General features: G+C 73.0%; 672 protein-coding genes, 2 rRNA genes, 8 pseudogenes and 4 riboswitches (1 of these 686 only partly in view). Of the genes and pseudogenes, 329 read left to right on the top strand and 353 right to left on the bottom strand.

The annotated features are described in order from the left end of the window. From ACIPPS_RS15545 to ACIPPS_RS15490, 12 genes are all read left to right on the top strand, one after another. A 23S ribosomal RNA gene (locus ACIPPS_RS15545) occupies nucleotides 1-94 on the top strand; the annotation flags it as partial. A 73-nt stretch (nucleotides 95-167) separates the two neighbouring features. Further along, nucleotides 168-284, top strand: a 5S ribosomal RNA gene (gene rrf, locus ACIPPS_RS15540). Between the two features lie 149 nt (nucleotides 285-433). Continuing rightward, on the top strand, nucleotides 434-1,042 hold the full coding sequence (locus ACIPPS_RS15535; protein ID WP_401431342.1) for a CDP-alcohol phosphatidyltransferase family protein: 609 nt from the start codon (nucleotides 434-436) through the stop codon (nucleotides 1,040-1,042). Nucleotides 1,043-1,159: 117 nt separating this feature from the next. Further along, nucleotides 1,160-3,655 (top strand): sugar phosphate nucleotidyltransferase, encoded by a 2,496-nt coding sequence (locus tag ACIPPS_RS15530; protein WP_401431339.1) that lies wholly within the window; start codon nucleotides 1,160-1,162, stop codon nucleotides 3,653-3,655. A 101-nt stretch (nucleotides 3,656-3,756) separates the two neighbouring features. Then, on the top strand, nucleotides 3,757-4,686 hold the full coding sequence (locus tag ACIPPS_RS15525; protein WP_401431337.1) for a DUF881 domain-containing protein: 930 nt from the start codon (nucleotides 3,757-3,759) through the stop codon (nucleotides 4,684-4,686). Further along, nucleotides 4,683-5,015 (top strand): small basic family protein, encoded by a 333-nt coding sequence (locus ACIPPS_RS15520; protein WP_015032176.1) that lies wholly within the window; start codon nucleotides 4,683-4,685, stop codon nucleotides 5,013-5,015. Before ACIPPS_RS15525 ends, ACIPPS_RS15520 begins: the two co-directional genes overlap by 4 nt. 5 nt (nucleotides 5,016-5,020) lie before the next feature. Beyond that, nucleotides 5,021-5,920 carry a DUF881 domain-containing protein gene (locus ACIPPS_RS15515; protein WP_401431334.1) on the top strand — a complete coding sequence of 300 codons (900 nt, stop codon included), beginning with the start codon at nucleotides 5,021-5,023 and terminating at the stop codon, nucleotides 5,918-5,920. A gap of 82 nt (nucleotides 5,921-6,002) precedes the next feature. Further along, nucleotides 6,003-6,923: an FHA domain-containing protein gene (locus ACIPPS_RS15510; protein ID WP_401431453.1), complete on the top strand. Its 921-nt coding sequence runs from the start codon at nucleotides 6,003-6,005 to the stop codon at nucleotides 6,921-6,923. 28 nt (nucleotides 6,924-6,951) lie between these two features. Continuing rightward, nucleotides 6,952-7,695, top strand: a complete 744-nt coding sequence (locus ACIPPS_RS15505) for a MerR family transcriptional regulator (RefSeq protein ID WP_401431331.1) — start codon at nucleotides 6,952-6,954, stop codon at nucleotides 7,693-7,695. Between the two features lie 53 nt (nucleotides 7,696-7,748). After that, nucleotides 7,749-8,222 carry a bifunctional nuclease family protein gene (locus ACIPPS_RS15500; protein WP_158985224.1) on the top strand — a complete coding sequence of 158 codons (474 nt, stop codon included), beginning with the start codon at nucleotides 7,749-7,751 and terminating at the stop codon, nucleotides 8,220-8,222. Nucleotides 8,223-8,468: 246 nt separating this feature from the next. Further along, nucleotides 8,469-9,170, top strand: coding sequence for a MerR family transcriptional regulator (locus ACIPPS_RS15495; RefSeq protein WP_401431327.1), 702 nt, complete (start codon nucleotides 8,469-8,471; stop codon nucleotides 9,168-9,170). A 168-nt stretch (nucleotides 9,171-9,338) separates the two neighbouring features. Further along, on the top strand, nucleotides 9,339-10,778 hold the full coding sequence (locus ACIPPS_RS15490) for a DNA polymerase IV (protein WP_401431324.1): 1,440 nt from the start codon (nucleotides 9,339-9,341) through the stop codon (nucleotides 10,776-10,778). A 216-nt stretch (nucleotides 10,779-10,994) separates the two neighbouring features. Here the strand turns inward: ACIPPS_RS15490 and ACIPPS_RS15485 are convergent, their stop codons facing one another. After that, nucleotides 10,995-11,363: a PRC-barrel domain-containing protein gene (locus ACIPPS_RS15485; protein ID WP_401431321.1), complete on the bottom strand. Its 369-nt coding sequence runs from the start codon at nucleotides 11,361-11,363 to the stop codon at nucleotides 10,995-10,997. 114 nt (nucleotides 11,364-11,477) lie between these two features. Then, a riboswitch (glycine riboswitch) is annotated at nucleotides 11,478-11,576 on the top strand. A 177-nt stretch (nucleotides 11,577-11,753) separates the two neighbouring features. Between ACIPPS_RS15485 and gcvP the strand changes: the two genes are divergently transcribed. Next, a complete protein-coding gene (gene gcvP, locus ACIPPS_RS15480) occupies nucleotides 11,754-14,639 on the top strand; it encodes an aminomethyl-transferring glycine dehydrogenase (RefSeq protein WP_401431318.1) in 2,886 nt (961 codons plus the stop codon). Between the two features lie 106 nt (nucleotides 14,640-14,745). Here the strand turns inward: gcvP and ACIPPS_RS15475 are convergent, their stop codons facing one another. Together ACIPPS_RS15475 and ACIPPS_RS15470 are read right to left on the bottom strand one after the other, a co-directional pair. After that, entirely contained in the window at nucleotides 14,746-14,952 is a 207-nt protein-coding gene (locus ACIPPS_RS15475; protein ID WP_401431316.1) for a DUF5999 family protein, read from the bottom strand. A gap of 379 nt (nucleotides 14,953-15,331) precedes the next feature. Further along, nucleotides 15,332-15,952 carry a hypothetical protein gene (locus ACIPPS_RS15470; RefSeq protein WP_401431314.1) on the bottom strand — a complete coding sequence of 207 codons (621 nt, stop codon included), beginning with the start codon at nucleotides 15,950-15,952 and terminating at the stop codon, nucleotides 15,332-15,334. A 480-nt stretch (nucleotides 15,953-16,432) separates the two neighbouring features. On the opposite strand from ACIPPS_RS15470, the gene ACIPPS_RS15465 reads away from it, so the two are divergent. Both ACIPPS_RS15465 and ACIPPS_RS15460 read left to right on the top strand, forming a co-directional pair. After that, nucleotides 16,433-17,935 carry a glutamate-cysteine ligase family protein gene (locus tag ACIPPS_RS15465; protein ID WP_401431311.1) on the top strand — a complete coding sequence of 501 codons (1,503 nt, stop codon included), beginning with the start codon at nucleotides 16,433-16,435 and terminating at the stop codon, nucleotides 17,933-17,935. Nucleotides 17,936-18,045: 110 nt separating this feature from the next. Beyond that, nucleotides 18,046-18,825, top strand: coding sequence for a CPBP family intramembrane glutamic endopeptidase (locus ACIPPS_RS15460; protein WP_401431308.1), 780 nt, complete (start codon nucleotides 18,046-18,048; stop codon nucleotides 18,823-18,825). Nucleotides 18,826-18,988: 163 nt separating this feature from the next. Here ACIPPS_RS15460 and ACIPPS_RS15455 read toward each other — a convergent pair whose 3' ends face one another. Together ACIPPS_RS15455 and ACIPPS_RS15450 are read right to left on the bottom strand one after the other, a co-directional pair. Next, nucleotides 18,989-19,798 (bottom strand): PhzF family phenazine biosynthesis protein, encoded by an 810-nt coding sequence (locus ACIPPS_RS15455; RefSeq protein ID WP_401431305.1) that lies wholly within the window; start codon nucleotides 19,796-19,798, stop codon nucleotides 18,989-18,991. A gap of 292 nt (nucleotides 19,799-20,090) precedes the next feature. Then, a complete protein-coding gene (locus ACIPPS_RS15450) occupies nucleotides 20,091-20,714 on the bottom strand; it encodes a DinB family protein (RefSeq protein WP_401431303.1) in 624 nt (207 codons plus the stop codon). A 194-nt stretch (nucleotides 20,715-20,908) separates the two neighbouring features. Here ACIPPS_RS15450 and ACIPPS_RS15445 point away from each other — a divergent pair, with 194 nt between their 5' ends. Next, entirely contained in the window at nucleotides 20,909-21,535 is a 627-nt protein-coding gene (locus tag ACIPPS_RS15445; RefSeq protein ID WP_401431301.1) for a PadR family transcriptional regulator, read from the top strand. Nucleotides 21,536-21,613: 78 nt separating this feature from the next. Here ACIPPS_RS15445 and ACIPPS_RS15440 read toward each other — a convergent pair whose 3' ends face one another. Together ACIPPS_RS15440 and ACIPPS_RS15435 are read right to left on the bottom strand one after the other, a co-directional pair. Then, on the bottom strand, nucleotides 21,614-22,042 hold the full coding sequence (locus ACIPPS_RS15440) for an SRPBCC family protein (RefSeq protein ID WP_401431299.1): 429 nt from the start codon (nucleotides 22,040-22,042) through the stop codon (nucleotides 21,614-21,616). 74 nt (nucleotides 22,043-22,116) lie between these two features. Continuing rightward, nucleotides 22,117-22,326: a hypothetical protein gene (locus ACIPPS_RS15435; RefSeq protein ID WP_401431297.1), complete on the bottom strand. Its 210-nt coding sequence runs from the start codon at nucleotides 22,324-22,326 to the stop codon at nucleotides 22,117-22,119. A gap of 197 nt (nucleotides 22,327-22,523) precedes the next feature. On the opposite strand from ACIPPS_RS15435, the gene ACIPPS_RS15430 reads away from it, so the two are divergent. The 3 genes from ACIPPS_RS15430 to ACIPPS_RS15420 all read left to right on the top strand — a co-directional run bounded on the left by ACIPPS_RS15430 (nucleotide 22,524) and on the right by ACIPPS_RS15420 (nucleotide 25,271). Continuing rightward, nucleotides 22,524-23,063 (top strand): Clp protease N-terminal domain-containing protein, encoded by a 540-nt coding sequence (locus ACIPPS_RS15430; protein ID WP_401431295.1) that lies wholly within the window; start codon nucleotides 22,524-22,526, stop codon nucleotides 23,061-23,063. Between the two features lie 41 nt (nucleotides 23,064-23,104). Then, the gene (locus ACIPPS_RS15425) at nucleotides 23,105-24,094 is read left to right on the top strand and encodes an EamA family transporter (RefSeq protein ID WP_401431292.1); all 990 of its coding nucleotides are present in this window, start codon (nucleotides 23,105-23,107) and stop codon (nucleotides 24,092-24,094) included. A gap of 163 nt (nucleotides 24,095-24,257) precedes the next feature. Further along, nucleotides 24,258-25,271 carry a DMT family transporter gene (locus ACIPPS_RS15420; RefSeq protein ID WP_401431289.1) on the top strand — a complete coding sequence of 338 codons (1,014 nt, stop codon included), beginning with the start codon at nucleotides 24,258-24,260 and terminating at the stop codon, nucleotides 25,269-25,271. A 59-nt stretch (nucleotides 25,272-25,330) separates the two neighbouring features. Here the strand turns inward: ACIPPS_RS15420 and ACIPPS_RS15415 are convergent, their stop codons facing one another. Next, complete coding sequence (locus tag ACIPPS_RS15415; RefSeq protein ID WP_401431286.1) at nucleotides 25,331-25,996, bottom strand: pyridoxamine 5'-phosphate oxidase family protein; 666 nt, start codon at nucleotides 25,994-25,996, stop codon at nucleotides 25,331-25,333. A gap of 35 nt (nucleotides 25,997-26,031) precedes the next feature. Here ACIPPS_RS15415 and ACIPPS_RS15410 point away from each other — a divergent pair, with 35 nt between their 5' ends. Then, the gene (locus ACIPPS_RS15410; protein ID WP_401431283.1) at nucleotides 26,032-27,363 is read left to right on the top strand and encodes an aminotransferase class I/II-fold pyridoxal phosphate-dependent enzyme; all 1,332 of its coding nucleotides are present in this window, start codon (nucleotides 26,032-26,034) and stop codon (nucleotides 27,361-27,363) included. A 103-nt stretch (nucleotides 27,364-27,466) separates the two neighbouring features. Here ACIPPS_RS15410 and ACIPPS_RS15405 read toward each other — a convergent pair whose 3' ends face one another. Next, nucleotides 27,467-28,582 (bottom strand): DMT family transporter, encoded by a 1,116-nt coding sequence (locus tag ACIPPS_RS15405; RefSeq protein ID WP_401431280.1) that lies wholly within the window; start codon nucleotides 28,580-28,582, stop codon nucleotides 27,467-27,469. A gap of 73 nt (nucleotides 28,583-28,655) precedes the next feature. Here ACIPPS_RS15405 and ACIPPS_RS15400 point away from each other — a divergent pair, with 73 nt between their 5' ends. Then, the gene (locus tag ACIPPS_RS15400; protein WP_401431277.1) at nucleotides 28,656-29,561 is read left to right on the top strand and encodes a LysR substrate-binding domain-containing protein; all 906 of its coding nucleotides are present in this window, start codon (nucleotides 28,656-28,658) and stop codon (nucleotides 29,559-29,561) included. Between the two features lie 102 nt (nucleotides 29,562-29,663). On the opposite strand, the gene ACIPPS_RS15395 is transcribed toward ACIPPS_RS15400, so the two are convergent. Then, entirely contained in the window at nucleotides 29,664-30,131 is a 468-nt protein-coding gene (locus ACIPPS_RS15395) for a pyridoxamine 5'-phosphate oxidase family protein (protein WP_401431274.1), read from the bottom strand. 127 nt (nucleotides 30,132-30,258) lie between these two features. Here ACIPPS_RS15395 and ACIPPS_RS15390 point away from each other — a divergent pair, with 127 nt between their 5' ends. Then, entirely contained in the window at nucleotides 30,259-30,918 is a 660-nt protein-coding gene (locus tag ACIPPS_RS15390; RefSeq protein WP_401431271.1) for a cysteine hydrolase, read from the top strand. Here ACIPPS_RS15390 and ACIPPS_RS15385 read toward each other — a convergent pair. The 7 genes from ACIPPS_RS15385 to ACIPPS_RS15355 all read right to left on the bottom strand — a co-directional run bounded on the left by ACIPPS_RS15385 (nucleotide 30,905) and on the right by ACIPPS_RS15355 (nucleotide 37,057). Next, entirely contained in the window at nucleotides 30,905-31,339 is a 435-nt protein-coding gene (locus tag ACIPPS_RS15385) for a Rieske (2Fe-2S) protein (protein WP_401431268.1), read from the bottom strand. The two genes, ACIPPS_RS15390 and ACIPPS_RS15385, sit on opposite strands and share 14 nt — an antisense overlap. A 91-nt stretch (nucleotides 31,340-31,430) precedes the next feature. After that, nucleotides 31,431-33,761, bottom strand: a complete 2,331-nt coding sequence (locus tag ACIPPS_RS15380; RefSeq protein WP_401431265.1) for an alpha-N-acetylglucosaminidase — start codon at nucleotides 33,759-33,761, stop codon at nucleotides 31,431-31,433. Between the two features lie 165 nt (nucleotides 33,762-33,926). Continuing rightward, complete coding sequence (locus ACIPPS_RS15375) at nucleotides 33,927-34,598, bottom strand: formylglycine-generating enzyme family protein (RefSeq protein WP_401431262.1); 672 nt, start codon at nucleotides 34,596-34,598, stop codon at nucleotides 33,927-33,929. A 58-nt stretch (nucleotides 34,599-34,656) separates the two neighbouring features. Further along, complete coding sequence (locus ACIPPS_RS15370) at nucleotides 34,657-35,112, bottom strand: iron chaperone (protein WP_401431259.1); 456 nt, start codon at nucleotides 35,110-35,112, stop codon at nucleotides 34,657-34,659. 115 nt (nucleotides 35,113-35,227) lie between these two features. Then, nucleotides 35,228-35,968 (bottom strand): metallophosphoesterase, encoded by a 741-nt coding sequence (locus ACIPPS_RS15365; protein WP_401431451.1) that lies wholly within the window; start codon nucleotides 35,966-35,968, stop codon nucleotides 35,228-35,230. Between the two features lie 41 nt (nucleotides 35,969-36,009). After that, nucleotides 36,010-36,276 (bottom strand): BON domain-containing protein, encoded by a 267-nt coding sequence (locus ACIPPS_RS15360; RefSeq protein WP_401431256.1) that lies wholly within the window; start codon nucleotides 36,274-36,276, stop codon nucleotides 36,010-36,012. Continuing rightward, nucleotides 36,263-37,057 (bottom strand): nucleotidyltransferase family protein, encoded by a 795-nt coding sequence (locus tag ACIPPS_RS15355; RefSeq protein ID WP_401431253.1) that lies wholly within the window; start codon nucleotides 37,055-37,057, stop codon nucleotides 36,263-36,265. Before ACIPPS_RS15355 ends, ACIPPS_RS15360 begins: the two co-directional genes overlap by 14 nt. A 158-nt stretch (nucleotides 37,058-37,215) precedes the next feature. On the opposite strand from ACIPPS_RS15355, the gene ACIPPS_RS15350 reads away from it, so the two are divergent. Further along, nucleotides 37,216-37,476, top strand: coding sequence for a DUF6479 family protein (locus ACIPPS_RS15350; RefSeq protein WP_401431250.1), 261 nt, complete (start codon nucleotides 37,216-37,218; stop codon nucleotides 37,474-37,476). 55 nt (nucleotides 37,477-37,531) lie between these two features. On the opposite strand, the gene ACIPPS_RS15345 is transcribed toward ACIPPS_RS15350, so the two are convergent. After that, complete coding sequence (locus tag ACIPPS_RS15345; RefSeq protein WP_401431247.1) at nucleotides 37,532-38,773, bottom strand: PP2C family protein-serine/threonine phosphatase; 1,242 nt, start codon at nucleotides 38,771-38,773, stop codon at nucleotides 37,532-37,534. 252 nt (nucleotides 38,774-39,025) lie between these two features. On the opposite strand from ACIPPS_RS15345, the gene ACIPPS_RS15340 reads away from it, so the two are divergent. The 12 genes from ACIPPS_RS15340 (at nucleotide 39,026) to ACIPPS_RS15285 (ending at nucleotide 48,643) form a co-directional block, all read left to right on the top strand. Continuing rightward, on the top strand, nucleotides 39,026-39,364 hold the full coding sequence (locus ACIPPS_RS15340; RefSeq protein WP_401431244.1) for a MerR family transcriptional regulator: 339 nt from the start codon (nucleotides 39,026-39,028) through the stop codon (nucleotides 39,362-39,364). Between the two features lie 322 nt (nucleotides 39,365-39,686). Then, entirely contained in the window at nucleotides 39,687-39,890 is a 204-nt protein-coding gene (locus ACIPPS_RS15335) for a cold-shock protein (protein ID WP_363175946.1), read from the top strand. A gap of 204 nt (nucleotides 39,891-40,094) precedes the next feature. Further along, nucleotides 40,095-41,561 carry a DEAD/DEAH box helicase gene (locus ACIPPS_RS15330; protein ID WP_401431241.1) on the top strand — a complete coding sequence of 489 codons (1,467 nt, stop codon included), beginning with the start codon at nucleotides 40,095-40,097 and terminating at the stop codon, nucleotides 41,559-41,561. An 89-nt stretch (nucleotides 41,562-41,650) separates the two neighbouring features. Beyond that, nucleotides 41,651-42,016 carry a hypothetical protein gene (locus tag ACIPPS_RS15325; protein WP_401431448.1) on the top strand — a complete coding sequence of 122 codons (366 nt, stop codon included), beginning with the start codon at nucleotides 41,651-41,653 and terminating at the stop codon, nucleotides 42,014-42,016. Between the two features lie 52 nt (nucleotides 42,017-42,068). Next, the gene (locus ACIPPS_RS15320) at nucleotides 42,069-42,380 is read left to right on the top strand and encodes an SCO5918 family protein (RefSeq protein ID WP_401431238.1); all 312 of its coding nucleotides are present in this window, start codon (nucleotides 42,069-42,071) and stop codon (nucleotides 42,378-42,380) included. Between the two features lie 210 nt (nucleotides 42,381-42,590). Further along, nucleotides 42,591-43,433, top strand: a complete 843-nt coding sequence (locus ACIPPS_RS15315; RefSeq protein ID WP_401431236.1) for a HipA family kinase — start codon at nucleotides 42,591-42,593, stop codon at nucleotides 43,431-43,433. After that, nucleotides 43,430-43,813, top strand: coding sequence for a DUF3037 domain-containing protein (locus ACIPPS_RS15310; protein WP_401431233.1), 384 nt, complete (start codon nucleotides 43,430-43,432; stop codon nucleotides 43,811-43,813). Before ACIPPS_RS15315 ends, ACIPPS_RS15310 begins: the two co-directional genes overlap by 4 nt. Nucleotides 43,814-44,000: 187 nt before the next feature. Beyond that, on the top strand, nucleotides 44,001-44,762 hold the full coding sequence (gene fabG / locus ACIPPS_RS15305; RefSeq protein ID WP_401431230.1) for a 3-oxoacyl-ACP reductase FabG: 762 nt from the start codon (nucleotides 44,001-44,003) through the stop codon (nucleotides 44,760-44,762). A gap of 26 nt (nucleotides 44,763-44,788) precedes the next feature. Beyond that, complete coding sequence (locus ACIPPS_RS15300; protein ID WP_401431228.1) at nucleotides 44,789-45,556, top strand: SDR family oxidoreductase; 768 nt, start codon at nucleotides 44,789-44,791, stop codon at nucleotides 45,554-45,556. Nucleotides 45,557-45,706: 150 nt separating this feature from the next. Beyond that, nucleotides 45,707-47,284: an ABC transporter substrate-binding protein gene (locus tag ACIPPS_RS15295; RefSeq protein ID WP_401431225.1), complete on the top strand. Its 1,578-nt coding sequence runs from the start codon at nucleotides 45,707-45,709 to the stop codon at nucleotides 47,282-47,284. A 95-nt stretch (nucleotides 47,285-47,379) separates the two neighbouring features. Further along, nucleotides 47,380-48,048: a uracil-DNA glycosylase gene (gene ung / locus ACIPPS_RS15290; RefSeq protein ID WP_401431445.1), complete on the top strand. Its 669-nt coding sequence runs from the start codon at nucleotides 47,380-47,382 to the stop codon at nucleotides 48,046-48,048. Between the two features lie 121 nt (nucleotides 48,049-48,169). Beyond that, nucleotides 48,170-48,643 (top strand): hypothetical protein, encoded by a 474-nt coding sequence (locus tag ACIPPS_RS15285; RefSeq protein WP_401431222.1) that lies wholly within the window; start codon nucleotides 48,170-48,172, stop codon nucleotides 48,641-48,643. 17 nt (nucleotides 48,644-48,660) lie between these two features. Here ACIPPS_RS15285 and ACIPPS_RS15280 read toward each other — a convergent pair whose 3' ends face one another. Both ACIPPS_RS15280 and ACIPPS_RS15275 read right to left on the bottom strand, forming a co-directional pair. Further along, nucleotides 48,661-49,203: a DinB family protein gene (locus ACIPPS_RS15280; RefSeq protein ID WP_401431220.1), complete on the bottom strand. Its 543-nt coding sequence runs from the start codon at nucleotides 49,201-49,203 to the stop codon at nucleotides 48,661-48,663. Between the two features lie 45 nt (nucleotides 49,204-49,248). After that, nucleotides 49,249-49,851 carry a TetR/AcrR family transcriptional regulator gene (locus tag ACIPPS_RS15275; protein WP_401431217.1) on the bottom strand — a complete coding sequence of 201 codons (603 nt, stop codon included), beginning with the start codon at nucleotides 49,849-49,851 and terminating at the stop codon, nucleotides 49,249-49,251. 99 nt (nucleotides 49,852-49,950) lie between these two features. On the opposite strand from ACIPPS_RS15275, the gene ACIPPS_RS15270 reads away from it, so the two are divergent. Together ACIPPS_RS15270 and ACIPPS_RS15265 are read left to right on the top strand one after the other, a co-directional pair. Next, nucleotides 49,951-51,138: an FAD-dependent monooxygenase gene (locus tag ACIPPS_RS15270; RefSeq protein WP_401431214.1), complete on the top strand. Its 1,188-nt coding sequence runs from the start codon at nucleotides 49,951-49,953 to the stop codon at nucleotides 51,136-51,138. A 62-nt stretch (nucleotides 51,139-51,200) separates the two neighbouring features. Next, a complete protein-coding gene (locus ACIPPS_RS15265; RefSeq protein WP_401431211.1) occupies nucleotides 51,201-52,106 on the top strand; it encodes a Gfo/Idh/MocA family protein in 906 nt (301 codons plus the stop codon). On the opposite strand, the gene lnt (ACIPPS_RS15260) is transcribed toward ACIPPS_RS15265, so the two are convergent. The 5 genes from lnt (ACIPPS_RS15260) to ACIPPS_RS15240 all read right to left on the bottom strand — a co-directional run bounded on the left by lnt (ACIPPS_RS15260) (nucleotide 52,030) and on the right by ACIPPS_RS15240 (nucleotide 56,718). Then, nucleotides 52,030-53,739, bottom strand: a complete 1,710-nt coding sequence (gene lnt, locus ACIPPS_RS15260) for an apolipoprotein N-acyltransferase (protein WP_401431209.1) — start codon at nucleotides 53,737-53,739, stop codon at nucleotides 52,030-52,032. The two genes, ACIPPS_RS15265 and lnt (ACIPPS_RS15260), sit on opposite strands and share 77 nt — an antisense overlap. A 79-nt stretch (nucleotides 53,740-53,818) precedes the next feature. Then, on the bottom strand, nucleotides 53,819-54,256 hold the full coding sequence (locus ACIPPS_RS15255; protein WP_401431206.1) for a nuclear transport factor 2 family protein: 438 nt from the start codon (nucleotides 54,254-54,256) through the stop codon (nucleotides 53,819-53,821). A gap of 117 nt (nucleotides 54,257-54,373) precedes the next feature. Beyond that, nucleotides 54,374-54,589 carry a hypothetical protein gene (locus ACIPPS_RS15250; protein WP_401431203.1) on the bottom strand — a complete coding sequence of 72 codons (216 nt, stop codon included), beginning with the start codon at nucleotides 54,587-54,589 and terminating at the stop codon, nucleotides 54,374-54,376. Between the two features lie 105 nt (nucleotides 54,590-54,694). Beyond that, complete coding sequence (locus ACIPPS_RS15245) at nucleotides 54,695-55,570, bottom strand: undecaprenyl-diphosphate phosphatase (RefSeq protein WP_401431201.1); 876 nt, start codon at nucleotides 55,568-55,570, stop codon at nucleotides 54,695-54,697. 365 nt (nucleotides 55,571-55,935) lie between these two features. Beyond that, complete coding sequence (locus ACIPPS_RS15240; RefSeq protein WP_401431198.1) at nucleotides 55,936-56,718, bottom strand: TVP38/TMEM64 family protein; 783 nt, start codon at nucleotides 56,716-56,718, stop codon at nucleotides 55,936-55,938. 113 nt (nucleotides 56,719-56,831) lie between these two features. Between ACIPPS_RS15240 and ACIPPS_RS15235 the strand changes: the two genes are divergently transcribed. The 3 genes from ACIPPS_RS15235 (at nucleotide 56,832) to ACIPPS_RS15225 (ending at nucleotide 60,064) form a co-directional block, all read left to right on the top strand. Then, a complete protein-coding gene (locus ACIPPS_RS15235; protein ID WP_401431196.1) occupies nucleotides 56,832-57,536 on the top strand; it encodes a DNA alkylation repair protein in 705 nt (234 codons plus the stop codon). Between the two features lie 312 nt (nucleotides 57,537-57,848). Continuing rightward, entirely contained in the window at nucleotides 57,849-59,018 is a 1,170-nt protein-coding gene (gene tuf / locus ACIPPS_RS15230) for an elongation factor Tu (RefSeq protein WP_401431193.1), read from the top strand. Between the two features lie 254 nt (nucleotides 59,019-59,272). Continuing rightward, nucleotides 59,273-60,064 carry a spermidine synthase gene (locus ACIPPS_RS15225; protein WP_401431443.1) on the top strand — a complete coding sequence of 264 codons (792 nt, stop codon included), beginning with the start codon at nucleotides 59,273-59,275 and terminating at the stop codon, nucleotides 60,062-60,064. 187 nt (nucleotides 60,065-60,251) lie between these two features. On the opposite strand, the gene ACIPPS_RS15220 is transcribed toward ACIPPS_RS15225, so the two are convergent. Further along, nucleotides 60,252-61,349, bottom strand: a complete 1,098-nt coding sequence (locus ACIPPS_RS15220; protein WP_401431190.1) for a hypothetical protein — start codon at nucleotides 61,347-61,349, stop codon at nucleotides 60,252-60,254. A gap of 106 nt (nucleotides 61,350-61,455) precedes the next feature. Between ACIPPS_RS15220 and ACIPPS_RS15215 the strand changes: the two genes are divergently transcribed. Further along, nucleotides 61,456-61,917 carry a DUF4442 domain-containing protein gene (locus ACIPPS_RS15215; RefSeq protein WP_361597477.1) on the top strand — a complete coding sequence of 154 codons (462 nt, stop codon included), beginning with the start codon at nucleotides 61,456-61,458 and terminating at the stop codon, nucleotides 61,915-61,917. Nucleotides 61,918-62,064: 147 nt separating this feature from the next. Here ACIPPS_RS15215 and ACIPPS_RS15210 read toward each other — a convergent pair whose 3' ends face one another. Both ACIPPS_RS15210 and ACIPPS_RS15205 read right to left on the bottom strand, forming a co-directional pair. Continuing rightward, on the bottom strand, nucleotides 62,065-62,187 hold the full coding sequence (locus ACIPPS_RS15210) for a hypothetical protein (protein ID WP_401431463.1): 123 nt from the start codon (nucleotides 62,185-62,187) through the stop codon (nucleotides 62,065-62,067). A 29-nt stretch (nucleotides 62,188-62,216) separates the two neighbouring features. After that, nucleotides 62,217-62,483: pseudogene (locus ACIPPS_RS15205) on the bottom strand (hypothetical protein); the annotation flags it as partial. Nucleotides 62,484-62,746: 263 nt separating this feature from the next. Here ACIPPS_RS15205 and ACIPPS_RS15200 point away from each other — a divergent pair. Continuing rightward, on the top strand, nucleotides 62,747-63,424 hold the full coding sequence (locus tag ACIPPS_RS15200; RefSeq protein ID WP_401431187.1) for a DedA family protein: 678 nt from the start codon (nucleotides 62,747-62,749) through the stop codon (nucleotides 63,422-63,424). A 176-nt stretch (nucleotides 63,425-63,600) separates the two neighbouring features. Here ACIPPS_RS15200 and ACIPPS_RS15195 read toward each other — a convergent pair whose 3' ends face one another. Continuing rightward, entirely contained in the window at nucleotides 63,601-64,128 is a 528-nt protein-coding gene (locus ACIPPS_RS15195) for a gamma carbonic anhydrase family protein (protein WP_401431184.1), read from the bottom strand. A gap of 132 nt (nucleotides 64,129-64,260) precedes the next feature. Here ACIPPS_RS15195 and ACIPPS_RS15190 point away from each other — a divergent pair, with 132 nt between their 5' ends. After that, a complete protein-coding gene (locus tag ACIPPS_RS15190) occupies nucleotides 64,261-65,004 on the top strand; it encodes an acyltransferase (protein WP_401431181.1) in 744 nt (247 codons plus the stop codon). A gap of 214 nt (nucleotides 65,005-65,218) precedes the next feature. On the opposite strand, the gene ACIPPS_RS15185 is transcribed toward ACIPPS_RS15190, so the two are convergent. Continuing rightward, nucleotides 65,219-66,088 (bottom strand): EamA family transporter, encoded by an 870-nt coding sequence (locus ACIPPS_RS15185; protein ID WP_401431179.1) that lies wholly within the window; start codon nucleotides 66,086-66,088, stop codon nucleotides 65,219-65,221. 116 nt (nucleotides 66,089-66,204) lie between these two features. Here ACIPPS_RS15185 and ACIPPS_RS15180 point away from each other — a divergent pair, with 116 nt between their 5' ends. Next, a complete protein-coding gene (locus tag ACIPPS_RS15180) occupies nucleotides 66,205-66,777 on the top strand; it encodes a helix-turn-helix domain-containing protein (protein WP_401431176.1) in 573 nt (190 codons plus the stop codon). Between the two features lie 44 nt (nucleotides 66,778-66,821). Then, nucleotides 66,822-67,379, top strand: coding sequence for a YbaK/EbsC family protein (locus ACIPPS_RS15175; RefSeq protein ID WP_401431174.1), 558 nt, complete (start codon nucleotides 66,822-66,824; stop codon nucleotides 67,377-67,379). A 154-nt stretch (nucleotides 67,380-67,533) separates the two neighbouring features. Here ACIPPS_RS15175 and ACIPPS_RS15170 read toward each other — a convergent pair whose 3' ends face one another. Next, nucleotides 67,534-67,974, bottom strand: coding sequence for a CoA-binding protein (locus ACIPPS_RS15170; protein ID WP_401431172.1), 441 nt, complete (start codon nucleotides 67,972-67,974; stop codon nucleotides 67,534-67,536). A gap of 124 nt (nucleotides 67,975-68,098) precedes the next feature. Between ACIPPS_RS15170 and ACIPPS_RS15165 the strand changes: the two genes are divergently transcribed. The 3 genes from ACIPPS_RS15165 to ACIPPS_RS15155 all read left to right on the top strand — a co-directional run bounded on the left by ACIPPS_RS15165 (nucleotide 68,099) and on the right by ACIPPS_RS15155 (nucleotide 73,089). Continuing rightward, the gene (locus tag ACIPPS_RS15165; protein ID WP_401431170.1) at nucleotides 68,099-68,725 is read left to right on the top strand and encodes a YigZ family protein; all 627 of its coding nucleotides are present in this window, start codon (nucleotides 68,099-68,101) and stop codon (nucleotides 68,723-68,725) included. 168 nt (nucleotides 68,726-68,893) lie between these two features. Next, on the top strand, nucleotides 68,894-70,072 hold the full coding sequence (locus ACIPPS_RS15160; RefSeq protein ID WP_401431167.1) for an exonuclease SbcCD subunit D: 1,179 nt from the start codon (nucleotides 68,894-68,896) through the stop codon (nucleotides 70,070-70,072). Next, complete coding sequence (locus tag ACIPPS_RS15155; RefSeq protein ID WP_401431164.1) at nucleotides 70,069-73,089, top strand: AAA family ATPase; 3,021 nt, start codon at nucleotides 70,069-70,071, stop codon at nucleotides 73,087-73,089. The genes ACIPPS_RS15160 and ACIPPS_RS15155 overlap by 4 nt, the downstream gene beginning before the upstream one ends. Before the next feature lie 74 nt (nucleotides 73,090-73,163). Here the strand turns inward: ACIPPS_RS15155 and ACIPPS_RS15150 are convergent, their stop codons facing one another. From ACIPPS_RS15150 to ACIPPS_RS15130, 5 genes are all read right to left on the bottom strand, one after another. After that, nucleotides 73,164-73,619 carry an Lrp/AsnC family transcriptional regulator gene (locus ACIPPS_RS15150; protein WP_401431161.1) on the bottom strand — a complete coding sequence of 152 codons (456 nt, stop codon included), beginning with the start codon at nucleotides 73,617-73,619 and terminating at the stop codon, nucleotides 73,164-73,166. Between the two features lie 142 nt (nucleotides 73,620-73,761). Beyond that, on the bottom strand, nucleotides 73,762-75,468 hold the full coding sequence (locus tag ACIPPS_RS15145; protein WP_401431158.1) for a DUF885 domain-containing protein: 1,707 nt from the start codon (nucleotides 75,466-75,468) through the stop codon (nucleotides 73,762-73,764). 439 nt (nucleotides 75,469-75,907) lie between these two features. Further along, entirely contained in the window at nucleotides 75,908-77,332 is a 1,425-nt protein-coding gene (locus ACIPPS_RS15140; protein ID WP_401431155.1) for a GNAT family N-acetyltransferase, read from the bottom strand. A 214-nt stretch (nucleotides 77,333-77,546) separates the two neighbouring features. Continuing rightward, nucleotides 77,547-79,142 carry an alkaline phosphatase D family protein gene (locus tag ACIPPS_RS15135; protein WP_401431152.1) on the bottom strand — a complete coding sequence of 532 codons (1,596 nt, stop codon included), beginning with the start codon at nucleotides 79,140-79,142 and terminating at the stop codon, nucleotides 77,547-77,549. A 189-nt stretch (nucleotides 79,143-79,331) separates the two neighbouring features. After that, a complete protein-coding gene (locus tag ACIPPS_RS15130; RefSeq protein ID WP_401431149.1) occupies nucleotides 79,332-80,789 on the bottom strand; it encodes a PLP-dependent aminotransferase family protein in 1,458 nt (485 codons plus the stop codon). Nucleotides 80,790-81,068: 279 nt separating this feature from the next. Between ACIPPS_RS15130 and gdhA the strand changes: the two genes are divergently transcribed. The 3 genes and pseudogenes from gdhA to ACIPPS_RS15115 form a co-directional block, all read left to right on the top strand. Then, a complete protein-coding gene (gene gdhA / locus ACIPPS_RS15125) occupies nucleotides 81,069-82,415 on the top strand; it encodes an NADP-specific glutamate dehydrogenase (RefSeq protein WP_401431147.1) in 1,347 nt (448 codons plus the stop codon). Nucleotides 82,416-82,637: 222 nt separating this feature from the next. Next, on the top strand, nucleotides 82,638-84,071 hold the full coding sequence (locus ACIPPS_RS15120; RefSeq protein WP_401431144.1) for a diacylglycerol/lipid kinase family protein: 1,434 nt from the start codon (nucleotides 82,638-82,640) through the stop codon (nucleotides 84,069-84,071). Beyond that, nucleotides 84,068-84,856, top strand: a pseudogene (locus ACIPPS_RS15115) (EamA family transporter); the annotation flags it as partial. The gene ACIPPS_RS15120 and the pseudogene ACIPPS_RS15115, both read left to right, overlap by 4 nt. Nucleotides 84,857-85,195: 339 nt before the next feature. Here ACIPPS_RS15115 and ACIPPS_RS15110 read toward each other — a convergent pair. Continuing rightward, nucleotides 85,196-86,029, bottom strand: a complete 834-nt coding sequence (locus tag ACIPPS_RS15110) for an alpha/beta fold hydrolase (RefSeq protein ID WP_401431141.1) — start codon at nucleotides 86,027-86,029, stop codon at nucleotides 85,196-85,198. 114 nt (nucleotides 86,030-86,143) lie between these two features. Here ACIPPS_RS15110 and ACIPPS_RS15105 point away from each other — a divergent pair, with 114 nt between their 5' ends. From ACIPPS_RS15105 to ACIPPS_RS15095, 3 genes are all read left to right on the top strand, one after another. Further along, nucleotides 86,144-87,028: an RNA polymerase sigma-70 factor gene (locus tag ACIPPS_RS15105; RefSeq protein ID WP_401431138.1), complete on the top strand. Its 885-nt coding sequence runs from the start codon at nucleotides 86,144-86,146 to the stop codon at nucleotides 87,026-87,028. 259 nt (nucleotides 87,029-87,287) lie between these two features. Continuing rightward, entirely contained in the window at nucleotides 87,288-88,028 is a 741-nt protein-coding gene (locus ACIPPS_RS15100; RefSeq protein WP_401431135.1) for a GntR family transcriptional regulator, read from the top strand. A gap of 201 nt (nucleotides 88,029-88,229) precedes the next feature. Then, a complete protein-coding gene (locus ACIPPS_RS15095; RefSeq protein ID WP_401431132.1) occupies nucleotides 88,230-89,531 on the top strand; it encodes a tachylectin-related carbohydrate-binding protein in 1,302 nt (433 codons plus the stop codon). Between the two features lie 141 nt (nucleotides 89,532-89,672). On the opposite strand, the gene ACIPPS_RS15090 is transcribed toward ACIPPS_RS15095, so the two are convergent. The 8 genes from ACIPPS_RS15090 to katG all read right to left on the bottom strand — a co-directional run bounded on the left by ACIPPS_RS15090 (nucleotide 89,673) and on the right by katG (nucleotide 99,514). Further along, nucleotides 89,673-90,830 (bottom strand): ROK family transcriptional regulator, encoded by a 1,158-nt coding sequence (locus ACIPPS_RS15090; RefSeq protein WP_401431130.1) that lies wholly within the window; start codon nucleotides 90,828-90,830, stop codon nucleotides 89,673-89,675. A 92-nt stretch (nucleotides 90,831-90,922) separates the two neighbouring features. After that, nucleotides 90,923-91,507: a G/U mismatch-specific DNA glycosylase gene (gene mug / locus ACIPPS_RS15085; RefSeq protein ID WP_401431441.1), complete on the bottom strand. Its 585-nt coding sequence runs from the start codon at nucleotides 91,505-91,507 to the stop codon at nucleotides 90,923-90,925. Then, nucleotides 91,504-92,946 carry an adenylosuccinate lyase gene (gene purB / locus ACIPPS_RS15080; protein ID WP_401431127.1) on the bottom strand — a complete coding sequence of 481 codons (1,443 nt, stop codon included), beginning with the start codon at nucleotides 92,944-92,946 and terminating at the stop codon, nucleotides 91,504-91,506. The genes mug and purB overlap by 4 nt, the downstream gene beginning before the upstream one ends. A 204-nt stretch (nucleotides 92,947-93,150) precedes the next feature. After that, the gene (locus tag ACIPPS_RS15075) at nucleotides 93,151-93,933 is read right to left on the bottom strand and encodes an SGNH/GDSL hydrolase family protein (RefSeq protein WP_401431438.1); all 783 of its coding nucleotides are present in this window, start codon (nucleotides 93,931-93,933) and stop codon (nucleotides 93,151-93,153) included. A gap of 242 nt (nucleotides 93,934-94,175) precedes the next feature. Then, nucleotides 94,176-95,195, bottom strand: coding sequence for a hemolysin family protein (locus ACIPPS_RS15070; RefSeq protein WP_401431124.1), 1,020 nt, complete (start codon nucleotides 95,193-95,195; stop codon nucleotides 94,176-94,178). Next, nucleotides 95,192-96,532: a hemolysin family protein gene (locus tag ACIPPS_RS15065; protein WP_401431121.1), complete on the bottom strand. Its 1,341-nt coding sequence runs from the start codon at nucleotides 96,530-96,532 to the stop codon at nucleotides 95,192-95,194. The genes ACIPPS_RS15070 and ACIPPS_RS15065 overlap by 4 nt, the downstream gene beginning before the upstream one ends. 180 nt (nucleotides 96,533-96,712) lie before the next feature. Then, on the bottom strand, nucleotides 96,713-97,141 hold the full coding sequence (locus ACIPPS_RS15060) for a GNAT family N-acetyltransferase (RefSeq protein ID WP_401431119.1): 429 nt from the start codon (nucleotides 97,139-97,141) through the stop codon (nucleotides 96,713-96,715). A gap of 153 nt (nucleotides 97,142-97,294) precedes the next feature. After that, nucleotides 97,295-99,514, bottom strand: coding sequence for a catalase/peroxidase HPI (katG, locus tag ACIPPS_RS15055; protein WP_401431116.1), 2,220 nt, complete (start codon nucleotides 99,512-99,514; stop codon nucleotides 97,295-97,297). Nucleotides 99,515-99,745: 231 nt separating this feature from the next. Here katG and ACIPPS_RS15050 point away from each other — a divergent pair, with 231 nt between their 5' ends. From ACIPPS_RS15050 to ACIPPS_RS15040, 3 genes are read left to right on the top strand one after another with little or no spacing between them, the layout of a single operon-like run. Further along, complete coding sequence (locus ACIPPS_RS15050; protein WP_401431113.1) at nucleotides 99,746-100,156, top strand: Fur family transcriptional regulator; 411 nt, start codon at nucleotides 99,746-99,748, stop codon at nucleotides 100,154-100,156. 43 nt (nucleotides 100,157-100,199) lie between these two features. Continuing rightward, on the top strand, nucleotides 100,200-100,427 hold the full coding sequence (locus tag ACIPPS_RS15045; protein WP_361957366.1) for an antitoxin: 228 nt from the start codon (nucleotides 100,200-100,202) through the stop codon (nucleotides 100,425-100,427). After that, a complete protein-coding gene (locus ACIPPS_RS15040) occupies nucleotides 100,424-100,795 on the top strand; it encodes a fic family toxin-antitoxin system, toxin component (RefSeq protein ID WP_392088325.1) in 372 nt (123 codons plus the stop codon). Before ACIPPS_RS15045 ends, ACIPPS_RS15040 begins: the two co-directional genes overlap by 4 nt. A gap of 48 nt (nucleotides 100,796-100,843) precedes the next feature. Here the strand turns inward: ACIPPS_RS15040 and ACIPPS_RS15035 are convergent, their stop codons facing one another. The 5 genes from ACIPPS_RS15035 to bioB all read right to left on the bottom strand — a co-directional run bounded on the left by ACIPPS_RS15035 (nucleotide 100,844) and on the right by bioB (nucleotide 105,641). Continuing rightward, complete coding sequence (locus ACIPPS_RS15035) at nucleotides 100,844-101,512, bottom strand: class I SAM-dependent methyltransferase (protein WP_401431110.1); 669 nt, start codon at nucleotides 101,510-101,512, stop codon at nucleotides 100,844-100,846. A gap of 78 nt (nucleotides 101,513-101,590) precedes the next feature. Further along, complete coding sequence (locus ACIPPS_RS15030; protein WP_401431107.1) at nucleotides 101,591-101,935, bottom strand: VOC family protein; 345 nt, start codon at nucleotides 101,933-101,935, stop codon at nucleotides 101,591-101,593. 18 nt (nucleotides 101,936-101,953) lie between these two features. Beyond that, nucleotides 101,954-102,652 carry a dethiobiotin synthase gene (bioD, locus tag ACIPPS_RS15025; protein WP_401431105.1) on the bottom strand — a complete coding sequence of 233 codons (699 nt, stop codon included), beginning with the start codon at nucleotides 102,650-102,652 and terminating at the stop codon, nucleotides 101,954-101,956. Nucleotides 102,653-103,075: 423 nt separating this feature from the next. Beyond that, nucleotides 103,076-104,356: an adenosylmethionine--8-amino-7-oxononanoate transaminase gene (locus tag ACIPPS_RS15020; RefSeq protein ID WP_401431103.1), complete on the bottom strand. Its 1,281-nt coding sequence runs from the start codon at nucleotides 104,354-104,356 to the stop codon at nucleotides 103,076-103,078. After that, entirely contained in the window at nucleotides 104,349-105,641 is a 1,293-nt protein-coding gene (bioB, locus tag ACIPPS_RS15015) for a biotin synthase BioB (RefSeq protein ID WP_401431100.1), read from the bottom strand. The genes ACIPPS_RS15020 and bioB overlap by 8 nt, the downstream gene beginning before the upstream one ends. A gap of 144 nt (nucleotides 105,642-105,785) precedes the next feature. On the opposite strand from bioB, the gene ACIPPS_RS15010 reads away from it, so the two are divergent. Together ACIPPS_RS15010 and ACIPPS_RS15005 are read left to right on the top strand one after the other, a co-directional pair. Next, entirely contained in the window at nucleotides 105,786-106,979 is a 1,194-nt protein-coding gene (locus ACIPPS_RS15010; protein ID WP_401431098.1) for an 8-amino-7-oxononanoate synthase, read from the top strand. Between the two features lie 131 nt (nucleotides 106,980-107,110). Beyond that, nucleotides 107,111-107,551 carry an ATP-binding protein gene (locus ACIPPS_RS15005; RefSeq protein WP_401431095.1) on the top strand — a complete coding sequence of 147 codons (441 nt, stop codon included), beginning with the start codon at nucleotides 107,111-107,113 and terminating at the stop codon, nucleotides 107,549-107,551. 85 nt (nucleotides 107,552-107,636) lie between these two features. Here the strand turns inward: ACIPPS_RS15005 and ACIPPS_RS15000 are convergent, their stop codons facing one another. Further along, nucleotides 107,637-108,542, bottom strand: a complete 906-nt coding sequence (locus ACIPPS_RS15000; protein WP_401431092.1) for a LysR family transcriptional regulator — start codon at nucleotides 108,540-108,542, stop codon at nucleotides 107,637-107,639. Nucleotides 108,543-108,614: 72 nt separating this feature from the next. Here ACIPPS_RS15000 and ACIPPS_RS14995 point away from each other — a divergent pair, with 72 nt between their 5' ends. After that, a complete protein-coding gene (locus tag ACIPPS_RS14995; protein ID WP_401431089.1) occupies nucleotides 108,615-109,241 on the top strand; it encodes a LysE family translocator in 627 nt (208 codons plus the stop codon). 111 nt (nucleotides 109,242-109,352) lie between these two features. On the opposite strand, the gene ACIPPS_RS14990 is transcribed toward ACIPPS_RS14995, so the two are convergent. The 3 genes from ACIPPS_RS14990 to ACIPPS_RS14980 all read right to left on the bottom strand — a co-directional run bounded on the left by ACIPPS_RS14990 (nucleotide 109,353) and on the right by ACIPPS_RS14980 (nucleotide 111,281). Next, nucleotides 109,353-109,829: a C40 family peptidase gene (locus ACIPPS_RS14990; RefSeq protein ID WP_401431086.1), complete on the bottom strand. Its 477-nt coding sequence runs from the start codon at nucleotides 109,827-109,829 to the stop codon at nucleotides 109,353-109,355. Nucleotides 109,830-109,832: 3 nt separating this feature from the next. Continuing rightward, nucleotides 109,833-110,030, bottom strand: a riboswitch (cyclic di-AMP (ydaO/yuaA leader). Nucleotides 110,031-110,344: 314 nt separating this feature from the next. Continuing rightward, complete coding sequence (locus tag ACIPPS_RS14985) at nucleotides 110,345-110,650, bottom strand: hypothetical protein (protein WP_401431083.1); 306 nt, start codon at nucleotides 110,648-110,650, stop codon at nucleotides 110,345-110,347. 7 nt (nucleotides 110,651-110,657) lie between these two features. Next, a complete protein-coding gene (locus tag ACIPPS_RS14980) occupies nucleotides 110,658-111,281 on the bottom strand; it encodes an ATP-dependent Clp protease proteolytic subunit (RefSeq protein WP_401431080.1) in 624 nt (207 codons plus the stop codon). A gap of 55 nt (nucleotides 111,282-111,336) precedes the next feature. Here ACIPPS_RS14980 and ACIPPS_RS14975 point away from each other — a divergent pair, with 55 nt between their 5' ends. After that, on the top strand, nucleotides 111,337-111,621 hold the full coding sequence (locus ACIPPS_RS14975) for a type II toxin-antitoxin system Phd/YefM family antitoxin (RefSeq protein WP_401431078.1): 285 nt from the start codon (nucleotides 111,337-111,339) through the stop codon (nucleotides 111,619-111,621). Between the two features lie 57 nt (nucleotides 111,622-111,678). Here the strand turns inward: ACIPPS_RS14975 and ACIPPS_RS14970 are convergent, their stop codons facing one another. Further along, complete coding sequence (locus ACIPPS_RS14970) at nucleotides 111,679-112,668, bottom strand: ABC transporter permease (RefSeq protein ID WP_401431076.1); 990 nt, start codon at nucleotides 112,666-112,668, stop codon at nucleotides 111,679-111,681. A 103-nt stretch (nucleotides 112,669-112,771) separates the two neighbouring features. On the opposite strand from ACIPPS_RS14970, the gene ACIPPS_RS14965 reads away from it, so the two are divergent. From ACIPPS_RS14965 to ACIPPS_RS14930, 8 genes are all read left to right on the top strand, one after another. Next, the gene (locus ACIPPS_RS14965) at nucleotides 112,772-113,392 is read left to right on the top strand and encodes a TetR/AcrR family transcriptional regulator (protein ID WP_401431073.1); all 621 of its coding nucleotides are present in this window, start codon (nucleotides 112,772-112,774) and stop codon (nucleotides 113,390-113,392) included. A gap of 135 nt (nucleotides 113,393-113,527) precedes the next feature. Further along, the gene (locus ACIPPS_RS14960) at nucleotides 113,528-113,830 is read left to right on the top strand and encodes an urease subunit gamma (protein ID WP_401431071.1); all 303 of its coding nucleotides are present in this window, start codon (nucleotides 113,528-113,530) and stop codon (nucleotides 113,828-113,830) included. 16 nt (nucleotides 113,831-113,846) lie between these two features. Beyond that, entirely contained in the window at nucleotides 113,847-114,176 is a 330-nt protein-coding gene (locus ACIPPS_RS14955; RefSeq protein ID WP_401431069.1) for an urease subunit beta, read from the top strand. After that, nucleotides 114,169-115,890, top strand: a complete 1,722-nt coding sequence (locus ACIPPS_RS14950; protein ID WP_401431066.1) for an urease subunit alpha — start codon at nucleotides 114,169-114,171, stop codon at nucleotides 115,888-115,890. Before ACIPPS_RS14955 ends, ACIPPS_RS14950 begins: the two co-directional genes overlap by 8 nt. A gap of 1 nt (nucleotide 115,891) precedes the next feature. Next, nucleotides 115,892-116,560, top strand: coding sequence for an urease accessory protein UreF (locus tag ACIPPS_RS14945; protein ID WP_401431064.1), 669 nt, complete (start codon nucleotides 115,892-115,894; stop codon nucleotides 116,558-116,560). 47 nt (nucleotides 116,561-116,607) lie between these two features. Beyond that, complete coding sequence (gene ureG, locus ACIPPS_RS14940; protein WP_401431061.1) at nucleotides 116,608-117,285, top strand: urease accessory protein UreG; 678 nt, start codon at nucleotides 116,608-116,610, stop codon at nucleotides 117,283-117,285. Next, nucleotides 117,282-118,100, top strand: a complete 819-nt coding sequence (locus tag ACIPPS_RS14935; protein WP_401431059.1) for an urease accessory protein UreD — start codon at nucleotides 117,282-117,284, stop codon at nucleotides 118,098-118,100. Before ureG ends, ACIPPS_RS14935 begins: the two co-directional genes overlap by 4 nt. A gap of 130 nt (nucleotides 118,101-118,230) precedes the next feature. Beyond that, the gene (locus ACIPPS_RS14930; protein WP_401431056.1) at nucleotides 118,231-119,808 is read left to right on the top strand and encodes an alpha/beta hydrolase; all 1,578 of its coding nucleotides are present in this window, start codon (nucleotides 118,231-118,233) and stop codon (nucleotides 119,806-119,808) included. A 63-nt stretch (nucleotides 119,809-119,871) separates the two neighbouring features. Here ACIPPS_RS14930 and ACIPPS_RS14925 read toward each other — a convergent pair whose 3' ends face one another. Both ACIPPS_RS14925 and ACIPPS_RS14920 read right to left on the bottom strand, forming a co-directional pair. Next, complete coding sequence (locus ACIPPS_RS14925) at nucleotides 119,872-120,903, bottom strand: NAD-dependent epimerase/dehydratase family protein (RefSeq protein WP_401431053.1); 1,032 nt, start codon at nucleotides 120,901-120,903, stop codon at nucleotides 119,872-119,874. Nucleotides 120,904-120,967: 64 nt separating this feature from the next. Beyond that, nucleotides 120,968-121,699: a lysophospholipid acyltransferase family protein gene (locus tag ACIPPS_RS14920; RefSeq protein WP_401431051.1), complete on the bottom strand. Its 732-nt coding sequence runs from the start codon at nucleotides 121,697-121,699 to the stop codon at nucleotides 120,968-120,970. Nucleotides 121,700-121,787: 88 nt separating this feature from the next. Between ACIPPS_RS14920 and ACIPPS_RS14915 the strand changes: the two genes are divergently transcribed. Next, complete coding sequence (locus tag ACIPPS_RS14915) at nucleotides 121,788-122,783, top strand: DUF3048 domain-containing protein (protein ID WP_401431048.1); 996 nt, start codon at nucleotides 121,788-121,790, stop codon at nucleotides 122,781-122,783. A gap of 27 nt (nucleotides 122,784-122,810) precedes the next feature. Here the strand turns inward: ACIPPS_RS14915 and ACIPPS_RS14910 are convergent, their stop codons facing one another. The 5 genes from ACIPPS_RS14910 to ACIPPS_RS14890 all read right to left on the bottom strand — a co-directional run bounded on the left by ACIPPS_RS14910 (nucleotide 122,811) and on the right by ACIPPS_RS14890 (nucleotide 127,343). Further along, complete coding sequence (locus tag ACIPPS_RS14910; RefSeq protein ID WP_401431460.1) at nucleotides 122,811-123,020, bottom strand: hypothetical protein; 210 nt, start codon at nucleotides 123,018-123,020, stop codon at nucleotides 122,811-122,813. Nucleotides 123,021-123,098: 78 nt separating this feature from the next. Further along, entirely contained in the window at nucleotides 123,099-124,049 is a 951-nt protein-coding gene (locus ACIPPS_RS14905) for a cytochrome c oxidase assembly protein (RefSeq protein ID WP_401431046.1), read from the bottom strand. A gap of 113 nt (nucleotides 124,050-124,162) precedes the next feature. Then, nucleotides 124,163-125,188, bottom strand: a complete 1,026-nt coding sequence (locus ACIPPS_RS14900; protein ID WP_401431043.1) for a 6-phosphofructokinase — start codon at nucleotides 125,186-125,188, stop codon at nucleotides 124,163-124,165. A 159-nt stretch (nucleotides 125,189-125,347) separates the two neighbouring features. Continuing rightward, nucleotides 125,348-126,076, bottom strand: a complete 729-nt coding sequence (locus tag ACIPPS_RS14895; protein ID WP_401431040.1) for a type 1 glutamine amidotransferase — start codon at nucleotides 126,074-126,076, stop codon at nucleotides 125,348-125,350. Nucleotides 126,077-126,095: 19 nt separating this feature from the next. Then, on the bottom strand, nucleotides 126,096-127,343 hold the full coding sequence (locus tag ACIPPS_RS14890) for a MurT ligase domain-containing protein (protein ID WP_401431038.1): 1,248 nt from the start codon (nucleotides 127,341-127,343) through the stop codon (nucleotides 126,096-126,098). A gap of 126 nt (nucleotides 127,344-127,469) precedes the next feature. On the opposite strand from ACIPPS_RS14890, the gene def reads away from it, so the two are divergent. Next, complete coding sequence (gene def / locus ACIPPS_RS14885) at nucleotides 127,470-128,012, top strand: peptide deformylase (protein ID WP_401431036.1); 543 nt, start codon at nucleotides 127,470-127,472, stop codon at nucleotides 128,010-128,012. A gap of 139 nt (nucleotides 128,013-128,151) precedes the next feature. Here def and ACIPPS_RS14880 read toward each other — a convergent pair whose 3' ends face one another. Beyond that, a complete protein-coding gene (locus ACIPPS_RS14880) occupies nucleotides 128,152-128,799 on the bottom strand; it encodes a TetR family transcriptional regulator (RefSeq protein ID WP_401431034.1) in 648 nt (215 codons plus the stop codon). Nucleotides 128,800-128,962: 163 nt separating this feature from the next. Here ACIPPS_RS14880 and ACIPPS_RS14875 point away from each other — a divergent pair, with 163 nt between their 5' ends. Continuing rightward, nucleotides 128,963-130,192 carry an acyl-CoA dehydrogenase family protein gene (locus ACIPPS_RS14875; RefSeq protein WP_401431032.1) on the top strand — a complete coding sequence of 410 codons (1,230 nt, stop codon included), beginning with the start codon at nucleotides 128,963-128,965 and terminating at the stop codon, nucleotides 130,190-130,192. Nucleotides 130,193-130,259: 67 nt separating this feature from the next. Here the strand turns inward: ACIPPS_RS14875 and ACIPPS_RS14870 are convergent, their stop codons facing one another. The 5 genes from ACIPPS_RS14870 to ACIPPS_RS14850 form a co-directional block, all read right to left on the bottom strand. After that, a complete protein-coding gene (locus ACIPPS_RS14870; protein WP_401431030.1) occupies nucleotides 130,260-130,727 on the bottom strand; it encodes a VOC family protein in 468 nt (155 codons plus the stop codon). 52 nt (nucleotides 130,728-130,779) lie between these two features. Next, nucleotides 130,780-131,577 (bottom strand): putative protein N(5)-glutamine methyltransferase, encoded by a 798-nt coding sequence (locus tag ACIPPS_RS14865; RefSeq protein WP_401431028.1) that lies wholly within the window; start codon nucleotides 131,575-131,577, stop codon nucleotides 130,780-130,782. Nucleotides 131,578-131,772: 195 nt separating this feature from the next. Beyond that, entirely contained in the window at nucleotides 131,773-132,258 is a 486-nt protein-coding gene (locus ACIPPS_RS14860) for a glutathione peroxidase (protein WP_401431026.1), read from the bottom strand. A 47-nt stretch (nucleotides 132,259-132,305) separates the two neighbouring features. Beyond that, on the bottom strand, nucleotides 132,306-133,169 hold the full coding sequence (locus tag ACIPPS_RS14855) for an acyl-CoA thioesterase (RefSeq protein ID WP_401431024.1): 864 nt from the start codon (nucleotides 133,167-133,169) through the stop codon (nucleotides 132,306-132,308). Nucleotides 133,170-133,181: 12 nt separating this feature from the next. Then, nucleotides 133,182-135,695, bottom strand: a complete 2,514-nt coding sequence (locus ACIPPS_RS14850; RefSeq protein WP_401431022.1) for a DEAD/DEAH box helicase — start codon at nucleotides 135,693-135,695, stop codon at nucleotides 133,182-133,184. Nucleotides 135,696-135,827: 132 nt separating this feature from the next. Between ACIPPS_RS14850 and ACIPPS_RS14845 the strand changes: the two genes are divergently transcribed. After that, nucleotides 135,828-136,619 (top strand): metal-dependent hydrolase, encoded by a 792-nt coding sequence (locus ACIPPS_RS14845; protein WP_401431020.1) that lies wholly within the window; start codon nucleotides 135,828-135,830, stop codon nucleotides 136,617-136,619. A gap of 92 nt (nucleotides 136,620-136,711) precedes the next feature. Here the strand turns inward: ACIPPS_RS14845 and ACIPPS_RS14840 are convergent, their stop codons facing one another. Both ACIPPS_RS14840 and ACIPPS_RS14835 read right to left on the bottom strand, forming a co-directional pair. Then, nucleotides 136,712-138,493: an ABC transporter ATP-binding protein gene (locus ACIPPS_RS14840; protein ID WP_401431018.1), complete on the bottom strand. Its 1,782-nt coding sequence runs from the start codon at nucleotides 138,491-138,493 to the stop codon at nucleotides 136,712-136,714. Further along, nucleotides 138,490-140,307, bottom strand: coding sequence for an ABC transporter transmembrane domain-containing protein (locus ACIPPS_RS14835; RefSeq protein WP_401431016.1), 1,818 nt, complete (start codon nucleotides 140,305-140,307; stop codon nucleotides 138,490-138,492). Before ACIPPS_RS14835 ends, ACIPPS_RS14840 begins: the two co-directional genes overlap by 4 nt. 304 nt (nucleotides 140,308-140,611) lie before the next feature. On the opposite strand from ACIPPS_RS14835, the gene ACIPPS_RS14830 reads away from it, so the two are divergent. Beyond that, nucleotides 140,612-141,778: a S1 family peptidase gene (locus ACIPPS_RS14830; protein ID WP_401431014.1), complete on the top strand. Its 1,167-nt coding sequence runs from the start codon at nucleotides 140,612-140,614 to the stop codon at nucleotides 141,776-141,778. Nucleotides 141,779-141,915: 137 nt separating this feature from the next. On the opposite strand, the gene ACIPPS_RS14825 is transcribed toward ACIPPS_RS14830, so the two are convergent. From ACIPPS_RS14825 to ACIPPS_RS14815, 3 genes are all read right to left on the bottom strand, one after another. Further along, the gene (locus tag ACIPPS_RS14825; protein WP_401431012.1) at nucleotides 141,916-143,346 is read right to left on the bottom strand and encodes a Gfo/Idh/MocA family protein; all 1,431 of its coding nucleotides are present in this window, start codon (nucleotides 143,344-143,346) and stop codon (nucleotides 141,916-141,918) included. Between the two features lie 216 nt (nucleotides 143,347-143,562). Further along, nucleotides 143,563-146,487: an FAD-binding and (Fe-S)-binding domain-containing protein gene (locus ACIPPS_RS14820; RefSeq protein WP_401431010.1), complete on the bottom strand. Its 2,925-nt coding sequence runs from the start codon at nucleotides 146,485-146,487 to the stop codon at nucleotides 143,563-143,565. Nucleotides 146,488-146,524: 37 nt separating this feature from the next. Beyond that, nucleotides 146,525-146,968 (bottom strand): MarR family winged helix-turn-helix transcriptional regulator, encoded by a 444-nt coding sequence (locus tag ACIPPS_RS14815; protein WP_401431008.1) that lies wholly within the window; start codon nucleotides 146,966-146,968, stop codon nucleotides 146,525-146,527. Nucleotides 146,969-147,063: 95 nt separating this feature from the next. Between ACIPPS_RS14815 and ACIPPS_RS14810 the strand changes: the two genes are divergently transcribed. Both ACIPPS_RS14810 and mltG read left to right on the top strand, forming a co-directional pair. Beyond that, the gene (locus ACIPPS_RS14810) at nucleotides 147,064-148,899 is read left to right on the top strand and encodes an ABC transporter ATP-binding protein (RefSeq protein WP_401431006.1); all 1,836 of its coding nucleotides are present in this window, start codon (nucleotides 147,064-147,066) and stop codon (nucleotides 148,897-148,899) included. Between the two features lie 300 nt (nucleotides 148,900-149,199). Further along, complete coding sequence (gene mltG, locus ACIPPS_RS14805) at nucleotides 149,200-150,060, top strand: endolytic transglycosylase MltG (protein ID WP_401431004.1); 861 nt, start codon at nucleotides 149,200-149,202, stop codon at nucleotides 150,058-150,060. A 111-nt stretch (nucleotides 150,061-150,171) separates the two neighbouring features. Here mltG and ACIPPS_RS14800 read toward each other — a convergent pair whose 3' ends face one another. From ACIPPS_RS14800 to ACIPPS_RS14775, 6 genes are all read right to left on the bottom strand, one after another. Next, nucleotides 150,172-151,242 carry an NAD(P)-binding domain-containing protein gene (locus tag ACIPPS_RS14800; protein WP_401431436.1) on the bottom strand — a complete coding sequence of 357 codons (1,071 nt, stop codon included), beginning with the start codon at nucleotides 151,240-151,242 and terminating at the stop codon, nucleotides 150,172-150,174. 250 nt (nucleotides 151,243-151,492) lie between these two features. Beyond that, nucleotides 151,493-152,710: an LLM class flavin-dependent oxidoreductase gene (locus ACIPPS_RS14795; protein ID WP_401431002.1), complete on the bottom strand. Its 1,218-nt coding sequence runs from the start codon at nucleotides 152,708-152,710 to the stop codon at nucleotides 151,493-151,495. Beyond that, the gene (locus ACIPPS_RS14790) at nucleotides 152,707-153,735 is read right to left on the bottom strand and encodes an ABC transporter substrate-binding protein (RefSeq protein ID WP_401431000.1); all 1,029 of its coding nucleotides are present in this window, start codon (nucleotides 153,733-153,735) and stop codon (nucleotides 152,707-152,709) included. The genes ACIPPS_RS14795 and ACIPPS_RS14790 overlap by 4 nt, the downstream gene beginning before the upstream one ends. A gap of 34 nt (nucleotides 153,736-153,769) precedes the next feature. Next, the gene (locus tag ACIPPS_RS14785) at nucleotides 153,770-154,504 is read right to left on the bottom strand and encodes an ABC transporter ATP-binding protein (RefSeq protein ID WP_401430998.1); all 735 of its coding nucleotides are present in this window, start codon (nucleotides 154,502-154,504) and stop codon (nucleotides 153,770-153,772) included. Beyond that, on the bottom strand, nucleotides 154,477-155,343 hold the full coding sequence (locus ACIPPS_RS14780; protein WP_401430996.1) for an ABC transporter permease: 867 nt from the start codon (nucleotides 155,341-155,343) through the stop codon (nucleotides 154,477-154,479). The genes ACIPPS_RS14785 and ACIPPS_RS14780 overlap by 28 nt, the downstream gene beginning before the upstream one ends. Nucleotides 155,344-155,469: 126 nt before the next feature. Continuing rightward, nucleotides 155,470-155,553 (bottom strand): putative leader peptide, encoded by an 84-nt coding sequence (locus ACIPPS_RS14775; protein WP_351816447.1) that lies wholly within the window; start codon nucleotides 155,551-155,553, stop codon nucleotides 155,470-155,472. Nucleotides 155,554-155,644: 91 nt separating this feature from the next. On the opposite strand from ACIPPS_RS14775, the gene ACIPPS_RS14770 reads away from it, so the two are divergent. Beyond that, entirely contained in the window at nucleotides 155,645-156,064 is a 420-nt protein-coding gene (locus ACIPPS_RS14770; protein ID WP_401430994.1) for a YjbQ family protein, read from the top strand. Nucleotides 156,065-156,197: 133 nt separating this feature from the next. Further along, nucleotides 156,198-158,528, top strand: a complete 2,331-nt coding sequence (locus ACIPPS_RS14765) for an FUSC family protein (RefSeq protein WP_401430992.1) — start codon at nucleotides 156,198-156,200, stop codon at nucleotides 158,526-158,528. Here the strand turns inward: ACIPPS_RS14765 and ACIPPS_RS14760 are convergent. Beyond that, nucleotides 158,515-160,077, bottom strand: a complete 1,563-nt coding sequence (locus tag ACIPPS_RS14760; protein WP_401430990.1) for a DUF4139 domain-containing protein — start codon at nucleotides 160,075-160,077, stop codon at nucleotides 158,515-158,517. The two genes, ACIPPS_RS14765 and ACIPPS_RS14760, sit on opposite strands and share 14 nt — an antisense overlap. Nucleotides 160,078-160,085: 8 nt before the next feature. Further along, entirely contained in the window at nucleotides 160,086-162,188 is a 2,103-nt protein-coding gene (locus ACIPPS_RS14755) for a DUF4139 domain-containing protein (protein ID WP_401430988.1), read from the bottom strand. A gap of 109 nt (nucleotides 162,189-162,297) precedes the next feature. On the opposite strand from ACIPPS_RS14755, the gene ACIPPS_RS14750 reads away from it, so the two are divergent. Further along, complete coding sequence (locus ACIPPS_RS14750; RefSeq protein ID WP_401430986.1) at nucleotides 162,298-162,855, top strand: FABP family protein; 558 nt, start codon at nucleotides 162,298-162,300, stop codon at nucleotides 162,853-162,855. 12 nt (nucleotides 162,856-162,867) lie between these two features. Here the strand turns inward: ACIPPS_RS14750 and ACIPPS_RS14745 are convergent, their stop codons facing one another. The 3 genes from ACIPPS_RS14745 to ACIPPS_RS14735 all read right to left on the bottom strand — a co-directional run bounded on the left by ACIPPS_RS14745 (nucleotide 162,868) and on the right by ACIPPS_RS14735 (nucleotide 166,718). Then, entirely contained in the window at nucleotides 162,868-164,085 is a 1,218-nt protein-coding gene (locus ACIPPS_RS14745) for a cysteine desulfurase-like protein (RefSeq protein ID WP_401430984.1), read from the bottom strand. A 220-nt stretch (nucleotides 164,086-164,305) separates the two neighbouring features. Further along, entirely contained in the window at nucleotides 164,306-165,877 is a 1,572-nt protein-coding gene (locus tag ACIPPS_RS14740) for a M28 family peptidase (protein ID WP_401430982.1), read from the bottom strand. A gap of 205 nt (nucleotides 165,878-166,082) precedes the next feature. Next, nucleotides 166,083-166,718 (bottom strand): MerR family transcriptional regulator, encoded by a 636-nt coding sequence (locus ACIPPS_RS14735; protein WP_401430980.1) that lies wholly within the window; start codon nucleotides 166,716-166,718, stop codon nucleotides 166,083-166,085. 1,032 nt (nucleotides 166,719-167,750) lie between these two features. On the opposite strand from ACIPPS_RS14735, the gene ACIPPS_RS14730 reads away from it, so the two are divergent. The 3 genes from ACIPPS_RS14730 to ACIPPS_RS14720 all read left to right on the top strand — a co-directional run bounded on the left by ACIPPS_RS14730 (nucleotide 167,751) and on the right by ACIPPS_RS14720 (nucleotide 171,920). Next, nucleotides 167,751-168,608 carry a sensor histidine kinase gene (locus tag ACIPPS_RS14730; RefSeq protein WP_401430978.1) on the top strand — a complete coding sequence of 286 codons (858 nt, stop codon included), beginning with the start codon at nucleotides 167,751-167,753 and terminating at the stop codon, nucleotides 168,606-168,608. Then, nucleotides 168,592-169,347 carry a response regulator gene (locus ACIPPS_RS14725; protein WP_401430976.1) on the top strand — a complete coding sequence of 252 codons (756 nt, stop codon included), beginning with the start codon at nucleotides 168,592-168,594 and terminating at the stop codon, nucleotides 169,345-169,347. Before ACIPPS_RS14730 ends, ACIPPS_RS14725 begins: the two co-directional genes overlap by 17 nt. A gap of 446 nt (nucleotides 169,348-169,793) precedes the next feature. Continuing rightward, the gene (locus ACIPPS_RS14720) at nucleotides 169,794-171,920 is read left to right on the top strand and encodes a BTAD domain-containing putative transcriptional regulator (RefSeq protein ID WP_401430974.1); all 2,127 of its coding nucleotides are present in this window, start codon (nucleotides 169,794-169,796) and stop codon (nucleotides 171,918-171,920) included. Here ACIPPS_RS14720 and ACIPPS_RS14715 read toward each other — a convergent pair. From ACIPPS_RS14715 to ACIPPS_RS14675, 9 genes are all read right to left on the bottom strand, one after another. Continuing rightward, complete coding sequence (locus ACIPPS_RS14715) at nucleotides 171,907-173,226, bottom strand: MFS transporter (RefSeq protein ID WP_401430972.1); 1,320 nt, start codon at nucleotides 173,224-173,226, stop codon at nucleotides 171,907-171,909. The genes ACIPPS_RS14720 and ACIPPS_RS14715 overlap by 14 nt on opposite strands. Beyond that, on the bottom strand, nucleotides 173,223-174,038 hold the full coding sequence (locus ACIPPS_RS14710; protein WP_401430970.1) for an alpha/beta fold hydrolase: 816 nt from the start codon (nucleotides 174,036-174,038) through the stop codon (nucleotides 173,223-173,225). Before ACIPPS_RS14710 ends, ACIPPS_RS14715 begins: the two co-directional genes overlap by 4 nt. Then, the gene (locus tag ACIPPS_RS14705) at nucleotides 174,035-176,545 is read right to left on the bottom strand and encodes an amino acid adenylation domain-containing protein (RefSeq protein ID WP_401430968.1); all 2,511 of its coding nucleotides are present in this window, start codon (nucleotides 176,543-176,545) and stop codon (nucleotides 174,035-174,037) included. Before ACIPPS_RS14705 ends, ACIPPS_RS14710 begins: the two co-directional genes overlap by 4 nt. Next, nucleotides 176,542-178,023, bottom strand: coding sequence for a serine hydroxymethyltransferase (gene glyA / locus ACIPPS_RS14700; RefSeq protein WP_401430966.1), 1,482 nt, complete (start codon nucleotides 178,021-178,023; stop codon nucleotides 176,542-176,544). The genes ACIPPS_RS14705 and glyA overlap by 4 nt, the downstream gene beginning before the upstream one ends. Then, nucleotides 178,016-181,189, bottom strand: a complete 3,174-nt coding sequence (locus tag ACIPPS_RS14695) for an amino acid adenylation domain-containing protein (RefSeq protein ID WP_401430964.1) — start codon at nucleotides 181,187-181,189, stop codon at nucleotides 178,016-178,018. Before ACIPPS_RS14695 ends, glyA begins: the two co-directional genes overlap by 8 nt. A 214-nt stretch (nucleotides 181,190-181,403) precedes the next feature. Then, nucleotides 181,404-182,510, bottom strand: a complete 1,107-nt coding sequence (locus ACIPPS_RS14690; RefSeq protein WP_401430962.1) for a pyridoxal phosphate-dependent aminotransferase — start codon at nucleotides 182,508-182,510, stop codon at nucleotides 181,404-181,406. After that, a complete protein-coding gene (gene dapF / locus ACIPPS_RS14685) occupies nucleotides 182,507-183,433 on the bottom strand; it encodes a diaminopimelate epimerase (RefSeq protein WP_401430960.1) in 927 nt (308 codons plus the stop codon). Before dapF ends, ACIPPS_RS14690 begins: the two co-directional genes overlap by 4 nt. A gap of 74 nt (nucleotides 183,434-183,507) precedes the next feature. Then, the gene (locus ACIPPS_RS14680; RefSeq protein ID WP_401430958.1) at nucleotides 183,508-184,194 is read right to left on the bottom strand and encodes a 2OG-Fe dioxygenase family protein; all 687 of its coding nucleotides are present in this window, start codon (nucleotides 184,192-184,194) and stop codon (nucleotides 183,508-183,510) included. 35 nt (nucleotides 184,195-184,229) lie between these two features. Beyond that, nucleotides 184,230-185,273, bottom strand: a complete 1,044-nt coding sequence (locus ACIPPS_RS14675) for an iron-containing redox enzyme family protein (RefSeq protein ID WP_401430956.1) — start codon at nucleotides 185,271-185,273, stop codon at nucleotides 184,230-184,232. A gap of 242 nt (nucleotides 185,274-185,515) precedes the next feature. Here ACIPPS_RS14675 and ACIPPS_RS14670 point away from each other — a divergent pair, with 242 nt between their 5' ends. Both ACIPPS_RS14670 and ACIPPS_RS14665 read left to right on the top strand, forming a co-directional pair. Further along, the gene (locus ACIPPS_RS14670) at nucleotides 185,516-186,232 is read left to right on the top strand and encodes a hypothetical protein (RefSeq protein ID WP_401431435.1); all 717 of its coding nucleotides are present in this window, start codon (nucleotides 185,516-185,518) and stop codon (nucleotides 186,230-186,232) included. Nucleotides 186,233-186,282: 50 nt separating this feature from the next. After that, complete coding sequence (locus ACIPPS_RS14665) at nucleotides 186,283-187,029, top strand: class E sortase (protein ID WP_401430954.1); 747 nt, start codon at nucleotides 186,283-186,285, stop codon at nucleotides 187,027-187,029. A gap of 39 nt (nucleotides 187,030-187,068) precedes the next feature. On the opposite strand, the gene ACIPPS_RS14660 is transcribed toward ACIPPS_RS14665, so the two are convergent. The 6 genes from ACIPPS_RS14660 to ACIPPS_RS14635 form a co-directional block, all read right to left on the bottom strand. Then, nucleotides 187,069-189,810, bottom strand: a complete 2,742-nt coding sequence (locus ACIPPS_RS14660; RefSeq protein ID WP_401431434.1) for a fumarate reductase/succinate dehydrogenase flavoprotein subunit — start codon at nucleotides 189,808-189,810, stop codon at nucleotides 187,069-187,071. Nucleotides 189,811-189,933: 123 nt separating this feature from the next. Then, on the bottom strand, nucleotides 189,934-190,728 hold the full coding sequence (locus ACIPPS_RS14655) for an ABC transporter ATP-binding protein (protein WP_401430952.1): 795 nt from the start codon (nucleotides 190,726-190,728) through the stop codon (nucleotides 189,934-189,936). Then, nucleotides 190,725-191,636, bottom strand: coding sequence for an ABC transporter permease (locus ACIPPS_RS14650; RefSeq protein WP_401430950.1), 912 nt, complete (start codon nucleotides 191,634-191,636; stop codon nucleotides 190,725-190,727). The genes ACIPPS_RS14655 and ACIPPS_RS14650 overlap by 4 nt, the downstream gene beginning before the upstream one ends. Continuing rightward, nucleotides 191,633-192,991 (bottom strand): ABC transporter substrate-binding protein, encoded by a 1,359-nt coding sequence (locus ACIPPS_RS14645; protein ID WP_401430948.1) that lies wholly within the window; start codon nucleotides 192,989-192,991, stop codon nucleotides 191,633-191,635. The genes ACIPPS_RS14650 and ACIPPS_RS14645 overlap by 4 nt, the downstream gene beginning before the upstream one ends. Before the next feature lie 14 nt (nucleotides 192,992-193,005). Then, nucleotides 193,006-193,233, bottom strand: a complete 228-nt coding sequence (locus ACIPPS_RS14640; RefSeq protein WP_361729001.1) for a ferredoxin family protein — start codon at nucleotides 193,231-193,233, stop codon at nucleotides 193,006-193,008. Between the two features lie 39 nt (nucleotides 193,234-193,272). After that, on the bottom strand, nucleotides 193,273-194,040 hold the full coding sequence (locus ACIPPS_RS14635) for a GntR family transcriptional regulator (protein ID WP_401430945.1): 768 nt from the start codon (nucleotides 194,038-194,040) through the stop codon (nucleotides 193,273-193,275). Nucleotides 194,041-194,429: 389 nt separating this feature from the next. On the opposite strand from ACIPPS_RS14635, the gene ACIPPS_RS14630 reads away from it, so the two are divergent. Then, complete coding sequence (locus ACIPPS_RS14630) at nucleotides 194,430-194,726, top strand: hypothetical protein (RefSeq protein ID WP_401430943.1); 297 nt, start codon at nucleotides 194,430-194,432, stop codon at nucleotides 194,724-194,726. Nucleotides 194,727-194,763: 37 nt separating this feature from the next. On the opposite strand, the gene ACIPPS_RS14625 is transcribed toward ACIPPS_RS14630, so the two are convergent. Genes ACIPPS_RS14625 through ACIPPS_RS14615 form a run of 3 tightly spaced genes read right to left on the bottom strand, consistent with a single transcriptional unit; the run spans nucleotide 194,764 to nucleotide 197,596 of the window. After that, the gene (locus ACIPPS_RS14625) at nucleotides 194,764-195,414 is read right to left on the bottom strand and encodes a lactate utilization protein C (RefSeq protein ID WP_401430941.1); all 651 of its coding nucleotides are present in this window, start codon (nucleotides 195,412-195,414) and stop codon (nucleotides 194,764-194,766) included. Then, the gene (locus ACIPPS_RS14620; RefSeq protein WP_401430939.1) at nucleotides 195,411-196,844 is read right to left on the bottom strand and encodes a LutB/LldF family L-lactate oxidation iron-sulfur protein; all 1,434 of its coding nucleotides are present in this window, start codon (nucleotides 196,842-196,844) and stop codon (nucleotides 195,411-195,413) included. Before ACIPPS_RS14620 ends, ACIPPS_RS14625 begins: the two co-directional genes overlap by 4 nt. Continuing rightward, the gene (locus ACIPPS_RS14615; RefSeq protein ID WP_401430937.1) at nucleotides 196,841-197,596 is read right to left on the bottom strand and encodes a (Fe-S)-binding protein; all 756 of its coding nucleotides are present in this window, start codon (nucleotides 197,594-197,596) and stop codon (nucleotides 196,841-196,843) included. The genes ACIPPS_RS14620 and ACIPPS_RS14615 overlap by 4 nt, the downstream gene beginning before the upstream one ends. 251 nt (nucleotides 197,597-197,847) lie before the next feature. Here ACIPPS_RS14615 and ACIPPS_RS14610 point away from each other — a divergent pair, with 251 nt between their 5' ends. From ACIPPS_RS14610 to ACIPPS_RS14595, 4 genes are all read left to right on the top strand, one after another. Continuing rightward, on the top strand, nucleotides 197,848-199,233 hold the full coding sequence (locus ACIPPS_RS14610; RefSeq protein ID WP_401430935.1) for a condensation domain-containing protein: 1,386 nt from the start codon (nucleotides 197,848-197,850) through the stop codon (nucleotides 199,231-199,233). 174 nt (nucleotides 199,234-199,407) lie between these two features. Continuing rightward, nucleotides 199,408-200,430 carry a beta-ketoacyl-ACP synthase III gene (locus ACIPPS_RS14605; protein WP_401430933.1) on the top strand — a complete coding sequence of 341 codons (1,023 nt, stop codon included), beginning with the start codon at nucleotides 199,408-199,410 and terminating at the stop codon, nucleotides 200,428-200,430. A gap of 50 nt (nucleotides 200,431-200,480) precedes the next feature. Beyond that, on the top strand, nucleotides 200,481-200,720 hold the full coding sequence (locus ACIPPS_RS14600; protein WP_401430931.1) for an acyl carrier protein: 240 nt from the start codon (nucleotides 200,481-200,483) through the stop codon (nucleotides 200,718-200,720). 82 nt (nucleotides 200,721-200,802) lie between these two features. Continuing rightward, nucleotides 200,803-202,032 (top strand): beta-ketoacyl-[acyl-carrier-protein] synthase family protein, encoded by a 1,230-nt coding sequence (locus tag ACIPPS_RS14595; protein ID WP_401430929.1) that lies wholly within the window; start codon nucleotides 200,803-200,805, stop codon nucleotides 202,030-202,032. Between the two features lie 27 nt (nucleotides 202,033-202,059). Here the strand turns inward: ACIPPS_RS14595 and ACIPPS_RS14590 are convergent, their stop codons facing one another. The 7 genes and pseudogenes from ACIPPS_RS14590 to ACIPPS_RS14560 all read right to left on the bottom strand — a co-directional run bounded on the left by ACIPPS_RS14590 (nucleotide 202,060) and on the right by ACIPPS_RS14560 (nucleotide 209,159). Then, complete coding sequence (locus ACIPPS_RS14590; protein WP_401430927.1) at nucleotides 202,060-202,857, bottom strand: ABC transporter ATP-binding protein; 798 nt, start codon at nucleotides 202,855-202,857, stop codon at nucleotides 202,060-202,062. After that, complete coding sequence (locus ACIPPS_RS14585) at nucleotides 202,854-203,861, bottom strand: ABC transporter ATP-binding protein (RefSeq protein ID WP_401430925.1); 1,008 nt, start codon at nucleotides 203,859-203,861, stop codon at nucleotides 202,854-202,856. The genes ACIPPS_RS14590 and ACIPPS_RS14585 overlap by 4 nt, the downstream gene beginning before the upstream one ends. Before the next feature lie 5 nt (nucleotides 203,862-203,866). Beyond that, nucleotides 203,867-204,750: pseudogene (locus tag ACIPPS_RS14580) on the bottom strand (ABC transporter permease). After that, a complete protein-coding gene (locus tag ACIPPS_RS14575) occupies nucleotides 204,747-205,700 on the bottom strand; it encodes an ABC transporter permease (protein ID WP_401431432.1) in 954 nt (317 codons plus the stop codon). The pseudogene ACIPPS_RS14580 and the gene ACIPPS_RS14575 overlap by 4 nt, the downstream one beginning before the upstream one ends. A 32-nt stretch (nucleotides 205,701-205,732) precedes the next feature. Beyond that, nucleotides 205,733-207,364 carry an ABC transporter substrate-binding protein gene (locus ACIPPS_RS14570; RefSeq protein ID WP_401430923.1) on the bottom strand — a complete coding sequence of 544 codons (1,632 nt, stop codon included), beginning with the start codon at nucleotides 207,362-207,364 and terminating at the stop codon, nucleotides 205,733-205,735. Nucleotides 207,365-207,384: 20 nt separating this feature from the next. Next, nucleotides 207,385-207,525, bottom strand: a complete 141-nt coding sequence (locus ACIPPS_RS14565) for a hypothetical protein (RefSeq protein WP_401430921.1) — start codon at nucleotides 207,523-207,525, stop codon at nucleotides 207,385-207,387. Further along, nucleotides 207,525-209,159 carry an amidohydrolase gene (locus tag ACIPPS_RS14560; protein WP_401430919.1) on the bottom strand — a complete coding sequence of 545 codons (1,635 nt, stop codon included), beginning with the start codon at nucleotides 209,157-209,159 and terminating at the stop codon, nucleotides 207,525-207,527. Before ACIPPS_RS14560 ends, ACIPPS_RS14565 begins: the two co-directional genes overlap by 1 nt. Before the next feature lie 96 nt (nucleotides 209,160-209,255). Between ACIPPS_RS14560 and ACIPPS_RS14555 the strand changes: the two genes are divergently transcribed. After that, nucleotides 209,256-209,954, top strand: a complete 699-nt coding sequence (locus ACIPPS_RS14555; protein ID WP_401430917.1) for a TetR/AcrR family transcriptional regulator — start codon at nucleotides 209,256-209,258, stop codon at nucleotides 209,952-209,954. 233 nt (nucleotides 209,955-210,187) lie between these two features. Here the strand turns inward: ACIPPS_RS14555 and ACIPPS_RS14550 are convergent, their stop codons facing one another. After that, complete coding sequence (locus ACIPPS_RS14550; protein WP_401430915.1) at nucleotides 210,188-210,892, bottom strand: sigma-70 family RNA polymerase sigma factor; 705 nt, start codon at nucleotides 210,890-210,892, stop codon at nucleotides 210,188-210,190. A gap of 117 nt (nucleotides 210,893-211,009) precedes the next feature. Then, nucleotides 211,010-211,714, bottom strand: coding sequence for a hypothetical protein (locus tag ACIPPS_RS14545; protein WP_401430913.1), 705 nt, complete (start codon nucleotides 211,712-211,714; stop codon nucleotides 211,010-211,012). Between the two features lie 183 nt (nucleotides 211,715-211,897). Here ACIPPS_RS14545 and ACIPPS_RS14540 point away from each other — a divergent pair, with 183 nt between their 5' ends. Further along, on the top strand, nucleotides 211,898-213,112 hold the full coding sequence (locus ACIPPS_RS14540; RefSeq protein ID WP_401430911.1) for an MFS transporter: 1,215 nt from the start codon (nucleotides 211,898-211,900) through the stop codon (nucleotides 213,110-213,112). Next, a complete protein-coding gene (locus tag ACIPPS_RS14535; protein WP_401430909.1) occupies nucleotides 213,109-214,698 on the top strand; it encodes a hypothetical protein in 1,590 nt (529 codons plus the stop codon). The genes ACIPPS_RS14540 and ACIPPS_RS14535 overlap by 4 nt, the downstream gene beginning before the upstream one ends. Here the strand turns inward: ACIPPS_RS14535 and ACIPPS_RS14530 are convergent. Next, nucleotides 214,685-215,854, bottom strand: a complete 1,170-nt coding sequence (locus ACIPPS_RS14530; protein WP_401430907.1) for an acyl-CoA dehydrogenase family protein — start codon at nucleotides 215,852-215,854, stop codon at nucleotides 214,685-214,687. The two genes, ACIPPS_RS14535 and ACIPPS_RS14530, sit on opposite strands and share 14 nt — an antisense overlap. 252 nt (nucleotides 215,855-216,106) lie before the next feature. On the opposite strand from ACIPPS_RS14530, the gene ACIPPS_RS14525 reads away from it, so the two are divergent. Beyond that, the gene (locus ACIPPS_RS14525) at nucleotides 216,107-217,975 is read left to right on the top strand and encodes a CoA transferase (RefSeq protein ID WP_401430905.1); all 1,869 of its coding nucleotides are present in this window, start codon (nucleotides 216,107-216,109) and stop codon (nucleotides 217,973-217,975) included. Between the two features lie 377 nt (nucleotides 217,976-218,352). After that, nucleotides 218,353-220,281: a class I adenylate-forming enzyme family protein gene (locus tag ACIPPS_RS14520; RefSeq protein ID WP_401431430.1), complete on the top strand. Its 1,929-nt coding sequence runs from the start codon at nucleotides 218,353-218,355 to the stop codon at nucleotides 220,279-220,281. A gap of 132 nt (nucleotides 220,282-220,413) precedes the next feature. Here ACIPPS_RS14520 and ACIPPS_RS14515 read toward each other — a convergent pair whose 3' ends face one another. Genes ACIPPS_RS14515 through ACIPPS_RS14505 form a run of 3 tightly spaced genes read right to left on the bottom strand, consistent with a single transcriptional unit; the run spans nucleotide 220,414 to nucleotide 222,685 of the window. Then, a complete protein-coding gene (locus ACIPPS_RS14515; RefSeq protein WP_401430903.1) occupies nucleotides 220,414-221,232 on the bottom strand; it encodes a metal ABC transporter solute-binding protein, Zn/Mn family in 819 nt (272 codons plus the stop codon). Then, nucleotides 221,181-222,053 (bottom strand): metal ABC transporter permease, encoded by an 873-nt coding sequence (locus tag ACIPPS_RS14510; RefSeq protein ID WP_401430901.1) that lies wholly within the window; start codon nucleotides 222,051-222,053, stop codon nucleotides 221,181-221,183. The genes ACIPPS_RS14515 and ACIPPS_RS14510 overlap by 52 nt, the downstream gene beginning before the upstream one ends. Then, complete coding sequence (locus ACIPPS_RS14505; protein ID WP_401430899.1) at nucleotides 222,050-222,685, bottom strand: metal ABC transporter ATP-binding protein; 636 nt, start codon at nucleotides 222,683-222,685, stop codon at nucleotides 222,050-222,052. The genes ACIPPS_RS14510 and ACIPPS_RS14505 overlap by 4 nt, the downstream gene beginning before the upstream one ends. A 346-nt stretch (nucleotides 222,686-223,031) precedes the next feature. On the opposite strand from ACIPPS_RS14505, the gene ACIPPS_RS14500 reads away from it, so the two are divergent. Further along, on the top strand, nucleotides 223,032-228,092 hold the full coding sequence (locus ACIPPS_RS14500) for a CHAT domain-containing protein (RefSeq protein ID WP_401430897.1): 5,061 nt from the start codon (nucleotides 223,032-223,034) through the stop codon (nucleotides 228,090-228,092). A gap of 243 nt (nucleotides 228,093-228,335) precedes the next feature. Here the strand turns inward: ACIPPS_RS14500 and ACIPPS_RS14495 are convergent, their stop codons facing one another. Both ACIPPS_RS14495 and ACIPPS_RS14490 read right to left on the bottom strand, forming a co-directional pair. Beyond that, nucleotides 228,336-228,503 (bottom strand): hypothetical protein, encoded by a 168-nt coding sequence (locus ACIPPS_RS14495; protein WP_401430895.1) that lies wholly within the window; start codon nucleotides 228,501-228,503, stop codon nucleotides 228,336-228,338. Beyond that, the gene (locus tag ACIPPS_RS14490) at nucleotides 228,478-229,182 is read right to left on the bottom strand and encodes a DUF6338 family protein (RefSeq protein ID WP_401430893.1); all 705 of its coding nucleotides are present in this window, start codon (nucleotides 229,180-229,182) and stop codon (nucleotides 228,478-228,480) included. Before ACIPPS_RS14490 ends, ACIPPS_RS14495 begins: the two co-directional genes overlap by 26 nt. A gap of 174 nt (nucleotides 229,183-229,356) precedes the next feature. On the opposite strand from ACIPPS_RS14490, the gene ACIPPS_RS14485 reads away from it, so the two are divergent. The 6 genes and pseudogenes from ACIPPS_RS14485 to ACIPPS_RS14460 all read left to right on the top strand — a co-directional run. Further along, nucleotides 229,357-229,509 (top strand): hypothetical protein, encoded by a 153-nt coding sequence (locus tag ACIPPS_RS14485; protein WP_401430891.1) that lies wholly within the window; start codon nucleotides 229,357-229,359, stop codon nucleotides 229,507-229,509. A gap of 45 nt (nucleotides 229,510-229,554) precedes the next feature. Continuing rightward, nucleotides 229,555-229,692, top strand: coding sequence for a hypothetical protein (locus tag ACIPPS_RS14480; RefSeq protein ID WP_401430889.1), 138 nt, complete (start codon nucleotides 229,555-229,557; stop codon nucleotides 229,690-229,692). 242 nt (nucleotides 229,693-229,934) lie between these two features. Further along, nucleotides 229,935-231,773: an APC family permease gene (locus ACIPPS_RS14475; protein WP_401430888.1), complete on the top strand. Its 1,839-nt coding sequence runs from the start codon at nucleotides 229,935-229,937 to the stop codon at nucleotides 231,771-231,773. 436 nt (nucleotides 231,774-232,209) lie between these two features. Then, on the top strand, nucleotides 232,210-232,431 hold the full coding sequence (locus ACIPPS_RS14470) for a hypothetical protein (protein WP_401430886.1): 222 nt from the start codon (nucleotides 232,210-232,212) through the stop codon (nucleotides 232,429-232,431). An 82-nt stretch (nucleotides 232,432-232,513) separates the two neighbouring features. Continuing rightward, entirely contained in the window at nucleotides 232,514-232,873 is a 360-nt protein-coding gene (locus ACIPPS_RS14465) for an ArsR/SmtB family transcription factor (RefSeq protein WP_401430884.1), read from the top strand. An 88-nt stretch (nucleotides 232,874-232,961) separates the two neighbouring features. Beyond that, nucleotides 232,962-234,227 (top strand): annotated as a pseudogene (locus tag ACIPPS_RS14460) (MFS transporter); the annotation flags it as partial. Nucleotides 234,228-234,669: 442 nt separating this feature from the next. Here the strand turns inward: ACIPPS_RS14460 and ACIPPS_RS14455 are convergent. Both ACIPPS_RS14455 and ACIPPS_RS14450 read right to left on the bottom strand, forming a co-directional pair. Beyond that, nucleotides 234,670-235,419 carry an HAD family hydrolase gene (locus tag ACIPPS_RS14455; protein WP_401430882.1) on the bottom strand — a complete coding sequence of 250 codons (750 nt, stop codon included), beginning with the start codon at nucleotides 235,417-235,419 and terminating at the stop codon, nucleotides 234,670-234,672. A gap of 72 nt (nucleotides 235,420-235,491) precedes the next feature. Then, nucleotides 235,492-235,977 carry an Lrp/AsnC family transcriptional regulator gene (locus tag ACIPPS_RS14450; protein ID WP_401430880.1) on the bottom strand — a complete coding sequence of 162 codons (486 nt, stop codon included), beginning with the start codon at nucleotides 235,975-235,977 and terminating at the stop codon, nucleotides 235,492-235,494. Between the two features lie 308 nt (nucleotides 235,978-236,285). Here ACIPPS_RS14450 and ACIPPS_RS14445 point away from each other — a divergent pair, with 308 nt between their 5' ends. Beyond that, nucleotides 236,286-237,788 (top strand): FUSC family protein, encoded by a 1,503-nt coding sequence (locus ACIPPS_RS14445; RefSeq protein ID WP_401431427.1) that lies wholly within the window; start codon nucleotides 236,286-236,288, stop codon nucleotides 237,786-237,788. Between the two features lie 211 nt (nucleotides 237,789-237,999). After that, the gene (locus ACIPPS_RS14440) at nucleotides 238,000-239,067 is read left to right on the top strand and encodes a lactonase family protein (protein ID WP_401430878.1); all 1,068 of its coding nucleotides are present in this window, start codon (nucleotides 238,000-238,002) and stop codon (nucleotides 239,065-239,067) included. 120 nt (nucleotides 239,068-239,187) lie between these two features. Here ACIPPS_RS14440 and ACIPPS_RS14435 read toward each other — a convergent pair whose 3' ends face one another. From ACIPPS_RS14435 to ACIPPS_RS14415, 5 genes are all read right to left on the bottom strand, one after another. Further along, nucleotides 239,188-240,111, bottom strand: a complete 924-nt coding sequence (locus ACIPPS_RS14435) for a sirohydrochlorin chelatase (protein WP_401430876.1) — start codon at nucleotides 240,109-240,111, stop codon at nucleotides 239,188-239,190. Between the two features lie 87 nt (nucleotides 240,112-240,198). Next, entirely contained in the window at nucleotides 240,199-241,284 is a 1,086-nt protein-coding gene (locus ACIPPS_RS14430) for an N-acetylglucosamine kinase (protein ID WP_401430874.1), read from the bottom strand. Continuing rightward, nucleotides 241,281-241,958, bottom strand: a complete 678-nt coding sequence (locus ACIPPS_RS14425) for a uracil-DNA glycosylase (protein ID WP_401430872.1) — start codon at nucleotides 241,956-241,958, stop codon at nucleotides 241,281-241,283. The genes ACIPPS_RS14430 and ACIPPS_RS14425 overlap by 4 nt, the downstream gene beginning before the upstream one ends. 69 nt (nucleotides 241,959-242,027) lie before the next feature. Next, nucleotides 242,028-243,170, bottom strand: coding sequence for a WD40/YVTN/BNR-like repeat-containing protein (locus ACIPPS_RS14420; RefSeq protein WP_401430870.1), 1,143 nt, complete (start codon nucleotides 243,168-243,170; stop codon nucleotides 242,028-242,030). Between the two features lie 247 nt (nucleotides 243,171-243,417). Further along, nucleotides 243,418-244,500, bottom strand: coding sequence for an NADH:flavin oxidoreductase/NADH oxidase (locus ACIPPS_RS14415; protein WP_401430868.1), 1,083 nt, complete (start codon nucleotides 244,498-244,500; stop codon nucleotides 243,418-243,420). Between the two features lie 132 nt (nucleotides 244,501-244,632). Between ACIPPS_RS14415 and ACIPPS_RS14410 the strand changes: the two genes are divergently transcribed. Continuing rightward, the gene (locus ACIPPS_RS14410; RefSeq protein ID WP_401430866.1) at nucleotides 244,633-244,983 is read left to right on the top strand and encodes an ArsR/SmtB family transcription factor; all 351 of its coding nucleotides are present in this window, start codon (nucleotides 244,633-244,635) and stop codon (nucleotides 244,981-244,983) included. Between the two features lie 132 nt (nucleotides 244,984-245,115). Here the strand turns inward: ACIPPS_RS14410 and ACIPPS_RS14405 are convergent, their stop codons facing one another. Next, entirely contained in the window at nucleotides 245,116-246,513 is a 1,398-nt protein-coding gene (locus ACIPPS_RS14405; protein WP_401430864.1) for an FAD-dependent oxidoreductase, read from the bottom strand. Between the two features lie 274 nt (nucleotides 246,514-246,787). Further along, nucleotides 246,788-247,423, bottom strand: coding sequence for a DUF305 domain-containing protein (locus tag ACIPPS_RS14400; RefSeq protein WP_401431425.1), 636 nt, complete (start codon nucleotides 247,421-247,423; stop codon nucleotides 246,788-246,790). Between the two features lie 152 nt (nucleotides 247,424-247,575). Here ACIPPS_RS14400 and ACIPPS_RS14395 point away from each other — a divergent pair, with 152 nt between their 5' ends. After that, a complete protein-coding gene (locus tag ACIPPS_RS14395; protein ID WP_401430862.1) occupies nucleotides 247,576-249,129 on the top strand; it encodes an LVIVD repeat-containing protein in 1,554 nt (517 codons plus the stop codon). Here ACIPPS_RS14395 and ACIPPS_RS14390 read toward each other — a convergent pair. The 4 genes from ACIPPS_RS14390 to ACIPPS_RS14375 all read right to left on the bottom strand — a co-directional run bounded on the left by ACIPPS_RS14390 (nucleotide 249,111) and on the right by ACIPPS_RS14375 (nucleotide 252,583). After that, on the bottom strand, nucleotides 249,111-249,779 hold the full coding sequence (locus ACIPPS_RS14390; protein ID WP_401430860.1) for a TetR/AcrR family transcriptional regulator: 669 nt from the start codon (nucleotides 249,777-249,779) through the stop codon (nucleotides 249,111-249,113). The two genes, ACIPPS_RS14395 and ACIPPS_RS14390, sit on opposite strands and share 19 nt — an antisense overlap. Before the next feature lie 129 nt (nucleotides 249,780-249,908). Further along, nucleotides 249,909-250,610, bottom strand: coding sequence for a phosphatase PAP2 family protein (locus ACIPPS_RS14385; protein ID WP_401430858.1), 702 nt, complete (start codon nucleotides 250,608-250,610; stop codon nucleotides 249,909-249,911). A gap of 54 nt (nucleotides 250,611-250,664) precedes the next feature. Continuing rightward, complete coding sequence (locus ACIPPS_RS14380; protein WP_401430856.1) at nucleotides 250,665-251,600, bottom strand: M56 family metallopeptidase; 936 nt, start codon at nucleotides 251,598-251,600, stop codon at nucleotides 250,665-250,667. A 92-nt stretch (nucleotides 251,601-251,692) separates the two neighbouring features. Beyond that, complete coding sequence (locus tag ACIPPS_RS14375) at nucleotides 251,693-252,583, bottom strand: DUF5134 domain-containing protein (protein ID WP_401430854.1); 891 nt, start codon at nucleotides 252,581-252,583, stop codon at nucleotides 251,693-251,695. A gap of 56 nt (nucleotides 252,584-252,639) precedes the next feature. On the opposite strand from ACIPPS_RS14375, the gene ACIPPS_RS14370 reads away from it, so the two are divergent. Next, nucleotides 252,640-253,191, top strand: coding sequence for a GNAT family N-acetyltransferase (locus ACIPPS_RS14370; protein WP_401430852.1), 552 nt, complete (start codon nucleotides 252,640-252,642; stop codon nucleotides 253,189-253,191). A 79-nt stretch (nucleotides 253,192-253,270) separates the two neighbouring features. On the opposite strand, the gene ACIPPS_RS14365 is transcribed toward ACIPPS_RS14370, so the two are convergent. Next, entirely contained in the window at nucleotides 253,271-253,954 is a 684-nt protein-coding gene (locus ACIPPS_RS14365; RefSeq protein ID WP_401430850.1) for a glycerophosphodiester phosphodiesterase, read from the bottom strand. A 446-nt stretch (nucleotides 253,955-254,400) separates the two neighbouring features. Between ACIPPS_RS14365 and ACIPPS_RS14360 the strand changes: the two genes are divergently transcribed. The 5 genes from ACIPPS_RS14360 to ACIPPS_RS14340 all read left to right on the top strand — a co-directional run bounded on the left by ACIPPS_RS14360 (nucleotide 254,401) and on the right by ACIPPS_RS14340 (nucleotide 259,050). Then, entirely contained in the window at nucleotides 254,401-255,807 is a 1,407-nt protein-coding gene (locus tag ACIPPS_RS14360; protein WP_401430848.1) for a DUF6421 family protein, read from the top strand. A gap of 29 nt (nucleotides 255,808-255,836) precedes the next feature. After that, entirely contained in the window at nucleotides 255,837-256,595 is a 759-nt protein-coding gene (locus tag ACIPPS_RS14355; RefSeq protein WP_401430846.1) for an SDR family NAD(P)-dependent oxidoreductase, read from the top strand. After that, a complete protein-coding gene (locus tag ACIPPS_RS14350) occupies nucleotides 256,574-257,683 on the top strand; it encodes a threonine aldolase family protein (RefSeq protein WP_401430844.1) in 1,110 nt (369 codons plus the stop codon). Before ACIPPS_RS14355 ends, ACIPPS_RS14350 begins: the two co-directional genes overlap by 22 nt. Before the next feature lie 82 nt (nucleotides 257,684-257,765). Continuing rightward, nucleotides 257,766-258,344 (top strand): transglutaminase domain-containing protein, encoded by a 579-nt coding sequence (locus tag ACIPPS_RS14345; RefSeq protein WP_401430842.1) that lies wholly within the window; start codon nucleotides 257,766-257,768, stop codon nucleotides 258,342-258,344. Nucleotides 258,345-258,357: 13 nt separating this feature from the next. Beyond that, nucleotides 258,358-259,050 carry a B3/4 domain-containing protein gene (locus ACIPPS_RS14340; protein ID WP_401430840.1) on the top strand — a complete coding sequence of 231 codons (693 nt, stop codon included), beginning with the start codon at nucleotides 258,358-258,360 and terminating at the stop codon, nucleotides 259,048-259,050. 9 nt (nucleotides 259,051-259,059) lie between these two features. On the opposite strand, the gene ACIPPS_RS14335 is transcribed toward ACIPPS_RS14340, so the two are convergent. Continuing rightward, on the bottom strand, nucleotides 259,060-259,782 hold the full coding sequence (locus ACIPPS_RS14335) for a lysophospholipid acyltransferase family protein (RefSeq protein WP_401430838.1): 723 nt from the start codon (nucleotides 259,780-259,782) through the stop codon (nucleotides 259,060-259,062). Between the two features lie 405 nt (nucleotides 259,783-260,187). Between ACIPPS_RS14335 and ACIPPS_RS14330 the strand changes: the two genes are divergently transcribed. From ACIPPS_RS14330 to ACIPPS_RS14310, 5 genes are all read left to right on the top strand, one after another. After that, on the top strand, nucleotides 260,188-260,460 hold the full coding sequence (locus ACIPPS_RS14330; RefSeq protein ID WP_401431423.1) for a TlpA family protein disulfide reductase: 273 nt from the start codon (nucleotides 260,188-260,190) through the stop codon (nucleotides 260,458-260,460). Between the two features lie 197 nt (nucleotides 260,461-260,657). Continuing rightward, nucleotides 260,658-261,242, top strand: a complete 585-nt coding sequence (locus ACIPPS_RS14325; protein WP_401430836.1) for a flavin reductase family protein — start codon at nucleotides 260,658-260,660, stop codon at nucleotides 261,240-261,242. A gap of 187 nt (nucleotides 261,243-261,429) precedes the next feature. Next, complete coding sequence (locus ACIPPS_RS14320; RefSeq protein ID WP_401430834.1) at nucleotides 261,430-262,215, top strand: electron transfer flavoprotein subunit beta/FixA family protein; 786 nt, start codon at nucleotides 261,430-261,432, stop codon at nucleotides 262,213-262,215. Nucleotides 262,216-262,275: 60 nt separating this feature from the next. Next, nucleotides 262,276-263,238 (top strand): electron transfer flavoprotein subunit alpha/FixB family protein, encoded by a 963-nt coding sequence (locus ACIPPS_RS14315; RefSeq protein WP_401430832.1) that lies wholly within the window; start codon nucleotides 262,276-262,278, stop codon nucleotides 263,236-263,238. A gap of 152 nt (nucleotides 263,239-263,390) precedes the next feature. Further along, nucleotides 263,391-264,680 (top strand): DUF6986 family protein, encoded by a 1,290-nt coding sequence (locus ACIPPS_RS14310; protein ID WP_401430830.1) that lies wholly within the window; start codon nucleotides 263,391-263,393, stop codon nucleotides 264,678-264,680. 203 nt (nucleotides 264,681-264,883) lie between these two features. Here the strand turns inward: ACIPPS_RS14310 and ACIPPS_RS14305 are convergent, their stop codons facing one another. Continuing rightward, a complete protein-coding gene (locus tag ACIPPS_RS14305; protein ID WP_401430828.1) occupies nucleotides 264,884-265,921 on the bottom strand; it encodes a LacI family DNA-binding transcriptional regulator in 1,038 nt (345 codons plus the stop codon). A gap of 128 nt (nucleotides 265,922-266,049) precedes the next feature. Between ACIPPS_RS14305 and ACIPPS_RS14300 the strand changes: the two genes are divergently transcribed. Further along, complete coding sequence (locus ACIPPS_RS14300) at nucleotides 266,050-266,979, top strand: ROK family protein (protein WP_401430826.1); 930 nt, start codon at nucleotides 266,050-266,052, stop codon at nucleotides 266,977-266,979. Between the two features lie 204 nt (nucleotides 266,980-267,183). Here the strand turns inward: ACIPPS_RS14300 and ACIPPS_RS14295 are convergent, their stop codons facing one another. Then, nucleotides 267,184-267,396: a hypothetical protein gene (locus ACIPPS_RS14295; RefSeq protein ID WP_401430824.1), complete on the bottom strand. Its 213-nt coding sequence runs from the start codon at nucleotides 267,394-267,396 to the stop codon at nucleotides 267,184-267,186. 169 nt (nucleotides 267,397-267,565) lie between these two features. Here ACIPPS_RS14295 and ACIPPS_RS14290 point away from each other — a divergent pair, with 169 nt between their 5' ends. Beyond that, nucleotides 267,566-268,603, top strand: a complete 1,038-nt coding sequence (locus tag ACIPPS_RS14290) for an NUDIX domain-containing protein (RefSeq protein WP_401430822.1) — start codon at nucleotides 267,566-267,568, stop codon at nucleotides 268,601-268,603. Between the two features lie 158 nt (nucleotides 268,604-268,761). Here ACIPPS_RS14290 and ACIPPS_RS14285 read toward each other — a convergent pair whose 3' ends face one another. Then, nucleotides 268,762-270,126, bottom strand: coding sequence for a dipeptidase (locus ACIPPS_RS14285; protein ID WP_401430820.1), 1,365 nt, complete (start codon nucleotides 270,124-270,126; stop codon nucleotides 268,762-268,764). 110 nt (nucleotides 270,127-270,236) lie between these two features. On the opposite strand from ACIPPS_RS14285, the pseudogene ACIPPS_RS14280 reads away from it, so the two are divergent. Next, nucleotides 270,237-271,511: pseudogene (locus ACIPPS_RS14280) on the top strand (geranylgeranyl reductase family protein); the annotation flags it as partial. 325 nt (nucleotides 271,512-271,836) lie between these two features. Here the strand turns inward: ACIPPS_RS14280 and ACIPPS_RS14275 are convergent. Beyond that, a complete protein-coding gene (locus ACIPPS_RS14275; RefSeq protein ID WP_401430818.1) occupies nucleotides 271,837-272,298 on the bottom strand; it encodes a nitroreductase family deazaflavin-dependent oxidoreductase in 462 nt (153 codons plus the stop codon). Nucleotides 272,299-272,425: 127 nt separating this feature from the next. Here ACIPPS_RS14275 and ACIPPS_RS14270 point away from each other — a divergent pair, with 127 nt between their 5' ends. The 3 genes from ACIPPS_RS14270 to ACIPPS_RS14260 all read left to right on the top strand — a co-directional run bounded on the left by ACIPPS_RS14270 (nucleotide 272,426) and on the right by ACIPPS_RS14260 (nucleotide 275,184). Continuing rightward, entirely contained in the window at nucleotides 272,426-273,133 is a 708-nt protein-coding gene (locus ACIPPS_RS14270; RefSeq protein ID WP_401430816.1) for a TetR/AcrR family transcriptional regulator, read from the top strand. Between the two features lie 177 nt (nucleotides 273,134-273,310). Beyond that, the gene (locus tag ACIPPS_RS14265; protein ID WP_401430814.1) at nucleotides 273,311-274,522 is read left to right on the top strand and encodes a sensor histidine kinase; all 1,212 of its coding nucleotides are present in this window, start codon (nucleotides 273,311-273,313) and stop codon (nucleotides 274,520-274,522) included. Then, nucleotides 274,519-275,184, top strand: a complete 666-nt coding sequence (locus tag ACIPPS_RS14260) for a response regulator (protein ID WP_401430812.1) — start codon at nucleotides 274,519-274,521, stop codon at nucleotides 275,182-275,184. Before ACIPPS_RS14265 ends, ACIPPS_RS14260 begins: the two co-directional genes overlap by 4 nt. A 39-nt stretch (nucleotides 275,185-275,223) precedes the next feature. On the opposite strand, the gene ACIPPS_RS14255 is transcribed toward ACIPPS_RS14260, so the two are convergent. Further along, nucleotides 275,224-275,979: a maleylpyruvate isomerase family mycothiol-dependent enzyme gene (locus ACIPPS_RS14255; RefSeq protein WP_401431420.1), complete on the bottom strand. Its 756-nt coding sequence runs from the start codon at nucleotides 275,977-275,979 to the stop codon at nucleotides 275,224-275,226. A 144-nt stretch (nucleotides 275,980-276,123) separates the two neighbouring features. Continuing rightward, a complete protein-coding gene (locus ACIPPS_RS14250) occupies nucleotides 276,124-277,368 on the bottom strand; it encodes an MFS transporter (RefSeq protein ID WP_401430810.1) in 1,245 nt (414 codons plus the stop codon). Nucleotides 277,369-277,508: 140 nt separating this feature from the next. Between ACIPPS_RS14250 and ACIPPS_RS14245 the strand changes: the two genes are divergently transcribed. Both ACIPPS_RS14245 and ACIPPS_RS14240 read left to right on the top strand, forming a co-directional pair. Next, complete coding sequence (locus ACIPPS_RS14245; protein WP_401430808.1) at nucleotides 277,509-278,735, top strand: ROK family protein; 1,227 nt, start codon at nucleotides 277,509-277,511, stop codon at nucleotides 278,733-278,735. Nucleotides 278,736-278,913: 178 nt separating this feature from the next. Continuing rightward, on the top strand, nucleotides 278,914-279,678 hold the full coding sequence (locus ACIPPS_RS14240) for an SAM-dependent methyltransferase (protein ID WP_401430806.1): 765 nt from the start codon (nucleotides 278,914-278,916) through the stop codon (nucleotides 279,676-279,678). On the opposite strand, the gene ACIPPS_RS14235 is transcribed toward ACIPPS_RS14240, so the two are convergent. After that, the gene (locus ACIPPS_RS14235; RefSeq protein ID WP_401430804.1) at nucleotides 279,651-280,250 is read right to left on the bottom strand and encodes a DUF4865 family protein; all 600 of its coding nucleotides are present in this window, start codon (nucleotides 280,248-280,250) and stop codon (nucleotides 279,651-279,653) included. The two genes, ACIPPS_RS14240 and ACIPPS_RS14235, sit on opposite strands and share 28 nt — an antisense overlap. 28 nt (nucleotides 280,251-280,278) lie before the next feature. Further along, a complete protein-coding gene (locus tag ACIPPS_RS14230) occupies nucleotides 280,279-280,866 on the bottom strand; it encodes a TetR/AcrR family transcriptional regulator (RefSeq protein ID WP_401430802.1) in 588 nt (195 codons plus the stop codon). 187 nt (nucleotides 280,867-281,053) lie between these two features. On the opposite strand from ACIPPS_RS14230, the gene ACIPPS_RS14225 reads away from it, so the two are divergent. Then, complete coding sequence (locus ACIPPS_RS14225) at nucleotides 281,054-281,335, top strand: SHOCT domain-containing protein (protein ID WP_401430800.1); 282 nt, start codon at nucleotides 281,054-281,056, stop codon at nucleotides 281,333-281,335. Nucleotides 281,336-281,468: 133 nt separating this feature from the next. Here the strand turns inward: ACIPPS_RS14225 and ACIPPS_RS14220 are convergent, their stop codons facing one another. Together ACIPPS_RS14220 and ACIPPS_RS14215 are read right to left on the bottom strand one after the other, a co-directional pair. Continuing rightward, nucleotides 281,469-282,068: an ATP-binding protein gene (locus ACIPPS_RS14220; RefSeq protein WP_401430798.1), complete on the bottom strand. Its 600-nt coding sequence runs from the start codon at nucleotides 282,066-282,068 to the stop codon at nucleotides 281,469-281,471. Between the two features lie 195 nt (nucleotides 282,069-282,263). Then, entirely contained in the window at nucleotides 282,264-282,602 is a 339-nt protein-coding gene (locus tag ACIPPS_RS14215) for a hypothetical protein (protein ID WP_401430796.1), read from the bottom strand. A 198-nt stretch (nucleotides 282,603-282,800) separates the two neighbouring features. On the opposite strand from ACIPPS_RS14215, the gene ACIPPS_RS14210 reads away from it, so the two are divergent. Then, on the top strand, nucleotides 282,801-283,931 hold the full coding sequence (locus tag ACIPPS_RS14210; RefSeq protein ID WP_401430794.1) for a PLP-dependent cysteine synthase family protein: 1,131 nt from the start codon (nucleotides 282,801-282,803) through the stop codon (nucleotides 283,929-283,931). Here the strand turns inward: ACIPPS_RS14210 and ACIPPS_RS14205 are convergent. The 3 genes from ACIPPS_RS14205 to ACIPPS_RS14195 all read right to left on the bottom strand — a co-directional run bounded on the left by ACIPPS_RS14205 (nucleotide 283,891) and on the right by ACIPPS_RS14195 (nucleotide 285,825). After that, nucleotides 283,891-284,391, bottom strand: coding sequence for an SRPBCC family protein (locus ACIPPS_RS14205; RefSeq protein ID WP_401430792.1), 501 nt, complete (start codon nucleotides 284,389-284,391; stop codon nucleotides 283,891-283,893). The two genes, ACIPPS_RS14210 and ACIPPS_RS14205, sit on opposite strands and share 41 nt — an antisense overlap. Before the next feature lie 175 nt (nucleotides 284,392-284,566). After that, nucleotides 284,567-285,007 (bottom strand): SRPBCC family protein, encoded by a 441-nt coding sequence (locus ACIPPS_RS14200; RefSeq protein WP_401430790.1) that lies wholly within the window; start codon nucleotides 285,005-285,007, stop codon nucleotides 284,567-284,569. Beyond that, entirely contained in the window at nucleotides 285,004-285,825 is an 822-nt protein-coding gene (locus ACIPPS_RS14195) for a DeoR/GlpR family DNA-binding transcription regulator (RefSeq protein ID WP_401430788.1), read from the bottom strand. Before ACIPPS_RS14195 ends, ACIPPS_RS14200 begins: the two co-directional genes overlap by 4 nt. A 136-nt stretch (nucleotides 285,826-285,961) precedes the next feature. Between ACIPPS_RS14195 and ACIPPS_RS14190 the strand changes: the two genes are divergently transcribed. After that, nucleotides 285,962-288,433: a hypothetical protein gene (locus ACIPPS_RS14190; protein WP_401430786.1), complete on the top strand. Its 2,472-nt coding sequence runs from the start codon at nucleotides 285,962-285,964 to the stop codon at nucleotides 288,431-288,433. On the opposite strand, the gene ACIPPS_RS14185 is transcribed toward ACIPPS_RS14190, so the two are convergent. The 4 genes from ACIPPS_RS14185 to ACIPPS_RS14170 form a co-directional block, all read right to left on the bottom strand. Further along, on the bottom strand, nucleotides 288,403-290,829 hold the full coding sequence (locus tag ACIPPS_RS14185) for a right-handed parallel beta-helix repeat-containing protein (RefSeq protein WP_401430784.1): 2,427 nt from the start codon (nucleotides 290,827-290,829) through the stop codon (nucleotides 288,403-288,405). The genes ACIPPS_RS14190 and ACIPPS_RS14185 overlap by 31 nt on opposite strands. Nucleotides 290,830-290,911: 82 nt before the next feature. Further along, on the bottom strand, nucleotides 290,912-291,520 hold the full coding sequence (locus tag ACIPPS_RS14180; RefSeq protein WP_401430782.1) for a hypothetical protein: 609 nt from the start codon (nucleotides 291,518-291,520) through the stop codon (nucleotides 290,912-290,914). 108 nt (nucleotides 291,521-291,628) lie between these two features. Then, the gene (locus ACIPPS_RS14175) at nucleotides 291,629-292,453 is read right to left on the bottom strand and encodes an MOSC domain-containing protein (RefSeq protein ID WP_401430780.1); all 825 of its coding nucleotides are present in this window, start codon (nucleotides 292,451-292,453) and stop codon (nucleotides 291,629-291,631) included. A 36-nt stretch (nucleotides 292,454-292,489) separates the two neighbouring features. After that, nucleotides 292,490-292,954, bottom strand: a complete 465-nt coding sequence (locus tag ACIPPS_RS14170; protein WP_401430778.1) for a DUF6643 family protein — start codon at nucleotides 292,952-292,954, stop codon at nucleotides 292,490-292,492. A gap of 394 nt (nucleotides 292,955-293,348) precedes the next feature. On the opposite strand from ACIPPS_RS14170, the gene ACIPPS_RS14165 reads away from it, so the two are divergent. Further along, nucleotides 293,349-293,975: a maleylpyruvate isomerase family mycothiol-dependent enzyme gene (locus ACIPPS_RS14165; protein ID WP_401430776.1), complete on the top strand. Its 627-nt coding sequence runs from the start codon at nucleotides 293,349-293,351 to the stop codon at nucleotides 293,973-293,975. 10 nt (nucleotides 293,976-293,985) lie between these two features. Here ACIPPS_RS14165 and ACIPPS_RS14160 read toward each other — a convergent pair whose 3' ends face one another. Then, nucleotides 293,986-295,005 (bottom strand): YihY/virulence factor BrkB family protein, encoded by a 1,020-nt coding sequence (locus tag ACIPPS_RS14160; RefSeq protein ID WP_401430774.1) that lies wholly within the window; start codon nucleotides 295,003-295,005, stop codon nucleotides 293,986-293,988. Between the two features lie 151 nt (nucleotides 295,006-295,156). Between ACIPPS_RS14160 and ACIPPS_RS14155 the strand changes: the two genes are divergently transcribed. Continuing rightward, nucleotides 295,157-295,531: a PRC-barrel domain containing protein gene (locus ACIPPS_RS14155; RefSeq protein ID WP_401430772.1), complete on the top strand. Its 375-nt coding sequence runs from the start codon at nucleotides 295,157-295,159 to the stop codon at nucleotides 295,529-295,531. Nucleotides 295,532-295,735: 204 nt separating this feature from the next. Here the strand turns inward: ACIPPS_RS14155 and ACIPPS_RS14150 are convergent, their stop codons facing one another. From ACIPPS_RS14150 to ACIPPS_RS14100, 11 genes are all read right to left on the bottom strand, one after another. Next, nucleotides 295,736-296,170: a hypothetical protein gene (locus ACIPPS_RS14150; protein WP_401430770.1), complete on the bottom strand. Its 435-nt coding sequence runs from the start codon at nucleotides 296,168-296,170 to the stop codon at nucleotides 295,736-295,738. Between the two features lie 69 nt (nucleotides 296,171-296,239). Beyond that, a complete protein-coding gene (locus tag ACIPPS_RS14145; protein WP_401430768.1) occupies nucleotides 296,240-296,581 on the bottom strand; it encodes a gas vesicle protein K in 342 nt (113 codons plus the stop codon). Beyond that, on the bottom strand, nucleotides 296,578-296,895 hold the full coding sequence (locus tag ACIPPS_RS14140; protein ID WP_401430766.1) for a gas vesicle protein: 318 nt from the start codon (nucleotides 296,893-296,895) through the stop codon (nucleotides 296,578-296,580). Before ACIPPS_RS14140 ends, ACIPPS_RS14145 begins: the two co-directional genes overlap by 4 nt. Continuing rightward, the gene (locus tag ACIPPS_RS14135) at nucleotides 296,892-297,809 is read right to left on the bottom strand and encodes a GvpL/GvpF family gas vesicle protein (protein WP_401430764.1); all 918 of its coding nucleotides are present in this window, start codon (nucleotides 297,807-297,809) and stop codon (nucleotides 296,892-296,894) included. Before ACIPPS_RS14135 ends, ACIPPS_RS14140 begins: the two co-directional genes overlap by 4 nt. Continuing rightward, nucleotides 297,806-298,237 carry a gas vesicle protein gene (locus ACIPPS_RS14130; protein WP_401430762.1) on the bottom strand — a complete coding sequence of 144 codons (432 nt, stop codon included), beginning with the start codon at nucleotides 298,235-298,237 and terminating at the stop codon, nucleotides 297,806-297,808. The genes ACIPPS_RS14135 and ACIPPS_RS14130 overlap by 4 nt, the downstream gene beginning before the upstream one ends. 37 nt (nucleotides 298,238-298,274) lie before the next feature. After that, nucleotides 298,275-299,450, bottom strand: coding sequence for an SRPBCC family protein (locus ACIPPS_RS14125; RefSeq protein WP_401430760.1), 1,176 nt, complete (start codon nucleotides 299,448-299,450; stop codon nucleotides 298,275-298,277). After that, the gene (locus tag ACIPPS_RS14120; RefSeq protein ID WP_401430758.1) at nucleotides 299,443-300,054 is read right to left on the bottom strand and encodes a hypothetical protein; all 612 of its coding nucleotides are present in this window, start codon (nucleotides 300,052-300,054) and stop codon (nucleotides 299,443-299,445) included. The genes ACIPPS_RS14125 and ACIPPS_RS14120 overlap by 8 nt, the downstream gene beginning before the upstream one ends. 40 nt (nucleotides 300,055-300,094) lie before the next feature. After that, the gene (locus ACIPPS_RS14115; RefSeq protein ID WP_401430756.1) at nucleotides 300,095-300,352 is read right to left on the bottom strand and encodes a gas vesicle protein GvpG; all 258 of its coding nucleotides are present in this window, start codon (nucleotides 300,350-300,352) and stop codon (nucleotides 300,095-300,097) included. 36 nt (nucleotides 300,353-300,388) lie between these two features. Next, entirely contained in the window at nucleotides 300,389-301,102 is a 714-nt protein-coding gene (locus ACIPPS_RS14110; RefSeq protein ID WP_401430754.1) for a GvpL/GvpF family gas vesicle protein, read from the bottom strand. 3 nt (nucleotides 301,103-301,105) lie between these two features. Then, on the bottom strand, nucleotides 301,106-301,546 hold the full coding sequence (locus ACIPPS_RS14105; protein ID WP_401430752.1) for a gas vesicle structural protein GvpA: 441 nt from the start codon (nucleotides 301,544-301,546) through the stop codon (nucleotides 301,106-301,108). 81 nt (nucleotides 301,547-301,627) lie between these two features. Continuing rightward, the gene (locus tag ACIPPS_RS14100; RefSeq protein ID WP_401430750.1) at nucleotides 301,628-301,924 is read right to left on the bottom strand and encodes a gas vesicle protein; all 297 of its coding nucleotides are present in this window, start codon (nucleotides 301,922-301,924) and stop codon (nucleotides 301,628-301,630) included. A 750-nt stretch (nucleotides 301,925-302,674) separates the two neighbouring features. On the opposite strand from ACIPPS_RS14100, the pseudogene ACIPPS_RS14095 reads away from it, so the two are divergent. Beyond that, a pseudogene (locus tag ACIPPS_RS14095) lies at nucleotides 302,675-303,187 on the top strand (sigma-70 family RNA polymerase sigma factor); the annotation flags it as partial. Nucleotides 303,188-303,408: 221 nt separating this feature from the next. Here the strand turns inward: ACIPPS_RS14095 and ACIPPS_RS14090 are convergent. Then, on the bottom strand, nucleotides 303,409-303,771 hold the full coding sequence (locus ACIPPS_RS14090) for a DoxX family protein (RefSeq protein ID WP_401430748.1): 363 nt from the start codon (nucleotides 303,769-303,771) through the stop codon (nucleotides 303,409-303,411). A 165-nt stretch (nucleotides 303,772-303,936) separates the two neighbouring features. Here ACIPPS_RS14090 and ACIPPS_RS14085 point away from each other — a divergent pair, with 165 nt between their 5' ends. The 3 genes from ACIPPS_RS14085 to ACIPPS_RS14075 all read left to right on the top strand — a co-directional run bounded on the left by ACIPPS_RS14085 (nucleotide 303,937) and on the right by ACIPPS_RS14075 (nucleotide 307,591). Continuing rightward, complete coding sequence (locus tag ACIPPS_RS14085) at nucleotides 303,937-305,295, top strand: NAD(P)/FAD-dependent oxidoreductase (protein ID WP_401430746.1); 1,359 nt, start codon at nucleotides 303,937-303,939, stop codon at nucleotides 305,293-305,295. 140 nt (nucleotides 305,296-305,435) lie between these two features. Continuing rightward, nucleotides 305,436-306,014, top strand: a complete 579-nt coding sequence (locus ACIPPS_RS14080) for a fasciclin domain-containing protein (RefSeq protein ID WP_401430744.1) — start codon at nucleotides 305,436-305,438, stop codon at nucleotides 306,012-306,014. Nucleotides 306,015-306,217: 203 nt separating this feature from the next. Further along, complete coding sequence (locus ACIPPS_RS14075; protein WP_401430742.1) at nucleotides 306,218-307,591, top strand: cryptochrome/photolyase family protein; 1,374 nt, start codon at nucleotides 306,218-306,220, stop codon at nucleotides 307,589-307,591. 113 nt (nucleotides 307,592-307,704) lie between these two features. Here the strand turns inward: ACIPPS_RS14075 and ACIPPS_RS14070 are convergent, their stop codons facing one another. Next, nucleotides 307,705-308,802 (bottom strand): MerR family transcriptional regulator, encoded by a 1,098-nt coding sequence (locus tag ACIPPS_RS14070; protein ID WP_401430740.1) that lies wholly within the window; start codon nucleotides 308,800-308,802, stop codon nucleotides 307,705-307,707. A gap of 136 nt (nucleotides 308,803-308,938) precedes the next feature. On the opposite strand from ACIPPS_RS14070, the gene ACIPPS_RS14065 reads away from it, so the two are divergent. Then, nucleotides 308,939-310,978, top strand: a complete 2,040-nt coding sequence (locus tag ACIPPS_RS14065) for a hypothetical protein (protein WP_401430739.1) — start codon at nucleotides 308,939-308,941, stop codon at nucleotides 310,976-310,978. A 91-nt stretch (nucleotides 310,979-311,069) separates the two neighbouring features. Here ACIPPS_RS14065 and ACIPPS_RS14060 read toward each other — a convergent pair whose 3' ends face one another. After that, nucleotides 311,070-312,287: a glycosyltransferase gene (locus tag ACIPPS_RS14060; protein WP_401430738.1), complete on the bottom strand. Its 1,218-nt coding sequence runs from the start codon at nucleotides 312,285-312,287 to the stop codon at nucleotides 311,070-311,072. Between the two features lie 58 nt (nucleotides 312,288-312,345). Here ACIPPS_RS14060 and ACIPPS_RS14055 point away from each other — a divergent pair, with 58 nt between their 5' ends. The 6 genes from ACIPPS_RS14055 (at nucleotide 312,346) to ACIPPS_RS14030 (ending at nucleotide 318,993) form a co-directional block, all read left to right on the top strand. Then, nucleotides 312,346-313,131 (top strand): glutamate racemase, encoded by a 786-nt coding sequence (locus tag ACIPPS_RS14055; RefSeq protein ID WP_401430736.1) that lies wholly within the window; start codon nucleotides 312,346-312,348, stop codon nucleotides 313,129-313,131. 60 nt (nucleotides 313,132-313,191) lie between these two features. Next, complete coding sequence (locus ACIPPS_RS14050) at nucleotides 313,192-313,764, top strand: hypothetical protein (protein ID WP_401430734.1); 573 nt, start codon at nucleotides 313,192-313,194, stop codon at nucleotides 313,762-313,764. A 145-nt stretch (nucleotides 313,765-313,909) separates the two neighbouring features. Further along, nucleotides 313,910-315,511 carry an apolipoprotein N-acyltransferase gene (gene lnt, locus ACIPPS_RS14045; RefSeq protein WP_401430732.1) on the top strand — a complete coding sequence of 534 codons (1,602 nt, stop codon included), beginning with the start codon at nucleotides 313,910-313,912 and terminating at the stop codon, nucleotides 315,509-315,511. Between the two features lie 65 nt (nucleotides 315,512-315,576). After that, nucleotides 315,577-316,086 carry an NUDIX hydrolase gene (locus tag ACIPPS_RS14040; RefSeq protein ID WP_401430730.1) on the top strand — a complete coding sequence of 170 codons (510 nt, stop codon included), beginning with the start codon at nucleotides 315,577-315,579 and terminating at the stop codon, nucleotides 316,084-316,086. A gap of 28 nt (nucleotides 316,087-316,114) precedes the next feature. Next, nucleotides 316,115-317,041: a 3-hydroxybutyrate dehydrogenase gene (locus ACIPPS_RS14035; RefSeq protein ID WP_401430728.1), complete on the top strand. Its 927-nt coding sequence runs from the start codon at nucleotides 316,115-316,117 to the stop codon at nucleotides 317,039-317,041. A 53-nt stretch (nucleotides 317,042-317,094) separates the two neighbouring features. Then, entirely contained in the window at nucleotides 317,095-318,993 is a 1,899-nt protein-coding gene (locus ACIPPS_RS14030; protein ID WP_401430727.1) for a helix-turn-helix domain-containing protein, read from the top strand. A gap of 81 nt (nucleotides 318,994-319,074) precedes the next feature. Here the strand turns inward: ACIPPS_RS14030 and ACIPPS_RS14025 are convergent, their stop codons facing one another. Continuing rightward, nucleotides 319,075-320,445, bottom strand: coding sequence for an MFS transporter (locus tag ACIPPS_RS14025; RefSeq protein WP_401430726.1), 1,371 nt, complete (start codon nucleotides 320,443-320,445; stop codon nucleotides 319,075-319,077). 248 nt (nucleotides 320,446-320,693) lie between these two features. Here ACIPPS_RS14025 and ACIPPS_RS14020 point away from each other — a divergent pair, with 248 nt between their 5' ends. The 3 genes from ACIPPS_RS14020 to ACIPPS_RS14010 are packed head-to-tail and all read left to right on the top strand — an operon-like array spanning nucleotide 320,694 to nucleotide 325,319. Further along, nucleotides 320,694-322,163, top strand: coding sequence for an aldehyde dehydrogenase family protein (locus tag ACIPPS_RS14020; RefSeq protein WP_401430724.1), 1,470 nt, complete (start codon nucleotides 320,694-320,696; stop codon nucleotides 322,161-322,163). Further along, nucleotides 322,160-323,713: an APC family permease gene (locus ACIPPS_RS14015; RefSeq protein WP_401430722.1), complete on the top strand. Its 1,554-nt coding sequence runs from the start codon at nucleotides 322,160-322,162 to the stop codon at nucleotides 323,711-323,713. The genes ACIPPS_RS14020 and ACIPPS_RS14015 overlap by 4 nt, the downstream gene beginning before the upstream one ends. A 43-nt stretch (nucleotides 323,714-323,756) precedes the next feature. Further along, the gene (locus ACIPPS_RS14010) at nucleotides 323,757-325,319 is read left to right on the top strand and encodes a GMC family oxidoreductase (protein ID WP_401430720.1); all 1,563 of its coding nucleotides are present in this window, start codon (nucleotides 323,757-323,759) and stop codon (nucleotides 325,317-325,319) included. 84 nt (nucleotides 325,320-325,403) lie between these two features. On the opposite strand, the gene ACIPPS_RS14005 is transcribed toward ACIPPS_RS14010, so the two are convergent. Further along, on the bottom strand, nucleotides 325,404-328,967 hold the full coding sequence (locus ACIPPS_RS14005; protein WP_401430718.1) for a DNRLRE domain-containing protein: 3,564 nt from the start codon (nucleotides 328,965-328,967) through the stop codon (nucleotides 325,404-325,406). A gap of 512 nt (nucleotides 328,968-329,479) precedes the next feature. Here ACIPPS_RS14005 and ACIPPS_RS14000 point away from each other — a divergent pair. Both ACIPPS_RS14000 and ACIPPS_RS13995 read left to right on the top strand, forming a co-directional pair. Further along, complete coding sequence (locus ACIPPS_RS14000) at nucleotides 329,480-336,304, top strand: RHS repeat-associated core domain-containing protein (protein WP_401430716.1); 6,825 nt, start codon at nucleotides 329,480-329,482, stop codon at nucleotides 336,302-336,304. An 11-nt stretch (nucleotides 336,305-336,315) separates the two neighbouring features. Then, nucleotides 336,316-336,756, top strand: a complete 441-nt coding sequence (locus ACIPPS_RS13995) for a hypothetical protein (RefSeq protein ID WP_401430714.1) — start codon at nucleotides 336,316-336,318, stop codon at nucleotides 336,754-336,756. Nucleotides 336,757-336,927: 171 nt separating this feature from the next. On the opposite strand, the gene ACIPPS_RS13990 is transcribed toward ACIPPS_RS13995, so the two are convergent. Then, entirely contained in the window at nucleotides 336,928-337,518 is a 591-nt protein-coding gene (locus tag ACIPPS_RS13990; RefSeq protein ID WP_401430712.1) for an exonuclease, read from the bottom strand. Nucleotides 337,519-337,542: 24 nt separating this feature from the next. Further along, nucleotides 337,543-338,406: a class I SAM-dependent methyltransferase gene (locus ACIPPS_RS13985; protein ID WP_401430710.1), complete on the bottom strand. Its 864-nt coding sequence runs from the start codon at nucleotides 338,404-338,406 to the stop codon at nucleotides 337,543-337,545. 244 nt (nucleotides 338,407-338,650) lie between these two features. Between ACIPPS_RS13985 and ACIPPS_RS13980 the strand changes: the two genes are divergently transcribed. Beyond that, nucleotides 338,651-339,964, top strand: a complete 1,314-nt coding sequence (locus tag ACIPPS_RS13980) for an MFS transporter (RefSeq protein WP_401430708.1) — start codon at nucleotides 338,651-338,653, stop codon at nucleotides 339,962-339,964. A 118-nt stretch (nucleotides 339,965-340,082) separates the two neighbouring features. Here ACIPPS_RS13980 and ACIPPS_RS13975 read toward each other — a convergent pair whose 3' ends face one another. Continuing rightward, a complete protein-coding gene (locus ACIPPS_RS13975; RefSeq protein ID WP_401430706.1) occupies nucleotides 340,083-340,271 on the bottom strand; it encodes a CsbD family protein in 189 nt (62 codons plus the stop codon). Nucleotides 340,272-340,884: 613 nt separating this feature from the next. Between ACIPPS_RS13975 and ACIPPS_RS13970 the strand changes: the two genes are divergently transcribed. Next, entirely contained in the window at nucleotides 340,885-341,871 is a 987-nt protein-coding gene (locus ACIPPS_RS13970) for a glutathione S-transferase family protein (RefSeq protein ID WP_401430704.1), read from the top strand. Between the two features lie 78 nt (nucleotides 341,872-341,949). Here ACIPPS_RS13970 and ACIPPS_RS13965 read toward each other — a convergent pair whose 3' ends face one another. The 6 genes from ACIPPS_RS13965 to ACIPPS_RS13940 all read right to left on the bottom strand — a co-directional run bounded on the left by ACIPPS_RS13965 (nucleotide 341,950) and on the right by ACIPPS_RS13940 (nucleotide 352,393). Continuing rightward, the gene (locus ACIPPS_RS13965; RefSeq protein WP_401430702.1) at nucleotides 341,950-342,990 is read right to left on the bottom strand and encodes a vWA domain-containing protein; all 1,041 of its coding nucleotides are present in this window, start codon (nucleotides 342,988-342,990) and stop codon (nucleotides 341,950-341,952) included. Between the two features lie 38 nt (nucleotides 342,991-343,028). Next, the gene (locus ACIPPS_RS13960; RefSeq protein ID WP_401430700.1) at nucleotides 343,029-344,282 is read right to left on the bottom strand and encodes a geranylgeranyl reductase family protein; all 1,254 of its coding nucleotides are present in this window, start codon (nucleotides 344,280-344,282) and stop codon (nucleotides 343,029-343,031) included. Nucleotides 344,283-344,332: 50 nt separating this feature from the next. Beyond that, nucleotides 344,333-350,902 (bottom strand): SDR family NAD(P)-dependent oxidoreductase, encoded by a 6,570-nt coding sequence (locus tag ACIPPS_RS13955; protein WP_401430698.1) that lies wholly within the window; start codon nucleotides 350,900-350,902, stop codon nucleotides 344,333-344,335. Nucleotides 350,903-351,249: 347 nt separating this feature from the next. Further along, nucleotides 351,250-351,516 (bottom strand): DUF4235 domain-containing protein, encoded by a 267-nt coding sequence (locus ACIPPS_RS13950; protein WP_401430696.1) that lies wholly within the window; start codon nucleotides 351,514-351,516, stop codon nucleotides 351,250-351,252. Beyond that, on the bottom strand, nucleotides 351,513-351,977 hold the full coding sequence (locus ACIPPS_RS13945) for a DUF3618 domain-containing protein (RefSeq protein WP_401430694.1): 465 nt from the start codon (nucleotides 351,975-351,977) through the stop codon (nucleotides 351,513-351,515). The genes ACIPPS_RS13950 and ACIPPS_RS13945 overlap by 4 nt, the downstream gene beginning before the upstream one ends. Then, the gene (locus ACIPPS_RS13940; RefSeq protein ID WP_401430692.1) at nucleotides 351,974-352,393 is read right to left on the bottom strand and encodes a phage holin family protein; all 420 of its coding nucleotides are present in this window, start codon (nucleotides 352,391-352,393) and stop codon (nucleotides 351,974-351,976) included. Before ACIPPS_RS13940 ends, ACIPPS_RS13945 begins: the two co-directional genes overlap by 4 nt. Nucleotides 352,394-352,672: 279 nt before the next feature. On the opposite strand from ACIPPS_RS13940, the gene ACIPPS_RS13935 reads away from it, so the two are divergent. From ACIPPS_RS13935 to ACIPPS_RS13925, 3 genes are all read left to right on the top strand, one after another. Next, nucleotides 352,673-353,296, top strand: coding sequence for a flavodoxin family protein (locus tag ACIPPS_RS13935; protein WP_401430690.1), 624 nt, complete (start codon nucleotides 352,673-352,675; stop codon nucleotides 353,294-353,296). 102 nt (nucleotides 353,297-353,398) lie between these two features. Then, a complete protein-coding gene (locus ACIPPS_RS13930; protein WP_401430688.1) occupies nucleotides 353,399-354,364 on the top strand; it encodes an LLM class F420-dependent oxidoreductase in 966 nt (321 codons plus the stop codon). Between the two features lie 10 nt (nucleotides 354,365-354,374). Further along, nucleotides 354,375-355,043 carry an HAD family hydrolase gene (locus tag ACIPPS_RS13925; protein ID WP_401430686.1) on the top strand — a complete coding sequence of 223 codons (669 nt, stop codon included), beginning with the start codon at nucleotides 354,375-354,377 and terminating at the stop codon, nucleotides 355,041-355,043. 4 nt (nucleotides 355,044-355,047) lie between these two features. On the opposite strand, the gene ACIPPS_RS13920 is transcribed toward ACIPPS_RS13925, so the two are convergent. From ACIPPS_RS13920 to ACIPPS_RS13895, 6 genes are all read right to left on the bottom strand, one after another. Continuing rightward, nucleotides 355,048-356,139 carry an aldose epimerase family protein gene (locus ACIPPS_RS13920; protein ID WP_401430684.1) on the bottom strand — a complete coding sequence of 364 codons (1,092 nt, stop codon included), beginning with the start codon at nucleotides 356,137-356,139 and terminating at the stop codon, nucleotides 355,048-355,050. A gap of 129 nt (nucleotides 356,140-356,268) precedes the next feature. Continuing rightward, nucleotides 356,269-357,285 carry a LacI family DNA-binding transcriptional regulator gene (locus ACIPPS_RS13915; protein ID WP_401430682.1) on the bottom strand — a complete coding sequence of 339 codons (1,017 nt, stop codon included), beginning with the start codon at nucleotides 357,283-357,285 and terminating at the stop codon, nucleotides 356,269-356,271. A 70-nt stretch (nucleotides 357,286-357,355) separates the two neighbouring features. Further along, complete coding sequence (locus ACIPPS_RS13910; RefSeq protein WP_401430680.1) at nucleotides 357,356-358,411, bottom strand: ABC transporter permease; 1,056 nt, start codon at nucleotides 358,409-358,411, stop codon at nucleotides 357,356-357,358. After that, complete coding sequence (locus ACIPPS_RS13905; protein ID WP_401430678.1) at nucleotides 358,408-359,394, bottom strand: ABC transporter permease; 987 nt, start codon at nucleotides 359,392-359,394, stop codon at nucleotides 358,408-358,410. Before ACIPPS_RS13905 ends, ACIPPS_RS13910 begins: the two co-directional genes overlap by 4 nt. Beyond that, nucleotides 359,391-361,118 (bottom strand): sugar ABC transporter ATP-binding protein, encoded by a 1,728-nt coding sequence (locus ACIPPS_RS13900; RefSeq protein WP_401430676.1) that lies wholly within the window; start codon nucleotides 361,116-361,118, stop codon nucleotides 359,391-359,393. The genes ACIPPS_RS13905 and ACIPPS_RS13900 overlap by 4 nt, the downstream gene beginning before the upstream one ends. Nucleotides 361,119-361,275: 157 nt before the next feature. Continuing rightward, nucleotides 361,276-362,361, bottom strand: a complete 1,086-nt coding sequence (locus tag ACIPPS_RS13895; RefSeq protein ID WP_401430674.1) for an ABC transporter substrate-binding protein — start codon at nucleotides 362,359-362,361, stop codon at nucleotides 361,276-361,278. A 535-nt stretch (nucleotides 362,362-362,896) separates the two neighbouring features. Between ACIPPS_RS13895 and ACIPPS_RS13890 the strand changes: the two genes are divergently transcribed. The 4 genes from ACIPPS_RS13890 (at nucleotide 362,897) to ACIPPS_RS13875 (ending at nucleotide 369,044) form a co-directional block, all read left to right on the top strand. After that, a complete protein-coding gene (locus ACIPPS_RS13890; RefSeq protein ID WP_401430672.1) occupies nucleotides 362,897-366,184 on the top strand; it encodes a LamG-like jellyroll fold domain-containing protein in 3,288 nt (1,095 codons plus the stop codon). A gap of 184 nt (nucleotides 366,185-366,368) precedes the next feature. Continuing rightward, nucleotides 366,369-367,193: a class I SAM-dependent methyltransferase gene (locus ACIPPS_RS13885; protein WP_401430670.1), complete on the top strand. Its 825-nt coding sequence runs from the start codon at nucleotides 366,369-366,371 to the stop codon at nucleotides 367,191-367,193. Nucleotides 367,194-367,400: 207 nt separating this feature from the next. Further along, nucleotides 367,401-368,564 (top strand): PQQ-dependent sugar dehydrogenase, encoded by a 1,164-nt coding sequence (locus tag ACIPPS_RS13880; RefSeq protein WP_401430668.1) that lies wholly within the window; start codon nucleotides 367,401-367,403, stop codon nucleotides 368,562-368,564. An 87-nt stretch (nucleotides 368,565-368,651) separates the two neighbouring features. Beyond that, the gene (locus ACIPPS_RS13875) at nucleotides 368,652-369,044 is read left to right on the top strand and encodes a hypothetical protein (RefSeq protein WP_401430666.1); all 393 of its coding nucleotides are present in this window, start codon (nucleotides 368,652-368,654) and stop codon (nucleotides 369,042-369,044) included. Nucleotides 369,045-369,102: 58 nt separating this feature from the next. Here the strand turns inward: ACIPPS_RS13875 and ACIPPS_RS13870 are convergent, their stop codons facing one another. From ACIPPS_RS13870 to ACIPPS_RS13830, 9 genes are all read right to left on the bottom strand, one after another. After that, nucleotides 369,103-369,306 (bottom strand): DUF4236 domain-containing protein, encoded by a 204-nt coding sequence (locus ACIPPS_RS13870; RefSeq protein ID WP_401430664.1) that lies wholly within the window; start codon nucleotides 369,304-369,306, stop codon nucleotides 369,103-369,105. A gap of 127 nt (nucleotides 369,307-369,433) precedes the next feature. Next, nucleotides 369,434-370,894, bottom strand: coding sequence for a serine/threonine-protein kinase (locus tag ACIPPS_RS13865; RefSeq protein WP_401430662.1), 1,461 nt, complete (start codon nucleotides 370,892-370,894; stop codon nucleotides 369,434-369,436). Beyond that, a complete protein-coding gene (locus ACIPPS_RS13860) occupies nucleotides 370,891-371,700 on the bottom strand; it encodes an FHA domain-containing protein (protein ID WP_401430660.1) in 810 nt (269 codons plus the stop codon). Before ACIPPS_RS13860 ends, ACIPPS_RS13865 begins: the two co-directional genes overlap by 4 nt. Before the next feature lie 246 nt (nucleotides 371,701-371,946). Next, complete coding sequence (locus tag ACIPPS_RS13855) at nucleotides 371,947-373,998, bottom strand: family 43 glycosylhydrolase (protein WP_401430658.1); 2,052 nt, start codon at nucleotides 373,996-373,998, stop codon at nucleotides 371,947-371,949. A 189-nt stretch (nucleotides 373,999-374,187) separates the two neighbouring features. After that, the gene (locus ACIPPS_RS13850) at nucleotides 374,188-375,732 is read right to left on the bottom strand and encodes a peptidoglycan DD-metalloendopeptidase family protein (protein WP_401430656.1); all 1,545 of its coding nucleotides are present in this window, start codon (nucleotides 375,730-375,732) and stop codon (nucleotides 374,188-374,190) included. Between the two features lie 64 nt (nucleotides 375,733-375,796). Then, nucleotides 375,797-376,786, bottom strand: a complete 990-nt coding sequence (locus ACIPPS_RS13845) for an alpha/beta hydrolase (RefSeq protein WP_401430654.1) — start codon at nucleotides 376,784-376,786, stop codon at nucleotides 375,797-375,799. A 307-nt stretch (nucleotides 376,787-377,093) separates the two neighbouring features. Next, a complete protein-coding gene (locus ACIPPS_RS13840) occupies nucleotides 377,094-378,755 on the bottom strand; it encodes a peptidase M23 (protein ID WP_401430652.1) in 1,662 nt (553 codons plus the stop codon). A gap of 130 nt (nucleotides 378,756-378,885) precedes the next feature. Next, nucleotides 378,886-379,266 (bottom strand): hypothetical protein, encoded by a 381-nt coding sequence (locus tag ACIPPS_RS13835; RefSeq protein WP_401430650.1) that lies wholly within the window; start codon nucleotides 379,264-379,266, stop codon nucleotides 378,886-378,888. 237 nt (nucleotides 379,267-379,503) lie between these two features. Next, nucleotides 379,504-380,694: a cytochrome P450 gene (locus tag ACIPPS_RS13830; RefSeq protein ID WP_401430648.1), complete on the bottom strand. Its 1,191-nt coding sequence runs from the start codon at nucleotides 380,692-380,694 to the stop codon at nucleotides 379,504-379,506. A gap of 332 nt (nucleotides 380,695-381,026) precedes the next feature. Between ACIPPS_RS13830 and ACIPPS_RS13825 the strand changes: the two genes are divergently transcribed. The 7 genes from ACIPPS_RS13825 to ACIPPS_RS13795 all read left to right on the top strand — a co-directional run bounded on the left by ACIPPS_RS13825 (nucleotide 381,027) and on the right by ACIPPS_RS13795 (nucleotide 395,606). After that, nucleotides 381,027-382,037, top strand: coding sequence for a LacI family DNA-binding transcriptional regulator (locus ACIPPS_RS13825; protein WP_401430646.1), 1,011 nt, complete (start codon nucleotides 381,027-381,029; stop codon nucleotides 382,035-382,037). A 395-nt stretch (nucleotides 382,038-382,432) separates the two neighbouring features. Then, entirely contained in the window at nucleotides 382,433-385,807 is a 3,375-nt protein-coding gene (locus ACIPPS_RS13820; RefSeq protein WP_401430644.1) for a CARDB domain-containing protein, read from the top strand. A 111-nt stretch (nucleotides 385,808-385,918) separates the two neighbouring features. After that, a complete protein-coding gene (locus tag ACIPPS_RS13815) occupies nucleotides 385,919-390,205 on the top strand; it encodes a discoidin domain-containing protein (RefSeq protein WP_401430642.1) in 4,287 nt (1,428 codons plus the stop codon). A gap of 262 nt (nucleotides 390,206-390,467) precedes the next feature. Then, complete coding sequence (locus ACIPPS_RS13810) at nucleotides 390,468-391,886, top strand: ABC transporter substrate-binding protein (RefSeq protein ID WP_401430640.1); 1,419 nt, start codon at nucleotides 390,468-390,470, stop codon at nucleotides 391,884-391,886. A gap of 146 nt (nucleotides 391,887-392,032) precedes the next feature. After that, on the top strand, nucleotides 392,033-392,992 hold the full coding sequence (locus tag ACIPPS_RS13805; RefSeq protein ID WP_401430638.1) for a carbohydrate ABC transporter permease: 960 nt from the start codon (nucleotides 392,033-392,035) through the stop codon (nucleotides 392,990-392,992). Nucleotides 392,993-393,008: 16 nt separating this feature from the next. Beyond that, a complete protein-coding gene (locus ACIPPS_RS13800; RefSeq protein WP_401430636.1) occupies nucleotides 393,009-393,884 on the top strand; it encodes a carbohydrate ABC transporter permease in 876 nt (291 codons plus the stop codon). A 114-nt stretch (nucleotides 393,885-393,998) separates the two neighbouring features. Then, nucleotides 393,999-395,606 carry a glycoside hydrolase family 13 protein gene (locus ACIPPS_RS13795; RefSeq protein ID WP_401430634.1) on the top strand — a complete coding sequence of 536 codons (1,608 nt, stop codon included), beginning with the start codon at nucleotides 393,999-394,001 and terminating at the stop codon, nucleotides 395,604-395,606. Nucleotides 395,607-395,648: 42 nt separating this feature from the next. Here ACIPPS_RS13795 and ACIPPS_RS13790 read toward each other — a convergent pair whose 3' ends face one another. Continuing rightward, nucleotides 395,649-396,548: a substrate-binding domain-containing protein gene (locus ACIPPS_RS13790; protein ID WP_401430632.1), complete on the bottom strand. Its 900-nt coding sequence runs from the start codon at nucleotides 396,546-396,548 to the stop codon at nucleotides 395,649-395,651. 232 nt (nucleotides 396,549-396,780) lie between these two features. Between ACIPPS_RS13790 and ACIPPS_RS13785 the strand changes: the two genes are divergently transcribed. Next, nucleotides 396,781-398,967, top strand: a complete 2,187-nt coding sequence (locus ACIPPS_RS13785) for a sigma-70 family RNA polymerase sigma factor (RefSeq protein ID WP_401430630.1) — start codon at nucleotides 396,781-396,783, stop codon at nucleotides 398,965-398,967. Nucleotides 398,968-398,984: 17 nt separating this feature from the next. On the opposite strand, the gene ACIPPS_RS13780 is transcribed toward ACIPPS_RS13785, so the two are convergent. Continuing rightward, complete coding sequence (locus tag ACIPPS_RS13780; protein WP_401430628.1) at nucleotides 398,985-399,779, bottom strand: SDR family NAD(P)-dependent oxidoreductase; 795 nt, start codon at nucleotides 399,777-399,779, stop codon at nucleotides 398,985-398,987. Between the two features lie 177 nt (nucleotides 399,780-399,956). Here ACIPPS_RS13780 and ACIPPS_RS13775 point away from each other — a divergent pair, with 177 nt between their 5' ends. After that, on the top strand, nucleotides 399,957-401,495 hold the full coding sequence (locus tag ACIPPS_RS13775; RefSeq protein WP_401430626.1) for an SDR family oxidoreductase: 1,539 nt from the start codon (nucleotides 399,957-399,959) through the stop codon (nucleotides 401,493-401,495). Nucleotides 401,496-401,580: 85 nt separating this feature from the next. Here the strand turns inward: ACIPPS_RS13775 and ACIPPS_RS13770 are convergent, their stop codons facing one another. Then, nucleotides 401,581-402,117 (bottom strand): hypothetical protein, encoded by a 537-nt coding sequence (locus ACIPPS_RS13770; protein WP_401430624.1) that lies wholly within the window; start codon nucleotides 402,115-402,117, stop codon nucleotides 401,581-401,583. 225 nt (nucleotides 402,118-402,342) lie between these two features. Between ACIPPS_RS13770 and ACIPPS_RS13765 the strand changes: the two genes are divergently transcribed. The 4 genes from ACIPPS_RS13765 to ACIPPS_RS13750 all read left to right on the top strand — a co-directional run bounded on the left by ACIPPS_RS13765 (nucleotide 402,343) and on the right by ACIPPS_RS13750 (nucleotide 406,055). Further along, nucleotides 402,343-402,858: a hypothetical protein gene (locus ACIPPS_RS13765; RefSeq protein WP_401430622.1), complete on the top strand. Its 516-nt coding sequence runs from the start codon at nucleotides 402,343-402,345 to the stop codon at nucleotides 402,856-402,858. Between the two features lie 124 nt (nucleotides 402,859-402,982). Beyond that, nucleotides 402,983-404,026 (top strand): hypothetical protein, encoded by a 1,044-nt coding sequence (locus ACIPPS_RS13760; protein WP_401430620.1) that lies wholly within the window; start codon nucleotides 402,983-402,985, stop codon nucleotides 404,024-404,026. 395 nt (nucleotides 404,027-404,421) lie between these two features. Beyond that, complete coding sequence (locus ACIPPS_RS13755) at nucleotides 404,422-405,585, top strand: alpha-hydroxy-acid oxidizing protein (protein WP_401430618.1); 1,164 nt, start codon at nucleotides 404,422-404,424, stop codon at nucleotides 405,583-405,585. Between the two features lie 80 nt (nucleotides 405,586-405,665). Continuing rightward, complete coding sequence (locus ACIPPS_RS13750; RefSeq protein WP_401430616.1) at nucleotides 405,666-406,055, top strand: hypothetical protein; 390 nt, start codon at nucleotides 405,666-405,668, stop codon at nucleotides 406,053-406,055. Between the two features lie 45 nt (nucleotides 406,056-406,100). On the opposite strand, the gene ACIPPS_RS13745 is transcribed toward ACIPPS_RS13750, so the two are convergent. Beyond that, nucleotides 406,101-406,913, bottom strand: a complete 813-nt coding sequence (locus ACIPPS_RS13745; protein ID WP_401430614.1) for an SDR family NAD(P)-dependent oxidoreductase — start codon at nucleotides 406,911-406,913, stop codon at nucleotides 406,101-406,103. A 147-nt stretch (nucleotides 406,914-407,060) separates the two neighbouring features. Further along, on the bottom strand, nucleotides 407,061-407,867 hold the full coding sequence (locus ACIPPS_RS13740; protein ID WP_401430612.1) for a VOC family protein: 807 nt from the start codon (nucleotides 407,865-407,867) through the stop codon (nucleotides 407,061-407,063). Nucleotides 407,868-408,129: 262 nt separating this feature from the next. On the opposite strand from ACIPPS_RS13740, the gene ACIPPS_RS13735 reads away from it, so the two are divergent. Both ACIPPS_RS13735 and ACIPPS_RS13730 read left to right on the top strand, forming a co-directional pair. Then, nucleotides 408,130-408,873 carry a class I SAM-dependent methyltransferase gene (locus ACIPPS_RS13735; protein ID WP_401430610.1) on the top strand — a complete coding sequence of 248 codons (744 nt, stop codon included), beginning with the start codon at nucleotides 408,130-408,132 and terminating at the stop codon, nucleotides 408,871-408,873. Between the two features lie 189 nt (nucleotides 408,874-409,062). Next, entirely contained in the window at nucleotides 409,063-410,355 is a 1,293-nt protein-coding gene (locus tag ACIPPS_RS13730; protein WP_401430608.1) for a serine hydrolase domain-containing protein, read from the top strand. Nucleotides 410,356-410,502: 147 nt separating this feature from the next. Here ACIPPS_RS13730 and ACIPPS_RS13725 read toward each other — a convergent pair whose 3' ends face one another. Next, a complete protein-coding gene (locus tag ACIPPS_RS13725; RefSeq protein WP_401430606.1) occupies nucleotides 410,503-411,486 on the bottom strand; it encodes a LuxR family transcriptional regulator in 984 nt (327 codons plus the stop codon). 156 nt (nucleotides 411,487-411,642) lie between these two features. On the opposite strand from ACIPPS_RS13725, the gene ACIPPS_RS13720 reads away from it, so the two are divergent. Together ACIPPS_RS13720 and recQ are read left to right on the top strand one after the other, a co-directional pair. Beyond that, nucleotides 411,643-413,061, top strand: coding sequence for an aminopeptidase P family protein (locus ACIPPS_RS13720; RefSeq protein WP_401430604.1), 1,419 nt, complete (start codon nucleotides 411,643-411,645; stop codon nucleotides 413,059-413,061). Between the two features lie 250 nt (nucleotides 413,062-413,311). Continuing rightward, nucleotides 413,312-415,396 (top strand): DNA helicase RecQ, encoded by a 2,085-nt coding sequence (gene recQ, locus ACIPPS_RS13715; protein WP_401430602.1) that lies wholly within the window; start codon nucleotides 413,312-413,314, stop codon nucleotides 415,394-415,396. Between the two features lie 69 nt (nucleotides 415,397-415,465). Here recQ and ACIPPS_RS13710 read toward each other — a convergent pair whose 3' ends face one another. After that, nucleotides 415,466-416,413: a methionyl-tRNA formyltransferase gene (locus ACIPPS_RS13710; protein WP_401430600.1), complete on the bottom strand. Its 948-nt coding sequence runs from the start codon at nucleotides 416,411-416,413 to the stop codon at nucleotides 415,466-415,468. 250 nt (nucleotides 416,414-416,663) lie between these two features. Between ACIPPS_RS13710 and ACIPPS_RS13705 the strand changes: the two genes are divergently transcribed. The 6 genes from ACIPPS_RS13705 (at nucleotide 416,664) to ACIPPS_RS13680 (ending at nucleotide 440,072) form a co-directional block, all read left to right on the top strand. Beyond that, nucleotides 416,664-418,016 carry a lysine N(6)-hydroxylase/L-ornithine N(5)-oxygenase family protein gene (locus tag ACIPPS_RS13705; RefSeq protein ID WP_401430598.1) on the top strand — a complete coding sequence of 451 codons (1,353 nt, stop codon included), beginning with the start codon at nucleotides 416,664-416,666 and terminating at the stop codon, nucleotides 418,014-418,016. 252 nt (nucleotides 418,017-418,268) lie between these two features. Continuing rightward, on the top strand, nucleotides 418,269-419,315 hold the full coding sequence (locus ACIPPS_RS13700; protein ID WP_401430596.1) for an iron-siderophore ABC transporter substrate-binding protein: 1,047 nt from the start codon (nucleotides 418,269-418,271) through the stop codon (nucleotides 419,313-419,315). 167 nt (nucleotides 419,316-419,482) lie between these two features. Then, nucleotides 419,483-433,750 carry an amino acid adenylation domain-containing protein gene (locus ACIPPS_RS13695; protein WP_401430594.1) on the top strand — a complete coding sequence of 4,756 codons (14,268 nt, stop codon included), beginning with the start codon at nucleotides 419,483-419,485 and terminating at the stop codon, nucleotides 433,748-433,750. Then, nucleotides 433,747-433,959, top strand: coding sequence for an MbtH family protein (locus ACIPPS_RS13690; protein WP_401430592.1), 213 nt, complete (start codon nucleotides 433,747-433,749; stop codon nucleotides 433,957-433,959). Before ACIPPS_RS13695 ends, ACIPPS_RS13690 begins: the two co-directional genes overlap by 4 nt. Before the next feature lie 164 nt (nucleotides 433,960-434,123). Continuing rightward, entirely contained in the window at nucleotides 434,124-438,194 is a 4,071-nt protein-coding gene (locus ACIPPS_RS13685; protein ID WP_401430590.1) for a hypothetical protein, read from the top strand. Between the two features lie 162 nt (nucleotides 438,195-438,356). Further along, nucleotides 438,357-440,072, top strand: coding sequence for an ABC transporter ATP-binding protein (locus ACIPPS_RS13680; RefSeq protein ID WP_401431418.1), 1,716 nt, complete (start codon nucleotides 438,357-438,359; stop codon nucleotides 440,070-440,072). 67 nt (nucleotides 440,073-440,139) lie between these two features. On the opposite strand, the gene ACIPPS_RS13675 is transcribed toward ACIPPS_RS13680, so the two are convergent. After that, nucleotides 440,140-441,930, bottom strand: coding sequence for an ABC transporter ATP-binding protein (locus ACIPPS_RS13675; RefSeq protein WP_401430588.1), 1,791 nt, complete (start codon nucleotides 441,928-441,930; stop codon nucleotides 440,140-440,142). Nucleotides 441,931-442,061: 131 nt separating this feature from the next. After that, entirely contained in the window at nucleotides 442,062-443,768 is a 1,707-nt protein-coding gene (locus ACIPPS_RS13670; RefSeq protein ID WP_401430586.1) for an ABC transporter ATP-binding protein, read from the bottom strand. Between the two features lie 266 nt (nucleotides 443,769-444,034). On the opposite strand from ACIPPS_RS13670, the gene ACIPPS_RS13665 reads away from it, so the two are divergent. From ACIPPS_RS13665 to ACIPPS_RS13640, 6 genes and pseudogenes are all read left to right on the top strand, one after another. Next, on the top strand, nucleotides 444,035-445,108 hold the full coding sequence (locus tag ACIPPS_RS13665) for a FecCD family ABC transporter permease (RefSeq protein ID WP_401430584.1): 1,074 nt from the start codon (nucleotides 444,035-444,037) through the stop codon (nucleotides 445,106-445,108). Further along, a complete protein-coding gene (locus tag ACIPPS_RS13660; RefSeq protein ID WP_401430582.1) occupies nucleotides 445,105-446,202 on the top strand; it encodes a FecCD family ABC transporter permease in 1,098 nt (365 codons plus the stop codon). Before ACIPPS_RS13665 ends, ACIPPS_RS13660 begins: the two co-directional genes overlap by 4 nt. Beyond that, a complete protein-coding gene (locus ACIPPS_RS13655; protein ID WP_401430580.1) occupies nucleotides 446,199-447,104 on the top strand; it encodes an ABC transporter ATP-binding protein in 906 nt (301 codons plus the stop codon). Before ACIPPS_RS13660 ends, ACIPPS_RS13655 begins: the two co-directional genes overlap by 4 nt. A gap of 17 nt (nucleotides 447,105-447,121) precedes the next feature. Next, nucleotides 447,122-448,702, top strand: a complete 1,581-nt coding sequence (locus ACIPPS_RS13650; protein ID WP_401431415.1) for an amidohydrolase — start codon at nucleotides 447,122-447,124, stop codon at nucleotides 448,700-448,702. Then, nucleotides 448,699-448,929: a hypothetical protein gene (locus ACIPPS_RS13645; RefSeq protein ID WP_401430578.1), complete on the top strand. Its 231-nt coding sequence runs from the start codon at nucleotides 448,699-448,701 to the stop codon at nucleotides 448,927-448,929. The genes ACIPPS_RS13650 and ACIPPS_RS13645 overlap by 4 nt, the downstream gene beginning before the upstream one ends. A gap of 339 nt (nucleotides 448,930-449,268) precedes the next feature. Continuing rightward, nucleotides 449,269-449,753, top strand: a pseudogene (locus tag ACIPPS_RS13640) (GNAT family N-acetyltransferase). Between the two features lie 140 nt (nucleotides 449,754-449,893). Here ACIPPS_RS13640 and ACIPPS_RS13635 read toward each other — a convergent pair. The 7 genes from ACIPPS_RS13635 to ACIPPS_RS13605 form a co-directional block, all read right to left on the bottom strand. Beyond that, on the bottom strand, nucleotides 449,894-451,027 hold the full coding sequence (locus ACIPPS_RS13635; RefSeq protein ID WP_401431413.1) for an acetylornithine transaminase: 1,134 nt from the start codon (nucleotides 451,025-451,027) through the stop codon (nucleotides 449,894-449,896). A gap of 74 nt (nucleotides 451,028-451,101) precedes the next feature. Then, nucleotides 451,102-452,088 carry an acetylglutamate kinase gene (argB, locus tag ACIPPS_RS13630; RefSeq protein ID WP_401430576.1) on the bottom strand — a complete coding sequence of 329 codons (987 nt, stop codon included), beginning with the start codon at nucleotides 452,086-452,088 and terminating at the stop codon, nucleotides 451,102-451,104. A gap of 20 nt (nucleotides 452,089-452,108) precedes the next feature. Beyond that, on the bottom strand, nucleotides 452,109-453,260 hold the full coding sequence (gene argJ / locus ACIPPS_RS13625) for a bifunctional glutamate N-acetyltransferase/amino-acid acetyltransferase ArgJ (protein ID WP_401430574.1): 1,152 nt from the start codon (nucleotides 453,258-453,260) through the stop codon (nucleotides 452,109-452,111). 88 nt (nucleotides 453,261-453,348) lie between these two features. Continuing rightward, nucleotides 453,349-454,386: an N-acetyl-gamma-glutamyl-phosphate reductase gene (argC, locus tag ACIPPS_RS13620; RefSeq protein WP_401430572.1), complete on the bottom strand. Its 1,038-nt coding sequence runs from the start codon at nucleotides 454,384-454,386 to the stop codon at nucleotides 453,349-453,351. Nucleotides 454,387-454,463: 77 nt separating this feature from the next. Next, nucleotides 454,464-455,132, bottom strand: coding sequence for an isochorismatase family protein (locus tag ACIPPS_RS13615; RefSeq protein WP_401430570.1), 669 nt, complete (start codon nucleotides 455,130-455,132; stop codon nucleotides 454,464-454,466). A 162-nt stretch (nucleotides 455,133-455,294) separates the two neighbouring features. Then, nucleotides 455,295-456,050, bottom strand: coding sequence for a DUF2470 domain-containing protein (locus tag ACIPPS_RS13610; RefSeq protein WP_401430568.1), 756 nt, complete (start codon nucleotides 456,048-456,050; stop codon nucleotides 455,295-455,297). Between the two features lie 195 nt (nucleotides 456,051-456,245). Next, nucleotides 456,246-456,653, bottom strand: a complete 408-nt coding sequence (locus tag ACIPPS_RS13605) for a RidA family protein (RefSeq protein ID WP_401430566.1) — start codon at nucleotides 456,651-456,653, stop codon at nucleotides 456,246-456,248. A gap of 144 nt (nucleotides 456,654-456,797) precedes the next feature. On the opposite strand from ACIPPS_RS13605, the gene ACIPPS_RS13600 reads away from it, so the two are divergent. Beyond that, a complete protein-coding gene (locus ACIPPS_RS13600; RefSeq protein WP_401430564.1) occupies nucleotides 456,798-457,178 on the top strand; it encodes a winged helix-turn-helix transcriptional regulator in 381 nt (126 codons plus the stop codon). Between the two features lie 24 nt (nucleotides 457,179-457,202). On the opposite strand, the gene ACIPPS_RS13595 is transcribed toward ACIPPS_RS13600, so the two are convergent. Together ACIPPS_RS13595 and ACIPPS_RS13590 are read right to left on the bottom strand one after the other, a co-directional pair. Then, a complete protein-coding gene (locus ACIPPS_RS13595) occupies nucleotides 457,203-457,679 on the bottom strand; it encodes a VOC family protein (RefSeq protein WP_401430562.1) in 477 nt (158 codons plus the stop codon). A 440-nt stretch (nucleotides 457,680-458,119) separates the two neighbouring features. Beyond that, nucleotides 458,120-459,214, bottom strand: a complete 1,095-nt coding sequence (locus ACIPPS_RS13590) for a chemotaxis protein (RefSeq protein ID WP_401430560.1) — start codon at nucleotides 459,212-459,214, stop codon at nucleotides 458,120-458,122. Between the two features lie 262 nt (nucleotides 459,215-459,476). Here ACIPPS_RS13590 and ACIPPS_RS13585 point away from each other — a divergent pair, with 262 nt between their 5' ends. From ACIPPS_RS13585 to ACIPPS_RS13570, 4 genes are all read left to right on the top strand, one after another. Then, nucleotides 459,477-459,932, top strand: coding sequence for an SRPBCC family protein (locus ACIPPS_RS13585; protein ID WP_401430558.1), 456 nt, complete (start codon nucleotides 459,477-459,479; stop codon nucleotides 459,930-459,932). Between the two features lie 100 nt (nucleotides 459,933-460,032). Then, nucleotides 460,033-462,345, top strand: a complete 2,313-nt coding sequence (locus ACIPPS_RS13580) for an FdhF/YdeP family oxidoreductase (protein WP_401430556.1) — start codon at nucleotides 460,033-460,035, stop codon at nucleotides 462,343-462,345. Between the two features lie 47 nt (nucleotides 462,346-462,392). Beyond that, nucleotides 462,393-463,385: a Dyp-type peroxidase gene (locus tag ACIPPS_RS13575; protein WP_401430554.1), complete on the top strand. Its 993-nt coding sequence runs from the start codon at nucleotides 462,393-462,395 to the stop codon at nucleotides 463,383-463,385. A gap of 5 nt (nucleotides 463,386-463,390) precedes the next feature. Continuing rightward, nucleotides 463,391-464,206, top strand: coding sequence for a family 1 encapsulin nanocompartment shell protein (locus ACIPPS_RS13570; RefSeq protein WP_401430552.1), 816 nt, complete (start codon nucleotides 463,391-463,393; stop codon nucleotides 464,204-464,206). A gap of 99 nt (nucleotides 464,207-464,305) precedes the next feature. On the opposite strand, the gene ACIPPS_RS13565 is transcribed toward ACIPPS_RS13570, so the two are convergent. Next, nucleotides 464,306-464,779, bottom strand: a complete 474-nt coding sequence (locus ACIPPS_RS13565; protein ID WP_401430550.1) for a GreA/GreB family elongation factor — start codon at nucleotides 464,777-464,779, stop codon at nucleotides 464,306-464,308. 94 nt (nucleotides 464,780-464,873) lie between these two features. Here ACIPPS_RS13565 and ACIPPS_RS13560 point away from each other — a divergent pair, with 94 nt between their 5' ends. From ACIPPS_RS13560 to ACIPPS_RS13545, 4 genes are all read left to right on the top strand, one after another. Then, on the top strand, nucleotides 464,874-465,518 hold the full coding sequence (locus ACIPPS_RS13560; RefSeq protein ID WP_401430548.1) for a DUF1345 domain-containing protein: 645 nt from the start codon (nucleotides 464,874-464,876) through the stop codon (nucleotides 465,516-465,518). Between the two features lie 263 nt (nucleotides 465,519-465,781). After that, the gene (locus ACIPPS_RS13555) at nucleotides 465,782-465,985 is read left to right on the top strand and encodes a cold-shock protein (protein ID WP_033201600.1); all 204 of its coding nucleotides are present in this window, start codon (nucleotides 465,782-465,784) and stop codon (nucleotides 465,983-465,985) included. A gap of 84 nt (nucleotides 465,986-466,069) precedes the next feature. Further along, nucleotides 466,070-467,458 (top strand): DEAD/DEAH box helicase, encoded by a 1,389-nt coding sequence (locus ACIPPS_RS13550; RefSeq protein ID WP_401430546.1) that lies wholly within the window; start codon nucleotides 466,070-466,072, stop codon nucleotides 467,456-467,458. 334 nt (nucleotides 467,459-467,792) lie between these two features. Beyond that, entirely contained in the window at nucleotides 467,793-469,856 is a 2,064-nt protein-coding gene (locus tag ACIPPS_RS13545) for a phosphocholine-specific phospholipase C (RefSeq protein WP_401430544.1), read from the top strand. 30 nt (nucleotides 469,857-469,886) lie between these two features. On the opposite strand, the gene ACIPPS_RS13540 is transcribed toward ACIPPS_RS13545, so the two are convergent. Then, nucleotides 469,887-470,687: a DeoR/GlpR family DNA-binding transcription regulator gene (locus tag ACIPPS_RS13540; protein ID WP_401430542.1), complete on the bottom strand. Its 801-nt coding sequence runs from the start codon at nucleotides 470,685-470,687 to the stop codon at nucleotides 469,887-469,889. Between the two features lie 168 nt (nucleotides 470,688-470,855). Here ACIPPS_RS13540 and ACIPPS_RS13535 point away from each other — a divergent pair, with 168 nt between their 5' ends. Together ACIPPS_RS13535 and ACIPPS_RS13530 are read left to right on the top strand one after the other, a co-directional pair. Continuing rightward, nucleotides 470,856-471,815, top strand: a complete 960-nt coding sequence (locus tag ACIPPS_RS13535) for an SIS domain-containing protein (RefSeq protein ID WP_401430540.1) — start codon at nucleotides 470,856-470,858, stop codon at nucleotides 471,813-471,815. Then, nucleotides 471,815-472,684, top strand: a complete 870-nt coding sequence (locus tag ACIPPS_RS13530) for a ketose-bisphosphate aldolase (protein ID WP_401430538.1) — start codon at nucleotides 471,815-471,817, stop codon at nucleotides 472,682-472,684. The genes ACIPPS_RS13535 and ACIPPS_RS13530 overlap by 1 nt, the downstream gene beginning before the upstream one ends. Here the strand turns inward: ACIPPS_RS13530 and ACIPPS_RS13525 are convergent. From ACIPPS_RS13525 to ACIPPS_RS13505, 5 genes are all read right to left on the bottom strand, one after another. Then, entirely contained in the window at nucleotides 472,671-474,422 is a 1,752-nt protein-coding gene (locus ACIPPS_RS13525) for a VanW family protein (RefSeq protein WP_401430536.1), read from the bottom strand. The genes ACIPPS_RS13530 and ACIPPS_RS13525 overlap by 14 nt on opposite strands. Nucleotides 474,423-474,598: 176 nt before the next feature. Then, nucleotides 474,599-476,041 (bottom strand): GH1 family beta-glucosidase, encoded by a 1,443-nt coding sequence (locus tag ACIPPS_RS13520; RefSeq protein WP_401430534.1) that lies wholly within the window; start codon nucleotides 476,039-476,041, stop codon nucleotides 474,599-474,601. 102 nt (nucleotides 476,042-476,143) lie between these two features. Next, complete coding sequence (locus ACIPPS_RS13515; protein WP_401430532.1) at nucleotides 476,144-477,031, bottom strand: carbohydrate ABC transporter permease; 888 nt, start codon at nucleotides 477,029-477,031, stop codon at nucleotides 476,144-476,146. A gap of 4 nt (nucleotides 477,032-477,035) precedes the next feature. Beyond that, on the bottom strand, nucleotides 477,036-478,034 hold the full coding sequence (locus ACIPPS_RS13510) for a carbohydrate ABC transporter permease (protein ID WP_401430531.1): 999 nt from the start codon (nucleotides 478,032-478,034) through the stop codon (nucleotides 477,036-477,038). A gap of 102 nt (nucleotides 478,035-478,136) precedes the next feature. Continuing rightward, a complete protein-coding gene (locus ACIPPS_RS13505) occupies nucleotides 478,137-479,486 on the bottom strand; it encodes an ABC transporter substrate-binding protein (protein WP_401430529.1) in 1,350 nt (449 codons plus the stop codon). Between the two features lie 215 nt (nucleotides 479,487-479,701). Here ACIPPS_RS13505 and ACIPPS_RS13500 point away from each other — a divergent pair, with 215 nt between their 5' ends. The 3 genes from ACIPPS_RS13500 to ACIPPS_RS13490 all read left to right on the top strand — a co-directional run bounded on the left by ACIPPS_RS13500 (nucleotide 479,702) and on the right by ACIPPS_RS13490 (nucleotide 486,471). Beyond that, nucleotides 479,702-480,730, top strand: coding sequence for a LacI family DNA-binding transcriptional regulator (locus tag ACIPPS_RS13500; RefSeq protein WP_401430527.1), 1,029 nt, complete (start codon nucleotides 479,702-479,704; stop codon nucleotides 480,728-480,730). Nucleotides 480,731-480,996: 266 nt separating this feature from the next. Next, nucleotides 480,997-485,601 (top strand): aminotransferase class I/II-fold pyridoxal phosphate-dependent enzyme, encoded by a 4,605-nt coding sequence (locus ACIPPS_RS13495; RefSeq protein WP_401430525.1) that lies wholly within the window; start codon nucleotides 480,997-480,999, stop codon nucleotides 485,599-485,601. Between the two features lie 102 nt (nucleotides 485,602-485,703). Beyond that, complete coding sequence (locus ACIPPS_RS13490) at nucleotides 485,704-486,471, top strand: class I SAM-dependent methyltransferase (protein WP_401431410.1); 768 nt, start codon at nucleotides 485,704-485,706, stop codon at nucleotides 486,469-486,471. On the opposite strand, the gene ACIPPS_RS13485 is transcribed toward ACIPPS_RS13490, so the two are convergent. The 9 genes from ACIPPS_RS13485 to ACIPPS_RS13445 form a co-directional block, all read right to left on the bottom strand. Further along, the gene (locus tag ACIPPS_RS13485; RefSeq protein ID WP_401430523.1) at nucleotides 486,462-487,766 is read right to left on the bottom strand and encodes a beta-galactosidase; all 1,305 of its coding nucleotides are present in this window, start codon (nucleotides 487,764-487,766) and stop codon (nucleotides 486,462-486,464) included. The genes ACIPPS_RS13490 and ACIPPS_RS13485 overlap by 10 nt on opposite strands. Beyond that, entirely contained in the window at nucleotides 487,763-488,860 is a 1,098-nt protein-coding gene (locus tag ACIPPS_RS13480) for a glycosyltransferase family 4 protein (RefSeq protein ID WP_401430521.1), read from the bottom strand. The genes ACIPPS_RS13485 and ACIPPS_RS13480 overlap by 4 nt, the downstream gene beginning before the upstream one ends. Beyond that, nucleotides 488,857-490,539 (bottom strand): ArnT family glycosyltransferase, encoded by a 1,683-nt coding sequence (locus ACIPPS_RS13475; RefSeq protein WP_401430519.1) that lies wholly within the window; start codon nucleotides 490,537-490,539, stop codon nucleotides 488,857-488,859. The genes ACIPPS_RS13480 and ACIPPS_RS13475 overlap by 4 nt, the downstream gene beginning before the upstream one ends. Then, nucleotides 490,536-491,375, bottom strand: coding sequence for a PIG-L deacetylase family protein (locus ACIPPS_RS13470; protein WP_401430517.1), 840 nt, complete (start codon nucleotides 491,373-491,375; stop codon nucleotides 490,536-490,538). The genes ACIPPS_RS13475 and ACIPPS_RS13470 overlap by 4 nt, the downstream gene beginning before the upstream one ends. Continuing rightward, nucleotides 491,357-493,180, bottom strand: a complete 1,824-nt coding sequence (locus ACIPPS_RS13465) for a glycosyltransferase family 4 protein (protein ID WP_401430515.1) — start codon at nucleotides 493,178-493,180, stop codon at nucleotides 491,357-491,359. The genes ACIPPS_RS13470 and ACIPPS_RS13465 overlap by 19 nt, the downstream gene beginning before the upstream one ends. Beyond that, a complete protein-coding gene (locus tag ACIPPS_RS13460) occupies nucleotides 493,177-496,122 on the bottom strand; it encodes a hypothetical protein (RefSeq protein WP_401430513.1) in 2,946 nt (981 codons plus the stop codon). Before ACIPPS_RS13460 ends, ACIPPS_RS13465 begins: the two co-directional genes overlap by 4 nt. Further along, nucleotides 496,119-497,573: a glycosyltransferase family 4 protein gene (locus tag ACIPPS_RS13455; protein ID WP_401430511.1), complete on the bottom strand. Its 1,455-nt coding sequence runs from the start codon at nucleotides 497,571-497,573 to the stop codon at nucleotides 496,119-496,121. The genes ACIPPS_RS13460 and ACIPPS_RS13455 overlap by 4 nt, the downstream gene beginning before the upstream one ends. 5 nt (nucleotides 497,574-497,578) lie before the next feature. Next, a complete protein-coding gene (locus ACIPPS_RS13450) occupies nucleotides 497,579-498,328 on the bottom strand; it encodes a dolichyl-phosphate beta-glucosyltransferase (RefSeq protein WP_401430509.1) in 750 nt (249 codons plus the stop codon). Between the two features lie 630 nt (nucleotides 498,329-498,958). Further along, nucleotides 498,959-499,747 carry a glycosyltransferase gene (locus ACIPPS_RS13445; protein WP_401430507.1) on the bottom strand — a complete coding sequence of 263 codons (789 nt, stop codon included), beginning with the start codon at nucleotides 499,745-499,747 and terminating at the stop codon, nucleotides 498,959-498,961. A gap of 99 nt (nucleotides 499,748-499,846) precedes the next feature. On the opposite strand from ACIPPS_RS13445, the gene ACIPPS_RS13440 reads away from it, so the two are divergent. The 5 genes from ACIPPS_RS13440 (at nucleotide 499,847) to ACIPPS_RS13420 (ending at nucleotide 507,519) form a co-directional block, all read left to right on the top strand. Beyond that, nucleotides 499,847-501,670, top strand: coding sequence for a glycoside hydrolase family 15 protein (locus ACIPPS_RS13440; RefSeq protein WP_401430505.1), 1,824 nt, complete (start codon nucleotides 499,847-499,849; stop codon nucleotides 501,668-501,670). Between the two features lie 213 nt (nucleotides 501,671-501,883). Beyond that, entirely contained in the window at nucleotides 501,884-502,954 is a 1,071-nt protein-coding gene (locus ACIPPS_RS13435) for a phosphatase PAP2 family protein (protein ID WP_401430503.1), read from the top strand. A gap of 45 nt (nucleotides 502,955-502,999) precedes the next feature. Continuing rightward, nucleotides 503,000-505,222 carry an NADP-dependent isocitrate dehydrogenase gene (locus ACIPPS_RS13430; RefSeq protein WP_401430501.1) on the top strand — a complete coding sequence of 741 codons (2,223 nt, stop codon included), beginning with the start codon at nucleotides 503,000-503,002 and terminating at the stop codon, nucleotides 505,220-505,222. Nucleotides 505,223-505,320: 98 nt separating this feature from the next. Next, nucleotides 505,321-505,611, top strand: coding sequence for a hypothetical protein (locus ACIPPS_RS13425; protein ID WP_401430499.1), 291 nt, complete (start codon nucleotides 505,321-505,323; stop codon nucleotides 505,609-505,611). A gap of 174 nt (nucleotides 505,612-505,785) precedes the next feature. Beyond that, nucleotides 505,786-507,519 (top strand): sigma-70 family RNA polymerase sigma factor, encoded by a 1,734-nt coding sequence (locus ACIPPS_RS13420; protein ID WP_401430497.1) that lies wholly within the window; start codon nucleotides 505,786-505,788, stop codon nucleotides 507,517-507,519. A 103-nt stretch (nucleotides 507,520-507,622) separates the two neighbouring features. Here ACIPPS_RS13420 and ACIPPS_RS13415 read toward each other — a convergent pair whose 3' ends face one another. The 4 genes from ACIPPS_RS13415 to ACIPPS_RS13400 form a co-directional block, all read right to left on the bottom strand. Next, nucleotides 507,623-508,474 carry a CAP domain-containing protein gene (locus tag ACIPPS_RS13415; protein ID WP_401430495.1) on the bottom strand — a complete coding sequence of 284 codons (852 nt, stop codon included), beginning with the start codon at nucleotides 508,472-508,474 and terminating at the stop codon, nucleotides 507,623-507,625. A gap of 147 nt (nucleotides 508,475-508,621) precedes the next feature. Next, on the bottom strand, nucleotides 508,622-509,500 hold the full coding sequence (locus ACIPPS_RS13410; RefSeq protein WP_401430493.1) for a universal stress protein: 879 nt from the start codon (nucleotides 509,498-509,500) through the stop codon (nucleotides 508,622-508,624). A gap of 211 nt (nucleotides 509,501-509,711) precedes the next feature. After that, entirely contained in the window at nucleotides 509,712-511,034 is a 1,323-nt protein-coding gene (locus ACIPPS_RS13405) for an acyl-CoA dehydrogenase family protein (RefSeq protein WP_401430491.1), read from the bottom strand. Between the two features lie 181 nt (nucleotides 511,035-511,215). Further along, entirely contained in the window at nucleotides 511,216-511,674 is a 459-nt protein-coding gene (locus ACIPPS_RS13400; protein ID WP_401430489.1) for an RrF2 family transcriptional regulator, read from the bottom strand. 158 nt (nucleotides 511,675-511,832) lie between these two features. Here ACIPPS_RS13400 and ACIPPS_RS13395 point away from each other — a divergent pair, with 158 nt between their 5' ends. Together ACIPPS_RS13395 and ACIPPS_RS13390 are read left to right on the top strand one after the other, a co-directional pair. Next, on the top strand, nucleotides 511,833-511,988 hold the full coding sequence (locus tag ACIPPS_RS13395; protein ID WP_401430487.1) for a hypothetical protein: 156 nt from the start codon (nucleotides 511,833-511,835) through the stop codon (nucleotides 511,986-511,988). Nucleotides 511,989-512,130: 142 nt separating this feature from the next. Next, the gene (locus ACIPPS_RS13390; RefSeq protein WP_401430485.1) at nucleotides 512,131-513,222 is read left to right on the top strand and encodes a glutathione S-transferase C-terminal domain-containing protein; all 1,092 of its coding nucleotides are present in this window, start codon (nucleotides 512,131-512,133) and stop codon (nucleotides 513,220-513,222) included. Between the two features lie 57 nt (nucleotides 513,223-513,279). Here the strand turns inward: ACIPPS_RS13390 and ACIPPS_RS13385 are convergent, their stop codons facing one another. After that, a complete protein-coding gene (locus ACIPPS_RS13385; RefSeq protein ID WP_401430483.1) occupies nucleotides 513,280-514,317 on the bottom strand; it encodes an NAD-dependent epimerase/dehydratase family protein in 1,038 nt (345 codons plus the stop codon). Between the two features lie 138 nt (nucleotides 514,318-514,455). Here ACIPPS_RS13385 and ACIPPS_RS13380 point away from each other — a divergent pair, with 138 nt between their 5' ends. The 3 genes from ACIPPS_RS13380 (at nucleotide 514,456) to ACIPPS_RS13370 (ending at nucleotide 515,849) form a co-directional block, all read left to right on the top strand. Beyond that, a complete protein-coding gene (locus ACIPPS_RS13380; RefSeq protein ID WP_401430481.1) occupies nucleotides 514,456-514,773 on the top strand; it encodes a DUF5133 domain-containing protein in 318 nt (105 codons plus the stop codon). A 258-nt stretch (nucleotides 514,774-515,031) separates the two neighbouring features. Further along, nucleotides 515,032-515,391: an STAS domain-containing protein gene (locus ACIPPS_RS13375; RefSeq protein WP_401430479.1), complete on the top strand. Its 360-nt coding sequence runs from the start codon at nucleotides 515,032-515,034 to the stop codon at nucleotides 515,389-515,391. A gap of 23 nt (nucleotides 515,392-515,414) precedes the next feature. Further along, the gene (locus ACIPPS_RS13370; protein ID WP_401430477.1) at nucleotides 515,415-515,849 is read left to right on the top strand and encodes an ATP-binding protein; all 435 of its coding nucleotides are present in this window, start codon (nucleotides 515,415-515,417) and stop codon (nucleotides 515,847-515,849) included. Nucleotides 515,850-515,993: 144 nt separating this feature from the next. Here ACIPPS_RS13370 and ACIPPS_RS13365 read toward each other — a convergent pair whose 3' ends face one another. Then, entirely contained in the window at nucleotides 515,994-516,920 is a 927-nt protein-coding gene (locus ACIPPS_RS13365) for a SigB/SigF/SigG family RNA polymerase sigma factor (RefSeq protein WP_401430475.1), read from the bottom strand. A 132-nt stretch (nucleotides 516,921-517,052) separates the two neighbouring features. On the opposite strand from ACIPPS_RS13365, the gene ACIPPS_RS13360 reads away from it, so the two are divergent. Next, a complete protein-coding gene (locus ACIPPS_RS13360; RefSeq protein ID WP_401430473.1) occupies nucleotides 517,053-517,517 on the top strand; it encodes an ATP-binding protein in 465 nt (154 codons plus the stop codon). Between the two features lie 153 nt (nucleotides 517,518-517,670). Beyond that, nucleotides 517,671-520,694, top strand: a complete 3,024-nt coding sequence (locus ACIPPS_RS13355; RefSeq protein ID WP_401430471.1) for a HAMP domain-containing protein — start codon at nucleotides 517,671-517,673, stop codon at nucleotides 520,692-520,694. Between the two features lie 108 nt (nucleotides 520,695-520,802). Here the strand turns inward: ACIPPS_RS13355 and ACIPPS_RS13350 are convergent, their stop codons facing one another. Next, the gene (locus tag ACIPPS_RS13350) at nucleotides 520,803-523,133 is read right to left on the bottom strand and encodes a SpoIIE family protein phosphatase (RefSeq protein WP_401430469.1); all 2,331 of its coding nucleotides are present in this window, start codon (nucleotides 523,131-523,133) and stop codon (nucleotides 520,803-520,805) included. Between the two features lie 166 nt (nucleotides 523,134-523,299). Here ACIPPS_RS13350 and ACIPPS_RS13345 point away from each other — a divergent pair, with 166 nt between their 5' ends. Continuing rightward, nucleotides 523,300-523,743 (top strand): hypothetical protein, encoded by a 444-nt coding sequence (locus ACIPPS_RS13345; protein ID WP_401430467.1) that lies wholly within the window; start codon nucleotides 523,300-523,302, stop codon nucleotides 523,741-523,743. A gap of 111 nt (nucleotides 523,744-523,854) precedes the next feature. Continuing rightward, nucleotides 523,855-526,119, top strand: a complete 2,265-nt coding sequence (gene ligA / locus ACIPPS_RS13340; protein WP_401430465.1) for an NAD-dependent DNA ligase LigA — start codon at nucleotides 523,855-523,857, stop codon at nucleotides 526,117-526,119. A gap of 125 nt (nucleotides 526,120-526,244) precedes the next feature. Here the strand turns inward: ligA and ACIPPS_RS13335 are convergent, their stop codons facing one another. After that, the gene (locus tag ACIPPS_RS13335; protein ID WP_401430463.1) at nucleotides 526,245-527,531 is read right to left on the bottom strand and encodes a D-alanyl-D-alanine carboxypeptidase family protein; all 1,287 of its coding nucleotides are present in this window, start codon (nucleotides 527,529-527,531) and stop codon (nucleotides 526,245-526,247) included. Nucleotides 527,532-528,124: 593 nt separating this feature from the next. Here ACIPPS_RS13335 and ACIPPS_RS13330 point away from each other — a divergent pair. Then, nucleotides 528,125-530,026 (top strand): NAD-binding protein, encoded by a 1,902-nt coding sequence (locus ACIPPS_RS13330; RefSeq protein ID WP_401431408.1) that lies wholly within the window; start codon nucleotides 528,125-528,127, stop codon nucleotides 530,024-530,026. Between the two features lie 59 nt (nucleotides 530,027-530,085). Continuing rightward, the gene (locus ACIPPS_RS13325) at nucleotides 530,086-531,327 is read left to right on the top strand and encodes a cytochrome P450 (RefSeq protein WP_401430461.1); all 1,242 of its coding nucleotides are present in this window, start codon (nucleotides 530,086-530,088) and stop codon (nucleotides 531,325-531,327) included. Between the two features lie 16 nt (nucleotides 531,328-531,343). Here ACIPPS_RS13325 and ACIPPS_RS13320 read toward each other — a convergent pair whose 3' ends face one another. The 6 genes from ACIPPS_RS13320 to ACIPPS_RS13295 all read right to left on the bottom strand — a co-directional run bounded on the left by ACIPPS_RS13320 (nucleotide 531,344) and on the right by ACIPPS_RS13295 (nucleotide 537,339). Then, on the bottom strand, nucleotides 531,344-531,589 hold the full coding sequence (locus ACIPPS_RS13320) for a hypothetical protein (protein WP_401430459.1): 246 nt from the start codon (nucleotides 531,587-531,589) through the stop codon (nucleotides 531,344-531,346). A gap of 62 nt (nucleotides 531,590-531,651) precedes the next feature. Then, nucleotides 531,652-532,128: an NUDIX domain-containing protein gene (locus tag ACIPPS_RS13315; protein WP_401430457.1), complete on the bottom strand. Its 477-nt coding sequence runs from the start codon at nucleotides 532,126-532,128 to the stop codon at nucleotides 531,652-531,654. A 23-nt stretch (nucleotides 532,129-532,151) separates the two neighbouring features. Continuing rightward, nucleotides 532,152-532,886, bottom strand: coding sequence for a D-Ala-D-Ala carboxypeptidase family metallohydrolase (locus ACIPPS_RS13310; protein WP_401430455.1), 735 nt, complete (start codon nucleotides 532,884-532,886; stop codon nucleotides 532,152-532,154). Between the two features lie 133 nt (nucleotides 532,887-533,019). Beyond that, complete coding sequence (locus ACIPPS_RS13305; RefSeq protein ID WP_401430453.1) at nucleotides 533,020-534,270, bottom strand: NAD(P)/FAD-dependent oxidoreductase; 1,251 nt, start codon at nucleotides 534,268-534,270, stop codon at nucleotides 533,020-533,022. Nucleotides 534,271-534,412: 142 nt separating this feature from the next. Next, nucleotides 534,413-535,891 (bottom strand): FAD-dependent oxidoreductase, encoded by a 1,479-nt coding sequence (locus ACIPPS_RS13300; protein ID WP_401430451.1) that lies wholly within the window; start codon nucleotides 535,889-535,891, stop codon nucleotides 534,413-534,415. Further along, a complete protein-coding gene (locus ACIPPS_RS13295; RefSeq protein WP_401430449.1) occupies nucleotides 535,888-537,339 on the bottom strand; it encodes an FGGY family carbohydrate kinase in 1,452 nt (483 codons plus the stop codon). The genes ACIPPS_RS13300 and ACIPPS_RS13295 overlap by 4 nt, the downstream gene beginning before the upstream one ends. A 307-nt stretch (nucleotides 537,340-537,646) precedes the next feature. Here ACIPPS_RS13295 and ACIPPS_RS13290 point away from each other — a divergent pair, with 307 nt between their 5' ends. Continuing rightward, on the top strand, nucleotides 537,647-538,621 hold the full coding sequence (locus ACIPPS_RS13290) for a hypothetical protein (protein ID WP_401431405.1): 975 nt from the start codon (nucleotides 537,647-537,649) through the stop codon (nucleotides 538,619-538,621). A gap of 68 nt (nucleotides 538,622-538,689) precedes the next feature. Continuing rightward, nucleotides 538,690-540,222: an amino acid permease gene (locus ACIPPS_RS13285; protein WP_401430447.1), complete on the top strand. Its 1,533-nt coding sequence runs from the start codon at nucleotides 538,690-538,692 to the stop codon at nucleotides 540,220-540,222. 130 nt (nucleotides 540,223-540,352) lie between these two features. Here the strand turns inward: ACIPPS_RS13285 and ACIPPS_RS13280 are convergent, their stop codons facing one another. Then, nucleotides 540,353-541,105: a GntR family transcriptional regulator gene (locus ACIPPS_RS13280; protein WP_401430445.1), complete on the bottom strand. Its 753-nt coding sequence runs from the start codon at nucleotides 541,103-541,105 to the stop codon at nucleotides 540,353-540,355. Between the two features lie 196 nt (nucleotides 541,106-541,301). On the opposite strand from ACIPPS_RS13280, the gene ACIPPS_RS13275 reads away from it, so the two are divergent. Further along, nucleotides 541,302-542,642 (top strand): DUF2252 domain-containing protein, encoded by a 1,341-nt coding sequence (locus ACIPPS_RS13275; protein WP_401430443.1) that lies wholly within the window; start codon nucleotides 541,302-541,304, stop codon nucleotides 542,640-542,642. A gap of 136 nt (nucleotides 542,643-542,778) precedes the next feature. Here the strand turns inward: ACIPPS_RS13275 and ACIPPS_RS13270 are convergent, their stop codons facing one another. From ACIPPS_RS13270 to dhaK, 10 genes are all read right to left on the bottom strand, one after another. Further along, nucleotides 542,779-544,170 carry an FAD-dependent oxidoreductase gene (locus ACIPPS_RS13270; protein WP_401430441.1) on the bottom strand — a complete coding sequence of 464 codons (1,392 nt, stop codon included), beginning with the start codon at nucleotides 544,168-544,170 and terminating at the stop codon, nucleotides 542,779-542,781. 88 nt (nucleotides 544,171-544,258) lie between these two features. Then, nucleotides 544,259-544,792: a PadR family transcriptional regulator gene (locus ACIPPS_RS13265; protein ID WP_401430439.1), complete on the bottom strand. Its 534-nt coding sequence runs from the start codon at nucleotides 544,790-544,792 to the stop codon at nucleotides 544,259-544,261. Between the two features lie 32 nt (nucleotides 544,793-544,824). Further along, nucleotides 544,825-546,846 (bottom strand): FAD-dependent oxidoreductase, encoded by a 2,022-nt coding sequence (locus ACIPPS_RS13260; RefSeq protein WP_401430437.1) that lies wholly within the window; start codon nucleotides 546,844-546,846, stop codon nucleotides 544,825-544,827. 170 nt (nucleotides 546,847-547,016) lie between these two features. After that, nucleotides 547,017-547,859 (bottom strand): ATP-binding cassette domain-containing protein, encoded by an 843-nt coding sequence (locus ACIPPS_RS13255; RefSeq protein WP_401430435.1) that lies wholly within the window; start codon nucleotides 547,857-547,859, stop codon nucleotides 547,017-547,019. Continuing rightward, nucleotides 547,856-548,605, bottom strand: coding sequence for a cobalt ECF transporter T component CbiQ (gene cbiQ / locus ACIPPS_RS13250; protein WP_401430433.1), 750 nt, complete (start codon nucleotides 548,603-548,605; stop codon nucleotides 547,856-547,858). Before cbiQ ends, ACIPPS_RS13255 begins: the two co-directional genes overlap by 4 nt. Nucleotides 548,606-548,611: 6 nt before the next feature. Beyond that, nucleotides 548,612-548,953, bottom strand: coding sequence for an energy-coupling factor ABC transporter substrate-binding protein (locus ACIPPS_RS13245; RefSeq protein ID WP_401430431.1), 342 nt, complete (start codon nucleotides 548,951-548,953; stop codon nucleotides 548,612-548,614). Beyond that, complete coding sequence (locus tag ACIPPS_RS13240) at nucleotides 548,950-549,651, bottom strand: energy-coupling factor ABC transporter permease (protein ID WP_401430429.1); 702 nt, start codon at nucleotides 549,649-549,651, stop codon at nucleotides 548,950-548,952. Before ACIPPS_RS13240 ends, ACIPPS_RS13245 begins: the two co-directional genes overlap by 4 nt. Nucleotides 549,652-549,679: 28 nt before the next feature. Further along, nucleotides 549,680-549,905: riboswitch (cobalamin riboswitch) on the bottom strand. A gap of 105 nt (nucleotides 549,906-550,010) precedes the next feature. After that, entirely contained in the window at nucleotides 550,011-550,415 is a 405-nt protein-coding gene (locus ACIPPS_RS13235; RefSeq protein WP_401430427.1) for a PTS-dependent dihydroxyacetone kinase phosphotransferase subunit DhaM, read from the bottom strand. Further along, complete coding sequence (gene dhaL / locus ACIPPS_RS13230; RefSeq protein WP_401430425.1) at nucleotides 550,412-551,026, bottom strand: dihydroxyacetone kinase subunit DhaL; 615 nt, start codon at nucleotides 551,024-551,026, stop codon at nucleotides 550,412-550,414. The genes ACIPPS_RS13235 and dhaL overlap by 4 nt, the downstream gene beginning before the upstream one ends. Nucleotides 551,027-551,033: 7 nt before the next feature. Continuing rightward, nucleotides 551,034-552,026 (bottom strand): dihydroxyacetone kinase subunit DhaK, encoded by a 993-nt coding sequence (gene dhaK, locus ACIPPS_RS13225; protein ID WP_401430423.1) that lies wholly within the window; start codon nucleotides 552,024-552,026, stop codon nucleotides 551,034-551,036. 97 nt (nucleotides 552,027-552,123) lie between these two features. On the opposite strand from dhaK, the gene ACIPPS_RS13220 reads away from it, so the two are divergent. After that, nucleotides 552,124-552,768, top strand: coding sequence for a hypothetical protein (locus ACIPPS_RS13220; RefSeq protein ID WP_401430421.1), 645 nt, complete (start codon nucleotides 552,124-552,126; stop codon nucleotides 552,766-552,768). A 162-nt stretch (nucleotides 552,769-552,930) separates the two neighbouring features. Here ACIPPS_RS13220 and ACIPPS_RS13215 read toward each other — a convergent pair whose 3' ends face one another. Next, nucleotides 552,931-556,776: a DNRLRE domain-containing protein gene (locus tag ACIPPS_RS13215; RefSeq protein WP_401430419.1), complete on the bottom strand. Its 3,846-nt coding sequence runs from the start codon at nucleotides 556,774-556,776 to the stop codon at nucleotides 552,931-552,933. A gap of 318 nt (nucleotides 556,777-557,094) precedes the next feature. Next, the gene (locus ACIPPS_RS13210) at nucleotides 557,095-559,338 is read right to left on the bottom strand and encodes an RICIN domain-containing protein (RefSeq protein WP_401430417.1); all 2,244 of its coding nucleotides are present in this window, start codon (nucleotides 559,336-559,338) and stop codon (nucleotides 557,095-557,097) included. 333 nt (nucleotides 559,339-559,671) lie between these two features. Here ACIPPS_RS13210 and ACIPPS_RS13205 point away from each other — a divergent pair, with 333 nt between their 5' ends. The 3 genes from ACIPPS_RS13205 (at nucleotide 559,672) to ACIPPS_RS13195 (ending at nucleotide 562,979) form a co-directional block, all read left to right on the top strand. After that, complete coding sequence (locus ACIPPS_RS13205) at nucleotides 559,672-560,655, top strand: ion transporter (protein WP_401430415.1); 984 nt, start codon at nucleotides 559,672-559,674, stop codon at nucleotides 560,653-560,655. 129 nt (nucleotides 560,656-560,784) lie between these two features. Continuing rightward, a complete protein-coding gene (locus tag ACIPPS_RS13200; RefSeq protein WP_401430413.1) occupies nucleotides 560,785-562,569 on the top strand; it encodes a bifunctional metallophosphatase/5'-nucleotidase in 1,785 nt (594 codons plus the stop codon). Nucleotides 562,570-562,679: 110 nt separating this feature from the next. After that, a complete protein-coding gene (locus ACIPPS_RS13195; RefSeq protein ID WP_401430411.1) occupies nucleotides 562,680-562,979 on the top strand; it encodes a DUF1876 domain-containing protein in 300 nt (99 codons plus the stop codon). A gap of 57 nt (nucleotides 562,980-563,036) precedes the next feature. On the opposite strand, the gene ACIPPS_RS13190 is transcribed toward ACIPPS_RS13195, so the two are convergent. The 4 genes from ACIPPS_RS13190 to ACIPPS_RS13175 all read right to left on the bottom strand — a co-directional run bounded on the left by ACIPPS_RS13190 (nucleotide 563,037) and on the right by ACIPPS_RS13175 (nucleotide 567,116). Next, nucleotides 563,037-563,678, bottom strand: a complete 642-nt coding sequence (locus ACIPPS_RS13190) for a CBS domain-containing protein (protein WP_401430409.1) — start codon at nucleotides 563,676-563,678, stop codon at nucleotides 563,037-563,039. Between the two features lie 98 nt (nucleotides 563,679-563,776). Beyond that, complete coding sequence (locus ACIPPS_RS13185; protein WP_401430407.1) at nucleotides 563,777-565,006, bottom strand: glycoside hydrolase family 64 protein; 1,230 nt, start codon at nucleotides 565,004-565,006, stop codon at nucleotides 563,777-563,779. A gap of 197 nt (nucleotides 565,007-565,203) precedes the next feature. Next, complete coding sequence (locus tag ACIPPS_RS13180) at nucleotides 565,204-565,869, bottom strand: GntR family transcriptional regulator (RefSeq protein WP_401430405.1); 666 nt, start codon at nucleotides 565,867-565,869, stop codon at nucleotides 565,204-565,206. A gap of 71 nt (nucleotides 565,870-565,940) precedes the next feature. Continuing rightward, a complete protein-coding gene (locus ACIPPS_RS13175) occupies nucleotides 565,941-567,116 on the bottom strand; it encodes a CaiB/BaiF CoA transferase family protein (RefSeq protein ID WP_401430403.1) in 1,176 nt (391 codons plus the stop codon). Nucleotides 567,117-567,323: 207 nt separating this feature from the next. Here ACIPPS_RS13175 and ACIPPS_RS13170 point away from each other — a divergent pair, with 207 nt between their 5' ends. Next, nucleotides 567,324-568,469: an acyl-CoA dehydrogenase family protein gene (locus tag ACIPPS_RS13170; RefSeq protein ID WP_401431402.1), complete on the top strand. Its 1,146-nt coding sequence runs from the start codon at nucleotides 567,324-567,326 to the stop codon at nucleotides 568,467-568,469. A gap of 63 nt (nucleotides 568,470-568,532) precedes the next feature. Here ACIPPS_RS13170 and ACIPPS_RS13165 read toward each other — a convergent pair whose 3' ends face one another. Both ACIPPS_RS13165 and ACIPPS_RS13160 read right to left on the bottom strand, forming a co-directional pair. Then, on the bottom strand, nucleotides 568,533-569,072 hold the full coding sequence (locus tag ACIPPS_RS13165) for an FBP domain-containing protein (RefSeq protein ID WP_401430401.1): 540 nt from the start codon (nucleotides 569,070-569,072) through the stop codon (nucleotides 568,533-568,535). 115 nt (nucleotides 569,073-569,187) lie between these two features. Next, on the bottom strand, nucleotides 569,188-570,531 hold the full coding sequence (locus ACIPPS_RS13160) for a DUF6777 domain-containing protein (RefSeq protein ID WP_401430399.1): 1,344 nt from the start codon (nucleotides 570,529-570,531) through the stop codon (nucleotides 569,188-569,190). A gap of 115 nt (nucleotides 570,532-570,646) precedes the next feature. Between ACIPPS_RS13160 and ACIPPS_RS13155 the strand changes: the two genes are divergently transcribed. After that, nucleotides 570,647-572,002 (top strand): streptophobe family protein, encoded by a 1,356-nt coding sequence (locus tag ACIPPS_RS13155; protein WP_401430397.1) that lies wholly within the window; start codon nucleotides 570,647-570,649, stop codon nucleotides 572,000-572,002. A 93-nt stretch (nucleotides 572,003-572,095) separates the two neighbouring features. Here ACIPPS_RS13155 and ACIPPS_RS13150 read toward each other — a convergent pair whose 3' ends face one another. From ACIPPS_RS13150 to ACIPPS_RS13140, 3 genes are all read right to left on the bottom strand, one after another. Beyond that, nucleotides 572,096-573,106, bottom strand: a complete 1,011-nt coding sequence (locus ACIPPS_RS13150; RefSeq protein ID WP_401430395.1) for a serine/threonine-protein kinase — start codon at nucleotides 573,104-573,106, stop codon at nucleotides 572,096-572,098. Beyond that, nucleotides 573,106-573,753 carry a hypothetical protein gene (locus tag ACIPPS_RS13145; RefSeq protein WP_401430393.1) on the bottom strand — a complete coding sequence of 216 codons (648 nt, stop codon included), beginning with the start codon at nucleotides 573,751-573,753 and terminating at the stop codon, nucleotides 573,106-573,108. The genes ACIPPS_RS13150 and ACIPPS_RS13145 overlap by 1 nt, the downstream gene beginning before the upstream one ends. Before the next feature lie 77 nt (nucleotides 573,754-573,830). Then, entirely contained in the window at nucleotides 573,831-576,548 is a 2,718-nt protein-coding gene (locus ACIPPS_RS13140) for an FHA domain-containing protein (RefSeq protein WP_401430391.1), read from the bottom strand. 90 nt (nucleotides 576,549-576,638) lie between these two features. Between ACIPPS_RS13140 and ACIPPS_RS13135 the strand changes: the two genes are divergently transcribed. Then, on the top strand, nucleotides 576,639-577,289 hold the full coding sequence (locus ACIPPS_RS13135) for a TetR/AcrR family transcriptional regulator (RefSeq protein ID WP_401430389.1): 651 nt from the start codon (nucleotides 576,639-576,641) through the stop codon (nucleotides 577,287-577,289). Between the two features lie 105 nt (nucleotides 577,290-577,394). On the opposite strand, the gene ACIPPS_RS13130 is transcribed toward ACIPPS_RS13135, so the two are convergent. Continuing rightward, nucleotides 577,395-578,021 carry a hypothetical protein gene (locus ACIPPS_RS13130; RefSeq protein WP_401430387.1) on the bottom strand — a complete coding sequence of 209 codons (627 nt, stop codon included), beginning with the start codon at nucleotides 578,019-578,021 and terminating at the stop codon, nucleotides 577,395-577,397. Nucleotides 578,022-578,166: 145 nt separating this feature from the next. Further along, nucleotides 578,167-578,973, bottom strand: coding sequence for a class II aldolase/adducin family protein (locus ACIPPS_RS13125; protein WP_401430385.1), 807 nt, complete (start codon nucleotides 578,971-578,973; stop codon nucleotides 578,167-578,169). A gap of 158 nt (nucleotides 578,974-579,131) precedes the next feature. Between ACIPPS_RS13125 and ACIPPS_RS13120 the strand changes: the two genes are divergently transcribed. Beyond that, nucleotides 579,132-579,833 (top strand): ThuA domain-containing protein, encoded by a 702-nt coding sequence (locus ACIPPS_RS13120; RefSeq protein WP_401430383.1) that lies wholly within the window; start codon nucleotides 579,132-579,134, stop codon nucleotides 579,831-579,833. A 120-nt stretch (nucleotides 579,834-579,953) separates the two neighbouring features. Beyond that, a complete protein-coding gene (locus ACIPPS_RS13115) occupies nucleotides 579,954-581,345 on the top strand; it encodes an NADP-dependent succinic semialdehyde dehydrogenase (RefSeq protein WP_401430381.1) in 1,392 nt (463 codons plus the stop codon). A gap of 119 nt (nucleotides 581,346-581,464) precedes the next feature. On the opposite strand, the gene ACIPPS_RS13110 is transcribed toward ACIPPS_RS13115, so the two are convergent. Further along, entirely contained in the window at nucleotides 581,465-582,478 is a 1,014-nt protein-coding gene (locus tag ACIPPS_RS13110) for a PHP domain-containing protein (RefSeq protein ID WP_401430379.1), read from the bottom strand. Between the two features lie 22 nt (nucleotides 582,479-582,500). Further along, on the bottom strand, nucleotides 582,501-584,645 hold the full coding sequence (locus ACIPPS_RS13105) for a SpoIIE family protein phosphatase (RefSeq protein WP_401430377.1): 2,145 nt from the start codon (nucleotides 584,643-584,645) through the stop codon (nucleotides 582,501-582,503). Between the two features lie 199 nt (nucleotides 584,646-584,844). Here ACIPPS_RS13105 and ACIPPS_RS13100 point away from each other — a divergent pair, with 199 nt between their 5' ends. The 9 genes from ACIPPS_RS13100 (at nucleotide 584,845) to ACIPPS_RS13060 (ending at nucleotide 596,308) form a co-directional block, all read left to right on the top strand. Then, nucleotides 584,845-585,045 (top strand): hypothetical protein, encoded by a 201-nt coding sequence (locus ACIPPS_RS13100; RefSeq protein ID WP_401430375.1) that lies wholly within the window; start codon nucleotides 584,845-584,847, stop codon nucleotides 585,043-585,045. 194 nt (nucleotides 585,046-585,239) lie between these two features. Continuing rightward, nucleotides 585,240-586,418 carry an acyl-CoA dehydrogenase family protein gene (locus tag ACIPPS_RS13095; protein ID WP_401430373.1) on the top strand — a complete coding sequence of 393 codons (1,179 nt, stop codon included), beginning with the start codon at nucleotides 585,240-585,242 and terminating at the stop codon, nucleotides 586,416-586,418. An 84-nt stretch (nucleotides 586,419-586,502) separates the two neighbouring features. Next, nucleotides 586,503-587,609: a GNAT family N-acetyltransferase gene (locus ACIPPS_RS13090; protein WP_401430371.1), complete on the top strand. Its 1,107-nt coding sequence runs from the start codon at nucleotides 586,503-586,505 to the stop codon at nucleotides 587,607-587,609. Between the two features lie 5 nt (nucleotides 587,610-587,614). Continuing rightward, the gene (locus ACIPPS_RS13085; RefSeq protein ID WP_401430369.1) at nucleotides 587,615-588,511 is read left to right on the top strand and encodes an oxygenase MpaB family protein; all 897 of its coding nucleotides are present in this window, start codon (nucleotides 587,615-587,617) and stop codon (nucleotides 588,509-588,511) included. Next, nucleotides 588,493-590,772 carry a tetratricopeptide repeat protein gene (locus ACIPPS_RS13080; RefSeq protein ID WP_401430367.1) on the top strand — a complete coding sequence of 760 codons (2,280 nt, stop codon included), beginning with the start codon at nucleotides 588,493-588,495 and terminating at the stop codon, nucleotides 590,770-590,772. Before ACIPPS_RS13085 ends, ACIPPS_RS13080 begins: the two co-directional genes overlap by 19 nt. Before the next feature lie 379 nt (nucleotides 590,773-591,151). Beyond that, entirely contained in the window at nucleotides 591,152-592,690 is a 1,539-nt protein-coding gene (locus ACIPPS_RS13075) for a phytoene desaturase family protein (RefSeq protein ID WP_401430365.1), read from the top strand. Nucleotides 592,691-593,047: 357 nt separating this feature from the next. Then, complete coding sequence (gene tdh, locus ACIPPS_RS13070; RefSeq protein WP_401431399.1) at nucleotides 593,048-594,076, top strand: L-threonine 3-dehydrogenase; 1,029 nt, start codon at nucleotides 593,048-593,050, stop codon at nucleotides 594,074-594,076. A 119-nt stretch (nucleotides 594,077-594,195) separates the two neighbouring features. Beyond that, nucleotides 594,196-595,395, top strand: coding sequence for a glycine C-acetyltransferase (locus tag ACIPPS_RS13065; RefSeq protein ID WP_401430363.1), 1,200 nt, complete (start codon nucleotides 594,196-594,198; stop codon nucleotides 595,393-595,395). A 4-nt stretch (nucleotides 595,396-595,399) separates the two neighbouring features. Continuing rightward, complete coding sequence (locus ACIPPS_RS13060) at nucleotides 595,400-596,308, top strand: LysR family transcriptional regulator (protein WP_401430361.1); 909 nt, start codon at nucleotides 595,400-595,402, stop codon at nucleotides 596,306-596,308. Between the two features lie 47 nt (nucleotides 596,309-596,355). Here the strand turns inward: ACIPPS_RS13060 and ACIPPS_RS13055 are convergent, their stop codons facing one another. Next, the gene (locus ACIPPS_RS13055; protein WP_401430359.1) at nucleotides 596,356-598,134 is read right to left on the bottom strand and encodes a serine hydrolase; all 1,779 of its coding nucleotides are present in this window, start codon (nucleotides 598,132-598,134) and stop codon (nucleotides 596,356-596,358) included. A gap of 302 nt (nucleotides 598,135-598,436) precedes the next feature. Between ACIPPS_RS13055 and ACIPPS_RS13050 the strand changes: the two genes are divergently transcribed. From ACIPPS_RS13050 to ACIPPS_RS13030, 5 genes are all read left to right on the top strand, one after another. Next, nucleotides 598,437-599,543: an NAD(P)H-dependent flavin oxidoreductase gene (locus ACIPPS_RS13050; protein ID WP_401430357.1), complete on the top strand. Its 1,107-nt coding sequence runs from the start codon at nucleotides 598,437-598,439 to the stop codon at nucleotides 599,541-599,543. Next, a complete protein-coding gene (locus ACIPPS_RS13045) occupies nucleotides 599,540-601,090 on the top strand; it encodes an acyl-CoA synthetase (RefSeq protein ID WP_401430355.1) in 1,551 nt (516 codons plus the stop codon). The genes ACIPPS_RS13050 and ACIPPS_RS13045 overlap by 4 nt, the downstream gene beginning before the upstream one ends. A gap of 94 nt (nucleotides 601,091-601,184) precedes the next feature. Further along, entirely contained in the window at nucleotides 601,185-602,291 is a 1,107-nt protein-coding gene (locus ACIPPS_RS13040) for a calcium:proton antiporter (RefSeq protein WP_401430353.1), read from the top strand. 69 nt (nucleotides 602,292-602,360) lie between these two features. Then, on the top strand, nucleotides 602,361-603,878 hold the full coding sequence (locus tag ACIPPS_RS13035; protein WP_401430351.1) for a fatty acyl-CoA synthetase: 1,518 nt from the start codon (nucleotides 602,361-602,363) through the stop codon (nucleotides 603,876-603,878). Nucleotides 603,879-604,039: 161 nt separating this feature from the next. Next, nucleotides 604,040-606,472, top strand: coding sequence for a polysaccharide lyase 8 family protein (locus tag ACIPPS_RS13030; protein ID WP_401430349.1), 2,433 nt, complete (start codon nucleotides 604,040-604,042; stop codon nucleotides 606,470-606,472). Between the two features lie 45 nt (nucleotides 606,473-606,517). Here the strand turns inward: ACIPPS_RS13030 and ACIPPS_RS13025 are convergent, their stop codons facing one another. From ACIPPS_RS13025 to paaK, 10 genes are all read right to left on the bottom strand, one after another. Further along, on the bottom strand, nucleotides 606,518-608,017 hold the full coding sequence (locus ACIPPS_RS13025) for an HAD-IA family hydrolase (protein ID WP_401430347.1): 1,500 nt from the start codon (nucleotides 608,015-608,017) through the stop codon (nucleotides 606,518-606,520). An 87-nt stretch (nucleotides 608,018-608,104) separates the two neighbouring features. Continuing rightward, nucleotides 608,105-610,987, bottom strand: coding sequence for a glycoside hydrolase family 2 TIM barrel-domain containing protein (locus ACIPPS_RS13020; protein WP_401430345.1), 2,883 nt, complete (start codon nucleotides 610,985-610,987; stop codon nucleotides 608,105-608,107). A 68-nt stretch (nucleotides 610,988-611,055) separates the two neighbouring features. Next, nucleotides 611,056-612,033, bottom strand: a complete 978-nt coding sequence (locus tag ACIPPS_RS13015; protein WP_401431396.1) for a hydroxyacid dehydrogenase — start codon at nucleotides 612,031-612,033, stop codon at nucleotides 611,056-611,058. A gap of 86 nt (nucleotides 612,034-612,119) precedes the next feature. Continuing rightward, on the bottom strand, nucleotides 612,120-613,055 hold the full coding sequence (locus ACIPPS_RS13010) for a carbohydrate ABC transporter permease (protein ID WP_401430343.1): 936 nt from the start codon (nucleotides 613,053-613,055) through the stop codon (nucleotides 612,120-612,122). Further along, on the bottom strand, nucleotides 613,052-614,038 hold the full coding sequence (locus tag ACIPPS_RS13005; protein WP_401430341.1) for a carbohydrate ABC transporter permease: 987 nt from the start codon (nucleotides 614,036-614,038) through the stop codon (nucleotides 613,052-613,054). The genes ACIPPS_RS13010 and ACIPPS_RS13005 overlap by 4 nt, the downstream gene beginning before the upstream one ends. A gap of 88 nt (nucleotides 614,039-614,126) precedes the next feature. Next, on the bottom strand, nucleotides 614,127-615,434 hold the full coding sequence (locus ACIPPS_RS13000; RefSeq protein WP_401430339.1) for an ABC transporter substrate-binding protein: 1,308 nt from the start codon (nucleotides 615,432-615,434) through the stop codon (nucleotides 614,127-614,129). 126 nt (nucleotides 615,435-615,560) lie between these two features. Further along, complete coding sequence (locus tag ACIPPS_RS12995; protein WP_401430337.1) at nucleotides 615,561-616,652, bottom strand: substrate-binding domain-containing protein; 1,092 nt, start codon at nucleotides 616,650-616,652, stop codon at nucleotides 615,561-615,563. 160 nt (nucleotides 616,653-616,812) lie between these two features. After that, a complete protein-coding gene (locus ACIPPS_RS12990; RefSeq protein ID WP_401430335.1) occupies nucleotides 616,813-618,438 on the bottom strand; it encodes a glycoside hydrolase family 13 protein in 1,626 nt (541 codons plus the stop codon). Nucleotides 618,439-618,473: 35 nt separating this feature from the next. Next, on the bottom strand, nucleotides 618,474-619,655 hold the full coding sequence (locus ACIPPS_RS12985) for an ROK family protein (RefSeq protein ID WP_401430333.1): 1,182 nt from the start codon (nucleotides 619,653-619,655) through the stop codon (nucleotides 618,474-618,476). Between the two features lie 194 nt (nucleotides 619,656-619,849). Next, nucleotides 619,850-621,136 (bottom strand): phenylacetate--CoA ligase PaaK, encoded by a 1,287-nt coding sequence (gene paaK / locus ACIPPS_RS12980; protein WP_401430331.1) that lies wholly within the window; start codon nucleotides 621,134-621,136, stop codon nucleotides 619,850-619,852. Between the two features lie 199 nt (nucleotides 621,137-621,335). Between paaK and ACIPPS_RS12975 the strand changes: the two genes are divergently transcribed. The 3 genes from ACIPPS_RS12975 to ACIPPS_RS12965 all read left to right on the top strand — a co-directional run bounded on the left by ACIPPS_RS12975 (nucleotide 621,336) and on the right by ACIPPS_RS12965 (nucleotide 625,116). After that, entirely contained in the window at nucleotides 621,336-622,160 is an 825-nt protein-coding gene (locus ACIPPS_RS12975; RefSeq protein WP_401430329.1) for a GNAT family N-acetyltransferase, read from the top strand. Nucleotides 622,161-622,402: 242 nt separating this feature from the next. Continuing rightward, the gene (locus ACIPPS_RS12970; RefSeq protein ID WP_401430327.1) at nucleotides 622,403-623,584 is read left to right on the top strand and encodes an FAD-dependent monooxygenase; all 1,182 of its coding nucleotides are present in this window, start codon (nucleotides 622,403-622,405) and stop codon (nucleotides 623,582-623,584) included. Beyond that, nucleotides 623,584-625,116: a hypothetical protein gene (locus tag ACIPPS_RS12965; protein ID WP_401430325.1), complete on the top strand. Its 1,533-nt coding sequence runs from the start codon at nucleotides 623,584-623,586 to the stop codon at nucleotides 625,114-625,116. Before ACIPPS_RS12970 ends, ACIPPS_RS12965 begins: the two co-directional genes overlap by 1 nt. Nucleotides 625,117-625,146: 30 nt before the next feature. Here the strand turns inward: ACIPPS_RS12965 and ACIPPS_RS12960 are convergent, their stop codons facing one another. Next, nucleotides 625,147-625,947, bottom strand: coding sequence for a pentapeptide repeat-containing protein (locus tag ACIPPS_RS12960; protein WP_401430323.1), 801 nt, complete (start codon nucleotides 625,945-625,947; stop codon nucleotides 625,147-625,149). A 98-nt stretch (nucleotides 625,948-626,045) separates the two neighbouring features. Continuing rightward, the gene (locus tag ACIPPS_RS12955) at nucleotides 626,046-627,668 is read right to left on the bottom strand and encodes an acyl-CoA synthetase (RefSeq protein ID WP_401430321.1); all 1,623 of its coding nucleotides are present in this window, start codon (nucleotides 627,666-627,668) and stop codon (nucleotides 626,046-626,048) included. A gap of 177 nt (nucleotides 627,669-627,845) precedes the next feature. Between ACIPPS_RS12955 and ACIPPS_RS12950 the strand changes: the two genes are divergently transcribed. The 6 genes from ACIPPS_RS12950 to ACIPPS_RS12925 all read left to right on the top strand — a co-directional run bounded on the left by ACIPPS_RS12950 (nucleotide 627,846) and on the right by ACIPPS_RS12925 (nucleotide 634,223). Continuing rightward, complete coding sequence (locus tag ACIPPS_RS12950; RefSeq protein ID WP_401430319.1) at nucleotides 627,846-628,646, top strand: crotonase/enoyl-CoA hydratase family protein; 801 nt, start codon at nucleotides 627,846-627,848, stop codon at nucleotides 628,644-628,646. Nucleotides 628,647-628,851: 205 nt separating this feature from the next. After that, complete coding sequence (locus ACIPPS_RS12945; protein ID WP_401430317.1) at nucleotides 628,852-629,949, top strand: Zn-ribbon domain-containing OB-fold protein; 1,098 nt, start codon at nucleotides 628,852-628,854, stop codon at nucleotides 629,947-629,949. Continuing rightward, nucleotides 629,946-631,022 carry a thiolase domain-containing protein gene (locus ACIPPS_RS12940; protein WP_401430315.1) on the top strand — a complete coding sequence of 359 codons (1,077 nt, stop codon included), beginning with the start codon at nucleotides 629,946-629,948 and terminating at the stop codon, nucleotides 631,020-631,022. The genes ACIPPS_RS12945 and ACIPPS_RS12940 overlap by 4 nt, the downstream gene beginning before the upstream one ends. Continuing rightward, nucleotides 631,015-632,181, top strand: a complete 1,167-nt coding sequence (locus tag ACIPPS_RS12935; protein ID WP_401430313.1) for a thiolase domain-containing protein — start codon at nucleotides 631,015-631,017, stop codon at nucleotides 632,179-632,181. The genes ACIPPS_RS12940 and ACIPPS_RS12935 overlap by 8 nt, the downstream gene beginning before the upstream one ends. An 89-nt stretch (nucleotides 632,182-632,270) precedes the next feature. Next, nucleotides 632,271-632,513 carry a DUF397 domain-containing protein gene (locus tag ACIPPS_RS12930; protein ID WP_401430311.1) on the top strand — a complete coding sequence of 81 codons (243 nt, stop codon included), beginning with the start codon at nucleotides 632,271-632,273 and terminating at the stop codon, nucleotides 632,511-632,513. 954 nt (nucleotides 632,514-633,467) lie between these two features. Further along, entirely contained in the window at nucleotides 633,468-634,223 is a 756-nt protein-coding gene (locus ACIPPS_RS12925; RefSeq protein ID WP_401430309.1) for a hypothetical protein, read from the top strand. 233 nt (nucleotides 634,224-634,456) lie between these two features. Here ACIPPS_RS12925 and ACIPPS_RS12920 read toward each other — a convergent pair whose 3' ends face one another. Then, entirely contained in the window at nucleotides 634,457-634,930 is a 474-nt protein-coding gene (locus ACIPPS_RS12920) for a GNAT family N-acetyltransferase (protein ID WP_401430307.1), read from the bottom strand. Nucleotides 634,931-635,286: 356 nt separating this feature from the next. On the opposite strand from ACIPPS_RS12920, the gene ACIPPS_RS12915 reads away from it, so the two are divergent. The 4 genes from ACIPPS_RS12915 to ACIPPS_RS12900 all read left to right on the top strand — a co-directional run bounded on the left by ACIPPS_RS12915 (nucleotide 635,287) and on the right by ACIPPS_RS12900 (nucleotide 640,115). Continuing rightward, complete coding sequence (locus ACIPPS_RS12915) at nucleotides 635,287-635,697, top strand: ACT domain-containing protein (RefSeq protein ID WP_401430305.1); 411 nt, start codon at nucleotides 635,287-635,289, stop codon at nucleotides 635,695-635,697. Nucleotides 635,698-636,131: 434 nt separating this feature from the next. Next, on the top strand, nucleotides 636,132-639,125 hold the full coding sequence (locus ACIPPS_RS12910; RefSeq protein WP_401431394.1) for an ATP-binding protein: 2,994 nt from the start codon (nucleotides 636,132-636,134) through the stop codon (nucleotides 639,123-639,125). 100 nt (nucleotides 639,126-639,225) lie between these two features. Further along, the gene (locus ACIPPS_RS12905; RefSeq protein WP_362014223.1) at nucleotides 639,226-639,726 is read left to right on the top strand and encodes a hypothetical protein; all 501 of its coding nucleotides are present in this window, start codon (nucleotides 639,226-639,228) and stop codon (nucleotides 639,724-639,726) included. 23 nt (nucleotides 639,727-639,749) lie between these two features. Further along, nucleotides 639,750-640,115: an RNA-binding S4 domain-containing protein gene (locus ACIPPS_RS12900; RefSeq protein WP_401430303.1), complete on the top strand. Its 366-nt coding sequence runs from the start codon at nucleotides 639,750-639,752 to the stop codon at nucleotides 640,113-640,115. A gap of 19 nt (nucleotides 640,116-640,134) precedes the next feature. On the opposite strand, the gene ACIPPS_RS12895 is transcribed toward ACIPPS_RS12900, so the two are convergent. The 3 genes from ACIPPS_RS12895 to ACIPPS_RS12885 form a co-directional block, all read right to left on the bottom strand. Beyond that, on the bottom strand, nucleotides 640,135-642,324 hold the full coding sequence (locus ACIPPS_RS12895) for a germacradienol/geosmin synthase (protein WP_401430301.1): 2,190 nt from the start codon (nucleotides 642,322-642,324) through the stop codon (nucleotides 640,135-640,137). 158 nt (nucleotides 642,325-642,482) lie between these two features. Next, on the bottom strand, nucleotides 642,483-644,405 hold the full coding sequence (locus tag ACIPPS_RS12890) for an N-acetylmuramoyl-L-alanine amidase (protein ID WP_401431392.1): 1,923 nt from the start codon (nucleotides 644,403-644,405) through the stop codon (nucleotides 642,483-642,485). 381 nt (nucleotides 644,406-644,786) lie between these two features. Further along, nucleotides 644,787-645,911 (bottom strand): aminoglycoside phosphotransferase family protein, encoded by a 1,125-nt coding sequence (locus ACIPPS_RS12885; protein WP_401430299.1) that lies wholly within the window; start codon nucleotides 645,909-645,911, stop codon nucleotides 644,787-644,789. Nucleotides 645,912-646,144: 233 nt separating this feature from the next. Between ACIPPS_RS12885 and ACIPPS_RS12880 the strand changes: the two genes are divergently transcribed. Next, nucleotides 646,145-647,638, top strand: a complete 1,494-nt coding sequence (locus ACIPPS_RS12880) for a hypothetical protein (RefSeq protein WP_401430297.1) — start codon at nucleotides 646,145-646,147, stop codon at nucleotides 647,636-647,638. Between the two features lie 206 nt (nucleotides 647,639-647,844). Here the strand turns inward: ACIPPS_RS12880 and ACIPPS_RS12875 are convergent, their stop codons facing one another. Continuing rightward, nucleotides 647,845-649,323 carry a PP2C family protein-serine/threonine phosphatase gene (locus ACIPPS_RS12875; protein WP_401430295.1) on the bottom strand — a complete coding sequence of 493 codons (1,479 nt, stop codon included), beginning with the start codon at nucleotides 649,321-649,323 and terminating at the stop codon, nucleotides 647,845-647,847. 198 nt (nucleotides 649,324-649,521) lie between these two features. Between ACIPPS_RS12875 and ACIPPS_RS12870 the strand changes: the two genes are divergently transcribed. Further along, nucleotides 649,522-650,841, top strand: a complete 1,320-nt coding sequence (locus tag ACIPPS_RS12870) for a hypothetical protein (protein WP_401430293.1) — start codon at nucleotides 649,522-649,524, stop codon at nucleotides 650,839-650,841. 3 nt (nucleotides 650,842-650,844) lie between these two features. Here the strand turns inward: ACIPPS_RS12870 and ACIPPS_RS12865 are convergent, their stop codons facing one another. Beyond that, nucleotides 650,845-651,495: an NADPH-dependent F420 reductase gene (locus ACIPPS_RS12865; protein WP_401430291.1), complete on the bottom strand. Its 651-nt coding sequence runs from the start codon at nucleotides 651,493-651,495 to the stop codon at nucleotides 650,845-650,847. 203 nt (nucleotides 651,496-651,698) lie between these two features. On the opposite strand from ACIPPS_RS12865, the gene ACIPPS_RS12860 reads away from it, so the two are divergent. Further along, complete coding sequence (locus tag ACIPPS_RS12860) at nucleotides 651,699-652,238, top strand: GNAT family N-acetyltransferase (RefSeq protein WP_401430289.1); 540 nt, start codon at nucleotides 651,699-651,701, stop codon at nucleotides 652,236-652,238. Here the strand turns inward: ACIPPS_RS12860 and ACIPPS_RS12855 are convergent. The 4 genes from ACIPPS_RS12855 to ACIPPS_RS12840 form a co-directional block, all read right to left on the bottom strand. After that, entirely contained in the window at nucleotides 652,231-652,809 is a 579-nt protein-coding gene (locus ACIPPS_RS12855) for a YdeI family protein (protein WP_401430287.1), read from the bottom strand. The two genes, ACIPPS_RS12860 and ACIPPS_RS12855, sit on opposite strands and share 8 nt — an antisense overlap. 198 nt (nucleotides 652,810-653,007) lie before the next feature. Beyond that, nucleotides 653,008-654,300, bottom strand: a complete 1,293-nt coding sequence (locus ACIPPS_RS12850) for an ATP-binding protein (RefSeq protein ID WP_401430285.1) — start codon at nucleotides 654,298-654,300, stop codon at nucleotides 653,008-653,010. A gap of 201 nt (nucleotides 654,301-654,501) precedes the next feature. Beyond that, nucleotides 654,502-654,858: a DUF805 domain-containing protein gene (locus tag ACIPPS_RS12845; RefSeq protein WP_401430283.1), complete on the bottom strand. Its 357-nt coding sequence runs from the start codon at nucleotides 654,856-654,858 to the stop codon at nucleotides 654,502-654,504. A 212-nt stretch (nucleotides 654,859-655,070) separates the two neighbouring features. Next, a complete protein-coding gene (locus ACIPPS_RS12840) occupies nucleotides 655,071-655,514 on the bottom strand; it encodes an SPW repeat protein (protein ID WP_401430281.1) in 444 nt (147 codons plus the stop codon). A 321-nt stretch (nucleotides 655,515-655,835) separates the two neighbouring features. Here ACIPPS_RS12840 and ACIPPS_RS12835 point away from each other — a divergent pair, with 321 nt between their 5' ends. The 4 genes from ACIPPS_RS12835 to ACIPPS_RS12820 all read left to right on the top strand — a co-directional run bounded on the left by ACIPPS_RS12835 (nucleotide 655,836) and on the right by ACIPPS_RS12820 (nucleotide 657,947). Continuing rightward, nucleotides 655,836-656,207: a cupin domain-containing protein gene (locus ACIPPS_RS12835; RefSeq protein WP_401430279.1), complete on the top strand. Its 372-nt coding sequence runs from the start codon at nucleotides 655,836-655,838 to the stop codon at nucleotides 656,205-656,207. Between the two features lie 122 nt (nucleotides 656,208-656,329). Further along, complete coding sequence (locus ACIPPS_RS12830; protein WP_401430277.1) at nucleotides 656,330-656,845, top strand: DinB family protein; 516 nt, start codon at nucleotides 656,330-656,332, stop codon at nucleotides 656,843-656,845. Between the two features lie 92 nt (nucleotides 656,846-656,937). Continuing rightward, nucleotides 656,938-657,468 (top strand): GNAT family N-acetyltransferase, encoded by a 531-nt coding sequence (locus ACIPPS_RS12825; RefSeq protein ID WP_401430275.1) that lies wholly within the window; start codon nucleotides 656,938-656,940, stop codon nucleotides 657,466-657,468. A gap of 62 nt (nucleotides 657,469-657,530) precedes the next feature. Beyond that, nucleotides 657,531-657,947 carry a DUF4440 domain-containing protein gene (locus tag ACIPPS_RS12820; RefSeq protein ID WP_401431389.1) on the top strand — a complete coding sequence of 139 codons (417 nt, stop codon included), beginning with the start codon at nucleotides 657,531-657,533 and terminating at the stop codon, nucleotides 657,945-657,947. Between the two features lie 180 nt (nucleotides 657,948-658,127). Here ACIPPS_RS12820 and ACIPPS_RS12815 read toward each other — a convergent pair whose 3' ends face one another. After that, nucleotides 658,128-658,829, bottom strand: coding sequence for a 2-phosphosulfolactate phosphatase (locus ACIPPS_RS12815; protein ID WP_401430273.1), 702 nt, complete (start codon nucleotides 658,827-658,829; stop codon nucleotides 658,128-658,130). 162 nt (nucleotides 658,830-658,991) lie between these two features. Continuing rightward, a complete protein-coding gene (locus ACIPPS_RS12810; RefSeq protein WP_401430271.1) occupies nucleotides 658,992-659,360 on the bottom strand; it encodes a hypothetical protein in 369 nt (122 codons plus the stop codon). A gap of 174 nt (nucleotides 659,361-659,534) precedes the next feature. Here ACIPPS_RS12810 and ACIPPS_RS12805 point away from each other — a divergent pair, with 174 nt between their 5' ends. Further along, the gene (locus tag ACIPPS_RS12805; protein ID WP_401430269.1) at nucleotides 659,535-660,980 is read left to right on the top strand and encodes a carboxylesterase/lipase family protein; all 1,446 of its coding nucleotides are present in this window, start codon (nucleotides 659,535-659,537) and stop codon (nucleotides 660,978-660,980) included. Nucleotides 660,981-661,062: 82 nt separating this feature from the next. Here ACIPPS_RS12805 and ACIPPS_RS12800 read toward each other — a convergent pair whose 3' ends face one another. Further along, entirely contained in the window at nucleotides 661,063-661,635 is a 573-nt protein-coding gene (locus ACIPPS_RS12800) for a type 1 glutamine amidotransferase domain-containing protein (protein WP_401430267.1), read from the bottom strand. Between the two features lie 94 nt (nucleotides 661,636-661,729). Further along, complete coding sequence (locus ACIPPS_RS12795; protein WP_401430265.1) at nucleotides 661,730-662,170, bottom strand: OsmC family protein; 441 nt, start codon at nucleotides 662,168-662,170, stop codon at nucleotides 661,730-661,732. A gap of 286 nt (nucleotides 662,171-662,456) precedes the next feature. Here ACIPPS_RS12795 and ACIPPS_RS12790 point away from each other — a divergent pair, with 286 nt between their 5' ends. Both ACIPPS_RS12790 and ACIPPS_RS12785 read left to right on the top strand, forming a co-directional pair. Continuing rightward, nucleotides 662,457-662,720, top strand: coding sequence for a hypothetical protein (locus ACIPPS_RS12790; RefSeq protein ID WP_401430263.1), 264 nt, complete (start codon nucleotides 662,457-662,459; stop codon nucleotides 662,718-662,720). 109 nt (nucleotides 662,721-662,829) lie between these two features. After that, nucleotides 662,830-663,822 (top strand): glutamate ABC transporter substrate-binding protein, encoded by a 993-nt coding sequence (locus ACIPPS_RS12785; RefSeq protein WP_401430261.1) that lies wholly within the window; start codon nucleotides 662,830-662,832, stop codon nucleotides 663,820-663,822. 28 nt (nucleotides 663,823-663,850) lie between these two features. On the opposite strand, the gene ACIPPS_RS12780 is transcribed toward ACIPPS_RS12785, so the two are convergent. Beyond that, nucleotides 663,851-664,501, bottom strand: coding sequence for a class I SAM-dependent methyltransferase (locus ACIPPS_RS12780; RefSeq protein WP_401430259.1), 651 nt, complete (start codon nucleotides 664,499-664,501; stop codon nucleotides 663,851-663,853). Nucleotides 664,502-664,533: 32 nt separating this feature from the next. Then, entirely contained in the window at nucleotides 664,534-665,196 is a 663-nt protein-coding gene (locus tag ACIPPS_RS12775; protein ID WP_401430257.1) for an NADPH-dependent F420 reductase, read from the bottom strand. A gap of 229 nt (nucleotides 665,197-665,425) precedes the next feature. On the opposite strand from ACIPPS_RS12775, the gene ACIPPS_RS12770 reads away from it, so the two are divergent. Together ACIPPS_RS12770 and ACIPPS_RS12765 are read left to right on the top strand one after the other, a co-directional pair. Beyond that, nucleotides 665,426-667,816, top strand: coding sequence for a molybdopterin cofactor-binding domain-containing protein (locus tag ACIPPS_RS12770; protein ID WP_401430255.1), 2,391 nt, complete (start codon nucleotides 665,426-665,428; stop codon nucleotides 667,814-667,816). 14 nt (nucleotides 667,817-667,830) lie between these two features. Then, nucleotides 667,831-668,310: a (2Fe-2S)-binding protein gene (locus ACIPPS_RS12765; protein ID WP_401430253.1), complete on the top strand. Its 480-nt coding sequence runs from the start codon at nucleotides 667,831-667,833 to the stop codon at nucleotides 668,308-668,310. A gap of 262 nt (nucleotides 668,311-668,572) precedes the next feature. Here the strand turns inward: ACIPPS_RS12765 and ACIPPS_RS12760 are convergent, their stop codons facing one another. The 6 genes from ACIPPS_RS12760 to ACIPPS_RS12735 all read right to left on the bottom strand — a co-directional run bounded on the left by ACIPPS_RS12760 (nucleotide 668,573) and on the right by ACIPPS_RS12735 (nucleotide 674,567). Continuing rightward, a complete protein-coding gene (locus ACIPPS_RS12760; RefSeq protein ID WP_401430251.1) occupies nucleotides 668,573-669,397 on the bottom strand; it encodes a hypothetical protein in 825 nt (274 codons plus the stop codon). Next, nucleotides 669,397-670,668 (bottom strand): VWA domain-containing protein, encoded by a 1,272-nt coding sequence (locus ACIPPS_RS12755; RefSeq protein ID WP_401430249.1) that lies wholly within the window; start codon nucleotides 670,666-670,668, stop codon nucleotides 669,397-669,399. Before ACIPPS_RS12755 ends, ACIPPS_RS12760 begins: the two co-directional genes overlap by 1 nt. 96 nt (nucleotides 670,669-670,764) lie before the next feature. Then, a complete protein-coding gene (locus tag ACIPPS_RS12750) occupies nucleotides 670,765-671,487 on the bottom strand; it encodes a flavodoxin family protein (protein ID WP_401430247.1) in 723 nt (240 codons plus the stop codon). A gap of 143 nt (nucleotides 671,488-671,630) precedes the next feature. After that, nucleotides 671,631-672,569, bottom strand: a complete 939-nt coding sequence (locus ACIPPS_RS12745) for an endonuclease/exonuclease/phosphatase family protein (protein ID WP_401430245.1) — start codon at nucleotides 672,567-672,569, stop codon at nucleotides 671,631-671,633. Between the two features lie 208 nt (nucleotides 672,570-672,777). Beyond that, nucleotides 672,778-673,947, bottom strand: a complete 1,170-nt coding sequence (locus ACIPPS_RS12740) for a hypothetical protein (RefSeq protein WP_401430243.1) — start codon at nucleotides 673,945-673,947, stop codon at nucleotides 672,778-672,780. After that, nucleotides 673,944-674,567: an ankyrin repeat domain-containing protein gene (locus tag ACIPPS_RS12735; RefSeq protein ID WP_401430241.1), complete on the bottom strand. Its 624-nt coding sequence runs from the start codon at nucleotides 674,565-674,567 to the stop codon at nucleotides 673,944-673,946. The genes ACIPPS_RS12740 and ACIPPS_RS12735 overlap by 4 nt, the downstream gene beginning before the upstream one ends. A gap of 448 nt (nucleotides 674,568-675,015) precedes the next feature. Between ACIPPS_RS12735 and ACIPPS_RS12730 the strand changes: the two genes are divergently transcribed. From ACIPPS_RS12730 to ACIPPS_RS12715, 4 genes are all read left to right on the top strand, one after another. After that, nucleotides 675,016-676,236 carry an RNA ligase gene (locus ACIPPS_RS12730; RefSeq protein WP_401430239.1) on the top strand — a complete coding sequence of 407 codons (1,221 nt, stop codon included), beginning with the start codon at nucleotides 675,016-675,018 and terminating at the stop codon, nucleotides 676,234-676,236. Nucleotides 676,237-676,239: 3 nt separating this feature from the next. Beyond that, the gene (locus ACIPPS_RS12725) at nucleotides 676,240-677,157 is read left to right on the top strand and encodes an AAA family ATPase (RefSeq protein ID WP_401430237.1); all 918 of its coding nucleotides are present in this window, start codon (nucleotides 676,240-676,242) and stop codon (nucleotides 677,155-677,157) included. 185 nt (nucleotides 677,158-677,342) lie between these two features. Further along, nucleotides 677,343-678,455: a CapA family protein gene (locus ACIPPS_RS12720; RefSeq protein WP_401430235.1), complete on the top strand. Its 1,113-nt coding sequence runs from the start codon at nucleotides 677,343-677,345 to the stop codon at nucleotides 678,453-678,455. A 58-nt stretch (nucleotides 678,456-678,513) separates the two neighbouring features. Further along, on the top strand, nucleotides 678,514-679,791 hold the full coding sequence (locus tag ACIPPS_RS12715; protein ID WP_401430233.1) for a phosphoribosyltransferase family protein: 1,278 nt from the start codon (nucleotides 678,514-678,516) through the stop codon (nucleotides 679,789-679,791). A 29-nt stretch (nucleotides 679,792-679,820) separates the two neighbouring features. Here ACIPPS_RS12715 and ACIPPS_RS12710 read toward each other — a convergent pair whose 3' ends face one another. From ACIPPS_RS12710 to ACIPPS_RS12695, 4 genes are all read right to left on the bottom strand, one after another. Beyond that, a complete protein-coding gene (locus ACIPPS_RS12710) occupies nucleotides 679,821-680,693 on the bottom strand; it encodes a transglycosylase SLT domain-containing protein (RefSeq protein ID WP_401430231.1) in 873 nt (290 codons plus the stop codon). Between the two features lie 4 nt (nucleotides 680,694-680,697). Next, a riboswitch (cyclic di-AMP (ydaO/yuaA leader) is annotated at nucleotides 680,698-680,856 on the bottom strand. 309 nt (nucleotides 680,857-681,165) lie between these two features. Then, a complete protein-coding gene (locus ACIPPS_RS12705; protein ID WP_401430229.1) occupies nucleotides 681,166-683,196 on the bottom strand; it encodes a phosphocholine-specific phospholipase C in 2,031 nt (676 codons plus the stop codon). A 186-nt stretch (nucleotides 683,197-683,382) separates the two neighbouring features. Next, nucleotides 683,383-685,029 carry a SpoIIE family protein phosphatase gene (locus ACIPPS_RS12700; RefSeq protein ID WP_401430227.1) on the bottom strand — a complete coding sequence of 549 codons (1,647 nt, stop codon included), beginning with the start codon at nucleotides 685,027-685,029 and terminating at the stop codon, nucleotides 683,383-683,385. A gap of 11 nt (nucleotides 685,030-685,040) precedes the next feature. Continuing rightward, complete coding sequence (locus tag ACIPPS_RS12695; RefSeq protein ID WP_401430225.1) at nucleotides 685,041-685,295, bottom strand: LapA family protein; 255 nt, start codon at nucleotides 685,293-685,295, stop codon at nucleotides 685,041-685,043. 135 nt (nucleotides 685,296-685,430) lie between these two features. On the opposite strand from ACIPPS_RS12695, the gene ACIPPS_RS12690 reads away from it, so the two are divergent. Continuing rightward, a complete protein-coding gene (locus ACIPPS_RS12690; RefSeq protein ID WP_401430223.1) occupies nucleotides 685,431-687,674 on the top strand; it encodes a PAS domain-containing protein in 2,244 nt (747 codons plus the stop codon). A gap of 47 nt (nucleotides 687,675-687,721) precedes the next feature. Here ACIPPS_RS12690 and ACIPPS_RS12685 read toward each other — a convergent pair whose 3' ends face one another. The 6 genes from ACIPPS_RS12685 to ACIPPS_RS12660 all read right to left on the bottom strand — a co-directional run bounded on the left by ACIPPS_RS12685 (nucleotide 687,722) and on the right by ACIPPS_RS12660 (nucleotide 693,934). Further along, nucleotides 687,722-688,441: a GntR family transcriptional regulator gene (locus tag ACIPPS_RS12685; RefSeq protein ID WP_401430221.1), complete on the bottom strand. Its 720-nt coding sequence runs from the start codon at nucleotides 688,439-688,441 to the stop codon at nucleotides 687,722-687,724. A 71-nt stretch (nucleotides 688,442-688,512) separates the two neighbouring features. Further along, the gene (locus ACIPPS_RS12680) at nucleotides 688,513-689,514 is read right to left on the bottom strand and encodes a proline racemase family protein (protein WP_401430219.1); all 1,002 of its coding nucleotides are present in this window, start codon (nucleotides 689,512-689,514) and stop codon (nucleotides 688,513-688,515) included. Nucleotides 689,515-689,527: 13 nt separating this feature from the next. Next, nucleotides 689,528-690,394 (bottom strand): dihydrodipicolinate synthase family protein, encoded by an 867-nt coding sequence (locus ACIPPS_RS12675; RefSeq protein WP_401431387.1) that lies wholly within the window; start codon nucleotides 690,392-690,394, stop codon nucleotides 689,528-689,530. 120 nt (nucleotides 690,395-690,514) lie between these two features. Continuing rightward, nucleotides 690,515-692,125 (bottom strand): FAD-dependent oxidoreductase, encoded by a 1,611-nt coding sequence (locus tag ACIPPS_RS12670; protein ID WP_401431384.1) that lies wholly within the window; start codon nucleotides 692,123-692,125, stop codon nucleotides 690,515-690,517. A 148-nt stretch (nucleotides 692,126-692,273) separates the two neighbouring features. Further along, entirely contained in the window at nucleotides 692,274-692,624 is a 351-nt protein-coding gene (locus tag ACIPPS_RS12665) for a (2Fe-2S)-binding protein (RefSeq protein ID WP_401431381.1), read from the bottom strand. Nucleotides 692,625-692,758: 134 nt separating this feature from the next. Then, nucleotides 692,759-693,934: an NAD(P)/FAD-dependent oxidoreductase gene (locus ACIPPS_RS12660; protein ID WP_401430217.1), complete on the bottom strand. Its 1,176-nt coding sequence runs from the start codon at nucleotides 693,932-693,934 to the stop codon at nucleotides 692,759-692,761. Nucleotides 693,935-694,182: 248 nt separating this feature from the next. Here ACIPPS_RS12660 and ACIPPS_RS12655 point away from each other — a divergent pair, with 248 nt between their 5' ends. Next, a complete protein-coding gene (locus tag ACIPPS_RS12655; protein ID WP_401430215.1) occupies nucleotides 694,183-696,570 on the top strand; it encodes a collagenase in 2,388 nt (795 codons plus the stop codon). Between the two features lie 46 nt (nucleotides 696,571-696,616). On the opposite strand, the gene ACIPPS_RS12650 is transcribed toward ACIPPS_RS12655, so the two are convergent. The 7 genes from ACIPPS_RS12650 to ACIPPS_RS12620 all read right to left on the bottom strand — a co-directional run bounded on the left by ACIPPS_RS12650 (nucleotide 696,617) and on the right by ACIPPS_RS12620 (nucleotide 705,267). After that, nucleotides 696,617-698,086, bottom strand: coding sequence for an FAD-dependent oxidoreductase (locus tag ACIPPS_RS12650; RefSeq protein ID WP_401430213.1), 1,470 nt, complete (start codon nucleotides 698,084-698,086; stop codon nucleotides 696,617-696,619). Between the two features lie 83 nt (nucleotides 698,087-698,169). Next, nucleotides 698,170-699,309 (bottom strand): PP2C family protein-serine/threonine phosphatase, encoded by a 1,140-nt coding sequence (locus ACIPPS_RS12645; protein ID WP_401430211.1) that lies wholly within the window; start codon nucleotides 699,307-699,309, stop codon nucleotides 698,170-698,172. A 103-nt stretch (nucleotides 699,310-699,412) separates the two neighbouring features. Continuing rightward, entirely contained in the window at nucleotides 699,413-700,324 is a 912-nt protein-coding gene (locus ACIPPS_RS12640; RefSeq protein ID WP_401430209.1) for an NAD-dependent epimerase/dehydratase family protein, read from the bottom strand. Continuing rightward, nucleotides 700,321-702,021, bottom strand: a complete 1,701-nt coding sequence (locus tag ACIPPS_RS12635) for a cytochrome P450 (RefSeq protein ID WP_401430207.1) — start codon at nucleotides 702,019-702,021, stop codon at nucleotides 700,321-700,323. Before ACIPPS_RS12635 ends, ACIPPS_RS12640 begins: the two co-directional genes overlap by 4 nt. Continuing rightward, nucleotides 702,018-703,499, bottom strand: coding sequence for a class I adenylate-forming enzyme family protein (locus ACIPPS_RS12630; protein ID WP_401430205.1), 1,482 nt, complete (start codon nucleotides 703,497-703,499; stop codon nucleotides 702,018-702,020). Before ACIPPS_RS12630 ends, ACIPPS_RS12635 begins: the two co-directional genes overlap by 4 nt. After that, a complete protein-coding gene (locus tag ACIPPS_RS12625; RefSeq protein ID WP_401430203.1) occupies nucleotides 703,499-704,242 on the bottom strand; it encodes a glycosyltransferase family A protein in 744 nt (247 codons plus the stop codon). The genes ACIPPS_RS12630 and ACIPPS_RS12625 overlap by 1 nt, the downstream gene beginning before the upstream one ends. Further along, nucleotides 704,239-705,267, bottom strand: a complete 1,029-nt coding sequence (locus ACIPPS_RS12620; protein WP_401430201.1) for a 3-oxoacyl-ACP synthase III family protein — start codon at nucleotides 705,265-705,267, stop codon at nucleotides 704,239-704,241. The genes ACIPPS_RS12625 and ACIPPS_RS12620 overlap by 4 nt, the downstream gene beginning before the upstream one ends. A 133-nt stretch (nucleotides 705,268-705,400) precedes the next feature. Here ACIPPS_RS12620 and ACIPPS_RS12615 point away from each other — a divergent pair, with 133 nt between their 5' ends. From ACIPPS_RS12615 to ACIPPS_RS12600, 4 genes are all read left to right on the top strand, one after another. Continuing rightward, nucleotides 705,401-706,462, top strand: a complete 1,062-nt coding sequence (locus ACIPPS_RS12615; protein ID WP_401431379.1) for an enoyl-CoA hydratase/isomerase family protein — start codon at nucleotides 705,401-705,403, stop codon at nucleotides 706,460-706,462. A gap of 369 nt (nucleotides 706,463-706,831) precedes the next feature. Next, nucleotides 706,832-708,946: an elongation factor G gene (gene fusA / locus ACIPPS_RS12610; RefSeq protein WP_401430199.1), complete on the top strand. Its 2,115-nt coding sequence runs from the start codon at nucleotides 706,832-706,834 to the stop codon at nucleotides 708,944-708,946. A gap of 157 nt (nucleotides 708,947-709,103) precedes the next feature. Further along, nucleotides 709,104-709,535, top strand: coding sequence for a membrane protein insertion efficiency factor YidD (gene yidD, locus ACIPPS_RS12605; RefSeq protein WP_401430197.1), 432 nt, complete (start codon nucleotides 709,104-709,106; stop codon nucleotides 709,533-709,535). A 55-nt stretch (nucleotides 709,536-709,590) separates the two neighbouring features. Then, the gene (locus tag ACIPPS_RS12600) at nucleotides 709,591-711,735 is read left to right on the top strand and encodes a SpoIIE family protein phosphatase (protein ID WP_401430195.1); all 2,145 of its coding nucleotides are present in this window, start codon (nucleotides 709,591-709,593) and stop codon (nucleotides 711,733-711,735) included. Between the two features lie 25 nt (nucleotides 711,736-711,760). Here the strand turns inward: ACIPPS_RS12600 and ACIPPS_RS12595 are convergent, their stop codons facing one another. Further along, complete coding sequence (locus tag ACIPPS_RS12595) at nucleotides 711,761-712,267, bottom strand: MarR family winged helix-turn-helix transcriptional regulator (protein WP_401430193.1); 507 nt, start codon at nucleotides 712,265-712,267, stop codon at nucleotides 711,761-711,763. Between the two features lie 142 nt (nucleotides 712,268-712,409). Between ACIPPS_RS12595 and ACIPPS_RS12590 the strand changes: the two genes are divergently transcribed. Both ACIPPS_RS12590 and ACIPPS_RS12585 read left to right on the top strand, forming a co-directional pair. Further along, nucleotides 712,410-713,903, top strand: coding sequence for an MFS transporter (locus tag ACIPPS_RS12590; protein ID WP_401430191.1), 1,494 nt, complete (start codon nucleotides 712,410-712,412; stop codon nucleotides 713,901-713,903). Between the two features lie 148 nt (nucleotides 713,904-714,051). Next, nucleotides 714,052-714,819 (top strand): NPP1 family protein, encoded by a 768-nt coding sequence (locus ACIPPS_RS12585; RefSeq protein ID WP_401430189.1) that lies wholly within the window; start codon nucleotides 714,052-714,054, stop codon nucleotides 714,817-714,819. Nucleotides 714,820-714,932: 113 nt separating this feature from the next. Here the strand turns inward: ACIPPS_RS12585 and ACIPPS_RS12580 are convergent, their stop codons facing one another. Both ACIPPS_RS12580 and ACIPPS_RS12575 read right to left on the bottom strand, forming a co-directional pair. Beyond that, entirely contained in the window at nucleotides 714,933-715,151 is a 219-nt protein-coding gene (locus tag ACIPPS_RS12580; protein WP_401430187.1) for a DUF6296 family protein, read from the bottom strand. Nucleotides 715,152-715,230: 79 nt separating this feature from the next. Continuing rightward, nucleotides 715,231-716,172 carry an oxidoreductase gene (locus ACIPPS_RS12575; RefSeq protein WP_401430185.1) on the bottom strand — a complete coding sequence of 314 codons (942 nt, stop codon included), beginning with the start codon at nucleotides 716,170-716,172 and terminating at the stop codon, nucleotides 715,231-715,233. A gap of 103 nt (nucleotides 716,173-716,275) precedes the next feature. Here ACIPPS_RS12575 and ACIPPS_RS12570 point away from each other — a divergent pair, with 103 nt between their 5' ends. Further along, a complete protein-coding gene (locus ACIPPS_RS12570) occupies nucleotides 716,276-716,881 on the top strand; it encodes a TetR family transcriptional regulator (RefSeq protein WP_401431376.1) in 606 nt (201 codons plus the stop codon). Here the strand turns inward: ACIPPS_RS12570 and ACIPPS_RS12565 are convergent. Both ACIPPS_RS12565 and ACIPPS_RS12560 read right to left on the bottom strand, forming a co-directional pair. Further along, entirely contained in the window at nucleotides 716,863-717,492 is a 630-nt protein-coding gene (locus ACIPPS_RS12565; protein WP_401430183.1) for a TetR/AcrR family transcriptional regulator, read from the bottom strand. The two genes, ACIPPS_RS12570 and ACIPPS_RS12565, sit on opposite strands and share 19 nt — an antisense overlap. Before the next feature lie 91 nt (nucleotides 717,493-717,583). Beyond that, on the bottom strand, nucleotides 717,584-719,656 hold the full coding sequence (locus ACIPPS_RS12560) for a discoidin domain-containing protein (protein WP_401430181.1): 2,073 nt from the start codon (nucleotides 719,654-719,656) through the stop codon (nucleotides 717,584-717,586). 342 nt (nucleotides 719,657-719,998) lie between these two features. Here ACIPPS_RS12560 and ACIPPS_RS12555 point away from each other — a divergent pair, with 342 nt between their 5' ends. The 4 genes from ACIPPS_RS12555 to ACIPPS_RS12540 all read left to right on the top strand — a co-directional run bounded on the left by ACIPPS_RS12555 (nucleotide 719,999) and on the right by ACIPPS_RS12540 (nucleotide 724,080). Further along, a complete protein-coding gene (locus tag ACIPPS_RS12555) occupies nucleotides 719,999-721,222 on the top strand; it encodes a cytochrome P450 (protein ID WP_401430179.1) in 1,224 nt (407 codons plus the stop codon). Nucleotides 721,223-721,343: 121 nt separating this feature from the next. Continuing rightward, the gene (locus ACIPPS_RS12550; protein ID WP_401430177.1) at nucleotides 721,344-721,967 is read left to right on the top strand and encodes a TOPRIM nucleotidyl transferase/hydrolase domain-containing protein; all 624 of its coding nucleotides are present in this window, start codon (nucleotides 721,344-721,346) and stop codon (nucleotides 721,965-721,967) included. A gap of 132 nt (nucleotides 721,968-722,099) precedes the next feature. Continuing rightward, nucleotides 722,100-722,822, top strand: a complete 723-nt coding sequence (locus ACIPPS_RS12545; protein WP_401430175.1) for a VOC family protein — start codon at nucleotides 722,100-722,102, stop codon at nucleotides 722,820-722,822. A 202-nt stretch (nucleotides 722,823-723,024) separates the two neighbouring features. Next, complete coding sequence (locus tag ACIPPS_RS12540) at nucleotides 723,025-724,080, top strand: NAD-dependent epimerase/dehydratase family protein (RefSeq protein ID WP_401430173.1); 1,056 nt, start codon at nucleotides 723,025-723,027, stop codon at nucleotides 724,078-724,080. Here the strand turns inward: ACIPPS_RS12540 and ACIPPS_RS12535 are convergent. Continuing rightward, nucleotides 724,055-725,167, bottom strand: a complete 1,113-nt coding sequence (locus tag ACIPPS_RS12535) for a sensor histidine kinase (protein WP_401430171.1) — start codon at nucleotides 725,165-725,167, stop codon at nucleotides 724,055-724,057. The two genes, ACIPPS_RS12540 and ACIPPS_RS12535, sit on opposite strands and share 26 nt — an antisense overlap. Before the next feature lie 3 nt (nucleotides 725,168-725,170). Further along, on the bottom strand, nucleotides 725,171-725,917 hold the full coding sequence (locus ACIPPS_RS12530) for a response regulator transcription factor (RefSeq protein ID WP_401430169.1): 747 nt from the start codon (nucleotides 725,915-725,917) through the stop codon (nucleotides 725,171-725,173). A 115-nt stretch (nucleotides 725,918-726,032) separates the two neighbouring features. On the opposite strand from ACIPPS_RS12530, the pseudogene ACIPPS_RS12525 reads away from it, so the two are divergent. The 3 genes and pseudogenes from ACIPPS_RS12525 to ACIPPS_RS12515 form a co-directional block, all read left to right on the top strand. Then, a pseudogene (locus ACIPPS_RS12525) lies at nucleotides 726,033-726,722 on the top strand (glycosyltransferase family 2 protein); the annotation flags it as partial. A gap of 236 nt (nucleotides 726,723-726,958) precedes the next feature. Then, on the top strand, nucleotides 726,959-727,630 hold the full coding sequence (locus tag ACIPPS_RS12520) for a DUF2064 domain-containing protein (RefSeq protein WP_401430167.1): 672 nt from the start codon (nucleotides 726,959-726,961) through the stop codon (nucleotides 727,628-727,630). Then, a complete protein-coding gene (locus tag ACIPPS_RS12515; RefSeq protein ID WP_401430165.1) occupies nucleotides 727,627-728,367 on the top strand; it encodes a class I SAM-dependent methyltransferase in 741 nt (246 codons plus the stop codon). Before ACIPPS_RS12520 ends, ACIPPS_RS12515 begins: the two co-directional genes overlap by 4 nt. On the opposite strand, the gene ACIPPS_RS12510 is transcribed toward ACIPPS_RS12515, so the two are convergent. Next, on the bottom strand, nucleotides 728,346-728,753 hold the full coding sequence (locus ACIPPS_RS12510; protein ID WP_401430163.1) for a hypothetical protein: 408 nt from the start codon (nucleotides 728,751-728,753) through the stop codon (nucleotides 728,346-728,348). The two genes, ACIPPS_RS12515 and ACIPPS_RS12510, sit on opposite strands and share 22 nt — an antisense overlap. Beyond that, nucleotides 728,753-729,895 (bottom strand): molybdopterin-dependent oxidoreductase, encoded by a 1,143-nt coding sequence (locus ACIPPS_RS12505; protein ID WP_401430161.1) that lies wholly within the window; start codon nucleotides 729,893-729,895, stop codon nucleotides 728,753-728,755. The genes ACIPPS_RS12510 and ACIPPS_RS12505 overlap by 1 nt, the downstream gene beginning before the upstream one ends. A 114-nt stretch (nucleotides 729,896-730,009) precedes the next feature. On the opposite strand from ACIPPS_RS12505, the gene ACIPPS_RS12500 reads away from it, so the two are divergent. The 3 genes from ACIPPS_RS12500 (at nucleotide 730,010) to sigJ (ending at nucleotide 733,312) form a co-directional block, all read left to right on the top strand. Further along, complete coding sequence (locus tag ACIPPS_RS12500; protein ID WP_401430159.1) at nucleotides 730,010-731,602, top strand: glycosyltransferase 87 family protein; 1,593 nt, start codon at nucleotides 730,010-730,012, stop codon at nucleotides 731,600-731,602. 132 nt (nucleotides 731,603-731,734) lie between these two features. Further along, on the top strand, nucleotides 731,735-732,262 hold the full coding sequence (locus tag ACIPPS_RS12495) for a DM13 domain-containing protein (protein WP_401430157.1): 528 nt from the start codon (nucleotides 731,735-731,737) through the stop codon (nucleotides 732,260-732,262). Between the two features lie 129 nt (nucleotides 732,263-732,391). Then, nucleotides 732,392-733,312 (top strand): RNA polymerase sigma factor SigJ, encoded by a 921-nt coding sequence (sigJ, locus tag ACIPPS_RS12490; RefSeq protein WP_401430155.1) that lies wholly within the window; start codon nucleotides 732,392-732,394, stop codon nucleotides 733,310-733,312. Between the two features lie 46 nt (nucleotides 733,313-733,358). Here sigJ and ACIPPS_RS12485 read toward each other — a convergent pair whose 3' ends face one another. Continuing rightward, the gene (locus tag ACIPPS_RS12485) at nucleotides 733,359-733,844 is read right to left on the bottom strand and encodes an SRPBCC family protein (protein ID WP_401430153.1); all 486 of its coding nucleotides are present in this window, start codon (nucleotides 733,842-733,844) and stop codon (nucleotides 733,359-733,361) included. A 158-nt stretch (nucleotides 733,845-734,002) separates the two neighbouring features. Then, the gene (locus ACIPPS_RS12480; RefSeq protein ID WP_401430151.1) at nucleotides 734,003-735,445 is read right to left on the bottom strand and encodes a purine-cytosine permease family protein; all 1,443 of its coding nucleotides are present in this window, start codon (nucleotides 735,443-735,445) and stop codon (nucleotides 734,003-734,005) included. 69 nt (nucleotides 735,446-735,514) lie between these two features. Here ACIPPS_RS12480 and ACIPPS_RS12475 point away from each other — a divergent pair, with 69 nt between their 5' ends. Both ACIPPS_RS12475 and ACIPPS_RS12470 read left to right on the top strand, forming a co-directional pair. After that, nucleotides 735,515-736,156 (top strand): TetR/AcrR family transcriptional regulator, encoded by a 642-nt coding sequence (locus ACIPPS_RS12475; RefSeq protein WP_401430149.1) that lies wholly within the window; start codon nucleotides 735,515-735,517, stop codon nucleotides 736,154-736,156. A 405-nt stretch (nucleotides 736,157-736,561) separates the two neighbouring features. Continuing rightward, a complete protein-coding gene (locus ACIPPS_RS12470) occupies nucleotides 736,562-738,268 on the top strand; it encodes an amidohydrolase (RefSeq protein WP_401430147.1) in 1,707 nt (568 codons plus the stop codon). 8 nt (nucleotides 738,269-738,276) lie between these two features. Here ACIPPS_RS12470 and bla read toward each other — a convergent pair whose 3' ends face one another. Both bla and ACIPPS_RS12460 read right to left on the bottom strand, forming a co-directional pair. Then, the gene (bla, locus tag ACIPPS_RS12465; RefSeq protein ID WP_401430145.1) at nucleotides 738,277-739,200 is read right to left on the bottom strand and encodes a class A beta-lactamase; all 924 of its coding nucleotides are present in this window, start codon (nucleotides 739,198-739,200) and stop codon (nucleotides 738,277-738,279) included. A 213-nt stretch (nucleotides 739,201-739,413) separates the two neighbouring features. Continuing rightward, the gene (locus ACIPPS_RS12460; RefSeq protein WP_401430143.1) at nucleotides 739,414-740,016 is read right to left on the bottom strand and encodes a TetR/AcrR family transcriptional regulator; all 603 of its coding nucleotides are present in this window, start codon (nucleotides 740,014-740,016) and stop codon (nucleotides 739,414-739,416) included. 99 nt (nucleotides 740,017-740,115) lie between these two features. On the opposite strand from ACIPPS_RS12460, the gene ACIPPS_RS12455 reads away from it, so the two are divergent. Then, a complete protein-coding gene (locus ACIPPS_RS12455) occupies nucleotides 740,116-740,637 on the top strand; it encodes a GNAT family N-acetyltransferase (RefSeq protein WP_401430141.1) in 522 nt (173 codons plus the stop codon). A gap of 55 nt (nucleotides 740,638-740,692) precedes the next feature. On the opposite strand, the gene ACIPPS_RS12450 is transcribed toward ACIPPS_RS12455, so the two are convergent. Continuing rightward, complete coding sequence (locus tag ACIPPS_RS12450) at nucleotides 740,693-741,100, bottom strand: ATP-binding protein (protein ID WP_401430139.1); 408 nt, start codon at nucleotides 741,098-741,100, stop codon at nucleotides 740,693-740,695. Nucleotides 741,101-741,452: 352 nt separating this feature from the next. Between ACIPPS_RS12450 and ACIPPS_RS12445 the strand changes: the two genes are divergently transcribed. After that, entirely contained in the window at nucleotides 741,453-742,535 is a 1,083-nt protein-coding gene (locus ACIPPS_RS12445) for a LacI family DNA-binding transcriptional regulator (protein WP_401430137.1), read from the top strand. 36 nt (nucleotides 742,536-742,571) lie between these two features. Here the strand turns inward: ACIPPS_RS12445 and ACIPPS_RS12440 are convergent, their stop codons facing one another. Further along, nucleotides 742,572-745,433: a hypothetical protein gene (locus ACIPPS_RS12440; RefSeq protein ID WP_401430135.1), complete on the bottom strand. Its 2,862-nt coding sequence runs from the start codon at nucleotides 745,431-745,433 to the stop codon at nucleotides 742,572-742,574. Nucleotides 745,434-745,745: 312 nt separating this feature from the next. Here ACIPPS_RS12440 and ACIPPS_RS12435 point away from each other — a divergent pair, with 312 nt between their 5' ends. Then, nucleotides 745,746-746,633: a family 16 glycosylhydrolase gene (locus tag ACIPPS_RS12435; protein ID WP_401430133.1), complete on the top strand. Its 888-nt coding sequence runs from the start codon at nucleotides 745,746-745,748 to the stop codon at nucleotides 746,631-746,633. Between the two features lie 125 nt (nucleotides 746,634-746,758). Then, the gene (locus tag ACIPPS_RS12430; RefSeq protein ID WP_401430131.1) at nucleotides 746,759-749,152 is read left to right on the top strand and encodes a polysaccharide lyase 8 family protein; all 2,394 of its coding nucleotides are present in this window, start codon (nucleotides 746,759-746,761) and stop codon (nucleotides 749,150-749,152) included. Between the two features lie 71 nt (nucleotides 749,153-749,223). Here ACIPPS_RS12430 and ACIPPS_RS12425 read toward each other — a convergent pair whose 3' ends face one another. The 3 genes from ACIPPS_RS12425 to ACIPPS_RS12415 are packed head-to-tail and all read right to left on the bottom strand — an operon-like array spanning nucleotide 749,224 to nucleotide 752,255. Next, nucleotides 749,224-749,979: a GntR family transcriptional regulator gene (locus ACIPPS_RS12425; RefSeq protein ID WP_401430129.1), complete on the bottom strand. Its 756-nt coding sequence runs from the start codon at nucleotides 749,977-749,979 to the stop codon at nucleotides 749,224-749,226. Between the two features lie 27 nt (nucleotides 749,980-750,006). After that, entirely contained in the window at nucleotides 750,007-751,278 is a 1,272-nt protein-coding gene (locus ACIPPS_RS12420; protein ID WP_401430127.1) for an alpha-L-fucosidase, read from the bottom strand. Continuing rightward, nucleotides 751,275-752,255, bottom strand: a complete 981-nt coding sequence (locus ACIPPS_RS12415) for a hydroxyacid dehydrogenase (protein ID WP_401431374.1) — start codon at nucleotides 752,253-752,255, stop codon at nucleotides 751,275-751,277. The genes ACIPPS_RS12420 and ACIPPS_RS12415 overlap by 4 nt, the downstream gene beginning before the upstream one ends. A gap of 210 nt (nucleotides 752,256-752,465) precedes the next feature. Here ACIPPS_RS12415 and ACIPPS_RS12410 point away from each other — a divergent pair, with 210 nt between their 5' ends. From ACIPPS_RS12410 to ACIPPS_RS12390, 5 genes are all read left to right on the top strand, one after another. Then, nucleotides 752,466-753,617, top strand: coding sequence for a substrate-binding domain-containing protein (locus tag ACIPPS_RS12410; RefSeq protein WP_401430125.1), 1,152 nt, complete (start codon nucleotides 752,466-752,468; stop codon nucleotides 753,615-753,617). Nucleotides 753,618-753,943: 326 nt separating this feature from the next. Then, complete coding sequence (locus tag ACIPPS_RS12405) at nucleotides 753,944-754,930, top strand: ABC transporter permease subunit (RefSeq protein WP_401430123.1); 987 nt, start codon at nucleotides 753,944-753,946, stop codon at nucleotides 754,928-754,930. After that, nucleotides 754,927-755,859 (top strand): carbohydrate ABC transporter permease, encoded by a 933-nt coding sequence (locus ACIPPS_RS12400; RefSeq protein ID WP_401430121.1) that lies wholly within the window; start codon nucleotides 754,927-754,929, stop codon nucleotides 755,857-755,859. The genes ACIPPS_RS12405 and ACIPPS_RS12400 overlap by 4 nt, the downstream gene beginning before the upstream one ends. Nucleotides 755,860-755,933: 74 nt before the next feature. Next, the gene (locus tag ACIPPS_RS12395; RefSeq protein ID WP_401430119.1) at nucleotides 755,934-757,598 is read left to right on the top strand and encodes an extracellular solute-binding protein; all 1,665 of its coding nucleotides are present in this window, start codon (nucleotides 755,934-755,936) and stop codon (nucleotides 757,596-757,598) included. 101 nt (nucleotides 757,599-757,699) lie between these two features. Then, nucleotides 757,700-760,015, top strand: a complete 2,316-nt coding sequence (locus ACIPPS_RS12390) for a polysaccharide lyase 8 family protein (protein ID WP_401430117.1) — start codon at nucleotides 757,700-757,702, stop codon at nucleotides 760,013-760,015. An 89-nt stretch (nucleotides 760,016-760,104) separates the two neighbouring features. On the opposite strand, the gene ACIPPS_RS12385 is transcribed toward ACIPPS_RS12390, so the two are convergent. Beyond that, a complete protein-coding gene (locus tag ACIPPS_RS12385) occupies nucleotides 760,105-760,761 on the bottom strand; it encodes a response regulator (protein WP_401430115.1) in 657 nt (218 codons plus the stop codon). Then, nucleotides 760,758-761,933, bottom strand: a complete 1,176-nt coding sequence (locus tag ACIPPS_RS12380) for a sensor histidine kinase (RefSeq protein WP_401430113.1) — start codon at nucleotides 761,931-761,933, stop codon at nucleotides 760,758-760,760. The genes ACIPPS_RS12385 and ACIPPS_RS12380 overlap by 4 nt, the downstream gene beginning before the upstream one ends. 197 nt (nucleotides 761,934-762,130) lie before the next feature. Between ACIPPS_RS12380 and ACIPPS_RS12375 the strand changes: the two genes are divergently transcribed. The 8 genes from ACIPPS_RS12375 (at nucleotide 762,131) to ACIPPS_RS12340 (ending at nucleotide 770,046) form a co-directional block, all read left to right on the top strand. Continuing rightward, a complete protein-coding gene (locus ACIPPS_RS12375; protein ID WP_401430111.1) occupies nucleotides 762,131-762,793 on the top strand; it encodes a response regulator in 663 nt (220 codons plus the stop codon). A gap of 172 nt (nucleotides 762,794-762,965) precedes the next feature. Further along, entirely contained in the window at nucleotides 762,966-764,183 is a 1,218-nt protein-coding gene (locus ACIPPS_RS12370; RefSeq protein ID WP_401430109.1) for an amino acid decarboxylase, read from the top strand. Nucleotides 764,184-764,487: 304 nt separating this feature from the next. Continuing rightward, a complete protein-coding gene (locus ACIPPS_RS12365; RefSeq protein ID WP_401431371.1) occupies nucleotides 764,488-765,288 on the top strand; it encodes an MHYT domain-containing protein in 801 nt (266 codons plus the stop codon). A 34-nt stretch (nucleotides 765,289-765,322) separates the two neighbouring features. Further along, complete coding sequence (locus ACIPPS_RS12360; protein WP_401430108.1) at nucleotides 765,323-767,782, top strand: nitrate- and nitrite sensing domain-containing protein; 2,460 nt, start codon at nucleotides 765,323-765,325, stop codon at nucleotides 767,780-767,782. Continuing rightward, nucleotides 767,779-768,213: a roadblock/LC7 domain-containing protein gene (locus tag ACIPPS_RS12355; protein WP_401430107.1), complete on the top strand. Its 435-nt coding sequence runs from the start codon at nucleotides 767,779-767,781 to the stop codon at nucleotides 768,211-768,213. The genes ACIPPS_RS12360 and ACIPPS_RS12355 overlap by 4 nt, the downstream gene beginning before the upstream one ends. Beyond that, complete coding sequence (locus ACIPPS_RS12350) at nucleotides 768,206-768,583, top strand: DUF742 domain-containing protein (protein WP_401430105.1); 378 nt, start codon at nucleotides 768,206-768,208, stop codon at nucleotides 768,581-768,583. The genes ACIPPS_RS12355 and ACIPPS_RS12350 overlap by 8 nt, the downstream gene beginning before the upstream one ends. Further along, nucleotides 768,564-769,127: a GTP-binding protein gene (locus ACIPPS_RS12345; RefSeq protein WP_401430103.1), complete on the top strand. Its 564-nt coding sequence runs from the start codon at nucleotides 768,564-768,566 to the stop codon at nucleotides 769,125-769,127. The genes ACIPPS_RS12350 and ACIPPS_RS12345 overlap by 20 nt, the downstream gene beginning before the upstream one ends. Before the next feature lie 85 nt (nucleotides 769,128-769,212). Then, nucleotides 769,213-770,046, top strand: coding sequence for a helix-turn-helix domain-containing protein (locus ACIPPS_RS12340; protein WP_401430101.1), 834 nt, complete (start codon nucleotides 769,213-769,215; stop codon nucleotides 770,044-770,046). 58 nt (nucleotides 770,047-770,104) lie between these two features. Here ACIPPS_RS12340 and ACIPPS_RS12335 read toward each other — a convergent pair whose 3' ends face one another. Together ACIPPS_RS12335 and ACIPPS_RS12330 are read right to left on the bottom strand one after the other, a co-directional pair. Continuing rightward, nucleotides 770,105-771,376 carry an alpha-L-fucosidase gene (locus tag ACIPPS_RS12335; RefSeq protein ID WP_401430099.1) on the bottom strand — a complete coding sequence of 424 codons (1,272 nt, stop codon included), beginning with the start codon at nucleotides 771,374-771,376 and terminating at the stop codon, nucleotides 770,105-770,107. Nucleotides 771,377-771,478: 102 nt separating this feature from the next. Beyond that, nucleotides 771,479-772,213: a FadR/GntR family transcriptional regulator gene (locus ACIPPS_RS12330; protein WP_401430097.1), complete on the bottom strand. Its 735-nt coding sequence runs from the start codon at nucleotides 772,211-772,213 to the stop codon at nucleotides 771,479-771,481. A gap of 317 nt (nucleotides 772,214-772,530) precedes the next feature. Here ACIPPS_RS12330 and ACIPPS_RS12325 point away from each other — a divergent pair, with 317 nt between their 5' ends. The 10 genes from ACIPPS_RS12325 to ACIPPS_RS12280 all read left to right on the top strand — a co-directional run bounded on the left by ACIPPS_RS12325 (nucleotide 772,531) and on the right by ACIPPS_RS12280 (nucleotide 782,422). Next, complete coding sequence (locus ACIPPS_RS12325; RefSeq protein ID WP_401430095.1) at nucleotides 772,531-773,382, top strand: fumarylacetoacetate hydrolase family protein; 852 nt, start codon at nucleotides 772,531-772,533, stop codon at nucleotides 773,380-773,382. Nucleotides 773,383-773,472: 90 nt separating this feature from the next. Next, nucleotides 773,473-774,852 carry an L-fuconate dehydratase gene (locus ACIPPS_RS12320; protein WP_401430093.1) on the top strand — a complete coding sequence of 460 codons (1,380 nt, stop codon included), beginning with the start codon at nucleotides 773,473-773,475 and terminating at the stop codon, nucleotides 774,850-774,852. After that, nucleotides 774,849-775,604: an SDR family NAD(P)-dependent oxidoreductase gene (locus ACIPPS_RS12315; protein WP_401430091.1), complete on the top strand. Its 756-nt coding sequence runs from the start codon at nucleotides 774,849-774,851 to the stop codon at nucleotides 775,602-775,604. The genes ACIPPS_RS12320 and ACIPPS_RS12315 overlap by 4 nt, the downstream gene beginning before the upstream one ends. Beyond that, the gene (locus ACIPPS_RS12310) at nucleotides 775,601-776,605 is read left to right on the top strand and encodes an aldo/keto reductase (RefSeq protein ID WP_401430089.1); all 1,005 of its coding nucleotides are present in this window, start codon (nucleotides 775,601-775,603) and stop codon (nucleotides 776,603-776,605) included. The genes ACIPPS_RS12315 and ACIPPS_RS12310 overlap by 4 nt, the downstream gene beginning before the upstream one ends. 2 nt (nucleotides 776,606-776,607) lie before the next feature. Next, nucleotides 776,608-777,363 carry a (Fe-S)-binding protein gene (locus tag ACIPPS_RS12305; protein ID WP_401430087.1) on the top strand — a complete coding sequence of 252 codons (756 nt, stop codon included), beginning with the start codon at nucleotides 776,608-776,610 and terminating at the stop codon, nucleotides 777,361-777,363. Then, a complete protein-coding gene (locus ACIPPS_RS12300; RefSeq protein WP_401430085.1) occupies nucleotides 777,360-778,823 on the top strand; it encodes a LutB/LldF family L-lactate oxidation iron-sulfur protein in 1,464 nt (487 codons plus the stop codon). The genes ACIPPS_RS12305 and ACIPPS_RS12300 overlap by 4 nt, the downstream gene beginning before the upstream one ends. Continuing rightward, nucleotides 778,820-779,473 (top strand): lactate utilization protein C, encoded by a 654-nt coding sequence (locus tag ACIPPS_RS12295; protein WP_401430083.1) that lies wholly within the window; start codon nucleotides 778,820-778,822, stop codon nucleotides 779,471-779,473. Before ACIPPS_RS12300 ends, ACIPPS_RS12295 begins: the two co-directional genes overlap by 4 nt. Next, nucleotides 779,470-779,781, top strand: a complete 312-nt coding sequence (locus ACIPPS_RS12290) for an L-rhamnose mutarotase (RefSeq protein WP_401430081.1) — start codon at nucleotides 779,470-779,472, stop codon at nucleotides 779,779-779,781. The genes ACIPPS_RS12295 and ACIPPS_RS12290 overlap by 4 nt, the downstream gene beginning before the upstream one ends. 5 nt (nucleotides 779,782-779,786) lie before the next feature. Beyond that, a complete protein-coding gene (locus ACIPPS_RS12285) occupies nucleotides 779,787-780,656 on the top strand; it encodes an amidohydrolase family protein (protein ID WP_401430079.1) in 870 nt (289 codons plus the stop codon). A gap of 266 nt (nucleotides 780,657-780,922) precedes the next feature. Beyond that, a complete protein-coding gene (locus tag ACIPPS_RS12280) occupies nucleotides 780,923-782,422 on the top strand; it encodes an APC family permease (protein ID WP_401430077.1) in 1,500 nt (499 codons plus the stop codon). On the opposite strand, the gene ACIPPS_RS12275 is transcribed toward ACIPPS_RS12280, so the two are convergent. Then, nucleotides 782,376-784,037 (bottom strand): PucR family transcriptional regulator, encoded by a 1,662-nt coding sequence (locus ACIPPS_RS12275; protein ID WP_401430075.1) that lies wholly within the window; start codon nucleotides 784,035-784,037, stop codon nucleotides 782,376-782,378. The two genes, ACIPPS_RS12280 and ACIPPS_RS12275, sit on opposite strands and share 47 nt — an antisense overlap. Before the next feature lie 103 nt (nucleotides 784,038-784,140). Here ACIPPS_RS12275 and lysA point away from each other — a divergent pair, with 103 nt between their 5' ends. Next, nucleotides 784,141-785,472 carry a diaminopimelate decarboxylase gene (gene lysA / locus ACIPPS_RS12270; protein WP_401430073.1) on the top strand — a complete coding sequence of 444 codons (1,332 nt, stop codon included), beginning with the start codon at nucleotides 784,141-784,143 and terminating at the stop codon, nucleotides 785,470-785,472. A gap of 23 nt (nucleotides 785,473-785,495) precedes the next feature. Beyond that, complete coding sequence (rocD, locus tag ACIPPS_RS12265) at nucleotides 785,496-786,839, top strand: ornithine--oxo-acid transaminase (protein WP_401430071.1); 1,344 nt, start codon at nucleotides 785,496-785,498, stop codon at nucleotides 786,837-786,839. 24 nt (nucleotides 786,840-786,863) lie between these two features. On the opposite strand, the gene ACIPPS_RS12260 is transcribed toward rocD, so the two are convergent. After that, complete coding sequence (locus tag ACIPPS_RS12260; RefSeq protein ID WP_401430069.1) at nucleotides 786,864-787,748, bottom strand: GntR family transcriptional regulator; 885 nt, start codon at nucleotides 787,746-787,748, stop codon at nucleotides 786,864-786,866. A gap of 367 nt (nucleotides 787,749-788,115) precedes the next feature. On the opposite strand from ACIPPS_RS12260, the gene ACIPPS_RS12255 reads away from it, so the two are divergent. Next, nucleotides 788,116-789,306, top strand: coding sequence for a serine hydrolase domain-containing protein (locus ACIPPS_RS12255; protein ID WP_401430067.1), 1,191 nt, complete (start codon nucleotides 788,116-788,118; stop codon nucleotides 789,304-789,306). A 101-nt stretch (nucleotides 789,307-789,407) separates the two neighbouring features. Here ACIPPS_RS12255 and ppk2 read toward each other — a convergent pair whose 3' ends face one another. Both ppk2 and ACIPPS_RS12245 read right to left on the bottom strand, forming a co-directional pair. Continuing rightward, complete coding sequence (ppk2, locus tag ACIPPS_RS12250; protein WP_401430065.1) at nucleotides 789,408-790,385, bottom strand: polyphosphate kinase 2; 978 nt, start codon at nucleotides 790,383-790,385, stop codon at nucleotides 789,408-789,410. Nucleotides 790,386-790,432: 47 nt separating this feature from the next. Then, the gene (locus ACIPPS_RS12245; RefSeq protein ID WP_401430063.1) at nucleotides 790,433-790,726 is read right to left on the bottom strand and encodes a YkvA family protein; all 294 of its coding nucleotides are present in this window, start codon (nucleotides 790,724-790,726) and stop codon (nucleotides 790,433-790,435) included. 188 nt (nucleotides 790,727-790,914) lie between these two features. On the opposite strand from ACIPPS_RS12245, the gene ACIPPS_RS12240 reads away from it, so the two are divergent. The 3 genes from ACIPPS_RS12240 to ACIPPS_RS12230 all read left to right on the top strand — a co-directional run bounded on the left by ACIPPS_RS12240 (nucleotide 790,915) and on the right by ACIPPS_RS12230 (nucleotide 792,759). Continuing rightward, nucleotides 790,915-791,544 (top strand): hypothetical protein, encoded by a 630-nt coding sequence (locus ACIPPS_RS12240; RefSeq protein WP_401430061.1) that lies wholly within the window; start codon nucleotides 790,915-790,917, stop codon nucleotides 791,542-791,544. Between the two features lie 287 nt (nucleotides 791,545-791,831). After that, the gene (locus ACIPPS_RS12235; protein ID WP_401430059.1) at nucleotides 791,832-792,356 is read left to right on the top strand and encodes a hypothetical protein; all 525 of its coding nucleotides are present in this window, start codon (nucleotides 791,832-791,834) and stop codon (nucleotides 792,354-792,356) included. Nucleotides 792,357-792,525: 169 nt separating this feature from the next. Next, nucleotides 792,526-792,759, top strand: coding sequence for a hypothetical protein (locus ACIPPS_RS12230; RefSeq protein WP_401430057.1), 234 nt, complete (start codon nucleotides 792,526-792,528; stop codon nucleotides 792,757-792,759). 32 nt (nucleotides 792,760-792,791) lie between these two features. Here the strand turns inward: ACIPPS_RS12230 and ACIPPS_RS12225 are convergent, their stop codons facing one another. Beyond that, nucleotides 792,792-793,631 (bottom strand): restriction endonuclease, encoded by an 840-nt coding sequence (locus ACIPPS_RS12225; protein WP_401430055.1) that lies wholly within the window; start codon nucleotides 793,629-793,631, stop codon nucleotides 792,792-792,794. A 132-nt stretch (nucleotides 793,632-793,763) separates the two neighbouring features. On the opposite strand from ACIPPS_RS12225, the gene ACIPPS_RS12220 reads away from it, so the two are divergent. After that, entirely contained in the window at nucleotides 793,764-794,165 is a 402-nt protein-coding gene (locus tag ACIPPS_RS12220) for a hypothetical protein (RefSeq protein WP_401430053.1), read from the top strand. A 116-nt stretch (nucleotides 794,166-794,281) separates the two neighbouring features. Here ACIPPS_RS12220 and ACIPPS_RS12215 read toward each other — a convergent pair whose 3' ends face one another. After that, nucleotides 794,282-795,541, bottom strand: a complete 1,260-nt coding sequence (locus tag ACIPPS_RS12215) for a cation:proton antiporter (RefSeq protein WP_401430051.1) — start codon at nucleotides 795,539-795,541, stop codon at nucleotides 794,282-794,284. 219 nt (nucleotides 795,542-795,760) lie between these two features. Here ACIPPS_RS12215 and ACIPPS_RS12210 point away from each other — a divergent pair, with 219 nt between their 5' ends. After that, nucleotides 795,761-797,722, top strand: coding sequence for an acyl-CoA dehydrogenase (locus ACIPPS_RS12210; protein WP_401430049.1), 1,962 nt, complete (start codon nucleotides 795,761-795,763; stop codon nucleotides 797,720-797,722). A 163-nt stretch (nucleotides 797,723-797,885) separates the two neighbouring features. Here the strand turns inward: ACIPPS_RS12210 and ACIPPS_RS12205 are convergent, their stop codons facing one another. Next, nucleotides 797,886-798,158: a hypothetical protein gene (locus ACIPPS_RS12205; RefSeq protein WP_401430047.1), complete on the bottom strand. Its 273-nt coding sequence runs from the start codon at nucleotides 798,156-798,158 to the stop codon at nucleotides 797,886-797,888. 214 nt (nucleotides 798,159-798,372) lie between these two features. Between ACIPPS_RS12205 and ACIPPS_RS12200 the strand changes: the two genes are divergently transcribed. Beyond that, entirely contained in the window at nucleotides 798,373-798,681 is a 309-nt protein-coding gene (locus tag ACIPPS_RS12200; protein ID WP_401430045.1) for a hypothetical protein, read from the top strand. A 90-nt stretch (nucleotides 798,682-798,771) separates the two neighbouring features. Here the strand turns inward: ACIPPS_RS12200 and ACIPPS_RS12195 are convergent, their stop codons facing one another. From ACIPPS_RS12195 to ACIPPS_RS12185, 3 genes are all read right to left on the bottom strand, one after another. Continuing rightward, nucleotides 798,772-799,239 carry a hypothetical protein gene (locus ACIPPS_RS12195; RefSeq protein WP_401430043.1) on the bottom strand — a complete coding sequence of 156 codons (468 nt, stop codon included), beginning with the start codon at nucleotides 799,237-799,239 and terminating at the stop codon, nucleotides 798,772-798,774. A 206-nt stretch (nucleotides 799,240-799,445) separates the two neighbouring features. Beyond that, nucleotides 799,446-800,273, bottom strand: a complete 828-nt coding sequence (locus ACIPPS_RS12190; protein ID WP_401430041.1) for a class I SAM-dependent methyltransferase — start codon at nucleotides 800,271-800,273, stop codon at nucleotides 799,446-799,448. A gap of 152 nt (nucleotides 800,274-800,425) precedes the next feature. Further along, the gene (locus tag ACIPPS_RS12185) at nucleotides 800,426-800,917 is read right to left on the bottom strand and encodes a MarR family winged helix-turn-helix transcriptional regulator (protein WP_401430039.1); all 492 of its coding nucleotides are present in this window, start codon (nucleotides 800,915-800,917) and stop codon (nucleotides 800,426-800,428) included. A gap of 238 nt (nucleotides 800,918-801,155) precedes the next feature. Between ACIPPS_RS12185 and ACIPPS_RS12180 the strand changes: the two genes are divergently transcribed. The 4 genes from ACIPPS_RS12180 to ACIPPS_RS12165 all read left to right on the top strand — a co-directional run bounded on the left by ACIPPS_RS12180 (nucleotide 801,156) and on the right by ACIPPS_RS12165 (nucleotide 807,130). After that, nucleotides 801,156-801,797: a fasciclin domain-containing protein gene (locus ACIPPS_RS12180; RefSeq protein WP_401430037.1), complete on the top strand. Its 642-nt coding sequence runs from the start codon at nucleotides 801,156-801,158 to the stop codon at nucleotides 801,795-801,797. 105 nt (nucleotides 801,798-801,902) lie between these two features. After that, entirely contained in the window at nucleotides 801,903-804,020 is a 2,118-nt protein-coding gene (locus tag ACIPPS_RS12175; protein ID WP_401430035.1) for an MMPL family transporter, read from the top strand. A gap of 350 nt (nucleotides 804,021-804,370) precedes the next feature. Continuing rightward, nucleotides 804,371-805,546 (top strand): lycopene cyclase family protein, encoded by a 1,176-nt coding sequence (locus ACIPPS_RS12170; RefSeq protein WP_401430033.1) that lies wholly within the window; start codon nucleotides 804,371-804,373, stop codon nucleotides 805,544-805,546. Between the two features lie 36 nt (nucleotides 805,547-805,582). Beyond that, a complete protein-coding gene (locus tag ACIPPS_RS12165; RefSeq protein ID WP_401430031.1) occupies nucleotides 805,583-807,130 on the top strand; it encodes an FAD-dependent oxidoreductase in 1,548 nt (515 codons plus the stop codon). A gap of 24 nt (nucleotides 807,131-807,154) precedes the next feature. Here ACIPPS_RS12165 and ACIPPS_RS12160 read toward each other — a convergent pair whose 3' ends face one another. From ACIPPS_RS12160 to ACIPPS_RS12140, 5 genes are all read right to left on the bottom strand, one after another. Continuing rightward, entirely contained in the window at nucleotides 807,155-808,045 is an 891-nt protein-coding gene (locus tag ACIPPS_RS12160) for an oxygenase MpaB family protein (RefSeq protein ID WP_401430029.1), read from the bottom strand. Between the two features lie 211 nt (nucleotides 808,046-808,256). Beyond that, nucleotides 808,257-809,228 (bottom strand): DUF5914 domain-containing protein, encoded by a 972-nt coding sequence (locus ACIPPS_RS12155; protein WP_401430027.1) that lies wholly within the window; start codon nucleotides 809,226-809,228, stop codon nucleotides 808,257-808,259. Nucleotides 809,229-809,290: 62 nt separating this feature from the next. Then, nucleotides 809,291-810,298: a phytoene/squalene synthase family protein gene (locus ACIPPS_RS12150; RefSeq protein WP_401430025.1), complete on the bottom strand. Its 1,008-nt coding sequence runs from the start codon at nucleotides 810,296-810,298 to the stop codon at nucleotides 809,291-809,293. Next, nucleotides 810,295-811,854 (bottom strand): phytoene desaturase family protein, encoded by a 1,560-nt coding sequence (gene crtI / locus ACIPPS_RS12145; RefSeq protein ID WP_401431368.1) that lies wholly within the window; start codon nucleotides 811,852-811,854, stop codon nucleotides 810,295-810,297. The genes ACIPPS_RS12150 and crtI overlap by 4 nt, the downstream gene beginning before the upstream one ends. 5 nt (nucleotides 811,855-811,859) lie before the next feature. Further along, nucleotides 811,860-811,900: the 3' portion of a polyprenyl synthetase family protein gene (locus tag ACIPPS_RS12140; RefSeq protein ID WP_401430023.1), read on the bottom strand. Its footprint extends 1,255 nt past the window's final position; the window shows 41 of its 1,296 coding nt (coding positions 1,256-1,296); its start codon lies off the right edge, out of view — the gene reads right to left on this strand; its stop codon occupies nucleotides 811,860-811,862.

Here is an 811,900-nt window from a genome sequence, read left to right as displayed (position 1 = left end):
AGGCTCCCAGTAGACGACTGGGTTGATAGGCCGGATGTGGAAGCCCAGTAATGGGTGGAGCTGACCGGTACTAATAGGCCGAGGGCTTGTCCTCAGTTGCTCGCGTCCACTGTGTTAGTTCTGAAGTAACGACCGTGATTATGCCCGGTTGGTTAACTTCATAGTGTTTCGGTGGTCATAGCGTTAGGGAAACGCCCGGTTACATTCCGAACCCGGAAGCTAAGCCTTTCAGCGCCGATGGTACTGCAGGGGGGACCCTGTGGGAGAGTAGGACGCCGCCGAACAATTTTTAGCCTCAACCCCCGGACCTTGTCCGGGGGTTGAGGCATTTTTGCGTTCCGGAACAGACAGTCGACCCCTGTGCATCCTGCCGTCGTGGCTGAGGGTAAGGTCAGGAGGCATCATTGGCACGTTCCCAGCAGGAGGCCCCCGGGTGGAGGTCCAGGAGACTCGCGTTCAGACCGACCGGGTCCTCACCATCCCCAACATCCTGAGCATGGCTCGGCTGGTGGGTGTGCCGCTCTTCCTGTGGCTGATTCTCCGCCCTGTGTTCGGCGGCCCCAACAGCGACGGCTGGGCTCTGCTCGTGCTGATGCTCAGCGGTGTCAGTGACTATCTGGACGGCAAGCTCGCGCGGCGCTGGAACCAGATCAGCAACCTCGGCCGGCTCCTCGACCCCGCCGCCGACCGCCTGTACATCGTCTCCACCCTCATCGGGCTGACCTGGCGCGAGATCCTGCCGCTCTGGCTGACCGCCGCCCTTTTCGCCCGTGAGCTGATGCTGCTGGTCATGGTGGGAATCCTCCGTCGGCACGGGTATCCGCCACCGCAGGTGAACTTCCTGGGTAAAGCTGCGACTTTCAACTTGATGTACGCCTTCCCCTTGCTGCTGCTCAGTGACGGAACGGGCTGGCTTTCGTCACTCGCCGAAGTTTTCGGGTGGGCCTTCGCCGGATGGGGTACAACTCTGTATTGGTGGGCAGGGATCCTCTACGTGGTCCAGGTCCGCCGACTCGTGAAGGCGGATACACCGGCCGATTGAGCCCGTCTGTCCCGTGCCGTGCAGCGTCGCCGGCACGAACGAGGACGCCCGAGGGCCACCTGGCGGACAGGGTGAAGTCGGCAGGACCGTCGTCTCTTCAAGGAGGACGCTTCCGACATGAAGGCCGTCGTGATGGCCGGTGGCGAAGGAACTCGACTTCGCCCCATGACCTCGAGCATGCCCAAGCCTCTGCTGCCGGTGGCCAACCGGCCGATCATGGAGCACGTCCTACGACTGCTCAAGAGGCACGGTCTCACCGAGACCGTCGTGACCGTGCAGTTCCTCGCCTCACTCGTGAGGAACTACTTCGGTGACGGCGAAGAGCTCGGAATGGAGCTCACGTATGCCAACGAGGAGAAACCGCTCGGCACCGCGGGGAGTGTCAAGAACGCCGAGGAGGCGCTGAAGGACGACGCCTTCGTCGTCATCTCGGGGGACGCGCTCACCGATTTCGACCTCACCGACCTGATCGCCTTCCACAAGGAGAAGGGCGCCCTGGTCACCGTCTGTCTGACCCGTGTGCCGAATCCGCTGGAATTCGGCATCACGATCGTGGACGAGGAGGGCAAGGTCGAGCGGTTCCTGGAGAAGCCGACCTGGGGGCAGGTCTTCTCGGACACCGTGAACACGGGCATCTACGTCATGGAGCCCGAAGTCTTCGACTACGTCCAGGCCGATGTTTCCGTGGACTGGTCCGGTGACGTCTTTCCTCAGCTGATGAAGGAAGGAAAGCCGATCTACGGCTACGTCGCCGAGGGCTACTGGGAGGACGTCGGCACCCACGAGAGTTACGTCAAGGCCCAGGCCGACGTGCTCGAAGGAAAGGTCAACGTCGAACTCGACGGATTCGAGATCTCACCCGGGGTGTGGGTCGCGGAAGGCGCCGAGGTGCATCCCGACGCCGTGCTGCGCGGGCCGCTCTACATCGGTGACTACGCCAAGGTCGAGGCCGGCGCCGAGGTGCGTGAGCACACCGTCATCGGGTCGAACGTCGTCGTCAAGAGCGGGGCCTTCCTGCACAAGGCCGTCGTCCACGACAACGTCTACATCGGGCAGCAGAGCAATCTCCGCGGCTGTGTCATCGGGAAGAACACCGACGTCATGCGGGCGGCCCGGATCGAGGATGGCGCGGTCATCGGCGACGAGTGCCTGGTCGGTGAGGAATCGATCGTTCAGGGCAACGTCCGGGTCTATCCGTTCAAGACCATCGAGGCCGGTGCCTTCGTCAACACCTCCGTCATCTGGGAGTCGCGCGGGCAGGCGCACCTCTTCGGGGCGCGCGGGGTCTCCGGGATCCTGAACGTGGAGATCACGCCGGAGCTGGCGGTTCGGCTGGCGGGCGCGTATGCCACGACGCTGAAGAAGGGCGCGACGGTCACCACCGCGCGTGACCACTCCAGAGGCGCCCGAGCCCTGAAACGGGCCGTGATCTCGGCGCTGCAGGCCAGCGCCATCGACGTACGCGACCTGGAGAACGTGCCGCTGCCCGTCGCGCGTCAGCAGACCGCCCGGGGAAGTGCGGGCGGGATCATGCTGCGGACCTCGCCGGGCGTGCCGGACTCCGTCGACATCATGTTTTTCGACGAGCGGGGAGCGGACCTCTCGCAGGCGGGGCAGCGCAAGCTGGACCGGGTCTTCGCACGTCAGGAGTACCGGCGGGCGTTTCCCGGCGAGATCGGCGACCTCTCCTTCCCGGCGAGCGTCTTCGACTCGTACACCGGCTCGCTGCTGCGGAACGTCGACACCTCAGGGGTCGCCGAGGCGGGTCTGAAGGTCGTCGTGGACGCGTCCAACGGCAGTGCGGGGCTCGTTCTGCCGAGCCTTCTCGGCCGGCTCCAGGTGGATGCGTTGACGATCAACCCGGGGCTCGACGAGTCGCGGCCGACCGAGTCGGCGGAGACCCGGCGGGCCGGGCTCGTACGGCTCGGGGAGATCGTCGCCTCGGCGCGTGCCGCGTTCGGGGTGCGGTTCGACCCGGTGGGCGAGCGGCTGTCGCTCGTCGACGAGCGCGGCCGGATCATCGAGGACGACCGCTCGCTCCTGGTCATGCTCGACCTGGTGGCCGCCGAGCGGCGGTCGGGTCGGGTGGCGCTGCCCGTGACGACCACGCGGATCGCCGAGCAGGTCGCCGCCTACCACGGAACACAGGTGGAGTGGACGACGACCTCGCCGGACGATCTGACCAGGGTCGGCCGTGAGGAATCCACGATCTTCGGTGGCGACGGCCGGGGCGGGTTCATCATTCCGGAGTTCAGCAGCGTCTTCGACGGTGCCGCCGCGTTCGTGCGGCTCATCGGTCTGGTGGCGCGGACCCAGCTCACGCTGAGCCAGATCGATGCCCGGATTCCGCGGGCGCACGTCCTGAAGCGGGACGTCGCGACGCCGTGGGCGGTGAAGGGGCTCGTGATGCGCCGGGTGGTGGAGGCGGCCGGCGAGCGGTCCGTGGACACCACCGACGGCGTGCGGGTCGTGGAGGCCGACGGGCGGTGGGTGATGGTGCTGCCCGACCCGGCGGAGGCTGTCACCCATCTGTGGGCCGAGGGTCCCGACGACTCCTCCGCCCAAGCCCTGCTCGACGAGTGGTCGAGCGTGGTCGACAGCGCAGGTCACTGAACCGACGGGGCAGGTGAGCCGGGTGGTGTCCACAGGACGCCGCCCGGCTCATCGGTGGGGCCATTCGGCGGTAGCAGCCCCGACGTGCGACGATGTGCGGCATGTCGCAGCAGCACCCCGTTCGGAGCACCGGAACACCACCACCGCGTCCGGACGCGTCCATGTCGCTGCTGAACAACGTGATGGACCACGCGCTCGACGACGGCTACGCCGAGGCCTCCGCCCGGCGTGACGCCGAGGGCGGCGGACTTCCCCGTACGCTCCGGGCCAAGCTCGGCCTCGCGGCGGGCCTCGTCCTGGCCGCCGCCGTGGTGACCGTGGGCGCGGCCGAGGCGCGGATCTCCGCGCCTGTCGTCGCCAAGGAGCGGCAGGAGCTGATCGACCGGATCGAGGCGGACACCAGCGCGGCCGACAGGCTGGAGGCGGACGTCGAGAAGATCCGCGTCGAGGTCGGGGAGCGGCAGCGCAAGGCGCTCGAACAGCACGGCGGTGACCAGGCCGAGCTGGTGGCGCTGCTCTCGGGCGCGACGCCCGTGCACGGTCCCGGTGTGAAGCTCGTCGTCGACGATGCCAAGGACACCGAGAGCGACGGCGGGGGTCCTCGGGAGAGCAGCGGGTTCTCCGACACCGGCCGGGTTCGCGACCGGGACATGCAGCGGATCGTCAACGGGCTGTGGGAGTCGGGTGCCGAGGCCGTCGCGATCAACGGCCAGCGGCTGACGTCACTGTCCGCGATCCGTGCGGCAGGCGACGCCATACTGGTCGACAACAAGCCGCTGGTGCCGCCGTACACGGTGCTCGCGGTGGGGGACGGGCAGCGGTTGAGCACCGCGTTCCAGGACAGCGCCGACGGGCAGTATCTGCACGCGCTGCAGGAGAACTTCGGGATCCGCACCAGCATCTCGGCCGAGGCCGAGGTGCGTCTGCCGGCCGCGCCGAGCCTGATCGTACGTACAGCAGTGCCGAGGGGATCCGGGGCGGCCAAGGCCACCGGGCAGGCCACGGCCGACACAGGGAAGGGCACATCTTGATCGCCGTACTGGGCCTGATCGTGGGAGTCGTGGTCGGACTGTTGGTCCGTCCCGAGGTTCCGGCGGTGGTCGAGCCCTATCTTCCGATCGCCGTGGTCGCCGCCCTGGACGCGGTCTTCGGCGGCCTGCGGGCCATGCTCGACGGGATCTTCGTCGACAAGGTCTTCGTGGTCTCCTTCCTGTCGAACGTCGTGGTGGCCGCGCTGATCGTCTTCCTCGGCGACAAGCTGGGTGTCGGCGCGCAGCTGTCGACCGGCGTGGTCGTCGTGCTCGGCATCCGGATCTTCTCCAACGCGGCCGCCATCCGGCGGCACGTCTTCCGGGCGTGACGCCGATGAGCAACGACGCGACGCCGGGAACCCCGGAGAACGCAGAGAACCCGGAGAACCGGGAGGTCTCGGGGAACCCCGAGAACCCCGAGAACCCTGAGAACCGGGAGAACCCGGGCAAGGCGAGCGGTCCGGGTGACGAGCGGGGGGCCTCCGTGCCGCCGCCCGTCGTGACCGAGCCGCAGGCCACCGGGCGGCAGCGGCTGGCCGCCGGGCTGTGGCCGCCGCGGGCGAGCCGGGCCCAACTCATCGTCGCCCTGCTGCTGTTCGTCCTCGGCCTGGGGCTCGCCATCCAGGTCCGCTCCACCAGCGACAACAGCGCGCTGCGCGGGGCGCGCCAGGAGGACCTGGTCCGCATCCTCGACGAGCTCGACGACCGCACGCAGCGCCTGGAGGACGAGAAGGCGCGTCTGGAGACCCAGCGCTCGGAGCTCGAGTCCAGCTCGGACCAGGCCGAGGAGGCCCGGAAGCAGACCCAGGAGAAGGAGCGCCAGCTCGGAATTCTGGCTGGAACCGTCGCTGCGGAGGGGCCGGGGATCACCCTGACCGTCCGTGGGGCCGCGGCGGCGGTCGAGTCGGACATGCTGCTCGACGCCATCCAGGAACTGCGCGCCGCCGGCGCCGAGGCGATCCAGATCAACGACGTCCGGGTCGTCGCGGACAGCTACTTCACAGGAAGTGGCGGTGACATAGAGATCGATGGAACGAAGGTGACCGCTCCGTACGTCTTCAAGGTCATCGGCAAGCCCGAGGACCTCGAGCCCGCGCTCAACATCCCCGGTGGAGTCGTGCAGACGCTGGAGAAGGAGCAGGCCACCGCGACCGTGGCCCGCTCCCAGAAGATCGTCGTGGATGCCTTGCGACCTGCGAAGCGGCCTGACTACGCTCAGTCGTCCTCGCAGTGAGGCGGGGGCACGTGGCAGCCGCGCGACAAGGCGAAGGCGTTGCGGGGGGTCGCCGCACCACAAGGGTGGTGCGTGGTGGAAACTGTCGGATGGATACGGACGTTGTGAGGGTGTCCGGGTCGGCAGGTGTGTTCATTCAGGGTTCGTCCTGCCCCACGGGCGGGTCTGTTTCGGTCAAGGGGAATCGCCCGTGAGTTTTTTTGCGAAGTTGTTCGGCAAGAGCGCACGCGAGGACGGCGGCAACGCCAAGCACCGCGCGCCGCGCCACGCCCAGAGCGAGGAGGAGCAGGGCGGCGAGCGCCCGCTCTTCCGTGACGAGGTGGGCGACCAGGGCGCGTCGTCTGTTGACCCTGCCGGTGCCGGGCGCATAGGTTTCGGAGAACCATCAACCTCAAGTACGGGTGGAGGGTTCACCCCCGACCCGTACGCGACCCAGACCTCCGCGGGTCAGCCGCGGCGGGAGGACGCGTCCATGCCGGTGTGTACGAGGTGCGGTCACCGCAACGCCGCGGACAGCCGTTTCTGCTCCCACTGCGGCACGCCGCTGCGGGGCGGGGCGAACGTCGAGCGTGCGTCCGAGACGACGTCGACGATCTCGATCTCCGGCCTCGAGGCGTACGACGCCGAGGTCACCGGTCAGACGCAGCTGCCGAACCTGTCGCCCGAGGCGCTGGCTGCCGTCGAGGCGCTGCCCGTCGGATCGGCGCTCCTGGTGGTCCGTCGCGGTCCGAACTCGGGCAGCCGCTTCCTGCTGGACGGCGAGCTGACCACGGCCGGCCGGCACCCGCAGAGCGACATCTTCCTCGACGACGTCACCGTGTCGCGCCGCCATGTGGAGTTCCGCCGGGCGCACGACGGCAGCTTCACCGTCGCCGATGTCGGCAGCCTCAACGGCACGTACGTCAACCGTGAGCCGATCGACTCGGTCGTGCTGTCCAACGGCGACGAGGTGCAGATCGGCAAGTACCGGCTGGTCTTCTACTCGAGCCAGCGAGGCATGTGACGCCTCGGGAACTCTTCAGGGAAGGTCCATGCTGCGAACACCGACGGGCGGTGCCGGTCACGGCACCGCCACCGCGGGCGACCGGCTGGTCAGCATCGGGACGGTGCTGAACCAGCTGCGTGACGAGTTTCCCGAAGTGACCATCTCGAAGATCCGGTTCCTGGAGGCCGAGGGGCTCGTCGAGCCCCGGCGGACGGCCTCCGGGTACCGGAAGTTCAGCCCGCAGGACGTGGAGCGGCTCGCTCAGATCCTGCGGATGCAGCGTGACCACTATCTTCCGCTGAAGGTCATCCGGGAGCATCTCGACGCGCTCGCCCGGGGCGAGCAGGTCGGGCTGCCCTCGCCCGGCGCCCAGCGGGACCTGCTGGACGGCGCGTGGGACACGGACGGTGACCGTCCGACCGCCGCACGGGTGGGGCGCGCCGAGCTGCTCGCCGCCGCCGAGGTCACGGAGGAGGAGCTCGTGGAGTGGGAGTCGTACGGACTCATCGCTCCGGGGCCCGAGGGCGCATACGACGCCGAGGCCGTGACGGTCGCCAGACTCGTCGCGGATCTGGGGAGATTCGGTCTGGAGCCGAGGCATCTCAGGGCGGTCAAAGCAGCCGCCGATCGCGAGGCCGGGCTCGTCGAGCAGATGGTGGCGCCACTGCGCCGGCACCGTAACCCGCAGACCAGGGCCCATGCGGAGGCCACCGCGAAGGAGCTCGCCGGGCTCTCCGTACGGCTGCACGCGGCACTGGTCCAGACCGCGCTGGGACTCCGGTTGCAGTGACCTTGTGGGGGCCCGACTACCCAAACCGGCCGGGCACGTCCTAGGGTTGCTGTGTGAACGAGCTCGACGTTGTGGGTGTCCGGGTGGAAATGCCCTCGAACCAACCGATCGTGCTCCTGCGTGAAGTGGGAGGCGATCGGTACCTCCCCATCTGGATCGGACCGGGGGAGGCGACCGCGATCGCCTTCGCCCAGCAGGGCATGGCCCCTGCCAGGCCGCTGACGCACGACCTTTTCAAGGATGTCCTTGAGGCGGTGGGCCAGGAGCTCACCGAGGTCCGCATCACCGATCTCCGTGAAGGTGTCTTCTACGCGGAGCTGGTCTTCGCCAGCGGCGTCGAGGTGAGCGCCAGGCCTTCCGACGCGATAGCGCTGGCCCTGCGCACCGGAACGCCGATCTTCGGCAGTGACGGCGTGCTGGACGATGCCGGTATCGCGATTCCCGACGAGCAGGAGGACGAGGTGGAGAAGTTCCGCGAGTTCCTCGACCAGATCTCCCCGGAGGACTTCGGGTCCAGCAGCCAGTGAGGCGCTCGGCTTCGGCGGCGTCCGGGCGGCTGTGCCGGGCGGCGTCCGGTCGGTCCCGCTGGACGGGTTCTGACCGTCGTGCGCCGGGCGCCATCAGCGCATTCGGATACCCCTTCCCCGGAGAGGGACACGGGAAACCACTCTCAGGGTGATTATCACTCGGCGTGCCGAGTGTGGCGATCGTTGACGCACCCCGAGTGACTGCCTACCTTCGTGTGGGCAGGTCAAGGACGGAGGGTCGGCGTGATGAGCAGCGGCGACGGTACGGCGGGGGGCTCCCCCGGGCGCGCGCCCGGGGAAAGCGGTCCGTATCCGCTTCACGGCAGTGTGGGCGACTTCGGGACGGACTCGAGTGCGGGTGCGAGCACGGGCGTGAACGCCGGTGTGGGCGTGGCAGCGGCGGTGGGTGCCCAAGCGGCACCGGACTCCGCGGCGGGCGCGTCGGCCGGTACGGAGACGGTGGGGTACCGCGGGCCGACCGCGTGCGCGGCGGCCGGGATCACCTACCGCCAATTGGACTACTGGGCACGCACCGGGCTCGTCGAACCGAGCGTGCGGCCGGCTTACGGCTCCGGGACGCAGCGTCTCTACAGCTTCCGTGACGTCGTCGTCCTCAAGATCGTCAAGCGTTTCCTGGACACCGGGGTCGCCCTGCAGAACATCCGGGCCGCCGTCCAGCACCTGCGGGCCCGTGGCTTCCGCGACCTGGAGCGGATGACCCTGATGAGCGACGGGGCGACGGTGTACGAGTGCTCCTCGCCGGACGAGGTCGTGGACCTCCTCCAGGGCGGTCAGGGAGTCTTCGGCATCGCCGTGGGCGTGGTCTGGCGGGACGTGGAGGCGGCGCTGTCGCAGCTGCACGGGGAGCGGATCGACACCGGCGAGACGCTCGTCGGACACAACCCGGGCGACGAGCTCGCGCGACGGCGGCGCGACCGGGCGGTCTGAGCGCGGGGCCGGGCTTTCGGGCCGGTGGTGTTCGGCCGGTGGTCCTCGGCTGTGGTCTTCGGGCCGGGGGCCTTCGGGCCGGCAGCCTTGGGGGTGCCGTTCCGGCACGGCGGACGACGTGTCCGCGGCGACCGCCGATTGTCAGTGGCGTAGGGCAGCATCGGAGATGTGAGAGCCGCGCCGACGATCCTGCATCTCGACATGGATGCCTTCTTCGCCGCCGCCGAGCAGGCGGCGAAGCCCAGTCTGCGCGGAAAACCGGTGGTGGTCGGGGGGCTGGGCCCCCGTGGGGTCGTGGCGACGGCGTCGTACGAGGCACGGCGATTCGGGGTGCACTCCGCGATGCCCATGGCGCAGGCGCGGCGGCTCGCGCCGAACGCGGCCTACCTCGTGCCGCGCTTCGCCTTCTACCGGTCGATCAGCGAGCAGGTCATGGAGCTCCTCGGCCGCCTCTCACCGCTGGTGGAGCCTCTGAGCCTGGACGAGGCCTTCGTGGACCTGGAGGCCGGGGGAGTGGCCGACGACAGCGGGACCGCGCGGGAGGCCGGTGAGCGGCTGCGCAGGGACATCCTCGCCACCACGGGGCTGGCGGGGTCGGTGGGGCTCGCGGGGTCGAAGATGCTCGCCAAGATCGCATCCGAGGAGGCGAAGCCGGACGGTCTGGTGCTCATAGAGCCGGGGACCGAGCGGGAACTCCTCGGTCCGAAGTCCGTACGGATCCTCCCGGGCGTCGGGCCGGCCACGGGGGAGCATCTGCGGCGGGCCGGGATGACGACGGTGTCGGACCTCGCGGAAGCGGGCGAGGACGAGCTTGTGCGGCTGCTGGGGCGTGCGCACGGGGCCTCGCTGTACCGGATGGCCCAGGGGTACGACGATCGGCCCGTGGTGGCCGAGAGGGACGCGAAGTCGGTGTCGGTCGAGGACACCTTCGACGTGGATTTGCACGACCGGGTACGGATCCGGGCCGAGGTGGAACGGCTCGCCGAGCGGTGCGTGGGGCGGCTGCGGGCCTCGGGGCACTCGGGGCGGACGATCGTGCTGAAGGTGCGGCGCTTCGACTTCTCGACGCTGACGCGCTCGGAGACGCTGCGGGGGCCCACGGACGATCCCCTGGTGGTGCGGGAGGCGGCGGGGCGGCTGCTGGAGGGAGTGGACACGACCGGCGGGGTGCGGTTGCTGGGGGTCGGGGTGAGCGGGCTGGCGGACTACACCCAGGAGGACCTGTTCGCGCAGGCGGCGGGAATGGAGGGGGCGGGCGCGTCCGGTGCCTCCGGTGGCTCGGGAGCCTCGGGTGCCTCCGGTGGCTCCGGCGCCTCCGGAGACTCGTCGGCCTCGGTTGAGGAGGCGCCCGTGGCGGAGGTCGTCACAGGGGCGGAGGAGCCGGTTGCCGTCGAGCGGAGATGGGCCCCTGGGAACGACGTACGGCATGCCGTGTACGGGGCCGGGTGGGTGCAGGGCAGCGGGGTGGGGCGGGTCACCGTGCGCTTCGAGGAACCGGGGTCGGCACCGGGGAGGGTGCGGACGTTTCTCGTCGACGATCCGGAACTGGCGGCGGGGGAGGCGCTGCCGCTGGTGGGCGGCGGGGAGGGGGCGGCGGCGGTCGCCTGACAGGGGTGCGCCCGGCCTGCGGCCGGGCTGGTGTTCCCACCCGCACCGCCCGTGCGGGTGGCAGGGCAGGGGTGCGGGTCTTCCTGTGGGCCGTGCTGTTCGTCGGCGACCGCGACCGCGACTGCGACTGCGACTGCTACTGCGACTGCGGTGGCGTGGCCGGGGCTCCCACGTGTTGTTCTGGGGGAGTGCCTCTGGGGAGGGGCGGGTTCGGTGTTACTTGTCCTCCTGGCCTGCCAGGCGGCCGAAGTCGTGGTCCGGGGGCGGGGGCGGGGGGAGGGCCAGGCTGTAGTGGCGGTAGAGCTGGAGTTCCTGTTCAGGAGAGAGGTGGCGGCCCACGCCGAAGTCCGGGGCGTCCTTGATCAGGGCGCGTTCGTACGGGATGTGGAGACCGCCCTCGACCAGCTCGCTCGGTTCCAGGGGGACGAACGCGTCCCGGCCGAAGAGGCCCGTACGGACCGCCGCCCACTCGGGGACGCCCGTCGCGTCGTCCAGGTACACCTCGTCCACGGTGCCGATCTTGTGTCCGTTGCGGTCGAACGCCTTGCGGCCGATCAGGCTGCGCGGATCGATGTCGGTCTGCACGGTCCCTCCAACTGGTCGCAACTGCTCTACAAGGACTACGAAAGTGCACATCTGGGATGTCGGCCACTTGAGCGATGCGACCCGGAACCGCGCTGGTAGGCTGGCTGTGGCTGTCGACCCCGTGCGGGAGAGTCCTCCGGAGAAACCTTTCGGAGGCGCCGAAGGAGCAAATCCTCCCCGGAATCTCTCAGGCCCACGTACCGCATGGACGAGGTCACTCTGGAAAGCAGAGCGGAGGTCCGACGGCGTCCGCTCTCACCGACGGTGAAAACCGGCGTGCCTTTGGCGTGCCGGTGAAACTCTCAGGTTGACATGACAGAGGGGGAGGCCGTCCGGGCACCCGCGCCGTGGTGCCCCTCGCAGGTCGTGACGACCAGGAGGCCTCCGTACATGACCGCCCACCGCATTTCGCTCTCCGAGCTCGAACAGGGCATCCCGTTCGAGCAGCGGCACATCGGGCCCGACGCCGAAGCACGGGCCAAGATGCTCGCGCAGGTCGGCTACGGCTCCCTCGACGAGCTCACGGCCGCCGCCGTGCCGGACGTGATCAAGAACGCCGAGGCCCTCGGTCTGCCCGCCGCCCGTACCGAGGCCGAGGTCCTGGCCGAGCTGCGTGAGCTCGCCGACCGCAACCAGGTCCTCGCCCCGATGATCGGGCTCGGGTACTACGGGACGTTCACCCCGCCGGTCATCCTGCGGAACGTCACGGAGAATCCGGCCTGGTACACGGCCTACACGCCGTACCAGCCCGAGATCTCGCAGGGGCGCCTCGAGGCTCTGCTGAACTTCCAGACCATGGTCGCCGACCTCACCGGTCTGCCCACCTCCGGCGCCTCCCTCCTCGACGAGGGCACCGCTGCCGCCGAGGCCATGGCGCTCGCCCGCCGGGTCGGCAAGGTCAAGAACGGTGTCTTCCTCATCGACGCCGACGCCCTGCCGCAGACCATCGCCGTCATCGAGACCCGCGCCGAGCCGACCGGTGTCGAGGTCGTCGTCGCCGACCTCAGCGACGGCATCCCGGCCGAGATCGCCGAGCGCGGTGTCTTCGGCGTGCTCCTGCAGTACCCCGGCGCCTCCGGCGCCGTCCGCGACATCAAGCCGCTCATCGACGCGGCCCACGAGCTCGGCGCCGTCGTCACCGTCGCCGCCGACCTGCTCGCCCTCACCCTGCTGGCCTCCCCGGGCTCGCTCGGCGCGGACATCGCCGTGGGAACGACGCAGAGGTTCGGTGTCCCCATGGGCTTCGGCGGACCGCACGCCGGCTACATGGCCGTCCAGGACAAGCACGCGCGCTCGCTGCCCGGCCGCCTCGTCGGAGTCTCCGTCGACGCCGACGGCAACCGGGCCTACCGCCTGGCGCTGCAGACCCGCGAGCAGCACATCCGCCGGGAGAAGGCCACCAGCAACATCTGCACCGCGCAGGTGCTGCTCGCCGTCATGGCCGGCATGTACGCCGTCTACCACGGCCCGGACGGGCTGAAGCAGATCGCCCAGCGCGTCCACCGCTACGCCTCCGTCCTGGCCGCCGGCCTCACCGAGGGTGGCGTCGAGGTCGTCCACGGCGACTTCTTCGACACGGTCACCGTCCGCGTGCCCGGCAAGGCCGCCGAGGCCGTCGCCGCCGCCCGCGAGGCCGGCGTCAACCTCCACCTCGTCGACGCCGACCACGTCTCGGCCTCCTGCGACGAGACCACCGGCCGCGCGCAGGTCGCCGCCGTCTGGGCCGCCTTCGGCGTCGACGCCGACATCGAGGACCTGGACGCCGCCGTCGAGGACGCCCTGCCCGCCGGGCTGCTGCGCTCCGACGCGTACCTCACCCACCCGGTCTTCCACGCGCACCGCTCCGAGACGTCGATGCTGCGCTACCTGCGCAAGCTCGCCGACCGCGACTACGCGCTCGACCGCGGCATGATCCCGCTCGGCTCCTGCACCATGAAGCTGAACGCGACCACCGAGATGGAGCCGGTGACCTGGCCCGAGTTCGGCCAGATCCACCCCTTCGCCCCGATCGAGCAGGCCCAGGGCTACGTCACGCTCATCACCGAGCTGGAGGAGCGTCTCGCCGAGGTCACCGGCTACGACAAGGTGTCGATCCAGCCCAACGCCGGTTCGCAGGGCGAGCTCGCGGGTCTGCTGGCCGTCCGCGCCTACCACCGCGCCAACGGCGACGAGCAGCGCACCGTCTGCCTCATCCCGTCCTCCGCGCACGGCACCAACGCCGCCTCCGCCGTCATGGCCGGCATGAAGGTCGTGGTCGTCAAGACCGCCGACGACGGCGAGATCGACGTCGCGGACCTGCGCGCCAAGATCGAGCAGTACCGCGACGAGCTGTCCGTGCTGATGATCACCTACCCGTCCACGCACGGGGTGTTCGAGGAGCACGTCGCCGACATCTGCGCCGAGGTGCACGAGGCCGGCGGCCAGGTGTACGTCGACGGTGCCAACCTCAACGCGCTGGTCGGGCTCGCCAAGCCGGGCAAGTTCGGCGGCGACGTCTCGCACCTGAACCTGCACAAGACCTTCTGCATCCCGCACGGCGGCGGTGGCCCCGGTGTCGGCCCGGTCGGTGTGCGCGCGCACCTCGCCCCGTACCTGCCGAACCACCCGCTCCAGCCGACCGCCGGCCCGGAGACGGGCGTCGGTCCGATCTCGGCCGCCCCGTGGGGCTCGGCCGGCATCCTGCCGATCTCGTGGTCGTACGTGCGGCTGATGGGTGGCGAGGGGCTCAAGCGCGCCACGCAGGTGGCCGTCCTCGCGGCGAACTACATCGCCAAGCGCCTGGAGCCGCACTACCCGGTGCTCTACACCGGTCCGGCCGGGCTCGTCGCCCACGAGTGCATCGTCGACCTGCGCCCGCTGTCCAAGGCGACCGGCGTCAGCGTCGACGACATCGCCAAGCGCCTGATCGACTACGGCTTCCACGCGCCGACCATGTCCTTCCCGGTGGCCGGCACGCTGATGATCGAGCCGACCGAGTCCGAGGACCTCACCGAGCTCGACCGGTTCTGCGACACGATGATCGCCATCCGCGGCGAGATCGACAAGGTCGCGTCGGGCGAGTGGCCGGCCGGGGACAACCCGCTGGCCAACGCCCCGCACACGGCCGCGGCGCTGGGCGGCGAGTGGAACCACTCGTACACCCGCGACGAGGCGGTCTTCCCGGCCGGCGTCTCGGCGGCGGACAAGTACTGGCCGCCGGTCCGCCGGATCGACGGTGCCTTCGGCGACCGTAACCTCGTCTGCTCCTGCCCGCCCATGGACGAGTACGACCACTAGGACGGCGCGCCGCACGACATGAGTCAGGGCCGGTTCGGAGAGTCTCTCCGGGCCGGCCCTTGCGGTTCCCTCGTACGCGTCGTGCGCGACATGCCGTCCTGTGGCGTCAGGCGGCGGTCGTCACGCGGCCCGTCGTCAGCGGGCGGTGCGGGGCGATGATCTGGCCGTCCGGCAGCAGTTCACCGGTGTCCTCGAAGAGCAGGACTCCGTTGCACAGCAGGCTCCAGCCCTGCTCCGGGTGGTGCGCCCGCATGCGGGCCGCCTCCCGGTCGGCGGAGTCGGCGGTGGGACAGGCAGGTTGGTGCTGGCACATGGATGGGTTCTTTCGCTGCGTCGTGGTGAGAGTGCGTGTCGTCCTGCGGCTCGGTTCGGTGCTCATGGCCGCCCCCCGTCATCGGTTCGGTTGGTCCAGTCTTCCCCTACGGACGGCGATCCGCAGGTATTTCGCGGCAGCTCTTCCTACTGCATGAAGACGTATCACCCGCGCGGGCGGTTCAGCTCAACTGGGCAGTCTCTTCGGGTGGTTCGGAATAGCCCGGGTGGGCTAGCCCGTACGGGGAGGGGCGTTCGACGGGGGCGTTCGGCGCCCGGGCGGCCTTCCGCTCGGGCAGGTGTGCGGCTCGCGCACGGGCATGAGAGCGCCCCGCGGCCGGGCCGGCCGCGGGGCGGGACGGGCACTCCTCAGGGGTGGTTCAGGCCGGCGCCGGGGTGCCGAAGAGCGGCGGAGGAGCCAGCCGCATGGTGAGGACCGGCAGCAGGTCGGCGACCAGATGCGGCTGGTTCGCCGCGATACCGGGCGGCGCCGGGGCGAGTGGGATGAGCAGGTCGGCCGGATCGGGCGTGGACGACGCCCCGTCGGCCTCCGTGTCACCGTGCAGCCAGAGCGTCAGCATGTACAACTCCGGTACGGACAGCAGCCTCGGCTGGTAGGTCGTGGGCAGCGCCTCGGCCTGGAGCAGGGCGCGTTCGGTGGCGGAGACGTAAGGGCCTTCGAAGAAGTGCGAGAAGGCCCAGCCGTCGGGTGTGAGCATGGTGTCGGCGGCGGCCACCGCCCGGTCGGTGCCCCGGATCAGGAAGCGCCAGCCGGCCAGCCGCGTGCGCGGGGCCTGCCCGGGCGGGGTGACCTGGTCCCGTACGTCGACGACCTGGTCCCGTACGTCGAGGACGTGCACGGGCAGGGGCAGCTCGGGGCTCAGTGGCCCCTGGGCCGACCGCAGGGCGGGGGTTCGCGCCTCGCGGACGGCGGTGGGGGAACCGAGGGCCGCGAGGACACTGCGCAGGGCCGGCCCGGGGGCCGGGGTGGGTCGGAGCATGATGGGTCGCCTCTCGCTCAGGAGACACGGTGATGCGTGGGCAGGTACGACGGCGCTGTGGGCTGCCGGGCCGAAAGGGCCATGAAGCCATGGCCGGGCGCCAACACTCTGCCTCGTTCGCGGAGTTTATACGAGACGTGTTCACGCAGTGTTTCCGCTAGCGGTCGCCGATATTGCAGGCAAGGCCGCATCCGGTCTTGCTCCTGAGGCGATTCATCGTATTTGTGATGCCTATCGGCCGTCTGCCTGCGGGAACTTCACCGGAGCGGACGGCCGGATATCGACCCCATGTTTTCCGTGAATATGGTCGCGGAATATGTCTATTGCGGTATGCCCGTGGGACGTGCCGGATGGGTGCTCGAACCAGCCTATCGTTCAACGAGGACGGCCCGCAGGCGTTATGGATCAATCGTCTGGGGCATCATCGTCCGTGACGCGCGCGGCCGTCGCCGTGGCCGCCCGATCGGAAGGGACGCTTCCATGGGGGAGAAGGTCGTGGCAGACGGGTTCGACCTGTCCGATCGGCAGCGATACCGCAGGAAGCTCCAGCAGTGCCTGGCGGGGCTCGCGAGGCTCCTGGCGGAGAAGAGGTTCGACCGGCCGAGGAATCTGATGGGCCTGGAGATCGAACTCAATCTCGCGGGCGCCGACGGCATGCCCAGGATGGTGAATGGGGCCGTCCTGGAACGTATCGCCAGCCCCGATTTCCAGACGGAACTGGGAATGTTCAATCTGGAAGTGAACATCGCCCCGCACCGGCTCGGCGGTCGCGTTTTCGACCGGCTCGCGGAGGAGCTCAGGGCCGGTCTTGGATATGCCGACCGCAAGGCCCGGGAACTCGACGCGGGCGTCGTCATGATCGGAATTCTGCCGACCCTGGCCCAGGACGATCTCGTCTCGGACAACCTCTCCGACGTCGACCGGTACACGCTCCTCAACGACCAGATCGTCGCCGCCCGGGGAGAGGAGTTCACCCTCGACATCCACGGCGTCGAGCGCCTGAGCTGCACGGCCACGTCGATCGTGCCCGAGGCGGCCTGTACGTCCGTGCAACTGCACCTCCAGGTCACGCCCGGCCGGTTCGCCGCCGTGTGGAACGCGGCGCAGGCCGTGGCGGCCGTCCAGATCGCCGTCGGCGCCAACTCGCCGTTCCTCTTCGGCCACGAACTGTGGCGCGAGTCCCGGCCGCCGCTCTTCACCCAGGCCACCGACACCCGGCCGCCGGAGCTCCAGGCCCAGGGGGTGCGACCGCGGACCTGGTTCGGGGAGCGCTGGGTGGACTCCGCGTACGACCTCTTCGAGGAGAACCTCCGGTACTTCCCCGCCCTGCTGCCCATCTGCGACGACGAGGACCCGCTCCGCGTCCTGGACCAGGGCGGCGTGCCACGGCTGCAGGAACTGGTCCTGCACAACGGGACCGTGTACCGCTGGAACCGGCCGGTCTACGGCTGGGTCGACGGCGTCCCGCATCTGCGCGTGGAGAACCGGGTGCTGCCGGCCGGGCCGACCGTCACGGACGTCGTCGCCAACGCGGCCTTCTACTACGGCCTGGTGCGGGCGCTGGCCGAGGACACCCGGTCGCCGATCTGGAAGCGGCTCCCCTTCGAGGACGCCTCCGCGAACTTCGACGCCGCGTGCCGTCACGGCATCGACGCGGAGCTGCGCTGGCCGCGCCCCGGGCGGTCGGGCGGGGTGGCGGCCGTACCGGCGGTGCGCCTCGTCCTCGACGAGCTCCTGCCGCTGGCGGCGGCCGGGCTCGACGCCTGGCACGTCGAGCCGGCCGATCGCGACTTCTACCTCGGGGTCATCGAGGAACGGTGCCGGGCCCGGGTCAACGGCGCGTCATGGCAGGCCGACACCTTCCACCGGGCGCTGGCGTCCGGTCTGGACCGGGACGCGGCCCTGGCGGCCACGACCCGCCGGTACGTCGAACTGATGCGGGGCGGCGAGCCGGTGCACCGGTGGCCGGTGGGGATCGGGTAGCCGGCCCGGGCCTCCCCTGAATGGCGCGCGGCGGGGGCCTTCACGCATGATCTCCGTACCCGGAAAGCGATGGGGAAGTGGAGACAGGTGTGGTGTCGGATCAACGAGTGGTGCCTGATGCCCTTCCGCCGGGAGGGCTCCCGCGCGGGATCCTGCGCTCCGAGACCCTGATCGTCCTGGCGTTGTCGCTCGGCGCGAGCGCGCTGTCGTCCCTCATCAGCTTCATCGGTTCGCTGACCAAGCCCGGCGGGCTGAAGGACCAGGCGGCGACGCTCAACGGCTCGTACGCGCCCGGGCGGCCGTGGCTCGACCTGGCCTGGCAGCTCTTCGGCATCGCCACGGCGCTCGTTCCGGTGGTGCTTGTCGCGCACCTGCTGCTGCGAGAGGGCGCGGGGATGCGGGCGCTCGGCTTCGACCGGACCCGGCCCTGGCCCGACCTCGGCAGGGGTGCGCTGGTCGCGGCCGGGATCGGGAGCGCGGGGCTCGCGTTCTACCTCGCGGCGCGGGGCGCCGGGTTCAATCTGACCGTGGTGCCCGAGTCGCTGCCGGACGTGTGGTGGAAGTACCCGGTGCTGATCCTGTCGGCGGTGCAGAACTCCGTACTGGAGGAGGTCATCGTCGTCGGCTATCTGCTGCGCAGGCTCGGGCAGTTGGGCTGGACGCCGATGGCCGCACTGGTGGCGAGTTCGGTGCTGCGCGGCTCGTACCACCTCTACCAGGGCATCGGCGGCTTCGTCGGCAACGTCGTGATGGGCGTCGTCTTCGTCTACCTCTACCGCCGCTGGGGGCGGGTGGGCCCGCTGGTGGTGGCGCACGCGCTGCTCGACATCGTGGCCTTCGTCGGCTACGGGCTGCTGGCGGGACGGGTGGGCTGGCTGCCGACCGTGTAGGGCCGGCGCGGGGCGGCCGATCCGGGGAGGGGCGTACGGCGACGGCTGTACGCCCCTTCGGCGTCCCGGCGCGGGCGTACGGCGGTGGGTTGTACGCCCCTCGTGGGTCCCGAGAGCGGGCGTACGGTCGCGGGTTGTACGCCCCTCTCGGGTTCCTGGGTCGTCAGGCGTGCAGCTCGCCTTCGATGACCGTGACCGCGGTGCCGGTGAGCAAGGTGCGGTCGCCGCGCAGCCGGGTGCGGACGATGCCGGTACGGGCGCCGCCCTGGAATCCCGAGAGGTCGTCGCGGCCGAGGCGGGCGGACCAGAGCGGGGCGAGCGCGGTGTGGGCGCTGCCGGTCACCGGGTCCTCGTCGATGCCGAGGCGCGGGAAGAAGCCGCGGGAGACGAAGTCGTAGCCCCGCTCGGGTTGTTCGGCGGCGGCGGTGACGATGACGCCGCGCGCGGAGAGGGCGACCAGGGCCGCGTGATCGGGGGTCAGGGCGCGTACGGTGGCCTCGTCGCGCAGCTCGACGACCAGGTCTCCGACGTGGCCGGCGGTGTCGTGGACCGAGACGATCTCGGCGCCGAGGGCCTTCGCCAGCCCGTCGGGGGCGGTGACGGGGGTCAGCGACGAGGTGGGGAAGTCCATGGTGATGGAGGAGTCCGGGGCGGCCGTGGCGCTGAGGATGCCGCAACGGGCCGAGAAGCGGACGGTGCCGGTCGCGGTGCCCGTGGTGTGCAGGACGTGCGCGGTGGCGAGGGTGGCGTGCCCGCACATGTCGACCTCGGCGGCCGGCGTGAACCAGCGCAGCGCCCAGTCGGCCTCGCCGCCGGGGGGAAGGGGGTGGGCGAAGGCCGTCTCGGAGAGGTTGACCTCGGCGGCCACCTTCTGGAGCCAGTCGTCCTCGGGGAAGGCGTCGAGGAGGAGGACCCCTGCCGGGTTGCCGGAGAAGGGGCGGTCGGTGAAGGCGTCGACGATTCGGATCCGCATGGACCGGACCGTACCGTGAGGGGAAAGCGGCAGGCCAAGGCCAATCCGGGAGCACTGGACCGATCTCGGTCGGCGGGGTTGCGCGCGTACCCGATCGGCACATGCGCGAGCGGCGCTGGGCCGGGAGCCACGGGCCGGGGGCCGGGCGCCACGGGCCGGGGGCCGGGCGCCGGGAGCGGGAGTCGCGGGCCGGGTGCGGGTGCGGGTGCGGGGGCCACGGGCGGGTGCGGGGAGCCGGGCGCGGGGGCCACGGGCCGGGTGCGGGGAGCCGGGCGCCGGTCGTCAGACGTCCTCAGTCCTTGTCGGTCACGGCGGCCGCGTCCCGCGCCCTGTCGTCGGCCTCCCGCGCGGTGCGCTCCAGGCGACCGCGGTACTCCTCCCACCAGGCCGCGCCCTCCGGCGGGACGCTGGTGTTGCCCTGGTTCATCCCGACGGCGCCGTCGATGAGTTCCCGGAGGATGTCGGCGTGGCCGGCGTGCCGGTGCGTATCGGCGATGACGCGTACGACGGCGTGGTGCAGCGTCACGTCGTCCCTGCCCTCGGGCCACCAGGGCACCGTGCCGACCGTCTCCAGGGCCAGCGCGCCGATCGTCGCGTCCGCGTGCGCCCAGGCCCGGCGGTAGAGCCCCACGATCTGCTCGCGTGATTCCTCGGCGATGGCCCACATGTCCGCGTTGGGCTCGGCACCGTCCTCGAACCAGGGCAGTGGCTCGCCGGACGGCCGCCCGAAGGTGTCCCCGAGGTACCCCAGCTCCACGGTCGCCGCGTGCTTCACCAGGCCCAGGAGGTTGGTGCCGGTCGGTGTCATCGGGCGGCGGACGTCGTACTCGGAGAGCCCGTCGAGCTTCCAGAGCAGGGCGTCGCGAGCGGACTGGAGGTAGAAGCGGAGGTCGGCCTTGGGATCCGTGGCGGTCATGGGGCCTCAGTCTGCCGCGCGGATGATCGTCCGCAAGCGATTTCCCTCGCCCGGGGGCAACCGACCCGCCTGCTCCGCCGCCCCGCGCGCCGCTGACCTGCGCGTTCGGGCAGGGTTGGCAAACGAAGTATTCCGATATATCGTTGAGGCATCGCGATCGTTCAATGATGTAACCCGATGGAAGGAGCGTTGCGATGCGTTCACATGGACACGAACACGGACATGGAGACTGCGGACCCGGCCCTCGTGGTTGGGGTGGCCCTCGCGGTGACGACGAGCGGCGGCGTGCCGCGTTCGGGCCGTTCGGGCCCGGGTTCGGTGGTGGCCCCTTCCGGGGCGGGCCGTTCCCCGGCGGGCGCGGTCATGGCGGCGGCCGGGGGAGGGCGCGGCGCGGAGACGTGCGGGCCTCGATCCTCGCGCTGCTGAAGGACCGGCCGATGCACGGTTACGAGATGATCCAGGAGATCGGCGAGCGCAGCGGTGGGGCGTGGAAGCCCAGCCCCGGCTCGGTCTACCCGACCCTGCAGCTCCTCGAGGACGAGGGCCTGATCACCAGCGAGAGCGAGGGCGGCAAGAAGCTGTTCACGCTCACCGAGACCGGCCGCACCGAGGCCGAGTCGGGGCCGGAGGCCCCCTGGGAGGAGGCCGGCCGCGGTGTCGACTGGGAGGCAGTCAACGAGATCCGGCAGGCCGGCTTCGGTCTGATGGAGGCGTTCGGCCAGGTCTGGAAGACCGGCAGCGCCGAGCAGCGGCAGAAGGCTGTCGAGGTCATCAACGAAGCCCGTAAGAAGCTGTATCTGATCCTCGCCGATGAGGGCTGAGGTCAGGCTTCGGGACCGGAAGGCGAAGGGCCCCCGCGGTGGTTGCCGCGGGGGCTCTTCGTGCGTGCTCGGGGTCGCTCAGGTCACCAGGCCGGTCAGCTTGCGCAGTGACTCGTTCAGGGCCGCCGTCGCCGAGTCCTTCAGCCTGCCCGCCATCAGGGAGACGGCGGCGCCCGTGAAGTCGCCGTCGATCCGGACCGTCGTGGCGTCCCCGTCCGGCGCCAGTGAGTAGCGCGTCCCCACGATCACGCCCATGGGGCCCTTGCCCCGGATGGCCAGGACGCGCGCCGTCTCCAGCTCCTCCACCGTCCAGGTCACCTCGGCGGGGAAGCCCATCAGCTTCATGTTCTCCGCGAAGGTGGCCCCCGCCTCCAGGGTGGTCGGACCGCCGTTCGGGAAGTTCGTGTGGGTGGCGTTCCACTCGCCGTACGAGGAGAAGTCCGTCAGCCGCGCCCAGACCTTCTCGGTCGGCGCCTCGATCCGTGCCTCCGCGCTGACTTCGGCCATGCGACCACCCCTTCGACGCGTTTCCGTCCGACTCACTCTGGTGTCGCGGAACGTAGCCGGGTGGCCGTGAACATTCAATACTGATGAACCGTCAGTTCTTCGACGTCGCCGATCCACCAGATCTGCGCCGCGTCGAACCAGTCGGAGGCGCGCGGGCCGCCGCCTTCGTCATGGCAGTGGAACGCGGCCCAGAAGAGATCGGCGGGCAGTGCCTCACGCGGTGCGTACACGCGGTAGAGGTACTGCCGCCCGTCGAGTGCGAGCAGGGCGACCATCCAGAACATGTCCAGGAGACGAAACGGAGGGGCCTCGTGGTTGCGTTCGGGGCGCAAAGCAAGGCGGCGCGCGCCCCTCGGGGGTGAGGAAGTGCAATCTCCTCCGTAAGGAGGAGGAACCGTTCGCCTGTGCCCAACTCCGGTGGGATGCGCACATGCTCCTCGGCGGGGATGTTCCGGCCGCCGGAGGCTGATGAGGTGGAAGGGTGCATAGCCCTGTCCCTCGCGTACCGCAGCAGCCCACCTCCCGCCGCCCGGAGATCCAGCTCGGCCGACTCACCGCCGAACTCGCGACGGTCGTGGCGAGCGCGCGCCGCCGAGCCCTGCGCGACGGTGACCGGCACATCGACACCGCCCATCTGCTGCACTCCCTCGTCGAGTCCGACCCCGAGGTCGGCGCCGCCTTCGAGGGCGGCGCGCCGCAGCTCGCGCGCGTCCGCGGCTATCTCGTCCAGCGCTCCATCGGGTACGGCCTGCGCTGGCGGGGCTCGGTCGAGGACTCCGGTGCCCTGGATGTCGTACGGGACGCGGCGGCCGCCGCCGGCTGGTCGCCGACGGCCGCCGCCGCGATGGACGGCGCCTGGGAGCGAGCCGCGCTGCGCGGAGACCAGCGGGCGCGGGGCCTCGATCTGCTGGCCGTCATCGCCGCCGATCCGGACAGTCGGGCCGTCGAGGTGCTGCGTCGGGCCGGGGTCGATCCGCTCGCGCTCGCCGACCGGATCGGGGAGCTGTCTCAACAGGTGTGACGGGGGTGACGCTCCTGACGCCGTCCTGTCATGATGGCCGGATGCACGCGTCTCAGGGGAGAAGCGCCGGCCTGGGACTCGCCCTGGCCTCGGCCTTCGCATTCGGTGGTTCAGGTGTGGCGGCCAAGCCGCTCATCGAAGCGGGACTCGACCCGCTCCATGTGGTGTGGCTCCGGGTCGCCGGTGCCGCCCTGGTCATGCTGCCCGTGGCCTGGCGCCATCGCGACCTCCTGCGGCGCAAGCCCGCCCTGCTCGCCGGTTTCGGCCTTCTCGCCGTCGCCGGGGTCCAGGCCTTCTACTTCGCCTCGATCTCCCGGATCCCGGTCGGCGTCGCGCTGCTCATCGAGTACCTCGCGCCGGCCCTCGTCCTCGGCTGGGTCCGCTTCGTCCAGCGGCGGCCCGTCACCCGCGCCGCCGCGCTCGGTGTGGTCCTGGCCGTCGGCGGCCTCGCCTGTGTCGTCCAGATCTGGTCCGGGCTCAGCTTCGACCTGCTCGGACTCCTCCTCGCGCTCGGCGCCGCCTGCTGCCAGGTCGGCTACTTCGTCCTCTCCGACCAGGGCGGCGACGAGTCCGACCCGGTCGACCCGCTTGGCGTCATCGCGTACGGCCTGCTCTTCGGCACCCTCGTCCTGACCGTCGTGGCCCGGCCGTGGGGGATGGAGTGGTCGGTGTTGGGCGGTACGGCGGACCTCGACGGGACGAGCGCGCCCGCCTGGCTGCTGCTCGGGTGGATCGTGCTCGTCGCCACCGTCCTCGCGTACGTCACCGGCGTCGTCTCGGTCCGTCGGCTCTCGCCGCAGGTGGCCGGTGTCGTCGCCTGCCTGGAAGCCGTGATCGCGACGGTCCTGGCCTGGGTGCTGCTCGGCGAACACCTCCAGGCGCCGCAGATCATCGGTGGTGTGGTGGTGCTCGTCGGCGCGTTCATCGCGCAGTCCTCGACGCCGAAGGTGGCATCGGTGGAGCCCGTCGCCGGGTCCGGGGCGAGCGCCCCGGACAGCGCGGAGTTGTCCGCCGGACGGACCGCCCCGTAGGGTGACGATCATGCATTCGACCGTGCTTCCGCCTCCTGCCGCCTAGGCGCGGGCGGCCACTCTCCCTGACGAAGACCGGGCTCGGGCAGTCCCCGAGCGGTTCGTCGCTGCCCGCGTGCGGAGTTGAGCGACCCCATCACCCCGTCTTCACACGGAGAAGTACGTGTCGAATTCCTCCCTTTCCACCTCCGCGCCCACGGCGGCCGTGCCTGCCGTCGGGTCACCCGTCGGGCGGAGTCTGCTCTATCTGATCGTCGCCGGAATCGCCTGGGGCACCGCCGGCGCGGCGGCCTCGCTGATCTTCCGGGTCAGTGACATGGGACCGCTGGCGCTGTCCTTCTGGCGCTGCGCCGGTGGGCTCGCGCTGCTGCTCGGGGCGCTCGCCCTGCGCTCCCGGTCTCGACGGGCCTCCACCGTCGGGGTCGCGGAGCCGCGTCGGCGGCGGCTGATCCGGATCCTCGGTACGGGGATCGGCCTGACCGTCTTCCAGAGCGCCTACTTCGCCGCTGTCGAGGCCACCGGGCTCGCTGTCGGCACCGTCGTCACCCTCGGCGCGGGCCCCGTTCTCATCTCGCTCGGCGCCCGCCTCACCATGGGCGAGCGGCTGGGCCGTGGCGGTGTGGCGGCTGTGGGCGGCGCGCTCGCCGGACTGGCCGTGCTCGTCCTCGGCGGCGAGGGCGCCGAGGTCCGGCCGGCCGGGGTGGGCCTCGCGGTGCTCTCGGCGGCCGGATACGCGGCGATCACCCTGCTCACTCGGTGGCTCGGCCGTGACGGGGGCGGCTCGGACGCGCTGTCGACGACGACATGGGCGTTCGCGATCGGGGCCGTCGGGCTGCTGCCGGCGGCCTTCGTGGAGTCCCCCGGGGGGCTGCTGCCGCAGACCGGGCAGCCGGTGGAGGTGCTCTGGCTGCTGGTGTACGTGGCGGCGGTGCCGACGGCGCTCGCGTACGCGTTGTACTTCGCCGGGGCGGCCGTCGTACGGGCCGCGACGGTGTCCGTGATCATGCTCCTCGAGCCGGTCGGCGCGGCCGTCATCGCCGTGACCGTGCTGGGGGAGAGGCTGACCGTCGCGACCGTGGCGGGCACGTTCCTGCTGCTCGTGGCCGTCACCGGGCTCGCCCTCGCGGAGGCGCGGGCGGCGACGGTCCGCCGTAGGGGCGCGGTGGCCGCGGCGTAGGTCGGATGTGGCGTGTGGGGGCCCGGGCGGGGAACGGCCGGGCCCCCGGTGGTGCTGCCTCAGGCCGTGGGGAGGTAGGCCGGCAGGGCGATGGACGGGTCGAGGTCGTCCGCCGGGATCGGGGCGCCGTAGGCCCTGCCGACCGGGACCACTCCGGACCAGTGGGGGAGCGTCGCGTCCTCCGGGTCGTCGTTCGGGCCGCCCGTGCGGAGCTTGGCGGACACCTCGTCGAGGTCCAGGCGCAGGACGGCCGTCGCGGCCAGCTCCCTGGCGTTGGCCGGGCGGGAGTCGGCGGCGCGGCCGGGGACGACGTGGTCGACCAGCGCGTCGAGCGCGGTGCGCCGTTCCTCGGGGTCGGTGACCTGGTAGGCGGTGCCGTGGACCACGACCGAGCGGTAGTTCATCGAGTGGTGGAACGCCGACTTGGCCAGGACCAGGCCGTCGACGTGGGTCACCGTCAGACAGACCGGCAGCCCGGGGGCCTCGGCGCCCGAGCCGGCCATGCGCAGCGGCCGGGAGCCGGTGGAGCCGTGGACGTAGAGCCGGTCGCCGATCCGGCCGTAGAGCGTCGGCAGCACGACCGGCGCGCCGTCGCGGACGAAGCCGAGGTGGCAGACGTACGCCTCGTCGAGTATCGAGTGCACCAGGGCGCGGTCGTACGAGGCGCGGTCACGGGAACGGGTGGGGATGGTCCGCTCGGTCGGCTCGTAGGTGTCCGTCGTCATTGCGCTCTCCATTGCACTAGTGCATAATCGTGTTTGTGCTAGGAGAGTATCGGATCGAAGGGCGCCGCGCATCGGAGATTGCCGCGAGCGTCGAGCGCGGGGTCGCCGCAGGCGCGCTGAAGCCGGGGCAACTGCTGCGCCCCATGCGGGAGTTGGCCGCCGCCCTCGGGGTGAACCCGAACACCGTCGCCGCCGCGTACCGGACCCTGCGTGAGCGCGGGGTCATCGAGACCGACGGCCGGCGCGGCAGCCGGGTGCGGGCGCGACCGGCGACGACGGCGCGCGGCTCGATCCGGGTCGAGGCGCCGGAGGGCGTACGGGACGTCAGTCGGGGCAACCCCGACCCGGAGCTGCTGCCGCCGCTCGGTGCGGCGCTCGCCGAGGCCGCGCGGCGGGCGGCGCAGCTGCCCGGGCTGTACGGGGAGGCACCGGTGGACGAGGAGTTCGCCCGGCTCGCCCGGGCCGCGCTGGACGCGGACGGGGTCCCCGACGGCCCGGTCGCCGTCGCCTCGGGGGCGCTGGACGCGATCGAGCGGGTCCTCGCCGTCCACCTCAGGCCCGGGGACGCGGTCGCCGTCGAGGACCCGGGGTGGGTCAGCCTCCTCGACCTCGTACCGGCCCTCGGACTGCGGCCCGTGCCCGTCGCGGTCGACGACGAGGGGCCGCTGCCCGCGGCCGTCGCGGCGGCGCTGCGGGACGGGGCGCGTGCGGTGATCGTCACCGACCGCGCGCAGAACCCGACCGGCGCCGCCGTCGGCGCGGAGCGGGCCGCCGCCCTGCGTCGTGTGCTCGCGGACCATCCGGACGTGCTGCTCGTCGAGGACGACCACGGTCACGGCATCGTCGACCTGCCGCTCTCCCCGCTGGCCGGAGTGACCCGTCACTGGGCCTTCGTGCGCTCCGTGGCCAAGGCGTACGGGCCGGATCTGCGGGTGGCGTGTCTGACCGGCGACCACGAGACCGTCGATCGGGTCCTCGGGCGCCAGCAGCTCGGCCCGGGCTGGGTCAGCAGACTCCTCCAGCGCGCGGTCGCACACCTGTGGGCGACGGGGGCGGTGGACCCGGCGGTCGTCGCGGGGGCGTACGCGGAGCGGCGCGACGGGCTCGTACGGGCCCTGGCGCGGCGCGGAGTCGAGGCGTACGGGAAGAGCGGGATGAACGTGTGGGTCCCGGTCTCCGACGAGACCGGCGCGGTGACCCGGCTCCTCGGCGCGGGGTGGGCGGTGGCCCCCGGCGCCCGCTTCCGCCTGGACACCGGGCCGGCGGTCCGGCTCACCGTCTCGGGGCTGCGAGCGGCGGACATCGAGCCCCTGGCCGACGCGATCGCCCTCGCGGCGGGGCCGGCGCCGGCCAGGAGCTACGGCTGAGGGGTGACCCGTCCACTGACACCCTGACCCCTGACCCCTGACCCCTGGCCCCTGGCCCCCGGGGTCCGACGGGGTCCCGCGGGGCAGGGGCCAGGGACGGCGGCTATGCGTGGCCTGCCGGGTGGCGGTCTGCGGTCGGTGTCGGTGTGGGCGCGGGTGTGGGCACCGGGGCCGGTGCGGGTGCCGTTGTCGGCGCCGGTGCGAGCGCCGTTGCGGCTGTCGCTGTCGCTGTCGCTGTCGCTGTCGCTGTCGCTGTCGGTGCAGGCGCAGGCTCATGTGTCACCACGTGCACCCTGTTCTTCGGGTGTCTCGCCGGGGCGCGGCGCTGGGTCAGGGCCGCGCCCGCGAGGACGATCGCCGCGCCGACCGGGGTGTTCCAGGTGAGCCGCTCGTCCAGGAGGGCGACGCCCGCCGCCGTGGCGATCACCGGGATGAAGTACGTGACCATCGACGCCGTCGTCGGGCCGACCTCGGACACGACGCCGTACTGCAGCAGCATCGCGTACCCCGTGCCGAGCGCGCCCAGGGCGATCACGGCGAGCAGCGGAACGACCTCGACCGACGACGGGAGCGACGTGAACAGAGGCGTCACCACCGCCAGTTGCAGCGTCGCGATCCCCACCTGGGACCCGGCGAGCGAGAGGTTCGAGGCGCCGGTGCCCGCCAGCGTGCGGCGGACGTAGATCCAGCCGACCGCGTAGCTGAAGGAGGCGAGCAGGGCCATCGCCGTGCCCGTGACGTCGAGTCCGGAGAAGCCCTGCCAGGCGCCGAGCACCGTCAGGACGCCGATGAAGCCGATGCCGAGCCCCGCCGCGCGCACCCGGGTCGGGCGGTCCTCCGAGAGCGCGACCAGCGAGAGGACCATGCCCCACAGGGGCGTCGTCGCGTTGCAGATCCCCGCGAGCGTCGAGGGGATGGTCAGTTCGGCGTACGAGAAGAGCGAGAACGGCAGCGCGTTGAGCAGGAACGCCGCCACCGTCAGATGGAGCCATGTGCGGCGGCCGCGCGGCAGCCGCTCCCGCTTGGCCACCATCGCGACGGCCAGCACCGCCGTACCGAACAGCAGACGGCCGAAGGTCACCTGGAACGGCGCGAACCCCTCCGTGCCGACCTTGATGAAGACGAAGCTGAAGCCCCAGATCAGGGCCAGTACGCCGAAGCGGACCCGCCAGTCCAGGAGGCGCGGGCGGCGGGCGGGGGGAGAGGTCGCGGAGCTCATGCCCTCAGAGTGGCCTCAGTCATCTCGTAGAACAAGCGAGATTAAATGAAGCTCTCCCCTTAGTATTGCTTACATGTTGAATCTGGAGCGCTTGCGGACCCTGGACGCCGTCGCACGGCACGGTTCGGTCAGCGGTGCGGCCGACGGCCTGCACGTCACGACCTCGGCCGTCTCGCAGCAGCTGTCCAAGCTGGAGCGGGAGATCGGCCAGCAGCTGCTCGCCAAGAACGGACGGGGCGTCCGGCTCACCGACGCCGGTCTGCTGCTCGCCGAGCACGCGGCGCGCATCCTCTCGCAGGTGGAGCTCGCCCAGGCCGACATCGAGGCGCAGCGCGGTCAGGTGGTCGGCGAGGTGCGGATCGCGGCCTTTCCGACCGCGGCGCGCGGGCTGCTGCCCGGCGCCCTCGCCGCGCTGCGCACCGCCCATCCCGATCTCCGGGTGAAGACCACCGAGCTGGAGCCCGAGCGGGGCATCCGGGAGGTGCTGCGGGGCGACGCCGACCTCGCGATCGTCCTGGACTGGAGCAACAAACGAGCCCCGGTGCCGGGAGGTCTCGAGCGCGCGCACCTCCTGGACGACGCGGCGGACGTCGCCATGCCCGTCGACCACCCGCTGGCCGGGCGGGAGGAGGTGGACCTGACCGACTTCGGCGACGACGACTGGGTCTCGTGGCCCGAGGGCGAGTTCTGCCACGACTGGCTGATGTTCACGCTGCGCTCGCAGGGCATGGAGCCGCGCATCGCCCACCTCGCCGGCGAGCACCACACCCAGCTCGCGCTGATCGCCGCCGGACTCGGGGTCTGTGTCACCCCTCGCCTCGGTCGCGGCCCGACGCCGGAGGGGATCGCGTTCGTGCCGGTACGGCAGAAGATGAAGCGGCACATCTACGCGACCTGGCGCAGCGACGCCGACCGGCGGCCGTCGATCCGGGCCGCGGTCGAGGCGCTGCGGGGGGTGGGGGGCCCGCTGAGTCTCTGAGGCCGGAGCGGGCGTTCAGGGCTCCGCCAGTTCAGAGCCCTGCTGGTTCTCAGAGCTCCGCCAGTCTTCAGAGCCCCGCGAGCCTTCGGAGTCCTGCTGGTTTCAGAGGCCTGCCAGTTTGCGGAAGTCCCAGGAGACGACGGCGTCCGGCGTCAGCTTCAACCAGGCGTGCCGACCGTCGTGCGGCATCTCCTCCAGGCCGAAGTTCTTCGCGGTGAACAGGCGTTCCGGCACGTCGAGTTCGGGACACGGCTCGCCGGTGCGCGGGGCCTCGCCGACGAAGACCGCCGTGCCCGACAGCTCGACGCCGCGCAGCTCTCCGTACTCCACGCCGTCGTCGACGACCACCGCGATCCGTGGGTCGGCGCGCAGCTCCGCCCAGCGACGGCTCCTGGTGATCGAGTAGAGCCAGAGCGAGGTCCCGTCCCAGACGAACCAGAGGGCCCCGACATGGGGCCGACCGTCCGCGGAGACGGTCGCGACCCGGCAGGTCCGCTGTTCGGTGAGGAAGGCGTCCAGCTCGTCCGGGGTCATCATGATCCGGCGCCCACGGCGCTGTGCGACGGTCATCGCCCGCCCCTTTCCGTAGTTCTGATTGAGTGTCAGAAATCATGGGTCCTCTTCCCTCCTGGGGCAAGGGTGGCTAGCCTCCCCGGCCCGGAGTACGCGGAGACGGCGCAGGGGGACAGGGGAGATCATGACCAGTGCGAAAGAGTGGGCCCAGCTCCAGGAGCAGCTCGACCCCGCCGGAACGGTGCTGCTCACGGTCGAATGCCAGCAGGGAGTCGTCGGCCGGAACAGCGCACTGCCCGAACTGGCCACCGCCGCCCGCTCGTCGGGCGCGCTGGCCAACGTCGCCCGGCTCGTCTCGGCCGCGCACGAGGCCGACGTGCAGGTGATGCACGCCGTCGCCGAGCGCCGGCCGGACGGGCGCGGCGCCAACTCCAACGCCCGGCTCTTCCGCGCCGCCGCCCGGCTGCCGGTGCAACAGCACAGCGGCAGTACGGCGGTTCGGATCGCCGAACCCATCGAGGTCGCCGACCAGGACCTGGTCGTACGGCGGTTGCACGGTCTCTCGCCGCTCGCGGGGACCGACGTCGACCCGCTGCTGCGCAACCTCGGCTGCCGCACCCTCGTCGTGACCGGTGTGTCGGCCAACGTGGCGATCCCCAACGCCGTCTTCGACGCGGTCAACCTCGGATACACCGTGGTCGTGCCCGGGGACGCCATCGCGGGGGTGCCGGCCGACTACACCCCCGCGATGATCCGTCACACCCTCGCGCTCGTCTCCACCGTCACCACCACGGAGCAGGTGCTGCGCTGCTGGAAGAGCCCGCGGCGCGTCACGCGAGCGTGATCGAGTCCCCGTCCACCTGGATCGGGGTCGGCGGCAGCGGCGCGGTGGCCGGGCCGCCCTTCACGCTGCCGTCCGAGAAGTCGAACAGGCTCTGGTGGCACGGGCAGGTGATGACCCCGTCGGCCACCCCGCTGACGGCGCAGCCCTGATGGGTGCACGTGGAGGAGAACGCTTTGAACTCGCCCGCCTTCGGCTGGGTGATCACCACTCCCCGACCGTCGATGACCTTGCCGCCGCCCACCGGGATGTCCGCCGTCTTCGCGAGCGGCGCCCCTGCCTCCGCCGGGGCGTCCGCCCCGCCGCCGCTGCCTCCCTTGCCGTCCGTGCCGCTGCCGCCGCCGCTGCCGCAGGCGGCGAGCGCCGCCACCAGGCCCGCGCCACCCGCCGCCGAGACGACCGTCCGACGTGCCACTCCACTCATCGCACTCCCCTTGCGTTCCGATCCGACCAGCCGATCGTGGATCGAGGCGATCACCTTGTGGAAGTGAGTACGAGCGGGAGCCCTGAAACGTTCAACCTCTCGATGCGACGGACCCGCCCAGGGCCGCCAGGACCTCGCCCGCCAGGGCCACCGGGTCGCCGGACGGGCGCGTCGGGTAGGACACGTGACCACGCGCCCAGGTGTCGTCCACCGCGAACCAGTCGACGGCGGCCGGAGCCGTACCGTTCACCAGCGCCTGGTCGAGACCGGCGAAGTACGCCCGCCAGCGCGGCCCGTACAGGTCCTGGAGCAGACCGGACCACTCACGGTTGGCGTAGTCACGCAGCCCGCCCTCGCTCGGCACGCGGTCGCCCCAGGTCGTCAGGATCGAGCGGGCGTCGTACTCGAGCCGGTCGCGCTCGGCGGCGTCCGCACCCCAGGACCGCGCGGCGGAGAGCCACGGCCCGAGCAGGAACCGCCGATCGGAGCCGACCAGCCGGCCGAGCAGCTCCCCATCGCGGTTCCACTCGCCCACCAGCGCCCGGAAGACCGCCAGGTCCTTCGCCTCGTACGCCGTCCTGATGCGGGGGAGGAGGACCCGGCTGCGGTTGGCGAGCGCCTGGCGGGCGACATCGACCAGGTCGTAGCGGTACGCGTCCGTGGTCCGCAGCTTCGGGTCCACCTGGAGCAGCTCCGCGAGCGCGCGCTCCACCCGCTCCGGGTCGTACCGCATCGACGGCGGGCTCCACCGGGCGGAGCGCACCGCCGTCAGGCTCGGCCGTGCGGTGAACAGGCCGTCCTGCGGCTCGCTCCACGCCCCCGTGGGCATGCTGTACGGGCCGAGCCGCAACTGCTCCCACGCGGCGGTCGCGTGCGGGTCGGCGCCGCCGTAGCGGCGGGAGGCGTACGCGGCGAACCAGGCGGCCTGGTCGACCGGCTCGGACTGCCAGGCGAGTTCGGTGAAGAGGTCGAAGGCCGCCGGGTTCCCGCCGGTGGCCTCCGGCAGGTACGCGATGCCGCGCAGCGCGCTGCCGGGCTCGGCCAGCCACGCGTGGAAGCGGCTCACCCACGCGCCGGTGTTGGCGCCCAGGCTGGTGTGGCCGCCGAAGTTGGGGATCGTGCCGAAGGCGTAGGGCGTACCGCCCCACTGCGCCTCCCGGTCCAGGTCGTCGTACCGGTCCGAGAGACCGTCGACGACGAGGACCCGGCTGCGGTCCACCCCGCTGAGGAGGGACTCCGACGGGTTGTTCTGCCAGCCGAGCATGACCCAGGTGGCGCCGGGGTGCGCGCCGTCCAGGGCCTGCTGGACGGCGCGTGCCGCGCTCGGGACGTCGACGGAGCCGGCGCTGCCGCCCTCGTGCAGCAGGTCCATCTTGAACATGTCGGTGTCGCCGAACTTCTGCTGCTGTACGCGGTAGTAGGTGGCCGCCAGCTGCCCGAAGACCGGCCCCGTCGGGTCCAGCCAGTCGGGGCGCGGGAACCCCACCCACCTGCCCTGGGGCACCGTGACCGCGCCCGGGTTGCGGTCGGCGAAACCGGGCGGCACCGTGCCGAAGAAGCCCGGCAGGACGGGGGTCATGCCCAGCGCGCGCAACCGGTCCGCGATGCGGCGGCCCAGGTCCGCGCGGGCGTCGACCAGCTGCCGTGAGACCGGGCCCGCGAAGCCGGACAGGTTCTGCAGCAGCCACCAGCTCTGATGGGCCGGGCCGGGGATCCACGCGCGCAACTCGGCCTCGCCGTAGCCGAACCTCTGGAGCGTCTCGTAGTACGTGTACTCGGCGCCGGTCGGGACGAAGACCTCGTTCACCCCGTGCAGCGCCAGCAGGTCGATGTCGCGCTGGTAGGAGGCGAAGTCCCGGTACGGGCCGGAGTAGCCCTCGTCGGTGTCGTTGAGGGCGTAGCGGTGGGGCACGCTCGCCGAGCGCGTGATCGTGCCGCCGACGGCGGGGAGCGTCGCCGGCAGACGGCCGAGGCTGTCCCCGGGCCAGCCGACGTCGACACCGGCGACGTGCTCCAGGTACCAGCCGACGCCGGTCAGCAGCGTGGCCGGCGACGTGCCCCGTACGACGATCGCCCCCCGCACGCCGGAGACGGCGAAGTAGTCGCCGGTGGCGGGGCGCTCGACCGGGACGAGCGTGAACTGCGCGGCCCGGGAGGCCAGCAGCCGCTCCAGACCGGCCCGCGCGGGGGCGGCGTCGAACGTCGCGGCTCGGGTGGCGCGCCACCCTGTGGCGGGTGTGGCGGGTGTGGCGGGTGCGGCGGCGGTGGGCCCGAGTGCGGTGGCGTGGAGGGCTGTGGCGGGTGCTCCGGGTGTGGCGGGTGCGGCCGGGAGGGCCGTGGCCGGGCATGCCAGCGCGTGCGTCGCGGCCAGCGCCACGGCGACGAGCGTCAGGCGACATCGAAGGACCCTGTGACTGCCCATCTGGCTCCCTGGTCGGAGTGGTCGAGGCATGATCAGCCCACTCTCCGACGACCTGCCGGTCCGACGGCGCAGGCGGTGCCGAGGACCTGGCGACGCTCATCCGTGCGGGTGCAAGGACGGGCCGACGTCATGGCGGGGACACGTCACCGGAGTGCGGTGACGCCGTCAGAGCCCGGAGCGTGCGACGCGGAAGCCGACGTCGTCGATCCGGTACGTCGGGTGGCTGCGCCGCCTGACCGAGGCGCGGCAGCTCCAGTGCTCGTCGGCCCAGCCACCGCCGCGGAGGACCCGGTAGGTGCCGTACACCTCCGGGTCGTAGAGGTCCCAGCACCAGTTCCAGACGTTGCCCAACATGTCGTAGAGACCCCAGGCGTTGGGCAGCTTGCCGCCCACGGGGCGGGTCCGGCCCTCCGTGTTGCCCCGGTACCAGGCGACCGCGTCGAGCCGGCCGTACCGTGGGCCGGCCGTACCGGCACGGCAGGCGTGCTCCCATTCGGCCTCCGTCGGCAGCCGGTAGCCGTCGGCGGAGGCGTCCCACCCGACCGCCTCGGCCTCGACGTCCAGGTCGTACACAGGCGTCAGCCCCTCGCGGAGGGACAGGGCGTTGCAGAAGCGGACGGTGTCCCACCAGGAGACGCCCTCGACCGGCAGCCGCTCGCCCTGGGCGGTGCTCGGCCGAAGGCCGGTGACCTCCGCGTACGAGGACTGCGTCACCGGGACCGCCGACAGCCGGAACGGCGCGACCTCGACGGGCCAACTGCGCTGCGTCCGCCGGTCCGACAGCGTCACCTGCCCGGGCGGGACGGCGACCAACTCGTTGCGTAAGCCTGTGTCCACAAGGGTCGACCCTACCGGCGGCGCGCCGGTGCCCCGCCCGGGCGGGGGCCGGCGGGGGTCAGCTCACGGCCTGCTTCACCAGCGCGCCGACCCGCGCCTCGACCTCCGGGGTCACCTCCGTCAGGGCGAAACCCGCCGCCCACATCGGCCCCTCGTCGAGCCGCGCCAGGTCGCTGAAGCCGAGCGTCGCGTAGCGCGCCTTGAACTTCTCCGCGCTCTGGAAGAAGCAGACGACCTTGCCGTCCAGCGCGTAGGCCGGCATCCCGTACCAGAGCTTCGGCGCGAGGGCGGGGGCGTTGGCCGTGATCACCGCGTGGAGGCGCTCCGCCATGATCCGGTCCGAGTCCCGCATCTCGGCGATCTTCGCGAGGACGCTCTGCTCGGCCTCCGCGGCCTTCTCGGCCTGCGAGGCACGGCGCCCCGCACTCTTCAGCTCCTGGGCGTGATCCCTCATCGCCGCCCGCTCCTCGGCGCTGAAACCCTCGTACGACGTCGTCTTCGTGGTGCCGGCCATGGTCACTCCCGTGGTGGTGGGTGCGGGCCCGGTGTGTCGCGCCGGACCCGTTCGCTGTGGTCACAGCCTCCCCCGGCCGGGGCACGGGCCGCCTCCGTGGTGACCACGGATTCCGCTACGGAGTGGGTCGACCGTTCAGGGGGATGTCATAGAGGGCGAAGGCGCGGTCGATCACCGGTTGCGCCACGTTGCGGACGTGGACGCCGCCGGAGGTCATGCCGTGCTCCGTGCCGAGGTGGGCGTGGCCGTGGACGGCCAGGTCGGCGCCCTGTTCGTCGATCGCCTCCGCCAGGAGGTAGCTCCCGAGGAACGGGTAGATCTCCAGCGGCTCACCCGCGAGCGTGTCGGGCACGGGGGAGAAGTGCGTCAGGGCGATCCGTACCTCGCACCCGTCCGCGGTGAGCTCCCCCAGGGCGCGGCCGAGTCCGGACGCCCCCTGCCGGGCCGTACGGACGAAGGTCTTCATCTCCGGCTCCCCGAACTCGCCCGCGCTGCGCCCGGCGAACCCTCCGCAGAACCCCTTCACCCCCGCGATCCCGACCTTGTGCCCGGCCACGGTCAGCTGCACGGAATCCCCCTCCAGGACCGAGACGTCGGCCTCGGCGAGGATGCGGGAGACGCCCGCCTCCTGTTCCGAGTGGTAGTCGTGGTTCCCGAGGACGGCCACGACGGGCACGCCGAGGCCGGACACCTCCTCGGCCACCACCTCCGCCTCGGCGAGGGTGCCGTGCCGGGTCAGATCACCTGCCAGCAGCAGGACGTCGGCGCATTCCGGGAGCGTCTCGAAGGCCGGGCGGAGCAGACCGCGACAGTCCGGCCCGAAGTGGATGTCACCGACCGCCGCGACGCGCACCACGTCGGCCCGGGCCCCGGAGCCCTCCGTGCCGGTCGCGCCGCTCATGGCAACTCCTCGTGTCGGGTGGGCGGTTGGGAGCCGACGACGACGAGGTCGGCCCGCACGGGGACACCGGCGAGCTCGGACTGCGCCAGTCGAAGGATCTCCTCGCGCCGCGCCTCCGTCGACACCGTGCCCGAGAGCAGGACGGTCCCTCCCCGCAGCTCCACCTGGATGCCGAGTTCGGCCACGTCCTCGCGCGCGAGCCGGTCCCGTACCCGCTCGATCCGATACTCGCCCAGGTACGCGCCCTGGTCACCGGTCGTCATCGCTCACCCCTTCCTCCGGCGTGCGACGCCGCGGCACGACGTCGAGCAGTTCGAGCAGGTACAGGAAGGCGGCCGCCATCGGCGCGCTCTCCGTCTCCCGGCGTACGGCGTCCCAGTCGATGCGCTCCCGCAGTCCGCGCGCCACCGGCAGCAGGCGGCCGAAGTCGCAGTGGTGCTCGGAGAGAGCCGCGAGCCGGCTGATCATGAGGTCGGTCGGGGCGAGGACGGGCATGTGCACCGAGTCGACGGGCAGCGTCTCGGCCCGGCCGAGGAGCTCGTCGGTGACCGGTCGCCCGGCCAGCGCGAAGATCAGGTCGATCTCGGCCGCGCCGGTGTGGGCCTTGATCAGCCAGTCCTCGGGCCGGTCGACGATCCGTACCCCCGATTCGCGCAGCAGGCGGGTGATCTTCTCCGCGTCCTCGCGGCGCACGGCGAAGTCGGTGTCGTGCTGAAGCCGTACGGGCAGGCCGTGGGCGTACGTCGCCACGCTGCCGACCAGCGCGAACGGGCACCCGGACGTCTTGAGGACGGCCCCTACGGACTTCGTCGCCTCGAGGATCGCCTGGGTGTGGTCGATGGGCAGGCTCTGATGGGCGGTGTCGGGCGCCGCGGACGGTACGGGCGCCGCGGACGGCCCGGAGTGCGCGGGCTCGGGCGACCGCGTGGGCTCGCCGGACCGCGTGGGCTCGGCGGACCGCGTCGGCTCGGCGGTCTCGGCCGTCAGGCTCCGGTCATCCGTGAGTTGCCTGGTCAGTCCGTCTGCTGGTTCCGCGAGATTCATCAAGAACTCCTCTCCGGGCGGTTCGGCCCGCCCGCCCCGGTGGCGAGAGCGCGTCTACCCACAGCGCGGTCGCGCATCCACCCGGCGCCGCTCCGTTTGCGGCGGCCCAGACGGGACAGACGCGCTGCACATCACAGCGGTCCGAGAGAAAGGCAATCATGATCGCCATCACTTCGGCGGTATCGCCCGTCCCCTCCGAGCCCGCTCTCGCGTCGGCAGGATCCAACGGAGTGCTGTTCGCTCTGGTCATCGGTGTGGTGGTCGTGGCCCTGCTCATCGGCGCGTTCTGGTGGGGCAGCCGCCGCGTCGCGCGCCGGCGGCGCGCGGTCGGTGATCCCACCCAGGCGAACGCCCAGCCGGGCCGGGACTCCTGGACCACACCCGACGACGACCAGAACCTCGGCGACTCCCGCCGCTGACGGCCCGCTCCGTCCTGTCGGGGGCGATCAGCTCGACCCCTTCGGCGCGCGTCTGTCAGACCGGGTAGACGTCCGGCGTCGAGGTGTCGGCGAGTTCGTCGGTGTGGTCGGTGCTGCCGTGCCACTCGCAGAGCAGGACCGTCGCGTCGTCGGCGAGGGCGCCCTGGTGGTGGTCGAGGACGGCGTGGACGAGGCGGCGCAGTGTCTCGGGTACGGGCAGGCCCGCGGACTGGTGGCGGATGATGAAGTCGGTGAACCGGTCGACCCCGAATTCCAGGCCGTCGGCGTCGCGCGGCTCGGTGATGCCGTCCGTGTAGAACAGGACCCTGTCGCCGGGCTGGAGCTGGACGCGGGTGACGGTCAGCGGCAGACCGAGATCCGTGCCCAGGGGGTGGTGGGCGGGATGGTCCGGGTGGAGGATGCGCCGGTTCGCGCGGATGAAGAGCGGCGGCGGATGGCCGCAGCTGACCCAGCGCAGTGTGCCGGTCGTGAGGTCGAGGGTGGCGAGGATCCCGGTCACGTAGCGGTCGTGGTCGAAGTGGGCCAGGAGCAGCGTCTCGACGGCCTCGCACATCTCGGCGAAGTCGGCGCCCTGCCGCCGGAGGTTGCGGCAGACGGCGAGCGCCAGGGTGGCGGTCAGACCGGCCGCGGTGTCATGGCCCATGGCGTCGAAGACCGCCAGGTGGACGGTGTCCCCCGCGAGCGCGTAGTCGTAGGCGTCGCCTGCCGTCTCGTACGCCGGCTCCATCTGCGCCGCGATGGTGACCCGGTCGTTGACGAAGGTACGGGCGGGCATGAGCGTCCACTGCATCTCCGCGCTGACGGCCATGCGCCTGCTGCGCGTCAGGCGGGCGTACGAGTCGCTGGTGGGCCGCTTGGTCACCAGGATCAGCCCGAGAAGGGTGGCCAGGTCGTCCATCGCCTCCTGCTCGACCGCCGTCACGGGCATCGACGGCGTCAGACGGAGAACGCCCAGGCGTTCGGTCCCGTTCAGCACGGGCAGCCAGACGTCGACCGTCCCGTTCGTGCTCGTGGACAGGAACTGCGCGGTCCGAAAGACGCGACCGGCGAGCGTGGAGTCGATCGGCAGCTCGCTGCCTTCCCCGCCCGCGTCCCGCCCCGCGCCCGTGAGCTCCCGCAGAACCTCTTCCTGCAGGTCGGAGACGAAGAGGCGGGCGTTGTGCAGCCCCGCGCGGCCGGCGTGCAGGGTCAGCAGGCGCGGCAGCTGTTCGAGGGTGGCCTGATGCGAGGCCCGCAACAGGGCCCGCAGCATCGGGGCGGAATCCAGGACGGGCATAGGGCGGCTCCTGGGTGAGCCCGCCTCCGCCCGGTCCTCGCGGAGCTGTGGAGGGTCTCGGTGCGGCGCCCTCTGCCCGGCAGACCGGCAGACGAAAACGAGAAGCACGGAAATGCTGTCAAACCCACCCTAAGCCGTCCGCGCGCCCACCCGTGCGAGCCTCGGGGTTCCCGGGCGGATGGTGTAGTTACTCCTGAGGGCCCTGGTGCCGTACGCCACCAAAGCCCTGCACGTGTTCCGTAGAGAGGTGCGATGACAGCAGACGACTCGTTCGGCCGACTCGATGACGACGACTACCCCGCCTTCACGATGGGCCGGGCGGCCGAGGTGCTCGGCACCAGCCAGGGGTTCCTCCGCGCCCTCGGCGAAGCCCGCCTGATCACCCCGTTGCGCTCGGCCGGCGGCCACCGCAGGTACTCCCGCTACCAGCTCCGTATCGCCGCGCGTGCCCGAGAGCTCGTCGACCAGGGCACCCCCGTCGAGGCCGCGTGCCGCATCATCATCCTTGAGGACCAGCTCGAAGAGGCCCAGCGCATCAACGCCGCATACCGGAAGGCCGCCGAGTCGGTGGAGCCACCGCCCGAGAGCTGAGACGACAGCCGCGTCGGCCTTCTGAGAAAATCCGCGCTCACGATCGACCGGAATCTATGACCGCGAGATGAGGCTTTGAGCCCCGGTGGGGGAAGAGATTTACCGCGGCGAAAAGAGAGCGCACACGGATCGACACAGCGTGCTATCGTCGATCTCAGTTGCAGTTGTGGTTCCCATATTCCAAGCACCTCCGGACGGCTCTGATCGCCGTATCGGGAGGGCTTTGTTCTTCCGGCGTCATTCTCCGGGCGGGGCATCATCGCGGCGACCCGGCGCCCGCACAGTGCGGATGTCGGCGTACTGCCCCCTAAGGAGATTCGACATGGCATCTGGCACCGTGAAGTGGTTCAACGCGGCCAAGGGTTTCGGTTTCATCGAGCAGGACGGTGGCGGCCCCGACGTGTTCGCCCACTTCTCGAACATCGCCGCCCAGGGCTTCCGTGAGCTGCTCGAAGGCCAGAAGGTCACCTTCGACATCGCGCAGGGCCAGAAGGGCCCGACGGCCGAGAACATCGTTCCCGCCTGACGCTGACGCGCTTTTTGTAGCTGGGGCCCGCATCCCTAGGGGTGCGGGCCCCAGCTACATCCATTTCCGCGGGGATTCGCCGATGCGCGTCCCTGCGACCAGGTTTTCGCTTTCGCATTTCAGCTGGCTCGTTCTTGTGATTCTCAGCGCTGCGCATTTGCCGCGGGAATTCCTTGATACGCGCCGTATCAAGAAAGGTTCTGAATGAACCCCACCCGTACGAATGCCCGCTCCTCCCGCACCCGCCGCTTCGGCGCGTCCGCCCCCATCAGGTCGGGAGGTCCGAGTCGTTCGGGTGGCTACGGCCGACGGCCCGCCGCGGTCCAGGGTGAGTTCGCCCCGCCGAAGACGATCACTCCGGCACTGCCTGCCGTCGAGGCGTTCGCGGACCTCGACATGCCCGCCGAACTGCTCGCCGCGCTCACCGCGCAGGGCGTGTCCGTTCCGTTCCCGATCCAGGGCGCGACGCTGCCGAACTCCCTCGCCGGCCGCGACGTGCTGGGGCGCGGCCGGACCGGGTCCGGCAAGACCCTCGCCTTCGGCCTGGCGCTGCTGGCCGGCACCGCGGGGCAGCGCGCCGAGCCCCGCCAGCCGCTCGGCCTGGTCCTCGTCCCCACCCGCGAGCTGGCCCAGCAGGTGACCGAAGCCCTCGCCCCGTACGCCCGCGCCGTCAAGCTCCGCCTGGCGACCGTCGTCGGGGGCATGCCCATCGGGCGCCAGGCCGGCGCGCTGCGCGGTGGCGCCGAAGTCGTCGTCGCCACTCCCGGCCGTCTCAAGGACCTCATCGACCGCGGCGACTGCCGGCTGAACCAGGTCGCCGTCACCGTCCTCGACGAGGCCGACCAGATGGCCGACATGGGGTTCATGCCCCAGGTCACCGCCCTGCTGGACCAGGTACGTCCCGAGGGGCAGCGCATGCTGTTCTCGGCGACCCTGGACCGCAACGTCGACCTGCTCGTCCGCCGCTACCTCACCGACCCCGTCGTCCACTCCGTCGACCCCTCCCAGGGCGCGGTCACGACGATGGAGCACCACGTCCTGCACGTGCACGGAGCGGACAAACACCGGGTGACGACGGAGATCGCGGCGCGTGAGGGCCGGGTGATCATGTTCCTGGACACCAAGCACGCCGTGGACCGCCTCACCCAGGACCTGCTCAGCAGCGGGGTACGGGCCGCTGCCCTGCACGGCGGGAAGTCGCAGCCCCAACGGACGCGCACCCTCGCCCACTTCAAGACCGGGCACGTCACCGTCCTGGTGGCCACGAACGTCGCGGCCCGCGGCATCCACGTCGACGACCTCGACCTGGTCGTCAACGTCGACCCGCCGACCGACCACAAGGACTACCTCCACCGCGGCGGCCGCACCGCCCGCGCGGGCGAGTCGGGAACCGTCGTCACGCTGATCACCACCAACCAGCGCCGCGACATGACCCGGCTCATGGCCACCGCCGGCATCGTGCCCCGGACGACCCAGGTCCGGTCCGGCGAGGAAGCCCTCAACCGGATCACCGGCGCCCGTACCCCCTCCGGCGTTCCCGTCACCATCAGCGTCAGCGCGCCGTCGACCGAGCGGCGCAAGCGCGGCACGGCCTCCCGCGGACGCCGCCGCCCCGCGTCGGCCGCCAGGCGCGCGGCGGGTCGACAGTCCGTCGCCGCCGCGGCGGCCTGACCGTCACGTCGTCAGGACACCGACCCATCTCCGCAGGAGGCACGACTTTGACGCAGGTCCCGACGCAGGCCCCATCGCAGGACGTGGACATGGGCATGGGCATGGGCATGGGCATGGGTATGGACACGGCCGAACCGCAGGTCTGCGACGACATGACCGTCGAAGTGGCCCTGTCCGTCATGAGCAGTGCCCGTACGGGACAGCTGCTCGTCTGCGACGCGGACGGCGTGTGCACCCACCGGGTCACCCAGGCCCAGCTCGTCGCGGTCCGGGACAGCGACGCGTACTCGGACCGCGTCCGGCTGCGGGACGTCCTCGACGGCCATGGGCCGTTCGCCTCCGCCCGCACCACGACGGGCCAGGCCGACCACGCGACGCGTCACCGCCGGCTCGCTGTCGTGCACGTCGTCGACGCGCACCACAGCCCCCTCGGGTCCCTCGCGCCTGCCTGCTGAACGGCCGTACCCCGGCCCGACCTGTTCTCTCCTCTTCCCTCAGTGAGGCACCATGCGCTGTGTCATCGCCCGTTTCCCGTTCGACCTGACCAAGACCGGCGTCCTGGAAACCATGAAGGGCGTCAAGCCCGAGCCGATCACCGGCGAGTCCGTGATCATCGGCCGACGCACCTACCCCGCCAAGCAGGTCGGCCAGGTCATCACCCGGCAGGACCCCCGTGACTTCAGCGTCGGCGAAGTCCTGCGGGCCATGACCCAACTCGGGTTCACCTGCCGCGACCTCCCCCGGCCCGACGCGCCCCTGTCCGGCCTCGACCCGCTCCAGCGGGCCTCCGCCATGCTCGGCGCACCGACGTCGGTCTGACCGGCCAGGCTGCCCCCGACCGGGGCTCGGGCCACCGGACTTCCACCGCCGGCGCCCTCCGTGAGGGTGGAGCGTTCCCCTGGGGGAACCCCCACTGATGATCACCCTCGGTTACTATGCACTCTTCATGCCGGAGGCCGGCGGCGCGTGACTCCCCCTCGGGGCGACCGTGGCCCGCAAGGCTGAAGAGATGGGTGGCCTGGGAAAGTGTTGGAAGAGGTCGTAGCGACCCGCTACGTCACGCCTTTGCGTGAGGGCGGCTCGCTCCCCGGGATCGTCGAGGCCGACGATCTCGGTACGTACGTCATGAAGTTCACCGGCGCCGGGCAGGGGCGGAAGACGCTCGTCGCCGAGGTCGTCTGCGGGCAGCTCGCCCGGCGGCTCGGGATGCGGGTGCCCGAGTTGGTGGGCATCCAGCTCGACCCCGTCATCGGGCTCTCCGAGCCCGACCAGGAGGTGCAGGAGCTGCTGAAGGCCAGCGGGGGGCTCAACCTCGGCATGGACTACCTGCCCGGGTCCCTGGGGTTCGACCCGCTGGCGTACGAGGTGGACCCGAAGGAGGCGGGCAGGGTCGTCTGGTTCGACGCGGTGATCAACAACGTCGACCGCTCCTGGCGCAACCCGAACATGCTCGTCTGGCACGGCGACCTGTGGCTGATCGACCACGGGGCCACCATGATCTGGCACCACAACTGGCGCGGCGCCCAGGCCTCCGCCGCGAAGCCGTACGACGCCTCCGACCACGCCCTCGCGCCGTTCTCGCCGGACGTCGCCGCCGCCGCGGCCGACCTCGCGCCGCTCGTCACGCGGGAGCTCCTGGAGGAGGTCGCCGCCGACGTGCCCGACGAATGGCTCGTGGACGAGCCCGGCTTCGACAGCACCGACGCCCTGCGCCAGGCCTACGTCGAGGCGCTGCTGCCGCGCGCCGCGACCATCCACGAGCGCATCACCCTCGGCCCGCGCGTCGAGCGCCGGGCCGAGCAGCCGCCCGGCTGGCTCGCCGACCGCCTCGCACCCCGGCCGCACCCCACCGAGAAGGACCGCACCACGTGACCGACCGCGATGTCTTCGAGTACGCGCTGCTGCGCGTCGTGCCCCGCGTCGAGCGCGGTGAGTGCTTCAACGCCGGTGTGGTGGTCTACTGCCGCGCCAAGTCCTACGTCGCCGCCCGTACGCACCTGGACGAGACCAAGCTCCGCGCGCTCGACCCCGGCGCGGACGTCGTCGGCGTACGGGCCGCGCTGCACGCGGTCGAGGGCGTCTGCCTGGGCGGCGAGGACGCCGGACAGGCCTCCCGCGACGACGCCGGGCGCCGCTTCCGCTGGCTGATCGCGCCCCGCTCCACCGTCGTCCAGCCCGGCCCTGTGCACACCGGTCTGACGGCCGACCCCGAGGGCGAGGTCGACCGACTGCTCGCTCTTCTGGTGCGCTGAGCCCCGTTCGAGCCCTGCCCCGCCCCCCGGCCGGAGGTGCGGAGTGAGCCGGTGCACCCGGTGGGCCGTTGACACCGAGTGCCAGGGCTTCTAGCGTCTCGTCGCGCGGGTACTAAGCGGTCGCTCATGTGAGGGACGCACCGTGCGGGCCGCATCCAGGGATGACCCAAGGGCGAGGAGAACCAGCATGTCGACCACCGAGCAGCGCGTAGCCGTCGTCACCGGCGCGGCGCGGGGCATTGGCGCAGCGACCGCCGTACGGCTGGCCGCCGAGGGCCGCGCCGTCGCCGTACTCGACCTCGACGAGGCGGCCTGCAAGGACACCGTCGAGAAGATCACCGCCGCCGGCGGCACCGCCATCGCCGTCGGCTGCGACGTCTCCGACAGCGCCCAGGTCGAGGCCGCCGTCGCGCGCGTGGTCACCGAGCTCGGCGCGCCGACGATCCTCGTCAACAACGCGGGCGTGCTCCGCGACAACCTGCTCTTCAAGATGTCCGAGGCCGACTGGGACACGGTCATGAACGTCCACCTCAAGGGCGCGTTCCTGATGGCCAAGGCCTGTCAGAAGCACATGGTGGACGCGGGCTTCGGCCGGATCGTCTCGCTCTCCTCGTCCTCCGCGCTCGGCAACCGCGGCCAGGCGAACTACTCCGCGGTCAAGGCCGGCCTGCAGGGCTTCACCAAGACCCTCGCCAAGGAGCTCGGCAAGTTCGGCGTCACCGCCAACGCCGTCGCCCCGGGCTTCATCGTCACCGAGATGACCGCGCAGACCGCCGAGCGCATGGGCATGGGCTTCGAGGACTTCCAGGCCGCGGCCGCCTCCATGATCCCGGTGCAGCGTGTCGGCAACCCCGACGACATCGCCAACGCCATCGCCTTCTTCACGGGCGACGACGCCGGCTTCGTCTCCGGCCAGGTCCTGTACGTCGCCGGCGGACCGCTCAACTGACGCCCCAGCGGGAAGAGGAGTCGTACATGAGCACGAAGGAACTGCCCCAGCTGTCCGGCAAGGTCGCCCTCGTCACCGGCGCCAGCCGGGGCATCGGATACGGCGTCGCCGAGGCCCTGGTCGCCCGCGGCGACCGGGTGTGCATCACGGGACGCGGCGAGGACGCCCTCAAGGAGGCCGTCGAGCGGCTCGGCTCCGACCGGGTGATCGCCGTGCCCGGCAAGGCCCACGACGAGGCCCACCAGGCCGCCGCCGTCGCGGCGACGATGGAGGCTTTCGGCCGGGTCGACTTCCTGGTGAACAATGCCGGGACCAACCCGGTGTTCGGCCCGATGGCCGATCTGGACCTGAATGTCGCCCGCAAGGTCTACGAGACGAATGTGATCTCGGCGCTGGGATTCGCCCAACAGACCTGGCACGCCTGGCAGAAGGAGCACGGCGGCGCGATCGTGAACATCGCGTCCGTCGCCGGGATCGCCCCCTCGCCGTTCATCGGCGCGTACGGGATGAGCAAGGCGGCGATGGTCAATCTGACCCTCCAGCTGGCGCACGAATTCGCGCCGTCCGTCCGGGTCAACGCGATCGCCCCGGCGGTGGTCAAGACCAAGTTCGCCCAGGCCCTCTACGAGGGCCGCGAGGCGGAGGCGGCGGCCGCCTATCCGCTCGGCCGGCTGGGCGTCCCGGAGGACATCGGCGGCGCCGCCGCGTTCCTCACGTCCGACCAGTCGGACTGGATCACGGGCCAGACTCTCGTCGTCGACGGGGGGATTTTCCTCAACGCCGGTGTCGGGTGACCGATATCCGGACACTTTCCGGATTTCCTGACCGGTTTGCACCCGGTTAATCGTCGAATGCCTCAAGTGCCCCGTCAGGGTCGAACATTGACCTGACGGGGCGCTGCGGTATGGTCGGCCGACCCAAGGCTGAACGAGGAGCGTGCGCACGTGTTCAACCGGACCAGTCTGCAGGTCGCTGCAGCCCTTGCGTCCATATCCCTGGTGTCCGGATGCGGGGTGTTTTCGGACAATGAATCCGCCGGGGAACAGAGAATCGTGGTCGGCACGACGAGTTCTCCCACCACGCTCGATCCGGCAGCCGCTTGGGACAATTCCTGGGAGCTGTTCCGAAATGTCTTCCAGACGCTGGTGAGTTTCCCGACGGGCAGTACGACGCCGCAGTCGGACGCCGCCGACTGCAAGTTCACCGACACCGCCAGCCGCGTCTTCGAGTGCACCCTCCTCGACGGGCTGAAGTTCTCCAACGGCCACACGCTGGACGCCAAGGCCGTGCAGCACTCGATCGAGCGCATCCGGAAGATCAACGCCGAGGGCGGCCCGAACGGGATGCTCGGTTCGCTCGACACGATCGAGACGGTCAACGACCGCACGGTCGTCTTCAAGCTGAACAAGCCCGACGCGACCTTCCCCTTCGTCCTGGCCACTCCCGCCATGTCGCTGGTGGACCCTGCCGAGTACCCGGCCGACAAGCTCCGCGAGGACGGCCAGCTCACCGGCTCCGGTCCCTACGTCCTCGACGAGTACACCGAGGGCGAGTCGGCCGAGCTGACCAAGAACCCCCTCTACAACGGGTTCGCGGACCGCAAGAACGCCGGCGTGACCATCCGGTACTTCAAGGAGTCCGAGCCGATGGTCGCCGCGCTGAAGAAGAAGGAGATCGACGCCACCTACCGCGGTCTCACCGCCGAGGAGGTCGTCGACCTCCAGAGCCCCAGCGACGCGAACGAGAACCTCCAGCTGGTGGAGTCGACCGGCGCGGACATCCGCTACCTCGTCTTCAACGCCCAGGACCCCTCGGTCGCCAAGGAGCCCGTCCGCCGGGCCATCGCCCAGCTCGTCGACCGCGAGGAGCTCGTCGCCAAGGCGTACAAGGGGACGGCCGAACCGCTGTACTCGATGGTCCCCAAGGGCATCGTGGGCCACACCACCGAGTTCTTCGACCGCTTCGGCGAGCCGAGCGTCCCCAAGGCGCGGGAGATCCTGCGCGACGCCGGCATCAAGGAGCCCGTCGAGCTGACCCTCTGGTTCACCACCGACCGGTACGGCTCCGGCACCGCGCTGGAGTTCGCCGAGCTCAAGCGCCAGCTGGACGGCTCCGGCCTCTTCGACGTGACCCTGCGCAGCAAGCCGTGGAAGGACTTCGCCGCCGGCTACCAGAAGGGGGAGTACCCGGTCTTCGGCCGAGGCTGGTTCCCCGACTTCCCGGACGCGGACAACTTCATCGCCCCCTTCGTCGGCAAGCAGAACGCGCTGGGAACGCCGTACGTGAGCCCCCGGATCACCGACGAGATCCTCCCCAAGACGCGGCGCGAGAGCGACCGGGGCGCCGTCGCTCCCGACTTCCGCAAGGCGCAGGAGATCATGGTCGACGACGTCCGACTGCTCCCGCTGTGGCAGGGCAAGCTGTACATCGCGGCGAGCGAGGACATCGGCGGCGCCGAGCGCGCGCTCGACCCGCAGACCGTCATGCAGATGTGGGAGCTCAGCCGCCGGGCCAGCTGGTAGACGGCCCGACCAGCACCGTTGTCAGTGGCCCCCGGTAGGTTCTCAGGCGTAGAAGAGATCGCCTACCGGAGGTTGTTGACGTGACCGACACCGACATGCTGCCCGAGTCCTGGCGCGGCGTCCTCGGGGACGAGCTGCAGAAGCCGTACTTCAAGCAGCTCACCGAGTTCGTCGAGGAGGAGCGGGTCAAGGGGCCGGTCTACCCGCCGCGCGAGGAGGTCTTCGCCGCGCTGGCGGCGACGCCGTACGACAAGGTGAAGGTCCTGATCCTCGGTCAGGACCCGTACCACGGGGAGGGGCAGGGGCACGGCCTCTGCTTCTCCGTGCGGCCGGGCGTCAGGACCCCGCCCTCCCTGCGCAACATCTACAAGGAGATGCAGGAGGAGCTCGGCCACCCCGTGCCGGACAACGGCTATCTGATGCCGTGGGCCGAGCAGGGCGTGCTGCTGCTCAACGCGGTCCTCACCGTCCGGGCCGGCGAGGCGAACTCGCACAAGAACCAGGGCTGGGAGAAGTTCACGGACGCGGTGATCGGCGCGGTGGCCTCGCGGCCGGACCCGGCGGTCTTCGTGCTCTGGGGGAACTACGCGCAGAAGAAGCTCCCGCTGATCGACGAGGAACGGCACGCCGTGGTGAAGGGCGCGCACCCCTCGCCGCTGTCGGCGAAGAAGTTCTTCGGATCCCGCCCCTTCACGCAGATCGACGCGGCGATCGCCGCCCAGGGCCACGAGCCCGTCGACTGGCGCGTCCCGAACCTCGGCTGAGCCGCCGAGGCCGTGAGCCCGCGCGGCTGACAGGCGCGGGCCGCCACCCGAGCCTGTGCCGGATCACGGGCCCCGGCGGTTAGCGTCGGAGCCCCCGGACGGCGAGCGCGTGGAGGCCGCAGTGACCGAGCAGCAGCAGGTGTCGGACGACGGCGTCATGACCCGGATCGGGCAGGCGACGATGCTGCTCCACGGCGGGGACCGGGAGGAGGCGCGCAACCGGTTCGGCGAGCTGTGGCTCCAGATCGGCCCGGACGGCGACCCCCTGCACCGCTGCACGCTCGCGCACTACATGGCCGACGCGCAGGACGACCCGGACGTCGAGCTGGCCTGGGACCTGCGGGCCCTGCTGGCGGCCGAGGAGCTGAACGAGGAGCGGCTGACCGCGCACGACTCGTCCCTCGCCCTCCGGGCCCTGTACCCCTCGCTCCACCTCAACCTGGCCGCCGACTACCTGAAGCTCCAGCAGCCCGACGCGGCCCGGATCCACCTGGACCGGGCCCGCGTGGCCTCGGACTCCCTGGACGACGACGGCTACGGCAACGGCGTCCGGGCCGCGATCGCGCGCCTGGAGGTACGACTCCGGTCGAGGTGACCGCCGGGGGCGTCGCGTCAGTCGCCCGTCGCCCCGTCGATGCGTTCGCGCAGCAGATCCGCGTGGCCGTTGTGGCGCGCGTACTCCTCGATCATGTGGGTGTAGATCCACCGCAGGTTGAACACCTCGCCGCTCGGGTGCTTGCCCACGCCCACCTCGTCGAGCCCGTGGGCCGCCGCGACGGCGCGCGCCGCCTCGATCTCCCGCTGCCAGACCGCGTGGGTCTCCTCCCAGGTCTCGCCGGGGGAGTCCGCGTCGGTGACCCGGAAGGCGCGGTCGGTGTCCTCCGGGGTGCTGTAGATCCGCTCGGCCCGCTCGCCCGCCATGATCCGCCGGAACCAGCCGCGCTCGACGTCGGCCATGTGCCGGACCAGGCCGAGCAGGGTGAGGTTCGAGGGCGGCGCGGAGGCCGTGCTCAGCTGCGCCTGATCGAGGCCCCGGCACTTCAGGGCGAGGGTCTGCCGGTGGTAGTCCAGCCAGCCTTCGAGCATCTCCCGCTCGCCGGCGAGGGTGGACGGTTCGGTACGCGCGCTGTCATCGACGGAGGTCATGCCGGGCATCGTCGCCCATGGTCGGGGCGGGCGCCAGTGGATTCGGCGCCGCGTTCACCCGCCGAGCATCCCGCGCAGCAACTCCTGGAATCCGGTGCGCAGTTCCTCCCGGCTGGGCACGGACGAGTGGAAGGAGCCCGCCGCGCAGGAGAACATCAGCCCCTCGCACCAGGCGATCAGGGAGAGGGCGTGCCGCTCGGGGGCCGCTGAGCCGGCCTCCGCCATCATCGCGATCAGCGGCCCGTGGAACGTCGCTGAGCCCGCCTCGTCGAAGAAGGTGCGGAGTTCGGGGCGGCGGGTGGCCTCCAGGGCGAGTTCGTAGCGCGAGACGAGCAGCGCCCGATGGTCGGTGAGGTACCGGTGGAGGGCCAGCGACAGGGCGTCCACCAGCGCGTCGGATCCGCCGTCGGGCCCCGGCATCTCGTGCGGGGTGAGCACCCGTGACTCCAGCTCGACCTGTCTGCGGACCGCCGTTTCGAGCAGCGCCTGACGGGTGCGGGCGTGGTTGGACGTCGATCCCTGCGGCAGCCCCGCCCGCTCGTCCACCGCGCGGTGGGTCAGGCCGCGCATGCCCCGCTCGACGAGCAGCTCGAGCGCGGCGTCGCCGATGCGGGTGGGGCGGGTGAGGGGCGTGGGCGCGGGGGTGCGGGCGGTCATGGGGACAATCTATCTATCCAAGGGACTACAGCTGTAGTAACGTCATCGACACGACACTACATCTGTAGTTGTCGAGGGCTCGTGGTCGAGGGAGAAGCCATGGAACAGCACCGTGCCGTCGTGATCGGAGCCGGCATCGGCGGGCTCACCGCCGCCGTCGCCCTGCACCGGAGCGGCTGGGACGTCACCGTCCTGGAGCGCGCCGCCGCGCTCACCCCGGTCGGGGCCGGCATCGGCCTCGCCCCCAACGCCCAGCGCGCCCTGGACGTCATCGGCCTCGGTGACCGGGTCCGCGCTCTCTCCGCCTGGCAGGGCGACGGCGGGATGCGCGCGCCCGACGGCCGCTGGCTCGCCCGTACGAGCGCGCAGGCCGCCGCCGACCGCTTCGGCGGGCCGCTCGTCCTGCTGCACCGCGCCACGCTCGTCGAGATCCTCACCGCCGCCCTGCCCGACGGCGTCGTACGGACCGGGGCGCCGGCGACCGTCGCCGACCCCGGCGACGACGCACGGCCCGCCGTCGTCCGGACGCCGGACGGGGACGTCGAGGCCGAGCTGGTCGTCGGGGCCGACGGCATCCACTCGGCCGTCCGGGGCGCCCTCTTCCCCGGCCACCCGGGACTCCGCTACTCCGGCTTCACCACCTGGCGCGTCGTCGTCCCCGCCCCCGACCGGCCGTTCGCCCCGCACGAGACCTGGGGCCGCGGCCGCCTCTGGGGCACCCAGCCCCTCAAGGACGGCCGGATCTACGCCTACGCCATGGCCGCCGCCCCCGAAGGCGCCCACGCGCCCGACGACGAGCGGGCCGAACTCCACCGGCTCTTCGGCGACTGGCACCACCCGGTCCCCGAGATCCTCGCCGCCGTCGCCCCCGACGCCGTCCTGCGCCACGACGTCCACCATCTGCCCGACCCCCTGCCCGCCTTCCACCACGGCCGCGTCGCCCTGCTCGGCGACGCCGCCCACGCCATGCAGCCCACCCTTGGCCAGGGCGGCAACCAGGCCATCGAGGACGCCGTCGTCCTCGCCCACCACGCCCGCCCGGACCTCCCACCGAGCCGCGCCCTCGCCGCGTACACCGCCGACCGGCTGCCGCGCACCACCGCCATCGTCCGCAAGGCCGCCCGCACCGGCAGGCTCACGCTGGTCTCCGCCCGGCCCGCCGTCGCCGTGCGCGACGCCCTCATCACGGCCGTCTCGCGCTTCGGGCCCGGCCTCGTGCTGCGCGGCTTCGACGGCATCGCCGACTGGCGGCCGCCGCTCGCCGAGAAGCGCCCCCGCGTAAGCTGACCGGCGCGAACGGCACGTCGGACGCCGTCGCGGACACTTCGTCACGCGTAGAGGGAGAACCCGTGAAGGTCGGCTGCATCGGACTCGGCGACATCGCGCAGAAGGCATACCTCCCCGTCCTGGCCGCTCTCCCCGGGGTCGAACTCCACCTCCAGACCCGGACGCAGGCGACCCTCGACCGGGTCGCCGAGGCCCACCGCGTGCCGTCGCCCCAGCGCCACACCGACCTCGACTCGCTGCTCTCCGCAGGCCTCGACGCCGCCTTCGTGCACGCGCCGACCGGTGTGCACCCGGAGATCACCACCCGGCTCCTCCAGGCCGGCGTACCGACGTACGTCGACAAGCCGCTGGCGTACGAATACGCCGACTCCGAGCGGCTCGTGGAGCTCGCCGAGGCGCGCGGGGTGAGCCTGGCCGTCGGCTTCAACCGCAGGCTCGCCCCCGGCTACGCCCAGTGCCTGGACCACCCGCGCGAGCTGATCCTCCTGCAGAAGAACCGCGTCGGACTGCCCGAGGACCCGCGCACCCTGGTCCTGGACGACTTCATCCACGTCGTCGACACCCTGCGCTTCCTGCTGCCCGGGGAGGTCGAACACACCGACGTACGGGCCCGGATCCGCGGCGGGCTCCTGCACCACGTGGTGCTCCAGCTCTCCGGCGACGGATTCACCGCCATCGGCATGATGAACCGGATGAACGGCTCCACCGAGGAGATCCTGGAGGTCTCCGGCCAGGACACCAAGCGTCAGGTCCTCAACCTGGCGGACATCGTGGACCACAAGGGCCAGCCGACGGTCCGCCGGCGCGGGGACTGGGTGCCCGTGGCCCGCCAGCGCGGCATCGAGCAGGCGGTCCTCGCCTTCCTCGACGCCGTACGGGAGGGTCGGACGCTCAGCGCCCGCGACGCCCTGCGGACCCACGAGCTGTGCGAGCGCGTGGTGCGCGAAGCTCTGACTCAGGCCTCCTGAGCGCGCCCATGCCCTCGGCCGCGCAGAGCGCGGCCAGCGCGGTCAGGGCCAGGTACAAGGGCCAGTCGCCGTACCGGACATAACCCGTCGACGTCTTCGAGAGCGGTACGTCGTACACCGCGGCGGCGCTCCGGTCGGTGCCCAGCGGCCGGCCGATCCGGCGCCCGTCGGGGCCGTACGCGGTACTGATGCCGGTCAGCGTCGCGTGCACCATCGGGCGGCCGGTCTCCGCCGCGCGCAGCGCCCCCAGCGAGGCGTGCTGCGCGGGCGCCCAGCTGTCCTGGAAGGTCGAGGTCGCCGACTGGGCGACGAGCAGGGCGGCGCCGTCGCGGACGAGGCGCCGGCTCATGTCGGGGAACGCGGACTCGAAGCAGACCAGCGGACCGATCCGCAGCGCGGGACGACCACCCTCGGCGGGCACGGTCATCACCACCGGCTCCGTACCGCGCCGCCGGTCCTCGTTCGCGGCCTTGCCGAACGAGGTCACCCAGCCGAGGACCGGACGCGCGGGGATGTACTCGCCGAACGGCACCAGCCGCATCTTGTCGTACCGGTCGCCGGTCGGTCCGTCCGCGCCGATCAGGACACTGCTCTTGAAGATGCCCGGCCGGTCGGAACGGCGGGCGTCCACATTGACGAGGATCGGCGCGTCCACGGCCCGGGACAGGGCGGTCAGCCGCTGCGCGAGGTCGGGACGGGCGGACAGGTCGGAGCCGACGCTGCTCTCACCCCACACGACGAGGTCGACGTCCCGGCCCGCGAGCTCCCGGGTGAGCTCCTCGCCACGGGCGAACCTCCGCTCCGCGCCTCCCGATCCGTCGTGGACCCCCGGCTGGACGACGGCGATCCGTGCCGTGCCCTGCTCGCGGGGCGGGCCGACACCCCACCAGACCGTGGCCACCACGAGGGCGCACACCACGAGGCCGACCAGCGCCGTGAGCCGTACGGCGGTCGCCGACACCACAAGGAGGGCCACCGCGGTGTTGACGGCCACCACGAGCAGGGACACCAGCCAGACGCCACCCACGGAGGCGAGCCGCAGCGCCGGGCCCACCTGCCACTGACTGGCGCCGAGGAGGCCCCAGGGCCCGCCCAAGCCCTCCCAGGAGCGCACGAGTTCGATGATCAGCCAGCCCGAGGGGACGACCAGCATCGCGGCCGCGGCGCGCGCTGCGGACCGGTCGTCGCCGAGCATCGCCCGCACCAGCCAGCCCCACGGCAGCCACAACAGCCCGAGCAGCGCGGCGACCACGAGGATGAAGACGTGCAGGCTCGGCATCAACCACTGGTGCACGGCCAGCATGAACCCGACGCCGCCCAGCCAGCCCTCCAGGCCCGCCCGGCGCGCGGTGGGCGCGGTGCGCAGGAGCAGCAGCCAGGGGACGAGCGCGAGGTAGGCGAACCACCAGAGGCCGGGTGCGGGGAACGCGAGCGCGGGCAGCGCACCACACAGCACCGCGCCCACCGCGCGGACGGCACGCTGGAGCGTGGGGGCGGTGGGGCGCGCGGGGGAGGGCGCGGAGGCGGGTGCGGCCGGGTGCGCGGGGGAGCCGGCGGCGCGCCGGGGCGTCGTCGCGGCGGTGCGGGCGGCGTCGGCACCGCGACCACCACGACGGCCGAACGGATTCCGCATGCCGCGTCGCCTCCCGGTGTCGCCTCCAGTGTGCGCCGTACGACGGCCCGCGGCCGTGCCCGCCACGACGGTACGTGAGCTACAGGCGGCGCCACTTCTCCTCGACGACCACGGAGCGCAGCCGCCAGCCGGCGTCCGTGCGGAGCAGGGAGAACGCGTAGCGGCCACCACAGACGAAGTCCTCGCCCGACTCGAACCGCATCGGGTTGACGTAGTCGGCGCGCACGTCCGCGCTGTCGCCCGGGTAGCCCCCGAGGTCCTGGATCCGGACCCGCCGGTTCACGATGAGGTGCTGGCGCACCGGGAAGAGCCGCATCGTCTCGGCGAGCCAGTCGGCGATCTCGCCCACCGGCCCCTCGACACCACCGGAACCTCGGTAGTCGGCGCGGCCGTCGCGGGTGAACAGCGCCCGGTAGCCCGCCCAGTCGGAGTCGTCCACGGCCACCGCGTACCCGGTGACGAGGTCGTCGATGGCCAGCCGGTCCATCACGGTCGCGAGATCCACGCGCTGCGTCATCGCCTCAGTCTCCGGCAGCGGGAGGCGGGCGCCAAGAGCCGTGGGTGGGCATGGTCGGATCCCGGTCATACTTCTCCGCGCCCGGGAGGGGCAGGGGGCGTCCTGTGGATCAGGCCCCTAGGCCGCTTCCCAGCGGTGGGGGCGGCCGCCGCGCCATTCCACCAGGTGGGGGTCGTCGAGGATCATGTCGGCGTCTTCGAGGCCCGCTCGACGCAGGAACTCGACCAGGTCGGTGTCGTTGTGCGCCAGGCCCACGATCTGTCCGCGGACGGTGACGCGCCGCCCGCCGCCGGGGGACGGGCGGTGCACGATGATGGGTGCTTGCCAGGCCATGGTTCCAGGGTGCGGCGCGCACCCGAAGATCGCCCGGCGGCGGGCGGCACCAGGGTCACGGACGGTACGGGCGGTACGGACGGAGCGGGCACGGCGGTACGGGGGTCAGCCCGCGGACTCGCCCGCGTGGGGGCTGAGGACGTCCGTGCCGACCAGGATGAAGAGCAGGATGCCGAGCGCGATCCGGTAGATCACGAACGGCATGAAGCTCTTGGTGGTGATGAACTTCATGAACCATGCGATGACGGCGTAGCCGACGACGAACGCGATGATCGTCGCGAAGACCGTCGGACCCCAGGAGACGTGGCCGCCCTCGGTCGCGTCCTTCAGTTCGAAGACGCCCGAGGCCAGCACGGCCGGGATGGCGAGCAGGAACGAGTACCGGGCCGCCGCCTCGCGGGTGTACCCCATCAGCAGACCGCCGGAGATCGTCGCACCCGAGCGGGAGACGCCCGGGATCAGGGCCATCGCCTGGCAGACGCCGAAGATCAGGCCGTCCTTCACGCCGAGGTCCTTGAGCGTCTTGCGCTCGCGGACGACACGGTGCCGTCCGCCGGCCTCGTCACGGGCGGCGAGGCGGTCGGCGACGCCGAGGACGATGCCCATCACGATCAGCGTGGTGGCGATCAGCCGCAGGTCGCGGAAGGGACCCTCGATGTGGTCCTTCAGCGTCACGCCGAGGACGCCGATCGGGATCGAGCCGACGATCACCAGCCAGCCCATCTGGGCGTCGTGGTCGCTCCGCATCGACTTGTCACGCAGCGAGCGGAACCAGGCGGAGACGATCCGCGCGATGTCCTTGCGGAAGTAGATCAGTACGGCGGTCTCCGTGCCGATCTGGGTGATCGCGGTGAAGGCCGCGCCGGGGTCCTCCCAGCCGGCGAAGGCGGCGGTGAGGCGGAGGTGCGCGCTGGAGGAGATGGGAAGGAACTCCGTCAGCCCCTGGACGAGTCCGAGGATGAATGATTCGAACCAACTCATGGGGCTAGGGCCGTCCCGAATGTGCTCGTGCCGTCAGAAAAGGCGGTCGCGTCTCGGATCGGAGATCAACCGCCGGTCGTTGCGCAGCGTACCGTCCTCAGATGAAGGCCCCGATCCCAGGTCTCGGGTCCCCGGCGCGACGGGCCCCGCCGTCCGCCCTAGGGCGTGTTTCGAAAGTCCCGTCTGACCGGGGACGCCTGGCACGCACTCCCCCGTAGCCCTTCGGGCACGGGAGGGGCCCCCACGCCGCGTTGTCAGTCGTCGGCGCAGCCCGCTGCGCTCTCCTCCCTCCGCCTTGCGATCGCACGCACCAGACGCCCCCGGCCCCGCCCTCCGGGCGGACGACGCTACTTTCGAAACACGCCCTAGCGGGGGTCCCGGGCTCCGGTGGTCTCCAGGGGGCGCATGGGCGCCGGGTCGGCGGCCGAGGCCCGTACGGCCGCCGCGCGGGCCCGGAGGCCGTGACGCTTGCGCCAGGCCACGGCCGCCGCCCCGAGGCCGGAGACGACGATGAAGCCCATCGAGATCAGGAACGCGGGCGAGGTCGGCGAGCCCGCCTCGCTGCCCGCCACCACGTACGCCGCCGTGTTCGGGATCGACCCCAGCCCCGTGGCCAGCAGGAACGGCGTGTACCCCATGCGGGAGACCGCCGCGCAGTAGTTGGCCGCCGCGAACGGCACCCCCGGGAAGAGCCGGATCGCCAGCACCGACCGGAACCCGTGCCGGCTCAGCTGCCCGTCCGCCGCCGTCAGCCAGCGCCCCCGCAGCAGCGGGCGCAGCGCGTCCTGCCCGAGCAGCCGCCCGAGCGTGAACGCGATACCGGCGCCCAGGACCGTCCCGGCCAGCGCGGCCACCAGCCCCGCCTGCGTGCCGAAGAGCGCGCCGGCGGCCAGGTTCAGGATCGGCCGGGGTACGAAGGCCGCCGTGCACACCCCGTACGCCAGTCCGAACAGGATCACCGCCCCCGCGCCGCCGGTCTGGGCCGGCCAGCCCTCCGAGAGCAGCCGCTGTGGCTCGTAGAGCAGGACGACCGTCGCCGCGGCGAGCAGCAGCACGGCGAGCAGGGACAGGCGCGACCAGGGCGACAGCAGAGCCCGGGAGCAGCGGAGCGCGAGGGAGCCCGGCGGCCGGGTGACGGGGTCGAGCATCCGGGGAGACTAACCGAACTACCCGTGTGATCGCCGTAATGTCCGTCATCCGCCGTACTGCCATCACAGGAACGGCGAGCCCTCGGACCGTGAGCCGCCGTACCGTGAGCCGTATGCCGTCCGCGTCGCCCGCCGTCCCCGCCAGCCCCCTCGCCGACACCGTGCTGGGGCGTCTGACCGAGCTGTACCCCGCCGCCGGTGACCCGTTCCGGGCCCAGGAGATGGTCGCGTACATGAAAGGCGTCGCCCCCTTCCTCGGCATCCGCACCCCCGAGCGCCGCGCCCTGTCCCGTACGGTCCTGGACGGCACCCCGCGCCCCGACGAGGACGACTGCACGGCCGTCGCCCTGCGCTGCTTCGCCCTCCCCGAGCGCGAGTACCACTACTTCGCCGTCGACTACCTGCGCCGTCACGTCCGGAGCTGCTCGTCCGGCTTCCTGCCCGTCGCCCGCCATCTGGTGACCACCGAGTCCTGGTGGGACACCGTCGACCACCTCGCCGCCCACGTCGTCGGCGGGCTCGTCGCCGCCGATCCGGCGCTCGCCGCGCGCATGGACGAGTGGATCGACGACGACCTGTGGCTCGCGCGCACGGCCCTGCTGCACCAGCTCCGCTTCAAGGACGCCACCGACACCGAGCGGCTGTTCGCCTACTGCCTGCGCCGAGCCGGGGACACCGACTTCTTCCTCCGCAAGGCCATCGGCTGGGCGCTGCGCGAGTACGCCAAGACGGACCCCGGCGAGGTACGCGCCTTCGTCGCACACCACCGCGCCCGGCTGGCCCCGCTCTCCGTGCGCGAGGCGCTCAAGAACCTCTGAACTCCTCCTCGGGAGAAAACCGTTCGACGTCGGCCGTCCGCTCGGCAAGGATCGTGGACATGTCCCGGTACGCCTTCCTCGCAGCACGGCCCGCAGTCGCGGCCGCGCCGAAGGCTGCCGTTGTCGATTCCACGTTCCTCGCGGTCGCAGTCGCAGTCGCAGTCGCAGCCGCTGCCGCAGTCGCAGCCGCTGCCGCAGTCGACGGCGCCCGAAGCTGACCCTCCCCGGATCGTCCGGCGGACCCCGCAGGGGGAGGGTCGGTCCGGCCCCGGGGTCCCCTCACACGCTTCGAGCTCAAGGAACGAGCGAACCATGCCCAAGACGGCATACGTGCGCACCAAGCCACACCTGAACATCGGCACCATGGGCCACGTCGACCACGGCAAGACCACCCTCACCGCCGCCATCACCAAGGTCCTCAGCGAGCGCGGGACCGGCACCTTCGTGCCGTTCGACCGCATCGACCGCGCGCCCGAGGAGGCCCAGCGCGGCATCACCATCAACATCGCGCACGTCGAGTACGAGACCGACACCCGCCACTACGCCCACGTGGACATGCCGGGCCACGCCGACTACGTCAAGAACATGGTCACCGGCGCCGCCCAACTGGACGGGGCGATCCTCGTCGTCTCCGCGCTCGACGGGATCATGCCGCAGACCGCCGAGCACGTGCTCCTCGCCCGCCAGGTCGGTGTCGACCACATCGTCGTCGCGCTGAACAAGGCCGACGCGGGGGACGACGAGCTGACCGACCTGGTCGAGCTGGAGGTCCGGGAGTTGCTGACCGCGCACGGCTACGCCGGCGACAGCGTGCCCGTCGTCCGGGTGTCCGGACTCAAGGCCCTTGAGGGGGACGCCCGGTGGTCCGGGGCGATCGAGGCGCTCCTCGACGCCGTGGACACGTACGTACCGATGCCGGTGCGCTACGTGGACGCGCCGTTCCTGATGTCCGTCGAGAACGTGCTCACCATCACCGGGCGCGGCACGGTCGTGACGGGCGCGGTCGAGCGCGGCACGGTCCGCGTCGGCGACCGGGTCGAGGTCCTGGGCGCGGACACCGAGACGGTCGTGACCGGTGTCGAGACCTTCGGCAAGCCCATGGAGTCCGCCGAGGCGGGCGACAACGTGGCGCTGCTGCTGCGCGGTGTCGCGCGCGACGCGGTCCGCCGCGGGCACGTGGTGGCGGCGCCCGGCAGCGTCGTGCCGAGCCGGCGGTTCACCGCCCAGGTGTACGTCCTGTCGGGCGCGGAGGGCGGGCGCACCACCCCCGTCGCCACGGGCTACCGGCCGCAGTTCTACATCCGCACGGCGGACGTCGTCGGCGACGTCGACCTCGGTGAGGCGGCGATCGCGCGCCCCGGCGACACGGTCACCATGACCGTCGAACTGGGCCGTGACGTCCCGTTGGAGGCCGGTCTCGGCTTCGCGATCCGTGAGGGCGGGCGCACGGTCGGCGCCGGCACGGTCACGACCGTGGACTGAGCCCTGAGCCCTGAGCGCCTCCCGCGTCGGAGGCCCGCATTCCGCACCCCGCGGAATGCGGGCCCTCCGACGCCTGCCGGGGCGTGGGCCCGCCGCCCGACCGGAGGCGGTGGGCGACGGGCGGGCACAATGAGGGGGTGAACGAGGACAGCGCGGGCGGGCACGCGGGCGTGGAAGCCGGCGGCGAGGGCGGGGACGAGGTCGACGAGCGGATCCCCGTCGTCCGTGACGTCGACGGCGGCACCGCCCGGCTCATGCCGGACATCGACCGGGACCGGGCCTGGCTGCTGACCGTCGACGGCGCGCCCCAGTCGTACGTCGACCTGGACGAGCCCACGCACCTCGAATTCGAGTACGCGCGCCGGCTCGCCCACGTCCTCGACGGCGCGGCCGAGGACGGCGCCGCCCTCGCCGTCCTGCACCTCGGCGGCGGGGCCCTCACCCTGCCCCGCTACGTCACCGCCACCCGCCCCGGCTCCCGTCAGGACGTCGTGGAGGCCGACCGGGGTCTCCTCGACCTGGTCGGTACGCACCTTCCGCTGCCCGAGGGCTCCGGAGTGACCGTGCACGGGGCGGACGCGCGGGCCTGGCTGGAGCAGGCCCCCACGGCGTCGGTGAACGTGCTCGTCGCCGACGTCTTCGGCGGATCACGGGTCCCCGCGCACCTGACGTCCGTGGAGTACGCCCGCGAGGCCCGGCGGGTGCTGCGGCCGGGCGGGATCTACGCCGCCAACCTCGCCGACGGCGCGCCCTTCGCCTTCCTCCGCTCGCAACTGGCCACCTTCGCGGCCGTCTTCCCCGAGCTGGCGCTGATCGCCGAACCTGCCGTGCTGCGCGGCCGCCGCTTCGGCAACGCCGTCCTCGTCGCCTCCGACGAGGACATCGACACGGCCCGGCTGGCCCGGCGCACGGCGGCCGACCCCTTCCCCGCGCGCGTGGAGTACGGCGCGAGCCTCACACGCTTCACGGGCGAGGCCCGACCGGTGGCCGACGCGGACGCGGTGCCGTCTCCCGTACCGCCGGACGGGGCGTTCAGCGTCGGGTGACGGTCTCAGGTGACAGGTGACAGGTGACAGGTGACAGGTGACGGTCTCGGGTGACGGGTGACCGTCTCGGGGGACGGGGCCCGGGCGGCATGGCGCCGGGGACGGCGCGGCCCGGCCGACGGCGACGGCGGCGCTCCACGCGCCACCGCCGCCAGGCCACGTCACTCCGAGGGCTCGGGCGCCTCCGTCAGGCGGAGGGCGGGGCGAGCCGTACGGTCGCGAGGATCTTCTGGATCGTGGCGTCCGCGAGCTCGTCCTTGACCCCGTCGGCCCCGTAGAGCACGAACGACGAGAAGTCGCCCTTGGCGTTCTTGAAGGAGAACGCGAGGGACTTGCCGTCCGACTCGCACTTGTTCCGCTTCTTGATCCCCGGTGCGGTGGCCGTCGAGACGCTGCCGGTCAGGCCGGACGTCGTGGTGTACGGGACGGCCTTGGTGATCTTGATGGTGCCCTTGGGCATGTGCTGGGCGTAGCCCGCCCACACCCAGTTGCCGGCCTCGTTGTACGCCGCCTCGTCGGTGTTCTTGGCGCCCTGACCGCCCTTGGTGCCGGCGCTGCTCAGGCCCCAGCTCTCCTGGGAGCCGTCCTTGTTCGTGTCGAACGTGCACCACTTGCTCTTGTAGCGCACCGGAGCCGACATCGTGACGACAGGGGAGCCGTCACCCTTCTTCTCGTCCTCGAAGAAGGTGACGCTGCCGGGCTTCAGGAGCTCCCAGTCCGGCGGTACGTCGAACAGCGTGCCGTACTTCGGGTTGTGGACGACCTTCCAGCCCGGGATGGTCGGCTGCAGGTCGGCGTCGTCGCGCGGGTTGTCGATGGAGGGCGACACGGGCGCGGGGCCGGGCGCCGAGCTGGACGTGGAGGCCTTCGGGTCGTCGCCCGCCTTCGTGTTCTTGTCGTCGTCCTTGCCGAGGACGAGGAAACCGGTGACACCTGCCGCGACGACCACGGCGGTCGCGGCGACGATCGCGACCAGGGTCGTCTGCTTCTTCTTGCCGTCGCCCGGTCCACCCGGCCCGCCCTGCGGCGCTCCCGGCACCGCGTACTGCGGCATGGTCGGCTGCTGGTACGGGTTGGGCTGCGGGTAGCCGGGCTGCGCGGGCTGCTGCGGGTAGCCCGGCTGCGTGGGCGGCTGGGCCGGCTGCTGCTGCGGGTACCCGGGCTGCTGCTGATAGCCGGGCTGTTGGTAGGGGTTCGGCTGCTGGTACCCCGACTGCTGGTAGGGGTTCTGACTCTGGTCCTGCGGGTTCTGCTCGCCCCCGGGCGGCTGCTGTCCTGGCCACATGGCCAGTAACCATAGAGGTGTGGCGGGAACGCTGCTACGTCCGCCCCCGTGCGGACGGGGGACGGTGGGGATGGCCATCCGTACTACTCGTGGGTAACATCGCCGCATGAGCGCAGACCAGATGTCCGTCGGCGAGATGCTCGCCGCGACGGTTCCCATGGCCAGGACCCTCAACCTCGAGTTCCTGGAGACCACTTCCGAGCGGGCCGTCGTGCGCCTGCCGGACCAGGCCGACTACCACAACCACGTCGGCGGCCCGCACGCCGGAGCCATGTTCACGCTGGCCGAGTCGGCCAGCGGCGCGATCGTCCTGGCCGCCTTCGGCGACCAGCTGAACCGCGCGGTGCCTCTCGCGGTCACGGCCGAGATCGGCTACAAGAAGCTGGCCATGGGCGTCGTCACCGCCACCGCGACCCTGGGCCGCCCGGCCGCCGAGGTCGTCGCCGAACTGGACGCGGGCGAGCGCCCGGAGTTCCCCGTGCACATCGCGATCACGCGAGAGGACGGCGCGGTGACGGGCGAGATGACCGTCGTCTGGACCCTGCGGCCGAACGGCCAGGGCAAGTAGGGAGTGGGGGCGGGGGGTCTTCCGCCGGACGGTACGGCGCCCACGAAGGCCCCTCCGCCGGACGTCGGCTCCCGGAGAGGGCCCCCTCCGTCGGACCTCGGCGTCGTGCGGGACGACCGTCTCGGCCCTCGTGCCGGCGGTCGGCGTTCAGGCGCCGATGACGACCACGCGCGCCCAGTCGGGCGGCGAGTCCGGGGCGTAGTCGGGGTTGTTCTCGTCGTCCTCGTCGTGCGGCCGAGGACGCCTCGTGCGCGGGAAGAGGCCCACCACCGTCCGGCACCGCGGTGGCGCGCCGGGCCACGCAGCGGGTCGGGGGCGAGACGGCGGAGATCCCGGCGGATCCGGCCGGCGAGTTCCGGGCCACGGGCCCGCGCCGCGGCCCGCAGGTCGACATCGACATCGACGCGCGCGGCGGCACACGCCCCGGTCCAGTCCCCGTCGAGGCGACGAGCGGTCGCTGTCCTGATCATGGAGGGCGGCACGGCGAACTCGCGGACGCGCAGCCAGAAGGACCAGAAGGAGAGGAAGGGAGGGTGGGAATCCTCGTACGCGGGGGGAGTGGTCATCAGCACTCACCTTGCGCGGACGGGACCCCCCAACACTGAACGGTGTGAGTCGTCATCGCGGCGGAGCGTAGCGCGCTCCGCCCGCGACGGACCAGCCATTTACGTGCGCGGGGGCGGCGACCGGCACGCCCTCGGGCAGGGACGGAAACGCCCTCGGGCGGCGACGGCGGGCCCTCCGGTGGCGGCGGGCCGGTCGGCCGCGACCAGGTAGGCTGCCTCGGCGCGCGCGACGCGGCGTGCGCCACGACACGGGAGGATCCGCGTTGCACGTCCAGGAGTGGCTGGAGACGATCCCCGCGGTGGCGATCTACGCGCTGGTGGGAGTGGTGATCGGGCTCGAAAGCCTGGGAATCCCGTTGCCCGGCGAGATCGTCCTCGTCAGCTCGGCCCTGCTCGCCTCCCAGCACGGCGACATCGATCCGTACGTCCTCGGTGCCTGCGCCACCGCCGGGGCGATCATCGGGGACTCGATCGGTTACGCGATCGGCCGCAAGGGCGGGCGTCCGTTGCTCGCCTGGCTGGGCAGGAAGTTCCCCAAGCACTTCAGCGAGGCGAACATCGCGCTGGCGGAGCGCTCCTTCGAGAAGTGGGGCATGTGGGCCGTCTTCTTCGGCCGCTTCGTCGCCCTGCTGCGGATCTTCGCCGGACCGCTCGCGGGCGTGCTGCGCATGCCGTACTGGAAGTTCCTCATCGCCAATGTCTTCGGCGGCATCCTCTGGGCGGGCGGTACGACGGCCGTCATCTACTCGGTGGGCGTCGTGGCCGAGGCGTGGCTCAAGCGGTTCTCGTGGCTGGGTCTGGTGCTGGCGGTCCTGATCGGCGTCACGTCGATGCTGATCCTGAAGAACCGCGCGAAGAAGGCGGCGGCGCAGGCCGGGACGAAGGCGGAGCCGCAGGCGGGGCCGACTGTTGATCCGACGCCGGTGTCGGTGGGCGACTGACCCTCTGCTCGCCGGGACTCCGCCGGGGACTCGCCGGAGACCGGCCGGGGACTCGCCAGGACTCGCCGAGGAACGAAAAGGCGCGACGGCCGTGAACGGCCGCCGCGCCTGTCGCTGTCCGTCCTCGGGCTCGTGGCGGGCCCGAGCTTCCCGACCCGAGTGTCCGGGGTCCCGCCTCAGTTCTCGAACGCCTCCGCGTGGCCCTTGGCCAGGTGGAGGTACATCTCCGCGTTGAGGCGGATACCCGCCTGCTCCTCCTCCGTCAGCGGGCGCCGCACCTTGGCGGGGACGCCTGCGACCAGCGAACCCGGCGGGATCTCCATCCCCTGCGGGACGAGCGCCTGCGCGGCGATGAGCGAGCCGGCGCCCACCCGGGCCCCGTTGAGGACGGTGGCGCCCATGCCGACCAGGACGTCGTCCTCGATGGTGCAGCCGTGCACGGTCGCGTTGTGGCCGACCGTCACCCGGTCGCCGATGGTGACCGGGAAGCCGGGGTCGACGTGGACGGTGCAGTTGTCCTGGATGTTCGAGTCCTCGCCGACGACGACGGGACCGCAGTCCGCGCGGAGCACCGCGTGGTACCAGACACTGGCGCGGGCGCCCAGCGTGACGTCACCGAGCACCACGGAGGTCGGCGCGGTGAAGGCGGTCGGATCCACCTGGGGCTCCTTGCCGCCCACGCCCTTGATCAACGCCTCGGTCATCGTTCGCTCCTGATCGCTCGTGATCTCTGAAGACTGCGTCACGCCCTGCCGGGCAATGTAGCCGCAGCCCCATGACGGACATCACAGGGCACCCCCCTGATCAGGTACGACGGCGACGACTACGGTGTCCGCGTGCCCAGGAACAGAAACACGTTCTCCTCCCTCACCGCCTGGCGGCGCCGCGTTCTCGCCCGGGCCGTCCAGGGCGGGTGGCGCTGGGTGCAGGAGACCGGCGCGGTGACCGCCGAGAGTCCGGGGCGGCTGCGCTTCCGGCGCCTCGGCGCGGGCACCCGGCTCGCGTTCCCGCAGGGCACGGTCTTCGGTGAGCAGTGGATCGAGATCGGCGAGCACTGCATCATCGCCGAGCAGGTCACGCTCACCGCGGGCATGCTGCCCGGGCTCGACCTCGGCCCGGCGACGGTTCTGACCCTGGGCGACGGCGTCGTACTGGGGCGCGGCAGCCACGTCATCGCCGACACCCGGGTGACCATCGGCTCGGACACGTACTGCGGTCCGTACGTCTACATCACCTCGACCAACCACAGTTACGACGACCCCGACGAGCCGGTCGGCCGGCAGTGGCCGCGCTCCGAGCCGGTCGAGATCGGCAGGGGCTGCTGGCTGGGCACGGGAGCGGTGATCCTGCCGGGAGCCCGACTCGGCCGCAACGTGGTGGTCGCGGCGGGCGCGGTCGTACGGGGTGAGGTGCCCGACCACTCGGTGGTGGCCGGTGCCCCGGCGAAGGTCGTCCGCAGCTGGGACCCGGAGCGCGGCTGGCAGCCGCCGCTGCGGACCCCTGCGCCCGTGCCGATCCCCGACGACCTGACGCCCGAGCAGCTGGCCGGGCTCGCGCAGCTGGACCTCACGGAGAGCTGAGCCGCGAGCCACGCCTCCGCGCGGCCGGCCGTCCCGTCGGCCGTCCGGCAACCGGCGGTCGGCCCGGCCGTCCAGGTAACGAGCGGTCAGCCCGTCAGCCCAACAGTCCGGCCGTCCAGGTAACCAGCGGTCAGCCCGTCAGCCCGTCAGCCCGTCAGCCCGTCAGTCAGGCCGTCCCGGTAACCAGCGGTCAGCTCCTCAGCCCCTCGGCTCCTCAGCCCGTCGCGAGAAGCACCGTGCCGACCAGGGCCAGGCTCGCGCCCGCCGCCTGGACGGCGCGCAACCGTTCCTTCAGCACCCCGCGCGCGGCGAGCGCCGTGATGACCGGGTAGAGGTTGGCGAGGACGGCCGCCACGGTCACCGGGCCGTTCTGCGCCGCGAGGGAGTACGTACCGTTGGCGGCGACGTCCGCGAGGCCGACGAAGGCGAGGGCGGGGAGGGCGGCCCACACGACCCTCATCCCGGCGCCGCCCTCCGGCAGGGCCCGCCCGCCGCGCTTCACCGAGACGTACAGCGCGCCGCCGCCCACCGCCACGTTGGTCACCCGCTGGACGAACAGGGCGAGGAAGAGGCCCGTCAGCGTCGAGGACGCCTCGGCGATCAGCGCCATGACCGAGCCGAAGCCGAAGGCCGCGACGAGGGTGAGGAGCACGGCCTGACGCTGCACGGGCGCGCCCCGCAGTTCCGGTCCGCCGGCGAGGAGGACGCCGACGATCGCGACACCGATGCCCGCGAACTGGAGCAGCCCCGGGCGGTCGCCGATGAGCAGTCCCACCGAGACGGGCACGACGACACCGAGCGAGCCGAGGGGGGAGACGACGCCCATCGGGCCGAGCGCCAGGGCCTTGTAGAAGCAGAGCATCGCGACCGGACCGACGACGCCCGCCGCGACGGCGTACCAGAGCTGGGGGCCGGCCTCGGTCCAGCCGCCGGTGGCGACCACGAGGGCGCCGAGGACGACCACCGCGACGGTCTGCGAGGCGACGACCACCGTGAGGGCGGGCATCCGCCGGGTGAGGAGCCCGCCGCCGAAGTCGGCCAGGCCCCAGAGCAGGGCGGTGGCCAGGGCGAACAGCGCAGTCATGGGTCCTCGCAGGGGGGCGGTCTCGCAGTACAGTGCGGTGGACAGCTGGTGCACCGCGGTAGACCCCACCGTAGTTCAGCTTGTTGGACTATGTCATCCAAAATATTGGACGGAATGTGTCGGACCTCGATCAGCTCACGCAGTCGCTCGCGCGGAACCTGAAGCGGTGGCGCAAGGAACGTGGCTTCACGCTGGACGCGCTCGCCGTACGGGCCGGCGTCAGTCGCGGCATGATCATCCAGATCGAGCAGGCCCGGACGAACCCCAGCGTCGGTACGACCGTGAAGCTCGCGGACGCGCTCGGCGTCTCGATCACCACCCTCCTCGACTACGAGCAGGGTCCGCAGGTCCGCCTCGTCCCGCCCGACCAGGCCGTCCGCATGTGGTCCACCTCCACGGGCAGCCACACCACGCTGCTCGCGGGCACGGAGGCGCGCGGCCCGCTGGAGCTCTGGTCCTGGACGCTGATGCCCGGCGACGGCAGCGCGTCCGACCCGCACCCCGACGGCACGACGGAGCTGCTGCACGTCACGGCCGGTGAGCTCACCCTCGTCGTGGAGGGCGAGGAGCACCGCATCCCGGCCGGTACCTCCGCCGTCTTCGAGGCCAACGTGCCGCACGCGTACCGCAACGACGGCACGGAGCAGGTCGAGATGACCATGGCCGTCTCCATCCCGCCCGCACGCTGAGACGCCCGACGCCGTCCCCGCCGACTGTTGTTAGCGTGGCCGGCATGCGCGCACCCCTCGGAGACTTCGACAACGCCGTTCCCGCCCCCGAGTGCCTGGACCGGCTCACGGAGCCGGTCGCCGCGGCCGTCCGAGCCTGGCGGGGGACGGTCCCGGCGGAGCAGCTGCTGTACGTCGACACCGACCCGGAGATCGCCGACACGGCCGCCTTCGTCGAGCACCACGGCCGTGACCTCCTCGACGCGTCGGCGAACTGCGTGATCGTCGCCGGGAAGCGCGGCGAGGAGACGACTCTGGCCGCCTGCGTGGTCCGCTCGGCCACCCGCGTCGACGTCAACGGAGTGGTCCGCCGGCACCTGGGCGCGCGCAAGGCACGGTTCGCGGACATGGACACGGCGACCGGCGAGAGCGGCATGGAGTACGGCGGGATCACCCCGGTCGGCCTCCCGGCGAGCTGGCCCCTCCTCGTGGACGCGACCGTCGTCGACACCGCGTGGGTCCTCGTCGGCAGCGGCCGCCGCCGGGGCAAGCTGATCGTCCCCGGCAAGGCCTTCGCGGAACTGCCCGGCGCCGTCGTCCTGGAGGACCTGGGCGTGGCGTGAGCCGCGCCGTCGGTGGGGCGTGACCTCCGCCGTCACTGGCGTGAGCCCGCCGTCAGGGACGTGAGCCCGCCGTCACTGGCGTGAGCCCGCCGTCAGGGGCGTGACCCCCGCCGTCACTGGCGTGAGCCCGCCGTCAGGGGCGTGAGCCCCGCCGTCAGCCGAGGTCGGGCCGGGGGTCGAGCAGCGGGATCTCGATGGCGGGGCAACGGTCCATCACCATGTCCAGCCCCGCCTCCCGGGTCCGCGCGTAGGCGTCCTCGTCGATCACGCCGAGCTGGAACCACACCGCCTCGGCCCCGACGGCCACGGCCTCGTCGGCGACCTGCCCGGCGAGTTCGCTGTTGACGAACACGTCGACCACGTCGACCGGGAACGGGATCTCGGCGAGCGACGCGTATCCCTGCTCCCCGTGCACCGTCTCCGCCTTCGGATGCACGGGCACGACCCGCTTGCCGTAGCGCTGGAGCACCGCGGCGACGCCGTAGGCCGCGCGTGAGCGGTTCGACGACAGGCCCACGACCGCCCAGGTGTCGCCCGTGGCGGTCAGGATCTTCTTGACCGTGTCCGACTCGGTGGTGGACGTCTCGACGCTCATCTGCTGCCTCCTGTGGCTCGTCGCTGTGCACAACGAGCCGCGACCACCGGTGATTCCCGGTGTGGGGAGGTCCCGGGTGCCCTCCCGGGACGGGGGCGCCGTGCCGGGCGCATAGGGTGGCGGGATGCAGGAGCAGTACCGCACGCTCGCCCGCGAGGGTGTGCACGAGACCGAGATCAACCGCTCGCGCTTCATCTGCGCGCTCGCGCCGGTGGCCACCGAGCAGGAGGCCCAGGACTTCGTCGCGCGCGTCCGCAGGGAGCACCCGACGGCCAGCCACAACTGCTTCGCGTACGTCGTCGGCGCCGACGCCTCGGTCCAGAAGGCGAGCGACGACGGCGAGCCCGGCGGCACGGCCGGTGCCCCGATGCTCCAGATGCTGATGCGGCGCGAGGTGCGGTACGTCGCCGCCGTCGTCACCCGTTACTACGGCGGCGTGAAGCTCGGCGCGGGCGGGCTGATCCGGGCGTACGGCGGTGTGGTCGGCGAGACCCTGGACGCGCTCGGCACCCTCACCCGGCAGCGCTACCGCCTCGCCACGGTCACCGTCGACCACCAGCGCGCGGGCAAGCTGGAGAACGACCTGCGGGCGACCGGCGGGAACGTACGCGACGTGCGGTACGGCGAGGCCGTCGCCATCGAGATCGGCCTTCCGGACGCGGACGTGGAGGCCTTCCGGGCCTGGCTCGCGGACGCCACGGCCGGCAGCGCGAGCCTGGAGCTCGGCGGCGAGGCGTACGGCGATGGGTGAGCGGTCGGTCGGCGAGATCGGCGTCTCGTCGATTCATGTGGTGCCTGCGGCGGCGAGCCCTGCGGCTCCGGCCGTCCGCGCCGCCCCCGCGTCGTCCCCCCTCCCCGAGGTCGCCCGATTCTCCGAACCCGTGCCCGTTGTCCGACCCCACCGATACGCTCCTGGATCATGAGATTCCTGCACACGTCGGACTGGCACCTGGGGCGGTCGTTCCACCGGGTGAGTCTCCTCGACGCCCAGGCCGCGTTCCTGGACCACCTCGTGGCCACGGTGCGCGCGCGTGACGTGGACGCGGTCCTGGTCGCCGGGGATGTCTACGACCGTGCCGTGCCGCCGCTCGCCGCCGTCGAGCTCTTCGACACCGCCCTGCACCGGCTCGCCGACGCCGGAGTGCCGACGGTCATGATCTCCGGCAACCACGACTCGGCCCGCCGCCTCGGCGTCGGCGCCGGGCTCATCGAGCGGGCCGGCATCCACCTCCGGACGGACCCGGCCGGCATCGGCTCGCCCGTCGTCCTCGCCGACGCGCACGGCGAGGTCGCCCTGTACGGACTGCCGTATCTGGAACCGGCCCTCGTGCGCGAGCGGTTGGGCGCCGCGCGAGGCGGACACCAGGCGGTGCTCTCCGCCGCCATGGACCGGGTCCGCGCCGACCTCGCCACCCGTCCCGTCGGCACCCGCTCGGTCGTCCTCGCGCACGCCTTCGTCGCCGGCGGCGAACCGAGCGACAGCGAGCGGGACATCACCGTCGGCGGTGTCGCCGCCGTGCCCGCCGGGGTCTTCGACGGCGTCGACTACACGGCCCTCGGTCACCTGCACGGCAGCCAGACCGTCACCCCGCGCGTCCGCTACTCCGGCTCGCCCCTCGCGTACTCCTTCTCCGAGGTCCACCACCGCAAGACCATGTGGCTGATCGACCTCGGAGCCGACGGCGGGGTCGAGGCGGCCGAGCGGGTCGACTGCCCCGTGCCCCGGCCCCTGGCCCGGATCCGCGGCCGGCTCGAGGACCTGCTGGCCGACCCCGCCCTCGTACGGCACGAGGAGTCCTGGGTCGAGGCGACGCTCACCGACGCGGCGCGGCCCGCCGAGCCCATGGCCCGGCTCGCCGAGCGTTTCCCGCACGTCCTGAACCTGGTCTTCGAGCCCGAGCGCACCGAGAGCGACCCCTCCGCCTCGTACGCGCGGCGGCTCCGCGACCGCACCGACCAGCAGATCGCGGAGGACTTCGTCGCCCACGTGCGCGGCGGCGCCGGACCCGACGAGACCGAACGGACCGTGCTGTACGGCGCCTTCGACGACGTCCGGGTCGACGGGGCCGCCACGGAGCGCGAGGTGGGCGCCCGGTGAGACTGCACCGCCTCTCCGTCACCGCCTTCGGCCCCTTCGGCACCACCCAGCAGATCGACTTCGACGCGCTCTCCACCGCGGGCCTCTTCCTGCTGCACGGCCCCACCGGCGCGGGCAAGACCTCCGTCCTCGACGCCGTCTGCTACGCCCTGTACGGAGCCGTGCCCGGCGCCCGCCAGTCGCCCGGGACCTCGCTCCGCAGCGACCACGCGCCGGCCGGCAGGCAGACCGAGGTCACGCTCGAACTGACGGTGGGGGAGCGGCGGTTGGAGATCACCCGACTCCCCGCGCAGCCACGCCCGAAGAAGCGGGGCGGCGGCTTCACCACGGAGAAGGCCCAGAGCCGGCTCCGGGAGTACGACTCCGGCACGGGCCAGTGGTCCGTGCTGAGCCGCTCCCACCAGGAGATAGGCGAGGAGATCACCCAGCTCCTCGGCATGAGCCGGGAGCAGTTCTGCCAGGTCGTCCTCCTGCCGCAGGGCGACTTCGCGCGTTTCCTGCGGGCGGACGCGGAGGCGCGCGGCAAGCTGCTCGGGCGGCTCTTCGACACCCGCCGGTTCGCCGCCGTCGAGGAACGCCTCGCCGATCTGCGGCGCGCCGCCGAGCAGCAGGTACGGGCGGGGGACGAGCGGCTGCTCGCCCTCGCCCACCGGACGGCCCAGGTCACCGGTGGCGCGGTCGTCGACGAGCGGCCGGGTGAACCGGGACTCGCGCAGGCCGTCCTCACCCAGGCCGCCGTCGCCCGCTCCGAGACGCGCGAGGCCGTCGACATCGCCGGCGCGGCGGTCTCGGCGGCCGAGTCCCGGCAGGCCGCGGCGCGTCGGATCCTCGACGCGGAACGGGAGCTGGCGGCCCGCCAGGCGCGGTTCGCGGAGACCCGGCGCCGACAGGAGGCGCTGGAGGCCGGCAGGCCCGAGCGGGACCGCGCGCAGGCCGTGCTCGACCGCTCGCGCAAGGCCGACCTGGTGGCCCCGGCCCTCGGCCTGCGCGCCGACGCCGAGCGCGACCACGCGGCGGCCCGGACGGCCCGGGAGCAGAGCCGAGGGCGGCTGCCCGCCGAGCTGGCCGACGCCGGCGCGGAGCAGCTGTCCGCCCTGGAGCGGCGGCTGACCGGGGAGCTGGGCGGGCTGGAGTCCGCGCGCCGCGCGGAGCGGCGAGGCGCCGAGATCGCGCGCGAGCGCGCCGAGTTGGCGCGGCAGGCCCGGGCGGACGAGGACATACTCCAGGACACGAGCGGCTGGCTCAGCGGCTGGGAGTCCCGCAGGGGCGAACTGGCGGCTCGGATCGAAGCGGCCCAGGAGGCCGCCGCCCGTGCCGAGCACCTCGCGGGCCGCCTCGAACCGGCCCGTCGCCGGCTGGCCGCCGCGCGCCGCAGGGACGCGCTCGCCGAGCGGACGGCCACCGCCGAGTCCCGACTGACCGCCGCCCGCGAGCGCCGCAACGAAGCCCACGAGAGCTGGCTCGACGTCAAGGCGCGCCGCCTCCAGGGCATCGCCGCCGAGCTGGCCGCCGCCCTCACCCCCGGCGACCCCTGTCAGGTCTGCGGCTCCGCCGACCACCCCGACCCCGCCCGCACGGGCGCCGACCACGTCGACCTGGCCACCGAGGACGCCGCGTACGCCGCCTTCACCCGCGCCGAGGAGGACCGTACGGCGGCCGAGCGCGACACGGCCGCCACCGCCGAGGCGTGGGCGGCCGCCCGCGCGGAGGTCCAGGCGGGCGCCGACCCCGAGACCGAGCCGACGGTCGGCGAACTCGCCGCCGAGGCGGAGGAGTTGGCGCATCAGTACGCCGAGGCGCACGGCCTCGCCGCCCAGACGCACGGCGCGCGGGAGACCCTCGCGCGGGCCGAGCGCGAGTACGAGAGCCGGGTGGGCGCCCAGCGGGACGCCGAGCGGCGCGTCGCCGCGCGGACCTCCCAGCGGGAGGCGCTCGACCGGGAGCAGACGGCCGTGGACGCCGAAGTGGCCCGGGGACGCGGCGAGTCCGCGAGCGTCGCCGAGCAGGCCTCGCGGCTCGAGCGGAAGATCGCCATCCTGATCGACGCCGCCGCGACCGTACGGACCGTGGAGCTCACCGCGCAGCGCCTGAAGGAGGCCGACGGCCGGCTCGCCGACGTCGCGTTCCGGGCCGGATTCGAGACGCCCGCCGAGGCCGCCGCCGCACTCCTGCGGGACGGCGAGCACCGCACGCTCCAGCACCGCCTCGACGCCTGGCAGGCGGAGGCCGCCGCCGTCGCCGACCGGCTCGCCGAGCCGGAGACCCGGGCCGCCGCCGAACGCCCGGCCGCCGACCCGGAGGCCGCCGAAGCCGCGTACACCGCCGCCGAACGCGCCCTGCGTGACGCCACCTCCGCCCTCGCCGCCGTCCGCGAGCGCGGCACGGAGCTGGCCCGGCTCTCCCGGCAGGCGGACGCCGAGGTCCGCCGCCTCGGACCGCTGCGCGCGGAGTACGACCGGGTCGCCCGGCTCGCCGGACTGACCGCCGGCACCTCCGCGGAGAACGAGCGGAAGATGCGCCTGGAGTCGTACGTCCTGGCCGCCCGCCTCGAACAGGTCGCCGCCGCCGCCACGGCCCGGCTCCAGCGGATGTCCTCCGGCCGCTACACCCTCGTCCACTCCGACGCCCGGTCCGGAGGCAAGCGGGCCGGTCTCGGCCTGCACGTCGTGGACGCCTGGACGGGCAACGAGCGGGACACCGCCACGCTGTCCGGAGGCGAGACCTTCTTCGCCTCGCTGGCCCTCGCCCTCGGACTCGCCGACGTGGTCACGGACGAGGCCGGTGGCGTCCGGCTGGACACCCTCTTCATCGACGAGGGCTTCGGCAGCCTCGACGACCAGACGCTCGACGAGGTCCTGGACGTCCTCGACTCCCTGCGCGAACGGGACCGCAGCGTCGGTATCGTCAGCCACGTCGCCGACCTGCGCCGGCGGATCCCGGCCCAGATGGAGGTGGTCAAGGAGCGGCACGGCTCGGCCGTGAGACTCCGTACGGGAGCGGGCGCCGCCGGGACCTGAGCCGCGGGGGCGTGGGGCACGTGGTCCTGGCCGCGGGAGCCCTGAGCTCCGGGACCGAGGGACGCTGTCCCGGGTCAGCGGCTGATCGCGCGCCGGGGGAGGGGCGAGGAGTACACCACGCTCGTGGTCACCGACCCCAGCGCGCCCACCTTGCCGGAGATCTCCTCCAGGTGCTTCATGGACCGGGCGGTGACCTTCAGCACGAAGCAGTCGTCGCCGGTCACATGGTGCGCCTCCAGGACCTCCGGAGTGGCCGCGATCAGATCGTGGAACGGCTTGTAGTTGCCGTTCGGATAGCGCAGCCGGACGAAGGCCAGGATCGGCATCCCGAGCCGCTCCGGGTCGACGACGGCCGTGTAGCCCGTGATCACCCCGGCCTCCTCCAGCCTGCGGACCCGCTCGGTCACGGCGGAGGCCGACATGGACACGGCACGGGCCAGCTCGGTGAAGCCGGCCCGGCCCTGGCTCTGCAGGGCGTCGAGAATGCGCCAGTCGGTGGCGTCCGGGGTGTATCCGGTCAGAGCGGTCATGACGGTGATGGTGCAGGGGAATCCCCGGGCGATCAAGCGATCCCCGGGGAGTTCTCACCGTCCGGGACGTGCGAGGGCGGGAGATCCCACCGTGCGGGAGCCGGGGGATCCCACCGGGCGGCGGACAGGGCGTCCCGCCCGGTCAGAGCCGCGAGATCTCCTCCACGAGATCGTCCAGGCCCAGCGGTCCCTGCGACAGCGCCGCCATGTGCCAGGCCTTCGCGTCGAACGCGTCGCCGTGCGCGGCCCGCGCGTTCTCGCGGCCCAGCAGCCAGGCACGCTCGCCCAGCTTGTAGCCGATCGCCTGCCCCGGCATGGAGAGATAGCGGGTCATCTCGCTCTCGACGAAGGCCGGCGGCCGACTGCTGTGCCGCTGGAAGAACTCCTGCGCCAACTCGGGCGTCCACTGCTCGCCGGGGTGGAACGGCGAGTCGGCCGGGATCTCCAGACGCAGGTGCATGCCGATGTCGACGATCACCCGGCAGGCGCGCATCATCTGGGCGTCCAGGTAACCCAGGCGGCGCTCGGCGTCGGGCAGGAAGCCCAGCTCGTCCATGAGGCGCTCCGCGTAGAGCGCCCAGCCCTCCGCGTTGGCGCTGACCCCGCCGATCGTCGCCTGGTAGCGGGAGAGCTGGTCGGCGACGTGCACCCACTGGGCGATCTGCAGGTGGTGGCCCGGCACGCCCTCGTGGTACCAGGTCGACACCAGGTCGTACACCGGGAAGCGGGTCTGGCCGTCGACCGGCAGCCAGGTGCGGCCGGGCCGGGAGAAGTCCTCCGAGGGGCCGGTGTAGTACGGCGCGGCGGCGCCGCCCGGCGGGGCGATGTGCGACTCCACCTTCCGTACCCGCTCGGCGAGTTCGAAGTGGGTGCCGTCCAGGGCCTCGATCGCCTCGTCCATCAGCCCCTGCAGCCAGACCCGTACCTCCTCGACGCCCTCGATGTGGGTGCCGTGGACGTCGAGGTGGGCCAGGGCCTCCCACGGGTCGGAGCCGGGCAGGATGCGGTCCGCCTCGGTGCGCATCTCGGCGTACAGGCGGTGGTACTCGGACCAGCCGTACGCGTACGCCTGGTCGAGGTCCAGGTCGGTGCCGTTGAAGTAGCGCGACCAGCGCCGGTAGCGCTCGCGGCCCACCGTGTCGGGGGCGCCGGCGACGGCCGCGGCGTACACGTCGCGCATCCAGTCCCGCAGCGCGACGACCGCCTCGGTGGCGCCGCGGGCCGCCGAGGCCAGCTCCGTACGCAGCTCGGGGCCGAGGGAATCCGGCCCGGTGGCCGCGAACTCCTCGAACCAGCCACGGTCCCCGGCGTCGCCCCCGCCCGCCCACTCCGTCAGCTGGCCGACGAAGGTCGCGGTCGCCCGGGGGCCGCCCAGCAGCTTGCGCTCCAGGCCGAGCGCGAGGGAGGCACGGTAGCCGTCGAGCGCCGCGGGGACTCCGCGCAGCCGCCGGGCGACGGCCTCCCAGTCCTCCTCGGTCTCGGTCGGCGCCACCGTGAACACCATCCGCACGCTGTGCGCGGGGGAGCGCATGTTGCTGACCGCGCAGAGGCCCTCGTCGGCCTCGTGGACGGCGAGTTCGGCCGTCAGGCGCTCCCGCAGCAGCCGGGCGCAGCGCCGTTCGGCGTCGCTGTCCGCGCCCGGGAGCCGTTCGGCCTCGTCGAGCCGCGCGAGGGTACGGCGGGCGAGCTCGGCCACCTCCTCCTGACCGGCCGGTGAGAAGTCGGGAAGGAGGCCGGCGCTCGCTGCGACTCCCAGGTATGTACCGGTGATCGGGTCGAGCTCGATGAGTGCGTCGACGTAGCTGTCGGCGACCTGGCGGGGCAGCGCGCTGCTGGAAGTCTCTGGCATGGGGGCCATCCTCGTGCCTTCACGGTCCTCGCGTCATCCTCAATCGATCTCATGAGGCTGACAAATGAGCGCCCGGGAGGACGGTCCGCCGACCCCCGGGGGGAGAGCCCGTCGGGGATCTACGCGGGTCACCGAGCGTATGTGCTCGACGGACGGGCCGAACAGTTCGCGCCGGTGTGGGCGCGTTCCGACCGGGCGCCGGGTATCCGGCCCCCGACAGAGTTTGGCCGGATCCCGTCGGAGGTCTTGCCCCGGCGGGCTCCGGGCGCCGCGCCCCACCTCGGCGGTGAGCCCGTGGAGGGGGCCCCGGGCGCCGTTGCCCAGGGGCGGAGAAGGGGCGGTCTGGCCGGGCCGGGTGAGGCGGATCCGGCCACCTTCTGTCCGGCGTCCGAATTCGGCCCGGCGTCGAGGGGCGCCCGCCGTGACCGCATGTAGGTCCTCAGCGCTCGCCCAGCGGCAGGCGGTGGCGCGGGGCCGCCGGCGCCGTCGCGAGACGGGCGGTGATGACCAGGGTGCCGTCCTCGATCTGGTAGTCGAGGGGGAGGTTCAGGGCGCGCATCGCGGCCACCATGCCGGTGTTGGACGACTGCGTCACCGCGTAGACGCTCGCGCAGCCGGCCTCGACGGCCATCGCGACCAGCCGTCCGAGGAGTTCGGCGCCGATACCCCGGCGCTGCCAGTCGTCCTCGACCATCAGGGCGACCTCCGTCTCGTCGCCGTCCCAGAGCAGATGGCCGAGGGCGACCAGCCGGCCGGAGGCCGTCTGGACGGCGAGGGTGCGGCCGAAGCGGGGGCTCAGGAGGTGGTCGAGGTAGCGGTCGGCGTCCCCGACCGGGCCGTGGTAGCGCAGGGCGAGCGTCCGGGGGGAGCAGCGGTCGTGCATGGCGCGCGCGGCGACGAGGTCGCGCTGGTCGGCGCGTCGGACGGTGATCTCGTTGCCCTCGGGCAGGGTGAGGACGTCCTGGCTGCGCGGGATGCGCGGGCCGAGGCGGGCGTCGAGCTCGACGAGCGCGCGGGCGCGCGCGAACTCGGTCGGGGTGAACGGCAGATGGGGTCGCTCGATGGTGAGCACGCCGCCGTTCGGGTCGCGCAGGCGCATCACCGTCTCCTCCAGGACGCCCTCCACCGGGGCGGTCTCGCCGGTGGGGCGGCCGCTCAGGGAGACGGCGGGCAGGGAGTGGATCCGGCAGCGGCCGAGGAGCTGGCGCAGGGCGAGGGGGAGTTCGGCCGCGTCGAGCGCGGTACGGGTGGCGAGGCCGAGGAGCCGGGTGGGGGTGTCCACCAGGTCGTGGGCGTCGGCCCGCTCGATCCAGGTGCTCCGGCCACCGGCCGTGGCGATGGCCCGGGTCAGGTCGGCGGCCTGGAGTCCGGCGGGGGCGCGGAGCAGGAACTCGTCGACGGTGCCCACGGCGAGCGGGTGGGTCTGGAGCGTCAGGATGTCGACCTCGTGGCGGGCCAGCGCCGTGCACAGCGCGGCGAGGCTGCCCGGGGTGTCGCGGACCGTGGTCCGCATCCGCCACAGGGAGGTCTCGACGGGGGCGCGACGATCGTCGGCGCCGCCGGACGACCCGTCGTGTGCGGGGACGTCGGCGCCCGGCGACAGCGGGGTGGGCCCGCTGCCACCGGGATGGGCGGCGGGCGGCGCATGGCTGTGGCGCCTGGCCCACCAGGTGTGGAAGGTCGCCGTGGCGATCAGCGCGATGGCGGAGAACACGAGCATGTACGGGCCGTCGGCGCCGCGGACGACGGTCTTGGCGATCGTGTCGGCCACCACCACGGCCGTGAAGAGGGCGGCGAGTTCGATGAGATCCCGCCGCCAGTGGTGCGGGCGGCGGGCGGTCTTCGCGGAGGTCACATCGGTCATGACCTCACTGTGACCCAGTGGTGTTGCGTGATCACGAACGCTCTGTGACTGGCGGGTTAAGCGCCGATCTGGGGGTTTACTGGCTGGTTTCGACCGCTTGTGTCATCTCCTGACCGGCCGCCGGTGCGGATCCTTCCGAGGATGCCCCGAGCGCCTTCCGCAGCCGTCCCGGCCTGCACGACGACAGCCCCTCACCAGGGCTTTCACGCCCCGCCTACTGGCCCACGCGCCCCGGCTGGAGCACCCGGCTGAACAGGACGGTCCCGCCCTCGGCCCGCAGCCGGACCGTCAACTCACCGCTTCCGCCGTCGATGTCGACCTCGCCGAAATACTGCGGCGACTCCATCGGCGACAGGTTCGCCCGCTCGGGCGCCCGCACGAAGACCCGCTCGGGACCGAACGTGGCGTCCAGCGCGTTCGCGGGGAAGCCGCCGGCGGCCAGCGGCCCGGAGACGAACTCCCAGAACGGCGCGAAGTCCTTGAACGCGGCCCGCTCCGGCGCGTAGTGCTGCGCCGAGGTGTAGTGCACGTCGGCCGTCAGCCACAGTGTGCCGGTGATCCGGCGGTGCTTGACGAACCGCAGCAGCTCCGCGATCTGGAGCTCCCGGCCGAGCGGCGCGCCCGGGTCGCCCTGGGCGATCGCCTCGATGTTCGTGCCGTCGGGGACGACCAGGCCCAGCGGCATGTCCGCCGCGAGCACCTTCCACACCGCGCGCGAGCGGCTCAGCTCCCGCTTCAGCCAGGCCAGCTGCTCCGCGCCGAGGATGCCCTCGGTGTCGTCCGCCTGCCGGCCGGGCGAGTTGGCGTTCCGGTACGAGCGCATGTCGAGGACGAAGACGTCGAGCAGCGGACCGTAGCGCACCACCCGGTGCATCCGGCCCTCGGTGGAGAGGCCGTCACCGCGCGCGTGGAGGGTCGACACGGGGAAGTACTCGGCGAAGGCGCGGGAGGCGCGCGCCGCCAGGACGTCCACGTTCTTCTCGGTGTAGCGGGCGTCGTCCAGGATCTGGCCGGGGTACCAGTTGTTGCGGACCTCGTGGTCGTCCCACTGCACGATCGAGGGGACCTGCGCGTTGAACGCCCGCACGTTGTGGTCGAGCAGGTTGTACCGGAACTGTCCGCGGTACTCGGCCAGTGTCTCGGCGACCTTGGCCTTCTCGGGGGTGGTGACGTTCCGCCAGGTCCGGCCGTCCGGCAGCGTGACGCTCGGCTGGAGCGGGCCGTCCGCGTAGATCGTGTCGCCGCTGCAGAGGAAGAAGTCCGGGTTCAGCCGGCGCATCTCCTCGAAGGCGCGGAAGCCGCCGATGTCGGGGTTGATGCCCCAGCCCTGCCCGGCGATGTCGCCCGACCAGAGGAAGCGCACCCCGTCACGGCGCCGGTCCGGAGCCGTACGGAAGGTGCCGACGACGCGTTCGCCGGTACGGCGCGGGTCGTCCGGGTCCGCGAGCGTGACGCGGTAGTGGATCTGCTCGCCCGCCGGCAGGCCGCGCAGCGCGGTCGTTCCGGTGAAGTCGCTGCCCGGGCCGAGCAGGGGGCCGTAGTGGCGGTGCGTACGGCGGAACGACTCGCTCGCCGAGGTCTCCACGATCATCCGGGCCGGCCGGTCCGAGCGCACCCACACCAGTCCCGAGGAGGCCGTGACGTCACCCGTCTGCACGCCCCACGCGGCCCGGGGCCGCCCCGACAGCGCGAGCGCGGGGGCGGCGGAGCCGACGATTCCGCCGCCGAGGGCGAGCGCCGACGAGGCGGCCAGGGAGCCGCGCAGGACGCTGCGGCGGGCGGGGGCCGGGCCGGGAACGGAGTGGGACATCGAAGCGCCTCCAAGTGGGGTACGGGATGGGTCCGTTGTGCCACCCCATGCCTAACGGCCGGGGACGGCGCGCACACGAACCCGGGGTGAACACCCCGGAGCCGCCGCCCGTTCGGCCGCCGGCTGCCGCGATGGCCGCCCCGGGTGAGGCCCCCGGCAACCGGCCCGGTAGCCCCGCCAGTCCTTCGGCTACCGCTCCGCCCCGCACGCGGCGGCCACCAGGCGTACGCCTCGGGCGATCTCGGAGGGGGACAGGTGCGCGTAGCCGAGGACCAGGCGTACGGCGCCGTCCGCCGGTCGTGCCGTGCCGAACTCCTCCAGCGCGCGCAGGGCCACCCCGGCGGACGCCGCCCGTGCCACGAAACGGGCCGTCGGGCCGTAACGCGGCTCCACGCGCGCGATGATGTGCAATCCGGCCGCGATCCCGCTCACCGTCGTCCCCGGGAAGGCCTCCCGGAGCGCCGCCACCAGGGCGTCCCGCCGCTCCCGGTACGCCCGCTGGCAGCGGCGCAGCTGCCGGTCGTAGGCGCCGCGCGTGACGAACTCGGCCAGGAGCGCCTGGTCCAGGGCCGGGTTCCCGAGGTCCATCGTCCGCTTGCGCTCCACGACCTCCGCGAGCAGCTCGCGCGGTACGAGCATCCAGCCGAGCCGCAGCCCCGGGGCGAGGGACTTGCTCACCGACCCCGTGTAGACGACCCGCTCCGGGTCGAGGCCCTGGAGCGCGCCCACCGGTGCCCGGTCGTAGCGGAAGTCGCCGTCGTAGTCGTCCTCCAGGACGTACCCGTCCACCGCCCTCGCCCAGTCCAGGAGCGCGGCCCTGCGCCCGGCCGAGTAGGCGATGCCCGTCGGGAACTGGTGCGAGGGCGTGGTGACCACCGCCCGTACCCCCGACGCGGCGAGTGGACCGGGCAACAGCCCCTCCTCGTCCACCGGCAGCCAGAGCGTGTCCACGCCGGTGGCCGCGAACAGCCGGCCGTGCTCCGGACTGCCCGGGTCCTCGATGCCGACCGTGCGCAGCCCGCGCGCCCGCAGGACGAACCCGAGCAGCGTCGACGCCTGCGCGACCCCCGAACAGACCACCAGGCGCTCCGGATCGGCCACCACCCCGCGCCGCCGCGTGAGCATCGCGGCGAGCGCCGCCCGCAGCTCCGGAATGCCTCGCGGATCCGGGTAGCCGAGCGCCCGGTGGGGCAGCGCGGACAGCACCGACCGCTGGGCGGCCGCCCAGGCCGCGCGCGGGAAGAGCGCGAGGTCGGGCGTCCCGGGGCGGAAGTCCACCTCGACGCCCGGTGCGCGCGGCGCCATGTCCCGTACGGTCCGATCGGTCGCGGCGCGCGCCGTCTCCCCGACCCACGTGCCCGAGCCCCGGTCGCTGCGCAGATACCCCTCGGCGGTCAGCTGCTCGTACGCCTCCGTCACGAGGCCGCGCGAGACCCCCAGATCGGCCGCCAGTTCCCGGCTCGACGGCAGCCGCGTCCCGGCCGTCAGCCGCCCCGTGCGCACCGCGTCGCGCAGCGCCTCCTGGAGCGCCCGGCCGCGCCGCCTGGCCGGTGCGGCGGCCGCCGGGAGCAGAAGCTCCCAGGCAGCCGCGGCGGTCTCGACCTGGGCCTCGACCTCCTGCGACCGTCTCGTCCGCGGCCCTCGCACGTCTGTCTCCCCTCGTGTCCCTGACTGTTGCCTGTTCCCCGTGCGCGGCTTCACGGCGACGCACTGTCCTGACCGCGTCAGGATGACAGGACAGGCCGTGGCTGCCTCCCCTCGTCCGTCCTGGACCGTTCCAGCATGCGGTGCGGTCTGGACGGTGGACCGGATGTCTGATCGGCTCGACCCGAAGACGTCCCGGTCGACACCGTCCGGGGCGACGACGTCAGGATCGAACACCTCCGGGTCGAGCGGGTCCGGAGCCGAGGAGAGCGGGACACAGAGGTGAACGTGAGCGAGCACATCGAGGCCGTGTACGCGGAGGTCTGCCGGCGCAACCCGGGGGAGGCGGAGTTCCATCAGGCGGCGGCCGAGGTGCTGGAGTCCCTCACCCCCGCGCTCGAACGGCACCCCGAGTACGTCGAGACCGGGATCGTGGAGAGGCTGGTGGAGCCGGAGCGGCAGCTGATCTTCCGCGTGCCGTGGGTCGACGACCGGGGCGCGGTGCGCGTGAACCGCGGCTTCCGGGTGGAGTTCAGCAGCGCTCTCGGGCCGTACAAGGGGGGCCTGCGGTTCCATCCGAGTGTCAATCTCGGGATCGTGAAGTTCCTGGGCTTCGAGCAGATCTTCAAGAACGCGCTGACCGGGATGGCGATCGGCGGGGGCAAGGGAGGCGCCGATTTCGATCCCAAGGGTCGTTCGGACGCCGAGGTCATGCGGTTCTGCCAGTCGTTCATGACCGAGCTCTACCGTCACCTGGGCGAGCACACGGACGTGCCGGCCGGCGACATCGGCGTGGGCGGGCGGGAGATCGGCTACCTCTTCGGGCAGTACAAGCGGATCACCAATCGCTACGAGTCGGGTGTCCTGACCGGGAAGCCGGTGGGCTGGGGCGGCTCCCAGGCCCGCACCGAGGCGACGGGCTACGGCGCGGTGTACTTCACGCAGGAGATGCTCGCCACGCGCGGGGAGAGTTTCGACGGGCGGCGCGTGGTGGTCTCCGGGTCGGGGAACGTCGCGCTGTACGCGGTCGAGAAGGTCCACGCCCTGGGCGGTCGTGTGGTGGCCTGCAGCGACTCGTCCGGGTACCTGGTGGATGAGGACGGCGTCGACCTGGAGCTGCTGAAGGAGCTCAAGGAGGTGCGGCGGGCCCGGATCTCCGACTACGTGGAGGCGAAGCCGTCCGCGCGGTTCTCGGCCCGTGGCGGGGTGTTCGACCTTCCGTGCGACATCGCGCTGCCGTGCGCGACCCAGAACGAGTTGGGGCGTGAGGACGCCGTCGCGCTGGTCAAGAACGGGGTGCGGGCGGTGGCGGAGGGCGCCAACATGCCCTGTACCCCCGAGGCGCTGGCGGTGTTCCGGGAGGCCGGGGTGCTGTTCGGTCCCGGGAAGGCCGCGAACGCGGGCGGGGTGGCCACCTCGGCGCTGGAGATGCAGCAGAACGCAGCCCGTGACACCTGGTCCTTCGAGCAGACCGAGGCGCGGCTCGCCGAGGTCATGCGTGACGTCCACACCCAGTGCCGCGCCACCGCCGAGGCGTACGGCGGCAACGCGGACGACTACGTGCTCGGCGCCAACGCGGCGGGCTTCCTGAGGGTCGCCGAGGCGATGGCGGCCCAGGGCGTCATCTGAGACCACGCGACCGGACAGCGCTGAGGAGCGGGTCTGAGGAGCGGGTCTGAGGGACGGGTCTGAGGGACGGGGCGGACCGGGGCGCAGGGCCGGACCGCGGTCGGTCCCTTCATCCGCTCGGTCCCGCCGGGATGCTCGGCGGTCAGGGAGTGGGCAGGCTGGTGCGCGGACCGGGCTCGCGGCCGCACGGGCGGGGAGCCGACCACGTCGTGCGAGGAGACCATGGGCGGGACACGTGCGCGGGGGCCCGCCGGGACCGGGGCCGCACGCCTCCTCGCCCGTCTCGCCGTGCTCGCGGCGATCGGTTCGCTGGTCGTGCTCGTGCTCGCGGTGGGGGAGGGCGGGCTGGAGGTCGTCGGGGCCGGGCTCCTCGGACTTGTCCTCTGCGCCGTCGGTGTGTGGTGGTTCGTGGCGCACCGAGGCGCTCTGCGTCTGCTCGGGGCGCTCGTCGCGGTGGCGGCGCCGGTCGCCGTCCTGGTGCTGTTCGCACACGACGGCCTCTGGCTGACGGCGCTCGTCCTGCTCCTGTGCTGGGGTGCCACGCTCGCCTGGGCCCGGGCGGCGCTGCGCATGTCGCGCCCGGAGCGGTCGACGCCGGTGAGAGCCGCGGTCCGGCCCGGACGAGCGGTCCTGATCATGAATCCGAAGTCCGGTGGCGGGAAGGTCGGGCGCTTCGGTCTGGTCGAGCGGGCGGAGGAGCTCGGCGCGCGGGTGATCCTGCTCGACCCGTCCGCCCCCGCCGACGTCGCCGAGCTGGCCCGGGCTGCCGTCGCCGAGGGCGCGGACCTGCTCGGCGTCGCCGGCGGCGACGGCACCCAGGCGCTGGTCGCGGCGGTCGCGGCGGAGCACGGCCTGCCGTTCCTCGTGGTCTGCGCCGGCACCCGCAACCACTTCGCCATGGACCTGGGCCTCGACCGCTCCGACCCGTCGCGCTGCCTCGACGCGCTGACCGACGGCGAGGAGGTGCGGATCGACCTGGGCGACGTCGCGGGCCGGGCCTTCGTCAACACGGTGTCCTTCGGGGTGTACGCCGATGTCGTGCAGCGCCCGGAGTACCGCGACGACAAGACGGTCACGGCGCTGAACCTCATGCCGGACCTGCTGCTCGGTGAGGGGGTGCGACGGCTCGACGCGCGCGTCGACGGCACCGCGCTCTCGTCCCGGCAGGCCCTGCTCGTCAGCAACAACCCGTACGTCTCTCCCGACGAGCTGAGCGGTGGCGGCCGTCGGCCCCGCCTGGACGGCGGCGAGCTCGGGGTGCTCGGGATCCGGGTCGAGGACGCGACCCAGGCCGCCGACCTGGCTCTTCGGGGCTCGCGGTCCCCGGGCCTCACCGTCATGACCGCGCACCGCGTCGAGGTGACCGCCGACACGGACGAGATCGCCGTGGCGGTCGACGGCGAGGCCCTGCGGATGCCCGTCCCGGTGGTGTGCACGCTGCGCGCGGGCGCACTACGCGTCCTGGTGCCGCGCGACCGTCCGGGCGTCGCCGTCCCCACGCCGCCGGTGCGATGGCGACGCATCGTCGACCTCGCGCTCGGCCGCACCGAACAACCGGCCACGGAACGAACGGCCACACCCGGAAGTGGTCCCCGAAGGCGGCGCGGAAGTGGACCTTCAACCGGACCGCCGCGCTCCCTAGCGTCGGGACCATGAACGCGAACTCCCTGCGAGGGATCCTCCTCGTGACCGTCGCCTACGCGCTCGTGGGCGCCTCCTTCACCGCCAACAGCCTGCTGGGCGACTATCCCTACGCGGGCGGCCAGGCCCTGCGCTACGGCGCCGCGTGCCTGCTCCTGCTGCCCCTGCTCGGCGCGGGCGGGCTCGCCCCGCTGCGCGCTCTGGGCGCCCCGGCCTGGATCCGGCTGGCCCTGCTCGCCGCCGTCGGCATGGTCGGCTTCAACCTCGCGGTCCTCGCCGCCGAACGGACCGCGGAGCCCGCCGTCCCCGGCGTCCTCGTCGGCTGCGCCCCGGTGGTCGTGGCCGTGCTCGTCCCCCTCCTGGAGGGCCGCAAGCCCTCCCGGGCGGTGCTCTACGGCGCACTGCTCGTCGCCGCCGGAGCCTTCACCGTCCAGGGGTGGGGACGTACCGACCTCGCCGGGCTCGGCTACTCCGTGGGGGCCCTGGCGGGCGAGGTCGGGTTCACCGTCCTCGCCGTCCCCGTGCTCCGTCCGCTCGGGCCGAAGCTCCTGACGGCGGCGGTCTGCGGGATCGCGGCCGTCGAGTCGGCGCTGCTCGGGCTCGTCGTGGACGGCGGCGCGTTCCTGCGGACGCCGACGGCCGTGGAGACCGGGGCCCTGGTCTGGCAGGCCGTCCTCGCCACGGTCGTCGGCTTCATCCTGTTCTACATGGGCGTCCAGCGGATCGGCATGGAGCGGGCCACCCTCTTCACCGGCGCGATCCCGGTCGCCGCCGCCCTGACCGCCGCGCTCGTCGCCACCGGCGGCTTCGGCCTCCCGCAGGCCGCCGGCAGCGTCCTCGTCGGCGCCGGAGCGGCGCTCGGGACGGGCCTCTTCACCCGGCGCAAGCCCACGGCGGCAGTCCCCGCGACTTCTCCGACCGATCTCGCGGCCGCCCCTGCGACTCCTCCGACGGATCCGGCGGCAGTCCCCGCGACTTCTCCGACCGATCTCGCGGCCGCCCCCGCGGCTTCTCCGACGGATCCGGCGGCAGTCCCCGCGGCTTCTCCTACGGATCCCGTGGCCGTCCCGGCGACGCCTCCGACCGATCCCGCGGCCGCCCCCGCGACTCCGCCGTCGCATCCCGCGGCCGCGTTCCCGTCAGCGGCTGCTGCCGTCCAGGATCACCCGCGCGACCAGCGCCGGGTCGTCGCTCATCGGGACGTGCCCGCAGCCGGGCAGTCGCACGAGCCGGGCTCCCGGGACGGTGCGCTTGGCCCGGACGCCCTGGCGGCGCAGGAGGAGACGGTCCTGGGTGCCCCACGCGACGGTCACGGGCACGGCCGGGACGTCGTCGCCGAAGAGTACGGTCCGGCCGGCCTCCAGCGTCTGGCGGAAGCCGGTGGCCTCCCGTAGCGCGAGCGTCTCGGCGACCACCGCCTCGGGCGAACGGCGCCCGGGGCGCGCGTAGATGGTGCTCGTCAGCGCCGTCCGCCCGGCGGCGCTGCGGGACAGCCGCTCGATCAGCGGCACCGGCATCGAGAGGGCGGCCACCCGCATCGCGCGCAAGGTCCCGAAGGCGTACTGCCGTTCGCGCTCCGACCAGAATCCGGCCGGGGAGAGCGCGGTGACCGATCGCGCGAGCTTCTCCCGGCCGAGCGCCAGGGCGAGCAGCCCGCCCAGCGAGTTGCCGGCCACGTGCGGCTGCTCGATGTCGAGGGCCGCGCAGAAGGCGCCGAGGACCGGAACGACCGTCGACAGGTCGTAGGCGCAGCCGTCCGGCAGCGCCGGGGAGGTCCCGAAGCCGGGCAGGTCGACGGCGACGACGTCCCGTTCGGTGGCGAGGATGTCGAGGACCGGCTCCCAGGCCTGCCAGTGGTGGCCGATGCCGTGCAGCAGCAGGAGCGGTTCACCCGCGCCCCTGCGTTCGTACGTCACCGAGGCCGTGCGCGGACCCCCGGGGGTCTCGAACGTGAACGAGATCTGTGCGGACATACGCGCTCTCCTTGACTTAGACACCCTGTCAGCAAGAATTACCGCTCAGTAGATACGAGTTCAAGGGCCTGGACGGATCTGGACAGCGCGCGGCCGGTCGGCTGGGATGGGGGAGTGGTGACCGACTCGCTGACCGACGTCTTCCAGGAACACAGGCCCCTGCTCCACGGCGTGGCCTACCGCATGCTCGGCCGCGCCGCCGACGCCGAGGACGTCGTCCAGGACGCGTGGCTGCGCTGGACCGCCGCCGACCGCGAGGACGTCCGCGAGCCACGCGCGTATCTCGTCCGCATCACCACCCGGCTCGCCCTCGACCGGCTGCGCCAGGTCCAGGCCCGCCGCGAGGCCTACGTCGGGCCCTGGCTGCCCGAGCCCGTCCTCACCGACTACGGGCCGTCCGCCTCCGACACCGCCGAGCGGGCCGTGCTCGCCGACTCCGTCTCGCTCGCCGTCCTGGTCGTCCTCGAATCCCTCTCGCCGCTGGAACGCGCGGTCTTCGTGCTCCGCGAGGCGTTCGGCTTCCCCTACGCGCAGATCGCCACCGTGCTCGACCGCTCCGAGGCCGCCGTCCGCCAGCTCGCGGGCCGCGCACGCCGCCATGTCGACGAGGGCAGGCCCCGCTACGACGTCGACCCGGCCGAACGGCGCGATCTCACCGAGCGTTTCCTCGCCGCGGCGGCCGACGGCGACCTCGACGGTCTCCTGGCCCTGCTCGCCCCGGACGTACGACTCGTCGGCGACAGCGGCGGCAAGTCCAAGGCGCCGCTGCGGGTCATCGACGGCGCGGACAAGGTCGGCCGCTTCCTCCTCGCCGTCGCGTCCGGCGCCGAGGCCGCCTTCGAGGTCCGCATCGCGGAGGTCAACGGCGGTCCCGGGCTGCTCGTCCTCGACGGCGGAAAGCCGGACTCGGTCTTCCAGATCGAGGTGCGCGACGGACGCGTCCAGTGCGTGTACATCGTGCGCAACCCCGACAAGCTGCACGCCGTCGCGCCCGCCTGACCGGGTTCCGCTTCCGTCGTTCCCCCGCGTGCCCCGTCTCCGCCCGGAGGCGGGGCACCGTGCCGCGCGGGGCACACATCGGTGCGAACGTCCTGTGAACGATCTACGCCAGAGGCCCGCATTCGGGGGCATCGGGGCCAGGATTGGTCTTGACCAAGGGGGTGCGCCGCCTTATGGTCGCAGAGTTAGTGCAGGAACCTTTAATAAACAAGGGCGCGGAAAAACCGCCGCGGGACACGGCGAATTGCGGAGGATCAGGGTGGGGACCACGCAGCTGGAATCGGTACCGGAGCCGAAGTACTGGCACCTCAAGACCGTGATCGGTGAGGCGCTCGACTCCGACTTCGCGGTCGGCGAGATCCTGCCCAACGAGCGGGACCTGGCCGCGCGCTTCGGCGTCGCCCGGGCCACGCTCCGCCAGGCCCTGGAGCAGCTGGAGCTGGAGGGCCGCCTGCAGCGCCGCCGTGGGGTCGGCACGACCGTCGCCCCGCCGCGCGTGGGCGTCGACGTCTCCACGACCCAGCACGTCTGGCCCGGCGTCTCCGAAGAGACCTGGCAGTCCATGGACTCCGCCCTCGACACCGCCCCGGCGGCCGTCGCGCGGATCCTGGAGCTCGCCCCCGACGAGCAGGTGCACGTCGTGCGCCGGCTGCGGGTCACGCACGGCCAGCCCGTCGCCGCCGAGCTGCTGTACGTGCCGTCCGGCTCGGTCCCCGAGCTGACCGCGATCGACACCCCGACCGGCCCGGCCCGCGCCCGCAGCGTCCTGCGCGAACTCCAGCGGCTCGCCCTCGACGGCCAGGACCGCTCCGTGGAGCTCGGCTCGGCCCGCGCCGACGACGCCAAGGAACTGGACCGCCTCCCGGGCGCCCCGGTCCTCGTCGTCACGACCCGCTACCTCTCCGCGGGCCGCACGGCCGCGGTCTCCCTCGCCACCTACCGCGCCGACACCTGCCGCCTGACCTTCGGCGACTCGGGCGACCTGGTGATGGCGTCCTGACACCCCCGCCCCCGGCGCACCCGTCACCCACCCGAGCCCGGTGAGACTGCTATGGCAGTCTGCCCGGGCTCGGCCACGTCCGAGGTGGTGTCCGGAAAGTCTGGCGTGGCTCGCGACGCCCTGCGGGCGGATGGCCATACTTTCCGGACACTCCCTGGCCCCCGCCGTACGCCTTCCGCCGGGGCCGCCGCAGGACTGGCCTTGGCGACGGCTCTCGTCGTGGGAATGGCACCGGTGGCGCTGGGGGGCGCCGTGGCCGTGGCCGCGCCGGTGACCACGCAGTCGGCGACGGCTGTGGAGCCGGGCACGGTGGTCCAGAACGGTGGCCGGCTGACTGTTCCGGCGGGGCCCGAAGGGCCCGTGACGCTGCGGTTCACGGCAGCTCCCGCGGCCGGGACGACCGGCCCGCTCACGGCTCGCCTGACCCTTCCCGTCACCAACTGGCAGCCCGGCGGCTGGACCGACTACCGCACCGCGGCCAGGATCGCCTCCACGTGCTCGGTCGGCGGCGGGGCGTTCGCGTCCTGCGGCTGGACCGGGACGAGCCTGGAGGAGAGCGGTCCGGCCCGCCTGGTGCTCGACCTTCCCGTCGTCGAGACGGCGGACTCCCTCGACTACGCCGTCACCCTCGACCTGCCGCAGGAGCTGGGCTGGCTGGGCTCGCTCGACGCTCCCGTCGAGGTGAAGGACGCGGGCGGCACCGTGGTCGCCCAGGGCAGGGTCGGGGTCGACGTCGTCGAGAGCGTCCCGGCGGCCGACGCCCGGGGCGCCGTCCACGCCCGCGACCGGGACGGCGTCCTGTGGCGCTACGAGTCCGCGGGCAGCACCGACCGCTCCCTGACCGCCCGCAAGCGGGTCGGCGGCGGCTGGAACGTCTACCGACAGATCATCCAGCTGAACCCCCCGACCGCCGCCGGCACGGGCGACCTGGTGGCCCTCGACTCGACCGGCGTCCCCTGGTTCTACGGAGGCTCGGGCAACCCCGCCGCCCCGTTCCACCCGCCCGTGCGCGCCGCCGGCGGGATGCCGCCGTGGGCGAACTACACCGCCATCGCCTCCAACGGCAAGGGCGGCGTCGTGGCTCGCGACAAGGACGGCGTCCTGTGGAACTTCGAGCGCAACCCCGAGGGCGCCCCCCTCTTCCTGGGGGGTGTCCGCGTCGGCGGTGGCTGGAACGTCTACACGCAGATCACCGGCTTCGGTGACGGCCTGGTCGCCCGCGACACCGCCGGCGTGCTCTGGAAGTACAACGGCACCCCCGCGACGGCAACTCCCGACAAGCCGTTCGAGGCCCGCTGGAAGGTCGGCGCCGGCTGGAACGTCTACAACTCCCTCACGGGCACCAAGGAGATCGGCCGCTACAGCAACACCGAACTCGTCGCCCGCGGCACCGACGGCGTGCTCTGGGCCTACGACTCCACGTCCACCGGCCCCGGCCGCGTCCCCGGGCCCACCCGGACGATGATCGGCTGGGGCTGGGACATCTACAACACCGTGTTCTGATCCGCCCGGTGAAACAGGAGGGCAGGCCCGTACACCCGGACCTGCCCTCTGGCACTTCCGCCTCGCGCACTTCCGCCTCCGGCACACGTGTTCCGCGCCCTCGGTGCCGGGATCCACGCACGGCACCCCGCTCCCCCGCCCTCAGCGCCGGGCCGTCGCCGTGCCCTCCACGGCGAAGAGTTGTTCCTCCACGTGGTCCAGGGCCAGGCGCAGGGCGCCCGTGCCGACCGCGGCCTCGCCCAGCATCGACAGGGCCACGCGCGGCGGGCGGAGGCAGAACCGGGCCAGTTCGTCCCGGAGGGGCTGGAGGACGCCGTCCAGGCCCGCCGCCCAGCCGCCGATCACCACCAACTCCGGGTCCAGCGCGAGGACCAGCGCCGCCACGTCGTGGACCAGGCGCTGCGTGAAGCGCTCGACCGCCGCCTCCGCGCGCGCGTCGCCCCCGCGCGCCAGCGCGAAGACCTTCGCCACCGCCTGCTCGTCCAGCGGATGGAGCGGCTCGTCCGTGGTCGAGAGCAGGTGCTCGGGGGTGACCCCGCGGCCCAGGAGATGCAGCGCGCCGATCTCGCCTGCGGCCCCGCCGTACCCGCGGTGCAGACGGCCCCCGATCAGGGACCCCGCGCCCGGGCTCAGTCCGGCCAGGACGAAGACGATGTCGTCGGAGTCGGTCGCCGCGCCCTTCCAGTGCTCGGCGACCGCGGCCGCGTTGGCGTCGTTCTCCACCAGCACCGGGCACTTGAACGACCGCCGCAGCCGCTCCCCGAGAGCCAGGCCCGTCCAGCCGGGCAGTGCCGTGCCGAGCCGTACCCGGCCGTCCGCCTCGACGATCCCGGGCGTGCCGACACCGACCGCCCGCAGGTTCGACCGGGCGACCCCGGCCCTGCGCAGCACGTCCGCGACGACCGTACGGACCCGCTCCAGGCGCTCGTCCTCCGGAGCCGTCTCCGAGACCTCGCGGGAGCCCGCGCCGATGATCCTGCCGTCCAGGCCCGAGAGCAGAGCGGCGACCCGGTGCGGGCCGATCTCGATGCCCAGCAGATGCCCGGCCTCCGCCCGGAAGCGGAACCTCCGGGCCGGCCGGCCCTGCCGCCTCGCCTCGCCCTCCTCGGGCGCGACCTCGACGACGAGCCCCCCGACGATCAGCCCTTCGACCACGCCCTCGACGGTCGGCCGGGACAGCCCGGTGATCCGCGTCAGGTCCGTGAGCGTGAGCGCGTCGGCGCCCCGCAGAGCATGGAGTACCACCGCGGAATTGATCCGCCGCAGCAGCGACGGATCCCCGCCGGTCAGCCGCCCCACCGTGTGTCCTCCCAGCTCGTGCGCATGTGTGCCGGATGTTACTCAATGGACAGGTGCGCGGCGAGGGCCGCCCGGGCGCAGAGGTGCCCGAGTCAGTCGGGCGGGCCCGCCGACGCGTCCGGGCGCCGGTCCGGCACCCCCGCCGCCTCGCGCAGTCGCGTGAACTCCTCCGCCATCGTCTCCAGGGTCCAATGCGCGTTCAGACCGCTCGGGTTGGGCAGCGCCCAGATCCGCGTCCCGCCGATCGTGCGCTCCTGCGGCCCGATCACCGCGCGCCGCTCCCCGAACGCCGTCCGGTACGCCGTGATACCGACCACCGCGAGCCAGCCGGGCCGGAGCCGCTCCACCCGCCGGGTCAGCAGCCGGCCGCCCTCCCGGAACTCCTCGTCGGTCAGCTCGTCGGCCCGTGCCGACGCCCGCGCCACCACGTTCGTGATGCCGAGCCCGTACGCGAGCAGTTCGTCCTGCTCGGCCGGGAGCAGCAGCCGCGGCGTGAAGCCGGACCGTGCGAGCACCGGCCAGAAGCGGTTGCCGGGGCGCGCGAAGTGGTGGCCCGTCGCGGCCGACATCAGCCCGGGGTTGATCCCGCAGAAGAGGACCGAAAGGCCGCCCGCGGCCACGTCCGGGATGACGCGGTCGCGGGCGGCCTGAAGCTCCTGCGGGGTGAACCTGGTCAGAGGATCGACCCGGGGGTGTACGCGGCGGCCTCCGGGTGCTGCTTGGTGATCTCCTCGATACGGGAGACCACGGCGGCGACCTGGTCGGCGGCGGCGCCGGTGAACGACAGCTTGTCCGCCATCAGCGCGTCGAGCTGCGCGCGGTCCAGCGGGATCCGCTCGTCGGCGGCCAGCTTGTCGAGCAGCTCGTTGCGCTCGGCGCCCTGCTCGCGCATGGCGAGGGCGGAGGCGACGGCGTTCTCCTTGATGGCCTCGTGGGCGATCTCGCGGCCCACACCGGCACGCACGGCGCCCATCAGGACCTTGGTGGTGGCCAGGAAGGGGAGGTACCGGTCCAGCTCGCGGGCGACGACCGCCGGGAACGCGCCGAACTCGTCGAGCACGGTCAGGAAGGTCTCCAGCAGGCCGTCCAGGGCGAAGAACGCGTCCGGCAGCGCGACCCGGCGGACCACCGAGCACGACACGTCGCCCTCGTTCCACTGGTCGCCCGCCAGCTCGCCGGTCATCGACGCGTACCCGCGCAGGATGACCATGAGGCCGTTGACGCGCTCGCAGGAGCGGGTGTTCATCTTGTGCGGCATCGCGGACGAGCCGACCTGGCCCGGCTTGAAGCCCTCGGTCACGAGCTCGTGACCGGCCATCAGGCGGATCGTCTTGGCCACCGACGACGGCGCGGCGGCCAGCTGGACGAGCGCGGTGACCACGTCGTAGTCGAGCGAGCGCGGGTAGACCTGGCCGACCGAGGTGAAGGCCTGCGCGAAGCCGAGGTGCCCGGCGATCCGGTTCTCAAGGTCGGCCAGCTTGCCCGCGTCGCCGCCGAGCAGGTCGAGCATGTCCTGGGCGGTGCCGACGGGGCCCTTGATCCCGCGCAGCGGGTAGCGGGCGAGCAGCTCCTCGAGGCGGCCGTGGGCGACGAGCAGTTCGTCGGCGGCGGTCGCGAAGCGCTTGCCGAGGGTGGTGGCCTGGGCGGCGACGTTGTGCGAGCGGCCGGCCATGACGAGCTCGGCGTACTCGCCGGACAGCTTGCCGAGGCGCGCGAGGACGGCGACCGTACGGTCGCGCATCAGCTCCAGGGAGAGCCGGATCTGCAGCTGTTCGACGTTCTCGGTGAGGTCGCGCGAGGTCATGCCCTTGTGGACGTGCTCGTGACCGGCGAGGGCGTTGAACTCCTCGATCCGGGCCTTCACGTCGTGCCGGGTGACCTTCTCGCGCTCGGCGATCGAGCCGAGGTCGACCTCGTCGAGCACGCGCTCGTAGTCGGCGAGGGCGGCATCCGGTACCTCGATCCCGAGGTCCTTCTGGGCACGCAGGACGGCGAGCCACAGCCGGCGCTCCAGCCGCACCTTCTGCTCGGGGGACCAGAGGACGGCGAGCTCCGCGGAGGCGTAGCGGCCGGCCAGGACGTTGGGGATACGGGGCTTCGCAGTCACAGCAGTCACGTGGACAGATTCTACTGGCGGTTTCTGCAGGCCAGCGCCACGGCCGGGTTCGTCTCTTACTACGAGACGCACCTCACGCGCGCGTGCGGCGGCCGATCCCGGTCCGTCCGGGAGGCCGGGGCGGCCGAGGGGTGCCCGAGGGGGAGGTGCCCGCCCGAGGGGGAGGTGCCCGCCCGAGGGGCGCCCGAGGAAAGCCGCCCTTCCTCAGGCCGACGGCGGCGGCTCGTACGGGAGCAGGTCCGGCCGCTTCGCCGGGCGGCCGTCGCCCGAGGAGCGGCCGGTCAGGCGGCGGCCGATCCAGGGGCCGAGGTGCTCCCGCGCGAAGCGGGCGTCCCCGACGCGGCGGTTCAGCCAGCCCGGGGGCAACGTCGGCGGCAGCGGCGTCCGCCAGTCGGCCTCCGGGGTCAGGCCCAGCGCCTGCCACACGGCCTCGGCCACGCGCCGGTGCCCCTCGTCGGTCAGGTGCAGCCGGTCGACGTCCCACATGCGCGGATCGCCCAGCGCGGGCGCTCCGTACAGGTCGACCACCACGGCGCCGTGCCGGGCGGCGAGCTCGTCGACGTACCCGAAGAGCTCCTCCATGCGCGGCCGGAAACGCTCCATGACGGGGCCGTTGCGGCCCGGGCTGCGCATCAGGACGAGCTGCCCGCAGGAGGGCGCCAGGGTCTCGACGGCCTGGGTGAGCAGCCCCCGTACCCGTCCCATGTCGACCTTCGGCCGCAGGGTGTCGTTCAGGCCGCCGACCAGGGTCACCACGTCCGCCTTCATCGCGGCGGCGAGCTCCACCTGCTCCTCGACGATCTGGCTGATGAGCTTGCCGCGCACGGCGAGGTTCGCGTACCGGAAGTCGGGGGTGCGGGCGGCGAGGCGGGCCGCGAGGATGTCGGCCCATCCCCGGTACGTACCGTCGGGCAGTCGGTCCGACATGCCCTCGGTGAAGCTGTCGCCGACGGCGACCAGACTGGTGTAGGTGGCATTCATCTCCATGGCGGAAGCGATCATACCGCGCGGTATGCGTACGCCGACCTGCTCCTGCTGCTGTACGGCCGCGGCCCGGCGGACGACGCCCGGTACCCGCACACCGGAGGCCGTCCGGATGCACCGGGGCCCCGGGGCGCACTGCGCACCCCGGGGCCCGGTCCGTCCGTCCGTCGCTTCCGTCGGTCGGTTCCGTCCATCGCGTCGCTACGTCCGTCGCGCCCGTCGGGCGCTTCCCGAGATCTACGGCGTTACGGTGCCGTCGGCCGTCCGACCAGTTCCCGCAGGACGTCCTCCATCGTGACCAGGCCGGCCAGCCTGCCGTCGTCGTCCAGGACCGCCGCCAGGTGCGTACGGCTGCGCCGCATCGCCGTCAGGACGTCGTCCATCGGCGTGGCCGCCCGGACGCGGGCGATCGGCCGCATCGCCGAGACCGGGAACGGCAGGTCCCTCGGCGCCGCGTCCAGGGCGTCCTTCACATGGAGGTAGCCCAGGATCCGGCTGCCCGTGTCGACCACCGGGAAGCGGGAGAAGCCCGACTCGGCGGAGAGCGACTCCAGCTCCTCCGGTGTCGTCCCGACAGCCGCGTACACGACCTTCTCGATCGGCATGACGACGTCCCGCACCGGGCGCCGACCCAGCTCCAGGGCATCGTGCAGCCGCTCGGCGGCACGGTCGTCGAGCAGGCCGGCGACCCCGGCGTCGGTCACCATCCGGGCCAGCTCGGCGTCCGAGAACGTGGCCGAGACCTCGTCCTTCACCTCCACCCGCAGGAGCTTCAGCAGCCCGTTGGCGAAGGCGTTGATCGTGAAGATCACCGGACGCAGCGCCCGCGCGAGCGCGACCAGCGGCGGCCCGAGCAGCAGCGCCGTGCGGGTCGGCTCGGCGAGCGCGATGTTCTTCGGGACCATCTCGCCCAGCAGCATGTGCAGGTAGGTCGCCACGGACAGCGCGATCACGAACGAGATCGGGTGCACCAGACCGTGCGGCACGCCGACCGCGTCGAAGACCGGTTCGAGCAGGTGCGCGATGGCGGGCTCGGCGACGATGCCGAGCACCAGGGTGCACAGCGTGATGCCGAGCTGGGCCGCCGCGAGCAGCGCGGAGACGTGTTCGAGGCCCCAGATGACGCTGCGCGCCCGCCGGTTCCCGGCCTCGGCCTCCGGCTCGATCTGACTGCGGCGTACGGAGATCAGGGCGAACTCGGCGCCGACGAAGAAGGCGTTGACGACCAGGGTCAGCGCGCCGATGAGCAACTGGATCGCGGTCATCGGCCCTCCTCCAGGGTCATGCCGAACTCGTCGTGGGGCGGCACGTGCACCAGCACCCGCGCGGCCCGGCGCCCGGAGGCGTCCACGACCTCGAGCAGCCAGCCGGCGAACTCCACGCGGTCGCCGACCTCCGGGATCCGCCCCAGTTCGTTGGCGATGACACCGGCCAGCGTCTCGTACGGTCCGTCCGGGATGCGCAGCCCGATCGCCTGCAACTGGTCGGTGCGGGCCGCGCCGTCGGCGGACCAGAGCTCACGCCCGTCCGCGTCCACGCCCGCCCGCGCCAGGTCGGGGGTCTCGTGCGGATCGTGCTCGTCGCGCACCTCGCCGACCACCTCCTCGACGATGTCCTCCAGCGTCGCGACGCCGGCCGTACCGCCGTACTCGTCGATGACGACGGCCATGGTCTGCCGGCTGGACAGCCGGTCCAGGAGGCGGTCCACCGTCAGCGTCTCCGGGACGAGCAGCGGCTCACGGAGCATGTCGCCGACGCGCCTGCGGGGCCGCTCGTCGGCCGGTATGGCCAGGACGTCCTTGATGTGGGCGATGCCGACCACGGTGTCGAGGTTTCCTCGGTAGACGGGGAAGCGGGAGAGGCCGGTGGCCCGGGTCGCGTTGGCGACGTCCTCGGCCGTGGCCTGCACCTCCAGGGCGGTGACCTGCACGCGCGGGGTCATCACGTTCTCCGCCGTCAGCTCGGCCAGGTTGAGGGTCCGTACGAACAGCTCCGCGGTGTCCGCCTCCAGGGCCCCCTCCTTGGCGGAGTGACGGGCCAGGGCCACCAGCTCCTTGGGGGAGCGCGCGGAGGCGAGCTCCTCGGTCGGCTCCATGCCGAGCCGGTGCAGGATGCGGTTCGCCGTGTTGTTGAGGTGGCTGATCAGCGGCTTGAACGCGGCGGTGAAGACCCGCTGCGGGGTCGCCACCCGCTTGGCGATCGCCAGGGGGGAGGAGATGGCCCAGTTCTTGGGCACCAGCTCGCCGACGACCATCAGCACGACGGTCGACAGGGCGGTGCCGAGGACGAGGGCCACCGAGGAGGCGACCGAGGCGGACAGGCCGAGGTCCTCGAACGGGCCGCGCAGCAGCGCGGCGATCGAGGGCTCGGCGAGCATGCCGACGATCAGGTTGGTGACGGTGATGCCGAGCTGGGCGCCGGAGAGCTGGAAGGTGAGCGACTTGACGGCCTTGAGGGCGCTCTCCGCGCCCCGCTCGCCTCGCTCCACCGCCCGTTCGAGCTCGGACCGCTCGACGGTGGTCAGTGAGAACTCGGCCGCGACGAAGGCGCCGCACGCGAGCGAGAGCAGGAGCGCCACCAGGAGCAGAAGCACTTCGATCATCGGTTCACCTCCGTTCCATGATCAGTCAGGGACGGAGAGATCGCGCGCGTGGTACTGGGAGGCTCGCCCATGGGCGGACGCTCACACCTTTCGATCGTGCTGGGATGGAATCACCCATGGTAAAGGAGGCGCAAAGCACCCCATGGGTGGGGCGGCGGGTTCATCGGTCGGGTGGCGGGTTCACCCGGCGGGCAGCGGCTTCACCCAGCGGGTCCACTGCTCCTCGGGGCCGTAGGCGGCCGCCCGCCAGGCACGCCGGCCGAGTGTGTTGCGGTCGAGCACCATCGCGTCGGCGCGCCGCCCGCCGAGCCGTACGAAACGTTCCTCCGCCGCCGCGAGCAGCGCGCCGCCCACGCCCTGTCGGCGGTGGTCGGGGTGCACGGCGAGGCGGTAGAGGTGGCAGCGCCAGCCGTCGAAGCCGGCGATCACCGTGCCGACGAGCTCGCCGTCGCGCTCGGCCAGGATCAGGGCCTCGGGGTCACGGGCGACGAGGCGCTCGATCCCGTCGCGGTCGTCGCTGATGCTCGTGCCCTCGGCGGCGGTCTTCCAGAACGCGAGGACGGCGTCGAGGTCGGCCGGCTGGGCGGCCCGGAGGTGTGGTGCGGTCATGGCCGAGATCCCATCACCGGCCCCCGCCGCCCGTCGACCGCGTTTCGGTATACGGAACGATCTCCACCCACGGAACGACGGACAGGTCGAACGACGGACGTCCAGGCCCGCCCGTACGGGTCAGGCCTGGACGTCACCGCACAGGTGCCGTGATCAGACGAGGTCGAAGCGGTCCAGCTCCATGACCTTGGTCCACGCGGCGACGAAGTCCTTGACGAACTTCTCCTTCGCGTCGTCGCTCGCGTACACCTCGGCGACCGCGCGCAGCTCGGAGTTCGAGCCGAAGACGAGGTCGGCGCGGGTGCCGGTCCACTTGACGGCGCCGCCGGCGTCGCGGCCCTCGAACTCGTCCTGGGCCGAGCTCGTCGACTTCCACGTCGTGCCCATGTCGAGCAGGTTGACGAAGTAGTCGTTGGAGAGCGTGCCCGGCCTGTTCGTGAGGACGCCGTGCTTGGACTGGCCGTGGTTGGCGCCCAGGACGCGCAGACCGCCGACCAGGACCGTCAGCTCGGGCGCGCTCAGGGTCAGCAGGTTCGCCTTGTCGAGCAGCAGGTACTCGGCCGGCAGGCGGTTGCCCTTGCCGACGTAGTTGCGGAAGCCGTCGGCGGCCGGCTCGAGCGCGGCGAACGACTCGACGTCCGTCTGCTCCTGCGAGGCGTCGACACGGCCCGGCGTGAACGGGACCTCGACGTCGAAGCCGCCGTCCTTGGCCGCCTGCTCGACGGCCGCAGAGCCCGCGAGCACGACGAGGTCGGCCAGCGAGACCTTCTTGGCGCCGGCGGCGTTGAAGGACTCCTGGACACCTTCGAGCGTACGGAGGACCTGGGCCAGCTCGTCCGGGTTGTTGACCTCCCAGTTGCGCTGCGGCTCCAGGCGGATGCGGCCGCCGTTGGCGCCACCCCGCTTGTCGCTGCCCCGGAAGGAGGCGGCGGCGGCCCAGGCGGCGGAGACCAGCTGCGGGACCGTGAGGTCCGAGCCGAGGATCTGCTCCTTGAGGGAGGCGATGTCGGCGGCGTCGATCAGCTCGCCCTCGCGCTCCGGCAGCGGGTCCTGCCACAGCAGCGTCTCGGCGGGGACCTCCGGGCCGAGGTAGCGGACGACGGGGCCCATGTCACGGTGCGTGAGCTTGAACCAGGCGCGCGCGAAGGCGTCCGCGAACTCCTCCGGGTGCTCGTAGAAGCGCCGCGAGATCTGCTCGTAGACCGGGTCGAAGCGGAGCGACAGGTCGGTGGTGAGCATCATCGGGAGGTGCTTCTTCGACGCGTCGTGCGCGTCGGGGATGATCGCCTCGGCGTCCTTCGCCACCCACTGGTGCGCACCGGCCGGGCTCTGCGTGAGCTCGTACTCGTACTCGAAGAGGTGCTTGAAGAAGTCGTGGCCCCACTGCGCCGGCGTGGTGGTCCAGGTGACCTCCAGACCGCTGGTGATCGCGTCGGCGCCCTTGCCGGTGCCGTACGAGTTCGCCCAGCCGAAGCCCTGCGCCTCCATCGGGGCGGCCTCGGGGTCGTCGCCGACGTTGTCCGCCGGGCCCGCCCCGTGGGTCTTGCCGAAGGTGTGGCCACCGGCGATGAGGGCGACGGTCTCCTCGTCGTTCATCGCCATGCGGCGGAAGGTCTCGCGGATGTCGCGGGCCGCGGCGACCGGGTCCGGGTTGCCGTTGGGGCCCTCCGGGTTGACGTAGATCAGACCCATCTGGACCGCGCCGAGCGGGTTCTCCAGCTCACGGTCACCGCTGTAGCGCTCGTCGGCGAGCCAGGTGGTCTCGGGGCCCCAGTAGACGTCCTCGTCCGGCTCCCACACGTCGGCGCGGCCGCCGGCGAAGCCGAAGGTCTTGAGGCCCATCGTCTCCAGGGCGACGTTGCCGGTGAGGATCATGAGGTCGGCCCAGGAGATGGACTGGCCGTACTTCTGCTTGACCGGCCACAGCAGGCGGCGGGCCTTGTCCAGGTTGCCGTTGTCCGGCCAGCTGTTCAGCGGCGCGAAGCGCTGCTGACCGGCGCCGGCGCCACCGCGACCGTCGCTGATGCGGTACGTACCGGCGCTGTGCCAGGCCATCCGGATCATGAGCGGGCCGTAGTTGCCGAAGTCGGCGGGCCACCAGTCCTGGGAGGTGGTGAGCACCTCGGCGATGTCCCGCTTCACGGCCGCGAGGTCGAGCGCCTCGAACGCCTCGGCGTAGTCGAACGACTCGCCGAGCGGGTTCGCCACGGCGGGGTTCTTGGCGAGGATCTTCAGGTTGAGCCGTTCCGGCCACCACTGACGGTTGCCGCCACCCTGGGTCGGGTGCGCGGCGCGCGGGGTGTGCGCGACCGGGCAGCCTCCCGAGTTCTCGGGTACGGGGTCGGTGACGATGGCGTCGTGGTTCTCGGACATGGGAATCCTTCCGGACGGGGCGGATCGCGGGGCTCTGCCGGGGTGGTCCGTGTGGGTGGTGGTACGCCCGACCGGAGCCATGTTGTCCCTTGGCTATTGCCGGAAGTGATCCTACAATGGACAGAGTCCAAGTCAAGAAGCACGTCAACCCACTGTCCGTTCGGAAACCCTGGCGTCTCCGGGTGAACGCCGTGTGTCCCGCCGAAGTCCAAGCTGAATGGGTGAACCGATATGAGCGACCTGCTGGAGCGACTGCGTGGGCGCGGCTGGCGGATGACCTCCCAGCGGCGCGTCGTCGCGGAGGTCCTCAACGGCGAGCACGTGCACCTCACGGCCGACGAGGTGCACGTCAGGGCGGCCGAGCGGCTCCCGGAGATCTCCCGGGCGACGGTCTACAACACGCTCGGCGAGCTGGTCTCCCTCGGTGAGGTCATCGAGGTCTCCACGGACGGCCGCGCCAAGCGGTACGACCCGAACGCCCACCAGCCGCACCACCACCTGGTGTGCTCCCGCTGCGGCATGATCCGGGACGTCCACCCGGACGGCGACCCGCTGGCGGACCTGCCGACGGGCGAGCGCTTCGGCTTCACCGTGTCGGCCGCCGAGGTCACGTACCGGGGGCTCTGCCCGTCCTGCGCCTGAGGCCCACTTGCCGGTGCTAGCACGACGGCGCTAGCGTGGTGCTGTGGCCAAGACCCAGCTGAACGTCCGCGTGGACGAGACGACCGCCGACACCGCGCGCCGGCGGGCGCAGCAGCGCGGCGTGAGCGTCAACCGGTACATCGAGGAACTCGTCCAGCAGGACGCCGGGGAATCGGGGCGCGCCTTCGTCGAGGCGGCCGCCGATTTCATGAAGCAGTACGAGTCGGTGTTCGCCGAGGAGTTCGGAACGGAGCGCGACCGCACCGCATGAGCCTCACGGTCGACCTCTCCTGGCTGCTCATGGTGGCCGAACACCAGACGCCCGGCGACCCCCAGGTCAGCGACTGGGGCGCGCTCGTCGCCGCCGTCGGCCGCCACGACGCCGAGATCTTCGGCGTGCCCGTCTACGGAGACCCGCACGCCCGCGCCGCCGCGCTGCTCCAACTCCTGCTGCACGTCCCGGCCCTGGAGCACTCCAACGCCATGTTCGCCTCCGCCGTCGCCTACGGCTACCTCGTCGCCAGCGGCCTGAAGGTCGTCACCTCGCCGGAGCAGGTCAGAGACCTGGCCCGACTGGTGAAGAAGGGCGAGGCGGACGTCCGGGCCATCGCCGACGAGCTGCGCCAGTGGAGCCGCTGAACGGCTGACGCGCCCGCGCCTCCTGGTGGGCCGCAGGCCCCGCGCGCCTCAGCTCTTCCGGGCGGTGCCCAGCACACAGAACGAGCTGGGCATCCGGGGTCCCTTCTCCGGGACCGTGAACCGGCGGTACGTGACGTCTCCGAAGCCCGCCGCCTCGATCGCCGCCAGCGGATCACGGCCCGTGTGGCAGCCGCCGAACAGTCGCGGCCACACCGTGCGGTCCAGGACCCGCTGGGTCCGCGCCATCCCCGGCGACGGGGCGACCCCGTGCTCGAAGAACCGGAGTTCGCCGCCGGGCCGCAGCACCCGGTGCATCTCGGCGAGCGCGCGCGGCACGTCCCGCACCGTGCACAGGACCAGGGAGGCGACCGCCGCGTCGAACGCCCCGCTCTCGACCGGCAGCGCCTCCGCCGCGCCCGGCACCACGTCCACCGGGACGTCGACGCGCAGGGCGGCGTCGGCGGCCAACTGGCGCAGATGGCGTTCCGGTTCGACGGCCACGACCTCGGAGACCGCCGCCGGGTAGGCGGCGAAGTTCAGCCCGTTCCCGGCGCCGACCTCGATGACCCGGCCGGACAGACCCGTCAGCAGCTCCGTGCGGAGGGCGCCGATGCCGCCCTTGGTGTCGGCGGAGACGCTGAACCGGGCGTAGAACCGGGCGAAGAGGGGATGGTGGACGGCGTCCCGGGGAACGCGGGCGGTACGTGATGACGGCATGGGGGGCCTCCTCCGACGCGACGCGCGGACGGGGTGATTCTGCCCCGTCCCGACCTGTCCGGACCCGTTCCGACCCGTTCAGCCCGATACGAAGCAGAACTCGTTGCCCTCGGGGTCGTGCAGCACCTGGAAGTCGCCCCCTTCGTCGGTGCGGAGCCCGCCGGACCGGGTGGCCCCGAGGGAGGTCGCCTCGTCGGCCGCCGCGCTCACGTCGTCCGCGTGCAGATCCAGGTGGAGCCGGTTCTTCGCGACCTTGCCCTCGGGCACCTGCTGGAACGCGATCCGGACGAAGCCGGGCGGTTCGACGTACGACCAGTCGGGGCCGCGGTCGACCGGCGTGCCGCCGAGGAGCTCGGCCCAGAACCGCACCAGCCGGGCCGGGTCACCGCAGTCGAAGACGATCTCCGAAACGTATGCGCGCATGACCTCAGCCTACGGAGGTCAGAGCGTCCCGGCGTCCCAGACCCCGCCGAGCGCCGGGGCCAGCCAGCGATGCGCCCGTGCCCGGAACGCGGCCGGGTCGAGGGCGCCCGCGCCCTCCGGTACGGCCCCGAGCAGCGGCGCACCGGCCGCCTCCGGCAGGTCGGCCAGGTTGCAGCGCGAGGCCAGGTCCGGCGCGGCAGGCCAGCTGCCGACGACGACGCCGAGCTGCTCGATGCCGCGCGCCGCGAGCGCCTCGGCGGTCAGCGCGGTCGCGTTGAGCGTGCCGAGACCGGCGGGCGCCACCACCAGGACCGGCGCCCCGAGGAGCCGGGCCGCGTCGGCGAGCGTGCCGCCCTCGTGGTCGAAGCGGACGAGGAGCCCGCCCGCGCCCTCCACGAGGACCAGGTCATGCGCGGCGGCCAGCTTCTCGGCGGCCTCGGCGACCTCGCGGGGGCCGACCGGGGTCATCCCGGCCCGCCGGGCGGCCGTGGCGGGCGCCAACGGCTCGGGGAACCGGCCCAGTTCGGACGAGACGGCGGCCCCGGAGAGCCGTACGACCTCGTCCGCGTCGCCCCGCTCGCCCGGCGCGAGGCCGGTCTGCGCGGGCTTGAGCACGGCGACGGACCGCCCCTGGGCCGTGGCCACGGCGGCCAGGGCGGCGGTGACGATCGTCTTCCCGATCTCCGTCCCCGTACCGCTGACGACGATGACGCTCATGGTGTGCAGTCCTTTCCGCCGCGCCTCCTTGGCGCGACCCGCCACGGGACACCCCGCGGCGACTCCCTCCGGTCGACCCGCCGGCCGGGCCGAGCCCATCCGTGCCGAGCCGAGCCCCGGGCCGAGCCCAGCCGTGCGGGCTCCGGCCGTCCGGACTCCGGCCGTGCCGACCCCGGCCATGAGGGCTCCTTTCGCCGGGCCCGTTCATCCGAGCCCGCCTGTCCGCGCGCGGCCGTCCGAGCCCGCCTGTCCGCGCCCGGCCGTCCGAGCCCGACTGTCCGCGCCCGGCCGTCCGGTCCGGCCTGTCCGCGCCCGGCCGTCCGGGCCCTGGCCGCGCGAAGTTCCCGCCGTGCCGGCCCCGGCCGTGCCGGCCCCGGCCGTCCGGGCCCTAGCCAAGCCGGCCCCGGCCGTGCGGGGGCGGGCTCAGCCCGCTGCCGCTGCCGACCGGATCGCCGCGCAGATCCGGGCGACATCCTCGTCGCCCGTCACGAAGGGCGGCATCGTGTAGATCATGTCGCGGAACGGGCGCACCCAGACGCCCGCGCGGACCGCCGCCTCCGTGGCCGCGGCCATGTCGACCGGGTGGTCGAGCTGCACGACCCCGATCGCCCCGAGGACCCGTACCTCACGGACCCCCGGCACGGCCGTCACGTCCGCGAGGCCCTCCCGCAGTCCCGCCTCGATCCGCTTGACCTCCACCTGCCAGTCCTGGGACAGCAGCAGGTCGATCGAGGCGCAGGCCACGGCGGAGGCCAGCGGGTTGCCCATGAAGGTCGGCCCGTGGGCGAGCACCGGGACCTCGCCCCGCGAGATCCCGTCCGCCACCCGCGGGGTGCACAGCGTCGCCGCCATCGACAGATATCCGCCGGTCAGCGCCTTGCCGACGCACATCACGTCCGGCGAGACGGCGGCGTGGTCCGCCGCGAACAACTCGCCCGTACGGCCGAAGCCGGTCGCGATCTCGTCGAACACGAGCAGGACGTCGTGCGCGTCGCACGCCTCCCGCAGCACCCGCAGGTACGCGGGGGAGTGGAACCGCATACCGCCGGCGCCCTGCACCAGCGGCTCCACGATCACGGCGGCCAGCTCGTCCGCGTGCCGGCCGATGAGCTCGCGCAGGTGCTCCGCGTACGACTCCTCGTACGCGGCCGGCGGCGGGTCGGCGAAGAAGTGCTTCGGCAGTGCGCCGGACCACAGCTCGTGCATCCCTCCGTCGGGGTCGCACACCGCCATCGGCTGCCAGGTGTCTCCGTGGTAGCCGCCGCGCCAGGTCAGCAGCCGCCGCTTCTCCGGTCGGCCGACCGAGCGCCAGTGCTGGAGGCACATCTTGATCGCGACCTCGACGGCGACCGAGCCCGAGTCGCTCAGGAAGACGTGCTGGAGCGGCTCGGGCGTGATCTCCACCAGCCGGGCGGCGAGCCGGACGGCCGGTTCGTGGGTGAGCCCGCCGAACATGACATGGCTCATCCGGTCCAGCTGGCCCCGGACCGCCTCGTTGAGCACCGGGTGGTTGTAGCCGTGGATGGCGGACCACCACGAGGACATGCCGTCGACCAACTCGCTCTGCCCGTGCGCCTCTTCGGCGAGGCGGAGCCGTACCCCGGACGCGGACGCGACGACCAGCGGCTCGGCCCGGCCCGGCATGGGGCCGTACGGATGCCAGACGTGCGCCCGGTCCAGGGCGAGCAGTTCGTCGTTACGCATTCGGCGCGAGGTCCGTTCCGGCGCCGCGACGGCGCACGGCCACCAGGTCGGTCCGCGGGTTCGACACGTCGTTCGGCACCTCGGCGGGGGCCGCCTCCGAGGGCTCCGGCGCGTGGCCGCCGCACGGCCCGCACCCGCCACCGGCGCCGGCGTGCGAGCCGCACCCGCCACCCGCACCCGCCGCCGCGTCCGCACCGGCCTCGGCGTGCGATCCGCACCCCGCCGACGCCTGCGAGCCGCACCCGTCGGCCGCGACCGCGCCGGCCGCGGCGAGCGCGTCGGCACGGTGTGCGGGCAGCGTCGTCGTGCCCGCGCCCTCCACCTCGAAGCCGGCGTCCGCGATCATGTCCAGGTCGGTCTTGCCGGCCTGGCCCTCGCTCGTCAGGTAGTCACCGAGGAAGATCGAGTTCGCGATGTGCAGCGCGAGCGGCTGCATCGAGCGCAGGTGCACCTCGCGCCCGCCGGCGATCCGGACCTCGACGTCCGGGCAGACGAACCGGACCATCGCCAGGATCCGCAGGCAGCGCTGCGGGGTGAGGTTCCACTCCTTCGCCAGCGGGGTGCCCTCGAAGGGGATCAGGAAGTTCACCGGAACCGAGTCGGAGTCCAGCTCCCGCAGGGCGTAGACGACGTCGACCAGGTCCTCGTCGCTCTCGCCCATGCCCGCGATCAGACCCGAGCACGCCGACAGTCCGGCGGCGTGCGCCTTCTGCACGGTGTCCACCCGGTCCGCGTAGGTGTGGGTGGTGGTGATCTCCCCGTACGTCCCCTCGGACGTGTTCAGGTTGTGGTTGTAGGCGTCGGCGCCCGCCTCGCGCAGCCGCTCCGCCTGGCCGTCCGAGAGCAGCCCCAGACAGGCGCAGACCTCGACGCCCTCGTTCTGCTCCTTGATGGCCTCGATCGTCCTGCCGACCCGCTCGACGTCCCGGTCCGTCGGGCCGCGGCCGCTCGCGACGAGGCAGACCCGCTTGGCTCCGCCCGCGACACCCGCGGCGGCCGCCTGGGAGGCCTCGTCCGGCTTCAGCCAGCTGTACTTGAGGATCCCGGTCGTCGCACCGAGCCGCTGCGAACAGTACGAGCAGTCCTCCGGGCACAGCCCGGACTTCAGATTGACGAGGTAGTTCAGCTTGACGCGCCGGCCGAACCACTGGCGGCGCACCTTGCCCGCCGCGGCCACCACATCGAGCAGTTCGTCGTCGGAGGTCGCCAGCACGGCGAGCGCTTCTGCACGGCTCGGCAGCTCGCGCCGCAGCCCCTTGTCCACCAGCGTGTTCAGCAGGTCCATAAGGGCTGATCCTTGCCTACGGCACACCTCGGGGCCAAGGAGGATCTGAACAAACGCGCCGGTTTGACGTGTGTGGATGGCCACACCCTGTCCCGGCGCGCGGACGGTTAGGGTCTGTGCGCTGCCTACAAAAGGATCTGCCCCATGCACCGGGACGAGGACACCCGCCGGACGCCGTTCGACTGGATCGACGCGGAGGCGCGCCGCCGTGCGGAGGCGGGTCTCGTCCGCACCCTGAGGCCCCGGGCCGCCGAGTCGGAGCCGCTCGATCTGGCGAGCAACGACTATCTCGGGCTGACCCGCCACCCGGACGTCACGGAGGCCGCCGCCGAGGCGGCCCGCCGCTGGGGCGCGGGCTCCACCGGGTCGCGGCTGGTCACCGGCACCACCCGGCTGCACACCCGGCTCGAACGCGAACTCGCGGAGTTCTGCGGCTTCGAGGCGGCCCTCGTCTTCTCCTCCGGCTACACCGCCAACCTCGCCGCCCTCACCGCTCTGAGCGGCCGCGACGCGCTGATCGTCTCCGACGCGGGCAACCACGCCTCGATCGTCGACGGCTGCCGGCTCTCGCGCGCCGAGACGGCCGTGGTCCCGCACGCCGACCCCGAGGCGGTACGCAAGACCCTCCAGGCGCACCCGGACCGCCGGGCGCTGGTGGTCTCCGACTCCGTCTTCTCCGTGGACGGCGACCGCGCCCCGCTGCCCGAACTGGCCGGGGCCTGCCGGGCCCACGGCGCCGGACTCGTCGTGGACGACGCCCATGGCCTGGGCGTGCTCGGCGACGGCGGGCGGGGCGCCCTGCACGCCGCCGGGCTCGCGGGCGCCCCGGACGTGGTCGCCACCCTCACCCTCTCCAAGTCGCTGGGCAGCCAGGGCGGGGCGGTCCTCGGCCCGGCCCGGGTGATCGAGCACCTGGTCAACGCGGCCCGGACGTTCATCTTCGACACCGGGCTCGCACCGGCCGCCGTCGGCGCCGCCCTGGCCGGCCTGCGGCTCGTCCAGGGTGAGCCCGGCCTCGCCGAGCGCGCCAGGACGGTCGCCGGCACGCTGCACCGGATGCTCACGGCGGCCGGCCTGACCGCCGTACGGCCGGACGCCGCCGTCGTCTCGGTCCGCGCGCCCTCGCCGGAGGCGGCGCTGCGGTGGGCGGCCGACTGCCGTGCGCAGGGACTCGCCGTCGGCTGCTTCCGGCCGCCGTCCGTCCCGGACGGCATCTCGCGGCTGCGGCTCACCGCCCGCGCGGACCTGACGGACGCGCAGATCGAGCAGGCGGTCGCCACGATCGTGCGAACCGCGCCGCCCCTTCACGGATCGGACCCCAAATACGGGCTCTCGTAGCAGAGTTCACCGCTTCGAGCGACACATATGCCCATATCTTGGTGGATCGCCGCCCGGGACGGCGCGATCGGTGGCACTCTGACGCGAAGTGCAGTCCGGGCCGGGCCCGGTGGGAAAGGGACAGCGTCGCCATGGCAGACCACCAGGAAGCATCCGTCACTCTGCCGAGCGATCCCGCCTCGGTGTCCGCCGCCCGGAGATATGTCGCCGACGTCCTGACCGGCTGGGGGCTCGCGGGCGGCAGCGACACCGCCGAGACGGTCCGGCTGATCGTCTCGGAGCTCGCCACCAACGCCGTCCAGCACACCTTCGGGCAGTCGCCCACCTTCACCGTCGACGTCCGCCTGGAGCGCGAGGAACAGCTCCACATCGGCGTGACCGACAGCCACCCCCGCTGGCCGAAGCGGCTCCCGGCGGCCGTGCAGCAGGACAACGGACGCGGGATGGTCATCATCCGCAGCCTGACGGCCGAGGCCGGCGGCCGTCTCTCGGTCACCCCGACCGCCGAGGGCGGCAAGACGGTCCGGATCAACCTCCCCTGGACCGCCGCCACTCCGGCCTTCCCTCTCTAGCAGCGCGATCTCTAGCAGCGCGATCACCGGCCGCGAAAACGCCGCCCGCGCGTACAGGAACTCCGGCCGCGCGAAGGCCCCGCCCCTACGCGCGCGCGAACGCGCCGCGCAGCAGTGCCCGCAGGGACGCGGCCGCCGGGCCCGACTCCTCGCCCCGGTGGGCGACCGAGATCGTCCGGCGGAACGAGGTCGGTTCCAGGGCCCGTACGCCCAGCGGTGACGCAGCCATCGACGCGACCATCTCCGGCACCACCGCCACCCCGAGGCCCGCGCTGACCAGGGCGCAGACCAGGGCGTAGCCGGGCGTCCGGCACACCACCGACGGCGTCGCACCCGCCCGGGCCAACGCCCCCTCCACGCCGCGGCGCGGCGGGTGGTCCGGCGCGCTGCTGATCAGCGGCTGGCCCGCGAGCTCGGCGATCGGGAGCCGGCCCGAACCCTCCGCCAGGACATGGCCCGGCGCCGTGACCAGGACCAACTCCTCGATCAGTAGCGGCTCCAGCTCGACCCCCGGCGGCAGCGGCGCCGGTTCCGCCGGCTCGTACGTGTGGGTCAGCGCGAGGTCCACCTCGCCCGCGGCCACGGCGTGCACCCCGCCCGGCGGCTCGTACTCGGCGACCGTCAGCTCCACGTCCGGGTGCGCCCGGCGGAACGCGCTGAGCACCGGCGGCAGCAGATGGATGCCGACCGTGGTGAACGTCCCGACCCGCAGCCGCCCGCCCGACAGGCCGCTGAGCCGTGCCAGCTCATGGCGGGCCCGGTCCATCTCGTCCAGGACCCGGCGCGCCCGGGTGACCAGGAGCTCGCCCGCCGGGGTCAGCCGTGCGCCCCGGTGGTGGCGGACGAGCAGCGCGGCGCCCGCCTCCCGCTCCAGCTTGGCGAGCTGCTGCGAGAGCGCGGGCGGGGTGTAGCCGAGCCGGGCGGCGGCCCGGGTGATCGAGCCGTCCTCGGCGACGGCCACCAGGGCGGCGAGCCGCACCAGATCCTGCATAAAGCATCCCTTTGGGCAGACCCAGTAAATCGTGTCTACACACTAAAGGCTCGCGGCGGGCAGGCTGGGGTCATGGACGGACAGCTGATCGCCTTCATCGGGGTCGCGGCGGGCATGGTGGCCATGCCGGGCGCGGACTTCACCGTCGTCGTACGCGGTGCCCTCGCCTCGCGCCGGGCCGGGGTGGCCTGCGCCGTGGGAGTGGCGGGCGGGCTCGTCGTGCACACCGCCCTCGCGGTGGCCGGGCTCGCGGCCGTGCTGATCGCTGTCCCGGTGCTCTACCGCGTGCTGCAGATCGCCGGCGGGGTCTACGTCCTCTACCTCGGCGTACAGGCGCTACGCGGCGCGCTGCGCGCGTCGGCGGGCGAGCCGGCGGCGGACGCGGCGGGGGAGCGGGAGGTCGGCCGGGCCTTCCGGCAGGGCTTCCTGACCAACGTCCTCAACCCCAAGGCGCCGGTGCTCTTCCTGAGTCTGCTGCCACAGTTCGTACCGGACGGCGCGGCGGTGCTGCCGCGCACGCTGCTGCTGGCCTCGATCGTGGTGCTGCTGGCCCTGCTCTGGTTCCCGCTGGTGGCACTCGGCGTGGACCGGCTCGGCCACCGGCTGCGGCGGCCACGGGCCGCGAGGACCGTGCAGGGGGTGACGGGCGGCATGCTCGCCGCCCTCGGGGTGACGCTGCTGGTGTCACCGGGGCACTGAACCGGAGGCGAGGGTGCGGCGGCGCCACCGCGCCCCCCGCTCGCGTCGGACCACCGCACCCCCCGGGCGCGGGGACCACCGCACCCCGCTCGCGTCGGAGCGGACCGGGCGTCAGCGGACCCGGCCGTAATACACCTTGGACGACCAGATCCTGTCGAGCTTCACCCACGAACCCTTCTTGGGGGAGTGCCAGATCTTTCCGCTGCCCGCGTAGATCCCCACGTGGTACACCCTGCCACCGGAGTGGAAGAAGACCAGGTCCCCCTTCTGCCTGCTGGACGCGGAGATGTGCCGGGTCTTGTTGTACTGCTGCTGCGCGGTACGGGGCAGCGACTTGCCCGCCTTCTTGTACGAGTAGAGCGTGAGCCCCGAGCAGTCGAACCGGGACGGTCCGGACGCTCCGTACTTGTACGGCGATCCCTTCTTCGAAGCCGCGATGTTCAGCGCCTTGCCGGCGTACGAGGTCGCGGCCTGGGCCTCCGGTGCGGCACCTGGTGCCAGCATCGTGCCGCCGAGGGCGGCGAGGGTGAGAGCCGAGACGGCTCCGGCCCGGGACAGCACGGACGGGACATGAATCTGCGCACTCATGCGCAACCCTTCGTCAGCCGCCTGTGAAGGATGACCTGTCGGGTTCGGACTGGCGAAGTTGCCCGGCCGCGGCTGCGGCTTCACCCCGAGGAACGGCCCATCCGGCCGGCCGTCCCGTACTGCTCGGGTCCTCCACTCCTGCCGATCCACTCCTGTCGACCAGACATCCGGGACAGCGGCAGGACTCGGCGTCCGCCCGGACCGCCCCGCCGCGGTGGCGGGGGCTTGTCGTCGTGAGGGATCTTGACCCAGATTCAGGGCGAAATCCGAGTCGAAACGAGGTTATGTGAGGCTCCTCACGACTGATCCATTCGGGTGGACAGGCATGTTTCGTGATCGTCACAGGTTTGGCCGACGAGTCCCGGACCAGGGGTGGAATGCCCGATTCGGCCAGATGCGTACACCTGCTGTGCAACTCACCCCGCACATATGTTGATTCGTCGACTACGCCGAACGGGGGAGCGATTCCGCGGCCGCGCTGCGCCGAGTGGACCTCGACACGACACGGGGGAATGTCAACTTGCCGGAGTCTCCGGGACGGTGACGCGGCCGGATCTACGCTCCCCGTCCAACACCCGCAGCGCTCGGGCCAATGTCTCGGCGTGCACCTCGCTCTCGCCGCGCGCGTGCATCGCCGTGAGCGCGTCGCGCAGGGCGCCGACCCGTCCCACCAGCGCCTGAGCGGCGCGCAGCGCCCCATACGTATGCGAAGCCCTGGATGGATTGATGCGGCCCAGCAGATCGACCACTTCGAGGTAGGCGTCGACGAACTCGCCCTCCGCGCGCGTCAGAGCGGGCAGCGGCGGCAGATCGGGGACCATCGCGCCGTCACCTGGTCCCGGCGCCGCCCGACGCCCCCCGGTTCTGAATCACGTGGTCCACCAGGCCGTAGACGGTCGCGGCCGGCGCGTCGAGGACGGTGGTCCGGTCGATGTCGGCGTCGATCCGCTCGCCGCTCTGTCCGGTGTGGGTGACCAGCATCCCGGCCAGCATCGCGCGCTGCCGGATCAACTCCCGTGCCTGGATGTCGAGATCGCTCGGCTGCCCCCGCAACGGCTCGTCCATCGCGGGCTGCTGGAGCACGACCCGGGCGCCGGGCAGGGCGAGCCGCTTGCCGGGCGCGCCGGCCGCGAGCAGGACGGCGGCGGTCGAGACGGCCTGCCCGAGGCAGGTGGTCTCCACGTCGCAGGTGACGACCTGCATCGTGTCGTAGATCGCGGACATGGCGCTGATCGACCCGCCGGGGGAGTTGATGTAGAGCGCGATGTCCCGGTCCGGGTCGGCGTACTCCAGATGCAGGAGCTGCGCGATGACGTCGTTGGCGGAGATCTCGTCGATGGGGGTGCCGAGGAAGACGATCCGTTCTTCGAGCAGCTTGGAGTACGGGTCGAGGGTCCGGCTCCCGAAGCTCGTGCGCTCGGTGAACTCGGGCAGGACATAGCGAGCGTGCATGGCGGTGCCTCCTTGTAGAAAATGTACAGGACGTACAACCCGTAAGATGAGGAGCATGGCCTACGAGATTCCGGTGACGCAAGCACGAGCAGAGCTCGCCGACCTGATCAACCGGGTGGTGTACGGCGACGAACGGGTCGTCGTGACCCGGCACGGAAAGCCCCTCGTCGCGCTGGTGTCGGCCGCTGACCTGGAGAAACTCGAAGCGGACCGGGAGGGTGCCGAGGGGCCGACGGGCAGTGCGCTCTCCGAGGTCCACTCGCTGACGTCCGCTCCGGGTGAACAGGGCCGCTTCGGTCTCGCGGCCCGCCACCACACCCCCGGCGCCCCCGGAGCATGAGAAAGCCGCGTGCCCCCGTCCGTCGGGACGGGGGCACGCGGCCGTACGGGAAGGGCGTCAGCCGACCCGCGCCGGCTCCGGAGCCGGGGTGACCGTCGGCGCGGCCTCGGCCCGACCGCGCCGACCGCCGACCAGCAGCGCCGCCAGACCGGCGGCCGCCCATATGCCGAGGACGAGCAGGGCCGGGCCCGCGCCCGCGCCGTCGAAGAAGGCGACCGAACGCAGCGCGGATCCGCCCGCGCCCGGCGGCAGCCACTGGCCGAGCGTGCCCACCGGCGCGGGCAGCAGCTCGGGCGCGCTCACGACGCCGGAGAACGGGTTGCCGAGCAGGATCATCAGGAACGCCCCGACGCCGATGCCCGGCTTGCCGATGAGCGCGGCGAGACCCGCGATCGCCGCGCCGATCGCGAGCACGGTCAGCCCGAGCACCCCGGCCTCGGTCCACCAGTCGCCGGCGAACACGCCGAGCCAGGAGTGCGCCAGCGTGGCGCCGACGATCCCCGCGAGCGCGGCGGCGCCGAGCAGCGTGCCGGCCGCCCGGGCGCCGCGCAGGCCGAGGACGGTCACCACGATGCCGGAGGCCGCGCCGGCCAGGATCAGCGGGAAGAGACCCGCCCCGAACGCGCTGCCCCGGGGGTCCCCGGCGGGGGCCGGGACGACATCGGTCACCGTGACCTGGGTCCCGGCCGGGACCTGGGCCGTGACGGCCTCGCGCAGCAGACCGGCGACGACCGGGCTCGCGGCGGACGCGGTCAGCAGTTCGGGCCCCTGCGCGGTCACGACCACCGCGCCGTATACGACCCGGTCCTCGATCGCCGTACGGGCGGCGGCCTCGGAGTCGTAGCGGTGGACCTCGAAGGCGCCGTCGCGCTCGGCGAGGCGCTGCTCCAGCGGGGCTGTCGCGGTGGCCGGACCCGCGACGCCGATCGGCAGGTCGCGCGGGGCGATCCGGGCGGCGGGCCAGGCGAAGGCCCACAGGGCCAGGGCCACGACGACCGGGATCAGTACCAGCACCGCGAGGGTCTTGCGGGTGGCAGAGGCGGACATGAGCTCTCGATTCACAGAGAAGGATCGTTCGTTTTACGGTGCGCCCACTGTCTCGCCGGGGCTGTCACTTGTCAAGAATGAATGTTCGTTTTAGGTTTCGGGCATGGCCCGTGTCTCGCAGGAACACCTCGACGCCCGCCGCCGTCAGATCCTCGACGGCGCCGCGCGCTGCTTCGCCCGTAACGGCTTCCACGCCACGTCCATGCAGGACGTGCTGACCGAGGTGGGGCTCTCGGCCGGTGCCGTCTACCGCTACTTCAGCGGCAAGGAGGAGCTCATCGCGGCCAACGCGGCGGAGGCCTTCACCAAGATCCGCGCCGCGTTCGCCGAGGCTGCGGACACCACCCCACCACCCACCCCCGACGTCCTGCTCGGGCACGTCCTCGGCCACGTCCTCCAGGAGGAGATCCCCGGCGGAGACCGCCAGGCCTACGCCCGGCTGATCCTTCAGGTGTGGTCCGAGACGCTGCGTAACGAGGAGCTGTTCCAGACCCTCTCCGACGGCTACCACGGCATGCGCGCCGCCTGGGGCCTGCTCGTCGACGCCTACCGCGAGAGCGGGATGATGGCGGCGGACGTCCCCGCCGACCGGGTGGCCCGCACGCTCATCGCCACCGCCCAGGGCTACATCGCGCAGCAGGCGCTCTTCGGCGACGTGCGGGTCGAGGTCGTCCAGGACGGTCTGCGCGGGTTGATGTCCATGCGGTCGCAAAGCGCGAGTTAACGCGTAGGAAAAACTTCCGCTCTAACGTGCAATGTCTGGCCGGGAGGGCCATCTCCGCAGCTCAACAAAGTGTTGACGCTCGGTAAGGTCCGCTGCTGTCCGGGGCTTGCCCGGTGAAGACTGTGAGGTGGAAGCGTGCAACTGTCGCCGCACGAGCAGGAACGCCTGCTCATCCATGTGGCCGCCGACGTGGCCGAGAAACGCCGTGCGCGCGGTGTGAAGCTCAACCACCCCGAGGCCGTCGCCCTGATCACCACCCACATTCTGGAGGGGGCCCGCGACGGCAGGACCGTCGCGGAGCTCATGCTCTCCGGCCGCAAGGTGATCACCCGGGACGAGGTCATGGCCGGGATCCCGGAGATGATCCACGACGTCCAGGTCGAGGCCACCTTCCCGGACGGCACCAAGCTCGTCACCGTCCATGACCCGATCGTGTGACGGGGGAGCACCGCCGATGATTCCCGGAGAAATCCTTTTCGGTGAAGGTCCCGTCGCCCTCAACGACGGCCGGCCGGTCACCCGGCTCACCGTCCTCAACGCCGCCGACCGGCCCGTCCAGGTCGGCTCCCACTACCACTTCGCCGAGGCCAACCCCGGCCTCTCCTTCGACCGCGCCGCCGCGCACGGCCTGCGGCTGCACATCGCCGCCGGGACGGCGGTGCGCTTCGAGCCCGGCATCCCGGTCGAGATCGAGCTCGTCCCGCTGGCGGGCCGCCGGATCGTCCCCGGTCTGCGCGGCGAGACCGCGGGCCCCCTCGACGCGAACGGAGGCGACCGTGCCTGAGCTGCACCGCGCCGTCTACGCCGACCTGTTCGGCCCCACCTCCGGTGACCGCATCCGGCTCGCCGACACCGACCTCGTCGTCGAGATCGAGGAGGACCGATCCGGCGGCCCCGGCCGCGCGGGCGACGAAGCCGTCTTCGGCGGCGGCAAGGTCATCCGCGAGTCCATGGGCCAGGCCCGCACGACCCGGGCGGAGGGCGCGCCCGACACCGTGATCACCGGCGCCGTGATCATCGACCACTGGGGCGTGATCAAGGCCGACATCGGCATCCGCGACGGCCGGATCACCGGCATCGGCAAGGCCGGCAACCCCGACACCATGGACGGCGTCCACCCCGACCTGGTCATCGGGCCGGAGACCGAGGTGATCGTGGGCAACGGCCGGATCGTCACCGCTGGCGGCGTCGACACCCACATCCACTTCATCGCGCCGACCATCATCGACGAGGCCCTGGCCTCCGGCATCACCACCCTCGTCGGCGGCGGCACCGGGCCCGCCGAGGGCAGCAAGGCGACCACCGTCACCCCCGGCCCCTGGCACCTCGCCGGGATGTTCGCCGCGCTGGAGAACTCCCCGGTCAACATCGGGCTGCTCGGCAAGGGCAACACGATGTCCCGCGAGGCCATGTACTCCCAACTGCGAGGCGGCGCACTCGGATTCAAGATCCACGAGGACTGGGGAGCGACCCCGGCCGTCATCGACGCCTGCCTCACCGTCTGCGACGAGACCGGCGCCCAGCTCGCCATCCACACCGACACCCTGAACGAGGCGGGATTCGTCGGGGACACCCTCGCCGCCATCGCCGGGCGCACCATCCACGCGTACCACACCGAGGGGGCGGGCGGCGGGCACGCTCCGGACATCATCACGGTGGTGTCCGAGCCGTACGTACTGCCCAGCTCCACCAACCCGACCCGGCCGCACACCGTCAACACCATCGAGGAACACCTCGACATGCTGATGGTCTGCCACCACCTGAACCCGGCCGTCCCCGAGGACCTCGCCTTCGCCGAGTCCCGGATCCGGCCCTCCACCATCGCCGCCGAGGACGTCCTGCACGACCTCGGCGCCATCTCGATCATCTCCTCCGACTCCCAGGCGATGGGCCGCATCGGCGAAGTGATCATGCGGACCTGGCAGACCGCGCACGTGATGAAGAAGCGCCGCGGCGCGCTGCCGGGAGACGGCCGCGCGGACAACCACCGGGCGCGTCGCTATGTCGCCAAGTACACGATCAACCCGGCGGTGGCCCAGGGCCTCGACCACGAGATCGGCTCCGTCGAGAGCGGCAAGCTCGCCGACCTTGTGCTGTGGGAGCCCGCCTTCTTCGGTGTGAAGCCGCTGGTCGTGCTGAAGGGCGGCCAGATCGCGTACGCGCAGATGGGCGACGCCAACGCCTCCATCCCCACCCCCCAGCCGATCCTGCCCAGACCGATGTTCGGCGCACTCGGCAAGGCGCCGGCGGGCAACTCCCTCAACTTCGTGACCCAGGCGGCCATCGAGGACGACCTGCCCGAACGGCTCGGTCTGGACCGGAAGTTCGTCGCCATTCAGAACACCCGACGGGTCACCAAGGCGGACATGCGGGAGAACGACGCGCTGCCCCGGGTCGAGGTCGACGCCGACACCTTCACCGTCACCATCGACGGCGAAGCGGTCGTCCCGGCCCCCGCCGAAGAACTGCCCCTCGCCCAGCGCTACTTCCTCTTCTGACATGGGCGCACGCGCAGCTGCTCTGCTGGTGCTCGCCGACGGACGGTTCCCCGCCGGCGGGCACGCCCACTCGGGTGGCGCCGAGGCCGCCGTCAAGGCCGGCCGGATCACCGACGCGGCGAGCCTCGCCGCGTTCTGCCGGGGCCGGCTGCACACCACCGGCCTCACCTCGGCGGGCCTCGCCGCGGCGGCCGCCCACGGCCACGACCCGTACGAACTCGACGCGGCCGCCGACGCCCGCACCCCCTCGCCCGCCCTGCGGGCGGCGGCCCGCAAGCTCGGCCGACAGATGATGCGCGCCGCCCGCGCGACCTGGCCCTGCCCCGAACTCGACGCGCTCGCCGCCGCGTTCCCGCGCGGGGCACACCAGCCGATCGTCCTCGGCGTCACCGCCCGCGCCGCGGGGCTCGGGCCCGAGGAGGCGGCCCACTGCGTCGCGTACGAGACGGTCAGCGGCCCCGCGACGGCGGCGGTACGGCTCCTCAGCCTGGACCCCTTCCAGGCGACGGCCGTCCTCGCGCGCCTCGCGCCGGAGATGGACCGGGTCGCCGAACGCGCGGTGGCCGCGGCGGTCTCCGGTGTCGACGCCCTTCCGGCCGCGTCGGCGCCGCTCCTCGACATCACGGCCGAGCACCACGCGACCTGGCCGGTCCGGCTGTTCGCGTCGTGACCACCCGTGGTACCTCCCTCGATTTCCTCTCATCCCAGGAGCCCCCCATGCACCTCGACCACTCCCACGACCACCTCGGCGCCGTCTCCGCCGACGCGCGCCGGCCCGACGGGACGCGGCGCGCCCTGCGGATCGGGCTCGGCGGGCCCGTGGGCTCCGGGAAGACGGCGACCGTCGCCGCGCTCTGCCGCGAGCTGCGTGACCGGCTCTCGATCGCCGTCGTCACCAACGACATCTACACCCGCGAGGACGCCGAGTTCCTCCTGCGCAACGCGGTCCTGCCGCCCGAGCGCATCCAGGCCGTGGAGACCGGCGCCTGCCCGCACACCGCGATCCGCGACGACATCTCCGCCAACCTCGAAGCGGTCGAGGAGCTGGAGGACACGGTCGGCCCGCTCGACCTCATCCTGGTCGAGTCCGGCGGCGACAACCTGACCGCCACCTTCTCCAAGGGCCTGGTCGACGCACAGATCTTCGTCATCGACGTGGCCGGCGGCGACGACATCCCCCGCAAGGGCGGCCCGGGCGTCACCACCGCCGACCTGCTCGTCGTCAACAAGACCGACCTCGCCCCGTACGTCGGCTCGGACCTGGAGCGCATGGCGCGGGACGCCAAGGAGCAGCGCGGCGACCTGCCCGTCGCCTTCACCTCGCTCACCGGTGCGCAGGGCGTGGGCCCGGTCGCCGACTGGGTCCGCGAGCGGCTCGCCGCCTGGTCCGCATGACCCCCGCCGCCACGGCCGGGACCACCGCCACGGCCGGGACCACCGCCACGGCCGGGACCGCCGCCTCTTCCAGGATCGTCGCCACCGCCCGGATCGTCGCCGACGCCGCCGGCGGGCTGCCCCTCCTGGTCAGCGACGGGCCCCTCGCCCTGCGCAGGACCCGGGCGGCCACCGGGGCGTACACACGGGTCACCGTCGTCGGTGCGATGAGCGCGCCCCTCGGCGGTGACCGGCTCACGGTGGAGGCGGAGGTTCGGGACGGGGCGCGGCTCCTGGTCGACTCGGCCGCCGCGACCGTCGCCCTGCCCGGCCGGGGCGCCGAACCCGCCACGTACGACGTGCGGTTGACGGTCGGCGACGGCGGCGTACTGCGCTGGCTGCCCGAACAGCTGGTCTGTGCCCGGGGATCCGACCTGGTGATGCGCACCACCGTCGAACTCGCCCCCACCGCACGGCTCGTGCTCCGGGAGGAGCAGATCCTCGGCCGCCACGGCGAGGAGCCCGGCACGCTCCTCTCCCGGCTCACCGTCCGCCGCGCCGGACGGCCCCTGCTCGACCAGGAGGTGGCATACGGCCCCGGCGCGCTCGGTGGCTGGGACGGTGGAGCGGTCCTCGCCGGCAACCGGGCGACCGGTCAACTGCTCGTCGTCGACCCCGGGTTCGAGGAGAAGCCGGTGGCGGCACGGGTGCTCGCGGCGAACGCGGTCCTCGCTCCGCTGGCCGGGCCGGCCGCCCTGGTCACCGCCGTCGCCCCGGACGCGCTCCGGCTGCGCAGGGTGCTCGACGAGGCGCTCGGCGCCCTCGCGCCGTTCTGAGGTCACCGCTCAGCGGTACAGCCGTATCCGGTTATTGGTTCGGCAAAGAAACGCCTGTGCGACTTACCGCGTCTGCCCCACGGACGAAAGGATCCCCCGGACAGATCGCACCCACAGGGGGAGGCATCACGTGAGACGCACGGCAGCGCTCGGCTCGGCAGGCGCTCTGATAGCCGGCACGCTCATGGCGGGCGCGCTGGCCGCGCCGGCCGCGAGCGCCGACCAGCGCCACCGGCCCGACGCGGAGGCACGGGGCACGGCCGTCGCCGCCCAGCGCGCCGCCGACCGGGGCATCGACTGGCAGGACTGCCCGGCCGACTGGGGGCTCGAGAAGCCCATCCAGTGCGGCTGGGTCACCGTCCCCGTCGACTACGCCCGGCCGAACGGCAAGCAGATCAAGATCGCTGTCGACCGCATCGGCTCCACCGGCACCCCCGCCGAGCGCCAGGGCGCCCTGCTCTACAACCCCGGCGGTCCCGGCGGCTCCGGCCTCCGCTTCCCGCGCCGGGTCACCACCAAGAGCACCATCTGGGCGGGCGCCGCCAAGGCGTACGACTTCGTGGGCTTCGACCCGCGCGGCGTCGGACACTCGGCCCCCATCTCCTGCGTCGACCCGGCCGAGTTCGTCAAGGGCCCCAAGCTCGACCCGGTGCCCGACAGCGAGGCCGACAAGCGCGCACAGCGCAAGCTCGCCGCCGAGTACGCCGAGGGCTGCGCGGAGAGGAACGGCGACCTCCTGCCGTACATCAACACCCGCAACACCGCCCGCGACCTCGACGTCGTCCGGGCCGCGCTCGGCGAGAAGAAGCTGAACTTCGTCGGTGTCTCCTACGGCACCTACCTCGGCGCCGTCTACGGCACCCTCTTCCCGACGCACGTGCGGCGCATGGTGCTCGACAGCGTCGTCAACCCGTCGAAGCAGAAGATCTGGTACGAGGCCAACCTCGACCAGGACATCGCCTTCGAGGGCCGGCTCAAGGACTGGATGACCTGGGTCGCCCGGCACGACGCCACCTACCACCTCGGCGACACCTACACCGAGGTCCGCGGCCAGTGGGACACGCTGCGCGCCGCCGCCAAGAAGAACCCGCTCGGCGGCAAGGTCGGCCCGGCCGAGCTCGTCGGCTTCTTCCAGAACGCGCCCTACTACGACTCCATGTGGGCCCCGGTCGCCGAAGCCTGGAGCGCGTACGCCGCCGGAGACCCGCAGCCGCTGATCGACTCGGCCGCCTCCGACCCCACCGACACGGCCGGCAACGCCGCGTCGGAGAACGGCAACGCCGTCTACACCGCCGTCGAATGCGCCGACGCCCCCTGGCCGACCAGCTGGCGGAAGTGGGACCGGGACAACAGCCGACTGCACGAGCGCTACCCGTTCATGACCTGGGCCAACGCCTGGATGAACCTGCCCTGCGCCACCTGGTCGGCCCCGCGCCAGCAGCCGACCGAGGTCCGCACCGGCAAGGGCCTGCCGCCCGTGCTCATCACCCAGGCCGAGCGCGACGCGGCCACGCCGTACGCCGGAGCCGTCGAACTGCACCAGCGCTTCAAGGGCTCGCGGCTCATCACCGAGCGCGACGCCGGCTCGCACGGCATCACCAACCTCGCCAACCCGTGCCTGAACACCCGGGTGGAGGCCTACCTCCTCACCGGCACGCTCGACGGCCGGGACGTGACCTGCGCCCCGCACGCCACGCCCCAGCCGTGACCACGGCATGACGGGGGAGGGACGGACCTGCCCGGACGGGCGGTCCGCCCCTCCCTTCTTGTCTCAACGCGCCGCGAGCCAGACGTCCTCGGCCGCGTAGTCGAAGAAGTCGACCCCGTACTTCACCAGGCCAGGGAACGCCTCCCGCCACCCCTCCTCGGCCACCCGCCGGGACAGATAGGCGACCGTCTCCGGCAGCGACTCGGCGTACGAGACCACCGGCCGGTACCCGAGCTCCCGCTCCGCCGCGCCCATGTCGAGGACGACCGGGCGAGGCGCGGTCCACGGCGAAAGCCCCACCGTGCCCTCCGGCGCCCCCGCCATCAGCACCGTCTCGCTCTCGACGCCCATCACCGCGTCGATCGCCGCCCCGATCTCCGCGACCGCCGGAGCCTGCGGGTCACCGCCGTTGAGCACCCGGCTCCCCGGCGACGCCGCCGCCAGCCGGACCAGCTCGCCCAGGTTGTCCACGTGCACCGGATGGAACCGCGAGCCCCCTTCGTACGACAGGATCCGCACCGGCCGCCCGTCGAGCGCCCGCTTGACGAACCACAGCTCGCGCGGGCCCGGGCAGTACGGCCCGTGGATCGCGCCCGCCCGCAGCACCGTCGTCGGCAGCGCCCCGCCCGCCGCGAGCAACTCCCGCTCCAGGGCCACCTTCCGCGTCCCGTACGAGCCATCGCCCGGCGCGACCGTCCGCCACGTCTCCGGGATCGGCACCGGGTAGGCGGGGAAGCCGTCCGGCTCGTCCTGGGTGTCGAAGTTCCGGCCCCGGTCGTCCTCGTACACCGCGCCGCTGGAGACCACCACCGCCGAGCCGATCCGGTCGGCGAGCGCCGTCAACTGCCGTGCGTGCCCGCTGTGATAGGCGACGATGTCGACCAGCACGTCGGTCCCGTCGCCGAGCGCGGCGGCGAGCGCGCCCTCCTCGTCGCGGTCGACGGCCACCGACCGGACCTCCGTCGGCCACTCCTCGGCCCGGCCACCGCGCCGCGAGGCCGCCGTCACCTCCCAGCCGTCCGCGACGAGCGCCCGCACGGCCGCCCGCCCCACCTGTCCCGTCGCTCCCAGTACCACTGCGCGTCCTTGTCCCATGGCGGCGACGATACGACGGCCGTGATCACCGCCCCAGGCCCTTACGCCGTGCGCGGATCCGCCGTCAGCGTCCCCGGCGCGGGAACTTTCGGCGCGCCCCGCCGTTCCGCTCCCTCGCCTCCTGCTCGGCCGCCTTCACCGAGGCCGCGTAGTCGTCGACGTACTCCTGCCCGGACAGCGCGAGGATCTCGTACATGATCTCGTCCGTCACCGCGCGGATCGCCGCCTTCTCGCCCTCGAGACCGGCGTACCGGGAGAAGTCGAGCGGAGCGCCGAACCGGACGGTGACGCGCTTGATCCGCGGCACGACCTTGCCGGGCGGCTGGATCTCGAAGGTCCCGACCATCGCGCACGGGATCACCGGCACCCCGGCCGTGATCGCCATGACGGCGACCCCGACCTTGCCCTTGTAGAGCCGCCCGTCGTGCGAGCGCGTGCCCTCGGGATAGATGCCGAGCAGCTCGTCCTTGGCCAGCACCCCGAGCCCCTCGCGGATCGCCGCCTTCCCGGCCTCCTTGCCGGAGCGGTCGACCGGGATCTGCCCGGCGCTGCGGAAGAACGCGGCGGTCAGCCGGCCCTTGACGCCCGGGCCGGTGAAGTACTCCTGTTTGGCGAGGAAGGTGATCCGCCGTTTGAGGACCACCGGCATCAGGAAGTGGTCGGAGAACGACAGATGATTCCCGGCGATGATCGCCGCGCCGTCCGCCGGGACGTGCTCGAGGCCCTCGATGCGCGGCCGGAAGACCAGCCTCAGCAACGGCCCCAGCAGGACGTACTTCAGGACGTGATAGAACACCGACGGCCCCCGTCTCGGTAGAGCGATGGTTATTTCTAACGAGTCGCGCGACCCTGGTCCACACTGGAGACGGAGAGTGGGGTCCCCGATGGCCGCCGAACGCCGACGCAGTCCGCGACAGAAACGCCCCGGCGCGGCCGTCACCGTGCTTCTGTGCGCGGTGACGACCGCCGGGTTGTACGGGTGTGCCGGCTCGGGCGCGCCCGAACCGGCGCCGACCTCCACCTCCGACGGCCGCTCGCCCTTCACCGGACTGCCGGCCCGCGCCGCCCCGGTCCTCGCCGTCAAGATCGACAACGTGCCACCGGCCCGCCCGCACACCGGCCTCGGCGCGGCCGATCTCGTCTACGTCGAGCAGGTCGAGGGCGGCCAGACACGGCTGCTCGCCGTCTACTCCGGCGACCTGCCCGAGAGGATCGGACCGGTCCGCAGCGCGCGCGAGTCCGACATCGAACTCCTCCGCCAGTTCGGCCGGCCCGCACTCGCCTACTCCGGCTCCCAGACCGCCCTGAAGCCCCTCCTGAAGGCCGCCCCGCTGGACGCCCTGCCACCCGAGGACGCCCCGGGCGCCTACCTCCGCGACCGGAGCAGGGCCGCTCCCCACAACCTGTACGTGCGGCCAGGGCGCGCCCTGGCCGCCGCGCCGGACGCCGAGAACGCCAAGGACATCGGCTTCCGCTTCGGCCCGGCCCCCACCGGCGGCGAAGCGGTCAACGAACGGACCGTGCGCTTCCCGGCCTCCCGCTACACCTTCACCTGGGCGCCGGCGGAGAAGGGCTGGCTGGTCGCGATGGACGGCAGACCGGCCCGCACCACCGACGAGGGCCCGGTCACGGCGTCGACGGTCGTCGTGCAGTACGTGACCATACGGTCCTCGCGCTTCCACGACGTGCTCGGCAGTGTCTCCCCGTACACCGAGACGGTCGGCAGCGGCAGCGCCGTCGTGCTGCGCGACGGCCGCGCCCACGAAGCCCGCTGGAGCCGTCCGACGGCCGCGGACGGCACGGCCTTCACCACCCCGTCCGGTGAGCCCCTGAACTTCGCCCCCGGTCATATCTGGGTCGTCCTCGCGCCGCGCGGATAGCCGGGCGGGTGCGCACCGCACGTGTGCTCAGGGCTGCGGACCGGGCCTCCCCTGACCTTGGCGGCGCGTCCCCGTCGGCACGGAGCTGTCGGCGGCCGCCATCCCGATGGTGACCACGCCGAGCACCACCCAGCCGAACCAGAGCCAGCCGCTGCTGCCGAGCGCCACCGTGTACGCCGTCGTCAGCACCAGGGCCGCGACGGTGATCACGCTCATCGCCTTCGTGGGACCGGACATCTGTCCGCCCTCCTCCTGACGGGACCGTCACGCTCATGGTCACCCCTGAGGCGGGCGAATGCTACTCCCGTGCGAAAACTACTGGCCGCGGGCCTGGAGGGAGGCGAGGTAGGCGTTGTACGCCTCCAGCTCCTTGTCCCCGTCCCGGTCGGCGGCCCGGTCCTTGCGGACGGCCTGCCGCTGCTCCGAGTGGTACCACTGGTAGACCAGCGCGATCAGCACCAGGACCGACGGGATCTCGCTGAACGCCCAGGCGATGCCGCCCGCCGCGTTCTGGTCGGCGAGCGCGTCGATCCCGAGCGACGCCGGCGGGTTCTCGTACGCCTTGATCATCGGCTCCGACGCCATCATCAGGGCGATGCCGAAGAAGGCGTGGAACGGCATGCCCGCGAAGAGCTCCAGCATCCGCATCACATAGCCCGGGCGGTGCGGACCCGGGTCGACGCCCATGATCGGCCAGAAGAAGACGAGTCCGACGGCGAGGAAGTGCACCATCATCGTGATGTGGCCGATCTTCGACCCCATCAGGGTGTCGAAGAGAGGCGTGAAGTAGAAGCCGTACAGGCTCGCGATGAAGAGCGGGATCGTGAACGCGGGGTGCGTGACGATCCGCATGTACCGGCTGTGCAGCAGCATCAGCAGGAGCTCGCGCGGCCCCTTGTCGCCCCGCGGCGCGACCGGCAGCGCGCGCAGCGCCAGGGTCACCGGCGCGCCGAGCAGCAGCAGGATCGGCGAGAGCATCGAGATCACCATGTGCTGCACCATGTGCACGCTGAACATGACCATGCCGTAGTCGTTCAACTTGGTGCACATCATCAGCGCGACGCTCAGCACGCCCAGGGTGAAGAAGACCGTCCGGCTCACCGGCCAGGCGTCACCGCGCCCGCGCAGCCGGGCCACGCCCCAGCCGTACACCGCGAGTCCCACGAGGCAGCCGACGAGGAAGAACGGGTCGGGCGAGAACTCCAGCCCCCGTCCCAGCGTGAACGGCGGCAGATCCATCGTCATGCCGTGCCCGCTGTGATCCATCTGTCTACTCCTGGAGCCCGTTTCGCGCTTGTTGTCCGCACCAGACTAGAACCGCCCCCGTTCGCGGAAGCGACCGGGGGCGGTTCGTGGTGTCGACACCAGGGAAACGAGGGTCAGAGCACCGTCTCTGCCTCGGCGTAGCGGTCGGCGGGGACCGTCTTCAGGGTCTCCACGGCCTGGGCCAGCGGAACCATCTCGATGTCCGTGCCGCGCAGCGCGGTCAGCATCCCGAACTCGCCCCGGTGCGCCGCCTCCACGGCGTGCCAGCCGAAGCGGGTCGCGAGGACACGGTCGTACGCGGTCGGCGTGCCGCCGCGCTGGACGTGACCGAGTATGACCGGCCGGGCCTCCTTGCCGAGCCGCCGCTCCAGCTCGACCGAGAGCTGGTTGGCGATGCCGGTGAAGCGCTCGTGGCCGTACTGGTCCTTGGCGCCGACCTCGACGTTCATCGATCCCTCGCGCGGCTTGGCGCCCTCGGCGACGACCACGATCGCGAACCGCTTGCCGGCCTCGAAGCGCGCGCCGACCCGGGCGGTCAGCTCGTCGATGTCGAAGGGGCGCTCGGGCACGACGATCGCGTGCGCGCCGGCGGCCATGCCGGAGTGCAGGGCGATCCAGCCGGTGTGGCGGCCCATGACCTCGACGATCAGGACCCGCTGGTGGGACTCGGCGGTGGTCTTCAGCCGGTCCAGGGCCTCGGTCGCCACGCCCACGGCGGTGTCGAAGCCGAAGGTGACGTCGGTCGAGGCGATGTCGTTGTCGATGGTCTTCGGCACGCCGACGATCGGCAGCCCGGCCTGCGAGAGCAGGTTGGCGGCCTTCAGCGTGCCCTCGCCGCCGATCGGGATGATCGCGTCGAGGCCCAGGTCGGCGACGTGGCCGCGGGCGCGCTCGACGCCGTCGACCAGGTGCGCGGGCTGGACCCGGGAGGAGCCGAGGATGGTGCCGCCGCGGGCGAGGATGCCGGCGACCGCGTCAAGGTCGAGCTTGCGGTAGTCGCATTCCAGGAGGCCCTTCCAGCCGTCGTGGAAGCCGATGACCTCGTCCCCGTGGTCGACGACGGCGCGGTGCACGACGGAACGGATGACGGCGTTCAGACCGGGGCAGTCGCCTCCGGAGGTGAGCACACCAATGCGCATAGCCCAAATACCTTTGCAACGTGGGCCGACTCCCGGACCACGTCGTCCGGTTGGATCCCCGCCACCCTATCGGTGCCGGATGGCGGGGCTGAAACGGATGTCCGCACAGTGGACACCGTAGGTTCGTACGAGACGTGTCCGGCGCGCGTCCTGGAGGCGTCAGGCGGGCTGCGTCGCGGTGGCGATCCGCTCGGCGCGCAGCGCCTCGTACCACCGGTCGTCGGTCGGCGGCAGCGCGTTGACGTCCAGGGCCAGCTTCAGCATCAGGTCCGCGATCTGCGGGTTGCGGGCCATGACCGGGCCGTGCATGTACGTACCGAAGACCGTGTCGTTGTACGCGCCCTCGGTGCCGTCGCCGGTGCCGTTGCCCCGGCCGAGGACGGTCCGCGCGAACGGGCGGGCCGTCGGGCCGAGGTGGGTGATGCCCTGGTGGTTCTCGAACCCGGTGAGCTGCGGCAGGTTGAGACGCGGGTCGATGTCCGCGAGGACGTCGCCGACGCAGCGCTCGCCCTCGCCGCGGGTGGAGATCACGTCGATCAGACCGAGACCGGGCTCGCGCTCGCCGAGGTCGTTGATGAACTCGTGGCCCAGGATCTGGTAGCCGGCGCAGACCGAGAAGATGATCGCCCCGTTGGACGCGGCGCGCTCCAGGCCGCCGTCGCGGCGCAGCCGCTCGGCCGCCAGCCGCTGCGGCCGGTCCTCGCCGCCACCGATCAGATAGATGTCGCCGGAGGTCGGCACCGGCTGGTCGCTGCGGACGTCGACGCGCTGGACGTCCAGGCCGCGCTGGCGGGCGCGGCGCTCGACGACGAGGGCGTTGCCCTGGTCGCCGTACGTGCTGAGCAGGTCCGGGTAGACCCAGACCAGGCGCAGGCTGCTGTCACTCATGCTGCATGTCCTCTACGGGTCAGTTGCCGACGCGGCGGCGGACGTCCTGGAAGGCGGTGTAGTTGGCGATCAGCTCGATCTGGCCGGGCGGGGCCAGCTGGACCGCCTCGTCGAGCGTCTCGCAGACCCGGAAGTCCACGCCCGCGACCTCCAGGCGGACCGCCAGGTCCAGCTTGCGGTCGCCGAGGACCATGATCGGGTGACCGGCGAGCCGCCCGTAGTCGACGTCCCAGAGCCAGGAGGTGTCCGTGCCGTCGGCGCCGCGCGCGTTGACGGAGAGGATCACCGGGGTCGGTGGCTGGTCGATCAGGGAAAACGTTTCGAGCCACCCCGCCGGGTTCTTCGCGAGCAGCAGTCGCAGCTCCCGGCCCTGGAAGGAGACCACGTCGTAGCGGCCGGCCACGGCCTGCACCTGGTACATCCGCTCCAGGGCGACCTGCGGCGGGACGCCGAAGACGGCGGCGACGGCGGCCGAGGTGGCGGCGTTGGCCTTGTTGGCGCGGCCGGGCAGCTGGAGGTGGATCGGCCAGGCCGAACCGTGCGGGTCCAGGACGTGGTCGCCGTTGAGCGCCCAACTCGGCGCCGGGCGGCGGAAGCCGCACTCGCCGCAGAACCAGTCGTCGCCGGGACGCTGCATCACACCGCCGCAGGAGGGGCACGACCAGGCGTCGTCCTTCCACTCCTGGCCGGCGGCGACCCACACCACGTTGGGGGAGGAGGAGGCGGCCCACACGATCAGTGGGTCGTCGGCGTTGGCGATGACCACGGCCTTCGTACCGCTGAGACCCTCGCGCCACTTCTCGGCGAGCATCCGGGTCTCGGCGGCGCGGTCCAGCTGGTCGCGGGAGAGGTTGAGCAGCGCGATCGCCTTGGGGGTGGTGTCCCGGGCGACTCCGGCGAGGTACTTCTCGTCGACCTCGATGACGCCGTACTTGGCGTCCGAGCCGCCGGCCAGGGCCGAGGTGATGCCCGCGGGCATGTTGGCACCGAGCGCGTTGGAGACGACCGGGCCGCTGGCCCGCAGCGCCTCGGCGATCAGCCGGGTGGTGGTGGTCTTGCCGTTGGTCGCCGACACCAGGACGACGTCCAGATGCTGCGCGAGCCGCCCCAGCAGATCGGGGTCGAGCTTGAGCGCCACCCGGCCGCCGATCACCGATCCGCTGCCGCGTCCGGCTGCCCGCGACACCGCGGCGGCGGCCTTGCCCGCCGTCACGGCCAGCTTGGCGCGCGGCGACAGCGGCTCTGGATTACCGGGGTGTCCTGACATCTTCCTTGTTCCTCCTTGCGTCGGTCCGGGCTCAGCCTATCGAGATCCGGCCAGCGACCCGAACTGCGGCACCGCTGGGCCCCGCGCCGAAACGACGAGGTCACAGCGGACCGTACCCTTACGCCCATGCGAAACCGGCCGATCCCCGGCAGTTCCGGCCACGTCCGAGCGATGACCCTGCTCGGCGAACCGGTCCTGCACACCCCCTGTGAACCCGTCGTCGACTTCGGTCCCGAGCTGGCCCGGCTGGTCGAGGACATGTTCGCCACGATGTACGCCGCGAACGGCGTGGGCCTCGCGGCCAACCAGGTGGGCGTGGGCCTGCGGGTCTTCGTGTACGACTGCCCGGACGACGAGGAGGTGCGCCACCTCGGGCACCTGGTCAACCCGCGTCTGGTGGAGGCGGACGGGGACGTGATCCGGGGCGCGGAGGGCTGCCTGTCGCTGCCGGGCCTGGAGGCGCCGACACCCCGCTTCGACCGCGCGGTCGTCGAGGGCGTCCTCCTGGACGGCACCCCGACACGCGTCGAGGGGACGGGCTTCTTCGCCCGCTGCCTCCAGCACGAGACGGACCACCTGGAGGGCGGGGTGTACGCGGACCGGGTCACGGGGTGGCGCAAGTCACGCCTGGTGCGGGCGATCCGCAAGGAGCCGTGGGGGCGCGGGTGAACCAGCTCCGGGGCTGAACGCCGGGCGCGCGTCAGGACCCGCTCCGGGGCTGAACGCCGGCGCGCGGCAGGACCCGCTCCGGGGCTGAGTGCCGGGCGCGCGTGCAGGACCCGCTCCGGGGCTGAACGCCCGGTGCGCCTCAGAACCCCGGCGCCCCTTCGCGGTCGCCCGCCGCGGCCAGCCGGCCCCACAGCAGGTCCGCCAGGGCGCGGACCAACTCCGTGCGCGAGCACGGGCGTTCGCCGAGCCACCAGTCGCCCGCCGCGTGCATCATGCCCACGATCCCGTGGCCCCAGATCCGGGCCTGCGCCTCGCCGGCCGGGCCGAGGTCGATGCGCTCGGCGATGACCTGGCCGAGTTCCTCGCCCATCCGCCGCAGCACCGGCGCCGAGTGGCGGCCCACGTCGAAGCCCTGCTCGGCCTGGTGGGTCTCCTCGGCCGGGTGCATCAGGAAGCGGTAGACCTGGGGCATCGCCTCGATCGAGGCGAGGTAGGTGTCGAGCGTCGCCTCGACCCGTCGGCGCCGGTCGGCCGGTGCGTCGAGCGCCGCCCGCAGCGCGGCGAGCAGCGCGTCGGTGTGCCGGGTCGCGAGCGCGCGGTACAGCCCGCCCTTGTCGCCGAAGTGGCGGTAGAGGATCGGCTTGGTGATCCCCGCCTCGGCCGCGATCGCGTTCATCGAGGCCTTGGGGCCGTCCCGGAGCACCACCCGGTCCGCCGCCTCCAGCAGTTCACGGCGCCGCTGGTCGGCCGGCTTCTGCTGGTCGGTGGTCCGATGTGTGGTCTCCATAGCGTGTCTCCCCGCCCGTGCGAATTCCCTGAGGCTGTCGCAACGTAACACCCGAGCGGCACCCGGTGCCGCGCCGCCTGTGCGGCTCCGGTGCAGGTTGACAGCGCCTACCCGCGAGTAACAGACTGCTGTTACCGCAAGTAACGCACTGCTGGGAGGGAACATGGCCGAGTTCACGCTCGAACTCAACGACGACCAGAAGCAGGTCCGTGACTGGCTGCACGGATTCGCCGAGGACGTGATGCGCCCCGCCGCCGCCGAGTGGGACGAGCGTGAGGAGACTCCCTGGCCGATCATCCAGGAAGCCGCCAAGATCGGCATCTACTCTCTCGATTTCTACGCCCAGCAGTTCTTCGACCCCACCGGCCTCGGCATCCCGATGGCGATGGAGGAGCTCTTCTGGGGCGACGCGGGCATCGCCCTCTCCATCGTCGGCACGGGCCTCGCCGCCGTCGGTGTCCTCGCCAACGGCACCGAGGAGCAGATCGGCACCTGGATCCCGCAGATGTACGGCGACGCCGACGACGTGAAGGTCGCCGCCTTCTGCTCCTCCGAGCCCGACGCCGGCTCCGACGTCGCCGCCATGCGCACCCGGGCCGTCTACGACGGGGCCAAGGACGAGTGGGTCCTCAACGGCACCAAGACCTGGGCGACCAACGGCGGCATCGCCAACGTCCATGTCGTCGTCGCGGCGGTGGACCCGGAACTCGGCTCCAAGGGCCACGCCTCCTTCATCGTGCCGCCGAACACCCCCGGCCTCTCCCAGGGGCAGAAGTTCCAGAAGCACGGGATCCGGGCCTCGCACACCGCCGAGGTCGTCCTCGAAGACGTCCGCGTGCCCGGCCACTGCCTCCTCGGCGGCAAGGAGAAGTTGGACGAGCGCCTCGCCCGGGCCCGCGAGAAGGCGAAGGCGGGCGGCGGTGAGCGCGTCAAGAACGCGGCCATGGCCACCTTCGAGGCCTCCCGCCCGGCGGTCGGCGCCATGGCCGTCGGCACGGCCCGCGCGGCGTACGAGGTCGCGCTCGACTACGCCAAGACCCGCGAGCAGTTCGGCCGCCCGATCATCGACAACCAGGGCGTCGCCTTCCAGCTGGCCGACATGCGCACCCAGATCGACGCGGCCCGGCTCCTCGTCTGGCGCGCCTCCTGGATGGCGACCGCCGGCAAGCCGTTCACCTCGGCCGAGGGCTCGATGTCCAAGCTGTACGCGAGCGAGGTCGCCAAGAAGGTCACCGGCCAGGCGATCCAGATCCTCGGCGGAAACGGCTACACCCGTGAGTACCCGGTGGAGCGCATGCACCGTGACGCGGCGATCTACACGATCTTCGAGGGCACGAGCGAGATCCAGCGCCTGGTGATCGCCCGCACCCTCTCGGGCATGCCGATCCGCTAGGTCACGGACCCGCCTCCCGGCCCCTCCGCGACAGGGGCCGGGACCCGGGCCCCAGGCCCCCGGCCCGTCACACCACGCAGAACTCGTTGCCCTCCGGGTCCTGGAGCACCACCGCGTAGTAGTCCATCCCGTGGGGCTCGTCCATCGCGTACAGGATCGTCGCGCCGAGCGCCGTCAGCCGCCCGACCTCCCCGTCCACCCGCTCGCGCCGGACCGCCAGCGGGACCTCCCGCCCGCCGCCCACCTTCAGGTCCAGGTGCACCCGGTTCTTGACCGTCTTCACCTCGGGGACCTGCTGGAACCAGACTCTGGGGCCGACCCCCTTCGGGTCCACGAGGGACTCGGGCAGGTCGCCGGCCCCCTCGCCCAGCTCCTCCTCGGGCACCCCGATCGACGCCCAGTACGCGCGCCAGCTCTCGTGGCCCTCCGGCGGGGGCTGCGGCACATAGCGCAGAGCCTCCGCCCAGAAACGTACGAGCCGCTGGGGCTCCGCACAGTCGATGGTGATCTGCAGGGACATCTCGATCGGTTCCATGGACCGAGCGTCCCAGACACCACTGACAACGACCCTCACCTGCCGGAACGGTTCACGGGCCGGCCCGGTGGCTCGCGACGACCACCGTCGCGTACAGCTCCTCCGAGGTGATCACCCGGGGCGCCAGGCCGTGCCCCGCGACCGCCTCGACGGCGCGGGCGGCCTGTTGTTCGGACGTCTCGACCAGCAGGTGCCCGCCCGGTGCCAGCCAGTCGGCGGCCTCGGCGGCCACCCGGCGCAGCACGTCGAGACCGTCCGAGCCGCCGTCGAGCGCGACCAGCGGCTCGTGTTCGCGCGCCTCGGGCGGCAGCAGCCCGATGGACTCGGTCGGTACGTACGGCACGTTGGCGACCAGCACCTCGACCCGGCCGCGCAGCCCGTCCGGGAGCGGGGCGAAGAGGTCGCCCTCGAAGACCCGGCCGCCGCGCGGCTCGATGTTGCGCCGCGCGCACCGCACGGCGGCGGGGTCGATGTCCGACGCGTACACCTCCGCGCCCGCCACGGCCGAGAGCAGCACCGCTCCCGCCGCGCCGGACCCGCAGCACAGGTCGACGCAGAGCGCCCCGGGCCCGGCCAGACCCACGGCCTGCTCGACGAGGAACTCCGTACGTCTGCGGGGCACGAAGACCCCCGTGTCGACGGCGACGCGCAGTCCGGCGAAGGCCGCCCAGCCCACGACGTGCTCGATGGGCAGGCCGACGGCCCGCCGCTCGACCATCGCGTCGAGTTCGTGGGCGTCCCGGGCGGTGGAGAAGAGGAGCTCCGCCTCGTCCTCGGCGAATACGCAGCCGGCGGCGCGGAGCCGGGAGACGGTGGCGGAGCGAAGGGGGACAGAGAGGTCGAGCGACATGGAACCTTCCGGGAAGCCGTGGGGCTCTCCCGTGGTCACCTGGGTCGGGCGGACCATACGGTCGTCGAGGGGGAGCACCCTGTCTGCATGGCGTTGATGGGTCCCACCTCCTCGGTCGTCCTTGCTGAAGCCGTCACATTACATGATCGACACCGTCCGGCCCCGCCCGCCCGCCCGCCCGGCCCGGGCGTCGGCTCAGGCGGAGAGGCGTGCCTCGATGGCCGAGACGACCTCCGGGGCCTCCGGCTCGGTGCGCGGGCGGAAGCGGGTGACCTGCCCGTCGGGACCGACGAGGAACTTCTCGAAGTTCCACTGCACGTCCCCGGACTCGCCCTGCGCGTCCGCGACCTTGGTCAGCTCCGCGTAGAGCGGGTGACGGGTCTCGCCGTTCACGTCCGTCTTCTCCAGAAGGGGGAACGTCACGCCGTACGACGTCGAGCAGAAGGTCTGGATCTCCTCCGCGCTGCCCGGCTCCTGGCCCATGAACTGGTTGCACGGCACGCCGAGCACCGTGAAGCCACGGTCCCCGTACTGCTTCTGCAGCCGCTCGAGCCCCTCGTACTGCGGCGTCAGACCGCACTTGGAGGCCACGTTGACGACCAGGACGGCCTGGCCGCGGTAGTCGGCCAGCGAGATCGGGTCACCGGACAGGGTGCGCAGCGGAATGTCGTACAGGCTCATGGTCGCTCCTCGTCGAGACTGGGATGCGGCCAGCCTACGACCCCGGGTCACAGCGTCCGGAACAGTCCCTCCTGCACCACCGACACCAGCAGTCGGCCCTCGCGGTCGTAGATGCGCCCGCGGGCCAGGCCCCGGCCGCCCGTCGCGATCGGCGACTCCTGGTCGTAGAGGAACCACTCGTCCGCGCGGAACGGACGGTGGAACCACATCGCGTGGTCCAGGGACGCCATGTCGAAGCCGCGCGGGCCCCACAGCGGCTCGACCGGAATCCGCACCGCGTCCAGCAGCGTCATGTCGGAGGCGTACGTCAGCGCGCAGGTGTGCACCAGCGGGTCGTCGCCGAGCGGGCCCACCGCGCGCATCCACACGGCGCTGCGCGGGTCCGCGTCCTTGACCTCTTCCTTCGTCCAGCGCAGCCGGTCCACGTAACGGATGTCGAACGGCTGCCGCCGGGCCATCCGCTCCAGCGCCTCCGGCAGCGCGCCCAGGTGGTCGCGGATCTCGTCGGCGAGCCTCGGCAGGGTCTCCGGGTCGGTCATGTGCCGGGGCGGCAACTGGTGCTCGAACCCGGCCTCCTCCGGCAGGTGGAAGGAGGCGGTCAGATTGAAGATCGTCCGGCCCTGCTGGATCGCCGTGACCCGGCGGGTGGTGAACGAACGCCCGTCCCGCACCCGCTCCACCTGGTAGACGATGGGGACGCCGGGCCTGCCGGGCCGCAGGAAGTAGGAGTGCAGCGAGTGCACCGGCCGGTCGCCCTCCGTGGTGCGCCCGGCCGCCACCAGGGCCTGGCCGGCGACCTGCCCGCCGAAGACCCGTTGCAGCGACTCCTGAGGGCTCTGACCACGGAAGATGTTGTCCTCGATCCGCTCCAGATCGAGCAGGTCGACGAGGCTCTCGGCGGGGTTGGTCACTCTCTCTTCTCCTTAGAGCTGGCCGACGGACGTCACGCGGACGACCGCCCGGCCCTCCTCGTCGGAGGCCGCGAGATCCACCTCCGCACTGATGCCCCAGTCATGGTCGCCGTTCGGGTCGGCGAAGGTCTGCCGGACGCGCCACAGGCCGTGGGTCGCGTCCTCCTCGATGTTCAGCAGCTTCGGCCCGCGCGCGTCCGGGCCCGTGCCCAGGTCGTCGTACTCGTCCCAGTACGCGTCCATCGCCTCGCCCCACGCGTCCGCGTCCCAGCCCGACTCGCCGTCCAGGTCGCCCAGCGCGTCCACGTTGTCCAGCGCCGCCAGCTCCACCCGACGGAACATCGCGTTGCGCACCAGCACCCGGAAGGCGCGCGCGTTGGCCGTGACCGGCTTGACCTGGTCGGCCTTCTCCTGCGCCTCCTCGGCCGTCTGGACCTCCGGGTTCGCCAGCTGCTCCCACTCGTCGAGCAGCGAGGAGTCCACCTGGCGCACCATCTCGCCGAGCCACTCGATCAGGTCCTCGAGGTCCTCGGTCTTCAGGTCGTCCGGGATCGTGTGGTCCAGCGCCTTGTACGCGCTCGCCAGATAGCGCAGCACGATGCCCTCGGTCCTGGCCAGCTCGTACCAGGACGTGAACTCCGTGAAGGTGAGCGCCCGTTCGTACATGTCACGGATGACGGACTTCGGCGAGACCGGGTGGTCGCCCACCCACGGGTGGGACTTCCGGTACACGTCGTAGGCGTGCCAGAGCAGCTCGTCCAGCGGCTTCGGGTACGAGATCTCCTGGAGCCGCTCCATGCGCTCCTCGTACTCGACGCCGTCCGCCTTCATCCGGCCGACCGCCTCGCCGCGCGCCTTGTTCTGCATCGCGGCCAGGATCTGCCGGGGGTCGTCGAGCGTCGACTCGACGACCGAGACCATGTCCAGGGCGTACGAGGGGGATTCGGGGTCGAGCAGGTCGAACGCGGCCAGCGCGAACGTCGACAGCGGCTGGTTCAGCGCGAAGTCCTGCTGGAGGTCGACCGTCAGACGGATCGTGCGCCCTTCGGCGTCCGGGGTGGCCAACTGCTCCACCACACCGCCGTCGAGCAGCGAGCGGTAGATCGCGATGGCCCGGCGGATGTGCCGCAGCTGCGCCTTGCGCGGCTCGTGGTTGTCCTCCAGGAGCTTGCGCATCGCTTCGAAGGCGTTGCCCGGCCGCGCGATCACCGAGAGCAGCATGATGTTGGTGACCTTGAAGCGGGAGGTCAGCGGCTCCGGATCGGCGGCGATCAGCCTCTCGAAGGTCGTGTCGCTCCAGGCGACGAAGCCCTCCGGTGCCTTCTTGCGCACCACCTTGCGGCGCTTCTTCGGATCGTCGCCGGCCTTGGCGAGCGCCTTCTCGTTCTCGATGACGTGCTCGGGCGCCTGCGCCACCACGAGTCCGGCCGTGTCGAAGCCGGCCCGGCCGGCCCGGCCCGCGATCTGGTGGAACTCCCGCGCGCGCAGCGTCCGCACCCGGTTGCCGTCGTACTTGGTCAGGGCCGTGAACAGCACCGTACGGATGGGCACGTTGACGCCCACACCGAGGGTGTCCGTCCCACAGATCACCTTCAGCAGTCCGGCCTGCGCCAGCTTCTCCACCAGGCGCCGGTACTTCGGCAGCATCCCCGCGTGGTGGACGCCGATGCCGTGGCGGACGTAACGCGAGAGGTTCTGGCCGAACTTGGTGGTGAAGCGGAAGTTGCCGATCAGCTCGGCGATCTTGTCCTTCTCCTCCCGCGTGCACATGTTGATGCTCATCAGCGACTGCGCCCGCTCGACGGCCTGGGCCTGCGTGAAGTGCACGATGTAGACCGGCGCCTGCCTGGTCTCCAGGAGCTCGGTCAGGGTGTCCGTGATGGGCGTCAGCCGGTACTCGTACGAGAGCGGCACCGGTCGCGTCGCCGAGCGGACCACCGAGGTCGGCCGACCCGTGCGGCGGGTCAGGTCCTGCTCGAACATCGCCACGTCGCCGAGCGTCGCCGACATGAGGACGAACTGCGCCTGGGGGAGTTCCAGGATCGGGATCTGCCAGGCCCAGCCGCGGTCCTGCTCCGCGTAGAAGTGGAACTCGTCCATCACCACCTGGCCGATGTCGGCGTACTTGCCGTCGCGCAGCGCGATGGAGGCCAGCACCTCGGCCGTGCAGCAGATCACCGGCGCGTCGGCGTTCACCGACGCGTCGCCGGTCAGCATGCCCACGTTCTCGGTGCCGAAGAGCTTGCAGAGGTCGAAGAACTTCTCCGACACCAGCGCCTTGATCGGCGCGGTGTAGAAGGTCACCTTGTCCTGGGCCAGCGCCGTGAAGTGCGCCCCCGCCGCGACCAGCGACTTTCCCGAACCGGTCGGGGTCGACAAGATCACGTTCGCCCCGGAGACCACTTCGATCAGCGCCTCTTCCTGGGCCGGGTAGAGCGTGATGCCCCGGCCCTCCGCCCAGGAGGAGAAAGCCTCGAAGAGGGCGTCGGGGTCGGCGTTCGGCGGCAGCTGATCGATAAGGGTCACGCCCCCCATCTTGCCTGGATTCCGCCCGGATGAGGGAACCGGCCGGCGACGTGAAGATCACGGACGATACGCTGACCCGTCGACCGGTCGTCAACTGCGCACCGGCGCCGGAGGAATGGGGCGGGAACAAGCATGATGGGACCGGCGCACTCGCTGTCCGGAGCGGCGGCCTGGCTGGGCGTCGGAGCGGCGGCGGCCGCCGCCGGCCACCCCATGCCGTGGCCGGTTGTCGTCGTCGGAGCGCTCATCTGCGCGGGTGCCGCGCTCGCCCCCGACCTCGACCACAAGTCCGCGACCATCTCGCGCGCCTTCGGGCCGATCTCCAAGGGCCTGTGCGAGATCGTCGACAAGCTCTCCTACGCCGTCTACAAGGCGACCCGCTCCACCGCCGACCCCCGCCGCTCGGGCGGTCACCGCACCCTCACCCACACCTGGCTCTGGGCGGTCCTCATCGGCGCCGGCGCCTCGGTCCTGGCGATCACCGGCGGCCGCTGGGCCGTCCTCGGCATCCTCTTCGTCCATCTCGTGCTCGCCGTGGAAGGCCTGCTGTGGCGGGCCGCCCGGATGTCCAGCGACGTCCTGGTCTGGCTGCTCGGCGCCACCAGCGCCTGGATCCTGGCGGGCGTGCTCGACCAGCCGGGCAACGGCGCGGACTGGCTCTTCACCGCCCCCGGGCAGGAGTACCTCTGGCTGGGCCTGCCGATCGTCCTCGGCGCCCTCGTGCACGACATCGGCGACGCCCTGACCGTCTCGGGCTGCCCGATCCTGTGGCCGATCCCGGTGGGGCGCAAGCGCTGGTACCCGATCGGCCCGCCGAAGGTGATGCGCTTCCGCGCCGGCAGCTGGGTGGAGCTGAAGGTCCTGATGCCCGCGTTCATGCTGCTCGGCGGGGTGGGCGGCGCGTCGGCGCTCGGATACCTCTAGCAGACCGTACGACCGTGGGCCCGCCCCTTGCGAGGGGCGGGCCCACGGTCGTGTCATCGCCGGCCGGCGGATGGCCAGCCCTGTCGGCCCGGTCAGCCGTGCCAGGAGCGCCACAGCGCCGCGTACGCGCCGTCCGCCGCCACCAGCTCGTCGTGACTGCCCAGCTCGCTGATCCGGCCCTCCTCGACCACCGCGATCACGTCCGCGTCGTGCGCGGTGTGCAGCCGGTGGGCGATCGCGACGACCGTACGGCCGTCCAGGACCCGGGCCAGCGAGCGCTCCAGGTGGCGGGCCGCCCGTGGGTCCAGGAGCGAGGTGGCCTCGTCCAGGACCAGCGTGTGCGGGTCGGCGAGGACCAGCCTGGCCAGGGCGATCTGCTGCGCCTGCGCCGGGGTGAGCGCGTGCCCACCCGAGCCGACCTCGGTCTCCAGGCCCTCGTCGAGGGCCCGCGCCCAGCCGTCCGCGTCGACCGCGCCGAGCGCCGCCCACAGCTCGGCGTCCGCCGCGCCCGTCCGCGCCAGCAGCAGGTTGTCGCGGAGCGAGCCGACGAAGACGTGGTGCTCCTGGTTGACCAGGGCCACGTGCTCGCGGATCCGCTCGGCCGGCATCCGCGCCAGCTCGGCCGCGCCGAGCGTCACCGAGCCGGTACGCGGGGCGTAGATGCCCGCGAGCAGCCGGCCGAGCGTCGACTTGCCCGCGCCCGACGGGCCGACCAGCGCGAGCCGGGTCCCCGGGGCGACGTCCATCGACACCCGGTGCAGCACGTCGACGCCCTCGCGGTAGCCGAAGCGCACCTCGTCGGCCCGGACGTCCCGGCCCTCGGGGCGTACCTCCCCGTCGCCCGCGTCCGGCTCGATGTCGCGGACGCCCACCAGCCGGGCCAGCGACACCTGGGCCACCTGCAGCTCGTCGTACCAGCGCAGGATGATTCCGACCGGCTCGACCAGCATCTGGGCCAGCAGCGCGCCCGTGGTCAGCTGACCGACGTCGATCCAGCCCTGGAGCACGAACACCCCGCCGAGCAGCAGCACGCCGGACAGGACCAGCGTGTGGGTGAGGTTGATGACCGGGAAGAGCACCGACCGCAGGAAGAGGGTGTACCGCTCCCACGCCGTCCACTCGCCGATCCGCCGGTTCGACAGACCGACGCGCCGGGCGCCCAGGCGGTGTGCCTCGACCGTGCGGCCCGCGTCGACCGTCTCGGCGAGCACCGAGGCGACCGCCGCGTAGCCGGCGGCCTCCGAGCGGTACGCCGACGGCGCCCGCTTGAAGTACCAGCGGCAGCCGACGACGAGCAGCGGGGCCGCGACCACGATCGCGAGGGCGAGCGGGGGCGCGGTGACGAGGAGGCCGCCGATCAGCAGAGCGACCCAGACCACGCCGATCGCCAGCTGCGGGACGGCCTCCCGCATGGCGTTGGCCAGCCGGTCGATGTCCGTGGTGATACGGGACAGCAGGTCACCGGTCCCGGCCCGCTCCAGGACGCCCGGCGGCAGCCCGACCGACCGGACGAGGAAGTCCTCCCGCAGGTCGGCGAGCATCTCCTCGCCCAGCATCGCGCCGCGCAGCCGCACCAGGCGGACGAAGAAGGTCTGGACGAGGAGAGCGGCCACGAACAGGGCGACCGTACGCGTCAGATCGAGTTCGCGCGCCCCCTGCGAGAGCCGCTCGACGAGCGTGCCGAGGAGGTACGGGCCGACCATCGAGGCGATCACCGCGACCATGTTGACGCCGACGAGGAGGGCGAACGCCCTGCGGTGCCGGCGCAGCAGCTCGCGTACGTAGTCGCGCACGGTGGCCGCCGTGCCCACGGGCAGGGTCGTCGCCGACGTGGGGGCCGCCGGGTCGTACGCCGGTGGCGCCAGGCCGATCATGCCGACTCCCCTTCCAGCTCGGCTTCGAGCTTGTCGTCGATCCTGTCGTCCAACGCCTCCTCCTCCAGGGCCTGTTCGTCGTCCGTCTCGCGGGTGACGACGGCCCGGTAGCGGGGTTCGGTACGCAGCAGGTCGCGGTGCGTACCGACGGCGACCACCTCGTCGTCGTGGACCAGGGCCACCCGGTCCGCCCGGTCGAGCAGCAGCGGCGAGGAGGCCAGGACCACCGTCGTACGCCCCTCGCGCAGCTCCCGCACCCCGGCCGCGACGCGCGCCTCGGTGTGCGAGTCGACCGCCGAGGTCGGCTCGTCGAGCACCAGCACCTCGGGGTCCGTCACCAGGGAGCGGGCCAGCGCCAGGCGCTGGCGCTGGCCACCGGAGAGGGACCGGCCGCGCTCGGTGATCCGGGTCCTCATCGGGTCACCGTCGGTGTCCACCGACGCCTGCGCGAGCGCGTCGAGCACGTCACCGCAGTGGGCCGCCGCCAGCGCCTCCTCGGGCCGGACCGCGCCCGAGGAGGGCACGTCGAGCAGCTCGTGGAGCGTGCCGGAGAGCAGGACCGGGTCCTTGTCCTGGACGAGGACGGCGGTCCGGGCGGTGTCCAGGTCCAGTTCGTCGAGCGGCACCCCGCCGAGCAGGACCGAGGTGTGGCCCTCGCCCGGCTCCGTGGGGTGGCCGCCGAGCCGGTCCGCGAGCCGGCCGGCCGCGTCCGGGTCGCCGCAGACGACGGCCGTGAAGCGGCCCTCGGGGGCGAGCAGTCCGGTGACCGGGTCGTAGAGGTCGCCCGTCGCCTCGCCGTGGCCGTCCGTCGTCGTGGTGGTCCGTGCGAGCGCGAGCACCCGGGCCGCCCGCTTGGCGGAGGGCCGCGAGAAGGAGTACGCCATGGCGATCTCCTCGAAGTGGCGCAGGGGATGGAGCATCAGCGCCACCGCGCCGTAGACGGTGACCAGTTCACCCACCGCGATCCGCCCGTCCAGCGCGAGCCGCGCCCCGTAGGCGAGGACGCCCACCAGGAGCAGACCGGGGAGCAGGACCTGGACGGCCGCGATCAGGGCCCACATCCGGGCGCTGCGCACGGCCGCGCGCCGGACCTCCTGGGAGGCGACCCGGTAGCGGCCGAGGAACAGCTCCTCGCCGCCGATGCCGCGCAGCACCCGCAGCCCGGCCACGGTGTCGGAGGCCAGCTCGGTGGCCCGGCCCGCCTTCTCGCGCTGGATGTCGGCCCGGCGCGTGGCGCGGGGGAGGAGCGGCAGGACGGCCAGGGTGAGGACCGGGACGCCGACCGCCACGACCACGCCGAGGGCCGGTTGGTAGACGACGAGGCCGACGCAGACCAGGACGACGGTCAGCGCGGCGGCGGCGAACCGGGACAGCGCCTCCACGAACCAGCCGATCTTCTCGACGTCGCCGGTGGAGACGGCGACGACCTCGCCGGCGGCGACCCGACGGGTGAGGACCGAGCCGAGCTCGGCCGTCTTGCGCGAGAGGAGCTGCTGGACGCGGGCGGCGGCGGTGATCCAGTTGGTGACGGCGACGCGGTGCAGCATCATGTCGCCGACCGCGATGCCCGATCCGAGCAGGGCGAGGAGCCCGCCGACGAGCGCCAGCCGGCCGCCGTCGCGGTCCACGACGGCCTGGACGGCGAGGCCGACGGCGAAGGAGAGTCCGACGATGGAGAGCTGCAGGAGCAGCCCCCACAGCAGGGCCTTCACCTGCCCGCCCCGTTGATTGCGGCCGAGCCAGAGGAGGAACCGGGTGCCCGAGCGGACATCGGGGATCCCTGGGTCGGCGTACGGTAGATCGCGAATCTGCATGGCGTCCCGGGGTCTTCCGATGGGGCGGGGAATGGCTCAAACCGTGCAAGGTTCGCGCCGCGGGACCGCCCGCGGCAATCGAATTTCCGCATCGGGGTACGGAACAGGCCAAGGTCCACCAGACCGCTCCGACGTCCCCCGAGCCCGTGGCGGGATTTCGTACGCCCCCCTGTGCAGTGGCCGACCGAACCCTTACTCTCCCTTCCTGAGAGCGCTCTCACCACGCGCTCGGAGCGTTCTCGGCACCACACGCACCTGATGTTCCCTCCCCCACACACACAGGAACAGCAGAAGGGTCACGCCCGTGAGACGCACCCCCGGCACAGCCACCACCGGAAAGATCGGCTTACGCACCGTCCTCTCCGCCCTCCTCCTGATCGCCACCTGGGGCGGCGCCGCACTCGCCCCCTCCACCGCCGCCGCCGCGACGCCCGGCCCCGAGGCATCGCCCGGCCTCGTCACCGCCATGCAGCGTGACCTGGGCCTGACGGAGCGCCAGGCGCGCACCCGACTCGCCCAGGAGAAGGCCGCGTTCGCCCTCCAGCCCTCGGCCGAACGGGCGGCGGGCGCCGCCTTCGCCGGGACCTGGTTCGACGCGGACAGCGGCCGGCTCACCGTCGCCGTGACGAGCCACCGGCAGGCCGAGGCCGTCCGGAAGACCGGCGCCGACGCCCGTGTCGTCACCCACTCCGTCGCCCGGCTCGACGCGGTCAAGCGCCGCATCGACCGCTTCGAGGCGCCCGCAGCCGTCGGGAGTTGGCACGTCGACGTCCGGGCCAACGAGGTCGTCGTCCAGGTCGCCGCCGACCGGATGCGCGCCGCCGACGTCACCGCCTTCCTCGACCGCGCCCGCGCCGCGGGCCCCGTACGGGTCGAGGCCGTGGACGCGGCACCGACCACCTTCGCCGCCGGGACCGTCGGCGGGGACCCGTACTACACCCACCAGTACCGCTGCTCCATCGGCTTCTCGGTGCACGGCGGCTTCGTCACCGCCGGACACTGCGGCGCGCCCGGCACCTTCGTCCGGGGCTGGGACGGCACCGACATGGGCACCTTCCAGGGCTCCTCGTTCCCCGGCGACGACATGGCGTGGGTACGCACCGGCTACGGCTGGTGGACCGTGCCCGTGGTGATCGGCTGGGGACAGACCCCCGACCGGCTGGTGCGCGGCTCGTGGGAGGCGCCGGTCGGCTCGTCCGTCTGCCGCTCCGGCTCCACGACCAAGTGGCACTGCGGCACCGTGCTCGGCAAGAACGAGACCGTCAACTACAGCCAGGGCCCGGTGCACCAGATGACGCGTACCGACGTCTGCGCCGAGGGCGGTGACTCCGGCGGCTCCTTCATCACCGGCGACCAGGCCCAGGGCGTCACCTCCGGCGGCTGGGGCAACTGCTCCACCGGCGGCAACACCTGGTTCCAGCCGGTCAACGAGATCCTCGGCCGCTACGGGCTCACCCTGCACACGGCCTGACCCCCGTCCTGCCTGGCGTCCCCCCACAAGGAGGCCGCGCCCGCGTTCGTCGGCGGGCGCGGCCTTCGTGATGCCGCTCGGTGGGGACGGGCCCGGGCGGGCGCCGTCAGACCTCCGTCAGACCTCCGTCAGGCCCGTCACGTGGCCGGCTTCACCGAGTCCACTCCGGAGCGGGCCTTCTTCCACTCGCCACGCGTGAAGTCCGGGATCGCCTGCGGCGCGCCGTTGGCCTTGATCGAGTCGTGGCTCAGCGGCACCGGGGCCGTCCAGGTCGCCGCGTCGTACACGTCGAAGTCGGGGACCAGACCGAGCTGCATGCACTGCATCAGCCGGTAGAGCATGATGTAGTCCATTCCGCCGTGCCCGCCCGGCGGATTGGCGTGCTCCTTCCAGAGCCAGTGGTCGAAGTCCTTCGCGTACGCCCCGAAGTCGCCCCACTGATGACCCTGGTGGTCCGGCTCCAGATAGATCCGCTCCGGGTAGTCCTCGAACACGCCCCGCGTGCCGCCCAGACTGTTGATCCGGCTGTACGGGTGCGGGGTGGAGACGTCGTGCTCCAGGCGGATCAGACGGCCCTTCTCCGTCCGGACCAGGCTGATGGTCCGGTCGCTGCCGATGTACGACTCCTTCCAGCTCGGGTCACCCGCCGGCATGTGCTTCGCCCGGTACTCGGCGAGCCCCAGCGCCGGAGTGCCGAAGCTGCTGATGCTGACCACCCGGTCGCCCCGGTTGACGTCCATGTAGTTGGCGACCGGACCGAAGCCGTGGTTCGGGTAGAGGTCGCCGCGCAGCCGGGTGTGCCAGAGCCGGCGCCACGGGCCCTCGTAGTAGGTCGGCGAGAACATCAGGTCGCGCAGGTCGTGGTTGTACGCCCCGGCGCCGTGCAGGAGCTCCCCGAACTTGCCCGCGTGCGCCATCCGCAGGACCCGCATCTCGTTACGGCCGTAGCAGCAGTTCTCCAGCTGCATGCAGTGGCGGCGGGTCCGCTCCGAGAGGTCGACCAGCTCCCACAGGTCCTTGAGCGTCATCGCGACCGGACACTCGACCCCGACGTGCTTGCCGTTGAGCATGGCGGTCTTCGCCATCTCGAAGTGGAGCTCCCAGGGCGTCACCACATAGACGAAGTCGACGTCCGTGCGCTTGCAGAGGTTCGCGTAGTCGTCCTCCCCGTTGGCGTACACGGCGGGAGCGGGCTGCCCGGCGGCGACGACCTTGGCGGCGGCGCGCTCGGCCTGGGCGCGGACCGGGTCGCACAGGGCGATCACCCGGACCCCGGGGAGGGCGAGGAAGAGGTCGATCATGCTGCCGCCCCGGTTGCCGAGGCCGATGATCCCCACCCGGACCGTCGAGCGCCGCGTGAAGGGGACGTTCACCATGGTGGCGCCTTGGCGCCGGGGCGCCGCAGCGGCGTGCGCCACTCGCTGAGCGGCGGTCGCGGTGGTCTCGGGCGTGGCGGCCTCGGCGCTTCCGGTGCCGAGGGCGCCGAGGCCGATGCCCGCCCCCGCGACCCCGGCCGTGGTCCGCAGGACGGAGCGGCGGCTCGGCGGCTGCGGTGCGTTGTCGTTCATGGAACCTCCAGTAGCTGCTTGCACGGCTGGCTCATGAATCCCGCTCAGGACCCTGGCCGTCGGGACTGGTGGTGCGCAAGGGCGCGGATTGGACTCTTGTGACAAGTGGTTGGACTCTTTCATTCCGGATCGCCGCAGCACGCGGACGACGAGGGTCCCTCACCCACATGGGGCAAGGGACCCTCGTCGTGTTCCGCCACACGGGATGACGGGGCGTCAGGGACGCGTCGCGCGCTCCAGGGCGAGCAGAACGGAGTGGTAGCTCCGTCCTGTCGCCCGATCCATCCCGATCTCGCACATCCGGTTCGCCGACAGATGGACGTCGAACGGGCGCGCCGTCACCTCCGCCGCCTCCCGCGCCGTGGCCGAGGCCGTCAGCTCGGGGTGCAGCATGCCCCGGTCGCCCGCGAAGGCGCAGCAGCCCGCGTCCGCCGGCACGACGACCTCATCGGCGCACGCCCGCGCCAGCGCCGTCAGCTGCTCCTCGTCCCCCAGATGCCGCATCGAGCACGTCGGGTGGACCACCGCCGAACCGACCGTGCGGCGCACCTCGAGGCGGGGCAGCAGCTCCTCGGCCGCCCACACCAGCGAGTCGACGACGGTCAGCTCCGCGTGCAACTCCCGGTTGTCGTCACTGAGATACGGCACCACCTCGTGCGCGATCCCGAGCGTGCACGACGACGCGTCGACCACCAGCGGCAGCTTGCCGCCCGCCGTCCAGCCCCAGGCCGCCTCCACGATCCGGTTGGCCATCACCTCGTTGCCCCGCTCGTACCCCTTGGAGTGCCAGATCGTCGCGCAGCACGTACCGGCCACGTCGTCCGGAATCCACACCGGGCGGCCCGCCCGGCCGGAGAGCGCCACCACCGCCTCCGGCAGGGACGGCCCCGACAGCCCCTCGGGACCGGCGAAGATCCGGTTCACACAGGCCGGGTAGTACACGGCGACCGCCGCCGGGCGATGCGTGCGGGGGAGCCGGCGGCCGGCCGCGCCCGGGATCTCGGGCAGCCACTCCGGTACGAGATCCGGCCGCACCGCCTTGCGCGCGAGGCCCGTCACCGCCGCGAGCAGCCGGTCGCCGATCCGGTCGGCCGCCGCGACCGCCAGCCGGGCCGAGGCCTCCACGGCCCGGAAGTTCGTCGCCGTCAGCGCCGCGATCCGCTCCTCGCGCGCCGAGTGCCGCCGGTGCCGGAACTCCTTCATCAGCGCCCCGGTGTCGATCCCCACCGGGCAGGCCAGCTTGCAGGTGGAGTCGCCGGCGCAGGTGTCCACGGCGTCGTAGCCGTACGCCTCCAGCAGGCTCGCCTCCACCGCGGAACCATCGCTCTGGCGCATCACCTCGCGGCGCAGCACGATGCGCTGCCGCGGAGTGGTCGTCAGGTCGTGGCTGGGACACGTGGGTTCGCAGAACCCGCACTCGATGCACGGGTCGGCGATCGCCTCGACCTTCGGGATCGTCTTCAGACCCCGGAGATGGGCCTGCGGATCGCGGTCGAGGACGATCCGCGGGGCGAGCACCCCGTCGGGATCGATGAGCTCCTTGGTCCGCCACATCAGCTCCGTCGCCCTCGGCCCCCACTCCAGCTCCAGGAACGGCGCGATGTTGCGGCCGGTGGCGTGCTCCGCCTTGAGCGAGCCGTCGAAGCGTTCCACCGTCAGCTTGCAGAACTCGTCCATGAACGCGGCGTACCGCTCCACGTCCGCCGGGTCGGCCGCGTCGAAGGCCAGCAGGAAGTGCAGATTCCCGTGGGCCGCGTGACCGGCCACCGCCGCGTCGAAACCGTGCCGGGCCTGGAGGTCCAGGAGGTCGGCGCAGGCCTCGGCGAGTCGGGCCGGCGGTACGGCGAAGTCCTCGGTGATCAGCGTCGTACCGGAGGGGCGTGCCCCGCCGACGGCCGTCACGAACGCCTTGCGGGCCTTCCAGTACCCGGCGATCCGCCCGGGGTCGCGGGTGAACGCGTTGTCCACCGAGGCGACCGGCGCGACGAGCTCCAGCTCGCCCAGCACTTCGGCCGCCGCCCGCTCGTACCCCTCCTGCGCCGCGATGTCCGGGGCCCGGAACTCCACCAGCAGCGCCGCCGTCTCCCCGGGCAGCTCCGCCCAGTCGGCGGGGACCCCGGCAACGCTGACCGAGGCGCGCAGGGTGTTGCCGTCCATCAGCTCGACCGCCAGCGCCCCGGCCTCGTTGAAGCGCGGCACGGCGGCGGCCGCGGCGGTCAGCGAGGGGAAGAAGAGCAGCGCGGTGGAGACCTGACGGTCCAGCGGAAGCGTGTCGAAGACGACCTCGGAGATGAAGCCGAAGGTGCCCTCCGAGCCGACCATGAGCCCACGCAGGATCTGCACGGGCGTCGCGCCGTCCAGGAAGGCGTCCAGGCGGTAGCCGTTGGTGTTCTTGATGGCGTACTTGGCGCGGATGCGGGCCACGAGCTCCGGGTCCGCCTCGATCTCGGCCTTCAGCTCCCATAGCCCCGCGCACAGGCGGGGCTCGGCGCGCGCGAGCTCCTCGTCGGCGGCGGGGTCGGCGGTGTCGACCACGGTGCCGCTCGGCAGCACGACGGTGAGGGAGGAGACGGTCCGGTACGAGTTCCTGGTCGTCCCCGCCGTCATGCCCGAGGCGTTGTTCGCGACGACCCCGCCGATCGTGCAGGCGATGGCGCTCGCCGGGTCGGGGCCGAGCACCCGGCCGTGCCGGGCGAGGGCCGCGTTGGCCCGGACGACCGTGGTGCCGGGGCGGATCCGGGCCCGGGCCCCTTCGTCGAGGACCTCGACGCCCACCCAGTGCCTGCGCACGTCGACGAGGATGTCCTCGCCCTGCGCCTGCCCGTTCAGACTGGTCCCGGCCGCCCGGAAGACCACCTCGCGGCCCTTGCCGTGGGCGTAGGAGAGGACGGCGGAGATGTCGTCGACGTCCGCCGCGACCACCACGACCTGCGGCACGAAGCGGTAGGGGCTGGCGTCGGAGGCGTACGCCACCAGCTCGGAGATCGTGGAGAGGACCTTCTCGGGGCCGAGCAGCGCCACCAGTTCCTCGCGCAGCAGACGGGGGGTGCCCCGGGACTGGAGGTCGGGGACCCGGTCGGGGGCGGGCCGCCGCTCCCTGCCGGGGCGCAGGGCCCGCGCGTTCGGCTCCAGCAGTGGCATGGCACGGCTCCCCTCGGCGCTCCCGGTGCCCGCGCGGTCAGCAGCTGCGCTCCGGCATGTGGTCGACCAGAGCGGACAGCAGACCTCCGAGCACCTCGCGCTGATCGACGGTCAATGGAGCAAGGATGTCCTCTGCGGCGGCCCGACGCGCGCTGCGCAACGCGCGCAGCGTCTCCCGTCCGGCGTCGGTGAGCTCGATCCTGATCACCCGTCGGTTCGTCGGATCGGCGACCCTGCGCACCCGCCCCGCGGCCTCCAGGCCGTCCACGACGCTGGTGACGGCCCGCGGGACGACCTCCAGGCGCGTGGCGAGATCGGCCATCCGGGGCGGCTGCTCGTAGTGCGCGACCGTGCGCAGCAGCCGGGACTGGGCGGGGGTGATGCCGACCGGCTCCAGGAGGCGCTTCTGGCTGCGTTGCAGCCGGCGGGTGAGGCGGAGAAGCTGCTCGGCGAGGAGGCCGTCGGCATCGGGACTGTTCATGGAGGAACAATATCAGGACCTGGTTCATTGTGAGTATAGGTAACAATGAGCTATGCTCTGATCGTTCCGACCTCTCACACCCCTCGTAGGAGCCCATGCGCAACCACGAAGAGTCCGACTGGACACCTCCCCCACGCGATCCCGCGCAGCCGAAGGAGCCCGCCCAGACGCGGCGCATCCTGCGGCTCTTCCGTCCCTACCGAGGCAGGCTCGCGATCGTCGGCCTGCTCGTCGGCGCCTCGTCCCTGGTGTCGGTGGCCTCGCCGTTCCTGCTCAAGGAGATCCTCGACACCGCGATCCCCCAGGGCCGGACCGGGCTGCTCAGCCTGCTCGCCCTCGGCATGATCGCCACCGCCGTGATCACCAGCGTCTTCGGCGTGCTCCAGACCCTGATCTCCACCACCGTCGGCCAGCGCGTCATGCACGACCTGCGCACCGCGGTCTACGGCCGGCTCCAGCAGATGCCGCTCGCCTTCTTCACCCGCACGCGCACCGGCGAGGTCCAGTCCCGCATCGCCAACGACATCGGCGGGATGCAGGCGACGGTCACCTCGACCGCCACCTCCCTCGTCTCGAACCTCACCGCCGTCGTCGCCACCGTCGTCGCGATGCTCGCGCTCGACTGGCGGCTGACCGTCGTCTCGCTGCTCCTGCTGCCCGTCTTCGTCTGGATCAGCCGCCGCGTCGGCCGCGAGCGCAAGAAGATCACCACCCAGCGGCAGAAGCAGATGGCCGTCATGGCCGCGACGGTCACCGAGTCGCTCTCCGTCAGTGGCATCCTGCTCGGCCGCACGATGGGCCGCTCCACCTCCCTGACCAGCTCGTTCGCCAAGGAGTCCGAGCGCCTCGTCGACCTCGAAGTGCGCTCCTCCATGGCCGGGCGCTGGCGGATGTCCACCATCGGCATCGTGATGGCCGCCATGCCCGCGCTGATCTACTGGGCCGCGGGGTTCGCCCTGCAGTCCGGCGGTCCGGCCATCTCCCTGGGCACCCTGGTCGCCTTCGTCTCGCTCCAGCAGGGCCTCTTCCGTCCGACGGTGAGCCTGCTCTCCACCGGCGTCCAGATGCAGACCTCCCTCGCGCTCTTCCAGCGGATCTTCGAATACCTCGACCTCCCCGTCGACATCACCGAGCCCGCCGACCCGGTGCGGCTCCAGAAGATCAGCGGCGAGGTGACGTTCGAGGACGTCGACTTCCGCTACGACCCCGAGGCCCCCGGCCGCCCCACGCTCGACGCCGTCGACCTGACCGTCCCGGCCGGCGGCAGCCTCGCCGTGGTCGGCCCCACCGGCTCCGGCAAGTCCACCCTCAGCTATCTCGTGCCCCGGCTCTACGACGTGACGGGCGGCCGGGTCCTCCTCGACGGCGTCGACGTCCGGGACCTCGACTTCGACACGCTCGCCCGGGCCGTGGGCGTGGTCTCCCAGGAGACGTACCTCTTCCACGCCTCCGTCGCCGACAACCTGCGCTTCGCCAAGCCCGACGCCACCGACGAGGAGATCCGCGCCGCCGCCCGCGCCGCGCAGATCCACGACCACATCGCCGGCCTGCCCGACGGCTACGACACCCTCGTCGGCGAACGGGGTTACCGCTTCTCGGGCGGCGAGAAGCAGCGCCTCGCCATCGCCCGCACCATCCTGCGCGACCCGCCCGTGCTCATCCTCGACGAGGCGACCAGCGCCCTGGACACCCGTACCGAACACGCCGTCCAGCAGGCCATCGACGCCCTCTCCGCCGGACGCACCACCATCACCATCGCCCACCGGCTCTCCACCGTCCGGGACGCCGACCAGATCGTCGTCCTCGACGCGGGCCGGATCGCCGAGCGCGGCAGCCACAAGGAGCTGCTCGCCCTGGACGGACGGTACGCCGCCCTGGTGCGCCGCGACGAACACACGAACGTGGGAGCGGTTGTTCCCCAGAACGTGTGATCGTCTCCGGATTCGTTGCTCAACTCCCTTGTGGCAGCTGATGATTACGGTGCGCAAGCGACGGGCTGCAGACCGCGACCGCGCACTGTCCCGCAGATGCACTTGGCACAAGGAGAAGCACCACCATGAACGTCATCACCAACCTGCTCGCCGGCGTCCTCCACTTCCTGGGCTGGCTCGTCTGACCCTCACGCCCGGCAGGAAAGCGGCGCCGTCGGCCCCCCGTCCCAGGGGGCCGGCGGCGCCGCCGCATGTGCGGGGCTCCCCGGTTTCGCCACCGGGCCGGGTTAGCGTGCGCCCATGACGTACCGGTCCTGGCAGCCCGAAGACCGTCGCCGCCGCCCCCGGCTCACCCGGCGCGGCTGGATCGCCCTGCTCACCGGCACCGCCCTCGCCGTGGCCGCGGCGGTCACCGTCCCCCTGCTCCTCGGCGAGGAGAAGCCCGCCCCGGAGAAGCCGCGGACCCTGCTCGTCCCCGAGGGCTGGCGCGCGGGCCAGGTCTACACGGCCGTCGACCGCTCGCTCGGTCTCGCGCCGGGGGCCACCCGCAAGGCGGCCACCGCCCCGGTCGCGCCCCTCGGCCTGCCGGCCGCCGCCCAGGGCAACCCCGAGGGATACCTCTTCCCGGCGACCTATCCGTTCGTCTCTGCGACCACCCCGGAGGGCCTGCTCCGCTACATGGTCCAGACGGCGGGCAGGCGCTTCGGCGCCGATCACATCACCGCGGGCGCCCAGCGCAACCAGGTGAGCGTCCACCAGACGGTGATCATCGCGAGCATCGTCCAGGCGGAGGCCGACACCACCGAGGACATGGGAAAGGTCGCCCGGGTCGTCTACAACCGCCTCGCCCGGGGGATGGCGCTCCAGATGGACTCGACCCTGAACTACGCCCTGGGCCGTTCCACCGTCGACACCACGCACGCGGACACCAAGATCGACAGCCCCTTCAACACCTACGAGCGCACCGGGCTGCCGCCCACCCCGATCGGGAACCCGGGGGAGCAGGCGATGACGGCCGCGATCGAACCGGCCAAGGGCGACTGGCTGTACTTCGTGACGGTGAAGCCGGGGGACACCCGGTTCACCGCCGACTACGCCGAACACCAGGCGAACGTCGAGGAGTTCAACGCGAACCGCCGCGCGGCCGACGGCGCGGGCTGAGCGGGAAACCCGCCGGCTCCGACGGGCGGCACCGGCCGGCTGTGCCGGAGAGCCGAGAGCCGGCGCGCGGAACCGGAGGGTCCGAGCTGATTCGGGCCACGGCGGGCCGCGCTACGAGGCGGCCACCGGCTCCCGCTCCAGCAGGTGGAGGATCTCGGTGACGGCCGCCCGCCCGGCCCGGTTGGCGCCGATCGTCGAGGCCGACGGGCCGTACCCGACGAGATGGACGCGCCCGTCCCGTACCGCCCGGGTCCCCTCCACCTGGATGCCACCACCGGGCTCACGCAGCCGGAGCGGGGCGAGATGGTCGATCGCGGCCCGGAAACCGGTCGCCCAGAGGATCACGTCGGCGTCGACGGTCCGGCCGTCGGCCCAGGCGACCCCGGTCGGCGTGATGCGGTCGAACATGGGGTTGCGCTCGAGCACGCCCCGCTCGCGGGCCTCGCGGATCGCGTCGGTGAGCGGCAGGCCGGTGACGGAGACGACGCTCTGCGGTGGCAGCCCCTTGCGTACCCGCTCCTCGACCATCGCGACCGCCGCCCGCCCCGCCGCCTCACCGAACGGCCCCTCGCGGTAGACGGGCTCGCGCCGCGTCACCCAGGTGGTCTCCGCCGCGACGTCGGCGATCTCCATCAGATGCTGGGTCCCGGAGGCGCCGCCGCCCACGACGACGACCCGCCGACCGGCGAACTCCGCGGGGCCCGGATAGTTCGCCGTGTGCAGCTGACGGCCCCGGAAGGTCTCCTGCCCCGGGTAGCGCGGCCAGAAGGGGCGGTCCCAGGTGCCGGTGGCGTTGATCAGGGCGCGGGTGGCGTACGTCCCCTCCGAGGTCTCCACCAGCAGCCGGCCGCCCTCGCCCTCGCGGACGGCGCTCACCTCCACGGGGCGGTGGACCCGCAGGCCGAAGCGGTTCTCGTACGCCGTGAAGTACGCGCCGATCACCTCGGACGAGGGTCGGCGGTCGTCGGCGCCGGTCAGCTCCATGCCGGGCAGCGCGTGCATCCCGTGGACCTTGCCGTAGGTGAGCGAGGGCCAGCGGAACTGCCAGGCCCCGCCGGGGCGCGGGGCGTGGTCGAGGACGACGAAGCCGCGGTCCGGGACGAGCCCGGTGCGGCGCAGGTGGTAGGCGGCGGAGAGCCCGGCCTGCCCGGCACCGATGACGACCACGTCGATGTCACGCACCGCATCGACGTCAGGCACCACGGCGATGTCACGCACCGCATCGACGTCAGGCACCACGGCGATGTCACGTGCCGTATCGACGTCACGCACTACGTCGACGTCACGCACGACGACGGCGTCACGCACCGTATCGACGCCCCGCACGCGCCCGGTGCGCACGTCCTGACCGTTCTCCACGCCGAAGTCGTTCACGATTCCACCAACCGTGACGGGCGCGCGGATCTTCCCGACGCGCCCGCCACGGCTTCGGCTAGCGGCCGCCGCCGCCCGCGAGGAGCAGCGGGGCGCCGCCGGGCGCCGACGCCGGTCGCCCGTTGGCCGCCGGGACGCCGAGCAGCGGCGAGGCCGGGATCCTCGGCAGCAGGCCGCGCGCCGCCAGCTCGGGGGTCACGCCCTCCCCGAACCAGTACGCCTCCTCCAGGTGCGGATAGCCGGAGAGCACGAAGTGCTCCACCCCGAGGGCGTGGTACTCCTCGATCCGGTCGGCGACGTCGGCGTGGCTGCCCACCAGCGCGGTGCCGGCCCCGCCCCGTACGAGACCCACGCCCGCCCACAGGTTCGGCGCGATCTCCAGCTTCTCCCGGTCGAGCGAGCCTCCGCCGTGCAGCGCCAGCATCCGCTGCTGACCGACCGACTCGCTCCGGCCCAGCGTCCGCTGCGCCGCCGCGATCGTCTCCGCGTCGAGGTCGGACAGCAGCCGGTCCGCCACGCCCCACGCCTCGCGCGCGGAGTCCCGCGAGATCGTGTGCAGCCGGACCCCGAAGCGCACCGTCCGCCCGCGCTCCTCGGCGAGCCGCCGGATCCAGTCGATCTTCTCCTTGACCTGCCACGGCGGCTCGCCCCAGGTCAGATACACATCCGCGTGCTCCGCCGCGACCGGCCCGGCCGCCTCGGACGAGCCGCCGAAGAAGATCTCCGGCACGGGGTCGGGCGGCAGGGCGGTGAGCGCGCCCTCCACCTGGTAGTGCTCGCCCTCGAAGTCGTACGGCCGCCCGCTCCACGCACCGCGCACGATCTTCAGGAACTCGGCCGTGCGGGCATAGCGCCGGTCGTGGTCCAGATGGTCGCCGAAGCGGCGCTGCTCCACCGAGTCACCGCCGGTGACGACGTTGAGGAGCAGCCGGCCCCGGGTGATCCGCTGATAGGTGGCGGCCATCTGCGCCGCGAGGACCGGCGAGATCACCCCCGGCCGGAACGCCACCAGGAACTTGAGCCGCTCGGTGTGCTGGGCGAGCGCCGCCGTCGTCAGCCAGGCGTCCTCGCACCAGGTGCCGGTCGGCGTCAGCACGGCCTCGAAGCCCAACTGCTCGGCCGCCTTGGCGATCTGCGCCAGATACTCGATGTCGGGGGCGCGCACGCCGGTCACGGACCCGGTCCGGGTGATGCCGCCGTCGGTGTAGGCGTGCCGGTCGACGAGCGTACGGCCGTCGCCGCCGGTCGGCAGGAACCAGTGCAGATGGACGGTCATGAGGGGGAGCCCTTTCCGTAGGTGCGCGCCGGGGTGGTGGACGGCGGCAGGTCCTTGTCGAAGCGGGTGTCGACGTAGTCGGCGAAGTCGAACGTCCGCGGAATCAGCTTCAGTTCGGCGAAGGTGTCGGCGATCCGCTGCTCGGAGGCGATGGCCTCCTTGTCGAGCGCGACCGCGATCCGGGTGCCGCTGCTGCGCTTCACGGCCGCGAGCGCGATGTCATAGGGGAGCCCGGTCTCCTTCGCCCAGGCCTTCGCCCAGACGTCCGGGTGCTCGTGGACCCAGTCCTGGGCGCGCCGCAGCCGCTCGATGTAGTCGCCGATCGCCGCGGCCTTCTCCTTGTCGGCGAGCGCGGCGGGCGCGGCGACCTGGAAACCGAGACCGTTGACCACGCCCCGGCCGTCGGTCAGCACCCGCGCCTTCCCGCCCGCGAGTACCTGCGAGGTGTACGGGTCCCAGACGGCCCACGCGTCGACCTTGCCGCTGGTGAACGCGGCGAGCGCGTCGGCGGGCTGGAGCAGGCTCACCTCGATGTCGTCGAGGGCGAGCCCGGCCTTCTTGAGCGAGGCGATCAACTGGAAGTGGGCGGAGCTGCCCTGGGCCACGGCGACCTTGCGGCCCTTCAGGTCCTGGGGCGTGCGGATCGGCGAGTCCGCCGGCACGAGGATGGCCTCGCCGGCCGGGTCGCCGTGGGTGGCGGCGACCACGGTGATCTTGGAGTCGGCGCCTGCCGCGAAGACGGGCGGGGTGTTGCCGACGGCGCCGATGTCGACGGCCTTGGCGTTGACCGCCTCCAGGAGTGGTGGTCCGGAGGTGAAGGTCGACCACCTGATGCGGTACGGCAGGTCGTCGAGTTCTCCGGCCGCACGCAGGACGGCTTCCGAACCGCCCTTCTGATCACCGACGTTGAGGACGACGGATCCCTTGCCGTCGACGCCGGAGTCGGCGGCGGAGGGGGAGGAGCAGGCAGAGGCCAGCAACGCGAGGGGAAGGAGGAGGACGGCGGGCAGGAGGGAGCGTTTCATGGTCGGGGTCCTTCGGGTCGCGGGGGAGTGGAGGTCAGGCGGCCTGGTGCACGGCGGGGAGTTCCGTCTCGACGCCGAGTTCGGCGAGGAGCCGGGAGCGCAGGGCGGCGAGGTGCGGGTCGCCGGCGGCGCGGGGGCGGTCGAGGGCGACGGGGGTGTCGTACGCGATGACGCCGTCGCGCATCACCAGCGCCCGGTCGGCGAGCAGCAGCGCCTCGTCGACGTCGTGCGTCACCAGGAGCACCGCGCACCCGCGCCGCTGCCACAACTCGGCCACCAGGCGCTGCGCCTTGATGCGGGTGAGCGCGTCGAGGGCGCCGAACGGCTCGTCGAGCAGCAGCAGATCGGGCTCCCGTACGAGAGCGCGGGCGAGGGAGGCGCGCTGGGCCTCGCCGCCGGACAGCGTCTTGGGCCACGCGCCCGCCCGGTGGCCGAGCCCGACCTCCTCCAACGCCTTCTCCGCGACGGATCGTTCGGGCCTGCCGGGCAGGCCGAGCAGGACGTTGCGCCAGACCCGCTTCCACGGCATCAGGCGGGGCGCCTGGAAGGCGACGGCCCGGCGCCGGGGGACGAGGACGGTCCCGGAGATCTCCCGGTCGAGCCCGGCGAGGACCCGCAGCAGCGTGGACTTGCCGCAGCCGCTGTGGCCGAGGAGCGCGGTGAACTCGCCCGCGCGCAGGGTCAGATCGAGCTGGTCGATGACGGGACGGCCGTCGAAGGAGCGGGTCAGCCCTTCGATGGTCACTGCCCGGTGAAGGTCGGTCGCCATTGCAGCAGCAGCCTTTCGAGAGTACGGACGACGGCGTCGGCGAGCAGGCCGAGGAAGGCGTAGACGACGAGGCAGACGACGATGACGTCGGTACGGAAGAACTCCCGTGCCTGGTTCATCAGGAAGCCGATGCCGGCGTCGGCGTTGATCGACTCCCCGAAGACCAGGGCGAGCCAGGCGGTGGCGAGGGAGTACCGCAGTCCGGTCATGGCGCCGGGCAGCGCCCCCGGCAGCACGACGTGCCGGATGAGCCCCCAGCGGCGCAGGCCCAACGACTCGCCCGCCTCGACCAGCTGGGCGTCGACCCCGCGGATCCCGGCGTACACGTTGAGGTACAGATGGAAGGCGACGCCCAAGGCGATCAGCGCCACCTTGGGCGCCTCGCCGATGCCCAGCCAGATGATGAACAGCGGGATGAGCCCCACCCACGGGACGGTCCGCAGCATCTGCACGGTCGCGTCGACGAGATCCTCACCGAGCCGTGAGAGGCCGGACACCAGGGCGAGCGAGATACCGATCGTGCCGCCCAACAGCAGCCCCACGGCGACGCGTTGGAGCGAGACACCCATGGCGTGCGGCAGGGTGCCGTCGGCGATCAGCTCTCCCCCGGCGCGGGCGATGGTCCCGGGGGAGGCGAGCACGTCGGCGGGGAGGACTCCGGTCGAACTGAGCACCTGCCAGGAGACGAGCAGAAGCAGGGGCCCGATCGTCCGGCGCGCCCAGCGAGGCACGCGGGTCCGCCGTCCGGATCCGCCTCGGGCGGTGGGAATCACCTCCTCAAGTGCGGAAACGGGGGATATGTCGGGCAGGGAAGAGGGCGGGGCATGGCCGACCGTCATGAAGGGTCTCCACAGGGAGGAGAAGAGGGAGGAGAAGGGTGCGTACGCGTCAGCTCCCGTGCGCACGCCGACGACGGCGCGCGACCACGGATGTCAGCGCGGAGGGTTCAGAGGTGTGAGAGGGCGTCAGCAGCCGCGACGACAGGCGGCGGAGGCCACCCGCAGCAGGTCGATGTGACCGCGCGTGGTGAGCAGGGCTGTACGCAACATGGCGCGAACCTAGCGACTCGTTCCGGTGGCGGTCAACGGTGTCTCGGAGCGTGGACGAGCCGTCCCGCGTCGTGAGCGGCAGGATGGTCTCATGTCCACCTTCACCACCCGCGTCCTCACGCTCACCACCGGCGGCTCGGAGACGGTCACCGACCTGACCCGGGCCTGCTCCGACTTCCTCACCGAGACCGCCCCCGGCCTCGACGGCCTCCTCAACCTCTTCGTCCCGCACGCCACCGCCGGACTCGCCATCCTCGAAACCGGCGCGGGCAGCGACACCGACCTCCTGACGGCCCTGCACCACCTGCTCCCGGCCGACGACCGCTGGCAGCACCGCCACGGCTCCCCGGGCCACGGCCGCGACCACGTCCTCCCGGCCATGGTCCCGCCGCACGCCACGGTCCCGGTCCTCGGCGGCCGGCTGGAGCTGGGCACCTGGCAGTCCATCTGCCTCGTCGACACGAACAAGGACAACCCGGAGCGTCAGGTCCGACTCACGTTCCTGGGGTAGCGGCCGACGCGGTCCGCGTTCCTCGGGCAGCCGCCCGCGCGGTCCGCGTCGCGTCCGCCGAACCGACGACCGCCGCCCGCCCCGATGGAGCGCACAGGGTGCCGGGGTGGGGGTGGTGGTCGATGCTGGGAGCATGCGTGGTTCGCTCCGTCTGCCCGCCGCGTACGTGGCCGCGGCCCGCGGGTCGCTGCGGGTCACGGTCGCCGCGGCCGCCGGGTTCTACGTGTTCCTGTACGGGTTCGGGCAGACCGTCGCCGCGACCTACGCGCTGTTCGCGGCGGTCGCGCTGGGCGGTCTTTCACGCGTTCCGGGGACCGGACGGCAGCGGGCCGGGGTGGTGCTGCGGGCGCTGCCGGTGGCCTGGGTCCTGGTCGCCGTCGGCACGTACCTCGCCGTGCGGACGTCGAGCGCCGTGGCCGGGATGCTGGTCATCGGCTTCGCGCTCGCCTTCGTCGCCGTCGGCGGGCCCCGCCCGGCCGGAGTGGCCCCGGGGCTCCAGCTGCTCTACATCCTCCCGTCGTTCCCTCCGTACGCCCCCGGCACCCTGGGCGAGCGGCTGACCGGCACCACCGTCGGGCTCCTGCTCCTCGCCCTCGCCGAAGCGACCCTGTTCCGCGATCCGCCGGCCCTGCCGTACCGCGAGCTCGCCGCACGCGCCGCCGACGTCGCCGGGCGGTGCGCCGGGGAGCTGGCCCGGTCTCCGTACGCGCTGTCCCCGCAGACGGGCGACGCGGCCGACGCGGCGGCCCAGGCACTGCGGCCCCTGTCGGTTCCGGAGGCCGAGCGGCCCGCCGGCCCCGGGGTCCGCTCGCGGGCCCTCGCCCACACCGGGCTCGCGGCCCGCACCCTGCTCAACCGGCTGCACCATCTGCCCGCCGTGCCACCGGGACGACCACCCTCCGCCGCGTACCCGGACCTGCTGCGCGCCGTCGGGCGTTCGGCGGCCGACAGCGCCGCCCTGCTGCGCGGCGCTCCGCCCGAGAGCACGGCCGGCTCCGGCCTGGCACGTGAGCGGGCGCTCCTCGCCGCCGCGCCCACCGGCTCGGCCGACGCGGCGGCCGTGCGGCGCAGCGCGGCCCTGCTCGAACTGGCCGACGCCGCCCTCGCCCTGTCGACCGCCGTGGGTTTGGTCGTACGGGGGCGCAGCACCGGGCCCCCACTGCCCCTCGGGCGGTTCTGGTACGCCAGGATGCGGGCGCCGCAGCTGTGGTGGCGGCGGCTCGTGGGCAACGCGGGATCCCGGTCGGTCTTCTTCCAGAACGCGGTCCGGATCGGCCTTGCCCTGGCGGCCGCCCGGACCGTCGCCGGACTCGACACGCTCCCGCACGGCTTCTGGGCCATGCTCGCGACCCTGACCCTCACCCGGACGACCCTGTACGCGACCCGGGCCGGCATCAAACAGGCGGTCGCCGGGACGTTCATCGGCGCCCTGTGCACGGCCGGGGTGCTCGCCCTGGTCGGGACGGACACCACCGTCTACGCCGCCGTGCTCGTACCGGTGCTGTTGATCACCTTCACGGTGGGGCCGGTCAAGGGCCTCGGCTGGGCCCAGGCGTTCTTCGCGCTCGTCGTCTCGATGGTCTTCGCCCAGCTGGCACCCGCCACCTGGCAGCTGGCCGAGGTGCGGCTGCTCGACGTGCTCGTCGGCAGCGCGATCGGTGCCGTCTTCGGACTGCTGGCCTGGCCGCGCGGCGCGCAGCGGGAGGTACGGCAGTCCTGCGCGGTGCTGCTCCGGTCCGCGGCGGAGGTCGTGGTGGCCACGGCCTCGACGATCGCGGCGGGCGGCCTGCGGGACCCGGACCGCCCGCCCTCGCACACCGCGCTGCGTCACGCGCTCATCCTGGCCGAGTCGGCGTTCGCGCAGTTCCAGAGCGAACCGGCGAGGCCGACGGCCGCCACGGCGCGCCCGGTCGACTTCCAGGCCGTGCTGCTGACCGGTCACCACACCCTGTGGGGCGCCGACCGGCTGGTCGCTGCGCCGCCCGGGCCGGAGGAGGACCCGGGCGGGCCCTTGTCCAGACCCTCCTCCGGGCCGGGGAAGGGGCCCGCCGAGCCCGTCGTCGTACCCGACCCCGTCGTCGTACCCCCGCTGGATCCCGCCGCGGCCCTCGCCCTGACCCGGCTCGCGGACCGGGTGGCGGCCCGGATGCTGCTGCTCTCCACCCTGATGGTCCCGAGCGAGGACGCCCCCTCGCGCACGCCGGGGCCGGGGACCGAGCCGGACGCGCCGGGCGCCGCGTCGCACGGCGGGCTGGACGACGGGCCCGGCGGCGATCGGGGCGCGGTGTCCGGCGGCGAGCAGGGCGCGGGCTCCGGCGGCGCGGCCTCCCGGGCCGGGGCCGAGGAGACCGCTCCGGCCGGGGCGCCGGGCCGGTACTACGCGACGGAGTCCTGGCTGGACGCCGTCCTCGCGGATCTCGGCCGGATCACCGACGGCCGCCGCGAGGGACTCAGAGCCCCGTGACCTTGGAGCTCGCCGACAGTTCGTAGACGAGGGTGAGCGTGCGGCGGCCGCCGGGGGCGAGAGGGACGTCCCAGCGGACGATGCCCTCGGCGTCGACCGCGTCCGGGGCCGGGGAGCAGGCGTCCTTGTGGAGCCGTACCTCCACCGCCGAGACCTCGGAGACCGGGATCCGCTCCCGGACGGCGACCACCCGCTCGCCCTGCTCCCCGGGGGCGGAGAACCGGGACAGGTGGAGCCGGACCGTGCGGGTGACCACCGTGCGCTGGGTGAGCCCGGTGGTGTCGCGGGACTCCTCGGTCTCCCGGACCACCCGGTGGTCGTCGCGGCTGCCGAAGGCGAGCTCCACGGGGGCGCCCAGGGCGGTGAACTCCAGCGCCCCGCGCCCGCCGAAGCCGCCCGCGCCGACCAGGTCCACCGGCCCGGCGAGCAGCACGTGGCCGGAGCGGTTGTCGAACCGCACCACCTGGGTGACCAGCGGGGACAGCTCGGGCGAGCAGGCGTACTCCCTGCGCGCCGCCGTGGTGAACACGGAGAGCGGCACCCGGTGGGCCCGCCCGTCACCGGGCACCGAGACCGGCGCGGGGGCCCGCAGCACCCGTGTCTCACCGCCGTCGTCCACCCCCGGCAGGCCGACCACGGGGACCGGGCCGAGGCTGCCGATCTCCTCCTCGCGCAGCTCGACGTCGACCGTGCGGCGCTCCGCCGCCGAGCGGTCCTTGAGGGTCAACCGGTCCTCGCCCAGGGACGGCGGATCGGTGGCCAGGGCGGAGCGGGCGGTCGACAGGGTGAGCCGGACGTCGGACCAGTCCTCGCCGGTGCGCTGCCACACCACCGCCCCGGTCTCCAGGGTGAGCGCGTCACCGGCGAGCTCGGCCCGGTAGGCGGGCCGCCACAGCGCGCACGAGGTGAGGTGGCTCAGCCGCAGTGCGACCGGCCCGGCCGCCTCGGCCTCCACGGTCAGCTCGACATGGCCGACCAGCTCGGCGGCCTCCTCCTCGGCGAGCTCCATGGCCCGCTGGACGTCCCGGAGTTCGGCGGTCAGGGCGGCCGACCGGACGTCCACGGTACGGAGTTCCTCGCCGTACGTCTCCCGCTCGCCGTCCACCCGGTCCAGCTCATCGGCCCACCGCGTCCGCTCGGTCTCCCCGGCCCCCGCGCCCTCGCCGATCTCCCGGAGCAGGTCGGCGGAGAGGCGGCCCAGCAGGTCCAGGCGGGTGAGCAGCCGGTCGCGTCGCCGCTCCAGGTCGAGCCGCTCCTTTTCGAGGGCGTGCTCGCGCCGGCGGAGCGCCGAGTCGTCGTCGGTGGGCGGCTGCGGCCCGCGCGGGGTCCAGGTGCGGACGATCCGTGCGTCGAGCACGGCCGCCCCGTGCTCGGCCGTCAGCTCGGCGTGCAGGGTCCGGTCGACGGCGAGCGCGCTGACCGGTCCGAGGCGCAGCCGCTGGACCCCGCCCGCCAGGTCGAGCACGGTGGCGCGTTCGATGTGGGCGCGGTCCTCCAGGCAGGTGACGGCGGTGACGGGGAGGGCGATGGGGTTCGGGGCCGTGGCCATGGGGTGTGTCAGCTCCTGCGGTTGCCGCCGACCAGGGCCTTGCCGGTCGGGATGCGGATCTCGTAGCCGCCTTCGAGGGCGGTGGTGGCCCCGGCGGGCAGCTCCCGGCGCCACACGCGCGTGCCCGGCGCGTGGCGATCCGGTCCTGCGTCCGCCTCCGGCGCCGTCCAGTCGGCCCGCTCCTCGACGCGGACGTCCGCCTCGGAGGTGACGGGGACCCGTTCGCGGACCTCGACGGTGACCGGCCGCGCGAGCCGGTTGGCGAGTTCCACGTGGACGCGGTGGTCGAGCACCGTGGTGGTGTTGCGCAGGCCCGAGGTCGACTCGCGCAGGTGGGTGCGGCGGGTGACCCGGATGCCCTCGGCGGGCCCGAGCCCCACCCGTCGCACACCGCCGGGGGCGAGCGTCGGCAGCGCGGCGGTCAGCAGGAACTCGTCGTCGGCGGTGACCTCGACGGGCCCGGCCAGGAGGGCCTGGTCGGTGGCGTTGGAGAGCACCAGCGTCGCGTACACGGTCTGCTCCACGGACGGCACACAGAGGTACTCGGTCCGCAGGCCGACCGGGATCTCACCGACGGTGACGGTGTGCCAGGTGCCGTCCGACGGAACGTCGGCGCGGGCGGCGGCGTCGAAACGGTGGTCGAAGGAGCCCGCGGAGACGCGGGGCCGGACGGCATGGCCGGGCAGCGGCAGCGCGGCCACCGCCTCGGCACGGCGGCGGTGCTCCGCCGCCACCGGATCGAAGCCGACGGCGGGGAACAGCCGACCCCGACGGCCGGCCGGCTCCTCGGGCCCGCTCAGGACCAGTGCGGCGTAGTCGAGTTCGTCCCCGCTCGGCCGCGGCGGCCCGGCGACCGGAGGCGGCGGTGGTACGGGTGCGGCGGCGCCGGGCGCGGCGGGAGCGGGGGCCATGGCCGGCGCACCGGGGGCACCCGGGGCGCCCGGGCCTCCGCCGAACGGACTGCCACCGGTCCGTGCGCGGGCGGCGCGGGGCGGACCGGACGGTTGCGCCGGGCCGGGGGGCGCAGCGCCGCCGTACGCGGCGACGGGCCTCGGTACGCCGCCGGTCGGCGCGCCGTACCCCTGCGGGGCCGGCGGCGGCGGTGGCGCGACCGGAGAGGGCGCGGCTCCGCCGACGGCACCGGCCGCTGCTCCGGAGCGGCCGGTCGCGTCCGGGGAGGGCCCGGCCGCGTCGAAGCCGGAGAACAGGTCGGCGAGCCCGGCCGGGGGCTCGCGCCAGCCGGACGGCGCGGGCGCGGACTGCCGGCGCCCGATCCGTACCGAGTGGAGCCTGGGCAGATCGGTGCGGCGGCGCAGATCGGCGGTGGCGAGGGCGAGACGTACGCCCGTCCAGTCCTCGCCGGTCCGCTGGGCCACCGAGGCGCGCAGCACCAGGCGCCCGCTGTCGTCGCCCTGACGGTGCGTGAGGCGGTACGTCGGCACCCAGACGGCGCCCGGAACCCCGTACTCCAGCTCCACCTCGAGGTCGTCGTCGCCGGTGGCGTCGGCGGCGCCGGCGAGCGTCAGGAGCGCGCCGACAGTGGTCTCCACATGCGCCGGCGGCGCGTCGGTGGAGGCGCGGGCCAGCCTGTCCTCGGCGACGGCGTAGGCGTGGTCCGCCTCGCGCACCGCCTCCTCCGCCTCGGCGAGGCGGGCGTGCAGGACCGCCAGCCGCTCGTCGACGAAGTCGGCCAGTTCCAGCCACGCGTCGACCGGGGTGCGGCGGTGCGGATCGTCGCGCTTGCGGCCGGGGGGCACCGGGCGGAGCGCCTCGACCTCCGCGATCAGGCTCTTCTGCCGGTCCAGACGGGCCGAGGCCTTCGCGTACGCCTCGTGCAGTCGCTCGCCCTCGCGCCGCAGCTCGTCGGGTGCGCCCGCGCCGAGCGGCTCGGCCTCGAACGCCACCCGGGCCTCGGTGACGCGCACGCCCGACGTGCCGAGGACGCGGGCCCGCAGCGAGCCCGGGTCCAGCGAACGGGGCAGGCCCGTCACACGGATCCGGCCGTCGGCGGGCACGCTGCCCCGGGCAAGCCGTCGGCAGAGCGCGCCCTGTGCGTACACCACGACCGAGTCGAGGGTGGATCCCCACCGTCGTTCCGTTCCCATGTCCATGTGCCCCCGTCCCCTGGAACCTCGATGCCGAGCGAAGCCTATGCCCGGGCCGTCGACGCGTCCGCCTAAGCTGCCGACCGGTACCGGCCGCGACCCAGGAGCGCACATCATGCACGACCCCGCCCAGCAGCCCCCGTTCCCCGACGCCCTGCGTCCCGACGCGGTCCCCGCACCTCACCCGCTGCTCGCGCCCGTGACCGGACTCATCGGGACCTGGGTCGGCCGGGGCCGGGGCACGTACCCGACGCTCGACGAGGAGTTCACCTACGCCCAGCAGGTCACCTTCAGCCACGACGGGCGCCCGTTCCTCCAGTTCGAGGCGCGCGCCTGGCTCCTGGACGCCGACGGCCGTCCGCTGCGGCCGTCCGCCCGGGAGACCGGCTGGTGGCGGCTCCAACCCGAGGGCCGGGTGGAGGCGTTGATCACCCAGCCGACCGGCATCGCCGAGATCCTGGTCGGCGGCGCCGACGCCGGCGCGGTCGACCTGGCCAGCCACGGGGTGGCGCTCACCCCCACCGCCAAGGAGGTGACCGCCACCCGCCGCCGCTACACCGTGACGGACGAGGGGGCCGCCCTGGAGTTCACCCATGACCTCGCGGCGGTCGGACAGCCCCTGCAACACCACCTCGCGGCCCGGCTGGTGCGCGCGGACGGCGTCACGCCCTGAGGGCCTGGGCCCTCACGCGGTCGAGGTGCGGAGGAAGGCGGCGAGGCCTTCGAGAAGGCGGTCCACCTCGTCGGCCGTGTTGTAGGGCGCCAGCCCCATCCGGAGCGCCGGACCCTCCAGTTTCAAGGCGGTGAAGGGCTCGTACGCGTAGAACTGGCCGGCCGTCGCCAGGATGCCGCGGGCGGCCAGCTGGATCTGCGCCTCGCGCGGGTCGCGCCCTTCGAGGGTCATCAGGAGGGTCGGGGTGCGGTCCCGCGCCTTCGAGTGCAGGGTCACGGCGGCGTCCCCCAGGTCGCGCAGCCCCTCCTCCAGCCGCGTACGCAGGGCCAGTTCGTGCGCGTGGAGGGAGCGCAGGGACGACGTCAGCCGCTCCCGGCGCGAGCTCCCCTCGCCCGGGTCGACCGCCGCGAGGAAGTCCACCGCGGCCCGCGCGCCCGCCAGGATCTCGTACGGGAGCGTGCCGAACTCGAAGCGCTCCGGAACCGTGTCCGGAGACGGCAGGAGCTTGTCCGGGCGGAGGGTCTCCAGGAGCTCGGGCGCTCCGGTGAGGACGCCGCAGTGCGGGCCGAGGAACTTGTACGGCGAGCAGACGAACAGGTCCGCACCCAGCGCCGGTACGTCCACGAGGTGGTGCGCCGCGTAGTGCACCCCGTCCACGTACACCAGCGCGCCGACCTCGTGCGCCAGGTCGGCGATCCGGCGCAGCGGCGGCTTCGTCCCCAGGACGTTCGAGGCCGCGGTGACGGCCACCAGACGGGTACGCGGTGAGAGGACCCGCTCGTACGACTCCAGGTCGAGTTCCGCCGTCGTCGGCTCGATCTCGATCCAGCGGACCCTCGCCCCGGCGCGCTCGGCCGCCTGGACCCAGGGGCGGACGTTGCAGTCGTGGTCGAGCCGGCTGACGACGACCTCGTCGCCCGCACCCCAGCCGCGGGCCAGCAGACGGGCGAAGTCGTACGTGAGCTGGGTCGCGCTGCGACCGTGGACCACGGCGTCGGCGGGCATGTGCAGCAGGTCGGCGTAGGCGGCGCGGAACTCCGTGACGGACCGCTCGGCGTTGAGCTCGGACGGGCTGATCGTGCCCCGGTTGGAGAGCGGCCCGGTGAGCGTCTCGGCGATGGCCTCGGCGACGGGGCGGGGGGTCTGCGTGCCGCCCGGCCCGTCGAAGAAGGCCAGGCCGTGGTCGAGGGAGGGGAAGTGGGCCCGGAGGGCGGTGACGTCGATGGCCATGGCCTCGGCTTTCTGTGCGGCGGACGAGGGGACTGGTGCGGGGCCGTAGGGGCGGGGCTGGGGTCGGGGAGACCGATCTCCGTGTGGGCGGTCGGGGAAACCTTTCTCCGCACGGAAGTCGGGGGAGACCGCCCGTGCCGGGCCGTCGGAGGCGACGACCCGGCACGGGGGTGTGCTCGGCGGGGAGCCTGCCTACTCGGTCACCCCTGCTCGGTCACGCCTACTCGGTCACGCCGTAGACGCGAGGCGCGCGCGGGGCGGTCGCCGCCGCCGCGGACGCCGCGGCGCCGTCCGTCCGTGCCGCGCCCGTCGGCTGCCGCAGGGAGCCGAGGTCGTGCGCGTAGGTACCGACGGCGTGGGCGATGACGTCGATGTGGGTGTCGAACGCCGTCATGCTGATGTTCCTGATCGTGTCACCGGCCCCGTGGTAGTTCGGGTCGAACGCCACCCCCGCCGTGCCGCCGAACTTCTCCGCCTCGGCGGCCGTCTTGAGCGCCTCCGCGCCCGCGTACGTACCGCCGGAGGGTATTCCGGCGTCGAGGAACGGGCCGTAGTCGAAGCGGGCGACGAACGGGGTGCCCGCGTGCGGCAGGCCCCGCTTGCCGAGGAACGCGGAGATGTCCTGCTCCAGCCGGTCCGAACCGGTGGGCGCGAGCTGGCCGTTGGCGCCGTCCGAGTTGTCGCCGTCATAGACGAACAGGCCGTGGTTGGTCGAGGCGATCAGCTCGAAGTTGAGGTAGAGCTTGATCTCCCGCCGGTCGAGCGGGGTGAGGTTCGCGACGTAGTGGTGCGAGCCGACCAGGCCGCTCTCCGCCGCCGACCACCAGGCGAACCGCACCTTGTTGCGCGGCTTCTTCTCCGTCGTGGCCAGCTTCAGGGCGACGTCGAGCAGGCCGGCCGAGCCGGAGCCGTTGTCGTTGATGCCGGGGCCGGCGAGGACCGAGTCCAGCGAGGCGCCGAGCATCACCGTGTCGGCCGCGTTGCCGTTCCTGGTCTCGGCGATGACGTTGTTGGTGGACCGCTTCTCCTGGAGCTGGCGGAGCTCGAAGGAGAGGTTCACCGGGCCCCGGGCCAGGTCGGCGGTGAGCTTCTCGCCCGCGGCCTTGCTGATCCCGCCGGTGGGGATACGGGCGGCGGCCGGGTCGCCGAGGGTGCCCGAGAGGGGGCCGTACCCGGCGTCGATGTTGTTGTAGACGAGGGCGCCGATCGCGCCCGCCGCCGCGGCCTGTTCCTGCTTGACGGCGAAGGCGCAGCCGCCGCGCTTGATCAGCGCGATCTTCCCGGCGAAGGCGCCGGCGGCGTAGTCGCCGGGCTCGCAGCCGGTGGTGCCGTCGGCGTCGACCGGGACGGCCGCCACGTCGGCGCGGACACCGCCGACCGGCGTGGACCTCGTGTAGGTCAGGGCCCTGACCTCGACGTCGTACGGGGCCGGTGTGACGGCGGAGACCTTCTCCGCGAGCGTCTGCGTGTAGACGAAGTCGAACCTCTGGTACGAGACGAGGTACCCGGCCTTCTTCAGCTGCTGGTAGACGTAGGCGGCCGAGGCGTCGTGGCCGAGCGAACCGGCGACGCGGTGGCCGCCCGCCGAGTCGGCGATGGCCTGAAACTTCTCCAGGTGCCGTAAGGCGTCCTGGGCGGACGCCTCCCGGACGAGCGCCTGGGAGAGCTTGGCGGCGTCCTTGCCCGGCCTGTCCTGTTGCGAGGAGGCGGGCGATGCGGCGACCAGCAGGAGCGGGGTCGCGAGAGCGGCTGCGGCCAGGGTGGCCACGGCTCTGCGAGGTGATGCGTCCACAGAGGTCCTTCCCGGTGCGAACGAGGTTGAGGGGAAGCTAGCGATCTCTGGGGGGTTCTGTGAACAGATGTGCCACAACTCACGTCATTTCGCGCACAGTTGTAGACGTACAGTGGAGATGTGTGAACGGAGGCCCGGTGTCCGGTGCGGTGTGCGTGAGGTGCCGTGCGGCGGCGCGGTGGCCGGTGGGGTCGCCGGGCGCGGGTCAGTCCTGGTGGGTCGCCGAGCGGTCCGCCCCGCTTCCCGCAGTGGAGAGGAAATGCTCGTGGGCGAGTCGGCGCAGCGCGGAGAGGGCGATGTCGCCCAGTGCGGTGACCGTCACCAGGCGCGTCGCGGCGCTTTCGGGATCGTCCTGTTCGCTGAGGATTTGCATCTCCAGCCGGGCAATCCGCTCCAGGTTCTCGGCGTAGGCGGGGAACAACCGCGGAATGTCCTGTTGGTCGAGCGACTTGCAGGCGATGGCCACCTGGCAGAGCGTCTGCCAGGCCGGGTTGTCCGGCCCCACCTGCCAGCCCCGGCCCCGGATCAGGCCGGACACCCTGGCCTGGGCCCATTCCCACTCCTGGTCGGGGGAGGCGGAGCCGGGTGTCGGTAAGGCGTGCTGGGTGAGGCGCAGCATTTCCTTCGCCGGTGGTCGTTCCTCCTCGACATGACGGACGAGCCGGCGCACCTCGGCGTGGGAAAGGCCGCCGACATTCAGGAGCGCCTTTACCAGTGCAACCCTGCGTACATGTGATTCGTCGTATTCCGGAACGGTCGGCAGGAGTTCCAGGTCCTGATACGACCGCAGGGTGCGAACGGGTACTTTCGTCCGGCGACTCAGGGAGGCGAGCTGCGACATATTCCACCGGCTTTCCGGAAGGTATCGGCACGGGCGCGGTGCGCGGCCCGGAGGGGAAATTCAAGGCCGCCGTGACCTTATGGGGCAGGAATGCGGCGACACAAGGCGTGGCGGTCCGGCCGACGGGGGAGTTGGCTCAAAGGAGAAGCCCCCCCGAGCTCCCCGTGCACGCGGAAGGGGTGGTCTCTCTATACAGGCCTTCCGGCGCGGCGCCCGGGAGGCCCGATCAGGTCCCCCGGCACGGCCGGAAAAGGCCGTTCAGTGGTAAACGAAAAAGGGCCGGTCGGGCGAGTGATCTTCCATCCCGCCGGAACGCTCCGCCGAGGAGTTCGACGGGTGTTCGCCCGGCCCCCGGTTCGTGTTCGGTGCGCCTTGGTGTCATGCCGGAAGGAGTTATGCCGGGCGTTCGTGGGCGTCCGAGTTCTTTCGGCGGATTTGTGTCGCTGATCAAAGAGGAGGGGAAGCCCGGATTCCGCGGGCGGGACACTTGACGTTCTTTAGGTGGTACGGCATGATCATGGCGATCTCCGGCATTTAACTCCGTTTTGCACCCTCTGGCGACGAGGGGCCGGCGGAGGGGGACGGGTAAAGGGGAGGGGGGAGGCGTTGTCCGACGCGTCGGCACGGGGAATGTCAGGGCAGGCCCCATGTGTCGAGGACGAGGAGCTGGCCGCGGAATTAGCGGCCGGCGAGCCCGAGTTACTCGACGCCTATCGGAGCAGGCTCATCGATCAACAGAATCCGCTGGGGACCCATGCGGCATCCTGGGAATCCTGCCGTGACCAGGCGCGCAGAATCCTCGCGGAGTGCCGCCAGGCGTCCGGGAACGCGCCCGGGGCGCCCGAGGGGGAGCGAGCCGCACGCCCCCCGCACCCTTCGGCGGGGGCACGGATCGCCCGAGGGACGGTACCCCTCCACGCCGTACGGGCGGGAGCCCTGCTGGTCCAGCTCGTCGCGGAGTTCCTGGAGCGACGGCCCCGGCCCCCTGGGCCGTACGACGATCAGGGCGGCCGGACGCGACTCCTGGCCCGCGTGCAGGCGGCCGTCACGCACTCCATGGAGGAGGCCGCGGACGGAGACGATCTCCATCTGCTCGACGTCGTACGCGACTCCACCCGGGCGAGCCGCGACGCCATGGCGCGGGAGATCCACGACCGCGTCGGCAGCGCGGCGAGCCTGGCACTGCGCCAGCTGGAACTCTACGAACTCACCCAGCACGTCTCGTCGGTGACGGATCCCCGGCTGGACGCCCTGAAGCAGGCGATCCTGGAGACCATGCAGAGCGCCCGGGACATCGTCACCGAGCTGCGCACGGGCGCGCACTCCACCGGCTCGCTGGGCGTGGCGCTCTCCGCCTTCGTGACCGCCATGGCCATCGACCGGCCCGTGGTGGAGATCCGGGTCGAGGACGTCGACGATCCGCTGCCGGACGCCGTCGGCGAGCAGCTCTTCCTCGTCCTGCGCGAGGGGCTGCGCAACGCCCTCGCGCACGCCGACGCCACCCGGGTCACCGTCGAGGTCCGCGGCGACGAGCGCCCGGACGGGGGCGGCGCGGGGGGCCTGGACGCGTACGGCGAGGCGTACGGGGACGGGGACGGGGACGGGGGCGGAGAGGCGTACGGCGACGGGGACGGAACGGCGTACCGCGACCGCGCGTACGGCGACGGGGAGAGCGAGCCCACGGGGCACGTACGACGCTTACGGGCATCCGTGAGCGACGACGGCGTCGGACTCCCCCAGGAGCGGGAGTTCGGCAACGGCCTCGCCTCCGTGGCCGAACGGATCCGGCTGCTCGGCGGGCGGATGGAGATCAGCACCGCTCCCGGACGCGGCACGACCCTCGCGTTCTCGGTGCCGATGGGCGAGGAGTGGCATGCGGACCCCCGATGACCACCGGACGCCGCCGGTGCGTGAGCCGATCCGCATCGTCGCCGTCGACGACCACTCCCTGCTGCGCGACGCCCTCTGCCAGCTCCTCAACGCGGAGGACGACCTGCGCGTCGTGGCCGAGGCCGACACCTCCGTCGGGCTCGGCGAGATCGTGGCGAGCACCGCAGCACACGTCGTGCTGCTCGACGTCGAGATGCCCCAGCACCACGCGCCCACCGTGGTGGCCGAGTTGACGGCGCGCTTCCCGCTGCTGCGGGTGCTGATGCTGTCGATGCACGACCACCTCCCGCTCGTACAGGAGCTGCTCGCCCGCGGGGCCCACGGCTATCTCCACAAGAGCGCTCCACGTGCCTCCCTGCTCTCCGCCATCCGGGGCGTGATGGCGCGCGACCCCCAGGTCATGATCGCCCTGCCGTGCAGCGCCACGCCCGGGACGGCTCTCGGCGGCGCCGGGCACACCCTCTCGCCGCGCGAACGCGAGGTGCTCACCCATGTCGCCGGGGCCCTGAGCAACCGCCAGATCGCGAACGAACTGGGCATCACCGAGGCGACGGTGAAGCGGCACCTGCGGAACATCTTCGAGAAGCTGGGCGCGGCCTCGCGGATCGGGGCCGTCAACAAGGCCGTGGAGGCCCGGCTGATCGACCCGTCCGCCAAGGCCAAGCAGCCGGCCGCGCAGCAGCACGCCGTGCGACGGTCCGTGCCGTTCCCGGAGTTGGCGTTCCGCCGTGTCGTGTGACCGTGCGGGGCGGGTGGGACGGCATACGCCTTTCGGAGCATGCCCGATGCTCCCTGAAGGGCCTGGTGTCACCCTGGTGACCGGAATAGATTCGCGGCCATGCCTCGAGTGACGCCGTGCGAGACGCACAGGACCCGCGAGCGCGACCGCCACCACCGGATCGCGAACGGGACGGTCCGGTACCTGCCGGGACGCGCACCGGCGGCTCCTTCGTGTTGTCACCGCGTCATCGGCCGGCACGACCCGCGCCGGAGCCCCTCAGGCAGGTCCTGAGTCTCCGGGCGGGCCTCCCGCCCGTCGCCGGACCGCCGCGGGCGGACAACACCGGCTCTTCATGAACGCGCGACGTGCGGCCCAACTCGCCGCCGCCGCGAAGCCCGGGGCCCGAACGGCCACCACCGGGGACCGGCATGAACAGCACGCGACCCTGAGGGGTGAACGGGATCATGACCTGCACGGGGGCACCTCTTCGCATCCAGCTCCTCGGACCGATACGCGCCTGGCGGCACGGCGAGGAGGTGGCGCTCGGCTCACCCAAGCAGCGTGCCGTCCTGAGCCTGCTCGCCAGCCGCGCGGGCGAGGTGGTCAGCGGGGAGACCATCACCAACGCCCTGTGGGGCAGCGACACCCCGCAGACGGCCACCAACGGAGTCCACACCTATGTGGCCCGGCTCCGGCGCGCCCTGGAACCGGGGCGCGGCAGCCGTGTCGCCAGCACCGTGCTCTCCTCCGAGGCCGGCGGCTACTGCCTGCGCCTCGACCCCGCCGACGTGGACGCCACCCTCTTCGTCGAACGGCACGGCCACGCCCGCAGGTCCCGCGAGGGGGGCAGCGCGGAGACGACGTTACGGCTCTACGAGGACGCCCTCGCGCTCTGGCGGGGCGAGGCGTACGCCGGAGTGCCCGGCCCCTTCGCCGCCACGGAGGGGGTTCGCCTCCGGGACCTCCGGCTCACCGCCGTCGAGGAGTGGGCCTCCGTCATGCTGGCCACCGGCGGGTACGCCGAGGCGGTCGACACGCTCTCCCGCGCGGCCGTCGAGGAGCCGCTGCGCGAGAAGGTCCGCTGGCTGCTGATGCTGGCGCTCTACCACGCGGGCCGCCAGGCGCACGCCCTCGCCGTCTACGCCGAGACCCGGCAGCTGCTCCGCCGCGAACTGGGCATCGAGCCCGGCACCGAACTCCAGGACCTGCACCGCCGTATCCTCGCCGGTCAGCGGGAGTTACGGCTCCCCGGCGGGAGCTCCTCCCCCGGGAGCCGGCAGGGGCCCGGCGGCGCCGTCCCCGTACCGGCTCAACTCCCGCCGGTGGCCCGTGGATTCACCGGTCGTGACTCCGAACTCGCCCACCTGGAGGGCCTGCTCGACGACGATACCGTCCAGGGTGGCACCCCGGTGATCGTCGTCGACGGCCCGGCGGGCGTCGGCAAGTCGGCGCTCGTCCTGGAACTGGCCCACCGGCTCGCGCACCGCTTCCCGGACGGCCAGCTCTATGTGGACCTCTGCGGCAACGGGCTGCGCGGCAGACCGCTGAGCGCATCGGACGCGTTGCTGCACCTGCTCACCAGCCTCGGCGCCGACAGCAACCGGATCCCGCGCGACCCGGCCGGCCGCGCCACGCTCTTCCGCAGTCTGCTGTACGGCAAGAAGACGCTGGTGGTCCTGGACGACGCCCTCAGCGTGGACCAGCTGAGACCCCTGATACCGCGCGGCGCGTCCTGCGTCGTGGCCACGAGCCGACAGCGGTTCGCCGGCCTCGCCGCCCGCGACGGGGCGCGCACGGTCAGCGTGCGTCCGCTGGCCGTCCCGGAGGCGGCCCAGCTGCTCACCACCCTGTCCGGGGGACGGCTGGTGGGCCACCCGGAGGCCGCCCGACGGCTCGCCGCCCTCTGCGGCGGGCTGCCGCTCGCGCTGCGGATCACCGCCGAGGGGCTCCTCGCGAACTCCGGCGTACCGCTGGGCACGCTGGTGGAGCAGTACACCGCGGAGAGCGGCCGGCTGGACCGGCTCACCGTCGGCGACGACGCCCTCGCCAGCGTCCGGGACGCGTTCGAGACCTCGTACCAGACGCTGTCCCCGGAAGCGGCGCGGATGTTCCGCTTCCTGGGCCTGCGCAAGGACGGGCCGATCACGGTCCCCGTCGCCGCGTCGCTCGCGGACACCGACCACACCACCGCCCGGCGGCTGCTCGGCCTGCTGGTGGCCCACCACTTCCTGGAGGAGTACGGGCCCCGGTTCCGGCTGCACGACCTCATCGGGATCTACGCGGCGGAGTGCGCCGAGCGCGAGCCCATGCTCAGCCGCCGCGCGGCCCTGGCCCGGCTGGGCGAGACGGACCAGGACCCGACCCACCCGGCCGCCCCGCCCCACGCCGCCCCTCGCCCGCTGCTGCCGCGCCCCGCCGACGCCGTCGCGCCCGGGTCCGGGGCGGCCAAGGAGCCGGGCGAGGCGTACGCGGGCGTGTTCCGCCGGGCCGCCGTGCTCCGCAGGGCCGCGTTCCGGAAGTGGGAGGACCCCGTGCGGCCCGGCGACTTCACGGACCTGACCGCACGTCCCACCGACCTCACCGCGCGGTGAGCGCGCCGTCCTCAGGGCCCGTCGGCATCTCGCGCAGCCGGCCGACCGGCGACAGGAAGATCGGGACCAGCATCGCCGCCGACAGCACGCCCGCGATCCACAGGGCGCCGTGCAGCCCCGCCAGCGCCGCGAGCAGACCGCCGACCGGTCCGCCCAGCGCACCCCCGCCGTACAGCAGCATCCGCATCGCGGCCGTCATCCGGCCCATCAGGTGCTGCGGGGTGATGGTCTGACGCAGGCTCACGATGAGGACGTTCGAGACGCTGGCTCCCACGTACTCCATGAAGAAGGAGACCACGAAGAGCCCCACGAGCAGCCAGCGCGGCCCGCCCGCCGCCGGGATGAGCAGCGGACCGAGGAAGATGACCGAGACCGACAGCCGGTAGGCGGTACCCACCGAGAGGCGTCGCACCACCGCACCCGACACCAGCGCCCCCAGCAGACCGCCCACGGCCGCCGCGCCCATGACGAAGCCGACGGCGGCGGCCGACAGCTCCTGGTCGCGCACGGCGTACAGCAGGAACAGCGACTGCACCATCGTGAGCAGGAAGTTGCAGGCGCAGCCCACCAGCCCCATCGCCCGCAGCCAGCGGTTGCCGAAGACCCAGCGCAGCCCCTCGGTGAGCTCGGCGCGCAGCCGCCGCTTCTCCTTCGGGACCTCCGGGGCCGGCTCGGGCGTCCTGATCAGGAGCAGCGAGAGCACCGACAGGGCGTAGGAGAAGGCGTTGGCGGTCATCGCGAACGGCGCCGAGAACGCGCTGACCAGCGTGCCGGCCAGACCCGGCCCGGCGATGTCCGCCGAGGAAAGGGTCGCGTTCAGCTTGGTGTTGGCCTCCAGCAGGCTGCGCCGGTCCTTCACGAGCACCGGGACGTACGACATCCAGCTGACGTCGAAGAGCACCGTGGCCACCCCGACCCCGAGGGCCAGCGCGTACAGCGCCGGGAGCGTCAGCAGGTCCAGCTCGTACAGGACGGGGACCAGGCCGATCAGCACCAGCCGCACCACGTTGGCGCCCAGCATCACCGGCCGCTTCCGTCGCCGGTCCACCCACACCCCGAAGAGCAGCGCGAGCCCGAGGAAGGGGACCAGCTGGGCGAAGCGCAGCATGCCGAGCTCCCCGGCCCCCACGTCGAAGACCAGGACGGCGGTCAGCGGCAGTGCGAGGTGGGTGATCTGGGTGCCGTAGAGGGAGAGCGCCTCGCCCGCCCAGAACACCATGAAGTCCTTGTCGCGCCAGAGCGACCGAGGGGGTCCCTCCGCCTCGGCCGGGGAGGCCGCCGCGGTGGACGTGCCGTGCTCCGTCATGCCGGCGTCGCCTCCCGCAGGGCACGGTCGACGATGCCGCTGATGGCGTCGAGCCCCGGGCCCCGCCACACGGAGTGGTGGTCGCCCGGCGCGGTGTGCACGGTGAGCCGGCCGACGTACGGACTCCAGTCGAGCAGCCGGTCCACCGACTCCTCAGCCTTGATCAGGATCGCCGAGCCGGGGTGGACCGCGTCCAGCCGGTGGTGGCGCAGGGCCAGGACGCCCGTACGGAAGAGGGCGTAGCGCTCCAGCAGGAACTCGGCGTCGAACTCCTCGGGCACCGCGCCGGCGCGCTCGACCTCCGCGAAGACCTCGGCCGGCTCCGCCCCCGGCGCCATCCCCGCGAGCGCCTTGTCGATCCCCGGCGCCCGGTCCCGGGTCACGCCGAGGAAGTCGTACAGGAAGTGACGGGCCAGCTCGTCGTCGGGCGGCACCGCCTGCGTCCCGGGCAGCGCCGCGTCCACGATCACCAGCAGCGGCACCTCCTCGCCCCGGGCGGCCAGAAGCCGTGCCATCTCGTAGGCGACGACCCCGCCGAGCGACCAGCCGAGCAGCTGGTAGGGGCCGTGCGGGCGGGAGACCAGGAGCGAGGCCGTGTGCAGCTCGGCCAGTTCCGCGATCGAGGTGGCCGGCTCGGAGGCCCCGTCGAAGCCGGGGGCCTCGAATCCGAACACCGGTCGCCCGGAGGGGAGTCGGTGCGCCATCGCCGAGTAGCAGTAGGGCGAACCGGAGACCGGATGGACGCAGTGGAGCGGGGTCAGGTCACCCTCGTCCCGGAGCGGGACGAGGCTGCCGTCGGAGGATGCGGTCACGGTGCCGGTGTTCCCTTCGTGGTGGGGGCGAGCCGCTCGTCGATGACGGCGGCGATACCGCTGACGGTGCTCCCGCCGTACAGCAGACGCACATTCACCCGGATCCCGAAGTGCTTGTTCAAGCGGGTGACGGCCCGCATGGCTTGAAGTGAGTTGCCGCCGACCGAGAAGAACCCACTGTCGGCGCCGATCCGGGAGGCGCCGAGCACGGCCGCGAAGATCCCGGCCACCGTCCGCTCGGTCTCCGTGGCCGGCGGGGTGTAGCGCGCCGCCGGCTCGCCGAGACCCTCCGGCGGTTCGGGCAGGGCCTTGCGGTCCACCTTGCCGTTCGGCGTCAGGGGCAGCTCCGCCAGGACGAGGACGGTGCTCGGCACCATGAACGCGGGCAGGGAGCGGGCCGCGTGCTCGCCGACCTCCGCGAGCTCCACGGTCCGGCCGGCCTCGGGGACGAGGTAGGCCACCAGGCGCCGGTCGCCCGAGCCGTCGGGGTGCGCGGTCACGACCGCCTCCCGGACCGTGTCATGCGCGCGGAACACGGCCTCGATCTCGCCGAGTTCGATGCGCAGCCCGTGCAGCTTGACCTGGAAGTCCGCCCGGCCCAGCAGCTCGATCAGACCGTCCGGGCCGTACCGTGCCACATCGCCCGTCCGGTAGAGCCGCTCGTCCGCGACCTCGCCGTACGACCAGACGAAGAACCGCTCCGCCGTCTGCTCCGCGCGCCCGAGGTACTCCCGGGCGAGCCCGACCCCCGCGAGATGGAGCTCACCGGGCACACCCGGCGGCACCGGCTGGAGCTCCTCGTCGAGGATGTACGTGCGCTGGTTCGCCATCGGTCGGCCGTACGGGATGCTCGTCCAGCGCGCGTCGGTCTTCGTCACCTCGTGGATCGTCGAGTGGATCGAGGACTCGGTCGCCCCGCCGAGGGCGACGAAACGCAGCGCGGGGGCCACGGCCCGGGCCCGGTCGGGGAGCGACACGGGGATCCAGTCGCCGCCGAGCAGCGCCAGGCGCAGCTCCGCGAGCGGCGCCGCGCCGGTGGACTCCAGGTGGTCGACGACCATGTCCAGGAGCGCGGGCGCCGAGTTCCAGACGGTGACCCGGTGTGCGGCGAGCAACTCCGACCAGTGCTCGGGGTCCTTGGCGCGCTCGGGTTCGGTCAGGACGACCGTGCCGCCGACGGTGGTCAGCCCGAGGAACTCGTACACCGACATGTCGAAGCTCGGCGACGACAGCGCGAGGACCCGGTCGCCGGGGCCCACGCCGAAGCGGGAGTTGAGGTCGGCGATGTTGTTCATCACCCCGCGGTGACGCAGCGCGATCGGCTTGGGCGCGCCGGTGGAGCCCGACGTGTGGATGATGTAGGCGAGGTCGTCGGGTGTCGCCCCGCCCTGCGGGTTGTGCGTGGGCTGTCCGGCGAGGAGCGCCGCGTCCCGGTCGAGGAGCAGCACCGGCGTTCCCGGCCCGTCGCCCTCGTCGGCGGGCGGGAGACTCGCGGCCGGGCCGCTCCGGCTGACGACCACCGCGCAGGACGTGCCGGCCACCATGGTGGCGAGGCGCTGCCGCGGGTAGTCGGGGTCGAGCGGCACATAGGCGCCGCCCGCCTTGAGCACCCCGAGGACGGCGACCAGGAGCTCGGCGGACCGGTCGAGACAGATCCCGACCCGCCGGTCGGGACCGACCCCGAGCCCCCGCAGATGATGGGCGAGCCGGTTCGCCGCCTCGTTGACCTGGCGATACGTCCAACTCGGCCCGGCGCCCACCAGGGCGAGGGCGTCGGGCGCCTCGGCGGCGCGGTCCTCGAACGCGGCGTGCAGGCACACCTCGTACGGCAGGTCCGCCGCCGTGTCGTTCCAGTCGACGAGCATCCGGCGCAGTTCCTCGTCCGGCAGCAGCCGCAGCCGTGCCACCGGCCGGTCCGGGCGGGTCAGCCCGTCCTCCAGCAGCACGACGTAGGAGGCGAGGAACCGCAGCGCCGTGTCCCGGTCGAACAGCTCGGCCGCGTACCGGAGTTCGGCGCTCGGCAGGTCGTCGTCGTCCTTGTCCTTGCCCGGTGGGTGCAGCAGCAGTTCGAACTCGTCGCCGTGGGAGCCCTGTTCGGCTCGGTCGGCGGTGGCCGCCGCCAATTCGCTCAGGGTCTCCGCCCCGGTGACGGTCCGGCTCAGCCGGACGCCCGGACCGTCACCGGGCGACCGGACGAGGACGCCGAAGGCGGACTGTCCGCTCCAGCGGTGGACCAGCGCCGTGAACCCGGCGAGGAGCACCTCCACCGGCGCGGTACGGGCCGAGGGGCCGAGCCGCATCCGGACGGCGGCGGTCCGTTCCGGGGCGGCACCGGGCAGGCGCGGCCGGTCGACCGGCAGCAGCGCCGGCGGCGCGGGGGCCGGCACCCGCGCAGGTACCGACGCTGCTCCGGTCTCCGGTACGGGCCCAGGTACGGGCGCCGCCTCGGGCGCCGGGGCGGGGTGCGTCGTCGGAGTCGTCACGGGGACGGTGTTCCGGCTGCTCAAGGCCTCGCTCCTCGCTCGTGGTCGGCGGCGCCGGCCGACGTGAGACCGGCGCCGAAGGGCAGGGGGTGGGTGCGGCACAGCGCCTCCACCTCGGCCGTGACCCGGTCGCGCACCGTGGGGTCGGTGCGGAACTCGGTGTCGCTCAGCACGGTCGTGGCGCCGAGCACCTCGTGGAGCAGTCGGGCGCAGACCCGCATCTCGTCGGGCCCCATGCCCCGCTGCGCCAGCACGTTCGTGCCCAGCCGCAGGCCGCTGGCGACCAGCGGGGCCTTGGTGTCCTTGGGGATGCGGTTGCGGTTGGTGAGGATGCCGCACTCCTCCAGGGCGCGTTCCGCGACCACCCCGGTGACGCCCCGGTCGAAGATGTCGAGCAGCACCATGTGGTTCTCGGTCCCGCCCGTCAGGACCCGGTAGCCGAGCTCGTCCAGGGCGTCGGCGAGCGCCGCCGCGTCGTCGCGGACCAGCCGCATCGTCTCCCGGAACGCCGGCTCGGTGACCAGCTTGAGCGCGTGCGCCTTGGCGGCGATCGACGCCGGGCTCGGCGTCCCCTGGGACTGCGGGAAGACCGCGCGCTGCATCAGCCGGGCCAGCGGCGTACGTCGGCTGTCGGGGCCGGCCGTGCGGTGCTCCGCGCCGATGAGGATCAGCCCGCCGCGCGGCCCGCCCAGCTGCTTGTAGGTGCTGGTCGTGGTGACGTGCGCCAGATCGATGGGGCTCGGGTGCTCCCCGGCGGCCACCAGACCGGCGATGTGCGAGATGTCGGCGACCAGGTACGCCCCGACCGAGTCCGCGATGGCGCGGAACCGGGCGAAGTCCAGGGTCCGCGGATAGGCGCTGGCGCCCGCGATGAGCACCTGCGGCCGGTGGGCCAGGGCCAGTTCGGCCACCTGCTCGTAGTCGATGAACCCCTTGTAGTCCAGGCCGTAGTGGACGGCCCGGTAGTGGTGGCCGGTCACCGAGGCGGCGGACCCGTGCGTGAGATGGCCCCCGGAGTCCAGGTCCAGCGCGAGCAGGGCGCCGCCCGGGGGCAGCAGCGCCGCCAGGACGGCCTGGTTCGCCGAGGAGCACGAGTGCGGCTGCACATTGGCGTACTGGGCGCCGAAGGCCTGCCGGGCCCGCGCCACGGCGAGCCGTTCCACACCGTCGAACCGCCCCGCGCCGGGGTGGTAGCGCGCCCCCGGATAGCCCTCCGCCGTCACGTTCGACAGGGCGGCCCCGCCCGTGGCCAGGACGGCCGGGTTCGCGACGCTGGCGGAGGCCACCATCGCCAGGGTCATGGCCTGCTCCTCCACCTCACGGTCGAGGAGCAGGGCCAGATCGGGATCGGTACGGCTCAGCAGCGCCGCGCCCTGGCGCAGCAGCAGGTGCTGTGCCGAGCCCGCGCCGGGCCCCGTTCCCGAGCCGGTGCCCTGGCGGGGGCCGGCACCCGTCACGGGGGTGTGCGGGGGCGGGAGCGCCGCCCCCGTGGTCTCAGGCACGTGCACCCGCCTTCGACTCCACCAGCGTGTCGATCGCGGTGGCGACGGTGGCGACCGAGGCGCCGCCGTACAGCAGCCGGACGTTGACCTTGACCCCGAAGTGCTTGTTGAGCCGGCTCACCACCCGCATCGCCTGCAGGGAGTTGCCCCCCAGCTCGAAGAAGTTGCCGTCGGCGCTGATCTGCGGCGTCGACAGGACGGTGCTGAAGACCTCGGCCACCTTCTCCTCGGTCGCGGTCACCGGGGCGACGAAGCTCGCCGTGCCGTCTGCCGAACCGGCCACCGGCGCGGGCAGCTTGGCGCGGTCGATCTTGCGGGCCGGGGTCAGCGGGAACTCGGTCAGCTCGACCCACGCCGTCGGCACCATGTACTCGGGCATCGTGCGGCCCAGGTGCTCACGGAGCTCGGCCACGCTCGGCGGTGTGTCGCCGAGGACCGTGTAGTACGCGACCAGCTGCTTCTCCCCGTAGTCCTCGCGCAGCAGGACCAGCGCCATCCGGACCTTCGGGTGCGTCAGCAGGCCGGACTCGATCTCACCGAGCTCGATCCGCAGCCCGCGCAGCTTCACCTGGTTGTCGAGCCGCCCGATGAAGTCGATCTGCAGATCACGCGTCCAGCGGACCAGGTCCCCGGTGCGGTAGACCCGGCCCTCGCCCAGGAACGGGTCGGGTACGAACTTCTCGTCCGTCATCTCCGGCAGGTTGAGGTAGCCGCGGGCGAGGCCCTCGTCCCCGCCGATCAGCAGCTCGCCCGGGACCCCGACCGGCACCAGGTTGAACTCCTTGTCCACCACGTAGTGCAGCCGGCTGAACTCCGGCCGGCCGATGGGCGGCGAGGACTGCCACTCCTTGTGCTCGCAGAGGTACTCGGTCGTCGCCACCGACGCCTCGGTGGGGCCGTACAGGTTCACGAACTTCCGGCCCGGCAGGTTCCACTTGTTGACCAGCTCGGCCGGCAGGGCCTCCGCGCCGCCCATGATGTACTTCAGATCCGGGTACGGCCCCGCCTCCACCACGGAGAGGATCGCCGGCGAAAGACCCGCGTACGTCACCCGCTGGTCGCGGATCAGACCGCCCAGCGCCTCCGGCGACGAGGCGTCCTCCGGCGCCACCAGGACCAGGGCCGAACCGCTGATCAGACCGGCGAAGATCTCGCCCTGGGACATGTCGAAGGTCAGCGCGGGCAGTTGGAGCAGCCGGTCCTCGGTGGTCCACTCGCCGAAGGTGCGCCGGTACGCCTCGATGAACATGCGCAGGCCCCGCTGCTCGATCATCACGCCCTTGGGGCGCCCGGTCGAGCCCGAGGTGTAGAGGACGTACACCAGGGAGGTCGGCTCGGCCCACTCCTCCAGCGGCTGGTCGTCCGGCTGCGCCTCGATGAGCGGCCAGTCGGCGTCGATGCGCACGCTCTCCCAGCCGCACGAGTCCGGCAGGTCGCCCACCGAGCCCGCCCGCGTGATGACCAGCGGGCTCTTGGTGTCCCGCAGCATGTGGTCGAGCCGCGCGTTGGGGTGCGAGGGGTCGATGATCGTGTACGCCGCGCCGGAGACCATCACGCCCAGGATCGCCACCAGGGCGTCCAGGTCGCGGTCCATCGCGATGGCCACGACCTCCTCCTGCCGCACGCCTCGGGAGCGGATGTACCGCGCGAGCTTGCCGGCCCGCCGCATCAGCTCGCCGTACGTCATCTCCACGCCCCGGCAGACCAGCGCGACCAGCTCCGGGGTCTCCTCGGCGATCCGGGCGATCGTCGCGTGCACCGGCTCCGTCGGGTAGTCGAAGTCCGCGCCGCGCCCCACGTCGAGCAGCTCGCGGCGCTCCTCCGCGGAGAGCAGCGGCAGCGCGGAGACCGGGGTCTCGGGGGCGTCCGCGGCCGCGTCGAGCACGGTGCGGAAGTGGCCGATCATGGCGTCGACCCGCCAGCGGTCGTACAGGTCGGTGGCGAACTCCACGATCAGCCGCAGCCGGTCGGCGCCCTCCACGAAGCTGAAGGACAGGTCGAAGCGCGAGCGGGAGGTGGCCAGGGTGATCGACTCGGACGTCAGGCCCGTCAGCTCCAGGGCGTCGCCCGTGCTCGCCTCGCCGAGCAGCTGGCAGGCGATCTGGAAGAGAGGGTTGCGGCCCGCGTCCCGGGTCGTCTGCACGCGGTCCACGACGTGGTCGAACGGCACGTCCTGGTTGTCGTACATGTCGAGGTTGGCGTCGGCGATGCGCTCCAGGAGCTCGGCGAAGGTGACCCCGCCGGACAGGTCGCAGCGCAGCACCGTCATGTTGATGAACAGGCCGACGACGTCCTCGAGTTCGGGATCGGTGCGGCCGAGCATGGGGACGCCGAGGGCGATGTCGTCCTGCCCGCTGTAGCGGCTGAGGACGACGTTCAGCGCCGCCGCGACGACCATGTACAGCGACGCGCCCTGCTCGTGCGCCAACGTGCGTGCCTTCGCCAGCAGTTCGGCCGGGAAGTCGACCACGAAGGTCTCGCCGTTCTGCGTGGGCTCGGCCGGGCGGAGCCGGTCGGCGGGCAGTTCGAGCGCCTCCAGGCCGGCCAGCCGCTCCTCCCAGAACTTCAGCTCCTCCTCCCACACCCCGTCTGCCCGCTGCTTGCGCTGGCGCTGGATGTGGTCGCCGTAGCCGATGGTCAGCTCCGGCAGCGAGGGCTCACGGCCGGCGGCGAGATCGGCGTACGCCCGGGAGATCTCACGGCTGACCACCCCGCCGGACCAGCCGTCGGTGACGATGTGGTGGAAGCTGAGGCCGAGCACGTGGTGGTCGGGAGCCAGCCGGAACAGCTGGAACCGGGAGATCGGCCCGGCCGCCAGGTCGAACGGGGTGTCCGCCTCGGTCTGGAGCGCCTGTCGCAGGGCCTCCTCCGCCGCCTCGGGAGCCAGACCGGACAGGTCCCGGAGGGGCAGCGGCCGGTCCTCGGCCGGTGAGACCACCTGGTACGGAACGCCGTCCGCCGCGTGGAAGGTCACCCGCAGCTGCTCGTGGCGCCGCACCAGCAGGTTCAGCGCGCCTTCCAGGGCGGCGACGTCGAGCGCACCGCGCAGCCGGTAGGCGATCGGGACGTTGTAGGTGGTCTCCCCGGGACTCATCTGGTCCAGGAACCACAACTGCTCCTGTCCGAAAGACAGTTGGATGCGCGACTCGGCGGTGTGGATGCTCATCGTCACAGGACTCCGTTTCAGGGCATGGCAGAGCAGGGCGAAGCAGGGCAGGGCGAAGCAGGGCGGGGCGGGCGAGGAAGGGCCGAACGCGGCACGGCAGGGCGGGGCGGCAGCGCGGCGCATCGCCGTGGGGAGGTACGGGAGGGGGAACCGCGGGGGCTCCTGACGGGCCGGGGCGGCGGCCCCCGGTGGTGGGGGGCCGGGCCCCGGCAGGTCAGCGGGCCGGGGCGGAGCCGGCCGGGGGAGAGGGCGGTCTGAGCACGCGCTCCACGCGGCTCAGTCCCTCCGCCACGGCCTCCGGCGAGCGGGCGAAGCAGATCCGGAAGCCGTCACTGGCTCCGAGGGTCTCGCCGGGCATCAGCAGCACGCCCAGGTCGAGCGCGCGGCGGCACATCGTCAGCGGCTCCTCCCCGGTGGTGAGCCAGAGCCAGGCGAACGGGGTGCCCTCCGGCTCCACGAGGGTCACCGCGTCCGCGTTGCGGCGGGCGAAGTCCCGGACGAGGTCGAGGCCTCGGCCGGTGAGCTCGTGGTAGGAGCGCAGATGGTCCGTGCGGTGCGCCAGGACGTCGCAGGCCAGCGTCTCGCACAGCACCGAGTTGGAGATGGTGGACAGGAACTTGCGCCGGGCGCAGGCCTCCACGACGTCGGGTGGACCGTAGAGCCAGCCCACCCGCAGCCCGGGGAAGCCGTACACCTTCGACAGACTCGACACGGAGATCACCCGGTCGGAGCCGACGGCGGCGGAGGACGAGAGGTCGAGCGCGTACTCCTCGTCCAGGAGCAGATGGGCCCCCGTGCGCTCCGCCAGTCCGGCCAGGGCCCGCAGGTCCTTCTCCGCGATGCGCCGACCGGTCGGGTTGCACGGGCTGTTGGCGACGATCAGTCGCACGTCCGGCCCGGCCACCGCCGCCGCGGCCTCGACGTCGAAGCTGAGGTCCGGCCGGAAACCCACGAGGTCGACCGTGGACCCCAGCTCGGGGGGCACGTCCCAGGACTGCTGCCAGCCCGGCCGGAAGGCGATCACCCGCGAGCCGGGCGCCAGGAGCGCCGCGTACACCAGGTACAGCGCCTGCTGGGCGCCCTGGGTGATCAGGACCGAGTCGGCCGCACCGCCGTAGAGGCCGGCCACCGCCTCGCGCAGCGCGCCGAGGCCCCGGTCGTGTCCGTAGTCCAGTTCCAGCCCCGGCGGCACCGCGAGGGCGTCGAGGCGCCCGGGGAGCATGTTGCTGTCGCCCAGGTCGATGTCGAAGCGCCCGGCGGCGTCCTCGAACACCCAGCGCTGGATCGGGTAGTCGCGCGAGCGCGGCGAGGAGACGGTCATCGTACGGTCCCCGCAGCCCCGGCCGTCGCCGGCGCCGGCCGGCCGAGCCGTGCGCGCAGGGCGGGCGCGAAGGATCCTGCGGCCACCTGCTCGGCGTCGCCGGTCATGGTGACCCGGCCGTCCTCGCCGACGGTGACCCGTGCCTCGCCGCCGGGCATCCTGACCTCCACCCGGCTGTCGCACAGCCCCAGTTCGCGGGCGGCGGAGACCGCGGCGCAGGCGCTCGCGCCGGACGCGGTCACATAGCCGGCGCCGCGCTCGAAGACCTCCAGCTCCATCACCGACCGGCTCACCATGCGCAGGAACTGCACGTTGGTGCGGTCCGGGAACCGGGGGTGCCCGGCGATCCTCGGACCGAGCCGGCGCGCCAGCTCCTCGGACGGCTCGTCCACCGGCACCACCGTGTGCGGATTGCCGTTGTGGACGCAGGTGACGGTGAGCCTCTCGCCGTCCACCGCGAGCGGCACGCGCACCGCCCGGCCGTCGTACGGGGCCGTGCCGTCCTCCCGGAGCAGCGGCAGGTCGGCGGCGTCGAAGCTGGGGCGCCCCATACCGACCTCCACCCGGCCCTCGGCGGCGTCGAGCACCCGCACGGGGCTGTCGCCGGCCGCCGTACGGAGCGTGAACTCCCGCCCGTCGGCCCAGGCGCCGGGCTCCTGCCCGGCGAGATGGAGTGCGAACATCCGCAGCCCGTTGCCGCTCCTGCCGCAGTCGGAACCGTCGGAGTTGTACAGGTCGAGCACGACCGGGACGCCGGGTCGCGGCGGCTCCAGCGGCCCGTGGAGGACACCGTCGGCGCCCACCCCCAGGTGCCGGTCGCAGATCAGCCGGACCGCCTCCCGGGTGACGGGGAAGTCGGTGTGGCGGGGGTCGATCACCAAGTAGTCGTTGCCTGCTGCCTGGTACTTGTAGAAGTCGATCACGGATGATCTCCCTTGGCTGCTGGGCGCGGCGCCGCCCCGAGGCGAGGTGCCCCACCCCGGGGCGGCGCCCCCGGTTACTGCTCGGAGAGCGCGGCGGCGTCGTGCTCCTCGCCGTACCACTTCTCCGCCCACCGGGAGAAGGCGACGATGACGATGTCCCGGTGGCCCGGTCCGCCGTCGGCGGAGAGCACGTCCGTGACGTCGTGGGCCAGCGCCCGGTCGTCCAGCAGGACCGCCTGTCCGGGCTCCAGCGTCCCGGTCCAGAAGGGCCCGTCCGCCCCCGGGTTCCACAGCCGGGTCTGGCCACCGCCGACGTTCACCTTGTTCAGGACCGCGATCATCACGAACTCGTGCCCGTCGTGGTGCACGCCCTCGGGGGTGAGCGGGCCCGGCTGGCCGCCGTCCGCCCGGGTCCGGTTCTGGTGCACGTTGATCTGCCAGTCCTCGGCCCGGTCGAGGCCGAACTCGCGGACGCCGTGCTCGATCAGCGGTGTGAAGTCCACCTTGATCGGCTCGTAGACCCGGCGGATGCCGCCGCCGACGGAGTTGAACTTCTTGTACGTGGTGTAGTCCCGGTGCGCCAGCCGCTCGAACGACCAGCCGTCCTCGCCCTCCGGGCGGAGCCGGTACTGCGAGAACCGCTTGAAGCGGGTGCCGTTGCCCATGTACTCGTCGACCGGGCAGTCGTCGTAGCTGGGCAGGATGTCGGCCGAGACTTCCGGCAGGTCGATGATGGTGAACCGTTCGCTGCCGAGGGGCATGGTCTCTCCTCCAGAGGGTGGTGGGGCGTCGGACGTCAGGCGGCGACGGACGGCATGCGCTCGTCCAGGTAGGCGGCCGAGGAATTGAGCCGCCAGAGGATCCCCCGGGCGATGGCGCGCCGCATGTCCGCCGATTCGGCGGCCGGCAGCACCACGTTGTGGAACCAGCCCTGGGCGTGCTGGGAGTCGATGGTGATGTGCAGCTTGTGGTACACGATCCCGACCTCCGGCAGCCCCAGCCGCTCCCAGGCGTGCACGACCTGCACGAACCGGTCCGGTGCCATCCACTCGGTCATGCCCAGGAAGCCCACCGCCTCCGGGTACAGGGTGCGGTGGCGGCACAGCATGACCGCGAGGTTGCCGTTGAGCAGCGAGGTGGCGGTGAGCGAGCGGGCGAGCTCGTCCTCCGAGATCTCGAAGACCTCGTAGATCTTGTTGAAGAGGTGGGTGTGGACCTGGTCCGGAGTGCCGTTGCCCATCTCGTCCCAGAAGTTGGCGGCGATCTCCATCTTCGCGGCGCCGGCCGTGCCGACCTGCATCATGGCGAGCAGGTCGTCGAAGCGGCCGTCCACGACCGACTCCTGCATCACGTAGTTCCGCAGGTCGCTCTCGGTGGCGTCGTTGCGGATGAAGTCGTGGTAGTACGGGTGCTTGTACACCCGGTGGCCACGCGCCGTGTTCTTGAGCCAGGACAGGTACTCCCGCGGCTCCGTGGGCGCCTCTTCGAGCAGCCCGGGCTCGATCAGCCGGTCCTGCGCGGCCGCCGTGGCGGTCTCCAGGAGCCGGGCTATCTCGTAGACGACGACGGACCCCTCGGCGCTCTGCTGCCGGGGGATCTTCGTGTACAACTGGTAGATCCTGTCGAGCAGATACTGTTGCGCGTACAGGGCGCCGCCGTCGCCCCCGGCAGCGGCGGCGTTGATGTCGGCCACCTCGCCCAGGACGCGGCTCCGCTCGCCGCCCGACAGGGCGTCGACCTTCTCAGGCGCGGAACCGAGCCATGCGCACACCCTGTCCACCGTGGACAGGAACGGGTCACCGGAGACAGTCAGACCCTTGGAGCCGCCGACTTCTGGCATGTGTTTCCCCTTGGATTCACTGGACGAATCAGATTCTCGACACGTGGTCCGTACGTGGTCCGCGCACCGCCGCCGCGGCGAAGGTCGTGCCTCGCGGCGGCCGCTGGGGCGGCGGGCGATGCCATTCTGCAAGGGGCGCGCTGGACGTCCTGTGTACGTGCTCTGTACGTCCCCCGGCACTCCCCGCGGTTACGCTGACGTGGCCCTGACGGACCGTGACGGAGGTGGCCGGAGTGACCGACATGACCGGAGAGGCGGCGGAGGTGCCCCTCGGGTACGGGCTCCTGCGGGTCGAGCGGGACGACCTCGCCCCGGCCCGGTGGCTGACCGAACGCCGGCCCGGGTACGGCGCGTTCGGCACCGTGAGCGGGGTCGCCGCGCCCGGCTTCGCGGCGTACGCGCGCGTCCTGCACCCGGCGAGCCTCGACGAGCGCCCGGTGCGCTGGGAGAGCGTCGCCGCCGCCCACGGCCGGCGGGTCGGCGCGCTGACCGACTGGCACGAGGTGATCGGCGCCGACCGGTTCTACCAGAACGCCGAGGAGTACGGCCTGCCCGGCGTGTGGGACGAGCACCCGGCCGAAGGCCCCACGCCCGGCGACGTGGCGCGCGTCCTGATTCCCGTACTGGCCCGGCACACCGGCACCCCCGAGCGGTGCTGGTTCGGCCTGTGGCACGGCTACGGCCGCCGGGAGTGGCCCGGGATCCCGACCTTCCCGACCCCGGAACGGGACGAGATCCTGCTCTCGGGACCGCTGGCGGACGTGACGTCCGCCGAGCGCGAGGAACCGTTCGCCGAACTTCCCGATCTGTGGTGGCCGCAGGACCGGTCCTGGTGCGTCGGCGGAGACGTCGACCTGGTGAGCACGTACGTGGGCGGCTCGCGGGAGCTGATCGACGAGCTGCTGGCCGCCCCCGGCCTGGAGGCGCACCGGGTGGCGACCGGCGACCGGGTCGGCTGACCGTCCCCCGCCCGGGTGCAGGCCCGCGGGGATGGGGCCATCCTGGGGTCATGGGTGCCCAGGGTGGTGGGACCCTTCGTCGGGGTCCGTCGGGAGTCCGGGGCGCGCACCGCGTCCCGGCCGTCGCCGTTGCCTCGGTCGTGGCCGTCGTCGCGCTCGTCGCCGCGCTCTGCGGCTGTACGGGCGCGGCCACCGCCAGCGACGACAGACCGGCCTCCGTCGCCAGCGCGGCCCCTGCCGCGCCCGCTCCGACGACGTCGGAGCCACCGCCACCGGCGCCGCGGCAGCCCGTCGCCGGCGAACTGTCCATACCGTCGATCGGCGTCGACGGGCTGGACGTCGTGCCGTACCCGGGCACCACCGACGACCGGGCGGGGACCGTGATCCAGGACCGTGGCGTGGCGGCCAGCCCCCACGGGCCGCGCGGAGGCGTCGGACCGGGGGAGATAGGCAACTATCTGGTGACCGCCCACCGGCTCTCGGCCGGCGGGGCGCTGCGCGACCTGCCCGCGGTCGACAAGGGCGACCTGGTGCACGTGGAGGCCGCGGGCACCGTCTACACGTACACGATCGTCGAGACCCGGACGACGTCCTTCCGCTCGGACCGCTCGCTCGCCGAGCAGCGGGCCGCGGTGCCCGGTGAGCCGGGCGAGAAGCCCACTCGGGCCATGATCACGCTCTCCACCTGCGCGACCCCCGAGGACGACGCGGCGGGCAACTACTGGCGGGACGCCAACAACAACCCCGAGCACCGCATCGACAAGGTCGGTGTCCTGACCTCGCAGCGGCCCGCCTAGGGCGGCGGGTCAGGACGGATCCGAGCGGATCGCGACAGGTCAGGCGAGCGTCCGCGCCGCGTGTGCGCGGACGTCGGCGTCGGGGTCGGTCGTGGCCGTCGCGAGGGCGGCGCGGGCGACCGGGTCGGCACGGTGGGGGTGCAGCGCGAGGACGGCCGCCTTGCGGACGTCCGCGTTCGCGTCGGCCAGGGCCTCGGCGAGCGCGGGGACGGCCCGCCCGGCCGGGGCCGCGCGGAGAGCGGTCGCGGCACCGGCCCGCACCTGCCAGGCGGGGGCGGAGAGGGCGACCACGGCCGCCTCGGCGTACGCGGGCGGGCAGCCGGTGACAGCGAGGCCGGCCAGAGCGGCGCCCTTGACCAGCGGGTCCGCGTCGTCGAGCAGCGGGAGCAGGGGCTCCGGCGCGGGGGTGCGGACGGCGGCCAGGCCGCGGGCGACGGCGACCCGGACCTCCCGGGCGGGGTCGGCGGCGGCCGCGCCGAGCTCCGCGACGGCGTCCACCGAGACGAGGGCGCGGACGGCGTGGATACGGACGTCGGTGTCGGCGTCGGTGAGCGCGGCGGCGTACACCGACGCGTCGCCGAGCCGCCGGGCGCGCAGGACGTCGAGCGCGGCGGCACGGACCACCGGGTCGTCCACGCGCAGGGCCGCGCGGAGCCCCTCACCCCACGCGGCTTCGGCGGGCAGCACCTCGACCAGCTCCCGCAGGGCTGCCGCGGCGGCGTGCCGGACCTGCGGCGCCGCGTCCCGCAGCCGCTCGGCGAGCGCGGGCCCGGCACCGGCCGGCACGGTCTCCCCGAGCGCCACGACGGCGGCCACCCGCACGGCCGGGTCGGCGTCGGCGAGGTACGGCCGGAGCGCGGCCAGGTCGGGCGTCTCCTCGGTGAGCACGAGCAGCCGGAGGAGCGCGGGGTTCGTCCCGCCCGACGCGGCGGTCGAGACCGGGTCCGGTGCGGAGGACGCGTCCTCGGCGGACGCCTGTCCCGAGGCGTCCAGGACGCCCGACGAGGCCGCCGCAGGCGGGACGTCACGGCGGCCGGCCGTGGCCGTCGGGACCAGCTCGACCTCACCGAGCCACCGCTCCGGGCCGGGCTCCGGGGTGAACTCCGGCACCGGGACCACGTACGGCTCGATCGGGCGTGCGGTGAACTCCATCGCCCCGGAGGGGGACTTGCGCAGGTCGACGTGGTGCAGCCAGCCCGTGTCGTCCCGCTCCGGGTGGTCGAGACGCTCGTGGTAGAGGCCCCAGCGGGACTCGGTCCGCGCCAGCGAGGCGCGGGCCGCCATCTCGGCGCAGTCCCGGATGAAGGACACCTCCGCGCATCGCATCAACTCGTGCGCGGTGCGCGCCCCAAGGCCCTCGATCTCCGCCGACATCCGTGTGAACGCCTCCACCGCGAGGGACAGCTTCGCCCCGGTCTTCGGCGGCGCCACGTAGTCGTTCACGAACCGGCGCAGCTTGTACTCCACCTGCGGCTGCGGCGGTCCGTCGGGGTTGCGCAGCGGACGGTAGACCAGCTCGTGGGCGGCGACGAGCTGTTCGCGCGGCAACTCCCCCTCGTACGCCCGGTACCGGGACGCGTCCTCGCCCGCCAGGTCGCCGAAGACGAACGCCCCGATCATGTAGTTGTGCGGCACGCACGCGAGGTCACCGGCCGCGTAGAGGCGGGGCACGGTGGTGCGGGCGTGCGCGTCGACCCGTACCCCCGAGGCGGAGTGCCCGCCGCACAGGCCGATCTCCGAGATGTGCATCTCGATGTCGTGGGTGCGGTAGTCGTGGCCCCGGCCCTGGTGGAAGGTGCCGCGGGTGGGCCGCTCCGTCGTGTGCAGGATCGACTCGACGGCGCTGATGGTCTCCTCCGGCAGATGGCTGAGCTTCAGGTACACCGGACCCCGGTCCGAGGCGAGTTCGGCGGCGAACTCGGCCATCATCTGGCCCGACCAGTAGTCCGACTCCACGAACCGCTCCCCGTGCCGGTTCACCTGGTACCCGCCGAACGGGTTCGCCACGTACGCGCAGGCGGGCCCGTTGTAGTCCTTGATCAGCGGGTTGACCTGGAAGCACTCGATGCCGGTCAGCGCGGCACCCGCGTGGTACGCCATGGCGTAGCCGTCGCCCGCGTTGGTGGGGTTCTCGTACGTCCCGTAGAGATAGCCGGAGGCGGGCAGTCCGAGTCGGCCGCAGGCGCCCGTCGCGAGGATCACCGCACCGGCCCGGACCGTGACGAACGCGCCCGTACGGGTGTGGAACCCGACCGCGCCGATCGCCCGCCCGTCGTCGGGGTGCGTGAGGACGCGCACCGGCATGATCCGGTTCTCGATCCGGATCCGCTCCCGCATCTCCCGCCGCCGCAACTGCCGGTAGAGGACCTTCTTGACGTCCTTGCCCTCCGGCATCGGCAGCACGTACGAGCCGGAGCGGTGCACCTGGCGGACCGCGTACTCGCCGTGCTCGTCCTTCTCGAACTTCACCCCGTACGACTCCAGTCGCTGGACCATCGCGAAGCCGCGGGTCGCGGTCTGCCGGACCGTCGACTGGTCGACGATGCCGTCGTTGGCGCGGGTGATCTCGGCGACGTAGTCGTCGGGTTCGGCCCGCCCCGGGACGACCGCGTTGTTGACCCCGTCCATGCCCATGGCGAGGGCGCCGGAGTGCCGGACGTGCGCCTTCTCCAGGAGGAGGACGTTCGCGCCGCGCCCGGCGGCCGTCAGCGCGGCCATCGTGCCGGCGGTGCCACCGCCGATGACGAGGACGTCGCAGGTCAGCTCGGTCGCGTCGGCGATGTCGGGGACGGCGAGGGCGGGGGCGACGGGGGCGGGGGCGACGGGGTCGGCGGCCGGGGGAGTCTCCACGGGATGCCTTTCGGGATCTGCGGGCGGATCGGAGGGACCGGATCAGGGACCGGATCAGAGGGATGCGAGGACGCGGCGGCGCAGCGCCGCCGTCTCGGGCGCCTGACGGGCGTCCCGACGGCGCGGGTGCGGTACGTCGAGAACCTGGCCGGAGGGGAGGAGGGCGACACGGTCGCCCAGGTGCAGGGCCTCGTCCACGTCGTGCGTGACGAAGACGACGGTGGCTCCCGCGCCGCGCAGGATCTCCACGAGGAGGTCCTGCATCCCGGCGCGGGTGTGGGCGTCGAGCGCGCCGAAGGGCTCGTCCAGGAGGACCGCCCGGGGCCTTCCGGCCAGCGCCCGGGCCAGCTGGACGCGCTGGCGCTGGCCGCCGGAGAGCTGGCGCGGCAGCTTGTGCGCGTGGTCGGCGAGGCCGACCCGGTCCAGCCAGTCGGTGGCGGCCCGGCGCCGTTCGGCGCGGGGGACCCGGCGGATCGCCAGCGGCAGTTCCACGTTGGCGCGGACGGTCCGCCAGGGCAGCAGGGCGTCGTCCTGGAAGACCAGCGCCCGGTCGGCGCCCGGGCCGTCGACGGGCCGGCCGTCGTGGGTCACCCGCCCGGCCAGGGGCGGCAGGAGTCCGGCGAGGGTGCGCAGCAGGGTGGACTTGCCGCACCCGGACGGGCCGACCACGGTCAGCCACTCGCCGGGCCGCACCCGCAGTTCGGCGGTGGTGAACACGGGCGCACCGTCCGCGTGCCCCAGCCGTACGCCCTGGAGGGCCAGTTCGGCACCGGAGGCGGAGGCGCGGGTCGGGTCGGAGGCGCGCGTGGGGTCGGAGGCGCGGGTGTCGGACGTGGACGCGCTGGTCATGGCACCGGCTCCTTGTCGAGAGGGGTGACGGGGGCGGGGACGGGGGTGGGACTCGGGCCGGGGGCGCCGCGACGGAGCACGGGTCGGCCGCGCGGGCGGAGCACTCGCCGGCCGTGCGGGCGGGCCACGGGGCGACGCGCGGCCGGCCGGGGCAGCCAGGCGGTCACCCGGCGGCCGAGGAGTTCCACGGCGGTGGAGGTCAGCCAGCCCAGGGCCCCGATGGTGGCCATGCCGACGAAGACTCCCGGATAGTCGACGACCGTGTAGTCCTGCCAGGTGCGGTAGCCGACCCCGTACTCGCCGGAGATCATCTCCGCCGAGATCACACAGATCCACGAGACGCCGACACCCACCGAGAGCCCGCCGAAGACCCCTGGCAGGGCGCCGGGCAGCACCACCGCGAACAGCACCCGCAGCCGGCCGCCGCCCATCGTGAGCACGGCCTCCTCCCACACGGGAGAGAGGGCCCGCACCGCGTGCCGGGTCGAGACCAGCACCGGGAAGAAGGCCGCGGTGAAGGTGATGAACACGATGCCCTGTTCGTTGGTGGGCAGCAGCAGGATGGCGACCGGGACCAGGGCGATGGCCGGAATCGGGCGCGCCACTTCGAGGAGCGGGCCCAGCAGGTCGGCGGCCCGGCGGGAGCGGGCGACCAGGGTCCCGACCGCCACCCCCAGGACCGAGGCCAGCAGGAAGCCGACCACGATCCGGCGCAGGCTGTGGCCCAGGTCCTGCACGTACGCGTCGGTGCCGACCCGGTCGGCGAACGCGGAGGCCACCTCGTCGACCGTGGGGAACTGCTCGAACCGCAGCCAGACAGTGACGTCCAGCGTGGTCAGCAACTGCCAGAGCCCCAGGGCCGCCACGAGCGAACCGGCCCGCAGCAGCCGGCGGCCGACCCCGCTCATGACGCCGCCAGCCGCAGGGCGGTCGCGTAGTCGACCACCCGGGACGCGGCGTGCCCGTCGACGTACGCCCGCGCACCGGCCGGGGTCACGAAGGCGCGCAGATCGGCGCCGTCGGCGACCCAGACCGCCTTGTCGGCGAACCAGGACGTGCCGGTCACCGCGTCCGGCACGTACGCGGCCCGGACGCCCGCGCCCGCGCCGCTGACCGCCTTCAGCAGCTCCCTCGGGCTGTCGAAGGTACGCGTGGAACTCTGGCCCTTCAGCCACAGTTCGGGGCGGGCCGCGGCCGCCTTCGGGTACGGAGCGTTCTTCGCGGTCGTCCGCGCCAGCGGCGCCCGGTCGACGAAGGCGTCCACGTCGACGTCGCCGACCAGCTTCGCCGCCTTCAGCAGCGGCACGTCCTTCTTCAGCGCGTCGACCAGCTCCGGGCGCAGCTCCGGGTCGAACGTGGCGATGCCGTGGGCGCCGTTGTAGAGGTAGACCACCTCGGCCGGCAGCCCGGTCTCCTCGGCGACCGACTCGGCGGCGGCGACCGGACGGCTGCGCAGATGGTCGGTGGCCCGCCGCTGCGCGGTGAGGAAGTCGTCGAGGACCCCCGCCCGCTCCGTGGCGAACTTCTCCCGGACGGTCACCCCGTGGAAGGTCGGCAGGTTCAGCTCCGCCCCGTCGTACAGCGCGTTCGCCCGGCCCTCGAAGGCCAGCAGGCCCGGCCAGGCGACGAACTGGGACAGCGCGTCGACGCTTCCGGCGGACAGGGCGGACGCGCCGACGCTGGGCTGCTGGTTCAGCTTCCGGATGTCCTTCTCCGGGTCGACGCCCGCGCGCCGGAGGGCGCGGACCAGGGTCCCGTCGGCGGCCGAGCCGACGCTCGTGGACACCTTCTTTCCACGCAGGTCGGCCAGCGACCGCACGGGTGAACCGGGGGCGGTCACCACGGTGTTGAGGCCGCCGCGCAGGTTGTAGCCGGTCACGGAGACCAGCCGCGTCGGCTGCCGCAGCTGCCGGCCGCGCGCGGCGTTGATGAGGAGCGGGAAGTCGCCCATCGAGCCGATGTCGATCTTTCCGGCGGTCATCTGGGCGGTGATCGGGGCGCCGGTCGCGTAGTCCTGCCAGACGACCTCGTAGTGAACGCCGTCCTTCCGGCCGCGCGCGGCCAGCTCCTCCTCGAAGTAGCCGAGCGAGCGCAGCAGGGTGCCGGCGGTGACGGTGTTGATGGTCTTGGACTGGTAGCCGACGGTCACCGTGACGGTGCGTGCGCCGGCCGGGCCGTCGGCGTCCGCCGCGCCGCCGCAGGCGGTGGCCGGCGACGCCAGCAGCGCGAGGGAGAGGAGCGGGACGAAGCGCGTGCCGCGCATGGGAGTCGGACCTTTCACCGGAGCAGGTAGGGCATGTTGACGGTGACCGCGCCGGTGGGGCAGCGGGCCGCGCAGGGGCCGCAGTACCAGCACTCGTCGACGTGCATGTACGCCTTGCCGTTGTCCTCGCGGATCGCGAGCGAGTCGAGCGGGCACATGTCGACGCAGAGCGTGCAGCCGTCGATGCAGAGGGACTCGTCGATGGTCACGGGCACGTCGGCGCGGTGCGGCACCACAGGCATGGCTGTCTCCAGGAGGGAAGGGCGAAGGGGCGGGGAGGGTCAGAGGGAGCGGTGCAGCACGCCGCTCATGGTGATCCGGTCGCCCCGGAACCGGATGAACTCCAGGTCGACGGGGCGCCCGTCGGGCAGACAGGTCAGTCGCTCCAGCATCAGCACGGCGGCCCCGCGCGGGGCCTGGAGCACGGCGGCGGAGTGCGCGTCGGCGTTGACGGCTTCGAGGGTGATCTCGGCGTGCCCGAGCGGGCGGCCGGTCAGGGTCTCCAGGAGCCGGAAGACATCCGTGTTCTCCAGGTCGCAGCCGAGGAGTTCGGCACCGATGTCCATGGGCAGGTACGACAGGTCGAGGGAGAGCGGCAGTCCGTTCAGCCGGCGCAGCCGCTCGATGCAGAGCACGTCCGTGTGCTCGGGCAGGCGCAGCCGGTGGGCCACCGGTCCGGACGCGGCGACCGGGCCCACCGTCCGGACCTCGTTGGTGACCCGGCCGTGCTCGTGCAGGGTCTCCGCCAGGCCCTGGAGCCGGTCCAGGGCGTGCGGGTACTTCTCGCAGACGACGACCGTGCCGACCCCCGGCTGCCGCTCGACGAGCTGCTCGCCGCGCAGCAGGTCCAGGGCCTGCCGGACGGTGTTCCGGCTGGTGCGGTGGTCGGCGGCGATGGCGTCCTCCAGCGGGAGGACGCCGCTGGGAAAGCCGCCCGTCAGGATCTGATGGCGCAGCAGGTCGGCGAGTTGCCGGGCCCGGTCCGCGCGGAGCCGCCGACGCCGCGCGGCGGCGACAGGAAGGGAGGCGGGAGTGGGTTCGGCTGGCATGTCGAGGAACGTACCGGCGTCGGCCCGGGGTTGGTGTTGCGGCGGTATTGCGCCACCTGAAGCCCCGAGAGCGCCGCTGTGACCTGCGGTTTCCCGGGCACCCCGGAAAGATCCGCCACCCGGGCGACCACCAGCTGGACACCCCCTGCCCACGATGCGACACACCCACCCTTGACGGCGGCCTCGGGCGGGGAAGCTGCGCGGAGAGCCGCCGTCCGGTGCCCGACCGGGCCGGGGCGGGCGCCGGTCCGGGGGCTTCGCGCGGGGCCAGCCGCAGGATCGGCGGCTGACCTGGGTTTTCCCGGGGTAAATGCCGGGAACCTGCCTTTTTGCCCTTCGTTCATCCGCTGGACTGCCAGGGCACACCCGAGGTTCCGTCTGGAGGTCGCATGCTTCTCACCCACCACATCGACGTCGGCACGCTCCGCGTCACGCTGCATCAGGGCCTCGACGTCACGAACCGGGCCGCGGCCGCCCTTCTCATCCAGGCCCTGGTCGACGCGCACCGGCCGCAGGCCGTGGTGCTGGACGTGCCGGGGGGCCCGCCCTCCGCCGCGACCATGAGCGCGGTCGCCCGCGCGAAGCGGATGTGCGACAGCCTCTCCATCCCGTTCACCCTCGTCCACGGGCCGACCGAGCGCGTGCCGGTCTCCCACAAGCGGCTGGCGGCGGCAGCGGGGGAGTGACGGGTCCCGCCGGGCAGACCGCCCGGCGGGACGACGCTCAGGCCACGCCCGAGAGCAGGACGACGTCGAGCCGGCGGGGGCCGTGGACGCCCTCGACCCGGTCGAGCTCGATGTCACTGGTGGCGGAGGGGCCGGAGACCCAGGTCAGAGGGCGGGTGGGGACGAGCCGTTCGAGGGCCTGGGGGACCGAGGCGACGACCTGGTCGGGCACGCGGACCAGGCAGATGTGGTGATCGGGCACGAGGGTGAGGCGACGGCCGCCCTGGTCCGGGCCCGCGTCGAGCACGACGGTGCCGGTCTCGGCGACGGCGACCGCGCACCCGGTCACGACACTGTCGACGGCGTCGAGGTCGTACGGGGTGAGGCCGGGGCGCTCGTCCACGACGGTGGCGTCCGTACGGCTCAGGACCGCGCGGGGCAGCCCCGCGGGAGCCAGGACGTGACGTGCGCCGGTGTCGGAGAGAAGCCGGGCGATCAACGCCGGCAGCTCGTCCGGACGGCAGCGGTGGACGACCGCCCGGTAGTCCGCCAGGTTCTCGGCGAGGAGGTCGACGATCCGGTGCGTGTCCGGCTCCCCGTGCTCCCGCAGATAGGTGCGGGCGACGGCCTGCCCGTCAGGGGTTTCGGCCTTCGCCACGTCGGACAGGGCCCGACGGATCCGGCCCAGCACGAGGTCCCTGCTGCTCACGCGGAGCCCTCCGTTCCCTCGTGCTCGCGCTTCCACCAGGTGCGGAAGGACTCCGCCGGGACCTCCGGCAGATCACGACTGTCGGTCCACGCCCGCCCCGGACCCGGCAGGCGGGAGGGGTGCAGGCGCCGGGTGAGGGAGGCGAGTCGCTGTCCTGCCTCGTACGCGCGGGGATGGTCGAAGGCCCAGGCGGCGGCCTTGAGCGCCGCCCTCTCCACGGAGTGGCCCGGTTGCTCCGCGACCTTCTCGCGGAGGTGGACGAGGACCTCGGGGATGTCGATGGCGACCGGGCACACGTCGTAGCAGGCCCCGCAGAGGGAGGAGGCGTACGGCAGCGAGGCGTCGATCTCGCTGCTGGTGCCCCGGAGTTGGGGCGTGAGGATCGCGCCGATGGGGCCCGGGTAGACGGAGCCGTAGGCGTGACCGCCGGCCCGCTCGTAGACCGGGCAGACGTTCAGACAGGCGGAGCAGCGGATGCAGCGCAGGGCCTGGCGGCCGACCTCGTCGGCGAGGGTGTCGGTGCGGCCGTTGTCGAGCAGGACGAGGTGGAAGGTTTTCGGCCCGTCCCCGTCGGCCGTGCCGGTCCACATCGAGGTGTACGGGTTCATCCGCTCCGCGGTCGAGGAGCGGGGCAGGGTCTGGAGGAAGACCTCCAGGTCCTGCCAGGTGGGGATGGTCTTCTCGATGCCGACGACGGAGATCAGGGTCTCCGGCAGGGTCAGACACATCCGGCCGTTGCCCTCGGACTCCACCACGACCAGCGTGCCCGTCTCGGCGACCATGAAGTTGGCGCCCGAGACGCCGACCTTGGCCCGCAGGAACTTCTCGCGGAGATGGAGCCGGGCCGCCTCGGCCAGGTCGGCGGGGGTGTCGGTGAGGTCGTCGGGCGCCGGGCGGCCCCAATGCCCCATCTCGGCGCGGAAGATGTCCCGGATCTCGCCCCGGTTGCGGTGGATGGCCGGGACGAGGATGTGGGAGGGCCGGTCCTTGCCGAGTTGGACGATCAGCTCGGCGAGGTCGGTCTCGTAGGCGGCGATGCCTTCGGCTTCGAGGGCCTCGTTGAGGCCGATCTCCTGCGTGGCCATCGACTTGACCTTGACGACCTCGGTCTCACCGGTGGCCTTCACGAGGTCGATGACGATCCGGTTGGCCTCGGCGGCGTCCGCCGCCCAGTGGACCGTGCCCCCCGCCCGTACCACCCCCTCCTCCAACTGCACCAGGTAGTGGTCGAGATGGCGCAGGGTGTGGTCCTTGATCTGCTTGCCCGCCTCGCGCAGCTCCGCCCAGTCGTCCAGTTCCGCGACGGCCTTGGCCCGCTTGTCGCGGATGGTGTGGGTGGCGTGCCGGAGGTTGGCCCGCAGCACCGGGTTCCGTACGGCCTCGTGCGCGGCCTCCGGGAAGGCGGGCATGCCCAGGAACGTGCCGCTCATGCCGCGGGCTCCTCTTCGGTGCTCGCCAGGATCTCGGCGATGTGGACGGGCCGGACACCGACGGCGAGCCGGCTCATCGTGCCGCCGAGGTGCATCAGACACGAGTTGTCGGCGGCGCACAGCACGTCCGCGCCGGTCGACACCGCGCTGCGGACCTTGTCGGCGCCCATGGCGGCGGACACGTCGGGGTTCTTGACCGCGAAGGTGCCGCCGAAGCCGCAGCACTCCTGCGCACCCGGCAGGTCCACCAACTCCAGCCCCCGGACCGCCCGCAGGAGCCGGTGCGGGCGGTCCGCGAGGCCGAGGCCCCGCAGACCGTGGCAGGTGGGGTGGTAGGTGACCTTGTGCGGGTAGTACGCGCCGACGTCGGTCACGCCGAGGACGTCGACCAGGAACTCCGTCAGCTCGTACGTCTTCGGCGCGAGCGGCGCGACGGTCGCGGCGAGCCCGTCGCCGCGACCCTCCGCCCGGGCCCGCTCACCCATGCGCGGGTACAGCTCGCGCACCATGGCCCCGCACGAACCGGAAGGGGTGACGATCGCGTCGTAGCCGCCGAAGACCTCGGCGAAGCGCCGGGCGAGCGGCTCCGCCTGGTGGCGGTAGCCGGTGTTGTACTGCGGCTGCCCGCAGCAGGTCTGGCCCGGCGGGAAGTCGACGTCGACGCCCAGCCGGGTGAGCAGCCGCACGACGGCCCGGCCCGTGTCTGGATACAGCGTGTCGTTGACACAGGTCAGGAAAAGAGCGACACGCATCACGGCTCCCTCACGTCACGTCGACTTCGTTGATCCATTCCCCGGAACGTAGCCCTTCGTGCCCCGCTCGCGCACCCGCCGCCGCCCCACCCCGGTCGTCCGGGGCGGGCGGCCGCTCCGCTCCCACTTCCGCGTTCGACCCGGCACCCGTTCGGTGGCAATGGGACGGCGGGGCGTGTCCAGGTCGCGCCCGGCGGCCTTCCTGGGAGGGGGCTTCGCGGCAGGGGCTCACTTCCAGCAAGGGGAAACGTGTGCGTATCACTGACATCCAGCGTGGCGAGGTCCGGCCGGGGCGGCTGGTCGAGTGGACGCTGAGTCCGGCCACCGTCGCGGCGGCGAGGGGCCTTCCGGTGGACTCCCGGCCGCCGGCGTACATCCAGGAGACACACCTTCGCCGGGCCCGAAGCGTGCGCGACGACGGCCTGTTCGTACCGACCTGGATCGGCGTCGCCTTCGACCTGCCGGGGCCGGTCGATCTCGACGTCCTCCAGGAGGCGCTGCTGTCCTGGACCGTGCGGCACGAGACGCTGCGCAGCGGATTCCGCTGGGCCGGCGACTCGGGCGACGAACTGCACCGGTTCACGCTCGACGCGGCGGACATGGCACTGCGCCGCGACGAGGTCGGCGACTTCCCGCACGCGGAGGGACTGGTCCGGCATCTCCAGGACCGCTTCGACGAGGTCGCCGACGCGCTGGTCTGGCCGAACCTGATCTACACGGCGGTGCTGCGGGACGACTCGGCCAGCGTGTACATGGCCTTCGACCACAGCAACGTCGACGCCACCTCCCTGTTCCGCGTTCCGGCCGAGCTGCACGATCTCTACACGGCCGGACGGGAGCCGAAGGAGCTTGCTCCGGCGGCGAGTTACGTCGACTTCTGTGAGATCGAACGGGCCCGGGCGGACCGTGTCGACGGCGGCCACGACAGCGTGGCCCGCTGGCAGGAGTTCATCCGGCGCTGCGGCGGCCGGCTGCCGAGCTTCCCGGTCGAGCTGGGGCTCACGCCCGGCAGCCCGCCCGCCCCGCAACGGCTGCTGTGCGAGCCGCTCGCGGACACGGCCGGGACCGAGGCGTTCGAGGCGTACTGCAGGCCGTACGGCGGAACCATGGCCGGTGTGCTGGCGGCGACGGCGCTGTTCGTCCACGAGATGGGCGACCAGGACGTGTACCGCACGGTCGTGCCCTTCCACACGCGCGGGAAGTCGGGGTGGAACGACTCGGTGGGCTGGTACGTGGGCGGCGCCCCGATCGAGGTGCCGGTGGGCCGCGGCCCGCGCTTCCCGGACGTGCTGCGGGAGGTGCGCGGTGAACTCGTGGCCAACCGGCCGCTGGCCCGGATTCCGCTGTCCCGCGTGCTGGCCCTCCTCGACGAGGGCGACCGGCCCGGCTCGACGGACCTCTGCTCACTGGTCTCCTACGTCGACACCCGTTCCTTCCCCGGCGCGGAGCGGTGGCAGGAGCAGCGGGCCCACGGCCTGGTGCGGGTGTCGTACAGCGATCACGTGTACGTGTGGGTCAACCGGACGCACGAAGGGCTGTGGCTGGCGAGCCGCTACCCCGACACGAACGAGGCGGCCAAGGTGATGAGGCTGTACGCCGAGCGGCTCCGGGACCGCGTCGCCTCGGCCGCGGGCTGACCTCCGGCCGCCACGCTGTCCGCGGCCGGGAAAGGGTCGAAGGGGAATTCGAGAAGCGGAAACAGGAATGTCACCCGTTGGGGGAGAGAACCGTGGGTTCTCTTCACCTCTTGCTATGTTTCGTGGCGCCCGGACACGCCTCATGTCCGTGTCGAAAGGGAACAGGAGAAGTGCTTGGAGACGTGCGCGGTCGTCGCCGGGTGGGGTGGGTGTCTTCCCCCGGGATCCGTCTCGAACGACGACCTGGCGACGCGCCTGGACACCTCGCACGAATGGATCCACCGGCGCACCGGGATCTCGGCGCGGCACTGGGCCGATGCGCACACCAGCACCTCCGACCTGGCCGTCGGCGCCGGACTCGCGGCTCTGGAGTCGGCCGGTTCGAACGCCGCTGATCTCGTCCTGCTCGCCACCACCACCCCGGATCGGCGCTGTCCGGCCACGGCCCCTGACGTCGCGTGGCGCCTCGGGCTCGGGAACGTCCCCGCACTCGACATCGGCGCCGTGTGCTCCGGGTTCGTCTACGGACTCGCGCTGGCCGGCGCCCTGATCCGGTCTCAGCCGGGGCAGCGCGTCCTGCTGATCGCGGCGGAGACGTACAGCAGGATCGTCGACCCCGACGACCGGAACACCGCGGTGATCTTCGGTGACGGGGCGGGAGCGGTCCTCCTGCGCGAAGGCACCCCTGAGGAGCCGGGCGCGCTGCACGGTGTCCACCTCGGCAGTGACGGCTCCGGCGGGGACCTGATCACCGTGGCAGGCGGCGGGGCGCGCACACCGGTCGCCGGTCACGGTGGGGCGGCCGAGGACAAGTACTTCCGCATGAACGGAAAGAAAGTCTTCGGGCTCGCCATTCGGCACATGGTCGATTCGTCGAGGGAAGTTCTTCTGCGGTCCCGATGGGATGCCTCGTCCGTGGACGCGTTCGTGGGTCACCAGGCCAACCAGCGCATTCTCGACGCGGTCGCCGAACGCATGGGAATCGATCCCGGGAAATGTTTCGGGAACATCGGACGTGTCGGCAACACCGCGGCGGCGTCCATTCCCCTGGCGCTGGCCGACGTGTCCGCGCGAGGGGTGGTTCGTCCCGGTGCCCGGACACTGCTGGCCGCCTTCGGCGGCGGCCTCACCTGGGGGGCCGCCGCCCTCTCCTGGCCGACGGCCACAGCCGTTCACCGCGAGCCCGTCCTCGCCTGACCGCCCGTTTCCCTCACGACGTCCACCTCGTCGACAAGAAGAAGGTACCGATGGACCACGTCTACGACTTCCTCGTCCGCACGCTGACGGAGAAGTTCGAGGTCGCGCCCGAAGCCGTCTCGGCCACCGCCACCCTCGGTGAACTGGATCTGGACTCCCTGGAGATCGTCGAACTCACCGACATCCTCCAGGAGTACTGCGGCACTCCCCTGGAAGAGGACGAACTCAGGGAGAACTCCACGCTGTCCGACCTCGCGCACTACGTCGGCTCCAAACCGCAGACGGTCTGACCCCGCCCGACCCACCGTGCCCCCACCGACGTGGCACCCCTACCCGTGCGGCCCGACGGGCCCGCGCAAAGGACGTGAGGCAATGACACGGGGCGTTCCCGTCGCGATCACCGGCATCGGCCTGGTCACCCCGGCGGGGCTGGGAACGAAGGCTTCCTGGCGGCGCCTGCTGGCCGCGTCCCCGACGGCCGGAAAGGACCCCCGGCTGGCAGGTCTGAGCATCGACTTCTCCTGCCGGGTGCCCGACTTCGACACCGCGGCGGGTATCGCTCCGGCCCTGACCCGGCGGCTCGACCTGAGTGCCCGGTACGCGCTGGTCGCCGCGCAGGAGGCGGTCAGGGACGCCGGGCACGACTGCTCCGTCTGGGACGCCGGCCGGGTGGGCGTCGTGCTCGGGTCCGCCGCCGGAGGCGTCCAGGCCTACGACCGGGAGGCCGGGCGTTACCTCGCACACGGACAGGCCGGTGTGACGGCCGCGTTCCTCCCGAAGTACCTGCCGAACATGGCCGTCGGCCATGTCGCCCAGGCCCTCAACGCGCAGGGGCCCAGCCTCCACACGAGCACCGCGTGCGCGTCCGGCACGACGGCCGTCGGACTCGGTGTCTGCCTTCTGCGCTCCGGCGCGTGCGACATCGTCGTCGCAGGTGGCACCGAGGCCTTCACCACTCCCGTCATCACGAGCGCCTTCGCCCGCATGCGGGCCCTGTCGAAACGCGCCCACGATCCGGCCGCCGCCTCGCGCCCCTTCGACGTGGACCGGGACGGCTTCGTGATGAGCGAAGGCGCGGGCGTACTCGTCCTGGAACGCGCCGACCGGGCACGCCGCCGGGGCACCCCTGGCTACGCCCACATCGTCGGCTACGGCGCGTCGTCCGACGCCCACCATCCCGTCGCCCCCCACCCCGAGGGCAGAGGGGTCAGGGCAGCCATCCGGGCAGCGCTCGACGACGCCCACGCCCGCCCGCAGGACGTCGATCACGTCAACGCGCACGGCACCAGCACGCCCGCCAACGACGCGGTGGAGGGCGCGGTGCTCGCCGAGCTCTTCCCCCATCACCCGGCGGTGACCGCAGCCAAGGGCGTCGTCGGCCACATGATCGGCGCCGCCGGAGCCGTGGAGGCCGCCTTCACCGCTCTGTCCATCGCCCACAGGGTGATCCCGCCCTGCGCGAACCTGGACACCCCCGACCCCGCGATCCGGGTGGACACCGTGCGCGGCAGCGCACGCCACGGCGACATCGACCTCGCCCTCAGCAACTCCTTCGGTTTCGGCGGACACAACGCCGTGCTGGCCATGAGGCCCGCGACATGAGAGCGGTCCGGCGGCGCTGAGTCGCCATCAGGGTCGCGCGGCCGGTGCCGGGCTCCAGCCGCGACGGGGCACGGAGCCCAGGAGGAGGCGGGTGTAGGGGTGGGCCGGGGAGGCCAGAAGGCGTGGGGTCGGGGCGTGTTCCACCACGCGGCCCGCCTTCAGGACCATCACCTCGTCCGTGACGTGCCGGACGACCGCCAGGTCGTGGGTGACGAAGAGGAAGCCGATGCCCACCTCCCGCCGGATGGTGTTCAGGAGTTCCAGCACCTGCGCCTGGATCGAGACGTCCAGGGCCGCCACCGCCTCGTCCAGGACGAGCACCCTCGGTTCGGCGGCCAGGGCACGGGCGATCGCCACGCGCTGGCGCTGGCCGCCCGAGAGCCTGCCGGGCAGGGCCGCCGCCTCCCGGTCGCCGAGCCCCACCTGGTCGAGGAGTTCGGCCACCCGGGCCTTCCTGGCCCGCGGCTCCCCGGGGTGGTGCAGGCGCAGCACCTCCTCCACGCACCGGGCCACCGGCACACGCGGGTCAAGGGAGAGGTACGGATCCTGGAAGACCATCTGGATCTCCCGGGCGCGCGCCAGGCGTTCGGCGCGCCCCCGGGCCGGCGCCGAGCGGTCCCGGCCGCCGACCCGGACCGTCCCGCCGTCGGGCCGCTCCAGACCGACCAGCATGCGCACGGTCGTCGTCTTGCCGCTGCCGGACTCACCGACGATGCCGAGCGAGGCGCCCGGCGCGAGGGTGAACGACACGTCGTCGACCGCCACATGGTCGCCGTAGCGCCGGGTCAGGCCCTCGACCACCAGTTCCTCGGACCGTGCGTTCACAGGGCGATTCCTTCCTCTGCGCGGTGGCAGGCAGCCAGGCCCTCGTCGCCCTGGTACGCCAGGACGGGTGTCTCCTCCACGCACCTCGGCAGCGCGTGCGCGCAGCGCGCCGCGAACGCGCACCCCGGCGGGGACTCCGCGAGGGAGACCGGCCGGCCCGGGATGGGCCGGGGCGCAGGGGCCCCCGCCTCGATACGGGGGGTGCAGGCGAGCAGCCCCGCCGTGTACGGGTGGCGAGGCCGGTCGAACAGCGCGTCCGTGCCCGCGGTCTCGACGATCCGGCCGGCGTACATCACGTACACCCGGTCGCAGATCGCCGACGCCAGCTCCAGGTCGTGCGTGACGAAGAGCAGCCCCGTGCCGCGTTCGGCCTGCAGGCGGGTGAGGATCGCGATGATCTCCGCCTGTGTGGTGACGTCCAGGGCCGTCGTCGGCTCGTCGGCGACCAGCAGCTCCGGCTCGCCCGCGAGCGCCGCCGCGATCACCACCCGCTGGAGCATGCCGCCGGAGAACTGGTGCGGATAGCGGCGCAACGCGCCCCGGGGATCACGGATGCCGACCGCGTCGAGGAGTTCCTCCGCCCGGGCGCTCGCCGCCGCCGCGGAGGTTCCGGTACCCCGCAGCCCCTCGGTGAGGAAGTCGCCGACGCGGCGCAGCGGGTTCACCGAGGCCCGTGGATCCTGGTAGATCATGGCGACCTGCCGGGCACGCAGCCGGTTCAGCTCCGCGCGGCCCATCGTCAGGACGTCCCGGCCTCCGACCCGTACCGCACCCGTCGTCCGCGCCCCGCTCGGCAGCAGGCCGAGCACACTGCGGCACGCGACCGACTTGCCCGACCCGGACTCGCCGACCAGGCCGACGGTCTCGCCGGCCGCGACCCGGAGCGTGACCCCGTCGAGCAGCGGCCGGGCCGCCCGCCCGCCCGGCAGCCGGACCCCGAGCCCGTCGATCTCCAGGACGGACGACCGCGTGTCCCTCGTCGTCGCGACGCGCTTCTCGCTCATCGTCGTCACCGCTCCCGCTTCGCGATCCGGTCGGCGAGCCCCTCGCCGACGATGCCGAACGCCACCACGGCCAGCACGACGCAGACCGACGGCGCCATGGCGGGCAGCATCGCGCCCTGCTGCAGCGCACCCTGACCCTCGTTGATCATGGCGCCCCAGTCGGCCGTGGGCGGCTGGACGCCGAAGCCGAGGAACGACAGCGCGGCCAGGTCCATCAGGGCGTACCCGAAGTTCATCGCGGACTGCGCGAAGACCGTCGGGGCGATGTTGGGCAGCAGATGGCGCAGACAGATCGTCCACCCCGACCAGCCCTGCACCCGGTACGACTCGATGTACGGACGCGCCTTCTCCTGACGGGCGATCCCCCGCACGAGCCGCCCCACGTACGGCGTGTACGCCACCGCCATGGCGAGCACCGGCGCGCGGTCATGCCCGAGCCGAGGACGGCCACGAGCAGGATCGCGAGCAGCAGCCCGGGCAGCGCGAAGACCAGATCCATCGAGCGCGAGAGCACGGTGTCGGCCCAGCCGCCGCGCCACGCGGCGACGAGCCCGAGGAGCGTGCCGAGGAGCGTCGAGACGCCGACCACGAGCAGCGGTCCGAGCAGCCCCGTCCGGGCGCCGTGCAGCAGCCGCGACAGGATGTCCCGACCCGACTGGTCGGTGCCGAGCGGATGTTCACCGCTCGTGCCGACCAGGCTCGCCGACAGATCGAGCGCCTCGGGGTCGTACGGCGCGAGGACGGGCGCGAGGGCGGCGACCAGGACGAGCGCCACCAGCACGACGACGGCGGCCGTGAAGAGCGGGCCCTGGCCGAGGACGCGCAGCCCGCGCAGTCCCGGCCGGCGGCGCAGCGCGCCGGGCGGCGCGGGGGAGAGAGCGGTGGTCATCGGGAGGCCTCCCCGTGGAGCGACAGCCGGGGGTCGACGAGCGGAACGAGCAGGTCGACGAGGAGATTGACGACGACGAAGGCCGTCACACCGAGCAGGGTGATCGCCTGGACGACGGCGAAGTCCTTCGCGGTCACGGACTGCACGAGCAGCGAGCCGACCCCCGACACGTCGAACGCGGTCTCGACGATCGACGTGCTGATCAGCAGGCCGGCCAGCATGGTGCCGCCGACGGTGACGATCGGGCCGAGCGCGTTGCGCAGCACGTGCCGGCGGACGACGGCCCGGCCGGCGACCCCCCGGGCGCGCGCCACCTCGACGTGCTCGCGCCCCATCTCGTCGAGCATCGCCGACCGGGTCACCCGGGCGAGCAGCCCGGCGAAGGTGATCGCGAGCGCGAAGGCGGGCAGCGTCAGGTGGTGCACCCGGTCGGTGAAGCCCTCCGGGGTGCCACCGGGCCCCGGGAACCAGCCCAGCTGGACGGAGAAGAGCGAGACGAGCGCGATGGCGCTGACGAAGGACGGGGTCGCCGTCGCCACTCCGGTGCCCAGGAGCACCGCCCGGTCCACCGCGCCGGGCCGCAGGGCGGCCAGCACACCGCCGGACACACCGAGGAGGGCGACGAGCAGCGCCGCGTACCCGATCAGGACGCCCGTACCCGGCAGGCGCGAGCCGATCAGCGAGCCGACGTCCTGGTGGAACTGCGCGGAGCGGCCGAAGTCGCCGCGCACGACCCCGCCGAGCCACTTCGCGTACTGGACCGGGAGCGGGTCGTCCAGGTGGTACTGGGCGCGCAGCGACGCGACCGCTTCGGGCGTCGCGGGCCGCCCGTGCAGCAGGAACGACACCGGGTCGCCGGGGGCGAGGTGCACCGCGCCGAAGACCACGACCGAGGTCACGAACACCACCGCGACCAGGCCGAGGAGGCGGCCCGCGAGATAGCGCGTCAGAGGGAGCGCCCGAGAGCGCGTCGGGGAGGACGTCATGACCGTGCGGCCCCGATCGTCGCGGCCCACGGGTAGTACAGCTGGGCGATCCCGGTGGGCGCGCCGGTCACCCGGCTGCCGAGGAAGACCGAGTACGGCGCCTCGTAGAGCGGGATGACCGGGAGTTCACGTACGGCGATCCTCTGGAGCTCGGCGGTCAGGTCCGCCCGGCGGGCCGGGTCGGGCTCCGCGTTCGCCCGGTCGAAGGCGGCGTCGTAGGCCGCGTTCGACCAGTTGCCGTAGTTCCCGAAGTCGCCCGTGCGCAGGTACTGGTAGAACTCCAGCGGGTCGGGCGTGCTGTCGTACCCGCTGGTGACGACCAGGTCCAGACCCTTGCGGGCGGCGGGGTCCACGAAGATGCCGCTGTACGCCTCCGGGGCGACGGACCTCAGCCGGACGTCGAGCCCGATCTCCTTGCCGGCCGCCTGGACGGCGTTGGCCACGACGCTGATCTCCGGCGCGAGCGTGCTCGTCGCGAGCGTGACCCGGCGCCCGGTGGCGCCTGCCTCCTCGACGAGCTTCTTCGCGGCCGCCACGTCGTACACCGGCTCCGGCAGCGCCGCGAAGTACGCCTCGGTCCTCTCCGGTACGAGCGCCCACGCGCCCCGCGCGGTGGGGGCCTTCGCGGGAACGCCGACGCCGCCGGCCGCCGCCCTGACGATGTTCCTCCGGTCGAGGGCCATCGACAGGGCCCGGCGGACCTTCAGATCGCCGAGCGGGCCCGTGAAGTCGAGGACGGAGAGGTCGGCGGCCGCCGTGTGCGGGCCGAAGTACAGCGTGCCCTTCGTGGTGCTCCGCAGCTGCGCGATCGAGGACGACGGCACCATGTAGCCGCCGTCGGCGCTGCCGGAGAGGAAGGCGCTGGTGCGGGCCGCCGGGTCCTCGATGAAGGTGAAGGTCACCGTGTCGTTCTTCGGGACCAGCGCCTTGTCCCAGTACGCCGGGTACCGGGTGAGGGTGACGCTCTCGCCCTGCGCCCAGCCGGCCAGCGCGTACGGCCCGGTGCAGTTCACCTTGCCCTTCGGACCGCCGTAGTCCTTGCCCGCCTTCTTCAGGAACGCGGCGCTCTCGACGGTGCCGGGGGAGGCGGCGAGCAGCTCGTTCAGGAGCACGTCCGGCTTGGTCAGCCGGATCGTCACCTCCAGCGGTCCGGAGGCGGTGACGGACGCGACGTTCTTGAACGCGGAGCCCCAGGGGGAGCCGGTCGCCGGATCCATGTGGCGGGTGAGGGAGGCGACCACGTCGTCGGCGGTCATCGTCGTGCCGTCGTGGAACGTCACGCCCGGGCGGAGCGAGTACACCCATGTCTTCGGGTCGGGGTTGGCGTACGTCACGGCGAGACCGGGCTCGATCTTCAGGTCGGGGGTGACCCGCAGCAGCTGCTCACAGACGTTGGCGAGGACGGTGTTGGGCGGGTAGTCGTACGCCAGCGCGTAGTCGAGGGTGTACGGCTCGGCGTAGAGCGCCCAGGTGAGGGAGGTGAGCGTGCCCTTGGCCGGCGGGGAGGTGGGGGTGACGGTGTACGCGGCGGCGCCGGACCCGGTGCGGGTCGCGCCGGAACAGCCGGCGGTGGTGGCCCCGAGGGTGGCGACGACGGTACAGACGAGCAGCGCGGTGGCTCTGGACATGCGCAAGGAGACCCACCCCTTTACGGGTGTAGTGACGGGCGCTGGGTGAGGGAGCGAGCGGTGCTGCGGGCGTCCCGCGCGGGGAGGGCGCGGGTGGTGGGGGCGGCGGGGATGGCGGGGGTGCCGGAGGCGGCGGGGCCGGCGGCGCGGCGGTGTGCCATCAGGCGGAGTACACCCGTGCGCCGCCGACGTAGGTGCTGTCCACCCTCGCGTCGGCGATCTCCTCCGGAGGCCCGGTGAAGATGTCGCGGTCGAGGACGACCAGGTCGGCGAGCATGCCCGGGACGAGCGTCCCCGTCTCGTCGTGTCCGTTCACATGCGCCGAACCGGCCGTGTACGCGGCGACGGCGGTGGTCAGGTCGAGACGCTGCTCCGGCAGGAAGACCCGCTCGTCGGCCGTGCCGGGCTCCTTCCGGTTGACCGCGACGTGCAGGCCCGCGATCGGGTCGGGGCTGGAGACGGGCCAGTCGCTGCCCGCCGCGAGGGTGGCACCCGCGCGCAGGAGCGAGCCGAACGGGTACTGCCAGGCGGCCCGTTCGGGCCCGAGGAAGGGGATCGTCAGCTCGTCCATCTGCGGTTCGTGCGCGGCCCACAGCGGCTGGATGTTGGCGATGGCGCCCAGGCGGGCGAAGCGCGCCACGTCGTCCGGGTGGACCACCTGCAGGTGGGCGAGGTGGTGCCGGTTGCCGCGCCGCCCGTTCGTCTCGACCGCCGCCTCGATCGCGTCCAGGGCCTCGCGCACGGCACGGTCGCCCAGCGCGTGGAAGTGCACCTGGAAGTCGAGGGCGTCCAGTCGGGTCACGTACGAGCGCAGTGCGAGCGGATCGACGAAACTCAGGCCCGAGTTGGCGGTGGCACAGCCGCAGCCGTCGAGGTACGGCGTGGTCATAGCGGCCGTGAAGTTCTCCGCGACGCCGTCCTGCATGATCTTCACGGAACCGGCCCGGAACCGCCCGTACGCCAACTCCTCGCGCCGTGCGACGAGTTCGTCGATCTGCTCGGCGCCCCGCTCGCGGTCCCACCACAGCGCCCCGTTGACCCGGGCGGTCAGCGTCCCCGCGCGGGCGGCGGCGAGATAGGCGTCGGAGGGGTCGGGATGACCGCCGTACACCCCGAGCATCGCGTCCTGCCAGCCGGTGACGCCGAGCGAGTGCAGCACCTCCTGCGCCCGCAGCAGCCCGGCGAGCCGGTCGGCGGCGGTGCTCGGCGGGACGAGCCGTGAGACCAGACCGGTGGCGCCCTCCTGCAGGGTGCCGCCCGGGGTGCCGTCCGGCTCGCGCTCGATCCGGCCGTCGGCGGGATCGGCCGACTCCTTTGTGAGCCCGGCGAGTTCGAGGGCCCGCGTGTTGACCCAGGCGCCGTGGTGATCGCGGTTCACGAGATAGACCGGGCGGTCGGGAACGACCGAGTCGAGGAGCAGACGGGTGGGCAGACCGCCCTCGAAGCTCTCCATCGACCAGCCGCCGCCGGTGATCCACGGGCGGTCCGGGTGCGCGTCGGCGAACGCGCGGATCCGGGCCAGGTAGTCCGCGACACCGACCGTGCCGGTCAGATCGCATTCCGCCAGCTCCGTCCCGCCGAACACGGGGTGGATGTGCGCGTCCTGGAAGCCCGCCAGGAGCACCTTGCCCCGCAGGTCGACGACCTCGGTGGCCGGTCCGATCAGCTCCCGTACGTCGTCGTGGCCCACGGCGGTGATGCGCTCCCCGGTGACGGCCAGACTGCCGGCCCGGGTGCGGGCGGGGTCACCGGTGTGGACGGGGCCATGGGTGAAGACCAGATCGGCCTTGGTCATGGGTGCTCCAGAGAGGAGAGAAGGAGGGGGCTGGTGAACGCACATGCAACTGGGAGGTGCGTTTACATGTCAATGGTGTTGTCGTAAGGTCCGGGCATGGTCGAGCGAGTGGTCCCCGAGGGGCAGCGGCGGCGCCGCAGGCCCACCAAGCACGGCGCCGTCCTCTCGGAGCGGCTGATCATCGAGACGGCGCTGCGGCTCGTCGCCCGGCACGGCGCGGAGGCGCTGTCCGTACGGCGGCTCGGCACCGCCCTCGGCGCCGACCCCAGCTCCCTCTACCGGTACTTCCGGAACACGGACGACCTGCTGCTCGCGCTGGCCGACGAGTTCGTCGGGCGCGCCCAGCAAGGCTGGCGGCCCAGCGGGGACTGGCGGGCGGACCTGCGCGAGATGGGCCTGCGGATCCACGCGGTGTACCTGGCGAACCCGCAGGTCGCACTGCTCGCGGCGCACCGGACGACGGGTCGCGCCCACGAGACGGCCGCGGTGGAGACGATCCTCGGCATCCTGCGCGGCGCCGGCTTCCCCGACCCGGTCGCCGTCCGGCTCTACCACGCCTTCGTGGACCAGGCCCTCGCCTTCGCCGCCCTGGACGCGGCGGCGCTCGCGCTGCCGGCCCCGGCGCGCGAGGCCGACGAGGCGGTGTGGCTCGCCGCGTACGGGAAGCTCCCGCCGGACACGCACCCGAACGTCGCGGCGACGTTCCCGCTGCTCGCCGCCGACATGCGGGACAGCGGCTACCCCTTCGCCCTGGAACTGATGCTGGACGCGGCGGAGGCGCGCCTGCGGGGGTAGGGGGCGGGGTGGGGCTGGTGGGGCTCGTGCGGCGGGTGGGGGTGGTGGAACTGGTGGGGCTCGTGCGGCGGGTGGTGCTGGTGGAACTGGTGGGGCGGCAACGGGCGGGGGTGATCGGGAGGCCGTGGCCGAGGCCGAGGCCGAGGCCGTGAGCGGCCGGGTGGGCTGCTCACGGCCTCGGCGAGGGCTTCACGGCGCGCTTCGGCGCGCTCCGGTCCGTCGCCGGCGGGGGATCAGGCCGGCAGGGGCGCCCTGTCGTTCGTGCTCGTGCTCGTGCTCGTACGGGCGCGGGTGCGGGCGCCCGCGCCGTCGGACGGCGACGGCGCGGGCGGCTGCGAGGCCAGGGGGGCGGTGGGCTCCTCGGTCAGGAGGGCGATCAACGCGCCCCGGGCGCGGGCGACTCGGGAGCGGACCGTGCCGACCGGACAGCCGATCGCGGCGGCCGCGTCGGCGTACGGAAGCCCGAGCAGCTGGGTGAGGACGAACGCCTCGCGCCGCTCGGCCGGTATCGCCGCCAGGAGTTCGGCGAGCGCGATGCCGTCCTCGAAGCCCGGCAGGCCGCGCGGCTGGGCCAGCTCCGCCGCCGTCTGCCAGTCGTCCCGGCCCGAGAGCCTCGGCCGTGCCGCGGCGTGCCGGATGCTGTCGATCACCGTGCGGCGGGCGATCGCGAGCAGCCAGGTCCGCGCGGACGAGCGTCCCTCGAATCGGCGGAGTGCGCCCAGTGCCCGCAGGAACGTGTCCTGGGTCAGGTCGTCCGCCGCCTGGGCGTCGGCGCTGAGGAACGCGACGTACCGCCAGACGTCGCGCTGGGTGGCGCGGACGAAGCGGTCCACGGCGTGCGGGTCGCCGCTGCGGGCGGCCAGCGCCAGCCGGGTCACCGCCTCGTCGCCGGCGGGGGAGTGTCGCGGTGTGCGCGGCGGGTTCAGGGCAGGGGTCATCGCCTGGGGTCCTTCGTGAGGATGGTGGGGTCCGGCGGCGCGCGTGAGGGCGTGGCCGGTGCGTCGTACGGCCGGTGCGTGGGGCGCCTGGCCGGTGGTTCCGGGTGCCGCTGAGCCTCAGAGGGCAGCGGCAGCCGGTGGCGGACCCCGGGAGGTGAGGACGTGGGCGAGGAGAAGCCGCCGGAGCCGGCGGGCCCGCTCCGCGCGGCGGGCGCGGATCCGGGGGCGGTGGGGCGGTGCGGGGAGCCGGAGGATCAGACGGAGCGGCGCGAGGAGAAGGGCCGCGAGCGCGCGCAGGACGCGGAACGCGGCCCGCTCGCCGTGGGCGAGCCAGAGGCCGCACAGGAGGGCGGCCAGGAGGTGGGCGGCGAGCATGCCGCCCGGTGACATGTCCGCCATGACGTGACCGGACATGGGGTCCGCCCCCATGGGGTCGGACACCATAGGGGTGAACCCCATGGCGGCGGCACCCGTGGGGTCGGGCCCCATGGGAGCGAACCCCATGGCGGCGGCACCCGTGGGGTCGGGCCCCATGGAGTGGTGGCCCACGGAGGTCGCCGAACCCATGGTGGCGTGGGCCATGTGGTCGTCGCCCAGCGTGGCGCCACTCGCCTGCGCCAGCGAGAAACAGGTGTGCAGGGCGCTCTGGGTGACGAGCGCCGCCACGGTGACCGCGACAGGGCCGCGTTCCCGCCCGGCGAGCCACCACGCCGCCCCGCCCGTCGCGGCGAACGCCGCCGCCAGCGCCCACCAGGGCACGGACGCGTCCGACATCAGGACGTGGCCGGTGGCGGTGAGCAACACGCAGGCGGCCGCGAACATCGCGGCCCGTATCCCTCGACACCATCGGTCCGGAATCATGGCGGGGGTCATCCTCGCACTCCCCCCGTCGCTAGGCACCGGTAGGTACGCAACCTTCCCGATGCCGTACTCAGTAAAGGAGTTGTGGCGCACGTCACAAGCCGGGCGGGGAACTGACGGGCCCCCTGATCCGACCACGTGCGCATGGCGAGGGACGGGGGCGTGATGGAGCGGGACGCGCGGGCGGGGCGCCGGCTCACGGCGTTGCTCACCTGCGCGATGGCGTTCTCGATGCTTCAGCTGTTCCTGCTGGGCGCGCTCGGACCGCGCCTGGTCGACGAACTGGACATCTCCGCGACGACCTTGGGCCTGACGACGACCATCGGTTTCGGAACGGCCGCGGTGCTTTCGCCGTCGGGCGGACGGCTCGTGGACCGTATCGGCCCCCGCCGCTCCCTCCTCGTCCTGCTCCTCGTCTCCTCGGCGGCACTCGCGCTGATCGGTGCGGCGCCGGGGGCGGGGCTGCTGCTCGGCGCGGTCGCCCTGGGCGGGCTGCCGCAGGCGCTGGCGAACCCGGCGACCAACAAGGCCGTCCTGGCGGCCGTGGAGCCGGAGCGGCGTGGCGCGGTCACCGGGATGAAGCAGTCGGGCGTCCAACTCGGCGCCTTCGCCGCGGGATTGCCCCTGGCCGCGCTGGCGGGCGGGGTGGGGTGGCGGGGCGCGGTATGGACCGCCGCGGGTACGGCGCTGCTCACCGGCCTGTGGGCGTGGCGCGCCCTCCCGGCGGACCCGCCCACGCCCCCGGTGACGGGTGGCCGCCCATCGCTCGTACCGCGCGGGCTCATCGCCTGGCTGACGGTCTTCTCGTTCTTCCTGGGCTGCGGGATCGCCTCCGTCAACACCTACCTCGCCCTCTTCGGCACCCGTGAGCTGGGCCTCGGGCCGACCGCCGCCGCCGCGCTCGTGGCGGTCCTGGGCGTGGCGGGGATCGTCGGCCGCGTCGGCTGGTCGCGGGCGGCCCGCCCCGGCCGCGCCGCATGGCTCCCGGGCCTGCTGGCCGCAGGAGCGGTCGGCGCGGCGCTGCTGCTCGCGGCGGCGCCCACGATCGCGCCCGTCGGCGGCGCCTGGGTGGGCGCGGCGGCGGTCGGCGTCTTCGCGGTCGCGGGCAACGCGGTCTCGATGGTCCTCGTCCTCCAACGCGCCGCGCCCGGACGGGCGGGCCAGGACTCCGCCCTCGTCGCGGCCGGCTTCTTCGCCGGCTTCGCCGTGGGCCCGCCGCTCTTCGGCCTCCTCGCGGAGAGCGGCCGCTACGGCACGGGCTGGCTCCTGGTGGCCGCGGAGTTCGCGACGGCGAGCGCGGTGGCCCTCCTGTGGGCGACCAGGGACCGAGCGCCGAGCCCGGTGAAGGCGGCGCCATGACGGGGGCCGCCGCCGTGCCGGGGGAGGGGAACCTGGAAGGACGCGCGGCACGCCGAGGGGAGCCCGTCGCGGAATGGGCGTCTCCGGCACTCGACGCGGTGCTCGACCGGGTGCCGCTGACCCATGCCGAAGTAGGGTCGCGTTTCCCGCTGTTCGCCGCCCCCGACTCCGCCCGATGGACCACGACCGCGCGCGGGTCCTGGACGGGCGGCTTCTGGGCCGGGCTGCTCTGGCTGAGGGCCGGACGGACGGGCGACGCCCGGGACCGGGAAGCGGCGGCGCGATGCACCGGCCGCCTCGCCGCCTGGGCGGACGCCGACACCGCGACCCGAGGCCTCATCCTCTGGTACGGAACCGCACTCGCGACCGGCGACTGGGGCGGCGTGAACGACGGGGGCGCCGAACGCGATCCGAGGGCCGAGGGCGACGGTGCCTCGGGCGCCGACCGCCATCCGGGCCACGTCCGCGCCTCGGGCGCCGACCGCGCTCCGGTGGTCGAGGGCGACGGTGCCTCGGGCGCCGACCGCCATCCGGGCCACGTCCGCGCCTCGGGCGCCGACCGTCATCCGGGCCACGTCCGCGCCTCGGGCGCCGACCGTCATCCGGGCCACGTCCGCGCCTCGGGCGCCGACCGCGCTCCGGTGGTCGAGGGCGACGATGCCTCGGGCGCCGTCCGCGACTCGGGCGTCGACCGCGCTCCGGTGGTCGAGGGCGACGATGCCTCGGGCGCCGTCCGCGACTCGGGCGTCGACCACGCTCCGGTGGTCGAGGGTGAGCGCGCTTCGGGCGCCGACCGCGCCCCAGGCCACGTCCGCGCCCCGGGCGTCCCCCGCGTCCCCTTCGTCGACCGCGCCTCGTACGCCGACGCCCACGCCCTCCGGGCGCGCGCGGCGCGGGCCTGTCTTCGGGACTTCGAGCCGCGCCTCGGCCTGGTGCCCTGGGGTGCGGCGTTCGGCGGGCCGCGCCTGCTGGCCCGGGCGGACGGTGTACCCGGCATGGTGCCGCTGCTCGCCACCGAAGACCCCGAGGCCGCCGTCTCGCATCTGCGTACCCACCTCCACCTCTGCGTCCGCGGCGCCGACGGCCTGCGCCCGGCCTGGCAGGGCGACACGACCGGCCGCTGGCAGCCGTACGACGATCCGCCCCCCGACTGGACCCGTGGCCGCGCCTGGCTCCTCCTCGCGCTCGCCGACGCCCTGCTGCTGACCCCCTCGGCGGGCATGGGCGCCCAACAGGCCCACGAGACACTGGAGATGCTGCTTCCGCGCTCCTCCGACCCGCTCGTGCCACCCGCCCGCGCCGCGCACCCCGACGGGCCCCTCGACACCTCCGCCGCCGCGATCACCGCGGTCGCCCTGCTGAAGCTCGCGCTGCTGCGGGACGGCCGGGCCGCCCGGTACGAGCGACGGGCGCGGGACGTCCTCCGTCGGCTGGTCTCCGCGCACCTCGTCGACGGCAGGCTCCTCGACGGGTGCTACGACCCGGTGCGCGGGACCGCCGTCCGGCATCAACTCGTCTGGGGCGACTTCTTCCTGGCCCTCGGGCTGGCCGCGCTCACCGGGCTCGTCGACCTCACGGCCGTGTAGCGGCGGCGGTGCCGGGGCCGCGCCGGCGCAGGGCACGGCGAGCGACCGCCGTGATGTGGAGCTCGTCCGGGCCGTCGAGGATCCGTGCCGCGCGGCCGGTGCGGAAGAGCGCCGGGAGCGCGGTGTCCGGGCCGAGCCCCGCCGCGCCGTGGACCTGGATCGCCGCGTCCGCGACCTTCTGCAGCATCCGCGCCGCCGCGACCTTCGCGAGGCCGACCTCGGTGCGCGCGTCCCGCCCCGCCACCAGCAGCGCCACCGCCTCGTGGACGAGGGGCCGGGTGGTGCGCAGCGCGAGCAGGGCCTCGAAGACGTGCTGCTGGACCAGTTGGTGACCCGCCAGCGGCCCCCGCGAGCCCGTACGCGACACCGCGCGGTCACACATCAGATCGAACGCGCGCTGCGCCTGCCCCAGCCACCGCAGGCAACGCAGCGTGCGCCCCCACAGCAACCGCTCCCCGGCGACGGCGAGGCCCCGCCCCCGCCCGCCCACGAGATGGTCGGCGGGTACGGCGACCCCGTCCAGCTCGATCTCCCACTGGCCGCCCGCGCCGAACACGGGCAGTTCGCGCACGACGCGGAACCCGGGCGAGGCCGTCGGGACCAGGAGCAGCGACAGGCCGTCCCGGTCGCCGTCCGTGCCGTCCGTACGGGCCAGCACCGTCACCAGGTCGGCGCTCCCCGCCCCCGAGGTGAACCACTTCCGGCCCGTCACCCGCCAGCTCCCGTCCGGCTGCCGATCGGCCCGCGTCGCGGTCACGAACGGGTCCGTACCGGGCACGTCCGGCTCCGTCATCGCGTAACAGGTCCGCGTCTCCCCGGCCACGAGCGCCTTCAGATACCGGTCCCGTACCCCCGCGCTGCCGTGCCGCGCCAGCATCCGTACGTCGAGCAGCGGCGCCGAACCCAGCGCGGCGGGGCCGTGGTCGCTCGCCCCCTCCCCTTCGGCGTAGGCCGCGTACTCCGCCAACCCCAGTCCTCCGCCACCCAGTTCGGCGGGCAGCGGCAGCGCCCACAACCCCCGGTCGACCGCCTCGCCCCGCAGCTCGCTCAGGGCCGCGGAGGCGGCCGCCCCACCGGCGTCGAGCGCGCCCTCACGCGGGACGACCAGCGTCCGTACGAACGCGGCCACCCGCTCCTGCACGGCCGTATCGGGCACGTCACTCCTCCACTCCGGGTCGCGGGTCGCCGGGAACCCGTGGGAACTGCTGTCCGACTGACTCCTTCGTGGAACTGGTCGGGAGCGGGACCCCGCGGGTTCCCGCTCGCCGCTTCTCCCGCGCACCGGTTCACCGCGCACCCGTCCACCCGAGCCTCCCCGAGACCCCCACCCACCACCCCGCCCCTCACCGATCACCCATCACCCACCACCCGCCGGGCGCGCTCACTGTCGCGCCGGGAGAGGAGAGGCATGGCGTCATCCGCCCCCACACAGACGGTCCGGCCGCTCGACGCACTCCGGTGCGAGGCCGTCGGGCCCCCGGAGCTCACCGGTGTGGTCGCCGGCCACCTGCGGCTGCTCGGCGCGACGGTGCACACCGCCGTGGCGCACGGCGGCGAACAGCCTTCCGCGACCGTCGGGTTGAGCGGTGGCGGCTTCGCGGCGGTCGAGGCGTCGACGGCCTGGAGCAGCACACCGGGCGGGCACGGGATCGCCGACGAGGCCACCGTCCAGGCCGCCACCGGCGTCATGGCCGTGCACGGCCGCCGCGACGGCTCGCCGAGGGGACTCGCCGCCGACTTCATAGCCACCGCCACCGGAGTGCTCACCGTGCAGGGGATGTTGGCGGCCCTGCTCGCCCAGGCCCGGGGCGGCGCGGCGCCCGCCCGGGTCGGCACCTCGGCGGACCGGGCCGGGCTCCTCGCCGTCTCCCAGTACCTCGCCGCCGCCGGGGCCGACGAGGGCGAGGCGGCCGACATCGCCCCGGGTGGACCGCCGTTCACGTCCGCCGACGGAGTCGTCTTCGAACTGGAGACCCTCGATCCCGGGGCCTGGGCGGCCTTCTGGCGCGCCCTCGGCGCACCCGCCGACGCGCTACGTGCGGGCTGGCGGCCCTTCCAGTTCCGTTACGCCACCGCCTGTGCGCCCTTCCCGGCGGTCCTCCACGCGACCACGCGCGCCCACTCCTGGGAGCGTGTACGCCGGGCCGCGAGCGGGTCCGGGGCCGAGGTCTGCGCCCTGCGCACCCTGGCCGAGCGCGCGGCGGAGGACGACGGCGTCGCTCCTTGGGTGTTCGGCCCGCTGCGTCCGGACACCACCGCCGCACCCGGCGGTTCCACGCGCACCGTCCCACCCGCAGGCCTCGCTCCCACCCTCGCTCCCACCCTCGCTCCCACCCTCGCTCCCACCCCCGACCGCCCGCTCGCCGGGCTGACCGTCCTGGAGGCGGGCCGCCGCATCCAGGCCCCGCTCGCCGCCCATCTCCTCGGCCTGCTGGGCGCCGAGGTCATCCGGGTCGAACCGCCCGGCGGCGACCCGCTACGCGGGATGCCACCCGCCTGTTCGGGCGTCTCCGCGCGCTGGCTCGCCCTCAACCGGGGCAAGCGCGCCGTCGAGATCGACATCAAGGCGGGCGCCGACCGGCGCCGACTGCGGGAGATGGCCGCCGAGGCCGACGTCTTCCTGCACAACTGGGCGCCGGGCAAGGCCGCCGAACTCGGCCTCGACGCGGAGGACTTCGCCGACGTCAACCCGGCGCTGGTGTACGCGTACACCAGCGGCTGGGCCGACCGTCTGGCCGACGCCCCGATGGGTACGGACTTCATGGTCCAGGCGCGTACGGGAGTCGGCGAGGCCGTCCGCCCGCATGGCGAACCCCCCGCACCCTCCCTCATGACCCTCCTCGACGTCCTGGGCGGACTCCTCGGCGCGGAGGCGGTGCTCGCCGGGCTCCTGACGCGCGAACGCGGCGGCCACGGTGGTGGGGGCGTTCGGGTGGACTCGTCGCTCCTCGGCGCCGCCGACGTGCTGACCGCTGCCGCCCGGCGCCGGGCCGACGCCGGGACGGATCCGCGCAGGGCCGCCGGTTTCCGCCGCCCGCTGCGGACGGCCGACGGCTGGGTCGCCCCGGCCGACGCGTGCGGCCGGGCGGCGGCCGCGTACGACCTGCGCGAGCTGGCCACGGACGAAGCCGTACGACAGCTGCGCGGCCACGGCCTGACCGCGACGGCGGTCACCACCGACCTCGCCGACCTGCACCACGACCCGCGCTTCGCCGGCTCGATCAGCCGTGACGCGCACGGCGCGCCCGCCGTCCCCGACCCCTGGAGCTTCGCATGACCACCGACAGCCTGACCGCCGACACCTGTACCACCGCCGCCGGTGCCACCGCCGCCGGTGCCACCGCCGCCGGTGCCACCGCCGCCGGTGCCACCGCCGCTGGTGCCGCCGACACCGGTACCACCGCCGCTGGTGCCGCCGATGCCGGTGCCGCCGACGTCCGTGCCGCGCCCGCCCGTAGCGCGGACAGCCTGGGCGCCGACGCCCGTACCCCTGCCGCACGGAGCCTCCCCGCCGCCCGGCCCTCCAGCGTCCCGCCCTCCGCCGCACAGCCCGCCACCACGCAGCCCGCCACCACGCAGCCCGCCACCGCCCCGCTCGCCACCGCCCCGCTCGCCACCGCCCCGTCCTCGGCCGTCGAGGCGTCCGGTGCGCGGTTGCGGGACCTCGTTCCCGTGGGGTTGCGGCGCTCCTGGGCCGTCGACGGCACCTGCCCCGACCTCGACCTCTACAGCCTCTTCCGCGCCCGCCAGATCGCCGACCTGCACCGCACGGCCGTCCTCGACTCCAAGGGGAAGCTCTGCTACACCGCCCTCGACCGCAAGGTCCGGAGCCTGGCCACCGGCCTGAGGGGCCTCGGCATACGCGAGGGCGACGTGGTCGGCGTCCAGCTCCCCGACAACCGCAACGCCGTCATCGCCGACCTGGCCCTCGCCGCCCTGGGAGCCGTCGCGCTGCCGTTCCCGGTCGGCCGGTGCGCCCAGGAGGCCGAGTCGCTGCTGCGGCGCGCCGAGGCGGTCGCCGTCATCGCCGCGACCGAACACCGCGACACGCACCCCGCCGCCGACCTCCTGCCCCTGGCGTCGCGCCTGCCCACCCTGCGGTACGTCGTCGCCGCCGGACCTGGCACCGCGCCCGAAGGGGCCGTGGCCTTCTCCCAGTTGCTGCGCTCGGACCCGGCCGACTTCGTCGCCGCCCGCCCCGACCCCGACAGCGCGGCCCGGATCCTCGTCTCGTCGGGCTCCGAGGCGGAGCCGAAGATGATCGCGTACTCGCACAACGCGCTCGCGGGCGGACGCGGGAACTTCCTCGCCTCCCTCATCCCCGACGCGACCCCGCCGCGCTGCCTCTTCCTGGTCCCGCTCGCCTCAGCGTTCGGCTCCAACGGCACGGCCGTCACCCTCGCCCGGCACGGCGGCACGCTCGTCCTGCTCGACCGGTTCACCCCCGAGGCCGCCCTCGCGGCGATCCGCGCGCACGAGCCGACCCACATCCTGGGCGTGCCGACGATGATCCGCATGATGCTGGACCGTCTCGCCACGACCGCCGACGCGGCGCCCGCCACGACCGCCGACGCGGCACCCGCCGCGAACGCCGACGCGGCGCCCGCCGCGAACGCCGACGCGGCGCCCGCCGCGGCCGCCGACGCGGCGCCCGCCACGACCGCCGACGCGGCACCCGCCACGACCGTGCTCGCCGCCACCGACGACGCCCCCCACGCCGCGACCGACGACGCCCCGGTCGCCGCGACCGACGACGCCCCGCACGCCACGACCGACGGAACAGCGCCCAGCTCGCCCCCGCCCCCGTTCCCGCCCGCCGCGCAGCTCCCCGTGCCCACCGCGCTCGTCCTCGGCGGCGCGCCTCTCGACGCGGTGACCGCGGCCGACGCGGCGGAGGCCTTCGGTTGCCCGGTCGTCAACCTGTACGGCTCCGCGGACGGCGTCAACTGCCACACGGGCCTGGAGCACCGCACCCCGCCCACCGACGGCTCCGGCCTGGTCGCCGGCCGGCCGGACCCCCGGGTGGCCGAGATCCGGATCACCGACACCGACACCCACGAGCCGCTCCCCGACGGCGGCGTCGGGGAGATCGTCGCGCGCGGCCCGATGACCCCGCTCTGTTACGTCGGCGCTCCCGAACTCGACGCCCGTTACCGCACCGCCGACGGCTGGGTCCGCACCGGTGACCTCGGCTTCCTCGACCCGGAGGGCGTCCTCCACGTGGTCGGTCGGCTCAAGGACATCGTGATCCGGGGCGGCGTCAACATCAGCCCCGCCGAGGTCGAACGCGCCCTCGCTTCCCACCCCGGGATCCGGGACGTCGTCTGCGTCGGCGTACCCGACGAGCTGATGGGGGAGCGGCTCGCGGCCTGTGTGGTGCCCCGTGCCGACGATCCCGCCGCGCCGCCCCTCACCCTCGGCTCCCTGGGCGCGCACCTGACGACGTACGGCCTCGAAACCGGCAAGCACCCGGAACGCCTGCTGACCGTCGCCGAACTCCCCCTCACCCCTGCCGGCAAACCCGACCGGACGGCGTTGCGCTCCCGACTCGCCGCGAAGGAGGGCGGAGTCGGGGCCGGATGAGACGAGGGTGGGGGGGCGGTCCGTACGGACCGCCCCCCACCGCTGTCACGCCGGGCTTCTCCGAGGCGTCCCGCCGTCCCGCCGTCCCGCCGTCCCGCCGTCCCGCCGTCCCGCCGTCCCGCCGTCCCGCTGTCACGCCACCGCGCCCATCGCCTTCTTCAGTTCCGCCGCCGCGGCCCGGTGGACCGCCAGCAGGTCGAGGTCCTCGCCCGGGTAGTTGACGATCTTCACCTGCGTCGCGCCGGAGTCGGGCAGGACCGTGCCCGTCGACATGTGCGCGTTGTCGAGGACGAGTGACGGCTTCTTCTTCGACAGCTCCGCGAGCTGCGCCGGTGTGACCGCCTCCGGACCGTACGTACCGACCGTGGTGGCGCCCGCCAGCTTCGCCGACCAGCCGGTGAAGACCTGCGCCACGACGTTCGGGCTCTTCCCGCCAGGCCAGGCACCCTTCAGCCCCTCGGACAGCTTGGTGTACTCGGCGTCGAAGCCGGTCTGCCACGTCGCCGCCGCCTTCTCCGTGCCGAACAGACCGCCCAGCCGGGCGACTTCGTCACGGATCCGGTCGGCGTCGTTGTCCAGGGCGACCTCGACCAGCTCGGCGTCGGAGCCCGCCGCCTCCTTGATCTTCGCGGCGTACGGCTCGAACGGCGCGTACAGCACGAAGTCGGCCTTCGCGACGGCGGCGAGGTCGGAGGGCTTCGGATCGTAGTCCGGCGCGTGGTGGGTGGACGGGGGCACGATCACCGTGATGTCCTCGGCGCCCGCCGCCTTGGCGAAGGCTCCCTCCCAGGTGGTGGTGACGACCACGACCGGCTTCCCGTCGCGGGGCGCCGCGCCTTCGCCGTCGCCGGAGGAGCCGGTGTCGCCGCCGCAGCCGGTCACCAGGGCTGCGGCCGCGCTCAGTGCGAGGACGGGGAGGAGGGAAGAGATACGGACGCGGGTGCGCGCCATGAGCGGATTCTCCGTTCGGGGACGAGGTGGACGGCGAGGACGACGGCCCCCGCCGTCAGGACGAGAACGGGCCCCGGGGGCCAGTCCAGCCAGAGGGCGATGAGGAAACCCGTCAGGTTGACGGTGACGCCGAAGGCGATCGCCCAGAGGGTGATCGACTTCAGGGAGTCGCCGAGCCGCCGCGCGGCCAGCGCGGGCAGCAGGGTCAGGGCGTCCACGAGCAGCGCGCCGGTCAGTTTGATCGCCCCCGCGACCGCCACCGCGACCAGGACGAGCAGCACGAGCGTCAGGGCCCGCACCGGCACACCGGAGCAGAGCGCCAGCTCACGGTCGTAGAGCAGGAGGGCCAGATCCCGCCGTTTCCACCAGAACAGCCCCGGTACGACGACGGCGAGCAGACCGAGCACGACGAGGTCGACGCTACCGACGGACAGGATCGAGCCCCACAGCAGGGCGAACGCCCCGGAGGCGTTGACGCCCGACACGGCGAGGACGAGCAGGGCGGCGGCGATGGCCAGGCTCATCAGCAGCCCCATCGCCCCGGACAACCCGTCGGGGGTGCGGGCCAGCGGAGCGACCCCGGCGCCCGCGAGGGCGCAGGCGACCAGGGCGCAGACCATCGGGTCGAGGCCGGTCAGCAGGCCGACGGCGATCCCGAGCAGCGCCACGTGCATCATCGCGAACCGCACCGGCATGATGTCGAGGCCGACGATCACCACCCCGACCACCGGCAGCCCGACCGCCGCCAGCAGCAGCGCGAAACCGGCCCGCTGGACCGGCAGCAGCTGGAGGAGTTCTCCCAGGTCGGCGGCGACGTTCACCGGACCTCCCGCAGCCGCCCGGCGGCCATCTCCAGGACCCGGTCGCACCGTTCGGCGAGCGTCCGGTCGTGCGTCACCACGACGAGGGTGACCGGCAGCGACGTCAGCGCCCCGGCCGCCTCCTCCTGGCCCTCGAAGTCGAGGGCGGCGGTGGGCTCGTCCGCGAGCAGCACCTGCGACCCGGCCGCCACGCAGCCCATCGCCCGCGCGAGGTACATCCGCTGCAACTGGCCGCCGGAGAGCGTGTGCAGCGGACGTTCCGCGAGCTCGGCGACCCCCAGCCGGGCGGCGGCCTCGGCCGCCTCCTCCGCCGCGCCGCCGCTGGCCAGCAACTCGCGCGCGAGCAGCGGGAACCGGCCGACGGCCGGCTTCTGCGGGATCCAGGCGCAGGCCCGGCGCCGCCAGGCCATCCCGGCCGGCGACCCGGTGCCCCGGCCACCGACCAGGATCGAACCGCTCGTCTGCCGGTGCAGCCCCAGGACGGCCCGCAGCAGGGTGGTCTTCCCCGAACCGTTGGTCCCGGTCAGGGCCACCCGCTCGCCGGCCGCGATCTCCAGGTCCACGCCCGTGACGGCGTCGATCCGGCCATGGCGGCAGGCGACCCCGCGCATGTGAACGTCAAGTCCGCCCATCCCCTGCCTTCCTGCCGCGCCCTCGCGCCGCCACCCTCGCGCCGCCACCCTCGTGCCGACGTGCCGACGTGCCGACGTGCCGACGTGCCGATGTGCCGATGTGCCGACGTGCCGGCGTGCCCGTGGCTTCCGCCGTTCGCGCGCCGCCACCCTCGTGCCGGCCGTTGTCGTGGCGTCCGCCGCCCGGGTAGTCGGACGCGACGCCTCACCGGTTCCCGCCGGGTGACCGGTCGGCCGGGAGGCATCGGTGGGACAGTCCGAACGCTTGGTCAACGCCCGTACGTCTGGGTTACGTTGACATCGTCGGGGTACGGGGGGCGGGGCGACCGGAAGTGGGCGCGGGGCGATGAACGTCGAGGCGACAGCGCAGCGCATCCTGGACCAGGTCCTGCGCGCGGACGAAGATCCCGAGGCACTCGGCTGGTTCCTGACCGAAGAGGCCGCGGCGACCGCCGAGGCGGTACGCCGCGCGGGGCTGCTCCCGGACGGCACCGTCCTGCTGACCGCGGTCAACGCCATCGGCTACTACGACTGGGGCCGCTTCCTCGCGGGCGGCGCGACGGACCTGGAGGCGCTCGGCTCGGCCGTCGTCTGCTTCCTGGACGTCCACCGCGCCTCGCCCGCGCACGTCCCACCCGTGCTGAGCCCCCTGCTCGCGCTGCTCGCGGGCGAGCCGGCCGGCTCGGACGCCGACCCCACGAGCGCGTACGAGGCGGGCGTCGGGGTCCTCCTCCAGTACACCCGGCTCCGCAACCCCGCCCTGCTGCCCGCCGCGAACGCCCTGCTGCGCCACGCCGCCGACGGATTCCCCGAGGGCAGCGCCGAGCAGGGCACCTGCCGGTCCGACCTCGGCCTGGTCCTCCTCTACGGCTTCCGGGACGGCGGCGGCCCCGAGCTCATCGACGAAGCCCTACGCCAGAGCCGCGCCGCCGTGGCGGCGGCCTGCGGGGAGCGGGCCGAACAGGCCCGCAGGCAGGGCAACCTGGGGCTGGTCCTGAAGCACGCGGGGGAGGCGACGTCCGATCCGGAGACGGTGCGCGAGAGCGTCGAGGTCCTGCGCCGGACGCTGCGCGTGAGCCTGCCGGGGGACCCGTACCACGCCCTGCACCTCGGGTTGCTCGGCTCGGCGCTCCTCGGCGCCGCGGGGCAGCTCGACACGCCGGACCTCCTCGTCGAGGCCGTCGACTTCCTGCGCCGCTCCGTGGCGGCCGAGCCTCCGGGGCAGGCGCCGCCCGCCTCCCATCTCGCCGATCTGGGCATGGCCCTGATCACCCTGTCCATCGCGCCGGTCACGGCTCCCGGCCCCCCGCAGGAGCGCACCGCCCTCCACGACGAGGGCATCGAGACCATCCGGCGCGCGGCCGGGACCGCGGGTAACCCGGTCGAGGCCTCGCTCTACCTGTCCCATCTCGCCTTCGTCCTCAACGGCCATGCGGTGAACACCAGGAACCCGGCCGTCCTCGGCGACGCCCACAGCGTGGCCCGTGACGCCCTCGCCACTGCCCCGCCCGGCCATCCCGCCCACACACACGCCCAGTACGTGCTCTCCGAGGTGCTGCGCACCCGGTTCGTCGAGACCGGTGTCCTCGCCGAACTGGACTCCGCGATCACGTACGCCCGGAGCGCCCTGGACGCCACCGCGCCGCACGACGCCCGGTACGCCGGCCGGGCCGTGGACTTCGCCGACCTGCTGCGGCTGAGGGCCAACGCCGTGGGCGACGCGCCGGAGGCGCTCGACGAAGCTCTCACCCTGCTGCGCCGCGTCGCCGACGACACCCCACCGCACTCCGGCACGCGCGCCCGCGTGCTGCTCGTCCTGGCGGGGATACTGCACGCGTCGGCCCGTGGCACGGGCGAGCGGGCCGAGGCCCACGCGGCGGAGGCGGAGCGTACGTACCGCGAGTGCGTCGCGCTGACGGACGGGAACGACGGCGTCGGGGCCTCCGCCCGCAACGCCCTCGGGCAGATGCTCGTAGGGCGGGCGAACCGCGCCGCCGCGCGCGGCGTCCTCTCCGGCCCGGCGGCCGAGCACACCGATCAAGCGCGCCGGGAGGGCCTCGACCTGATCCGCGAGGCCCTCGACCTGATCGGCGACGACGACCCCCGGCGCTCGGAGTACCTCTCCGACCTGGGCTGCGCCCACGTGGAGCACGCGGAGACCACCGGCGGCAGCGAGGCCTGCGCCGAGGCCGTACGCGTCCTGCGGCTGGCCGTGGCGGCCGCGGGGCCCGACGCCGGCCAGGACAGGGCGGTCGCCCTCTCCAACCTCGGCTCCGCGCTGGTGCGCCTGGGAGACCTCACCGGCGCCGAGCCGCCGCTGGCGGACGGCGTACAGGCGCACCGGGAGGCCGTGGCGGCGACCGGCCCGGACGACCGCCACCGCGCGCACCGCCTCGGCAACCTGGGCGACGCGCTCCAACACCTGGCCCAGCTCCGCTCGGACGTCGCCTGCGCCGAGGAGGCCGTCGCCGTGCTGCGCGAGGCCGTCCGCGTCGCCGGAGCCCACGCACCCGGCGCGGCCGACCACCTCGGCCGCCTCGGCGGCGCACCCGACGCGGCCGACCACCTCGGCCGCCTCGGCGGCGCCCTGCGCACCCTGGCCCGGTTCACCGGATCGCCGGCGCCCCTCGAAGAGGCCGTCCAGCTGCACCGCCAGGCCGTCGCCGCGGCCCAGGAGACCGGCTCCGGGGCGGCGGGGAACCACCCGTACTCGGTGGGGAGGGCCCGGACGAGCCTCGCCAACGTCCTCGTCGAACAGCACCGCCGCACCCGCGACGAATCCCTGCGCGAAGAGGCCCTGGGCCACTACCGCGCCGCCCTGGAACACCCCCTCGCGGGCGGTGAGCGCCACCGCGCCCTCACCAACTACGGCGACGCCCTCTTTGGCCGGGCCGCCGACACCGTCGACCACCCCCTCATGGACACCGCGATCGGTGTCCTGCGCGAGGCCACCGCCGTCGCCCCCGCCCACCACAGGGGGCGCCCGGGCGTCCTCATGAACCTGGGTCTCGCCCTGGTGCGGCGTTCGCGCCTCACCGGCGACCGCAGCTGGCTCGACGAGGGCCTGGCCGTCCTGCGCCGTGCGGTCCAGGAGTCCGCCCCGACCTCCTTCGATCGCGCCGTCCAACTCTCCAACCTCGCCCAGGCGCTGAGCGTCCGGTACTACACCACGGGCGACCGGGCGGCCGCCGAGGAGGCGTCGGCGCTGCTGCGCGAGGCGATATCCCTGGAACACGGGGAGCGGCACGGCAGGGACCTGGCGCGCATCAACCTCGGCGTCGTGCTGTCCCGTGTCGCCGTCCCCCGGGACGGGGAGGCGGACCCCGAACTCCTGCGGGAGGCACGGCGTGTCCTGGAGGAGGCCGTCGCGGGCCTCGACGACGGCCACCCCCGGCGGACCGTCGCCCTGCTCAACGTGGCCGGCACGATCATGACGACCGTGGACATGACCGAGGACGCCACGGACCCGGCTTCCTCGCGCGCGCTGCTCGACCGAGGGCTGAGTGCCGTACGGGAGGCTCTCGGCCGCCTCCCCGAAGGCGACCCCGACCACGTCCAGGCCCTGTGGCTGCGGGCCCGGCTCCTGCTGGCCAGCGCCCGCCTCGACGGGGGGACAGCGCGGGCGGATCACCACGGGCCGTCCGGTGGTGCGGCGCGGGCGGATCGATACGGGGAGTTCGGGGAGCTCGGGGCGTCCGGGGACACCGCGCGGGCGGAGCTCGCCGAGGCGGTCCGGTGTGCCCGGCAGGCCGCCCGGAGCACGGTCGCCTCGGTCACCAAACGGGCGCTGGCCGCCCGGGTCTGGGGCGATGCGGCGGCCGCCGCCGGTGACGACGCCGAGGCGCTCGCGGGCTACGCGTACGCCGTCGGTCTGCTGCCCCGCCTCGCCCCGCGCGGACTCGTCCGCACGGACCAGGAGGACCGGCTGGTCAGCAGCGCCGGCCTGGCCTCCGACGCCGCCGCGTTCGCCCTGCGGACGGGCGACCCACTGGCCGCCCTCACCCTCCTCGAACAGGGCCGCGGCATCCTGCTCGCCCAGGGCCTGGAGACGCGCGGCGACCTCTCCCGGCTGCGTACGGCCGATCCCGTCCTGGCCGCCGAGTTCGAACGGGTCCGCGAGGCGCTGAGCACCGGTTCTGCCGACGACCCCACGCTGATCCGGGCCGACCCCGCGGACCGCCCCGACCCGTCCTCCTCCGAGCACCGCGCCGGGCTGCTCGCCGAGTCACGGCATGCTCTCGCCCGGACCTGGGACGACCTCCTCGCTCAGATCCGTCGGCTGCCCGGCCTCGCCGACTTCCTCCGGGCCCCGGCGGTGGCGGACCTGCTCGACGCGGCCTCCGGCGGCCCGGTCGTCGTGGTCAACGTCAGCCGCCACGGCTCCGACGCCCTCGTCGTCACCGTCGAGCACGGCATCCAGGTCGTCCCGCTGCCGGGCCTCACGCCCGAGGGAGTCCTGGACCGGGCCATGGAGTTCGTCGCGGCCGTCGACCAGGCGTACGGAGACCAGGGGGTCCGGCAGGCGGTCGCCGCGACGGGGACGCTCTCCGACATTCTGGAGTGGCTCTGGACCGCCGTCGCGGAGCCGGTCCTCGACCGGCTCGGCCCGCTCGCCGCCCCCCGCCCGGACGGACCGTCGTCCCGCCTGTGGTGGTGCCCCACCGGCTGGCTGTCGTTCCTGCCGCTGCATGCCGCGGGCCGCCCCGACCCGAAGGACGGCGAGACCGTCATGGACCGGGTCGTCTCCTCGTACACCCCGACCCTGCGCGCCCTGGTCCGCGCCCGGAACGCCCCCACAGGCGCCGCCGCGACCGTCCCCGCGCCGCTGATCGTCACCCTCGCCGACACCCCCGGCGCCCCGTCGCTGCCGGGCGCGGCCCAGGAGGCGAAGCTGCTGCGGAAGTTGTTCCCCGCGCACGTCGAACTCGCGGGCGACGCGGCGACCGTCGCAGCGGTCCGCGATGCCCTGCCGGCGCACCCCTGGGTCCACTTCAGCTGCCACGGGGTGAGTGACCCGCTCGCCCCGTCCGAGAGCGGGCTGGTCCTTCACGACGGTCGGCTCACGGTCGGCGACGCAGCCGAGCAGCGCCCGCGCGAGGCGGTCCTCGCGGTGCTGTCGGCCTGCTCGACCTCCCAGGGCGGGTTCACCCTGCCCGACGAGTCGGTCCATCTGGCCTCCTCGTTCCAACTGGCCGGATACCCGCACGTGATCGGCACCCTGTGGCCGGTCGCCGACAAGGTGGCGACCCGGCTGACGGAGGAGGTGTACGCGAGCCTCGTGGACGATCTCACCCGTGGCAGGCCGATCGATCCGGCGACGGCCCTGCACCGCCCGGTCAGGGAACTGCGCCGCAGGCTCGCCCGCGCCCCGCACCTGTGGGCCGCGCACATCCACACCGGTCCCTGAGGCCGCGCGGCGCCACGCGCCACCCCGCGGCGCACGCGGCAGAGTCGGTGAGACGGCCCCGGAGTCGGTGAGACGGCCCGGAGTCGGCGAGACGGCAGCCCGGTCAGCCGGACGGCCGTAGGGTCAGTCGAACGCCGGCCCGGTCAGCCGGACGGCCGCAGGGCCAGTCGAACGCCGACCGGGTCAGTCGGCCTGCAGTCGGGTCAGCCGGGCACCCGCGAGGTCGTTCGGACGACGGCCGCGTCAGTCGGACGGCGTCGCCCCCTCGCCCATCGCCGTACCGGACGGTGCCTGGGGCACGTCCTCCGGTTCCGCCGCCTCGTCGGACGGCCGATAGGTGCGCCGGTCCGAGAACTCGGCGAGCAGATCCTCCAACTCGGCCTCGTCACGCGGCTGGTGATGCTGAGTCATGGTGCGCCCCCTCCCCTTCCTCGCTGCCGTGCGGCCGGGCCGGCAGGACGGCCGGCGCCGCCGGCGGCAGCAGCACTTCCAGTACGTCGATGTCGGCGGCGCGCAGATACACCCCGCCGGTGTCCGGCACCCGCCCGAGGAACCGGCCGTCGGCCCCCATCCGGTACTGGGCCTGAAGATAGACGTCGCCCGGTTGCGGATAGGCCGAGACGGCCGACCTCGACCCCAGCCAACCACCCACCCAGAGACCGTTCTTGAGCCGCGCCCGGACGAAGCACGAACCGCGGTCCCGGAAGAGCGCGTCCCACGCCGTCGGCGTCGGTTCGTACCGGGCACGCCTGCGCCGCCGGTCCAGACGGGCCTCCGTCCAGGCGATCCCCGCCGGCACCAGGACCACCAGGAGCAGCGCCGCGAGGCCCGCCTCCCGAGGGTGCGCGAGGACGCCCGCGACCGGCCCCTTGCCCTGTCCCGCGAGGAGCCGCACCAGCCACGGCCCGGCGGCCACCGCGTACACGGCGTCGAGCAGGGCGCCCGCCGCGATGGCCCGGATGATCCGGTTCTGCGGTTCCTGCTCCGCCGCGACGGCGCCGCGCAGATGCTCCCGTACGGCCTGGTAGACGACTCCGGGCAGCACGAGGACCAGCAGGATGGTCAGCTGCTGTACCGTCCCCGGAACCATCGCGCCCGCCTCCGCTTCCGCCGCCCGTGTCGCCCCGTGTCGTCAACTCCCGCCCCACACCGTACGTCGGTGATCGAGCCGGGGATACGGAAGGGGCGCACCCGGGTCCCGACATACGGGAAGGCGTGATCGACAGGACGGCGCCGTTCGCCGCGCCAGGGGGAGGTTGCCGACGTGAAGATCGTGCTGCTCGGTCCGGTCGGGGCCGCGGCCGACTCCGGGTCGCCCGTCGACATCGGTGGCGTCCGGCTGCGCATGCTGCCGGCCAGGCTCGCCCTGGAGGGCGGACGACCGGTCTCCGTCGACGCGCTCGTCGACGGCCTGTAGGGCGTCGACTCCCCGGCCGAGGCGCAGAACGCGCTGCAGGCCCTGGTGTCCCGCCTGCGCAAGGCCCTGCGGGGCGCCGCCACGCTGGAGTCCGTGGCCTTCCGGCGCGGCGCCCCCACCCCGCGACCGAAGGCGCCGGCCCTCCTCGCCGGGGAGCCCGCCCGCCTGGGGGCGAGGGCCTGACCACCGCCGCGTGTCAGCGGGCCGCGCCTGCGCCGGGCGTCCCCGTCACGCGGACGAGGACGTCCTCCAGGCCCGGCTGACGCAGGCCCACGTCCTCGGCGTTGACAGGCGGCGCGCGCGGGCCTGCCGTCAAGGACGCGTACGGACCGGGCGGGAGCGCGTCAAGACCGCGCGAGGGCGGCTCGGCAGCGAGCGCGCACGGACCCACCCTGAGCGGACCTGCCACGAAAGGGACCAGAGACATGGCCGTCCTGACCACCACGACCGGTGCCGCCCCCAGCGCCGAGGAGCCCCCCGATACCGGGGCGCGCCACCGGCTGACCGCCGTCACCGGCCTCGCCGCGCTCTCCCTCGACGCCATGGCGTCGGTGGCGTACGGCCCCGAGGCCATCGTGCTCGTCCTCGCGGCGGCCGGGGCCCACGGGCTCGGTCTCACCCTGCCGGTCACGCTCGCCATCGCCGGCCTGCTCGCCGTCCTCGTCGCCTCGTACCGCCAGGTCATCGCCGCCTTTCCCGACGGCGGCGGCTCCTACGCGGTGGCCAAGGCCCACCTCGGACGGCGCACCAGCCTGGTGGCGGCCGGCTCGCTCCTCCTCGACTACGTCCTGAACGTCGCCGTGGCCGTCACCGCCGGCGTCGCGGCCCTCACCTCCGCCTTCCCGGCCCTCTACGGACAGCGGCTCTGGATCTGTCTGGCCGTCCTCGTCCTGGTCACCGCCGTGAACCTGCGCGGCATCGTCGACTCGGCCCGCGCGTTCATCGTGCCGACCGCCGTCTTCGTCGGCGCGATCCTCGTCCTGATCGCCGTCGGCCTCTTCCGCGACGCGCCCGTCTCCACAGCGGCCTCCGCCGGTCACGCCTCCGTCCTCGACGACAACGCCACCACCGTCGGCGCGCTGCTCCTCCTGAAGGCCTTCGCCTCCGGCTGCTCCGCCCTCACCGGCGTCGAGGCCATCGCCAACGCCGTACCGTCCTTCCGCGCCCCCGCCGCCGAGCGGGCGATGCGCGCGGAGGTCGCCCTCGGCGCGCTGCTCGGTGTGATGCTGATCGGCCTGTCCGTCCTGATCTCCCGCTTCGGCCTGCAACCGGTGGAGGGCGTCACCGTCCTCGCGCAGCTCGCCGACGCCTCTCTCGGGCACAACTGGGCCTTCTACGTCGTCCAGTTCGCCACCATGGTGCTGCTCGCGCTCTCCGCGAACACCTCCTTCGGCGGTCTGCCCGTCCTGCTGAAGCTGCTCGCCCGCGACAACTACCTGCCGCACGTCTTCGGCCTGAAGGCGGACCGCCAGGTCCACCGCCACGGTGTCGTCTGGCTCTCGATCGTCTCCGCCGCGCTGCTCGTCCTCTCCGGCGGCGACACCAACACCCTCGTCCCGCTCTTCGCGATCGGCGTCTTCGTGGGCTTCACCATCGCCCAGACCGGCATGGTGCTCCACTGGCGCCGCGCACGCGGCCCGCGCCGGACGGGCAAGGCCGTCCTGAACGGCCTCGGCGCCCTCCTCACCGGCGTGTCCGCCGTCGTGGTCACGGCCACCAGGTTCCACGACGGGGCCTGGCTGATCGTGATCGCCCTGCCGCTGCTCGTCCTCGTCTTCGAGACCGTGCACCGCGCCTACGGGACGATCGGCGAGCGCCTCGGCGTCGGCCGGATCCCCGAGCCGCCGCACCGCGAGCGCTCCCTCGTCCTCGTCCCGGTCTCCTCCCTGACCCGCCTCACCAGCGAGGCCCTCACGGCGGCCGTCTCCCTCGGCGACGAGGTCCGTGCCGTGACCGTCTGCCACCCCGAGCCGGAGGACCGCACCGCGACGGAGGCCCTGGCGCGCGACTGGGCGCTGTGGAACCCGGGCGTCGATCTCGTCCGGCTCCCCTCGGAGCGCCGCTCGCTGGGCCGCCCCATCACCGCGTACGTCCGCTCCCTCGCGGCCGCCGAGCCGGACACCCGCGTCACGGTCCTGATCCCCGAGACGCAGCCCCGGCGCCTCTGGCAGCGACTGCTGCAGAACCAGCGGGGCGCGATCGTCGCCCACGCCGTCCGGCGCGACACGGACGCGGTGATCTGCCGCCTCCGGTTCAGATGCTGACGGGACGGCGCCGGGTGGGTCGCCGCCCTGTGCACCGGTCTGCCCGCTCTTGCCGCCGCCGGATCCGTCAGCTGGTGACCGGTCTGCCGCACCTGCCGCCTTGCCGGTCCGTCGGCCCCCCGATGACCGGTCTGCCGGCACCGGCCGCGCCGACTCCCGTCGGTCGCCGCCTCCCTGGCCTCGACGGGCACCCAGCGAGGGGTGGCCTTATCCGCGATGATCGCCGCGGGGCCGCCTTCGGCCCCACCGTCGCTCGCGACGGCCGCTACGGCCTCCCTCCGCACGCGCCCCCGGGACCCCCGGCCAACTCGCCTCATCCGTCGGTGTCTTGGCTCGTCCGGTGGCCTGTTTCGCCGCCGCGCCCCGGCGGTCCTGGGCATTCCGGGGGCGTGCGTGTCTGTGCCCCCGCCCTTACGGGGGGCATACTGGCAGGACGATGACGAACCGATCCGCGCCCCGGCGCCACCTGTCCACCAGCCCCTTCGCGGCTCCCACCGATCCCGTGATCAAGGAGTTCGCCGTCGGTGACCGCGTCTCCCACGATCGTCACGGCCTCGGCAAGATCATCGGCCAGGAGCCGACGGGGGCGCTGCTCGTCGACTTCGGAGCCAGCCAGGTCCGAGTCCTCAGCCCCTTCAAGGGCATGCACAAGCTTTGACGGCCCCCGACAGCCTCACGGAAGACCGCCCCGGCGCCTCGCGCACCGGGGCGGCTTTCGTCTGCGCGCCTACGATGGGCCCATGTCGGAACGCGATCCGTCCTCACCTGCGAGCGTCGTGCACCAGCGCACGCCGGGCGCCCGCGAGCTCGCCGCGGCGGCGGGCGTGTTCGCGCTCCTCGCGGACCCGACGCGGCTCCACCTGGTCTGGCTCCTGTCGCGCGGCGAGTCGGACGTCACCGCCCTCGCGGAGGCCTGCGGCGCCGCCCGCCCGGCCGTGAGCCAGCACCTCGCCAAACTGCGGCTCAGCGGGCTGGTCCAGCACCGGAAGGACGGCCGCCGCGTGCTCTACACGCTGCCCGACGGCCATATGCGGCGCCTCGTCGTCGAGGCGATCAGTCACGCCGACCACCAGGTCACCGGCGAACCCTGGCACGACTGAGACCACACCCGCCCGTCTACGTGTGCGCAATCATGCACATGTTCGCTACGGTGGTCACGACCCCCGGAGTCGAACGAGGGCGGGCCTCATGCTGTCCGTGCTGCGTCATCGCACCTACCGTCGCCTCTTCACCGCGCAGGTCGTCGCCCTGGCGGGCACCGGCCTGGCGACCGTGGCCCTCAGCCTCCTCGCGTACGACCTCGCGGGCGCCGACGCCACCGCCGTCCTCGGGACCGCGCTCGCCATCAAGATGGTCGCCTACGTCTCCGTGGCGCCCCTGATCAGCGCCTTCGCCGACCGCATACCCCGGCGCGCCCTCCTCGTCGCCATGGACCTGACGCGCGCCACGGCCGCCCTCGCCCTGCCGTTCGTCACCGAGGTCTGGCAGGTCTACGTCCTGATCCTGCTGCTCCAGGCCGCGTCCGCCGCCTTCACGCCGACCTTCCAGGCGACCGTTCCCGACGTCCTGCCCGACGAGCGCGACTACACCCGCGCGCTCGCGCTCTCCCGTCTCGCCTACGACCTGGAGAACCTGTTCAGCCCGGCGCTCGCGGCCGCCCTGCTCACGCTCGTGCCGGCCGGGGCGCTCTTCACGGGCACCGCCGTCGGCTTCCTCGCCTCCGCCGCCCTCGTCGCGTCCGTCCTGCTGCCCGTGCCCGGACCGGCCGAACGGACCGGCGGCGCGTACGCCAAGGCCGCCTTCGGTATCCGGCTCGTTCTGGCCACGCCACGCCTGCGCGCCCTGCTCGCCCTCGACCTGGTCGTCGCCGCGGGCGGCGCGATGGTCCTGGTCACCACCGTCGTCCTGGTCCGCGAGGTCCTCGGCCGTCCCGTCGGCGACGTCACGCTCGCCCTCGGCGCGTACGGAGCGGGCTCGATGGCCGTCGCCCTGCTGCTGCCACGCGTCCTCGAACGGTTCGGCGACCGGCACCTCATGCTCCCCGCCGCCTTCGTCACGGCGGGGGTCCTGCTCCTCCTCGCGACGGGCCTGACGGGCCTGACGGGCATGGTCGGCACGGCGGGCCTGACGGGCGCGGCGGGCCCGGCCGGTGCCACGGGCCCGGAGACCGCCCCCGGGCCCTGGGCCTGGCCGGCGCTCCTCGCCGCCTGGCTCCTGCTCGGGGCCGCCGGCTCGGCCGTCCTGACGCCCGGCGGACGGCTCCTGCGGCGCTCGGCGGCCGGCGCGGACCTGCCAGCCGTCTTCGGCGCCCGGTTCTCCCTCGCGCACGGCTGCTGGCTGCTGACCTACCCCCTCGCCGGCTGGACGGCCGCGCACGCCGGCCTCGCGGTCGCCGCCGGGGCCCTCGGCCTGCTCGCCCTCCTCGCCGCCGTCGCCGCGCTACGGCTCTGGCCACGCGAGGACCCCGACGAGCTGGAGCACCGCCACCCGGAACTCGCCACCGACCACCCGCACCTGTCCGGCGCGGACGGCCGCCGGCACGTCCACGACTTCCGCATCGACGCGCTTCACCCGCGCTGGCCGGCCGCCGAGCAGCGCGAGGCGACCCGTTCGGACGGCCGCCGGGTCAGGCCAGCCCGCCCCCTCGCCCTCCGCCCACACCGCCCCCGGCACCTCGGCGAGCGGGCGCTCCAGAAGATCGCACACCGCCACCCCGTCCAAGCCGCAGCCCCAGTCCCAGCCGAAGCCGAAGCCGAAGCCGAAGCCGACGGCCAGGCGGGAGCGGGCCCGTCCGCCGCAGGACTCGTAGCGCCGCAGGACTCGTAGCGCCGCGGGACTCGTAGCGCCGCGGGACTCGTAGCGCCGCACGACCCCACCCCGCTCCGGCCGACCCGATCTACGAACGGCAGGCCTGGTGGTCCTGATCCGAGGCGAGCGAGGAGGCAGGCGTGTGCGGCCGGGCCGGGTCCTGTGCCAGCCAGTCCAGCGCCGCGCGCGCCGTGAACTCCCGCTGCCCGCCGGGGAGGAGCAGATCGGCCGCCATGAACGCCGGATCGTCCGCCGTCGCCGCCATGTACGGCAGCGCCACGCACCGCATGCCCGCCGCCCGGGCCGCCAGGGCGCCCGGCGCGGCGTCCTCGAAGACCACGCACCGCGCCGGCGCGACCCCGAGCCGCCGCGCCGCCTCCAGGAAGACGTCCGGCTCCGGCTTGCCGCGTCCGACCTCCTCGGCGGAGACCAGCGTCGTCAGGAACGCGTCCAGGCCCGTGCCCGCCAGGACCGCCTCGATCGCGGCGCGGGACGAACCGGAGGCCACCGCCATCGGCACTCCCGTCACGTACAGCCGCTCCACGAACGCCCGCATCTCCGGATAGACCGGGGTCGAGGCCCGCGCCAGCTCCAGATAGCTCCGGTTCGTGGCGTCGAGCAGCTCCTCCAGCGGAGCCTCGATGCCGTAGTGGGCGCCGAGGATCTCCAGGGTCTCGCGGGTACCGATCCCGATGTAGCCGGTGTGGCGTTCCCAGTCGAAGTCCGTGTCGCCGGCGAGGGCGGTGAGCGTCCGCAGGGTGGCCTCGTAGTAGTTCGGCTCGCTGTCCACCAGCGTGCCGTCGAGATCGAAGATGACCGCAGTGTGCTCTGTGCTCATGCGGTCCAGCATCTCAATCCGTGCGCGCCGTTCCCACGGACGAAAGTCCCGGTGCGCCACGGTCCGCTCCGGTCAGCCCTTCCGCGCCGCCGACGCCCGCCCCACCGACTCCACCAAGGGCAGCAGCCGGTGCGCCACCCGCTCGCGCAGCGCCATCTCCGTACGGGTCCTGACGACGCCCGGCAGCTGGATCAGCCGCTGGATCACGTCCTCCAGATGGCCGTTGTCCCGGGCCACCACACGCGTCAGCAGATCCCCGCCGCCGGTGATCGAGAACGCCTCGACGATCTCCGGCACCGCGGCGAGCGCGTCCCCGACCTCGTCCAGATGCCCCTGCGTGACCTCGATGTGGACGAAGGCGAGCACCGGGTGGCCGAGCGCGGCGGGGGAGAGGACGGGTCCCGTCGCCGTGATGACGCCGTCCCGCTCCAGCCGGTCGATCCTCGCCTGCACCGTGCCCCGGGCCACCCCGAGGACGCGTGCGTACTCGCGCACGCTGGTGCGCGGCTGCTCGATCAGGAGCCGCAGGATCCGAGTGTCGAGCTCGTCCACCGCCATGGTCCGTTGGCTCCCTTCTGGTCGTCCTCGATGTCTGACGACTGTACCAATGGCCCAGCCCTTCGCGCCTCGGTTGAGCCAGTGGACGGCCGGGTGGTTTCCTGGGGGAACAGTACGAAGTGATGGCGCCGCACAGCGCCGGACCGGCGACGAGGCCGGACCGGACCGCGGCGCCTTTCCCATGTCCTGAGGCCGCCACAAGCAGGCCGGGGCACGAGGCGACGCGAAGAGGGTGTGTGTACGGCAGCGGGGGCGGAACGACCGTCGTGAAGAAGGGCCGGGAAACCGGCCGCCGACTGATCAGGCTCATGTTCGTGGCCCCCGACCCGGGCCGCGTCCGGCTGCGCGTCTCCTCGCGGGCCGTCCTCGGCATCGCGCTCGCGGTCGCCGCCGCCGAACTCTGCGGGCTCTCCCTCACCGCCTCGATCACCGGCGGTCTCGCCGCGCTGCTCGCGCTCTTCACCGTCGGCGACCCCACCGTCCGCCGCCAGGCCGTGACGACCGCCCTGCTGCCCGCCGTCGGGTTCCCCGTCCTGGCCCTCGCCACGGCGCTGCACGGCGCGCCGGCGCTGCGTGACGCGTCCTGGCTGTTCGTGGTCTTCGCGGGCGTGTACGCACGCCGCTGGGGCCCGCGCGGGCACGCCCTGGGCATCTTCGCGTTCATGATGTTCTTCGTCACCCAGTTCCTGCACGCGCTGCCCGCGCAGCTGCCGGAGCTGTACGCGGCGGTGGGCCTGGCCCTGCTCGCCGCCGGCGCGATCCGCTTCCTCGGCTGGTGCATCGAACGGCGCGTCCCGCCGCCCGCCGCGCCCGCCCCGTTGCCGGGCCGCGGTCTCGCCCGGCCCACCACCCGGCAGGCGTTCCAGGCGGCCGCGGCCTGCGCGGTGGCGCTCGCCGCCGGTCAGTTCCTCTCCCAGGAGCGCTGGTACTGGGCGGTCGGCACCGCCTGGTGGATCTTCGTCAACACCGCCTCACGCGGTGAGACCCTCGTCCGCGGCTTCCGCCGGGTCGTCGGCACGGTCGTCGGCATCGCCGCCGGCTTCCTCATCGCGATCCCGCTGGGCGGCGCGCCCGCCCCGACGGCCGCGCTGGTCGCCGTCTGCGTCTTCGGGATCTTCTACACGGCCGCGCTCTCGTACAGCTGGATGATGTTCTTCGTCACCGTCATGGCCGGCCTGCTCTACGGCCTCCTCGGCGTCCTCCACCCCGGGCTGCTGCTCCTGCGCTTCGAGGAGACGGCGGTCGGCGCGCTCGGCGCGGCCGTCGGCGTCGTCCTGCTGCCGGTGACCACGCACGCCGCCACCAACGCGTGGATCGAGCGGGCCGTGACCTGCGTGCACGCCTGCACCACGGCCGCCGCGCGGCGCCTCGCCGGCGACCCGGCGGCGGACCCGGCGCCGCACGCCGCCGACCTCGAGGTGCTGCTCGGCCGGGTCCGGCTCTCGCTCGCACCGCTCGTCCACCCGCTGAGCCCGCTGCGCGCCCGCAAGGCCCGCGCCCGGCGGGTCCTGGCGCTGCTCGACGACTGCGCCCGGGAGATCCGGGGCCTCGCGGCGGTCGCCGCCGACCCGGACGCGTCCCACGACGCCCGCCTCGCCGCCGCCTCCTGGCGCGTAGAGGCCGCCGTCCACGCCCTGGTACCGCCGGCCCACCCCGCGCGCCGGGCCTCCGAGGAGGCTCTCGCGGCCCCGCCCCACCACCCGGGCGCCGAAGCCGCACTCGGCCACCTCGACGGCCTGGAGCGCGCCCTGACCGCCTTGGCCACCCCGCTCCGCACGGCCCCGAGCGCCCCCTTGGTCCCCGCGGCCTGAGCGCGCACGGCCGACCGCCGGATACCGGATATCGGATGGGGGATATCGGATCCAATATCCAATATCCAATATCCGGTATCCGGTATCCGGTATTCGCGCTCCCGGATCCAGGAAACCCTCCGCGTGATCCAAGTTGGTCTAGACCGCCTGCTAACGTCGGCGCCGACTAGGGGGCGGTCGGCCGAGCGCCCCGGTGGAGAGGGGAGACGCCATGGGCGGGACAGACGCGAGGGATGCGGTACGGGGACGGGTGCGGGCCTTCATCGGGTCGTTCACCTCGGCGGGGGGTCGGGGCATCCTCGCCGCCGACGTGGACCAGGAGACCGGCGCCCTGACCGTCACCGGCGCGACGGACGCGCTCGCCGACCCCTCCTACCTCGCCCTCGCCGGCCAGGTCCTCTACGCCGTCTCGGAGACCGAGAAGGGCGCCGCGGCGGCCTTCGACGTCTCCGGAGCCGTACCCCGTCCGCTCGGGGTGCCCGCGCTCGTGCGCGGCGCGGGCCCGACCCACCTCGCCGTCACCGCCGGTCACGTCCTCACCGCCAACTACACCTCGGGCAGCGTCACCGCCCTGCCCATCACCGCGGACGGCTCGCTCGGCGCGGCCACCGACGTCGTGGGGCACGAGGGGTCGGGGCCCGTCGCCGATCGCCAGGGCGCCCCGCACGCCCACCAGGTCCTGCCGGCCCCCGACGGCCGCTGGACCGTCGCCGTGGACCTCGGCACCGACTCCGTGGTGATCTACGCCCTCGACCCCGCCACGGGCGCCCTGCGGCCGCACGGCGAGACCGCGCTCAAGCCCGGCACCGGCCCTCGCCACCTGGCCTTCCACCCGTCCGGCAGCCACGCCTATGTCCTGAACGAGCTGGAGCCCACCCTCACGGTCTGCCGCTGGGACGCGGCGACGGGCACCCTGGAGCCGCTCGGCGAGACCCCTGTCATCCCCGCCGGGACCGCCGGCACCGCCGGGCCGAGCTACCCCTCCGAGGTCGTCGTCGCCCCCGACGGCCGTTTCCTCTGGGTGGCCGTGCGCGGCGACGACACCCTTGCCGTCCTCGCCCTCGACCCGAGCGGCGGGCAGGCCACGTTCCGTACCGCCGTGCCCTGCGGTGGCCGCTGGCCGCGCGACCTGGCCCTCGACCCCTCGGGACGGCGGCTCTACGCGGCCAACGAGCGCTCCGGCGACGTGACCTGGTTCGACCTCGACCCGGAGACCGGCGTCCCGCACCGCGCGGGCTCCGTCGACGCCCCGGCGGCCTCCTGCGTGGTCTTCGGCTGACAGGCTCGCCCGCCTGACGCGCCTGACACCCCCGGCAGGTCCGCGCGGCCGACGCACCCGCACGGCTGAGGGCCCGCGCCGGACGCATCCGGTGCGGGCCCTCAGCCATGTCCTGGCCCCTCAGTGGGTGGGGGCTCCCTGCGGCTGCTGCGGGGCGATGCCCAACGCCGCCGTGTACTGCGAGAGCACCAGCTTGCCGATCGCCGGGTACGCGCCCAGCGGCTCGGCGGCGGCGCAGCCCGCCTCCTTGGCGGCCGCGTCGAGCAGGCCTTCGGCCAGCTCGGGGCCGATCAGGTACGGGGCGAGCGCCAGCTGCTCCGAGCCGGAGCCGCGCAGCTGCTCGGCGATCGCGGTGATCGAGCCCTCCTGGTCGAGCGCGGCGGCCATCACCGGGACGGCCAGGCGCGCGGCCAGCAGCATGCCGGTGATCCCGGCGGCCTGCACGGCCTCCTCGCCGCCGACCGTGGCCAGCACGATGCCGTCGGCGGCCGTGGCGACGGTGAAGAGCCGCGCACGGTCTGCGCGGGCCAGACCGGCCTCCGACAGGCGCACGTGCAGCGCCTCGGCGAGCAGCGGGTGCGGGCCGAGGACGTCCGTCAGCTCGGCGACGTTGCCGCTGTCCATCACGGCCTGGCGGATCCGGCGCATCAGGGCGCTGTCCGGACCGGCGAGCAGCGGCACGACGACGGCGGCCGGGCCCTGGGGGGCGCTGACCTCGCGGCCGGCGGCCACGGCCAGCTCGTAGCGCTCGGTGCGCAGCGTCTCGGCGCGTGCCAGCACGCTTCCGAGGGTGAGGTACTCGACGTCGTCACCGTCCAGGTAGCCGATCGCGGCCTCCAGGCCGGGCAGCTCGGAACGGGCGATGCTCACGACCTCTTCGGCCAGCGAGCGTATGGCGGGCGACGGCGCGCCGGGGACGGCGAGGACCAGGGTGGGAGCGCCCTCGGGCGCCGCCGCGGGTTCGGGGCGACGGTGCCGTCCGGGCTGGCGGGGTCGCGGCATTCGTACAGGCAGGCCGGAAGCAGGCCCAGTGGGGGAGCTCATGGCGCCGCATGCTACTGGTTTTGCCTGCCGCGCAGTGCGGTGAGGTGCAGCTGAGCGTTATCTGCCCCGCTTTGTCCGAAGCGTGACTTACGTGGTCACATGCAACAACTTCGGCTCCACAGGCAGTCGTAGCGCATCCGTGGCCAGGGCCGCGGCGAGGGCGAGCGCCCCGTCGAGCGGGTCCCCGGCCGCCGACGTCTGCCGGGCGTGCGGCAGTTGCCCCGCGAGCTCGGCCCGCAGCGGTACGAGCAGCGGGTCGCCGAGCTTGAACAGGCCTCCGGTCAAGGCCACTTCGTACGCTCCGGGGGCCGGGCACACGGCGGCCGCGGCCTCGGCCACGTGCGCGGCGGCCTGCCGCAGGATCTCCGTCGCGATCGGGTCGCCGTCGGTGGCGCAGCCGGCCACGTCGGGCGCGAACGCGGCGAGCACGGCCGGCCGGTCGGTCCGGGGGTACAGCGCGGCCGGCAGCGCGGCGGCCGGGCCGAAGCGGGCCTCGGCCCGGGCGAGCAGCGCGGGCGAACCGCCTCGCCGGCCGTCGTGGGCGCGCATCGCCGCCTCCAGGCCGGCCCGACCGATCCACGCGCCGCTGCCGCAGTCGCCCAGCAGATGGCCCCAGCCGTCGGCCCGGCGCCAGGTCGTCAGGTCCGTGCCGAGTGCGATGAGGCCGGTACCGCCCGCCACGACCGCCCCGGGCCGCTGACCGAGCGCCCCGACGTACGCCGTGACGGCGTCGGCCGCGAGCGCCAGGGACCGTACGCCCAGGGCCTGGCGCAGCGCGCCGGGCAGGACGGCCCGCAGCTCCTCGCCGAGCGTCGCCATGCCGGCGGCGCCGACGGCCACGGCGACGACGGGACCCGCCCCCGCACGGTCGCGCAACGCCTCGACGGCGGGCAGCAACTGACCGAGCAGATGGGCGGCGTCGATCCCGCCGGGACCGGTCCGCACCGGCTCACGGGACGAGACGGTCTCCACAGGACGCGAGGCCAGGGCTCCCGCGTCCGCGCCTCCCGCCTCCGAGGCTCCCGCCCCCGCGCCTCCCGCCTCCGCGACCCCTGCGTACGGAGTCGAGGCGTCCGAGGCGCGCGCCAGGGCGATCCGCAGCCCGGAGCCGCCGGAGTCGACACCGACGACCCAGCCGTCGGCCGCGGCCTCGCCGCCCGCCGCGGACGTCACGGCAGTCGCCAGTCCACCTCCTGCGCCCCCTGGCGCAGAAGCAGTTCGTTGGTGCGGCTGAACGGACGCGAACCGAAGAAGCCGCGGTCCGCGGACATGGGGGAGGGGTGCGAGGACTCGATCGCCGGCAGATCGCCGAGCAGCGGGCGCAGGTTGCGCGCGTCCCGCCCCCACAGCACGGAGACCAGGGGCTTGCCGCGGGCGGCCAACGCCCGGATGGCCTGCTCCGTGACGGCCTCCCAGCCCTTGTCCCGGTGCGCTCCCGGCTTCCTCGGGGCCGTGGTGAGCGCCCTGTTGAGCAGCAGCACCCCTTGGCGCGTCCACGGCGTCAGGTCGCCGTTCGAGGGCCGGGGGTGCCCCAGGTCGGTGTGCATCTCCCGGAAGATGTTGTCCAGACTGGGCGGCACCGGACTCACCTCCGGCGCCACCGAGAAGCTCAGCCCCACGGCGTGCCCCGGCGTCGGGTACGGGTCCTGTCCGACGATCAGGACCCTCACCTCGTCGAAGGGCTGCTGGAAGGCCCGCAGGACGTGCGCTCCGGCGGGGAGGTAGGTCCGCCCGGAGGCGATCTCCCGGCGCAGGAAGTCGCCCATCGCGGCGATGTTGTCGGCCACCGGCGCGAGCGCGTGCGCCCACCCCGGCTCGACGATCTCATTCAACGGTCGTGCTGCCACGGCCGTCACTCTACTGGCGCACTGTGACAGCCCCTCACCCGATCACCGGGGCCGGCGGGGCGGGGCGCCTCACCCGATCACCGCCGCCCGCACGCACAGCACGTCCGGCAGGTGCTCGGCGAGCAGCCGCCAGCTGTCGCCGTCGTCGGCGCTCGCGTACACCTCGCCGTTGCGGTTGCCGAAGTAGACGCCGGCCGGGTCCCCGTCGTCCGTGCACATCGCGTCCCGCAGCACCGTGCCGTAGTGGTCGCCCTCGGGCAGCCCGGCGGTCAGTGGCTCCCAGCTGGCTCCGGCGTCACTCGTCCGGAAGACCCGGCAACGGCGCTCGGCGGGCACCCGGTCGGAGTCGGCGTTGATGGGGAAGACGTAGGCCACATCAGCACGATGCGGATGGGCGGCGACGGTGAAGCCGAAGTCGGAGGGCAGACCGGCGCCGATGTCGGTCCACTTGGCGCCCGCGTCGTCGCTGCGGAACACGCCCCAGTGGTTCTGCAGATAGAGCCGGTCCAGGTCGCCCGCGTCCTGTGCGATCTTGTGCACGCACTGGCCGAACTCCGGGTTCGGATCGGGCAGGAAGACCGCGGACACCCCCTGGTTGGAGGGGTCCCAGCTCGCCCCGCCGTCCCGGGACCGGAACACCCCGGCCGTCGACACCGCGACCGTCACCGCCGCCGGGTCGCGTCGGTCGGTCACGATCGTGTGCACGGCCTCCCCGCCTCCGCCGGGCTCCCACCGGGACCGGGTGGGGTGCTCCCAGAGCGGGCGGACCAGCTCGAACGACTCGCCGCCGTCCTCCGACCGGAAGAGGGCGGCCGGCTCCGTCCCGGCGTAGACGACGTCCGGGGAGTGGTCGGGCGCGGGGTGCAGCTGCCAGACGCGCTCCAGCGAAGCGCCCGTGTCCTGGGGGAACTTGACGGCCGGCTTCGCCGGCTCGGTCCAGGAGGCGCCGAGGTCGTCGGAGCGGAAGACGGACGGACCCCAGTGCGCGCTGTCCCCGCCGACGAGCAGCCGGGGCGTGGAAGGTCGGGTGTCGATGGCGACCGAATAGATCGCCTGCGCGTTGAAGTGGGGATCGTCGAACTCCCACCGGCCGTCGCGCCGTCGGCCGATGAACAGACCTTTGCGGGTACCTACGGTCAGGACTACGTCGGGCATGGCCGACACCTCCAGGACGCCGTTGTCGCGGATACGGGCCAGTCTGCACCCGACCACTGACAGGGGCGCCCCGAGGCGGCTCAGCCCCAGGTCGGAGGCGTGTTCCGGGCCGTGCGGCCGGCCGCCCAGGCGGCGGATCGACCCCGCGGGAAGCCGGCCCCGGCGGCAGGTCGGCCCACGTGGCCAGTCGGCCATGGGGCTGGTCGGCCCACGCGGCCAGTCGGCCACGCGGCAGCTCGGCCCACGCGGGCGGTCGGCCAGTCGGCCACGCGGCGCGGCAGCTCGGTCCACGCGGTCGGTCGGCTCAGATCGCCCAGGCGTACTGCGTGGGGGCGTGGGTCGCGGCGCCCAGTTCGCGTGCGGCCCGGCGGGCCCATGAGGCGTCGCGGAGCAGCTCCCGCCCGAGCAGGACGGCGTCGGCCTCGCCGTTGGCTACGATCTTCTCCGCCTGCTCGCTCTCCGTGATCAGCCCGACGGCGGCGACCGGCAGCCCCGTCTCGGCCTTCACCCGGGCGGCGAACGGCACCTGGTAGCCGGGGCCGACGGGGATCCTGGCCGGGCCTCCGTTGCCGCCGCTGGAGACGTCCAGGAGGTCCACGCCGTGCGCGTGCAGCAGGCGCGCGAAGCGGACGGTGTCGTCGCCGGTCCAGCCCTGGTCCTCCAGCCAGTCGGTGGCGGAGATCTTGAAGAAGACCGGGAGCTCCTCGGGCCACACGCTCCGGATGGCGTCCACGACCTCCAGGGCGAGGCGGGTCCGGTTCTCGAAGGAGCCGCCGTGGGCGTCGGTGCGGTGGTTGGCGTACGGGGAGAGGAAGCTGCTGATCAGATAGCCGTGGGCGCCGTGCACCTCGACGACCTCGAATCCGGCGGCGCGGGCACGGCGCGCGGCCTCGACGAACTGGCCCGGGATCTCCGCGATCTGAGCCGCCGTCATCTCGGCCGGGACGGGGTGGTCGTCGGCGAACGGGAGGGGGCTCGGGCCGACCGGCTGCCAGCCGTGCTCACCGGGCCCGACCGGTCCGCGGCCCTCCCACGGGCGCTTGGTGGATGCCTTGCGGCCGCCATGACCGAGCTGGATGCCGGGCACCGTGCCGTGCTCCTTGAGGAATCGGGCGATCCGGCCCAGCGCCTCCGCCTGGGTGTCGTTCCAGATGCCGAGGTCTGCGGGGCTGATCCGGCCCTCCGGGGAGACGGCGGTGGCCTCGACGAGGATCAGGCCTGTTCCGCCGGTCGCGCGGGAGGCGTAGTGGGCGAAGTGCCAGTCGTTCGGTACGCCCGCGTTCGGGCCGGACGCCTCGGCCGAGTACTGGTCCATGGGGGCCATCCACACCCGGTTCGGGATGGTCAGCGACCGCAGGGTGTAGGGCTCGAACAGGGCGACGGTCATGACGGACTCCTCTGGCGGGGGCCTTGCGGGGTGGCCTCTCGGGGTCCTCGTACGATAGTCGTCGTAGTACGGCGCCTGTCAAACTACGAGGATTATCGTACAATGGCGACTTCCGGATGAAGTGGAGCCGCCGTGACGACCGCGACCAAGCCCCGGGTCCTGGACCACCCCACGCGGGAGGAGATACGCCTGGAGGGTGTGCTGCACGCGCTCTCGGACGCGGTGCGGCTGCGGATCGTCAGCGACATGGCACAGGCCGACGGCGCCGAGGTGAGCTGCTCGTTCTTCGACCTTCCGGTGACCAAGTCGACGCGTACGCACCACTTCCGGGTCCTGCGCGAGAGCGGCGTCATCGAGCAGGTCTACCGGGGCACGGCCAAGCTCAACGCCCTTCGACGCGCCGACCTCGACACCCTCTTCCCCGGCCTCCTCGACAGCGTCCTCCAGGCGACGAAGACCCAGACGGCCAGGCTGAGCGGGTAGACCCCGACCACACGAGACCCCGGGGGGACCCGGCCACGCGTCAGGTGCGAAAGCCCCCGGCCCCGGCCTCCCGCCCCCTGGGCTCCCGCCCCCCGGGTTCACGCCCCCGGCCCCGGCCTCACACCCCCGGCCTCACGCCCCCTGTGTGTCCTCGCGGGCCGCCGCCCGGAGGCCCGCCCAGTCGGGGATCTTGACCCGGCCGCGGCCCAGCGACAGGCCCAGGGCGGATTCCGCGCGTTCGATGGAGAGCCAGCCGCGCCAGGCGACCGGGTCGTGGCCCAGGTCGCGCAGGGCGTCGAGTGGGTCGGCCACGAGACGGCGACCGGTCAGGGCCTCCGCGTCGGCGAGGAGCGAGGCCACCGTCTCCTTCGCGCACGGGCGGTTCGTGCCGATCACGCCCGTCGGCCCGCGCTTGATCCAGCCGGCCACGTACTCGCCGGGCGACGGGGCGCCGTCGCGCAGCACCCGGCCCGCCACGTTCGGGACCGTGCCCCGCGCTTCGTCGAAGGGCAGCCCGGGCAGCGGAACGCCCTGGTATCCGACGGCCCGCAGCACCAGTTGGGCCTCGATCTCCTCGTAGCGCCCGGTGCCCCGTACACCCCCGGAGCCGTCCGGCTCCGTGCGCTCGAAGCGGACCGCCGCCACCCGGCCGCCCTCGCCCAGCAGCTCCACGGGGCGCAGGAAGAACCGCAGCCGGATCACGCGTGCCGCCTCCGGCCCGGCGCCGGGCCCCCGCCCCGCGTCCGCCCAGCCGCGCACGACCTCCAGGTTCCGCCGGTTCACGGCCGGCAGACCGCTGGAATCGGCGTACGCGGGGTCGAGGGCCAGGTCCGCCGGGTCCACCCGCACCCGCGCGCCGGGCAGCCCGCCCAGCTCCCGTAGCTCCTTCGTGGTGAACTTGGCCTGCCCGGGGCCGCGTCGGCCCACCATGTGCACCTCGCGCACCCCGCTGAGCTCCAGCACCCGCAGCGCGGCGTCGGGCACGTCCGTGGACCGCAGCTCGTCCGCTCCCCGGGCCAGGATCCGGGTGACGTCCACAGCCACGTTGCCGACCCCGATCACCACCGCCGAACGGCCGCCCAGAGCGGCCCCCGCGCCCCCGCCCGTACCCCCGAAGGCGTTCTCCACCGCGTCGGGGTGCGCGCTGTACCAGGAGACGAAGTCCGTCGCCGAGTACGAGCCCGCCAGATCCTCGCCCGGCACGCCGAGCCGGCGGTCGCGCGCGGCCCCCACGCAGTACACGACCGCGTCGTACAGCTCCAGGAGGCGGGCCGGGGTCAGCCCCCGCGCCCCCACCTCGACGTTCCCGACGAAGGTGATCCGCTCGTCCTCCAGCACCGCCCGGAGGTTCTGCTGGAGCGACTTGATCTTCTCGTGGTCGGGCGCGACCCCGTAACGGACCAGGCCGTACGGACACGGCAGCCGGTCCAGGACGTCGACGCGCACCCCGGGCACCACCGACTGCTGGAGCAGCGACTGGGCCGTGTAGACCCCGCTGGGCCCGGAACCGACGACAGCGACACGAAGCACGTCCGTACTCCTTCCCGCCGCGCGGACACCCGCCGAGAGGCTTCCAGCATCCCACCGGAAGCCCCCGGAGGGGAGGTGCGCGACAGCCCCGACACCCGCCCGGCCCCCGCCGGTCCCGGCCGCCGGGTCCCCCGGCCCTCCCGCCGGCCCCGCCGCCCCGGCCCGCGTCAGGCCCCGCCACGCCGCCCGACGGCCGCCGGCCCGACCACACTGCCGCCACCGCCCGCACTGCCTACAACGCCCGCACCGCCGCCCACACCCCCCGCACCGCCGCCTACATCCCCCGCATCCGGTTGATCTCCGCCGTCTGCTGCGCGATCACGTCGTTCGCCATCTCCTCCACGAGCACGTTGTTCCCGTCTCCCAGCACCTCCGCGGCCATCGTCACCGCGCCCTCGTGGTGCGTGATCATCAGCTTCAGGAACAACTCGTCGAAGGCCGCGCCCTTCGCTTTCCGCAACTGCGCCAGCTGCGCCTCCGTCGCCATCCCCGGCATCGTGTGGTGGTCGTGACCGCCCTGGTCGCGCGGGCCGCCGTGGGTCTTCAGCCAGCCCTCCATCGCGCCGATCTCCGGCCCCTGCGCCGCCGTGATGCGGTCTGCCAACTTCTTGACCTGCGCCGATCCGGCCCGCTCCGGGACGAGCGCGGTCATCGTCAAGGCCTGCCGGTGGTGGACGATCATCATCTGCGCGTACGTGAAGTCCGCCGAGTTCGGCTTGTCGTCCGGCAGCAGCTTCGACGCCTCGGCGGGGGAGATCCGCCGCGCCGGTTCGCCCGGCTTCCCCGGCGCCACGACCGAGGCCTCCGTGGACCCCTTGCTCTCCGGGAGGTTCCCGCCGGGCTCCGAATCGCAGGCGGCCAGCGCGAGGACGGCGGCGGCGCTCAACGCCACGGCGACGGCTCCGCGCATGCGACGGCGGTTCAACAAGGCGACCTCCACGGCTGGTTGATCAAAATCCTGCATGACATGTGTGTTGCCATCTGTTGAGATGTGCACGCTAAGGACGATACTGCCGAGGTCCATCGACCGTTCGACTACGAACGGACACAAGGGAGGACGGAGTGACTTCGTTGCGTACCACGCGCATCACGCGTACCCCGCGCGCTCGGATCAGAGGTCTGGGTGTGGCGACCGCCGCAGCCGGGCTGCTGGTCAGTCTGCTCGCGGCCGGCCCCGCGGCCGCCACACCCGACCCGGGTGACGCCCCCGCGCGGGGGTCGGTCACCTCGGAGCAGGCGGCCGACGCGCGGTCCGCCATCCAGAGCGGCGAGATACCCGGTGTGGACGAGATCGTCCACAGCGACAACATCGAGCACCTCGTGAACATCCCCAAGGACGCCCTCGCGGGCACCAACTCCGACCTCGCGTTCCAGGGCAAGTACGCCTTCGCGGGCAACTACGACGGCTTCCGCATCTTCGACATCAGCAACCCGCGCGCCCCGAAGACGGTCGCCCAGGTGCTGTGCCCCGGATCGCAGAACGACATCTCCGTCTCCGGCAACCTCGTCTTCCTGTCCACCGACTCCTCCCGCAGCGACAACTCCTGTGCCAGCGTCAGTCAGCCGGCCACGGAGAAGTCCTCCTGGGAGGGCATGAAGATCTTCGACATCAGCGACATCCGCAACCCGCGGTACGTCGCCGCCGTCGAGACCGCCTGCGGCTCGCACACCCACACGCTGGTGCCCGAGAAGAGGGACGTGTACGTCTACGTCTCCTCGTACTCGCCCAACTCCGCGTTCCCGGACTGCCAGCCGCCGCACGACGGCATCTCCGTCATCAAGGTGCCCCGCAAGGCGCCGCAGAACTCCGCGATCGTCTCCTTCCCCGTCCTCTTCCCCGGTGAGGGTCCGGACGGTGGCGGCAACCCGGGTGGCCCGACCAACCCGGGCGTCTCCAAGACCACCGGCTGCCACGACATCACCGTGCTGCCCGGCAAGGACATCGCGGCCGGCGCCTGCATGGGTGACGGCATCCTGTTCGACATCAAGGACCCCGAGCGCCCGAAGGTCATCGACCGCGTCCAGGACAACGTGAACTTCGCGTTCTGGCACTCGGCGACCTTCAACCAGAAGGCGAACAAGGTCGTCTTCACGGACGAGCTCGGCGGCGGCGGCGCGGCCACCTGCAACGAGGTCGTGGGCCCGAACCGCGGGGCCGACGGCATCTACGACATCGTGGGCAAGGGCAAGAAGAGCAAGCTCGTCTTCCGCAGCTACTTCAAGATCCCGCGCCACCAGGCCGACACCGAGAACTGCGTGGCCCACAACGGCTCGCTGATCCCGGTCAAGGGCAAGGACATCATGGTCCAGGCGTGGTACCAGGGCGGTATCTCCGTCTGGGACTTCACCGACTCCCGCAGGCCCAAGGAGATCGCCTTCTTCGAGCGCGGCCCGATCTCCGCGACCGCCCTCGTCGGTGGCGGTTCCTGGTCGGCGTACTACTACAACGGCCACATCTTCTCGAACGACATGGCCAAGGGCTTCGACGTACTGAGGCTCGACGACCGCCGTACCGACGCGGCGAAGTGGGTGCGCATGGACGAGCTCAACGTCCAGACGCAGCCGGACTACTTCGACGACTTCGACGGCGGCTGGGGTCACGGGGACGACGACTGACGCGGCACGCGGAGCGGTAACACCGCGGCCGTGAACGGCATGCCGTCGGGCGGACCCCCGTCCGGCGGCATGCCCTGTCCCCACGCCAGTCCGTACCGCTGGAACAGCTCCCCTCGCAGTCGCGAGACCGGCATCGGCGCCCCCGGCAGCAGCACCGCCACGACCGCGCCCATCAGCAGCGCCCGCAGCAGCGGATAGTCCGCGTCCACGTTCGCCGAGCCGTACCGGGTCACCGTGTCGCGCAGCAGGTACGCCAGCCGCTGCTGCTCCGGGCACTGCACGAACCCCTCGGCCTGCAGGATGCCCGCCATGTGCGTCCGCATCAGCACCGGGCGGTCCACCGCGAGGCCCAGGATCGCGTCGATGGCGCGCGCCATCCGCTCCCGCCCGTCCTCCGTGCGCGGCTCCCGCTCCAGCGCCTCCTCCAGCGTGAGGTGCATCAGCCGGTGCACCGCCGACTGCAGGAGGTGGCGTTTGCCCGGGAAGTAGTACGAGATCAGCCCGCGCGCCGAACCCGCCCGCTCGGCGATGTCGCCCAGTGTCGTCGCCTCGTAACCGCGCTCCGACACGAGCTCGACAGTGGCTTGGAGCAGTCGCTCCCGCGAGCGCCGCCGGAGCTCTTCATTGACCGATGGGCTACGCGGGGACATGCTTGACTCCTGCGTTGACTGGCTCGCAGCCAATATACTCAGCGCAGTCTGCTGTCGCGCCTTCGTGGCTGGTCAGCGGGTTGGCCGCCTGTTCTGGGCGACGCGGGGGATCGTCCAGAACAGGCGGCTTCACGTCGTTTCTCCCATTCTGCTCCCGTTCGGGCCCGATGCGGTCGGCCTGCCGGTGTTCCGGCCGAATTCCCGGCCCTCTCCGCCCGAGCGCCGGTACGTGACGATGGCCACAGCCACCACGCACCAGCCGAGCAGGCAGCCCGCGACGACGTCCGTCAGCCAGTGGACGCCCAGGTAGATCCGGGTCCACCCCGTTCCGGCCACCGTCACCAGGGCCGCCACCGTCAGCACGCTCCAGCCGCGCCAGGAATCCCGCCAGTGCAGGGCGAGCACCCAGAGCAGCAGTCCGCAGCCCACCACCGCCGTCGTCGCGTGCCCGGAGGGGAAGGCCGCGAAGTGCGCCGTGTCGACCGGATCGGGCCAGCCGGGCCGCTTCCGGCCGAGCGCCGCCTTGAGCACCTGCTGCACGACCGCCGCCACGACGAGAGCGATTACCAGCCACAGGGCGAGTCGCGGTTCGCGCTGTCGCCGCCACAGCACGAACGCGGCGAGCACGACCAGGGCACGCATCGTCCAGGGGTCCCACACCCAGTCGCTCAGGATCCGGTTGAGCCGGGTGAACCCGGGCTCGGCGACGGCGGAGCGGTGCAGCGATTCGGCGACCGACCGGTCCAGGGAGAGGACCGGTGACCACCCGACTTCCACCAGCACGAGCAGCAGCACGAGCAGGGCACCGGAGGCGATGGCGGAAGAGCGCATGAACCGATCTTCCCCGACCGGCGCGCCGACATGCCGCCGGGAGCGCTGTGCGGTCTATCCGAGCGCCCGCAGAGCGGGGACGAACGCCACCAGGACCGGCACCACAGGAACGAGCGCGGCGGCCGCGGTGAGGCGCAGCCGACGTCCCGCCGTCAGCCGGGGAGCTGCCGCCAGCAGCCGGTTCACCCGCCGGGGGAGGTCCGCGCCGGGGGTGGTGCCGGGGCCGAACACCCCGCGCTCCTCGTTGAGTTCGACCAGGGCGAGCGCGATCGTCAGCCGCCCGAACCGCCGTGAGGCCACGTCGTCGGCCGCCAGCTCCACCAGCCGGTGCATCTGGTCGCGGAAGGCCGCGAAGACCGGAATGCCGGGGAAGCCGTTCGCCAGCGCGCCCGAGCAGTGCAACAGCCAGTCGTGGCGCGCCCGGGCGTGTCCCTGCTCGTGGGCGAGGACGGCGTCGAGTTGGCGCCCCTTGAGCCGGCGCAGCGCCGCCGTCGTGATGACCAGCTGGGGCGTGGTGCCCGGCAGCCACCAGGCGTCCGGCTTCTCGCCCTCCAGGACGACCAGCGGTTCGCTTCCCGGCTCCTCGCCGGGCAACAGCGGGGAGCGGACGAGCAGTTCGCAGCGCCGCCGGCGACGACGGGCGCGCGCCCCGCGGATCTCCCGGGTGAGCATCGCGCCGGTCCACAGCCCGCCGCAGGCGAGGATCACGGCGAGCGTCGCCGACCACGGCTGGTGGGTGCCCAGTTCGTACGCCTCGATCACCTGGGTCGGCGCGGGAGCGAAGACCTGTCCGCGCACCACGTGCCAGGCGGCGGCCGCGCTGAAGGTCATCGAGAGCGCGAAGCACAGCAGCACCCCCGCCACCACGCACTGCCACATCCAGAGCGCCACCACGGGCTCGCGTTCCGCCCAGTCGGACCGCGAGAGCAGTCGTGGGGCCGCGACGGCGGTCAGGACGCCGAGCGCGAGCAACGCGAGGGAGACCAACATGACCTCAGCCTATGAGGCCGTGCTACGCGGAGGTAACGGCCTGGCGCGCCAAGTGACGTACGCCACGGTTTCGCCGACCGCCGGCGGACGGCTCACATCGTGACGAGCATCGCCAGCATCGCGAGGGCCATCGACAGCCGGCACACGAGCGTGAACTCGGGCCGGACCAACCACCCCGACCCCGGGTCGCCGCCCGGACCGCCGCCGGGACCGCCGCCGGGACCGCCGCCGGGCGCGACCGCCCGGGGAGCGACCGCCTCGACCGCCACGGGCTCCGCCCTCACCGACCCCGCCGCCACGGGCTCCGCCCTCACCGACCCCGCCGCCACGGACCTCGCCCTCGCGGGCCCCGCCGCCACGGTCCCCGCCGCAACGGGCCCCGCCATCACGGTCCCCGCCGCAACGGGCCCCGCCATCACGGCCCCCGCCACCACAGGCCCCGCCGCCGGGACGAGCCGCGCACCCGCGCGGAGCACGTATGCGACGTAGTAGACGAGCAGCGCGCCCGTCACCAGCGGCACGGCCCCGCCGCCCGCACTCCCGCCCCCATGCCCGCCGTGGGCCGCCGCCTGGCCGCCGACCGGCCACGCCATGTGGACCATCGCCAGCGAACCGACCAGATGGTGCAGGTGGTGACCGCCGCGCCGCACCGAGGCGAGCGCGGGCAGCGCCGCCGCCCCGAACACCGCCGCGTACACCGCCCACGACCAGGCCGGTGGGGTCACCAGCGTCGCCGGCAGCGCCATCGCCGCCATCCCGAACCCCATCACCGCCTCACCCGCGGCCGTCCTGCGCTCCTCTCCCACGCGGGCCCGCGCCCGCAGCAGGCAGTAGACCGCGCTCGCCCCGCACAGCGTCAGCAACAGCCAGGCCGTCATGGCCGGTCCGTGCACGACACACCTCCCCGTGGTCTTCTCCTCCGGGTCGATGCCCGCGCCCGGACCGGCGTACGCGAGCGCACAGGCGTACGTGGGGGAGCACACCCCGAGCGCGTTACCCTCAGGGGATCGTCAGCGCCCCGAGGGGAGACCCGAACAGCATGGACACCGCCACACCCCAGGACACCGACCGGATCGCCTACCGCGACGCGGTGGAGGCCGACATCCCGGTCCTGGTCCAGCTCGTCGAGTCGGCGTACCGGGGCGACTCCAGCCGGGGCGGCTGGACCACCGAGGCGGACATCCTGCAGGGGCAGCGGACCGACGAGGAGGGTGTGCGCGCCGTCGTCACCACGCCGGGCAGCCGCCTGTTGGTGGTGGAGCGCGGGGACGAGATCGTCGCCTGCTGCCAGCTCGAACACCGTGGTGAGGCGGCCTACTTCGGCATGTTCGCCGTGCGCCCGGAGCTCCAGGGCGCGGGCCTCGGCCGCCGGATCATCGAGGAGGCGGAGCGCCGGGTGCGCGAGATCTGGGGTGTGCGCGAGATGCACATGACCGTGATCTCGGTGCGCGAGGAGCTCGTGGCCTGGTACGAGCGGCGCGGCTACCGCCGTACGGGCCGGATGACCCCGTTCCCGTACGGCGACGAGCGCTTCGGCGTCCCGCAGCGGGACGGCCTGGAGTTCGAGCTCCTGGTGAAGCCGCTGGTCTGAGGTCGGGCGTCCGCGGCCCGGCCGCGCATGCGTCGGCCTTCGCTCGCCTTTTGCCTCGGGCCTTGCCTCGTACCGTCGCTCAGGCCGTGAACCGGCCGGTGCGGCGGATCTCCGGATAGTCGGTCGTCGCGCCGTCCAGCTCCAGGGCGCGGACGAGCCGCAGGTGGTCCTGGGTGTTGACGACCCAGCCGATCACCCGCAGTCCCTCCCGATGGGCGTGCTCGACCGTCTCCAGGGTGAGGTTCCGGATGCTCAGGACCAAGGCCCCGGCGCCGGCGGCCTTCGCCCGGTCCACGATGTCCGCGCCCCACTCCTCCGCGACCAGTGCCGTGCGGACGCCGGGGACCAGGCGCGCGACCTCGGCGATGGCCTCGTCGTGGAAGGAGATCACCTCCACGCGGCCGACCAGGTCGCGCCGGATCATCACCTCGGCGAGCACCCGGGCGGCCGCCGCGTCCTTGATCTCCGCCTGGAGCGGCGAGCGGACGGCGTCCAGGACCTCTTCGAAGACGGGGACGCGCTCTCCGCCACCCGCGTCGAGCTCGCGCAGCTCCGCCAGCGTCTTCTCGGCGATCGGGCCGCTGCCGTCGGTCGTCCGGCCGACGTCCGGGTCGTGCATGACGACGAGTGCGCCGTCCTTGCTCAGGTGCAGGTCGAGCTCGATGACGTCCATGCCGGACTGTTCGGCGCGGACGAAGGAACGCAGGGTGTTCTCGGGCTCGACGCCCATGACTCCGCGGTGACCGATGGTGAGGAAACTCAAGATCTTCTCGCTTCCGTCGATGTCCGGGCCCAGGTCCCTCCGGGCTTCCGGTGCGGCTCGGGGCGCAGCCTAATGACTTCACCGGAAGAAGGAAGCGCATGCGCGCGGGGCGTCGGAACCGACCCCTCCGACGCACGAGTCCAGCGTCGGGGGCCCTCCGGGCCCGGAGGGCCCCCGACGGGCCGCCGGGGCTCTCCAGCCCCTCCAGCCCCTCCAGCCCCTCCAGCCCCTCCAGCCCCTCCAGGTCCTTCCGGGCCCTCCAGCACCGACTCCATGGGCTCACCCTCATCACCGGCGGTGGATGCACGCGCCTCAGCGTCATCCGGCAGGAAAATTGACGGTGAGCATGGGGGTTGCGCAGGATAATTTCTCTTCCTCCTCTTGTCCGGAGGAACCGCGGACAGATACGGTGTCTTGACGCGAGGTTCTCCTGTGGAGGAAGTGAAATGACGGAAATTCTTGTGCAGGACGTGACCGGCGGGGGGATAGCGACCGCCGCACCGGTGATCGAGCACCCGGCCTGGCCCGAGCTCAAGAATGCCGTGGAGGAGATCCGTCCCTGGCAGAGCGCGGACGGCTCCATCGACTTCACGGCCGAGGGCGCGCCCTCGGCCGAGCACGCCAGGAACACCGTCGAGCGGATCGTGACGGCGGTCGAGCTGCTCTCCCCGCTGCTCCCGCACGACGCCGCGTACCACCGCGCGCTCGTCGCCGACCTGCGCACCTGGGCCGAGGGCGGCTTCGAGGTCCCGGACTTCCTGGACTCCCTGCTCGCCTTCCAGCCGGCGGCCGACCGTCAGGACGGCGTCCAGCACCTGGCGCTCTTCCCGATGTACACCCAGAACGGCAACCCGGACCGCAACCTCGAAGCGGTCGTGCTGCGCATGGTCTGGCCGGAGTGGCTCTCCGAGCTGGAGCGCACCCGCTTCGACAACCCCCTCTTCCTCGGCATCACCTTCGAGGACTTCACCGCCGGTTACGACACGAACTCGGCCGTCCTCTTCCCCGAGACCATCGCCGTGCGCGAGGCCCCCGAGCGCTTCAGCTGGGGCGGCATCTTCTGCGACCGCGAGGCCGCCCGCTTCCGCAAGGTGACCGAGGCCGCCGTCGACATCCTCGGCCTCGAGCTGCCCGAGGACATCGCCGCCATGGTCCAGGACCAGAAGCGCTGCGAGTCCGCCTTCGTGCTCTGGGACATGGTCCACGACCGCACCCACAGCCACGGCGACCTGCCGTTCGACCCCTTCATGATCAAGCAGCGCCAGCCGTTCTGGATGTACGGCCTGGAGGAGCTGCGCTGCGACCTCACCGCCTTCAAGGAGGCCGTGAAGCTGGAGGCCGAGGGCAACACCCACGGGCGTGACGTGCAGTACGCCGTGCTCTTCGACCGGATGTTCCGCTTCCCCGTCACCGGCGACCGCAACCGGAACTACGACGGTCTCGGCGGCCAGCTCCTCTTCGCGTACCTCCACAAGCACGACGTCGTGCGCTGGACGGACAACACCCTGAAGATCGACTGGCAGCGCGCCCCCGAGGTCACCAACCAGCTCTGCGCCGAGATCGAGAAGCTGTACCGCGACGGCATCGACCGCCCGAAGCTGGTCCACTGGTTCAAGGCGTACGACCTCGTCTCCACCTACCTCGCCCCGCACCCCGGATCGCGCTGGGCTAAGGGCCCCGACGCCCTGGACCTGTCCCAGCCGCCGCGCAAGCTCGTCGACGACGTGCTTCCGGACGAGTTTCCGCTCAGCATGTTCTATGAGGCCCTCTCCAAGAAGCTGAAGGCCGTGATCGCCTCGACCCGGGGCATCACCGCCGCCGACGCTTCGCGGGCCGAGCAGGCTGCCGCGTGAACCCAGTCACGGAGGAGGAGGGGACGACCATGAACGGTATCGGGAACGGCGGGTCGCTCGAGGGCGCCGTCATCGCGGTCGCGGGAGCGGCCGGTCCCGCCGGGCGGGCGACTCTGCTGCGTCTCGCCGAGGCCGGCGCCGTCGTCGTGGGCTCCGACGCCGACCCGGCCCGGCTCGCCGAGGCGGTCGACGCCGCCCGGTACGCCCACGGCGGAGCCACGGTCGTCGGCGACACGGTCGATCTCTTCGACCTCGGCGCCGCCCGGGAGTGGGCCGACAAGACGGAGAAGGAGTTCGGCCGGATCGACGGTCTGGTCCACCTCGTCGGCGGCTGGCGCGGCAGCACCACCTTCGCCGACACCGACCTCGCCGACTGGAACTTCCTGGAGAAGCTCCTCGTCCGCACGGTCCAGACCACCTCGCTCGCCTTCCACGACCCGCTGCTGCGCAGCGACCGCGGCCGCTACGTCCTCATCAGCGCCGCCGGCGCCTCGAAGCCGACCGCCGGGAACGCGGCCTACGCCTCGGCCAAGGCGGCGGCCGAGGCCTGGACGCTCGCCATGGGCGACGACTTCCGCAAGGCGGGGGGCGAGGGCGGGCCCACGTCGGCGGCTGCCATCCTGGTGATCAAGGCACTGGTGCACGACGCCATGCGCGCCGAGCGCCCGAATGCGAAGTTCGCGGGCTTCACCGACGTCAAGGACCTGGCCGACGAGATCGCCTCCGTCTGGGAGCGGCCCGCACCGGAAGTGAATGGACAGCGTCTGTGGCTGACCCCCAAGCCGTGACCCCGGCCCTCCCGTCGGGCCTGCCCGCGAAGACCGACGCCCGTCGCCACCACGACCCGTCGGTCCGGGGCTTCGCCAGCGACAACTACGCCGGCGTCCACCCCGAGGTTCTCGCGGCCGTCGCGCTCGCCAACGGCGGTCACCAGATCGCGTACGGCGAGGACGAGTACACCGAGCACCTCCAGCGGATCATGCACAGCCACTTCGGGCCGAGCGCGGAGGCCTTCCCGGTCTTCAACGGCACCGGGGCGAACGTCACCGCCCTCCAGGCGCTGACCGACCGCTGGGGCGCGGTGATCTGCGCCGAGTCCGCGCACATCAACGTGGACGAGGGCGGCGCCCCGGAGCGGATGGGCGGCCTCAAGCTGCTCACCGTGCCGACCCCGGACGGCAAGCTCACCCCCGAGCTGATCGACCGACAGGCCTGGGGCTGGGACGACGAGCACCGGGCCATGCCGCAGGTCGTCTCGATCACCCAGAACACCGAGCTGGGCACGGTCTACACCGTGGACGAGATCCGGGCCATCGTGGAGCACGCCCACGGCAAGGGCATGAAGGTGCACCTCGACGGCGCCCGGATAGCCAACGCCGCCGCCTCCCTGAACGTGCCCATGCGGGCCTTCACCAACGCGGTCGGCGTGGACGTCCTGTCCTACGGCGGCACCAAGAACGGCATGATGTTCGGCGAGGCCGTGGTCGTCCTCAACCCGGACGCCGTCAGCCACATGAAGCACCTGCGCAAGCTGTCCATGCAGCTCGCCTCCAAGATGCGGTTCGTGTCGGCGCAGCTGGAGGCGCTGCTCGCCAAGGACCTCTGGCTGCGCAACGCCCAGCACGCCAACGCGATGGCGCAGCGCCTCGCGGCCGGTGTGCGGGAGGTCGACGGCGTGGAGATCCTCCACCCGGTACAGGCCAACGCGGTCTTCGCGCGGCTCCCGCACGAGGCGAGCATCCGGCTGCAGAAGCGGTTCCGCTTCTACTTCTGGGACGAGATGGCGGGCGACGTGCGCTGGATGTGCGCCTACGACACCACGGAGGACGACGTCGACGCCTTCCTCCAGGCCCTGAAGGAGGAGATGGCGCGCTAGCGCCGCTCCTGATCGGCATAACTATACGACCGACCGGAAAGTAATTGACTTCCGGTCGGTCGTATTTCTAGGGTCCCCGGCTATGGAACTGATTCAGCGGGACCCCCAACTCTCCGCATACCTCGTCGCGGACGACGTCATCGACCACGACCACCCCCTCGTGCGGCAGACCGCCGCCGCCCTGCGCGCCCAGCACCCCGACGTATACGCATACGCCGAAGCCGCCTTCGCTTTCGTACGGGACGAGATCCCGCACTCCAGTGACACCGGCGACCCCCGCGTCACCTGGCGCGCCTCCGACGTCCTCGCCCGGCGCACCGGGATCTGCCACGCCAAGGCTCATGCGCTGGCCGCGCTGCTGCGCGCCGAGTCGATCCCGACGGCGCTCTGCTACCAGAAGTTCGAGGTGCTGCACGGGCTCGTCGCGATCCGGCTGCCCGGCGACGAGGTCTGGCACCGGCAGGATCCGCGCGGCGGGGAGCCGGGCCGGGAGGCCGCGTTCTCGCTGGATGAAGAGCGGCTGGCCTTCCTGCCCGACCCGGAGTTCAATGAAATGGACTACCCGGTCCTGTACGCTGTACCGCACGGGGGAGTACTGAGCGCCATGCGCACGGCGGAGGACAGCTCGGAGCTCCTGCGGACGCTGCCGACCGACCTCTGACGCAAGGACGACGATGCCCCTCACCCTCACGGTCTCCGACGAGGTGCGCGCCCTCGTGCCCGGCTTCACGCACCTCGCCGTCGAGGCCCACGGACTGGTCAACGGGCCCAGCGACGAGGCCAGTTCGGCCCTCCTCGACGACGCCGCACGCCGCCTCGTCGCACGGCTGGACGGTCTGGCCCCGGACAAGGACCCGCACATCGCGGCCTGGCGCGCCGCGTACACCGCGTTCGGCGCCAAGCCGTCCCGAACCCGCAACTCCGCGGAGGCGCTGGCCAGGCGCGCGCTCGCCGACGGCGGACTGCCCCGGATCAACCGGCTCGTCGACACCTACAACGCGATCAGCGTCGCGTATCTCGTCCCGGCCGGCGGCGAGGACCTCGACCGCATCCAGGGCGGCATGCGCCTGGTCCGGGCCGTCGGCGACGAGCCGTTCGTGACCGTCGCGGGCGGCGAGGAGACCGTCGAGCACCCGGAGCCGGGCGAGATCGTCTGGTGCGACGACGCGGGCGTCACCTGCCGCCGCTGGAACTGGCGCCAGGGCCCCCGCACTCGCATCGACGAGACCACGGTCGACGCGGTCTTCCTGCTGGAGTCCCTCGTGCCGATGACGCGCGAGGAGCTGCTCGCGGCGGGCGCCGAACTCGCCGAGTCCCTGGAGAAGCTGAGCCCGGGGGCGCGCGTCACGGTCCGGGACCCGGAGTAGCGCCGGTCGTCAGCCGGCGTCCTTCACCTCGGCCGGGGTCGGCGCCGTGCCGCCGAGGTGCGCGGGCACCCACCAGGTGTCGCCCGCGTCCTTGGGGCGGACCGGGTACGCGCGCTGCGCGGCCTCCAGGAGCTCCTGGACCCGCTCGCGCAGCTTCCGGGTGATGGCACCCGCGTACTGGTCCTGCGGGGCCTCCACCGGCTCACCGACCCGGATCGTCACCGGGATGTGGCTGCGCTTGAAGTTCCGCGGCCGGCCCTTGGTCCAGACGCGCTGCGTGCCCCAGAGCGCCATCGGGATCAGCGGCACCCCGGCCTCCTGCGCGAGGCGCGCCGCACCGGACTTGAAGCTCTTCAGCGTGAAGGACTGCGAGATGGTCGCCTCGGGGAAGACGCCGATGATCTCGCCGGCCCGCAGGGACTCCAACGCGTGCTGGTAGGCGTGCTCGCCCTGCGCGCGGTCCACGGGGATGTGCTTCATGCCGCGCATCAGCGGCCCGGACACCTTGTGCCGGAACACCGAGTCCTTCGCCATGAAGCGGACGAGCCGCTTCTGCGGCAGCGCGGCGAGGCCGGTGAAGATGAAGTCCAGATAGCTGATGTGGTTGCTGACGAGCACAGCGCCGCCGGACCGCGGGATGTTCTCCGAACCCTGCGTGTCGATCTTGAGGTCCAGTGCCTTGAACAGCGTCAACGCGGCACCGATGACCGGCCGATACACGAGTTCTGCCATCTGAGAGGAACCCCTTCTTCTGTTCCTGGGGAGGGTTCTCCCTGCGGAAGTTACGCGGCCGTAGGTTTTCGGCTTTGGGCAGATCGTGCCCCATGTGGGCCCTGCTGACCAGTCCTGACGGCTTCGTGCGGCGAGATAATCGTCACCCCTGACGGGCCGTGACGGGAATCTATCGGCGGTCGAGGACGCTGCACGGGGGGTGTGGTGGGTGACGGCGAACGACAGGGAGACGGAGACATGACGGAACGGTCCGGGACGCCGGGCGCGGAGGCACGGGCGGAGGCACCCGCGGAGGCATCCCCGGAGGCACGCGCCGAGGATGCCGGGGGCGCGCACGGCGCCGAGCCACCCGAGGCACGGGCGGAAGGCGGCGGGGACGCGCTCGGTGCCGAGGCCGGGGTCGAGCTGGGGGAACGGGCCACCCTGGTCCAGTTCTCCACGGCGTTCTGCCAGCCCTGCCGCGCCACGCGGCGCACGCTGGCCGAGGTCGCCGGGATGGTCGCGGGCGTGGGTCACGTCGAGATCGACGCGGAGGAGCGCCTCGACCTCGTACGGAAGTACGACATCGTCCGCACCCCCACCGTGCTCGTCCTCGACCGCGCCGGACACGTCGTCGTGCGCGCCTCGGGCCAGCCCCGACGCGCCGACGTCATCGCCGCCCTCGGGCGAGCGGTCTGACGCGGTGACACATCTCCCACATCCCGGTACGCGCTTGACTGCACCGGCCATCGATCGTCAGGCTGACGGCGTGCCTTCAGAACTCCTTCTCCACGGGCGGGTCCACGTCGACCTGGCCCGCCACGCGAGCGCGCGCTGTCCGGGTGTCTGAGAACCCCCGGTCCCCCCGCACGTCATCCTCGCCGAAGGACAACTCCATGACGGTCACGCCCGACCTCCGCGCGATCGGCGCCCCTCGTCAGCCCTCCCGGGCCGGTCAGGCCCCGCGGACCCCGCAAGCCGGTGACACCTCCTCCACCGCTCGTGCCGCCGCCTCCTCCGACCTCCTGCGCTCCGTCTTCCGGCTCCACGCGGCCGGTGTCGCGGTCATCACCGCCCACGGGGACCGTCCCGTCGGCTTCACCGCCACCTCCCTCACCTCCGTGGCCGCCGACCCGCCCCTGCTCTCCTTCGGCGTCGGCACCGCCAGCTCCAGCTGGCCGGTCCTCTCCGAGGCCGAGCACATAGGCGTCCACATCCTCGGCGAGCACCAGCACGCGCTCGCCGCGACCTTCGCCCGCAGCGGCGCCGACCGGTTCGGTGGCGCGACCCGGTGGAGCGAGGGCCCCGAGGGGGTTCCGGTCCTGGACGGCGTCCTCGCCTGGCTGGTGTGCCGGGTGGTCGCCCGCGTCCCGGCCGGGGACCACCGGATCGTGATCGCCGAGCCCGTCGCCGGAGGCCCGGCGGGAGAGGGGCGCCCGCTCCTCTACCACCAGGGACGCTTCAACGCGCTCCGTGACTGAGGGTCCCCTAAGCTGAGCGTTGGCAAGGTCACATGCCTGAGCGCTTGCTCATCGGTAACGAACTGGGTGTACTGACGAGTAATATTCTGGTGGGGGTCGGACGCCCCGACCGGAAACCCGCCCTTCAGGCGCCTATGCTGCGAGCAACAAGGCAGCCCAGTTATGACGATGCAGTAGGAGAGCCGGCGTGAGCTTGAGGATCGTTGTCTGTGTGAAGTACGTGCCCGACGCCACCGGCGACCGGCACTTCGCCGATGACCTGACCGTCGACCGCGACGACGTCGACGGCCTGCTGTCGGAGCTCGACGAGTACGCCGTCGAGCAGGCGCTGCAGATCGCGGAAGAGGCCGACGACGCCGAGGTCACCGTGGTAACGGTCGGCCCGGAGGACGCCAAGGACGCGCTGCGCAAGGCGCTCTCCATGGGTGCGGACAAGGCCGTCCACGTCGAGGACGACGACCTGCACGGTTCCGACGTCATGGGCACCTCGCTGGTGCTGGCCAAGGCGATCGAGAAGACCGGCTACGACCTCGTCATCGCCGGTATGGCCTCCACCGACGGCACCATGGGCGTGCTCCCGGCGATCCTGGCCGAGCGCCTGGGTGTCCCGCAGGTCACGCTGCTCTCCGAGGTGTCCGTCGAGGACGGCGTCGTCAAGGGCCGCCGTGACGGCGACACCGCCTCCGAGCAGCTGGAGGCCTCCCTCCCGGCCGTCGTGTCGGTGACGGACCAGTCGGGCGAGGCGCGCTACCCGTCCTTCAAGGGCATCATGGCCGCCAAGAAGAAGCCGGTGGAGTCCCTGGAGCTCGACGACCTCGAGATCGACGCGGACGAGGTCGGCCTCGCGGGCTCCTGGACCGCGGTCGACTCCGCGTCCGAGCGTCCGGCCCGCACCGCCGGGACGATCGTCAAGGACGAGGGCGAGGGCGGCAAGCAGCTCGCCGAGTACCTCGCGAGCCAGAAGTTCGTCTAAAGGGCTCGCGCGAGCCGCTGAAGTCCGCCCCCTCTTTCGTTCGCAGGAGATTGAATCCCCATGGCTGAGATTCTCGTCTACGTCGACCACGTCGACGGAGCCGTCCGCAAGCCCACCCTGGAGCTGCTGACGCTGGCCCGCCGCCTCGGCGAGCCCGTCGCCGTCGCGCTGGGCGCCGGCGCCGAGGCCACCGCCCCGGCCCTCGCCGAGCACGGCGCCGTGAAGGTCCTCACCGCCGACGCCCCCGAGTTCGCCGAGTACCTCGTCGTCCCGAAGGTCGACGCGCTGCAGGCCGCGTACGACGCGGTCTCCCCGGCCGCCGTGCTCGTCCCGTCCTCCGCCGAGGCCAAGGAGATCGCGGCCCGTCTCGCGGTCCGCATCGGCTCCGGCATCATCACCGACGCCGTGGACCTGGAGGCCGGTGACGAGGGCCCGGTCGCGACGCAGTCCGCGTTCGCCGCCTCCTTCACCACCAAGTCCCGGGTCTCCAAGGGCACCCCGGTCATCACGGTCAAGCCGAACTCGGCCCCCGTCGAGGCCGCCCCGGCCGCCGGCACCGTCGAGGCGCTCGCCGTCACCTTCTCCGACCAGGCCACCGGCACCAAGGTCACCTCGCGCACGCCGCGCGAGTCGACCGGCCGCCCCGAGCTGACCGAGGCCGCGATCGTGGTCTCCGGCGGCCGCGGCGTGAACGGCGCCGAGAACTTCGGCCTGATCGAGGCGCTCGCCGACTCGCTCGGTGCCGCCGTCGGCGCCTCCCGCGCCGCCGTCGACGCCGGCTGGTACCCGCACTCCAACCAGGTCGGCCAGACCGGCAAGTCGGTCTCGCCGCAGCTGTACATCGCCTCCGGCATCTCCGGTGCGATCCAGCACCGCGCGGGTATGCAGACCTCGAAGACCATCGTGGCCATCAACAAGGACGCCGAGGCCCCGATCTTCGAGCTGGTCGACTACGGCGTGGTCGGCGACCTCTTCGAGGTCGTGCCGCAGCTGACCCAGGAGATTCAGGCCCGCAAGGCCTGACCTGGGGTTCTCTTCGGTCCGGGGGCCGCGTGGTGATGATCACCACGCGGCCCCCGGCCGTTTCGGACACCCATTGACGCAGGTCCGGGCAGACTACTAACTTCGCTATACGGATTGTTGATTCCGTGAAGCGGAAAACAGGAGGATGTGGGATGGGTCAGCAGGAGAAGGTGTCGACGAGCCTCGCCGGCGCGGTCAGCGAGGGCATCAGCGCCTCCCTCGCAGCGGTGGACGCCGAGCTCGACCGCCGTTACCCCGGCGACCCGGGCACCCGCCAGCCCGTCCACACCGTCTACGTCCCCGGCAACGTCTTCGACGCCGGCACGATCCGCTCCTGGGGCGACCAGGCGCTCGCCGCCCTCGACGAGCACGCCCCGGACGCCGCGTCCTTCGCCGCCGTCCTCGGTCTCTCCGACGACCTCGCCGAGGACGTCCACGGCCGCGTACGGGCCAAGCTGGAGCGCGAGCCCATCGAGGACCTCCGGGTCGACTTCGAGGACGGCTACGCGGGCCAGGACGAGGATCAGGACGCCGCCCGCGCCGCCCGGCTGATCTCGGAGGCGTACGCGAACGGCACCGCCGCCCCCTACATGGGCATCCGGATGAAGTGCATGGAGGCCGCCGTACGCGACCGCGGCATCCGCACCACCGACGTCTTCCTCAGCGGCCTGCTGGAGAACGGCGGCCTGCCCGACGGCCTCGTCCTCACGCTCCCCAAGGTCACCTACCCCGAGCAGGTCTCCGCCTTCGTCCGGCTCCTGGAGGCCTTCGAGAAGGCCCACGGCCTGGACGCCGGCCGCCTGGGCTTCGAGATCCAGATCGAGACCAGCCAGTCCATCCTCGCCACCGACGGCACCGCCGCCGTCGCCCGCATGATCGGCGCCGCCGAGGGCCGCGCGACCGGCCTGCACTACGGCACCTTCGACTACAGCGCCTGCCTCGGTGTCTCCGCCGCCTACCAGGCCAGCGACCACCCCGCCGCCGACCACGCCAAGGCGATCATGCAGGTCGCCGCCGCGGGCACGGGCGTACGGGTCTCCGACGGCTCCACCAACGTCCTCCCCGTCGGTTCCACCGAGCACGTCCACGAGGCCTGGCGCCTGCACTACGGCCTCACCCGCCGCGCCCTCTCCCGCGCCTACTACCAGGGCTGGGACATGCACCCGGGCCACATCCCGACCCGGTACGCCGCTGTCTTCGCCTTCTACCGCGAGGGCTTCGAGACCGCCGCCAAGCGCCTCTCCGCCTACGCCAACCACGCGGGCGGCGACGTCATGGACGAGCCCGCCACCGCGAAGGCACTCAGCTCGTACCTCCTGCGCGGCATCGACTGCGGCGCCCTCGACACCTTCGAGGTCGACGCCCTCACCGGCCTGACCCGCGCCGACCTGGACCGCTTCGCGTCTCCGCGTCGAGGCGACCTGACGGCGACGGCGCAGTAACCCGCCCACCTCAGGGCCCGAACCTTCAGGGGTGCGTCGCCGCTCTCCCGCCACGGGACCGATCGGCGGGGCACCCCGAGGTTTTTCGGGGGTGGGGCGGGACGGAGAACCGTGCGCGGCCCTCCGACGAGCAGGACCCGCCGGGGCCGGCCCGTACGGGATCGGCGGGCCGCTCGCCGGGCAGGGGCGGAGGGGCTGCCCGGTCAGACGGCCGTCGGCGGGGCGGTCTCGCCCGAGCCCCGGGCGATCAGGCGGGTGTCCAGGACCACGTGGGCCGGCGGCTCGTCGAAGCCGTCCAGGCGGCGGAAGAGGCGCTCGGCGGCCGTGCGGCCGAGAGCGGCCGCGTCCTGCGCGATCACCGTGATGCCGAGCAGATCGGCCAGTTCGATGTCGTCGAAGCCCACCAGGGCCACGGGGTGCGCGCGCCCGGCCAGGGCACGCACCGCCGTGACGGTGACCCGGTTGTTGCCCGCGAAGAGCGCCGTGACCGGCTCCGGGCCCGTGAGCATCGCGGTCAGCGCCTCCCGTACCCGCTCGGGTGCCGTCGGACCGAGCGCCACCCACGACGGGTCCACCGCGAGCCCCGCGTCCTCCATCGCCGCCCGGTAGCCCCGCAGCCGCTCCGTCGCCGTGTGGATCCGGGGCTGGTCACCGATGAACCCGATCCGGCGGTGACCGTGGGCGATCAGGTGCGCCACCCCGGCGCGCGCGCCCCCGAAGCTGTCCGACAGGACGACGTCGGCGTCGATCCTGCCCGCCGGGCGGTCCACGAAGACCGTGGCGACCCCGGCCTTGATCTCCGGTTCGAGGTACCGGTGGTCGGACCCGGCCGGGATGACGATCAGCCCGTCGACGCGGCGGGCGCAGAGCGCGAGCGCCAACTCCTGCTCCCGCTCCGGGTCCTCCGCGCTGGAGCCGTTGATGAGCAGCGCCCCGTGCGCCCGGGCGACCTCCTCCACGGCGCGGCTGAGCGGGCCGTAGAAGGGGTCCGCGAGGTCCTCCAGGACCAGGCCCACGGAAGCCGTACGGCCCTTGCGCAGCACGCGCGCGCTGTCGTTGCGCCGGAAGCCGAGCGAGTCGATGGCCTCCTGCACGCGACGCTCGGTGTCGGGCGTGACTCCCGGCTCGCCGTTGACGACACGGGAGACCGTCTTGAGCCCGACGCCGGCCAGCGCGGCGACGTCCTTCATCGTGGGCCGATTGCCGTAGCGGTGCTCGGGGCGGCGGGCGGTGTCGGCCACAGTGTGCGCATCTCCTCGGTCTCGTCTCTGTCTCGTCCGAGCATAGGCCCTGGACAACGTTGTCAGCGCGGGGGAGACTGTACGTCACAGCGATCTACCGCTTCCGCCCCTCTGGAGAACCCGCGCAGATGCAGACTGACCTCGTTGCCGCCATCGACTTCGGCGGCACCAAGATCGCCGGCGCGCTGGTGGACGGCGCCGGCGACATTCTCGTACGGGCCCAGCGGCCCACTCCCGCGCGGGAGGGCGGCGAGACGGTGATGCGGGCGGTCGAGGCGGTCCTCGCGGACCTGGCGGACTCGCCCCTGTGGGGGTCGGCGCGCGCGGTCGGCATCGGCAGCGCGGGCCCCGTCGACGCCTCGACCGGTACGGTCAGTCCCGTCAACGTCCCCGGCTGGCGCGGCTTCCCGCTGGTCGACCGGGTCGAGCGGGCGGTCGGCGGGCGGCCCGTCACCCTCGTCGGCGACGGCGTCGCCATGACGGCCGCGGAGCACTGGCGGGGCGCGGCCCGGGGTCACGACAACGCGCTCTGCCTCGTCGTCTCGACCGGCGTCGGAGGCGGCCTGGTGCTCGACGGGCGGGTCCACCCCGGCCCCACCGGCAACGCGGGCCACATCGGCCACATCAGCGTCGACCTCGACGGCGACCTGTGCGCCTGCGGCGGGCGCGGCTGCGTCGAACGCATCGCCAGCGGCCCGCAGATCGCCCGCCGCGCCCTGGACGGCGGCTGGCGGCCGGGCCCCGACGGCGACACGTCGGCGGCGGCGGTGGCGGTGGCGGCGCGGGCCGGCGACCCGGTGGCGGTGGCGTCCTACGAACGAGCGGCGCGGGCGCTCGCCGCCGGCATCGCGGCCACCGCGACGCTGGTGGAGGTCGACATCGCTGTGGTGGGCGGGGGAGTCGCGGGGGCGGGGGACGTGCTCTTCGAGCCGCTCCGACGCAGCCTGCGCGAGTTCGCCACGCTGTCGTTCGTCCGCGACCTCACCGTCGTACCGGCACGCACCGGCACGGACGCGGGCCTCCTCGGCGCGGCGGCGGCGGCCCGCGATACGGCCTGACACGCGGGTCGTCCGTCAGGCGGGCGCCACGGGGCGGGACCGGCTCACGTCGGCGCGGCGACACCGGAGGCGACGGCCTCGCACGCGGCGACACCGGGGGCGAGGCCCTCGCACGGCACGGCCAGGACCGCGGCCCGCCGGTCGGATCGTCAGGCCCGTCGGTCGGATCGTCAGGCCCGTCGGTCGGAATGTCATCCCCGCCGGTCAGATCGTCATGACCGTGACCGTCCCCCTGGCCCTGCCGCCGACCGACTCCGGTCTGCGCTGTCGTACGACCACCAGGAACGCGTCGGACTCCAGGTCCATCACGACCTCCGCCGGAAGGCCCTCGTCGCGGCGCGCGCTGGCGAACTCCTCGGCGGGCCAGCTGCCCCGTGGGCCTCCCGCGGGGAACCTCTGCAATACCGTACGGCTCATCTCCGCACCCCCTTGCCTCGCCGGTTCAACGACAGTCCGTACCGAAGTGTTACGCATCGTCCCGTACGGGCGTTCGCGCGGAGGGCGGCCGAACCCCGGGTCGTCCGCGGGGGTTTCCGTGGCAGGGTGTTGCGGGCAAGCCACTTGGGGCTACCGAAGAGGGGGAATCGTGATCGTCTGGATCAACGGTGCGTTCGGCGCGGGCAAGACCAGCACCGCGCGTGAGCTGGTCGAGCTGATCCCGAACAGCACGCTGTACGACCCCGAGCTCACCGGCGGCTTCCTGGACGTGCTGCTGCCGCAGAAGCGGCGGGACGAGGTGGACGACTTCCAGGACCTGCCGATGTGGCGCCGCATGGTGGTCGACACCGCCGCCGCGCTGCTCGCCGAACTCGGCGGCGTCCTCGTCGTCCCCATGACGCTGATCCGGCAGGAGTACCGGGACGAGATCTTCGGCCGTCTCGCCGCGCGTCGGATCGAGGTGCGGCACGTGGTGCTGACCCCCGATGAAACGATCCTGCGGGCCCGGCTGGACGGCCGTGCCGCGGGTGAGGACGATCCGGAGGGCGCCGAGCGCGCCCGCCAGTGGTGCCACGCCCGGATCGAGCCCTTCCGGCAGGCGCTCGGCTGGCTCGCCGCCGACGCCTACACCGTCGACAACTCCACGCTGACGCCCGCCGAGACGGCCGAGGCCGTCGCCGAGGCCGTCCACGCCGGTCTGGCCGGCCCCTGCGGCATCGTCCAGACGCCCGAACCCACCGGTGAGACGCTGGCGGCCGGTGTCCTGCTCTTCGACGAGCACGACCGCTTCCTGCTCGTCGACCCCACGTACAAGCCCGGTTGGGAGTTCCCCGGCGGCGTCGTCGAACCCGGTGAGCCGCCCGCCCGCGCGGGCATGCGCGAGGTGGCCGAGGAGATAGGCGTGGAACTCGCCGCCGTCCCCCGGCTGTTGCTGGTCGACTGGGAACGCCCCCAGCCCCCCGGCTTCGGCGGCCTGCGCCTCCTCTTCGACGGCGGCCGGCTCCCCTCGACGGAGGCGGACCGGCTCCTGCTGCCGGCCGCCGAGCTGCGCGGCTGGCGCTTCGTCACCGAGGAGGAGGCCGCGGCCCTCCTCCCCCCGGTCCGCTACCGCCGCCTCCGCTGGGCCCTCCGCGCCCGCGAACGCGGCACGGTCCTCAACCTGGAGGCCGGCGTACCCGTCGGCTGACCCGGAGCCGGCCGTCGTACGAGCCCACCAGGCGGACGACCTGCCGCCCCCACGCGCGGGGACGACCTGCCGCCCTGACGCGCGGGGACGACGAGCGGGGGCCGATCGGAGGACGAGGGGGCGATCGGCGGGCGATCAAGGGGCGATCAGGGACGCGATCACACCTGCTTCGAGTGCGCGTAGTTCAGCAGGAAGTGCGCCTCCGCCACCGCGAGCCGCTCCAGCTCCTGCGGCGACACCGACTCGTTCACCGCGTGGATCTGCGCCTCCGGCTCGCTCAGGCCGATCAGCAGGATCTCCGCCTCGGGGTAGAGCGAGGCCAGCGTGTTGCAGAGCGGGATCGAGCCGCCCATGCCCGAGGTCTGCATCTCCTGACCGGGGTACGCGACCCGCATCGCCTCCGCCATCGAGACGTACGCCGGGCTGGTCACGTCCGCCCGGAACGCCTGGCCCTGGCCGACCTGCTCGAACGACACCCGGGCGTTCCACGGCACGCGCTTCTCGATGTGCGCGAACAGCAGCTTCGTCGCCTCCGCGGCGTCCTGGCCCGGCGGCACCCGCAGGCTGATCTGCGCCCGCGCGGTCGACGGGATCGACGGCGTCGCGCCCGCCACCGGGTGGCAGTCGATGCCGATGACGGTGACGGCGGGACGCGCCCAGAGCCGGTCCGCGACCGTGCCGTTGCCCGGCAGACCCACGCCCGCCAGGACCTTCGCGTCCGCGCGGAAGTCGCCCTCCGGGTACTGCAGGCCCTCCCACACGGCGTCGGCCGGCAGACCGTCGATGACCGTCGAGCCGTCCTCGGCGCGCAGCGTGTCCAGGACCCGGATCAGGGCCGCCAGCGCGTCCGGCGCGGCGCCGCCGAACATGCCCGAGTGCAGGTTGCCTTCGAGGGTGTCGATCCGCACCCGGATCATCGTCATGCCCCGCAGGGTCGCGGTCACCGTCGGCAGGCCGAGCCGGAAGTTGCCGGTGTCGCCGATCACGATGGCGTCCGAGGTCAGCAGCTCGGGGTGCGCCTCCGCGTACCGCTCCAGGCCGCCCGTGCCCTGCTCCTCCGAACCCTCCACGATCATCTTGACCGTGACCGGCACCCCGCCGTTCGCCTTCAGGGCGCGCAGCGCGAGCAGGTGCATGATGAACCCGCCCTTGCAGTCCGCCGCGCCGCGCCCGTACCAGCGCCCGCCGCGCTCCGTCAGCTCGAACGGCGGCGTGACCCACGCCGACTCGTCCAGCTTCGGCTGCACGTCGTAGTGCGCGTAGAGCAGCACCGTCGGGGCGCCGACCGGGCCGGGCAGAACGCCGTAGACCGACTGCGAACCGTCCGGGGTGTCGAGCAGCGCCACGTCCTGGAAGGCCTCGGCGCGCAGCGCGTCGGCCACCCAGTTCGCCGCGCCCTCGCACTCGCTCCGGGGAGCGACCGCCTCGTCCGCCACCGATTCGAAGGCCACGAGCTCCGTGAGCTCCGCCTTGGCACGGGGCATCAGGCCGGCGACGGCCTCGGCGATCGGATTCGCGGTCATGGGCACGCTCCTGGTGGGTGCGACGTTGTCAGGATGTCGCCGTATATCGGGTTGTACGGCGAACGCATGGCCGATCCTACGGCGCGGGGTCGCGAGGGCCGCGCCGTAGGATGCCCGGAGAGCTTGGATCATCGTCGGATCAGGAGCAGAAGCACATCGTGAGCAGCGAGAACGCAGACGCCGAAGAGGTACGCGCGGAAGAGTCGCAGGACCCCGCGACGGTCTGGGACGTGGTCGTCGTCGGGGCCGGCCCCGCCGGCGCCTCGGCGGCGTACGCGGCCGCGGTCGCCGGACGCCGGGTGCTGCTCCTGGAGAAGGCCGAACTGCCCCGGTACAAAACGTGCGGCGGAGGCATCATCGGGCCCTCCAGGGACGCGCTGCCGCCCGGCTTCGAACTGCCCCTGCAGGACCGGGTGCACGCCGTCACCTTCTCCCTGAACGGGCGCTTCGCGCGCACGCGCCGCTCGCGTCGCATGCTCTTCGGCCTCATCAACCGGCCCGAGTTCGACGCCGGTCTCGTCGAGCAGGCGCAGAAGGCGGGCGCCGAACTGCGTACGGGCGTCACGGTCTCCCGGGTCGAGCAGCACGGCCCGGCCGTGCCCGACCGGCGCACGGTCGCCGTCGTCCTCGCGGACGGGGAGACCGTGCTCGCCCGCGCGGTCGTCGGCGCCGACGGCAGTGCGGGCCGGATAGGGGCTCATGTCGGCGTGAAGCTCGACCAGGTGGACCTCGGCCTGGAGGCGGAGATCCCGGTTCCGGCGTCGGTGGCCGAGGACTGGAAGGGGCGGGTCCTCATCGACTGGGGCCCGATGCCCGGCAGCTACGGCTGGGTGTTCCCCAAGGGCGAGACGCTCACCGTCGGCGTCATCTCGGCGCGCGGCGAGGGCGCGGCCACGAAGCGCTATCTCGAGGACTTCATCGCCCGCCTCGGGCTCGCGGGGTTCGAGCCGGCCGTCTCCTCCGGCCATCTGACCCGCTGCCGGAGCGACGACTCGCCGCTGTCCCGCGGCCGGGTGCTGGTGTGCGGTGACGCGGCGGGACTCCTGGAGCCGTGGACCCGGGAAGGCATCTCCTTCGCGCTGCGCTCGGGACGGCTCGCGGGGGAGTGGGCGGTGCGGATCGCCGAGGCGCACGACGCCGTCGACGCACGCCGCCAGGCGCTGAACTACGCCTTCGCCATCAAGGCGGGGCTGGGTGTGGAGATGGCGGTCGGTCGGCGGATGCTCGCCCTGTTCGAGCGCCGCCCGGGGCTGCTGCACGCCGCGCTCACGGGGCTGCGCCCGGCCTGGACGGCGTTCGCGGAGATCACCCGGGGGTCGAGCTCCCTGGCCGGGCTCGTCCGTTCCAACGGAGTCGCCCGCCGGGCGCTCGACGTCCTCGACCGCCGGATGGCGCCGACGGCCGGGACGACGCTCCGGGGCGTGGCGGCGGATGCGGCGCGGCCGGCGGAGGCGTCGGACGCGGCGGGGGCGGCGGACGTCCTGGAGGCGGGGGAGGTGGTCGAGGCGGCCGTGCCGGAGACGGAGGGGCCTGCGAACGCCACCGCCGCGGCCACTGACACCGGCGCCGAGACCGAGACCGACACGGAGGCCGAGACCGACACCGAGACCGACGCTGACACCGCTTCCGACCCGTCGGGCGTATCCGACGCGTCGGGCCCGTCGGACGCGTCGGGCCCGTCGGGCTCGAAGGGCTCGTAGCGCCCCGGGTTCACGCGGTCGGGGTGATCCGGAAGACCGGGTGCTTGGGGGCGATCGCGCGCAGCTCCTCGTCGGTGGAGTCGGGGCCGACCCCGGCGAAGAAGACGCCGACCTCCGCCTTCCATCGCTTCAGGTAGGCGCGCAGGAGGGCGGGCTTCTCGTCGTCGGTCAGCTCGACGGCCGTGAACGGCTGCACCTGCTTGCCCAGGTGCAGCTCACCGCCCCCGGCCGCCCGCATGTTGTGGGTCCACTGGACGTGACCGCGCGGCGCCACCAGGTACTGCGCGCCGTCCAGCGTCAGCAGGTTGACGGGGGTGCGGCGCCACTCACCGCTCTTGCGGCCGCGCACGGCGAGGACGCGGGAGCCCCAGACGCTGAGGCCGCGGCGGGTGAGCCACGCGACGGCCCGGTTCATGACGTTCACCGTGAACCAGCCGGGCTTCATGACGTGGGCGCTGGGCTGAGCGGACATCGGAGCCTCCGAAGGAAACTGTGAGCACTGCTCTCTCTTGAGAGCAGTGTGCACGGATCGGCGCCCCGAAGCAAGAGCGGTGATCTCGTTTCAGTGCACTGCTCCGAAAAGTGGCACACTGCTCTCCATGACCAGCGTCCAAGGAGCCCGCGCCCGAGCGCGCATCGAGATCACCGCCGCCATCAAGGACGAGGCCCGCGCCCAGCTCGCCGCCGAAGGCGCGGCCAAGCTCTCCCTGCGCGCCGTCGCCCGCGAGGTCGGCATGGTGTCCTCCGCCCTCTACCGCTACTTCCCCAGCCGTGACGACCTCCTCACCGCCCTCATCGTCGACGCGTACGACGCCGTCGGCGCCGCCGCCGAGCAGGCCCTCGCCGACGCCCGCGCCGCCACAACCCCGAACGACCACCTCGCCCGCTGGACCGCCGTCTGCCGCGCCGTCCGCGCCTGGGCCGTCGCCCACCCCCACGAGTACGCCCTGATCTACGGTTCCCCGGTCCCCGGCTACGCCGCCCCGAAGGACACCATCGAGCCGGCCTCCCGCGTCGCCCTGGTCCTGATCGGCATCGCCCGCGACGCCTTCACCACCGACGGCATCGCCCCGCCGCCCGTTCCCGCCGCCATGCGCCCCGAGGCGGAACGGATGGCCGCCGACTTCGCCCGCGATCTGCCGCCCGCCCTCGCCGTCGCCATGGTCGGCGCCTGGTCGCAGCTCTTCGGGCTCGTCTCCTTCGAGGTGTTCGGCCAGTTCAACCGGGTCGTCGAGGACCGGGAGACGTTCTTCACCACGGCCGCCACCCGCCTCGGCCGCGACATCGGCCTCCTGCCCCGCCCGTAGGTCGCGTCCGGAGACTCCTCGGCACCACCTGCGGTCGAGGGCCGGGGGCGTACGAGGGCCGGGGGCGTACGAGGGCCGAGGGTGTACGAGGGCCGAGGGCATACTCCGGCGGGAGTACGCACGATCGCCACGCACGGCGGACGCCCTCGCCGTCCGACCGCGTCTAGCGTGGCGGGCATGGACGAGCAGCGCAGAGAGCACCGGTACGAGGGTCCGCCCTGGGTCCTGCGCTGGGCCGACCGGGAGCCCGGCGACGGGATGCCCTGGCGGTCCACCCTCCTGCTCGCCGTCTTCGTCATGGTCGGCTCCGGTATCGCGGCCAGGAACCAGCCGGACCGCGAGTCGCTGGACGTCCTCGGCCGCTCACTGCTGCTCGTCGGTTCGGCGCTGCTCCTGCTCCGCCACCGCCACCCGGTCCCCGTGGTCTTCGCCGCCGCCGCCGTCACCCTCGTCTACTTCGGGGCCGGTTACGCCTACGGCCCGGTCTTCCTCCTCGTCGCCGTCGCCTGTTTCGCGGCCGTCGTGCGAGGCCACCGCCGGGCGGCCTGGTCGGCGCTCGGCCTGCTCTGGGCGGGGCACCTGCTGATCGCCCACTGGCTCTACCCCCACCTGCCACCGGCCGGCGACTCCGCCGCACCCTGGGGCCAGGAGATCCCCGTCTTCGCCTTCGTCGTCGCGATCCTCGCCGCCTCCGAGCTGGTCCGGGTCCGCCGCGAGCAGTGGGCCGCCCAGCGCGCCGAACGCGCGGCGGCCGAGCGACGCCGCGCCGACGAGGAGCGGTTGCGGATCGCCCGCGAGCTGCACGACGTCCTCGCCCACTCGATCTCCGTCATCAACGTCCAGGCGGGCGTCGGCCTCGCCCTCCTCGACACCGACCCCGAGCAGGCCCGCGCCGCGCTGACCACCATCAAGGCGGCGAGCAAGGAGGCCCTCGGGGAGGTCCGTCAGGTACTGGACACCCTGCGCACGCCGGGCGAGGCCCCGCGCACCCCCGCACCCGGTCTCGACCGTCTCGTCGAGCTGGTCGACCAGGCGGCGTCCGCGGGGCTCACCGTACGGACGACGACCGAGGGGAAGCCCGTACCGCTTCCGCCGGGCGCCGACCTCGCGGCCTTCCGGATCGTCCAGGAGGCGCTCACCAACGTGGTCCGCCACTCCGGGTCCCGTACCGCGCGGGTCGTCATCGGCTACCTGCCCGGCCGGCTGGAACTCCGCGTCGACGACGACGGACCGGCGACCGGCGACGACGTCGGCGGCAGCGGCAACGGACTCGCCGGGATGCGGGAGCGTGCCACCGCGCTCGGTGGCACGATCGAGGCGGGCACCCGCGAGGACGGCGGCTTCCGGGTCCGCGCCGTCCTTCCCGTCCGTCCGAAGGAGACGCCGTGATCCGTGTGCTGCTCGCCGACGACCAGTCCCTCGTACGGGCGGGCTTCCGCGCGCTCCTCGACGCCCAGCCGGACATCGAGGTCGTCGGCGAGGCCGCCGACGGCGAGGAGGCGGCGGCCAAGGCCGGCGAACTGCGCCCGGACGTCGTCCTCATGGACATCCGGATGCCGCTGCTGGACGGCCTCGCCGCCACCCGCAGGATCACCGGCGACCCCGGACTCGGCGCGGTGAAGGTGGTCATGCTGACCACCTTCGAGCTGGACGAGTACGTCTTCGAGGCGATCCGCTCCGGCGCCTCGGGCTTCCTCGTCAAGGACACCGAACCGGAGGAGCTGGTACGCGCCGTGCGGGCCGTCGTCCACGGCGACGCCCTCCTCTCGCCGGGCGTGACGCGACGGCTCATCGAGGAGTTCGCGGCCCGCTCGAAACCCCCGGCCGCCGTGACCGCCCTGGACGAACTGACCGAGCGGGAAAGGGAGGTGATGGCCCTGGTCGGCATCGGCCTGTCGAACGAGGAGATCGCCCGGCGCCTGGTCGTCAGCCCGCTCACCGCCAAGACCCATGTGAGCCGCACCATGGTGAAGCTCGGCGCCCGCGACCGCGCCCAACTGGTCGTCCTCGCCTACGAGTCGGGCCTGGTGCGGCCGGGCTGGCTGGGCTGACGGCGCGTACGTCACCCCCGTCGCCGACGGCCCGCCCCGCTACGACCAGACGATCCCCGACGTCTCCCGCCAGAGGCGGGCGAGGGACGCGTCGCCCGCCACGGCCACCGCGCCCTCGGGCAGCCGGTTCCAGAGGGTCAGATAGAGCCGGCCGGCGGGGCCGCTCAGCTCGCAGTCGGCCGCGGCCTCCGCCTCCTCGCCGCCGTGCCGCGTGCGCGGCGCCTCCGGCGACAGCCGTACGGTCCACACGTCGCCGGTGTCCGTCGCCCGGATCCGCAGGACGCGCGGCTCCGGCGTCCTGACCCGGCTGCGCCGGCGGGAGTGGAAGGAGCCGAGCAGTTCGTCGATGCCGTCCGCCGCCAGGACGGGGTCCACCGGCCCGGCGTCGTGCGCGGGGGGCGCGCACTCGGCGTCCACGCGGTGGACGGTCGTCTCGTGCGCCTGACGCCGTGCCCAGAAGGCCAGAGGGGAGGCGCCGGGCATGATCGTCCAGCACTCCAGGGACGTGGGCGCCGCGCGCAGGGTGTCCACCAGGAGCGCGTGGCCCGCGCGGAAGTGGGCGAGCAGCTCGTCGCCGTCGAGATCGGGCTCGGCGTCCGCCGGGCGGAAGGAAGGGTGCCCCTCGGCGACGAACCCCGTCGCCCAGCGGTGCACCATCGCCGTGTGGCGCAGGAGGTCCCGTATCCGCCAGCCAGGGCAGGTCGGTAGTCCGGCGTCCGGGCCGACCGCGTCGGCGGCGTCCGCCAGGGCCTTGCCGGCCACGTCCAGTGCCTCGATGTGTTCGTCCACCGTCATGAACTCCATGCGACGGATTCTGTCAGCGGGCGCGCGACGGCGGTGCCGGGTCGGGGCACCTCCGGTCGCGCCGCACCGGGCCGACCGGTCGGGGGGCGCGCCTGAGTGCGCCGCCCGGGGCGGGGCACTCAGGCACTGAGGCCCTCAGGCGCGCTCCTCACCCCGCCGCGGGGCCCCCGCGTTCCGGGACGCGTACCCGATCACCGCCGCGCCGGCGGCGAGGACGGCGACCGTGGTCAGGGCGACGGGCAGGGAGAACCAGTCGGCGAGGAAGCCGATGGACGGCGGGCCGAGCAGCATGCCGCCGTACCCGAGGGTGGAGGCGGTGGCCACCCCGCTCGGACCGGCGAGGGCGCCCGCGCGGGCCACGGCGACGGGGAAGATGTTCGCCAGACCGAGGCCGGTGACGGCGAAGCCGAGCAGGGCCGCCCAGACGCTCGGGGCGAGCGCCCCGAGCAGCATCCCCGCGGCCGCGGTGGCCCCGCCCGCGACGAGGGTACGGGTCTGGCCGAGCCGTTCGAGGAGCGCGGTGCCCGAGAGCCGGCCGACGGTCATGGTGAGCGCGAAGAGCGAGTAGCCGGCGGCGGCGACGCCGGGATGCGCCTGGAGGTCCTGCTCCAGGTGGAGGGCGCCCCAGTCGGCGAGGGCGCCTTCGCCGTACGCGGTGCAGAGTGCGATGACGCCGAAGACGACGACGAGCCCGCGCGCACCGCCCTTGCCCCGGGGGCCGCCGCCGTCGGCGGACCTGTCGGCCTGGACGGCTTCCGGCGGTGCGGGGGAGGGCTGCCGGAGCAGTACGGGACCGGCGGCGGCGGTCAGGAGCAGGCCGACGACGGTCAGGCCGAGGAGGTGCGCCGTGGGCGACACGCTCCCGGCGACGAGTCCGCCGAGCCCGGCGCCGAGCATCCCGCCGAGGCTGAACGCCGCGTGGAAGGAGGGCATCACGGGCCGGCGCAGCGCGGCCACCAGGTCGACGGCGGCACTGTTCATGGCGACGTTGATCCCGCCGTACGCGGCGCCGAAGACGAGCAGGACGAGGCCCAGGGCGAGCGGGGAGCGGGTGAGGGCGGGCAGGGCGATGGAGAGCGAGAGCAGGACCGCCGTGACGACGGTGACGGCGTGGCTGCCGTGGCGTCGGCAGAGCCGCCCGGTGAGGGTCATGGTGACCACCGCGCCGGCCGACACCCCGAGCAGCGCGAGCCCGAGGTCGCTGGCGGAGGCGCCGGTCTGCTGCTTGATGGCGGGGATCCGGACCACCCAGCCGGCGAACAGGAAGCCGTCGAGGGCGAAGAAGAGGGTCAGGGCGGAGCGGAGGCGGGACAGGGAGGGAGCGGTGTCTCCGCCAGGTCCCCCCGGTACGGCCGTCCGTACTTTGTTTAGTAGCGGCACAAACTCAGGATAGGGGTGATGCGGTACCGATTTCAACCGGCGGTCCCCGCGGTTCGGCAGGAGCTCCGCCTCACGCGCACGGCGCGGGCCCCCCGCCCGCGCACATCGGGCCACCGCCCGATCATGGGAGACTCGCCTCCATGAACGGCAAGGCGACCACGACCAAGACACGGCTGGACAGAGGGCGCGGAGCGCTCGGGCCCGCGCTGGAACTGGTGCACACCGGCCGAGCGCCGACCCGTGCCGTCCTCACGGCCGAACTGGGCGTCACCCGCGCCACCGCCGGCGCCGTCGCCGCCGAACTCGAAGCGCTCGGCCTGATCCGCGTCGACTCCAACCCCGGCGCCGCCGCCGGCTCCCAGGGGCGCCCCTCGCACCGCCTCGCCGTCGACGAGAAGGGCCCCGTCGCCCTCGCCGCCCAGGTCCACGCCGACGGCTTCCGTGCCGCGCTCGTCGGCCTCGGTGGCACCATCGTCGCCACCGCGCCCGGCTGCGTCACCGTCTCCGCCGACCCCGCCCAGGTCCTGGGCGCGGTCGTCGACGCCGGCGCCGCCCTGCTCCACGAGAGCGGGCGCCGCTGCGTGGGGGCCGGTCTCGCCGCCCCGTCGGCCGTCGCCGAACCCGAGGGCACCGCGCTCAACCCGCTCCACCTCGCCTGGCCGGCCGGTGCTCCGGTACGGGAGATCTTCGCCGAGCGCGTCCGTGCCGCGGGCATCGAGGGCCCGGCCTTCACCGGCAACGACGTCAACCTCGCCGCGCTCGCCGAACACCGTCACGGCGCGGGCCGAGGCGCCAAGGACCTGCTGTGCGTGGCCACCGGCCACCGGGGTGTCGGCGGTGCGCTCGTCCTCGACGGGCGCCTGCACACGGGCAGTTCGGGCCTCGCGCTGGAGGTCGGGCACCTCACGGTCAACCCCGAGGGGCGCCCGTGCCATTGCGGCAGCCGCGGCTGCCTCGACGTCGAGACCGACCCGCTCGCCTTCCTCACCGTGGCGGGCCGGGACCCGGGCCCGGAGGTGTCGCTGCTCCAGCAGTCCCGCGACCTGCTCCGCAACAGCCCCGGCGACCCGGGGGTACGGGTCGCCACCGAGGAGCTGATCGACCGACTGGGCCTCGGCCTGGCGGGCCTGGTCAACATCCTCAACCCGGACCGGATCATCCTCGGCGGCCTCCACCGCGAACTCCTCGACGCCGACCCCGACCGCCTCCGCGCGGTCGTCGCGGACCGCAGCCTGTGGGGGCGCAGCGGCGGAGTCCCGATCCTCGCGTGCTCCCTCGACCACAACAGCCTCGTGGGTGCGGCGGAGTTGGCCTGGCAGCCGGTCCTCGACGACCCGCTGGCCGCCTTGGGCCGCTCGACGGTATGAGTGTCGGGCGGGGCCGGGGGCCCGCGGGCCGGGGAGCCCGCGGGGCGCCGGGCCTCGGCTCGCACAGGTGGCGGTCGAGGCCTGCGCGGGAGTGGGTACGGGTACGGGTACGGGCTGAGCTGCACGGATCTCGAAAAGACCGGGCAAGCCGCCCGAGAGGGAACTAACGTTCCCCCTCATGACCGATCTTGATCTTCCTCCGCGCCTCGGCAACCTGACCTTCCACGGGCCGCTCTCCGAGGCCCGTGCCGTCCGAATGATCCAGCGGCTCGCCGCGACCGAGCCCGCCACGGTGCTCGACATCGGCTGCGGCTGGGGCGAGTTGCTGCTGCGCGTGCTGGAGGCCGCCCCCGCTGCCACCGGTGTCGGTCTCGACATCAACGCCGAGGACCTGGCCAGGGGCCGGGAGCTGGCCAAGGAGCGCGGGCTCGACGCGCGGGTCGCGTTCGTCGAGGAGTCGGCGCTCGGCACCACGCGCGGGCCCGTCGACGCCATCCTCTGCCTCGGCTCCAGCCAGGCCCTCTGCGACCCCGAGCAGCCCCACGACCCGGCTGTCGCCCTGCGCGAGCTGCGCCGCCTGGTCCGGCCCGGGGGCCGGGTCGTCCTCGGCGAGGGCTTCTGGCAGCGCACCCCGACCGACGAGGAACTGGCCGGGATGTGGCCCGGCGCGCAGGTCGGCGACCATCTCGGACTCGGCGCGCTGGTGGACCTCGCGATCGAGGCGGGCTTCCGGCCCGCGTGGATCGAGACGGGAAGCCGCGAGGAGTGGGAGGAGTTCGAGTCCGGCTACCGCCACGACACCGAACTCTGGCTCGCCGCCCACCCCGACCATCCGCTCGCCGCCGAGACCCGCCGGCGCGTCGACCGCCAGCGTGCGACCTGGCTGAACGGCTATCGCGACGTCCTCGGCATGGCCTATCTGACCCTCGTCCCGGTCGGCTGACCGGACAGCACGTCCCGCTCCGGCGCGGAGAGGTGCAGCACCTGGAAGCGTTCGCCCGCGCCCTCGGGGATCACGGCGCCCTCCGCCCAGAGAGTGAAGGACAGCAGCTCCCAGTGCCGGGGGTCGATCGCGAGCGCGCTCGCGACCACGCCGTCGCGCCGGGAGTCGTGCCCGTGCGCCCGGACCGCCTCCGCCACCACGTGGCCCGGCGCGATGTCCCCCGGCACCGCGGACGTCCGCCGGGTCGCGGTGCCGGGCGGGGCGGCGGCCGCCGGGCCCTCCTCGTACGCGAGACCCGTCCAGTGCCGCACCACCGGCCGGCCGAAGTCGTTCACGATCCCCTGGAAACCCGGGCCCCAGAGGAAGGAGTTCATGCCTTCGAGGGTGTTCCAGAGGTAGAAGGGCGCGTACTGGCCGACCGGCGACCCGTCCTCGCGTTCCCGCATCAGGTACGCCTTGAGGCCGAGCCCGGGGAAGTCGTCGAGGAGGTGCCCCCTGGTCGCGACCCGCCCGCGGATGATGCCCATGTCGTAGTCGGCGGGGAGGGTGATCTCGTACTGCATGGCGTACATCGGGCGGTCTCCGTTTCTCGTGGGGCGCTCAGGCCGTACGGGACGACAGCGGGGCCAGCAGACCGAGCAGGCCGCGAACGGCCGTGTCGAACGCGGCGGGTGAGCCGGACGCGCGGGCCAGGACGTAGCCGCCCTGCACCGTCGCCACGATCGTCGCCGCCAGCTCCTCCGGGTCCGGGCAACCGGCCAACTCGCCGCTGTCCAGGCCTTCCTGGAGGACCCCGGCGAGCCGTCCGCGCAGCCAGTCGAGGGTCTCGTCGACCGGCGCGCGCAACTCCTCGCTCGCGATGACGTCCGGGTCCATCGTCAGCCGCCCGACCGGGCAGCCGCGCAACACGTCGCGCTCACGCAGCAGGTATGCCTCCACGCGCGCGTGCGCCGAACCCGCACCGCTCAGGGCGGCTTCGGCCGTCGCCCGCATCTCCTCGGCCGTCCGCCGGATCGCGGCCAGCGCCAGATCGGGCTTGCCCGCGAAGTGGTGGTACATGCTGCCCTGGCCCGCCCCGGCGGCCTGCTGGATCGCCTTGGGGCTCGTTCCCACATAGCCCCGCTCCCAGAGCAGCTCCCGGGTGGCCTCGATCAGTCGCTCGGACGTCGTCATGACGCGAGTGTACATACCAGTAGGTACAGACTGCCGGTGCGCCGCCCCGCGCACCCCGCCGCGCCTTCCGTACTCCCCACGTCGTACGGCGGAAGCCGCCGGCCGTACGACGACCCGGACCCCCTCGGCGAGCGACTCTCGAACCATCCGCACCACGCCCCGGCCGCGATCGACGCGCCACGCACACGAGGAGCTGAGCGACATGAACACCCTCGCCCACGAAGGCCCCGGACCCTGGGTCCTGTTCTTCCCCCTCGTCTGGGCGGCCGTGATCGTCACCGTGATCACCGTGCTGCGCCGCACCGGATGGCGCGGCAGGCGCGGCCCCGGCCCCCGTCCCGCGTACGACGAGCGGTCCCCGATCGCGCTCCTCGGTCACCGGTTCGCGGCCGGCGAGATCGACGAGGACGAGTACTGGCGTCGGCTGACGGTCCTGGAGGAACAGTTCGGCCGTGCCGACGGGCCCAAGGGGCGTGCGGCATGACGAGCGCCGCCCCCCGGACCGCCCCGCGCACGTCGCGATCGTCGCCCTGGTCGCCCTGGCCGGCGTGGCGGCGGGCTCGGTGGAGGTAGGCGCGGCGGTGGCGGCCCGGCGCTCGGCCCCGAGGGCCGCCCGCTCAGCCCGCCAGGGCCGAGGGTGCCGCCTCCGGGGCCCGGGACGGTTCCTTCGGCGTGCCGAAGGGGACGCCCTCCAGGCTGGTGCCGTGCGCGCCGTGGAAGCGGGTATGGCCGACGAAGGGGCCATCGGTGGTCGCGCCGTACACGGCATGCGACCGCGCAGGGACGGTGACCGCGGGCATGGGTGCGGAGAGGGTGAACCAGATGACCTTCCCCGCGTCGTGCGGGCGGATGCCCCAGCTCTCGCTGACGGCCTCGATGATGGCCAGACCGCGGCCCGAGGTGGCGTACGCCTCGATGTCGTCGGGGCGCCTGCACCCCGCACCGCTGTCGACGCCGGGTATCCGCGGGTCGTGGTCGTGGACCGACACGGTGAGGCGGTCGAGCAGCAGTTCGAGCTCGACGGTGCACATCTTGTCCGGCTGTGCGTGCCGGTGAACATTGGTCAGTAGCTCGGTGACGCCGAGCGCCGCATGGTCGATCAAGGCATCGAGATGCCAGTAGCGCAGGTGCGCCGAAACGATTCTGCGGACCTGACCGATCCGCGACGGCAGGGCCTGGAGCTCCACCGTGCAGTGCCTGCTTGGCTCGCTGATCACGGCTGCGACTCCCCGAAGTTGAGGTCCGGAAGAAGACGGAGATTCGGATCTGTCTTGCGTACAGCAGGGCGATGGGCTGGATCACAGCGTCACCGCCGGTAAACCCTCGGTGAGGTGGTTCCAGCGTGAGCCAGTGGTGACCGGCCCGCAACTCGCGGCGACCCGTCGCAGCTCACCGGCGCCGCAGAGGCTCTCTCAGGGCTGCGGGCTCTCCCCACCGCGACCCTTGACGGCCCGCTTCAGGGCTTCGAGGAATCCGCCCGGCCCCGCGTCCCGGTCCTTCGGGCCGCGCGCGGGTCCGTCCATGGTCAGGCGGTAGCGCGTCCCGTTCACCGTCGCGACCGTCTCGTCCGGCTTGGCGAACCAGGGCCGCCCGGCGCGGACCGAGGAGACGGGGGCGCTGTCGATCTCGCGGCCGTAACTCGTCAGCAGGGACAGCCGGCCGTCCTCGATCCGGACCTCCCCCGCGCGCGTCAACGAGCGCGGCCAGCGCTCGATCCGTACGCCCCTGGCCGTGAACTGCGGCTCGGACATCTCGCTCCGCCCCCTTCGCACCGGTTGTTCCGTCCAGTGTGCCGGGCGGCCCGCGCCCGCACCAGTAGTCCTTGCCCCGACGGACGGAGCGGCCATGCCCAAGGGACTCCTATGGAGCCCCAAAGCGAACGTTTGTGCAGGTGAGCGAGTTATCGTCGGGAGTGGGGGAACCGCTGGTCCGGACGAGGAGAAGGACGTATGGGCACCACGGAGAACACGGCACGAGCCGCGGTCGCGACCGTCGACGTCGACCGGACCGACCCGGCGTACCGCGCCTGGCTGAAGGAGGCGGTGCGCAAGGTGCAGGCCGACGCCAACCGCTCGGCCGACACCCACCTGCTGCGCTTCCCGCTCCCCGAGTCCTGGGGGATCGACCTCTATCTCAAGGACGAGTCGACCCATCCCACCGGCAGCCTCAAGCACCGCCTCGCCCGCTCCCTCTTCCTCTACGGCCTGTGCAACGGCTGGATCCGGCCCGGCAAGCCCGTCATCGAGGCCTCCAGCGGCTCGACGGCCGTGTCCGAGGCGTACTTCGCCAAGCTGATCGGCGTGCCGTTCATCGCCGTGATGCCCCGCACCACGAGCGCCGAGAAGTGCCGGCTGATCGAGTTCCACGGCGGACAGTGTCACTTCGTCGACGACTCCCGGACGATGTACGAGGAGTCGGCGGCCCTCGCCGAGCGGACCGGCGGCCACTACATGGACCAGTTCACCTACGCCGAGCGGGCCACGGACTGGCGCGGCAACAACAACATCGCCGAATCGATGTACCAGCAGCTGAGGTTGGAGCGATACCCCGAGCCGGCGTGGATCGTCGCCACCGCCGGTACCGGCGGCACGTCCGCGACGATCGCCCGCTACGTCCACTACATGCAGCACGACACCCGTATCTGCGTCGCCGACCCCGAGAACTCCTGCTTCTTCGACGGCTGGACCCGCCACGACCCGGACGCGACCTCCGACTGCGGCTCGCGCATCGAGGGCATCGGCCGGCCCCGGATGGAGCCCAGCTTCGTGCCCGGCGCCATCGACCGGATGATGAAGGTCCCGGACGCCGCGAGCGTGGCGGCCGTCCGTGCCCTGGAAGGCGCGATCGGCCGCAAGGCGGGCGGTTCCACCGGTACGGGGCTGTGGAGCGCGCTGAAGATCGTCGCCGAGATGGTCGAGCAGGGCCGGACCGGCAGCGTCGTGACCCTGATCTGCGACCCGGGCGACCGCTACCTGGACAAGTACTACTCCGACACCTGGCTCGCCGAGCAGGGCCTCGACGTCGCGCCCTACGCCGCCGCTATCGACCGGCTCCTGGCGACGGGAGTCTGGCCGGAGTGAGCCGCCGGTCCAGCCGGCGCATCGCGTCGCGGAAGGACCTGCCCACGCCCGGCCGGGCCAGCCGCATCGCGAGCAGGCACGGCGCGCCGCCGTCGACCGCCATCGTCCAGCGGACCCGGGTGCCCGGACCGGCGGGGGAGAGGGCCCAGTCCTCGGCGAGGGCGCTGACGCCCGGCGCGTTGGTCTCGTCGATGCGGTAGGCGTAGCGGACGTCGGGGTCGCGGGCGAGGATCGTCTCCTGGAACACGATCCCGCCGCGCAGCCGGACCGTGCGGCCCGCGCCGTCACCGGTCGGGGCCGCCGAGGTGACCGCCGTGAACCAGGAGGGCATGGAGCCCAGTTCCACCGCGAGGGAGCGGAAGACCGCCGCCGGTGGCGCCGCCAACTCGGCCGTGTAGGCGAGCCGTACGGGTGCGGTCGCGACGAAGTCGAGCTCCACGAGCCTGAGTCGGCGAACCATGGCCGTCCCTCCCGAAGCGTGGATCGAGGAACGGCCACCCTAGCTGACGTAACGTCAGTTGCCCAGCGCCGGATCGAACAGGGGGTCAGGTGCCCAGCGCCGGATCGAGCGGCGGTCAGTTGCCCAGCGCCGGATCGAGCGGCGGTCAGTTGCCCAGCGCCGGATCGAGCGGAGGTCAGCGGCCCAGCAGCAGCCCGTCCATCGCCCGGCCGAACAACCGCCGGCCGGCCAGGGCCAGTACGGGATCGAAGGCGCCCGGAACCCCGCGCAGCCGCAACTCCTCCACCCACACCGCACGGGCGCCACCGCCCCGCACCGCGGACACCTCGATCGACGCGTGACCCAGCACCACGCGCCCCCGCTTCTCCAGCCGGCACCGCCCCGGCCGCCCCGGCGCGGGCGGCTCCCAGACCACCACCTCCATGGGGTCGTCGAAGGCCAGCCGCCCGATACCGGTACGGGCCACGAACCTGCTCCCCACCCCCGTCGGCCCGGGGGTGAGCATCCGGGACCGGGTGAGCGGAACCATGCGGCCGTGCGCCGTGAAGTCGGTGAGCCGCCGCCACGCCTCCTCCACCGGCAGTCCCGACAGACGCTCCACGCGGATGAGGCTCACTCCTCCTCACCCGCCACGGCGAGGCCCGGCAGGTGCTCCGCCATCTCCTCCCGGGTCTCCGCCGAGAGGCCCGCGTCCGTCACCACGGTGTCCACCTCGTCGAGCCGACCGAAGGAACTGAGCCCCACCGTCCCCCACTTGGTGTGGTCCGCGACCACCACCACGCGCCGGGCCGAGCGCATCAGCCGCCGGTTCGTCTCCGCCTCCGCCAGATTCGGCGTCGAAAGCCCCGCCTCCACCGAGATCCCGTGCACCCCGAGGAACAGCACGTCGAAGTGGAGCGAGCGGATCGCCTGATCCGCCACCGGCCCCACCAGCGCGTCCGACGGAGTGCGCACCCCGCCCGTCAGCACCACCGTGGCCGCCCCCGACCGCCCCTCGCGCGCCGCGCCGTGCTGGGCCGTGTGGAAGACGTCGGCGACCCGCACCGAATTGGTCACCACCGTCAGATCCGGCACGTCCAGCAGATGCCCGGCCAGGGCGAACGTCGTCGTACCGCCCGAGAGCGCGATCGCCGCACCCGGCGCCACCATCCGCGCCGCCGCCCGGGCGATCTCCTCCTTCGCACCCAGTTCGAGAGCGGACTTGGCCTCGAAGCCGGGCTCGTGCGAACTGGTCTCGGCCACCGGCACCGCACCGCCGTGCACCTTCGCGACGACACCCTGGCGCGCCAGCACGTCCAGATCCCTGCGGATCGTCATGTCGGAGACATTGAGCCGCCGCGTCAGCTCATTGACCCGTACACCGCCGCGCCGTCGCACCTCGTCCAGAATGAGGGCGCGCCGCTGCTCCGCGAGGAGATTCTGATGGTCGCTCACCACCGAGGCAGGTCCTTCCGAAGGGAACTGGGGGATGGAGGGCGGATTCCGTGAGAGCCCCTGCACCGCCGCACGAGATTCCGCGATCCTGATTGCCTGACGTCGAATCCTCCCACCCAGAGAGTGAGGCACCGAAGTGCCCCCTGCCTCTCGCGCCCCCCAGAGCGGTGGCGCGGCGCTCGAACTCCTCGTCCACGGCGTCGGCGGTGCCACCCCGCAGGACATGCTGGACGACCCCCGCACCGTACGGATCACCGGCGACACCACCGCCGCCATGCACCGGCGCGTCGCGGACGCCGGCGCGGAGGACCACCCCGAGCGCTACGCCGAACGGCCGGTCCCGGAGGCGTACGTCTGGTCCAACCTCACCTCCGGCAACGGGGCCCGCGCCCTGTGGCTGCTGCTCCTGCCGTTCATGGTCGTCAACCTCGCCCACTGGATGCGCCCGCCCGCCAAGGGCCACCCGCGACTCCTGAGGCTGTACGGGACGCTGGTGCGGCTCGTCGCCCTCACCCTGACCGTGCTGCTCACCGCCGCCGCCTGCGAGGTCGCGCTCGACCTGACCGCCTGGCAGTGCGCCGGCTCGGCGGCCTGCGCGGACGACCGCGCGTGGCTCGGCTTCCTCTCGGCCGAGCGAGGCGGCTGGTGGTCCCAGCCGGGCCGCCGGCTCGCGCTCGCCGCCGTGGTCCCGGCGGCGCTGGTCGGCCTGCTCTGGTACCTCTCCAACCGCACGTGGAGCGCGTACGAGGCCCAGCGCCCGCCCACCGGCTACGACGAGAACGCCCCCGACGACCCGGCCCCGACCACGCGCCCCGACGCGACCGCGCCCACGCGCGACGCCTCAGCCGCCCGCGCCGACCACGCCGCCCCCCACGCACCCGCCGACCACGACGGCCCCGGCCGCGACCGCACCGAGGCCCGTCCCGCGCTCGGCCGTCCCGGCTTCTGGTACGGCCGGCGGCTGGTCGCCCGGCTGCGTGCCGCCCACACCGCCGCCGGGTTCCTGACCGTCGCCGCCGCCCTCACCGGAGCCGCCGTCCGCCACGACCGGGAGGCGTCCAGCGTCCTGCTCGACGCCCTCGCCCGGTCGCTCCAGACGGCCTGTCTCGTCCTCGGCGCCGTCGTCGTCTGGGTCGTCTGCCGCCGGGGCCGCAGCGAGAAGCGCCTCGACCTCCAGCTCGAACGGGCCTTCGTCTCCTGGCTGCCCGCCACCTCACTGGTCGTCCTCGCTCTCGCCGTCCTGCACACCGGCTGGTCCCGCCCCGGCTGGCGCTCGACCGGCACGCTCCCCGGCAACGCGACCTTCGGCGTCCTGACCGTCACCCAGGGCGTGCTCGTCGTCGCCCTCGGCGTGGTCGCCCTCCTCCTCCACCGCCCCGGCCACGACACGCGCACCGCGCTCCACGGGCTCGGCGGGCCCGCGGTCGCGATGCTCGCCTGCGCGCTCGGCGGCGTGATGTCCGGCGGCGTCGCCCAGCGCATGGCCGACTGGCTCGACGGCCCCGCGACCCCCGGCATGGGCGCCGGCTCGACCATCGCCCCGCCGGTGCTCCTCAGCTGGCAGGCGTCCGTCATCCCGGTCCTTCTCGTCCTGCTGCTCGGCCCCGCCGTGCTCCTCGCCGCACGGACCGCCCGCGCCGCCCGGCGCCTCGGACCCGCCGTGGAGAGCGACTACGGCACGGGGGACCCGGACCCGGTCCGTACCGGACGGATCGCCGCCGCCCGCGCGACCGCCTCCCTCACCGACGCCGCCCCCGCGCTCGTCGGGGCCGTCTCCGGCGCCACCCTCCTGCTCGGCGCAGGGTCCGTGGCCGGCGCCTGGGCCAGCGGCAACGTCCCCGGCCGGGCCTTCGACGGCGCCCACCCGGCGATCGCCTCCGCCGCCGAGACCGCCCAGGCGCTCGGCTCCTGGATGATCGGCTTCGGCTTCCTGCTCTTCGTCACCTGGGGCCGCCGCGCCTACAAGGACGCCTCCGCCCGCCGTACGATCGGCATCCTCTGGGACGTCGGCACCTTCTGGCCACGCGCCGCGCACCCCTTCGCCCCGCCCTGCTACGCCGAACGGGCCGTGCCCGACCTCACCTGGCGCATGAGCTCCTGGACCCGGCACACCGGCGGCCGGCTCGTCATCTCCGGCCACTCCCAGGGCAGCGTGCTCGCCGCGGCCGCCGTCTGGCAACTGCCGCCCGCCACCCGCGGCCGGGTCGCGCTGATGACCTACGGATCCCCGCTGGAGCGGCTCTACGGACGCTGGTTCCCGGCCTACTTCGGCCCCGGACCGCTGCGCGCCCTGCACCGCACCGTGCACTGCTGGAGCAACCTCTACCGGCTCACCGATCCCATAGGCGGCCCCGTCCGGGTGCCCGCCGACGGCGACAGGCCCGCCGTGGACCGCGACGCCCTGCTCGACCCGCTCGTCTACGGCCGTACGCCCCAACACCCGTTGCCCGAACCGATCCTGGGGCACTCCGACTACCAGGCCGATCCGGCGTTCGCCGCCGAACGCTCGGTCCTCCTGGACCGGTTGCCGCCCACCCTGCCCCGCCCCCGCGACGCCGGCGCCGACCGGCCCACGGATCAGGGGAGTTCGGGCAGGTCCTCCGGATAGAGCAGCGTCAGGTCGTCCGTGCTCGCGTCGGCGAGCACGGCGACCCGGCCCGCGTGCCGCTCCACCATCGACTCGAACGTCTGCCGGGCCGTACGGCCGTTGCCGAAGGCGGGGCCCTTCGGCAGCTCCGTGAAGTACTTCCGCAGCGCCTCGTCCGTGCCGTCGGCCAGCCGGTACTCGTGTTCCTCCGCCTGCTGCTGCACGATCCGCAACAGTTCGTCCGGCACGTAGTCACTGAAACTGATGGTCCGTGAGAAACGGGACGCCACACCGGGATTGACCGTCAGGAACCGTTCCATCTCGTGCGTGTACCCGGCGACGATCACCACCACCGCGTCCCGGTGGTCCTCCATCAGCTTCACCAGCGTGTCGATCGCCTCACGCCCGAAGTCGCGCCCCGAGTCCTCCGGCGACAGCGCGTACGCCTCGTCGACGAACAGCACCCCGCCGCGCGCCCGGTCGAACGCCTCCTGCGTACGGATCGCCGTCGAGCCGATGTGTTCGCCGACCAGGTCGACCCGGGAGACCTCGACCAGATGACCGCGCTCCAGGACCCCGAGCGACGCGAGGATCTCGCCGTACAGCCGGGCCACCGTCGTCTTGCCCGTGCCCGGGTTTCCGGTGAAGACCAGATGGCGGCGGACCGAGGCCGCCTTGAAGCCGGCCTCCTGCCGTCTGCGGCCGACCTCGATCATGTTGGTGAGCGTCCGCACCTCGTGCTTCACGCTCTCCAGGCCCACCAGCGCGTCCAGTTCGCCGAGGACGTCCTGCGAGGAGCGCTCGCTCACCACGGGGTCGGGTACGGGCTCCGGTACGGGCGCGGGAGCGACGGAGGAGCGCGGTGTGGGCACCGTACCGAGCAGGCCCGCCGTCGTCGTCGCGGTCACCGTCAGCACCGTCCCCGGATCGGCGCCCGGCGCGTGCCGCACCCCGCTCTCGTCGCTCGTGCAGTCCTCCGCGACCGGTCCGTCCTCGGGGAACTCGTACCCGCCGCGCGCACACCGCTCCGTACGGCACTTGCGCAGCGTGGTCCGGCAGCCGTCCATCACGTGGAAGCCGTAGCCGCCGCTCCCGGTCACCCGGCAGCCGTGGAAGGAGCCCCGGCCCTCCGCCGAGACGTAGAACCCGGCCTCGGCGGGGGAGGTGACCGTGCACCGCTCGATCGTCGGGTCGGCGCCCTTGGTGACGATCACCCCGGTCTGCACGGCGTCGATCGTGCACCCCGCGAGCGTGCCCCCGCTGCCGTGGTCGCGGAACCAGGCGCCGGTGGAGGCCTCCCGGATCCGGCAGTCGTCGAGCTGCGCGGTCGCCCCGTCGCTCACCGACACCGCCGTGTTCCGCACCTGTGACAGATCGCTGTCGACGACGTCCACGCGCGAGCCCCGGTCGAGCACGAAGAGCGCGTCCGGCACGTCGTGCACCCGGCAGGCGTCGAGGACGGCGGTCGCCCCGTCGCTGATCCAGACCGCCGGGTAGTCGCCCGTACTGTCGTGGATCTCGCACTGGTTGGCGTCCACCCGCGTGCCCGGGTCCCACACCGAGAGCCCGTTGCGGCCGAAGCGGCGCACGGTCGAGCGGGTCAGCGTCAGCACCGAACGGGAGCGCAGGTCCACCGCGTTCTCGGGGATGTCGTGGATGTCGCAGTCGGAGAGGGTGAGAACGGCGTCCGTGTCGAGCGTGATGCCGTCGGCCGACGTGCGGTGCACGGAGGAATCCGTCAGGTGCGCGGTGGCGCGGGACGCGATCTGCAGACCGGTGCCCTTGATCTCGTACACCTCGCAGCCGATGCCCTCCAGGGCGCTGCCCTCGCCGGTGACGCTGATCCCGGCACCGGACGCGTGGTGGACCCGGCAGCGCTCCAGGCGTGGATGCGCGCCGCCGCGCACCGAGACACCGGACTGGCCCGCCGCGACGATCTCGCACTCCTCGAACACCCCGCCCGCGCCGTCGAGCACGGCGATGCCGACGCCCGCCGGATTGTCGACGGTGCAGCGCCGGACCGTGGGACGGGCCGCGCCGCGCACCTCCAGGCCCGCCGCCGAGCGGGTCACGATCCGCAGGTCGAGCAGGTCCGGGGTGCCGTCCTCGACCAGCAGGGCGGGCGCGGCGGAGTCCTGCCCCTCCACGTGCAGGTCCTGCACGGTCGCGGAGGCCCGTACGGTCAGGGGTACGCCGTCCACGGGGGCGATCCGGACCGAGCCGATCCCGCCCTCGGGGCCGCGCAGGGTGACGGCGCGTTGGATGACGAGGTTCTCCCGGTAGGTACCGGGGGCGACGGTGAGCACGTCGCCGTCCCCGGCGGCCTCGAGAGCCGCGGCGAGGGAGGCGTACTCACCCGTGCGGCGCCGCCACCGCGAAGTGCCGGTGTGCGTCACCTGGACCGTGCCCTGTGCCATGGGTGTGCTCTGCCCCCGCCTCGTGCGTCGCTGCTGATCCGATGCCCCACCGTAGCGCGCGCGACGCCGCCGGGTTGACGGGTCAGCTGCCCGCGCCCGTACGGCCCCAGTCGGGACCGGCCTTGGCCCACGCACGGTCGAGACGCCGGTACCGCCGGTGTACGAGCCGGCGTACGACCAGCCTTCTGACGGCCTCCACGAAGACCGCCGCCAGGGCCGTCGCGAGCAGCCCGACGACGATGGCGTGCGCGTGCGCGGTCTCCGGTCGCATCGGCGCGGGCACCGGGCGCCCGTCGCGGTCCGTCCACAGCCGGAAGGTGTCGCCCGGATCGGCGAGGTCCCGCCGGGTGGCCACCGTGCCCGTACGGCTCGCGCCGTCCGGCGCCGTCCAGCGTGCGACGACGGAGCGGCGGGCCGGCTGCTCGGCCGTGGACTCGGGGCTCCGCAGGCCGGGGGCGGGCACGTCGGAGAGCCGCACCACCTGGGCCGTCGTGGGCAGCCGCTGGAGGTTCTGGGCGCGTACCGCGCGCTGGAGCGAGGCATCGGTGCCGGTGCCCGCGATCCAGCCGGCCGCGGGGGCGGCGAGCACCAGCAGCAGGACGGCCGTGACGGCGACCCACGCCTCGATCAGGTCCGTGGTCCGGCGCAGGGGGTTGTGCCGCCAGCGCCAGACTCCGATGGCTGCGCGCACGCGCCCACACCCCCTCGTCGTCCGTGGCTCCTCCAACGAGTCTGACCCGGGGGCGGGTTCCCCGCCTGTCGGGACGGGCGGTGTGACGTGATCGCGTGTCGTCCGCCCTCAGTCGAGGATCTTGACCTCGTCGCCCACCCGGATGATGCCGGGGTGCTCGGGGACCAGGTTCTGGCCGAAGATCAGCCGGCTGCCCTGCTTGCGGTGCCGGGCGAGGGTGCGCAGCGGTTCCTTGCCGCGCGCGGCCGTGAACTGGTCGGTCGTGGTGACGACGCAGCGGCCGCAGGGCTTGGCCACGCGGAACGTCACCTCGCCGATGGCGAGCCGGCGCCAGCCGTCCTCCGCCCAGGGCGCGGCCCCTTCGACGACCACGTTCGGCCGGAACCGGTCCATCGGCAGCGGGCCCTCCCCGGCGTGGTCCCCCTGGGAGATCAGCGCGTTGAGGGCGTCGAGGGAGGCGGTGGAGGTGACCAGGAGGGGGTAGCCGTCGGCGAAGCTCACCGTCTCGCCCGGCAGCGCGTACTCCGGGTCGAGGGGTCGCCGACGCGCCGGATCGTCCATGTGGACGAGCCGGGACTTGGTCTCCAGAAAGGCGCTCAGCCAGGCGTCGGCCGCCGGACCGGCCGGGACGGCCTCCACGGGGGTGTCGAAGACCTCCACCCGGATCGTGGACGACGGCTCCGGTTCCGCCACCGGCAGCGTGGGGTGGCCGGCGGCGGACAGGGTGATCCCGCCGCTCGGCAGGGCCTCGGCCGAGGCCAACGCCATCCGTGGATGGCGGCGTTGGGTCACGACCTTGCCCGACGCGTCCACGACGGCCCAGCGGCGGTCACCGGCCAGTCCCCATGGCTGGACCTCCGCCTCGGCGAGAGCGTGTCCGCGCAGCGCCTTGACCGGATGGACATGGACGGAGCGCAGACGAGGAATCGGCATGCCGTCATCCTGCCAGTCGCTCCGTGCAGGTGTCGGTCAGTACCCCTGGCCCTGGTACGGGCGGTTGTACGGATCCTGGTACTGCGCGGGGGCCGGGGCGGGCCGGGCGGCGGCGGGGCGCATCGCCTCGTAGCCGGTCGCGGCGGGACGCTGCGGCTGGGGCTGCTGGACGCCCGGGTAGCCGCGCGGTCCGGCGGGCTGCTGCGGGATGTACGGCGCCGGAGCGTGCTGCAGCGGGACGGGGGCCATCTGCTGCGCGGGCTGGGGGTAGCCGTACGAGCCGCCGTAGGAGGGGGTGGGGCTGGGTGCCGCCGGGAGGGCGGGCAGCGCCGAGGGCAGCGCCGGCAGGTAGCTGTTGCCGGTGTCGTACGCGGAAGGCACTCGGATCGGGGCGATCTGAGGCGTGCCCCGCTCCGCGACCAGGGAGTCGTAGATGGGGGTGTCGGGGAACGACGGCGCGGTGTAGTAACCGCCTCCGTAGGTGGAGCGGGGGGAGGTCATGGCCATAAGTTAAGCCCACGATGTGCTGGTTGGGGAGCCCCCATCTTCGGGTCATCCGATTTACGCTGGTTTTGTCCTCCTGGCCTGTCGAAACATTGATAAAGCCTCCGTTAACAGAGGGGGATTTTTCGCCGCGTGACGCCCCTCGTGCTAACGAGAAGTGTCGGAAGGGCTACCAAGGGCGACGCCCACGTCTGCGCCCGCCGTTGCCGCCTCGCCCTTTCGGGGGAACGTACGAAGAGAGGGAAAGAACGGGCCCGCAATCAAGGCGGTGTTGTTCGGCGCCACCCGTGCCCGAGAAATCCCCGGCCCTCGGATAACGGGGATTCCGGGTGAGTTCGCGTCTTCCGGGGAGTCTGCCTTTCACACGTCATCGACCGATGGAGGAGAAGCCGTGAGTGACGACGTCTGGGCCCTGGTGCACGCCGAACGCGCGGCGCTCGTCGACGACCTGGCGCCGCTCGACGAGGCGGGATGGCGGACGCCGTCGCTCTGCGACGGGTGGACCGTGCACGAGGTGGTCGCCCACCTCGTGGACACGGCGAAGACGACGCGCCTGGGGTTCGTGTTCGGCCTGGCACGGGCGGGGTTCGACTTCGACCGGCAGAACACCGCCGGTGTGCGACGCGAGCGCGGGGCCTCGCCGGAGGAGACCCTGGAGCGTCTGCGGAGCGTGGTGCACCGCACCTCGACCCCGCCGGCCCCGCTGGACAGCAGGCTCGTCGAGGAGGTCGTCCACGGCGAGGACATCCGCAGGCCGCTGGGGCTGACCCGCGCCTACCCGGAGGAGGCGGTCGTCCGGGCGCTCCGCCTGCAGGCGCGTACCCCCGCCTCGTTCGGCGGCGCCAGGGAACTCCTCGCCCGCGTGCGGCTGACCGCGACGGACGCCGACGTGGCGATCGGTTCGGGCCCGGGCGTGAGCGGTCCCGTGCTCTCCCTCCTGCTGGCGGTCTCCGGGCGCCGGGTGGCGCTCGGAGACCTCACCGGACCGGGGCTCGGCGCGCTGTCGGACGAGTCGTGACGACGGACGCTCACTCCAGCCGGGCCCGCTCCTCATCGGTCCACGCGCTCGTGTCGCGAGGCTCGACGTAGAGCTCCTCGTCCTCCGGGTGGCCGCCCACGACGGCGCGCCGGCGCACCACTTCGGCGTCGACCTCCAGACCGAGGAGGATCGCCACGTTCGAGATCCACAGCCACATCAGGAAGATGATCACGCCCGCCAGGGCGCCGTAGGTCTGGTTGTACGAGCCGAAGTTCGCGACGTAGAAAGCGAAGCCCGCCGAGGCGAGCATCCACAGCACGAGCGCCAGGAAGCTGCCGAGGCTGACCCATGCGAAGCCGCCCCCCTTGGCGTTCGGGGCGGCCCAGTACAGCAGCGCGATCATGATCGTGACGAGCAGGAGCAGGACCGGCCACTTCGCGATCGACCACGCCGTCAGCGCGGTGTCGCCGATGCCGAGCGCCGCGCCCGCGTGCCGGGCCAGACCGCCCGTGAAGACCACGATCAGCGCGCTGGCACTGGCCAGCACCATGAGCGACACCGTCAGGACGAGGCGCAGCGGCAGGATCTTCCACGCGGGGCGGCCCTCGGGGACGTCGTAGACGACGTTCGAGACGCGGATGAACGCGGCGACGTATCCGGAGGCGGCCCAGACGGCGAGCAGAAGACCGACGATCGCCAGGGTCGAGCCGACGCCGCCGTTGCCCCGGAGCTGCTCCACCGCGTCACTGATCACCTCGCGCGCGGACCCGGGCGCCAGCTTGTTCAGGTTGTCCAGCACCTGCCGGATCGCCGACTCGCCCGCGACGCCCAGCAGGGACACGAGGACCAGGAGGGCCGGGAACAGCGACAGGATGCCGTAGTAGGTGAGCGACGCGGCGCGGTCGAGCAGCTCGTCCTCCTGGAACCGCTTCAGTGTGCCGCGCACGACAGCCGCCCAGGACCGGCGGGGCATCTCGGACACCGTGTCGGGTGCCTGTTCCTCGACCTGCGCGTCGGGGCCGAGGCCGCTCGGGTCGTCCGTCGCTGAGCTGCTCTGGGTGCGTGTCATGACCGTCGGCTTACCGCTTCTGCCCGTCCCATGCCGCTCCGGCGTCGTGGGGGCGTCGCGCGCGGTGTGGGCCCCGCACGCCGGGGCACGCGCACAGCGAGGGCCGTATCCCGGCGCCTCGCGGTTCGGCGGGCAGCAGAGGAGCGGCGATATGACGGACGACCTGTGGAGCTACGGCACGCTGTGCGGTCACGTGGCGGGCACCGATCTGACCGGGTGGAGGGTCGAGGCGAGCGACGGCCACGTCGGAGAGGTGGACGAGCACTCCGACGAGACCGGTGACGCGTATCTGGTCCTGGACGCCGGGGCGTGGATCTTCGGAAAGCTGCTCATTCCCGCGAGCGCGGTGGCGCGGGTCGACGCGCGGGAGAGCACGGTCCACCTCGGCCTCTCCAGGGAACAGGTCGAGGACGCACCGCAGTTCCTCTCCGACAAGGACCTCGCCGACCCGCAGTACCGCGAGGACGTCGTGGCGTACTACTACCGTACGGGCGGCCCCTGCCCGGACCGATCGGACACCGTCTGACACCCCGTCCCGCCCCGGCCCGCACCGTCCCGCCGCGCCCCACGCCCGCGGCGAGAGGCGGGCCGGACCCGAACGACGCCGATCCGCCCCGAGGAGACGGGGCGGATCGGAGGCGGTCGGTGAGCGTGCGTCGTGTGATCGCGCCGTGCGTGCGACGCACGCGGGGGAGACGGAGCTGTGGTGCCGTCAGCTCCGTCGGACGCGTCAGATCCGTCCGCCCACGAGCCGCGTCAGCGGACCGACGGGCGGCTTGGCGGTCGAGCGGCCCACCGCGAACGCGGCGCCGGCGACACCCACGACACCGGCAGCGGCCCCCGCCGCGATCATCTTCCGGTTCTTGACGACGGCCCAGGCGGCGGTGGCCGCGGTCGCGGCCTTGGCGGCGTTCGCCGTCACGGCCTGCTGGCCCGCCTGCAGCCCGCTCGCCACCGCCCGGCCGGTGCGCTTGGTGGTCTCGCTCGCGGAGCCGAGTGTCGTCGACGCGGCCTTCTCGGCGTCGTGCGCGGCGGTCTCCGCCTGGCTCGCCGCCGCCGTGGCCTTCGACTCGGCGCGCTTGGCCGTGGCCGTGGTGCGCTTCGCCGTGGACTTCCTGGCGGTGGCGTTGGCGGAGTTCTTGGCACTTTCGTTCGATGCAGTCATGGCATTCCTCCTTGCCTCTCTCCCGCCGGTGAAACGGCGAGGACGTCTACGGAACGGCGGGCGGCCGCCTCACCGGCCGATCGGGTCGCTGCCGATCGGGTCGCGGGGGAGGAGCGACCCCAACGGGCCCAGGTCCAGGTTCAGATCGTCCATGGTCAGGTCGTACCGCGTGCACAGTTCTTCCATCCGCTCGTGCAGGATCATCAGCGTCATGCCGATGCGCTCCTCCTCGTCCTCACCGAGGTCGCCCTGGTCGACGCGGTGCACGGCGGTCCGCTCCATCAGCTGCCGCAGCAGTTCGACGATGGTGAGGACGAGTTTGATCAGGTCGCGTTCCACCGTGTCGGGGTCCGTGGCGAGCCGCTGTGCCACGGCGTTGCCGGCGGCGGCGGTGGTCGTCGGATGCGTCATCCGGGAGACCTCCTTGGGATCGAGGCGCGGTCGGTGAGCGGGTCATGTTCCGCCGTGGGGCCGGGAGTCAGGAGCGGTTCCCCGGCACCGTACGGTCGCGCCCAGGGCGCCGGTTCGTCGCCGGTGATCGACCGGATGACCGCGCGCAGGTTGATGTGGACCAGGTCGACGTCGGCGATGGAGAGAACCAGATCGCCGGTCAGGACCGCGCCTCCGTTCAGAAGGCGGTCCAGCAGGTCGATGAGAGCCACGGGGGGACCGGAGAGGCGCTCGCTCGGCTCGTGCGACCCGTCGTCCGTGAACGGGGTGCTCATCGCGAAACGCCCCCGTCGGCCACGCTCTCCCCGTCGGCCATGCTCGGGGTCGCGAACGAGTACGGCGCCCACGGGCCGGTGACTTCCACCCGCACCCCGGGAACCGCCCGCGCCACCGCCTCCACGTCCTCGCGGAAGCGCTCCTCGGTCCCCATCGGCACCAGGTACGCGTGGTTGGAGATGTTGACCCCACGCCGACCGGACAGTTCGCCCTGTTGAGGGCGGTGCGCGACCGTGGCCCGCGCACGCTCCTGCGCCACCTTCGTCACCTCGGCCGCGACGACCCCGGCGCTCCGATAGAGCTCCTCGGTGCTCCGCCGGTGCTGCCTGCGCTGTTGCAGGTAGGCCCGGCCCGGGCTCGTCGCGGGGGCCGGGGCCGTCGCTTCCTCCGTGGGGCCGCCCGCGGCCGTCATCGCCTCCGGGTCGGCGTGGACCTTCACGCCCAGCTCGACATGGCCGTCGAGCCACGCCAGCAACTCGGTGAAGTGGGCGAGATGACCGGCCAGCATGTCGGCGACCCGGCCCTCGTCGAGGTAGACGGTGGCCAGCCTGAGGGGAAGGACGACCGACTCCGCGAACGCGGCGTCGACGACGGCATGGTGCGACCGGGCGATCTCCTCGAGCCGGGTGAGATCCTCCAACTGACGCCGCAGCGCCGCCTCGTCGAACACCTCGCCCGGCACGACCGACACCAGCGCGACGAGACCACCGGCCGCCACCAGCTCCACGGCGTGGCCGTCGACCCCCCTCACCCGCCGGACGAGACGGCGGGCGCCCTCGTCGTCCCGGCCGATGCCGTAGACGTACACCACCGAGGGAGCGGCGAACGGCTCCGCCGACCGGGGACCCGGCCGCGCGTCCGGCTCGCGGCCGGGGGCGCCGGGCGCTCCGTGTGCCATCTCAGGCGTACTCACCGCGCTCCCTCCTTCCCCTCACCGGTGACCGCCTCCGGCGTCGGTTCGGCACCCACCGGTCCGCCCGCGGCCCGCAGGCGCGAGAGTTCGGCCCGCAGACGCTCGTTCTCGTCGGCCAGCAGCTCCTCACGAGGCGCGCCGCCGTCGACCGAGCGGGCCGGGCGCGCCCGGGAGGAGAGCGACGGGTCGTGCTCCCACCAGTCGATGCCCATCTCCTTCGCCTTGTCGACCGAGGCGACCAGCAGCCGAAGCTTGATGGTCAGCAGCTCGATGTCGAGGAGATTGATCTGGATGTCGCCGGCGATCACGATGCCCTTGTCGAGCACTCGTTCCAGGATGTCCGCGAGGTTCGCGGACGAGCCCTGAAGACCGCTCGGTTGTGCGGCATGCGGTGAAGCCGGTAGGCGTCCCGCGAAGGATTCGGACACGTTGGCGCCCCTGTTCTGTGGGTGTGCTCCTGCTCGGTCAGCTGCCGACGGAGGCGCGTCGACGGGAGCGACGCCCCGAGCTGCGCGGCTCGTCCTCGTCAGCCGGCTCGTCGGCGTCGTCGGCCGGTTCGTCTGCCTCGTCGGCAGGTTCGTCGTCCGCGTCGTCCTCGGCGGCGTACTCCTCCGCGTCGGCGTCCTCGGCCCGACCCTCGTCGGCGTCGTCCGCTTCGTCCGCTTCGTCGGCCTCGTCGACGTCGTCGCCTTCGTCCGCCTCGTAGGCGGGGTCCTCCTCGGCCTCGTCGTCGATCTCCTCGCCGTCCTCGTCGACGGGAGCGTCGTACTCGTCCTCGTACTCGTCGTCGGCGCGGCTCTCCTCGTCCTCGACCGCCTCGTCGTGGCCGACCACGACCTCGCCGTCCCTGATCTCGCCACGCCAGCCGTCCGTGGCCTCGCCGCGCATCATCAGGAACTTCCGGTAGAGCTTGAGATCCAGCCGGGCACGCCGACCCTGGGCACGCCAGATGTTGCCCGTCTTCTCGAAGAGCCCCTTCGGGAAGTACTCGAGGACCAGCAGGACCCGGGTGAGGTCGTCGGTGAGACGGTGGAAGGTCACCACCCCCCGGACCGTCCCCTTCGCACCCTCCGTGGTCCAGGTGATGCGCTGGTCGGGCACCTGCTCGGTGACGTTCGCCTGCCAACTACGTGTCGACTTGGCGACCTTCACCTTCCAGTTGGTGGTCGTGTCGTCCGCGGTCTCGACGCTGACGACCCCCTTGGCGAAGGTGCTGAACTCCTGGAACTGCGTCCACTGGTCGTACGCCTCGCGCACCGGGACGCCGACATCGATGTCCTCGACGATCGTCACGCTCTTCCGGGCACCTCCGCCCGACGTGCGACCGCCGCCGAAGAGCCCCTTGGCCTTGTCCTTCAGGGAGTCCTTGAAGGCGGACGCCCCGGCCGTCAGCACGGCACGTGCCGGTGACTTCCCCTCACCGAGCGCCTTCCCGCCCTTCGCGAGCCCCTTGGCCAGGCCGCCCTTGGCCGCTCCGGGCTCCCCGAGCTTGGCGACGCTGTCGCCGAGGCGCTCCCCGAGCCGGCTCACGGCGTCCTCGGCGCGTGCGGTCAGGTAGTGGCGCAGCTCTTCCTTCAGTCTTTCGGTGGCCGGGTTCTCCGCCACCTCGTTCTTGATCCTGCTGAGCGTCGAATCACTCATCGTTGTCGCTCCTGCTCTTGCGCGTGCGGGAGGCCGCCGACTTCCTGGGGGCGGCCGCACGCTTGCGGGCGGTCGTCGACTTCCGCGGGCGGGCAGCGGTGCCGGCCTTCGCGGTGCTCTTCGACGCGGTCTTGGAAGCGGACTTGGAGGCGGACTTGGCCGCCCCGGCGGACCGTGCCGGCGCCTTCCGCTTGTCGGAGTCGGAGTCGGAGTCGGCGCCGTCGTCGGACTCGGAGTCCGAGTCGTCGTGGGAGCCGGTGGCCTCGTCGTCGCGCTCGTCGTCGTCCGCGGCCACGGCCTCGCCGTCGCGGCCGATGGCCTGGGTGCGCTGGTGCAGCGTGTCGGCGAGACCCGTGGCGCGCTTGGTGAGGGCCTGCGTCGCGGCCGACTTCGTGGCGTCGACCAGCTCTCTGCGGACCTGGTCGCTCAGCGCACCCGTGACCGGCGAGTTGGCCAGCAGCTTCCCGATCCGCCGGGGATCGAGGTCGAGCTTGCGGCCGGCGAGGAACATCCCCACGCCGATGGCCATCTTGGCCTTCTTCGTCCGTCCGAGGAGATAGCCTCCGACCAGCGCGGCGGCTGTCGTGGCGTTCTTCTGTATCACCGGTGCACCTCGTTCTGCCTCGCTCGTTCCCTGTGTTCGGTCATGAACCCTTCTCCGTCTGCCTTCGGTACGCCTCGATCTCGTCGAGGCGGTCCAGGAGGGCGTCCTCGCGCCGGTCGAACTCCTCCGCGTCGACCCGGCCGTTCGCCAGGTCGTCGACGAGCGCGGCCAGTTGCGCGCGTACGGGTTCGGGGTCGTAGTACTCCCGTTCCGCCGCGAGCAGCACCTGGTCGACCACCCACGCCGTGCCGCGGAGAGGTGCGAGCGGCAGGGTCAGAACGCCGGTCAGGAGCCCCACGTCCTCACCTCCTCCGGTTTCGTACGCTCGGACGGATCACACGAAGCTGTACGGGGGCAGAGGCCCGGTCAGCGTGAAGGTGCAGGCGTCGCCCTGGCGCTCGGCCTCCTCCCGTACGGCGCGTACGAACTCCTCCGAGGACTCCGCCGGGACGAGGAACGACACGTTCAGGAAGTGGCTCGCGCTCGGCTCGCCGCGCGCGGCGCGGGCCGCGGTGGGCAGCAGGCGCTCCATGGTCTTCTCGGCCTGCGCCTGGCTGCGTTCGGCCACCTGTCCGGAGACCAGTTCGCCGAGGGCGATGCGTTCGTCCTGGCCGGCCGCCCCCGACCGCGTCCGTTCATTGAGCTCCCGGATCTGGTCGGACTCCGCCACGATCTCGAGCAGCAGGTCCTGCTCGTCGCGGGCCGCCTTGAGGTTGAACTCCACGTGCCCGGCGAGTTCGGCGAGGCGGGTCCGGTACGCGTCGCTGTCCTGCGCCAGTGCCTCGGCCACCTTCTCGTCGTCCGGGCCGAGCAGGCCGAAGCGCATCGGCAGCGTCGCGCCGTCCGCCATCAGGGTTTCCAGGACGCCCTCGTGGGCCAGCACGTCACGACGCTTGGCCCGCAGACCCTCGGGGGCGTCGCTGACGACCGCGGCGATGTCGCCGGTCGTGACGGTGCGCAGCGGCGCGGGTGGTTCGCCCACGCCCTGGAGCTCGTCCAGGCGCAGGGGGTGGTCGACGCCGGTGATGGCGTACACGTAGGTCGGCACCTGCTACTCCTCACGTCGCGCGGCGCTGGACGTCCTGCTGGACGTGGACTTGCGGGCCGGTCGCTTCCGGGGCTCTTCCTCGGACTCCTCGCGCTTGCTCTGCAGGGAGTCCGTGAACGCCTCGACCGCACCGGTCAGCGCGCCCTTGGACTTCCCCTTGGCGCCGCTCTCGGTCATGTCCCCGACGATGTCGGTGAGCTGGGTCGGCGCCTTGCGGCCGGACTCCAGGTCCAGCCGGTTGCACGCCTCGGCGAAGCGCAGGTACGTGTCCACGCTGGCGACGACCACGCGGACATCGATCTTGAGAATCTCGATCCCGACGAGGGAGACGCGGACGAAGGCGTCGATCACGAGTCCGCGGTCGAGAATGAGTTCGAGTACGTCGTAGAGATTTCCCGAGCCGCTTCCGCCGCTCGTCGTACTGCTCTGTTGGACGAGTGTCACGATGAACTCCTTCCGATAGCGCGTCTTTCGACGCGTGCGCGCCGGGCGTTCCCTCGCGGGAAGGCCGACGCGTCGCCGCCGTCAGCGGCGGTCGATCTGGCCCCGGGCGTAACGCCGAGTGCGTTCGTACGCGACGAGCCGGCCCTCGGCGTCGAGAGCGACGTGGTACGTGGCCATGACGCTCATCGTGTCCGGGATCTTCTCCAGCTCGACGACTTCCACGTCGGCCGACCACCCGTCCTCGGTGGCCTTCACCGCCGAGACGGAACCGGGTTCGCACCGCAGGAGCTCCGAGAGCTGCGCGGAGGCGCGGCGCATCGCCGTGGCGATGTCGAGTTGTCCGGTCGTCTTCTTCTTTTCGTCGTCAGTCGCGTTCATGTTCCCGCCTCTGAGGCCTGGAAGACGGGCCGGAGTTGTGCTCCGGACACCGTCTGGGGCTGACGTTCGCGTGCCCGGCACTTCCGAACGTATGCGTGACCGTTGTCGAAACCGCCTGGGGAGCCAGCCGCCTTGGCGCCCGCCGGAGGTTGCGAGCGCGCTCGCCCCCTTCAACTCCCTTGGTTTCGGCGGACTCTGTCGTCCTCCGGCTCCGCCGGTCAGGGAGTGGCACCCTCCGGAGCGGGCGTCCCGATCCACGGCCTCGGGACAGCGACCGAGAAGCGATGCACAAACGATGCGTCTTGATCGGGCACGTGACCGCACCGGAACCTGAGGGGGCCGGGCAGTACCGGCCCGGCCGGTCGCGGCCCGCGGCCGCCCTCAGGAGCGGAAGCCTCCGCCCGACGGCCCGCACGATGGGCAAGAGGAGTCGTCATGATCGCAGCGCCCACGGCACGCCGCGTCCGCCCCCTCGGACCCGACGGCGACCCCCGTTCCCCTCGGTCGGTCGGCCGCCCCCTGTCCGACGACGGCGGCCCGGCAGCCGACGAGCGCCCGCCCACCGTCGTCCACACCCCGGAGTCGGACGGCCGCCCGTCCAGCGTCGTCCGCACCCCGGCGCCGGACGGCCGCCCGTCCAGCGTCGTCCGCACCCCGGCGCCGGATGACCGCCCGTCCACCGTCGTCCGCACCCCGGCAGCCGGCGAGCGCCCCGTCGGCCACCCCCCGGACGAGCCGACCGACGCGGAGATCGGCGCCGGACTCGCTCGCGGCGACGAGGACTGCCTGGCCGTGGCCTACCGTCGCTGGGGAGGTCTCGTACACACGCTGGCCACCCGGGCGATCGGGGACTCCCGCGAGGCGGAGGACGTCACGCAGCAGGTCTTCCTCGCGGCCTGGCGCGGCCGCCGGGGGTACCGCCCCGACCGGGGGCCGGTCCCCGCCTGGCTCGTCGGGATCGCGCGTCGCAAGATCGCCGATGCCCTCTCCGCGCGGACGCGCAGGACGGAACTCGCGGCGGCGGCGGGAGCCGCCCTGCCCCTGCACGTCGTGGCGGCCGACGGCACCGAGCACGTCCTGGACCGCATCGTGGTCCTGGGCGAGCTCGCCCGCCTCCCGCGCGTGCAGCGGGACGTTCTCACCCTCGCGTTCTTCGGGGACCTGACCCAGGTCAAGATCGCCCACAGGACCGGCCTGCCGCTCGGGACGGTCAAGAGCCACGCCAGGCGCGGGCTCCAGCGGCTGCGCGGCAGCCTCGCCCCCGTCTCGGAGGGCGGCGGGCCGCTCTGCGGGGACGACGGCACCGCGCAGAGGGTGGGGGCGACCCGTACCGCCGCTGCGCGGAGGTCCGGCGAAGCGGCGGCGACGCCGTCCGGGCGGGTGCGGTCGGCCTGACCGCCCCCGCCCGGACGGCGGCGGCCGGTCCGACAGCCCGATGGATCACGGGCGTACGGACCGCTCCCCGCCCTCGGCCCCCTGGCGCGTCAGCCTTCCTTCCGGGCCGCCTTCCAGGCCCAGAGGATCAACGGGACCTGGAGCGGCAGGCGGGCGTAGGCGATGCTCCTGGCGGCCGTCGGGCGGTGCCGCCAGTCGTAGGCCATCTGCACGTTGGCCGGGAACACCGAGGCCAGGAAGAGGGCCGTCGCGCGGGCGCTCGTCCGTCGTGTCGCCGGGACGGCCAGGCCGGCCGCGAGGGCGAGCTCGACGACGCCGCTGGCCTGCGTCCACGCCCTCGGATTGCCCGGCAGGACGCGCGGAACGATGGCGTCGAACTGCTTGGGTGCGACGAAGTGGGCGGCTCCGGCGCCGGCCATGAGACCGGCGAGCAGCAGCGCGGAACGAGCCATGGGTTCCTCCTGGAGTGGGCGTCGACGCCAAACCTACCGGCCGGTAACGCGCTCGGGAAGGTACTCCCTGCCGGGCGCCGCGTCCTCCCGGGGGCAGCGGGCCGCTCGGCGTAACGTGACGGCCCCACGGCGGGGACGCCCAAGGTACGAGGAGGTGTGACGGTCATGCGCGGAGCCGACGGTGGAACCGTTGACGTGGTGGTCGTCGGGGCGGGCGCGGCCGGCCTCGCCTGTACGGCGGATCTGGTCGAAGCCGGAGTACGGGTGCGTCTGCTGGAGGCGGACGACACCGTGGGCGGTCGGATGCGGACCGACCGGATCGGGGGCTTCACCCTGGATCGTGGCTTCCAGGTCTTCAACACCTCCTATCCGCAGGTCAAGCGGCGCCTGGAGCTCAGGGCGCTCCGGCTGCGGCCGTTCACCCCGGGCGTGCTGGCGCACACCGCCGACGGGCCGCGCAGGTTCACCGATCCCACGCGCCGTCCCCGGGGGAGCGGTGGGAGCGGCGGCCTGCTGCCGGTCACCGGTGTCTCGGCCCGCGACCTGGCCGCCCTGGGTGTGCTCTCCGCCCGCGACATGCTGATGCCCGCCTCGTGGCTGCGCCGTCGGCCCGACGCCGCCACCGCGGCCGCGCTCTCCGACGCGGGGCTCTCCCCGGACCTCGTGGAGAACCTTCTGCGGCCCTTCCTCTCCGGCGTCTTCCTCGAAGACGGTCTGGAGACCTCCGCGCGCTTCTTCCACCTGGTCTGGCGGAGCATGCTGCGCGGAACGCTGTGTCTGCCGGCCGCCGGGATCGGCGCCGTCCCCGCCCAGCTCGCCTCGGCGCTCCCCGCCGGCGTCCTGCGCACCGGGGCGCCGGTCGCCTCGCTGACCCCCGACGGCGTGGCGATGGCCGACGGCGGTGAGCTGCCGGCCCGTACCGTCGTGATCGCCACCGGGCAGACCGCGGCGAGCGACCTGCTGCCCGGTCTCGCCGTACCGCCCGGCCGGACCGTGACCACCTTCTACCACGCGGCCGAACGGTCGCCCCTGGCCGAGCCGACCCTCGTCGTCGACGCGCGGCGACGGTTCCTGAACACGTGCGTTCTCACCGAGGTCCAGCCCGGCTACTCCTCCGACGCCCGCGCCCTGGTGTCGACCTCCGTGCTCGGCTCTCCCGGGCCGGCGGACGAGGCCGCCGTCATGGCGGCCCTCGGCGAGGCGTACGGGACGGACACCACCGGCTGGGAAGCCGTGCACCGCGTCACGGTCCCCGACGCGCTCCCCGAGATGCTCCCGCCGCTGGACCTCTCGCGAACCACCCGCTTCGCACCGGGCCGTTACGTGTGCGGGGACCACCGGGCCACGGGCTCGCTGCAGGGCGCCCTGGCCTCCGGGGCGCGAGCCGCCCGGGAGGTCCTCGCCGACCTGCGCCGCAGCACGGGGGCGGTGTCCGCGTCGGGGCCAGGGCCAAGGCCAGGGCCAGGGCCTGGGGCGGCGTCCGGGCCCGGGTCGCCGTCCGCCTCGCCGTCCGGGCCGGAGTAGGAGCCGTACCCCGGCGCGGGACTTTTGATCGGCCTCCACCTCATCCGACAAGGGGTGCGGCGTCGAATACGTCACGAGGGCGCTATTCCCGCCCCCGGCCGGCCCCGCCCCGGGGACCGGACCCAGGAGGAGGAAGCATCATGACCACCTCGCACATCACGCGCCGCGCCGCCGCCGCTGCCGCCGCCGTCATCCTGCCGCTGTCGCTGGGCATACTCGCCCCGCAGGCGTTCGCCTCGAACACGACCGGGCCGTTCGGCCCCGGCTGTGCCTCGTTGCCGACATCGGGCGAAGGCAGTGTCGACGGCATGGCCGACGACCCGGTGGCGACGGCCGCGGCGAACAACCCGGAGCTGTCCACACTCGTCTCGGCCGTCAAGGCGGCCGGCCTCGTCGACACCCTCAACAACGCCGACGACATCACCGTCTTCGCGCCGACCAACGACGCCTTCGCGAAGATCCCGAAGGCCGACCTGGACAAGGTGCTCGCCGACAAGGCGGCGCTCACCAAGATCCTCACCTACCACGTCGTGGGGGAGCAGGTCGACAAGAGTGACCTCGCCGGCGGCTCCTTCAAGACGCTCCAGGGCGGCACGCTGACGACCGACGGCTCCGGCGACGCGTTCACGGTCAACGACACCACCAAGATCGTCTGTGGGGACGTGCCCACCGCCAACGCCACCGTCCACATCGTCGACACCGTCCTGATGCCGAAGTGACGCCCCGCCCGTCGACACCGACACCGACACGGACACCGCCGCCTCCGCCGCTGTCGCCGCGCCGCCGCGACAGCGGCGAGCGCGGACGATCCCGCCGCATCCGTGCGGCACGACAGAGAGGAAGTGACCCCCGTAGCAGCGCAGCAGGGCCGCCCGGCTGATCTCCTCACGCAGCCTCGGCGGCCGGTACCCGGGAGTCGCCCATGACCATCTCCGTAGTCCTCTTCACGTCCGACCTGCGCGTCCATGACCATCCACCGCTCCGGGCGGCCCTGGAGGGTGCTCACGAGGTCGTCCCGCTGTTCGTACGCGACCCCGCCGTGGACCGTGCCGGCTTCGCCGCACCCAACCGACTGGCCTTCCTCGCCGACTGCCTCACGGACCTCGACCAGGCCCTGAAGGCCAGGGGAGGCCGGCTGGTCGTGCGTACGGGCGACACGGTCGGCGAGGTGTGCGCCGTGGTGCGGCAGGCGCAGGCCGACGAGGTGCACATGGCGGCCGGACACACGGCCTTCGCCGTCTCCCGGGAGGCCAGGCTCCGCGAGGCGCTGGAGGCGGGCGGATGCCGCCTCTACGTCCACGACGCGGTGGGCACCGCCGTGCCCCCCGGTGACGTCGCTCCGCAGGGGTCCGACCACTTCGCCGTCTTCACGCCGTACTTCAGGCGCTGGGTCGACCAGCCGCTGCGCAAGCCGTTCGCGGCCCCCCGCGCCGTGCCGGTGCCGCCCACCGTCCCCTCGGAGGAGCTTCCCGCCCGCTCGGCCGTGCAGGGCGTGTCGGAGGGCCTGGCGGCGGGCGGGGAGAGCGAGGGCCGCCGACGGCTCGGCTCCTGGCTTTCCCGGCACGCCGACCGGTACAAGGAACGGCACGACGACCTCGCCGGCGACGCCACGTCGAGACTGTCCCCGTACCTCCACTTCGGCGCCGTCTCGCCGGTGGAGGTGGTGCAGCGCGCACGGGCGCGTGGCGGCGCCGGAGCCGACGCGTTCGTCCGGCAGCTGTGCTGGCGCGACTTCCACCACCAGGTCCTGGCCGCGCGCCCCGAGACGTCGGTCGAGGACTACCGCCCCCGTGGCGACCGCTGGCGGCGCGACGACGACGCGCGGAAGGACCTGCAGGCCTGGCGGGAAGGGCGCACCGGATACCCGATCGTCGACGCCGCCATGCGCCAGCTGGCTCACGAGGGCTGGATGCACAACCGCGGCCGGCTGATCGCCGCTTCCTTCCTGACCAAGACGCTGTACATCGACTGGCGGGAGGGCGCCCGCCACTTCCTGAGCCTGCTGGTGGACGGCGATGTCGTGAACAACCAGCTCAACTGGCAGTGGGTGGCGGGCACGGGCACCGACACGCGACCCCAGCGGGTCCTCAACCCGGTCCGGCAGGCGCGGCGATACGACCCCGAGGGGAGCTACGTACGCCGATGGGTTCCGGAACTCGCCGGCCTGGCGGCCCCCGACGTGCACGAGCCCTGGCGGCTGACCGGACCCGACCGGGCCGCGTACGACTATCCGGAGCCGCTCGTCACCCTCACCGACGGGCTGGCGCGATTCCGCCACGCCCGCGGAGCCGACTGAATCCCCGGGGGCGGCGCCGTTCCCTCGCGACGGCTCGGCGGGCGGTCACTCGACGGACCGGCCTGGGCGCCCGGGCGGTCACGCGACGGACCGGCCGCGGGGCGCCTGGGCGGTCACTCGACGGACCGGCCGCGGGGCGACTCCCCGTGCAGCCGGGAGATCACGTCCAGCGCCTCGCGCAGACCGCCGGGCCGCAGGAATCCGGCGCCTGCGCGCCGCCCCGCCCAGCCCGGCCCCGCGAGCAGGACGACGGGTGTCGTGCGGGCCCCTCTGACCCCGAACGCCGTCGCGGCCACGTGCCGGGCGAGCGCGTGGGACGCGGTCGAGCGCGCCTGGGACCACAGGACGACCGCCGCCGGGCCGGAGCGGCGGACGGCCGCGTCCAGCGCCTCGGCGGGCACCGCGCCGCCGAACATGCGGGTCGGCAGCCCCCGTTCGGCGAGCCCCGCGGCGAGGGCCTCCAGCGGCAGGGTGTGGAACTCCGCGGGCACGCACGCCAGCACCACCGGAGGCGTCGTCCCGGTCACGGGTACGCCGACGGCGGCACGCCTCAGGGCGGTCGACACGTGCCACGACAGCAGGTGCTCCACCTCGACGTAACGGTCGTCCGAGGACGCCCACTTGCGTCCCACGGCGTGCAGTGTGGGGGCCATCACCTCCTCCCACGCGGTGACGAGCCCGTACGCGTCGACGACCTGCCCCAGCAGGTCCTCCATCGCGGGGCCGTCGAGCCGCACGGCCGCGCGCGCGAGCCCGCGGCACTCCTGGCGTACGTCGCCGAGCGGGAGCCCGTTGCCGGAGCCCGGCTGACGGCCCGAGAACGGCGGTACCGGCGGCGGTGCGGCCCTGGCCGGTGCGGCCCCGGCGGGCGTGGTCCTGGCCGTTGCCGACCCGCCCGGTGCGGTCCCTGCCCGGGTGGTGCCGGTCTCCGGGAGGAGCCGCTCGTCCTCCGCGGCCGGTTCGCCGCCCTGGGTGGCCCGTGCCGCGCGTGCGGCCTCGCCGGGCGGAACTCCGGCCGCCGTGAGTCGGCACATCTCCTCGAGCACCGCGACGTCCCCGGGCGTCCACCGGCGATGTCTCCCGCCCTCCCGGACGGCGGGACCGACGCCGTACCGCTGGTCCCAGGAGCGCACGGTGGTGGGCGAGACGCCGAGGCGTCGCGCCACCGCACCCGTGGTGATGCCGTGGATCGCTTCCGACATGGGTTCCATGTTACGTCGCAGGAACGATGCGAGCCGGAAGGCTCCCGTCGGCGGTGGAGCGGGGGACGCTCCGCCCACCCGGGCGGGGGCCCCTCCGGTCATCCGTCTGAGGTGACCGGGCTCGTCGCCGGCTCGTTGGACGGTCATGTCCCACGACACTTTCGACAGCGACCGCACCGCCATATCCCCCGACCGCCCCGGCGAGCAGACGCGACCCCGGCGGAACGACGCCGAAGCCGTGCTCGTCGAGCACTACCCACGGCTGCTCAGGCTCGCCCACCTCGTGCTCCCGCCCGGGCTCGGCCGGCACCGCCGCGTGCTCGCCGCGCATGCCCTCGTCCAGAAGTCGCTGTCCGGGACGCGGCGGGCCCGGCCGCCCCGGGTCAGGGTCCCCCCGCAGCGCGGGGAGACGGACCAGGCGATCGCGTGGCTGCGGGAGCGCGTCCTGACCTCCGCGTTGCGCGCCGCCACGCGCCGGCGCCCGTTCCCGCTCCGGCCCCTGCTGCCGGCGGTCCTGGGACTACGGCTCTTCCCCAGGGCCGGCGGGGACGGCGAGTTCGCCCTTGACCGCGAACTCGCCGAGGTGTCCGCCGAGGTGCGGGCGGCCTTCGCCCTCCTCGTCCTCGAAGAGATGGACGCGCGCTCCGCGGCCCGCCTGCTCACCGCCGCGGGCGTACGGGAACCGGCGCACGCCCTCCACGCCGCCGCCCGCCTCCGCGAGGTCGTCGGAAGCGACGCCGAATCGCTCCTGCGCGGAGCCGAGTTCGACCCCTGTACGGTGCAGACCCGCCCCACGGACCTGTTGCGCCGCCGACAGCGGACGCGCATCGCCGGAGCGGCCGCCCTCCTTCTGATCGCCACCGCAGCCGGCGGCGTGCTCGACCTGCGCGCGGACCCGGACGCCGGCTCCCCGGCCGCCGCGCAGGGCCCCCTCACCCTCGCCCCGGCCACGGAGCCCGGGCGGCTCGTACGGACCCCGCAGGGGCTGTGGGCCGACACCGCCCGCGTCGACCTCACCGCGTGGCCCGCCCGGGGTACGAGGACGGACGACCACGCCCTGCTGGCCCGCGCCCTCGACACCTGGGCCGACACCTGGGCCCGTGGCCCCCTTCCGCGCGCGGGCGGTGAGCGGTCCGGCACGCGGATGGCGGTCACGCCGGGAACGGCGACGACTCCGCCCGTCTCGCCGCCGCGGCTGCTCTACGCCGGAACGGTCGACGGGACCGCGGTCGTGCTCCTCCACGACGACCGACGCGTCGTGCGCTACGCCGAACCACTCGCCGGCCGGGCACCGGCGGTCCTGGAACTCGCCCGGGCCGACGACGCCGACGTGACCACCGGCGCCGCGTTGGTCGTGAGCAGGGCCGCGGGCCAGGCCCGCTTCCTGCTCGCTCCCTGGATCGACGAGAGCGCCGTACGGGACCTCCGGCACCCCGACCGGCCGGCCAGAACGCTGGAGGTGTCCGGGGACGGGGTCACCGCGCCCGTGCCCGAGGTCGCGGGCGACTGCAGCCGCGTTCCCGCGCTCGAACTGCGCTCCTCGACGCGGATCGTCGAGAACCACGCGTTCCTTCTGGCCGACCTCGGCGAACTCGCCCCCGTCCACCTGACCTGGACCCCGGCCCCGGGGGCCGGGGCCCCCGCCCGGCAGCCCCGCGAGGCCACCTCGGCGGCGGGCCTCGGCGCCTGGTCCCGTTCGGCCTGCACGCTGCCGGCCCTGCGCACGAGCGGGGTGCGCGCGGTCAACCGGTGGGAGTTCGCCCGGCAGAGCCTGCCCGAGCGGGGCGGCACCGCCGACTGGACGTGCCTCCGGGCGGAGAACTGGGAGGGCCGGGCCCGTGTGACGGTGGCCGTCGACGTACCGTCGGGAGCCGCCCTGCCGGTACCGGGCCCACGGCCCGAACCGGCCGACACGGCCGCGTGCGGCAGGTTCGGGCAGCACATGCTCGCCGGCACGTACTGGACGGCGCCCTCCGGAGCGCGCTACTACCTTGCGGCCGGCAGCCGCCGGCTGACCTCGATCACCGTCCGGGGCGCCCTCTCCGCCACCGCGCGCGGACCGGCCCTCGCCGTACGGACGGACGGTGACGGTGACGAACCGATCCGTCTGACGGGAACGCCGGCCGGCGACGGGGACGAACTCCGCGGTTGGGGTGAGGAGCCCGGCCAAGGCCCCGACGCCTGACAGGCCTTGGAGGAAGGGGCCGCCGCCGGGTCCGGTGAGAGGCCCCACGGCCGATCTTCTGGCGGACCGTGGCCAGGGCGGCGACGCGGAGTCACCGGTCGGGCGCCGCCTCGGGACGGGGATCGGGGCGAGGGTCGGGGCGGGCGTAGGTCCGCCCCTTCCAGGCGGCGCCCCGGCCCCGGTAGTGCTGCACGGCCGAGTCCACGGTCATGAGCAGGTAGAGCAGCGCGGTCAACGGGAGCGTGGGCGCGAGCCAGAGGGGCTGCCGGTAGTAGTGCAGCATCGGCAGGTACGTCCCCGCCATCACCGCCCACGCGAGCCCGCCCGCCCAGCCGGCCGTCCCGTCCCCGCCGAACAGCCCGGCCGCCAGGGCCACCGGCGGCGCGAGGTAGACGACGGCGAGTCCGATCACCGTCCCGGCCAGGACGAGCGGGTTGTGCCGGAGCTGGGCGTACGCGCTCCGCGAGACCATCCGCCACAGGTCGCCGAGGTGCGGGTACGGGCGGACGGAGTCCACCCGGTCGGCGAGGCCCAGCCAGATGCGCCCGCCGGCCCGCCGTACCGCCCGGGCGAGCGACACGTCGTCGATCACCGCCTGCCGGATCGACTCCGGCACCCGCGCCCGCTCGGCCGTCTCCGTCCGCAGCAGGACACAGCCCCCGGCTGCGGCGGTCGCCCGTGGGCGGCGGCGCCGGTTGATCCAGCGGAAGGGGTAGAGCTGGGCGAAGAAGTAGACGAACGCGGGCACGACCAGCCGTTCCCAGCCGCTCGCCACCCGCAACCGCGCCATCTGGGACACCAGGTCCAGCTCGTTCCCGACCGCCGCCGCGACCAGCAGCCGCAGGCTGTCGGGCTCGTGCGCGATGTCGGCGTCGGTCAGCAGGAGGAAGTCCGGGCCGCCGCCCTCCCGCGCGCGTGCCAGCGCGATGCCGTGGCGGAGGGCCCAGAGCTTGCCCGTCCAGCCCGGCTCGGGCTCACCCGGCGACGTGACCGTCAACGGCAGCCCGCCGTACCGCGCGGCCAGGTCACCGGCCAGCTTCCCGGTGCCGTCCGTGCTGCCGTCGTCGACGAGCAGGACCTCCGCCTCGCCCGGATAGTCCTGGACGAGCAGCGACGGCAGGCTCAGCGGCAGCACCTCGGCCTCGTCCCGCGCCGGTACGACGACGGCGACCCGCGGCCAGACCGCCGGCTCCACGCGTGCGTGGCCGGTCGGCAGGCGTTGGTCCGTACGCCAGAAGAACCCCTGACCCAGCAGCAGCCACCCCCAGGCGGCCAGTGAACCCACGGCGATCCACGCAACGGCGCTCATTTGCCGCAGTCTGCCCCAGATCGGCGGAGACGCAAGGGTGGTCGGCTAGGGTGACCGGGTGAAGATCGCGCTCATGGACTCCGGAATCGGCCTGCTCCCGGCAGCGGCCGAGGTTCGCCGACTGCGGCCGGACGCGGATCTGGTCCTCTCCAGCGACCCCGACGGCATGCCCTGGGGCCCGCGCACCCCCGAGGACCTCACCGAGCGCGCGCTTGCCGTCGCCCGGGCCGCCGCCGCACTGGAGCCCGACGCGCTGATCGTCGGCTGCAACACCGCCACCGTGCACGCCCTGCCCGCGCTGAGGGCCGCGCTGGAACCCCGTATCCCGGTCATCGGCACCGTTCCGGCGATCAAGCCCGCCTCCTCGGGTGGCGGCAAGGTCGCCATCTGGGCCACGCCGGCCACCACCGGCAGCCCGTACCAGCGCGGACTGATCCGTGACTTCGCCGGCGGCGCGCAGGTCACCGAGGTGCCCTGCCCCGGCCTCGCCGACGCCGTCGAGCACGCCGACGCCGACGCCGTGCAGCGGGCCGTCGCCGCCGCGGCCGCGCTCACCCCGCCCGATGTGCGGGCCCTGGTCCTCGGCTGCACGCACTACGAACTGGTCGCCGAACGCATCCGCGCGGCCGTGCAGTCCGCCGACCTCCCGCCCGTGGTTTTCCACGGCTCAGCCGGGGCAGTCGCCGCACAGGCGCTGCGCCGCATCGGCGCCGAGCCCGCACCCGCAGCCACCCCGTCCGGCGGCCTGACCGTTCTGCTCAGCGGCCGGACCGGGGAGCTTCCGCCCGCAGCCCTGGGGTACGCCGAAGGCCGTCTGCTCAGGGCGGCGGCCGCCGCGCACTGACGCGCCGGGGGCGCCCTCGACGAGGCGCCGTGTGAGCGGAACGTGAGTAGGCTGCGACGCATGAGGGACCATCCCCGTCACCCCCGCCACCCCCGCCCCCTCGACACCGGCGCGCCGACCCCCGTCTGGACGGGCCGCGCCACCAACCGGCTCCAGTGGGTCGCGGCCGTCCTCGGCGCGGGCTGCATGGCCCTCGGCATCACCCTGGCGGTGGACTCGCCGTGGACGTCCGGCATCGCGCCGGTCCTGATGGCCGTGATCGGCTGTGTGGCGGCGGGCCTGCTGGTGCTGTTCGGCACGCTCGCCTTCGTCCACGTCGAGGTGAAGGTGGACGACCAGGCGATGGAGGTCCGCTGCGGCCACATCGGCGTACCCCGCCGCCGGATCCTCCTCTCCCAGGTGGTCGGCGCCGAGTACCTCCCGAGGGTCACCCCGCACGAGTGGGGCGGCTGGGGCTACCGCTGGCGCCCCGAGAAGGGCAAGGCGGTCATCGTCCGCCGGGGCGAGGCGCTGCTGCTGCGGCTGGAGGGCGGCCGCACCTTCACGGTCACCGTCGACGACGCGGAGTCCGGCGTACGCGTCATCCGCGACCGCCTCCGCCCGCCCGCACCGACCGGGACGACGGGGGTCTGACCGGAGACGGCGGCGCCGGCGGGCGTCCGGGCGGAGCCGGCGGTGCCGACGGGCGTCAGGGCGGAGTCGGCGGGGGTCGTGGCGGAGCGCCGGGCACCGGGCCGCCCTGCCCGGGGCCACGGACCGGCGCCGTAGACTCCGCAGCGTGAGCACCACCATCACCCCCGTCGACTCCTCCGGCCCCGCCGCCGCCCCCGAGCCCGGTCCGGCCGGCCTGCGACGCCTCGTGCGGCCCGGCGCGGCCGTGCTGTCCGGGGCGCTGCTCTTCCTGAGCTTCCCGCCCCGCCCCCTGTGGTGGCTCGCGCTGCCGGGATTCGCGCTGCTCGGCTGGGCTCTGCGCGGCCGCCGGCCGCGGGCGGGCTTCGGCCTCGGCTACCTCGCCGGTCTCGGCTTCCTGCTGCCGCTCCTCTTCTGGACCGGATCCGAGGTCGGCCGCTTCCCGTGGATCGCGCTCTCGGCCGTCGAGGCGCTGTTCGTCGCCGCCGCCGGCCTCGGCATCGCGGCCGTCTCACGGCTCCCCGCCTGGCCGGTGTGGGCCGCGGCGGTGTGGATCCTCGCCGAGGCGGCACGCGCGCGTGCCCCGTTCGGCGGCTTCCCCTGGGGCAAGATCGCCTTCGGTCAGGCGGACGGCGTCTTCCTCCCCCTCGCGGCCGTCGGCGGCACCCCGGTGCTCGGCTTCGCCGTCGCCCTGTGCGGCTTCGGGCTGTACGAGGTCGTCCGCCAGGTCCGCGCCTACCGCGCGACCGGCACCGTCCCCCGCGGCCCGCTCGCGGCGGCCGCCCTCGCCGTCCTCGTCCCGGTCACCGGCGCCCTCGCCGCGCTGCCGCTCGTCGACGACAGCGCGGAGGACGGTACGGCGACGGTCGCCGCCGTGCAGGGAAACGTGCCGCGCCTCGGGCTCGACTTCAACGCACAGCGCCGCGCGGTCCTCAACAACCACGTCGCGCGCACCGAGGAACTGGCCGACGCGGTGGCCCGGAAGAAGGAGCCGCAGCCCGACTTCGTCCTCTGGCCGGAGAACTCCTCCGACATCGACCCGTACGCCAACCCCGACGCGGCGGACGCCATCGACGAGGCGGTGAAGAAGATCGGCGTGCCGACCGTGATCGGCGCCGTCGTCGCGCCGCCCACCGGCAAGCTGCGCAACACGCTCATCGAGTGGGACCCGGAGAAGGGTCCCGTGACCACCTACGACAAGCGGCACGTCCAGCCCTTCGGCGAGTACATCCCGATGCGGTCCTTCGTCCGGATCTTCAACAGCAACGTGGACCGGGTCAGCCGCGACTTCGGCCCCGGCGACAAGATCGGCGTCTTCGACCTCGCCGGTACGAAGGTCGGCCTCGCCACCTGCTACGAAGCCGCCTTCGACTGGGCCGTGCGCGACACCGTCACCCACGGGGCGCAGCTGATCTCCGTCCCGAGCAACAACGCCACCTTCGGGCGCAGCGAGATGACGTACCAGCAGCTCGCGATGTCCCGCGTCCGCGCGGTCGAGCACAGCCGGGCCGTCGTCGTACCGGTCACCAGCGGCGTCAGCGCGATCATCGCGCCGGACGGCCGGATCGTGGAGCAGACGCGGATGTTCACCCCGGACGTCCTCGTCGAGAAGGTTCCGCTGCGTTCCTCGCTGACCCCCGCGACGCGCATGGGGACGCTGCCCGAGGCGCTCCTGGTGGCCGTGGCGGCGGCCGGTCTCGGCTGGTCCGTGCTCCGGTCCGTACGGGAGCGCCGGCGCCGCGCCGCCTGAGAGGTGGGAGGGCCGCCGGGCTCCCTCGCCCGGGGGCTTGATCCACCGGGGCATAGGGTCGAGGCATGGGCACCCCTGACTTCATCCGCGACATCCGGGCCAGCGCCGGCCACCAGCTGCTCTTCCTGCCCGGCGTGAGCGCCGTCGTCTTCGACGACCGGGGCCGGGTGCTGCTCGGGCGGCGGTCCGACAACGGTCTGTGGGCCGTCATCGGCGGCATCGTCGAACCCGGCGAGCAGCCGGCCGCCTGCGCGGCGCGCGAGGTGTACGAGGAGACCGCCGTGCGCTGCGAGGTCGAGCGGGTCGTGCTCGTCCAGACCCTGCGCAGGCCCGTCGTCTACCCCAACGGCGACGTCTGCCAGTTCATGGACGTCTCCTTCCGCTGCCGGGCGGTCGGCGGCGAGGCACGGGTCAACGACGAGGAGTCGACGGAGGTCGGCTGGTTCGACGTCGACGACCTGCCGGAGATGAAGCGGTTCTCGCACTTCCGGATCGAGCAGGCGCTCCTCGACGAACCCACATGGTTCGACCCCATGCCCGGCAGCGGAAGTATGGCTCCAGCACACATCGGTTGAGGGTGGGGCGCTTCATACAGTGCGGAGCATGAGCGCCCCCACCCCAACGGGTCCCGCACCGGCGCAGGTGCCGGGACCAGCTGTCCTCGCCTCCGCCGCGCCCGCCGCACCGACTCAGGTCACCGCGCCCGCCGTGCCGGCCCGGACCGCCGTGCCCGCCGTGCCGGCCCTGGCCGGCCAGCCCGGCCCCGTCCAGATCGACCTCACCGGCCGCACCGCGCTCGTCACGGGGGCGGCCGGAGGCATCGGCCGGGCCTGCGCGCTCCGGCTCGCCGCGGCGGGCGCCCGGGTCAGAGCCGTCGACCGGGCCGCCGACGGACTGGAGGCGCTCGCCGGAGCGGCGGACGGCCTGCCGGGTGCGATCGAGCCGCAGACGCTGGACCTGACCGACCTCGACGCCGCCGAACAGGCGGCCGCCGGCGCCGACATCCTCGTCAACAACGCCGGACTCCAGCTCGTCCGCCCCATCGAGGAGTTCCCGCCGGAGGTCTTCCACACGGTCCTGACCGTGATGCTGGAGGCGCCGTTCCGCCTGATCAGAGGCGCTCTGCCGGACATGTACGCGCAGGGCTGGGGCCGGATCGTCAACCTCTCCTCCGTCCACGGGCTGCGGGCCTCGGCCTTCAAGTCCGCCTATGTGGCCGCCAAACACGGCCTCGAAGGGCTCTCCAAGACCGCCGCCCTCGAAGGCGCCCCGCACGGCGTCACCTCCAACTGCGTCAACCCCGGCTATGTGCGCACGCCCCTGGTCGAGCGGCAGATCGCCGATCAGGCCGTGGCCCACGGCATCCCCCCGGAGCGGGTCCTGACCGAGGTCCTGCTCAAGGACGCGGCGCTCAAGCGGCTCATCGAACCGGAGGACGTCGCGGAGGCGGTGCTCTACCTCTGCACCCCGCAGGCCTCCTTCATCACCGGCGCCTCCCTGACCCTCGACGGCGGCTGGACCGCGCACTGACGGTTGTCCACAGGGCTGGTGCTTCCACCCGTACGGCAGGTATCCCTGTGTCCATGTCGCAAGAACCGGTCTCCTACCTGGAGCTCCTCGCCCGAGGCGCCGCGGCGGAGGCGTACGACCGGCCCGTGCTGCTCGCCCGTGCGAGCGGCGCGGGCCCCGAGGCGTTGGCCGAGCTGGAGCGCGCCAAGCAGCTCGCGCTGCGCGTCCGCGCCGAGCTGGAGGGCAGGCGGCGCCGCGAGGCGGAGCTCTCCGCCCTCTTCGAGACCGCCCACGACCTCGCGGGCCTGCGCGACCTCGACGCGGTGCTGCGCGCCATCGTCCAGCGCGCCCGCTCGCTGCTCGGCACCGAGGTCGCCTACCTCAGCCTCAACGACCCGGCCGCCGGTGACACGTACATGCGTGTCACCGAGGGCTCGGTCTCCGCGCGCTTCCAGCAGGTCCGGCTCGGCATGGGCGAGGGCCTCGGCGGCCTGGTCGCCCAGACCGCCCGCCCGTACGTCACCGAGAACTACTTCGACGACGCCCGCTTCCAGCACACCGCCACCATCGACTCCGCCGTCGGGGACGAAGGACTCGTCGCCATCCTCGGGGTGCCGCTGACCCTGGGAAGCCAGGTCATCGGTGTGCTGTACGCCGCCGACCGGCGAGCCCGGGTCTTCGAGCGTGAGCAGGTCGCGCTGCTCGGCTCCCTCGCCGCGCACGCCGCCGTCGCCATCGACACCGCCAACCTGCTCGGCGAGACCCGCTCGGCCCTGGCCGAGCTGGAGCGGGCCAACGACATCATCCGGGAGCACAGCGGCGTCCTGGAGCGGGCCTCCGAGGTCCATGACCGGCTCACCGAGCTCGTCCTGCGCGGCGGCGGGGTCCACGACGTCGCCGCCGCCGTCTCCGAAGTCCTCGGCGGGCGGGTCGAGTTCGCCGAGGAGTTCGCGGACGGGCGCACCGCCGCACGGCTCGCCGACGGCCGCGCCCTGCGCGAGGGCGACCACTGGGTGGCGGCCGTCGCGGCCGGCGGTGAGACCTTCGGCGCGCTCGTCCTGCACGGCCAGCCCGACCTCGACCCCGTCGACCGGCGCACCCTGGAGCGGGCCGCCCTGGTGACCTCCCTGCTGCTGCTCGCCCGCCGCTCGGCAGGAGAGGCCGAACAGCGCGTACGGGGCGAACTGCTCGACGACCTCCTCGACACCCCCGACCGCGACCCCCGCCTGCTGCGCGAGCGCGCCGCCCGGCTCCGCACGGACGTCGACGCGCCGCACGTGGTGCTCGCCGCCCGCGTCGACCGCGCGGACGCCGGGGGAGCGGCCGACACCGGTCTGCGGGAGAGCGCGGACCGGCAGCGCTTGTCGTCGGCCGCCTCCCACCTGGCCGCGACCCGCCAGGGCCTGGCCTCCGCGCGCGACGGCGGGACGGTCCTGCTGCTCCCGCTCGGACCCGGCGAGGACGCCGCCGAACTGGCCCGGCAGACCGCCAAGCACCTCGGCGGCGCGCTGCGCGAGCCCGTCACCGTCGGCGCCTCGTCACCCGTGCCGTCCCCGCTCGCCGCCCCCGGCGAAGTCGCCCCGGCCTACGACGAGGCCCGCCGCTGTCTGGACGCCCTGCGCCTGCTGCACCGCTCCGGCGAGGGCGCGGCCGCCGAGGACCTGGGCTTCCTGGGGCTGCTGCTCGCCGACACCCGGGACATCGAGGGCTTCGTCGACCGTACGATCGGCCAGGTCATCGCGTACGACCGGCGCCGGGGCACGGACCTGGTGCGCACGATGGACGCCTACTTCGCGAGCGGGATGAGCCCCGCCCGTACCAAGGACGACCTGCATGTCCATGTGAACACGGTGGCGCAGCGCGTCGAGCGGATCGGCCGTCTCCTCGGGCCCGACTGGCAGTCCCCGGCCCGGGCCCTGGAGATCCAGCTGGCCCTGCGCCTGCACGCCATGTCGGCGGCGGTCGCGCGCTGACCCACGACGGAAGGCGCCGGCCCCCTGGGGGACCGGCGCCTTCGGTGCGTACCGCGGGCCTCCGTGCGTACGGCGGCGGGATCAGACGTCGACGCGTGCGCCGGTGGGGACCGGGGCGGCGTCCTCGGCCACCTCCGAGAGGTCGCGGTGCCGGGTCTCACGGGCACAGGCGAGGGCGACGACCGTGAGGAGCGCGGCGGCGATCACGTAGAGGGAGATCGGGGTCGAGGAACCGTAGTCGCTGAGCAGCGCGGTCGCGATCAGCGGCGCGGGGGCGCCGGCGGCGACCGAGGAGAACTGGGCGCCGATGGAGGCGCCCGAGTAGCGCATCCGGGTCGCGAACATCTCCGAGAAGAACGCGGCCTGCGGCGCGTACATCGCCCCGTGCAGGACCAGGCCGACGGTGACGGCGAGCAGCAGCGAACCGAAGGACCCCGCGTCGATCAGCATGAAGAAGGGGAACATCCAGGCGCCGACGCCGACCGCGCCGATCAGATAGACCGGGCGGCGGCCGATCCGGTCCGAGAGCGCGCCCCAGGCCGGGATGACGGCGAAGTGGACGGCGGAGGCGACGAGTACGGCGTTGAGCGCGGTCTGCTTGGAGAGCCCGACCTGGGTGGTCGCGTAGACGAGGATGAACGCCGTGATGACGTAGTACGAGATGTTCTCCGCCATGCGGGCGCCCATCGCGATCAGCACGTCCCGCCAGTGGTGCCTGAGGACGGCGACCAGCGGCATCTTCTCGACCTGGGACGAGGCGGCCTTGCGCTCCTCGGCGGCGGCGAGCGCGGCCTTGAAGACGGGCGACTCGTCGACGGAGAGGCGGATCCACAGGCCCACGATCACCAGCACACCCGACAGCAGGAAGGGTATGCGCCAACCCCATGCCAGGAAGGCCGAGTCGGAGAGCAACGCGGTCAGCGCGGAGAGCACTCCGGTGGCGAGCAACTGCCCGGCGGGGGCCCCGGTCTGCGGCCACGAGGCCCAGAAACCGCGCCGCTCGGCGTCCCCGTGCTCGGAGACGAGGAGCACGGCCCCGCCCCACTCGCCGCCGAGCGCGAACCCCTGGACGAGCCGCAGCGCGGTCAGCAGCAGGGGAGCGGCGGACCCGACGGTCGCGTGGGTGGGCAGCAGACCGATCGCGAAGGTCGCCCCACCCATCAGCAGCAGACTGAGCACCAGCAGCTTCTTGCGCCCGAGCCGGTCGCCGTAGTGCCCGAACACCAGCGCCCCGAGCGGCCGCGCGGCGAACCCGACCGCGTAGGTGAGGAAGGAGAGAAGGGTGCCGACGAGCGGGTCGGACTCGGGGAAGAACAGCTTGTTGAAGACCAGCGCGGCGGCGGAACCGTACAGAAAGAAGTCGTACCACTCGATGGTGGTGCCGATGAGACTCGCGGCGACGATGCGCTTGAGATTCGACTCGGCCGGTGGAACCGACGCGGGGGAGGTCATGTGCACCACTTCCAGGCGATGAACGGGGACGTTGACGTGTCGCCACACCGTAGAAACATGCAGGTCACCGTCGTATGTGGTGAGACACCATAGTTCTGTCGGCGGGAGTGCCCGCGACAACCATGGGGGCGGTGCCGGGGTCTCCGCGTCGGCCTCGACGACGTCCCGCATGCGGGGTCGGCCGAGGCTGCCTACTGTCATGGCTGGAGCACACAGACAGTGCCCGGCCCACGACCCGGAGGTGCGCGATGCCGGAACTGTTCATCGGAGGCACGTGGGTCACCGCTGCCGACGGGCGCACGCGGGAGATCCGCTGCCCGGCGGACGGCACCCTGGTCGCCACCGTGGACGAGGCCGGTCCCCAGGACGCGGCAGCGGCCGTCGCCGCCGCCCGCGAGGCGTTCGACGACGGGCCGTGGCCCGCCACGCCCGTCGCGGAGCGCGGACGGCTGCTGGTGCGCGTCGCCGATCTGCTGGAACGCGACAAGGCGGCCTTCGCCCGGGCCGAGTCCCTGGACACCGGCAAGCGGCTCGTCGAGTCCGAGTACGACATGGACGACATCGCGGCCTGCTTCCGCTACTTCGGCAATCTGACCGCGTCGGGCGGCACCGACCGGATCATCGCCACCGGCAACCCGGAGGCGGACAGCCGCGTGGTGCACGAACCGGTCGGCGTGTGCGCACTGATCACCCCATGGAACTATCCGCTGCTGCAGACCGCGTGGAAGGTCGCCCCGGCGCTCGGCGCGGGCAACACGTTCGTGCTGAAGCCGAGCGAACTGACCCCGCACACCGCGATCCTGCTGATGCGGCTGCTCACCGAGGCGGGGCTGCCGTCAGGGGCCGCGAACCTGATCCTGGGGACGGGGGCCGAGGCCGGCGCGCCGCTGACCGAGGATCCCCGCGTGGACCTCGTGTCGTTCACCGGCGGCCTGGCCACCGGACGCCGGATCATGGCGGCGGCGGCGCCCACGGTGAAGAAGGTCGCCCTGGAGCTCGGCGGCAAGAACCCGAACATCGTCTTCGCGGACGCGGACTTCGAGGCGGCTGTCGACCACGCGCTGATGGCCGTCTTCCTGCACTCCGGACAGGTCTGCTCGGCAGGCGCCCGGCTCCTCGTGGAGGACTCGCTGCACGACGCCTTCGTCGACGAGATCGTGACCCGCGCGCGGGCCATCCCGATGGGTGGCCCGTTCGACGAGAGCGCGCGGACCGGTCCGCTGATCTCGGCGGCCCATCGCGACAAGGTGGAGGCCTACGTGGCCGCTGGCCTGGCCGAGGGAGCGGTGCTGCGCTGCGGCGGGGCACGGCCGAAGGACCCGGAACTCGCCCACGGCTACTACTATCCGCCGACCGTGCTGGACGACTGCACGCCCGGGATGTCGGTGGTCCGGGACGAGTCGTTCGGCCCGGTGCTCACGGTCGAGCGGTTCCGCGGCGAGGCCGAGGCCGTCGCCCTCGCCAACGACACCGAGTACGGACTCGCGGGCGCTGTCTGGTCGCAGGACACCGGCCGTGCCCACCGGGTCGCGTCCCGGCTGCGGGCCGGCACCGTGTGGATCAACGACTTCCACCCCTATGTGCCGCAGGCGGAATGGGGCGGCATGAAGCAATCCGGTTTCGGCCGTGAACTGGGGCCGGCGGGACTCGCCGAGTACCAGGAGACCAAGCACATCTGGCGCAACCTCGCCCCCAAGGCGCAGAGGTGGTTCGAGTGACCGCAGAGCCGACAGGCCAGGGCCGGCCCGGCGCCGGCGACGGCGCAGCCGCCCCGCACGACGACGACTCGGTGACCGAGCTCGGCTACCGGCCCGAACTGAAGCGCACGCTGGGCAACTTCCACACGTTCGCCGCGGGGATCAGCTACATCTCGATCCTGACCGGAACGTTCCAGCTGTTCTACTTCGGCATCGCCTTCGGCGGCCCGGCCTACTGGTGGTCGTGGCCGATGGTGTTCGTGGGCCAACTGATGGTGGCGCTGTGCTTCTGCGAGCTGGCCGCCCGCTACCCGGTCGCGGGCTCGGTCTACAACTGGGCGAAGAAGATGGGCGGCCCGCACGTGGGCTGGCTCGGCGGCTGGATGATGATGACGGCCACCATGGTCACCCTGTCGGCCGTGGCCCTCGCCTACCAGATCACGCTGCCGCAGATCGACCCCTGGTTCCAGATCGTCGGCGACGGCAGCGGCGAGAACGACGCCGCGGCCAACGCGGTCCTGCTGGGCACGGTGCTGATCCTCTTCTCCACGCTGGTCAACGCCTTCGGCGTCCAGCTGATGGCGCGGATCAATTCGGCGGGTGTCTTCATCGAGCTGATCGCCGCCGTGGCCCTGATCATCTTCTTCGCCGCGCACATCACCCGTGGACCCGCCACGGTGCTCACCGAGACGTACGGTCTGGGCAGCGGGGACTCGCTCGGCTACTTCGGGGCGTTCCTCACCGCCTCGCTCGCGTCGGCGTACGTGATGTACGGCTTCGACACCGCCTCCTCGCTCGGCGAGGAGTCCCACCACCCGAGCCGAAACGCGCCGCGCGCGATTCTGCGGGCGCTCGTCGCGTCCTTCGTCATCGGTGGTCTCATCCTGCTGTTCGCGCTGATGGCGGTGCCGGATCTCGCGGCGAAGGAGCTGGGCACCGGCGGCCTGCAGTACGTGGTGCTCGAGACGCTCGGACCGACGATCGGTGAGATCTTCCTGTGGTGCGTGGTCGTCGCGATCACCGTGTGCGTGCTGGCCGTCCAGGCGGCGGGCATCCGGCTGATGTTCGCGATGGCGCGGGACAACAACCTGCCCGCCGGATCGGTGCTCGCCAAGGTGAGCCCGCGCTTCCGGACGCCGGTGATCCCCGCCGTCGTGATCGGCGTGGTGGGTGTGGTCATCCTGGTCATCAACATCAACCAGCCGCAGATCTTCTCGGTGATCACCAGCATCGCGATCATCATGATCTATGTGGCGTACCTGCTGGTCACCGTCCCGATGCTGATCCAGCGGCTGCGCGGGAACTGGCATCCCCGCGAGGGAGCCTTCTCGCTCGGCCGTCTCGGGCTGCCGATCAACGTCCTGGCGGTGCTGTGGGGCGCCGCCATGTCCCTGAACCTGGCCTGGCCCCGGGCCGACGTCTACAACGCGACCGGGCCCCAGCACTGGTACCTGCGCTGGGGTGCGTTCCTGTTCATCGGCATCGTGGCGCTCGGCGGCTTCGCCTACTACTGGTTCGTACAGCGGCACCGTACGGGCGTGCTGGCCGAACACCGCGCAGACGTCCCCTGATCCGCGCTCCTTCCCCACGGGGACATCTCGTACTGGAGAGACCATGTCCGCACAGCCCTCAGAGCCCGAGTTCGACTACGTCGTGGTCGGCGGCGGCACCGCCGGAGCGGTCGTCGCGGCCCGCCTGTCGGAGGATCCCGGTGTCAGCGTCTGCGTGCTGGAGGCCGGCCCCTCCGACGAGGGCGACGAGAACATCCTGAGGCTGGACCGGTGGATGGCGCTGCTGGAGTCCGGTTACGACTGGGACTACCCGGTGGAGCCGCAGGAGAACGGCAACAGCTTCATGCGCCACGCCCGTGCCAAGGTGCTCGGCGGCTGCTCGTCGCACAACTCGTGCATCGCCTTCTGGGCGCCGGCCGAGGACCTCGACGAGTGGGGCGCGCTCGGGTGCACCGGCTGGAGCGCGGCCGACTGCTTCCCGCTGTACCAGCGGCTGGAGACCAACGACGGCCCCGGCGACCACCACGGCCGCTCCGGCCCCGTCACGATCCGCTCGGTGCCGCCCCGGGACCCGTGCGGCCGGGCGCTGTTGGCGGCCTGCGCGGCGAGTGCCATCCCGACGGTGCCGTTCAACTCCGGCCGCACGGTGGTGCGCGGCGCGAACTGGTTCCAGATCAACTGCCGCGAGGACGGGACCCGTTCGTCCGCCTCGGTGTCGTATCTGCACCCCGTGATGGGCAAGCGGCCCCGTCTGGAGGTACGCACCGGGGTGCAAGCGAGGCGGTTGCTCTTCGACGGCGCGCGCTGCTCGGGTGTGGAGTACCTGCGGCCGGACGCCGTGCACGTCGACTCCGTACGGGCGCGGCGCGAGGTGATCGTCTGCTGCGGGGCGATCGACTCGCCGAAGCTGCTGATGCTGTCGGGCATCGGGCCCGCCGGCCATCTGCGCGACAACGGCGTGGACGTACGGGTGGACTCGCCCGGCGTCGGCTCGCACCTCCAGGACCATCCCGAGGGGGTGATCATGTGGGAGGCGAAGCAGCCCATGGTCACCTCGTCCACGCAGTGGTGGGAGATCGGGATCTTCGCGGACACCGAACCGGGGCTCGACCGGCCGGACCTGATGTTCCACTACGGTTCGGTCCCGTTCGACATGAACACCTACCGTCGCGGCTATCCGACCACCGACAACGCCTTCTGCCTCACGCCGAACGTCACCCGTGCCCGCTCGGAGGGCACGGTCCGGCTGCGCAGCCGTGACTTCCGGGACAAGCCGAAGGTCGACCCGCGCTACTTCACCCACGAGCACGACATCCGGGTGATGATCCGCGGGCTGCGGCTGGCACGGGAGATCGCCGCGCAGGCGCCGCTCGCCGACTGGAAGGGCGCGGAGCTGGCGCCAGGGCCGGACGCCACGACCGACGAGGAACTGTTCTCCTACATCCGCCAGACGCACAACACGGTCTACCACCCGGCGGGCACCGTGCGGATGGGGGCCGAGAGTGACGCCGCCTCCCCCCTCGACCCGCAGCTGCGGGTCAAGGGGGTGCGGGGGCTTCGGGTGGCGGACGCCTCGGTCATGCCGTTCCTGCCCGCGGTCAATCCGTGCATCACCACGATGATGATCGGCGAGAAGTGCTCGGACATGATCCGGGCCGGGCAGTGATCCGCGACCGGGCCGCGACGGAGGAGACGCGGCGGGGCCCGGCCGTATCGGCCGGGCCCCGCTGTCCTGGGCAGGTGCGTCAGGTCACCCGATGGCGAGCTTGTTCTTCCAGCCCACACCGTCGCTGTTGCCGATGATCTCGACCCCGCTGTGCGCCATCTCCCCGCGGCTGCCCGCGTAGAAGCGCACCGCGCCGTCCACCCGCAGCGTCCAGATGTCGGGGATGGAGTCGCCGTTGGCGTCCGGGGATCCGTGGAACAGCCGGATGTTGCTGCGTCCCCAGCCGCTGGCACCGTACTGGGCGTCCACCCCGGTCGCGGAGTTGGCGGCGGACGCCAGGGACATGATGTCCACCCCGCTGCCGTCGGCGTCCTTCTTGCCGGTGCGCAGCAGCAGCCGGGCCGAGACGTCGGTGCGGTAGATCAGGTCGGAGACCCCGTCGCCGGTGATGTCCTGGACGGTGACGATGTCGCGCTCCAGCCAGGGCGAACTGGACAGCTGGACGGCCTTCTCGATGCTCGCGCCGTTGTAGCCGACGAGGGCCCACAGCGCGTCCCCGACCTTCAGGAAGAAGTCCGTCTTGCCGTCGCCCGTGGCGTCTCCCGCGGAGACGATCTGGGTGATGGTGTCCGGCGCCGGAGCGTTCGACGGCAGCAGGATCTCCTGCCGCTTGTCGATGTTCACGCCGCCGTACCCGTCGCCCGGGTACACCCACAGCCTGCCCTCCCGGCGCGCGACGAGGTCCTGGAGACCGTCGCCGCCGTAGATGTCGCCGAGATGGGTGATCAGGGTGTTCTTCCAGTAGCCGGACGGCGCCGCGATGTATTGCGGGAGCCCGTCGTCGCCGTTCGGGTCCTTGGCGGGATTGCCCCGGTAGGAGCCCGACATGGAGTAGTCCAGGTCGCCCGTGCCCTTCACGAGGTCCGCGGTGGCCTCCGACGGGTAGAGCCGCAGGTTGCCGTTGCCGTCCACGACCATCAGGTCGGGCAGCTTGTCACCGGTGAAGTCGCCGGGGTGGTCCGCCTGGTCCCGAGGGGTCACGTAGAAGAGGTACTTCGTCGGCTGCGAGGCGTGGCCCGCGTCGTCGACCGCCCGTACGTACAGCACGTTCGGCCCCGCGAGCGGAGGCTTGACGTTGTTCGCGGTGGTCGTCGTGGCGACGGGCGCGCCGTTCGTCCGGGACACCGAGAACGGGTACGACGCCTGGTTGAAGCCGTACTCGAACCTCACCACGTCCGTCTGGGCCGCCTTGAAGGTGAAGGAGCCGGCCGTGCCGAACTTCACCGTGCTCCACCTGGAGTCCTCGGAGTCGTTCTCGAAGCCGTTGTCCTTGGCGTCCGCGTCCGGGAACTGCGTCGACGTGGCGGTCGGCGACGACGGCTTCGAGCTGTCGAAGACGAAGCGGCACGGGGTCTTCGAGGGCGAGTACGACGAGGTCGCGCCGAACTTGTCGACGGCCTTGGCCCGCCACGAGTAGGTGGTCCCGTTCTTCAGCCCGCTGGTGGAGAAGGGGTCGGTGTGGACCTTCGCCGAGCCGGTCTGACTGCCGACCGACACCTTGCCCTTGCTGCCGAGCAGGTTGGTCGTGCTGCCGCCGGTCGGCCACAGCTCGAAGTGGATCGACTGGAGGTTGCTGTCCTTGTCGGTGCTGTTCGCCCACAGGGTGATCGAGGAAGCGCCCACGTTCAGGTACGGGGACGTGGTGTCGCAGCGCACCTCGTTCGGGTCGAGGACCAGGCTGGTGGGGGTGGCCGGCGGACGGTTGTACGACAGGTCGACGAACGGGTCCTGACCGCCGTTCGCCTGGAACTTCTTCCAGGAGTACTGGGACCCCTCGTCGGAGGCCCTGAACCCGATGGTCATCGTCTTCCAGCCGCCGTCGACGGCCTTCTTCGCCGAGGACTTGACGTCGAAAGCGACCCATTCGTCAGGACAGGAGGAGGACTTCCAGCCGTGCGCGAAGCTGCCCCCGCCGATCTTGTTGCCGCTGTTCATCGACGGCGCGCTCTTCCAGTTCGTCTTCGAACTGATCGTGCCGGTCAGATGCACGGTCATGCTGCGGGCGCTGCACGACCACGAGTACGTCTCCAGGGCGCGCAGCTTGGCGCTGTGCACGGTGGAGCCCTTCAGGTCGGGGTCCCAGTCGATGCTGAAGAACGACCGTGAGGTGCCCCAGGTGTCGGACTCGTAGCCGACGCGGGCCTCGTGCGTGCCGCCCTTGTTGAAGTTCTTGCCGTTGTAGAAGCTCGCGTTGGGGTGGCGGCTGTAGGCCGTCGTCCAGTCGTTGGTGTGCTTCTTCACGGACGGGTCGACGAAGACCGGGTACACGGTGCCCGGGTCGTTCAGGAACTCCTGGTCCGGCGTGAGCACCCAGTCCGAGCCCTCCAGGTCCGTCCCGACCAGCGTGCCGTGGGAGTCGGGCTGGGGCCCGTTCACTCCGGGCAGCGACAGCGTCGACGCGGCGCCGGTCTGCGACGGCTCGGGCGTCGGCTCCGCGGGCACGGGCGGCGCGGAGCCCTCGATCTCACCGATCACGGACGGATCGGCGGCCTCGTCGGTGGCCTCCGGCAGCACCTCGTTGAACGTGTCGCCCTGGTCACCGTCGTTCATGCCGTCCGTCGGCTCGGCCGATGCGGTCGGCGTCTCCTCGGGCTCGCCGGACGGAGGGGACGACTCGGAGGGGATCACCTCGGGGGCGGTGGGGGAGGCGCTGGTACCGCCCCCACCGTCGGTGGACGTGGGGGTGCCCGAGCTGTCCCACATCAGCGGCGTGGGGGACTCGGCGATGTCCTGGCCGCCGGTGTCGGTGGCGGAGACGACGCCCGTGGTCGGGTCCAGGTGGAAGCTGAGGTCCGGCGAGGACAGGCCGTAGGCGAGTCGGGCGACCCGCGGGTCGGCGGCCGCCTGTCGGTTCTTCACCACCAGGAGCTGGGCGAAGCCTCCGTCGTCGGCGGTGAGCACGAGGTCGGCGCCGGGCAGGATCTCCGGGTAGAGCGCCCGGGGGCCGTCGATGATCGGGGTCGGTACGGCGTCGGGCCAGGTCAGCACGATGTCGTGGCCGTTGACGGTGAGGGTGGCGAGCACGTTGCCCGCGGCCGTGGTCGCCATGGGGGCGCCGGCCACCGTTCCCGGCAGCAGCGAGACGCGCTGCGCACCGGCCCGTGACGCGCGGCCGTCCCCCTCGCCCTGCGCGCCCTTGTCCTCTGCTGCTACGCCCTTCCTGCCCTGTGCGCCCTTGCCCTGCGAGCCGGCCGAGAAGACGACACCCACGTTGGTGGCCTTGGGCGACCAGCCGGCGTCGACCCGCTCCAGATCGGTGTCGATGGCCTTCCACGCCCCGTCGACCTTGGCGCGGATCGGGCTGGCGTGGATCCGCCGCTGCATCAGGCCGTCCGGCCGGGCCCACGTGGTCGAGTACGCCGTGCGCATCGCGGTGGCTTCGACGGCCTTGCCGGTCTTCCGGGCCAGCGCTCCGGCGTCGGACTCGCTCAGGGGAGCGCTGTTCCTGGTGCGCGGCCCGGACACGTCCCGACGGTCCTCGGGACCGCTGTGGAGACCGACGTACGTGAGGCCGGAGGCCACGACGACGGCGGCCGCCACGGCCGCGACCGGTCGACGCCCGGGCACGCGGCGCCATCTGCTCGTCATGAGCGAGGTTCCTTCCCCCTCGAGAACCGGCTTTACGGCAGACCGCCGACCGGGCTCCTGTGGCTGGTCACGCGGGCACGGCGGTACACGCCCCGGCGTAACGGATGCCTGCAGATCATGGCTTACGGGCGATCAGCCGTCACGCGACGGTCACGGAACCTCCACGGGAACCCGGACGCCGCGCGTCGGCCCGGACCGGTCGAACCGCCGGTACCCGGGAGCGTTCGACGGCGGACGAACCGGACCTTCCGTCAGTTGTCCGCATCAAGTGCGGGTCGTGTTGTGGCGGTTGGCGACATGTCGTCCCAGTCGGCTGTCATCGCCGCTTTATCCCGTCGACATGGTGATTGAAGGGTTTCTGGGCGCATTGCCTGCTATCCATCCGTCAATCCACCGAAGTAGGGCTGTGATCAGCGCCACATGATCACTTGGTGGCTGTTCTTTACGCGCAACTCACACACAGAATTGCCACGTTCACTGGCCTCACCTGCGGTCCGCCCAGGCGCCGCTTCATGTCGTCCGGGGGGACCTCACCCGTGCCTGCCTTCTTGTCCTCGCGCCGAAAGCGCCTGCGTTCCGCGGTGGTTCCGGCCGTCGGTGCCGCCCTGCTGCTCACGCTCCTCCCGACCCAGGCCGCCGCCCTGCCGCCCGATCCGGCCAAGGACGAAGTGCCCCGCGAGGAACTCGTCCTGGAGAGCCTCCCCGAGGAGAGGCCGGTGGACGGGGCGACCCGCAACGCCGGCCTGGACACGATCGCGGCCGAGCCTCCGGCCGACCAGGAGCAGGCGCCCGCGGGCACCGCGACCCCGCCGGCCGGCGGCACGGCCGCCGTGACCTTCGGCGGCCCCGCCCCGCAGCAGCAGGCCGCCTCCGCCACCGGGAGCACCGCCGTCCGGCAGGCCTCCTTCACCGGCCGCGCCGCCGCGGGCTCCACCGCCGCCCCGGCCACCCTGGAGCCGGTCGGAACGCTGCCCGTGAAGCTCGGCCAGGCCCCCGGCGCCGCGACGCCCACCGGCACCTGGCAGGTCGGCGTCTACCCGCGCACCGCGCCGGAGGCCGACAGCGTCGACGGCGCGGTCGTCACCGTGACCGCGCCCTCCACCGGATCCGTCCCGGTCTCCGTCCAGCTCGACTACCAGGCGTACCAGAACCTCTACGGCGCCGACTGGGCCTCCCGGCTCACGTTCGTCCAGTTCCCCGAGTGTTACCTGACCACTCCGGACGTCGAGGAGTGCCGGACCTACGACGAGCTGGAGACGGTCAACGACACCACGTCCAAGACCATCACGGCGACGGTCGACACCGCCGCCGACGGCACCGTCACCCCGGCCGTCGCCCCGCGCGCCATGACCCCGCCGTCCGGCGTCTTCCAGGCCTCCTACGTCCGCTCCGCCGACGTCCGGCAGGTCGCCGACGCCGGTGACAGGGCCGTCGTCGGCGCCGTCGACTCCGGTATGGGCGAGGGCGGCTCCTTCCGGGCCACCCCCCTGATCTCCAACGGCAAGTGGGAGGCCGGAACCTCCTCCGGCGCGTTCACGTGGTCGTACCCCGTCGACGTGCCGTCGGCGCCGGCCGGTCCCACGCCGGAGATCTCCTTCGACTACAACTCCCAGTCGGTGGACGGCAGGACCGCGACCTCCTCCCCGCAGGCCTCCTGGATCGGCGAGGGCTGGGACTACGACCCCGGCCACATCGAGCGCCGCTACCGCACCTGCAAGGACGACCGCGAGGCGACCTCGGCCGGCGAGGCCAACAACACGGCCAAGAAGAGCAAGACCTCCGACCTGTGCTGGGTCTCGTACAACGCCGTCATGTCCCACCAGGGCCGGACGGTCGAACTGGTCCGGGAAGGCACCGGCAACACCTACCGCCCGCAGCACGACGACGGCACCCGCGTCGAGTTGAAGACCGGCGGCACCAACGGTGACAACAACGGCGAGTACTGGGTCGTCACCACGACCGACGGCACCAAGTACTTCTACGGCCTGAACAAGATCGGTGACGGTCACGCCGACACCCAGTCGGTCTTCACCGTGCCGGTCTTCGGCAACCACCCCGGTGAGCCGTGCCACGCCGAGACCTTCGCGGCCTCCCGCTGCAACGACGACGCCATGAAGCAGCAGGCCTGGCACTGGGGCCTGGACAAGGTGATCGACGTCCACGGCAACGTGATGATCGTCAACTGGCACAAGTCGACCAACTACTACGCCGTCAACAAGAAGTTCAAGACCCCGGAGAAGTACGACCGCGGCGGTCTCCCCGACTCCGTCGAGTACGGCCTGCGCGAAGGCGCGCTGGGCGCGGAGCCGGCGGCCAAGATCGACTTCCTGCTGCACCAGCGCTGTGTGCAGGACGACACCGTCTGCGCCTCCGAGAAGTTCGACGACACCAAGAACCCCGCCTCCTACCGCCCCTGGTGGGACAGCCCCGGCAACCTCAACTGCAAGTCCGGCTCCAAGCTGTGCCCGGGCTTCCCCTCCTTCTGGAACCGGCTGAGGCTCGGCGGAATCACCACCTACGCCCACCGCCCCGGCACCACCGGCCTGGCCAAGGTGGACACCTACCTGCTCAACCACTCCTTCCCCCGCGACTGGTACGACACCGCGCCCGGCCTGTGGCTGAACTCCGTCACCCGCTACGGCTACAAGCCCGGCGACACCAGCGGAACCCTGATGTCGAAGGCCGGCGTCAGCTTCAAGCCGTACGTCGTCGGCACCGGCGCCGCCCATCCGCTGAGCGGCTACCTGAAGGACAAGCAGCTCCCCAACCTCGTGCCCCGCAGCAGCTCCGACGCGCGCCCCGGCTTCACCCGCCCGCGTATCGGCACGGTCTCCACCGAGCACGGCGGCGACGTCGAGGTCACGTACAAGGGCGGCTGCAAGATCCAGCCCACCGTCGCACCCGAGGACAACCACGGCACCTGCTTCCCGCTGCGCTGGTCTCCCGACGGTGAGGTGGAGAAGCCGGCCCTCGCCTGGTTCAACAAGTACGTCGTGCACACGGTGACCGAGATCGACCGCATCACCGGTGTCTCCGACCGGATCACCCACCGCTACGACTACGCCGACGCGGCCTGGGCCAAGAGCGACGACGAGTTCACCAAGCCCGCGCTGCGCACCTACAGCGAATGGCGCGGCTACCGGCAGGTCTCCACGGTCAAGGGCAGCAAGAGCGTCCCCGCCACGGGCAGCCCCCAGACCCAGTCCCGTTCCGTCGTGCGGTACTTCCGCGGCGCGGGCGGCGTGGTCAAGGACTCCACCGGCGCCGTCACCCTCGCGGCCGACGACGCTCCCCAGTACGCCGGCATGCCCGCCGAGACGATCGTGTACGACGGATCCGGCGGCCGCGTCGTCAAGCGCAACCTGACGTTCCCCTGGTCCAAGGAGACCGCCTCCCGGACCCGCGACGGCGGCCTGCCCCCGCTCAAGGCGTACCGCGCCGGCGTGAAGCGGTCGGACGCGATCCAGACCGTCGGCACCGGCTGGCAGGCGGTCCGCACCGAGACGGAGGCGGACCCCGACTGGGGCATCCCCGTCCAGATGCAGACGGCCGTCGTCAAGCCGAACGGCACGGGCGAGACGCTCAGCGACTACGCCTGTACCAGGACCACGCTGGCCCACAACACCACGGCCCACATCATCGGCGCCCCGACGTCGGTCCGTAAGACGGCGACCTCGTGCGCGAGCCAGGCGTCCGCCGACCCGGCGACCCAGCTGGTCAGCTCCGTCCGGATGTCGTACGACAACCAGGCATGGGGAGTCGTCCCGGTCAAGGGCCTCGTCACCTCCGCCGCCGAGATCGACGGCGCCGGCACCTCGCACTCCCTCGTCACCACGACGACGTACGACCCCCTGGGCCGGACCCGCAAGGTGACCGAGCCCGAGGTCGGCACCACCGAGACCCAGTACACCCCCGGCGACACGGGCGGTGCGGTCACCAGCGTCAAGGTCATCAACCCCAAGGGGCACGCGACCGTCCGCACCTTCGACCCGGGCCGCGGCTCGGAACTCACCGTCACCGACCCCAACGGCAAGGTCACACGGACCGAGTACGACGCCTTCGGGCGGCTCGTCAAGGGCTGGTCGACGGCCCGTTCCGCCGGCACCCAGACGCCTGACGTCGTCATCGGCTACCAGATGGCCGAGACCACGCCGACGCTGACCAGGCCGACCGCCGTGATCGCCCAGAGCATCAAGGACGACGGCAGCTACGCCAAGCAGATCACCGTCTACGACGGCCTGATGCGCGCCGTCCAGACCCAGCGCGAGGCCCACGGCCCCGGCCGGATCATCACCGACACGCGCTACAACGACCACGGTCTGGTCGGCGAGCAGACCGGGGCGTACGTCGCCAAGGGGGAGCCGGAGGCGGCCCAGTTCAAGCGGGTCTCCGACTCGCTCGTCCCTAGCCTGGTCCGCACGCGCTACGACGGTCTGGAACGAGCGGTCCGGGCGACGACCTACCACAGCGGTGACACCGCGTTCTGGTCGACGACCACCTACGGCGACACCAACACCTACAGCCGTCCCTCCGGCGGCGCCGCGCCGGCCACCAACACCTGGACCGACGCCCGCGGCCGGATCACCCTGATCCAGCACTACACGAACAACGCCAGCAGCCGCTGGCGCGACACCCGCTACGGCTACGACGCCCGCGGCAACCGCAACAAGGTCACCGACCCGGCGGGCAACGTCTGGACCTACACCCACGACGCCCGCGGCCGGATCACCTCCGCCACGGACCCGGACACCGGCGACATCGCCTACGGCTACGACAACGCGGACCGCCAGACCAGCGCCACCGACCTCCGGGGCGCGATCCACACCTCCTACGACCAGCTGGGCCGCATCGTCGCGGTCCGCGAGGGCACGACGAGCTCGGCGCCGGTCAAGGAGTACACCTACGACGACGTCACCGGCGGCATCGGGCAGCGGACCTCGGCGATCCGTCATGACGCGAGCGGCGACTACATCAGCCGCGTCACCGGATTCGACGCGCGCTACCGGCCCACCGGCCGCCAGGTCGTGATCCCCGCCAACTCCATGACCACCGGTGTCTCCGGCACCTACGGCTACGCGTACAGCTACACGCCGACGGGCAAGCCGCTGTCGGTGACGCTGCCGGCCGCGGGCGGTCTCGCCCAGGAGAAGGTCATCACCCGCTACAACGGCGACGGCCTCGCCGAGACCACCTCCGGGGAGACCTGGTACACCTCGGACATCACCTACTCGCCGTACGGGGAGCCGCTGCGCACGGTCACCGGGCCGCAGCCCTACCGCGTGTGGACGACCAACTTCGTCGACCAGCACACCGGGCGCCTCCAGCGCACGGTCGCCGACCGCGAGACCGCGAACTCCCACCGGATCTCCGACAGCACCTACGCGTACGACGTCGCCGGCCACATCACCGGCCACGCCCGCAAGCTGACCGACGGCACGGTCACGACGAGGGACACCCAGTGCTTCACCTATGACGCGATGGGCGAGCTCACCCAGGCCTGGACGTCCAACATCACCCCGCAGGGCGACGGCACGGGCTGCAAGGCGGCGAACGGCGCCGCCTGGGGACCGCGCACGGACGGCTGGCCCTCCACCGGTCCGGTGGCCGAGGCCCCCGACCAGGTGACCGACGGCGAGAGCCCGGACAGCGTGCTGACGGCCTCGCTGGCCGCCGGCGCCCCGGCCACCGGGACCCTCGACACCGGCACCACCTCCTACTGGCAGTCCTTCCGGTTCGACCTGCTCGGCAACCGCGCCTCGCTGGTGGAGCACAACACCAAGGACGCCACCAAGGACGTCACGTTCACCTACGGGTACGGCAAGACCGTCACGGGCAACGGCACCACCCCGTCGTACACCGCCCAGCCCCACACCCTGTCCTGGGTGTCGACGGCCCCGGCCGGCGGCGGCAGCTCGTACACCAACGACGCCGCCGGCAACACCACCAAGCGCGACCTCGCGACCACCACGCAGGACCTGACGTGGACGCGGGAGAACAAGCTCGCGACGATCACCGACGACGGTGTCACGACGAAGTACGTCTACGACGCCGACGGCAACCGCATCCTGGAGAACAGCCCCGCCGGCTCCGTCCTGAACCTGGACGGCGCCGAACTGACCACCGCCGCAGGGAAGATCACCCGCGCGACGCGGGGCTACGCCCAGCAGGGCGCGCCCACGGTCGTCCGGTCCACGGTGAACGGGGCCACCACCGGCCACAAGCTCACCGTGCTGCTCTCCGACCACCTCGGCACCGCCACCACGGCGGTCGAACAGACCACCAACCAGCCCGTCACCCGCCGGGCCTTCAAGCCCTACGGCGAGGTGCGCGGACCGAAGCCGGCCTGGGTCGACCGGCGGTCGTACCTGGGCGTCGGCATCGACGACCCGAGCGGCCTCACCCACATCGGAGCACGTGAGTACGACGCGGCCACCGGCCGCTTCATCTCCGCGGACCCCGTGGTGGACCTGTCCGACCCGCTCCAGATGAACGGGTACGCGTACAGCAACAACAGCCCGATCACCAACAGCGACCCCACCGGCCTGTTCTTCTTCGGCATCTTCGCGAACATCAAGAAGATGTTCATGCAGATCACCGGGATCGGCCTGCACGCCAACCCGGGTCTGAAGAAGCCGGTCGCCAAGCCTCCGGTGGTGAAGCACAAGAACTTCCAGAACATCCTGGACGCCATCTACCTCCGGGAGGTCAGGCCCGGAGCGAAGGTCACCGGTGACGGAAAGGCCGCCACGGCATTCATCAACGAGCTGAATTACGGCAAGCCCGTCAACGGCAGGTGGCACGTCCCGAAGGTCCCCGACCTGATGACCCGTCTCACCGACCTCCTGGAGGAGGACCGCAAGGCGCGACTGGGCGGCGGCAAGGGAGTGCTCACGGACTCCGAACTCAAGCTCGCGAAGGCCGAGTCGAAGGAACTCTGGCACGCCCTGAACCTCAGGGACATCGACGGAAAGATGACGGCGTACACCAAGGCGAACCCGGCGATCGAGAAGAATCTCATCGCCAGCCGCAAGAACACCGTGAACGCCGAGGCCATGTCGGACATCACCGGCCAGAAGTTCGAGGTCCATCCCAAGGACCGGTCGCCCAATCCGAAGCCGAGGGCGACGGGCAATCCGAGCAGACTGGGCGGCTTCTTCAAGTCGTTCGGCATCGCCGGCGGCGCGCTGACCGGCGTGGGTGGGGCGGCCGGGAACATCAAGGAACACGGGGTGAAGGACGGCCTGAAGGAGACGTTCGAGGATATGGTCGATCCCTTCGGCGTGGAGGACGCGGCGAACGCCGATCCGTGCGCCAATCCCGCTGCCTGTATCGCGTAAGGGAAGAGCACGTGGTGACGGAACCGATCGACTCGCACACGTTTCTCGGGGAGATGCTGGAGACCTTCCCCGAGATGCGTGAGCCCGTCGCGGAGAAGGTCCGCTCGGCCCTCGCCAGGGACGACGATCCGGCGGACGCGGAAGCGGTCCGCACGGACGTGTACGGCCGTCTCTGGGACCTGTTCAACGAGGTGCTGCTACCGGCGCTGGCGGCGGCGCCGAGTACCGAACGGTCGGAGGTGCTGCGGCGCTCCTTCTCCTTCCTGGAGCGGGTCGCCGCCTCACCCGAGCCGGTCCTCCGGGAGTACCTCGGTGGGCTGACCGGCGACTACCTGATCGGCAGGGACGGCCCGCTCTCGTACGCCCACGCGGGGCCCGAGGTCCGCGCCGTCATGATCCGGGCCTGCGAGGACTGGGGCATGCCGGTCCCGGCCGACTGGACGTCTCCTTAGGGAATGTCCCGGGGAACGCCCTGAGGAATGGGAGAGCCGTTCCGGGGCAGACGGACAGCGAGCGGTGGGGACCGCTCGCATCGCCTGTCCGCGCCTTCCCCCCGGGTCACGGGCGGCAAGCAAGGGCAAGGGCCCGCACCTCGGCGAGGTGCGGGCCCTTCCCGTGCCGGGTCAGACGGCGGCTTCCCACCGCATCAGGTTCTGGAACAGCTCGGCCTGTTCGATCGCGTCGTCCAGGGCGTTGTGGGTATGGGGGCGCGAGGAGAGCAGATGACCTGGCATCGACCGCTTGGTCGCCTCACTGAGGGGTACGGCGGCTCGGGCGGCGTACAGCGTCTTGAGGTCCATGCAGCGGGAGTGCCCGAACGGCGAGCCGGCCTCCGCGAACCGCATGAAGTACCAGTACATCCACATCCAGTCGTAGCCCAGCGGGTACGCGACGAACACCGGAGTGGCGGCCAGCTCGCCCGCCACGCCCGCGAGCCAGGCCGCGGCGTCGTTCATCGCGCGCGCGGGCTCCTGCCCCTCCCGCGCCAGCACCCCGCGGTCCAGCCCGCCGACGGCCAGGGCCTCCGCGTCGTAGGCGTCGCTGATCGGCTTGAGCTCGGCGTAGAAGGTGCGCTCGGCGGGGTCACCGGCCTCGAACACCCCTCCGCGGCGAACCCCCGCGACGGCCAGGCCGAAACTCGACATCGAGAACGGCCCGGGTATCGGACCGTCGGCCTCCACGTCGGCCGACACGTAGAACTCAGCTTTGGCCACGGTGTTTTCTCCCGGTGACGAGGTCTACGCCGACCCTACCGGCCGTGACGTCGAGCGCGTCCCGGTGTCCGGTCTCCTGCCCCAGGCGGTGATCATGCCGGCCGAGAGGGCGGCGCAGTCCTCGGTGGACAGGTAGTGGATCGCCCGGTCGACGGCCGCGTCGTCGACCAGGCCGGTGGCGCGCATCGCCGGGCGGCTCCGCTCCCAGGTGTCCGCCCAGAAGCGACTGATGGGGCTGCCCGGCGTCAGTGGGGGCACATGGATCTCGGCGGCCACGGGCACGAGGCCCGCGCCGCGCAGGAGTTGGGGGTACGACGGGGTCCAGGAGACGTCGGTGCCGATGGTGTCCCGCAGCCCCCGCCACATCGCCCGCATCGCGGCGGTGTACGGAGTGTCGGGCATCCGGTCGCTCGTCAGGTCGATCGCGTCGCTGAGCACCAGTACGCCGCCCGGCGCGACGAGGTCCGCGAGGCGGGCGATCAGGCGCTCGCGCTCCGGCAGGTGCATCAGCACGAAGCGCGCGTGGACGAGCCGGAACCGGCCAGGGGCGAAGTCCGGGGCGGCGACGTCGGCCTCCAGGACGTCGAGCCCGGGCACGGGCCGTGCGGCGAGGAAGCGCGTGTCGCGGTCCACGGCGAGCACGCTCTCCACCCCGGCCTCCTCCAGCAGTCGACGGGAGACCGTGCCCGTGCCGGCGCCCACGTCGAGGCACCGCCACCCCGGGCCCACCCCCAGCGCGCGCAGCCGTGCCAGGGTGAGGTCGTCGTACGCGAGGGCGCCGAAGTCGATGCGCTCGCCCTCGCCCGCCTGCTCGGGACGGAACACCGCCTCGCCGTAGCGGCCAGGTCCGGCTGCCTCGTCGTCGGGCAGGTCGTCGGGCTCTCTCATGACCACGTCTCCTCCCGCGGCGGGGGCGGTGCCGGGCGGCCCGTACGGCGGCCGCCTCGCGCCGATCCTGCCCCGGCCGCCGCCCGGACGGCCGAGGCGCGCCCGTGGCTGAGCCGATCGGATGAGATGAGGAGGCGTGGCGCCCCGGGCGGGAGCCCGGGCTGCGCGAGGTCCTGGGCGTACGGGCGGTCGAGCCACGGCGGTCCTGGGCGTACGGGCGGTCGAGCCGGGGCAGGTCGTGATCATGACAGACACGCCTCCCGTGGGACTCGCCCCCAGCTCCGGCCCCACCGTCCCCCCGCCGGCCCGGCGCCCGCTACGGCAGCTGCTGGCGGCCTCCGTCGGCAACGCGGTCGAGTGGTACGACTGGTACGCGTACACCTTCCTCGCTGCCTACATCGCCAACCAGGTCTTCCCCGCGGGTTCCGGAAACTCCCTGGTCCCGCTCCTGTCGACGTTCGCCGTCTTCGCCGTCGGCTTCTTCATGCGCCCGGTCGGAGGGCTCCTCATGGGCGCCGTGGCGGACCGGCGCGGCCGACGGGCCGCGCTGACCGTCACCATCCTGCTGATGGGCGGCAGCAGCCTGTTGGTCGGCCTCACCCCGACGTACGCGGCCGCCGGAGTCCTCGCGCCGGTCGTGCTCGTCGTCGCCCGGCTGCTTCAAGGGCTCTCGGTGGGCGGGGAGTTCGCGGCCTCGACCACCTTCCTCGTCGAATCGGCCGGACCCGGGCGGCGCGGACTCTTCTCGTCCTTCCAGTACGTCTCCACCTCCGCCGGGCAGCTCGCCGCGTCCGGCACGGCGGCTCTGCTCGTCGGCGTGCTCGGGGACCAGCGGATGAACGGCTGGGGCTGGCGGATCCCGTTCCTCGTCGGTGCCGTGCTGAGCCTCGTCGGCTTCTGGATCCGCCGCGGCGCCGAGGAGACCCACGACGTGGCACGGCACGACGCTCCGCGACCCGGCCTCTTCGAGGCGCTGCGACGGCATCCCCGGGCCTCGCTGCTGATCGGCGGCGTCACGGCGGGCGGAACCCTCGCGTACTACACGTGGACCTCCTACCTCCCGACGTACGCGGAGCTCAACACCGGCATCGACAAGGCGGACGCGCTGCTCGCCGGGACGCTGTCGCTGGCGTTCTTCGCCCTTCTGCAGCCGGTCGGCGGGCTGCTCTCCGACCGGTTCGGGCGCAAACCGCTCCTGCTCTTCTTCGGCCTCGGCTTCGCCCTGCTCGGCGTACCGCTGCTGCGGGCGCTCGACGGCTCGTTCCTGTCCCTGCTGCTGGTGCAGTGCGCGGGCATGGTGCTGCTGACCGGCTTCACCGCGATCTCGGCGGCCGTGAACGCCGAGCTGTTCCCCGCACGGGTCCGGGCGGCAGGGATCGGCTTCCCGTACTCGCTGACGGTCGCGGTCTTCGGCGGGACGGCCCCGTACGTCGGGACGCTCTTCAAGGAGCTGGACCACCCCGGGCTGTTCCCCTGGTACGTGGCCGCCCTGTGCCTCGTCTCCTCGGCGGTGTACCTCCGGCTGCCGGAGACCGCTCACAAGGAACTGGACAGCTGACGGGATCGCACCGTCGCCCGGAGGGCTTCGCCGGAGAGGCGGGTGGACGTGCGACGCCCCCGCCTCCTACCAGGAGGGGCGGGGGCAGCGGCATCGGCGCCGGTACGGCGCGGCAGGCCTACTTGTCGCGGTCGAGGGAGTCGCGGACGCCCTCGGCGCGCTCGCGGGTCTTCTCGCCGGCCTCCTGGGCCTTGCCCTTCATCTGGTCCGCCTTGCCTTCCGTCTCCATGCGCTCGTTGCCCATGGCCTTGCCGGCGGTCTCCTTCAGCTTGCCCTTGGCCTTCTCCGCTTTGCCCTTACCAGCCATGATGGGTATGCCCCTTTTCTGTGGATTGGCTTGCGGAGCCCACGCTAGGCCCGCTCCCGGCATCACGCAGGTCGAACGCCGAGCCCCGGGACCTACGCCGGGCCCTCTGCCCGCTACTCGTCGCAGAATCTTCACACCAGCGGCGCGCATCGAACGGAGTAGCGGGCACCCGAGCTGAAGGAGGACAGCCGAGACCCGCCGAGGAGACAAGGCCGTGACTGCCGTCGCCCTACTGATACTGCCCTCGCTGGCACTGATGCTCATCGCCATGGACCGGCTCGAGGACCGGATGTACCGAAGCTCGACGCCGCACGAGCGGCCGGGGCCGGCCCGGCACGCCCGCCCCCGGCATCTACGGCTCTTACCACCGCTTCCCGAGCCCGCGCCGTCGCCCACGCCGTCGCCCACGGACGAGCCCGCGCACGGTGACCGCCCCGACGCGGCCTGAGCGCATCGGGCCCGCCCCCGCTCGGCCGCTGACCAGGGGCCCGCTGTCCACGCGCCCCGGCGTGGTGCGTAGGGCGGGTCGAGACGGGTAGGCGTGCTTGCGTGTATGACCGGAATGCCCCGGCCGGATCGGCCGAGGGCGGCCGCACGCATGGAGGGCGCGAACATGGCCGGCGACGGTGAGTACGAGCGCGACCGGAACTACCTCACGACACGGATCACGGCCGACGGCGAGGACGGCTATCCCGTCGAGCCCGGCCGCTACCGGCTGATCATCGCCCGCGCCTGCCCCTGGGCGAACCGGTCCGCGATCGTCCGGCGGCTGATGGGCCTGGAGGACGTGCTGTCCATGGGCATCGCGGGCCCTCTGCACGACGAGCGCAGCTGGTCCTTCCACCTCGACCCCGGCGGCAAGGACCCGGTGCTCGGCATCGAACGGCTCCAGGAGGCGTTCTTCCGGCGCGAGCCCGGCTACGCGCGCGGCATCACCGTGCCCGCCGTCGTCGACATCCCCACCGGCCAGGTCGTGACCAACGACTTCGCCCGGATCACCCTCGACCTGGGCAGCCAGTGGACGGCGCACCAGCGGGACGGCGCGCCCGACCTGTATCCGGAGAAGTGGCGCGACGAGATCGACGACGTCGCCGAGAAGGTGTACCGGGACATCAACAACGGCGTGTACAAGTGCGGGTTCGCCGGCAGCCAGGAGGCGTACGACAAGGCGTACCGCAGGCTGTGGGAGCGGCTCGACTGGCTGGAGGAGCGGCTCACCGACCGGCGCTATCTGGTCGGCGACACCCTCACCGAGGCCGATGTCCGTCTCTTCCCGACCCTCGTGCGCTTCGACGCCGTCTACCACGGCCACTTCAAGTGCAACCGGCAGAAGCTGACCGAGCTCCCGGCCCTGTGGGGCTACGCGCGGGACCTGTTCCAGACACCCGGCTTCGGCGACACGATCGACTTCCAGCAGATCAAGGCGCACTACTACGTCGTGCACCACGAGATCAACCCGACCGGCATCGTCCCCCAGGGCCCGGACACCCTCAACTGGCTCTCCCCGCACGGCCGCGAGGGCCTCGGGGGCCGTCCCTTCGGCGACGGTACGCCCCCCGGCCCCCCGCCGCCGTCCGAGCGCGTACCGCCGCTCGGCTGACCCGCGGAACCGTCCCCGGCCGGCCCGTCCCCCCGACCGGCCCGTCCCCCCGGACGGGCCGGCCGCCCGGACGGGCCGTCAGACCATCAGCAGCAGCCGCGTGTGCGGCACGAGCTTCCGGTTCACGCTGGTGCTCTGCACGAATATCGTGAAGTCGTCGTTGTGGTCCGGCTTGACGCGGACCTCCACGTCCGGCAGGCCGAGCAGAGCGCGGGCCTCGGGCCCGGTGTACACCCGGTCCGTCTTCTTCTCCAGGACCGCGATCTGCTTGCGCGCCTGCACCTTCTCCGACTTGCTCAGCTGGTAGAACGCACCTCCCGTGCGGTACGTGTGCCCGCATTCGACGACCCAGTCCCGGATCGCCGCGTCACGGGAGACCGGGATCAGCTGGTACGTCGACGGGTCGACGGGCGTGAGACCGGCGGCCTTCACCGTGTCCTTGTTGACCGCGTCCGCGCCCGTGGAGAACACCGCCCGCGATCCCCGGATGCCCTGGGTGCGGCCCACCATGAACTTCTCGGTGGCCTCGCGGATGACCTGCCCGGCCTCCTCGAGCCCCTGGGTGCTCGTGGCGTCCCAGATCGCGATGTTCTCCTTCGGGAAGCCGCACTGCATGGCCTCGCGCTTGCCCAGCTGGTCCGGCACCAGGACGGCCAGGGTCCAGTTGTCCTGCTGCGTCCGGATCATCTCCGCGACCGCCGCGACCAGTTCACGCGGGTCCTTGGCAGGGGCGTCCGGGCAGCGGTGACTGGCGTTCTCCTGGCCGTCCGTCAGGACGAACGTCAGGAAGCTGTGGTCGCCGTACAGCTGCGCCGTCTGCGCCAGCTCCCGCTGCGACTTCAGGGCGGCGGCCAGCAGGGCCGTCATACCGCCCACCCGGTACAGCTGCTTCAGCGAAGGCATCCGCAGCACGTCCTTGTCGTAGATGACGCACTGCACCTTGTCCGCGAAGACGTACACCGTGACGCGCGTCTCCTGGTCCAACTCCCGTGAACGGCGGGCGAGGTACGCGATCTGCTGATCGGCGACCTCGACCACCTTGCCACTGAGGTGGGACATGGACGAACTGGCGTCCAGCACGAGCGCGACGTGGTTGATGTAGTTCTGGCTTCCCGACATGAAAGCTCCCCCTTTTCCGACGTGATGGATCCAGCGTCTCACCCACCACTGACAATCGATCTTGGCTTCACCACGCGGTCGCGCGGGGCCCCCGGCGGGGCTTGGAGGGGGAGCCGGGTCGCCAGCGCGGCCGCGGTGCGGGCGAGCGGTGTGGTCATGATCGCCGCGACGCTGGTGTGCCCGGCGATGTAGGAGTCGAGACGGCGCCAGGCCGGCGGCACACGGGTCACCGCCGTGTGGACCAGGCCGGGGTTGCGGGTGAAGAGGTTCATCAGCGTGCCACTCGCGCGCATCTCGACACCGAGGGTGCCGTCGACCTGCCGGCCGTACGCGTCGGCGGCGACGCTCGCCGCCCTCTCGTCGCCCGCCGCGACGAGCCGGGCGGCGGTGTCGCCGGCGAGCTGCCCCGACCGCAGGGCGTACGAGATGCCCTCGCGCGACCAGTGGTCGACGAGCGCCGCCGCGTCACCGGCGACCAGGACGCGCCCGCGGGACAGCGGCGAGTCGGAGCGGCGGCACCGGGTCAGGTGACCGGTGTCGTGCAGGGGCGGCAGGTCGTGGAGTCCGAGGCGGGTGAGGAAGTCCTTCTTGTAGGCGCGCAGGGCCGCCGGGTTGCCCCGGGCGGCCACCACCCCGGCGGTGCAGACCTCGCCCTTGGGAAAGACCCAGCCGAACGACCCCGGGAGCGGGCCCCACTCCATCAGGAGCCGGCCGCGCCAGTGATCGGCCGTCCGTTCGTCGACCGGCACCTCGACCTCCAGGGCGAGGTCGACCTGCGCGCACTCGACGCCCACGTACCGGGCGACCCTGCTGGCGCTGCCGTCGGCGCCGACGACGGCCCGCGCCCGGAGTGTGTCGCCACGGTTGGTCGTCACCGTGACGGTGCCGCCCTGCTCCTCCAGCGTGGTCAGCGCGGTGTTGTCGCGGACCGTGGCTCCCGCGGCCGCGGCGGCCTCGGTCAGCGCCGCGTCGAGTTCGCTGCGATAGACCATGGCGATGGTCGGGCAACGGGAGGTGAGCGTGCGTTCGGCGTGCCCGTTGAGGGCGAAGGTGAAGTGACCGGCCGTGTCGTACACCTTCAGGGGCAGACCGGGGGGCAGTGCGGCGAGAGACGCTCCGATGAGGCCGCCGCCACAGGTCTTGTAGCGGGGGATGGTCGCCCGTTCGAGGAGCAGGGTCTCGCAGCCCGCCGCGGCGGCGACGCGGGCGGCGGTCGCGCCGGCCGGGCCTGCGCCGACGACGATCACGTCCCAGGTGCCGGGCGGACGGGCGGGGGCGGAGGGAGGAAGCATGTGCGGGGTCACCTTGCGGTCGGACGGAATGGGGTCGGGTGCGGAACCGGTCAGTGCGAGACAGCGGCCGGTTCCGCCGCGGGACGCGCGGCGTCGGCCGGCTCCTGGTCGGGGTCGAGGCGGGCGAGGAGATAGCGGGTGAGCGCACAGGCCGTCGGGTGGGTCCACATCACCGTGGTGGGGATGTCCAGGGCCAGTTCGCGTTGCAGGCGGTTGCGCAGGGCGAGCGCCATCAGCGAGTCGAGGCCGAGCGTGACCAGGGACGTGTCGGCGTCGAACCGGTCGGTTCCCAGCCGCAGGACCGCGGCGATGTGGTCGACGACCTGCGGCTGAAGGATCTGCTGACGCTGCTGCGGGCCGTCCGCCTCCCGCAGGGACTCCAGGAGCGCGCTGCGCTCCCCGCCCGAACCGGCATCTGCCGCCGGGGCGGCCAGCGGGGCGAAGAAGGCGGTGCGGGCGGTGGCGGGGTACGACTCCAGCCACCGGGCCAGGTCGAGCGGCGTGTACGCGCCCCGCGCACGGTCGTGCGCCAGGATGCGCTCCAGCGCGGCGATGCCCTCGGCGGGCGTGATCATGGCGTAGCCGCGCTCCGCCATGGCCGCGCCGCGGCCGACCTCCGACCAGGGTCCCCAGTTGACACAGGTGGCCGGCAGGCCCTGGGCGCGGCGCCACGAGGTGAACTCGTCGAGCCAGGCGTTGGCGGCCGCGTACGCGCCCTGGCCGGCGTTGCCCAGCAGGGAGGCGGCGGAGGAGAAGGTCACCCACCAGTCCAGTTCCAGGCCCTGCGTGGCCTGGTGCAGCAGCCAGGCCCCGGTCGCCTTGGGGCGCCACACCTTCTCCAGGAGGGCGGGGGAGAGGTTGGCGACGGTTGCGTCCTCGACGACGGCCGCGGCGTGGACGACACCGCACAGCGGGTGGCCGGTGTCCTGGGCGGCCCGGACCAGGGTGTCGGCCACGCCCGGTTCGGCGAGGTCCCCGCGCACGACCTCGACGCGGGTGCCGTACTCCGCGATGAGGGCGTCGAGCGCGGTGCGGGCGTCCGCGGAGGGAGCCCTGCGGGAGGTGAGGACGACGCCGCCGGCTCCTCGTTCGGCCAGCCACCGGGCGACCAGCAGCCCCAGCCCGCCGAGCCCGCCGGTGACCAGGTAGCTCGCGTCGGACCGTACGACGGGAACGTCAGCCGGACGCACCGGCAGGGTGTCGGTGCCCTCGGTGGGCCAGGTGAGGACGAGCTTGCCGGTGTGCCGGGCGGAGGCCATGGTGTGGAACGCGGACGCGGCCTCGGCGACGGGGTGTTCGGCGACGGGCAGCGGCGGCAGCGTGCCGTCCGCGAGCATGCCGGCCAGTTCGCGGTAGCCCTCGGCGAGCAGCTCCGGGTCCTGCTGCATCATCATCAGCACGTCGACGCCGGCGAAGGTGACGTTGTGCCGGAAGGGCAGCAGCCCGAGGCGGCTGTTGGCGTAGATGTCCCGCTTGCCGAGTTCGAGGAACCGGCCCCGGTGGGCCAGCAGCTCCAGACCGGCGGCCTGCGCGGGCCCGGTGAGGGAGTTCAGCACGACGTCGACGCCACGGCCGCCGGTGAGGGCGCGTACCTGGTCGGCGAAGTGCAGGGTGCGCGAGTCCATGACGTGCTCCACGCCCAGGCCGCGTACGTACGCCCGCTTGGCCTCGCTGCCCGCGGTGGCCCAGACCTCCGCGCCGCACGCCCGCGCCAGGTTCAGCGCGGCCAGACCGGTGCCGCCGCTGGCGGAGTGGATGAGTACCTTCTCGCCCGCCCGGAGCCGGGCCAGGTGACGCAGGGCGTACCAGGCGGTGATGTACGCGCACGGCAGGGCTGCCGCGTCCCGCGTGCTCATCCGGTCCGGCACCGGCAGCAGGCAGTCGGCGCGGACGGTCGCGAAGGAGCTCATGACGGCGGACCGTGTCCCGTCCACGAACATCGCGGCGACCCGGTCGCCCGGCCGTACGTCCTGGACGCCCTCACCGACGGCGGTGACGACGCCCGCGCCGTCGAACGCGGTGACGTCCATAGGCTCCTCGCCCGCGTTGAAGCGCTGGTAGACGCCCATGGCCTGGAGCACGTTGATGAAGTTGACGCTGGTGGCCTCGACCCGGACCTCGACCTCGGCCGGCCCGGGGCGACGGCGCGGCTGGGCGACGAACGCGAACGAGTCCAGGTCGCCGGGGCGGGCCAGCTGCAGGGCCACCCGGTCGTCGGCGCGGTCGACGGTCCTGCGGCGGTGCTCCTGATCGTCCAGCGGGGCGGTACGGAGCCGGGCCAGGTGCCGTGTCCCGTGCCGGTAGGCGATCTCGTCCTGCTCGTCCGGGCAGGACAGCAACTCCCCGGCCACGTCGGCGACCGGCGTGCGGGCGTCGACGTCCAGGACGGCGGGACGCAGCTCGGGGTGCTCGTAGCTCATCACCCGTACGAGCCCACGCAGTCCCGCCTGGGCCAGGTCAGGCCGGTCCTCCGGCAGGACGTGCTGCGCGCCGTGGGTCACGGTCCACAGGCGCGGCGGCTGCCCGCCGTCACCGGGTCGCGCCAGCTCGCGGGCGGTCTCCACCAGCCGGGCGACCTGCCGGTGCGCCTGCCGGTCGGGAGAGGGTGACGCGGAGCCGGGCGCCGGCAGGTACACCACCGCCCGCGGCGGCTGCCCGCCGGCCGGCCCCGACAGGACCGGTTCGGCGCGGGTGTCGTCCTGCGCGGCGAGCGTCCGGATGTCCACCGCGGCGCCCCGCGCCTCCAGGGCCTCGCCCAGCGCGGTGGCGTGCGACTCCCGGCCGGGCTCCGTCACCAGCGTCCAGGCGCCGGCCGGCGCCTGCGGCTCGGGCCGCTCACAGGGCTCCCACGTCGCCTGGAGCAGACGGTTGTCGAAGCGCTCCTCGGCGCTCTCGGCCGGTACGTGGCGGAATTCCACCCCGGTCGCGTCGGCGACCACGCTCCCGTCGTCCGCCCACAGCCGGAAGTCCGCCGTGTACCGGTCGGCGTCCATCCCCGTCAGGGTGACCAGGCAGTACCCGGAGAGCGGAAGCGCCCCGTACAGGCGCAGCCCTCCGAGGCGCCGGGGCAGGATGCCTCCCTCGGGCACCGCACCGGTACGCAGAACGACGGCGGCGACGGCCTGGAGGCAGCTGTCCAGCATGACGGGATGGCAGTGGAGCGACTGGGCGCCCGCCCGGCCCTCGTCGGGTACCCGCAGGCGGGCCAGGAGACGGGTCCCGGCGCGGTCCGCCGGAGTCCCGTCCGTGTGCAGCGACTGCAGGCCGAGGAAGGGCTGCCCGTGGTGCACGCCGCGCTCGTCGCGCATCTGCCGGTAGACGTCGGAGGCGTCCGCGGTCTGCGGGAAGTCCGCCAGCAGTTCCTTCGCGTCGCGGTCCTGCGGAGCGGGCTCGCCCTCCGGCGTCCGGTGCAGGGTCGCCTGCGCGTGCTGGACGCAGACACCGTCGGAGCCCGTGCTCACCACCCGCCAGCGGGCGCTGTCGGAGCCGGCCGCCTCGGCGGTCGCGGTGACCAGCGTGCCGTCGGCCGTCGGCAGCAGCAGCCGCTCCAGGTCCACGTCGGTGAGGGCCAGATGCCGCGGACCGGTGGCGTACAGATCGCCGGCGGCGGCGACGGCCATCTCGCACAGCGCGGCGCCGGGGACCACGGCGACGTCGTTGACGCGGTGGGTGTCCAGCCAGGGCAGGGTGGTGGGGGTGACGCGGGTCTGCCACAGGTGCCGGCCCTCGCCGTCCGGGTCCGCGGTGTGCGGTCCCGTGAGGGGGTGCGAGGCGGGGGAGGCATGGGCACCGGCGGACTGCCGCAGCGGTGAGGGCTCGACGACGTACCGCGTGCGCTCCCACGTCGTCGGCGGTACGTCGGCCAGGGCGCCGTCGCCGTAACGGTCGGCCCAGTCCAGCGGGTGGCCGGCGCAGTGCAGCGCCGCCACGTGGGTGTGGAACGCCAGTGTGTCGTCGGTGTCGCGCAGCAGGGAGGGCACCACCGCGGTGTCGTTGTGGCCGTGCGTGGCGAGCGTCGCCTGCACGGGGTTGGCGAGGACGGGGTGCGGGCCGATCTCGACGAACAGCCGGTGCCCGTCCTCCGCCGCGGCCCGCACCGCGTCGGCGAAGCGCACCACCCGGCGCAGGTTGTCCGACCAGTAGGCGGCGTCGAAGGCGGGGTGCTCGCGCGGCTCGTCGGTGACGGTGCTGTAGAACGCCGTCGTCGGCTGCCTGCCGGTGACCCCGGCCAGCGCGTCGGCGAGGTCGGGCAGGATCGGGTCCATGTGGGCGGTGTGCGAGGCGACGTCCACCTCGACCACGCGGATCCCCACCCCGCGCGCGTCCCAGTCCTCGGCGAGGCGGCGGATACGGTCGGCGTCCCCGCCGACGACGGTGTTGTCCGGCGACGCGACGACCGCGACGGTCACCCCGCGCACGTCCTCCTCCGCCAGCATCCGCTCGACCTCGGTACGGCTCAGGGCGACCGAGGCCATCAGCCCCTGACCGGCGGCCCGCAGGATCAGGCGCGACCGCCGGCAGATGACGCGTACGCCGTCCGGAACGCTCAGTGCCCCCGCCGCGACCGCGGCGGCGACCTCCCCCATGGAGTGGCCGATCACGGCCGCCGGTTCGACGCCCTGGGAGCGCCACATGGCCGCAAGACCGAGCTGGATCGCGAAGATCACCGGCTGCACCCGGTCGAACCCGGTCACCACCTCGGGGCGGCACAGGGTCTCCCGCAGCGAGAAACCGGACTCCTCGGCGACGAGCGGTTCGAGCTCGTCGATCACCCGGGTGAACTCCGCGTCACGGTCGAGCAGTTGCCGGCACATGCCCGCCCACTGCGAGCCGTGACCCGAGAAGACCCAGACCACGCCCTGACCGGCGCCCGGGACCGCCCGCCCCGTCGACACCCCCGCGACGGGCGGGGTCCCGGCGGCCAGTTCCTCCAGCCGGGCCACCAGCTCCGCCCGCCCGGAGGCGACGACAGCGGCCCGTTCACGTGCGGGGGAGCGGCGCACGGCGAGCGTGTGGGCCACATCGGGGAGCGGCACCCGGGCCCCCTCGCCCTTCAGCCACCGGGCGAGGCGGCCGGCCGCGGACCGGAGCGCGACGGGCGTGCCGGCGGAGAGCGGGAAGACGCGTACGACGGCCGCCGCTTCGTCGTCCAGGGCCGTCGCGGTCTCGGTCGTCGTCGCTGCTGCCGCCGCCGTCGCCGTCGGCTCGGGAGACGCGGACTCGGCCCCGGACTCGGCAGGCGGGCGGGCCGACGAGGCCTCTGCGGGGGAAGCGGGCCGGGCTCCGCGCCGGTGGGGTACGGACGCGGGCGGCTGCTCCAGCACCACGTGCGCGTTGGTGCCGCTGATGCCGAACGACGACACCGCGGCCAGCCGCGTGCCCTCCCGTACCGGCCACTCGGCCGTCTCCGAGGGCACGAACAGACGGGTGCCGGTGGCGTCGATCTGCGGGTTCCAGTCCCGGAAGTGCAGGCTGGCCGGGACCATGCCGTGGCGGAGCGACGCGATGGCCTTCAGCAGGCCCGCCACGCCCGACACCGGCTCCGTGTGACCGATGTTGGTCTTCACCGAACCCAGCGCACACCGGTCCCGGCCCTTGCCGTACACCGCTGCCACCGCACCGAACTCGATGGGGTCGCCCACCGCCGTGCCCGGTCCGTGCGCCTCCACCATGCCGACGTCACCCGGCTCGACGCCCGCGCGCTCCAGCGCCAGCCGGTAGAGGTCGATCTGCGCGGGCTCCGAGGGCGCGCTCAGCCGGGTACCCCGGCCGTTCTGGTTGACCGCCGTCCCGCGGAGCACCGCCAGGACCCGATCGCCGTCCCGCAGCGCGTCCGACAGCCGCTTGAGCACGACGACGCCACAGCCCTCGCCGCGCACGTACCCGTCGGCGGCGGCGTCGAAGGCGTGGCAGCGGCCGGTGGGGGAGAACACGCCCCACAGCGCCGGGGCGATGACGCCCTCCGGCCCCAGCGTCAGCATGGCGGCACCGGCCAGGGCGACGTCCGACTCACCGGCCCGCAGGCTCTGGCAGGCGGAGTGCACGGCGACAAGCCCGGACGCGCAGGCGCTCTCCACGACGACCTGAGGGCCCCGCAGGTTCAGCATGAACCCCACGCGCCCGGGACCGATGCTGTCGAAACCCGTGTACATCGCGTAGGCGTCGACCTCTTCCAGAGGCCGCTGCACCCGCAGCATGTAGTCCTTCTGATAGATCCCGAAGAACATGCCCGTGGGCGTGCCCGAGAGCCGCTGGGCCGGGATCCCGGCGTGCTCGATGGCCTCCCAGACCACTTCCGCCAGCAGCCGGTGCTCCGGATCCACCCAGGGCGCCTCCTGGGCGTTGATCCCGAAGAACTCGGGCTCGTAGGCGTACACGTCGTCGTCGAGGAAGCAGCCGTACTTCAGTCGGGCCGCGACCTTGGAGGGAAGACCGGCCAGCTCCGCCTGGCCCCAGCGCTCCGCGGGGACCTCTCGCACGGTCTCCCGGCGTGCCATCAGCAACCGCCAGAGCGAGGCGACGGAGCGAACCTCACCAGGGAACCGGCAGGCGGCTCCGACGACCGCGACCGGTTCGTCCTGACCCGCTCCCGGCACCGCGACGGCGGTCTGTGCATGCATGGATGGCCCGTCCTTCAACCCGAGGAAAGAGGAAAGGGCGGGCGCCCGGCGTAGCGGCACCCGCACCGCCGCGCGATCGGATCGATCATGCGCGGCAGGGGCCATTCCGCCACGTGGTCGGGCGCGCGGCACGGATCCGGGCCTGGTGAACGGGGGCGCGTCGGGCGGGCGAAGTGCCCCAACGCAACGGGTTCAACTGGTTGGGCGGTCGCTCAGCGGATCATCGGCCTGTGTGGATGATCATGCGGAGGGAGGAATGGATGTGACCGGAGGGGCGACGCGTACCCGTGGCGCGCGCTGCCCGCCGTCCGAGGCGCGGACGGCGGGCAGGGGGTGACGCGGGTCGTTCAGCCCGGCCAGGTGCCGGTCAGGCGCCGTGTCGTGACGGCCCCCGAACGCTCGACGGCCGCCTTGACGACGGCGAAGATCGCGCCCTGCAGCGCCGCGGCAAGCAGGATCTCCTGCCAGCTGCGGTGCTCGTCGGTGGCGTCAGGGGCGTCGTCGTCGTGGCCGATCATCTTCCACGCCTGTTTGAAGGCCGCGCCGGCGATCATGCCGCTGGTCATGCCGAGGGCGAGACCGATCGGCTTGTACGCGATCGTGGACGGCTTCATCGGTTCCTCCGGCTGCGCCGCACGATCAGGAACACGGCGAGCGCGGCGGTCGCGGCGATCAGGGGCGTGCGGTTCGCCTTCGCCACGGTCACGGCCTGGTCGGCCTTCTCGCGGACCGGGTCGGGGGTCTTCTCGGCGGCGAGCTGCCCGGCGCGCGCGGCGGCGTCGCGCAGATGTGCGGCGGCGTGCGCCGACGTGTCGAGGAGGGGGTCGGGCGTCTTCTCCCGCACGAGTTCGGCGGCCTGTGCGCTCTTCTCCCGCAGCTGGTCGGTGACGCGTCCGGCCATCTCGGTGCCGTGGTACTTCAGCTCGGCCGCCTTCTCCTGGGCCTGGGCCTTCACGTCCGCCTTGGCCGCCAGAGCCTCCACGGTCCGGCCCAGCTCCTCACGCGTCTGCTCGACCTCCTCGCGCAGCTCCTCGGGGGTGGGTGCGCCTACGTCGTGGTGCGTCTTCTTGGTCATCGGTGTGCCTTCTCCTTGATCTCGGCCAGATCGGCCTTGACGCCGTCGATGGCCTGCTCGGGAGCGGGGGCGCCGGCGTCGGCCATCTGCTTCTTCCCCGCCGACGCCATGACCGCGGCGACGGTCGCCAGGAACGCCCCGACGATCAGGGCCGAAGCCCACAGCGGCAGCAGCAGCGTGAGGGCGGCGATCCCGGCGGCGACCATGGCCTGCGCGGCAAGGATGCCGACCAGTCCCGCCCCGCCGAAGAGGCCTCCGCCCACGCCGTACCGTTTACCCTTCTGTGCCATCTCCGCCCGGGCCAGCTGCATCTCTTCGCGTACGAGCTCGGAGATCTGTCGTGACGCCCGTGTCACGAGGTCGCCGGCCGATTCCTCTGTCCTGCCGTGGCTTGGGTTCCGCTCAACGGCGCTCATGGAATGACTCACCCTCTTCCTCCATCTGGGGCGCGCCTACCCACCGACACGCGAGTCACCCGCCGCGTGCGCCATCCGGTCCCGAGAGCCCGCGGGGCGGCGAGCGCCGGGGAAGGCCACGGCCCCGGCGACGAGTTGCGGGAGGGCGTCGCCGGGGCTCGCGGGGAGCGTCCTCGACGGGGAGCCGGTCGGCGCAGGTGGGGGCGGGTGCGCAGGTGAAAGGGTCAATCCCGCCCTCCCTCTGATATGACTCCGCGATCCGGGGGTAGCCGCGTGTTCATGGAAGCGAACACGAACACACCACTCAGCGCCGTCGCGCTCGTCTGCACGCTCTCGCCGTCGCCCGCCCCCTCCAGTTCGCAGCTGCTGGCGGAGCAGGTCATGGCCGCGCTCGGCGAGCACGGGGTCACGGGGAAGGTGATCCGGGTCGCGGACCACGATGTGCGGACCGGGATCGAGACCGACATGGGCGACGGGGACGCGTGGCCCGAGATCCGGAAGGCGATCCTCGCGTCGGACATCCTGATCCTCTCGACCCCCATCTGGCTCGGCCATCCCGCCAGCGTCACCCAGCGGGTGCTGGAGCGGCTCAACGCGGAACTGAGCGAGTCCGACGACGAAGGCCGCATGCTCACCTTCGGCAAGGTCGCCGGGGTCTGCGTGGTCGGCAACGAGGACGGCGCGCACAAGGTCAGCGCCGACCTCTTCCAGGGCCTGAACGACGTCGGCTTCACGCTTCCCCCCAACGCGGTCACGTACTGGGTGGGCGAAGCAATGCACGGTACCGACTTCAAGGATCTCGACAAGACCCCCGAGAAGACCGCCGCCACCACGAAGACGCTGGCCGTCCACGCCAGTCACCTCGCCCGCCGGCTCAAGGGGGCTCCGTACCCGCCGTCCTGACCGGTACGGGGATGTGACGGCGCGTCACGTCGGACGCGGCGATCCGGGTGGTTCTCGCCGGAGAAGGGGTTTCCATACAGAGATTCCGGCAATTCGGATCATATGGTAAAAATCGGCTACACCATGATGACCGAGCAGGCCGGGCCCAGGGAGCTGGTGTCCCACGTCGTCGGAGCGGAGCGGGCGGGGTTCGACTTCTCGGTCATCTCCGACCACTCCTTCCCCTGGCTCGACTCCCAGGGCCACGCGCCGTACGCGTGGAGCGTCCTGGGCGCTGCCGCCCAGGCCACCTCACGCATCCCCCTGATGACGTACGTGACCTGCCCGACCTTCCGCTACCACCCCGCGGTGATCGCGCAGAAGGCCGCGACGATGCAGCTGCTCTCCGGTGGGCGGTTCCGCCTCGGCCTGGGCTCCGGCGAGAACCTCAACGAACACATCGTCGGGGCCGGCTGGCCCGCCGCGCACGTGCGTCTGGAGATGCTGGAGGAGGCCGTCTCCATCATCCGTGCGATGTTCGAGGGCGGGTACGTCAGCCACCACGGCGCCCACTTCGACGTCGAGAACGCCAAGCTCTGGGACCTTCCCTCCACACCGCCCCCGATCGGTGTCGCCGTCTCCGGTGACCGGTCCTGCGAGATCGCCGGCCGCGACGCGGACCTCCTGATCGCCGTCGCCCCGGAGGCGGAGCTGACGAAGGCGTTCGCGGCGCACGGGGGCGCCGGGAAGCCCTGCGTCGGCCAGCTTCCGGTCTGCTACGACCCCGACCGCTCCGCGGCGGTGGCCCGGGCGCACGACCAGTTCCGCTGGGCGGTGGGCGGCTGGGAGGTCAACGCGGAGCTGCCCGGCCCTGCGGGCTTCGCGGGGGCCACCGAGCACGTCCGGCCCGAGGACGTCGCCGAGGCCATCCCCTGCGGCGACGACGTGTCCGCCTTCGTCGAGGGGGTGCGCCCCTACGTCGAGGCCGGGTTCACCGAGGTCGCCCTCGTCCAGATCGGCGGCGACCACCAGGAACCCTTCTTCGAATGGGCGGAGAAGAAACTGCTGCCCGCCCTGCGGGAGCTGTGAGGGAGCCGCGATGAGCCGGGCAGCGCTGTTCGACGTCGACGGCACTCTGGCCGACACCAACCACCTGCATGTCACGGCGTGGTGGGAGGCCCTGCGCCAGGCGGGGCACACCGTGCCGATGCATGCCCTCCACCGCGCGATCGGGCTGCCCGGCGGGGACCTGCTCGACCACGTGCTCGGCGACGACCGTGACCGCACGGGGGACGATCGCCTGAGCGCGGCCCACGACACCCTCTACGCCACGTACTTCGACCGCCTGCCCGCCCTGGACTCGGCCGCCGAGCTGCTGCGGACGCTGGCGCGCGACGGCTGGAAGGTCGTGCTGGTCACCTCGGCCAAGGACAACGAACTGAAGGCGCTGCGCAGGGCGATCGACGCCGACGACGCCCTGACGGAGACCGCCACCGCGGACGACGTCGAGGAGGGCAAACCCGCACCCGAACCCATCCGGCACGCCCTGGAGCTGGCGCGGGTGCCGGCGGAGCGCGCGGTCTTCGTCGGCGACACCGTCTGGGACATGAAGGCCGCCGCGGCGGCCGGGGTCGCCCGCGTCGGGGTGCTCTGCGGCGGCATTCCGCGCCAGGACCTGGAGGAGGCCGGCGCCGAGGCCGTCTACCAGGACCCGGCCGAGCTCCTGGCCCAGCTCGGCCGGAGCCCCTTCTCCCGGGTGACGCCCTGACCTCCTAGGAGCGGTGCCCGCCGTCGGCGAGGTGGGGGAAGCGGAACTCCGTGCGGCGGTGGGCCGTCGCGCCCGGGCGCAGGACCGGGCTGGGGTAGTCGGCGCGGTTCGGGGCGTCGGGGAAGTGCTGGGTCTCCAGGCAGACCGCGCCGTGGCGTTCGAGGCTGCGGTCCGCGCCGTCGGAGAGGGAGCCGTCCAGCTGGTTGGCGGTGTAGACCTGCAGGCCCGGTGCCGTCGTCCACACCTCCATCACGCGCGACTCCGCCGGTGCGGCCAGCCGGGCGGCAGGCCGCAGAGGTCCCGGGCCCTGTGTGGACAGGGCCCAGCAGTGGTCGTACCCGCCGGCCTGGACGATCTGCTCGTCCGCCGCCTCCACGCAACTGCCGAGGAGGCGGGGGGAGGTCAGGTCGAAGGGCGTGTCCGCGACCTCGTGGAGCGGGCCGAGCGGGATGCCGTCGGCGTCGACCGGCAGATAGGCGGGCGCGTCGACCCGCAAGGTGTGGCCCAGCACGTCCCCGGCCGCCGCCAGGTTGAAGTACGCGTGGTGGGTGAGGCTGACGACCGTCGGCCGGTCGGTGGTGGCCGCGCAGACGACGGACAGGGTCCCGGCGGTGTCGAGCGCGTACGTGACGGTGACGTCGAGAGCGCCCGGGAACCCCATGTCGCCGTCCGGGCTGCGCAGGGTCAGGCGCAGGGCCGCCGTCTCGGCCTCCAGGACGGGCTCCGCCGCCCACACCTTGGTGTCGAAGCCCCCGGGCCCTCCGTGCAGGGCGTGGCCGCGGTCGTTGCGAGGGACGCGGTACGTCGTGCCGTCCAGGGTGAAGCGGCCGTGGGCGATGCGGTTGGCGTAACGGCCGATCAGCGCGCCCAGATAGGGGCCCTTCTCCGCGTACTCCTCGACCGTGGGGAGTGACAGGACCACATTGGCCGTCTCGCCGCGGGTGTCGGGCACGCCGAGGGCGTGCAGCACGCCCCCGTACGTGAGGATCTCGGCGTACACACCGGAAGGGGACTCCAGCCGCCAGAGGCCGACGTCCTCCCCGCTGGGTGCGGTGCCGAAGGGCCGGTGGCGGACAGCGGGGCGGGGTCGCAGCATGTGAGTCCTCGGGGCGGGCGGACGACCGGACGGAGCCGGTACGAAGGGGTCGGGCGGGGGTCTCGGCCGGGGCGCCGCCGTTCCGTCCGTCGTGCGCGGTACGACCGTCCCGGCGGGCTGCCCGGTGGGCTACCGGGCGGGCTCTCCCGTGGACTCCCGGATCACGAGCTCGTACCCGGGGCTGATCCTGCGGGGCTCGGTCACCGGGCCACCGCCGAGCCGCTCCACGAGCCGGTCGACCGCGAGGCGGGCGATGGCCTGCTTGTCGGGGGCGACGGTGGTGAGGCTGATCGCGCCGAAGCGGCTCTCCTCGATGTCGTCGAAACCGACGACCGCGACATCGTCGGGGACGCGCAGGCCGCGTTCGGTGAGGGTGCGCATGGCGCCGAGGGCGATGAGATCGTTGTACGCGAAGACCGCGTCGGGCCGTTCCCCCCGCTCCAGGAGCGCCGACATGGCAGCGGCTCCGTCGGCACGGCCGTAGCCGTCCGTGGCGACGACCAGCGTCTCGGCCGGCTCAAGGCCCGCCGCGGTGAGCTCCTCGCGCCAGCCGCGCAGGCGCAGGTGCGCGGGCTGGCGCTCGCGTCCGGTGCGCGAACCGAGGAACGCGACACGGCGCCGGCCGAGCTCCACCAGATGACGGACCGCGTCGCGGGCCGCCGCCACGTTGTCGATGGCGATCTGGTCGTACGGGGCCTCGTACTCGCGCTCGCCGAGCAGGACCAGGGGCGAGGTCTCCTGCCGGGCGACGAGGTCGGCGGTCTCCAGATGGATGGGGCTGAGGATCAGCCCGTCGATGACATGCGAGCGGAACTCCTGACAGACCAGCAGCTCGCGCTCGCGCAGCCCCGCGGTGTGGTCGACGAGCACCGTGTAGTCGTGCTGGGCCGCGGCGTCGATGATGGCGCCGGCCAGCTCGGCGAAGTACGGGTTGCCCAGTTCGGGCACGGCGAAGGCGATGATGCCGGTACGCCCCTTGCGCAGATGCCGGGCGGTGAGGTTCGGCCGGTACCCGAGCTCGTCGATGGCCCGCTGGACCCTGGCCCGCATCTGCGGTGTGACGTGGGGATAGTTGTTCACCACGTTCGACACGGTCTTGATCGACACGCCTGCCCGCTGCGCGACGTCCTTGAGGCTGACGCCCACGGCACTCCTCTGGTTCGGCTCTGATCGGAAGGGGCCCGGCTTCGCCGCGGCGGGTGTGGTCCGTCCCGCGTCAGACGCTACTTCGGCTGCGCGACAGATAGCGCTGCGCGACCACGACGACGATGAGGAAGCCGCCGCTCACCACCGACTGGTACGAGGAGTTGAGCGAGCCGATCTGGTTGATGAGGTTCTGGATGACGGCGAGCAGCAGAACCCCCCACAGGGTGCCGCTCACCGAACCGGCGCCCCCGACGAGCAGGGTGCCGCCGATGACGACGGCCGCGATCGCGTCGAGCTCCATGCCCGTGCCGACGATCGTGACACCGGAGGAGAGCCGGGCCGCGCTGATCGCACCCGCGAGACCGGCCAGTACCCCGCTCAACAGGTACACGATCACCTTCGCACGGGCTACGGGCAGCCCCATCAGCGTGGCCGCGTCGCTGCTGCCGCCCACGGCGAAGAGCGTCTGGCCGAACGAGGTGCGCTGGAGCACCATACCGCCGGCCCCGAACAGGACGAGCGCGACGAGGATCGGGTAGCCGAACCCCCCGATGCCGCCCTGCCCGAGCGTGGCGAACGCCGACTCCTTCGGAACGAGATGGGTGGTGGCGCCTTCGTCGGTCAGGGCGAGCAGCAGTCCGCGCGCGCCGAGCAGGGAGGCGAGGGTGACGATGAAGGGCGCCATGCCGGCCCGGGCGATCAGCAGTCCGTTGATCAGGCCGATCGCGCCGCACGCCACGAGCGGGACGAGCAGCGCCGGCACGATGCCCCACTGCGAGGCCCAGGCGGCGAGCACTCCGCCCAGCGCGAAGACCGAGCCGACGGACAGGTCGATGCCACCCGTGATGATCACCAGCGTCATCCCGAGCGCGACGATCGCCAGGAAGGAGGCCTGCACCGTCACCCCGCGCGCGTTGTCCAGCGTGGCGAACGTCGGGTAGACGAAGGAGGCGATCACGACGACGAGGAGCAGGACGGCGAGCACACCCTGGCGTTGCAGGAGTTCGGCGACCCGTTCCCGGCCGGAGACGTACGCCCCCGCCCGGTCCGCGGCGCCGCCGCCCCCGGTGGGAGTGGATGACGAGGCGCTCGTGCCGGGGGAGGCGAGCGAGGAGGAGGAGTTCATCGGGATCGGCGCTCCCGTGCGACGTAGACGGCGGCGATGATGATGGCCGCCTGGGCCAGCTGAGCGGTGGAGTCGGGCAGGTCGTGCTTGACGAGGGTCGCGCGCAGCAACTGCATCAGGAGCGCGCCCGCGACGGTGCCCAGCACCCGGATGGATCCGCCGCTGAGCGGGGTACCGCCCACGACCACAGCGGTGATCGCGGACAGCTCCATCAGGGTGCCGAGGGACGAGGGGTCGCTCGCGGTGAGCCGGGCGGTGGCGAGGACGCCCGCGAGCGCGGCGAGCACACCGCACAGGACGTACACCCCGATCAGCACGCGCCTGACCGGCAGCCCGGAGAGGGCGGCGGCGGACCGGTTGCCGCCGATCGCCACGACCTGGCGGCCGAACGTCGTCCGGTGCACGAGGAACGCCACCGCGAGCGCCAGCACGGCCGCGACGAGGACGACCAGCGGGATGCCGAGGAAGCTGCCGGTGCCGAGGGAGAGCAGATCGGGGTTGACGATCTGCTTCAGCCGGCCGTCCGCCATCACGAGGGCGAGACCGCGCCCGCCGACGAACAGCGCCAGGGTGGCGACGATGGGTTGCAGCCCGACGACGGAGACGAGGGTGCCGTTCACCGCCCCGACGACCGCGCCGGCCAGCAGCGCGATCAGGAGGGCGGGCACGAGGCCGTAGCCCAGGTACAGCGGCAGCAGCGCCGCCGCGAGCGCCATGGTCGACCCGACCGACAGATCGACCCCCTCGGTCCCGATCACCAGAGCCATGCCGAGGGCCACGATGACGATGGGGGCGACCTGGATCAGCTGCGTACGGAGGTTGTCGACGGTCAGGAAGTGCTCGGTGAAGACGGCGTTGAAGACCAGGAGCGCGGCCACCGCCGCGTACACGCCGTACTCCTGGAGCCAGGCCGGGGCGCTGCGCCGCGGGGCCCCGGAGCCGCGGGCCTCCTCGGCCGCGGGCGCGGTTGCCTGGGTGGTCATCGGGGGTCCTCCTTGGCGTCGTCCGTGGCCGACGCCGGGTCGGGGGCCTGAGCGGGCGCGGTGGTGGGCACAGCCGTGGGGGGACGGCCCGCCGCGGAGGACCGCTCGGGGGCGGGGGAGTGGTCGGCGGCGGGGGAGTGGTCGGCGAGTGCCGCAAGCAGTGCGCTCTCCGACACCTGGTCGGCGGTCAGTTCGCCGGCCGTCGCCCCGTTCCGCAGCACCACGATCCGGTCGGAGCCCTCCACGAGCTCCTCGATGTCGGACGAGATCAGCAGGACGGCGAGGCCCTCCTGGGCGAGTTCGTCGATGAGGGTCTGGACCTCCGCCTTCGCCCCGACGTCGATACCGCGCGTGGGTTCGTCGAGCAGCAGGACCTTCGGTTCGAGGCACAGCCACCGGGCGAGGAGCACCTTCTGCTGGTTCCCGCCGGACAGTTCGCCGACCTTCTGCTCCGGACTCGACGCCTTGATCCGCAGCCGTTTCATGAAGATGTCGACCACGCGGTCCTGTCGGGCGCGCGAGACGACTCCGGCGCGCGAGAGGCGCGGGAGCGCCGCCAGCACGATGTTCTCGCGGACCGAGAGACCGGGCACGATGCCGTCGGCCTTGCGGTCCTCCGGCAGCAGGCTGATCCCGGCGCGGATCGCACGCGCCGACGAGAACCGGTCGAGCGACGCGCCGTCGATGGCGATCCGCCCCGCGTCCAGCGGCAGGGCGCCCGCGAGGGCCTTCGCGGTCTCGCTGCGGCCGGAGCCCAGCAGACCGCCGAGGCCGAGCACCTCCCCGGGATGGAGCTCCAGCGACACGTCGTCGAGCTGGTGCTTCCTCACCAGGCCGGTCGCCGTCAGGACGGGTTTGCGCGCGATGTCGTGTCCCTCGTCCGCGAAGCTGGTCACGCCGCGCCTGCGGACCTCGGAGACCTCCCGGCCCAGCATCATGGACACCAGCCGCACCCGGTCGAGCGCGGCCAGGTCGCCGGTGTGGATGTGCCGGCCGTCGCGGAGCACCGTGACCCGGTCGCAGATCCGGTAGAGCTCGTCCATGCGGTGACTCACGTACACGACGGCGATGTTCCGCCGCCGCAGATCACCGATGACCCGGAACAGCGTCTCGACCTCACGCGGCTCCAGGGAGGAGGTCGGCTCGTCCATGACGACCACGTGCGCCTCGACCGACACCGCGCGGGCCAGCGCCACCATCTGCTGCGCGCCGATGCCCAGGGTGTGCAGGGGGCGGCGCGGGTCGACGGTGACGCCGAACCCGCCGAGGAGGGCGGTGGCCTCGGCGTGCATACGGGGGAAGTCGATGAGCCCGAGGCGCGTACGGGGCTCGCGGCCGAGGAAGACGTTCCGCGCCACGCTCATCAGCGGAACCAGGTTCACCTCCTGGTAGATCGTGGAGATGCCGGCCTGCTGCGCCTCGAAGGGACGCGCGAAGTGGACCGGACGGCCCGAGAGCAGCAACGCGCCGCTGTCCGGCCGGTGTACGCCCGTGAGCACCTTGATCAGGGTCGACTTGCCCGCGCCGTTCTCGCCGACGAGCGCGTGGGTCTCCCCGGCGCGGAGCGTGAACGACACGTCGTCGAGGGCGACGACGCCGGGGAACCGCTTCCCGACGCGGCGAGCCTCCAGCACCGTCGGCGGGACCGCCCGCGCGTCCGCCGGCACGGAGCCGGTGGGGGCGGGGCCGGTCGGGGCGGACGGTGCCGGTTCGGGTGGTGCCATGGACGTGGCCTTCCGGAGACGGAACGGATCGGGTGGGGGCCGGCTGGATGGTGTGGCTTCGGGAGCGGGGAGGGGCGTCCCGGCCCCGCGGTGTGCCGCCGCGCGGTCGGGTCGCCGTACCTCCGGGACGGCGACCCGGGACGGGGGAGCCCTCGGCTCAGTACGCTCCGCCGAGGGACGTCTTGGCGTTGGACGGGTCGTAGGCGCGGTCGGCGATGATGACGTCCTCGGGGATGCCCTCGCCGGCGTAGAACTTCTGGGCGGTGGCGAACGCGAGCGGCCCGAAGCGCGGGTTGGACTCGATGACGGCGTTCAGTTCGCCGTTGGCGAGGGCCTGGACGGCGTTGCGGGTGCCGTCGATGGACACGATCTTGATGTCCTCGCCGGGAGCCTTGCCCGCGGCCTTGAGGGCGGTCACGGCGCCCAGCGCCATCTCGTCGTTCTCCGCGTAGACCGCGGTGATGTCGGGCTTCGACTGGATCAGCTGCTCCATGACCTGCTGGCCCTTGTCGCGGGCGAACTCGCCGGTCTGCTGGGCGACGATCTCGAGCCCCGGTGCCTGCGCCTTGACCTGGTCGACGAAGCCCTTGGTCCGGTCGGTGGTGACGCTGTTGCCGGAGGAGCCGAGCAGGATGGCGACCTTCCCCTTGCCGCCGGTCGCCTTGATCATCGCGTCCGCGGCGCGCCTGCCCTGCTCCACGAAGTCCGAGCCCAGGAAGGCCAGATAGTCCTTGCAGGCGGTGGCGTTGACCTTGCGGTCGATCGTGAGGACGGGCACCTTCTTGGCGGCGGCCGCCTGGAGGGCCGGCTCGAGACCGTCGGAGTTGAGCGGGGCGACGATCAGGAACTGCGCGCCCTGGGCCAGCATGTCCTGGATGTCGCTGATCTGCTTCGACAGCTGCGACTGCGCGTTCGTGGTGAGCAGCTTCTTCACGCCGACCTTCGCGGCCTCGTCCTTGATGGACTGCGTCTCCGCGATACGGAAGGGGTTGGCCTCCTTCTCCGACTGGGAGAAGCCGACGACCGCGTTCTCGAGGTCGAGCTTCGGAGCGCCGTACGTCGTCAGCGAGCACCCGGGACCCGCGGACGCCGACGGCGTCTGGACCACCTGCGCGCCCTGACTGCTGTCGCCGCCCGCGTCGTTCGTGGTCTCGGACTTCGCGCAGCCGGACAGCGCGAGGGTCGCGGTGGCGGCCACGAGGCAGGCGACGGAGAACGTGCGGGATCTCATCGGAAGGGTCATGTGAGGACACTCCTTGGCGGGGGACAGCACCGCCGAGTGGCGTGCGGTCGCGCGGGGGTGGGGAAACGTTGTCAGCCTGCGGTGGAGACCCGGGTGTCCGGGTAAGTACGGTCCTGACCTGGGGAGTTCAAAGCTCGACGCCGCCGACCGGTCGAACGGTGACGGCGGCTTTACAACGTTATAACGGCGCCTTGGTGCGCGCGGCAAGAGTGCGGCGCGACGTTTCCGCGACGAGTCCGGGCGCTTCGACACCGCACCGCACCACGGCGTGTGACGAGCGATCAGCCGACGGCTGCGCGGGGTCTGGACAGCCGTCGGGTGGCGTGCTGTCATTCCGCTGCACCCCGATTTCCAACGTTGGAATGACGGCCGGCCGTCGCGGTCGGCCACTCTGTGCCACCGGGCGCACCTCCCGCGATCCCGGGTGTCGGGGCGACGACACGGCACCCCGCGCCGGGCGGTCCAGCCGTCACGCCGCCGTCCTCCAGCCCTCCGCGTCCGCCTCCGATTCCCCTCTGTCACGAGGAAAGATTCGATGACACGACGACCTGCCACCCGCCCCCGAGGCTCCCGAGCCAGGCTGTGGGCGCTCCTGACCGCGGTAGCCCTGCTGCTGCCCACGAGCACCCTGATCCCCGCCGCATCGGCCGCCGAGCCGACCCATGAGACGTCCGCCGGATCCGCGCAGCACCCCGCCATCGAGGTACACGGCCTGAAGGGCGAGTACTTCAGCATGTCGGCCCCGGGCGCACGGGACTTCGCCGAACTCGGCGGCACATCCCTCGACCCGCAGATCAACTTCTCCGGACTGACCGGCACCTTCCAGAGCCTCACCGGTCGGGCCGAGCACACCACCGCCCGCTGGACGGGCCGGATCGAGGCGCCGGCGACCGGCGACTACACCTTCCACGGCATCGGGGACAACGGCTTCCGGCTCTTCGTCGACGGGAAGCCGGTCATCGACCACTGGGTGCCGGACTGGGACAAGGAGCAGAACAGCGCGCCGATCCGGCTCACCGCCGGGGAGGAGCACGACTTCCGTCTGGAGATGTTCCAGGACGTCGGCGGCGCGAACATGTTCCTGCGCTGGTCGACCCCGGCGATGGCCAAGCAGCTCGTCCCTGAATCGGCGTTCACCCCGCCCGCCGACTTCGAGGTCCACCCGGTCGAGCTGACCGTCGACGAGAGCGGCCGCCGGCTGCGCGCCCGGTTCGAGAACGAGGTCTCCGGCCTCGCCGCGGTCGAGGACCACCTCACGATCGAGGCCGACACCACCCCCATGCCGATCCGCTCGGTCACCGCCGCCCCCGGCGACCGGACCTCCCTGCTCGTCACCCTCGCCGAGCCGATCCAGAAGAGCCAGCAGGTCAGGGTCGACTACGACGGCGAGGGCGGCCTCAAGGACGGCACCGTGACCGTGCCGCGGCTTCTCCGCTCCGCGACGAACGCCTCCACCCACCGGCTCACCACCGCGTGGGGCGACCGCCTGGACGAGAAGAACCCCCTGCCCGAATACCCGCGCCCCCAGCAGGTACGGGGCAGGTGGCAGAACCTCAACGGGCCCTGGCAGTTCGCGGGCGCCGACGCCGGCGAGCGACCCGTCTTCGGCAAGGACCTCGACGAGAAGATCATCGTGCCGTTCCCGGTCGAGTCGCAGCTCTCCGGTGTCGAGCGGCACGAGGACCACATGTTCTACCGCAGGCTCGTCGACGTGCCCAAGAACTGGAAGGTCGGCACGGGAGACAAGGACAACCGCCTGAAGCTCAACTTCGGCGCCGTCGACTACCAGGCCCGGGTCTGGGTCAACGGCACGCAGGTGGCCGAACACACCGGCGGCTACAACGCGTTCAGCGCCGACATCACCGACGCCGTCGAGGGGACCGGGCCGCAGGAGGTCGTGGTGGCGGTCACCGACACCGGCGGCCGCAACCAGCCGACCGGCAAGCAGTCCACCAACCCGGGCGGCATCTTCTACACCCAGTCGTCCGGCATCTGGCAGACCGTCTGGATGGAACCCGTCGCTCCCGTCTCCATCGACAACGTCGTCACCACCCCCGACATCGACACCGCCACCCTGGCGGTGACCGTCGAGTCCGACGACGCGCAGCCCGGCGCCCGCGCCGAGGCCGTCGCCCGCGACGCCCGCGGCAAGGTCGTCGGCCGGGTCACCGGCCCCGCCAACAGCGCCCTGCGCCTGCCCGTGGCCCGGCAGCACCTCTGGAGCCCGGACGACCCGTACCTCTACGACCTCGACGTGAAGCTGACCGACGGCAGGTCGACCGACACCGTCGACAGCTACTTCGGCATGCGGAAGATCGGCATCGAGAAGGTCGGCGGCTTCCAGAAGCTGGTGCTCAACGGCAAGCCGATCTTCTCCCTCGCCACCCTCGACCAGGGCTTCTGGCCCGACGGCCTCTACACCCCGCCGAGCGACCAGGCCCTCGCCTTCGACCTGGAGGCACACAAGAAGCTCGGCTTCAACGCCGTCCGCAAGCACATCAAGGTGGAGTCGCCGCGCTGGTTCTACCACGCGGACCGGCTCGGACTCCTGGTCTGGCAGGACTTCGTCTCGGGCGACCTCACCGACGAGACGGGCCGCACGGCCTTCGTCGAGCAGGGGCGGGAGATGATGCGCCAGCACCACAGCTCGCCCTCCGTCATCGGCTGGATCGTCTTCAACGAGGGCTGGGGCGAGTGGAACCGTGAGGAGACCGGCCGCCTCGCCGACTCGGTCGAGGAGGCCGACCCGTCCCGCGTCGTCAACGCCCACAGCGGTGTGAACTGCTGCAATTCCAAGGGGGATTCGGGCAAGGGCGACATCATCGACCACCACGACTACAACAACACCGACCCGGCCTACCCCGACCCGGAGCGGGCCGCCATGGACGGCGAGCACGGCGGCTTCACCCTGCGCACCCCCGGCCACATGTGGCCCGGCGCGCCGACGGTGATCTACAGCGGTGTCGCCGACAAGGAGGCGCTCACCCGCAGGTACGTCGAGAACACCGAGAAGTACTACCTCGAAGCCGCCGGCGCCGAACTCTCCGGATCCGTCTACACCCAGATCTCGGACCTGGAGAACGAGCTCAACGGCCTCTACACGTACGACCGTCGGGACATCAAGGTCGACCCGGTGCGCGTACGCGAGATCAACCGCGAGGTCATCGCGGCCGGCGCCGCCGCCGGTCGCCGTGAGGTGCCGAAGGGCGGCGGATCCTGGGCCCTCGACGAGGGCGCCGGCACCACGGCCCGGGACGCGGGCCCGGGCGCCAGGCACCTGACGCTCACCGAGGGCTCCACCTGGGCCCCGGGGGTGAGCGGCAGCGCCCTGAGGTTCGACGGCCAGGGGCAGTTCGCGCAGACCGACGGCCCGGTGCTCGACACGACCGCGAGCTACTCCGTCTCCGCCTGGGCGACCCTCGACGCGCTGCCCGGCAACTACGCGACCGTCGTCAGCCAGGACGGCCGGCGCCAGGAGAACCCCTTCTACCTCCAGTACGGGCAGGGCGCCTTCGCCTTCAGCACCCCCGGCGGCAACCGCGCCCGCCATGTCACCACCCCCGAACCGGGCCGCTGGTACCACCTCGTCGGTGTCCGTGACGCGACGAAGAACGAGATCAGGCTGTACGTCGACGGCGCCCTCGCGGCGACGGCCTCCTCCGGCCCGGCGGACGTCGGCACCGGCCCGCTCTCCGTCGGCCGGGCCCGCTGGGGCGGCGCGGACGTCGACTTCTGGAAGGGCTCCATCGACCAGGTCCACGCCTACGACAGGGCGCTGACCGGCGAGGAGGTGACCGCCCTCCACACCCGCGAGAGGCCGTGACCGACGCGGCCCGGGGCACGCGCCCGGCGGCCGGACGGGGCTGGACCGCCCCGCCCGGCCGCCGTGCGCGCCGCGCGTGCCGCACCGCGCGTACCGCCCGATGCGCCCCGTTCGGGTCGACCCGGTGAGGCGCCGTCGACATGGGCGGGCTCCGGCCGTCACACTGATCGCGGAGGTGACGCGAATGGTGGAATCGGTGGACATGCGTGCCGCGGTCCGGGAGACGTACGGGCCGGCCGACCTCAGTTCCGTTCCGGTGTTCGCCGGAGGGTTCATCAACTTCGGGTACTGGCGGTCGATCGATCTCGCCGGGCCGCTCTCGGTCGACGACCGTGTCCGCAGCCAGGAGGACCTGTACCGGCAGGTGCTCGACGCCGCCGGCCCGCTCGCCGGCCGGCGGATCGTCGAGGTCGGCTGTGGCCTCGGTGTCGGGTGCGCGCTCGCCCTGCGCGAGTACCGGCCGGAGCATGTGACCGGCATGGACATCCACCCGCAGCAGCTCGACCGAGCCCGTGAGGCCAACGCGGAGCTGCTGGAGGCCGCACCGTCGGGGCTCCGGTTCGTACGCGGCGCGGCGGAGGAGATGCCGTTCGGCGACGGCGAGTTCGACTGCGTCTACAGCGTCGAGGCCGCCCAGCACTTCGACGACATGATCGCCTTCACCCAGGAGGCCGCCCGGGTGCTGCGGCCCGGCGGGCGGGTGGCCGTCGCGAGCTTCTTCACCCCGGACGACGACCCGGGCAACGGCGCCCGACTCGCGTCGCTCCTGGAGTCGTACGCCGACGGGCTGGACATCGCCCGTCCCGCCACGCTCGTGACCGACGCGTTCACCCGGGCGGGCCTGGCGGACGCGCGGGCCGTGTCCATCGGCCCGGACGTCTGGGAGGGCTGGGACCGCTGGCTGTCGGACCAGTGGAAGCCGGGCACCTGGCCGCGCAACTTCCTGAAGGCCTATGAGCAGGGCAGCCTCGACTACTACGTCGTCACGGCCACCCGCCCGCAGACCTGACCCCCGAGCCCGCGCCCGCCGCCGCGCGCCCCGCCGATCGCGGGGCCGCACTTGGCCTATACCAATCGCGCGGGCCCCAGTAGGCTCCTCCGTGGCCGGCGGCACCCCCCTTCCCCCCACCCCGGTTGCGTGCCGGCGCGGGCTGCGCCGACCCCCACTGCCCCGAGCAGCCGGTTCCCCCCATGCGCCGCCTCCAGGAGGATCACGGTGAACATGCGCACGAGAAGCTCGGCGATCATCGGCACCATCTCCCTCGTCGCCTCCCTCGCCCTGACCACGGCGTCGGCGGAGGACCGCGACGCCCGGCACCAGGTCGCGAAGGTCGCGCAGGCGGGGAAAACCGCGAAGATCGCGCTCACGAAGGTGGCCACGGCGCGTAACCCCACCGCCGGCACCGCAGGACCCGGCGGCACGGTCTGGATCGCCGAACGGGCGGGCACCGTACGGGTGTTGGGCGCCCGCGGACTCGGTGAGCCGGTGCTCGACATCTCCGCAGAGACCACCACCGACGGTGAACGCGGCCTCCTCGGCATCGCGTTCGACAACAGGCGCGCGTACTTCTACATCTCGTACACGAACCTCGAAGGCACCAGCACCATCGACGAGTTCGCCGTGCGGAACGGCAAGCTCAGGCCGGAGACCCGGCGTACCGTCCTCACCCAGACGCAGCCGTACGCGAACCACAACGGCGGAGACATCAGGTTCGGGCCCGACGGATACCTCTACATCGCGTTCGGTGACGGAGGCGCGGGCGGCGACCCGCACGGCAACGGGCAGAAGCTCGACACGCTGCTCGGCAAGCTGCTCCGGATCGACCCGCGCGGCGGCACGCCGTACGCGATCCCGGCGGACAACCCCTTCGTGAACGACCCGAACGCGAAGGACGAGATCTGGGCGTACGGGCTGCGCAACCCGTGGCGGTTCTCCTTCGACGCGCGCACGGGCGACCTGCTGATCGGCGACGTCGGCCAGAACGACTGGGAGGAGATCGACTGGGCACCGGCGAGGAGCAGAGGCGGCGAGAACTACGGCTGGTCCCAGATGGAGGGCACCCATCCCTTCCGGGGCGGCGTCGAGCCGGCGAACCACGTGCGCCCGATCCACGAGTACGCCCGCACCGGCCTCGGCTGCTCGGTGACGGGCGGATTCGTCTACCGGGGCGACGCCATCCCGGCGCTCAGAGGGCAGTACGTGTTCAGTGACTACTGCGACGGCACCATCCGTTCGCTCACGTTGAGGAACGGCAAGGTGACCGCGGTGAACGACCTCGGTGTCCAGGGCGGCGAGGTCATCTCGTTCGTACAGGGCTGCGAGGGCGAGCTGTACGTCCTCGCGCTGGGCGGCACCATCACCCGCATCGACCCCGCGTAGCGCCGGCGCACCCCGGCACGGTGTCGCCGCCGGTGGCCGGGGTATACCCGTCGCGAGAACGGGGGTACGGGGGCGAGGGGGACGTGCATGTCACGGCAGGGCAAGCGTGACCGGTGGAGCTGCGCGATCATGACGGTGATGTTCCTGCCGTTCGTCGCGGGACTTGCGTACGTGGTGGTGGGAGCGGCCTGGCGGGCCGGTCGAGCCCTCTGGACGCGGGGGTTTCCCCTGCTGGCCGAGGGGGACGCGGGGGCGTGGAAGGCCGTCGCGTTCTTCAGCCCGCTCGTGGCCGCGATCGCCTTCATCGTCTGGCACGTGGGCCGCGACGGCGGGCCCAACCCCCGGCCCGGCCGGAAGGTCTACCAGGGCGAGGACTGGATCTGGGTGCCCGACGACACCCCGGACCCCGGCCCCGGCCTCGGGCCACGCCCTTGCCCCGACCGGGACGGCGGCTCCGCCGGCCGCGACCGTACCGACTGAACGGCGCGGGGGGACGGTGGATGCTGAGGCGTCAGCCGCGTCAGCCGCGTCAGCCGCGTCAGCCGCGTCGGCGGCGTCGGCGCAGGCTGCGCCGGTAGGTGAGTCCGCCCGGCAGCCGCACGGACGCGCTTCGCCCGCCACCGCTGTGGCGGGTGAGGTGCGCCCGGCGCGGGCCGAAACTCACCGACCAGCCGTGCGTGCCGATGTTCAGCCGGAGCAGCTTCGGGATGATCGTGATCTGCCGGTGGTAATAGATCGACATATCGGCCTCCTCGGCTCCATGGTGCGCGCCGATCGCGGCGGGGCCGTCACCGCCGCGCCACGATCCTGTCACCGCGTCACGTGGCCCGGAGCGGGAGATCGATGCCGCGCCCGCGCCGTACCCCGCGTCAGCGGACGGCCGCGGGGTGCGGGCACTCCGGCAGCGACGGCCGGTCCTTGGTGCGGACGGCGGGGAGCCAGGCCCCCGGGCGTGCGGAGCCGGACGGGAGCCGCACCCGGAACCACCGGGTGGACCACCGGTCCTCCTCGTCGATGATGGGCTGGCCCTCGGCCAACTGGCAGTCGGCGACCAGGACATCGCCGTGCCACACCCTGGTGGCTACCACGTTGTCGGCGGTGTACGGCCGCGTGGGATCGATCGCCAGGCCCAGACTGCACTGGCGTTCCCGGTCGGCCCGCTCCCGGCAGCCCTGCTCCGCGTTGAAGACCCGTACCGTGCCGGCCGTCGCGCCCGCACCGCCCGGCGGCGTCGGCGAACTCACCCGTACCGCGTCCGAGGACAGGGCCGCGCCCGCGATCCCGCACAGCGCGGTGGCGAGGACGGCGCCGCGGGCACGGCCCCGCCGCCGCCCCGCGCCCGCCCCCCTCCGCGTCCGCGTCGTCGTCCCGGGCGTCTCCTGCCGGGCGGCGATGCGGGCGAGCAGGCTCTCGGCGGTGTGCGGGGCGCGCGCCGCGTGCGTCGGGGCGAGACAGTCCACGGCCAGCGCGCGCCAGAACGGCGGCACCCCGTGGTCCATGCGCAGCGGGGCACGCCCCGCCGCGTACTCCTGGACGGCGGCGCCCCGCGCCATGGGCGTGGCACCGGCGAAGGGGGACGCGCCCGACGCGAAGACCTCGTGGACGACGATGCCCAGGGCCCAGATGTCGGCCGTCGCCCGGACCCGCACGCCGAGTTCGCCGAGGGGCGCCCGCCAGCGCTCGGGCGGCAGGTAGTCCAGGGTCCCCATGGGCGGCGCGTATCCGTGGGTACCGGTCAGCTCGGTGGCGAGACCGAAGTCCGAGAGCTTCACGGAGCCGTCCTCGCCCAGCAGGACGTTCTCCGGCTTGAGGTCGGCGTGCACCCAGCCCGACCGGTGGAGATGGACCAGCCCCTCGCAGATCCCGGCGATCAGCCGGCCGCGCTCGCCCTCGGGCACCCCCGCGTCGACGAGCTCCCGCAGACTGCCGGCCGCCCGCTCCATCACCAGCACGATCGCGCCCTCCAGGGAGGGCCGGTCGGGCGCCGCGAGCACGAACGACTCCAGGAGTCCGATCAGCCGGGGATGCCCGGTCCTGCGTCCGAGTTCGACCTCGCGGCGCGCGGACTCCACGATCCTGCTCGCCTGGCGCGGTGCGAGCCCGGCGGTCGGCATGATCTTGAGCGCGACGTCGCTCGAGGCCGTGGCCGCGCCGGCCCCCGGCGGACCGTCCGGGTGGTGTCCGTCGGCCGGCCGCGCCGCGTAGACGGTGGACCAGCCGCCCGCCCCGATCAGCCGGGTGACCACCCACCTCCCCACCCGGTAGCCGGGCGGGAGCACGTCCGTCCGGTCGCACTCGGTGGTGTCGCCCGGGCCGTGCGGCGGCCTCATCGGGCGGCCTGCCGCTCCCGCCCGCCGGCCGCCGTCAGGGGCGGCAGCAGCCCGAGGTGCTCCTCCCGTACGAGCCCGAAGCGCAGCGCGAGCCCGACGATCTCCTCCCGCTTGCCGTTGCGACGGTCGCCCTTGCCCGGCTCGTGGGCGTCCAGGACGCCGATGCGCAGCTTCTCCTCGGCGAGGTAGTCGATGTGCGAGCTGACCGCCCGCGCCGTCGGCGTGCCGCCGCCGACGTGCCCCCTGAGCCGCTCGACGATCTGGGGAGTGGTGGGGACCGCCACCCGCGACTGGTCGCGCAGGCGCGGTTCGCAGAGCGCGACGAGGACGAGGAAGTACGTGGCCGTCTCGTCCAGGGAGTACGCGGTGACCGTGCTGTTCCCCCAGGGGACGCCCCGTGCCTCCGGGTCGAGATAGAGGTGGTCGGGGGCGAACACCTGGAAGGAGATGGTGACATCACCGCGCGTCGGCAGCACCACGCGGGAGAACTCGAACGGGATGGGCGCCCCGACCCGTCGGGGCGGGACCCTGAGGTACTCGCCCGCCCCCTCCGGGTTCTCCACGAGGTAGCTGTGGGTGGTGCTGTGGTTCGTCAGCTGCCAGTGGTCGTCGGTCACGCGGATCTCCCCGGCCAGCCGGGAGATCGCCGGATCGTCGAGGCGCAACTCGACGGGGACCGCCGTGGAGCCCCGTCCGAAGCGGGCGACCTCGCCCGGACCGAGCCGTAACGTCACCGCGTCACCGCGCGGTTCGCCGGCGTCGGCGCCACCGCTTCCCTGCGGTAGATGGACGACTACGCCGCTCACCGCACCCCCCGTTCCCCGCGTCGCTTGTCGGACGAGCGGAACGATACTCATCTCACCGGGGAGTACACCGGCGTACTTTGGCCACATCGCCGGAACCGGCCGCCGGGGGCGTGGATGCCTCGTTCCACGGCGCGCACAGTGGGGAACGTCACTGTTCGGGGAGGGTCGGCGCCCGGGTCCGAGGGGACGCTCGGGGCGAACCGAACACCTGAAGCCCCGTCACGTGGCGCGATCCGCACCCTCCGTTCACAGAGCGGGACTGCCCGAGACGAGAGGTGCGACCGCGCGATCGCCGAAAGCCGTCCACGGCTGCCACCCGCCGCTCGGCCGCTCCTGGACACGGGTCCGCAGCCGGCCCGCGACCGTGACGGCGAAGACGTGCAGCCGCCCGGTGGAGTCGAGGGCGGCCGTGGGCGCGGCGGCGAGCCGCATGCCGGGTTCGCCGAACTCGGCCTCGTGGGACAGGCTCCCGCCCGGTGCCACCTGCCAGCGGTGGCTCAGCCGGGCCCCGCCGGGCGTCAGCGAGAACGCCTCGAGCCGGCCGTCGGCGTTGGCCGCGAGCGCCGGGGCGGCGGCGCTCCAGCCGAACAGCGGCAGCCACTCGTCCCAGCCACCGCTCGCCACGGTCTGCCGCCTGGCGAAGGTGCCCACGCCCGACGGGCCGATCGCCGCGACGGTGAGCCGGCCGCTGCCGTCCCGGCCCACCCGGGGCGCGGCGCCGGCCGCGGTGCCGAACGGATGCCACGCGCCGGTCCAGGGGCCGCCGGGCGTTTCCTGCCAGCGGTGACGTATCCCGGCGCCGCCGGGCGAGAGGAGGAACACCTCCAGCCGGCCGTCGCCGTTGACCCCGACCACCGGCGGCGCACCCGCCGCCCCACCGAAGCCGGGCTCCCACGCCTCCCAGGTCAGGGACCCGGGCGAGGCCTGCCGTCGGCGGGCGACGGAGGCGCCGCCGGGGCTCGGGGCGAAGACCTCCAGCCGACCGCCGGCGTCGCGGGCGACGGCCGGGGCGGCGCCGGCCGGGCCGCCGAACTCCTCCCAGTCGTACCAGCCGCCGTCCGGCCGCTGGACCCGGTGGTGCAGGCGGGCGCCGCCCGGGGCGAGCGAGAACACCTCCAGCCTGCCGTGGGTGGCGGGGCCGGCTGCGTGGTGGCCGAGCGTGGGCGCCGCACCGGCAGGCCCCCCGAACGTCTCCCACTCCGACCAGGTGTCGGTGGACGGGTCGACCTGGACGCGCCGGAGCATCGAGCGGTCGGCGGCGTCGAGCGCGAACACCGTCAGGCGCCCGTGCACGTCCAGGCCGGCCACCGGGTTGTCGGCGCTCTGCCACGGCGGCGGCGTGTCCTGCCAGGAGAGCGGCGCCACGTACAGCCCGTTGCGGAACCAGCCCGCGGCACTGGTGTGCCAGGCCTCCCCGTCACGGACCACCTCGACCGCATGACCGGCCACATGGCCCGCGTAGCCGGCGAGTTCGAAGCGGAACGGGTCCCGGGACGCGAGGACGTCGGTGCCCTCGTAGCCGCCCCGCGGACCGATGAACAGGTAGTACCAGCCGTCCCGTTCGACGACGTACGGCGACTCGGTGACCGAGACGGTCGCGTCCGTGCTCGCGTCGGTGAACGCGACGCCCGGCTCGCTCCAGCGCAGCAGGTCGGCCGACCGCCGGTAGGCCACGACATGGTGGCCGCCCGCGCCCGAGAGCTCGGTGTAGTACATGACCCATTCGCCGCCGACCCGCACCACCATCGGGTCCCGCGCCGCGAGCCCCCGGAAGAGCGGGCCGGACGGCTCGCGGGTCCAGGTGAACAGGTCGGTCGAGGTGGCGACGTTGATCGCCGCGCCCCGCGCGCCGCCGGCCGCGTAGAACATCCAGAACCTGCCGCCGGCCTCCACGACGTGCGGCGCCCACAGGTGTTCCTCGCCGAAGTACTCCGGGTCGACGGTGAGCGCGTCGGCGTGGCTGGTCCACGGCCCGTACGGGCTCGGCGCGGAGGCGTGGGCGAAGGTGGTCTCCGCCGCGCTGTCCGGGGATTCGCCGCGCGGCGCACTGTCCCCGACGATCCCGAACAGGTGCCAGCGGCCCTGGGCCTTCACCAGCGTGTGATCGTTGAGGTAGCGCGGGCCGGCCGGGGTGGACGGATCGTAGACGTACGAGAACGGTCCCGCGCCCACCCAGCGCTGGGGCGGGGCCGGGGTCTCGGAGGCCGCGGCGGCGGCCGGTGCGGCGGCCAGGAACGGGAGGGAGCCCGCCCCGGCGGCCACACCGCGCAGCAGGCTCCGTCGGCTGATCGGAAGCATGGGATTCCTCCGGGGAGACCGCGTGGCCGGCCGTGCCACAGGTGCGGGGCGCGGCCGGCCACGGGGCGTGGGCGCGGGGCTGTCGGGTGGGTCGGGTGGGTGGCGTGGCCGACCGGGCCGACGCCGACGGCCGGACCGCGGAAGGGCGACCTTTGGCGGGTCGGACCAAGCGGGTCGACCGACGGCTGGTCAGCCCACGGGCGGCCCGGCGGAGTCGTTGACCCAGGTCCACGGGGACCAGGTCGCGAATCCGGTCTGCCATTTGTGGAAGGTGCCGGCGTGACTGGTGCCGAAGATCTCGATGCGCCCGTCGGCGTTGGTGGCGGCGGTTACCTCCGTCCCGCCGGTGCCGAACGTCGCCCACTCGCTGAAGGGGGCGTTCACGGCCGTCTGCCAGGTGTGCATGGCGGTCGTGCCGTTCATCGCGTAGACCTCGACCCGGCCGTCGGCGGTGCGTTCGCTGGTGAGCTGGGCGTCGGCGGGTCCGCCGCCGGTGCCCTCCCAGCGCGACCAACTGCTGGGGCCGGTCTGGTACTTGTGGAAGACACCCTCGGGCCCCGAGGCGAAGACCTCCAGACGGCCGTCGGCGTTGTGGTCGACGGTCAGGTCGCGTCCGCCGGTGCCGAAGTTCTCCCACGGCGACCAGCCGCCGTTGGGTGCGGTCTGGTACTGGTGCTCGAAGGTCGTGCCGTTGAGGGCGAAGACCTCCAGGCGGCCGTCGGGCGCCTTCTCCATCTCCACGCGGCTGTCGGCGGGTCCGCCGCCGGTGGGCTCCCACGGCGACCAGCCGCCGTTCGGGGCGAGCTGGTACCGGTGGAAGAGCCCCTTCGGACCCGAGGCGTACACCTCGATGCGACCGTCCGCGTTGACACCGGCCGCGGTGTCGCGTCCGCCGGTGCCGAAGTTCTCCCAGTTCGACCAGGTGCCCGACGGGCTCAGCTGCCAGCGGTGCTCGAAGGTGTTCCCGTTGAGGGCGAACAGCTCCAGACGGCCGTCGTCGTTGGGCGCGAGGGCGAGCTCGGCGTTGCCGGGACCGCCGAGGGACTCCCACGCCGACCAGTTGCCGTTCGCCTCCTGCTGCCACGCGTGGTGGATGCCGTCGGCCGCCGCCGCGAACACCTCGAGGCGGCCGTCGGCCGACCGCGCCGAGACCACCCGGCCCGACTCCGCCGGGTACACCAGCGGCTCGGGCCGGGGGCCGGTGCCCGGGGTGCAGGGCAGCACCACGCCGCGCTCCGCCAGGTGGACCTCGGGGTCGATCCCCCAGGAGGCGGACGGGTCGCCCCAGATCCGCAGATGGAGGTGCGGGCCGGTGGACTGCCCCTCGGAGCCCATCAGGGCGATCTGCTGGCCGGCCACGACACGGTCGCCGGCCGAGACGTCCCGCCGGGACATGTGCCCGTACTCGGAGATCCGCCCGTCCGGGTGCAGGACCCGGATCCACTGGCCGTAGCCGGGCTCGTAGCCGGAGATGGTCACCTCGCCGTCGCCCACGGCGTAGATGGGCGTCCCGACGTCGTTGGCGATGTCGACGCCGTTGTGGTCGCCGTGGTGGTGCTGGGAGACGAACCCGGCGGCCGGACAGGCCGCGCCGGCAGCGGCGGCCCCGGCGACGGTCGCCGGATCGGCGGTCTTCGCCGCGACCGGGGTCGCGGGCACCAGGGCAGGCAGCAGCAGGGCGGCGGTCGCCGCGAGAACACAGGTCACGGTGCGTCGGGAGAGTCCGGGAATCACGAGACGCTCCTCCCCTCGGTGGTCTCGGGGTGAGTGGGACGGACGTACGGTGCGAGGAGCGCGGTCACGCCTTGCGCAACCGGCCGATGATGCCGTCGATGTCGCGCACGAGCATGTCGTGGCGGACGAAGTGGCCGCCGGGCAGCTCGTGCCACTCGTGCGGGATGCCCGCGTTGCCGAGGAGGGAGCGGAACTCCCGCTGCCCCGCGAGCACCTGGGTCTCGTTGGCGGTGTCGAACCAGTTGATCGGGTCCGGGCTGGTTCCGGCGACCAGGAAGACCCGCTTGTTGCGGTAACTCTCGATCCGCTGCACCGGGTTGTCCGCGCTCACCCGGGCCTCGTCCCAGAACGGCGCGCCGTAGACCGTGCCGCCGTTCAGGTCCAGGACCCCGGAGGAGGCGTTGGCCCAGTGGACCACGAGGCCGTTGTCCCGGCGCAGGCTGGCCGGGCCGGAGTGGGCGCTCACCGAGGCGAAGTGCCCCCAGTACTTGGCGGCGTACTTCAACGCGCCGAAGCCGCCCATCGAGAAGCCGGACACGGCACGGCCGTCGTACTCCGCGTACGTGCGGAAGTTCGCGTCGATCCACGGGATCAGCTGGTCGATGTGGAACGTCTCCCAGTTGCGCGGGCCGACGTTGGAGCTCACCGGGTTGGAGTACCAGCCGGCGTGGCCTCCGTCGGGCATCACGACGATGATCGGCTTGCCGGCCGTCCACTCCCGGATGCGCTCACGGTCGAAGGTGATGAAGTCCTGGTCCGTACCGCCTCCGTGGAGGAGGTAGACCACGGGGTACCTGCGCCCGCTCCAGTGGTAGTCGTCGGGGAGGAGCACGTTGACGGCCGGGTTCCAGCCGATCGCGCTCGTCTGGAACCGGTAGTACCACATGCGGGCGTCGGCCTCGCCGCGCTCCACGATGCGCAGGCCGAAGCCGTCACCGACGGCGGCCGCGGCGGACGCGGAGGCGAGGACGCCCGCGCTGCCGAGGGCCAGCGCGGCCGACAGGCCTCCGGCGGTCTTCAGGATGTTCCTACGGGTGGGGTGCTGCGCGCTCAACGTGTCCTCCTGGTCGTCGCTCAGGCCGTGCGAACGGGCATCTGGAAGGTAGCAACGGGGGGCGGCCGTGAGACCCCGGAAGGTTACGGACTGACAGGCGGGGCGGGGTGGGCTAGGGCGAAACACGCCCTGGTGAGGATGGCCGTCGCCGTCGCCGTCGCCGTCGTCGCCGTCGTCGCCTCTGTCGACCGCAGCCCCGCGCCCAGCCGCCGAGGGTCAACGCCCGGACGGCGTCCGGGAGAAGCACTGCCCCGCACCGGGAACGTCACGGTGCGGGGCAGGGCGCGTGCCGGGAATCGCCGAGGGGCTAGTTGATCGCGGGGCCGGAGCCGTTCAGCCAGCCCCATTCCGACCAGGTGGCGAAGCCGGTCTGCCAGCGGTGGTAGACGCCGGCGTGGCTGGTGCCGAAGACCTCGATGCGGCCGTCGGCGTTGTTGCTCGCGCCGATCGCGGTGCCACCGCCACCGAAGGTCTCCCACGCCGCGAACGCCGTGTTCGGGCTGGTCTGCCAGGTGTGGCTCGCGGTGGTGGAGTTGATCGCGAAGACCTCGACCCGGCCGTCGACCGACCGCGAGGTGGCCAGCTCGGCGTTGGAGATCCCACCGGTGCCCGTCCACTCCGACCACGAGGTCGGACTCGTCTGCCAGCGGTGGAAGACGCCGTCGCGGTTGGAGGCGAAGACCTCCAGCCTGCCGTCCTGGTTGTAGCTGGTCGCGACCGCGTGCCCGCCCTCACCGAACGCCTCCCAGGCGGACCAGCCGCCGTTGACGCCGGTCTGGTAGAGATGCCCGAACGTGGTGTCCGACAGGGCGAAGACCTCCAGCCGTCCGTCCGGTGCGGTCTCCATGGCCAGACGCGCGTTGGCCGGGCCGCCCCCGGATCCCTCCCATCCGGCCCAGCCGCCGCTGGGCGCGGTCTGCCAGCGGTGGAACACGCCGTTGGCGTTGGAGGCGAAGACCTCGATGCGGCCGTCGGCGTTGTTGCCCGCCGCCACCCGGTACCCGCCGGTGCCGAAGTTCTCCCAGGCCGACCACCCCGCGCTCGGCCCGGTCTGCCACATGTGGTCGAACGTCGTCTCCGAGAGCGCGAACAGCTCCAGCCGCCCGTCCGCGTTGGACGCCACCGCCAGCTGCGCGTTGCGCGGACCGCCCGCGAACCGCCACGGCGACCAGGTGCCGTTCACCTCGGTCTGCCACGCGTGGTACACGCCGTCGGCACCGGCGGCGAAGGCCTCCAGGCGCCCGTCCGCGGACCGCCCGGACACCACCCGCCCCGAGGCGTACGGGTGCTTGGGGCCGCCGGCCGCGGCGGACCACAGCGCCTGGGCGATGAGCGTGGCGTCACCCGCCTCGATCCCGTACAGGTGGCGCAGGTCCTCGCGCGGTCGCTGCACGTTCCAGCACACGTCACCGATCGCCACGTTGTTCCACGAGCCGCCCGGGTACTGCTGCTCCATCGCGTCGAGGAAGGCGTTGGTGGCGTACGTCGGGTTCAGCCGCTGCTCCCGGCTGCCCCACCAGTCCTGCTGCTGGAACAGCCCGAGGCTGGTGTGGTCGACGGCCTGGGAGTAGTTGTTCATGCTGGTCTCGACGATGATCGTGGCGATGGCGATCGCCGCGGCGCGCGGGTTGAGCCCCCGGTCCTTCACCGCCTGCGTGACCATCCGCGCGCAGGACATCTTGTACGCGTCCAGATAGCCGGCCATCTTCGCGTTCAGCTGCGGGTTGAGCTGGGTGGCCATGATGCCGTCGGTGGCCGAGGGACCGGCCGGATCACACGGCACGGTCGGAATGGCCATTCCCTCGGGGCCGGCGAAGTACCGCGAGACGCCGTACCGCTCGTCGCCCGGCACAGGAACGGGCCCCTGCCGGGCGACGCCGGCCGAGGCGGTCATCCCCATGACCAGCGCCCAGATACCGGCGACGACCGCCAGTCGCGTGAGCACGCGGTATAAGCCATGTCTTGCCATGGTGTGCCTTTCTGTCGTGAGGTGAGGCCCGTGCGGACGCGGAGATGAGGTCCGCAGACGCGGAAGGCGGGGGACCGGCGACGGAAGAGCGCTCACCGGGCGAGGCCGGCTTCGTCCCCGCGCAGGATCATCAGGCGGGTCCGCCGCAGCGTCCGGCTCGGCGGCACCCCCCAGGCCGTCGGCCGGCCGGCGACGGGCGCGCTCGAAGACGGTCGACGCGTCGGCCTGTCGGCCGTCGCGGCAGAGGGCCTCGCCCGCGTGCGGGACCTCGTCCGGGGAGGACCAGGCCGCAGTCGTAGGCGTGCACGATCGCGGCGGCCCGGTCGCGCAGCCCGAGCTTGACGAGGACCCGCGCGAGGTCCTGGGCCATGGCGGCCTCGGTCAGGGCGAGGGCGTCCGCGATCTCGTCGTCCCGCGGGCCGCATCCGACCGCGACGAGCACCGCGCGCTCCTGGTCCCCGAGCGCGGCGACAGGAGGGCGTGCGGTGGTCGTGGCGGCGGTCGTCGGCATCGGTGTCCCCCGGCTCCGGACGGGTCGGTCTGGCGGGCCGTCGACAACGTAGTGGGGGGAGCGCGGGGCACGGCATCCGGAACGATCCGGAGTGACAGACGCGGGGCGGTCACCCGCGTCCCGCCACGCGCCCCCCGTCGTCCGCTCCGCGCCACGCGCGTTCCCGTCACGTGCCCCCCGTCGTCCGCTCCGCGCCACGCGCGTTCCCGTCACGTGCCCCCCGTCACGTGCCCCCCGTCACACCTCCCACGTGACCGGGAGGCTCTTCACGCCGTAGATGTCGGCGGTCTCCGGGCGCAGGGCGACGTCCTCGGGTGCCACCGCCAGACGCAGGGTGGGGAAGCGCTTGACGAGGGCGGCGATCGCGACCCGCATCTCGACCCTGGCCAGCTGCTGGCCCAGACAGAGGTGGACGCCGTGGCCGAAGGCCAGGTGCCCGCCGGAGTCTCGCTGGATGTCCAGCACATGAGGGTCGGCGTAACGCTCGGGGTCGCGGTTGGCGGTGTTGTACGACAGGATCACCGTCGTGCCGGCCTCGATGGTCACGCCGCCCACCTCGACATCCTCCAGCGCCGTGCGCATGAACGACTTCGCGACGCTCAGATACCGCAGCAGCTCCTCCACGGCCTTGTCGACGAGCGTGGGGTCGGCGCGCAGCGCGGCCAGTTGCTCCGGGTGCTGCAGCAGCGCGAAGGCTCCCAGGCTCAGCATGTTCGCCGTGGTGTCGAATCCCGCCGCCAGCAGGATCAGGGCGATCCCCTTCAACTCCTCGTCGCTCAGGTCGCTGTCGGTGAGTTCGCTGAGCACGTCGTCGGTGGGGTGGGCGCGCTTGGCGACCACCAGCCGGGCGAGGTAGTCCTGCGTCGCGGTGTAGGCCGCGAGCAGGTCCTCGTCGCCCGTCTCGCCGTCCATGAACTTGTCGATCTGTTCCTGGAAGGAGGCCCGGTCCTCGTACGGCACTCCGAGCAGCTCACAGATGACGATGGTGGGGATGGGCTTGGCGAACGCCGTCACCAGGTCGGCCGTCGGGCCGGCCTTCTCCATGGCGTCCAGGCATTCCGTGGTGATCTGCTCGATCCGCTCGGTGAGCAGCCGCATCCGCCGGGCGGTGAACTTGCCCACCAGCGGCTTCCGGTAGCGGCTGTGATCGGGCTCGTCCATGAGCAGGAACTCGCCGGGCGGTGCCGGCGGGAGCTCGAAGTCGACCACGTTCAGCAGATCCTTGCGCGAGCTGAACCGCCGGTCGGCCAGCACCGATCTGACCAGGTCGTACCCGGTGATCAGCCAGCCGGGCTTCCCCCCGGGGTGCGTGTAGCGGCTGATGGGGCTGTGCCGACGCGCGTCGATCAGCTCGGCCGGCGGGTCGAAGGGGCAGCCGCGCGGGCGCTCCGTCGGCAGCGACGTGACGGTGTGGACGGACTCGCTCATGGCCATTCCTCTTCTCGTGACGTTCCGGGGTGACGCGCCACGAAAGCTACGTTGCGTTCATTATCTCGTCAATCATCGTTACGGGATAATGCCTGCTCACCGTAGGTTAATTGATGCAATGGCAGGTGGAGTGAATGCAATGGTGCGTTGCGTTGGCCTGATGTGAAGGCAACCGGCTCGCGCAGTGGGGTCGGCCACCGACCGGTCGCCCGCGTCGCGTTCGGCGTACGTGCTGTCGGCGATCGCCGCGCTGAGGGGCGACCCGGTCCCGCAGGTGATCTTCCGACGGAGCCGCGCAACATTCTTGCGGAACTTGCGATAGTCTTGCGTTCATGACGCGACGACTTGCTCAAGTGGCCAAGAAGGTGGGAGTCAGCGAGGCGACGGTCAGCCGTGTGCTCAACGGCAAGCCCGGTGTCTCCGAGGCGACGCGGCAGTCCGTCCTCACCGCGCTGGACGTGCTCGGGTACGAGCGGCCCACCCAGCTGCGCGGAGAGCGCGCGCGTCTCGTCGGTCTCGTCCTGCCGGAGTTGCAGAACCCCATCTTCCCCGCGTTCGCGGAGGTGATCGGCGGCGCGCTCGCGCAGCAGGGGCTGACCCCCGTGCTCTGTACGCAGACCAAGGGCGGCGTCTCCGAGGCCGACTACGTGGAGCTGCTGCTCCAGCAGCAGGTGTCCGGAGTGGTCTTCGCCGGCGGCCTGTTCGCGCAGGCGGACGCCCCGCACGAGCACTACCACCAGCTGGCGGAACGCAACATCCCGGTGGTGCTCATCAACGCGTCCATCGAGGGGCTCAACTTCCCCTGCGTCTCCTGCGACGACGCCGTCGCCGTCGAGCAGGCCTGGCGCCACCTCGCCTCGCTCGGGCACGAGCGGATCGGCCTCGTCCTCGGCCCGAGCGACCACGTCCCCTCGCGGCGCAAGCTCGAAGCGGCCCGCGCGGTGGCCGAGGCGGCGGGCACGAAGCTGCCCGAGGAGCACGTCGTCCGGTCGATCTTCTCCCTCGAAGGCGGCCAGGCGGCCGCCAACCGCCTCCTGGAGCGGGGTGTCACCGGCATCGTCTGTGCCAGCGACCCGCTCGCCCTCGGCGCCATAAGGGCCGCGCGCAGGAGGGGGCTCGCGGTTCCCTCGCAGGTGTCGGTCGTCGGCTTCGACGACTCCGCCTTCATGAACTGCACGGAGCCCCCGCTCTCCACCGTCCGCCAGCCCATCGAGGCCATGGGGCGTGCGGCGGTCGAGCTGCTCAGCGCCCAGATCCAGGGCACCCAGACGGACCCCGGCGAGCTGCTCTTCGAGCCCGAGCTCGTCGTACGCGGGTCGACGGCGCCGCCGCCGCTCGGCTGACCCGCAGCACCTGACCCGCAGCACCTGATCCGCAGCACCTGATCCGCAGCACCTGACCCGCCTCACCCGACCCCTCGTTCTCCGGCTCCGGCGCCGGGGAGGCACCCCGCCTCCCCGGCGCCGGAGCCGTTTGTCGTCACCGGCTCGTCACCGGCTCGCGAGGGCTTCGGCGCTGACCTGCGCGGATGCTCCACCCTCGCGCGAGGTCCTGTCACGGCTGTTGACAAAGCGGTGACCTGATAGAAACCTGACACCCCGACGGTGCAAAAGATTAACGAAAAAGCTCAATAAGTCTGTAGCTCGCCGTCATTCATTGTCAGAGTTCCGCTGGGTTCCTGGCGAGAGGCACTGTTTCGGGGCGTCGCCGGGCCCCCAGCAGAGGCGGAGAGGCCCATATGAGAGGCAAGATCCTGAGCTGGCGGTTGACGGTCGGCATGCTGATAGCCGCACTGGTCGCCGTCGGACTCCTTCCGGTCACCGCACAGGCGGCAGCCACCGCCGGACCCAATCTGGCGCTCGGCAGAACGGCCACGGCCGGCGCCGCCCACGGCGCGTACCCGGCGGGCAACGTCACCGACGGCAGCCAGCAGTCCTACTGGGAGGGCCCGGTCGGGTCGTTCCCCCAGTGGGTGCAGGTCGACCTCGGCGCCGCGACCCGGGTCGACAGCGTCGTCCTGAAGCTCCCCACCACCTGGGAGGCCCGCTCGCAGACCCTCGGTGTGCTCGGCAGCACCGACGGCAGCGCCTTCACCACCCTCGCGGCCGCCCAGCCCCGCGCGTTCGGTCCGTCCCAGGCCAACACGGTGACGATCGGCCTGACCTCCGTCACCACCCGGTACCTGCGGATCCAGGTGACGTCGAACTCCGGCTGGAACGCCGCCCAGCTCTCCGAACTGGAGGTCTACGGCGACGGCGGCCAGGGCCCGGTCGACCCGCCCCAGGGGACCAACCTGGCGCGCAACAAGCCGATCGAGGCGACCTCGACCACGCAGACGTACGTCGCCGCCAACGCCAACGACGACAGCACCACCACCTACTGGGAGTCCGCCGGCTTCCCGTCGAGCCTGACGGTGAAGCTCGGTGCCGACGCCGACGTGTCCGGCGTGGTCGTCAAGCTCAACCCCGACCAGGCCTGGGGCCCCAGGACGCAGGCGATCGAGGTCCTCGGACGCGAGCAGGGCGCGTCCGGCTTCACCTCGCTCAAGGCGCGGGCCGACTACGCCTTCAGCCCGTCCGCCGGGCAGAACTCCGTCACGATCCCGGTCACCGGCCGGTACGCGGACGTGCGCCTGACCTTCTTCTCCAACACCGGCGCCCCCGGCGGCCAGGTCGCGGAGTTCCAGGTCGTCGGCGCGGCCGCGCCCAACCCCGACCTCACCGTCACCGACCTGACCTGGACCCCGTCCTCCCCCTCCGAGACGGACTCCGTGACGGTCAACACCACCGTGCGCAACGCCGGTACGGCCGCCGCACCCGCCACCACCGTCCAGGTCAGCCTGGAGGGCGCCGTGGCAGGCTCCGCCCCGGTCCCCGCGCTCGGCGCGGGCGCCTCGGCGACCGTCCCGGTCACCGTGGGCAAGCGACCCATGGGCTCGTACACCGTCTCGGCCGTCGTCGACCCGACCGACACCGTCGCCGAGCAGGACAACAGCAACAACAGCCGGACGGCGGCCGCCAAGCTCGTCGTCGGCCAGAGCCCCGGCCCCGACCTGCGGGTCACCGGGATCACCACCAACCCCGCCAGCCCCGCCGTCGGCTCCGCCGTCACCTTCACCGTCGCGGTCAACAACCGCGGCACCACCGGGGCCCCGGCCGGTACGGTCACCCGGCTGACGGCGGGCTCCACCACCCTGAACGGCACGGCGGGCGCGATCGCCGCCGGCCAGACGGCCACCGTCGCGATCTCCGGCACCTGGACCGCCACCAGCGGCGGCGCCACGCTCACCGCGACCGCCGACGCCACCGGCACCGTCGCCGAGACCGACGAGAACAACAACGTCTTCACCCGCTCCCTCGTCGTCGGACGCGGCGCGGCCGTGCCGTACACCGAGTACGAGGCGGAGGACGCCCGCTACGAGGGCACCCTGCTCACCGCCGACCAGAAGCGGACCTTCGGCCACACCAACTTCGCCACCGAGTCCTCCGGCCGCAAGTCGGTGCGCCTCAACTCCCAAGGTCAGTACGTCGAGTTCACCTCGACCAACCCGTCCAACTCGATCGTGGTACGCAACTCCGTCCCCGACTCCGCCGCGGGCGGCGGGGCCGAGGCCACGATCAGCCTCTACGCGAACGGCGCCTTCGTCCGCAAGCTGACCCTGTCGTCCAAGCACAGCTGGCTCTACGGCACCACCGACGACCCCGAGGGCCTCACCAACCGGCCCGGCGGTGACGCCCGACGACTCTTCGACGAGTCCCACGCCCTGCTGACGCAGACGTACCCCGTCGGCACCACGTTCCGCCTCCAGCGTGACGCGGGCGACTCGGCCTCCTTCTACGTCATCGACCTGATCGACCTGGAGCAGGTGGCGCCGCCGGCCGCCAAGCCGGCGAGCTGCGTCTCCATCACCGAGTACGGCGCCGTCCCCAACGACGGCATCGACGACACCGACGCCCTCCAGCGGGCGGTGACCGCCGACCAGAACGGCCAGATCCCCTGCGTCTGGATCCCCGCCGGGCAGTGGCGCCAGGAGCAGAAGATCCTCACGGACGATCCGCTCAACCGGGGCCAGTTCAACCAGGTCGGCATCCGGGACGTCACCATCCGCGGCGCGGGCATGTGGCACTCGCAGCTGTACACGCTGACCCCGCCGCACCAGGCGGGCGGCATCAACCACCCGCACGAGGGCAACTTCGGCTTCGACATCGACCACAACACGCAGATCTCCGACATCGCCATCTTCGGATCGGGTCAGATCCGCGGCGGTGACGGCAACGCCGAGGGCGGCGTCGGCCTCAACGGCCGCTTCGGCAAGGGCACCAAGATCAACAACGTCTGGATCGAGCACGCCAACGTCGGCGTCTGGGCCGGCCGCGACTACTCCAACATCCCCGAGCTCTGGGGCCCCGGTGACGGTCTGGAGTTCACCGGCATGCGGATCCGCAACACCTACGCCGACGGCATCAACTTCGCCAACGGCACCCGCAACTCGACCGTCTTCGACTCGTCCTTCCGCAACACCGGGGACGACGCGCTGGCCGTCTGGGCCAGCAAGTACGTCAAGGACACCTCGGTGGACATCGGATCCAACAACCACTTCCGCAACAACACCATCCAGTTGCCCTGGCGCGCCAACGGCATCGCCGTCTACGGCGGCTTCGGGAACACGATCGAGAACAACATCATCTCGGACACCATGAACTACCCGGGCATCATGTTGGCGACCGACCACGACCCGCTGCCCTTCACCGGGCAGACCCTGATCGCCAACAACGCCCTGCACCGCACCGGCGGCGCGTTCTGGAACGAGGACCAGGAGTTCGGCGCCATCACGCTCTTCGCGCAGGGCCAGCCCATCCCCGGCGTCACCATCCGGGACACCGACATCCTCGACTCGACGTACGACGGCATCCAGTTCAAGACGGGTGGCGGCGAGATGCCGAACGTGAAGATCAGCAACGTCCGGATCGACAAGTCGAACAACGGCTCCGGCGTCCTCGCGATGAGCGGGGCGCGCGGCAGCGCGACGCTGACGAACGTGACCATCACCAACTCGGCCGAGGGCGACGTCCTCATCGAGCCCGGCTCGCAGTTCGTCGTCACCAGGAACTGACCCTTCCGACCCACCCCCGTGCGGCGGCCCCGGTCCGACGGGGCCGCCGCCCCTGAGCCGTGCCTCGCCGCCGGTCGGGCGCGAGGCCGAGATCGAGGACTGAGAGAACAGATGAGCATCTCCGACTGGAGACCACGGTTCCTGAGCGCCGTGGTCGCGACCAGCCTCCTGGCACTGGGCGGTCCGCTGATGACCGCCGAAGCCGCCGGCGGCCCCAACATCGCCCTCGGCGACGCGGCGGCGGCCAGCAGCGCCGTGGCCGAGTACGGCGCCGGAAACATCACCGACGGCAACCAGGGCTCGTACTGGCAGAGCGCCGGCAGCAGCCTGCCCCAGTGGGTCCAGGCCGACCTCGGCACCACGACCCGGGTGGACGAGGTGGTCCTGAAGCTGCCCGCCGGCTGGGAGAGCCGTAACCAGACGCTCTCCGTCCAGGGCAGCGCCGACGGCACGAGCTTCGCCACCCTCAAGAACTCCGCGACCTACACCTTCAGCCCCGGCGCGGCCAACACCGTCACCGTGAGCTTCCCCGCCACCCAGGCCCGGTTCGTCCGCGTCCACATCACCGCCAACACCGGCTGGCAGGCCGCCCAGCTCTCCGAGCTGGAGGTGCACGCCGCCGACGCCTCCTCCGCCAACCTCGCGAGCGGACGCCCCCTGACCGCGAGCAGCCACACCCAGGTGTACGCGGCGGGCAACGCCAACGACGGCAACCGGGCCACCTACTGGGAGAGCACCAACAGCGCCCTCCCGCAGTGGATCCAGGCCGACCTCGGCTCCGCCGTCCGCGTCGACCGGGTCGTCCTGCGCCTGCCCTCCACCTGGGAGAACCGCAGCCAGACCCTGAAGATCCAGGGCAGCACCGACGGCACCGCCTTCACCGACCTGACCGCCTCCCAGGCGTACGCCTTCGACGCCGCGGGCGGCCACTCCGCGACGATCGCCTTCGACGCGACCACCACCCGGTACGTCCGCGTCCTGGTCACCGCGAACAGCGTCCAGACCGCCGGGCAACTCTCCGAGCTGGAGGTCTACGGCCCGCAGACCGGCGACACCCAGGCGCCCTCCGCTCCCGCCGGCCTCGCCCTCACCCAGCCCGCGACCGACCAGATCAGGCTCACCTGGAACGCCGCCACCGACAACGTCGGTGTGACCGGCTACGACATCTACGCCAACGGCTCCCTGCTGACCAGCGTCGGCGGGGGCGTCACCACCTTCACCGACACCCGACCGGCGAACCAGACCGTCACCTACCGCGTGCGCGCCAAGGACGCGGCGGGCAACCAGTCCGCCGACAGCAACAGCGTGACGCGCACCGGGGACACCGGGGACACCCAGGCACCGACCGCGCCGGCGAACCTGGCGCTGACCGAGCCCGCCGCCGGTCAGATCAGGCTGACCTGGAACGCCTCCTCGGACAACGTCGGCGTCAGCGGCTACGACGTCTACGCCAACAACACCCTCCGGGGCAGCGTGGCCGGCAACGTCACCACGTACACCGACACCCAGCCCGCCTCGGCCACCGTCACGTACCACGTGCGCGCCAAGGACGCGGCGGGCAACCAGTCGGCGAACAGCAACGCCGTGACCCGCGACGGCGCCGGCGGCACGGGCTCCGACCTCGCGGTCGGCAAGGAGATCGCCGCCTCCTCCATGGTGCACACCTACGCCGCGGCCAACGCCAACGACAACAACGTCGCGACGTACTGGGAGGGCGCGGGCGGCAGCTACCCGCAGACCCTCACCGTGAAGCTCGGCTCCAACGCCGACCTCGACCGGCTCGTCCTCAAGCTCAACCCCGACGCGGCCTGGGCCACCCGCAGCCAGACGATCGAGGTCCTCGGCCGCGAGCAGAGCGCGTCCGGCTTCGGCGGCCTCGTCGCGGCGAAGAGCTACACCTTCAACCCGTCGAGCGGCAACACCGTCACGATCCCGGTCTCCGCCCGGGCCGCCGACGTCCAGCTGAAGTTCACCGCCAACTCCGGCTCCTCCGCGGGCCAGCTCGCCGAGTTCCAGGTCATCGGCGTCCCGGCGCCCAACCCGGACCTGGAGGTCACCGCTCTCACCGCCTCGCCCGCCTCCCCGGTCGAGTCGGACCCGATCACGGTGAGCGCGACCGTCCGCAACAGCGGCCCGGCCGCCGCACCGGCCGGCGCGGTCGCGCTGCGCCTGGGCGGCAGCAAGGTCGCCACCGCGCAGGTCGGCGCCCTGGCCGCCGGCGCGCAGACCACGGTCAGCGCCTCCATCGGCGCCCGGGACGCCGGGTCGTACCAGCTGAGCGCGGTCGTCGACGAGGCGAACGCGATCATCGAGCAGAACGAGTCCAACAACACCTTCACCAGCCCCACCGCCCTGGTGGTCCGGCCGGTCTCCAGCTCCGACCTGGTCGCGTCCTCCGTGACGACCTCGCCGTCCAGCCCCGCGGCCGGTGACGCCGTCACCTTCAAGGTGGCCGTGAAGAACCAGGGCAGCGTCGCGAGCGCGTCCGGCGGCCACGCCGTCACGCTCACCCTGACCGACTCCACGGGCGCCACGGTCAAGACCCTGACCGGCGCGCACAACGGCGCTCTCGCGGCCGGAGCCACGGCCGAGGTGAGTCTCGGTTCCTGGACCGCCGTCAACGGCTCGTACACCGTGAAGGTCGTCCTCGCCGACGACGCCAACGAACTGCCGGTCAAGCGCGCCAACAACACCTCCACGCAGCCGCTCTTCGTCGGCCGCGGCGCCAACATGCCGTACGACATGTACGAGGCGGAGGACGGCACCGCCGGGGGAGGGGCGCAGGTCGTCGGCCCGAACCGGACCGTCGGTGACATCGCGGGCGAGGCCTCGGGCCGCAGGGCCGTGCACCTGGACGCGACGGGCGAGTACGTCGAGTTCACCACCCGCGCCGACACCAACACCCTGGTCGCCCGGGTCTCGCTGCCCGACGCCCCGGGCGGCGGCGGCATCGACTCCACGATCAACGTGTACGTCGACGGGGTGTTCAAGAAGGCGCTCCCGGTGACCTCGAAGTACGCCTGGCTGTACGGCGCCGAGACCGCGCCCGGCAACTCCCCGGGAGCGGGCGCCCCGCGTCACATTTACGACGAGGCGCACATGATGCTCGGCGAGACCGTGCGGGCGGGCAGCCGGATCCGCCTGCAGAAGGACGCCGCCAACAGCCGGCCGTACGCGATCGACTTCGTCAACCTGGAGCAGGTCGCGCCGGTCGCCAACCCCGACCCGGCGACGTACACCGTCCCCGCCGGGTTCGGCCACCAGGACGTCCAGAACGCGCTCGACAAGGTACGGATGGACACCACGGGCACCCTCGTCGGGGTCTACCTGCCGCCGGGCGACTACCAGACGTCCAGCAAGTTCCAGGTGTACGGCAAGGCCGTGAAGGTGGTCGGCGCCGGACCCTGGTACACGACGTTCCACGCGCCCGCCACGCAGGACAACACCGACGTCGGCTTCCGGGCCGAGGCGGCGGCGAAGGGCTCGCTCTTCAAGGGCTTCGCGTACTTCGGCAACTACACCTCGCGGATCGACGGCCCGGGCAAGGTCTTCGACTTCGCCAACGTCACCGACATCGTGATCGACGACATCTGGAACGAGCACATGGTGTGCCTGTACTGGGGCGCCAACACCGACCGGATCACCATCAAGAACGCGCGGATCCGGAACATGTTCGCCGACGGCATCAACATGACCAACGGGTCGACGGACAACCTGGTGACCAACAACGACGCCCGGGCCACGGGCGACGACAGCTTCGCGCTCTTCTCCGCGATCGACGCGGGCGGCGCCGACATGAAGAACAACGTCTACGAGAACCTGACGTCGACGCTGACCTGGCGGGCCGCGGGTGTCGCCGTCTACGGCGGCTACCACAACACCTTCCGCAACATCCACATCGCGGACACGCTCGTCTACTCCGGCATCACCATCTCCTCGCTGGACTTCGGCTACCCGATGAACGGCTTCGGCACCGATCCCACGGTCTTCGAGAACATCTCGATCGTCCGGGCCGGCGGGCACTTCTGGGGCTCGCAGACCTTCCCGGGCATCTGGGTGTTCTCCGCCTCCAAGGTCTTCCAGGGGATCAGGGTCAACCACGTCGACATCGTCGACCCGACGTACAGCGGCGTGATGTTCCAGACCAACTACGTCGGCGGACAGCCGCAGTTCCCCATCAAGGACACCGTCTTCACCGACATCTCCATCACCGGCGCACGCAAGAGCGGGGACGCGTACGAGGCCAAGTCGGGCTTCGGTCTGTGGGCCAACGAGATGCCCGAGTCCGGCCAGGGGCCGGCCGTGGGGGAGGTGACCTTCAACGGCCTGCAACTGAGCAACAACGCGGTGGACATCCGTAACACCACGTCCACCTTCAAGATCAACGTCAACCCCTAGCGGGAACCGGCGACAGTACGGGCGCAGGCCCGGTGAGGTCGGCGCAGGCGGCTTGCGGCTGCTTGCGCCGGCCTTGCCTGCGTGGGGCCCGAAGAGCGCCGCAGGAGCCCGGTTCTCCGGGCTCCTGCTTTTTCCTGTCAGGCAATTACGAAATCAGCGCGATATCTTGCGTTCACTTGTTGGGGGTGGTTGAGTGTGGCGCGCCCCACAAACGCACCGGCGGTGGGGCGACCTCCACGTTCATGCCCGAAGGGGACCACCCATGAGAAGTGCCCGGTTCCGCCGTACGCGCCGCGCCAGCGCGGTCACCCTCGTCTCCGCGCTCACGCTGACCGCGCTCGCCGCCTGCGGCACGAGCAGCAGCAACGACAGCAACGGCGACGGGACCCAGCAGAACGGATCCTCCGATCCGACGACGCCGCTGGACCCGAAGACCAAGGTGACGCTCACGATCGACTGCATGCCCCCGACGGCGAAGGCGGCCGAGCTCAAGGAGTGGAAGGAGGACATCGCCACCTTCAACAAGACGTACCCCAACGTCACGATCGAGGGCCGCTCGACCGCGGGCCAGTGCCTCGAACCGCCCCGCTTCACCGCGATGCTCAAGGCCAAGTCGCAGCCGGACGTCTTCTACACCTACTTCACCGACCTGCCGCAGGTCCTGGACAACGACGGCGCCGCCGACATCACCGCGTACGTCAACGACAAGAGCGTCCCGCTCCTGAAGGACATCGACCCGAACGTCCTCGCCTTCCTCAAGCAGGACGACAAGCTGTACGGCCTGCCCACCAGCAACTACACGATGGGCCTGCTCATCAACCGCAAGCTGTTCACGCAGGCCGGCCTCGACCCCGACGCCCCGCCGCGCACCTGGGACGAGGTCCGCGCCGCCGCGAAGAAGATCGCCGGTCTCGGCAACGGCACCGCGGGCTTCGGCGAGTACAGCGCGGGCAACACCGGCGGCTGGCACTTCACCGCGCAGATGTACAGCGTGGGCGGCGACGTCGTCGACGCGAGCGGCAAGAAGGCCGCCTTCAACAACGAGCTCGGCAAGCAGGTCGCGAAGAACCTCCACGCCATGCGCTGGGAGGACGACAGCATGGGCAAGACCCAGCTGCTCCAGTGGGGCGACCTGCAGAAGCAGATCGCGACCGACAAGCTCGGCATGTTCCTCGCCGCGCCCGACGACATCGCGTACATGGTCCAGCAACTCGGCGCGAAGTACGAGAACTTCGGCATGGGGCCGATCCCCGGCGAGAAGGCCACCCTGGCCGGCGGCAACGCCTACATGATCAAGAAGGGGATCTCCCCCGACAAGATCAAGGCCGCGATCGCCTGGCTGAACTACAAGAACCTCAGCGTCGGCAAGGGCCAGTTCGCGTGGGACCGCACCAAGCGGGACGGCCTGCCGGTCGGCGTCCCGCAGCCCAACTTCTGGCTGAACGACTCCAAGACCAAGGACGACGCCGCCCGCGTGGAGCACGCCACCATGCCGGTCGCCAACTTCAAGTCCTTCATGGACAACCCGGTCGCGGGCAAGGCCGAGCCGCCGAAGGCCCAGGAGGTCTACAAGGTCCTGGACAACGTGATGTCCGGCATCCTCACCAACAAGGACGCCGACATAGACAAGCTGCTCGCCACCGCCGAGACGCAGGTCAACCAGGTCCTCGCCAACCAGTGACGCCGAACCCGGGCAGGGGCGGCCCGCGGTGCCGCCCCCGCCCGGGACCTCGACCGTCCACAGGACGCCGACGTCACACCGCCACCCCGCCGCACCGGCGGACCCGAGACCCGAACAACCCGGCAGACCAGCACCAAGGAGCGACGATGTCGGCCCCCAGCCTCACCCCGAGCAAGGCGGGATCCCCCCGCCACTCCCCGCCGCACGAGGCGGACCACGCGCCCCCCGGCGGGCGGTTCGCGAAGAGCCTGCGGCGCAACCTCACCGCCCACGGGTTCCTCATCGGCGCGGTCCTCTGCTTCGCGGTCTTCTCCTGGTACCCGATGGTCAGGGAGTTCTTCCTGGCCTTCCAGAAGACCGAGAGCGGCGTGACCACCTGGGTCGGCTTCGACAACCTCACCACCGTCCTCAACGACCCGGCCTTCTGGCAGGCGTGGCGCAACACGCTCCTGTTCACCGCCCTCGCCCTGGTCTTCGGCTTCGCCGTCCCCTTCGTCGTCGCGGTCGTCATCAACGAGTTCCACCACGGCCAGGGGTATCTCCGGCTGCTCGTCTACCTGCCGGTGATGCTCCCGCCGGTCGCCTCCGTCCTCCTCTTCAAGTACCTGTACGACCCCGGCTACGGGCTGCTCAACGAGCTCTTCACCTCGGTCGGTCTGCCCGAACAGCAGTGGCTCCAGGACCCCGACCTCTCGATGCTCTCCGTCGTCATCGCCTCGACCTGGATGAACATGGGCGGCGCGGCCCTCATCTACCTCGCCGCGCTCCAGTCCATCCCCGGCGAGCTCTACGAGGCGGCCGAGCTGGACGGCGCCGGACTGCTCCGCAAGATCTGGCACGTCACCATCCCGCAGACACGCCTGATCCTCTCGCTGATGCTGCTCATGCAGATCATCGCGACCATGCAGGTCTTCGTCGAACCCTTCCTGCTCACCGGCGGCGCCGGCCCGGAGGGCTCCACCACGACCGTCGTCTACCTCATCTACCAGTACGCCTTCAACTTCAACAACTACGGTGCCGCGGCGGCGCTCGGCCTGCTCCTGCTCGTACTCCTGGCCGGATTCTCGGCCGCGTACGTGAAGCTCAGCCGCGCCGAGGACGAGTAGGACCGGGGAGACCAGGATGTCCACACGCACACTCATCTCGCCGGCGCAGCTCGCCCGACCCCGCGCCAAGGTCCTGTACTGGACCGTCTTCGCCGTGGTCGTCGGCGGCTTCACCCTGGCGTTCCTCGGCCCCCTGTACTGGCTGGTGTCGAGCGGCCTCAAGGACGCCCAGGAGGTGATCCAGACGCCGCCGACCCTCGTACCCGGGTCGCTCGCGCCGGAGAACTACACCCGGGCCTGGGAGGTCATGGACCTCGCCACCCTGCTCTTCAACACCCTCTACTACGCGTTCGGCGCGCTCGCCTTCCAGCTCGTCTTCGACGTGGCCGCCGCCTACTCGCTCTCCAAGCTGCGGCCCGTCCTCGGCAAGGCGATCCTCGGCCTGATGCTGGCGACCCTGATGATCCCGGCGACCGTCCTCGTCGTCCCGCAGTACCTCACGGTCCTGGACGTGCCCGTCATCGAGCGCAACCTGCTGAACACACCGTGGGCGATCTGGCTCCCGTCCGTGACCAACGCCTTCAACATCTTCCTGCTGAAGCGGTTCTTCGACTCGATCCCGAGGGAGCTCCTCGACGCCGCCTCGATGGACGGCGCGTCCCCGACCCGGATCCTGTGGTCGATCGTGCTGCCCATCTCGCGGCCGATCCTGGGCGTGGTGTCGATCTTCGCCGTCGTGGGCGTCTGGAAGGACTTCCTCTGGCCGATGCTCACGCTCCCCGACCCCGCCATGCAGACGCTCAACGTCGGCATCTACTCCCTCTCCAACGGCGTCCCCGTGAACGTGCTCATCGCCGCGCTCACCATCGCCTCCGTGCCGACGCTGATCATCTTCCTGGTCTTCCAGCGCAACATCATGAGCGGACTCACCGCCGGCGGACTCAAGGGCTGATCGCGCCCGTCTCCGCCTGTGCACCCCCAGACCTTCGTCGCCGGCCCGTCCACATGCCCCGCAGCACACCGGGCCGGCGACGAAGAACCCCGACCTGCCCGAAAGGACCGTCACGTGGCAGCCCCTCACTCGCAGCGCACCGACGACTGGTGGCGCGACGCCGTCATCTACCAGGTGTACCCACGTAGCTTCGCCGACGGCGACGGTGACGGCACCGGGGACCTCGCGGGCGTCCGGGCGAGACTGCCCTACCTCGCGGAACTGGGCGTCGACGCCGTCTGGTTCACCCCCTGGTACCTCTCCCCGCTGGTGGACGGCGGGTACGACGTCGCCGACTACCGCACCATCGACCCCGCCTTCGGCACCCTCGCCGAGGCCGAGAAACTGATCGCGGAGGCCCGCGGACTCGGCATCCGCGTGATCGTCGACATCGTCCCCAACCACGTCTCCGACCAGCACGCCTGGTTCCGCGCGGCACTGGCGGCCGGCCCGGGCAGCCCCGAGCGCGAGCTGTTCCACTTCCGCCCCGGCCGCGGCGAGAACGGCGAACTCCCGCCCAACAACTGGCCCTCGCAGTTCTCGGGCCGCACCTGGACCCGGGTCGAGGACGGCGAGTGGTACCTCCACCTCTTCACCCCCGAGCAGCCGGACCTCAACTGGGCCCACCCGGCGGTCCGCCGCGAGCACGAGGACGTCCTGCGCTTCTGGTTCGAGCGCGGAGTCGCCGGCGTACGCATCGACTCCGCGGCCCTGCTCGCCAAGGACCCGGCGCTCGCCGACTTCGTCGAGGGCGTCGACCCCCACCCGTACATCGACCAGGACGAACTCCACGACATCTACCGGTCCTGGCGCGCCATCGCCGACACCTACCAGGGCGTCTTCGTCGGCGAGGTCTGGCTCCCGGACTCCGAGCGCTTCGCCCGCTACCTGCGCCCCGACGAACTGCACACCGCCTTCAACTTCAACCTCCTCTCCTGCCCCTGGGAGGCGGACCGGCTGCGCCGCACCATCGACGACACCCTGGCCGAGCACGCCCCCGTCGGCGCCCCCGCGACCTGGGTCCTCTGCAACCACGACGTCACCCGCACCGCCACCCGTTACGGACGCGCGGACACCGGCTTCGACTTCGCGACGAAGGCCTTCGGCACCCCCACCGACCTGGACCTCGGAACCCGGCGGGCGCGCGCCGCCGCCCTGCTCACCCTCGCCCTGCCCGGATCGGTGTACGTGTACCAGGGCGAGGAACTCGGCCTCCCCGAGGCCGACATCCCGCTCGACCGCATCCAGGACCCCATGCACGCCCGCTCCGAGGGCGTCGACCCCGGGCGCGACGGCTGCCGGGTGCCGCTGCCGTGGAGCGCGGACGCGCCCTGGTACGGCTTCGGTTCGGCGTCCGAGCCGTGGCTGCCCCAGCCCCGGGACTGGGCGCGCTACGCCGTGGACCGCCAGCAGGCGGACCCGGAGTCGATGCTCGCGCTCTACCGGACGGCCCTGGCGCTGCGCCGTACCGAGGACGGCTTCGGCGACGGCCCCCTGACCTGGCTGTCGACCGAGGAGGACGGCGTACTCGCCTTCGCCCGCACCGGCGGCCTCGTGTGCGTCGTCAACCTCGCGCGCACGCCCGCCGTCCTGCCCCCGCACGAGCGGATCCTGCTCGCCAGCGGGCCGCTCGACGCCGAGGGGCGGCTGCCCCAGGACACGGCGGTGTGGCTGCGCTCCTGACCGCGCCGCACGGTCGCCGACCGACCGGCCCCGCGACGTCCGTCAGATACGGGCGGCGCGGGGCCGGTCGGTCGACGCCCTGACGATCAGCTCGGGGTCGATCACGATCTCGTCCGCACGGGCCGACGGCGACTCCATCTGCGCGCAGAGCAGGTCCACGGCGCTCAACGCCATGGCCTCGATCGGCTGACGGAGGGTGGTCAGCGGCGGGCTGGTGCACTTCATGTACGGGGAGTCGTCGTACCCCACCACCGACACGTCGTGCGGAACATGCCGCCCATGGCGGCGGGCGGCACGGATGACGCCCAGGGCGAGGGGATCGCTCGCGCAGAGCACCGCCGTGACCCCGTCCCGGAGCAGGGGTCCCGCGGCGGCCTGGCCCGCCTCCAGCGAGAACGAGGTCCGCACGACCCGGGACGGGTCCGCCCCGAGCTCCCGGGCCCTGACCGCCTTGCGTTCGGACGGCAGGTGGCTGCGCGGGCCGAGGATCAGCCCGATCCGCTCGTGGCCGAGCGAGGTCAGGTGCCGCCACCCGAGCTCGGTCGCGGTCTCGTCGCCGCAGACCACCCGGGGAAAGGGCAGCTCGGGGACCCCGGCGTTGAACAGCACCACGGGAAAGCTGAGTTGGGCGAGAGGACGGTAGTGGTCGTGCCGCGCGTCGGTGAAGGCGTAGTGCCCGCCGGCGAAGACGATGCCCGAGAACCGCTGTTCCAGTAGGAAGCGCACGAAGCCGGGTTCGGAGCTCCCGCCCCGTGACTGCGCGCACAGGACGGGCGTGAAGCCCCGCCGGGTCAGTTCGGAACCGACGGCCTCCGTGATCGCCGGGAAGACCGCGTTCTGCAGGTCGGGCGTGACGAGCCCGATCAGCCGGGGGCCGGTGGGCCGGGGACGCGTCATCGCGGTCGCGCGGAGCGGCCGGAGACGCGGTCCGGGGAGGGTCATGGGGGAGTCCTTGCGTGGGCGGCGAGTCCGATCTACGGTCCACCGCAATCATGATGCATCTGGGTGCAGAAAGCTGCTGATCATGCGCAAGTTTCCGACCACGGTACGGTCGTCGGTCCGTGCCGAGGACGCGGCCGTGAATTTCGTCGATTTCCGTTATCCGGGGCACGTCCAGCGGTCTCCCAACCGCTGGGCATCGACAACAGGCGGGATGGGCAGAGTGAATCAGGGCATGGGTACGCAGCACGGCACGGAGCTCGTGAGGGCGGCGCAGAGCGGGGACCCGTGGGCGCAGGACCAGCTCATCGCCGCCTACCTGCCCCTCGTCTACAACATCGTGGGCCGGGCCATGAACGGCCACCAGGACGTCGACGACGTCGTGCAGGAGACGATGCTGCGCACGCTGGACGGGCTCGCGGGACTGCGCGCGCCGGACAGTTTCCGCTCCTGGCTCGTCGCCATCACCATGAACGGGATCCGCGGCCACTGGCACCGACAGCAGTACGGCCCCCGTCCGGGCGCCCTCGACGACGCGCGCGACCTCGCCCACCCCGGCGGGGACTTCGTGGACATGACCGTCGTCAGGCTCCACCTGTCCGGTCAGCGGCGCGAGACCGCCGAGGCCACCCGCTGGATGGAACCGGACGACAGCGCACTCCTGTCGCTGTGGTGGCTGGAGTGCGCCGGGGAGTTGACCCGGTACGAGGTGGCGGCGGCCCTCGAACTCTCCCCGGAGCACACCGCGGTCCGGGTGCAGCGTATGAAGGCCCAGCTCGACACCGCGCGCGTCGTCGTCCGGGCCCTGGCGGAGAACCCGCTCTGCCCCACCCTCCGGTCCGGGCTCGGCACCTGGGACGGCCGCCCCTCCGCCCTGTGGCGCAAGCGCATAGCCCGCCACGCCCGCGACTGCGCGCACTGCGGCGGCCTGTGGAGCAACCTCGTCCCGGCGGAGGGGCTCCTGGCCGGACTGCTCCTGGTGCCCCCGTCGGCGATGCTGCTCACCGCGGTCCGGGAGGGAGCCGGTCTCGGACTCACCGCGACCGCGACCGCGACCGCGACGGCGGAATACCCGACGCAGCAGTACGGCGCCGATCCGGCCTACGGGGCATGGGAGCCGTACGGGACGACGGGTGACTTCGGGGCGTACGAGACGCCGGGCGTGTACGAGGCGTACGAGCGGCCGGGCGTGTACGAGGCGTACCAGGCGCAGGGCGTGTACGAGGCGTACCAGGCGCCGGGCGTGTACGAGGCGTACCAGGCGCAGGGGGTGGGCGAGATACCGATGCCGTACGACGGCGCGGCACCGTACGGGACGTCCACGCCCTATGAGACGACGGCGCCGTACGGCATGCGGGCGCCCGAACCGTACGCGAGCCCGGCACCGTACGAGAGCCCGGCACCGTACGAGAGTTCGGCGGCGTACGAGCCCCCCGTGCCCTACGCGAGCCCGGAACACTACGCGAGCCCGGAACCCTACGAGATCCCCGCACCGTACGAGTTCCACGCACCGCACGGGACGGGCGAGCCGTACGGGACGAGCGCGCCGCAGCGCGCGGCAAGCCCGGCCGGGGCCCGTGGTTCACGCGGTGCGCGCCGGCGTCGCGAGCAGGAGCAGCGGCGTGGCCGCCGCAGGGCCGTCGTCGCGGCCGGCATGGCGGTCGTGGCGGTGACCGGTGGGGCCTTCTACCTGAACACCGGGCCCGACGGGGACGGGGACGCGCTGGACGCCAACCGTGCCGCCGCTCCCGGGCCGGACCTGCCCTTCGGTCAGGAGCCGACCGCCCTCCTGGAGACCCCCTCGGCCTCGGCGTCGACAGCGGCCGGTGCCACGGCGACCCCGTCCACGCGGCCGAGCCGCACCGCGAAGGCAACGCCGTCGAAGCCGGCCGCCCCCAGGACCTCGTCGCCCGCCGCCAAGCCCCAGCCGAAGCCCAGGCCGACCGGCAACTCCGGTTCCGGTTCCGGGTCCGGCTCCGGCTCCGGCGCGGGGGCGGACACCGGCTCGGACGCGGGTTCCGGCTCGCAGGGCGGATCCCGCTCGGACTCCGTCGCCGACCAGGTGGTCAGCCTGGTCAACGCCGAGCGGGCCAAGGCGGGATGTGGCCCGCTGACGATCAACTCACAGCTGACCAGGGCGGCGCAGGGCCACTCCGACGACATGGCCGCGCGGGACTACTTCGACCACACCAACCCCGACGGCGCGGGCCCGGGCGAGCGCGTCACCGCCACCGGCTACCCCTGGTCGACGTACGGCGAGAACATCGCGAAGGGGCAGAGCGGCGCGGAGCAGGTGATGGAGGCCTGGATGAACAGCCCCGGCCACCGCGCGAACATCCTCAACTGCTCCTTCAAGGAGATCGGGATCGGCGTCCACGACGAGGGCGGGCCCTACTGGACCCAGGTCTTCGGCGCCCGCTGACGACGGCCTCCCACCCCCTACGGAAGGATCGAGTCCACGTACCCGCCGTCCACCCGCAGCGCGCCGCCGGTCGTCGCGGAGGCCTGGTCGGAGGCGAGGTAGACGACCATGGCGGCGATCTCCTCCGGCTCGATCAGTCGCTGGAGCAACGACTGCGGCCGGTGCTCCCGCATGAAGGCGCGCTGGGCCTCGTCCCACGGCAGGTCGCGGTCGACCAGCTCGTAGACGAAGTCCTCGACGCCGCCGGTGTGGGTGGGGCCGGCGATGACCGAGTTGACGGTGACTCCGCTCCCGGCGGCCCGCTTGGCGAAGCCGCGCGTGACGGAGAGGAGCGCCGTCTTGGTCATGCCGTAGTGGATCATCTCGGCAGGGACGACCACGGCCGAGTCGCTGGCGATGTTCTGGATCCGCCCCCAGCCCCGCTCCATCATCCCGGGAAGGTACCGGCGGATCAGCCGCACGCCCGCGAGCACGTTCACCTCGAAGTAGCGGCGCCACTCGTCGTCGGCGATGTCCAGCGGCTCGGCGGTCTCGAAGATCCCGAGGTTGTTGACGAGCACGTCCACCCGCGGCAGCGCCTGCGCGACCCGGTCCGCCCCTTCCTCGCCCGCGACGTCGGCGACGACGGGCACCAGATCCGCGTCCGGCACCTCGCGCCGCAGCTCCGCGACGGCCCGGTCCACCCGCTCCTGCGTCCGCCCGTTGATCCCCACCCGCGCCCCGGCCCGGGCGAGGCCGGTGGCGACGGCGGCGCCGATCCCCTGCGTGGAACCGGTGACCAGCGCGGTACGTCCCGTCAGATCGATATGCATGGAAGGGTGCCTTCCCCGTTCGGGCGCCCCGCAACAGCGGCACTCCGCGGGACCTCCGGTCGGCCCCCTGGAGTGACTCCGTCCGAGTGGGAACGGTACTGAGGAGGCGCCACGCCGCTCGCGGCGGGCGACATCCGATACGTAGCGTCCCTCCGGCCGAAAGGGGAGTGAGCGCCCATGGCGACGCCCGCAGAGAACGAGTCCACCGGCGAACGGTGTCTGGTCACCGGACCCGGTGGCTACATCGGAGGACGGCTCGTGCCCGAACTCCTCGACGCCGGGTACGCCGTGCGCTGTCTGGCCCGGACCCCCTCCAACCTCCGCGACTACCCGTGGGCGGATCGCGTGGAGGTGGTCAAGGCCGACGTCACCGACGCCGACAGCCTGCGCCCCGCCCTGCGCGACGTCCAGGTCGCGTACTACCTGGTGCACTCGATGAGCTCCGGGCGGGACTTCGAGGAGAAGGACCGCCTCGCCGCCCGGACCTTCGCCGCGGAGGCCGAGGCCGCCGGGGTCCGTCGGATCGTGTACCTCGGCGGCCTCACCCCCGCGAACCTCCAGGAGGAGGAGCTCTCCCCGCACCTGCGCTCGCGCGCCGAGGTCGGCCGGATCCTGCTCGACTCCGGCGTCCCCACCACCGTGCTGCGCGCCGCCGTCGTGATCGGCTCCGGCTCGGCGTCGTTCGAGATGCTCCGCTACCTCACCGAGCGCCTCCCGGTCATGGTGACGCCCAGTTGGGTCGGCACCCGGGTCCAGCCCGTCGCGGTCCGGGACGTCCTGCGCTATCTCGTCGGCAGCGCCCGCATGCCCCAGGGCGTCAACCGGACCTTCGACGTCGGCGGCCCCGACATCCTCACGTACCGGCAGATGATGGAGCGTTACGCCGAGGTCGCCCGGCTGCCGCACCGGCTGATCCTGCCCGTCCCGATGCTCACCCCGGGCCTCTCCAGCCAGTGGATCGGCCTGGTCACCCCGGTCCCCGCCGCTCTCGCGCGGCCCCTGGCCGAGTCGCTGCGGTACGAGGTCGTGTGCGGCGAACACGACATCGCCCGCCACGTGCCCGACCCGCCGGGCTCGCCGCTCCCCTTCGACCAGGCCCTCGCCCTCGCCCTGCGCCGGGTACGGGACGCCCAGGTCGTCACGCGCTGGTCGTCCGCCGCGCTGCCGGGCGCGCCGAGCGACCCGCTGCCGACCGACCCCGACTGGGCCGGTGGCAGCCTCTACACCGACGAGCGGGAGCGGGACGTAGGCGCCGGCTCCGAGGACCTGTGGCGGGTGGTCGAGGGCATCGGCGGCGAGAACGGCTGGTACTCCTTCCCGCTCGCCTGGGCCCTGCGCGGCTGGTTCGACCGCCTCGTCGGCGGGGTCGGCCTGCGCCGGGGCCGCCGTGACGCGGCCCACCTGCGGGTGGGCGACGCCCTGGACTTCTGGCGCGTGGAGGAGATCGAACGGGGAAGGCTGCTCAGGCTCCGGGCCGAGATGCGACTGCCCGGCCTCGCCTGGCTGGAGATGCGCGTGGAGGACGACGGCGACGGACGGTCGCGGTACCGCCAGCGGGCCATGTTCCACCCCCGGGGGCTGGCCGGGCACCTCTACTGGTGGAGCGTCGCCCCCTTCCACGCCATCGTCTTCGGCGGCATGGCCCGCCGGATCGCGCGCGCCGCGGAGGACTCCGCGCGGAAGGGGGCGGGGAGCGGGCAGGCGAGGGTGCCATGACCGGACACCCGGCCCAGCCGGGTCCTCAACCGCCGACGGGGCTGAGGCGCCCGGCGGCACCGAGGCGTTTGCCGCCGCCGGCGCGTCAGCCCTGCTCGGCGCTGGAGAGGGCTCGGCCGACCATCGTGGTGGCGAACGCGCGGTCGTCGGTGATCCGGTTGATCCGCTCGGCCAGCAGGAAGGCGGTCGCTTCCAGCGGGTTCATCTCCGCGTCGGTCCAGTCGCCGTACTGCTGCCGCCAGAGGCTCGGGCTCAGCCCGGTACCGGCCGCGACGACCAGGCCGACCATGGTGGGGATCGCCTCGGGCGGAACGCTCCGGCGCATCATGCGCAACGAGGCCACGAGGTCGGGCACCACGGACGCGATGACGTCCTTGCCGTGGTCCTCGCAGGCCATCCGCAACCACCGCATGAACATGTAGATGAGCGTGCACGCGCCGTCGAGCAGGTCCTGGCCGCCCTCGGGCCCCAGGGAGGCGGCGTACTGCTCGACCAGCCGGCGCTGTTCGGGGTCGGTCCCGGTGCTGCCGTCATAGACGGCCTTGAGCCGGGAGTCGATCACCATGAGCGCGGCGCCCACGTCGCCGGCGGGCGCGTACTCGGGGTCGCAGGGGGACGGCACAGGCTTCCTCCTCTGGTGAGGTGACCGCGGCAGAGGGGGCGCGGCATGCCCACGGTAGACCGCCGCTCGGGCGGGGGTCCGGTGAATTCCGAGGCAGGCCACGGACGGGCGACCACTCTGGCGCCAGCTGCGGCGCGAGTGGTGCCAATAATGCCTCGCTATGGCGCCATGCGTGTGCCATCATGGTGTCATTCAGGGCGGGGTGGGTGGGCGAAGGGGTGGATCATGGAGGCAGTGCAGAGCCGGGGGGAGGCCGCACCCGGCGCCTTCGGCGCCTTCGCTCGCTTCGTGCTCTGCGGCGGGGGTGTGGGCGTCGCCTCCAGTTTCGCCGTGGCGGCGCTGGCCGCCTGGGTCCCCTGGGCCCTGGCCAACGCGCTGATCACCGTCGTCTCCACGCTCCTCGCGACCGAGCTGCACGCCCGCTTCACCTTCGGTGCGGGCGGGCGCGCGACCTGGCGGCAGCACGTGCAGTCGGGCGGGTCGGCGGCGGCCGCGTACGCGGTGACCTGCGGGGCGATGCTCGTCCTGCAGCTGCTGGTGGCCGCGCCCTGTGCGGTACTCGAGCAGGTCGTCTATCTGTCCGCCTCCGGGCTCGCCGGCGCCGCGCGGTTCGTGGTCCTGCGCCTTGTCGTCTTCGCGCGGAGCCGCTCGGCAGCGGGCGGCGCGCGGGCGGCCGTGTCCGTGCCCGTGCATCGTGTCCCGGTCGCCGCCGACGCGGATGCGCTCTGCCGGGCGGCTTGACGGCCGCGTGATGGCGTGACGGCTTGAGGGCTTCCGGGCTCGACGGCTTCCGGGCTCGACCGCGTCCGGGCTCCGCGTACGATGCGCGCGAACGATCTTCGTACGTATGAATGGATGCGCCACCATGTCCGGCCCCCGCCACCCCGCGCCGCCCACCTCCGCCGCACCGCCTCGCTGGTGGCAGACCGGAGCCGCGCGGGTCGTCGCGGTCGTCGCGGTGCCCCTGCTCGGGCTGGTGAACGACCGGCTCGGCGCCGTGATGCTCCTGGTCGCCCTGGTGCTGCTGTGGTGGCGCGGCCCCTGGCCGAAGGCGGGCCGGGTCGTGGCCACGGTCGTGGCGATGGCGCTCTTCGGGGCCGTGCTCCCGGAGCAGCCGCAGCCTGCCGCCGACCCCGTCCGGGCGTCAGGTCCGGCGGACGCCGAGCCGGCCGTCCGGCCGACGTCGTTCCCGGGCGCCTCGCGGACGACGCCCCCGGCCACGATGCCGGCCGTGCCCGACTTCACCGGCGACTCGCTGGACGTGGCCTTCCCCCGGTCACGGAGGAAGGGATTCACGGTCACCTATCACGACGCCTCGGACCAGCGGCGGGAGGTGACGGCGCGTTCGCTGTGGAAGGTGTGCTTCCAGGATGTGGGCGGCAGCCCGGAGGAGCCGACCGTCGACTTCGCCGTCGTCCGCCGCGCGGAACCGTGCCCCGCGAGCGAGGGCACGGGGGTGCCGTGGCCCGTGATGCCCGAGGTCGTCCGGACGACCTGGCGCACGGCCGTGCCGAAGGTGGTCGCCGCCGGCGTGCCCGAGAAGCGGCTGCGTGCCGAGGCCGCGTACCGCAACGACGTGCTGCCCGCGGAGGGCGAGTACGACGACTGGCGCGTCTGCCGGCAGGACCCGACGGAGGGCGAACCCGTCACGGACGAGGTCTGGACGGTGACCCTCTCGCTGTCCTCGCCCGGCAACGGGTGCCCCGCGCCCGACCGGGGCAGGGACGCCTCCCTGCCGGACCGCGACGACGATGGCGACCCGGACTACCTCGACCCGTACCCGGGCGACCGCGACCGCACCCGCCTCTTCCCGGACGGCCGCCCGAGCGACCTGGACGGCTCGGGCGGCTCCTCGGGCGGTTCGGGCGGGGGCGCCGGTGGCCTCTGCCGACACACCCGCTGGTGCTGACCAGGGGCCGCCGGCCGACGTTCCCGCGCCGGCCGGCGGCCCCGTGCCCCGTACGGACCAGCCTCAGACGACGGTGGTGAACCTGCCGTCCTCGCCCGCGTACAGAGTGGTCGTCTGCCGGCTGAACGGCGCCGTCGTCGAGCCCGTCGAGCGGTAGACGTACGTACCGCTCGGGCCGTAGGCGATCAGGTCGGGGCGGCCGTCGGCGGTGACGTCCCCGGCGCCGACGAGCAGGGTGAAGCCGTTCCACCCCGCGCCGATCCGGTCGCCGCGGTACTCCGCGTCCTGCTCCGCTCCCGCGGTCCCTCGCCCGCGCTCGTGGCGTCCGGCCGGCCGGCGCGGGTACTTTTCCCGTGACGCGGAACCGGCAGTTCGAAGACGTAGGGGAGCACGGCGTGGGCGCGTTCGGCGAGTACCAGAACGAGATCTACCTCAACGGGCTGGCCGGGGTCCTGCCGCGGTTCCCGATGGCGTTCGACGGCTGGGAGGAGCGGGCCCGCGCGGCGATGTCCCCGTCGGTGTGGTCGTACGTGGCGGGCGGCGCCGGGGACGAGCACACGCAGCGGGAGAACGTCGCCGCGTTCGCCCGGCACGGCGTGATACCCCGGATGTTCGTGGGGGCCGATGAGCGCGACCTGTCGGTCTCCCTGTTCGGGCTGACGCTGCCCTCGCCGCTGATGATGGCGCCGATCGGGGTCCTCGGCCTGTGCGCGCAGGACGGGCACGGCGACCTGGCCGCCGCGCGGGCCGCCGCGGCCACCGGAGTGCCGATGATCGCCTCGACGCTCTCGGCGGACCCGCTGGAGGAGGTCGCCGCGGAGTTCGGCTCGACCCCCGGGTTCTTCCAGCTCTACACCCCCACGGACCGGGACCTCGCCGCGAGCCTGGTGGAGCGCGCCGAGAAGGCCGGGTTCCGGGGCATCGTCGTCACGCTCGACACCTGGGTGACCGGGTGGCGCCCGAGGGACCTCTCGACGAGCAACTTCCCCCAGCTCAGGGGGGCCTGCCTGGCGAACTACACCAGCGACCCGGTCTTCCGCGCCGCCCTCGCCCAGCCGCCCGAGCAGAACGCCGGCGCGGCGGTCCTGCACTGGGCGGGCGTCTTCGGCAACCCGCTGACGTGGGACGACCTGCCCTGGCTGAGGTCGCTGACCTCGCTCCCGCTGATCGTGAAGGGCCTCTGTCACCCCGAGGACGTCCGCCGCGCCAAGGACGGGGGCGTGGACGGCGTCTACTGCTCCAACCACGGCGGTCGGCAGGCCAACGGCGGTCTGGCCGCGCTGGACGCGCTGCCGGAGGTCGTCGAGGCGGCCGACGGACTGCCCGTGATCTTCGACTCGGGGATACGGAGCGGTACGGACGTCGTCAAGGCGCTCGCCCTCGGCGCGACCGCGGTCGCCGTGGGACGCCCGTACGCCTACGGCCTCGCCCTCGGCGGCGTCGACGGGCTGGTGCACGTCCTGCGCTCCCTGCTCGCCGAGGCGGACCTGCTGATGGCGGTCGACGGGTACCCCACCCTCGCGGACCTGACCCCGCGGGCGCTGCGTCGCGTCGGGTGAGGTGACGGGTCCGTCCACGGGCGGGTGAATGACGTCGGCCCGCCCGCACAGGCGCCGCACGGCGAACTACCGTGCCGTTCATGAGCCCGGACGAGACGAACCCCGAGCACCAGTGGCCGCTTCCGCCCGCGTGGATGTGGGCCTGCGCGCGATGCGTCACCCTCTACCGGACGATGCGCCAGGTCGGCGAGGAGATCGCCGAACTGCGCCTGACCGGCGAGCGAGGCGTCGACTGGGACCCCTTCGACAGCACCCTCACGACCCAGATGGCCCTCGGCGAGCACCTGGCCGAACACCACGCCGACCTGCTGCCCGGCTGGGACTCCGACTGCTCCACCTGCGGTGACCATCAGAGCCGCATCGTCCGTGAGAAGGACCCCGACCACCGCCGGGCGACCGCGATCCGCTTCGGCAACGAGCACCTGGCCCGCCACATCTACGCACCGCCCGGCACGGTCGGCTTCCTCTGACGCCGACACGAAGAGGAACAGGCCCCAGCACGCGCGGCGGCGGACTCACGCGAGGGGCGGACGCGGGGTGAGGTGGTAGTCGAAGGCGAGGGTGCCGGGGTCCAGGGCGGTCGCGCCGCCGTCGACCGTGAGGACCGCTCCGTTGACGAACGAGGACGCCGGGGACAGCAGCCAGGCCACGGCCTCCGCGACCTCGCGGGGCTCGCCCGGCCGCCCCGCGGGCAGGACGCGGGTGGCCTCCTCGTAGGCCGCGTCGACACCGTCGAGACCCGTCTCGTCGGCGAACCGACTCATCCGGCGGTCGGCCATGTCCGTGCGCACCCAGCTCGGGCAGACGGTGTTGGCGCGCAGCCCGGCGTCGCCGTAGTCCACCGCGAGCGACCGGCAGAGCTGGAGGAGCGCCGCCTTGGAGGTCGCGTAGGCCGCGTTGCCCCTACCGTTGCGCAGCGCGGAGACCGAGGCGACGGCGACCACCGCGCCGCGCGCGTCGAGCAGGTGCGGGAGCGCGGCGCGCAGCAGCTGGAACGGGCCGGTGAGGTTCGTCCGCATGACCGCGTCCCAGTCGTCGGGCGTCACCTCGCCCACGCCGCCGCCCCGCCCGATCCCGGCGTTGAGGACCACCCCGTCCAGGCGGCCGTGCGCGCCGACCGCCGCCTCGACGAGGGCGCGTACGGCGTCGGGGTCGCCGATGTCGGACGGGACGGCCAGGGCCCCGGTCTCCTCCGCGACGAGCCGCAGCGGCTCGGGGCGGCGGCCGGATACCACCACATGGTGGCCCGCCTCGCTCAGCAGCCGGGCCGTCGCCGCGCCGATGCCCGTTCCGCCGCCGGTCACGAGGTACACACGCTGGTTCGCCATCGTCGTCGGGCCTCAGTCGTAGGTGTCGTAGGAGTGGTCGCCTGCTTTCTTGTCGATCATAGGGAAGGGGCGGGCGCGCGGTCCTGTGCTCAGGACTGCTGCTCCGGGGTGAGCACGCTCAGGACTGCTGCTCCGGGGCCAGCATGCTCAGGACTGCTGCTCCGGGGTGAGCACCACGAAGTCCGCGTTCGACGGGTCGAGGCAGACCGCCAGCCGACCGACCCCCTCGGCGTCGTCCGGGCCCATCTGCACGCTGCCGCCGTTCGCCGTCACCCGGGCGACCGCCGCGTCACAGTCCTCGACGTCGAAGACCGGGTGCCAGTACGGCCGGCCGTTCGTCAGGGTGAGCTGCTCCGCGGGCAGGGCCATGATGCCGCCCTGCATCCGGGTCTCGGGCAGACCGGCCGGGGTGACCAGGGAGTACGTACCGCCGCCGCCCGGCAGCTCCATGTCGCTGTACCACCAGCCGAAGACGTCGCTGTAGAACCGCTTCGCTGCCTCCGCGTCGCTCGTGTACAGCTCCGTCCAGGAGAGCGACCCCGGCGCGTCGACCAGCTCCACGCCGGTGTCCTTGCCCGGCTGCCAGACGGCGAACTGGCCGCCTTGCGGGTCGGTGTACTGCGCCATCCGGCCCCAGTCGCCGAGGTCCCGGGGGGCGACCCGGACCGTGCCGCCCGCCTGCTCGACCGCCCGGGTCGTGGCGTCGGCGTCCGGGACGCCGTAGTAGATCATCCAGGCCGGGCGCGCCCCCGATTCGGTGAGCTTGCCGAGCCCCGCGACGGTCTTGCCGTCCCTGCGGAACATCCCGCCTTCCATGCCCTCGTCCTCACCGCCTTCCATGGCCTCGTACTCCCAGCCCAGCACGGCGCCGTAGAAGGCCGCCGCGGCCGGGACGTCGGGCGCCCCGAGGTCGAGCCAGCAGGGGGTGCCGGGGGCGGCGTCGGTGATGATCATGAGCTTTCCCTTCGGAGGTCCTGTGACGCCAGCCTGGCACCGGGCCGTCCGTCGCGCATGACGGACGGTGGCCGGTGGTGGCAGGCGCGCCGAAGGGTGGACTCCGTACGCCCGCGGAACTCATCGCCGCTCGTCGGCCGCCGGTCTTGGGCGAAAGGCGGGTCGACCGGTCGGTTTTTTCGTGCCATCCGCCAGTACGGAGGCGCGACGGGGTCGGAGGAGACTCGCGGCACGACCACGATCCACTTGAAGGGGGCAGCACGTGAGCGTGCAGCAGTACGACGAGATCGGCGAGGCGTTCGAGGGGTTCAAGTCCCTGCCGCTGACGCGGTACGGGGAGGTGCCGAGCTTCCTCGGCCTGATCGGGGACGTGCGCGGCAGGTCGGTGCTCGACCTGGCGTGCGGCACCGGCTTCTACAGCAGGGAGGTCAAGCGGCGCGGCGCCGCGGACGTCCTCGGTGTCGACATCTCCGGCGAGATGATCGCCGCCGCCCGTGACATCGAGCGGCGCGACCCGCTGGGCGCTCGCTACGAGGTCGGGGACGTGGCCGAACTGCCGCTCCTCGACCGGCGCTTCGACATCGCGCTGGGCGTGCAGTGTCTCAACTACGCCGAGGACATCGCGACCATGGAGCGGATGTGCGCCGCCATTCACCGCAACCTGGTGCCGGGGGGCGAGTTCTTCGTGCTCGCCCAGAAGCCCGACTACGCGTTCGACTGCGCGTCCCTGGAGGCGTACGGGTTCCGCTGCGAGCCGGCCGGCGAGGAGACCGAGACGGGTCCCCGGGTGCGGGTCACCGCGCTGCTCGACCCGCAGCCGATCACCATCGTCGCCGGGGCCCCGCGCCGCGAGGTCTACGAGCGGTCTCTGCGGGCGGCCGGGTTCGGCGAGCTGGAATGGGTGCCGCTGCAGGTGTCCGAGGCGGGCATCCGCGAGTTCGGCGAGGACTTCTGGGCGGACTTCTTCGCGAGCCCGCCGCTGGAGATGCTGCGCTGCCGCGCCTGAGGGCGTCCACCCCGTAGGGGGTGACGGAAGGGCATGCTCCGGAACCCGTGGCCCGTGTCAGGAACCGTTCGCGGGCGTTGGCACTCATGATCCATGGGTTCCGGAGACGGCGCGCGCCGCGCCCGGGTCGGCCGGAACCCACGGCACACCGCTGGCCGTGTGCCGTGCCGAACGAGCCGAGGAATCCACGTGCCCCTGTCGCCGCAACGACGCCTTGCCCTCTGCACCACCCTGGTCGCCGCGCTCGCCGCCGGCCTCGCCCCCGCCACCAGCGCCGTCGCCGCCGCACCGGCCGCGGCCACCGCCACCGACCCCGTCGCCGCGGTCGGCGCCGCCACCCGCCCCGCCGCCGGCCGACTCCCCGACATGGAGGGCGTCGCAGGCGCGCTGAGCGCCGCCATGGCCAAGGGCGCACCGGGCGCCATGGCCCGCTACACCGGCCCCGGCGGCGTGAAGACGCGCGCCCTCGGCGTCCGTGACCGGGTCTCGGGCGCGCCCATGGACACCCAGGGGCGCTTCCGGATCGGCAGCGTCAGCAAGACCTTCTCCGCCGTCGTGCTGCTGCAGCTGGTGGACGAGGGCAAGGTGGAGCTCGACGCGCCGGTCAACCGCTACCTGCCCAAGCTGCTGCCGGACGACCGGATCACGGTGCGCCACCTGCTCACCCACCGAAGCGGTCTCGCCGACTACACCGACGCCATGTTCAACCGGACGGTGCCCGGTTTCGAGGCCGTACGGAACCGTGTCTTCAGCTACCAGGAGCTGGTGAACCTCTCCCTGAGCGAGCCCCGCACCACCGAGCCCGGGGTCGCGTACAAGTACTCGAACGCCAACTTCGTGGTCGTCGGGATGCTCATCGAGAAGGCCACGGGCCAGCCGGTGGCCGACGCGTACCAGCGCCGCATCTTCACGCCGCTGGGGCTGCGCAACACCTCCTACGTCCACCCCGACACCCGCATCGCCGGGCTTCAGGTGCGCGGCTACCTGCACCCCGACGAGGCCGGCGCACCGCTCGTGGACTCCACGGAACAGACCGTCTCCTGGGCGCAGTCGGCCGGCGCGGTCATCTCCAACCCGGAGGACCTCAACACCTTCACCAGCGCGCTGATGCAGGGCCGGCTGCTGTCGCCGCGGATGCTCGACGCGATGACGACGGTCACCCCGACCGACGCCACCAACACCCGGTTCTACGGCCTCGGCCTGCGCCGCTACGACCTCTCCTGCGGCACGCGGGTGTACGGCCACACCGGGACCGTGCAGGGCTTCTACACGTACACCTTCGCGACCCGGGACGGCCGTCGCAGCCTCGCCGCGATGGCGAACACCTCCAACCGGGGCGAGGCCAACACCGCGCTCGGCGGCACGCTGGAAGCAGCGTTCTGCGGCAAGCCCACCGCGCCGAAGCCGTCGTCCCGCGCGGCGCTCGACGCGTCGGCCCCCGCGGCGCTCCCGGCCGAGCAGGACCTCCGCGAGAACCGCTGATTTACGGTCGCCATCCCGTCGGGCAGCTGATCCAGGTCACCGCCCCGTCGGGCCGCTGGTCCACGGTCACCGACCCGTCGGGCCGCGCCGGTCCTGGGCCGCGCCGCCCGAGGGGGGCGGTCCCGGGCCGGCCGCGCGCGGGGCCGGTCAGAGCCACCCCGACCGCTGCGCCTGCAGGGCGAGTTGGAAGCGGTTCGCCGCGCCCAGCCGGGCCATCAGGATCTGGAGCCGCCGGAACAGCGTGCGGCGGCTGATCCCCAGCTCACGGGCGACGACCTCGTCGCTCGCGCCGCCCGCGAGGAGCCACAGCAGCCGCCGGTCGGCGGGCGGGAGGCCGCCCGGGCGGGTGGTACGGCCGTGGAACGGCAGGGCGCTCCGCCAGGTCTGCTCGAACAGCGCGACGAGCGCCGAGAGCAGTCCGCACGGCTGCACCACCAGCATCGAGTGGTGCACGTCCGCCTCCCTGCTCGGCAGCGACACCAGCGCGTACGCCTCGTCGATGATCACCAGCTTCACCGGCACCGACGGCAGCACCCGGGCCTGCTCGCCCGCCTCGACACACGGCTCGATGGCGTCCTTCAGATGCCCGGGGTGCTCCAGCGACTCCCGTGAGTAGACGACGCGCTGCGTCACCCGGCGCGCCAGGGTGGCCAGCGCGTCCTCCGTGGCGCCCGGCACGGGGAAGTAGGGAGGGGACTCGAACTGCCGGATCTGCTCGCGCGCGCTCGCCCAGGCCTGACGCATCCGGGGACCGACGGCATCGCCCGTGACGACCTCCACGAACCGGTCGTCGTAGGCGGCGAGGCGACGGCGACGGAACGCCTCGAAGGCGCCGCCGACCGCGAGCCGCGACTCCTCAAGTTCGGCCGCCCGGTGCCGGGCGAGGATCTCCAGACCGGCGGCCGGAGGTACCGGAGCCACCACGTCCGCACCCTTGTCCGCCGCACTGGCCAGACCGGCGTCGGCCAGCTCGCCGTAGGCCGCCGCGAGCTCGGCGCTGCCCAGGCCCGCGGCAGGACCGATCGCCTCCAGCGGAGCGGGCGCCCGTTCCAGGAGCGTCAGATAGACCCGGACGGCGGTCTCGCCGACCCCCAGAAGCCGCAGGGCCTCGCCGAGTTTCGCGTGCGTCATGCCACGCATTATCGACGGGTCACCGCGCCGGTTGGCCGATCTGTGCCAGTGGCACTCCCCGGCCCCGTGCGCACGCGCCGAGGGCTATCGTCCGGTGCCCTGGGAGCCGTCCGGGACCGGGAGGCGGCTCGGCGCACACGGACGAAGGGACATGACGTGGCCAAGGGGCGGAAGAACAGCCTGTACACGGGGATCTCCGAGGAACTCTCCGCGCTCATGCGCACCGGCTGGGCGGACACCGAACGGCACGACCTGGTCCTCGACGAGCAGGCCCCCTACGCGGCCCGCCGCCGCGCCGCGCTCTCCGCGCGCTTCCCCGGCGAACGCCTCGTGATCCCCTCGGGCAACCTCAAGGTCCGCTCGAACGACGACACCTACCCCTTCCGCCCGTACACCGGCTACGTCCACATGACCGGCGACCAGGCACGGGACGGCGCCCTGGTCCTCGAACCCCGGGCGGACGGCGGCCACGACGCCTACTGCTACCAGCTGCCCCGGGACGGCAGGGACGACGACGAGTTCTGGACGGGCGCCACGGCCGAGCTGTGGATGGGCCGACGCCGCTCCCTCGCGGAGTCCGCGCGCGTCCTCGGCCTGGCCTGCCGTGACGTCCGCACGGCGGCGCACGACCTGGCCGCGTCCGCCGCCTCCGCCGTGCCCACCCGGATCGTCCGGGGCGTGGACCCGGCCCTGGAGGCCGCCGTCTCCACCGACGAGGAGCGCGACGAGGAACTGGAGGAGGCGCTCAGCGACCTCCGGCTCGTCAAGGACGCGTGGGAGCTGGCCGAGATGCGCAAGGCCGTGGACTCCACCGTGCGCGGCTTCACCGACGCCATCGGCGAGCTGTCCCGCGCGGTCGCCACGTCCGAGCGCTGGATCGAGGGCACCTTCTTCCGCCGCGCCCGCCTGGAGGGCAACGCCGTCGGCTACGGCTCGATCTGCGCCGCCGGCGACCACGCCACGATCATGCACTGGATGGACAACGACGGCCCGGTACGTCCGGGGGAGCTGCTCCTCCTCGACGCCGGCGTGGAGACCCGCGCCCTCTACACCGCCGACGTCACGCGCACCCTGCCGATCAGCGGCACCTTCACGCCCGTGCAGCGCACGGTCTACGAGGCGGTGTACGAGGCCCAGGAGGCGGGAATGGCCGCCGTGAAGCCGGGCGCCGCGTACCGCGACTTCCACGAGGCGTGCCAGCGGTACCTCGCCGCCCGGCTCGTCGAGTGGGGCTTCATCGAGGGGCCCGCCGAGCGCGCGTACGAGCTCGGTCTCCAGCGCCGGTTCACGATGGCCGGGACCGGTCACATGCTGGGCCTGGACGTCCACGACTGCGCGCGGGCCCGGAACACGGAGTACGTCGACGGGGTGCTCGAACCCGGCATGGTGCTCACCGTCGAGCCGGGCCTCTACTTCCAGCCCGACGACCTCACGGTTCCCGAGGAGTGGCGCGGCATCGGTGTCCGGATCGAGGACGACCTGGTCGTCACCGCCGACGGCCACGAGAACCTGTCGGCGGACCTGCCGCGCTCGGCGGACGACGTCGAGGCGTGGATGGCCCGGGTCGCGGGCTGAGCCATGAGGGCGCAGAGGCGCTGGGGGCTCTGAGCCCCTGAGGCTCTGCGGCCCTGCCCCTGCGGTCCTGCGGCCCTGCCCCTGCGGTCCTGCGGCTCTGACCCTGCGGCCCTGAGACTCTGCGGCCCTGCGGCCCGGGGCCTTCGGGGCCGGGGCCGCAGTGGTTGTCCACAGGGGAGCCGGGCCGGGGTTGTCCACAGGTTGACCGGCCCCGGCACGGAGTGTCGGCCGTCGCGGCTAGGCTTCTGGAATGGCCCTTCCGCAAGCTTCCCCCACGACCACCTCCGACGCGTCGGAGGTACTGCACCGCGTCTTCGGCTACAGCTCCTTCCGCGGCGAGCAGCAGGAGATCGTCGAGCAGGTCGTCGGGGGCGGCGACGCCCTCGTCCTGATGCCGACCGGCGGCGGCAAGTCGCTCTGCTACCAGATCCCGGCGCTCGTCAGACAGGGCACGGGCGTGGTGATCTCGCCGCTGATCGCGCTCATGCAGGACCAGGTGGACGCGCTCACGGCCCTCGGCGTGCGGGCCGGATTCCTGAACTCGACGCAGGACCCGTACCAGCGGCAGACCGTCGAGCAGGCCTTCGTCGCCGGCGAGCTCGACCTGCTCTACCTGGCCCCCGAGCGGCTGCGCACGGAGGGGACGCAGCGACTGCTCGACCGGGGCACGGTGTCGCTCTTCGCGATCGACGAGGCGCACTGCGTCGCCCAGTGGGGCCACGACTTCCGGCCCGACTATCTCGCGCTGTCCATGCTGCACGAGCGCTGGCCGAAGGTGCCGAGGATCGCGCTGACGGCGACGGCCACCGAGGCCACCCACGCCGAGATCGCGGCCCGGCTCGGTCTCCAGGACGCCCGGCACTTCGTCGCCAGCTTCGACCGGCCGAACATCCAGTACCGCATCGCCCCGAAGAACAACCCGCTCAAGCAGGTCCTCGAACTGATCCGCACCGAGCACGACGGGGACGCCGGAGTCGTCTACTGCCTCTCGCGCTCCTCGGTGGAGAAGACCGCGGCCTTCCTGGCGGAGCAGGGCATCGACGCCCTGCCGTACCACGCCGGTCTCGACGCCCGGACGCGCGCGGCGAACCAGGCCCGCTTCCTGCGGGAGGACGGCGTCGTGATCGTGGCGACGATCGCGTTCGGCATGGGCATCGACAAGCCGGACGTGCGCTTCGTCGCCCACCTCGACCTGCCGAAGTCGGTCGAGGGGTACTACCAGGAGACCGGCCGGGCCGGGCGCGACGGGGAGCCGGCCACGGCCTGGCTGGCGTACGGACTGCAGGACGTGGTCCAGCAGCGCAAGCTCATCGAGGGTTCCGAGGGCGACGAGGCGCACCGCCGTTCCCTGGCCACGCACCTGGACGCCATGCTCGCGCTGTGCGAGACGGTCGACTGTCGCCGGGTGCGGCTGCTCGCCTACTTCGGGCAGCAGGGCGAACCCTGCGGCAACTGCGACACGTGTCTGACACCGGCGGAGTCCTGGGACGGCACGGTCCCGGCGCAGAAGCTGCTCTCCACGGTGTGGCGCCTCGCCAAGGAGCGGCGTCAGAAGTTCGGCGCCGGGCAGATCATCGACATCCTCCAGGGCAAGAAGACGGCCAAGGTCATCCAGTTCGACCACGACGGCCTGTCGGTGTTCGGCGTCGGGGCCGATCTGTCCACGGCCGAGTGGCGCGGGGTCGTGCGCCAGCTGCTGGCGCAGGGTCTCCTCGCTGTGGAGGGCGACTACGGCACGCTCGTCCTGACCGAGGCGAGCGGCGAGGTCCTCGGCGGCCGTCGCAGCGTCCCGCTGCGGAAGGAGAAGGCTCCCGCCGCAGGCTCTCGGAAGGAGTCCGGGTCGCGTGCGGCGAAGGGCGCCCGTGTGCCGGTGGACCTGCCGGCGGAGGCCGTGCCGGTCTTCGAGGCGCTGCGCGCCTGGCGGGCCGCGACGGCGCGCGAGCAGGGCGTCCCGGCGTACGTCGTCTTCCACGACGCGACACTGCGGGAGATCGCGACCCGGTTCCCCACGACGCAAGCGGAGTTGGGCACCGTCGGCGGAGTGGGCGAGGCCAAGCTCACCAAGTACGCCCAGGGCGTCCTGGACACCCTGGCCGAATGCCGCGCCCCGGGCGCGTCGTCCGGCGAAGAGGCCTCCGCCGATGGGCCGCCCACCGGAGGGGCGCCGGCCGAAGGGGCGCCGGCCGAAGGGGCGTCCGCCGCGGCTGCGTCCGCCCCGCGGTCGTCCGCCGCACGGGCGTCCGCCCCGGAGCCGGGCTCCTCGGCGGTGTTCGACGACGAGCCGCCCCTCGACCCGGAGGACGAGGCGGAGCCGCCCTACGACGACTGGCAGTGAGCCGGGCGCGAGGGGAAGAAAGAGGCCGGCGCCCCCAGGACCGTCTGGGGGCGCCGGAGTTCGGGAGGGTCAGGGGCGGCTGGTGAGGTAGCCGCCCATGGAGGTGAAGTACTCCGACGCGGGCAGCTCCGTGCCGTCCTCGGTCCGTACGCGCGTGATGGCGAGGCCGTGGTTGCGGCCGGTACGCGCGTCGGCGCCGGCGACGATCACGACGCCCTCGCCCTCGCGGTAGAAGATCCGGCCGGGCGTACCGCCGTAGCGGCCCTCGGAGACCACGGCCGAGACGATTTCGAGGCGCTTGCCCTTGTGGAAGGTGAACGCGGACGGGTACGGGGCGGACTGGGCGCGGACCAGGCGCCCGAGGACCTCGGCGGGCCAGTCCCAGTTGATCCGGATGTCCTCTTCGGCGCGCTTGTGGAAGAAGCTGGCCTGGGACCGGTCCTGCTTGGTGAACTCGGTCTGCCCGGAGGCGATCAGGTCCAGCGCGCCGACCGTGACCGGGGCGATGAGGTCGACCGTCTTGTGGAAGAGGTCGGTGGCGGTGTCCGTGGGACCCACGGCGACCGCGCGCTGGTCGACGATGTCGCCCGCGTCGAGCACCTCGTCCATCATGTGCGCCGTGACGCCGACTTCCGGCTCGCCGTTGATCATCGCCCAGATGATGGGGGAGAAGCCCGCGTACTTGGGCAGCAGGGAGTCGTGGATGTTCAGCGTGCCGTGCCGGGGCAGGGTGTAGATCCGCGGCGGGATCCAGGTGCGCCAGTTGTTGGCGACGATGATGTCCGGGTCGGCGTCCTTGAGCCGCTCGAACAGCTCCTCGTCGTCGGGCCGGTTGCGGATGACGACCGGAACGCCGTGCTCCTCGGCGAGATCGGCGACCGAGTCGCTCCAGATCTTCTCGTAGGCGTGCTCGCTCTTGGGGTGTGTCACGACCATCACGACGTCGTGCTCGGAGTCCAGGAGAGCTTGCAGGGTGCGGTGCCCCCAGGTCTGGTAACCGAACATGACGACCCGCATAGGGGTTCCTCCTCAGAAGAGCGAATGAACGCCGCCAAGTAAAGCAAGCCTTACCTAATGATGCAACGGGCCCACATTCTGGGCCCGTTCAGCGCCGTGATCGGCCGCTTGTCCGTTTTGCCCAGTCGACAGGGGGAGTCAGGTCAGGTTAGCTTTACCTAAGTTCGGCTGGCCGGTCACCGCGGCGAGGTCGGCGTCTCGTACTTTTCGTCCCCGCCTCACCGGCGCTGTCCCGCACGATGGGAGTGACATGTCACAGGTTCTTCCTGGCGACACCCCTCTGGTTCATGACCTCATAGGTATCGGCTTCGGGCCGTCCAACGTGGCCATGGCGATCGCGCTCAGCGAGCACAACGCTCGCGTCGGGAGGCAGGAGGCGGTCACTGCTCACTTCTTCGAGCGCCAGGCGAGCTTCGGCTGGCACCGCGGCATGCTCATCGACGACGCCACGATGCAAGTGTCCTTCCTCAAGGACCTGGTGACGCTCCGTAACCCGTCGAGCGAGTACACCTTCCTGCGCTATCTGCAGAGCAAGGGCCGGCTGGTCGACTTCGTCAACCACAAGAACCTCTTCCCGCTCCGCGTCGAGTTCCACGACTACTTCGAGTGGGCCGCGGCCAAGGTCGACGACATGGTCTCCTACGGCCACGAGGTCATCTCCGTCGAGCCCGTGCTGCGCGACGGAGTGGTGGAGTACCTCGACGTCACCGCCCGGTCGGGCGCCGAGACGGTGGTCCACCGGGCCCGTAACCTCGTCGTCGGCACGGGACTTCGCCCCGTGATGCCGGAGGGCGTCGAGCGCTCCGAGCGCGTCTGGCACAACTCCGACCTGCTCGCCAAGGTCGACAGCCTCGACGGCACCGACCCGAAGCGGTTCATCGTGGTCGGCGCCGGCCAGAGCGCCGCCGAGAACGTGGCCTACCTGCACCGCCGCTTCCCCCAGGCCGAGGTCTGCGCCGTCTTCTCCCGCTACGGCTACAGCCCGGCGGACGACAGCAGCTTCGCCAACCGCATCTTCGACCCCGCCGCCGTCGACGAGTACTACACGGCTCCCGACGACATCAAGCGCCGACTGATGGACTACCACGGGAACACCAACTACTCCGTGGTGGACATCGACCTGATCGACGACCTGTACCGGCAGGCGTACCAGGAGAAGGTGCTCGGCACCGAGCGGCTGCGCTTCCTCAACATCTCGCGCCTGACCGCCGTCGAGGAGGCCGGGGACACCGTCCGCGCCACCGTCACCTCCCTGGTCACCGGCGAGGAGAACGTGGTCGACGCCGACGTGGTCGTCCTCGCCACCGGCTACAGCCAGGCGGACCCCATCGGCCTCCTCGGCGACGTCGCGAAGAGCTGCCACCTCGACGCGCAGGGCCGGGTCCGCGTCGAGCGCGACTACCGCATCGCCACCGACCCCGAACTGCGCTGCGGCATCTACCTGCAGGGCGGCACGGAGCACACCCACGGCATCACGTCGTCGCTGCTCTCCAACACCGCGATCCGCGTCGGCGAGATCCTCGACTCGATCGTCGACCGCGGTGCCGCGCCCGCCCCGGGCGTGCCCCGCCAGGTCGCCGACGGCATCGGCTCGGTCCGCTGACCCGCAGCGGCCGCTGACGTCGGGCCACCCGGCCCGGCGGCCCCGCCCGGTCCACGCGGCCCGTCCGGCCGGTCCGACCCGCGCGGCGACTCCGGCCCGCCCGGTCCCGCCGGCGTCCGATGCGGTCCGCCGAAGGAACCCTTCTCCCCGAGGGCCTTCCCCCCCAAGCCCCCACTCGCCCCGCCCGCCGTCCGCGTCGTCGTACGCGGCGGGCGCGGCACGCACCGTGTCATCCCCGTGAAAGGAACATCCGTGTCCACTGGTACACGCCCCGCTCTGGCGCGTCTCGTCAGATTCGCCCCCCGGGTGGCCGTCGCCACCGTCGCCGCGCTCGCTCTCTCCGCCTGTGGGGGCGGCAGCGACAAGACGGAGTCCAAGCCCTCGGGCGAGGCGACGGCCTCCAAGTCCGCCGCCTTCCCCGTGACGGTGGACCACAAGTACGGCAGCACGACGATCGACGCGGAGCCGAAGAAGATCGTCACCCTGGGCCTGTCGGACCAGGACGCGGTCCTGGCCCTCGGGATCAAGCCGGTCGGCGCGGTGGACTGGTTCAAGGAGACGCCGTACGGCAAGTGGCCGTGGACGAAGGACAAGTGGGGCTCCACGAAGCCGCAGATCGTCGGCGAGCGTGACGAGTACAACATCGAGAAGATCGCGGCCCTCAAGCCCGACCTGGTGATCGCCCAGTACTCGGGCATGAAGAAGGAGCAGTACGACACGCTCTCGAAGTTCACCAAGGTCGTCGCGCAGCCCAAGGACCTCCCGGACTACGGAGCCTCCTGGCAGGTCATGACGCGGCAGATCGGCAAGTCCCTCGGCAAGACCGCCGAGACCGAGAAGCTGATCACCGACATCGACGCCCGTTTCAAGGCCGTCCGTGACAAGCACCCCGAGTTCGCCACGAAGACCATCGCCGTCGCCGACTCCTTCGAAGCCGGCAAGTACTCGGCCTTCACCAAGACCGACCCGAAGGCGATCTTCTTCAACGAGCTCGGCTTCAAGCTGAAGCCCGAGATCGACACCCTGGCCAAGCCGGGCTGGAACGTCGCCGAGCTCAGCGCCGAGAAGCTGAACGTGCTCGACGTCGACCGTCTCGTCTGGGTCACCTCCAGCACCGAGGCCAACGAGCGCATCAAGGCCGAGCCGCTGTACAAGAAGCTCAAGGTCAACCAGGAGAAGCGCGACCTGTTCGTGCCGTACCAGAACCCGGACATCGGCGCGGCCTTCTCCTTCAACACCGTCCTGTCGATCCCGTACGCGATCGACGAGGTCGAGCCGCTGATCTCGGCCATCAAGTAAGCGCCCGTCCCCGGGCACAGCGCTTCAGGCATCGCGCCCCACGGCACCCCGCCCGTCCGCCGACACCGTCGGGGACGGGCGGGCCCCGCTCTCCGGGCGGGGACGGTGCCGGGGCGCGCTGGGACACACCTCACCGACGCACCACCAGGGAAAGGCCCATTCGAACGATGTTTGACGTCGAGTCGGACCGGACGTCCGCTTCCGGAATACCCGTCACGGGCGGGCAGTCCGGTATCTGGCTGGCCCAGCAGATCGACCCGGACAGCTCCGCCTACAACATCGTGTTCGCCCTGGACCTGCGTGGCGACGTCGACCTCGACCGGCTGGCCGCCGCCGTACGGCAGTCCGTGAACGAGGCCGAGGGCCTGCACGTACGTGTCGAGGCGGGCGACGGCGGGCCCCGCCAGACGACCGCCCGCGCCCCCTTCGACGTTCCCGTCGTCGACCTGCGCGACGCCGCCGACCCCGCGCGCGCGGCCGCCGACTGGACGGCCGCCGACCGCGAGCGTCCCGTGGACCTCGCCCGCGGCCCCCTCTTCGGGCACGCCCTGCTGCGCCTGGCCGACGACCACATCCTCTGGTGCCAGCGCTACCACCACATCGTCACCGACGGCATGAGCGTCGCGCTCGTCACCCGCCGCGCGGGTGAGCTCTACACCGCAGGCGACAAGGCACCCGCGCCCCGCGACTGGGCGCTGTCCCGGCTGGTCGACGCCGACCTGGAGTACCGGGCCTCCGCCGCGCACCAGGACGACCGCGCCTACTGGCTCGACCGGATGGCCGACCGTCCCGAGCCGGTCCGCCTGGTCGAGCGCGGCCAGGTGCCGATGACGCGGCGGCTGCGCCGCACCGCGGAGCTGTCCGGCGAGCGGACCCAGTGGCTGAACGCCGCCGCCGAGCGCGCCGGCGTCCGCCCCTCACGTCTGCTGATCGCGGCCGTCGCCGCCTACCTCCACCGCGTCAGCGGCGAGCAGGACCTCGTCCTCGGCCTGCCGATCGCCGCGCGCCTCGACGCCGTGTCGGCCGAGGTCCCCGGCATGGTGTCCAACATCGTGCCGTTGCGCCTCACCGTCCGCCCCGGCACGACCGGCACCGAACTCCTCGACGTCGTACGCCGCGCGATCGGCGAGGCGGTCGCCCACGGCCGCTACCGCGCCGAGGACCTGGCCCGGGAGCTGGGCCTCGCCGACGGGGTGTCCGAGCTGGTCGGCCCCACCGTCAACATCCTGCCCCGCCCCGAGGACCTGCGCTTCCGCGACCACACCACCGCGCTCGAACCGGTCTGGCTCGGCCCCGTCAGCGACCTGGCCCTGAGCTTCGCCGAGACCGCGGGCGCGCCCGGCATGAGCGTCCACCTCGACGCCGACGCCGACGTATGCGACGAGGAGACGCTGCGCGACCACGAGGCCCGCTTCCTCGCCCTCCTCGACGCCTTCGCCGAGGACCTCGACCGCCCGGTCGGCCACATCGAGCTGACCTCGCCCGCCGAACGGTCCCGGCTCCTCGACGAGTTCGGCGTGGCCCCCCACGAGACGGCCGACCTCTCCTGGCCCGCCGCCTTCGAGCGCCAGGTCCGCCGCACCCCGGACGCCGTCGCCCTCGTCTGCGAGGACCGGGAACTGACGTACACGGAACTGAACGCGGAGGCCAACCGGCTGGCCCGGCTCCTGGCGGCCCGCGGTGTCGGTGCCGAGGACGTCGTCGCCGTGGCCGTGCCGCGCTCGCCCGAACTCGTCGTCTCGCTGCTCGCCGTGATGAAGGCGGGCGCGGCCTACCTGCCGCTGGACGCCGACCACCCGCAGGACCGGATCGCGTACATGCTCACCGACGCCGGTGCGCGCACGGTCCTGACGACGGCCGAGCCGGCCGGCGCGCTGCCGGAGCTCCCGGGCGTCACCCCGCTGCTGCTCGACGAGCCGGCCCTGACCGCCGAGCGCGCCGCCCTCGACCCCTCGGACCTGGACCTGCCGATCGCGCTGGACCGGGCCGCGTACGTCATCTACACCTCGGGCTCCACCGGCCGACCCAAGGGCGTCGTCGTCTCCCACGACGGTGTCGGCAGCCTCGTCGCCACCGCGACCGAGCGCATCGGCATCACCGCCGACAGCCGGGTCGTCCAGTTCGCGTCCGTCGGCTTCGACGTGACCGTCTGGGACCTCATCATGTCCCTCTCCGTGGGCGGCCGGATCATCGTCGTCCCCACCGAGCGCCGCGTCGCCGGGCCCGCCCTCACCGAGTACATCGCCCGGCACCGCGCCACCCACATGATCCTCCCGCCGTCCCTCGTCTCGGCCCTTCCGCAGGACTGCGACCTGCCCGACGGAGCCGTCCTGATCGTCGGCACCGAAGCGGTGCCCAGCGAGCTGATCGCCCGGTGGGCCGGCCGGCTCCAGGTCGTCGTCGCGTACGGCCTCACCGAGGCCACCGTCAACTCCACGCTCTGGGTCGCCACCGCCGACCGCCCCGGCCCCGCGCCCATCGGCGAACCCGACCCCAACACCCGGGCCTACGTGCTCGACGCGGCGCTGCGCCTCGTCCCGGTCGGCACCGAGGGCGAGCTGTACGTCGCCGGGCGGGGCCTCGCCCGCGGCTACCTGGGCCGGTCCGGCCTCACCTCCGAGCGCTTCGTCGCCGACCCGTACGCCGACGAGCCCGGCGCCCGGATGTACCGCACGGGCGACCGCGTCCGCTGGTGCGCCGACGGCAACCTGGAGTTCCTGGGCCGCTCCGACGGCCAGATCAAGATCCGCGGCCACCGCATCGAGCCCGGCGAGATCGAGAGCGCCTTCATGGCGTGCGAGGGCATCGCCCAGGCCGCCGTCCTCGTCCGTGAGGACCACCGCAGCGCCAAGCGGCTCGTCGCCTACCTCGTGGCCGAGGCCGGTACGGACCCCGAGACCGCCGTCGCCGCCGCGCGCACCCGGGTCGCCGAGGCGCTCCCGGACTACATGGTCCCCTCCGCCGTCGTACGCCTCGACGGGCCGCTGCCGCTCACGCCCAACGGCAAGCTCGACAGGCGCGCCCTGCCCGAGCCCCGGTGGACCGCGACCGCCGGCGGTGACACGCCCACCACGGCCGCCGAGACCGCGCTCGCCGCGCTCTTCGCCGACGTCCTGCGGCTGCCGTCGGTCGGCGTCCACGACAGCTTCTTCGAGCTGGGCGGCGACAGCATCGTCGCCATCCAGCTGGTCAACCGCGCCCGTGAGGCCGGACTCGCGATCACCCCGCGCGACATCTTCCGCCGGCGGACGGTGGCCGCGCTCGCCCGGACCGCCGACACCGCCGCGACCGCCCCGGCGGCGGCCGCCCCGGACGCACCGCGCGCCGTGCGGCTCGACCAGGACGCGCTGCCCGTCTCCCCCCTCCAGGAAGGATTCTTCTTCCACGCGGAGTTCGACCAGGACGCGAGCGACCTCTACGTCGTCCAGGAGATCCTCGACCTCGCCGGCACCGTCGACCCCGCGCGGCTCCGGCACACGCTCCAACTGCTCCTCGACCGGCACCCGCTGCTGCGGGCCGCGTTCCGCCAGCTCCCCGGCGGCGAGGTCGTCCAGCGCCTCGCCGACCACGCCGACCTCCCCTGGAGCGAGGCCGACACGGCCGTCACCCCCCTGGAGGAGGTGCTGCGCCAGGACCGCGCCGAGGGCTTCGACCTCGCCGTGCCGCCGCTGATGCGGGCCACCCTGATCCGGGACGGGCAGCGCCACCGGCTGCTGCTCACCCTGCACCACATCATCGCCGACGGCTGGTCGGTCTCCGTCCTGCTGCGCGAACTCACCGCCGCCTACCGCGGCGAGACCCTGCCCGAGCCGCCGGCGCCCCAGCCGTACCTGAGCTGGCTCGCGAGCCGGGACCTCGACGCCGCCCGCGAGGCGTGGGCGCACGCCCTGGCCGGTCTGGACGGTCCGACCCGGCTGCCCGCCCTCACCACCGGCGACGAGCACGGCGCGCCCGTCGCCCGGCCCGAGCACGTGGACGTCCGGCTCGCCGAGACGCTCAGCACCGACCTCACCGCCCGCGCCCGCAGCCACGGCCTGACCCTCTCCACCGTCGTCAACGGTGCCTGGGCGCTGCTCCTGGGCGGACTCACCGGCAGCCGGGACGTCGTCTTCGGCACCACCGTCTCCGGCCGCACCACCGAGGTCGAGGGCCTCGACGCGGCCGTCGGCCTGTTCATCAACACCGTGCCGGCCCGGATCACCCTGCACGGCGGCGAGACGCTCGCCGAGCTGCTGCTGCGCGTCCAGGACGAGCACGCGGCCCTCCTGGACCACCAGCACCTCGGCCTCGCCGAGATCCAGCGGATCGCCGGCGGCGGCGAACTCTTCGACACCCTCGTCGTGTTCGAGAACTACCCCTCCGGCGACCTGGCCCACGACGGTGACCAGGACACGCTGCGCCTCACCGGCGCCGAGGTCCTCGACGCCGTGCACTACCCCCTCGCGCTCATCGTCGAGCAGGGCGCCGGCGGGCTCGCGCTGCGCTTCAAGTACGACGCGGCCCGACTCGACCAGCTCGATGTCGCCGTGATCGCCCACCGCTTCGAGGCGCTGCTGCGGACCCTGGTGGCCGACCCGGCCCGCCAGGTCGCCCGCGTCGGGCTGCTCTCCGATCGGGAGGCGGAACGGCTCACCGCGCTGAACGCCACCACGCGGCCGCTGCCCGACGAGGACGCCACCCTCGCCTCCCTCTTCGCCGCGCAGGCGGCCCGGACACCCGCCGCCCCCGCCGTCGTCTTCGAGGGCACCACCCTGTCGTACGCCGAACTCGACCGGCGCGCCGAGGCCCTGGCCCGGCGGCTGCGGGCGCGCGGCGCGGGCCCGGAGCAGTTCGTCGCCGTCGCCGTGCCCCGCTCCGCCGAGCTCATGGTCGCGCTGCTCGCCGTGCACAAGGCGGGCGCCGCCTACCTGCCCGTCGACCTCGACTACCCCGCCGACCGGGTCGCGTTCATGCTCGCCGACTCCGGCGCCCGTACGGTCGTCACCACCGCCGACGCGGCCGGCCGGCTGCCCGGCGCAGCGGACCTCGCCCACGTCCTGGTGGACCGGGACGAGGAGCCGCTCGCCCCCGGGACCGACACCGCGGCCGTCCCCGCTCGGCCCGACCACCCCGCGTACCTGATCTACACCTCGGGCTCCACCGGGCGCCCCAAGGGCGTCGCGGTCACCCACCGGGCGATCGTCAACCGCCTCGCCTGGATGCAGGGGGAGTACGGGCTCGACGCCGGCGACCGGGTCCTGCAGAAGACCCCGTCCAGCTTCGACGTCTCCGTCTGGGAGTTCTTCTGGGCCCTGGTCGAGGGCGCGACCGTCGTCCTCGCCCGGCCCGACGGCCACCGCGACCCGGCCTACCTGGCCGAGCTGATCCGTACCGAGCGGATCACGACGCTGCACTTCGTCCCGTCGATGCTCGCCGCCTACGTCCAGGTCATGGAGGCCGCCCCGGGCGCACCCGCGTGGGCGGCGAGCCTGCGCCGGGTCTTCTGCAGCGGCGAGGCCCTCACCGGCCCCGACGCCCTCCGCTGGTCCGAGCTGACCGCCCGGCGCGGCGACGCCGGCCCCGTCCCGCTGCACAACCTGTACGGCCCCACCGAGGCGGCCGTCGACGTCACGTACTTCCCGTACGAGGGCGGCGACGAGCTCGCCGTACCGATCGGCCGGCCCGTCTGGAACACCCGCCTGTACGTGCTCGACTCCTTCCTGCGCCCCGCCCCGGACGGCGTACCCGGCGAGCTGTACCTCGCCGGCGTCCAACTGGCCCGCGGCTACCACGACCGGCACGGCCTGACCGCCGAGCGGTTCGTCGCCGACCCGTTCGGCGCGCCCGGCGAGCGCATGTACCGCACCGGCGACCTGGTCAGCCGACGCGCCGACGGCGCCGTGGAGTACCTCGGCCGCACCGACCGTCAGGTCAAGGTGCGCGGCAACCGCGTCGAACTGGGCGAGATCGAGGCCGCGTTGGCCGCCCTCCCGGGCGTCGCCCGGGCCGCCGTGATCGTCCGCGACGGAGCGCTCCTCGGCTACGCGGTCCCGGCGCCCGGCGCCGCCCCGGACGCCGAGGCCCTCCTGGGGGCGCTGGCGGAGGCGCTGCCCGCGGCGATGGTGCCGACGGCCGTGACGACCCTCGACGCGCTGCCGCTCTCACCCAGCGGCAAGCTCGACCAGAACGCCCTGCCCTCGCCGTCCGTCGCGCCGCGCGCCGGCGGACGCGCCCCCCGCGACGAGCGGGAACGCGCCCTGTGCGCGATCTTCACCGACGTCCTGGGCCTGCCCGGGATCGGTGCCGACGACGACTTCTTCATGCTCGGCGGCGACAGCCTCAGCTCCATCTCCGTCGCCACCCGCGCCCGTGAAAGGGGACTGACCATCAGCCCGCGCGATGTGTTCGAGCACCGCACGCCCGCCGCGCTCGCGGCGACGGCCGCGCAGGTGCCGGACGAGCCCGCCGCCGAGCCCGCCCCCCAGGCGGCCGCCGCCGGAGTCACCGTCTCCGCCACCGACGCCGGTCAGGCCGCCGCCGCCCTGCAGGCGATGCTCGCCGCACAGGCACAGTCCGGCGCCGCCGTCGACCCGGCGCTCAAGGCGCTGCTCGACCAGCTGACCGCCGCCACCCCGGCGGAGCCGGAGGCCCCCGCGCCGCTCGGCGGCCTCGAACTGACCGAGGAGGAGACCGCCCGCGTCGAGGCCGCGGCCGGCCTCCCGGTCGCCGACATCTGGCCGCTCTCCCCGCTCCAGGAGGGCATGTACTTCCACGCCACCTACGACACCGGTGACGCCCTCGACGTCTACCTGTCGCAGGAGAACCTGGACTTCGACCGCCCCCTGGACGCCGACCGGCTGCGCGCCGCCTGCCGGGCGCTCCTGGAGCGCAACGCGAGCCTGCGCGCCGGTTTCACCAGCGACGGCCTGCCCAAGCCCGTGCAGTTCATCGCCGACGGCGCCGAGATCCCGCTGACCGTCACCGACCTCAGCGGGCTGCGCCCCGAGGAGCGGGGGGCCCGCCTCGACGAGCTGCTCGCCGCCGACCGTCGGCAGCGCTTCGACCTGTCCGCGCCGCCGCTCTGCCGCCTCCAGCTCATCCGGCTCGGCGACGGCCACGACCGGCTGGTCGTCACCCACCACCTCATCCTGTGGGACGGCTGGTCCGCCTGGCTGTTCCTGGAGGAGCTCTTCACCCTCTACGAGCGCTCCGGCGACAGCACAGGACTGCCCGCCCCCGGCTCCTACCGCGACTACCTGGCCTGGCTGGACCAGCAGGACACCACCCGGGCCGTCGGCGCCTGGCGCGACGCGCTCGCCGGCTTCGACGAGCCCACCCTCGTCGCCCCGACCGGCCGCGACGCCGGCCCCGTCATCCCCGTCGACCACGACGCGCTGCTGACCCGGGAGACCAGCGACCGGCTGCGCGCCCTCGCCCGGCAGCACGGCCTCACCCTCAACACGGTCCTCAACGCCGCCTGGGGCCTGGTCCTCTCCGCGATGACCGGGCGCGGCGACGTCGCCTTCGGCACCGCGGTCGCCGGACGTCCCGCCGACGTCCCGAACGTCGCCGGCATCATCGGCATGTTCCTCAACACCATCCCCGCCCGGATCGCCTTCGCCCCGGACGAGCCGCTGCTCGACCTGCTGCGCCGCATGCAGTCCGAGCGGGCCGGCGTCATGCCGTACGAGTACGTGGGTCTCGGCACGCTCCAGCAGGAGACCGGCCACCGCCGCCTCTTCGACACCCTCTTCGTGCTCCGCTCCGCCGACGGCGAGGACCGGGCCGCCGCGCTGCGGCAGCGCCACGGCATCACCGACGTGTCGAACGTCGACGGCACCCACTTCCCGCTCACCCTCATCGTCACCCCCGAGACCCGGCTGCGGGTCACCCTCGCCGCCCGCCCCGACCTCTTCGACGAGGAGGCCGCCGCCACCATCCTCGGCCGGTTCACCACCGTCCTGGAGCGACTCGGCGAGCTCCTCGCCGCGCCGGACGCCGCCGCCCGGACCGTCGGCGTGGACCTGCTGCTGCCCGCGGAGCGCGCCGCGCTCACGGCCGAACGGGCCGGCAGCCGCGAGCCCGTGCCGAACGAGACCATCGCCGACATGCTGACGGCCCAGGTCGCCCGCACCCCGCACGCGGTGGCGCTGGTCTTCGGCGAGCGCTCCCTGACCTACGCCGAACTCGACGCGCACATCAACCGGATCGCCCGGCTGCTCCTCGCCCGGGGCGCGGGACCCGAGAAGGTCGTGGCGCTCGCGCTGCCCCGGTCCATCGACATGGTCGCCGCCCTGTTCGCGGTCCTGCGGACCGGCGCCGCCTACCTGCCGCTCGACCTGGACCACCCGGCCGACCGGCTCCGCATGATGGTCGAGGACACCGGCCCGCTCTGCCTGGTCTCCACCGCCGCCGTCGCCCCGACCCTGCGCGGACCCGACGGCGCCGTCGCCCCCGAACTCCTCCTGGACGACGCGACCGTGGCCGCCGAACTGGCCGCCCTGCCCGGCGCGGAGATCACGGACGCCGAGCGGCCCGGCTTCGCCCACGACGTCGCGGACCGGCTGGAGCACCCGGCGTACGTCATCTACACCTCCGGCTCCACCGGCCGGCCCAAGGGCGTCGTCACCCCCTACCGGGGTCTGACGAACATGCAGCTCAACCACCAGAAGGAGATCTTCGACCCGGCCATCGCCTCGGCCGGCGGGCGCCGGCTGCGCATCGCGCACACCGTCTCCTTCGCCTTCGACATGTCGTGGGAGGAGCTGCTCTGGCTCGTCGAGGGCCACGAGGTGCACGTCTGCGACGAGGAGCTGCGCCGCGACGCCGAGGCCCTGGTCGCCTACTGCGACGAGCACCGCGTCGACGTCGTCAACGTGACCCCCACCTACGCCCAGCTGCTCATCGAGGAGGGTCTCCTCGACCGCGACGAGCCCGGCTCCGCCGGTACCGGCAAGCACCGCCCCGCGCTGGTCCTGCTCGGCGGCGAGGCCGTGTCCGACACGGTGTGGACCACGCTGCGCCGCACCGAGGGCACCTACGGCTACAACCTGTACGGGCCGACCGAGTACACCATCAACACCCTCGGCGGCTCGACCACGGACAGCGCGACCTCCACGGTCGGCATGCCCATCCGCAACACCCGCGCCTACGTCCTGGACGCGATGCTGCGCCCGGTCCCGCCGGGCTGCCCCGGCGAGCTGTACATCGCCGGCACGGGCCTCGCCCGCGGCTACCACGACCGCCCCGGCCTGACCGCCGAACGCTTCGTCGCGGACCCCTTCGGCGAGCCCGGAGAGCGGATGTACCGCACCGGCGACCTCGTACGGCAGCGGCCCGACGGGCTGCTCGACTTCCTGGGCCGCACCGACGACCAGGTGAAGATCCGCGGCTACCGCGTCGAGCTGGGCGAGATCGCCACCGCGCTCTCCTCCCACCCCGAGGTCGCCCACGCCGCGGTCGTGGTCAACGAGAGCACCGGGACCAAGCGGCTCGTCGGCTACTTCGCGCCGGAGGACGGCACGGAGCCCGGCGAGGAGCTGACCCAGCGGCTGCGCGAGCACCTGAAGGCCGGGCTGCCCGACTACATGGTCCCCTCCGCGCTCGTCCCGGTGGACACCCTCCCGCTCACCGTCAACGGCAAGCTGGACGTCCGCGCCCTGCCCGCCCCGGACTTCGCCGGCTCCGCCGCGAGCCGCGCCCCGCGCACCCCGCGCGAGGAGACGCTCTGCGCCCTCTACGCCGAGGTCCTCGGCCTGCCCGAGGGCAGCGTCGGCATCGACAGCGACTTCTTCGAGCTCGGCGGCCACTCGCTGCTCGCCACCCGGCTCGTCAGCCGCGCCCGGACCGCCCTCGACGCCGAACTCGCCATCCGTGACCTGTTCGAGGCGCCCACCGTCGCCGAACTCGTCGAGCGGGCCGACCGCTCCGGCGGCGCCGCCCGGCCCGCCCTGACCGCCGCCGAGCGGCCCGACGAGCTCCCGCTCTCCCACGCCCAGCAGCGGCTCTGGGTGATCCAGCAGATCGAGTGCACCTCGGCCGCGTACAACTTCCCGCTGGTCATGCGGCTGCGCGGGAGCCTCGACGTCGACGCCTGGGGCGCGGCGCTCGCGGACGTCACCGCCCGCCACGAAGCCCTGCGCACGGTCTTCGTGGAGCGCGACGGCCAGGCCCTCCAGCGGGTGCTCCCCGCCCACGAGGCCACCCCCGTCGTCGAGCGGCTGACCGCCACGGAGGACCAGGTACCCGCCCTCGTCGAGGCGACCGTCAACCGGCCCTTCGACCTCGCCGCCGAACTGCCGCTGCGCGCCACGGTCGTGCAGCTGGCCCCCGAGGACCACGTCGTCGTCCTGCTGCTCCACCACATCACCACCGACGAGTGGTCGGACCGGCCGTTCCTGCGGGACCTGGCCGCCGCCTACGCGGCCCGCACCGCCGGCACGGCCCCGACCTGGGAGCCGCTGCCCGTCCAGTACGCGGACTACGCGCTCTGGCAGCAGCGTCTGCTCGGCGACCAGGCGGACGCCGACAGCCTGGCCGCCCGCCAGCTGGAGTACTGGCGTACGACCCTGGACGGCGCCCCCGAGGAGCTGGAACTGCCCACGGACCGGCCCCGGCCCGCCCGCCCGGCGTTCACCGGCGCCGAACTGGACATCGCCTTCGACGCCGACGTCCACGAGGGGCTGAAGCGGCTCGCCCGCGAGACCGGCGCCAGCATGTTCATGGTCGTCCACGCGGCCGTGGCGGCCCTGCTGCACCGCATGGGCGCCGGTACGGACATCCCGCTCGGCTCGCCCATCGCGGGGCGCGGCGACGAGGCCCTCGACGACCTGGTCGGCTTCTTCGTCAACACCCTCGTGCTGCGCACCGACCTGAGCGGCGACCCGTCCTTCACCGAGCTGCTCGGCCGGGTCAGGGAGACCGACCTCGCCGCGTTCTCCCACGCCGACGTGCCGTTCGAGTCGGTCGTGGAGAAGCTCAACCCGACCCGCTCGCTCTCCCGGAACCCGCTGTTCCAGGTGATGGTCGGCTACCACGCCCGCACCGGCGACGGCCTCGAACTGTCCGGCCTCAGCGCCGACTACGTGCCGTTCCGCATCCGCTCCGCCAAGTTCGACCTGGTGTTCAGCTTCACCGAGCACACCCCGGCCGACGGCTCCACCGGCGCCCTCGGCTGCCGCCTGGAGTTCGCCACCGAGCTGTTCGACCACGTCACCGCCGAGCGCCTCGGCGACCGCCTCCGGGCGCTCGTCGCGGCCCTCGTCGCCGCACCCGAGCAGCCCGTCTCGCGCGCCGAGATCCTGGCCGACGACGAACGGCACCTGGTCCTGGAGGGCTTCAACGGCTCCCCCCGACAGGTCGACGAGGAGACGTTCCCGGCCCTGTTCGCGGCCCGGCTCGCCGAGCACCCCGACGCGGTCGCCGTCGTGGACCGCGGCCGGAGCGTCTCGTACGCGGAGCTCGACGCCCGCGCCAACCGCCTCGCGCACCTCCTCGCCGCCCGCGGGGCCGGCGCCGAGAGCGTGGTCGGCGTGGCCGTGCCCCGCTCGGCCGACATGGTCGCCACGGTGCTCGCCACGCTGAAGCTGGGCGCCGCGTTCCTGCCGCTCGACCTGGTCCACCCGGCCGACCGGCTCACCTACATGATCGAGGACTCACGCGCCGCGCTCGTGGTCGGCACCGAGCCGGTCGCGGGCAAGATCCCGCAGGTCACCGGCGTCCCCGTGGTGCTGCTCGACGAGCCGACGGTCGCCGCCGAGCTGGCCGGCCTGCCGCGGACGGCGGTCGAGACCGCGCCGGTCCTGCTCGACCAGGCCGCGTACGTCATCTACACCTCCGGCTCGACCGGCCGCCCCAAGGGCGTCGTCGTCCCGCACGAGGGCATCGCCAGCCTGGTCGCCACCGCGGTCGACCGGATGGGCCTGGAACCCGACAGCCACGTCCTGCAGTTCGCCTCGATCGGCTTCGACGTCTTCGCCTTCGAACTGTCCATGGCCCTCTGCCACGGCGGCCGGCTCGTCCTCATCACCGACGAGGCACGGGTCGCCGGCCCGGCGCTCACCGACTTCCTCGCCGAGCAGCGGATCACCCACATGATCCTGCCGCCGTCCCTCGTCTCGGCCCTGCCGCCCGGCTGCGAGCTGCCCGAGGGATCGACGGTCCTGGTCGGTACGGAGACGGTGCCGCCGGACGTCTTCGAGCGGTTCGGCGCCACGGCCCACCTGATCTGCGCCTACGGCCTCACCGAGGCGACGGTCAACTCCACGCTGTGGCCCTCGCGCGAGCACGGAGGCCGGCCGTCCGGCCGGGTGCCCATCGGCCGGCCCGACCCCAACACCCGCTGCTACGTCCTCGACGACCACCTGCGGCCCGTCCCGCCCGGCGTCGTCGGCGAGTTGTACGTCGCGGGGCGCGGCCTCGCCCGCGGCTACCTCGGCAAGAACGCGCTCACCTCCGAGCGCTTCGTCGCCGACCCGTACGGCCCGTCCGGCGGCCGGATGTACCGCACCGGTGACCGCGCCCGCTGGCGCGCCGACGGCAACCTCGACTTCCTGGGGCGCGTCGACACCCAGGTGAAGGTCCGCGGCTTCCGCATCGAGCTGGGCGAGATCGAGGCCGCGCTCGCCGGACACCCCGCGGTCGCCCAGGCCGCCGTGGTGCCCGACCGCGACGGCGACATCGTCCGCCTGATCGGCTACGCCGTCCCGGAGGCGGGCGAGTCGCTGGAACTGGACCCGCAGGAGCTGCGCGCCCATGTGGCCGGGCAGCTGCCCGAGTACATGGTCCCCGCCCTCGTCGTCGCCCTCGACGGACCGCTGCCGCTGACCCCCAACGGCAAGCTGGACCGCAAGGCGCTCCCCGTCCCCGACTGGGCGGCGATGACCGGCGACGCCCAGCCGGCCAACGAGACCCAGGCCCGGCTGGCCGCGCTCTTCGGCGAGATCCTCAAGCTGGAGAAGGTCGGCGTCCACGACAACTTCTTCGCGCTCGGCGGCCACTCCATGGCCTCGATGCGGCTCCTCGGCCGTATCCGCGCCGAGTTCGGCGTGGAGCTGAGCATCCGCGACGTCTTCGACGCGCTCACCGTCGCCGGCATCGAGGGCAAGCTCAAGGGGGCCTCCACGGCCCGCCCGGCCCTGCGCCCGTCCGACGACCTGGCGCGACCGCACCTGGCCGCCCCCGTCCAGCGCTGGCAGTGGGACGCCCACCGGCGGCACGGCGGCTTCGACCACGCGCTCGTGCTGCGCTCGCCCGGCGGCCTCGACGCGGACGCCCTGTCCGCGGCGCTCGCCGACGTGGCGGCCCGCCACGAGCCGCTGCGCACCGCGTTCACCGACCGCGACGGCGGACTGCGCCACCGGCCCGTCGAGGCGCCGGTCCTCACCCTGGAGGAGTGCGCGGAGCTGGAGCCGCGGCTGACCGAACTGGCCGCCGGATCACCGGAGCCGGACCGCAAGGCACCGCTCGTCGCCCACCTGCTGAGGGCCCCCTCGGGCGAGCAGGCACTGCTGCTGACCATGCACTACCTCGCGGTGGACGAATGGTCGGTGGTCCCGCTCTTCCGCGACCTGACGGCGGCGTACGCGGCCCGCAGGGACGGCCGGGAGCCCGCGTGGGCGCCGCTGCCGGTCACGTACACCGACTACGCCCAGTGGGCCCGCGAGGCGCTCGGCGACCTGACCGACCCGGACAGCCGGGGCGGCCGCCAACTCGGCTACTGGCGCGACATCCTGAAGGACCTCCCGACCCGGCTCGCCCTCCCGGCGGACGGCCCCCGCTCGGCCTCGCCCGGCGCGGACCACGTGGGCTTCGTCCTGGACGAGGAGCTGCACGCCGCCGTGGACGACCTGGCCCGGGCGACCGGCACCAGCATGTTCATGGTGCTGCACTCCGCCCTGGCGGCGCTGCTCACCGCCCACGGCGCGGGCACGGACCTGCCCCTCGGTACGATGGTCGCCGGACGCACCGACGACCAGCTGGCCGATCTGGTGGGCTGCTTCTTCAACACGGTCGTGCTGCGCACCGACACCGCCGGCGACCCGACCTTCGCGGAGCTGCTGGCCCGCGTACGGGAGACCACGCTCGGCGCCCTGGACCGCCAGGAGGTCCCCTTCGAGGAGGTCGTCCGGGCGACCGGGCTGCCCGAGGAGGGCCCGCAGGTCATGGTGATCCACCATGAGCAGGCGGACCTGGAGCAGTTGGAGGGCGGCATCGGCTCGCTCGACGCCGTCCCGACCGGCTCGACCCGGGCGCAGCTGACCCTCAGCTTCTACGAGCCGCAGGGCGACGGCCCGGTCCACTGCGGCCTGATCCACGCCACCGACCTGTTCGGCACCGCCAAGGCGCGGCGGCTCGCCGACGAACTGCAGAGGCTGCTGCGCACCGTGGCCGCCGACCCGGAACAGCCGCTCTCGGAGCTGTTCACCGCCATGTCCACAAGGAGTGACAACGCATGAGCACCAACCCGTTCGAGGACCCGCAGGGCACCTTCCTGGTCCTGGTCAACGACGAGAACCAGCACTCGATCTGGCCCTCGTTCGCCGAGGTCCCCGCCGGCTGGCGGGCCGTCTTCGGCGAGGACACCCGTGAGGCGTGCCTCGCGTACGTCGAGGAGAACTGGACGGACCTGCGCCCGGCGAGTCTCGCCGCCGCCCAGCAGGGCTGACCCGACCGCACGACCGCACGACCGACGCCGCCCGTGGAGCACGCTCCACGGGCGGCGTCGGTCATGGGGGCGGGGAGGCCCGCCGGCCCCTTCAGGGGACGGCGATGTCAGTGACGCCACGTAACGTGGGGGATGTCGATCAACAGTGCGGGGGAGACGGGCACATGGGCACGCGTGTCGAGAACGACGGATACACCGCGGAACTGACGGACGACCTGGAGGTCGTCTACCGCAATCCGCGGGGGCGGAGGCTGAAGAGCGTCCCCGAACCCCTCTCCGGAACACCGGACCTCGGCCTGCTGCTCAGGACATGGACGCGGCTGAAGGAGCAGCGTGAGCTGTGCCGGCGGCAGGCGCGTGGGTGGGCGCAGGCCGGGGTGCGCGTCCCGAGCGCGCTCGCCGACGCCGATCCGCTCTGGCGGGAGGCCCTGGAGTCCGAGGCCGTCGACCTCGCCGACGATCCCGGCGACGGCGGCCTGTGGGCGCGTACGTACACCGGGTTCGACGGCCGCACGCTGACCCTGGTGCTTCCCGAGCACCTCGTCCCGTACCGCGACCGCTTGATGCGCGCCGAGCACTGGGAACCGGACGGCTGCTTCTCCACGGGCATACCGGACCCCTCCGGCGGGGATCTGCCGTTCCCCGAGCGGGTCGTCGCCGCGCACCCGGGCCTGGAGGCACTGGCCGCCCAGAAGCTCGTCTCCCTGCGGGACCGCACGAGCGGGTGGAGGTTCCTCTTCAAGGGGGACATCGACGTGATCCTGCACGACCTGGAGGAGTCGGCTCCGGCGCTCCTGGTCACCCTCCTCGACGAGTTGGCCGACCTGGCCCTGCGGAAGGGCGAGCGGCAGACAGCCACCGCCTGGTTCGGGCGGGCCCGCACGGGCGAGCGGACGCAGGCGCGCAAGGTCGACCGGGAGTGGCTGGCGGGCCGCTACCTCGCGTACGCCGAGGGCAAGGCGCTCTCCGCCACCGTCCTCCGTGCCTGGGCCCGCGACCTGGCCGTCAAGGGCGCGGCGACCGCGGCGGACCTCGCCGGTTTCCGCCGCGTGGTCATCCGCCGCGTCCAGGCCTCGGGGGAGCTGTACCCGCAGCTGGCCGCCGACGTACGCAAGATCGCCCGGGCCGCCGGTCTCGAACCCGAGAGGGAACTGGCCACGCTGCTCGGAGAGGTGTGCGCGATCGGCGCCATCTCCCTGACCGACGAGAAGTTCTGGACCGACTGCTTCAAGGGCTCGGCCATGGACCTCCTCGGCGATCACGCCCCCGAGGCGGTGCGTCAGGTGCTGGAGCTGCGGCCCAGGTGGTTCAGCGAGAACTCCAAGCTGTGGCGGGAACTGCTCGAACGCAGCGGTGCGCTGGCCCTGCTCAGTGGTGAGGCCGACGGGCTGCCGGCGGGCGAGGCCGCCGCCTGGCTGTCCGAGTGCGTCGATGTGAACAGCCAGCGGAACGGTCCCTGGCGGGTCATGTACGAGATCGCCGAGAGGATCGCGCCGCGGCTGGCCGCCGACGGTGTCCCCGTCGAGTTCTCGTACGACACCTTCGCCCGGCGGACCGACAGGAGGACCCCTCTCGACCTCGTCGACCTGCTCCTCGAGCACGGCGCCCCGGTCGCCGACCCGCCGGCGCTCCTCGGCCCTTCGGAGCTGTACCACCTCCACCTCGTCCGCCGGCCGAAGCTGGAGCACCTGCGGGCCGACGCGCGCTTCGCCCGCGAACTGCGGGCGCGGGTGCGGGCCGACCTGGAGATGACCACCGGGAGCCAGGCGACCAACAGGTGGTACCAGCCGCAGGCCACCAAGGGCTGGGAGCAGATCCCCGCGCTCTTCGACAACCCGATCGGGCACGAGGAGATCCGCGCCTGGTCCGACCGTGAGCGGGCGAGGCTGCGCGCCGGGGTCGACTTCGAGGAGCTGATCCTGCTGCTCGGCCGCTACGCGCACGTGGGCGTGGCGACGGAGCTGCTCCTCAAGGACGCGGACGCCGCCGCGGAGTTCGCGGCGGTGGACGTCATGCCGCTGCTGATGGCCGAACTGCCCGACACCGTCACACGTGAGCAGGTGGAGGAGCTGGTGGCCAGGCTCGAGCCGTACCACGTCGACGACGAGGGCGTACGAGGGGTCAATCGCGGACCGATCCTGGAAGCACTGCCGCAGCTGGGCGAACCGATCCACAGCCTGGCCGCACGCTCCCTGGTCATGGCCGCGAACTGCCGTGACGGGCTCGAGCGGCTGGTCCGGCGCTTCACCCCGGAGGAGGACCGTCCGACGTCCGAGCAGTCGCCCTCGCCCGAGGCGGAGTCGGACGATCCGGACGTCCGGATGAGCCGTCGGCTGGTGCGGCTCGCCGAGCACGGCACCACGGTCTGGGGAGGCGATCCGGCGCGGCCCGACGCCACGTTCGACAACCTTCCCCGTGACAACAGCTTCCGTCACACGCACGCCTGCGCCGCGCCGCTCGCCCTGAGCGCCGTCTCCGCCAGGGCCGGCGGCCGGACGGACCGGTCGCTGCGGGCGTACGCCGCCCACCCCCTCCTCGCCGGGGAACCGGGCCGCTGGCGGATCGGCCGCTGCGAGGCGCCCGAGGACGGTACGGACGTCCAGCTGCCCCTCCCCGGGAAGGTCTTCCGCACGGCGACGTCCGCCTCCGTCGTCCTGGGCGGTGGCAAGTCCCACCGGATGCTGTGGGAGTACGCCCCCGACGGCTCCTTCTCCGAAGACGGTCCACTGGCCCCCGCGGGCCTGAAGCTCACGCGCGCCCATGTGCTGGAGCCGGTCCGTCCCGGCGCCTGGTTCGCGCGCTTCGCCGAGCTGTACCGCGAGCGTGGTCCGGCGCCCGCCCGCCCCGAGCTCGCGGAGGCCTTCGCCGCGCGGCTCGGCCTCACCGTGGCGGAGGCCACCGTTCTGCTGATGGCGCACGTCCCCTGCGCGCCGCACCAACTCGAAGACGAGGACGGCTTCCTCTCCCGTCACCCCAGCGCCGACATGGAGCCCTGGAACATCCGGCGGCAGGAAGCGGACGAGGCCGCCGGCGCACTGGCGTCCGCACTCGCCCCCAGGTTCGTCACGACGCTCTACGACAAGCTCCTCCCCGACGACCCCGAACAGCTGTGGACCACCGGCCCCGACGTCGACCGCGCCGCCGAGTGGTGGGCGCACGAGCTGGGCGCGCCCCTGCCCGTACCCGCGGCGCTGCTGATCTCCGCCACCAAGGACACCCTCCTGCCCAAGGGCGAGCGTGCCCTCCACCGTGTGCACAGCCGGGACTCCCGGGCCTGGTGGCCCCACCTGCGACTGCCCGCGCTGCTCGGCCGCCTCGCGACCGGGGCGCACTGTCTCGACACCCACCGGTCGGCCCTGCTGGGTGAGCCCCAGGTCCTGGCGCTCCCGAGGACGGCCGCCTGGATCGCCTACCGCACCCAGGCCGGCGATCCGCTGCGCCCCGTGGTGGGCGCGGCCGTCTCCCGCCTGCGCGAGGAGATGGCGTCGGCCACGGGACCGCTCACCGTCTTCTCCCTCCAGAGCAACTACCTGATGGGTCCGCCCCCTTCGACCGAGGCGCTCGCCGCGCATCCGGCGGTCACGGAGGAGGCCGACCCGGTGTACGACGTACGCCACATCCGGGTGGACCCGGCCGCGCTCAAGGGGGCCGACGATCCTCTCCTGGACACGCTGGACGCGTACCTCGATTCCGTACTGCCCTCCCAGTGGCTCCCCACCCTGTCCGGGCTGCCGGGCCTCGCGGACCTGCGGCTCCTGCTGAGCGACGACTTCGCCGCGCTCGGGGAGCACCTCGCCACCGACGGGGAGCGGCCCCAGGGCTGGGAGCAGGACCCGGCGCGCTCCGTGCCGCACCTCGTCGCGGAGTGCGCGAAGACGTACGGACTGAGCGAGGACGCCGCGGCGCTCCATCTGATGCTGCTCGCCCTGCCGGACCCGTCGGACCGCAACGTCAAGGCGTGGACCGGGTGGAAGGCCACGCGCTTCAAGGAGGCGCAGGCCGAACTGGGCGCCTCGGGACGCGTGCTGCGCGCCGTCCGGCCCCGAGCGGGCCGCTCCCTCTTCCTGCCGGGCGCCTGGCAGGAGCGCAAGCCCCCGCGTCTCCCGATCGAGGTGTCGAAGCTCGGGCTGCTGCCGCTGGCCCGGGACCACAGGTCGACGTCCCACCTGGCCGCCGTCCCCTCCGGCCCCCTGCCCACACTGTTCACGCGCGCGTGGGAAGGCCGCGTGGACTGACCGAGGAGCGAGGGCGGTCGGCGCCCTCAACCCTCGCGCCCCTCGGCGCGTCTGCATGGAGATGCCGCCGGCGACACAGCACCACGAGGAGAACGCGTGGCCACCACCGCAGAGTCCGTCCCACCGACCCCACCCGACGAACCGCCCACGCCCGCGTGGCGCATGCTCCTCGGATACGTACGGCCGCACCGCTGGACGCTGCTCGGCGGGGCGCTGCTGTCCCTGGTCACCGGAGCCACCGGGCTCGCGTTGCCGCTGGTGGCCAAACACCTCATCGACGCGCTCTCCGACGACCGCCCCATCACCGGCGCCCTGCTGCTGATGTCGGTCCTGGTCCTCGCCAACGCGGGGATCGGCGCGCTCGGCGGGTACGTCCTGCGGCGCACCGCCGAGTCCGTCGTCCTCGGCGCGCGGCGCACCCTGTCGTCGTACCTGCTGAGGCTCCGCGTCGCCGCCGTGGACCGCAGCGAACCCGGCGACCTGATGGCCCGCGTCACCTCCGACACGACCCTGCTGCGCGAGGTCACCACGGACTCGCTCGTGGGTCTCGGCACCGGGGGGCTCACGCTGGTCGCGACGCTGGTGATGATGGGCCTGGTGGACCCCGTCCTGCTGGCGGTCACGCTCGGCGTGGTGCTCGGCGCCGGTTCGGTGATCGGCGCGATCGTGCCCCGTATCAACAAGGCCAGCAAGCAGGCGCAGGACGCGGTCGGAGCGATGGGCGCTTCGCTGGAACGCGTCCTCGGCGCCCTGCGCACGATCAAGGCGTCCGGCGCCGAGCCCCGCGAGGAGCGGGCCGTGCACGCCGCCGCCGAGGAGTCCTGGCGTCAGAGCGTACGCGCCGCCAAGTGGTCGGCCCTCGCCGGGAACACGGCCGGCCTGTCGATGCAGATCGCGTTCATCACCGTGCTCGCCGTCGGCGGCGCCCGGGTCGCCACCGGCGCGATCGACGTCGGCACTCTGGTCGCGTTCCTGCTGTACGTCTTCTACCTGATGTCCCCGATCCAGCAGGTCGTCGGCGCGGTCACCCAGTACCAGGCCGGCGCCGCCGCCCTCGCCCGGATCCGCGAGGCCCTGCGGCTGCCCGCCGAGCCGCCGGCCGAGCCTGCGCCGCTGCCCGCACCCGGCGCCGAACCCGCCGCGCTGGCCTTCGAGGACGTCCGGTTCCGGTACGCGCGGGATCTGCCGTACGTCCACCACGGCGTGAGCTTCGAGGTACCGCCGCGCGGCATGACCGCCTTCGTCGGCCCGTCCGGGGCGGGCAAGACCACCGTCTTCTCCCTCATCGAGCGGTTCTACGACCCCGACGCCGGACGGATCACGTTCGACGGCCGCGACCTGGCCGCGTGGGAGATATCCCTGCTCCGTTCCGCGATCGGCTACGTCGAGCAGGACGCGCCCGTACTCTCCGGAACCCTCCGCGACAACCTCCTGCTCGGCCATCCGGACGCCGGCGAGGAGGACCTGCACCGCGTGCTGGGCACCACCCGGCTCGACGGTCTCGTCGAGCGGCTCCCCAAGGGCATGGACACGCTGGTCGGGCACCGCGGCACCAAGCTGTCCGGCGGTGAGCGTCAGCGCGTCGCGATCGCCCGCGCGCTGCTGCGCCGCCCCCGCCTGCTCCTGCTCGACGAGGCCACGAGCCAGCTCGACGCCGTCAACGAGGCGGCGCTGCGCGACACCGTCGCCGACGTCTCCCGCACGACGACCGTGATGGTGGTGGCCCACCGGCTCTCGACCGTCACCATGGCCGACCGCATCGTCGTCATGGACACGGGCCGGGTACGTGCCGTGGGCACCCACCGCGAACTCGTCACCGCCGACCCGCTCTACGCCGAACTCGCCGCCACCCAGTTCCTGGCCACCGCCGAGAGCTGACCCAGGGACGGCGCAGCCCCGTCCCGCCCCTGCTGCGGGGTGGGGCGGGGCTGCGAGGGGGCTCGGGTCACGCCGGTACCGCGGGCTCGCGGCGGCTGTCGGACCAGGCCGACCAGAGTTCGGCGTAACGGCCGCCCGCGGCGACGAGTTCGTCGTGCGTGCCGGTCTCCACGACACGGCCCTGGTCCAGGACGACGACGCGGTCCGCGGTCGCCGCCTGGGGGAGGCGGTGGGCCACCATCAGGCCCGTCCGGCCCTCCAGGGCGCGCAGCGCGGCCGTCTCCAGGACACGGGCGCCCGCGCTGCCGGCGTCGGCGGTGGCCTCGTCGAGGATCGCGATCGGCGGGTCGGTGAGGACCAGCCGGGCCAGGGCCAGGTGCTGGGCCTGGGTCACCGTGAGGCGGTGGCCGCCCTCGCCCACGATCGTGGCCAGCCCGTCGGGCAGCCCGTCGACCCACTCCAGCGCGTCGACGCGGGTCAGCGCGGCGCGCAACTCCTCGTCGCTCGCCCCGGGACGGGCCAGCCGCAGGTCCTCGGAGAGCGGGCCCGCGAAGACGTGGACCTCCTGGCTGATCAGGGTGACCGCCCGCCGGACGCCGGCCGGGCCCAGCTCGCGGGAGTCCACACCGCCCAGCAGGATCGTCCCGGACGCCGGGTCGTGGACGCCCGCGATGAGCTTCGCGAGCGTGGTCTTGCCCGCGCCGCTCGCGCCGACCAGCGCCACCCGCTCGCCGGCCCGGACCGTCAGGTCCACCGAGGTCAGGACCGGGTGGCCGTCCACGTACGCGTGGCCGAGGCCGGAGACCGTGACCGACCCGTCCACCGGCGCGGCGGCCGACTCGTCGGTCTCCCGTTCCGTCGGCAGGCTCGACACGCCGACGAGCCGGGCGAGGCTCGCCCCGGCGGACTGGGCGTCGTCGATGAGGAAGAGCGCCGCGTTGATCGGGTTGAACAGGCCGTGGAAGTAGAGCGCCGCCGCCGTCGCCGTACCGATGCTCACCGAACCCGCGTCGACCAGGAAGAAGCCGGTGAGCAGGATCGACGTCAGACCGATGAACTCGGCGATGTTCAGGCGGGAGAAGAAGCCCGAGACGAGGTGCATGCCGCGGGCCGCCAGACCCACCGCGGCCTGCGAGCGCTGCTCCAGGAGGTCGGCGTGCCGGCCGTTCAGCCGGAACGCCCGCACCGTGCGCACCCCGCCGACGCTGTCGAGCAGCTGGTGCTGGAGGGCGCCGGTGGCCACCCGGTGCGCGGCGTAGATGCTCGCGGCGCGCGGGATGTACCAGCGGACGGTGAGGACGTGGACCGGGACGGCCACCAGCACGGCGAGCAGGAAGCGCCAGTCGAGGACGGTCAGGCCCACCAGGGTCAGGATGATCGTGAGGAAGGCGCCGGCGAACTCCGGGAGCGCCTGCCGTACGGCCTTCGCGATCAGCGTGACGTCGCCGGTGACGCGCGAGGTCAGGTCACCGGAACCGGCCTGCTCGACCCGTTCGAGGGGCAGCCGCAGGGCCCGTGCGATGAACCGTTCCCGAAGGTCCGCGAGGATGGTCTCGCCGAGCCGGGCCACGAGGGACTTGCCGATCGCGGTCGCGACGCCACGGGCGACGGCGACCGCGAGCAGGAGCAGCATCGGCACGGTCAGCGCGCCCGCGCCGCTCTTGTCGACGACCAGGTCCACGATGCGGCCGAGCAGCGGCGCGGTCAGCAGCCCGATGCCGGTGCCGACGACGAGGACGGTGAGCGCGGTCACCGCGAGGAGCCGGTGGTGGCGCAGGAGTTCACGGACGACGGCGAAGGTCTGGGCGCCGGTGGCGGTGGGCAGAAGCTCGCGTTCGGGCGTGCCGGGTCCGCTCATCGTCCGTCCTTCGTCCTTCACGTCTCGGTCCTGAGAGTCCTGAGAGTCCTGAGAGTCCTGCGTGCCCTGCGTGCCCTGCGAGTCCTGCGTGCCCTGCGAGTTCTGGGAGTTCTGAGGGTCCTGAGCGCCCGTCATGCGAGCACCGCCGTGCGGTACGACGCGTGCGCGGCGACCAGCTCCGGATGGGTGCCCTCGGCGGCCACGCGGCCCTCGTCGAGGACGATCACGACGTCCGTACCGGCCAGCAGGGCGGGACTCGTGGTGACCAGGACCGTCGTGCGGCCCTTGCGCAGGTCCCGCAGGCGGGCCGCGATGCGGGCCTCGGTCACGGTGTCGACGGCGGTGGTCGGGTCGTGGACCACGAGCACCGGAGGGTCGGCGGCCAGGGCGCGGGCGAGCGCGACGCGCTGGCGCTGGCCGCCGGAGAGCGACCTGCCCCGCTCGGTGAGCACGGTGTCCACGCCCTCGGGCAGCGCCTGGGCGACGTCGTCCGCGGCCGAGGCGGCGAGCGCCGGGCCCACGTCCGGTCCGTCCGTACCGTCGCCGTCGGCACCGGCCCGCACGTTGGCGAGGAGACTGTCCTCGAAGAGGTCCGCGTCGTGGTGGGCGACCAGGATCGCGCGGCGCGCGTCGGCCGGGCCGAGGTCGGTCAGCGGTACGCCGTCCAGCTCGACGGTCCCCGCGGCCGGGTCGAGTTCACGGCCCAGGCAGAGCAGCAGGTCGTTGGCGGCGGCCGCGTCGCGGGCGACCACCCCGACGAGGCTGCCGGCGGCGATGTCGAGGTCGACCCCGCGCAGGGCGCCCTGGGTGACCCCGCGCAGGCTCAGCCGGCCGGCGACCCGGTCGGGCAGCGCGACCGTACCGGCCGCGACGGCCGGAGGCGAGGCGAGGACCTCGGCGATCCGCTCGGCCGAGGCGCGGCCCTGGGCGAACTCGCCGTTGACGTAGGTGAGGAGCTGGAACGGGCCGAGGAGGTACTGCGCGAGGCCGACGGCCGCCACCAGCTCACCCACGGTGATGCTGCCGCTCATCGCGAGGTGCGCGCCGACGAGACCGATGGCCGCGATGAAGATGCCCGTCAGGGCGAGGATCGCGCCGTCGTGCCAGGCGCGGCTGGTCGCGGCCCGCAGGGCGGCCGCCAGCGAACTCCGGCTCGTCTCCCGGTACCGGGCGACCGCGGCCGCCTCGGCGCCGATGCCCTTCAGCACGCGCAGCCCGCCGACCAGGTCGGCCGCGACGCCGGAGGCGTGCGCGGCGTGCTCCTGCTCGGCCTCGCTGCGCCGCTCCAGCGGCCGGCTGATGACATGGCCGAGCCACAGCAGCGGCGGGACACCGAGCAGGACCAGCAGGCCGAGCGGTACGGAGATCCGCAGCAGCGCCACGGCGCTGACCGCCAGACCGGCGATCGCGGAGAGCGTGTACGGCATGGCGGAGGCGACCGAACCGACGCGCCGGGCGTCACCGGTGGCGACGGCGGTCAGGGCGCCGGGCAGCCGGCCGGTGTCGGCGCCGCCCCGCGGGTCGAGGACCCGGGCGGCGAGGTCCTGTCGGATCCGGTGCGCGGCCGCCTCGCCCGCGCCCTCGGCGAGCCGCGCGGAGTTGCGGTAGCAGGTCGACAGGATGAGGAAGAGACCGGCGAGTACCAGGAGCCAGCGCAGCAGGGCGCCCGAAGCGCCGGTCGCCACCGCCTGGTCGATGACCAGACCGATGACGACCGGGACGAGGGCCTCGCACGCCTGGTGCGCCATACCGAGGAACGAGGCCGTGGCGACACGGCGGCGCTGATCGGCGAGTGCTCTGCGGAGGACGGAGCCCCCCGTTGGTCCTCCAGCGGGCATGCGGATCCTCCACAGAAAAGGGGCTGGGTAGTTAGGTAAGGCTACCTTAAACATGGCTGGTGCCAAGGGTGCGTGGGGCCTCGGAGGTCATCTTCGCAGCGTGTGGGACCAGCGGGGACGCGCCCTCGCGTTGACCCGGTCCCGACTGTACGGTTAGGCTCACCTAAGTTTCATTCCGGGGTGTGCCATCTCGCGTGCCACACGCCCATGTTCAACGCTTCGCGCGGCTCGCGGGGCGCTCGAGTCCGCCGCCAGGGGAGTGGTCGTTGTCCGTCGAAACCCGGGCGGCGCCCGGAACCGAGACCGAGCCCGCCGGTGGCGTCGCGCCCGCGGCCCGACGGGCCGCGGTGGCCCTGCGCGGCCTCGGCCTCGTCCTCACCCTCGGCGCCCTCCTCCTCGTCTCGCTGGTCAGCGTCTGGGTCGGTACGCGAGGCATTCCGTTCACCTCGATCTGGCACCTCCTGTGGGCGCCCGACGGCTCGGAAGCCTCGATCATCGTCCACGACTACCGGATCCCCCGGACCGTCCTCGGTCTCCTCGTGGGTATGGCCCTCGGCCTCTCCGGCGCCCTGATGCAGGCCCTGACCCGGAACCCGCTCGCCGACCCGGGCCTGCTCGGAGTGAACCTGGGCGCCTCGGCGGGCGTCGTCGTGGCCATCGCGTTCCTCGGCGTCGCCGCGCCGCTCGGCTACGTCTGGTTCGCCCTCGCGGGCGCCGCCGCCGCGTCGATCGGCGTCTACGTCCTCGGCTCCTCCGGGCGGAAGATGGCCACCCCGGACCGGCTCGTGGTCGCGGGAGCGGCGGTGACCGCCGTGCTCTACGCCTTCAACTGGGCCGTGCTGCTCTTCGACCCGGAGGCGTTCGACCAGTTCCGGTTCTGGACCGTGGGCTCCCTGTCCGGCCGGTACTACGACATCGTGCTGCTGATGCTGCCGTTCGTCGTCGTCGGCCTGCTCGTCGCCTTCCTGCTGGCCCCCTCCCTCAACGCCCTGGCCATGGGCGACCAGATGGGACGCGCCCTCGGCGTGCACGTCGGCCGGACCCGCGTGCTCGCGGCCGTCGCCGTGATGCTGCTGTGCGGGGCGGCCACCGCCGCCGCCGGGCCGATCGGCTTCGTCGGACTGGCCGTTCCGCACGTCGCCCGGTTCCTCGCGGGCGCCGACCAGCGCTGGGTGTTCGCGTACTCGGCACTGCTCGCCCCGGTCCTCCTCATCGGCTCGGACGTGCTGGGCCGGGTCCTCGGCGCCCCCGGCGAGGTGCAGGTCGGCATCGTCACCGCCTTCATCGGCGCGCCCCTGTTCATCGCGCTGTGCCGCCGTCGAAAGCTGGTCATGCTGTGAGCGCCGTACGGGAGTCGAAGGGCTCCACCCTCCAGGCCCCGCCCGCCCCCCGTGTGATCAGCGGCCGGGTCGTCCGCGTCGGAGCGGGCGGCCTCTCGCTGCGCCTCCAGGGGCGTACGGTCGCCGTGACCGTCCTGCTGCTCGTCGCGCTCGTCGTCGTCATGGCCGTCACGCTGACCACCGGAGACTTCCCGCTCACCGTCGGCGAGGTCGTCGGCGCCCTGACCGGCAACGGCTCCGGGGCCGCCGACTTCGTCGTCAACACCCTGAGGATGCCGCGCATCCTGACCGCGGTCTTCGTCGGCGCGGCCCTCGGCGTGAGCGGCGCGATCCTGCAGAGCCTCACCCGCAACTCCCTCGGCAGCCCCGACATCATCGGCTTCACCAACGGCTCGGCCGTGGGCGCGCTCGTCGTCATCATCGTGCTGCACGGCAGCATGACCCAGATCGCGATCGGCGCCCTGATCGGCGGGCTCGCCACCGCCCTCGTCGTCCATCTCCTGCTGATCGGCCGGGGCTTGCAGGGGTTCCGGCTGGTCGTCATCGGCATCGGCGTCAGCGCCCTGCTGCTCGCCGTCAACTCGTACCTGATCACCCGGGCGACCTTCCAGGAGGCCCAGGAGGCGCAGGCGTGGCTGATCGGCAGCCTCGGCAACCGGCTCTGGATGCACGCCAACGCCATCGGGCTCGCCCTCGCCGTCCTGCTGCCGCCGGCCCTCCTGCTCTCCCGCCGGCTCGCCATGGTCGAGATGGGCGACGCCACGGCGACGGCCCTCGGCGTCCACGTGACGCGGACCCGCACGATCCTCTTCGTCATCAGCGTCGCCCTCGCCGCCTTCGCCACCGCCGTCACCGGACCCATCGCGTTCATCGCCCTGGCCGCGCCGCAGGTGGTCCGCAGACTCACCCGCTCCTCCGGACCCGCGCTGCTGCCGGCCGCGCTCATGGGCGCCGTCCTGCTCGCTGTGAGCGACCTCGTCGTGCAGCGGGTGTTCGCCCCCGCGCTGCTGCCCGTGGGCACGGCGACCGGCGCCGTCGGCGGCGTCTACCTCATCTGGCTGCTGATCACCGAGTCGCGAAAGAGCCGAGCATGACTGGAACGAACTCCCCGGGCCCCCGGCTGCGCGCCGAGGACCTCACGCTCTCCTACGACCAGCGGACCGTCGCCACGGAGCTGAGTGTCGACATCCCCGACCACTCCTTCACGGTCATCATCGGACCGAACGCCTGCGGCAAGTCGACGCTGCTGACGGCGCTCGCCCGGATGCTCAAGCCCAGGGCCGGGCAGGTCTATCTCGACGGCGCCGCCATCGCCACGTACCGCTCGCGCGAGGTCGCCCGCCGGCTCGGGCTGCTTCCGCAGTCCTCCAGCGCGCCCGGCGGCATCACCGTCGGCGACCTCGTGGCGCGCGGCCGGTACCCGCACCAGCGCCTGCTGAAGCAGTGGTCCGCCGAGGACGAGACGGCCGTGGTCGAGGCGATGCGTCAGACCGGGGTGCTCGAGCTGGCCGACCGTCCGGTGGACGACCTCTCCGGCGGTCAGCGGCAGCGGGTCTGGCTCTCCATGGTCCTCGCCCAGCAGACCTCCATCCTGCTGCTGGACGAGCCGACCACCTTCCTCGACATCGCCCACCAGGTCGAGGTCCTCGACCTCTGCGCCGAGCTGCACGCCCGCAAGGGCCACACCGTCGTGGCGGTCCTGCACGACCTCAACCAGGCCTGCCGGTACGCCACCCACCTCATCGTGATGCGTCCCGGCGGCACCATCGCCGCCGAGGGCGACCCGGCCTCGGTCATGACCGCCGACCTCGTCGAGGACGTCTTCGGGCTGCCCTGCCGGATCATCGAGGACCCGGAGACCGGCACGCCGATGATGATCCCGGCGGCGCCCCGCAGGTTCGCCCCGGAGGCCGACGACGCCGGCGGAACCGGCGCGGGCGACAGCGCCAGGGACACGAAGGACGCCGACGCCTCCGTGCTCGCCGAGACCTCCTAGGAGACGGACCGCCCATGATGCTCTGCACGAGGCTGACGAACGCCCGGATCCTCACCCTGGACCCGGACCACCCGGTCGCCCACGACCTGGGCATCTGGCGGGGGAGGATCGTCGGCCTCGACGAGGCCGTGACCTCCCTGCCCGCCCGCGAGGTGATCGACCTCCAGGGCGCCACCGTCCTGCCGGGGTTCATCGACAGTCACGTCCACCTGGCGTGGACCGGCCTCGAGGCGAACTCCCCGAGCATCGCCGGCCTCGCCCGCGGCGAGGACGTCCTCGCCGTCGTGGCGGAGGCCTGCTCCCGCAAGGCCGCCCCCGGCACGTGGGTGAGCGTCGGCGGCTACGACCAGCGGGCCCTCGGGCGGCACCTGACGGCCGCCGAACTCGACCGCGTCTCCCAGGGCCGCCGGGTCTTCCTGATGCACCAGTCCGGCCACGCCTGCGTGGTCAACAGCGCCGTGCTCGACCTGCTCCCGGTCGACGTCCCGCACGAGGACGGCCTCCTCGTGGAGGGTGCGATGGGCGCCGTGCGGCGCCTGCGGCTGCCGTACGCGCAGGAGGAGTTGGCCGACGCCGTCGAGCACGCGGCCCGCGAGTGCCTCACCGAGGGCATCACGGCCGTGGCCGAGGCCGGCATCGGCGGGGGCCTGCTGGGACACAGTCCCGTCGAGCTCGGCGCCTACCAACTCCTGCGCGACCAGGGCCGGCTGCCCCTGCGGGTCCAGCTGATGCCGGGCGCCGACACCCTCCGGAACGTCGGCGCGCACGAACGGGACGGCATACCGCGCGGGCTCGACCTGGGCCTACGGACGGGGTTCGGGGACGACTGGCTGTCCGTCGGCGCGCTGAAGATCTACACCGACGGCGGCATGATGGCCCGCACGGCCGCGCTCACCACCCCGTACGAGGGCTCGGACCACACCGGCCAGCTCCAGGCCGACCCCGACCACCTCACCTCCCTCATCGTCGACGGCCACCTCGGCGGGTGGCAGCTCGCCGTCCACGCGATCGGCGACCGGGCCGCGGACCTCGCGCTCGACGCCCTGGAACGGGCGCAGGAGCTGCGGCCGCGCACGGACGCCCGGCACCGCGTCGAGCACGCCGGGCTCATCCGGCCCGACCAACTCCCCCGCTTCGCACGGCTCGGTCTCAGCGCGGTCGTCCAGCCCAACTTCCTGCGGTACTTCGGCGACGACTACGCGACCGTCATGGGCACCGAACGGGCGCCGTGGATGTATCGCGGCCGTGGCTTCCTCGACCACGGCGTCACGCTCGTCGGCAGCTCCGACCGGCCCGTCACCGACGGGTCGCCGCTGCGGGCCGTCCAGTTCATGGTCGAGCGGGCATCCCTGTCGGGGCAGCTCATCGGCCCCGACGAGGCGATCACCGTCGACGAGGCGCTGCGCGCGTACACGGTCGCCGGCGCGTACGCCTGCCACTGGGACGACACCGCCGGCAGCCTCAGCCCCGGCAAGCGCGCCGACTTCGTCGTCCTCGGCGACGACCCGCACCGCGTGGACACGTCCAGGATCGGCGACATCGAGGTCGTGGCGACCTTCGTCGACGGCCGCGAGGCGACGGACGGCAAGAAGCTGTGAACGGGCCGACGGACCCCGTGGAGCGCCACTCCGCGCTCTGGCAGGTGCCCGAGGGCGACGTGTCCCGCTGGGTGATCTGGCACGCGGCCGAGGGCGAGGACATCGTGTTCGACCGGGAGTTCAACATCCCTGCCGACGTGGAGGACGCCGCCCTCGCGGAGGTCCTCCACCGGATGCGCGAGGCGGGGGTGCCGGAGAGCGACGACTATCCGGGGCGGCCCTGCTGAGCGGGCGGGCCGACTTGGCCGTGCCATCAAGTAAGGCTACCCTTACTTCGACTGATCCGCCGGTGCGCGCGGCGACCCGATCGCCCCCCCCGCGCACGGCGGACCGAGGAAGGAAAGCCTTGACCACGGCCCCGCCGCGCCCCCAGGCCACGCTGTCGCCGAGCGAACTCGACGTCCCCGAGCGCGACATCTCCGGACTCGCCCTCTCCGGCCGCGACATCTCCGGACTCGCCCTCCCCGGCCTCCCCGCCCTGGATCCCCCCGGCTTCACCGGCCCCGATCACTTCGGAACCGGTTCCTCCGCAGCCGATCCCTCCGCAGCCGATCTCTCCGAAGCCGGTGCCTCCGCAGCCGGTTCCTCCGGCGCGGCCGGCGGCGGGTTCCGTGTCCGGACCGCACGCCCCGAGGACGCCGCCGCGCTCGCCGATCTCTCCCGGCCGTTCGTACGCTCGGGAGCGCTCCGCGAGCGACCGCTCTCCCTCTACGCAGAGCAGGCCGCCGACTTCCTCGTCGCGGAGTCCCCCGAGGGAGGGGCCCTCGACGGCTGCCTCGGGCTCCGCGCGCACGCCGCCGCGGGCGTCCTCTACAACTTCTGCGTGGCCGGCCACCGGCAGGGCTGCGGCACGGGAGCCCGGCTGCTGCGCGCCGCGCTGACGAAAGCCCGGTCCCGCTCCCTGCGGACGCTCTTCACGGCCACGACCGGCGGCGGCCACCTCTTCCTCCGCCACGGCTTCGCCCCCACCCACGTGAGCCTGGCCCCGTCGGCCTGGGCCCGGTCCCTCGACCCGCGCCGCAACGCCCGCGTCCTGGCCCGCGCCCTCTAGGGGGTGCCCTGGCCCGCTTCCCGGCGCCCCCGGAGTACCGCCGCCGAGGCGCGTGCCGCGGCAGCGCGAAAGGGCGGGCCCGGAAGCCGACACGGCTCCGGGCCCGCCCTTGCGCGTGGGGTGCGCGCGCGTACCTCCGCTCAGCGGTCGAGGACCTCCGGGAGGGCCTTGACCAGCTGATCGGCCTGATGCTCCGTCACCGTCAGGGCGGGAGCCAGCCGTACGGTGGCAGGGCCCGCCGCGTTGACGAGGAAGCCCGCGTCCTGGGCGGCCCGCTGGACGGCGGGGGCCACCGGTTCCGTGAGGACGACGCCCAGCAGGAGACCCGCGCCCCGCACCTCGGCGACCCGCGGGTGCGCGAGGCCCTCGATGCCGTGGCGCAGGCGCGCACCGACCCGGAGGACGTGGTCGAGCAGCCCCTCCTCCTCGATGGTCCGCAGGACGGTGAGACCGGCCGCGCACGCGACCGGGTTGCCGCCGAACGTGGAGCCGTGGTGGCCGGGTTCGAGCAGCTCGGCCGCCTCGCCGAACGCCACCGTGGCGCCGATCGGCAGCCCGCCACCGAGCCCCTTGGCCAACGTGATCACGTCCGGGTCCACGCCCTCGGCCGCCTGGTGCGCGAACCAGTGGCCGGTGCGGCCGATCCCGGTCTGCACCTCGTCGAGGACGAGCAGGCTCCCCGCCGACCTGGTGATCTCCCGGGCGGCCCGCAGATACCCCGTCGGGGCCGGAACGACCCCCGCCTCGCCCTGGATCGGTTCGAGCACGACGGCCGCCGTCCGTTCGGTCACCGCCGCGCGCAGCGCCGCGACGTCTCCGTACGGCACGTGCGTGACGTCTCCGGGCAGCGGCAGGAACGGCTCGCGCTTCGCCGGCTGCCCGGTGAGCGCGAGCGCCCCGAGGGTACGGCCGTGGAAGCCGCCGCTCGCCGCGACGACGTGCGGACGGCCCGTCCTGCGGGCGATCTTGAAGGCGGCCTCGACCGCCTCCGTACCGGAGTTCGCGAAGAAGACGCGGCCCCGCTCGCGGCCCAGCAGGCCGAGCAGCCGTTCGGCCAGCTCGACGGGGGGCCCGGACACGAACAGGTTCGAGACGTGCCCCAGCCGGCCGATCTGGTGCCGCACCGCCGAGACGACGGCCGGGTGGGCGTGGCCCAGGGTGTTGACCGCGATCCCGCCCGTGAAGTCGGTGTACGCACGGCCCGACTCGTCCCAGACCGTGCTGCCCTCGCCCCGGACCAACGCCAGCGGGGGAGTGCCGTACGTGTCCATCATGACCGCGCTCCAGCGGCGCGTGAGCGGTGCGGTCGTGCCGGTGTCGTCGACGGCGGCGGCGTCGGTGTCGGCGGTCACGTGCGGTCCTCCGCGGTTCGCTGTCCCTCGTCCGGTACGACCGTCGTACCGGGGCCCTTCTCGGCGAAGACGCCCCGCAGCAGGGCGTGCGGCACCCGCCCGTCCAGGACGTGCGCCCGCCGGACACCTCCGCGTACCGCGCGCAGACAGCCCTCCATCTTCGGGAGCATGCCGCTCGCGAGCCCCGGCAGCAGCGTGTCCAGCTCCGAGGCCGACAGCCGGTCGATCACCTCGGTGCTGTGCGGCCAGTCCGCGTACAGCCCCTCGACGTCGGTCAGCACCACCAGACGTTCCGCGCCCAGCGCCACCGCGAGCGCCGACGCCGCGAGGTCGGCGTTGACGTTGTAGACCTCCCCGTCCTCACCCCGCGCCACGGGTGAGACCACCGGGATACGGCCCTGGTCCAGCAGCGTCCGTACGGTGCCGGGCTCCACGGCCACGACCTCGCCGACCAGCCCGATGTCCACCGGCCTTCCGTCCACGAAGGCCGGGCGGCGCACGGCCGTCATGGTGTGCGCGTCCTCGCCCGACAGGCCGACCGCGAAGGGTCCGTGGGCGTTGAGGGCGCCGACCAGCTCCCGCTGGACCTGGCCCGTCAGCACCATGCGGACCACGTCCATCGTCTCGGGCGTGGTGACGCGCAGCCCCGCCTCGAAGCGGACCTCCAGGTCGAGCCGGTCGAGCATCGCGCTGATCTGCGGCCCGCCGCCGTGCACCACGACCGGGCGCACTCCCGCGTGCCACAACTCCACGACGTCCTGGGCGAACGTCCGGTGCAGCGCGGGGTCCACCATGGCGTTGCCGCCGAACTTGACGACCACCGTGCGGCCCTGGAGCTCCTCCAGCCACGGCAGGTCGGCGGCGGTCAGACCGGCGGTCAGCCCGGCAGCCGGTGCGGTCGCCGGTGCGGGCACCAGCACCGGCGCCGGTGCGGCAGCCGTCGCCGTCGCCTCGTCCGGCCCGCCGGGAGCGAGCGTTCCCATTCCTGTGGTCCCCTGGCCCCTCATGAGCTGTACGCACTGTTCTCGTGGACGTACTCGGCGGTGAGGTCGTTGGTCCAGATCACGGCCGAGGCGTCGCCCGCGCGCAGATCCACCGTGATCGTGATTCCGCGCTCCGACAGGTCGACCTTGTCCCTGGACTCGCCGGCCGCGCCATTCCGGCACACCCAGACGCCGTTGATCGCCACGTCGAGCCGGTCCGGATCGAAGGCCGCCGACGTCGTACCGATCGCGGAGAGCACCCGGCCCCAGTTCGGGTCCTCGCCGTGCAGCGCGCACTTGAGCAGGTTGTTGCGGGCGATGGAGCGGCCCACCTCGACGGCGTCGTCCTCGGTCGCGGCGTTGATCACCTCGATACGGATGTCCTTGCTGGCGCCTTCGGCGTCGCCGATGAGCTGGCGGGCGAGGTCGTCGCAGACGGCCGTCACGGCCTCGGCGAACGCGGTCCGCTCCGGGGTGATGCCGGAGGCGCCGGAGGCGAGGAGGAGGACGGTGTCGTTGGTGGACATGCAGCCGTCGGAGTCGACCCGGTCGAAGGTGACCTCGGTGGACCGGCGCAGGGCCGCGTCGAGGTCCTCGCTCTCCACGTCCGCGTCGGTGGTGAGGACGACGAGCATGGTGGCGAGACCGGGAGCGAGCATGCCCGCGCCCTTGGCCATGCCACCGACCGTCCAGCCGTCCCTCGTCACGACGGAGGTCTTGTGCACGGAGTCCGTCGTCTTGATGGCGCGGGCCGCGTCCTCCCCGCCGTCGTCGGTCAGCCGCTCCGCGGCGGCGTCGATGCCGGCCGTGACCCGCTCCATGGGCAGCATGACGCCGATGAGGCCGGTGGAGCACACCGCGATCTCGTGCGGTTCGGCGTCCAGGGCCGCCGCGGTGCGCTCGGCCATGAGCAGCGCGTCGACCGCGCCGGCCTGTCCCGTACAGGCGTTGGCGCCACCGGAGTTGAGGACGACCGCGGTGAGGCGGCCGTCGGCGAGGGCGCGCCGGGACCAGCGCACGGGCGCCGCCTGCACGCGGTTGGCGGTGAAGACGCCGGCGGCCGCGCGTGACGGTCCCCGGTTCACCACCAGGGCGAGGTCACGATCGCCGGATTCCTTGATGCCGGCGGCGACACCGCTGGCGAGGAACCCGCGGGCAGCGGTCACACTCACTGTGCTTCTCCCTTGGCTTCTCCGCCCGCGCGGCTCAGCGGTGCGGGCTTCGTCGTCGACTGCGGGCCGGCGGCTGCGCGTGCGTCGCTCACGGTGCCACTCCGTTCGTGGGCAGGCCCTGCCGTTCCGGCAGGCCGAGGGCGAGGTTCATGCACTGCACCGCGCCACCCGCGGTGCCCTTCACGAGGTTGTCGATGGCGCTCACACAGATCAGCCGGCCGGCGTCCGGGTCCACGGCGAGCTGCACCTGGACCGTGTTGGAGCCGAGGACGGCGGCGGTCGTCGGCCACTGCCCGGGCGGCAGGAACCGGACGAACGGCTCGTCGGCGAAGGCGGCCTCGTACACGGACCGCACCGCGGCCTCGCCGGCGGCCGCCGCGTCCGGGCGCAGCCGGGCCGAGCAGGTGGCGAGGATGCCCCGGGGCATGGGGGCGAGCGTCGGCGTGAAGGAGACCGTCACGTGCTCGCCCGCCATCAGGGAGAGGTTCTGCGTCAGTTCGGGGGTGTGCCGGTGGCCGCCGCCGACGCCGTACGGACTCATGGAGCCCATCACCTCGGCGCCGAGCAGGTGCGGCTTGAGCGCCCGCCCGGCGCCCGACGTGCCGCTGGCCGCGACGATCACGGCCTCCGGTTCCACCAGGCGGGCCACGTAGGCGGGGAACAGCGCCAGCGTCACCGCCGTGGGGTAGCAGCCGGGCACCGCGATCCGGGTGGCGCCCTTCAACTCCGCGCGGGTTCCCGGAAGTTCGGGGAGTCCGTACGGCCAGGTCCCGGCATGCCCGGAACCGTAGAACCGCTGCCAGGCCGCCGCGTCGCGGAGCCGGAAGTCCGCCCCGCAGTCCACGACCACCGTGTCGGCGGGCAGCTGCCCCGCGAGAGCGGCCGACTGCCCGTGCGGCAGGGCGAGGAAGACCACGTCGTGGCCGCGCAGGGATTCCGCCGAGGTCTCCGTCAGGACCCGGTCGGCGAGCCCGGGCAGCTGCGGCTGAACGGACCCGAGCGGGCGGCCCGCCCTGCTGTGCGCGGTCAGCGCGCCGATCTCCACGCCGGGATGCGAATCCAGCAGGCGGAGGATCTCCCCGCCGGCGTAGCCGCTGGCACCGGCCACCGCGACCCGTACGGTCATCTTCTTCGTTTCTCCCTGTCCGTGGGGGGGCTGCGGTCACAGGATCGGCGCCGCAGGTCGCCGTCAGGGGGACTCGGTCACGCGTCCCGGCGAACGGCAGGTTGCACCCTGTTGAGCAGAAGGTCGCGCAACATGGTTTCGGTCGTGCACACCACTCCGCTGCGGGCGGCCCACCGCAACGCCATCGCGTGCTCCTCGGGCGAGAAGTCCGCCACGGCGTCCGCGACGACGAAGGGCTGGATGTCGTTCATGAAGGCGTCGGCCGCCGTCAGCAGGACACCGAGGTGGGCGTGGACCCCGCAGATGATCAGCTGGTCGCGGCCCTCGGACCGCAGCAGCCGTCCGAGATGGCTGCGGAGGAAGGCGTTGTGGCGCACGTTGGCGAGCAGGTGCTCGCCGGTGCGCGGCGTGAGCGCCGTGATGATCGCGGCCGCGTCGGGCTCGTCGCCTATGCCGGGACCCCAGACGTCGGCGACCAGCCCGCGCTGGCCCGGCATCTGGGCGGCAGGCTCGGCGCTGAAGACGACGGGCATCCCGAGGGTTCCGGCGAGTTCGCGCAGGGCCGCGATGTTGTCGACGAGTTCCACCACCGGGCTCTGTCCGGCCGGGAAGGCCTGGACGAAATGGTTCTGCATGTCGAGGACCAGCAGCGCGGCACGCGCGGGGTCGATGGACCAGGAGACGCAGGACCCGGGAAGGGTGGAGCGGTCGGGCAGGGAGTAGGGGCCGACGGTCGGCAGGCCCATGGTGGTTCCTCCCCCCGGGCGGCGTGCGTGGGTCCGCGCCACCACCTCTGACGTGTGATTTAGCTTAGCCTAACCTAAGTAGAGATCGTATGGGCGTCCGGGCCTGGATCAACCCCTCGTTCGGCGCGAGGAGTTGCCCGGGCGGTCGGCGACGGCCGGCCGTCAGGGGCGCGGAGAGGGGTGCCGGTGGTGGTGGGCGCAGGACGGAGTCGTCAGGAGCAGTCGCACCTGCTCGCCGGCCTCGGCCGCGTCCCGCGCCTCGACGGGGAACGGGATCCGCAGGTCGCAGTGGCCCTCGCGGTACTCGCAGCGCAGGGTGATGCCGTGCCGGTCGACGGCGAGCGGCACGGCCCGGACCACCCCGTACGGCAGCCGTGATCCGGCGAGGACGACGAGATCGGCCACCATGTCCGCGTGGGCGTGGGCGAGATGCGTGAGCATCGCGGCCTCTTCGGCGGCGAGCGGGTCGGGCTGGGCGAGGGCGAACGCGTCGAGGCTCACCTCATGGGTGCCGGCCGCGGTCCGCAACGTGACGCGCGCCAGGTCGAGACGGAGGGCTTCGCCGCCCCCCTCCGCGTCGCTGTCGTCGCCCTCGGCCGAGGGGTCGACCGGGGTCAGCCAGCCCGAGATCGTCACCCGGGCGCGCACCCGGTCGCGCAGCGCGGTCGGCGCGATGTCGGTGAACTCCAGCAGCACGGCGAGGCTGTCGTGCGGCGCGGCGGCGACCTGGGCGGTCAGCGGGCTGTCGGCCTGGGCGGCGAGGGTGATCCGGCCGTTCCGGCCGACGGAGTGCATGCCGATGAGGTCGTAACACTGCCCGTCCGTGGTGAGGGAGAGCGAGACCGCCTGGGCCAGCACGGAGCGGACTCGCTCGGCCGCGGCCTGCTCGGACGGTGCGGTGTCGGTGGCGGCGCTCAAGGGGACTCCTCGCGGGGACGGTGGGCATCGGGACGCCACCGGCGCGGTCGACGAGACCCGATGTGGCTAAGGTAAGGCTAACCTAAGTCACGTTGCCGTCGGTGTCCAGGCACCAGGCCTGTGCGGGCGGAGTCAACTGGCCGGAAGCGCACGCGCGGTGGGTCCCGGAGCCTCCTCGCGGCCGGCCCCCCCCCGTCAGTCGACGACCGCCGTCGCCTCCACCTCGACCAGGTGCTCGGGTACGTCCAGGGCCGCGACGCCGATCATCGTCGCCGGCGGCACCGGGGTGAACCCCAGCCTGGCCGACGCCCGGGCCAGACCGTCCACGAGCAGCGGCATCTTGTCGGGCGTCCAGTCGACGACGTAGACGGTCACCTTCGCCACGTCCCGGAAGGTCGCGCCGACCTCCTCCAGGGCGGTGGCGACATTGACGTAGCACTGCTCGATCTGGGCGGCCAGGTCGTCCTTGCCCACGGTGACCCCGTCGGGCGTCCAGGCGACCTGCCCCGCGAGGAAGACGAGCTTCGAGCCCGTCGCCACCGCGACCTGCCGGTAGAGGGGGATCTCGGGCAGTCCGGTGGGGTTCACCAGGGTGATGGCCATGCTGTCTCGCCTCTCCTCCACGAGCGCCCCGGCCGGGTTCACGGCGAACCGCGGGGCGTCCGTGGTCTCTTGTGGTTACTCAGGCACCGTAGGAGAGTGAACCCTCGTACGGAAGAACGCACTTTTCAGTGACTGGGGAACCCGATGGTGACCAAGCAGTTCAAGGGCCTGCCGGAGGACGCGGACGTGACCCGCGCGGACTCGCTGGCGCGGGAGATCTTCTCCGACGTCGCCAACAAGTGGGCTCTCCTCATCATCGAGTGCCTCGGCGAGAGCACCCTGCGCTTCGGTGAGCTGCGGGACGGCGTCCAGGGCATCAGCCACAAGATGCTCACCCAGAACCTGCGCATGCTGGAACGGAACGGGCTGGTCGCGCGGAAGGTGTACGCCATCGTCCCGCCGCGGGTCGAGTACTCCCTCACCGCGCCGGGCCTCGCCCTGCGGGTGACCATCGACGGCCTGTGCGCCTGGACGCACACCTACCTCGGCGACATCGAGGACTCCCGGCGCCGCTTCGACGTCTGACCGTCGGTCCGGCGCCGGGTTCGCTCAGTCGCCGGTGTCCATGGACCCCATGGCCTCGTCGCTCCTCCTCCGGAGCTCCTCCGACGACACGTCCTCCACGTGCGTGGCGACGCTCCAGCGGTGGCCGAAGGGGTCCTCGAACTGCCCGGTGCGGTCGCCGTAGAACTCGTCCTTGACCGGTCGGAGCTCGGTGGCGCCGTGCGCAAGGGCCTTGGCGAAGACGGCGTCGACGTCCTCCACGTACAGGTGCAGGGTGAGGGGTGTGCCGCCCAGCGCCTTGGGGGAGCGGAAGCCGATGCCCGGGAACTCGTCCGCGAGCATCAGGACCGAGTTCCCCACCGCCAGCTCGGCATGGCCGATCCGGTCGCCGGGTGCGGGCATCCTCATCCGCTCGGTCGCGCCCAGCACGGCCACGTAGAAGTCGATCGCCGCCGCGGCTCCGTCGACACTGAGGTACGGCGTCAGGGTCGGGTAATCCTCGGGAACGGGTGTGACGCTCACTGGACTTCGGCCTTCCGGCATCGCGACGATCACCGCCGACCGTCGTCTGCGACCACTGATATCCCGAACCTGCCGGGCCCCCGCCGCGCCGCGCGGCAGCCCGCGACCGGATGCCCCGAAGGGCGGCGGACGGTACGGAGGCCAGGCAGGTGAAGCGGGAGCCCGTGCTCTCCGTGCCGTCCGCGCGGCTGATGCCCGGCGCCGGTGGCGCGCATAGGGTGCGTAACGAACCGATCACGATCAGCTCGGACATGTTCGTCTCCCTTTGCCAACAAACCAGTCGCGCAGACCTCCGTACCGCCCGTCCGGCTGTCGGCGTGGGGCGGTGCGCAGACCCCGTACCGCCGTTCGGCTGCCCGCGTGGGCAGACCCCCGTACCGCCCACTCGGCTGCCCGCGTGAGGCGGTCGCGTCGTCAGCGGCTCCGCGCCGCGACCGGCGTCAGTAGCGCAGCACGGCGGCGATGCGCTGCGACGCGGACAGCGTGCCGTCAGGGACGAAGCGCACCCCCGCGCCCGTGCTCAGGGCCTGCTCGACGACCTCGTCCACGATGTCGTCCCGCGCGTCGAGGTCGTCCGGCTCGGCGGGTTCGAGGTGGTCCCCGTAGTCGCGTACGACCGCCTGGTAGTGCTCCTCCACGGCCAGCAGCCGGACGCGGCCCTCCCGCGCGGCCAGCCAGACCTCGTCGAGGCCGCCCGCGAACTCGCGTCGGCCCCGCGCCGCGTCCAGCTCGCCGACCACGGCGGCCGTGTCCGCCTCCTCGCGTGCCGCCCGCAGGGGCTGGAGCGTCCGCCCGATCTCCGCCGCCGGTCCGTCGGCGAGGCCGCCGCTCGGGACGGTCGTGACGTCCTTGCCCAACGTGCCCAGGTCCTCCAGGAGAGCGAGGGCGGGCGCGTCGCCGATCAGGTACAGCGGCCGGGGCGAGGAGCTGAGCACGACCCGCATCGCCTCGTGCGCCTCGCGCAGGAACTGGCGGGTCTGCTCGTCCTGGAAGGTGCTCGGCAGATCGCCGATCCGCTCCTCGCGTTCCGCGTCGGGGTCCTCCAGGCTCCGCGTGAGCGGGAAGCCGTGCGCGGTGCTCTCCGCGACGCGCTCGGCCTGGCCGTCCCACAGGGAGACGCGGTCGGCCGCCACGGCGAGCGCCCAGAACGGCTGCTCGGCGGCCTGGGCCGCGACCAGGTTCCGGGTGAGGAACGTGTCGGCGACGACGACGCGTTCGGGGACCGTACGGGCCACCGACCAGACATGGTGCTCGCCGGGGGCCGCGTAGAGGACGAGACCGTCCTCGGCGTGGACGAGGTCGACCTCCGCGAGGGCCTGCTCCAGCCGGCTCAGCACGTCGAGGCGCCGCTCGCGCGTCACCGCCGGGTCGCTCTCCAGGAGATCCCCGGCCCGTGCCACGAGGTTGCGGAGCCGGACGGGGTCCTGCGCGTTGTCGGGCTCCCGACGGTGCGTCGGCATGAGCAGGGACACGGCCGGATAGGGGCGGGGCTGACGCAGTCTCGCGAGCGTCTCGGTGCTGAGGGCAGGATGCATGAGAGCCGACCTTTCGGGGGCGACCGCCGACGGCGTGGTGGGGGAGCGGCCGATCATTAGGCACGATATGCGCCTCTTTGTGGGTCGGCGCGCCGCGAGGGTCGGTGGCTCGGCGCGCCGCGAGGTTCGGTGGCTGGGCGCGCCGCGAGGGTCCACCGCCGTCCACCCGTGCCGCCATCCGTTCGGCCCTGCCGGACTGCGGGTCCGTGCGGGCGGAACGAGTCTGGGGGCGTCCCCACCCTCCCGAAGGAGCGTGATCGGCGTGGCCCGCAACCGCCGTCTGATCCTGAGCTCGCCGTCCGAGGTCTGGCAGCTGCTGGCCGACGGTCACCGCTACGGGGAGTGGGTGACGGGCACCCGGCGGATCCTCTCCGCGGACCCGCACTGGCCGGACGTGGGCGCCCGGCTGAAGGTCCGCGTCGGGGTCGGCTCGCTGACCCTCGACGACACCTGCGTCGTCCGCATCTGCGAGTCGGAACGCCGCCTGGAGCTGGAGGCGAAGGCCGAACCCTTCGGCGCGGCCCGGATCGCCATGCGGCTGACGCCGTGGGGCGAGCACACCCTCTTCACCCTCGACTGGCACCCCCTCCGGGGCCCCGGCACCCGGATGCACGGCCTTCCGGTGGACTACGTCATGGCCGTCCGCAACGGCATGATGCTGACCAAGCTGGCCGAGATCGCGGTACGCGAACACGCCGCACGCGCCGCACGGGTCTGAGCCGTCGGGCGAAATGGCACGGTTCGTGACCCGTGCCTAGCCTGGGAGGACGTGCCGCCCTCCCGGGCGGCCCACGCCCGCACGGCGGAAGGCCACGACCTTGAGCGCCACTCCCGAACACCAGGACCCCGTGGAAGCGGGGGTGGGGCCCGAGCCCACCGAGGAGCCGGAGTTCCGGCCCTACCACCACCCGGCCGCGGGCTGGGGCGCCGCCGACAGCGTGACCCGGTTCATGGTGCGCGAGGGCGCGCTCATGCACGGCCCGCGGGCGATCATGAGGATGAACCACGAGAACACCGGGTTCGACTGCCCCGGCTGCGCCTGGCCCGACGACACCAAGGGCCTGCACCTCGACATCTGCGAGAACGGCATCAAGCACGTCACCTGGGAGATGACCCGCAAGCGGGTCGACCGCGCGTTCTTCGCCGCCCACTCGGTGACCGAGCTGTCCGGGTGGAGCGACTACGACCTGGAGAACCAGGGCCGGCTGACCGAACCGATGGTCTACGACCCGGACACCGACCACTACGTCCCGATCAGCTGGAAGGACGCCTTCGCACGCGTCGGGCGCGCCCTGCGCGCACTCGACTCCCCGCACCGGGCGTCGTACTACACCTCCGGCCGGCTCGGCAACGAGGCCACCTTCCTCTACCAGCTCATGGCCAGGGAACTGGGCACCAACAACCTGCCCGACTGTTCCAACATGTGCCACGAGGCCAGCGGGCGGGCCCTCACGGCCTCGCTCGGCACCGGGAAGGGCACCGTCGACCTCAAGGACTGGGAGGCCACCGACGCCCTCTTCATCCTGGGGGTCAACGCGGCCTCCAACGCACCCCGGATGCTGACCGCCCTCGCGGAGGCGTACGACCGGGGCGCGCAGGTCGTGCACATCAACCCGCTGGTGGAGGCGGCCGCCACCCGCGCGATCATCCCGCACGACTTCAAGGACATGGCCACCTTCCACGCGACCCCGACGAGCACCCTCAACCTCCAGCCGCGCATCGGCGGCGACATGGCGCTCCTGCGGGGCATGGCCAAGGCGGTCCTGGAGCAGTCCGCGTCCGATCCCAAGGCGTTGGACCGGGAGTTCATCGAGCGGCACACCGCCGGATTCGAGGAGTACCGCGCCCTCTGCGAGGCCACACCCTGGGAGACCGTCGAGCGCCAGTCCGGCGTCGGCCGCGCCGACATCCTCAAGGCGGCCCGCGTCTACCGCGAGGCGGACCGCTCCATCGTCAGCTGGTGCCTCGGCGTCACCCAGCACGAGCACGGTGTCGACACCGTCCGGGAGATCGTCAACCTCCTCCTGCTGCGCGGCAATCTGGGCCGGGAGGGCGCCGGGCCGTCCCCGGTGCGCGGCCACAGCAACGTGCAGGGCAACCGCACCTGCGGCATCGACCACCGTCCCGACCCGGAGTTCCTCGACCGCCTCGCGGAGGCCTGCACGATCGACCCACCACGCGAGCACGGCCTGGACACCGTACGGACCATCGAGGCGATGCGGCGCGGCGAGGTGAGGGTCTTCGTCGCCATGGGCGGGAACTTCGCCCTCGCCGCGCCCGACACCCCCGTCACCTACGAGGCGCTGCGCGCCTGCGACCTGACCGTCCAGGTGAGCACCAAGCTCAACCGCAGCCACGTCGTCCACGGCCGGCAGGCCCTGATCCTGCCCTGCCTCGGCCGCACCGAGAAGGACGAGCAGCGCAAGGGGCTGCAGAGCACCTCCGTCGAGGACTCGATGAGCATGGTGCACCTGTCCGTCGGCATGAAGCGCCCCGCCTCGCCGCACCTCCTCTCCGAGCCCGCGATCGTCGCCGGCATGGCCCGCGCGGCCCTGCCCGACAGCGCCACGCCCTGGGAGTGGTACATCGAGGACTACGACCGCATCCGCGACACCATGTCCCGGGCGCTCGACGGTTTCGAGGACTTCAACCGCCGGGTACGGCTGCCGCTCGGCTTCCGCATCAAGCAGCCCGCGCGGGAACTGGTCTTCCTCACCCCGTCCGGCCGCGCCGAGTTCTCCACGGCCGAACTGCCCGACGTCGTCCCGGCCCCCGGCACCCTGGCGCTCGGCACCATGCGCTCCCACGACCAGTGGAACACCACGATCTACTCCGACAACGACCGCTACCGCGGGATCAAGAACCTGCGCACGCTCGTCTTCATGAACGAGGACGACATGCGCGAACGCGGCATCGCGAAGCTCGACCCCGTCGACATCACCAGCACCGCCAAGGACGGCAGCCACCGTCACCTGCACGGCTACCTGGCGATCCCGTACGACATCCCGCGCGGCTGCGCGGCCGGATACATGCCCGAGATGAACGTCCTCTGCGCGCTCGGCGACTACAGCACCCAGAGCGACCAGCCGATCATGAAGCACGTCCGGGTCACCATCGACCCCGCCGCCTGACCGCGCCCGCCTCGCCACCGTCCGCCCCACCGCCTGCCGGGAGTCCCATGGTCACCACGCAGCCCGTCGTCGTACCGCCCTCGCAGGCCGCCGTCTTCCTCGTGGCCACCGTGAACCCCGGCGGAGAGGCCGCCGTACGGGACGTGCTCGCCGATCTGGCCGGGCTGACGCGCTCCGTGGCCTTCCGGGCCCCCGACGACCGGCTCACCTGTGTCGCGGGCATCGGCTCCGTGGCGTGGGACCGGCTCGTCGGCGGGCCCCGGCCCCGCGAACTCCACCCCTTTCCCCCGCTCACCGGCCCACGGCATCGGGCGCCGTCCACCCCGGGCGACCTGCTCTTCCACGTGCGCGGGCGGCGCATGGACCTCTGCTTCGAACTCGCCCGGCTCCTCGTCGAGGCGCTCGGTCCCGCCGTGACCGTCGTCGACGAGGTGCACGGCTTCAAGTACTTCGACGAGCGCGACCTGCTCGGCTTCGTCGACGGCAGCGAGAACCCCGAACGCGAGGCGGCCGACGACGCGGTCTTCGTCACCGCGGCCGACGACGAGCCGCCCTTCCCCGGCGGCAGCTACGTCCTCGTGCAGAAGTACGTCCACGACATGGCGGCCTGGCAGGACCTCACCGTCGAGGAGCAGGAGCGCGTCATCGGCCGCACGAAGTCGTCCAACGTCGAACTGCCCGACGACGCCAAGCCGGCCGACTCGCACGTCGCGCTCAACACGATCGTCGACGACGACGGCACCGAACGGAAGATCCTCCGCGAGAACATGGCCTTCGGCACGATCGGCCGGGGCGAGTTCGGCACGTACTTCATCGGCTACGCGCGGACGCCCTCGGTCACCGAGAAGATGCTCCGCAACATGTTCCTCGGCGACCTGCCCGGCCGCACCGACCGCATCCTCGACTTCTCCACGGCCGTCACCGGCGGCCTCTTCTTCGTGCCCAGTGCCGACCTCCTCGAAGACCTCCCCGCGCCGTCCGCCGGCGCCGCCGCCCCGCGCGAGGACACCCTGCGCATCGGCAGCCTCAAAGGAGCCTGAGCGTCATGACCAACCCCGCCGCCACCGACAACCTGCACCGGGAACTCGCCCCGATCACCCCCGCCGCCTGGGCCGAGATCGAGGAAGAGGCCCGCCGCACCTTCCGGCGGCACGTCGCCGGACGCCGTGTCGTCGACGTCCCCGACCCGGGCGGCCCGGGTCTCTCCGCCACCGGCACCGGACACCTCTCCGCCATCGACCCGCCCGCCCCCGGCGTCAGCGCGCGCCTGCGCGAGGCCCGGCCACTGGTGGAACTGCGCGTCCCCTTCACCGTGAGCAGGTCCGCCGTGGACGACGTCGAGCGCGGCGCGCACGACTCCGACTGGCAGCCGGTGAAGGACGCGGCGCGCGCCATGGCGTTCGCGGAGGACCGGGCCGTCTTCGACGGCTACCCGGCGGCAGGCATCGAGGGGCTGCGGGCCCGCTCGTCCAACGCCGAGCTGAGCCTGCCGGCCGAGCCGCGCGACTATCCCGACGCGATCAGCCGCGCCCTGACCTCCCTGCGCCTGGCCGGGGTCGACGGTCCCTACGCGCTCCTGCTCGGCGCCGACGCGTACACGGCGGTCAGCGAGACCTCCGACCACGGCTACCCGATCGCGGCGCACCTCGGCCGGATCCTCGGCGGCGACCCGATCTGGGCGCCCGCGCTGACCGGCGCCTTCGTCCTCTCCACGCGGGGCGGGGACTTCGAGCTGCTCATCGGGCAGGACCTGGCGATCGGCTACACCGCGCACGATGCCAAGGGCATCGAGCTGTACTTCCAGGAGACGCTGACGTTCCTGACGTACACGGACGAGGCGGTCGTGGTTCTCAGGACGTGAGCGCCTGAGCGGCTGAGCTCCTCAGCGCCTGAGGGTCTGAGGCCACCCGCGTAATGGCGTACTCGCGTACTCGCGTACTCGCGTCCGAGCGGGCGGGCGCTACGACGCGCCGGCGTCGCCCACGGAGACGACGACCGCGTTCGTGCTCCCGTCGGGCGTCCGATAGCTCACGGTGTCCCCGGCGCCGTGCCCGAGCAGCGCGCGCCCGAGCGGGCTGTCGGCCGTGACCAGCGTCGCGTCCAGCTCCTCGGCGACCTCGCCGACCTGAAGGGCCGCCTCCGAGCCGTCCGCGAACCGTACGGTGACGGAGCTGCCCACGCCGACGACGCCGGCGGTCGGCGCGTCGGCCACCGAGGCCTCACGGATCCGTCCGTCGAGTTCGTCGATGCGCCGGTCCAGGCGGGCGACGTCCGAGGCCCGCTGCAGTTCGTCGGCCTCGTCCGCCCGGTCGCCCACCGGGTCCTCGTCGCGCAGGGTCGCGGCCACCGAGTCCCGCTCCGCGCGCAGCTCGTCGAGGTCCTTCCGGAGCGCCCGCAGGGCGTCGGCGCTGAGGGGTTCGGGTCCACCGGTCATGTCTCCATTACCCCACCGGGCGAAGGGCCCGGCAAATCGCGCCGTACGGCCGAATACCGGGCCCGAGTCCCGCGCCCGGATACGGTGACGGGCCATGACACTGTGGCTGCCGCGGTCCGCGGTTTTCCGGCTCGCCGGGTCGCTCGTCGCCGGAGCGGTGAGCGCGGTCGTCGTCGCCGTGTGTACCGACACGCCGCTGGCGATCCTCGCCGGAATCGCCGCCACGGAGACGGTCTTCGTCGTGACCGGTTGGCTCGTGCTCTGGCCGATGGACGCGGCCACCACGCGCCGCGACGCCCGCCGCGAGGACTTCCGGCCACTGGTCGACGAGCTCATCGTGGTCGCCGTGGCCGTGTGCGGCCTCGGCAGCATCGTCGTCCTGCTGCTGCGGGGTGGCTCCGACACCGGCCACGCGGCCGCCGCGACCGCGCTCACCGGAGTCTTCATGGCGTGGGCCGCGCTCCATCTCATGTACGCCACGCGGTACGCGTACCTCTACTGCGGAGCGGGCCGGGGCGCCGAGGGCGGCATCGACTTCAATTCGCGGGAGCCACCCGCGTACCGGGATTTTCTCTACTTCAGCTACAACCTCGGCATGACCTATCAGGTCTCGGACACCGACGTGTCGAGTTCCCGGATCCGTGCGGTGGTGCTGCGGCACTCCCTGTTGTCGTACCTCTTCGGCACGAGCATTCTGGCCACCGCCATCAACCTCGTCGTCGGCCTCGTCACGGGCTGACGGCGGGTACGGCCGCCCCCGCCGGCCTGCGAGGACACTCCCGACAACTGGCGAGCCCGGTTCCGTGCGCAGCCGAGCACACCGTGCTACAGTCGACATCAGTTGCAGTTGTGGTTCCCAGTAAACTTCAAGTGCCTTAGACGGATTTATTCCGTCGGGCACTTTTTGTATTTTCGGTGCTGTTTCCGGACGGGGCAATCATCGCGGCGACGCCGGGATTCGCACAGTGCGTTTCTCGGGTAGTGCCTCGAAGGAGATATGACATGGCTACTGGCACCGTGAAGTGGTTCAACTCGGAAAAGGGCTTCGGCTTCATCGAGCAGGAGGGTGGCGGCCCGGACGTGTTCGCCCACTACTCCAACATCGCGACCTCCGGCTTCCGTGAGCTGCAGGAGGGCCAGAAGGTGACCTTCGACGTCACCCAGGGTCAGAAGGGCCCGCAGGCGGAGAACATTCTCCCCGCCTGACGCCAAGCCTTCAGACGCAGCTGGGGTCCCCACCCACCAGGTGGGACCCCAGCTCGTCGCATTTCTGGGACGAGGGTTTCTCGCATGAACGAATTCGCATCGCCGGCCGCGGGCACCCCCGCGCTTCCCCCGGTCGCCGCCTTCGACGAGCTGGACCTGCCCGTCGCGGTCCGGGAGCTGCTCACCGAACTCGGTGTCGAGACGCCCTTTCCCATCCAGGCCGCCACCCTGCCGAACGCCCTCGCCGGACGCGACGTCCTCGGGCGCGGGCGCACCGGATCGGGGAAGACCCTCGCCTTCGGCCTGCCGCTGCTGGTGCGACTCGCCGGCCGCCGCGCCGAGGCGCGCAAGCCGCGCGCCCTCATCCTCGTCCCCACCCGCGAGCTGGCGCAGCAGGTCACCGACGCCCTCACGCCGTACGCCCGCGTCCTGGAACTGCGCCTGGCCACCGTCGTCGGCGGCCTCTCGATCGGCCGCCAGGCCGCCGCGCTCCGCGAGGGCGCCGAGGTCCTCGTCGCGACCCCCGGCCGGCTGAACGACCTCGTCGCGCGCAAGGACTGCCGCCTGGACCGGGTGGAGATCACCGTCCTGGACGAGGCCGACCAGATGGCCGACATGGGCTTCCTGGACCAGGTCACGGAGGTGCTCGACCTCGTTCACCCCGAGGGGCAGCGCATGCTCTTCTCGGCCACCCTCGACCGCAACGTCGACCAGCTGGTCGAGCGCTACCTCCACGACCCCGTCGTGCACTCGGTCGACCCCTCGGCCGCCACCGTCACCACCATGGAGCACCACGTCCTCCAGGTGCACGGCGCCGACAAGTACGCGACGGCCACGGAGATCGCCGCCCGCGACGGGCGCGTGATCATGTTCCTGGACACCAAGCGCTCCGTCGACCGCTTCACCGCCCACCTGCGCGGCAGCGGCGTCCGCGCCGAGGCGCTGCACGGCGGCAAGTCGCAGCCGCTGCGCAACCGCACCCTGGAGCGTTTCAGGAGCGGGGAGATCACCGTCCTGGTGGCCACCAACGTGGCCGCGCGCGGTATCCACGTCGACCAGGTGGACCTCGTCGTCAACGTCGACCCGCCCGCCGACCACAAGGACTACCTGCACCGGGGCGGACGGACCGCCCGCGCCGGCGAGTCCGGCAGCGTCGTCACCCTGGTCCTGCCGGACCAGCGCAAGGACGTCGTCCGGCTCATGGGCGACGCGGGGATCCGCGTCCGGGTGACCCAGGTCCGTTCCGGCGAGGCCGAGCTGTCCCGCATCACCGGTGCCAGGACGCCGTCCGGCGAACCCGTCGACGGCAGCGCCCCCAGCGCCGAACGCCCCAAGCGGGGCGGCGCGCCCTTCCGGGGTATCGGCACGGTCCCGGGCAAGCCCGGCCGCGCCAAGAACGAGTCCCGCCGCTCGGCCGACGCCCGCAAGACCGCCGAGGCCCGCCAGGCCGCCCGCATCCGCCGGGGCCGCTAGGCCGGAGCGAGCACCCCACGCCAGTCCGCGGAAAGCACCCCGCAGCCCCTCACCGTACGCCGGTGGAGGGGCTGCTTCGTGTGCGCCGGCTGCCGCGCTCGTCGTCCTCGGGCCCACGCATGGACTTCTCGTGCGACTCCATGGACTCTTCGTCGTCCGCCGCCGGCCGGGCGGTGACCGCCCCTACCGTGTTCCGCGTTCATGTGCGGCACGTTCATGTCCTGTACGGCGCCGCAACGCGTCGACGCCACACGACAGACCCTTCACCCCCCGATCTTGGGCTCGCTCGGACCGCCGTTCCCCCCCCACCGGAATCCACAGAGGTGCTCAGACCATGACCGAACTCAACCGGCGCCGCTTCCTCCAGATAGCCGGCGCCACGGCGGGATTCGCCGCGCTCGACAGCAGCATCGCCCGGGCGGCGGCCATCCCCGCCGCGCGGGCCTCCGGCACCATCGCCGACGTCGAGCACATCGTCGTGCTGATGCAGGAGAACCGGTCCTTCGACCACTACTTCGGCGCCCTCAAGGGCGTCCGCGGCTTCGGCGACCCGCGGCCCGTGACCCTGCCCAGCGGAAAGTCCGTCTGGCACCAGCAGGGCGGTGGCAAGACCGTGCTGCCGTACCACCCGACGGCCGAGGACCTCGGCATGCAGTTCATCGCCGGGCTCAACCACGACTGGGCGGGCGGGCACAAGGCGTTCAACAACGGCAGGTACGACCAGTGGATCCCCGCCAAGTCCGCGGGCACCATGGCGTATCTGAACCGGGACGACATCCCGTTCCACTACGCCCTCGCCGACGCGTTCACCGTCTGCGACGCGTACCACTGCTCGTTCATCGGCGCCACGGACCCCAACCGCTACTACATGTGGACCGGGCACACCGGCAACGACCGCACCGGTGGCGGTCCCGTCCTCGGCAACGAGGAGGCGGGGTACAGCTGGACCACCTACCCCGAGCGGCTCGAACAGGCCGGGATCTCCTGGAAGGTCTACCAGGACGTCGGCGACGGCCTGAACGCCGCCGGGCACTGGGGCTGGATCGACGACGCCTACCGGGGCAACTACGGCGACAACTCCCTGCTGTACTTCAACCAGTACCGCAACGCCCAGCCCGGCAACCCGCTCTACGACAAGGCCCGTACCGGCACCGACGCGTCCAAGGGCGACGGGTTCTTCGACATCCTGCGGGCCGACGTCGCCGCGAACCGGCTGCCGAAGATCTCCTGGATCGCGGCGCCGGAGGCCTTCTCCGAGCACCCCAACTTCCCCGCCAACTACGGCGCCTGGTACATCTCGCAGGTCCTGGACGCGCTGACCTCCAACCCCGAGGTGTGGAGCAGGACCGCGCTCTTCATCACGTACGACGAGAACGACGGCTACTTCGACCACGTCGTCCCGCCCTACCCGCCGGCCTCCGCCTCCCAGGGGCTCTCCACCGTCGACACGTCCCTCGACCACTTCCCCGGCAACGCCGGGTACGCCGCCGGGGCCTACGGCCTCGGCCAGCGCGTGCCCATGCTGGTCGTCTCGCCCTGGAGCAAGGGCGGTTACGTCTGCTCCGAGGTCTTCGACCACACCTCGATCATCCGGTTCATGGAGCGCCGCTTCGGGGTGAAGGAGACGCAGATCTCGCCCTGGCGGCGGGCCATCTGCGGTGATCTGACCTCCGCCTTCGACTTCGGCCTGGAGGACGCCGCCCGCCCCGCGCTGCCCGACACCTCGGGCTACAGGCCGCTCGACAACGACCGGCACCCCAGCTACGTGCCCAAGCCGCCGGCCACCCCGGCGCTGCCGGTCCAGGAGCGGGGCGCGCGGCCCACCAGGCCGCTGCCGTACGAGCTGTACGTCGACGGCACGGCGACCCCGTCCACCGGCCGCTTCACCCTCACCCTCGGCGCGGGCGCCAGGGCCGGGGCCTTCTTCCACATCACCGCACCCAACCGCACCGACGGCCCCTGGACGTACACCGCGTCGGCGGGCAGGAGCATCGCCGACACCTGGAACACCTCGTACTCCTCCGGGGTCTACGACCTCACCGTCACCGGCCCCAACGGTTTCCTGCGCGCCTTCAGGGGGCCGGGCAAGACGGCCGGTGCCGAGGTCACGGCCCGGCATGACGCCGTCGCCGGCAATCTCGTGCTGACGATGACGAACACCGGCACCGCCGCCGTCACGCTCACGGTCACCAGCGCCGCCGCCTACGGCGGGCAGTCGCAGCGCGTCGCCGTGGCCGTGGGCGCGACGGTGAGGCACACCGTGGATCTGCGCGGCAGCAAGCGCTGGTACGACGTCTCGGTCGTCTCCAGCGGCGCCGGCACCTTCCTGCGCCGCTTCGCGGGCCATGTCGAGACCGGTGCGGCGGGTGTCAGCGACCCGGGGATCGTCACCGCCTGACGCAGGCCCCCGCGGGGCGTGCGGCGACGGTCAGACGGTACGGACCTCGACGCCGGCGTCGGTCAGCCGCCGTACCGCCTCCGCGGGGATCGCCGCGTCGGTGACCAGCACGTCGACGCGGTCGAGCCCGCAGATCCGGGCGAAGGCGCGCCGGCCCATCTTGGAGGAGTCGGTGACCACGACGACCCGGCTCGCGCGCTCGGCGAACAGCCGACTGATCCCCGCCTCGTCCTCGTGGTGCGCCATGATCCCCAGCTCCGGGTCGATGCCGTCGACCCCGAGGACGACCACGTCGAGCACCACCTCGTTGAGCACGCCCGCCGCCAGCGGACCGACCAGTTCGTAGGTCTGCGGGCGGGCCACCCCGCCCGACACCACGATCTTGATCTGGGGGCGCACGGCGAGCTCGCCCGCGATGTTGAGCGCGTTGGTCACGACGGTCAGCGCGGGCGCGGGCGGGGTGCCGGGAGCCTCGGGCCGACCACCGCCGAAGCGCAGGGCGAGCGCGCGGGCCACCTCGGTCGTGGTCGTCCCGCCGTTGAGACCCACCACCTCGCCCTCGCGGACGAGTTCGGCGACGGCGGCGGCGATGCGCTGCTTCTCCGAGGCGTGCCGGGAGGACTTGTAGCGCAGCGGCAGTTCGTAGGAGACGCCGTGCGGGACGGCCCCGCCGCGGGTGCGGACCAGGAGACGCTGTTCGGCGAGCTCGTCCAGGTCACGGCGGATCGTGGCGGGGGAGACGTCGAGCGTGCCGGCGGCCTCCTCGACCTCCAGCCGGCCGGTCGCGGCGAGCAGTTCGAGGAGCGTGTTCCACCGCTCGTGCTTCGACATGATCGCGATTTTAGCCCCGGAGGAATTCGGCCCCCCGCGACGGCCGTGGGGCCTGGACCGCACGCCTCGGCTGATGGATACTACGCACCGTAGCCGTTGCTCGAAGATGCTCGAAAATAATCTGTTACGAGCAAGACCGAGCATCTTGTGTCTGTGAAGGAGCCGCACGTGCCCACCTCGGGACCCTCCCGCACCGCCGCCGAGATCGCCTCCCAACCGGCCTGCTGGCGCACGGCCGCCGAGACCCTGCCCCAGCACCGCGCGGCGCTCCCGGTGCGCGGCGAGCGCGTCGCCGTCGTCGGCTGCGGCACCTCCTGGTTCATCGCCCAGGCCTACGCCCAGCTCCGGGAGCGCGGCGGCCACGGCGAGACCGACGCCTTCGCCGCCTCCGAGTTCCCGTTCGGTCGACGCTACGACCGGGTCCTCGCGATCACCCGCTCCGGCACCACCACCGAGGTCCTCGACCTGCTCCGGCGCGTCCAGGGCACGGTCGCCACCGGCGCCCTCACCGCCGACCCCACGACCCCCGTCATGACGGCCGCCGACGCCGTGGCCGTGCTCGACTTCGCCGACGAGGAGTCGGTGGTCCAGACCCGGTTCGCGACCACCGCCCTCGCCCTGCTCCGCGCCCACCTGGAGACCGAGGACGCCCTCCCGACCGGGGTACGGACCGTCGAACGCGCCGCCAAGGACGCCGAACGGGCCGTCGCCGAACCCCTCGCCGCCGCGATCACCGGCGCCGAGCAGTACACCTTCCTCGGCACCGGCTGGACCTACGGCCTCGCCCTCGAAGCCGGGCTGAAGATGCGCGAGGCGGCCGGCGCCTGGACCGAGGGCTACCCCGCGATGGAGTACCGCCACGGCCCCATCAGCATCACCGCGCCCGGCCGCGTCGCCTGGACCTTCGGCCCCGTCCCCGCCGGCCTCGCCGACGACGTCGCCCGGGTCGGCGGCACCCTCGTCGCCGACTCCGGCGACACGGCGGCCGAGCTCGACCCGATGGCCGACCTCATCCGCGTCCAGCGGCTCGCCGTGCTGCTCGCCGAGGCGCAGGGACAGGACCCGGACCGGCCGCGGAACCTCACCCGCTCCGTCGTCCTCACCACCGGCGCGACGGAGGAGAGCTGATGCCCCTCACCCCCACCGGCGAGATCCTCCTCGGCGCCCGTGAACGGAAGGCGGGCGCGGGGGCCTTCAACGTCATCCAGATCGAGCACGCCCAGGCCATCGTCGCGGGCGCCGAGGCGGCGGGCCTGCCCGTCATCCTCCAGATCAGCGAGAACACCGCCCGCTACCACGGCTCCCTGGAGCCCATCGGCCTCGCCACCCTCGCCATCGCCCGCCGCGCCGCCGTCCCGGTCGCCGTCCACCTCGACCACGCCGAGTCGCCCGAACTCGTCCACGAGGCCGTCGACCTCGGCTTCCGCTCCGTCATGTTCGACGCGTCGACCCTGCCGTACGAGGAGAACGTCGCCGCCACCCGCGCCATGACGGACCACTGCCACCGTCGCGACGTCTGGGTGGAGGCCGAACTCGGCGAGGTGGGCGGCAAGGACGGTGCCCACGCGCCCGGCGTGCGCACCGACCCGGACGAGGCCCGCGCGTTCGTCGCCGCGACCGGCGTCGACGCCCTCGCCGTCGCCGTCGGCAGCTCCCACGCGATGCTGACCCGGGACGCCGTCCTCGACCTCGCGCTCGTCGCCCGGCTCCGGGAGGCGGTGGACGTCCCCCTCGTCCTGCACGGCTCCTCGGGCGTACCGGACGAGGACCTCGCCCGGGCGGTCCGGGCCGGCATGACGAAGGTGAACGTCGCCACCCACCTCAACAAGGCGTTCACCGGCGCCGTCCGGACGCACCTGGGGGAGAACGCCTCGACCGTCGACCCGCGCCGCTACCTCGGTCCGGCGCGTACGGCCGTCGCCGAGGCGGTGGCCCACCTGCTCCAGGTGCTCGGCGCGCAGGCGCCGCTCGCCGACGCCCCGCTCATTCGCACGTGACGCGGTCGCGCGGGGTGTAGTGCGTACGGAAGGTCTCCCGGCCGACCTCCGCCCCGCCGTCGCGGAAGACCCGGTCCACGGTGATGTCGAAGCCCTCCAGCGGAGGCTGCGGCTCGCACTCGGGACCGGTGCCGGTCCGCTCGGCGGGCTCCGTGAGCTTGGTGCGGGGCCCTTCCACCGCCTCCACCGCGTCGTACTTCTTCGTGCCGAGGAAGCTGATGGTCACCGAGGAGTCCGTCGCGCTCGCCCGGATGTAGATCGAGGCGTCGGAGGTGTTGCGGAACTTCAGGTCGAGCGTGCCCCAGGCCACGGTCGCCTCCCGGCCCGGCGGGTAGCGCTCGATGTAGAAGGAGTGCGCGCCGTACTCGACGGGCTTCACCCCGGCGAAGAAGATCGCGTTGAAGACCGTGGTCGCCACGGCGGACACCCCGCCGCCGGGCGCCGAGTGGTACTGGCCGTCCAGGATCATCGTGCCGTCCACGAAGCCGTTGGCCTTGGTGCGTTCCCCCACGGTCCGGTTGAAGCTCCAGACCTCGCCCGGCTTCACCAGCGACCCGTTGATCAGCTCCACCGCCCGGCCGATGTTGATCGTCCGGTAGGGCGCCGTGGGGAAGTTCACCGTGAACGTCGACATCTGCTCCTTGATGCCCATCCGCGCGACCGACTCCCGGGTCAGCACCGGCTGGATCAGCTCGGTCGCCACGGGCCCCGTCCGCGCCGCCTCGCCCCGCTTCGGCAGCAGCGGCATGACCGCGTCCCCCAGGGCCCGCGCGGTCACCTCGTGACCGGGCCTGCCGTCCGCGAGCACCACCACCGCGCCGTTCTCCACGCCCAGCCGGGCCTCGACCGGGCCGGTCGCCATCGCGTCGAGCGGCCGGGCGACGGCCGGATCGCGGATCAGGCCCTTCGCGTCGAGGGCGGGCACGAGCCGTCCCATGGCGTCCGCCTTCACCGTCAGATGGGCGCCGAGCGTGGTCGGGGTGATCCGCAGCCGCTCGCCGTCGGCGGTGAGGGTGACGGGGCCCGACATCGCGGGCGTCCCGAAGGCGTCGAGGAAACGCGCCGTCTCGGCCTCGGAGACCTCGGGCCGGGAGACGGCGACCGGCAACGTCACCGGGTTCGCGCCCCGGGGCTCCGGGTAGTGGGCGCGGAGCGTCTCCGCGGCGGCGTCGACGTCCAGCTTCTGCCCGTCCCTGGCCTGGACCGCGACCGCCTGACCGTTCTTGAAGGAGACGGCGCCCTCCACGGTCGTCCGGTCGTACGTACGGGCCGTCTCGGCCATCGCCGCCCGGGCCTCTGCCTCGTCGAAGGCGACGACGGGCGCCACGTCCCGCTCGGCGGAGGAGAACAACCGCCCGATCACGGTCACCGGATCACGCGCCGGGTCGGCCGCCTCGTCCACGGTCCTCGCCACGTCGACGGTCAGCCCGGCCGCGGCCGGCGCGATCGTGCCGGTGCTCGCCCCGATGCGTACCGGTATCGGCGCGGTCCAGGACGCCGGCGCCGACGACGTCAGCTTCGCGCGGGCCTCCTCGCGGCTCATGGAGCCGATGTCCACCCCGTCCACCCGGGTGCCCTCGGATATCTCGTCGCCGGTGGCGATCAGACCCGCCGCGTACAGACCACCGGCGGCCAGGAGAGCCACCCCGACCGCCGTCACCGCGAGCCGTACCCGCCGACCGCGAGAGGACGACGGCGTCGCGTCGTCCTCGTGCCTGGCCTCGCTGGAGTCGCGCACACGGCCTCCCGATGGGTCGGGTCACCCGATATCCATCGCAGACGTTACGCCGGGCGGGTGCCCCGCGCACGCCGTAAGGCTCTGACCTGCGGCGATGCTCCCGCCCTCGCGTACGCCTCGCTCAGGACCCGCCCTTGCCGGTCGAGCCCCGAAGCCGGTGGGCGCCCCGCCCGCGCTCAGCCCTCCACCGGGTCCACGAGCGCGTTCGCGTCGGCCACGCGCGCGTACCAGTGCGCGCTCGACTTCGGGGTGCGGGCGAGGGACGCGTAGTCGACGTGGACCGCGCCGAACCGCTTCTCGTAGCCGTACGCCCACTCGAAGTTGTCCATGAGCGACCAGAGGAAGTAGCCGCGGACGTCCGCCCCGTCCGCGATCGCCCGGTGCACGGCCGCCAGATGGCCGTGCACGTAGGCGATCCGGTCGGGGTCGTGGACCGAGCCGTCCGCGCCGACCTCGTCCTCGTAGGCGGCGCCGTTCTCCGTGATCAGCAACGGCAGCCCGGGGTGGCGGGTGGAGACCCGGGTCAGCAGCGCGTACAGCCCGTCGGGGTCCACCGCCCAGCCCATCGCCGTGCGGTCGCCGGGCGCCTGGTGGAAGGCGACGTCGTCGGCGCCCGGCCAGGGGGAGTGCTCGCTCGCCCCGTGACCGTCGTCCTGCGGCTTCGCCATTCCCGAGGTGACCGCCGACACCACCGTCGGCGTGTAGTAGTTGATGCCCAGCCAGTCCAGCGGCCGGCCGATCGTCGTCGTGTCGCCGTCCCGTACGAACGCCCAGTCGGTGAGGGACGCGGTGTCGGCCAGGAGGTCCGCCGGGTACCCGCCGTCCAGGATCGGCCCCAGGAAGACCCGGTTGCCGACGGCGTCGATCCGGCGGGCGGCCTCCCGGTCCTCCGCCGACGCGGTGAGCGGCCGGATCTCGTGCAGGTTCAGGCTGAGGGAGACCTCCGCCCGCCCCGGGTGCGCGGAGCGCAGCGCCTGCGCGGCGAGCCCGTGACCCAGGTTCAGGTGGTGGGCGGCGCGCAGGGCGGCGACGGGGTCGGTGCGCCCGGGGGCGTGGACCCCGGAGCCGTAGCCGAGGAAGGCGGTGCACCAGGGCTCGTTGAGGGTGGACCAGCGGGTGATCCGGTCGCCGAGCGCCTCACCGACCAGCTCCGCGTACGCGCCGAACCGTTCGGCCGTGGCCCGCTCGGGCCAGCCGCCTGCCGTCTCCAGCTCCTGCGGCAGGTCCCAGTGGTAGAGCGTGGCGACCGGCTCGATGCCCGCCGCGAGCAGCTCGTCGACGAGCCGGCGGTAGAAGTCCAGGCCCTTCTGGACGGCCGGCCCACGCCCGGTCGGCTGGACCCGCGGCCACGACACCGAGAAGCGGTAGGCGCTCAGGCCGAGGTCCGCCATCATGCGGACGTCGTCCCGGTAGCGGTGGTAGTGGTCCACGGCCACATCGCCTGTGTGGCCCTGGAACACCTTCCCCGGCGTGTGGGAGAAGGTGTCCCAGATCGACGGCGTACGGCCGTCCTCGGCCGCCGCTCCCTCGATCTGGTACGCGGCGGTGGCGGCGCCCCACAGGAAGCCGGGCGGGAACTGACGGACCGTCGTGAGCGGTCGGGGATCTGTCGCGGTCATGCGGAAGTGCTCCCGGGTGAGAGGGACGAAGGGAAACGGGCAGGGGCGGGGCCCGGTCCGCGGGTCGGGTCCTGCCCACCGCGGACCGGCTCGCGCCCCGGGTCAGCTCTTGACCGCGCCGGTGGTGATGCCGCCCACGATGTGCTTGCCGAGCACGGCGAAGACCAGCAGCAGCGGCAGGGTGGAGATCAGCGCGCCGGTCAGCACGATCGACTGGTCGACGGTGTGGTTGCCCGCGCCGAGGCCGGCGAGCGCCACCTGGAGCGTGGGACTGCCGTCCGGGGTGAGCGCGATGAACGGCCAGAAGAAGTCGTTCCAGGCCTGCACGAACACCAGCATGCCGAGCACCGCCATCGCCGGCCTGGCGACCGGCAGGACCACGTGCCAGATGATCCGCAGGCTGTGCGCGCCGTCCACCCGGGCCGCCTCCACCAGCTCCACGGGCAGCGCCTCGATCAGGTACTGGCGCATGAAGAACACGCCGAACGCGGCGACCAGGGAGGGCAGGACGACGGACTGGAGCTGGTCGACCCAGCCGAGGTCCGTGATGATCCGGTAGAGCGGGATCACGCTCAGCTGCGGAGGGATCGTCATGGTCGCCACGACCAGCGTCAGCAGGGCGCCGCGCCCCTTGAACGGCAGCTTGGCGAAGGCGAATCCGGCCAGCGTGGAGAAGAGCACGGTGGACAGCGCCACCAGGCCCGCCACGATGGTCGTGTTGACCAGGGCCTCGCCCATGTCGACCTGGTTCCAGGCGAAGGAGAGGTTGTCGAAGAGCCGGGGGCCGGGCAGCAGCGGCGCCGGCGGAGAGACCACGCGCTCGCCCGAGTGGGAGGCGGCGACGAGGTTCCAGTACAGCGGGAAGAGCGAGACGAGCGCGGCCAGGCCCAGCAGGACGTAGGTCAGCGGGCCGGCGCGGTGCTGGTCACCGGCCGGCGGGCGCGGACGCAGGCGGGGTCGGACCCGGGTGCGCGGAGACGGATGTGACATGAGGTCAGGCCCCCAGCTTCTTGCGGTTCGCCCGGGTGAGGAGCGTGCGGACCGCCCCGATCACCAGCAGGAGCAGCAGCATCACCCAGGCGATGGCGGACGCCTGGCCGAGCGCGCCGGTCACCCAGCCCTTCTCGTACATCAGCAGGCTCAGCGTCTGGAACTGGTTGCCGCTGCCCCCGCTGATCCCGAGACTGCCGCCGAAGATCATCGGTTCGCCGAAGAGCTGGGTGGCGCCGATCGTGGAGACGACGATCGTGAAGAGGATCGTCGGACGGATGGACGGGATCGTCACGCTGAGGAACTGCCGCCACCGGGAGGCCCCGTCCAGCGCCGCCGCCTCGTAGAGGTCCTTCGGAACGGCCTGCATCGCGGCCAGGTAGATCAGCGCGTTGTAGCCCGTCCAGCGCCAGGTGACGATCGTCGAGATCGCGATCTGCGCGGGCCACTTGGAGGACTCCCAGTCCACCGGTGCGAAGCCGACCCAGCCGAGGACGGTGTTGATCAGACCGTAGTCGGTGTTGAAGAGCTGGGCGAAGACGAGGGTCGCCGCCGCGATCGAGGTGGCGTACGGGGCGAGGACCGCGACCCGGAAGAACCCCCGTCCGCGCAGCCGGTAGTTGAGCAGATGAGCCAGGCCGAGGGCCATCAGCAGCTGGGGCACGGTCGAGACGACACCGATGGTGAAGGTGTTGGCGAGCGCGTTCCAGAAGAACTCGCTGTCCGCGAGGGCGGTGTAGTTGTCCAGGCCCCGCCACTGCGCGTCCCCGCCGAGCTCCACCCGGTGCAGCGAGAGCCAGCCCGTGTAGACGAGGGGGAAGAGCCCGAAGGCGGCGAAGGTGAGGAAGAACGGCGCCACGAAGACGTACGGACTGAACCGCAGGTCCCAGCGGTGGAAGCGGCTGCCCAGGCCTCCACGGGGCGGCGGGGGAGGCGGGGCGGCGAGGGAGGGCGGGGCGGGCGGCGGGGAACCGTCGGCCGCCGCCCGCAGGGAGGTGGCCACGGGGGCGTCCCTTCGGGGTCGTTGCGGATGCGCGTCGCGCGGGGGCGGGGGCGGGTGGCCGCCCGGCGGGGGAGCGCCGGGCGGCTCCTGGACGGGCTCCGGCTACTGCTCGATCTTGTCCTCGATCAGCTTCCTGACGTTCTCCCACGCCTTCGCGGGATCCGTGCCGCGCTGCTCGATGTCGAGGATGCCGTTGTCGGTGAGGAAGGTCTTCACCTGACCGTCCCAGCGGCTGATCGGGGCCGGTGTGATGCCGGCGGCCGCCTCCGAGTAGATCCGGCCGACGGGGGTGTCCCCGAAGTACGGCAGCTTCGCGTCCTGCACGGTCGCCGACGTGAGGGTGTCCTTGGTGGAGGGGATGTTGCCGTTCACGCCGAAGACCTTGGCGTGCTGCGCGGGCGCGGTGAGCCAGGCCGCGAGTTCGGCGGCCTCCTTGGCGTGCTTGCCGGCCTTGGGCACCGCGAGGAACGAGCCGCCCCAGTTGCCGGCCACCGGCGGTGCGGCGATGTCCCACTTGCCCTGGTTGGCCGTGCCCGCCTGGTCCTTGATGATGCCGGTCATCCAGCTCGGGCAGGCGACCGTGGCGAACGTGGAGTTCTTGAAGGCCGCGTTCCAGGTGCCCTTCTCGTCGAACTGGCGCAGCTTCGCGGTGATACCGCCGCGCGCCGCCGCGACGGCGGTGTTCCAGGCCTTCTTCACGCCGGGACTGTTCTCGTAGTCCAACTCGCCCTTGGCGTCGGCGTACTGCACCGGCTCGCTGGAGACGACCGCGTTGAACAGACCGCTCGCGGAGTCGTGGAAGGACGTCCCGGCCGGGGCGTTCTTCTGGTAGGTCCGGCCCGTCTCCAGGAACTTCGACCAGTCGCCCTGCCACAGCGCGGAGACGGCGGCGCGGTCCGTGGGCAGCTTCGCCTCGGCGAAGAGCTCCTTGTTGTAGCAGATGGCCATCGGGCCGATGTCGGTGCCGAGACCGATGACCTTGCCGTCCGGGGTGGTGGCCTGCTTGACCTTCCAGTCGAGGTACGCGCCGAGGTCGGCGCCGCCGGTCGTGCCGAGGTCCACCCACTTGCCCGCCATCGCGGGACCGGTCGCCTCCGCGACGTAACCGACCTCCAGGGCCTGGATGTCGGCGAGCCCGCTGTTGCGGGACAGCCGCAGCTTGAGGGTGTCCCAGTACTTCTGCCCGTCGGCGACGTTCGACTCGACGATCTCGATGTTCGGGTGCGCCTTCTCGTACTCGGCGTAGAGCTTCGCGCCCGTCTTGTCGTCGTAGCCGAAGGAGCCGAAGGTTCCGATGCGCAGGGTGATCTTCCCGTCGCCGCCGGCCTCGTCGGAACCGCCGTCGGTGCCGCAGCCGGTGATCAGGGCGGCGCAGACGGCCACCCCGGCGACCGCGGCCCGCGCGGTCCGGCGGTGCCCCTGTCTGCTGCGGCTCGTGCTGGACATGCGCATACGACTCTCCTCGTCCGGGGTGGTGCGATGCGTGGCTCGGTGCGGCCCGCGCGCGGCTCGGTGTGTGGGAGCGCTCCCACTGCGTCTCGCCGGAAGGTTGCTGCCTGGCGCGTACGAGTGTCAAGGGGCGGGTCGGGATCCGTTACGGAACGGGTGGGAGCGCTCCCACTCTTGGTACAGTCACCGGGACACAGGGGACGTGAGGGGAGACGGCAATGGTGGTGAGCGGGCGCCAGACCGGCAGGCCCACCCTGGAGGAGGTCGCGGCCAGGGCCGGTGTCGGCCGTGGCACGGTCTCGCGAGTGATCAACGGCTCCCCGCGGGTCAGCGAGCAGGCCAAGGCCGCCGTCGACCGGGCCGTCGCCGAACTGGGCTACGTACCCAACCGCGCGGCGCGGGCGCTGGCCGGCAGCCGCACGGACGCGGTGGCGCTGGTGATCCCCGAGACCGAGGCGCGGCTCTTCGCGGAGCCGTACTTCCTCGACATCATCCGCGGGGTCAGCGCCGAACTGGCCGACGCCGACAAGCAGTTGCTGCTCACGCTGATCCGCAACGACAAGGAGCGCCAGCGCTTCGAGCAGTACCTCGCCGCCCAGCGGGTGGACGGCGTGCTGCTCGTCTCGGTCCACGGCGACGATCCGCTGCCGGATCAGGTGCGGGCGCTCGGCCTGCCGGCCGTCCTCAACGGCCGCCGCACCGAGTCGGAGCAGGTGGCCTACGTGGACTCCGACAACGTCGGCGCGGGACGCTCGGCCGTCGCCCATCTCGCCGGGCGCGGCCGCCGCCGCATCGCGACCATCACCGGCCCGCTGGACATGTACGTGGCCCGCTGCCGCCTCGACGGCTACCACCGGGGTCTCGCGGAGGCCGGGCTCGCGGCGGACGGCCGGCTCGTCGCCACCGGCGACTTCACCGAGGAGGGCGGGCGGCGGGCCATGCGGGACCTGCTCGACCGCAGCCCCGGTCTCGACGCCGTCTTCGCCGCCTCCGACGTGATGGCGGCAGGGGCGCGCGGGGTGCTGAAGGAGGCGGGGCGCCGGGTCCCCGAGGACGTGGCCCTGGTCGGCGTCGACGACTCACCGGTCGCCCGGCACATGGACCCGCCGCTGACCAGCGTCCGTCAGCCGATCGAGGAGATGGGCCGCACGATGGCCCGGCTGCTGCTCCAGGAGATCGCGGGGGCGTCCGAGGAGCAGCCGCACCGCGTACTGCCCACGGAGCTGGTCGTCCGCGACTCGTCCTGACTCCCCCCGCCCGCCAGGGCCCCGGGGGGCCGCGACTCGTCCTGGCCCCCGCCCGCCACGGCCGCGGGGAGCCGCGACTCGTCCAGACCCCCGCCCGCCGCGGCCCCGGGCGTCCGCGACTTGTCCAGACCCCGCTCCCCACGGCCCCGGCCGCGCCCCGGCCGCGCCCCGCTCCGAGATGCACCAGCCGTCCGATGCCCCGAGAATTGGGGGGTACGGGGTCAGTTCCGCCACCGGGCGCCAATCTGGCAAGGGGGCGGTCGAGGATGCCGCTGCGACAGCAGAACCGGGTGCATCTCCGGCCCGGAACGCTGAAGAGCTGGACCCTGTTCTACGTCGTGATCGTCTCGGGGCTCACGGCCGCCTACCTCGCGTTTCCCCAATGGCACACCCTGCTGTGGGCGCTGGTCGGTCTCGGCGGGGTGGTCGCGATCCTCACGGGCGTCCACCTCCACCAGCCGGCCAAGCGCTGGCCCTGGCTCGTGCTCGCGGGCGCCAACTTCACCTTCGTCGCGGGCGACACGGCGTACAACCTCCTGGAGAGCCTGTCCGGCCAGACCAACCCCTTTCCCTCGGTCGCGGACGCCCTCTACCTGGCCACGTACCCGCTGTTCGCCATCGGGCTCTTCGGGTTCATCCGCTACCGCGCCGCCGCCCGCGACCTCGCCGTGGCGCTCGACGCCCTCATCCTCACCTCCGGACTCGCGCTGCTGTCCTGGGTGTACCTGATCACCCCGCTCGCCAAGTCGCCGGACATGACGTGGATCGAGAAGGCGATCTCGATCGCGTATCCCCTCGGCGACGTCCTGATGCTCGCCATGCTCGCCCGGCTGCTGTTCCCCGGCGGCTTCAAGTCCCGTTCCGTGCAGCTGCTCACCGTCGGCACGTGCGGCATCCTCGCCTCCGACGTCATCTACGGGGCGCTGCAACTCCAGGGCACCTGGCAGGTGGGCACCGGCTGGGACATCGGCTGGGTCCTCTTCTTCACCGCCTGGGGCCTGGCCGCCCTGCACCCCTCCATGACCGGCCTGACCGAGCGCGCACCGCAGCCCCCGGCCGTCATCGCCGAACGCCGCCTCGCCCTGCTCGCCGCGGCCTCGCTGATCGCCCCCGTCCTGCTGCTGTACCAGTCCCTGCGCAACGACCGCGAACAGGACATCGCCGTCATCGCGGTCTTCTCCGCGATCATGTTCCTGCTGGTGCTCACCCGGCTCTGGGGCATGATGGCCGAACACCGCAACGCCGAGGCACGCGAGCGCAGTCTGCGCGTGGCCGCCGCCTCGCTGGTGGCCTCACTGAGCCCCCGCGAGGTCGCCAGCGCCGTCGAGGTGGCCGCCGCGACCCTCGTCGGACCCGGCACCCCGCACAAGACGATGCTCCTCGCCCGGGACCGCCGACGGCTCCTGTACGCCGTCCCGACCGGGCACCTGCCCTGGAGCTTCCGGGGCACCGAACTCACCGGCCCGCACGGCGCCCCCTGGCCCGAACTGCTCGCCGAGGGCGGCCGGGTCGTCTCCACCGACGCCCTCGACCCCACCGTCGCCCATGCCCTCGGCCCGCTTTCGCACGCCCTGCTCTGTCCGGTCGCCCTGCAGGCGCCCGCCGCCGGGGAGTCCCTGCTCGGCGTCCTGCTGCTCGCCGCGCCCGAGAAGAAGCTCCGCGCCATCACCGGGCCCGCGCAGTCCCTGGCCTCGCAGGCCGCCCTCGCCCTGGAGCGGTTCGGGCTCAGCGAGGAGGTCAACCGCCGCACCAGCGAGGCGTACTTCCGCACCCTGGTGCACAACACCTCCGACGTGATCCTGATCGTCGACGACGACGACACCGTGCGGTACGCCAGCCCCTCGGCCGAGTCCATGTTCGGCCACTCCCTGCTGCCCGGCACGCCCCTGACCGACCTCCTGGCGCCCGGCGACGCCGCCGGCGCGCTGCGGATCCTGGCGGGCGTCCGCTCCCGCGACGACGTGGACGCCCGGGACGACTGGAAGCTGCGCCGGGGCGAGGCCACCGACCTGCACGTCGAGGTCCGGTGCAGCAACCTCCGTAACGAGCAGACCGTCCACGGCCTCGTCCTCACCCTGCGCGACGTGACGGAGCAGCGGAAACTGGAACGCGAACTCACCCACCGCGCCTTCCACGACTCCCTCACCGGACTGCCCAACCGCGTCCTGCTCCTCGAACGGATCGAGCGGGCCCTGCTGCGCGGCCGCCGTGAATCCACCCTGACCTGCATGCTCTTCGTCGACCTCGACGACTTCAAGGTCGTCAACGACACCATGGGTCACTCGGTCGGCGACGAACTCCTCGTCGCCGTCGCCCGCCGGCTGACCTCCGTCCTGCGGCTCAGCGACACGGCGGCGCGGCTCGGCGGCGACGAGTTCGCCGTCCTGATCGAGGGCGCGAGGGAGCCCGGGGACGCCGAGGCCCTCGCCGCCCAGATCGTGCACACCCTCAGCCAGCCCTTCCATCTCACCGACGGCGCCGTCTCCGTGTCGACCAGCGTCGGGGTCGCCACCGTCCTCGACAGCGCCCACGCCGAGGAACTCCTCGGCCACGCCGACCTCGCGCTCTACGCGGCGAAGGCCGCGGGCAAGAAGCGCTGGCGTCGCTTCCGGCCCGAACTGCACTCCCGGCTCGTCGCCCGGCACGAACTCCAGGAGGGCATGGACACGGCCATCGCCGACCACGCCTTCGCCCTGCGCTACCAGCCGATCGTGGAGGTCGTCGGCGGGGCCGTCGCCGGCTTCGAGGCGCTGATCCGCTGGCCGCACGCCCGTCGGGGCATGGTCCCGCCCGACCAGTTCATCACCCTCGCCGAGGAGAGCGGGCACATCATGCCCCTCGGCGCCTGGGTCCTGGAGCACGCGGCGCTCGACGTCGCCCGCTGGCAGCGTTCCCGGCCGGGCCGGCAACCGCCCCTGCGCGCCAACGTCAACGTCTCGGCCCGGCAGTTCCGCGACCCGGGCCTGCTCGACGACGTACGCCGCACCCTCAGCTCCTCCGGGCTCGCGCCGGACTCCCTGGTCCTGGAACTCACCGAGACCGTGCTGATGCGCAAGGACGACCAGATCCGCACCACCATGGGGGCGCTGCGCGACCTCGGCGTCTCCCTCGCGATCGACGACTTCGGCACCGGGTTCTCGTCGCTCAGCTATCTGCGGGAGTTCCCCATCGACGTCCTCAAGGTCGACAAGTCGTTCATCGACGACATCACCACCGACCCGCAGCAGATGGCGCTGGTCGAGGGCATCGTCCGGATCGCCGACGTCCTCGGGCTCGAGGTCGTCGCGGAGGGCATCGAGCACGAGGGGCAGCGCGAGCTCCTCTCCGACATGGGCTGCCAGTACGGCCAGGGCTTCCTCTTCGCCCGGCCCATGACCGCCCACCAGGCCGAGTCCTTCCTGCGCCGCTCCACGTCGGGCACCGCGTCCGCCCCGACGGCGAACACACCGGCCGCGCCCGCGCCGGCCGGGACCGCCCTGGCCACGCCCCCGGTCACGGGTGGACACCTCGCCGCCGCCGGCCGTCCGGTGGCGCCGCCGCGGGCGGCCCGGACCACGGCGGGGAAGCCGACGGCGGCACGGGCGGCGGCCGGCCGGGCCGCCGGACAGCGCGCTCCCCGCTGGCGCGACCTGGAGCGGCTGAAGCGGACCAGCCGGATGTGCGACGCCGTCATCGACGAGATCGACGGACGCAAGCTGCGCGTCGAGGACCAGTGGCTCGTCGACTTCGCCTCCTGCAACTACCTCGGCTTCGATCTCGACCCGGAGATCATGGCGTCGATCGACCCGCAGGTCAGGACCTGGGGCACCCACCCCAGCTGGTCGCGCCTGATCGGCAGCCCCCGGCTCTACCCCCGGATCGAGGAACGGCTCACCGAACTGCTCGGCGCGCCCGACACCCTGCTGCTGCCGACCATCACCCTCATCCACCAGTCGGTCATCCCGCTGCTCGCCGGCACCGGGCGCGTCTACGTCGAGGCCCAGGCCCACCGCACGGTGTACGACGGCTGCGTGGTCGCGCGCGGGCAGGGCGCCACGGTGGAGCGCTTCCACGCCGACAGCCCCTGGGAGCTGGAGACACAGCTGCGGGCCCTCCCCGGCGACGTCGCCCGGCTGGTCTGCATGGACGGCGTCAACAGCATGACCGGCAACTTCCCCGACCTCGGCGCGATCGCCCGGGTCTGCCGCGAGAACGGCGCGCTGCTGTACGTGGACGACGCGCACGGCTTCGGCGTGATCGGCCAGCGGGAGCCCGGCGAGACCTCCCCGTGGGGCGCCCGGGGCAACAGCATCGTCCGCCACCTCGGCGAGAGCTACGAGGGCCTGGTCCTGGTCGGCGGCTTCTCCAAGGCCTACTCCTCGCTGCTCGCCTTCCTCGCCCTCCCGCGCCGGCTGAAGGACCACCTCAAGGTCGCGGCGGCCCCCTACCTCTACTCCGGGCCCTCCCCGACCGCCTCGCTCGCCACCGCCCTCGCCGGACTCGACGTCAACGCCGTGCGCGGCGACACCATCAGGGCCGACCTCCACCGCAAGACCGCGCGGGTCCTCGACCACGTCCGCGCCCTCGGCATCGACACCCCCAACACCGACGGGCTGCCGATCATCGAGATCCCGCTCGCCGACGCCCAGGACCTCGAAGCGGTGGCCGCGTTCCTGTGGGAGCGCGGCATCTACGTCACGTTGGCCAGCTATCCGCTCGTCCCGCGCGACCGGGTCGGCTTCCGCGTCCAGGTCACCGCCGCCAACACCGACGAGGAGATCGAGCAGCTCAACGCGGCGCTGACCGATCTCTCCCGTCGCTTCGACCTCCAGCGGACCGCCTCCTCCCGCCCCGGCGGCGCCCGGGCCGGCCGGCCACCGGAGCCCCGATGAACGGGACGCGCGGATGAACGGGACGCGCGGATGAACGGGGACGCGCGGATGAACGGGGACGCGCCGATGGACCGGGACGCGCCGATGAACGGGGACGCGCCGATGGACCGGGACGCGCCGGTCCGGGCGCCCCGGCACAACCGCGACGCGGACTGGAACGCCTGGCCGGTCGCCGACTACCTCGCCGAGAACTACCGGCTGCTGCACCCCTGCGACATCGGCGTCATCCACCACCACGCGGCCTTCTACCGGCGGTTCGCGCCCGGCGGCATCGCCCGCTCCCTGGAGTTCGGCGCGGGCCCCAACCTGTACCCGCTGATGCTCGCTGCGGCGGCGAGCCGGCGCATCGACGCGCTCGAACCCAGCGCGGCCGGCGTCCGCTACCTCCGCGACCAGCTGGAAGGGCGACCCGACGACACCTGGCTGCCCTTCTACACGCTCTGCCGCGAACTCGACCCCCGGCTTCCCCCCACCCCGGCCGAGGCGCTCGCCCGCGTACGGATCGTGCCCGGCGACGCCGACGCCCTGACGCCGGGCAGCTACGACCTGGCCTCGATGAACTTCGTCGCCGAGAGCGTCACCGAGGACGTCGCCGAGGTCGCCGCCCTGTGCGCCGTCTTCGTCGGCTCGGTCCGGCCCGGCGGCCACCTCGTCGCGTCCTTCATGGAACGCATGCCCAGCTACCGCATCGGCAGCGGACCCCACTGGCCCGCCTGCCCGGTGGACGAGGGCACGCTCCGGGACGTCTTCGCGCCGCTCACCGAGGAGCTGCGGATCGACCGGGTGGCGAAGGACCTCACCCTGCCCGAGTACGGCGACACGGGCGTACTCCTGCTGACCGCGCGTCGCCGCCGTGACGCTCAGACGTGACGGCGGATCACCGCCGCGTACTCCTCCAGCGAGGAGCCCGGCGTGCCGTCGTAGAGATTCTCGTCGAAGGCCCACATCATGCCCTCGAGACCGCACGAGGTCATCTGCTGCGCCGCCGTCACCATCACCCCGGGATGGTACGGAGCCACCTGCGGCCCCGCGCTCTCCCCGGCGATCCGGGTGAAGCCCTCGGCGCGCGCGACGGCCACCAACCAGCGGGTGGAGGACCAGGACCGCACGACCGCCTCGTCCGGCGCCTGGACGTCCACGTCCGCGTCCGTGGGCGCGCAGGCGTTGTCCCGGGGGCTGCCCGTGCCGTCGACGAGGGCCGTCGACACCAGGACCACGTTCTCCTGCGGGTGCATCATCCCGAGCGTCTCGAAGAACGCCACCCCGCGCCCGACCAGCCGCGCCGCGTCCGCCGGACCCAGATGGGCGGTGATCGCCTCCCGCTGGTCGGCGGGGCGGTGACCGGCCCCCGGGATCAGAACCTTCAGCGGACCGGTGTGGCCGAGCTCCGTGTACATCCCGATCTGCCAGTTGACGGCGTCGGTCAGCGACGCGAGGTACCAGTCGTACCAGAGCCGTACCTGTTGCTCGGTGAACGGCTTGCCCCGGTAGGTGTCCTCGCCGGGCCGCCACTCGGGGAAGGGGTTCCGTGCCACCGTGGCCGGACGGTCCGACGAGGCGGCGGTGGACTGGGCGTTGTCGTCGAACGCCCAGAACTCGCCGTCGGGCCGGTCCGCCGAGACGGGCGGGGGATAGGCGAACTCCCCGGACTCGTCGACCCCGATCCGCAGCGCCCAGAAGTCCCCGAGGCCGATCCGTTCCTTGACCTCGTGCACGTACTGCTCGGCCTCGGCCCGGATGTCCGAGCTGAAGACGATGTTCGGGCTCTGCGAGGACCGCTCGCCGAACTGGTTGACGTACACCGTCCAGGGATAGGCCGTGGCGAGCCAGTCCGGCGGATGGTGCAGGCCGAGCCCCGCCTCGATCTTCATCCCCGCGTCACGGAACGCACGGATCCGGTCCTTGACCCCCTCCGCGTAGGTGGTGTCGTAGACGTCCTGCCGCGGCTCGAACCGGTCCCAGTCGATCTCCAGGTGTGCGACCCTGACGCCGTGCTCGTCCTCGTGACGTGCCTCGGACGCGTCGGTCTGGAGGGTCCCGAACCAGTACGCCTCCGAGCCCGACTCGCTCCCGTCGGCCTGGCGCAGGATCCCGAGCGTCGCCAGGACCAGCACCAGGGCGGTGAGCAGTCCGAGCACTGCGCGGCGTCGTTCCTTGGACTTCATGCCAGCAACTCCCGGTAGAGGGCCTCGTACTGGACCGCGAACCGCTCGGGGCCGAAGGACTCCTCCACGGTCGCCCGGCCCCGGGCCGCGAGCATCTCCCAGACACGGGGCTGTTCGAGCAGCCAGGCCAACTGCTGCCCGGTCCGGCGGGAGTCGCCCGCGGGCGCCCGCAGGACCGCGTTCCCCAGGTCGGCGAACTGGGGCAGGTCGCTCAGGACGGCCGGTCGCCCGGTGGACAGCGCCTGGAGGACCGTGATCGGGATGTCCGCCTTGCCCCCGATCACCGGCGGCGGGAAGAGCAGGACGTGTGCCGAGGCCAGCAGGGCGTGCATGTCATGGACGTAGCCCCGCACCTCGAAGTCGGTCAGGCCCACCGCCCCCGCCAGCTCCCGCAGTTCGCCCTGCAGGACCGCCGTGTGCTGCCCCGGGCGACCGCGCATGGCGAGGACCAGCCGGAACCGCGCCCCGGCCCGCGCGGCCTCGGCCGCCGCCTCGACGGCGATCACGGCGCCTCCGTGCGGATCGTGATGGCCGACGAAGAGCACCACCGGCATCCCCGCGGGGCGCGGCAGATACGGCCACCGCCCCACCTGGACCATCGGCGGGATCACCCGTACGTCGCCGAAGTCCGCCGCCCGCAGCCGCCGGGCCATCGACTCGGTCAGCGCCACCGTCGTCCCCAGCGGTCGCGTCCGGGCCAGCAGGCCGGAGTCCATCACCCCGGGCACGCTGTGCACCACCGGCCGCGCGCCCAGCATCAGCGGACGCATCCACGAGTAGACCGGAAAGGTCCGTCCGATCGTCAGGAAGGCGTGCACGAGGTCGGCCCGGCGGGCCGCGAAGGCCCCGGCGACCGCGGCCTGCAGCCGGACCGGCGCGTGCGGGGCGCCGTCGCGGGACCACAGGGCGATCGGCCGGCCGACGGGCGGCGGCGGGCGCCCCCGCCGCCCGGTCCACTGGGAGAACCAGAAGAACTGGAACCCGGGCAGCGCCCCGAGGACGTCCCGTGCCAGGGCCACGTCCGTGCCGTCCGCGCCGTCCAGCGGGCTGCTGGTCAGGAGCAGGACGCGGGGGGTCCGCGCGCTCACCGTCATGGCCCGGCCTCCCCGGGCGCCGGACGCGCGGCGTCCGGCAGCGGAATGCGGTACAGCGCCAGCGTCCCGTACATCTCGCCCTCGAAGGAGAACAGCAGCCGGCCCCGCTCGGTGAGCCACCGGACCTCCGCCTCGCTCGTGTTGCCGTACCCCTGCTCGATCACCTTCCAGGGGACGATCAGGTACTCGACGCGTTCGTCGGCCCGGTCCTGCTCCGAGACCCAGTGGTCCAGTCGGTACCGGTCGTTGAGCGCGTAGTGGGAGACGCCCATGCTGGTGCCGCCGTCGACGGTGGCGATGCTGGTCCCGGGCGGCAGATGCTCGGTCACATAGGCCCGCAGCCGGATGAAGCCGTCGTCGGCCCGGCCGCGCTCCTTCGCGTACGCGGCGGCCGGTCCGACGATCGCGCAGGCCAGGAACGCGGCGGAAAGCCCTGCCGCGACCCCCGCCCGGAGGCTCATGCCGTGCCGGGCCGGCAGCGGCAGGGTGACCGCGAGAGCCACCAGGTTGGGGACGAAGAGCAGATAGAGCGCCTGCTCCTCCAGGGTGCCAAGGGCGAACGCGTACACCAGGGTGACGATCGCCGAGGCGTGGAAGAGGGCGAGCAGCCGGTGCACGCGGTCCTTGCGGCGTAGCAGCAGGTAGAGCGCCAGGGGCGTGAGCGCGAGCAGGGCGTAGGTCGGCGCGTACTCCGGGAGCTGCGCGGTCAGCCGCCCCATCAGCGAGGGCGAGCCGGGCGCGTTGAAACCGGTCTCCTGCACGATGCCCAGCAGCCTCTGCAGGCCGATCGTCTTGGCGTACCAGAAGTCGTCGAGATGGCCGAAGACGGTCACCAGGCCGAGGTAGACGGCGTACGGCACCACCGCCGTCGCCAGGGTGAGGCGCACGAACCGGCGGGGCGGCCCCCAGTTCAGCGCGAGCGCCGCCAGCAGCGGCAGGAGGGTGATCAGCGCGGAGTGGTCCTTCGTCAGGATCGCGAGCCCGAAGAGGAGGCCGGCGACGACGGCCCTCGCGCGCGGCCGCCCCGGCGGATCGTCGCGCGCCAGCGGGAGCAGGACCAGGTATCCGGCCAGCACCCAGACCATCGTCTCGGTCTCCAGCAGCGCCCGGTCGTTCTGAAGGACGCAGTACTGGTCCACGGCGAAGACGAGAGCGGCGACGACTCCGGCGCCGCGCGACCTGACCCGCGCCACGAGGAGGACGAGCAGAGCCGCCGTCACACCGGCGAGCAGCGCGTTGAGCACCCGTACGTCGATCACCTGCGCGAGGACGTCACCGTCCGAACCGAACAGCCGCGTCCAGCCCGCCTGGAGGTAGAAGAACCCCGGCGGGTGCAGGAAGAAGAGCCCTTCCTCGGTACGGGGGAAGCCGCCCGCGCCCGCGCTTCTGCCCAGCTCCGTGTAGATCAGCTCGTCCACGAACACGTCGCCGGACCGGTCGACCGCCACGAGCCGCAGGGTCGCGGTGACCACCGCGGCGAGGCCCGCCAGGACGAGGGTGGGCAGAGGCCACAGCGCGCGGCGGCGGACCCGGCCGGACCGCTCCGGCTGCTGGGTGCCGCTCGGGCCCATGTCCGCGTCGGTGCGCTTGGCGGAGCCGGCGTCGGTGTCGGTGCCGGTGCCGGCGGCCGTGTCGCTGTCAGGAGCGTTGCCCAGTGCGGTCGTACGGAAGAGGGTCATGACCCGCCTCCCGCCCCTGCCGCCGGCGCGGCGCGCACGTCTTTCGGCAGCAGATAGACCTCGGGCGCGAGGGGGATCGCCCCCTGCGGGAACAGCGCGTCCGCCTGGGTGCGGTACCCGCGGATCAGCGCCTGCTTCGCGTCGAGCCCGTCCTCCCAGCCGCACACGACGAACGCGTGGCGTGCGGTGAAGGAGGCGTCGGGCTGGTGTCGCTGGTTGTACGGGAAGTCGCTGTAGTACGCGACCCTGCGCCCGCCGCGCTCCGCCGCCGTACGCACCAGGACATGGTCGGCGTGGCCGCCGACGCCCAGCGGGGCGAGCACGAGGCCCCGGTCAGGGGGCAGCAGCGCGACGATCGACTCGGTCACCGTGCGCAGGGTCTCGGCGTCGTGCCGGGAGACCCGGCCGCGCGACAGATGGAGCCGGTACGTGGGGTAGACGTGGTCGATCTCCGGCAGCCGCCCCGCCAGGCCGCCCGAGTGCGGCGCCCGGCCGCTCCGGCGCCGGAACAGGCCGTCCACCAGTCCGACATGACTCCACGCCACGCCCAGCTCCGCCATGACGGCTCGGTCCTCGTCCCGCCGGGCCGCGTACAGCTCCTGGGCGTCCGACGCGCCGGTCTGGCGCAGGTACTGCCGGCCGGACAGGGTGTACGGCGGCGGCGCGGCCTCCGTGAAGAACGACACGACCGTCACCGGGACCCGCCCGCGCGCGTGCAGCAGCAGCCCGCCGCAGGACAGCACCGCGTCGTCCAGATGCGGCGACAGCACGATCAACGGGTGGCCCGTTTCGATCTCGGCGATCAGCGGCTCGGAGGTCAATGGCTGGTCGGCCATGGCGCACCCCTCCTGTCCTTCCTCGGCCGCCGCCCGGCGGCCGGAGCGTCGATCAGACGGCGCGTCAGGGCCAGGTACCGGCCCGACATCTCCTCCCACGTGTAGTGCTGCGCCGCGTGCCCGGCCCGCCGTCCGAGCGCACGGCGCGCGCCCTCGTCGGTGGCGAGCATCCGCATCCGCTCGCCCAGGGCCGCCACGTCGAACGGCGGGACGGCGACGTCGCCGCCGTCGCGCATCCATCCGAGGGCGGGCAGGTCGAAGTGGAGGACCGGCTTCCCGTACGACATCGCTTCGAGCGCCACCAGGCCGAAGGTCTCGTGACGCGACGGCATGACCAGGAAGGCGCTGTCGCGCAGCAGGTCCCGCTTGAGCTCCTCCCCGGCGAACCCCACCCAGCGGACGCTGCCCGGGTGCGCGGCGAGCAGCGCCGCCAGCTTGCGTTCCTCGGCCTGAGTGCCGCTGCCGGCCAGCACCAGCGGCAGCGGGGGACGGCTCCACAGGTAGGCGTCGAGCAACAGGTCGATCCCCTTGCCCCAGGTGTCGATCCGCCCCAGGAACAGGATGTACTCGCCCGCGCCGAGCGCGGCGTCGTCGAGCTGCCGCTGCTCGACACCGTTGCCGATCACCTGCACGTCGGCCCGGGGGCCGAGCCGCCGTACGGCGGACGCGTCGGCCTCGTTCATCACCACGATGTTCCGGTAGCAGCGCAGTCCCAGCCTCTCCACCAGGAAGAACGGGATGTGGTAGCGGCGCCACAGCGCCTCGGCGCTGCGGCCCTGGTCGACGCCGACGACCGGGGCGCGGGTGAAGAGCGGCAGGAAGCTCGTCGAGAGCGGTGGGGTGAAGTTCTCCAGCCAGACGTCGTGCGGGATCCTGCGGGCCAAGAAGGGCAGCAGGGTCAGGAAGAGCAGCTGTCCGGCGCGCGGACCGGCCCGGCGGACCGGAACGCGGACGTAGCGGATGCCGTCCCGGCGATGGGTTCCCCCGTGCGTCCCGGCCGTCACCACGGTCACGTCGAAGTCCTCCGCGAGCCGACGGGCGACCTTCTCCACCACCAGGGCCCCACCGCCCCGGTAGTCCGGGTCGCCCGCGTCGTCGAAGATCGAGATCACGACCCGCCTGCGCGTCGTCGGGAGCGGCCCCGCGTTCGCGGAGTCCGGCAGGCGCCGCATCCGTACGCCGTCGAGCACCCGCTCCGCCGCCTCGGCCGCCACCCGGGACGGGGCCCGCTCGCCGTCGATACGGGCCACGCGGGGCAGGCGCGAGGCCCAGGCGCGATAGCGCGCCCACTCGAAGGCCGGCGAGCGGGCCGTCCACTCCCGGTCGCGCCCCCGGAGGGCCGCGGCCGGAGCGCTCTCGACCAGCAGGGTCAGATCGTGGCGCCGGGCGAGCCGGACGAAGGCCGCCGAGGCGCGGTCGGCCGGCGGGAGGTCGAAGGCGACCAGCCCGTCCAGCGGCCCCCGGTCGGTCAGGACGACCGCCGGCAGCCCACGGGACCGTGCCGCCAGCGCCCGCCGCGCGACGGAGGTCCGTACGGTCAGCTCGGTGGCGTGGAGCAGTGCGTGGGCACGGCGCGCCCACGATCCCCGGCGCGCGGGACCGGCGGGGCGCCGTGCCTTCTCCTCCTCATCCCTCGACCGCGGAGGAGAACCGGACCCACGGCAGAGGAAGCAGCCGTGGTCGTCGAGGGCCGTCACCGCGAAGCCGCGCTCCCGGAGCAGCCCGGCAAGCCGCGGGACCAGCGCGGACGTGTCCGCGCCCGCGGTTCCCGAGACCGCGACAAGGAGAGGCGTCGCCGTGTTCATGAGGGGTGCCTCCGCAGTCTCTCGGTCACGACGAGCGGCACGCACACGGCGACCTCGCGGACCGCCGCGCGGGCGCGCCCGCGGGTCAGCAGGTGCCCGGCGTGCTCGGCGCCGGTACGCAGGGAGGTGGTGACGGGCAACGGCAGGGGCAGCCGTACGAGTTCGCCCCGGTCGAGACGGGCCATGGCCTCCATCGCGAGGGCCAGGGCCTGCCCGCCACCGGAGAACCAGCCCTCGCGGGCGGCCTGCGTGCGGGCCTCGGCCAGCACCTCGGGTGCCAGGAGCTCCCGCAGCGCGAGGAGTTCGGCCAGATCGAGCGAGAGTTTCCGGAACAGCCCGTGGGCCAGCCGGATCCGCAGCCGGTCGGCCGGACACGGGACGAGCCAGGCGCGGCCGTCGTGGTCGGGGACGGCGTGCGCGAAGAGGCGGTCGGCGGCGATGACCGGGACGCCGAACCAGGACACCGCAGTGCCCAGATGGGCGGAGGGGCCGTCGGGCGGCACCAGGAGCACGGCGGTGGAGCGGTCCGGCCAGGAGGCAGACCGGTGCGCGTACCAGCCGTCGAGCGCCGTCCTGGCCGCCTTCCAGCGGTCGGCGGGGACGACGAGGCCGAACGTCTCGTCCAGGTGGTCGCCGCTCGGGTCGTTCTCGATGAGCACGGTGGGGATGCCGGCACCGCCGAGCCGCTCCGTCGAGACGACGAGATTGCGGCGGAAGAGCCGGGTCGCGTCGCTCACCGCGTCGACGGTCGCGGCCAGTTGGCGGGGGTAGGCCCGGGCGAGAGGGCCCTCGACCCGGTTGCTGCGGGCGGCGCCCAGCGCGGCGTGCAGCTCCTCGTCCGACGCGGGCGGGCGGTCGCCCCGCCAGACGGCGTCGGCGAGCAGCCGAAGCGCACGCCCGTCGCCGTCGGGGTCGCCGTGGCGGTCGCCGTGGCCGTGGCCGTCGGGGGCGGGGGCGAGGCCCCGGCGGGAGGGGGCCTCGGGCACGGACGGCTCGTGCGGGTCGTCGGTGGCCTGCCGCGCCTGCGGGCCCTGCGGGTCGTTCGGCTCGTTCAGGCCCTGTGGGTTCTCCGGACCCCGCGGGCCGTTCGGGCCCTGCGGGTTCTCCGGGCCCTGCGGCTCGTTCGGGCCCTGCGGGTTCTCCGGGCCCTGCGGGCCGTTCGGGCCCTGCGGGTTCTCCGGGCCCTGCGGGCCGTTCGGGCCCTCCGGGGCCGATGGGTCGTCCGAGGCCCCGGGCGGGTCGTTCTCGGTCGGCGGGTCGTGCGGGTCGTGCGGGACGGATGTGGAGCGCTTGGCGAAGAAGCGGTAGAGCGCCACGGAGGTCGTCAGGACCGCGGCGATCAGCCATGCGAGGGCGTACGGCCGCAGCGCCAGGAGCACCCCGGCGAGGAGCAGCGGCGGCAGCAGGGCGCGGAGCACGGGGGCGGTGCGCCGGGTGGTGGACGGCCCGGCGGACCGTCGGCGGCCCGCCTCGCGGACGAGCAGGACGCCCAGAGCGACTCCCGTCCCGCACATCCCGCCGATCGCCATCCCCAGCACACCGCCGGCCGCCCACCCGGCCGACAGCCCGGTCACGTAACAGACCAGGCCGACGAGGAGCGGACGCAGCACCCCGTAGTCGTTCACCGCCTGCGAGAAGGTCACCAGCAGGCTCAGCGCGCCCAGCGCGAGACCGGCGACCGCCGTGCACGCCATCAGGGTGCTCATCCGCGTGTACTCGTCGGGGAAGACGGTGGTGAGCACGCCGCCCGGGGCGGTCGCCGCGACCACGGCCAGCGGCAGGGCGACCGTGAGGTACATGCCCATCGCGCGGGTGGCGAGCGGTGTCCCGGCGCGCCGCCGGGAGAGCGCGGGCAGGAAGGCGATGGAGACGGCCCCGGCGAGGAAGAGCGGCACCCGCCCCAGCATCACGGCGGCCTGGTAACTCGCCGCGTCGGAGCGGTCGGTGGGGAGCATCGCGACCAGCACGACGTCGAGCGCCGCCATCAGCGCGATGACGCCCTGGAGGGAGGCGACGCCGACGGCGCGCCGCCACAGTTCACGGTTGCCCGTCGCGGCCAGCCACGGCCGCCGGCGCGTACTGCGGTATCGGCGCGGGAGGAAGAGCGTGAACGGCGCCACGGCGATGCCGAACGCGGCCAGGGCGCCGGTCGCGCCCAGATCCAGCGCCGTCACGAGGAAGAGACCGATGCCGAGTTTCAGTACGGCTTCCACGACCGTGAGCGACGCGAGAGTGCGCAGACGTTCGGTGCCCTGGAGCCAGCCGACGCAGACCCGGGTCACATAGATGAGCAGGGTGCTGGCGCCGATGACGAGTGTGGTCCCGAGCCCGGCGAACTGGTGGGCCACGGCGCCCACGACGGTCGCGGCGAGTACGCCTCCCACGATCGCGGTCACCACGGCGAACCGGATCGCCTCCCCGCGTTCGGCGTCCGACCGGGTCCGGGCCAGGGCCTGGGCCAGCATCCACGGCACGGTCACCACGGCGACCGCCGCGGTGCACACGATCAGGCCCTGTCCCGCGGCGAACGTGGCGTACGACCCGACGTCGAGCAGCCGCGTGAGCGCCAGCGCGTAGACGTAGTTGACCACGCCGACGGTGACGGCGGCGGTCGCGATCCAGCGCGCCCCGTGCACCGCGGTGACCTCGTCCGGGGCGGGCACGGTGGCGTTGGCGGGCACGGTGTCCGTGGCGGGCGGTGTGCCCGTCACGGTGGCCGCGTCGGCCTCGGGCGCGGCGTCCGTCTCCGGCGCCTCGCCCGCGGTTGTGTCCTCCTCCGCCGCCGGTGCCGTGACCGCCGCCGTGCCCTCCGCCGCCTCCGGTGCCTCGTCCGTCGTCGCTGCCTCGTCGCGGAGGTCGGTGGCGTGGGTGTCGGCCCTGCCGGGGCCGGCGGCCCGGAGGCCGGCCGTGCGGGGGGCGGTGACGGGGCGGGTGGTCGTCATGGCCGGACGCCTCCCGGACCCTTCCTCGTCGTGGTCTCCCGGGGAGGGCTCGCCGTGCCGACGAGCACGTCCCGGCCGCCGGCGAGCGTGACGGTCGCCTCGCGCACGTCGAGCCTCCTCAGGGCCTCCAGCGCCCGCACTTCGTCACAGCCGTGCAGGAGCAGCCGGAAGCCGTCTCCGTCGCGGCTCCACACGTCGGTGCCGCGCAGCGTGCGCCGCAGCGCGCGCTCGGTCGCCTCGGCGTCGCGCGCGGTGAAGCGGGTGACGACCGACAGGTCGCTCGCCCGGCGCCGCGACCGCCGGTGCCGGTGGATCCGCTGGAGGTCTTCGAGGACCACCTGCGCCAGCCGCTCGGCGCTCGCGTCCCAGGAGAACGCGGCGGCCCAGGAGCGGCAGCGGGTGGCCATGGACGTACGGGTCTCGGGCCGGGCCAGCTCGTCGAGGGCCGCGCCGACCCCGTCGGCGAGGTCGGCCGAGGACGGCAGCAGCCAGCCGTTGACCCCGGGCTTGATCGCGTCGCGCAGCCCGGGCACGTCGTAGGCGAGGGCGGGGGTGCCCTCGGCGTTCGCCTCGATCACGGTGAGGCCCCAGCCCTCGGCGACGGACGGCACGACCGTGAGCCACGCGCGGCGGAAGAGCTCCTCCTTGCGTTCCTCGGAGACGTGCCCGTGCAGGACGACGGCGGAGGCGACGCCAAGTTCCTCGGCGAGCGCCGCGAGCCGGTCCCGTTCGGGTCCGTCGCCGCAGATGTCGACCCGGAGGTCCGGCGTCCTCCGCAGCAGCTCGGGCAGGGCGCGGACGAGCAGGTCGACGCGCTTCTGCGGCATCAGCCGGCTGACGACGGTGATGGCGGGGGTCCCACTGCGCTCCCCGTCGGGGGCGTCGGACACGGCGTGCGGGCTGCCGTTGGGCACGATGTGGATCGGGTTGCCGAAGCCGAGTTCGCGCCGGGCGCCCTCTCGCGTGGACGGCGAGACGACGACCATCGGCCGCCCCCGGTACACCCGTCGGCTGACCTGCTTCTCCAGGACCCTGCCGACCGCGTTGAGCGGCCAGCGGAAGCGCAGGTCGAACTGGTGCTGGTGGATGTGGTGGATGACGCAGATGTCGGCGGTCCAGCGTGGGGTGAACAGCGGTGAGAAGAACGGGATCCCGTTCTGGAAGTCGACCACCGCGTCGTACGCGTGACGGTTCCGCAGCAGATGCCGGGCGGCCGCCGCGTACACGCCGAACGTTCCGCCGGCCCGCACGATCCGGATGCCGTCGCGGTACTCCCGTGCCGGGGCGCCGGGGCAGCTCGCCGAGACGAGCGTGATGTGGGCTCCCGCCGCCGAGAACCGCTTGGCGATCTCCCAGCAGTACGCCTCGGCGCCACCGGCGTCCGGGTGCGCGGGGTCGCGCCAGTTCAGGAAGGCGATGTCGGTACGGGCGAGTTGGTCGAGGGAGGTCATCGCGATCACCGGGCCAGAGACAGTCGCAGCAGGTCGGCCATCGAGCGCAGGCCGTCGCGGCGGGCCGAGAAGGTCGACCCCGGGACGTCCGACCACACCACCGGGACCTCGACGATGTCGCGCCCGGCGCGGACGACCCGGGCGAGCATCTCGACGTCGAAGGCGAACCCGTCGATGTGGCAGTCGTGCACGACCTCGCGGATCAGCGGGCCGGAGAAGAACTTGAAGCCGCACTGGGTGTCGGCGATCCCCGGCAGCGTCAGATGGGCGAGCGTACGGAAGAGCAGGCCACCGCCGCGCCGCAGCACCGACTGCTCGACCTCCAGCTGGGCGCCGGGCGCGTGCCGCGAGGCGATGACGGCGCCGTGGCCCGCGCGCAGCAGCTCCATGACACGGTCGAGGGTCTCGATGGGGGTCGCGTTGTCGGCGTCGGCGAAGCCGATGAAGCGGGCGGAGGAGGTGGCGATCCCGCGCCGGACGGCGGCGCCCTTGCCCTGGTCGCTACAGCCGATGACATGCAGTCCCACGGGCGAGTCGGGGAGACCGTCCAGTGCGTCCACGGTTCCGTCGGCGCTGTTGTTGTCCACCACGACGACGGCGGACGACCACGGGCGGGCGGCGAGGTAGGACATCGTCGCCTCGATCGTCGAGGGAAGTCTGCGCTGCTCGTTGTAGGCCGGAATGATCAGTTCGAGGTCCACGGCCGGCCGGGTCAGCCAGCGGGGGAGCGGTGCGTGTGCGCGCACGGCGGCCATCACGCCTCGCCTCCTTCGGGGGCGCGGCGCGCGGGGCGTCGCGAAGTCGTACGACGGATCGGGGGTACGGGCGGGACGTCTCCGGATGTCTCCGGACGTCGCTGGTCAGCGTGGTCGGCCGTCAGGCGGCGGCAGCCGCCGCAACTGTCCGACTCGTCGGAGGAATCGGGGCGACCCGAGTGGCCGGAGGCGCACGAACGACCGGAACGGCCGGAGTGACCGGAGTGGTCTGGGTGGTCTGAGCCTTTCGGGCCGTCGGACCCTTGCTTGGTCGCTGCTCGGGCCCGGACGGTGCGGGAACGCCGACGCCGGGCCGCCGCCCTCGGTACGCGGGGCGTGGCGCGGCGGCGCGGGACCGTGGGGAAGAGGCGGTCGGAGGCGCGCCGGGCCGGGTGGGCGGGATGGCGGCGGGGGGAGACGCAGGGCGACCGGCGCCGGGATTCGGCCGTGGGCCAGTCGGTCACTCGCCGCAGTGGATGCGGAGCGGGTGCCGTCGGCGTGGGGCTGAAGCGCTGTGCGGTCACGAGGGACTACTTCCGGCCACCGACCCTGTCGAGGGTCGGGGTCTTCTCGGTCTGATGTGCGTCCGAAATGCCTGACTTCAACCGTTAGCATCCCATTTCTGATCCGTCAAGCAGCGGGGGCCTCTTCGGCACCCTTCTCGCGCCGTGTCCGGGGGGCGAGTCGGAGCAGGGCGTTGTGCGGGCGTTCGTCCAGCAATCCGCCCAGGATGCGCGCTCCGTCACGGACCGTGCGTGGGTGCGACGGGCCGTGGCGGCACGGTCGTTCGAGGCTGGGCACCTCGGCGAGGCGCAGCCCGTAGTGCAGGGCGTGGGTGACCAGTTCGGCGCCCAGCTCGACCTCGTCCTCCCGCAGGTCGAGGAGGTCGACGAAGCCGCGGCGGAAGGCGCAGAAGCCGTACCAGAGATCGGTGAGTCGTTGACCGTACAACTGCCTGGCGATCCGCAGCAGGGTGCCGTGCCCGGCCCGGCGCAGCAGTGGGTAGTCGGCCGTGCCGCCGCCGGCGATGAAGCGGGAGCCTTTGACGAAGTCGTACCCGCTGTCGAGGTAGTGCAGGTAGTGCGGGATCTCGTGCGGTGACATGCTGCCGTCGGCGCCCATCAGCACGACGAGGTCGCCGGTGGCCGCGATCAGCCCGGCGTGCGGGACGTCGCCGGCCTCGTGGTTCCACGCCCCCAGCCTGCGCACGGCCACGGAGCGCCCGCCGACGCTCGCCACGCTCTCACCGGTCGGGCGCCCGACGAGGACGACCTCGCGGACATCGGCCGGCACCTGCTCCAGCAGCCAGTCGGTGTCGCGGTCGCCGGGGCGCACCGGAACGACGAGACTGACGGAACGGCCGTCGGCCTGTGGTGAGAGGTCGGTCGACCGGCGCAGCGGATGTGGCCCGTTACCCATGGGTACGGCTTTCTCCAGAAGCTCTCCGGAACCGGAGCGCGGCTTTTTCAGGATCCTGCGCATAATGCCACCGCGTCAAGGCGGGATTAGAATCCCTTCATGGCAGGGCGAATTGAGGACTACGCCCTCATCGGTGATCTGGAGACGGCTGCGCTCATCGGAACGGATGGCGCTGTCGACTGGTGGTGCGCGCCCCGCTTCGACTCGCCCGCCTGTTTCGCCGCGATTCTGGGCGACGCGTCCCACGGTCAATGGAGCCTCGCGCCCCTCGGAAACCGAGCGTGCAGCCGTCGGGGCTATCGGGGCGATTCACTCGTCCTGGAATCCGTCTGGGAGTCCGTCTCCGGCGCCGTGCGCATCACGGATTTCATGCCGCCGCACGAGGAGACCCCCAGGATCGTCCGGCTGGTCGAAGGCATCGCCGGACGGGTGGACCTGCACGGGGAGTTGAGGCTCCGCTTCAACCACGGCAGCATCGTGCCCTGGTCGTACCGGGTGGACGGGCGCACGGTCGCGACCGTCGCGGGCCCGGACGCGGCGTACCTCGTCTCCGGGCCGGGCGCCGAGATCGGCGTCACCGACGCGTGTACCACCATCGACCTCTCGGTGACGGCAGGTCAGCGGGTCTCCTTCGTCCTCGGCTGGCGGCCCTCCCATTCCGCGCCGCCCGACCCGCCCGACGTGGTCGCCGAATTGGACCGCACGCTCGCCTTCTGGGCCGAATGGGCCGGTCAACTCCGTTATGAGGGACCGTATCGCGAAGCGGTCATGAGGTCGCTCCTCACCCTGAAAGCCCTCACCTACGAACCGACCGGCGGAGTCATCGCCGCGGCCACCGCGTCGCTCCCCGAATCCATCGGCGGCGAGCGCAATTGGGACTACCGGTTCTGCTGGTTGCGCGATTCCACGTTCACTCTCTCCTGTCTGCTGCGCAGCGGGTACCACCGCGAGGCGCTCGCCTGGAAGGACTGGCTCGTCCGCACCGTCGCCGGAGATCCGGCCGACCTCCAGCCGCTCTACGGAGTCGGCGGTCAGCGCAACCTTCCCGAGGTGCGCGCCGACTGGCTGCCCGGCTACGAGGGCTCCCGCCCGGTCCGCTTCGGCAACGCCGCCGTGGACCAGTTCCAGCTGGACATCTACGGCGAGGTGCTGAGCACCATCTACTCCGCCGTCCGCGCCGGCGTCGCCATCGACACGCACACCTGGAGCCTGATGGCCGCCCTCCTGGAGTACGTCGAGAAACGCCGGCAGGACCCGGACGAGGGCATCTGGGAAGTGCGCGGCCCTCGCCGCCACTTCGTCCACTCCAAGATCATGGCCTGGGTCGCCGCCGACCGCGCCCTGCGGCTCGCCCGGATCGCCGGCCAGCGCACCTCCGTACGACGCTGGCAGGCCCTGCGCCGCGAGCTGCGCGACGAGGTGTGCGCGCTCGGCTGGAGCGACGACGAGCAGTCGTTCGTCCAGTACTACGGAGCGCACCGCCTCGACGCGACGGCGCTGCTGATCCCCCGCCTCGGCTTCCTCCCCGCGACCGACCCCCGCGTCCTGAGCACGGTCGACGCGATGGCCCGGCTCGACGACCACGGCTTCCTGCGGAGGTACGCGGACGTGAGCGACGGCGAGGTGCACGAGGTCGACGGCCTCGACGGCGCCGAGGGAGCCTTCCTGGCGTGCACGTTCTGGTACGCCGACGCCCTGGCGATGACCGGGCGGCCGACCGAGGCCCGCACGGTCTTCGAGCGGGTCCTCGACGTCCGTAACGACGTCGGCCTGCTCGCCGAGGAGTGGGACCCGCACGCGCGCCGCCAGTTGGGCAACACGCCCCAGGCGCTCAGCCATGTCGCCCTGGTGAACACCGCGTTCACCCTCTTCGGCACCCGCCGCCGGGACCGCTCGACCCCGGGCCGCGCCGCTGTGACGTGATGGCCCGCCGGTCGGGCCGGCCCGGTAGCCGCTCTCCAGCCGCCCTGGTCGCCCTCCGACCGCCCGGGTCGTCACCGCTCCAGCGGCCCCCGGCCGCCCTCCAGCCTCCCGAGCCGCCCTCCATCCGCCCGAGCCGTCCCTCCGCGTCCGCGCGGCCGTTCGTTCGGGTGCGTCCAGCGGGCGCGCCGGTCCCCGGCGGGTTCGAATCGGAGCATGGCTCCTCACGACAGGCTCCGCACCCGCGGCAGCGCGCAGCCCCTGGAGGCCGGGACCTGGTGGTACGCCGCCGTCGCCGGTGAAGCGGCCGACTCCTTCAGCGCCCGGGTCCGCAAGCGGATGCGGCACGCCTGGCTCGGCTCCGTGCTGCTCGTGGCGATCGTCTACGCCGGGCTCACGCTGACCGCCACGGGGCAGCGCTGGGAGAACGCCGTCCTCGTCGGCGGACTCACCGACGGACTCACCGACGGGACGTCGGCCGCCGGAACGCTGGCCGCCGCCTCCGAGGCGAGCGGCACGCTCCAGCACCTCACCGTCTTCTCCCTCGCCGTCGCCCTGATCGTCCTGACCGCCATCGGGATGGTTCGCGGGCGGTACGCGCTCACGGTCGCCGCCCTCGGCACCGTCGCCGGCTCCCTCGTCCTGGCCGAGGTGCTCCAGCGCTTCCTGCTGGGCCGGCCCGACCTGGTCGGAGCGCCCCCACTGCTGGCGCAGAACACCTTCCCGAGCGGACACACCGCGGTCGCGGCGAGCGTGATGGCCGGGCTCGTCCTGGTCGTCCCGTACGCGGCGCGCGGCTGGGCCGTGGGCCTGTGCGCGCTGTGGTCGACGGCCGTGGGCACGTACACCGTGGCCGCCGGCTGGAACCGGCCCAGCGACACGATCGGCGCCGACCTCCTCGTCCTGGCCGTCGCCTGCGGCTACCTCGCGGTCCTCGCCCGCCGGGGCAAGGTCGCGACCGCCCGCACGGGCCCCGTCCCGCTCCGTACCCTCGTCGTCACCGTGCCCCTGGCCGTGGTCGCCGTCTGCGGCCTCAGTCTCGGGACCAGCCTCCTGGTCGAGTCCATGTTCGTCCTCGACCCGGCGGACCCGTCCGTCCCCCGCATCGCCCACCAGGCGGGACCGGCCCTCGTCGCCGGGGCCGGCGCGGCCGTCGCACTGCTGCTCCTCGGCCTGCTCCGCCGCGTCGACGTGGGCGTCCGCCCCGCCCCGTACCGGCTCGCGAGCACCGTCGTGGACGAGGAGGCAGGGCCCTTTCCCACCGAGGCCGATCACGAGATATCTTGATGTCGAGCAATCTCGCAGACGCAGACGTGGAGCGGAGCACACCCGGTGACTGACTCGACCATCATCTACACCCACACTGACGAGGCGCCCGCCCTGGCGACGTACTCGTTCCTGCCCGTGATCCAGGCCTACGCCTCGACGGCCGGAGTCAATGTCGAGACCCGTGACATCTCCCTGGCCGGGCGCATCATCGCCGGGTTCCCCGAGCGTCTCGAGGAGGCCCAGCGCATCGAGGACGCCCTCGCCGAGCTCGGCGCGCTCGCCAAGACGCCCGAGGCCAACATCATCAAGCTGCCGAACATCTCGGCGTCCATCCCGCAGCTGAAGGCCGTGATCGCCGAGCTCCAGGCGCAGGGCTACGCCCTCCCGGACTACCCGGACGACCCGCAGACCGATGAGGACAAGGACGTCCGCGCCCGTTACGACAAGGTCAAGGGCAGCGCCGTCAACCCGGTCCTGCGCGAGGGCAACTCCGACCGCCGCGCCCCCGCCTCGGTCAAGAACTACGCCAAGACGCACCCGCACCGCATGGGCGCCTGGTCGGCCGACTCCAAGACCAACGTCGCCACCATGGGCCAGAACGACTTCCGCTCCACCGAGAAGTCCACCGTGATCGCCGAGGCCGGCGAGCTGCGCATCGAGCACGTCGCCGCCGACGGCACCACCACCGTCCTGCGCGAGTCCGTCCCGGTCCTGGCCGGCGAGGTCGTCGACGCCTCCGTCATGCGCGCCGCCGCCCTGCGCACCTTCCTGAGCGAGCAGGTCGCCCGCGCCAAGGCCGAGGACGTGCTCTTCTCCGTGCACCTCAAGGCCACGATGATGAAGGTCTCCGACCCGATCGTCTTCGGCCACGTCGTGCGCGCCTTCTTCCCGAAGACCTTCGCGAAGTACGGCGAGGTCCTGGCCGCCGCGGGTCTGTCCCCCAACGACGGCCTCGGCGGGATCCTGAAGGGCCTGGAGACGCTGCCGCACTTCGGTGAGGAGATCAAGGCCTCCTTCGACGCCGAGATCGCCGAGGGCCCGGCCCTCGCCATGGTCGACTCCGACAAGGGCATCACCAACCTGCACGTGCCGTCCGACGTGATCGTCGACGCCTCGATGCCGGCCATGATCCGCACCTCCGGCCACATGTGGGGCCCGGACGGCCAGGAGGCCGACACCCTCGCCGTCCTCCCGGACAGCAGCTACGCCGGTGTCTACCAGGCCGTCCTCGACGACTGCCGCGCCCACGGCGCCTTCGACCCGTCGACCATGGGCTCCGTCCCGAACGTGGGTCTGATGGCGCAGAAGGCCGAGGAGTACGGCTCCCACGACAAGACCTTCGAGATCGCCGCGGCCGGCACCGTCCGCCTCGTCGACGCCGCCGGCGACGTCGTCCTGGAGCAGGAGGTCGCCGAGGGCGACATCTTCCGCGCCTGCCAGACCAAGGATCTCCCGATCCAGGACTGGGTCAAGCTCGCCGTCACCCGCGCCCGCGCCACCGGCTCCCCGGCCGTCTTCTGGCTGGACGCGACCCGCGCCCACGACGCGCAGCTCATCGCCAAGGTCGAGCAGTACCTGCCGGAGCACGACACCGAGGGCCTGGAGATCAAGATCCTCTCCCCGGTCGAGGCCACGGCGTTCTCCCTGGAGCGCATCCGCCGCGGCGAGGACACCATCTCCGTCACCGGCAACGTGCTGCGCGACTACCTGACCGACCTCTTCCCGATCCTGGAGCTGGGCACCAGCGCCAAGATGCTGTCGGTCGTCCCGCTGATGGCGGGCGGCGGCCTCTTCGAGACGGGCGCCGGCGGCTCCGCCCCGAAGCACGTCCAGCAGCTCGTCAAGGAGAACTACCTCCGCTGGGACTCCCTCGGCGAGTTCTTCGCCCTGGCCGCCAGCTTCGAGCACCTCGCCACCACCACGGGCAACGCCCGCGCCCAGGTCCTCGCCGACACCCTCGACCGCGCCACCGGCACCTTCCTCAACGAGGACAAGTCGCCGACCCGTCGCGTCGGTGGTATCGACAACCGCGGCAGCCACTTCTACCTGGCCCTGTACTGGGCCCAGGAGCTGGCCAGGCAGACCGAGGACGCGCAGCTCGCGGAGGCCTTCGCCGGCCTCGCCAAGACCCTGACCGAGCAGGAGGAGACCATCGTCTCCGAGCTCAACGCGGTCCAGGGCTCCCCGGCCGACATCGGTGGCTACTACCAGCCCGACCCGGCCAAGGCCGCGGCCGTGATGCGTCCGTCCGCCACCTTCAACGAGGCCATCGCGTCCCTCGTCTGATCCCGGCGCGACAGCGGCACCGCCCCGACCGGAATTTCCCTCCGGCCGGGGCGGTCCCGTCGGTGGCGCATGTGGCATTCGGGTGTGAACCTGGATGGATGAGCTGGGCATCATGGACGACCCCCGGCGTCTACACCGGGCGCGGTGGGGTGCTCACCGACGAGGTCGGTACGGTCACGGGCGACCTGACCGTGCACACCACCTTTGCAGATGGCGAAGCACGCATAGCCGTGCAGTACACCGGCGCCTCCGACTGGTTCACCATGGCGGGCAGCCCGGTGCCGTGCTCCTCCGAGACAGAGAGCAGAGACCTCCACGAGGCCGTCGTCGAAGCCGTACGGGCAGGGCAGGCGGCGACCGTGCCCGTCATGCCCCGCCCACCGGCCTGATCCGCGAGACACCCTCTGGAATCCGGCGCGAGCCGGGACCGGGCGCCCGCCCGGAGACCCGACTTCGGTGACGCGGACCGGAAAGTGTCGGCCGAGGAAAGTGTTATCCCACCCGCTCCCACGGGTCTCCTCATGAGGGGGCACGGACCGACCCAGGACGAGGGAGCAGGGCACATGCACAGCGACGAGCGCGGCACGGCCGCACTGGTGGACGCGGCCGTGTCGGGGGACCCGCACGCCGGTGAGCGGCTCGTCCGCGCCTACCTTCCGCTGGTCTACAACATCGTCGGTCGCGCCCTCGACGGGCACGCGGACGTCGACGACGTCGTCCAGGAGACCATGGTCCGCGCCCTGGACGGCCTGCCGGGTCTCCGCGAGCCCGCCCGCTTCCGGTCCTGGCTCGTCGCCATCGCGATGAACCAGATCCGCCGCCGCTGGCGCGAGCGGCAGGCCGGCCCCGTCCCCGGCCTCGACCGGGCGGCCGAGCTGGCCGACCCCGCAGGGGACTTCGTCGACCTGACCATCCTGCGACTCGGCCTCTCCGGCCAGCGCCGCGAGGTCGCCGAGGCCACCCGCTGGCTCGACGAGAGCGACCGCGAGGTGCTCGCCCTGTGGTGGCTGGAGACCGGCGGTGAACTCGACCGCGCCGAGCTGGCCGAGGCGCTCGCCGTCACCCCGGCCCACGCGGCGGTCCGCGTCCAGCGGATGAAGGAGCGCCTGGAGACGGGCCGGACGGTCGTACGGGCGCTAGGAGCCCGGCACCGCTGCGAGGAGCTGTCCCGGCTGACCGACGACTGGGACGGCCGGCCCTCCCCGCTCTGGCGCAAGCGCCTCGCCCGCCATACGACGTCCTGCTCCCGCTGCCTCCCGCCCCGTACCGACCTCGCCCCGGCCGAGGCGCTGTTGGTGGGCCTCGGCCTCGTTCCCCCGCTCCTGCTGTGGGCCGCCGCACGACCGGAGACCCAGGCGGCCGCCTGGGCCGCGGACGCCCCTGACCAGGCCGCGTCCTCGGGATGGACACCCGGCGACGCGGACGGCACGGACGCCCTCGCGCACGGGGGCGGTACCTCGGAACCGCTGCCGGACCCGGGCCCGGTCCCGGCCGCACCGGAATCGGGCGCCACGCCCGCCGACCTCGGGGTGGGCGGCCCGCCGGCCGACCTCGGGGCGGGCGGCGCCCCGGCTGACCCGGGGGCGGGCGGCGTGCCCGCCGACCCCGGGATGGGCGCCGTGCCCGCCGACCTCGGGGCCGGTGCGGGCGGCGGTGGCGGTGCGGGTGCCGCGGGTGGTGGGGTGCTCGGGCGGGCCTGGATCGCCGGGGCGGTGGCCGTCGGCGTACTCGGCGGCCTCATCCTGCTCGTACCGTCCGAGCCGGAGCCGCGCGAGCCCGCGCCCGCCGCGCCCGTGGCGGCGCCCCCGGCGCGGACGACCGCGCCGCGCCCCAGCCCCACCACGCCCTCGCCCACCCCGCCGCCCACCAGGCCCCCGTCCCCGACGGCGACGCCCACGCCGCAGCGGACGGCCACCGCCGAGGAGCGGCTGACCCGGCTGGTGAACCAGCGGCGGGCCGAGGCGGGTTGCGCGCCGCTGCGGACCGACCCCCGGCTGACCGGAGCGGCCCGCGCCTACGCGCGGGACATGGCACGGCGCGGCTACTACGCGCACAGCAGCCCCGAGGGCCGGTTCGCCGACGAGCGGATCTCGGCCGCCGGATACGAGTGGTCCGCGTGGGCCGAGAACCTGGCACGCGGCTCCGCCGACCCGGCATCCGTCTTCGACGACTGGATGGACGGCTCGATGCACGAGAGCAACATGCTGAACTGCGGCTACCGCGACACGGGCGTCGCCGCCGTGCCCGGCCCCGACGGCACGCTCTGGGTGCAGAAACTGGCCGCCCCCGCGCGGTGAGCGCCATCGTGTCGAGGCGCCGAACAGGAGCCTGGCATCCGGCCCCGAACGGGTGCCTCCGTACCGGGCGGTGGACCCGCGCCGTGGGACCGGTCCGCCGGGGTCAGCGACGGGTACCGAAGTTCTGCACCCACCACGGCCCGTCGGCGGTCAAGGTCACCCCGACGCCGATGTCCTTCAACGAGCAGTTGAGGATGTTGCGCCGGTGCCCGGCGCTGCTCATCCAGTCGTCCATCACCTTCGCGGGGGTCTTCGGGCCGCGGTGGATGTTCTCCGCCCAGCTCGCCCACGGGTAGCCGGCCGCCTTGATCCGGTCGCCCGCGTCCCTGCCCTCGGGCGAGTTGTGGTCGTAGTAGTCGCGGTCCGCCATGTCGTCCGCGTGTGCCTGGGCGGACTCCCGCAGCCGGGCGTCGGGACGCAGCCGGGCGCAACCGGCCTTCTCCCGCTCGGTGTTGGCGAGGGCGACGACCTCGTCGATGTACCGCGCGACCTTCCCGCCGCCGACGGGCCTCGCCGCCGGGTCCACCGCCGGGTCCGCCACCTTCGCGGGGGCCGGCGCCGGGGGCAGGGAGCCGGACGGGGACGGCGCAACGGACGGCGCGAGGGACTGTGCGGCGGAGGGAGCGGCCTCCGGGGGAGCGGCTCCGGCCCCGGACGGGGTGGCCGGCGCCGTCGGCGAGCCGGCGGGCGGCGGTGCGGACCTCGCGATGAGGGGCGCCAGGTTCGTGAGGGCGACCTCGTCCGAACGGGTGGCCGTCCCGGACGGGGACCCGAGGGACGCCACGTAGGCCCCGGTGGCCACCGTGAGGACGACTGTCGCCGTGCCGGCGAGCGTCACGGTCGTACGGAAGGACGGCACCCGGCGGGCGCGACGTCCCGCCCGCGCGCCTCTGCGGTGGCGGCCGCAGAGGCTCGTCCGCTGCTCTTCGGAACTCGGCTTGTCGTGGTGCTGCATGGGCTCCGCTCTCTTCTCCGGGGCCGCCGGACCGTCCGGCGCAGGGAGAGCCGCCGGGGCGGTGGTCGTAACCCTTTCCGGCCCCGGTCCCGCCGACACCACTCGTCAACGCGGTCCGTCAACCTGCCGCCCCATGCAGCCACCGCATCACTCGTGCGGTACGACCGCCACCGGGCACGGCGCCAGATGGAGGGCGGCGTGCGCCACCGAACCGATCCGCGACCCGATCGCACCGCGCCGGGCCCGGCGCCCCACGACCAGCAACTGGGCGGCGCCCGAGGACGAGAGGAGCACCTGACCCGCGCTCCCGAGCTCCACCTGCTCCGTCACCCGGACCTCCGGGAACCGCTCCCGCCAGGGTGCAAGCGCCTCGCGCAGCGACTTCTTCTCGTACGGGACCAGCCCGCCGGCCTCGTCGGCCGGCGCCATCGAGCCGGGGCTGTAGCTGTACAGGGACGGCAGGTTCCAGGCCCGTACCGCCCGGAGGGTCGCGCCGCGGGCCGCCGCCGTGGCGAACGCGAAGCCGAGAGCGGAGGCGCTGTCCTCCGGCCCGCCCTGCTGTCCGACGACGACCTCGCCGCCCTCCCTCTCGGTGTCCGCCTCCGCGTCGTCCCGCGCCCGGACCGCGACGACCGGCCGGGTGGCGGCGCCGATGATCTGCTGGCCGTGCGAACCGAGCAGGAAGCCCGCCACCGCCCCGTGCCCGCGCGAGCCGAGCACGAGCATCTCGGCCCGCTCCTCGGTGCCCAGCAGCGCGGCGACCGGGGTGTCGGGCAGGATCTCGGCGGACAGGCTGAGAGCGGGGTGCCGCCCGGCGAGCGTCGACTCGGCCGACCGCAGCACCTCGTCGGCCCACCGCTCCTGCTGCGTCGGGTCCTGGTCGAGCGGAAGGTCGATCGGCTCCCAGCGCCAGGCGTGCACCAGCCGCAGGGCGAGACCGCGGCGCACCGCCTCGCGGGCGGCCCAGCCGGCCGCCGCGAGGCTCTCGGGCGAACCGTCCACTCCGGCGACGATCTCGCGACTCATCAGGCTGCCTCCCTCGTCGATGATGGGCCCGGCCCTCGGCCGGCCCCCTCTGCCTACCCAGCTTGGGCCCGACGACCGCCCGAGAAGAGGGCCGGAGGTCCCGACATGCCGAACGGGCCTCCTGACCACCCGGTTTCCTGGGCCGCCCGGCCTCCTGCCCACCCAGTTTCCCGGCCGCCCGGTTTCCTGCCCGCCCGCCTTCGTGGCCTCCTCAGGCGAGGAGTCTGAGCCCCGGCCTGGTCCCGTGGAGGTAGTGGTCGCCGATGTCCCGCAGCCGGTGCGCCGGGGAGGACTGGGCGGTCAGGGCGCGGGCGTTGCGCCAGAAGCGGTCGAAGCCCGGTCCGCCGCCCGGCGCGTCGGCGGACCCGGTGGTGTCGACGAGTTCGAGGATGCGGGTCGTGATCCGTACCGCCGCCCGGCTCGTCACCGCCTCGGCCGCCGCGACGAGGACGGCGATGTCGGCGCGGTCCTCGACGCCGAGCGCCCGCCCGGCGGCCAGACCACGCGCCAGGGCGTCCGTCGCCCGCTCCACGACCGCCGCCGCCGCATGGGCGGCCGTCGCCAACTCTCCGTATGCCAGCAGGAGATACGGGTCGTCCTGGCCGAGCGGGTGGTCGGGCGCACCGGTCCGGGAGCCGGTCGTCACGGGGGCCGCCCGGGTCGCGCGGCTGACGTCCCGGGCCTCGGCGAGCGCCCCCTCGGCGATGCCGAGCGCGACATGGACGAGCAGGAGCCGCAGCGCGAGCGGCGCGAGCGTGGTGAAGGGGGCGAGGGCGTGTTCGTCGCGGGGGAGCGCGCCGAGGACGTTCCGCGGCTCCACCCGGACCTGGTCGAACGTCACCGTGCCGGCGCCCGCGAGGCGCTGGCCGACCCGCTCGGGACCCGATTCGACGAAGACGGCGGGGTCCGCCGGATCCACGAGCACGATCAGCAGGTCCCCGGTCCCGGTACACCGCGCCCCGACGACGAGGCGGTCGGCGACGGCCACGGCGGAGGCGAAGGCGCGACGGCCGTCGAGGACTTGGCCCCCGCGCGTCGGGGTGAGGGAGAGCGTGCGCTCGCCCGCGCGGGCGCTCTCGTGCGCCTCGTACACGTCGTCCCGTTCGTCACCCGTTCGGGCGGGACCCAGGCCGCCCGCGAGCAGCCTGCCCTCCCGGGCGGTGCCGTCCTCGAAGGCGGTGTGCGGCTCGCCGCCGTTGAGGAACCGGGCGCTCCAGGCGAGGACGTGGTGATGGGCGAGGAGTTCGCCGATCGAGCCGTCGGCGGCGGAGATCTCCCTGATCACCGCGCAGGCGGCCCGCCAGTCGGCACCCCGCCCGCTCGCTCCCGGCGGGGTGAGCAGGGACGGCAGTCCGGCCTCCCGCAACCGGGCCACCTCGTCGAACGGCGGCTTTCCGGCCCGGTCCCTGACCGGAGCGTCGAAGGCCAGGTCGTCGGCGAGTTCGCGCGTGACGCGGGGCCAGATCTCGTCGTCACCACGGCGGACGGCCGGGCGGGAGGTGGGGCGCAGCGCTGACTTCTTCGGCGTTCTCACGTCACCTCATAGGATCCCGAGTTTTCCCACTGGAATAGTAGGGATAGTTGCAGAGGGGTGACCCGGCCCCCAAGGGGCGTTCACATCATGGACAGTTGGATTCCGCGAGCCGAGACGCCGGTGCGTCGGGCGAGGTCGGTGCGGGCCAGGTCGGCGCGGGGGGATCGTTCGAGCGCGGTGGTCAGGGGTTGGTCCAGGCGTCCGGGGAATCCGCGAGTCCCGAGATCTCGGTCGGCAGCTTCGCAGCCGCCACGTCCGCGAGGGAGACCCCGTCGAGCACCTGGCGCACGTTCGCCCGCAGGGCGATCCAGAGGGTCAGCAGCGACTCGGCCGGGCCCGAGTACGAGAGTTCCGGCGGACGCACCCCGCGGACCGAGACCAGGGGGCCGTCCACGCAGCGGATCACGTCCGCGACGGAGATCGACTCCGCGGGCCTGGCCAGCCAGTACCCGCCGTTCCCGCCGCGCTGGCTCTGCACCAGACCGCCCCGGCGCATGTCACCGAGGATCCCCTCCAGGAACTTGTGCGAGATGTCCTGGGAGGCGGCGATCGTCTCGGCCTTCACCGGCCCCGTGTCCTGGGCGGCGGCCAGCTGGAGCGCGGCTCGCACCGCGTAGTCGGCCCTGGCTGAGATGCGCATGCCCGCATTATTCCGCACCCGCGTGACCGGATTCGTACCCCACGCGGCTGGGCCCGGACGGTGCCTCCACGCGGTTGCGCCGGGCCCTGTCCGCGCACTTGACGCGGACCGGCACCGCCCCGACACTCGGGACGGGAATCCGAGTGAACGGGTAGGGAATGATGGAGCGCAGGGGAGTTCGGGACACGGCCGGCGCCGACCGGCCGGTGCGCTCGCTGCCGCTGACCTCCCGCCGTCACATCGACCTGCTGCGCGTGTGCAGCGCGGCGAGTCCGCACCGCCGCCGGGGCGCCGCGACCGGCTCCGCCCGCTGAGCCGCTGAGCCGCCGGGCCCGTCCGCCCGCCCCTCGCCACGGCCGCCCGCTCTCCTCCTTCCCGTACCTCTGCTGCCTCCGGGCGCCCGCCGACGCCGTCGCGCGCACCGTGACCCAGCACCGAGCACCCCCAGGGAGAAGCATGTCCGTCACCCCGCAGATCGGCCCGCACACCCCGACGACCGCCGTCGTCCCGTCCGCGTACGAGACGACCGCCGCCGTCCCCTCCTCCTCCCCGTCGACCGTCGTCGTCCCGTCCGCGTACGAGACGACCGCCGCCGTCCCCTCGGCCTCCCCGTCGACCGTCGCCGCTGCGGCCACTGTGCCGACCGTCGCCCCGCCGGCCGTGCCGCCGTCGACCGTGGCCGTTCCTGCGAGTGCCGCTCCGGTCTTCAGGGGCCGCATCGGCCGGGACGTCCGCAGCGGCCACTACGCCGTGCCGCACCGCTACCGACTCCATCTGTCCCCCGCCTGTCCCGGCTGTCTGCGCGTCGCCGTCACGCACGCCCTCCTCGGGCTGGAGGAAACCGTCCCGCTGGCGCTCCTCCCCGCCGTCCCGGACACGCCCGGCAGCGGATACGCGGCCCTGCGCCCGCTGTACGAGGCGAGCGCCCACCAGTACACGGGCCCGGCCGTCGCGCCCGTGCTGAGTGACGGGTGGACCGGCCGGATCGTCAGCACCCACGCGCCCGACATCCTGCGCGACCTCGCGCTGCGGTTCCGTGCCCCCGGCCGCCCCGACCTGCTGCCCGAGGGGCGCGAGGCGGAGATCGACGCGCTCGGTGAACTCTGCGAGCGCGGCATCGACCGAGCCGCGCAGCGCGCGGGGGAGCTGGGTCTCGACGAGGCGACCGCCCATCGGGGCCCGCTCGACGAACTTCTCGCCACACTCGGCGGGTTGGAGCGTCGGCTGGGGCGGCAGGCGTACGTCCTCGGCGACGGCCTCACCGCCGCCGACGTCCACGTATGGGTGAGCCTCGTCCAGCTCGACACCGTCCACCGCCGCCACCTCGACGCGGGCGCGCTGCACCGGATCGCCGGACACACCGCGCTCTGGTCCTACGCCCGACGGCTCGCCGCGCGACCGGCGTTCGCCCGCCACCTCGACATCGACGGCATCGCGGCCCGCCATCGCGCCCACTGCGGCGGCCGGGAGGCGGCCGGCGCGGCCATGGGCGTCGTGGACTGGGCGGCGTACGGTCGGGAAGGGCGGGACGGGCGCCGGGCGGACTGACGCGCGCGGCCGGTCCGGGTCCGGCGGCCCTCGGCCTTCCCGGTCGTTCCTGCGCCGTCACCCCACGCGGCGCCCCGTGAGCGGGTCCGTCGCGTCGCCGCTGCCCGCCCGTACGCCCCGCAGGAAGGCGCCCAGCGCCTCCAGCGAGGACCGGGACGGCTCCCACTCCAGCTCCCGGCGCGCCCGCTCGGTTGACAGCAGGGGCAACCTGAGGACCGCGTCGAAGAGATCGGGGGAGGCGGCGGCGACCCGTAGCCGCCAGGCAGCCGAGAGCACGCCGCGCGCCGCCCCGCTCGGCACCTTCACGGGCCGGGCGTCCAGGAGTTCGGCGAGCGCGGCCGAGTCGATCACCGGATCGGCGGCGATGTTGAACGCGCCCCGCACGTCCCGGAGGAGAGCGCGGCGATAGGCGTCCGCCGCGTCGTCCGTGTGCATCGCCTGGAAGCGCAGGCCGTCCAGGTCGGGGAGGAGCGGCAGCAGATCGGGGCGCATCAGCCAGCCGGGGAAGTACCGGCCCGCGAAGATCCGCCGCTGCTCGCTGGCCGCCTCCTCCTTGAAGAGGAAGCAGGGGCGCATCCGCACCACCCGGGTCTGCGGATGGTCGCGCTCGAAGGTGTCCAGGACCCGTTCCAGGTACGCCTTCTCGCGGGTGTACGCGGCCCCCGGCCAGCCGTGCGTCGGCCAGGACTCCGAGACGGGCACGCCGGTTCCGGGCCCGGGGGAGTAGGCGCCGACGGACGAGGCGTACACCAGCGTGGGCACCTGGGCCGCCGCCACCGCGTCGAAGACCCGTAGCGCCCCGAGGACGTTGGTCCGCCAGGTCGAGGCCGGATCGTGGGTCGGCTGGAAGGCCCAGGCCAGATGGACGACGGCGTCGGCGTTCTCGATGTACCGCGCCAGGCGCGGCTCGTCGCCGTCCAGCGACAGGTCCACCTCGGCCCACTCGGTCTTCTCCAGGGACAACGAAGGTCTGCGCCGGGCCAGACCGAGGACGGAGGTGATCCGCGGCTCCCGCTCCAGGGCCCGGACCAGACTCGTCCCGACGTTGCCCGTGGCGCCGGTGACGACGACCTTCAATTCCTCACTCGCCTTCATGCATCGACCTTCCGCCATCCTCGGCGGACGCGCACGCCGGACCCCTTGGCGTGACACAACGTGTTCGCATGGGTCGCGCGGGTGACGCGTCGACCCGAATATGGAGCGACGGAGGGAGGGGGGTCGCGCCAGGAGGACATGATGTTGCTGCCCGACAGAAACACGATCGACCGGCTGCTGCGGCACTACCGGAGCCAGGAACGGGTGGTCCTGGCCAGTCCCTGCGACCTCTCGATCCGCCGCAGTTTCGAGGACACCGCGTACACGCTGTGCGTGCTGATGGGGGAGCGGACCGCGCGCGAGGCGGTGCACGCCGCCGAACGGTACGTCGGAGGCGCGCATTCCGCGCCCGTCGGAGGCACGCACTCCGCGCCCGTCGAGAACGCGCACGCCACGCCCGTCGGTGGCGGGCACGCGGGGTCCCGCCAGACGCTGGAACGGCTGCCCGGAGCCTGAACGGCCGCCGCGCCCGGGGGCCGCCGATGCGGCGCCCGGCCGGCCTGCCACGCGTCGCCCCCCGGCGGACCCCGGACGCGGCGCCCGCCAACCCCGGGCGCGGCGCCCGCCGGCCCCCACGGACTCCTCGTGGCCGCCACATGGGGCTCCTGCCGGTCCCCGACGCGGCGCCGGGCGACCTCGATGAGGCAAAGCGTGCTTCCCGGGGCATGAGTGGGGTAGACGCCGTGGCGAGAACGGAGAGAGGCGGGTGACCGGATGACGTCGGAGCGCTTCGCCGTCACGGCCGAGTCCGGTCCGCAACCCGGCTCCGTGGTGCTCTCCCTCGCGGGGGAACTCGACCACGACACGGCGGACACGCTGCGGACCGCGCTGGAGGAACGGAACGGCGCGGTGCGGATCGTGGTCGACTGCGAGGGGCTGAGCTTCTGCGACTCGACCGGTCTCAACGTGCTGTTGCGCGCCCGGCTCCAGGCGCTGGAGGCGGGCGGCCGGCTGGAACTGGCGGGCCTGCACCCGCCCGTCTCCCGGATGTTCGAGATCACGGGGGCACGGACCGTGTTCCAGGTGTACGACAACGTGGCCGAGGCGCTCACGGACCGCCGGGCAGGCGGCTAGGGCGCGGGATGGCGGAGGGAGCCGTGGGCAGGAACGTCGTGGACGAGGGCCAGGTCCGGCGGCTGGTGCTGTTCGGGACCCGGGGCGTCGTCACGCGCTGCCGCGACTTCACGGCGGAGGCGCTGGGCGACTGGGGCTGGACCCCGGCCGACGACGACGAGGCGCGGGAGCGTGTGGAAGACGTCCTGCTGCTGGTCTCCGAGGTCGTCACCAACGCCTGCCTGCACGCCGAAGGCCCTGAGGAACTGGTCCTGCGCCAGCGGGCCGGCCAACTGCGCGTCGAGGTCGCCGACGCGAGCCCCGAACTCCCGAGGCGCCGCCAGCCCAGGGCCCCGTCCCTGCCGGGCGGCCACGGCCTGATGGTCCTGGACCGCCTGGCCGCCGCCTGGGGCTCCGAACCCCGCGAGCGCGGCAAGGTCGTCTGGTTGGAGATCAGCCGCCCGGGGCGGCGGGGCTGACTGTCAGGATCAGCCCCGCCGCCCCGGGCGGCGCGTTTGTACTCTCCGGGGCTCGGCCGACCTCGACCCGCTCGGCCGACCTCGACCCGCTTGGCCGACCTCGACCCGCCCGGCCGGCCTCGACCCGCCCGGCCTCGACCCCGCCTAGCCCACCGGCTGCTCCGGCGCGTCCTCCAGCAGGCCCGTCCGGAGTTCGTCCAGGATGCGGGCCAGCAGCCGGGAGATGTGCATCTGCGAGAGGCCCAGTCGCTCGCCGATCTCCGCCTGCGTCAGCTCCTCGCCGAAGCGCAGCGCCAGGATCCGGCGGTCCCGCGTGTCGAGCCCCGCGATCAGCGGCTTGAGCGACTCCAGCGCGTCGATGACCTCGAACGCGTGCTCCTCCGAGCCGAGCCGCCGGGCGCCGGCGCTCACGGAGGTCTCGTCGTCCCCGGTGGGGGTGTCGAGCGAGCGGGCGACATAGCCGTTGGAGGCCTGCTCGCCCTCGGCCACGCTCTCCTCGTCGAGGTGCAGATGCGCGGCGAGCTCCGCCCGGGTCGGACGCCGACCGAGCCGCTGCTCCAGCGTGTCGATGGCCTTGGCCAGCTCGATCCGCAGCTCCTGAAGTCGGCGCGGCACCTGCACCGCCCAGCTGGTGTCCCGGAAGAATCGTTTCATCTCGCCGACGATCGTCGGCAGCGCGAAGGCCGAGAACTCGACCTCCCGGCCGGTCTCGAAGCGGTCGATCGCCTTGATCAGACCGATCGTGCCGACCTGGATGATGTCCTCCGTCGGCTCGGCGCGGTTCCGGAAGCGGCGGGCCGCGAACTTCACCAGGCTGAGGTTCAGCTCGACCAGCGTGTTCCGCACGTACGCGTGCTCCGGCGTGCCCTCCTCCAGGCTCTCCAGCCGGGCGAAGAGCGCCGTGGAGACCGTCTGGGCGTCGCCGGTGCTCACCTCGGTGGGCCGGTCGATCTCGGGCAGGCCGGCCAGCGCGCGCTCGCGCACCCCGACGGAATCGGTCCCCGCCTCGCGTACGGCGGGCGGACCGGGCTCTGTGCGGTTCGGGACGGATGGGTTCCGGACGGTGGACATATGGCTCCCTCGACGGGGGTGGGGCGAGCCCCGCCGCCCATGCGGGCGGTGCGGGCTCCGTCGTTCGAGTCCTGACCCCATCATTCCCTATATGGGTGGTTTGACACAGTCTGTCCGGGCAGACGGCACGGTATGACGACGATCGGACGGCAGGACAACCGGCTCACCCGATTCACCCGACTGGCCCGCCGCTACGAGCTCCGCGAGGGTCCCGGCGTGGTGGGTGAGTGCCGCGACCTCGCCCGCGAGGCCCTGGGAGACTGGCTCGGCCCCGTCGACGGGGCGCGGGAGGTGCTCGTCGAGGACGTGCTGCTGCTGGTCTCGGAGGTCGTCACCAACGCGTGCCGCCACGGTGGCAGGCCGTACGAGTTCCGCCTGGACGGCTCGCGCGGACGCCTGTGGGTCCAAGTGAGTGACACCAGTCCGGTACCTCCGCGCCCGCACGGCCCGCACGTGGCCGGCCGCTCCTCCGGGCACGGGCTCTACCTGCTCGAACGACTCTCGACCCGCTGGGGGACCCTCCCGCGCAGGGTGGGCAAGGCCGTCTGGTTCGAGGTCGCGATCACCGGCGCTGCCGCCGCGCCCGGGCGTGCCTAGAGTGGAGAAGCCGGGCCCGGTGCGACCCCTGTGGGCCGCCCCGCTCGCCCCGGCCGTGTACCGGACAGGCCGCCCTCGGTCCCGTACCGGGCCCGTACCTGTGACCGGAGTACCGCTCCGTGGAGTGTGAGGAGCCGCGCGTGAGGAGCCGCGATGGAGAGTTCCCCCCGGCCGGCCGCGTCCGACGAACCCGGCGGACCGGCCGACCGACTCGGCGGACCGGCCGACCGACTCGGCGAGGACGGACTCGCCCGGCTCCTGGCCGGGCTCACCGCCGTCCGTGACGGCGACCTGTCCGTCCGGCAGCCGGAGTCCGCCGAAGGAACCCTCGGCGAGATCGCGGCCGTCTACAACGACATGGTCGACCAGCTCTCCCTGGTCACCTCCGAGATCACGCGCGTCGCCGGCGAGGTCGGCGGGCAGGGCCTGCTCGGCGGCCGGGCCCGCGAGCCCCGCGTCAGCGGGGTCTGGCGTGAGTTGACGTCCGGCGTCAACACCATGGCCGACAACCTGACCTCCCAGGTCCGCTCCATCGCCCAGGTCGCCACGGCCGTCGCCCGGGGCGACCTCACCCGGAAGATCCAGGTCGACGCCCGGGGCGAGATCCTGGAGCTCAAGGAGACCATCAACACCATGGTCGACCGGCTGTCCTCCTTCGCCGAGGAGGTCACCCGGGTGGCCCGCGAGGTCGGCACGGAGGGCAAACTCGGCGGCCAGGCCACCGTCCTGGGCGTCTCCGGCACCTGGAAGGACCTCACGGACAACGTCAACTCCATGGCCGACAACCTGACCAACCAGGTCCGCAACATCGCACAGGTGACCACGGCCGTCGCCCAGGGCGACCTCACCAGCCGCATCGACGTCTCCGCGCGCGGCGAGATCCTGGAGCTGAAGACCACCATCAACACCATGGTCGACCAGCTGTCCTCCTTCGCCGCCGAGGTGACCCGGGTCGCCCGCGAGGTCGGCACCGAAGGCAAACTCGGCGGCCAGGCCGAGGTGGAAGGTGTCTCCGGCACCTGGAAGCGGCTCACCGAGAACGTCAACGAACTCGCCGGCAACCTGACCCGTCAGGTCCGGGCCATCGCCGAGGTCACCAGCGCCGTCGCCGAGGGGGACCTCACCCGGTCCATCACCGTCGACGCCCCCGGCGAGGTCGGGGACCTGACGGACAACATCAACGCGATGGTCGAGTCGCTGCGGGCCACCACCCGCGCCAACGAGGAGCAGGACTGGCTCAAGACCAACATCGCCCGGGTCGCGGGCCTCATGCAGGGCACCCGCACCCTCCCGGATCTCGCCGACCTCATCATGACCGAGGTCCCGCCGCTGGTCTCCGCCCAGTACGGCGCCTTCTTCCTCGCCCGCCACGACCGACGCGGCACCGAACTCGTCGTCACCGCCTCCTACGGAGCCCCCGACGACCCGGACGACCCGCCGCGCCGCTTCCGCCTCGGCCAGTCGCTCGTCGGCCAGGCCGCCCGCGACCGTCGCACCCTGGTCGTGGAGGACGTCCCGGCCGGCTACGCCACCGTCGCCTCCGCGGCCGGCTCCGGCGAACCGGCCATACTGGTCATCCTGCCGATCGTCGTGGAGGACCAGATCCTCGGCGCCGTCGAGCTCGCCTCGCTCCGGCCCTTCTCGGACCTCCACCGCGACTTCCTCGAAGGGTTCGTCGAGACCGCGGGCGCCGTCGTCAGCTCGCTCGTCGCCAACCTCCGCACCGACGAACTCCTCGGCCAGTCCCAGCGCCTCACCGACGAACTGCGCTCCAGCTCGCAGGAGTTGCAGGCCAGGCAGAAGGAACTCCAGCGCTCCAACGCCGAACTGAAGGAGAAGGCGGCGCTGCTCGCGGAGCGCAACCAGGACATCGAGTCCAAGAACCTCGTCATCGAGCAGGCCCGCCAGGAACTGGAGGCGCGCGCCCACCAGCTCTCCCGGACCTCCATGTACAAGTCCGAGTTCCTCGCCAACATGAGCCACGAGCTGCGCACCCCGCTCAACAGCCTGCTGATCCTGGCCCGGTTGCTCGCCCAGAACCCGGAGGAGAACCTGACGGAGAAGCAGGTCGACTACGCCGAGGTCATCCACTCCGCCGGCTCCGACCTGCTCCAGCTGATCAACGACATCCTCGACCTCTCCAAGGTCGAGGCGGGCAAGATGGACATCCGGCCCGAACGCTTCGCCCTCCACCAGCTCCTCGAGTACCTGGAGGCGACCTTCGGGCCGGTGGCCGACGAGCGCGGCCTCTCCTTCTCCATCACCGTCTCCTCGGACGTGCCCGAGGAACTGACCACCGACGAGTCACGGTTGCGGCAGATCCTGCGCAACCTGCTCTCCAACGCGCTGAAGTTCACCGACCAGGGCGGGGTGGAGTTCATCATCGAGCACGCCGACGCCGACGAACTCCCCGTCGGTGTGCGCGGGAACGGACCCGTGCTCGCCTTCCGCGTCAGCGACACCGGCGTCGGCATTCCCGCCGAGCGCCTCGAAGAGGTCTTCGGCGCCTTCCAGCAGGGCGACGGCACCACGGCCCGCCGGTACGGCGGCACCGGACTCGGCCTCTCCATCAGCCGCGAGGTGGCCGGCCTCCTCGGCGGCGTCATCGACGTCAACTCCAGCCCCGGCCAGGGCAGCCGGTTCACGTTCTACCTGCCCGCTCCGGCGGACGGCGCCTCGACGGCGGCGCACGCCGGAGAGCCGGGCGCGGCGCTGCCCGCCGCCGGCACCGACACCGGCCGCGCCGCCGGAGAGGTCGGGGCCGACCGCGCCGACGGCCCCGACCCCACGACGGCCGGCCGCGCTGTCCTCGTCGTCGACGACGACGTCCGCAACGTCTACGCCCTCACCGAGGTCCTGGAACGCCATGGCGTCCACGTCCTCCAGGCCGACAGCGGCCGCGCGGGGCTCGCGCTCCTGGAGGCGCACGAGGAGGTCGAACTCGTCCTGATGGACGTGATGATGGCGGGCCTCGACGGCTACGCCACCACCGGCGCGATCCGCGACCTCCCCGGCCGCCGCCACCTGCCCGTCATCGCGGTCACCGCGAAGGCCATGCCGGGCGACCGGGCCCGCGCCCTCGCCGCGGGCGCCAGCGACTACGTCGCGAAGCCCGTGGACGCCGACGAGCTGATGGCCAAGGTCCGCCAGTGGCTGGCGGGCCCGACCCCGCCCTGACGCAGGGGCCGCCCTGGCGCCGCTCTGCCCCGACGCCCGCCCACGCGGTGTCCGCCCCACCCTGACGCAGGAGCCGCCCCCCAGGACCCCCGCAGGCACGCGCCGTCGTCAGCGGACGCGTACGGCCACGATGCTCGTGTCGTCGTCCGTGTCGCCGGGGGCGGCGTCGAGGAGCCCCTCCACCTGCTCGTCCGGCGGGTGGTCACTGAGGAGTTCCGCCTGCGCGGCGAGCCGTTCGAGGCCGTCGTCCAGGCTGTCGTGACGGCGCTCGATCAGCCCGTCCGTGTACAGCAGCAGCGTGTCGCCCCGGCACAGGGTGATGCGGCGTTCCTGGTACGCGTACGAGGGAACCGCGCCGAGCAGGATGTCCGGCGGCATGTCGACCAGCCGCGCCTCGCCGTCCCGTACGAGCAGCATCGGCAGGTGCCCCGCGCTCGACCAGACCAGTACCCGGTCGGCCGGGTCGTACAGCGCGCAGACCGCCGTCGCCGTCGGGTACCCGCTGGTGCGCAGGGCCACCTCGTTGAGCCACTCCATCAGCCTGCGCGGAGACTCCCCCGTACAGGCAAGGCCGCGCTGGGCGTTGTGGAGCGCCACCATGCCGGTCACGGACGTGATGCCGTGCCCGGCCACGTCCCCGACGGCGACCAGGATCTTGCCCGAGGGCAGCGGCTGGACGTCGTACCAGTCGCCGCCCACGCGGTACTCCTCCGCCGCCGGCCGGTAACGGGCCGCCACCACCAGGCCCTCGAACTCCTGGAGATCGGGGACCTCGGGCACGATCGCCTGCTGGAGCTGGAGCGCCATCTGGTGCCGGAGCTCGGCCCGGGTCCGTACGGCGGTCAACTGGTCGAAGGTGGCGTTCAGCGCCGCCTCGACGCGCCGACTCGCGGACACGTCCTGGTACACCCCGGCGAACCCGATGACCGCCCCGGCGTCCAGGAGCGGCTCGGCCACCACCCGGACGTGGCGCACGGTGCCGTCGCCGAGGACGATCCGCAGCACCGTCTGCGCCCCGGTGCGCCGTTCCGTCAGCGCCCTCAGCAGGTCGGTCAGCGCCTCCCCGTCCTCCGGGTGCAGCAGGCCCCGCATCCCGAGCAGGGGGACGGGGGCCTCGTCGCGTGCCAGGCCGAAAAGGGCGTACGCCTGCTCCGACCACACCGTGCCGCCGTCGGACAGGCTGTCCTGGAACAGGGCCACGCTCTGCAGCCGGGCCACCGCGCGCTCGGTCGCGAGCCCCGGGTCGGTGGCGGCGTGCCACAGCACCACCGCCCGCTCCTCCCCGGCCGGCAGCACCCGTACGTCGAGGAGCGCGGTCGGCTCCTCCTGGTCGGCGGTGCCCTCGTCCGGGCGCTCCGGCCCCGGGGGCGCCGATGCCGGGAGCCGGGCCACGCGCTGGGTGCGGGCCGTCCGGTGGGCGCGTCGGATCAGATGGGCGAGGTCGGCGTGGACGCGGGGGAGGGCGAGCGCCAGGGAGCGGTCCTCGGCCGGTGTCGCGCCGCCGAGGGCGGCGGCGGCGTACTCGTTGAGGTGCTCGATGGTCGGTGGCTCGGCGACCGGCGCGGCCGGGGGCGCCTGCGGTGGGGAGACCCGCAGCAGCATGGCCGGGTGGACCAGGGCGTCCAGGACGTCGACCAGGCCCGGAACGGCCGTGGAGGGCGAGTCGGCCGCGTCGAGGACGGTGCCCGCCACGTCGATCAGCCCCATCAGCGCCTTCCTCAGGGGGGCGTCGAAAGGGACGGGGCCCGGCCAGGCGACCAGGGCCAGGCCCACCGTCGCCCCGCGCGACCGCAGCGCGAGGACCGCCCGCGCCGAACGGCGCGCGGGCCCCGGGAGCACCTCGCCGGCCTCCGGGCCGTCGTCGAGCCAGAGGGGCGTGCCGTCGGCGAGCACCGAGCGGAACGCGGGTGGCGCGGCAGGCGGGATCCACCGCCAGGCCGCCGCCTCCGTCGCTCCGACACCGGCGTGCCCGGCGAGCCGCAGGCAGCCCCACGCGTCGCGCTGCCAGAGCCAGAGGCATGCGGCGCCGAGCGGGACGAGGCCGCCCTCCAGCAGGGCCCGGGCGGCCTCGCCGACCGTGTCCGTCGTCTCGGCGGCGGAGGCCGCCCGCCGCGCGCGCCGCTCGTCGGGGGTGCTGAAGACGACGGGGGCGGCCGGGGCGGGCTCGGTCGGCACCTGGGCGGCCTGGTCCGCCCCCGAGCCGCCGGCGACCCCGTTGACGATGTCGGCCGCCAGGTCCTCGACGCCGAGGCCCGTCGCGTGGGAGAGGGCGGCCAGGTGCTCCACCGCGTCGGCTGGGGAGGCGCCGAGCTGGGCCGCGAGGACGCCGGTGGCCAGATCGATCAGATGCCGACGGGTGAGCTCGGCGCGCAGCCGTCTGTTCTCGGCCGAGAGGCCGGTGATCCCGGGCCCCTCGGAGCCCGCCGCGGACGTCGTCACGACTCCCTGCCGTCCCTCCACCACGTGGTTGTCCGTAATGACGGTGTTCGCACAGAATTCTACCGTTCTGGTCTGATCGTGGGTGGTTCTGAGTGTGTTCCCGGGTGCCGTGCGGGTACCCGCTGGGGCGGCGGGGGCACGGCCTTCAGGTGGGAGGTTTCCGGCGATGGACGAAGCCCGGCTCTCGGAGCGTGAGCGGCGCATCCTGGCGGAGATCGAGCGGGATCTGAGTGAGGACGTGGGGCTGGAGCGCGGCCTGCGCACGATGGGACGTCGGAGGCGACGCCTGAGGGCAGGCCGCAGGAAGCCGGAAGCCGATGATTCCGGCGGTACACCCGGCCGCCGTATGGCGGGTCGTCCGGCCCTCGGCACTGCAGGCGGTACGCCCGACCGTACGTCCGCCCGCCCCGGCCGCCGAGGCCACGCGCTCGCCGTGTCCGTCGCACTCCTCGGCCTCCTCGCGCTCGGCCTGCTCGTCGTGGCGGTCGCGACCGCCACGACCGCACTGATCTGGGCCTTCGCGGCCGTGTGGTCCGTGACCCTGATCGGCCTGCTGTGTCTGGTCGTCCGCTGGTCCCGCCGCCTGAAGCCGTGGTCCTGGCCACCCTGAACCGGGGCGGGCGGGGCCCGGACGCCACCGGGTCTCGACGCGAGGGCGCGAGCGCGCGAGGAGCGCGTGGCGCCCGGTGGCCGAGGCCCGTTGTCAGTGGTGACCGGCACGATGGACCCCATGACGACGACTCCGGTTCTCGCCGATACCGCCGCGTACGCGCAGGCGGTCGAGGATGCCAAGCGCGCCGCCGCGGCCTATTACGCGGGGGGCACGTCCCCGCTCGACGACGACGCCTACGACCACCTCGCCCGGGCGATAGCGGCCTGGGAGGCCGACCATCCGCAGGAGGTCCGCGACGACACCCCGACGGGCAAGGTCGCCGGGGGCGCGGCGACCGGGGACGTACCGCACACGAGGGCCATGCTCTCGCTCGACAACGTCTTCTCCGCCGAGCAGTTCACGGCCTGGGTCGCCTCGCTGGAGCGTCGGATCGGCCGGCCCGTGGAGCGGTGGAGCGTCGAGCCGAAGCTCGACGGACTCGCGATCGCCGCGCGGTACGACCGGGGCCGCCTCGCCCGCCTCGTCACCCGCGGCGACGGCACGGCCGGGGAGGACGTGTCGCACGCCATCGGCACGATCGTCGGTCTGCCGGGGCACCTCACCGAGCCCCTCACGGTCGAGGTCCGCGGCGAAGTCCTCATGACCACGGAGCAGTTCGAGGCCGCCAATCCGATCCGGGTGGCCCACGGCGGCGAGCCGTTCGCCAACCCCCGCAACGCCGCGGCGGGCACGCTGCGCGCCAAGGACCGTCCGTACAGAGTGGAGATGACCTTCTTCGCGTACGACCTGCTGCCGCTGGACCCGGCGCCCGGCGAGGAGGGCACGGGCGCGGGACCGGGTTCGGGCGCCGGCGCGGGTGCGGGTGTGGGCGGGGACCTGGGCGGGGCTGCGGACGTGGGTGGGGTCCTGGGCGCGGGCGTGGCCGGGCTCGGCGAGGCGGCCCACAGCGAGCTGCTCGCCCGGGCCGTCGCCCTGGGCCTGCACACCTCGGGCGCCACCGCCGTTCCCGGCCGGACGGTGACCGGCGTGGCCGAGGTGCTGGCCCGGGTGGCGGAGATAGCGGCCCTGCGGGCGGAACTGCCGTTCGGGATCGACGGGATCGTCGTCAAGGCCGACCTCGCCGCCGACCGCCGCGAGGCGGGCGAGGGCTCCCGGGCGCCGCGCTGGGCGATCGCGTACAAGCTGCCGGCCGTGGAGAAGGTCACCCGGCTCCTCGCCGTCGAGTGGAACGTCGGCCGTACGGGTGTCATCGCGCCCCGGGCCGTGCTGGAGCCGGTGGAGATCGACGGCAGCACCGTCACGTACGCGACGCTGCACAACCCCTCGGACATCACCCGCCGCGATCTGCGCCTCGGCGACCGGGTGATGGTCCATAAGGCGGGCGACATCATCCCGCGCGTCGAGGCGCCGGTCGCCCAGCTGCGGACCGGGGAGGAGCGGCCGATCGAGTTCCCGGAGGCCTGCCCGCAGTGCGGTTCGGAGATCGACCGCAGCGAGCAGCGCTGGCGGTGCGCGCGGGGCCGGAACTGCCACCTCGTGGCCGCCCTCTCGTACGCCGTCGGCCGTGACCAGCTCGACATCGAGGGGCTCGGCGCGACCCGGATCGTCCAGCTCGTCGACGCCGCGCTCGTCGCCGACGTGGCCGACCTCTTCACCCTCACCCGCGAGCAGCTGCTCGGCCTGGAACGGATGGGGGAGACCAGCGCGGACAACCTGCTCGCCGCGCTCGCCACCGCGCGCACCCGGCCGCTCTCCCGCGTCCTGTGCGCCCTCGGCATCCGAGGCACGGGCCGTTCCATGTCCCGCCGGATAGCCCGCCACTTCGCGACCATGGACGCCGTCCGTTCGGCCGACGCGGAGGCGATGCGGACCGTCGCGGGCATCGGGGCGGAGAAGGCACCGGTCATCGTCGCCGAACTGACCGAACTCGGCCCGGTCGTCGACAAGCTGGTCGCCGCGGGGGTGAACATGACCGAGCCCGGAGCCACCCCGCCGCCCCCGCCGGGTACCGCGTCGGGGACGGACCTCTCGGATCCCTCGGACCCCTCGGACACCGCCACGGACGCGGTCCCGGCCGCCGGGTCCGCCGTCGCTCCCGCATCTCCCGCCGTCCCGGCCGGTCCGCTCGCGGGTCTGTCGGTGGTCGTCACCGGCGCCATGACCGGCCCGCTGGAGGCCCTGACCCGCAATCAGATGAACGAACTCATCGAGCGGGCCGGAGGCAGGTCCTCCTCCAGCGTGTCCCGGCGGACCGGGCTCGTGGTCGCGGGCGAGAAGGCCGGGTCCAAGCGGGCCAAGGCGGAGGACCTGGGCGTCCGCCTGGTCGCACCGGAGGCGTTCGCCGAACTGCTCGGGGACTTCCTGCCGGCCTGACCCCGGCATGACCCCGGCCTGACCCCGGCCGGACGGATCGGCCGGGGAGGGGGAGCCTGTCGCGCGGTGTGCGCCGGGGCCGTGGCGTGGGCCCCGGTCTCTCGTGCCCGCCGCGCGGCCAGCCGTCACATGCCGCCGTCGCCCCGCCCGGTCGACCGCCGACGCCAGACCCAGAGCGAGAGCGCGGCGCCGAGGGACGCCCCGACCAGGGCCAGCGGAAGGCCGGCCCAGGGACTCGACGGCACGTCCTCGTGGCGCACCTCCTTCCGGGGCGAGGCGAGCGCGGCCAAGTCGTCGGAGACCGACGCCACGCCTGTCCGCTGCGGACCGGGCGCCGGGCCCGCCGCAGGGGCGGACTCCTTCGGCCCCTTCCCGCCGGCCCTCCCCGCGGCCTCCTTCACCTCCGCGTCCTTCCGCTCGCGCGAGGGCGAGGGGTTCAGAGAGCCCACCGGCTGGACCCGGCCCGCCGCGTCGAAGCCCCAGTCCAGCAGCGTCCGCGCCTCCTCGTAGACCGCGAGCCCGCCGCCCCACTGCGGGTTCATCACGGAGACGACCAGGGTGCGCGAGCCCCGCCGCGCGGCTGCGATCAGGGTGTTCCCCGCGTTGCTGGTGTAGCCGTTCTTCACACCGATCAGCCCGGGGTAGCGGTCGACGCCGTCCTCCCCGGTCAGCAGCCGGTTGGTGTTGCGGATGCCGTACGACCAGCCCCCGGCGGGGAAGTTCGCGTAGGCCGTGGAGCAGTAGCGGACGAAGGCCGGGTTCTGCAGCCCGGCCCGCCCGAAGACCGCCAGGTCGAAGGCCGAGGACACCTGTCCGGGCGCGTCGTACCCGTCCGGGGACACCACGCGGGTGTCGCGCGCACCCAGCGCGCGGGCCTTGGCCTGCATCTGACGGGCCATGGACTTCCAGCCGCCGTTCATCTCCGCGAGCACCCGCACCGCGTCGTTCCCCGAATTGAGGAAGACCCCGTTCCACAGGTCGGAGACCTTGTACGAGAGCCCGGCCTGCACCCCGACCATGCTGCTGCCGCTGCCGATCCCCGCCAGCTCCGACTCGGTGACCGTATGCCGCTCCTCCTGACCCATGTGGGGGAGCGCGGTCACCGCGAACAGGGCCTTCAGCGTGCTGGCGGGCGGCAGTCGCTTGTGCGCGTTGCGGGCCGCGAGGACCTCGCCCGTGGAGGCGTCCGCCACCACCCAGGACAGGGCGGAGACGGAGGACGGCGCGTCCGGCGCACCGGGCAGCGGCTGGACCTGCATCCCCGAGCCGTGCAGCCGGGCCGTGTCGATGAAGCGTGCGGCGGGAGGGGTGGGTTCGGTGACGGAGGATGCCGTGGCCGCGGGGACGGGCAGCACGAGCAGCAGCGCCGTGGCCCCGGCGGCGGCATGGCGGACAGCTGACATGACGATCATTCAGCCACCGTAGGAAGCGGGACGGACCCCCGCAGATCGAAGTGCGCCGACCGGCGTACGAGGAGTGGCGTACGGGCGGTTTCGGTTCAGGTCCCCGACCTCCGCCGCACCGGAACGCGTACTGCCGGGCCGACGCGACGACGCGACGACGCGACGACGCGGCGGCCGAGTCGACCCAGAACCCGCCCGGGCGGGGCCACGAGCCCGTGCGGCGGGGGCGAGCGAGGCCCCCTGCGGACGGCGGACGACCCGCTCCGGCCCGTCCCGGCGGAGCTGACGCGCGGGCGCGCGTGCCGCGAGTCCCCCGGCGCGGGCACGCGAGGGCCCCTGCGGCCGACGGCCGACTCCCTCCGGCCCCGCCCCCGGCGGAGGTGCCGCGCGCCCTCGTCCTGCCGGCGGACCACGCCGCTCCTGGCTCCGGCCCCCCGGGCGGTGGACAGGGTGTCGGTGGGGCACGGCATGCTGGTGACGTGGCCTCACTTCCGTACCAGAGCACGCCTGTTCCCCCCGAGCCCCCGCGGCGGACGCCCGCCGCCGAGCCCCCGGGCGGCCTCCGGCACGATCGGCAGCCGCCGCCCGCGCGCGTCGGCCACATGATCGTCTGCGGTGACGACGTCCTCGCCCACCGGCTCGCCCACGAGCTTCACGACGTGTACGGGGAGCGGATCACCCTGCTCGTCCCGGCGCGCAGCGACGCGCCGCAGACGCCGTCCGGGCGCCCAGGGCGCGCCGCCTCGCTCTTCGGCCGGGTGACCGCCGCCGTGACCCGCACCGCCCCCGCCGACGACCAGCGCGTGGTGGCCGAGGGCCGGTCGATCCGGCTGGTCGAGACGGTGGACGTCGACGACGCCGTGCTCATCGACGCGGGTGTGGAGCGGGCCTCCGCGCTCGCCCTCGTCCACGACGACGACGAGACCAACATCCGGGCCGCCCTCGCAGCGCGCCGCCTCAACCCGAGGCTGCGTCTGGTCATCCGGCTCTACAACCGCAAGCTCGGCCAGCACCTGGAGACGCTCCTGGACCAGGCCGCCACCGTCGCCGAGCCCGGTCTCGACCCCAAGGAGCTCGACGCGGCGACGACGGTGCTGTCGGACGCGGACACGGCGGCCCCCGCCCTCGCCGCCACCGCCGTCGCCGGAACGAGCAAGGTCGTGCAGGCCGGCGGACTGCTGCTGCACGCCGTCGAGCGGACCCCGCCCGCCCGTGGCGAGGTCGCCGACCCGGGGCTCTGCACGCTCGCGCTGCTGTCGGCGACCACCAACGACCCGGCGGGCGTCGAGGGCTCGGAGGGCAGCGGCGCCCAGGGCCCGCTGCTGCTGCCCGACGACGGTGCCGTCGCCGCCGCCCCCGGCCGGGGCACGGTCGCCCTCGAAGCGATCACCTACGCGGGACCCACCCTGTCCACCAAGCGGTTCGGGGCCTCGGCCCTGCCTGTGGGCTCGCTGTTCTCCCGGCGGCTGCGCTGGTCGCTCGCGGGCGTCACCGCCGCCGTCGGTGCGATCGCCCTCGCCACCTGGCTCACCACCGGGGACCACCCCCTGCACGCCGCCTACCTCACGCTCCTCGACATCTTCGCCATCGGCGACCCCGCAGTCGACGCGACGACCGGCCGTCAGGTGCTGCAGATCCTCGCCGGTTTCGTCGGGCTCCTCCTGATGCCGGTCCTCATCGCGGGCATCCTGGAGGCCCTCGGCACCTTCCGCACCGCGACCTCCCTGCGCCGCCCGCCCCGTGGCCTGTCCGGACACGTGGTGCTCCTCGGCCTCGGCAAGGTCGGCACCCGAGTGCTGGCCCGGCTGCGCCGCCTCGACATCCCCGTGGTCTGCGTCGAGTCCGACCCCGAGGCGCGCGGCATCGCGCTCGCCCGTCGACTGCGCGTGCCCACGGTCATCGGAGACGTCACCGAGGAAGGCGTCCTGGAGGCCGCCCGGATCCACCGGGCCCACGCCCTGCTCGCCCTGACCAGCATCGACATCACCAACCTGGAGGCCGCGCTCTCCGCCCGCTCCGTCAAGCCCGACCTCCGCGTCGCCCTGCGGCTCTACGACGACGACTTCGCCACCGCCGTCTACCGGACCCTGCGTGCCGCCCACCCCGAGGCGCTGACCCGCAGCCGCAGCGTCTCGCACCTGGCCGCACCCGCCTTCGCGGGCGCCATGATGGGGCGCCAGATCCTGGGCGCCATCCCGGTGGAGCGCAGGGTGCTGCTCTTCGCCGCCGTGGAGGCGGGCGGCAACCCGCTCCTGGAGGGGCGTACGGTGGCCGAGGCCTTCCGCCCGGGGGCCTGGCGGATCATCGCCCGCGCCACCGGCTCGGCACCTCTGGGCCGGCACGCGGCAGGGCTCGTCTGGCAACTGGAGCCGGACCGCGTCCTCGGGGCGGGCGACCGCGTCCTCGTCGCCACCACCCGCCGGGGCCTGGCGGAACTCCTCGGCCGGCACCCCCGCCCACCGCGTCAGGAACGCCCCGACTCCACCCGGCACAGGACGAGTTGACCGTAGGATCTGACCGCTCGTGCGTCGCTCCGGTCCGTCCTCGCCGTCAGGAGAACCCGTTGAACGCCACGCCGTACCGCCTCGACCCCACCGGTGGCTGCCCGCACGCGGCCAACGCCCGCCTGCTCGCGCAGGGCGCCGTGACCCCCGTGGTGATGCCCGGGGAGGTCGCGGGCATGGCCGTGCTGGGCCACGACGCGCTGCGCGACTTCCTCGCCCACCCCGACGTCGCCAAGAACGCCCAGCACTTCACCGCCCTCAGTGACGGCCGGATACCCGACGGCTGGCCGCTGCGCACGTTCGCCACCGTCCACGGCATGACCACCGCCGACGACGCCGACCACCGACGGCTGCGCTCCCTCGTCAGCAAGGCCTTCACCGCCCGCCGGGTCGAGGCGCTGCGGCCCCGGATCGAGACGGTCACCGCCGGTCTCCTGGACCGGCTCGCCGAGGCGGCCGCCCGCTCCGGCGACGCGGTCGCCGACCTGCGCCGCCACTTCGCCCTTCCGCTGCCCCTCGGCGTCATCTGCGAACTCCTCGGCGTCGAGGAGACGTACCAGGACCGGCTGCACCACCTCTCCCAGCAGGTCGTGGCCACCGACATCAGCCCGGAGGCCGCCATGGCCGCCAACCGGGAGCTCCTGGAGGTCCTGACCACGATCGCCGCCGACCGCGCCCGCCACCCCGGCGACGACCTCGTCAGCGCGCTCATCGCCGCTCGCGACGAGGGCGGCGACCGGCTCAGCCAGCCGGAGCTCATCGGCACGATGGTCCTGCTGATCATCGCCGGTCACGAGACGACGCTGAACCTCCTCACCAACGCCGTCCGTGCCCTGTGCGCGCACCGGGACCAGCTCGGCCACCTCCGGGCCGGGCGCGCCGACTGGTCCGACGTGGTCGAGGAGACCCTGCGCTGGGACAGCCCGGTCAGCTACTTCCCGTTCCGCTACCCCACCCGCGATCTGACCGTCGGCGGCACGCTCATCCCGAAGGGCACACCGGTCCTGGCCGGCTACTCGGCGGCCGGCCGCGACACGAAGGCCCACGGCCCGGACGCCGACCGCTTCGACATCACCCGCGTCCCGGCCGCCAAACACCTCTCCCTCGGCCACGGCCCCCACTACTGCCTGGGCGCCCCGCTCGCCCGCATGGAGGCGACGATCGCCCTGGAGGCGCTCTTCACCCGCTTCCCCGACCTCGACCTCGCCGTCCCCAAGGAGGACCTGGCCCGGCACGCGAGCTTCGTCGGCAACAGCGTCCGCACCCTCCCCGTACGCCTCGGCGGCCAGGGAGTGTCCTGACGAAGTCCCCGGCCGCTCACCCCGTCCGGCCGAGGTCGCCCGCCGGGGAGGCGCGCAGGGCCGAGACGAGGCGCAGCAGGCGCGCCTCGTTGCCGGAGAGGCCCGCCGCGCGCAGTGCCTCGTCGGCCTCGGCCATGGGGTGGGAGAGCATCGCCCCCGCGTAGGGCACGAGGTGCGGATCGGTCAGCACGGCCTGCGTGGACTCCAGTAGCCGGAGGTACGCCTGGGCGGCGGCGCGCTCGCGGGCGGAGGTCGTGATCATGTCGGGCTCCCTCTCGACAGGTTGGCGACCTCCACCCTCTCGTACGGGTCTGACAATCGGGCTCAGCCCCGTCCGTCCAGCCGTTGGGAGAGCCTCTCCAGGAAGATGCGCTGGCCCGACACGAGCAGCGGAGCGGCCGCCTCCGGGACGAACCAGCCGACGCGGTCGATCTCCGGGAACGCGCGCTGGACCCCCGAGCCGCGCGGCCACTCCATCGTGAACGTGCCCGGCACGACCAGTGTCGGGTCGAGATCCGCCTCGACCGCCCAGATCGTGACGGTCTTTCCGTTCTTCTGCCGGGCCTCGCCGAGCGCGATCGGCTCGCCGTCCGGCGCCGGCAGGCCGAGCTCCTCCTCGAACTCGCGGCGGGCGGCGGCCTCCGGTGTCTCCTCGGGACCGTACTCGCCCTTCGGGATCGACCAGGCGGAGACGTCCTTCGACGCCCAGAAGGGCCCGCCCATATGGCCGATGAGCACCTCGAAACCACCGTCCGCCGTCCTGCGGAAGAGAAGGAGCCCAGCGCTGCGCTTGTCCGGCATACCGCCCAGTGTCGCCGAGCGGGTCAGATACCGCAGCTACTGGCGGACCAGAAGCGGGAGCCGCGGGTGTCGACGTGCGCGTGGTCGCCGTGGCCGGGGTAGCCGGGGCCGAGGATCCCGTTGAAGCCGTGGTTGCGTGCCTGCTTGGCCAGCGTGCACAGCGAGGGCGACCCCGTCAGGTCGATGCCGTCGCCGTACAGATGGCGGCTGTCGGAGGCTCCGCCGACCGCCGAGTTGCAGGCGTGCGAGCGGAATCCGCTGCTCACCGAGATGGGAACGTCGCCCAGCGCGTGGCGCAGCGCCTCCAGCTTCCACATCGCGCGCAGGGCGTTGGACTTGGCGGTGGCCGCGCTCACGGCGCCGCCGGAGAAGTCGCTGTTGCACTTGTTGAGCTCGGCGTAGGTGAAGTGGACCGGTGTGCAGTCCGCGTCCTGGAGGGCGTAGAGCTTGGCGAAGGTGGCGGGGCCGGCGACGCCGTCGGCAGCCAGTCCGTACGCCTGCTGGAAGCGGGTCACGGCGGCCTTGGTGGCCGGGCCGTAGGCACCGTCGACGCCGAGGACGGCGCCGTATCCGGGGTATCCGGCGACCCGGATCTGCAGCTGGGTCACGTCCGCCCCGGACATGCCCGAGGAGAGCGTACGGCCCCAGGTGTAGCACTCGTCGGCGTGGGCGGTGCCGGACGTGGCGACCGTTCCCGCGAGCGCGGCGGCCACCACCAGGAGTGTGGCGAGCAGGGATCTGACCATGCGCCGGACCATGACACCTCCGTGTCGGAAAAGGACGGGATCTCCGTCCACATCATCCGTCATGAACATGACCACGAGAATGGGGGGAGGTGTCGCTCCGGTCAACGGTTCCGGGCACCTGCCAGTGGACCAGGCCATTGGCAGGTCACCCGGTGACCCGCACCGTCACCGGCCCGCCCACCGGATCGACCTCGCGCACCCACCCGGAGGGGACCCGCACCGAGCGGTGCGGCCACGCCGTGCCCAGGAGCCGGCCGCGATGGAGGACCCGGTCGCCCTGCCGGATCTCGACGAGGGGGCACGTCAGCGGTTCGGCCACCCGAAGCAGGAACGAGCGCCCCGCACCCAGCCCGTAGGGGCCCGCGGCGGAGCCTGCCGCGATCAGGTTCGGCGCCACCCACCGCACCGCGCCCGCCGCCCGCAGCGGCACCGCCCCGACCGGCCAGGGCGCGCCCGACAGATACCGCAGGACGGCATCCGCGGCCGCCCGCCCCTCGGCGGCCGCGGATGCCGCCGACTCCGCCCCGCGCAGGACGTCGCCCGCGGCGAAGACGCCCGCCACCTCCGTGCGATGGGCACCGTCGACAGCGGGGCCGCGCGTGCCGGCGTCCAGCGGCACCCCGCCCGCGCGGGCCAGTTCGTGCTCCGGGATCCAGTCCCCGGTGAAAACGGCCGTGTCGCAGCGGATCAGGCCCTCCCGGCCGTCGGCGTGCCGTACGCGGACGCCCGCGAGCCGGCCCCGGCCGAGCAGTTCGGTCACCGTCGTGCCGGTGAGCAGCGGCGGAGGCGGGAGCGCCCCGGACCGCCGGGGTCCGCGGGGCCCTTCCGTGACCATCGCCACCACGTCGACCTGGGCGCCGCGCAGGGCCCGTACCGCATGGTGGGCCACCGGTTCGGCGCCGATCACGACGGCGCGCCGCCCGAGCCGCTCCCGCCGCACCCCGTACAGGTGCACGGACTGCTGGAGCTCGCCGGTGGTCAGGACTCCGGCCGGCCGTGTCCCGGGCACCAGACGTGCGCTGCGCGGCCGTTCGCGCGCACCGGTCGCCAGGACCACCGCCCGCGCCGTGATCCGTTCCAGGCCGGTCGGGGCCGTGACCTCCCACGTGAGCGGCCCGGCCCAGCCGGTCACCGACACGCCTGTACGGACGGCGGCTCCGGCCGCGACCGTCGCGCGCGTCAGCCGGCGGGCGTACCCCGGGCCGTCGAGCGGCCGCCCGAAGTCGGCGAGACCGAAGCCGCCGTGCGCGCTGTGGCGCGGCGCCCCGCCTGCCTCGCGTTCGCGCTCCAGGACCTCGATCCGGTACCGGCCGGCGCCGACCGCGGCCAGCCGCGCGGCGGATGCGAGCCCGGCGGGCCCCGCGCCGACGACAAGGACATCGACGAAACGGTTCACCGCGCCGCCCCTTTCCGGCCCCGTCGGCCCTCCGGCGGGGCCCCGCGCCTCTTCATCGCTCCGACCTCGGCCGCCCTCCGGTGCGCCCCGCGCCTCTTCATCGCTCCGACCTCGGCCGCCCTCCGGTGCGCCCCGCGCCTCTTCATCGCTCCGACCTCGGCCGCCTCGCCCCTTCCTCGAACATCGCCCGGACGGCCGCCCCGCACGAGAAGCCCTGGCACCGGCCGCCCCGCGCCCGCGTCCGGCGCCGCAGTCCTTCCGGCGAGGCCGGCGGAATCGTCGAGGTGAGGGCGTCCCGGATCTCGCCCCGGGTCACCCGCTCGCAGTGACACACGACCGACCCGAACGCCGGGTCACGGCCGATCAGTTCGGCATCCCGGTACGGGCGCGGGAAGGCCTCGCCGAGGTTCGGCATCCGGACCGGGGCGAGCGGGCGTTCCGCCCCGAGCGTCAGGCCGCACTCCGCGAGCAGCTCCACCATGTGCGCGGCGATCGCCAAGGAGGCCGTCAGGCCGGTCGAGCGGATGCCGCCCGCCGTGACGTACCGCAGCCCCGGGTGGGCCGCGCACCGGTAGTCGTCCTCCTCGGTGGCGGCCCTCAGCCCCGCGTAGACGGCGGTCACCTCCTCGTCGAGGAGGGCGGGGAGCACGCGGCGCCCTTGGGCGCGCAGGGCCGCCAGACCCTCGGCGGTCGTGCCGGTCGCCGTCCGGTCGTCGAGGTTCTCCGCCGTGGGGCCGAGCAGGACCTTGCCGTACACCGTCGGCGTCACCAGGACGCCCTTGCCGAGGGCGCCCGGCACGGGGAGGAGGATGTGGTGGACCAGGGCGCGGGCGAAGGAGTCGAAGACGATCAACTGGCCGCGCCTCGGCGTCACCGTGAAGTCCCGCCGCCCGAACAGAGCGTCGAACCGGTCCGCGTGCAGCCCGCAGGCGTTGACGACGAAGCGGGCCCGCAGCACCCCACGGGGGGTGACCAACCGGTGCGGGGCCCCTGGATCGGCCTTCTCCACCGGGCAGTTGAGGTGCAGGTCGACGCCGGAGCGTACGGCCTGGGTGGCGTAGGCGAGCGTCGTCGTCCAGGGGCAGATGATCGACTCGCCCGGAACCTCCAGCGCGCCGAGCGCCCCTGGCCCCAAGTGCGATTCCCGGGAGCGCAGTTCGTCCGGCTCCAGGGCGCGGGTGGTGCGATGGCCGTTGCGTACGGCCTTGTCCGCGAGGCGGGGGAGAGCGGCCAGCTGCTCCTCGTCCCACGCGACGAGGAGCGCTCCGAGGGGCTCGACGGGAATGCCCGTCTCGCCCGCGTAGTCGCGCAGCAGCCGGTGCCCGTCCCGTACCAGCCGCGCCTCCAGCGAACCGGGGACGGCGTCGAAACCGGTGTGCAGGATCGCGGTGTTGGCCTTGGACGTGCCCTCGCCGACATCGCCGGCCGCATCGACCAGCGCGACCCGCAGCGGTCGGCGCGCCAGCTCGCGCGCGATCGCAGAGCCGACCACCCCGGCGCCGACCACCACGACGTCGTACTCCGTACCGGCCGCCGAGGTGTTCGGGAGCGCGCCCGCGCGGGTCACCGTCCCGGTCCGTCGGTCCGCCTGTCCGGACCGCCCCGACTGCCGCGCACTCATGGCCGTGGCGCTTCCCCGGCGCCGTCGAGCAGCGCCGCCACGGCGGTGCTGAACCGGCCCAGGCGCTCGGCCGCCTCCGCAGCGGTCACGGCCGGCTCGTAGACGGCCGACGGCTTCCACTCCGGTACGGCGTCCTGGACCGCGAGCCCCGGATCAAGGCCGAGACGCGTCACCGCGCCGACCCCGAGAGCCGTGGCGTCCGGCAACGCCGAGACCTCGACGGGGAGTTGCAGCAGGTCCGCCTGGGTCTGCATCAGCAGCGCGGAGCGGGTGAGTCCGCCGTCGACGCGCAGGGAGGAGAGCGGCCGGCCGAGGTCGGACGCCGCGGCTCCGGCCAGCTCCACGACCTGTGCGGCGATCCCCTCGCAGAGCGCCCTGACCAGATGCCCGGCGGTCGTGTCCAGGCCCAGACCGTGCACGGATCCCCGGACATCGCCGCGCCACCAGGGCGCGGCGAGACCCGCCAGGGCCGGGACGAAGGTGACCCCGCCGCTGTCCGGCACCGTCGCTCCCACCGCGTCGAGTTCCCCGGCCCCCGACAGCACCCCGAGGTCGGTCAGCCAGCGCACGGCGGACGCGACGGTGTAGACCTGCCCGTCCAGGCAGTAGCTCGTCCGTCCCCGGAGCCGCCAGGCCACACAGCTCACCAGGCCCGAGCCGCCGCGCAGCGGCTCCGCTCCTGTCTGCGCGAGCAGGAACGCCCCTGTTCCGTACGTGCACTTGGCGGCTCCGGGGGTGGTGACGCTCTGCGCGAGCAGAGCCGCCTGCTGGTCCACCAGGAGTCCGGTCAGCGGGATCGCCGGGCCGAACGCCGTCGTCGTGCCGACGTACGTGTCGGCGTCGACCACCCGGGGGAGCCGCTCGCCGCCCAGCCCGAAGACGTCGAGGGCGGGCACGGACCAGGAGGCCGAGTCGAGGTCGAGCAGGCCGGTCCGGCCCGCCGTCGCGGCATCGGTGACGAACGCACCCGTCAGGCGGTGCACCAGCCAGGCGTCGCTCGTGGTGACGACGCCGGCCCCGGTCAGATGCCGACGGATCCAGGCCATCTTGGGAGCGGCGAAATAGGGATCGAGCGGCAGTCCGGTCAGGGCCCGCAACGCGTCGGCGTGGTCGCCGAGTTCGCCGCACAGGTCCTCGGCCCGGCGGTCCTGCCAGACGAGGGCGTCGGTGAGCGGTTCGCCCGTCGCGGGGTCCCAGGCGAGGACCGTCTCGCCCTGGTTGGCCAGGCCCACGGCCGTGACCGGGGTGCCCGCGGCGGCGAGTGCGGCGCGGCCTGCGGCGACGACGGAGTCGTACAGCTGCGCGGGATCGACCTCGACCAGGCCACCGGGCAGGTAGCGGGGCCGTACGGGTGCGGAGCCGGTCCCGATGACGCCCCGCTCGGGGCAGACGACGAGCGCCTTGGTCCCCGACGTTCCCTGGTCGACGGCGAGCACCGGACCCGTCATCACTCGTCCTCCCGTTCTCGAAGGGGCAGCGGGCCTTGATCGCGGAACGGGCAAGACTGGTGCACGCCCCGCCTCCCGTCAAGCGGGTCCGAGGTCGTCCGTCGACTCGGACGCCAAACATGACGCCTGCTCATATTCGGTCCGTGGCCGAATAGTTACGGTCAGAAGCGAAAGTCGATCGGGCTTTTCCGGCGGACCCTATAGTGATCGCCGATCAACGGCCGGACACCCACCGGGAGCCGCCCACCGGAACCCGTCCCCTCACCCATCGAGGAGCCATGCCCCCCACCGCACGTTGCGCTCCGTGATGGCAGGACACTCCTTCCGGCCCGTCTATCATCCCGCGGGTCACGACCACGCCCTGCGGCACGCGGTCCAGGACCTGCGGACCGGCCGCTGGGTGTCCACGGCCCGATTACTCGACGAGACCCACGACTGGGGCGACTGGACGCGGCGTACCCAGGTGCTCGCCACCGTCGCCGCCGGGGGCGACGTCGTGCAGACCTGGCGGACCGAGCAGCCGGACAGCGTCCCCGCGCTGGTCATGTCCACGCGCGTCGCGGTCGAGCGGGCCGTACGCGCCCGGCGGGGCGGCCACCGCCGTACCCGCGAACTCTGGCAGGAGGCCTGGACCGCCTGCCGCGACACCGCCGCACGCGCGCCCGAGGATCCCGTCCCCTGGATCTGCCTGCTCGCCCTCGCCTCCCTGGACGAGCGGCAGCGCATGGCGGAGCACCGCCTTCCGCCGCCGGCCCCCATGCTGCCGCCCGGCCCCTGGGGACTACTCGCCGAGGTCGAGCGGCGCGACCCGCAGAACCGCGAGGCCCACCAACGGATGCTCCAGCTCCTCTGCACCCGCCCCTCCGGCTCGCTCTCCGAGGCGGTCAACTACGCGCAGTGGGCGGCCGGTTCGGCGCCCACCGGCTCGGCCCTGCACGCCCTGCCGCTCTATGTACGCGTGGAGCGCTACCGCAGGGAACGCGGCCACACCCACGCCCTCGACCTGCACTGGGTCGCCGAGGACGCCATCCGCGAAGCCCACCAGGCGCTGCACTCCTGGTTCCTCTTCTGCGCCACCGACGAGGCGTCCCTGCTCGACCTCAACCACCTCGCCCACGCCCTCTTCGGCGCCCAGCGCTTCGCCGACGCCGCGCGCGTCTTCGAGGCCCTCGGGCCGTACCACACGGTGCTGCCCTGGGCCTACCGCACCGACCGTCCCGACGACCGGGCCCAGGCCACCGAGGTCTTCCTGCGCGCCCGCGCCCGCTGCCTCGACCCCTGACCCGGCGTACGCCCGGCCTGTCCCCCTGACTGTCCCCCCGCCCCGTTCGTCCCCCTGGAGGTACCGGCATGTCCCGCACCGCGCCCGTCGACGAGACACGCAGCCCCCGCGCGGGCGGCCAGGACGACGAGGCCCGGCTGAGAGAGCTCGGCTACCAGCCCGTCCTGGCCCGCCGCATGGGCGGCTTCGGCAACTTCGCCATCAGCTTCTCCGTCATCTCCGTCCTCTCCGGGTGCATGACGCTCTACGGCTTCGGCCTCGGCACCGGCGGGCCCGCCGTCATGCTGTGGGGCTGGGCGGGCGTCGGTCTGTTCGTGCTCTGCGTCGGCCTCGCCCTCGCCGAGGTCACCAGCGCCTATCCGACCTCCGGCGCGCTCTACTACATGGCCGACCGGCTGGGCGGCCGCCGCTGGGGCTGGTACACCGGCTGGCTCAACCTGCTCGGTCTGCTCGGCGCGATCGCCGGCATCGACTACGGCGCCGCGCTGTTCACCGGAGCCTTCCTCAACCTCCAGTGGGGCATCGTGCCCACCGCCGGCTCCACCTTCCTGATCTTCCTCGCCATCCTGCTGCTGCACGCCGTGCTCAACCTCTTCGGCGTCCGCCTGGTCAGCGTGCTGAACTCGATCAGCGTCTGGTGGCACCTCACCGGAGTGGCCGTGATCGTCGGCGCCCTGGCGCTCGTCCCCGACCGCCACCAGTCCGTCGAGTTCGTCTTCACCGAGTTCGTCAACGACACCGGCTGGGCCAACCCGTTCTACGTCGCCGCCATCGGCCTGCTCCTCGCCCAGTACACCTTCTCCGGCTACGACGCCTCCGCCCATCTCTCCGAGGAGACCTCCAACGCCTCGGTCAGCGCCGCCAAGGGCATCGTGCGGGCGATCTGGGTCTCCTGGATCGCCGGCTTCGCGCTGCTCGCCGGACTGACCTTCGCGATCCAGGACTACGCGGGCACGCAGAACAGCGCCACGGGAGTCCCGCCGGCCCAGATCCTCCTCGACGCGCTCGGCTCCGGCGGCGCCACCGCGCTGCTGCTCGTCGTGATCGTGGCCCAGCTCTTCTGCGGCAACGCCGAGGTGGCGGCCGCCAGCCGGATGGTCTTCGCCTTCAGCCGCGACAACGCCCTGCCCGGCTCCGCCCTCTGGCGCAAGGTCAGCAGCCGGACGCAGACGCCGGTGCCCGCGGTCTGGCTCGCCGTAGGCGTCGCCGCGCTCCTCGCCGTCCCGTCCCTGTACTCCGCCACCGCCTATGGCGCCGTCACCGCGATCAACGTCATCGGCATCACGCCCGCCTACGCGATCCCCATCTACCTGCGCCTGCGCGCGGGGAAGCGGTTCACGCCGGGCCCGTGGAACCTCGGCCGCTGGAGCCGCCCGATCGGCTGGACCGCCGTGGCATGGGTCGCGCTCGTCACCGTGCTCTTCTGCCTGCCGCAGAAGTCGCCGGTGACGATCGCCTCGATGAACTACGCGGTGGTCGCGCTGGCCGTGGTCCTCGTGCTGGCCAGCGTGTGGTGGTACGTGGCGCGCCGCTCGTACGGCACACCGTCGGCGTACGGAACGGCGCGTGAGGAGGCGGAGATCGAGGAGGGGATCGTCTGACGGATCCACGAGACGGGATCCAGAATATTGGATCCATGATCCATGATCCATGATCCATGATCTCGGAATGGGATATTGGATCCGAGATAGGGGATCCCGTATCCGCGATCCAGGATCCCGTCCCCCGTCGTCAGCCGCTGAACTCGTAGGTCCAGGAGACCCCCTGCGCCGCGCAGTCGATGTCCGTGACCTCCAGCGCGTGCCCGTGCTGGTCGCACACCACCCGGTGGACGATCAGCCGGGGCGCCCCGCCCCGGGAGCCCGTCGTCGCGCCCGGCGGCACACCGATCGACTCCCGTCGGGTGAGCCGGAGTCCGGCCTGGTGCATCCAGTGGTAGAGCAGCCGCAGGTCCGGGCGGAGGACGGAGCCTCTGGTGCGCCGGTACTTCGCGAGTTGCGGGATCTCGGTGACCGCCGCCCGCGAGAACCAGGACACCGACCGCTGCATCGGGGCCCCGCCGGGGGACAGGACGACATGCCGGTGGACGAGGGTGGGTTCGCCCGGTACGAGTCCCAGCCGGGCGGTCATCCCGGCGGGCGGCGCCTCCCAGGTGAGCGAGGCGCGCACGAGGGCGTCGGCGGCGTCGGTGCCGCCGGGGAAGAGTTGCCGGCGGGCCGTCAGGGCGGGCTCCCGCGGCTCGTGTTCGGTGCCCGCCGCGAAGGTGCCTCTGCGGTCGGTGACGACGAGACGTTCCTCGCGCAGCAGGTGGAGCGCGCTGCGCACGGTCTGCCGGTTGACGTGGTAGCGGTGTGCGAGCGAGCGCTCGGACGGAAGGCGGCTGCCGGGGACGATGTGCCGTTCGGCGAGGTCGCTCCGGAGGGCCGCGGCGACCCGCAGATAGAGCGGGACGGCCTCGGGCTGCTCGGGTTCGGGTTCAGTCATGTCCAACCCCTCTCTTTGCTCAGCGTGACAGTCTGGTCCGCAGGGGTGATCAATTCCTATCATTGGTCTAAACCATTAAGGAAGGGGTGGCGACGGGACTGGCCGAAAGCCGGGCCTCCCGGGGTGCGGGCCGCCCCGTCTGACCTTGTAATGAGTCTCAACCGGAAGCAGCTGCGGAAAAGGCGGGTGAGGCCGGATGACGACACCGGCGGCGCGGGCCGAGGCGGGCAGAGCGGCACGCAAACACGTGCCGCGGTCCTCCCACGGCCGCTGGATACCCTCCTCGCAGCGCCCTGACCCCCTGAGCGTGCTGGAACGGCAGTCCGTCGACCGGGTGCCCGACCTGGTCCCGATCCGCTACGGCAGGATGGCGGCCTCGCCGTTCGCCTTCCTTCGCGGCGCCGCCGCCGTCATGGCGGCCGACCTCGCCCCGCAAGGCCACACGGGACTCGTCGTCCAGCTCTGCGGCGACGCCCATCTGCTCAACTTCGGCGTCTACGCCTCACCCGAACGGTCGCTCCTCTTCGACGTGAACGACTTCGACGAGACCCTGCCGGGCCCCTTCGAATGGGACGTGAAGCGGCTCGCCGCCAGCGTGGCCGTCGCCGCCCTCGAGAACGGTGCCGGCAAGGCCAAGGCCCACCGCGCCGCCCTCGTCGTCGGCGAGGCGTACCGCACGCACATGCGCCGTCTCGCCGGCCTCGGCGAGCTCGCCGTCTGGTACGAGCGGATCGACGCCGACGACCTGGCTCCGCTGGTACGCCGGGGGCGCCGCGCGACCTTCGAGAGCCGTCTCACCCGCGCCCGCCGCCGCACGAGCCTCCAGGCCTTCGGCAAACTCACAGCCCTCGACGACAGCGGCACGCGCCGCATCGTCGACGACCCCCCGCTCCTGGAGCGGGCCACCGACCTCGACCGCGTCACCTTCGGCAAGGTCTTCAGCGACTACCGCAGCTCCCTCTCCGAGGAGCGCCGCCACCTCCTCGACCGGTACCACTACGTCGACGCCGCCCGAAAGGTCGTCGGCGTCGGGAGCGTCGGCACGCGCTGCTTCATCCTCCTCCTGGAGGGCCGGGACGACGGCGACCCGCTGATCCTCCAGATCAAGGAGGCCGGCCGCTCGGTCCTGGAGGCGTACCTGCCGCCGAGCGTCTACGGGCACCAGGGGCAGCGGGTCGTCCGGGGGCAGCGCCTGACGCAGGCCGCGGGCGACATCTTCCTCGGCTGGATGACCGGGCCGGAGAAACGTCACTTCTACTGGCGGCAGCTGCGCGACATGAAGGGCTCGGCCGAGGTGGGGACCATGTCCCCGTCGATGCTCCGCGTGTACGCGGCGCTCTGCGGCCGCGCCCTGGCCCGCGCCCACGCCCGATCCGGCGACCGCATCGCCATCGCCGCGTACCTCGGCTCCTCGGACGTCTTCGATCGCGCCGTCGCCGACTTCGCGATCCGCTACACGGACCAGAACGCCGACGACTACGCGGCCCTGGCCGCGGCGATCGCCGCGGGCGTGGTCACGGCGGCCCCGGGCGTCTGACCGCCCACGGCCGCCCGGCCCGGTGCCCCCGGGCCCCCGTACCGCTAGGCCCCCGTGCCCCTGGGCCCCCACCTTCTGGGCCCCGTACCCCTGGGCCCGCGTACCCCCGGGCCCCCTCCCCTCTGGGCCCCTGCCCCTACCCCCTGCTGCGTCGCATCGGCGGCTCCGCCGGTGACTCGGGGACCGGTCCGAAGAGGACGGCCCGGGCCACCGGAGGGGCGAACAGCGCGGTCATCGGCGCCGAGAGAGTCAGCACGGAACGGAACGCGGCGCCCACCAGCCGGCCTCCGGCCGATCGCTGCTGGACCCGGCTCAGATACCAGCCCACCGGCGCGTCCACCGCCCGCCGGGTGATCGCGGTGCCCGTCGCACCCGGCATCTTCCGGTCGGCGCCGGCCGAGATGTCCCAGGCCTGCTTCGACGCGTCCAGCAGCGCCTTCTGCACGGCCCGCGTGGTCGGCGTCCGCCTCGGGTCGGCGAGGGCCGCGCCCAGGGCCACCGCACTCATCGCGGCGACCGCCATGCCCTGACCGTAGATCGGGTTGAAGGCACACAGCGCGTCGCCGGTGGCGAGGAAGCCGGCCGGTCGACGGCCCGGACGGTCGTAGCGGCGGCGTACGTTCGCCGTCCGCCGGAAGCCGTGCACCGAGGACTCCGGCGTGGCCCTGGCGATCCACTCGCTCAGGACGGGGTGCGGAAGCTTCGCCGCGAACGCCTCGAACCCCTCCTCGTCGGTGGGCGGCAGATCGCCCCGGAGCCCGGAGAGGGTGACCAGATGGCGCCCGTCCCCGAGGGGCAGCGCCACACCGCCGTACACCTGCTCGGGGTTGGGGACGATGTTGAAGCCCAGCGCGTCCATGCCCGGGTCCTCGGCGGCGCGGTACACCCGGGTCGCGTAGCCGAGACCGGTGTCGATCGTCTCCTCGTGCGGGGCCTCCGCGCCGATCGCCGCGAGCCAGTCCGGCGCGTGCGTGCCACGGCCCGAGGCGTCGACGACCAGATCGGCCGCGAGGCTCCGGCTCTCCCGCTCCTTCCCCGCGCCCCGCTCGCGTACCAGGACACCGCGCACCCGCGAGGCGTCCCCCAGCAGACCGACGGTCTCGGTGCCCTCCACGAACCGGATACGGGGATCGGCGAGGACCCGCCGCCGCACCAGCCACTCCAACTGCGCCCGGGGCCCGGTGAAGAGGTGCACGGAGGCCGGATGGCGACTGAACCACCGCCCGTTCTGCCACTGCACCATGTCCTCGGGCATCCCCACCCGGGGCGCGCCGAGCTCGCGCAGCTCGCTCATGAACCCGGGCAGCAGCGCGTCGAGCGCCTGCTGACCGGAGGGCAGCAGCACATGCACGTGCCGGGACTGCGGAGTTCCCGGTCGTGCGTCCGGTCCCTCCGGCACTCGGTCGCGCTCGACGACCGTGACCTTCTCGGCGTGCTCACTGAGCACCCGCGCGGCCAACAGGCCCGCGAGGCTTCCCCCGACGACAACCGCATGACGTGTCCTGCGGCGCCCCAACTCGTCGGTCATCCGCGCCCTTTCGACGAAGTGGATCTACGGCCCTTCCCAGTATCCACCTCTCACGGCCCACGACGCCCGCGCCCCGGCCGGTTCCGGCTCAGCGCTCCAGTTCCGCGAGGGCGTGGGTCAGCCATTCCACCCAGAACCGCTCCAGGTCGATTCCGCCGCGCAGGACGAGATGGCGGAGCCGGTCCGGTTCGGATGCGCGGCGCTCGGACGGGAAGTCGCGTTCCTCGATCGTCCGATACTCGTCCAACTGGCGCTGGTGCAGGGCGAGGTGGCGGCGCAGCTCCTCGCGCATCCCGGGCGCGCCGACGACCGCCGCCGCGCGGATGCGCAGCAGCAGGGAGGAGCGGAGCGGTTTGGGGTCCTCGGTGCGGGCGACCCAGTCGAACAGCGCGGTGCGGCCCGCGGGGAGTACCTCGTACTCCTTCTTCTGGCCGCGCGCCGGCACCGGAGCGGGCAGGGCGCGGATGTGCCCCGCCTGCTCCAGCTTGCCCAGCTCGCGATAGATCTGCTGGTGCGTGGCCGACCAGAAGTAGCCGATCGACCGGTCGAAGCGGCGCGTCAGCTCAAGACCGGAGGACGGCTTCTCGAGCAGCGCCGTGAGGATCGCGTGCGGGAGGGACATGCGCGCATCCTAGGCTCGGGGTGCCGACACGATCACAGGGAGGCGGCGAGCCGCGTCCCCTGGTCGATGGCGCGCTTGGCGTCCAGTTCGGCCGCGACGTCGGCGCCGCCGATGAGGTGGGCCGTGCGGCCGGCCGCGATCAGCTCCTCGTAGAGGCCGCGGCGCGGCTCCTGGCCGGTGCACAGGACGATCGTGTCGACCGGGACCGTCTGCGGCTCGCCGTCGATCGTCAGGTGCAGACCCTCGTCGTCGATCCGCTCGTACGACGCGCCCGCGACCATCGTGACGCCCCGGTGCTTCATCTCCGCGCGGTGGATCCAGCCGGTGGTCTTGCCGAGGCCGGCGCCGACCTTGGTGGTCTTGCGCTGGATCAGGTGGACCTGGCGCGGCGGCCGGGGCCGCTCCGGGGCGCGCAGCCCGCCGCGCGTCTCGTACGAGGTGTCCACGCCCCACTGCTTGAAGTACGTCTCCGGGTCCAGGCTCGCGCCCTCGCCGCCGTCCGTGAGGAACTCGGCGACGTCGAAGCCGATGCCGCCCGCGCCGAGGATCGCGACGCGCTCGCCGACCGGCGCGCCGTCGCGCAGGACGTCGAGGTAGCTGACGACGCTCGGGTGGTCGACGCCCTCGATCTCCGGGATGCGCGGGGTGACCCCGGTGGCGACGACGACCTCGTCGTAGCCGTCCAGGTCGTCCGCCGCGACCGGGGTGTTCAGCCGGACCTCGACCCCGCGCGCGTCGAGCTGCGTACGGAAGTAGCGGAGCGTCTCGTCGAACTCCTCCTTGCCCGGTACGCGCTTGGCGACGTTCAGCTGGCCGCCGATCTCGCCGGCCGCGTCGAACAGCGTGACCGAGTGGCCGCGTTCGGCGGCGGAGACGGAGAAGGCGAGACCGGCCGGGCCCGCGCCGACGACGGCGATCCTCCTGGCGAGCCGGGTGGGGGAGAGGACCAGTTCGGTCTCGTGGCAGGCGCGCGGGTTCACCAGGCAGGAGGTGATCTTCAGGCTGAAGGTGTGGTCCAGGCAGGCCTGGTTGCAGCCGATGCAGGTGTTGATGGTGTCGGCGCGGTCCGCGGCGGCCTTGGCGACGAAGTCGGGGTCGGCCAGGAAGGGGCGGGCCATGGAGACCATGTCGGCGCGGCCCTCGGCGAGGACCTGTTCGGCGACCTCGGGGGTGTTGACGCGGTTGCCGGTGACGAGGGGGATGGACACCGAGCCCATCAGCTTCTTGGTGACCCAGGTGTAGGCGCCACGCGGGACGGAGGTCGCGATGGTCGGGATGCGCGCCTCGTGCCAGCCGATGCCGGTGTTGATGATGGTCGCGCCGGCGGCCTCGATCTCCTTGGCGAGGGAGACGACCTCCTCCAGCGTCGAGCCGCCCGGCACCAGGTCCAGCATCGACAGCCGGTAGACGACGATGAAGTCCTCGCCGACCTGCTCGCGGATCCGGCGGACGATCTCCAGCGGGAAGCGGACCCGGTTGGCGTAGCCGCCGCCCCAGCGGTCGGTGCGGTGGTTGGTGGCCGCCGCGATGAACTCGTTGATGAGGTAGCCCTCGGAGCCCATGACCTCGACACCGTCGTACCCGGCGGCCTTGGCGAGCTCCGCGCAGCGGGCGTAGTCCTCGACGGTCTGCTCGACCTCGGCGTCGGTCAGCTCGTTGGGTACGAAGGGGCTGATCGGTGCCTGGATCGCGCTGGGGGCGACGAGCCCGGGGTGGTAGGCGTACCGGCCGAAGTGCAGGATCTGCATCGCGATCCGCCCGCCCTCGGCGTGCACGGCGTCGGTGATGTGCCGGTGCTCGGCGACCTCCTCCTCGGTGGTCAGCTTGGCACCGCCCTCCCAGGGGCGGCCGGCCTCGTTGGGCGCGATGCCGCCGGTCACGATGAGGCCGACGCCACCGCGGGCGCGCTCGGCGTAGAAGGCGGCCATGCGCGCGAACCCGTTCTCGGTCTCTTCGAGACCGACGTGCATGGAACCCATGAGCACCCGGTTGGGAAGAGTGGTGAACCCGAGGTCGAGCGGGCTCAGCAGGTGCGGGTACGGGGTCGAGGTCATGGGGGGGCGCCTCCTCGCGCAGGATCGTCATGACTGTTGTAGACGACCCCGGGACCGTTGTGCAACAAGTTGCATAACGGTCCCGGGGTGATCTGCGCGACGTTGCGAACCGACGACGGACCTGCCTGGGAGCGGACCGACCAGCCGGGCTACGGACCTCCCCAGCCCTCCTAGGGGGTAACGGCGGTCCACGCCGCCAGGTCCTCCGCCGTGCGCGGTCCGCGTGCGTCCGGGCCGAGGAGGCCGTGGGCGCGCAGCAGGCGGGTCACCGCCGTGCCCCAGGGGCGGCGCAGGCGCGCCGCGTCGAGCAGGGAGTCGTCGCCGAGCAGCTCCTCGACCGGCCCCGTGCGCAACCCGTCGGGGGTGAGGACGGCGGCCTCGTCCGCCCAGCGCAACGCCAGGTCGACGTCGTGGGTCGCCATGACGATCGTCGTGCCGGCCTCCCGCAGCCGGCCGAGCACCTCCAGGAGCCGCTCCTGCCCGTGCGGATCGAGCCCCGCCGTCGGCTCGTCCATGATCAGGACCCGGGGGCGCATCGCCACGGCGCCCGCGAGCGCGGCCCGCTTGCGCTGCCCGTACGACAGCAGATGCGTCGGCCGGTCCTCCAGGGCGACGATGTCCAGCGCCTCGAGCGCCTCGCGCACCCGGAGCCGTACCTCCTCCTCCGGCAGCCCCAGGTTCATCGGCCCGAACGACACGTCCTGTCCGACCGAGGCGGCGAAGAGCTGGTCGTCCGGGTCCTGGACGACCAGCTGCACGGTCGTCCGCAGCCGCGTCAGCCCCTTCCGGCCGTACGACACCTCCGCGCCGTCGAGCCGGAGCGCGCCGCTGCCGCAGCGCAGGCCCCCGCTCAGCAGCCGCAGCAGCGTCGTCTTGCCGCCGCCGTTGCGGCCGAGCAGGGCCAGTGCACGGCCCTCCGGCACGGCGAGGTCGATGCCGTCGAGGACCACCGGCCCGTCCTCGTAGGCGAAGGTGGCCTTCACCAGTTCCACGACAGGGGGTGCGGGACTCACGGCAGCGACCTTTCCAGTACGAGAGTGAGGGCGACGAGCCCGGCCAGCAGACCGGCCGTCGAGGCGAGGAACCGGCCCGACACCGAGGCCTCGGGCACCAGGACCCGCAGCGTCCCGTCGTAACCCCGCCCGGCGAGCCCGGTCTGCAGGCGCTGTGCCCGGTCGAAGGCGCGGACGAACGCCGTCGCACCGAGCCCGGCGAGCGACCGCCAGGTCGCCGCCCGCGTGGTCAGCCCCAGCCGGGCCGCCTGCGCCTGTCGGATTTTGGATATCGCATCCAGAAGCAGAAAGCTGATCCGGTACATCACCAGCGCCACGTCCACCACGGGCGCCGGCACCCCCGCCCGCACCAGCCGTGGCAGCACGTCCGAGACAGGCGTGGTGAAGGCGAACAGCAGCACCCCCAGCGACGCCGAAGAGGTGCGCAGCAGCAGCTCACCCGCGTGCAGCGGACCGTCCTCGGCGAGCACGACCAGACCCCGCGCCCCGCCCACCTCGAAGAGAAGCGGGATCGCCCCGGTCACACAGAAGCCCAACGGGATGCGGAACGCGCGCCACAGCTGACGCCCCGGCACCCCCGCCGGACCGAGGAGAACGCTCAAGGTGGCCGCCGCGACCAGGACGGCACCGGGCCACGGCGGCAGACAGACCGCGCACAGCGTCAGGCCGAAGCCGAGGACGGCCTTCTCACACGGATGACGGCGGCGCCAGCGACTGCTGTGCGCCGCCGCGTCGATCGGCAGCACCGGCGCTCACGCGTCGCTGGACGCCGACCGCAGCGCCTTCGCCTCGGCCCGGGCCTCGCCCTGCCTGCGGCCCCTGTGCACGCCGAAGTAGTACGCCAGCACCCCGGAGCCGAGCGCCGCCTGAAGGGCGAAGAGCGCCGACTCGATCTCGCCGGAGGCGGGCTCGTAGAGCGGGCTGAACCACGGCTCGTAGTCGGGGGCGATCTCCGTGATCGCTGCCTCCGCCTCGGCGTCGGCCCCGGTGAACGGCTCCTCCTTGTGGTCACCGAGCCCCAGCACCAGCGGAAGCACCGCCAGCGCCGCGACGACGAGCAGAAGCAGGGTGTTGATCTTGGCGTTCCGGCTCATCGGGCGCTCACCTCCACGGCGTCGGCCTTCGTGCGGGACGGGAGCAGGACCCCGAGCCGGGTCAGGTCCCCCTTGCTGGACTGCGTGAGCAGCCGCATCACGAGCACCGTCAGCAGCCCCTCGCTGACGGCGAGCGGCAGCTGCGTCACCGCGAAGATGGAACCGAACTTCGCCAGCGCCCCGGGCACACCGCTGCCCGGGTCGGGGAAGGCCAGCGCGAGCTGGACGCTGGTCACGCAGTACGTCGACAGATCCGCGACGAACGCGCCGAAGAACACGCTCACCATCAGCGGCACATCGAACCGGCGCAGCAGCCAGTACGTGCCGAATCCGGCCCACGGCCCGACGATCGCCATCGAGAAGACGTTGGCGCCGAGCGTGGTGAGCCCGCCGTGGGCGAGCAGCAACGCCTGGAACAGCAGGGTGATCGTGCCCAGGACCGCCATCACCGGCGGGCGGAACAGGATCGCGCCCAGGCCGGTGCCGGTCGGATGCGAGCAACTGCCCGTCACCGACGGGATCTTGAGCGCGGACAGAACGAACGTGAACGCGCCGGACGCACCGAGCAGAAGCGTGGACTCGGGGTTGGCCTTGACCTCGCGGGTCAGCGCGCGGACGCCGTGGACGACGAAGGGAGCGGACGCGACGCCCCAGGCGGCCGCGTGCACAGGGGGCAGATACCCCTCGGCTATATGCATGGTTGGGAGACCCTCTCCAGCACCTCGTGGATGGACAACGCACCTTGGCCGGTCTCCTGGCTGACGGGTCATGCCGCCGCGGCTCCGCCTTCCCACACCACCGCGGCGGTTCCGCGGTGGTCCAGTGGCTTCCCCGGAGGGATGGAGCCGGACTTCCCGATCACAGTGGCGAGGGCCGCACCGGTACCGCACCGGTTTCCCGTACACCAAGGCGCTGTGACATTAGTGGGTTGACCAGGTGCATCACAACACGGGTGCGCTTCGGGACGGTGTGTGACGGGTCTCCCGCGCGCCCCCCGCTCACGCCGCGGGACCACTCGCGCCCCGTCCGGCGCTCTTCTGCGTGCGCCCGTGCCCGCTCACTCCTTCCGGTACGTGTACGCCTCCGCCGCCGCGGCCGACACCGCGTCGAGGTCACCGCCCGCGCTCGCCGTCACGAGCGCGGCGACGGCGCCCTCCACGAAGGGGGCGTCCACGAGCCGAGCCCCCTCCGGCAGCTCGTCGCCCTCGGCGAGGAGCGCCTTGACGGTGAGGACGGCGCTTCCCAGGTCGACGAGGAGGGCCACCCCGGCGCCCCCGTCGACCGCCCGCGCCGCCTCGACGATCCGCTCGGAGCTGGTGCCGAGAGCCCCGTCGGGCAGGCCGCCGGCGGCGGCCACCGGCGCGGTCGAGCCGCCACCCGCGAGCCCCCGGGCGAGCGCGGCGACCGAGTCGGCCACGGCGGCGCTGTGCGAGACCAGCACGATCCCCACCCGACCGGTCATGCGGCGGCCACCTCGGCGAGCGCGGCGATCAGCAACGCCGACGAGGTCGCCCCGGGGTCCTGGTGACCGACGGAGCGCTCGCCGAGATAGCTGGCCCTGCCCTTGCGCGCCTGGAGCGGTACGGTCGCGAGGGCGCCGCGCTCGGCCGCGTCCCGGGCCGCGGCGAAGGAGTCGCCGAGCGCCTCGGCCGCCGGCACGAGCGCGTCCAGCATCGTCGCGTCACCCACCTGGGCCCCGCCGAGCTGCCCGACGGCGGTGACCCCGGCGGTCAGCGCCGCCGCCAACTCCTCCCGCGTCACCGACTCCGCCTCGCCGAGCGCCTTGCCGGTGCGGCGCAGCAGCGTCCCGTACAGCGGACCGGAGGCGCCGCCGACGGTGGAGATCAACTGCCGTCCGGCGGCGGCGAGTACGGCTCCCGGCGTGCCGGGCGGCTCCTTGTCGAGCACCTCCGTCACGGCCGCGAAACCGCGCTTCAGGTTGGCGCCGTGGTCGGCGTCGCCGATCGCCGAGTCGAGCTCGGTGAGGTGTTCGGCCTCACGGTCGACGGCGGCCGCCGCCGCGTCGAGCCAGCGGCGGAAGAACGCGGCGTCGAGATCGTTCACTTCGGTCATCCCTCTCTCACCGGCCCCAGCGCAGCGCGGCCGTCTGCACGGGCGCGTCCCAGAACCGCAGCAGTTCCTCGTCGGCCTCACAGAGCGTCACCGAGCAGCCCGCCATGTCGAGCGAGGTGACGTAGTTGCCCACCAGTGTGCGGGCGACGGGCACCCGGCGCTCGGCCAGCACCCGCTGCACCTCGGCGTTGAATCCGTACAGTTCGAGGAGCGGGGTGGCCCCCATCCCGTTCACCAGGGCGAGGACCGGGCCGGACGGCCGCAGGTCCTCCAGTACGGCGTCGACGGCGAAGTCCGCGATCTCGCGCGACGTCATCATCGGCCGCCGTTCCCGTCCCGGCTCGCCATGGATCCCGACGCCCAACTCAAGCTCGCCGTCCGGCAGTTCGAACGTGGGGCTGCCCTTGGCGGGGGTGGTGCAGGCGCTCAGCGCCACGCCGAAGCTCCGCGACCGCTCGTTCACCCGCCGTGCGATCGCCTCCACCCGCTCCAGCGGCGCACCCTCCTCGGCCGCGGCGCCCGCGATCTTCTCCACGAAGAGCGTCGCCCCGGTTCCGCGCCGCCCGGCCGTGTACAGACTGTCCGTCACCGCCACGTCGTCGTTCACCAGCACCGTGGCGACCTGGATGCCCTCGTCCTCGGCGAGCTCGGCGGCCATCTCGAAGTTGAGCACGTCGCCGGTGTAGTTCTTGACGACGAACAGCACCCCGGCGCCACTGTCGACCGCGGCGGCGGCCCGCACCATCTGGTCGGGCACCGGCGAGGTGAAGACCTCCCCGGGGCACGCGGCCGCGAGCATCCCGGGCCCCACGAACCCCCCGTGCAACGGCTCGTGCCCGGACCCGCCCCCGGACACCAGCGCCACCTTCCCCGCGACGGGCGCGTCCCGCCGGAACACGACACGGTTCTCGACGTCGACGGTCAGCTCGGGATGGGCGGCGGCCATGCCCCGCAGCGCGTCGGCGACGACGGTCTCCGGAACGTTGATCAGCATTTTCATGCGTTTCTCCTCGAGAGCCTGGCGGTAGGGCCTACGGCAGTATCGAGCCTGCGGCAGCCAAGGTCACGTCTCCCGATCATTGCGTAGGGTCGAGGTCATGGACACCGAACTCATGGAGCGGACGGCCACCGCCTGGCAGCAGTTGACCGCATGGCTGCGCGTGCACGCCCCCACCTCGCACGCCTCGATCCTCCCGCCGGCCTCCCGCGCCGAGATCGAGGAGGCGGAGGACCGGCTCAGGAACTCCTGCGGGTTCGGCTTCCCGCCCGAGCTGGTCGCGCTCTGGTCCGTGGCGGGAGGGGTCCGCCAGCTCGACCTCGAGGAGTACGACGAAGAGGGCGAGGTCGCCACCGGCGCCTTCCTGCCGCACGGGGTGCTGCTCACCCCTGGGCAGTCGATCCGGCCCCGGCTCGCCGGCTTCGACCACCAGGGCAAGGACTGGTGGGAGGGCGCGCGGTGGGCCGCCCCCTTCGGCAACCACACCGAGGCGACCGACGTCGGCCTGTACCTGTCGGAGGACGGCCTCGGCCGGTGGACCAGCTACGAGGGCCTCTTCATGGAGCAGCCGCTCTATCCGTCGATCGCCGCCTATCTGGAGTCCGTCAACCGCATGCTGACCGAGGGCCCGGCCGGTCTGATGGGCTCCGGCGTGCCCGGGGTCGTGTACGGATGCCTCGTCTGGGACGACCCGGACAGTCCGCGACTCGACGAGACGTTCGCCGACTGGCGGCCCGTGCGCTAGGGCGCGATTCGAAAGGAGCGTCGTCCGCCCGGAGGGCGGGGCCGGGGCCCCAGACGGGCGGGGCCCCGCCCTCGGACATCGGGGGCGGGGCCTGCTTCGGTCGTGCCGGCCGGACTGCGGCCTCGCTCACGGCCGGCTCACGGCTTGCTTACGGGATCGCCCCTACGGCTTCGCCATGGTGCAGACGAGCTCGGCCTTCGAGGTGTCACAGCCCTTGAACCAGGCGTTGCCCGGGTCCAGGAAGTAGCCCTGCTCGTCCAGGAGCCGCATCTGCCGCGCGAAGTCGCCGAACGGCCGCATCGAGCCCTGGTTGACGTCGCCGGACATCGAGGACCGGCCGCAGTTCTCGGTGAACGTCGGAGCGTCGTACCGGGTGTCGTCGAGGAAGTGGATGCTGCCGTCGTCCGCCGTGGCGGACACGGTCTGCATGCAGTCGGCCCCGCCGCCCGGCGCCTCGTTCTTGCCTCCGTCGACACTCTTCATACCGGCGGACTGGTACGTCGAGGCGAACGGGAACTCGTCGCAGTTGACCTCGTCGATGTGCGGTCCCGCATGGTGCAGCGCCGTCTTCGGGTGGGGCAGGAACGTCTTGCGCGGCACCCATCCGGTGCCTCCCGCCTTCGGGCCCTTGTAGCGGGTGCACATGGCGTCCCGGCTCTTCTGGGAGTCGTAGCCCTTCTTGTTCCGCGCCGCCGGCGGCAGGTACTCGAGCGGAGCGGCCCAGCTCTGGCCGAGGCCCGTGACCTTCGACTTGTTCTGGATCAGCCAGGCGTGCGCGGCCGCCTCCGGGTAGGCGGCGGTGTTGAACACGTACGTCGGGGCGTACTGCGGCAGCACACAGCCCGGGGCGCCGTAGGAGGCGACCTTGTCGCAGGTCACGAGCAGCTGCGGGGACTGCCAGGACGCGTAGTCGTCCCGCCATTCGCCCTTCCTGCCGTTCAGGCCCGGCGGGGGCTCCACCTCGGTGACCGGGCGGCCGTTGAAGGACACCAGCATGCTCTTCGACTGGTCCCCGTCGGTGGTGCCGGCGGCGTTGTCCACCGCGCCGTTCCACTTGTGGTCGGCCGTACCGGTGGCCATGTGGGTGTCGACCGGGTCGTTGCCGTTCATGCCTCCCTTCCAGGTGAGGTCACCGTAGAAGTCGATGTTCTGCCGCGCGCTGTCGCCGCCGGAGTTGCAGCCGTCGCTCACGCACATCGAGTCGAACCAGGCACCGGGGTTGCCGGCGCCCATCACCACCGCGCGCTCGTCGCCGGGGAAGTTGTTGAAGACCGGGTTGATCTGCACCCAGGTCTTGATGGCGTCGCCGTGGGCGTCGGTCTTGACCTGGAAGTGCACCTCGAAGTTGGCCTGGTACTTCACGGGCACGACGCCGTCCACGAGCTTGCTCTCCGCGGTGAACGACAGGTCGAAGAAGACGCAGGCCTGCGTGCGGGTCATCAGCGACTTCTGCGCCTCACCGAACAGACTGGGCTGGCACCAGGAGTCCTTGACGATCGGCGCCGGCAGCGAGCCGGCACGGGCCCTGAGCTGCTGCGCGGCCTTGCGGGTGAAGGCCTCGGAGGCCTGGTCCTTCGGGACGACCGTGACCTGGGTGTCCTCGCCGGTCGTGAAGGTACGGGCCTGGCTCCCCTGCTTCCAGCCGTCCCAGGCCGGCTTCGGAGGATCGGAGGGGTCCGGCTGCTGCGAGCTGGTGTCGTTGGCCGGGAGCTTGATGTCGATCTTCTGGGCGCGGTTGTAGTCGCGGTTTCCCGCGGTGAATCCGTAGTCCCTGATCGGGCCGACGTTGCCGGCGCGGTCGACGGTACGGGTCTGGGCCACGTGGTTGCCGTCCGCCGCGGGGGTCACCGCGTAGGAGGCGTCCACGGCTGCCACGGCGGTCAGGGACCTGGCCGCGAGCGTCCCCGAGGTGGTGTTCACCGAGGTCCAGCCGGCGTCGTCCGCGTCGTCGGAGTACGGGTCGAGGCGGTACCGCACCTCGTAGGCGTCCGGCGCACCGGTCGTGACGTCGAACTCACCCGTGACGCCGGCACCGCCGCCGCCCCAGTTCTCCGGGTAGGTGGCCGAGGTGACGCTCTGCGGCGCGCCGGGGGCGGTGGTGTCGACGACGAACTGGGTCCACGGCGACCAGCCGAGGTTGTAGTGCGTGCCGTCGTAGGCGTTCGTACGGAACTTGTACGTCCGGCCGTCCCGCAGCTGCCCGGCCGGGACCGTCACCGAGGCCGGCTTGCCCGAGTCCACGAAGTCGGAGACGAGCAGCCCCTCCCCGGACGGAGTGGTGACGGGCGTGTCGGTCGCGGCGTCGTAGACCTGGAACGTGCCGTTGACCTTGTCGCGGTCCGGGTCGGTGAAGGTGTCACGCAGGACGGGGGTGGTGCTGTTGACCGCCCACACACCGGCGTACGACCGGAACGGCGCGCCGGCCTGCCGGTCGGTGCCGTCCGAGGGCCGGTAGTTGTAGGTGACCGACAGCTTGGGCTGGTTGGCCGCGTTGTTGGCGGAGTTGACCCGCTTCCACGCCTTCACGTCGTCGGTGGCCGCGCGCAGACCCATGTGACCGCGCGTGGCCTTGGCGGACGCCCAGGACTGGACGAGCGTGTCGACGTCGGCGTTGATCCAGCCGTCCGGCTGGGCGGCGCAGTCCGGGCTGCCCTTGGTCTCGGTCGAGGAGTGGAACTGCTGCTTCCAGGTGGGCTGCGCGGTCCAGCGCGAGGACGTGGACGGGGCGCTGGTGTCCCAGACGGTCCAGGACTGGGCGCTGCAGTCGGTGTTGCCGGAGTGGAAGTTCCACAGCGCCAGGTTGGTGTCGACGATCAGCGCGTCCTGGAGCGGCGTGGTGTTCCAGGTGATGAACGAGCGGGCGGTACGCGGGGTGCCGTCGCCGTTCTTGGTGCCGGGGTTGCCGAGGTCGAGTTCGGTGTCGTTGGACCAGTCGACGGTCTCGCCCTGCTGCACATAGGTGTCGAAGGTGTTCGACAGCGCGGAGGTCGAGGGGTCGACCGTCACCGGGTAGGTCGTGGCGGGGTCGGCGAGGAACGCGGCCGACGGGGTGACGACCAGGTCGAGCTCACCGGCGCCCTTGTCGACGACCTTCATGTCGACACGCGCGCGGCGGGTGTGCTCGCCCGAGCGCCTGTCGACGGAGGCGTCCCACATGACCGGGGCGGGCATGGTGGCGCGCGGGGCACCGGTCTCGGCGTCGGTGAAGGTGACCGAGCCGTCCTTGTTCGGCTGCGCCTTCAGGCCCTTGGCCTTGACCGGGAGGGTGTAGGAGTAGGCGCCGCCGGGCCGCTCGTGGATCTCGACGAACTGCTCGAAGCCGGTACGGGTGGCCTCGACGACGACGTCGGCGCCCGGCACGGCGTTCCGGTAGCGGGCGTGGGTGCCGTCCAGTTCGGGCTGCGGCAGGCCGCCCTTCCACCGGAGGGTCACCTGGCTGTCGCCGCTGCCCAGGGTCACGAGGTCACGGGCGGGGTCGTCCTGCGCGGCGCGCAGGGACGTCGGCCGGACGCCGCTCCCGCCGCCCAGGCGCAGGCCGTTGGGGTGTGCCTTGGGGGCGATGCTGCCGTCGGCCGCCTCGGTGAGGGTGGCGTCGGCCCGCTGCCAGGTGCCGTTCTTCCAGACCCGCTCGGGACCCGCGGTGAGCTCGGTGGTGAGGGTGCCGTCCGGGTTGGCGACGGTGAAGGTCGTGGGGGTCGTCTCGTCGGTGACGACGGTCTTCTTCCCGGTCCTCTTCGCCTCGGCCAGCGCCCAGGCGATCGAGCCCTTCGCGTGCGCTGCCGCCCAGGCCAGGTCCGACTCCTGGACGGCCTGCGGGGAGGGGGCCTTGGCGGAGGTCGTGGCGGCGGAGGTCGTGGCCGTCGGCGCGGCAGGCCGCTCGTCCGGGGCCGCCGCGGCGGTCTGGCCGGATATGAGGGCGGCCTCGGCCGCCAGGACCAGGGCGGTCGCCAGGGCTATGCGCCCTGTGCGCCGCCGGGTGCCGGAAGGTCCGGCTGTATGTCTGGACACGGAGGTGTCATCCCTTCCGATCCTGCCGCTCGGCAAGATCAACAAGGGGACGCTAGTGGCGGTTCGTGCGCCCACCGTGAGCGGAATGTGAGATTCCGCGTGATGATCAACATGGTTGCCCGAGCGAACGTGTTTGTTTCGTGGAGGTCGCCCGGCGGACGTGGAGATCTCGCACCGACTTCCGGAACTTCCGCAGCTCACGGGCCAGTTCGAGCGCGGAGAGGGTGGCGCCGACGAACGGCCGCCGTGACCGCCACGCCGAGCGCCCCCGCCGAACGGCGGGGGCGCTGGGGGCGTACGGGGCTCTGCCGGGGGCGCTCAGGTGATCGTCCACCGCTGCAGGCTCGAACCGGTGTCGGCCTGTTGGGTCGCCAGGGCCCCGTTCGTCGTCGAGGCGGTCGTGAGCACCAGCCCGCTCTTCACCGAGGCGACGGTGTACGTGCCGTCAGCCCGGCGCGTGACGTTCCAGCGCTGGTTGGCGCCGCCCGTGCACGTCCACTGGATCACCTTCGCGCCGGGTGCGGTGGAGCCGCCGTCGACGTCGGCGCAGAGCCCCGACTCGGCGTTGGCCAGCTGGTAGGAGCCGTCCGGCTGCCGGGTGAAGCGCCAGCTCTGGTTGGCTCCGCCGTTGGCGGTGTAGGTGATGAGCTGGGTGCCGGGAGTGGTGCTGTGGCCGGGGTTGTCGAGGGCCCTGCCCCCGGTGACCAGGGTGCGGACACCGTCGAGCGAGCCGGGCGCCTCACCCACGGGCGTGAGGGTCAGGGTCTGCTCCGCCGCCGTGCGCGACCCGCCGACACCGCTGCCGGAGGTGTCGGTCCAGAAGCGGGCGGGCGTGGTCTCGGCCGGCCGCGCGGAGTCGGCGGACATGCCGATCACCAGACCGCTGTAACGGTTCACCAGCCGGTACGTACCGGTCGGCGCACCCGCGGCGCCGGCGCCCGGGATCACGAACCACTGCTGGCCGACGCTCGGTCCGCCCGCGCCGGCGGTCGTCACGGTCGGCCTGGTGCCCCAGGCCCGGTTGACGGTGGCCGAGGAGTCGACCCCCAGGAGCCCGCCGGTGGCGCTGTTGGCGATCCGGTAGGCCCCGTCGCCCAGCGGCGTGAAGGTCCATGACTCCCGGGCCGCCCCGGTGGGGGCCGCCAGTGAGGTGGTAGCGGACCCGCCGGAGACCTGGGCGAGGACGCGCCCGCCACCGGAGGCGATGCGGTGGGTCCGGGTCGGGTCGACGGGGGCGGCGGGCTCCGACGTACCGATGGAGAGGTTGACGTACTCGCTGGACGAGCCGCCCGAGCATCCGAAGGAGCAGTACGAGCGGAAGTTCCTGCCCACGATCCCGGAGCTCGTCCGGTTCGTGCTGTCGAGGAACCAGCGGTACCAGGAGGCGTTGGTGTGGCTGCCGGTGTCACCGAGCAGCCGCCACTGCTGCTTCGCCAGGTCGGCGGTGGCGTAGAACTGCTGCGGAGCCCTGCCGCTCTGGTCGACGGCCTGGGGCTGGCCGATGTACAGCCCCAGATGCGCGTTGTACGTGATGTCCATGACGAACAGCGGTGACGTCGGCGGCATCAGGCCGGCCGCGACCTGCTGGCTCACGGTGCCCGCGTGGGTGGGGTCGTACTCGTCGGACACGGGGGTGTACCCGGTGCCGCCGGCGGACCCGACCGGCACCATGTTGCTCTCCCGACCGCCCACGCCGGGCTCGGTCCAGGCGCCGTCGTACCACTTCCGCCAGGAACCGGGCGCCATCTTTCCGGAGATCGGGGCGCGGGCCACATGCGCGTGGAAGGCCTTCCAGCCGCCGCCCTTCTCCACGATCCGGGAGCCGTAGAAGACGTAGAAGTACCCCGAGGCGGTGTCGACGAACAGCCGCGGGTCACCGTCGCCGTAGTGGTACGTCTGCTGCGGGAACGCGGCGGTGTCGCCCCGTTTCGTGCTGTACGGGGAGGTGATGACGTGGGACGTGACGCGCCACGTCCGGCCCCGGTCGGTGGAGACCGCGTAGTCGATCCCGTCGTAGTGGACGCCGTCGCCGAAGGGCTGCGGGGTGAACTCGTTGTGCACCAGGCCGTACCAGTAGCCGGTGTCCGGGTCGACCCAGACCCCCGCCAGGTCGCAGTAGTTCTTCTGGGAGTAGCCCGACCCGGCCGGCGCCGCGCTGGACTCCAGGCCCGTCGGGCTGTTGTCGCACCGCCAGGTCGTGTCGTTGTTGCGGTCGTTTCCGTTCGCCGGATCCACGGCGTCGCTGAGCGCGCTCGACCGGGAGGCGGTGTCGAAGTCGGCGCCGGTGAAGAAGGTCCACTTCCGGGGGTCCGTCGCCCCGTAGAGCGCGTGCGCCTGCTGGAAGTAGAAGGTGCCGTCCTTGTCGATGTAGGGGGCGGCGGGCGTGTCGTCCGGGTGGGTCCAGGAGCCCTTGGCGCCGACCGTCACGGTGTACGTGGGGGCGGACGGCGCTTCCGGCGCGGGCGCGGCCGGCCGGGCCGCCGACGCGCCGCCCCCACCGCCGGCCAGGGTGAGGGTCACGGCGGCGAGCGCGGCGACCAGTAGGGATGTTCGAGCGGGCATGGAGCACTCCTCCCCGGGGCGTCGCGCGGGCCGCGGCGGCCGCCCCTCGCGGAACCGGGCGTACCGCAGCTTCCTCGGCCCCGAGGACCGTGGACATGGACGGGCACGCGGCAGGACTTGGACTTTGCGGGAGACGGGCCACGGGCCGGCCGGGACCGCGACCCTCGCGCTCCGGGACCGCGACCCTCGCGCTCCGGGACCGCGACCCTCGCGCTTCGGGACCGCGACCCGCCGGCTTCGGGACCGCAACCCTCGCGCTCCGGGACCAGAACCCTTGCGCGTCGGCGCCGTTGGAACACCAGAGCATGGTTCAACGAATCGAGGAGCGCCGAGATGCCGGACCAGTCCGCCGTGGTGGGCCGTAGCCACCGGGACCTTCGGGTGCGCGTGGCGGAACGATGCCGCGAGATCACCGAGGCCCGCTGGTTCGCCACCGGCGTCTTCCTCCTCATCCTCGGCAACGCCGTGGTCCTGGGAGTGGAGACGTACGCCGGTGTCACCGCCCGCTGGCACACCGAGCTCAGCACCGTCGAACACCTCTTCCTGGCCGCGTTCGCGACGGAGATGGTCCTGCGCGTCGGAGCGCACGCCGCCCGGCCCGGGGACTTCTTCCGTGACCCCTGGAACCTCTTCGACCTGGTCGTCGTCCTCGCCGCCTGCGTCCCGGCCGCCCGCGAGAACTCCACGATCCTGCGGCTGCTCCGCCTCGCCCGCGTGCTGCGTGCCGCGCGCTTCCTGCCGCAGCTGCGGATCGTCCTCGTCGCGGTCGGCCGCAGCCTGCCAGGCACGGCCAGCTTCCTGCTGGTCGGAGCGCTGCTGCTGTACGTGTACGCGATGGTCGGCTGGGTCTTCTTCGCCGGGCACGACCCGGAGCACTTCGGCTCGATCGGCCGGGCCGTCCTCACCCTCTTCCTCCTGATGACCCTCGACGGGCTCGGTGAGGCGGTCCACGCGGGCCTGGAGATCTCGCGGTGGAGTTTCCTCTACTACGTCTCGTACGTCCTCATCGCCTCCTTCGTCCTCGTCAACGTCCTCATCGGTGTCGTGATCAACTCGCTGGAGGAGGCGCGCGAGATCGAGAAGCTCGAAGCGGCGGAGGACGAGGCCGCGGCGAAGCAGGCGGAGCGGGCGACGGCCTCCGGCGCGCGGGCCGGCATCGGAGACGGATGGGACGAGGCGCGGCTGCGCGAGCGGATCGAGGCCGCCCGGCGCGCCCTGGACGACGTCGAGTCGGCGCTGCCGCCCCTGCCGCCGCCGCGCGCACATGCCGTGCGCAAGGACGAATCAGTGGCGGAAGGGGCTCGTTTCCGCACATGACGGAATCGGCCGCGCTGCGATGAAGTCCGGTCATGTCCCATGCCGTGGAGCGCTGTTCGACGTTCACAGTCGTGACACCGACAGGAGTTGAGATGAGTCTGCTCGTCCCCCTCCGAAGGAGTCATCGCCTTGAGAAACGTCCTTCGCCGGATCGGTGTCATCGCCGTGGGCACCGCCCTCGTCGGCGGCGCCCTCTCCGTCTCACCGGCCTCCGCAGACGACCCCCTCGACGTCCAACTCCTCAGCATCACCGACTTCCACGGCTACCTCCAGCCGCCCACAGCCGGACAAGGCGGACAGATCCCCGCGGGAGGCGGGGCGTCGGTGACCGTCGGCGGCGCCGCCTACCTCTCCACCCATCTGGACCGGTTGCGCTCCGGGCACACGAACTCCGTCTTCTTCTCCACCGGTGACAACTTCTCCGGCTGGCCCTTCGAAGTGGACGCCTTCCAGGACGAGCCCACGATCGAGGTCCTCAACAAGCTCGGGCTGCGCTTCACGGCCGTGGGCAACCACGAGCTGGACGTGGACCGGAGCTTCCTCGTCGACCACATGGCGAACGGCGACTGCTTCGGCACGGTCGGAGTGGACAGCTGCTTCACGGACTCCACCGGACGCCGCTTCCACGGCGCCGACTTCGACTTCCTGACCGGCAACATCGTCGACGCCAGGACCGGGCAGCGGATCGTGGACCCGTACCGCATCGAGTGGTTCGAGGCCGCGAACGGCAAGCGGGTCCCGGTCGGCTTCATCTCCACCACCACGCAGGCCACCGTCACCGGGTCGACCTCCTACCAGCCGGGCCTGCGGGCCCTGGACCAGGCGACGACCATCGACCGCTACGCCAAGGACCTCAAGCGCCGTGGCGTCGAGGCCATCGTCCTCAACGTGCACGAGGGCGGTTCGCCGAAGTCCGCCGCGACCTCCGGGTACAACGCGTGCGACTCCGCCTACGGGCCGGTGATCGACCTCGCGAAGAAGGTCACGGCGGAGATCGACGCGGTCGTCACCGGGGACTGGCACTCGCGCTTCAACTGCATGGTGCCCGACCCGGCCGGCGTTCCGCGCCCGGTCGTCGAGACGGGCAACCACGGCGCCCTGATCAACGAGATCAACCTGGCCATCGATCCGAGGAGCGGCGAGGTCCTCCGCGACCGCACCCGCTCCGTCAACCACGCGGTCACGCGTGACGTGGCCCCGGACCCCGAGATGAAGAAGATCGTCGACCACTGGGCCGCGCGCGGTGCCGAGCGCTTCGCCGAACCGCTCGCCACCCAGACCGGCCCCTTCACCCGGGCGGCGAACGCCGCGGGCGAGAGCACGGCGGCCGACCTCTTCGCCGACGTCCAGTACTGGAACGCCAACCGGACCCCCGCGGGCAAGGCCGATCTGGCCCTGATCGCCGCTCAGCCCGCCCGAGGCAGCGCCGCGGTCCGCGCCGACCTCCCGTACGCCAAGGGAAGCCACCCCGCCGACGCGGACGGCCGCATCCTGTTCGGCGAGTCCTGGAACGCCTACGGCTACGGAAACCCCGTCCTCACCGTCGGTGTGAAGGGACGTCAGCTGGACGCGATACTCGAACAGCAGTGGCAGAAGCAGGCCGACGGGACGGTGAAGTTCGCCCCCCTCGCCGTGTCGCGCAACGTCTCGTACAGCTACGACCCGTCGCGCCCGGTCGGCGACCGCGTCGCCGCCGGGGACGTACGGATCAACGGCCTGCCGCTGCACCCCGCGGGGACCTACCGGGTGGCGGCGCTCGCCTACACCGTCATCGGCGCCGACGGCTACACCGCCTTCGCCGGCTACACCGCCCCTGTCCGTAACGGCGCCGACCACGAGAGCTTCGTGGAGTACCTCAGGGCCCACAAGGAGATCGCCCCGGCGCCCCTGAACCGGGTCCGGGTCAAGGGCTGACGCACGGCGGCCCGCCTCGGCGCGCGCTCACGCGCGCGTGGATGGATCCTGGAAGGTAGGCAGGGACGCGCGGTGGTGTCACGCGTTCCGACGGCGCGAGGAGGCAGACCATGTCACGGACACTGGAGTGGACGGTCGGCCTGGAACTGGTCGAAGAGGATGGCAGGACCAAGGCCGCGGCGCATCTCAACACCGGTACGTCGACCCTCACCGGCCACGGCACCGCACGGTGCAACCCGTCGGACGCGGACGTTCCGGCGATCGGTGACGAGCTCGCCGCGAGCCGGGCCATGAAGGACCTGGCCGGTCAGCTGATGCGCGAGGCCAACCGGGAGATGGAGGCGGTGGGCGCGGGGACCGTACCGCAGCACACCGGCCCCGGATACGGGTGGCCGGAGGCGGTCTCCTGACCGGACCGCCGAGCGCACCGGGCCCGTCGGCTTCCCGCCGACGGGCCCGGCGCCGTCTCAGACCCCGGGGCCGGGGGCGGCCACGTCGCCGCCCTCGGCGTCGGCCTCCTCCTCGTCCTCGTACGTCAACCGGTCCACGACCTCCACGACGCCGTCCACGCTCTCGCAGAGCCGGACGAAGACGGGTGCGAGGCTCCGGCGCTCCAGCGTGCCGCTGAGCGTGACCCGGCCCTCGTCCACGTCCACGTGGAGCGCGGCGGGGGAGTGGCGGAGGATCCGGATGACCACGTCCTCCAGGATCTCCTCCTGGATCGACCGGTCGCGCCGCAGGAAGAGCTGCAGCAGATCGCTCCGGCTGAGCACCCCGATGAGGTGTCCGCCCGCGTCCACCACCGGCAGCCGCTTCACGCGGTGCCGTTCCATCAGCCGCGCCGCCTCCACCGCCGTCCAGGACGGGCGGGCCACCACCACGGGGCTCGACATCATCGCCGCGGCCGTGCTCGGGCCGTCCTTGGCGGCGTGGCGGCGCAGCAGATCCGCCTCCGAGACCACTCCGATCGGCCGGTTGGCCTCGTCGACCACCGGCACCGCGGTGATGCCGTACTCGTCGAGCAGCCGCGCGATCTCCTTGAACGGCGTCCCCGGCTGTACGGCCACCGCGGTCGGCGTCATCAGGTCGGCGACACTGCGGTTGCGCATCGTCCGTTACGTCCCTTCTCCCGCTCCTTTGCCCATGATCCCTCACGGAGCGGGACCGCCGTGGACACGGACGATTCAGGGGAGCGGGAGACGGCGGCCTAGTCGAACGGGTCGAGCGTGACGTACGCCTCCCGCGGGTCGCCGTCGTGGACCAGCGACTCGTGGGCGCCGACGTCGTCGAAGGCGAATCCGTACGCCTTGCCGTCCACCATCTGCGCGTGGATCTTGCGCGAGTAGTGGTTGGTCACCGCGTCCTGGTAGAAGCCGGCGGCGGAAGTGTCCGGCTGGTTCGGGTTGGTGAGGAGGGTGGACCGGTTGTAACCCGCGCAGAGCGTACGGGAGATGGGGCCCCGCACCTGGTCGTTGGGCGCGTCGAGCCGCTTGTAGCAGCCGAACACGCTGTCGGAGTCGGGCTTCTGGAACGAGGTGACGACGGTGCCCGCGCTGTTGGTGAAGTTCATGACGTTGCCGGAGACGCGGCCGAAGTACTTCACGGCCGGCTGGTTCGCGAACGGCGTCACCGTCAGGGTGGAGGAGGAGTACTTCGTCCAGACGCGGTTGATGTAGTCGTCCATCACGTTCGCGGGCAGGGCGCCCGCCTCGATGCCGTGCCCCGGTGCCAGGGCGCGCAGGACGGTACCGTCGGACCGGGTCTGGATGAGGTTCGCCCAGCCGCCGGGCTGGCCGCGCAGGGAGTCCAGGAAGTTGCGATAGCCCCGGGGCTTGAGCCGGCCCGTGGTGGCGACGCTCCCGTCGGGGCGCTTGACGCCGACCGCGTACGGGGCCGAGACCATGTCGACCTGGGTGCTGTTGATCCAGAGTCCCGCGTCGTTGAGCGTGTACTCGGACCAGTTGAAGAGGATGTTCCGGTTGGGGTCGCTCGGGTTCTGGACGGCGGGCTGCACCAGACCACCGGTGGCCAGCTTGAAGACGAGCTTCTGGCCGTAGCTGAAGTAGACCCGGCCGGAGAACTTCGGCAGGCGGATCGTCATGGACTGCCCCTGCGCCGGTCCCGCGATGGAGGCGTCGGGCGCCGGTACGGGTACGGAGCCGCCGGCCGGCCAGGGGTGGAAGGTGCCGTTCGCGTCCGCCCAGCCCTGACGGCCGGTCGAGAGCTCGGTGCCGAGGTTGTAGACGTATATCTGGTCGGAACGGCCGGAGTTGTTCTTGAACGTGAGCGGGATCGTCGCCGGTACGGCGGCGGCCCGCGTAGTGGCGGCCTGGACCGTGGGGGAGGGTCCGACGAGGGTGACGGCGGTGCCGAGCAGAGCGGCGGCGGTGACGGGCGCGAGGGTCGCGAGACTGCGGCGACGGCGATGCGAACGCATGGGGCTCCTCGGGAGTGGGGGAGGCGAGGGCTTTGAGAGCGCTCTCAGAATGGTGAGCGTGTGATGACCCTGTCAATGCTTCGGACGGGAGTGGGCGCGCGACGACTGTCGGGTGCAGGTCGTCACGCGCCGGGCTCGGGTGTCCGGGCTCGGTGTCCGGACTCCGGTGCCGGGTGCGACTCCGGCCCGGGCGGGGCTCACTCCAGGTCGAGGACCTCGCGCAGAGCCGCGACCGCGTTGACGCGGTGCTCGTCGAGCGCGCGCACCACGGCGTCCTCGTCCCCGTGGCGCACCGCCGAGATGACCGCACGGTGCTCGCGCACCGCCAGCTCCCGGTTCGGCAACTCGGTGTAGTACAGCGAGCGATAGGCGTCGGTGGCGTCCCACAGGGTGGTGATGAGGCGGACCAGGCGCGGCATTTCGGACGCCTCGACGAGGGCGAAGTGGAAGCGGCGGTTGGCCGCGGCCATCGCGGTCACGTCCCCGTCGTCGGCGGCCCGTTCCACCTCCCGCTGGGTCTTCTCCAGGGAGGCGAGCAGCCCCTCCTCGGCCCGCCGGACACCCATGCGGACCGCCTCGGTCTCCAGCAACTGCCGGATCCGGTAGACCTCCTCCAGGTCCGCGAGGGACAACTCGGCGACGAAGTAGCCCCGGTGGATGTGGTGGACGACGAGGCCCTCGCCCTCCAGGATCTTCAGCGCCTCGCGCAGGGGCACGCGGCTGACGTCGAGCCGGGCGGCGAGCGCGTCCTGGCGGATCTGCCCGCCGGGCCGCAGCTCCCCGGCGGTGATCGCGCGCCGCAGCTCCTTGAGGACGAACTGCTGGGCGGTCGGCGGCCGCCCCTTCCGCACCGCGCTGCTCATCGCCTGTGCCCCTTCCGTCGTTCCTGCGTCGGTCGGCCCGCGCCCGCGCGGGTCATGATCCGTATATCTTCCTACGGCGCGCCCGGATCCCGCCCGAGCTCCCGGAGCACGGAGGCGGTGTGCTCGCCGAGACGCGGGGGCGCGGCGCGGTACGAGGCAGGGGTGAGGCCGAGCGTCAGCGGGTTGACGACCTGGGCCGGACCGGCCGCGTCGGCCGGGACACGGGGCGCAAGGCCCAGGCGGTCGGCGAGGTCGAAGGCGGCGGCGAGATCGTTGATCGGGCCGCAGGGAACTCCCGCGGCCGTGAGTTCCTCGAACCAGCTGTCGGCGGTCCGCTCGGCGAGCGGACCCCGCAGCGCCGCGACCAGCTCCTCGCGGTGCGCGACGCGGGCCGGGTTGGTGGCGAACCGCGCGTCGTCGGCGAGCGCGGGCAGCCCGAGCCGGACGCAGAGGGCGCGGAACTGGCGGTCGTTGCCGACGGCGAGCACCAGCGGCCGGTCCCGGGCCTCGAACACCTCGTACGGAGCGATGCTCGGATGCCGGTTGCCCAGGGCGCGCGGGACGACGCCGGCGCCGAGGTGGGCGGCCGACTGGTTGGTGAGCGCGGAGAGCAGGGAGGTCAGCAGCGAGACCTCGACCCGCTGTCCCTCGCCCGTACGCTCCCGGTGCCGCAGCGCGGCCATGATGCCGAGGCCGGCGTGGAGGCCGGTGATGACGTCGACGAGGGCGACGCCCGCCTTCGTCCCCGGCCCGCCCGGCTCACCGGTCACGCTCATCAGCCCGCCCATCGCCTGGACGAGCAGGTCGTAGCCGGGCAGGTGGGCGCCCTCGGCGGCACCGAAACCGGTCACCGAGCAGTAGACGAGCCCCGGGTTGGCCGCGCGCACGTCCTCGTAGCCGAGACCGAGCTTCTCCATCGTGCCGGGCCGGAAGTTCTCCACGAGGACGTCGGCCCGGTCGACGATGGCGCGGGCCGCGGCCCGGTCGGCGGGATCGGTCAGATCCAGGGCGACGGAACGCTTGTTCCGGTTCACCCCGAGGAAGTACGTGGCCTCGCCGTCGGCGAAAGGGGGGCCCCACGCGCGCGTGTCGTCTCCCGAGCCGGGCCGCTCGATCTTGATGACATCGGCGCCGAGGTCGGCGAGGAGCATGGTCATGTACGGCCCGGCGAGGACACGCCCGAAGTCGGCGACGACGATCCCGGACAGGGCGCCGGGTGCGGACGATTCCCGCTGATCTGCGCGCATCCCGCTCTCCTCCGTCGGTGATCGGATCCCCTGTGAACGTAGGGATCGGAGATCAGATATTCAATACTGGATCCAAAATCCGATCTGCGGCTACGCTCGGCACGCCGCATCGCCGCACCAGCCTGGAGGCCGTCCGTGAAGTCGTCGCCGCAGTCGCAGCAGCAGCCGTCGCCCGCGTCGAAGTCGTCCCCCGTCCACCCCTTCGATCTGCTGGCGATCGACGGCCTGCTGACGGACGAGGAGCGGGAGATCCGCCGGACCGTGCGCACCATGGCCGACAAGGAACTCCGCCCCCATGTGGCCGGCTGGTTCGAGCAGGGCGCCATCCCCGCCCGCGAACTCGCCCGGCAGCTCGGCGGCGTCGGCGTCCTCGGCATGCACCTGGAGGGCTACGGCTGCGCGGGCACCGGCGCCGTCGCGTACGGACTGGCCTGCCTGGAGCTGGAGGCCGTCGACTCCGGCCTGCGCAGCCTCGTCTCCGTACAGGGCTCCCTCGCGATGTACGCGATCTGGAAGTACGGCTCGGAGGAGCAGAAGCAGCGGTGGCTGCCCGGCATGGCGGCCGGCGAGTACATCGGCTGCTTCGGGCTCACCGAGCCCGACGCGGGATCGGATCCCGGAGCCATGCGCACCCGCGCCCGACGGGACGGCGACGACTGGGTGCTCAACGGCACCAAGATGTGGATCACCAACGGCTCGGTCGCCGATGTCGCCGTCGTGTGGGCCCGTGCCGACGAAGGCGTCCGGGGTTTCCTCGTCCCCGCAGGCACCCCCGGCTTCAGCGCCCCCGAGATCAAGCAGAAGCTGTCGCTGCGGGCGAGCGTCACCAGTGAACTGGTCCTGGAGGACGTCCGGCTGCCGGCCGACGCCCTGCTCCCCGAGGCGCGTGGACTGTCGGGCCCGCTCGGCTGCCTCAACGAGGCGCGGTTCGGCATCGTGTTCGGCGCCCTGGGCGCCGCCAGGGACTGTCTGGAGACCACGATCGCGTACGCCCGCGACCGCATCGTCTTCGAACGGTCGCTCGCTTCCTACCAGCTGACGCAGCAGAAGCTCGCGGACATGTCCGTAGAGCTCGGCAAGGGCATGCTGCTCGCCCTCCACCTGGGACGCCTCAAGGAGGCCGGCGGCCTCACGCCCGAGCAGGTCAGCGTGGGCAAGCTGAACAACGTACGGGAGGCCATCGCCATCGCCCGCGAGTGCCGCACCGTCCTCGGCGCCAACGGCATCACCCTCGAATACCCCGTGCTGCGTCACGCCAACAACCTGGAGTCGGTCCTCACCTACGAGGGCACCAGCGAGGTCCACTCCCTGGTCATCGGCAAGGCGCTCACGGGCGAGCAGGCCTTCCGCTGACCCGCACGCCCGCACGCCCGCACGCCCGACACGCCCCGCCACCGCTGACGCGGCGCCCGCGTTCTAACCGGCCGTCACCTTGGCGAGGAACGCGTCCAGGTTCGCCGTCATCCGCTCGATGCGCCCCTCGGCCGTCAGAGACTCCTCCTGCCGGCCGGCCCGCAGCTTGGGCTGGCGCTTGCCGCGGACGTACAGGGAACAGGCGAGGTCCGCGCAGATGTAGATGCCGACCGTGTTCCCCTCGCGCCCGCGGGCACCGGCCAGCGGCGCCGCCAGCAGGGTCACGCCCGACGAGGCGTGCCCCGTCAGGCAGACCTGGCACAGGCTCGACTTGACCGCGCTGGTACGGCTCGCGCCGGGCACCCGCAGGGAGATGCCGAGCGGGCCGTCCTCGCGGGGCACGACGAGGTGCGCGCGCAACGGCGCGCCCGGGTCGACCCAGCCGAGGAAGTCGAGGTCCTGCCAGGGGAGCTCGGCGAAGTCCAGCGGCAGCTTGAGCCGGCCGGCCTCACCCTTCGTGCAGTTCACGAACGACGAGCGGATCTGTTGGTCGGTGAGAGGTTCCACTCGGTGGACCGTACACAGATCGGAGGGTCGAGGCATCTCGATTTCCCCTGGGCTCGGCTCCCTGGGGATCCACAAGACTGGATCCGATCTGCTGGATCCGATCCGCTGGATCCGAAATGCTGTATCTCATCAGGCCGCTGCGTCGCCCGCCTCAGAGGACCGGCCGAGCGGCCGAGCCGGCTGCGGAGGTCTGCGACCCGGCCTGCGGCGCGGGCGCCGGGGAGACCGGGCTGACGGGCGCCGGCGGGCTCTCCACGTCGGAGGCCGTGCCGTTCGACGTGCCGCCCGAGGCCGGTTCCGACTCCGGCTGCGGCGCCTCCGGCGAGTCGGGAGAGTCGGGCGACTCGGGTGGCGGGGGGGAATCCGGGGAGTCCGGGGAATCGGGGGAGTCGGGCGACCGCGGAGATTCCGGGGACGAGGGGGGCGAGGACGGCGACGACGGGGACTCCGAGCTGGGGGAGTCGGTCACCGAGTCCGACACGGAGGGCGACGGGGGAGCCGTCGGCGGGGTCGTCGGCTTGTCCTGCTTCCCCGTGTCGCCCGGCTCGCGGGCGAACCAGCCGTCGGTCTCGGGGTCGTACACGACGAAGACGTTCACCACGGTCACCGACGGCTGCACGACGACCACCTGGGAGGGCTGATAGCCGGGCCACTTGGCCCCCGTCGTCTTCGGGTTCTTCTGGGCGACCGGCGGGGTCAACGGATTGCCGCAGGCGCAGCGCGCCCGGGGCACACCGCGGTCGTCGACGAGTACGGCCGTACCCGCCTGGAGGGTCGCCTGGTAGGTGGTGGCGGCCCCGTCCCGGAACCCGTGGTTGGTCACCCGGGTGTCGACCCGGAGCTGAAGCGGGGTCAAGGAGCGCAGATAGCCGGGCACCTCGTTGGCGGAGATGCCCTGGACCGAGGCGAAGGCCGCGTTCTTGGCGGGCGAGTCGGCCAGATAGCGCACCTGTTGCTCGACGTCGCAGCTCGCCGCGTTCCGTGTGCCGCCGTACAGGCCCGCCGCGGAGCCCGACACCGTGCGCGTGGCGGAGGCGTCCGCCGAACGGGTGGGGCTGGGCAGAGGCGCGGGCGACTGCGAGGCGTCGGACGCGCGGGCCGTCGACTTGGTGAAGGGATCGGGACCGGCCGCCGAGGCGTTCTGCAGGAACACCTCGCCGCCGGCCCCGCCACCGTCACCGCCGTTGCCGTCCGGGCGGGTGAGGACGACCACCAGGGCCACCGCGGCGACCAGCACCGCCGCGACCGAGGCGACCTTCGGGACGGACCGCCACCAGGGGCCTCCGCCACCGCCTTCGCCCGGGCCGCCGGACGCACCGCCGCCCGTACCGCCGCCCCCGGACCTGCCGGAACCGCCCCCCGAGCCGCCGTGCGGCGGTCCGGGGGGTGGTGGGGGGCCGGCCTGCCCCGGGGTGGTGCTCGGGCCCGAGAGGGGGCCCGAAGGCGGACCTGAAGGAGGAACCGAGGGGCGGCCGGACGGCGGGTGGGAAGTCACATTTTTCCCTTTCTTCCGTTCCGCGCCCATTGTGTGCGCGGAACGGGGTCCGCCCGCAAGCGGACGGACCCCACAGGCCCTGCGGGCGCCGTCGACCGGTACTAGCGTGGTGACCGTGAGCAGTCGGCTCCCCACCACGTCCCGCCCGGCGCACGACACCGGGACCATCGCCCGCCATTGGGGCGAGGCCCTGGCGGCCGTTCTCGCCGGGTTCCTCGCGATGGCCGTCGTCGCCGCGCTGGGCCTCTGGGCCGCCGGCGCCGGCGACCTGCCCGGCGGCTTCGTGAACGTCGTCGCGGCGGTCGTCGTCATGGCCGTCGGCGGCAAGATCGACCTGTCCGGCGACGCGAGCGCGCTCGCCGGTACGAACGCCGAACTGACCGCCATGCCCCTCACCGTCACTCTGGTGGGCGCATTGGTCACCGGCTTCTGTTTCCTCCTCCCGCTCCGCCACCACGCCGTCGCCCGGACCCGCGACCTCCTCGCCCGCGCCGGCCGCACGGTGCTGCTCTGGCTGGCCGCGCTCGCCGCACTCTCCGCCCTCGCCCGCCGCGACTTCCCCGTCACCATCCCCGGCGGCCAGAGCCAGGACCAGGACCCGATGTCCGACCTGTTCGGCGAACTCCTCGAAGCGGTGAACCCCACCGTCGGATTCCGCACCGAGCTCGGCCCCACCCTGCTCTACGGACTCCTGTGGATCCTCGGCGTGCTGCTGATCGCGCTGCTGGTCTCGCGCGGCACCCCGCTCCCGTCCCGCCTGGTCCGCTACCACCAGGCCGTGCGCCCGGTCGCCTCCGCGATGCTGCTCCTGCTCCTCGCGTACGTCGTCATCGGCCTCGTCGTCGGGTTCGTCGTGGCCGCCACGCGAGGCCACGCGGCCGAGACGTTCGCCGTCGTCCTGCTCGGCCTGCCCAACATCAGCTGGCTCGCCCTCGGGGTCGGCATCGGCGGTTCCTGGCAGGGCACGGTCCAGGGGCCGTTCGGGCTGCCGATGCCCCCGATCCTCGACTCGGTGCTCCGCACCGACACCCAGGGCCTCTCGACGGTGGACCTCTCCTCCCTCGCCTCGTACGACTCCCGGGCCTGGTGGCTGCTGCCGGTGGCGGCCCTCCTCGTCCTGGCGGTGGCCTTCGTGGCCGCCGTGCGCTCGCCCGCCCGCACCCGGCTCTGGCAGCACGCCCTCCACCTCGGCGTCGCGTTCGCCCTGACCATGCTGGTCGTCGCGCCCGTCACGCTCGTCGAGGCGCGCTTCGGGCTCTCCATCCTCGGCATCGGCGACCTCGAATCGCTCGGCGGCCGGGTCGTGCTGCGGCCCGACGTGTGGAAGATCGCGGGCCTCGCCCTGCTCTGGGGGCTCGTCACCGGCTTCCTGGGCGGGCTCCTCGCCTCCGGCGTCCGCCGGCGGGGCGAGACGGACGCAGGGGCGGGACCGACCCCGGGGCAGGCAAGCGGCAAGCGAGACACGCGGTAGCGGAGGCACGGAGGCACGGCGGTAGCGGTAGCGGTAGCGGAAACAGGCAGTGGGGGGAGACAAGCCGTGGGGACGGTTCCGGGCCGTACCGGCTCAGTACCAGGACTCGGGCGGCTCCCGGAAGACCGGGCGGGCCCAGGCCGGCGGCGGGGGCGGCGGGGCCGGTGGTTTCGGGTCCTCCCGCTCGTCGGGGCCGGGGCCCGGCCCCGGACCGCCCCGTTCCAAGGCCGCCCGCAGCGACGCGACGAACTCCAGGCACGTCCCGTACCGCTCCTCCGGCACCTTCGCCAGCGCCTTCGCGAGCACCTGGTCCGCCGCCTCGGGCAGTTCCGGCCGCTCGGCGGACGGCGGGGGCGGCGGGTCGTACTGATGGGCCCAGAGCAGCGCCATGTCGTCGTCGCGACGGAACGGCGGCACGCCCGTGAGCGTCTCGTAGACCACGCACGCCAGGCCGTACTCGTCGCAACGGCCGTCCACCGGCTTCCCCGAGATCTGCTCGGGCGCCACATAGTCCAGCGTCCCCACGAACTGCCCGACGGTCGTCAGACCGGTCAGCGACAGGGACTTCTTCGTCAGCCCGAAGTCCGTGAGGTACACATGCTCGGGATGGTCGCCGTCGGTGCCCTCGGCGACCAGGATGTTGCCCGGCTTCACGTCCCGGTGCACCAGGTCGTGGGCGTGCGCCGCGTCCAGCGCCGACGCCACCTGTACGGCGATCCGGCCCGCCTTCACCGGCGGGAGCGCGCCCTCGCGGTCGAGGAGCGCCCGCAGGTCCTGTCCGGCGACGAAGCGCATCGCGATGTACAGGACGCCCTCCGTCTCGCCCGCCTCGAAGACCGGCACGATGTGCGGATGGTCGATCGCGGCCGCGACCCGCGACTCGTGCGCGAACCGCTTGCGGAAGGTGTCGTTGCGGGCCAACTCGGGCGCCAGCAGCTTCAACGCCACCGTCCGGTCCAGCCGCAGGTCGAGCGCCCGGTAGACGACCGCCATCCCGCCGCGGCCGATCTCGGCCTCGACCCGGTATCCGGCGATCTGCTTGCCGATGAGCCCCGACTCCCGGCCGGCCGGCAGATCCATGTCCCGGGCCGCGCCGCCGCCCATCAGCCCTCACCCGGCAGCTGCGCCTGGTCCACGATCCGGGTGGGGGGCGGGCCTGCGGGCACGGCACCCCGCTCGTCCTCGCCTTCGAGCCGTGGCACCACCCGCGTCGGCTCGTGCACGGGGGCGGCGATCGACGGGCCGGCCGAGGCCGCGTACGTGTTCAGGGCCGTACCGTCGCAGTACACCCAGCGTTCGTGCTCCGCGTCGTACAGCCAGAGCGCCTCGCCGTCGACCACCATCCCCACCCGCAGTCCGTGCGTCCGCCGCTGGAAGGTGTCCCGGTCGACCCGGGCCGCCCCGAGCTCCTCCGCCGCCCGCCGGTACCGTCCGAGCGACTCCTCCGCCCGGGCGATCAACGGGCGGGGATCGGCAGTCCTCACGAGCGGCTGACGAGCCTCGGGCGGATCCACCGGTACGGCGACGAGCAGCCGGGCGTCGACCCACGCGGACCAGCCGTTGGAGCAGAGGACCTCGCCCCAGTCGCCGACCCGCTGCGTGAGCTGCACGGGCAGGAAGGCGTCCAGGGGCACGGTCGCGAGGCCGGGATCCGGCGCCTCCCAGGCGGGCAGACCGTCTCGCGGCACGACGTGCGTCGGCCGGAAGTCCGGTACGCCGTCCGGTACCGGGGGAGTGACCGGGATGCCCATGGGCCGCCTGCCTTCACTGTTCCGGAGGGGACATCGGATCCTGGATATCGGATATCGGATTCTGGATCCGAAGCCCGCTACTTCCGCATGATCACCGGCTCGTGGCGCCGCAACAGCCTCGCCACCAGGTAGCCGAGCACGACACAGAGCACCACCAGCATCCCCATGTCGAACAGCCAGGCGCCCAGGGTGTGGTCCATCAGGGGATCCGTCGTCTTGTCGCTCGGCGCGGTCGCCCCGATGTCGATGGTCGCTCCCATCGCCGCGAACGCCCACCGCGAGGGCACCAGCCACGCCAGCTGTTCCAGGACAGGCGTCCCGGTGACGGTGAGGAGCGCGCCGCAGAAGACCACCTGCACGATGGCCAGGAGGACGAGCAGCGGCATCGTCACCTCCTCCTTGCGTACCAGCGCGGAGACGAACAGACCGAGCATCATCGCCGTGAAGGAGAGCAGCGCGACCGCGAGCGTGAGCTCCACGAGCGGCGGCATGAGCACACCCTTGCCACCCGGGACGTTCAGGGGCACGCCGATCAGTGCGACGAGCGTCAGGACCACCGACTGGACGACGGTGATCAGACCCAGCACCACCACCTTCGACATCAGGTACGCGGAGCGGGACAGCCCGACGGCTCTCTCCCGGCGATAGATCGTGCGTTCCTTCACCAGTTCCCGTACCGCGTTGGCCGCCCCCGTCAGGACGCCGCCGACGCACAGGATGAGCAGGACGTTCAACGTCGACTCGGGGTTGAGGTTGCCCTCCGACAGGGCCCTGGCCATCGCGCCCATCACGAACGGCAGCGCGATCATGATCGCCAGGAACGTCTTGTCGGCGGAGAGCGCCGTCGCGTACCGCCGGACCAGCGTACGGAGCTGGGAACCCCAGCTCTGGGCCTTCGGCGGCGGCCCGGGATCCGGGACCTCCCCGGAACGGGCCTGTCCCGGCCGGTCCATGGCGTCGGCGACGTACTGCCGGTGGAACCGGGAGGAGCGGTACTGCCCCGCCCAGTCGCGGCCGCGTTCGGTCTCGAAGGCCTCGAACGCCTCCGGCCACTCCTCGAAGCCGAAGAAGTTCAGGGTGTCGTCCGGCGGCCCGAAGTAGGCGACGCGGCCACCGGGCGCCAGCACGAGCAGCCGGTCGCAGACGTCCAGGCTCAGCACGCTGTGCGTGACGACGATGACCGTACGGCCGTCGTCGGCAAGCCCTCGCAGCATGTGCATCACCGAGCGGTCCATCCCGGGGTCGAGCCCCGAGGTGGGCTCGTCGAGGAAGAGCAGCGAGGGCTTGGTGAGCAGTTCCAGCGCGACGCTGACCCGCTTGCGCTGTCCGCCCGAGAGGCTGTGGATGGGCTGTTCGGCCCGCTCGACGAGCCCCAGCTCCCGGATCACCTCGTCCACCCGGGCCCGGCGCTCGTCGGCCGCGGTGTCCTCGGGGAAGCGCAGCTCGGCGGCGTACGTCAGGGCGCGCCGTACGGTCAGTTGCAGGTGGAGGATGTCGTCCTGCGGTACGAGACCGATGCGCTGGCGCAGCTCCGCGTAGTCGACGTAGAGGTCCCGGCCGTCGTAGAGGACCGTGCCGTGGTCGGCCGGACGCTGGCCGGTGAGCGCGTTGAGCAGCGTCGACTTGCCCGCGCCGGACGGACCGACCACCGCGAGCAGGCATTTCTGCCCGACGGGGAAGGACACGTCCTCCATGAGCGTCTTCTTGCCGTGGTCGACCGTGACGGCGAGGTCCTGCACGTCGAGGGAGACCTCGCCGGTGTCGGTGAACTCGACCAGCTGCCCTCCGATGAGGCAGAACGCGGAGTGGCCGACGCCGACGATGTCGTCCGGCGTCACACGGGTGGCCTCGGCGACGCGGGCGCCGTTGAGGAAGGTGCCGTTGTGACTGCCGAGGTCCTGGATCCAGTACGTACCGTCCGGGTTCGCGCGCAGTTCGGCGTGGCGCCGCGAGACGACGAGATCGTCGACGACCAGGTCGTTCTCCGGGGCCCGGCCGATCCGCACGGTGCGTGTCGGCAGCGGCCGCACCGAGGTGGGCTGCCGGAAGGTACCGGTCAGGGCCGGGTGGGAGACCGAGGAGGGCCGTGGCGGGGTACGCGGTGGCGCGGGAGCCGGCGGCTCGGGGGCCGGCGAGGGGGGCGGCGGCGGGGGCGGGGGTTCGGGACCCGGTACGGGCGGGCGTACGGGAGCCACCGGCCTCGGCTCCTGCACCGACGGCGCGGCAAGGGCCTCGGACGCTTCAGGAGCGTCGTACGCCGTTTCGGGAGCCCCTGCCGCCTCGGCGGCGGCCAGGGCCTCCGTGGCGGGGGCCGGCGCCTCGGGCGTCGCGGGCTCCGCCGCCACGGGCTCGGGCACCACGGACTCCGGCGTCCCGGCCTCCGGCGTCCCGGCCTCGGAGGGAACGGGGGAGGCGGGGGCAGCCGGGGGCGCTGGAGCGGCCGGGGCCAGCGGGGCCGCCGGTGGCGCTGGAGCGGCCGTATCCGAGAGCACGGCGCGTGGGCCGTCTCCGGGATGGCCGAAACGGATGACCGTTCCCGGGCCGACCTCGCGCACGGCGATGCGACGGCTGTCCGCGAAGGTTCCGTTGGTACTGCCCTCGTCCTCCAACGTCCAATGGTCACCGACGGTCCGCAGGACCGCGTGGTGCCAAGAGGTACGGTCGTCGCCGAGGACGATGTCACTGGTGGGGTCGCGCCCGATGCGGTAGACCCGGCTCGGACTCATGACGGTTGCGTCCCCGTCGATCTCGAGGACGAGCTCGGGTGCGGCGGGCGCGACGGGCCGCTGTCCCATGCGTGAATTTTATCTTCCGACGCCGATCCGTGCCTCCGAGAGCCGCCGGTATCGTGGGCGCCTGCCGTACGACCGAAGGAGGGCCCACCCGTGCCGAAAGGTGTCACCAAGCGTCGGCCCCGGACGAGGGCGGCCCTGCTCAAGGCCGCTCTGGAGACCTTCGCCGAGCACGGCTTCCACGCCACCTCCATCGAGCAGATCTGCGACCGCGCCGGCTACACCCGGGGCGCCTACTACTCGAACTTCGCCAGCAAGGAAGAGCTCTTCCTCGCCCTCTTCGACGAGCACAGCGAACGGACCGTACGGCGGCTCGCGGATGCCGTCGACACCCTCGCCGCGGAGGACTACACGCTGGAACGGCTCGCCGAACTCGCCTCCCGTGTCGAGCCGGACGAGCGCGACTGGTATCTCGTCACCACCGAGTTCACCCTGCACGCGATCCGGGACCGGCAGGCGGCCTGGGTGCTCGCCCGGCACGACGCCCGGCTGCGGGCCGAGATCGCCCGGGGCCTGACCGCCGTACTGCGCAGGGCGGGACGCGAACTGACCGTGGACGCGGACAGGTTCGCCCGGATGCTCATCGCCCTGCGCGAGGGCGGGCTCGCGCAGAGCTATGTCGAGCCCGAGGAGTTGCCCCCGGGCAGCCTGGAACGCGACTTCCTCGCCCCGCTGTTGGCTGCGTCGACCCGAAAGATCGACGCAGCGAACCAGGTCCCCCGGACGCACAGTCCGCATCCATGATCTGCTGCACGAGCGCGACCGCTTCAGCCCGGCTCGTCTGTACGGCACCCGTCGCGGCCTCCCTGGGCGCCGGCCTGACGAGCGGCATGATCGGCCGGACAGGTCCTAGCCGGCGAACGGGTCGCCGTGACCGGGGAGGCGCCCGCTCGGCGGCACGTACCGCGACCGGCCGTCGTGGTCGGTCACGGGCGTGAAGCCGGCGGCCCGCAGCCGGGCGGCGTACCGGGCGACCGAGCGTCGGCCGGCGGCGAACAAGACGGACAGCAGAGCCGTCATCGCTGCCCAGAAGCCACCGGCGACGGTGAGGACCGAGGCCATGTCCTCGCCGAACTCCAGGCCGAGGGTAAGGGAGCCAAGGGTGAGGGGGACGAGGACGAGCGCCATTCGGGTCTTGGCGGAGTACTGACGCTCGAGGTCCAGGACCATCCGGGCCTTGAGGAGTTCGAGCGCCTCGGGAACGAGCGGCGGCAGCGGGCCCCCCTCGGCCGCGTGCGGATAGCGTTCCCGGTTCTCCCGAGCGAGCGTCCGGGCCTGCGGATCGGGGTCTGGTACGAGCCACAGCACGCCCGCGCCCTGGCCGGTCTGCAGGAGGTTCTCGTACGCGTACCCGAACTGCTGGGCGATGAAGGCGAGTCGGGTGAACTCCTTCATTGTGCCGATGGTGACAGCCAGCCGGACCGGCTCCCCGCTCTCCATCAGCCGCAGCATCTTCCGCTGGTGTCTCTTCCCCATGCGTGCCCCCTGGTGTCTCGGGTCTCAGCGTCACCCGGTCCGGCCGGGGATTCCATGCCGGATCCCGGCAGGATCCGGTCCCCGTTCACTGCCGACACGCGCGCCAGGACTTGCCCGGCGGTCAGGAGGGTCAGAGCCGCTGGGGTCAGTCGAAGAGGTCCGGGTCCGAGGCTGTGATCTGGTCCCACAGCGGACGGGCCTGGAACCAGCCGGCCAGGTGGCCGCCCACCTGGCCCCGGGTGACGAGTGCCGTCTCACGGTCGATCAGCTGCGGCGTGCCGGCGGCCATGGCCAACAGCTGGGCCTGGCAGGAGCGTTCCATGGTGACGAACCACCAGACCGCCTCGGCGACCGAGTGCCCGACCGTGAGCAGACCGTGGTTCTTGAGGATGACCGCCTTGTGCCCTGCGAGGGCCTTCGCGACGCGCCTGCCCTCGTCCAGCTCGTTCACGACGCCCCGGTAGTCGTCGTAGATCCCGTGGTCCTCGAAGAAGGCGCAGGCGTCCTGCGTGATCGGCGCGAGCGGGATGCCGAGGCTGGAGAACGCCTTGCCGTGCAGCGAGTGCGAGTGGGCTGCGGCGACCGCGTCCGGGCGGGCGGCGTGCACCTGCGAGTGGATGACGAAGGCGGCACGGTTCACGGGGCGTGCGCCCTGGAGCACCGTGCCCTCGTGGTCGACGAGGATCAGGTCCGAGGCCTTGATCTGGCTGAAGCTCATCCCGAAGGGGTTGACCCAGAAGGCGTCGGGGTTCTCCGGGTCGCGGACGGTGATGTGCCCGGCGACCCCCTCGGAGAAGCCGAACCGCCCGAAGAGCCGGAATCCGGCGGCAAGTTGCTCCTTGCGGTACCGGCGTTCCTCCTCGACGGTGTCGAAGGTGGGCGGCAGGGGGAGGGTGACCCCTTCGGGCAGCGGACCCACGGCGGCGGCCAGGGCGGGCGGGACGGTGCTCACGGGGGCTCCTCACGACGGCGGGACGCGCTGCCCGCCAGAAGATACAGAGATGTATCCGATTCGCCAATGGTTCGGTCGCCGGGCCACGGTTGCGGTGCGGGGGCAGGGGTGGCTACGGTCGATCGGGAAAGCGCTTACTGCAAGTGGGGGAGCCACTCGTGCCGATCGCGGACGTCCTGATCTACACCCGAACCGCCGGCTACCGGCACGACTCGATCCCGGCCGGAGCGAAGGCACTGGCGGCGCTGGCGGAGGCGGCGGGGTACGAGGCCGACGTGACCGACGACCCGGCGGCCTTCACTCCCGAACGGCTCGGGCGGTGCGCCGCGGTGGCCTTCCTCTCGACGACCGGACCGGTTCTGACCGCGCCGGGCCGGGCGGCGTTCGAGGCGTACGTCCTCGGGGGCGGCGGTTTCCTCGCGATCCACGCCGCGGCCAACGCCGAGCCCGACTGGCCGTTCTACGGAGAGCTGCTCGGCACGCGCTTCGACGGCCATCCCGAGATCCAGCCGGGGGCGGTGTGCGTGGACGTGCCCGACCATCCGGCGACGGCCGCGCTGCCGGGCCGGTGGGCGTGGACGGACGAGTGGTACAACTTCACGTCGAACCCGCGGGACGCGGGCGTCCGGGTGCTGGCCCGCGCGGACGAGTCGACGTACCGGGGCGGGACGCTCGGCGCGGACCACCCCCTGGTCTGGTGCCGCGAGGCGGGCGAGGGCCGGGTCTTCTTCACGGCGCTCGGCCACGCGGCGGAGGCCTACCAGGACGAGACGTTCCGGGGTCATCTGGCGGGAGCGCTGCGCTGGGTCGCGGACCCGGCCTCCCGGCCCCCCGCCTCCGCCTCCGCCCCCGGCCGCTGAGGGGCCGGCCAGGGGCCGCCTCCGTCGGCCTCCCGGTCACCCCACCGCCGCCTCCCCGTTTGCCAACGAGGGCCGGGCGCGGGAGGGTGCCTGTGGGACGGACGGGCAGGAGGAGTCGACATGGGGATCGCCACCGTGAATCCGACCACGGGCGAGACGCTGCGCACCTATGACGCGCACGGGAACGACGAGGTGGAGCGACGGGTCGCCGCCGCGCACGAGACGTTCCGGAAGTATCGCGGAACCTCCTTCGCCGAACGCGCGCGCCTCATGCGCCGGGCCGCCGACCTCCTCGACGAGGACGCCGAGGACGTCGCCCGCACGATGACGACCGAGATGGGCAAGACGATCACGTCCGCCCGCGCCGAGGCCGCCAAGTGCGCCAAGGCGATGCGCTGGTACGCCGAACACGCCGAGGCCCTGCTCGCCGACGAGCATCCCGCTCAGGCCGACGTGAAGGACTCCGGCGCGGACGCCGCCCGCGTCCACTACCGGCCCCTCGGCCCGATCCTCGCCGTCATGCCGTGGAACTTCCCCCTCTGGCAGGTCATCCGGTTCGCCGCGCCCGCCCTCATGGCCGGGAACACCGGACTCCTCAAGCACGCCTCCAATGTGCCGAGGACCGCCCTCTACCTGGGCGACCTCTTCCGCAGGGCCGGATTTCCGGAGGGCTGCTTCCAGACCCTCCTCATCGGTTCGGGCGCCGTCGAGGCGGTCCTGCGCGACCGCCGGGTCGTCGCCGCCACCCTCACCGGCAGTGAACCCGCCGGGCGCTCGGTCGCCGCCATCGCGGGCGACGAGGTCAAGAAGACGGTCCTGGAACTCGGCGGCAGCGACCCGTACATCGTGATGCCGTCCGCCGACGTCCCCCGGGCGGTCAAGACCGCCGTCACCGCGCGCGTCCAGAACAACGGTCAGTCCTGCATCGCGGCCAAGCGTTTCATCGTCCACGGCGACGTCTACGACGACTTCGCCGAGCGCTTCACCGCCGCGATGACCGCGCTCACCGTCGGCGACCCCCTCGACGACTCCACGGACGTCGGCCCGATCGCCACCGAACAGGGCCGCGCCGACCTGGAGGAGCTCGTCGACGACGCCGTGAGCAAGGGCGCCACCGTCCTCTGCGGCGGATCCCGGCCCGAGGACCGCTCGACCGGCTGGTTCTACCTGCCGACCGTGCTGGCCGGCATCACCCCCGACATGCGCATCCACCAGGAGGAGACGTTCGGCCCGGTCGCCACGCTCTACCAGGTCGGCGACATCGACGAGGCCGTGGAGGTCGCCAACGACTCACCGTTCGGGCTCAGTTCGAACGTGTGGACCCGCGACGACGCCGACATCGCCCTCTTCGTACGGGACTTGGAGGCCGGCGGCGTCTTCGTCAACGGCATGACGGCCTCCCACCCCGCGCTCCCCTTCGGCGGCGTGAAGCGATCCGGCTACGGCCGTGAGCTCGCCGGCCACGGAATCAAGGAGTTCTGCAACGCGACGACGGTCTGGCAGCGCGGCTGACCCGGAGCTCGCGCGGACCGGCGTCCCCGGTCCGCCCGATCCGGCGCCGGCCGAGTGCCCCAGGCGCGTCACCGTCCCCGGTCCGCCCGATCCGGTGTCGGCCGAGTGCCCCAGGCGCGTCACCGTCCCCGGGTCCACGCCAGCAGGTCGTCCGCCGACCAGGTGTTGACCACGCGCTCCACCGGCACCCCGCACTCCTCCGCCCGCGCGCACCCGAAGATCTGCCACTCCAGCTGCCCGGGGGCGTGCGCGTCCGTGTCCACCGCGAACCACACCCCCGCCTCGACCGCCTGTCGCAGCAGACGGCGCGGCGGGTCGAGGCGCTCGGGGCGGCTGTTGATCTCGACCGCCGTGCCCGACTCGACGCAGGCCGCGAAGACCCGCTCCGCGTCGAAGACCGACTCGGGCCGCAACCGCCCACCGCTGACCAGTCGCCCCGTGCAGTGGCCGAGGATGTCCATCAGCGGGTTGCGGACCGCCTTCTCCATCCGCCGGGTCATCGCCGGCGCGTCCATCCGCAGCTTGGAGTGGACCGAGCCGACCACCACGTCCAGCCGGTCGAGGAGTTCGGGCTCCTGATCCAGCGAGCCGTCCTCCAGGATGTCGCACTCGATCCCGGTGAGCAGCCGGAACGGCGCCCACTCCTCGTTGAGCCGTGCCACCACGTCGAGTTGTTCGCGCAGCCGCTCCGGAGACAGGCCGCGCGCGACCTTCAGGCTGGGCGAGTGATCGGTCAGGACGGCCCACTCGTGGCCGATCCCCGCCGCCGTGCGACCCATGTCCTCGATCGGGCTGCCACCGTCCGACCACTCGGAGTGGAGATGGCAGTCCCCCCGCAACGCCGCCCGCAGCGTCTCGCCGCCGGTGACCTGCGGCACGGCGATCTCGCCCTCCAGACGCTCCAGATACGCCGGTACGCGCCCCTCCACGGCCTCCTTGATCACGGCCGCCGTCTTCGGTCCGATGCCCTTGACCGATTCCAGGGTGCCGGCCGCCGCACGCTGCTCGGCCTCGCCTTCCGCCATGGCCGCGACCGCGGCGGACGCCGTACGGAAGGCCCGTACGCGGTAGGTGGGCGCCTGCGAGCGCTCCAGCAGGAAGGCGATCCGGTCCAGCGCCGCCACGGGATCCATAGCCGCTCCTCGCTCCTCGCCGTTACTCGCCGGGATCGAGCCCGGCACCAGGACCGGGCCCCTGACCAGGGCCCGGTGATCCGGCCACCGCTCCCGCGCCGGCCGCCGCCCCCGTCTGCACCGGGCCGATCTCGCACCACACGGCCTTGCCCTCGCCGCGCGGCTCCACGCCCCACCGCGACGCGAGCGCGTCGAGCAGCATCAGTCCGCGTCCCGAGGTCGCCGCCTCGCCCGGCGTCCGGCGCCGGGGCCAGGCGCTCGACCGGTCCTGCACCGAGAGCCGTACGCGCCGCACCGGTTCCGGGAGCACCTCGAGGGTGAGGACCGCGCCGCCCTCCGTGTGCAGCAGGACGTTGACGAGCAGCTCACCGGTCAACAGCTCGGCGTCGTCGGCCAGGTCGGTCATGTTCCAGTCGCGCAGCGCCTGGCCCACCGCGGCCCGCGCGTCCGAGAGGCCCTGCGGATCGGCCTGGTGGATGTACTGATGGATGCGCGGCGCCCGTGGAGTCCCCGGGTCCGGGCTGCGCCGCAGCACCAGCAGGGCCACGTCGTCCCCCGCGCCCCAGCGCTCCCACAGCTGCTCCGAGAGGTGGTCCGCGAGCGCCTCCGCCTCCGGCGGGCCGCCGCTCACCGCCTCCGACAGCGCGTCGAGACCGACCTGGATGTCCGAGCCGGGCTGCTCGACGAGGCCGTCGGTGCAGAGCACAAGGGTCTCGCCCGGGACGAGGTCGAGCCGGGTCTCCGGGAACTCCTCGTCCCCGAACACGGTCGCCAGGCCGAGCGGCAGCCCGCCGCGCAGCTTGGGCTGCCCGACGCGGCCGTCGGTGTGCCGGATCAGCGGCCCCAGATGCCCGGCGCGTACGGCCCGCACGGTGCCGGTGCCCAGGTCGACCTGGGCGTAGGTGCAGGTCGCGAAGCGGTTGGTGTCGAGCTCGGCGAGGAATCGGGACGCGCGGGCCAGGACGGTCGAGGGGGCGTGGCCCTCACCCGCGTACGCCCGGAGCGCGATGCGCAGCTGTCCCATGATCGCGGCCGCGTGCGTGTCGTGCCCCTGGACGTCACCGACGACGATCCCGACCCTGCCGCGCGGCAGCGAGATGACGTCGTACCAGTCGCCGCCGACCTGCCGCCCGCTCCACGCGGCGTGGTAGCGGACGGCGATCTCGCCGCCGGAGATCACCGGGATGCGGCGCGGCAGCATGGTCTCCTGCAGCCCGGTGGCCAGCTCGCGCTCCTCGTCGAAGAGGATGGCGCGCTGGAGGGACTGCGCCACGATCGCGGCGAGGCCGAGCAGCAGGTTGCGCTCGTCGGCGTTGAACGCGGAGTGGCGCCGGTAGAACAGCGCCATCCCGCCCAGCGACCGGGCCTGTGCGACGAGCGGCAGGTAGCAGGCGGACGTGAACTTCAGCCGGTCGATGTAGGGCGCCAGCTCCGGGAAGTCCCGCCCGAGGGTACGGAAGGCGGACGCGAACCGAGGCCGCCCGCTCAGGACCGTCTCCGCCAGCGGCAGCCCCCGGTCCAGCCGGCGCGCGCGGAAGTCGTTCAGGGCGTCGAGGGACTCCCCGCTGAGCGCGATGATGTTGAGCGACCCGTTCTCCACGAGCCCGAGCGCGAGCCCGTCCGCGCCGAGCCGGGCGAGCCCGCCGGGACCGGTCATGGCCGCCGTCACGTCGTCGACGGTCACCGCGCGGGACAGCGCCTGCGTGGTCCGCTCGACGATGCTCGTCTGGACCTCCCTGCGCTTCTCCAGGTCGAGCACGAACGCGGAGTGGGTGACCTCGGCGGTGGTGTCGCGGACGACGCCGACGATCCGGTGGGCCCGACGGTCCGGCGTACGCAGAATCCGTGCCTGGACGTGCGTCCACTGGGGTGTTCCGTCGTCCCCGTCGATCCGGAACTGAGCGGTGTACGAGGTCTCGCCACTGGTGATCGCCGCCCGTACGACGGCGTCGAGACGGGCGCGCTCGGGCGGGTCGAGGCGCCGGAGGAGTGAGGTGGGGCGTCCGTCGAACTCGCCCGGTTCCAGCCCGAAGACCAGCAGCCCGGCCTCGTCGACGTCGATGGTGCCCGTGTCGAGGTCCCAGTCGAAGCTGCCGGTCCGATTCATGGCGAGCCGCTCGGTGGGCCCGATCTCGCCACTGCGTGTGCGCCGGTCGTCATCGGTCATCCCCACCATTGTCGAACCCGCACCCCCGAGACGCCATGGCGGCGACACACCGAGTGCCCGACGTGTGACCGACGGGGGCGGACCGCCGCGCCGGCGGCGGCCCGCCCCCGTCGGCGCGCCGCGCCGACGGCGGCCCGGATGCGCTCCCGGGGGTCGGACACGAGAATGGCCGGTACCGGAAGAACGAGTAGGAGGCGGCATGAACGCTGAGTCCGACAAGACATCTCCGGGGGAGAGCCCGACGCCCGATCGCCTCTTGCATGCCGGGTCGGAGGGCGAATACACGGCGGAGGACCTGATCCTCGCCTCCGGACGTGACGTGAATCCGAAGAGCCTCGCGTGGGCGGAGCGCCGTATGGCGGAGAGGGGACGCGCCTCCCTGGACGAGCTCCTGCCCTGATCCCAGCCACCACCAGCCACCTCCCCGCAGTGCCCCGACCGCCTCGGCCCGGCCTTCCTGCCCGCCGGGCCGAGGCGGTACGCCCGGGTCGCGCACCGCGTGCCCCGACCGTCAGGGGGCTTCCCCATTTGTGGAACACGTTCTACCGTGGCCGCCGTCGCGCGCACGGTACCCAGGACGCCACGGGAGGCCCCATGCACCTCGAGTACACGCCCGCCCAGCACCGCCTGCGCGAGGAGCTGCGTGCGTACTTCGCCGAACTCGTGCCGGACGATGTCCACGCGCGCTACGCCGACCCCGCCGCGCAGAAGCGCTTCTACCGCGAGACCATCCGCAGGCTCGGCACCGACGGCTGGCTCGGCGTCGGCTGGCCGGTCGAGTACGGCGGGCGCGGGCTGAGCCCCATGGAGCAGTTCATCTTCTTCGACGAGGCCGCCCAGGCGGGCGTCCCGCTGCCGCTCATGGCCCTGAACACCGTCGGCCCGACGATCATGCGGTTCGGGACCGACGAGCAGAAGGCGTACTTCCTGCCCGGGATCCTCTCCGGGGAGATCGACTTCGCCATCGGGTACAGCGAGCCCGACGCCGGCACGGATCTCGCCGCCCTCAAGACCCGGGCCGTCAGGGACGGCGACGCGTACGTGGTCGACGGCCAGAAGATCTGGACGACGAACGGCGACACCGCCGACTGGGTCTGGCTCGCGGTCCGCACCGACCCGGACGCCCCCGCCCACAAGGGCATCACCATGCTCCTCGTCCCGACGAGCGACCCGGGCTACTCCTGCACCCTGATCAACACCCTCGCCTCGCACGACACCACGGCCAGCTACTACGAGAACATCCGGGTCCCGGTCTCACGCCGCGTCGGCGAGGAGAACAAGGGCTGGCGGCTCATCACCAACCAGCTCAACCACGAGCGCGTGACCCTCGCCGCCCACGGCACGATGGCCATCCGCGCCCTGCACGACGTCCAGCGCTGGGCCGCCGACACCAAGCTCGCCGACGGCCGCCGGGTCATCGACCTCGGCTGGGTGCGCCGGAACCTCGCCCGTACCCACGCCCGGCTCGACGCGATGAAACTCCTCAACTGGCAGATGGTGAACGCCGTGCAGCACGGCACCCTCACCCCCCAGGACGCCTCCGCCGTGAAGGTCTACGGCTCCGAGGCCCGCCGCGACGCCTACGCCTGGCTGATGGAGGTCGTCGGCTCCGCCGGCGCGCTCAAGGAGGGCTCGGCGGGTACGGTCCTCCACGGCGAACTCGAACGCGGTTACCGCTCGGCGGTCATCTTCACCTTCGGCGGCGGCAACAACGAGATCCAGCGCGAGATCATCTCCTGGATCGGCCTCGGCATGCCCCGCGTCCGCCGCTGACAGCCGTGCGGTCACGGGGTTGTCGGCCGGTCGGACCGCGGCGCACGGCACACTGGGCGCATCACCACCGCGAACGGAGCCCCGATGCCCGACCCGACCGACCCGACCGACCCGACGGACCCGACCGACCCGACGGACCCGACCGACCCGACGGAATCGACGGACCCGACCGACCCGACCGAGGCGGGCACCCCCGTCACTCATCCCCCGTACCCGATACGGACGGAGCGGCTGAGCCTGCGGCCCGTACGCCGGGACGACCTCGAAGCCATCCACGCGCACCGCTCGCTGCCCGAGGTCGCGCTCTACCTCCCGCACGAGCCGCACACCCGTGAGGAGACCGCGAAGGCCATCGAGCGCGTGATCGCCGGGGAGGCGCTCGCCCACCCCGGCGACTGGTTCGACCTGGCCGTGGAGGACGAGTCCGGGCGGGTCGTCGGCGAGGTGCTGCTCCGGCGTGAGCCGGACGAGCCGGCCACCGGGCAGGTCGGGTTCGCCTTCCACCCGGACGTGCACGGCACCGGCATCGCCACCGAGGCCGTCTCCACCGCGCTCGACATCGCCTTCGAGTACTTCGGCTGGCGCCGCGTGATCGGGATCTGTGACGTACGGAACCTCGCGTCCGCCGCCCTCATGCGGCGCATCGGGATGCGCCACGAGGCCGTCCTGCGCGACGGCACGTTCTTCAAGGACGCCTGGTGCAGCGACTCGGTCTTCGCCGTGCTCGCCGGCGAGTGGCGCAGGACCTCGGCGCGTTCCGCCGACGAACGCGCCGTCGACCGGGCGCTGTCCGCCTTCCTCGGCGCGTTCACCCGCCGCGCCGGATCCCCGGTCAGCCTGGACGCGGCCCGCGCGGTCCTCGCCCCCGACGCCGTCATCGAGTACGTGGCCGAAGCGGACGGGCAGGTGTTCCGGATGGATGCGGAGCAGTTTCTGGTGCCCCGTCAGGAGTACCTCAACGGAACGGAGTTGACCGACTTCGAGGAGTTCGAGGTCAGCTTCTCGACCGTCGTCGTCGCCGAACGCGCCCTGCGGACCGCCCTGTACCACAAGCACGGCATCCGCGACGGGGTCGCCTTCTCCGCATGGGGGCGCAAGCACACCCAGCTCACGAAGACCGCGGACGGTGACTGGCTCATCACCTCCCTCGTGTGGACGGATGACCCGGAGGTCAGGGCGGACGTAGCCTGAACGGCATGAGGCAGGACGCCGACCCAGGGCTCTTCGGGCCCGACTCCGTGACATGGCAGCTGCACGGCGACCCGGTGATGTGGATCGCCGGGGTCCGTGCCCTCTACCTGCAGGCGCTCCACCCCGTCGCCGTCCGCGGCGTCATGATCAACAGCGACTTCCGCCGCGACGCCTGGGGCCGGCTGCTGCGGACCGCGAACTTCGTCGGCACGATCAGCTACGGCACCACCGAGGCCGCCGAGGGAGCCGGCGCCCGCGTGCGCAAGATCCACCGGCTCCTCGGCGTCGACGACCCCGAGCTCCTCCTCTGGGTGCACTGCGCCGAGGTCGACTCGTACCTCTCCGTCGTCCGCCGCTCCGGCGTCCCCCTCACCGACGCCCAGGCCGACCGCTACATCGACGAACACCGTGTCTCCGCACGGCTCGTCGGACTCGACCCGCGCACCGTGCCCGCCACCGCCGACGAGCTCGTCGCCTACTTCGACGCCGTACGACCGCGACTGGCGGCCGGAGCGGACGCCCGCACCGTCGACACCTTCCTGCGCCGTCCGCCCGTCCGCTCCGCCCTCGTCCCGGCGCGCGAGATCATCTGGCGGCGCGTGGCAGCACTCGCGTACAACTGCCTGCCTCTCTACGCCCACGAGCTCTACGGCAGGCCCGCGCCGCCGCCCGAGACCGTGACCTACCAGCTCACCGCGACGGCCAATCTGCTGCGTTCGATTCCGGCCAGACTCCGCTGGCGACTGCCGCCCGGTCACATTCCGAACGCGATGTCCCGGCTGGGCCCCGACGTGCGCCCGGCCCCGTACGAACTCCGCAATCAGGCAGCCATACTGGACGGGCCGGGGAGGGCGCGAAGAACATACGGGGGCGACAGCACGCGATGGCGGAAACCAGGCTGATCCAAGGCCGGTACCGACTGCACGACGTGATCGGGCGCGGCGGCATGGGCGAGGTGTGGCGCGCCACCGACGAGTCGCTCGGCCGCCGGGTCGCGGTCAAGTGTCTCAAGCCGCTCGGACCCGAGCGGGACCCGCACTTCGTCACGGTCCTCAGGGAACGGTTCCGGCGCGAGGCCCGGGTCGCCGCCTCCCTCCAGCACCGTGGCGTCACCGTCGTCCACGACTTCGGCGAGTCCGAAGGGGTGCTCTTCCTCGTCATGGAGCTGCTGGAGGGGCAGAACCTCAGCCAGCTCATGGAGGAGAACAAGCAGCACCCGCTCCCCGTCCACGACGTCGTCGACATCGCCGAGCAGGTGGCCGACGCCCTCGCCTACACCCACCGCCAGGGCATCGTCCACCGCGACCTGAAGCCCGCCAACATCATGCGGCTCGGCGACGGAGCCGTGAAGATCTGCGATTTCGGCATCGCGCGCCTCGGCGACAACATCGGCTACACCTCCCAGCTCACGGGCACCGGCATCGCCATGGGCACCCCGCACTACATGTCGCCGGAGCAGATCAGCGGCGGCGCGGTCGACCACCGCAGCGACCTGTACTCGCTGGGCTGCGTGCTGTACGAGATCGCCACCGGCGTCCCGCCCTTCGACCTGGAGGACGCCTGGGCCATCCTCGTCGGCCACCGCGACACCCCGCCCGAGCCCCTGCGCACGCACCGCGCCGAACTGCCGGACTACCTGGACCGCATCGTCCTCGACCTGCTGGCCAAGACCCCCGACGGCCGCCCCACCGACGCGGGCGTCCTGCGCCGCAGGATCATCTCCGCCCGCACCGACCTCGGTATCGGCCACCCCGGTTCCGCCCGTCCTTCCGTGTCGACGCCGTCCGAGGCGCCCTCGCGCCGACTGCCCGACTGGGCACGGGAGATGACCGCCGGGATCCGGGCGACCGCCGCCTCGCTCGCGTCGCGGTCCGCCGCGGACGACCCCGCCGCCGCGCTCACGGGGGAGTGGACGACCGCGTCCCGCGTCGTTCCCCCGCGCCCGCCGGAGGGCGGGGAGCGGGCCACGACGCCGCCGGCGCGGCCTGCGACGCCGGAGCCGGCTGCGCCGCCCGAGCTGCTTGCCGTGCTCGCCGGCCGGCACCGGGCCGGGCTCGGCCTCGGCCGGCTCGGTCGCTGGGACGAGGCCGAGGACGTGCACAGGTCCGTCGTCGCGGACCGCGCCCGCGTCCTCGGTCCCGACCATCCCGACACCCTGGCCAGCCGGTACGAACTGGGCTTCACCCTCAGCAGGCTCGCCCGTCCCGCCGACGCCCTGCGCGAGTTCGTCGCGGTCACCGGCGCCCGCGAGCGGGTCCTCGGCCCCGACCATCCCGACACCCTGGCCGCCCGCCAGGAGACGGCGTACGTCCTCGGCCGGCTCGGGCGGCACGGCGAGGCGCACCAGGTGTACGTGGCCGTGCTCGCCTCGCGCGAGCGCACCATGGGCCCGGACCACCCCGACACCCTGCGCTGCCGCCACAACCTCGCCTTCAACCTGGGGCGGCTCGGACGCCTGGAGGACGCGCACCGGATGGCCGAGGAGGTGGCCGGGGCGCGCGGCCGGCTGCTCGGCGACGACCACCCCGACACGCTGGTGACACGGTACGAAGTGGCCTACGACCTGGGGCAGTTGGGGCGCTGGACGGAGGCCCTCGCCACCTATCGGGAGGTCGCCGCCGCGCGCTCCGACGTCCTCGGCCCGGACCATCCCGACACGCTCGCCGCCCGTTACGAGGTCGGCATCTGCCTCGGCAGGGTCGGCCGGAGCGGCGACGCCCTGGACCTCTACCGCGACCTCGTCGCCGCCCGCACCCGGGTGCTCGGCCCCGACCATCCCGAGACGCTGCGCGCCCGCCACGGCCTCGGCGTCAACCTCGGCCGCCTCTCCCGCTGGGAGGACGCTGTCGAGGAGGCCCGTGAGGTGTGCGCGATCCGGGAGCGCGTCCTCGGCGCCGACCACCCGGACACCCTCGTCAGTCGCCGCGAGATCGCCGTCGGTCTGGGCTGGCTTGCGCGTTGGCCGGACGCCCTCGCCGTCTACCACCAGGTCGCCGAGGGCCGCGAGCGCACGCTCGGCCCCGGCCACCCCGAGACGCTGGCCGGCCGCCACGACGAGGCCCACTGCCTCGAACGGCTCGGCCGCCACACGGAGGCCGCCGAGCTGTACCGCCGCACGGCCGCCCTACGCGGCGCCGCCGAAGCCCGAACGCCCCGGACGTAGCCCGGCACGCCCCCGGACGTAGCCCGGCACGCCCCCGGCCGTAGCCCGGCACGCCCCCGGACGTAGCCCGGCACGCCCCCGGCCGTAGCCCGGCACGCCCCCGGCCGTAGCCCGGCACGCCCCCGGACGTAGCCCCGCGCGCCCCGCTGGGCACCCCTGCCTCCGCGAGATCCGCGCCGCCCGCGCCGAGCCCGCTCGCCGTCCCCGCCGTTGCCTCGCCGATACGGACGCCGCCCCGCCGACCCCGTAGGGGGCCGCCGCCCCGCCGACCCCGTTGAGGCGCCGCCACGCCGCCGGTCCCGCCGCCGCCCTCGCCCGCCCCCAGCCCCGACCCGCCCCAGAGGCTTCCGTGAGCGATCTTCGCGTGCTAGCAAGAGACATGACCGCACAGCGCTCGTACGACGCCGTCATCGTCGGCGGTGGCCACAACGGACTCGTCGCCGCCGCCTACCTGGCCCGGGCCGGACGGACCGTCCTCGTCCTGGAACGCCTCGGAACGACCGGCGGCGCCGCCGTGTCCACGCGGCCCTTCGCCGGGGTCGACGCCCGGCTCTCCCGCTACTCCTACCTCGTCTCGCTCCTGCCGGGGAAGATCGTCCGCGAGCTGGGGCTGCGCTTCGCCGTGCGGAAACGGTCCATCTCCTCGTACACCCCGAAGGGCGACAGCGGACTGCTCGTCGGCGGGGGAGCGGACCGGGCCCGCGCCTCCTTCGCGGCGCTCACCGGCTCCGACCGCGAGTACGAGGCGTGGCAGGCCTTCTACGGCCGTACGGCACAGGTCGCCGAACGGGTCTTCCCCACGCTCACCGAGCCGCTCCCCACCCGCGCCGAACTCCGGTCCCGCGTCGGCGACGAGGCCTCCTGGCGGATGCTCTTCGAGCAGCCGATCGGCGCCGCCGTCGAGGAGACCTTCGCCGACGACCTTGTCCGGGGCGTCGTCCTCACGGACGCCCTGATCGGCACCTTCGCCGACGCCCACGACCCCTCGCTGCTCCAGAACCGCTGCTTCCTCTACCACGTCGTCGGCGGCGGAACCGGCGACTGGGACGTCCCCGTCGGCGGCATGGGCGCCCTCACCGACGCCCTCGCCGACGCCGCCCGCGCGGCGGGCGCCGAGATCCGGACCGGGCACGAGGCCGTCCGGATCGAGGCCGACGGCGCCCGTGCCGAGGTCGCCTACCGCACGGCGGACGGGGAGGACACCGTCGAGGCCGGGCACGTCCTCGTCAACGCCTCGCCCCAGGCCCTCGCCGAACTCCTCGGCGAGACGCCCCCGACGCCCGCCGAAGGCGCCCAGCTCAAGGTGAACATGCTGCTCACCCGGCTCCCCCGGCTCCGCGACCGTTCCGTCGACCCGCGCGAGGCGTTCGCCGGGACCTTCCACATCGCCGAGGGGTACGGCCAGTTGGCCACCGCGTACGCCGAGGCCGCCGCCGGCCGGCTGCCCGCCGCGCCGCCCTCCGAGATCTACTGCCACTCGCTGACCGACCCGAGCATCCTCGGCCCGGAGCTCGCGGGCCAGGGCTACCAGACGCTCACCCTCTTCGGGTTGCACACCCCCGCCCGGCTGTTCGAGGCCGACAACGACGGCGCCCGCGCCGCCCTCCTCAAGGCGACCCTCGCCGAACTCGACGCCGTCCTCGACGAGCCGCTCGCCGACTGCCTCGCCCTCGACGCCGAGGGCAGGCCCTGCATCGAGGCGAAGACCCCGCTCGACCTGGAACGCGACCTGAGGCTGCCCGGCGGCCACATCTTCCACCGCGACCTCTCCTTCCCCTACGGGGAGGAAGGCGCGGGCCGCTGGGGCGTCGAGACCGACCACGGCAACGTCCTGCTCTGCGGCGCGGGGGCCGTGCGGGGCGGCGGGGTCAGCGGCATCCCGGGTCACAACGCGGCGATGGCGGCGCTCGGACGCTGAGGGCACCCAGGGTGCCGAGGGCGCTCAGGTCGCTGACGGACGCGGTTCAGGTCGCTGGCGGACCCGCTCAGACCGCTGACGGACCCGCGCGGGTCGCTGACGGACCCGCTCAGACCGCTGACGGACCCGCGCGGGTCGCTGACGGACGCGGTCAGGCGGTGACAGGGGTCGGGGGCCATCTGACGGTGACGGACGCGCCCTCTCCGATCAGGGCGTGAAGCTCACCTGTGGCGGTGCTTAAGAAAACCTCGATGGACCGCGAGGCTGACGTACGGAAGATTTCCTTCAGGGATCTTGGGCGCGGAATCGCGCCCGGACCCCGAAGGTCACAGGACACGCACGTCGGGAGCCATGGCATTGAAGGCGCTGGTCAAGCAGAACGCGGAGCCGGGACTCTGGCTCATGGACGTGCCGGAGCCGGAGATCGGCCCCGGGGACGTCCTCATCAAGGTCAAGCGGACCGGTATCTGCGGAACGGATCTCCACATCCGCTCGTGGGACGGCTGGGCCCAGAAGACCATCGCCACCCCGCTGACCCTCGGCCACGAGTTCGTCGGCGAGGTCGTCGAGACCGGCCGTGACGTCGCGGACATCGCGGTCGGCGACCTGGTCAGCGGCGAGGGCCACCTCGTCTGTGGCAAGTGCCGCAACTGCCTGGCCGGCCGCCGCCACCTCTGCCGCGCCACCGTCGGCCTGGGCGTCGGCCGGGACGGCGCGTTCGCCGAGTACGTCGCCCTGCCCGCGGCCAACGTCTGGGTGCACCGCGTCCCGGTCGACCTCGACGTCGCCGCGATCTTCGACCCGTTCGGCAACGCCGTGCACACCGCGCTCTCCTTCCCGCTCGTCGGCGAGGACGTCCTCGTCACCGGGGCGGGCCCGATCGGCATCATGGCCGCCGCGGTCGCCAAGCACGCCGGTGCCCGCCACGTCGTGATCACCGACGTCAGCGAGGAGCGCCTCGACCTCGCCCGCAAGGCGGGCGTCTCGCTCGCGCTGAACGTCGGCGAGCAGACGATCGCCGACGGCCAGCGCACGCTGGGCCTCAAGGAGGGCTTCGACGTCGGCCTGGAGATGTCCGGCAACCCGCGCGCGATGCGCGACATGGTCGCGAACATGACCAACGGCGGCAAGATCGCCATGCTGGGCCTGCCCGCCGAGGACTTCGCCGTCGACTGGGCGAAGATCGTCACGTCCATGATCACCATCAAGGGCATCTACGGCCGCGAGATGTTCGAGACCTGGTACGCGATGTCCGTCCTCCTGGAGGGCGGACTGGACCTCGCCCCGGTGATCACCGGCCGGTACGCGTACACCGACTTCGAGGCCGCCTTCGACGACGCCGCGTCCGGTAAGGGCGGCAAGATCATCCTCGACTGGACTGTCTGACCGGCCGTCCCCCCGCTGACCGGCCGTCCCCCCGCTGACCGGCCGTCCCCTCCGCGCCCGTCCCCTCCGCGCCCGTTCTCCTCGCGTCCGATCTTCTCTAAGGAACCCAGGAACCCACCATGTTCGACTCCGTACGCGACGACATCCGCACCACCCTCGACGAGATCCGCGCCGCCGGGCTGCACAAGCCCGAGCGCGTCATCGGCACCCCCCAGTCCGCGACGGTCGCCGTCACCGCCGGCGGGCAGCCCGGAGAGGTGCTGAACTTCTGCGCCAACAACTACCTCGGGCTCGCCGACCACCCCGAGGTCGTCACCGCCGCCCACGAGGCGCTGGACCGCTGGGGCTACGGCATGGCGTCCGTGCGCTTCATCTGCGGTACGCAGGAGGTGCACAAGGAGCTGGAGGCCCGGCTGTCCTCCTTCCTCGGCCAGGAGGACACGATCCTCTACTCCTCGTGCTTCGACGCCAACGGCGGCGTCTTCGAGACCCTGCTCGGCGCCGAGGACGCGGTCATCTCCGACGCCCTCAACCACGCCTCGATCATCGACGGCATCCGCCTCTCCAAGGCCCGCCGCTTCCGCTACGCCAACCGCGACATGGCCGACCTGGAGCAGCAGCTCAAGGAGGCCACCGAGGGCGGCGCCCGGCGCAAGCTGATCGTCACCGACGGCGTCTTCTCCATGGACGGCTACGTCGCCCCGCTCGGCGAGATCTGCGACCTGGCCGAGCGCTACGACGCCATGGTCATGGTCGACGACTCCCACGCCGTGGGCTTCGTCGGCCCCGGCGGCCGCGGCACGCCCGAGTTGCACGGCGTCATGGACCGTGTCGACGTCATCACCGGCACCCTCGGCAAGGCCCTCGGCGGCGCCTCCGGCGGCTACGTCGCCGCCCGCGCCGAGATCGTCGCCCTGCTGCGCCAGCGTTCCCGCCCGTACCTCTTCTCCAACACCCTCGCCCCGGTCATCGCCGCCGCCTCGCTCAAGGTCCTCGACCTGCTGGAGTCGGCCGGTGACCTGCGCGAGCGGCTGCGGGCCAACACCGAGCTGTTCCGCACCCGGATGACCGCCGAGGGCTTCGACATCCTCCCCGGCGACCACGCCATCGCCCCCGTGATGATCGGCGACGCCTCGGAGGCGGGCCGCATGGCGGAGCTGCTCCTGGAGCGCGGCGTGTACGTGATCGGCTTCTCGTACCCGGTCGTCCCGCAGGGCCAGGCACGCATCCGCGTCCAGCTCTCGGCGGCGCATTCGTCGGATGATGTGAACCGGGCTGTGGACGCGTTCGTCGACGCGCGCGCCGCCCTGCGAGACTAGGGGCATGATCGAAGCGCGGCGGCTGCACATCCTCCGAGCGGTGGCCGACCACCGCACGGTCACGGCGGCTGCCGCCGCGCTGTATCTCACCCCTTCCGCCGTCTCGCAGCAGCTCGCCGCCCTGGAACAGGAGACCGGCCACCGGCTCGTCGAGCGCAACGCGCGTGGGGCCCGGCTCACCCCGGCCGGCGAGATCCTGCTCAGCCATGCCAACGCGGTCCTCGCCCAGTTGGAGCGCGCCGAGTCCGAGCTCGCCGCGTACGGATCGGGCGAGGCCGGGACGGTCACCGTCGCGGCCTTCGCCACCGGCATCGGCCTCGTCGTCGCCCCCGCCATCAGCGGCCTGGCCCGCACCGCACCGGGCATCCGGGTCCGTGTGCGGGACGCGGAGGGCGACGAGAGCCTGCTGATGGTCCTGGACCGACAGGTCGACGCGGCCGTCGCCGTCGAGTACCGGGGCGCGCCCGGGGAGGACGACGCCCGGCTGACCCGGGTGCCGCTGTACGCGGAGCCCTTCGACGCCGTCCTGCCGCTCGGCCACCCCCTGGCGGAGGGCGATCAGGTGGCCCTGGCCGATCTCGCCAAGGACGCCTGGATCGGCCAGTCCGCCGGCAACCCGTGCCATGACGTGACCGTCCTGGCCTGCGAGTACGCCGGTTTTGAGCCTCGTCTGGAGCACTCCTCCGACGACTTCCGCGCGGTCGTCGCCCTCGCCTCGGCGGGCGCGGGGGTCGCGCTCGTCCCACGGTCCGCGCTGCGCGGCACCGCCCTGGACGAGGTGGCGATCAGACCGGTGGACGGCGTGGCCCCCACCCGCCGCGTCTTCGCGGCGGTCCGCCGGGGAGCCGAGCACCACCCTCTCATCAGCCCGGTCCTCGCCGCCCTGCGGGAGGCGGCGGGCACGGGCGCCTGACCGGGCTCGGCTTCGGTTCAGTCCGCCGACGGCGTCCAGCCCACGGCTCAGTCCGCCGACGCCGTCCAGCCCACGGCCTCGACCCGGGACGCGTCCGCCGGTCGCGCGTCGTCGAACAGGAGGCGCCCCGAGGCGTCGAGGACCCGTACGGAATCCACGTACACCCCACGCCCGACGTACCGCTGGTCCGTCGTGTACCGCCACCGCAGGACCACGGTTCCGGTCTCGGCGCCGACACCTGCCGCGGCGCCCGCGCCCGGCGGAAGATCCGCCGTCGCCCGGTGCCAGACCCGCCCCGACCAGCCGCTCACCGAGCCCGCCGGGCGCGGCTGCGGCTCCTGCCCCGTGCGTACGGTGGTGAACGGCACCGGCGCCCAGCTCGCGCCCCCGTCCGTGGAGGCCTCCAGACGGGCGGCGTCCACGGACGGCTCGGTGTCCCACCACAGCGCGCACTCCAGCCGGGCCGCGCCCGGCACCGGCGGCAGGGTCAGCGTCGAGTGCGTCGCGCTCGCCATGCCGGAGAACCACGAGGTCCGGCCGCGTACCGGGCGGACCGGTACCGCGCGCGCCAGGCGGTCGGCGGCGGCGACGCGCGGCGCCGAGCCGGAGCGCCACGAACGGACCGGGTGGACCGAGTTGCCGAGGACGACGAGGAACGCGTCGGTGGTCGGGTCGAGGACCAGGCTCGTCCCGGTGAACCCGGTGTGCCCCGCCGAGCGCGGGGTCGCCATCGCGCCCATGTACCAGTGCTGGTAGAGCTCGAAGCCGAGGCCGTGCTCGTCGCCGGGGAAGGCGGTGTTGAAGTCCGTGAACATCAGCTCCACGGACTCGGGGGCCAGGATCCGCGCGCGGCCGTACGCACCGCCGTTGAGGAGCGTACGGGCGAGGACGGCGAGGTCCCAGGCGCAGGAGAACACGCCCGCGTGCCCGGCGACCCCGCCCAGGCCGTACGCGTTCTCGTCGTGGACCTCGCCCCACACCATGCCCCGGTCGAGCCCCGACCAGGGCTGCCGGGCGTCCTCGGTGGCCGCGATCTTCGGCCGCCAGGAGAGCGGGGGATTGAAACGTGTGCGGTGCATCCCGAGGGGAGCGGTGATCTCGTTCCGGAGCAGGGCGTCCAGAGTGCGACCGGTGATCTCCTCCAGGATCAGCTGGAGCGTGATCAGGTTCAGGTCGGAGTACAGATAGCGGGTGCCGGGCGCGTTGGCCGGTACCTCCTGCCACAGCAGGCGCAGCTTCCCCTCCCGCGTCGGCTCCTTGTAGAGCGGGATCCAGGCGCGGAAACCCGAGGTGTGGGTGAGCAGCTGACGGACGGTGATGTCCTGCTTCCCGCCGCCCCCGAACTCCGGCAGATACGCCGTGACCCTCGCTTCGAGCTCCAGCGCCCCGCGCTCGATCTGCTGCACGGCCAGGATCGAGGTGAAGAGCTTGGAGACCGAGGCCAGGTCGAAGACCGTGTCCTCGGCCATCGGGATCCGCTGGTCCGCCGGCAGCTCGACGCCGGTGTCCGTCGTCTCGTCGTACGCCGCGTACCGCACGGCATGCCCGATCGGCCGGTGCAGCGCGACCGTCCCGCCCCGCCCGGCGAGCAGCACGGCGCCCGCGTACCAAGGGTGCCGGGGAGAGGGCCCGAGGAAGGCCTCGGCGTCGGCGACCAGCAGGTCCAGCTGGTCGGGCAGCAGCCCGGCCCGCTCGGCGGACCCCCGCCGCAGCGTGGTGCGGCCTCCGCCCCGGGGCGTGGAGGCCGCGGCGGCCCCCGGGAACGAGCCGACCATCACCGCACCTCCCAGGGCGAGCAGCCGACCGCCGAAGGCCCGGCGATCCATGCGCCGGCCCGCAGCGACCACATCCACATCGCCCGCACCAGCGACCGCACCCGCCACATCGCCCGCACCGGCACCCGCACCCGCCACATCACCCGTACCCGCACCCGCGCTGCCTGCCGATTCCTCCGCCATCCCTACCCTCTCCCACGCCACTGAAAGAATCCTTCGGTCACACGCGCAACGTCTGAAACTTTCTTACCGGGGTGGGTGCGGGTCAAGGAAGCGGGCGGCGCCACAAAGAATCTGACACTGCATCAGAAAATCTCTTCCCTCGGCCGATCCGCTGCGGCATCCTGCCGCCCATGAAGACGGAGCTGAGCCAGAAACTGGGAATCGAGCACGCCATCTTCGGCTTCACGCCCTTCCCCGCGGTGGCCGCCGCCCTCACCAGAGCCGGTGGGCTCGGCGTCCTCGGCGCCGTGCGCTACACGGCCCCCGACGACCTCGCGCGCGACCTCGACTGGATGCAGGACCACACCGACGGCCTGCCCTACGGCCTCGACGTCGTCATGCCCGCGAAGAAGGTCGAGGGCGTGAGCGAGGCCGACGTCGAGGCGATGATCCAGGAGGGGCACCGCGAGTTCGTCCGGACGACCCTCGCCAAGCACGGCGTCCCCGAACTCGCCGAGGGCGAGGCCTCCGGCTGGCGCATCACCGGCTGGATGGAGCAGGTCGCACGCGACCAGCTCGACGTCGCCTTCGACTATCCCATCAAGCTCCTCGCCAACGCCCTCGGCTCCCCGCCCCCCGACGTGGTCCGGCGCGCCCACGACCACGACGTGCTGGTCGCGGCGTTGGCCGGCAGCGCCCGGCACGCCCGCCACCACGCCGAGGCCGGCATCGACATCGTCGTCGCCCAGGGCTACGAGGCCGGCGGCCACACCGGCGAGATCGCCTCCATGGTCCTCACCCCCGAGGTGGTCGACGCCGTCTCCCCGCTGCCCGTGCTCGCCGCCGGCGGCATCGGCAGCGGCGAACAGATCGCCGCCGGACTCGCCCTCGGCGCCCAGGGCGTCTGGCTCGGCTCCCTCTGGCTCACCACCACCGAGGCCGAGCTCCACTCCCGCGCGCTCACCGCCAAGCTCCTCGCCGCGGGATCCGGCGACACCGTCCGCTCCCGCGCCCTCACCGGCAAGCCCGCCCGCCAGCTGCGCACCGAGTGGACCGACGCCTGGGACGACCCGGCCGGCCCCGGCACGCTCCCCATGCCCCTCCAGGGGCTGCTGGTCGCCGAGGCCGTCTCCCGTATCCAGAAGTACGAGGTCGGGCCGCTGCTCGGCACGCCGGTCGGACAGATCGTCGGCCGGATGAACGCCGAACGCAGCGTCCAGCAGGTCTTCGACGAGCTCACCCGCGGCTTCGAACGGGCCGTGGACCGCATCAACCGCATCGCCGGAAGGAGCGCATGATGGGTGATCCCAACGGCTTCTGGTCCCAGGCCGCCGCCGACCCCTCCCGAACGGTGCTGATCGCCCCCGACGGCGAGGAGTGGACCGCCGGACGGCTGCACGCACACGCCAACCGGCTCGTGCACGGGCTGCGCGCGGCGGGCCTGGAACGCGGCGACGCCTTCGCCGTCGTCCTGCCCAACGGCGTCGAGTTCCTCGTCGCCCATCTCGCCGCCACCCAGGCCGGGTTCTATCTCGTCCCCGTCAACCACCACCTGGTCGGCCCCGAGATCGCCTGGATCGTCGCCGACTCCGGCGCCAAGGTGCTCCTCGCCCACGAGCGGTTCGCCGCCGCCGCGACGGCCGCCGCCGACGAGGCCGGACTGCCGGCCACCCACCGGCACGCCGTCGGCGAGATCCCCGGCTTCCGCCCGTACGCCGAACTCCTCAACGGCTTCCCGGAGTCCGCACCCGAGGACCGCACCCTCGGCTGGGTCATGAACTACACCTCCGGCACCACCGGCCGACCGCGCGGCATCCGCCGCCCGCTGCCCGGCAAGCTCCCGGAGGAGACCTACCTCGGCGGCTTCCTCGGCATCTTCGGGATCCGGCCCTTCGACGACAACGTCCACCTCGTCTGCTCGCCGCTCTACCACACCGCCGTGCTCCAGTTCGCGAGCGCGGCCCTGCACATCGGCCATCCGCTCGTCCTGATGGACAAATGGACCCCCGAGGAGATGCTGCGGCTCATCGACGCGCACGCCTGCACCCACACCCACATGGTCCCCACCCAGTTCCACCGGCTCCTCGCGCTCCCCGAGGACGTACGGAGCCGGTACGACGTCTCCTCGATGCGGCACGCCATCCACGGCGCCGCGCCCTGCCCCGACCACGTCAAGCGGGCGATGATCGACTGGTGGGGCGGCTGCGTGGAGGAGTACTACGCGGCGAGCGAGGGCGGCGGCGCTTTCGCCACCGCCGAGGAGTGGCTGAAGAAACCGGGCACCGTCGGCAAGGCCTGGCCCATCAGCGAGCTGGCGGTCTTCGACGACGACGGCAACCGGCTCCCGCCCGGTGAACTCGGCACGGTCTACATGAAGATGTCCACGGGCGGATTCGCGTACCACAAGGACAAGGAGAAGACGGCGAAGAACCGGATCGGCGACTTCTTCACGGTCGGCGACCTGGGCGTCCTCGACGAGGACGGCTACCTCTTCCTCCGCGACCGCAAGATCGACATGATCATCTCGGGCGGGGTGAACGTCTACCCCGCCGAGATCGAGTCGGCCCTCCTGACCCACCCGGCGGTCGCCGACGCCGCCGCCTTCGGCATCCCGCACGCCGACTGGGGCGAGGAGGTCAAGGCCGTCGTCGAACCGGCCGAGGGTCACGAGGCGGGGGAGGCGCTCGCCGCCGCCATCCTCGCGCACTGCGCGGAGCGCCTCGCCGGCTTCAAGCGCCCCAAGTCGGTCGACTTCATCGCCGCGATGCCCCGCGACCCGAACGGCAAGCTCTACAAGCGCAGGCTCAGGGAGCCGTACTGGGAAGGGCACGAGCGCGCGCTCTGAGGCCCCTCGGGGATGCCCGCGCCGGCCGCCCCGGGCACCCTGACGGCCGACCGCGCAACTCGGGCGAATGCCGCTTTGTGGCAGGATGCTGATCATGAGTTCGAGCACGGCAGGCCTGGCGCGACAGTGGACGACATGGGGACCGGTCGTGGCGGCCGTCGACCTCGGACTGACTTGGGGACGGGGTCTGGCGGGCTTCGCCGTCGGCATCGCGGCCGTCTGTCTGATCGCCGCCGTCCTCGCCGCCGTGCATCACGCGGAGGTCGTCGCCCATCGCGTCGGCGAACCCTTCGGGTCGCTCGTCCTCGCCGTCGCCGTCACGGTCATCGAGGTCGGACTGATCGTCACCCTCATGGCGGGCGGCGGCGAGAAGACCTCCACGTACGCGCGGGACACCGTCTTCGCCGCCGTCATGATCACATGCAACGGCATCGTGGGCCTCTCGCTGCTCGTCGGAGCGCTGCGCAACCGTGTCGCCGTCTTCAACGCCGAAGGTTCGGGCGGCGCCCTGGCCACCGTCTGCACCCTCGCGACCATGACCCTCGTCCTGCCGTCCTTCACGACGAGCCATGCCGGCCCGGAGTTCTCCGGGGCGCAGCTGGCGTTCGCCGCCGTCGCCTCCCTCTGTCTCTACGGGGTGTTCGTCGCCGTCCAGACCGTCCGTCACCGCGACTACTTCCTGCCGGTCCCCCGGGAGGACCGCGCGGGCGCCGGGTCCGAGGACGAGCACGCCGACCCGCCGACCGACCGGCAGACCTGGGCCAGCCTCGGCCTCCTCCTCCTGGCGCTCGTCGCCGTCGTAGGCCTCGCCAAGCTCATCTCGCCGACCATCGAGGACGGCGTCGAGTCCGCCGGCCTGCCCAAGGCCGTCGTCGGCGTGATCATCGCCCTGATGGTGCTGCTCCCGGAGACCCTCGCAGCCGTCCGCGCCGCGCGCAGGGACCGCATGCAGACCAGCCTCAACCTGGCGTACGGCTCCGCCATCGCCAGCATCGGCCTGACGATCCCGGCGATCGCGCTCGCCTCCATCTGGCTCTCCGGGCCGCTGGTCCTCGGCCTCGGCGCGGTGCACATGGTGCTGCTCGTGCTCACGGCCGTCGTCAGCGCCCTGACCGTCGTGCCCGGGCGGGCCACCCTGCTCCAGGGCGGCGTGCACCTGTCGATCTTCGCCGCCTTCATCTTCCTGTCGTTCAGCCCCTGACCCACCGGGCGAGGGCCGGGGCCCGAACCGGTACTTGACCCGTCACCCCGGTCCGCCGAGGATCCGGTCATGGAACGACTCCTCAGCCGCACCGTCGACGGCGTCCTGCGCGCCAGCGCCCAGCGCACCCCCGAGCGGATCGCCGTACGGTACGCGGACCGGTCCTGGACCTACGCGGAACTGGACGCGGCCGTGAGCACCGCGGCCGCCGTGCTGCGGGGGCGCTACGGGCTCCGGGAACGCGCCCGCGTCGCGACCTACGGCCACAACTCCGACGCGTACCTGATCGCCTTCCTGGCCTGTTCGCGCGCGGACCTGATCCACGTCCCGGTCAACCACCACCTCACCGGCGCCGACCTCGACTACATCCTGCGCCAGTCCGGGAGCTCGCTCGTCCTCGCCGATCCCGCGCTCGCCGGACAGGTCCCCGCCGATGTGCCCGTACGGGCCCTGCGGGACACCGAGGACTCCTTCCTCGCCGCGCTCGCCGAGCCCGACACGTACGACGCCGACCGCGACGCCCGTGAGTACGTCCAGCTGCTCTACACCTCCGGCACGACGGCGCTGCCCAAGGGCGCGCGGATGACGCACCGGGCGCTCGTCCACGAGTACGCCAGCGCCATCGAGGCCCTGGACCTGCGCGCGGACGACCGGCCGGTCCACTCGCTGCCGCTCTACCACTCGGCGCAGATGCACGTCTTCCTGCTGCCGTACCTCGCCGTCGGCGCGGAGAACACCCTCGTCGACGGGCCGGATCCGAAGGTCCTGTTCGACCTGATCGAGGCGGGCCGCGCCGACAGCCTCTTCGCCCCGCCGACCGTGTGGATCGGTCTGTCGAACCACCCGGAGTTCGCCGGCCGCGACCTCTCCGGTCTGCGCAAGGCGTACTACGGAGCCTCGATCATGCCCGTGCCCGTCCTGGAACGGCTGCGCGAGCGGCTGCCCGGGCTGCGCTTCTACAACTGCTTCGGCCAGTCCGAGATCGGCCCGCTCGCCACCGTCCTCGGCCCGGACGAACACGAGGGCCGCATGGACTCCTGCGGCCGGCCCGTCCGCCACGTCGAGGCGAGGGTCGTCGACGAGCACGGCATCGAGGTCCCCGACGGCACGCCCGGCGAGATCGTCTACCGCTCGCCGCAGTTGTGCGACGGCTACTGGGACAAGCCCGACGAGACGAAGGAGGCCTTCCGCGGCGGCTGGTTCCGCTCCGGCGACCTCGCGGTGCGTGATGCCGAGGGCTACTACACCGTGGTGGACCGGGTGAAGGACGTCATCAACTCCGGGGGCGTGCTGGTCGCCTCCCGGCAGGTCGAGGACGCCCTGTACACGCACCCCGCCGTGGCCGAGGTCGCCGTCGTGGGCCTCCCCGACGACCGCTGGATCGAGGCGATCACGGCGGTGGTCGTCCTGCGGCCCGAGGCGACCGGTACCACCGAGGCGGAGCTGACGGCCCACGCCCGGGAGAGGCTCGCCCACTTCAAGGCCCCGAAGAAGACCCTCTTCGTGGACGCCCTCCCGCGCAACGCCAGCGGCAAGATCCTCAAGCGCGAGCTGCGCGACCGCTTCGCGAACGACGCCACTTCCTAGGGGTGTCTTGTGGACCATGCCGGGGCACCCCCTAGGCCCGCCTCTCCAGAAGCGATCGAAACGATCAACGTCGTCATCAGTCTGGATCGTTTGAGCGTCTGCGTGCTAAAACCGGCCAGCCATGACTGAGAAGTGTCCCCCTCACCCAGCAGGAGACCGCAATGACGCGATCCTGGTCCCGCCGCACCTTCCTCTCGGCGACCGGCGGTACGGCGCTCGCCGTCGGCTTCGCCGGGAGTCCGCCGCTCACCGGACAGGCCCTGGCCGCCGACGAGTTCAGCGCCCTGCGCGCCAAGTGGCGCACCCTGGTGCTCGGTGAGGGCTTCAGCCCCACCGCCGAGCCGTTCCGGACGAAGCTGGCCGAGCTCGGCGCCCGCGCCGCCGAGCTCCGCGCGAGCATGGTTCCGGCCACCGGGTCCCTGTGGCCCGACGCGGTGTGGACCGACCCGGAGCCCGACACCGACCAGGAGTCGTACGGCTACTCGGCGAAGATGAACGAGAACTACTCCCGGCTGCTCACCATGGCCCAGGCCTACCGCCAGCCGGGCACCGGCCTGACCGGCGACGCGGGGCTCGCCTCCGACATCGTCACCGGCCTCGACCACATGTACGCCCGGATCTACCACGAGGGCCAGCCCCGCTACGGCAACTGGTACAACTGGCAGATCGGCGCGCCACAGGCGCTCCTCGACACCTGCGTGCTCATGTACGACCAGCTGACGGCCACGCAGATCGCGAACTACTGCCGTGCCGTCGACCACTTCGTTCCCGATGCGGCCGTCGCGAGCTACACCGGCACCAGCACCGGGGCCAACCGCGTCGACCTCTGCCGTGTCCTCGCGCTGCGCGGAGTCGTCGGCGGCAGCTCCGCCAAGATCACCCTGGCCCGCAACGCGCTCTCGCCCGTCTTCCCGTACGTCACCTCCGGCGACGGGCTCCACGCCGACGGGTCCTTCATCCAGCACACCTCCGTCCCCTACGCCGGCACGTACGGCGCGGTCATGCTCGGCGGCCTCGGCATGCTCTTCGCGCTGCTCGCCGGGTCGAGCTGGGCGGTCACCGACCCGAAGCGGCAGATCGTCCTCGACGCGGTCGAGAACGCCTGGGCCCCGTTCCTCTACAACGGGCTCGTCATGGACGGCGTCTCCGGGCGCGGCATGAGCCGTGGCGTCTCCGCCACCGACCCCCAGCGGGTCCAGGCCGACGACCACCTGCGCGGCCACAGCATCCTCGCCTCCGTCGTACTGCTCGGGCAGGGCGCGAGCGCCGCCGAGAACGCGCGCTGGCGGGGCCTGGTCAAGGGCTGGATCCAGCGCGACTACTACAGCGATCCGTTGAACGACCCGGTCCTCAGCCTGGTCGGCCTCGCGCGGCTGAAGTCCGTGGCGGACGACTCCTCCGTCTCGGCGATCGCCGAACCCACCGGGCACCGCCTCTTCCCGTCCATGGCGCGGGCCACCCACCGCCGTCCCGGCTGGGCCGCGTCGATCAGCATGGCCAACAAGCGCGTCACGCACTACGAGACCGGCAACGGCGAGAACCTGCGCGGCTGGCACACCGGGTCGGGAATGCTCTACTGGTGGGGCGACACCTACGCCAACGGGCAGTACAGCGACGCCTTCTGGCCCACCGTCGACCCCTACCGGCTGCCCGGCACCACCACGTCGCGCATCGTGCTCGCGGACGGCGCGGGCGGCGACTGGGGCGCGGCCAAGCCGGACGTCAACTGGGTGGGAGGCGCCACCGACGGCGCCCGGGCCGCCGTCGGCCAGTACCTCAGGGGCCTGCAGAGCACGTTGATGGCGAAGAAGTCCTGGTTCTGCCTGGACGACTCCCTCGTCTGCCTGGGCGCGGGCATCACCTGCACCGACGGCGCCGCGGTCGAGTCCGTCATCGAGAACCGCAACCTCGGACCCGACGGCGCCCACGCCCTCACCGTCGACGGCACGGTGAAGCCCGTCGCCCACCCCTGGTCGCAGACGCTGACCGGGGCCGGCTGGGCGCACATCGGCGGCATGGGCGGATACGTCTTCCCCGGCGGCGCGACGGTCAAGGCGCTGCGCGAGCAGCGCACCGGCCGGTGGAGCGACATCAACCGGTCCATGGCCACCACCCCGATCACCCGCCGGTACCTCACCCTGTGGGCCGACCACGGCACCGACCCGGCGGACGCGACCTACGCGTACATCCTGATGCCCGGTGCGAGCACCACGCGGACGGCGGCGCGCGCCGCCGACACCGGCTGGCTGCGGATCCTCGCCAACACCGACGACCAGCAGGGCGTGCGCGTGCCCTCGCTCGGCTTCACCGGCGTCAACTTCTGGTTCGGCGGCACGGCCGGGGCCCTCACGGCGAGCGCGCCCTGCTCCGTCATGATCTCCGAGAAGAGCGACGGCACCGCGGTCATCTGCGTCAGCGACCCGATGCGCATGCAGACCGGTCTCACCCTCACCTGGAACCGGGCCGTGGCCTCCGTGGTCTCCAAGCCGTCCACGGTCACCGCCACGGCCACCGGCGCCTCGCTGACCCTCACGTTCGGCGTCCTCAGCGGCACCTTCGGCGCCACACAGCGCATCACCGTCAGGCTCGGCTGACCGGGAGGGACCTCCCCACGGCCGGACCCGACCGCGCCCTGCCCGTCACAGCGGCCCGAGGTCCGCCCGGCCGGCCTCCAGGAGCTCCACCAGCTCCTGGAGGCCGGTCAGGACCCGTCGGCCGGGGCCCGCGTCGACCGGCACGAGGGAGGGGACGGCGGCGACCCGACAACCCGCCGCCTCCGCCGCGGCGATGCCCGCCGGACTGTCCTCCACCGCCAGACAGCCCGCCGGATCGACGCCCAGCGCCCGGGCCGCGGCCAGATACGGCTCGGGATGCGGCTTCGTCCGGTCCGTGTCGTCCGCGGTCACCGTCACCTGGAACGACTCGGCGCCGAGCAGCTTGAGCACCGACTCCACGACGGGCCGGGGCGAGGCGGTGACGAGCGCCGTCGGGATGCCCAGGTCCCGCAGTGTGCCGAGGAGTTCCCCGGCGCCGGGGAGCACGGTGGTCTCCTCCTCGACCGCCGCGAGGAAACGGGCGTCCAACTCGGCGACCAGGGCATCGAGCGGGCGCTCGGTGCCCGAGACCCGCCACAGATGGACCGCCGTGTCCGCCACGCAGCGACCCACCACCTCGGAGGTGTCCGCGTCGGTCAGCCGGTGCCCGATCCCCTCCGCCACCTCCCGCGCGGTACGCCACCACAGGGCCTCGGTGTCGACGAGGGTGCCGTCCATGTCCAGCAGGACGGCCTGCGGCCGGGCGGCGAACGGACGTCCGTCCAGGGTCCAGTGCGAGTCCGCGGGAACGTCGAGCGACGCGAACACCTGGGCGGCGACGTCCTGGTGGCGCAGGACGCCCACCCGAGCGCCGACCGGGACGTCCGGGCCGGCGCACGCGATCCAGGCGGTGCGCTCCAGCTCGGAACGGCCGCCGTGACCACCCTCGTCGCGGTGGCCGTGATCCGTGACGACGACGACGGTCCAGGCCTCCTCGGCGTAGGTGGCCCGGCCACGGACCGCGGCGAGCAGACGTCCGAGCCGCTCGTCGGCACGGACGATCGCCCGCTCGTACTCCTCTCCGCAGCCGAGGATGTGGGCCGTCTCGTCGACCGCGCCCAGATAGACGAAGGACGCCTCGGGGTCGTACGCGGCGAGCACCCGCACGGCGTCGGCGGTGATCAGCTCGTCGGCCTCCTCCCAGCCCTCGCAGTCGTCGGCGGCCGGGGCGATGTGGCTCACCCGGCCGGGGCCGCGGAAGAGGGGACCGCCGTTCGCCACCGTCACCAGCGGTTCCCAGGCGGCGGCCACGAAGGTGCGCCGGCCCGCGTCGCGCAGCCGGGTCGTGAAGTCGGGGAAGACGGCGAGGCGGTTGCCGCTGAAGTCGTTGCTCCAGACGGCGTGCTTGTCCACCGTCACCCCGGTCACGATCGTCGCCCAGCACGGCCCCGACATCGTCGGGGTACCAGGCTCGACCACGACCGGTGCGAGGAACCCGGCCGCCGCGAGTGCGTCCAGGTGGGGGGTGTCGAGCCGGCTCAGCGTGTCGAGGCGGACTCCGTCGATGCCGACGACGAGGACGCGGCGGCGAACGGCAACGGGCATGGGTTTCCTCCGGATCGGACGGGGCGGGGCGAGGGGGACGGACGGGCCGCCCCCTCGCGGCGGGCGGGCGGTACTGCCGGGCGCCGCTCAGCGCGGACGGAGGACCAGTCGGAGCGCGACGGGTCCGGCGCCCGACGTGTGCTGCGGCAGCGGCCCCGGACCGCAGGACGCGGTCCCGATGCCGTGGTGCGCCACGTCGAGATGGACGTGCACCCGGTCGCCGGGCACGAGGTCGGTGGTGTGCCGCGCGGCCTCCAGGTCCGCGCTCGTCCAGCGGCGGACCGTGAGGTCGTACGAGGGGAGGCCGCCGATCAGCAGTCCGCCGCCCGCCCCGGTGAGCAGGGCCCGGCGGACCGCCCGCCGGTTGCCGTTCTCCTGCGGGCGCACGTAAGGAGTCTGCAGCTCGTCGACCGTGTGCCGGTAGCGGCCGAGCCGCGCCGCGGCGGTCGTGTCCCGGTACGCCTCCCCGGGCCCGAGGCCGTACCAGTCGACCGTGTCGATCCAGCCCGGCAGCGAGAAGGCGAGGCCGACCCTGGGCAGCGGGCACGGCCACGCACCCTCGGGAGCGATGTCGGCGTCCAGCCAGAGCCCCCGGCCGTCCGAGCGCCAGCGATAGGTGGCGAGCACGGCGTGGTCGGCCCCCGCGGGCGCCGTCCGCGTGCGGACCGTCAGCCCCTCGTCCGTCGCCCGGACGCCGAGCACCTTGGTGGTGAGCCGGTGCAGGCCGGCGGCGCGCCAGCGGTCGGCGACCCGGTCGCCGAGCAGGTCGTTGTCGGTCGGCGCCCGCCACAGGTCCAGCCGGAGCGCTCCGACATCGAGCCCCCCGACGGCGCGGAGCCGCCCGTCGAAGGCGTCGAACACGGCAGGTCCGAGGGTGACCCGGCCTCCGGCGCCCGATGCCGCCGGGAGAGCGCGGTCAGGTTCCGGGGCCGACGCTGCGGGGGCGAGGACGCTCTGGCCCCAGGCGATCTCGTGGCCCGCCGGAGCCCAGAGCTCCGGAGCGGCGAGCTCGGCGACGACCGTCAGGGCACGCTCGGCCTCCTTCCGGGGCACAAGCTCCGGCAGCGGGAGGCTCGAGCGCTCGCCGGGCGCGAGCACCGGGACGTCCAGCACGCCTTCCCCGACCCGTTCGCCGTCGTCCTCGGCCCACCAGCGGAAGCGCAGGTGGGACGTGTCCCGGAAGTCGTGGCCGTTGCGGACCTCAACGCCTCGCCCGTCGCCGAAGCCGATCGTGACCGGCTCGATCACCTTCTTGTACTCCAGGAGTCCGGGGGAGGGGGTGCGGTCGGGGAGGACCAGTCCGTCCGCGACGAAGTTGCCGTCGTGCACCGGCTCCCCGAAGTCGCCGCCGTAGGCGTGGTACACCCGCCCGTCCTCGGTCCGCCGCGCGATGCCGTGGTCGATCCACTCCCAGACGAAGCCGCCCTGGAGCCGCGGAAAGGTCTCGAACAGACGCTGGTACTCGCTCAGCCCGCCCGGCCCGTTGCCCATGGCATGCGCGTACTCGCACAGGATGAACGGCAGGCCGCGCCGGTGCGCGTCGAGCGACGGGTCCCGCGTCGGCGGTTCCTCGCCCCGGCCGATCCGTTCGGTCTCCGCGTGGTCGGCGTACATCCGGCTGTAGACGTCGACGTACCCGCTGTCCTCGTCGCCCTCGTAGTGGACAGGGCGCGACGGGTCGCGGGTGCGGGCCCACTCCGCCATCGCCGCGAGGTTCTCTCCGGTACCGCTCTCGTTGCCGAGCGACCACATGAGGATGCTCGGATGGTTCTTGTCGCGCTCGACGACCCGCCGCATCCGGTCGAGCATGGCCTCCCGCCACCGCTCGTCGCCGCTCGGGTTGCCGCGCCAGCCGACCTGCTCGAAGCCGTGGGTCTCCAGGTCGCACTCGTCGACCACCCACAGCCCGTACACGTCGCACAGATCGAGGAAGTCGCTGCTCGGCGGATAGTGGCTGGTGCGCACGGCGTTGATGTTGTGCCGCTTCATGAGCAGCACGTCCCGGAGCATCGTCTCGTACGAGAGCGTCCGGCCGGTCTCCGGATCCCACTCGTGCCGGTTGACCCCGCGCAGCAGCAGCGCACGGCCGTTGGCCTGCAGCAGGCCGTCCTGGACGACGATCCGCCGGAAGCCGATCCGCACCGGGATCCGCTCGCCCGCCGCGGTCAGTTCGCCCTCGTACAGCCGCGGCTGCTCGGCGTTCCACGGCTCGACGTCCGCGAAGGTGTGCGGGCCCGCGGGGTCGGCGTCGACGAGGCCGAGCTCCGGTACGGAGAGCCTGGCCGGGCCCGAGGTGTCGACGGACAGGGTGCCGGTGCCGGTGGTGTGGTCGAAGTCGGCGTGGACGAAGAAGTCCTCGACGCAGCCCTCGGGCCGGGACAGCAGTCGTACGGGACGGAAGATCCCGGACAGCCACCACATGTCCTGGTCCTCCAGATAGCTGCCGGCCGACCACTGGTGGACGCGTACGGCGACGACGTTGCGCCCGGGGCGCAGCGCCCGCGTCGCGTCGAACTCGGTGGGGACACGGCTGCCCTTGCCGTCACCGAGCCGGACTCCGTTGAGCCAGACCGCGAAGCAGGAGTCGACGCCGTCGAAGCGCAGCACGTCGCGTCCGGCGGGCCATCCGTCGGGGAGCGTGAAGTCCCTGCGGTACTCGCCCGTCGGGTTCTCGTCGGGCACCCGAGGCGGGTCGATCGGGAAGGGGTAGGTGACGTTCGTGTACGCGGGGGAGCCGACGCCCTGGAGCTGCCAGCAGGACGGTACGGGCATCCGGTCCCAGACGGAGTCGTCGAACGAAGGGCCCTCGAAGCCCGGGGTGAGGTCTCCGAGCCCGGCGGCGGCCCTGAAGCGCCACTCGCCGTCCAGGCCGATGCCTGGCGCGTCCGAGGTGAAGGCGGCCCGCGGCGCCAGCCGGCCACGGCCGGGGGAGCGGTCCTCGACGTAACGGGTGTCGTACGGCTGGTGCATGGCGGGTCCTGTGGGGTCTTCGGGCCGGGCGGCGGCAGACGGCGGCCGCCCGGCCGGAACGGTCGTCGTCAGGCCGAGCGGGCTTGCTCGTCGGGGCCCACGCCATGGGCGAGCGGCCGGCCCTCGGCGTAGCGCTGCACCTCATCGGTCGCCCAATGGGCCATCCGCACCAGCTCGTTGCCGAGCGAACCGGCGATGTGCGGAGTGAGCAGGACGTTGGGCAGCGTGTAGAGCGGCGAACCGGGGGGCAGCACCTCGGGCTCCGTGACGTCGAGCACGGCATGGACCCGGCCGGCCAGCAGCTCCTCGGTGAGCGCCTCGGTGTCGACGAGAGAGCCGCGGGCGGTGTTGACGAGCGTGGCCCCGTCCCGCAGCAGCGCCAGCCGCCGCCGGTCGAACATGTGCCGCGTCTCCGGGAGTTGCGGAGCGTGGATGGAGACCACACTGCTGCGCCGCACGAGCTCGTCGAGCCCGACGGAGCGGGCGCCGAGCCTCTCGGCCTCCTCCGGCTCCACGTACGGGTCGTACAGCAGGACCTCGAAGTCGAAGGGGCGCAACAGCTGGAGCACGCGGCGGCCGACCCGTGACGCGCCGACGATGCCGACGGTACGGCGGTGGTTGCCGTGGCCCTCGAAGTACGGCAGCAGGGGCACCGCGGCGCGGGCCTCTCGGTAGACCCGCGCGCTGTCGAGGATCCGCTTGCCGGAGAAGAGGATCGTGGCGAGGGTGAACTCCGCGACCGGCAGCGCGTTGGCCCCGGCCGCGGTGGACACGGCGATGCCGCGCTCCCACACGGCCTCCGTGACGTGGTGCTTGACGGACCCGGCGGCATGGATGACGGCGCGCAGCCGGGGCATCGCGCGCAGCGCGTCCGCGGTGAGCCGCGGGGCGCCCCAGTGGGTGAAGAGCACCTCCGTGTCGGCGAGCGCGACCGGGTCCGCGTCGCCGAAGTCGCTGACGAACCGGCCGGTGTCCACGGCCGCGACGCGTGCCAGCCGGTCGAGGGCGCCTTCGGCGAGGAGCTGGGCGTGGATGCCGGCCCCCATGGCCAGCAGGGCGCGCGGGCGGTGCGCGGGGGCCGCCGGGGTCGTGTGGTCGTCGGTCAGGACGGAGCCTTCCGGTACGGGCACGGTCACTTCACCGCGCCCGCGGTGAGGCCCGAGCGCCAGAAGCGCTGCAGGCAGACGAAGGCGATGATGAGCGGGACGACGGCCACCAGCGAGCCGGTGATCACGAGGGAGTAGAACTCGGGCTGCAGCTGAGTGGTGCTGTTCCACATGAACAGGCCGAGGTTGACCGGGTAGAGCTTGTCGTCGTTGAGCATGACCAGCGCGCCGAAGAAGTTGTTCCAGCTTCCGGTGAAGGAGAAGAGGAAGATGGTCATGAAGCCCGGCGAGAGCATCGGCAGCGCGATCCGCGTGAACGTGCGCAGTTCCCCGGCGCCGTCCACACGGGCGGCCTCCAGCACCTCATTGGGCACGTACCCCTCGGAGAAGACCCGGGCGAGGTAGACGCCGAACGGGTTGACCAGCGCCGGCAGCAGCAGCGCCCAGTACGTGTTGACCAGGCCGACCTTGGATGCCAGCAGGTACATCGGCAGCTGGATCACCGTGGCGGGGACGAGGAGGCCGCCGAGGACGATCCCGAACAGCTTCTCCTTCCCGCGGAACTCGTACTTGTCGAAGGCGTAGCCGGTGGCGACGCACAGCAGCGTCGAGGCGGCCGAACCGATCACCGAGTAGATGACGCTGTTGCCGAGCCAGCGCAGGTAGATGCCCTCGTTGAAGGTGAAGACCGCGGCCAGGTTGGAGAAGAGGTTGAAGTCGGCGAAGGCGAAGCCGTCGCTGGCGAAGAGGTCGCCGTGGTCCTTGGTGGCGGCGAACAGCAGCCAGCTGACCGGCATCAGCATGTAGAAGGAGGCGAGGAGCAGCACGCCGTTGACGACGCCCTTGGAGAGCAGGCTGCCCGGGCGCTTCGGGCGGGGCTCGCGGCGCTCGACCGCCGTGGCCGGCGCGCCGGCGCGGGCGTCGGCGGCCGTGGGTTCCTGGATGACCGTGTGAGTACTCATGCCGCCTTCCACCGGTTTCCGATCGTGGTGACGAGGTACGAGAGCAGGACGCCGAGGGCGGCGAGCAGGAGGGACGCGGCGGCGGCGAGGCCGTAGTCGTGCTGGAGGAAGGCCGCTTTCCAGATGTACATGGTGGGCGACCACTCGGTGTCGATGGCGGCGGTGCCGCGCTGGCCGAGGAGCTTGGGCTCGGTGAACAGCTGGATGGCGCCGACACAGGTGAACAGCACGGCCATCACGACCGCGGAGGCGATCATGGGCACCTTGATCTGCAGCGCGGTGCGGATCGGCCCGGCCCCGTCGATGTCCGCGGCCTCGATGAGTTCGCGGGGGATGGCCTGCAGGGCGGCGTAGAAGATGATCATGTTGTACCCCATCCACTGCCAGGCGGTGAGGTTCACGATCGACGAGAACACGTGGTCGGAGCTGAAGAAGTCCCACGACCCCCCGCCCGCCTCGATCCAGTCGAGCACCGGGCTGAGCCCCGGGGTGTAGAGGTAGATCCACAGGATCGAGGCGATCAGCCCGGGGATGGCGTGCGGCAGGAAGAGCGCGAGCTGGAAGAAGCGCCGGGCGCGCGCCACGGCCGAGTCGATCAGCAGTGCGAGGGTGAGCGCCCCGCCGATCATCACCGGGATGTACAGCGTGCAGTACGTGGCGATGTGCAGGAACGACGCGCGGAAGCCGGCGTCCGAGAACGCCCTGACGTAGTTCTCGACGCCCGTGAACATCCGCTCGGTGCCGCCGAAGCCGAGCCCGGACGACTGCTCCGTGAACAGGCTCATCCACACCGCGTAGACGATGGGCGCCGCCGTCATGGCGGCGAAGAGCACGAAGAACGGGACGACGAACAGGGCGGCTGCGGCGCGCTGGTTGCGCCTGAGCGGGGAACTGCCTTGACGGGTGCGGCCGGTGCGCGGGCCGCCGGTCCGGCTGCTGCCGGCCGTGGGCGGGGGTGCGGCCTTCGCGAGTGGTGCTGCCACGGGTGCTCCTTGGCGTGTGGGCGCGGCGGGTCCGGGGAGGGGGCGACGGGGCCCGGCCGGGGTCAGGAACCGGCCGGGCCCCGCCGAGTCACTCGGCGAGCTTCAGACCGCGCTCCTGGATGCCCGTCCTGGCCTTCTCCTGGCCGGCGGTGACACCGCCGGAGAAACCGGACGCGCCGCTCGCGTCCTGGATGGCGGTGTAGACGTCCATCTGGTTCGGGCCCCAGGTCCAGCCGGGCACGATGGTGTCGACCTGCTCGGAGGCCAGCTTGTAGAGGTCCTGGCCGTTGAAGTACGCGGTGTCGAACTTCGCGGCCGCCACGGCACGCATCTCCGGGTTGGCCGGCAGGGCGCTGCTGGGCTTCGACGCGTCACTGAGCCGGGCCTTGACCGCGTCGCCGTTGGTGGTGATCCACTTGATGAACTCGGCCGCGGCCTCGACGTTCTTGCTCCCCTTGAGCACGCCGTAGGAGCTGCCGCCGTAGTTGCCGCTGGCCGGGGTGCCCCAGTTCGGCATCGGCGCGGCGGCCCACTTGCCCTTCAGGTCCGGCAGGTTGGTCGTCATGCCGGCCGCGGACCACGAGGCACCGAGGATGGAGAGGGTCTTGCCCTCGATCCGTGCCTTGGTCTCCTCCGGGCTCCAGCCGGTGTAGGACTGCACGAGGTCGTTCTTGCGCAGGTCGTCCCAGTACGCGGCGACCTTCTTGGACGCGGCGTCGTCGACGCCGGGCTTCCACGCGTCGCCCTCGGTGCTGAACCACTTGCCGCCGGCCTGCCAGGAGAGGGCCGCGAGCAGCGCGGGGTCGGCCGTGGTCATGTTGGCCAGACGGACGCTCTTGTCCGCCTTCTTGACCTTCTCGGCGGCGGCTCTGAACTCGTCCCAGGTCGTGGGGACCTCGATGCCGTACTTCTTGAACAGGTCGGTGCGGTAGTAGTAGATCTGCGGCGCGGCGTCGAACGGAACGGTCCAGGTCTTGCCGCCGAAGGTCACCAGGTCCTGGATCGCCTTGGGGAACTTCTCCTTGACGGTGTCACCCGCGTGCTCCGTCAGGTCGACGAGGTTCCCCTGGCTCGCGAACTCCGGGACCATCTGGTACTCGATGGTCGCCACGTCCGGCGCGTTGCCCGCCTTCACGCCGTTGGCGAGCTTGCCGTAGCCCTCCGCGCCACCGGGGATCTCGGTGAACGTGACCTGGATGTCCTTGTGGGTCCGGTTGAACTCCTCGACCGTGGCCTTCGCGCCACCTGTCCAGGTCCAGTAGGTGAGGGTGACCGGCTTGCCGTCCGAGGCGGCGTCGGACGAGCCCTCGCCGCCGCCGCACGCGGTGGCGAACAGGCCGAGAGCGGCGAGGGCGGCGGTGGCGGCTATACGGAACGAACGTGAACTGCGCGGCATTGCACGGCTCCTACGGAAACCTCGATGGGGAGAGAGGCGAACGAGGCACATCTTTTTCGCCAACTCGATCACCGTCAAGAGCAAACGCACAAGACAATCAAAACGATCGCATCACGATCAACAAGCTCATCCGGCGTCCGGGGACCCCTGGAGGGCTCCACAGGAGGCCCGGACCCGCAACTTCGGCAGCAGGTCCATGTGTTGGCGCGGCTCCGGCTCCCGGCCCGCGCTCCGCTCGGCCAGCCGCTGGAGCAGCAGCTTCGCCGCCAGCTCGCCGACCGCCTGCTTCGGCGGGGCGATCGCCGTCAGCGGTACGTCCGCGAGCGCGGCCACCTCGTCCTCGTACGCGATCAGCGCGAGGTCCTCCGGAACGCTGATGCCACGTGCCTGCAGCCGGGGCACCAGCACGATCGCGTCCTCGTCGCTGTGCACCAGGGCCGCCGTGACGCCGTGCCGCCGGACGGCCTCGACGAGGTACTCGGCGACCTCGTCGTACTCCTCCATCGAGGTGCGGACGAACGGCGAGCCCGGGACGGTCGCCAGGCCCATGGACCGCGCCGCGTTCAGGAACCCGGCGGTGATGCCCGCCGCGTGCGGGCCGTCCTGGAGCACGGCGGCGACCGAACGATGGCCCAGGGACGCGAAATGGCTCACCGCCAGCGCCGCGCCGTGCGCACGGTCGGTGCGCACCCGGTCGAGCAGGGCCGCCGGATTGACGGCCGGCGCCGTACGCTCCACCAGCACGGTCGGCGCCTCGCAGGCCATCAGCCACGCCTCCTGGCCGTCGGCGGGCGCCCCGCCGAACCAGCTGGGCGCCACCAGCAGGCCCTCGGCGCCGCTGGTCAGCAGGTGCTCGGCCTGGACCGGATCCTCGCTGTCGACGTACCCGGACACGCCGAGCACCAGCCGGCCTCCCTGCGCCTCGACGGCCTTGCGGGCCCCGCTGACGACGTCGCCGAAGATGTATCTGGTCGTCGGCACGATCATGCCGATCACCCGGCCACCGGCGTCCGGCTGCTCCGCGCGGGCCTCACCCGGCCAGACGACCGCGCCGTGCATGCGCTGCACCTTGCCCTGGGCGGCGAGGGCGTCCACGTCCCGCCGCAGGGTCACCGCGGAGACACCGAGCTCGGCCGCGAGTTCGGTGACCCGGATGCTGCCGCGTGCACGGACGAGTTCGAGTACCCGGTCGTGGCGATGGTCGACATGGTGTCGCATGGCTCCCCCTGGAGCGGTACGGAGGCGTCACCGTACGCCTTTGGCCGCTAGCGTATCGATCGATTGCGATCGAATCGATCAGAAAGGGGAGTGCGGAGAATGTGAAGGTGAGCGCCGAGAGGGTGGAGCCCCCTGTTCTGCTCGGGGGGAAAGAGCGCGGCTAGCGGGCGGTGTCCTCCTTCGTACGCAGCCACACGGCGCAGTCCGCGGGCAGGGTGCCACCGTTCAACGGTCCGCTCGCCAGCAGCACCTCGTCGTGGGCGGGCAGGTCCACGTCGGTCTGCGCGAGGTTGACGACGCAGGTGAAGCCGCCGGGCCGGGTGAACGCCAGGACCCCGTCGGACGCCGGCAGCCACTCCATGCCGCCGTCTTCGAGGGCGGGCAGCGTACGGCGCAGGTGCAGCCCGGCTCGGTACAGCTCCAGGGTCGAGTCCGCCGCTCCGCTCTGCGCGGCGACGGTGGAGCTCTTCCAGGCGGGTGGCTGGGGCAGCCACGGCTCGGCGTCCGCGCCGTCGGGGCTGAAACCGAACGGCGGCTCGTCGCCGTCCCACGGCAGGGGCACCCGGCAGCCGTCGCGGCCCAGGTCCGTCCCCCCGGACTGGCCGAGGGTGGGGTCCTGGCGCAGGGCGAGCGGAATGTCCTCCACCTCCGCCAGACCCAGCTCCTCGCCCTGGTAGACGTAGACGCTGCCGGGCAGCGCGAAGGTGAGCAGGGCCGCTGCTCGGGCGCGACGGGTCCCCAGGTCGAGGTCGACGGGCAGGCCGTGCCGCCGCTCGGTGTACGAGGTGTCGGCCCGGCCGTAACGGGTGGCGGGCCGGGTGGTGTCGTGGTTGCCGAGGACCCAGGTGGCCGGGGCGCCGACGGGGCCGTGCAGCGCGAGCGTCTCGTCGATCACCGAGCGCAGCGCGAAGGCGTCCCAAGGCGCCTGCATGAAGGGGAAGTTGAAGCCGGTGTGCAGCTCGTCGGGGCGGAGGTAGCGGGCCAGGGAGGCCGGAGGCACCCACAGCTCGCCCACGAAGACCCTGTCCCCGTCGTAGGTGTCCGCGATCCGGCGCCAGGCGCGGTAGATCTCGTGCACCTCGGGCCGGTCGCTGTCCGGCACGGGAGCGCCCTCGGGCAGGGACGCCTTGTCGGGCAGGCCGTCCTGTTTGATCAGGAGCGAGGCGACGTCGATGCGGAAGCCGTCCACGCCCCTGTCGAGCCAGAAGCGCAGGATGTCCTCGAACTCGGTGCGTACGAGCGGGTGGTTCCAGTTCCAGTCCGGCTGCTGCGGGGCGAACAGATGGAGGTACCACTCACCGTCGGCGGCCCGGTGCCAGGCCGGCCCCCCGAAGGCGGACTGCCAGTCGTTCGGCGGCAGTTCGCCGTCGACGCCCCTGCCGGGCCGGAAGTGGAAGAGCTCCCGCGCCGGACTTCCGGGGGTGGCCGCGAGGGCCCGCTGGAACCAAGGGTGCTGATCGGAGCAGTGGTTGGGCACCAGGTCCACGATCAGACGCAGCCCGTGGCCGTGGGCCTCGGAGATCAACGCCTCGGCCTCGGCCAGGGTGCCGAAGACGGGATCGACAGCGCGGTAGTCGGCGACGTCGTAGCCGGCGTCCGCCATCGGGGACACGTACCAGGGAGAGATCCACACCGCGTCGCACCCGAGGTCGCGGATGTGCGCGAGACGCGCGCGGATCCCTGCGATGTCGCCGATCCCGTCGCCGTTCCCGTCGGCGTAACTGCGCGGGTAGATCTGGTAGATGGCGGCGCTCCGCCACCAAGGTGCGGGAAGTCGGTCAGCCATGAAGAGGGGCCTCTCTGCTCGTCGTCGCCGGCGCGTCAGGCACCGGCGACGGGTCCGGTGAAGATCTCCTGCAGTGCCACGGCGGCGGCGCCGCGCGCCCACGCCTCGTCCGGCAGCGGACGGACGACCAGGTCGACCTCGTCCGCGGGCAGCAGGACGCGGTCGGCGAGCGTCGCGCGCAGGGCGTCGGCGAACAGGTCCAGGCCGGCGACGCCCTCGCCGCTGAGGACGACGCGTCGCGGATCGGCGAGGTTCACCAGCGCGGCGATCCCGGCTCCCATCGCCTCCCCGGCCCGGCTGAACGCGGCGACAGCCGCCCGGTCGCCGGACCGCGCCAGCGTCGCCGCGGCCCTGATGTCGAGGCCGCCCGGGCCGCCGTTCTCGGCGATCGAGGCGAGCACGGCGGCGTCGGCGGCCAGCGTCTCCACGCACCCCCGGTTGCCACAACGGCACGGCCGCCCTCCCGGATCGACGACGAGATGACCGAGCTCGCCCGCGCCGCCGCGCGCCCCACGCATCAGCCGCCCGTCCATGACCAGGGCGCTGCCGACCCCGGCGCCCAGGGTGACCACCGCGAACCACGGCACGTCCACCCCCGCGCCGAACCACTGCTCGGCCACGGCCAGGGCGTTGACGTCGTTCTCGATGACGGTACGCAACCCGGTCCGCTCGCCGATCAGATCGGCGAGCCCTGCATGCCCCCAGCCGTACATCGCCGACGGGCGCACCGACCGCCGCGCCGCGTCGACCGGCGCGCCCAGCGCGACACCCACGTCGAAGGTCCGCGTCCGGAAGGCGGCGTCCTCGTCGAGCAACTGCCGGACCACCGACGCCACCCCGGCGACGACTCCTCGCGCCGTGGAGGAGTCGAGCGCCACCCGCCCCTGCGCGACGACCCGCCCCGAGAGGTCGGCCACCACGCCGACCGCCTCGCGCGGAGTCGCCTTGACGCCCAGGGCGAAGCGGCGGTCGGCAGCCAGGCGCAGCGGGACGCGCGGTCGGCCGTGCCCTCCGGCGCCCTTGCCGTCCTCGACGACGTAACCGGTCTCGATCAGGGGCGTCACCAGCTTCGTGACCGTGCCCTGCGACAGGCCGGTGCGCTCGGCGATCTCGCTGCGCGCGATCGGCCCCTTGGTCACGATCGCGCCGAACACCGCCACCCGGTTGCGGTCCCGGCCGACGGAGCGGTCCGCACGCCCGGCGCTGCGACCTGTCATCTGATCACCCCTGCTCAGGCCGCCCCCACGGCACATCCGCCGACGGGCCTGTCGGCCGGCGGCAGGCAGAAGTCTGGCCGTCGCGACTTTCTTTCGTCAAGAAAGAAAGAGGGGCCCGCTTCCTGCCGCACGATCCGGAAGGCACTCCCTGGCACTGACCGAGGGCAATGATCAGCCCTGACCGGGGTCCGCGGTCAGCCCTGCCTGAGGTCCACGATCCGCTTGATCTTGCCCAGGGACCGCTCCAGCGTCTCGGGGTCGACGACCTCGACGCCGACCGAGACGCCGATGCCGTCCTTGCAGGCCGCCGCGATGGACCGGGCCGCTTCCGCGCGCTCGGCGGCGGTGGCGTCCGGGCGGGCCTCGGCGCGGATCGTCAGGGCGTCGAGCCGGCCCTCCCGCGTCAGCTTCAGCTGGAAGTGCGGGGCGACGCCGGGCGTGCGCAGCACGATCTCCTCGACCTGGGTGGGGAAGAGGTTCACCCCGCGCAGGATCACCATGTCGTCGCTGCGGCCCGTGACCTTCTCCATCCGCCGGAACACCCGTGCCGTACCGGGCAGCAGCCGCGTCAGATCCCGCGTGCGGTACCGGATCACGGGCATCGCCTCCTTGGTGAGCGAGGTGAAGACGAGCTCGCCCTCCTCGCCGTCCGGCAGCACCTCGCCCGTGAACGGGTCCACGACCTCCGGGTAGAAGTGGTCCTCCCAGATGTGCAGCCCGTCCTTGGTCTCCACGCACTCCTGTGCGACGCCCGGGCCCATCACCTCCGAGAGTCCGTAGATGTCCACCGCGTCGATGGCGAACCGCTCCTCGATCTCCCGCCGCATCGCCTCCGTCCACGGCTCGGCGCCGAAGATGCCCACCTTCAGCGAGGTGGTCCGGGGGTCCACGCCCTGCCGCTCGAACTCGTCGAGCAGCGTCAGCATGTACGAGGGCGTCACCATGATGATCTCGGGCCGGAAGTCCTGGATCAGCTGGACCTGGCGGGCCGTCATGCCGCCCGAGGCGGGGATGACCGTACAACCGAGCCGCTCGGCGCCGTAGTGCGCCCCGAGCCCGCCCGTGAACAGGCCGTATCCGTACGCCACATGGACCTTGTGGCCCGGCCTGCCGCCCGCCGCGCGGATCGAGCGGGCCACCACGTCGGCCCAGGTGTCCAGGTCGCGCTCGGTGTAGCCGACGACGGTCGGCCGACCGGTGGTCCCGCTGGATGCGTGGATGCGCCGGACCTCGGACTGGTCGACGGCGAACATCCCGAAGGGGTACTGGTCCCGCAGATCGGTCTTGACGGTGAAGGGGAAGCGGGCGAGGTCGGCGAGCGAGCGGCAGTCGTCGGGGTGCAGTCCGGCCTTGTCGAACGACTGCCGGTAGAAGCCCACGTGGTCGTACGCGTGCCGCAGGGTGGACCGCAGGCGCTCCAGCTGGAGCGACGCCAGCTCCTCGCGTCCGAGTCGTTCGCCGCTGTCCAGCAGATCCGTCATGCCGCGCACACTCCCGTTCATTCGCCCTGAACTCGTACTGAAACGGGCGACCGATCATTCGGTAGACCCCTTCGGGGTCAGTAAATCGGCCCGGACCCGGTCCCTGGCAAGGGGGTGGCGTCGAATTTCTTCGGCCCGGGCCGTCGGGACACGGAAATGCGATTGCCGTCCGCCGACCGCAGGTGCTGGAGTCTGCGCCATGGACCACGACGCACTCGCCGGCCCTCGCCGCGACCACGCGGCGACACTCGCCCGGTACGACCGTCAGCTGCGCCTCGGGGCCCGCCCCGACGGGCCCGGGGTCCGCGTGGAGCGCGTCGGCCCGGTCGTACGGCAGACCGGCCCGGCCCACGTCTGGAACGGCATCCTGTGGTCCGGGATCCAGGAGCAGGGCGACACCGACGCGGCCGTCGCCGAGCAGATCCGGCACTTCACCGCCCTCGGGCTGCCCTTCGAGTGGAAGGTGTACGGCCACGACGGCCCGGCCGGCCTCGCCGGCCGCCTGCTCGCCGCCGGGTTCACCGCCGAGGAGGAGGAGACCCTGATGGTCGCGGAGGCGGCCGCGCTGCCGACCTCCGTGGAGCTGCCCGACGGCGTCGAGCTGGTCCCGGTCACGGACGCGGCCGGGGTGGAGCTCGTGACGCGGGTCCACGACCGGGCCTTCGGCGGCGACAGCTCCCACATCGGCCGCCAGCTCCTGGACCGGCTGGCCACCGCGCCCGGCACCGTCGCCGCCGTGCTCGCCATGGCCGACGGCGAACCCGTCAGCGCCGCCCGCCTGGAGCTCTGTCCCGGCACCGACTTCGCGGGACTGTGGGGCGGAGGCACGGTCGAGGCCTGGCGGGGCAGGGGCCTCTACCGCGCGCTCGTCGCCTACCGCACCCGCATCGCCGTCGAGCGGGGCCACCGCTACGTCCAGGTCGACGCGGCCGCCACGAGCCGCCCGATCCTGCTCCGCCTCGGCTTCACCGCCCTGACGACGACCACCCCCTACGTGTACGTCCCCCAGGTCCCCCAGGGGTAGGCCCTCAGGGGGCAGCTCCGCGGGGGCAGGCTTCAGGGGGCAGCTCCCTGGGGGCAGACCTCCAGGGGGCAGGCCCTCAGGGGGGCAGGCCCTCAGAGGCAGACCCGGGCGCCCCCGCCCGCGCGTTGACACGCGTGTATCGACATGTTGCTATGGGGCGCCGCTCAGCCGTCCTGCGCCGCGTCCCGTCCCCCTTCCGCCCGTTCCGCACGCGGCGGAGCCCAGCTCCTGAGCGAGGAACCATGCCGCAGCGCGCCGCCACCATCGTCGGCGGCGGCATCGGCGGCCTCGCGACCGCCGTCGCCCTGCACCGGCGCGGCTGGCGCGTCGAGGTCCTGGAACGAGCCCCGGAGTTCACCGAGATCGGCGCCGGGATCTCGCTCTGGCCCAACGCGCTGCGCGCCCTCGACGCCCTCGGTCTGGCCGGCACCGTGCGGGACCTCGGCGCCGTCGAGGCCTCGGGCGGCGTACGCGACCACAAGGGGCGGTGGCTGTCCCGTACGGACACCGCCGAACTCGTACGCCGCTTCGGCCACCCCCTCGTCGTCCTGCACCGCGCGGACCTGCTGCGGGCGCTCGCCGAGGCGCTGCCCCCGGACCGCCTGCGCCCCGGCAGCGAGGTGACCGCCGTCCGCGACGACGCCCACGGCCCGGTCGTCGAGCACCACCACGGCACGTCGCGGTCCGACGTCCTCGTCGCCGCCGACGGACTGCACAGCACCGTCCGCCGGGCGCTGTGGCCCGACGCGCCCGAGCCGCGCTACGCCGGATACACCGCCTGGCGCATGGTCACCGAGCCCCTCGCCGAGCCGCCCGCCGAGGGCGCCGCGACCTGGGGCCGCGGTGAGAGGTTCGGCTACACGGCGCTGCCGGGCGGCCGCATGTACTGCTTCGCGACCGCGTCACTGCCGCCGGGAACGGCCTCCGGCTCGACCGAGCACGCCGAACTGCTCCGCCGGTTCGGGTCCTGGCCCGACCCGATCCCCGCCCTGCTCGCCGCCGTCCCCGCCGACGCGGTGCTCCGTCACGACCTGTACGAACTGCCCCCGCCGGCCTCCTTCGTCCACGGCCGGGTCGCGCTCCTGGGCGACGCCGCGCACGCCATGACCCCCAACCTCGGCCAGGGCGCCTGCCAGGCCCTCGAGGACGCGGTCACCCTCGCCGCCTGCCTCGACGGCGCCCCCGACACGCCCGCCGCACTCCTCGCGTACGACCGGCTGCGCCGTCCGCGGACCCGGTCCGTCGCCCGCCGCTCCGCCCGCCTCGGCACGATCGGCCAGCTGGCATGGCCGCCCGCCGCGCTCGCGCGCGACATCGCCGCCCGGCTGACGCCGGAGCGGGTGACCCTGCGATCCATGACGTCGGTGCTCGGGTGGACCCCGCCCGCCGACGCGACGACCGCGACCGAGAGCGAAGGCCGCTGATGCCGGACTGGACGTACCACCCCCTGCGCGGCGCGGCCGCCGCCGTCGTCGGCAGGCGCCGCTCGCAACGCGCCGCGCTGCGGCTCCTCGCCACCATCGGCTCCCGCCCCGCCGGCGCGCGGCTGATCGCCCGGGGCTTCGGGCACCGCCACCCGCCCGAGCACCTCGCCGGCGAGATCGCCGGCGTGCCCGTCACCGTCCGGCTCGGGATATCCGTCCCGCCCGCGCTCGCCCGCGACACGGTCCGCGCGATGGCGCCGCTCGGCGCCGGCGTCGTCGAGGTGTCACCGGTCTCGGCGGCGGACGTCGAGGCGGTGCGCGAGGCGGCCGTCGGCCGCTCGATCCCGCTGGTCGTCCGTACCGCCGACCCGGAGGCCGCGACCGCTCTCGGCCCCCACGTCGACGGTTTCACGAGCGTCGACGATCCCCATGTCGCCCTGGTCGCCGACCCGTCGGTCACCGCCGCCGCCCTCGCGCTGGACGGCCCGAAGACGGTCGTGCTCGCCCGGCCCGGGGTGCTCGTCGAGGCGGGGCCCGGCTGGTTCGCCCGGGTCACCGAGGCCGCCACGCCCACCTCGCCCGCCCCGGGGCTACGGGACGTGGGCCGTGACCCGCGGCGCTGGCCCGCCTGGGTGTGGGCGCTGCTCGTCGGACTCGGCATGATCGGCGCCGGACTCGGCGCCGCGGCGATCACGCTCGGGCCGGTGCTGCTCTGGTACGACCGCGACTACCTCGGCATGACGCTGCACGAGCTGCACGCCGCCAACCACCACCTCGTGCACTTCCTCCAGCACGACCGGATCACGATGGCCGGCACGATGGTGTCGATCGGCGCCCTCTACACCGGTCTCGCCGTGGGCGGCATCCGACGCGGCAGGTCCTGGGCCCGTGACGCGTACCTGCTCTCCGGTGCCATCGGCTTCCCCACCCTCTTCTACTTCCTGGTCACCGGCTTCGTGGAGCCCCTCCACACCGCCACCACCCTGGTGCTCTTCCCGATGTTCGTGCTCGCGGTCCGCCGGGCCCCGCGCACCCTGCGCCGACGGCCGACGCCGGAGGGCCCGGAGCGGGAGCGGCGACGGGCCCTGGTGGGTCAACTCCTGCTCATCGTCACGGGAACGGGTCTGTTCGTCGGCGGCACGGTCATCTCGGTGGTCGGCCTGACCGGTGTCTTCGTCCCCAGCGACCTGGTCTTCCTGGGCGCCGACACCCAGGCCCTGGAGGCCGTGAACCCCCGGCTCGTCCCGTTCGTCGCCCACGACCGGGCGGGCTTCGGCGGCGCCCTGATGGCCGCCGCCGTGGCGATCACGCTGATCAGCGCGTGGGGCTGGGGGCGCGGCGAGGCCTGGGTGGTCTGGTCCCTGGCGACGGCGGCCGCCTTCGGCTTCCTGCCCGCCGTCCTCGTGCACGGCGCGATCCACTACACGGACTTCCTCCACCTCGCGCCCGTGTACGTCGGCATCCTCACGACCACCACGGGCCTGCTCCTCGCCCGCCCGTACCTGTGCGCGAGGCCCGCGGCGGAGAGCTAGGCGGGCGACGCCCTAAGGAGGACGAGGTGTCTAGCCCCAGTGGGCGGGCCGCTCGAAGGTGTCCGGAAGGCGGGTCGTCGCGTCGCCGCGGGCCGCGTTCAGCTGGGGCTGGGTGAGGAACAGGGCGTCGGTGAGGTCCGCGCCCGACAGGTCGGCGTCCCGGAGGTCGGCGCCGATCAGGTCGGTCAGGGACAGGTCGGCGCCCTTCAGGTCGGCGGCGATCAGGAGCGCGCCGCGCAGGTCCGCGCCCCGGAGCTTGGCGCCGCGCAGCCGGGCGCCGATCAGGTCGGCCCCGCGCCGGCTCCTGGTCCTGGCGCCCGCCGTCGCCCGCACCAGGGTGCTGGTCTTCAGGAGCAGCGGGTTGACCTCGGCGCGTACGGCGGCGACGTCCAGCTTCTCCAGCCCGTCCGCCGAGCCCTCGGCCAGCCGCTCCACGCGCGCGAGGCAGGCGCGCAGCTCCGCGTGGACCGGGCGCGCGGCGGGCCTGGCGAGGGCCTCGGTGAGATAGCGCAGCAGCTCGTGGAGCTGGCGCATCACGGGGAACACCTCGTACATCTGCCGCGCGGTCTCCGGCGCCTCGCGCCAGGAGACCCCGCCGAAGGTGACCAGGGAGACCTTCTGGCCCGCGCCGAAGCAGTCGTACACCGTGCAGCCCGAGAAGCCGCTCGGCCGCAGCCGGGTGTGGATCCCGCAGCGGAAGTCCTCCTGGAGGTTCCGGCACGGTTCCCCGGAGGCCTTGTTCACGGCGAAGTCCGCGGACCTGGCGAAGGGGAGGGCGACACAGCACAGTCCGAAGCAGTTCGAACAGTCGCCTCGGAGGGTCTCGGGCATGGGGCAGGGGTTCCTTCGTGGATGGGAGTGAACCCACCGTATCGCGCCGTCGGCGACATTGGTTGCGAAGATCATCCGGCAGCGCGCACGACCCCCTCTTAGAGGGAGTCCGCCGCGGCGGCGACGGACCGGGCCCAGCGGTAGTCCGCCTTGCCGCTGGGGGAGCGCTGGATCGCGTCGGTGAGGACCAGCTGGCGAGGGATCTTGTAGCCCGCGAGGCGGGTGCGGCAGTGGGTCTGTACCGTCTCCAGATCGAGCGCGGGAGCCCCGGCGCGCAGCTGCACGACCGCCGCCACATGGTTGCCCCACGTCGCGTCCGGCACACCGGCGACCAGCGCGTCGTACACGTCAGGGTGGGACTTCAGCGCCTGCTCGACCTCCTCCGGATAGACCTTCTCGCCACCGGTGTTGATGCACTGCGAGCCCCGGCCGAGGACCGTCACGATGCCGTCCTCGTCGACGGTCGCCATGTCGCCGAGCAGGACCCACCGCTCGTCGCCCTTCTGGAAGAAGGTCTCGGCGGTCTTCGCCGGGTCGTTGTAGTAGCCGAGCGGGACATGGCCGCGCTGCGCGAGGCGCCCCGGTTCGCCCACCCGCACCGGCTCGTACGTCACGGGGTCCACGACCTGCGTCCGCGCGTTGACCTCCAGGCGGAAGCCCTTCTCCGGTCCGGAGTCGTCCGTCGCCTTGCCGTTGGAACCGGACTCCGAGGAACCGAAGTTGTTCAGCAGCAGCACGTTCGGCACGAGCGCCTGGAACTGCGCCCGTACCGTCTCCGACATGATCGCCCCGGACGACGAGACGCTGAACAGCGAGGACAGGTCGGTCCCCTTGAGCGGCCCGTGCAGCGCGTCGATCAGCGGCCTGAGCATCGCGTCGCCCACCAGCGACACGCTGGAGACCTTCTCCCTCTCGATCGTGCGCAGCACCTCCACCGGGACGTACTTGCGGTGGATGACCACCCGCTGGCCGTAGTTGAAGGCGATGAACGAGGTCAGCGTCGACGTCCCGTGCATCAGCGGGGGAGCGGGGAAGAAGGTGATCCCGGCGCCGCCCGCCGCGACCCGCTCGGCCAGTTCCTCGGGCCGCTTGACCGGGTCACCCGCCGGGTCCCCGCCGAAGAGACCGGCGAAGAAGAGGTCCTCCTGGCGCCACATGACGCCCTTCGGCATCCCTGTCGTGCCGCCGGTGTAGATGATGAAGAGGTCGTCGCCGGAGCGCGGCGCGAAGCCGCGCTCCGGCGAACCGGCCGCCTCCGCGTCCGTGAACGCCACGCAGTCCAGCGGGGGCGCGCCCTCGTGCGGGGTCCCCACCCGCACGAGGTGCCGCAGCTTCTCCGTCTGCGGCGCGGCCGCCGCGACCCGCTCGGTGAACTCGGCGTCGAAGACCAGCGCGGCCAGGTCGGCGTCCCGGTAGAGGTAGACCAACTCCTCCTCCACGTACCGGTAGTTCACGTTGACCGGCACGATCCGGGCCTTCAGGCAGGCCAGGACGGTCTGGAGGTACTCGATCCCGTTGTACAGGTGCAGGCCCAGGTGTTCCCCCGCCCTGATACCGGAGTCGATCAGATGGTGGGCCAGCCGGTTGGCGGCGGCGTCGAGCTGCGCGTACGTGAGCCGGCGCTCCGCCCCCGTGCCCGGGTGGTCGACGTAGACGAGCGCCTCGCGCTCCGGGACCACGTCGACGACCGACTCGAACAGGTCGGCAAGGTTGTACTCCACCGTTCCTCCTGACCCCGCTGGTCGTCCAGGCCCGAACTGACTCGGCGGTCATTAGAGCGCCGGGCGGCGGAGGTGGGAAGGGGGCGCGCAGAAGAATCTGACTGAGTGTCAGAAAACTATTGAACTGGACCCGCACCTCCTGCAACCTGTTCTAGGTCTGGAGACGGGAGGACGTCCATGGGTGGGACCGAACACCTCACGGTGCAGCGCGAAGGCGCCACACTCGTGCTCACACTCAACCGACCGGAGGCCAAGAACGCGCTCTCACTGCCCATGCTGGTCGGGCTCTACGACGGCTGGCTGGAGGCCGACGCCGACGACACGATCCGCTCCGTGGTCCTCACCGGCGCCGGCGGCTCCTTCTGCGCCGGGATGGACCTCAAGGCGCTGGCGGGCACGGGCATGGCGGGCGAGCAGTACCGGGACCGGCTCAAGGCCGACCCCGACCTGCACTGGAAGGCGATGCTGCGCCACCACCGCCCGCGCAAGCCGGTCATCGCGGCCGTCGAGGGCCACTGCGTGGCCGGCGGCACCGAGATCCTGCAGGGCACCGACATCCGGATCGCGGGCGCCTCCGCCACCTTCGGGCTCTTCGAGGTCAGGCGCGGCCTGTTCCCGATCGGCGGTTCGACCGTCCGGCTGCCGCGCCAGATCGCCCGCACGCACGCGCTCGAAATGCTGCTGACCGGGCGCCCGTACGACGCGGAGGAGGCCGCCCGGATCGGTCTCGTCGGCCGGGTCGTCCCCGCCGGGACCGCGCTGGAAGCGGCCCTGTCCGTGGCGGAACAGATCAACGCCTGCGGTCCGCTCGCCGTCGAGGCCGTGAAGGCCTCGGTCTACGAGACCGCCGAGATGCCGGAGACGGACGGCCTGGCGGCCGAACTCGCCCGTGGCTGGCCGGTCTTCGACACGGCCGACGCGAAGGAGGGCGCGCGGGCGTTCGCGGAGAAACGGGCCCCGGTCTACCGCCGGGAGTGACGTTTCCCTCGCCCGGCCCCGCCCGCGCCGTCCCGCGCCGTACCGCCCGGCCCCGCCCGCGCCGTACCGCCCGGCCCTGCTCCGCGCGGTCCCGCCCGCCGTCCCGCCCCTCCCCCCAGGCTCCGCCCGGGGGAGGGGCGGGACGAGGAGAAGGGCCTCACACAGCGGCCTCCGCCCCGTTCCCGACCCGACCGAGGAGCAGCCCATGCCCCCCGCACCGAGCCCCTCCGCCGCCCCCGCCCCCGACATCCTCCGCGCCCCCCTCGTCGTCGAGTTCCCCTTCACCCGCTCCCTCGGCCCCGTGCAGTCCGCGTTCCTCACCGGCCTGCGCGAGCGGACCGTCCTCGGCGTGCGGACCGAGCGCGGCACCGTGCTCGTCCCGCCCGTCGAGTACGACCCCGAGACCGCCGCCGAACTCCGCGACCTGGTCGAACTCGGCACCACCGGCACCGTGACCACCTGGGCCTGGAACCCCGAACCCCGCACCGGGCAGCCCCTGCCCACCCCCTTCGCCTGGGCGCTCGTCCGCCTCGACGGCGCCGACACCGCCCTCCTCCACGCCCTCGACGCGCCCGGCCCCGAGGCCGTCCGCACCGGCATGCGCGTCCGCGTCCGCTGGGCCGCCGAGCGGACCGGCGCCATCACGGACATCGCCTGCTTCGAACCGTCCGAGAGCGCGGAGGACGACGGGACCGCCCGGGGGAAGGGCGACGGGACCGCCCGCGCGGAGGGCGACGGAACCGCCCACACGGAGGACGACGGAACCGCCCGCGCCGAGGACCACGGGACCGCCCGCGCCGAGGACCACAAGACGCGCGCCCACGACGGCACCTTCGACGCCCCCGTCACCGGCATCGTCGCCGCCGCCCGGCTCGACTACACGTACAGCCCCGGCCGCGCCCAGACCGCCTATCTGCACGCCCTCGCCGACAACCGGACCGTCGGCGAACGCTGCCCGTCCTGCACCAAGGTGTACGTCCCGCCCCGAGGCGCCTGCCCCACCTGCGGAGTGGCCACCACCGAACGGGTCGAGGTGGGCCCGCGCGGCACGGTCACCACCTTCTGCATCGTCAACATCAAGGCCAAGAACCTCGACATCGAGGTCCCGTACGTCTACGCCCACATCGCCCTCGACGGCGCCGGGCTCGCGCTGCACGGCCGGATCGGCGGCATCCCCTACGACCAGGTGCGGATGGGGCTCCGCGTCGAACCCGTGTGGAGCGAGGGCGGCCGCTTCCCCGACCACTACCGGCCGACCGGCGAACCCGACGCCGACTACGACACGTACAAGGAGCTGCTGTGACGCCGGACCGATCGGACCGACCGGACCGCGAGGTGGCGATCGTCGCCTTCGCCCAGACCGACCACCGGCGGCGCACGGACGACCTGTCCGAGGTCGAGATGCTCATGCCCGTCCTGCACGACGTGCTGCGCCAGACCGGATGCAAGACCTCCGACATCGGCTTCACCTGCTCCGGTTCCTCCGACTACCTCGCCGGCCGGGCCTTCTCCTTCACCATGGCCCTCGACGGCGTCGGCGCCTGGCCGCCGATCTCCGAGTCCCACGTCGAGATGGACGGCGCCTGGGCGCTCTACGAGGCCTGGGTGAAGCTGCTGACCGGCGAGGCCGACACCGCGCTCGTCTACTCCTACGGCAAGTCCTCACCCGGCTCCGTACGCGACGTCCTCACCCGGCAGCTCGACCCCTACTACGTCGCCCCGCTCTGGCCCGACACCGTCGCCCTCGCCGCCCTCCAGGCGCAGGCGCTCATCGACGCCGGACACACCGACGAACCCGCGCTCGCCGCCGTCGCCACCCGCAGCCGCGAGGACGCCACCGCCAACCCGCACGCCCAGCTGCCGGGCGCCCGCGACCAGGGCGAGTACCTCGTCGCACCGCTGCGCACCGGCGACTGCCCGCCCGTCGGCGACGGCGCGGCCGCCGTCGTCCTCGCCGTCGGCGACCGGGCCCGCGAGCTGTGCGCCCGCCCGGCCTGGATCCGCGGCATCGACCACCGGATCGAGGCGCACTCCCTGGGCGTCCGCGACCTCATCGACTCGCCCTCCACCCGGCTCGCCGCCCAGCGCGCCGGAGCCTTCGAGCGGCCGGTCGACACCGCCGAACTGCACGCCCCCTTCACCTCCCAGGAGATCGTGCTCCGGCGAGCCCTCGACCTCGACGACAGGGTGAGGATCAACCCGTCCGGCGGAGCGCTCGCCGCCAACCCGATGATGGCCGCCGGCCTCATCCGCCTCGGCGAGGCCGCCGCCCGCATCCACCGGGGCGCCTCCGACCGCGCCCTCGCCCACGCCACCTCCGGCCCCTGTCTGCAACAGAACCTGGTCGCCGTCCTGGAAGGGGAAGCCCGTGCCTAAGGAGCCCGTCGCCGTCGTCGGGATCGGCCAGACCAAGCACGTCGCCGCCCGCCGGGACGTGTCGATCGCCGGACTCGTCCGCGAGGCCGCCGTGCGCGCCCTGGAGGACGCGGAGCTGACCTGGGCGGACATCGACGCCGTCGTGATCGGCAAGGCCCCCGACTTCTTCGAGGGCGTGATGATGCCGGAGCTGTACCTCGCCGACGCCCTCGGCGCGGTCGGCAAACCGATGCTGCGCGTCCACACGGCCGGCTCGGTCGGCGGATCCACCGCGCTCGTCGCCGCCAACCTGGTCGCCGCCCGCGTCCACGGCACCGTCCTGACCCTGGCCTTCGAGAAACAGTCCGAGTCCAACGCGATGTGGGGCCTCTCGCTGCCCGTCCCCTTCCAGCAGCCGCTCCTCGCCGGCGCCGGAGGCTTCTTCGCCCCGCACGTCCGCGCCTACATGCGCCGCACCGGCGCCCCGGACACGGTGGGTTCCCTCGTCGCGTACAAGGACCGGCGGAACGCCCTGAAGAACCCGTACGCCCACCTCCACGAGCACGACATCACCCTGGAGAAGGTCCAGGCCTCGCCGATGCTCTGGGACCCGATCCGGTACTCCGAGACCTGCCCGTCCTCCGACGGCGCCTGCGCGATGGTCCTCACCGACCGCGCCGGCGCGCGGCGTTCGCCCCGGCCGCCGGCCTGGGTGCACGGCGGCGCGATGCGCAGCGAGCCCACGCTCTTCGCGGGCAAGGACTTCGTCTCGCCGCAGGCGGGGAAGGACTGCGCGGCCGACGTCTACCGACAGGCCGGCATCACGGACCCGCGCCGGGAGATCGACGCCGTCGAGATGTACGTCCCGTTCTCCTGGTACGAGCCGATGTGGCTGGAGAACCTGGGCTTCGCGGAGGAGAGCGAGGGCTGGAAGCTCACGGAGGCAGGGGTCACCGAACTCGACGGCGACCTGCCCGTGAACCCCTCCGGCGGCGTCCTCTCCACCAACCCCATCGGCGCCTCCGGCATGATCCGCTTCGCCGAGGCCGCGATGCAGGTACGGGGGCAGGCCGGCGAGCACCAGGTGCAGGGGGCGCGCAGGGCGCTCGGGCACGCGTACGGCGGGGGCGCGCAGTTCTTCGCGATGTGGCTCGTCGGGGACCGGCCACCGGCCGGCTGACCGTCGCCCGGAGGTCTGTCGGCCCCCCGCGCCGCTCGCTACGCTGAGCCCCGGACGACGACGTAGCGCAATGCGGGAGGAGCACGGACGTGGCGGAGAGCACCACCACCCAGCACGCCTTCGCGGGCTGGGACAAGCCGAACCTCGACCTCAGCGGGGCGGACTGGCGGTCGAGCAGCCAGGGGGCGGGGGACGTCCAGATCGCCTTCGTCGAGGGCTTCATCGCGATGCGGAACGGAGGACGTCCGGAAGCGCCGTCGCTGATCTTCACCCCGGCGGAGTGGCGGGCCTTCGTGGTCAACGCGCGGGAGGGCGAGTTCGACCTGACGTGACGTGACGTGACGTGACGTGACGTGACGTCGGGCGAGGGCGGGAGCCGCACGAAGGCCACGCTGGCACGGAAGGCACCACCCTGCCCGTGGAGTTCTTCGCTCCACCGACGGCTGCTGCACTGTCCACGCCCCGACCCAACTGCCACGCTGACCGGCCACCGGCCACCGGCCACCGGCCCCCGGCCACCGGACTACGCGCCCAGCGGAGTCGCGATCCGGCCCTGAATGAAGCGCCGTGGCGCCAAGTCCATCTCCTTGTCGTCAATGGCGGTCCGGGACAGATATGTCCCGGACCGCCACGGCAACGCGCCTACAACCCCGCCGGAAGCGTCGTCCTTCACGATTTCACCCGGCGTCACAAGTGCCCGTAGGACTCTGCCCGGTGAGCAGGGCTTTCGTGCTGCCCGCCGCCGGGACGTGGAGAAGTGGGTGAGGCACGCGCGTCGTCGCGCGAGCGACTGCACACGGGTGGCGTGACACCGGTCGTGCGCGAGCGCAGCACCGCACGCCAAAGAGCACGCGCCTCCGCCCGCGCATTGCCCTATGACGAGCCCACTTGTGGCATACCCCCGCCAGCTACGGGTGCCGGGGCGTCTGCCCGGCGAGACCTTGAAGCATGAAGCTCCGCACCCTTCGCAGCAGCCTGGTTGTCCGCACGAAGTCGCCGCCTGCCGCTCCATCGGCGACCGGACGGCCACCACGTTCCGCCGGCGCCTGACCGCCGATGAGGCCGAGCACGCAGCCCTCAGCGACCTGGCCGCCGACCGCCCCGGCGTGCCGGTCAAGGTCACCACCGCCGACCGAGCCTCAGCGGCCGGCCACCACTCCGGTGTCCCCGCGCCGGTGCCCCGCCGCCACCGCCCCGACGCCCCTTTCACGCTTCCCGTACCCCGAGGCCCCTCAGCCCCACCCATCCCGTGGTGGGGCGGACACCCCAGGAAGGGATCCTTCATCATGGCCGACATCACCAAGATCGTCGCAAAGACCTGGACCGCCGACGTCGCCGAGGCCAAGCCCGCCAGCGGCACGGTCTACCTCGGCATCGCCGGACGCGAGTTCGCGATGGAGACCGACGGCAGCGACTTCGACCGCGACACGTTCCAGGAGTTCGTGTTCGGCGAGGACGCCAACGTCAGCAACCCGGAGTACAACGACCCCCGCATGCCCCAGCTGACCACCGCCGACCTCGACCGCTACCCCGCCTACATCCGCCTCGACGGAAGCGACGGATGGTGCCTGGAGCGCGCCACCGTCACCATCGAGCCCGGCAGCGAGAACCCCCACGCCTTCGACAACCCCGACCTGGTCGGCGTGGCGGACAACCGCCGCATCTGGCTGCGCAGCGACTACGGTCAGGTCCTGGGCCTGCGGCGCACCTCCGGCACCGCCGACCCCGGCTCGGGACAGGGCATCGCGCAGCCGGCGGGCCGACGGATCGTCTACGGCAACATCAACAGCGACGGCAGCGTGCAGAGCGGCAGCGGCGACTTCCTCGTCACCAAGGAAGGGACCGGCCGCTACTCCATCGCCTTCCAGCGCTCCTTCTCCAGTCTGCCCAGCGCCAACGCCACCCTGTGGGGCGACGGCTGGAACCTGGTCGACAACACCCAGATCGCCGCCATCGAAAGCGGCCGGATCGTGGTCATCACCGGCGACTACTACGGCCAGTACGGCGACCGCGGCTTCAGCTTCCAAGCCATCGGCAGCTGACCACGCCGAACCCCACGGCCTGACCACCGCCGCCGCGTCCGCTTGCGGCGGCGGTGGTGTTGCGGGCGCTCCGCAGGCCCCTGGGACGTGTCCGGCCGATTGCTCCGGCGCCGTAGGTAGTTCCGGACGGGTCCGTTGCTGTAGCCCGCACCGTTCCGGCAGATCACGCCGGTGGACGCCGGTCCGCACCCGGTGCAGAATTCGGCTCCGTCGATCACCTGCCCGGGCAAGTCCTAGCTGCCCTGAAGCGCCACCACGATCTCCTGATCCTCGAAGTCCCCGGTCGGCTGGAAGCCGAACGAGGCGTAGAGGCGGCTGGCGGACGTATTGTCCGGGTGGTACGAGAGACGGATCTCCCGGCACTCCGGCAGCGCCGACAGGCGCTCGATCACGGCGCCCAGGGTGGCGCGGCCCACACCCTTGCCTTGTTCGGCCGCGCTTACCACCATGCCGCCGATCCAGTGGGTGCCGTCCTCGTCGTCGTACGCCCACATGACGTGGCCCACGACGTCGTCACCGGCGCGGACGCCGAGGGACGTCCACACCTCCCCGCGCTGGGAGAGCAGGAGGTAGCGCGCCGCGAGCGCGGCCACATACCGGCGTTGCTCGTCGGCGGGCGCCACGTCGGCGACATCGCGCCAGTTGTCGTCCGTGATCTCCTCGAGCACCACGGCCCGGCCCTGGCGGTCGGCGAACTGCTGCGTCATGCGTTCCTCACATCTGTGCTGGTCAAAGGGGGGAGCGTAGCCAGTCACGCAGAAGGCCGGGTAGCGGTTTTCCGGTGGCTCCTGGGGTGCCCGGATGGGGACGCCCAAGCACCGCACCAGCTCGGCGTGTTCGGCGCGCAAGAGCTGGTCGGGCGAGGGGGTCTGAGCACGCAGGTGCCCGTACAGTGATCGGCCGGATGTGGTCAGGGGGTCAGCGGGCGCACCCGGGGGAAGTCACACGACGCCCACGAGGTGCGCACGAACGAGCCGAGCCCCCCTCTGGGCCTCGGCCCACGACCCACGCACACCTCACCGCCTCGGAGATCGTTCACGGGACGGCCTCTAGGGTGGCGATCATGAACGCGGAACGTGATCTGACCCGGCTCGTCGCCGGGATGCGGCCGGAGTCCAACCCCGGCCGCTACGTCTTCACCACCGTGGACGGGCCCGCTCCGGCGGGCGTCGTCCCGGTCGTCACCGTCGCCGAGCGCGAGGGGCTGACGCTGGTCGTACGCCAGGAGGAGGCCGACGCGGCCGGCTTGGCGTACGACTACGTGGCGGGGTGGATCACCCTGCGGGTCCACTCGGCGCTCGACGCCGTCGGGCTGACGGCGGTGGTCGCGACCGGCCTCGCGGAGGCGGGTCTGAGCTGCAACGTCGTCGCCGGATTCCACCACGACCACCTCTTCGTCGAACACGCCCGCACGGACGAGGCGTTGACCGTCCTGCGCGCTCTCGCGGAGCGCGCCACGGGCTCCGCCCTCTGACCTCGCCGGGGGCGCATACAGGCGTACGCTGAGGCCTTCGCGGGGCTCTCCGGCCCGGCCGCCCTCATCTGCGCGCCGGGTGTGCGCCCCCGGCGTGGGGGTGGAACGTGGTGGTACACAGCGGCGGTCGGGACCGCCCCGGCTTCGGCCTGTTCGAACGCGAGGCGGAACTCGCGGCGGCGGAAGAGGCGTTGAACCAGCTGACCGGCCTCGGCGAGGCCGGCCCCTGGGAGGGGCCGGACGACGGGACATGGCGGTCACCGGGCGCCGGCGGCGCGCGGCGGTGGCAGGACGGTAGCGGCCGGCGGACGCCCGACGAGGGCGACGACCGGTGGCCAGGAATCAGCGACGACGAGTGGCAGGCGCCCGGCGAGCCCACCCCGGGCGCCGAGCACGTCCGCAGCGCCCGACCGCCGGGCGCCCCGCGCGGAGGAGTGCTCGCCTTCGCCGCGCCCGCCGGGCTCGGGAAGACCACTCTGCTGGCCGAGATCCGGTGGCGGGCCGCCGCCAAGGGGTGCACCGTGCTCGCCGCGCGCGGCGGGGACCAGGAGCAGCAGGTCGCCTTTCACGTGGCGCGTCAGCTCCTCCAGCCGCAACTCGTCGCGGCCTCCGACACCGAACTCCGGGCCCGGCTGGGCAGTTGGTACGACATCGTCGGACCCGCCCTCGGTCTGTGCGCCCCCGGCGACGGCGGACCGCCCGACCCGCAGGGGCTGCGCGACGGGCTCGACTGGGTGCTGACCCACCTGGCCGTCCGGCGCGCCCCGCTCGTCGTCGTCCTCGACGACGCCCACTGGGCGGACCCCGAGTCGCTCGGCTGGCTCTCCGCCTTCGCGCCGCGCGCCGAGGAACTACCCATGCTCCTTCTCGTCGCCTATCGCCCCGACGAACTCCCTGACATCGGACAGGAGTTCACCGGTCGGCGGTCCGGTCGGCGGCCTCTCGGCCTGGAGCCTCTCACCTCCTCCGCCATCGCCCGCCTCGTCCGCGACCGCGTAGGCGCCCACGCCGACGACACCTTCTGCCGCGAGTGCTGGGCCGTGACCTCCGGCAACCCGTTCGAGGCCGTCGAACTCGCCGCCAAGGTCCGCGACCGTGGCCTGGAGCCCAGGGCCGAGGCCGCCCACGAGCTGCGTGACCTCGCCGCAGCCGTCAAGGGCCACGGCCTTGCCGCCACCCTCGAACGGCTCGGCACCTCCACCGTCCGCCTCGCGTGGGCCTGCGCCGTGCTCGGCACCGAGATCTCGCCCCAGCTCGCCGGCGCCGTCGCGGGCCTCGGCGCCGAGGCCGTCGCCCAGTGCGCGGGCCAGCTGCGCGACGCCCGCGTCCTGGCCGAGACCGACGGAGGCACCGAGACCGACGGAGGCACCGAGACCGACGGAGGCACCGAGACCGAAGGAGGCACCGAGACCGAAGGAGGCACAGGCACAGGCACCGGCACCCGTACCGGCACCCGCACCCACAGCGGCACCGGCACAGGCACCGGTGGCCGCACGGGTACCAGCACCCGCACCGGCCCCGACACCCCCACCGACCCCGACACCCGCACCCGCACCGGCCCCGGCACCCGCACCCGCGCCGACACCCTCGAATTCGTCCACCCGCTCGTCGCCACCGCCGTCTACCAGGCCATCCCGCCCGCCACCCGCGTCGCCCTGCACGGTCAGGCCGCCTGGTGCGTCGTCGACGCCGGACTCGGTGCCACCGCCGCCGCGCGCCACCTCCTGGAGACCCACCCCGAGCACGACCCCTGGGTCGTCGACCACCTGCGCGAGGCCGCCCGCGAGACGCTGCGGGCCGGCGCCCCCGACGCCGCCCGCCGCTTCCTCGCCCGCGCCCTGCGCGAACCTCCCGCCGACGAGGACCGCGCCGCCGTCCTCTTCGAACTCGGCAGCGCCTCCCTGCTCACCGAGCCCGCCACCACCGTCAACCACCTGCGCGCCGCCCTGGAGGAGCCCATCGGCGACCCGGCGCTGCGCCACGGCATCGTCTACCGGCTCTCCCAGGTCCTGGCCCACAGCGACCGGCTCGTCGAGGCCTCCGAACTCCTCGGCCGCGAGTCCCGCCTCGCCACCGACGCCCGCAGTCGGCTGCGCATGCAGTCCGAGAAGTTCATGTGGGACGCCTTCCGCGCCGACGAGCCCGACTCGCCCGCCCGCTCCCGCCGCCTCGCCCGCCTCGCCGACCGGCTGACCGGGCGCGACCTCACCGAGCGCTACGTCATCGGCCTGCGCGCCTGGGACGCCACCCTGCGCGGCGAACCCTCCGCCGTCGCCGTCGGCCACGCCGAGCGCGCCCTGGAAGGCGGCCTGAGCTGGGCCGACGAGAGCCGGGGCTTCGAAGTCCCGGTCCTGGTGGCGCTCACCTTCCTCTACGCCGACCGACCCGGCCGCGCCGAGGAGCTCTTCGCGGCCGGCACCGCCGAGTTCGAGCGCCAGGGCTGGCACGGAGGGCACCTCTCCTTCGCGTACACCCTCCTCGGCTACATCCGGCTGCGGCGCGGCCGGCTCGTCGAGGCGGAGGACTTCGTCCGCGCCGGACTGCGCCTCGCCGAACGCGTCGGTGCCCGCACCCCCGCCCTCTGGTACGCCGTCGGCGTCTCCGTCGAGGTGCTGCTCGCCCGGGGCCGGGTCGAGGAGGCCGACCGGATCGCCCGTACCCACGACTTCGCCGAGCCGTTCCCCGCCGCCGTCACCTTCCCCGACTCCCAGACCGTCCACGCCGAACTGCTCCTGGCCAAAGGACACGTCGAGGAGGCCGCCGCCGAGCTGGCCGCCGTCGGCCGCCGCCTCGACCCGCGTGGGATGCGCAACCCCGCGTGGTGCCCCTGGCAGCTCCACCTCGCCCGCGCCGAGGCCTCAGAGACCCCCGAGCGGGCCCGCGAGACGGCCCGGGAGGCCGTCGCCCGGGCCCGCCAGTTCGGTGCGCCGTCCGCGATCGGGCAGGCGCTGCGCGTGACCGCCGAGGTCGCCCCCGGCGCCGAGCGCGTCAAGCTGCTGGAGGAGTCCGTCGACTGGCTGGAGCAGTCGCCCGCCGCCTACGAGCTGGCGCGCTCCCTGGTCGCCCTGGGGTCCGCCCTGCGTCGCGACGGTCGGACCGGCGAAGCCGCCGAACGCCTCTACCGGGGTCTGGAGGCCGCCCAGACCTGCGGGGCCGACGGCCTCGGCGAAGAGGCCAGGGCGGAGCTCGCCGCCGCCGGTCTCCGGCCGCGCGCCCTCCACCCGGCCGGCACGGACGCGCTCACCACCCGCGAGCACCTCGCCGCCGACCTCACCGTGCGCGGCGAGGACCCGGCCGCCGCCCTGAATGCCGACGAGGCCGCCGTGACCCTGCTGCTCTCCTCCGTCTACCGCAAGCTCGGCACCGACCGCGCGGGCCTCGCCCAGGCGCTGCGCACCACCGGCCGACACGCCGAGGAGACCGGCTGACCGCCGCCACGCCCGGGCCCGGCAGGAGGGCCGCCCGGCCCCCTCCGGCCGAGCCGCCCCGGCGCGTCGCGGTGGGGGCCGGGGCACGTACCATGGCCGTATGTCCTTCCTCCGCCGCCGCAGCGCCGCCACACCCGCGGGTCCGGACTTCGATGTCCTGGCCATGGACCCGGGGGACTGGCCCGGCAACCTCGGTGCCGGTCTGCTGCCCGCGCCCGACGGCAGCTGCCAGGGCGTCTTCCTCCGCTACGACCTGTTCGGCGGCCGCGGCCCCGCGATGATCATCGGCAACCTGCCGGAGGGCTCCCCGGCCCGCGAGCTCGCCGACGGCCAGATCCCCTTCGAGGTCGCCCAGCTCCTCGCGGCCTTGGAGAACGACGAGCCGGTCGAGGTCCTCGACACCGAGGACATGCCCGTGATGCAGGGGGACAATCTGCTGATCGTGCGTCGGCTCAAGCTCTCCGAGAGCCGCATCGCCTGCGTGCAGTTCGACCGCAGCGACAACGTCCTTGTGACGATCGCCAGTTGGGACCGGCCCATCACCGACGACCTGTACGCTCTGCTCAAGCCGCTGCCGGCCGAGCTGTTCCAGCAGGGCTGACGAGGGGACGGGGGACGGGCCCGATGAGCGCACGCGTCGACAGCTGGATCTGGGCGGTCCGCCTCACCAAGACCCGCTCGCAGGCGGCCGCCGCCTGTCGGGCCGGACACGTCAAGGTCAACGGCGACCGTGCCAAGCCCGCCCAGCCGGTGAAGCCCGGTGACGAGGTACGCCTCTTCCACGGCGGCCGGGAGCGCATCGTCGAGGTCAAGCAGCTCCTCACCAAGCGCGTCGGCCCGCCCGTCGCCGCCGAGGCGTACGTGGACAACAGCCCGCCACCGCCCCCGCGCGAGCACGTGGCCCTGGCCGCCGTCCGCGACCGCGGCGCCGGCCGCCCCACCAAGCGCGAGCGCCGCGAACTCGACCAGCTGCGCGGCCGCCCCCTCTGAGGCGACCGCGCCCCGCCGACTACGGCACGAAGACCGACGCCAGCCGCGCCGCCGACGTGCCGATGCCGGTCGGGCCCACGCGCGCCAGCGCCGTACCGCTCCCGGAGTGCACGTCCTCGGCCCGGTAACGACGCACGCTCCGGTGCCAGTTGAGGATCCCCGCGAGCCAGTCCTCCAACTCCCGCACATACGCCTCGAAGGCCGCCCTGCCCGCCTTGTCCAGCGCGAAGTCCTCGTACAGCAGGGGGAGTTCGTGCTGCTTCACATGCTCGAACTGACGCAGCCTGCCGCGCATCAGGTCGTCGACCATCGCCACCGCCGTCGGGTAGTCGCAGTCGAAGAACTTCTGGAGCACCAGGACGCCGTTGTGCACCTCGCCCTCCACCTCGATCTCCTTCTGGTAGGAGAAGAGGTCGTTGACAAGGGCCCCGTAGTCCGCCGCCGAGTTCTCCAGCGCCCGGACCGTGCCGCTGCGGAAGATCCCCGGCGGCAGCGCGTCCGTGCGCCGCAGCTTGCACAGCAACATCGTCAGGTCGGAGCCGAAGGTGAGCCGCCGCATCTCGATGTAGTCCACCGGATCGGGCACCCGGTGCTGGGCCTGGTTGTGCAGCTCCCACATCCAGCTGTCGAGCATCGCGTCCAGCGCCGTCCGCAGCTGCGCCCGGCCCTCCGGGGGCATCGGCCCCGCCGTCCGCGCCCACAGGTCCGCGAGCGAGCGCTCCATCGGACCGACGGCCGTCGCGTGGGCGGCCCCGGGGTCCTCCAGCGACATGACGGACTTGAGTCGCTCCGTGCACTCCTTCGCGCCGATCAGGTTCCGCGGCCGGCCGAAGACAAGAGGGTAGTAGTCGTCCCCGTACGTTCCCCAGGTCAGCCACTCGGCGCTGAGCTCCAGCTCCTCCACGGTGGCGTCCGGGTCGAGCCCCGCCGAGCAGACCGCGAAGTCGAAGCCCTCCAGCATGGGACGGTCCCAGATGTCGTCCAGCAGCCCCATCCGCTCCGCCCAGTCCACCGAGAGCCGCAGCGCCTCCTGGCGGTGCGGGCTGAGCGACAGCGCGTAGGGCAGGTCGAACTCGGGCACCAGCGAGGGCCCCACCTGCTGGTGCGGGACGTGCGTCAGCGACCGGAGCCGCGAGGCGGCCGGCCGGCCGAAGAGCGTCCGGATGTCCAGCGCGGACGTGCCGAGCACCCCGTCGAGCCGCGAAGGCCCGGTGACCAGGCCCTCGTTCATGTACCGGCTGGAGCGCATGTGCCACTCGTGGCCGCCGGACTGCCAGTCCTGCAAGCCCTTCGCGTACGCGGCGATCGCCGCGCACTCCTGCGGGCTCAGCCCCTTCTCCAGGCAGAGGCCCGGGACTTCGGTGAGCGCCGTGTTCTCGAACTGCTGGAGCCGTGAGGTCAGCAGGTCGTTGACCGCCTCGGCCGCCTCCTGCGTCGTGCACCCGAGGAACGTCTCCAGGACGAGGACGCCGTTGCTGTTCTCCCCCTCGTCCTCCACCTCACGCTGGTACGAGAACAGGTCGTTGCGCAGGTGCACCGCGTCGGAGAACGTGTCGCGCAGCACGAGCAGCGGCCGGGAGTGCGCGACCTGCTCCGGGACCTCCGCGCCCGCCGCGAACTCCACGAGCCCCGCCGACCAGGGGGCGCCGCCCACCTTGCGGCGCATCTCGATGTACTCGACGGGGTTGGCGATCCGTCCCTCGTGGATGTTGTCGAGCTCCCAGAGGGACTCGTTGAGCAGCGCCTCGGTCGCCACGGCGAATCGTTCCCGCCAGGCGGCGGACATGGACGGCACCGTACGCGTCCACAGATCCGCGAGCCCCGCCTCGACGGGGTTGGTCGGCTCGGGCATCGGCGCCGCGGGGTCCATCGGCATGAAGAGCGGCAGCCGGTCCAGGTACGCCTTGCTGCCCGGCCGGTCCGGGGTGCGCTTGAAGACCTCCAGGAAGTGGTCGTCGAAGAAGAAGACCCAGGTGTACCAGTCGGTCACCAGCGACAGCGCGTCGGCGTCACAGTCGGGATGGGTGTACGAGCAGAGCAGCGCGTAGTCGTGGGAGTCGAGGTCGTGCTCCTCCCAGATGCCTGAGCCCTCCAGCATCCCCATGGACCGTGCCCACTCCCGGGTGTGCGTGCGAGCGGTCTCCACATGGGGGTTGAGCCGCGCCGGATACGGAACATAGAAATCCGGCAGAACGAAGGGCTGAGCCATGCGTGCGGGGCCTTTCGGTGAGCGTGGGCAGTGATCGGCCGAGCCTTACCCGTCGCCCGTACGGCCCACGCGACACCGGGAATAGTCATATGAACGCGGGCGGGGTGTCGCCGCGACCCCCGCCCGCCGACACCCCGCCCGCTCTGGCCGGATCCGCCTCAGCGCCTGGAAACCCGCACGTCGGCGGCGCGCACGAAGGCGACTCGATGGCCGAATTGGATCTCGTAGTACTGCTCCTGGCCCCGGACGACCCGATGCGCCGAGGTGTCGAACGTCGGAGCGAAGAGGTACTCGCCCGGGGTGCCCTCGCCCACGACGTACGACTGACCGGCGAGCAGCCGGTACGGCAGGGGGGAGACCGCCTGGACCGGGACTCCGGCCGGATACGCCGACGCCTCCGGATAGGCCCGCCCGTACACCGGCACCTCCGCGAGGCCCTCCCTCGGGGTCAGCACCGTGCCGCGCGCGTTCACCGCCGTCGGCTCGCTCCTCGGGTTGGGGAACCAGGCCTTCTGGCCCAGGTACCAGATCGCCGTCCAGTCACCCCGCCGCTCGGCCACCGCGTACTGCTGCCCGGTCGAGGCCCGCGCCCCGGTGTCGTTGACCCCGGTCGTCGACTCGGCGCCGCCCGGCCGCAGACCGACGTCCCGCACCAGCGGCGCGTCGGTGCTCGGCCCGGTGAACAGCCGGACCGCGCCGCTGCCGTGCGGGGCGCACGCCACGCCCGCCGTGACGCACCCCGTGTAGACCGGCTGGTGCGCCGCGTACGCGGGCCGGATCGTCACCACCCCGGAGTCCGGACCCGCGCTCGCCGTGAACGGCCGGCCGAGCAGCCGGAAGTAGTGCGCCCAGTCCCAGTACGGCCCCGGGTCGGTGTGCATCCCCGGGATCGTCGACGTCAGCGTGCCGGGCACGTTGTCGTGGCCCAGGACGTGCTGCCGGTCCAGCGGGATGTCGTAGCGCTGCGCGAGGTACCGCACGAGGCGCGCCGAGCTCCGGTACATCGCCTCCGTGTACCAGGAGTCCGGCGCCGTCAGGAAGCCCTCGTGCTCCAGGCCCACCGACTTGGCGTTCACGAACCAGTTGCCCGCGTGCCAGCCGACGTCCTTCAGCGGCATGTGCTGGGCGATGTGCCCGTCGGAGGAGCGCAGCGAGTACTGCCACGACACGTACGTCGGATCCTGCACAAGGCCCAGCGTGACGTCCCAGCTCGCCTCCGTGTCGTGGACGACGATGTAGTCGATCGACTGGGACACGGGCCGGTTCGCCTTGTCGTGGTTGCCGTAGTCGCCGTCCCCGAACTCCTCGTACGGCGCCGGGATCCACTCGCACGCCACCGTGCGCGGGCACTCCGTCGGACCGCTGCTCGGCTTCCGCAGGCCCAGCGACGCCACCTGGCCGGGCGCGGGCGCGACGCCCGGGGCGGCCGCCAGCGTCACCACCTGCCCGCTGTCGGTCGTACGGGACTCACCGGTGCGGATCACGTCGAACACGTCGTTCGCGTACGCCGTCGCGGTCGCCGTGTCCTCGGCGCCCGAATACCGCGCCACCGCGCCGAACCAGTCCGCCGGGTCGGCGCTCGCCGGCCGGCCCGACGCCCGCTGGGCGGCGGCGAGCAGCGCGGCACCGCCCTCGATGTTCGCCGCCGTGCGGGTGCGCAGGTCCCGCTCGGGGATCCCGGTCAGCGCGGCGGCCCGGTCCAGCGTCGTGAGGCGGTCCGGCAGTCGCTCCCTGGTGGGCGGCGGGGTCACGGTCCTGGCCCCGTGGCGCGGGGCGCGTGCGTCGTCGCCCCGGGCGTCCTCCGCGCCGTGCGAGTGGTGCGGCGCCTCGGCGAGGGCGGTCGCCGCGTCCGTGAGGTGCATCGGGCCGTAGCCGCCGGTGACGCTCGGGGCCCCGCCGTGCGCGTCCCACCGCGACTGGAGGTACGACACCGCCAGCAGCACGCTCGGCGGCACGCCCTGCCGCTCGGCGGCCGCCGCGAACTGTCGCTGGAGCGAGTCGGGTTCCCATGTCCCGGCCGTGGCGGGGGGAGCGGCCGAGAGGAGCGGGAGGAGCAGAGCCGCGGACGCCAGGGCGCCCACCGCTCGGGGGACCCGACTGTGCGACACGGAACGGTGCAAGGCAGCCTCCGGGGACCAGGGGGATGAGGGGGCGCGTGCGGGGCCGGACCCGTACAGGGGTAGCGGCTTCCCGACGATCCGTCAATCACCCTCAGCCGGACGGCATTTCGCATGTCAGGGGCTGTCTCGCGGGGTTTCGTCGTGGCGACGCGCCGGCCTGCGGCACGTCAGTGGAGTGGACCAATGGCCCGGCGGCGGGGGCTGGATGGAGGCAGGTCGGGGCGGGTCGGGCGGCGGAAACGCCCGAACGCCGGGCGCCCGGTGTGTCGGCACCGGGCGCCCGGCGTGTCACCCCCGTGGGGACGGTCCGCGGGGACCGAGGCCTGTCGCTCGGACCAGGCCTCAGCGCGTACCGACCGCCGCGCGCACGGCCCGCCGTGCCATGGCGCAGTCGTCGTGCAGCCGTCGCAGGAGGCGGCGCTGCTCCTCGCCGGGCGAGACCGCGCCGGACGGGACGGGAACCGAACCCGCGGGCGGGGCCTCCTTGATGGTGCGCTGCACGGCCGTCTCGTAGGTACGGATCTCCCGGGTCAGCACGATCATCAGGTTCACCAGGAAGGCGTCCCGGGACGCGGGACCGGCCTGCTGCGCGAGCTGGCTGATCTGGCGCCTGGCCATCGGCGCGTCACCGAGCACCGACCACATCGTCGCCAGGTCGTATCCGGGCAGGTACCAGCCCGCGTGTTCCCAGTCGACGAGCACCGGACCGGTGGGGGAGAGGAGGATGTTGGAGAGCAGGGCGTCGCCGTGGCAGAACTGGCCCATGCCCTGGCGGCCACCGGCGTGCGCCAGACCGTGCAGCAGCTTCTGCAGGTCGTCCCGGTCGCGGTCGGTGAAGAGCCCCAGTTCGTGGTAGCGCGCGATCCGCGCCGGGTAGTCCAGCGGTGCGTCGAAGGTCCCGGCCGGCGGGCGCCAGGCGTTCAGCCGGGCGATCGCGCCGAGCGCCGCGCGCAGGTCCGTGCGGGGCGGGGCCTCCACGGGGTGGCGCGTCAGCGCCGCCGCCCGCCCCGGCATCCGCTCGATCACCAGCGTGCAGTTCTCCGGGTCCGCGGCGATCAGCCGCGGCGCGCGCACCGGAGGACGGTGCCGGACGAAGGAGCGGTAGGCAGCTATTTCGTGCTGGAACCGCTCTACCCACGCGGGGGAGTGGTCCAGTAAACACTTCGCGACCGCCGTGGTCCGCCCGGTCGTTCCGACGATCAGTACCGAACGACCGCTGCGCCGCAGGACCTGCACGGGATTGAACTCCGGGCAGATCCGGTGGACGGACGCGATCGCCATCCGCACCTGGGCCCCCTGGGGGCCGGACAGGTCGATTCTTCCGCTGAGCGGCTGAGCGGCACTGCCCGCCCATCGCCTCGCCCGGCCCGCCGGAGCGACGGGGGCGAGGTACGGTCCGCTGCCGACCGGTACGGAACGGTGCTGGGGCCGGGGCGGGGCGGACACGGAGGACGATGCTGTGTACATGGGGAGACAGATCCCTTCGTGTGCCGACGAGTTGCGTGCGTCGCCCCGCCCGACCTCCGGGCCGCACCCTGGGGAATGAGGGCCGGTTGCCGGGGCGGGGTGGCGCTTTCCTACCTGACACCCGGGCGCGGGTGGCGGAACATCGGGCGCACCCTGGCGAACCCTGGCGAATAGTCGCCAGCCCTATGACAGGGGGTTACTGTCAACTCAGCCGAGAACCTGGGGGCTTAGACGTGACCGGACAGACCAACACCCGCCTGGCAGACCTCTTCGGCCTCGCCGGCTGGTCCAAGGGAGAGCTCGCGAGGCTCGTGAACCGGCAGGCGGCGGCCATGGGCCACCCCCAGCTGGCGACCGACACCTCACGGGTGAGGCGATGGATCGACATGGGGGAGACCCCGCGCGACCCCGTACCCCGGGTGCTGGCTGCACTGTTCACCGAGCGACTCGGCCGTGTCGTGACCATCGAGGACCTCGGGTTCGTACGACACGGGCGCGCCGGGAAACGGCAGAACGTCAGGAACGACGACAACCCTGACGGGCTGCCCTGGGCGCCCGAGCGTACGGCAGCGGTCCTCACCGAATTCACGGGAATGGACCTCATGCTCAACCGACGCGGCCTGATGGGCGCGGGCGCCGTGCTCGCCGCCGGCTCCGCCCTCAGCAGCGCCATGCACGACTGGCTCCACACCGACCCCGCACGCTCGGCCACCGCGCCACGCGCCAACGATCCCCTCCACGCCGACCCCGCCGGGTTCGACCGTTACGAGGCCGCCCCCATCGGGTCGGAGGAGATCGAGGCGCTGGAGCGCTCGGTGGAGGTGTTCCGCGCCTGGGACGCCTCCCGGGGCGGCGGTCTCCAGCGCAAGGCGGTCGTGGGCCAGCTCAACGAGGTGGGCGGCATGCTCGCCTACCACCATCCCGACCACCTCCAGCGGCGCCTGTGGGGCGTGGCCGCCAACCTGGCCGTGCTGGCAGGCTGGATGTCCCACGACGTCGGCCTCGAACCCACCGCCCAGAAGTACTTCGTCATCGCCGCACACGCGGCCCGTGAGGGCGGCGACCGGCCGCGCGCCGGGGAGGCCCTCTCCCGGGCCGCCCGCCAGATGGTCCACCTCGGCAGGCCCGACGACGCCCTTGACCTGATGAAGCTCGCCAAGTCGGGCTCGGGCGAGGCGGTCCTGCCCCGCACGCAGGCGATGCTGCACACCATCGAGGCCTGGGCGCAGGCCTCCATGGGCAAGGGCCAGGCCATGCGCCGTACGCTCGGCGAGGCCGAGGACCTGTTCGTCTCCGACCGTTCGGACGTCCCGCCGCCGAGCTGGATGCAGAACTTCGACGACGCCGACATGCACGGCATGCAGGCCCTGGCGTACCGCACCCTCGCCGAGCACGACCCCGCCGCCGCGGTCCCGGCCCAGCGCCACGCCAAGCTGGCCCTCGAACTGCGCAGGCACGGCCACAACCGCTCGAAGCTCTTCGACTACATCTCGCTCGCCTCGGCCTGCTTCATCGCCGACGACCCGGAGCAGGCGGACCGGTACGCCCGGCTCGCCCTGGTCTCCATGGGCGAGACGTCCTCCCACCGCACCTGGGACCGGCTCCGCGAGATGTACCGGCTGACCGGGCAGTACGCGGGCTACGCCACGATCGAGGACCTGCGTGAGGAGATCGCCCACGCCCTGCCCAAGCCCGCGGCCAAGCGGCCGCGGAGCAGCGGGATCTGAGGCACGGAGGGGCCTGGAGGCGCGGAGGGGCCTGAGGGCGGGCCGGGCGTCGGCCGGCGGTGGGGGAGGGCGGCGGCTATCCGCCGCCGTGCGTGCGCGAACCGCCCGTGCGCGAACTGGCCGTGCGAGAACCGCCCGTCCGTGAACTGTCCGTGCGAGAACTGGCGTACGAGACAGGGCACACCGGCCTCTGCCGGTCCGTCCTCCTAGTGGCCGACGCGGACCACCATCACGCAGGCGTCGTCCTCGCGCGGCGCCTCGCCGAACACCTCCACCACCGACCGCACGCAGTCCTGCGCGTCACGCGCCCCCGCCAGCCGAGGAGCCAGGGCGAGCAGCCGCTGCGTACCCGTGTCGTCCAGGCCGCCGCGGCGGGTCAGCCCGTCCGTGTGCAGCACCAGCAGATCCCCGGGGAGCAGCCGGACGGCGGCCTCCTCGTACGCGGCCCCGGTCGTCGCTCCGAGGAGCACACCGGCCGGCCGCTTCAGGGCGTGCCCCGTCCCGTCGCGGAAGAGCAGCGGGGCGGGGTGGCCGGCCTGCGCCCAGGAGAGGGTCTGGCTGGCCGGCTCGTACCGGCAGCACATCGCGCTGCCGAGCGCCGGCTGGACCGAGGACTCCAGCAGCTGGTTGAGATGGCCCATCAGGGCGCCGGGGCGGATGCCTGCGACCGCCATGCCGCGCAGCGCGCCCAGGAGCATGGCCATGGAGGAGGTCGCGGAGACCCCGTGGCCGGTGAGGTCGCCGACGGTCAGGAGCGCGTCGCCGTCGGGAAGGGCCAGCGCGTCGTACCAGTCACCGCCGATGAGTCCGGTGGTGGCGGCCGGGAGGTAGTGGCCCGCCACGTCCAGCGGGGCGCCAGGGCCGCCGTGGGCGAAGCTCAGCGAGCCGCGCCACGGAGGCAGCACGGCCTCCTGGAGCTCGACGGCGACCCGGCGCTCGGTGCGCTCGATGTGCCGGCGGCGCTGGAGGCTGTCACGCGACTCGCGGACCGCGCGCTCGCTGCGGCGCAGCTCGCTGACGTCGCGCAGGACGGCCCACATCGAGGCCGTGCAGCCGTCGGAGTCGAGGACCGGCTCGCCCATCATGTGGAGCGTGCGGACCCGGCCGTCCGTGCGCACGACCCGGAACTCGCCGTCGATCGGCTTCCCGTCGATCAGACAGTCCGTCACCATCGCCTGCAGCAGGGACTGGTCCTCGGCGAAGACCATCGACGGCAGCTCGTCCAGCGACATCGGGCCGCTGTCGGGGTTCCGCCCGAAGATCTGGTACAGCTCCTCGGACCAACTGACCTCGTCGTTCAGCAGGTTCCACTCGGCGCTGCCGACGCGGCTGAGGAGGGAGCCGGTGTGCGCCGGCGCGACGCCGCCGTACGCGGCGCCGGGGTCGGACGCGGGCTCGACGTCGTCGTCGGCCTGGACCGGGCCGGCAGCGGCGGAGAGCGCCGCCTCGTCCGGGACGCCGGCCTTCAGCTGACCCAAGTGCGCGCCCAGGTCGTCGAGTTGGTGCACGGCGAGATCGCAGAGGGCGCGCTGCCAGCGGTTCCTCGGGTCGTCCTCGTCCAGTACGGCGTCCCGGCGAACGGCGTCCACGTCACCGCGCAGTCGGCGGGTCTGCGAGATCAGCGCGTCCACGGTGCCGGGCTCCGGAGGCTGGGCCGGACGGTCCGCGTAGAGAGGGGACGGCATGTCGTACTCCGATACAGGCGCGGCGCGGGCGAGCGGTGGAACGAGGCCCGGACAAAACTGTTGCACAGGCTGAGACGGCCCGTAAGGGATTTGGCAACACTCGATACGGTGGTGCTTCTGGCACATGCCTGCGGCCCGCCGATTATCGGCCATCGGGGTGGTAACGGCGAGGGGCGGTAGGAAGGTTACGGTGCACCTGTGGTGAACGACCTGGACATGGTGGGGACGGCGGTGCTGCTCGCGGCGGCGCCGGCCGGGCGCGGACGGGCGGTGGACGCGGCGTCCGTCCTGCCCGCGCTGGCGGCGGTGTCGCCGGGCGCGCTGACCGGCACGCCGCTGGCGACGGTCGTCGAACTCGCGGACCCCCTCGACCCGCAGACCGTCCTGACACGGCTCCGGTCCGCCGCCGCCGCGCCCGGTCCGCTGGCCCTCTATCTCGCGGGCCAGCTCCAGGTGGACCGCCGGCAACACCTGCCGCACCTGGCGCTGGCGCGCAGCACCCCGACGACGCTGCGCTACACCGGACTGCCGTGGCACTGGCTCGCGGCGGAGCTGGCGGTACGGCGGGCGGGCACGACGACGGTGGTGGCGGACCTGGTCGCCGACGCCGAACTCTGGGCGCGCCTCGGCGCCGCCCCGGGCCTGCTCTCCCTCGGGCCCGGCATCCGGCTGCACGGGCGGGTCGCCCCCGCCCCGCGCCGGGGTGGCGCCCCGGCGGCACCGGACTACCTCCGGCACTACGCCACGGTCTGGCGCACGGGCGCCCGTCCGCCGCTCGCACACCTCCACGCGGAGGCGATGGAGCGGTCGGGGCCGGGCGAGGCCCTGGACCTGACGCCGGGGGCTGGGGCCCCGGGCGGGGACGGTTTTCCGGCGGGTGCCGTCGCGTCGACTCCCGTGCGAGCTGTCGTCCCCGCACCGGTGGCGGTGCGGGTCGCGGTGCCGGTGGCGGTACCCGCACCGACGCCCGTACCCGCGCCGATGCCGGTGTCGGTGTCGGCGTCGGTTCCTGAGCCCCAGCGTGTTCCTGAGCCCCAGCCCGAGCACGGGCGGGCGACCGCCGCCGTGGATCAGGTCGTTCGGCTCACGGAGACCGCGCCCGCGGCACACGACGCCGACCCCCACCCCGCGATCCTCGACGCCGCGCGTGCCGGGCGGCACGGGGAGGCCGTCGCCGTCGCCGTGGCCTGGGAACAGGTGGCTCTGCGGCGGTTCGGGGCCCGATCGCCGGAGGCCGTGCACTGGATGGAGGTCCGCGCCGACCTGGCCCGGCTCGCCGGAGAACCCGCCCGCAGCTGCGAGTTGTGGATCGGGGCGGCACGGGCCCGGCTCGGGCTGGGCCAGAGCCCGCAGGACCCGGATGTCGAAGGCGCCGTGGACCGCGCCCACCACCAATGGGAGCGGATCGAGGACCCCGTCCGCGGCCGCGAGTTGGGCAACGCCCTGGTGGCGCTGCGCCGCCGGGTCCCGGGCCGCAGGGCCGGCGCCCTCGCCGCCCTGCAGCGCCGTATGGGCTGAGCCCTAGGGAGCGGCGGGCGGCACCACGCGGATCCCGAAACCGAACGAGCCGGTCGCCCGTGCGATGCCGATGAAGAGCAGGGCGAAGTGCTCCTGTCCGCGTGCGGTCACGATGCCCCCGAGGTCGAGTACCGACCCCTGGGGCCAGCCGAGATCGGCGAGCAACCCGCTCACCGTCCGCTTGGCGTCCGCGTCGTCGCCGGACAGGAAGACCGTGCTCGGCCCCTCCAGAGACCCCGGCGCGACCATCACGACACTGTCGACCGTGCAGAGCGTCTTGACCACCGGTGTCCGGGGGAAGGCCCGCTGGATCTCTTCCCCGAGACTCACCTCCGGGTGCGAGAGGGTGTCGTCCTCCTGGTAGCCGACGGCGATGTCCAGCAGCACCTTCCCCGCCAGCGCCGGTGCGCCGATCGATTCGAGGAGGGGCACCGACGCCGTCCCCGGGGTCGCGTTCACCAGCACCTCCGCGTGCGCGGCGGCGGCGGACGGGGACCCGACCCGTACTCCGGCGTCGAGCAGCTCCTTCAGTTCCGTGAGGAGATCCGTGTCCTGCGGGCGCCGTGACCCGAGGACGATGTCGTGGCCCGCACGGGCCCAGCCCGCCGCGAGCGCCCGTGCCACATGTCCCGTACCGAGAAGTCCGATTCGCATGAGAACGACGTTAGGCGCGCGCCACCGGGAGCGTCATCGGACCATGGTCGGGCCGGGCCGCCGTCCGGGCCTAGGGCAGGCGCCCTAGGCCGGTGCGCCGACGCCAGACCGCCCCCGCCCACGGTGGGACCGCCCCCGCCGACGGGCGGCCCAGCGGCCCGGCGCCGCCAGGGACGGGCAGCGGGGCTGCGATGATCGTACGTATGCAGGCCACCCCTTCCGCCGCGTCGCGCGGCGACCTGACCACCGAGCGGTTGTCGCTACGGCCCGTGCGCGCGGCCGACGTGCCGGCCGTCACCCGGCTGTGGACCGATCCCGAGGTGCGGCGGCACCTGGGCGGGCCGGTCAGCGAGCAGGTCGTACGGATCCGGCAGCAGCGGGTCGTCGGAGCGCCCGGGGTGCACGCGGTGGTGCGCGCGGCCGACGGGGTCCTGCTGGGGCTCGTGACGGTGGAGCCCGGGGCGCGGGACGGCGAGACCGAGGTCTCCTACCAGTTCCTGCCCGAGCACTGGGGGCACGGCTACGCGCGTGAGGCCGTCGCCGCCGTCCTCGACGCCACGCTCCCGGGCACGCCGAGCGTCGTCGCGCTGACCCAGGAGGCGAACCACCGCTCCCGACGGCTCCTCGAAGCCGTCGGCATGACCCATGTCTCCTCCTTCGTCGAGCACGACGCCCATCAGGTGCTCTACCGACGCGCCGCCGGCCGTTCCCAGGGGCCGGCCACGCCCCCGGCCGTCAGGTGACCTTCTCGCCCGCCGCCAGCCTGGCCACCATCCGCTCCAGGCGCTGGGCCCGGCCCTTCGGCGTGCGGGCCTGCCACAAGCGCATGATCACCAGATACTGATCGGTCTTCCCGAGCCCCTCGTAGAAGGCCCGCGCCCGCCCGTCGGCCGCCAGGGCCGCGGCCAGGTCCTCCGGCACGGTGGCCTCCGCCTGCGAGGGGTACGCGGCGGCCCACCGGCCGTCCGCCTGCGCGGCCCGCACCTGGGCGAGGCCAGGCTCGCGCATCCGCCCCGCGGCCGTGAGTGCCTCGATCTTGCGGACGTTCACCCGCGACCAGAGGCTGCGGGACCGGCGCGGGGTGTACTTCTGGTGGTAGTACGCCTGGTCCCCGCCTCTGCGCGTGGCGTCGATCCAGCCGAAGCAGAGCATGCAGTCGAGGATCTCCGGATTGGTGAGGGACGCGCCGCCCTTGTCCTTCTTCGCGATCCTCAGCCAGATCCCGGGCGTGTCCGCATGATGGGCCTCCAGCCACGCCTCCAGCTCCGCCGTCTCCTCGACGGTCATGATCTCGAGCCCCTCGTACCGCTCCATCGGCCGGCACCCCCTGTCGTGGTCCACGAGGTCCCGGAGTCGTCCGGAACGTTCATGACCACGATAGGGAGAGCCACTGACAGTCGGCCCGCACCGCGCGCGCCGGTGGGCGGGTGGATCGGCGGAGGGCCGCGGGAGGGCCGGGGAGGGCCGGGGGTGGGTCGGCGGCCGGGCGGGGGTGCCGACGGCCGGGGCGGGTCAGAAGCGGGCGTGCGTGGTGATGTCCGATTCGAACTGCGTGATCATCTCCGACGTGACGGTCGGCCGGCACTGGCCGATGGCCTCCAGATAGTCCGCCGTCGTCGCGCCGGGCAGCCGTTCGTCGGCGGCGGAACGGGGGCCGACGGAGATCAGATCGCGTTCGAAGGAGTTCTGCGCGGCGATCCGCGCGGCGTGCTCGATGTCGGCCGGTGTGAACAGGTCGCTCGCCGCCACCAGTTCGTCGATGTCGACGTCGGGGCGCCCCTCGGTGTAGCGCCCCCAGATCGCGGTGCGGGCCGCCTTGTCGGGCGTGCCGATCGGGATGAGGTAGTCGAAGCGGCCCGGGCGCAGGAAGGCCGGATCGAGGGAGCGGATCGAGTTCGTGGCGCAGACGAGCAGCCGCTCGTCCCGCTCGCGGAAACCCGGGATCAGCTTGAGGAGTTCGTTGGTCACGCCGTGCATGCCGCCGGGCTGCGCGGGCTCCTGGCGGACCGGGGCGATCTCCTCCACCTCGTCGATGAAGACCAGGACCCGCTCCAGCTCGGCGATCCGGGCGAACGCGGCGCGCAGCGCGGCCGCCAGATTGCCCTCGTCGGCGAGCCGGGACGGCAGGATCTCCACGAACGGCCAGCCGAGTCGGGAGGCGATGCCGCGCGCGAACGTCGTCTTGCCGGTCCCCGGTGGACCGAAGAGGCCCACCGCGCGCGGCGGCCGCACGCCGTGCCGCGCGGCGCGCTCCGGCTCGGCGAGGGGGAGGACCACCCGCCGTTCGATCAGGTCCTTCTCCCGCTCCATGCCGGCGACCTTGGCCCACAGGTCGCCCGGCAGCAGCCGGCCGCCGAGGTCGTCGAGAAGGCTCGCGGCGGGACCGTGCAGCGGTTCGACCTTCTCGAAGTACGCGACGGCGGGCTGCCGGGTGTATCCGGCGTTGAGGAGGCCCTCGCCGAGCAGCTCCTCCTCGGGCAGGACGTACGCGATCCGGCCGACGCGCGCCGCGACCAGCCGCCGCTCCAGCTCGACCAGGAGGGCGCTGGCGAGGCCGCGGCCTCGCCAGGCGGAGGAGATGGCGACCCGCATCACCCAGGCCCGTTCCCCGGAGACGGAGGCGAGCGCGGCCCCGATGGGGACGCCCTGGTGGACGGCGACGACCGCCGGCTGGCGGGAGGTGAGGGCACTGATGCACTCGGCCACGGAGAAGACGGATTCCTGGCCGAGCTCGGCCGTGGTGTCGATCAGGTGGACCACTGCGGCGAGATCGCTCTCGCGGTAGTCGTGGATGAGCCAGTTCACCGGTACCGCCCTCGTTCGTTCGGTTTCGCGCCGTTGCGGCGAGGCTAGGCGCGGGGGAGGAGGCGGGTCGTGCGCCATCGTGCACAAGGCGTCACCGGTGATTGCTACGAACCGTCACTGGGCCTACGGCGCCGGTTGGGCGTCAGGAACGGGCGAAGCCCCCGAAGGAACCTTCCTTCGGGGGCTTCGTCACGTGCGAGCTCAGTACGCGGGCGCGAGCTTCGGGTTCGGGCCGTAGCTGTTGTCGGTCTGGTTGCCCTCGGTGGCGAGGAACACGATCAGGATGATGCCGCCGACCAGCGGGACCAGGTTGATCAGGATCCACCAGCCCGAGCGGCCGGTGTCGTGCAGGCGTCGGATCGTGACGCCGAGGCCGGGCAGGAACACGGCCAGCGCGTAGACGGCGTACAGCAGCGGGTACGTGCCGATCGCCATGTCGATGACCGCGACGATGATCAGCGCGATGATGTTGAACAGCATGAACATCCAGTATTCCTGGCGGCGCGCACGGCCGTTGAATACCGCGTACTTCTTGAGAACGTCGAGGTACCAGTTCACTAAGTCCCCCCAAGGACTGGGAAATGCGAGGGAGCCTGTCCCTGTGGAGCAAGCTTACGCAGAACTTATGTGGCCGAAACGCCGAGGGTCAATTCGTTACCTGAGGCGGGACGTTGGGGGGCGGTGTGTCTGGATTTGCGCCTGTGGCGCGGCGACGGCGCCCCATCCCGACCAGGGACGCGGCGCCGTTATGAGAGAGGATCAGCGCTTCGTCACGTTTTTCTGGTCTTGCTCATGAGCAGTCCGCCCGCCGTGAGGGCGAAGAGGCAGACGCATGCGCCGGTGATGACGTTGCTCATGATCGCGCCAGTTCCGGCATCGGTGGTGGCGACCACCCAGGGGGAGAGGATCAGCCATACGCCGAGCGCCAGGACGACGAAGTTCAGGTCCTGGGACCGCTCCGGGGCCATCGACATGCAGAGGCCGAGGACCGCGAGGGCGATGCCGGTGACCAGGTTGCTGAGGGCAAGTTCCGGCCTGGCGGCCGAGAAGTGAACCACCCACCCGGAGACCGCGGCGTAGATACCGGCGAGGATCACGAGTTCCTCGACCGCCGCGACACCTCGTGTCTGGAGTATTTGCGAGTAGCGTTCCCGCATTTCTGTCGCGTCGGGGTGTCCCCTGATATCACCGGGACGGTGAGAGACGTCAGACATACGACTCGCCTCCTTCTGGCGTCCTGCACGTCTGATCGCGCGTGCGGCGATGTGCCGCGGTTTCATTGTGCGCTTATCTAGGCTTTATGTGTAGGTCTGTCCGATATCGGATCCCCACAGAAATCAGGACGCTCCCTAGCGTGGATCCGCCAATCACGGGGGATCGCTCGATGAACGTTCAATGAGGATCACGCGACGGGGCATGGTGATCCGGGTGGTCGGTCCGGCCCCGGGCAACGGAGCCGCCGGTGAACGGCGTTCGGCGTAGCCTGGAAGTGGACTCGGGGAGCGCACCTCACACCGCCGGGAAGGCGGAGGATCATGACCGGAATCGTCTCCAGAAGCTTCGACTCGGCGGACGAGACCCGCCCGTTCGAAGACGCCAAGGGTCGGCTGGACCTGATCACCACGGAGCGCGGCCCGGTCGGCCGGGCGGTCTTCGAACCCGGCTGGCAGTGGAGCAAGCACATCAAGCCCATCGCCGGTACGGACAGCTGCCAGGCCGCGCACGCCGGGTATGTCGTCGGCGGCCGCATGAAGATCGTGATGGACGACGGCGAGTCCCTCGAAGTGGGCCCCGGCGACTTCTTCACCGTCGAACCGGGCCACGACGCCTGGGTCCTCGGCGACGAGCCGTGCGTGGCCCTTGACTGGGTCGGCTTCGGCGACTACGCGGTCCGCCCCGGCACCTGAGCCGAGGCCGCCGACGCGGCACGCCGACTACAGGGAGTGCCCGCACCCCGCCGCGGCGCGCCTGGCCCCGGGGAGGCGGAAATCGCTGGTCGCATTCGGCGATGCCCCGCGATCATGGCCGGATGGACGAAGATCACCGCATCCCGCCGCCGCGCACGGCGGACGAGCGGACGACGCTCACCACCATGCTCCAGTTCCAGCGCGACACCCTGGCGATGAAGTGCGCGGGGCTCACCACCGAGCAGCTCAAGCACCGGGCCGTGGCCCCGTCGGGACTCTCGCTGGTGGGGCTCGTGCGGCACGCCGCGGAGGTGGAGCGTGGTTGGTTCCGCAATGTGATGAACGGAGAGAACAGCCGTAGCCCGTGGACCCCGGCCGGTTCCACGGAGTGGGCCGACTTCGACGTCGACGACCTCGACGAGGCCGGAGTCGCGGAGGCGTTCGCGGTCTGGCGCGAGGAGTGTGGCCGGGCGCGCGCGGTCGTGGACGCGGCCGGCGGCCTGGACGTCTGCGGGCACCTGGGGGAGGAGGCGTACTCGCTGCGCTATGTCCTCGCCCACATGATCGAGGAGTACGCCCGACACAACGGCCACGCGGACCTGCTGCGGGAACGCGTGGACGGCGTGACGGGCGAGTAGCGCTCCCGGCCGCTCCCTCGGGGCCGCGTCACCCCGGACGGCGGCGGGAAACGCCCTGATCAAGGGGGCCATTGGCCTGTTATCGTCGCCAGATGCCTGAACTGGTCGTCCCCACCACCCGCCTTCATCGTTCCTGGCTCGAAGCGCACGCCGAGTGGAACCCCGGCTCGCGCCAGTCGGGCGCGGGCATAGGGCTGGCCGGGGAGGAGGCCCTCGCGATCCCCGAGGTCTTCGCCTCGTGGGTCGGCAGACTGTGCGAACAGGCGGACACGACAAAGGCGTTGAGCGGCGGCCGGGTGCACGCCACTCACTGGTGGATCGTCGAGGACGGGGCGTACGTCGGCGCGATCGACCTGCGCCACCGGCTCAACGACTTCCTGCTGCGCGCGGCCGGCCACATCGGCTACAGCATCCGCCCGTCCGCGCGCCGCCGGGGCCTCGCCACCTGGGCCCTGGGCGCGGTCCTCCCCGAGGCCCGCGCCCTCGGCATGGACCGCGTCCTGGTGACCTGCGACGAGGACAACATCGCCTCCGCCCGCGCGATCGAACGCAACGGCGGCGTCCTGGAGGACGTCCGCGACACGGAGATCGGACTCAAGCGCCGCTACTGGATCGCCCTGTGAAGGCGGGTGGCGAGCGCGACCCGTTCGCTCGCGCGGAACCCGAGAGCCGTGAGACGGGCGAGGTGCGCGCCGCGTCCGCCGCGGCCCGGATCGCCGAGGTGATCGCTGCCGAACTGCGCCTGACGGAACCCTCGGTGCGCTCCTCACGCACGCTCGCCGAGGAACTCCTCGACCCCGAGTTCGTGGAGGTCGGCGCGTCCGGACGCCGCTGGACGTACGAGGAGATGCTCGCCGCACTGCCCGCGATGCAGGGCGGCACCGAGGACGGACCGCGCTACGAACTCTCCGGCATGGCCGGCGCCCTCCTCGCCCCCGACCTGGTCCACCTGACGTACGCGACGCACATCGAGGGCCGCCACGCCCTGCGCAGCTCCCTCTGGCGCCGCGACGCCGACGGAGCCTGGCGCCTGTACTACCACCAGGCGACCCCCGTCCCGACAGACCTGGCCCAGGACCAGGCCGCCCCCGGAGCGTCGTGAGCCGATCGTGGCCCCGCCGGGCTCCGCTGCACCGATCGTCCGCGAAGAGCCAGGAGCCGGGAGCCAGGAGCCGGAGCCCAGAGCCGGGGGCCGGAGCCCAGAGCCGGGGGCCGGGGACCGACCGGGAGCCGGAGAACCGGGTGCCGGGTGGCGTGCGGGCGCCGGACGTCACACCGCCGATCAGGGCGAGGCCGCGTCGCTCGGTCCCGGTACGGCGCGCGGCCGCAGGACCATGAGCGCGTCCTCCAGTCCCGCGACCATGGCGAAGGGGAACCGGTCGAGCTCCAGGCAGAGTGCGACGTCATCCGGATGAGCGCCCTGCCGGACCCCCTCCGTCAGCTCGGTCGCCGCGCGCGACTCGCCCGCGCGGCGGAGGTACTCGGCCGCGTCCGTCCCGGTTTCGACGGCCCGCCGGGCGATGTACTGGGCGCACGCCAGATCCTCCTCGGCCTGCCCGTCCTCGCCCGTGACCACGAACGTCACGCTGTCGCACCCGTCCGTCCGCAGGGCCCGGGCCGTCGCCTCCGCCACCACGAAGCCGGCGCACAGCACCAGCGACGCCTCCCTGACCGCGAGGGCGCCGACCGTCCCCGCCGTGGTCTTCTGCACCACGGTCCGGCCGCCGAGGTCGACCGACCGCAGCAGGCCCGGCGAGTTGACCAGGTCGAACCCGGGCGCGGGCGCACCGTCCTTGAGCGCCACCCACTCCGGATGGCGGGCCTTGAGCGCCAGGGCCTCGTCCAGCGAGCCCGCCAGCACGATCTTCTCCGCCCCCTGGGCGAAGACCCAGCCGGCCACCGTGAAAGCACGCATCACGTCCACCACGACCGCGACGGACGGGGCTTCGGTCAGTTCGGCGATGCCGAGGAATCGAGCGTCCATCCGGTCATGATCGAGCACGCCGGGCGCACACCGCCAGGGCGGTGCCACACATCAGGACGACGGTGCCCCCGCAGCCGAACTCCCCGCGCGTGCGCGCCCGGTCGTCCGGAGGAAGCGTCGCGCGGGCCGCGTGACACCGCCCCGCGCGGCCGCCCGCGCCCCTCAGCCGAAGGCGTCCGTCATGCAGTCCCGGGCGCAGGCTCCCCGTTCGTACTCGTGGCGGAGGGCGGCGGCCGCGAGACGGGGGTCCGCGCCAGGGTGGTGGAAGTGTTCGTCGGCCAGGCGCAGGACGTCCGAGACCGTGACGATCGCCGGCTCCCCGGCGCCCGCCGCCCCGCGAGCCGTCGCGATCGCCAGACCGGCCGCCCTGCGCAGGACCCGCCAGCGCGCGCGCTCCCCGGCCGCCCACGTCCGTGCGGGGGCCCACGGCCGCGCCGCGCGGCCCTGGCGGGCGACGCCGAGCGCCATGAGGCCGATCCCGGCGGCGACCGCCACGATCCCGATTGCCGTCCCGGCGTGCAGTCCCCCCATGCGCGACCTCCCCTGCCCTCGAGTCAGTCGTACCCCGGTCGGCCGGACTCCAGTCGGAACGCCGTCCACCCTCGCGACACAGCTTCCCCTCCCTAGGTGACACGTGTAAGTGACTCGTGTCACCTTTGCGCTCCAGGCGTTGACGCGGCTGATCATCGGCCGGACGCTGCTCCCATGACCGTCACCACCGTCACCACCACCCGCGGCCCCGTGCGCGGGGAGCGCCGGGCCGACGGGAGTCTCCGCTTCCTCGGCATCCCGTACGCGCGACCGCCCGTCGGCGACCTCCGTTTCGCCGCGCCCGTGCCGCCGGAGCCGTGGACCGAACCCCTGGACGCCACCGCGTACGGGCCGACCGCCCAGCGCCGTCCCTTCGCCGACGTCACCACGATCCCGGAGCCCTCCGTCCCGGGCGCCGGCGTCCTCAACCTCAACGTCTTCACGCCGGACGCCGATCCCGGGGCCGGGCTTCCGGTGCTCGTCTGGATCCACGGCGGCGGTTACGTGGCGGGTTCGGCGGCCAGCCCCTGGTACGACGGGTCGGCCTTCAACCGGGACGGCGTCGTCCTGGTCTCCCTCGGCTACCGCCTCGGCATCGAGGGCTTCCTCCACCTCGACGACGCCCCCGACAACCGAGGCGTACGCGACTGGATCGCCGCCCTCACCTGGGTCCGCGACAACATCGCCCGCTTCGGCGGCGACCCCGCCAAGGTCACCGTCGCCGGCCAGTCGGCGGGCGGCGGCGCCGTCCAGACCCTGCTCGCCGTTCCCGCCGCCCGGGGCCTCTTCCGGGGTGCGCTCTCCGTCTCCGGGGCGGTCATGCGCCCCGACGGTCCCGAGGTCGCCCGCGCCGTGTCCCGGCTGTTCACGGCCCGTACGGGCGTCCCCGCCACCGCCGCCGCGCTCCGCGACCTCGGAGACGACGAACTCCTCGACCTCCAGGACCGGACGGGCGCACCCGGCCCGGACCGTGCGGGCCTCCCGCCCCTGCTCTCCCTGGCGCCCTTCGCCGACGGCGAGCTGATCCCGGAACCCGTCCTCGACGCCCTGACGACCGGGCAGGCGGGCGCCGACGTACCGCTCATGCTGGGCTTCACGGCGCACGAGTTCAACGCCTTCCCCGCACCCGGCCCCGACGGCCCGCCGGTGCCCCTCCTCCTCGGCTCGCTCGGGCTCGCCGCGGACCGCGTCGAGGCCTTCACCACCGCGTACGCCGCGGGAAAGCCGGACACGCTCTTCGGGCAGGCCCTCACGGACGCCACCTTCCGCGCACCCTCGCTCGCCGTCGCGGAGGCACGCGCCGCACGCGAACGGCCCACCTGGCTCTACGAGTTCCGATGGGCGTCACCCGTCGACGGCACCGCGTTCCACTGTCTGGACCTGCCGTACGCGTTCGACCTCCTGGACGCCGAAGGTGTCATCGCCGCCGCCGGCGAGGCGCCGCCCCGCGCACTCGCCGACGCGATGCACGGCGCCTGGGTCGCCTTCGTACGGGACCAGGACCCCGGCTCGTCCTGGCCGCGCTACACGGCCGGCGACCGCGCCACCATGCTCTGGGACGAGGAGTCGCGCGTGGAGCGCGATCCGCTGGCCCCGGTCCGGGAGATCTGGCTCGACTGACCGGACGCTCGACGGCCTGACCGGACGCCCCCTGGGCGCCCCGACCGCCTTCCCGTCGGCGGTCGGGGCGCCCCTGCGTGCCTCACGCCGCGGCTCGGGACTCCGTCCGGGCGAGGGCCTCGATGATCGCGTCCGAGAACGGTTCGAGATCGTCGGGCTTGCGCGAGGTGATGAGCGGGAATCCGCCGGAGGTGTCGACGACGACCTCGCGGTCCCGCCAGGTCCCGCCCGCGTTCACGAGGTCGGTGCTGACCGACGGGTAGGAGGTGAGCTCCCGGTCGGCGACGATCCCGCTGTCGATCAGCAGCCACGGTCCGTGGCAGATCGCCGCGACGATCTTGCCGTCCGTCGCGAACGCCGTGACCAGCTGCTGCGCCTTCTGGTCCGTCCGCAACGAGTCGGCGTTGACGGTCCCACCCGGTACGACCACCGCGTCGTACCCGTCCGCCGACACCTCGCCGATCGTCGTGTCCGGTCGGACCTTGTCACCGGGGTGCTGGTCCGAGACGAGCGTCACGACGGGTTCGTCCTTGCTCGCGGCCACGGTGACCTCGGCGCCCGCCTCCCGCAGAGCGGCCACGGGCTTCTTCAGCTCGTCCTGCTCGGTCCCGTAGTTCGTCGTGAGGACGAGTACGCGCCTTCCGTTGATCGACACGGTGGGTGCCTCCTGTCTGTCCGTCCGTAGGTCACGGCTGTCGTAGCTGTCACCCACGCGACTGACCGCACAGAGCGTGCTCAAACCGGACAGATCAGCCCGCGCGGAATCCGACGGTCCCGTCGGGCAGGACGGCCTCCACCGTCGCCCCGTGTTCGACGGTGCGGCTGACCGTGCAGAACTTCTCGTGCGTGAGCCGCACCCCGCGCGCGAACACCTCGGCGGCCTTCGGGTTGCTGTCGGGCAGCTCGAACTCGTAACTGACCCTGATCCGGCCCACCCGGCCGTCGTCCTCCGGCCCGGAGACCGACTCGACGACGATCCGCAGGTCGTCGTGGTCGACGGCGCGCGCCGTCCGGTCGACGACCATGCCGCCGCAGCCGCCCATGGCGGCGAGCAGCAGCTCGACCGGGGTGAACGAGGGCTGCGCGTCCGCGTCGTCCGCCGCCCCGATGCGCACCTCGGCGCCTCGGTCGTTGCGGGCGACCCACTGACGGTAGCCGGTGCGTTCGGTCTCGATGCGATAGTCGGCCATGGTGGGGTGGGCTCCTCGGTACGTGTGTGCGCGTGCGTGTGCTTGCCGGGCGTGTGCAGGTGCGTGCGGCGCGGTCGGTGGGTCGGTCCGGTCGGTCGGGGGTCGGTCCGCTCGGTCGGTGGGTCGGTGGGCCGGTGGACCGGTGGTCGTCCACGCAACCCCACCGGGCCCCGGCCCGCCAAGGGGACGCGCCGCGACGGCCCCGTGCCCGTCTGAGTATCCCGGTAGGGCCGGGTGAGTACGTCGCCGGATACGCGGACCCGGCCCCTGCCGGTCGAATGGGGGCATGACACCGGACGCCCCGCGCACCAGCCGTATCCAGCACGTCACCACGACGGGTTCCGCCGTGGCGGTCGCGCTGCTGCCGCTCGTCGTCGGCATGATGCTCGCGCGGAGCGTCGGCGCCGACCCCATGACCTCCGTGAACGCCCTCATCACCAGCGGCGGTCAGCGCGCCCGCCTCTCCCCGCTGCACCTGCGCGCCGTACGACGGCCGACGCTCCCCTCCCTGCCGGCTCTGCCCGCCCTCCCCGCTCTTCGGGGGCGGTGACTTCCCCCGACATCGCCCCAACTCTCGGCCCAACTCGTCGTACATGCCCCGGTGTTGGGGTAGAGGTGCGTAGCCTGGGCAGGGTGTCGGCTGTGCGGGGGTGAGGCGTGTGACTGCTCGATCCGGGCCTGAGCGGCGGGAGAGGAGGCCGCTGGGCGGCCGTCTCGCTCTCTGGCTGGTGCTCCTGGCGACCGTGCTCGCCGCGGCCCCGGCCGCCGCCGTCACGGCCGGCGCCTCCGCGAGGGCGCCCGGCAGCGCGGTACGGACCACGGCCGCCGCGCCCGTCCGCGCCCCGTCCTGCGACCCTCGGCGTGCGAGCCCGCGCCCGGCGCGGGTGGACGGCGAGGCGGTGCGACGGATCAAGGAGCGCGGTCATCTCGTCGCGGGGGTCGACCTCAACAGCTACCTCTGGGCCTCGCTGGACCAGGACGCCCAGGAGCCGTCCGGCTTCGACATCGACCTGGTCCGGGCGATCGCCCGGGACATCCTCGGCCCGAAGGCCGTCGTCCGCTTCATCGGCATGCCGCCCGCCCAGCGTGTCCCCCGCCTCCAGAACCGCCAGGTCGACGTGATCGTGCGCACGATGAGCATCACCTGCGAGCGGCTGGCCGACATCGCGTTCTCCAGCGTCTACTTCGAGACCGGGCACCTGCTCCTCGTGCCCCAGGGCTCCGGGATCACCGGGTTCGACGCGCGGCTGCGCGGCCGGCGGGTCTGCCTGAGCAAGGGCAGTTCGGCCGCCGACCTCCTGGCGTCGTCCGGCAAGGGCGCCGTCGCCGTGGAGACCTCGAGCCATCTGGACTGCCTCGTCGCACTCCAACAGGGGGCCGTGGACGCCGTCCTCACCCACGAGACCCTCGCCGCCGGGCTCGTGGCCCAGGACCCCACGCTCCGGCTGGTCGGGCCGCGCCTCGACACCTCCCTCTACGGCGTCGCCATGAACAAGGACGACACCGACCTGGTCCGCCGGGTCAACGCGGTCCTGGCGGACTACCGTGCGGGCGGCGCCGCCAGCCCCTGGATGGTCTCGTACGACAGGTGGCTCGCCCCGACCCTGGGCGCCCACCCGCAGGGCCCACCGGCGGCCGCGTACGCCGACTGACCCCACGGCGCCACCGGCTCCGCCCTCGTCAGGCCGGCTTGCGCGCCAGCAGGAAGCCCTGCGGGGTGTTCTCCATCTCGCCCTGGCCGGCGCGGACCAGGCGGGCCGTCTCGACGAACCCGGCGTCGGTCAGGAGGCCCGCGATGCGGTCCGGCGGGTAGCGGTAGACGTCGAGGGCGACCTCGTGGCCGTACGCCCGCTCCAGCGACACCCGTTCGTCGCCGACCTTGAAGCCCAGGCAGAGGAGGCCGCCCGGGGCGAGGACCCGCTCGTACTCGGCGAAGAAGACGGCCAGTTCGTCCTCCGGCGCGTGCACGGTGGAGAACCAGGACAGCACGCCGCCGAGGGAGGCGTCGGGCAGGTCGAGGGCCGCCATCGACCCCACCTCGAAGCGCAGGCCCGGGTGTGCGTCCCGGGCCACCTCGATCATGCCGGGCGACAGGTCGATCCCGAAGACGTCGGCCCCGAGGGCCTTCAGATGCGCCGTCATACGGCCGGTCCCGCACCCCAGATCACCGAGCGGCCCTCGCCCGGCCGCACCGACCTCCCCGGCGAAGGCCGCCAGCATGCCGAGCTCCATGGGGGTGATGGCGACCAGGTCGCCCAGCAGACGCTGGTAGTCGACGGCGACCGTGTCGTAGGAGGTGCGGGTCCGGTGTACGCGAAGATCCTCTGTCATGGCGCAACACACTAGTCCGACCAGTGGCGTTGTCAGCCCCGGAACGACGCCGGGCGCTCCGGGGACGCCTCCGCGAGGGCCTTGGTGACCGCGTCGGCTCCGGCGCGCAGGCCGTAGACCGGGGTGTCGGGCTGCTGGCGCCAGGAGTCGTCGATCCCGCCCGCGTCGACGGTGTCGAAGCCCAGCTGGTCGATGAGGGCGCGGACGGTCTTCTTCGCGGCTTCGTCGTCGCCCGCGACCGGCAGGGCCATCCGGTCCGGGTCGCCGGCCGGCAGGGGCTTGTCCAGGATGTCCTGGGCGTAGGTACCGTTGAAGGCCTTGATCACCGGGTGGCCGAGGTGTTCCTCGACCCAGCGGCTCTCGGTCAGCCCGTCGTCCTCGATGGCGGCGATCCGGCCGTCGCGCTCGCGCGGGTAGTAGTTGTTGGTGTCGATGAGGGCGAAGCCGTCCGCCGCGCCTTCGAAGAGGCCCGAGGGCAGGTCCGGTACGGCCTTCAGCGGAACGGTCACGACCACGACCTCGGCGCCGCGGGCCGCCTCGCCGGCCGTGACGGGCGTCGCGCCGGTCTCCTCGGCGAGCGCGGTGAGGGTGTGCGGACCGCGGGAGTTGGCGACGGAGACGTCGTGGCCCAGAGCCGTGAGGCGGCGGGTGAGGTTGCCGCCGATGTTGCCTGCGCCGATGATGCCGATCTTCATGGTCGTTCCTTCCGAGCGGATGCGACGTGGTGCCACGCACGGCATGAACCGCTGCCACGCGGCGGGGTATTCCCGGGTTCGCCCCACCGTGTGGTGGGGAGAAGGCGTGGCGGGCGTGAATCCTGCGCCGTTCCGGGACACGGAAACCCGCTGATGAGCGATGATCCTGCGACGTCGTCGTTCGTGACGTGGTGGTTCGTGACGTGGTGGTTCGTGGAGAGGGCAGCCGATGACCGTGCGCGACGATGCGCAGCAGCACCAGCGGGGGAATCCCGGACCGGCCGCAGGCCCGGCAGCGGCAGCGGCACCGGCCGCAGGGCCGGACCGGCGCCGCTTCCTCGGGTACGTCCTCGCCGCCCCGACGCTGACCGTCGCCGCGCAGCTCGGGGAGGCGGTCCTCGCCCCCTCCCCGGCGTCCGCCGCCGCGCCCGCGCTCGTGCCGTCCCTCCCCGGGCCGTCCGAGATCTACGACCTCAACGACATGCTCACGCACGCCGCCCTGCCGACCGCCCACCTGATCACCATCCGGATCGAGGCCGACGGCACCGCCTCCTTCGCCCTGCCCCGGGCCGAGGTCGGCCAGGGCATCACCACCTCCTGCGCCATGGTGATCGCCGAGGAGCTCGACCTGCCGCTGGAGAAGGTGCGGGTCACCCTCGCCGACGCCCGCCCGGAGCTGCTGTTCAACCAGATGACCGGCGGCTCCAACACCACCATCGCCACCTTCACCCCCCTCCGCGTCGCCGCCGCCGTCGCCCGGGGGCGGCTGCTGCGGGCCGCCGCGCTGGAGCTCGGCGAGCTGCTGGGCTCCCTCACCGCGAAGGCCGGGGCGATCGTCTCCTCGGCGACCGGCCGGAGCATCGGCTACGGCGAGCTCGCCGCGAAGGCGGCCGCCGTGAGCGACACGGCGGTCGCGGTCGCCCTGAAGAAGCCGTCCGAGTTCACGGTCATCGGCACGGCGCGGCGTCGGACCGACGCGCTGGAGGCCGTGACGGGACGCAAGAAGTTCGCCATGGACGTGCGGGTTCCCGACGCCCTGCCGACCATGGTCTGCCGGCCGCCGACGATCAACGGCACCGTCCGCTCGGTCGACAACCTGGCCGAGGTGCGGGCCATGCCCGGCATCACCGATGTCGTGCGGATCTCCACCGGCGTCGCCGTCCGCGGCCGCACCTTCGGCCAGTGCATCGACGCCGTCCGCGCCCTCAAGGTCACCTGGGGTCCCGGCACCGCGGAGGGCGACTCGGACGCGACCGACCAGCGCAAGCTCCGGGCCGCCGAACTTCCCCTCGTCGTACCGCCGTTGCCCTTGCTGACGAAGGCCGTCGACGCCCGTTTCACCTTCCACTTCTCCAGCAACAGCGCCCTGGAGACCAACTGCGCCGTCGCGGACGTGCGACCGCACTCGGCCGAGATCTGGGCGAGCCTGAAGACGCCGATCGTCGCCCAGGAGCAGATCGCCCTTCAGCTCGGCCTCCCGGTCTCCGCCGTCACGGTCCATGTCACCGAGGGCGGCGGGTCGTTCGGCCGCAAACTGTTCCACGACGCCGCCGGTGAGGCCGCCGAGATCTCCCGGGCCGTGGGCAAGCCCGTGAAACTGATGTGGCACCGGACCGACGACTTCCGCCAGGGCCGTACGCACCCCATGTCGACGTCGCGGGTCCGCGCCACGTACACGCTCGGCGAGGTGCTCACGTACGAGCAGCGCCACACCTCCGTGGCCACCGACTTCGGCCATGGCCTCGGCGAGATCATCACCTCCACGGCCGCCCGACTGCCGGTGGGCGACCTCGCCTTCTCCGAGACGATCTTCGCGCTCACGCAGCAGAGCCCGTACCACTTCGGCGTCACCACCCAACTGCTCAGCGAGACCGACAAGGGCTTCAACACCGGCTCCATGCGCGGGATCTACTCGCCCAACGTCCGCTGCGCCCAGGAGCTCGTCGTGGACGAACTCGCCCGGCGCACGGGCAAGGACGCGTACGAGTTCCGGCGCAGGCACCTCAAGGAGGAGCGGGCCCGCGCGGTCCTCGACAAGGTCGCCGCGGTGGGGGAGTGGGGCCGGTCGCTGCCGGCGGGCATGGCCCAGGGCATCGCCCTCCACCCCGAGTACCACGCCTTCGTCGCCGTGCTCGCCGAGATCGACTGCCGGCCCGAGACGACCGGCCGCAAGGTCCACGACGGGTACACCGGGCCCCGCGTCACCAAGGTCGTCTGCGCGGTCGACGTCGGGCTCGCCGTCAACCCGCGCGGTCTGGAGGCGCAGATGATGGGCGGCATCGTGGACGGCATCGCCCTCGCTCTCACCTCCGGACTGCACCTGCGTGACGGCCACTTCCAGGAGGGCAGCTGGGACAACTACTTCTACACCCGGCAGTGGAACACCCCGCCGGAGCTGGAGATCGTCGTCATGCCGCCGACCTCGGACCGGCCGGGCGGCGCGGGCGAGCTGGCCGTCGGGGCCGCGATGGCCGCCGTGGCCTGCGCGTACGGCCGGGCCACCGGCACCATGCCGACGACCTTCCCCGTCAACCACGCCGAGCCGCTCGGCTTCGAGCCGCTGCCCACCACCCCGCCGATCCCCGCCTCCCCGGTCGACGGCCTCGACCGCGCCTTCTAGGACCAGGAGCCACCGTGCCGCACCACACCTTCATCCTCAACGGCAAGGCCGTCACGGCCGAGGTCGAGGACGACGTCCGGCTGCTGTGGGTGCTCCGTGACGTCCTCGGCGTCACCGGCCCCAAGTACGGCTGCGGGATCGGCGTCTGCCAGGCGTGCACCAGCCACATCAACGGCAAGGCGTTCAATCCCTGCTCCGTCCCGGTCAAGGAGATCGCCCCCACCGACGAGATCACCACGATCGAGGGCCTTCCGGCGACCGTCGGCACGGAGCTGCACCCCATGCAGGAGGCATGGCTGGATCTCGACGTGGTCCAGTGCGGCTACTGCCAGCCCGGCCAGATCATGACGGCCGTCGCCAAGGTCCGCGCGGCGCGGGACGCCGGACGGGAGATCGACGACGCCGACCTGGACGAGATCCGCAACATCTGCCGCTGTGGGACCTACAACCGGATCCGCGAGGCCATCGTGGCGGGAGCCCGCCGCATGCCCTGACACCACCGGCGGCGCAGGCCGCGGACCGGGCGGGCGAGGGCGGCCGGGACCGGGAACACCGCGGCGACGATGTCGCCGCCCGCCCCGTGGACCGTCCCGCGCGAGAAGCTGATCGCGCGCCTACCCGCCGCCCGCGGCCACGGGTCCCCCGCCCGGCGGGGCCGCGCGGACGGGTGACACGCCGACCGTCGTACGAACGGCCACGGGTCCGGGGATCCGTGGCCGTTCGCGAGTGAGGGGGCGTGCCGGGCGTGCCGGGTGGTCAGGCGGCGGGCGGGACCCGTGGCGGGCGGCCGGAGCCGCGCGTCAGCGTGTACCCGCCGATGCCGGCCAGCGCGGCGAGCGCCCCGCCGACCGCCGTCCAGATCCAGCGGTCGGACCACCAGCCGGAGGACCAGCCGTCCTCGGGCGCCCGTGCCTCCACCGCCGACGTCCCGTCGGCCGTGGCCGCGTCCTCCGTCGTGGCGCCGGGGACCAGCGGAGCGGCGAGCGAGCCACCACCCGCGTACGCCCCGCCCTCCTCGGCCGAGACGGCCCCGATCCGGGCGGCGAACGGCTGCCCGAGGTCGTCCTCGGGCAGGCCCGTCACGGTGAGGCGCACGTAGTAGCTGCCGGGCAGCGGGTCGTCGTCCCAGGTGTCGGCCCACGGGCGGACCGGGCGCAGGGTGCAGGCCAGCTCCACCGTCGCGGCCTCCCTCGCGGCGGTCCGCGACTGCATCCCGTACATGCACGGCTGCCGGCGGCGCAGTCCGTCGTAGACGTCGATCCGCCAGGTCGAGGCGCCGTGGCGGACGGCGGACTCGGGCAGGGTGACGGAAGCCGTCACGGTGGGGCGCTGCCCGGTGTCGGCGGGGAAGACCCAGTACAGGTAGTCACCCGTGGAGGCCTCGGCGGTGGCCTGCTGCCCCTGCCGGAAGAACGCGGCGGTACGGAAGGTGGTGCCGGCCTCGGTCGGCCCCGCCGTCTCGGCGCTCGCGCTGCCGCTCGGGGTCGGGGTCGGGGAATCGGCCAGGACCGGCACGGCGGCCGGGCCGAACAGAGCGGCGCCCGCCAGCAGAGCGGCGGTCAGCGCGCGTACGGTACGCATCAGTGGGTCCTCCAGACGGCGACGCGCCAGCGGGACACCCAGCCCCACAGCAGACCGCCCACGAAACCTGCCAGGACCAGCGCGCCGAGCAGCCACCAGCCGCGGCCGAGACCGAAGGCGGCGACGTCGGAGGCCTCGTCGGGCGCGTCGACGATGTCGAGGGACAGTTCGATCGGCATGCCGGGGGTCGTCTTCACCGACGGCGGCGCAGAGAACGAGTTGCTGACCTGGAGGCAGACGGTCTCCGCCGCGGGCTTGTCCGCGTCGACGCCGTCCACCGGCTCCTTGGGATAGCGCAGACCGGTCGAGATGACGTCCGTTCGGCCGTCGCCCGCCTCCGAGCGGCGGACGATCTCCCGGCCCCGCAGGGTCACGGCGCGCATCAGCACGCCGTAGTCGTCGTTGACGGCGCGGTCGGCGGACACGCTGACCGCGGCGCGGAGCTCCTGACCGGGCAGGACGTCCACCCGGTACCAGCGGTGCTGCCCGAAGGTCTCGCGGTCGGTGTAGAGACCGGGCCGGAGCACCGGGGCGTCGACGCAGCGCTCGGCGCCCTGCGTGGCCACCGGGGTGACGACCGGGTCGGCCGCGCGGTCCACCAACTGCCTTACGCGCTTGGAGAGTTCGTCGGTGTGTCGGACCGAGGTGTACGTGCCGCCGGTCGCCTCCGCGATGCATGTGAGCTGCTGGCGGATCTTGGCGTTCGGCACCAGGCCCAGGGTGTCGATGGTGAGGTGGATGCCCCGGGCGGCGATGTCGCGCGCCACCTCGCACGGGTCGAGCGGGGCGCAGGTGTCCTCGCCGTCCGTGATGAGCACGATCCGGCGGGTGGCGTCACCGCCCTTGAGGTCCTCCGCCGCGCCGAGCAGGGCGGGCCCGATCGGGGTCCAGCCGGTGGGGGCGAGGGTGGCGACGGCGGTCTTGGCCTCGGTCCGGTCGAGCGGACCGACCGGGTAGAGCTGGCGGGTGTCCTTGCAGCCCTTCTCGCGGTCGTCGCCCGGGTAGTCGGCGCCGAGGGTGCGTATGCCCAGCTCCACCTCCTCGGGCACCGCGTCGAGCACCTCGTGGAAGGCCTGCTTGGCGGCGGCCATCCGGGACTGGCCGTCGATGTCGCGGGCCCGCATCGAGCCGCTGACGTCGAGCACCAGCTCGACCTTGGGGGGTTCCTTCGCCGCGGGTTCGTCGGCGGCGGCGCCGCTCGGGAACAGTCCGACGGCCAGGACGGCGAGCAGCGCGCAGGCCCCGGTCGACAGCCGTTTTCTCGTGATCATGGGCGGATCGTAGGGATGATCGTCCGACAATCCAAAACGGCCCCGTGCGCGGGCTCCTGAGGGAGCGTCCGCGCCGGCCCGCGCGCCGGGGACGCCCTAGCGGTGCTCGGGGTTCGGGAAGTCGGCCTGGCAGCCCGCGTCCCAGGCGGTGCGCTGGTTGCCGTGCGCCGGCACCCCGCCCGCCCGCTTGAGCATCGCTGCCAGGTGCATCAGGTTCCAGGCCATGAACGAGGTGTTCCGGTTGGTGAAGTCGTTCTCCGGCCCGCCCGAGCCCGGGTCCAGGTACGACGGCCCGGGGCCGGCCTCGCCGATCCACCCCGCGTCCGCCTGGGGAGGGATCACATAGCCCAGGTGCTGCAGGCTGTAGAGCACGTTCATCGCACAGTGTTTGACGCCGTCCTCGTTGCCGGTGATCAGGCAGCCGCCCACCTTGCCGTAAGAGGCGTACTGGCCCGCGCTGTTGAGCAGACTGGAGCAGCCGTAGAGGCGCTCGACCACCCGCTTCATCACCGAGCTGTTGTCGCCGAGCCAGATCGGGCCGCACAGCACGAGGATGTCGGCCCGCATGACCTGCTCGTACAGCTCGGGCCAGGCGTCCGACGCCCAGCCGTGGTCGGTCATGTCCGGCCACACCCCGGTCGCGATGTCGTGGTCGACGGCCCGCACCAGCGAGGTCGACACGCCCTGCGCCTCCATCACGGACCGGCTGCGGTCGACAAGGCCCTCGGTGTTGCTGACCTCGGGGGAGCGTTTGAGCGTGCAGTTGACGTACAGCGCGCTGAGATCGTCGTAGCGGTACGCGGGCGTGGGCGTGGGCATGGGGGGTCTCCTCGCGGTGAGGGCAGGAGGGGCGGGTTAGGGGTAGATGTACCACGTCGCCCTCCTTCGTCCCCGTTATCGGCCTCGGCCGCCGCACGAATAGGCGCAGCGGGTGGCGACGGCCTCCCCGCACGTGGCGGTGGTCACCGTCGTACCCGCGCGGCCACCGGCAGGTGGTCGCTGCCCGTGTCGGCCAGCGTCCAGGTCACGCCGACCTCGGCGGAGCCGCGCGCCAGGACGTGGTCGATGCGGGCGAGGGGCAGGGCGGTCGGCCAGGAGAGGGCGAAGTCGTCACGGTTGCCCCGCACCTCGGAGAGCACGGGCGCCAGGCCCCGGTCGTCGACGGTGCCGTTGAGGTCGCCGAGGACCAGCACCGCCGCGGACCGGTCGGCCGCCAGGGCGCGCCCGAGCCGCCCCGCGCTCTCGTCTCGCCACCCTGTCGCGTACCCCTGGGTCGCCCGCACCCGCACCGACGGCAGATGCGCCACGTACGTCGTCACGTCCCCGTGCGGGGAGCGGACGACCGCCCGCAGGCCGCGCTCCCAGTCGGCCGTCAGCGCCGTCGGTTTGAGGTCCACGCGCGCGATGTCCGTCAGCGGGTGCTTCGACCACAGCCCGACGGTCCCCACGGTCGCCCGGTGCGGATGGGTGGGGTCGAGGGCGAGCCGGTAGGCGGGCAGGCTCGACGGCGTCAGCTCCTGGAGCGCGATCACGTCCGGTTCGGGCCCCAGGAGGATCCGCGCGACGCGCGACGGGCTGGTGTTCTCGTCGCTCACGTTGTGCTGGACGACGGTGAGGCCGTACGCCCCTGAGGGCTCCGGCGCCCCCAGGGGCTCCCGGAACACCCCCACCCAGACCGCGCCGACGACCAGACAGACGAGGGCCGGGACGACCGAGCGGCGCACCGCGGCGACGACGAGACCGACGGGCACCACGAGACCGAGCCACGGCAGAAACGTTTCGAGCAGGCTCATCGGATGGCCCGGCAGCTCGGGCACCCACCGGTGGACGAGCAACAGCGCACCGACCACCGCCACGACGACCGCCGTGAGCAGTCCGCGCCTCTTCCGTTTCCCCTCCACCACAAGACCCCCTTCAGGGGGAGGGGACGCCGCGTCGCGTGATCCAGTTCCCTGGGCGGGTTCGCTGGGCGGGCGGGTCGGACGAAATCCAGCAGGTCCGCATTCGGGCAGGTCCGCATTCGGGCAGGTACGCACTCGGGCAGGTCCGCATTCGGGCAGGTACGCCCTCGGGTGCGCGCGCACCCGGGCAGGTCGGCGGAGGAGACCGCTACAGGACCGCGATGCCGAGGGGCCGTTCACCGGCGGGCAGGCGCGTGGTCCCGCCCGTCCGCAGGTCGACGACGGTGATGCCGTCCCAGTAGCCGTCGCGGGTGAAGCCACCGGTGACGTACGCGGTGCGGCCGTCCTTCGACACCGCCACGTTCTCGTGCGGACCGTCCAGCGGGTACACCCGTTCGGTGCCGTCGGGCGCCCGGACCGTGAGCGAGGGACCCTCGTCCTCCGCCGGGTCGATCGGGCCCGTCCCGACGACGAGCAGCGTGCCGTCGGGCGTGATCGTGGCTCCGTGCTGGTGGGTGTCGGCCGTCATCGGCTCGATCTCCGAGCGGCCCGTCCTCGGGTCGACCACGACCAGCCGCTCGCCCTCGAAGGGGAGCAACAGCCGCCCGTCCGAGGGCCGTACGACCGCGTAGTGCGGCTTCAGCCACGAGCCGAGCCCGCCCTCCGTGCCGTACGGAGCGACCTCGACACGACGCGGGGAGAGCGTGTCCGCGCGGACGACGGTCACGTCGAACGAGTCGTGGTCCGTCACGTACACCTCGGAGCCGTCCCGCGCCACGTCGACGTCGAACGGACGCCGTCCGACCGGAACGGTCGCCGTGACCTCCCGGCTCGCGGTGTCGATCACCTCCACGGTGCCGTTCCCGCCCGGCACGTTGACCCCGACGTACACCCGCCCGCCGTCGGGGGAGAGCGCGATGCCCATGCCGCCGCCCCGGTACTCACCGGTCGTGGCCGGTCCGCCGGCCGTCTCGTACCGGACGAGGGCGAGCCGCGTACGGGTGCGGGTGTCGACCACCGCGACGCCCTCGGCGGTCGCCACCCAGGCGCGCCCGTCCGCCCCGACGACCAGGCCGTACGGCGCGGTCCCGACCTCGACGGAGCCGAGCGGGCCGCGGCGCGGGTCCACGAAGGTGACGGTGTCGGACCCGAAGTCGGCGACGAGGAGCGTGCCGTCCGGCGTCGGTGTCGGGACGGACGCGGGCGTGGACGGGGGCACGGTGGGGGAGGGGGCGGCCGGCGAGGAGCTCGCCCGGGGCGCGGCGTCCGCGCCGCCGTCCGCCGCGCACCCGACGAGGACGGACGCGAGCGCGGCGGCCGACGCCAGCGCCCGGCCCCGCGCCCCCACGCGCACGGTCGTCCGCTCCGCTCGCCTCATCGCGCGGTCTCCCGTCCGGAGCGGGCCGTCGCGGCCGCGAGCAGCCCCGCGATCCCGGTGAAGCCGCGTCGTCGCGCGTGTTCGAGCGGGGTGGTCCCGTCATGGTCGGCCAGCAGCGGGTCCGCCCCGGCGGTGATCAGCAGTTCGACGATCTCCTCGTGCGCCCGGCCGCCGTCGCCGAGGATGACCGCCTCCAGGAGGGCGGTCCAGCCGAGCCGGTTCACATGGTCGACGTCCATGTCCGTCTCGCGCAGTACGGCCCGTACGTACGCGACATGGCCGCGCTCGGCCGCGGGGATCAGGGAGGTCCCGCCGAAGCGGTTCGTCAGGGTCAGGTCGGGGCCCGCCGGGAGCAGCACGCGCATCATCGGCACGCTGCCGGTCACCCCGGTGACCAGCCACGGCGTGTCCGCCCGGCTGTCCCGCGCGTCCGGGTCGGCGCCCGCCGCGACCAGGAGCGCGGCGGCCTCCACCCGGTCCGCCAGCGCGGCCCGCAGCAACGGGGTGCGTAGCTCCGTGTCCCGGCAGTCGACGCGCGCGCCGGCGCCGAGCGCTCCCTGGATCCCCGCGACGTCGCCCCGGTGGGCGGCCGCGAGCAGCACCTGGTCGTTCGGATCCATGACGGTTCTCCTTCTGATGGCGGTCAGCGGCATGGACGTGGTCCCTTCACGGCGAGGGGCGGAGGGAGGCCGGTCCGCTCTCCCCACCATCGTGGGGCGGCCTCGGTCCCGAACCGGTCGGCCCTGTGGACCTCCGTGCCGCACCGACCGGGGGACCGGTGGGTCAACCGATCGGATGACCCATCGGCCGCCGCGCCGCCGCCCGAGCCCGGAGCGCCCGCCCGTACCCGCCGCGCCGCCCGAGCCCGGAGCGCGCACCCGTACCCGCCGCCCGGAGCCCGCGCCCGCGCGCACACGTCACCGCCGGGCCGCCCGCCGCCCGCGACCGGAGCGCGCCCGCCGCCACCGTCCGGGCCGCTCGCCGCCCGCCCCGCCGGGGGCCGGGAAAAGCGCTGTCCGTGCGGGGCCCCCGCAGGTGACAATGAGTCACCACTGACCAGGAGGAACCATGAGCCAGGCACACCTGACTCTCCAGGACTTGCTGCCCGCACAGGAGCTGGCCGCCGCCCTCGACGCGGGGCACGTCACCCGCAAGGCACACCCCGAACTGCCGCTGTCCATCTACACGTACACGCGGGTGTGCCAGTACGAGCGGATCTGGAACCAGGTGACCACGCGCTGCCGTGGACTCGTCGCCGACGACGCGACGGGCCGGATCGTCGCGCTGCCCCTGCCCAAGTTCTTCAACATCGGTGAGCACGAGACCGGTCAGCCCTACGCGCCCGCGCTGCCCGACGAGCCGTTCGAGGTCTACGACAAGGTCGACGGCAGCCTCGCGGTGGTCTTCCACTACGCGGGCCGCTGGCAGGTCGCGTCCAAGGGCTCCTTCATCAGCGCGCAGGCGGCCTGGGCGCAGCGCCGGCTCGACGGCCGGGACACGGGGGCCCTGACGCCCGGCGTCACGTACCTCGCCGAGATCCTGTACCCGCAGAATCGTATCGTCGTCGACTACGGCGACCGCCGGGACCTCGTGCTGCTCGCCGCCTTCAGCCTGGACGGCACCGAGATCCCGCTCGCCGACGCAGCCGCCGACTGGGCCGAGATCGGCTCCGTCGTCCGGACCTGGCCCGCCATGCCCCTGGACGAACTGCTGGCGCACACCGAGGCGAACACCCTGCCCGGCGGCCCCCCCGCCACCGGCACCGACGCCGAGGGCTTCGTGCTGCGCTACGCCTCCGGTGTGCGCGCCAAGGCCAAACTGAGCGAGTACGTACGCCTCCACAAGGTGCTCACCGGCGTGACCGAGCGGGACATCTGGCGCAGCCACGGCATCCAGCGCTTCGCCGGCACCTCCGTGAAGCGCCTCGCGCAGGGCCTGGGCTGCTCCGTCGCCGAACTCGGCGGCGTCACCTCCACCGGCGGCCGACCGCTGGACGCGCTCCTGGAGCAGGTGCCGGACGAGTTCGACGCCTGGGTGCGCCGGGTCGTCGACCGCCTGGAGGACGAGGCCGCGGAGCGGGAGCGCGCCATCGACAAGGCGTACGCGTCCCTCGCCCACCTGGCGGGCGACCGGGGCGCCTTCGCCCGCGCCGTCAAGACGCTGGGGGTGGAACCCGAGATCCGGGCGGCCATGTTCCTGCGCCTCGACGGACGCCCGACCGACCTGTTCGTCTGGCGCGCCGTCAGGCCCGAGGCGACCGACCCGTACACCACCGACCTGGAGAACTGAGCCGTGCCCGAAGTACACGTCATGACGGGGCTTCCCGCCTCGGGGAAGACCACGGTCGCCCGCCGGCTGCAGGCCGAGGCCGAGGGCCGGATGCGCCGCGTCAACCTCGACGACCTGCGCGCCATGCTGGACGTCCCGGCGCCCGAGCGCGGCCGCTCGCACGCCCACGAGCGGACCGTCCTCGACATCCAGGACGCGGCCGTCCGCGCGGCGGTCCAGGGCGGATTCGACGTCGTCGTCGACAACACGCACCTCACCCCGCACATCCCCAAGCGGCTGAAGGCGGCTCTCGTCGGCCTCGACGCGCGTTTCGTGGTGCACGACTTCACCGACGTACCGGTCGAGGAATGCGTACGGCGCGACGCGGAGCGCGAGCGTTCCGTCGGCGAGGAGATCATCCGCATCCTGGCCGACAAGCACGCCAAGTCGATCCGCGGCGGCTGGCGGCTGACCGCCGAGTGGCTGGGCGCCCGACCCACCGCCATGCCGTACGTCCCCGACCACGCGCTCCCGTCGGCCGTCCTGTGCGACATCGACGGCACACTCGCGCTGCGCGGCGACCGGGGCCCGTACGACTTCACGCGCTGCGACCTCGACCTGCTGAACGTCTCGGTGGCCGGCGCGCTGCGCGCCTTCCGCACGGCCGACAACGACACGATCGTGCTGCTGTCCGGGCGCAGCGAGGACCACCGCGCGCTCACCGAGGCGTGGCTCGCCCGCCACGAAGTGCCGTACGACGAACTGTGGATGCGGGCCTCGGACGACGGCCGGAGCGACGACATCGTCAAGGCCGAACTCTTCGACGCCCACGTCCGCCACCGCTACGCCGTCCGGATGTCCCTGGACGACCGCGACCGCGTCGTCGCCCTCTGGCGCCACATGGGCCTGCCGACCTGGCAGGTCAACTACGGCAACTTCTGACCCGCCGCGCGGCTCGCGGCCTCGGAGCCCCGCCGAAGGGGCTTCGGGGCCGGGGCCCGCATCGCCGCGCGGCGGCCGCGAGGCGGCCCGGTCGGGGCGCGATCCCCGGCATCGTCTGCCCGGAGCACGTCCACGCCCTGCCCGGCACCCGGCCGTCGCCGTCGTCATGAGCCTACTCTGGGTCCATGGGCAGTGACCTGGTACGGCTCTTCCTCTGCGGCGACGTGATGCTCGGCCGCGGTGTCGACCAGATCCTCCCGCACCCGGGCGACCCGGCCCTGCGCGAGCGGTACGTGCATGACGCACGGGCGTACGTGGCGCTCGCCGAGGAGGCCAACGGCCCGATCCCGCACCGCGTGGATTTCGCCTACCCCTGGGGCGCCGCGCTCGACATCCTCGCCGACGCCGCGCCCGACGTCCGCGTTACCAATCTGGAGACCGCCGTCACCACGCGTGACGACTTCGCCCCCGGCAAGGCGGTCCACTACCGGATGCACCCGGACAACCTGCCGAGCCTGACCGCCGTCCGCCCCGACGTCTGCGTCCTGGCCAACAACCACGTCCTGGACCACGGCCGCGGAGGGCTCGCCGACACCCTCGACGCCCTGGCGAAGCACGGCGTGCGCACGGTCGGCGCGGGCGAGGACGGAGCGGCGGCGGCCCGGCCCGCCCTCGTCGACCTGCCCGGCGGCCGACGGCTCGTCGCGTACGCGCTGGGCATGGCCTCCAGCGGCATCCCGCGCGACTGGGCCGGCACCGCCCACCGGGGCGGGGTGCACTACGCCGCCGGGCCCACCGCCGCCACCGCCGCCCGCCTGCTCACCCGGATCCGGGACACCAAGCGCCCCGGGGACCTCGTTCTGGTCTCCCTGCACTGGGGATCGAACTGGGGGTACGCGCTCTCCCGCGCCGACGTCGACTACGCGCACGCGCTCATCGACGCCGGTGCCGACGTGGTGCACGGCCACTCCTCGCACCACCCCCGGCCGCTGGAGATCCACCGGGGCAAACTCGTCCTGCACGGCTGCGGCGACCTGATCAACGACTACGAGGGCATCACCGGCTACGAGCAGTACCGCGACGACCTGCGGCTGCTGCACCTCGTCTCGGTGCGGCCCGACGACGGCACCCTGGAGGAGGTACGCATCATTCCCCTGCGGGCCCGCCGCCTGCGGCTGGGCCACGCCCCCCGCCGCGACGCGCGCTGGCTCCGCGAGGTACTCGGCCGGACCAGCCGGCCCTACGGCGCGCGGGTCGACCTCGACGAGGACGGAACCCTCGTCGCACGCCCCGCCTGACCGGCGGCGGCACGCACCCACCCGCGCGCACGCCCAGGACCAGGGAGACGAGCGGGACATGTACTTCACCGATCGCACGGACGCCGGACGGCAACTCGCCGCACGACTGGAGCACCTCAAGGGCCGTGACGTCGCGGTCCTGGGCCTCCCACGGGGAGGGGTGCCCGTCGCCGAACAGGTCGCCGACGCGCTCGGGGCCTCCCTGGACGTCTGCCTCGTCCGCAAGCTCGGGGTGCCCTTCCAGCCGGAACTGGCGATGGGCGCCATCGGCGAGGGAGACGTACGGGTCCTCAACGACCGCGTCCTCGACGAGACGGGCGTCTCGGCCGGCGACCTCGCCACCGTGGAGGCGCGTGAACGGACCGTGCTCGGCCAGCGGGCCCGGCGCTACCGGGGCGCCCGGTCGGGGGCCCGGCTCGACGGCCGGACCGTCGTGGTCGTCGACGACGGGCTGGCGACCGGCGCCACGGCGGTCGCCGCCTGCCGGGTCGTGCGCGCCCAGGGGGCGGCACGGATCGTCCTCGCGGTGCCGGTCGCGCCGGCCGACTGGCGGGAGCGGATCGGCCGGGAGGCGGACGAGACCGTCAGCGTCCACGAACCGGAGCTCTTCTACGCGATCGGCCAGTTCTACGAGGACTTCTCCCAGATCCCGGACGAGGAGGTCGTCGCCTGCCTGGAGCGCCACCACGCCGGGCAGCTCCGGGGCGAGCAGGACCCCGAGGTGCGGATCCCGGTCGGGGAGGTGGAGGTCGAGGGCCGGCTGGTCGTGCCCGAGGGCGCACGGGGGATCGTGGTCTTCGCCCACGGGAGCGGCAGCAGCCGGCACAGCCCCCGCAACCGGGCCGTCGCCGAGAGCCTCGACCGGGCCGGGCTGGGCACCCTCCTGTTCGACCTGCTCACCGAGGAGGAGGCCGCCGACCGGAGCAACGTCTTCGACACCGAGCTCCTCGCCGGCCGGCTGACCCGGGCCACGCGCTGGCTGGCCGGACCCCCCGGCCTCGAAGGGCTGCCGACCGGCTGGTTCGGCGCGAGCACCGGCGCGGCGGCCGCCCTGTGGGCAGCCGCCGATCCGCTCTCCGAGGTGGCCGCCGTGGTCTCCCGCGGCGGCCGTCCGGACCTCGCGGGCCCGCGCCTCGCACAGGTGCGCGCCCCCACCCTGCTGATCGTGGGCGGCGAGGACCCGCTCGTACGGGACCTGAACGAGGACGCCCGCCGTCGGCTGCGGTGCGAGAACCGGCTCGTCGTCGTCCAGGGCGCCGGACACCTCTTCGAGGAGCCCGGCTCGCTGGAGCAGGTCGGTGAACTCGCCGCGAGCTGGTTCGCCGACCACTTCTAGCGGGGTGCCCCGGGGAGGGCGCCCAGCCGTCAGTACGCGCCGTTGACGTTGTCCATGGAGCCGTACCGGTCCGCCGCGTAGTTGCAGGCGGCGGTGATGTTGGCGACCGGGTCGAACGGGTCCATCGACGTACCGGGCACGTGGTAGGCGAGGAACGTCGGGTCGATCACCTGGAGCAAACCCTTGGACGGGGTGCCCTTGGCGGCGTTGGAGTCCCAGTTGTTGATGGCCTGCGGGTTGCCGGAGGACTCCCGCAGGATGTTGCGCTGGATGCCCTCGTACGAACCGGGGATGCCGTACTTCTGCATGATGTCCAGCGACTCGCGGATCCAGCCGTCGAGGTCGTCGGTGTAGCTCTTCGCGGCCACCGTGGTCGCCTGGGCGCCCTGCGCGGGGGCCTTGGCCTTAGACGGCGCCGCGGCGGGAGCCTTCGTCGGCGCGGCGGTCCGCTGCGAGCGGTCGGCGCGGTCCGCTGTCGTCGTACGGGCCTCGGACTTCTGCTTCGGAGCGGCGGCGGCCTTTCCACGAAGCGTCAGTTCCAGACCGGGGTGGATAAGTGACGGGTTGTCACCCACGGCCGCGCGATTCGCCTGGTACAGGGCCTTCCAGCCGCCCTGGACGCTCTGCTCCCGGGCGATCACCGAAAGGGAATCGCCCCGGGTGACGGTATACGTCGTGGCGGCGGAATTCGGTGCGGCCGGAACGGATTCCGCGATCTTCGCCGGGGCGCTGAGAACGGTCTTCTCGACGGTGGCGGTCGCGGGGGCCGTGGTGGGCGCGGCGTGTGCGGTGGCGGTGCCGACCAGGGGCAGCGCCAGGGCGGCGCCACCGGTGCTCGCGAGAGCGATTCCGCGGGTCAGGGGCCTTCTCTTGGGGCGCCGGTGCTTACCGTGTGCGGGCATGATGCAGTCCTCTCCGGCGCCTGCGGGGTGAGCTGTCGGGTTCGGGCTGGAGATGCCCGGTCACGCATGCGCGACTTCACCCCGAGCCGTGCCGTAAAAAACCGGACCGGCGAAATGGTGGGTCCCCCGCTCCTGCCTTCGGGTGAATGAGCGATGTGTTTTCGGACGGTGGCAGGATTCGGCGATCCGTCCGGGTCGAGGTGACCGTAGGCGAGAAATGTCGGCCGAAACAAGACGCCGAATGCACGGCCTGTTCGGCGGGGGATTCCCGAGCCGCGCCCGGCGCCCCGAACTTCCTTGGCGGGTAAGGGAACGGGGCCCGTGGGGAGATCGTTCGAGCCTCGGCGTGATTCGCCTCACCTGCCGTCTCATTCCGGACATGCGGGGAAAACCAGCCGAGTTGAGAAATGGGGCACAAGGGGGATTAAGCCCCTTGTGCCCCATTTTGGCCTGGGCTGCGGCTGTGCGGGCGTCAGCCGGTGACGCTCGGGGCGCCCGTCTCGATGTGGCCGGTGTAGCGGCGCGACCACGTGCCGTCGATGTCGGCCAGGATCGTGAAGTCGTACCAGCCGCCCTGGTACGCCACCGCGTTGAAGAAGTCCTCGCGCGAGGAGTTCGCCGCCACCGTGTACGTCCAGGGGCCGTCCGTGCGGTAGGCGTTCGAGCGGATGGTGAAGGTCACCGGTCCGGCCGAGGCGTTGGTGAGCTTGAAGAAGATCGCCGTCTTCCCGGTGCCCGCCTCGGTCGCGAACCGCGCCGCCACCTCGATCGCCTTGCCCGCCTTGGAGGCGTCGCCGATGAAGCGGCGCAGGAAGCGGTTGGGTCCCATCATCGAGATGTCGTATTTGCCCGCACCCGACCCGGTCCCGATGTTGAAGAAGTCCGTCGACGTGGCGCCCGGGTCGACCGTGTACTGCCAGGCCGCCGTGTCCCGGTGCTGGTGCGGGTGGATCGTGACGTGCGCCGGCCGCTTCGCCTGCGCGCCCCGGTTCGACATCGAGAACCAGGCGAGGATCTTGCCCGCCGCCCCGAACTCGAACCGGTCGAGGTTGCCGTTGACCTGGTACGGCAGCGCGCGCGCCGGGCGCGTCCCGGGTTCCTGCGCCGGCAGGGCGTTGTCCTGCGGCACCGGGTTGGGCAGCGGACCGCAGGTGTCCTGGCCGATGACCTTGGCCGTGGAGGGGAGACCCGAGGGGACGCCGTACACCGGGCGCGCGAAGTCGAAGACGCCCGTCAGGTCGCCGGTGACCTTCCGCCGCCAGGCGCTGATGTGGGGGCAGGTGGCGGGGGTGCCGAGGGCGGCCGTCCAGGTCTCCATGAAGCGCAGCACGGAGGTGTGGTCGAAGACCTCCGAGCTGACCCACCCGCCGCGCGTCCAGGGCGACATGACGAGCATCGGCACCCGGAAGCCCAGGCCGATCGGCACCCCGTCGATGTACTCGCCGGGGGTGCCGGGCGGGGCGACGGGCGGCGGCACGTGGTCGAAGAACCCGTCGTTCTCGTCGTAGTTGAGGAACAGCACGGTGGAGTCGAAGACCTCGGGGTCCGCGGCCAGCGCGCGGTAGACCAGGTCGACGAAGTGCGCGCCGTCGCCGGGCGGGGCGTAGGGGTGCTCGGAGAACGCCTCGCTCGCCACCACCCAGGAGACCTGCGGGAGCGTCCCGGCGACGACGTCGGCGCGGATCGCGGCGGCGATGTCGTCCGGCGTGGAACCGGTGACCTTCGGCACCGAGCCCATGCCGCGGTCGTACAGCGGGTCGCCCGGCCGGGCGTCGGTGAACTTCTTGAAGTACGCGAGGCCGTTGTCGCCGTAGTTGTCCTGGGCGTTCTGGTAGACCTTCCAGCTCACCCCGGCGCGCTGGAGCGCCTCGGCGTACGTCTCCCAGGTCAGCCCGGACTCCTCGCCGCCGTCCTTGCTGGAGGCGTCGATCTTCCCGCTCCACAGGAAGGTGCGGTTGGGGCCGGTGGCGCTGAGCGCCGAGCAGAAGTAGGCGTCGCAGACGGTGTAGTTGTCGGCGAGGGCGTAGTGGAACGGTATGTCGCCCCGGTCGAGATAGCCGAGGGTGCGGGTGTTGCCGACGCCCGTGACCCAGTTGTCCATCCGGCCCTTGTTCCACGCCGCGTGCTGCGAGGTCCAGCTGTGCGGCAGGTCGCCGTTGCACTGGGCGAGGGTCTCCCCGTCGACCCCGCCCGCCGGCGGGGTGGCGCTCAGCTTCCACGGGAACTGCCGGCCGCCCCAGTCGGGCTGCTGGAACATGCCCCAGCCGCCCGGGATGTTGCCCGCCGCCCGGTCGCCGAAGCCGCGTACGCCGCGCAGCCTGCCGAAGTAGTGGTCGAAGCTGCGGTTCTCCTGCATGAGGACCACGACGTGTCCGACGTCCTTGATGGTGCCGGTCGCGGCCGCGGCCGCGGCCGACGCCGTGCCGGACCCCGCGGGCAGTGCCGCGCCCGCCGCGATCCCTGCCCCGATCCCGACGAATCCCCTGCGGCTGATGGGAGTCAATGCCCCGCCTCTCGTGTCACCACGTGCCCCACTGGCACACGGTGGACAGGATGAGGGAGGGAGCCTTAAAGGTATACCTCCGTGCGGTAAGGCTTGGGTGAACATCCGAGGGGTGGCGCGTGGTGGGGCAGTGATTGGTTCGGGTGTGGACCAATGCGGCGGTGGGGGGAGTCCGATCCGTACGGCCTAGGGAGCCGCGCCCGTGCCGTCCCGGCGCACCATCAGCAGCGCCGCGTCGTCCTCCGCGTGCGGGCCGCCGGTGAGGGTGTCGAGGAGGTGGTCGGCGAGGTCCTCCAGATCGGGCGGCCCGGCCGAGAAGGCGGCCGCCAGCCGCGCGAGGCCGATGTCGAAGTCCTCGCCCGGCTTCTCCACGAGCCCGTCGGAGTAGAGCAGCAGCGTCCCGCCCGGCGCGAGCCACGCCGTCGTGTACGGATAGGCGGTCATGCCCCACTCGGCGGGCAGGCCGAGCGGCGGGCCGCCCGCCAGCCGGACGCGTTCCACGGTGCCGTCGGCGTGGCGCAGCAGCGGCGGCGGATGGCCCGCGTTCGCCGCGTGCACCTCACCCGTGTCGAGCGCCACCCGCAGGTACTGGCAGGTCGCGAACCGGTCCACGTCCAGATCGGCCAGGAACGCCGACGCCTTGCCCAGCACGCTGTGGCAGGCGTGGCCCTCCGCCGCGTACGCCGACATGGCGACCCGTAGCTGCCCCATGAGCGCCGACGCCTCGGTGTCGTGGCCCTGCACGTCACCGATCGCGAGCCCGAGCCCGCCGTCGGGCAGCGCCACCGCGTCGTACCAGTCACCACCGACCCGTACCCCCTTCCGGGCGGTCCGGTACCGCACCGCGATCCGGGCCCCGGGCGTCCGCGGGATCCGACGCGGCAGCATGGCGCTCTGCAGCGCGGCCGCGATCTCCAGCGAACGGTCGAGCGGCACCACCCGGTGCACCGCCCGGCCCACCGCCCTCGCCCAGCCGCTCATCAGGGTGTGGTCGGCGAGGCTGAAGACCGACCGGTCGTCGAAGAAGACCCCCAGCGCGCCGAGCGGCTGCCCCTCGTCGATCAGCGGCAGGAACGCGGCGGCCGTGGCGCCGATGCCGTTCCGGTAGGGCGCCAGCCTCGGATAGCGGTCCAGGAAGGCGTGGGCGGAGGTGAAGAAGAGCGGACTGTTCGTGCGGACGGCGTCGTTCAGCGGCCAGGAGTCCGCGAGCCGCGACTTCCGGGGGAAGTCGGTGGCGTTCGGCGAGAGCACCGTACGGACCACCTGCAGACGGCCCTGCTCCAGCACGCCCAGGGACATCGCCTTCGCGCCGAGCGGCCGCAGGCTCGGCTCGCCGCCGAGCACCTCGGCGACCTCGCTGACGCTCATCGTGCGGGCCAGCGCGAGCACACCCTCACCCAGGGCACGCAGCGGATCCTGTTCCTCCTCGGTCGGCATCCGCAGCGCGGAGTGCGCCAGGTCCGGCGTGGCGTCCCGGACCACGCCCACCACGCGCGTCGCCGCTCCCCGGCGGTCGCGTACCAGGGAGCCCCGAGCGTGCGTCCAGCGGCTGCGCCCGTCGTGGAGCACGACACGGAAATAGGCGCTGTACGTCTCGCGGCGGCCGGCCAGGAGATCCGCGGAGAGCCCCGACAGCAGGTCCCAGTCCGCCGCCCGGATGCGCGGGCGCAGCTCACCGGCGAGGCCGGTGAACTCGGCCGGGAGCAGCCCGAACACCGTCCGGGCCATGGCGTCCAGGGCCAGCCGCCCGCTCGCCGGGTCCCAGGCGAAACAGCCCGTACGGGTCGCCACGAGCGCCTCGCCCGGCTCCAGTCGGGGGTCCCTGTCGCCCATCGGGGTGCCGGTCAGGGCCGGGCGCGCCGATGGGCGATGTACATGCCGAGCGCGAACCCCACGAGGAGCGTCACCGTGAGGACGCTCCACAGGGGCAGGGTGACCGTGGAGACCCACAGCCGGATCGTGACCGACCCCGTGTTCGCGGCGATGAACCAGATCGCCAGAGCCGCGAGCACCAGGAAGCCGATCGTGCGCAGTCGCATGTCCCGGCCCTTGACGGTCACCGTCGAGGGTGCGTGCGGGGGTGATTCCTTACGAGCCATAGCGCCCATTATCGGATGATTCGGGCAAGTGTGCCGGTCGTCGAGGCGCCGTCTTTCCCGGGATGCCCCGGCGCCCGGGCGGAGCTAGGCTGCCTCGACAACGGTGATGTCCGCCGACGCCGAGTGCGAGGCACGATGGCAGAGCGTGAGGAACCCCCGGGCCGGGCCGGCCGCAAGGGGCGTGGAGCCGTCGCCGTCCTCGACGGGCGCGGAGTGGTCGTTGCCTGGAGCCGGGCGGCCGAACGGCTCCTCGGCGTGGGCCGCTCCCGCATCCTGGGCCGCCCCGTGACCGACCTGCTCACCCAGGTGGACGTCGAGGAGCTCTCCGAGGGCGTGACGGTCGGACCGGTTCCGAACCGGGGCGCGGCCGAGCCCGGCCGCTGGGGTCTGTGGCCCGCGGGACCGCTGCCCGGAGGCATCCGCTCGGGCGTCCTGGAGGCGGTCTTCACCCAGTCGCCGGTCGGTCTGCACGTGGTCGACCAGGACCTGAGAGTCCTGCGCGTCAACTCGGCGGCGATCGGCATGCGCGGGGTCCCGGAGGGGGAGATCGTCGGCAGGTACTTCACCGAGGTGTACGACCGTTTCGAACCCCTGCCGCTGGAGCGGTGCCTGCGCCGGGTCCTGGCGACCGGCATGCCCGACTTCGACCGCCGGGTGGCCGGCTACCCGACGGCGGACCCCACCCGCGAGCACATCTTCTCCCTCTCCGTGTTCCGGCTGGAGGACGACGAAGGCCGGCCACTCGGTCTCGTGGCCTCCGCCGTCGACGTCACCGCCCGCGACCGCGCCCGCGACCGACTCGACGTGCTGCACCGCGTCCACGCGCGCATGGGCCTCAGCCTCGACCCCGTGCGCTGCGCACAGGAACTCGCCGAAGCGGTCGTGCCCGTCCTGGCCGACGTGGCCACCGTCGCCCTCACCGCGCCACCCCTCCACGGCCCCGACGCCGACGTGATCCCGGCCGCCGACGATCCCCCGCGCTGCGCGGCCGTGTGGCCGCCGGACGCGGAGGGGACGCCGCAGGTGGGGGCCGTCCTGCCGCCGATCGGTTTCGACGAGGACGGGGACGGGGACGGCCGCGTCATGGACGCGTACGGGGCCACCCCGTACGTCGAGACGCCGGCCGGCGGCGCACCCGCCGTCGTCGCGCCGATCGTCCTGCGGGGCACCCTCCTCGGGGTCGCCCGCTTCTGCCGACCGCACCGGCCCGACCCCTTCGAGGACGACGACCTCCGGCTCGCCGCCGACCTCGCGGCCCACACGGCCGTCTGCATCGACAACGCCCGCCGCTACGAGCACTCCCACGCGGTGGCGCTCGCCCTCCAGGGCAACCTCGTCCGTCCGGGCCGCACCGCCAGCAGCACCATGGAGACCACCCACCGCTACCTCCCCAGCGGACTCGGCACCGGCGCCTGGTTCGACGTCATCCCGCTCTCCGGCAGCCGCGTCGCCCTGATGATCGGCCACATCGCCGGAGTCGGACCGGACGCCACCGCTGCCATGGTCCAACTCCGGTCCGCCGCACAGGCCCTGGCCGCGCTCGACCTCGACCCGCACGACCTCCTCGCCCGACTGGACGACGTCACCCACCGCCTCGACGAGGAACGCCTGGCCGCCGGAAACACCGAACGCCTCACCGCCCAGTGCGTGTACGCGGTGCACGACCCGGTCACGGAGACCTGCGCGCTGGCCCGGGCCGGCAGGCAGACCGTCCTCGTCGGCACCCCCGACGGCGACTGGCGGACCGAGCCGCTGGAGGAGACCACCCCGCTCGGCGAGGAGGGGCCGCCCTTCGCCGCCGACGAGATCCTGGTCCCGCCCGGCAGCGCCCTCGTCCTCCTCTCCGGCCGCGCGGCACCCGACGACCCGGCCGTCACCGCGCTCCGCGCCCGCCTGACCGGCGCGGACCCGCCCCGTACGCTCGACGACACCGCCCTCGACGGACTGCCCGCCGACCAGGCGGCCGTCCTCGTCGCCCGCACCTGCGCCGTCGGCGCGGGCGACGTCGCCGAGAAGGACATCGAGCAGGAACTGTCCTCCGCCGCCGAGGCCCGCCACTGGGCCGTGGACCGACTGGAGGAATGGGGCCTGGCCGAGACCGCCTTCGCCGTCGAACTCATCGTCAGCGAACTCGTCACCAACGCGATCCGGTACGGCACCCCACCGATCCGGCTCCGGCTCATCCGCAACCCCGCGGACTCCACCGTCACCTGCGAGATCTCCGACAGCGGCGGCGCCGCCCCGCAACTGCGCCGCGCCCGGGCCGCCGACGAGGGCGGCCGCGGTCTCTTCATCTCGGGGGAGCTGTCGGACCGTTGGGGCGTGCGCTGGTCGGACCGGGGCAAGACGGTCTGGACGGAGAGTTCGTACCTCCCGTGAGCCCGCCGGCTTCCGAGCGGCCCCGCGAGGCGCCTGCGAACGGGGAGTCAGCCGCCGGCGCGCGGCCTGCCGACGGTCGTCGCGGCGGACGGCCGCGCGCCCTCGGCGTCCCGTGCCCACAGCGACCGCACATGACTCAGATGACGGACCATGCACGCCTCCGCGCCCATCGCGTCCCCCGCCACCATGAAGTCGAGCAGTTCCAGATGCTCCTCGGCGGACGGCAGCAGCTCACCCCGCTCGTCCAGCGCGGTCAGCCCGTAGAGCCGCGACCGCTTGCGCAGGTCCCCGACGGTCTCCACCAGGCGCTCGTTGCCGGACAGACCCAGCAGGGTGAGGTGGAACCGCCGGTCCGACTCCAGATAGCCGATCAGATCGTGGGCGCGCGCCGCCGCCACGATCTCCTCGGCGATCGGGCGCAGCGCCCGCAACTCCTCGCGGTCGGCCGTCAGGGTCACCCGGCCCACCGTCGGCACCTCGATCAGCAGCCGGATGTCCGTGTACTGGTCGAGATCCCGCTCGTCGACCTCCGTGACCCGGAAGCCCTTGTTGCGGACCGGCTCGACCAGGCCCTCGCGGGCGAGGTCGAGCATGGCCTCGCGTACCGGTGTCGCGGAGATGCCGAAGTCCTCGGCCAGGCCGGGCGCGGAGTACACCTGACCGGGCTTGAGCTCGCCGGAGATCAGCGCGGCCCGCAGAGCATGGGCCACCTGGTCCCGCAGGCGTTCCCGGGTGGTGATCAGTTGGCTCTGCTTCAGATGGCCCATGTGCCGTTCTCCGACTTCCGCTTGTCGCGCCGCCCGGCTGCCGGGGCGTGGCGCCGCACCAGCGTACAATTTCACATGAGGAACCCTCCCGGGAACGGGTCGTCGGGGTCCAGGAAGTACTGCGCGGTGCCCGTGATCCAGGCCCGCCCGGTGATCACAGGGACGACGGCGGGTACGCCGCCGACCTCGGTCTCCTCGACGAGCCGGCCGGTGAACCGGGTCCCGATGAACGACTCGTTCACGAAGTCCTGGTGCAGCGGAAGCCGCCCCCGCGCGTGCAGTTGTGCCATGCGCGCGGAGGTTCCCGTGCCGCAGGGGGAGCGGTCGAACCAGCCGGGATGGATCGCCATGGCGTGCCGGGAGTGCCGGGCGTCCGAGCCGGGGGCGGTGAGGTGGACGTGCTTCACGCCGCCGATCTCCGGCCGCAGCGGATGGGTGGGCCGGTCGGTGGAGTCGATCGCCTCCATGATCGCCAGTCCGGCCTTGAGTAGATCGTCCTTGCGCGCGCGGTCGAACGGAAGCCCGAGCGCGTCCAGTTCGACGAAGGCGTAGAAGTTGCCGCCGAAGGCCAGGTCGTAGGGGACGACACCGAACCCCGGCACCTTCACCTCCCGGTCCAGGGCGGCGCAGAAGGCCGGGACGTTGGTGAGGCTCACCTCCTTCGCGACCCCGTCCTCCACCCGTACCTCCGCCCGCACCAGACCGGCGGGGGTGTCGAGCCGGACGGTGGTCACCGGCTCGGAGACCGGCACCATGCCGGTCTCCACGAGCACGGTCGCCACCCCGATCGTCCCGTGGCCGCACATCGGCAGCAGCCCGGAGACCTCGATGAACAGGACCCCGAAGTCGGCGTCGGGGCGCGTCGGAGGTTGCAGGATCGCGCCGCTCATCGCGGCATGGCCCCGCGGCTCGTACATCAACAGCGTCCGGACGTGGTCCATGTGCTCGATGACGTGCAGCCGGCGTTCGGCCATCGTGGAGCCCGGGATCACCCCGACCCCGCCGGTGACGACGCGGGTGGGCATCCCCTCGGTGTGCGAGTCGACGGCGTGGAAGACATGACGGGTGCGCACGGCGGGGCTCCTCTCAGTTCCGGCCGTCGGCGACGGCCTTCTCGGTGGCGGCCCTGACCTCGGCCTCCACCGCGCCCGTCAGGGGCGAGCGCGGCGGACGACAAGGGCCGCCGGGGCGGCCGACGACGTCCATGGACACCTTGATCGCCTGCACGAACTCCGTCTTCGAGTCCCAGCGCAGCAGCGGGTGCAGCGCCTTGTACAGCGGCAGCGCCCGGTCCAGGTCACCGGCGACGGCCGCCCGGTACAGCTCGGCGCAGGACGCGGGGAAGGCGTTCGGGTAGCCGGCCACCCAGCCGACCGCGCCCGCCAGGGCCAGTTCGAGCAGGACGTCGTCGGCGCCGATCAACACGTCGAGCTCGGGCGCGAGTTCGGCTATCTCGTAGGCCCGGCGGACATCGCCGCTGAACTCCTTGACCGCCACGATGTGACCGTCCGCGTGCAGCCCGGCGAGGGCGGCGGGCGTGAGGTCCACCCGCGTGTCGTGCGGATTGTTGTACGCGACGACCGGCACGCCGACGGAGGCCACCTCCGCGTAGTGCGCGCGGACGGTGGCGGGGTCGGCGCGGTAGGCGTTGGGCGGGAGGAGCAGGACGGACCCGCAGCCCGCCTCGGCGGCCGCCTCGGCCCAGCGGCGCGACTCGGCGCTCCCGTAGGCCGCGACCCCGGGCATGACGCGCGCGCCGTCCCCCGCCGCCTCGACGGCGGTACGGACGACACGGGCGCGCTCCTCGTCGCTCAGCGTCTGGTACTCGCCCAGCGACCCGTTCGGCACGACGCCGTCGCAGCCGTTGTCGAGCAGCCACCGGACGTGGGCGGCGTAGGCGTCGTGGTCGACGGAGCGGCCCTCGTCCCGGAAGGGGAGCGCGGTGGCGACCATGATGCCGCGCCAGGGGCGGGCAGCGGTCCAGTCGGCAGGGGCAGGGGCAGGGGCAGGGGCAGGGGTGACGGTCACGTGGAGCCCTTCGGTGATGTGATGTGACATTGCACTGGTGAGGTGTCAGGAGTGCGAGGCGTCCCGGGGACGGGCGCCGCCCGATGGTGGCTCCGGGGCCTCCTCCAGCGCCGCCAGCGCGCCCAGGGTGACCGGCACGGCCAGCGGTCGCCGCTCGGGGGAGCCGGGCAGGGCGCCGGCGCCCAGGAGGTCCGGTCGCCCCGCGCCCCGCGCCAGGCAGGCGACGGCGGTGCCGCAGATCCGGCCCTGGCACCAGCCCATGCCCGCACGGGTGAGCAGCTTCACGGTGCGGGCGTCCCGGGCACCCAACTGCTCGACGGCCTCCCGAACGCGCCCCGCCTCGACCTCCTCGCACCGGCACACCTCCGTCGCGTCGTCCAGCCAGTCGACCCAGCCGTCCTGCGGCGCGTGCGCGGCGGCCATCAGCTCGGCGAAGGCGCGCAGGCGCGAGCGGGTGCGCAGCAGCGCCCTGGTCCGCGCGGGCGGGCCCTCCGCCGCGCACCCCCGCAGTCGTACCGCGACCGCCGCTCCCGCCAACTCTCCCTCCGCGAGGGCGAGTCGGACGCCGCCCACGCCGGCGGTCTCGCCCGCCGACCAGAGCCCGGGCACCGACGTCCGTTGACTCGCGTCCACGACCAGGGCGATCGCGCCGTCCGCCGTGGTCCGCGTGGCGCAGCCCAGCGACGTAGCCAGGTCGATCCGGGGGACGAGGCCGTGGCCCACCGCGAGCGCGTCGCAGGTGATCCGCCGCTCCGTGCCGGGAAGGGGCCGCCAGTCCCGGTCGAGCCGGGCCACGGTCACCGCCTCCACCCGCTCCGCGCCGTGCGCCCGGACCACGGCGTGCCGCCCGTACGGACGCACCCCGTGGGCCGCCAGCGGCACGCCGTGCGTCAGGGCCTCCGCCCACTTGGCGGGGGCCAGGGCGAGGACGTCGGGCCGCCGGGCGTAGCCGCGGTAGCCGGCCGCCTCCACCACCGCCGGGACCCTGGCCCCGGCCGCGACCAGGGAGGAGGCCACGGCCAGCAGCAGCGGCCCGCTGCCCGCGACGACGATCCTCGGCGCGCGGGGAACACCGGGCCGACGGTCCGGCCGTCCGTCCGACGGCCCGTCGGGCGGCCCGTCGGGTTGTCCGCCAGGTGGCCCGTCGGGTTGTCCGCCGGGCAGTACGAGCCCCGCTTTCAGCATGGCCTGGGCCCCACCCGCGCCGACCACCCCGGGCAGGGTCCAGCCGGGGAAGGGCAGGTGGCGCTCGGCCGCTCCCGTGGCCAGCAGGACGGCCCGGCCCCGGACGAGGACCGGCCGGTCGCCGGCCCCGTCGGGCCCGGTGACGGCGTGCACCGCCCAGGAGGCGCCGTCCGCGCCCGCGCCCCGGACGCCGTCGGCCCGCTCGGGCGTCACGGTCCACACGTGGTGCTCGGGGAGGTGGACGCCTCCGCTCGCCGCCCAGCGTCGGCGCAGGGCGTCGAACGCCGCCCAGTCGTGGTGCAACGCCTCCGGCCGCGTGGCCCCGAGGCCCGGGGCGGGATGCCGGTAGAACTGGCCGCCGAGCCGGGCGTCACCGTCGAGCAGGGCCACGGACAGACCGCGCTCGGCCGCGGTGACGGCCCCCGCGAGCCCGGCGGGCCCGGCACCGACGACCACCAGGTCGTACGGCACGGGGGAGGGAGCCCCGCCGGGGGCGCCCGCCGCGGACGGGCCCCGCGCGTGGCGGCCCGTGGACGGATCCCCGTCGCCGTGCGCTGCCACAGACGGATCCCGCAGGCCCTCCGCGGACGGCGCCCCGCCGCGGTGGCCCGCTGCTCCGTCACGGGGTGTCGAGGTCGGCATGGCCGTGGCCCTCCTGGGTGGTGACGACGTCCCCCGGGGCGGCCGGGACGAGACAGGCGCGGCGGCCCGGGCGGCCGTTGACGGTGACCAGGCAGTCGAAGCACTGGCCGATCCCGCAGAAGACCCCGCGCGGGCGACCGCCGACCCGGGTCGTGCGCCAGCTGAGGATGCCGGCCGCCCACAGCGCGGCGGCGAGCGACTGCCCCGGCGGCGCGGTCATCGGCCGCCCGTCGAACGTGAACGGGACGGGCGGGCCGAGCGGCCTCGCGTCGACGAGCCGGCGCGGGTCGCGGGCCCGGTCGGCGTGGCGCCGGAGACGACGGAACATGCTCACTCCCAGCCGAAGGGGGTCGGGGCCGGTGCGCGGGGCGTCGCCCCGGTCGTCGTTCGGGTCGCCCCGGGTCACGCGGGGTGCTCCGGAGTCTTCCGCGTCGCCCCGGTCGTCGTTCGGGTCGACCCGGGTCACGCGGGGTGCTCCGGAGTCTCCTCGGCGAACCGCTCCGGACGGAAGGGCCGGGCGTCCACGCCGGGCGCCTGTCCGGTCAGGAACCGGGAGACCAACAGGCCCGTGGCCGGGGCCAGTCCGATGCCCGCGCCCTCGTGGCCGCAGGCGTGCAGCAGCCCCGGGGCGCGCGGGTCGGGGCCGATCGCCGGCAGATGGTCGGGCAGGTACGGGCGGAAGCCCGCGTACGCCCGCGTCACCCGCACCCGGGCGAGCACCGGGAACAGCCGGGCGGCGCCCGCCGCGAGCCGGCTCACGGCCGGTGGCGACAGGGTGCGGTCGAAGCCGACCCGTTCCCGGCTGGCGCCGATCAGGACGGGCCCGGCGGGCGTGCCCTCGACCACCGGGGAGGTCTGGAGCGCGGCCGAGTCGCTCGCGACGTCGGCGACGTAGTCCGCCGCGTACACCTTGTGGCGCACCAGGCGCGGCAGCGGCTCGGTGACCAGGACGAAGCCGCGGCGCGGCAGGACCGGGAGGGCGACGCCGGCGAGCCGGGCCAGTTCGCCGCCCCAACTACCGGCCGCGTTCACGACGTTCGGCGCGTACAGCTCCGCTCCGGTCGCCGTACGGATCCCGCGCACGGCGCCGTCGGCCCCGGTGAGGAGCGCGGTGACCTGCTCGCCGAGGCGCGGCGTGGCGCCCGACGCGCGCAGCAGCCGCGACGCGGCGAGCGCCGGTTGCACCTGGGCGTCCTGCGGGTAGTGGAACGCTCCGGCGAGCCCGTCGGCGAGGTGCGGTTCCAGGTCGTGGAGCCGATCGCCGGGGATCTCGTACGCCTCGACGCCGGCCGCTCCCTGTAGCTCGGCGAACCGGCGCAGCGCGTCAAGACCGGTCGGGTCGGAGGCGACCACCAGGCCGCCCTTGGCCTCGAACTCGGTCTCCGCCCGCAGCGCGGGGGTGAGTTCGCGCCACAGCCGGAGCGAGAGCAGGGCGAGGTCCAGCTCGGGACCGGGCTCCTTGTCGGAGACCAGCAGATTTCCCTCGCCCGCTCCCGTCGTGCCGCCCGCGACGGGGCCGCGGTCGACGACGATGACGGAGAGGCCCGCGCGTGCGGCGTAGTACGCGCAGGCCGCGCCGATCATTCCGGCGCCGACGACGATGACGTCGACCGCCGTGGAAGGGTGTCTCGTGGGCACCTCAGTAATATTTCACATGCCACTCGGCTTGCCAAGACACTCAACACTCCCTGAATGAACGGGGATTCTCCGGGTCGCGAGGCGGTGAAGTCGGCGGGCCGGGGGAGTGGCACGGAAACTGACGCCGCATAAGGGTGTTCAGTGCAATTTCACATTGCTATGTTACCCGGCATGTCCAGGGCAGGGTCATGACAACGCCTGTCAACCGCCCTGCCCCCCAACGACGTTCACCCCTCACAGGAGACCTCGTGTCCCAGCACAGAACCGTGCGCACGACCCTGCTCGCCGTGGTGCTCACCGCCGGCCTCACCGCACCGCTCGCCTCCACCGCCCAGGCCGTGGCCCCCACCCCGGCCCCCACCGCGAAGCCCGCCACCTTCGCCCCGCGCGTCACCGGCCCGACCGCGCCGGGGACGTACGCACCGGCGACCCACGCGCCGAACCCGCACGACCAGGTGGAGCGACGCGCGACCGCGCCCGCCGCGAAGACCGGCCCCGCCGCCGCACCCCGCTCCCTCACCCAGCACCGCGTCCCCGGCGCCCAGACAGCCCCGCGCACCACCGACACCGCGCGCAACGCGCGGTCGGCGGCGGAGACGACCGCCGCCGGCGTCCCGTGCACCCTCGACGGCGTCACCGGTCTGGGCCCCGCCCAGCTCGCCGACTTCCTCGCCGATCCCGCCGTCCAGGCCGACGGCTGTCTGCGCGATCTCCTCTGGACCTGGGACGCGCGCCTCGTCCCCGTGATGTCGGACGCCCACGTCCAGGCCGTCGCCGCCCGGATCACCTCGCTCGCGGGCGGCCACGACGGCACCAACTCCCGCCATCTCCTGGAGATGTTCACCTATCTCCACGCCGTCGCCTACCACGACTTCGGTCGGCCCGAGATCGACATCACCGACGCCCCCACCGTCGCCGCGATCCGCTCCGCCACCAGCGCCTACGCCGCCGCGCCGCGCACCTTCGACGTCACCCCGCAGAACGCCCAGACCCTCCGCGAGGCCCTCTACACCGGCAGCGCCCCCGGCCTGCGCCAGCACCAACTCGGCCTGATCGTGCAGGTCCTGGCCCGCATGGGGCCCGGACACCCGCAGACGGCGACCGACCCGACCTGGGCCGGCGCGGCCCTCGCCGCGCTCTCCGTGAACTACCTCGGCGTCTACCCCGGCAACCAGGACATCGCCTTCCGCGCCGCCGCCGAGCGCGACCCCGCCTACCGCGCCGCGTTCAAGGCCTTCTCCGGTCACGCCCATCTCAAGGGCACGGCCAACGCCTGGGTCGTCCGCGACGCCCTCAACGAGTACGGCCGCTTCGGCCAGATCGACAGCCTCAGGACCGGCGTCGTCGCCGACCTCGGCGGCCTCCTCGGCCCCGTCGAGACCACCTTCGGCACCGGCAGCGCGCCGTGGGCCTCCCTCGTCGGCTGGCTCACCTTCTACGACGCCTGCGCCCCGTACAAGGTCTGCAAGGCCGACATCGAGGCGAGGATCTTCCCGTACACGTACAGCTACGACAACGGCGCGATCAAGGTCCGCACCGGGCTCGATCGGGCCACCGTCGACCAGCTCTACTACGCGAGCAAGCAGGTCAAGGCCCAGTTCCACCGTGTGCTCGGCACCGAGCAGCCCCTCGCCGGCGACCCCCACACCGTGCTCACCGTGGTGCTCTACGCCTCCCGGCAGGACTACGAGACGTACCACCCCGTCCTCACCGGCATGGACACCGACAACGGCGGCATCTACATCGAGCGCGGCGCGACCTTCTACACGTACCAGCGCCGCGTGCCGCAGGACTCCAGCCTCACCCTCGAAGAACTCTTCCGCCACGAGTACGTCCACTACCTCAACGGCCGGTACGCCGTCCCCGGCTTCTTCGGCGAGGGTCCGTGGTACGAGAACGACCGCACCACGGCGATGGACGAGGGCACGGCGGAGTTCTTCGACGGCGCCACCCGCGACGACGGCGTCGCCGTCCGCAAGTCCCTCGTGCAGGGCGTCATCCGGGACACGGCCGGTGGCGGCCCGCGTATGACCGTCGACCAGATCCTGCACGCCACCTACGCGGGCGACGGCTTCCGCTTCTACAACTACGCCGGCACGTTCTTCGAGTACCTCTGGACCGAACGCCCCGCCCTGCTCCGGGCCATGTACGGCTACCTCCGGGCCGGCGACGTCCAGGGGTACGACACCTGGCGGAACGCCATCGGCGGGGACGCGGGCACCCAGCGGGACTACGACGCCTTCCTCGACCGCCAGATCGCGGACGTCGACGACCTGTTCGTGCCCGACACCCGGCACGAGCCGACCGCGGGCCTGCGGCACGCCACCCCCGCCCAGATACGCACCGCCTTCGCGGCCGCCACGAGCAACACCCCGACCTGCAAGGGGAGCGGCGACCCGACCCTCCCGCGGTTCGTCTGCACCGGCCGGATCACCGCCACCCTCGGCGCGGCCTCCGACCCCGACCAGGTCTTCAAGGACATGTCCGAGACGGTCGACTACTTCGTCCTCGACCGCAGCCGCACCGGCGGCGACAACTTCAACGACATGAACTGCTCCTTCGGGCCGGTCGAGATCTGGTCCGACCGCCGGGCCGGCACGTCCGACTTCAGCTGCGAGGGCCCGCTGCGCCGCTGAGCGGGCTCGGTCGGTCCCGCGGAGCCCGGGTCCTCCCGCGGCCCGGTCAGTGCGGAGGTTCGGGCGTGGGCGCCGCGTCCTCCCGCTCCCCCGACGGCGGGGCGGTGTCCGGGTGCTGCAGGGGACGGGACGCCGGCCCCTGGAGCACCCGGCCGTCCGCCGCCGCGAACCGCGAGCCGTGACAGGGGCACTCCCAGGTGTCCTCCAGCGCGTTGAAGCCCAGTTCGCACCCCATGTGGGTGCAGCGCGGCCGGCGGGCGACGAAGTAGTGACGGGCCACCGACGCCTGCGCCCGGACCACATCGGGGATCTCCCGCAGGGGCAGGGTGCGGCGCGGGTCGAACAGCTCGGTCCAGTCCGGGCGCGGCGCCCCGGTCACATGGGCCGCGAGGAGCCGCCCCGCCATCACCCCGTTGCTCATGCCCCAGCCGCCGAACCCGGTGGCCAGGAAGACGTGCTGGGTGTCCGGGTGCTCATGGCCGACGTACGGCAGGTGGTCCGCCGACCACACGTCCTGCGCAGCCCACCGGTAGGTCGTCGTGGCCTCCCCGACGTCCGGGAAGATCCGCCGGGCCCACCCGGTGAGCCGCTCCAGTCGCTCCCCGGCGTGGTCGGTACCGGGCTCGCACGCCTCCCCGGTGACGAGGAGCAGCCGGTGCCCGGCGTCGTACGGGGCCGTGCGCACCGAACGCGTACGGTCCTCGGGGGTGACGTACATGCCGCGCGGCGCCCGCTCGGCGGGCACCGGGGCCGCCACCACCAGCTCGCGCCGCACCGAGAGGCGGGCCAGCAGGGAGCTGTGCACGGTCAGCGGGAAGTGCGTGGCGACGACCACGTCCCGTGCGCGGACCGTGTGACCGTCCTCCGTGGTCAGGCGGCAGTCCGCGTGCTCGCGCAGCTCCGTGACGCGGGTGTGCTCGTGGATCGTCCCGCCGCGTGCGACGAGGTCCTCCGCGAGGCCGAGCAGGAACCTGCGGGGATGGAAGAGCAGTTGGCCGTCGAGGCGAACCGCCGCCGCCACCGGGAAGGGCAGATCGGTCTCCGTCACGTACGCGACATCGAGCCCCGCCGCCAGCGCGGCCGCCGCCTCGGCGCGGATCTCGTCGGCCTGCCGCGCGTCCGTGACGTACGTGTACGCGGGGGCCCGCTCCCGTTCGGCGTCGATGCCGATCTCCTCGCACAGCCGGACGACGTGGTCCAGGGCGTCCCGCTGGGCCGCCGCGTACCGCGAGGCGGCGAGCGCGCCGTGGGTGTCCCGGAGCCGGGCGTAGGTGAGGCCGTGCAGCGCGGTCAGCTTCCCCGTGGTGTGCCCCGAGACCCCGCCCGCGATCCGGTCGGCCTCCAGGAGCACCACCTCGCGTCCGGCGCGGACCAGCTCGTACGCGGTGCACAGGCCCGCGATGCCGCCGCCGACGACGACGACGTCCGTCGAGAGGTCCCCGGTGAGGGCGGGACGGTCGGGAGAGGGGGTGTCACGCATCCAGTACGACGTGCCGAGACCGGCGTCCGCCTCCATCGCGCGCTCCTTCGGCCGGGGGCTGCTGTCGCGCGGGTGCCCGACACGCTCGGGACCATGCGCGTCCGCGCCCGGGGTGCGGTCTACGTCCTCGGCGAGAGGCGTTCGACGGCGACGAGCGCCGCGTCGTCGCCGAGGTGGCCGCCCGCGTACGCCCGCAGGTCGTCGCGGAGGTGACCGAGCAGGGTCGGCGGATCGTCCCCGGCCCACGCGGCGAGCCGCTCCGTCAGCGGGTAGAAGGCGCGGGCGCGGTCGCGGGCCTCGACGACACCGTCCGTGTACAGCAGCAGGACGTCGCCGACGTCGAAGGGGAAGGTCTCCACCGCCACGTCGGGGGAGAGCACGTCGGCGAGCCCCAGCGGAGGGCTCGCCTCGGCGGTGTCCAGGGGGACGACCCGCCCTCGTCGCAGCAGCAGTGGCGGGGGATGGCCGCAGTTCACGAGACGCACCACCGGCTCCTGGTCGGGGATGTCGAGGACCAGCGCGGTCACGAAGGCCTCGGCGGAGTCGTCGGCCGCCCCGCCCGCGTCGGTCCCCCGGACGCCGTCCTCCGGCTCCTCCGCCGAACCGACGCCCGCCTCCAGGTGCCCGATCAGCTCCGGCAGCTCCGTCTCCCGCCGGGCCGTGACCCGGAAGGCGCCCAGGACCAGGGACGCCTCGCTGATCGCGTCCAGTCCCTTGCCCCGGGCGTCCCCGATGAGCAGCCGCGTCCCCGTCGCCGTACGGGCCGCCGCGTACAGATCGCCGCCCATCTGCGCCTCCTCCTCGGCCGCCAGATAGACCGACGCGATCCACAGCGGGCCCGCGCGGCGCGGGAGCGGGCGCAGGACGACGCTCTGGGCGGCCTGCGCGATCGAACGGAGCTGCGTCACCTTGCTCTCGTGCTGCTCCCGCAGGTGCGCGAAGAAGGTGACGATGACCGAGATCAGGACCAGCGCGATGATCTGGTACGTGTGGTTGAGGTCGGTCAGGCTCGTCCGCGCGATCGCCACCACCGCCTGCGCGAGGACCGCGACCGCACCCACGAACGCCGTCATGCGCGGCCCGGCGAACGAGGCCGTCACCGCCGGCGCGGCGATCAGGAACGGTCCCAGGTGGACCTCCGGCGGAGCCAGGATGTCCACGACGGTGACCACCGCGATCAGCGCGAACGACGCCCCGAGCAGCAGCCGCCCGTAGCGCCGCGAGAAGCGGGGTGCGGGGTCGCGCCGACGGGCATCCATGGGAAAGGCATACCTCAGCCGATGGGGCGTGTCCTGTTGCCGCGCGCCCCGGTGCGGCGCGTCCCCGCCGGGCGACGCTCCGTGTCCGGCGGCGCGGCGCGGTTCAGCCCCGGACGGCCGCCGCGTAGTCGGTGAGCGTGCGGTCGGCGCGCCAGCCCCGCGACCGGGCCTTGGTCACGTCCAGGACGACGCGGTGGGCCAGCTGATCCACGGCGTACCGCGTCAGCGGCGGCTCGGCGCCGGGCCTGAGGCGCCCCAGGACCTCGGCCGCGGCGGCCGCGCCCCGGGCCAGCGGCACCGGGAGGTGGTGGATCCGGGCGCGGAGGACGCCATGGGCCCCTAGGACGGTCCGGATCGCCTCGTCGCGGCGGTACGGGACGGGGTCGGCGATGTTGTACGCACCGGGGGGCCAGCCGGCCGCGCCGAGGCACGCGTCGGCGAGGTTCTCGACGGCCGTCAGGCTCAGGACGACGTCGGGGCCCGGCAGCAGCACCCGGCCCGCCCGGACCCGGGCGAGAAGCCGGGGCGCCAGGTGCGGATCGCCGGGGCCGTACACCGCGCGCGGCCGCAGGACCACGGCTCCGGCCGCGAGGGCGAGGGCCTCGCCCGCCGCCTTCGTACGCCCGTAGGCGTTCAGCTGCCCGCACACCGGATGGTCCTCGGTGATCCGGTCCCGTCCGGGGCCCGGGGCGTAGACGCTGGAGCTGCTCACCCAGACCACCGGGCGGCCCGCGGCGGCGTCCAGGAGACGTGCGGTGCCGTCCACGTTCACGGCCCGCATGGTCGCCTCGGCCGGTGAACCGGGGGCGGGGTCCCCGACGGCCGCCGCGCAGTGCACCACGAGGTCCGCCCCGGCCAGGTCGGGCGGCCCGCTCTCGGCGTCCCACGGCACGTGCCGGCCGACCGGCCCCGGCCGCCGCCCCACGGACAGGACGCGGGCGCCGCGCGCGGCGGCGAGGGCGGCGACGTGCGAGCCGCAGAAGCCGCTCGCTCCGGTGACGGCGATCGTGATCACGAGGGGCGCTCCGTCGGGGGGTGGGGGCGGGGGTGTGCGGCGGTGGTGGTCGGGCGGACGGTGAGCCGTCGCCAGCCGGGCAGCGCGGCCCGCCGGTCCACCCGGGCGCTGACGACGGCGGGTCGGTACGGGGCGAGGGCGGCGAGCACGTCGTCGAGCTGTGCCAGGGCGAGCCGCGCGCCCGGGCAGGCGTGCGGACCTGCCCCGAAGACCAGCCGGGAGACGGCGGGCGGGGCGGGCCGGTGGGCGTCCGGCGGATCGACGTGCGCGCCCACGGCGTGCCGCGCCACGAGCAGCAGCCGGTCCCCGGCCCGCACCGGGCGGCCGCCGAGCACGGCATCGGCCGCCGCCACGCGCGGCAACAACGGGGAGGGCGCGGTGACCCGCAGCAACTCCCCGACGAGCGCGGCCCGCAGCCGCTCGTCGGCCGCCTGCTCCCACAACCCGCCGTCGGCGCACCAGGCGACGGCGCGCGGCAGGGCGGCGACGGTGGTGTTGACGGCCGCGACGGCGATCATGGCGCGCAGCCCGGCGTCCTCGTGCGCGTCCGGCGTACCCGTCGGGCGGGGGCGAGGGCCGTGCTCCTCCGGGCCGTGCTCCATCGGGCCGTGCTCCTCCGGGCCGTGCTCCATCGGGCCGTGTTCCTCCGGGCCGTGCTCCTCCGGGCCGTGCTCCTCCGGGCCGTGCTTCTTCGGGTCATACGCGTCCGGTCGCGGGGGCGTCGTGCCGGGCGCCGTCACCGGCGGCCGCCGTGCGTCGCGGTGCGGGCACGCGGACCCGCCGCCTGACACCGCGGGCGTCTCGCCGTGACCGAGGAGCGCCTCCAGGCGGGCCGTCGCCCTGGCCGCCGCCCGGGCGGTGCCGGGCGGCCGAGGTCCAGGGAGGTGGTCCCGGACGGCGGCGGACGCGGCATCCGCCGCCGCCTCCACGAGGGCCGACGCCTCGGCCGGGCTGTCCAGGAGCGCACGGACCGTCGCGCCGGCGAGGGCACGGGCCAGCGGGACGAGGTCGACGCCGTGACCGGCCGCGAGCGGGGCGAGCTCGCGGTCGAGCACCGCCCGCCAGACCGGTCGGAGCCGCTCGACACCGGCGGCGCCCAGGTCTCCGGCGACGGCGCGCCGCGTGTCACGGTGATCGGCGCCCTCCTGGTCGAACAGCGTCCTTCCGCCGGAGAGTTCCCGCGCCGCGCCCCCCGTGGTCCCGGCCGCCGCACGGTCCAACGGGACCCGCGTCAGCGCCTCCCGGTAGGGATCGGCGCCGTTCACCACCACGGCCCGCCCGAGCCGAGCGACCGGCCGGCGCCGGACGGCGGCGAGCAGCGCGAACAGCAGCGGGTGCGCCCGGCTGTACACCCGCCGATCCCGCCGCCGCGCGCGGCGCAGCGCGGCGACGGTATCCACGGGGCCGGACGGTCCGGTGCGGCCACCCGGCACGGCTCGCCCGAGCAGCGCGCCCAGCTTGCGCCGGCCCGCCGCGACCAGCGCGCGGCGCAGCGCGACGACGGCGTCCGTCGGGCGGGACGGTCCGGTGCCGCCGCCCGGCACGGCCCGCCCGAGCGGCGCCACCGGCCTGCGCCGGACCGCCGTGGCCGGTGCGCGGCGCAGGGTGCCGCGCAGCGCGGCCACGCCGCCCGCCCGGACATCCGGCGGAGCGCCCAGCCCCGTACCCGCCCCGCCCCGTTCCCGCGCCGCCCTCATCGGAGCACCTCCGTCGTCCGGGTCGCCGCCAGTCGGGCGGTCGCCGTGCGGTCCGGTTTCAGGGAGCGCCCGGAGAGGGGGATGTCGGCCAGCAGGAGGGCGTCCGGGCGGGCCGTGCCCATGCGGTGCAGCGGGCCGGCCAGGGCCGCCCGTACCTCGGCGGGGTCGGCCTCGTGGCGGGGCTGGACGACGGCGACCAGGCGCTCGTCCCCGTCCCCGGCCGGCACGCCCACCAGCAGGGCCAGTTCGACCCCCGGCACGTGCAGCGCGGGCTCGTAGAGCCCCGGGTAGATGTTCTCGGCCCGCCTCAGGACCATGTCCTTGCACCGGCCCGCGAGCACGATCCGGCCGTCCCCGTCGAGCCGCCCCCGGTCACCGGTGCGCACCCAGGGCTCCGGCTCCTCCCCGAGATGGCGGTGCCGGGCCGCGGGCCCGGACAGCAGCAGCTCGCCGTCGTGGCCCGGCCGGGCCGTCACCCCCGGCAGCGGCGCGCCCACCAGATCGCCGTCGCCGGTGAACGCCGCCTTCTCCGCCTGCTCGACGGCGGCGGCCGGGAACAGCTCGGTGAGCGCGTACACGCCCCACGCCTCGGCCGCCCCGGCCCGCCGCACCCGCGTGAGCAGCTCCGCGCTCGCCGGCGCCGAACCGGTCCACACCCGTCCGCCGAACCGTGCGTCCGCCGCCAGCGCCGCCCGTAGCTGAGGCGGCGTCAAATAGGTCGCCTGCGGGTCGAGTCGGCGCAGCTGCCGGGCCAGCACGCGCGGCGAGCGGGCGGGCAGCGCGACCGGCGCGCCGTTCGCGAGCGACGGTACGAGGACGAAGAACGTGCCCCCCAGCACGGGACGCCCCGGCTCCGGCCGCACGAGACCGGTCACCGTGGCCATGCCCGCGGCCAGCGAGGAACGCGTGTGCACCACCGCACGTGGCCGCGAGGTCGTGCCCGAGGTGAAGACGATCACCGCGTCTCCGTCCTCGTCCACCGGGCGCGGCAGCGCCGCCGCGCCCCGGGCCGCTTCCAACGCCGGTGCGCACCCGGGCAGGCGCCGTCCGACCGTGGCCACCGGCCCGCCCAGCTCCGCGAGGTCCGGCAGCGCGAGGCGGGCCCGCCGGGCGAGCGGCCGCGCCCAGCCGGCCACGGCCTGGGCGGCCGCGTCGGCGAGCACGATGTCGGGCCGGGCCAGCGCCAGCCGGGCCCGCAGGACGTCCGGCCCGGCGCCGGGGTCGAGCACGGCCGCCCGCAGGCCGAGCCGGTGCACGGCCAGCAGCACCGCGAGCGCGCGCGGCCCGGGCCGCACCGCGACCCCGGCCGTGTCGCCGCGCCGCAGACCGCGCGCGTGCAGCGCACCCGCGTACCGGTCGGCGAGGTCGGCCAACTCTCCGCAGGTGGCCTTCGTCCGGACGGCTCCGGAGCGTGTCGTGCCGAGGACGGCCGGGCGGTCGGGGCGCGACCGCAGGGTGTGGGCGAGAGCGTCCAACATCAGCGCGGGTCCTCTCCGTGCCGTCCCGGACCCCGGTCCAGGTACCAGCGGGCGGTGCCGACGATCCCGTACGCGCGCAGGCGCCGGGTGGAGTTCTCCACGACCATGTCGGGGGCGTGCACGATGGCGGTGGTGCGGCGCCGCACCCGGTTAAGGAAGAGCCGGTCGGTGGGGGAGGGGCGGCGCGGCATCCCGCCGACCGCCTCGTACAGCCGCGCAGTGATGGCCATGTTGTTGCCGGCGTGCATCCGGTAGGGCGCGAGGTAGCCGTGGCTCCGCCGGTGCGCCGGCCGGACCCGCCCGAAGAAGGCGGCGACGCGCACGAGCGTACGGAACAGGGCTCGTCCGACCGGCCCGTGCTCGTCGCGGCGGGCGTCGATCCGGCCGCACACCAGCCCCGCGCCCCCGCGCAGCGCGGTCCGCGCGGCGGCCGTCCAGCCGGGCCGCGGCAGACAGTCGGCGTCCGTCCGGGCGAGGAGCGCGGCCCCGTGCCCGATCGCGTACCGGAAGCCGGTGTCCACGGCGCAGCCCACGCCCTTGTCGCGCTCGTCGAGCACATGGACGGGGAACGGCGCCCGCCGGGCGAACGCCCGCGCGATCGCGGCGGTGTCGTCCTCGGAGGCGTTGTCGACCACGACCAGCTGGAAGTCCCGGTCCGCCTGGGCGGCCAGCGCCTCCAGGGTGTCGCCGATGCGCGCGGCCTCCTGATGCGCGGGCACCACCACCCACAACGCGTCGCTCATGCCTTCTCCCAGACCATCGTCATGATGCTGACGCCACCGCCGAGCCCGACGAAAAGCACCCGGTCGCCGGAGTGCAACTCGTCGTACACCCGGTCGAGTTGGACGCCGAGCGTGGCGCTCGCGACATTGCCCAGCTCGGGCACGGTGAGCACGAGCCGGTCCTCGGGCACCCCGGTGATCTCCACGAACCGCTCCAGGTACGGAACGGTCACCTGATGGACCAGGACGCGGCGGAAGTGGCGCCAGTCCAGGCCCGTACGGTGCCGCATCCGGTCGATCACCGACGTACCCACCTTCTCGAACACCTCCCGCAGCTCGCTGCCGTCACCCCGGAAGTACGTGTGCTCGTCGCCGCGCGGATGACGCGAACCGCCGCCGAATATCCCGCCGACCGGCCAGTGTTCGGAGTGCGTCTCGCTGTCCACGTCGAGGATCCCGCCCCGGTCCACCGCCTCCAGGACCACCGCGGCGCCCGCGTCGCCGAAGGTGTAGCCGGCGAACCCGTCCCGGAACTGGGCGGGATCGGTGGGGTCGTGCCGTACGGCGCGGCTCGGGGTCTCCCCGGTGACGACGAGGGCCCGCCGGGCGCGCCCGGCCAGGATCATCGTCCGGGCGAGGTCGATGCCGTTGACGAAGCTGTTGCAGGCGTTGGTGACGTCCAACGCGTGTGCGCGGGAGCCCAGTTCGGCCTGCACGATGTGCGCGGTGGCCGGTTCCACCATGTCGCGGGTGGCGGAGGCGAACACCAGCAGGTCGATGTCGGCCGGTTCGGCCGCCGCCCGCGCGAGCGCCCGCCGGGCCGCCCCCACCGCCAGGGTGGAGGCGTACTCGCCGGGCCGGACGGCCCTGCGCGTCATGATGCCGGTGGCCCGCTCGAACACCCCGGCGGGCAACGCCATCCCGCTGCCGGCGACGACCCGTCGCCGCAGCTCCTCCGAATCCACGACCCGCTCGGGCAGGCAGGCGCCGACCCCGGTGATCCCGACACGGAGGGGGCCGTCCGCGACGGCCTGATGACTGTTCATGCGACGGAGACTACGAACGCCACGGCGCCGGGGCATGAGCCTGCGTACTCACCCGCCCTGGGGGAAAATCCCGGCCCCGGCGCGTGCCGGTACGGTGGCCGGAAGATCGTTCGGAGGGAAAGGGCGCGTGACCATGCCACTCGATCGGGACACCCAGGCGGAGGCGGACGGCCCGCACGTCCTCGTCCGCACCGAGGGGCGGGCCGGCCTCCTCACCCTGAACCGGCCCCGCGCCCTCAACGCCCTCACCCACCCCATGGTGCTGCGCATGGACGAGGCGCTGACCGCCTGGGAGGACGACCCGGCCGTCGAGACCGTCGTCGTCCGGGGCGCGGGCGAGCGCGGCCTCTGCGCCGGCGGCGACATCCGGGCCATCCACGAGGACGCCCGTGCCGGCCGCACCGCCTCCCTCGGCTTCTGGCACGACGAGTACCGGCTCAACGCCCGCATCGCACGCTTCCCCAAGCCGTACGTGGCGCTCATGGACGGCATCGTGATGGGCGGCGGCGTCGGCGTCTCCGCCCACGGCTCCGTGCGTGTCGTCACCGAACGCTCGCGCGTGGCCATGCCGGAGACCGGCATCGGCTTCGTCCCCGACGTCGGTGGTACGTATCTGCTGAGCCGGGCGCCCGGCGAACTGGGCACCCATCTCGCCCTGACCGGCGCGCAGGCGGGCGCCGCCGACGCCCTCCTGAACGGCCTCGCCGACCACTTCGTACCGTCGCGGGACCTTCCCCGGCTGACCGACGAGCTCACCCGGGCGCCCGCCCACGAGGTGCTGTCGCGCTTCGCGCGGCCCGCGCCGCCCGGGCCCCTCGCCGCCGCGCGCGACTGGATCGACACCGCCTACGCGGCGGACACCGTCGAGGAGATCATCGACCGGCTCCTGGCCTCCGGTGTCACCGAGGCCAAGGAGACCGCCGCCACCCTCCTGAGCAGGTCGCCCACCGCGCTCAAGGTCACCCTCGTCGCCCTCCGCCGCGCCCGGCTCCTGGACTCCCTGGAGGCCGTCCTCGCCATGGAGTTCCGGCTCTCCGCCGCCGCCCTCGCCTCCGCCGACCTCGTCGAGGGCATCCGCGCCCAGGTGATCGACAAGGACCGCACCCCGCGCTGGACACCACCCACGCTCGGCGAGGTCACCGAGGCCGACGTCGCGTCGTACTTCGCCGAGCGGGACCTCCCGAAAATCCGGTGACCCGGAAGGGCTCCCCTCCCTAGACTCGCCGCACGTGCCGCCGGGAAGACGGTGTGCGCGCCGACGACCGACGAGGGGAGCCCGACCGTGTGTGACCGCACCGCTGTCGTCGTTCCCCGGTCCCGGTACGACGTGATCCTGACGTCCCGGTCCGCCCGGTGCCGGCTGCGCGGCCGCCACCGGACCCCGTGACGAACTCCTGACCTCGGCCCGCCTGTCGCACCTCCCGAGCGCTCCGCCCGTGAGCCGCGCGGGCCGTGTGCCGTGTGCCGTGTGCCGTGTGCCGCGAGGTCACCCTCCGCCCGTCTCCGGGCCGTTCGTCCGGGAATCGCGCCGCCCCTTTCTCGTACCCACCGAAAGGTCCGGGCCGTGCGTACCCCGCTCTCGCCTCACGTCACCAGCACCAGCACCACCACCGGCGCCCTGAACCGCGTCCGGAACCTGGGCATCCTCGCCCACGTCGACGCCGGCAAGACCACCGTCACCGAACGGATGCTCTACCTCACCGGCGCCGTCCACAAGCGCGGCGAGGTCCACGACGGCACCACCGTCACCGACTTCGACGCGCAGGAACGCGACCGCGGCATCACCATCTTCGCGGCGGCGGTCAGCTGCGTCTGGGACGACCACCGGATCAACCTCATCGACACACCAGGTCACGTCGACTTCTCCGACGAGGTGGAGCGCTCGCTGCGCGTCCTCGACGGCGCGATCGCCGTGTTCGACGCGGTCGCCGGCGTCGAGCCGCAGAGCGAGACCGTGTGGCGCCAGGCCGACCGGCACGGCGTTCCCAGGATCGCGTTCGTCAACAAGCTGGACCGGGCCGGCGCCGACCTCGACCTCGCCGTCGCGTCGATCCGGGACCGCCTGCACACCGTTCCGCTCGTCGTCCAGCTGCCCATCGGCCGGGAGGACGCCTTCACCGGCGTCGTGGACCTGGTCCGCATGCGCGCCCTGGTCTGGGCCGCGGGCGCCGACACGTACGCCGAGGGGCCCGTGCCCGAGGCGCTCGCGGCGGAGGCACGGCTGAGGCGACGCGCCCTGGAGGAGGCGGTGGCGGAACTCCACCCGGCGGCCCTGGAGGAGTTCTGCGCCGAGGAGTCCCTCGGCGAGGACACGCTCACGGCGGCGCTGCGCGACCTGACCCGCACCGGGGAAGGCGTCGTCGTCCTGTGCGGCTCCGCCTACCGCGACCGGGGTACGGAGCCGCTGCTCGACGCCGTCGTCTCCTATCTGCCCTCGCCCCTGGACGTGCCGCCCGTACGCGGCACCCTGGACGGCGCGGAACAGGAACGGGCCGCCGACCCGGCGGAACCGTTCGCCGCACTCGTCTTCAAGGTCAACTCGACCGCCACCGGGCGGCTCACCTACCTCCGCGTGTACGCGGGGACCATCGGAAAGGGGGACACCGTGCTCGACGTGGCGGCCCGGCGCACCGAGCGCGTCGGCCGGATCCTGCGCGTGCAGGCCGACCGGAACAGCGAGGTGGACTCCGCCCGGGCGGGGGACATAGTCGCGGTCGTAGGCGTGAAGGAGGCCCGTGCCGGTGCGACGCTCTGCGCGCCCTCGGCGCCGCTGCTCCTCGAACCGCCCACGGTGGCCGACCCGGTCGTCTCCGTCGCGGTCGAGGCGCGCCGGAGCCTGGACACCGACCGCCTGGCGTCCGCGCTGGCCCGACTCGTCGAGGAGGACCCCTCGTTGACGGTCCGGAGCGACGCCGAGACCGGTCAGACCGTGCTCTCGGGTCTGGGCGAGCTGCACCTGGAGGTGGCCGTGGAGAAGATCCGCCGGGCCCAGGGCCTGGAGATCGTCGTCGGCAGACCGCAGGTGGCCTACCGGGAGACGGTGCTGCGCGGGGTGTCCGGCCTGGTCTACCGGCACGTCAAACAGGACGGTGGCGCGGGCCAGTTCGCGCACGTCGTCCTCGACGTCGAACCGGCCGGGGCCGGCGAGGAGGACGGCGCGTTCGTCTTCTCCTCCACCGTCACGGGCGGTCGCGTGCCGCAGGAGTACGTCCGCGCGGTCGAGGCAGGCTGCCGGGACGCCCTCGCCGACGGCCCGCTCGGCGGCCACCCGGTCACCGGCCTGCGCGTGACGTTGACGGACGGCGCGACCCACTCCAAGGACTCCTCGGAGATGGCGTTCCGCACGGCGGGCCGCTTCGCGCTCCGTGCGGCGCTGCGGGCCTGCGCGATGACGCTCCTGGAGCCGGTGGTCGAGGTCACCGTCACGGTGCCCGACAGCGCCGTGGGCGGCGTGCTCGGCGACCTCGCGGCCCGCCGCGGCCGGGTCTCCGGCTCGGCCGCGCGCGCCGGGACGGCCGTCCTCACGGCGACCGTTCCGCTGGCGGAGCTCTTCGGCTACGCGACCCGACTGCGCGGCCGCACCCAGGGCCGGGGCACGTTCACCGCCCGGCCCACCGGCTACGCGCCGGCGCCGCCCGCCGTCGCGGCCGGTACGCCGGCCGGCTCGACGACCCGCTGACGGCCCGGGCGGCCCGCCCCGACAGGGACGGGCCGCCCTCGGCCCCCGCCTCCCGACAGGGACGGGCCCGCCTCGGCCCCCGCCTCCCGACAGGGACGGGCCGCCCTCGGCGCCGCCGCACCGCACGTAGGATCGGATGATCACGAAGGGGGGCGGTGTGAGGTCAGCGAAGAAGTTCGCGCGACCGGGTCGGCGGCGACGGCGCGAGGACGGTGAGGACGGCTGCTGCGCGGGCGCGCTCGATCAGTGCTCCGCGTGCGGCATGTACTGCCCCCAGATGGCGCTCGTGGCGCTCCCGGCGCTGTTCGTGTCCCTGCTGCGGCCCGCGCCCGGCCGGAGCACCGCACCCGACGCGCCCTCGGGGCGGGTGGCCGGCGCGCTGTACGCCGCCGTCCAGTACTACCGGGCCGAGATCAGCCCGACCCGGCCGCCGTGCTGCCCGTACACGCCGAGCTGTTCCACCTACGCCGTCAAGGCCCTCAGCCGCCACGGCGCGCTGCGCGGCGCTCGGCTGACGGCGGCCCGCCTCCTGCGCTGCCGTCCGGGCGCGGCCCGGCGCCGGGGCTTCACCGACCCGGTCCCGCACTGACCCGCTCGGAGCGCCCGTCGGCGCGATAATGGGGCTGCGACGCTGGAGGTGCCTGGTGACCAGCACGGTCGGTACGGCCCGGGGCGCCGGAGGAGTGGACACCGCGCTGCTGGAGACGGTCCGCCGCACCGGCGCCTCCATCGGCGCCGTCTATCTCCTCTCTCCCGACGCCCAAGTGCTGCGCCTCGACGCGCTCTGCGGGGTCCCGGCCGAGTTCGCCGCCCCCTGGGCGCGGGTGCCGCTGGTGGCACCCGCCCCGGTCGCCGACGCGGTGCGGGAGGACCGGCTGATCTGGGTGGGCAGCCAGGACGAGATGGCCCGCTCGTACCCACGGACCGCGATGGCCCTCCCGTACCCGCTCGCCCTCGCCGCCGCGCCCATCACCGGCGTCGGACGCTGGGGCACGCTGCTCCTGATGTGGCCCGCCGCCCGCCCGCCGCTGCTGACCCGCCGCGAACACGGATACGTCTTCTCCTGCTGCCGCCGGATCGCCCGCCTCATGGAGGACGCCACCGCGTCCGGCCACCCCCACGCCCCGGGAGAGGCCCCGCGCGAGGTGCCGCTCGAACGCGGCCTGCGGTCGCCGAGCGCGGCCGGCGCGGCCGCCGACTTCGCCGAACGGCTGCCCGGCGGCAGCTGCGCCCTCGACCTGGAGGGCCGCCTGACCTACCTCAGCGCGGGGGGCGCCGAGCTCCTCGGCGGCGACGCCGCCGACCTGCTGGGAACGCTGCCGTGGCAGTCCCTGCCCTGGCTCGACGACCCCACCTACGAGGACCGCTACCGCGCCGCGGTGATCAGCCGTGAGCCCGTCTCCTTCACCGCCTGCCGCCCGCCGGGCCGGTGGCTGGACTTCCACCTCTACCCCGACGGCGGCGGTGTCAGCGTCCGCATCGTCCCCACCGACGCGCGGCCCCCGCCCGTCCCCGCACCGGGACACGCCCCGAGCTCCGGGCCCCCGGCCCGCGCCGGCCGGCTCTACCACCTGATGCACCTCGCCGCGGGCCTCACCGAGGTCGTCGGCGTCCAGGACGTCGTCGACCTGGTCGCCGACCAGATCATGCCCGCGTTCGGGGCCCAGGGACTGGTCCTCTCCTCGGTCGACTCCGGCCGGCTGCGGATCACCGGCCACCGCGGCTACCCCGCCGAGACGATCGAGCGGCTCGACGGCCTGCCCGTCGACACCACCCTCACCCCGGCCGGACAGGCGCTCGCCAGCGGGATCCCGTCGTTCCTCGCCGATCCCGAGGAGATGCGGCGCATCTACCCCGAGGCCCACCCGATCAGCGGCAAGCAGGCCTGGGCCTTCCTGCCGCTGATCATCTCCGGCAGGCCCGTCGGCTGCTGCGTCCTGTCGTACGACCGTCCCCACACGTTCGCCTCCGACGAGCGGGCGGTCCTCACCTCGCTCGCCGGACTCGTCGCCCAGGCCCTGGACCGGGCGCGTCTCTACGACGTCAAGCACCAGCTCGCCCACGGCCTCCAACAGGCTCTCCTGCCGCACAGCCTTCCCACCGTCAGCGGCTTCGACGTCGCCGCCCGCTACCTTCCCGCCACCCGCGGCATGGAGATCGGCGGCGACTTCTACGACCTGATCCGGCTGGGGGAGACGGCGGCCGCGGCCGTCATCGGCGACGTCCAGGGCCACAACGTGGCCGCCGCAGCGCTCATGGGCCAGGTCCGTACGGCGGTCCACGCCCACGCCACCCTCGGCGCGCCGCCGGACCGGGTGCTCTCGGCGGTCAACACCCTGCTGGCCGACCTCGACCCGGGCCTGTTCACCAGCTGTCTGTACGCCCACGCCGACTTCGCCCGCCGGCGCCTGAGCCTGGCAGGCGCCGGTCACCCGCCGCCCCTGGTGCGCCATCCTGACGGACGCGTCGAGGTCCTCGACGTCCAGCCGGGCCCGCTCCTCGGCATCGACCCGGACGCCGCCTACCCCGTCACCGAGATCCCGCTCGTCGCCGGGCAGACGTTCCTGCTCTACACGGACGGACTGGTCGAGACTCCGGGGACCGACATCGACGACTCCCTCGCCGAACTCGCCGGGCACCTCGCCGCGACGGACGAACGGGACCTGGACGCACTCATCGACATCCTGCTGGCCCGGGTACGCCCGGCGTCCCGGCGCACGGACGACATCGCTCTCCTCGTGCTCCGGTGCCCGGACGCCGAACCGGGCGGAGCCCCGGCCGGGCGGTGAGCGGTCACCCCGCGCGGATCGTCCGTCAGTCGCGTACGGCCGCTCGGGCCTCGTGGGCCTGGGTCGTCTCCGTTTCCTGGGGGCGCGGCCAGGGGCGGCCCTCCAGGCGCTCGATGTCGCTGTTGAAGCGCCGGAGGTACGTGGCGAAGTCGGCCACCTCCTCGGCCGTCCACTTCTCCATCACCCGTTCCAGGCCGTGGACGTTGGCCGACCGGTCCGCGTCGAGCCGGCGCCGCCCCTCCGAGGTGATGCTGAACTTCCGGGCGATCCCGCCGTCCGGGTCCGGGATCCGTTCGACGACCCCGGCCTTGAGCATCGCGGCGGTCTGCCGGTTGAGGGTGGACGTGTCGAGGCCGAAGGCGTCGCTCAGTTGCCCGATGGAGAGCGGCCCGTCGATCTCGATCCGGCTGAGCAGCACATAGGCGCTCCGGTCGAGCCGCCCTGTGCTGCCGCGCGCACGGGGGTCGAACAGATGCGAGTGCCGCCCGACGAGCATGGCCTCGAACTCGATCAGGTGCGTGGGCTTTTCCATGGCGCCATCCTCCCAACCCGCGTCGCGCCCGGTCACACGCGACCAGGCATATGCATGGTACAGGAGCTGTGTATCCTGCACTAGGTATGCATCATGCATGTCGCCTCGTCGCGTTCCGCGCGTTGCCCCTAGGGAGAACCACGTGTCCAGCTCCAAGACCGACGCCCGCCCCCGCGGCGTCGTCGGTGTCCTCGCCTTCGCGGGCATCGTGGCCGCGCTCACCCAGACCCTGGTGGTGCCCCTCCTCGGCGACCTGCCCAGGCTCTTCGACACCTCCGCCTCCAACGCCTCCTGGGTGGTCACCGCCACCCTCCTGTCGGCGGCGGTGGCCACGCCGGTCGCCGGACGACTGGGCGACATGTACGGCAAGCGGCGCATGCTGCTCGTCTCCCTCGCGCCGCTCGTGATCGGCTCGGTCGTCTGCGCGCTGTCCTCGTCCGTCGTCCCGATGATCGTCGGCCGAGGCCTCCAGGGTCTGGGCATGGGCGTGGTCCCGCTCGGCATCAGCCTGCTGCGCGACGTCCTGCCGATGGAGCGGCTCGGCGCGTCCATCGCCCTGATCAGCGCCTCGATGGGCGTCGGCGGCGCGCTCGGCCTGCCGTTCTCCGCCGCCGTCGCCGAGAACGCCAGCTGGCGCGTGCTGTTCTGGGTGGTCGCCGCCCTGGCCGCCACGGTCGGCGTGCTCGTCCGGCTGCTCGTGCCCGCGGGCCGTTCCGCGTCCGCGGCCGGCCGCTTCGACGTGCCCGGCGCGCTCGGTCTGGGCGTCGCGCTGGTCTGTCTGCTGCTCGGTGTGTCCACGGGCTCCGACTGGGGCTGGGGGAGCGGTACGACCCTCGGCCTGCTCACCGCCTCCGTGGCCGCGCTGCTGGCCTGGGGCTGGTGGGAACTGCGCACCCCCGAGCCGCTGGTGGACCTCCGCGTCACCGCCCGCCCGCTGGTCCTCATGACCAACGCGGCGTCCGTCCTCGTCGGCTTCGCGATGTACGCGCAGTCGCTGGTCGTGCCCCAGCTCCTCCAGCTCCCCGAGGCCACCGGCTACGGCCTCGGCCAGTCCATGCTCGCCATGGGGCTCTGGATGGCCCCGGCCGGACTCATGATGATGGTCCTCGCCCCGCTCGGCGCCAAGCTCACCGCCGCCCGCGGCCCCAAGATCACCCTCGGCGTCGGCAGCCTGATCATCGCCGTCGGTTACGCCTGCGCCCTGCCGCTCATGGGCTCGACCGTCGGGCTGCTCGTCGTGACCCTCATCTGCAACACCGGCGTGGGGCTCGCGTACGGCGCCATGCCCGCCCTCATCATGGGCGCGGTACCCAGGTCGGAGACGGCGTCGGCCAACAGCTTCAACACCCTGATGCGTTCGATCGGCAGCTCGGTCTCCGCCGCCGTGATGGGCGTGGTCCTCGCCCAGATGACCACGGACTTCGCCGGTCATCTCCTGCCCTCCGAGGACGCCTTCCGGGTCGCCCTGGTCATCGGCAGCGGTGTGGGGCTCGCGGCGGCGGTCGTCGCCTTCCTCATCCCGGCCCGGCCGGTGGTCGAGGGTGAAGGGGCCGAGGGCGAAGGGGCCGAGGGCGCCGACGGGGGCGCCGACGAGGCCGCCGCCCCGCCGCACCTGCCGAGTGCGGCGAAGGCCTGACGGACCGGCGACCGCCACCCTTCACCGCGCCGTCATCGGCCGGTCCTCCTCGCGACAGCGGGGTTCGAGAGAACTGATCTGGGCATGCCAATCGCGCACCACCCCTCATTCCTCGCGCCCCGCACGGCGGTCCCTCAGGAGGACGCAGTTGAAGACGAGTTCGTGGATCCGCAGGGTAACGGTCACCCTCGGCAGCAGTGTCGCGCTGGTCGTGGCGGTCTCGGGCAGCGCGTTCGCGGCGCCGCCCCCGCCGCTGCCGGCCAACGCCGACGCACTGGAGCAGACGTTCCAGCCCGCGTTCGACTACGACACGGACGGCTGTTACTCCTCGGCGGCCATCGGCCCCGACGGCACGATCAACCCGGGCCTGAACCCGACCGGTGCCCTCAACGGCTCGTGCCGGGACGCCTGGGACCTGGGCAACACCAACGGCTACTCCCGCGCCACGTGCAACAACGGCTGGTGCGCGGTGCTCTACGGCCTCTACTTCGAGAAGGACCAGGCGATACCCGGCATCAGTCTCGGCGGCCACCGCCACGACTGGGAGCACGTCGTGGTCTGGATCCAGAACAACGAGGCCAAGTACGTCTCGACCTCGGCGCACGGCGACTTCAACACCTACGGCCGTGACCAGATCCGCTGGGACGGGACGCACCCCAAGGTCGTCTACCACAAGGACGGCGTGAGCACGCACTGCTTCCGCCCGGCCAACGCCAACGACGAGCCGCCGGAGAACCACCGGGGCACCTGGCAGTACCCGGCCCTCGTCGGCTGGAACGGCTACCCGGCCGGGGTGCGCGACAAGCTCGTACGGACGGACTTCGGCAGTGCCCACTTCGGCCTGAAGGACGGCAGCTTCGCCCCCCACCTCGCCGAGGCGAAGCCCGCCGGCATCCCGTTCGACCCGTACGCCTGACCCCGCCCTGCCCCGCCCGTCCCGGCGCCCGGCGCGCCGGGGCGGGCAGCGGCCGGCAGGGGCGGGCGGGCCGGTGCGTCCTGGGCGGGAGCGCCCGCGCGTGCCGGCCCGGATCAGTCCAACGGGGCCGCGCGTACGGGCCCGTCGTGGCTCTGGTGCCCACCGCTCGCGACCATCCGCACATGGCCCTCCTCGTCGATCTCGGCCTGCACGATGCCCGTCTCGTCGGAGTACACCGGATGGCCCCCGGCCCCCTGGCGGTCCGTGCGGGTGACGACGATGGAGTCGCCCGACACCGGGAAGGTCAGCTCATAGCGTTCGGCATGGCGCATGCGCCTGTTTATACCGACTCCTGGCCGCGAACCGGTCGCTCGCCGGGCATCCGCGCCCGGACCGGCCCAAGGAAACCGATCATTCGGCGGCGCGCACGCCGATGTCGTACCGCACCTCGGTCAGCTCCTCCGACACCTCCCACAGCCGCCGGCCGGTCTCGGCGTCCGTCGCCGCCGGGGAGAGGCGCACGAGGGCCGGCCCGCCCCGCAGCTCGCCCGCCCCGCCCGGACCGTAGAACTGCCCGCCCCGCACGCCGGGCGCCGTCGCCGCGTACAGCTGCGGCAGCGCGCCGCGCTCCGGCGACTGGGCGAGCGGCTTGAGCACATGGCCGAACAGCAGGCGCACCAGGGGCACCGGCGTGCCCGCCGGCAGGTTGGTGGCGGCGTAGCCGGGGTGGGCGAGGAGGCTGCGGACCGGGCTGCCGGCCGCGCTCAGTCGCCGGTGCAGCTCCTGCCCGAACACGGCGTTGGCCAGCTTCGACCGGGCGTAGAAGGGCATGGGCGCGTAACCCCGCTCGCCCCGGAGGTCGTCGAAGCGCAGCCGGCCCTTGCGGTGCTTGAGCGAACTCACGGTGACCACCCGAGGGTCGTCCCCGGCCGTCAGCCGGTCGAGCAGCAGTCCCGTCAGCGCGAAGTGCCCGAGATGGTTGGCTGCGAACTGGAGTTCGTGACCCTGGGCGCTCAGCGTCCGGGGCGGTGCCATCACCCCCGCGTTGTTGACGAGCAGGTCCAGGCGCGGGTGCTCCGCGCGCAGGCCGTGGGCGAAGGCGCGCACCGAGTCGAGATCGGCCAGGTCCAGGAGGCGTACGTCGAGCCGGGATCCGGGACGGCGGGCCGTGATCTCCGCGGCCGCCCGCCGGCCCTTGGCCTCGTCGCGCACCGCCATGACCACGTGCGCGCCCCGGCGGGCGAGCGCCCGCGTGGTCGCCAGGCCGAGACCGCTGTTGGCGCCCGTGACGACGCACACCCGTCCCGTCAGGTCGGGAATCCGTTCCGTGCTCCACTGCTGAGTATCCGTCATGCGGCACACGCTGCCGCCTGTGGCACCAAGTGTCAAGATGCGCCTCTGTGTCATGGAAGGCATGAGGTGTACGGTGGGCGCCGTGAGCAGCTCGCGAACCGACATGACCCTGGCCCAGCGCAAACGGCAGTTCGTCTCGAACGAGTTGACCGAGGCGGCGCTGCAACTCCTCGCGGTGAAGGGCTTCGACGCGGTGACCGTCGACGAGATCGTCGCCGCCGCCGGAGTGTCCAAGCGCACGTTCTTCCGCTACTTCGCCTCCAAGGAGGACGTCGTCGTCCAGTTCCTCGCCGACATGGGCACCGGGATCCGCGACGAACTGGCCGCCCGCCCCGCCGACGAACCGCCCTCGGAGGCGCTGCGCCACGCCATGGCCGTCCCCCTGGAGGCCTGCACCGACCACCCGGACCACACCGAGCGGGCCCTGCGCGTGGTGCGGCTGATCCTGGGCACGCCCGCGCTCCACGCCCGCTTCCTGGAACGCCGGCTGCGCTGGAGCGACGACCTCGCGGCGGAGCTGACGCGCCGGCTACGGCTCGACGCCACCGATCTGTACCCGCGTCTCGCCGCCGGCGTGGCGCTCACCGCCTTCGACGTCACCCTCCAGCGGTGGAGCGCCGGAGACGGCACCGACGACCCGACCGCACTCGTCGAGCGGGCCTTCGCCCTGCTCGCCCCGGCCCTCGACGGTCACGTCCGCCCGGTGTGACCCGGCCCCCCGGGGCCGTCCCCGACGAGCGCGGCGACCTGGTCGGTGACCAGGTCCAGGAGCGCGCCCGAGGACGCCTCGTCGTGGCCCACGACGAGGAGGTTCAGGGTCAGGCCGTCCGTGACCGCCGCCAGATAGCGGGCCAGGACGGGCACCGGGACCCGGATGTCGAGGAGCATGCTCGCGTCGAGCTCCTCGATGAGCTCGCGGTAGATCTCCGCGTACCGCTCGTGCTGACGCCTGGCCAGCGGTTCGAACCCGGGCGTGCGCAGCGCGTACTGGGTGAGTTCGTACGTCAGCATGTGCTCGCCCGGGCGGACGCGCACATGCTCCCAGTACGCCTCGAAGCCGGCCCGGATCGTCTCCCGGAACGTGTCGCGCGGCCGCAGCGCCTTCTTCACGGTCCCGACGTAGTGGTCCGTGATCGCCGTGATCACGGACTCCAGCAGGGCCTGCTTGGAGTCGAAGCAGTAGTGGAAGACGCTCAGCGACACGCCCGCCTCGGCTGCGATGGACCGCGTCGTCGTCCTCGCCACGCCGTCCCGCGTCATGGCCCGGATCGCCGCCTCGGTCAGCTGGCGACGCCGTTCGGCGAGCGGCATACGCGACATGCGGGGGTTCCCTTCGTACGTACGGGGTGGGGCGACCGGACCGGCCGCCCCACCCCACCCATGGACTCCGGACCGGAGCCCCGGATCTCCGTCAGCCGCTGTAGACACCGACCTCCCGGAGGGACCACCCCCACTCCGTGCCGCGCGTGACGCCGTACACCCGGAGGTAGCGCGCGGTCGTCCCGGCGAACTGGGCGGTGTCCAGACCGCCGTCACCGGTCGTGGTGGACCAGGCGGTACGCCACGTGGCGCCGTCGTGCGAGAGCTCGACGCGGTACGCCTTCCCGTACGCCCGCTCCCAGTCGAGCGTCACCCGCTTGACCAGTCGCGGCTCCCCGAGGTCGATCCGGAGCCACTGGTCGTTCCGCCACTCGCTCGCCCACCGGGTCCCCGGGTCGCCGTCGACGGCCCGGTCGGCCGAGAACGTCGTGAACGGGTTCCACCATTCCGTGGTGGAGGCCGAGGCCGGGGCCCGCGCTGCCAGGTTCACGCCCGCGCGGTGCCGCTCGGAGGCGCCCCAGGTGTCGAGGTACGACTCGGCGCCCCGGAACAGGTCGTCCACCACGCCCTGACCGCCGACCAGCCGGATGTCCTCGATCCAGTCCGGCACCAGCCCGTTGTGCGCCGTGCCGTCGGTGTTGAGGTCCCAGCTCCGTTGCCCGGTCGTCTGCCGGTCGATCACCGAGCCGCCGTCGGTGCTGCGGAACGGGTACGTCACCGCCTTGGGCGCGTCCGCGCCCCGGGGCCCCGGCCAGCCGCCGACGCCGTTCATGTCGGTGCCGTAGCCGTACCCCACGTCGTACTTCTCGCGCAACGCGTCGGTCCGCGCCGCCTCCGCGCTGAAACCCTCGGAGCCGTGCATGTACTGGGCGATGAAGCCACCGAGGCCATAGACGCGCTCGGTCCAGTTCAGGTCCATCCAGCTGTGCGAGGAGAGGACGCCCGGGTACGAGGCCGACTCCAGGATGTCCAGCGCCCGGCCCGTGGCCTTGACGCTCATGTGGTCGATCTCCAGCATCATCTTGCGTTGCATCATGCCGCGCACCGCGTACTCGCCCAGCTCCGTGAGCCCCCGGGTGTTGCACCGGGCGTCACTCCCGTACGACGGCACCGCCACGCCCGCCGGCAGCTGTTTCTCGGCCTGCGGCGCCGCCGCGAGCCCGATCGGGTTGTCGGCCTGCGGGCCGGCGCACTTCTCTGTCTTCCAGAAGGTGCCGGTCGACAGGAACTGGCCGACGTTGATCGCCGTCCCGAGCGCGCCCCCGTCGAACCGGACCCCGCACAGGGCGTTGTCGAACTTGTGGCAGAGGAACATGCTCCGCACGCCGAGCTGGTGGAGCTCGTCGAGCCCCCGGTCGATGTCGGCCCGGGAACACTGGGCGACGTCGAGGATCTGCTTGCAGCCGAAGGGCTCGGAGGTCTCCACGCCGAGGACGACCGCCAGCTTGCCCTGCTCGACGACCGTGCGGGCCTGCGCGGAGTCGGTGACGATCCGGAACCAGCCCTTGCCCGGGCCGCCGAACATCGTGTCGATGTAGTCCTGCATCTCGTACGTCTTGCGGGCCTGCAGCCGGATCGAGGTCATCTCGTCGCAGCCGCGGTCCTTGAAGAAGTAGACGGAGCAGATGACCCCGTTGGTGACGAGGTCGTTGACCAGCACCCGTTGACCACCGCGCCAGGCCCGCTCCACCCAGGCGTAGTAGTTCTGCTGGTGCGTGAGCGAGTCGTGGGCGGGCCAGTCCTCGAACGTCGGCCAGCCGTCCGGGTCGTGCCTGCCGTCGCCGCCCTTGGTGATGAAGTCGAAGACGGCCAGCGAACCGTCGGGGTAGTGCTCGGGGCAGTCCTTGAGCGCGTCGGCCACCCCCTTCTCCGAGAAGGTCTGCCCGCAGATGAGGCGCCCGCCGAAGGCCTCGTTGGACATCAGGTGGTTGTGCGCGTCGACGAACCCGCGCACCTCGCCCCGGGCGTTCGTGCCCTTGAACGGCTCGCCCGTGACGTTGATCTGCGCGTCGGGCGCGGGGCGGGCGACGGGGTTCCACCAGGAGGCGTCGGCGGCGGAACCGGGGGCGGGACCGAGCAGCAGGGCCAGGGTGGCGAGCAGCAGCGCCAGCACGGCCAGCGGCCCGCGCCTGCCGGACGTACGGCTGAGCGTGGGGGTTCTCATGGACATCACTCACGTCTTCGGTCGAAGGACGGATGGTCGTAGGGCGTGAGAGGCGGCGTACGAGGGGGCTCGGAAGGGGCGTACGCGAGGGCTCGGGAGAGGGCGTACGAGGGGGGCTCGGGAAGCGGCTGGAGACGGGGATTGTCATGCTCCGTACGAAACGCGTGGTTGAGGATCCCGGTCGGCGCGAACGGAGTCAAGGGTCCGGGACGGATGACCTGAAGGACGGCGTCTCCACCGGATCAGGCCACGACGTCCACATCCTGACCTACCGTCAGAACTCGCCGCCCGCCAGTCTGGAGACGGCTCCCGCCCTAGGGGGTGTCTTCGAAAGGACCCGCTGTGAACAGGCCGAACCCGCCGATCGTGCTCGATCCCACCGGCGCCGACCACCACGCCGAACACCGGCTGCTGCGCGCCCACGGAGCCGCCGTCCTCGTGGACGTCCTCGGGGTGCCGGCATGGTCGGTCACCGACCCGCTGCTGCTCAGGAAGCTCCTGACAGGACCGGACGTCTCCAAGGACGCCCGCCGCCACTGGCCGGCGTACGACGCGTCCGTCGCCGCGTGGCCGCTCGCGCTGTGGGTCGCCGTGAACAACATGTTCACCGCCTACGGCGCCGACCACGCCCGCCTCCGCCGCCTGGTCGCCCCCGCGTTCAGCGCCCGCCGCGTCGCCGCCCTGCGCCCCGTCGTCGAGTCCCTGGTGACCGGGCTCCTCGACGACCTGGCGGCCGAGCCGCCCGGCGAGATCGTCGACCTGCGCGAACGCCTCGCCCACCCGCTGCCCATCGCCCTGATCGGCCACATGATGGGCGTCCCGACGTCGCGGCGCGAGGGCTTCCGTTCGCTCGTGGACGGCGTCTTCGACACCACCCTCACCTCGGACCAGGCCACGGCCAACGCCGTACGTCTCTACGGCCTCCTCGACGACCTGATCGCCGCCAGACGCGCCGAGCCCGGCGACGACATGACCTCCCTCCTCATCGCCACCCGCGACGAGGACGGCTCCACCCTGACCGAGGCCGAACTGCGCGACACGCTCCTGCTGGTCATCAGCGCCGGGTACGAGACGACCGTGAACGTCATCGACCAGGCGGTCACCTCCCTCCTCACCCACCCCGACCAGCTCGCCCACCTCCGCGCCGGCCGCTCCGACTGGCACGACGTCGTGGAGGAGACCCTCCGCCACGAGCCGGCCGTCAAACACCTCCCGCTCCGCTACGCCCTCACCGACATCCCGCTCCCCGACGGCAGGACCATCGCCCGCGGCGACGCGATCCTCGCCTCCTACGCGGCCGCCAACCGCCACCCCGACTGGCACGGCCCGACGGCCGACACCTTCGACATCACCCGCCCCACCAAGGACCACCTGGCCTTCGGTCACGGCATCCACTTCTGCCTGGGCGCCCCGCTCGCCCGCCTGGAGGTGGCCACCACCCTCGAACAGCTCTTCACCCGCTTCCCCCGCCTCACCCTGGCGGTCGACCCACGGGACCTCCGCCCCCTCCCGTCGCTGATCAGCAACGGCCACCAGGCCCTCCCGGTCCTCCTGCGCGCGCGGTAGCGCGGCCCGCGTGCGCGCCGGCCTCGGCAGGTGCGGTGGCAGCACGGGGCGGGGAGGGGGCGGGGAGGGGGCGGCGGATAATCCCGTGCCCTCCCCGCCGGGGGCGGGCAGACTCGGGCTCATGGTGGAGATGCTGTCGTTCCGGGACGCGGTCGGAGACTGGGCGAGCGGCGGTCCCGGCGGGCCCGCCGGGGAGCTGGCCGGGCGGCTCGGGGTGCGGACCGCGGTGCTGCTCGAAGGGCTGAGCGATCTCGCGGCCGTCGAGGCACTGGCCGAACGCCGGGGCCGCGACCTGGCCGCCGAAGGGGTCTGCGTCGTGCCGATGGGCGGGGCGATGAGCGTCGGCCGCTACGCCGCGATCCTCGGGCCCACGGGCCTCGGCCTGCGCCTGGCAGGCCTGTGCGACGAGGGCGAACGGAGCTTCTTCGACCGCGCTCTGGAACGCGTCGGCGCACCACGGCGGGACGTCTTCGTCTGCGCGGCCGACCTGGAGGACGAGCTCATCCGCGCGCTCGGCACGGCGACGGTCGAGGAGGTGGTCGGCGCCGAGGGCGACCTCCGTGCCTGGCAGACCTTCCTGCACCAGCCGGCCCACCACGGCCGCCCCCGGCACGGGCAGCTGCGCCGCTTCCTCGGCACCAGGAAGGGGCGCAAGATCCGCTACGGCCGCCTCCTCGTCGAAGCCCTCGAACCCGACCGGGTACCGGCGCCCCTCGACGCCCTCCTGGCGAGCCTGTCACGTTAATGAGTTGACCCGTCGCAGCCGTGCGGGCAGCCTCGGCCACGACCTGTACGCACGCTTGCCGTGGACCGCCCCGCCCGACCGCCGGTCCGACCGACGCGCCCGGCGGCGCCCCGGCGGATCGGAGACCGAGGGATGACCTCCCGCCTCCACGCCCTCTGCTTCGACGCGCACGACCCCCGGCGCCTCGCCCGCTTCTGGGCCGACCTCCTCGGCTGGGAGCCGACCGAGGACGTGGACGACGGCATCGTCCTCCTGCCGGGTGACGACACCGGGTTCCGGCTCCGCTTCCTCCCCACCGACGAGAAGAAGTCGCTCCAGAACCCCCTGCACTTCGACCTGACCAGCACCTCCCTGGAGAACCAGCAGGAGGTCGTGGCGAAGGCGCTGGCGCTCGGCGCCCGGCACATCGACATCGGCCAGACCCCCGAGGAGGGGCACGTCGTCCTCGCCGACCCGGAGGGCAACGAGTTCTGCGTCATCGAGCCGGGCAACGCGTTCCTCGCCGACTGCGGGTTCATCGGGGCGCTCGCGTGCGACGGCTCGCAGGAGGTCGGCTACTTCTGGAGCCGGGCGCTGGGCTGGCCGCTGGTCTGGGACCAGGACCAGGAGACCGCGATCCGCTCGCCCCACGGCGGCCCGAAGGTCACCTGGGGCGGCCCGCCGCTGATGCCGAGGGAGGACAGGGACCGCCTCCGCTTCGACCTCGCGGTGCCCACCGGCGGCGATCAGCGCACGGAGATCGACCGCCTCCTCGGCCTCGGCGCCACCCGCGTCGACACCGCCCCGAGCGGCTCGGGCCGGGTCGTCCTCGCCGACCCCGACGGCCGGGAGTTCCGCCTCCTCCCGCCCCGCTGAGGGCACGCCGCGAACGCTGAGCCGCACCGCGAACGCCGAGGCCGCTGAGGTCCCGCCGCCCCGCTGAGGCGGCTCCGCCTGGCTGAAGCCGCGCGCCGTGAACGCCGAGGCCGCTGAGGTCCCGCCGCCCCGCTCCTTACGAAACGCGGACGTCGGCGCGCACACCCGTTCCGGACGCCGTCCGCTCCGTACGGTGAACGGTATGCGCGTACTCGTGACCGGCGGGGCCGGCTTCATCGGCTCCCACATCGTCGAAGCCCTCGTCGCCCGTGGCCATCACCCCGTCGTCCTCGACGGCCTCCTCCCGACCGCCCACCACGGCCGGCCGCCGTCCCCGCCCGCCGACGCCGAGTGGCTGCACGGCGACGTAAGGGATCGGGAGACCGTCCTCGGCGCCCTGCGGGGCGTGCGGGCGGTCTGCCATCAGGCCGCCATGGTCGGCCTCGGCAAGGACTTCGCCGACGCCCCCGACTACGTCTCCCACAACGACCTCGGCACCGCCGTGCTCCTCGCCGCCATGGCCGAGGCCGGCATCGACCGGCTCGTGCTCGCCGGCTCCATGGTCGTCTACGGCGAGGGGCGCTACGCATGCCCCGCCCACGGCCCCGTCCGGCCCGGCCCCCGCGCCGAAGCCGACCTCGCCGCGGGCCACTTCGAGCCTCGCTGCCCTCGCTGCGGCGCCGACCTCGCGCCCGGCCTCGTCGGCGAGGACGCCCCCGCCGACCCCCGTAACGTCTACGCCACCACCAAACTCGCCCAGGAACACCTCGCCGCCGCCTGGGCCCGCACCACCGGCGGACGCGCCGTCTCCCTGCGCTACCACAACGTCTACGGCCCCCGCATGCCCCGCGACACCCCGTACGCCGGCGTCGCCTCCCTCTTCCGCTCGGCCCTCGCCCGCGGCGAGGCCCCCCGCGTCTTCGAGGACGGCGGCCAGCGCCGGGACTTCGTCCACGTCCGCGACGTCGCCGCCGTCGGCACCCTCGCCCTGGAGGCCCTCGACGACCGGGCACCGGCCGCCCTCACCCCGTACAACACCGGCAGCGGCGACCCGCACACCGTCGGCGAGATGGCGACGGCGCTCGCCGCCGCCCACGGCGGGCCGGCCCCGGTGGTCACGGGGGAGTACCGCCTCGGCGACGTACGCCACATCACCGCCGACTCCGCCCGCCTGCGCGCCGAGCTGAGCTGGAAGCCCGAGGTCGGCTTCGCCGCAGGGATGGCCGAGTTCGCTACGAGCGGGCTGCGGGGAGCGTGACCTCGAAGCGGCAGCCACCGTCCACGTTGCGCACATCGGCACGGCCCCTGTGCGCCTCCACGATGCCCTGAACGATCGCCAGGCCCAGTCCGGCGCCGCCCGGCGGGGTACGGGCCTGCGTACCCCGCCACCCGGTGTCGAAGACCCGCGGCAGCGCGTCCTCCGGGATGCCGCCGCACCCGTCCGTGACCGACAGGACCACGGACTCGGCACGGCGCTCCGCCGCGACGGCGACCGTGCCGTCGGCCGGCGTGTGGCGGATGGCATTCACCAGCAGGTTCGCCAGGACGCGGGTCATCTCCCGGCCGTCGACCTCCACCGGCACGGCCGCGACCCCGTCGCCCACGAGCCGTACCCCCTGCTCGCGCGCGAGCGGCACCGCGCCCGCCAGCGCGTCACCCACGAGATCGTGCAGGGACATCCGGGCCGGGCTCAGCGTCAACGCGCCCGCGTGGATACGGGAGAGCTCGAACAGATCCCCCACCATGCTGTTGAGCCGGTCCACCTCGGTCCGGATCTGCCGGTGGTAGCGCGCCGGGTCGGCGACCACACCGTCCTCCAGCGCCTCGGACATCGCCCGCAGACCGGCCAGCGGCGTCCGCAGATCGTGCGAGATCCAGGCGACCAGCTCCCGCCGGGACGCCTCCAGGGCCCGCTCCCGCTCCCGCGACGCGGCCAGCCGCTCACTGGTGGCCGACAACTCCCGGCTCAGCGCGCCGAGCTCCGCCGGCGCGGGCAGGCCCGGGGCGGTGAACACCCCGCCCTCGCCGAAGTCCCGGGCCGCCACGGCGAGCTCCCGCGCGCTGACGACCACCTGACGGCCCAGCAGCAGCGCCGTACCGAGGGAGACGACGGCAGCCATCGCGACGACCGTCGTGATCACCCACAGATCGTGCGGAGACAGGAACATCGCCCACGCCACCGCGAGCGTCCCGGCGAGCATCGCCGTCACCGCGACCGACACGACGACGGCCAGCGAGACCGCCAGCGACCGGCGCCGCAACGACCGCAGCAGACCCGCACCGAGCAGACCGGCCGCCCCCGCGCCCACGAAGGCGTACACGGCGATGAGGAGTATGTCGCGCACGACTCATCCCTCGCTCTCGGACCCGGACCCGGCCCGGGACCCGGTCCCGGACTCGAAGCGGTAGCCGACGCCCCACACCGTCTGGATCAGCAACGGGCGGGCCGGATCCTCCTCGACCTTCCCGCGCAGCCGGCGCACGTGCACCGTGACCGTCGACAGATCGCCGAAGTCCCAGCCCCACACGTCCCGCATCAGCCGCTCGCGGTCGCAGACCTCGCCCGGATGCTGGAGGAAGTAGCTCAGCAGGTCGAACTCGCGCAGCGTCAGGGCCAGGGGGCGGCCGTTCCGCGTCGCGCGCCGCGCCGCCGGATCGACCTCCAGGCCGGCCGCCCGCAGCAGGGCCCCCGGCCGCCGGACCTCGGTGTGCCGACGGAGCACCGCCTCCACCCGCAGCACCAGCTCACGCGGGCTGAAGGGCTTGGTGACGTAGTCGTCGGCCCCGATCTCCAGGCCGAGGATCCGGTCCTCCTCGTCGCTGCGCGCCGTCAGCATGATCACCGGTACCGGCCCGAGCCGGCGAAGCTCCCGGCAGACCTCCAGGCCGTCCATGCCGGGCAGCATCAGGTCCAGGACCACCAGACCGGGCCATCGTGCCGCGGCGGTCGCCAGGGCCGACGGTCCGTCGGCGACCTGGTCCACGGCGAAGCCGGCCCGCTCCAGATAGCCGGTGACCACTTCGGCGACGGTCGGGTCGTCGTCCACGACCAGGATGCGCGGTGCCGTCCGCGTCGGCTGTTCAGGCTGCTGCATGAGAGCCAGCCTCGCACCGGAGGGGGGCCCGGACGGCACCCGGGCTGGGGCAAGGGGGCGATGTCCGCGTTTCGTAAGGTTCGCACATCCCTTTTGCCCGGTCCGGATTCGTACGGTGAAGTCCGTGACCGACTCGCCTTCCGCGACCACGTACGCGGTGAACGTTGTCCTGCCCTGCCTCGACGAGGCCGGGGCGCTGCCCTGGGTCCTGGAGAGAGTGCCCCCCGGCTGGCGGGCGATCGTCGTCGACAACGGATCGACCGACGGTTCCGCCGCCCTCGCCCGCGCCCTCGGTGCCACCGTCGTCACGGAACCGCGCCGCGGTTTCGGAGCGGCCTGCCACGCGGGGCTGCTGGCCGCCGACGCGGACATCGTCTGCTTCTGCGACTGCGACGGCTCCCTCGACCCCGCCCTCCTCGTGCCGTTCGTCGCCGAGGTGGCGGCCGGAGACGCCGACCTCGTCCTCGGCCGCCGCCGTCCGCAGTCGCGGGGCGCATGGCCGCCGCACGCCCGGGCCGGCAACCTCGCCCTCGCCCGGATGCTGCGCCGCCGCACCGGACTGCGCCTCCACGACCTCGGCCCCCTGCGGGCCGCGCGCCGCGAGGCGCTGCTCGCCCTCGACCTCACCGACCGCCGCAGCGGCTACCCCCTCCAGATGGTGGTGCGCGCCGCCGACGCCGGCTGGCGGGTACGGGAGAGGGACGTGCCGTACCTCTCCCGTACGGGAAAGTCCAAGGTCACCGGCACCTGGCGGGGGACCTGGAACGCCGTCCGTGACATGCGCGAGGTCCTGCGCGAGGCACCCCTGACGACACCTGCCACCCCTGCCCTCACGGCCCAACCGACCGCGCCGCTGACGACGCCTGCCACCCCTGCCACTTCTGCCACCCCTGCCCTCACGGCCCAACCGACCGCGCCGCTGACGACGCCTGCCACCCCCACTACGCCTGCCGCCCCTGCCCCCACGGCGCCCCCGACCGTGCCTTCGACCGCGCCTCCGGCCCCTCCGACCGGCGCCGCGGCGCCCACGGAGGCGCGCCGGTGAGCACCCTCCTCGTCATCGCCAAAGAACCCGTCCCGGGCCGCGTCAAGACCCGCCTCACCCCGCCCTTCACTCCCCACCAGGCGGCCCGCCTCGCCGAGGCCGCGCTCGCCGACACCCTGGCCACGGTCCGCGCTACGCCCGCCGACCGCCGCGTCCTCGCCCTCGACGGCGCGCCCGGCGACTGGCTGCCGGACGGCTTCGAGGTCGTCCCCCAGAGCCCGGGCGGCCTGGACGAACGGCTCGCCGCCGCCTTCACGCGCTGTACGGGCCCCACCCTGCTGGTCGGCATGGACACCCCGCAGATCACCCCGGAACTCCTGGGCATCGGCCTCGACTTCAGCGCCTGCGACGCGTGGTTCGGACCCGCCGAGGACGGCGGCTTCTGGGCCCTCGGCCTCGCCGCGCCCGCCCCCGCCCTGCTGCGCGGCGTCCCCATGTCCCTGCCGGAGACCGGCGCCGTCCAGCGCGCCCGCCTCACCGCCGCCGGCCTGCGCGTCCGTGACCTGCCGCGCCTTCGGGACGTCGACACGGCCGCCGACGCCCGTCACGTCGCCGAACTGGCCCCACGCGGCCGGTTCGCCGCCCGCCACCGGGAGTCGACGATGATCGCGGCCGGGAGCGACCCCCGCGTCACCACCGGCGCCACAGCGGGGACCGGGATCGCGTGAGCGCCCTGGACTCGGGCAGGACGCCGCACCCGCCCGCGACGCGCACGGCGGCCGACGCCGGGCCGCCCGTGGACGAGCGCCCCCGCGCCCCCGCGCCCCGGCGTGGCTGGCGCGCCGACCCCTGGGGCGCCGCCCTCCGCTCCGGCCACGGGCCGCTCTTCCTCCGACGGGCGGACGGCTGGCTCCTGCCGCTGGAGGTCGAACGCTGGTGCGCGGCCGCCGACCCGGTCGACGCCACCGTGCTCGCCCGGTGCGAGGGCCCGGTCCTCGACATCGGCTGCGGCCCCGGGCGCCTGGTGCACGCGCTGGCCGCCGCGGGCCGCCCCGTCCTCGGTATCGACGTCTGCCCGGAGGCCGTCGACCGCACGGTCTCCGGCGGCGGCACCGCCCTGTGCCGCTCGGTCTTCGACCCGCTCCCGAGCGAGGGCCGCTGGGGCACCGTCCTGCTGATGGACGGCAACATCGGCATCGGCGGCGACCCGGGCCACCTCCTCGCACGCGCCGCCGGGCTCGTGGCGCCCGGTGGGCAGGCCCTCGTGGAGGCCGCCGGCCCCGACGTCGACGAGCGGATCGAGGTCCGCGTCGTCGACGGACGCGGCGGGCGCGGCGCCGACTTCCCCTGGGCGCGCGTCGGCGCCCGGGCCCTTCCCGCGTACGCCGACACCGCCGGGTGGCGGGTCGAGCGACGCTGGCGGGCCGAAGGGCGCAGCTTCCTTCAGCTCCGGCGCCGCCGCTGAGCGGCCCACCGCCCCACGCCGATCAGCGCGCCCGTACCGACGGCCACCACCCCCATCAGAATCAGCCAGTTACGGACGTAGTCCAGGGGAAGGGCCGTCGGGTTGGGCGCGCTGCCGGGCCGCAGCATCAGGGGCAGCGCGATCAGCGTCAGCGACCCCGCGACGATCAGCCCCCCGCGCAGCGCGCCGCGCGCGGGCAGCGCGGCGAGCAGCAGCCCGACGCCGAGCACCAGCGGCGCGATCAGCCCGTCGTGCAGCACGATCGCCCCCGCCAGCCACAGCAGCACGTCGCCGACCGAGCCCGTGCGCACGACCAGGACGACCCCGAGGCCCATCAGCGCGACCCCCAGCGCGCCCAGCGCGTACCGGACCACCACCGCCACCATCACAGCACCTCCAGTCCGGCGACCCACTTGGTCTGCAGCACACCCGGCCGGTTCGGCGCGATGATCCGCGCCGGGAAGCCGTGGTCGAGGGAGAGTTCCTGGCCGTTGAGTCGCAGCGCCAGCAGGGTCGTCGGATCCTCCGCGTACGTCGCGCCCATCTCCATCACCCGGTACGCGCCCCGGCGCTCCAGGGACACCACCCGTACCCGCGAACGCGGCGGCGCGCCCGCCCGCTCCAGCAGATCCCGGACGCGTACGCCGGTCCAGCCGGCCTCCACGCTCCATCCCTCCACGCAGGCGATCGGCAGCCGCACCTCGACCTGCTCCAGCGCCCCCAGCTCGGCCAGGTCCAGCGCGTACGGACGGGGTCCGGCGACCGTCAGCCGCCAGTCGCGCGCCGTCGCCGCACTCACCCCGGCCGCGGCGGCCGTCCGGTTGATCGGCAACCCCTGCGTCCCGCGGTCCGGGTGACGCGGCGCCAGCAGGTCGAGCCGCTTCAGCGGGGTGAACGACTGGCCCACCGTCGTCAGCGTCACCGCCGCGACTCCCGCCGCGACGCCCGTCAGCAGGGACCGCCGGTCGACCTCGTCCTCGGCCGGCAGGGTCAGCGTCCCCGCCGAGCGCCGCCCCCAGTGGGACCGGATCTCCGGCCACTTGACGACGACGTGCAGCAGCAGCGCGCCCGCGAGGAGCCAGGCCACCGCGAAGTGCACGGGGACGAAGGAGAACGGCCACGGGTACCACTCGACGATGTTCAACAACCCCGTGAACAGCTGGAACACCCCGGCAGCGACGAGGAGGGCCACGGAGAGCCGCTCCAGCGCGTGCCGTACGGACCGCACCGCGGGCCAGACGAACAACCTCGGATAGACCGCCCACAACTTCGCCATCAGCAGCGGGATCGCGGCGATCCCGCTCGCCACGTGCAGTCCCTGGCTGAAGCGGCAGCCCCACGTCGGCCTGCTCGGCAGGACGTCGGCGAGCCAGTCCGGCGGCCGCTGCAGGTAGTGGCTGGTGACGCCGGTGACGAAGCAGACCGCGAGGGCGAGGCCGAGCCAGCGGCCGATCCGGGTGGCCGTCCTCGCGTCATGGAGCCGGGCGCGGAACGTGGGCGGAGGGGGAGGCGCGATGCGCGGTTTCATGCGCTCCATCTCACCGTTCGACGGGCCGCGAAGGGTGGACCGACTCCTTACGAAACACGGACGGCCGTGGCGCCGGACCCGTTCGCCGTGCCGCGGGCTGCCAGGCTTCCGGGTGTGATCGATCTCCGTACCGCGCTGGCCGGCGGGCTCCTGGCCGCGCTCACCACGGCCCTGGTGTGCACCGTCCGACAGGACAGCTACTACACCGACCCCGGCGGGCTCTCCTGGTGGTACGCCGTCTGCTGGGCGCTCTTCGCCTCCGCCGTCCTCGTCCTGCGGAAGGTGCCGGACCGGCGGGCGGTCGTCCTCGTCCTGGCGGGCTCCGCGCTGGTCGCCGCCACCGGCCTGGTCTCGCAGGCGCGTACGAGCACGGACGCGTACCGCTACGCGTGGGACGGTCGGGTGCAGGCGGCGGGCATCTCGCCGTACGACCACGCACCCGCCGACCGCGCACTCGCTCCGCTTCGGGACGACTGGCTCTTCCCGACCGGAAGCGCCTGCGCGCACCCGGCCCACGCCCCGGTCCCGGCGCCGCCGGCGACGGTCGAACGCGGTGCCGCGCAATCGGTCGCGGGAGAACGGAGCGCCGCGCCGCCGGTCACCGTCGAACGCGGTGCCGCGCAATCGGTCGCGGGAGAACGGAGCGCCGCGCCGCCGACAGCGGCGGAACGGGCCCCCGGGGTCGCCCCATCGGGCGCCGGTCCCGCCCACTGCACCCGGCTCAACCGCCCCGCCGTCCACACCATCTACCCTCCGCTCGCCGAGTCGTACTTCCTCGGTGTCCATCTCCTCTCCCCGGACGGCTCCCGTCTGAAGCCGTTCCAGATCGGCGGCGCGCTGATCTCCGTCGCGGTCACCGGAGCCCTGCTGCTGATCCTGCGCCGCCGGGGTGACCCCCGTACCGCCGCCTACTGGGCTTGGTGCCCCGCCGTCCCCGTCGAGGCGGTGAACAACGCCCATATCGACGTCCTCGGCGTCCTGTTCGCCGTCGCCGGACTGGGCCTCGTGGCGCAACGACGCAGGACGGGAGGGGCGCTCCTGGGCGCCGCCGTCGCCGTGAAGCTGATGCCGGCGATCGTCCTGCCCGGGGCGCTGGCCGGCGTACGCCGCGCGCGTGACGCGGCGGCGGTCCTGGTCCCCGCCGCGGCCGTGACCGCGCTGGCCTACGTCCCGTACGTCCTGCTCTCCGACGGCTCGGTCCTCGGCTACCTCGGCGGATACGTCGAGGAGGAGGGATACGACGACGCCGACTCCCGCAACCGCTACGCCCTGCTGCGGCTCGTCCTACCCCCCTCCTGGGCCGTGCCCGCCCTGATCGTGGTCCTGCTCCTCGTCTGCGCCCACGTCGTCCTGCGCGGCGATCCCGAACGGCCGTGGAGCGGCGCGCTGCTGGTCACCGGGACGGCGTTCCTGCTCCTGACACCCGCCTACTCCTGGTACGCGCTGCTCCTGGTCGCCCTCGTCGCCCTGGACGGGCGCTGGGAGTGGCTGCTCGTCGCGGTGGCGGGAGCGGGGAAGTACGTGACCAGCACGGCGTTCGCCGACCCGAACGCCGTGGGAACCGTCGTGTACGCCGTCGCCGCCTCGGCGGTCCTCGTCGGCGCCGTGCTGCGCCACCGCAGCCGCGGGAACCACCCGCGGGAGCCGGAGACCGGACCTCCGCACGCGCCGCGCGCCGCCGCCGAACGCCGCCGAGTCGCCCCGTAAGACTTTCGTCATCGGGCCGGCCATGGCGTGCACCGCCCCGCCCGGGATGAAATGCGGGGGAAGGAAGACCAAGGGCACGGAGGAAGGACGATCGTGGCACGTGGGGGCAGAAGGTCGCTGCTGTGGGGAGCGATGGTGGTCGCGTTGGCGCTGGGGGCCGTGGGGCTCTTCTGGTTCCAGCCCTGGAAGCTGTGGCAGAACGAGACGGTCGACGAGGCGCTGCCGACGGCGGGGCCCGGGTCCGGCTCCAGCGCCACCGCGCCCGCCGCCCCCACCGCGCCCGCCGCTCCTGGCGATCCGGCGTCGGGGCCGGTGACGGTCGCGCGGGGAGACCTCATCAGCCATGAGCACACCACCACCGGCACGGTGAAGCTCATCCGTCTCGCCGACGGCAGCCTGACCCTGCGCCTCGAGGACCTCGACACCAGTAACGGCCCCGACCTGCGCGTCTGGTTGACCGACGCCCCGGTCAAGGAGGGCGTCGCCGGCTGGCGCGTCTTCGACGACGGCAGGTACGTCAGCCTGGGGAAGCTGAAGGGCAACAAGGGAGACCAGAACTACCCGCTCCCGCCCGGCACCGATCCGGCCGACTTCACGAGCGTCACCATCTGGTGCGACCGCTTCGACGTCTCCTTCGGAGCGGCCACCCTGAAGGCGTGACGCTCCGTCACCCTCCCCAGGTCCTCGATGTCACAGCCGAGGGTCCGACGGTGTCTTCATGCCGAACGGCCTGCGGCGGCCGCACTGGCCGCAGCGGGCCGGGCAGGCATCCGAACCAAGGAGGACACCATGAGGCTCGGCACGACGGCGCACGGCGCGACGGGGGATCCGTTCGTCGCCCACCGCAGCCTCCTCCTCACCGTCGCGTACGAGATGCTCGGCTCGGCGGCCGACGCGCAGGACGTGGTGCGGGAGTCCGGGCTGCGCTGGGCCGACGTCGACCGCGCCCAGGTGCGCGACCCGCGCGCGTACCTCGTGCGTGTGGTCACGCGACAGGCGCTCGACCGGCTGCGGTCGACAGCGCGCGGCCGTGCGGAGTACGTCGGCGCGTGGCTGCCCGAGCCCCTGCTGACCGGCCCCGACGTCGCCGAGGACGTCGAACTCGCGGAGAGCCTCTCGATCGAGACGCTGACCGTGCTCGAAACGCTCGGGCCGCCCGAGCGCGCGGTGTTCGTCCTCCGGGAGGTGTTCGACATGCCGTACGACGACATCGCCGACGTCATCGGGGAGCGGGCCGGCGCGGCGCGGCGGATCGCCCGTCGGGCACGCGAGCACGTGGCGGCCCGACGGCCCCGGGCGCGGGCAACCCCCGAGGAGCGGCGCGCGGTGGTGGAACGGTTCCTGCTCGCCCTGCGTACGGGGCGGTCGGCGGAGCTGAGGGAGGTCGTGGCGCCGGACGTGGTCCTGATCACCGACGGCGGGGGACTGGTGAGCGCCGACGTGACCCCGGTCCACGGCGCCGAGAGTGTCGCGCAGGTGCTCGCGCGTGCGAGCCGGGTCCCGGCCGCGTTCGAGGCGAGGCCCGTCTGGATCAACGGCGCCCCGGCGGTCCGGATCGACGTCGACGGCGAACCGTCGGCGGTGAGCCTCTCGATCGAGAACGGGAGGGTCACCAGCGTCTACGTGGTGAGGAACCCCCGGAAGCTCCCGGCTCCCGGCTCCCGGCTCCCGGCGCCCGCCGACGGGCGAACGGCGACCGTCGACCGGTGACGGGTAAACGGTGACGGGCGAACGGCGACCGGGGCGAGGGGGATTCTCAGGCGGACGCGGCCGTCGCCGCCGCCGCGATCCGGGCCAAGGTCGTCCGCATGCCCTGGCGGTTCACCGCGATACGGCGCGCGGGGTTGGTCCCCGCGAAGACGGTGCCGAGGAGCTCGGCGAGGCGTGCGCCCCGGCCGGTGCGCAGATCCTGCCAGGTCTCCGTCACGCGGGTGCCCGTACCCTCGGCGGCGAAGCGGTAGCCCCAGCGGGCGATCGGCAGCCCGAACACCCCGACGTCGAACGTGAACTCCTCGCCCACGCGCGCCGCCGACACCCGCCCCGTCGTGCACCAGACGAAGGGCCCGCGCCGGTTGAACCCGACGAAGCGGCTTCCGTCGCGCACGGGAGGCCGGGGGACCCAGACCCCGCGGCACTCGGGGCTCCACCGGCCCATGTCGCGCAGGTTCGCCACCAGGCGGTAGACGACCTCCGGCGCGGCGTCCACCACGACGGACTCCTCAAGACTCCACTGACGCCCCATCGGCGGCCTCCCTGTCGTCGCTCCCACCCGGTCCCTACCGGCCGGTAGGCTAGCGGACCGCTCGGGCCGGAACGGCGTCAGGCCCTTTCCCGAGCGCCCTGAGCCGGTCCGGCCCTCCGGCCGAGCCCCGCCTGCGCGTCGGGGCGAGGTCCGTGCCCCTACCGCACGGACGGGCGACCGCTTCCCAGCCGGAGGGTCGCGTAGCAGCCCGCGGTGACCACGATCCCGACCGGCAGGGCGAGGTCCACTCCGCCGAGGGCGGCCGCGATCGGGCCCGTGTACAGCGTGTTGACGCAGAGCGCGGCCGCGCCGACCCCCGCCCCCAGCGCGAGCGCGCCCGCCGCGTTGACACCTGCCGAGTACCAGAACGGGGAGGCCGGACTCTCGTCCATCAGCGCGGGCCCGTCGTAGCGGTTGCGGCGCAGCGCGATGTCGGTGGCGTACAGGGCGGTCGCCGGACCGAGGAGTATGACGGTCAGCTGGAGGACGTTGCTGACGGTGTCGAGGAAGTTGGACACGAGCAGCGCGTACAGGGTCAGGCCCGAAGCGACGGCCCCGTCGACGATCACGCTGAGGGAGCGCCGAATGCGAACGCCCACCGCCTGGAGGGCGAGCCCCGCGCTGTACGCGGTCAGGGCGTTGATCGCGATCGTGCCGAGGACGAGCGCGAGCAGGAACACCGGGGTGAACCAGCCCGGCAGGATCCGCTCCAGCGCGGTCTGCGGATCGGTCATGTCGACGGCTGTGGCCGCCAGCGCACCCAGCGAGCACACCGCGACACTCGGCAGGAACCCGCCCAGCGCGGTCCAGCCGACGACCGCACGCGACGACGCCGTACGCGGCAGATAGCGGGAGAAGTCGGCGCTGGTGGTGTACGACAGGGGTCCTGCGGCGATGACCGTGACCCCCGCGAGCAGGGTCGCCCACAGGCCGACCCCGCTCAGGCGCGCCTCGGGGGAGTACCCGAAGTCGGCGTGCAGCAGCACCGCGTAGGCCACCACGCCGAAGACGGCGGCGAGTGCGAGCGTGATCGGCAGGTACAGCTTCACGATCAGCGCGTGCCCGTAGACGCTGATGGTCAGGGTGACCCCGGCGATGGCGAGCACGACGAGGATCTTCACGGCCGTGTTCGTCGGCAGACCCGTCTTCGCGACGAGGGCGAAGGCGGCGGACGCGGCGGCGGCCAGGTTCAGGGCGAAGTAGCAGACGGAGATCATCCAGCCGGTGACCGCGTTGTTCACGCGGTTGCCCCGGACTCCGTACATCGCCCGCGTGATCACCTCGCTGGGTGCGCCCGCCGCCGGCCCCGACATCGCCAGCACGCCGGTGAGCAGCCAGAACAGATTGCCCACGACGATCACGGCCAGCGCCTGCCACAGGCTCAGGCCCATGAGGACCAGGGCGCCGCCGATGACGAGGCTCAAGTAGTTGACGTTGGCCGCGGCCCAGACGGCGAACAGTTCCCTGGGACGGCCGTGGCGTTCGGACTCGGGGATGTGGTCGATGCCGTGGGCCTCGATCCGGCCCGCCCGCTCGGCGTCCGGGGGCGCCGTGGGCGCGTCCTGATCGCGGGGGTGGGGGTCGGGGATGGTGAAAGCCATGAGGCCCTCCGGATGCGTGTGGTGCCGACCTGCTTGCTTATTGGTCGCACACTCAATAGCATCGCCGGTATGTCGTCAAGCGTCCAGCGCAAGCGAATTCGCAAGACCCCGGAGGCCCGCCGCGCGGAGATCGTGGAGGCCGCGGCCCGGGTCGCCCTGACCGAAGGCCTCGAATGCGTCACCCTCCGGCGGATCGCCGAGGAGCTCGACGTACGCCCGGGGCTGATCAGCCACTACTTCCCCTCGGCCGAGGAACTCGTCGCCGAGGCGTTCGCCACCGCCGCCACCGGGGAGCTCGACGCGCTCCTGCCGGCCGAACGGCCCGACGGCACTCCCACGGAGTACCTGGCGCGCTACTTCGCGCTCTCGACGGGAGAGGCGTACGACGACATCAGCCGCCTCTGGATCAACGCCCGCCACCTGAGCCGCTACCGGCCCCTCCTGCGGGAGCGGGTGGCGGAGATGGAGCTGGCCTCCGACGACCGCCTGGAGGGCCTCATCGACGACGGCGTGCGGGCGGGGGAGTTCCGCACGGACGACCCGCGCGCGACGGCGATCCAGATCCTGGTCGTCATCGACGGCCTGGGCGCCCACGCCAACTCCGACCGGACGGACCGCCCGGAGGCCGTGACCCGCATGGCCCTGACGACGGCAGAACGCGAACTGGGTCTCTCCCACGGCACCCTGACCCGCCCACAGACGTCGGGCTGACGCACGGGGCGCGGGGACAGGGGCCAGGCGCCGGGGGCCACACCCCCGGCGCGCCACCCGGGCCGGACGCCCCCGGCGCGCCACCCGGGCCGGACGTCCCCGGTCCGCCACCCGGGCCGTACGCCCCCGGCCCGCCACCCGGGCCGGACGCCTCCCGGCCCGACGCCCGAGGCCGGGCGCCCTCCGGCCCGCCATCCTGGCTGGACGCCTTCCGACCCGCCACCCACGCCGTACGCCCTCCGGCCCGCCACCCAGGCCGGACGCCTCCCGGCCCGACGCCCGAGGCCGGACGCTTGCGCTCTCCCCCCCAGCGCCGCACCACACCACCCCACCCCCCCACACCACACCACCCCACCCGACCCCGCCTCGCTGTACCGCCCCGCCCACCCCCTCCCTGGAGCTGAAGTGCGCCCCTCTCTGATCCTCCTCGCCGCCCGTCTGCTCGACCCGGTCACCGGCCACGTCATGGCGGCCACCGCGCTGGCGGTCGCCGACGGCCGGATCGCCGCCCTCGGTGACGACCGTGAGATCCGTGCGCTGGCCGACGCGTCGACCACCGTCGTGGACCTCGAGGGAGCCGTCGTGACCCCGGGCCTGACCGACGGCCACATCCACCCCGTCTCCGGCGCGGAGCTGACCCACGGCTTCGACCTGTCGGCCTGCACGGACCTCCCCTCGCTGCGCGAGGCCCTCGCCCGTGAGGTGCGGACGCTCGAACCCGGCGGCTGGCTCTTCGGCTGGGGCCTCGACCCGAACGCCTTCGGCGACCAGCCGGTCGAGGCCGCCGCACTCGCCCCCGTCCTGGACGGCGTACCCGCCCTGCTCCAGCTCTTCGACGCCCACTCGACCCTCGCCAGCCCCCGCGCCCTCGAACTCGCCGGCGTCGACGGACCACGGACCTTCGACCAGTCGGCGGAGATCGTCTGCGACGAGCGGGGCAAGCCGACCGGTCTGCTCCTGGAGGACGCGGCCTGCGAACTCGTCGAACGCGCCGCGCCCCGGCCCACCCGGGCCGAGCGGCGCGACCGCCTCGCCACCGCGCTGCGCGCCATGGCCGCCGCCGGCCTGACGGGCGGTCACGCGATGGACGCCAACGGCGACAGCCTCGCGCTGTACGCGGAACTCGAAGCGGCCGGAGAACTGCCCCTGCGCCTGCGCGTCGCGCCCTGGTGCCAGCCCGGCACCGACGAGGCCGGGGTACGGGCCCTGATCGAGCAGCAGGGCGTCGGCGGGGAGCTGTGGCGCGTCGAGGGTGTCAAGCTGTTCATGGACGGCACCATCGACAACGGCACCGCCTGGCTCGAACACCCCGACCGCAACGGTGAGTCCACGCACGCGTTCTGGCCCGAACCCGACGCCTACACCCGTGTCATCGCGGCCCTGCACCACGCCGGCGTGCCGACCGCCACCCACGCGATCGGGGACGCCGCCGTACGTCATGCCCTCGACGCGGTCGAGAAGGCCCAGGCCGCCGACGCGAAGGCCGACGCGAACGCCGCCGACGCTGCCGACGCGAAGACCGCCCACGCGCACGCCGCCGACGCCGATCCCGCCCACGCGAACACCGCCGTCCGGCACCGCGTGGAACACATCGAGAGCGTCCCCGACGAGACCCTGGTCCGCTTCGCCGAACTCGGCGTCGTGGCCTCGATGCAGCCCACCCACTGCTGCGACTTCACCCGCGCCGACCACACCGACAACTGGTCCCGCCGCCTCGGCGAGGAGCGCGCCTCGCGCGCATGGCGCTGCCGCGACCTGCGGGAATCGGGCGCCACCGTCGTCCTCGGTTCCGACTGGCCGATCGCGCCCTTCCCGCCCCTGGGCGTGATGGCGGGATCCCGCCACCGTCGCCCCACCCGCGACCTCACCCAGCCCCCGCACGGCCCCGACCAGGCACTGCACGCCCTGGACGCGCTCCAGGCGATGACGACGGGCCCGGCGTTCGCGGCGGGACAGGAACACCAGGAGGGCAGGCTCGCCGTCGGCTATCGCGCCGATCTGACGGTCCTGGCCGAGAACCCGCTCACGACGCCCGCGACGGCCCTCGCGGACCTGCCGGTCCTCCTGACGGTCATGGACGGCCGCATCACCCACCGGTCCGCGGCCGTCTGACCCATGCCCTACGGCAGCGCGCGCACGACGACCGAGGCGGCGTCGGCGATCAGCTTGTTGTCGTAACTGTCGTCGGCACGGTGACGGTTGGAGAGGACGGCGACGACGATCGGGGCCCGACCGGGCGGCCACAGCACGGCGATGTCGTTACGGGAGCCGTACGTACTGCCCGCTCCCGTCTTGTCGCCGACGACCCAGCCCGCGGGCACACCGGCGCGGACGAGCTCCGCGCCGGTGGTGTTCGTCCGCAACCACCTCGTCAACTGGTCGCGCGCGGGCTGCGCGAGCACGTCCTCGACGACGAACGCCCGCAGGTCCCGCGCGAGGGCGCGCGGCGTACTGGTGTCCCGGACGGCACCGGGCGTCCACTCGTTGAGGTCGGGCTCGCGCCGCTCCATCCGCGTGACGTCGTCGCCCAACTCCTCCAGTACGGCGTCGAGCGCACGCGGCCCGCCGAGTTCGTCGAGAATCAGGTTGGCGGCGGTGTTGTCGCTGTACCGGACGGCGGCGTCGCACAGCTCCTTCAAGGTCATCCCGGTCTCCGTGTGCCGTTCCGTGACGGGGGAGTGGGGCACCAGATCACTCTTCGCGTACGTGATCACCCGGTCCATCTCGCGGGGAGTCCGGTTCCGCAGCACCGCCCCGGCGGCCAGCGCCTTGAAGGTGGAGGCGTACGGGAAGCGGGCGCCGTCGTTGTACGCGACCTCCCGGCCGCTGCCGGTGTCGATCGCGTACACCCCCAACCGCGCACCGTACGACCGCTCCAACTCCCGGAACCGCGCCCGGACGTCCGACGGTGTGTGCGTCGGCGACACGGAGGTCTCGCGTGACGCCGGGGCGGCGTCGGCGGGGGGAGGGGCGGGGGAGCCGGCGCAGCCGGCGAGCGGCAGAAGCGCGAGCGCGGTCAGCGTGACGAAACGGTGGAGCCGCATGACGGAACCCTCTGATCGGAAGCACGGACGAGCGCGGTGAACAGCGCACCACACCGCACCCACCGCACTGGGATCACCGAGCCACGTCCCACTGTGCCACCCGCACTTCCCCACCCGTACGCGCGCCGCACCCGCGTTGCTCCCACGCTCGGTGCGCCGTCCTGACCGACCACGCGCCGGCCGCCCCACCGGACCGGCGGAGGGGGCGTTGGTTCATGCGGGGGGTCTCTGGGCGGTCGCGATGGAGAGGTTCGCGAGCTGGTGGTGGACGGCCGCGGTGGTGCGGGGTGCGTCGTCGGTCGCGAGGAGGTCGAGGAGCGCTCCGCGCAGCACGGCCAGGGTGAGGGTGCGGCTGACGACCCCGGCCTCGCTGTCGCGTTCGGGCTCCGGTTGGCAGGCGGCGAGGACGGCGAGCCAGTCGTTCACGGTGGCGCGGGCGAACCCGGCCCAGGGGCCGTCGGGCTCCACGAGGGACCGCGCGTAGGCCTCGGCCCACAGCCGCAGGAGCGGACGGTGCTCCTCGGCGGCCAGCCAGGCCCAGATCCGCTCGCCCGCCGTGTCGAGACCGAGGGGCGGGCCGGTCGTGTCGAGAGACTCCAGAACCGTCAGCTCGTCGGTACGGGCCCTCGCCAGGAGGGCTCTGACCAGGCCGTCCTTATTGCCGAACAGGAACATCAGGACCCGGGGGCTGGAACCGATGCTCGTGGCGAGTGGACGCAGGGACAGGTCGGCGAGGCCGTGCACGAGTGCGTACCGGTAGGCGGCTTCCAGCAGCTCGACCTGCCGGGCGGACGGGTTTGTCGCTTGCTGGGGCATGGGGTTAGCCTAGCGTCACTGAAACAGTTGTGTCAGTGGCTCGATGCTCAGGGGCCCGAACGTGCTCAGGGGCCAGGCAGTGGCCGGGAAGGGAAGACCATGTCGCAGCAGGAGCGCCGGCGGATCGTCGCCGTCCGTCGTGCCGACCGGCCGGGCGATCTGGGCTGGGCGGTGATGGCCCACGGCGAGATCTACGACGAGCAGTTCGGCTGGAACGCCGAGTTCGAAGCCCTCGTGGCCAGGATCGTGGCCGACTACGGCACCCGGCACGACCCGGCGAAGGAGGCGGCGTGGATCGCCGAGGTCGACGGCGAGCGCGCGGGCTGTGTCTTCCTCGTCGCCGACGACGAACCGGGCGTGGCCAAGCTCCGCGTCCTGCTGGTCACCCCGAAGGCCAGGGGCCTCGGCCTGGGCGCCCGACTCGTCGAGGAGTGCCTGGCGTTCGCCCGCGACGCCGGCTACCGGCGCGTGACGCTGTGGACCAACGACGTCCTGGTGTCGGCGCGCAGGATCTACGAGAGGTTCGGCTTCACGCTCGCCGACGAGGAGCCCCACCACAGCTTCGGCCACGACCTCGTCGGCCAGAACTGGATCCTCGACCTGCCGGAGAGCCGGCCCTGACCGACGGCTCCACGGGGGAGATGTCCCGGTCGAGACGGCCGTGACCGGTTGAAGCTCAGGCGGCGTGGACCTGGAACCAGACCCACTTGCCTCGGTCACCCACCGTGGCCACACCCCAGGCCCCGGCCACCGCGTCCAGCAGGTCGAGCCCACGCCCGGTCTCCAGCTCCGTGTCCTCGCGCCCCGCCTCGTCCCGGCTCGACCGGGCACCCGAACCCATGCGGGGGTTGTCGTCGAAGACGGCGCCGGTGACCACACCGGCCCCGCGGTCGTAGCCGACGGCGACCTCGATGGCGGGGCCGTCGGCGTGCCGGACGGCGTTCGACACGACCTCGCTCAGGAGCAGGGCCGCCATGTCCACCTCGTCGTGGCCCTCGGGCGCGATCCGGCTCAGGACGTGGCGGGCGTCGGCCGCCGCACGGGGGTGGCGGGACAGGATGGCGACGCCGCTGTGTGCGTTCATGACGGATTTCTCCCAGTCGTGGTACGCCCCCGGAAAGGGCGGAACGGCCGCCGTGGCCGCAGACCCCCTGTGGCTTCCCCGAGCGGCGGGCTCCGGCAGACCTGATCTCGTCGAGAGACGCGATCCTTCTCGTCCCGCCGGGTGGTGCCGCGCTACTCATTCCATCGTCCCGGCCCCCCGCGGCCCCCGGAGGTGCCCATCGTCGACGTCACGGGTGACGAAAGTGAGGGGCCGGCGAGAGCGGCCGCGTTGACCCTCACCGGACGTCCTGCGAGGATGCAAACGATTGCCCACACCCGCGTGGGACCCACCCACACCCGCGTGGGACGACCCGTGTCCTTGGGGAGGCCCGGTGACCGTCGAAGCGCACAGCGCACCGCAACCGCCCCGGCGCCAGGCCACGATGCGTGACGTGGCCCAGCGGGCCGGGGTGTCGACGGCCACGGTCTCGCGCGTCCTCGCCGGGAAGCCGCTGACGGATTCCACCCGCACCAAAGTGCTCCTCGCCGCGAAGGAGCTGCACTACGTCGTCAACGCCCACGCACGGGCGCTCAAGGGCGGCCGCAGCAACACCGTGGGCATCGTCCTCGTCACCCTGAGCGGCGGCCCCTACAACGAGATCGCCCGGGGGATCGAGCAGCAGGCGGCCGCCGAGGGCATGCGCTGCATGGTCGCCTCCTCCCAGGCCGACCACGACCGCGAGCTCTCCCTCGCAGCGTCCATGGCCGAGCAGAACGCCGACATCGTGATCCTGATCGGCGGTGTCCGGGACACCCCCCGCTACCGGACCAGGGTGGCCGCGCTCGCCCGCGAACTCGACGCCGCCGGCTCCCGCCTCGTCCTCGTCGGGCGGCCCTCCCCGGGAGCGGACCTGCCCCTGACCGTCGTCGACTACGACAACGAGGGCGGGGCCTTCGCGCTCACCGGCCTCCTGCTCTCCGCCGGCCACGAGCGGATCCTCTTCGTCGGAGGACCCGAGAACACCACCACCGCGGCCCGTCTCGCCGGCCATCGCCGCGCCCTGGAGGCGTACGGGCTGCGACCGGACCCCGCGCTGATCGCCGACCGCGGGAACCACAACGAGATGGGGCCCGCCGGTGTGCGGGACATCCTGCGCGCCAGGCCCCGCGACGTCACCGCCGTGATCGGCTGGGACGACGACGTGGCCGGCTGCGTCCTGGCGCGCCTGCGGGCGGACGGGGTGGCGGTACCGGACGAGATCTCGGTGGTGGGGTTCAACAACGCCCTGCCCCACTCCGAGCACCTCTTCCCCGCCCTCACCACCGTGCAGATCCCGTTCCTCGAACTCGGCCGCACCGCCGTGAAACTGGCCGTGCAGCGGGACGAGCCCGACCACCGGCACGCCCAGCAGGTGGTGCTGGGCACGCACGTCGTGGTCCGCGACTCGGTACGGCCCCGGCTGCGACGCCCCTGACCGCCGCACGCCGGGGACCGGGCCCGTCGTCGCCCGTCACTCCGCGGCGGGGAGGTGGCCCTTCAGATCGGCCAGGTCGTAGGCGGTGCCGCCGAGTACGAGGGTGCTGCCCTCGGCGACGGCCGTGGGCACGGTGGAGCCCTTGCCGACCGCGAGGACGATCCGGAAGTCCGCCTCCGTACCGCTCCGGACCACCCTGAACGCGCCCTTTTCCACGGACAGTTCCGCGCCCTCGGGGTTCAGCACCCACCCCTTGAGCCAGCTGTCGCCCTTCCTGAAGAGGAAGGTCGTGGCGCCGGACTCGCTCGCGCCGAAGGTGATCGCCGTGCCCGCCTCCGGGGACAGCTGCCAGGCGTAGGCGTGCGCGGTGGCGTCGGCGAAGGTGTCGCGTACCGCGATGACGGAGTCGGCGCCGCCGACCGGCCGCAGATCCACCGCGATGTCCCGCCGGGCCGTGCCGAGTTGGTAGTTGCCGCTGCCGTCGAGGGACACGAAGCCGCCCCCCTGCCCCCCGTACGCCCGCGACTCCAGCGTCCGGCCCCGCCCCGCCGTCGTCTCGGGCTTCCCGTCGACGAGCGGCTTGGAGAACAGCTCGGGCCTGGACGTGTTCTTCGCCGGCTGCTGGGCCCACGTCACGTCCTGACCGACCAGGGACAGCGCGAAGGTGTCCGAACCGCCCCAGCCGATGTGGTTCTCGTTGCGGTTCTGGACACCGACCAGGACGTCGTCCTTGTCCTGGTACCTGCTGCGGAAGAGGTACGAGCCCACGTGGTCGTCGCGCAGCGCCGCGCGCACGCTCGCGGGTGCCTCGTCGGGGTCCTGCGGGGAGACCCCGTAAGGGTAGTGGAGCAGCCCGTAGGTGCCGCCCCCGCCGCCGACGGTCCGCTCGTACTGCCAGAGCCAGGCCGCGCGCTGCTCCGCCGGGACCTGGGTGAAGATCAGGCCGGGGATCGGCACGCCGCCGGTCGCCGTGGCGACGCCCCACTGCAGCCGGGCCCGGTCCGCCTGCGCGGACACGCTGTGCAGCAGGAGGTTCGCGAACTGCGGGCGCTCCCACTTCTTCCTGAGCGCGCCGATGCCCGCGTCGAGGGAGCCGGTGACCCCGGGGGCTCCCACGCCCAGTCCGTAGCCGAAGTAGTCCAGTCCCTCCTGGTCCCAGCCGGTGTCGGCGTACGCGGTGTCCAGGTGCCGGCCGACCTCGTCGATCAGCTGCGGGATCCGCTCCTCCTGGAGGTCGAACGGCCCGTCACCGCGCACGGCGAGGCGGAGGGTCAGCTCGGCGCCCCGCACCACCGCCGTCCAGTTGCTCTGCTTGGTCGGCAGCGCGAAGTTCGGGTGGTACGAGACCTCCAGGTAGGCGGCGACGCGCTGGAGCACCTTCTGGGCCTCGGCCCGCTGCTCCTCGGTCCACGCGGGGAAGGCCCAGTCGTAGGCGGTGGCCAGGGGAGTCGCGGCGTTGGCGGTCTCCAGAGCGGCGGCTCCGGCGTACGCGGTGCCGTTGACGAACGGCATGGTCCGGCCGGCCTCCACGACCGCCTCGTAGGCGATCGCCGCGTACGCCGGGTCCCGCGTGACCTGGTGGAGGAGGGCGGCGTCATGGGCCAGGGACGCCTGCGCCTCGCCCGGACGGTAGTTGTAGGCCGGGAGCCCCTTGGCCACCTGGCTCACCAGACTGTCGTACGTCGACTTCGGCGTACCGCTGTGCTGGATGGCGGCCCGGATCGCGGTGAGCCTCTCGTCCGTGACGCCCATCCTCGGGTGGGCGAGGCTGCCGAGGGCCGCGGTGGCGAGCACCTCGCCGTGCCGTCCGACGAGCGCGAAGCCGGTCGCGCCCTTGAGGTCCTCGGCCGTCACGTCGACGGCGCCGATCGTGTCGTCGGCGCCCCATGTCCGGACCTTGCGGGCCTTGCCGAGCTTGCCTTCGGCGATCTCGGGGCCACCCGCGTAGAGGGTCACGGGAGTCCTGCCGCCGGCCCTCAGCCGCCACGCCAGGCGAGCGCCCTGGCCGGTCTCCGTCGCCGTCAGCACGTTCGTCTGCTGCTCGTCGAGGAAGCGGGAGGGCATGGTGATGGTCTCGGCGGTGGTCGACAGCCGGGTGCCGTCCGCGGCGCGGGCGACCACCTTGTACGTGTACCGCTGGCCGGCGCGGCCCGTGCCGTCCTCCATGGTCCAGGCGGCCGGCACGGCGCGGATCAGGGTCTTCGGCCCCGGTGTGAAGTCCCGGTCGGCGGAGCGGTGCACCTCGTACGAGGCCGGGGCCTCCGGGAGGGTGCCGAAGTGCCAGGTGAGCTGGACGGCGCCGGTCGGCTGGACGTGGGCGCCCACGACATCGCCCTCGACGCGCTCCCCCCGGACGTTGTCGACCAGCATGCGGCCGGTGCTCCGCTCCAGGGCGAGCAGGAGGTTGACGGCCGGGGCGCCCGGCCGGGCGAGGACCACGGCACTGGCCCTGCGCCAGGGCGTGTCCCCGGTGACCCGGCCGATCAGCGCGTCGTGGCCGAAGTTGCGCGCCCACAGGTCACCGCCGTAGCCGGACAGGCCCACCCCGCGTTCGTCGAAGGTGATGCGGTACGCCCGGAAGGTCCCGGTGTCGGGGAGGGAGATGTCCTGGCCGATCGCCGCCTTGTCGTCCGCGTTCCCGAGGTCGAGAGCGAGGGCCCGGCTGCCGTCCGGACCGGCGCCTTCGAGGACCTGGGCGCGGCCACTGGCCCGGGTCTCGTTCTGCGGCCAGCCGGGGATCGAGCCGTCGGTGGCGACCTGCTCGAAGTCACCGTTGACGACGAGGTTCGAGGCGGCCTCGGCGTAGGCGGGCGCGGGAACGGACACCGCGAGCGCGCCTGCGACGGCCGCTCCGGCGACGGCGGCTCGGCTGAGACGGGACGGTAGGGCTCTGGACATCTCTGCTCCGAATCGCGTGCAATCGATTACGTGCCGGTGAGGTTAGGTACGGACCGTGCCCTGGTCAAGGCGTGGGGCGGTAAGAGATCAGATGACTGGCGATCGATCTGGGCGCTGAGCGGATGTTTCAGAGCGGCAAACCCGACTTCTCCGCCAAGAGGTCCGACCAATCCCTTGACCGTCCTGTGCAATCGATTTACGTTCCGTACGGACCCAGGGATTCCGTGGTGGAGGGACACCCCGCGGAAGGCCATGTGCGGGTCACTCCGTCACCGAGTCGCCTTCTCCGCGCGGGAAGTCAGGAGAATGACCATGAACTCCGAGCCCGGCCTCGTCCTGCCCGTGACCCGTCGTCTCCGCACCCGCGGTGCCCTGGCGGGAGGCCTCACGGCCCTCGCCCTGCTGCTGTCCGGCCCGGCGCACGCGGATGCCCGGGCGGCGGGGGTCGACCCCCACACCCCCGCGGGCGTCCGCCCCAACGGCGGCAGTTCGCACGGCGCCCTCGTCTTCAGCGACGAGTTCTACGGCACCTCGCTGGACACCACCAAGTGGTCGTCCGTGGACGCCAAGCGCCGCGACGGCCAGTACTTCGACAGCTGGTGGAAGCCGTCGAACGTCAAGGTCAACCCCCATTCCGACGCCGTCAACGGCGGCAACCTCTGGATCTCGCTCTCGCGGCTCAGCACGACGGAGTACGCCACCGGCGAGATCGAGGGCCGGGGGAAGTGCGACTTCACCTTCGGCACCGTCGAGTGGCGGGCGCAGATGCGGCCGAGCCACGACCTCTTCGGCGCCCTCTGGCTGATGCCGCCGGGCGGCCTCAACGGCGTGGACGGCACGGCCCGCGACGGCGGTGAGTACGACGTCATCGAGAGCGTGTCCGCGTCGGACAGCTACAGCAACACCATCCACTACGACGGCTACGGCGCCGACCACAAGACCTCTTCGGTCTCCGTCGACGCCCCAGGCCTGCACAGCGGCTACCACACCTACTCCGTGGAGTGGCGACCCGACCGGATGCTCTTCCGCTACGACGGCGCGGTCGTACGGGACATCACCGACCCGAACCTCATCAGTCAGGTGCCGATGTTCCCGGTGATCTCCAGCGAGACGGCCGAGTGGGCCGCCGGCTCCATCTTCGACGCCCCGCTGGACCACAGCTCGAACATGTACGTCGACTACATCCGCGTCTGGCAGTAGCGGACTTTCGATCAGTCTGATCGAAAGAGCGCTGTTTCGATCCTAGACGTTGACTCCGATCAGGTCGGTCGTCACCATGCAGGACGCCGCAACCCCTCTTCCGCCCCGCACACCTTGGAGGCCCCATGACAACGCCGTCGTGGTCCCGCCGTTCCTTTCTCTCCGCCGCGATGGGCACCGCCCTCGCCGTGAGCGTCCTCGATGCACCCCCCGCCCTCGCCGCCGACGCGTTCGACACGCTCCGCCTGAAGTGGCGTGAACTCCTGCTCGGTACCGGCTTCGGCGCCGGCGACCCGCTCTACGCCGGCCGGCTGACCGAGCTCGGTACCAGAGCCGCCTCGTACCGTTCCTCGATGGCACCGTCGAGCACCTCGCTCTGGCCGGACCTGCCCTACGCGTCCCCGTCGGGGGATCCCGTGTCCGCCAGCTACAACCGACTGAAGACCATGGCGCTCGCCCACGCCCAGCCCGGCACCGGGCTGACCGGCGACGCCTCGCTCGCCGCGGACGTCGTCGCCGGACTGCGGCACGTCCACGACGGCGTCTACAACGCCTCGTTCACCCTGCCGAGCTCCCACTGGTGGTGGAACGCGCAGATAGGCGCCCCGGGCGCGCTCCTCGACACCTGCGTGCTGATGTACGACAGCCTTTCCGCGGCGCAGATCGGCGCCTTCTGCGCCGCCGTCGACCACTTCGTGCCCGACAGCCAGCTCGATGTGGGCGCCCCGCACGGCGAGAGCGCCAACCGCGTCGACTACTGCAAGGTCGTCGCCCTGCGCGGAGTCGTCGGCAAGAGCTCCGCGAAGATCGCCCGAGCCCGTGACGGGCTCTCCCCGGTCTTCCCGTACGTCACCTCGGGTGACGGCTTCTACCGTGACGGATCGTTCATCCAGCACAGCCACACCCCGTACACCGGCTCGTACGGAGCCGTCCTCCTCAGCGGACTCGCCTGGCTGTTCGCCCTCCTCGGCGGCTCCTCCTGGGACATCACCGACCCGGCCAAGCAGCTGATGCTCGACTCCGTCGAGCGCTCCTTCGCCCCCTTCGTCTACCACGGCGTCCTCATGGACGCGGTGGCCGGACGCGCCGTCAGCCGGGGCCTCTCGGCCTCCAGCACCAACGGCTTCGTCGGCGGGGACCACGGCCGCGCCCAAGGGGTCATGGCCGCCGTCCTGATGCTCGCCATGGGAGCGAGCACCGCCGAACGGACGCGCTGGCGAGGCATCGTCAAGGGCTGGCTCCAGCGCGACTACTACCTGACCCTGGAGAACAACCCGTCCCTCGACATCGCCTCGCTCTCCCGGCTGAAGGCCGCGCGCGACGACACGGCGCTGACCGCCGTCGCCGAACCGGTCGGCCACCGGGTCTTCGGCTCCATGGACCGAGCCGTCCACCGCCGTCCGCACTGGGCCGCGGCCCTCTCCATGTCCTCCACCCGCGTGGCCTTCTACGCCTTCGGGAACCTGGAGAACAAGCGGGGCTGGCACACCGGCTCCGGCATGCTCTCCTGGTGGAAGGAGTCCACGCTCGGCCAGTTCACCGACACCTTCTGGCCCACCGTCGACCCGTACCGGCTGCCCGGCACCACCGTGTCGAAGAAGGCCCTCGCGGACGGCGCCGGCGGGGACTTCGGCGCACCCCGGCCGTCCTCCACCTGGGCGGGCGGGGCGAGCGACGGAACGTACGCCGCCCTCGGCATGGACATCCGCGGCCTGCAGTCCACCCTGGGCGGCCGCAAGTCGTGGTTCTTCCTCGACGACGCCGTCGTCTGCCTCGGCGCCGGGATCGGCTGCGCCGACGGCACGGGCGTCGAATCCATCGTGGAGAACCGGAATCTCGGCGCGACGGGCACCCACACCCTCACCGTCGACGGGGTCGCCATGCCGGCCACCCAGGGCTGGTCGGCCACGCTCGGCGGCGCCACCTGGGCCTGCCTCGCGGGCATGGGCGGATACGTCTTCCCCGGCGGGGCCACGGTCAAGGCGCTCCGGCAGCAGCGCACCGGAGCGTGGAGCGACATCAACGGGCTCTCCGGCTCGACGACGCCGTTCACCCGCCGCTATGTGACGCTCTGGCTCGACCACGGGACCGACCCCTCGGGCGCCGGCTACTCCTACCTCCTGCTGCCGGGCGCCGACAGCGCGGCCACGGCGGCTCGCGCCGCCGACACCGCCTGGGTGAGCGTGCTCGCCAACTCGGCGAACCAGCAGGGCGTCCGCGTCCCGTCGCTCGGCTACACGGGTGTCAACTTCTACGGCAGCGGGACCGTCTCCACCCTGACCTCCACCGGGGCCTCCTCCGTCATGGTCCGGGAGAGCGGTACGACCGCCACGGTCTGCGTCGCCAACCCCACCCAGACGGTCAACAGCCTCGACATCACCTGGAACCGCCCGGTCTCCGGCGTGGTCTCCCAGGACCCCTCGGTCACCGTCCTCGCCACCGGCTCCTCGTTGAGGCTGCGCGTGGACACCTCCGGGAAGGCCGGGGCCACCCAACGGATCACGGTCACGCTCGGCTGACCGCGCGCTCCCGGCACACCGAAGGCCCCTGACGCGCTCGCGACACGCGACAGGGGCCCTTCGGCGGGTGTTCAGGAGGGGACGACGAAGGCGTGGTCGAGCTCCCCGCGCCGTGGGTCGATCCGCAGGTCGGTGACCTCCAGCGGTCGGTTGAGCTGATCCTGCACCAACTGCCGCACGGCGAGCCACATCCGCTCACACGCCGACTGGTCCACGCGGACCCGGCAGCGCCGGACGGGGTGCAGCCCCGCCTCCGCCATCCACACGTACAGATTGCGCAGGTCGGGCTCGGACTCGACCCGGCCGCGGATCCGCCGGACCCGCCTGCTCAGTCGCGGCACATGGGCCAGCGTGGTGGGCGAGAAGTACGAGACCGCCTCCTGGACCGTCTCCCCGCACAGCAGCGACAGGCGGTGCCGGTGGATGAGCGTGGGCTGCTGCGGGGCGAGGCCGAGCAGCGCTTCGACCGGCGGGGACACCGGCTCGTACGCGAGGCGGGCGGTGGCACGGACGGCCAGACCGTCGAAGACCCCGCCCACCGGGAAGAGCGGCTGACGGGGCGAGGCGGTGGCCGGAAGCACGGGGGGACCGTCTCCCGTGTACGTGTAGGTGCCGGAGGGGTCCGTGTGCACCAGGCCGCGTGCGCGGAGCACCTCCAGGGCGCGCCGCAGGGTCTGCCGGTTCACCCCCAGCGAGGCCGCGAGCGCACGCTCGCCGGGAATCCGCTGGGGCGCGGAGGAGCCGACGGCGGTGCGGCGGGCCTCCTGGATGATCTGCTCGGCCACCCGCACGTACAGCGGTACGGCCCCGGGAACTGCGCCGGGCACGGGTCTCCTTGTGTCGGTGGGGGTGGGTCAGCCGGCGCCGTGGCCGCGGTAGAGCTCGATCTCACCGTCCAGTTCGAGGGCGAGGACCGTGGCGTCCGGATCGCAGAGGGTCGGGGCGTCGACGCGGACGCCGCCGGGGACCCGGCGGGAGGGGAAGCCGCCGACGACGCGGTGGCCCAGCTCCTCCCCGGTGCCGAGGACGGAGACCTTCCGTACCGCGTTGTGAAGGCCGCGCAGCTCGACGAACCGGCTCGGGGGGTCGAAGCAGACGAGGTAGAGGGTGCGCCGGTCGGTGGAGAGCGTCGATGGACCGTAGTGGTGGCCGTAGGGCAGGCCACGCACCGTCCCGTGGACGGCCTCCCGGTTGCGGTGGATCCACCGACCGAGTCCCTCCAGCCGTTCCGCGTGCTCCGGGACGATCGTGCCGTCCTGACGGGGCCCGGTGTTGAGGAGCAGGTTGCCACCGTGGCCGATGGTCTCGGTGAACACCCGGACCAGTTCCGCCACCGACTTGTGCGCGGTGTCCCGCGGCTGGTGGCCCCAGGCGTCACCGATCGTGTAGCAGAGCTCCCAGGGCCCCTCGGGCGGGACGATCGGCACACCGAGCTCGGGCGTGGCGTAGTCGCCGTGGCCGAGCATCCGGCCGTTGAGCACGGTCCGCGGCCGGAGCCGGAGGATCTCCTCGCGCAGCTCCTTCATCCGCCACTGGTGCTCGTCGCGCTCCCAGGCGCCGTCGAACCAGAGCAGGTCGGGCCGGTAGCGCGAGAGCAGCTCCCGTATCTGCCCCCGGTGCACGTGGGTGAGGTAGTGCTCCCAGCGGTCGGGCCGCTCGGCTCCGGGCGCGGGCATGGCGAACCGGTTGTCCACCCAGGGCCGGTGCAGGGAGGACGGCCGGGCGGTCGGGTAGTCCGGGTGACTCCAGTCCGAGTGGGAGTAGTACAGGCCGACGCGCAGACCGTGGCGGCGCAGCGCCTCGGCGAACGGGCCGACCAGATCCCGCCCGGCGGGGGAGCGGGTGGCGACGGACAGCTCCGTCCTGTCGGTGTCCCAGAGGGCGACGCCGTCATGGTGCTTGGTGGTGAGCACCGCGTACCGCGCGCCGGCCCGCGCGAACAGGCCCGCCCACTCGTCGGGGCGGTAGCGGGAGGCGGTGAAGCCGTCGAGCTGCTTCATGTAGGCGTCGCGGGTGAGGTCTCCGCTGTAGAAGGACCAGGACTCGGGGACCCCGTCCACCGCGTAGATCCCCCAGTGGACGAAGATGCCGAGCTTGGCGTCGGCGAACCAGGGCTGCATGGTCATGCCGACCGGTCCAGGTCCTCGCGGCGTACGGGATGGGCGAACGGCCGCCCCGCCGCGTACCGGGCCAGCTCCTCGACGGCCAGATCGGCCATCCTGCGCAGCTCCGTCCCGAAGGAGCCCGCGAAGTGCGGGGTGAGCAGGACGTTCGGCAGGTCGTAGAGGGGAGAGTCGGCGGGCAGGTGCTCGGGCTCGGTGGTGTCGAGCACGGCGTGGATGCGGCCCGAGGCCAACTCCTCGGTGAGAGCCTCCTGGTCCACGAGCGAGCCGCGGGAGGTGTTGACGAACGTGGTGCCGTCCCGCATCAGGGCGAGCCGGCGCCGGTCGATCATGTGCCGGGTCTCCGGGCTCTCGGGCGCGTGCAGGCTGACGACATCGCAGACGGCGCAGAGCTCGTCGAGGGAGACCAGGCGCACCCTGAGCCGCTCCGCCTCCCGCACGCTCAGATAGGGGTCGTGCACCACGAGGTCGAGGGAGTACGCGGCGAGCAGTTCGACGACCCGGCGCCCGATGCGCGAGGCCCCCACGATCCCCACCGTGCGCCGGTAGTTGCCCACGTCGGGGAAGCGGGCACGCCAGTCCTGTCCCTTGCGGACGCGGCGGTACTCGTCGCGTACGTCGAGGACGCGCTTGTTGGAGAAGAGGATCGCGGCCACCGTGTACTCGGCCACCGGCAGGGCGTTGGCCGCGGCGGCCGACGAGACCACGATGCCGCGGTCCCAGCAGGCCTCGGTGATGTGCCAGCGGACCGATCCGGCGGCGTGGACCACGGCCTTGAGCCGCGGGGCGGAGGCGAGGACCCCCGCGTCGATCTCGGGGCAGCCCCAGGAGGTGAGGAGCGCGTCGGTGTCGCGCAGGGCGGTGAGCACGTCGGCCCGGCCGAAGTCGTCGGTGACCAGCCCGGCGTCGACCTCGACGACCTGCGCGAGCCGGTTCAGGGTGTGCTCGTCGAGCAGTGAGGGAGCCAGGTCGGGAGCCATGGCGAGGAGGACCCGAGGACGGCGAGGAGTCGCCGCTCGCTCGGGCGCCGGACGGCTGTGCGGGAGCATGGCGGTCATGGCGCGACCATATTGATCGCTCTTTCGATCGTCAAGATTGATCGAGCGATCGTTCAAAATCGCGCGTTCTGATCGGACGAGTAGGGTGACGGCCAGGGGCGGAGCGCTGCTCGGGGACGAACGGGAGACGGTGTGCGGTACACGGTGGACGAACGCCATGAGCGGATCGTGGAACTCGTGCGGGAGTACGGCAGTCTGCGCGTGGCCGACCTCGCCGAACATCTGGGAATCTCCTCGGTCACGGCGCGCCGGGACGTGGAGGCCCTGGCCTCCGAGGGGCGGCTGGACCGCGTCCGCGGGGCCGTCCACTGGCCGGGCACCCCCGCGCCCCAGGGGCGTCCGCGACAGTCCCTGCTGGAGGCCCGCCTCACCGAACGGACGCCGGAGCCGCAGGACGTGGTGGTCGGGATGGTCGTCCCGCAGTCCCGGCACTACTTCGGGGAGATCATCCGAGGGGTCAGGGAAGCCGTCACGGCGGCCGGCGCCCGCCTCGTCCTCGGCTACTCCAACTACCAGCTCGACCAGGACGCGGCGCAGGTCCGGCGCATGCTGGAGGCGGGCGTCCACGGGCTGCTGCTCACGCCCAGCTGGGCGAGCGGGACCGGCGGGGCCGAGAGCGAGGGCGACTTCGCCGTGCCCACCGTCCTGCTCGAACGCCGGGGCGAGGCCGGCACCGGGGCCGCGGGCCTCGACCGGGTCTGCACCGACCACGCGGGCGGAGCCGGCCTCGCGGTACGGCACCTGCTCGGGCTGGGGCACGAGAGGATCGCCCTGGTCGCCGGGGACAGCCCGACGACCGTGCAGATGCGGGCCGGGTACGAGGCGGCGCTACGGACGTTCGGGCTGTCCGCCCCAGCGGTGGAGCCCATCGTCCTGGAGTCCGGGGACCGCGCTCCGGCCGGCATCGACGCCGCCGCGGAGCGGCTGTCCGCGCTGGTGGCCAAGGGGGAGATCACGGCTGCGATCGTGCTGAGCGACACCGACGCGATCCTGCTGCTGCAGAGCCTGCGCAGCCTCGGCGAGCGGATCCGCGTCCCCGAGGACCTCGCTCTGGTCGCCTACGACGACGATGTGGCGGCGCTCTCGGACCTGCCGCTGACGGCTGTGGCGCCGCCGAAGTTCGAGGTGGGCCGGGCAGCCGCGGAACTGCTGCTCCAGCGGGTGCGCGAGCGTGCGGCAGGTGCGGCACCCGCCGCACGACGACACGTCGACCTCCTGCCTGAGCTGCGGGTACGAGCCTCGTGCGGCGAGTCGGCGCAGGCGAACGAGCGGGCGAGCCAGTAGGGGGCCGGGGAGGAATCGAGAGGAAACCTGCAAGAATGTCGATCGATCGACGCGATCGTTAGATCGAAATATCGATCTCCCTCTTGACTGTGATCGGTCCGGTGGCCAAAATTCGATGCGTCGCACCGGGCCACTCGCCGGTCCCGGTCGACATCGTCGCCATCCGCCCGGGACAGGCGGAAACACGCGTCCCACCGGAGCCGTAGACGAGTGCGCCGTAGCGCCGCTCGACCGTGTCCGTTTCCCTGCCCGCACCTCCCGTAGGGGAGAGGTGTGCGTATCGGCCGACACGCGGGGCCCGCCGGAGGCATGGAGAGGGGAGCTGCATGTCCGTCACACTCAAGGACCGGGAGGCGCGCCGCCAGGTGCGCGCCGCCGGCCCACCGAAGGGGGCGCCCGCCCGGCCCCGCGGCCGGCTCGCCCGGCTGCGCAGGGACCGCGCGCTCCTGCTGCTCATGCTTCCCGGCGTGCTGTACTTCCTGGTCTTCCATTACGGGGCGATGTTCGGCAACGTCATCGCGTTCAAGGAGTACGTGCCGTTCCTCGGCGTCAACGGCAGCCCGTGGGTCGGCTTCGCGAACTTCGAGGCGCTCTTCACCGACGGGGCCTTCTGGGCCGCGGCCTTCACCACCCTGTCGCTGTCGTTCCTCCAGATCGTCTTCTTCTTCCCGCTGCCGCTCGCCCTCGCGATGCTGCTCCACAGCGTCAGCCGCGGCGGCGTCCGTAAGTTCGTCCAGAGCGTGGTCTACCTTCCCCACTTCATCTCATGGGTGATCGTGGTCGCGCTCTTCACCCAGGTCGTCGGCGGGGACGGGCTCCTCAACGGGCTGCTCGGCGAGGACGACGGCAGCCATCTCGTCGACGTGTTCGGCAACCCGACGGCCTTCCAGCCGCTCATGGTCGTCGAGCTGATCTGGAAGGACTGCGGCTGGGGCACGATCATCTTCCTCGCCGCACTGCACAACGTGGACGAGGCGCTCTACGAGGCCGCGGCCATCGACGGGGCCGGACCCTGGCGCCGCTTCTGGCACGTCACGCTGCCGGCCATCCGCCCGATCGTCATCCTGCTGCTGATCCTGCGCCTCGGCGAGATCCTGAACGTCGGCTTCGAACAGATCCTCCTCCAGCGCGACGTCTTCGGACCGGAGACGGCGGAGGTCATCGACACCTTCGTCTACTACCACGCGGTCACCGACGGCATGTGGGGCGTCGCCGCCGCGGCGGCCCTCTTCAAGGGCGTGATCGCCGCCGTCCTCGTCTTCGCCGCGAACAAGATCGCCCACCGCATGGGCGAGCAGGGGGTGTACCGATGAGCACGGACCTCGACGACCGGCAGACCGTCCGATCGAGCCGGAGCTCCCAGCGGCCGGCCTGGATGGAGAAGCCCCGACCGATCACCCGGCTCGCCAAGGGCCTGGCCCTGGTGCTGACCGTGGCCATGGTCCTGGTCCCCTTCTGGACGGTCCTGGCCACCAGCTTCGCCCCGGACCGGCAGATCGTCGCCAACGGCGGCTGGGCGTTCTGGCCGGACGAGTGGACCCTCAAGGCGTACGCCAAGGTCTTCGCCAACGAGAACACCACCCACGCCATGTTCGTCTCGGCGGGCGTCGCGGTCGTCGGGACGGCGCTCAGCCTGGCCTGCACCGTCTTCCTCGCCTACGCGCTGGCACGGCCCGGTGTCGTCGGCGGCAAACCGGTCATGCTGCTCATCCTCTTCACGTTCCTCTTCCCGCCCGGCATCATTCCGAGTTTCCTCGTCGTGCACGAGCTGGGGCTCCGCAACACCTATTGGGCGCTTTTCCTGCCCGTCCTCGTCAACGCCTTCAACCTCGTGGTCGTCCGCGGCTTCTTCCAGGGAATTCCCGAGGAACTCTACGAGGCCGCCCGGCTCGACGGAGCCGGCGAGATCCGCACACTTTTCCAGATCGTTCTCCCGCTCTCCAAGGCGGTCATCGCCGTGGTCGGCCTGTTCTACGCCGTCGGCTATTGGAACGATTTCTTCCGGGGCGTGATCTACCTCGACGACAGCACCATGTGGCCTCTCCAGACGGTGATGCGCGGATACGTCACCCAGGGGTACGGCCTGTCCGACACCCAGGCGGTCGACGAGACCCTCGTCCAGGCGCCCCAGACGATCAAGATGGCCATCGTCATGGTGGCCACCGTGCCGATCCTCTGCGTCTACCCCTTCATCCAGCGCTATTTCGCGAAGGGCGTCCTGACCGGCGCCATCAAGAGCTGACCTCCCCGCGGCTCCGCACCCCAAGCATTCTCTCTCCGCCCCGTCTCGGGGGCCCACACCAAGGGACCGTTCTCATGAGCACTGGTGTATCGCGCAGAAGCGTTCTGCAGACCATCGGCATCGGCACCGCCCTGGCCGCCACCGGCGTGTCCCTGTCGGCCTGTTCCACGCCCGGGGGATCCGGCCAGGACGCCGGCAACAGCGGCAAGGACCTGGCTCCGTTCCCCACCTACGTCCCGTTCGCCGGCCCCGAGCCCGACCTCGCCGCCACCGAACAGGGCGTCCAGGCCGGCTACCTGACCTACCCGTCGGAGCTGACGCAGTCGGTCCAGGAGAAGCCCGGCGACGGCAAGAAGATCAGGGCCTGGTTCCTGTCCTGGGGCGCCACGCCCGTGCCCCGCGAGAAGAACAGATTCTGGCTGGCGGTCGAGGCGGCGCTCGGCGTCGAGCTGGAACTCACGGTCGTTCCCGCGATGGAGTACGAGACCAAGCTGGCCACCCTGATGGCCAGCGGCGAGATGCCGGACATCCTGCAGGTCGTCGCCGCCCCCAACGAGGCGCAGTTCGTCCTCAACAAGTGCGCCGACCTCACCGAGCACCTCTCGGGCGACGCCGTCAAGAAGTACCCGAACCTGGCCAACGTACCGACGTACGCCTGGAAGGCCACGGGCCGTTTCAACGGCAGGCTCTACGGCGTCCCGGTGGAGCGGCCCCTGATCGGGCACGGGCTCATCGCCAACCAGGAGAAGTTCAAGGAGGCCGGGATCTGGGTGCCCGAGGCCGGCGGGATCGACGCCGATGCCTTCACCAAGGGCCTGAAGCAGCTCAGCGTCCGGGGCAAGTACGGCCTGGGCGCCTCCCAGATCGGCGCGTTCGGCTTCAACTCCTCCATCGCCAACCACGGCTCGCCCAACATCTGGTCGGTCAAGGACGGCGCCTTCGTCAACTACATCGAGACCGACGAGTTCAAGGCCGGTCTGGAGCAGATGGTCAGATGGCAGAAGGACGGCGTCTTCCGCCGTGACGCCCTGAGCGTCGACGGCGGGGCCTACAGCCTGGAGTTCTACAACGGGACCACGTACTCCCAGTCCAACGCCTTCGGCGGCTACAAGGGCGCCGTGCTGGCCGTCAAGGACGGCTTCACCGTCGACATGGCCCGCCCGTTCAAGCCGGCCAACGGCGCGTCCCCCAAGCACTGGCTGGGCTCCGGCATCTACGGCTACACCGTGCTCAAGAAGGCGCCCAAGGAGCGCATCGAGCTGCTGCTGCGGGTGATGGACTACCTGGCCGCGCCGTTCGGCACCACGGAGTACGAGCTTGTCAACCACGGCGTGGAGGGCACCCACTTCACCCGGGGCAAGGACGGCGGCCCCGTCGTCACCAAGCTGGCCGCGGAGGGCGGCGACGGTCCGGCGAACCTCCCGCTCACCTTCATCGCGGGACCGCCGCAGGCGCTCTACCTCCCCGACCAGCCCGAGGCGACCAAGCGCTACCACGCCTACCAGCAGGAGATGATCCCGATCGGCGTGCCGAGCGCGCACTACGGACTGCGCTCCAACGCCTGGGCCAACAGCGAGCGCGGCCTGGTGAAGCAGCGTGAGGACGCGATCAACGCCGTCGTCACCGGCAAGCGCAGCCTCTCCGACTGGGACGCCGTGGTGAAGGAGTTCAAGGCGAAGGGCGGAGCCAAGGCGGCCGAGTCCCTCGCGAAGGAGTACGCGGCCGCCGCCGGGAACTGACCCGGCCCGGCCCGGCCCTGCACCGCCCCGACCACCACGGTCACGGGCGGTGCTCGGCCGTGTGCCGCCCCGCCCCCCTCCCCGTACCGACGGAGCACCCCTTGAGTTCCCCCACGGCCGTCCCGCCCTTCGCCGCGCAGCGAGCCCGCTGGCGGGACCTGCTGCTCGGCCCCGCGTTCGACGCCACCGCGCCGCACGTCGCCCCCCGCCTTGCCGCACTGGGCTCGGTCGCGAGCGGGTACCTCGCGACGACGGACCCGGCCGAGGGCCACCTCTGGCCCGGCCTGCCGTACCACGAGGGACACGGCATCCATCTCGGGATCTCCTTCGTCCGCCTGCGAACCATGGCCCTCGCCCACGCCCATCCCGGCACCGGGCGCACGGGGGACGAGAAGCTGGCGGCCGGCATCGTCCGCGGCCTCGACCACCTCCACGACCACCTGTACAACAGCGCCTTCGAGAAGCCCGCGAGCTGGTGGTGGTGGTCCCAGGTCGGTGCCCCGCAAGCCATGCTCGACACCTGCGTCCTGCTCTACGACCACCTGGGGGACGAGCGGATCGCCCGCCTCTGCGCGGCCGTCGACCGTGCCCTGCCGGCTACGCGTCTCGACCGCTACGAGGACCGGAGCACCGGCGCGAACCGGGTCGACTTCTGCCGCACCCTCGCCCAGCGGGGTGCGCTCGGCGACGGCGCGGCCGCGCTCACGCTCGCCCGGGACGGCCTCGACCCGGTCTTCCCCCACGTCACGCGAGGGGACGGGTTCTACGCCGACGGCTCCTTCGTCCAGCACCGCACCGTCGCCTACACCGGCGCGTACGGCGCCGTGCTGCTGGAAGGCCTGGCCACGCTGTTCACCCTGTTCGACGGCACGCCGTGGGAGGTGACCGGCCCCGGGCGGCAGCTCGCCCTGGACACCGTCGAGCACGCCTTCGTCCCGTTCGTGCACGACGGAGTGCTCGACGCGAGCGTCTGCGGTCGTGGCGTCAGTCGGGACCTCACCGGACCGGACGTCCACCTGATGCCCGTACGGGACCACGGCCCGGCCCAGTCCCTGATGGCGGCCGTGCTCGCGCTCGGGGAGTGCGCGAGCCCGGCCGAGCGGGCGCGCTGGCGGTCCCTCGTCAAGGGGTGGCTCCGGCGCGACACGTTCCTCCGCCCCGCGGACACCCCCCGGACGGCCGTCGCCGACTTCACGCGCTTCGACGCGCTGCTCGGCGACCCGTCCGTCGATCCGCTGCCCGAACCCGCCGGCCACCGACTCTTCCCGATGATGGCCCGCGCCGTGCACCGCGGACCGGGCTGGGCCGCGTTCCTCAGCATGTCCTCGTCCACCATCGCCTTCTACGAATGCGGGAACCAGGAGAACACCCGGGGCTGGCACACCGGTTCGGGAATGCTCACCTGGTACGCCGGGGACTCCGGCCAGTACGCCGACGCCTACTGGCCCACGGTCGACCCCTACAGGCTGCCCGGCACCACGGTGTCCACCCGGACCCTCGCCGACAACGAGGGCGGTGAGTGGGGCGTTCGGCGACCGGACGCGGTGTGGGTCGGCGGGGCCACCGACGGCCGTTTCGCGGCCGTCGGGCAGGACACCCGCGGTCTGTCCAGCAGCCTGCGGGCCAAGAAGTCGTGGTTCTTCACCGACGACGCGGTGATCTGTCTGGGAGCGGGGATCGAGGCCGGGGACGGTGTCCCGGTGGAGACCGTGGTCGACAACCGGAGGATCGGGGCGGAGCAGGCCGCGCGGCTGACGGTCGACGGCGCGCCGCGGCCGCTCACCGGGACGCCCTGGCACGAGACGTTCCCCGCCGCCCGCTGGGCGGCCCTCGACGGCCACGGCGGATACGTGTTCCCCCACGGGGCGACCCTGCGCGCGCTGCACGAGGAGCGGACCGGACGGTGGAACGACATCAACCGGCTCGTCGGCTCCGACGAGGAGATCCGCCGACGCTACGTCACCCTCTGGCTGGACCACGGGGCCGATCCGCGCGCCGCGGCGTACGCGTACGTCCTGCTGCCGGGCGCCGACGCACGGGCCACCGAGGAACGTGCCCGGGACAGCGAGTGGCTGCGGATCCTCGCCAACGAGCCGGGCGCGCAGGGGGTGCGCGTCCCCTCGCTCGGAATCACCGCGGTGAACCTCTGGGCCGCGGGGGCGGCCGGTCCTGTCACCTGCGACGCACCGGCCTCGGTCCTGGTGCGGGAGGACGGCGCGGGAAGCGCCACCGTCCTCGTCTCCGACCCGACCAGGACGGCGGGGCGGCTCGTCGTCGGCTGGCACCGGCCGGTGGCTCGCGTCCGCTCCCACGGCACGCGGGTGCGGGTCCTGGCGACGGGGGAGTGCCTGACCTTCGCCGTCGACACCGGGGCCGAGGACGGCGCCACGCACCGGATCGACGTGACACTCGGCTGACCGGTGCGCATGGCCGCCCGGACCGGCCCGCCGGTGTACAGGGGGGGCCGTGTCCGCGTGCAGACCGGCCTGCGGCGCCCAGACCCCGCTCAGTCCGCGTCCAGACCGGCGCGGTAGGCCACGCGGGCGGCCTGGACGCGGCTCTCCGCGCCCAGCTTGGCCAGGACGGCGCTGACGTATCCCTTGACCGTCCCCTCCGTGGTGCCGAGTTCGTCGGCGATGTCGCTGTTGGTGAGCCCCCGCGAGAGCAGCCGGAGTACGTCGCGTTCGCGGCCGGTGAGGGAGTCGAGCCCGGCCTGTTCCTCGGGAGTGAGGGCGGGCGTGGTGCGGGCGAGCCCGTCCACCAGGCGCTTGGCGACCGGCGGCCCGAGCACGGCACGGCCGCCGTGGACGTCACGGATCGCCCGCAGCAGGTCGTCGGGGGGCGAGTCCTTGAGCAGAAACCCCGAGGCCCCGGCGCGCAGCGCCGTGCGCACCTGGTCGTCCTCGTGGAACGTGGTCAGCATGAGGACCTTCGGCGGACGCGGGAGCGCCAGCAGCGGCGGGAGCGCGGCCAGCCCGTCGGTCCCGGGCATGCGGATGTCGAGCAGGACCACGTCGGGAAGCGTCTCCTCGGCCCGGGCGAGGGCCTCCGCCCCGTCCGCCGCCTGGCCGCACACCTCGATGTCCCCGCTGGCGTCGATGATCCACAGAAGGCCGCGACGGGTGATCTCGTTGTCGTCGGCGAGCAGGACACGGATACTCATGACGCTCCTGGTGGAGAGGCACCCCGGCCGTGGGGGATGAAGGCCGACAGCAGGAATCCGCCGTCGTGCGGCCCCGCCGTCAGTGTCCCGCCGAGCAGGGCGACGCGCTCGGTCAGTCCGACGACCCCGTGCCCGCCGCTCGGCAGGTCGTGCGCCAAGGGCCGCGTGGGGGCCGCGTTGGTGACGTCCAGGTGCACCCCGTCGGCACGGCAGGCCAGGTCCACGCGCACGGCCGCTCCGGGAGCGTGCTTCGCGGCGTTGGTGAGCGACTCCCGCACGATCCGGTGCAGGGCGCGCTGCACCGGCAGCGGCAGGATCTCGGGATGGCCGTTCACCCGCAGCTCCACCTGCTGGCCACGCGCGCGGGCATGCGCCACCAGGTCGGACAGCTCCGGGGCCTCCGGCCCGGACGGAGCCCCCGTCGGCACCCCGGCAGCCGGCCGCGCCGGTGCGAGGACGCCGAGGATCTCGCGGAGTTCCTCCAGCACCTGCCGGCCGTCGGAGCGGATGAGCTCGGCGGTACGGGCCGCCTCCGGCACGTCCGCGGCCGGCCCCAGCTCCAGGCCACCCGCGGCGAGCACCATGTTGCTCACCCGGTGTCCGACCACGTCGTGCATCTCCCGGGCGATCTCGGCCCGCTCCTCGGCCCGTGCCCGCTCGGCCAGGAGCAGGTTCTCGCGCTCCAGGTCCGCCACCCTGGCCTGCGCGGCCGCCGCCAGATCGCGCCGGACCCCGACGGCGTACCCGACGGCCAGCGGCCCGACGATCGCGGCCAGCGCGTACCCGGCCTCGCGGATTCCGGCGTCCGGCAGCCCTCCGCGCAGTCCCGCGAGACCGGCGGCGAAGCCGGCCACGCCGTACGCGAAGAGCACCTTCAGCCGCCGGTCCAGGCTGCCGACCGTGTACATCGCGGCGGCCAGCGCCACGGGGGTGAAGGACACCACGTGCATGACCGTCACGAACACGGCCACCGCGTGCGGCCGGCGTCTGCGCCACCACAGGCTGAGGCCGACCGCCGCCGAACAGGCCGCGATCACCGGTGTCGGCAGACCGGTCAGCAGCCCGCTGGACGGCTTCACCCAGGAGTCGGCGATGCCGAGCGCGACGACCACCACGGTGACCAAGGCGTCGACGCGCCGCGGAGGCCAGCTGGAGAACGGCGTAGCGGCCATGCGGCCACGGTATCCAGCGCGTGCGGCCGGGGCACGGCGAGCCGTCGCAGCCCCTACCCGAACGGCCCCCACCGGACGCCCCCACCCCGACGGCCCCCCACCCCGACGGCCCCCCGCCCCGGCGCCCCCACCCGGGCGGTCCGTCCCGTCGCCCCCGGCCCCGATCCGGGCGAGCATGAAGGCATGGGGCTCAGCTCATGATCACGGTCCTCGTCGCGGACGACGACTCGGCCGTACGGAACGGTCTGCGGGCGATCATCGACTCCGCGCCGGACCTGCGCGTGATCGCGGAGGCCTGGGACGGCCACTCCGCGGTCGACCAGGCGCGCCGACTGCTCCCCGACATCGTGGCGATGGACGTACGGATGCCGGGCATGGACGGCATCACCGCGACGCGCAGGCTGCGGGAGCTGCCGTCGCCACCCGCCGTCCTCATCCTCACCACGTTCGGCAGTGACGAGTACGTCGGACAGGCCCTCGCGGCCGGGGCGGTCGGCTTCCTCGTCAAGGACACTCCGCCGGCCGACCTGCTGGGCGCCCTGCGCAGCGTCGGCGCGGGGCACGCGGCGTTCGGCTCCACGGTGACCGGCCGGGTCATCGACCTCACCACGCGGGACGGGCGCACGCCGGCCGCCCCCGAGGGCGACCCGCGCGTCGACGCGTTGACGGGTCGCCAGCTCGACGTCCTGCGCCTGCTCGGAAGGGGACTCTCCAACGCGGGCATCGGGGCCGAACTGGGGATGACCGAGGGCACGGTCAAGGCCCACGTCACCCAGCTCCTCGCCCGGCTCGGGGTGTCCAACCGCGTCGAGGCCGCCCGGATCGCGTTCCGCGCGGGCCTCTCCACGGACGACGCGTAGGCCCGCGCCGACCTGTCGAAAGTCAGGGGCGCACCCCACCTCCGAGAGGCGGGGCGCCGTTTTCGGCCGGTGACGATGGAGGGGATGTCGAGCGGAGGTGCGCCCCTCACCCCTTCGCACGGCATCGCCCGTACACGGCGACAGACATCGGTGGGGGAGAAGTCCGGTCGACATGTCCCTCACCACGACCCCGGCCGCCCGCAGGACCTGGGTCCTGGCGCAGGGCAGTCCGCTGAGCCACTGCATCACCGGCCTGATCGTGCCCGCGCTGGGCGGCACCGTGCTCGTCCAGCGGGACGCTCCCGCCTCGATGCTCGACGGCCTGATCGTGTCCGGCCTGGACGCCCGCTCGTTGTGGCCGGTCCTCGATCCGGAGCACGGAATCGCCCACTGCGTACGGCCCGAGGAGCTGGCCGAGGCGGCCGGGGAGCGGGCGGACGTGGCCGCCGCCCTGGTCGTCTCGCCCACCCGGTACGGAGCGGTCGCCGACATCCGGGCGCTGGCCGACGCGGCGCACGCCTCGGGGATTCCGCTGATCGTGGACGAGAGCCGGCGTTCCGGGGTCTTCGGCCGGCATCCCGCGCTGCTGCCCGATGCCCTCGCCCACGGCGCCGACCTCTCGGTCACCTCCGGCCCCGCTCCCGTGATCAGGCTGGGCGACGGGCCCCACGCCGACCTGCTGCGGCCGCTCGTCGAACGTGCCGTGGACCTGACCCGGCAGACGGACTGCGAGACCCCGCCCATCCACCGGCTCGGGCAGGACTGGGACCATGTCCTCGTCTCCCTGGAGACGGCGGTCGCCATCGGGGCGGGGATCCGGCAGGAAGGTCGCTTCAGGCTGGTCGCGGACGGGTTCGGCGAGGTCGCGGGGGTCGCCGGGGCGGACCCGCTGCGGATCGCGGTCGACACACGCGCCGGAGGCGTCACGGGCCGCGCGGCACTCCGTCTGCTCCAGGACGCGGGGCTGGGCGGGGCCCTCGCGGGGGCGAACGATTCCGTCCTCGTCCTGACGCTGGGCGAAGGGACCGACCCGGACGCCCAGCGTGTGGTCGACGCGCTGCACGCCCTGCCGACGAACGACGCCGAGCTGACCGAACCGCTGCGGCTCGCCCTCCCCGCCCCCGGCCCCGGCCGGCTCACCCCCCGGGGCGCCTTCTTCGGCCACCACCGCCTGGTGGACTGCGCCGAGGCGGTGGGCATGGTCTCCGCGTCCAGGGTCGTCGCCTGCCCGCCCGGCGTGCCGGTGCTGCTGCCCGGTGAGGTCGTCACGGCCGAGACGGTGGCGTACCTCCGGCTCCTGGCCCGGTCGAGGGGAGGCCGTATCCGAGGCGCCGCCGACGCCGACGCGAGCACGTTGCACGTGGTCGACGAGCCCACGGACCTGTGGTGAGCGTCGACGGCGAGAGGCCACGCCGCGAGCCGTCAAGGTCGACTGGTCCCCCTCGGTCGGAAAGCGCGCGGAATTCCGGTGATCCGTATCACCCGGCCGCCGAGTTTTTCGGCGCCGATCACCTCCACCTGCCTCTTGCACGCCGCACTACGCGCAGAGATCATCACCCAACTCACGGGTAGGGCAGCACCCCGTGTCACCCGGCCGCGCGGATCACGGTCGGGACACATTTCGTCGAATTCTGGCTGGTCAGCCCGAGTGCTAGCGTCCGTCGCCGCAAACGTGAACCGTGAACGGAGAGAATGTGGCGCACCTGCACCATTTCGGCGCCGGATGGATTTCCCCGGTCCTCGCCTATGCGATGGCCTGCGTCGGATCCGCACTCGGACTGCGCTGCACCGTCCGGGCGTTGGCCGCCGAAGGCCGCTCGCGACGCAATTGGCTTCTGACGGCGACCGCCGCGATCGGTTCGGGTATCTGGACCATGCATTTCATCGCGATGCTCGGCTTCGGCGTCGCCGGATCCGCGATCCGCTACGACGTGCCGCTCACCGTCCTCAGCCTCGTGGTGGCCATGGCCGTCGTGGGCGCCGGGGTCCTCACCGTCGGCTACGGCCGCTCCCGCGCACGCTCCTTGCTGCTCGGCGGCCTGGGCACCGGGATCGGCGTCGGGGCGATGCACTACCTCGGCATGGCCGCGCTCCGGCTGAACGGCAGCGTCGGCTACGACCCCACCCTGGTGGCACTCTCCCTCGCCATCGCGGTCGCGGCGGCGACCGCCGCGCTCTGGGCGGCACTCGAGGTCCGGGGTACGGCCGGCGCGGTGATCGCCTCGCTGGTCATGGGCATCGCCGTCAGCAGCATGCACTACACGGGCATGGCCGCCGTGCGCATCACCCTCGCACCGGCCCGCGAGGCGCTGGACGGGGTGACGGCCATGGACTTCGTGTTCCCGCTCGCCGTCGTCCTCGGCTCGTTCCTCTTCCTGGCCTCGGCGTTCGTCGCCCTGTCACCGACCGCGCGACCGGCGAGGGGAGCCGCCGTCGGCGTCGGCTCGTCGCGCACCCCGGAAGCCGCGGTCGGCCGTGCGACGGCCAAGCCGTGACCGTGACCCCCGCCCCTGACTGTTCGAGGAACCGATGAGCGCAATTCTGGTGCCACGCTCGATCCGGGCGAAGACCGTCTGCCTCCTGATGGTCCCCGCCGTGTCCCTGATGGCGCTGTGGGCGTTCGCGACCGTCACCACGGCGCGCAACGTCTCGGAACTCAACGCCTACAAGGAGGCGAACACCACACTGCTGCAGCCGGTCGACTCCCTCGTGGCCGCCGTGCAGGCCGAACGTGCCGGAGCCCTGCGTCAGTTCGCGGGAACCGGCACGGAACGGACGGAGTCCCAGGGCAGCCGTGAGAAGGACACCGACGCGGCCGCCACCGCACTGCGCCGGGGCGCCGAGGGGAGCACCCTGGACGTCCAGGAGATCGACGGCGACTTCGCGGGGCGCGTGGACCGACTCGTCGCGGACCTCGACCGGCTGGGCGCCCTGCGCGAGCAGACACGGCGGGCGGGCGACGCGTGGGAGACCGTCTACGACGCGTACGGCACCGTGATCGAGCACGCCCTCGCGCTTCAGGGCTCACTGGCCGCGCTGCACGATCCCGCGCACGCCTCCGCCGCGCGGGTCGTCCACGAGCTGGCCTGGGCTCGCGAGATGATCGCCCGTGAGGATGCCCTGATGAACGCCGTGCAGACGGTGGGACGCTTCGACCCCGCGCAGTACCGGGAGTTCGTGGGCTCGGCCCACACACAGCGTCGGCTGCTCGCCGCAGCCGTCGACGACCTGCGGCCGCAGGACGCCGCCGCGTACCGGACGGTACTGACCGGCACCGACATGCGCGCCCTGCGGTCCGTCGAGGACAGGATCCTGGCCGCCGGCAGCGCACCCGCTGCCAGGACGGTGGCCGAGGACGCCCGTTGGCAGGAGCCGGCCCGCGCGGTCCTCCAGCAGCTCGGCGCGGCCCAGACGAGGGCGAGCACGGCCGCGGTCGAGAGCGCCGACCCCGTGTCGTTCGCCGTCCTCGGCGGCTCCGGGATCGCCGTCGTGCTGGGCTTCCTCGGCGTCCTGCTCTCGCTCCTCATCTCGGTGCGGATCGGCCGGGGCCTCGTCGGCGAACTCACCGACCTGCGCGACTCCGCCCTCACGCTCGCCGAACGCGAACTCCCCGAGACCATCCGTCGCCTGCACGCCGGCGACACCGTCGACGTCGACGCGGTGGCCCCGCCACGCGGTCACCGTGACGACGAGATCGGACAGGTCGGCGCGGCGCTCGCCGCGGTCCACCGGGCCGCGGTCGAGTCGGCGGCGGAACGAGCCCAGGTGCTCCACGGGCTCTCCGGCGTCTACGTGAACCTGGCACGCCGGAGCCAGGCCCTCCTGCACCGCCAGCTCACGCTCCTGGACACCATGGAACGGCGCAACGAGGACCCGGTGGAGCTGGAGGACCTGTTCCGGCTCGACCACCTGACCACCCGGATGCGGCGGCACGCCGAGAGCCTGATCATCCTCGCCGGCGCCGCTCCCGGACGCGGCTGGCGTCGGCCCGTCGGTCTGATGGACGTGGTCAGGGCCGCCGTCGCCGAGGTCGAGGACTTCGGCCGGGTGGTGGTCCACGAGATTCCCGGCGTACGGCTGCACGGCGGCGCGGTGGCCGACCTCACGCATCTCGTCGCCGAACTCGTCGAGAACGCCACCGCCTTCTCGCCGCCACAGACCAAGGTGGAGGTGCGGGGCCAGCGGGTGGGAGCAGGAGTCGTGCTGGAGATCGAGGACCGGGGACTCGGCATGAGTGCCGAGGGGTTCGCCGAGGCGAACAGCCGGATCGAGGACACCGGACGCGTCGACCTGCTCGAGAGCGGACAGCTCGGCCTGTTCGTGGTGAACCGGCTCGCCCACCGGCTGGACGCCCGCGTGGGGCTGCGGCCCTCGGTGTACGGGGGTGTCGTCGCCGTGGTCCTGCTGCCGACGGCCCTCCTCGGCGAGGCCGGGCGGCACGAAGGCCCCGAGGGCCCGGACGAGGCCCCCGCCGGCACCCGGCTCCCGCGCCGGCGCCCGCCGGGGCGGCACGCCGCCCGCCCACACGCCGCCCGCCCACACGCCGTAACCGAAGCGCCGCCGGCGGTCGAGTCCGCACCGCCCATGCCACCGGCGCCTGGGGCACCCGCGCCCTCCGTGCCACCGGCGCCTGTGACACCCGCACCGCCCATGCCACCGCCGCCGCCCATGGCGCCTCCGGAGCCCGTGGCCCCCGCGGTCTCCGCCGCACCGAACCCCCGCCCCCTCCCCGTGGATCCGGCTCCCGAGCCGACGTCCGGACACAAGGCTCCCCTGCCCCGCCGCGCCCGCCGCCGGGATCTGGAGGGGGAGGGCATCGGGGAGACGTACGAACCGCCGAAGGACCTCGGCCCGCGCCGCTCCCCGGAACAGGCGCGCGCCACCATGGCGTCGTTCCGCGCCGGCTGGGCCCGCGGCACCGTGGACCGCCCCACGAGGCCGGGAGCGGCGGGCGAGCACACGCCAGAACGTGAAGGAGAGAGCCGATGAACGGCAACAGCAGTCTGTACCGGTCAGGTGACCTCGGCTGGCTTCTGGAGGAACTGGTCGCCCATGTACCGGAGATCAGACATGTGATCGTGCTCTCCGGCGACGGGCTGCCGGTCGGCACGTCGGCCCGGCTCGGCCGGGACGACGCCGAGCGGTTCGCCGCCATCGCCTCCGGATTCCACAGCCTCGCCAAGGGAACCGGCCGCCACTTCGGAGCCGGTGGCGTCATCCAGACGCTGGTGGAGCTGGAGGACGGTTTCCTCTTCGTCGTCGCGGCGGGGGAGGGATCGTGTCTCGCGGTGTTCAGCGAGGCCGGCGCCGATGTGGGCCTGGTGGCCTACGAGATGGCCCGGCTGGTCAAGCGCGTCGGTGCCCACCTCGGCACACCGGCACGCGACGAAGGGGCCGTCGTGCCGGGCGTCGATGAGTGACGACGACGGACGCTGGTACGACGACGACGCCGGCCCGCTGGTGCGCCTCTACGCGATGACCTCGGGTCGGGCGCGGCCCGCCGGCGCCGAGCAGTTCGATCTGATGACCCTGGTGCACGGCTGCGTCCCACCGGACCGCGCTCCGCTGCTCTCGCCGGAGGAGGCCCAACTCCACCGGCTCTGCGGGGCAAGGCCGCGCCCCGTGGCGGACATGGCCTCCGAGGCGGGTCTTCCGCTCGCCGTCGTCCGGGTGCTGCTCGGGAACCTGCTCCACGCCGGCCTCATCCGCGTCACCCCGCCCGTCCCTCCCGCCCAACTCCCCGACTCGCGCATCCTCAAGAGAGTGATCGATGGACTCCGAGCCCTCTGACGTCCCTTTCGTCGCCCTGAAGATCCTCGTGGCCGGCGGATTCGGGGTCGGCAAGACCACCCTGATCGGATCGGTCAGCGAGATCCGGCCGCTGAACACCGAGGAGATCCTCACCGAGGCCGGCCGTCCGACGGACAGCCTCGACGGGGTCGCGGACAAGCGCACGACCACGGTGGCCCTGGACTTCGGACGCATCACCGTCTCCGACGACCTGGCGCTCTACCTCTTCGGCACGCCCGGGCAGGGCCGTTTCTGGTTCCTGTGGGACGAACTCGCCCGGGGCGCGCTGGGAGCCGTGGTTCTCGCGGACACCCGCCGTCTTGTGGACTGCTTCCCGGCCATCGACTACTTCGAGCGCCGACGCCTGCCCTTCGTGGTCGCGGTGAACTGCTTCGACGGCGCCCGGGACTACAGCGCGCGGGAGGTCGCGGACGCGCTCGACCTGGACCCGGGAACGCCGGTGGTCCTGTGCGACGCGCGGGATCGGGAGTCCGGCAAGGAAGTCCTCATCTCGCTGGTCCAGTTGGCGGGCGGGGAGGGCTGATCTATGGCCCTCGACGGTTTCGGGACCACCCGCACGAGGTCCGCGTACCGGCGGCCACCGGGGAGCGAACTGGTAGATTTTCCGCGTGTCTGAGAGTCCCTGGGTCCGACCCGGCCGGACCGTGGCCGTCCGGCTGGACGAGCCGCCGCGGGTGCTGAGCCTGGGGGTCGGGGTCCACGGCACGACGAGTCCGGTCGACGTGTTCCGGCTCCCGGACCTGTGGCAGCTGCACCTCTACCGGTACACCGCCGAACTCGTCGTCGACGGCGTGCTCCACGTCATCCGGCCGGGGTACGTGACGCTGGTGCCGCCGGGGGCGGAGGTGCGCTACCGCTACCGCGGGCGGTCCGAGCATCTGTATGCCCACCTGGGCCTGCCCGGTGCGCAGGCGCCGACCGCCCTGCCGGCCACCCTCCCGCCCACCCCGCCGGTCACCCTTCCCGTCGTCCAGGACACGGGTGCGCTGACGCCGGTCCTGTCGGAGCTCCTGCTGCGGGCCATCGCGGTCGCGCCGCGCATCCCGCGCCGCGCCGACGCCCACGTCTGGACGGCGTTGTGGGAGCTGGCCCGGCTCGCCGAGCCGGACGGCCGCGAGAGCGGTCCGCACGCCTCGTTCGCCGCCGCCGTCGCGTACATCGAGTCGCATCTCGCGGAGCGGCTCCTCGTCCCCGAGGTGGCGCGGGCCGCGGGCGTGTCGCACAACCATCTGCTGCGGCTCTTCCGCGCCGAGACCGGCACCACCGTCGTGGCGTATCTCCGGCAGCGGCGCATGGAGCGGGCACGGCACCTGCTCCGCGAGTCGACCCTGTCGATCCCCGCGGTGGCGGCGGCGGTCGGCATCGACGACCTGCAGGCCTTCAACAAGGCGTGCCGGCGCGAACTGGGCGCGTCTCCGCGCGCGGTTCGCGCCGGCGGTTGAGCGGAGCCGAGCCGTGGTGCCCGGCGGGGTCGTCGTCCGCCGGGCACCACCAACGGGGTCAGCTCCTGCCCGTGCCCCGGTAGAGGTCGAGCTCGCCGTCGAGTTCGACGGCCAGCACGGTCGCGGACCCGTCGACGTCCGCCGCTTCCGGAGCGTCGATCCAGCACACGCCCGGCACGTCCTGGAGTCCGCCGGTGACCCGGTGGGCCAGCTCGGCGCCGGTGCCGAGCACGGTCACCCGCTCCACCTTGTTGCGCAGGCCGCGCAGCGAGACCGCTTCGCGCGGGGCGTCGAAGCAGACCAGATAGAGCGTGCGTCGGTCGGCGGAGAGCGTGCTGGGCCCGTAGTGGTGCCCGGCCGGCAGCCCGGCCACCGTCCCGTACACCGCCCGCTCGTGGAGAGCGATCCAGGCCCCGAGCCCCTCCAGCCGCTCGACCTGCTCCGCCGGGATCGTGCCGTCCTCCCGGGGGCCGACGGCCAGCAGCAGATTGCCGCCCATGCCGATGGTCTCCGTGAAATAGCGCACCAGCTGGCGGACCGACTTCTGGTTGTGGTCCTGGTGCTGATAGCCCCAGGAATCGTTCATCGTCAGGCAGAGCTCCCACGGCCCGTCCGGCGGCAGCAGCGGCACGCCCTGCTCCGGCGTGGCGTAGTCGCCGTGACTGAGCATGCGCGCGTTGAGGACCGTCTCGGGGTTTCCGGCGAGGATCCGCTCGGCGAGCGCCCGCATGCCCCACTGTTCCTCGCTGCGCTCCCACTCGCCGTCGAACCACAGCAGATCGGGGCGGAACCGCGAGACCAGCTCACCGACCTGGCCGTCCCGGTACGCGACGAAGCGGGCCCAGGCCTCCGGGTCCTCGACCCCGTCCTTCGGGGTGACGAGGGGGTGGGTGGCCACGCTCTCGTTCGGCGGCTCGGGGTGGACCACACTCGCGTAGTCGGGGTGGTTCCAGTCCGAATGGGAGTAGTACAGACCGACCTTGAGGCCCTTCTCGCGCAGCGCCTCGGCGTATCCGGCCACGAGGTCGCGTCCGGCGGGCGTGTGCCGTACGACGTTCAGGTCGCCGTGGCCGGTGTCCCACAGGGCCACGCCGTCGTGGTGGCGCGCGGTCAGCACGGCGTACCGGGCACCGGCGCGGGCGAAGAGCTCCGCCCAGGCCTTCGGTTCGTACGCGGAGGCGGTGAAGCCGTCCAGCTGCCGCATGTACCGCTCGTGCGGAACCTGCCCGCTGTAGAACGACCAGGACTCGGGCACGCCGTCGACGGCGTAGATGCCGTAGTGCAGGAAGATGCCCAACTTGGCATCGGGGAACCAGGGTTGCATGGGCATGGGATCAGTCCTCGGTGGCGGTGGAGCGGTGGAGTGCGGGGTGTTCCCGCTTCCCTCACGCTAGGCCGGGCCGACGGCCCCGCGCGTGGGCGGCGCTCACCCTCACTGGTCCGTTTTCACCTCACGGCCGAGGGGCTCCGTGTCCGGGCGGGAGCGCATCCACTCCTCGACCTCGCCGACGTGCGCCGCGGCGGCGGCCCGCGCCGCCTCCGGGTCGCGCGCGGCCAGGGCGCGATGGATCGCCGCGTGGCCGCGACGTGTGCGCTCGAACGCGCCTTCCTCCGCGTGGCCGCGCCAGACGCGCGCACGGAACGTCCGGGTCGACAGCCCTTCGAGGACGGCCGCCATGGTCTCGTTGCCGGAGGCCGCGTTGATCGCCCGGTGGAAGGCCAGGTCGTGGGCGAGGATCTCCTCCGGGTCCTCGGTGTCCTCCATCGCGTGCAGGTGCCCGGTCACGACGGCCAGCTGGTCCTTGTCGATCCGGGCCGCGGCCAGCGCGGTGGCGGTGGACTCCAGGACGCGCCGGATCTCCAGGAGTTCGACGAGTTGCTCCCCGCGCGACAGCTCCGCGACCACACCGAAGGTCTCCAGCAGATCCCCGGCCCCGAGCCGGGTCACGTAGATCCCGGAGCCGTGCCGTGCCTCCAGCACGCCCATCACCGTCAGCGCGCGGACCGCCTCCCGCATCGAGCTGCGGGAGAGGCCCAACTGCGTGGCGAGGTCCCGCTCCGTGGGCAGCCGGTCCCCGGGCTGCAATTCGCCGTCCGCGATCATCGCCTTGATCTGTTCGATCGCGCGCTGGGTCACGGTTCCCCTGGCGGGGGTGCGCTCCTCCACCGATTCTCTCCCTTGTCCGATTCGGGCAGTCTAGCGAGCGAAGTGGTCGGACCACTTGTGTTTCCGTGGAGGATTTTCCGGCCTCCGGGGTGTTGTTGGCGCCAAGTGGTCTGATAAATCTAGGTCGACCGAGAGCGCGTACGGCTTGCGCCCCGGCCCCGGGTTCCTGCTGCCCGGCCGTGGTCCCGTGCCGCCCCCGCGGCCGAGGACGAGGCCGTGGCCACGGGTCCCGGGCGGGTGGGGCCCGCCGCCCTGAACCGCCCCGTCCACGGTGCGGTGCGGCCCCGCCCCTTTCCCTGCTGCGAGGAGACCGACCAGTGAAGCTGATGCGCCTGGGCGCCCCCGGCGCCGAACGGCCGGCCGTTCGGACCGACGACGGCCGCGTGTGGGACCTCACCCCCGTCACCGGCGAGATCGACGGAGCCTTCCTCGCCTCGGGCGGCCTCGACCGCGTACGAGCCGCCGTCGAGGAGGGCGCGCTCGCCGAGGTGGACCCGCTGGGCCTGCGCGTCGGTGCTCCCGTCGCCCGGCCCGGGAAGGTCGTCTGCATCGGCCTCAACTACCGCGACCACGCCGAGGAGACGGGAGCGCCCGTCCCGCCCCGCCCGGTCGTCTTCATGAAGGACCCCGGAACCGTCGTCGGCCCGTACGACGACGTGCTCATCCCGCGCGGCTCGGCCAGGACGGACTGGGAGGTCGAACTCGCGGTCGTCGTGGGCCGCCGGGCCCGGTACCTGGAGAACCCCGAAGAGGGCCTGCGTCACATCGCCGGGTACGCGATCAGCAACGACGTCTCCGAGCGGGAGTTCCAGCTCGACTACTCGCCGCAGTGGGACCTCGGCAAGTCCTGCGAGACCTTCAACCCGCTCGGCCCCTGGCTCGTGACGGCCGACGAGATCGACGACCCGCAGGACCTCGCCCTGCACCTGACCGTCAACGGCGTCCCGCGCCAGCGCGGCTCCACCCGGGACATGATCTTCCAGGTCGGCCATCTCGTCGCGTACCTGAGCAACTACATGGTGCTGGAGCCCGGCGACGTCATCAACACCGGCACCCCGGCCGGCGTGGCCCTCGGTCTGCCCGGCACTCCGTACCTGCGCCCCGGCGACACCGTCGAGCTGTCCATCGACGGGCTCGGCGACCAGCGCCAGAGCTTCGCCCAGGCCTGACAGCCCGAGCACCCAGCAGCCCGACGGCCCAGCGGTTGGAGCGGAAGGCCTGCCCGAGCGCCCAGCAGCCCGAGTACCAGAAAGGTCACCATGACCGCATCCGCCGCCCGTCTCGTCGCGGTCGACACCTACGACATCCGCTTCCCCACCTCGCGGGAGCTGGACGGGTCCGACGCCATGAACCCGGACCCCGACTACTCCGCCGCCTACGTCGTGCTTCGCACCGACGCGGGCGACGGCCTCGAAGGCCACGGTTTCACCTTCACCATCGGGCGCGGCAACGACGTCCAGGTCGCCGCACTCGACGCGCTGCGCCCGCACCTCGTCGGCCTGCCGGTCGGCGAGCTGTGCGCCGACCCGGGCTCGCTGAGCCGTGCGTTGATCGGCGACAGCCAACTGCGCTGGCTCGGCCCGGAGAAGGGGGTGATGCACATGGCCGTCGGCGCCGTCCTCAACGCCGTCTGGGACCTGGCCGCCAAGCGCGCCGACAAGCCGCTCTGGCAGTTCCTCGCGGACGCCGAGCCCGAATGGCTCGTCTCCCAGGTCGACTTCCGCTACATCGCCGACGTCCTCACCCCCGAGGACGCGCTCGGACTGCTGCGCCGCGGCAGAGCCGGTGGAGCCGAGCGTACGGCCTCGCTTCGCGAGCGCGGCTACCCCGCCTACACCACCTCGCCCGGCTGGCTCGGCTACTCGGACGAGAAGCTCACCCGGCTCGCGCGGGAAGCCGTCGCCGCCGGATTCACCCAGATCAAGCTCAAGGTCGGTGCCGACCTCGCGGACGACATCCGCCGGATGCGCGTGGCTCGCGCGGCCGTCGGACCGGACATCCGTATCGCCATCGACGCCAACCAGCGCTGGAACGTCGGCGAGGCGGTGGAGTGGACCAAGGCGCTCGCCGAGTTCGATCCGTACTGGATCGAGGAGCCCACCAGCCCCGACGACATCCTCGGCCACGCGGCCGTACGCGGGGCGGTGGCCCCCGTGAAGGTCGCCACCGGTGAGCACGTGCAGAACAGGATCGTCTTCAAGCAGCTGCTGCAGGCCGGCGCCCTCGACATCCTGCAGATCGACGCCGCGCGCGTCGGCGGGGTCAACGAGAACCTGGCGATCCTGCTGCTCGCCGCCCACCACGGCGTACCGGTCTGCCCGCACGCGGGCGGCGTCGGCCTGTGCGAACTGGTCCAGCACCTGTCGATGTTCGACTACGTCGCCCTCTCCGGCACCACCGAGAACCGGGTCGTCGAATTCGTCGACCACCTCCACGAGCACTTCCTGACCCCCGTGGAGATCCGCGACGGCCACTACCGCGCCCCGCTCGCGCCCGGCTTCTCCGCCGAGATGCACCAAGGGTCGATCGAGGCGTACGTCTACCCCGACGGCACCTTCTGGACCGCCGACCGCGCGGCAGACGCTGCTTCCGACCGCGCGGCAGACACCGCATCCGCCCACGAAGGGACCCCGGCATGAGCGACCTCACCGGCCTGCGCGCCGTCGTCACCGGCGGCGCGTCCGGCATCGGACTGGCCACCGCCGAACTGCTCGCCGCGCGCGGCGCCTCCGTCGCCGTGCTCGATCTCGCCCCCGACGGCCTGCCCGCGCCCCTGCTCGGCCACAAGGCCGACCTCACCGACGACGCGTCCGTACGGTCGGCCGTCGCCGACGCGGCCGCCGCGCTCGGCGGCATCGACGTCCTGGTGAACAACGCCGGCATCGGCGCCGTCGGAACCGTCGAGGACAACGACGACGCCCAGTGGCACCACGTCCTCGACGTCAACCTGCTCGGCATCGTCCGCACCACCCGCGCCGCCCTGCCACACCTGCGCGCCTCCGCGGCGCCCGCCGTCGTCAACACCTGCTCGATCGCCGCCACCGCCGGGCTGCCCCAGCGGGCCCTCTACAGCGCCAGCAAGGGAGCCGTGCTCTCGCTGACCCTGGCCATGGCCGCCGACCACGTCCGTGAGGGAATCCGGGTCAACTGCGTGAACCCGGGAACGGTCGACACCCCCTGGGTCGGCAGGCTCCTCGACGCCGCCGACGACCCGGCGGCCGAGCGGACCGCGCTCGACGCGCGGCAGCCCACCGGGCGCCTTGTCGCCGCCGCCGAGGTCGCCGCTGCCATCGTCTACCTGGCGAGCCCGGCCGCCGCGTCCGTCACCGGCACGGCGCTCGCCGTCGACGGCGGCATGCAGGGACTCCGCCTGCGCCCGGCAGAGAAATGAGAGGCACCACGCCCGTGCGACACCACTCCCTCGGCTCCAGCAAGGTCGACGTCACCACGCTCTCCTTCGGCGCCGCCGCCCTCGGCAATCTCTACACCCCGGTCAACACGGCCCAGGCGGCCGGCGCCGTCGACGCCGCCTGGGACGCGGGCATCCGTTCCTTCGACACCGCCCCGCACTACGGCCTCGGCCTCTCCGAAGAACGCCTCGGCTCCGCGCTGCGCACCCGCCCGCGCGGGGAGTACGTCCTCTCCACCAAGGTCGGCCGCCTGCTCCGGCCCGTCACGGGAGGCGGGGACGACCTCGCCGACGGTTTCGCGGTCCCGGCCACCCACCTCCGTGTCTGGGACTTCTCCGCCGACGGAGTGCGCCGCAGCATCCACGAGAGCCTGCGCCGTCTCGGCCACGACCGCATCGACGTCGTCTACCTCCACGACCCCGACGACCACGCCCGCGAGGCCTTCGGCCAGGCATACCCGGAGCTGGAACGGCTGCGCGGCGAGGGTGTGATCGGGGCGATCGGCGCGGGCATGAACCAGACCGCGATGCTGACCCGGTTCGTCCGGGACACCGACGTCGACGTGGTGCTGTGCGCCGGCCGCTACACCCTGCTCGACCAGAGCGCCCTCACCGGTCTCCTGCCGGAGGCGGCGGCACGTGGCAAGAGCGTCGTGATCGGCGGGGTGTTCAACTCCGGACTGCTCGCGGACCCCCGGCCCGGCGCGACCTTCGACTACGCCGCCGCGCCACAGGACGTCCTGGACCGCGCGCTGCGCCTCAAGGCCGTGGCCGAACGCCACGGCGTCCCCCTGCGCGCCCTCGCCCTGCGCTTCCCCTTCGGCCATCCGGCCGTGGCGAGCGTGCTCGTCGGCGCCCGCTCCGCCCACGAGGTCCGCGACGCCGCCGAACAGCTCGCCCGCCCGCTTCCTCCGGACGTGTGGGCCGAGCTGCGCGCCGAAGGCCTCCTGCCGGACGACGTCCCGGTGCCGGAGGGGACGTAGCCGTGCGCATCGCCCTCTTCGTCACCTGCTTCAACGACACGATGTTCCCCGCGACCGGCAGGGCCGTCGTCGCCCTGCTCGAACGGCTCGGTCACACCGTCGACTTCCCACGGGCCCAGGTCTGCTGCGGTCAGATGCACTTCAACACCGGCTACCGGTCGGCGACCCTGCCCATGGTGCGCGGCTTCGCCGACACCTTCGCCGCCTACGACGCGGTCGTGACCCCCTCCGGCTCCTGCGCCGGCATGATCCGCCACCACCACGCGACCGTCGCCCGGCAGTACGGCGACGCGGACCTGGTCACCGAGGTCGACCGGGTAACCCCCCGCGTGTACGAGCTGTCCGAGCTGCTCGTCGACGTGCTGGGCGTGACCGAGGTCGGCGCGTACTTCCCGCACCGCGTCACGTACCACCCCACCTGCCACTCGCTGCGGATGCTGAGGGTCGGCGACCGACCGCTCCGGCTGCTGCGCGGGGTCGAGGGCATCGACCTGGTCGAGCTGCCCGCGGCGGAGTCCTGCTGCGGCTTCGGCGGCACCTTCGCCCTGAAGAACGCCGACACCTCCCAGGCCATGCTCGCCGACAAGATGCGTCACGTGCAGGAGACCGGGGCCGAAGTGCTGTGCGCCGGGGACAACTCCTGCCTGATGCACATCGGCGGCGGACTCTCCCGGCTGCGGACCGGCATCGGCTCCCTCCACCTCGCGCAGATCCTCGCCTCCACGGAGACCACCCCGGCGGAAGGAGCCCGCCGATGACCGGCACCGACAACGTGGTGTGGCTCGGCGCCCCGGCGTTCCCCGACGCCGCCCGCGCGGCCCTCGCCGACACCCGGCTCCGCGTCAACCTGCGCCGCGCCACGACCACGATCCGCGACAGGCGCCTCGCCGTGACCGCCGAACTCGACGACTGGGAGCAGTTGCGCGAGGCGGGCGAGGCCGTCAGACGCAGGACCCTGCGCCACCTCGACCACCATCTCGTGCGGCTGGAGGAGTCGGTCGCCAAGGCGGGCGGCCAGGTCCACTGGGCGGCCGACGCCGACGAGGCCAACCGCATCGTCACCGATCTGGTCCGGGCCACCGGGGAAGCAGAGGTCCTCAAGGTCAAGTCCATGGCCACCCAGGAGATCGGCCTCAACGAGGCCCTGGAGGCCGCCGGAATCCGTGCCTACGAGACCGACCTCGCCGAGCTCATCGTGCAGCTCGGCGAGGACCGGCCGTCGCACATCCTGGTCCCGGCGATCCACCGGGGCAGGTCCGAGATCCGCGACATCTTCCGCCGGGAGATGGGGAAGTGGGGGCGGGCCGCCCCCGCCGGGCTGACCGACGACCCGCGCGAACTCGCCGAGGCCGCCCGGCTGCACCTGCGGGAGAAGTTCCTCCGAGCCCGGGTCGCCGTCTCCGGCGCCAACTTCGCAGCCGCCGACACGGGCACGGTCTGCGTCGTGGAGTCCGAGGGCAACGGGCGCATGTGCCTGACACTGCCCGACACTTTCATCACCGTGATGGGTGTCGAGAAGGTGCTGCCCTCCTTCGCCGACCTCGACGTCTTCCTGCAACTGCTGCCCCGCTCCTCCACGGGCGAGCGGATGAACCCGTACACCTCGATGTGGACCGGAGTCACCCCCGGCGACGGGCCGCAGGAGTTCCATCTCGTCCTGCTGGACAACGGCCGCACCGCCACCCTGGGGGACACCGTCGGACGGCAGGCCCTGGCCTGCATCCGCTGCTCGGCCTGCCTCAACGTCTGCCCGGTGTACGAACGGACCGGCGGCCACGCCTACGGTTCGGTCTACCCCGGCCCGATCGGCGCGGTGCTCACCCCGCAGCTCGTCGGGGTCGAGCACGCGGACACCCTGCCGTTCGCCTCCACGCTCTGCGGCGCCTGCTACGACGCCTGCCCGGTCCGCATCGACATCCCGGAGATCCTGGTCCATCTGCGCGCGAAGGCCGTCGAGGCGAAGGCGGCCGAGAGGCTCGTGCCCACAGCCGAGTCCCTGGTCATGCGCGTGGCGGCAGCGGTCCTGCGCTCACCCGGCCGCCTGACGCTGGCCCAGCGGGCCGGCGGTCTCACCGCACGGCTGCTGTTCCGGCGCGGCCGCATCGGCCGGCTCCCGGGCCCCCTCGGTCGCTGGTCGGACACGCGGGACACCCCTGTGCCGCCCCGCGAGTCCTTCCGCGGCTGGTGGCGACGTACCCGAGAAGGAGGGGAAGGATGAGAGCGCGGGAGACCGTCCTCGCCCGGATCACGGCCGCCCTGGCCGACGTACCGGCGACCGAGACACCCGAGAGCGTCCCGGTTCCCCGCGCGTACCGGAGAAGCCACGCGGGCCCCGACCCGGTGGCCCTGTTCGTCGAGCGGGTCGCGGACCACCGGGCGACCGTGATCCGCACGACGGAGGAGCGGGTGGCGGGCACCCTCGCGTCGGCGCTCGCCGAGCGGGGGGCGCGGAGCGTCGTCGTACCGGACGGCTTCCCCGTCGACCTGCTGCCCGACGGGGACGTCGCCCGCCTCGGCGACGTCCCGCCCCTGTCGTGGGAGGCCCTGGAGAGCGCCGACGCGGTGCTGACCACGGTGGCGGTCGCCATCGCCGTCACCGGCACGATCGTCCTGGACGCGGGGCCGGGGCAGGGGCGCCGCGCCCTGTCGCTGCTGCCCGACCACCACCTGTGCGTGGTCCGTGAGGAGCAGATCGCGGGAGACGTGCCCGAGGCACTCGCCCGCCTCGACCCCGCCGCCCCGCTCACCTTCATCTCCGGACCGTCCGCCACCAGCGACATCGAACTCGACCGCGTCGAGGGCGTCCACGGCCCGCGCGTCCTGGACGTCGTTGTCGTCGCCGCCCGTTCCACCGAGGAGCCGTCATGAGGATCGCCCTGCACACCAGGGTCCGCGTCGACCGGATCGAGGAGTACGAGAACGCCCACCGCGCCGTGCCGCGGGCGCTGACCGACGCGATTCGCGCGGCCGGGGCGACGTCCTGGACGATCTGGCGCAGTGGCTCGGACCTCTTCCACCTCCTCGAGTGCGAGGACTACGCCAAGCTGCTCGCCGAGCTGGAGCGGCTCCCGGTCAACGTCGCCTGGCAGGCCCGGATGGCCGATCTGCTCGACGTCGCGCACGACTACAGCGCCGACGGTACGGACGCCGGCCTCCCGGTGGTCTGGGAGCTGTGAGCGGCATGCGGATCGTGGACGCCCACCACCACGTCTGGGACCTGTCCGTACGGGACCAGGACTGGATCGAGGGCGACGAACTGGCGCCGCTGCGCCGGAACTTCGGCATCGGCGACCTCGAACCGGAGGTGCGGGCCGCCGGGGTGGAGGCGACGGTCCTGGTGCAGACGGTCACCACCGCCGAGGAGACCCCCGAACTCCTCGCGCTCGCCGCGGACCACGACCTCGTCGGCGGGGTCGTGGGATGGACCGACCTCACCGCCCCCGACGTGGCCGACGAACTGGCCCGCCTCCGCGAACTGCCCGGCGGAGAACGGCTGGTGGGCATCCGCCACCAGGTCCAGAGCGAGCCCGATCCGCTGTGGCTCCTGCGTCCGGACGTGCTGCGCGGCCTGAACGCCGTGGCCGAAGCGCGACTCGCCTACGACCTGGTGATCCTTCCGCACCAGCTGCCCGCGGCGACGTCGGCGGCCTTCCTGCTGCCGCAACTCACCTTCGTCCTCGACCACCTGGGCAAGCCCGCCGTGGCCACCGGAGAGCGCCACGCCTGGGCCCGGGACCTCCAGGAGCTGGCCGCCCTGCCCAACACCGTGGCCAAGCTCTCGGGCCTGGTCACCGAGGCCCGCCGCGGCTCATGGACGCTCGACGACCTGCGCCCGTACGCGGACACGGCCCTGGGGGCCTTCGGGGCGGAGCGGCTGATGTTCGGCTCCGACTGGCCCGTGTGCCTCCTCGCCGCCTCGTACGGCGAGGTGGTCGACGCGGCACGCGCGCTCACCGCCGGACTCGGCGATGCCGAACGCTCGGCGGTCCTCGGCGGAACGGCGACGCGCGTGTACGACCTGGAGCCTCACCTTCGTCCGCCACCACCCTGACCACGGACGCCTCGGGCTTCCTGAGGAACGGCCGGACGGAACTGCGCATCCCCGTCCGGTGGCCGCCCGCGCCGCGTACCTCGGGTGCGGTACGCGACGCCGGACATCGACCGACCGGCACGCGCCGCAGTGCATGTCTATGGCCGATCGGCCAACACCCGCCGTCGAGGTCAGGTGGCCGTGCCGTTGGCCTGTTCCTTCCGGGCCTACAAGATCCGTGCAGCGCCCGGGTGCCCGGGCGCACGGATTCTTGAGGAGCACGGACGATGCCGACGTTCACGAGAGCGGTCATGCGCCGCAAACCGCTCGACCAGCTGGTGCGGGAGACGGACGACGAGGGCGTGCCCGGCGGGTTGCGGCGCACGATGGGGCTGGGCCAGCTGACCATGCTCGGCATCAGCTCCGTGGTGGGCACCGGCATCTTCTTCGTCCTGGGATCGAGCGTGCCCAAGGCCGGGCCCGCCGTCGTCCTCGCGTTCGCGCTGGCGGCGGTCGTGGCCGGCCTGGGGGCGCTGTGCTACGCGGAGCTGGCGGGCGCGGTACCCGTCGCCGGCAGCACGTACTCGTACGCCTACGCCTCGCTGGGCGAGGGGGCCGCGTATCTCGTCGCCTGGTGTCTGATCCTGGAGTACGGGGTGGCCGTCGCCACCGTCGCGGTGAGCTGGGGCCAGTACCTCAACGAGGTCACCGACGCGTTGTTCGGGTTCACGCTTCCCGACGTGATCAGCCAGCCGCCCGGAGCCGGCGGTGTGGTCAACCTGCCGGCGCTGGCCGTGGTGCTGCTGTGCTCGCTGCTGCTGGTCCGCGGCACCCGGGAGTCGGCCATCGTCAACGCGGTGATGGTCTGCGTCAAGATCGGCGTCCTCGTCCTCTTCGTCGCCGTCGCCTTCACGGCCTTCGACAGCGACCGGCTCAGCGACTTCGCCCCGCACGGCGTGGCCGGGGTGACGCTCGCCGCGTCCGGTGTCTTCTTCTCCTTCATCGGGTTCGACGCGGTCTCCACCGCGGGCGAAGAGGTTCGCAACCCGCGCCGCACCGTGCCGTTGGCGATCCTGCTCACGCTGATCGCGGTCACCGTCCTGTACGGAGCGGTCGCCCTGGCCGGCGTCGGCGCACAGGACTCCGCGCGGTTCGGCGAGCAGGCGGACGCGGGCGAGGCCGTCCTCGCCGAGATCCTCCGCAGCGTCACCGGAACCGGATGGCCGGCGCTGGTGCTCTCCGCCGGAGCGGTCGTGTCGATCTTCAGCGTCGTGCTCGTCACGCTCTTCGGCCAGACCCGCATCCTGTTCTCGATGGCCCGTGACGGCCTCGTCCCCGAGGTCTTCTCGCGTGTCGACCGCAAGCGGCACACCCCGGCCCGGAACACCTGGATCGTCGGAGCGGGCGTGGGCCTCCTGGCCACGTTCGTCCCGCTGCGGCAACTGGCCGACCTGACGAGTCTCGGCACGCTCATGGCGTTCGTCGCCGTCGCAGCTGCCGTTTTCGTCCTGCGGCGTACGGCGCCGGACGCGCCGCGTCCGTTCCGGCTGCCGCTGCACCCGCTCGTCCCGATCCTGTGCGCCGTCTCCTGCCTCTATCTGGCGTGGCTGCTGCCCGGGCTCACCTGGGGCCTGTTCGGCGTCTGGCTGCTGCTGGCCGCCGGGCTCTACACGGTCTTCGGCCGGCGCCACTCGCGGCTGGAACGACCCGACCCGGAGCCCGTCGCCGCGACGCCCGAGGTCACGGCCTCGGAGACCTCGGGGGCATCGGCTGGGCCGACCGCCTGAGTTCGAGCCAGACGGCCAGGCGGACATCGGGATCGTCGAGGTCGAGGGCGAACAGGTCGCGCGCACGCCGCAGGCGGTGCCGCAGTGTGTTCGGGTGCACCCGCAGCCGGTTCGCGGCCGTGGCGATGTCGCCCAGCTCGTCCAGCCAGGCCGTGATCGAGGCGCCGTACCTGGTGTCGTGTGCGGTGTCGTGGGCGACCAGCGCGTCGATCCCCGACAGCCGCAGCCACGGGTCACGCTCCAGCTCGTCGCCGATCCGGTCGAGCAGGATCCGGTGGCGTACGTCCGCCACCGTCGTCAGCGGGCTTCCGACGGGAGCGTGCGCCGTCGCCCGCAGGATCGCCTCGGTCTCCCTGCGCAGGGAGACCGAGGCGCCCGTGTCCCCGCTACGCCGGCTCATAGCGGCCCGGATGCCGGGGGAGACCGCGCGCCGCACCGCGGCGAGGGCGGCCTCGGCGAACCGCCTGCCGTCCCCTTCCTCCGGCGCGTACGGCACCAGCAGGAAGACCACCCCGCCCGTCGCCGCCACGGTGACGTCCGGGCGGTGCGCCGCCGCATGCCTCGCCAGTTCGGCCTCCGTGTGCTCGACTACCGTGGCCAGGGCGGCGCTCGCCACCGCGAACGCCTCCCCGTCAGTCGCCGCCGCGCCCGGCGCGAAGGCGAGCAGCCGGAACGGGCTCCCCGAACGGATCCCCAGGAGCGACCAGGCCTCGTCCGGGGCGGAACCCGAGTCCAGCAGCCCCAGGAACGTCTCCCGGCGCAACCGCCGTTCGGCCTCCGGCAGGTTCAGCAGCCGCAACAGGTGCGGGGCGACCAGCCGCGCGGTCTCCGACAGCGCCGCCACCGCCTCCTCGGAGATGCCGCCCTCCGGCTCGATCACCCACAGGGTGCCCAGCGGCAGCGTGCCGGCGCGTACCGCGACGGCGGCCCGTGGCAGCTCCTCGCCGATGGCCGGGAACCGCACCACCGACGCGGAGGCGAGGACCCGCTGGTACTGCCTCGGCTGTTCGGGCAGCTCCGGCAGGTCCTCGATGCGGCGCTGGAGGATGCCCCGTTCGCGAGGGGCGTCGATGCGGACGCCCGGGACGCTCGAATACGCGAGTACGCGCCGGGCCAGGTCCTCCACCACGGCCGCGCCCCCCACCACCGACGCCAGATGATCCGTGAGGGCGTACAGCTCGCCCCCCACCGGCGCGGCTCCGAGGACCGCCGACGTCCCGGCACCGGTGAGCGCGCAGCTCAGCACGGCGTCGATGTTCCGCCACGGCAGGTCGTCCTCGGCGGCGAGCACGGCGACGCCCTGCCGCTCGGCCTCCCGCACGAACGGCGCCGGGTCCGCCCCGCGGGGCTTGACCACGACCACCGTGCAGCCTCGGGCGGCGGCCTGGGCGGGCAGGGCGAGCAGACGGGAATCCGACGGGTCGACGCCGACCAGCAGCAGGAGCCCGCCGGGGGACTCCGTCATCCGGTCCCCGGCGTCGTAGATGACGGTGCCCCGCACGGGTACGTCCAGACCGGCGGGAGCGGTGAGCACACGGATGCCCGCGGGGCCGGCGCCGTCCACGACCCCGCCCAGGGTGGCGGAGCCGTCCAGCGGGATTGTGAGATCGGACAACGCAAGCCTCGTTTCGTCGGCCGATCGGCAGCGGCGCTTCCGTCGACGCGTTGCCAGGATAGCCACAGGAGACCACCCGCCGAACCGAACGGAAGCACCCTCCATGCTCATCGACCGACCTGAGACCACGACCGGCCACCCCGTGCTCGGGCTCTTCCCAGAAGGCTCTCACCAGGACGAGAACGGCCAGCTCGTGGTCGGCGGGTGTCACCTCGGCGAGGTCGCCGAACGGTTCGGCACACCGGCCCTCGTCGTCGACGAGACCGCCCTGCGCGGCCGGGCGCGCGCCTACCGCAGGGCCCTCGACGAGCATTGGCCGAACAGCCAAGCCATCTTCGCGTCGAAGTCCTTCCCCTGCACCGAGGTCGTCCGCACGCTGGTCGAGGAAGGGCTCGGCGTCGACATCGCCGGAGGCGGCGAACTGGTGACGGCGCTCGCCGCCGGAGCCGACCCCGGGCAGATCGTCATGCACGGCAACGCCAAGACCGACGAAGAGCTCGCCATGGCCGTCGCCGCCGGTGTGGGCACCGTCGTGCTCGACAACCTGCGCGACCTGGAACGCCTGGAGAGGCTGGTCACCGACGGGCGGCAGGCGGTGCTCCTGCGCGTCATCCCCGAGGTCGACGCCGACACCCACGCCGCGATGATGACCGGGCACCGGGGCTCCAAGTTCGGCCTGACGATCGACCAGGCCACCGAGGCCGCGGCCCGCGTCCGACGAAGCTCCCGGCTGCGCCTCGACGGACTGCACGTGCACGTCGGGTCCCAGCTCATGGACACCGCCCCCTTCCGGCACGCCGTCGAGGCCATCGCCGCCCTCCCGGGGCTCGGCAGCCACCCCGTGTACGACCTCGGCGGCGGCCTGGGCGTCCGCTACACCTACGACGACCAGCCCCCGACCGTCGAGGAGTACGTCAGGACCCTCACCGACGCCGCCCGCGCACTCCTGCCCCACGACGCCCGCTTGCTCATCGAACCCGGCCGCTCGCTGGTGGCCCCCCACGCCGTCACCCTGTACCGCGTCGTCACCGTCAAGCCGGGCAGGCGCCCGCTGGTCGCGGTCGACGGAGGCATGGCCGACAACCTCGAACCGATGCTGTACGGCCAGCGTTTCGAGGCCACACTGGTCGACCGGGTCGGCGGCGGCGAGAGCTGCGACCTGGTCGGCCGCCACTGCGAGTCGGGCGACACCCTCATCCGCGACGTCCCCCTGCGCGCGCCGCGCCCCGGTGACATCGTCGCCGTCCCGGCGACCGGCGCCTACTGCTACTCGCTGGCGAACAACTACAACGGTGCGCGCAGGCTCCCGGTCGTCTTCTGCCGGGACGGCGAGGCACGGGAGGCCGTCCGCCGGGAGAGCTACGCGGACATGCTGCGCCGCGACACCGGCGCCGTACACCCCCGCGCGCTGCCCTTCCTGCAGACCCGCCCCTGACGCCCCACCGGATCGGAGCCACCATGTCGACGACAGCCGGCACAGCCGCCACCGCCACGGCATCCACCACCGCCACGGCATCCACCACCGCCACCGCAGCCACGACGGCTGCCACCGACGCGCCCGACGCGCCCGACGCGCCCGACGCGCCCGACGCGTCCGCGACGGTCCGAGCGGTCCAGGCCGCCGAAGCCCATACCGCGCACACCTACCACCCCCTCCCGGTCGTCATCGCCTCCGCCGAAGGAGCGTGGACCACCGACATCGAGGGCAGGCGCCACCTCGATCTGCTCGCCGGCTACTCGGCCCTCAACTTCGGTCACCGCAACCCGCGGCTGATCGACGCCGCCAAGGCACAGCTGGACCGGATCACCCTCACCTCGCGGGCCTTCCACCACGACCGGTTCGCCGCCTTCTGCGCCCAACTGGCGGAGCTCTGCGGGATGGAGACCGTCCTGCCGATGAACACCGGCGCGGAAGTCGTGGAGACCGCCGTCAAGGTGGCCCGCAAATGGGGCTACCAGGTCAAGGGCGTGCCCGCGGGCCGAGCGCGCGTCGTCGTCGCCGGGGGGAACTTCCACGGCCGTACCACGACGGTCGTCTCCTTCTCCTCCGACCCCGACGCCCGGGCCGACTTCGGCCCCTTCACCCCCGGTTTCGACACCGTGCCGTTCGGCGACGCCGCCGCCCTGGAGGCCGTCCTCGGCGACGACACCGTCGCCGTCCTGCTCGAACCCGTCCAGGGCGAGGCCGGCGTACGCGTGCCGCCCCCCGGCTACCTGGCCCGGGTACGCGAGCTCACGGCCGCGCGCGACATCCTGTTCATCGCCGACGAGATCCAGTCCGGACTCGCCCGCACCGGCCGGACCTTCGCCTGCGACCACGAACAGGTCACCCCCGACATGTACCTCCTCGGCAAGGCGCTCGGGGGAGGCATCGTCCCCGTCTCCGCCGTGGTGTCCTCCCGGGCCGTGCTCGGCGTCCTGCGCCCGGGCCAGCACGGCTCGACCTTCGGCGGGAACCCGCTGGCCTGCGCCGTGGCCCTCGAAGTCATCGCGATGCTGCGGACCGGCGAGTTCCAGCGGCGTTCCGCCGAACTCGGCGCCCGGATGCACAGTCGCCTCCACGAGATGACCGAGGCGGGACTGATCGAAGACAGCCGCGGCCGGGGACTGTGGGCCGGCATCGACGTCCCCCCGAGCCACGGCAGCGGCAGCGCGGTCGCACGCCGACTGCTGGAGCGCGGAGTCCTGGTGAAGGACACCCACGGCACCACCATCCGGCTGGCCCCGCCCCTGGTCATCGAGGAATCCGACCTGGACTGGGGCCTCGACCGCCTCGCCGAGACCCTCAAGCGGCCCGCCTGACGTAGGCCGACGGCCTGTTGACCCCTACGGGGCGAGACGCGGAGCGCTGTGCCGGCTCGACGCGCGGTGCTCGTGAGCGTCGTCGTGCGGTGGTGCGGGGCGTACGTGGTGGCTGCCCGCCGTCCCGCCCGCGTAGCTGAGGGTGATCTCCTGCCAGAGGTCGTGGAAGGTCACGTCCGTGACGGCGAGGAGCCGGCCACGATGGTCGTGGAGGCGTCGGCGGACGGTGATCTCGGGTGTGGCTCCGGTTCCGGCCTGCGGATCGCGGCGGGTCACGGTGACGGTCTCGGTGACGGCCGGCCGGATCCCCGCGCGGGCGAGCCACTGGTGCAGAAGCCGTAGGTCCGGGTCGGTGACGGGTAACCGGGTGACGTAGCGGGAGAGTTCGGGGATCTCCACGACGGCCACGGGGGTGAAGTGAGTGACCGCCTCGTGTGTCTCCTCGCCGTGGTGATCGACGAAGCGCTGGCGGTGGGTCAGGGTCGGGCGGTGCGGCGGGATGCCGAGCAACTCGGCGGTCGCGGGCGGCACCGGAGCGCTGAAGAGGTGCCCCCGGCTCAGGCTGCCGACGAGGTCCAGGGGGAACGCGGGCACGCCCTGCCCGCCGGCCGGCGCGACCCGCCCGCCGGACGGCGTACCCGGCGCCGTCCGCTCCGTGCGGGGCCGCCTGGCGGCGCCGTTCACGTAGGTGCCCCGGCGGTCGGTCACCACCAGTCCCCGCTCGCGAAGCCACTGCAGCGCGGCCCGGATGGTCTGCCGGTTCACCGCGAACTCCTCGGCGAGCGCGCGTTCCGGTGCGAGTCTGGTGTGGGCGGCCAAGTGGCCTCGCATGATCTCCCGTTCCAGGTGAGCCGCGATGCGCACGTAGGCGGGAGCAGGGGGAAGTTGATGGCGCTGCGGAGAAGTCACGACAACATCACCTCACGGAATGTGATAGTCCGGGCGCGGTGCGGCATCAAGCTAGCATTGGTCTACACCTCTGCGTCAAAGCTCCAGGTGTACATCTCAGGAATTGATACATGCGCGCCATCCCCGCGATACGAGCGGCCAGGAGGCGCCGCCGGGTGCCCCGGCGTCCCACGTGAGCTGACCCCTCCCCGCGGAGTGCGGGCACCCGGAGTCGGGAGCCGACCCGGCAGGCCGACGATGCCGGGCAACCCCGCCTCTGGGCCGGATGGAGCACCGGGCAGGCAGGCCCCGACGGTGCGTCCGATGCTGGGGCGGACCCCCTGAGCCAGGGGGTCCGCCCGTAGCGCATCACCGTGAAGGAGCCCCTGTGTCGGCACGCTCTGGAGTCCGTACCCCCTCGCGCGCCCGTCGGCGTCTGGCCGTCGCCACGCTGGCCGCGTCCGCGGCGCTCGCCGCGCTCGTCCAACCCGTCCAGGCCTCGGGCCCGCCGCCGCCCGCGGAAAGCGCCCTGCAGAAGCGGCTGGACGACCTCGTCCGTACGGCCGGTGGGCCGCCCGGGGCGATCGCGCTGCTGCGGCAGGGCGACCGGACCTCGGTCTACCGCGCGGGCGTCGCCGACACGAGAACCGGCCGCCCGCCCCGTACGACCGACCACATGCGGATCGCGAGCGTCGCCAAGGCCTTCAGCGGGGCGGTCGCCCTGCGCCTGGTGGACCGGGACAAGCTGGACCTGGACGACACGATCGGCCGGCTCCTGCCGTCCCTGCCCGCCGCATGGCATCAGGTGACGCTCCGCCAGCTGCTCAGCCACACCAGCGGACTGCCGGACTTCTCCACGGCGCCGGCGTTCCTGGAGATCCTGCAGGCCGACCCCAGGCATCAGTTCGACTCCCGCCGACTGCTCGACTTCGTCGCCGACGAAGGCCTGCTGTTCCCGGCGGGGTCGGAGTACGCGTACTCGAACTCCGACAACATCGCCGTCGCGCTGATGGCCGAGGCGGTCACGGGAGAGCCCTACGAGCGCCTGCTCGAGAAACTCGTGTACCGGCCCCTCGACCTGCGGCAGACCAGTCTTCCCCAGGGCTACCGACTGCCCAGGCCCTACCTGCACGGCTACGACGTGACGCCGCCCGCCCCGCCCGAGGACATCAGCGAGGTGCTGAGCGCGTCGGGCGTCTGGGCCTCCGGCGGCATCGTCTCGACACCGAAGGACCTGAACGCCTTCATCCGCGCCTGGGCCGGCGGCCCAGGCTTCCTGTCGCGGGAGACCCGCCGCCAGCAGCGGACCTTCATCCCCGGCGCCGCCTCGGAGCCCGCCGGCCCCGGCGTCAACGCGGGGGGACTGGCCATCTTCCGCTACACGACACGGTGCGGCACGGTCTACGGCCACACCGGCAACTTCCCCGGCTACACCCAGCTCGCGGTCGGTACGGCGGACGGCAAGCGGTCCCTGACCTTCTCGATCAACACCCAGACCAGCAAGAGCCTCAAGCCGGAGCTGCTGGCCAAGGTTCGCGCCGTCCAGGAGGACTTCGTCTGCGCCCTCCTGCGACGCTGACAGCCCCGACCCTTCTCTTCGTGCCGGCCGGCCGAGGCCAGACCCACGGCTTTACCGGCCCACGGCCCTACCCGGCCCACGCCCCTACCCGGCCCACGGCGTTACTCGGGCGGCCCCGGGTGGAGGCCGGGGCCGAGGTCCTTGCCGCCGGCCAGCGGGGTGGGTGAGAGATCGGTGCGTTCCTCACCGGATTCCAGGAGAGTGTCCGCGGCGCCGACGATCAGGGGGTCCGGTTCACCGACGGCGTCGTGGTCCTTCTGGGCGTAGTCGACGCGCCACAGCAGGCTGCGCATCGCCTCCAACCGCCCCCGCCGCTTGTCGTTGCTCTTGACCACGGTCCACGGAGCGTGCTCCGTGTCGGTGGCCCGGAACATGTCGATCTTCGCGGCGGTGTACGCGTCCCACAGGTCCAGCGAGGCGATGTCCGTGGGCGACAGCTTCCACTGACGCACCGGATCCACCTGGCGGATGGCGAAGCGGGTGCGCTGCTCGGCGCGCGACACGGAGAACCAGAACTTCACCAGCAGGATCCCGTCGGCGACCAGCATGTCCTCGAAGGTCGGGCACTGCCGCAGAAAGAGTTCGTAGTCCCGCTGCGAGCAGAACCCCATCACCCGCTCGACGCCGGCCCGGTTGTACCAGGAGCGGTCGAGGAAGACGATCTCACCGGCCGTGGGGAGCTGGGCGACGTAGCGCTGGAAGTACCACTGGCCGGTCTCCCGCTCGGTCGGCTTGTCCAGGGCGACGATCCGGGCGCCACGCGGGTTGAGCCGCTCCGTGAACCGCTGGATCGTGCCGCCCTTGCCGGCCGCGTCCCGGCCCTCGCAGATCACGACGAGCCGGGCCCCTGTCTCCTTCACCCAGCGTTGGAGCTTCAGGAGCTCGATCTGCAGGATCCGCTTCGCGCGTTCGTACTCGCCGCGCCGCATCTTGCGGTCGTACGGATAGTTCTCCTGCCAGGTCCGGATGGGGGCTCCGGCCGAGTCCAGCAGCACGGGCTGCTCCGGCCGGCGGTCGTCCACACTCAGCCCCGCCAGCAGATCGTCGGTCTCGGACCGGCCACGCTCGTCCTCGTTCATGACGGGTTCCTACCCGCGGAACCCGCCTCGTGATCGCCTGGCGACACTCAGCCGAGCTGCCCCCTACGATCGGCCCCGCTTCTGGCGGCCGCCGCGTGCAGCGTGCGCAGGGCCACGAGGAGAACGCCGATGTCGTCCAGGTAGACCGGGTCGGGGATCAGGTCGATCGGCGAGACCGTGTAGAGGACCGCCGCCCAGAACAGCGCCTTGGACTGCAACGGGACGCCTGCGTCCAGCAGCAGCTTGCGGGCCTTGACGACGCGTACGAGCAGAACGGCCGCGCACACCGCCGCGGCGACGACGAGAACCACGGCCACGATGACCCAGAAGGAGCTGTCCATGTCGCTCTTCTACCCCGTCGCGGCCCGGTGCCGACCGATCCCGCCCACCGGTCCGCGCACCCGCCCCGGCGGCAATCCAGGCACACGCCTGGTTTGGCCGGACGAGAAGCGGCAAGCCGAACCGTCAGGCGCGCCTCAACAAGCAGTGACGAACAGCCAGCCAGGAGTCACCTTCCAGGAAGGCAGTCATGTCCACCCTGACCACAGTTCTCATCATCGCGGCGGTGGTCGCGGCGCTACTGGCGGCCGGTGTCCTGCTCCGGGCCCGCACCACGGGCACGGGCAGCGGCACGCGCGCCCTCAAGCGGCGCTTCGGCCCCGAGTACCACCGCACCCTCGAACGACACGGCGGCGACAGCGAGGCCGCCCACCACGACCTGCGCGAGCGGGTGGAGCTCCACGGCCACCTGCGGCTCCTGCCGTTGGAGTCGGCGGCCCGTGAGCAGTACGTCGTGCAGTGGACCACCCTTCAGGAGCGCTTCGTCGACGCGCCGCGGCAGGCCGTCGCCGACGCGGAACAGCTCCTCACGCGGATCGCGGCGACCCGGGGCTTCCCGGGCCCCGACCGGCGCGAGGACCAGCTGGCCGCTCTGTCGGTGCACCATCCGCACCACGTGGAAGGCCTGCGCACGCTACGCCGTGCGGCGCACTCCGAGTCCGCCTCCACGGAGGAGCTGCGGGAGGCGCTGGTCCACGCCCGTGCCCTGTTCGAGGACCTGACGGCAGGCGGGCACGTCGGCGGCGCCGACACCCGAAGCCGCCCGGCGTCCGGGCGGAGCCGCGGGCATCTCCTCCATCCGAAGGGAAGTGGCGCGTAATGGCACGCGACAACCGGGACAGGCGTGCGGAGGGCCGGCACGAAGCGACGGGCCCGACGGACGGCACCACCGGCGGACCGGCCCACCCGGGCAGCGGAGAGGTTCCTTCCGGGGCCGTCCCGGCCCAGCGGGCGGGCCATTACGTACCCCCGCCCCCGCCTCCGCCGCCCGCTCCGGGGGCCACCGCGCCTCCGCCCCCGTCGCCCGCTCCGGGGGCCACCGCGCCTCCGCCTCCGTCGCCCGCTCAGGGGGCCACCGCGTCCCCGCCGCCCGTACCGCCTCCGGCGATGCCGCTGTCGAAGTCGCCCCAGTCCACCGTCCCGTCCGACGACCCCGGCGCCGCGGGCCGGAGCGGTGGGAGCCGTACGCACGCTCCCGCCGCGACCCCCGCCGCGCCTCGCGGACGGGAGGCGGCGGCCCGGCCCGGCGACATCGGCCGGAGCCAGGGTGCCGACAGGAGCGGCATGGACGGCAGGGGCGAGGCGTCGGCCACGGGCCTCGGGCACACCGTCGACGGCGACGGCCCGGCCGGGCACCTGCTCGGGGGCGGTGAACGCGACCGTCTCGCCGACCGGCTGCACCACGCGCTCGCCGGATTCGTCGACGCACCGCGCGATGCGGTCGCCGAGGCGGCCGGGGTCCTCGAAGAGGTGGAACAGCAGCTGCTCGCCTCCCTGCGGGACCGCCGTGCGGCGCTGCAGGCGGGCTGGCAGAGGAGCGGCGACCCGAACGGTCCGCGCCCTGACACCGAGCAACTCCGGCTCACCCTGCAGACCTATCGCGAGGTGACGGAGAGGCTCCTCCGGGCGTGAGGCGCCGCCGCGCCGCCTTCCGCCCACTCGGAACAGAAGCCCCCAGGCTCTCCTGGGGGCTTCTGTGTGCGCGCTGCGCGGGCGCGACCGCGCTCGGGAGGTTTGCCGGGCGGCGCAGCGGTGAGCAGTCGAAGACACCCAGACACATCGCCGCCAGGAGGTGAGCCGCATGAGTGCTCAGGACGATGCCGATCGGACGGGGGCGCCCCTTCCCCGCGACCCGCAGGATCAGCAGGCGACGCGGGAGGAGGACCCCTTGGCGGTACCCGAACCGGACTGGCCCGACACCGGGATGCCGGAGACCGACGTGGCCGGCACCGGGCGTCGCGGCGTCGCCGGCGATGGCGGCCAGGCCGGCCAGGAGGGGGATGACGACCCCGCCGTGGACGAGCCGGTGGACTGACGGCGCTGCGACGCGGCGCCGCGCGCGGTGGCCTACGTCTGGCCGGTCAGCGGGTCCGAAGCGGCGGGCTCTGTGCGGAACGCGTCCCAGGGAGGCGGCGCGAGCTGATCGGTCCAGGCGGCCAGCCCGTCCCCGTCCACACAGACGATCCCGCAGGTGGCGGCGTACTCGGCGGCGGGCGCCGTGAAGGAGCTGGTGGTCACGAGGACGGCCACGTCGGCCTCGTGGATGGTGAAGCAGGTGCCTCCGAACCGCTGGAGGTCCTGCGAGCCGACGCGGTTGTCCTCCGCGTAGTGCTTGCACTGGAGTACGACACGGAGGCCGTCCAGGGTCACCGCGACCACGTCCGCCCCCAGGTCGCCCGCTCCACCGACCACCTCCACGGTGGAGCAGCCGTCCCGCGCGCAGAGCGCGGCGACGGCGTGCTCGAAGCCGTCGGCATCGACCGCCGCGTGATCCAAGGCCTCGGCCCCGACATCGGGCACCTCCCGGCCGGACACCAGGCCGTCCTGCTCAGGCACCTGACCGTCCGGCGCGGGCACCAGGCCGTCCGGCGCGGGCGCCAGGCCGTCCGGCGCGGGCGCCAGGCCGTCGGGCGCGCCGACCAGGTGCGGGGTCTCGCGGCTTCGGACGCTCGACGCACGCCGCCTGGCCATCGCCAGTCCGACGGCGAGCGCCCCGAGGAGCGCGAGCCCCACGAGGACGGCGACCGGCACCCCTGATCCCCGATCTCCCGCCACCTGGGCGGTCTTGAGGAAGAGCGCGAGGCCGCCCGCGCCTATCCCCGCGAGCCCGACCGCCAACACCAGGTCGCGCCCGATCCTCGCCGGACCACGCCGCGTCCTGGCTCCGTCCTCCCCGGTCACCTTCATCCGGACCCCTCCCCGAAGTCGATCTTCCTTACGGAACGCCCACATATCCGTGAACGCGCTCGCGAAACGTGGGGCGGGGAGCGGCGGATAATGGCCCCTCCGACCGACCGACCGAACGGAGACGAAGAATCGATGACGTTCACAGAGGGCCGACGAGTGACGCTGGCGGAGGACCTGAGACTGACCGGTCACGTGGCCCGGGCCGACGGATCCTCCCAGGGAGCGGACGCGGAGCCGGCCGCGGGGTTCCTTGCCCTGGGCGCGGGCATGGGGGGCACGGTCGAGCGGGTGAACGTGTACGGGCGTGAGAAGGGCCAGGAGGCGCGCGAGTACGAACGGCTCACGTCGCTCTTCGAGGACTTCGGCCCCCAGATGCCCCCGGCCAGCAGGCAGCAGCTGGAGGAGCGGATCGCCGCCCTCCAGCCGGCGTGGCAGTCCTACCAGGAACAGCAGCAGCGGGTGACGGTACGCGTCCGCTTCGACAACGGCTTCCTCCTCGACGAGGCCCCCGCAGACGTCTTCACCGCGGCCTGACTCGCCGCCGCCTGACGTACCGCCACCTTTCTCGCCGCCGGCCTGGCTTGCCGCCACCTTCTCGCCGCAGCCCGACTCACCACCGCCTGTTCACGCCCGCCGCGCCTGACGGCCGCTCAGGGGGGTGGAGGGGAGGAGCGGCGGAGTCGGTCGAGGTGGCGGATGACGGGGGTGGCGGCGGCTCCGTGCAGGAGCACGGACAGCAGGACCGTGAAGGCCACGACGGCCCACAGTTGCTGGGCGTGGGAGCTGAACCGGTCGCTGTGGCCGAGGGCGTAGGCCAGGTAGAACAACGAGCCGATGCCGCGGATCCCGAAGACGGCCGTGACCAGGCGCTCCCGCACGTCGGTGCCGCTGCCGATCAGGCCCACCCACCCTGCCGCGGGCCGGACGACGAGCACGAGAACCAGCGCCACCACGGCACCCTGCCAGGTGAGCGCCGGCAGTCCGTACGCGATCAGGTATCCGCCGAGCAGGAAGAGCAGGAAAGCGGTGAGGAGCCGTTCGATCTGCTCGGTGAACTCGTGCAGGACGTTGTGGTAGCCGTGGCTGTGCTCGGCGGCGCGGATCGTGCAGGCGGTGACGAAGACGGAGAGGAATCCGTAGCCGTGCAGCAGTTCCGCCGCGCCGTAGGTCAGAAAGGTGGCCCCGAGGGCGACGAACCCCTCCATGTGCTCGGAGAGCCGCAGCGCGGAGGGCCGGGCCCGGAAGAACATGCGCCCCAGCAGCCATCCCGTGACGAGGCCGACGCCGACTCCGACGGTGATCCGTGCCAGGACGTCGACGAGGAACCACTGGCCGAGCCAGTCCGTCGCGGTCCCGCCGCTGCCGGAGGCCGCGGCGACGGCGAGGGCGGCGAGGACGAACGGGAAGGCGAGTCCGTCGTTCAGCCCGGCCTCGGCCGTGAGGGAGAACCGGACCTCGTCCTCGTCGTCCTTGTCGTCGGTGGGCTCGCCCACCCGCACCTCCGCCGCCAGCACCGGGTCCGTCGGCGAGAGCGCCGCCGCCAGCAACAGGGCCGGCGCGAGCGGCCAGTCGAGGAGCAGCGCCGCCGCCGTCGCCGTCGCCGCGATGGTCAGCGGCATGCTGATGCCCAGCAACCGCCACGGACTGCTCCACGAACGCAGGCCCACGGGCCGGTTGAGCGCCAGCCCGGCACCCATCAGGGACACGATGACGCACAGCTCGGTGGCGTGCTCGACCCACAGCCGATCTCTCTCCGGCTCCACCGCGGGGACGGGAAGTACGGCGATCAGCATGCCCGCAGCCAGGAAGACCATCGGCATGGACAGCGGCCGGCGGAAGACGAGCCGGGGCACCACGGCCGCACCGAGCGCACCGATCCCCATGGCCAGGTACACAGCGTCGGAAAGCATCACCCGTCCCATCCTGTCCGAATCGGACCTCCTCATGCCCGGGGCCACGGCAGCCACGCGCGACGCGATCCAGGTCGTGTCCGGAAAGTCTGGCCCGGCTCTGCGGGCGGACAGCCATACCGTCCGGACACTCCCTGGCCCGGCAGGGGTCCGCGCGCCCCACCACCCGGTCGGCCGTCGCGCCCGGTTGATCCTTTCGCGGCGGGGTAGCGGTGCCGCATGGCCTTCGACAACGCATCGCCCACGGCGACCGGCTACGTGCAGCCCGACATCGACGTCCGTTCCCTGGCCGCGGTGCTCGACGGCGAGTACGCCGAGATCCGCGCCCTCGTCCGGAACAACCTGGCGACCTACGCCTCCGTGCTGGAGGAGGCCGAGGAGCTCGGCGTCGACGCCTTTCGCGAGCGGGTGCGTGACATCGTGGTCGAGATGGCCGCGACGGGCCAGACCGGCATGGGCTTCCCGGCCGCGTACGGCGGAGGCGGCGACGTCGGGGCTTCGATCGCCGCGTTCGAGACGCTGGCCTTCGGTGACCTGTCGGTGCTGGTGAAGGTCGGCGTGCAGTTCGGGCTCTTCGGCGGCGCCATCCTGCACATGGGCACCGAACGGCACCACGACGCCTATCTGCCGGACCTGATCACCGGGGAGCTGATGGGCTGCTTCGCGATGACCGAGACCGGGCACGGCTCCAACGTCCAGGCGCTCGGCACCGTCGCGCGGTACGACGCCGCACGCCAGGAGTTCGTCGTCACCACCCACGGCGACCAGGCACGCAAGGACTACATCGGCAACGCGGCCCGCCACGCCGAACTGGCGGTCGTCTTCGCCCAGCTGGAGGTGGACGGCCGGTCCGAGGGCGTGCACGCGTTCGTCGTGCCCGTCCGGGTCGACGGCGAGCCGGCGCCCGGTGTCCGGATCGAGGACGACGGCCGCAAGATGGGCCTCAACGGCGTGGACAACGGCCGCATCTGGTTCGACGGCGTGCGAGTCCCGCGCGAGGCGCTCCTCAACAGGTTCGCCGACGTCAGCCCCGAAGGCGTCTACACGAGCCCGATCGAGAACCCCAACCGGCGCTTCTTCACCATGCTCGGCACCCTCGTCCAGGGCCGGGTCAGCGTCGGCGGCGCCGGGGTCAGCGTCTCCAAGGTCGCACTGGCGGTCGCCACGAAGTACGCCGTGCGGCGCCGGCAGTTCGAAGCGACCTCGGGCACCGAGGAGCAGGTCCTGCTCGACTACGGCCTGCACCAGCGCCGTCTGCTGCCGCTCATCGCCCGGACGTACGCCCTGCACTTCGCACAGGACGCCGTGCGCTCGCAGCTGCACGACGTCTTCTCCAGCCTCGAGGACGACGCGCAGGCCCGACGCCGGCTCGAATCACGAGCCGCGGGCCTCAAGGCGCTCGCCACCTGGCACGCCACCCGCACCGTCCAGGAGTGCCGCGAGGCCTGCGGCGGCGCCGGCTACCTCGCCGTCAACCGGTTCGCCGCGCTCAAGAGCGACAGCGACGTCTTCACCACCTTCGAGGGCGACAACCACGTCCTGCTGCAGCTCGTCGCCAAGGGGCTGCTCACCGACCACGCGAGCGAGTTCGAGGACCTCGACCAGCTCGGCATGGTCCGCTACGTCACCACCCTCGCCGTCGAGACGGTCCTCGAACGGACCTCCGCCCACAAGCTGCTCGAGCGGGTACGCGATCTGCTGCCGGGCGGCGACGAGTGGGACCAGGAGGCCGGGCTGCTGGACTCGGAGTACCAGCTCGCCATGGTCCGCTTCCGGGAGGAGCACATGCTCGCCGGCCTGGCCCGCCGGATCAAGCGCGGGATCGACCAGAAGCGCGACCCCGGCGCCGTCTTCTCCCAGGTGCAGGACCATGTCATCGCGCTCGCCCGCGCCCATGTCGAACGGCTGGTGACGGAGGCCTTCGTCGACAAGGTGCGCGCGATGCCCGAGGGCGGCGAGCGGGTGGCGCTGGCCCTGCTGTGCGACCTGTTCGCGCTGTCGACGATCGAGGCCGACCGGGCCTGGTTCATGGAGCACGGCCGGCTGACCGTCCAGCGTTCCAAGGCGATCAGCCGAGAGGTGAACGACCTCTGCCGCAAGGTCCGCCCGCTCGCCGTCGACCTCGTCGACGCGTGGGGCGTCCCGCCGGAGATGCTCCGCGCACCGGACCTGGTGGGCTGACCCGGCACCGGCTCGGCGGGAAGCGGCCGGGCCGTTGCCCGGACACGCGTGAAACCGCCTCAGCCATTGCCCGGACGCGCGCGAAACCGCCTCGGCCGGTGCCCGAACCCCAGCTGCCTGGGGCCCGGGCACCGGCCGAGGCGGCGTCGGTGCGGGCTTTCGTTCACGCGCCGGCGACGAGGGCGCCGAGGATCATGCCGCCGACCAGGCCCACGGCACTGACGACGATGGCGACGGTGGCGAGCCGCTCGTGCCGGACGGTCTTGGCGACGATGCCCAGCACCACGCCGACCACACCGAACACGATCGGCAGGAAGAGCAGCGCGATCACACCCAGCACGATCGCGACGATGCTCAGCACGTTGCTGCCCGACGCGCGCGAGGGTCCGCCGTGGGGCTGCCGGCCGGTGGGATGGTTACCGTACTGCGTGGTCATCTGTCACTCCTTCGGGACGATCACCTGGAGACCTGATCCGGGGACGGACCGGTCCAACAGGGCCCGGATACCCCGAAGTTCCGTTCGAACACGGGGAGGTGGGCGCGAGCCCCACCACCGTGCGGGCACGTCGGGAGCCGTCTCGAGCGGCTTCATCGCGGAAGATGGGGGAAGCAGTACGCCATGCACGCCCTGGCCCAAGCGAGGAGTCGACATGACTACGTTCGTCATCACCGTTCCCGGCACGTTCCTCTCCGGGATCACTGATTCCGCGCGCTCGGTCCTCCAGCGGGAGCTGGCGTCTCAGCACACCGACGTGAGTGAGAGCGAGGGCCTCGACCTCCTCACGCTGAACGAGGACGGCACCTTCTCGATCCGCCTCGAAGTCGATGCCAAGGACCGGTACGAGGCCGAACTGGACGCCACCCGAATGGTCGCGGCCGCCTTGAAGGACGCCGGGATCGAGGAATCCGACGCCCCCCTCGGCCCGCCGGCCGTCACGGGCATCGACAGCGACCTCTGACCCTTCGCGAACCGCGACGTCCCCGGGGGCTCGTGGCCCCCGGGGACGTCGTCCCCGTCGTCGTCGCGACGGGCGATCAGGTGATCAGATCTAGCCGTTGTTGCTGCCCCGGGAGAGATGCACGTCCGAGTCGGACCCGTTCATCCACAGAGCGGTGTCCACGTCCAGGTTGACGGTGCCCGCCACGTTGTAGCCGAAGCAGCCCCGCGTCTGGCCCGGCAGGAGGTCGGCGAACTTACAGGTGCCGTGGGAGTGACGGAAAGCGCCGCCCGGCGTGTACCCGCCCGCCGTGACCTCACCGCGGATGTTGGCCACCTTGGTGCCGCTGTTCTGCACCACCAGCACGCCCTGCGCATCGTTGTTCGCGTTGCGTACCACGCACGTCTTGAACTTGATGTTCACCGACAGCTTGTGGGCCACGTAGTCGTCGCAGTCCCAGTTGGAGTTGGTGGACACGCTCTGCCACGCGCCGGCCGCGGCCGCCGGTCCAGCGGTGAACACGGTGGCCCCCAGCACCGCGGCCGCTATGCCGAACGTCTTCAAAGCTCTGTTCTTCACGAGGAGTTCCTCACCTGGTGATCGAAAAGGTCGCGCTGAGACTACTCACCGCCGCGCGGAACGACGCCGCCGGGAGCAGGCTCCCGGCCCGCCCAGCCGCCCGCCCCACCCTGGCCGGCGGCGGGGGAGCGTCCGGCCGGCCGCCCTGACCGGCCGCGCAGGCCGCCACGGCCGGACGGAGGCGGTCGTCCCTGTCGAACCCCCGCTCAGCTCCCGGTGGTTCGGCGGGCCGTGACCAGGAGGTACTCCCACTCCATGGCGCCGTCGGTGAGGTGGTGCGAGGCCAGCTCGTCGAGGGCCGTGTCGAGGGCGCTGACCCGCTCGGGGTCCTCCGCGATGAAGCGGTACGTGGCGATGGTCGGCCCGTAACAGGTCTTGAAGAACTCCCGGAACTCCTCCGGCCGGGCGAACCGGTCGACGCGCAACCTCTGCCGACGGGCGTCGACGTCGGTCACGCGGTCTCCGAGCAGGGTGCGCACGTGGTCCGGGTCGCCCCACAGGGGCGGCGGCTGGGCGCCGGGCGGCGGCGGGGGAGCGTAGGGGCGCATGGTGGCGAACATCTGCCCGATGAACCCCTGTGGGGTCCAGTTGATCAGGCCGATCGTGCCGCCCGGGCGGCAGACGCGGACCAGTTCGTCGGCCGTTCGCTGGTGGTGCGGGGCGAACATGACGCCGACGCAGGACATCACCGTGTCGAACGCGCCGTCCGCGAAGGGCAGGGCCTCCGCGTCCGCTTCCCGCCACTCCAACTGCGCACCGCGCGCCTCCGCGAGGTGGCGTCCGGCCTCCAGCAGGTCGGGCGTGAGGTCGGAGGCGACGACGTCGGCGCCCAGGAGGGCGGCGGGGATGGCCGCGTTCCCGGAGCCGGCCGCGACATCGAGGACGCGATCGCCCTGCTGGACGGCGCACTCCTGGACCAGGGCGGCACCCAGCTCGTGGATGACCTGTGACGCCACGGACGGGTAGTCGCCCAGCGCCCACATCGCACGGTGTTTCGCCTTCAGCGCGTCGGGCGCTGCATTCTCGTTGCTCATGCTCCTATACGTAGCCCCTGCGGAGGCTCCGGGTGCAGGGCCAGCAGGGTGATGGCGGAGTCGGCGTACGTTCGCAGGCGCGCGGGGCACGGCACGCGGGCGGCACGGAGGGTGGGCGGCACGGAGGGCGGTGCGGGCGCGCGCCGCGCCCGTCAGCGCTCAGGCGTCCGCACAGCTCCCAGTTCCTCGTTCAGCGCGGTGAGGAACCTCAGCGCGGCGGACAGCTCCCGCTCGTCGAAGCGCTCCCTGGTCCGAGCGGTCGCCTCGGCCAGGGGCAGGAAGTACTGCCGGGCGACGGCTCGCGCGCCCTCCTCGTAGTGCACGTGCACCACGCGGCGGTCCGCGCTCTCCTTCGACCTGCGGATGTGGCCGGCCTTCTCCAGGCGGTCGAGGCAGGCGGTGACCGCACCGGAGGTCAGCCCCAGCTGTTCGCGCAGCCGGCCGGGGGTGGGGGGCTGCGGGCTGTCCAGGATGATGCCGAGCGCGGCCACGTCGGTCGGGTGGAGACCATGGGTCAGCGCGAAGCCGTGGACCACCCGGCTGATCTCCCCGTGCGTACGGCGCAGCGCGACCGCGAAGTTCTGGAGGTCGCCGTTGACCCGCTGAGGGGGTGACGTCGTCTCTCCGTCATCGGTACCGGCCATGCGATCAGCCTACGCGCCGGGTGACGCGGCCGATCAGGAGCCGTGCGTCTCTCCGCGCCGCCGGGCAGGAAGAACGTCAAACGTCAGGTGGCTCCTCACTCGTTCGGGCGCATGGGCAATCCGCCGGCCGTCCGGCTCCGAAGTCTGGTTCGTGAGCACCGACAAGGGAGTCGTCGACAGAGAAGCGGTGCCCGACCGGGCGCTCACCGGGTACCGCACACACAAGGAGACACCTGACATGAACGCCCTTCGATTCCGCCGTGCCGCCGTCGTGGTCGCCGCCGCCGCCGTGCTTCCCTTCTCGCTCGCGGCCTGCTCCGACTCCGGCGGTGACTCCCCGTCCGACTCGGCCCCCGAGGCCTCCGCGACGCAGGAGAACACGCCGTCCGCCGAGGCGGAGGCGGCCGCCGGGCCGTTCGGACCGGCCTGTGCGTCGGTGCCCAAGGACGGCGCGGGTTCCTTCGACGGCATGGCGAAGGACCCGGTCGCCACGGCCGCGTCGAACAACCCGGCCCTGTCCACGCTGGTCGCGGCGGTCAAGCAGGCGGGCCTGGTCGACACCCTGAACAACGCCGAGAACATCACGGTGTTCGCGCCGACGAACGACGCCTTCGCCAAGATCCCGAAGGCCGACCTCGACAAGGTGCTCGCCGACAAGGAGCAGCTCACCAAGATCCTCACGTACCACGTCGTCGGTCAGAAGCTCGCGCCGAAGCAGCTGGAGAACGGCTCCTTCGAGACCCTCCAGAAGGGCATGGTCGCCACCCAGGGGTCGGGCGAGGCCTACACCGTCAACGACTCCTCGAAGGTCGTCTGCGGCAATGTCCCCACGGCCAACGCGACGGTCTACATCGTCGACACCGTCCTCATGCCGAAGTAGAGGACAGGGCCCTCACCGGCGCCGCGCGGGGACCCGAAGGAGAAGTCTCTCAATGATTGAGATACTTTGCTGTCGATCTCATTGGGCGGCGTCGTGAGGATTGACATGGGAAACGCATCGCGCTGGGCACGTTGGCTCGTTCCGCTCGCGCTGCTGGTGGTGTGGCTGGGCATCGGCGGCACTCTCGGCCCGTACGCGGGCAAGCTCGGCGAAGTCGCCACGAACGACCAGGCCGCGTTCCTGCCGCGCAGCGCCGAGTCCACGCAGGTCCTCGAAGCACGTAAGGCGTTCGAGACAGCGGAGACCGTGCCCGCGATCGTCGTGTGGACCGCGGACGGCGGCCGCGTGACGGACGCCCAGCGGCAGGCCGCCACGCGTGCGGTCGCCGGCCTGGCCGGTGACGCCGGGATCGCGGGCACCCCCTCGCCCGCGTTCGCGTCGGACGACGGCCAGGCACTCCAGGCCGTCGTCCCCTTGGCCCCCGATCTCGGGGAGGAGCTGCCGGCCGTCCTGGACCAGGTCCGTGAGACGGCGCGGGCGGTCCCCGCGACACAGGCGCAGATCGCCGGCCCGGCCGCCAGCCAGGCCGATCTCTCCGACGCCTTCTCCGGGATCGACGGGCTCCTCCTCGGCGTGGCGCTCGCGGCCGTCCTGCTGATCCTGCTGCTGGTCTACCGCAGCCTGTTGCTGCCTGTGGTGATCATCGTCAGTGCCGTCTTCGCCCTGGGCCTGGCCTGCGCGATCGTCTACGCGCTCGCCGACCGTGACATCGTGCGGGTCGACGGACAGGTCCAGGGCATCCTCTCGATCCTGGTCATCGGCGCCGCCACCGACTACGCCCTGCTGCTCGCCGCCCGCTACCGCGAGGAGCTGGCCGCCCGGGGCGACCTCGCGGCCGCCGCCACCGCGGCGGTGCGCCGCTCCGCCGGTGCCATCGTCGCCAGCGCGGCCACCGTGGCGCTCGGCCTGATCGCCCTGCTGGCCAGTGATCTGACGAACAACCGGGCGCTCGGACCCGTGGGGGCCATCGGCATCGCCTGCGCGGTACTCAGCACGCTGACGTTCCTGCCGGCCGTCCTCGTCCTGCTGGGCCGCGTCGTCTACTGGCCCGCCACCCCCAAGCCCTCGGACGCGACGACGGAGGGCCACCGGCTCTGGCGTCGCGTCGCCGCGCTCATCGACCGCGCGCCCCGGCGGGTATGGGTGTCGACCGCGCTCGTCCTGCTCGCACTGGCCGCCTTCGCGCCGGGCCTCTCCGCCCAGGGGGTGCCGCTGGACGAGATCTTCGTGAACGACGCTCCGTCCGTGAGCGCGCAGAAGACCCTCGGCCGCCACTTCCCCGGCGGCTCGGGAAACCCCACGGTCGTCATCGCCGACGCCGACCGCGCCGAGGAGGTCACCCGGGCGGCCCGGGACACGGAAGGCGTCGCCGCCGCGGCGGCCGTCACCGCGTCGGGTCGTCCCGGCGCCGGTGCGCCGCTCGTCGTCGACGGCCGGGTCCGCGTCGACGTCACGCTGTCGGCGGCCGCCGACAGCGACGCGGCCAAGGAGACCGTGCAGCGGCTGCGCGACCGCGTGCACGCCCTTCCCGGCGCCGACGCCCTCGTGGGGGGTTACACGGCCCAGCAGTACGACACGCAGCGGACCTCGGAACGGGACCGCGCCGTCATCGTGCCCGTCGTCCTCGGCATCATCCTGCTCATCCTCGTCCTGCTGCTGCGCTCCCTGCTCGTACCGCTCCTGCTGGTGGCGACCGTCGCGCTCAACTTCTTCGCCACGCTGGGCGTCTCGGCCCTCGTCTTCGAGCACCTGCTCGGCTTCAGCGGCACCGACGCGTCCGTTCCCCTGTACGGATTCGTCTTCCTGGTCGCCCTCGGCGTCGACTACAACATCTTCCTGATGTCACGCGTGCGCGAGGAGTCCCTCACCCACGGGACGCGGCAGGGGGTCCTGCGCGGGCTGACCACGACCGGGGGCGTCATCACCTCGGCCGGCGTGGTCCTCGCGGCGACCTTCGCGGCCCTCATGGTGATCCCGCTGGCCTTCCTCGTCCAGATCGCGTTCATCGTCGCCTTCGGAGTCCTCCTCGACACCCTGGTCGTCCGCTCCCTGCTCGTGCCCGCGCTCGTGATCGACATGGGGCCCCGCGCCTGGTGGCCCAGCGCGCTCGCCCGAGGAGGCGATGACGAGCCGCGACACGCCGAGCACAGCCCCAGCCCCTGACACCGCGCACGCACGGCGCGCACCCCACGCACGCGCGCACCGAGGTCCCCCCGCGGCTCGCGCATCGAGATCCCCGCGGTGCGCGAGGTGCATCCGGAAACGGCTGCCGCCGCGAAGGAGACGCGAGACGGCTGCCGGACTCCAGGTGGCTTCCGGATCGGGGACCGCGTTCCCGGGAAAGGCAGTCGGCCCAGACGTGAGACTCCGGGTGGGTGAACGAAGGGCCCCATCGGGCCGAACGCGGCACCGTGGCGATCCGCACGGCGCGTCCGGTGGGAACGCATCTGACGCCAGACGACGCCGGCGACGGATCACGGTCCGGCAGGTCGAGGACTGCTGGAGGAGATCCGTTGCCGGACAGTGACGTCCTGATCATCGGTGGAGGAGCCGCCGGCCTTTCCCTGGCGTGGCGTCTGCTCAGGCCTCCGCCCGGTGTCCCCGCGCCGCGCGTCACGCTCGTCGACGCGCCCGCCGGGCCACTGCGCCCCCCGGAACGCACCTGGTGCTACTGGGAGAAGGGGCCCGGCGACTACGACGCGGCCCTCACCACCTCGTGGCAGCGACTGCGCGTCCGGGGCGCCGACGGAGAGCCCCTCACCCGCGGTATCGGCGATCTGCGCTACAAGATGCTCCGCTCCTCCGCCTTCGAGCGGGCGCTGCGACCGGCGCTGACCTCCCTGCGCCGGACCGAAGCGGTCGCCGAGGAGATCCACGACCTCCCCGGCGGCGCCGAAGCCCGCTGCCGCACCGCCGACGGCGGCGACCTCCGTCTCCGTGCGCGATGGGTCTTCGACTCCCGGCCGCCGGCCGTGCCCCCACGCGCACGGGTGGCCCTCCTTCAGCACTTCAAGGGCTGGTTCGTCCGCACGGAGAAGCCGGTGTTCACCCCCGACACCGTCGACCTGATGGACTTCCGCACCCCCCAGCCGGACCACGGGCTCGCCTTCGGCTACGTCCTGCCCCTCGATCCGTACGAGGCACTGGTGGAGTACACCCAGTTCAGTCCCGCGGCCCTCACCGACGCCGCCTACGACCGGGCCCTGCACCACTACACGGAGGCCGTCCTCGGGCTCGGCCCGCTCCAGGTCCGTGGAGTGGAACGAGGAGCCATCCCCATGAGCGACGGCCGTCACGCCCGCCGGGCCGGCCGTCACGTCTTCCGCATCGGCACGGCCGGCGGCGCCATCAGGCCCTCCACCGGCTACGCGTTCGCCGCCGTCCAACGCCAGACGAAAGCCGTCGCCGAGGCGCTGCACCACGGACGGGAACCCCTGCCCCCGCGTGCGTACCCACTCCGCTCGCACGCGATGGACACCGTCATGCTGCGCGGTCTCGACACGGGACGGATCGCCGGGCCCGACTTCTTCACGCGGCTCTTCGCCCAGGTCCCCGCCGAACGTCTGCTGCGCTTCCTCGACGGCGACACCCACCCGGGCGAGGACCTGCTGATCGGGCTGCACACACCGGTTCGCGCCATGCTTCGCACCGTCGCGGAGCTGCCCTTCACGGCTCGCCGACGGACCTGACCGTCGTCAGCCAACGCCACAGGAGAGACACCACCGATGACGCATCCCGACCGGCCCCCCGTCGCCCGACGCGGCCGTGACCGCAGAGCCGCGGTCGTACGAGTCCCCGAGGGGGCCACGCGCGCCACCGGCCCAGCCCCGCGCTGCGCCGTCATCGGCGGAGGCATCGCCGGGCTCGCCGCCGCCACGATCCTGGCGGAACGCGGAGTCCACGTCACCCTCTACGAACGCGAGGCGACGCTCGGCGGACGCCTCGCCGGGTGGCCCACCGAACTCGCCGACGGCTCGGTCGCCACCATGAGCAGGGGATTCCACGCCTTCTTCCGGCAGTACTACAACCTCAGAGGACTGCTCAGGCGCACCGACCCCGGCCTCGAAGGGCTCACCGGGCTCGCCGACTACCCCTTGCGGCACAGTTCGGGCCTCTACGACAGCTTCGCCCGCGTCCCCCGCACCCCGCCGTGGAGCGCGCTCGGGTTCGCGGCTCTCAGCCCCACCTTCGGCTGGCGCGACCTCGGACGCCTGAACGCGGGCGCCGCCCTGCCGTTGCTCGACGTACGCCTGCCCGAGGTGTACGAACGGTACGACGACCTCAGCGCCCGCGAACTCCTCGACCGGATCCGCTTCCCCGAGGCCGCGGAGCACCTCGCCTTCGAGGTGTTCTCCCGCAGCTTCTTCGCCGATCCACGCGAACTGTCGGCCGCCGAACTCGCGTTGATGTTCCACATCTACTTCCTTGGATCCTCCGAGGGCCTCCTCTTCGACGTCCCGAACGAGCCGTACCCCCAGTCCCTGTGGGACCCTCTCGCGCGCTATCTCGACGGTCACGGCGTCGACATCCGCACGAGCACACCCGTGGAGTGCCTCACCCCCGCCTCCGGGCAGGGCCATGTCGTCACCACCGCGGCCGGTCTTCAGCACGCCGACGCCCTCGTGCTCGCCCTCGACACGGCGGGCCTGCGGAACCTCGTGGAACGCTCGCCCGCCCTGTGCGACGCGGGCTGGCGTGGGCGCGTCGGCCGGCTCAGGACGGCGCCGCCGTTCCTCGTCTCCCGGCTCTGGCTCGACCGGCCGGTGCGGGCCGACCGCCCCGGCTTCCTCGGCACCGGCGGGTACGGGGCCCTGGACAACATCAGCGTGCTCGACCGATGGGAGGGGGAAGCCTCCCGCTGGGCACGGAGGACGGGCGGTTCGGTCGTCGAACTCCATGCCTACGCCGCCGGCCCCGAGGTGACTCCGGGCGACCTTCGCGCGCAACTGCACCAGGTCTTTCCGGAGACCCGCGCGGCGCAGATCGTCGACCAGCGTCACGAACGGCGCGCGGACTGCCCCCTGTTCGCGGTCGGCGGCCACTGGGACAGGCCCACCGTCCGTACGCCGGATCCGACCGTCACCCTGGCGGGCGACCTCGTCCGCACCGACCTGCCCGTCGCCCTGATGGAGCGCGCCGCGACCACGGGGTTCCTGGCCGCCAACGCCCATCTGGAGCGCTGGGGGCTGCGCGGGCAGACCCTGTGGACCGTCCCGCGCCGCGGCCGGTCCGCGGTCCTGCGCACGGTGTCCCGGCTCTCCACGAGGAGCTGACCCGGCGCCCGGTGACGCGCGAGGTCACGGCCCGGCGGGCGGAGGCGCCTTCATCGGCACGGAGGGCGTCACCCAGCGGATCGCCGCGGTGATCGCACGTCCCCCCGGCCGGGCCACCGGCAGCAGGAGGCGGGTGGTGAAGGGCACGTCCACCGCGGCCCTGGCCCACGGGGGCAGCAGGTCGACTGCGGCGGCGGCGAGGAACGCGTACGGAAGGAGCGCGGGCCGCGGCAGCGGAGGACGGGCGAGCAGATAGCGCGCCGTCGCCCGGGACTCCGGGGTGGCCCGGAGCTCCGGCCGGTAGCCGGCGAGGCACCTCACCAACGCGGCGTGAGTCTCCGGCGGACGCCGCACGCCCAGGCGCCGGCCGACCTGCGCCAGGTCGGCCACGTAACCGTCCTGCCCGGCCGTGTCCAGCGGACGCCGGCCGTACCGCTGGTGGGCGCGCAGGAAGCAGTAGGCCTCGGCGGCATGCACCCAGGCGAGCAGATGGGGGTCGGACGCCTGGTACGGAACGCCGGCCGGCGAGGTGCCGACGACGCGTTCGTGCACCCGGCGTACCCGCTCCACCGCGCGCTCGGCGTCCTCACTCGTGCCGAACGTCGTCACCGCGAGGAAGGTGCTGGTGCGCTGGAGTCGGCCCCACGGATCTCCCTGGAACCCGGAGTGGGCCGATACCGCCGCCATGGCGACCGGGTGCAGCGACTGGAGCAGCAGGGCGGCGAGCCCGCCGATGTACATCGACGCGTCGGCGTGCACCACCCGCACGGGACGCTCCGGGGCGAACCACCGTGGCCCGGGTGTGCCGTGGATGCGGGCGCGCTTCTGATGCGCGGTGGGGCCGGCGACCCGACGCAACAGGGCCTCACCGGCCCGCTCCCGCAGCCGGGGCGCGACACGGGATGACAAGGGCACACCTCCAGTATGTCGGGCGCCGCCGGTCGGAGCGGAGCCCCGGCGGCCGCCGGGCACGTCGGTGTCGCCGGGGCCGTCGGTCGTGTCGGGCTCTCCGGCCGACGGTCGCGCCGGGGCCGCCGGTCGTGTCGGGCTCTCCGGCCGACGGTCGCGCCGGGGCCGCCGGTCGTGTCGGGCTCTCCAGCTGTCCGTCATGTCGGGACGGCCGGTCTCAGCCCGGGAAGCGGCCGGTGCTGCGCAACGCCCAGCGCCGTTCGGCGTAGGCCAGGTCGTCCCTCCACAGCCGCCCGGCGGACGCCCGCATCGCCGGGCGCAGCAGCGGTGCCGCCGCGCGGGCCAGCGCGAAGCCCCGCCGGTCGGAGCCGGCCACGACCGCCTCCACCACAGCGGTACGCGGCCGGCCCGCGCCCGGACCGGTCAGCGGCGTGGCGTGGGTCTCCACCACCGAACCCGTGCCCTCGCCCGCCACGATCCGCATGACGACCGTCCGCGGCTCCGGCGCAGTGAACACCGCCCGTACGGGAACCACCGCCCGTCCCGCGACCTTGAACGACACGTCGACGACCAGCTCGTCCTCGTCGTCCGTCGCCCCCTCTCCAGGAACCGAGACGACCTCCAGGTCGACGAAGGAGTAGGGGTGCAGCCAGGCGCCGTGCCACGGATCGAGCCGGTTGGCGACGACGTCCTCCGGCTCGCACGCCCCCACTCCCGTGTACACCGCGCTGATCGCGCCCCCGGCCGGGGGTCGCACCGGCACCACGGGCGCTTCGGTGGCCGGTTCGCCGCCGACATGGTCGAGCCGTACCCACACGAGCACGCCGTCGTCGTGCACGGGCCACGGCTCCCACCCCGCGTAAGGCCGCCCGTCCAGGGCGAGCCCGTGCCAGTGACAGACGAGCGTCCCGCAGCGCACCGCGCTGTCCCTGAGCGGTGCGCCGAGATGCGGGCAGGCACCAGGGCCCGCGTGGGCCGCGCCGCCCTCGTCCCGCCAGAGCACCACCTCGACGCCCGCGACCAGGCGCCCGAGGGGCCGGTCCCGGCGGACGTGGCGGCTGTCCGCGACGACGTACCAGTTGCCCGAGGAGCGGGCCCGGGCCCGGGCGAGCGCGCCGGCGATCGAGGAGGGCCGCGCATCCCGCCACGTCGGCCGCTGCCGCTCCCACGCGACGAGCGTGCGTCGCATCCGCAGCGGAATCCGCCCGCCGCCGCCCGGAATCCGCCCGCCGTTCGGTCCCCGTCCACCCGTCACGCCGCCCCACCCCTCGTACCGTCGCGGACACCGATCTCGCCGCCGGCCAGGGGCAGGTCCGCGCGCTGCTTCTTCCACCGCCGCCGCGCCGCCACCGCCCGGGCCAGACCGGACAGCGCCACGGCCGCCCTGCGTCCGCCTCCGACGACCGCCCGCCGATGGACGGTGGCGTAGCCGTCCTCCTCGATCACCCGCAGGATGTCGCCGTACAGCACGAACGCCGTGCGCACGCACGGCGCGGAGACCGGCTGGAGCTGGGCGATGCCCGGCTCCGCCTCCCGGTACACCTCGCGGGTCAGGGCGGCGGCCGCGGCGAGCGCAGCCGTGATCCGGTAGTCGCGGCGCCCGGTGCGCCTGCTCCACTGGAGGAGTTCCCGGTCGACCCCGTACGAGCCCAGCAGATCCACCGGGAGGTACACCCGGTCCCGGTCCAGGTCCTCCCCGACGTCCCTGAGGAAGTTGGTCAGTTGGAACGCCACGCCGAGCGCCGCCGCGTGCGGCTCCGCCTCCTCACGGGGAACCACCGTCCCGAGGACCGGAACCATCTGCAGACCGATGACCGCCGCCGAGCCGTGCATGTACCTCCGCAGATCCGCGTACGTCGGATAGTCGCGCACGGACAGATCGGTGCGCATCGAGGAGAGGAAGTCCGTGAAATGCCGTCGGGCGATGTCGTACCTGACCACCGTGTCGGCGACGGCCACGACCACCGGGTCCCGCGCCGCTCCGCCGCGCAGAGCCGTGTGCCAGTCCGCCTCCAGCGCGTCGAGAGCCGCTCCGCGCTGGGCCGTGGTGGCGTCCGCGCCGAGGTCGTCGACGATGTCGTCGGCCCGCCGGGCGAAGCCGTACAGCGCGTGGACGGCGCAGCGGCGGTCGACGGGGAGCAGCCGGGTGGCGAGGAAGTACGTCTTCCCATGGCGGGCGTTGAGCTGCCGGCACGCCGCGTAGGCCGCTCGCAGCCGGGGGTCCCTGACGCCCGCCGCGTCGAGCTCGCGGGCGGTCATGTCCCGCCCCCTTCGCCGAGCGGGGCGGTGAGCGGACCCTGCCGGTCCGTGGGCCGGGTCCGTCCGCCCCGGCCGGGCCGGGGCGCCGCTCCACCCGTGACGCGCGCGGCGGCCAGCTTCCCGGAGATCAGTACGGTGGGTACGCCCACGCCCGGAGTGGTGCCGCAGCCCGCGAGCACGACGTTCTCGGCGCCGCGCACGAGGTTCCGCGGGCGGAACGGGCCGGTCTGGGCGAAGGTGTGGGACACCGAGAACGGGGTGCCGGCGGCATGCCCCGACGCCGCCCAGCCGGCCGGGGTCACCAAGGACTCCTCCTCGATGGAGGCGCCCAGCCCCTCCAGTCCCCTGCGCTCCAGCTCGGAGATCAGCCGGTCGCGGTAGCGCGGCCCCAGCTCTCCCCAGTGCACGGCGCTCGGGCCGACCTCGGTGTTCGGGCAGGGCGCCAGGATGTAGTGCAGATGCCGGCCCGGCGGGGCCAGCGAGGGGTCGGTGACCGTCGGGCACGTGATCAACAGCGAGGGGTCGCTCATCAGCCGTCCCGTCCGCGTGAGTTCGCGGAAGGTACCCGACCACGCGTCGCCGAACGAGATCGTGTGATGGCCCAGCTGCGGCCACGTCCGGTCCGTCCCCGCGTGCAGGACGACCGCGCTGGGCGCGTGACGGAGCCTGGCCGGGCGCCGAGGACCGCGGCCCAGCAGCCGGTAGGCCGTCGGAAGTTCAGGGGTGAGCACCACCGCGTCGCAGGGGATCCGCTCCTGCTCGGTGACGACGGCGGTGATCCGGCCCCCGACCCGTTCGAGCTCCCGCACCGGCTCGCCGAACCGCAGCCGCGCCCCCGCCCGCTTCGCCGCCTCGGCCATCGCCGCCGGCACCGCGTGCATCCCCCCGCGCGGGAAGTACACCCCGGCGACGGTGTCCATGTACGCGATCACCGCGTACGCGGCCAGTGCGCGCGAGGGAGGCACCCCCGCGTACAGCGCCTGGAAGGAGAAGACCCTCCGCAGCCGCTCGTCCGAGAGGAAGCGGCCGATCGCCCGGTCGAGACGGCCGAACCCGCCGAGCGCCGCGAGACGGGCCAGGTCGGGGGTGAGCAGCTGCGCGGGGGAGTCGAAGTTGGCGTCGATGAAGCTCCGCCTCTGCACCGCGTACAGCTCGGTCAGCCACCCGCGGAGCCTGAGGTAGCCACGGGCCTCCCGCGCGCCGGCGAACCGTTCGACCTCGGCGGCCATGGCCTCGGCGTCCGTGTGGACGTCGACCCGGCTGCCGTCGGCGAACATCGCGCGGTAGGCCGGGTGGAGGCCGATCAGCTCCACCCGGTCGCGCAGGGACTCGCCGACGGCGGCGAACGCCTCGTCGAGGATGTCGGGCATCGTCAGCACCGTCGGACCCGTGTCCAGGGAGAAGCCGGCCAGATCCCGGCGTCCGGCCCTCCCGCCCGGCTGGACGTCCCGTTCCACCACGGTCACCTGGCGCCCCGCGCCGAGCAGGTGCAGGGCGGCCGACAGACCGGCGAGGCCCGCTCCCACGACGACGACATGGTCCGTCCGGCCCGGCAGCGCTCTCAACGACTTCCCCCGATCAGAACGCCCGCGTCCGGGGAGG

It is taken from the genome of Streptomyces sp. NPDC090127 (genome assembly GCF_044746945.1).
GTDB lineage: Bacteria > Actinomycetota > Actinomycetes > Streptomycetales > Streptomycetaceae > Streptomyces.
This window is presented reverse-complemented; position numbering and strand designations above follow the sequence as displayed.

What these genes read in the sequence shown, in the direction of transcription:
- ACIPPS_RS13985 (WP_401430710.1), bottom strand. Translation starts at nt 338,406, where the DNA reads ATGAGAGAGCCCGACGACCTGCCCGACGACGAGGCAGCCGGACCTGGC.
- ACIPPS_RS14695 (WP_401430964.1), bottom strand. Translation starts at nt 181,189, where the DNA reads ATGAGCATCCACACCGCCGAGTCGCGCATCCAACTGTCTTTCGGACAG.
- ACIPPS_RS14160 (WP_401430774.1), bottom strand. Translation starts at nt 295,005, where the DNA reads ATGACACGCACCCAGAGCAGCTCAGCGACGGACGACCCGAGCGGCCTC.
- ACIPPS_RS12430 (WP_401430131.1), top strand. Translation starts at nt 746,759, where the DNA reads ATGACAACGCCGTCGTGGTCCCGCCGTTCCTTTCTCTCCGCCGCGATG.
- ACIPPS_RS14995 (WP_401431089.1), top strand. Translation starts at nt 108,615, where the DNA reads ATGGACGGACAGCTGATCGCCTTCATCGGGGTCGCGGCGGGCATGGTG.
- ACIPPS_RS13205 (WP_401430415.1), top strand. Translation starts at nt 559,672, where the DNA reads ATGCCGGACCAGTCCGCCGTGGTGGGCCGTAGCCACCGGGACCTTCGG.
- ACIPPS_RS15135 (WP_401431152.1), bottom strand. Translation starts at nt 79,142, where the DNA reads ATGTCCCACTCCGTTCCCGGCCCGGCCCCCGCCCGCCGCAGCGTCCTG.
- ACIPPS_RS15400 (WP_401431277.1), top strand. Translation starts at nt 28,656, where the DNA reads ATGTTGAATCTGGAGCGCTTGCGGACCCTGGACGCCGTCGCACGGCAC.
- katG (WP_401431116.1), bottom strand. Translation starts at nt 99,514, where the DNA reads ATGTCCGAGAACCACGACGCCATCGTCACCGACCCCGTACCCGAGAAC.
- ACIPPS_RS13505 (WP_401430529.1), bottom strand. Translation starts at nt 479,486, where the DNA reads ATGCGCATGTCCAGCACGAGCCGCAGCAGACAGGGGCACCGCCGGACC.
- ACIPPS_RS12480 (WP_401430151.1), bottom strand. Translation starts at nt 735,445, where the DNA reads ATGGCTTTCACCATCCCCGACCCCCACCCCCGCGATCAGGACGCGCCC.
- ACIPPS_RS12435 (WP_401430133.1), top strand. Translation starts at nt 745,746, where the DNA reads ATGAACTCCGAGCCCGGCCTCGTCCTGCCCGTGACCCGTCGTCTCCGC.
- ACIPPS_RS13025 (WP_401430347.1), bottom strand. Translation starts at nt 608,017, where the DNA reads ATGCCCGTTGCCGTTCGCCGCCGCGTCCTCGTCGTCGGCATCGACGGA.
- ACIPPS_RS12855 (WP_401430287.1), bottom strand. Translation starts at nt 652,809, where the DNA reads ATGGAGCGGTACGAGGGGCTCGAGATCATGACCGTCGAGGAGACGGCG.
- ACIPPS_RS12830 (WP_401430277.1), top strand. Translation starts at nt 656,330, where the DNA reads ATGGACGAAGATCACCGCATCCCGCCGCCGCGCACGGCGGACGAGCGG.
- ACIPPS_RS13130 (WP_401430387.1), bottom strand. Translation starts at nt 578,021, where the DNA reads ATGGGGAAGAGACACCAGCGGAAGATGCTGCGGCTGATGGAGAGCGGG.
- ACIPPS_RS13825 (WP_401430646.1), top strand. Translation starts at nt 381,027, where the DNA reads ATGACGCGACGACTTGCTCAAGTGGCCAAGAAGGTGGGAGTCAGCGAG.
- ACIPPS_RS14285 (WP_401430820.1), bottom strand. Translation starts at nt 270,126, where the DNA reads ATGACCGCGAATCCGATCGCCGAGGCCGTCGCCGGCCTGATGCCCCGT.
- ACIPPS_RS12155 (WP_401430027.1), bottom strand. Translation starts at nt 809,228, where the DNA reads ATGCGACGCACGCTCGTCGCGTGGGAGCGGCAGCGGCCGACGTGGCGG.
- ACIPPS_RS14035 (WP_401430728.1), top strand. Translation starts at nt 316,115, where the DNA reads ATGAGCGCCCCCACCCCAACGGGTCCCGCACCGGCGCAGGTGCCGGGA.
- ACIPPS_RS14360 (WP_401430848.1), top strand. Translation starts at nt 254,401, where the DNA reads ATGACGGAAATTCTTGTGCAGGACGTGACCGGCGGGGGGATAGCGACC.
- ACIPPS_RS12730 (WP_401430239.1), top strand. Translation starts at nt 675,016, where the DNA reads ATGAGCCAGGCACACCTGACTCTCCAGGACTTGCTGCCCGCACAGGAG.
- ACIPPS_RS12715 (WP_401430233.1), top strand. Translation starts at nt 678,514, where the DNA reads ATGTACTTCACCGATCGCACGGACGCCGGACGGCAACTCGCCGCACGA.
- ACIPPS_RS14000 (WP_401430716.1), top strand. Translation starts at nt 329,480, where the DNA reads ATGTCGTCCGGGGGGACCTCACCCGTGCCTGCCTTCTTGTCCTCGCGC.
- ACIPPS_RS13820 (WP_401430644.1), top strand. Translation starts at nt 382,433, where the DNA reads ATGAGAGGCAAGATCCTGAGCTGGCGGTTGACGGTCGGCATGCTGATA.
- ACIPPS_RS12220 (WP_401430053.1), top strand. Translation starts at nt 793,764, where the DNA reads ATGACGTTCACAGAGGGCCGACGAGTGACGCTGGCGGAGGACCTGAGA.
- ACIPPS_RS13300 (WP_401430451.1), bottom strand. Translation starts at nt 535,891, where the DNA reads ATGAGTGCGCGGCAGTCGGGGCGGTCCGGACAGGCGGACCGACGGACC.
- ACIPPS_RS12355 (WP_401430107.1), top strand. Translation starts at nt 767,779, where the DNA reads ATGAACGGCAACAGCAGTCTGTACCGGTCAGGTGACCTCGGCTGGCTT.
- ACIPPS_RS14400 (WP_401431425.1), bottom strand. Translation starts at nt 247,423, where the DNA reads ATGCGCGGAGCCGTCGCCGTGGCGTTGAGCGCCGCCGCCGTCCTCGCG.
- ACIPPS_RS12790 (WP_401430263.1), top strand. Translation starts at nt 662,457, where the DNA reads ATGACACCGGACGCCCCGCGCACCAGCCGTATCCAGCACGTCACCACG.
- ACIPPS_RS14535 (WP_401430909.1), top strand. Translation starts at nt 213,109, where the DNA reads ATGACGGGGGCCGCCGCCGTGCCGGGGGAGGGGAACCTGGAAGGACGC.
- ACIPPS_RS14715 (WP_401430972.1), bottom strand. Translation starts at nt 173,226, where the DNA reads ATGACGGAGCACGGCACGTCCACCGCGGCGGCCTCCCCGGCCGAGGCG.
- ACIPPS_RS15005 (WP_401431095.1), top strand. Translation starts at nt 107,111, where the DNA reads ATGGCAGACCACCAGGAAGCATCCGTCACTCTGCCGAGCGATCCCGCC.
- ACIPPS_RS12615 (WP_401431379.1), top strand. Translation starts at nt 705,401, where the DNA reads ATGCCACTCGATCGGGACACCCAGGCGGAGGCGGACGGCCCGCACGTC.
- ACIPPS_RS13045 (WP_401430355.1), top strand. Translation starts at nt 599,540, where the DNA reads ATGATGGGTGATCCCAACGGCTTCTGGTCCCAGGCCGCCGCCGACCCC.
- ACIPPS_RS13150 (WP_401430395.1), bottom strand. Translation starts at nt 573,106, where the DNA reads ATGGGCGGCGGCGCGGCCCGGGACATGGATCTGCCGGCCGGCCGGGAG.
- ACIPPS_RS13075 (WP_401430365.1), top strand. Translation starts at nt 591,152, where the DNA reads ATGACCGCACAGCGCTCGTACGACGCCGTCATCGTCGGCGGTGGCCAC.
- argB (WP_401430576.1), bottom strand. Translation starts at nt 452,088, where the DNA reads ATGGGAACGCTCGCTCCCGGCGGGCCGGACGAGGCGACGGCGACGGCT.
- ACIPPS_RS15325 (WP_401431448.1), top strand. Translation starts at nt 41,651, where the DNA reads ATGGGCATGGGCATGGGCATGGGCATGGGTATGGACACGGCCGAACCG.
- ACIPPS_RS15415 (WP_401431286.1), bottom strand. Translation starts at nt 25,996, where the DNA reads ATGACGACGGACACCTACGAGCCGACCGAGCGGACCATCCCCACCCGT.
- ACIPPS_RS14690 (WP_401430962.1), bottom strand. Translation starts at nt 182,510, where the DNA reads ATGACCGTCTCCTCGCCGCGCTCGCGCGACTACCCGATCCAGCGCTGG.
- ACIPPS_RS15140 (WP_401431155.1), bottom strand. Translation starts at nt 77,332, where the DNA reads ATGACCGATGTGACCTCCGCGAAGACCGCCCGCCGCCCGCACCACTGG.
- ACIPPS_RS13830 (WP_401430648.1), bottom strand. Translation starts at nt 380,694, where the DNA reads ATGAGCGAGTCCGTCCACACCGTCACGTCGCTGCCGACGGAGCGCCCG.
- ACIPPS_RS15355 (WP_401431253.1), bottom strand. Translation starts at nt 37,057, where the DNA reads ATGAATCTCGCGGAACCAGCAGACGGACTGACCAGGCAACTCACGGAT.
- ACIPPS_RS14895 (WP_401431040.1), bottom strand. Translation starts at nt 126,076, where the DNA reads ATGAGTGACAGCAGCCTGCGCCTGGTCTGGGTCTACCCGGACCTGCTC.
- ACIPPS_RS13690 (WP_401430592.1), top strand. Translation starts at nt 433,747, where the DNA reads ATGAGCACCAACCCGTTCGAGGACCCGCAGGGCACCTTCCTGGTCCTG.
- ACIPPS_RS14325 (WP_401430836.1), top strand. Translation starts at nt 260,658, where the DNA reads ATGACGGTCACGCCCGACCTCCGCGCGATCGGCGCCCCTCGTCAGCCC.
- ACIPPS_RS15040 (WP_392088325.1), top strand. Translation starts at nt 100,424, where the DNA reads ATGAGCCTCACGGTCGACCTCTCCTGGCTGCTCATGGTGGCCGAACAC.
- ACIPPS_RS13095 (WP_401430373.1), top strand. Translation starts at nt 585,240, where the DNA reads ATGCACCTCGAGTACACGCCCGCCCAGCACCGCCTGCGCGAGGAGCTG.
- ACIPPS_RS14370 (WP_401430852.1), top strand. Translation starts at nt 252,640, where the DNA reads ATGGACACCGCCACACCCCAGGACACCGACCGGATCGCCTACCGCGAC.
- ACIPPS_RS15065 (WP_401431121.1), bottom strand. Translation starts at nt 96,532, where the DNA reads ATGATCGAAGTGCTTCTGCTCCTGGTGGCGCTCCTGCTCTCGCTCGCG.
- ACIPPS_RS13330 (WP_401431408.1), top strand. Translation starts at nt 528,125, where the DNA reads ATGATCGTCTGCGGTGACGACGTCCTCGCCCACCGGCTCGCCCACGAG.
- ACIPPS_RS12230 (WP_401430057.1), top strand. Translation starts at nt 792,526, where the DNA reads ATGAGTGCTCAGGACGATGCCGATCGGACGGGGGCGCCCCTTCCCCGC.
- ACIPPS_RS14205 (WP_401430792.1), bottom strand. Translation starts at nt 284,391, where the DNA reads ATGGTTCGCCGACTCAGGCTCGTGGAGCTCGACTTCGTCGCGACCGCA.
- ACIPPS_RS14900 (WP_401431043.1), bottom strand. Translation starts at nt 125,188, where the DNA reads ATGCGCATTGGTGTGCTCACCTCCGGAGGCGACTGCCCCGGTCTGAAC.
- ACIPPS_RS13345 (WP_401430467.1), top strand. Translation starts at nt 523,300, where the DNA reads ATGGACGAAGCCCGGCTCTCGGAGCGTGAGCGGCGCATCCTGGCGGAG.
- ACIPPS_RS13515 (WP_401430532.1), bottom strand. Translation starts at nt 477,031, where the DNA reads ATGTCACATCCGTCTCCGCGCACCCGGGTCCGACCCCGCCTGCGTCCG.
- ACIPPS_RS13725 (WP_401430606.1), bottom strand. Translation starts at nt 411,486, where the DNA reads ATGACGCACGCGAAACTCGGCGAGGCCCTGCGGCTTCTGGGGGTCGGC.
- ACIPPS_RS14990 (WP_401431086.1), bottom strand. Translation starts at nt 109,829, where the DNA reads ATGAGTGCGCAGATTCATGTCCCGTCCGTGCTGTCCCGGGCCGGAGCC.
- ACIPPS_RS13030 (WP_401430349.1), top strand. Translation starts at nt 604,040, where the DNA reads ATGACGCGATCCTGGTCCCGCCGCACCTTCCTCTCGGCGACCGGCGGT.
- ACIPPS_RS14870 (WP_401431030.1), bottom strand. Translation starts at nt 130,727, where the DNA reads ATGGAACCGATCGAGATGTCCCTGCAGATCACCATCGACTGTGCGGAG.
- ACIPPS_RS14770 (WP_401430994.1), top strand. Translation starts at nt 155,645, where the DNA reads ATGTCCACCTTCACCACCCGCGTCCTCACGCTCACCACCGGCGGCTCG.
- lnt (WP_401431209.1), bottom strand. Translation starts at nt 53,739, where the DNA reads ATGCGGAATCCGTTCGGCCGTCGTGGTGGTCGCGGTGCCGACGCCGCC.
- ACIPPS_RS13555 (WP_033201600.1), top strand. Translation starts at nt 465,782, where the DNA reads ATGGCTACTGGCACCGTGAAGTGGTTCAACTCGGAAAAGGGCTTCGGC.
- ACIPPS_RS12485 (WP_401430153.1), bottom strand. Translation starts at nt 733,844, where the DNA reads ATGGGGCGTCAGTGGAGTCTTGAGGAGTCCGTCGTGGTGGACGCCGCG.
- ACIPPS_RS13235 (WP_401430427.1), bottom strand. Translation starts at nt 550,415, where the DNA reads ATGACCGGTCGGGTGGGGATCGTGCTGGTCTCGCACAGCGCCGCCGTG.
- ACIPPS_RS15405 (WP_401431280.1), bottom strand. Translation starts at nt 28,582, where the DNA reads ATGAGCTCCGCGACCTCTCCCCCCGCCCGCCGCCCGCGCCTCCTGGAC.
- ACIPPS_RS13000 (WP_401430339.1), bottom strand. Translation starts at nt 615,434, where the DNA reads ATGCCGCGCAGTTCACGTTCGTTCCGTATAGCCGCCACCGCCGCCCTC.
- ACIPPS_RS12300 (WP_401430085.1), top strand. Translation starts at nt 777,360, where the DNA reads ATGACCGGCACCGACAACGTGGTGTGGCTCGGCGCCCCGGCGTTCCCC.
- ACIPPS_RS15175 (WP_401431174.1), top strand. Translation starts at nt 66,822, where the DNA reads ATGCGCGCACCCCTCGGAGACTTCGACAACGCCGTTCCCGCCCCCGAG.
- ACIPPS_RS14500 (WP_401430897.1), top strand. Translation starts at nt 223,032, where the DNA reads ATGAACGTCGAGGCGACAGCGCAGCGCATCCTGGACCAGGTCCTGCGC.
- ACIPPS_RS13570 (WP_401430552.1), top strand. Translation starts at nt 463,391, where the DNA reads ATGACCAACCCCGCCGCCACCGACAACCTGCACCGGGAACTCGCCCCG.
- ACIPPS_RS15235 (WP_401431196.1), top strand. Translation starts at nt 56,832, where the DNA reads ATGCCGTCCGCGTCGCCCGCCGTCCCCGCCAGCCCCCTCGCCGACACC.
- ACIPPS_RS14970 (WP_401431076.1), bottom strand. Translation starts at nt 112,668, where the DNA reads ATGTCCGCCTCTGCCACCCGCAAGACCCTCGCGGTGCTGGTACTGATC.
- ACIPPS_RS13285 (WP_401430447.1), top strand. Translation starts at nt 538,690, where the DNA reads ATGTCCCGCACCGCGCCCGTCGACGAGACACGCAGCCCCCGCGCGGGC.
- ACIPPS_RS12405 (WP_401430123.1), top strand. Translation starts at nt 753,944, where the DNA reads ATGTCCGTCACACTCAAGGACCGGGAGGCGCGCCGCCAGGTGCGCGCC.
- ACIPPS_RS13890 (WP_401430672.1), top strand. Translation starts at nt 362,897, where the DNA reads ATGACACGACGACCTGCCACCCGCCCCCGAGGCTCCCGAGCCAGGCTG.
- ACIPPS_RS12695 (WP_401430225.1), bottom strand. Translation starts at nt 685,295, where the DNA reads ATGGCTCGTAAGGAATCACCCCCGCACGCACCCTCGACGGTGACCGTC.
- ACIPPS_RS14630 (WP_401430943.1), top strand. Translation starts at nt 194,430, where the DNA reads ATGCTTCTCACCCACCACATCGACGTCGGCACGCTCCGCGTCACGCTG.
- ACIPPS_RS12415 (WP_401431374.1), bottom strand. Translation starts at nt 752,255, where the DNA reads ATGGCTCCCGACCTGGCTCCCTCACTGCTCGACGAGCACACCCTGAAC.
- dhaK (WP_401430423.1), bottom strand. Translation starts at nt 552,026, where the DNA reads ATGAAAATGCTGATCAACGTTCCGGAGACCGTCGTCGCCGACGCGCTG.
- ppk2 (WP_401430065.1), bottom strand. Translation starts at nt 790,385, where the DNA reads ATGAACGAGGACGAGCGTGGCCGGTCCGAGACCGACGATCTGCTGGCG.
- ACIPPS_RS14505 (WP_401430899.1), bottom strand. Translation starts at nt 222,685, where the DNA reads ATGGGCGGACTTGACGTTCACATGCGCGGGGTCGCCTGCCGCCATGGC.
- ACIPPS_RS14980 (WP_401431080.1), bottom strand. Translation starts at nt 111,281, where the DNA reads ATGCACGCTCGCTATGTCCTGCCCGAGTTCACCGAGCGCACGAGCTTC.
- ACIPPS_RS13705 (WP_401430598.1), top strand. Translation starts at nt 416,664, where the DNA reads ATGTCACAGGTTCTTCCTGGCGACACCCCTCTGGTTCATGACCTCATA.
- ACIPPS_RS14170 (WP_401430778.1), bottom strand. Translation starts at nt 292,954, where the DNA reads ATGACCTCCCCCCGCTCCACCTACGGAGGCGGTTACTACACCGCGCCG.
- ACIPPS_RS13895 (WP_401430674.1), bottom strand. Translation starts at nt 362,361, where the DNA reads ATGACCCTTCCGATGAGATCCCGCACGTTCTCCGTCGCCTGCCTCGTG.
- ACIPPS_RS13020 (WP_401430345.1), bottom strand. Translation starts at nt 610,987, where the DNA reads ATGCACCAGCCGTACGACACCCGTTACGTCGAGGACCGCTCCCCCGGC.
- ACIPPS_RS14515 (WP_401430903.1), bottom strand. Translation starts at nt 221,232, where the DNA reads ATGGCGCGCACCCGCGTCCGTATCTCTTCCCTCCTCCCCGTCCTCGCA.
- ACIPPS_RS14845 (WP_401431020.1), top strand. Translation starts at nt 135,828, where the DNA reads ATGATGGGACCGGCGCACTCGCTGTCCGGAGCGGCGGCCTGGCTGGGC.
- ACIPPS_RS15160 (WP_401431167.1), top strand. Translation starts at nt 68,894, where the DNA reads ATGAGATTCCTGCACACGTCGGACTGGCACCTGGGGCGGTCGTTCCAC.
- ACIPPS_RS12780 (WP_401430259.1), bottom strand. Translation starts at nt 664,501, where the DNA reads ATGACAGAGGATCTTCGCGTACACCGGACCCGCACCTCCTACGACACG.
- ACIPPS_RS14210 (WP_401430794.1), top strand. Translation starts at nt 282,801, where the DNA reads ATGGGCACCACGGAGAACACGGCACGAGCCGCGGTCGCGACCGTCGAC.
- ACIPPS_RS12565 (WP_401430183.1), bottom strand. Translation starts at nt 717,492, where the DNA reads ATGTCGCGTATGCCGCTCGCCGAACGGCGTCGCCAGCTGACCGAGGCG.
- ACIPPS_RS14455 (WP_401430882.1), bottom strand. Translation starts at nt 235,419, where the DNA reads ATGAGCACAGAGCACACTGCGGTCATCTTCGATCTCGACGGCACGCTG.
- ACIPPS_RS13655 (WP_401430580.1), top strand. Translation starts at nt 446,199, where the DNA reads ATGACTGGAACGAACTCCCCGGGCCCCCGGCTGCGCGCCGAGGACCTC.
- ACIPPS_RS12320 (WP_401430093.1), top strand. Translation starts at nt 773,473, where the DNA reads ATGACCGCATCCGCCGCCCGTCTCGTCGCGGTCGACACCTACGACATC.
- ACIPPS_RS15495 (WP_401431327.1), top strand. Translation starts at nt 8,469, where the DNA reads ATGAGCAGCGGCGACGGTACGGCGGGGGGCTCCCCCGGGCGCGCGCCC.
- ACIPPS_RS12925 (WP_401430309.1), top strand. Translation starts at nt 633,468, where the DNA reads ATGGCCGACATCACCAAGATCGTCGCAAAGACCTGGACCGCCGACGTC.
- ACIPPS_RS13365 (WP_401430475.1), bottom strand. Translation starts at nt 516,920, where the DNA reads ATGTCCACCGTCCGGAACCCATCCGTCCCGAACCGCACAGAGCCCGGT.
- ACIPPS_RS13900 (WP_401430676.1), bottom strand. Translation starts at nt 361,118, where the DNA reads ATGGCACCACCCGAACCGGCACCGTCCGCCCCGACCGGCCCCGCCCCC.
- ACIPPS_RS14270 (WP_401430816.1), top strand. Translation starts at nt 272,426, where the DNA reads ATGACCAGCGTCCAAGGAGCCCGCGCCCGAGCGCGCATCGAGATCACC.
- ACIPPS_RS13195 (WP_401430411.1), top strand. Translation starts at nt 562,680, where the DNA reads ATGTCACGGACACTGGAGTGGACGGTCGGCCTGGAACTGGTCGAAGAG.
- ACIPPS_RS12860 (WP_401430289.1), top strand. Translation starts at nt 651,699, where the DNA reads ATGCAGGCCACCCCTTCCGCCGCGTCGCGCGGCGACCTGACCACCGAG.
- ACIPPS_RS15245 (WP_401431201.1), bottom strand. Translation starts at nt 55,570, where the DNA reads ATGAGTTGGTTCGAATCATTCATCCTCGGACTCGTCCAGGGGCTGACG.
- ACIPPS_RS14880 (WP_401431034.1), bottom strand. Translation starts at nt 128,799, where the DNA reads ATGGAGACCACACATCGGACCACCGACCAGCAGAAGCCGGCCGACCAG.
- rocD (WP_401430071.1), top strand. Translation starts at nt 785,496, where the DNA reads ATGTCGACGACAGCCGGCACAGCCGCCACCGCCACGGCATCCACCACC.
- ACIPPS_RS13015 (WP_401431396.1), bottom strand. Translation starts at nt 612,033, where the DNA reads ATGGGGGCCGGCATCCACGCCCAGCTCCTCGCCGAAGGCGCCCTCGAC.
- ACIPPS_RS13455 (WP_401430511.1), bottom strand. Translation starts at nt 497,573, where the DNA reads ATGACCTCCCTCGACCAACTCGCCCGTACCGACATCGCCTTCCTGAAC.
- ACIPPS_RS13970 (WP_401430704.1), top strand. Translation starts at nt 340,885, where the DNA reads ATGGCCGGCGACGGTGAGTACGAGCGCGACCGGAACTACCTCACGACA.
- ACIPPS_RS13115 (WP_401430381.1), top strand. Translation starts at nt 579,954, where the DNA reads ATGGGGATCGCCACCGTGAATCCGACCACGGGCGAGACGCTGCGCACC.
- ACIPPS_RS14355 (WP_401430846.1), top strand. Translation starts at nt 255,837, where the DNA reads ATGAACGGTATCGGGAACGGCGGGTCGCTCGAGGGCGCCGTCATCGCG.
- ACIPPS_RS15215 (WP_361597477.1), top strand. Translation starts at nt 61,456, where the DNA reads ATGAGCGCAGACCAGATGTCCGTCGGCGAGATGCTCGCCGCGACGGTT.
- ACIPPS_RS12950 (WP_401430319.1), top strand. Translation starts at nt 627,846, where the DNA reads ATGGGTGGGACCGAACACCTCACGGTGCAGCGCGAAGGCGCCACACTC.
- ACIPPS_RS14965 (WP_401431073.1), top strand. Translation starts at nt 112,772, where the DNA reads ATGGCCCGTGTCTCGCAGGAACACCTCGACGCCCGCCGCCGTCAGATC.
- ACIPPS_RS15505 (WP_401431331.1), top strand. Translation starts at nt 6,952, where the DNA reads ATGCTGCGAACACCGACGGGCGGTGCCGGTCACGGCACCGCCACCGCG.
- ACIPPS_RS13815 (WP_401430642.1), top strand. Translation starts at nt 385,919, where the DNA reads ATGAGCATCTCCGACTGGAGACCACGGTTCCTGAGCGCCGTGGTCGCG.
- ACIPPS_RS13500 (WP_401430527.1), top strand. Translation starts at nt 479,702, where the DNA reads ATGGTGGTGAGCGGGCGCCAGACCGGCAGGCCCACCCTGGAGGAGGTC.
- ACIPPS_RS12900 (WP_401430303.1), top strand. Translation starts at nt 639,750, where the DNA reads ATGAGCGCACGCGTCGACAGCTGGATCTGGGCGGTCCGCCTCACCAAG.
- ACIPPS_RS14020 (WP_401430724.1), top strand. Translation starts at nt 320,694, where the DNA reads ATGCCGGAACTGTTCATCGGAGGCACGTGGGTCACCGCTGCCGACGGG.
- ACIPPS_RS13635 (WP_401431413.1), bottom strand. Translation starts at nt 451,027, where the DNA reads ATGATGGACACGTACGGCACTCCCCCGCTGGCGTTGGTCCGGGGCGAG.
- ACIPPS_RS13980 (WP_401430708.1), top strand. Translation starts at nt 338,651, where the DNA reads ATGACAGACACGCCTCCCGTGGGACTCGCCCCCAGCTCCGGCCCCACC.
- ACIPPS_RS14465 (WP_401430884.1), top strand. Translation starts at nt 232,514, where the DNA reads ATGTCGGAACGCGATCCGTCCTCACCTGCGAGCGTCGTGCACCAGCGC.
- ACIPPS_RS15220 (WP_401431190.1), bottom strand. Translation starts at nt 61,349, where the DNA reads ATGTGGCCAGGACAGCAGCCGCCCGGGGGCGAGCAGAACCCGCAGGAC.
- ACIPPS_RS14440 (WP_401430878.1), top strand. Translation starts at nt 238,000, where the DNA reads ATGGGCGGGACAGACGCGAGGGATGCGGTACGGGGACGGGTGCGGGCC.
- ACIPPS_RS14470 (WP_401430886.1), top strand. Translation starts at nt 232,210, where the DNA reads ATGACGAACCGATCCGCGCCCCGGCGCCACCTGTCCACCAGCCCCTTC.
- ACIPPS_RS12280 (WP_401430077.1), top strand. Translation starts at nt 780,923, where the DNA reads ATGCCGACGTTCACGAGAGCGGTCATGCGCCGCAAACCGCTCGACCAG.
- ACIPPS_RS12770 (WP_401430255.1), top strand. Translation starts at nt 665,426, where the DNA reads ATGACCGTGCGCGACGATGCGCAGCAGCACCAGCGGGGGAATCCCGGA.
- ACIPPS_RS12225 (WP_401430055.1), bottom strand. Translation starts at nt 793,631, where the DNA reads ATGAAGGTGACCGGGGAGGACGGAGCCAGGACGCGGCGTGGTCCGGCG.
- ACIPPS_RS13695 (WP_401430594.1), top strand. Translation starts at nt 419,483, where the DNA reads ATGTTTGACGTCGAGTCGGACCGGACGTCCGCTTCCGGAATACCCGTC.
- ACIPPS_RS12835 (WP_401430279.1), top strand. Translation starts at nt 655,836, where the DNA reads ATGACCGGAATCGTCTCCAGAAGCTTCGACTCGGCGGACGAGACCCGC.
- ACIPPS_RS12290 (WP_401430081.1), top strand. Translation starts at nt 779,470, where the DNA reads ATGAGGATCGCCCTGCACACCAGGGTCCGCGTCGACCGGATCGAGGAG.
- ACIPPS_RS13920 (WP_401430684.1), bottom strand. Translation starts at nt 356,139, where the DNA reads ATGCTGCGACCCCGCCCCGCTGTCCGCCACCGGCCCTTCGGCACCGCA.
- ACIPPS_RS15240 (WP_401431198.1), bottom strand. Translation starts at nt 56,718, where the DNA reads ATGCTCGACCCCGTCACCCGGCCGCCGGGCTCCCTCGCGCTCCGCTGC.
- ACIPPS_RS15020 (WP_401431103.1), bottom strand. Translation starts at nt 104,356, where the DNA reads ATGCGTAACGACGAACTGCTCGCCCTGGACCGGGCGCACGTCTGGCAT.
- ACIPPS_RS13035 (WP_401430351.1), top strand. Translation starts at nt 602,361, where the DNA reads ATGGAACGACTCCTCAGCCGCACCGTCGACGGCGTCCTGCGCGCCAGC.
- ACIPPS_RS12455 (WP_401430141.1), top strand. Translation starts at nt 740,116, where the DNA reads ATGTCGCAGCAGGAGCGCCGGCGGATCGTCGCCGTCCGTCGTGCCGAC.
- ACIPPS_RS14680 (WP_401430958.1), bottom strand. Translation starts at nt 184,194, where the DNA reads ATGCCCCTCGGCAGCGAACGGTTCACCATCATCGACCTGCCGGAAGTC.
- ACIPPS_RS13765 (WP_401430622.1), top strand. Translation starts at nt 402,343, where the DNA reads ATGGAGGCAGTGCAGAGCCGGGGGGAGGCCGCACCCGGCGCCTTCGGC.
- ACIPPS_RS13440 (WP_401430505.1), top strand. Translation starts at nt 499,847, where the DNA reads ATGGCAGGGCGAATTGAGGACTACGCCCTCATCGGTGATCTGGAGACG.
- ACIPPS_RS14865 (WP_401431028.1), bottom strand. Translation starts at nt 131,577, where the DNA reads ATGTCGCTCGACCTCTCTGTCCCCCTTCGCTCCGCCACCGTCTCCCGG.
- ACIPPS_RS12560 (WP_401430181.1), bottom strand. Translation starts at nt 719,656, where the DNA reads ATGAGAACCCCCACGCTCAGCCGTACGTCCGGCAGGCGCGGGCCGCTG.
- ACIPPS_RS15445 (WP_401431301.1), top strand. Translation starts at nt 20,909, where the DNA reads ATGCGTTCACATGGACACGAACACGGACATGGAGACTGCGGACCCGGC.
- ACIPPS_RS15345 (WP_401431247.1), bottom strand. Translation starts at nt 38,773, where the DNA reads ATGCCCGTCCTGGATTCCGCCCCGATGCTGCGGGCCCTGTTGCGGGCC.
- ACIPPS_RS13180 (WP_401430405.1), bottom strand. Translation starts at nt 565,869, where the DNA reads ATGAGCAGCGCGGTGCGGAAGGGGCGGCCGCCGACCGCCCAGCAGTTC.
- ACIPPS_RS14790 (WP_401431000.1), bottom strand. Translation starts at nt 153,735, where the DNA reads ATGAAACGCTCCCTCCTGCCCGCCGTCCTCCTCCTTCCCCTCGCGTTG.
- ACIPPS_RS12545 (WP_401430175.1), top strand. Translation starts at nt 722,100, where the DNA reads ATGACCTCCCGCCTCCACGCCCTCTGCTTCGACGCGCACGACCCCCGG.
- ACIPPS_RS12245 (WP_401430063.1), bottom strand. Translation starts at nt 790,726, where the DNA reads ATGGACAGCTCCTTCTGGGTCATCGTGGCCGTGGTTCTCGTCGTCGCC.
- ACIPPS_RS13445 (WP_401430507.1), bottom strand. Translation starts at nt 499,747, where the DNA reads ATGGGTAACGGGCCACATCCGCTGCGCCGGTCGACCGACCTCTCACCA.
- def (WP_401431036.1), top strand. Translation starts at nt 127,470, where the DNA reads ATGCGAAACCGGCCGATCCCCGGCAGTTCCGGCCACGTCCGAGCGATG.
- ACIPPS_RS14755 (WP_401430988.1), bottom strand. Translation starts at nt 162,188, where the DNA reads ATGGACATGGGAACGGAACGACGGTGGGGATCCACCCTCGACTCGGTC.
- ACIPPS_RS13835 (WP_401430650.1), bottom strand. Translation starts at nt 379,266, where the DNA reads ATGCCGACGACCGCCGCCACGACCACCGCACGCCCTCCTGTCGCCGCG.
- ACIPPS_RS13270 (WP_401430441.1), bottom strand. Translation starts at nt 544,170, where the DNA reads ATGACCGACGAGTTGGGGCGCCGCAGGACACGTCATGCGGTTGTCGTC.
- ACIPPS_RS13165 (WP_401430401.1), bottom strand. Translation starts at nt 569,072, where the DNA reads ATGCCTCGACCCTCCGATCTGTGTACGGTCCACCGAGTGGAACCTCTC.
- ACIPPS_RS14585 (WP_401430925.1), bottom strand. Translation starts at nt 203,861, where the DNA reads ATGAGCGAGAAGCGCGTCGCGACGACGAGGGACACGCGGTCGTCCGTC.
- ACIPPS_RS14595 (WP_401430929.1), top strand. Translation starts at nt 200,803, where the DNA reads ATGACACGGGGCGTTCCCGTCGCGATCACCGGCATCGGCCTGGTCACC.
- ACIPPS_RS15250 (WP_401431203.1), bottom strand. Translation starts at nt 54,589, where the DNA reads ATGGCCTGGCAAGCACCCATCATCGTGCACCGCCCGTCCCCCGGCGGC.
- ACIPPS_RS14335 (WP_401430838.1), bottom strand. Translation starts at nt 259,782, where the DNA reads ATGGCAGAACTCGTGTATCGGCCGGTCATCGGTGCCGCGTTGACGCTG.
- ACIPPS_RS14525 (WP_401430905.1), top strand. Translation starts at nt 216,107, where the DNA reads ATGGCGTCATCCGCCCCCACACAGACGGTCCGGCCGCTCGACGCACTC.
- ACIPPS_RS12575 (WP_401430185.1), bottom strand. Translation starts at nt 716,172, where the DNA reads ATGACGGATACTCAGCAGTGGAGCACGGAACGGATTCCCGACCTGACG.
- ACIPPS_RS15195 (WP_401431184.1), bottom strand. Translation starts at nt 64,128, where the DNA reads ATGACCGAGGCGTTGATCAAGGGCGTGGGCGGCAAGGAGCCCCAGGTG.
- ACIPPS_RS12215 (WP_401430051.1), bottom strand. Translation starts at nt 795,541, where the DNA reads ATGCTTTCCGACGCTGTGTACCTGGCCATGGGGATCGGTGCGCTCGGT.
- ACIPPS_RS15000 (WP_401431092.1), bottom strand. Translation starts at nt 108,542, where the DNA reads ATGCAGGATCTGGTGCGGCTCGCCGCCCTGGTGGCCGTCGCCGAGGAC.
- ACIPPS_RS14835 (WP_401431016.1), bottom strand. Translation starts at nt 140,307, where the DNA reads ATGCAGATTCGCGATCTACCGTACGCCGACCCAGGGATCCCCGATGTC.
- ACIPPS_RS13810 (WP_401430640.1), top strand. Translation starts at nt 390,468, where the DNA reads ATGAGAAGTGCCCGGTTCCGCCGTACGCGCCGCGCCAGCGCGGTCACC.
- ACIPPS_RS15465 (WP_401431311.1), top strand. Translation starts at nt 16,433, where the DNA reads ATGGGGGAGAAGGTCGTGGCAGACGGGTTCGACCTGTCCGATCGGCAG.
- ACIPPS_RS13280 (WP_401430445.1), bottom strand. Translation starts at nt 541,105, where the DNA reads ATGACTGAACCCGAACCCGAGCAGCCCGAGGCCGTCCCGCTCTATCTG.
- ACIPPS_RS14435 (WP_401430876.1), bottom strand. Translation starts at nt 240,111, where the DNA reads ATGAGCTCCCCCACTGGGCCTGCTTCCGGCCTGCCTGTACGAATGCCG.
- ACIPPS_RS14490 (WP_401430893.1), bottom strand. Translation starts at nt 229,182, where the DNA reads ATGGTTCCGGGGACGGTACAGCAGCTGACCATCCTGCTGGTCCTCGTG.
- ACIPPS_RS13245 (WP_401430431.1), bottom strand. Translation starts at nt 548,953, where the DNA reads ATGAGCCGGAACGCCAAGATCAACACCCTGCTTCTGCTCGTCGTCGCG.
- ureG (WP_401431061.1), top strand. Translation starts at nt 116,608, where the DNA reads ATGCACCTCGACCACTCCCACGACCACCTCGGCGCCGTCTCCGCCGAC.
- ACIPPS_RS14985 (WP_401431083.1), bottom strand. Translation starts at nt 110,650, where the DNA reads ATGGTCCCCGATCTGCCGCCGCTGCCCGCTCTGACGCGCGCGGAGGGC.
- ACIPPS_RS14010 (WP_401430720.1), top strand. Translation starts at nt 323,757, where the DNA reads ATGTCCGCACAGCCCTCAGAGCCCGAGTTCGACTACGTCGTGGTCGGC.
- ACIPPS_RS13615 (WP_401430570.1), bottom strand. Translation starts at nt 455,132, where the DNA reads ATGGGCCTGCCGACCGTCGGCCCCTACTCCCTGCCCGACCGCTCCACC.
- ACIPPS_RS12510 (WP_401430163.1), bottom strand. Translation starts at nt 728,753, where the DNA reads ATGGTGGCGGTGGTGGTCCGGTACGCGCTGGGCGCGCTGGGGGTCGCG.
- ACIPPS_RS14255 (WP_401431420.1), bottom strand. Translation starts at nt 275,979, where the DNA reads ATGACGGTGGACGAACACATCGAGGCACTGGACGTGGCCGGCAAGGCC.
- ACIPPS_RS12995 (WP_401430337.1), bottom strand. Translation starts at nt 616,652, where the DNA reads ATGCGACACCATGTCGACCATCGCCACGACCGGGTACTCGAACTCGTC.
- ACIPPS_RS13965 (WP_401430702.1), bottom strand. Translation starts at nt 342,990, where the DNA reads ATGTCGGGAAGCCAGAACTACATCAACCACGTCGCGCTCGTGCTGGAC.
- ACIPPS_RS13930 (WP_401430688.1), top strand. Translation starts at nt 353,399, where the DNA reads ATGGTAAAAATCGGCTACACCATGATGACCGAGCAGGCCGGGCCCAGG.
- ACIPPS_RS12495 (WP_401430157.1), top strand. Translation starts at nt 731,735, where the DNA reads ATGGTGGTCGCGTTGGCGCTGGGGGCCGTGGGGCTCTTCTGGTTCCAG.
- ACIPPS_RS12685 (WP_401430221.1), bottom strand. Translation starts at nt 688,441, where the DNA reads ATGGGCCATCTGAAGCAGAGCCAACTGATCACCACCCGGGAACGCCTG.
- ACIPPS_RS13290 (WP_401431405.1), top strand. Translation starts at nt 537,647, where the DNA reads ATGGCAGGACACTCCTTCCGGCCCGTCTATCATCCCGCGGGTCACGAC.
- ACIPPS_RS15435 (WP_401431297.1), bottom strand. Translation starts at nt 22,326, where the DNA reads ATGTTCTGGATGGTCGCCCTGCTCGCACTCGACGGGCGGCAGTACCTC.
- ACIPPS_RS14945 (WP_401431064.1), top strand. Translation starts at nt 115,892, where the DNA reads ATGGGCGCACGCGCAGCTGCTCTGCTGGTGCTCGCCGACGGACGGTTC.
- ACIPPS_RS15360 (WP_401431256.1), bottom strand. Translation starts at nt 36,276, where the DNA reads ATGACGACCGGTGACCAGGGCGCGTACCTGGGCGAGTATCGGATCGAG.
- ACIPPS_RS13420 (WP_401430497.1), top strand. Translation starts at nt 505,786, where the DNA reads ATGCACAGCGACGAGCGCGGCACGGCCGCACTGGTGGACGCGGCCGTG.
- ACIPPS_RS13320 (WP_401430459.1), bottom strand. Translation starts at nt 531,589, where the DNA reads ATGATCACGACCTCCGCCCGCGAGCGCGCCGCCGCCCAGGCGTACCTC.
- ACIPPS_RS14915 (WP_401431048.1), top strand. Translation starts at nt 121,788, where the DNA reads ATGGCCGCCGAACGCCGACGCAGTCCGCGACAGAAACGCCCCGGCGCG.
- ACIPPS_RS12970 (WP_401430327.1), top strand. Translation starts at nt 622,403, where the DNA reads ATGCCGCAGCGCGCCGCCACCATCGTCGGCGGCGGCATCGGCGGCCTC.
- ACIPPS_RS15270 (WP_401431214.1), top strand. Translation starts at nt 49,951, where the DNA reads ATGGAACAGCACCGTGCCGTCGTGATCGGAGCCGGCATCGGCGGGCTC.
- ACIPPS_RS15525 (WP_401431337.1), top strand. Translation starts at nt 3,757, where the DNA reads ATGTCGCAGCAGCACCCCGTTCGGAGCACCGGAACACCACCACCGCGT.
- ACIPPS_RS12150 (WP_401430025.1), bottom strand. Translation starts at nt 810,298, where the DNA reads ATGACCGCCCGCGAGCTCGACGCGGCGGGCGTCAGGGACCCCCGGCTG.
- ACIPPS_RS12180 (WP_401430037.1), top strand. Translation starts at nt 801,156, where the DNA reads ATGAACGCCCTTCGATTCCGCCGTGCCGCCGTCGTGGTCGCCGCCGCC.
- ACIPPS_RS14635 (WP_401430945.1), bottom strand. Translation starts at nt 194,040, where the DNA reads ATGCCAGCCGAACCCACTCCCGCCTCCCTTCCTGTCGCCGCCGCGCGG.
- ACIPPS_RS12975 (WP_401430329.1), top strand. Translation starts at nt 621,336, where the DNA reads ATGGACCACGACGCACTCGCCGGCCCTCGCCGCGACCACGCGGCGACA.
- ACIPPS_RS12530 (WP_401430169.1), bottom strand. Translation starts at nt 725,917, where the DNA reads ATGCAGCAGCCTGAACAGCCGACGCGGACGGCACCGCGCATCCTGGTC.
- ACIPPS_RS12370 (WP_401430109.1), top strand. Translation starts at nt 762,966, where the DNA reads ATGTCCCTCACCACGACCCCGGCCGCCCGCAGGACCTGGGTCCTGGCG.
- ACIPPS_RS14890 (WP_401431038.1), bottom strand. Translation starts at nt 127,343, where the DNA reads ATGTCAGGACACCCCGGTAATCCAGAGCCGCTGTCGCCGCGCGCCAAG.
- ACIPPS_RS13940 (WP_401430692.1), bottom strand. Translation starts at nt 352,393, where the DNA reads ATGAGCGCCGTTGAGCGGAACCCAAGCCACGGCAGGACAGAGGAATCG.
- ACIPPS_RS13220 (WP_401430421.1), top strand. Translation starts at nt 552,124, where the DNA reads ATGGACACCGAACTCATGGAGCGGACGGCCACCGCCTGGCAGCAGTTG.
- ACIPPS_RS12460 (WP_401430143.1), bottom strand. Translation starts at nt 740,016, where the DNA reads ATGCCCCAGCAAGCGACAAACCCGTCCGCCCGGCAGGTCGAGCTGCTG.
- ACIPPS_RS14265 (WP_401430814.1), top strand. Translation starts at nt 273,311, where the DNA reads ATGGACGAGCAGCGCAGAGAGCACCGGTACGAGGGTCCGCCCTGGGTC.
- ACIPPS_RS12165 (WP_401430031.1), top strand. Translation starts at nt 805,583, where the DNA reads ATGACGCATCCCGACCGGCCCCCCGTCGCCCGACGCGGCCGTGACCGC.
- ACIPPS_RS14910 (WP_401431460.1), bottom strand. Translation starts at nt 123,020, where the DNA reads ATGTCCGGTCCCACGAAGGCGATGAGCGTGATCACCGTCGCGGCCCTG.
- argC (WP_401430572.1), bottom strand. Translation starts at nt 454,386, where the DNA reads ATGACCGTACGGGTCGCGGTGGCCGGTGCCAGCGGCTACGCCGGCGGG.
- ACIPPS_RS14275 (WP_401430818.1), bottom strand. Translation starts at nt 272,298, where the DNA reads ATGTCCGCTCAGCCCAGCGCCCACGTCATGAAGCCCGGCTGGTTCACG.
- ACIPPS_RS14760 (WP_401430990.1), bottom strand. Translation starts at nt 160,077, where the DNA reads ATGGCCACGGCCCCGAACCCCATCGCCCTCCCCGTCACCGCCGTCACC.
- ACIPPS_RS12375 (WP_401430111.1), top strand. Translation starts at nt 762,131, where the DNA reads ATGATCACGGTCCTCGTCGCGGACGACGACTCGGCCGTACGGAACGGT.
- ACIPPS_RS12635 (WP_401430207.1), bottom strand. Translation starts at nt 702,021, where the DNA reads ATGAGGGCGGCGCGGGAACGGGGCGGGGCGGGTACGGGGCTGGGCGCT.
- ACIPPS_RS13800 (WP_401430636.1), top strand. Translation starts at nt 393,009, where the DNA reads ATGTCCACACGCACACTCATCTCGCCGGCGCAGCTCGCCCGACCCCGC.
- ACIPPS_RS14905 (WP_401431046.1), bottom strand. Translation starts at nt 124,049, where the DNA reads ATGGATCACAGCGGGCACGGCATGACGATGGATCTGCCGCCGTTCACG.
- ACIPPS_RS13950 (WP_401430696.1), bottom strand. Translation starts at nt 351,516, where the DNA reads ATGAAGCCGTCCACGATCGCGTACAAGCCGATCGGTCTCGCCCTCGGC.
- ACIPPS_RS14185 (WP_401430784.1), bottom strand. Translation starts at nt 290,829, where the DNA reads ATGGCACAGGGCACGGTCCAGGTGACGCACACCGGCACTTCGCGGTGG.
- ACIPPS_RS14745 (WP_401430984.1), bottom strand. Translation starts at nt 164,085, where the DNA reads ATGGCCATCGACGTCACCGCCCTCCGGGCCCACTTCCCCTCCCTCGAC.
- ACIPPS_RS14725 (WP_401430976.1), top strand. Translation starts at nt 168,592, where the DNA reads ATGCGGACCCCCGATGACCACCGGACGCCGCCGGTGCGTGAGCCGATC.
- ACIPPS_RS15390 (WP_401431271.1), top strand. Translation starts at nt 30,259, where the DNA reads ATGACCAGTGCGAAAGAGTGGGCCCAGCTCCAGGAGCAGCTCGACCCC.
- ACIPPS_RS12665 (WP_401431381.1), bottom strand. Translation starts at nt 692,624, where the DNA reads ATGTTCCGTCGTCTCCGGCGCCACGCCGACCGGGCCCGCGACCCGCGC.
- ACIPPS_RS13680 (WP_401431418.1), top strand. Translation starts at nt 438,357, where the DNA reads ATGCTCCTCGGATACGTACGGCCGCACCGCTGGACGCTGCTCGGCGGG.
- ACIPPS_RS12865 (WP_401430291.1), bottom strand. Translation starts at nt 651,495, where the DNA reads ATGCGAATCGGACTTCTCGGTACGGGACATGTGGCACGGGCGCTCGCG.
- ACIPPS_RS12395 (WP_401430119.1), top strand. Translation starts at nt 755,934, where the DNA reads ATGAGCACTGGTGTATCGCGCAGAAGCGTTCTGCAGACCATCGGCATC.
- ACIPPS_RS13435 (WP_401430503.1), top strand. Translation starts at nt 501,884, where the DNA reads ATGGCTCCTCACGACAGGCTCCGCACCCGCGGCAGCGCGCAGCCCCTG.
- ACIPPS_RS14040 (WP_401430730.1), top strand. Translation starts at nt 315,577, where the DNA reads ATGGGCACCCCTGACTTCATCCGCGACATCCGGGCCAGCGCCGGCCAC.
- ACIPPS_RS15120 (WP_401431144.1), top strand. Translation starts at nt 82,638, where the DNA reads ATGGGCGGGACACGTGCGCGGGGGCCCGCCGGGACCGGGGCCGCACGC.
- ACIPPS_RS13975 (WP_401430706.1), bottom strand. Translation starts at nt 340,271, where the DNA reads ATGGCTGGTAAGGGCAAAGCGGAGAAGGCCAAGGGCAAGCTGAAGGAG.
- ACIPPS_RS13375 (WP_401430479.1), top strand. Translation starts at nt 515,032, where the DNA reads ATGACGTCGGAGCGCTTCGCCGTCACGGCCGAGTCCGGTCCGCAACCC.
- ACIPPS_RS13415 (WP_401430495.1), bottom strand. Translation starts at nt 508,474, where the DNA reads ATGCAGCACCACGACAAGCCGAGTTCCGAAGAGCAGCGGACGAGCCTC.
- ACIPPS_RS14645 (WP_401430948.1), bottom strand. Translation starts at nt 192,991, where the DNA reads ATGCGCGGCACGCGCTTCGTCCCGCTCCTCTCCCTCGCGCTGCTGGCG.
- ACIPPS_RS15165 (WP_401431170.1), top strand. Translation starts at nt 68,099, where the DNA reads ATGCAGGAGCAGTACCGCACGCTCGCCCGCGAGGGTGTGCACGAGACC.
- ACIPPS_RS12285 (WP_401430079.1), top strand. Translation starts at nt 779,787, where the DNA reads ATGCGGATCGTGGACGCCCACCACCACGTCTGGGACCTGTCCGTACGG.
- ACIPPS_RS14075 (WP_401430742.1), top strand. Translation starts at nt 306,218, where the DNA reads ATGACCATCTCCGTAGTCCTCTTCACGTCCGACCTGCGCGTCCATGAC.
- ACIPPS_RS12895 (WP_401430301.1), bottom strand. Translation starts at nt 642,324, where the DNA reads ATGGCTCAGCCCTTCGTTCTGCCGGATTTCTATGTTCCGTATCCGGCG.
- ACIPPS_RS12625 (WP_401430203.1), bottom strand. Translation starts at nt 704,242, where the DNA reads ATGAGCGACGCGTTGTGGGTGGTGGTGCCCGCGCATCAGGAGGCCGCG.
- ACIPPS_RS14495 (WP_401430895.1), bottom strand. Translation starts at nt 228,503, where the DNA reads ATGACTCAGCATCACCAGCCGCGTGACGAGGCCGAGTTGGAGGATCTG.
- ACIPPS_RS12335 (WP_401430099.1), bottom strand. Translation starts at nt 771,376, where the DNA reads ATGCCCATGCAACCCTGGTTCCCCGATGCCAAGTTGGGCATCTTCCTG.
- ACIPPS_RS12200 (WP_401430045.1), top strand. Translation starts at nt 798,373, where the DNA reads ATGACTACGTTCGTCATCACCGTTCCCGGCACGTTCCTCTCCGGGATC.
- ACIPPS_RS13865 (WP_401430662.1), bottom strand. Translation starts at nt 370,894, where the DNA reads ATGAGGCCGCCGCACGGCCCGGGCGACACCACCGAGTGCGACCGGACG.
- ACIPPS_RS13360 (WP_401430473.1), top strand. Translation starts at nt 517,053, where the DNA reads ATGACGACGATCGGACGGCAGGACAACCGGCTCACCCGATTCACCCGA.
- ACIPPS_RS13065 (WP_401430363.1), top strand. Translation starts at nt 594,196, where the DNA reads ATGTTCGACTCCGTACGCGACGACATCCGCACCACCCTCGACGAGATC.
- ACIPPS_RS14085 (WP_401430746.1), top strand. Translation starts at nt 303,937, where the DNA reads ATGCGCGGAGCCGACGGTGGAACCGTTGACGTGGTGGTCGTCGGGGCG.
- ACIPPS_RS14060 (WP_401430738.1), bottom strand. Translation starts at nt 312,287, where the DNA reads ATGAGCGCCGTTGCGTGGATCGCCGTGGGTTCACTGGCCGCCTGGGGG.
- ung (WP_401431445.1), top strand. Translation starts at nt 47,380, where the DNA reads ATGCTGCCCGAGTCCTGGCGCGGCGTCCTCGGGGACGAGCTGCAGAAG.
- ACIPPS_RS14030 (WP_401430727.1), top strand. Translation starts at nt 317,095, where the DNA reads ATGTCGCAAGAACCGGTCTCCTACCTGGAGCTCCTCGCCCGAGGCGCC.
- ACIPPS_RS12595 (WP_401430193.1), bottom strand. Translation starts at nt 712,267, where the DNA reads ATGGAAAAGCCCACGCACCTGATCGAGTTCGAGGCCATGCTCGTCGGG.
- ACIPPS_RS15455 (WP_401431305.1), bottom strand. Translation starts at nt 19,798, where the DNA reads ATGCGGATCCGAATCGTCGACGCCTTCACCGACCGCCCCTTCTCCGGC.
- ACIPPS_RS12720 (WP_401430235.1), top strand. Translation starts at nt 677,343, where the DNA reads ATGGGCAGTGACCTGGTACGGCTCTTCCTCTGCGGCGACGTGATGCTC.
- ACIPPS_RS14310 (WP_401430830.1), top strand. Translation starts at nt 263,391, where the DNA reads ATGGGTCAGCAGGAGAAGGTGTCGACGAGCCTCGCCGGCGCGGTCAGC.
- ACIPPS_RS12710 (WP_401430231.1), bottom strand. Translation starts at nt 680,693, where the DNA reads ATGCCCGCACACGGTAAGCACCGGCGCCCCAAGAGAAGGCCCCTGACC.
- ACIPPS_RS12550 (WP_401430177.1), top strand. Translation starts at nt 721,344, where the DNA reads ATGGTGGAGATGCTGTCGTTCCGGGACGCGGTCGGAGACTGGGCGAGC.
- ACIPPS_RS14145 (WP_401430768.1), bottom strand. Translation starts at nt 296,581, where the DNA reads ATGACGCATCCGACGACCACCGCCGCCGCCGGCAACGCCGTGGCACAG.
- ACIPPS_RS13040 (WP_401430353.1), top strand. Translation starts at nt 601,185, where the DNA reads ATGAGTTCGAGCACGGCAGGCCTGGCGCGACAGTGGACGACATGGGGA.
- ACIPPS_RS14765 (WP_401430992.1), top strand. Translation starts at nt 156,198, where the DNA reads ATGCGTGGTTCGCTCCGTCTGCCCGCCGCGTACGTGGCCGCGGCCCGC.
- ACIPPS_RS14050 (WP_401430734.1), top strand. Translation starts at nt 313,192, where the DNA reads ATGAGGGACCATCCCCGTCACCCCCGCCACCCCCGCCCCCTCGACACC.
- ACIPPS_RS15280 (WP_401431220.1), bottom strand. Translation starts at nt 49,203, where the DNA reads ATGCCCGGCATGACCTCCGTCGATGACAGCGCGCGTACCGAACCGTCC.
- ACIPPS_RS14235 (WP_401430804.1), bottom strand. Translation starts at nt 280,250, where the DNA reads ATGTACGCCATGCAGTACGAGATCACCCTCCCCGCCGACTACGACATG.
- ACIPPS_RS14820 (WP_401431010.1), bottom strand. Translation starts at nt 146,487, where the DNA reads ATGCCACTGCTGGAGCCGAACGCGCGGGCCCTGCGCCCCGGCAGGGAG.
- ACIPPS_RS13090 (WP_401430371.1), top strand. Translation starts at nt 586,503, where the DNA reads ATGCCCGACCCGACCGACCCGACCGACCCGACGGACCCGACCGACCCG.
- ACIPPS_RS14720 (WP_401430974.1), top strand. Translation starts at nt 169,794, where the DNA reads ATGACCTGCACGGGGGCACCTCTTCGCATCCAGCTCCTCGGACCGATA.
- ACIPPS_RS13385 (WP_401430483.1), bottom strand. Translation starts at nt 514,317, where the DNA reads ATGAAGGCGAGTGAGGAATTGAAGGTCGTCGTCACCGGCGCCACGGGC.
- ACIPPS_RS13575 (WP_401430554.1), top strand. Translation starts at nt 462,393, where the DNA reads ATGGTCACCACGCAGCCCGTCGTCGTACCGCCCTCGCAGGCCGCCGTC.
- ACIPPS_RS13085 (WP_401430369.1), top strand. Translation starts at nt 587,615, where the DNA reads ATGAGGCAGGACGCCGACCCAGGGCTCTTCGGGCCCGACTCCGTGACA.
- ACIPPS_RS13785 (WP_401430630.1), top strand. Translation starts at nt 396,781, where the DNA reads ATGGGTACGCAGCACGGCACGGAGCTCGTGAGGGCGGCGCAGAGCGGG.
- ACIPPS_RS14935 (WP_401431059.1), top strand. Translation starts at nt 117,282, where the DNA reads ATGACCCCCGCCGCCACGGCCGGGACCACCGCCACGGCCGGGACCACC.
- ACIPPS_RS14340 (WP_401430840.1), top strand. Translation starts at nt 258,358, where the DNA reads ATGCCCCTCACCCTCACGGTCTCCGACGAGGTGCGCGCCCTCGTGCCC.
- ACIPPS_RS14665 (WP_401430954.1), top strand. Translation starts at nt 186,283, where the DNA reads ATGGGTGCCCAGGGTGGTGGGACCCTTCGTCGGGGTCCGTCGGGAGTC.
- ACIPPS_RS14955 (WP_401431069.1), top strand. Translation starts at nt 113,847, where the DNA reads ATGATTCCCGGAGAAATCCTTTTCGGTGAAGGTCCCGTCGCCCTCAAC.
- ACIPPS_RS13275 (WP_401430443.1), top strand. Translation starts at nt 541,302, where the DNA reads ATGACGACACCGGCGGCGCGGGCCGAGGCGGGCAGAGCGGCACGCAAA.
- ACIPPS_RS14005 (WP_401430718.1), bottom strand. Translation starts at nt 328,967, where the DNA reads ATGACGAGCAGATGGCGCCGCGTGCCCGGGCGTCGACCGGTCGCGGCC.
- ACIPPS_RS13740 (WP_401430612.1), bottom strand. Translation starts at nt 407,867, where the DNA reads ATGATCATCACCGACGCCGCCCCCGGCACCCCCTGCTGGCTCGACCTC.
- ACIPPS_RS14540 (WP_401430911.1), top strand. Translation starts at nt 211,898, where the DNA reads ATGGCGAGGGACGGGGGCGTGATGGAGCGGGACGCGCGGGCGGGGCGC.
- ACIPPS_RS14100 (WP_401430750.1), bottom strand. Translation starts at nt 301,924, where the DNA reads ATGAACGCGACTGACGACGAAAAGAAGAAGACGACCGGACAACTCGAC.
- ACIPPS_RS14640 (WP_361729001.1), bottom strand. Translation starts at nt 193,233, where the DNA reads ATGCCTGTGGTGCCGCACCGCGCCGACGTGCCCGTGACCATCGACGAG.
- ACIPPS_RS14795 (WP_401431002.1), bottom strand. Translation starts at nt 152,710, where the DNA reads ATGACCGTCCATCTGCACTGGTTCCTGCCGACCGGCGGCGACGGCCGT.
- ACIPPS_RS15370 (WP_401431259.1), bottom strand. Translation starts at nt 35,112, where the DNA reads ATGGCCGGCACCACGAAGACGACGTCGTACGAGGGTTTCAGCGCCGAG.
- ACIPPS_RS12945 (WP_401430317.1), top strand. Translation starts at nt 628,852, where the DNA reads ATGCCCCCCGCACCGAGCCCCTCCGCCGCCCCCGCCCCCGACATCCTC.
- ACIPPS_RS12735 (WP_401430241.1), bottom strand. Translation starts at nt 674,567, where the DNA reads ATGGATCCGAACGACCAGGTGCTGCTCGCGGCCGCCCACCGGGGCGAC.
- ACIPPS_RS12345 (WP_401430103.1), top strand. Translation starts at nt 768,564, where the DNA reads ATGGACTCCGAGCCCTCTGACGTCCCTTTCGTCGCCCTGAAGATCCTC.
- ACIPPS_RS12580 (WP_401430187.1), bottom strand. Translation starts at nt 715,151, where the DNA reads ATGCGCCATGCCGAACGCTATGAGCTGACCTTCCCGGTGTCGGGCGAC.
- ACIPPS_RS12775 (WP_401430257.1), bottom strand. Translation starts at nt 665,196, where the DNA reads ATGAAGATCGGCATCATCGGCGCAGGCAACATCGGCGGCAACCTCACC.
- ACIPPS_RS12965 (WP_401430325.1), top strand. Translation starts at nt 623,584, where the DNA reads ATGCCGGACTGGACGTACCACCCCCTGCGCGGCGCGGCCGCCGCCGTC.
- ACIPPS_RS14065 (WP_401430739.1), top strand. Translation starts at nt 308,939, where the DNA reads ATGTCCCACGACACTTTCGACAGCGACCGCACCGCCATATCCCCCGAC.
- ACIPPS_RS13480 (WP_401430521.1), bottom strand. Translation starts at nt 488,860, where the DNA reads ATGACGGTGAGCGCGCGGACCCCCCGCGTCCTGCTCCTGACCAGCAGC.
- mltG (WP_401431004.1), top strand. Translation starts at nt 149,200, where the DNA reads ATGACGTACCGGTCCTGGCAGCCCGAAGACCGTCGCCGCCGCCCCCGG.
- ACIPPS_RS14825 (WP_401431012.1), bottom strand. Translation starts at nt 143,346, where the DNA reads ATGAACGACAACGCACCGCAGCCGCCGAGCCGCCGCTCCGTCCTGCGG.
- paaK (WP_401430331.1), bottom strand. Translation starts at nt 621,136, where the DNA reads ATGACGGATCTGCTGGACAGCGGCGAACGACTCGGACGCGAGGAGCTG.
- ACIPPS_RS13145 (WP_401430393.1), bottom strand. Translation starts at nt 573,753, where the DNA reads ATGGGCATCCCGGTCACTCCCCCGGTACCGGACGGCGTACCGGACTTC.
- ACIPPS_RS13240 (WP_401430429.1), bottom strand. Translation starts at nt 549,651, where the DNA reads ATGCATATAGCCGAGGGGTATCTGCCCCCTGTGCACGCGGCCGCCTGG.
- ACIPPS_RS12570 (WP_401431376.1), top strand. Translation starts at nt 716,276, where the DNA reads ATGACCCTGGCCCAGCGCAAACGGCAGTTCGTCTCGAACGAGTTGACC.
- gcvP (WP_401431318.1), top strand. Translation starts at nt 11,754, where the DNA reads ATGACCGCCCACCGCATTTCGCTCTCCGAGCTCGAACAGGGCATCCCG.
- ACIPPS_RS14175 (WP_401430780.1), bottom strand. Translation starts at nt 292,453, where the DNA reads ATGCCGATTCCTCGTCTGCGCTCCGTCCATGTCCATCCGGTCAAGGCG.
- ACIPPS_RS13470 (WP_401430517.1), bottom strand. Translation starts at nt 491,375, where the DNA reads ATGGCCGACCAGCCATTGACCTCCGAGCCGCTGATCGCCGAGATCGAA.
- ACIPPS_RS13780 (WP_401430628.1), bottom strand. Translation starts at nt 399,779, where the DNA reads ATGCATATCGATCTGACGGGACGTACCGCGCTGGTCACCGGTTCCACG.
- lysA (WP_401430073.1), top strand. Translation starts at nt 784,141, where the DNA reads ATGCTCATCGACCGACCTGAGACCACGACCGGCCACCCCGTGCTCGGG.
- ACIPPS_RS14380 (WP_401430856.1), bottom strand. Translation starts at nt 251,600, where the DNA reads ATGTTGGTCTCCCTCGCGTTGCTCGCGCTCGGCGTCCTGACCGCCGTC.
- ACIPPS_RS12905 (WP_362014223.1), top strand. Translation starts at nt 639,226, where the DNA reads ATGTCCTTCCTCCGCCGCCGCAGCGCCGCCACACCCGCGGGTCCGGAC.
- ACIPPS_RS13490 (WP_401431410.1), top strand. Translation starts at nt 485,704, where the DNA reads ATGGACCGGGACGCGCCGGTCCGGGCGCCCCGGCACAACCGCGACGCG.
- ACIPPS_RS13055 (WP_401430359.1), bottom strand. Translation starts at nt 598,134, where the DNA reads ATGGATCGCCGGGCCTTCGGCGGTCGGCTGCTCGCCCTGGGAGGTGCG.
- bla (WP_401430145.1), bottom strand. Translation starts at nt 739,200, where the DNA reads ATGCGGCTCCACCGTTTCGTCACGCTGACCGCGCTCGCGCTTCTGCCG.
- ACIPPS_RS12190 (WP_401430041.1), bottom strand. Translation starts at nt 800,273, where the DNA reads ATGAGCAACGAGAATGCAGCGCCCGACGCGCTGAAGGCGAAACACCGT.
- ACIPPS_RS13545 (WP_401430544.1), top strand. Translation starts at nt 467,793, where the DNA reads ATGACCGAACTCAACCGGCGCCGCTTCCTCCAGATAGCCGGCGCCACG.
- ACIPPS_RS13855 (WP_401430658.1), bottom strand. Translation starts at nt 373,998, where the DNA reads ATGCTTCCGATCAGCCGACGGAGCCTGCTGCGCGGTGTGGCCGCCGGG.
- ACIPPS_RS13600 (WP_401430564.1), top strand. Translation starts at nt 456,798, where the DNA reads ATGGTGACCAAGCAGTTCAAGGGCCTGCCGGAGGACGCGGACGTGACC.
- ACIPPS_RS12235 (WP_401430059.1), top strand. Translation starts at nt 791,832, where the DNA reads ATGCCGCTGTCGAAGTCGCCCCAGTCCACCGTCCCGTCCGACGACCCC.
- ACIPPS_RS12760 (WP_401430251.1), bottom strand. Translation starts at nt 669,397, where the DNA reads ATGCGTACCGTACGCGCGCTGACCGCCGCTCTGCTGGCGGGCGCCGCT.
- ACIPPS_RS13460 (WP_401430513.1), bottom strand. Translation starts at nt 496,122, where the DNA reads ATGACGACCACCCGCCCCGTCACCGCCCCCCGCACGGCCGGCCTCCGG.
- ACIPPS_RS12985 (WP_401430333.1), bottom strand. Translation starts at nt 619,655, where the DNA reads ATGACAGGTCGCAGCGCCGGGCGTGCGGACCGCTCCGTCGGCCGGGAC.
- ACIPPS_RS14080 (WP_401430744.1), top strand. Translation starts at nt 305,436, where the DNA reads ATGACCACCTCGCACATCACGCGCCGCGCCGCCGCCGCTGCCGCCGCC.
- ACIPPS_RS14925 (WP_401431053.1), bottom strand. Translation starts at nt 120,903, where the DNA reads ATGGGACAAGGACGCGCAGTGGTACTGGGAGCGACGGGACAGGTGGGG.
- ACIPPS_RS13670 (WP_401430586.1), bottom strand. Translation starts at nt 443,768, where the DNA reads ATGCCCGCTGGAGGACCAACGGGGGGCTCCGTCCTCCGCAGAGCACTC.
- ACIPPS_RS14650 (WP_401430950.1), bottom strand. Translation starts at nt 191,636, where the DNA reads ATGAGCGGGGTCGGCCGCCGGCTGCTGCGGGCCGGTTCGCTCGTGGCG.
- ACIPPS_RS12650 (WP_401430213.1), bottom strand. Translation starts at nt 698,086, where the DNA reads ATGGAGGCGGACGCCGGTCTCGGCACGTCGTACTGGATGCGTGACACC.
- ACIPPS_RS13390 (WP_401430485.1), top strand. Translation starts at nt 512,131, where the DNA reads ATGTCCGTCACCCCGCAGATCGGCCCGCACACCCCGACGACCGCCGTC.
- ACIPPS_RS14445 (WP_401431427.1), top strand. Translation starts at nt 236,286, where the DNA reads ATGTTCGTGGCCCCCGACCCGGGCCGCGTCCGGCTGCGCGTCTCCTCG.
- ACIPPS_RS12210 (WP_401430049.1), top strand. Translation starts at nt 795,761, where the DNA reads ATGGCCTTCGACAACGCATCGCCCACGGCGACCGGCTACGTGCAGCCC.
- ACIPPS_RS12840 (WP_401430281.1), bottom strand. Translation starts at nt 655,514, where the DNA reads ATGTCTGACGTCTCTCACCGTCCCGGTGATATCAGGGGACACCCCGAC.
- ACIPPS_RS13540 (WP_401430542.1), bottom strand. Translation starts at nt 470,687, where the DNA reads ATGTCGAAGCACGAGCGGTGGAACACGCTCCTCGAACTGCTCGCCGCG.
- ACIPPS_RS12440 (WP_401430135.1), bottom strand. Translation starts at nt 745,433, where the DNA reads ATGTCCAGAGCCCTACCGTCCCGTCTCAGCCGAGCCGCCGTCGCCGGA.
- ACIPPS_RS13605 (WP_401430566.1), bottom strand. Translation starts at nt 456,653, where the DNA reads ATGGCCATCACCCTGGTGAACCCCACCGGACTGCCCGAGATCCCCCTC.
- ACIPPS_RS13550 (WP_401430546.1), top strand. Translation starts at nt 466,070, where the DNA reads ATGAACGAATTCGCATCGCCGGCCGCGGGCACCCCCGCGCTTCCCCCG.
- ACIPPS_RS13315 (WP_401430457.1), bottom strand. Translation starts at nt 532,128, where the DNA reads ATGCCGGACAAGCGCAGCGCTGGGCTCCTTCTCTTCCGCAGGACGGCG.
- ACIPPS_RS13450 (WP_401430509.1), bottom strand. Translation starts at nt 498,328, where the DNA reads ATGGCCGCCGTGCGCGCACACGCACCGCTCCCCCGCTGGCTGACCCGG.
- ACIPPS_RS12740 (WP_401430243.1), bottom strand. Translation starts at nt 673,947, where the DNA reads ATGAGGCGAGCGGAGCGGACGACCGTGCGCGTGGGGGCGCGGGGCCGG.
- ACIPPS_RS15330 (WP_401431241.1), top strand. Translation starts at nt 40,095, where the DNA reads ATGAACCCCACCCGTACGAATGCCCGCTCCTCCCGCACCCGCCGCTTC.
- ACIPPS_RS15470 (WP_401431314.1), bottom strand. Translation starts at nt 15,952, where the DNA reads ATGCTCCGACCCACCCCGGCCCCCGGGCCGGCCCTGCGCAGTGTCCTC.
- ACIPPS_RS14815 (WP_401431008.1), bottom strand. Translation starts at nt 146,968, where the DNA reads ATGAACAGTCCCGATGCCGACGGCCTCCTCGCCGAGCAGCTTCTCCGC.
- fabG (WP_401431230.1), top strand. Translation starts at nt 44,001, where the DNA reads ATGTCGACCACCGAGCAGCGCGTAGCCGTCGTCACCGGCGCGGCGCGG.
- ACIPPS_RS13590 (WP_401430560.1), bottom strand. Translation starts at nt 459,214, where the DNA reads ATGCATCCTGCCCTCAGCACCGAGACGCTCGCGAGACTGCGTCAGCCC.
- ACIPPS_RS12675 (WP_401431387.1), bottom strand. Translation starts at nt 690,394, where the DNA reads ATGGTCGCCACCGCGCTCCCCTTCCGGGACGAGGGCCGCTCCGTCGAC.
- ACIPPS_RS13080 (WP_401430367.1), top strand. Translation starts at nt 588,493, where the DNA reads ATGGCGGAAACCAGGCTGATCCAAGGCCGGTACCGACTGCACGACGTG.
- ACIPPS_RS13885 (WP_401430670.1), top strand. Translation starts at nt 366,369, where the DNA reads ATGGTGGAATCGGTGGACATGCGTGCCGCGGTCCGGGAGACGTACGGG.
- ACIPPS_RS15060 (WP_401431119.1), bottom strand. Translation starts at nt 97,141, where the DNA reads ATGACCGCACCACACCTCCGGGCCGCCCAGCCGGCCGACCTCGACGCC.
- ACIPPS_RS14550 (WP_401430915.1), bottom strand. Translation starts at nt 210,892, where the DNA reads ATGACCCCTGCCCTGAACCCGCCGCGCACACCGCGACACTCCCCCGCC.
- ACIPPS_RS13945 (WP_401430694.1), bottom strand. Translation starts at nt 351,977, where the DNA reads ATGACCAAGAAGACGCACCACGACGTAGGCGCACCCACCCCCGAGGAG.
- ACIPPS_RS15320 (WP_401431238.1), top strand. Translation starts at nt 42,069, where the DNA reads ATGCGCTGTGTCATCGCCCGTTTCCCGTTCGACCTGACCAAGACCGGC.
- ACIPPS_RS15380 (WP_401431265.1), bottom strand. Translation starts at nt 33,761, where the DNA reads ATGGGCAGTCACAGGGTCCTTCGATGTCGCCTGACGCTCGTCGCCGTG.
- ACIPPS_RS13210 (WP_401430417.1), bottom strand. Translation starts at nt 559,338, where the DNA reads ATGCCCGCTCGAACATCCCTACTGGTCGCCGCGCTCGCCGCCGTGACC.
- ACIPPS_RS12620 (WP_401430201.1), bottom strand. Translation starts at nt 705,267, where the DNA reads ATGAACAGTCATCAGGCCGTCGCGGACGGCCCCCTCCGTGTCGGGATC.
- ACIPPS_RS13675 (WP_401430588.1), bottom strand. Translation starts at nt 441,930, where the DNA reads ATGAGCGGACCCGGCACGCCCGAACGCGAGCTTCTGCCCACCGCCACC.
- ACIPPS_RS13710 (WP_401430600.1), bottom strand. Translation starts at nt 416,413, where the DNA reads ATGCGGGTCGTCATGTTCGGTTACCAGACCTGGGGGCACCGCACCCTG.
- ACIPPS_RS12475 (WP_401430149.1), top strand. Translation starts at nt 735,515, where the DNA reads ATGTCGTCAAGCGTCCAGCGCAAGCGAATTCGCAAGACCCCGGAGGCC.
- ACIPPS_RS14860 (WP_401431026.1), bottom strand. Translation starts at nt 132,258, where the DNA reads ATGAGCCTGTACGACATTCCGCTGCGCACCCTGTCCGGTGACCCGATC.
- ACIPPS_RS13110 (WP_401430379.1), bottom strand. Translation starts at nt 582,478, where the DNA reads ATGGATCCCGTGGCGGCGCTGGACCGGATCGCCTTCCTGCTGGAGCGC.
- ACIPPS_RS15050 (WP_401431113.1), top strand. Translation starts at nt 99,746, where the DNA reads ATGAGCGACCTGCTGGAGCGACTGCGTGGGCGCGGCTGGCGGATGACC.
- ACIPPS_RS12505 (WP_401430161.1), bottom strand. Translation starts at nt 729,895, where the DNA reads ATGAAACCGCGCATCGCGCCTCCCCCTCCGCCCACGTTCCGCGCCCGG.
- ACIPPS_RS14545 (WP_401430913.1), bottom strand. Translation starts at nt 211,714, where the DNA reads ATGTTCGCGGCCGCCTGCGTGTTGCTCACCGCCACCGGCCACGTCCTG.
- ACIPPS_RS14230 (WP_401430802.1), bottom strand. Translation starts at nt 280,866, where the DNA reads ATGTACACTCGCGTCATGACGACGTCCGAGCGACTGATCGAGGCCACC.
- ACIPPS_RS14555 (WP_401430917.1), top strand. Translation starts at nt 209,256, where the DNA reads ATGGTCGAGCGAGTGGTCCCCGAGGGGCAGCGGCGGCGCCGCAGGCCC.
- ACIPPS_RS15150 (WP_401431161.1), bottom strand. Translation starts at nt 73,619, where the DNA reads ATGACCGCTCTGACCGGATACACCCCGGACGCCACCGACTGGCGCATT.
- ACIPPS_RS13745 (WP_401430614.1), bottom strand. Translation starts at nt 406,913, where the DNA reads ATGGCGAACCAGCGTGTGTACCTCGTGACCGGCGGCGGAACGGGCATC.
- ACIPPS_RS14560 (WP_401430919.1), bottom strand. Translation starts at nt 209,159, where the DNA reads ATGACCAAGGCCGATCTGGTCTTCACCCATGGCCCCGTCCACACCGGT.
- ACIPPS_RS13395 (WP_401430487.1), top strand. Translation starts at nt 511,833, where the DNA reads ATGATGGAGCGCAGGGGAGTTCGGGACACGGCCGGCGCCGACCGGCCG.
- dhaL (WP_401430425.1), bottom strand. Translation starts at nt 551,026, where the DNA reads ATGACCGAAGTGAACGATCTCGACGCCGCGTTCTTCCGCCGCTGGCTC.
- ACIPPS_RS14735 (WP_401430980.1), bottom strand. Translation starts at nt 166,718, where the DNA reads ATGTCGCAGCTCGCCTCCCTGAGTCGCCGGACGAAAGTACCCGTTCGC.
- ACIPPS_RS15075 (WP_401431438.1), bottom strand. Translation starts at nt 93,933, where the DNA reads ATGGAGATGAATGCCACCTACACCAGTCTGGTCGCCGTCGGCGACAGC.
- ACIPPS_RS15350 (WP_401431250.1), top strand. Translation starts at nt 37,216, where the DNA reads ATGATCGCCATCACTTCGGCGGTATCGCCCGTCCCCTCCGAGCCCGCT.
- ACIPPS_RS13565 (WP_401430550.1), bottom strand. Translation starts at nt 464,779, where the DNA reads ATGACCGGTGGACCCGAACCCCTCAGCGCCGACGCCCTGCGGGCGCTC.
- ACIPPS_RS13010 (WP_401430343.1), bottom strand. Translation starts at nt 613,055, where the DNA reads ATGAGTACTCACACGGTCATCCAGGAACCCACGGCCGCCGACGCCCGC.
- ACIPPS_RS12400 (WP_401430121.1), top strand. Translation starts at nt 754,927, where the DNA reads ATGAGCACGGACCTCGACGACCGGCAGACCGTCCGATCGAGCCGGAGC.
- ACIPPS_RS15035 (WP_401431110.1), bottom strand. Translation starts at nt 101,512, where the DNA reads ATGCCGTCATCACGTACCGCCCGCGTTCCCCGGGACGCCGTCCACCAT.
- ACIPPS_RS13495 (WP_401430525.1), top strand. Translation starts at nt 480,997, where the DNA reads ATGCCGCTGCGACAGCAGAACCGGGTGCATCTCCGGCCCGGAACGCTG.
- ACIPPS_RS13840 (WP_401430652.1), bottom strand. Translation starts at nt 378,755, where the DNA reads ATGGCAAGACATGGCTTATACCGCGTGCTCACGCGACTGGCGGTCGTC.
- ACIPPS_RS15255 (WP_401431206.1), bottom strand. Translation starts at nt 54,256, where the DNA reads ATGACGCAGCGCGTGGATCTCGCGACCGTGATGGACCGGCTGGCCATC.
- ACIPPS_RS13050 (WP_401430357.1), top strand. Translation starts at nt 598,437, where the DNA reads ATGAAGACGGAGCTGAGCCAGAAACTGGGAATCGAGCACGCCATCTTC.
- ACIPPS_RS12295 (WP_401430083.1), top strand. Translation starts at nt 778,820, where the DNA reads ATGAGAGCGCGGGAGACCGTCCTCGCCCGGATCACGGCCGCCCTGGCC.
- ACIPPS_RS14600 (WP_401430931.1), top strand. Translation starts at nt 200,481, where the DNA reads ATGGACCACGTCTACGACTTCCTCGTCCGCACGCTGACGGAGAAGTTC.
- ACIPPS_RS15110 (WP_401431141.1), bottom strand. Translation starts at nt 86,029, where the DNA reads ATGTCCGCACAGATCTCGTTCACGTTCGAGACCCCCGGGGGTCCGCGC.
- ACIPPS_RS13955 (WP_401430698.1), bottom strand. Translation starts at nt 350,902, where the DNA reads ATGCATGCACAGACCGCCGTCGCGGTGCCGGGAGCGGGTCAGGACGAA.
- tuf (WP_401431193.1), top strand. Translation starts at nt 57,849, where the DNA reads ATGCCCAAGACGGCATACGTGCGCACCAAGCCACACCTGAACATCGGC.
- ACIPPS_RS14140 (WP_401430766.1), bottom strand. Translation starts at nt 296,895, where the DNA reads ATGAGCACCCCGTTCACGGACGACGGGTCGCACGAGCCGAGCGAGCGC.
- ACIPPS_RS12380 (WP_401430113.1), bottom strand. Translation starts at nt 761,933, where the DNA reads ATGGCCGCTACGCCGTTCTCCAGCTGGCCTCCGCGGCGCGTCGACGCC.
- ACIPPS_RS12175 (WP_401430035.1), top strand. Translation starts at nt 801,903, where the DNA reads ATGGGAAACGCATCGCGCTGGGCACGTTGGCTCGTTCCGCTCGCGCTG.
- ACIPPS_RS14070 (WP_401430740.1), bottom strand. Translation starts at nt 308,802, where the DNA reads ATGGAACCCATGTCGGAAGCGATCCACGGCATCACCACGGGTGCGGTG.
- ACIPPS_RS14785 (WP_401430998.1), bottom strand. Translation starts at nt 154,504, where the DNA reads ATGGCGACCGACCTTCACCGGGCAGTGACCATCGAAGGGCTGACCCGC.
- ACIPPS_RS13185 (WP_401430407.1), bottom strand. Translation starts at nt 565,006, where the DNA reads ATGCGTTCGCATCGCCGTCGCCGCAGTCTCGCGACCCTCGCGCCCGTC.
- ACIPPS_RS12915 (WP_401430305.1), top strand. Translation starts at nt 635,287, where the DNA reads ATGAACGCGGAACGTGATCTGACCCGGCTCGTCGCCGGGATGCGGCCG.
- ACIPPS_RS14810 (WP_401431006.1), top strand. Translation starts at nt 147,064, where the DNA reads ATGCGCAACCACGAAGAGTCCGACTGGACACCTCCCCCACGCGATCCC.
- ACIPPS_RS12645 (WP_401430211.1), bottom strand. Translation starts at nt 699,309, where the DNA reads ATGGATGCCCGTCGGCGCGACCCCGCACCCCGCTTCTCGCGGCGCTAC.
- recQ (WP_401430602.1), top strand. Translation starts at nt 413,312, where the DNA reads ATGGCCCTTCCGCAAGCTTCCCCCACGACCACCTCCGACGCGTCGGAG.
- ACIPPS_RS14875 (WP_401431032.1), top strand. Translation starts at nt 128,963, where the DNA reads ATGGCCGAGTTCACGCTCGAACTCAACGACGACCAGAAGCAGGTCCGT.
- ACIPPS_RS14450 (WP_401430880.1), bottom strand. Translation starts at nt 235,977, where the DNA reads ATGGCGGTGGACGAGCTCGACACTCGGATCCTGCGGCTCCTGATCGAG.
- ACIPPS_RS14125 (WP_401430760.1), bottom strand. Translation starts at nt 299,450, where the DNA reads ATGAGTGATTCGACGCTCAGCAGGATCAAGAACGAGGTGGCGGAGAAC.
- ACIPPS_RS13925 (WP_401430686.1), top strand. Translation starts at nt 354,375, where the DNA reads ATGAGCCGGGCAGCGCTGTTCGACGTCGACGGCACTCTGGCCGACACC.
- ACIPPS_RS12875 (WP_401430295.1), bottom strand. Translation starts at nt 649,323, where the DNA reads ATGCCGTCCCCTCTCTACGCGGACCGTCCGGCCCAGCCTCCGGAGCCC.
- ACIPPS_RS13650 (WP_401431415.1), top strand. Translation starts at nt 447,122, where the DNA reads ATGCTCTGCACGAGGCTGACGAACGCCCGGATCCTCACCCTGGACCCG.
- ACIPPS_RS15450 (WP_401431303.1), bottom strand. Translation starts at nt 20,714, where the DNA reads ATGACCGCCACGGATCCCAAGGCCGACCTCCGCTTCTACCTCCAGTCC.
- ACIPPS_RS14345 (WP_401430842.1), top strand. Translation starts at nt 257,766, where the DNA reads ATGGAACTGATTCAGCGGGACCCCCAACTCTCCGCATACCTCGTCGCG.
- ACIPPS_RS12755 (WP_401430249.1), bottom strand. Translation starts at nt 670,668, where the DNA reads ATGATCACGAGAAAACGGCTGTCGACCGGGGCCTGCGCGCTGCTCGCC.
- ACIPPS_RS13750 (WP_401430616.1), top strand. Translation starts at nt 405,666, where the DNA reads ATGAGCCCGGACGAGACGAACCCCGAGCACCAGTGGCCGCTTCCGCCC.
- ACIPPS_RS13175 (WP_401430403.1), bottom strand. Translation starts at nt 567,116, where the DNA reads ATGCGCGCAGATCAGCGGGAATCGTCCGCACCCGGCGCCCTGTCCGGG.
- ACIPPS_RS14295 (WP_401430824.1), bottom strand. Translation starts at nt 267,396, where the DNA reads ATGAGCCGTACGGTATTGCAGAGGTTCCCCGCGGGAGGCCCACGGGGC.
- ACIPPS_RS14620 (WP_401430939.1), bottom strand. Translation starts at nt 196,844, where the DNA reads ATGAGCGGCACGTTCCTGGGCATGCCCGCCTTCCCGGAGGCCGCGCAC.
- ACIPPS_RS14245 (WP_401430808.1), top strand. Translation starts at nt 277,509, where the DNA reads ATGAACGGCAAGGCGACCACGACCAAGACACGGCTGGACAGAGGGCGC.
- ACIPPS_RS15070 (WP_401431124.1), bottom strand. Translation starts at nt 95,195, where the DNA reads ATGACCGCGATCCAGTTGCTCATCGGCGCGCTGACCCTGGTCGTCAAC.
- ACIPPS_RS13355 (WP_401430471.1), top strand. Translation starts at nt 517,671, where the DNA reads ATGGAGAGTTCCCCCCGGCCGGCCGCGTCCGACGAACCCGGCGGACCG.
- ACIPPS_RS12810 (WP_401430271.1), bottom strand. Translation starts at nt 659,360, where the DNA reads ATGGGGGGACTGCACGCCGGGACGGCAATCGGGATCGTGGCGGTCGCC.
- ACIPPS_RS13805 (WP_401430638.1), top strand. Translation starts at nt 392,033, where the DNA reads ATGTCGGCCCCCAGCCTCACCCCGAGCAAGGCGGGATCCCCCCGCCAC.
- ACIPPS_RS13910 (WP_401430680.1), bottom strand. Translation starts at nt 358,411, where the DNA reads ATGAACTCCTCCTCCTCGCTCGCCTCCCCCGGCACGAGCGCCTCGTCA.
- ACIPPS_RS14840 (WP_401431018.1), bottom strand. Translation starts at nt 138,493, where the DNA reads ATGATCGGCCTGGCGCCACCGGCGTACGACCCGGCGGCCCCCACGTCG.
- ACIPPS_RS14155 (WP_401430772.1), top strand. Translation starts at nt 295,157, where the DNA reads ATGACGGACGACCTGTGGAGCTACGGCACGCTGTGCGGTCACGTGGCG.
- ACIPPS_RS14675 (WP_401430956.1), bottom strand. Translation starts at nt 185,273, where the DNA reads ATGCCAGAAGTCGGCGGCTCCAAGGGTCTGACTGTCTCCGGTGACCCG.
- ACIPPS_RS13425 (WP_401430499.1), top strand. Translation starts at nt 505,321, where the DNA reads ATGAGCTGGGCATCATGGACGACCCCCGGCGTCTACACCGGGCGCGGT.
- ACIPPS_RS14655 (WP_401430952.1), bottom strand. Translation starts at nt 190,728, where the DNA reads ATGACCAGCGCGTCCACGTCCGACACCCGCGCCTCCGACCCCACGCGC.
- ACIPPS_RS13790 (WP_401430632.1), bottom strand. Translation starts at nt 396,548, where the DNA reads ATGACCCTCCCCGGACCGCGTCTCCGGCCGCTCCGCGCGACCGCGATG.
- ACIPPS_RS13475 (WP_401430519.1), bottom strand. Translation starts at nt 490,539, where the DNA reads ATGACCCTCTTCCGTACGACCGCACTGGGCAACGCTCCTGACAGCGAC.
- ACIPPS_RS12350 (WP_401430105.1), top strand. Translation starts at nt 768,206, where the DNA reads ATGAGTGACGACGACGGACGCTGGTACGACGACGACGCCGGCCCGCTG.
- ACIPPS_RS15010 (WP_401431098.1), top strand. Translation starts at nt 105,786, where the DNA reads ATGCACCGGGACGAGGACACCCGCCGGACGCCGTTCGACTGGATCGAC.
- ACIPPS_RS14315 (WP_401430832.1), top strand. Translation starts at nt 262,276, where the DNA reads ATGGCTGAGATTCTCGTCTACGTCGACCACGTCGACGGAGCCGTCCGC.
- ACIPPS_RS14775 (WP_351816447.1), bottom strand. Translation starts at nt 155,553, where the DNA reads ATGTTGCGTACAGCCCTGCTCACCACGCGCGGTCACATCGACCTGCTG.
- ACIPPS_RS14215 (WP_401430796.1), bottom strand. Translation starts at nt 282,602, where the DNA reads ATGTCCGAGCCGCAGTTCACGGCCAGGGGCGTACGGATCGAGCGCTGG.
- ACIPPS_RS13380 (WP_401430481.1), top strand. Translation starts at nt 514,456, where the DNA reads ATGATGTTGCTGCCCGACAGAAACACGATCGACCGGCTGCTGCGGCAC.
- ACIPPS_RS14615 (WP_401430937.1), bottom strand. Translation starts at nt 197,596, where the DNA reads ATGCGTGTCGCTCTTTTCCTGACCTGTGTCAACGACACGCTGTATCCA.
- ACIPPS_RS12205 (WP_401430047.1), bottom strand. Translation starts at nt 798,158, where the DNA reads ATGACCACGCAGTACGGTAACCATCCCACCGGCCGGCAGCCCCACGGC.
- ACIPPS_RS12240 (WP_401430061.1), top strand. Translation starts at nt 790,915, where the DNA reads ATGTCCACCCTGACCACAGTTCTCATCATCGCGGCGGTGGTCGCGGCG.
- ACIPPS_RS12750 (WP_401430247.1), bottom strand. Translation starts at nt 671,487, where the DNA reads ATGCCCACGCCCACGCCCGCGTACCGCTACGACGATCTCAGCGCGCTG.
- ACIPPS_RS13870 (WP_401430664.1), bottom strand. Translation starts at nt 369,306, where the DNA reads ATGTCGATCTATTACCACCGGCAGATCACGATCATCCCGAAGCTGCTC.
- ACIPPS_RS12920 (WP_401430307.1), bottom strand. Translation starts at nt 634,930, where the DNA reads ATGACGCAGCAGTTCGCCGACCGCCAGGGCCGGGCCGTGGTGCTCGAG.
- ACIPPS_RS15225 (WP_401431443.1), top strand. Translation starts at nt 59,273, where the DNA reads ATGCCGGACATCGACCGGGACCGGGCCTGGCTGCTGACCGTCGACGGC.
- ligA (WP_401430465.1), top strand. Translation starts at nt 523,855, where the DNA reads ATGGACCCCATGACGACGACTCCGGTTCTCGCCGATACCGCCGCGTAC.
- ACIPPS_RS13410 (WP_401430493.1), bottom strand. Translation starts at nt 509,500, where the DNA reads ATGAGTCGCGAGATCGTCGCCGGAGTGGACGGTTCGCCCGAGAGCCTC.
- ACIPPS_RS12700 (WP_401430227.1), bottom strand. Translation starts at nt 685,029, where the DNA reads ATGGGCGACAGGGACCCCCGACTGGAGCCGGGCGAGGCGCTCGTGGCG.
- ACIPPS_RS14240 (WP_401430806.1), top strand. Translation starts at nt 278,914, where the DNA reads ATGACCGATCTTGATCTTCCTCCGCGCCTCGGCAACCTGACCTTCCAC.
- ACIPPS_RS14390 (WP_401430860.1), bottom strand. Translation starts at nt 249,779, where the DNA reads ATGTCCCCGCGTAGCCCATCGGTCAATGAAGAGCTCCGGCGGCGCTCG.
- ACIPPS_RS13485 (WP_401430523.1), bottom strand. Translation starts at nt 487,766, where the DNA reads ATGAAGTCCAAGGAACGACGCCGCGCAGTGCTCGGACTGCTCACCGCC.
- ACIPPS_RS13310 (WP_401430455.1), bottom strand. Translation starts at nt 532,886, where the DNA reads ATGGTCCGGCGCATGGTCAGATCCCTGCTCGCCACACTCCTGGTGGTG.
- ACIPPS_RS14975 (WP_401431078.1), top strand. Translation starts at nt 111,337, where the DNA reads ATGGCCTACGAGATTCCGGTGACGCAAGCACGAGCAGAGCTCGCCGAC.
- ACIPPS_RS13265 (WP_401430439.1), bottom strand. Translation starts at nt 544,792, where the DNA reads ATGTCCCTCCCGCACGCGATCCTCACGGCGCTGCTCGAGAAGCCGTCC.
- ACIPPS_RS12690 (WP_401430223.1), top strand. Translation starts at nt 685,431, where the DNA reads ATGGCAGAGCGTGAGGAACCCCCGGGCCGGGCCGGCCGCAAGGGGCGT.
- ACIPPS_RS15030 (WP_401431107.1), bottom strand. Translation starts at nt 101,935, where the DNA reads ATGCGCGCATACGTTTCGGAGATCGTCTTCGACTGCGGTGACCCGGCC.
- ACIPPS_RS15515 (WP_401431334.1), top strand. Translation starts at nt 5,021, where the DNA reads ATGAGCAACGACGCGACGCCGGGAACCCCGGAGAACGCAGAGAACCCG.
- ACIPPS_RS15475 (WP_401431316.1), bottom strand. Translation starts at nt 14,952, where the DNA reads ATGTGCCAGCACCAACCTGCCTGTCCCACCGCCGACTCCGCCGACCGG.
- ACIPPS_RS13295 (WP_401430449.1), bottom strand. Translation starts at nt 537,339, where the DNA reads ATGACGGGTCCGGTGCTCGCCGTCGACCAGGGAACGTCGGGGACCAAG.
- ACIPPS_RS15425 (WP_401431292.1), top strand. Translation starts at nt 23,105, where the DNA reads ATGCACGCGTCTCAGGGGAGAAGCGCCGGCCTGGGACTCGCCCTGGCC.
- ACIPPS_RS13100 (WP_401430375.1), top strand. Translation starts at nt 584,845, where the DNA reads ATGAACGCTGAGTCCGACAAGACATCTCCGGGGGAGAGCCCGACGCCC.
- ACIPPS_RS14475 (WP_401430888.1), top strand. Translation starts at nt 229,935, where the DNA reads ATGGCCGTCCTGACCACCACGACCGGTGCCGCCCCCAGCGCCGAGGAG.
- sigJ (WP_401430155.1), top strand. Translation starts at nt 732,392, where the DNA reads ATGAGGCTCGGCACGACGGCGCACGGCGCGACGGGGGATCCGTTCGTC.
- ACIPPS_RS13465 (WP_401430515.1), bottom strand. Translation starts at nt 493,180, where the DNA reads ATGAACACGGCGACGCCTCTCCTTGTCGCGGTCTCGGGAACCGCGGGC.
- ACIPPS_RS15385 (WP_401431268.1), bottom strand. Translation starts at nt 31,339, where the DNA reads ATGAGTGGAGTGGCACGTCGGACGGTCGTCTCGGCGGCGGGTGGCGCG.
- ACIPPS_RS12805 (WP_401430269.1), top strand. Translation starts at nt 659,535, where the DNA reads ATGACCGTCACCACCGTCACCACCACCCGCGGCCCCGTGCGCGGGGAG.
- ACIPPS_RS12885 (WP_401430299.1), bottom strand. Translation starts at nt 645,911, where the DNA reads ATGTACACAGCATCGTCCTCCGTGTCCGCCCCGCCCCGGCCCCAGCAC.
- ACIPPS_RS13775 (WP_401430626.1), top strand. Translation starts at nt 399,957, where the DNA reads ATGGCGACGCCCGCAGAGAACGAGTCCACCGGCGAACGGTGTCTGGTC.
- ACIPPS_RS14300 (WP_401430826.1), top strand. Translation starts at nt 266,050, where the DNA reads ATGCAGACTGACCTCGTTGCCGCCATCGACTTCGGCGGCACCAAGATC.
- ACIPPS_RS13260 (WP_401430437.1), bottom strand. Translation starts at nt 546,846, where the DNA reads ATGACCTCGACCCCGTACCCGCACCTGCTGAGCCCGCTCGACCTCGGG.
- ACIPPS_RS13060 (WP_401430361.1), top strand. Translation starts at nt 595,400, where the DNA reads ATGATCGAAGCGCGGCGGCTGCACATCCTCCGAGCGGTGGCCGACCAC.
- ACIPPS_RS15530 (WP_401431339.1), top strand. Translation starts at nt 1,160, where the DNA reads ATGAAGGCCGTCGTGATGGCCGGTGGCGAAGGAACTCGACTTCGCCCC.
- ACIPPS_RS13960 (WP_401430700.1), bottom strand. Translation starts at nt 344,282, where the DNA reads ATGCTTCCTCCCTCCGCCCCCGCCCGTCCGCCCGGCACCTGGGACGTG.
- ACIPPS_RS12540 (WP_401430173.1), top strand. Translation starts at nt 723,025, where the DNA reads ATGCGCGTACTCGTGACCGGCGGGGCCGGCTTCATCGGCTCCCACATC.
- ACIPPS_RS14570 (WP_401430923.1), bottom strand. Translation starts at nt 207,364, where the DNA reads ATGTCCAGAGCCACCGCGCTGCTCGTCTGTACCGTCGTCGCCACCCTC.
- ACIPPS_RS14150 (WP_401430770.1), bottom strand. Translation starts at nt 296,170, where the DNA reads ATGACTGCATCGAACGAAAGTGCCAAGAACTCCGCCAACGCCACCGCC.
- ACIPPS_RS13520 (WP_401430534.1), bottom strand. Translation starts at nt 476,041, where the DNA reads ATGACCGCGACAGATCCCCGACCGCTCACGACGGTCCGTCAGTTCCCG.
- ACIPPS_RS13335 (WP_401430463.1), bottom strand. Translation starts at nt 527,531, where the DNA reads ATGATCGTCATGTCAGCTGTCCGCCATGCCGCCGCCGGGGCCACGGCG.
- ACIPPS_RS15395 (WP_401431274.1), bottom strand. Translation starts at nt 30,131, where the DNA reads ATGACCGTCGCACAGCGCCGTGGGCGCCGGATCATGATGACCCCGGAC.
- ACIPPS_RS14565 (WP_401430921.1), bottom strand. Translation starts at nt 207,525, where the DNA reads ATGGCACACCGCCGCGCCGCCGGCCCCGCCGCCTCCGGCACCCCCGCC.
- ACIPPS_RS15170 (WP_401431172.1), bottom strand. Translation starts at nt 67,974, where the DNA reads ATGAGCGTCGAGACGTCCACCACCGAGTCGGACACGGTCAAGAAGATC.
- ACIPPS_RS14090 (WP_401430748.1), bottom strand. Translation starts at nt 303,771, where the DNA reads ATGGCTCGTTCCGCGCTGCTGCTCGCCGGTCTCATGGCCGGCGCCGGA.
- ACIPPS_RS13685 (WP_401430590.1), top strand. Translation starts at nt 434,124, where the DNA reads ATGGGCACGCGTGTCGAGAACGACGGATACACCGCGGAACTGACGGAC.
- ACIPPS_RS14415 (WP_401430868.1), bottom strand. Translation starts at nt 244,500, where the DNA reads ATGACCGTCGCCCTGTTCGAGCCCTACACCCTGCGGTCGCTGACCATC.
- ACIPPS_RS12310 (WP_401430089.1), top strand. Translation starts at nt 775,601, where the DNA reads ATGAGAGGCACCACGCCCGTGCGACACCACTCCCTCGGCTCCAGCAAG.
- ACIPPS_RS12420 (WP_401430127.1), bottom strand. Translation starts at nt 751,278, where the DNA reads ATGACCATGCAGCCCTGGTTCGCCGACGCCAAGCTCGGCATCTTCGTC.
- ACIPPS_RS14780 (WP_401430996.1), bottom strand. Translation starts at nt 155,343, where the DNA reads ATGACGGTCGGCCATGCCCCGCCCTCTTCCCTGCCCGACATATCCCCC.
- ACIPPS_RS12185 (WP_401430039.1), bottom strand. Translation starts at nt 800,917, where the DNA reads ATGGCCGGTACCGATGACGGAGAGACGACGTCACCCCCTCAGCGGGTC.
- bioD (WP_401431105.1), bottom strand. Translation starts at nt 102,652, where the DNA reads ATGAGCGTCATCGTCGTCAGCGGTACGGGGACGGAGATCGGGAAGACG.
- ACIPPS_RS12385 (WP_401430115.1), bottom strand. Translation starts at nt 760,761, where the DNA reads ATGAGTATCCGTGTCCTGCTCGCCGACGACAACGAGATCACCCGTCGC.
- ACIPPS_RS12825 (WP_401430275.1), top strand. Translation starts at nt 656,938, where the DNA reads ATGCCTGAACTGGTCGTCCCCACCACCCGCCTTCATCGTTCCTGGCTC.
- ACIPPS_RS12360 (WP_401430108.1), top strand. Translation starts at nt 765,323, where the DNA reads ATGAGCGCAATTCTGGTGCCACGCTCGATCCGGGCGAAGACCGTCTGC.
- ACIPPS_RS15335 (WP_363175946.1), top strand. Translation starts at nt 39,687, where the DNA reads ATGGCATCTGGCACCGTGAAGTGGTTCAACGCGGCCAAGGGTTTCGGT.
- ACIPPS_RS15275 (WP_401431217.1), bottom strand. Translation starts at nt 49,851, where the DNA reads ATGACCGCCCGCACCCCCGCGCCCACGCCCCTCACCCGCCCCACCCGC.
- ACIPPS_RS13935 (WP_401430690.1), top strand. Translation starts at nt 352,673, where the DNA reads ATGGAAGCGAACACGAACACACCACTCAGCGCCGTCGCGCTCGTCTGC.
- ACIPPS_RS15300 (WP_401431228.1), top strand. Translation starts at nt 44,789, where the DNA reads ATGAGCACGAAGGAACTGCCCCAGCTGTCCGGCAAGGTCGCCCTCGTC.
- ACIPPS_RS15440 (WP_401431299.1), bottom strand. Translation starts at nt 22,042, where the DNA reads ATGGCCGAAGTCAGCGCGGAGGCACGGATCGAGGCGCCGACCGAGAAG.
- ACIPPS_RS15340 (WP_401431244.1), top strand. Translation starts at nt 39,026, where the DNA reads ATGACAGCAGACGACTCGTTCGGCCGACTCGATGACGACGACTACCCC.
- ACIPPS_RS14025 (WP_401430726.1), bottom strand. Translation starts at nt 320,445, where the DNA reads ATGACCTCCCCCGCGTCGGTTCCACCGGCCGAGTCGAATCTCAAGCGC.
- ACIPPS_RS12450 (WP_401430139.1), bottom strand. Translation starts at nt 741,100, where the DNA reads ATGAACGCACACAGCGGCGTCGCCATCCTGTCCCGCCACCCCCGTGCG.
- ACIPPS_RS13560 (WP_401430548.1), top strand. Translation starts at nt 464,874, where the DNA reads ATGACACTGTGGCTGCCGCGGTCCGCGGTTTTCCGGCTCGCCGGGTCG.
- ACIPPS_RS14225 (WP_401430800.1), top strand. Translation starts at nt 281,054, where the DNA reads ATGAACACCCTCGCCCACGAAGGCCCCGGACCCTGGGTCCTGTTCTTC.
- ACIPPS_RS13760 (WP_401430620.1), top strand. Translation starts at nt 402,983, where the DNA reads ATGTCCGGCCCCCGCCACCCCGCGCCGCCCACCTCCGCCGCACCGCCT.
- ACIPPS_RS13400 (WP_401430489.1), bottom strand. Translation starts at nt 511,674, where the DNA reads ATGCGCATCTCAGCCAGGGCCGACTACGCGGTGCGAGCCGCGCTCCAG.
- ACIPPS_RS13530 (WP_401430538.1), top strand. Translation starts at nt 471,815, where the DNA reads ATGCCCCTCACCCCCACCGGCGAGATCCTCCTCGGCGCCCGTGAACGG.
- ACIPPS_RS12315 (WP_401430091.1), top strand. Translation starts at nt 774,849, where the DNA reads ATGAGCGACCTCACCGGCCTGCGCGCCGTCGTCACCGGCGGCGCGTCC.
- ACIPPS_RS13875 (WP_401430666.1), top strand. Translation starts at nt 368,652, where the DNA reads ATGTCACGGCAGGGCAAGCGTGACCGGTGGAGCTGCGCGATCATGACG.
- ACIPPS_RS14385 (WP_401430858.1), bottom strand. Translation starts at nt 250,610, where the DNA reads ATGCGCTCTTCCGCCATCGCCTCCGGTGCCCTGCTCGTGCTGCTGCTC.
- ACIPPS_RS15185 (WP_401431179.1), bottom strand. Translation starts at nt 66,088, where the DNA reads ATGACTGCGCTGTTCGCCCTGGCCACCGCCCTGCTCTGGGGCCTGGCC.
- ACIPPS_RS12990 (WP_401430335.1), bottom strand. Translation starts at nt 618,438, where the DNA reads ATGGCTGACCGACTTCCCGCACCTTGGTGGCGGAGCGCCGCCATCTAC.
- ACIPPS_RS13105 (WP_401430377.1), bottom strand. Translation starts at nt 584,645, where the DNA reads ATGACCGATGACGACCGGCGCACACGCAGTGGCGAGATCGGGCCCACC.
- ACIPPS_RS12815 (WP_401430273.1), bottom strand. Translation starts at nt 658,829, where the DNA reads ATGGACGCTCGATTCCTCGGCATCGCCGAACTGACCGAAGCCCCGTCC.
- ACIPPS_RS13140 (WP_401430391.1), bottom strand. Translation starts at nt 576,548, where the DNA reads ATGGGACAGCGGCCCGTCGCGCCCGCCGCACCCGAGCTCGTCCTCGAG.
- ACIPPS_RS13905 (WP_401430678.1), bottom strand. Translation starts at nt 359,394, where the DNA reads ATGACCACCCAGGCAACCGCGCCCGCGGCCGAGGAGGCCCGCGGCTCC.
- ACIPPS_RS15145 (WP_401431158.1), bottom strand. Translation starts at nt 75,468, where the DNA reads ATGCCAGAGACTTCCAGCAGCGCGCTGCCCCGCCAGGTCGCCGACAGC.
- ACIPPS_RS12630 (WP_401430205.1), bottom strand. Translation starts at nt 703,499, where the DNA reads ATGTTGGACGCTCTCGCCCACACCCTGCGGTCGCGCCCCGACCGCCCG.
- ACIPPS_RS13190 (WP_401430409.1), bottom strand. Translation starts at nt 563,678, where the DNA reads ATGCGCAACCGCAGTGTCGCCGACCTGATGACGCCGACCGCGGTGGCC.
- ACIPPS_RS14670 (WP_401431435.1), top strand. Translation starts at nt 185,516, where the DNA reads ATGACCGGAGAGGCGGCGGAGGTGCCCCTCGGGTACGGGCTCCTGCGG.
- ACIPPS_RS14750 (WP_401430986.1), top strand. Translation starts at nt 162,298, where the DNA reads ATGCACGACCCCGCCCAGCAGCCCCCGTTCCCCGACGCCCTGCGTCCC.
- ACIPPS_RS12960 (WP_401430323.1), bottom strand. Translation starts at nt 625,947, where the DNA reads ATGCCCGAGACCCTCCGAGGCGACTGTTCGAACTGCTTCGGACTGTGC.
- bioB (WP_401431100.1), bottom strand. Translation starts at nt 105,641, where the DNA reads ATGGACCTGCTGAACACGCTGGTGGACAAGGGGCTGCGGCGCGAGCTG.
- ACIPPS_RS12795 (WP_401430265.1), bottom strand. Translation starts at nt 662,170, where the DNA reads ATGGCCGACTATCGCATCGAGACCGAACGCACCGGCTACCGTCAGTGG.